This is a genomic window from Pseudomonas sp. PLMAX, from assembly GCF_046042685.1.
GTDB classification, from domain to species: Bacteria; Pseudomonadota; Gammaproteobacteria; order Pseudomonadales; family Pseudomonadaceae; genus Aquipseudomonas; species Aquipseudomonas putida_AE.
Window position 1 is genome coordinate 3804854 of the sequence record NZ_CP064949.1, and the last position, 922746, is coordinate 4727599.

At 60.0% G+C, this 922746-nt stretch carries 761 protein-coding genes, 5 tRNA genes, 25 pseudogenes and 2 riboswitches (2 of these 793 only partly in view); of the genes and pseudogenes, 376 read left to right on the forward strand and 415 right to left on the reverse strand.

Features of this window, described 5'->3' with window-relative positions:
* The 3 genes in view from DKB71_RS17465 to DKB71_RS17475 are tightly spaced (at most 3 nt apart) and all read left to right on the forward strand, a layout consistent with a single transcriptional unit that may run on beyond the window.
* Window positions 1-245, forward strand: the 3' end of a protein-coding gene (locus tag DKB71_RS17465) for an iron ABC transporter substrate-binding protein (RefSeq protein ID WP_408596180.1). The gene continues 769 nt to the left of window position 1, outside the view; the window shows 245 of its 1014 coding nt (coding positions 770-1014); its start codon lies beyond the left edge, outside the window; the stop codon is at window positions 243-245.
* Between the two features lie 3 nt (window positions 246-248).
* Entirely contained in the window at window positions 249-1847 is a 1599-nt protein-coding gene (locus DKB71_RS17470; RefSeq protein WP_408596182.1) for an ABC transporter permease, read from the forward strand.
* Window positions 1844-2914: an ABC transporter ATP-binding protein gene (locus DKB71_RS17475; protein WP_408596184.1), complete on the forward strand. Its 1071-nt coding sequence runs from the start codon at window positions 1844-1846 to the stop codon at window positions 2912-2914. The genes DKB71_RS17470 and DKB71_RS17475 overlap by 4 nt, the downstream gene beginning before the upstream one ends.
* A gap of 24 nt (window positions 2915-2938) precedes the next feature.
* Here DKB71_RS17475 and xerC read toward each other — a convergent pair whose 3' ends face one another.
* Window positions 2939-3877 carry a tyrosine recombinase XerC gene (gene xerC, locus DKB71_RS17480; protein WP_408596186.1) on the reverse strand — a complete coding sequence of 313 codons (939 nt, stop codon included), beginning with the start codon at window positions 3875-3877 and terminating at the stop codon, window positions 2939-2941.
* Window positions 3878-4062: 185 nt separating this feature from the next.
* Between xerC and DKB71_RS17485 the strand changes: the two genes are divergently transcribed.
* From DKB71_RS17485 to DKB71_RS17505, 5 genes are all read left to right on the forward strand, one after another.
* Window positions 4063-5442, forward strand: a complete 1380-nt coding sequence (locus DKB71_RS17485; RefSeq protein ID WP_408596188.1) for a UDP-glucose dehydrogenase family protein — start codon at window positions 4063-4065, stop codon at window positions 5440-5442.
* A gap of 177 nt (window positions 5443-5619) precedes the next feature.
* Window positions 5620-6798: an MFS transporter gene (locus DKB71_RS17490; protein ID WP_408596190.1), complete on the forward strand. Its 1179-nt coding sequence runs from the start codon at window positions 5620-5622 to the stop codon at window positions 6796-6798.
* Window positions 6799-6956: 158 nt separating this feature from the next.
* Complete coding sequence (locus tag DKB71_RS17495; protein ID WP_323607320.1) at window positions 6957-7664, forward strand: HPP family protein; 708 nt, start codon at window positions 6957-6959, stop codon at window positions 7662-7664.
* A 241-nt stretch (window positions 7665-7905) separates the two neighbouring features.
* A complete protein-coding gene (locus tag DKB71_RS17500; protein ID WP_274075772.1) occupies window positions 7906-9012 on the forward strand; it encodes an enoyl-CoA hydratase/isomerase family protein in 1107 nt (368 codons plus the stop codon).
* Window positions 9013-9015: 3 nt separating this feature from the next.
* Entirely contained in the window at window positions 9016-10167 is a 1152-nt protein-coding gene (locus DKB71_RS17505) for an acyl-CoA dehydrogenase family protein (protein WP_408596193.1), read from the forward strand.
* Between the two features lie 123 nt (window positions 10168-10290).
* Here DKB71_RS17505 and DKB71_RS17510 read toward each other — a convergent pair whose 3' ends face one another.
* From DKB71_RS17510 to DKB71_RS17535, 6 genes are all read right to left on the reverse strand, one after another.
* The gene (locus DKB71_RS17510; RefSeq protein ID WP_408596195.1) at window positions 10291-11064 is read right to left on the reverse strand and encodes an enoyl-CoA hydratase; all 774 of its coding nucleotides are present in this window, start codon (window positions 11062-11064) and stop codon (window positions 10291-10293) included.
* A gap of 120 nt (window positions 11065-11184) precedes the next feature.
* The gene (locus tag DKB71_RS17515) at window positions 11185-12312 is read right to left on the reverse strand and encodes an acyl-CoA dehydrogenase (RefSeq protein WP_323626880.1); all 1128 of its coding nucleotides are present in this window, start codon (window positions 12310-12312) and stop codon (window positions 11185-11187) included.
* Window positions 12313-12467: 155 nt separating this feature from the next.
* Entirely contained in the window at window positions 12468-13661 is a 1194-nt protein-coding gene (locus DKB71_RS17520; RefSeq protein ID WP_408596197.1) for an acetyl-CoA C-acyltransferase, read from the reverse strand.
* 12 nt (window positions 13662-13673) lie between these two features.
* Entirely contained in the window at window positions 13674-14435 is a 762-nt protein-coding gene (locus DKB71_RS17525) for an SDR family NAD(P)-dependent oxidoreductase (RefSeq protein WP_274075777.1), read from the reverse strand.
* A 16-nt stretch (window positions 14436-14451) separates the two neighbouring features.
* Window positions 14452-16116 (reverse strand): AMP-binding protein, encoded by a 1665-nt coding sequence (locus DKB71_RS17530; protein ID WP_408596199.1) that lies wholly within the window; start codon window positions 16114-16116, stop codon window positions 14452-14454.
* A gap of 190 nt (window positions 16117-16306) precedes the next feature.
* Window positions 16307-17323, reverse strand: a complete 1017-nt coding sequence (locus tag DKB71_RS17535) for an AraC family transcriptional regulator (RefSeq protein ID WP_408601119.1) — start codon at window positions 17321-17323, stop codon at window positions 16307-16309.
* Between the two features lie 256 nt (window positions 17324-17579).
* Between DKB71_RS17535 and DKB71_RS17540 the strand changes: the two genes are divergently transcribed.
* From DKB71_RS17540 to DKB71_RS17555, 4 genes are all read left to right on the forward strand, one after another.
* Entirely contained in the window at window positions 17580-18437 is an 858-nt protein-coding gene (locus DKB71_RS17540) for an SDR family oxidoreductase (RefSeq protein WP_408596201.1), read from the forward strand.
* A gap of 97 nt (window positions 18438-18534) precedes the next feature.
* Window positions 18535-19149, forward strand: a complete 615-nt coding sequence (locus DKB71_RS17545; RefSeq protein WP_323607330.1) for a Yip1 family protein — start codon at window positions 18535-18537, stop codon at window positions 19147-19149.
* A gap of 10 nt (window positions 19150-19159) precedes the next feature.
* Window positions 19160-20509 (forward strand): cation:proton antiporter, encoded by a 1350-nt coding sequence (locus DKB71_RS17550; protein WP_408596204.1) that lies wholly within the window; start codon window positions 19160-19162, stop codon window positions 20507-20509.
* Between the two features lie 205 nt (window positions 20510-20714).
* A complete protein-coding gene (locus DKB71_RS17555; RefSeq protein ID WP_274075783.1) occupies window positions 20715-21191 on the forward strand; it encodes a hemerythrin domain-containing protein in 477 nt (158 codons plus the stop codon).
* Window positions 21192-21305: 114 nt separating this feature from the next.
* Here DKB71_RS17555 and DKB71_RS17560 read toward each other — a convergent pair whose 3' ends face one another.
* From DKB71_RS17560 to DKB71_RS17570, 3 genes are read right to left on the reverse strand one after another with little or no spacing between them, the layout of a single operon-like run.
* On the reverse strand, window positions 21306-23225 hold the full coding sequence (locus DKB71_RS17560) for a PAS domain S-box protein (protein ID WP_408596206.1): 1920 nt from the start codon (window positions 23223-23225) through the stop codon (window positions 21306-21308).
* Between the two features lie 7 nt (window positions 23226-23232).
* Window positions 23233-25545, reverse strand: coding sequence for an ATP-dependent DNA helicase (locus DKB71_RS17565; protein WP_408596208.1), 2313 nt, complete (start codon window positions 25543-25545; stop codon window positions 23233-23235).
* Window positions 25542-27209, reverse strand: a complete 1668-nt coding sequence (locus DKB71_RS17570; RefSeq protein WP_408601120.1) for a VRR-NUC domain-containing protein — start codon at window positions 27207-27209, stop codon at window positions 25542-25544. Before DKB71_RS17570 ends, DKB71_RS17565 begins: the two co-directional genes overlap by 4 nt.
* A gap of 195 nt (window positions 27210-27404) precedes the next feature.
* On the opposite strand from DKB71_RS17570, the gene DKB71_RS17575 reads away from it, so the two are divergent.
* Both DKB71_RS17575 and DKB71_RS17580 read left to right on the forward strand, forming a co-directional pair.
* A complete protein-coding gene (locus tag DKB71_RS17575) occupies window positions 27405-27629 on the forward strand; it encodes a YgdI/YgdR family lipoprotein (RefSeq protein WP_323626890.1) in 225 nt (74 codons plus the stop codon).
* 98 nt (window positions 27630-27727) lie between these two features.
* Window positions 27728-28384: an MliC family protein gene (locus DKB71_RS17580; RefSeq protein WP_408596211.1), complete on the forward strand. Its 657-nt coding sequence runs from the start codon at window positions 27728-27730 to the stop codon at window positions 28382-28384.
* A gap of 63 nt (window positions 28385-28447) precedes the next feature.
* Here DKB71_RS17580 and DKB71_RS17585 read toward each other — a convergent pair whose 3' ends face one another.
* The 4 genes from DKB71_RS17585 to DKB71_RS17600 form a co-directional block, all read right to left on the reverse strand.
* Entirely contained in the window at window positions 28448-29533 is a 1086-nt protein-coding gene (locus DKB71_RS17585; RefSeq protein WP_408596213.1) for a polyamine ABC transporter substrate-binding protein, read from the reverse strand.
* Window positions 29534-29596: 63 nt separating this feature from the next.
* Window positions 29597-29938, reverse strand: coding sequence for a cupin domain-containing protein (locus tag DKB71_RS17590; RefSeq protein WP_323607337.1), 342 nt, complete (start codon window positions 29936-29938; stop codon window positions 29597-29599).
* Between the two features lie 30 nt (window positions 29939-29968).
* Window positions 29969-31375, reverse strand: coding sequence for an NAD(P)/FAD-dependent oxidoreductase (locus DKB71_RS17595; protein WP_408596215.1), 1407 nt, complete (start codon window positions 31373-31375; stop codon window positions 29969-29971).
* Window positions 31376-31425: 50 nt separating this feature from the next.
* Window positions 31426-32241, reverse strand: a complete 816-nt coding sequence (locus DKB71_RS17600; protein WP_323607339.1) for a helix-turn-helix domain-containing protein — start codon at window positions 32239-32241, stop codon at window positions 31426-31428.
* Between the two features lie 260 nt (window positions 32242-32501).
* On the opposite strand from DKB71_RS17600, the gene DKB71_RS17605 reads away from it, so the two are divergent.
* Window positions 32502-32774, forward strand: a complete 273-nt coding sequence (locus DKB71_RS17605; RefSeq protein WP_274075793.1) for a DUF1652 domain-containing protein — start codon at window positions 32502-32504, stop codon at window positions 32772-32774.
* Window positions 32775-33881: 1107 nt separating this feature from the next.
* On the opposite strand, the gene DKB71_RS17610 is transcribed toward DKB71_RS17605, so the two are convergent.
* Window positions 33882-36356 carry a UvrD-helicase domain-containing protein gene (locus DKB71_RS17610; RefSeq protein ID WP_408596218.1) on the reverse strand — a complete coding sequence of 825 codons (2475 nt, stop codon included), beginning with the start codon at window positions 36354-36356 and terminating at the stop codon, window positions 33882-33884.
* A gap of 278 nt (window positions 36357-36634) precedes the next feature.
* Here DKB71_RS17610 and DKB71_RS17615 point away from each other — a divergent pair, with 278 nt between their 5' ends.
* Window positions 36635-37330, forward strand: coding sequence for a pirin family protein (locus DKB71_RS17615; RefSeq protein ID WP_274075795.1), 696 nt, complete (start codon window positions 36635-36637; stop codon window positions 37328-37330).
* 115 nt (window positions 37331-37445) lie between these two features.
* Here DKB71_RS17615 and pgm read toward each other — a convergent pair whose 3' ends face one another.
* The 4 genes from pgm to DKB71_RS17635 all read right to left on the reverse strand — a co-directional run bounded on the left by pgm (window position 37446) and on the right by DKB71_RS17635 (window position 43732).
* Window positions 37446-39092 carry a phosphoglucomutase (alpha-D-glucose-1,6-bisphosphate-dependent) gene (gene pgm / locus DKB71_RS17620; protein WP_408596220.1) on the reverse strand — a complete coding sequence of 549 codons (1647 nt, stop codon included), beginning with the start codon at window positions 39090-39092 and terminating at the stop codon, window positions 37446-37448.
* Between the two features lie 100 nt (window positions 39093-39192).
* Complete coding sequence (locus DKB71_RS17625; RefSeq protein WP_408596222.1) at window positions 39193-40593, reverse strand: PLP-dependent aminotransferase family protein; 1401 nt, start codon at window positions 40591-40593, stop codon at window positions 39193-39195.
* 67 nt (window positions 40594-40660) lie between these two features.
* Window positions 40661-42139 (reverse strand): hypothetical protein, encoded by a 1479-nt coding sequence (locus tag DKB71_RS17630; RefSeq protein WP_408596224.1) that lies wholly within the window; start codon window positions 42137-42139, stop codon window positions 40661-40663.
* A gap of 570 nt (window positions 42140-42709) precedes the next feature.
* Window positions 42710-43732, reverse strand: coding sequence for a zinc-dependent alcohol dehydrogenase family protein (locus tag DKB71_RS17635; RefSeq protein ID WP_274075799.1), 1023 nt, complete (start codon window positions 43730-43732; stop codon window positions 42710-42712).
* Between the two features lie 269 nt (window positions 43733-44001).
* Here DKB71_RS17635 and DKB71_RS17640 point away from each other — a divergent pair, with 269 nt between their 5' ends.
* Complete coding sequence (locus DKB71_RS17640; protein WP_408596226.1) at window positions 44002-44916, forward strand: LysR family transcriptional regulator; 915 nt, start codon at window positions 44002-44004, stop codon at window positions 44914-44916.
* Between the two features lie 375 nt (window positions 44917-45291).
* Here the strand turns inward: DKB71_RS17640 and DKB71_RS17645 are convergent, their stop codons facing one another.
* The 5 genes and pseudogenes from DKB71_RS17645 to DKB71_RS17665 form a co-directional block, all read right to left on the reverse strand.
* A complete protein-coding gene (locus DKB71_RS17645) occupies window positions 45292-45969 on the reverse strand; it encodes a hypothetical protein (RefSeq protein WP_408596228.1) in 678 nt (225 codons plus the stop codon).
* Complete coding sequence (locus tag DKB71_RS17650; protein ID WP_408596230.1) at window positions 45966-47258, reverse strand: AAA family ATPase; 1293 nt, start codon at window positions 47256-47258, stop codon at window positions 45966-45968. The genes DKB71_RS17645 and DKB71_RS17650 overlap by 4 nt, the downstream gene beginning before the upstream one ends.
* 783 nt (window positions 47259-48041) lie before the next feature.
* Window positions 48042-52325 (reverse strand): DUF3883 domain-containing protein, encoded by a 4284-nt coding sequence (locus DKB71_RS17655; RefSeq protein WP_408596232.1) that lies wholly within the window; start codon window positions 52323-52325, stop codon window positions 48042-48044.
* A gap of 566 nt (window positions 52326-52891) precedes the next feature.
* Window positions 52892-53381 (reverse strand): annotated as a pseudogene (locus DKB71_RS17660) (transposase); the annotation flags it as partial.
* A gap of 125 nt (window positions 53382-53506) precedes the next feature.
* Window positions 53507-56395: an AAA family ATPase gene (locus DKB71_RS17665; protein ID WP_408596234.1), complete on the reverse strand. Its 2889-nt coding sequence runs from the start codon at window positions 56393-56395 to the stop codon at window positions 53507-53509.
* A gap of 331 nt (window positions 56396-56726) precedes the next feature.
* On the opposite strand from DKB71_RS17665, the gene DKB71_RS17670 reads away from it, so the two are divergent.
* Window positions 56727-56861, forward strand: a complete 135-nt coding sequence (locus DKB71_RS17670; protein WP_408601121.1) for a JAB domain-containing protein — start codon at window positions 56727-56729, stop codon at window positions 56859-56861.
* 93 nt (window positions 56862-56954) lie between these two features.
* Here DKB71_RS17670 and DKB71_RS17675 read toward each other — a convergent pair whose 3' ends face one another.
* Window positions 56955-58115 carry a hypothetical protein gene (locus DKB71_RS17675; protein ID WP_408596236.1) on the reverse strand — a complete coding sequence of 387 codons (1161 nt, stop codon included), beginning with the start codon at window positions 58113-58115 and terminating at the stop codon, window positions 56955-56957.
* A gap of 439 nt (window positions 58116-58554) precedes the next feature.
* A protein-coding gene (locus DKB71_RS17680) for an IS3 family transposase (protein ID WP_408596099.1) occupies window positions 58555-59774 on the reverse strand; the annotation gives its coding sequence in 2 pieces (ribosomal slippage) (window positions 58555-59429 and window positions 59429-59774; 1221 coding nt in all).
* Window positions 59775-59816: 42 nt separating this feature from the next.
* Between DKB71_RS17680 and DKB71_RS17685 the strand changes: the two genes are divergently transcribed.
* Window positions 59817-60632, forward strand: coding sequence for a hypothetical protein (locus DKB71_RS17685; RefSeq protein WP_408596238.1), 816 nt, complete (start codon window positions 59817-59819; stop codon window positions 60630-60632).
* Here DKB71_RS17685 and DKB71_RS17690 read toward each other — a convergent pair.
* The gene (locus DKB71_RS17690; RefSeq protein ID WP_408596240.1) at window positions 60623-60859 is read right to left on the reverse strand and encodes an abortive infection family protein; all 237 of its coding nucleotides are present in this window, start codon (window positions 60857-60859) and stop codon (window positions 60623-60625) included. The genes DKB71_RS17685 and DKB71_RS17690 overlap by 10 nt on opposite strands.
* A 268-nt stretch (window positions 60860-61127) precedes the next feature.
* On the opposite strand from DKB71_RS17690, the gene DKB71_RS17695 reads away from it, so the two are divergent.
* From DKB71_RS17695 to DKB71_RS17710, 4 genes are read left to right on the forward strand one after another with little or no spacing between them, the layout of a single operon-like run.
* Complete coding sequence (locus DKB71_RS17695) at window positions 61128-61409, forward strand: hypothetical protein (RefSeq protein WP_408596242.1); 282 nt, start codon at window positions 61128-61130, stop codon at window positions 61407-61409.
* 54 nt (window positions 61410-61463) lie between these two features.
* Window positions 61464-62534, forward strand: coding sequence for an ABC-three component system protein (locus DKB71_RS17700; protein ID WP_408596244.1), 1071 nt, complete (start codon window positions 61464-61466; stop codon window positions 62532-62534).
* 3 nt (window positions 62535-62537) lie between these two features.
* Window positions 62538-62969 carry an ABC-three component system middle component 2 gene (locus DKB71_RS17705; protein WP_408596246.1) on the forward strand — a complete coding sequence of 144 codons (432 nt, stop codon included), beginning with the start codon at window positions 62538-62540 and terminating at the stop codon, window positions 62967-62969.
* Window positions 62969-64786, forward strand: coding sequence for a hypothetical protein (locus DKB71_RS17710; RefSeq protein ID WP_408596248.1), 1818 nt, complete (start codon window positions 62969-62971; stop codon window positions 64784-64786). Before DKB71_RS17705 ends, DKB71_RS17710 begins: the two co-directional genes overlap by 1 nt.
* 690 nt (window positions 64787-65476) lie before the next feature.
* Here DKB71_RS17710 and DKB71_RS17715 read toward each other — a convergent pair.
* The 4 genes from DKB71_RS17715 to DKB71_RS17730 form a co-directional block, all read right to left on the reverse strand.
* Complete coding sequence (locus tag DKB71_RS17715) at window positions 65477-66460, reverse strand: Wadjet anti-phage system protein JetD domain-containing protein (RefSeq protein ID WP_408596249.1); 984 nt, start codon at window positions 66458-66460, stop codon at window positions 65477-65479.
* Window positions 66461-66462: 2 nt separating this feature from the next.
* Window positions 66463-70725, reverse strand: a complete 4263-nt coding sequence (locus tag DKB71_RS17720; protein ID WP_408596251.1) for a hypothetical protein — start codon at window positions 70723-70725, stop codon at window positions 66463-66465.
* 63 nt (window positions 70726-70788) lie between these two features.
* Entirely contained in the window at window positions 70789-71514 is a 726-nt protein-coding gene (locus DKB71_RS17725; protein ID WP_150652724.1) for a hypothetical protein, read from the reverse strand.
* A complete protein-coding gene (locus DKB71_RS17730) occupies window positions 71501-72979 on the reverse strand; it encodes a hypothetical protein (protein ID WP_150652725.1) in 1479 nt (492 codons plus the stop codon). The genes DKB71_RS17725 and DKB71_RS17730 overlap by 14 nt, the downstream gene beginning before the upstream one ends.
* 130 nt (window positions 72980-73109) lie before the next feature.
* Here DKB71_RS17730 and DKB71_RS17735 point away from each other — a divergent pair, with 130 nt between their 5' ends.
* Window positions 73110-74000 (forward strand): helix-turn-helix transcriptional regulator, encoded by an 891-nt coding sequence (locus tag DKB71_RS17735; protein WP_408596254.1) that lies wholly within the window; start codon window positions 73110-73112, stop codon window positions 73998-74000.
* 248 nt (window positions 74001-74248) lie between these two features.
* On the opposite strand, the gene DKB71_RS17740 is transcribed toward DKB71_RS17735, so the two are convergent.
* The 6 genes and pseudogenes from DKB71_RS17740 to DKB71_RS17765 form a co-directional block, all read right to left on the reverse strand.
* Entirely contained in the window at window positions 74249-75106 is an 858-nt protein-coding gene (locus DKB71_RS17740) for an HNH endonuclease (RefSeq protein ID WP_408596256.1), read from the reverse strand.
* Window positions 75103-76662, reverse strand: coding sequence for an AAA family ATPase (locus tag DKB71_RS17745; protein WP_408596258.1), 1560 nt, complete (start codon window positions 76660-76662; stop codon window positions 75103-75105). The genes DKB71_RS17740 and DKB71_RS17745 overlap by 4 nt, the downstream gene beginning before the upstream one ends.
* Before the next feature lie 167 nt (window positions 76663-76829).
* Window positions 76830-76997, reverse strand: coding sequence for a hypothetical protein (locus DKB71_RS17750; protein WP_191630971.1), 168 nt, complete (start codon window positions 76995-76997; stop codon window positions 76830-76832).
* A gap of 428 nt (window positions 76998-77425) precedes the next feature.
* Window positions 77426-81430, reverse strand: a pseudogene (locus DKB71_RS17755) (hypothetical protein); the annotation flags it as partial.
* 38 nt (window positions 81431-81468) lie between these two features.
* Window positions 81469-82979 (reverse strand): IS3 family transposase gene (locus DKB71_RS17760; RefSeq protein ID WP_408601123.1). Its coding sequence is split into 2 segments (ribosomal slippage): window positions 81469-82559 and window positions 82559-82979, totalling 1512 coding nucleotides; the frame shifts between segments, so codons are not numbered across the junction.
* Window positions 82980-83094: 115 nt separating this feature from the next.
* Window positions 83095-83451, reverse strand: a pseudogene (locus tag DKB71_RS17765) (hypothetical protein); the annotation flags it as partial.
* A gap of 720 nt (window positions 83452-84171) precedes the next feature.
* Between DKB71_RS17765 and DKB71_RS17770 the strand changes: the two are divergent.
* The 6 genes from DKB71_RS17770 (at window position 84172) to DKB71_RS17795 (ending at window position 93568) form a co-directional block, all read left to right on the forward strand.
* Window positions 84172-85422: an SIR2 family protein gene (locus DKB71_RS17770; protein WP_408596260.1), complete on the forward strand. Its 1251-nt coding sequence runs from the start codon at window positions 84172-84174 to the stop codon at window positions 85420-85422.
* Between the two features lie 283 nt (window positions 85423-85705).
* Window positions 85706-86512: a restriction endonuclease gene (locus DKB71_RS17775; protein WP_248800156.1), complete on the forward strand. Its 807-nt coding sequence runs from the start codon at window positions 85706-85708 to the stop codon at window positions 86510-86512.
* 14 nt (window positions 86513-86526) lie between these two features.
* A complete protein-coding gene (locus tag DKB71_RS17780) occupies window positions 86527-87303 on the forward strand; it encodes a Hachiman antiphage defense system protein HamA (protein ID WP_248800155.1) in 777 nt (258 codons plus the stop codon).
* 145 nt (window positions 87304-87448) lie between these two features.
* Entirely contained in the window at window positions 87449-90799 is a 3351-nt protein-coding gene (locus tag DKB71_RS17785) for a DEAD/DEAH box helicase (protein ID WP_248800154.1), read from the forward strand.
* 214 nt (window positions 90800-91013) lie between these two features.
* Window positions 91014-91253, forward strand: coding sequence for a hypothetical protein (locus DKB71_RS17790; RefSeq protein ID WP_408596263.1), 240 nt, complete (start codon window positions 91014-91016; stop codon window positions 91251-91253).
* A complete protein-coding gene (locus DKB71_RS17795) occupies window positions 91250-93568 on the forward strand; it encodes a CHAT domain-containing protein (RefSeq protein ID WP_408596265.1) in 2319 nt (772 codons plus the stop codon). Before DKB71_RS17790 ends, DKB71_RS17795 begins: the two co-directional genes overlap by 4 nt.
* A 31-nt stretch (window positions 93569-93599) precedes the next feature.
* On the opposite strand, the pseudogene DKB71_RS17800 reads toward DKB71_RS17795, so the two are convergent.
* From DKB71_RS17800 to DKB71_RS17820, 5 genes and pseudogenes are all read right to left on the reverse strand, one after another.
* Window positions 93600-93803 (reverse strand): annotated as a pseudogene (locus tag DKB71_RS17800) (IS630 family transposase); the annotation flags it as partial.
* Between the two features lie 400 nt (window positions 93804-94203).
* Window positions 94204-95463 (reverse strand): type II toxin-antitoxin system HipA family toxin, encoded by a 1260-nt coding sequence (locus tag DKB71_RS17805; RefSeq protein WP_408596267.1) that lies wholly within the window; start codon window positions 95461-95463, stop codon window positions 94204-94206.
* On the reverse strand, window positions 95456-95773 hold the full coding sequence (locus DKB71_RS17810; protein WP_274075802.1) for a helix-turn-helix domain-containing protein: 318 nt from the start codon (window positions 95771-95773) through the stop codon (window positions 95456-95458). The genes DKB71_RS17805 and DKB71_RS17810 overlap by 8 nt, the downstream gene beginning before the upstream one ends.
* Window positions 95774-95941: 168 nt before the next feature.
* A complete protein-coding gene (locus DKB71_RS17815) occupies window positions 95942-97843 on the reverse strand; it encodes an acyl-CoA synthetase (RefSeq protein WP_408596269.1) in 1902 nt (633 codons plus the stop codon).
* A 49-nt stretch (window positions 97844-97892) separates the two neighbouring features.
* Window positions 97893-98048 (reverse strand): annotated as a pseudogene (locus tag DKB71_RS17820) (amidase); the annotation flags it as partial.
* A 6-nt stretch (window positions 98049-98054) separates the two neighbouring features.
* On the opposite strand from DKB71_RS17820, the pseudogene DKB71_RS17825 reads away from it, so the two are divergent.
* The 4 genes and pseudogenes from DKB71_RS17825 to DKB71_RS17840 all read left to right on the forward strand — a co-directional run.
* Window positions 98055-98171 (forward strand): annotated as a pseudogene (locus DKB71_RS17825) (outer membrane lipoprotein carrier protein LolA); the annotation flags it as partial.
* Window positions 98172-98431: 260 nt separating this feature from the next.
* Window positions 98432-99685 carry a multidrug efflux RND transporter periplasmic adaptor subunit MexE gene (gene mexE, locus DKB71_RS17830; RefSeq protein WP_274075804.1) on the forward strand — a complete coding sequence of 418 codons (1254 nt, stop codon included), beginning with the start codon at window positions 98432-98434 and terminating at the stop codon, window positions 99683-99685.
* A gap of 15 nt (window positions 99686-99700) precedes the next feature.
* The gene (locus tag DKB71_RS17835) at window positions 99701-102880 is read left to right on the forward strand and encodes an efflux RND transporter permease subunit (RefSeq protein WP_323607903.1); all 3180 of its coding nucleotides are present in this window, start codon (window positions 99701-99703) and stop codon (window positions 102878-102880) included.
* On the forward strand, window positions 102880-104301 hold the full coding sequence (locus DKB71_RS17840; RefSeq protein WP_323607902.1) for a TolC family protein: 1422 nt from the start codon (window positions 102880-102882) through the stop codon (window positions 104299-104301). Before DKB71_RS17835 ends, DKB71_RS17840 begins: the two co-directional genes overlap by 1 nt.
* A gap of 241 nt (window positions 104302-104542) precedes the next feature.
* On the opposite strand, the gene DKB71_RS17845 is transcribed toward DKB71_RS17840, so the two are convergent.
* From DKB71_RS17845 to DKB71_RS17855, 3 genes are read right to left on the reverse strand one after another with little or no spacing between them, the layout of a single operon-like run.
* A complete protein-coding gene (locus DKB71_RS17845; protein WP_408596272.1) occupies window positions 104543-105490 on the reverse strand; it encodes an efflux RND transporter periplasmic adaptor subunit in 948 nt (315 codons plus the stop codon).
* Window positions 105491-105494: 4 nt separating this feature from the next.
* Window positions 105495-105695 carry a DUF1656 domain-containing protein gene (locus DKB71_RS17850; protein WP_274075808.1) on the reverse strand — a complete coding sequence of 67 codons (201 nt, stop codon included), beginning with the start codon at window positions 105693-105695 and terminating at the stop codon, window positions 105495-105497.
* The gene (locus tag DKB71_RS17855; protein ID WP_408596274.1) at window positions 105685-107820 is read right to left on the reverse strand and encodes an FUSC family protein; all 2136 of its coding nucleotides are present in this window, start codon (window positions 107818-107820) and stop codon (window positions 105685-105687) included. Before DKB71_RS17855 ends, DKB71_RS17850 begins: the two co-directional genes overlap by 11 nt.
* A 147-nt stretch (window positions 107821-107967) precedes the next feature.
* Here DKB71_RS17855 and DKB71_RS17860 point away from each other — a divergent pair, with 147 nt between their 5' ends.
* The 3 genes from DKB71_RS17860 to DKB71_RS17870 all read left to right on the forward strand — a co-directional run bounded on the left by DKB71_RS17860 (window position 107968) and on the right by DKB71_RS17870 (window position 112432).
* Entirely contained in the window at window positions 107968-109023 is a 1056-nt protein-coding gene (locus tag DKB71_RS17860; RefSeq protein WP_408596276.1) for a tetratricopeptide repeat protein, read from the forward strand.
* A gap of 239 nt (window positions 109024-109262) precedes the next feature.
* Window positions 109263-110765 (forward strand): ATPase domain-containing protein, encoded by a 1503-nt coding sequence (locus tag DKB71_RS17865; protein ID WP_323628378.1) that lies wholly within the window; start codon window positions 109263-109265, stop codon window positions 110763-110765.
* The gene (locus tag DKB71_RS17870) at window positions 110762-112432 is read left to right on the forward strand and encodes an ATP-binding protein (protein ID WP_408596279.1); all 1671 of its coding nucleotides are present in this window, start codon (window positions 110762-110764) and stop codon (window positions 112430-112432) included. Before DKB71_RS17865 ends, DKB71_RS17870 begins: the two co-directional genes overlap by 4 nt.
* A 108-nt stretch (window positions 112433-112540) precedes the next feature.
* Here the strand turns inward: DKB71_RS17870 and DKB71_RS17875 are convergent, their stop codons facing one another.
* The 5 genes from DKB71_RS17875 to DKB71_RS17895 form a co-directional block, all read right to left on the reverse strand.
* The gene (locus DKB71_RS17875; RefSeq protein ID WP_274075813.1) at window positions 112541-112918 is read right to left on the reverse strand and encodes a response regulator; all 378 of its coding nucleotides are present in this window, start codon (window positions 112916-112918) and stop codon (window positions 112541-112543) included.
* 77 nt (window positions 112919-112995) lie between these two features.
* Window positions 112996-114177, reverse strand: a complete 1182-nt coding sequence (locus tag DKB71_RS17880; RefSeq protein ID WP_408596281.1) for an ATP-binding protein — start codon at window positions 114175-114177, stop codon at window positions 112996-112998.
* Window positions 114171-114764: a chemotaxis protein CheB gene (locus DKB71_RS17885; protein ID WP_274075815.1), complete on the reverse strand. Its 594-nt coding sequence runs from the start codon at window positions 114762-114764 to the stop codon at window positions 114171-114173. The genes DKB71_RS17880 and DKB71_RS17885 overlap by 7 nt, the downstream gene beginning before the upstream one ends.
* A complete protein-coding gene (locus DKB71_RS17890) occupies window positions 114761-115594 on the reverse strand; it encodes a protein-glutamate O-methyltransferase CheR (protein ID WP_274075816.1) in 834 nt (277 codons plus the stop codon). The genes DKB71_RS17885 and DKB71_RS17890 overlap by 4 nt, the downstream gene beginning before the upstream one ends.
* Entirely contained in the window at window positions 115594-119082 is a 3489-nt protein-coding gene (locus tag DKB71_RS17895; RefSeq protein ID WP_408596284.1) for a response regulator, read from the reverse strand. The genes DKB71_RS17890 and DKB71_RS17895 overlap by 1 nt, the downstream gene beginning before the upstream one ends.
* 261 nt (window positions 119083-119343) lie before the next feature.
* Between DKB71_RS17895 and DKB71_RS17900 the strand changes: the two genes are divergently transcribed.
* The 13 genes from DKB71_RS17900 to DKB71_RS17960 all read left to right on the forward strand — a co-directional run bounded on the left by DKB71_RS17900 (window position 119344) and on the right by DKB71_RS17960 (window position 136607).
* On the forward strand, window positions 119344-119727 hold the full coding sequence (locus DKB71_RS17900; protein ID WP_408596286.1) for a response regulator: 384 nt from the start codon (window positions 119344-119346) through the stop codon (window positions 119725-119727).
* A 223-nt stretch (window positions 119728-119950) separates the two neighbouring features.
* Window positions 119951-121273, forward strand: coding sequence for a hypothetical protein (locus tag DKB71_RS17905; RefSeq protein WP_408596288.1), 1323 nt, complete (start codon window positions 119951-119953; stop codon window positions 121271-121273).
* A gap of 115 nt (window positions 121274-121388) precedes the next feature.
* Entirely contained in the window at window positions 121389-124346 is a 2958-nt protein-coding gene (locus tag DKB71_RS17910; protein ID WP_408596290.1) for a hypothetical protein, read from the forward strand.
* A gap of 145 nt (window positions 124347-124491) precedes the next feature.
* Window positions 124492-125793 (forward strand): glycosyltransferase, encoded by a 1302-nt coding sequence (locus tag DKB71_RS17915; protein ID WP_408596292.1) that lies wholly within the window; start codon window positions 124492-124494, stop codon window positions 125791-125793.
* A gap of 122 nt (window positions 125794-125915) precedes the next feature.
* The gene (locus DKB71_RS17920; RefSeq protein ID WP_408596294.1) at window positions 125916-126806 is read left to right on the forward strand and encodes a phospholipase; all 891 of its coding nucleotides are present in this window, start codon (window positions 125916-125918) and stop codon (window positions 126804-126806) included.
* A gap of 66 nt (window positions 126807-126872) precedes the next feature.
* Entirely contained in the window at window positions 126873-127778 is a 906-nt protein-coding gene (locus DKB71_RS17925) for an AraC family transcriptional regulator (protein ID WP_408596296.1), read from the forward strand.
* A 245-nt stretch (window positions 127779-128023) separates the two neighbouring features.
* The gene (locus DKB71_RS17930; RefSeq protein ID WP_408596298.1) at window positions 128024-129334 is read left to right on the forward strand and encodes an ABC transporter substrate-binding protein; all 1311 of its coding nucleotides are present in this window, start codon (window positions 128024-128026) and stop codon (window positions 129332-129334) included.
* A 172-nt stretch (window positions 129335-129506) separates the two neighbouring features.
* Window positions 129507-130406, forward strand: coding sequence for a carbohydrate ABC transporter permease (locus DKB71_RS17935; protein WP_408601124.1), 900 nt, complete (start codon window positions 129507-129509; stop codon window positions 130404-130406).
* A 10-nt stretch (window positions 130407-130416) separates the two neighbouring features.
* On the forward strand, window positions 130417-131247 hold the full coding sequence (locus tag DKB71_RS17940; protein ID WP_274075825.1) for a carbohydrate ABC transporter permease: 831 nt from the start codon (window positions 130417-130419) through the stop codon (window positions 131245-131247).
* A gap of 175 nt (window positions 131248-131422) precedes the next feature.
* Window positions 131423-132526, forward strand: a complete 1104-nt coding sequence (locus tag DKB71_RS17945; protein ID WP_408596300.1) for an ABC transporter ATP-binding protein — start codon at window positions 131423-131425, stop codon at window positions 132524-132526.
* A gap of 15 nt (window positions 132527-132541) precedes the next feature.
* Complete coding sequence (locus DKB71_RS17950; RefSeq protein ID WP_408596302.1) at window positions 132542-134014, forward strand: mannitol dehydrogenase family protein; 1473 nt, start codon at window positions 132542-132544, stop codon at window positions 134012-134014.
* A 138-nt stretch (window positions 134015-134152) separates the two neighbouring features.
* Window positions 134153-135649, forward strand: coding sequence for a xylulokinase (xylB, locus tag DKB71_RS17955; RefSeq protein WP_408596304.1), 1497 nt, complete (start codon window positions 134153-134155; stop codon window positions 135647-135649).
* A gap of 13 nt (window positions 135650-135662) precedes the next feature.
* Window positions 135663-136607, forward strand: a complete 945-nt coding sequence (locus DKB71_RS17960; RefSeq protein ID WP_408596306.1) for a carbohydrate kinase family protein — start codon at window positions 135663-135665, stop codon at window positions 136605-136607.
* 136 nt (window positions 136608-136743) lie between these two features.
* Here the strand turns inward: DKB71_RS17960 and DKB71_RS17965 are convergent, their stop codons facing one another.
* A complete protein-coding gene (locus tag DKB71_RS17965; RefSeq protein ID WP_408596308.1) occupies window positions 136744-138045 on the reverse strand; it encodes an OprD family porin in 1302 nt (433 codons plus the stop codon).
* Between the two features lie 344 nt (window positions 138046-138389).
* Here DKB71_RS17965 and DKB71_RS17970 point away from each other — a divergent pair, with 344 nt between their 5' ends.
* Together DKB71_RS17970 and DKB71_RS17975 are read left to right on the forward strand one after the other, a co-directional pair.
* A complete protein-coding gene (locus DKB71_RS17970) occupies window positions 138390-138659 on the forward strand; it encodes a DUF2790 domain-containing protein (protein ID WP_408596310.1) in 270 nt (89 codons plus the stop codon).
* Window positions 138660-138748: 89 nt separating this feature from the next.
* Window positions 138749-139144, forward strand: a complete 396-nt coding sequence (locus DKB71_RS17975; RefSeq protein ID WP_408596312.1) for a hypothetical protein — start codon at window positions 138749-138751, stop codon at window positions 139142-139144.
* On the opposite strand, the gene DKB71_RS17980 is transcribed toward DKB71_RS17975, so the two are convergent.
* The gene (locus DKB71_RS17980; RefSeq protein WP_046819995.1) at window positions 139141-139413 is read right to left on the reverse strand and encodes a DUF1652 domain-containing protein; all 273 of its coding nucleotides are present in this window, start codon (window positions 139411-139413) and stop codon (window positions 139141-139143) included. The genes DKB71_RS17975 and DKB71_RS17980 overlap by 4 nt on opposite strands.
* 302 nt (window positions 139414-139715) lie before the next feature.
* Here DKB71_RS17980 and eco point away from each other — a divergent pair, with 302 nt between their 5' ends.
* Window positions 139716-140198: a serine protease inhibitor ecotin gene (eco, locus tag DKB71_RS17985; RefSeq protein WP_323607887.1), complete on the forward strand. Its 483-nt coding sequence runs from the start codon at window positions 139716-139718 to the stop codon at window positions 140196-140198.
* A gap of 12 nt (window positions 140199-140210) precedes the next feature.
* On the opposite strand, the gene ilvA is transcribed toward eco, so the two are convergent.
* The 3 genes from ilvA to DKB71_RS18000 form a co-directional block, all read right to left on the reverse strand.
* Window positions 140211-141224, reverse strand: a complete 1014-nt coding sequence (gene ilvA, locus DKB71_RS17990) for a threonine ammonia-lyase, biosynthetic (protein WP_408596315.1) — start codon at window positions 141222-141224, stop codon at window positions 140211-140213.
* A 261-nt stretch (window positions 141225-141485) separates the two neighbouring features.
* Complete coding sequence (locus DKB71_RS17995; protein ID WP_408596317.1) at window positions 141486-142637, reverse strand: PQQ-dependent sugar dehydrogenase; 1152 nt, start codon at window positions 142635-142637, stop codon at window positions 141486-141488.
* A 43-nt stretch (window positions 142638-142680) separates the two neighbouring features.
* Window positions 142681-143022, reverse strand: coding sequence for a hypothetical protein (locus DKB71_RS18000; protein WP_408596319.1), 342 nt, complete (start codon window positions 143020-143022; stop codon window positions 142681-142683).
* A gap of 192 nt (window positions 143023-143214) precedes the next feature.
* Here DKB71_RS18000 and DKB71_RS18005 point away from each other — a divergent pair, with 192 nt between their 5' ends.
* Window positions 143215-144075 (forward strand): Ku protein, encoded by an 861-nt coding sequence (locus DKB71_RS18005; RefSeq protein ID WP_274075838.1) that lies wholly within the window; start codon window positions 143215-143217, stop codon window positions 144073-144075.
* Window positions 144076-144175: 100 nt separating this feature from the next.
* Here the strand turns inward: DKB71_RS18005 and lpxO are convergent, their stop codons facing one another.
* A complete protein-coding gene (gene lpxO / locus DKB71_RS18010) occupies window positions 144176-145075 on the reverse strand; it encodes a lipid A hydroxylase LpxO (RefSeq protein WP_408596322.1) in 900 nt (299 codons plus the stop codon).
* A gap of 494 nt (window positions 145076-145569) precedes the next feature.
* Here lpxO and DKB71_RS18015 point away from each other — a divergent pair, with 494 nt between their 5' ends.
* Window positions 145570-147156 carry an ABC-F family ATPase gene (locus DKB71_RS18015; protein ID WP_274075840.1) on the forward strand — a complete coding sequence of 529 codons (1587 nt, stop codon included), beginning with the start codon at window positions 145570-145572 and terminating at the stop codon, window positions 147154-147156.
* Between the two features lie 254 nt (window positions 147157-147410).
* Window positions 147411-148598, forward strand: coding sequence for an MFS transporter (locus tag DKB71_RS18020; RefSeq protein WP_274075841.1), 1188 nt, complete (start codon window positions 147411-147413; stop codon window positions 148596-148598).
* Here the strand turns inward: DKB71_RS18020 and DKB71_RS18025 are convergent, their stop codons facing one another.
* Both DKB71_RS18025 and DKB71_RS18030 read right to left on the reverse strand, forming a co-directional pair.
* Complete coding sequence (locus DKB71_RS18025; protein WP_408596325.1) at window positions 148599-149636, reverse strand: alpha/beta hydrolase family protein; 1038 nt, start codon at window positions 149634-149636, stop codon at window positions 148599-148601. It abuts the gene before it with no gap.
* A gap of 169 nt (window positions 149637-149805) precedes the next feature.
* The gene (locus DKB71_RS18030) at window positions 149806-150417 is read right to left on the reverse strand and encodes an FMN-dependent NADH-azoreductase (RefSeq protein ID WP_274075843.1); all 612 of its coding nucleotides are present in this window, start codon (window positions 150415-150417) and stop codon (window positions 149806-149808) included.
* Window positions 150418-150547: 130 nt separating this feature from the next.
* Between DKB71_RS18030 and DKB71_RS18035 the strand changes: the two genes are divergently transcribed.
* Both DKB71_RS18035 and DKB71_RS18040 read left to right on the forward strand, forming a co-directional pair.
* Window positions 150548-151456, forward strand: a complete 909-nt coding sequence (locus DKB71_RS18035) for a LysR substrate-binding domain-containing protein (RefSeq protein ID WP_408596327.1) — start codon at window positions 150548-150550, stop codon at window positions 151454-151456.
* A complete protein-coding gene (locus DKB71_RS18040) occupies window positions 151453-151812 on the forward strand; it encodes an MmcQ/YjbR family DNA-binding protein (protein ID WP_274075845.1) in 360 nt (119 codons plus the stop codon). The genes DKB71_RS18035 and DKB71_RS18040 overlap by 4 nt, the downstream gene beginning before the upstream one ends.
* Here the strand turns inward: DKB71_RS18040 and DKB71_RS18045 are convergent, their stop codons facing one another.
* Window positions 151813-152241, reverse strand: a complete 429-nt coding sequence (locus DKB71_RS18045; RefSeq protein WP_408596329.1) for a DUF1294 domain-containing protein — start codon at window positions 152239-152241, stop codon at window positions 151813-151815.
* Window positions 152238-153068 carry an undecaprenyl-diphosphate phosphatase gene (locus tag DKB71_RS18050; RefSeq protein WP_274075847.1) on the reverse strand — a complete coding sequence of 277 codons (831 nt, stop codon included), beginning with the start codon at window positions 153066-153068 and terminating at the stop codon, window positions 152238-152240. The genes DKB71_RS18045 and DKB71_RS18050 overlap by 4 nt, the downstream gene beginning before the upstream one ends.
* A gap of 287 nt (window positions 153069-153355) precedes the next feature.
* Between DKB71_RS18050 and pnuC the strand changes: the two genes are divergently transcribed.
* The 8 genes from pnuC (at window position 153356) to DKB71_RS18090 (ending at window position 160253) form a co-directional block, all read left to right on the forward strand.
* Window positions 153356-153919, forward strand: a complete 564-nt coding sequence (gene pnuC / locus DKB71_RS18055; protein WP_408596331.1) for a nicotinamide riboside transporter PnuC — start codon at window positions 153356-153358, stop codon at window positions 153917-153919.
* Window positions 153916-154440: an AAA family ATPase gene (locus DKB71_RS18060; protein ID WP_323628346.1), complete on the forward strand. Its 525-nt coding sequence runs from the start codon at window positions 153916-153918 to the stop codon at window positions 154438-154440. The genes pnuC and DKB71_RS18060 overlap by 4 nt, the downstream gene beginning before the upstream one ends.
* Before the next feature lie 332 nt (window positions 154441-154772).
* On the forward strand, window positions 154773-155210 hold the full coding sequence (locus DKB71_RS18065; protein WP_323628379.1) for a hypothetical protein: 438 nt from the start codon (window positions 154773-154775) through the stop codon (window positions 155208-155210).
* Window position 155211: 1 nt separating this feature from the next.
* Window positions 155212-155784, forward strand: coding sequence for an adhesin (locus DKB71_RS18070; protein WP_408596334.1), 573 nt, complete (start codon window positions 155212-155214; stop codon window positions 155782-155784).
* Between the two features lie 51 nt (window positions 155785-155835).
* Entirely contained in the window at window positions 155836-157404 is a 1569-nt protein-coding gene (locus DKB71_RS18075; RefSeq protein ID WP_408596336.1) for a heme utilization protein, read from the forward strand.
* Window positions 157405-157465: 61 nt separating this feature from the next.
* Window positions 157466-158146, forward strand: a complete 681-nt coding sequence (locus tag DKB71_RS18080) for a C39 family peptidase (protein ID WP_408596338.1) — start codon at window positions 157466-157468, stop codon at window positions 158144-158146.
* Between the two features lie 33 nt (window positions 158147-158179).
* Complete coding sequence (locus tag DKB71_RS18085) at window positions 158180-158926, forward strand: hypothetical protein (protein ID WP_274075853.1); 747 nt, start codon at window positions 158180-158182, stop codon at window positions 158924-158926.
* 46 nt (window positions 158927-158972) lie between these two features.
* Complete coding sequence (locus tag DKB71_RS18090; RefSeq protein WP_408596340.1) at window positions 158973-160253, forward strand: hypothetical protein; 1281 nt, start codon at window positions 158973-158975, stop codon at window positions 160251-160253.
* A gap of 127 nt (window positions 160254-160380) precedes the next feature.
* Here the strand turns inward: DKB71_RS18090 and DKB71_RS18095 are convergent, their stop codons facing one another.
* Window positions 160381-161706 carry a sigma-54 dependent transcriptional regulator gene (locus DKB71_RS18095; protein ID WP_274075855.1) on the reverse strand — a complete coding sequence of 442 codons (1326 nt, stop codon included), beginning with the start codon at window positions 161704-161706 and terminating at the stop codon, window positions 160381-160383.
* A gap of 345 nt (window positions 161707-162051) precedes the next feature.
* On the opposite strand from DKB71_RS18095, the gene DKB71_RS18100 reads away from it, so the two are divergent.
* The 3 genes from DKB71_RS18100 to nhaB all read left to right on the forward strand — a co-directional run bounded on the left by DKB71_RS18100 (window position 162052) and on the right by nhaB (window position 165473).
* The gene (locus tag DKB71_RS18100) at window positions 162052-162318 is read left to right on the forward strand and encodes a hypothetical protein (RefSeq protein WP_274075856.1); all 267 of its coding nucleotides are present in this window, start codon (window positions 162052-162054) and stop codon (window positions 162316-162318) included.
* Window positions 162319-162602: 284 nt separating this feature from the next.
* A complete protein-coding gene (locus tag DKB71_RS18105; RefSeq protein WP_408596343.1) occupies window positions 162603-163892 on the forward strand; it encodes a hypothetical protein in 1290 nt (429 codons plus the stop codon).
* Between the two features lie 78 nt (window positions 163893-163970).
* Window positions 163971-165473 (forward strand): sodium/proton antiporter NhaB, encoded by a 1503-nt coding sequence (nhaB, locus tag DKB71_RS18110; protein WP_408596344.1) that lies wholly within the window; start codon window positions 163971-163973, stop codon window positions 165471-165473.
* A gap of 100 nt (window positions 165474-165573) precedes the next feature.
* Here nhaB and zwf read toward each other — a convergent pair whose 3' ends face one another.
* Together zwf and gnd are read right to left on the reverse strand one after the other, a co-directional pair.
* A complete protein-coding gene (zwf, locus tag DKB71_RS18115) occupies window positions 165574-167097 on the reverse strand; it encodes a glucose-6-phosphate dehydrogenase (RefSeq protein ID WP_408596346.1) in 1524 nt (507 codons plus the stop codon).
* On the reverse strand, window positions 167094-168074 hold the full coding sequence (gnd, locus tag DKB71_RS18120) for a phosphogluconate dehydrogenase (NAD(+)-dependent, decarboxylating) (RefSeq protein ID WP_323607871.1): 981 nt from the start codon (window positions 168072-168074) through the stop codon (window positions 167094-167096). The genes zwf and gnd overlap by 4 nt, the downstream gene beginning before the upstream one ends.
* A gap of 272 nt (window positions 168075-168346) precedes the next feature.
* Here gnd and DKB71_RS18125 point away from each other — a divergent pair, with 272 nt between their 5' ends.
* From DKB71_RS18125 to DKB71_RS18140, 4 genes are all read left to right on the forward strand, one after another.
* Entirely contained in the window at window positions 168347-168523 is a 177-nt protein-coding gene (locus DKB71_RS18125) for a DUF6026 family protein (RefSeq protein ID WP_274075861.1), read from the forward strand.
* Between the two features lie 198 nt (window positions 168524-168721).
* Window positions 168722-170455, forward strand: coding sequence for a phosphoethanolamine transferase CptA (locus DKB71_RS18130; protein ID WP_408596349.1), 1734 nt, complete (start codon window positions 168722-168724; stop codon window positions 170453-170455).
* Window positions 170456-170688: 233 nt separating this feature from the next.
* On the forward strand, window positions 170689-172929 hold the full coding sequence (locus DKB71_RS18135; RefSeq protein WP_408596351.1) for a TonB-dependent siderophore receptor: 2241 nt from the start codon (window positions 170689-170691) through the stop codon (window positions 172927-172929).
* Between the two features lie 106 nt (window positions 172930-173035).
* Window positions 173036-173254: a hypothetical protein gene (locus DKB71_RS18140; protein WP_408596352.1), complete on the forward strand. Its 219-nt coding sequence runs from the start codon at window positions 173036-173038 to the stop codon at window positions 173252-173254.
* 144 nt (window positions 173255-173398) lie between these two features.
* Here the strand turns inward: DKB71_RS18140 and DKB71_RS18145 are convergent, their stop codons facing one another.
* The 3 genes from DKB71_RS18145 to zapE all read right to left on the reverse strand — a co-directional run bounded on the left by DKB71_RS18145 (window position 173399) and on the right by zapE (window position 175754).
* Entirely contained in the window at window positions 173399-173890 is a 492-nt protein-coding gene (locus DKB71_RS18145) for a GNAT family N-acetyltransferase (protein WP_274075865.1), read from the reverse strand.
* 145 nt (window positions 173891-174035) lie between these two features.
* A complete protein-coding gene (locus DKB71_RS18150) occupies window positions 174036-174617 on the reverse strand; it encodes a DinB family protein (protein WP_408596355.1) in 582 nt (193 codons plus the stop codon).
* Between the two features lie 18 nt (window positions 174618-174635).
* A complete protein-coding gene (gene zapE / locus DKB71_RS18155) occupies window positions 174636-175754 on the reverse strand; it encodes a cell division protein ZapE (RefSeq protein ID WP_408596357.1) in 1119 nt (372 codons plus the stop codon).
* 167 nt (window positions 175755-175921) lie between these two features.
* Here zapE and DKB71_RS18160 point away from each other — a divergent pair, with 167 nt between their 5' ends.
* Window positions 175922-176974 carry an aldo/keto reductase gene (locus tag DKB71_RS18160; RefSeq protein WP_323628674.1) on the forward strand — a complete coding sequence of 351 codons (1053 nt, stop codon included), beginning with the start codon at window positions 175922-175924 and terminating at the stop codon, window positions 176972-176974.
* A 110-nt stretch (window positions 176975-177084) separates the two neighbouring features.
* On the opposite strand, the gene speB is transcribed toward DKB71_RS18160, so the two are convergent.
* A complete protein-coding gene (gene speB, locus DKB71_RS18165; RefSeq protein WP_408596359.1) occupies window positions 177085-178044 on the reverse strand; it encodes an agmatinase in 960 nt (319 codons plus the stop codon).
* Between the two features lie 13 nt (window positions 178045-178057).
* Entirely contained in the window at window positions 178058-179149 is a 1092-nt protein-coding gene (locus DKB71_RS18170) for an extracellular solute-binding protein (protein ID WP_408596361.1), read from the reverse strand.
* A 101-nt stretch (window positions 179150-179250) separates the two neighbouring features.
* Here DKB71_RS18170 and DKB71_RS18175 point away from each other — a divergent pair, with 101 nt between their 5' ends.
* Both DKB71_RS18175 and DKB71_RS18180 read left to right on the forward strand, forming a co-directional pair.
* Window positions 179251-180144 carry a LysR family transcriptional regulator gene (locus tag DKB71_RS18175; RefSeq protein ID WP_408596363.1) on the forward strand — a complete coding sequence of 298 codons (894 nt, stop codon included), beginning with the start codon at window positions 179251-179253 and terminating at the stop codon, window positions 180142-180144.
* A 206-nt stretch (window positions 180145-180350) separates the two neighbouring features.
* Window positions 180351-181808 (forward strand): nucleobase:cation symporter-2 family protein, encoded by a 1458-nt coding sequence (locus DKB71_RS18180; RefSeq protein ID WP_408596365.1) that lies wholly within the window; start codon window positions 180351-180353, stop codon window positions 181806-181808.
* Window positions 181809-181917: 109 nt separating this feature from the next.
* Here the strand turns inward: DKB71_RS18180 and DKB71_RS18185 are convergent, their stop codons facing one another.
* Window positions 181918-182841: a carbon-nitrogen hydrolase family protein gene (locus DKB71_RS18185; RefSeq protein WP_408601125.1), complete on the reverse strand. Its 924-nt coding sequence runs from the start codon at window positions 182839-182841 to the stop codon at window positions 181918-181920.
* Between the two features lie 85 nt (window positions 182842-182926).
* Here DKB71_RS18185 and DKB71_RS18190 point away from each other — a divergent pair, with 85 nt between their 5' ends.
* On the forward strand, window positions 182927-183835 hold the full coding sequence (locus tag DKB71_RS18190; RefSeq protein WP_408596367.1) for a LysR family transcriptional regulator: 909 nt from the start codon (window positions 182927-182929) through the stop codon (window positions 183833-183835).
* A gap of 103 nt (window positions 183836-183938) precedes the next feature.
* On the opposite strand, the gene DKB71_RS18195 is transcribed toward DKB71_RS18190, so the two are convergent.
* Entirely contained in the window at window positions 183939-184190 is a 252-nt protein-coding gene (locus DKB71_RS18195; protein ID WP_008061409.1) for a hypothetical protein, read from the reverse strand.
* Between the two features lie 163 nt (window positions 184191-184353).
* Here DKB71_RS18195 and DKB71_RS18200 point away from each other — a divergent pair, with 163 nt between their 5' ends.
* Window positions 184354-184671, forward strand: coding sequence for a DUF883 family protein (locus DKB71_RS18200; protein WP_323628668.1), 318 nt, complete (start codon window positions 184354-184356; stop codon window positions 184669-184671).
* Between the two features lie 116 nt (window positions 184672-184787).
* Here DKB71_RS18200 and DKB71_RS18205 read toward each other — a convergent pair whose 3' ends face one another.
* On the reverse strand, window positions 184788-185828 hold the full coding sequence (locus tag DKB71_RS18205) for an Ldh family oxidoreductase (RefSeq protein ID WP_408596370.1): 1041 nt from the start codon (window positions 185826-185828) through the stop codon (window positions 184788-184790).
* A gap of 223 nt (window positions 185829-186051) precedes the next feature.
* Between DKB71_RS18205 and DKB71_RS18210 the strand changes: the two genes are divergently transcribed.
* Window positions 186052-190863, forward strand: coding sequence for a dermonecrotic toxin domain-containing protein (locus DKB71_RS18210; RefSeq protein ID WP_408596372.1), 4812 nt, complete (start codon window positions 186052-186054; stop codon window positions 190861-190863).
* Window positions 190864-191014: 151 nt separating this feature from the next.
* A complete protein-coding gene (locus DKB71_RS18215) occupies window positions 191015-192016 on the forward strand; it encodes a FecR family protein (RefSeq protein WP_406591550.1) in 1002 nt (333 codons plus the stop codon).
* A 56-nt stretch (window positions 192017-192072) separates the two neighbouring features.
* On the opposite strand, the gene DKB71_RS18220 is transcribed toward DKB71_RS18215, so the two are convergent.
* Window positions 192073-194418 carry an acylase gene (locus DKB71_RS18220; RefSeq protein ID WP_408596374.1) on the reverse strand — a complete coding sequence of 782 codons (2346 nt, stop codon included), beginning with the start codon at window positions 194416-194418 and terminating at the stop codon, window positions 192073-192075.
* A gap of 262 nt (window positions 194419-194680) precedes the next feature.
* Between DKB71_RS18220 and DKB71_RS18225 the strand changes: the two genes are divergently transcribed.
* Window positions 194681-195043 (forward strand): fe2+ zn2+ uptake regulation protein, encoded by a 363-nt coding sequence (locus DKB71_RS18225; RefSeq protein ID WP_274078067.1) that lies wholly within the window; start codon window positions 194681-194683, stop codon window positions 195041-195043.
* A 24-nt stretch (window positions 195044-195067) separates the two neighbouring features.
* On the opposite strand, the gene DKB71_RS18230 is transcribed toward DKB71_RS18225, so the two are convergent.
* Both DKB71_RS18230 and DKB71_RS18235 read right to left on the reverse strand, forming a co-directional pair.
* Window positions 195068-195256 (reverse strand): hypothetical protein, encoded by a 189-nt coding sequence (locus DKB71_RS18230; RefSeq protein ID WP_008061425.1) that lies wholly within the window; start codon window positions 195254-195256, stop codon window positions 195068-195070.
* Window positions 195257-196236: 980 nt separating this feature from the next.
* Complete coding sequence (locus DKB71_RS18235) at window positions 196237-197295, reverse strand: IS110 family transposase (RefSeq protein WP_274078160.1); 1059 nt, start codon at window positions 197293-197295, stop codon at window positions 196237-196239.
* A 363-nt stretch (window positions 197296-197658) separates the two neighbouring features.
* Here DKB71_RS18235 and DKB71_RS18240 point away from each other — a divergent pair, with 363 nt between their 5' ends.
* The 7 genes from DKB71_RS18240 (at window position 197659) to DKB71_RS18270 (ending at window position 202604) form a co-directional block, all read left to right on the forward strand.
* Window positions 197659-198105 carry a DUF411 domain-containing protein gene (locus DKB71_RS18240; RefSeq protein ID WP_408596377.1) on the forward strand — a complete coding sequence of 149 codons (447 nt, stop codon included), beginning with the start codon at window positions 197659-197661 and terminating at the stop codon, window positions 198103-198105.
* On the forward strand, window positions 198105-198539 hold the full coding sequence (locus tag DKB71_RS18245; RefSeq protein WP_323629067.1) for a YqaA family protein: 435 nt from the start codon (window positions 198105-198107) through the stop codon (window positions 198537-198539). The genes DKB71_RS18240 and DKB71_RS18245 overlap by 1 nt, the downstream gene beginning before the upstream one ends.
* A gap of 83 nt (window positions 198540-198622) precedes the next feature.
* Window positions 198623-199645, forward strand: coding sequence for an alpha/beta fold hydrolase (locus tag DKB71_RS18250; RefSeq protein WP_406592157.1), 1023 nt, complete (start codon window positions 198623-198625; stop codon window positions 199643-199645).
* 13 nt (window positions 199646-199658) lie between these two features.
* Window positions 199659-200612: a D-2-hydroxyacid dehydrogenase family protein gene (locus DKB71_RS18255; protein WP_408596379.1), complete on the forward strand. Its 954-nt coding sequence runs from the start codon at window positions 199659-199661 to the stop codon at window positions 200610-200612.
* Window positions 200613-200761: 149 nt separating this feature from the next.
* Window positions 200762-201295 carry a tetratricopeptide repeat protein gene (locus DKB71_RS18260; RefSeq protein ID WP_408596381.1) on the forward strand — a complete coding sequence of 178 codons (534 nt, stop codon included), beginning with the start codon at window positions 200762-200764 and terminating at the stop codon, window positions 201293-201295.
* A gap of 65 nt (window positions 201296-201360) precedes the next feature.
* A complete protein-coding gene (locus DKB71_RS18265) occupies window positions 201361-201846 on the forward strand; it encodes an RNA polymerase sigma factor (protein WP_408601126.1) in 486 nt (161 codons plus the stop codon).
* Window positions 201843-202604 (forward strand): anti-sigma factor family protein, encoded by a 762-nt coding sequence (locus DKB71_RS18270; protein ID WP_408596383.1) that lies wholly within the window; start codon window positions 201843-201845, stop codon window positions 202602-202604. Before DKB71_RS18265 ends, DKB71_RS18270 begins: the two co-directional genes overlap by 4 nt.
* 80 nt (window positions 202605-202684) lie before the next feature.
* On the opposite strand, the gene DKB71_RS18275 is transcribed toward DKB71_RS18270, so the two are convergent.
* Window positions 202685-202963, reverse strand: coding sequence for a hypothetical protein (locus DKB71_RS18275; protein WP_408596385.1), 279 nt, complete (start codon window positions 202961-202963; stop codon window positions 202685-202687).
* Between the two features lie 216 nt (window positions 202964-203179).
* On the opposite strand from DKB71_RS18275, the gene DKB71_RS18280 reads away from it, so the two are divergent.
* Window positions 203180-204232, forward strand: a complete 1053-nt coding sequence (locus DKB71_RS18280) for an RHS repeat-associated core domain-containing protein (RefSeq protein ID WP_408596387.1) — start codon at window positions 203180-203182, stop codon at window positions 204230-204232.
* On the opposite strand, the gene DKB71_RS18285 is transcribed toward DKB71_RS18280, so the two are convergent.
* Together DKB71_RS18285 and DKB71_RS18290 are read right to left on the reverse strand one after the other, a co-directional pair.
* Entirely contained in the window at window positions 204229-205539 is a 1311-nt protein-coding gene (locus tag DKB71_RS18285) for an ATP-binding protein (RefSeq protein ID WP_323629055.1), read from the reverse strand. The genes DKB71_RS18280 and DKB71_RS18285 overlap by 4 nt on opposite strands.
* A 5-nt stretch (window positions 205540-205544) precedes the next feature.
* A complete protein-coding gene (locus DKB71_RS18290) occupies window positions 205545-206246 on the reverse strand; it encodes a response regulator transcription factor (RefSeq protein WP_274077108.1) in 702 nt (233 codons plus the stop codon).
* A 269-nt stretch (window positions 206247-206515) separates the two neighbouring features.
* Here DKB71_RS18290 and DKB71_RS18295 point away from each other — a divergent pair, with 269 nt between their 5' ends.
* The 3 genes from DKB71_RS18295 to DKB71_RS18305 all read left to right on the forward strand — a co-directional run bounded on the left by DKB71_RS18295 (window position 206516) and on the right by DKB71_RS18305 (window position 211570).
* Complete coding sequence (locus DKB71_RS18295; protein WP_408596390.1) at window positions 206516-207673, forward strand: efflux RND transporter periplasmic adaptor subunit; 1158 nt, start codon at window positions 206516-206518, stop codon at window positions 207671-207673.
* Between the two features lie 15 nt (window positions 207674-207688).
* Window positions 207689-210778, forward strand: a complete 3090-nt coding sequence (locus tag DKB71_RS18300) for a multidrug efflux RND transporter permease subunit (protein ID WP_408596392.1) — start codon at window positions 207689-207691, stop codon at window positions 210776-210778.
* A gap of 150 nt (window positions 210779-210928) precedes the next feature.
* The gene (locus tag DKB71_RS18305; RefSeq protein WP_408596394.1) at window positions 210929-211570 is read left to right on the forward strand and encodes a DUF1345 domain-containing protein; all 642 of its coding nucleotides are present in this window, start codon (window positions 210929-210931) and stop codon (window positions 211568-211570) included.
* 7 nt (window positions 211571-211577) lie between these two features.
* On the opposite strand, the gene DKB71_RS18310 is transcribed toward DKB71_RS18305, so the two are convergent.
* Window positions 211578-212012, reverse strand: coding sequence for a hypothetical protein (locus tag DKB71_RS18310; RefSeq protein WP_408596396.1), 435 nt, complete (start codon window positions 212010-212012; stop codon window positions 211578-211580).
* Between the two features lie 51 nt (window positions 212013-212063).
* Complete coding sequence (locus tag DKB71_RS18315; RefSeq protein ID WP_408596398.1) at window positions 212064-213461, reverse strand: fibronectin type III domain-containing protein; 1398 nt, start codon at window positions 213459-213461, stop codon at window positions 212064-212066.
* A 200-nt stretch (window positions 213462-213661) separates the two neighbouring features.
* Here DKB71_RS18315 and DKB71_RS18320 point away from each other — a divergent pair, with 200 nt between their 5' ends.
* The 7 genes from DKB71_RS18320 to DKB71_RS18350 all read left to right on the forward strand — a co-directional run bounded on the left by DKB71_RS18320 (window position 213662) and on the right by DKB71_RS18350 (window position 220565).
* Entirely contained in the window at window positions 213662-214501 is an 840-nt protein-coding gene (locus DKB71_RS18320) for an AraC family transcriptional regulator (protein ID WP_408596400.1), read from the forward strand.
* A gap of 52 nt (window positions 214502-214553) precedes the next feature.
* Window positions 214554-215162 (forward strand): LysE family translocator, encoded by a 609-nt coding sequence (locus DKB71_RS18325; protein WP_408596402.1) that lies wholly within the window; start codon window positions 214554-214556, stop codon window positions 215160-215162.
* A 132-nt stretch (window positions 215163-215294) separates the two neighbouring features.
* The gene (locus DKB71_RS18330; RefSeq protein WP_408596404.1) at window positions 215295-216320 is read left to right on the forward strand and encodes a LacI family DNA-binding transcriptional regulator; all 1026 of its coding nucleotides are present in this window, start codon (window positions 215295-215297) and stop codon (window positions 216318-216320) included.
* A 120-nt stretch (window positions 216321-216440) separates the two neighbouring features.
* Window positions 216441-217223: a sugar phosphate isomerase/epimerase family protein gene (locus DKB71_RS18335; protein WP_408596406.1), complete on the forward strand. Its 783-nt coding sequence runs from the start codon at window positions 216441-216443 to the stop codon at window positions 217221-217223.
* Window positions 217216-218238, forward strand: coding sequence for a sugar kinase (locus DKB71_RS18340; protein WP_408596408.1), 1023 nt, complete (start codon window positions 217216-217218; stop codon window positions 218236-218238). Before DKB71_RS18335 ends, DKB71_RS18340 begins: the two co-directional genes overlap by 8 nt.
* Window positions 218239-218278: 40 nt before the next feature.
* On the forward strand, window positions 218279-219574 hold the full coding sequence (locus DKB71_RS18345; RefSeq protein ID WP_274077118.1) for an MFS transporter: 1296 nt from the start codon (window positions 218279-218281) through the stop codon (window positions 219572-219574).
* A gap of 13 nt (window positions 219575-219587) precedes the next feature.
* Entirely contained in the window at window positions 219588-220565 is a 978-nt protein-coding gene (locus DKB71_RS18350; RefSeq protein WP_408596411.1) for a 2-hydroxyacid dehydrogenase, read from the forward strand.
* A 127-nt stretch (window positions 220566-220692) separates the two neighbouring features.
* On the opposite strand, the gene DKB71_RS18355 is transcribed toward DKB71_RS18350, so the two are convergent.
* Window positions 220693-221880, reverse strand: a complete 1188-nt coding sequence (locus tag DKB71_RS18355) for a pyridoxal phosphate-dependent aminotransferase (RefSeq protein ID WP_274077120.1) — start codon at window positions 221878-221880, stop codon at window positions 220693-220695.
* Between the two features lie 363 nt (window positions 221881-222243).
* On the opposite strand from DKB71_RS18355, the gene DKB71_RS18360 reads away from it, so the two are divergent.
* Both DKB71_RS18360 and DKB71_RS18365 read left to right on the forward strand, forming a co-directional pair.
* Window positions 222244-222528 (forward strand): LuxR family transcriptional regulator, encoded by a 285-nt coding sequence (locus tag DKB71_RS18360; protein ID WP_274077121.1) that lies wholly within the window; start codon window positions 222244-222246, stop codon window positions 222526-222528.
* A gap of 70 nt (window positions 222529-222598) precedes the next feature.
* Entirely contained in the window at window positions 222599-223246 is a 648-nt protein-coding gene (locus DKB71_RS18365) for a response regulator transcription factor (protein WP_274077122.1), read from the forward strand.
* Between the two features lie 108 nt (window positions 223247-223354).
* Here the strand turns inward: DKB71_RS18365 and DKB71_RS18370 are convergent, their stop codons facing one another.
* Window positions 223355-227488, reverse strand: coding sequence for an RHS repeat-associated core domain-containing protein (locus DKB71_RS18370; RefSeq protein ID WP_408596414.1), 4134 nt, complete (start codon window positions 227486-227488; stop codon window positions 223355-223357).
* Here DKB71_RS18370 and DKB71_RS18375 point away from each other — a divergent pair.
* Window positions 227453-227923 (forward strand): hypothetical protein, encoded by a 471-nt coding sequence (locus tag DKB71_RS18375; protein ID WP_408596416.1) that lies wholly within the window; start codon window positions 227453-227455, stop codon window positions 227921-227923. The genes DKB71_RS18370 and DKB71_RS18375 overlap by 36 nt on opposite strands.
* 172 nt (window positions 227924-228095) lie before the next feature.
* On the opposite strand, the gene DKB71_RS18380 is transcribed toward DKB71_RS18375, so the two are convergent.
* The 3 genes from DKB71_RS18380 to DKB71_RS18390 form a co-directional block, all read right to left on the reverse strand.
* A complete protein-coding gene (locus DKB71_RS18380) occupies window positions 228096-231506 on the reverse strand; it encodes a hypothetical protein (protein ID WP_408596418.1) in 3411 nt (1136 codons plus the stop codon).
* Window positions 231507-231577: 71 nt separating this feature from the next.
* Window positions 231578-233956, reverse strand: a complete 2379-nt coding sequence (locus DKB71_RS18385) for a hypothetical protein (protein ID WP_408596420.1) — start codon at window positions 233954-233956, stop codon at window positions 231578-231580.
* A gap of 43 nt (window positions 233957-233999) precedes the next feature.
* Window positions 234000-235781: a hypothetical protein gene (locus DKB71_RS18390; protein WP_408596422.1), complete on the reverse strand. Its 1782-nt coding sequence runs from the start codon at window positions 235779-235781 to the stop codon at window positions 234000-234002.
* A gap of 195 nt (window positions 235782-235976) precedes the next feature.
* Between DKB71_RS18390 and DKB71_RS18395 the strand changes: the two genes are divergently transcribed.
* From DKB71_RS18395 to DKB71_RS18420, 6 genes are all read left to right on the forward strand, one after another.
* Window positions 235977-236534: a hypothetical protein gene (locus tag DKB71_RS18395; protein WP_408596424.1), complete on the forward strand. Its 558-nt coding sequence runs from the start codon at window positions 235977-235979 to the stop codon at window positions 236532-236534.
* A 67-nt stretch (window positions 236535-236601) separates the two neighbouring features.
* Window positions 236602-241599, forward strand: coding sequence for an RHS repeat-associated core domain-containing protein (locus DKB71_RS18400; protein WP_408596426.1), 4998 nt, complete (start codon window positions 236602-236604; stop codon window positions 241597-241599).
* Between the two features lie 229 nt (window positions 241600-241828).
* Window positions 241829-242380, forward strand: coding sequence for a fimbrial protein (locus tag DKB71_RS18405; RefSeq protein ID WP_408596428.1), 552 nt, complete (start codon window positions 241829-241831; stop codon window positions 242378-242380).
* Between the two features lie 79 nt (window positions 242381-242459).
* Window positions 242460-243215 (forward strand): molecular chaperone, encoded by a 756-nt coding sequence (locus DKB71_RS18410; RefSeq protein ID WP_408596430.1) that lies wholly within the window; start codon window positions 242460-242462, stop codon window positions 243213-243215.
* Window positions 243216-243234: 19 nt separating this feature from the next.
* Complete coding sequence (locus tag DKB71_RS18415; protein WP_408596432.1) at window positions 243235-245748, forward strand: fimbria/pilus outer membrane usher protein; 2514 nt, start codon at window positions 243235-243237, stop codon at window positions 245746-245748.
* Window positions 245749-245822: 74 nt separating this feature from the next.
* Window positions 245823-246920 carry a fimbrial protein gene (locus DKB71_RS18420; RefSeq protein WP_408596434.1) on the forward strand — a complete coding sequence of 366 codons (1098 nt, stop codon included), beginning with the start codon at window positions 245823-245825 and terminating at the stop codon, window positions 246918-246920.
* A gap of 51 nt (window positions 246921-246971) precedes the next feature.
* Here DKB71_RS18420 and DKB71_RS18425 read toward each other — a convergent pair whose 3' ends face one another.
* From DKB71_RS18425 to DKB71_RS18445, 5 genes are all read right to left on the reverse strand, one after another.
* Window positions 246972-248462, reverse strand: coding sequence for a hypothetical protein (locus DKB71_RS18425; RefSeq protein ID WP_408596436.1), 1491 nt, complete (start codon window positions 248460-248462; stop codon window positions 246972-246974).
* A 173-nt stretch (window positions 248463-248635) separates the two neighbouring features.
* Window positions 248636-250783 (reverse strand): autotransporter outer membrane beta-barrel domain-containing protein, encoded by a 2148-nt coding sequence (locus DKB71_RS18430; protein WP_408596438.1) that lies wholly within the window; start codon window positions 250781-250783, stop codon window positions 248636-248638.
* A 233-nt stretch (window positions 250784-251016) separates the two neighbouring features.
* Window positions 251017-253020, reverse strand: a complete 2004-nt coding sequence (locus DKB71_RS18435) for a hypothetical protein (RefSeq protein WP_408596440.1) — start codon at window positions 253018-253020, stop codon at window positions 251017-251019.
* Between the two features lie 263 nt (window positions 253021-253283).
* Window positions 253284-254426, reverse strand: coding sequence for a glycerate kinase (locus DKB71_RS18440; protein ID WP_408596442.1), 1143 nt, complete (start codon window positions 254424-254426; stop codon window positions 253284-253286).
* A gap of 231 nt (window positions 254427-254657) precedes the next feature.
* A complete protein-coding gene (locus DKB71_RS18445; RefSeq protein ID WP_408596444.1) occupies window positions 254658-255779 on the reverse strand; it encodes a sugar diacid recognition domain-containing protein in 1122 nt (373 codons plus the stop codon).
* Window positions 255780-255925: 146 nt separating this feature from the next.
* On the opposite strand from DKB71_RS18445, the gene DKB71_RS18450 reads away from it, so the two are divergent.
* Together DKB71_RS18450 and rarD are read left to right on the forward strand one after the other, a co-directional pair.
* Complete coding sequence (locus tag DKB71_RS18450) at window positions 255926-256936, forward strand: aldo/keto reductase (protein ID WP_408596446.1); 1011 nt, start codon at window positions 255926-255928, stop codon at window positions 256934-256936.
* Window positions 256937-257137: 201 nt separating this feature from the next.
* Window positions 257138-258019 (forward strand): EamA family transporter RarD, encoded by an 882-nt coding sequence (rarD, locus tag DKB71_RS18455; protein ID WP_408596448.1) that lies wholly within the window; start codon window positions 257138-257140, stop codon window positions 258017-258019.
* Window positions 258020-258132: 113 nt separating this feature from the next.
* On the opposite strand, the gene hppD is transcribed toward rarD, so the two are convergent.
* Window positions 258133-259209 (reverse strand): 4-hydroxyphenylpyruvate dioxygenase, encoded by a 1077-nt coding sequence (gene hppD / locus DKB71_RS18460; RefSeq protein ID WP_274077140.1) that lies wholly within the window; start codon window positions 259207-259209, stop codon window positions 258133-258135.
* Between the two features lie 444 nt (window positions 259210-259653).
* Here hppD and DKB71_RS18465 point away from each other — a divergent pair, with 444 nt between their 5' ends.
* Complete coding sequence (locus DKB71_RS18465) at window positions 259654-261186, forward strand: EAL domain-containing protein (RefSeq protein ID WP_408596451.1); 1533 nt, start codon at window positions 259654-259656, stop codon at window positions 261184-261186.
* Between the two features lie 227 nt (window positions 261187-261413).
* The gene (locus DKB71_RS18470; RefSeq protein WP_008065377.1) at window positions 261414-261776 is read left to right on the forward strand and encodes a histone-like nucleoid-structuring protein, MvaT/MvaU family; all 363 of its coding nucleotides are present in this window, start codon (window positions 261414-261416) and stop codon (window positions 261774-261776) included.
* 178 nt (window positions 261777-261954) lie between these two features.
* Here the strand turns inward: DKB71_RS18470 and DKB71_RS18475 are convergent, their stop codons facing one another.
* Window positions 261955-262479 carry a DUF4946 domain-containing protein gene (locus tag DKB71_RS18475; protein ID WP_408596453.1) on the reverse strand — a complete coding sequence of 175 codons (525 nt, stop codon included), beginning with the start codon at window positions 262477-262479 and terminating at the stop codon, window positions 261955-261957.
* Between the two features lie 145 nt (window positions 262480-262624).
* Here DKB71_RS18475 and gloA point away from each other — a divergent pair, with 145 nt between their 5' ends.
* Window positions 262625-263146, forward strand: coding sequence for a lactoylglutathione lyase (gloA, locus tag DKB71_RS18480; protein WP_274077143.1), 522 nt, complete (start codon window positions 262625-262627; stop codon window positions 263144-263146).
* 177 nt (window positions 263147-263323) lie between these two features.
* On the opposite strand, the gene ahpF is transcribed toward gloA, so the two are convergent.
* The 3 genes from ahpF to DKB71_RS18495 form a co-directional block, all read right to left on the reverse strand.
* Window positions 263324-264886, reverse strand: a complete 1563-nt coding sequence (gene ahpF, locus DKB71_RS18485) for an alkyl hydroperoxide reductase subunit F (RefSeq protein ID WP_323629071.1) — start codon at window positions 264884-264886, stop codon at window positions 263324-263326.
* A 127-nt stretch (window positions 264887-265013) separates the two neighbouring features.
* On the reverse strand, window positions 265014-265577 hold the full coding sequence (gene ahpC / locus DKB71_RS18490) for an alkyl hydroperoxide reductase subunit C (RefSeq protein WP_007975937.1): 564 nt from the start codon (window positions 265575-265577) through the stop codon (window positions 265014-265016).
* Window positions 265578-265714: 137 nt separating this feature from the next.
* Window positions 265715-266653, reverse strand: a complete 939-nt coding sequence (locus DKB71_RS18495; RefSeq protein WP_408596456.1) for a site-specific integrase — start codon at window positions 266651-266653, stop codon at window positions 265715-265717.
* Between the two features lie 254 nt (window positions 266654-266907).
* On the opposite strand from DKB71_RS18495, the gene DKB71_RS18500 reads away from it, so the two are divergent.
* Window positions 266908-267921, forward strand: a complete 1014-nt coding sequence (locus DKB71_RS18500; protein WP_408596458.1) for a DNA-binding protein — start codon at window positions 266908-266910, stop codon at window positions 267919-267921.
* On the opposite strand, the gene gorA is transcribed toward DKB71_RS18500, so the two are convergent.
* The 3 genes from gorA to galU form a co-directional block, all read right to left on the reverse strand.
* On the reverse strand, window positions 267918-269276 hold the full coding sequence (gene gorA, locus DKB71_RS18505; protein ID WP_408596460.1) for a glutathione-disulfide reductase: 1359 nt from the start codon (window positions 269274-269276) through the stop codon (window positions 267918-267920). The two genes, DKB71_RS18500 and gorA, sit on opposite strands and share 4 nt — an antisense overlap.
* Window positions 269277-269367: 91 nt before the next feature.
* Window positions 269368-270891 (reverse strand): MFS transporter, encoded by a 1524-nt coding sequence (locus DKB71_RS18510; protein ID WP_408596462.1) that lies wholly within the window; start codon window positions 270889-270891, stop codon window positions 269368-269370.
* Window positions 270892-271706: 815 nt separating this feature from the next.
* Window positions 271707-272546: a UTP--glucose-1-phosphate uridylyltransferase GalU gene (gene galU / locus DKB71_RS18515; RefSeq protein ID WP_274077150.1), complete on the reverse strand. Its 840-nt coding sequence runs from the start codon at window positions 272544-272546 to the stop codon at window positions 271707-271709.
* A 292-nt stretch (window positions 272547-272838) separates the two neighbouring features.
* Here galU and DKB71_RS18520 point away from each other — a divergent pair, with 292 nt between their 5' ends.
* Together DKB71_RS18520 and DKB71_RS18525 are read left to right on the forward strand one after the other, a co-directional pair.
* On the forward strand, window positions 272839-273027 hold the full coding sequence (locus DKB71_RS18520; protein ID WP_110747774.1) for a hypothetical protein: 189 nt from the start codon (window positions 272839-272841) through the stop codon (window positions 273025-273027).
* Window positions 273028-273157: 130 nt separating this feature from the next.
* Window positions 273158-273439 (forward strand): hypothetical protein, encoded by a 282-nt coding sequence (locus DKB71_RS18525; RefSeq protein WP_408596465.1) that lies wholly within the window; start codon window positions 273158-273160, stop codon window positions 273437-273439.
* Between the two features lie 11 nt (window positions 273440-273450).
* Here DKB71_RS18525 and DKB71_RS18530 read toward each other — a convergent pair whose 3' ends face one another.
* Both DKB71_RS18530 and DKB71_RS18535 read right to left on the reverse strand, forming a co-directional pair.
* Entirely contained in the window at window positions 273451-273681 is a 231-nt protein-coding gene (locus DKB71_RS18530; protein ID WP_408596467.1) for a hypothetical protein, read from the reverse strand.
* Between the two features lie 73 nt (window positions 273682-273754).
* On the reverse strand, window positions 273755-274108 hold the full coding sequence (locus DKB71_RS18535) for a hypothetical protein (protein ID WP_274077153.1): 354 nt from the start codon (window positions 274106-274108) through the stop codon (window positions 273755-273757).
* Window positions 274109-274319: 211 nt separating this feature from the next.
* Between DKB71_RS18535 and DKB71_RS18540 the strand changes: the two genes are divergently transcribed.
* The 5 genes and pseudogenes from DKB71_RS18540 (at window position 274320) to ada (ending at window position 277471) form a co-directional block, all read left to right on the forward strand.
* The gene (locus DKB71_RS18540) at window positions 274320-274622 is read left to right on the forward strand and encodes a DUF1883 domain-containing protein (protein ID WP_008065357.1); all 303 of its coding nucleotides are present in this window, start codon (window positions 274320-274322) and stop codon (window positions 274620-274622) included.
* Between the two features lie 35 nt (window positions 274623-274657).
* Entirely contained in the window at window positions 274658-274825 is a 168-nt protein-coding gene (locus DKB71_RS18545; protein WP_408601183.1) for a hypothetical protein, read from the forward strand.
* A gap of 119 nt (window positions 274826-274944) precedes the next feature.
* The gene (locus DKB71_RS18550) at window positions 274945-275649 is read left to right on the forward strand and encodes a 2OG-Fe(II) oxygenase (RefSeq protein ID WP_323629078.1); all 705 of its coding nucleotides are present in this window, start codon (window positions 274945-274947) and stop codon (window positions 275647-275649) included.
* A 5-nt stretch (window positions 275650-275654) separates the two neighbouring features.
* Entirely contained in the window at window positions 275655-276320 is a 666-nt protein-coding gene (alkB, locus tag DKB71_RS18555) for a DNA oxidative demethylase AlkB (RefSeq protein WP_408601128.1), read from the forward strand.
* Window positions 276321-276407: 87 nt separating this feature from the next.
* A pseudogene (ada, locus tag DKB71_RS18560) lies at window positions 276408-277471 on the forward strand (bifunctional DNA-binding transcriptional regulator/O6-methylguanine-DNA methyltransferase Ada).
* Window positions 277472-277609: 138 nt separating this feature from the next.
* Here ada and DKB71_RS18565 read toward each other — a convergent pair.
* Complete coding sequence (locus DKB71_RS18565) at window positions 277610-278593, reverse strand: MDR family oxidoreductase (protein ID WP_408596470.1); 984 nt, start codon at window positions 278591-278593, stop codon at window positions 277610-277612.
* Window positions 278594-278713: 120 nt separating this feature from the next.
* Between DKB71_RS18565 and DKB71_RS18570 the strand changes: the two genes are divergently transcribed.
* The 9 genes from DKB71_RS18570 (at window position 278714) to DKB71_RS18610 (ending at window position 285239) form a co-directional block, all read left to right on the forward strand.
* Entirely contained in the window at window positions 278714-279778 is a 1065-nt protein-coding gene (locus DKB71_RS18570; RefSeq protein WP_406591666.1) for an NAD(P)H-dependent flavin oxidoreductase, read from the forward strand.
* A gap of 132 nt (window positions 279779-279910) precedes the next feature.
* Window positions 279911-280678 (forward strand): molybdate ABC transporter substrate-binding protein, encoded by a 768-nt coding sequence (gene modA / locus DKB71_RS18575; RefSeq protein WP_408596472.1) that lies wholly within the window; start codon window positions 279911-279913, stop codon window positions 280676-280678.
* Window positions 280679-281359 (forward strand): molybdate ABC transporter permease subunit, encoded by a 681-nt coding sequence (modB, locus tag DKB71_RS18580; protein ID WP_408596474.1) that lies wholly within the window; start codon window positions 280679-280681, stop codon window positions 281357-281359.
* Window positions 281360-281362: 3 nt separating this feature from the next.
* Window positions 281363-282442 carry a molybdenum ABC transporter ATP-binding protein gene (modC, locus tag DKB71_RS18585; RefSeq protein WP_408596476.1) on the forward strand — a complete coding sequence of 360 codons (1080 nt, stop codon included), beginning with the start codon at window positions 281363-281365 and terminating at the stop codon, window positions 282440-282442.
* A gap of 77 nt (window positions 282443-282519) precedes the next feature.
* The gene (locus DKB71_RS18590; protein ID WP_408596478.1) at window positions 282520-283539 is read left to right on the forward strand and encodes a DNA topoisomerase IB; all 1020 of its coding nucleotides are present in this window, start codon (window positions 282520-282522) and stop codon (window positions 283537-283539) included.
* A gap of 72 nt (window positions 283540-283611) precedes the next feature.
* Window positions 283612-283833, forward strand: coding sequence for a hypothetical protein (locus tag DKB71_RS18595; RefSeq protein WP_274075993.1), 222 nt, complete (start codon window positions 283612-283614; stop codon window positions 283831-283833).
* A gap of 130 nt (window positions 283834-283963) precedes the next feature.
* Entirely contained in the window at window positions 283964-284194 is a 231-nt protein-coding gene (locus tag DKB71_RS18600; RefSeq protein WP_274075992.1) for a hypothetical protein, read from the forward strand.
* Between the two features lie 199 nt (window positions 284195-284393).
* Window positions 284394-284678 carry a hypothetical protein gene (locus DKB71_RS18605; protein WP_274075991.1) on the forward strand — a complete coding sequence of 95 codons (285 nt, stop codon included), beginning with the start codon at window positions 284394-284396 and terminating at the stop codon, window positions 284676-284678.
* A 351-nt stretch (window positions 284679-285029) separates the two neighbouring features.
* Window positions 285030-285239, forward strand: coding sequence for a hypothetical protein (locus DKB71_RS18610; RefSeq protein ID WP_323629378.1), 210 nt, complete (start codon window positions 285030-285032; stop codon window positions 285237-285239).
* Between the two features lie 85 nt (window positions 285240-285324).
* Here DKB71_RS18610 and DKB71_RS18615 read toward each other — a convergent pair whose 3' ends face one another.
* On the reverse strand, window positions 285325-286098 hold the full coding sequence (locus DKB71_RS18615) for a ParA family protein (protein WP_323606175.1): 774 nt from the start codon (window positions 286096-286098) through the stop codon (window positions 285325-285327).
* 436 nt (window positions 286099-286534) lie between these two features.
* On the opposite strand from DKB71_RS18615, the gene DKB71_RS18620 reads away from it, so the two are divergent.
* The 4 genes from DKB71_RS18620 to DKB71_RS18635 all read left to right on the forward strand — a co-directional run bounded on the left by DKB71_RS18620 (window position 286535) and on the right by DKB71_RS18635 (window position 288344).
* Complete coding sequence (locus DKB71_RS18620) at window positions 286535-286849, forward strand: DUF3630 family protein (RefSeq protein WP_408596482.1); 315 nt, start codon at window positions 286535-286537, stop codon at window positions 286847-286849.
* A gap of 155 nt (window positions 286850-287004) precedes the next feature.
* Window positions 287005-287199 carry a hypothetical protein gene (locus tag DKB71_RS18625; protein WP_323626041.1) on the forward strand — a complete coding sequence of 65 codons (195 nt, stop codon included), beginning with the start codon at window positions 287005-287007 and terminating at the stop codon, window positions 287197-287199.
* Between the two features lie 438 nt (window positions 287200-287637).
* Complete coding sequence (locus DKB71_RS18630; protein WP_408601184.1) at window positions 287638-287814, forward strand: hypothetical protein; 177 nt, start codon at window positions 287638-287640, stop codon at window positions 287812-287814.
* Between the two features lie 170 nt (window positions 287815-287984).
* Window positions 287985-288344: a hypothetical protein gene (locus DKB71_RS18635; protein WP_408596485.1), complete on the forward strand. Its 360-nt coding sequence runs from the start codon at window positions 287985-287987 to the stop codon at window positions 288342-288344.
* An 80-nt stretch (window positions 288345-288424) separates the two neighbouring features.
* Here DKB71_RS18635 and DKB71_RS18640 read toward each other — a convergent pair.
* The 9 genes from DKB71_RS18640 to DKB71_RS18680 form a co-directional block, all read right to left on the reverse strand.
* Window positions 288425-288511: transfer RNA gene (locus DKB71_RS18640), tRNA-Leu, on the reverse strand.
* A gap of 339 nt (window positions 288512-288850) precedes the next feature.
* Window positions 288851-289834, reverse strand: coding sequence for a DUF4113 domain-containing protein (locus DKB71_RS18645; protein ID WP_408596487.1), 984 nt, complete (start codon window positions 289832-289834; stop codon window positions 288851-288853).
* A gap of 528 nt (window positions 289835-290362) precedes the next feature.
* A complete protein-coding gene (locus DKB71_RS18650; protein ID WP_408596489.1) occupies window positions 290363-291679 on the reverse strand; it encodes a DUF1254 domain-containing protein in 1317 nt (438 codons plus the stop codon).
* A gap of 275 nt (window positions 291680-291954) precedes the next feature.
* Window positions 291955-293502, reverse strand: coding sequence for an arylsulfatase (locus DKB71_RS18655; protein WP_408601129.1), 1548 nt, complete (start codon window positions 293500-293502; stop codon window positions 291955-291957).
* A gap of 44 nt (window positions 293503-293546) precedes the next feature.
* A complete protein-coding gene (locus tag DKB71_RS18660) occupies window positions 293547-295001 on the reverse strand; it encodes a DUF1254 domain-containing protein (protein WP_408596491.1) in 1455 nt (484 codons plus the stop codon).
* 138 nt (window positions 295002-295139) lie between these two features.
* Window positions 295140-297530, reverse strand: a complete 2391-nt coding sequence (locus DKB71_RS18665; RefSeq protein WP_408596493.1) for an efflux RND transporter permease subunit — start codon at window positions 297528-297530, stop codon at window positions 295140-295142.
* 3 nt (window positions 297531-297533) lie between these two features.
* Entirely contained in the window at window positions 297534-298490 is a 957-nt protein-coding gene (locus DKB71_RS18670) for a YCF48-related protein (RefSeq protein WP_408596495.1), read from the reverse strand.
* A gap of 69 nt (window positions 298491-298559) precedes the next feature.
* Complete coding sequence (locus DKB71_RS18675) at window positions 298560-299915, reverse strand: DUF1329 domain-containing protein (protein ID WP_408596497.1); 1356 nt, start codon at window positions 299913-299915, stop codon at window positions 298560-298562.
* A 23-nt stretch (window positions 299916-299938) separates the two neighbouring features.
* Entirely contained in the window at window positions 299939-301813 is a 1875-nt protein-coding gene (locus tag DKB71_RS18680) for a DUF1302 domain-containing protein (RefSeq protein WP_408596499.1), read from the reverse strand.
* A 263-nt stretch (window positions 301814-302076) separates the two neighbouring features.
* On the opposite strand from DKB71_RS18680, the gene DKB71_RS18685 reads away from it, so the two are divergent.
* On the forward strand, window positions 302077-303129 hold the full coding sequence (locus DKB71_RS18685) for an AraC family transcriptional regulator (RefSeq protein ID WP_408596501.1): 1053 nt from the start codon (window positions 302077-302079) through the stop codon (window positions 303127-303129).
* Here DKB71_RS18685 and DKB71_RS18690 read toward each other — a convergent pair.
* The 6 genes and pseudogenes from DKB71_RS18690 to DKB71_RS18715 form a co-directional block, all read right to left on the reverse strand.
* On the reverse strand, window positions 303120-304199 hold the full coding sequence (locus DKB71_RS18690; protein ID WP_408596503.1) for a zinc-binding dehydrogenase: 1080 nt from the start codon (window positions 304197-304199) through the stop codon (window positions 303120-303122). The genes DKB71_RS18685 and DKB71_RS18690 overlap by 10 nt on opposite strands.
* Window positions 304200-304248: 49 nt before the next feature.
* Entirely contained in the window at window positions 304249-305271 is a 1023-nt protein-coding gene (locus DKB71_RS18695; protein ID WP_408596505.1) for an NAD-dependent epimerase/dehydratase family protein, read from the reverse strand.
* Window positions 305272-305329: 58 nt separating this feature from the next.
* Window positions 305330-305848 (reverse strand): 2,4'-dihydroxyacetophenone dioxygenase family protein, encoded by a 519-nt coding sequence (locus DKB71_RS18700; protein WP_408596507.1) that lies wholly within the window; start codon window positions 305846-305848, stop codon window positions 305330-305332.
* Window positions 305849-305973: 125 nt separating this feature from the next.
* Entirely contained in the window at window positions 305974-306378 is a 405-nt protein-coding gene (locus DKB71_RS18705; protein WP_408596509.1) for a DUF1214 domain-containing protein, read from the reverse strand.
* A 78-nt stretch (window positions 306379-306456) separates the two neighbouring features.
* The gene (locus DKB71_RS18710; RefSeq protein WP_408596511.1) at window positions 306457-306597 is read right to left on the reverse strand and encodes a hypothetical protein; all 141 of its coding nucleotides are present in this window, start codon (window positions 306595-306597) and stop codon (window positions 306457-306459) included.
* Window positions 306598-306685: 88 nt separating this feature from the next.
* Window positions 306686-307441 (reverse strand): annotated as a pseudogene (locus DKB71_RS18715) (transporter).
* A gap of 292 nt (window positions 307442-307733) precedes the next feature.
* On the opposite strand from DKB71_RS18715, the gene DKB71_RS18720 reads away from it, so the two are divergent.
* From DKB71_RS18720 to DKB71_RS18755, 8 genes are all read left to right on the forward strand, one after another.
* Window positions 307734-309764 carry an alkyl/aryl-sulfatase gene (locus DKB71_RS18720; protein ID WP_408596513.1) on the forward strand — a complete coding sequence of 677 codons (2031 nt, stop codon included), beginning with the start codon at window positions 307734-307736 and terminating at the stop codon, window positions 309762-309764.
* Window positions 309765-309894: 130 nt separating this feature from the next.
* Entirely contained in the window at window positions 309895-310560 is a 666-nt protein-coding gene (locus DKB71_RS18725; protein ID WP_408596515.1) for a DUF3313 family protein, read from the forward strand.
* Between the two features lie 157 nt (window positions 310561-310717).
* Window positions 310718-312013 carry an OmpP1/FadL family transporter gene (locus tag DKB71_RS18730; protein ID WP_408596517.1) on the forward strand — a complete coding sequence of 432 codons (1296 nt, stop codon included), beginning with the start codon at window positions 310718-310720 and terminating at the stop codon, window positions 312011-312013.
* 157 nt (window positions 312014-312170) lie between these two features.
* Window positions 312171-323501 (forward strand): VCBS domain-containing protein, encoded by an 11331-nt coding sequence (locus DKB71_RS18735; protein WP_408596519.1) that lies wholly within the window; start codon window positions 312171-312173, stop codon window positions 323499-323501.
* Between the two features lie 43 nt (window positions 323502-323544).
* Window positions 323545-325080, forward strand: a complete 1536-nt coding sequence (locus DKB71_RS18740) for a TolC family protein (protein ID WP_408596521.1) — start codon at window positions 323545-323547, stop codon at window positions 325078-325080.
* Window positions 325061-325864 (forward strand): efflux RND transporter periplasmic adaptor subunit, encoded by an 804-nt coding sequence (locus tag DKB71_RS18745; RefSeq protein ID WP_408596523.1) that lies wholly within the window; start codon window positions 325061-325063, stop codon window positions 325862-325864. The genes DKB71_RS18740 and DKB71_RS18745 overlap by 20 nt, the downstream gene beginning before the upstream one ends.
* Window positions 325861-327207 (forward strand): efflux RND transporter periplasmic adaptor subunit, encoded by a 1347-nt coding sequence (locus DKB71_RS18750; RefSeq protein ID WP_408596525.1) that lies wholly within the window; start codon window positions 325861-325863, stop codon window positions 327205-327207. The genes DKB71_RS18745 and DKB71_RS18750 overlap by 4 nt, the downstream gene beginning before the upstream one ends.
* The gene (locus tag DKB71_RS18755) at window positions 327207-329303 is read left to right on the forward strand and encodes an HlyD family efflux transporter periplasmic adaptor subunit (protein WP_408596527.1); all 2097 of its coding nucleotides are present in this window, start codon (window positions 327207-327209) and stop codon (window positions 329301-329303) included. The genes DKB71_RS18750 and DKB71_RS18755 overlap by 1 nt, the downstream gene beginning before the upstream one ends.
* Before the next feature lie 9 nt (window positions 329304-329312).
* On the opposite strand, the gene aspT is transcribed toward DKB71_RS18755, so the two are convergent.
* On the reverse strand, window positions 329313-331004 hold the full coding sequence (gene aspT / locus DKB71_RS18760) for an aspartate-alanine antiporter (protein ID WP_408596529.1): 1692 nt from the start codon (window positions 331002-331004) through the stop codon (window positions 329313-329315).
* Between the two features lie 14 nt (window positions 331005-331018).
* Entirely contained in the window at window positions 331019-332641 is a 1623-nt protein-coding gene (locus tag DKB71_RS18765; RefSeq protein WP_408596531.1) for a mechanosensitive ion channel family protein, read from the reverse strand.
* Between the two features lie 519 nt (window positions 332642-333160).
* Between DKB71_RS18765 and DKB71_RS18770 the strand changes: the two genes are divergently transcribed.
* Together DKB71_RS18770 and DKB71_RS18775 are read left to right on the forward strand one after the other, a co-directional pair.
* Entirely contained in the window at window positions 333161-333607 is a 447-nt protein-coding gene (locus DKB71_RS18770) for a GNAT family N-acetyltransferase (RefSeq protein WP_408596533.1), read from the forward strand.
* Between the two features lie 213 nt (window positions 333608-333820).
* Window positions 333821-334966 (forward strand): hypothetical protein, encoded by a 1146-nt coding sequence (locus DKB71_RS18775; RefSeq protein ID WP_408596535.1) that lies wholly within the window; start codon window positions 333821-333823, stop codon window positions 334964-334966.
* Between the two features lie 384 nt (window positions 334967-335350).
* Here the strand turns inward: DKB71_RS18775 and DKB71_RS18780 are convergent.
* The 3 genes and pseudogenes from DKB71_RS18780 to DKB71_RS18790 form a co-directional block, all read right to left on the reverse strand.
* Window positions 335351-335764, reverse strand: a pseudogene (locus tag DKB71_RS18780) (diguanylate cyclase); the annotation flags it as partial.
* Window positions 335765-336076: 312 nt separating this feature from the next.
* Window positions 336077-337357 (reverse strand): Y-family DNA polymerase, encoded by a 1281-nt coding sequence (locus DKB71_RS18785; RefSeq protein WP_408596537.1) that lies wholly within the window; start codon window positions 337355-337357, stop codon window positions 336077-336079.
* Entirely contained in the window at window positions 337350-337775 is a 426-nt protein-coding gene (locus tag DKB71_RS18790; protein ID WP_408596539.1) for a LexA family protein, read from the reverse strand. The genes DKB71_RS18785 and DKB71_RS18790 overlap by 8 nt, the downstream gene beginning before the upstream one ends.
* Before the next feature lie 458 nt (window positions 337776-338233).
* Here DKB71_RS18790 and DKB71_RS18795 point away from each other — a divergent pair, with 458 nt between their 5' ends.
* From DKB71_RS18795 to DKB71_RS18815, 5 genes are all read left to right on the forward strand, one after another.
* The gene (locus tag DKB71_RS18795; RefSeq protein WP_408596541.1) at window positions 338234-338443 is read left to right on the forward strand and encodes a hypothetical protein; all 210 of its coding nucleotides are present in this window, start codon (window positions 338234-338236) and stop codon (window positions 338441-338443) included.
* Window positions 338444-338976: 533 nt separating this feature from the next.
* Window positions 338977-339609, forward strand: coding sequence for a hypothetical protein (locus DKB71_RS18800; protein WP_408596543.1), 633 nt, complete (start codon window positions 338977-338979; stop codon window positions 339607-339609).
* A 151-nt stretch (window positions 339610-339760) separates the two neighbouring features.
* Window positions 339761-339961, forward strand: a complete 201-nt coding sequence (locus DKB71_RS18805) for a hypothetical protein (protein ID WP_408596545.1) — start codon at window positions 339761-339763, stop codon at window positions 339959-339961.
* Between the two features lie 163 nt (window positions 339962-340124).
* Window positions 340125-340388, forward strand: a complete 264-nt coding sequence (locus tag DKB71_RS18810; protein WP_408596547.1) for a hypothetical protein — start codon at window positions 340125-340127, stop codon at window positions 340386-340388.
* An 89-nt stretch (window positions 340389-340477) separates the two neighbouring features.
* Window positions 340478-340837, forward strand: coding sequence for a hypothetical protein (locus DKB71_RS18815; protein ID WP_408596549.1), 360 nt, complete (start codon window positions 340478-340480; stop codon window positions 340835-340837).
* 33 nt (window positions 340838-340870) lie between these two features.
* On the opposite strand, the gene DKB71_RS18820 is transcribed toward DKB71_RS18815, so the two are convergent.
* From DKB71_RS18820 to DKB71_RS19000, 37 genes are all read right to left on the reverse strand, one after another.
* Window positions 340871-341380, reverse strand: a complete 510-nt coding sequence (locus DKB71_RS18820; protein WP_408596551.1) for a lysis protein — start codon at window positions 341378-341380, stop codon at window positions 340871-340873.
* Window positions 341377-341928 (reverse strand): glycoside hydrolase family 19 protein, encoded by a 552-nt coding sequence (locus tag DKB71_RS18825; RefSeq protein WP_408596553.1) that lies wholly within the window; start codon window positions 341926-341928, stop codon window positions 341377-341379. Before DKB71_RS18825 ends, DKB71_RS18820 begins: the two co-directional genes overlap by 4 nt.
* Before the next feature lie 15 nt (window positions 341929-341943).
* Window positions 341944-342645, reverse strand: a complete 702-nt coding sequence (locus DKB71_RS18830; RefSeq protein ID WP_408596555.1) for a GDSL-type esterase/lipase family protein — start codon at window positions 342643-342645, stop codon at window positions 341944-341946.
* A gap of 33 nt (window positions 342646-342678) precedes the next feature.
* The gene (locus DKB71_RS18835) at window positions 342679-343611 is read right to left on the reverse strand and encodes a hypothetical protein (protein WP_408596557.1); all 933 of its coding nucleotides are present in this window, start codon (window positions 343609-343611) and stop codon (window positions 342679-342681) included.
* Window positions 343612-343614: 3 nt separating this feature from the next.
* Window positions 343615-344205: a YmfQ family protein gene (locus tag DKB71_RS18840; RefSeq protein WP_408596559.1), complete on the reverse strand. Its 591-nt coding sequence runs from the start codon at window positions 344203-344205 to the stop codon at window positions 343615-343617.
* Window positions 344206-344213: 8 nt separating this feature from the next.
* On the reverse strand, window positions 344214-345278 hold the full coding sequence (locus DKB71_RS18845) for a baseplate J/gp47 family protein (RefSeq protein ID WP_408596561.1): 1065 nt from the start codon (window positions 345276-345278) through the stop codon (window positions 344214-344216).
* On the reverse strand, window positions 345278-345745 hold the full coding sequence (locus tag DKB71_RS18850; protein ID WP_408596563.1) for a phage GP46 family protein: 468 nt from the start codon (window positions 345743-345745) through the stop codon (window positions 345278-345280). Before DKB71_RS18850 ends, DKB71_RS18845 begins: the two co-directional genes overlap by 1 nt.
* Complete coding sequence (locus DKB71_RS18855) at window positions 345745-346260, reverse strand: phage baseplate assembly protein V (protein WP_408596565.1); 516 nt, start codon at window positions 346258-346260, stop codon at window positions 345745-345747. The genes DKB71_RS18850 and DKB71_RS18855 overlap by 1 nt, the downstream gene beginning before the upstream one ends.
* On the reverse strand, window positions 346257-347381 hold the full coding sequence (locus DKB71_RS18860) for a phage baseplate assembly protein (RefSeq protein ID WP_408596567.1): 1125 nt from the start codon (window positions 347379-347381) through the stop codon (window positions 346257-346259). Before DKB71_RS18860 ends, DKB71_RS18855 begins: the two co-directional genes overlap by 4 nt.
* A complete protein-coding gene (locus DKB71_RS18865) occupies window positions 347374-348690 on the reverse strand; it encodes a DNA circularization protein (protein WP_408596569.1) in 1317 nt (438 codons plus the stop codon). Before DKB71_RS18865 ends, DKB71_RS18860 begins: the two co-directional genes overlap by 8 nt.
* A gap of 12 nt (window positions 348691-348702) precedes the next feature.
* Window positions 348703-350487 (reverse strand): phage tail tape measure protein, encoded by a 1785-nt coding sequence (locus DKB71_RS18870; protein ID WP_408596571.1) that lies wholly within the window; start codon window positions 350485-350487, stop codon window positions 348703-348705.
* A 163-nt stretch (window positions 350488-350650) separates the two neighbouring features.
* The gene (locus DKB71_RS18875) at window positions 350651-350953 is read right to left on the reverse strand and encodes a phage tail assembly protein (RefSeq protein ID WP_408596573.1); all 303 of its coding nucleotides are present in this window, start codon (window positions 350951-350953) and stop codon (window positions 350651-350653) included.
* Window positions 350953-351321, reverse strand: coding sequence for a phage tail tube protein (locus tag DKB71_RS18880; protein ID WP_408596575.1), 369 nt, complete (start codon window positions 351319-351321; stop codon window positions 350953-350955). Before DKB71_RS18880 ends, DKB71_RS18875 begins: the two co-directional genes overlap by 1 nt.
* A gap of 25 nt (window positions 351322-351346) precedes the next feature.
* Window positions 351347-352819, reverse strand: a complete 1473-nt coding sequence (locus tag DKB71_RS18885; RefSeq protein ID WP_408596577.1) for a phage tail sheath subtilisin-like domain-containing protein — start codon at window positions 352817-352819, stop codon at window positions 351347-351349.
* The gene (locus DKB71_RS18890; protein ID WP_408596579.1) at window positions 352816-353007 is read right to left on the reverse strand and encodes a DUF2635 domain-containing protein; all 192 of its coding nucleotides are present in this window, start codon (window positions 353005-353007) and stop codon (window positions 352816-352818) included. Before DKB71_RS18890 ends, DKB71_RS18885 begins: the two co-directional genes overlap by 4 nt.
* A complete protein-coding gene (locus DKB71_RS18895) occupies window positions 353004-353558 on the reverse strand; it encodes a hypothetical protein (RefSeq protein WP_408596581.1) in 555 nt (184 codons plus the stop codon). Before DKB71_RS18895 ends, DKB71_RS18890 begins: the two co-directional genes overlap by 4 nt.
* Before the next feature lie 2 nt (window positions 353559-353560).
* A complete protein-coding gene (locus tag DKB71_RS18900; RefSeq protein ID WP_408596583.1) occupies window positions 353561-353908 on the reverse strand; it encodes a hypothetical protein in 348 nt (115 codons plus the stop codon).
* Window positions 353909-354259 (reverse strand): DUF2190 family protein, encoded by a 351-nt coding sequence (locus DKB71_RS18905; protein ID WP_408596585.1) that lies wholly within the window; start codon window positions 354257-354259, stop codon window positions 353909-353911. It lies immediately after the preceding gene.
* Between the two features lie 83 nt (window positions 354260-354342).
* Complete coding sequence (locus DKB71_RS18910) at window positions 354343-356325, reverse strand: prohead protease/major capsid protein fusion protein (protein ID WP_408596587.1); 1983 nt, start codon at window positions 356323-356325, stop codon at window positions 354343-354345.
* Window positions 356326-356332: 7 nt separating this feature from the next.
* On the reverse strand, window positions 356333-357853 hold the full coding sequence (locus DKB71_RS18915) for a phage portal protein (RefSeq protein WP_408596589.1): 1521 nt from the start codon (window positions 357851-357853) through the stop codon (window positions 356333-356335).
* Between the two features lies 1 nt (window position 357854).
* A complete protein-coding gene (locus DKB71_RS18920; protein ID WP_408596590.1) occupies window positions 357855-358058 on the reverse strand; it encodes a phage head-tail joining protein in 204 nt (67 codons plus the stop codon).
* Window positions 358058-360004 carry a phage terminase large subunit family protein gene (locus DKB71_RS18925; RefSeq protein ID WP_408596592.1) on the reverse strand — a complete coding sequence of 649 codons (1947 nt, stop codon included), beginning with the start codon at window positions 360002-360004 and terminating at the stop codon, window positions 358058-358060. The genes DKB71_RS18920 and DKB71_RS18925 overlap by 1 nt, the downstream gene beginning before the upstream one ends.
* A complete protein-coding gene (locus DKB71_RS18930) occupies window positions 359976-360521 on the reverse strand; it encodes a terminase small subunit (RefSeq protein ID WP_408596594.1) in 546 nt (181 codons plus the stop codon). The genes DKB71_RS18925 and DKB71_RS18930 overlap by 29 nt, the downstream gene beginning before the upstream one ends.
* A 121-nt stretch (window positions 360522-360642) precedes the next feature.
* Window positions 360643-361386 carry a hypothetical protein gene (locus tag DKB71_RS18935; protein WP_408596596.1) on the reverse strand — a complete coding sequence of 248 codons (744 nt, stop codon included), beginning with the start codon at window positions 361384-361386 and terminating at the stop codon, window positions 360643-360645.
* A 25-nt stretch (window positions 361387-361411) separates the two neighbouring features.
* On the reverse strand, window positions 361412-361735 hold the full coding sequence (locus DKB71_RS18940) for a phage holin, lambda family (protein ID WP_408596598.1): 324 nt from the start codon (window positions 361733-361735) through the stop codon (window positions 361412-361414).
* 208 nt (window positions 361736-361943) lie between these two features.
* Window positions 361944-362537: a hypothetical protein gene (locus DKB71_RS18945; protein WP_408596600.1), complete on the reverse strand. Its 594-nt coding sequence runs from the start codon at window positions 362535-362537 to the stop codon at window positions 361944-361946.
* A 281-nt stretch (window positions 362538-362818) separates the two neighbouring features.
* The gene (locus tag DKB71_RS18950; protein ID WP_408596602.1) at window positions 362819-363208 is read right to left on the reverse strand and encodes an antiterminator Q family protein; all 390 of its coding nucleotides are present in this window, start codon (window positions 363206-363208) and stop codon (window positions 362819-362821) included.
* Between the two features lie 4 nt (window positions 363209-363212).
* A complete protein-coding gene (locus DKB71_RS18955; protein WP_408596604.1) occupies window positions 363213-363527 on the reverse strand; it encodes a hypothetical protein in 315 nt (104 codons plus the stop codon).
* 13 nt (window positions 363528-363540) lie between these two features.
* Complete coding sequence (locus DKB71_RS18960; protein WP_408596606.1) at window positions 363541-364824, reverse strand: tyrosine-type recombinase/integrase; 1284 nt, start codon at window positions 364822-364824, stop codon at window positions 363541-363543.
* Window positions 364821-365252 carry a VRR-NUC domain-containing protein gene (locus DKB71_RS18965; protein WP_408596608.1) on the reverse strand — a complete coding sequence of 144 codons (432 nt, stop codon included), beginning with the start codon at window positions 365250-365252 and terminating at the stop codon, window positions 364821-364823. Before DKB71_RS18965 ends, DKB71_RS18960 begins: the two co-directional genes overlap by 4 nt.
* Window positions 365253-365364: 112 nt before the next feature.
* Complete coding sequence (locus tag DKB71_RS18970; RefSeq protein WP_408596610.1) at window positions 365365-365667, reverse strand: nuclease domain-containing protein; 303 nt, start codon at window positions 365665-365667, stop codon at window positions 365365-365367.
* Window positions 365658-365867 (reverse strand): hypothetical protein, encoded by a 210-nt coding sequence (locus DKB71_RS18975; RefSeq protein ID WP_408596612.1) that lies wholly within the window; start codon window positions 365865-365867, stop codon window positions 365658-365660. Before DKB71_RS18975 ends, DKB71_RS18970 begins: the two co-directional genes overlap by 10 nt.
* Window positions 365860-366558: a replication protein P gene (locus DKB71_RS18980; RefSeq protein ID WP_408596614.1), complete on the reverse strand. Its 699-nt coding sequence runs from the start codon at window positions 366556-366558 to the stop codon at window positions 365860-365862. The genes DKB71_RS18975 and DKB71_RS18980 overlap by 8 nt, the downstream gene beginning before the upstream one ends.
* On the reverse strand, window positions 366555-367340 hold the full coding sequence (locus DKB71_RS18985; RefSeq protein ID WP_408601130.1) for a helix-turn-helix domain-containing protein: 786 nt from the start codon (window positions 367338-367340) through the stop codon (window positions 366555-366557). Before DKB71_RS18985 ends, DKB71_RS18980 begins: the two co-directional genes overlap by 4 nt.
* Window positions 367341-367351: 11 nt before the next feature.
* Window positions 367352-368014, reverse strand: coding sequence for a Rha family transcriptional regulator (locus DKB71_RS18990; protein ID WP_408601131.1), 663 nt, complete (start codon window positions 368012-368014; stop codon window positions 367352-367354).
* Window positions 368015-368339: 325 nt separating this feature from the next.
* On the reverse strand, window positions 368340-368735 hold the full coding sequence (locus DKB71_RS18995) for a hypothetical protein (protein ID WP_408596616.1): 396 nt from the start codon (window positions 368733-368735) through the stop codon (window positions 368340-368342).
* Window positions 368736-368823: 88 nt separating this feature from the next.
* A complete protein-coding gene (locus DKB71_RS19000; RefSeq protein ID WP_408596618.1) occupies window positions 368824-369063 on the reverse strand; it encodes a transcriptional regulator in 240 nt (79 codons plus the stop codon).
* A 100-nt stretch (window positions 369064-369163) separates the two neighbouring features.
* Between DKB71_RS19000 and DKB71_RS19005 the strand changes: the two genes are divergently transcribed.
* The 10 genes from DKB71_RS19005 (at window position 369164) to DKB71_RS19050 (ending at window position 374843) form a co-directional block, all read left to right on the forward strand.
* Window positions 369164-369724, forward strand: coding sequence for a multiprotein-bridging factor 1 family protein (locus DKB71_RS19005; RefSeq protein WP_408596620.1), 561 nt, complete (start codon window positions 369164-369166; stop codon window positions 369722-369724).
* Window positions 369693-370487, forward strand: a complete 795-nt coding sequence (locus DKB71_RS19010) for a HipA family kinase (protein WP_408596622.1) — start codon at window positions 369693-369695, stop codon at window positions 370485-370487. Before DKB71_RS19005 ends, DKB71_RS19010 begins: the two co-directional genes overlap by 32 nt.
* Window positions 370484-371365 (forward strand): hypothetical protein, encoded by an 882-nt coding sequence (locus DKB71_RS19015; RefSeq protein WP_408596624.1) that lies wholly within the window; start codon window positions 370484-370486, stop codon window positions 371363-371365. The genes DKB71_RS19010 and DKB71_RS19015 overlap by 4 nt, the downstream gene beginning before the upstream one ends.
* A 411-nt stretch (window positions 371366-371776) precedes the next feature.
* On the forward strand, window positions 371777-372169 hold the full coding sequence (locus DKB71_RS19020; protein WP_408596626.1) for a response regulator transcription factor: 393 nt from the start codon (window positions 371777-371779) through the stop codon (window positions 372167-372169).
* Window positions 372170-372189: 20 nt separating this feature from the next.
* Entirely contained in the window at window positions 372190-372441 is a 252-nt protein-coding gene (locus tag DKB71_RS19025) for a hypothetical protein (protein WP_408596628.1), read from the forward strand.
* 83 nt (window positions 372442-372524) lie between these two features.
* Window positions 372525-373190 (forward strand): hypothetical protein, encoded by a 666-nt coding sequence (locus DKB71_RS19030; protein ID WP_408596630.1) that lies wholly within the window; start codon window positions 372525-372527, stop codon window positions 373188-373190.
* Between the two features lie 239 nt (window positions 373191-373429).
* On the forward strand, window positions 373430-373702 hold the full coding sequence (locus tag DKB71_RS19035; RefSeq protein WP_408596632.1) for a hypothetical protein: 273 nt from the start codon (window positions 373430-373432) through the stop codon (window positions 373700-373702).
* Window positions 373703-373734: 32 nt separating this feature from the next.
* Window positions 373735-373932, forward strand: a complete 198-nt coding sequence (locus tag DKB71_RS19040) for a hypothetical protein (protein WP_408596634.1) — start codon at window positions 373735-373737, stop codon at window positions 373930-373932.
* Window positions 373929-374390, forward strand: coding sequence for a hypothetical protein (locus DKB71_RS19045; protein WP_408596636.1), 462 nt, complete (start codon window positions 373929-373931; stop codon window positions 374388-374390). Before DKB71_RS19040 ends, DKB71_RS19045 begins: the two co-directional genes overlap by 4 nt.
* A gap of 81 nt (window positions 374391-374471) precedes the next feature.
* Window positions 374472-374843 (forward strand): hypothetical protein, encoded by a 372-nt coding sequence (locus DKB71_RS19050; RefSeq protein ID WP_408596637.1) that lies wholly within the window; start codon window positions 374472-374474, stop codon window positions 374841-374843.
* Here the strand turns inward: DKB71_RS19050 and DKB71_RS19055 are convergent.
* The 3 genes from DKB71_RS19055 to DKB71_RS19065 all read right to left on the reverse strand — a co-directional run bounded on the left by DKB71_RS19055 (window position 374821) and on the right by DKB71_RS19065 (window position 376624).
* Window positions 374821-375120 (reverse strand): hypothetical protein, encoded by a 300-nt coding sequence (locus DKB71_RS19055; RefSeq protein ID WP_408596639.1) that lies wholly within the window; start codon window positions 375118-375120, stop codon window positions 374821-374823. The genes DKB71_RS19050 and DKB71_RS19055 overlap by 23 nt on opposite strands.
* A gap of 60 nt (window positions 375121-375180) precedes the next feature.
* A complete protein-coding gene (locus tag DKB71_RS19060; RefSeq protein ID WP_408596641.1) occupies window positions 375181-375753 on the reverse strand; it encodes a hypothetical protein in 573 nt (190 codons plus the stop codon).
* A 145-nt stretch (window positions 375754-375898) separates the two neighbouring features.
* A complete protein-coding gene (locus DKB71_RS19065; RefSeq protein ID WP_408596643.1) occupies window positions 375899-376624 on the reverse strand; it encodes an HNH endonuclease in 726 nt (241 codons plus the stop codon).
* A 175-nt stretch (window positions 376625-376799) separates the two neighbouring features.
* Between DKB71_RS19065 and DKB71_RS19070 the strand changes: the two genes are divergently transcribed.
* The 5 genes from DKB71_RS19070 to DKB71_RS19090 all read left to right on the forward strand — a co-directional run bounded on the left by DKB71_RS19070 (window position 376800) and on the right by DKB71_RS19090 (window position 380615).
* Window positions 376800-377192 carry a hypothetical protein gene (locus DKB71_RS19070; RefSeq protein ID WP_408596645.1) on the forward strand — a complete coding sequence of 131 codons (393 nt, stop codon included), beginning with the start codon at window positions 376800-376802 and terminating at the stop codon, window positions 377190-377192.
* Window positions 377193-377606: 414 nt separating this feature from the next.
* Window positions 377607-378212 (forward strand): hypothetical protein, encoded by a 606-nt coding sequence (locus DKB71_RS19075; protein ID WP_408596647.1) that lies wholly within the window; start codon window positions 377607-377609, stop codon window positions 378210-378212.
* Window positions 378213-378778: 566 nt separating this feature from the next.
* Window positions 378779-379093: a hypothetical protein gene (locus tag DKB71_RS19080; protein WP_408596649.1), complete on the forward strand. Its 315-nt coding sequence runs from the start codon at window positions 378779-378781 to the stop codon at window positions 379091-379093.
* A gap of 228 nt (window positions 379094-379321) precedes the next feature.
* Window positions 379322-379564 (forward strand): DUF4224 domain-containing protein, encoded by a 243-nt coding sequence (locus DKB71_RS19085; protein ID WP_408596651.1) that lies wholly within the window; start codon window positions 379322-379324, stop codon window positions 379562-379564.
* 1 nt (window position 379565) lies between these two features.
* Window positions 379566-380615, forward strand: a complete 1050-nt coding sequence (locus DKB71_RS19090; RefSeq protein ID WP_408596653.1) for a tyrosine-type recombinase/integrase — start codon at window positions 379566-379568, stop codon at window positions 380613-380615.
* A 100-nt stretch (window positions 380616-380715) separates the two neighbouring features.
* On the opposite strand, the gene DKB71_RS19095 is transcribed toward DKB71_RS19090, so the two are convergent.
* The 6 genes from DKB71_RS19095 to DKB71_RS19120 form a co-directional block, all read right to left on the reverse strand.
* Window positions 380716-380789, reverse strand: a tRNA-Cys gene (locus DKB71_RS19095).
* Window positions 380790-380834: 45 nt separating this feature from the next.
* Window positions 380835-380910: transfer RNA gene (locus DKB71_RS19100), tRNA-Gly, on the reverse strand.
* Window positions 380911-380970: 60 nt separating this feature from the next.
* Window positions 380971-381531 carry a CDP-diacylglycerol--glycerol-3-phosphate 3-phosphatidyltransferase gene (gene pgsA, locus DKB71_RS19105; RefSeq protein WP_274075970.1) on the reverse strand — a complete coding sequence of 187 codons (561 nt, stop codon included), beginning with the start codon at window positions 381529-381531 and terminating at the stop codon, window positions 380971-380973.
* 32 nt (window positions 381532-381563) lie between these two features.
* A complete protein-coding gene (gene uvrC, locus DKB71_RS19110; protein WP_274075969.1) occupies window positions 381564-383387 on the reverse strand; it encodes an excinuclease ABC subunit UvrC in 1824 nt (607 codons plus the stop codon).
* 2 nt (window positions 383388-383389) lie between these two features.
* Window positions 383390-384031 (reverse strand): UvrY/SirA/GacA family response regulator transcription factor, encoded by a 642-nt coding sequence (gene uvrY / locus DKB71_RS19115; RefSeq protein ID WP_008015884.1) that lies wholly within the window; start codon window positions 384029-384031, stop codon window positions 383390-383392.
* A gap of 127 nt (window positions 384032-384158) precedes the next feature.
* Window positions 384159-384614 (reverse strand): GNAT family N-acetyltransferase, encoded by a 456-nt coding sequence (locus DKB71_RS19120; RefSeq protein ID WP_408596656.1) that lies wholly within the window; start codon window positions 384612-384614, stop codon window positions 384159-384161.
* Between the two features lie 616 nt (window positions 384615-385230).
* On the opposite strand from DKB71_RS19120, the gene DKB71_RS19125 reads away from it, so the two are divergent.
* The 13 genes from DKB71_RS19125 (at window position 385231) to DKB71_RS19185 (ending at window position 402573) form a co-directional block, all read left to right on the forward strand.
* The gene (locus DKB71_RS19125; protein WP_408596658.1) at window positions 385231-386307 is read left to right on the forward strand and encodes a 3-deoxy-7-phosphoheptulonate synthase; all 1077 of its coding nucleotides are present in this window, start codon (window positions 385231-385233) and stop codon (window positions 386305-386307) included.
* 184 nt (window positions 386308-386491) lie between these two features.
* Window positions 386492-387373, forward strand: coding sequence for an esterase/lipase family protein (locus DKB71_RS19130; RefSeq protein WP_408596660.1), 882 nt, complete (start codon window positions 386492-386494; stop codon window positions 387371-387373).
* A gap of 106 nt (window positions 387374-387479) precedes the next feature.
* Complete coding sequence (locus DKB71_RS19135) at window positions 387480-387761, forward strand: peptidylprolyl isomerase (RefSeq protein ID WP_059405911.1); 282 nt, start codon at window positions 387480-387482, stop codon at window positions 387759-387761.
* Window positions 387762-387896: 135 nt separating this feature from the next.
* Complete coding sequence (locus tag DKB71_RS19140; protein WP_408596662.1) at window positions 387897-389765, forward strand: extracellular solute-binding protein; 1869 nt, start codon at window positions 387897-387899, stop codon at window positions 389763-389765.
* Window positions 389765-390823, forward strand: coding sequence for a microcin C ABC transporter permease YejB (locus DKB71_RS19145; RefSeq protein ID WP_408596664.1), 1059 nt, complete (start codon window positions 389765-389767; stop codon window positions 390821-390823). The genes DKB71_RS19140 and DKB71_RS19145 overlap by 1 nt, the downstream gene beginning before the upstream one ends.
* Window positions 390823-391845, forward strand: coding sequence for an ABC transporter permease (locus DKB71_RS19150; RefSeq protein WP_274075964.1), 1023 nt, complete (start codon window positions 390823-390825; stop codon window positions 391843-391845). Before DKB71_RS19145 ends, DKB71_RS19150 begins: the two co-directional genes overlap by 1 nt.
* A 14-nt stretch (window positions 391846-391859) precedes the next feature.
* Window positions 391860-393437, forward strand: a complete 1578-nt coding sequence (locus tag DKB71_RS19155) for an ABC transporter ATP-binding protein (RefSeq protein ID WP_323606344.1) — start codon at window positions 391860-391862, stop codon at window positions 393435-393437.
* A gap of 136 nt (window positions 393438-393573) precedes the next feature.
* Window positions 393574-394989: a sigma-54 interaction domain-containing protein gene (locus DKB71_RS19160; RefSeq protein ID WP_408596667.1), complete on the forward strand. Its 1416-nt coding sequence runs from the start codon at window positions 393574-393576 to the stop codon at window positions 394987-394989.
* A gap of 287 nt (window positions 394990-395276) precedes the next feature.
* Window positions 395277-396668 carry a GntP family permease gene (locus DKB71_RS19165; RefSeq protein WP_274075961.1) on the forward strand — a complete coding sequence of 464 codons (1392 nt, stop codon included), beginning with the start codon at window positions 395277-395279 and terminating at the stop codon, window positions 396666-396668.
* A gap of 7 nt (window positions 396669-396675) precedes the next feature.
* Window positions 396676-397449, forward strand: a complete 774-nt coding sequence (locus DKB71_RS19170) for a 3-hydroxybutyrate dehydrogenase (RefSeq protein ID WP_323606347.1) — start codon at window positions 396676-396678, stop codon at window positions 397447-397449.
* Between the two features lie 152 nt (window positions 397450-397601).
* A complete protein-coding gene (locus tag DKB71_RS19175) occupies window positions 397602-399557 on the forward strand; it encodes an acetoacetate--CoA ligase (RefSeq protein WP_408596669.1) in 1956 nt (651 codons plus the stop codon).
* Between the two features lie 148 nt (window positions 399558-399705).
* Window positions 399706-402243: a PAS domain-containing protein gene (locus DKB71_RS19180; RefSeq protein ID WP_408596671.1), complete on the forward strand. Its 2538-nt coding sequence runs from the start codon at window positions 399706-399708 to the stop codon at window positions 402241-402243.
* A 54-nt stretch (window positions 402244-402297) separates the two neighbouring features.
* Window positions 402298-402573: a peptidylprolyl isomerase gene (locus DKB71_RS19185; RefSeq protein WP_007933743.1), complete on the forward strand. Its 276-nt coding sequence runs from the start codon at window positions 402298-402300 to the stop codon at window positions 402571-402573.
* Between the two features lie 141 nt (window positions 402574-402714).
* Here the strand turns inward: DKB71_RS19185 and DKB71_RS19190 are convergent, their stop codons facing one another.
* The 12 genes and pseudogenes from DKB71_RS19190 to DKB71_RS19245 all read right to left on the reverse strand — a co-directional run bounded on the left by DKB71_RS19190 (window position 402715) and on the right by DKB71_RS19245 (window position 412803).
* Window positions 402715-403632, reverse strand: a complete 918-nt coding sequence (locus tag DKB71_RS19190; RefSeq protein ID WP_408596673.1) for a sugar kinase — start codon at window positions 403630-403632, stop codon at window positions 402715-402717.
* A gap of 131 nt (window positions 403633-403763) precedes the next feature.
* A complete protein-coding gene (locus DKB71_RS19195; protein ID WP_408596675.1) occupies window positions 403764-404981 on the reverse strand; it encodes an amino acid deaminase in 1218 nt (405 codons plus the stop codon).
* A 39-nt stretch (window positions 404982-405020) separates the two neighbouring features.
* Complete coding sequence (locus tag DKB71_RS19200) at window positions 405021-405785, reverse strand: IclR family transcriptional regulator (RefSeq protein ID WP_406591709.1); 765 nt, start codon at window positions 405783-405785, stop codon at window positions 405021-405023.
* Window positions 405786-405931: 146 nt separating this feature from the next.
* Complete coding sequence (locus DKB71_RS19205; protein WP_408596677.1) at window positions 405932-406321, reverse strand: RidA family protein; 390 nt, start codon at window positions 406319-406321, stop codon at window positions 405932-405934.
* 30 nt (window positions 406322-406351) lie between these two features.
* Window positions 406352-407146, reverse strand: coding sequence for an amino acid ABC transporter ATP-binding protein (locus DKB71_RS19210; protein WP_408596679.1), 795 nt, complete (start codon window positions 407144-407146; stop codon window positions 406352-406354).
* A complete protein-coding gene (locus DKB71_RS19215; protein ID WP_274075952.1) occupies window positions 407143-407805 on the reverse strand; it encodes an amino acid ABC transporter permease in 663 nt (220 codons plus the stop codon). Before DKB71_RS19215 ends, DKB71_RS19210 begins: the two co-directional genes overlap by 4 nt.
* An 8-nt stretch (window positions 407806-407813) precedes the next feature.
* Window positions 407814-408476, reverse strand: coding sequence for an amino acid ABC transporter permease (locus DKB71_RS19220; protein ID WP_323626082.1), 663 nt, complete (start codon window positions 408474-408476; stop codon window positions 407814-407816).
* A gap of 47 nt (window positions 408477-408523) precedes the next feature.
* Complete coding sequence (locus DKB71_RS19225; RefSeq protein ID WP_408596682.1) at window positions 408524-409372, reverse strand: transporter substrate-binding domain-containing protein; 849 nt, start codon at window positions 409370-409372, stop codon at window positions 408524-408526.
* Between the two features lie 238 nt (window positions 409373-409610).
* A pseudogene (locus DKB71_RS19230) lies at window positions 409611-409793 on the reverse strand (type II toxin-antitoxin system RelE family toxin); the annotation flags it as partial.
* A complete protein-coding gene (locus DKB71_RS19235; protein ID WP_274075948.1) occupies window positions 409783-410031 on the reverse strand; it encodes a type II toxin-antitoxin system Phd/YefM family antitoxin in 249 nt (82 codons plus the stop codon). The pseudogene DKB71_RS19230 and the gene DKB71_RS19235, both read right to left, overlap by 11 nt.
* Window positions 410032-410071: 40 nt before the next feature.
* Window positions 410072-411631 carry a TerC family protein gene (locus DKB71_RS19240; RefSeq protein ID WP_274075947.1) on the reverse strand — a complete coding sequence of 520 codons (1560 nt, stop codon included), beginning with the start codon at window positions 411629-411631 and terminating at the stop codon, window positions 410072-410074.
* Between the two features lie 305 nt (window positions 411632-411936).
* Window positions 411937-412803 carry a LysR family transcriptional regulator gene (locus tag DKB71_RS19245; protein ID WP_274075946.1) on the reverse strand — a complete coding sequence of 289 codons (867 nt, stop codon included), beginning with the start codon at window positions 412801-412803 and terminating at the stop codon, window positions 411937-411939.
* 103 nt (window positions 412804-412906) lie between these two features.
* Between DKB71_RS19245 and DKB71_RS19250 the strand changes: the two genes are divergently transcribed.
* On the forward strand, window positions 412907-414451 hold the full coding sequence (locus DKB71_RS19250) for an MFS transporter (RefSeq protein WP_408596685.1): 1545 nt from the start codon (window positions 412907-412909) through the stop codon (window positions 414449-414451).
* 155 nt (window positions 414452-414606) lie between these two features.
* On the opposite strand, the gene DKB71_RS19255 is transcribed toward DKB71_RS19250, so the two are convergent.
* The 4 genes and pseudogenes from DKB71_RS19255 to cobW all read right to left on the reverse strand — a co-directional run bounded on the left by DKB71_RS19255 (window position 414607) and on the right by cobW (window position 421202).
* Window positions 414607-415152: a vWA domain-containing protein gene (locus DKB71_RS19255; RefSeq protein WP_408601132.1), complete on the reverse strand. Its 546-nt coding sequence runs from the start codon at window positions 415150-415152 to the stop codon at window positions 414607-414609.
* A gap of 119 nt (window positions 415153-415271) precedes the next feature.
* A complete protein-coding gene (locus DKB71_RS19260) occupies window positions 415272-416270 on the reverse strand; it encodes an ATP-binding protein (RefSeq protein WP_408596687.1) in 999 nt (332 codons plus the stop codon).
* Window positions 416271-416302: 32 nt separating this feature from the next.
* A pseudogene (gene cobN / locus DKB71_RS19265) lies at window positions 416303-420131 on the reverse strand (cobaltochelatase subunit CobN).
* A gap of 3 nt (window positions 420132-420134) precedes the next feature.
* Window positions 420135-421202, reverse strand: a complete 1068-nt coding sequence (gene cobW / locus DKB71_RS19270) for a cobalamin biosynthesis protein CobW (protein ID WP_323626088.1) — start codon at window positions 421200-421202, stop codon at window positions 420135-420137.
* 98 nt (window positions 421203-421300) lie between these two features.
* Window positions 421301-421513: riboswitch (cobalamin riboswitch) on the reverse strand.
* A 177-nt stretch (window positions 421514-421690) separates the two neighbouring features.
* A riboswitch (cobalamin riboswitch) is annotated at window positions 421691-421916 on the forward strand.
* Between the two features lie 120 nt (window positions 421917-422036).
* Between cobW and DKB71_RS19275 the strand changes: the two genes are divergently transcribed.
* The 4 genes from DKB71_RS19275 (at window position 422037) to cobM (ending at window position 424187) form a co-directional block, all read left to right on the forward strand.
* Window positions 422037-422231 (forward strand): CbtB-domain containing protein, encoded by a 195-nt coding sequence (locus tag DKB71_RS19275; RefSeq protein ID WP_408596690.1) that lies wholly within the window; start codon window positions 422037-422039, stop codon window positions 422229-422231.
* An 11-nt stretch (window positions 422232-422242) separates the two neighbouring features.
* Window positions 422243-422947 carry a CbtA family protein gene (locus tag DKB71_RS19280; protein ID WP_408596692.1) on the forward strand — a complete coding sequence of 235 codons (705 nt, stop codon included), beginning with the start codon at window positions 422243-422245 and terminating at the stop codon, window positions 422945-422947.
* Window positions 422944-423357 (forward strand): cobalamin biosynthesis protein, encoded by a 414-nt coding sequence (locus DKB71_RS19285; protein WP_323606367.1) that lies wholly within the window; start codon window positions 422944-422946, stop codon window positions 423355-423357. The genes DKB71_RS19280 and DKB71_RS19285 overlap by 4 nt, the downstream gene beginning before the upstream one ends.
* Before the next feature lie 83 nt (window positions 423358-423440).
* Window positions 423441-424187 (forward strand): precorrin-4 C(11)-methyltransferase, encoded by a 747-nt coding sequence (cobM, locus tag DKB71_RS19290; RefSeq protein WP_408596694.1) that lies wholly within the window; start codon window positions 423441-423443, stop codon window positions 424185-424187.
* A 122-nt stretch (window positions 424188-424309) separates the two neighbouring features.
* On the opposite strand, the gene nfuA is transcribed toward cobM, so the two are convergent.
* Together nfuA and DKB71_RS19300 are read right to left on the reverse strand one after the other, a co-directional pair.
* Window positions 424310-424894, reverse strand: a complete 585-nt coding sequence (gene nfuA, locus DKB71_RS19295; RefSeq protein ID WP_007912592.1) for a Fe-S biogenesis protein NfuA — start codon at window positions 424892-424894, stop codon at window positions 424310-424312.
* Window positions 424895-425093: 199 nt separating this feature from the next.
* Entirely contained in the window at window positions 425094-427391 is a 2298-nt protein-coding gene (locus DKB71_RS19300) for a fatty acid cis/trans isomerase (RefSeq protein WP_408596697.1), read from the reverse strand.
* Between the two features lie 156 nt (window positions 427392-427547).
* Here DKB71_RS19300 and metH point away from each other — a divergent pair, with 156 nt between their 5' ends.
* Entirely contained in the window at window positions 427548-431258 is a 3711-nt protein-coding gene (gene metH / locus DKB71_RS19305; RefSeq protein WP_323626094.1) for a methionine synthase, read from the forward strand.
* 65 nt (window positions 431259-431323) lie between these two features.
* Here the strand turns inward: metH and DKB71_RS19310 are convergent, their stop codons facing one another.
* Window positions 431324-437920: an NEL-type E3 ubiquitin ligase domain-containing protein gene (locus DKB71_RS19310; RefSeq protein WP_408596699.1), complete on the reverse strand. Its 6597-nt coding sequence runs from the start codon at window positions 437918-437920 to the stop codon at window positions 431324-431326.
* Window positions 437921-438042: 122 nt separating this feature from the next.
* Between DKB71_RS19310 and DKB71_RS19315 the strand changes: the two genes are divergently transcribed.
* Window positions 438043-438261 (forward strand): DUF2970 domain-containing protein, encoded by a 219-nt coding sequence (locus tag DKB71_RS19315; RefSeq protein WP_274075934.1) that lies wholly within the window; start codon window positions 438043-438045, stop codon window positions 438259-438261.
* Here the strand turns inward: DKB71_RS19315 and DKB71_RS19320 are convergent.
* The gene (locus DKB71_RS19320; protein ID WP_408596702.1) at window positions 438258-439331 is read right to left on the reverse strand and encodes an ABC transporter substrate-binding protein; all 1074 of its coding nucleotides are present in this window, start codon (window positions 439329-439331) and stop codon (window positions 438258-438260) included. The two genes, DKB71_RS19315 and DKB71_RS19320, sit on opposite strands and share 4 nt — an antisense overlap.
* Window positions 439332-439853: 522 nt before the next feature.
* On the opposite strand from DKB71_RS19320, the gene DKB71_RS19325 reads away from it, so the two are divergent.
* On the forward strand, window positions 439854-441512 hold the full coding sequence (locus tag DKB71_RS19325) for a nitrite/sulfite reductase (protein ID WP_274075932.1): 1659 nt from the start codon (window positions 439854-439856) through the stop codon (window positions 441510-441512).
* Window positions 441496-441990 (forward strand): DUF934 domain-containing protein, encoded by a 495-nt coding sequence (locus DKB71_RS19330; RefSeq protein ID WP_274075931.1) that lies wholly within the window; start codon window positions 441496-441498, stop codon window positions 441988-441990. Before DKB71_RS19325 ends, DKB71_RS19330 begins: the two co-directional genes overlap by 17 nt.
* 68 nt (window positions 441991-442058) lie before the next feature.
* On the opposite strand, the gene DKB71_RS19335 is transcribed toward DKB71_RS19330, so the two are convergent.
* Window positions 442059-445886, reverse strand: coding sequence for a dermonecrotic toxin domain-containing protein (locus DKB71_RS19335; RefSeq protein WP_408596705.1), 3828 nt, complete (start codon window positions 445884-445886; stop codon window positions 442059-442061).
* Window positions 445887-446063: 177 nt separating this feature from the next.
* On the reverse strand, window positions 446064-447086 hold the full coding sequence (sohB, locus tag DKB71_RS19340; RefSeq protein WP_274075929.1) for a protease SohB: 1023 nt from the start codon (window positions 447084-447086) through the stop codon (window positions 446064-446066).
* A 201-nt stretch (window positions 447087-447287) separates the two neighbouring features.
* Here sohB and DKB71_RS19345 point away from each other — a divergent pair, with 201 nt between their 5' ends.
* From DKB71_RS19345 to DKB71_RS19370, 6 genes are all read left to right on the forward strand, one after another.
* Entirely contained in the window at window positions 447288-447998 is a 711-nt protein-coding gene (locus DKB71_RS19345; protein ID WP_323606382.1) for a histidine phosphatase family protein, read from the forward strand.
* 78 nt (window positions 447999-448076) lie between these two features.
* The gene (locus tag DKB71_RS19350; protein WP_008059234.1) at window positions 448077-448391 is read left to right on the forward strand and encodes an SCP2 sterol-binding domain-containing protein; all 315 of its coding nucleotides are present in this window, start codon (window positions 448077-448079) and stop codon (window positions 448389-448391) included.
* A gap of 294 nt (window positions 448392-448685) precedes the next feature.
* The gene (locus DKB71_RS19355) at window positions 448686-450533 is read left to right on the forward strand and encodes an amidohydrolase (RefSeq protein ID WP_408601133.1); all 1848 of its coding nucleotides are present in this window, start codon (window positions 448686-448688) and stop codon (window positions 450531-450533) included.
* Window positions 450534-450751: 218 nt separating this feature from the next.
* A complete protein-coding gene (locus tag DKB71_RS19360) occupies window positions 450752-451615 on the forward strand; it encodes a LysR family transcriptional regulator (protein ID WP_408596708.1) in 864 nt (287 codons plus the stop codon).
* Between the two features lie 178 nt (window positions 451616-451793).
* A complete protein-coding gene (locus DKB71_RS19365) occupies window positions 451794-452945 on the forward strand; it encodes a sterol desaturase/SRPBCC family protein (protein WP_408596710.1) in 1152 nt (383 codons plus the stop codon).
* A complete protein-coding gene (locus tag DKB71_RS19370; RefSeq protein ID WP_408596712.1) occupies window positions 452942-454033 on the forward strand; it encodes an SMP-30/gluconolactonase/LRE family protein in 1092 nt (363 codons plus the stop codon). Before DKB71_RS19365 ends, DKB71_RS19370 begins: the two co-directional genes overlap by 4 nt.
* A 123-nt stretch (window positions 454034-454156) precedes the next feature.
* On the opposite strand, the gene DKB71_RS19375 is transcribed toward DKB71_RS19370, so the two are convergent.
* Window positions 454157-454399: a hypothetical protein gene (locus tag DKB71_RS19375; RefSeq protein ID WP_323606387.1), complete on the reverse strand. Its 243-nt coding sequence runs from the start codon at window positions 454397-454399 to the stop codon at window positions 454157-454159.
* Between the two features lie 97 nt (window positions 454400-454496).
* Entirely contained in the window at window positions 454497-454727 is a 231-nt protein-coding gene (locus DKB71_RS19380) for a DUF465 domain-containing protein (protein WP_408596714.1), read from the reverse strand.
* A 218-nt stretch (window positions 454728-454945) separates the two neighbouring features.
* Between DKB71_RS19380 and DKB71_RS19385 the strand changes: the two genes are divergently transcribed.
* Entirely contained in the window at window positions 454946-455467 is a 522-nt protein-coding gene (locus DKB71_RS19385; RefSeq protein ID WP_274075922.1) for a DUF4142 domain-containing protein, read from the forward strand.
* Window positions 455468-455527: 60 nt separating this feature from the next.
* On the opposite strand, the gene DKB71_RS19390 is transcribed toward DKB71_RS19385, so the two are convergent.
* Window positions 455528-455782: a hypothetical protein gene (locus tag DKB71_RS19390; RefSeq protein WP_408596717.1), complete on the reverse strand. Its 255-nt coding sequence runs from the start codon at window positions 455780-455782 to the stop codon at window positions 455528-455530.
* Between the two features lie 147 nt (window positions 455783-455929).
* Here DKB71_RS19390 and DKB71_RS19395 point away from each other — a divergent pair, with 147 nt between their 5' ends.
* The 6 genes from DKB71_RS19395 to DKB71_RS19420 are packed head-to-tail and all read left to right on the forward strand — an operon-like array spanning window position 455930 to window position 461354.
* Entirely contained in the window at window positions 455930-456781 is an 852-nt protein-coding gene (locus DKB71_RS19395) for an STAS domain-containing protein (RefSeq protein ID WP_323606388.1), read from the forward strand.
* A 1-nt stretch (window position 456782) separates the two neighbouring features.
* Window positions 456783-457145 carry an STAS domain-containing protein gene (locus DKB71_RS19400; RefSeq protein WP_274075919.1) on the forward strand — a complete coding sequence of 121 codons (363 nt, stop codon included), beginning with the start codon at window positions 456783-456785 and terminating at the stop codon, window positions 457143-457145.
* Complete coding sequence (locus DKB71_RS19405; RefSeq protein WP_274075918.1) at window positions 457142-457546, forward strand: anti-sigma regulatory factor; 405 nt, start codon at window positions 457142-457144, stop codon at window positions 457544-457546. Before DKB71_RS19400 ends, DKB71_RS19405 begins: the two co-directional genes overlap by 4 nt.
* Window positions 457543-458553 (forward strand): ATP-binding protein, encoded by a 1011-nt coding sequence (locus DKB71_RS19410; RefSeq protein WP_408601134.1) that lies wholly within the window; start codon window positions 457543-457545, stop codon window positions 458551-458553. Before DKB71_RS19405 ends, DKB71_RS19410 begins: the two co-directional genes overlap by 4 nt.
* Window positions 458546-459421 carry a sensor histidine kinase KdpD gene (locus tag DKB71_RS19415; RefSeq protein ID WP_274075917.1) on the forward strand — a complete coding sequence of 292 codons (876 nt, stop codon included), beginning with the start codon at window positions 458546-458548 and terminating at the stop codon, window positions 459419-459421. Before DKB71_RS19410 ends, DKB71_RS19415 begins: the two co-directional genes overlap by 8 nt.
* Window positions 459411-461354, forward strand: coding sequence for a response regulator (locus DKB71_RS19420; protein ID WP_408596720.1), 1944 nt, complete (start codon window positions 459411-459413; stop codon window positions 461352-461354). Before DKB71_RS19415 ends, DKB71_RS19420 begins: the two co-directional genes overlap by 11 nt.
* A gap of 81 nt (window positions 461355-461435) precedes the next feature.
* Here the strand turns inward: DKB71_RS19420 and DKB71_RS19425 are convergent.
* The 3 genes and pseudogenes from DKB71_RS19425 to DKB71_RS19435 all read right to left on the reverse strand — a co-directional run bounded on the left by DKB71_RS19425 (window position 461436) and on the right by DKB71_RS19435 (window position 467233).
* Window positions 461436-464068: pseudogene (locus DKB71_RS19425) on the reverse strand (excinuclease ABC subunit A).
* Window positions 464069-464208: 140 nt separating this feature from the next.
* Complete coding sequence (locus tag DKB71_RS19430; protein ID WP_408596722.1) at window positions 464209-466320, reverse strand: ATP-binding protein; 2112 nt, start codon at window positions 466318-466320, stop codon at window positions 464209-464211.
* Window positions 466321-466543: 223 nt separating this feature from the next.
* On the reverse strand, window positions 466544-467233 hold the full coding sequence (locus tag DKB71_RS19435; RefSeq protein WP_046820177.1) for a GntR family transcriptional regulator: 690 nt from the start codon (window positions 467231-467233) through the stop codon (window positions 466544-466546).
* A gap of 140 nt (window positions 467234-467373) precedes the next feature.
* Here DKB71_RS19435 and DKB71_RS19440 point away from each other — a divergent pair, with 140 nt between their 5' ends.
* From DKB71_RS19440 to DKB71_RS19470, 7 genes are all read left to right on the forward strand, one after another.
* A complete protein-coding gene (locus tag DKB71_RS19440) occupies window positions 467374-468459 on the forward strand; it encodes an ABC transporter ATP-binding protein (RefSeq protein WP_274075913.1) in 1086 nt (361 codons plus the stop codon).
* A gap of 1 nt (window position 468460) precedes the next feature.
* Window positions 468461-469378, forward strand: coding sequence for an ABC transporter permease (locus tag DKB71_RS19445; protein ID WP_408596725.1), 918 nt, complete (start codon window positions 468461-468463; stop codon window positions 469376-469378).
* On the forward strand, window positions 469375-470163 hold the full coding sequence (locus DKB71_RS19450) for an ABC transporter permease (protein ID WP_274075911.1): 789 nt from the start codon (window positions 469375-469377) through the stop codon (window positions 470161-470163). Before DKB71_RS19445 ends, DKB71_RS19450 begins: the two co-directional genes overlap by 4 nt.
* An 18-nt stretch (window positions 470164-470181) precedes the next feature.
* Complete coding sequence (locus DKB71_RS19455) at window positions 470182-471234, forward strand: extracellular solute-binding protein (protein WP_323606393.1); 1053 nt, start codon at window positions 470182-470184, stop codon at window positions 471232-471234.
* Between the two features lie 131 nt (window positions 471235-471365).
* Window positions 471366-472562: an amidohydrolase family protein gene (locus DKB71_RS19460; RefSeq protein WP_408596728.1), complete on the forward strand. Its 1197-nt coding sequence runs from the start codon at window positions 471366-471368 to the stop codon at window positions 472560-472562.
* Complete coding sequence (locus tag DKB71_RS19465; protein WP_408596730.1) at window positions 472559-474046, forward strand: amidohydrolase family protein; 1488 nt, start codon at window positions 472559-472561, stop codon at window positions 474044-474046. Before DKB71_RS19460 ends, DKB71_RS19465 begins: the two co-directional genes overlap by 4 nt.
* Window positions 474047-474058: 12 nt before the next feature.
* Entirely contained in the window at window positions 474059-474721 is a 663-nt protein-coding gene (locus DKB71_RS19470; protein ID WP_408596732.1) for a flavin reductase family protein, read from the forward strand.
* Window positions 474722-474854: 133 nt separating this feature from the next.
* Here DKB71_RS19470 and DKB71_RS19475 read toward each other — a convergent pair whose 3' ends face one another.
* From DKB71_RS19475 to DKB71_RS19495, 5 genes are all read right to left on the reverse strand, one after another.
* The gene (locus DKB71_RS19475; protein WP_408596734.1) at window positions 474855-477953 is read right to left on the reverse strand and encodes an error-prone DNA polymerase; all 3099 of its coding nucleotides are present in this window, start codon (window positions 477951-477953) and stop codon (window positions 474855-474857) included.
* Window positions 477929-479344, reverse strand: coding sequence for a Y-family DNA polymerase (locus tag DKB71_RS19480; protein WP_408596736.1), 1416 nt, complete (start codon window positions 479342-479344; stop codon window positions 477929-477931). Before DKB71_RS19480 ends, DKB71_RS19475 begins: the two co-directional genes overlap by 25 nt.
* A gap of 7 nt (window positions 479345-479351) precedes the next feature.
* The gene (imuA, locus tag DKB71_RS19485) at window positions 479352-479969 is read right to left on the reverse strand and encodes a translesion DNA synthesis-associated protein ImuA (RefSeq protein WP_323606398.1); all 618 of its coding nucleotides are present in this window, start codon (window positions 479967-479969) and stop codon (window positions 479352-479354) included.
* Entirely contained in the window at window positions 479969-480586 is a 618-nt protein-coding gene (gene lexA, locus DKB71_RS19490) for a transcriptional repressor LexA (protein WP_274075902.1), read from the reverse strand. Before lexA ends, imuA begins: the two co-directional genes overlap by 1 nt.
* A gap of 118 nt (window positions 480587-480704) precedes the next feature.
* Window positions 480705-481655 carry a LysR family transcriptional regulator gene (locus tag DKB71_RS19495; protein ID WP_408596739.1) on the reverse strand — a complete coding sequence of 317 codons (951 nt, stop codon included), beginning with the start codon at window positions 481653-481655 and terminating at the stop codon, window positions 480705-480707.
* A 103-nt stretch (window positions 481656-481758) separates the two neighbouring features.
* Here DKB71_RS19495 and DKB71_RS19500 point away from each other — a divergent pair, with 103 nt between their 5' ends.
* Together DKB71_RS19500 and DKB71_RS19505 are read left to right on the forward strand one after the other, a co-directional pair.
* Window positions 481759-483501: an amidohydrolase gene (locus DKB71_RS19500; protein ID WP_274075900.1), complete on the forward strand. Its 1743-nt coding sequence runs from the start codon at window positions 481759-481761 to the stop codon at window positions 483499-483501.
* A gap of 126 nt (window positions 483502-483627) precedes the next feature.
* Entirely contained in the window at window positions 483628-484365 is a 738-nt protein-coding gene (locus tag DKB71_RS19505; RefSeq protein WP_408596741.1) for a TorF family putative porin, read from the forward strand.
* A gap of 154 nt (window positions 484366-484519) precedes the next feature.
* Here DKB71_RS19505 and DKB71_RS19510 read toward each other — a convergent pair whose 3' ends face one another.
* The 9 genes from DKB71_RS19510 to DKB71_RS19550 form a co-directional block, all read right to left on the reverse strand.
* A complete protein-coding gene (locus tag DKB71_RS19510) occupies window positions 484520-484798 on the reverse strand; it encodes a DUF971 domain-containing protein (protein ID WP_408596743.1) in 279 nt (92 codons plus the stop codon).
* The gene (locus DKB71_RS19515; RefSeq protein WP_408596745.1) at window positions 484795-485757 is read right to left on the reverse strand and encodes a HEAT repeat domain-containing protein; all 963 of its coding nucleotides are present in this window, start codon (window positions 485755-485757) and stop codon (window positions 484795-484797) included. Before DKB71_RS19515 ends, DKB71_RS19510 begins: the two co-directional genes overlap by 4 nt.
* Complete coding sequence (locus tag DKB71_RS19520; protein WP_408596747.1) at window positions 485754-486602, reverse strand: ABC transporter ATP-binding protein; 849 nt, start codon at window positions 486600-486602, stop codon at window positions 485754-485756. The genes DKB71_RS19515 and DKB71_RS19520 overlap by 4 nt, the downstream gene beginning before the upstream one ends.
* Window positions 486602-487384: an ABC transporter permease gene (locus DKB71_RS19525; protein ID WP_408596749.1), complete on the reverse strand. Its 783-nt coding sequence runs from the start codon at window positions 487382-487384 to the stop codon at window positions 486602-486604. Before DKB71_RS19525 ends, DKB71_RS19520 begins: the two co-directional genes overlap by 1 nt.
* Window positions 487385-487519: 135 nt before the next feature.
* Window positions 487520-488926 carry an ABC transporter substrate-binding protein gene (locus tag DKB71_RS19530; RefSeq protein WP_408596751.1) on the reverse strand — a complete coding sequence of 469 codons (1407 nt, stop codon included), beginning with the start codon at window positions 488924-488926 and terminating at the stop codon, window positions 487520-487522.
* A 236-nt stretch (window positions 488927-489162) separates the two neighbouring features.
* Entirely contained in the window at window positions 489163-489408 is a 246-nt protein-coding gene (locus DKB71_RS19535) for a ferredoxin family protein (protein ID WP_008060065.1), read from the reverse strand.
* A 26-nt stretch (window positions 489409-489434) separates the two neighbouring features.
* Window positions 489435-491165 carry a fumarate reductase/succinate dehydrogenase flavoprotein subunit gene (locus DKB71_RS19540; protein WP_408596754.1) on the reverse strand — a complete coding sequence of 577 codons (1731 nt, stop codon included), beginning with the start codon at window positions 491163-491165 and terminating at the stop codon, window positions 489435-489437.
* The gene (locus DKB71_RS19545; protein ID WP_408596756.1) at window positions 491162-491929 is read right to left on the reverse strand and encodes a GntR family transcriptional regulator; all 768 of its coding nucleotides are present in this window, start codon (window positions 491927-491929) and stop codon (window positions 491162-491164) included. Before DKB71_RS19545 ends, DKB71_RS19540 begins: the two co-directional genes overlap by 4 nt.
* A gap of 179 nt (window positions 491930-492108) precedes the next feature.
* On the reverse strand, window positions 492109-492996 hold the full coding sequence (locus tag DKB71_RS19550; protein ID WP_408596758.1) for a Dyp-type peroxidase: 888 nt from the start codon (window positions 492994-492996) through the stop codon (window positions 492109-492111).
* Between the two features lie 260 nt (window positions 492997-493256).
* Here DKB71_RS19550 and DKB71_RS19555 point away from each other — a divergent pair, with 260 nt between their 5' ends.
* The gene (locus DKB71_RS19555; RefSeq protein ID WP_408596760.1) at window positions 493257-494882 is read left to right on the forward strand and encodes an NADP-dependent glyceraldehyde-3-phosphate dehydrogenase; all 1626 of its coding nucleotides are present in this window, start codon (window positions 493257-493259) and stop codon (window positions 494880-494882) included.
* Window positions 494883-494929: 47 nt separating this feature from the next.
* A pseudogene (locus DKB71_RS19560) lies at window positions 494930-495211 on the forward strand (FUSC family protein); the annotation flags it as partial.
* Window positions 495212-495368: 157 nt separating this feature from the next.
* Here the strand turns inward: DKB71_RS19560 and DKB71_RS19565 are convergent.
* Window positions 495369-496796 (reverse strand): IS1182 family transposase, encoded by a 1428-nt coding sequence (locus DKB71_RS19565; RefSeq protein WP_408596762.1) that lies wholly within the window; start codon window positions 496794-496796, stop codon window positions 495369-495371.
* 66 nt (window positions 496797-496862) lie between these two features.
* On the opposite strand from DKB71_RS19565, the pseudogene DKB71_RS19570 reads away from it, so the two are divergent.
* Window positions 496863-497606, forward strand: a pseudogene (locus DKB71_RS19570) (FUSC family protein); the annotation flags it as partial.
* Window positions 497607-497611: 5 nt separating this feature from the next.
* Here DKB71_RS19570 and DKB71_RS19575 read toward each other — a convergent pair.
* Complete coding sequence (locus DKB71_RS19575; protein ID WP_323606410.1) at window positions 497612-498505, reverse strand: DMT family transporter; 894 nt, start codon at window positions 498503-498505, stop codon at window positions 497612-497614.
* Window positions 498506-498641: 136 nt separating this feature from the next.
* Here DKB71_RS19575 and DKB71_RS19580 point away from each other — a divergent pair, with 136 nt between their 5' ends.
* Complete coding sequence (locus DKB71_RS19580; protein WP_007987480.1) at window positions 498642-499079, forward strand: Lrp/AsnC family transcriptional regulator; 438 nt, start codon at window positions 498642-498644, stop codon at window positions 499077-499079.
* Between the two features lie 66 nt (window positions 499080-499145).
* Here DKB71_RS19580 and DKB71_RS19585 read toward each other — a convergent pair whose 3' ends face one another.
* Complete coding sequence (locus DKB71_RS19585) at window positions 499146-499817, reverse strand: Bax inhibitor-1/YccA family protein (protein WP_034147218.1); 672 nt, start codon at window positions 499815-499817, stop codon at window positions 499146-499148.
* 123 nt (window positions 499818-499940) lie between these two features.
* Between DKB71_RS19585 and DKB71_RS19590 the strand changes: the two genes are divergently transcribed.
* Window positions 499941-500028 (forward strand) — tRNA-Ser (locus tag DKB71_RS19590).
* A gap of 471 nt (window positions 500029-500499) precedes the next feature.
* On the opposite strand, the gene DKB71_RS19595 is transcribed toward DKB71_RS19590, so the two are convergent.
* The 6 genes from DKB71_RS19595 to DKB71_RS19620 all read right to left on the reverse strand — a co-directional run bounded on the left by DKB71_RS19595 (window position 500500) and on the right by DKB71_RS19620 (window position 506053).
* Window positions 500500-501357, reverse strand: coding sequence for a hypothetical protein (locus tag DKB71_RS19595; protein WP_408596765.1), 858 nt, complete (start codon window positions 501355-501357; stop codon window positions 500500-500502).
* Window positions 501358-501546: 189 nt separating this feature from the next.
* The gene (locus DKB71_RS19600) at window positions 501547-501930 is read right to left on the reverse strand and encodes a nuclear transport factor 2 family protein (RefSeq protein WP_408596767.1); all 384 of its coding nucleotides are present in this window, start codon (window positions 501928-501930) and stop codon (window positions 501547-501549) included.
* A gap of 72 nt (window positions 501931-502002) precedes the next feature.
* Window positions 502003-503238, reverse strand: coding sequence for an MFS transporter (locus tag DKB71_RS19605; RefSeq protein ID WP_408596769.1), 1236 nt, complete (start codon window positions 503236-503238; stop codon window positions 502003-502005).
* Between the two features lie 115 nt (window positions 503239-503353).
* Window positions 503354-503977: a malonic semialdehyde reductase gene (locus tag DKB71_RS19610; RefSeq protein ID WP_408596771.1), complete on the reverse strand. Its 624-nt coding sequence runs from the start codon at window positions 503975-503977 to the stop codon at window positions 503354-503356.
* 23 nt (window positions 503978-504000) lie between these two features.
* Window positions 504001-504996, reverse strand: coding sequence for a 2,4,5-trihydroxytoluene oxygenase (locus tag DKB71_RS19615; protein WP_077182778.1), 996 nt, complete (start codon window positions 504994-504996; stop codon window positions 504001-504003).
* A 190-nt stretch (window positions 504997-505186) separates the two neighbouring features.
* Complete coding sequence (locus DKB71_RS19620; RefSeq protein ID WP_408596773.1) at window positions 505187-506053, reverse strand: fumarylacetoacetate hydrolase family protein; 867 nt, start codon at window positions 506051-506053, stop codon at window positions 505187-505189.
* 234 nt (window positions 506054-506287) lie between these two features.
* Here DKB71_RS19620 and DKB71_RS19625 point away from each other — a divergent pair, with 234 nt between their 5' ends.
* The gene (locus tag DKB71_RS19625; protein WP_408596775.1) at window positions 506288-506908 is read left to right on the forward strand and encodes a TetR/AcrR family transcriptional regulator; all 621 of its coding nucleotides are present in this window, start codon (window positions 506288-506290) and stop codon (window positions 506906-506908) included.
* On the opposite strand, the gene DKB71_RS19630 is transcribed toward DKB71_RS19625, so the two are convergent.
* Window positions 506905-507645, reverse strand: a complete 741-nt coding sequence (locus DKB71_RS19630) for a GntR family transcriptional regulator (protein ID WP_408596777.1) — start codon at window positions 507643-507645, stop codon at window positions 506905-506907. The genes DKB71_RS19625 and DKB71_RS19630 overlap by 4 nt on opposite strands.
* A 172-nt stretch (window positions 507646-507817) precedes the next feature.
* Between DKB71_RS19630 and DKB71_RS19635 the strand changes: the two genes are divergently transcribed.
* The 5 genes from DKB71_RS19635 to DKB71_RS19655 all read left to right on the forward strand — a co-directional run bounded on the left by DKB71_RS19635 (window position 507818) and on the right by DKB71_RS19655 (window position 514289).
* A complete protein-coding gene (locus DKB71_RS19635; protein ID WP_408596779.1) occupies window positions 507818-508651 on the forward strand; it encodes a fumarylacetoacetate hydrolase family protein in 834 nt (277 codons plus the stop codon).
* A gap of 85 nt (window positions 508652-508736) precedes the next feature.
* Window positions 508737-509675 (forward strand): VOC family protein, encoded by a 939-nt coding sequence (locus DKB71_RS19640; RefSeq protein WP_408596781.1) that lies wholly within the window; start codon window positions 508737-508739, stop codon window positions 509673-509675.
* A gap of 40 nt (window positions 509676-509715) precedes the next feature.
* Complete coding sequence (locus DKB71_RS19645) at window positions 509716-511482, forward strand: FAD-dependent monooxygenase (protein ID WP_408596783.1); 1767 nt, start codon at window positions 509716-509718, stop codon at window positions 511480-511482.
* 135 nt (window positions 511483-511617) lie between these two features.
* On the forward strand, window positions 511618-512976 hold the full coding sequence (locus DKB71_RS19650) for an outer membrane beta-barrel protein (RefSeq protein ID WP_408596785.1): 1359 nt from the start codon (window positions 511618-511620) through the stop codon (window positions 512974-512976).
* Window positions 512977-513044: 68 nt separating this feature from the next.
* The gene (locus DKB71_RS19655) at window positions 513045-514289 is read left to right on the forward strand and encodes an MFS transporter (protein ID WP_408596787.1); all 1245 of its coding nucleotides are present in this window, start codon (window positions 513045-513047) and stop codon (window positions 514287-514289) included.
* Window positions 514290-514422: 133 nt separating this feature from the next.
* Here DKB71_RS19655 and DKB71_RS19660 read toward each other — a convergent pair whose 3' ends face one another.
* From DKB71_RS19660 to DKB71_RS19685, 6 genes are all read right to left on the reverse strand, one after another.
* On the reverse strand, window positions 514423-515349 hold the full coding sequence (locus DKB71_RS19660) for a transporter (protein WP_408596789.1): 927 nt from the start codon (window positions 515347-515349) through the stop codon (window positions 514423-514425).
* Window positions 515350-515372: 23 nt separating this feature from the next.
* Complete coding sequence (locus DKB71_RS19665; RefSeq protein ID WP_408596791.1) at window positions 515373-516797, reverse strand: OprD family outer membrane porin; 1425 nt, start codon at window positions 516795-516797, stop codon at window positions 515373-515375.
* A 61-nt stretch (window positions 516798-516858) separates the two neighbouring features.
* Window positions 516859-517797 (reverse strand): pirin family protein, encoded by a 939-nt coding sequence (locus tag DKB71_RS19670; protein ID WP_408596793.1) that lies wholly within the window; start codon window positions 517795-517797, stop codon window positions 516859-516861.
* A gap of 151 nt (window positions 517798-517948) precedes the next feature.
* A complete protein-coding gene (ycaC, locus tag DKB71_RS19675) occupies window positions 517949-518575 on the reverse strand; it encodes an isochorismate family cysteine hydrolase YcaC (protein WP_408596795.1) in 627 nt (208 codons plus the stop codon).
* A gap of 76 nt (window positions 518576-518651) precedes the next feature.
* On the reverse strand, window positions 518652-519332 hold the full coding sequence (locus DKB71_RS19680; protein WP_408596797.1) for a hydrolase: 681 nt from the start codon (window positions 519330-519332) through the stop codon (window positions 518652-518654).
* 76 nt (window positions 519333-519408) lie between these two features.
* Entirely contained in the window at window positions 519409-520275 is an 867-nt protein-coding gene (locus tag DKB71_RS19685) for a pirin family protein (protein ID WP_408596799.1), read from the reverse strand.
* A 111-nt stretch (window positions 520276-520386) separates the two neighbouring features.
* On the opposite strand from DKB71_RS19685, the gene DKB71_RS19690 reads away from it, so the two are divergent.
* On the forward strand, window positions 520387-521289 hold the full coding sequence (locus tag DKB71_RS19690; RefSeq protein WP_408596801.1) for a LysR substrate-binding domain-containing protein: 903 nt from the start codon (window positions 520387-520389) through the stop codon (window positions 521287-521289).
* A gap of 267 nt (window positions 521290-521556) precedes the next feature.
* Here DKB71_RS19690 and DKB71_RS19695 read toward each other — a convergent pair whose 3' ends face one another.
* A complete protein-coding gene (locus tag DKB71_RS19695) occupies window positions 521557-521787 on the reverse strand; it encodes a hypothetical protein (RefSeq protein WP_274075888.1) in 231 nt (76 codons plus the stop codon).
* A 553-nt stretch (window positions 521788-522340) separates the two neighbouring features.
* Window positions 522341-523165, reverse strand: coding sequence for a MinD/ParA family protein (locus tag DKB71_RS19700; protein ID WP_408596803.1), 825 nt, complete (start codon window positions 523163-523165; stop codon window positions 522341-522343).
* Window positions 523166-523342: 177 nt separating this feature from the next.
* On the opposite strand from DKB71_RS19700, the gene DKB71_RS19705 reads away from it, so the two are divergent.
* Both DKB71_RS19705 and DKB71_RS19710 read left to right on the forward strand, forming a co-directional pair.
* Window positions 523343-525202, forward strand: coding sequence for an ABC transporter ATP-binding protein (locus DKB71_RS19705; RefSeq protein WP_408596805.1), 1860 nt, complete (start codon window positions 523343-523345; stop codon window positions 525200-525202).
* A 254-nt stretch (window positions 525203-525456) separates the two neighbouring features.
* On the forward strand, window positions 525457-526914 hold the full coding sequence (locus DKB71_RS19710; protein WP_408596808.1) for a sensor histidine kinase: 1458 nt from the start codon (window positions 525457-525459) through the stop codon (window positions 526912-526914).
* Window positions 526915-526934: 20 nt separating this feature from the next.
* On the opposite strand, the gene DKB71_RS19715 is transcribed toward DKB71_RS19710, so the two are convergent.
* The 11 genes from DKB71_RS19715 to DKB71_RS19765 all read right to left on the reverse strand — a co-directional run bounded on the left by DKB71_RS19715 (window position 526935) and on the right by DKB71_RS19765 (window position 543415).
* Window positions 526935-528611 carry a hypothetical protein gene (locus DKB71_RS19715; RefSeq protein ID WP_408596810.1) on the reverse strand — a complete coding sequence of 559 codons (1677 nt, stop codon included), beginning with the start codon at window positions 528609-528611 and terminating at the stop codon, window positions 526935-526937.
* 33 nt (window positions 528612-528644) lie between these two features.
* On the reverse strand, window positions 528645-529136 hold the full coding sequence (locus tag DKB71_RS19720) for a hypothetical protein (protein WP_274075882.1): 492 nt from the start codon (window positions 529134-529136) through the stop codon (window positions 528645-528647).
* Window positions 529137-529146: 10 nt separating this feature from the next.
* The gene (locus tag DKB71_RS19725) at window positions 529147-529869 is read right to left on the reverse strand and encodes a hypothetical protein (RefSeq protein ID WP_408596812.1); all 723 of its coding nucleotides are present in this window, start codon (window positions 529867-529869) and stop codon (window positions 529147-529149) included.
* Window positions 529866-531356: a formylglycine-generating enzyme family protein gene (locus DKB71_RS19730; protein ID WP_408601135.1), complete on the reverse strand. Its 1491-nt coding sequence runs from the start codon at window positions 531354-531356 to the stop codon at window positions 529866-529868. Before DKB71_RS19730 ends, DKB71_RS19725 begins: the two co-directional genes overlap by 4 nt.
* Before the next feature lie 88 nt (window positions 531357-531444).
* Window positions 531445-532674, reverse strand: a complete 1230-nt coding sequence (locus tag DKB71_RS19735) for an ABC transporter permease (RefSeq protein ID WP_274075880.1) — start codon at window positions 532672-532674, stop codon at window positions 531445-531447.
* Entirely contained in the window at window positions 532661-533374 is a 714-nt protein-coding gene (locus DKB71_RS19740) for an ATP-binding cassette domain-containing protein (protein ID WP_323626135.1), read from the reverse strand. Before DKB71_RS19740 ends, DKB71_RS19735 begins: the two co-directional genes overlap by 14 nt.
* A gap of 13 nt (window positions 533375-533387) precedes the next feature.
* Entirely contained in the window at window positions 533388-535337 is a 1950-nt protein-coding gene (locus DKB71_RS19745; protein ID WP_408601136.1) for a vWA domain-containing protein, read from the reverse strand.
* Between the two features lie 59 nt (window positions 535338-535396).
* Window positions 535397-536335 carry a hypothetical protein gene (locus DKB71_RS19750; RefSeq protein ID WP_408596815.1) on the reverse strand — a complete coding sequence of 313 codons (939 nt, stop codon included), beginning with the start codon at window positions 536333-536335 and terminating at the stop codon, window positions 535397-535399.
* A gap of 2 nt (window positions 536336-536337) precedes the next feature.
* Entirely contained in the window at window positions 536338-539037 is a 2700-nt protein-coding gene (locus tag DKB71_RS19755) for a putative virulence factor (protein ID WP_408596817.1), read from the reverse strand.
* Window positions 539034-542012 (reverse strand): virulence factor SrfB, encoded by a 2979-nt coding sequence (locus DKB71_RS19760; protein WP_408596819.1) that lies wholly within the window; start codon window positions 542010-542012, stop codon window positions 539034-539036. Before DKB71_RS19760 ends, DKB71_RS19755 begins: the two co-directional genes overlap by 4 nt.
* A gap of 17 nt (window positions 542013-542029) precedes the next feature.
* On the reverse strand, window positions 542030-543415 hold the full coding sequence (locus tag DKB71_RS19765; protein WP_408596821.1) for an SrfA family protein: 1386 nt from the start codon (window positions 543413-543415) through the stop codon (window positions 542030-542032).
* 420 nt (window positions 543416-543835) lie between these two features.
* Between DKB71_RS19765 and DKB71_RS19770 the strand changes: the two genes are divergently transcribed.
* Window positions 543836-544396 (forward strand): hypothetical protein, encoded by a 561-nt coding sequence (locus tag DKB71_RS19770; RefSeq protein WP_406592691.1) that lies wholly within the window; start codon window positions 543836-543838, stop codon window positions 544394-544396.
* A 296-nt stretch (window positions 544397-544692) separates the two neighbouring features.
* On the opposite strand, the gene DKB71_RS19775 is transcribed toward DKB71_RS19770, so the two are convergent.
* The 14 genes from DKB71_RS19775 to ptrR form a co-directional block, all read right to left on the reverse strand.
* Window positions 544693-546096, reverse strand: a complete 1404-nt coding sequence (locus DKB71_RS19775) for a DHA2 family efflux MFS transporter permease subunit (protein WP_408596823.1) — start codon at window positions 546094-546096, stop codon at window positions 544693-544695.
* 87 nt (window positions 546097-546183) lie between these two features.
* A complete protein-coding gene (locus DKB71_RS19780; protein WP_274078027.1) occupies window positions 546184-547092 on the reverse strand; it encodes a LysR family transcriptional regulator in 909 nt (302 codons plus the stop codon).
* An 88-nt stretch (window positions 547093-547180) separates the two neighbouring features.
* The gene (locus DKB71_RS19785) at window positions 547181-547717 is read right to left on the reverse strand and encodes a 2,4'-dihydroxyacetophenone dioxygenase family protein (RefSeq protein ID WP_323609165.1); all 537 of its coding nucleotides are present in this window, start codon (window positions 547715-547717) and stop codon (window positions 547181-547183) included.
* A 211-nt stretch (window positions 547718-547928) separates the two neighbouring features.
* The gene (locus DKB71_RS19790; RefSeq protein ID WP_408596826.1) at window positions 547929-549044 is read right to left on the reverse strand and encodes a glycerol dehydrogenase; all 1116 of its coding nucleotides are present in this window, start codon (window positions 549042-549044) and stop codon (window positions 547929-547931) included.
* 74 nt (window positions 549045-549118) lie between these two features.
* Window positions 549119-549889 carry an SDR family oxidoreductase gene (locus DKB71_RS19795; protein WP_408596828.1) on the reverse strand — a complete coding sequence of 257 codons (771 nt, stop codon included), beginning with the start codon at window positions 549887-549889 and terminating at the stop codon, window positions 549119-549121.
* A gap of 58 nt (window positions 549890-549947) precedes the next feature.
* Window positions 549948-550652, reverse strand: coding sequence for an ABC transporter ATP-binding protein (locus DKB71_RS19800; protein WP_408596830.1), 705 nt, complete (start codon window positions 550650-550652; stop codon window positions 549948-549950).
* Window positions 550645-552426, reverse strand: a complete 1782-nt coding sequence (locus tag DKB71_RS19805; protein ID WP_408596832.1) for an ABC transporter permease subunit — start codon at window positions 552424-552426, stop codon at window positions 550645-550647. The genes DKB71_RS19800 and DKB71_RS19805 overlap by 8 nt, the downstream gene beginning before the upstream one ends.
* A gap of 11 nt (window positions 552427-552437) precedes the next feature.
* Window positions 552438-553313, reverse strand: coding sequence for a branched-chain amino acid ABC transporter permease (locus tag DKB71_RS19810; RefSeq protein WP_274078033.1), 876 nt, complete (start codon window positions 553311-553313; stop codon window positions 552438-552440).
* 70 nt (window positions 553314-553383) lie between these two features.
* On the reverse strand, window positions 553384-554595 hold the full coding sequence (locus DKB71_RS19815) for an ABC transporter substrate-binding protein (RefSeq protein ID WP_408596835.1): 1212 nt from the start codon (window positions 554593-554595) through the stop codon (window positions 553384-553386).
* 345 nt (window positions 554596-554940) lie between these two features.
* Window positions 554941-556281 (reverse strand): MFS transporter, encoded by a 1341-nt coding sequence (locus DKB71_RS19820; protein ID WP_408596837.1) that lies wholly within the window; start codon window positions 556279-556281, stop codon window positions 554941-554943.
* A gap of 36 nt (window positions 556282-556317) precedes the next feature.
* Complete coding sequence (locus DKB71_RS19825; protein ID WP_408596839.1) at window positions 556318-557250, reverse strand: 3-keto-5-aminohexanoate cleavage protein; 933 nt, start codon at window positions 557248-557250, stop codon at window positions 556318-556320.
* Window positions 557251-557346: 96 nt separating this feature from the next.
* A complete protein-coding gene (locus tag DKB71_RS19830) occupies window positions 557347-558135 on the reverse strand; it encodes an SDR family oxidoreductase (protein WP_408596841.1) in 789 nt (262 codons plus the stop codon).
* Window positions 558132-558854, reverse strand: coding sequence for a GntR family transcriptional regulator (locus DKB71_RS19835; protein ID WP_408596843.1), 723 nt, complete (start codon window positions 558852-558854; stop codon window positions 558132-558134). Before DKB71_RS19835 ends, DKB71_RS19830 begins: the two co-directional genes overlap by 4 nt.
* A gap of 84 nt (window positions 558855-558938) precedes the next feature.
* The gene (ptrR, locus tag DKB71_RS19840; protein WP_408596845.1) at window positions 558939-559811 is read right to left on the reverse strand and encodes a putrescine utilization regulator PtrR; all 873 of its coding nucleotides are present in this window, start codon (window positions 559809-559811) and stop codon (window positions 558939-558941) included.
* Window positions 559812-559911: 100 nt separating this feature from the next.
* Here ptrR and DKB71_RS19845 point away from each other — a divergent pair, with 100 nt between their 5' ends.
* Complete coding sequence (locus DKB71_RS19845; protein WP_408596847.1) at window positions 559912-561303, forward strand: aldehyde dehydrogenase family protein; 1392 nt, start codon at window positions 559912-559914, stop codon at window positions 561301-561303.
* 149 nt (window positions 561304-561452) lie between these two features.
* Here DKB71_RS19845 and DKB71_RS19850 read toward each other — a convergent pair whose 3' ends face one another.
* Complete coding sequence (locus DKB71_RS19850) at window positions 561453-562697, reverse strand: saccharopine dehydrogenase family protein (protein ID WP_274078040.1); 1245 nt, start codon at window positions 562695-562697, stop codon at window positions 561453-561455.
* Between the two features lie 27 nt (window positions 562698-562724).
* On the reverse strand, window positions 562725-563822 hold the full coding sequence (locus DKB71_RS19855) for a carboxynorspermidine decarboxylase (RefSeq protein WP_408596849.1): 1098 nt from the start codon (window positions 563820-563822) through the stop codon (window positions 562725-562727).
* A gap of 270 nt (window positions 563823-564092) precedes the next feature.
* Here DKB71_RS19855 and DKB71_RS19860 point away from each other — a divergent pair, with 270 nt between their 5' ends.
* Both DKB71_RS19860 and DKB71_RS19865 read left to right on the forward strand, forming a co-directional pair.
* Window positions 564093-564839, forward strand: coding sequence for a hypothetical protein (locus DKB71_RS19860; RefSeq protein WP_408596851.1), 747 nt, complete (start codon window positions 564093-564095; stop codon window positions 564837-564839).
* A 189-nt stretch (window positions 564840-565028) separates the two neighbouring features.
* Window positions 565029-565235: a hypothetical protein gene (locus DKB71_RS19865; protein ID WP_323629150.1), complete on the forward strand. Its 207-nt coding sequence runs from the start codon at window positions 565029-565031 to the stop codon at window positions 565233-565235.
* A 104-nt stretch (window positions 565236-565339) separates the two neighbouring features.
* Here the strand turns inward: DKB71_RS19865 and DKB71_RS19870 are convergent, their stop codons facing one another.
* The 4 genes from DKB71_RS19870 to DKB71_RS19885 form a co-directional block, all read right to left on the reverse strand.
* Window positions 565340-565894, reverse strand: a complete 555-nt coding sequence (locus DKB71_RS19870) for a nucleotidyltransferase family protein (RefSeq protein WP_408596853.1) — start codon at window positions 565892-565894, stop codon at window positions 565340-565342.
* Between the two features lie 35 nt (window positions 565895-565929).
* Window positions 565930-567000 (reverse strand): nitronate monooxygenase, encoded by a 1071-nt coding sequence (locus DKB71_RS19875; RefSeq protein WP_323629152.1) that lies wholly within the window; start codon window positions 566998-567000, stop codon window positions 565930-565932.
* Between the two features lie 91 nt (window positions 567001-567091).
* A complete protein-coding gene (locus DKB71_RS19880; protein ID WP_408596855.1) occupies window positions 567092-568609 on the reverse strand; it encodes a CoA-acylating methylmalonate-semialdehyde dehydrogenase in 1518 nt (505 codons plus the stop codon).
* Between the two features lie 132 nt (window positions 568610-568741).
* The gene (locus DKB71_RS19885) at window positions 568742-569407 is read right to left on the reverse strand and encodes an MOSC domain-containing protein (RefSeq protein ID WP_408596857.1); all 666 of its coding nucleotides are present in this window, start codon (window positions 569405-569407) and stop codon (window positions 568742-568744) included.
* 114 nt (window positions 569408-569521) lie between these two features.
* Here DKB71_RS19885 and DKB71_RS19890 point away from each other — a divergent pair, with 114 nt between their 5' ends.
* Window positions 569522-570427, forward strand: coding sequence for a LysR substrate-binding domain-containing protein (locus DKB71_RS19890; protein ID WP_408596859.1), 906 nt, complete (start codon window positions 569522-569524; stop codon window positions 570425-570427).
* Window positions 570428-570501: 74 nt separating this feature from the next.
* On the opposite strand, the gene DKB71_RS19895 is transcribed toward DKB71_RS19890, so the two are convergent.
* From DKB71_RS19895 to DKB71_RS19910, 4 genes are read right to left on the reverse strand one after another with little or no spacing between them, the layout of a single operon-like run.
* Complete coding sequence (locus tag DKB71_RS19895) at window positions 570502-571482, reverse strand: NAD(P)H-dependent flavin oxidoreductase (RefSeq protein ID WP_408596861.1); 981 nt, start codon at window positions 571480-571482, stop codon at window positions 570502-570504.
* Between the two features lie 3 nt (window positions 571483-571485).
* A complete protein-coding gene (locus DKB71_RS19900) occupies window positions 571486-572040 on the reverse strand; it encodes a cytochrome b (RefSeq protein WP_408596863.1) in 555 nt (184 codons plus the stop codon).
* 44 nt (window positions 572041-572084) lie between these two features.
* Complete coding sequence (locus DKB71_RS19905) at window positions 572085-573752, reverse strand: cation acetate symporter (protein WP_408596865.1); 1668 nt, start codon at window positions 573750-573752, stop codon at window positions 572085-572087.
* On the reverse strand, window positions 573749-574063 hold the full coding sequence (locus DKB71_RS19910; protein ID WP_408596867.1) for a DUF485 domain-containing protein: 315 nt from the start codon (window positions 574061-574063) through the stop codon (window positions 573749-573751). The genes DKB71_RS19905 and DKB71_RS19910 overlap by 4 nt, the downstream gene beginning before the upstream one ends.
* Before the next feature lie 249 nt (window positions 574064-574312).
* Here DKB71_RS19910 and DKB71_RS19915 point away from each other — a divergent pair, with 249 nt between their 5' ends.
* Window positions 574313-575230: a LysR substrate-binding domain-containing protein gene (locus DKB71_RS19915; RefSeq protein WP_408596869.1), complete on the forward strand. Its 918-nt coding sequence runs from the start codon at window positions 574313-574315 to the stop codon at window positions 575228-575230.
* Here DKB71_RS19915 and DKB71_RS19920 read toward each other — a convergent pair.
* Window positions 575184-576419, reverse strand: a complete 1236-nt coding sequence (locus tag DKB71_RS19920; RefSeq protein ID WP_408596871.1) for an MFS transporter — start codon at window positions 576417-576419, stop codon at window positions 575184-575186. The genes DKB71_RS19915 and DKB71_RS19920 overlap by 47 nt on opposite strands.
* Window positions 576416-577633 carry a YbfB/YjiJ family MFS transporter gene (locus tag DKB71_RS19925; RefSeq protein ID WP_408596873.1) on the reverse strand — a complete coding sequence of 406 codons (1218 nt, stop codon included), beginning with the start codon at window positions 577631-577633 and terminating at the stop codon, window positions 576416-576418. The genes DKB71_RS19920 and DKB71_RS19925 overlap by 4 nt, the downstream gene beginning before the upstream one ends.
* Window positions 577634-577858: 225 nt before the next feature.
* On the opposite strand from DKB71_RS19925, the gene DKB71_RS19930 reads away from it, so the two are divergent.
* Window positions 577859-578887 carry a D-cysteine desulfhydrase family protein gene (locus DKB71_RS19930; protein WP_408596875.1) on the forward strand — a complete coding sequence of 343 codons (1029 nt, stop codon included), beginning with the start codon at window positions 577859-577861 and terminating at the stop codon, window positions 578885-578887.
* A 263-nt stretch (window positions 578888-579150) separates the two neighbouring features.
* On the opposite strand, the gene DKB71_RS19935 is transcribed toward DKB71_RS19930, so the two are convergent.
* The gene (locus DKB71_RS19935) at window positions 579151-579612 is read right to left on the reverse strand and encodes a hypothetical protein (RefSeq protein WP_408596877.1); all 462 of its coding nucleotides are present in this window, start codon (window positions 579610-579612) and stop codon (window positions 579151-579153) included.
* A gap of 370 nt (window positions 579613-579982) precedes the next feature.
* Here DKB71_RS19935 and DKB71_RS19940 point away from each other — a divergent pair, with 370 nt between their 5' ends.
* Window positions 579983-580519, forward strand: a complete 537-nt coding sequence (locus DKB71_RS19940) for a glyoxalase superfamily protein (protein WP_408596879.1) — start codon at window positions 579983-579985, stop codon at window positions 580517-580519.
* Window positions 580520-580585: 66 nt separating this feature from the next.
* Here the strand turns inward: DKB71_RS19940 and DKB71_RS19945 are convergent, their stop codons facing one another.
* The 10 genes from DKB71_RS19945 to DKB71_RS19990 form a co-directional block, all read right to left on the reverse strand.
* Entirely contained in the window at window positions 580586-583108 is a 2523-nt protein-coding gene (locus DKB71_RS19945) for an efflux RND transporter permease subunit (RefSeq protein ID WP_408596881.1), read from the reverse strand.
* 15 nt (window positions 583109-583123) lie between these two features.
* Window positions 583124-584212 carry a WD40/YVTN/BNR-like repeat-containing protein gene (locus DKB71_RS19950; protein WP_408596883.1) on the reverse strand — a complete coding sequence of 363 codons (1089 nt, stop codon included), beginning with the start codon at window positions 584210-584212 and terminating at the stop codon, window positions 583124-583126.
* A gap of 69 nt (window positions 584213-584281) precedes the next feature.
* Window positions 584282-585640 (reverse strand): DUF1329 domain-containing protein, encoded by a 1359-nt coding sequence (locus tag DKB71_RS19955; protein WP_274077632.1) that lies wholly within the window; start codon window positions 585638-585640, stop codon window positions 584282-584284.
* A 37-nt stretch (window positions 585641-585677) separates the two neighbouring features.
* Window positions 585678-587504, reverse strand: coding sequence for a DUF1302 domain-containing protein (locus tag DKB71_RS19960; protein ID WP_408601137.1), 1827 nt, complete (start codon window positions 587502-587504; stop codon window positions 585678-585680).
* A 185-nt stretch (window positions 587505-587689) separates the two neighbouring features.
* Window positions 587690-588691: a YeiH family protein gene (locus DKB71_RS19965; protein ID WP_274077631.1), complete on the reverse strand. Its 1002-nt coding sequence runs from the start codon at window positions 588689-588691 to the stop codon at window positions 587690-587692.
* A 3-nt stretch (window positions 588692-588694) separates the two neighbouring features.
* A complete protein-coding gene (locus DKB71_RS19970; RefSeq protein WP_408596886.1) occupies window positions 588695-589969 on the reverse strand; it encodes a spinster family MFS transporter in 1275 nt (424 codons plus the stop codon).
* A gap of 62 nt (window positions 589970-590031) precedes the next feature.
* Entirely contained in the window at window positions 590032-591612 is a 1581-nt protein-coding gene (locus DKB71_RS19975; protein WP_408596888.1) for an acyl-CoA carboxylase subunit beta, read from the reverse strand.
* Window positions 591609-593168, reverse strand: coding sequence for a class I adenylate-forming enzyme family protein (locus DKB71_RS19980; RefSeq protein WP_408596890.1), 1560 nt, complete (start codon window positions 593166-593168; stop codon window positions 591609-591611). The genes DKB71_RS19975 and DKB71_RS19980 overlap by 4 nt, the downstream gene beginning before the upstream one ends.
* A gap of 63 nt (window positions 593169-593231) precedes the next feature.
* A complete protein-coding gene (locus tag DKB71_RS19985; protein WP_274077627.1) occupies window positions 593232-593942 on the reverse strand; it encodes a GntR family transcriptional regulator in 711 nt (236 codons plus the stop codon).
* 5 nt (window positions 593943-593947) lie between these two features.
* The gene (locus DKB71_RS19990; protein WP_274077626.1) at window positions 593948-594172 is read right to left on the reverse strand and encodes an acetyl-CoA carboxylase biotin carboxyl carrier protein subunit; all 225 of its coding nucleotides are present in this window, start codon (window positions 594170-594172) and stop codon (window positions 593948-593950) included.
* A gap of 197 nt (window positions 594173-594369) precedes the next feature.
* Here DKB71_RS19990 and DKB71_RS19995 point away from each other — a divergent pair, with 197 nt between their 5' ends.
* The 9 genes from DKB71_RS19995 (at window position 594370) to DKB71_RS20035 (ending at window position 604636) form a co-directional block, all read left to right on the forward strand.
* Window positions 594370-594834 carry an acetyl-CoA carboxylase biotin carboxyl carrier protein gene (locus tag DKB71_RS19995; RefSeq protein ID WP_408596893.1) on the forward strand — a complete coding sequence of 155 codons (465 nt, stop codon included), beginning with the start codon at window positions 594370-594372 and terminating at the stop codon, window positions 594832-594834.
* Complete coding sequence (gene accC / locus DKB71_RS20000) at window positions 594834-596243, forward strand: acetyl-CoA carboxylase biotin carboxylase subunit (RefSeq protein ID WP_408596895.1); 1410 nt, start codon at window positions 594834-594836, stop codon at window positions 596241-596243. The genes DKB71_RS19995 and accC overlap by 1 nt, the downstream gene beginning before the upstream one ends.
* Window positions 596240-597637, forward strand: a complete 1398-nt coding sequence (locus DKB71_RS20005) for a hypothetical protein (RefSeq protein WP_408596897.1) — start codon at window positions 596240-596242, stop codon at window positions 597635-597637. Before accC ends, DKB71_RS20005 begins: the two co-directional genes overlap by 4 nt.
* Before the next feature lie 3 nt (window positions 597638-597640).
* The gene (locus tag DKB71_RS20010) at window positions 597641-599140 is read left to right on the forward strand and encodes a hypothetical protein (protein WP_323628599.1); all 1500 of its coding nucleotides are present in this window, start codon (window positions 597641-597643) and stop codon (window positions 599138-599140) included.
* A 7-nt stretch (window positions 599141-599147) separates the two neighbouring features.
* Window positions 599148-599564: a Zn-ribbon domain-containing OB-fold protein gene (locus tag DKB71_RS20015; RefSeq protein ID WP_323609025.1), complete on the forward strand. Its 417-nt coding sequence runs from the start codon at window positions 599148-599150 to the stop codon at window positions 599562-599564.
* Window positions 599565-599572: 8 nt separating this feature from the next.
* On the forward strand, window positions 599573-601102 hold the full coding sequence (locus DKB71_RS20020) for an AMP-binding protein (protein WP_408596899.1): 1530 nt from the start codon (window positions 599573-599575) through the stop codon (window positions 601100-601102).
* Window positions 601099-602283 carry a thiolase C-terminal domain-containing protein gene (locus DKB71_RS20025; RefSeq protein ID WP_408596901.1) on the forward strand — a complete coding sequence of 395 codons (1185 nt, stop codon included), beginning with the start codon at window positions 601099-601101 and terminating at the stop codon, window positions 602281-602283. The genes DKB71_RS20020 and DKB71_RS20025 overlap by 4 nt, the downstream gene beginning before the upstream one ends.
* Before the next feature lie 69 nt (window positions 602284-602352).
* Window positions 602353-603894 carry an acyl-CoA carboxylase subunit beta gene (locus DKB71_RS20030; protein ID WP_408596903.1) on the forward strand — a complete coding sequence of 514 codons (1542 nt, stop codon included), beginning with the start codon at window positions 602353-602355 and terminating at the stop codon, window positions 603892-603894.
* Window positions 603895-603916: 22 nt separating this feature from the next.
* On the forward strand, window positions 603917-604636 hold the full coding sequence (locus tag DKB71_RS20035) for an NAD(P)H-dependent oxidoreductase (RefSeq protein WP_408596905.1): 720 nt from the start codon (window positions 603917-603919) through the stop codon (window positions 604634-604636).
* A 12-nt stretch (window positions 604637-604648) separates the two neighbouring features.
* On the opposite strand, the gene DKB71_RS20040 is transcribed toward DKB71_RS20035, so the two are convergent.
* The 5 genes from DKB71_RS20040 to mexE (DKB71_RS20060) form a co-directional block, all read right to left on the reverse strand.
* Complete coding sequence (locus tag DKB71_RS20040) at window positions 604649-605044, reverse strand: hypothetical protein (RefSeq protein ID WP_408596907.1); 396 nt, start codon at window positions 605042-605044, stop codon at window positions 604649-604651.
* Window positions 605045-605066: 22 nt separating this feature from the next.
* On the reverse strand, window positions 605067-605465 hold the full coding sequence (locus tag DKB71_RS20045; protein ID WP_408596909.1) for a hypothetical protein: 399 nt from the start codon (window positions 605463-605465) through the stop codon (window positions 605067-605069).
* Window positions 605466-605557: 92 nt separating this feature from the next.
* On the reverse strand, window positions 605558-606976 hold the full coding sequence (locus tag DKB71_RS20050) for an efflux transporter outer membrane subunit (protein WP_408596911.1): 1419 nt from the start codon (window positions 606974-606976) through the stop codon (window positions 605558-605560).
* Window positions 606973-610152: an efflux RND transporter permease subunit gene (locus DKB71_RS20055; RefSeq protein ID WP_408596913.1), complete on the reverse strand. Its 3180-nt coding sequence runs from the start codon at window positions 610150-610152 to the stop codon at window positions 606973-606975. Before DKB71_RS20055 ends, DKB71_RS20050 begins: the two co-directional genes overlap by 4 nt.
* 12 nt (window positions 610153-610164) lie before the next feature.
* Window positions 610165-611424: a multidrug efflux RND transporter periplasmic adaptor subunit MexE gene (gene mexE / locus DKB71_RS20060; RefSeq protein WP_408596915.1), complete on the reverse strand. Its 1260-nt coding sequence runs from the start codon at window positions 611422-611424 to the stop codon at window positions 610165-610167.
* A gap of 170 nt (window positions 611425-611594) precedes the next feature.
* Between mexE (DKB71_RS20060) and DKB71_RS20065 the strand changes: the two genes are divergently transcribed.
* The gene (locus DKB71_RS20065; RefSeq protein WP_408596917.1) at window positions 611595-612152 is read left to right on the forward strand and encodes a TetR/AcrR family transcriptional regulator; all 558 of its coding nucleotides are present in this window, start codon (window positions 611595-611597) and stop codon (window positions 612150-612152) included.
* A gap of 110 nt (window positions 612153-612262) precedes the next feature.
* Here DKB71_RS20065 and DKB71_RS20070 read toward each other — a convergent pair whose 3' ends face one another.
* The 3 genes from DKB71_RS20070 to DKB71_RS20080 are packed head-to-tail and all read right to left on the reverse strand — an operon-like array spanning window position 612263 to window position 615797.
* Window positions 612263-613495, reverse strand: a complete 1233-nt coding sequence (locus DKB71_RS20070; RefSeq protein WP_408596919.1) for a nucleoside permease — start codon at window positions 613493-613495, stop codon at window positions 612263-612265.
* A gap of 44 nt (window positions 613496-613539) precedes the next feature.
* Window positions 613540-614592, reverse strand: coding sequence for a sugar phosphate isomerase/epimerase family protein (locus DKB71_RS20075; RefSeq protein ID WP_408601138.1), 1053 nt, complete (start codon window positions 614590-614592; stop codon window positions 613540-613542).
* A gap of 38 nt (window positions 614593-614630) precedes the next feature.
* Complete coding sequence (locus tag DKB71_RS20080) at window positions 614631-615797, reverse strand: Gfo/Idh/MocA family protein (RefSeq protein WP_408596921.1); 1167 nt, start codon at window positions 615795-615797, stop codon at window positions 614631-614633.
* Window positions 615798-615986: 189 nt separating this feature from the next.
* Between DKB71_RS20080 and DKB71_RS20085 the strand changes: the two genes are divergently transcribed.
* Window positions 615987-616994, forward strand: a complete 1008-nt coding sequence (locus DKB71_RS20085; RefSeq protein WP_408596923.1) for a LacI family DNA-binding transcriptional regulator — start codon at window positions 615987-615989, stop codon at window positions 616992-616994.
* Between the two features lie 215 nt (window positions 616995-617209).
* Here DKB71_RS20085 and DKB71_RS20090 read toward each other — a convergent pair whose 3' ends face one another.
* Both DKB71_RS20090 and DKB71_RS20095 read right to left on the reverse strand, forming a co-directional pair.
* Window positions 617210-617548, reverse strand: coding sequence for a hypothetical protein (locus tag DKB71_RS20090; RefSeq protein ID WP_046820258.1), 339 nt, complete (start codon window positions 617546-617548; stop codon window positions 617210-617212).
* 110 nt (window positions 617549-617658) lie between these two features.
* Complete coding sequence (locus tag DKB71_RS20095; RefSeq protein WP_408596925.1) at window positions 617659-618177, reverse strand: winged helix-turn-helix transcriptional regulator; 519 nt, start codon at window positions 618175-618177, stop codon at window positions 617659-617661.
* A 98-nt stretch (window positions 618178-618275) separates the two neighbouring features.
* On the opposite strand from DKB71_RS20095, the gene DKB71_RS20100 reads away from it, so the two are divergent.
* Together DKB71_RS20100 and DKB71_RS20105 are read left to right on the forward strand one after the other, a co-directional pair.
* Complete coding sequence (locus tag DKB71_RS20100; protein ID WP_408596927.1) at window positions 618276-618899, forward strand: isochorismatase family cysteine hydrolase; 624 nt, start codon at window positions 618276-618278, stop codon at window positions 618897-618899.
* 7 nt (window positions 618900-618906) lie between these two features.
* Window positions 618907-620472: an aldehyde dehydrogenase (NADP(+)) gene (locus DKB71_RS20105; RefSeq protein WP_408596929.1), complete on the forward strand. Its 1566-nt coding sequence runs from the start codon at window positions 618907-618909 to the stop codon at window positions 620470-620472.
* A 165-nt stretch (window positions 620473-620637) separates the two neighbouring features.
* On the opposite strand, the gene DKB71_RS20110 is transcribed toward DKB71_RS20105, so the two are convergent.
* From DKB71_RS20110 to DKB71_RS20130, 5 genes and pseudogenes are all read right to left on the reverse strand, one after another.
* The gene (locus tag DKB71_RS20110) at window positions 620638-621141 is read right to left on the reverse strand and encodes a hypothetical protein (RefSeq protein ID WP_408596931.1); all 504 of its coding nucleotides are present in this window, start codon (window positions 621139-621141) and stop codon (window positions 620638-620640) included.
* A 246-nt stretch (window positions 621142-621387) separates the two neighbouring features.
* Window positions 621388-622458 carry a GGDEF domain-containing protein gene (locus tag DKB71_RS20115; RefSeq protein WP_408596933.1) on the reverse strand — a complete coding sequence of 357 codons (1071 nt, stop codon included), beginning with the start codon at window positions 622456-622458 and terminating at the stop codon, window positions 621388-621390.
* A gap of 1906 nt (window positions 622459-624364) precedes the next feature.
* Window positions 624365-625414, reverse strand: a pseudogene (locus DKB71_RS20120) (IS110 family transposase).
* 256 nt (window positions 625415-625670) lie between these two features.
* Window positions 625671-625868, reverse strand: coding sequence for a YbdD/YjiX family protein (locus DKB71_RS20125; RefSeq protein WP_034150399.1), 198 nt, complete (start codon window positions 625866-625868; stop codon window positions 625671-625673).
* A 2-nt stretch (window positions 625869-625870) separates the two neighbouring features.
* Window positions 625871-627928, reverse strand: a complete 2058-nt coding sequence (locus tag DKB71_RS20130; RefSeq protein ID WP_408596935.1) for a carbon starvation CstA family protein — start codon at window positions 627926-627928, stop codon at window positions 625871-625873.
* Window positions 627929-628282: 354 nt separating this feature from the next.
* Between DKB71_RS20130 and DKB71_RS20135 the strand changes: the two genes are divergently transcribed.
* The 3 genes from DKB71_RS20135 (at window position 628283) to DKB71_RS20145 (ending at window position 630871) form a co-directional block, all read left to right on the forward strand.
* Window positions 628283-629653 carry a cache domain-containing protein gene (locus DKB71_RS20135; RefSeq protein WP_408596937.1) on the forward strand — a complete coding sequence of 457 codons (1371 nt, stop codon included), beginning with the start codon at window positions 628283-628285 and terminating at the stop codon, window positions 629651-629653.
* A 7-nt stretch (window positions 629654-629660) separates the two neighbouring features.
* The gene (locus tag DKB71_RS20140; RefSeq protein ID WP_077183156.1) at window positions 629661-630293 is read left to right on the forward strand and encodes a response regulator transcription factor; all 633 of its coding nucleotides are present in this window, start codon (window positions 629661-629663) and stop codon (window positions 630291-630293) included.
* A 215-nt stretch (window positions 630294-630508) separates the two neighbouring features.
* Window positions 630509-630871: a hypothetical protein gene (locus DKB71_RS20145; RefSeq protein WP_151141247.1), complete on the forward strand. Its 363-nt coding sequence runs from the start codon at window positions 630509-630511 to the stop codon at window positions 630869-630871.
* A 95-nt stretch (window positions 630872-630966) separates the two neighbouring features.
* On the opposite strand, the gene DKB71_RS20150 is transcribed toward DKB71_RS20145, so the two are convergent.
* The 11 genes and pseudogenes from DKB71_RS20150 to tssI form a co-directional block, all read right to left on the reverse strand.
* Window positions 630967-631182: a molybdopterin-binding protein gene (locus tag DKB71_RS20150; RefSeq protein ID WP_274078135.1), complete on the reverse strand. Its 216-nt coding sequence runs from the start codon at window positions 631180-631182 to the stop codon at window positions 630967-630969.
* Window positions 631183-631309: 127 nt separating this feature from the next.
* A complete protein-coding gene (locus DKB71_RS20155) occupies window positions 631310-632197 on the reverse strand; it encodes a hypothetical protein (protein ID WP_408596940.1) in 888 nt (295 codons plus the stop codon).
* A 148-nt stretch (window positions 632198-632345) separates the two neighbouring features.
* Window positions 632346-632837 carry an SMI1/KNR4 family protein gene (locus DKB71_RS20160; protein WP_408596942.1) on the reverse strand — a complete coding sequence of 164 codons (492 nt, stop codon included), beginning with the start codon at window positions 632835-632837 and terminating at the stop codon, window positions 632346-632348.
* A gap of 86 nt (window positions 632838-632923) precedes the next feature.
* Window positions 632924-633034, reverse strand: coding sequence for an HNH endonuclease (locus tag DKB71_RS20165; protein WP_408596944.1), 111 nt, complete (start codon window positions 633032-633034; stop codon window positions 632924-632926).
* 14 nt (window positions 633035-633048) lie between these two features.
* Window positions 633049-634732 (reverse strand): annotated as a pseudogene (locus tag DKB71_RS20170) (type IV secretion protein Rhs); the annotation flags it as partial.
* 190 nt (window positions 634733-634922) lie between these two features.
* Window positions 634923-635546 (reverse strand): Imm43 family immunity protein, encoded by a 624-nt coding sequence (locus DKB71_RS20175; RefSeq protein WP_408596946.1) that lies wholly within the window; start codon window positions 635544-635546, stop codon window positions 634923-634925.
* Window positions 635547-635864: 318 nt separating this feature from the next.
* Window positions 635865-636404, reverse strand: a complete 540-nt coding sequence (locus DKB71_RS20180; protein WP_408596948.1) for an imm11 family protein — start codon at window positions 636402-636404, stop codon at window positions 635865-635867.
* Window positions 636405-636407: 3 nt separating this feature from the next.
* On the reverse strand, window positions 636408-640607 hold the full coding sequence (locus DKB71_RS20185) for an RHS repeat-associated core domain-containing protein (protein ID WP_408596950.1): 4200 nt from the start codon (window positions 640605-640607) through the stop codon (window positions 636408-636410).
* A 5-nt stretch (window positions 640608-640612) separates the two neighbouring features.
* Entirely contained in the window at window positions 640613-641080 is a 468-nt protein-coding gene (locus DKB71_RS20190) for a DUF1795 domain-containing protein (RefSeq protein ID WP_323608982.1), read from the reverse strand.
* A gap of 36 nt (window positions 641081-641116) precedes the next feature.
* Window positions 641117-641704: a hypothetical protein gene (locus DKB71_RS20195; RefSeq protein ID WP_323628516.1), complete on the reverse strand. Its 588-nt coding sequence runs from the start codon at window positions 641702-641704 to the stop codon at window positions 641117-641119.
* 12 nt (window positions 641705-641716) lie between these two features.
* Entirely contained in the window at window positions 641717-643570 is a 1854-nt protein-coding gene (gene tssI / locus DKB71_RS20200; RefSeq protein ID WP_408596953.1) for a type VI secretion system tip protein TssI/VgrG, read from the reverse strand.
* Between the two features lie 632 nt (window positions 643571-644202).
* Between tssI and DKB71_RS20205 the strand changes: the two genes are divergently transcribed.
* The 7 genes from DKB71_RS20205 (at window position 644203) to DKB71_RS20235 (ending at window position 649637) form a co-directional block, all read left to right on the forward strand.
* Window positions 644203-645534, forward strand: a complete 1332-nt coding sequence (locus DKB71_RS20205) for an HNH/ENDO VII family nuclease (protein WP_408596955.1) — start codon at window positions 644203-644205, stop codon at window positions 645532-645534.
* Window positions 645535-645539: 5 nt separating this feature from the next.
* The gene (locus DKB71_RS20210) at window positions 645540-645995 is read left to right on the forward strand and encodes an SMI1/KNR4 family protein (protein WP_408596957.1); all 456 of its coding nucleotides are present in this window, start codon (window positions 645540-645542) and stop codon (window positions 645993-645995) included.
* A 531-nt stretch (window positions 645996-646526) separates the two neighbouring features.
* Window positions 646527-647654: an ADP-ribosylarginine hydrolase Tri1 gene (gene tri1, locus DKB71_RS20215; protein WP_406592237.1), complete on the forward strand. Its 1128-nt coding sequence runs from the start codon at window positions 646527-646529 to the stop codon at window positions 647652-647654.
* 42 nt (window positions 647655-647696) lie between these two features.
* Window positions 647697-647960: a hypothetical protein gene (locus DKB71_RS20220; protein ID WP_274077521.1), complete on the forward strand. Its 264-nt coding sequence runs from the start codon at window positions 647697-647699 to the stop codon at window positions 647958-647960.
* 68 nt (window positions 647961-648028) lie between these two features.
* The gene (locus tag DKB71_RS20225; RefSeq protein ID WP_408596960.1) at window positions 648029-648937 is read left to right on the forward strand and encodes an immunity protein Tsi6 family protein; all 909 of its coding nucleotides are present in this window, start codon (window positions 648029-648031) and stop codon (window positions 648935-648937) included.
* Window positions 648938-648976: 39 nt separating this feature from the next.
* Window positions 648977-649324, forward strand: coding sequence for a hypothetical protein (locus DKB71_RS20230; RefSeq protein ID WP_274077522.1), 348 nt, complete (start codon window positions 648977-648979; stop codon window positions 649322-649324).
* A 34-nt stretch (window positions 649325-649358) separates the two neighbouring features.
* Window positions 649359-649637: a DUF6966 domain-containing protein gene (locus DKB71_RS20235; protein ID WP_323608976.1), complete on the forward strand. Its 279-nt coding sequence runs from the start codon at window positions 649359-649361 to the stop codon at window positions 649635-649637.
* Between the two features lie 35 nt (window positions 649638-649672).
* Here the strand turns inward: DKB71_RS20235 and DKB71_RS20240 are convergent, their stop codons facing one another.
* A complete protein-coding gene (locus DKB71_RS20240; RefSeq protein WP_408596963.1) occupies window positions 649673-651838 on the reverse strand; it encodes a M48 family metallopeptidase in 2166 nt (721 codons plus the stop codon).
* A 695-nt stretch (window positions 651839-652533) separates the two neighbouring features.
* Here DKB71_RS20240 and DKB71_RS20245 point away from each other — a divergent pair.
* The 15 genes from DKB71_RS20245 (at window position 652534) to tssA (ending at window position 673367) form a co-directional block, all read left to right on the forward strand.
* Window positions 652534-653286 carry a hypothetical protein gene (locus DKB71_RS20245; RefSeq protein WP_323608974.1) on the forward strand — a complete coding sequence of 251 codons (753 nt, stop codon included), beginning with the start codon at window positions 652534-652536 and terminating at the stop codon, window positions 653284-653286.
* A gap of 68 nt (window positions 653287-653354) precedes the next feature.
* Window positions 653355-653888, forward strand: a complete 534-nt coding sequence (gene tssB / locus DKB71_RS20250) for a type VI secretion system contractile sheath small subunit (protein ID WP_046820303.1) — start codon at window positions 653355-653357, stop codon at window positions 653886-653888.
* A gap of 10 nt (window positions 653889-653898) precedes the next feature.
* Entirely contained in the window at window positions 653899-655401 is a 1503-nt protein-coding gene (tssC, locus tag DKB71_RS20255; protein WP_408596966.1) for a type VI secretion system contractile sheath large subunit, read from the forward strand.
* A 25-nt stretch (window positions 655402-655426) separates the two neighbouring features.
* The gene (tssE, locus tag DKB71_RS20260; RefSeq protein ID WP_408596968.1) at window positions 655427-655909 is read left to right on the forward strand and encodes a type VI secretion system baseplate subunit TssE; all 483 of its coding nucleotides are present in this window, start codon (window positions 655427-655429) and stop codon (window positions 655907-655909) included.
* On the forward strand, window positions 655909-657741 hold the full coding sequence (gene tssF / locus DKB71_RS20265) for a type VI secretion system baseplate subunit TssF (protein WP_408596970.1): 1833 nt from the start codon (window positions 655909-655911) through the stop codon (window positions 657739-657741). The genes tssE and tssF overlap by 1 nt, the downstream gene beginning before the upstream one ends.
* Complete coding sequence (tssG, locus tag DKB71_RS20270) at window positions 657705-658766, forward strand: type VI secretion system baseplate subunit TssG (RefSeq protein WP_408596972.1); 1062 nt, start codon at window positions 657705-657707, stop codon at window positions 658764-658766. Before tssF ends, tssG begins: the two co-directional genes overlap by 37 nt.
* Window positions 658763-661354: a type VI secretion system ATPase TssH gene (tssH, locus tag DKB71_RS20275; protein ID WP_408596974.1), complete on the forward strand. Its 2592-nt coding sequence runs from the start codon at window positions 658763-658765 to the stop codon at window positions 661352-661354. Before tssG ends, tssH begins: the two co-directional genes overlap by 4 nt.
* Before the next feature lie 23 nt (window positions 661355-661377).
* Window positions 661378-662133 carry a type VI secretion system lipoprotein TssJ gene (tssJ, locus tag DKB71_RS20280; protein WP_274077530.1) on the forward strand — a complete coding sequence of 252 codons (756 nt, stop codon included), beginning with the start codon at window positions 661378-661380 and terminating at the stop codon, window positions 662131-662133.
* Window positions 662130-663473, forward strand: coding sequence for a type VI secretion system baseplate subunit TssK (tssK, locus tag DKB71_RS20285; RefSeq protein ID WP_166620566.1), 1344 nt, complete (start codon window positions 662130-662132; stop codon window positions 663471-663473). Before tssJ ends, tssK begins: the two co-directional genes overlap by 4 nt.
* Window positions 663470-664183 carry a type IVB secretion system protein IcmH/DotU gene (gene icmH / locus DKB71_RS20290; RefSeq protein WP_406592244.1) on the forward strand — a complete coding sequence of 238 codons (714 nt, stop codon included), beginning with the start codon at window positions 663470-663472 and terminating at the stop codon, window positions 664181-664183. The genes tssK and icmH overlap by 4 nt, the downstream gene beginning before the upstream one ends.
* 30 nt (window positions 664184-664213) lie before the next feature.
* Window positions 664214-668083 carry a type VI secretion protein IcmF/TssM N-terminal domain-containing protein gene (locus tag DKB71_RS20295; protein ID WP_408596977.1) on the forward strand — a complete coding sequence of 1290 codons (3870 nt, stop codon included), beginning with the start codon at window positions 664214-664216 and terminating at the stop codon, window positions 668081-668083.
* A gap of 31 nt (window positions 668084-668114) precedes the next feature.
* Entirely contained in the window at window positions 668115-669041 is a 927-nt protein-coding gene (tagF, locus tag DKB71_RS20300) for a type VI secretion system-associated protein TagF (protein ID WP_274077534.1), read from the forward strand.
* Window positions 669038-671512, forward strand: a complete 2475-nt coding sequence (gene tssM, locus DKB71_RS20305; RefSeq protein ID WP_408596979.1) for a type VI secretion system membrane subunit TssM — start codon at window positions 669038-669040, stop codon at window positions 671510-671512. The genes tagF and tssM overlap by 4 nt, the downstream gene beginning before the upstream one ends.
* A gap of 152 nt (window positions 671513-671664) precedes the next feature.
* Window positions 671665-672183, forward strand: a complete 519-nt coding sequence (locus DKB71_RS20310) for a type VI secretion system tube protein Hcp (RefSeq protein WP_007978712.1) — start codon at window positions 671665-671667, stop codon at window positions 672181-672183.
* Window positions 672184-672278: 95 nt separating this feature from the next.
* Window positions 672279-673367: a type VI secretion system protein TssA gene (gene tssA / locus DKB71_RS20315; protein WP_408596982.1), complete on the forward strand. Its 1089-nt coding sequence runs from the start codon at window positions 672279-672281 to the stop codon at window positions 673365-673367.
* A 214-nt stretch (window positions 673368-673581) separates the two neighbouring features.
* Here the strand turns inward: tssA and DKB71_RS20320 are convergent, their stop codons facing one another.
* Genes DKB71_RS20320 through DKB71_RS20330 form a run of 3 tightly spaced genes read right to left on the reverse strand, consistent with a single transcriptional unit; the run spans window position 673582 to window position 676822 of the window.
* Window positions 673582-674928 carry a glutamine synthetase family protein gene (locus DKB71_RS20320; RefSeq protein WP_323608965.1) on the reverse strand — a complete coding sequence of 449 codons (1347 nt, stop codon included), beginning with the start codon at window positions 674926-674928 and terminating at the stop codon, window positions 673582-673584.
* Window positions 674929-674952: 24 nt separating this feature from the next.
* Window positions 674953-675507, reverse strand: coding sequence for a helix-turn-helix domain-containing protein (locus DKB71_RS20325; RefSeq protein ID WP_166620560.1), 555 nt, complete (start codon window positions 675505-675507; stop codon window positions 674953-674955).
* A gap of 25 nt (window positions 675508-675532) precedes the next feature.
* Window positions 675533-676822: an NAD(P)/FAD-dependent oxidoreductase gene (locus DKB71_RS20330; RefSeq protein WP_408596985.1), complete on the reverse strand. Its 1290-nt coding sequence runs from the start codon at window positions 676820-676822 to the stop codon at window positions 675533-675535.
* 647 nt (window positions 676823-677469) lie between these two features.
* On the opposite strand from DKB71_RS20330, the gene purU reads away from it, so the two are divergent.
* Genes purU through DKB71_RS20360 form a run of 6 tightly spaced genes read left to right on the forward strand, consistent with a single transcriptional unit; the run spans window position 677470 to window position 684241 of the window.
* Entirely contained in the window at window positions 677470-678336 is an 867-nt protein-coding gene (purU, locus tag DKB71_RS20335) for a formyltetrahydrofolate deformylase (RefSeq protein WP_274077539.1), read from the forward strand.
* Window positions 678333-679229 carry a bifunctional methylenetetrahydrofolate dehydrogenase/methenyltetrahydrofolate cyclohydrolase FolD gene (gene folD, locus DKB71_RS20340; protein WP_406592250.1) on the forward strand — a complete coding sequence of 299 codons (897 nt, stop codon included), beginning with the start codon at window positions 678333-678335 and terminating at the stop codon, window positions 679227-679229. The genes purU and folD overlap by 4 nt, the downstream gene beginning before the upstream one ends.
* A complete protein-coding gene (locus DKB71_RS20345) occupies window positions 679211-680452 on the forward strand; it encodes an FAD-dependent oxidoreductase (RefSeq protein WP_166620558.1) in 1242 nt (413 codons plus the stop codon). Before folD ends, DKB71_RS20345 begins: the two co-directional genes overlap by 19 nt.
* Before the next feature lie 13 nt (window positions 680453-680465).
* Window positions 680466-680765, forward strand: a complete 300-nt coding sequence (locus DKB71_RS20350; RefSeq protein WP_408596988.1) for a sarcosine oxidase subunit delta — start codon at window positions 680466-680468, stop codon at window positions 680763-680765.
* Window positions 680762-683659: a 2Fe-2S iron-sulfur cluster-binding protein gene (locus tag DKB71_RS20355; RefSeq protein ID WP_408596990.1), complete on the forward strand. Its 2898-nt coding sequence runs from the start codon at window positions 680762-680764 to the stop codon at window positions 683657-683659. Before DKB71_RS20350 ends, DKB71_RS20355 begins: the two co-directional genes overlap by 4 nt.
* A gap of 3 nt (window positions 683660-683662) precedes the next feature.
* On the forward strand, window positions 683663-684241 hold the full coding sequence (locus DKB71_RS20360; RefSeq protein ID WP_408596992.1) for a sarcosine oxidase: 579 nt from the start codon (window positions 683663-683665) through the stop codon (window positions 684239-684241).
* 440 nt (window positions 684242-684681) lie between these two features.
* On the opposite strand, the gene DKB71_RS20365 is transcribed toward DKB71_RS20360, so the two are convergent.
* Complete coding sequence (locus tag DKB71_RS20365; protein WP_323609448.1) at window positions 684682-685503, reverse strand: helix-turn-helix transcriptional regulator; 822 nt, start codon at window positions 685501-685503, stop codon at window positions 684682-684684.
* Between the two features lie 87 nt (window positions 685504-685590).
* On the opposite strand from DKB71_RS20365, the gene DKB71_RS20370 reads away from it, so the two are divergent.
* Window positions 685591-686820 carry an MFS transporter gene (locus DKB71_RS20370; RefSeq protein ID WP_408596995.1) on the forward strand — a complete coding sequence of 410 codons (1230 nt, stop codon included), beginning with the start codon at window positions 685591-685593 and terminating at the stop codon, window positions 686818-686820.
* On the opposite strand, the gene DKB71_RS20375 is transcribed toward DKB71_RS20370, so the two are convergent.
* Window positions 686804-687550 (reverse strand): DUF72 domain-containing protein, encoded by a 747-nt coding sequence (locus DKB71_RS20375; protein ID WP_408596997.1) that lies wholly within the window; start codon window positions 687548-687550, stop codon window positions 686804-686806. The genes DKB71_RS20370 and DKB71_RS20375 overlap by 17 nt on opposite strands.
* Before the next feature lie 177 nt (window positions 687551-687727).
* On the opposite strand from DKB71_RS20375, the gene DKB71_RS20380 reads away from it, so the two are divergent.
* Window positions 687728-688378, forward strand: a complete 651-nt coding sequence (locus DKB71_RS20380; RefSeq protein ID WP_323609451.1) for a glycosyltransferase — start codon at window positions 687728-687730, stop codon at window positions 688376-688378.
* Here DKB71_RS20380 and DKB71_RS20385 read toward each other — a convergent pair whose 3' ends face one another.
* The 3 genes from DKB71_RS20385 to DKB71_RS20395 are packed head-to-tail and all read right to left on the reverse strand — an operon-like array spanning window position 688379 to window position 690761.
* Window positions 688379-688978, reverse strand: coding sequence for a class I SAM-dependent methyltransferase (locus tag DKB71_RS20385; protein ID WP_166621361.1), 600 nt, complete (start codon window positions 688976-688978; stop codon window positions 688379-688381).
* Window positions 688975-689736, reverse strand: a complete 762-nt coding sequence (locus DKB71_RS20390) for a PIG-L deacetylase family protein (protein ID WP_408597000.1) — start codon at window positions 689734-689736, stop codon at window positions 688975-688977. Before DKB71_RS20390 ends, DKB71_RS20385 begins: the two co-directional genes overlap by 4 nt.
* A complete protein-coding gene (locus tag DKB71_RS20395) occupies window positions 689733-690761 on the reverse strand; it encodes an acyl-CoA dehydrogenase (RefSeq protein ID WP_408597002.1) in 1029 nt (342 codons plus the stop codon). The genes DKB71_RS20390 and DKB71_RS20395 overlap by 4 nt, the downstream gene beginning before the upstream one ends.
* Before the next feature lie 174 nt (window positions 690762-690935).
* Here DKB71_RS20395 and DKB71_RS20400 point away from each other — a divergent pair, with 174 nt between their 5' ends.
* Both DKB71_RS20400 and DKB71_RS20405 read left to right on the forward strand, forming a co-directional pair.
* Window positions 690936-691475: a cupin gene (locus DKB71_RS20400; protein ID WP_408597004.1), complete on the forward strand. Its 540-nt coding sequence runs from the start codon at window positions 690936-690938 to the stop codon at window positions 691473-691475.
* Window positions 691476-691526: 51 nt separating this feature from the next.
* Window positions 691527-691679 carry a hypothetical protein gene (locus tag DKB71_RS20405; protein ID WP_408597006.1) on the forward strand — a complete coding sequence of 51 codons (153 nt, stop codon included), beginning with the start codon at window positions 691527-691529 and terminating at the stop codon, window positions 691677-691679.
* 12 nt (window positions 691680-691691) lie between these two features.
* On the opposite strand, the gene DKB71_RS20410 is transcribed toward DKB71_RS20405, so the two are convergent.
* The 4 genes from DKB71_RS20410 to DKB71_RS20425 form a co-directional block, all read right to left on the reverse strand.
* A complete protein-coding gene (locus DKB71_RS20410; protein WP_408597008.1) occupies window positions 691692-692636 on the reverse strand; it encodes a methyltransferase in 945 nt (314 codons plus the stop codon).
* 17 nt (window positions 692637-692653) lie between these two features.
* Window positions 692654-694036, reverse strand: a complete 1383-nt coding sequence (locus DKB71_RS20415; RefSeq protein WP_408597010.1) for an iron-containing redox enzyme family protein — start codon at window positions 694034-694036, stop codon at window positions 692654-692656.
* A gap of 47 nt (window positions 694037-694083) precedes the next feature.
* The gene (locus DKB71_RS20420; RefSeq protein ID WP_166621358.1) at window positions 694084-694281 is read right to left on the reverse strand and encodes a hypothetical protein; all 198 of its coding nucleotides are present in this window, start codon (window positions 694279-694281) and stop codon (window positions 694084-694086) included.
* 406 nt (window positions 694282-694687) lie between these two features.
* A complete protein-coding gene (locus DKB71_RS20425; RefSeq protein ID WP_408601139.1) occupies window positions 694688-694978 on the reverse strand; it encodes a DUF6124 family protein in 291 nt (96 codons plus the stop codon).
* A 669-nt stretch (window positions 694979-695647) separates the two neighbouring features.
* Between DKB71_RS20425 and DKB71_RS20430 the strand changes: the two genes are divergently transcribed.
* Together DKB71_RS20430 and DKB71_RS20435 are read left to right on the forward strand one after the other, a co-directional pair.
* Window positions 695648-697945, forward strand: a complete 2298-nt coding sequence (locus tag DKB71_RS20430; RefSeq protein WP_408597012.1) for a hypothetical protein — start codon at window positions 695648-695650, stop codon at window positions 697943-697945.
* Window positions 697946-697959: 14 nt separating this feature from the next.
* The gene (locus DKB71_RS20435) at window positions 697960-698982 is read left to right on the forward strand and encodes a formylglycine-generating enzyme family protein (protein ID WP_408597014.1); all 1023 of its coding nucleotides are present in this window, start codon (window positions 697960-697962) and stop codon (window positions 698980-698982) included.
* A gap of 157 nt (window positions 698983-699139) precedes the next feature.
* On the opposite strand, the gene DKB71_RS20440 is transcribed toward DKB71_RS20435, so the two are convergent.
* The 4 genes from DKB71_RS20440 to DKB71_RS20455 all read right to left on the reverse strand — a co-directional run bounded on the left by DKB71_RS20440 (window position 699140) and on the right by DKB71_RS20455 (window position 702994).
* The gene (locus DKB71_RS20440; RefSeq protein ID WP_323609136.1) at window positions 699140-700816 is read right to left on the reverse strand and encodes an MFS transporter; all 1677 of its coding nucleotides are present in this window, start codon (window positions 700814-700816) and stop codon (window positions 699140-699142) included.
* A gap of 320 nt (window positions 700817-701136) precedes the next feature.
* A tRNA-Gln gene (locus DKB71_RS20445) sits at window positions 701137-701211 on the reverse strand.
* 121 nt (window positions 701212-701332) lie between these two features.
* Window positions 701333-702331: a bile acid:sodium symporter family protein gene (locus DKB71_RS20450; RefSeq protein ID WP_274076242.1), complete on the reverse strand. Its 999-nt coding sequence runs from the start codon at window positions 702329-702331 to the stop codon at window positions 701333-701335.
* A 276-nt stretch (window positions 702332-702607) separates the two neighbouring features.
* Entirely contained in the window at window positions 702608-702994 is a 387-nt protein-coding gene (locus DKB71_RS20455; RefSeq protein ID WP_408597017.1) for a GFA family protein, read from the reverse strand.
* 216 nt (window positions 702995-703210) lie between these two features.
* Here DKB71_RS20455 and DKB71_RS20460 point away from each other — a divergent pair, with 216 nt between their 5' ends.
* The 6 genes from DKB71_RS20460 to DKB71_RS20485 all read left to right on the forward strand — a co-directional run bounded on the left by DKB71_RS20460 (window position 703211) and on the right by DKB71_RS20485 (window position 712683).
* Entirely contained in the window at window positions 703211-704584 is a 1374-nt protein-coding gene (locus tag DKB71_RS20460; RefSeq protein ID WP_408597019.1) for a glutamine synthetase family protein, read from the forward strand.
* Between the two features lie 7 nt (window positions 704585-704591).
* A complete protein-coding gene (locus DKB71_RS20465; protein WP_408597021.1) occupies window positions 704592-705983 on the forward strand; it encodes an aldehyde dehydrogenase family protein in 1392 nt (463 codons plus the stop codon).
* Between the two features lie 3 nt (window positions 705984-705986).
* Entirely contained in the window at window positions 705987-707147 is a 1161-nt protein-coding gene (locus DKB71_RS20470) for an iron-containing alcohol dehydrogenase (protein ID WP_323628895.1), read from the forward strand.
* A gap of 134 nt (window positions 707148-707281) precedes the next feature.
* Window positions 707282-708844: an amino acid permease gene (locus DKB71_RS20475; protein ID WP_323609141.1), complete on the forward strand. Its 1563-nt coding sequence runs from the start codon at window positions 707282-707284 to the stop codon at window positions 708842-708844.
* A gap of 252 nt (window positions 708845-709096) precedes the next feature.
* Entirely contained in the window at window positions 709097-711223 is a 2127-nt protein-coding gene (locus tag DKB71_RS20480) for a TonB-dependent receptor family protein (RefSeq protein ID WP_408597023.1), read from the forward strand.
* A 401-nt stretch (window positions 711224-711624) separates the two neighbouring features.
* Window positions 711625-712683 (forward strand): IS110 family transposase, encoded by a 1059-nt coding sequence (locus DKB71_RS20485; protein WP_274078160.1) that lies wholly within the window; start codon window positions 711625-711627, stop codon window positions 712681-712683.
* Between the two features lie 606 nt (window positions 712684-713289).
* On the opposite strand, the gene DKB71_RS20490 is transcribed toward DKB71_RS20485, so the two are convergent.
* Window positions 713290-714075 carry a FadR/GntR family transcriptional regulator gene (locus DKB71_RS20490; protein WP_274076235.1) on the reverse strand — a complete coding sequence of 262 codons (786 nt, stop codon included), beginning with the start codon at window positions 714073-714075 and terminating at the stop codon, window positions 713290-713292.
* 161 nt (window positions 714076-714236) lie between these two features.
* Between DKB71_RS20490 and DKB71_RS20495 the strand changes: the two genes are divergently transcribed.
* From DKB71_RS20495 to DKB71_RS20525, 7 genes are all read left to right on the forward strand, one after another.
* Window positions 714237-715547 carry an MFS transporter gene (locus DKB71_RS20495; protein ID WP_274076234.1) on the forward strand — a complete coding sequence of 437 codons (1311 nt, stop codon included), beginning with the start codon at window positions 714237-714239 and terminating at the stop codon, window positions 715545-715547.
* Window positions 715548-715562: 15 nt separating this feature from the next.
* Window positions 715563-716537: a D-erythronate dehydrogenase gene (gene denD, locus DKB71_RS20500; RefSeq protein ID WP_408597026.1), complete on the forward strand. Its 975-nt coding sequence runs from the start codon at window positions 715563-715565 to the stop codon at window positions 716535-716537.
* A 19-nt stretch (window positions 716538-716556) separates the two neighbouring features.
* A complete protein-coding gene (otnK, locus tag DKB71_RS20505; protein WP_408597028.1) occupies window positions 716557-717849 on the forward strand; it encodes a 3-oxo-tetronate kinase in 1293 nt (430 codons plus the stop codon).
* On the forward strand, window positions 717846-718484 hold the full coding sequence (locus DKB71_RS20510; protein ID WP_274076231.1) for an aldolase: 639 nt from the start codon (window positions 717846-717848) through the stop codon (window positions 718482-718484). The genes otnK and DKB71_RS20510 overlap by 4 nt, the downstream gene beginning before the upstream one ends.
* 162 nt (window positions 718485-718646) lie before the next feature.
* Window positions 718647-719432 (forward strand): 2-oxo-tetronate isomerase, encoded by a 786-nt coding sequence (otnI, locus tag DKB71_RS20515; RefSeq protein ID WP_408597030.1) that lies wholly within the window; start codon window positions 718647-718649, stop codon window positions 719430-719432.
* An 89-nt stretch (window positions 719433-719521) separates the two neighbouring features.
* The gene (locus DKB71_RS20520; RefSeq protein WP_408597032.1) at window positions 719522-720679 is read left to right on the forward strand and encodes a GGDEF domain-containing protein; all 1158 of its coding nucleotides are present in this window, start codon (window positions 719522-719524) and stop codon (window positions 720677-720679) included.
* A 147-nt stretch (window positions 720680-720826) separates the two neighbouring features.
* The gene (locus tag DKB71_RS20525) at window positions 720827-721816 is read left to right on the forward strand and encodes an MBL fold metallo-hydrolase (protein WP_408597034.1); all 990 of its coding nucleotides are present in this window, start codon (window positions 720827-720829) and stop codon (window positions 721814-721816) included.
* Window positions 721817-722019: 203 nt separating this feature from the next.
* On the opposite strand, the gene DKB71_RS20530 is transcribed toward DKB71_RS20525, so the two are convergent.
* Window positions 722020-723210: an epoxide hydrolase family protein gene (locus DKB71_RS20530; RefSeq protein WP_408597036.1), complete on the reverse strand. Its 1191-nt coding sequence runs from the start codon at window positions 723208-723210 to the stop codon at window positions 722020-722022.
* Window positions 723211-723627: 417 nt separating this feature from the next.
* Here DKB71_RS20530 and DKB71_RS20535 point away from each other — a divergent pair, with 417 nt between their 5' ends.
* The 5 genes from DKB71_RS20535 (at window position 723628) to DKB71_RS20555 (ending at window position 728308) form a co-directional block, all read left to right on the forward strand.
* Window positions 723628-724545 carry a LysR substrate-binding domain-containing protein gene (locus tag DKB71_RS20535; RefSeq protein ID WP_408597038.1) on the forward strand — a complete coding sequence of 306 codons (918 nt, stop codon included), beginning with the start codon at window positions 723628-723630 and terminating at the stop codon, window positions 724543-724545.
* A 108-nt stretch (window positions 724546-724653) separates the two neighbouring features.
* The gene (locus tag DKB71_RS20540; RefSeq protein WP_408597040.1) at window positions 724654-724890 is read left to right on the forward strand and encodes a hypothetical protein; all 237 of its coding nucleotides are present in this window, start codon (window positions 724654-724656) and stop codon (window positions 724888-724890) included.
* Between the two features lie 178 nt (window positions 724891-725068).
* Window positions 725069-726601 carry a multicopper oxidase family protein gene (locus tag DKB71_RS20545; RefSeq protein WP_408597042.1) on the forward strand — a complete coding sequence of 511 codons (1533 nt, stop codon included), beginning with the start codon at window positions 725069-725071 and terminating at the stop codon, window positions 726599-726601.
* Between the two features lie 12 nt (window positions 726602-726613).
* Window positions 726614-727750, forward strand: coding sequence for a hypothetical protein (locus DKB71_RS20550; protein ID WP_408597044.1), 1137 nt, complete (start codon window positions 726614-726616; stop codon window positions 727748-727750).
* 3 nt (window positions 727751-727753) lie between these two features.
* Entirely contained in the window at window positions 727754-728308 is a 555-nt protein-coding gene (locus tag DKB71_RS20555; RefSeq protein WP_408597046.1) for an SCO family protein, read from the forward strand.
* Here the strand turns inward: DKB71_RS20555 and DKB71_RS20560 are convergent.
* Together DKB71_RS20560 and DKB71_RS20565 are read right to left on the reverse strand one after the other, a co-directional pair.
* A complete protein-coding gene (locus tag DKB71_RS20560; protein WP_408597048.1) occupies window positions 728286-728816 on the reverse strand; it encodes a GNAT family N-acetyltransferase in 531 nt (176 codons plus the stop codon). The genes DKB71_RS20555 and DKB71_RS20560 overlap by 23 nt on opposite strands.
* The gene (locus DKB71_RS20565; protein WP_408597050.1) at window positions 728813-729244 is read right to left on the reverse strand and encodes an NUDIX hydrolase; all 432 of its coding nucleotides are present in this window, start codon (window positions 729242-729244) and stop codon (window positions 728813-728815) included. The genes DKB71_RS20560 and DKB71_RS20565 overlap by 4 nt, the downstream gene beginning before the upstream one ends.
* Before the next feature lie 3100 nt (window positions 729245-732344).
* On the opposite strand from DKB71_RS20565, the gene DKB71_RS20570 reads away from it, so the two are divergent.
* A complete protein-coding gene (locus DKB71_RS20570; RefSeq protein WP_274076225.1) occupies window positions 732345-732557 on the forward strand; it encodes a DUF4287 domain-containing protein in 213 nt (70 codons plus the stop codon).
* A gap of 10 nt (window positions 732558-732567) precedes the next feature.
* Here DKB71_RS20570 and DKB71_RS20575 read toward each other — a convergent pair whose 3' ends face one another.
* Complete coding sequence (locus tag DKB71_RS20575) at window positions 732568-732783, reverse strand: hypothetical protein (RefSeq protein WP_046816415.1); 216 nt, start codon at window positions 732781-732783, stop codon at window positions 732568-732570.
* Between the two features lie 172 nt (window positions 732784-732955).
* On the opposite strand from DKB71_RS20575, the gene lldD reads away from it, so the two are divergent.
* The 6 genes from lldD (at window position 732956) to katG (ending at window position 745789) form a co-directional block, all read left to right on the forward strand.
* Window positions 732956-734101 carry an FMN-dependent L-lactate dehydrogenase LldD gene (gene lldD, locus DKB71_RS20580; RefSeq protein WP_274076224.1) on the forward strand — a complete coding sequence of 382 codons (1146 nt, stop codon included), beginning with the start codon at window positions 732956-732958 and terminating at the stop codon, window positions 734099-734101.
* A 28-nt stretch (window positions 734102-734129) separates the two neighbouring features.
* Window positions 734130-734897 (forward strand): metallophosphoesterase, encoded by a 768-nt coding sequence (locus DKB71_RS20585; protein WP_408597053.1) that lies wholly within the window; start codon window positions 734130-734132, stop codon window positions 734895-734897.
* Between the two features lie 194 nt (window positions 734898-735091).
* The gene (locus DKB71_RS20590) at window positions 735092-735610 is read left to right on the forward strand and encodes an HIT family protein (RefSeq protein ID WP_274076222.1); all 519 of its coding nucleotides are present in this window, start codon (window positions 735092-735094) and stop codon (window positions 735608-735610) included.
* Window positions 735611-735694: 84 nt separating this feature from the next.
* On the forward strand, window positions 735695-737401 hold the full coding sequence (locus DKB71_RS20595; RefSeq protein ID WP_408597056.1) for an amidase: 1707 nt from the start codon (window positions 735695-735697) through the stop codon (window positions 737399-737401).
* Between the two features lie 343 nt (window positions 737402-737744).
* Window positions 737745-741839 carry a molybdopterin-dependent oxidoreductase gene (locus tag DKB71_RS20600; protein ID WP_408597058.1) on the forward strand — a complete coding sequence of 1365 codons (4095 nt, stop codon included), beginning with the start codon at window positions 737745-737747 and terminating at the stop codon, window positions 741837-741839.
* Between the two features lie 1697 nt (window positions 741840-743536).
* Complete coding sequence (katG, locus tag DKB71_RS20605; RefSeq protein ID WP_408597060.1) at window positions 743537-745789, forward strand: catalase/peroxidase HPI; 2253 nt, start codon at window positions 743537-743539, stop codon at window positions 745787-745789.
* 61 nt (window positions 745790-745850) lie between these two features.
* Here katG and DKB71_RS20610 read toward each other — a convergent pair whose 3' ends face one another.
* From DKB71_RS20610 to DKB71_RS20625, 4 genes and pseudogenes are all read right to left on the reverse strand, one after another.
* Entirely contained in the window at window positions 745851-747848 is a 1998-nt protein-coding gene (locus DKB71_RS20610) for a peptidase U32 family protein (protein WP_408597062.1), read from the reverse strand.
* Window positions 747849-748097: 249 nt separating this feature from the next.
* Entirely contained in the window at window positions 748098-748478 is a 381-nt protein-coding gene (locus DKB71_RS20615; protein WP_408597064.1) for a RidA family protein, read from the reverse strand.
* Window positions 748479-748575: 97 nt separating this feature from the next.
* Window positions 748576-751386: an amino acid adenylation domain-containing protein gene (locus DKB71_RS20620; RefSeq protein WP_408597066.1), complete on the reverse strand. Its 2811-nt coding sequence runs from the start codon at window positions 751384-751386 to the stop codon at window positions 748576-748578.
* Window positions 751387-751518: 132 nt separating this feature from the next.
* A pseudogene (locus DKB71_RS20625) lies at window positions 751519-751822 on the reverse strand (AraC family transcriptional regulator); the annotation flags it as partial.
* A gap of 645 nt (window positions 751823-752467) precedes the next feature.
* Here DKB71_RS20625 and DKB71_RS20630 point away from each other — a divergent pair.
* The gene (locus DKB71_RS20630) at window positions 752468-753526 is read left to right on the forward strand and encodes an IS110 family transposase (protein ID WP_274078160.1); all 1059 of its coding nucleotides are present in this window, start codon (window positions 752468-752470) and stop codon (window positions 753524-753526) included.
* Window positions 753527-754157: 631 nt separating this feature from the next.
* Window positions 754158-755216, forward strand: coding sequence for an IS110 family transposase (locus DKB71_RS20635; protein ID WP_274078160.1), 1059 nt, complete (start codon window positions 754158-754160; stop codon window positions 755214-755216).
* A 420-nt stretch (window positions 755217-755636) separates the two neighbouring features.
* On the opposite strand, the gene DKB71_RS20640 is transcribed toward DKB71_RS20635, so the two are convergent.
* Window positions 755637-756725, reverse strand: a complete 1089-nt coding sequence (locus tag DKB71_RS20640; protein ID WP_408597068.1) for a polyamine ABC transporter substrate-binding protein — start codon at window positions 756723-756725, stop codon at window positions 755637-755639.
* Between the two features lie 52 nt (window positions 756726-756777).
* The gene (locus DKB71_RS20645; protein WP_408597070.1) at window positions 756778-758079 is read right to left on the reverse strand and encodes an NAD(P)/FAD-dependent oxidoreductase; all 1302 of its coding nucleotides are present in this window, start codon (window positions 758077-758079) and stop codon (window positions 756778-756780) included.
* Window positions 758080-758235: 156 nt separating this feature from the next.
* Here DKB71_RS20645 and DKB71_RS20650 point away from each other — a divergent pair, with 156 nt between their 5' ends.
* A complete protein-coding gene (locus tag DKB71_RS20650; protein WP_408597072.1) occupies window positions 758236-759120 on the forward strand; it encodes a LysR substrate-binding domain-containing protein in 885 nt (294 codons plus the stop codon).
* A gap of 626 nt (window positions 759121-759746) precedes the next feature.
* On the opposite strand, the gene DKB71_RS20655 is transcribed toward DKB71_RS20650, so the two are convergent.
* The 3 genes from DKB71_RS20655 to DKB71_RS20665 are packed head-to-tail and all read right to left on the reverse strand — an operon-like array spanning window position 759747 to window position 762726.
* Entirely contained in the window at window positions 759747-761255 is a 1509-nt protein-coding gene (locus tag DKB71_RS20655) for a tripartite tricarboxylate transporter permease (protein ID WP_274076212.1), read from the reverse strand.
* An 18-nt stretch (window positions 761256-761273) separates the two neighbouring features.
* Window positions 761274-761759, reverse strand: coding sequence for a tripartite tricarboxylate transporter TctB family protein (locus DKB71_RS20660; protein WP_408597075.1), 486 nt, complete (start codon window positions 761757-761759; stop codon window positions 761274-761276).
* A gap of 1 nt (window position 761760) precedes the next feature.
* Window positions 761761-762726 carry a Bug family tripartite tricarboxylate transporter substrate binding protein gene (locus DKB71_RS20665; RefSeq protein WP_408597077.1) on the reverse strand — a complete coding sequence of 322 codons (966 nt, stop codon included), beginning with the start codon at window positions 762724-762726 and terminating at the stop codon, window positions 761761-761763.
* A 202-nt stretch (window positions 762727-762928) separates the two neighbouring features.
* Here DKB71_RS20665 and DKB71_RS20670 point away from each other — a divergent pair, with 202 nt between their 5' ends.
* The 7 genes from DKB71_RS20670 (at window position 762929) to DKB71_RS20700 (ending at window position 769786) form a co-directional block, all read left to right on the forward strand.
* Window positions 762929-763279, forward strand: coding sequence for a DUF6152 family protein (locus DKB71_RS20670; RefSeq protein ID WP_408597079.1), 351 nt, complete (start codon window positions 762929-762931; stop codon window positions 763277-763279).
* Window positions 763279-763767, forward strand: a complete 489-nt coding sequence (locus DKB71_RS20675; RefSeq protein WP_408597081.1) for a DUF6644 family protein — start codon at window positions 763279-763281, stop codon at window positions 763765-763767. The genes DKB71_RS20670 and DKB71_RS20675 overlap by 1 nt, the downstream gene beginning before the upstream one ends.
* A gap of 130 nt (window positions 763768-763897) precedes the next feature.
* Window positions 763898-764671 (forward strand): alpha/beta hydrolase, encoded by a 774-nt coding sequence (locus DKB71_RS20680; RefSeq protein WP_408597083.1) that lies wholly within the window; start codon window positions 763898-763900, stop codon window positions 764669-764671.
* Window positions 764672-764798: 127 nt separating this feature from the next.
* Entirely contained in the window at window positions 764799-765056 is a 258-nt protein-coding gene (locus DKB71_RS20685) for a DUF2790 domain-containing protein (protein WP_408597085.1), read from the forward strand.
* A gap of 113 nt (window positions 765057-765169) precedes the next feature.
* Window positions 765170-765841, forward strand: a complete 672-nt coding sequence (locus tag DKB71_RS20690; protein WP_008060619.1) for a heavy metal response regulator transcription factor — start codon at window positions 765170-765172, stop codon at window positions 765839-765841.
* A complete protein-coding gene (locus DKB71_RS20695) occupies window positions 765838-767250 on the forward strand; it encodes a heavy metal sensor histidine kinase (protein ID WP_408597087.1) in 1413 nt (470 codons plus the stop codon). The genes DKB71_RS20690 and DKB71_RS20695 overlap by 4 nt, the downstream gene beginning before the upstream one ends.
* Window positions 767251-767404: 154 nt before the next feature.
* The gene (locus DKB71_RS20700) at window positions 767405-769786 is read left to right on the forward strand and encodes a DUF3772 domain-containing protein (protein WP_408597089.1); all 2382 of its coding nucleotides are present in this window, start codon (window positions 767405-767407) and stop codon (window positions 769784-769786) included.
* 114 nt (window positions 769787-769900) lie between these two features.
* On the opposite strand, the gene DKB71_RS20705 is transcribed toward DKB71_RS20700, so the two are convergent.
* Both DKB71_RS20705 and DKB71_RS20710 read right to left on the reverse strand, forming a co-directional pair.
* Window positions 769901-771391, reverse strand: a complete 1491-nt coding sequence (locus DKB71_RS20705) for an aldehyde dehydrogenase family protein (protein WP_408597091.1) — start codon at window positions 771389-771391, stop codon at window positions 769901-769903.
* A 9-nt stretch (window positions 771392-771400) separates the two neighbouring features.
* On the reverse strand, window positions 771401-771793 hold the full coding sequence (locus tag DKB71_RS20710) for a cytochrome c family protein (protein WP_274076201.1): 393 nt from the start codon (window positions 771791-771793) through the stop codon (window positions 771401-771403).
* Window positions 771794-772050: 257 nt separating this feature from the next.
* Between DKB71_RS20710 and DKB71_RS20715 the strand changes: the two genes are divergently transcribed.
* The 4 genes and pseudogenes from DKB71_RS20715 to DKB71_RS20730 form a co-directional block, all read left to right on the forward strand.
* Entirely contained in the window at window positions 772051-772767 is a 717-nt protein-coding gene (locus DKB71_RS20715) for a glycosyltransferase family 25 protein (RefSeq protein WP_274076200.1), read from the forward strand.
* A gap of 175 nt (window positions 772768-772942) precedes the next feature.
* Window positions 772943-774265 carry a hypothetical protein gene (locus DKB71_RS20720; RefSeq protein WP_406592639.1) on the forward strand — a complete coding sequence of 441 codons (1323 nt, stop codon included), beginning with the start codon at window positions 772943-772945 and terminating at the stop codon, window positions 774263-774265.
* 348 nt (window positions 774266-774613) lie between these two features.
* Window positions 774614-775666: pseudogene (locus DKB71_RS20725) on the forward strand (HAMP domain-containing protein); the annotation flags it as partial.
* Window positions 775667-775924: 258 nt separating this feature from the next.
* Window positions 775925-776521 (forward strand): annotated as a pseudogene (locus DKB71_RS20730) (methyl-accepting chemotaxis protein); the annotation flags it as partial.
* A gap of 236 nt (window positions 776522-776757) precedes the next feature.
* On the opposite strand, the gene DKB71_RS20735 reads toward DKB71_RS20730, so the two are convergent.
* The 5 genes from DKB71_RS20735 to DKB71_RS20755 are packed head-to-tail and all read right to left on the reverse strand — an operon-like array spanning window position 776758 to window position 781124.
* Window positions 776758-777480, reverse strand: coding sequence for an ATP-binding cassette domain-containing protein (locus tag DKB71_RS20735; RefSeq protein ID WP_274076197.1), 723 nt, complete (start codon window positions 777478-777480; stop codon window positions 776758-776760).
* Window positions 777480-778223, reverse strand: a complete 744-nt coding sequence (locus DKB71_RS20740; protein WP_274076196.1) for an ABC transporter permease — start codon at window positions 778221-778223, stop codon at window positions 777480-777482. Before DKB71_RS20740 ends, DKB71_RS20735 begins: the two co-directional genes overlap by 1 nt.
* 12 nt (window positions 778224-778235) lie before the next feature.
* A complete protein-coding gene (locus tag DKB71_RS20745) occupies window positions 778236-779435 on the reverse strand; it encodes a YcaO-like family protein (protein ID WP_408597095.1) in 1200 nt (399 codons plus the stop codon).
* Window positions 779422-780225 carry a SagB/ThcOx family dehydrogenase gene (locus DKB71_RS20750; protein ID WP_408597097.1) on the reverse strand — a complete coding sequence of 268 codons (804 nt, stop codon included), beginning with the start codon at window positions 780223-780225 and terminating at the stop codon, window positions 779422-779424. Before DKB71_RS20750 ends, DKB71_RS20745 begins: the two co-directional genes overlap by 14 nt.
* A complete protein-coding gene (locus DKB71_RS20755) occupies window positions 780222-781124 on the reverse strand; it encodes an McbB family protein (RefSeq protein WP_408597099.1) in 903 nt (300 codons plus the stop codon). Before DKB71_RS20755 ends, DKB71_RS20750 begins: the two co-directional genes overlap by 4 nt.
* An 869-nt stretch (window positions 781125-781993) precedes the next feature.
* Between DKB71_RS20755 and DKB71_RS20760 the strand changes: the two genes are divergently transcribed.
* The 3 genes from DKB71_RS20760 to DKB71_RS20770 are packed head-to-tail and all read left to right on the forward strand — an operon-like array spanning window position 781994 to window position 785604.
* Window positions 781994-783307: an amino acid permease gene (locus DKB71_RS20760; protein WP_408597101.1), complete on the forward strand. Its 1314-nt coding sequence runs from the start codon at window positions 781994-781996 to the stop codon at window positions 783305-783307.
* Window positions 783300-784580 carry an aspartate aminotransferase family protein gene (locus DKB71_RS20765; protein ID WP_408597103.1) on the forward strand — a complete coding sequence of 427 codons (1281 nt, stop codon included), beginning with the start codon at window positions 783300-783302 and terminating at the stop codon, window positions 784578-784580. Before DKB71_RS20760 ends, DKB71_RS20765 begins: the two co-directional genes overlap by 8 nt.
* A gap of 10 nt (window positions 784581-784590) precedes the next feature.
* Complete coding sequence (locus DKB71_RS20770) at window positions 784591-785604, forward strand: phosphotransferase enzyme family protein (RefSeq protein ID WP_408597105.1); 1014 nt, start codon at window positions 784591-784593, stop codon at window positions 785602-785604.
* A 122-nt stretch (window positions 785605-785726) separates the two neighbouring features.
* On the opposite strand, the gene hpaC is transcribed toward DKB71_RS20770, so the two are convergent.
* Complete coding sequence (gene hpaC / locus DKB71_RS20775; RefSeq protein WP_323629087.1) at window positions 785727-786236, reverse strand: 4-hydroxyphenylacetate 3-monooxygenase, reductase component; 510 nt, start codon at window positions 786234-786236, stop codon at window positions 785727-785729.
* Window positions 786237-786493: 257 nt separating this feature from the next.
* Here hpaC and DKB71_RS20780 point away from each other — a divergent pair, with 257 nt between their 5' ends.
* Window positions 786494-787123, forward strand: a complete 630-nt coding sequence (locus tag DKB71_RS20780) for a response regulator transcription factor (RefSeq protein WP_274076163.1) — start codon at window positions 786494-786496, stop codon at window positions 787121-787123.
* A 151-nt stretch (window positions 787124-787274) separates the two neighbouring features.
* Here DKB71_RS20780 and feaR read toward each other — a convergent pair whose 3' ends face one another.
* From feaR to DKB71_RS20825, 9 genes are all read right to left on the reverse strand, one after another.
* The gene (gene feaR, locus DKB71_RS20785; RefSeq protein WP_408597108.1) at window positions 787275-788195 is read right to left on the reverse strand and encodes a transcriptional regulator FeaR; all 921 of its coding nucleotides are present in this window, start codon (window positions 788193-788195) and stop codon (window positions 787275-787277) included.
* A gap of 151 nt (window positions 788196-788346) precedes the next feature.
* The gene (locus tag DKB71_RS20790; RefSeq protein WP_408597110.1) at window positions 788347-789297 is read right to left on the reverse strand and encodes a PDR/VanB family oxidoreductase; all 951 of its coding nucleotides are present in this window, start codon (window positions 789295-789297) and stop codon (window positions 788347-788349) included.
* A 149-nt stretch (window positions 789298-789446) separates the two neighbouring features.
* A complete protein-coding gene (locus tag DKB71_RS20795; RefSeq protein WP_408597112.1) occupies window positions 789447-790187 on the reverse strand; it encodes an SDR family NAD(P)-dependent oxidoreductase in 741 nt (246 codons plus the stop codon).
* A gap of 10 nt (window positions 790188-790197) precedes the next feature.
* Window positions 790198-790698, reverse strand: coding sequence for an aromatic-ring-hydroxylating dioxygenase subunit beta (locus DKB71_RS20800; RefSeq protein ID WP_408597114.1), 501 nt, complete (start codon window positions 790696-790698; stop codon window positions 790198-790200).
* Entirely contained in the window at window positions 790695-791978 is a 1284-nt protein-coding gene (locus DKB71_RS20805) for an aromatic ring-hydroxylating dioxygenase subunit alpha (protein WP_274076158.1), read from the reverse strand. Before DKB71_RS20805 ends, DKB71_RS20800 begins: the two co-directional genes overlap by 4 nt.
* Before the next feature lie 23 nt (window positions 791979-792001).
* On the reverse strand, window positions 792002-793126 hold the full coding sequence (locus DKB71_RS20810) for an amidase (protein WP_408597116.1): 1125 nt from the start codon (window positions 793124-793126) through the stop codon (window positions 792002-792004).
* Window positions 793123-793593 carry a nuclear transport factor 2 family protein gene (locus DKB71_RS20815; RefSeq protein WP_408597118.1) on the reverse strand — a complete coding sequence of 157 codons (471 nt, stop codon included), beginning with the start codon at window positions 793591-793593 and terminating at the stop codon, window positions 793123-793125. The genes DKB71_RS20810 and DKB71_RS20815 overlap by 4 nt, the downstream gene beginning before the upstream one ends.
* A gap of 3 nt (window positions 793594-793596) precedes the next feature.
* Window positions 793597-793968 (reverse strand): hypothetical protein, encoded by a 372-nt coding sequence (locus DKB71_RS20820; protein WP_046816379.1) that lies wholly within the window; start codon window positions 793966-793968, stop codon window positions 793597-793599.
* Between the two features lie 28 nt (window positions 793969-793996).
* Window positions 793997-795160 carry an acyl-CoA dehydrogenase family protein gene (locus DKB71_RS20825; RefSeq protein ID WP_408597120.1) on the reverse strand — a complete coding sequence of 388 codons (1164 nt, stop codon included), beginning with the start codon at window positions 795158-795160 and terminating at the stop codon, window positions 793997-793999.
* 314 nt (window positions 795161-795474) lie between these two features.
* Between DKB71_RS20825 and DKB71_RS20830 the strand changes: the two genes are divergently transcribed.
* From DKB71_RS20830 to DKB71_RS20860, 7 genes are all read left to right on the forward strand, one after another.
* A complete protein-coding gene (locus tag DKB71_RS20830) occupies window positions 795475-796962 on the forward strand; it encodes a sensor histidine kinase (RefSeq protein WP_408597122.1) in 1488 nt (495 codons plus the stop codon).
* A gap of 233 nt (window positions 796963-797195) precedes the next feature.
* A complete protein-coding gene (locus DKB71_RS20835) occupies window positions 797196-798347 on the forward strand; it encodes an amine dehydrogenase large subunit (RefSeq protein ID WP_408597124.1) in 1152 nt (383 codons plus the stop codon).
* Between the two features lie 14 nt (window positions 798348-798361).
* On the forward strand, window positions 798362-798901 hold the full coding sequence (locus tag DKB71_RS20840) for a MauE/DoxX family redox-associated membrane protein (RefSeq protein ID WP_408597126.1): 540 nt from the start codon (window positions 798362-798364) through the stop codon (window positions 798899-798901).
* 5 nt (window positions 798902-798906) lie between these two features.
* Window positions 798907-799527 carry a methylamine dehydrogenase accessory protein MauD gene (mauD, locus tag DKB71_RS20845; RefSeq protein WP_075949195.1) on the forward strand — a complete coding sequence of 207 codons (621 nt, stop codon included), beginning with the start codon at window positions 798907-798909 and terminating at the stop codon, window positions 799525-799527.
* Between the two features lie 18 nt (window positions 799528-799545).
* Window positions 799546-800067, forward strand: a complete 522-nt coding sequence (locus DKB71_RS20850) for a methylamine dehydrogenase light chain (RefSeq protein WP_027620621.1) — start codon at window positions 799546-799548, stop codon at window positions 800065-800067.
* A 116-nt stretch (window positions 800068-800183) separates the two neighbouring features.
* Entirely contained in the window at window positions 800184-800705 is a 522-nt protein-coding gene (locus DKB71_RS20855; protein ID WP_274076151.1) for a cytochrome C, read from the forward strand.
* Window positions 800706-801045: 340 nt separating this feature from the next.
* Window positions 801046-802470, forward strand: coding sequence for an undecaprenyl-phosphate glucose phosphotransferase (locus DKB71_RS20860; RefSeq protein ID WP_323628959.1), 1425 nt, complete (start codon window positions 801046-801048; stop codon window positions 802468-802470).
* A gap of 71 nt (window positions 802471-802541) precedes the next feature.
* Here DKB71_RS20860 and DKB71_RS20865 read toward each other — a convergent pair whose 3' ends face one another.
* The 12 genes from DKB71_RS20865 to DKB71_RS20920 form a co-directional block, all read right to left on the reverse strand.
* Window positions 802542-803654, reverse strand: coding sequence for a glycosyltransferase 61 family protein (locus DKB71_RS20865; protein ID WP_408597130.1), 1113 nt, complete (start codon window positions 803652-803654; stop codon window positions 802542-802544).
* Between the two features lie 66 nt (window positions 803655-803720).
* Entirely contained in the window at window positions 803721-804866 is a 1146-nt protein-coding gene (locus DKB71_RS20870; RefSeq protein WP_408597132.1) for a hypothetical protein, read from the reverse strand.
* Window positions 804867-805107: 241 nt separating this feature from the next.
* On the reverse strand, window positions 805108-805851 hold the full coding sequence (locus tag DKB71_RS20875) for a WecB/TagA/CpsF family glycosyltransferase (RefSeq protein WP_408597134.1): 744 nt from the start codon (window positions 805849-805851) through the stop codon (window positions 805108-805110).
* The gene (locus DKB71_RS20880; protein WP_408597136.1) at window positions 805851-807038 is read right to left on the reverse strand and encodes a glycosyltransferase family 2 protein; all 1188 of its coding nucleotides are present in this window, start codon (window positions 807036-807038) and stop codon (window positions 805851-805853) included. Before DKB71_RS20880 ends, DKB71_RS20875 begins: the two co-directional genes overlap by 1 nt.
* The gene (locus tag DKB71_RS20885; protein ID WP_274076145.1) at window positions 807035-808237 is read right to left on the reverse strand and encodes a glycosyltransferase family 4 protein; all 1203 of its coding nucleotides are present in this window, start codon (window positions 808235-808237) and stop codon (window positions 807035-807037) included. The genes DKB71_RS20880 and DKB71_RS20885 overlap by 4 nt, the downstream gene beginning before the upstream one ends.
* 69 nt (window positions 808238-808306) lie before the next feature.
* Window positions 808307-809230 carry a DUF535 family protein gene (locus tag DKB71_RS20890; protein ID WP_408597138.1) on the reverse strand — a complete coding sequence of 308 codons (924 nt, stop codon included), beginning with the start codon at window positions 809228-809230 and terminating at the stop codon, window positions 808307-808309.
* Between the two features lie 7 nt (window positions 809231-809237).
* On the reverse strand, window positions 809238-810221 hold the full coding sequence (locus DKB71_RS20895; protein ID WP_274076143.1) for a glycosyltransferase family 2 protein: 984 nt from the start codon (window positions 810219-810221) through the stop codon (window positions 809238-809240).
* A complete protein-coding gene (locus DKB71_RS20900) occupies window positions 810218-810742 on the reverse strand; it encodes a serine O-acetyltransferase (RefSeq protein ID WP_274076142.1) in 525 nt (174 codons plus the stop codon). The genes DKB71_RS20895 and DKB71_RS20900 overlap by 4 nt, the downstream gene beginning before the upstream one ends.
* A gap of 8 nt (window positions 810743-810750) precedes the next feature.
* Window positions 810751-811707, reverse strand: a complete 957-nt coding sequence (locus tag DKB71_RS20905) for a glycosyltransferase family 2 protein (protein ID WP_408597141.1) — start codon at window positions 811705-811707, stop codon at window positions 810751-810753.
* The gene (locus tag DKB71_RS20910; RefSeq protein ID WP_274076140.1) at window positions 811700-812317 is read right to left on the reverse strand and encodes an acyltransferase; all 618 of its coding nucleotides are present in this window, start codon (window positions 812315-812317) and stop codon (window positions 811700-811702) included. Before DKB71_RS20910 ends, DKB71_RS20905 begins: the two co-directional genes overlap by 8 nt.
* Before the next feature lie 96 nt (window positions 812318-812413).
* Complete coding sequence (locus DKB71_RS20915) at window positions 812414-813895, reverse strand: FAD-dependent oxidoreductase (protein WP_408597143.1); 1482 nt, start codon at window positions 813893-813895, stop codon at window positions 812414-812416.
* Window positions 813896-814158: 263 nt separating this feature from the next.
* Window positions 814159-815541, reverse strand: a complete 1383-nt coding sequence (locus DKB71_RS20920) for an oligosaccharide flippase family protein (protein WP_274076138.1) — start codon at window positions 815539-815541, stop codon at window positions 814159-814161.
* Window positions 815542-815645: 104 nt separating this feature from the next.
* On the opposite strand from DKB71_RS20920, the gene DKB71_RS20925 reads away from it, so the two are divergent.
* The 4 genes from DKB71_RS20925 (at window position 815646) to DKB71_RS20940 (ending at window position 823228) form a co-directional block, all read left to right on the forward strand.
* A complete protein-coding gene (locus DKB71_RS20925) occupies window positions 815646-817172 on the forward strand; it encodes an O-antigen ligase (protein WP_274076137.1) in 1527 nt (508 codons plus the stop codon).
* Window positions 817173-817177: 5 nt separating this feature from the next.
* Window positions 817178-819808, forward strand: a complete 2631-nt coding sequence (locus DKB71_RS20930; protein ID WP_408597146.1) for a glycosyl hydrolase family 5 — start codon at window positions 817178-817180, stop codon at window positions 819806-819808.
* 83 nt (window positions 819809-819891) lie between these two features.
* Window positions 819892-820869, forward strand: coding sequence for a UDP-glucose 4-epimerase GalE (galE, locus tag DKB71_RS20935; RefSeq protein WP_408597148.1), 978 nt, complete (start codon window positions 819892-819894; stop codon window positions 820867-820869).
* 806 nt (window positions 820870-821675) lie between these two features.
* Window positions 821676-823228 (forward strand): IS3 family transposase gene (locus tag DKB71_RS20940; RefSeq protein WP_408597150.1). Its coding sequence is split into 2 segments (ribosomal slippage): window positions 821676-822138 and window positions 822138-823228, totalling 1554 coding nucleotides; the frame shifts between segments, so codons are not numbered across the junction.
* Between the two features lie 759 nt (window positions 823229-823987).
* Here DKB71_RS20940 and DKB71_RS20945 read toward each other — a convergent pair.
* From DKB71_RS20945 to DKB71_RS20975, 7 genes are all read right to left on the reverse strand, one after another.
* Window positions 823988-824776, reverse strand: coding sequence for a CpsD/CapB family tyrosine-protein kinase (locus tag DKB71_RS20945; protein WP_274076944.1), 789 nt, complete (start codon window positions 824774-824776; stop codon window positions 823988-823990).
* 11 nt (window positions 824777-824787) lie between these two features.
* Window positions 824788-826350 (reverse strand): GumC family protein, encoded by a 1563-nt coding sequence (locus tag DKB71_RS20950; protein WP_408597153.1) that lies wholly within the window; start codon window positions 826348-826350, stop codon window positions 824788-824790.
* Window positions 826351-826370: 20 nt separating this feature from the next.
* On the reverse strand, window positions 826371-827459 hold the full coding sequence (locus DKB71_RS20955; RefSeq protein WP_274076942.1) for a hypothetical protein: 1089 nt from the start codon (window positions 827457-827459) through the stop codon (window positions 826371-826373).
* A gap of 56 nt (window positions 827460-827515) precedes the next feature.
* Complete coding sequence (locus tag DKB71_RS20960) at window positions 827516-828073, reverse strand: polysaccharide biosynthesis/export family protein (RefSeq protein ID WP_323607915.1); 558 nt, start codon at window positions 828071-828073, stop codon at window positions 827516-827518.
* 107 nt (window positions 828074-828180) lie between these two features.
* Window positions 828181-828660 carry a hypothetical protein gene (locus DKB71_RS20965; RefSeq protein ID WP_408597155.1) on the reverse strand — a complete coding sequence of 160 codons (480 nt, stop codon included), beginning with the start codon at window positions 828658-828660 and terminating at the stop codon, window positions 828181-828183.
* 320 nt (window positions 828661-828980) lie between these two features.
* Window positions 828981-829499: a G/U mismatch-specific DNA glycosylase gene (gene mug / locus DKB71_RS20970; protein WP_408597157.1), complete on the reverse strand. Its 519-nt coding sequence runs from the start codon at window positions 829497-829499 to the stop codon at window positions 828981-828983.
* Window positions 829492-830118, reverse strand: a complete 627-nt coding sequence (locus DKB71_RS20975; protein WP_408597159.1) for a TetR/AcrR family transcriptional regulator — start codon at window positions 830116-830118, stop codon at window positions 829492-829494. The genes mug and DKB71_RS20975 overlap by 8 nt, the downstream gene beginning before the upstream one ends.
* 100 nt (window positions 830119-830218) lie before the next feature.
* On the opposite strand from DKB71_RS20975, the pseudogene DKB71_RS20980 reads away from it, so the two are divergent.
* Window positions 830219-830423, forward strand: a pseudogene (locus DKB71_RS20980) (HlyD family secretion protein); the annotation flags it as partial.
* Window positions 830424-830451: 28 nt separating this feature from the next.
* A pseudogene (locus DKB71_RS20985) lies at window positions 830452-830652 on the forward strand (LysR family transcriptional regulator); the annotation flags it as partial.
* Between the two features lie 135 nt (window positions 830653-830787).
* On the opposite strand, the gene DKB71_RS20990 reads toward DKB71_RS20985, so the two are convergent.
* The 11 genes and pseudogenes from DKB71_RS20990 to DKB71_RS21040 all read right to left on the reverse strand — a co-directional run bounded on the left by DKB71_RS20990 (window position 830788) and on the right by DKB71_RS21040 (window position 842010).
* On the reverse strand, window positions 830788-832464 hold the full coding sequence (locus DKB71_RS20990) for a BCCT family transporter (protein ID WP_408597161.1): 1677 nt from the start codon (window positions 832462-832464) through the stop codon (window positions 830788-830790).
* A 228-nt stretch (window positions 832465-832692) separates the two neighbouring features.
* Window positions 832693-833940, reverse strand: a complete 1248-nt coding sequence (locus DKB71_RS20995) for an MFS transporter (protein WP_323629133.1) — start codon at window positions 833938-833940, stop codon at window positions 832693-832695.
* 24 nt (window positions 833941-833964) lie between these two features.
* Window positions 833965-834336: an ethanolamine utilization protein EutQ gene (locus tag DKB71_RS21000; protein ID WP_408597163.1), complete on the reverse strand. Its 372-nt coding sequence runs from the start codon at window positions 834334-834336 to the stop codon at window positions 833965-833967.
* The gene (locus DKB71_RS21005) at window positions 834333-835661 is read right to left on the reverse strand and encodes an NAD(P)/FAD-dependent oxidoreductase (RefSeq protein WP_408597165.1); all 1329 of its coding nucleotides are present in this window, start codon (window positions 835659-835661) and stop codon (window positions 834333-834335) included. The genes DKB71_RS21000 and DKB71_RS21005 overlap by 4 nt, the downstream gene beginning before the upstream one ends.
* Window positions 835662-835671: 10 nt before the next feature.
* Window positions 835672-836916: an FAD-dependent oxidoreductase gene (locus DKB71_RS21010; protein WP_408601140.1), complete on the reverse strand. Its 1245-nt coding sequence runs from the start codon at window positions 836914-836916 to the stop codon at window positions 835672-835674.
* A pseudogene (locus tag DKB71_RS21015) lies at window positions 836905-837069 on the reverse strand (rubredoxin); the annotation flags it as partial. The pseudogene DKB71_RS21015 and the gene DKB71_RS21010, both read right to left, overlap by 12 nt.
* A gap of 5 nt (window positions 837070-837074) precedes the next feature.
* Window positions 837075-838520, reverse strand: a complete 1446-nt coding sequence (locus DKB71_RS21020; protein WP_408597167.1) for an aldehyde dehydrogenase family protein — start codon at window positions 838518-838520, stop codon at window positions 837075-837077.
* Between the two features lie 9 nt (window positions 838521-838529).
* Window positions 838530-839717, reverse strand: a complete 1188-nt coding sequence (locus tag DKB71_RS21025; protein WP_408597169.1) for an aromatic ring-hydroxylating oxygenase subunit alpha — start codon at window positions 839715-839717, stop codon at window positions 838530-838532.
* Between the two features lie 242 nt (window positions 839718-839959).
* On the reverse strand, window positions 839960-840877 hold the full coding sequence (gcvA, locus tag DKB71_RS21030) for a transcriptional regulator GcvA (protein WP_323629129.1): 918 nt from the start codon (window positions 840875-840877) through the stop codon (window positions 839960-839962).
* Between the two features lie 184 nt (window positions 840878-841061).
* Window positions 841062-841478 carry an organic hydroperoxide resistance protein gene (locus tag DKB71_RS21035; RefSeq protein ID WP_408597172.1) on the reverse strand — a complete coding sequence of 139 codons (417 nt, stop codon included), beginning with the start codon at window positions 841476-841478 and terminating at the stop codon, window positions 841062-841064.
* A gap of 202 nt (window positions 841479-841680) precedes the next feature.
* The gene (locus DKB71_RS21040) at window positions 841681-842010 is read right to left on the reverse strand and encodes a hypothetical protein (RefSeq protein ID WP_274076927.1); all 330 of its coding nucleotides are present in this window, start codon (window positions 842008-842010) and stop codon (window positions 841681-841683) included.
* Between the two features lie 182 nt (window positions 842011-842192).
* Between DKB71_RS21040 and potE the strand changes: the two genes are divergently transcribed.
* The 6 genes from potE to DKB71_RS21070 all read left to right on the forward strand — a co-directional run bounded on the left by potE (window position 842193) and on the right by DKB71_RS21070 (window position 851590).
* The gene (gene potE / locus DKB71_RS21045; RefSeq protein ID WP_274076926.1) at window positions 842193-843602 is read left to right on the forward strand and encodes a putrescine-ornithine antiporter; all 1410 of its coding nucleotides are present in this window, start codon (window positions 842193-842195) and stop codon (window positions 843600-843602) included.
* The gene (locus tag DKB71_RS21050) at window positions 843599-845884 is read left to right on the forward strand and encodes an Orn/Lys/Arg decarboxylase N-terminal domain-containing protein (protein WP_408597174.1); all 2286 of its coding nucleotides are present in this window, start codon (window positions 843599-843601) and stop codon (window positions 845882-845884) included. The genes potE and DKB71_RS21050 overlap by 4 nt, the downstream gene beginning before the upstream one ends.
* Window positions 845885-848543: 2659 nt before the next feature.
* Window positions 848544-848945, forward strand: a complete 402-nt coding sequence (locus tag DKB71_RS21055) for a hypothetical protein (RefSeq protein ID WP_274076924.1) — start codon at window positions 848544-848546, stop codon at window positions 848943-848945.
* Window positions 848946-849122: 177 nt separating this feature from the next.
* A complete protein-coding gene (locus DKB71_RS21060; protein ID WP_274076923.1) occupies window positions 849123-849401 on the forward strand; it encodes a DUF3303 domain-containing protein in 279 nt (92 codons plus the stop codon).
* Window positions 849402-849599: 198 nt separating this feature from the next.
* Complete coding sequence (locus tag DKB71_RS21065; RefSeq protein ID WP_274076922.1) at window positions 849600-850868, forward strand: OmpP1/FadL family transporter; 1269 nt, start codon at window positions 849600-849602, stop codon at window positions 850866-850868.
* Between the two features lie 44 nt (window positions 850869-850912).
* Window positions 850913-851590 carry a DUF3313 domain-containing protein gene (locus DKB71_RS21070; RefSeq protein ID WP_274076921.1) on the forward strand — a complete coding sequence of 226 codons (678 nt, stop codon included), beginning with the start codon at window positions 850913-850915 and terminating at the stop codon, window positions 851588-851590.
* Between the two features lie 117 nt (window positions 851591-851707).
* Here the strand turns inward: DKB71_RS21070 and ligD are convergent, their stop codons facing one another.
* A complete protein-coding gene (gene ligD, locus DKB71_RS21075; RefSeq protein WP_408597177.1) occupies window positions 851708-854323 on the reverse strand; it encodes a DNA ligase D in 2616 nt (871 codons plus the stop codon).
* 99 nt (window positions 854324-854422) lie between these two features.
* Here ligD and DKB71_RS21080 point away from each other — a divergent pair, with 99 nt between their 5' ends.
* A complete protein-coding gene (locus tag DKB71_RS21080) occupies window positions 854423-854848 on the forward strand; it encodes a potassium channel family protein (RefSeq protein ID WP_274076918.1) in 426 nt (141 codons plus the stop codon).
* A gap of 42 nt (window positions 854849-854890) precedes the next feature.
* On the forward strand, window positions 854891-855334 hold the full coding sequence (locus DKB71_RS21085) for a cupin domain-containing protein (protein WP_323628072.1): 444 nt from the start codon (window positions 854891-854893) through the stop codon (window positions 855332-855334).
* A 98-nt stretch (window positions 855335-855432) separates the two neighbouring features.
* Here the strand turns inward: DKB71_RS21085 and DKB71_RS21090 are convergent, their stop codons facing one another.
* Complete coding sequence (locus DKB71_RS21090) at window positions 855433-856176, reverse strand: tellurite resistance TerB family protein (RefSeq protein WP_408597180.1); 744 nt, start codon at window positions 856174-856176, stop codon at window positions 855433-855435.
* 248 nt (window positions 856177-856424) lie between these two features.
* On the opposite strand from DKB71_RS21090, the gene pcsA reads away from it, so the two are divergent.
* Window positions 856425-857147, forward strand: coding sequence for a phosphatidylcholine synthase (gene pcsA, locus DKB71_RS21095; RefSeq protein ID WP_274076913.1), 723 nt, complete (start codon window positions 856425-856427; stop codon window positions 857145-857147).
* Window positions 857148-857473: 326 nt separating this feature from the next.
* Here the strand turns inward: pcsA and DKB71_RS21100 are convergent, their stop codons facing one another.
* Complete coding sequence (locus DKB71_RS21100) at window positions 857474-858286, reverse strand: class I SAM-dependent methyltransferase (RefSeq protein ID WP_274076912.1); 813 nt, start codon at window positions 858284-858286, stop codon at window positions 857474-857476.
* Window positions 858287-858325: 39 nt separating this feature from the next.
* The gene (locus tag DKB71_RS21105; protein WP_008063076.1) at window positions 858326-858595 is read right to left on the reverse strand and encodes a DUF4242 domain-containing protein; all 270 of its coding nucleotides are present in this window, start codon (window positions 858593-858595) and stop codon (window positions 858326-858328) included.
* A 178-nt stretch (window positions 858596-858773) separates the two neighbouring features.
* On the opposite strand from DKB71_RS21105, the gene DKB71_RS21110 reads away from it, so the two are divergent.
* Window positions 858774-859760, forward strand: a complete 987-nt coding sequence (locus DKB71_RS21110; protein ID WP_274076911.1) for an AraC family transcriptional regulator — start codon at window positions 858774-858776, stop codon at window positions 859758-859760.
* A gap of 15 nt (window positions 859761-859775) precedes the next feature.
* Here the strand turns inward: DKB71_RS21110 and DKB71_RS21115 are convergent, their stop codons facing one another.
* From DKB71_RS21115 to DKB71_RS21125, 3 genes are all read right to left on the reverse strand, one after another.
* A complete protein-coding gene (locus DKB71_RS21115; RefSeq protein WP_408597184.1) occupies window positions 859776-860990 on the reverse strand; it encodes a cytochrome c biogenesis protein DipZ in 1215 nt (404 codons plus the stop codon).
* Between the two features lie 156 nt (window positions 860991-861146).
* A complete protein-coding gene (locus DKB71_RS21120; RefSeq protein ID WP_323607974.1) occupies window positions 861147-861359 on the reverse strand; it encodes a hypothetical protein in 213 nt (70 codons plus the stop codon).
* Window positions 861360-861407: 48 nt separating this feature from the next.
* Window positions 861408-861671 carry a DUF2790 domain-containing protein gene (locus DKB71_RS21125; protein WP_408597186.1) on the reverse strand — a complete coding sequence of 88 codons (264 nt, stop codon included), beginning with the start codon at window positions 861669-861671 and terminating at the stop codon, window positions 861408-861410.
* A 302-nt stretch (window positions 861672-861973) separates the two neighbouring features.
* Between DKB71_RS21125 and DKB71_RS21130 the strand changes: the two genes are divergently transcribed.
* Window positions 861974-862714 (forward strand): response regulator, encoded by a 741-nt coding sequence (locus DKB71_RS21130; RefSeq protein WP_046816306.1) that lies wholly within the window; start codon window positions 861974-861976, stop codon window positions 862712-862714.
* A complete protein-coding gene (locus DKB71_RS21135) occupies window positions 862711-864021 on the forward strand; it encodes an ATP-binding protein (protein ID WP_408597189.1) in 1311 nt (436 codons plus the stop codon). The genes DKB71_RS21130 and DKB71_RS21135 overlap by 4 nt, the downstream gene beginning before the upstream one ends.
* Window positions 864022-864065: 44 nt before the next feature.
* On the opposite strand, the gene DKB71_RS21140 is transcribed toward DKB71_RS21135, so the two are convergent.
* The 3 genes from DKB71_RS21140 to DKB71_RS21150 form a co-directional block, all read right to left on the reverse strand.
* The gene (locus DKB71_RS21140; protein WP_408597191.1) at window positions 864066-864815 is read right to left on the reverse strand and encodes a DUF2063 domain-containing protein; all 750 of its coding nucleotides are present in this window, start codon (window positions 864813-864815) and stop codon (window positions 864066-864068) included.
* The gene (locus tag DKB71_RS21145; RefSeq protein ID WP_408597193.1) at window positions 864808-865647 is read right to left on the reverse strand and encodes a DUF692 domain-containing protein; all 840 of its coding nucleotides are present in this window, start codon (window positions 865645-865647) and stop codon (window positions 864808-864810) included. Before DKB71_RS21145 ends, DKB71_RS21140 begins: the two co-directional genes overlap by 8 nt.
* A 143-nt stretch (window positions 865648-865790) precedes the next feature.
* Window positions 865791-867125 (reverse strand): acetamidase/formamidase family protein, encoded by a 1335-nt coding sequence (locus tag DKB71_RS21150; RefSeq protein WP_323607978.1) that lies wholly within the window; start codon window positions 867123-867125, stop codon window positions 865791-865793.
* A 416-nt stretch (window positions 867126-867541) separates the two neighbouring features.
* Here DKB71_RS21150 and DKB71_RS21155 point away from each other — a divergent pair, with 416 nt between their 5' ends.
* Both DKB71_RS21155 and DKB71_RS21160 read left to right on the forward strand, forming a co-directional pair.
* Window positions 867542-868588 (forward strand): class I SAM-dependent methyltransferase, encoded by a 1047-nt coding sequence (locus tag DKB71_RS21155; protein ID WP_408597195.1) that lies wholly within the window; start codon window positions 867542-867544, stop codon window positions 868586-868588.
* Between the two features lie 129 nt (window positions 868589-868717).
* Complete coding sequence (locus DKB71_RS21160; protein WP_408601141.1) at window positions 868718-869560, forward strand: NAD-dependent protein deacetylase; 843 nt, start codon at window positions 868718-868720, stop codon at window positions 869558-869560.
* Between the two features lie 120 nt (window positions 869561-869680).
* On the opposite strand, the gene DKB71_RS21165 is transcribed toward DKB71_RS21160, so the two are convergent.
* A complete protein-coding gene (locus tag DKB71_RS21165) occupies window positions 869681-870583 on the reverse strand; it encodes a LysR family transcriptional regulator (protein ID WP_274076902.1) in 903 nt (300 codons plus the stop codon).
* A 175-nt stretch (window positions 870584-870758) separates the two neighbouring features.
* On the opposite strand from DKB71_RS21165, the gene DKB71_RS21170 reads away from it, so the two are divergent.
* From DKB71_RS21170 to DKB71_RS21200, 7 genes are all read left to right on the forward strand, one after another.
* Window positions 870759-871457 (forward strand): CoA transferase subunit A, encoded by a 699-nt coding sequence (locus DKB71_RS21170; RefSeq protein ID WP_274076901.1) that lies wholly within the window; start codon window positions 870759-870761, stop codon window positions 871455-871457.
* 36 nt (window positions 871458-871493) lie between these two features.
* Window positions 871494-872159: a CoA transferase subunit B gene (locus tag DKB71_RS21175; protein WP_027925229.1), complete on the forward strand. Its 666-nt coding sequence runs from the start codon at window positions 871494-871496 to the stop codon at window positions 872157-872159.
* Between the two features lie 11 nt (window positions 872160-872170).
* Window positions 872171-873352: an acetyl-CoA C-acetyltransferase gene (locus DKB71_RS21180; protein ID WP_274076900.1), complete on the forward strand. Its 1182-nt coding sequence runs from the start codon at window positions 872171-872173 to the stop codon at window positions 873350-873352.
* Between the two features lie 335 nt (window positions 873353-873687).
* Window positions 873688-874476, forward strand: coding sequence for a hypothetical protein (locus DKB71_RS21185; RefSeq protein ID WP_408597199.1), 789 nt, complete (start codon window positions 873688-873690; stop codon window positions 874474-874476).
* 179 nt (window positions 874477-874655) lie between these two features.
* A complete protein-coding gene (locus DKB71_RS21190) occupies window positions 874656-874847 on the forward strand; it encodes an antitoxin (protein ID WP_408597201.1) in 192 nt (63 codons plus the stop codon).
* Window positions 874837-875106, forward strand: coding sequence for a type II toxin-antitoxin system RelE/ParE family toxin (locus DKB71_RS21195; protein ID WP_408597203.1), 270 nt, complete (start codon window positions 874837-874839; stop codon window positions 875104-875106). The genes DKB71_RS21190 and DKB71_RS21195 overlap by 11 nt, the downstream gene beginning before the upstream one ends.
* A gap of 100 nt (window positions 875107-875206) precedes the next feature.
* Complete coding sequence (locus tag DKB71_RS21200; protein ID WP_408597205.1) at window positions 875207-875779, forward strand: hypothetical protein; 573 nt, start codon at window positions 875207-875209, stop codon at window positions 875777-875779.
* A gap of 3 nt (window positions 875780-875782) precedes the next feature.
* Here DKB71_RS21200 and DKB71_RS21205 read toward each other — a convergent pair whose 3' ends face one another.
* Window positions 875783-876499, reverse strand: a complete 717-nt coding sequence (locus DKB71_RS21205; protein ID WP_408597207.1) for an alpha/beta hydrolase — start codon at window positions 876497-876499, stop codon at window positions 875783-875785.
* 292 nt (window positions 876500-876791) lie between these two features.
* On the opposite strand from DKB71_RS21205, the pseudogene DKB71_RS21210 reads away from it, so the two are divergent.
* Together DKB71_RS21210 and DKB71_RS21215 are read left to right on the forward strand one after the other, a co-directional pair.
* Window positions 876792-877199 (forward strand): annotated as a pseudogene (locus DKB71_RS21210) (DUF2515 family protein); the annotation flags it as partial.
* Complete coding sequence (locus tag DKB71_RS21215) at window positions 877196-877813, forward strand: hypothetical protein (protein WP_408597209.1); 618 nt, start codon at window positions 877196-877198, stop codon at window positions 877811-877813. The pseudogene DKB71_RS21210 and the gene DKB71_RS21215, both read left to right, overlap by 4 nt.
* Window positions 877814-877825: 12 nt before the next feature.
* Here DKB71_RS21215 and DKB71_RS21220 read toward each other — a convergent pair whose 3' ends face one another.
* The 3 genes from DKB71_RS21220 to DKB71_RS21230 form a co-directional block, all read right to left on the reverse strand.
* The gene (locus DKB71_RS21220; protein ID WP_408597211.1) at window positions 877826-878938 is read right to left on the reverse strand and encodes a M14 family metallopeptidase; all 1113 of its coding nucleotides are present in this window, start codon (window positions 878936-878938) and stop codon (window positions 877826-877828) included.
* A gap of 188 nt (window positions 878939-879126) precedes the next feature.
* Complete coding sequence (locus DKB71_RS21225; protein ID WP_408597213.1) at window positions 879127-879906, reverse strand: ABC transporter substrate-binding protein; 780 nt, start codon at window positions 879904-879906, stop codon at window positions 879127-879129.
* 359 nt (window positions 879907-880265) lie between these two features.
* Window positions 880266-880685: a rhodanese-like domain-containing protein gene (locus tag DKB71_RS21230; RefSeq protein WP_274076892.1), complete on the reverse strand. Its 420-nt coding sequence runs from the start codon at window positions 880683-880685 to the stop codon at window positions 880266-880268.
* A 101-nt stretch (window positions 880686-880786) separates the two neighbouring features.
* Between DKB71_RS21230 and ftrA the strand changes: the two are divergent.
* Window positions 880787-881766 (forward strand): annotated as a pseudogene (gene ftrA, locus DKB71_RS21235) (transcriptional regulator FtrA).
* Here ftrA and cobF read toward each other — a convergent pair.
* Window positions 881749-882504 carry a precorrin-6A synthase (deacetylating) gene (gene cobF, locus DKB71_RS21240; RefSeq protein WP_408597215.1) on the reverse strand — a complete coding sequence of 252 codons (756 nt, stop codon included), beginning with the start codon at window positions 882502-882504 and terminating at the stop codon, window positions 881749-881751. The pseudogene ftrA and the gene cobF sit on opposite strands and share 18 nt — an antisense overlap.
* A complete protein-coding gene (locus DKB71_RS21245) occupies window positions 882504-883076 on the reverse strand; it encodes a histidine phosphatase family protein (protein WP_408601142.1) in 573 nt (190 codons plus the stop codon). The genes cobF and DKB71_RS21245 overlap by 1 nt, the downstream gene beginning before the upstream one ends.
* Window positions 883077-883421: 345 nt before the next feature.
* Here DKB71_RS21245 and DKB71_RS21250 point away from each other — a divergent pair, with 345 nt between their 5' ends.
* The 3 genes from DKB71_RS21250 (at window position 883422) to DKB71_RS21260 (ending at window position 886550) form a co-directional block, all read left to right on the forward strand.
* Window positions 883422-884438 (forward strand): arginine N-succinyltransferase, encoded by a 1017-nt coding sequence (locus DKB71_RS21250; RefSeq protein WP_408597217.1) that lies wholly within the window; start codon window positions 883422-883424, stop codon window positions 884436-884438.
* A 61-nt stretch (window positions 884439-884499) separates the two neighbouring features.
* Complete coding sequence (gene astA / locus DKB71_RS21255) at window positions 884500-885531, forward strand: arginine N-succinyltransferase (protein ID WP_408597219.1); 1032 nt, start codon at window positions 884500-884502, stop codon at window positions 885529-885531.
* A gap of 149 nt (window positions 885532-885680) precedes the next feature.
* Entirely contained in the window at window positions 885681-886550 is an 870-nt protein-coding gene (locus tag DKB71_RS21260; protein WP_274076886.1) for an oxaloacetate decarboxylase, read from the forward strand.
* Between the two features lie 1836 nt (window positions 886551-888386).
* On the opposite strand, the gene DKB71_RS21265 is transcribed toward DKB71_RS21260, so the two are convergent.
* Both DKB71_RS21265 and DKB71_RS21270 read right to left on the reverse strand, forming a co-directional pair.
* The gene (locus tag DKB71_RS21265) at window positions 888387-889622 is read right to left on the reverse strand and encodes a M20/M25/M40 family metallo-hydrolase (protein ID WP_408597222.1); all 1236 of its coding nucleotides are present in this window, start codon (window positions 889620-889622) and stop codon (window positions 888387-888389) included.
* Window positions 889623-889775: 153 nt separating this feature from the next.
* The gene (locus tag DKB71_RS21270) at window positions 889776-890849 is read right to left on the reverse strand and encodes a diguanylate cyclase (protein WP_408597224.1); all 1074 of its coding nucleotides are present in this window, start codon (window positions 890847-890849) and stop codon (window positions 889776-889778) included.
* A 192-nt stretch (window positions 890850-891041) separates the two neighbouring features.
* Between DKB71_RS21270 and DKB71_RS21275 the strand changes: the two genes are divergently transcribed.
* The 3 genes from DKB71_RS21275 to DKB71_RS21285 all read left to right on the forward strand — a co-directional run bounded on the left by DKB71_RS21275 (window position 891042) and on the right by DKB71_RS21285 (window position 894963).
* Complete coding sequence (locus DKB71_RS21275; RefSeq protein ID WP_408597226.1) at window positions 891042-892493, forward strand: flavin-containing monooxygenase; 1452 nt, start codon at window positions 891042-891044, stop codon at window positions 892491-892493.
* 22 nt (window positions 892494-892515) lie between these two features.
* Entirely contained in the window at window positions 892516-893472 is a 957-nt protein-coding gene (locus DKB71_RS21280) for an alpha/beta fold hydrolase (RefSeq protein WP_408597228.1), read from the forward strand.
* A 111-nt stretch (window positions 893473-893583) separates the two neighbouring features.
* A complete protein-coding gene (locus DKB71_RS21285) occupies window positions 893584-894963 on the forward strand; it encodes a VOC family protein (protein ID WP_408597230.1) in 1380 nt (459 codons plus the stop codon).
* A 100-nt stretch (window positions 894964-895063) separates the two neighbouring features.
* On the opposite strand, the gene DKB71_RS21290 is transcribed toward DKB71_RS21285, so the two are convergent.
* The 7 genes from DKB71_RS21290 to DKB71_RS21320 all read right to left on the reverse strand — a co-directional run bounded on the left by DKB71_RS21290 (window position 895064) and on the right by DKB71_RS21320 (window position 901538).
* Complete coding sequence (locus tag DKB71_RS21290; RefSeq protein WP_408597232.1) at window positions 895064-895741, reverse strand: type 1 glutamine amidotransferase domain-containing protein; 678 nt, start codon at window positions 895739-895741, stop codon at window positions 895064-895066.
* A gap of 388 nt (window positions 895742-896129) precedes the next feature.
* Window positions 896130-896711: a hypothetical protein gene (locus tag DKB71_RS21295; protein WP_408597234.1), complete on the reverse strand. Its 582-nt coding sequence runs from the start codon at window positions 896709-896711 to the stop codon at window positions 896130-896132.
* Between the two features lie 86 nt (window positions 896712-896797).
* Window positions 896798-896965 carry a hypothetical protein gene (locus DKB71_RS21300; protein WP_274076876.1) on the reverse strand — a complete coding sequence of 56 codons (168 nt, stop codon included), beginning with the start codon at window positions 896963-896965 and terminating at the stop codon, window positions 896798-896800.
* Between the two features lie 10 nt (window positions 896966-896975).
* Window positions 896976-897218 carry a hypothetical protein gene (locus tag DKB71_RS21305; protein ID WP_274076875.1) on the reverse strand — a complete coding sequence of 81 codons (243 nt, stop codon included), beginning with the start codon at window positions 897216-897218 and terminating at the stop codon, window positions 896976-896978.
* 115 nt (window positions 897219-897333) lie between these two features.
* Window positions 897334-898407: a lipocalin-like domain-containing protein gene (locus DKB71_RS21310; RefSeq protein ID WP_408597237.1), complete on the reverse strand. Its 1074-nt coding sequence runs from the start codon at window positions 898405-898407 to the stop codon at window positions 897334-897336.
* Window positions 898397-900868 (reverse strand): ABC transporter permease, encoded by a 2472-nt coding sequence (locus tag DKB71_RS21315; RefSeq protein WP_408597239.1) that lies wholly within the window; start codon window positions 900866-900868, stop codon window positions 898397-898399. The genes DKB71_RS21310 and DKB71_RS21315 overlap by 11 nt, the downstream gene beginning before the upstream one ends.
* A 1-nt stretch (window position 900869) precedes the next feature.
* On the reverse strand, window positions 900870-901538 hold the full coding sequence (locus DKB71_RS21320) for an ABC transporter ATP-binding protein (protein ID WP_408597241.1): 669 nt from the start codon (window positions 901536-901538) through the stop codon (window positions 900870-900872).
* A gap of 207 nt (window positions 901539-901745) precedes the next feature.
* Here DKB71_RS21320 and DKB71_RS21325 point away from each other — a divergent pair, with 207 nt between their 5' ends.
* Both DKB71_RS21325 and DKB71_RS21330 read left to right on the forward strand, forming a co-directional pair.
* Window positions 901746-901796, forward strand: coding sequence for a hypothetical protein (locus tag DKB71_RS21325; protein WP_408601143.1), 51 nt, complete (start codon window positions 901746-901748; stop codon window positions 901794-901796).
* A gap of 230 nt (window positions 901797-902026) precedes the next feature.
* Window positions 902027-902989 carry an IS110 family transposase gene (locus DKB71_RS21330; RefSeq protein ID WP_408597243.1) on the forward strand — a complete coding sequence of 321 codons (963 nt, stop codon included), beginning with the start codon at window positions 902027-902029 and terminating at the stop codon, window positions 902987-902989.
* Between the two features lie 77 nt (window positions 902990-903066).
* Here the strand turns inward: DKB71_RS21330 and DKB71_RS21335 are convergent, their stop codons facing one another.
* The 5 genes from DKB71_RS21335 to DKB71_RS21355 form a co-directional block, all read right to left on the reverse strand.
* Window positions 903067-904452, reverse strand: coding sequence for a DUF1254 domain-containing protein (locus tag DKB71_RS21335; protein ID WP_408597245.1), 1386 nt, complete (start codon window positions 904450-904452; stop codon window positions 903067-903069).
* A complete protein-coding gene (locus DKB71_RS21340; RefSeq protein WP_408597247.1) occupies window positions 904449-905798 on the reverse strand; it encodes a DUF1254 domain-containing protein in 1350 nt (449 codons plus the stop codon). The genes DKB71_RS21335 and DKB71_RS21340 overlap by 4 nt, the downstream gene beginning before the upstream one ends.
* Window positions 905799-905953: 155 nt before the next feature.
* Window positions 905954-907291, reverse strand: a complete 1338-nt coding sequence (locus tag DKB71_RS21345) for a DUF1329 domain-containing protein (protein ID WP_408597249.1) — start codon at window positions 907289-907291, stop codon at window positions 905954-905956.
* Window positions 907292-907302: 11 nt separating this feature from the next.
* A complete protein-coding gene (locus tag DKB71_RS21350) occupies window positions 907303-909129 on the reverse strand; it encodes a DUF1302 domain-containing protein (RefSeq protein ID WP_408597251.1) in 1827 nt (608 codons plus the stop codon).
* 253 nt (window positions 909130-909382) lie between these two features.
* A complete protein-coding gene (locus DKB71_RS21355) occupies window positions 909383-910222 on the reverse strand; it encodes a helix-turn-helix domain-containing protein (protein WP_408597253.1) in 840 nt (279 codons plus the stop codon).
* Window positions 910223-910316: 94 nt separating this feature from the next.
* On the opposite strand from DKB71_RS21355, the gene DKB71_RS21360 reads away from it, so the two are divergent.
* Window positions 910317-911243, forward strand: a complete 927-nt coding sequence (locus DKB71_RS21360) for a LysR family transcriptional regulator (protein WP_408597255.1) — start codon at window positions 910317-910319, stop codon at window positions 911241-911243.
* Between the two features lie 6 nt (window positions 911244-911249).
* Here the strand turns inward: DKB71_RS21360 and DKB71_RS21365 are convergent, their stop codons facing one another.
* Window positions 911250-912173: a LysR family transcriptional regulator gene (locus tag DKB71_RS21365; protein WP_323628042.1), complete on the reverse strand. Its 924-nt coding sequence runs from the start codon at window positions 912171-912173 to the stop codon at window positions 911250-911252.
* 71 nt (window positions 912174-912244) lie between these two features.
* Between DKB71_RS21365 and DKB71_RS21370 the strand changes: the two genes are divergently transcribed.
* The 4 genes and pseudogenes from DKB71_RS21370 (at window position 912245) to DKB71_RS21385 (ending at window position 915090) form a co-directional block, all read left to right on the forward strand.
* A complete protein-coding gene (locus DKB71_RS21370) occupies window positions 912245-913312 on the forward strand; it encodes an AraC family transcriptional regulator ligand-binding domain-containing protein (RefSeq protein ID WP_408597258.1) in 1068 nt (355 codons plus the stop codon).
* 83 nt (window positions 913313-913395) lie between these two features.
* The gene (locus DKB71_RS21375; RefSeq protein WP_274076860.1) at window positions 913396-913800 is read left to right on the forward strand and encodes a hypothetical protein; all 405 of its coding nucleotides are present in this window, start codon (window positions 913396-913398) and stop codon (window positions 913798-913800) included.
* 114 nt (window positions 913801-913914) lie between these two features.
* Window positions 913915-914493: pseudogene (locus tag DKB71_RS21380) on the forward strand (hypothetical protein); the annotation flags it as partial.
* Window positions 914494-914709: 216 nt separating this feature from the next.
* The gene (locus DKB71_RS21385) at window positions 914710-915090 is read left to right on the forward strand and encodes a hypothetical protein (protein WP_323628039.1); all 381 of its coding nucleotides are present in this window, start codon (window positions 914710-914712) and stop codon (window positions 915088-915090) included.
* Window positions 915091-915129: 39 nt separating this feature from the next.
* Here DKB71_RS21385 and DKB71_RS21390 read toward each other — a convergent pair whose 3' ends face one another.
* From DKB71_RS21390 to DKB71_RS21405, 4 genes are all read right to left on the reverse strand, one after another.
* Window positions 915130-916560 (reverse strand): sigma-54 dependent transcriptional regulator, encoded by a 1431-nt coding sequence (locus DKB71_RS21390; protein ID WP_274076857.1) that lies wholly within the window; start codon window positions 916558-916560, stop codon window positions 915130-915132.
* The gene (locus DKB71_RS21395) at window positions 916529-918010 is read right to left on the reverse strand and encodes a sensor histidine kinase (protein WP_408597261.1); all 1482 of its coding nucleotides are present in this window, start codon (window positions 918008-918010) and stop codon (window positions 916529-916531) included. Before DKB71_RS21395 ends, DKB71_RS21390 begins: the two co-directional genes overlap by 32 nt.
* Before the next feature lie 100 nt (window positions 918011-918110).
* Entirely contained in the window at window positions 918111-919187 is a 1077-nt protein-coding gene (locus tag DKB71_RS21400) for an SCO family protein (RefSeq protein WP_408597263.1), read from the reverse strand.
* A 185-nt stretch (window positions 919188-919372) separates the two neighbouring features.
* The gene (locus DKB71_RS21405; RefSeq protein ID WP_408597265.1) at window positions 919373-920821 is read right to left on the reverse strand and encodes a sensor histidine kinase; all 1449 of its coding nucleotides are present in this window, start codon (window positions 920819-920821) and stop codon (window positions 919373-919375) included.
* 287 nt (window positions 920822-921108) lie between these two features.
* Between DKB71_RS21405 and DKB71_RS21410 the strand changes: the two genes are divergently transcribed.
* The gene (locus tag DKB71_RS21410; RefSeq protein WP_408597267.1) at window positions 921109-922455 is read left to right on the forward strand and encodes a hypothetical protein; all 1347 of its coding nucleotides are present in this window, start codon (window positions 921109-921111) and stop codon (window positions 922453-922455) included.
* 35 nt (window positions 922456-922490) lie between these two features.
* Window positions 922491-922746: the beginning of an Ig-like domain-containing protein gene (locus DKB71_RS21415; RefSeq protein ID WP_408597269.1), read on the forward strand. 1994 nt of this gene lie beyond the right edge of the window; 256 of the gene's 2250 nt are visible here — the first part of the coding sequence; it begins with the start codon at window positions 922491-922493; its stop codon lies off the right edge, out of view.

Below are 922746 nucleotides of genomic sequence, written 5' to 3' on the forward strand. Positions count from 1 at the left end.
GAGGCGGCGTACTGGCCTCCAGCAAGCACAAGGAACAAGCCCAGGCGTTCCTCAAGTGGATCACCGGCAAGGACGGCCAGGCCATCCTCAAGGATGGCAAATCGTTTGAATACGCCGTGGGCAAGAACGCCGAATCCAACCCTGAACTGGTGCCTTTGCAGCAGCTCGACGCCCCATCCGTCGACGCCTCGAAACTCGACAGTAAAAAAGCCGTGGAGCTGATGACTCAGGCAGGACTGCTTTAATTGATGCCTGAAATCCTGCCCGCGGGTACCGCCCAAGCGCTACCCGCCAATTTGCGTAGACGATCGCGCGGCGTGTTCGCGAGCCGCGGTGGCGCGTGGGTGGTCGGTTTGTCGGTGCTGGTTTCGTTGCTGGCGCTGCTGCCGATTGCCTACGTCATCGGCGTGTCCCTGCAGACCGGCTGGTCCACGGTGGTGACCCTGGTGTTCCGGCCACGGGTGGGCGAGTTGTTGATCAACACCGTGTTGCTGGTGGTGCTGACGATTCCCCTCTGTATCGCGCTGGGAGTGACACTGGCCTGGCTGACCGAGCGCACGGATCTGCCGGGGCGTCGCTGGTGGTCGTTGCTGGCCACGGCGCCCCTGGCGGTGCCGGCCTTCGTCCACAGCTATGCCTGGGTCAGCCTGGTGCCGCCGATTCACGGCTTGTTCGCCGGGGTGCTGGTGTCGGTGATTGCCTACTTCCCGTTTCTGTACCTGCCGATTGCCGCGACCTTGCGGCGCCTCGACCCGGCCATCGAAGATGTCGCCGAATCGCTGGGGCTCAAGCCGTGGGCGGTGTTTTTTCGCGTGGTGCTGCCGCAGTTGCGCCTGGCCATTTGCGGTGGCGCGTTGCTGGTCGGCCTGCACCTGCTGGCCGAATATGGCCTGTACGCGATGATCCGCTTCGACACCTTCACCACCGCGATCTTCGATCAGTTCAAATCCACCTTCAACGGGCCTGCCGCCCACATGCTGGCCAGCGTGCTCGCCCTGTGCTGCCTGGTGATGCTGACCGTGGAATCCGCCGCACGGGGCCATGCACGCTACGCCCGCGTGGGCTCCGGGAGTGCCCGTGAGCAACGGATCGTGGGCCTGAAAACCCCGGCCAGGGTGCTCGCACTGGCGTTGCAGAGCACCACCTGCGCCCTGGCGCTGGGTGTGCCCTTGATCACCCTGGGCGGCTGGCTGATCGCCGGCGGCGTGCAGGCCTGGAACCTGGGCGAGCTGCTGCCGGCGCTGCAACAGACCCTGATGCTGGGCGTGGGGGGTGCTGCCCTGACCACCTGCGCCGCCATTCCGATTGCCTGGCTGTCGATCCGCCATCCCGGACGCCTGCAGCGGCTGCTGGAAAGCTGCAACTACATCACCAGTTCATTGCCGGGCATCGTCGTTGCGCTGGCGCTGGTGACCGTCACCATTCATTTTGCCCGGCCGATCTACCAGACCACCGTCACCGTGCTGCTGGCGTACCTGCTGATGTTCCTGCCCCGGGCCCTGGTGAGCCTGCGCGCCGGCATCGCTCAGGCACCGGTGGAGCTGGAAAACATGGCCCGCAGCCTGGGCCGCTCCCCTGCCCGCGCGTTATGGCTGATCACCCTGCGCCTGGCCGCTCCGGGTGCGGCTGCCGGTGCGGCGCTGGTGTTCCTGGCGATCACCAATGAACTGACCGCCACCCTGTTGCTCGCGCCCAATGGCACACGGACCCTGGCGACCGGGTTCTGGGCCATGACCAGCGAAATCGACTATGTCGCGGCGGCGCCCTATGCCCTGCTGATGATCCTGTTGTCGCTGCCGTTGACCGGGCTCCTGTATCACCAATCGAAAAAAACGGCTGGCCGATGAACACTCTTGAACTGCATTCACTGAACAAAGCCTACGGTTCCCAGCGAGCCCTGGATAACGTCAGCCTGTCGGTGCCCAGCGGCAGCCGTACGGTCATTGTCGGCCCCTCGGGCTCAGGCAAGACCACCTTGCTGCGGATGATTGCCGGCTTCGAGTTTCCTGACTCCGGCCGCCTGTCACTCAATGGCCAGACCCTGGTCGACAGCACCCATGAAGTGCCGGCGCACCAACGTTTGATTGGCTACGTCCCGCAGGACGGCGCCTTGTTCCCGCACATGACGGTGGCCGACAACATCGGCTTCGGCCTGTCGATCAAGGGCCGCGAAAAGCGCGAGCGTGTCGCGCAATTGATGGACAGCGTGGCACTGGATGCGAACATGGCCATGCGCTGGCCCCATGAATTATCCGGCGGCCAGCAGCAGCGTGTGGCGCTGGCACGGGCGCTGGCGCAGCAGCCGCGGCTGATGTTGCTGGACGAGCCGTTTTCGGCACTCGATACCGGCTTGCGCGCGGTCATGCGCAAGATGGTCGCCCGCCTGCTGGCCGACGCGGGGGTCACCACCATCCTGGTCACCCATGACCAGAGCGAAGCCTTGTCCTTCGCCGATCAACTGGCGGTGATGCGCCACGGCCGGCTGGTGCAGTCAGGCCATCCGCTGGACCTCTATCGCTACCCCGACGACGAACAGACCGCGCTGTTTCTCGGCGACGCCGTGGTCATGCCAGCGCGGATCGAGGCTGGCTGGGCCCATTGCGACCTGGGCCGGATACCGGTCAACAATCACCGCAACAACCACTCGGCGCAGATCATGCTACGGCCCGAACAGTTGCAACTGACCAGCGTGCTGCCCGACGCCACGGGTGTCACGGGCTGCCGTGCCAAGGTGGTCGACCGGGATTTCAGCGGCAACACCTGCACCTTGACCGTGGAGTTGCATTCGCGCACCGCCGATCAGCCCATCGGCCGATCATTGCTGGTACGCAGCTCCGGCCTGTATGCACCGCCTGCCGGCAGCGCCGTGCAGGTCTCGACCATTGGCCACGCGCATGTGCTGAGCGAGCCCTGATCCCTCGAACCTGGAGCATGGCCGTCAAAGATCGAAGCGATCCACCGCACGACGGCGCTCGTTGTCGTCGCGCACATCGTAGTTGGCGGTGGTCTGGATGTTGCTGTGATGGGCCAGTTTTTGCGCGATGGACAGGTCGTGTTCTTCGATCACCCGTGTGATGAACGAGCGGCGAAAATCATGCGGCATGATTTTCACCCCCACCTGCGCGCCCCGCTGCCGGGCGATGTAATAGATCGCGTGCTTGGTGATGCGCTCGCGGGTGATGTGACTGCCACGGCGGATGCGATTGAACAGGAACGGGTCGTCCTCTTCGCCTTCCTTGAGCATCGAGCGGCGCAGTTCCAGCCAGGCATCGAGCTTGGCGAACGCCCAGGCCGGGGCGTACTTGATCAACTGCTTGTTGCCCTTGGCGGTGACGCGCAGGCTGCGCTCATTGAAGTCGAGCTGATTGAGGTCGAGATTCACCGACTCCGATTTACGCATGCCCGAACCGTACAGGATCGCGATAACGGCGGCGTCCCGCTTGCCCTGTGGCCGAGGATCAGCGGCGCAAACCTCCATCAGTTCCTGGATCAATGAGCGCCGCAGGTTGCGCCCCTGGGACAGGCGCGTACCGGCGATGCCCTTGACCGAGCGCATTTTCAACAAGTGCTCCTGGCTGATCAGGCTCATGCGCCACGCTTCATTCATTACCCCGCGCACCGCATTGACGTACAACGACGACGTGTTGGGCGCATAACCGTCGGTGCGCAAGGCGGCGACCAGGGCGATGACATCTTCGGGTTGCAGGTTGTGCCAGGCGATTTCCTCGACATTCATTTCTTCGAAGCCCAGGCGATCGGCGGCGTCCTGCAGGACATAACGCATGGTCAGTTGGCTGGAGGGCGCCAGTCGTGCGAGATACAGGGTTAGCGGATTGGGTCTGAGGGCACTTGGATCAGTAGCGGGTAAGTCAGTCAAACGAAACGGCCTTGGATAAAGAGGAAACAGAAAACGCCATGGCGACAGGAATGGCCGCTACGCTGCCGGTCGTGGCCGGGAAAGTCAAATGCCCTGCCGACCAACGGCCGGTGTGACGCCGATAGCCGAATTGAAACATGGCATTGCTAAACCTTGACCGGACTCGATCGGGGCAGGAGCAAACCATGAGAATCAGTGTGTTCGGTAGCGGTTATGTAGGCCTGGTGCAAGCGGCGGTGTTGGCAGAAGTCGGCCACGACGTGGTCTGCATGGACGTCGACGAGAAAAAGGTCGAATGCCTGCAACAGGGCCACGTGAGCATTTTCGAACCGGGGCTGGCCAGCCTGGTACGCGAAGGCCTGGATGCCCGACGGTTACAGTTCACCAGCGATGAGAAACTCGCGGTGCAACATGGCCAGGTGTTGTTCATCGCGGTCGGCACACCGTCCCGGGACGATGGCTCGGCTGACCTGAGCCAGGTGATGGCGGTGGGCGAAGCGGTGGCACGGCACCGTGAACAACCGCTGATCCTGGTGGAGAAGTCCACGGTGCCGGTGGGCACCGGCGATGCCCTGCGCGCGCATATCGACAAATGCCTGATCAAGGTCGGACGCCTGTTGCAGTTCGATATCGTCTCCAATCCCGAGTTTCTCAAGGAAGGCTCGGCCGTGGCCGATTGCCGGCGCCCGGACCGTATCGTCGTGGGCTGTGAACGCGAAGAAGTGCGTGAGGTGATGCGTGACCTGTACGCGCCGTTCAACCGCAACCATGAACGCATCATGTTCATGGATTTGCGCAGTGCCGAGCTGACCAAATACGCCGCCAACTGCATGCTGGCGACCAAGATCAGCTTCATCAACCAGATCGCCGAGCTGGCCGAACACCTGGGTGCCGACATCGAATCGGTGCGCCTGGGCATCGGCGCCGACTCGCGCATCGGCTACCACTTCATCTACCCCGGCTGCGGTTATGGCGGCTCCTGCTTCCCCAAGGACATGCGCGCCCTGATTCACAGCGCCGAACAGGCCCATTGTTCCAGCGACCTGCTGCAAGCGGTGGAAGCCATCAACCAACGGCAGAAACACAAGCTGTTCGAGCGCCTCAAGGCCTTCTACAAAGGCGAGCTGCGGGGCAAGACCTTCGCCGTCTGGGGCCTGGCCTTCAAGCCCAACACCGACGACATGCGCAATGCACCGAGCCGCCTGTTGCTCGAGTCGTTATGGGCCGCCGGTGCCAATGTTCGCGCATTCGACCCCGAGGCCATGCAGCAAACCCAGCAGCTGTACCCCGATGAAACCCGGTTGATGCTCATGGGCACGCCGGAATCGGTGCTCAACGGTGCGGACGCGCTGATCATCTGCACCGAGTGGCAACAATTCAAGGCGCCGGATTTCGATCTGATCCGCCAGCGCCTCAATGCGCCGGTGATCTTCGATGGCCGCAACCTGTACGATGCCGAGCGCCTGGCGCGCAATGGTTTCATGTACTTCCCGATGGGCCGCGGCGAGTCACGTAAGTTGCCGATTCCGTATCAGCAATGGCCTGCGGCGCTGGTGGTCGCCTAATCCCCCTGTAGGAGCTGCCGCAGGCTGCGATCTCTTGATCTTGCTTTCAAAATCAAAGGATCGCAGCCTGCGGCAGCTCCAACAGGGATAGTGTGAATTCGCCTTGAAGTGAGCCCGCATCTGCCTGAGGATGGCAAGCATGGAAGCTGCCATCTGAATAAGGACATTTACCCCACCGTGGCCACCTACTCGCTCGTTGTTCGCCGGCTGATGATCGTTTCGCTGACCATCGTTGTCAGCCGCGCCATCATCAGTCCGCTGCTCACCCTGTTTCTAAGCGACAAACTGGGCCTCAACCAACAGGACGTCGGCCTGCTGCTGGGCATCGCGGTGTTCATCGCCACCCTGCTCGCCCTGTACGGCGGCTACGTCATCGACCGCCTGGAAAAACGCCGGCTGCTGATCCTCACGATGCTCTCCAGCGCCATCGGCTTCGTGTTGCTGGCCTTTGCCGAAAACCTTTACCTGGCCACCCTGACGCTGGTCATTTCCGAAACAGCCTCGGCGTTGTTCCTCATCGGCTCCAAGGCGATCCTCAGCGAAAACCTGCCCGTGGGCCAGCGCGCCAAGGCGTTTTCGCTGCGTTATACCCTGACCAACATCGGCTACGCCACCGGCCCAATGTTCGGCGTGGTGATGGCCGGGGTCTATCCGATCGCACCCTTCCTGATCGCAGGCGGTATCGCCTTCGCCAGCATCTTCCTGATGCTGGGCATCCCCAGGGATTCGGCGCAGGCACCGACCATCGGCCAACCGCAGAGCTTCCTCAAGACCCTGGTCACCCTGAAGAACGACCGCACCCTGATCATGTTCACCTGCGGCTGCCTGCTCAGCACCGTGGTGCACGGGCGTTTCACCCTGTACCTGTCGCAATACCTGCTGGTGACCCAGGATTCCAGGCGCACTTTGGAGATCATGGCGGCACTGCTGGCCTGCAACGCCATCAGCGTGATCCTGTTGCAGTACCAGATCGGTCGGTTGCTCAACCGTGAAAAACTGCGCTTCTGGATTGCCGGCGGCACCGGTCTGTTCATCCTCGGATTGATCGGCTTCAGCGTGGCCGACAGCATGGTCAGTTGGTGCGTGGCGATGTTCATCTTCACCCTCGGCGAAATGATCATCTACCCGGCCGAATTCCTCTTCGTCGACACCCTGGCCCCGGAAGAACTGCGCGGCAGCTACTACGGCGCGCAGAACCTGGCCGCCCTCGGTGGCGCGCTGAGCCCGGTGATCTGCGGTTTCCTGTTGATGCACACCCCGGCCCCGACCATGTTCTATGCCTTGAGCGCGCTGACGGCCCTGGGTGGGTTCCTGTGTTTCATGAGTGGACGGCGTGTGGCGATACATCAGAAATAATGAACTGAAGCTTCATTAATATGAATTTGTCATCATCGGCAATGATCGGCACACTGTCGTCGTTCCTCCCCCAATAGTTGGAACGACTTCAAGGGCTTTCTGGATTTCCCAGGCAAGCCTTTTTTTTTCCTCAGGTTTTCAAAGGAACGCTGTTCATCATGCTTGCTCGCTGGTTGCCCGCCGCCGTCAACACCCGCCCTTCAGAATGGAGTCGTGCTGCCATCGGCATGGCGCTAGGGACGATGTTCAGCGTCTGGCTGTGCGCCCAGGTATTCGGCATGCCAGTGGCGCAGCACCTGGTCGGGCCACTGGGTGCCTCGGCGGTGTTGCTGTTTGCGGTATCTTCCGGCGCGCTCGCGCAACCCTGGTCGATACTCGGCGGTTACTTGAGCGCCGCAGTGGTCGCGCTGCTGGTGGCCCACGTGCTCGGACGGACCCTGGGCAGCGCCTGCCTGGCGGCGGGCATGGCGCTGATCCTGATGTGCTGGCTGCGCTGCCTGCATCCACCGGCCGGGGCGCTGGCGTTGCTAATGGTCCTGGCGGACCCGGCGACCATTGCCATGGACTGGAAAGCCCTGGGTCCGGTGATGCTGGCCGCATCGACCATGCTGCTCAGCGCCCTGGCCTATAACAACCTGACGCGCATTCGATATCCCAAGCGTGCCAGCGAGCCGGTCGCCGTGGTCCCGGCTGACCACCCTCCAATCGACAGCCAGGCAATCACCGCCCAGGATCTGAAATTGGCCCTGGCGCAGATGGAAGCCTTCATCGACGTCACCCCCGAAGATCTTGAACAGCTGATCCATGCCACTGAGTTGCAGGCCAGGCGTCGCAGTATTGGCGAGGTGTTGAGCCGTAGCGCCTGAATCACCTTACTTGTAGGAGCGAGCTTGCTCGCGAAAAACATCAAGGCACCGCTGCACCAATGGTTTACGCGTTATCGTTCACGACCATCGCGAGCAAGCTCGCTCCTACAAAAGCCGCTGCAAAAATGCAGACAGCACCTGCACATATCCCGGTTGTACAAGGCAAATTTGCACTGGTACGATCCAGCATCGCTCGCGCGCGAGCTTCTTAATAAAGAACAATAAAAGCAGGGAGTTAGTGATGACTGCTCAGGTTTCTTCTCCAGCGACTTCGTCAATGGATGCCACGCAAAACGAAGTGCTGGCCGAGGTTCGCAACCACATCGGTCACCTGACCCTCAACCGCCCCGCCGGCCTTAACGCCATCACCCTCGAGATGGTGCGCAACCTGCAGCGTCAGCTGGACGCCTGGGCACAGGATGAACAGGTGCATGCGGTGGTGCTGCGCGGTGCCGGCGAAAAAGCCTTTTGTGCCGGTGGCGACATTCGCTCGCTGTACGACAGCTTCAAGGGCGGCGATACGCTGCACGAAGATTTCTTCGTCGAGGAATACGCCCTCGACCTCGCGATTCATCATTACCGCAAACCGGTGCTGGCCTTGATGGACGGTTTTGTCCTGGGTGGCGGCATGGGCCTGGTGCAAGGCGCCGACCTGCGGGTGGTCACCGAGAAAAGTCGCCTGGCGATGCCTGAAGTCGGCATCGGTTATTTCCCGGATGTGGGCGGCAGCTACTTCCTGCCGCGCATCCCCGGTGAACTGGGGATCTACCTGGGCGTCAGCGGCGTGCAGATCCGCGCGGCCGATGCGCTGTACTGCGGGTTGGCCGACTGGTACCTGGACAGCGGCAAACTCGCCACGCTTGATGAAAAACTCGATCAACTGCAATGGCGTGACACACCCCTGAAGGATCTTCAGGGCCTGCTGGCGAAACTCGCCGTGCAACAGTTGCCCGATGCACCGCTGGCCGCCTTGCGCCCGGCTATCGACCACTTCTTCGCCTTGCCCGATGTGCCGAGTATTGTGGAGCAACTGCGCGAGGTCACGGTCGCCGACAGCCATGAGTGGGCGTTGAGCACCGCCGACCTGCTGCAGACCCGCTCGCCCCTGGCCATGGGCGTAACCCTGGAAATGCTCCGGCGCGGTCGGCACCTGAGCCTTGAACAATGTTTTGCCCTTGAGCTGCACCTGGACCGCCAGTGGTTCGAGCGCGGCGACCTGATCGAAGGCGTGCGCGCCTTGCTGATCGACAAAGACAAGAACCCGCGCTGGAACCCGCCTACCCTGCAGGCGCTGGACGCCGAACACGTGGCGAGCTTCTTCAACGGTTTCGATGAGAGCGGGAGCTGAACCATGCACGATCTCGAATTGACCGAAGAACAGGTCATGATCCGCGACATGGCCCGGGACTTTGCCCGTGGCGAAATCGCGCCCCACGCCCAGGCTTGGGAAAAGGCCGGCTGGATCGACGACGCCCTGGTGGCGAAGATGGGTGAGTTGGGCCTGCTGGGCATGGTGGTGCCCGAGGAATGGGGCGGCACTTATGTCGACTACGTCGCTTATGCCCTGGCGGTAGAAGAGATCTCGGCCGGCGACGGCGCCACCGGCGCGTTCATGAGCATCCACAACTCGGTCGGCTGCGGGCCGGTGCTCAACTACGGCAGCGAAGAACAGAAAAAGACCTGGCTGGCGGACCTCGCCAGCGGCCAGGTCATCGGTTGCTTCTGCCTGACCGAACCCCAAGCCGGCTCCGAAGCGCACAACTTGCGCACCCGCGCCGAATTGCGCGACGGCCAGTGGGTGATCAATGGCGCCAAGCAGTTCGTCAGCAATGGCAAGCGGGCCAAGCTGGCGATCGTGTTTGCGGTGACCGACCCGGACCTGGGCAAGCGCGGAATCTCGGCGTTCCTGGTGCCAACCGACACCCCTGGCTTCATCGTCGACCGCACCGAACACAAGATGGGCATCCGCGCCTCCGATACCTGTGCGGTCACCCTGAACAATTGCACCATCCCTGAGGCCAATCTGCTCGGCGAGCGCGGCAAGGGCCTGGCCATTGCCTTGTCCAACCTCGAAGGCGGCCGCATCGGCATCGCCGCCCAGGCCCTGGGCATTGCTCGCGCGGCGTTTGAAGCGGCGCTGGCCTACTCCCGCGATCGTGTGCAGTTTGGCAAAACCATCAATGAACACCAGAGCATCGCCAACCTGCTGGCCGACATGCACATGCAGTTGAACGCCGCGCGGTTGATGATCCTTCACGCCGCTCGCCTGCGCACGGCGGGCAAGCCGTGTCTGTCGGAGGCCTCGCAAGCCAAGCTGTTTGCTTCGGAAATGGCCGAGAAAGTCTGCTCCTCAGCGATTCAGATTCATGGCGGGTATGGGTATCTGGAAGATTACCCGGTCGAGAAGTATTACCGGGATGCGCGGATCACGCAGATCTATGAAGGGTCGAGCGAGATTCAGCGGATGGTGATTGCCCGTGAACTGAAGAACTATCTGGTCTGAAGCCTTAAAAGCTTCGCTGGCAAGCCAGCTCCTACAGGGTTCTCGGTCGGTCACACATATTGTGTACACACCGAAACCTGTAGGAGCTGGCTTGCCAGCGAAGAGGCACGCAATAACGCTACATCACTTGCCCTGGAACTGGGCTTCACGCTTGGCAATAAACGCCGCCATCCCTTCCTTCTGATCCTGCGTCGCGAACGCCGCATGGAACACCCGACGTTCAAAGCGCACGCCTTCCGACAGGCTCACTTCAAAAGCCCGGTTGACGCTTTCCTTGACCATCATCGCGATCGGCAGGGACTTTTTAGCGATCAGCGCCGCGACTTTCAGCGCTTCATCCAACAGCTCATCGCTCGGCACGATGCGCGCCACGATGCCGCAACGTTCCGCTTCCACGGCATCGATCAAGCGCCCGCTCAGGCACATTTCCATGGCCTTGGCCTTGCCCACGGCACGGGTCAGGCGCTGGGTGCCGCCCATGCCCGGCAACACGCCGAGGTTGATTTCCGGTTGGCCGAACCTGGCGTTGTCGCCAGCCAGGATGAAATCGCACATCAGCGCCAGTTCACAGCCGCCGCCCAGGGCGAAACCGTTGACGGCGGCGATGATCGGCTTGCGGCGGTTGGCCACGCGGTCGCTGTCGCTGAACAGGTCGTCGATATAGATCTGCGGATAGGTCAGCTCGGCCATTTCCTTGATGTCGGCACCGGCGGCAAAGGCCTTTTTCGAACCGGTCAGGACGATACAGCCGATGTTCGAGTCCGCCTCGAAGCCGTCGAGGGCCTGGTTCAGTTCGCTGACGATCTGCGCGTTCAACGCGTTCAGCGCCTGTGGGCGGTTCAAAGTAATCAGACCCACACGGCCGTGGGTTTCCAGCAAAATCGTTTCATAACTCATGTAAATGACTCCTGCTAAGCACTCGATCCCTGTAGGAGCTGCCGCAGGCTGCGATCTTTTGATTTTAACGATCAAGATCAAAAGATCGCAGCCTGCGGCAGCTCCTACAGGGGTTCCATTTTAGAGGTTGCGTGAAATGACCATGCGTTGAATATCGCTGGTGCCTTCGTAGATCTGGCAGACCCGCACGTCGCGGTAGATCCGCTCCAGCGGGAAGTCGTTCAGGTAACCGTAACCGCCAAGGGTTTGCAGCGCCGAGGAGCATACCTTCTCGGCCATTTCCGAGGCGAACAGCTTGGCCATCGAGGCTTCCACCAACGCCGGCTTGCCGCTGTCTCTCAAGGCCGCCGCGTAATGCACCATCTGCCGCGCCACGGCGATCTGGGTCGCCATGTCCGCCAGGCGGAACGCCACGGCCTGGTGCTCGATGATCGGCTTGCCGAAGCTCTCGCGCTCGCGGGCGTAGTCGCGGGCCGCTTCGAATGCGGCGCGGGCCATGCCCACTGATTGCGAGGCAATGCCGACGCGCCCGCCTTCGAGGTTGGCCAAGGCGATCTTGTAGCCTTCACCCTCTTCGCCCAAACGGTTGGCCACCGGCACTTTCACGTCTTCGAAGAGAATCTGGCAGGTGTCCGAGGCGTGCTGGCCAAGCTTGTCCTCGACCCGGGCAACTTTGTAGCCCGGCGAATCGGTGGGCACGATGAATGCGGTGATGCCGCGTTTGCCGGCAGTCGGGTCGGTCACGGCGAACACGATCACGATCCCGGCGTTCTGCCCCGAGGTGATGAATTGTTTGCAGCCGTTGAGTACGTAGTGATCGCCGTCCAAACGGGCACGGGTTTTCAAGCCGCTGGCATCGGAACCGGCCTGGGGTTCGGTCAGCGCGAAAGCACCGAGCATGGCGCCACTGGCCAGGGGCTTGAGGAAGCGCTCTTTCTGGTCGGCATTGCCGTAATTGAGGATAGGCACGCAACCGACCGAGTTGTGCACGCTCATGATGGTCGAGCAGGCACCGTCGCCCGCGGCGATTTCTTCCAGGGCCATGGCATAGGCCAGGTAACCGGTCTCGCAACCGCCCCACTGCTCCGGCACCAGCATGCCGAAGAAGCCCAGCTCGCCCATTTCGGCGATGGCTTCCTTGGGGAAGCGGTGTTCACGGTCCCATTCGGCGGCGAAGGGTTTCAGGCGTTCCTGGGCAAAGTCCCGGGCCGCGTCGCGTATCTGCTGTTGTTCGTCATTGGGGATCATGGTGAATCCTTAAAAATAAGCCTTCATACAAAATGCCTGGTTTTAACACTGAACCTGTGGGAGCGGGCTTGCTCGCGAAGAGGCCGTGCCAGTCGACATCAATGTTGAATGACACACCGCCTTCGCGAGCAAGCCCGCTCCCACAATGGATTGCATTAATACAGGCATTCCACGGCCATGGCCGTGGCTTCGCCGCCACCGATGCAGATCGCTGCAACGCCACGCTTCAAGCCTTTCTGGCGCAGGGCCGAGAGCAGGGTCACGAGGATCCGCGCGCCGGACGCCCCGATCGGGTGGCCGAGGGCGCACGCGCCGCCGTGCACGTTGAGTTTTTCGTGGGGGATTTCCAGCTTGGTCATGGTCACCAGGCTGACCACGGCGAAGGCTTCGTTGACTTCCACCAGATCGACTTCATTCAGCGACCAGCCGGTTTTCTTCATCAGTTTTTCGATCGCGCCAACCGGTGCCACCGGGAACAGGCTCGGGGTATCGGCGAAGGCCGCGTGACCATGGATCACCGCCAGCGGCTTGAGACCACGCTTGTCGGCCTCGGAACGGCGCATCAGCACCAGTGCCGCCGCACCGTCGGAGATCGAACTGGAGTTGGCCGCCGTCACGGTACCGCCATCACGGAACGCCGGTTTCAGCGAAGCGATCTTGTCCAATCGGGCTTTTGGCGGCTGCTCGTCATGGCTGATCGTCACCTGCTCTTTGCCGACGGTGACGGTCAAGGGCACGATCTCGTCCTTGAAACTGCCGTCCTTGATCGCCTGCTGGGCGCGGGTGGTCGAAGCCACCGCGAACGCATCCTGGGCCTCACGACTGAAGCCGTTGGTTTCGGCGCAGTCTTCGGCGAAGGTGCCCATCAGGCGCCCCTTGTCGTAGGCGTCTTCCAGGCCATCGAGGAACATCGAATCCAGTACCCGGCCGTGCCCCATGCGGTAGCCGCTGCGGGCGCGGTCCAGCAGATACGGCGCGTTGGACATGCTTTCCATGCCACCGGCGACCACCACCTCGGCGCTGCCAGCCACCAGCATGTCGTGGGCCAGGATGGCCGCTTCCATGCCCGAACCGCACATCTTGTTGAGGGTGGTGCAACGGGTCGATTTATCCAGCCCGGCGCCGAGCGCCGCCTGACGCGCAGGGGCCTGGCCCTGGCCGGCCGGCAGTACGCAGCCAAACAACACTTCGTCGACGCCATTGCTGGCTACACCGGCTCGTTCCACCGCGGCCTTGATCGCAGCGGCACCGAGTTGCGGTGCGGTGAGGCTTTTCAGTTCGCCCTGGAAACCACCCATCGGGGTGCGCACGGCGCTGACGATAACAATCGGATCGTTGGAAAGGGTCATGACAAATCCTCCTTACTTGGCGGCCATGCGCAAGGCACCGTCGAGACGGATCACCTCGCCATTGAGCATGCTGTTTTCAATGATATGCCTTACCAGCCGGGCATACTCGGCAGGTTTGCCCAGGCGCGGTGGAAACGGCACGCCGGCGGCCAGGGAGTCGCGCACTTCCTGGGTCATGCCGGCCATCATCGGCGTTTCGAAAATGCCCGGGGCGATGGTCATCACGCGGATGCCGAAGCGCGCCAGTTCACGGGCGGCCGGCAAGGTCAGGCTGACGATGGCGCCTTTCGACGCGGCGTATGCCGCCTGGCCGATCTGGCCGTCATAGGCCGCCGCCGAGGCAGTGTTGATGATCACGCCGCGCTCGCCATCGGCGTCCGCTTCGGTTTCGGCAATCGCCGCCGACGCCAGGCGCAGCATGTTGAAGCTGCCGATGAGGTTGACGTTGATCACCTGGCTGAAGCTTGCCAGCGCGTGCGGACCGTTCTTGCCGAGGATCTTCTCGCCACGCACGATGCCGGCACAGTTGACCAGCCCGTTGAGGCCACCGAATGCCTTGACCGTTGCCTGCACCGCCGCTTCTGCCGCCGCTTCGTTGCTGATATCGGCGACCACGCTTTGCGCGCCCAGGCGCTGGGCCTGGGCCGCGACGGCTTCGGCGTTCATGTCCACCAGCATGACTTTGGCGCCGGCTGCGACCAGCATTTCAGCGGTGGCCGCACCGAGGCCGGAAGCACCGCCGGTGACGAGAAAAACCTTGTTTTCGATCTGCATCATTGTGTCCTTCGATTCAAGCTGAAACGTTCTTCGCGGCGGCCTCTTGAGCCTTGGCGATTTCCTGGTTGCGCAAGATAAAGCGCTGCAATTTGCCGCTTGGGGTTTTCGGCAACTCGCTGACAAATTCTATTTCCCGGGGATAGGAGTGAGCCGCCAGGCGCTTGCGCACGTGTTGGCGCAGCTCTTCGGCCAACTCTGGCGCGGCACGGTATTGCGCGCTGAGCACGACGAAGGCCTTGACCAGTTCGGTTCGCTCCGGATCGGGTTTGCCGATCACCGCGGCTTCGACCACCGCCGGGTGCTCGATCAGTGCGCTTTCCACATCGAACGGGCCGACGCGGTAGCCGGAGGTGGTGATCACATCGTCACTGCGGCCAACGAAGCTGATGCTGCCGTCCGGGTTCCACTCCACCGTGTCGCCGCTCAAATAGTAATTGCCGACAAAGGCCTTGGTCGGTGCGCCTTCGTAGCCGGCGAACCAGCACATCGGCGACTGGGTGCGGTCGATGGCCAGGATGCCCGGTTGGCCAACGCCCAGTTCCTGGTGATCGTCGTCCAGCACCACGATGCGATGGCCCGGCGAAGCAAAACCGGCGGCGCCCATGTGGATCGGGTGCTCCAGGCCATGGTGATTGCACAGCACCATGCCCAGCTCGGTCTGGCCGTAGTGGTCATGGATGACCACGTCCAGATTATCGGCGAACCAGCGGATCACTTCCGGGTTCAACGGCTCGCCGGCGCTGCTGACGATACGGAGCTTGCCCTTGATCGACCGGGCGAATTCATCGCCACCGGCGATCAGCAGGCGATACGCCGTCGGTGAGCCGGTGAGGTTGGTGATCCCGTATTTGTTGATCACCCGGCAGGTGCTTTCCAGGGTAAACGGGCCATCGTAGAAGGTGATCGGGTGGCCCATGGACAGGGGGCCGGTGACGCCGAAATAGATGCCGTAGGCCCAGCCCGGGTCGGCCAAGTTCCAGAAGGCGTCCTCAGGGCGCAGGTCCACCGCGTCACGGGTGTAGCTCTGGAAGGCGACGATGGCCTTGAGCGGCACCGACAGGGCTTTCGAAGGGCCGGTGGTACCCGAGGTGAACATCAGCAGGAACGGGTCTTCGCCGGTCAACAGCACCGGTTCGCAGACATTGGAGTGGTTGGCCAGTTCGGCCCAGAAGCTGTAGTCCCCACGAACTATGCCCTGCCCTTTGGGACCGGCGACTGTGACGATGGTCGGGCAGTCGGCGACTTCCGCCAGTTTCGAGCGATTGACCGCGTCGGTGACCACCACTTTCGCCCCGGAACTGCCCAGGCGATGTTCGATGGCCTTGGGACCGAAGGCGGTGAACAAGGGTTGATAGACCGCGCCGATGCGCCAGGTGGCGAACACGGTGATCAGCAATTCGATGTTGCGTGGCAGGAGACCGGCGACCTTGTCGCCTTTCTTCACGCCCTGGGCCAGCAGGAAGTTGGCAAAACGCGCGGCCTTGTCCTGCAGCTCGTTGAAGGTGTAGGTCGCGCCGGTGCCGTCACGGCCTTCCCAGAACAGCGCGATACGCCCCGGCAGCGCATGCCGGTCGCAACATTCGATGCAGGCGTTGATGGCAGTCAGGTTGCCGGCGAGTGCGGCATCGACGGTGTGCTGATAATTGAACTGTGAAACGGCAGACAAGTAATCGCGCATTGCCAGAATCCCTCTGTATTTTTTGTTAGGTGGGGGGAACCGTAACCAACAGGGAAATACTCGCTCTGCGCGGGGTGTCGGGCAATGGTCAAAGTTATCAAGTTGTCTGACTGGTTTGGCCAAGGCTGCAGGAGCGAGCTTGCTCGCTGGTACAGGCGAAGAGGCCCGCCCATACGACCAGAAATCCAGATCAACTGGCTTCGTTGAGAATCAAACTGCGGTAATGCCCGGGATTGGACCCCGACCATTTGCGAAACGCCTTGTAGAACGAGCTTGCATCGGCAAACCCCAGGCGGGTGGCGATTTCGGCGAAGCTGATGGCCGGTTCGGCCAGCCAGGCGATGGCCAGCTCCTTGCGCACGCTGTCCTTTAGCCCCTGGTACGTCTGCCCCTCCTCGGCCAGGCGCCGGCGCAGGGTCGAGGCCGACATGCACAGGCGTTGCGCCAGGGTGTCGGTCTCCGGCCAGTGCTCCGCGGGCAGTTGCCGCAAGTCCTGCTTGATCCGGCTGGCCAGGCTTTGCGGATCGCGGTACTTGACCAGGATGTTGGCCGGCGCATGGGCCAGGAAGCGCCGCAGCTCTTCGACGCTGCGCTTGATCGGCAAACCCAGGCAGTCCGCGGAAAAGATCATCCGCGTGCGCGGTCGGTCGAAGCGCAGGTTCTCGGAGAACATCACCTGATAATCATCGCAGAAATCCGGCTGGGCACAGCGCAGCTCGATCGCCAGGATCGGAATTCGCCGTCCGGCCAGCCAACAGGCCACGCCGTGCACGATCATCCAATAGGTGAAGTACGTGAAGGCCCGGCGCGGCTCATGGTCGTCTTCGAGCAACACGATTTCCGCCAGGCTTTGCTGATGCACAAGCTCAGCGGGCATGCGTTCGAGCATCAACGACAGGAAACCCAGGCCGCTGCTGAGCCCGGCCGCCAGGCTCGGCTGGACCATGGCACAGCGACAGAGGAACTCCAGGCTGCCGGACTTGAGCTTGCGCGGGTCCATGCCAAAGAACTCGTCATCCCCCCGCCGGGCCAGCAAGCGCCACAGGCGCGCATAAGCGCTGGCGGGAACCCGCGCGTCACTACTGCCGAGCAACGCCGGATCGATGCCGACCTTGCCCAACACCTCATCGGTGGCCGCGCCCGGGGCGCAACTTTGCAGCAGCGCTTCACGCACCAGCTGAATGGAAATGGTGTCTTTTTCCGACATTGCGCGAGGCGAGCCTTGTTCTTGTTGAGTGGTGGGCATATTAGCGCAGCCGCCCGGTCGGCGCAGATACCTGTAGGAGCCCGGCTTGCCGGCGAAGGCGTCCTTGAACATTGCGTTGGTCTTTTCGGGCGCCTTCGCTGGCAAGCCAGCTCCTACAAGGTTTTCATCCGCCAGCAGGACATTATCCAACCGAACTCCGCACAAAAGGCCAGGGTCAACCCTATGACTCCCCCATCCTTGAACCCGGAGATCGATGATGAACGACTACCCAAAACCACCCTTCCCCAAACAACAGCAACCCGTCCCGGGCTCCCAACGCAAAATGGATCCCTATCCGGACTGCGGTGAGCAGAGCTACAAGGGTTCCGGTCGCTTGACCGGCAAGATTGCCCTGATCACCGGGGGCGATAGCGGCATCGGCCGCGCGGTGGCCATTGCCTTCGCCCGTGAAGGTGCCGACGTGGCCGTGGCCTATCTCGATGAGCAGGAAGATGCAGAGGAAACCGCACGCTGGGTTGAGCAGGCCGGCCGGCAATGCCTGCTGCTGCCGGGTGACCTGGCGCACAAGGTACATTGCCAGGCACTGGTGGAGAAAACGGTCGAGCGATTCGGCCGCATCGACATCCTGGTCAACAACGCGGCGTTCCAGATGACCCACGAGAACCTCGAGGACATCTCCGACGAAGAATGGGTGATGACCTTCGACGTCAACATCACCGCCATTTTCCGGATCTGCCAGGCGGCGCTCAAGCACATGCAGCCCGGCAGCTCGATCATCAACACCAGTTCGGTCAACTCCGACATGCCCAACCCCACCCTGCTGGCCTATGCCACGACCAAGGGCGCGATCGCCAACTTCACCGCTGGCCTGGCGCAGATGCTCGGGCCGAAGGGTATCCGGGTCAACAGCGTGGCGCCGGGACCGATCTGGACGCCGCTGATCGTCTCGACCATGCCCGAGGATACGGTACAGAATTTCGGCGCCAATACCCCGCTCGGCCGTCCGGGCCAGCCGGTGGAAGTGGCGCCGATCTACGTGCTGCTGGCCTCGGACGAAGGCAGCTACATCACCGGCCAGCGATTCGGGGTAACCGGGGGCAAACCGATCCTGTGATGCACAGCGCACCTTAAAAATGGAACCTGGCGAGGCCTCCAGCGCTCCACTCTTCATGGGCCCTCCCCGGCGGGCCTTTCGATACCTGGAGGTCGTCATGTCCGCACCTATCGTCAAACTGTTCACTCAGCCGAACTTCGCGTGGACGGATATTCGCAAGGAAGAAGAAGCGCATCCTCGCCACTACCTCGCCCATTTGATCCTGCTGGCCTTGATCCCCGCCGTCTGCCTGTTCATTGGCACCACCTACGTCGGCTGGAGCCTGGCGGAAAACGAAACAGTCCGCCTCAGCCACCGTAGCGCGCTGCACCTGTGCGCCTTGCTGTATCTGTGCACGCTCGCTGGAGTCGCCGTCATGGGGGTGTTCATCCGCTGGATGTCGCGCACCTTCGACGCACGCCCGACGCTCAACCAGTGCATCGGTTTTGCCGCCTACACGGTCACGCCGTTTTTCCTGGCGGGCATTGCCGGCCTGTACCCGAGTCGCTGGCTGGCGATCCTGGTGCTGGCGGCGGCTTCGGCTTACTCGACATTCCTGCTGTTTGTCGGATTGCCGACCTTCATGCACGAGCGCAAGGAGCAAGGCGTGCTCAATGCCGTTTGCGTCTGGGGCGTCGGCTTGCTGGTCCTGGTCACCATTCTGGTGAGCATGATCCTGCTGTGGTTCAACGTACTGACGCCGGAGTACTTGCGCGCTACCGTCACTCAATGACCCCCGGGCCATGAGCTTCATTGTCTGGGTCGCGGTGCTGGGCGCCGTGCTGCTGACGCTGGCACTGACCTCGTCATTCCTGCGCTGGATGCCGGTGACCACCTCGGCCGTGTGCCTGGCACTCGGGGTGGCCATCGGGCCGGCGGGTCTGGGCTGGCTGAGGCTGGACATCAAGGATGCCGCCTATTGGATGGAGCACCTGACGGAAGTCGCGGTGCTCTTTTCGTTGTTCGTCTGTGGACTCAAGCTGCGCCTGCCCCTCAGGGACCGCAAATGGCGCGTGGCATTCGGGCTCGCGGGACCGGTGATGGTCCTGAGCATCATTGGTGTCTGCCTGTTGCTGCATTACGCCTTCGACCTGCCGTGGGGGCCGTCCCTGCTGATCGGCGCGATTCTGGCCCCTACCGACCCGGTACTGGCCTCGCTGGTGCAGGTCAACGATGCCAAGGACGACGACGCCGTGCGCTTCGGTCTGTCCGGGGAGGCCGGGCTCAACGATGGCATAGCGTTTCCCTTCGTGATCCTGGGGTTGCTGTTTATCCAGCAAGGCGGCGGTGATTCGACCGCCTGGCTCGATGACTGGGCGCTCAAGCGGCTGCTGTGGGCGGTGCCCGCCGGCTTGCTGGTCGGCTACATCATGGGCCGTGTCATTGGGCGCCTGACGTTGTCCATGCGCATCAGGAATGCCGACAGCACCCTGTCGCCCAACGACTACCTGACCTTTGCCCTGATCGCCCTGGCCTATGTCGCCGCCGAGGCGGTGCACGGCTACGGATTCCTGTCGGTGTTCGCGGCGGCCCTGGGCTTGCGTCGGGCCGAGGTCAAGTCGATGGGGCATTCACAGGTGCCGGCCGAACACCTGGTGCAGCCGGTGGTCGGTCATCAGAACGTCGAGCCCGATGCCGCCGTGCATGGCGATGTGACGAATCTGGAGGACGCGCAGGTGGCGGCCGGGATCATGATGGGCGACATGTTGTCATTTGGCAGCCTGGTCGAGCGGGCCATGGAGGTGTTTCTGGTGACGCTGCTCGGGGTGGTGCTGGTGGGTCATTGGGACTGGCGCGCGCTGGCGATTGCGCTGGCGCTGTTCTGCGTGATCCGGCCGCTGATTGTAGGGTTGGCGCCCTGGGGCAATCTGCTGGACGGCAAGCAACGGCTGTTGATCGGCTGGTTCGGCATTCGCGGCATCGGCAGCTTCTATTACCTGTTCTACGCCTTGAACCACGACCTTGCGCCGTCGATGGCGACCCTGTGCACCGACCTCACGCTCTCGGTGGTGGCGCTGAGCATCCTGATTCACGGGATCAGTACTCAACCGATCCTAGCTCACTATGAACGGCACAAGCCGCCACCGGCCTGACGGATCCTTTTGCCGTGGCGAAGTGCATGAGTCAAAGCCCGGCCTCATGCAGCCTGCATGGCCCCAATTGGCCATTAGCGCGAATAACCAATTGATTTCAAAACACTTTGTTGAGGCAGCTAAAGCGGCACGACAAATGCTCTACAACGATGAGTGACCTGCGGTACAAACCGTTCGCGCTGCCCTCAACTTGAGAGACCTGACCATGAACGCCATAGACCTGTTGAAAGCCGACCATGAACGCGTAAAAGGCATCCTCAGCCAACTGAGCGAGTCCACCGAGCGCGGCCTGAAAAAGCGCACCGATCTCCTTCAAAAGCTTGAAATGGAAATCTCCATCCATACCCGCCTGGAAGAAGACATCCTGTACCCGGCCTACAAGGAAGCCGGCGGCAAGGAGCAGGACATCATGTATTACGAAGCCAAGGAAGAACACCGCACCGTGGATTCCCTGGTACTGCCGGACCTGAAAGTCACCGACCCGTCTACACCTGAGTTCGCCGGTCGCGTCAAAGTGGTCAAGGAATTGCTCGAACACCACATTGAAGAGGAAGAGACCGAGATGTTTCCCCAGGCTAAAAAATTGCTGGGGAAAGCGACTCTGGATGAGCTTGGGGAAAAAATGGAGGCTTTGAAGGCCCGCCTGAAAAAGGAAATGGCGGCTTCGCATATGGCTGCTTGATGATGGTGTGTTGTAACGGCGGCAGCCCATACCTGTAGGAGCCCGGCTTGCCGGCGAAGGCGTTCCTAAGGCCAACGCCATGTTCAGCGACGCCTTCGCCGGCAAGCCGGACTCCTACAGGGCCGACGCGATGATCTCCACCAGGTTCAGCTGGGTAAATGGCTTGGATAATCGCGGCAGCCCCGACGCAAAGCCTTCGAGGCGATCGGCATAACCGGTGGCCAGGATAATCGGCATACCGGGTTTGATCGTGCGGATCGCATCCGCCAGCTGCGCGCCGCTCATGTGCGGCATGGCCATGTCGGTGATGACAAGATCGATGGCCGGATTCTTCTCGAATTGCTCCAGGCCCTGTACACCGGACGTCGCGGTGATCACGCGGTGGCCGAGGTCTTCAAGCAACAGGCAGGTGCTGGTCAGCACCAGGCTGTCGTCATCCACCACCAGTATGCACAACCGAGGAACTTCCGGCTCTGCCGGCTCTTCGATAACGGGTGCCATCACGGCGTTTGCCGAGGCCACTGGCAACCACAACTCCGCGGTAGTGCCCTGTTCTTTCTGGCTCTTCAAAATGAATCGCCCACCCAATTGCTCGATGAAGCCATGGACCATCGACAAGCCCAGTCCTGTGCCCTTGCCAAGCCCTTTGGTGGTGAAAAACGGATCCATCGCCGAGGCCAGTGTCGCTTCATCCATCCCCTCGCCGGTGTCAGTGACACTCAGGCACACATAACGTCCCGCCTTCGGGAAAGACCTATTTTGAACAGGGATGGTTTCGACCCGGGCACTGATGACGATTCTGCCGCCATTGGGCATGGCATCGCGGGCGTTGGTGGCCAGGTTCAGCACCGCCAGTTCGAGCTGATTGACGTCGGCCATGACCGGCTCGAGCTGCGCTGGAAAACGGGTTTCCAATGCCACCGAAGGCCCGAGAGAGCTGCGAAGCAGGCCCGAAATACCTTGCACCAGATCGGCGAGATCCACAGGCTCGGACTTGAGCTCCTGTTTCCTGGCAAAGGCCAGCATGCGCTGGGTCAGGGATACGCCGCGCAACGCACCCTGGGTGGCATTGTCGAGTAACCGAACTATTTTCGGGTCGTCGGCCAGGCGTTTACGCACAATTTCCAGATTGCCGAGAATGACGGTCAGCAGATTATTGAAGTCGTGGGCAATCCCGCCGCTGAGCTGGCCGATGGCTTGCATCTTCTGCGCCTGGAACAGCGCTTCGCGGGTTTGCTCGAGCGCCTGCTGCGCCTCGGTCGCTTCGGTGATGTCGCGGGTGATCTTGGCAAACCCGAGCAAGGTACCGGTGTCTCCCCGGATCGGGTCGACCACGACATGGGCCAGGAACCTCGTGCCATCCTTGCGTACCCGCCAACCCTTGTTCTCGAAGCGTCCCTCGCGCGTCGCAATCTCCAGTGCCCAAGCTGGCAAGCCGGCAGCCTGATCTTCGGGGGTGTAGAACATGGAAAAATGCTGGCCGATGACTTCTTCGGGCAAATAACCCTTGATGCGCTGGGCCCCCAGGTTCCAGTTGGTCACACGGCCATCCGGGGCAAGCATGTAGATGGCATAGTCGGTGACGCTCTGCACCAGCAACCGAAACTGTTGCTCGCTCTGCTTGAGGGTCTCTTCGGCCATCTTGCGGTCAGTCAGGTCACGGGTGATCTTGGCAAACCCCAGGAGCGTGCCCGTCGGGTCGTAGATCGGATCGATCACCACGTGGGACCAGAAATGCGTGCCGTCCTTGCGCACGCGCCAGCCTTCGCCTTCGAAACGCCCCTCGCGGATGGCCGTGTCCAGCGCCCGCTGGGGTAAGCCGGCACGACGATCTTCATCGGTGTAGAAGCGCGAGAAATGCTGGCCGAGAATTTCCACTTCCTCATAACCCTTGAAACGCCGGGCCCCTGCGTTCCAGCTGGTAATGATGCCATCGAGATCAATCATGTAGATCGCATAGTCCACCACTGCATCGATCAGCAGGCGCAGGCGCCTGTCTTCGTTGATCTCGGCCTGGGTTCGAACTTCGCTCATTGATCCCTCACATCCACTGCTGTTTTTCTGAAGTATGCGATAAACCGTCCATTTGAACAGTCGCCGGTGCAATTGACCACCAGCGCGGCAACAAGTGCTTGACCTTGCTCTCGCCAAACCGGTCATCGATCAACATCACCACGCCCTGGTCCTGCTGGGTACGAATCACCCTGCCGGCGGCTTGCACCACTTTTTGCACGCCGGGGTACAGGTAGGTGTAGTCGTAGCCTGCGCCGAACAGGGCTGCCATGCGTCGCTTGAATTGCTCGTTGACCGGGTTGAGCTGCGCCAGCCCCAGGGTGGCGATGAACGCGCCGATCAAGCGTGCGCCTGGCAAATCGATGCCTTCGCCAAACGCCCCGCCCAGCACCGCGAAGCCCACACCCTGGCTTTCGGCGGTGAAGCGGTCGAGGAATTCCTGGCGCTGCGCCTCCGCCATGCCCCGGGACTGTGACCACAGGTTGATTGCGGGATAGCGCTCGGCCAGCAACTGCGCCACTTGCTGCAGGTAATCGAAGCTGCTGAAGAACGCCAGGTAGTTGCCGGGGCGCTGCCGGAACTGCTGGGCGATCAACTCGACGATCGGCCCCAGGGAGGCCTGGCGATGAACAAAGCGCGTGGAGATCTGGTTGACGATCTGCACGTGCAACTGATCGGCATGAAAGGGTGACTCGACGTCGATGCACACGGTATTCGCCGGGGTACCCAGCAAATCGGCGTAATAGTGGCGGGGGCTGAGGGTCGCCGAGAACAGCACGGTGCTGCGAGCAGCGCTCAGGCGCGGCCCGATGAAGCCGGCGGGCACCACATTGCGCAGGCACAGTTGTGAAAGGTTGCGCTTGCGTTCGAGGTCGCGCTTGCTGATGTCGAACAGGTACTGCTGGTCGAACAGCTCGCCCACCCGACAGAACTGCAGCACCTCGAAGTAGAAGCTCTGTAATGCACTGTCCAGCCCCTGGGGATGATCGTTCAGGTAATCACCGATGCTGGCGCTGCACGACGACAAGGCCTGGAGCAGTTTTTCCGGCGGCTTGTCGTAGGCCTGATAGGCACCGAGTTGCTGGTCATGCAGGGCATTCCATTCGCGGTTGACCCGCTGCAGCGGCTTTTTCAAAGCCTCGGGGGCGGTTTTTCGTACGCTATCGAGGGTCGATTGATCGAGGCTGGCGCTGTACATCTGCCGACCGCGCTCCACCAGGTTGTGAGCTTCGTCGACCAGCACCGCGACTTTCCAGGTATTGGCCTGGGCCAGGCCAAACAACAGCGCACTGAAATCGAAGTAATAGTTGTAATCGGCTACCACCACGTCGGCCCAGCGGGCCATCTCCTGGCTCAGGTAATACGGGCAGACCTCATGCTCAAGGGCGACCTGGCGCAATGCGCTCTGGTCCAGCAGGCTCAGCTCGCTGGCGGCCTGGCGCGCCGCCGGCAAGCGATCATAGAAGCCCTGGGCCAACGGGCAGGATTCACCGTGGCAGGCCTTGTCCGGGTGTTCACAGGCCTTGTCCCGGGCGATCATCTCCAGCACCCGCAGGGGCGGCGCATCGGCGCGCGCCAGGATCACCTGCGCGGCGTCCAGGGCCAGCTTGCGTCCAGGGGTTTTCGCCGTGAGAAAGAACACCTTGTCCAGTTGCTGCGGCGCCAGGGCCTTGAGCAGCGGAAACAGGGTGCCGATGGTCTTGCCAATCCCCGTGGGGGCCTGGGCCATCAGGCAGCGGCCGGTGCTGACGGCCTTGAACACCGATTCGGCGAGGTGGCGCTGCCCCGGGCGAAAGTCGGCATGGGGAAACGCCAGCTGTTGTGCCGCCTGGTTACGCCCCTGGCGATGGACCGTTTCCTGTTCGGCCCAGTGCAGGAACAGGCCACAATGGTGTTCGAAGAACTGCCCGAGTTCGGCGGCGTCGAAGGCCTCGACCAGACAGGTTTCCTTTTCGCTGACGATATCGAAATACACCAGCGCCAGGTTGATCTGCGCCAGGTCGAGTTTGCGGCACATCAGCCAGCCATAGATTTTAGCCTGTGCCCAGTGCAGTTGACGGTGGTTGGCCGGTTGCTTGCTCAAGTCGCCGCGGTAGGTCTTGACCTCTTCCAGGCAGTTTTGCCCGGGGTCGTAGCCATCCGCCCTGCCCCTGACCGTCAGGCCCTGAAACGAACCTTCGAGAGCGACTTCACTCTGGTAGCCATCACTGCGCCGTGACGCCACCGTGCGGTGCCCGACGATACCTTCAAGCGCGGTCGGCGACGGGGTGAAACGCAAGTCGAGGTCTCCGACCTTGGCGGTGAACTCACACAACGCCCGTACCGCGATGCTGTAGCTCAAGCGCCCTGCTCCGCCCATTGCACATAACACACGGCAATCGGCATCCGGTGCTCATGACAGAACGCCAGCCAGCGCAGCTGGTTATCCTGCAGGCGATCCCCCGGCCCCTTGACTTCGATCATGCGGTAGGTTTTTTCCTGCGGCCAGAACTGGATCAGGTCCGGCATGCCCGCGCGATTGGCCTTGATGTCGAGCAACAAGCGGTTGAACCAGTGCTTGAGGTGCTCGGCCGGCAAACAGTCCAACGCCTGCTCCAGCAACGCCTCATTGAGTGCGCCCCAGAACACGAAGGGCGACTGTACCCCCCATTTTTCGGCATAACGCGCGCGAATGGTTGCACGATAGCGCCCGTCGTCGAGTTCGCCGAGGCAGGCCTGGAACAACTCGGCCCGACGGTCATGGAAGTCTTCGCTCAACAGGTCCACCGGACCGCGCTGGAACGGATGGAAAAACGCCCCCGGCAGCGGGGCAAAAATCGCCGGCCAGCACAGCAGGCCGAACAGCGAGTTGATCAGGCTGTTTTCGACGTAATGAACCGGTGCCGACTCTTCGCCCAGGTGCGCCTGTACATGGTCCTCGACCGACAACAAAGGGTCGATCCTGCTCAGTTGCAGGTCCAGGCGCAACATCTCCCGTGGAGCCACACGCTTGACCGCCGGCCCGCCCAGCTTGCGCCGCAGCCTGGGCAGGACACGCAACAGGTGCTGCTGCTCCGCGGCGTTTTGCGGTGACTGTTCGGCCATACAAGCCAGGTCCAGGGCCAGCTGGTACTCGCCGCAACGCTCCAGCACCCGGATCATGCGCACCCGCGCGCCGGGATACGCGCAGTCACGGTACAGGCTCAACGCGGCAGAGAAATCACCGACGCGCTCGCACTCCTGGCCCATCTGGAACAACTGCTTGTCGCGGCGCCTCTGCAGCCAGGGATTGCTCAGCGCCAGGCCTTTGATCTGCAGGGCGATGTCGGCCACCGCCTCACCAGCCTCGAACAGCTGCTGGCACTGGTAGAGGAACAGGCAGGCATCGACGTCCTCACGACTGCGCAAGCCCCGGGAATCGTCGCTAAACTGCACTTTTTCATAGGTAAAGATACCCAGGTCCGCGAGGACGAATTCGGACCAGTCCTGGTAGACATTGCCGAAAAACATCAAGCGCAGGCGATCGCACAGGCTCATGATGGTCAGGCTGAACAAGCGGTCGTTCAGCGCCGGACACCAGTCGTCGAAGGGCTGCGCTTGAGGAAACTGCGCGCACAAATCCGGCAGCCAGTCGGTCTTTTTACCCTTGGGTTTAACAATCGCGTTCCCCAGGCATTGCAGTATTTCCGCCTTGAGCAACACTTCAAACAACGCCTCTACCGGTAACGGCTGGCGGTCGTCGAGCCAACCCAGCGCCAGCAATGGCTGGGCGGCGCTGGGGATGTCACCGATCTCGGCGTAATACAGCTTGCTGGCCCTGAAATGAACGCCCTTGCGCATGACCATCCTGACCAGCAGCGCACGTGACTCGCGGGGCAAGCCATTGAAGTCGCGAATGAAGCGATGCTCTTCGTCGCTCAACACGTCGGCATAGCGATGCTCAAGCCAATCAAGCACTTGCATGAAGTTGTTGAGGTAGTAGAACGGATCGTCGAGCGGATTTGCAGTCACGGGAAAAAGGGCCATGTAGAGCGAGCACTGGTTATGCATACAGATACCAGTAACGCCCTGCCCCATGCAAATGGAAAAGGATAAGCGGCGGCGCTGTAAGGGTTTTTTATCCCAGGCAGCGAACTTTCCGCCGTTCCATCGCACCAATCGCCATGGAGCTGCACTCGCTTGCGGCAGCCGTCCGGTTTTAATGAACAATGAGAGGTGACTATGAACATCAAGACTCTGGGTTTTCCCCTGGCGGTAGCAGCCTTTTTTGCCTTGGCTGGCTGCTCGACACCCACGGTGGTTACCCTGCAGAACGGCACCCAGTACCTGACCAAGGACATGCCGAAAACCAAGAGCAAGGACGGCTTCTACGAGTTCGAGGATATTTCCGGGGCGACGGTGAAGGTCAGGGCTGATGAAGTGGCCACGGTTCGAGAGGAAGACTGAGTCCGCGAATCATTTTTGCTCTGCTCTGCTGGTGTGGCAGGTTTCGAGCACTGCCTTACACTGCGATAGACCCAGTGCGACCGGATGATGGTGTCGAAATGAAAATGGTCACGCCACTTTTGACTTCCCTCCTCGCGGTCGGCGCCTGGGCTTCCATGAGTCTTTGTGCAAATGCCGCGACGCCCGCGCGAACCTTCAACACCAGCTTCGATTGCGCCTCGGCCAGGGAGCCCATTGAAAAGCTGATTTGTCGCGATAGCCAACTGGCGCAAATGGATAGGGAGCTGCAACGCCTTTATCTGCTGGCGCTCACGGATGCACATTCGGTACCGCCCCCGGACAAAGTCGAGCTTGATCAGCAGTTCTGGGTCCACGCCCGCAATCAGTGTGCCGGGGCACAAGCCAAGGCGTGCGTGGTCCGCAGCTATGCCGAGCGCGCGCACCAACTGCGTCAAGGCTCGGCGATTGCGCGGACCAAGGATCCCAGCAGACTCACTGAAGGCCCGGTCGCCTATCGCTGCACCGGATTCAACGGGGTGCTCACCGCGACCTTCTTCAATGCAGGGCCGGGCGTCGTCTACCTGAAATGGGCGAACGCCTCAGTCATCCTTGACCAGGTGTCGAACTATTCCGGTACCCAATACAGGGGCAAGGACTTCCGCGGCGACTACAGCTTCTGGCAAAACGGCAGTGAGACCCTTTTACAAATGCCGGGCGCTGGAGCAATGACTTGTACGGTCGATCCGGCAGCTTGATCTGCGTCGCGCTGGCAATAAAAGGCAACCGGGACGTCCCGTCCCGATGGCCAGGGTCAGTTTTCAGCTGCCAGTGCGGATCTTGTTCCAGACCCGCGTGCGAATGCGGTCGATGTTCAACGGCATCGCCTCAAGCGCAAACAGTTTCCCCATCATGTCCGGGCTCGGATAAACCTTGGTGTCATTCTTGATGGCCGGGTCGATCAGGCTGTCGGCCTGTTCGTTGCCGTTGGCGTAGTGCACATGGTTACTGATGCTGGCCATGACGTCTGGCCGCAGCAGGTAGTTCATGAAGGCGTAACCGGCCTTTTCATCCGGGGCGTCCACGGGCATGGCAACCATATCGAACCAGATGGCGGCGCCTTCCCTGGGAATCGCGTAGCCGATCTCTATGCCGTTGTTGGCTTCCCTGGCGCGGTTTTCCGCTTGCAGGATGTCGCCGGAGAAACCGACCGCCACGCAGACATCACCGTTGGCAAGGTCACTGGTGTACTTGGACGAGTGGAAATAGCTGACATAAGGCCGCACTTTGAGCAGCAGCGCTTCGGCTTTCTTGTAGTCTTCCGGGTTTTTGCTGTGGTGTGGCAGACCCAGGTAGTTAAGTGCCGCAGGGAGTAGTTCCGGGCCATTGTCGAGGATCGCCACGCCGCACTTCTGCAGCTTCTGCATGTTCTCGGGTTTGAAGATCAGGTCCCAGGAATCCACTGGCGCGTTTTCGCCAAGGACCGCCTTGACCTTGGCTATGTTGTAGCCAATGCCGGTACTGCCCCACAGGTAAGGGAAACCGTGTTCGTTCCCCGGATCGTTGCCCTGCAACGCCTTGAGTAACACCGGGTTGAGGTTGTTCCAGTTGGGCAACTGCGCCTTGTCGAGCTTTTTCAGGGCGCCGCCTTCAATTTGCCGCGCCATGAAGTGGTTGGACGGGAACACCACGTCGTACCCGGACCTTCCGGTCATCAACTTGCCATCGAGGGTTTCATTGCTGTCGTAGACGTCGTAGGTGAAGGCAACGCCGGTCTCTTTCTGGAAGTTCTTCGTGGTGTCCGGCGCGATGTAGTCCGACCAGTTGTAGATCTTGACGGTCTCGGCCGCCTGGCTGATGGCAGCGCACAGCATCAGCGGCGCCAGGACTAGTGACTTTGGGGACATGGGTCGATTCCTGTGGGGCTGTTTTTGTTGTTGGAGTTCGGCAGGCAATCAAGGGACCTGCGCTCAGAAAATCAGGACGTAGGTCTTGCGCACGGTTTCCTCGATATCCCAGACGCCGAGGCTGTTGGCCGGCAACATCAGGGCGTCGCCCGCTTCGATGTGCAGGGTTTCACCTTCGTCCGGGGTGAAGGTGCAACGCCCCTGGATGAAGTGACAGAATTCCTGGGCGACGATCTGCCGCCGCCAGCGTCCCGGGGTGCATTCCCAGACGCCGGTCTCGACGCCGTCGTCGCGTTCGACGCTGGTGGTCGAAGCCACCGCCACCGGCGTGCCCAAAGGCACGGCGACCGGGTTCGACTCTTGCAGTTGCAGGGTGGCGGTGTTCTTGAATTGGGTGATGCGCATGGGAGTACCTGTCAGTGAAGAAAACGCTGTTTAGTGCATGAAACCTTCCATGAACCCTGCAACCCCGCTGGCGAGCTTTCGCCGCCAGGGCGCGCTGGTTGGGTTGGCCAGGGTCTGGTCTTCATGGACGAAGCTGCGGATGATCGCGTTGTAGCCGAGCCAGCGGCAGGGTTCGGGCTCCCAGGCCTTGAGTGCGTTCAGTCCACCCCGGGTTAACACCCAAGGCTGGCGGACCCGCTCGGTGTCGCGCTGCAGGATCAGGTCGGCCAGGGTCCTGCCGCCCAGGTTGCTGGCGCCGACGCCCTCCCCGCCATAACCGCCGGACACGGCGATGCCGCTGGCCTGGTCGCACAGCATGTGTGGCTTGAAATGCCGCGACATGCCCAGGTTGCCGCCCCAGCCATGGGTGATCTGCACATTGCGCAGCTGTGGGAAGAGTTCGCCGAACAGATACCGGCGCAATTCGATTTCGCAGTGCGTCAGGTCGAAGTCATGGCGCAGCCTGCCGGCAAACTGGTAGCCGCCACGGGCGCCGAAGATCAACCGGTTGTCTGCCGTGCGTTGGCCGTAGGTGACCTGGCGACTGCTTTCGCTGAAAGCCTGGCCACGACTCAGGCCGATTTCGTCCCAGGTGGCGGCCGACAATGGCTCGGTGGCCACGATCAGGCTTTGCACCGGTAACTGATAACGCCCCAACGGCGGCAAGGTCACCGAATAGCCTTCGACCGCCGGCACCACCCAGCGGCTGCTCACCGAGGCCCGGGGCGTACGCAGGCTGCCGGACTGCCAATGATTCACCGGGCTGTTCTCGTAGATCCTGACGCCCAGGCGCTCGACCGCTCGCGCCAGCCCGCGGACCAGTTTCGCCGGGTGCAAGGTCGCGACGTGTGGCGCGTAGATACCACCGTAAGGTTTGGCCACGCGGATCTGTTGCGCCAACTGTTCCGGGCTCAACCAGCGGTAATCGTTCTCGTTGAGCCCCTGGCTGTACAGCTTGTCCAGGTACTGGCGCAGGCTGGCCTCCTGCTCCGGATAGCGAGCTGCACAATAAAGCGCGCCACCTTTGCGATAATCGCAGTCGATGCCTTCACGATCGATGACATTTTTCACTTCATCGGGAATGCCATGAAGCAAATCGTAAGAGGCGCGACGTTGCTCGGGTGACGAGGCGGCAAGCAGCCGGTCTTCGCCCAGCAGATTGCCCATCAACCACCCGCCATTGCGCCCCGAGGCGCCAAAACCGGCGGTTTGCGCCTCGATGATGACGATGTTCAGGTCGGGCGCCTGGCGCTTGAGGTAGTACGCGGTCCAGAGCCCGGTATACCCCGCGCCGATAATGGCGACGTCGACGTCCAGATCCTGTTCCAGCGCCGCACGCGCCACCAGGGGCTCGTCGAGCTGGTCCATCCACAAACTGATAGTGCGCCACGCCGACATGCAAGACTCCGCCACTCAGACTTCGATGGCGTTGATCCTAATGCGCGGGCTCAGGCACTGTCTTGCGCGCGTGCACGCAAGGAAATCTGTTTGACGTAGGCCTTGGGCGACAGGCCTGTGTGCTGGCGGAAACAGCTGTAGAACGCCGACAGGGAATTGAAACCGGCGGCAAACGCCAGCTCGTCGATACGCACCGGTGGCGTGGCGCTGTCCAGGGCGCTGAGCAGGTGCTGCAGGCGTGCCTGGTTGACGTAGCGATAGAAGCTTTGCCCCAGCACCTGGTTGAGCAGATAGGAAATCTGGTTGCGACTGTACCCGCACTCCTGCGCCACCCGTTGCAGGTCGAGCTCAGGGTCGAGATAAGGCTGCTGGCGTTGGAAGTACTGTTGCAGGTCGTCGGCCATGAAGCTCAACTGCCGCGGCGACAGGCCCAGCCGACTCACCGCCGGGCGCTGGCTGGCGGTGTTTTTGCCGGTTGGCTGTTCGTGAACCAGCGACGCGTATTCGTTGACCCGCCAGATCAGCCCGTCCTTCACGGTAATCGCTTCACTGGCGCGAAACGACACCAGCCCCTCACCGCCGCGCAGGGTGATGCGGTACTGGATGAACGCAGTGTTGCCGTCCAGGCGGATGCGGTCCGTGTGTTCCAGGGCTTCGTCCGGGTCACGGGGCATGCTGCTGTGCACATAGTCCCGCAACTCAGCCAGCCCCATCACCCGGTTCTGGAAAAAATCGCTGTACTGGACTTCGGGGTGATACAGCGCCATGACCCCGTCCAGATCGCGGTGTTTCCAGCGCAAGTGATAACGCATGACCGTCTCGCCCGTGGCCTGGGTTTGCAGCGGGCCATCATCCTCGGCATGCATGGTAAGTCTCGTTAAAAAGTGCCGAGCTTGCCCAAGTTTGCTCGCGCCTTCAATGGCTAACGGTGGCTGGTCGTTGCGCAAACGTTGGCGCACGTGACCTGCATCAAAAGAATCGCAGCAATTGCCAAACGGCCTGAAAAAAACACATTTTTTTCACATCCAGCTGCTACTTTTAAAGACTGTCACTGGTTGAGCCAATGAAGGTTCTTCCCACCTAACGTGAGCTAACGGAAGCGCTCGATAAAGAAGGCGGGCAACACATGAATAGAGGGTTCAGCAAGGTCACTTTTCCAAATGCCTGCCAGCTGATGCGCTGGCATTTCCATCCCATGGGTTTCGAGGCAAGCATGGACGCCCCGGGCAGCATGATTGCCCGTTTGTTTGATCGGGCCAGTGGCGAGACCATGATCGCCATCGCCGGTATTCCCTGTTCGACGGTCATGAATGCCGCCGACGTCGAGCGAATAATCGAAGCCGTGGAGGATGAGCTTGAAGCGTTCATTCCTCCGGTGGCCCTCAGGAGTTATGCCTGAAGGCAGGCTTTCCCCCATCCAAAAGCCCACGATATGGTGTAATGCTGTTCACTTTAGGTTGGAGGGCTTCAGGTGGATATTTGGATTAGGTGTATATCCATTCCTGCGGTAACGGCCACCTATGGTTTCGCTCTTACAGCGAGTCACTTGGAAAAGCCCCAAGTAACCAAGGGCTCTTGCCCCTGACGTTCGGTGCCTCGCTAGGGCTCGGCATGCCCTCGCTCCGGTCCTGCTCCGTGGGCCCGCCGCGATGGGCCATCCTTGGCCCAGCGCGGCTAACCCGGCATCCATGCCGGGTTGCCCCTGCGCAGAACCTCCACTCGGCCTCTCGATGGGGCAAGAAAATCAAAAGCCAAAGCAAAAGCGAGGCGGCCTGACAGCCGACCTGATTAAGGGACCTGTCTACGATCCAATTGTGGGGAGCGAGCCGGCTCCGGGCGGCGCTCCTACAGGGGAACGTGCTCATTTAAAATCAGGTCGGCTGTCAGGCCGCCTCGCTTTGCTTTTGATCGTGGCGCCCCGTTAAACCACGATGGCCGAACGCAGGCATTGCGTAGTGGGTAAACCGGCAGGACGCCGGTTTAGCCGCGCTGGGCCAGGGACGGCCCATCGCGGCGACCCACGGAGCAATGCCGGAGAGAGGGCATGCCGAGCCACAGCGAGGCACCGAGTGGTGGGGCAAGAGCCTTTTGGTTACTTTTGGGCTCTTCCAAAAGTGACTCGCTGTAAGAGCGAAACCATAAGTGGCCGTTACCGCAGCAATGGATATCCCCCAATCCAGTTCTTAACAACACCATGCTTAAGTGAACAGCATTACACGATATGGTGGGCTTTTTTGTTTTTTACAGGATTATGGATCGGGGTGCAGACCGTCTCCCGAGGATCAACTGTAGGAGCTGGCTTGCCAGCGAAGGCGGCCTCACAGCCGAACCATCACTCGCGGATGTACCCGATCAACTGTGGGAGCGGGCTTGCTCGCGAAAATCATCTGTACAACGCATTCATTCAGACGGCACGCGTCATCGTTGTCGACCATCGCTGCGATGCGGCGACCCGACAAGCCAGCTCCTACAGGAGATCGGGTACGGCCGCGGGAGATTGAATGGATTACGCCGGGGTCTTGGCCTTTCGATGATCGGCAAAGAACGCCTTGCCCTGGCTGATCCGATCCGACGCCTTGGGCATGTTCACCGCCTGGGTGTCCTGCGCGTCTACATACCAATAACAATGGCTCACGGCCCGGGTAATGCCCACGTAGGCCAGGCGCAGGATCTCGTCTTTCTGCGCATTGTCGTAAGGCTCGCTATCGCCAGCCTTGCCCAGGCCCGCCATGCGGTATACCTGGTTCTTGTACGGTGAACGGGTCAAGTGCTGGCAATCGCCAAGCAGGAACACCGCGTCCGCCTGAAGCCCCTTGGCGCTGTGATAGGTCAGTTGCTTAAGGCGCCGGGCTTCATACGGCAAGCTAGAATCCACATTAACTATGGATTGAATATGCTGCTCAATCAATGACTTATCACTGCTTTTTCGATAAAGCATCAAGATTGAATCACCCTTGCGGTAGTGCTCCATCAGGCGCTGGGCCATGCCCTGGTCATCCCGGTCCAGCACATTGACCGGCAACAACGCCTTCGGCTCGCCGCTGGCCTTGGCCTTCTTGCCGGCAATCGCCGGCGCGGCCCGCACGATGTGTTCGGCGGCGTCGATGATGTGCTGGTGGCTGCGATAGTTGTCGCTGAGCATGACCTTGGTGGTGCTGGGCGACGAGAACGTCTTGTTGAATTCCATGAAATAGGTGGGCGAACTGCCGCGCCAACCGTAGATCGACTGCCAGTCATCCCCCACGCACAGCAATGACGAGTGCTGGGCGCCGCGTCCTGTGTGCAGGGCCGGGCCGCGGCTGCGGATCTCGACCAGGCTGGCCCGGATCCACGAGACGATTTGCGGCGAGACATCCTGAAACTCGTCGATCATCAAGTGCGACAGCGGCCGCAACAGCTCGTCGCTGAGCAGTTTGAGGTTCTCCGGGGAATGCTCGCTGAACAACGCGAACATGCGGTTGTAGGTCATGACCGGCGGTTTCTGGTCGAGCAAGTGATCTTCCAGGGCTCGCCAGTACAGGCTCAGGGCCTCGAAGAAAAACCGGTCCGGGTCATCCTTGGCAAAGCTCATCTGGCCCACCGCCGTCGGCACATCCAGGCCGAGGTTTTCGATGAACCCGGCGGCGGCGACAAAACAGTCCAGCAACGGCGCAGACGCAAGCTCTCCCTTGACCTTGTAATCGAAGCCAGGCCCGGCGCTGGCGTCGCCGCCAAGGGAGGCGAGGACACGCCTCGACGATTCATAACTATCCAGCCATATCAATGGCTTACGACAGAAAGCTTGAAACAGGGTACGCTTCACCGCCGATTCCGCACGCAGTGTGAGCTTGGCGTTGGGCCGGGTCAGTTGTGGATTTTCCCCAGGGTCGAAACCCAGCACCACCCAAGCATCAAGCGACGGAATGTAACCGTGGCAATGAAAGGCGCTGCCATTGATATCAAAAGCCTGGCGGTTGGGTTCGATACCCTTGATCGGCCAGGCGCCGGCGCGGAACCACAGGTCTTCCACCAGGTCGCAGAGTTCTTCATCGCGTTTGGCCGCCAACTCGGTGACGGCCACGCGTTTCTGCACATCGGGGTGGTCGCGCTCCAGCTCCTTGAGTTGCAAGGCGTGGCGCGACAACGGCTGGATCAGCTCGCGAAAACGCTGATCGCGGCTGTGCAAGGCGTGATAACAGGCGTTGAGTTGCTGCCGCTGGGCGTCATTGATGCGCAGGTCGAACGGATTGCTGTCCACTTCGTCATCCGCGCCTTGGGTGCGGTGACTGAGGTTTTCGAAGGCTTGCAGCCGTTCGAAGCCCGGCAGGCTGCGAACCATCGGCAGGATCCGCGAGTGGAAGGTGCGCACCAGGTCACGCGCGTCCCTGAAGCTGATTGCCCGCCCCCAGAGCGCGAACAGTTCGATCAGCTTATTGATGAAATCCTTGCGCGACTCGCGGGTAAAGGTCACCACGGTCATCGAGCCCAGCTCGAACCCCAGGTAGTGGTGGAGCAGCAAAATGCGCAGGACCAACGTCGTCGACTTGCCCGCGCCCGCTCCGGCAATCACCGAGGTCGAAGGCGTGTCACTGAAGATCATCTTCCACTGCGCGGCGCTGGGCTGGGCATATGCCGGCAGCAGCCGGGCGACGTCGGCCTTCACGCGCTTCTTCAATTCGGCGCTCAATGGCAGGCGCCAATCGTCGAACAGATGCTCATCGATGTTCGGTGGCCGGTGCTCGGTGCTGCGCGAGTCGCGAATCAGCAGGACCTGCCGGCCCTCTTCGAGTCCTTCGAGCTTGCCTTCCTTATATCCGTAATCCACCCCGGCGCTATGCCCACTGCGAAAACCGTCTGCCTGGCCATGCAACCAGGACGCGCGGTGCTGCGCGCGCAGGCGTGTCAGGCCATGGCCAAAAAAGCGCGCGGCCAGGCGTTTGAGCAGTGGCATTTCGGCCAGGGGGCGAAGTTCAGGCGGAAGATCGGGGGTGTGTTGCGGCACGCGGACGGACTCCAGGGTGTGAGGCTGTTGAGGGCTATGGTGTCTTTATTTGCCGCTCAGTTCTAGTGAAATGCTTAGGACTCATCGGCTTATGCGCGATATTGAAGGTTGTATAAGATCCATTCGAGGTAGCTTCCTATCAAACCATTCGATGATTATGAGGCACTTTTTACGCTTTTTATCGATTGTTGCCTGATGGATGATGCCCGTCATCAACCACCGGTCTCGATTCGTGGCCAGGCCCTTGCGCCCCATGACGAACCTTTCAGGAGACGATCATGCTTGAACTCAGACCTTTCAACTCGCTCGGCGGCGCTCACCATGGCTGGTTGGATGCCCATCACCACTTTTCGTTCGCCGAATACCATGACCCCAAGCGCATGAACTGGGGCAACCTGCGGGTATGGAACGATGACGTGATCGCCCCGGGCACCGGTTTCCCGCAGCACCCGCACCGGGACATGGAAATCATCACCTATGTCCGTGAAGGGGCGATTACCCACCAGGACAACCTGGGCAACAAGGGTCGCACTGAAGCCGGTGACGTTCAGGTCATGAGTGCTGGCACCGGGATCGCCCATAGCGAATACAACCTGGAAGCGACACCGACGCGAATTTTCCAGATCTGGATCATCCCGAACGAATCCGGCCTGGCACCCTCCTGGGGCGCCAAGCCGTTTCCGAAGGGCCAGCGCGAAGGGTTTGTGACCTTGGCCAGCGGAAAGGCCGGGGACGATCAAAGCCTGCGAATCCGCGCCAATGCGCGGTTGGTGGCGGCGAACCTGAAGGCGGGTGAAACGGCGGAATATCACTTGGACAACGGCCGTCGCGCTTACCTTGTTCCGGCCACGGGGGTCATTGAAGTCAATGGCTTGCGAGCACAAGCTCGAGACGGTGTTGCGATTGCTCAAGAGCAGCTGTTGCGGGTGACGGCGATTGAGGACAGTGAGATTGTGTTGGTGGATCTGGCTTGATTCGGTAAATCCTAAGCACCGTTGGTGCCTGGACTACCGTCTTCGCTGGCAAGCCAGCTCCTACAAGGTTGCATCAATCCTGTAGGAGCTGGCTTGCCAGCGAAGGGGCCATCATTTATTTCGAAGAAATAGCACCATCCACCAGGGTCTGGGCCTCAGCCACCAACTGCTTGAGGTGGTCGTCGCTCACGAAGCTTTCCGCATAGATCTTGTAGATGTCTTCGGTGCCCGACGGACGCGCCGCGAACCAGCCGTTTTCGGTCATGACCTTCAGGCCGCCAATGGCCTGGTCGTTACCCGGTGCTTTGCTGAGGATGCTCTGGATCTTTTCCCCCGCCAGCTCGGTCGAGGTGACCTGATCCGGCGACAGCTTGCTCAGCAGTGCCTTTTGTTCCGGGTTGGCCTTGGCGTCTACCCGCACCGAGAACGGCTCGCCCAGTTCATCGGTCAGGGCACGATAAGCCTGGCTTGGGTCGCGACCGGTACGGGCGGTCATTTCAGCCGCCAGCAAGGCCGGGATCAGCCCGTCCTTGTCGGTGCACCAGACGCTACCGTCCTTGCGCAGGAACGAAGCCCCCGCGCTTTCTTCGCCACCAAAGCCCAGGGAGCCGTCGAACAGGCCATCGGCAAACCACTTGAAGCCCACCGGCACTTCGTACAGGCGGCGTCCCAGGCGCTTGGCCACGCGGTCGATCAAGCCGCTGCTGACCACGGTCTTGCCCACTGCGGCATCTGCTCGCCAGTGCGGGCGGTTCTGGAACAGGTAATCGATAGACACGGCCAGGTAGTTGTTCGGCGCCAGCAGACCGCCAGAGGGGGTCACGATGCCATGACGGTCGTGATCCGGGTCACAGGCGAAGGCCACGTCGAAGCGTTCCTTGAGGCCGATCAGCCCCTGCATCGCGTGGCTGGACGATGGGTCCATACGGATCTGGCCATCCCAGTCGACAGTCATGAAGCGGAAGGTAGGGTCGACCTGCTTGTTCACCACGTCCAGGTCCAGACGGTAGTGCTCGGCGATCGCCGACCAGTAGCGCACGCCTGCGCCTCCCAGCGGATCGACGCCCAGGCGCAGCTTGGCATCACGGATGGCGTCGAAATCGATCACATTGATCAGGTCGGCGACATAGGTGTTGAGGTAGTCGTGACGATGGGTGGTACTGGCCTTCAGCGCCTGCTCGTAGCTGATGCGCTTGACCCCGGCGAGTTTGTTCGCCAACAGCTCATTGGCCTTGGCTTCGATCCACTTGGTGATGTGGGTATCGGCAGGGCCGCCATTGGTCGGGTTGTATTTGTAGCCCCCGCTTTGCGGCGGGTTGTGGGACGGGGTGATGACGATGCCATCCGCCAGGCCCGAGGTACGCCCGCGGTTGTAGCACAGGATCGCATGGGAAACGGCTGGGGTCGGCGTGTATTCGTCACCTTCGGCGATCATCACCGTCACGCCATTGGCAGCCAGTACTTCCAGGGCGCTGGCGCCGGCCGGCGTGGACAAGGCGTGGGTGTCGATGCCGACGAACAAGGGGCCATCGATGCCCTGGGCCTCGCGATACAGGCAGATGGCCTGGCTGATCGCCAGGACGTGCCATTCGTTGAAACTCAAATCGAACGAGCTGCCCCGGTGCCCGGAGGTGCCGAAGGCCACTCGCTGGGTCGAGATGGCGGCATCGGGCTGGCCGGTGTAATAGGCCGTGACCAGTCGCGGGATGTCTACCAACAATTCTGCCGGTGCCGGCTTGCCCGCAAAAGGACTGAGTGTCATGCGCAACCTCTGAGATAGAGTTCAGGAATTGGAACGGAGTTTACTGGCAGTTTGACCTTAGCGCGATGGAATCGATCCATCGGCATGATTTTACCTGGGCTCAATCAATGGCTTCCAGGCGCAAGGCGTCCCCCAGCAAGCCCAGCGCGGTGGCCAGGTCCTGATCGCTGCCAACGCCATGGCTCAAACGCAAGTGTTGCCCATGCAAGCCTTGCAGACTGAACAGCTCGCCGGGCGCAACCACCACCTGTTGCCTGAGCAAACGCTGGAACACCCGGCTCATATCGACCCGGCGCAGCGAACGCAACCAGATCGTCGCGCCGCCCTGGGGCTCGACGTACTGCAAGGCGTCGCCCAGTCGTTCCTGGAGCAGCCGGGTCATCTGGTCCTTGCCGTCCTTGAGGCGCCGACGCAATACCTGCAGGTGTTGATCGATGCGCCCGTTGCTGTACAGGCGAGCGATGGCTTTCTGGCGAATCGGCGACAGGCGAAAGGCTCGTAATAGAAATTGCCGCTGCAGCTCGCCGCCCATATGGCGAGACAGCAGATAACCGTAAGGCGCTTCCGGGCCGATGATCTTTTCGAATGCGGAGAACACCATCAGGCGCTCCGGGGCCAACAGTTCGCGAAATCGCAGTAGATCGGGCTCAAACCCGAGTTCGCCATAACTATCGTTTTCCAGCACCCAAGTGTCATGTCGTCCCAGCAATTGCGCGATCGCTTGCCGGTTATCATCGGGTGCCTTGCTGCCCCGGGGCATGTTCAGCCCGGACGACACCATCACCAATCGCACCGGCTGCTCTTCCAGCAAGTCCCTGAGGCGCTTGCAGTCCAGGCCACCGTCGCCCAGCAGCGGCCATTCGATCACCTTCACGCCGGCTGCCTGGAACAGGCGCAGGATCGCCCAGTCACACGGCGACTCGACCACCACCGTGGCGTCCTTGAGAGCCAATACGACGATCAGTATTTCCAGCACACCGCGTAGATCGGCGCCGATGTAGACATCATCGGCATGCCAGCAGCGCACCGGCGAGGTGGTATAGCGCGCCGCCAACGCGGTACGCAGCTCCAGTTCGCCGCAGGGCTGCGCAGACGGCTGCGGCTGGCGCGGGTATTGGCGCAGCAGCTCCCTTTCCAGCAGCAACAGCGGGCTGTCGAGCGGTTGCAGCAAGGCCGGTTCATCCGCGCTGAGGACCAGCATGGCGGGAAGACGGGCGTTGACATAGACGCTCTCGAGCAAGTCACTGCCATCGTACAGCGTGCTGCTGGGCGCGACCGGTAGCGCGTAATAACCGGACTTGGCCACCGAATAGACCCGCCCCTCCTTTTCCAGAAGCGAATAAGCGTACTGGATGGTCGAGATCGACACGCCCAGGCGCTCGGACAGCTCACGCAAGGATGGCAGGCGTACGCGACTGTCGCTCACGGGTTCGCTGATCAGGCAGGTCAGGTAACGGTAGACCGCCTGGTAGGCGAAATCGGTTTCACGCTGTCCTTTCATGACAGGGGGCCCCATCCGTGGCGGTGGTCGCCACGCACATTCGAAAGGGCCGTCAACATGCGCATGATCAACGTCCTGCCGACCATTGAGCGGTCATCGACGCCTCGTCGCTTGCCTGCACTGGCACCGAGGCCTCGCTCGCGGGTGGGTTCATCGACTTGCCCTGCTCTGCCACCGGCCCCATGCGATACAACCTGCCGATCAGGCTCACAGGCAAGCCGCTGACATCGACCATCCACTGCAGGATCTGCTCCGCGACTGGATGCCCCTGCATGGCCCGGTGCAACTCGGGCAAGGCCACGAGCATGCCCGGGTGACATAGACGCAGGAAGCGCTCGAGGGCCGCGCCCTGCTCGACAAAAGGGGCAAACAGCAGGCACACCCATTGCGCCTCGTTCAGGCCAAAGTTCTGCTGCGCCTCCTCGGCGATGCGTGCGCGCTGGCCGGCCAGGATCGCCGGGTTGCCGTACGCCTCCTCTGCCCGTTCGTACAAGTATTCCTCCAGTTGGTTACGACGCATCATCACCAGGGCGCGCTGCAGGTAGTGGGCAACACCTGCCTCATAGGTGCCGCCCTGGACGAAGCCGGCTTGCAATCCGCGCAGGTGCGCCGAGACAGCCACGCTGACGAACTGGTTTTCGCCAAGATGAACCGCCAGTTCATCGGCCTGGAAGCCGAGAAACTCGGTCAGCAACGGCCAACGATCTTCAAGATGGCTGACCAGTACGTCGTGAATATCGATGTAGGTAGTACGACGACAGGCTTCAAACTGTTCAGCCGGACGCCAGGTCTCCTGGCCGTAGTCGGCATAAAACGCCTGGTAACAGTCACTGCCCAATTCATCGAGCAGCATGAACAACCCGCCGTAATCCGCCTCGTGACGGTTCGACGTCTCGAGACCTGCCTTGGCGGCCGCGCGCTTGAGCCCTTCGATAAAGCGCTTCTGCTGGCGCGGCGAGTCGCCACTGACCAAGGCATCGACGCCATGGTTCCAGCGGGCGATCTGTCCATGGAACTCGCCCGTGGCCAGATACCCGTCGTCCAACAGGTCAAGAGGTCCGTCCACGGCACGACGATGGCCGATCATCAGCAGGTTCGTCCGGTTGGCTTCACGCCCGGCGCTGGACACCGGTGCCTGGTGATCGAACGGCAGCACCTCACGGTTATCCACCATCAGCACTTCGACTCGGGGATCGTCGTAGAGGAACAAAGCGCTGTAGCTGCGATGGATGTTATCCAGCGCCAATTGGCTCATGCCATTGAGCCGCAGGGTCGCGACCCGCAACTGGAATGTCGCGGGCGCCCGACTGGCGATCGTCAGCTGCGCGGCACGCAGCAGTGCCAAGGTGTAGCAACTGTCACGCGAGCCACACTGGATGGCCAATACCTTGAAGCCACCGATCCGATCCATTCCTCCGGCGGCGACAGCCAGGCGCTGTATCAATAACTGCAATGCCGTGCGCTCGGCACGGGAAAAAAAACTCAGCAGTCGTTGCAGCACTTGTTGATAGACATAGTTCATCGCCTGATCATGGATATGGGTCATTTTCTATTTACCTGATATTCGTAAGTTCGACACAGCGCAAACAACTGCACGCACAGCGCAAAGGGATGCCTGAATGGGGATTAATTACTGGACTTTATTACCAAATGCTAACGCTAAAGTTTTTGGTCAACATTTGAAATAATTGATCGCCAGAAGCGAGACAGCCACGCAAGGGCTTGCGCGCAGGCTCTTGGCCGCAGCTTGTGACGATTGCCTTCGGCATCCTAGGAAATGTCTGACAGCGTCCCACAGACATTTAATACAAATAATGAGGAAAGAAGCTTCTCGAAATAATGTGGCGACCGCACAACGAATCACTAGTTGTCGAACATGGGTCAACGACGCGCATTGAAAAGTTTCGGCTAGATACCTGGCCATGACTCATTCCTTGAGATGAAAGTAATCATGCAATTATCAGTACTTGGATGTTGATTAGAAGCTACAGATCGAGAGCAAAAACCGGTTCAGTTGCTGAACCGACCCACCTTCAGGCTGGTGGGACGTCTCATGTCGGGGGGAAAGGCGCTCAAACGCAAGAGTCCGTGCAGGCACGGACTCTTTGAGGGGGGATCAGGCAGGTTCGACTTGCAGGGCAACCCTTTCCCGGCATGGGCATTCGTCCATATAGCGGTGCGCCTCGACAAACTCGGCAAACGGGAAGACCCGGGTCTTGAGCGGCAGCAATACGCGATCGGCAGTCATCTGGTTGATGTCGCGCAAGGCACGTTGCAGTGCGACCTGGTCCTGGATGATGCCCAATTCCGGCTTGCCGGTGAAGTTACCGATGCAGTGCACGAAGAACTGAATGTTCTTCTGGAACGCCGCACACGCCGGGAATGGCGTCTGGTTGCCGCCTTGCAGGCCGTACAGCACCAGGCTGCCGCGAGGCGCCAGTACGTCGCCGAGCAGGGACATCTGAGGGCCACCCAAACCATCGAACACCACGTCCACGCCGCGGTTGTCGGTGATCTTGTTGATCCGCATCAGCAGGTCTTCTTCCTCGGTGACGATGACTTTCTCGGCACCCAGCGACAGCAGGTATTCACGCTCGTCCGCGGTCTTGGTCGCGGCGATCACTCGAACACCCAGGGCCTTGCCCAATTGTACGAACGAAGGGCCGGCGCAGTGACTGGCGTCGGTGACCAGGGCAAATTGCCCGGGTTTGACCCGCGCAAGATCAACGTAGCCAAAATAGGCAATCAACAGCGGCGTGTAATGCACGCTGGCTTCGATCGGGCTGAGCACGTCAGGGTAACGCGACAGCGACGAGCGCGGCAGCACGATCAGCTCGCCGTAGACCGGATAATCGTTCGGGCTCTGGGCCGGGAAACTGGCGACCTTGTCACCGACCGCAAGGTCATCGACACCCTCACCGACAGCGGTGACGATACCGGCCATTTCCTGGCCAATACCGGCTGGCAAGCGAGCGTGTGACGACGCCAGGTTCTGCCGCCAGAGCGTGTCGTACCAGCTGATGCCAATGGCTTCGACGCGCACCTGCACTTCGCCCGGTGCAGGCAGGGCCGCCGCATGCTCTTCGCATTTGAGCACCTCGGCTGAACCAAACTTGTGAAAACGGATCGTGCGGGACATCGCAAACCTCGCCAATTGAACCTCTAATGCCTTGAACTCTAGCTGGGCTTTCAACCCAACACTATCAGTGGCTATTAATAGTCGACATGCCTGTCATTGATTCCGCAGCTGCGGCAACATCGTCAAATGTCGCAAGAAACCGAAGCAGCCTTTTTGGGAAAACTGAATTACCCGGTGCAGAGTACCAGCCTTTGCCCGTAATATTCCTGCTGGTCATTGTTCCCATATGGCCGCTCACGTCAAGTTTGCTGACTCTGCCAGGACTCAAGATGAATCGTAATGACCTGCGTCGTGTCGACCTGAACCTGTTGATCGTATTCGAAACCCTGATGCACGAACGCAGCGTGACCCGCGCCGCGGAGAAGCTGTTCCTCGGCCAGCCGGCCATCAGTGCGGCGCTCTCGCGCCTGCGCGGGCTGTTCGACGACCCGTTGTTCGTGCGCACCGGTCGCAGCATGGAACCGTCCGCGCGGGCGGTCGAGATCTTCGCCCTGCTCTCTCCGGCGCTGGATTCGATTTCCACCGCCGTCAGCCGTGCCGCCGAGTTCGACCCGGCCACCAGCACCGCGGTGTTTCGCATCGGCCTGTCGGACGACGTCGAATTCGCCTTGCTGCCCATGCTGCTCAAGCGCCTGCGCGCCGAATCGCCGGGCATCGTGCTGGTGGTGCGACGGGTCAACTACATCCTGATGCCCGGCTTGCTGGCCTCCGGCGAAATTTCCATCGGCGTCAGCTACACCACCGACCTGCCCGCCAATGCCAAGCGCAAGGTATTGCGCCGCAGCATGCCAAAACTGTTGCGCGCCGACACCGTGCCTGGCCCATTGAGCCTGGATGACTTCTGCGCGCGCCCCCATGCGCTGGTGTCGTTCGCCGGTGACCTCAGTGGCTTTATTGACGAAGAGCTGGAAAAGCTCGGGCGCAAACGCCACGTGGTGCTGGCGGTGCCGCAGTTCAACGGCTTGAGTACCCTGTTGAGTGGTACCGATATCGTCGCCACCGTGCCGGACTATACGGCCGATGCGCTGACGGCGGCTGGCGGGGTGCGGGCGGAAGATCCACCGTTGCCGGTACGCAGCTTTGAATTGCACATGGCGTGGCGTGGGTCCCAGGATAATGATCCGGGGGAGCGTTGGTTGCGGTCGCGGATTCAGATGTTTTTTGGCGACCCTGAGAGTCTGTAAGGGTCGTTGGGCATAATGCGCACATCACTTTTTTCTGCTTTCCATAGGCCATGGTATTCCGTCCATTTCCAGTGGATTGCCACGCTCTGGGGCGTAACTGAGGGCATGCTTTGGCTAGTTTGAAAAGGATGCCCCCAGTCTAAGGCCACAACAAGACCTACCCCTCGACGTAGTTAAGCGCCGCCAGAATCCGCACTTCAGCGTACCCGGAAAGCAGTCAACGCTCTGGTCGCTTTGGCGCAGCAACACCAATCGCGCGAAGGCATTCTGGGGCAGCTAACCGGTAATTTGCCTGTCGACCTCAAGCCCCCCTAGAAAGCAGCATGTCTGAACTGCCAAAGGGAATAAGGATGCAAGAAGCGTCAGTCGACGTGGTTAAGCCCCCAACTCCTCGTGTCTCTCCATGGGGTCAACCGCACCCTGCCCTTCAATTTCCCTTGCCAAAAACGGCGCGCGCCGCCGCAAATAGTCCAATTTGATGTCGCCATCGAAAAATGCTGTTGCGTACTCTTCACGGACCTTCAGGCAATCATGGTCGTTCAGGTTCAGGCGTGTGATGGTAGCGAGCACCCGCGCCTCAATCGCGGGATCAAGACCCTCGCCGGGAATAACCTGGTAGCTGACCAGTTCGAGACGAAACCACCCATCCTCGACCTCGAAAGGGTCTAGGACATCCTGGTAGTTGTTCTTGCGGGCATTCATTAGCGTGCAGGCCAAGCGATAGTTCTGCCATTCGTATACGTCCTGCCACGCATGAGACTTAGCTAGCATATGGTCCACTGAACCACCGCCCGTGACTCGCTCGATATAGATACAGATATAGGCGCAGAGACGGCCGTACGCCTCCATCAAGTCCGGTAGAGCATGGGTCCACACAGGTGGAAACTTGTCAGCCGGAATATCTTCGCGTGTTTGCGCCACTACCTTCCTGGGCCGCCCTCTACGCGCGGGCAAGCCCTCCTCACCTACCAGTTCGGCAATGGCTCGATGACCAGGCTTTCTGACTATTTCATCAAAGCTCTCAGGCTCATTCGCCGGCTCGACTCGAATCATGCGTTGCCCAACCTCTGCTCGCGGAAGTTGCTCCAGCGAACCCAGAAAGAATCGACATCACTCAAGCTACCCCGAAGTGCCGAGTCAATATCGCTAAGTGTGCTCTTCTGCTCAGCTGTCAAAGGCGCCTTCTGCAGGCTGACTTGCCGCAAGAATGCTCGGGCACGGCCCAGCGCTTCTTCGGCAACCACGGAGCTGGGCTCCTTCAGATTGAAAACCTCAGAAGAGAGCCAAGCGTTCACATCCCCTTTACGCGAATAGGGATAGAGCGATGCCTGTACTTCGGCACCGACCAAGTCGAAATCCCAGATGCAGTCACGCGCACTATCAAAATCAGGCTCGACCGAAGCCAGCACCAACGGTGAATGAGTCGCTGCCAATAGCTGCACAGGCACCTCACGACTACCAGTGAGTGCATTCATGACGTTGAGCAACGCTGGGACGATACGGCGCTGCCATTGCGGATGCAGGTGGCACTCGATTTCATCAATTAGAAAGATAATCTCTCTTGCCGGTTGGACCCGGTAACGCTCATAAGCTAACTGATGCTCTCGCCAAGTCCATACCAGCAGGTAGGCCAATGCTGCAATACGACGCATCCCTGCCGAAGCCTGGGTCAACGGCACATCCTGTCCGTAAGGCATGCGTAGCGAGGGAATGTATCGGACACTATCGCCCACTCGCATCGGCTCCCCTGGCTTCATTTTTTCTACACCAGAAGGTGACAGAGCATCCAGCACTTTGACCAGATCATCGAAAGCAGGCTTGCTACCTTCTTGCCACAGAACCCAATCACTGATCAGCCCGTTGCACAGTTGGGTTTTGCCGTCGCTGGAAAGCAAACCATTCCAGACCGCATCAGGTGAAAAGTCAAAGCTACGTGGACGGTTCGGTGCTGCGGTCTCTCCCCTGTCCCCCTTCCAGTAGTTACGGGCCGGGTCCCAGACAGAAAAGCTGCCGTCGACTCCTGCATAGATCACTACTCCTGGAATTGCCGGACGGCTCTGCTTAACCGACCATTGCTGAGACTCATGGTCGAAATTACTTTTGTAGACAAATTCGCCGGTGCTACCTTCGTAGCAGTAAGCAATACTCGACTGACTGGCGTCCTTACGCGGAGTGGCTATGCCGTCTCTGGGCCAAGTGCGCGTTAGTGACCACCAGGCGATGTCTAAAACAAAGCTTTTACCCAAGCCATTGTCGCCGGTCAGGAAATTCAGACGCGGTTTGAAGTCGATGGCGAGCCTCTCTGCAGGACCAACACCTTCGAACGTCAGGTTTTTAAGCATGGGCGGTGTCTCCAATCATTCAGGCATTAAGGCGCCGACTCATAGGCGCAATGTGATGCTCCCAAAACCGTGGGCGCTGTCCGCCAACAAGGCACTTGTACCTATTATCAAGCAATCATTTTGAGGAAACGTAGGCGTGTCTCCAATGCGTTGACCGCCCAAGCTGGGCATGTCCTTGCGCTGGTTTTGTTTGAGTCCGCCAGCCACGCTCGCACACTACGTACACTACACGGACGCTTAGTTTCTTGGGCAATGAGCTCAGCCGCTTGGGCTTGAGTAACGCCCGATTGTTCAATAAGCCACAGGAGCTTGTCTTTAGAGTACATGGAAAGCCTCGTAGGCACATGTGCCTATTGTAATGCATCGAGGCAAACTCGTCGAAAGCACCCAAGCTCACACCCGGAAGAGCATGCAACAGCATGTGAGCTGCCTACGCAACAGTGAATGGGGGAAGTCCTAACTTCCGTTACGTCTGCGATAGGTATCTAGCCAAGAAGCCGGAGGCAATGTGGTGCCCACCTTTCTGTTATGCACTGGTTACGACCCGGCGACCCTGAGAGTCTCTAGGCGTCGTCGGGCAGGCTGTTCATCTGATCATTTCTGCCTTTTCGTAGACCATGGAGATCCATTCAATTCCAGAGGATTGCCACACTCGGGGGCATATCTGAGGGCATGCTTTGGATGGTTTGAGAAGGATGCCCCCAGCCTAACGCTCAACAATCCCCTTCTTGAAAAATCACTCGCTGCTCGCCGTCGAACGCTTTGCAATTGACCTAGAGAGATTCAATCCAACTTTTCGATATTGGCGCGCAACATGCCGAGCTCAAGCGTGATCTGTCGCGCCCCAAGCATGCGCGATGGGTTGGTGAAGCACTTTGCCACGGGTTCCTTATCGGCGACGCGATAAACGCGCCACAACTCGTAGCGGTCCCGTTCACGTAATGCCTTTTCAAACTCTCTGCGGGGCCATTCAAACCTGCCATCCACACCTGTAGTTGACTTCACTTCAATCCATCGCAGCTGCCCGTTGATGTCAATGGAGCGGATGTCATGGTCGGCGCCCGGCTCGTTTTGCGATGTCCATACGACGTACAGCTCAGGATTCGCGTAGCCCATATCTCGCACTTTCTGAAGCTCCATGCGATAGACCAGTTCCTCGCCACGTTGCCCCACGCGACTAGCGCGCTCGTTCTCCGCAGCCGTGGGTGGTAGCCAGACATTCGTGGTTCCACCGCCACCGCCGCCCCCTCCTACGCGTGGTTCTATTTCTACTCCTCGGGTCGGCGCAACCGTTAGTAAGACATCTTCGAGATTTGGTAAAGCGAAAGTAGGTGCCGCAGGTGGAAGCGTTGACGGCTCGTTAATAATGCGCGGCGTAACTGTATGAACGGGCTGGACCGCGTCGCTGCTAGTGGAGCCAGAGGTGTTGAGATTGTCGAAGACCTGACGCAATGCAAGCTCCTCAAAATCCTCATCACTTTCGTCATCGTCTTCGAGCTCGTTGGCCTCCTCATCATCCGCGATCGATCGGAAGCTATTGGAAAGCCCCATCTGCTCTAGATATTCTCTTAACTCCTCAAGCGTTCCACAAAGAAGAAGCGGAAGAAATGCGTTGGCGATGCTGCGCATCGTTGCCACGCTGGTAGCGCCAGCGACTTCTGCAAGCGCTTCAGCAAGCAATAGTTGAAATCTGCTTTTGGTCTTCGGTGGAATGACACAGACCTGTCCAGCACTGACCGCCACCTGAGCAGGAACGACAACGCTCGTCCCAGCCACGCTGTAGCGACGTTCCATACTCGAAAAAAAAGCAATGTCACGAATACTGAGGAGGTCCCTTTTGATCATGGAAAGTGACGCTGGTTGGAAACCTGAATGACCATGCCGATTTCGATAGGCAACTTCAAACAGTGCGCGCGCAAAAAGCGGTCTATGCAGAATGGCGATGACGCGCTCGGCCTGTTTAGGCTTGAACCAAAGTGGTGGTCGACACGAAGAACCGAGTACCGCCTCACTTGTACCAGCGATTGCTGACAGTGGACGAATGCCGAGAACTGCAAAAAATGAACGAGCGTGTTCGGTTCTGTCAACGACTCCGGTGGCACTGTCGGCATTTCGAAGTGCTTGTTCGAGTGCTGGAAAATCTGGTTCGAGGAGTTTTCCAGAACGCAACTCACTAAGAGTGAAGAGTCGCGCTCGATCGTCGATCAAGCAGCGAACATCCTCAAGCCCCGAGGGTAAGCCAAAGCTCCTACGCAGGCGGTAGGCATCTAGTAGGATGGCCCGTCTATCCGATGTTAAGGGTGTGTCAGTTGCCCATGCGGCTCCCACATTTCGGAAGAAGCGCGACCAGTGCGTATCATTAGGTTGACCTGCAGCGCCAAGCGCAAGATATGCATCTCCGACTGCGTCGGAATATTTGTAGAGAGGGTACACCTCGCCTAGCGGGGTTGCTGTCCTGGAACCAACTAGGATTTCGGAGGGCGGGTAGAAGCCGTCGTGAACCCAACAAATCCGCATACTAAGAAATTCGGCTCTGTTGCGCCGCTCGCGCTTAATGGCCTCCACAAGTGCCGGATATATCAAATCAGGCCGATTAGGAGCGCGTCCCTCTTGCATACGGCGATTGAGAATATCGACCAAAATCTCCGAACCAGGTGCGACTGAGAGTTTCAGCTTACGATACAGCAGATCATGACTCCCTCCGACAATTCGGTGGTCGTCATCGATGCATAACCGATTGGCCCTCGTGTCGAGGTGAAGCATGCAAGGAGCCATAGGCTGCCCTGATCGCGACATCAGACAGGGAATCACCTGCAGTTCATCTACGACCGCAGGAACGAGCAATTTGAAATTTTCGGTAAGCAGCTTTTCAAATCGTTCTGCTATCTCAGGACGCTCGGCAACCAATCGAGCGTAACGGACGAGATCCGAGCCATTTAGCGAATTACGGATCCGCAAGCGCGCGATCAATCCTGACGCCTTTAGCATCTCCTTCGACGGGGCATCTATCGCCGCATTGAGCTGCGTTGCCAGAGGCTTTTTGAGGTGCGCCATGGTAGACGGCGCTACCCACTGGCCACGCTGATTCTTGACAACAGGATTGTTGCGTAATGCTGATAGAGCGAGACGGCTGATCGGTTTCTCGCTGGTGAGTAACTTCCGGTAGAGCGTTTCTCGCTCCCGGTCATCGCCCACTGCGGAGGCGGCGCGGCCAGCGGCATCAATCAGCCATTGCTCTTCGTCGAATGTACGGCAGTGAGTTGAAATTGATTTGTATTGAATGAGTTCTGGATGGAGCCGGTTGGCTTCAGGTTCCGGGCAATCAATCCAAAGATCTGGGCTTACGATCATCAGTCGAACAGCGGGTAAGAGCTCACCAACAGCACTCAAAGTCGAAGCGGTATTACCCAAGTCGGCTTTATTGAGCTTACTCAATCGTCGCGGGTATGCCGACAACGCCAAAGCTTGGCGTTTCTGCATGTCTATGGCGGTCATGGCACCAAGGTAATTCGCGAAGGGGTAATTCGCGTCGTTGCCAATTTTGGTCTCAAGTCCCTTTAAATCATCACCTGCACATCGCAGCCTTACTAACGAAGAAATTGTGAATCGCTTGGCACCGCATTCTACCGCTAAACTGGACAACGCCTCGTCGCCCGAAAGCTTAGGGACCAGATAGCGATTAGCACTGAGAAAACCGTGCAGCTCGGGATCCGTAGGAAGCACGATCTCTGCTGCACGGGCGAAGTGAGGATTGGATGCATCCCCTGTAGGCCAGCAAGCGTCCGTTGCAAGCCGCTGAGCTATTTCATTAGAAAAGCGCGTCGAGCTGGGGTTGCCGTTGCTAACGAGTGCCTTGAATGCGTCCGCACCATATCTGTCGAACCAATCAGTTTTGAGAAGATCAATCGTCAGCTCGACGGCTTGATCGATAAGCCAGTCATTCCAGACGTGGTCGTTTATCCCGCTTCGATCCGTGTTGAGTTCGAATGGAGCACTAATGCTGACGGCACAGCCAGTGACGGACGAGGGTGCTTTCAATGGATAATAGAAGTGACCGAACTGCCGGAGATCGATTCGCCGGCGAATGATCGGGACCGACACCGCGATACACAACTTTCCGCCAGGCTGTCTGTAATATGCCGGAAAAGGTCGTCCTGAAAACCTTTCAGGAATTTCGACCGTCCGCAAAAACTCCTCCTCCTGGATCTGTATTCGCTTGCCATCCTGATCGACGAGCGCTCCTGTCCTCTTCGTCATAGTGACGCGCGCAGCAGAGGAGCGCTCGCGTTTGGCGTCCTGTTTCCAATAAAGCACACGACCTGTGCGGACCGATCGAATAATGACCTCACGCAGTCCGCTTTTTTTTCCAGTAAGTGCTAGTTTGACTAGCGTGTCCGGCATGCCTGCAGCCATCATATCGAGGGCATGTGCCTCTCTTTCGACGCTAAACGCCTCAAGCAGCTCTGTCGACTTAAGCCTATAAGGCACGTGAACGCGAACACCCTTCTGCCAGGACGACGCCGGGTCTCGTTCGCGACCTGTTTCCTGTGTTTGAAGATCAAGCAATGCGACCTGCCCGCCTGATCGTACGTGTATTTGATCGCCAAAACGAAACAACGAGCGTAATCCGAAATTCTTGGAACCTATACCATTTGCTTTCGGCGCCACGACCTCTTCTTGCCCGCTGCCCAGCACATTGCCCGTACCGACAATCACAGAGAGCCGCTCCCACCCATTGCGCTCTATATTTCGTCCGGTACCGACTACCTCAAGCGAATGGCCTCCGAAGTTGAGCGTCAGTGAAGCTCCGCCGCCGTCATATTCGTTTTGGACAAGCTCGCGCAGTACGTCACTTGCATCATGTCCTGCAACAAACTGCTCAATGAAACTTGAGCCAATCCTGGTTCGCCGGCTCCCGCTGAAGTCAGGTGGTACGTATTCGGCTTCTTCTGCTGAGGGTTGAAGGATGCGTGCCTTTCCTTGGTTACGTGCAGGTCGGTTAGACGTCTTGGTATCAGTCGTGATTTCCGACGCATCTGACTCATCGACTGCCAATAAATCCTTCAAACGTAGCACCTCGCGTTAGGTTGATCGCAGTATTGGAGTTCACAACTCTTCGCTGGCGTGTATTGGTTTATCGAACCTACAGTTAGGTTGCCCTACATTATTGGCACGAGTATTTCAGAGGGTGGTGCTTAAGCGTTAGCTCATAAAGCCGAACGGGGACATGTACACGCAAGCTGCCCTCTATGGCGCACGCGTATTGGCTATGGATCGTCAATCGTCGTACCTGACTATGCTCGAATAGAACAATGACACTTTGCCACCATGGTAGCGCCGGCTTGCCTTCTTTACAGCCCTAGACGAATCTTTTTTATGGGTGAGGTAAAATTCATAGGCCCCCCTGAGCAAGCTCGACTCGTTCCAGACTCACAGACTTTGCTTTATGGTATCGACTCACCGCCCATATCCTCTTCCGAACGACCACCGATTTGCCAGATAAAGGTTGTCATCCAGTATACGAAGGCTCACTGAATACCAGCCACTGCCATAGTAGAGTCCGTCAGGAGTCGTCGTTCGCGATCGCTCGTGCCCCCCGTGTCACTGGGGGCAGAACTGTATGCGTCCGGGCATCACGCCTTGCGTGATTGAACCGGTTGCCACTTATGCGACAGCAACTGATCGATCTCACTCGCCCGCTGTGTCGGCAGAGCCGTGAGCACGTCCTTCAAATAAGCATACGGATCATGCCCATTCAGTCGCGCAGACTGGATCACTCATGATCGCTGCCGCCCGTTTTCCGTTGCGTAGTGATCCGGCGAAGAGCCAGCTCTTACGCCCAAGAGCCCACGGGCGGATCTGGTTCTCGGCCCAATTATTATCAATGGGTACGGCCCCGTTATCGAGGTAGCGCGACAGCGCTGCCCAGCGTTTCAGGCTGTAATACAACGCTCTGCTGATGGCCGAAACTTCGGCTACGAGATCGCGCCGGGCGATCCTCCAGGTATGCAGCCTATCTATCACCGGGACGGCTTTTTCCTGCCGCATTTTGCGTCGCAAGTCCGGCTCCAGGTCGCGGGCTTCGCGTTCGATTTCGTACAGCAACTGGACATAACGCAGCGCCTAGGCGGCATGCCGTTACTTTGGCCGCCACCGATTTTTTCGGTGGCGAGCCGCCGCCCTGTTTCAGCCCTGGTACCGGCATCATTTGCTCAGGGCCAACATAAACCCTGAACAGCTGCATTGGGCTATTGCTCCTCAAGGAAAGGATTTTCAGTCTGCAGCTGCTGGTCTTCTGGGACTTGATTCCGTTGAGTCACGCTTGCAAGGCAACGGTCGATAAATTCAAGCTCTTGAACAAGGTCGGCTGCACGCTTTTCGAGCGCGCTCAATCTCGTCTGTTGCTCCTGCTGGACAGGATCCGGCGCCCGAGCAAGCGACGCCATTTTTCTCTTGCCCCACTCGATTTTTCCATTGATATCCGCAAGGAGTTTTTCCCCGGAATCTTTTTTCCTCGCGGTAAACAACTGACACTCTAGCAAGCGGATTGCATCATAAATCCTGACGACCTCCTTGCTGGTTTTGGAGTGCACGAAATTTAGACTTCCTTCATCGAAAGCATGATGCTCCTGGTTCTGCCCACCCCAGTTCACGAGATCATTCTTGATAACGTTAAAATGCGTAAGATCGTAATCAATATAGGGTTCAACGAGTGAAAACGTCGTTTCAAGACTGACCTGAAGATACATACTCTTTTTAAGCTGAGACTTATTAAAGTGAGCAGTGACACTTACGCCCTTTTCAATGCAGTACTCCAGCACCATTGATTCAAACCAGATGCGACAATATATCAAGGCCTGTCTGATGTCGTAGACAGCTAACGCACGGTATACCTTCTCTTGAAAGCCTCCTGCGTGATCAATAACTACGATGCCCTTATTCGTATAGCTCAGCACGTTGCTGGTATGTTGATCGCATTGGGTATGACGCTCCGCAATGATGCAAAACCTTTCCCAGAAAAGTCGATCGTGGGTGGTAACCACCATTTGAATCCGACGGAGATAGGGGTCAGAGAAAAACAGATCGATGATATTCGAGCGGTGATCGCTATCGATGGCGTTGACCACGTCGTCGAAGACTATCAAGGGAAACTTATTCTTTTGAGCCATCGCGAGCAATAACGACAACCCGAGTGCTCTTAGATGCCCTTCGCTCAATATTGAGAACGCATCTAACGAGGATCCGTCTGCATTTGATATCTTAATCCTGTAGCTGTCAGCTACCTTGTCAAAACTCAACGAATCAATTTGCTCATGTTCGTCGTCGTGATTATTGATGGCTCGATAGTACTCTGCCGCTTTAGCTTCGATCCCGGAGATACGGGACTTTTCCAATGCCAACTTGAAAGTCAGCAAATCGCGATAAAGGTTGCCGTACTCAATCTCAAGATTTTTTAGCAGCAGGTTAAAGTGACGGTTGTCAGTTGCATCATTCATCAGCTCAGCTTTTTGCGCTGAGAGATCGGCCATCTTATTGCTAACGATCTTAAATTCGCTTTCGGCGGTTCTCTTCTCGTCGAATAGCCGCCGTAGCAACTCACCAAGCTGACTCAGTTCCTTAGCCTGACGTTCGAGACCTGCTGCCTGAGCCTCAGCCTGAGCCACTTCATTGCGCTTGCGTTGGCAGGCTTGGAGATACGCCTCAAGCTCGCTGGTGTGTTCAGAGCGGAGCTTCAGGAACAGGCGGAGAACGCTCGACGCTACCTCAGCACGATCCGTCGCTGCATAGAAGTCAGAAAGTGCCGCTTGAAGATCATCTGTAGGCAAAACGCATGGAACGCCAGCTTGTTCATTGGCTCTCACGATGGTCAACCCTGTGGCAACCCTAGACGCCAAGAGCGCGATTCGCTCGTTATTCCGTCGTTTCGAATGCTTTAATTGCTCTAAAGCACTTAACGCCTGAAGCTCATGCCGTGCCCGCTCGAAAGGGTTCACAGAAACTCTATCCAACGGGGTCAAACAAGCCGGGCAAGTGTCGCCTGTTTCCGAGTTTTCGATTGCTTCAAGGGCTTGGTAAATCGCCCGATAGTTTACGTCCGAGGCTCGTCGAAGAAACTCTGCTTCGATTGTTGCCTTGCGCCTAAACAGACGATTGGCGAGGGCGCAGGCACGACTCACTTGCTTCGGGGGAATGACGCTCGGGCCTTGCGCTACTCGTAGGCGCTCGGCTTTACGAATCCTCAGCTCGATTAATTTAGGAAGCCTCTGACATCTGAGACGCACTGCGTAATCTTGGTCGGCTCGCAGCCCCAGAAGCTCACAAACTTTTGAGGTTGAGGCTCCCACCGCAGCAGCATGAATTCGTCGGGTCTTCCCAAGAGCAACCCGATCACGCTCCACGGCCGCCAGCGCATCAGCTTGGTCAGGGCGCATGAAGGGCTTGAGGACGAAACTCTCAGGCCTGACAAATCGGGAAATGACTTCCTGGAACTCTTCCAGCCCAAACAAGGTAGCCAAGACATCGCCCTCGGCGCTTCCCGTATCCTTCGAGCCCAGCAGCGAAAACTCTTGAAGACGGTTGCGGTCGATAAAGCAACTCGACCAACTGAGGCTCTGCGTCACCGGCGCCTTGTTTGTGTCGATCAGGCTTAGCTGAGGTCTGGCTGCTCCACGCGCAACGTATTGTTTGACCTTGGTCTTGCGGCGGCCGGCCTCCTTGATGCTCCCGGTAGTGCCGATTTCCAATGCCTCACACAGTGATGATTTACCGCCCCCATTAGGGGCGTAGAAGATGTTCTTGAGAGGGCTAAAGTGAAGGAGAGTGCCTTTATCATCGGAGCCGAACTCTCCGAACCCTCGAAAATTCTTTACTCGCAGATGAGCCAGCGGATTCAGACCTGATGGTGCCACCCAATCCAATTCAGGTCTGTTGTCGAGAACTCTTTTGAAGCGTGCAGCAGCCAGTTGGTAGTTACGGCCCAGCAGCTCATCAGCCATCGTGGTGATGTGCGACTTGATGTGGTCGGAGTAGCGCCCTTTACTCTGATTGGCCTTGTACATACACCAGAGGAGTATGAGGTAAGCATCAGACCTTCCTTCAAGGTTCTGCCTTGCGAAACTCAAAAGGTACTGGCTCATTACACTTCCTTATTAGTGTGGTACGGATACCTTAGTCGAGGTGCAGATCTAGCGTTAGCACTCTACCGCCTAACTCCCGGTATCAATTCGGTTCATAGCTCGACCGGGTTGATAGCAGAGCTCAAACAGCTAACATCACATGATCGTGCCATTCCTATGGATCGAGTGGCGCGAGCATGTTCAGATACTACAAAACACGAAAGGTCGCTTTAGGAGTTAAAGACCTGCAGCGCATCTGCATCCGGGACTACCTAACCCCACAGCGCGCCCAACCGCGTGAGACCCGACAACATCCAACTGTCGATTGCCAACCCGTCGCTTCTGTTCGGTTGTGGTCTTGGTGCACAACCATCCTTCTGGTAATACCGAGCCCAGCGTGGACGAGAGGTACCTGGCTGATTCTTACAATTCTCTTGGTTCAGGTGGGAGCTCGAGCACTGGACCACATAATTGTGGGCAGTGGTGAAGCGTGTTCGTTTGCTGAACGAGGCCCAATCTACCCCCCCGCGAACAGTGACTGCCCCAGCAGCACTGGTCTGGCATCAAACAAGAAGCTGAGCTAAACCTGCTCATAGGATGCTTCAAACCGGGCCTTATCAATTCTACTAACTATTTCACTAACCAGCGTATCAACGCGCTGGGGATCGACGTAGTAAGGGTTATTCCAGTCTGTATGAGAAAAATTAAACAAAAGTGTAGTATCCCCTTCGACTTCTCGTTCCTCACCATCCACGTTGACGGTTATCCATTCCCAATCGCGACTTTCTTCATCCTGAAACATTTTCAGCAGCTCGTCACTGGCTCGACAGATCTCACGCAAATAAAGCAATACAGACATCCTTGGCAGATACCTGGCCAAGTCATTCATCAGAGCACAACCTTGCTCCATGATAATAGGGTCTCGACTATTAACTTCTATAACCGCGGTCGAATAAGTTTTTACGACATTCCGTACCTGACGCCACTCGTCAATAAGTTGCCCGAGGTTATCGAAAACCTCTCGATGCACCTTTTCATCCACAACGATGTTAGCAAGCGCATCTAGGTCGACGTTACGAAGCATGCCTACAACGGCATCCTTAGATTCACGCCGATCTAAAGCATTAATTGATCTGCTCTTTATCGCTTCAATGGTTTCTACAAGAAATCTAACATCGAGCGCAGGCAAGTAGGGGTATTGATGAATAACTGGGTGAGCCAGACCCCACTTCCACATCAAAAAGTTACTCTCAAGCAGATACCCCTTTAGCTCTCCCCAGCCTACTATATGGAATTTTGGAAGACGTTGTGCTGGCCGATAGGGAGTCAGGGGCACTCCATCAGCGCCAGCTTGATTTTTTCTATTGGTATTTTTCACCCAATCCTGAAGAGATTTCCGTACTCGCTCATGGCTGATCAGGAAAAAATAGTGAGAAACACCATCATCATATAAAATCAGCTTCTCAACTTCAGACTGCAGATTGCTCGGGGATATAACTTTTTGATTTTTACACTGAGCGACCGCTAAGGTCGCGGGATCCAGAATATCAATTCCAGCTTGAGCATCACCACTCACGCCCCGAGCGTCAATATGGGAAAAGCCTTCCCCAACAAGAGGAATACCTCGTTTCTTCAAAACATACTCAAAAACATCAAGACACAAGTCTTCAAACCCATCCCCACTCTTGGGTGGAATGAAATGCTCTAGTGCGCTAGACATGGTCCTAAATAGGGGGCTCATGCATCCTTCCTTACCATCCGAATGTCCACGCCATGCTTCCGGCTGCAAACGGTACTTAAAATCACGGTCACGCTCAATCTGAACGCCTCACAAATGCCGAAAATAAACTCTCAGGCGCCTGTAGGGCCCCGTTTAAGGACAAACTCGGAATCGGTTTCCCCGGAATGTTTGAGGTCCGACGCTGTCTGCGTGATCGCATCGCGAGCATCCACGCTTGCAGGATTCAGCCATAATCAACCTCCATCTGCCTTGCCCACGTGATCGCTAAGATGGCCCATGAAGCCGTGTGCTGGTCGTTTTCCAGCGCGCCCAAGAGCGGCTCAAAGAAATGCTGAAAATGCGGAATCAAGACGCGAATCGCATCATTCGCTCTCTCGAGGAAAATGGCTGGTAGGTATCTGGTGGACTTGCCCCTACAAAACCGGACACCAACTCCCCGTTAAATTGATGCAGCTGCCAAGCGCCTGAACTCCCTCGGTGAGCGATAGTTCAAAGCGCTGTGCGGATGCTGCTCGTTGTAATGCTCAAAGGCAATTGCCAGGTTACGTAGCGCCGTTTCTCGATCTGGCTTGGGCATGTGCGCCACATAATCCCGCTTGATCGTCTTCACGAAGCTCTCGGCCATGCCGTTGCTCTGCGGGCTGCGCACCGGTGTGGTCAATGGCTGCAAGCCGATCTGTCGAGCAAACAGGCGTGTCTGTTCAGCGGTGTACGCCGAGCCGTTGTCGCTTAGCCATTGAACTGGCGTGGCGGGCAGTCGATCACCAAAACGCTTCTCCACGCTTTCCAACATCAGGTCGCGAATATCATCGCCGCTGTACCCGGTCGGGCTCGCAACCCAGCCGATGGCTTCGCGATCACAGCAATCGAGGGCGAAGGTCACGCTCAGTTTGGCGCCGTCCTCACAACGGAACTCAAAGCCGTCCGAGCACCAACGCGTATCGCTGGTTTCCACCGCAATACGGCCTTCGTGCCGACGCGGCACGCCGGGCTGTTTGATCCGGCGTTCAAGCAGCAGATTGTGATCACGCATGACCCGGTAAACCCGTTTCACGTTGATCGCGGGCAGCGACCGCTTTTCACGTGCGCGACGCAGCAGTCCCCAGACGCGACGGTATCCATAGCTGGGCAGTTCGCTGACCTCTTGCTGGATTTCAGCGACCAGCTCTACATCGTTCACAGGCCTGCTTCGCCGTGTCTTGGGCGATACCGATTGCTTGATTCGAACCGTTAATTGCGAGCGCGCCACACCGAGACATTCGCTGACCAGCTTCACTGGTCGTCCCCCGGCAACAAGGGTGAGTGCGCAATCCATTTTCGCGACCGGGCGATCTCCACGGCCTCTTTGAGGATTTCTGCTTCCATCGTCTTCTTGCCCAGCATCCGTTGCAGTTCACGGATCTGCTTGAGTGCATCGCTCAGCTCAGAGGCCGGCACCACGGCTTCACCAGCACTGACCGCCGACAGGCTGCCGTCCTGATAGAGCTTGCGCCACAGGAACAACTGGTTGGCATTGATGCCGTTGCGCCGAGCGACGACCGACACACTTTGTCCTGGCTCAAGGCTCTCGCGAACCATCGCCAGCTTCTGCTCCGGGCTCCAGCGGCGCCGCCGCTCCTGGCCCAAAAGCTCCCCACTCTTATCGTTGCTGTTAGTCATAAACATAACCGTTTGCCTATCCCTTATCGTAAGGGGGAAACGGTGTCCTGTCTTTCATGGGGCTCGTTCAAAACATCAGTGACCCTCAAGGCTGAAAAAGAAATCACAGTGCAGGAACGCCTAGCTGATGAAGAACTTCTGATGCTCACTGAGGCATTGCGCAGGCATGCTTCCACTCCACGCCCTGCGGCGCAAGATCTCATTCTTCCCCCTGAACTCCAGGGGCTGCGCGCCGATCTGTTCCGTCAACTCGAGGAAGCCCCCTACCTGCAGATCATCAACTTCCCGCGTTACCGAGTCGCCTTAGCTCGGACGAAGGAATTCGACTGGACGAATCGCTTAAGCCCATCCAAAAAATGTGCGGTGTACTGCGCTCGCGAAAAAATAGCTAGGGGGTTTGGTTTCTCAGGTACTGACCATTGGGGGAAGACCAAAGCCGCGATCCGCGCCTTGCTGCTACCTCGGGCCAACCAGCTGCTACAACATGCAAGCATCCAGAAGATTCTGCTTGATGCCAAAGCCCGCGGTCAGCGTGTGGTGGTCATGAGTGGCTTCGTTTTTTGGTACGAGGAAAATGGTAAACCAGGCTGGGTAGTCAAAACCATCGGCGGCGACTCAGCGAGCGGCAGCGGCCAAACTATTTGGCACGAGGGCACGATCATCTCGAAGAACCATGGCCGTATCGTCGTGCTCCCCTACATCAAGGAAAATGGTGAAAAGGTGCAGGGTCATACGAAGAACTCAAGCCATGACGGTAAAGCCATTCCTCGGCATCCGGACGAGTATATCGAGCTGCCATTTGAAATCCTCAGTGGGGATCTGATGATAGGGCTTCTTGGTGAGCTGCCTTACGAATGAGGTCGCCGGGCCAACTGCGCTCGTAGATCGCCCACAGTCGCACTACAGGCCTTTTTTAAGTGCGCTTTTCTCGTCCCAAGTTCGATAACGAATGCACTGATGGTATGCGCTGCATGGATAGCAAGCCGTGCATGGTGGGGCTTAAGCTTGTAAGGCCGCTTTCCTGCGCGGTGGGCAGACCGCTTACAGCATAGCGGCGCACGATGCCAGAATGCAGTGGCTAGCATCCGACGTCACCAGCGCCTGACGTGTGCCAGGTATCACAGTTCTGCGTAAAGAGATATTATCGTGCCATCATTCAAGGACGCTCGGGTGCCCAGTTAACCTTCCCGTGAGGAAGAAGGGCCCCCAACTGGAGATCAGCATGGATCAGCTGCACCAACACGCAATTGATAATACAAACTTCGAATGTATCCCGACGATTTCCAATCGGGCGTCTTTGTCGTGCCTGAAAATTGATGAATAACATTCAAATAGCATCTAGGGGACATATAGATGAATGAACCTGACCAAGGCTATATATTCAATCCTGCAGATCTCGTCGAATATGCGATGGATAAGCCGATTGGCGCCGCACGGGCAGCATTGACGGTGGCCTTGGAAAAGGCTGACGTTTATATTGATATTGTTACTGACGAGCTTTCAGAAAACATGGAGTTGAATCAAGAATTTCTGAAAGTGCTTTCTGGCGCCTTGCGGAAAAATTCTAGCAAGGTACTCGGCGACATGCCAAACCGCATCAAGGGTTGCCAGTTTGAGCGCGATCTCGGATTATGATTAATCTTGATCTGTTTCTGACGCATAAGGCATTTACGTGGAACAGGGTGGCCAATGTCTATCGGTGAGAATTCCATAAAAACTCCCCCGGCCCCAGAGCTTATGCTCACGGCGCTCGATGTGCAAAAAGGAGAGCCGGTTCATCCCTTGGATCGCCTGATGATAATGTCGGCTGATGAGTGGGAGATATTTACCCTAGAGCTAGTTTTTTACTTTGATAAGGAATACGAGAAGGTCACTCGTTGCGCGGGTGCCGGAGACAAAGGGCGAGACGTTATCGCTCGGTTCTCATCGGGATGGGACAATTACCAGTGTAAGCACTATGGTAGAAAATTAAGCGTTGCAGATGTTGTGGCTGAACTCGGCAAACTGGTTTTCTACACATGGAGAGGGGACTATACCCTTCCGCGGGATTATCGCTTCGTCACGCCTAAAGGTTGTAGCTCTGATTGCATTGATATGCTGGTCAACAAGTCTCGTATCAAGACGGAGATCATACAGCGGTGGGATGTCGAGTGCCGTGACAAAATCACGAAGACAGAGTCGATCCTGCTTGAGGGTGCTTTACTGGATTATCTGAATGCTATTGATTTCTCTTTTATTGACGAAATGTCTGCCCAAGAACTAGTCGACAAGCATCAGAAGACCCCGTACCACTCATCACGTTTCGGTAGTTACCATCTAAAACGTCCGCAGTTGAAAAAAGGTGTCCCTGAGTCAGTCGGGGATAATGAGAAAATTTATATCGAAGCTCTTTTGCATGCTTTTTCTGATGTTGATGGAAAAGAGTATTCACATGCAGACGCTTTGAGCAGTGACTATGCAGAGGATCTTGAGCGGGCCAGGATCAACTTCTTCAGTGCCGAATCTTTAGAGGTGTTTTCGCGGGACGCATTTCCCGAAGGTTGTTATCGAGAGCTAAAAGATGATTGCTATGAAGGTTTGCACAGTGTAGTGCGTCAGGATCACAAAAATGGATATGAGCGATTTCTTCAAGTAAGCACCCAGGCGGTTAATGTTCCCTATGACTCCCATCCGCTTGTTCACTACATCCGGCCCTCCGATCGAAAAGGGCTGTGTCATCAACTGGTGAATGATAAAAAAATTAAGTGGGTCAGGAGATAGGTCATGAGTTCCAGGGATGTGTTTAATAGCTCTGTAGAAGTCGGAGCGAGAATCGTTCTGTTGCTTGCTGGGCTTGGTCGGAAACTTGATGTGGATGACCTTGTATTTTTTGACTATGCGTCGATTTATAGTGGTGACTTTCAGGGTGAGCCAAGCCTGCATCCAGTATTGCTGAATCGTCTAGCTGAACTTGTTCGAAGGCGTGAAATTTTCCCGGCCGCCATAAAGCTCTTCACTTCGAAAGGGCTCGTTAGCTCCCAAGTGGATGAACTTGGTGTTCGATATTATACAACCAAGGAAGGCAGTGATTTTGCCGGCAAGCTCTCTTCTGATTATCACACCGATTTTCGGCGTCGGGTTTCGTGGATTGAGGCGAATTTTGACCACCTCACGGCTCAGCGCAGCACTATTTATAAAATTGACAGGGTGGTCTGATGTTTATTGAAAGTGTTGTTGTTAGTGGCCCTGAACTCCCCGATGCTTCTGTTTATTTCACGAAAGGTGCCAATGTCGTTCAAGGTGGATCCGACACGGGCAAGTCTTATATTGTTCAATGCATCAAGTTTGCTTTGGGTGCGACCGAACCGCCAAAGCCAATTGCTCTTTCGAGGGGCTATACCTCCGTTAGACTCAAGTTTGAAAACGATGATGGAAGCCTCTTTACCCTAGAGCGACCGTTAGTAACGAACGCGAAAGCCACTCTCGTAGATGAAAATGGAATAGTTTCGGTTCTAGGCGCAAAGCACAGTGCAAAAAGAACAGATACCATATCCAGCCATTTTTTGCACAAGATGGGACTCGATGGGAAGTTGTTGCTTTCAGGTGCCGAATCACTGAATAGCAGCTCTTTTTCATTTCGTGATTTTGAAAAGACTCTTCTGATTGATGAGTCAAGGATCGTTGCTGAATATTCACCATTGGGTACCGGCCAGAATTCGGAAAAAACCAAAGAGAAGTCAATATTGAAATTGCTGCTCACAGGGCAGGACGATTCTGCGGTGAAGAGTGCAAAGAGGGATTTGGCTTCAAAAGCATTGTTAAAGCACAAGGTAGATGCCGTTGAAGAGATTGTAAGGAAATTCTATCCGGATGATGACGGCGCTCAACTTCAAGAGCTTCAAAAGCTGAACTCCTTCAAAAGCCAAGTGACTGTTCGATTGGGCTTGGCTGAGGCCGAATTGAAAAGTGCTTTCGAGTCAAGTGGTGGTCTTTTTGAACAGAAAGCACGGCGCATCTCCGAACTAGAGGTGGCCGAAGTCAAAGTATCTGAGGATAAGGCGCTCCTAAGCCGATTCAGCATGCTTGGCCAAAAGTATGAATCAGACCGGCAACGACTTGTTGGAATTGAACAAGCGGCAACCCTGCTTGATGCTTCCGATACGGTGCTCTGTCCCACCTGCGGTAACAAATTCGACTCTGACACGTGTACATCTGATGTAGATGACATCCGGAAGGGTGTTTCCTTCGAGCTCGATCGTATTTCGAAGAATATTCATGAGCTTTCGGAGGCTCAGGGCTCCCTGTCTGCGGCAATTGAACGAAACACCTCCAGCGCGCAGTCCTCGAAAGCCGCTATTGCTACATTGGAGAAGCAGATAGCCTCAGAGCTCCAGGATTCAGTACAGGCCGTCAGTGACCTCAAGGAGCTTTCCTCGTGCATCAAGCATGATTTGACTGCTCTGGATGAGCGAGTAGCCGCTAAGGCCAAACTAACCGAAGAGTTGAAACGGCTGGGCCTTCTTCTGCTGGAGGAACAAGATGGGTACACCGCTGATAGCTTTGAAGACGCCGTGAAGCCACTGGTTTCGGAGATTCAGTCAATCCTTGGCCGCTGGGGATTCCCAAATTACCTTCCAGTGGACTTCGATTTCAAAACGAGGGACATCACTATCGGTGGCAGCGCGAGAGGTCATTTTGGTAAGGGGTATCGGGCTGTTGCGTTCTCTGCCTTTGTTCTGGGGTTAATGAATCTGTTGAAGCTCTCTGGTCGGCATCCTGGCTTCGTGGTGCTCGACTCGCCACTGACTACTTACAAAGAGGGAGACGAACTACCGGAGGACGAGCGCGACGAAGTCTCTGGTGACCTCATCTACGCTTTCTATCGCGATATTGCGGACAGCTTCAAAGACTCTCAAATCATAATTTTTGAGAACCAAGAGCCTAATATGTCCGTAATCCCGGCGCTAAATTATCAACACTTCACTAAAAATCGGGGCCACGGCCGATATGGTTTCTTCCCATTGAGAGACTAGCTCACATACATCCAGTCCGATTAGAACTATAGGTCAAGCGGCGTCGGATGCTGAGCGCGCAGTTCTGCTGGCGGATACGTGCGCCACCACGTATCCGCTCGCCATGTACTAGCGGGATAACAGCTGATTCTGAAACGGCGCTTTGCTCAGTTCTGCTCGTTTTGATGAATGGCCGTAAACGAACATGGGGCATACAATCATGAGAGAGCGGTGGCTAGCTAAAAATGCCCGAGTCCCCATTTACGCCCCCCATCCAGTCACTCAAAATAGGGGCAAATCTGGGGGCATTTCTCCAACAAAACCAGCCTGAAAGGCCGCCCCATGGCCGTGTTCAAATGTTTTTTGGCGACCCTGAGAGTCTTTAGACGTCGTCTGGCAGGCTGTTCGGTTGATCATTTCTGCCTTTCCACAAACCATGGAGCTCCATTCACTTCCGGTAGATTGCTACATTGGGGGCACATCTGAGGGCATGCTTTGGATGGTTTGAAAAGGATGCCCTCAGCCTAAGGTCCAACAGTCTCCTTCATCGAAAACTCACCCGTTGTCAATGAGATCAGCAATGTTCACAGCGAGGTTCCCTATCATTTGCGATCTGGAGGATAGCGAAACAATGGCTGAGGTCGAGTCTCGGATTCCCCGTCCTAGAACCTTCATTACGTTATTTCCAGCGTTACGCGTTGGCGTTGAGTATCAGCTTTCCATCAGTTGTTCCAGCCCTACACCTTCTTGAGGTAACCAGTACCCCTCCTCCCAGAGCTCAGTGATCTGCCCAGAGAAATCCGGCAACCAAGATTTCACTAAATGTCGGTGTTCAGCGTTCAGTGACACAGAATCCCGGCGCCGCCCCACTTCTAGCAATAGGCGGTAAAAGCCAATGCTCGGCGTCAACTGAAGTCGATGCAAATGATTGAATTTCAAGGGAATATTCAGACCTTCAGGATCGATGTCACCGAAGTATTCTGCACTTTGGGCATCTCGCTCTCTCATGACCTCCAGCAAAGCCAGACCGGACGCGCAAATCGTATTTCCACCACCATAGACGATGGCGCTGTAGCGCTTGGCCTGCTCGTTCCACTCTCCCAGGCTCCAGAACGTGTGGTGGTTTTCGACCACGAGCACAGGTGCTCCAACGGCGTCTGAAGGTCGGTAAGCAAGCGGGTGCTCAACCCGCATCGCTCCGATGACACTTAAGGGCATGCGACCACCAAAGAGCGCTCCATTGCGCACCCGGGCGTCGAGAAATTTCTCATCCCCGAAAATTTCCAGCGACCGCTCACGCAACGGCACCTGCAGGAATCGACCGCGGCGCTTGATCAGCCACTCGTTGACCATAAAAGCTGTTGCTTGCTCGCTCAATGACAGGCTAGGCCAGAACCCAATCTCCGGCAGCCATGAAACGCTGTTGTAGTCGAATGTCGACTTCTGCTTTTCTTCTCGCAACAAGGTAATGGCCTTGGGCATTGGAGGGTGGCCAAGCTTTTCGAAGCCCCCCGCGCCGGGTAATTTCAGCAAACCCTCAGACTCTCCTAGCCGCAACGCTTCGAGCAACTGAGCATCCCGGTTCGGCGTCTCGACCTGCTCCGGATAAGCTGCAAGCCAGAGGGTTCTGAGCGTCGGTAGCGTCACGCGCTTCCCTGCTTCCAGCCCAAGCGTTTTCAAAAATGCAGCGCTCATGGTTATACCGCCGCCTCAGCAAAGGTCGCCCTGGCCATCTCGATATGCGTGCGTTTTGTCTTGCTATTAACGCCGGCCTTACGAAGCCGGATGATCCGCCTGAACCCTTCGAGGATGTTGGCATCCGCATTGGCGGTAAAGCAGATCAGCTGGATACCGAGGCTGGTTGCCAGCTTTCTCTGCGCATCGATGAGGGCTCTGGTCTGGACGTTTGCGAAGGGGTTGTCCAGAAGCAAGGGCCCGCCACCGCCGCGTTTTGCTTGTGTCTGTGTGCTCACACGCATATGACTGACCAGCATGTAGAGGAACGTCGCGATGACAGTCCCTTGGCCACCTGACTTCTTCATGGCATTCACAGGCTGATACTGAAAATCGATGTTCTGCTCCATTTTCAGCATGTGCAGCCCAAACGACTTCTCGTTCGTAAAGCGCAACAGGCACTGCGTGATGATGTCCGCCCCACTGCTTGGGACGACGCCATCCTCGATCTGACTGTTCAGATAGTGGCGGATTTCGAGCTTGCGCTGCTCCGAGCTCTTCGCAGAAAGGTTGGCCGACATCTTCAGGATTTCTTTGCCACCCACATAAGGCGTTCCGGCGGGCATGGTGATTCCTGAGGCATATTTGACCAAAGAGCTCGCCGACGTCGCCTGGTTGTAGACCTCATTCACGCAGCTCTCGAAGTCAGGAATCATTTCGTTCAGCTGATCCATGACCGAAGCAATCCGGTCATGGATCATTTCAGCCAAGCGATCATGGTCGGTACATGCTTTGTCAAAATCGTCCTGACTGATGTGCATCGAGACCTCAGGCTCTACGGCAATGAAATCGCTGTGCGTGGCGACCCTGACCAAGTCTCGATGCGCCCTGCTTGTCTCGATACTGCAGTTTTTCACTGCTGCATCTCGCGCGGTTCGCATTTCTACCAAAGCGGTTACGCGCCGTTGGATATCTCCGTCCAGCGGGATCAGTTTGGGTTCGGCATTGGTAGCAGGGAATGCCGACGCTACAAAATTGACCTGGACGACCAGGGCATCCTTGCGCTTCTCATCGGCGGCGCTGTCGATACGTTGTTGAGTGATTTGCCGGCGAAGAGTTTCGGCCTCAGCGCCTCGCGCCACCGCAGCAGCCAACTCACGCTCCAAGGCATTGGAGACTTCCTCATCACTGAGTCTGCGCATGTCTTCTGAAGGCTCTTCAGGGGCGTGCTCGCGGATGAAACTGTTCAACACTGAGCCCGTTACAGCTGCGTCATGAACCGCTCTCTCCTTCTCGCCATCAAGCCGTGTGTTCAGCTTTTTCTGCGAGTCGATTTCTGCTCCGATGTCGATCTCACTCAGGGCGAGCTCCGTGATGAACGCGTCGTCAAGACGGCCATACTCCTTGAGGAATAGCGCTGCCAATTGAGTAGATCGGTCGCGCTGGTCTCTCAGTTGGTAACTGACGACGCCGAGCTTATGGTTTTCCTCCGCGGTCAGCATCCTCATGGCGTTTGAATACAGCGTCCGAATGACGCTGAGGTCATATCCCGTTTCTTGTAGACAGCCCTCGGCGTCGAAATCGGCGTCATACCGCGTAACTTGCCCAAACTCACGCTGTAGCTCGGAGACAGTAGCGGCAACGTCAACCAGATCCAGGCGAACCTCTTCCAATCTCAGTGAGTGAACGCCTTCATCCTCCCGAAGCTCATCCAGCAACGCGGTGATTTGATTCATCTCTCGGTTGATTTCTAGCAGTTCTCGACGCCCCGCTTCAACCTGGGGTTCCCAGCTGGCCGCGTAATCAGACAGACGCTTGAGGCCGTTCTCGTGGGCCTGAATCTGAGCCGGGAGCGCTTCGATACGCGCACTCAGCGCTTCAAGCTCATGAGTCAAGCGGTCAGTGAGCTCAATCAGCGCAGTCCGCTTCGCCGTCGCAGACTCGATTTCTTCTTGGCGTTGCTCAACTTCCAATTCGATCTGTTGAATAGCCTCGCGCGTGTAATCGCGCTGAAAGCGTTGAAGGGAGGCAAGCGCCGACTGAGCTTGCCTCTCCCGGGCAGAGAAAGCGTCATGCTCGACGTGAGTCTGCTCGATCAGGGCCTGGCAATCTACCAACAACTGGGCGGCAGCGGCCTTATTGAAAAGCGAGTCCTTTTCTGGCCCGAAGACGTAACGATCTTCAGAAGCAGGTTCGGCATCCAGGCTCGCCACTGCCAGCGTCACAGGCAGGGAGAGGGGCAGCTGCAGGGACTGTCCGACTTGAATCGCTTTGTTCCACTCTTCCTTCGCGACATTGACACCGAGAAACCGCGCCGGATCTGACAAGACGAGCGCCCTCGCCTCCTCAGCGTCGGTTCGCAGATCAGCGACATAGGTGTTGGTTGCCCTGGCAGAGCGTATGCCAGCCGAGTTGAGCGCACGCACTACCCTATCAACGTCATCACTGCGCCCGGCCAAGCCGGTCTGTTCGATCGACTCCTGCTGTTCGTGCAGCTGTTTGAGGCGGATGGCGCAGTTAGAGAGTTCGCTTCGGGTCGACTCGATAAACTGCTGAACATGAGTGACCAGTGCGGACGAGTGAGGATCACATTGACCGTCGACCAACAAGGTCAAAACAGGGTCATTGTGCAAGTTCTCAACGTTACGATCATATTCGTTCAGGCGCTGCTTCAACGTAGTCAATGCATGTTGCGCATGAGTGATGTCTTGCTGGGCCGAAGAGGTTTGCGCTTGCGCATCATCTAAACATGCTTTTTTCACCAGCCGCTGCTCACGCAACTCATCGAGCGTGGATTCAAGCTCGGTGATGACTGTCCTCAGACGCGTAATCGCTGAGCTCACGTCGATATCGGTTGGCAGCAGCCAGCCATTTTCGATCAACCCGTCCAGTATCTGGTTCGCTGCCCGAATACGCTCTTCAATCTTCCCCTTCGTGCCACTGAGCTCAGCCACCCTGCTGCTGCACTGGTTTCGCTGTTGAGCGATGCGCAAGAGGCCCGCTTTCAGTTCTGTCTCCTGCGCAAGCATTGAAGAGCGTGTTTGCTGGTACCTGTCAGTGTGCTGTTGAATCAGGAAACGAAGCATGGCGCCGTTCTGAGAGGCCTCGTTCTCAAAAGGCCTCAGTTCTTCCTTGAGCGCAGCTGTTTGACTTTCCAGCTCGGCAATCACCTTCTCCACGTTGAAGATGTCTCGCTTGACCAGCGCACCGTTGAGGCAGTCAAGCCGCACCAATCCAGCTTTGAATGTCTGCTGCAATTCATCGGTACGCTGCTTGGCGGCCTGATCTTCACGAGACAGCTTGAGCCTCTGCAGCGAGAAGTGATTACGCTTGGCAAAAGCCGCCTCGTCATCTGCTTTGCTTGCGAGTTGCTCAAGCTGGTCGACTGCATTGTTCGCCTTCGTCAACCGCACATCCAGGGCACTTATCTGATCACGCATCGTGAATACGATGTCAGCCGCATCCTGCTCCACGGCCAACAGAGCGGCCTTGGCTCCAAGGAAGGCAGCTGCGCTTTCTCCGAAGGGTGTCATGGCCTGCTGAAGGCGCTGCAGTTCGTACAAGCGGGCTTCATACTTTGGCTTTGACTTAAGCCTATCCATCGTCTGGACGACCATGTCTCTGAGCGCGCTGGTGTGCTCTTGATTCATCGACAAATTCAACAGTTTCGTAACGAGGTCGCTTTCGGAGCTGAAAGACAGAAAACCCTCTTCGCTTCCGCCTTCACGGCTGTTAAAGGACAGCTGCATGCTCAGCAGTTCAACGTCGATCAGTCGGCGCTGCTCCAGGTGCGAAACCCACTCTCCCTGGTTGTGGCTGAGGTAGAAGTCGCCCTGGCTCTCCAGCCGAGCGTTTTGATGTGCCCAATTCAAGAAGGCCTGCATCGACTGAACCGGCGCGAGGGAAAGGCCCGGAACCGGCAAGTCTTCCCATGCCAGGCCAGAGCTGGCTTCAAAAGCAAAAAAACGGCGATCAACCTCTGACGCCCGGTCTGCGGCCTCCTTCACTTGAACTGCCTGACCGATGACCACTCGGTAAGACTGCCCGTTAGCGCTACGTGGAGGCATCACCCATTCAATGGCGATGAAGGATGGCCTGACATCGCGGGAGAAGTAATCCCTGAAACTGTGGGATTTGGACTGCAGATGCTGCAACCAGCGCTCCTGCTTGGGCTCAAAGCAGCTGAAAATGTAAGAGAGCAGTGAGGTTTTGCCCCCAGCATTCTCAAGGTTCATGCAACTGTCGATCGGCTCGCCTGTTGCAGGGTCACACAGGTCGAACGTCATCTCCTCATACCAGCTGGTGGGGGATCCGAACCGGTCTACGTAGATCCTTGAAATGCGCATAGGTCATCCTTGATTGGAGGGAGCGGCAGCTGCGGCGACAGCTTTAAAGAGGTTCGGTAGGGTCAATTCGCGCAACTGCACGCGTAGCTGGTGTGTGGGCGTAAAAATGGTCTTGTCGCGCATTTCCTCATTGCCCTCCTTTCTGACCAACCCATAGTCATGCAGCCGAAGCAGGCAAACCCTCACGATCCCATCCACAGACTTCATTGACGCCCGCTCAGCACCAGGTATGAACACTGGAAGATCCAGAAGGAAGCTCCAGCCCGGGCGAAGCTGTTCCGCGGCGTAACTATCGCCTTCAGCGGATGAACGCAGGGAATTCGCGATGGCAAGAACCTTGTCTCTTATCTCGGCCAAGGTGCTCGGAAATGGGGCTCGCCCCTCGTCTTCTATGTGGTCTGTAGTGGGATAGAACACTGCAGCAATCGCGAGATGGATCAGTACCATGGCTACCTTGTCCTGCTCTGACATGGATCGCCGCAAGTCAGACGGGCGCAGTGAAAAGCGGCTGTTTCTGCCCGTAGGAGCAATCACCAACCCTCGCTCACTCACGTCGAGAATGACCAACTCCATGCCGGCAGCGACTCCGTTGACCACCTCCGCGAACAGGCGTTCACCGCGAAACCTTGCCACCAAATGCCGGTAGTCTGCGTCGTTTGCAGGATTGGCCGCGACCGCCATTGCCTTGTAGAGCAGCGTGGCTGCATCCTGGCTATCACTGCTGCTCATTACTGCTCTCCTGCTTGATGACATATTTCAGGTCGTCGCCTGATACCACGGAAGTTTCGAACTCACCGCTCACGTGGGCATGAAGATGGGGGTAGCGTGACTCGCTGTCGGCGTAGGCTCGATAGAGCTCGTAGGCAACAGCTTTACGCTCCACGAACGACAGGCCTTCACGCTCAGCGAGTTCGATCAGTTGCCCAAGGTGCCAGGTCTGCCCGGAATGCATCTTCACGTCGAGCCATGCGAGGGCCGTTGCAATAACCTCAGTCGAGAAGGGATTGGGGATCTGCACAAACTCTGCAATTTCCCCATCGACTTCCTCTTCGTCGCCCTCGTACACGTAAGCGTCCCGTCGCTCCAAAAGCGCATCCAATAAGGTCGACAAATCAAAAATCTTGGGGGGGACTGCAGGGTAGAAGCTGAGTAAAAGGTCTTCTGTGACGCTGGAGATTGCACTCAGAGGCTTTTCCATGAGCGCTGGCAGCAGCTGAAGGTCTATGTCGGGCAAGCCAGAGCGGCGCCGAGCCCGAAAGCCCAACGCCTGCCCCTGAAGAAAACGATCACCCGCCCCTCCAATGTCATTCAGCAGGTTCAAACGCTGCAGGTTGGCGCGTTGCAGTTGAAGGTTGAGCTTGGCCAGTGGGGCGATGGCGTTCGGGTTGTCCATGCCGCGAATTTTGGTGGCAAGCGACTCCATCATGTGATGATCGACCGATTGGCGCTCTGAGACGTGATGGCGTGCTTCACTCAACCGCGGGCTGATGTCTTTGCGCCAATTTACAGTGCCCGGTGAACGATTGGCCTGGCGAATCATCTCTCGGATCATTTGTCGGTGCTCAATTGACAGCAAACGTGCGCGATTCGCGAGCTCCAGTGCTTGCTCAAAACGTCCGTTTTCGATGAGGTGAACCAGCATCTTTTCGATGAGAACCTGATAATCCTCAATTTCAAGATCTAGCATCCCCATGAGCACTACATAGCCCTGCTCGGTCGGGGTGAAGCGCACGGTACCTTCATGATCCTGCTCCAAGCGAACCAGCTTGAAGGTGAACTCTTTGGTCTCACCGGAGGGCGCGTGAAAATACGATTCACGGTGTGCTGCGTATTTATTGGTGGCGTTACTCAACGTATCCAGCACGACTTCCGCCACACGCAATCTGGCGGGCTCGCTGAGCTCGGCGCGCATACTGCCGGCGGTGACCATCAAGTGATCACGTACCTCGGTGAGGGTGTACCCCTGATTAATTGCAGCACCTTCCATCATGTAGAAAAGCGAGGCAAGGCAGAGGTAATTGGTATCCAGCCCCTCCAACACCTTGGAATCATCGTCACCGCGGTGCATCGACTTATTGATGTCAAGGCGCAAAATCGGGCGCAAGAGCAGCAAGTTGCGTTGGTGGGCTGTCAGATCGACCAGGTCACCATTCCTCGTGTTAGGAGGCTCTGCCATGTTAGAAAGGTCGTTCATATTCAGCCCACGAATTCCTTGTCGAGCCGTTGGCACCGGCCAAGCCAGAACCGAATCATTATGAGGTGGTGTGACGGATACTAGCTTTATGCCTCTAAGCATCGCAACCAGAAAATAGAACGTAGACGATTTGATGACCAAAGACATTGCAGATCACTCGCAGGCGCAGCAGGAGCGCCTTGCCTACATCGAGCTGAACCTGTGGTTTCTAGGGGAAGTGCGACGGCAGATGCTGGTGAGGCGTTTCCAGATAAAGGCTGCGTCAGCGACCCGGGATCTGGCCCTGTATACCAGCTTGAATCCAGGCAACTTGAGCTACGACGTCAGAGCCAAGACCTTTTTCATAACCCCGAGCTTCAAGCCCATGTACAGCTTCAGCTCGCAACGGGTAATGACTTGGCTGTCTCAGGGGTTTGCGGACGGTTTTCCTGGTGTGTGGGCCGCAGGGGTGCCTGCTCTGCAGCCCGCACGCCTGGGTAATCCAAGCCTTGAAACGCTGGGCGTAGTGACGCGGGCCATCTTTCAACGGCAGCCCCTACTCATCCGCTACGAGTCTTTAAGCGGTGCAAGCGAGCGCGTAATTGTGCCGCATGTGCTGGTAGACAACGGGCTGCGATGGCATGTACGTGGCTTTGATCGAAAAACGCAAGAGTTCCGAGACTTTGTTGTCACCCGGATCATCGAGCCGCGGACTCTCGATAACGACGTGCCACTGGACTATGAAACGCGGGAATCCGATAACCAATGGAACCATCAGGTGACGCTGGAAATGGTGCATCATCCTGACCAACCTCGGCCTGAAGTAACTCACTTGGACTACGAGATGCAGGAGGGCGTGCTGAGGATGACTGTTCAAGCGCTGACTGCCGGCTACACCCTGCGCCAGTGGAGTGTTGACTGCTCACCTGATCACAGCCTCAGAGGCCCAGAGTACCGACTGTGGCTCAGGAATCATGAGGTGCTTGTAGGCGTGGATAACGCACTGCTTGCCCCTGGATTTTCAGAGTCAACTGCGGTCTAGTATCGCCCGCAGGTTGACATGCAGACCTGCTCTGAAAAGACGGTGGATGCTCCGTCGTCCTTCGACTCATGTGCGTCGGTCATGAGTTGCGGCGCGGTACCAAGTGGTAGGCGCCTCAACTCAAACTGGACAAAAGCATCGGGCGCTGGCTTGGCGCCCTGCCACTCATTCACTTGTTCACGACCACCTTGGTGGTCAAAGCTTACGCTCCCGGGCCATCAGTCCTGCTGCGATAACTACGGCTCGATTCATAACTCAGCACTGCAGAACCATTCATCATCCACCAAAGCCCTATACATGACCTTTCTCCAATGATTAGCGGGCAGGCTTTGGCTTTGCGCAACGGAACGCAGTTGCTCACGGAACACCTCAGGCGCCAGGTTTTTCATATGGCCTCTTCGCTGATCAACCAGGGTTCCCAAGTCTTCGGCAGCGCGCACTCGATAACGCCGTGCGATGTTGAAAAAATCGAAGTGATTCGAAGCTCGCTTTTTATTCACCTCCAGCCACTCATCAGGCGGGCACACTTTATACTGAATAGCGCAGGGCGTTTCGTGAGTGACCTCGGCTTTGATCCATGTGTCCTCGTGGAAGCACGCCTGATCGTAATAAGGGTGGATATGCTGTTGCGCAGGATTGGTGATGATCGGATTGCCCTTATCAGTATTGCAGTCCCTACAGGCAGGCACGAGATTGTAAGGCAGCACGGAAAGCTGCGGGTAGTTTGCCTTTGGCAGATAATGATCGAGTGTCTTAACATCCGTAGCCAGCCCACAAAGAGGGCAAACATCATGAGCAGATACTAGAATGGCGTTATAAAGGGAGCGTCCAGGCTCTCGTTTCACCATGTAGTATTCATACAGTTTGACAAGCTCGGACTTTTTTATGTCAGCGACGACAATTGGATCCTCCCCTCTCGCTGTTCGTAAAGGAGGAATCGTACAGGCTGAGCCTGCTTTTGCATGCTCAAGGTAAGCCAGCGCCGCGGTCTTGAAAAATTCTATTTCGCTCAGCATCCGATCTCTGTCAGATACTTCGTTAATTGCCGATACACATTGGCGGAAGGAGAAGTCAGGCTCGTAGTCCTGAATATTCATTCTCTTCATGGGGTCGCCTTCGAATGACTGTCGTTCGCCTTCGAGTCACGGTCTGCAATAAGCGCTCGCAGGATAGCTTGGGCCTCGAAGCCTAATCTCCCATCAAATTTCCGAAGAATTTTGTCAAACGTTTCGCCTTCGTCTACCGCAGCCTGAAGAATGGTGTGAAAACCGGACAGCTGAACTTCCAAGCCGAAGACTTCGCGCGTCAGTACGCCAACATTTTCTCCAAATGTCTCAATTTGCGGGCGTTTGGCGGCGGCAGAGAGCCCCTTTCGATTGACTTTCCAGGCACAGGAGGACGGAATCTCCTGAAGCACGACGGGCGAATGTGTGGCAATGATTGCCACGCCATTGCGATCGAGCATCAAATCGTTCAGGGCCCTGATGAAAGCGGACAGCAAAGGCGGATGAAGGTGGCTTTCGGGCTCGTCCAGCAGAACCAGTGTTTTCTCCTCTACCCGCTCAACCAACTTGGCAATGGTCAGGAGGACGATGGCATGCCCCGAGCTGAGCGTGGAAAAAAGCAATTCGGCTGCATCAATGTACTTGGCACTCGACAGCTCCACCTGGGTCAGCATTTCCATCTGGGCAAAATTGTCATCCGACTGCAGGCTCTTTACGGCTTTTTCCCACATGCGCCTTTTATAATCATCTCTGAAGCACGCTTGCAGTGCCTTTACATATTCGCTTTTAAGCTCCGAAGATCCCTTCAGTTCGTAACCATGCTCAGTGGGGCGTTTCAAGCCCACGTAATAAAAGCATGTGCCCTTTGATGGGTCAGGTTGATCTGGCGGCGGACTGAATGGGTCAAAGGCACTAAAGGACACAGAGACCACGCTGCTGAAATATTCACGCGTGATGGGAATACGCTCCATATGCCACTGCCCAGTATGGTACAGCCTATCTTGAGTATTCCCCTGGCCGAGAGCGGCCTTTACGATCCCGTTGAGAATCGTTGTTTTACCAATGCCATTTCGCCCAATGAGTGCATGGACATTGCTGGAAGGTGCCGATTCGGCTTCCACACTGAATTTCAGCTCAATGCCTGCCGTATCCTCCCCTCCTGATTTCTCATAAATGAAGTCATAGTTCGTACGTACCGCACCACCGCTCAAGACGCGCACGAACTGCTGCTTGATGCTCGGCAGACTCACGTCTCGTAGCAGTGATATAGAAAGAACTTCCTCATCGATCACGCTTTCAAGCAATTCAGGGTTTGCCGCGAGATCTCTCATGCCCGCTACGTACTCTTTTGCGAGCGGCTTAGGTACGCTGTTGGCAAGCTTGTTGTAGTACTCAACGTTATTGCCAAGAGAAAAGAACTCATCCGACAGTTCAGGAAAGTGAAGCTGCAGCTTCGACATGGTACTGGTGTCTTTGGTCTGCCCGCGAAAACCTATCTTCACATTCCCTAAGTCATGCTCGACGCCGCTTTGGTCGTAGATGATGACGTAAAACATCGTCACGAAATCATAGTCGTTCCATCGGTCATATTTTAAATATGCGCAGTTTCTGGCGGTCGGGGGAAATCGATCATCTCGACCAACAACGTAAAAGTCCATTTAAGTCCTTATAAACATCAACATGAATTCGAATACAGGGTGCGTGGTCGCAGGCGCCATCAAGCGCGTCTGGAGATTGGACTGATTAACCAGCCCAGATCGATAGAGGCATAATGCCATGCCATGCCATGCCATGCCATGCCTTGCAGTGCCGTGTAGATGGCTTTTTATAGCTGTGACTGACCCATTGCCATTTCCAAAGCGTCGGCCAGCTGGTCGAGAGCCTCTGTGAGACGCTGCTTCTCTCGCGCATCATCCATTTCGGGGTGAAATCCTCGCGCTTGCCTGAGCAGGGTTTCGAGGTCATTTGTATTCAGGTCAAGCTTCACCAACATGCCGTCCACTCCTGGTTACTGGGCAGCGCCAATGATCACTGTCTGTCGGCGCTGATGGGATTGTGAACCAGGCTACCGGAATTCATTGGCCCACCCTAGCATTCAAAAAATGATGACCTTACGGGTGATTTCGGAGGCAACATGTGGGTCATTCAAAATCAGCCAGTAGCCTGTCCCGTTGCTCCCGATATCTCAATCACGACTGAATGAACGTGTGGGAACGAGTTATCGGAAGGCACCGTAACGCGGGATGGCCGGACGGTTACCCTGAAACAAGGTGGGCTCAAAAAGGGTTGCGCCCGAGCGATCTCATCATGCTCAGTGAGCTGGTGACGATTGGAGTCTTGCCATCGTCACTCAATCAGACCTATAAAACATTGCGTCTTGGTCGTGGCACTTATTTCTCAGTGACCAGAGCCCCGCTTAACTCAAGGCTTCATCCCACTGCCCCCTCGGGTCGCCTCCACTTGAGCTCGGTTGGCCTCTATGGCTTTCAACGCTGCCCGCCCCCCTCGCTTAGTAAGATCAATTCCGATGACCTGGATGTCCTCAACGCTGGGAAACCTCCAGGCAATGGTCAGCCAGTGCTCCTGCAGTGCCGTGACGAGGCCTTCAAACCTTACCGGCCCCTCGTTCGGGGTCTCCCAGGTAGCCTGGCCGCCATGATCGACAATCAAAAAGATGCCGCAGCTTGAGCTGACATCGCGCAGATAGTCTCTGCAGAGCTGATTCTCGAGCCGTTCGAAGTGTGCAGGCCCACTCCAGTTTTGCGACAGCTTCAGCTCCACGGGTACTGGCGCGTACACCTGGCTGTTCTCGAATCGGTAATCAGGGCGCTTGTCGTCAGCCAGCTGCTCTTCCTGCGGAATGACGTACCGCCCGGCCGCGCGATCTCTCAACCAGTTACCAATGAACTTCCGGACGGAGGTTTCCTGATTGGTCAGTAACAAAAGCTCCGCGTAGCTCGAGTCGCCATCTTCGAGATCATGCTTCAAATCCAGCAGCCGATCGATGGCCAAGTTCCAGAGTTCTCGATGGGTGGACGGCGTGCTTTCCAATGAGTTATGGAATTCGATGACCTTTGCGGGTTCCCAGGGTGGTGTCTGCGAATCAGCCGTAGCTTTCTGCTGCGCGTAATAAGCGCTCCATGGCCGCAGCCGTTCCGCGGGATGTGCGTGGGCGATTTCCTCCAAGGCAAGAAATGCTTCTTTCCCCGGCGTCTCGCGAATGAATGCCAGAAGTCCATCACGAGCGTCTTGGGCGTCGTCTCTCAGGCCTGGTGAGTAGACACCTCCCCCCGTCCGGTCAATGTCATCCTCGATCCGTACATGAGTATGGGTCAGCAGGTACAGAGTCTTGGCATGCTCTACCGTTTTGTAGTTCTGGCGGCAGCGGCTGTTAGTGTAGCTCCCCACGATGGCCGTCAAGCAAAGCATCGCGAACTTCGCCTTTTCTGCGTCTGATGGCAGCGAGTCGATTCGGGCAGCCAGCGCTAGGATAGCAATCCCAGGATTCGTGCCGATCCACACGGCGTACCAGCTCGGCGCCATTTCCAGGTCGACTTCTTCCACTGCTCGCTTGGAAGCAAGATCCGCCAAGGTTTCATCATCAACTGACGAGTTCTGTACGATGCCCAACACTCGCTGCAGCGCCTCGAGGGTTTTGATGGGGTGTCCTAGCCGGGCTAGGAGTGGGACAGCTAAGACCTCCCACATCCAGTCACCAGATGAGCGCACTTTGCGAATCGCCTCGTTGTTGTAAGAGTCCGAATACTCTGCGTCTAACTCATATTCGATCTCGCGCAACACAATTTCTTGGATCTGCAGTGGGTGAATCCTAGCCAGCTCCCCAAGCCAATCTGGAAAGCCATTCAGCTCGCGCAGGGCGTAACGGATAGCGAGTTTTGCGTCCTCAGTGGACATCTGTGAGAACGTAGATAGCTGTTCTTCAGCCTCGATAGCCAGACCAATCAGTCCAAATATCACCTGATATGGCGTTGAATTCGGCGCAGCCCCTTCGGAGGGCAACTTCGGACGATATTCCCGCCAAAATCTGACGGCACCGTCTCGGAATGCCTGTGCCACCGACGTGCCGAATTCCGCGATGAGTGATTGCCAATGCCCGGTACTTCGAGTGTTCAATGACGAGGAGTCTTCACGCATCCGTTCCATCAGATACGCCTGATTACGGTTCATGACGCCTGGATTAGAGCTGTTAATCAACCCCACATTGGCCGCGAGCCCTTCTCTCCACGCCTGTCGATTTCCCTCTTCTTCAGCTTTGCGTTTGGCCGCTTCTTGCTTCCACCGAGCCTGTTGGGTTTCCCACTCCTTCACGGGCCGTTCAGGTGGATGCAGCAGCAGCTCAAGCTTCTCGCGGAGGTCGACGTGGTTCTCGGTCACCTGTTGGAGCTTGACCTTCCACGAGGGTGGGGTTCCATGTTGCGAGTAGATATTGAATGCCATGCTGAGCGCCATCAGGCGGTCGTCATTTTCAGTCAGGCTAACGATCTGATCACAGGCGACGTCGAAGTTTTCCCTATTCAGCGACCAAAATGGCTGGAAACCGAGTAATTGCCAAACATTAACTACAGGCTCGCGATGTACTTGTCCTTTCCGAGCCAAGGCAACGTCGTACCAGAAAAGGTGGTAGTCGAGTTGAGGCCACGTAGTCACGATTTCCCTGAGTGCTTCGCCAAGCTCACGAGCGGCCCGCTCTTCGTGGCTATGCATCTGGGCAAGGATACTCAGGATCGCGAGAACTGACTCGTCGAGCGCTGACGGATCGCGTGCCTGGAGCAAACGAAGCACGCCTACGCCGGCAATCTCGACAAGCCAGCTGTATCGCTGAGAAATAGTGCTGAAACCCTGGGTCTCAGTGGGTGGTTTGTTCAGCAGCGCACTGATTCCGCGAATGAAGTTGGGAAGACTTTCCAGCGGCGATTCTGCTGCCAATGATGAAAGCTTGGTCGCCAAGTCGTCCCTACCGCTAAAACGTTCCTTGTCCGCGGATCGCTCTAGCGCCTCCACCAGCCAGGGAAGCCACTGGTTGTCGAGCGGCAGTCCATCCACAAGCTCAGCTAACCAGTCCCGGTTCACCTTCGAGTCACCCGTCAACAGGCCTATGCGGATGTCTGCGAGATCTTGCGGCGTCCCAAGATCGATCACTGCTCGGATTGCAGCTATGCGGGTGTGTTTGTGCGGGGAATTGAGGGCAAATCGCTTCGTCTCTTCGAGCGCGCCAATCACCTCGCCCTGCCAGACCATTCTTAGAAGGAACCAGGCGATGTCATCGTAGGTACCGTATTGCGCCAGAAGTTCTTTGATGTCTTCAGTGAGATCGTGGTGCGCGAATCGCTGTACGGCCGAATAGTCAGTCATCGTCCAGCTGTGAGCCGGCTGCGCCAAGTGCTCGCACGCTTTGCGCAGCACTCTACGACGAGTGCTCAGAGGGAGTTGTCCTGGATCGCCTCCCTCAAAAAACACCTCTGGAGCAACTTCCTCTAGCCGAGCACATATGCGCTCATCTAAGAGCGCCAACCACGGCAGCACTGGGCGCATGGATGGATTGATCACCTCCAGCCCGTATTGCGTCCGGAAGAATAGGTTCTCGATCTTAACTCGTGACGCCGCACCAAGAATGAGCGTGTGGAGCCATTCGGCTGTTAGATATTCGCGGACAGTTCGATGGTGAAAACGCACTGTCCCGTAGATACCAGGCTCAAAAATTGGCCGGCTCAGCAATGCTGCTGATTCTGTGTCGTTCCAATCCTTAAGGACGTCGCGAATCGGAATTCCAGATTTATTGGCGTCTCCATCCGGGACGCGAATTGCAGAAGTTTGCCCCAGTGTGGTGGCCGCTGCGATCAGGCGAACACCCTCCCTGAGTCTATCCGGGGCGATGGGCTTTTGTTCCGCCCTATCTTGGTCTCGTTCTTCGAAGCGGCGGTTAATGCTGCTCTGCATCAGTTCCAAGCGGGAGCCTATTCGGTTGTGCTCAAGCCAGAAGTCGACGAGTTCCAGGAAGTCCAGAGGGCGTGTGGTGAGCGACCATGCTTCTTTGCGATCCACTGCTGCACGAAATGCTTTGATGTCTTGAACGCCAGTGGCCGTTAGGAAGCGATCAACCTGCTCACCATGGATGTCATCCAACGTCACCAGGAGGAACGCCGTATCCGGTTGTGATTGGCTTGGTACCGTCTGAACAACATTTCCAGAGCCGTCATCCGTTGTGACAAATGTTTGCCGAGCTGCAGGTTCAAATGCAAAGGCCGTCTCGCAAAGCGCAAGATCTGTCCTTGCGCGCCATGCTGTACTTCGTCCGGTGATGAGTACGTGCATATGGGATGCAATGTTGCGGGTCAGGCGGGCAAGCTTTTTAACTGCCCGTTCAAAATCTTTTGGATCATTCAGCCGAGCCTCGTCGACAGAATCCGGCGTTTTTCAAGGTAGTTGTCGCATCAACCGTCTAACTATGCCGCTTTTTTCTCGAGTTGCTGCTCTCGATCCGGGTTCAACAGCACGGTGCCGATCGGCTCCCAGTTTCGTGTTCGACCCGACCACCGTTCCGGCTTTTGCTCCTTGGCTTGTTCGTACAGCTCATGTCGCCGAGCCAGGACCTGATGGTCAAGTCCTCGATGCCGCTCAGCCGGTGTGACGAAGCGGATACGGCTATGCCGGTGTTCATTGTTGTACCAACGCATGAAATCCCTCACCCACGCTCGTGCGGCGTCCAGACTGCCAAAACCATCCTGCGGCCATTGCGGGCAGTATTTTAGCGTTCTAAACAACGACTCCGAGTAGGGATTATCGTTGCTCACCCGCGGTCGTCCCCGTGAGGGCGTGATGCCCAGTTCGTACATCTTGCTCAACAGCGTCACCGATTTCATCGGCGCGCCGTTGTCCGAGTGCAGCACCAGCGGTTCGTGTAAACACTGTTCGCCGATCACGCTGCGTTGCAGCAGCGCGGCAGCTTTCTCGCCGCTTTCCGCGTCATAGACCTCCCAGCCCACAGCCTTGCGGCTGTAAATATCCTCGATCAAATAGAGGTAGTAATACTTGCCACGTACCGGCGACGGCAGGTACGTGATGTCCCATGACCACACCTGATTGGGCCCTATGGCCGCATGCGTCGTTGGTGCGGCGTGCCGCCTGGGGCGTTGGCTACGGCCTCGGTGTTGCTGTTGACCCGCCGCTCGCAAGACGCGATAAAACGTCGCCTCCGATGCCAGATAGCGGCCTTGGTCAGCCAGGCGCGGCACGATCTGGCTCGGCGGCAGATGAGCGTAATCAGAGCTGTTGCACAGCGTCACAATCGTCTGTCGCTCGAGCTCGCTTAGTGCATTTCGCGGCGTTGGCCGTGTGACAGTCGTTCGGGCATCGGCCTGGATAACGTCTGTTTCATTCCACCGCTGCAAGGTCCGCAGCGATAGACCGACCTCCCGGCAGGCCCTGATTTTTCTGGCTCCCGCCGCGACCGCTTGGCTCAGCCAGTCAACCAGTAACTGCCGTTCTGGCAAAGGCGTCAGTTGTCCTCGTTGTCGGTCCCCCAGTAGTCGTTGAGCTTTTTTCGCAGCACCAACAACGCCGCTGTTTCAGCGAGCGCCTTGTCTTTGCGGCGCAGTTCGCGCTCAAGTTGCTGGATGCGTTTCTTGTCTTTGCGCGACTGCTCCCGGTCTTCTTTTAGCTGGGCCTTTTCCGACTTCTGGCCGGCGATGAAAGCTTGTCGCCAGGCCGTGATTTGCTCGGGGTAAAGGCCTTTGCGGCGACAGTACTCACCCAGGTCGATCTCGGACAAACTGGCGGCTTCAAGCACGACAGCAAACTTGGTTTCGGCTGACCAGTTCTCGGTCAATGGCTTGTTTTCGGACACTGCACTTCCTTCAGAACTGAGCTGCTTGCGCCAGTTGGACAAAGACATTTCGCTGACCCCTTCGCGCCGGGATACCTCGGCCATCGACAGGTTCAGTGGGGGAAGCAGCATCTTGAGTAATGCGGCTCTGCGTTCAGGTGAATAATACGGCACGACCAGTCTCTTTCCGCCCCTGATATGCTTTTTTAGGAAAAACCGGAGAGGCGACAACTAACCTGACACCGGGGGAATCCATGAGCAGCCAGCCCTCAGAGCCTGAATCGATCCAGGCCTCGAACTCTTCATGCGTGCCCACCTCAAAGGCGTCTTCAACGTCCGCGGTTACGTTCTCGATGCGAAGAAAGAATGCGGATTTGCCCTGGCTGCGAAGCTCTAAAGCGACATTACGGATTTCAGCAGTTTTTCCTGAACCCGCCTCGGACAACAGAACCACTCGATTGTGACCCAGGAGGTCAAGCCAGGAGAGTTCCCCTTGCCCACCATGGAGGCCGCCTAGGTCGGTGTCATCGGTAGCATCAGAAGCGAGCAGGATTTTGGAGAATGTACGATCGAGCTGAATGAAGGCGTCCGAATGCCTACTCATATGTAAGTCCTAAACAGTTCATGGGCAGGCCCGGCCGGGCCCGCAGAGGCTTCCACCATGCTACCTGAAATAGCGAGCCCTTCTAAGATGTCGCCCAGGTTGCGGATCATGGCGGGACGTGAATTGTTCGGATATTTGATCACTATCCTCCCAATAAACGCGTAAATCGACTCTGCAATCCTGGTGGTCTGGTCACACGAACCGATGATCCAGTGAGCTAAAAGTCCCTGCTTCAGGAATGCATCATGAACCGCAGAACCGCACCCTAGCTACCGATCTGGGCATCAACAAGAGCTACCTACAAGAGACATCTACACCAGGAACCTACCGGCGGCGATTGGGGGCAACACTGGGGGCAAGACCAAATATTTTTAGCCTGAAACCATCATGCTAGAGCCAAGTCAAAATGTTTTTTGGCTTGCCTGAGAGTCTTTAGGCATAGTTTGGCAGGCTGTTGATCTGGTCATTTTTGCCTTTATGAGCGAGCAAGCGGAGCTCCGTACCGAGCGCCGCATCGAACCGCCCCCCCCACCAAACATTCCTTTCACGCCAAGCACGCGGTATCTCTTGGCAGCAGCACTGGTCTTCATCTTTTTTGGTATGCCGCTGCTCTGTGGGATAGAGTTGCAGACTCTTGCCCGAGGAGTGCCTTAGCATGCAGGGCGGCTCGCGGCGACCGAGGACAATGTCGCCCCCCCTATGTAGTAGGAAGAATTGGGAATGTCAGGGAAAGCGAAGAAGCGCGCCGTGGTCATCATGGGAGCAGGAGCATCCGTTGAGCTTGGCATTCCGACTACAGTGGGGTTTGGAAAAGTCATCGACGCGGATGTTGCCGGCGACGAGTGGTGCCAGCGTACCGGCGGCTCTCAAGCCTATGAGGACGTTAAGAAGGCGCTGATTGAGTACTATCACGGTGATGCCGCTGAGGCCCACTTCGAGCGGGTCTACCATGTCCTGCACGAGCTCGATGCCTTCCACCGTACGCCTGGAGCTGTACCCAAATTCAGCCCTGTCATGTTGCCGTTCCTGACACCTGTCATGAAACAATCTCAGAATGCGCTTCGTGCCGCCAGCCGATGCATGCTCGAGTCCATCTACCGGGAAACTTCGAAGTTCTGCGACGCACCGAAGAAGCCACTGGACTCTATGAAGAACTTCTTCCATCAATTAGAAGATCGTTTCGTTCCTCGGATCTACACGACCAACTACGACGACTTCGTGCAGCAGGCAACCGGCGATAGCTACTTCAACGGTTTTACTGACGACCGTGGCAGCTTCCTGCGCTTCAGTGCGCCTGACTACTGGGCCAACTGGGATGTTCCAGGCATTTTTCACCTGCATGGATCGATCCATATGGCCGAATGCTTGGACTTCCCATCTGGCCCAATTGGGGACATCGTCTGGTATCCCGAGCGGAGTGAAGCCATGAAGTGCATTAGTGCTTCAAACTCCGGCGTCAGCCGAATGGATGGCACAACATTCCAACGCGGAGCAATTCTGACCGGCCTGGATAAACTTAGCCGTCTGCAACAGTTGCCATTTGCCTTCTACTACGCGGGCCTGAGCCGCGAGGTTGTGGAGGCGGACTTGATCATAGTGATCGGCAGTGGATTGGCGGACGGCCACCTGAACACCTGGATCAACGCCGCACGCTCACAGCGCCCGGAGCTGCCATTGCTCTACATCGGATATTGGCATCGCCAAATGGCTACCCCAGGCGAAAATGCAGACGAAATGCCTGACGACTTCGTTGGCGCGATCAAGGGCTTTGATCTCGAGGATCGCGACATTGAACTTTTCCATCAACTTCATGTGGACCTGACTCAGGTTCGAGAGCAAGACGTCAGAGCGAAGGACGGTTGGACGATGGATCCACGCGGGAAGAGTGCCGTATGGTCCGACGGCCTCCAGTCATGCCTGGCCAAGTCTGACGCGCTTTGGTCCATCGTCGAAGCAACCGGAGCAACTTAACGAGAGGCCCCCTATGACGCGAGTTCGCGCCTCTAGAAAGCCAGTGAATTCCTTTGAGGATGGGAAGATCAACATCATTTACGGATTGAGCGGCACCGGCAAATCGTCAACATAGCTGAGCAAGAGCTTAGGCGCCCCCAGTTGCATTGTTCTGGAATGTTAGGAGAAGATCAGTTGACAGCTGAATGCGATCCATCGGAAGGAACCTATCATTAGCTCAATACGCCCCATCGACTTACGCCTTATAGATGACCTCGTCGACTTCGTCCGCGGTCCAGGCTACGTGCTGGATTTCTCCGATTCCAGCTTCTCGAGCTTTTTCGCCGTTGAATTGGAGATCGACATCGACGATCCCAAATTCACGGTGAATGGCAGATCGAAGGGAAAGCGCCTGCGTTACTTCTTGCAAATGTGCAATGACGTCACCGCGGTTCGCGCCCTTACAGCACTTTGGGAATACCGTGCTGAGTACCTAGCTCGTACTGGCGATCAAGACCCTGTCATCAATTCAGAGTCCCGCTATCAAGCGCTCATCCTTCGGCTTTCGAGCTTTTCCCCTCCACCGCCGACAGCGGAAAACTCAAATGCCAGCGTGGTTAATAGGCTAACGTTCGCAAAGATCAAGGCAGAGCTCCTGCAAGTCACATCGCTCAGTGCACAGGCGCGCGGTTATGCTTTCGAGGCCTTTCTCAAGAAATTATTCGACGCGTTCGGCCTTGCCGCCCACGAACCTTTTCGGCTACGAGGCGAGCAGATCGATGGTAGCTTCCAACTTGAAAGTGACATCTACTTGCTCGAAGCCAAATGGCACGGCCAGCCCATCGGGGTCGCGGAGCTACATACTTTCCATGGCAAGATCGAGCAAAAAGCAGCGTGGACACGTGGTCTTTTCGTCAGCAATAGCGGTTTTACAGAGGACGGTCTTACCGCCTTCGGACGGGGGAAGCGGGTGATCTGCATGGACGGCCTAGATCTTTACGATATGTTGGATCGTGAGATCTCACTTACTCAGATCCTCGCGCGCAAGGTTCGCCGTGCTGCGGAGTCCGGCTCACCATTCGTTCGCGTCCGCGATCTATTTCCACGCTAACAGGGAGGAAGAACGTGGCGCAATTCAACGATTGGTGCCAGTCGGTTGATGAGCATGTGGGTGATCACTTCCGTAGTGTATTAACTGCATTTCCGGCCAACCTTCCGGTAGGAATCAATGCGACGACGGCCATCGTGCCCGAGCACTATGCATCAGAAGAACATGTGGCACGTGCACTCGCCCGTCTCGGCAAGCCTGCTGCTGCAGCGTTGATACAAGGAAAGCTCCCAACGACTAAATCGATCCGATCCGGTGACCTAGGCGAGATCTATGCAACAGAGTGGATCGCTGAGTTCAGCGTATATCGCGCTCCCATCAAACGTCTCCGCTGGAAAGACCATCGCAATATGGCAATGCGTGGCGATGACGTTATCGGTATCTTTCTAAACCCCCAAACCCAGCAGTTATGTTTCTTAAAAGTCGAAGCAAAGAGCCGCGCAACTCTCACCGCTAGAACCCTCACAGAAGCCAGAGCCGGGTTAGATAAGGATGGCGGGAAGCCGTCTCCCCATGCGCTGTCCTTTATCTCGGAACGTCTCTTTGAGCTGAACGACTTACCTCTCGCCGACGCAATCGATGAAGCACTGCTCAAGCATGGCATACCGATACAGAACGTCCGGCATCTGCTTTTTACGTTCTCTGGTAATGCGCCAGGCAATATGCTTGTTGCCGCTCTCCACGGGTATCCAGGGCCGATCAATCAGTGGGGGGTTGGGTTGCACGTAGAAGGTCATGCTGCCTTCATCGGTGCGGTTTACGACGGAGTGATCGCTAATGCCAACAACGCCTGAGGCAATTGCAGCCGATATCGCGGAAGCAGCGACCGCCGGCTTCCGGGGACGTCTTATCGCACGAGGCCAAGCGCGCGCAGTCATATGGCGGGATGGCATACTCCCGCCGGACGCTCCGGCCTTCGCATCGCAACTTAGCTATGACTTGAACTCCTACGGTTATACGCTTCTCGGGCTTGGCCTTCGTCTGCGCGAGCTTGGCGGCGAACCTGCCCAGGCGCGTGTTGCCTTTGAGCAGGCTGCCACCGCTCTTGAAGCTGTTATTGCCAAGGGAAGCCAGCAAGAGGTTGACCGCGATTTCCACTTCATCATGGCAGCTGCGAGCTATCATCTGGCGCATCTTTCAGCACGCGCTTATTCACTTCTCGCAATCGTCCAAGCCGACCACAATTTCGCGCCCACAGAACGGATGCTCGCCCTGTTGATGCGGCGAGACCTCGATACCCTTAGCTCTAGCGTGCTCGGTTATCGAGCATCTGGACAAGGCAGTGATGCCAATATCACTGCTCAGATTCAGGCTGACTTGAATCAAGCAGAGGTTGCAGAAGCCTTTGTAGAGGATGGTCACGACTTCCTGCTCGACGGGCTCGACACAGCGCTGACCGATTCATTCATGGCAGCCATGTCCTTATTTCTCCTCGCCTCAGAGCGCGGCGAGCGAGCGTTGCTCGACCAAGCACTAGAACGACTTCGTATTAACCTAGGCATTTGTAGCGAATTCAACCTACTGCCTCAGTGGTGGGTCCACCGTGTAACAATCCACCTCTTGAACGACCTCTGGTCGAGTACCTTCCACGAGAGGGTACCCCTTCTTTCCGCTGGTGGTGAAGCGGCAGAATGGCCACGGCTTCGAGAGTTGTTTATCGCGCTCTTACATCAGCGTCCGAAGGCAGAAATCGATTTGTGGCCATCTCAAATCGAGGCCGCTGCTCGTGCGGCAGACCAAACTGATGACCTTGTCGTATCACTTCCCACCAGCGCCGGTAAGACTCGTATCGCCGAACTGTGCATTTTGCGCTGCCTGGCCAGCGGCAAGCGCGTGGCTTTCATTACGCCACTGCGCGCGCTATCAGCCCAGACAGAAGCGACTCTGCAGAAGACGTTTGTTCCGCTCGGTATGACAATTTCTGCGCTATACGGCAGCATCGGGGTCAGTGGGTTTGATGAGGATGCGATTCGAGAGCGTGACATTGTCGTTGCGACCCCCGAGAAACTCGATTTCGCACTTCGCAACGATCCGTCACTTCTCGATAATGTAGGCCTGATCGTTTTTGATGAAGGCCATATGATTGGCCTCAACGAGCGTGAAGTCCGTTATGAGGTACAGATCCAGCGGTTGCTTCGTCGCCCGGATGCGCACCAGCGGCGAATTGTTTGCTTATCTGCAATTCTGCCAGATGGCGAGCAATTAGATGATTTCGCCGGATGGCTACGACGAGACCAGCCGGGCGGCCTCGTTAGGCACGACTGGCGCCCGACAAGACTGCGGTTCGGCGAGGTAGTATGGTCATCACCTACCGCGCGCCTAAATTTACGAGTCGGCGATGAACGCCCCTGGATACAGAGGTTCCTGACGGGAGCAGCACCACCAAATTGGGCGCCACCCAAGCGTAGACGTACCAAGTTGTTTCCTTGCGATCAGCGAGAGCTTTGTATCGCCACAGCTTGGCGGTTGGTCGACGATGGACAGACTGTTCTTATCTTTTGCCCTGAGCGTCGCAGCGTTGAGCCTTACGCAGATGCCATCGTCGATCTCCATGAACGTGGGGCGATCCGAACATTGCTTGAGGCTGACCCCTTAGTCCTCAGCACCGCTATCGCACTAGGGGAGGAATGGCTTGGACCGAACAGTCCTATCCTCGCATGCCTTCGTCTCGGCGTTGCTTTGCACCATGGCGCCTTGCCGACCCCTTATCGCAAAGAGGTAGAACGGCTACTACGCGACAACGTAGTGAAAGTAACGATTTCGTCGCCAACATTAGCCCAAGGACTCAACCTGTCAGCTACAGCCGTCATCATGAATTCTCTCCATCGCGCCGGTGAAAGGATCGAGATTTCAGAGTTCAAGAATGTAATTGGACGAGCGGGTCGAGCGTATGTCGACATCGAAGGCATAGTGCTCTTCCCTATGTTCGAAGACGTCATGAAAAAGCGGCGTAATTGGGAGGCTCTAATCAACGATCTTGGAGCGCGTAATATGGAGAGCGGCCTAGTGCGGCTCGTCGTCACGCTGCTTAGCCGTATGCATGCCCGCATCGGAGGGGACCTTAATCAACTTACCGAATATGTCGTTAACAACGCTGCAGCTTGGTCCTTCCCCGAAGTCGCGAATGAGAAGCTGGAGGATCGCGAGCGTGCCATAGCCGACTGGGAACGTCACGTCGCAACACTCGACACTGCTATCCTCAGTTTGATTGGCGAGAATGACATCCCAGACGCAAATATTGAAACTGCACTGGATTCCATTCTTCAGTCCTCTCTCTGGCAACGTCGCCTGCTGCGGCAACACGAAAATGCACAGCAGGCACTCAAGGCCGGCCTCGTTTCACGTACCCGGCTCATTTGGAACCAGTCGACGGCGGAGCAACGTCGAGGCTATTTCCTGGCGGGAGTGGGATTGCAAACCGGACATTCACTTGATGCCATCGCCATGGACGTCAACCCGCTTCTTATACAAGCGAACGGAGGCATCCTTACAACTAACGCAGAAGTTGCGATTGCAGCAATAACCGGCATTGCCGAGCGCGCTTTCACGTTCTACCCATTTACACCCGACCCCATACCACTCAATTGGCGAGATATTTTACGCGCATGGCTGTTGGGACAGCCTATTGCCCCAATTGCCGTAGGGCAGGAATCGGAGACACTGCAGTTCCTTGAGAGCGGGCTCGTCTTTCGCCTTCCTTGGGCAATGGAGGCCATTCGTGTCCGTGCGGCGGCGAATGGCGACACCGTCGACGGGTTATTACTCGATGAGTATGAGCTCGGATTGGCCGCAGCCGCGGTTGAAACCGGGACGCTGAACCGTTCGGTTTCAATTCTCATCCAGGCGGGCTTCAATTCGCGACTAGCAGCTATCAAAGTAGTCAACGATACGGGCGCAACGTTCCAGACTGGCCTGGCACTTCGGCAATGGCTCAACTCAGAAGCTATCGCCATCTGGAGCGCCTCACCCGATTGGCCCACTGCAGAGACAAAATCAATGTGGGCAGAGTTTTTGAAATGCTTCTCTCCCCGAGATCAACAAACTTGGGCTAACCGACAATATCAGGCACCTGTTGAATGGCTCGGCGCGCCCCCGCCTCCAGAAACTCCTGTTCAGATTTACGAGTGGGCCGGCCAACCACGCGTTCTTGCAGCAGATGGCGCACCGCTTGGTACGGTTCAGGCTGCGTTAAATCCCGCACGAGCCGGACTGGTGCGTGCGAAGATGGCACGAAACGGCAACATGGTCGACATAGTCTATTTGGGGCCAGATGACATACAAAATATGTGATTCAGACCACTGCATAACTCAAAAAGGTTGGGGTGAACGGTGGGGCGGCGATCGTAAAAATTTTATGTCCTGCCGAGCGTTGGAAAAATGTGGACTGCGTAGACTAGCGCTGCCCTATGTGGAATATGCGTGCTCTAACCCCTCGTAATATTGCCCTGCAAGCCGGAGTAACCTCCACGCCCGCTCAGCTTCAGCTCCTGGAGAGACTAGCGACATGGACCTGAGTCAACTCTTCTCACTACCACCAACGGAGTTCGCGAGGCTTGTAGATGAGGATTACTTCGATTGCAATGGCATCTACATCATCGAGGTTTACAACGCCCTCATGCGCAGCTGCGTTGACTATCCGTCAGAGGTAGTGTCCCTAGCGAAGGCTGCTATAGATGTCTACCTCGCACAGGAGAGGCCGATGAAGCCATCCTTTATATGGAGCTTTACGCTCGAACAGAGTTGATTCGTAAAGATGTTGGTACGGCCCTTACTGTCCTTGAGTCGATCGCGCAAATGGATCATGAGCGTAGCGAAGACACCATCCTAGAACTGGCAGACGATATCTTGGGGGACATTGATACCTTCGGCGTCAGCATCGACCAGCGTCCCCGGATAATGAGCTCTGTAGCGGCGTTTTTCAGCCGGTACGAGCAATCAGAGCGTATTGTCGATCTGTATCTCCAAGCGGCTAATCTGTATTCCAGGCACGGAGCTCCGCAGGCAGCTACTAGGTGTGTAACCAGTGCAAAATCCATTTCAGAGCAGATGCAATGCAGTAGTTTGGTTGCCAAATGTCATCTCACCATGCTGGCTGTTCACTGCGAGGCCGAGGAATATCAGCAAGGGGTCGATGCTGCCAACCTAGCTATCGACATCCTGACCCAATCCAGGGAGCCAGTTCCAGCCGTGGTCATGGCGAACCTTGGAGTGGCTTACATGAACTTGAATGATCCCGAAAACGCCATCAGATGTTACGAGCTAGCGTTGGGCGATTCGAGCTTGCCGACAGATGTTCTTCCCCAGGTACGCACCAATTACGCAATTTGTCTACGTCGCTGCGGCCTCATTGCTCAAGCAGCGTCAATGATGGAGATTGCTATCGAGCATGCAAACCAGGATTTTAAGGATCCTGAAGGCCTGCTTGAAATGGCGCTGAGCGATGCAAAGATTGTCCAACTCCTCGGTGATACACCTCTGTTAATTAGCCGACTCAAAGAAGTTGTGACGTGCCTCGACAGTGTCCTCAAGGATGTTCTCCGCCTTCACCACCGCCGGGGCCTGAGAGCCCGATATTTCTGGCGAATTGAAGAGTTGCTCGCCTCCCTGCCCGCGTCAGGCTTTACCCATGACGTTTTAGCCCCGTTGATTTCGCTCAAAGGAAACGCCATGGGTGATTGGCTTACGATCCTCATGTGGGCTGATCGCACACGTGCCGACGCCTCAGTCGATCCTGCTGTACTCAAAAAGATCGACGACACCCTCATGCGTATCCGGGAAATTGGAGCGCCTCACCTTTTCGGAGGGCATGAGCAGAAAGACGACGCCTGGAATGAGGAGAATGCTGCGCAAGCCTGGGATGAACTATCGAATGTAGCCGCACTTATCTATGCCAAAGGCAAGCGACCGCTCGACCTGGCCACCTCCGAGCACCAGGTTGTTCATTGCCTTCAGCGCCTTCAGGAACACCATTGTGTGATGCTGATGACTTCCTCCAAGGAAGAAGTCCTCCTATGGTACTTCCTTGAGGGGCAATACCGGCGGGTTCAAATTCCTCTGGACGTGGTGACCAATTGGAGCAAGGCGCAAGTGGATCACGCCCAGCAATTCCTTGACCGCGCGGGCTTCCAACGCTCGCTCCTGGAGGCCATCAACTGCTTGGCTCCTTTGCTTGATCCGGTGTTCCAGCAAGTCAGCGCAAGTGGGTGCAAAACAGTGCGATTCCTGGAGGATCGACACTGCGAACTGCCTCTGATGGCGTTAGTGCTACGTAATGCCGAACTAGCGACCAAGATGGAAAAGGGGACGTTTGAATTTCGTATGGTGCCGACACCGGTTCTACAAGGCGCCGGCCCCGTCGAGCCAGTTGTGGCTCCGGTAGCGATCATCGACCCTGAAGGCGACTTGCACCTCGCACCTTATGAAGCAGCTGCCTTCTCCAGGGCCGCGGGCTTGCGATCCCCCGCCACTCTACACACCAACGGAGAAGGGAGTCTGCTGGATGTCTTGCGACCATACGACGCTTTGGTTGTGTCGACCCATGGGCATTCATTGAAATTTTTTCAGGACGCCTACTTCGCGCACCTTGGAAACCCTGGCGAGCCACACCTCATCAAGGTGTCCTCTATGCAGGCAGCTGCACCCGATCTTCGCTTGAAAATCGCGCTCCTCAATACCTGCTACTCAGGCTCGCGATCCACGAAAAATGGAATAGGGGAAATTGTCACAAACGATTCAGTTGCTATCCCAAACCTGTTCCTGCTCAACGGACATGCAGTTGCGCTAGCAGGTTCCTGGAAGGTCTTTGACATCGTAAGCTTCGCCCTCTCGATTTCGGTGGGTGAAGCGCTGCACTCCGGCCTGGCCCCATCATCTGCACTAGCCAGTGCTATCGCACGATTACATCGTATGCGTAAAAGCGACTTGGAATCCTTGCTGGAAAAGCATCTGCCAACCGACATGCTCACAAAAATACTGCAGCCGATGCAAAACCAACCTGATAAAGGCATTTTTGCTCATCCCTACCATACCTCAGGCATGGCGATACACGGGCTCCTCTGAACCGAATATGCCCGTAAATCGCTCTTGAGGTGCATAGCACCAGAACCTTCTCAGGCGGGTTGAGATAGAGCCCGACGATATCCTGAACCTTGTCGACGAATGCTGGATCGGTCGAAAGCTTGAAGGTGTTTTCAAGGTGAGCCTTGAGTTCGAAAGCATGCCATATGCGCATTACATTGACAGGAGAAATACCGGTCGCCTGACTGATGGTGCGAATGCTCCAATGGCTGGTGTCAGTTAACCTCGCTTATGTGGTTATGCGTACGTTAGCCCTACTCTGACTCACCGCGCCGCAGTAAATGAGCTCTATTGAGGGCGCAGGTTTCGTGCTTATCTCCGATTAGGGAAGTCGATTCATATCAGCATCAAACCACTGGTTGGCAGAGACATCATGCCCGCCTCTTAAGCGATATGTTCCGGTTACGCACCCAGAGCCATACTGGATTTCGTCAGGAGTCGCCATTCGTGATCGCTCGTGTACGGCATAGGATTGGGGGCAAAATTGGGGGCATATCAAGATTTTTTCAAACTGAAACTACCGTCCTAGAGCCAAGTCAAAATGTTTTTTGGGGATCCGGATAGCTTGGCGTAGGCGCCTGAGCGTCACCCATGACGCTGGCCGAATTAAAACGGCGTTAGCTCAGCAACTCGACGTTCTCATCGATTCGGCCTTGAATGGTATCAAGGGTGTCCTGGGTAATATCGCGCGGGTACATGTCCTGCGCGATGGCAACGAACTGGCTCGCGACGCGGCAAATGCTGTCAATGATGCCGCCAGCAATCTCCACTGAGACCTCTGCCTCATCTGCTAGCCTGAGCATCGCGCCTCGATCAATCTCCAGGGCCTCGCCCATCACGTCCATCTGGTGATAACCGCCCGGTCCCTCGCAGAACGTCACGTCGTAGGCTGGCGCCAGCTGCCAAGCACCGGACCGCGACATGACATAGGCAAAATTTTTGGGGTGGTCGTCCCGGTTGTTGAACGCGACATTGAAGATGGCACGCTCGAAGGCGATAGCTTTCTCTCGTACGTCGTTGGTGCACATCTGTGTCGCCCGCAAGAAGTTGACATAGTCCAGGGCTCCCGGCGACCTGTAGTCAGCCCCGGTAAAGGCTGCAAGGCTTTGCATGGGCACGCGCTGGCCGTCCAGGCGATCAAAGCGTTTACTCGCGAAGGCTGCCAGCCCATTGGGCAGATTGAAGTGCTGCGTGTCCGGGGTCTGGATGCCGCACCTGCGCAAGCACTCGGCATAGACCATTTCGATAGCACAGACTTCAGGATGCTCTTCCTTTGCCGGGAACTTGATCAGCCAGGCTTCGAGGTCCGGCTTGGCGGCGGTGGTAAACGCTCCCGTTTGAGGATTGCGATAGACCAACGCCTTTGGCCTTGCGCCTTGTGGCGAGCCCCCCACCAGAAGCAATGTCTGCAGGAATTCCCCGCCTTCACCCTTGAGAACTTCCTGAACTTCAGCCGCCAGCAACTCAAGGGGGATATGCGCTTGCGGCTGCTGCCCCTCGGGCGCTACGGGCTCGAACGACATTGCCCCCATGGCGTTGTTGCCAATAAAAGCCAACCGCTCCAGAGGTCCTATGCGTGCCGTATTGAGGCCGCGGCGCCGGATCAACCGGTCCATCAGCAACATGCCCCAGCCGTCAGGCAGTGAGTCATAAACTGGCCCTGGCAGTGCCAGCTGGTGGGACGCAAAGCCTCGACGCAACTGGGGTCCCGCCAATGGAAGCGTGTAGGACGAAAGCTCCAGGCCTCTAGTCTTCGCTTCATTGCTGTACTCAAACACAATCTGCGGGCGACCGGTGATGGCAGTCGTAGACACGAGCGTGCCCCACAACCAACGCTCACCCCAACCATCGTAGTAGACGTCAACCTGCTCAAGCATGGTCGGTCTTCCTTTTGATCCGATGACGATTGACGGTGTTCTCGTAGCGGCGAATGTCTTCAATGCTGTCCAGCTTTGGCAAGAACAGTGCTTCGAGCTCCTTGGTTCGTCCAAGGACCATGGCCACACGGATCACGTTCTCCAACCCGACATTGCGACCGGCTTCGAGGTTCGACACGGTATTGGTGCCGATACCGGCGCGACCGGCCACATCGGCTTGTGTCATCTGCTGAGCCAGCCGCTCCGTGCGCAGGCGCTCGCAGAGCCGCTTGACGATCTCATTCGGCTTACTGAAGCTTAAATCCAACATAACGGGTCTTCCGTCGATTTACGGCACTTAATACCCAAAATTATAGAATTATCCTCCATCGAACTCAAGAAACATAATTCCCTTTAACTGTGGCTTATCTTCTGAAGAACCGGATAAACCACAGAATTCAGGAATTAATATTACTTTGGGTTCACCCTGCCGAATGGCTCACGCCGAATGCAGCACATAGTGCAAGGAGTAGCCTCCAAGCCGTTGCTCCAGCTGTTCGCGCTGCCCAGCATCCAGACCAGCCACTCGAATATCCACCCGCTGCCCATGACGATCGTCACTGAGCACTTCCACCTGGCCATCGGCTGCCACCTGCCAGACCTCCTCCTCGAACACCCGGCGGATCGCATCCAGGCGCAAGGCGGGCTTGAAGGTCTTGCCCACGGCCGTCAACGGGATCCGGTCGATCAGCCAGATATTCTTGGGGAGCGCGGCACGCTCGTGAATGTGTTGTATGGCGTGCTCCATCAACTCGGCTTCGCCCACCTGCTCATCGGCCTTGAGCTGGACGTAGACCACCGGCAGTTCGCCGGCCTTGATGTCAGGCTTGCCCACCGCAGCGGCCAGCGCGACCGAGGGGTGGTGATGCAGGGCTTCCTCGATCACCTGCGGGTCGATGTTGTGGCCGCCGCGGATGATCAAGTCCTTGCTGCGACCGGTCAACCAGATGTAGCCATCGCGGTCGATGCGCCCCAGGTCGCCCGTGTTGAACCAGTCGCCGTCGAGCCACAGACCCTGGTTCATGTCCGCTTGCAGGTAGCCCTTGAATACCGTGGGGCCGCGCAGGCACAAGGTGCCGGCCTCATCCGTCGCGGCGTCACGCAGGTAATGGCCGTCACCATCGAGCACGACGATCTTGACCTGGCAATACGGCAGGCGCAGGCCAATGGAGCCGGGCCGGCGCTCTCCGTCGCTGGGGTTGCACGCTGTGGCGCAGGTGCCTTCGGTCAAGCCGTAGCCTTCGATGATTTTCAGTCCCGTGCGGGATTCGAACTGACGGATCAGTTCCACGGGCATGGGGGCCGCCCCGCACAGGGCAAAGCGCAAGCTCGAGACATCGATGCCGTCGTTGGGGATCTGGGCCAGTGCCGCATAGATGGTAGGGACGCCGCTGAAACTGCTGACCCGGTATCGCTCCACCAGCTTCCAGAAATCCTTGATGAGGGTCGGATTGCGATAGCCCTGCGGACCGGCTAGCAAGACTTGGGCGCCATAGGCAAAGACGGCGAGCCCGGAGACCATCACCCCGTTGACATGAAACAACGGCAGCCCGCATAGCAGCACGTCATCGGGCACATAGCGACCGTGCAGGCCAATGATCTCGGCCATCGCCACCTCGTTTGCATGGCTGTGGGGTGCCAGCTTTGGCGTGCCCGTGGTGCCGCCCGTGTGGAAGTAGGAGGCGATGTCGTCCGGGCGGATCACCCGTGCGCTTTCCAGATGGTCATCGGGACAGGCAGCCAGCAGATCGTCGAAGTCCAGCACACCTTCCGGCATGGCCGGGCGCTGGGCCTTCACGGCACTGCGTTGCGGCTCTGGCAGCAGGTTCGCCAGATCGACGGTCACGATAGTCGCCAGCTCTGGCAGGCTCTCGCGCAACGTGGCGACCTTCTGCCACAGGTCAGCACCGGGGAACGGCGCCAGGGTGACCAGCACCGTGGTATTGGAAGCGCGGATCAGTTCGGCGATGTGTTGCGGCTCCAGCAGCGGATTGATGGCATTGACGATCCCGGCCGCTTCGCCACCCCAGATGACAAAGTGGGTGTGTGGCAGGTTGGGTAGCAGGAAGGACACCGCCTTGCCTGGACGCACACCCAGGCGATGCAGGGCATTGGCGGTTTGCGTGACCTTGGCGAACAGCTCGGCGTAACTGATAGTCCAGGGCTGGTCCTCGATACTGCCGGTCGGCAGGAAGCTCAGGGCGGGCAGCTCGGCGTAGCGGCGTGCCGAACGTTGCAACAGTTCATAGGTGCTGGAAGGCAGGTCGCGCTGTGCCAGTGGCTGTTGTTGTTCCAGGGCTTCGATATCAATCAGCCGGGCGAGAGATACAGGTGCAGTCATGGTCTTGTCGTTCCGTCAAAGAAGGTCCGCAGGTGTCAGCCAGCTTAGGTCAGTTCCTGATTATTGGCGCCGGCGGATGCGTGGTTGGAAACGCCTGTTCAAAGGCCCGGCATACCCGCAGCACCTGATCATCGTTAAACCGCGCGCCAACCACCTGTAACCCGATGGGCAAACCTTCGCTGGAAAACCCACAGGGCACTGAAGACTCCCGATGCGTCGGGCCCTTGTAGGAGCAAGCTTGCTCGCGATGGAGGTCAACGATGACGCGGGGATCCTGACACCACGCGGTGCTCTCAGGTTCTTCGCGAGCATGCTCGCTCCTACAGTTACTCGGGTACAGCCGCAGGAGATTGGTCGACCTTGAGGCCGCCATCGCCGGCAAGCCAGCCCACAGGGACCATTGCGAATCCGGAAACACACAATTTCCATCAACCGGGTTGATTGCCTCCTGACGCAAGGTGCAGGCTAGAGAGCTGCCCAGGCCTCTCCTATCATTCCGAATGATAGTTACCTTCGCCCCATTCGATTCGTGCGATACCACCCTGCCGAGCATCATTCGCCAATCTTAATACATTGGCGGATGCATCCATGGAACAGTCATTCAAACATTTGCGCTTGCCGTTGGCCCTGTTGGCCGTCGTGGTGATGAGCGCCTGCGGCAAGGCGCCAGAGACTGCCGCCAGCCTGCCCGCAGCCAAGGTCAGCGTGGCCAAGGTGCTGGAGCAACCGGTCAACGAGTGGGACGAATTCACCGGACGCCTCGAAGCGCCGGAAACCGTCGAGATTCGTCCACGGGTCTCGGGCCAGATCGATGAAGTGGCCTTCACTGAAGGCGCCCTGGTCAAGAAAGGCGACCTGCTGTTCCAGATCGACCCGCGCCCGTTCCAGGCTGAGGTTCGTCGCCTCGAAGCCCTGGTCGCCCAGTCCCGCGCCAACGCCACCCGCAGCGAAAACGAAGCCCAGCGCGGCGAACGCCTGCGCACCAGCAATGCGATCTCCGCCGAATTGGCCGACTCGCGGACCAGCGCTGCCCAGGAAGCCCGCGCCGCCGTTGGTGCCCTGCAAGCACAGCTCGACCTGGCCAAACTGAACCTGAGCTTCACCCGTGTCACCGCGCCCATCAGCGGTCGCGTCAGCCGTGCGGAAATCACCGCCGGCAACCTGGTGACTGCCGATACCACCCCGCTGACCAGTGTGGTCTCCACCGACAAGGTCTACGCCTACTTCGATGCCGACGAGCGTGTGTTCCTCAAGTACACCCAGCTCGCCCGCCAGGGCAAACGCGGCGCCACCACCCCGGTGTACATGGGTCTGTCCAACGAAGACGGCAACCCGCACCAGGGTGTGATGAACTTCGTCGACAACCAGGTCAACCCGAAGACCGGCACCATCCGCGGTCGCGCCGTGTTCGACAACAGCGACGGTAGCTACACCCCTGGCCTTTACGCGCGCCTGAAACTGGTGGGCAGCGGCACCTACAACGCCATGTTGATCAACGATGAGGCGGTGGGTACGGACCTGGGCAAGAAATTCGTGCTGGTGATGGATGCTGACAACAAAACGGCGTATCGCGCCGTGGAGCTGGGTCCGAAAATCGAAGGCCTGCGCATCGTGCGCAACGGCCTGAACAAGGACGACACCATCATCGTCAAGGGTCTGCAGCGGGTACGCCCGGGCTCGCCAGTCACCCCTGAAGTGATCCCGATGGCCACCGAGCAAACCCTCGCGGCCCTGGCCCAACAACGACAAGCGCTGGAAGCCAGCAACCTGCCCCAAGTCGCGCCTGCCAAGGTCGCGCCGGGTACGGTTGTGAAAGTGGCTGCCGCGACTCCACGCGGTTAAGGGATAACGACTCCGATGAATTTTTCCCAATTCTTCATTTCACGGCCGATCTTCGCAGCGGTGCTGTCGCTGCTGATCCTGATCGCCGGTGCGATCTCGCTGTTCCAATTGCCGATCAGCGAATACCCGGAAGTGGTACCGCCGACCGTTGTCGTGCGCGCCAACTTCCCGGGTGCCAACCCGAAAGTCATCGGTGAAACCGTAGCCGCTCCCCTGGAGCAGGCGATCACCGGCGTCGAGAACATGCTGTACATGTCCTCGCAGTCGACCGCCGACGGCAAGATCACCCTGACCATCACCTTCGCGTTGGGCACGGACCTGGACAACGCTCAGGTACAGGTGCAGAACCGCGTGACCCGCACCGAGCCGAAACTTCCCGAGGAAGTGACGCGCATCGGTATCACCGTGGACAAGGCGTCGCCCGACCTGACGATGGTGGTGCACTTGACCTCGCCAGACAAACGCTACGACATGCTGTACCTGTCCAACTATGCGATCCTCAACATCAAGGATGAGTTGGCGCGCCTGGGCGGTGTCGGTGATGTGCAGCTGTTCGGCATGGGCGACTATTCGCTGCGTGTCTGGCTCGATCCGAACAAGACCGCTTCGCGTAACCTGACTGCAACTGATGTTGTAACCGCCATTCGTGAGCAGAACCGTCAAGTGGCTGCGGGTGCACTGGGCGCTCCCCCTGCCCCGAATGCGCAAAGCTTCCAGTTGTCGGTCAACACCCAGGGCCGTCTGGTCAGTGAAGAAGAGTTCGAGAACATCATCATTCGCTCTGGCGAAAACGGTGAAATCACTCGCCTCAAGGACATCGCCCGCGTCGAGCTGGGTTCCAGCCAATACGCCCTGCGTTCCCTGCTGAACAACCAGCCGGCGGTGGCGATCCCGATCTTCCAGCGCCCTGGCTCCAACGCCATCGAGATCTCCAATGAAGTCCGGGCGAAAATGGCCGAACTGAAGAAGGGCTTCCCCGAAGGCATGGACTTCAGCATCGTCTACGACCCGACCATCTTCGTGCGCGGCTCCATCGAGGCGGTGGTTCATACCCTGTTCGAGGCGCTGATCCTGGTGGTCCTGGTAGTGATCCTGTTCCTGCAGACCTGGCGCGCCTCGATCATTCCGTTGGTGGCGGTGCCCGTCTCGCTGATCGGTACCTTTGCCGTGATGCATCTGTTCGGCTTCTCGTTGAACGCCCTGTCGCTGTTCGGCCTGGTACTGGCGATCGGTATCGTGGTGGACGATGCGATCGTGGTGGTGGAGAACGTCGAGCGCAACATCGAACTTGGACTCACGCCGGTGGAAGCCACCAAGCGCGCCATGCGTGAGGTGACCGGCCCGATCATTGCCACGGCGCTGGTGCTCTGTGCGGTATTTGTACCGGCCGCGTTCATCTCCGGCCTCACCGGGCAGTTCTACAAGCAGTTCGCCCTGACCATTGCCATTTCGACGGTGATCTCGGCCTTCAACTCCCTGACCCTGTCACCGGCCCTGGCTGCCGTGTTGCTCAAAGGCCATGACGCACCGAAAGACCGTTTCTCCAAGGTCCTGGACAAGCTGTTTGGCGGCTGGTTGTTCCGTCCGTTCAACCGCTTCTTTGAAAAGGCCAGCCATGGTTATGTCGGCACCGTTGCCCGGGTTATCCGCTCGAGCGGCATCGCCCTGCTGCTGTACGCCGGCCTGATGGTGCTGACCTTCTTCGGTTTCTCCAGCACCCCGACCGGTTTCGTACCCGGCCAGGACAAGCAATACCTGGTGGCCTTCGCGCAACTGCCGGATGCCTCGAGCCTGGACCGCACCGAAGACGTGATCAAGCGCATGTCCGACCTGGCCCTGAAACAGCCAGGCGTGGAAAGCGCAGTGGCCTTCCCTGGCCTGTCGATCAACGGTTTCACCAATAGCCCGAACGCCGGCATCGTGTTCGTGACCTTGAAACCGTTCGATGAGCGTAAAGACCCGAGCATGTCCGCCGGTGCGATTGCCGGTGCCTTGAACGGCCAGTACGCGGACATCCAGGAAGCCTACATGGCGATCTTCCCGCCGCCGCCGGTACAAGGCCTGGGCACCATCGGTGGTTTCCGCCTGCAGATCGAAGACCGGGGCAACCTGGGCTACGAAGAACTGTACAAGGAAACCATGAACATCATCGCCAAGAGCCACAGTGTTCCGGAACTGGCGGGCCTGTTCACCAGCTACACGGTGAACGTGCCGCAGGTCGATGCCGCCATCGACCGGGAAAAAGCCAAGACCCACGGCGTGGCCGTCAGCGACATCTTCGACACCCTGCAGATCTACCTGGGTTCGCTGTATGCCAACGACTTCAACCGCTTCGGCCGCACCTATCAGGTCAACGTCCAGGCTGAGCAGCAGTTCCGTCTCGAGTCCGACCAGATCGGCCAGTTGAAAGTGCGCAACAACAAGGGCGAGATGATCCCGCTGGCGACCTTCATCAAGGTCAGCGACACCTCGGGCCCGGATCGCGTCTCCCATTACAACGGTTTCGTCACCGCGGAAATCAACGGTGCCGCAGCCCCCGGCTACAGCTCCGGCCAGGCGGAAAAAGCCATCGAGAAACTGCTCAAGGAAGAACTGCCTAACGGCATGACCTACGAGTGGACCGACCTGACCTACCAGCAGATCCTGTCCGGCAACACCGCGCTGTTCGTGTTCCCGCTCTGCGTACTGTTGGCGTTCCTGGTGCTCGCGGCGCAGTACGAAAGCTGGAGCCTGCCACTGGCGGTGATCCTGATCGTGCCGATGACCCTGCTGTCGGCCATTACCGGGGTGATTGCTTCGGGCGGCGACAACAACATCTTCACCCAGATCGGCTTGATCGTACTGGTGGGGCTTGCCTGTAAGAACGCGATCCTGATCGTCGAGTTCGCCAAGGACAAACAGCTCGAAGGCATGAACCCGCTGGCCGCGGTCCTGGAAGCCTGCCGCCTGCGTCTGCGGCCGATCCTGATGACCTCGTTCGCCTTCATCATGGGTGTGGTGCCCCTGGTGTTCTCCAGCGGTGCCGGTGCCGAGATGCGTCACGCCATGGGTGTAGCGGTGTTCTCCGGGATGCTCGGGGTGACCTTCTTCGGTCTGTTGCTGACGCCGGTGTTCTACGTACTGATTCGCAACTTTGTCGAACGCGGCCAAGCGCGCAAAGCAGCCAAGGCCAACTTGAAGCTGGAGTCGCACTGATGAGTTTGAAAGCTTTCCTGCCGAGCCTGCTGGCATTGGCGCTGAGCGCCTGTGCCGTGGGCCCGGACTACCAGACCCCAGCCACTGAACCGGCCCACATCACCACGGCCACCGACGGCGCTGCCGGCCAGAAGAACTTCGACCGCTCGCGATTCGAAGGCATCTGGTGGCAGCAGTTCGAAGACCCGACGCTCAACCAGTTGGTGACTGAATCCCTGAAAGGCAACCGCGACTTGCGCGTCGCGTTTGCCCGCTGGAAAGCGGCCCGGGCGATTCGTGATGACGTCAGCAATGACGCCATGCCGACCATCACCAGCCGCGTCAGCAGTGACATTGGCAAAGGGCAGATTCCGGGCGAGACCACCGACCGGGTCAATCAGGAGCGCTACGACCTGGGCCTGGACATGGCCTGGGAGATCGACCTGTTCGGCCGCATCCAGCGCAACCTGGAATCGGCCAACGCCGAGCAACAGGCGTTCGAAGCCGACCTGTACCAACTGCAAGTGACCATGATTGCCGAACTGGTCGACGCCTATGGCCAACTGCGAGGTGCGCAGCTGCGTGAGAAAATCGCCCTGGCCAACCTGCAGAACCAGCAGGAGTCGCGCAAGATCACCATCAGCCTGCGCGATGCCGGCGTCGGCGATCAGCTCGACGTGGAACGCGCCGACGCGCGCCTGGCCTCGGTCGAAGCCAGCGTGCCGCAATTGCAGGCCGAGCAGGTGCGGCAGAAAAACCGCATCGCGACCCTGCTGGGTGAGCGTCCGGACAAGCTCACGGTCGACTTGCGTCCGAAGGACTTGCCGGCCATTGCCAAGGCCCTGCCGATCGGAGATCCGGGCGAGCTGCTGCAACGCCGTCCGGACATTCGCAGTGCCGAACGCCAACTCGCATCGGCCACGGCACGGATCGGTGTGGCCAAGGCGGATCTGTTCCCGCGCGTCAGCCTCAGTGGCTTCCTTGGTTTTACCGCCGGGCGTGGCTCGCAGATCGGTTCCTCGGCGGCCAATGCCTGGGCACTGGGCCCGAGCATCACCTGGGCGGCCTTTGACCTGGGCAGCGTGCGCGCCCGTTTGCGCGGCGCCGATGCCGATGCCGAAGGCGCCCTGGCGACTTACGAGCAGCAAGTGTTGCTGGCCCTGGAAGAATCGGAGAACGCCTTCAGCGATTACGGCAAACGCCAGCAGCGGCTGATTTCGCTGATCCGCCAGAGCGAATCGAGCCGCTCGGCTGCCGACCTCGCCGAGATCCGCTACCGCGAAGGCACCGCCGACTTCCTCGTGCTGCTCGATGCCCAGCGTGAGCGCCTGGCCGCGGAAGACACCCAGGCCCAGGCCGAAGTCGACCTGTACCGCGGCATTGTCGCGATCTACAAGGCCCTTGGCGGTGGCTGGCAGCCGGAGACGGTCGCCAGCAAGTAACACGATTTTCTACAGAGCTCCTTTGGTTGGCCGCAACCAACCAATTTTTTGGCCCCGCGTCTCATTCGGTCGCGGGGCTTTTTTTGCGTGCGCGGTGTTGAATCCACAACACCCCCTGTAGGAGCTGGCTTGCCAGCGAAGACGGAGGCACATTCACCATTGAGGTGACTGAACCACCGCATTCGCTGGCAAGCCAGCTCCTACAGGGTTAGCATTCGCTGGCAAGCCAGCTCCTACAGGGTTAGTGGTGTTCCTGGACGGTGACGGTCGCTGTTGTTCCCGCCCGTAATTTCGCTTTACCGGCATAGTCATCGTCGATCCTGATCCTTACCGGCACCCGTTGCGCCAGCTTGACCCAGGTGTAGCTGGGGTTGATGTTCGCCAGCAAGCGTCCACCCGGCAGGTTTTCCCGGTCGGCGATGGCGAAGGCGATGCTTTGCACGGTGCCACCGAAACGTTCGCCACTCATCAACTCGATGTCGACCCGATCACCCTCCTCGATGCGCGGCAGTTTGGTTTCCTCGAAGTAGCCGCTGACATAAAACGAATCGCTGTCCACCAATGCCACCAAGGGACCGCCTGCGGTGGCGTAGTCGCCCTGGCGGGTCAGCAGGTTGGTGACGTAGCCGCTGATGGGCGATTCGACCCGGGTGCGTTCCAGGTCGTGTTCGGCTTCGGCCAATGCGGCGCTCGCCAGTTGCACATTGGCCTGGGCAAACCCCAGGTTGGCCTGGTTGCGCAGCAGATCAGCCTCGGCCACCGCCACATCGGTACTGGCTTTTTCCCACTCTTCGCCGGAGATCGCCGAACGCTCCTTGAGCGTCCGCCGGCGACGCTCCTCGCTTTGCCGCTGCCTGAGCAACGCCTGGCTGGCGACAATGGTCGCCTGCGACTGCCCCAATGAGGCCTTCGACACTTCCACCGCGCGCTTGCCGTGTTCCACCGCCAGGGCATAACGCGAGGGATCGATTTCCAGCAGCAACTGGCCCTTCTCTACATGCTGGTTATCGTGCACGGCAAGGTTGACGATGCGTCCGGCGACATCGGCGGACAGGGTCACCACATCAGCCCGCACCCGTGCGTCGCGGGTCCAGGGGGCGCGGGTGTAATGCTCCCAGGCAAACCAGCCGAGCACGAAGGCCAGCAGTACCACCGCCAGCGTGGTGAGATGGGCAAGGATCTTCTTCACGGCATCAGGCTCCCATCACCAGGATCAGCGTCGCGCACACGCAGGCGTACAACGCGCCTTCGAACAAGGCTTCATGCCAGACGAACTGCAACACACCGAGGCGCCGCAGCAGCCAGTCCAGCACCAGGAAAATCGGCAGCCCCAGCAATAGCGCCTGGGCGATCGGCGGCAGGTAGACGCCGCCTATTTCCACATCAATGGGCAAGTTCAGGTACTCCTGGCGAGGGTTCGGGCTCAAAGTGAGCACGGTGGCGTTCCAGGAACGACACCACGATCAACAGCGCCACGCGCATGCGAAACACTGACCACAGCTGTTCATGGACACTGCAGTGCAGCGCGTCCAGTTCATCGCCCAGGCCGTGCAGGCTGTCGAGCACGCGATCGACTTCGATGCCGGGCCGCCCGGCGACCAGCCGACCGGTTTCGCGCACGGTGGCGGACAGTCGACCCTGCGTCTCGGGACTCAGCAGCGCGTTGCCCTGCCCCTGCTGCCGAAGCTGGTTCAAGGCGATGCCCAAGGCCATGCAACCGAGACTGACTTCGAACAGGTCCTTTGTTGGCTTGTCCTGGATGGCCGGCAGCAGGCCGAGCATCGCGGTCAGGCGGTCGACGATGCGGCTTTCGAAGGCGAACTGGTTTTTATCGGTGGGCGGGGATTTCAACAACGCGTAGACCTGCTCGCAATTCTCGTGATGCAACCGGCGCAGGCGCAGGACCGGCCGGAACGGAAAGATCAAGGCATACACACTCAATGCCAGCGCGGCGGCGCAGGTGTAGGCACCGGCAAACTCGAACCACTGGATCGCGGTGTTTTGCCCCAGACCGGTGTTTGTCGGGCCCAGCAACAGGAAAGTCGTCAACCCCAGGCCAATTCCCGTGCCCGTGGTCGGCGGGCTGGACAACCCCACCGCGACGGCATAGAGCAACGGCACCAGCAGCAGGGCCAGCAGTTCGAAACTGCTGATCATCGGCACCAGCGCGAACTGCAGCACCGACGACACCACCAGCGCCAGGCCCAGCCCCCGGGCATAGCTCTGCACAGCCAGTAACGGCCGGGGAAACGTCGCCATCAGCGAGCACAGGATCCCCGTCACCACCATCCCGCCCCGCGCCCCGTCCCAACCGGTTTCGATCCAGATCAGGCCGGCGACCATCAGGGCGCACCAGGCGCGGATGGCGTTCATCGTCGCCAGGGTGAAATCCAGGTGCAGCGGATTGGCCTGGCCGCGAAACACGCTGCTGGCCTTGCGTCCGCTCTGGATCACATCGCTCAGTTCCAGAATCGTTTCAAGCTGCTCGAGCATTCGCGCCTGTTCCCAACGCAATGACCAGGACAGTGAGCGCAAGGTCGCCTTCAAAGGCTCGGTCAGTTGCTCGGAGCGGTAGGCCAGTGCATCGAAACGCTGCTGCAACGCTGCAAACTGGCGCCGCTGCTCAGCCGGCAGCGCACGTCCTTGGCGGGCCAGTTCATCGAGGAACACCAGTTCTTCGCCGAGCAAATGCTGTATTTCGCTCGGGATCTCGCCTTCCCAGCGCTCCAGCAGCAACTCGCGCTGGTGGCGCAAGGCGGTGAGTCGGGCGGTCAGCAGCAACAGTTGGTTGCCGAGCAATTGCACCAGGTCGTCGGCGCTGCGCAGTCGCGGCGCGTCGTAATACAGATGCCGGCGTACCCCCTCCAGCGCACTGATCTGCCCCAGCAGCTGCATTTGCCGACGGTGAAAGTCTGCCTCGCTTTCCTCGGTGCGGATGACGGCACTGGCATGGGTTGCCAGCAGCTTGATGACCTGATCGATCCTGTCGAAATACTCCTTGGCCACCGCCTCCGGGCGCGCGGTCAGCAGGCTGACGACGCAGACGCACGCCACCGCCAGCAGCGTCTCGGTCACGCGGGTAACGGCGAGCATGAAGGTGCCATCCTGATCAGGCACCGCCAGCAGCGCCACGACCACCGCCGTGTAGCCGCTCAGGACAAAGGCCTGGGAACTGGTATAGCGCAACAAGGTGCCACCGGCGGTGCACAGCGCCAGCCACAGGGACAAGGTGATGAGGAAAGGCAGCGGCGCCTGGGGGAAGATCGCCATGATCACCACGGCCACCGCCGCCCCCAGGGTGGTGCCGATGACCTGGCCGAAACTGCGCGCCAGCACCATGCCGGCCAAGGGTTGGCTGATGATGACCACGGCCATGATCGACCACTTGGGCTGCTCGAGATCGAATACGAACGCCAGGTACAGGGTCAACAGGCCGGCCGCGATGGTGCGCAGGGCGAACAGCAGCACGCCGCGCCCGGGGTTGAGCATTGCCTTGAAGTATAACAACAGCGCTTGCATGGGCACGCCTGTCCAGTCCAATCCAGCAAGCGTAGTCACTGCGGCGCAGTCTCGACAGGTTTGAGTATCGCAGTCAGGGTTTGACTCCAGGCCGTGCCTGACCGAAGCTGACAGCTTTGCCCAAGCCTGCCAGCTTCCGGATTCTGCATGCCCCAGTCCCGCCGCTATCTGCTCATCAGCCTCTGTGTCCTGTTTGCCGTCGGCCTTGCCTGGATGTTCCTGCGCAGCAGCGCCCCGGTGGTGCCCGAAGCGATCAAGCGCGGCTACAGCGAAGCGCTGACGGCGGCCCGCAATGGCCAACCGGGGGCCGCGCGGGTGCTCTACCAACAATTGGCCCGCCCGGACATTTCGCCCAAGCGGCGCGTCTGGCTGCATGCCGAACTGCCCAACTACCCCAGTTCCGTGGCGCTGAAACTGGCGGATGCAGACTTGCAGAATGAGGCGCCGCAGGTCCGTGTCGCGGCGATCAGGAGCATCAGCGGGCTGGTGCCCAGTGGTCAACGCAGCCTGTTGCTGGGGCCGTTGCTCGATGACAGCGAGCAGCGCGTGCGCTTCGCCGCCGTCAATGCGCTGCTGGGCTTGTCGCCCGATGATCTTGGCCTGTATTTCGGCCCGCTGGAGCAGGCCATCGATGCCTGGCAACAGGTACTGAAAAGCGCCCCGGAAAGCGCCGACAACCAATATCAGCTGGCCCGGTTGTACCTGCACAATGCCGAATTCAAGGAGGCCCAGCAGGCCCTTGAACACACCTTGCGCCTTGCGCCAGACAACCTGCCGGCACTGGTGATGCAGATCGAGGTCCTGGACAAACTGGGCCAGGCCGACGCCGCCCGCCAACTGTTGGCCAAACAACTCAAGGCCCAACCCGATTCGGCCTATCTGCAACATGCGCTGGGGATGTGGTTGCTGCATCACGGCCAAAACGAGTTCGCCCTGCTGGGTTTGTCCAAGGCGGTGGAGCTGGAGCCGAACAACAGGGATTACCGCTACGACCTGGCCACGATGCTGCATGACGAACAGGAACTGGAAGCGGCGCAGAAACAGCTGCAGGAAATCGTTCAGCGGCATCCGAACGATCGTCGGGCACGGGTGCTGCTGATCAATTACTGGAAGGAAAGCGGGCAGTTGCAGAACGTGCAGATATTGTTGGCGCAGCTGGAACAGATGAATCCGGATGATCCGGCGTTGCAGCAAGGGCTCTAGGAGATCCGTTACACAACACCATGCCATGTTTCTGCGCGCTTCTGTAGGAGCCCGGCTTGCCGGCGAAGGCGTCCTTGAGATCGCCTTCGCCGGCAAGCCGGCTCCTACAATGGTTGCGAACACCCAACGCCATCTCCTTACAAAAGTTGAACGCTCATTGCCGCCAAAGGTCAAGTGAACAGGTAGCCGGCTATGCTTTACCTGCTGCCTCGCTTCCCCTAGTCATGAGAGGGCATTTTTTGTCTACATCCAACGAGTTGATCAGCGTAAAAGCCGCCACAGGGATTGATGGTCTCGATGACATCCTCAATGGCGGACTGTCCCGCGGCCACGTGTTTTTGCTTGAGGGAGAACCCGGTACCGGCAAGACCACGGTCGCCCTGCACTTTTTGTTGGCCGGCGCCAAAGCCGGCGAACGCTCGTTGTACATCACCCTGTCGGAAACCGAACGCGAATTGCGCCAGGGTGCGCGCTCCCATGGCTGGGAGCTGGACGACAATGTCCATATCTTCGAACTGACGCCCCCCGAAAGCCTGCTGACGGCCGAGCACCAGCAATCGCTGCTGTATTCCTCGGACCTGGAACTGGGCGAGGCCACCAAACAGATTTTTGAAGTGGTCGAACGCGTCAGGCCAACCCGCGTGGTGCTCGACAGCCTCTCCGAGATTCGCCTGCTGGCGCAAAGCTCGCTGCGTTACCGCCGGCAGATCCTCGCCATCAAGCACTACTTCGTGCGCTACGAGGCCACGGTGCTGCTGCTCGACGACCTGACCACCGAATCCCTGGACAAGACCGTGCACAGCGTCGCCCACGGGGTGGTTCGCCTGGAGGAGCTGACGCCCAACTATGGCGCCGAGCGCCGCCGGGTTCGCGTGGTGAAGTACCGTGGCCAGAAATACCGCGGCGGTTTTCATGACTTCACCATCATGGGCGACGGCGTCCACGTGTTCCCCCGCCTGGTGGCCGCCGAGCACCGGGGCGATTACCTGCGCCAACAATTGACCAGCGGCATCCGCGAAATGGATGCGCTGCTCGGCGGCGGCATCGAGACCGGCTCAAGCACGCTGATCCTCGGCCCGGCCGGCACTGGCAAGTCGTTGATCTCGATGATTTTTGCCGCCGCTGCCGTCTCCCGAGGCGAGAAAGCGGCCCTGTTCATCTTCGATGAAGAACTGGGCCTGCTGTTCGCACGCATGAAGAACATCGGCATCGACTTGAAAGTCTTGCAAGACACCGGCAATTTGCTGATCGAGCAAGTGGATGCTGCCGAACTCTCTCCTGGCGAGTTTTCCCACCGGGTGCGGCGCTGCGTCGACGAGGGCGACATCAAGACCGTGGTGATCGACAGCATCAACGGCTATCAAGCGGCGATGCCCGAAGAAAACGCCCTGGTGCTGCACATGCACGAGCTGCTGCTGTACCTCAATCGCAAAGGCGCGGCGACTTTCATGACGGTCGCCCAGCATGGCCTGGTCGGTGACATGCAAGCCCCGGTGGACATCACTTACCTCGCCGACACGGTCATCCTGTTGCGCTATTTCGAAGCCCTGGGCAAGGTACGGCGAGCCATTTCGATCATCAAGAAACGCACCGGCAGCCATGAATCGACCATCCGCGAATACAAGATCAATGGCAACGGCATGACCATCGGCGAGCCGCTGGAAACCTTCCAGGGCGTGTTGCGCGGTGTGCCAACCTACCTGGGCGCGAGCAATCCCCTGCTCGGGGATGAAAGCCCGTGACCGTCCATGAAGCGACGTCCGAGCGAGCGATCATTCTTGCACCGCTCGGGCGCGACAGTCAGATCGCCATGATGCTGCTCAACGAGGCAGGCTTCGCCGGAGTCGTCAGCAACGACCTGCCGGGGCTTTGCCAGGAACTGGAGCAAGGCGCCGGCTTGTTGCTCATGTCCAGCGAAGCCTTGCTGCACAGCGACCTTGAGCCGCTGCTCGGGCTGATCGAGCAACAACCGGCCTGGTCCGATTTGCCGATCGTGCTGCTGACCCACCACGGTGGCCCGGAACAAAATCCGGCGTCACGCTTTGGCCCCCTCCTGGGCAATGTCACGTACCTGGAACGGCCCTTCCACCCGGAAACCTTGATCAGCATGGTCGCCGCCGCCCTGCGCGGACGCCGACGACAATATGAAGCCAGGGATCGGCTGGTGGACCTGAGCCAAAGCGAGCTGCGCCTGCAAAATACCCTCGAGACCCTGGAGCAGCAGGTCGAAGAGCGCACCGCACAACTGCGCCACAACGAGGAAGTGTTGCGTCAGTCGCAAAAAATGGAAGCGGTCGGCCAACTCACCGGTGGCATCGCCCATGACTTCAACAACATGCTGACCGGCATCATCGGCAGCCTGGAACTGTTGCGCCGACGCCTGGCCCGGGGGCGCACCGAGGATCTCGACAGCCTGATCGACCTCGGCGTGACTTCGGCCAACCGCGCCGCGAGCCTGACCCACCGGCTGCTGGCGTTTTCCCGGCGCCAGTCGCTCGATTCCAAGCCCGTGCAGATGAACACCCTGGTGGTGTCCATGGGCGAACTGTTGCAGCGCAGCATCAACGAAAGCATTCACCTGGACATGCAGTTGGACGAGCAGCTGTGGGTCGCCGAAGCCGACCCCAATCAACTGGAAAGCGCCCTGCTCAACCTGGTCATCAATGCCCGCGACGCCATGCCCAATGGCGGAAAACTGCTGGTGCAGACCTCCAACCGCCACCTGGACGCCGAATTCACCCAGCCCCACGGCAACCTCAAGCCCGGCGACTACGTGGTACTGAGCGTCACCGACAATGGCTGCGGCATGCCGCAAAGTACGATCAATCGAGCCTTCGACCCGTTCTTTACCACCAAGCCCATTGGCCAGGGCACCGGCCTCGGGTTGTCGATGATCTATGGCTTCAGCAAACAATCGGGCGGGCATGTCGCCATTTATAGCGAAGTCGGCACAGGCACCACGGTTAACCTGTATCTGCCGCGTTTTGGCGGAGACCTGCCCGAGGACCAGCCGATCGACACGGAACATCCTCCCTACGCGCAAAACGGCGAGACCGTGCTGATCGTCGAGGACGATCCGGCGGTGCGGCAATTGGTCAGCAACGTGCTGGGCGACTTGGGCTATGCCTTCGTCGAGGCGTGCGATGCCGACACGGCAATGCCGATCCTCGACTCGACCCAGCGCATCGACCTGTTGATCAGCGACGTCGGCCTGCCCGGCATAAACGGCCGGCAACTGGCGGAAATCGGCCGGCAGCTGCGGCCGGACCTGAGGGTCCTGTTCATCACCGGGTATGCCGAGCACGCGGCGGTGCGCGGCGGGTTCCTCGATCCGGGCATGCAGATGATCACCAAGCCATTCACCTTCGACCTGTTGACGGCCAAGGTGCAGGAGATGATTCGCGCCTGATCCCGTTCAGAACACACCACTCCCTGTGTAGGAGCTGCCGCAGGCTGCGATCTTTTGATCTTGATCTATAAAAAAGCAAGGTCAAAAGATCGCAGCCTTCGGCAGCTCCTACGACAGCATTTCCTGCATCATTTCCTGCAAACGGTCGAGATCGAAGGGCTTCTCCAGAATCGGTGCCTTGCGCGTGATCGGGCTGTCCGTCTCGCGGATTTCCTGGGCGTAGCCGCTGATGAAAATCACCTTGAGCTCGGGTCGCAGCTTCACCGCGGGCTCGGCGATCTGCACGCCGGAGATCCCGCCCGGCAGGCGGAAGTCGGTGATCATCATGTCCAGGTGCGGCTTGCTGGCGAGGATCTCAAAGGCCTGCTCGCCGTTTTCGGCCTGCAGGACCCGGTAGCCCTCCCCCGACAGGTAGGCCGAGAGCACCATCAGGATAGAGGGATCGTCCTCGACGACGAGGACTACATCTTGTGCATCTTCACTCATGGGAAGCCTTTGTTCGGTCAATAGCTGCTGATACGACCGTGGGGTCGATCAGAGGTTGCGTTTATCTGGCTGTTTTCCTACAGCGGCAGACAAACGCGAAACAGGGCGCCTTCGCCAATCCGGCTTTCGACGGTAATGGTGCCGCCATGGGCGGCAACTATCTGTTCGGAAATAAACAACCCCAGGCCCAGCCCGGCGGCAACATGGTTGGCCGAGACGCGCTCGAATTGCTGGAAAATTCGCTGTTGGTTCTCTTCACTGATGCCGATTCCGCTATCACGGACTTCGACCCGTGCCTCACCGTTCTCACTGTACACCTTAAGGCTGATCGGGCTCTTGGCGCCATAACGCAAGGCGTTGGTCAGCAGGTTGGAAATCACCTGTTCAATGCGAAATTCATCCCAATCGCCCATCACCGGTCGCTCGGCGTCAAGACTGACCGACGCCTCGGCGGCCTCGATCTGCGGGGCGAAATTCTGTACCAAACCCCGAGCCAGCGCCGCCAGGTCGAAGTGTGTGGGGCGGATCGACAACTTGCCGGTGCGGATGCGTGACACATCCAGCATGTCTTCGATCAGGCGGATCAGGCTTTTGATCTGCCGTTCGTCGCGATCGACCATGGCGTGCATCTTGTCGAGGGTAAACGCCGCGGCGTTGTCCCGGGCCAGGTGCATCTTGCGCAACTGGGTTTCGAGAATCAGGCCATTGAGCGGCGTGCGCACCTCATGGGCAACGATGGACATGAAATCATCGCGCATGCGCACCGCCTGCTCCAGCTCCAGCTGGGTACTCTGCAACTGCTGGAGCAGCGCTTCCTGCTCGCGGCGGCTGCGCTCCAGCGCTTCGACCTGTTGTTTCATGGCCTTGCTCTGGCGGTAAAGGTCGACGAAGACGTTGACCTTGCTCTTGACCGCCTGGATATCCAGGGGTTTGTGCAGGAAGTCGACGGCGCCGCTTTCGTAGCCCTTGAACGCGTAGTTCAATTCGCGACCGGCGGCGCTGACGAACACGATCGGGATGTTCCGGGTCTTTTCCGTACCGCGCATCAACTCGGCCAGCTCGAAGCCATTCATGCCGGGCATCTGCACGTCGAGGATGGCCATCGCGAATTCGTGTTGCAACAGCAGCGACAAGGCCTCATCGGCAGACAGCGCCTTGTAGACCAGACGGTCTTCACGGGCGATCAGCGCTTCGAGCGCCAGCAGATTTTCCGGCAGATCGTCGACGATCAGCAGTTTGGCCTGAATATTACTTAGCATGCGATTCTTTCCAGCTCGACAAGCAAACGGCCGATGCCGCGTAGGGTGAGTATGTGGTCGGGTTGCAGGATATCCAGCGCCGCCTGGGGCATGGTCGCGACCTGGGCGTCCTCCGGGTCCTGGACGATGGTCAGCCCGCCACGCTGCTTGACCTGGGACAAGCCTCGCGCGCCATCCTGGTTGGCGCCGGTCAGCAACACCGCGGCCAGGGTCGGACCGTAGGCATCGGCGGACGATTCGAACAGATAATCGATGGCTGGCCGCGAATAATGCACTCGGTCCTCCAGGCTCAAGGAAAAACTGCGGTCCCGTTCAACCGACAAGTGATACCCGGGCGTGGCGAAATACAGGGTCCCGGCTTCGACCGGGGTCTTGTCCCGGGCTTCCAGGACCGGCAGCGACACACGCCGGGCGAAAACTTCCGCCAAATGGCTGCGGCGCTCGTCCGGCAGGTGCAGGACCACGATGATCGGCAATGCGAACCCCTCACGCAGGGGTCCGAGGATGTTCAGCAGCGCCTCTACCCCGCCGGCCGACGCACCGATCACAATCGCTTCAATGGAAGGTAAGCCCGTTGCACTGTTCATGTTTTGCGATAGATCCGTTCTTGTTTGACCAACGGCTCGAACTGGTTGCCGAAGGCCGAAAAATCCGGGGTTTCCTTGCTGCCCAGCACCAGGAAACCACGGTGGCAAAGCGACTCATGAAACAACCCGAAGGCGCGATCCTGTAGTTTTTTATTGAAGTAAATCAATACATTGCGACATGAAATTAATTGAGTTTCTGAAAACACACTGTCCGTTGCCAGGCTGTGATCTGCGAAGGTGACGTTTTCGCACAACGACTTGTCGAAAATCGCGTACCCATAGGCCGCCGTGTAGTAGTCGGCGAAGGAGCACTGGCCCCCGGCCTGCTGGTAGTTGGAAGTGTAGGCGCGGACATTCTCCATGGAGAAAATCCCCTGCTTGGCTTTTTCCAGCGAGCGCGGATTGATGTCGGTGGCGTAGATGATGGTGCGCTCGAGCAGGCCTTCTTCGCGCAGCAGGATGGCCATCGAATAGACTTCCTCACCGGTGCTGCACCCGGCGATCCAGATCTTGATCGACGGGTAAGTCTTGAGCAACGGCACCACCTCGCGGCGGATCGCCAGGAAGTGCGACGGGTCGCGAAACATTTCACTGACCGGGATCGTCAGCAGTTGCAGCAGCTGCATGAACGCCGTCGGATCGTGCAGGACCTTTTCCTGCAACGCCGAGATGGTGTTGCATTCGAACTGGCTCAACGCGTGCGCCACCCGACGCTTGATCGATGCGCCGGAGTAATCGCGAAAATCGTAGCTGTACTTGAGGTAGATCGCCTCGATCAACAAGCGCAGTTCGATTTCGCTGCTGCGCTCCCCTGAATAATCACGCTCCACTAAATGCGTTCCATCTTCGGTAACCACACACGAATCAGCGAAAACAGGCGATCGAGGTCGATGGGCTTGGCCAGGTAATCGTTGGCGCCGGCCTGCAGGCAGCGCTCCTGATCGTCCTTCATGGCCTTGGCCGTCACCGCGATGATCGGCAGCTTGCGCCAGCGCGGCTCTTTGCGGATCAAGGTGGTGGCTTCGAAACCATCCATTTCCGGCATCATCACGTCCATCAACACCAGATCGATGTCTTCGAATTCATTCAATCGCTCGATCGCTTCACGACCGTTTCGGCCGATGACCACGACGGCGCCCTTTTGCTCCAGCGCACTGGTGAGGGCAAAGATGTTGCGAACATCGTCGTCCACCAGCAGCACCTTGCGCCCCTCGAACACCTTGTCGCGGCTGCGGGCGGTCTTGAGCATCTTCTGCCGGTCATGGGACAACCGTGATTCGACTTTGTGCAGAAAAAGTGTCACTTCGTCCAGCAGGCGCTCGGGGGAACGCGCGCCCTTGATGATGATCGAGCGCGAATACTTGCGCAGTTCGGCCTCTTCGTCCCGGGTCAGGTTGCGCCCGGTATAGACAATCACCGGCGGGAACGAGCAGATGTCCTCAGTGGACATGCGCTTGAGCAGATCGTTGCCGAGCATGTCCGGCAGCTTGAGGTCGATGATCATGCAATCGAACACGGTGGTGCGCAGCAGTGCCAGGGCATCCTGCGCCAGACCGACGGCGGTGATCTCTATGTCTTCATCGCCGATCAGCCGGGAGATGCTGTCGCGTTGCAGATCGTCGTCCTCGACCAGCAACACGCGCTTGACCTTCTGGGTCAGCTTGGCTTCCAGGCGCCCAAACACCTCCTTGAGTTCTTCGCGGGTGGTCGGCTTGACCGCATAACCGATGGCGCCCATGTGCATCGCCGCTTCGACCCGGTCTTCGACGGAAATCACATGCACCGGAATATGCCGGGTCTCGGCGTGCTCCTTGAGGCGTTGCAACACGGTGAGCCCGGAATGGTCCGGCAGGCGCATGTCCAGCAGAATGGCATCCGGAACGAATTGCCGGGCCAGGTCGTAGCCTTCGTCGGCGCCGTGGGCCACAAGGCACTGGTAACCCAGTTCATGGGCAAGGTCATAGAGGATGTGGGCAAAATTCGGCTCGTCCTCCACCACCAGGATACAGCGCACGTCGAAAGGTGCCTTGAGACGGTCATCGTCGAAACGCGCGATCTCCTGGACCGGTGCCTGCGCTATCGCGACGGGCGCAACCCGGGTGCTCGTGTGGGTGGGCGAGGCACGCATCGGCTCGACGGGCTCCTCGCCCGGTTCGACATATTGCAGCGGCAGGATCAGGCTGAACGCGCTGCCCTGCCCCGGCGTGCTGGTGACGTTGATCGAGCCGCCGAGCAGCGCGGCCAGGTCGCGGGAAATCGACAGGCCCAGGCCTGTCCCGCCATAACGACGATTGGTGGTGCCGTCGGCCTGGCGAAAGGCTTCGAAAATGATTTCCTGTTGATCGTCGGCAATGCCGATCCCCGAATCGCTGACAATAAAGGCTATGCCGTTGTTCGGCGCCGCGCTCACGGTCAGGCTGACACGGCCTCGCTCGGTGAACTTCACGGCGTTTGAGAGCAGATTCTTGATCACCTGCTCCACGCGCTGGCGGTCGGTATACATCATCAATGGCGCGCCGTCCTGCAACTCGACCGCAAACTCCAGTTGCTTGTCCGCCGCCAGGGGCTGGAACATTCCGCGCAAGCCGTCTACCAGGCGCGCAACGCTGGTGTTTTCCGGGCGTATCTCCAGTTTGCCGGCTTCGACCTTGGAAATATCGAGAATGTCGTTGATCAGGTTAAGCAAGTCGTTGCCGGCCGAGTAGATCGACTCGGCGAACTTGACCTGTTCGGCACTGAGGTTTTCCTGCGGGTTTTCCGCCAGCAACTTGGCCAGGATCAGCGAGCTGTTCAACGGCGTGCGCAGCTCGTGGGACATGTTGGCAAGGAATTCGGACTTGTACTTGCTCGAACGCTGCAATTCTTCGGCACGCTCTTCGAGCTGGGTCTGGGCCTGATTGAGCTCGGTATTCTTCAGGTCCATGGCGTCGCGTTGGTCGGCCAGTACCTGCGCCTGTTCGGCGAGCTGTTCGTTGGTCTGTTCCAGCTCGACCTGCTGGGTTTCCAGATGGGCCTGGGATTCCTTGAGAATCCTTGACTGCTCTTCAAGCTCTTCGTTGGCGGTCTTGAGTTCTTCCTGCTGCACCTGCAGTTCTTCGTTGAGCTGCTGGGTTTCGGCCAACACCTCCTGCAAGCGCTGGCGATAACGCGCGGCCTCGATTGAGGTGCCGATATTGCCGGCGATGAGCTCCAGCAGATCGATGTCCCGCTCGGTCAGCGGGCGCAGGAAGCCCAATTCGATCACGCCGTTGATCCTGTCGTCGTCGCTGGTCGGCACCACCAGCACGCTGCGCGGCAAGCCTTCGCCAAGACCGGAACTGACCTTGAAATAGTCGCTGGGCACATCGTCCAGGCGAATCAGGCGGCCCTGTTGCGCCACCTGGCCGACAATGCCTTCGTCGCTGTAGATCTGCTGCTCACGCTCCTGCTGCTCACGGGAAAACCCATAGGACGCCACGCGGCGCAGACCGCCGTGTTCTTCGCGTACATAAATGGCCGCCACGGCAGTGCCCAGGTACTGCGCGCAGAACTGCAGGATGTTGCGCCCGAGCAGGTTCAGCGACAGTTGCCCCAGCACTTGTTCGGCCAGTTGGGTCTGGCCGTTGCGCAGCCAGGCCTGTTGCTCCAGCCGGTGGGCACTGGCCTGTTGCGCCGCCAGGGTCGCCGCGTAGCTTTGCGACAGATTGACCAGATCGCGACGACCGATGTACGCCAGCAATGCGCTGATAGCGGCAATGAACAACAGATAAAGGGTGATGCTCCAGATTGTGGTACGACGCACTTCCTCGTTGCGCGTGGCGCGCAACTGCTGCTCCATGTCGATCACGTCTTCGTACTGCTTGCGGATCTCATCGGTCAGGCGCTTGCCTTTCCCGGCCCTGACCGCCCCGCGGTAGTCACCGTTGGCGCGCTGCAGTTCGATCATCGATTGCGCGTAACCGGCCCACTCCTGCTGCAAGGACTCCAGCCTGTGCAAGCGGTCAGTCTGGACCGGGTTGTCGGCGGTCAGCTCGAGCAGGGTCTTGAGCACGACATCGATGCGCGGCTTGGCCGTTTCATAGGGTTCAAGGAACTTGTCATCGCTGGTGAGCAGGAAACCGCGCATGCCGGTTTCCAGGTCGACTGTGAGCTTGACCGCCTCATTGGCGTTATTGATCACCCGGTCCGTGTGTTCGACCCACTGGATGGTCGACAGCAGATAGGTGATCAGCGACACGAAGAAAACCGCACTGATGGCGCCGACGCCCAGCGGCAGGCTGATGTTGCGACTCAGGAGCTTACGGAATCGCTGCTCATCAACCGAAGACTCAGAGGTCATAGTTAAACCTTGTTGAACCGATGAAAACCAAAGAGTTTGCCCCAAAACTGACGTAATGATCGAATTTTCTCACAGCGCTGGGCGCAAAATCGCACATTCCACTGCTGCCGCGCCTGCACAGGGGTTATCCTTTGCCCAGGCGTATGCCGCCATTCTTTTTATAGCGCATGGGGAACTTGTCGGGATCCGTCACTTACTCATGCAAGAGAGCCGGCGATTTTGATCGGCCGAAAACCTACCCACCCTTTCGAGAGCGCCATCATGATCACCAACGCCCCCACCATCCTGGTCGTCGAAGACGATGCCATCGTGCGCATGTTGATTGTCGACGTGCTGGAGGAGCTGGAGTTCAAGGTGCTTGAAGCAGATGGCAGCGAACAGGCGCTGGAGCTGATCAAGGACATGGGCCAGCACATTGACCTGATGATGACCGATGTCGGTCTTCCGGGCATGGACGGCCGCGAGCTGGCCGTTGAAACGCGTACCCTGCGCCCCGCCCTGCCCATCCTGTTCGCCAGTGGTTACGCAGAAAATATCGATGTTCCGGATGGCATGCACCTGATTGGCAAACCCTTTTCCATCGATCAGTTGCGCGACAAGGTTAAAGGTATACTGGCTGAGCCGTTTACAACCCTGCCCAAATGAATACCCCATTTATTTATAAGCATTGCCATAGCCGGCCAGAAACCTGGCCGACTTGAAAACCAAATCCCCGCAAGAAACAAAAAGCACAACATACCCTCTGGCAAATTCAATATCGCCGGCCCTACTCTGCAACTGAACAATCACAAACACCCTGCAAACCGTCCTACCCGGTTATCTACAGACTCGCGCTCGCCTGCGAGATCATCAACAAAAGGATTTATTGATGAATACTCTTAAATATGATTTTCGCAAGACATCGACTATTGAAAATTTAAAATTCGACATCGATACCTTGCTGGAGGCAAACAGGTTAGAAAAAAACCTCATCATTGAGTCGCTGGAGGGATATGTCAATGACCTCCCTGATGCAAACGTCGAATTCAAACTAAGCAACCTGCTTATTTCTACCACCCCTGGAAGCGCTCTGGAGTTAGCCCAACGTGCGGGCCAAGCCAAACTGAACGACCTGTTGGAAAGCAACGAGTTCATGAGCCTGGAGGAGTTATCCATCCTTCCCGAATCCGCCAGCTACGTGTGCAATTCGAACAAAGAGCTTCATGTCGTGATTGACGACACGCCCATGCAAATCGATGACCTTCTCAAGGAGAATGAAACTTTCAACCGACACCTGGAGGAACTCAGTGAATACGCGAACAACGCGGGTGGCTCCATTCACAGCGCTGACAAGATCAACGTAGAGCAGTGGATCAGATTTTATGGGTATCCTCTGCCCTCCACGGCCCAGCAACTCGCCCACCTCATGGTTGTTTTCCAGAAAGGACGCCCTGCATTATCTGGAACGGGAAAATATTACGAGATACTCAAGGACCCGCAAATCTCCCCGACTGCATTGTCTCTCGTTCAGCGCGAAACAATCAGGAACATAACGACAGCGTTTGGGCTGGGTGGCACAGGCCAGCTCTTGAATAGCCTTTTCGTACATTACCAGAACACGCTGGTCAACGAGAAACTGGACTTGGCTGAATGTATTGACGCGTTCATGAAAGGCATGATCGGTATGAATGTCGCGCAGGACTGCATTGAAGCGTTAGGCTGGTACGGCAGCGACGTGGATGAGCCACCCTGCAAAGAGGATCTGCAACAACTCCTCATGGCAGCGATCGTTTTGAACATTGATCCGAACATGGGTGAGGTGCAAAGCAAAGGTCGCGTGCAGGGTTATGAAATTTACCAACCCAAAAATGCGGACCTGCACCCCACTCAAATCTTGCTGAACCTGGAAGAGCATCTTGTCGCCAATAATCTTATTCTCGTTAAAGCAGCGCCCCTTGCCGCTTATATTCTAATGGCTGACGAGGCACCTGAATTCCTTGTGAAAAACATTCCGGGCAGTATGACCATCAGCTCGCCTGGATGGGTCGCGCATAGTATTACTGTCGCAAAAATCGAAATCATTTCCCCGGGATCATCGCGGGACATGACCTATGACCAAGTACAGTCTTATGCCGACCTGATGCCCATCGACCAGTTGCTCGACAAGGTCAAAGGCGTACTTGCTGATCGACTTAAAGCCCCTCGCAGATGAATATCCAGCTGACCCTTTGAGCATCGAAACCCCAAAAACCTCCTGCAATACAACTACCCAGTTATCTTCACGGACTCGCACCCGGTTTTGAGATCATCAAAAAAAGGATTTATTGATGAACACCCTTGAATACGACTTCCGCAAAACATCGACTATTGACAATTTAAAATCCGATATCGATGCCTTAATGACGGTAAACAAACTGGAAAAAAATTTCATCACTGAGTCGCTGGAGGGTTATGTGAATGACCTTCCCGATGTAAACGCCGAATTCAAACTCTGTAACTTGCTTATCCCTGCCACCCCTGGAAGCTCTTTAGAGATAGCTCAACGTGCGGGGCAAGCGAAACTGAACGACTTATTGAACAGCGACGAATTCAATCGCCTGAATGAATTATCCAGCCTGCCCGAATCCGCCATCTACGTGTGCAACTCGAACAAAGAGCTACACGTCATGATTGACGACACCCCCATGCAGATCGATGACCTTCTCAAGGAGAATGAAATTCTCAATCGACACCTGGAGGAGCTCAGTGAATACGCGAAAAACGCGGGCGGCTTCATTTACAGTTCCGACGAAATCAACGTAGAGCAGTGGATCAGATTTTATGGGCATCCTCTGCCGTCCACGGCGCAGCAACTTGCAAACCTCACGGACTTTTTCAAGAAAGAACGCCCTGCATTATCAGGCACAGGAAACTATTATGAGATTCTAAAAGACCCGGAAATCTCCGCAACTGCATTATCGCTTGTCCAGCGCGAAAAAATCATAAACACAACGGCAACGTATGAACTAAGTGAAACAGGCCAATTACTTAATAGCCTGGTCGAGCAAAACAAAAATTCACAAGTCGATTTGAAAGTCGACCCGGATCGATACATCAACGAGTTCATGGAAGGCATGATCGGCATGAACCTCGCGCAGGACTGCCTTGAAGCGTTAGATTGGTACGGCACTGACTCGGATGAACCCTCCAGTCATGAGGATCTCCGACAACTCCTCATCGCAGCTATCATACTGAACATCGATCCGAATATAGGTGAAATTGAAAGCAAAGGTCGTGTGCAGGGCTACGAGCTTTACCAACCGGCCAATGCGGATCTACACCCCACTCAAATCTTGCTGAACCTGGAAGAGCATCTTGTTGCCAATAATATTGTTCTTGCTGAAGCATCGCCCCTCGCCGCGTATATTCTAGTGGCTGACGAGGCACCTGAATTCCTTGTAAACGAAATTCCGGACAGCATGACAATCAGCTCACCGGCGTGGGTCATGCATACCTTTGCTGTCGCAAAAGTTGAAATCATTGCCCCAGGTTCATCGCGGGGCATGACCTATGACCAAATACAGTCTTACGCCGACCTGGGGCCCTTCGATCAGCAACTCGAGCAACTGTTCGGGCTCGGCGTGATAACACACATGCTTAATTGGGGCGCAGTGAACGGCCTTTTTCCCTACAGTCCTGACGGTGAATACACCGTTGAAAACTTCTGCACCGCCGAGACTCATTACAACCAATACACCGAGGCCTTGGAGCAATGCAGCAATGCCATAAATACCCCCCTTCCTACGCGCGAAGAAGTCGCCTTGGCCGAACTTAAAAGAGCCTTGCCGGATGGTGAATACCTGACCGACAAACGTTACGGTCACAAGGACCTTCCAAGGAGCAAGGCAATATCGATTCATGAGTTGTTTATGTCGGGAGACTTGATGCATAAGGGCTGGACTGGAACCCATATGTCCGCAGACATCTTTACTCTTGACTACCATGACGGACTGAAATTAGCCCAACCTTATTTTTACATGCTTCAAAACATCCAGACTCTATACGCCAGGACATTCGACGACTACTTCAAAAAAATACAACAAGGAACATCTACAGCATTAAAGCTCGCCTTATCAAAAATTCCCGTGGCAGATCGAATTCGCCTGGAATATGGTGCCCTGACCTTTTATACAGTCCGCGAAAAATTCTCCGATCACGCAACACACGAGACACAACGATTGAGAGACAAATACAGAGGGCGCTATGGCGTCATCATCTGCGCTGAACACGACTTTCGAAAATATTATTATGAACTATTTACCCTGCGAGCCGAATGCTACAGTCGACAGGATCTTGGCGATATTTTCCTGACTACTTCCATTGAATATTTCGAGCCTAGCATCAATACTGATAAAGACCGGTTGCAATGGCAGACGCAAGCCCTTGATTGGCCTTTGGATATAAACGCCTATATCAAGGGCACGGCACCCGTTAAAAACACCACCGGTAAATTGGTGGTCGAAAAATTATGGGAATCCAACGAAACCCCACAACACGCCCCGCACACCAGGAGCCAACTTGAAACTTTCTTTTCGCAAAGAACAAGCAGCACTGTAGCGCGAATACTTTCACACTTCCCACCGGCCACATACAATGAACTTTTCGATGCCGGTTATGGCATAGCTCCCCTTGAAGCTGCGCGAAAGAATGCAAAAGACAATATAGACCTGGTTCTCAATTTGATTATTCCGTTCAAGGGCTGTATCGAAGATCTGACTTCGGCTGACCCTGACCGTGAAGCATCCGGAATTTTTGGATGCGCACTGGACGCGCTGGCGGTTGTTGGCTCTGTAGCAGGCGTCGCCTCTAAATTTGCCAGCGTCGCTTTGAAGTCGGGTAGCCTTCTTTCAAAATCGGTAAAACTGGTCAGGCTCAGTGGCAATTTTGCGTTGAGTCTGATTAACCCACTGGATGGCATCCCGAGCCTCTTGAAAAAGGGCGGGAAGATTACCAAAAATGGCGTGTTGCTCATCACGGGTCAAGGCATCAAGACCTCCGGCAAAGCCACCCGACAAATTCGATCCGTAAGCGGAACGCTCGATGCATTTAGCGCGGCAAAGTCCTTGAATATTGCGGATGTGAAAGTTGCCCGCCTGGGGGATATTGGCGAGCTTTCTCAGGCAACGGATGTACTGATCTGCAACACAGCGAACGACTGGTACCAACTCTCACTTAATTCCAATCGAGCCAGAGGCGGGAAGATCACCAATTTCCGGGAGATAAGCGGAGTGAGTCAATACGTGTGACTTGACCCAACAGCGACGTCGACGGGCGGTGCACATCAAGGGCGCTGCCCTTCGTCAGCTCAGCTATCCGTCTCCTGTTCGCCGGCTGTGGTTTAATGCGCGCGTTTTTCCCCCCGCCCCTGGCCGCATCAAGGAATTCGCAATCATGAATCAGCCCCGCGCAACCAAAATCCTGGTCATTGGTTACGTCTGGCCCGAGCCTCGCTCTTCTGCGGCCGGTGGGTATGTGATGCAACTGCTCGAGGCTTTCTTGCAACAGGGCTGGGACGTCACCTTCAGCAGCCCCGCCGGGGCTGGCGAGCATCAGGAAGACCTGACGGAGCTGGGCATTCGCGAAGTACCGATCGAGCTGAACGACAGCAGTTTCGACCGATTCATCAGCGAACTGGCCCCGGATATCGTGCTGTTCGAACAATTCATGATGGAAGAACAATTCGGCTGGCGGGTCGAAACGCACTGCCCGAATGCCTTGCGCGTGCTGGGGACCCAGGATTTGCAAAGCCTGCGCCATGCCCGTCATCAACGGCTCAAGGATCGGTTGAAGGGCAGCGACGATGACAATGACTTCAACGATCTGTTCGCGCCGGCGCTGCGCCAGGAGTTCGAATTCATGGCCGTGACCGACGTGGCCAAGCGGGAAATCGCCGCGATCTATCGTTGCGACTTGAACCTGATGATCTCCGAAGTGGAGATCGAGTTGCTGGTCGAGCACTTCAAGCTGCCGCGCAGCTTGCTGCATTGGTGCCCGCTGATGGTGGACCTGCCCACCCATGCGCCTGCGCCGTTCGAAGACCGGGCGCACTTTATTCACATCGGCAATTTTCGCCATGCCCCCAATTGGGATGCGGTGCTCTGGTTGAAAACCACCATTTGGCCAATGATTCGCCAGCAATTACCCGCTGCACAGCTGCACATCTACGGCGCCTACACACCGCCCAAGGCCACCGCGCTGCATAACGCGGCACAGGGGTTTCATGTGATGAACTGGGCTGAAGACGCCTTGCAAGTGATGTCGGCGGCGCGGGTGTGCATGGCGCCGTTGCGTTTTGGCGCGGGCATCAAAGGCAAGATTGTCGATGCAATGCTCTGTGGCACGCCAAATGTCACCACGCCCGTCGGCGCCGAAGCCATGCACTCAGGCGAACCCTGGCCGGGGGCGATCACCCGCACTGCCCGGTCCTTTGCCGACAGTGCCGTTGAGCTTTACCAGGACAAGGCGCAGTGGCTCAGCGCCCAGGCCCTGGGCCTGGACTTGCTGGCGAGTCGTTATCAGCCACGTATTCATGGCCCGGCACTGATCGCACGGCTCGAGGATTGCCGCCGACACCTGACGGCCATCAGAAGAGACAACTTTACCGGCAGTATGCTGCGTCATCATCAGCACAAGAGTACCCAATACATGGCGCAATGGATTGAAGCCAAGAATCGCCACAAGGCAGATGGCTGACAGCAAAAGACATTTCTTGCATCAAGCCTTGGTTGGTTGCAGCCGTTGAACATGGTTATAAATGGCTGCCATTATTATTCTCCACCCCAAGGCAGGGGTGGAATAAACCACAAGGAATGACAATGACACAATCTGAAAGAGGGGCTCTGGACACCAACAGATGGATGAGTAACTGCCTCGAAATCGAACGCCTGAAACTGACTGACATTGTCTGGCCAGGCGCCCATAACGCCGGCATGGACAAACAAGCCCCCAACTACGAAGTCGTCGTCGGCAACTGGACCACTTGCCAAAACGATTCGTTTGCCTGGCAATTGTCAAAAGGCGCGCGGGTGTTTGATATTCGACTTGGCTATACCGAAGGTCTCGACCAACCAGTCTTCTACTTCCATCACAATGGTCACCAGTCCCATCGCACCCTCGATGAATTGATCGACGCAACAACAGCTTTCCTTGATCAGAATCCTGACGAGTTCATCGTGTTCGACTTTCATCAGTTGGGCGACGGCCAGAAGTATTTTGCCCATAAAAAGCTGAGTGACCTGCTGATAAGCCGTCTCGGACAACGCATCATCCCCCCTGGCGACGCCACTAAAACGGTGGCCGAGCTCATGCGCACCAGCACTCGACGCAGGGTGATATTGGCAGCACCTGTCGTCCGCGAACTGGACGATGATTATTTCTGGCCTTCCATCACCCACAAGTGGAGCGGAATGTCCTTTGCCGATACCCGGGACCTGAAGCGCCACATCTCCAGCACGCTGGCATCCGTACCTTTCACATCCTTCCTCTGGTCGTTGTCAGCCACCAGCTATGGCTTTTTGGGCGGGCCGCAGAAGATCAAGGACGAGATCAACGACTGGTTCAATCCAACACGCGACTGGGTCACACGCTGCAGCATCATCAACCTCGACTTCTTCGAAGAGTCCAACATCGTGCGTTATTGCTGGAGTGCCACGAGCATGAAGGCCGTTTATGGCAGCGCCCTGTTGTCGCGACCTCTATCCACATAACGCCCTGGCCTATTCGCCCCTGAAAGAGGCATGATCGAGGTGCGATAACAATAAAAGCGTCCCGACATGAGCCGAGCCACCCGCGTTACCGACCCTTCCTATGAACTGATGGACGACCATAACGGGTTGTCCATCATCTATCGCCAGCACGGATTCCCGTGTCCCCTGGTGCGCTGGCATTTTCACAAGGAGTACGAGCTGCACCTGATCGTCGCCAGTTCAGGCAAGGTGTTCATCGGCGACTACATCGGTAACTTCCACCCGCAAACCCTGTTCCTCACCGGCCCCAACCTGCCCCATAACTGGATCAGCCAGGTGGCCGAAGATGAAGTGGTGCCCAAGCGCGACATGCTGGTCAACTTCACCGACGAGTTGTTCGACAGTGGCTATCAGGTATTTGCCGAGCTCAAGACCCTGGCGCCCCTGCTGGAGCGCGCACAGTACGGCATCGAGTTTCGCTGCAAGCACACGATCGGCAAGGCGATGGAGCTGATGCAGCGCATCGCCGATACCCAGGGCGTGACCCGCCTCGGGCACTTTTTCATTCTGCTGGAACTGCTGGCCGCTTCTGACGATTACCAGTTGCTGTCCGGCGCTACGACGCCGCAGCTGGCCGACGAGCACAGCATCGACCGCACCAACCGTGCGGTGGATTACATCTTCGCCCACTACGCCCGCGAGTTGCCGCTGGAGGAAGTTGCCGGGCATCTTGGCATGAAGCCGACCTACTTCAGTCGAGTGTTCAAGCAGGCCACCGGGCGCTGCTTCATCGAGTTCGTCAATCGGCTGCGCATCAGCAAGTCCTGTGAGCTGCTGGCCGATGGCGACAAACCCGTGACCGATGTCTGCTTCGAATCGGGCTTCAACAATATTTCCAACTTCAACCGGCGTTTTCAGCAGCTAAAGGGCATGACCCCTTCGCATTATCGGCGGTTGGTGGTGCAGCGGTTGACTGAGCAGAATCACGGATAGCGCAAAGATCAAAAGATCGCAGCCTTCGGCAGCTCCTACATTGGAATGCATTCCCCTGTAGGAGCTGCCGCAGGCTGCGATCTTTGCTTTTGCAGGTGCAAAATAGTACCAATCCAAGTGCGATGGATGATTTGTCTCGCCCGCCATTCAAGGCTGTAATCGCTGCACATTCTTCCAACCTTCGGAAGACACAAAAACAATAACTGTCCTTCTGTGGCCCTCCGGGTGCAGAAAAGGAGTGCACGATGCAACCTTCTGTAAAAGCCCTGCTCGCCCTCACCTGCATGACCCTCAGCAGCGTCAGCCTTGGCGCCCAGACCCTGACCATCGCCACCGTCAACAACAGCGACATGATTCGCATGCAAAAGCTGTCGAAAACTTTCGAGGCCGAGCATCCGGACATCAAGCTCAACTGGGTGGTGCTCGAGGAAAACGTCCTGCGTCAGCGCCTGACCACCGACATCGCGACCGAGGGTGGGCAGTTCGACGTGCTGACCATCGGCATGTACGAAGCGGCGCTGTGGGGCGCCAAGGGCTGGCTGGAACCCATGAAGGACTTGCCCGCCACTTACGATCTGGAGGATGTGTTTCCATCCGTGCGCGAAGGATTGTCGGTGAAAGGTTCGCTGTATGCCTTGCCGTTCTACGCTGAAAGCTCGATCACCTATTACCGCACCGACCTGTTCAAGGACGCCGGCCTGACCATGCCCGAGCGCCCGACCTGGACTCAGATAGCCGAGTTCGCCGCCAAACTCACCCACAAGGACAAAGAACAGTACGGCATCTGCCTGCGCGGCAAGGCCGGCTGGGGCGAGAACATGGCCCTGATCACCACCGTGGCGAATGCCTATGGTGCGCGCTGGTTCGACGAGCAGTGGAAGCCGGAATTCAGCGGCCCTGAATGGAAAAATGCGCTGAACTTCTACGTCGACACCATGCAGAAATCCGGCCCGCCGGGTGCGTCGAGCAACGGTTTCAACGAAAACCTGGCGCTGTTCAACAGCGGCAAGTGCGCGATCTGGGTCGATGCCAGCGTCGCCGGCTCGTTCGTCACCGACAAGACCCAGAGCAAGGTCAGCGACCACGTCGGTTTCACCTACGCGCCCCATGAGGTCACCGACAAAGGCTCGGCCTGGCTGTATTCCTGGGCACTGGCGATCCCCACCAGTTCCAAGGCCAAGGAGGCGGCAAAGACCTTCAGTGCGTGGGCCACTTCGAAGGAATACGGGGCACTGGTCGCGGAAAAAGACGGCATCGCCAACGTGCCGCCAGGCACTCGTGCGTCTACTTACAGCGAGGCCTACCTGAGCGCCGCGCCCTTTGCCAAGGTCACGCTGGAATCGCTCAAGGCGGCGGACCCGGGCAAGCCGACCCTGAAACCGGTGCCCTACATCGGCATTCAGTTGGTGACCATCCCGGAGTTCCAGGGCATCGGCACCCAGGTGGGCAAAGCGTTCTCGGCGGCGCTGATCGGCCAGACCACCGTTGACCAGGCGCTGGCCGCGGCCCAGCAAACCACTGAACGCGAGATGAAGCGCGCCGGTTATCCTAAATAACCCCGTATTCAATGTGGGAGCGGGCTTGCTCGCGAAGAGGCCGTTACATCCGATGCATCTTCAGCGTCTGGAATGTTGCTTTCGCGAGCAAGCCCGCTCCCACAGTTGATCTTCATATGCCTGCCATAAATCGGTTGTGATCACCATGAATACGTCTACTGCCAAAGCTCACATGGAAATACCTCAGCCACTGCGCAAAAGCCGGCTGGCAAACCCCGGCTGGTTCCTGGTCAGCCCTTCGGTAGCGTTGCTGCTGTTGTGGATGATCGTGCCGCTGGGCATGACCCTGTACTTTTCGCTGATTCGCTACAACCTGCTCAATCCAGGTGAAAACGAGTTCGTCGGGCTGGAAAACTTCAGCTACTTCCTGACCGACTCGGGCTTCATGCCCGGGGCTACCAATACCTTGCTGCTAGTGGGCAGCGTGCTGCTGATCAGTGTGGTGCTCGGCGTGTTGATCAGTGCCCTGCTGGAGTCCAGTGAGTTTCTCGGTCGCGGCATCGTGCGGGTCATGCTGATCTCGCCGTTTTTCATCATGCCCACGGTCGGCGCGCTGATCTGGAAGAACCTGATCTTCCATCCGGTGTCGGGAATTCTCGCCTACGTCTGGAAGCTGTTTGGCGCGCAACCGGTGGACTGGCTGGCGCACTACCCACTGCTGTCGATCATCATCATTGTCGCGTGGCAATGGCTGCCCTTCGCGATCCTGATCCTGATGACGGCAATGCAGTCCCTCGACCAGGAACAAAAGGAAGCCGCGCGCCTCGATGGCGCCGGGCCGATCGCGATCTTCTGGCACCTGACCCTGCCGCACCTGGCGCGACCGATCGCGGTGGTGGTGATGATCGAAACCATCTTCCTGCTCTCGGTGTTCGCCGAAATCTTCACCACCACCAACGGCGGCCCCGGCTACGCCTCGACCAACCTCGCCTACCTGATCTACAACCAGGCGCTGGTGCAGTTCGACGTCGGCATGGCGTCCGCAGGCGGTTTGATCGCCGTGGTGATCGCCAACATCGCGGCCATCGTCCTGATCCGGATGATCGGCAAAAACCTGACTGACAAAGCCTGAGGCCCGCGCCATGACCCTTCAACAATCCCGTCGCCTGCAAAGCCTGCTGCTGGGCACCCTGGCCTGGGCCATCGCGATCCTGGTCTTCTTCCCGATCTTCTGGATGGTGCTGACCAGTTTCAAGACTGAAATCGATGCCTTTGCCACGCCGCCGCAGTTCATCTTCACCCCGACCCTGGAGAACTACCTGCACATCAACGAGCGCAGCGACTACTTCAGTTTCGCCTGGAACTCGGTGGTGATTTCCTTCAGCGCCACGGCCCTGTGCCTCTTGATCGCGGTGCCGGCGGCGTACTCCATGGCGTTCTACGAAACCCAGCGCACCAAGGGCACGCTGCTGTGGATGCTCTCCACCAAGATGCTGCCACCGGTGGGCGTGCTGATGCCGATCTACCTGCTGGCCAAGAGTTTCGGCCTGCTCGATACGCGCATCGCGCTGATCGTGATCTACACCCTGATCAACCTGCCGATCGTGGTCTGGATGGTTTACACCTACTTCAAGGACATCCCCAGGGACATCCTCGAAGCCGCTCGACTGGATGGCGCAACGCTGGCGCAGGAAATGCTCCGGGTCCTGCTGCCGATCGCCAAGGGTGGCCTGGCCTCGACCGTGCTGCTGTCGCTGATCCTGTGCTGGAACGAGGCCTTCTGGTCGCTGAACCTGACCTCCTCGAAAGCCGCGCCCCTGACCGCGTTGATCGCCTCGTACTCAAGTCCCGAAGGCTTGTTCTGGGCCAAGTTGTCGGCGGTGTCGACCCTGGCCTGTGCACCGATCCTGATCTTCGGCTGGATCAGCCAGAAACAATTGGTCCGCGGGCTGTCGTTTGGCGCCGTGAAATAACGCGATTTGCCGGCCCCACGCGATCCCCTGTAGGAGCGAGCTTGCTCGCGATGGGCGTGAACGATGACGCGCGCTGCCTGAAAGAACTCATTGTCTGGATGTTTTTCGCGAGCAAGCTCGCTCCTACAGAAAACCGTCCGGTGTAACGAATAACAACAATCGGAGGCCCATGATCATGGCCAACCTGAAAATCAAGAATCTGCAAAAAGGTTTCGAAGGCTTTTCCATCATCAAGGGCATCGACCTTGAAGTGAACGACAAGGAATTCGTGGTATTCGTCGGCCCGTCAGGTTGCGGCAAGTCCACCCTGCTGCGCCTGATCGCGGGGCTGGAGGAAGTCAGCGGCGGCACCATCGAACTCGACGGCCGCGACATCACTGAAGTCAGCCCGGCCAAACGCGACCTGGCGATGGTGTTCCAGACCTACGCCCTGTACCCGCACATGAGCGTGCGCAAGAACATGTCGTTTGCCCTCGACCTGGCCGGAGTGCCAAAAGCCGAGGTCGAGAAAAAAGTCGGTGAGGCGGCGCGCATCCTTGAACTCGGGCCGATGCTCGAACGCAAGCCCAAGCAACTGTCCGGCGGACAACGTCAGCGCGTGGCGATTGGCCGGGCGATCGTGCGTAACCCGAAGATTTTCCTGTTCGACGAGCCCCTGTCCAACCTCGACGCCGCACTGCGGGTGCAGATGCGCCTGGAACTGCTGCGCCTGCACAAGGACCTGCAAGCGACGATGATCTACGTGACCCACGACCAGGTCGAAGCGATGACCATGGCCGACAAAGTCGTGGTGCTCAACGGCGGCAAGATTGAACAGGTCGGCTCGCCACTGGACCTCTATCACCAGCCGGCCAACCTGTTTGTCGCAGGCTTTCTCGGCACACCGAAAATGGGCTTCCTCAAGGGCCAGGTCAGCCGGGTCGACGGCCAGGGCTGCGAAGTACAACTGGACGCCGGCACCCGCATCAGCCTGCCGCTCAGCGGCGCCAGCCTGACGGTCGGCGGCGCAGTCACCCTGGGCATTCGCCCGGAACATCTGCAACTGGCCACGCCCGGCGACTGCGCGCTGCAAGTCACCGCCGACGTCAGCGAACGCCTGGGCAGCGACACCTTCTGCCACGTGCGCACCGCGTCCGGCGAAGCGCTGACGATGCGCGTTCGCGGCGACCTGGCCAGCCGCTATGGCGAGACCCTGAGCCTGCACCTGGACGCCAGCCACTGCCATTTGTTCGATGCCGACGGCGTGGCGCTGACCCGCCCGTTGCGCATCGCCGCCTGACTCAGAGAGCCTGTGATGAAACTCGATAAAAACCACCTGCAGCGCCTCGCCCCCGAGGTGGTCCTGCCCGCCTACGCCCTGAGTGACACCCGCCAGGGCATTGCGCACATCGGCGTCGGCGGTTTCCACCGCGCCCACCAGGCGTATTACACCGATGCGTTGATGAACACCGGCATTGGCCTGGACTGGGCCATCTGCGGCATCGGCTTGCGCAGCGAAGATCGTCGCGCCCGGGATGACCTGCGGGAACAGGATTACCTGTTCACCCTGTTCGAACTCGGCGACAGCGACGACACCCAAGTGCGCGTCATCGGTGCGATCCGCGACATGCTGCTGGCCGAAGACGATGCCCAGGCGCTGATCGACAAACTCGCCAGCCCCGAGATCCGCATCGTTTCGCTGACCATCACTGAAGGCGGCTACTGTATCGATGACAGCAACGGCGAGTTCATGGCCCACCTGCCGCCGATCCAGCACGATCTGGCGCACCCGAATGCGCCGACAACCGTGTTCGGCTTCCTGTGCGCCGCGCTGGCCAAACGCCGCGCGGCAGGCACACCGGCCTTCACCTTGATGTCCTGCGATAACCTGCCGCACAACGGCGCGGTCACCCGCAAGGCCCTGCTGGCCTTCGCTGCCCTGCGCGATTGCGATCTGCGCGACTGGATCGAGGGCTACGTGAGCTTCCCCAACGCCATGGTCGATCGCATCACGCCGATGACCAGCACCCAACACCGCCTGCAACTGGCCGACCAACACGGAGTGGACGACGCCTGGCCGGTGGTCTGCGAACCGTTCGTGCAGTGGGTGCTGGAGGACAAGTTCGTCAACGGTCGCCCGGCCTGGGAAAAGGTCGGTGTGCAGTTCACCGACGACGTCACGCCCTATGAAGAGATGAAGATCAAGCTGCTCAACGGCAGTCACCTGGCCCTGACCTATCTGGGTTTTCTCAAGGGTTACCGCTTCGTCCACGAGACCATGAATGACCCGCTGTTCGTGCGCTACATGCGTGCCTACATGGACCTGGACGTCACACCGCAACTGTCGCCGGTGCCGGGCATCGACCTGACCGAGTACAAGAACACCCTGGTGGCGCGCTTCTCCAACCAGGCGATTGCCGATCAACTGGAGCGCGTGTGTTCGGACGGCTCGTCGAAGTTTGCCAAATTCACCGTGCCGACCATCAACCGCTTGCTGGCCGATGGCCGGGACACCCGGCGAGCGGCGCTGGTGGTGGCGGCGTGGGCCTTGTATCTGAAGGGGGTGGATGAGAATGGCGATACCTACGCCATTGCGGACCCGCGGGCGGCGTTCTGTCAGGCGCTGGTGGTGGATGATGTATTGATTACCCAACGATTGTTGGCGGTTGAGGAGATTTTTGGTAAGGCGATTCCGCGCTCGCCGGAGTTTGTGGCGGCGTTTGAGTGGTGTTGCAACAGTTTGCGCGAGGTTGGGGTGACGCGGACGTTGGAGCGGATTTTGGCGTGATGTCGGTGGTGTAGCCATTGCCGTCTTCGCGAGCAAGCCCGCTCCCACATTATTTGTGTCCGCTGAAGATCTCCTGTGGGAGCGGGCTTGCTCGCGAATGACTTCACCGAAATCGACCTGACACACCAAGGACCTGCCATGGCAAACCAACAATTATTCCTCGGCATCGACTGCGGCACCCAAGGCACCAAAGCCATCATCCTCGATGCGCTCAGCGGCCAGGTGCTGGGCCAGGGTGCCGCCGCGCATGAACTGATCAGCGGCGCCAACGGTCGTCGCGAACAGGACACGGCGCAGTGGCTGGACGCATTCACCCTCGCCACCCGTCGTGCGTTGCTGGCGGCGCAGGTCGACGGCCAGGACATCCTCGGCATCGGCGTTTCCGGCCAGCAACATGGCCTGGTACTGCTCGACGATCAAGGCCAGGCCCTGCGCCCGGCCAAGCTCTGGTGCGACACCGAAACCACAGCAGAGAACGATCGACTGCTCAAGCATCTGGGCGGCGAAAAAGGCTCGCTGGAACGCCTCGGCGTGGTCATTGCGCCGGGCTACACGGTGTCAAAATTGCTCTGGACCAAAGAGCAGCACCCCGAGGTATTTGCCCGAATCGCACACATTCTGCTGCCCCACGACTACCTGAATTTCTGGCTCACCGGTCGCCGTTGCAGCGAGTACGGCGATGCCTCGGGCACCGGCTATTTCAATGTGCGCACCCGCCAGTGGGATTTGCAGCTGCTGCGCGACATCGATCCCACCGGGCGTCTGCAAGCCGCGCTGCCGGAACTGATCGATGCCCACCACGCGGTGGGCACGGTGGTGCCGGGGATCGCCGAACACCTGGGCATCAACCCGCATGCGCTGGTATCCAGCGGCGGTGGCGACAACATGATGGGCGCCATCGGCACCGGCAACATCAAGCCTGGCGCCATCACCATGAGCCTCGGATCGTCCGGCACGGTGTATGCCTACGCCGAGCAACCGAAGATCAGCCCGGACACGACCGTCGCTACGTTCTGTTCCTCCAGCGGCGGTTGGTTGCCGTTGATCTGCACCATGAACCTGACAAACGCCACCACGGCTGTTCGCGAGCTGCTCGAACTGGATATCGAAACTTTCAACGCCCTCGTTGCCCAGGCCCCCATTGGCGCCGAAGGGGTCAGCATGCTGCCGTTCCTCAACGGCGAACGTGTCCCCGCGCTGCCCCACGCCACCGGTAGCGTGCTGGGCCTGACCATGGGCAACCTGACAAGGGCCAATCTGTGTCGCGCCGTGGTCGAGGGCACGACCTTCGGTTTGCGTCATGGGCTGGACCTGCTGCACCACAATGGCTTACAAAGCCTGCGCATCAGCCTGATCGGTGGCGGCTCGAAAAGCGCGGTGTGGCGGCAGATCGTCGCCGACACCCTGAACATGCCCGTCGTCTGCCCCGAGCAAAGCGAAGCCGCCGCCCTGGGCGCGGCGATCCAGGCGGCGTGGTGCACGTCCTCGGCAAACGGGCATGAGGACAGTCTGGCGGATCTGTGCGAACGCTGCGTGAGGCTCGATCCGGCCAGTGAAACCTGGCCCATTGCAGAAAACGTGGCCGCCTCCCAGTTGGCCTACGAACGCTATCAACGGCATGTCGCAACCCTTTAAAGAGCGAGCAACTATGTATCTGGTGTGTGGCGAAGCGCTGTTCGATTTCTTCAGTGAAAACGAGGTCAGCGGCCTGGCTTCAAAAGTGAATTTCAAGGCAATTGCCGGCGGCTCGCCGTTCAACGTTGCGGTGGGTTTGTGCCGCCTGGGCGTGGACGCTGCGCTGTTTGCCGGGTTGTCCACCGACTACCTCGGCCGGCGTTTGCTCCAGGTGCTGGAGGAGGAAGGCGTATGCACGGACTATCTGGTGGATTTCGCCGCACCGACCACCCTGGCGATGGTCGCCGTGGGGGCCAATGGCTCGCCGCACTACAGTTTCCGCGGCGAAGGCTGCGCCGATCGACAACTTCAGCCCGGGCACTTGCCGGCGTTGGGACCTGAAGTGCGGGGTTTGCACATCGGTTCGTTTTCCCTGATGGTGCAACCGATCGGCGACACGCTGCTGGAGCTGGTACGCCGGGAAAGCGGCAAGCGCCTGATCAGCCTTGATCCGAACGTGCGGCTCAACCCTGAGCCGAACATCGAGCTGTGGCGTTCGCGGGTGGCCACCCTGGTCGAACATGCCGACCTGATCAAGGTCAGTGATGAGGACCTGAGCCTGCTGTACCCCGAACAGGACCCGGCGCGGGTGATCGAGGGCTGGTTGCAACACCGCTGCCAACTGGTGTTCCTCACCCGCGGTGGCGAAGGTGCGACGGTGTTCAGTCGGGTCCATGGTTCGTGGTCGGTGCCGGCCTGTGCCGTGAAGATTGCCGACACCGTGGGTGCCGGCGATACCTTCCAGGCCGCGTTGATTGCCTGGTTGACCGAGCAGCGGCTGGACTCGGTCGAGGGGGTGCGGCAATTGAGTCGCCAGCAGATCGAGGCGATGCTGAGGTTTGCGGTGCAGGCGGCGGCATTGACATGCAGCAAGACAGGGCCGGATTTGCCATATCGGCATCAGCTGGATTTGCATTGAATGTGACGGCCCCTTCGCGAGCAAGCCCGCTCCCACAATGGATATCGGTGGACACGAATTTTGTGTTCAACACCGATCCAGTGTGGGAGCGGGCTTGCTCGCGAAAGCGGTATACCTCACACCGCCAAACTCAAGGTCACAACACCGAGAAGTTGTAGCTGACGATCAACCGCGTCTCGTCCACATCCCGGGCGTACTGCGCGTAATTGCTGCGATACGTCGCATTGCGCAACCGCAGGCTGACATCCTTGAACGTCCCGCCCTGCACCACATACTTGAGCTCGCTGTCGCGCTCCCACTCCTTGCCTTCCTGATCGCTACCCGGCACCTTGATGTGATCTCCGTTGACATAGCGGGTCAGGAACGTCAGGCCGTTGAGGCCGATTGCCTTGAAGTCATAGTCGTAGCGCAACTGCCATGAGCGTTCCTGCGCCGCGGCGAAGTCGTTGACCTGCACGTAGTTGACCAGGTACGGATTGCTGCCATCCAGGTACGGCATCGAGTTATCGCCGTTCATGCGCTGCCAGCCAGCGCTGAACGTATGGCCGCTGATGGCGTAGGCGAGCAAGGTGCTCAGGGCGCGGTTGTCGATGGAACCGGCGCGGGCCTCTCCGCTGTCGGCACTCTTGAGCAAACGCAGATCGGCCTTGAGCACGCCGCCACCCAGCGGCTGGTTGGCCAGCAAGCCGAGGAAGTGCTGTCGGTAGATGTCTTCCAGTTCGGCATAGTGGTACTGCCCCGTCAGCCGATCGTTGATCTTGTAGTCGAAGCCGTACATGTCGAAATGATCGGCGGTGATGTTGCAGGCATAACGCTTGTTCTTGCAGTGCACGCGAATGTCCTGGGAATCAGTGGAGTCCCGGGCGGTGTACTTGTCCAGGCGGGCGGCCATGACATTCAGGTCCTTCACTTCCCTGGACGTGAGCATCGCGCCATTGATCATCGTCGGCAGCAGGCGGCCATCGTTGTACTTGAGCAGCGGCACATCCGGCAGCAGCGCGCCGTACTTCAGTACGCTCTGCGACACGCGCACCTTGGCGGTCAGGCCGAGCTTGGTGTATTCGTCCGCCGAACCCCGCGGGTTACTGCCGCTGGACGGCAGCAGGCCGCTGTTACTGCTGTCGGGACTGGAGTCGAGCTTGAACCCCGCCATGCCCAATGCATCGACACCAAAACCCAGTGTGCCTTCGGTGAACCCCGATTGCAGATTGAGAATGAAACCCTGGGCCGACTCTTCGCGTTTGGACGCGCCCTGCTCGTTGGAGGTGTGGCCGTCACGGAAGTCGCGGTTGAAATACACCGTGCGTGATTCGATTTTCGCGCTGGTGTCGTCGATAAAGCCGCTCGCCTGGGCCGGCCCGGCAAAACCGGCGCACAGCACCAGGGCGCCGAAGCCGAATGACTGGCGCGCGAAGATGAACGTAAAGGGGGGACGCATTAAAAAGCTCCAACAATGCAGCGTTTGCGCCAGGGCGCAATCAGCCAGAAATAGCCTTCATCCGGTCAGGTAACAGACCGGATGAAGTGAAACGCGGGGTGAACGACAATGATGGCAGAACGCTTTTTCTTGCAGCAGACGACTTTAGTCTGAAAAGTGACCGTATTGTTTTTCGCCGAACGGTAGTGGTTTGACGACAGGCGGCATTCAACTGGCGTTAACCAATGCTTAATCGCGCAGTCCAACACTCTACTGGACCGCACGCCCTCAGAGTCCTCTGACGCCCAGTGCGGCAGGCTCGACGATACGTCGAGCTCACTTGCACCTGCACTGGAGATAACCCCATGAACTCGCGCGCCCTGCTCGTTTCAATCGCCCTTGTCTGTGCCTCATCGACCGGCATTGCCCAGGCCAATGACCCCGCCACACAAAACGTGCCCTCCTATCACTACGGCATGCCGTTGCACGTGGGCAAAGTGATTGCGCTGAGCGAACCCACGACCCTGGACTGCGAAGTGATTACGGCGACGATGAAGTACATCGACTCACAATCGGGCCAGCCTGCAGAAGTCGCCTACCGAAAACTGTCTGACGCTTGCAGTTATCAGAACTGAAGGAAAATTCTGATTTAACGCCTTGCGGTACTCGTGGGGAATTTCAGGCGCTATGCTCAGGCGCTTCCTCACTGCCGCAAGGATTCGCCATGCAGTTGTCGTTTCGTACGTTATCGACATCAACCGCCGCTTTGTGTTTGCTGCTGGCACTGGCCTGGGGCGTCATGCCCGACTGGCTGCTGGCCACCTGGGATATTGAATACTCGCCGACCGCAGGCCTCATTGCACGACGCATAGCGGTGCTGTTCGCAGCGTTAGGCGTGATGTTCTATCTGGTGCGCAACCAGGCGCCCTCCGCGGCTCGCCAGGCATTGGCCATTGGCTTTGTGGTGGGCTGCTGGGGGCTGGCGATACTGGGTTTCGGCGAATGGCTCAATGGCCATGCCGGTCCGGGTATCCTGCTGGCAGTCGGGGTTGAACTGGCGCTGGGCCTGGCGTTTTTCCAGACCCGGCGCGAATCGGCAGAATTTGAAACAACTGCTTAAAGTGCTTTACGCATGCCCTGGCTATGCCCGGGTTCCGTGTAGTGGTTTTGGAGATCGGAACGCAGAACGGCGATCAGTTCGTTGATTTCCCGACAGCCATTGAGTTGCTGGGCGTCGATACCGGTTTTCAAAAGATCGAGTTGATCGGTTTCACCATCGGCAAACACTTTTACAGTCATGGACAAGTCCGGCGACAGCGTGCATTGACAGCGTTTTGGTAGAAAACTGCTTTCAATGATATTGCGAAGTTCCAAGGCAGAAAGAAACATGGCGACCCTCTCCGTTGTGAGACTGCCAATTAACTATCGACACTGACTCATATGGAATCCCGGTCAGCTTGAGAACAGCTACAGCATAAAACATGCCCTGAATTTCGCTGTGCAGCTCATCGGTAAATCAAGGGCTTATTGTAAGGTCTCGTAAAAATGGTCGTGCAATCTGCAAAAACGGCTTGTGCCAGTCCTGCAATTTGCACGCTGGGCGAAGGATTTGCATTGACCGCCGGCGCCGTCGAGAATGGCCGCCAGCCGATCCAGTATCCGCTCACCCCACACATTCGCAAGGAGGCATCATGGGTTCATCGACCATCAGTACCACCGTCGGGCTGATTGCCGTCACGCTGTCCGGCATCGTCCATGGGGCAAAACTCGAAGACGTCGCACCCTTCCCGAAACCGGACAGCGGTTTCACCCGCCAGGTCATCCACCTCACGCCACAAACCCGTGAAGACGACTTCCAGGTCGAGATCCTTGCCGGCAAGACCCTGGCAGTCGACTGCAATCGCCAGCGCCTGGGCGGCATTCTCGAAGAGAAGAACCTCGAAGGCTGGGGCTATCCGTTCTATCGCCTGGACAAAGTCATCGGCCCGATGAGCACCCTGATGGCCTGCCCCGATGGCAAGAGCACGCAGGCGTTCGTGCCGGTGGTCGGCGACGGTTTCATGCTGCGCTATAACAGCAAGCTGCCGATCGTGCTCTACGTGCCCAAGGACATCGAGGTGCGCTACCGGGTCTGGTCAGCCTCCAGCAAGGTCGATAAAGCCGTCGCGGAGTAGGCCTTACATGCATCAAGCAAGCGTGTCGCACAACGCGGCACGCTCGGCGACATGGCGCAAACTGTCGAAATTGATATTGGCGCCCGACTCGATGGCGATAAACGTCTGGCCACGGGTCTTGCTTCTCGCCACGTACTTCTTGATGCCAGCCACCGCCAATGCACCGGAAGGTTCGGCGATCGAGCGGGTATCGTCATAGATATTCTTGATTGCAGCGCAGAGCTCATCGTTGCTGACCGTCAGCACCTCATCGACGCAAAACCGGCACACTTCGAAACCATGGGCACCGATCTGGGCGACCGCCACCCCATCGGCGAAGGTGCCGACGTGGGGCAGGACGACACGTTGATCGGCCTCCAGCGCCGCTTTCAAGCAAGCGGAATGCTCCGACTCGACGCCGATGATGCGCACTTCTGGCCGCAGGTATTTGATGTACGCCGCGATGCCGGCGATCAGACCGCCACCACCCACCGGTACAAAAATCGCATCCAGCGGGCCCTGGTGCTGGCGCAGGATCTCCATGGCCACGGTGCCCTGCCCCGCAATCACATCCGGGTCGTCGAAGGGCGAAACAAAGGTCTTCCCCATTTTATCGGCCAGATCCAGCGCATAGGCCAGGGCAAACGGAAAACTCTCGCCGTGCAACAACGCCTGTGCGCCACGACTGCTCACTCCGAGCACCTTCAGCTCAGGTGTGGTGGCGGGCATCACTATCGTCGCTTCGATCCCCAGCTCACGCGCCGCCAACGCCACACCCTGGGCGTGATTGCCTGCCGAAGCCGTCACCACGCCCAGCGCCTGTTGCTCAGCACTCAATTGTACGAGCTTGTTGTAGGCACCCCGGATCTTGAAGGAAAAGGTCGGTTGCAAATCTTCGCGTTTAAGCAGGATCTGATTGCCCAAGGCTGCGGACAGCGCCGGAGCTGGTTGCAAGGGAGTGCGCACCGCCAGTTCATAGACCGGCGCGGCAAGGATTTTCTTGACGTAATGCTCAAGCAGGGTTTGTTGGGCGGGCACACTGGTCATGATCGTCTCCTGACATTGATCAGAGCCCCGAGACAGAAAATGAAAACCCGCCTCAAGGGCGGGTTGGGTGCTGCAGTCGTGAGCTAGCCCGCCAAATGAGGAATGGCGGTAATAATGCTTGGCTGGCAGCGCAATACGGTGGAAGTCATGTCCGGAAAATATCCGGGCGTGGATGGCAAGTCAATGGTTCGATTTCAAGATAGCCATCGCGAGCAAGCTCGCTCCCACACTTGATCTCGGTCGAATGTGGGAGCCATGCCTTTACTTCAATCCGACCCTGTACAGCCCACCATCCTCTTCATCGGTCAGTACATACAAAAACCCATCCGGGCCCTGTCGCACATCGCGGATGCGCTTGTCGAATTCGCCCAGCAAGCGCTCTTCGTGAACCACCTTGTCGCCGTCGAACTGCAGGCGAATCAGCTCCCGGGTGACCAGCGCGCCAATGAACGCGTTGTGCTGCCAGGCCTTGAAGCGGTCGCCGTCGTAGAAAGCCAGGCCGCTCAGGCCAGGGGATTTTTCCCAGACATGGTGCGGCCCGACGGTGCCTTCGGCGATCTTGCCGTTGGCTTCCGGGATTGGCTGACCCGAGTAATTGATGCCGTGGGTGGCCAGCGGCCAGCCGTAGTTCTTGCCACGCTCGATGATGTTGACCTCATCTCCGCCCTGCGGACCGTGTTCGTTTTCCCAGAGCGTGCCGGTCCAGGGGTTGAGCGCCGCCCCTTGCGGGTTACGCACGCCGTAGGCCCATATTTCCGGGCGCACCCCGGCTTGTCCGACAAATGGGTTGTCCTCGGGCACCTTGCCGTCCGGATAGATCCTGACGACCTTGCCCTGCAACTTGTCGAGGTCCTGAGCGGTGGGCCGGTCGTTGTTTTCCCCCAGGGTAATGAACAGATAGCCATCCCGGTCGAACACCAGCCGCGAACCAAAATGGTTGCCGACCGAGAGCTTGGGCTCCTGGCGGAAGATCACCCGGAAATCCTTCAGCGTCGTCAGGTCTTCGGACAACCGTCCGCGACCGACCGCGGTACCGGCCTTGTCACCCTGACCGCCACCTTCGGCATAGGACAGGTAGATCATCCGGTCTTGCTTGAAGTCGGGTGACAGCGCCACATCCAGCAAGCCGCCCTGCCCCTTGGCCCAGACCTTGGGCACGCCATTGAGTGGCGCCGACAATTTGCCCTCGGCCGTTACCACGCGCAGGTTGCCCGGACGTTCGGTGACCAGCATTCCCTGGCGATCAGGCAGAAAGGCCAATGACCAGGGATGCTCAAGTCCGGTCGCGATCGGCGTGAGCTCAAGGGTGCCCTGCTCGCTTTGCATGTCCCGGTCAGTCGCTGCCAGAACAGGCAGGCTGACGGCGAACATGGTGCTGGCGCAGAAAGTGGCCAGGAGGGTTTTACGCAACATGCACGATTCCTTTTGTCATGGGATACAGGCAGCTGCCTCTCTTTCAAGGGCTGCGGGGAGGTGGATTGGGGATGAACTTCGGGGCACTGGTGGGGGCCGAGCCTTGGGGGTAGCGATTGCCGATGCCACCGTTGTCGAGGGTGGGCGGACGTGGCACCGGCACGGTATTCGGCCCACGGATGGCCGGGGCACTGGGTTGCGTGCCCTGCATGCTGTTTGGATTGGCCCGGCGGATCGGGCTGTTGTAGGGATTATTGTTGGTGCTGCCCGGAAGGTTTTGCGCCACCTGCAACGGAGCGCCGGGCGAAGCGACGTCGGCCTGTGCCGCATGACCGAGTACGCCGCTCAATGCCAGCACGATAAGGCCAGGTACGTATCGATTCATGGGATGCCTCTCGACCTGTGCGTGAATACAGTCTTCGATAGCACGCTACGCCTGGGGTTCGGATTTGTTAACACAAACCTTGCCGGCAAGATGTAACACGAAGTTGATGCGCGGCCAGGACCGGGCCGCAGGCCGCTGAAACTTTTGCGCAGAGCCCAAGGTCACCTGATCATCACTTTCGGGAAGACGACCATGGCACGGGCAATCTGGAAAGGCGCGATCAGTTTCGGGCTGGTGCATATTCCTGTGGCGCTGGTCTCGGCGACGTCCTCCCAAGGGGTGGATTTTGACTGGCTCGACAGCCGCAGCATGGACCCGGTGGGCTATAAGCGCGTCAACAAGGTCACCGGCAAGGAAGTCACCAAGGAGCACATCGTCAAAGGCGTGCAGTACGAAAAAGGCCGATACGTGGTGCTCAGCGAAGAAGAAATTCGCTCGGCGCATCCCCTGTCGACCCAGACCATCGATATCTTTGCCTTTGTCGACGCCGAGCAGATCCCGCTGCAGAACATCGACACGCCCTATTATCTGGCACCGGACAAACGCGGAGGCAAAGTCTACGCCCTGTTACGCGAAACCCTGACCAAGACCAACAAAGTCGCGCTCGCCCGCGTGGTGCTGCATACCCGCCAGTACCTGGCGGCCTTGATGCCGCTGGAAAAGGCCATGGTCCTGGTCAAACTGCGCTGGCCGGCGGAGGTTCGCAGCCTGGACGAACTGGCATTGGGCCCCGATGTGACAAAGGCCGAGCTGGCCAAGGGCGAACTGGACATGGCCAAGCGCCTGGTGCAGGACATGAGTGTCGAGTGGTCGCCGGAGGATTACCGGGACGAATTCGAAGACAAGATCATGGCCCTGGTGGACAAGAAAGCCCATGAAGGCAAGATCGAGGATGTTGAAACGGCCACGGGCGAAGAGGAGCGCAAGACGGCGGATGTGATTGATTTGACCGAGTTGCTCAAGCGCAGCCTGGGGGGCAAGGGGGCGGCCAAGGCGCCTGCCAAGCCCAAGTCGACGACCAAGCCGGCGGCGAGGAAGAAAGTCAGCAAGTGATGTGTTGGATGTTCCTGCCTCTTCGCGAGCAAGCCCGCTCCTACAGGTTTTGCGTGCACCGCCAATCTCTGTAGGAGCGGGCTTGTCAGCGAAGGCGTCCTCAGATCACAACAAAAATCGCCAGCAACCCACCAAAAAACGCCCACTTCTGCAGGTAATACAGCTTGCGATTGCGCTTCTTCAACGCCTTGCCATGCAGGCGAACCTTGTAGATCTTGCCAAACAGCCGGTTGATCCCACCCGTCTTGTCCCCCGCCTCGTTCGGCGCACCGGCAGCCGACATGACATTGCGGCTGAACCAGCCATTGAACGCCGCCGCCCAGCGGTATTTCATCGGGCGTTCGACGTCGCAGAACAGGATGATGCGGTTCTGCTGGGTAGTGTTTTGCGCGTAATGAATAAACGTTTCGTCGAACATCACCGCCTCACCATCGCGCCAGTGATAGTTCTCGCCATCGACATTGATGTAGCAACCGGCATCATTGGGCGTTTCCAGGCCCAGGTGGTAACGATAGGAACCGGCATACGGATCGCGATGGCGAACCAGTTTCGACCCCGGCGGCAACTCGGCGAACATCGCCGCCTTGATCGAGCCGATGCCCTGCACCAGTTCGGTGGTGCGCGGGCAGAGTTTCATCGCCGACGGGTGGCTGTCGCCGTACCACTTGAGGTAGAAGCGCTTCCACCCGGTCTTGAAGAAGGAGTTGAAACCAACGTCGTCGTAATCGTTGGAGCGCTTGATTTCCCCCGCCTTCAGCAAATTCTGGCCTTCGGCGCGAATTTCTTCCCAGTGGGTCTGCAGCGGCGTCAGGTCGGGAAAATCCGCCGGGTTGAGAAACGGCTTGTTGGGGATCTTCGAGAACAGATAAAGGAAGCAATTGATTGGCGCCAGGAACGACGAGTGGTCGCTCAGTTGGCGCCCCAGTTTGTGGCGCACGCGACCGCGCAGGTGGACATACGCGATGGATACAAGGTAGACAGCGGCAATGATGAGTTTCACGGAAATCGTCACACGTCAGAGGTGAACAAACTGCGCCCCTTGGCGGCCAATGGCCTGTGGGGCTTGTGCAGCGTCTGAAAACCAAACAGCGGGCCCGATGACCCGTCCTTGAGCCGATGCCGACGTTCGGCATCAAGTGAAAGATGGCATTTTAGCCATCGTCTGTAACCAATTGTTAGCTTTCAAATGTGAAAATCTGTCCGTTGATACCGGCAATGCGTCGGTGCGGCCTTATTGCCCTATCGTTTAAAGAGCCAGACCAGTACAATCGCCGCCAAACTTTACGCGCCCCCCTTGGTTGATGACGGGAACGATCCCGGCCTCAGCGCACTTCGACTCGGGCCAAGCGCTCCATATGCTGCTGTCCACTTATTGCCAGATGGATCTTCCGCTTCTGACCGGGATGCATTTCCCGTGATCCGAATGACGGAAACGGGTACTGATTCGGTACTGCCGCAACCCTAGCTACTCTGAATGCTTCGCAGGAAAAACCTTTGATTTCTACAGCTAACATCACGATGCAGTTCGGCGCCAAGCCGCTATTCGAAAACGTGTCGGTCAAATTCGGCGCGGGCAACCGCTACGGTCTGATCGGCGCCAACGGTTGCGGCAAGTCGACCTTCATGAAAATCCTCGGTAGCGATCTCGATCCCTCCGGCGGCCAGGTCATGCTGGAACCGAACGTGCGCCTGGGTAAGTTGCGCCAGGACCAGTTCGCCTACGAAGAATTCACCGTAATCGACACCGTGATCATGGGTCACGAAGAGCTGTGGAAGGTCAAGGCCGAGCGCGATCGCATCTACTCGCTGCCGGAAATGACCGAAGAAGACGGCATGGCCGTGGCCGAGCTGGAAACCGAATTCGCCGAAATGGACGGTTACACCGCGGAGTCCCGTGCTGGCGAACTGTTGCTGGGCCTGGGTATCGGCATCGAGCAGCATTTCGGCCCGATGAGTGAAGTTTCCCCGGGCTGGAAACTGCGCGTATTGCTGGCTCAGGCGCTGTTCTCCGATCCGGAAGTGCTGTTGCTCGACGAACCGACCAACCACCTGGATATCAACACCATCCGCTGGCTGGAAAACGTTCTGACCCAGCGTTCCAGCTTGATGATCATCATCTCTCACGACCGTCACTTCCTGAACAGCGTATGCACCCACATGGCTGACCTGGATTACGGCGAGCTGCGCCTGTTCCCGGGCAACTACGACGAGTACATGACCGTGGCGACCCAGTCTCGCGAGCAGCTGCTGTCGGACAATGCCAAGAAGAAAGCGCAGATTTCGGAACTGCAATCGTTCGTCAGCCGCTTCTCGGCCAACGCCTCGAAAGCCAAGCAAGCCACTTCCCGCGCCAAGGCGATCGACAAGATCCAACTGGCCGAGGTCAAGCCTTCGAGCCGCGTGAGCCCGTTCATCCGTTTCGAGCAAAACAAGAAGCTGCACCGTCAGGCGGTCATCGTCGAGCGCATGGCCAAAGGCTTCGACGGCAAGCCACTGTTCAAGGACTTCAGCTTCCAGGTTGAAGCCGGCGAACGCGTGGCGATCATCGGCCCGAACGGTATCGGCAAGACCACCCTGCTGCGCACCCTGGTCAACGAACTGACCCCGGATGCCGGTAGCGTCAAGTGGACCGACGCCGCTGAGCTGGGCTACTACGCTCAGGATCACGCGCACGACTTCGAAGACGACGTGACTCTGTTCGACTGGATGGGTCAGTGGACCCAGGGCGAGCAGATGATTCGCGGTACTTTGGGTCGCATGCTGTTCTCCAACGACGAGATCCTCAAGTCGGTCAAGGTCATCTCCGGTGGTGAGCAAGGTCGCATGCTGTTCGGCAAACTGATCCTGCAAAAGCCAAACGTGCTGATCATGGACGAACCGACCAACCACCTGGACATGGAATCCATCGAAGCGCTGAACCTGGCGCTGGAAAACTACCCGGGCACGCTGATCTTCGTCAGCCACGACCGTGAATTCGTGTCGTCCCTGGCCACCCGCATCATCGAGTTGAGCCCGAACGGCGTGACTGACTTCAGCGGTACCTATGACGATTACCTGCGTAGCCAGGGTGTGGTGTTCTAAAAACTGCTATTAGCTGCAAGTGAAAAGCCCTGTCCACGTGACGGGGCTTTTTGCATTCAGGGTCAGTATTTGTTCAGGTGCCGAGTCCTTCGCGAGCAAGCCCGCTCCCACAGGGGGAATGCATTCCAAATGTGGGAGCGGGCTTGCTCGCGAAGAGGCCTTCAAGAACAGCGATAATTAGTTAGCCTGCTTCCTTTTATCCCACAGCCGCGCCATCATGCAGTTCTCCCTCCGCCGCCCGCGAACGAGCCCTCATGTCTGCGCAAGAACAGCCACCACAAAGCTCCATGGCGATCACCCTGCAGATCGTTTCCATCGTTTTCTATACCTTCATCGCCTTCATCTGCATCGGCCTGCCGATTGCGGTGTTGCCGGGGTATGTCCATGAGCAGCTCGGGTTCAGTGCCGTTATCGCCGGGTTGACCATTGGCTCGCAATACCTGGCCACCCTGCTCAGCCGGCCCATGGCCGGGCGCATGTCCGACAGTGTCGGGACCAAGCGCGCCATCATCTACGGCCTGACGGGGATCGTCTTGAGTGGCGGGCTGACCTTGTTGTCGACCTTGCTGCAAAGCTTTCCATTGATCAGCCTGTTGATCCTGATCGCCGGACGTTTGTTGCTGGGCATCGCCCAAGGGCTGATCGGGGTTGGCACGATCAGTTGGTGCATGGGCCAGGTAGGCGCCGAACATACCGCGCGCTCGATCTCGTGGAACGGCATCGCCTCCTATGGTGCGATTGCCATCGGGGCGCCGCTGGGGGTGGTGATGGTCGGGCAGCTGGGGTTTGCCAGCCTGGGTATCACCCTGTCGGTGCTGGCCCTGTTGGCTTTGCTGCTGATTCGCAACAAACCGTCGGTGCCAGTGGTACGCGGTGAACGGCTGCCGTTCTGGGCGGTGTTCGGGCGGATTGCGCCATTCGGTGCAAGCCTGAGCCTGGCCTCGATTGGCTACGGCACCCTCACCACCTTCATCACCCTGTATTACGTTAACCGGGGCTGGAGCGGCGCGGCGTACTGCCTGACGGTGTTTGGGGTGTGCTTCATCCTGGCGCGGCTGTGTTTCATTTCCAGCATCAGCCGTTTTGGCGGTTTCACCTCGGCCGTTGCCTGCATGTCCATCGAGACCGTCGGCCTGGTGCTGTTGTGGCTGGCGCCTTCGACCGGCTATGCCTTGATCGGTGCCGGCCTGACCGGTTTCGGTTTGTCGCTGGTGTATCCGGCCCTGGGCGTCGAGGCGATCAAGCAGGTGCCCAACTCCAGCCGAGGCGCCGGCCTGAGCGCTTATGCGGTGTTTTTCGACCTGGCGCTGGCGATTGCCGGACCGTTGATGGGCGCGGTGGCGCTGAACCTGGGGTACGCGTGGATCTTCTTCAGTGCGGCGTTGTTGTCGGTGTGTGCGCTGGGCTTGACCCTTTTGCTCAAGCACCGTGCAACGACCTGATTACTGATCGGCGGTCTGCATCCCCGCCCGCGTCGGTTTGCCCAAGGTACGAGAGAAGAAGCGCCCGGCTTCGGAGATCAGGCTACGGTGAATGTCCGCACGATCGACGCCCTCTGCATCGGTACACAGGGCCGGCATGATGACGATTTGTTCGTCATTGCACGGCGCCATGAACACGAAATGCCCGGCCCCGGCGAGCAGCTTGAAGTCCGGGGCGACGGGCAGCTTGCGCGCCAATGCAGCGGCGTTCTTGTCGGGGGCCACCAGCTGGTCGCCATCGCCGCTGTAAAGCAGGACCGGTACATGCACATCGGCCAGGGTATGACGGCCGAACTTCAGGCTCAGCGGCGCCATCAGCAACAGTGCATGGACCCGTGGGTCGGCCACCGGCTGCAAATCGCCGCGGTCGACGATCAGTTCACCCTGGGTATTGCAGGCATCACGGTCGTCCGGGCGCTCCTGGCAGTAACGGCGCAGACGATCCAGGTCCGGGGTCGCGCCGGACAGTATCAACGCCGTTTCGCCGCCGGCCGAGTAACCGATGACCCCGACCTGCTCGGCATTGACGAAGGGTGCCAGCATGGGATCGCCCAGCGTTGCGGTAATGGCTTCGGAGATCTGGATCGGCCGTCCGTACAGGTTGCTCAAGGTGCCGAGGCGGCTGTGGTCTTTGGAGTTGTCGCCCGGATGAATCACCGCCACCACCACAAAACCCTTGCGGGCCAGGGATGTGGCCAGGTCGTGCAGGGCCAGGGGAGTGCCAGTGTTGCCATGGGACAGCAGCAGCATCGGAAACCGGCCGATAGCGACTTTGGTGTCTTCGCCGGCTTCGACGTTGTACCCCTCAAGCAGGCTGGAATGTTCCTTGGCGCTTGAAGGATAGAAGGCAATGGCACGCATCGGTTGCAGGTCGAGCGGGTCGAGAAAGCTCAGTTCGTGATAACCGACGCTCCAGTGCGGATGCGGCGCAGGCGCGGCGTGCACTGAATTCAGGCTGGCGAGCAGGCAGATCAGTAAAGCTGCACAAAGACGCACCATGGGATGCCCCACCTTGTTACCGGAACAGAGACGTTAAGCCTCGACAGCATAACTCGGGCCACAATTTGCAACAGCCAGAAACAAAAAACTCCGCATCTGCCACTTGCGTGATCAGAATACAGAGTTTTATGGGAATTGCCTGCAGCGGCAATGGGTCTTAACGCAAGCCTTACGCGGCGGCGAACAATTGCTCGCTGATTTGCGCCTGGGCGTCGTTCATGGCTTTGCCACGCACTTCGTCACCGTAAGCCAGGCCGTGGGCACGGACGAATTCGATGTCGGTAATGCCGATGAAACCGAACAGGACCTTCAGGTAGTCTTCGTGGGCAACACCGGTTGCCTGGCCGGCGTGCAGGCCACCGGAAGTCGAAACGATCACGACTTTCTTGCCACCGCACAAGCCTTCAGGGCCGGCTTCGGTGTAGCGGAATGTCTGGCCGGCGACGGCGATGCGGTCGATCCAGGCTTTCAATTGGGTCGGGATGGTGAAGTTGTACATCGGCGCGGCAATCACCACGGCATCGGCGGCGAGGAACTCGGCCAGGGTCGAGGCGCTCAGCTCGGCTTCGTGCTGTTGGGCGGCGTTGCGCAGTTCAGCGGCGGTACCTGCTGCAACCAGGGTGGCCCCGGAAAAGTGGCTGATGGCGTCGGCAGCCAGGTCGCGGTAGGTCACTACGGCGGACGGCTCGGCGGCTTGCCAGGCTTTGACGACTTCGCCGCTCAGCAGACGGGAAGCCGAGTTGTCACCAAGAATGCTCGAATCGATATGCAGCAGTTTCATGTGGGATCTCCAGGTGAGGATCGCCGCCAGGGCGATCTGATGGAAACAATCCTACAGACGAAACCAATAGCTGATTAGACTGCAACAATGCGATAGTTTGTCCCACTGATAGAACGATCGAGAAAGTGCCATGCAAGACCTGAACGACCTCTATTACTTCGCCAAAGTCGTGGAGGCCGGTGGCTTCGCGGCCGCCGGGCGATTGCTGGGGATTCCCAAGTCGCGACTGTCACGGCGCATTGCTGAACTTGAGGAGCGCCTGGGTGCGCGGCTACTGCAACGCACCACCCGCCAGCTGAAACTCACCGCCGTCGGCGAACGTTATCTGCGCCACTGCCAGGCAATGCTGCTGGAAGCGGAAATGGCTGACGAAGCCGTGGCCAGCATGTCCAGTGAACCGCGCGGACGCTTGCGGGTTTCTTCCCCGGTCGGCCTGGCCCATGAAATGCTCCCGGGGGTGATCAGCAACTTTTTGGAAAAGTATCCTCAAGTGCAGCTGGAGGTCATGCTGGTCAATCGCCGCGTCGACCTGGTGACCGAAGGGGTGGACGTCGCGTTGCGCGTACGCGAGCCGGGTGATGAAGATCCGCTGCTGGTCACCCGCCGCCTGCGTCAGGCGCAGATGCTGATGGTCGCCAGCCCCGCGTTTCTCCAGGGACTGGACATCAATCACCCCGATGACCTGAAGAACCTGCCGGTGCTCGGCGCCCTCGAGCCCGATCGCCTGGTGCACATTGGCCTGGTCGATCGCCAGGGCAAGAAACACGAGCTGGCCCTTGAAGCGCGATTGGGCATCGACGACTTCATCGTGCGCAAGACCTGCACCCTCGCCGGCCAGGGGTTCACCACGTTGCCGATGATGTATTGCGAGCAGGAACTGGCCAATGGCTCACTGGTACAGTTACTGCCCGAGTGGTCGTTGCCCGGGGGCTGGTTGCAGGCGGTCTACCCTCACCGACGCGGGGTGATGCCGGCCGTGCGTGCCTGGCTCGACCATCTGATCGAAACCTTCAATGCCTGTGGGGACCGTTTGATATGAAGGCAGGACGCATGAACGAGGCCGACGTGGCGGCTTTCTGCCTGGCATTGCCGGGTGCGCGGGAAGACTACAAATGGGGTGGCGTGCGGGTGTTTTCGATTGCCGGTACCAAGATGTTCGCCTTGCAGAACCTGCGCGGCGACTCCTTGGCGTTCAAGGTCGACAAGGACCTGTTTCTCGGTCATTGCGACCGCCCGGGCATTCACCCGGCGCCCTATCTGGCGCGGGCCCAATGGATCATCATGGCCACGCCCTACCCGCTCGGCGCCGAGGAACTGCAAGGCTTGCTACGGCGCTCCCATCAGCTTGTCGTCAGTAAGTTGCCCAAGCGCACCCAGGTCGGGCTGTTGCTCTGATCAGAACAGTGAGAACAGCTGCGCGCCGAGGAACAGCCGGTCGATCCAGAACACCTGGTGCAGCAGCACGATGATCCAGAACACCCCTTGAAAGGACAGCTTGCGCGTCTTGTGTCGAAACACTTGCTGCGCGAGCAAGGCGCCCGGCCAGCCGCCAGCGAACTCCAGCGCATGCAGGACGTTTTCCGGGATACGCCTTTGATCGGCGCGCGCCTTGCGCTTGTCGCTCCAGTACAGCAGGAACGCCAGCACGCTGACGATGCAGTAGGCCGCCATGGGAATCAGCGAAACCCCCTGCAGCCATAACGACATCGAACCGAACAGCGGCAGCGCGCACAACATCGCCAACACCAGCAGTTTCAGGCGCAGATGGCGGATGCCTGCCCCGGATTGGCGTCCGGCGTCGTTGCGCGCGCGGGTATCGTTCATGGCTTGGCGGCGGTCCAGTCGACCCAACCGAACTGCCAGGTCGCCAGGATCAGCAAGCCGAATGCAATGCGGTACCAGGCAAACGCCGCATAGCTGTGGCTGGCGATGAACTTGAGCAAGCCCCTGACCGCAATCATCGCGAAAATGAACGCAGTGACGAAGCCGACCGCAAACACCGGGAAGTCAGACGGTACGAACAGGTCGCGGTACTTGTAGCCCGAGTACACCGCCGCGCCGACCATGGTCGGCATGGCCAGGAAGAAGGAAAACTCGGTAGCGGTCTTGCGCGACAGGCCGAACAACAGGCCGCCGATGATCGTCGAGCCGGAGCGCGAGGTACCCGGAATCATCGCCAGGCACTGGGCCAGGCCGACTTTCAGGGCGTCTTTCCAGGTCATGTCATCGACGCTTTCGGCATGCACTTCGTGCTGACGCTTTTCGGCCCACAACATGATGACCCCGCCCACCACCAAGGCCGTGGCCACCGTGATCGGGTTGAACAGGTAGTGGTGAATCAGGTCGGCGAAAATGACCCCCAGTACCACCGCCGGCAGGAACGCAATCAGCAGGTTGGCGGTAAAGCGCCGGGCACTTGGCTGCGTCGGCAGGCCGACGACCACGTCGAAGATCTTGCGGCGAAACTCCCACACCACCGCCAGGATGGCGCCGAGCTGGATAATGATGTTGAAAGCCATGGCCCGCTCGCCACCGAAGTCGAGCAAGTCGGCGACAATAATCTGGTGCCCGGTACTGGAAATGGGCAAGAACTCCGTCAGCCCTTCTACAACGCCAAGAATCAAAGCCTGAAAGGCCGTCCAAAGATCCATCAATCCCCCAAAAGGCCATGCGTCGACGCATGCCCCGTTAATTTATTCAAAGCCGTTTACTGTCATCAGCGTCGTTGAGTCCGCGCGCACAAGCCTACGCAAAAAACGTCGCGAGTTTCGTGAAAAATCAGTTTGATTTCAGGTTTTTGCGTGCGGGACGAAATCCTAGCAGACAAGTGCGCTTTACGCTGCCGTGCAGTCGGCATCGAAGGCACCCGCTGCTACAAGCCTCTCGGCCATAATCCGGTTACAATCGCGCCCCTCTTCGATTTCTCCAAGGAACCTGCATGTCCGGGCTTGAACTGTTTGCCGCCACCCTCGGCGTCATTGCCGTCTGGTTGACGGTCAAACAGAATCCCTGGTGCTGGCCGATCGGCCTGGTCATGGTGCTGATCTACAGCTGGATCTTTTACGAGGTCAAGCTGTATTCCGACATGCTGCTGCAAGTGATCTATGCCGGGCTGCAAGTTTACGGTTGGTGGCAGTGGACCCGCGCGGGCCAGGCCCATCACGGGCGCGAAGTCAGCCGACTGGACGCATCAGCGGTGGCGTCGGGGCTGGCCCTGGGCGCGCTCGGCAGTCTGTTGCTGGGCGCCGCCATGGCGCACTGGACCGATGCCGCGCAACCCTGGCTCGATGCTGCCCTCACGGCCTTCAGCCTGGTGGCTCAATGGTGGATGGCGCAAAAACGCCTGCAGTGCTGGCCGCTGTGGATCCTCCTGGACTGTGTGTTCGTCGGCCTGTTCCTTTATAAGGGGATGTACCTGACGGCTGCCCTGTATGGCCTGTTCACCCTGCTGGCCATACAAGGCTGGCGCACATGGCGCAGCGATCCGGTGTTGTGCCCATGAAGGTGTTGGTTTTGGCAGGACCTGAATCGAGCGGCAAAAGTTGGCTATCAAACGAGATTCACGCCAATTTCGGCGGCATACTGGTCGGCGAGTACGTTCGGCATTTCATCGAAAAAGAAGCCCGGGTAACCTGCTACGAAGACATCACACCAATAGCACTTGGCCAGCTGTCTTGGGAAGATCAGGCACGGGCCCAACAGCCGTCCCTGTTGATTCTCGATACGCATCTGTTGAGCAACATCCTTTGGAGCCGCACCTTGTTTGGCGCTTGCCCGGTGTGGATTGAGCAGGCATTGCAGGTACGGCACTACGACCTGCATCTGCTGCTGAGCCCGGAAACCGTGGCCTGGCACGACGATGGGCAGCGTTGCCAACCGCAGCTGGCAGAACGCCAGGCGTTTTTCCAGGCCAGCCGCCAGTGGCTTGACCTGCATCGCCAGCCTTACCAGATAGTCCAAGGTGACTGGCAACAGCGCAAGGACGCGGCATTCGAGGCTGTAACGCGCTTGCTCAAGGCCTGACAAGACGGCCACGCCCTGCCGGAAATGTCCATTCCTGAAACACCCTCCCCAGCGAAAACCCGCGAGCTAGAGCGATTCGAGCATTTTCACCAGAAAATGTTAAGCCACTGATACAACCTGCCTTAAACGCCCTCAGCGAGCAATGCCGCCAGCAAGGACGGCACTTTTGCGTGCTTCTGTCTCAGGGGCGTTACAAAGTGTTTTTCACCACCTCAACAGTTAAAGCCAAGCCACTGTTTTCAATAGAAAAGCAAAAACCGGCACAGCTTCTGCTCTCTTCCTTCGCAACGCTGATAAGGGCCAGCGTTCCACTTACAGAAGGAATTGCCGCCGTGGGGAAATTTCATAACAACATCCATAGTCTCCTGCTGGTCGGATGCGCTCTGAGTTCAATGGCTTGCCTGCCTGTCCAGGCGGACAACGGCATCATCATCATCAAACGCGATGTCCAGGTACGCAACGCAACGATCCCGCCGCTCGTTCCCGATCCCAACCCCACGACTGTCAACGCCAACCCGTCCAAACAGGTCCTCGCCCAAACCAACGAGTTGAGCGACGGGGACTTTGCCGGCGTCGCCAGTGGTGCAGGCATCTCCCGCCTGGTCACGCAAAACACCAACAACCTGGGCGGCAACATCAGCACCCAGAACCAGCTTTCAAACCTTCCCGCCGGGCGGTCGGGCAACTCCGGCAGCGGCATTGCCAACATGGTCAACTCCAACGTCCAGCAGGGCCTGGGTGCCCTCAGAATCATAACGGGAGACCGTTAAGATGAATCGTTCGCTGCTGATGATCGCCATGTTTTGCAGTGCATCGACCTTCGCCCAATCCCCCGTCATTGATAACGCCACCATCGACAATTCGGGCGCGCAGTACCAGGGCAACGTCGGGGTCAACCAGGCAGCCGGCGACTTGCAGCAACAGGCGAACGCCAGGGCCTTCGCCATTGGCCGTGACGCCAGCGCGACCACGGATATTCGCCAACGGTTGCGCACCATTGTCGATCCCAGGATCGATGCCCACGCCAGTATTCAAGGCGACTCCTTCAGCCATGGCAATGGCGCATTGGGCGTCAACCAGAGCGCGGGCGCCAGCAACCAGCAAGCCAATGCGCTGCGCATAAGCACCAGTGAGCAGCCGCAAAGTATCGACGACAGCGTCCTCATGCAACAGAACGTGACGCTGCTCTACAACTCCGATCCGACTGACTCTGCACCCGGCTATCGCCAGGTCACTACCAGTGACCAGGCATTCACCGGTAGCCGTGGGGTGATTCAGTTGAATCAGAGCGCCGGGGTGGGAAACCGAATGGCCAACACCCTGAGCGTACGGGTCGTGGATTGACCCAAATAGGTAACAACAACACTTAACCTAAAATAAGTACGGAGAATCACCATGAAACCTTCGATGGCATTAAAGCCTCTGGTTTTCGCAATTGCTGCGGTCATGGCTGTTGCTGTACAAGCTGGGCAAAACGATAGGCGTGGCAACCACCATAACCATGGTGGCCAACAACAAACCCCTCCTGCAAGGATGGTCCCCATCAGCGCGACTGCCAATGCGACGGACAGACAGAGCAGCACCGGCAACCGCATCTGGAATGAAGGGGTAGAAAACTCGGCCGAGATGAGCAGTTCGGCCGCAGGCGCGAGCGGTAACGTCGGCGTCAACGTGGCGGCAGGTTCCGGCAACCAGCAAGACAACGCCGCCGCCATCGCCAACGCAGCCTCCGACAACGCCGCGATCGATAACAGCTTCGTGTTCGGCACGGCCACTGCCACCGCGAACGTCACGCAAATCAGCAACAATAACCGCGTCAGCAACTTTGGCGTGACCAACTCTGCCGTGATGAGTGGATCCGCCGACGGCAGCAGCGGTAACGTGGGTGTCAACATTGCCGGTGGCGATCTGAACCAACAGAAAAACACCATGGCAATTGCCAATACCAATGCTCCACTGGGTAGCGCAAGAGCCACCGCCTCCGCCAACCAAAGCGGTCCTGGCCTGACAGTGAACAACACTGCCGATCGGACCTACCGTGTTGATACGATCACCGTTACCAATACGCGGTCTGGTAGTGCCTCGTTTGACAAGTCGTTCGAAGCCAGCGGCAGTCAAAGCAGTTCTTCGAGCTGGGCCGCGGCCGGATCCAAAAGCTCTGATGCCAGCGGTTCGCTTAGCATTGATCTGAGCGGTTCTACCGCCAGCGCTGCGAGCGGTTCCAACAGCAGCGCTGCCAGCGGTTCCAACAGCAGCACTGCCAGCGGTTCCAACAGCAGCTCTGCCAGCGGTACCAACAGCAGCACTGCCAGCGGTTCCAACAGCAGCACTGCCAGCGGTTCTTCGAGCGCTTCTCTGACTGCTTCCCTGGGCGCTACGCTGGACGCTGAAGCTGCGTCTTCCAACTCCACTACCGTCAACTTCGGTTTTGGCGATCGCACCCGCAGCAGCAGTTCCGATGCATCGGTCAACGCTTCGCTTGATGCAACCCTTGACGTAGCGGTAGACAGATCGTACGACCGTTCGCGCGACTCCTCGTTCGACCGTTCACGCGATTCCTCGTTCGACCGTACCCGCGACTCCTCGTACGACCATTCGCGCGACTCCTCGTACGACCGTTCGGCCGAGTCTTCGTACGACAAGTCTCGCGAATCGTCGTTCGAGAAAGCGTTCGATGCTTCGTTCGAGAAATCGACCGCGTCCTCGTACGATAAATCGGGCAGCAAGTCGGCCGAATCTGCGTACGACAAAGCGAAAAGCTACAGTGAAAGCAGCTCTTATGATTTGAGCAACACCTACTCTTATCAAGTGCTGACTCCAACTGGCTGGGCCAACCCTGTGACCAACACTGCAACCCTGAGCGGTTCGGTGAACGGTGGCAGCGGCAACCTGGGTGTCAACGTGGCTGCTGGTGTGGGCAACCAACAAAGCAACTCGCTGGCCATCTCCAACCAATCGTTCTAATGCTGTCTTGGAGGCCCCCTTCCGGGGGCCTTTTTCAACCCAACCAGAAGGCGTCCCCACCATGCGTATTATCGCCTTGGCAATTTTGCTTTGCGTGGCCAGTGTGGTCGAGGCTGCACAACTGCCGCTGTCCGTACTACCGGGTGGCGGGTTGGTGTACAAACCGATCCAGAGCATACGCGAACGCAAATTTTCCGACCTGGTGCAACAGAAAACCGACTTCAGTTGCGGCGCCGCGGCGCTGGCGACCATCTTGCGCCAGGCCTATTGGCTTGACGTGGACGAAGAACAGATCATCGAAGGCATGCTGTCACACTCCGATCAGGACCTTGTCCGCGTCCAGGGCTTCTCCATGCTCGACATGAAGCGCTACGTGGAAAGTCTCGGCATGCGCGCCCGTGGCTATCGGGTAGCAACGGAAACCTTGAGCGAGATCAAGATTCCGGTGGTGGTACTGATGGATGTCCGTGGCTACAAACATTTTGTGGTCATGCAAAGAGTCCATAAAGGCTGGGTCTACATCGGCGATCCGGTACTCGGTCATAAACGCTACAAAGTCGACGAGTTCGCCAAAGGCTGGAACGGCATCATCTTTGCCGTCATCGGCCAGGGCTACGACAAAACCAATGCGTTGCTCGACCCGCCGCTGCCTCTGACCGCCAAGAACCGCGTCAACGCCTTCAGCCCGGTGCAGGACGCTGAGTTAATGGATTTCGGATTTATCCAAAGCGACTTCTTCTAATAACAATGGAGCACGATGCTCCGGGAGTATCCAATGAAGACTCCAATCTGGCTGGCCGTGGTTTGCCTGGCCGCCAGCCTGCCGACCCATGCGGAACTGTTGAAACCCATTGAACTGAATGACCAGGAACTGGCAAGCCTGCGCGGTCGTTATGTCATGCCGGGGCGGATCATCAGTTTCGGCATCGCCATGAGCAGCACCTGGCAAAATGCCAACGGTGAGGTGATCGGCGCGACGTCCTCGATGCAAATTCAGCAATCGACCATCAAGCCACAGTTCTACGTGACGATGATCGACGAAAAAGGCTATGGCTCGGCGCATACCCAAAGCGCCGGCACCGGCACCGTCACGGGCGGCGCCGGCCTCAACAGCACCGAGGGCGTCACCCAGGTCGTGCGGGCTGCCGGCGACAACAACAGCGCCTATAACAACGTTGATATCAACGTCTCCAAGGCCAACCAGGCGCCAGCCATGCAACCGCAAGGCCAGGCCCTGGCCGCGGGCTCGACGCTGGTAGGTTCCAATGGGGCGGGCTCGCTCAGCGTTTCCTCGAGCGGTACGGGTGTGCAAATGAACATCGTGGCCAACAACAACCAGGGCAGTACCGTACAACGCCTGGCCCAGGGTGGCTTGATGCAGAACACCACTTTGCTCGGCAGCAGCAACCAGGTGAGGAACCTCACGTCCCTCAATGTCGTGCTGCGTGACAACGTGGCAACAGCCGGCTCTCTGAACGGGAATCTCGACCAGCTTAAAGGTCTTCGCACTCAAGGATTCTGATCTACGCTCAGTCTCATCAAATGTAGTCAGAAGGGACGGCTAACCCATGCACCGAATGTTAACGTTCAGAGCTATTGTCTGTTTGAGTAGCCTGGCCCCGGCTTCATTGCTATACGCAGCACCGGATCCCCAGGTCGAAGCACTAAAACAAGAACTCATGGAGCTGAAACAGCGGTACGAAGCACAACAGAACGCGCTGATGGTCCTCGAGCAGCGCGTTCGCCAAGTCGAAGAAGCACCGGCCACACCTGCTCCCAAACGCCTGACCAAATCCCCCGCCGAAAAGCCCAACAGTGGCCAGACGGTGGCTGCCGGCGCGCCCGGAACAACCGGCAGTTCCTATGGGCAGTCGCTCAAGGATGACTCGGAACCGGCACAAAGCGTTTCCAACCTGTACGACGAGGCCAGCGGGTTCTTCGGCGGCGGCAAGTTCAGCGTGGAAACCGGCCTGACCTACACCCACTACGATACCCGGGCGCTGACGCTCAATGGCTTCCTGGCCCTGGACTCGATTTTCCTTGGCAACATCAACCTCGACCGTATCAAGTCGGATAACTGGACCCTGGACCTGACCGCCCGTTATAACGTGGCGCAACGCTGGCAGTTCGACATTAACGTCCCCGTGATCTACCGCGAATCCACGTATTCATCCGGTGGCGCCGGTGGCGCAGCCAACGGGGTTTCAGACGAAACCGTTACCCGCGACCCGAACATCGGCGATATCAACGTTGGCGTTGCCTACAAGTTCCTCGATGAGTCGGCCAACCTGCCCGACGCGGTGGTTACCCTGCGCGTCAAGGCGCCGACCGGGGATGACCCTTACGGCATCAAGCTGGTCGAGGTGCCTGGCAACGATAACCTCGCGGTCCCCGAGGACCTGCCGACCGGTAACGGTGTCTGGGCGATCACCCCGGGTATCTCGCTGGTCAAGACCTTCGACCCGGCCGTGCTGTTCGGCAGCCTGGCCTACACCTACAACATGGAGGACTCTTTCAGCGACATCAGCCCTACGGTCAACACCAAGGTGCCCGGGGACGTGAAACTGGGCGATTCCTGGCAAGTTGGCGCCGGTATTGCGTTTGCCCTGAACGAGAAGATGAGTATGTCGTTCTCCTTCACCGACCAGTTTGCCCGCAAGAGCAAGATCAAGCCGGACGGCGGCGACTGGCAATCGATCTCCAACAGCGACTACAACTCGGCCAACTTCAACATCGGCATGACCCTGGCAGCTTCCGACAACCTGACGATCGTGCCCAACCTGGCCATTGGCCTGACCGACGACTCGCCGGACTTCTCCTTCAGCCTGAAATTCCCGTACTACTTCTGAACCAAAACAGAGCCCCGTTGCGACTTCGATCGCAACGGGGCTTTGTTGTAGCAAAGCAAAGATCGCAGCGGAAGCTCCTACAAGGTGAACGTATTCCCATGTAGGAGCTGCCGCAGGCTGCGATCTTTTAACGTATTTGATGTTTATGCAGCAGGCGGTAAAAGGTCGGCCTGGAGATGCCCAGCACCTTGGCGGCAATACTCAGGTTATCGCTATGACGGTTGAGTACATCACACAGGGCCTGGCGCTCTGCCCGGTGCTTGTAGTCTTCCAGCGTGCCCATTGGCGCGGCAATGGCGTGGTGGCTGATCAGCCCGAGGTCTCGCGCTTCGATCTGCCTGCCTTCGGCCAGCACCAGGCCGCGACGTACCCGGTTGGCCAGCTCGCGAACATTGCCCGGCCAGTCGTGTTTGCCCATGGCAATCAAGGCGTCTTCACTGAAGCTGCGCGGGCGGCGGCCGGTTTCATGGCTGTAGAAATGGGAAAAGTGGTTGGCCAGCATCGACAGGTCGCCATTGCGCTCACGCAGGGGCGCAGTCACGACTTGCAAGACGTTCAGGCGGTAATACAGGTCTTCGCGAAAGCCTTTCTTCTCGATCGCCGCCTCCAGATCGACATGGGTTGCCGCCAACACCCGTACATCCACGGGGATCGGCTGGCTACCGCCAACCCGTTCGATGTGTTTTTCCTGGAGGAAGCGCAACAGGCTCGCCTGCAACTCAAGGGGCAGATCGCCGATCTCGTCGAGAAACAGCGTGCCGCCGTGAGCCGCTTCGATCCGCCCGACCTTGCGTTGATGGGCGCCGGTAAAGGCCCCCTTCTCATGGCCAAACAGTTCGGACTGGATCAGGTGCTCGGGAATCGCCCCGCAGTTGATCGCGACAAAGGGTTTGCTGTGGCGCAGGGATTGCCGATGCAGCGTACGGGCCACCAGCTCCTTGCCTGTGCCGCTTTCACCGCGAATCAACACCGGCGACTCGGTGGGCGCCAGCTTGCTCAACAGCTTGCGCAGTTCGCGGATGGGTTTGCTGTCCCCCAGCAGTTCGTGTTCGGGCTGATCGATGTGCACCGTGCCCTGCCCGCGCAGGCGCGCCATGCCAAAGGCCCGACCCAGCGTCACCTGGACCCTGGAGACATCGAACGGCAAGGTATGAAAATCGAAAAACCACTCGCAGACGAAGTCCCCGACATTCTGAAGTCGCAGAACGTCCTGGTTGAGCACGGCGATCCACTCGGTACCGCTGCGGCTGATCACCTCCTTGACCGTATCCGGGTGCTCGAGGTGAAAGGGCTGCAGTCGTAACAAGCCCACGTCACAGCTACGATCGGCGGCGTTGTCCAGCGAGCAGCTGTCAACATCCCAACCCACGGAGCGTAATCCAGGTAACAGGCGATGGCAGTCGTCGCAGGGATCTACCACTAATAGACGTCGTAACGCAGGCGCTTCGCTCATGTGATTTCCTTGACGCCAAATTTTAGGATTTTTTATTAAAAACAGTCATTTGGCGGACCTGGCTGTAACGTTAGCAAGAATTTGACGGGCGCTTGTACCGATTGACTATAGGCCTGCTGCGCAAAGCGTTATAAGAAACAGGGTTTTCCAGCGACCTGACGAATGTTTCCTTTCATCAAGCTTTCAACACGCGCCCGATTTACAGGGATATACAAGAAAGTTGAAATTTCTTCTGATTGTGTGTGACCTGGACCCGGGTTGCGCGCATCAGTACAAGTAACCAGCCGAACGGTATAAGCCCAACCGACGGCAATTGACTTGATTGGGCCTACAGAGAGACGACCTATGAACGCCCCGCTCCGTGTCAACGAAGCTCTGCTGATAGCCGATCGCGCATTTAAACCGTTCAAATGCGTGGCCTGGGCCCCACAGGACGGGAATGGCGAACTGACCCTGACCGTTATCGACCGCACCAGTAACAAAATAGGGCGCAAACAGATCCCGAGCAGCGCCTACAGCGATCCGGCGCAGCTTGAAAGCTTGCTGGAACAGGCCCGCGCCGAATTGAGCGAAGAAGGCTACACGCTGCAATCCTGGTCGATGCCACAATAATTGTATTGCGGATTACTCCGGGGTAATCCGCGCCCTCCCCCTGTTGTTAGTTAGCGGTCTTTTCATGCCAAGTGCACTCAAGACGCTTTCTTACTTGAACTTCGGCGTGCTCCGGACTCTTTGCTGGCTTGCCTTTGGTTCGAAAAGACAGTGTTGTGGCACACAACGACCCTCCGCCTGTTAGTTCTGACAGTTGTGCAATCAATCATTCAGGGATTGAATAATCTCTTAACAGTCGCCACCCCCAACTTCTGGATCTGGACGACTCGCAAGGAGATGCGTGCATGTCAATCCAGTCCGTTCTGGCTTTCCCCGCAACCGTCCAGCCTGCCGGAAAGCTCGACCCCACCTTCGCTGCCAAAGGCACCACCCAGGTGTATTTCTTCGGCAGTACTTCAAGCCTGGCCAATGACATCGCGATTGACTCACAGGGTCGTTTGCTGGTGGCGGCAAAGGTCACAATGCCTGGCGGCAGCCGCTTTGGCCTGGCGCGTTTGCTGAAGGACGGTTCGGCGGACCTGGCCTTTGGCAGACAAGGCAGTGTCATCGGCCAATTCGAACCGGGTTTCGAGGCCATGGCGGGCAAGGTGCAGGTGCTGCCCGATGGAAACATCCTGATCGCTGGCCTGCAATACGAAAGCGAGCACCGCACGCTTCCGGCACTGGCACTGTTCGACCCGCAGGGTCAACCGGTCCAACGGTTTGGCGACAATGGCCGCTGCGTGGTGCGCTTGCCAGGCCATTTGTCCCGGGGCATGCGCGATGTCTGGCTGCCTCCGGGCGTACCGGGCGCCGAGGCCTGCAGTGTCGACGTGCAGGAGGACGGTCGAATACTGCTGGTGGCCAATCATCACTTCGAACTGGCCGATCATGCTGCCATGCTGATACGGCTGGACGCCAATGGCTCGCTGGACAGCAGCTTCAATGGCCGTGGTTTTGTCATGGTCAGGCACCTGCTGATGAATACCTGGCTCAGCAACGTGACGGTGCAACGGGACGGTCGCATCCTGGTGGCTGGCTCGATCAATTTTCCGCAGGAAGGCCTGGTGGCCCGCTACAACCCCGATGGCAGCCTCGACAGCAGTTTCGCCCTGGACGGCTACATGAGCTTCACGGCGAACGGGCAAGGTGCCCAGGTCAGTCAAATCGTCCAGCAGGACAATGGCGACATCCAGTGTTTTGGCAGCAGCCGCGACCCCATGCGCTGCCTGGCCCTGAAACTGCACCTCAATGGTCGCCCGGATCATCACTGCAACGGCGGCCAGGCGCATTTGCTGGAGATCGGCCACAACGGCTGCCAGTGGACCGCCGCGCAAATGCAACCGGACGGCAGCGTAGTGACCGCCGGCGCCACCATTGGCGGCGTCGAGGCTGACTTCGTATTGGGGCGATACCTGCCAGGCGGGCAACTCGACAGCGATTTCGGCAACGGCAGTGGATGGCTGCGCACCCGCCTGGGCCGCAGTCTCGATACAGCCACTTCCGTCGCGGTACAGGACGACGGTAACGTCCTCGTCGGCGGCTATTCGCTGGACGGCAACTATCGGGCGATCGTCGCACGCTACCTGGTCTGATTCGATGGATTTTTCCTACGCTTGATCTTCTTTCCGGCTTACGGCAACTTGCGCGCTTCTTAATACAAGGAGTAGCCGATGTCCGGCTCGATGGTCCAGGCGTTCGCGCACAATTTTCTCGGCAACTCACCGCGCTGGTACAAGGCCTGCATTGTCGGTTTCCTGATTCTCAACGCCCTGGTGTTATGGACCGCAGGCCCGGTGGTCGCGGGCTGGATGCTGGTGCTGGAGTTCATTTTCACCCTGGCGATGGCCCTCAAGTGTTACCCGCTGATGCCCGGCGGCCTGCTGCTGGTCGAAGCGCTGCTGCTGAAGATGACCACGCCCCAGGCGCTCTATGACGAGTTGCTGCACAACTTTCCGGTGATCCTGCTGCTGATGTTCATGGTGGCGGGCATCTACTTCATGAAAGACCTGCTGCTGTTCCTGTTCTCGCGCCTGTTGCTGGGTGTGCGCAGCAAAGCCCTGCTGGCGCTGATGTTCTGCTTTTTGTCGGCGTTCCTGTCGGCGTTTCTCGATGCCCTGACGGTGACCGCGGTGATCATCAGTGCCGCCGTCGGGTTTTACTCGGTGTACCACCGCGTCGCCTCGGGTAGCGATCCGCGCCAGGACAGCGAATTTAGCGATGATCGGCACCTGCCCACCCTGCATCACGCCGACCTCGAGCAGTTCCGCGCATTTTTGCGCAGCCTGCTGATGCACGGTGCCGTGGGTACGGCGCTGGGTGGCGTGTGTACGCTGGTCGGCGAACCGCAGAACCTGCTGATCGGTCATGAGATGGGCTGGCACTTCGCCGAATTTTTCCTGAAGGTCGCCCCGGTTTCCCTGCCGGTGCTGGTCGCAGGCCTGGTCACCTGCGTCCTGCTGGAAAAACTGCGCTGGTTTGGTTACGGCACCTTGCTGCCGGACAACGTACGCACCGTGCTGGCCAGTTACGCCGCCCAGGACAATGCCGAGCGCTCCTCGCGCCAGCGTGCAGCGTTGATCGTGCAAGCCGTGGCCGCGCTGATCCTGATTGCCGGGTTGGCCTTGCACGTGGCGGAAGTGGGCCTGATCGGGCTGATGGTAATCGTGCTGATCACCGCGTTCACCGGCATCACCGATGAGCACCGCCTGGGCACCGCGTTCAAGGACGCCATGCCGTTCACCGCGTTGTTGGTGGTGTTTTTCGCCGTGGTGGCGGTCATCCATGATCAGCAGTTGTTCACGCCATTGATCCAGTGGGTCCTGGCCCTGCCCGCCGAGCAACAACCGGGCATGCTGTACATCGCCAACGGCCTGCTCTCGGCCATCAGCGACAACGTATTCGTGGCGACCATCTACATCACCGAAGTGAAACAGGCCTTCCTGTCCGGGCACATGAGCCGCGAGCATTTCGAGACCCTGGCGATCGCGATCAACACCGGCACCAACCTGCCCAGCGTGGCGACGCCCAATGGCCAGGCGGCGTTCCTGTTCCTGCTGACCTCGTCGATTGCGCCGCTGATTCGCCTGTCGTATGGGCGGATGGTGTGGATGGCGTTGCCGTATACGGTGGTGATGGGGATTCTGGGTTGGTACGCCGTGAGCTTCTGGCTGTAACACCACCCCCTGTAGGAGCTGCCGCAGGCTGCGATCTTTTGATCTTGTTTTTTAAAAGCAAAGTCAAAGATCGCAGCCTGCGGCAGCTCCTACAGGTCACTCAGCCAAGGCCGTGCCAGACGCGTCCGTCGCGGGTCAGCAGTTCTTCGGCGGCCTCGGGGCCGTTTTCACCCGCGGCATAGCCCTGCACGCTGGCATCCTGTTGCCAGGCATCGAGGAAAGGCTGTACGGCACGCCAGCCGTTCTCGATGTTGTCGGCGCGCTGGAACAGCGTCTGGTCGCCGGTCAGGCAGTCGTAGATCAGCGTTTCATAGCCGGTGGACGGCTGCATTTCGAAGAAGTCCTTGTAGGCAAACCCCAGTTCGATGTTGTCCATCTTCAGCGCCTGGCCAGGCCGCTTGGCCAGCAGGTCGAACCACATGCCTTCGTTGGGCTGGATCTGGATTCGCAGATAGGTCGGCGCCAGCTCATCGACTTCGGTATCACGGAACTGCGCATAAGGTGCCGGCTTGAAGCAGATGACGATCTCGGTGTCGCGCACGCTCATGCGCTTGCCGGTGCGCAGGTAGAACGGCACGCCGACCCAGCGCCAGTTGTCGATCATGACCTTGAGGGCGACATAGGTTTCGGTGTTGCTGTCGGGTGCCACCTTGTCTTCCTGGCGATAACCAGGCAGTGGTTTGCCATCGACTTCGCCAGCCGTGTATTGGCCGCGAACCGAATTGGCCCGGGCCTCTTCCACCGACCAGGGACGAATCGCGCCGACCACCTTGGCCTTCTCGCCGCGCACCGCATCGGCACCAAAGGCCGCCGGTGGCTCCATGGCCACCATTGCCAGCAACTGGAACAGGTGATTGGGCACCATGTCCCGCAGGGCGCCGGTGTGTTCGTAGAAACTGCCACGGGTTTCCACGCCGACGGTTTCGGCCGCGGTGATCTGTACGTGGTCGATGTAATGGTTGTTCCAGAACGCTTCGAACAGGCTGTTGGAGAACCGGCTGACCAGGATGTTCTGCACGGTCTCCTTGCCCAGATAGTGATCGATGCGATAGATCTGCTTTTCCGTCATGACCTTGAGCAGGCAGGCGTTCAAGGCCTCGGCGGTTTGCAGGTCGGAACCGAAGGGTTTTTCGATCACCACCCTGCGAAACGCCTCGGGGCTTTCTTCGAGCAAGCCGGACGCGCCGAGACGGCGCACCACTTCACTGAAAAAGCGTGGCGCGGTGGCCAGGTAGAACACCGCGTTGCCTGTGCCGCTGTCGGCGATTTTCGCCGCCAGCGCTTGATAAGTGCTGTCGTCCAGGAAGTCGCCCTGGACGTAGCTGATGCCTTTGGCGAGTTTGGCCCACACGAACGGGTCAAGGGACTGATCGCCCTTGCCGACTTTGGCGGCCACCTCGCTGCGGATGAAGTCTTCGAGTTTTTTTGCGAAGCCTTCATCGCTGATGGCGTTGTGGTCAACGCCGATGATCCGCAGGCCATCCCCGAGTAAACCGTCGCGCTTGAGGTTGTACAGCGCCGGCATCAGCAGGCGCTTGACCAGATCACCGTGGGCGCCGAACAGGAACAGCGTGGTGGGTGGCGCGGGTTCAGTCTTGGATTTCCTGCGGATCCCATGGGTCATTTTTTCGCAGTCTCCTTGTGGCCACCGAAGCCGAAGCGCTGGGCGGAAAGAATCTTGTCACCAAAGGTGCCCTGGCCGCGCGAGCGGTAGCGGGAGAACAGCGAGTTCGACAGCACGGGCACCGGTACCGCCTGTTCCATGGCGGCTTCGATGGTCCACTGACCTTCGCCGCTGTCCGCTACGGAACCGGAATAACCGTCGAGCTTCGAATCGCTGGCCAGGGCATCGGCGGTCAGGTCCAGCAGCCACGAGGACACCACGCTGCCACGACGCCAGACTTCGGCAATATCGGCAACGTTCAGGTCGAAACGCTGGTCTGGCGGCAGGATGTCGCTGGACTTGGTTTTCAGGATGTCGAAGCCTTCGGCAAAGGCCTGCATCATGCCGTACTCGATACCGTTGTGGATCATCTTGACGAAATGCCCGGCACCGGCGGGACCGGCGTGGATGTAGCCGTGCTCGGCACGATCGTCATCGGACTTGCGGTCCTTGGTGCGCGGAATGTCACCCATGCCCGGCGCCAGGGTCTTGAACAGCGGATCAAGACGCGTCACGGTCTCGGCATCGCCGCCGATCATCATGCAATAGCCGCGTTCCAGGCCCCAGACGCCGCCGGAGGTGCCGACGTCGATGTAGTGCAGGCCTTTTTCCGCGAGGGTTTTCGCCCGGCGGATGTCGTCCTTATAGAAGGTGTTGCCGCCGTCGATGATGGTATCGCCGGCTTCGAGCAAGGTGCTCAGGGTGTTGATGGTGTCTTCGGTCGGTGCGCCTGCCGGCAGCATGACCCACACCGCTCGTGGTTTGGCCAGGCCAGCGACCAGGGCCGGCAAATCGGCGACGCCGGTGGCGCCATCGCTGCTCAAATTATCGACGAAGGCGGTATTGCGGTCGTACACAACGGTGGTATGTCCGTTGAGCATCAGGCGCCGCGCAATATTGCCGCCCATGCGGCCCAGTCCAATAATCCCGAGTTGCATGTGCTGATGCTCCCTACTACAAATAAAAGTGTGTCAAAGGTTATAGCCCAACGCGACTCATGAGGTTAGTCCAGAGCGTTGGCATGAAGTTTCCGGGCATTGTGCCCGATCCTGATGGATAACGTCAGGAATCGTGCCGAAGACACAACGACCATGAAAAATAAAAAAGTTCCCTTCGTGGGCAAAAGAAATCAAAATTGGCGCCGATAGTAGATCAGCCACCGATTCTGGCGGCAGACCTACAGTTGAGATAGCCATTTGCGAGGTGAGCAATGGGCACAGTACACAACGCACTGCCAGCACAAACCCTTTACGTCACTATCCGTCGCGAGGAATTGCGTCAGTTGAAAGACGAGCGCGACCAGTTGAAACAGGAGCTGGCGCAATTGCGCTTGCTGGTCCAGGGCCAACAGCCCTTGCCCCTCCCCCAGCGGGCACCTCACGCCTGATCCCCCTGGCCTGATCCGGAAGCAGCATTGCACTGCTTCCGACACGCCATATCCCCCTTTACCTTCGGCAACTCACGAAATTTTCACATCCGCCTATTGATACTCCGGCGCAATGTGCGCCGCCTGGACTGTGCGCGGCCGCCCCTTTTCGGCGTCTGCGGGACTGGGTGGTGCTGTGATTACTGGCTGGAGCGTTGAATGACTTGGTTTAAACGCAGCGATTCGTCTGCGAAAGGTTTCGATTGGGCAGGACTTCTCTGGCTGTTCCTGTTCTTCTGGTATTTTTCCGGCATCACCCAACTGTTGATCCAGCTGACCGGCACCTCCGGTTTCACCGGCTTTCGCCAGGCGTTCGTGATGAGTGCCATCTGGCTGGCGCCGATGCTGTTGTTCCCCCGTCAGACACGAGTGATGGCCGCGGTCATCGGCGTGGTGCTGTGGGCGGGCTCGATGGCCAGCCTCGGTTACTTCTTCATCTATCAGCAGGAATTCTCGCAAAGCGTCATCTTCATCATGTTCGAATCGAACGTGTCTGAAGCGGGCGAATACATGACCCAGTATTTTGCCTGGTGGATGGTCCCGGCCTTCCTCGCGCACACCGCGGTCGGCTACTTCCTGTGGACACGCCTGCGCCCGGTGTACCTGCCCCGCACCAAGGCACTGGTGGCAGCAACCGCCATTCTGGTTGCCGTGGTCGGTTATCCCCTGGTCAAACAAACCCTGCGTACCGGCAGCTTCGCCGAGGGCTTCGAGAAATTCGAAACCCGCATCGAGCCGGCGGTGCCATGGCAAATGGCAGTGGCTTATCACCGCTACCTCGACACCCTGGCCAACATGCAGCAGATGCTTCATAGCGCGAGCAAGGTGGCGCCGCTGCACAACTTCAAGGATGCGACGGCCAACCAGCCCGCTACGCTGGTGCTGGTGATCGGCGAGTCGACCAACCGTCAGCGCATGAGCCTGTACGGCTACCCTCGGCAAACCACGCCGGAGCTGGACAAGCTCAAGGATCAACTGACGGTCTTCGATAACGTCATCACGCCGCGCCCGTACACCATCGAGGCGTTGCAACAGGTGCTGACCTTCGCGGACGAAGAAAACCCTGAGCTGTACCTGTCCACGCCGTCGTTGGTCGCCATGATGAAACAGGCCGGCTACAAGACGTTCTGGATCACCAACCAGCAGACCATGACCAAGCGCAACACCATGCTCACGACCTTCTCCGAGCAGGCCGACGAACAGGTGTACCTAAACAACAACCGCAACCAGAATGCCGCCCAGTACGACGGCGACGTGATCGAGCCGTTCAACAAGGCCCTGGCCGACGCGGCACCGCGCAAATTGATCGTGGTGCATCTGCTCGGCACGCACATGAGCTACCAGTACCGCTACCCTTCGACTTTCGACAAGTTCAAGGACCGCAATGGCGTTCCGGCCGGCGTGCGTGACGATCAACTGCCAACGTACAACAGCTATGACAACGCCGTGCTGTACAACGACTTCGTGGTCTCGAGCCTGATCAAGGACTACGCCAAGTCGGACCCGAACGGCTTCCTGTTCTACCTCTCCGACCACGGTGAAGACGTGTTCGACTCCCCCGGCCATGGCACCCTGGGACGCAACGAGAGCAAACCGACGGCGCCGATGTACACCATCCCGTTCATGGCGTGGGCCTCGCCAAAATGGCGCGAAAGCCACGACTGGAACTTCGCCGCTGACCTGGGGCGGCCGTACAGCAGTTCGCACCTGATCCATACCTGGGCAGACCTGGCAGGCCTGAGCTTCGATGAACTCGATCGCAGCAAGAGCGTGGTCAGCGACAGCTTCAAGCCACGGCCCTTGCTGATCGGCAACCCTTACGAGCGTCAGCAGCGGCCGTTGATTGACTTCAGCCTGATCAAGCCAAAAGCGCCTGAAGTCGTGCAAAACTAGCCCATTCAACGCCGTTCAAACCTGTGGGAGCGGGCTTGCTCGCGAAAGCGGAGTGTCAGTCGACATCAATGTTGAATGACACTCAGCTTTCGCGAGCAAGCCCGCTCCCACAGTTGTTTTTGTTGTAGGAAATATCTACTAATAATAATTATTCTCGTTTACCCCTAAATCCCTCCCTCCTCCTTCGTCCTTGAATCAACGGATTTTTCCCTCACGACAAGGAGTCGGCCGCGATGTTCGCGCCTATCACCCGTTCCATGACTTTTACCCTTGGCCTGTGCGGCGCCGCACTGAGCCCGGACCTGCTCGCTGAAACCGAGACCGAGAAAGCGCCTTCGGCGCCAACCCTCATGCTCGGTGCGACCAACGTCACCGCCCAGAGCCTGGGCAGCACCACCGAAAATACCGACTCGTACACCACAGGTTCCATGAGCACGGCCACCCGGCTACCCCTGTCGATCAAGGAAACACCGCAATCGGTTTCCGTGGTCACGCGCCAGCAAATGGATGATTTCAAACTCGGCAGCCTGTCCGAAGCCATGAGCCAGACCACCGGCATCGTGGTCCAGCACAACGACTCGGACCGGGTCAGCTATTCCTCGCGCGGCTACTCGATCAATAATTTCCAGGTCGATGGCATGTTGAATACCTTCAGCTACATGAAGTCCGATTCCGACACCATCATCTACGACCGCATCGAAGTGGTACGCGGTGCAACGGGCTTGACCACCGGCGCGGGCGATCCTTCGGCCACCATCAACATGGTGCGCAAGCGACCGACTGCACAATGGGAAGCCAAGAGCGGTGTCAGCGGCGGCAGCTATGACGACTACTACAGCTACCTGGACGTCGGCGGTCCGCTGGCCTTCGACGGACGACTGCGCGGTCGTGGGGTGGTGGCCTACCGCGACAGCGATTCCTACCGGGACAAATACCAGCAGCAACGGGAAGTCGGGTACGGGGTGCTTGAGGCCGACCTGACCGACGACACCCTGCTGGCAGTGGGTTACGACTATCAGAACAAGCACGTGCAAGGCACGTCCTGGGGCACGGTGCCGTACTGGAATGCCGACGGCAGCAAAGCCAATCTGGGACGCTCGACCAACATGGCGACGTCCTGGAGTTCCTGGCCGCTCAAGGACAAGACCGCGTTCGCCAACCTCGATCACCAGCTCGGTGGCGGATGGCAGTTCAAGGCCGCCTACACCCACCGCGAAAGTGACACCGACGGCAAGATCTACTATGCCGGCGGCGGCTTCCCCGAGGCGGACCGCAGCGGCATGATCGCCAACGTCAGTCACATGATCGGCACGCAAAAAATGAAGGCCTATGACTTCAACCTGTCCGGCCCCTACACGCTGTTGGGGCGCGATCACGAAATGATGGTGGGTTATGGCGAGGCCGAGCGCCGCGAGGATTCGCCTTACACGGTGGATGGCCCAAGAGCCGCCGATTATGAAAATGTCCCTGACTGGAAATACATGGGCAACATCGGCAAATTCCCCGACACCGTGACCAGCCTGACCGGCTCGAAAGACTATACCCGGCAGAAAGCCGGCTACCTGGCCACGCGCCTGAACCTCACCGATGAACTGCACGCCGTCCTCGGCAGCCGCTACGGCAGCTGGAAAACCTCGACCACCACCAACAGCTACGACGCCAACCTGCAACTGAGCGGCGTCGATCACAGCAGCCAGCAACAAAATGACATGTGGACGCCCTACGCCGGACTGCTGTACGACCTCACGCCGCAGTACACCGCCTATGTCAGCTACACCGACATTTTCAAACCGCAAACCAACCGCGACAGCAGTCGTAAATACCTCGAACCGGTGGTGGGCAGCAACTATGAACTGGGCCTCAAGGGCAGCCTGCTGGAAGAGCGCCTGAACCTGGCGACCGCGCTGTTCTGGAGCAAGCAGGACAACGTCGCGGAACTGGACGACTCGGTGCCACCGGATCCGGTGACCGGCGAGGAGTTCTACACATCCAGCGGCAAAGGCAACAAGGTGCAAGGCTTCGAAGCCGAGCTGTCAGGCGAAGTCATGGCGGGTTGGAACATGACCGCCGGGTACACCTACACCCATTCGGTCGACGGTGAAAAACAACGGATCAACACGGTTCAGCCGTTGAACATGCTGCGATTTTCCACGGCCTGGCACCTGCCCGGCGAGTGGCAGGCGCTGACAGTGGGGGCTGCGGTGAACTGGCAGAGCGACGTGTACCGCAGCGCCAGTCGCCCGGTCGGGCGCCGCGCCGATGGCAGCTTTATCACCGAGCGCACGGACATTCAGCAGGAGGCCTACACCGTGGTCAACCTGATGTCGCGCTACGAATTCGACCGGCACCTGTCCGCCTCGTTGAACGTCAACAATCTGTTCGACAAGAAGTACTACGACAACGTCGGCTTCTACAACGGTGTGTATTGGGGCGACCCGCGCACGGTGACCTTGAGCCTCGACTGGAAGCTCTAGAGGTATTAATTCCCATTTAACGGAATCGGCGGATAATGACCGTTCGACTTTGATTCATCGACTCATGGACGAACGGCATCCGACATCTGTAAGTGGGAGGCACACCATGAAAAGATCCAACTTGATCCTCGCGGTACTGATGACCTTGGGCTCCGCCAGCGCCTTTGCCGAAGGCGGGGCCGAACGCATGCGCTACTACTACGAAACCCTGCACTACAACCAGCAAGTGGCGCTAGGCAACATCACGCCAGACCAGGCGAAAGAGTTACGGGTACCGGACGATCAAACCGCGCAAATGACCGAGTCCTACCGGCCAAAAGATTAACCTCTGACTGCCGCATTTCTGTAGGAGCAAGCTTGCTCGCGATGGTCGTTAACGATAACGCGTGTTGACTGACTAAACGCGGAGCTCTCTAGCCCATCGCGAGCAAGCTCGCTCCTACAGTTACAGGTACAGGTACAGTCAGGATTACAGCGGCTTGATCCAGAACATCATGCGCCCATGCGCCGGATCGAACTCGCCCGGGGCAAAGCCGAACTTGCCGTAGGACGCCTGCGCCACCGCATTGCCTTCCAGCACCTCCAGGGTGATCTTGCAGCAGCCGCGCTGACGGGCAATGTCCTCGACTTTGTCAAGCATCCGCTGGCTCAGTCCCAGGCCGCGAAACTTGGGTACCACCGCCACGTCGTGCACGTTGACCAATGGCCGGCAGGCAAAGGTCGAAAACCCTTCGAAGCAATTGACCAGCCCGGCCGGCTCGCCGCCGACAAAGGCCAGCACGCTGAACGCATGGGGGCGCTTGGCCAACTCAGCCGGCAGATGCTCCAGCACAGTGGCCGGAAGGGAGTGACCACCGCCCATTGGATCTTCGGCGTAACTGTTCAACACCAGGCCAATCGCCTCGGCATGCACTGGGTTGGTGTAGCTGGCTTGAAGCACAAGAATTTCTGCGGAATCCATTTCCATCCTCGATGACTTGCCCCAGTACGTTGTTCGCGCTGGAAGGCCTGGGGAACATATCGCGAGCGGCGTTGTGGCTTCAAGACCTTAAGATCAAAAGATCGCCGCCTTTGTAGGAGCTGCCGAAGGCTGCGATCTTTTGATCTTAATGTCCCCAGATCAGTGCTTCAGTCCACCCCAGCTCGGCAAAATCCTCAGCCCTTAACGAAGACTCCCCGGCACAAAAAAACTCGTCCAGCTGCGGCGGCTTGACCGAAGTACCACTGAGCATCGCGTGAACCTGCCCGCGATGATGGAGCTGGTGCTCGAACAGATGCGACAGCAGGCGCAGGCGGCTGTCGTATTGCGGGGTGTCCCGGGCGATGGTCACGATCTTGCCCAGGTCCACATCGCGCATCTGCTCGCAGTAGGCGATCAAGCGTCGGTCGACCTGGGCCTGTTCGCGCTTGAGCTCGTGCGCTTGGGTAACCGGCTCGTCGTCCTTGAAGAACACATGACAATCAGGATGGGGATCATCACCGCGCAGCTCGCGCTCCAGGGCATCCACGTAGAACCAGTCGCAGGTCAGGATGTGGTTGAGGGTGGCGCGCAGACTGGGAAAGAAATTGACCCGCGGCGCCGCCAGCTCATCCTCGCTCAACTGGCACCAGGCCTTGGCCAGTCGGTGATTGGCCCAGGCATTCTGATAAGCCATGGTCAAAAAATGATGCGACAGAGGTTGATTCATCTTCACGCCTCCTGGATTTCACGCCTCGGCGAAACGTTGCAACTGCATCTCCTGCAAGCGACTGAGGGTGCGGCGGAACGGAAATTCCAGGTAGCCCTCGGTGTAGAGCGAGTCCATGGGCACCTGGGCTTCGAGGTACAGCGGCACCTTGCGGTCGTAGCACTCGTCCACCAGCGCGATGAAACGCCGCACACCGTCGTCGTGCACCGACAATTGCGGCAACTCACGATCCCCGGCCTCCACCCGCACGGCACCGTCTTCAGTTCCCCGGGCAATGCGCCCGGCACGTTTTTGCGCGCTGAGGTTGGGCACGTCGCTTAAAAGAATAGCGCTGAAGCGGTCGCACAGGGCCATGAAATCCATCGCGGCAAATGGCTGCTCACAGAGGTCAGCGTAGCGGCACCAGAGCACACCCTGGCTGGCCTGCACCACCGGCAGCGTACGATAACCGACCTTGATCGGCTCGTTGGAAACCCCTTGGCCAACCGTCAGCATCCGGAAAACCTCAGCCAGCGCGCTGGGCTGACCGGGCTCGGTGACCCAGTAACGTTGCAAGCCCTGCCCCGGGTGCAGGCGATGATCTTCGCCACCGTCCACCGCGATCACCTGCATGTGCCGTTTGATCGCGGCGATGGCCGGCATGAAGCGGTCGCGGTTGAAGCCGTCGGCGTACAACTGGTCCGGGGGCAGGTTGGAGGTGCAGACCACCACCACGCCCTGTTCGAACATCACCTGGAACAAGCGCCCGAGAATGATCGCGTCACCGATGTCATTGACGAACAACTCGTCAAAACACAGCACGCGCACCTCTTCGCTCAGCTCGCGAGCCAAGGCCTGCAACGGATCGGCGGTACCGGTCAGCTGAAATGAACGTTGGTGCACCCAACCCATGAAATGATGAAAGTGCTGCCGCCGGGCCGGCACCCGCAGGTGTTGGTAGAACTGGTCCATCAACCAGGTCTTGCCCCGCCCGACCGGGCCCCAGAGGTAGACGCCCATGATCGGCTTGCGGCCTTCATGCAGCGCTTCATGGCACTTTTGCAAGGCCCAGACGGCATGTTCCTGGGCCTCGTCCTGGACGAAACCCTTCTGTTCGATCGCGTGCTGCCAGGCACTGAGGGGAGAGTCGACATTCATGCGCGGCAGTATGCCATCCGTCGACGCTGGCTTCTGTGAAATATCGCGCCGGGCTTGCGCAATTGGACCCGGGAAAAAGTGTCTTGACGGATTATATGATTGGCATCATATTTAATAAATGACGTACAACATTTAACCAAACAGGCGTGTCCTCAGGAGTCCTCCCCATGCATTACAAAGTTTTCGGCCGTAAAACCGGCTTGCGGGTTTCCGAACTGGCCCTGGGTGCCGGCAACTTTGGCACCGGCTGGGGCCATGGTGCCGAGCGCGAAGAAGCCAAGGGCATTTTTGATGGCTACCTGGCGGCCGGCGGCAATTTCATCGACACCGCCAACGGCTACCAGGCTGGTCAGTCGGAAGCCATGCTCAGCGAATTCATCGCCGCGGAACGCGATCGCCTGGTCATCGCCACTAAATACACGCTGGGCACCACGCCGGACGCTGGCATTTCCCACACCGGCAACAACCGCAAGAACATGGTTCGCGCCGTGGAGGAGAGCCTGAAACGACTGAAGACCGATCACATCGATCTGTTCTGGGCGCACATGAGCGACGGCGTGACGCCGATGGAAGAGATCCTGCGTGGTTTCGACGACCTGGTCCGCGCTGGCAAGATCCATTACGCCGGGCTGTCGAACTTCCCGGCGTGGCGCATCGCCCGTGCCGACCTGCTGGCCGAGGTGCGCGGTTTCGCCCCGATTGCGGCGATCCAGGTCGAGTACAGCCTGGCCGAACGCACCGCCGAACGTGAACAACTGCCCATGGCCGAAGCCCTGGGTTTGGCCGCAACGCTATGGTCGCCATTGGGCGGCGGCTTCCTTACCGGCAAGTACCGCACTGGCGATGGCGATAACCGCGCGAGCAAACTGGGGATGCTGGTTCACGCCGAGAAAAGCGCCCGGGAAACCGCCCTGCTCGACACCCTGCTGGCCGTCGCGGAGGAACTGGGTGTGAGCCCGACCCACGTGGCCATCGCCTGGCTGCGCGAACAAGCCAGGCGCTCGACCACGACACTGATTCCGATCCTGGGCTCGCGTACCCGTGAACAGCTGGATGCGACACTGGGGGCCTTGAATGTGCAACTGGATGCCGAGCAGTTGTCGCGGCTCGATGGTGTCAGCGATGTGCCAAAAGGCGTGCCTCATGAATCCATTAGCGGGTCGTTTGCGCGGTTCACCGGGGGTGTGACCCTGGATCTGCCGAAAATCCCGGTCGCCTGACCCCGTTACCTGTAGGAGCTGGCTTGCCAGCGAAGAGGGCCTGTCTGACACCACGATGTTGACTGTGGCGCCGCCTTCGCTGGCAAGCCAGCTCCTACAAGGGGAGCGTGTTACCGGTCGACCTTATGTTTGGCCGCATACAGGCACAGCATCTCCATCGCCAGCGTCGCCGCCGCCAATGAAGTGATGTCGGCATTGTCATAGACCGGCGCTACTTCCACCACGTCCATGCCCACCAGGTTGATTCCGCGCAGACCGCCAAGGATTTCCAGCGCCTGCACCGTGCTCAACCCACCGCACACCGGTGTTCCAGTACCCGGCGCGAATGCCGGATCGAGGCAATCGATGTCGAACGTCAGGTACACCGGGTTGTCACCGACCCTTGTGCGAATCGCTTCGACGATCGCATCGACGCCACGCCGATGAACTTGCCGCGCGTCCAGCACCTGGAAGCCCTGATGATCGTCGTTGGTGGTGCGCAAGCCGATCTGCACCGAACGCGACGGATCGACCAGCCCTTCCTTGGCCGCATGCCAGAACATGGTGCCGTGGTCGATACGCTTGCCCTCCTCGTCCGGCCAGGTATCGCTGTGGGCGTCGAAGTGAATCAGCGACAGCGCACCGTGCTTGCGCGCATGGGCCTTGAGCAGCGGATAGGTGATGAAGTGATCGCCGCCGAAGGTCAGCATCGCACTGCCAGCATTGAGGATGTGCTCGCCGTGGGCTTCGATGCATTCGGGTGTCGACTGCGGCGACCCGTAATCGAAGTCGCAATCGCCGAAGTCGACCACCGCCAGATGATCGAAGGGGTCGAAGGTCCACGGCCAGTGGCGCTCCCAGGCAATCCCGGTGGAAGCGGCGCGGATCCCCCGTGGGCCGAAGCGGGCGCCGGGGCGGTTGCTGGTGGCGGTGTCGAACGGCACGCCGCTGACCGCTACGTCGACGCCGCGCAGGTCGCGGCTGTAGCGTCGACGCATGAAACTGGTGATGCCGGCGTAGGTACTTTCGGCGGCGGTGCCATAAAGGCTGTCACGGGTGATGGCCTGATCGTTGTGCACGGGGACGTCCATTGGAGGCTCCTTGTTATTGGCGGCTACGGAAAGTGGTCCACACGCGGGTCCGCTGGCGCATGTCCTTGAGGCTCATGCTGCGGTCGGCGTACAGGCGCCCGCGGATGTCGGCGGGTGGATAGATGTCCGGGTCGGTGCGCACCGCCTCGTCGACCATAGGCGTCGCGGCCTGGTTGGCGGTGGCGAAGAACAGGGTATTGGTCAGCGCGGCGACGGATTCGGGACGCAACATGAATTCGATGAACTGGCGTGCTGCCTCGGGGTGCGGCGCGTCCTTGGGGATCGCCAGGTTGTCCTGCCACACCAGGGTGCCCTCCTTGGGGATCCGATAGGCGATTTCATAGGGTTTGCCGGCCTTGCGCGCCTGATCGGCGGCCATGCTCGCGTCGCCGTTGTAGGCCAGGGCCAGGCACACGCTGCCATTGGCCAGGTCGTTGATCTGCCGGCCGCTGGCGACGTACAGCACCGAAGGCTGCAATTGCTGTAACAGCGCTTGCGCCGCGTCGAGGTCCTTCTTGTCTGTGCTGTAGGGATCCTTGCCCAGATAGTGCAAGGCCAGGCCGATCACCTCCTGCGGCGAATCGATGATCGCGATGCCGCAGTCCTTGAGCTTGCTCGCGTATTCGGGTTTGAACAGCAGGTCGAGGCTGTTGAGGGGCACGTTCGGCAGGCGTTGCCGCACCGCCTGGACATTCATCCCCAACCCCAAGGTGCCCCAGGTATAAGGCACGCCATATTGGTTGCCCGGATCAACCGCAGCGAGTTTTTCCAGCAGGTCCGGATCAAGGTTGGCGTAGCCCTTCAGGCCTTCGTGGGGAATGGCCTGCAACGCACCCGCCGCCAGGCCGCGGGCCAGGACACTGGACGACGGCACCACCACGTCATAGCCGCTGCCGCCGGTGAGCAGTCTGGTTTCCAGCACTTCCGGCGCATCGAAGGTGTCGTAGCGCACGTGAATACCGGTTTCCCGTTCAAAGCGCTGCAGGGTTTCGGGGGCCACGTAGTCGGCCCAACTGTAGAGGTTGACCACCTTGTCCTCCGCCTCGGCCGCGGCGGCCATGGCAAGGAACAGCGCGGGGATACACATCTTGAACACGGGAGCCATGACGATCACCTGACCGGGGGAAGTGGCTGCAGGATGCGTCCTCGGTTACATTGGTAAAATATAAAGATTATTACGCTGACATTATCCCGGAGTAATGTTTGATGCTCGGTCAATTGCATGATCTGGACCTGCAACTGCTGCGCCTGTTTGTCAGCGTCGTGGAATGCGGCGGCTTCAGCGCCGCCCAGGGTGAGCTGGGCTTGAGCCAGTCGAGCATCAGCCAGCAAATGGCCAAGCTGGAAACCCGCCTCGGCTATCGCTTGTGCAGCCGTGGCAAGGGCGGATTTCGCATCACGCCCAAGGGCGAACAACTGCTCATCGCGACGCGCGGCCTGTTCCAGTCCATCGAAGCGTTCCGTCATCAATCCAACGGTGTGGCCGGGCGCCTGATCGGCGAGGTGCGCCTGGGGGTGTCCGAAGCGCTGGATCAATCGGTGCTGCAGCGAGTGGCCGAGGCGATCCGGCGCTTTCGCGAGCGTGACGAATCGGTGCGCATCGAGTTGATGAGCGCCATGCCCGGCGACATGGAGCGATTGCTGCTGCAGCAGCGGCTGGACCTGGCCATCGGGTATTTCTCGCAGATCCAGGGCGCGTTTGACTACCACCAGCTGTTCAGCGAGACCCAGCACCTGTACTGCGCCCTGGGCCATCCGCTGTTCACCGATGAGGCGCCGGATGATGACGCACTGCAGGCCTGCGATCGGGTCGATCACCCCTACCGTTTCCTGCGCAGCGACGAACCCTTTCAAGGAAAGCTGTGTTCGGCGCGTGCGGAGCAGGTCGAAGGCACCCTCGCCTTTATTCTGTCCGGCAAGCACATCGGCTACCTGCCCAGTCACTTTGCCCGCAGCTGGGAAGACAAGGGTTTGCTGCGGCCGGTGCGTCGCGCTGGCTTGAGTTTCGAGGTGGCGTTTCATCTGGCTCGCCATCGAGCCCAGGTGCCGGGGGATGCGCAGAAAGCGTTCGAAGAGGATTTGCTCGCAGCGTTTTCGTAAATACCCACGTCCCTGTGGGAGCGGGCTTGCTCGCGAAGGCTGTGTGTCAGTCGATGTATATGTTTGATGACACGCCGCCTTCGCGAGCAAGCCCGCTCCCACAGGGATTGTGTTGGGTATGAGGCTCATCGCTCGCCACAAAATAGTCTTTCTGGCATCCTGCGCCTCCATTTTCTGACCCGGCCCCGCCTCCCGGCACGCAAACCATGACTTCCCCAGAAAAAACCCCGCGCCACAATGACCTGATCTACGGCCTCGACGACCGCCCGCACCTCACCGCCACGGTGTTCGCCGCCCTGCAACACGTGCTCGCCAGCTTCGTCGGCATCATCACCCCAACGCTGATCATGGGCAGTGCCCTGGGCTTGCAGAGTGAAATCCCCTACCTGATCAGCATGGCGCTGTTCGTCTCCGGCCTCGGCACTTTCGTCCAGGCGCGGCGTTTCGGCCCGGTCGGTTCGGGGCTGTTGTGCCTGCAAGGCACCAGTTTCTCGTTCATCAGCGTGATCCTCAGTGCCGGTTTCATGGTCAAGGCCCGGGGCGGCGGCACCGATGAAATCCTCTCGACGATCTTCGGCGTGTGCTTCTTTGCCGCCTTCATCGAAGTGGTCTTGAGCCAGTTCATCGGCAGGCTGCGGATGCTGATCACCCCGGTCGTGACGGGCACCATCATCACCCTGATGGGCCTGTCGTTGATCAAGGTCGCCATGACCGACATCGCCGGCGGCTTCGGCGCCCCCGACCTCGGCGCGGCCAGTCACCTGGGCCTGGCGGCACTGGTGCTGGGCACCATCGTGGTGTTGAACCGGGTGGACGTGCCGTTCCTGCGCCTGGGCGCGATCGTCATCGGCCTGACCCTCGGCTACGTCGTCGCCTGGCTGCTGGGCCACGTCGATTTCGCCAGCCTGCCCGCCGTGCCGCTGATGAGCGTGCCGGTACCGTTCAAGTATGGTTTTTCCTTCGACTGGGTGGCGTTCGTCCCGGTCGCGGTGATTTTCCTGGTGTCGCCGCTGGAAGCAGCCGGTGACCTGACCGCCAACTCGATGATTTCCCGGCAACCGGTCAAGGGCCCGGTGTACATTCGCAGGATCAAGTCCGGTCTGTTGGCCGACGGCCTCAACTCGGCCATGGCCGCAGTGTTCAACAGCATGCCAATGGTGACCTTCGCGCAGAACAACGGGGTGATCCAGTTGACTGGCGTGGCCAGTCGTTACGTGGCGTTTTTCATTGCCGGCCTGCTGGTCATACTGGGGCTGTTCCCGATGATCGGCGCGGTGCTGCAGCTGATGCCCAAGCCGGTGCTGGGCGGTGCCGAGCTCGTGATGTTCGGCACCGTCGCCGTGGCCGGGATCAAGATCCTCGCCGAAGCCGGACTGCATCGACGCAACATGCTGATCGTGGCGATTTCCATCGGCATGGGCCTGGGTGTGGCGGCGGTACCGGAGGTGTTGCGCGAGCTGCCCAAGGCGCTGCACAACATTTTCGAATCGCCGATCACTGTCGGTGCACTGTGCGCCATCGTGCTGAATATCTTCCTGCCTGAAGAATTCATCGAACTGGAAGAAGACGATTTCGATCCGGAAGCCTCGATTCTCCAGGTCATGGAGAACCCCGACGTGCCGACCAGGCTTGAACCCGCAGCAAAGGCAGCTGCCGCACAGTAGACCACCAAGGTTTCAGGGCTGGACCGCTGATGGCACAGCCCTTCTACAAACAGGAACGCCTCCATGCGCAGCGCGGATCCCCGTGGGAGAGAGCTCGCTCCCACAGTGGTCATGTGGTGAAACGAACACCGGGTTTGGCCCGCTCATCCACCGTCAATTCGAACACATCCGGACGCGCATAGTGACCGACTACGTCATAGTCGTATCGGGCGCGGATCAGGTCATCGGTGTCAATTTCAGCGCAAAGCAGACCAGGCCCATCCCGTAGCGGTCCGGCCAGGATATCCCCCATCGGCCCGATGATCACGCTGCCACCGGCAATCAACGGCCGGTCCGCCGGCCAGTTGGCGATCTCCAGCCCCAGGGCTTGCGGCGAATCCTGGACCTGGCATGCGCTGACCACGAAGCAGCACCCCTCGTGGGCAATATGGCGCATGCTCACCTGCCACATCTCCCGCTCATCCACGGTCGGCGCGCACCACACCTCCACGCCTTTGGCGTACATTGCGGTGCGCAGCAGCGGCATCATGTTTTCCCAACACACCAGCGCGCCGATCCGTCCGACCTGGCTGTCGAGCACCGGCAGGGTGGAACCGTCGCCCATGCCCCAGATCAGCCGTTCGGTGCCGGTCGGCATCAGCTTGCGGTGTTTGGCGAGCAATCCGGCCTGGGGGTCGAAATACAGCGCGGTGCAATACAAGGTACTGCCGGCGCGCTCGATCACGCCGATCACCAGGTTGGCCCCGGTGCGCGCCGACAGCCCCGCCAGTGCTTCGGTCTCGACGCCAGGCACATCGATGGCGTTGGCGAAATAGCGGGCAAAGGCCTCGCGTCCCTGGGGCAAGCGATAACCCAGTTGAGTGCCGAACCCCTCGCCCTTGGGATAACCGCCCAAGAGTGCTTCGGGCATGACCACCAGCGCGGCGCCGGCTTCGACGATCGCCCTTTCAAACGACAGGATCAGTTCCAGGGTGTCGGCCTTGCCACCGGGCAAGGCACCGATCTGCAGGGCGGCAACGATTGACTTGGGCATTTGCGGTGACTCCGTTGGCATCAGGTGTTGCTCATTCTCGGCCGACATCGGATCATCAATAAAGAGCAACTCACTGCTGAATGATATGAACCACATGAATATCGCCTCCCTCGATCTCAATCTGCTCAAAGTCTTCGAAGCCCTGCATGAAGAATCCAGTGCCAGCCGCGCGGCAGTGCGCCTGGGGGTGACGCAATCGGCTGTCAGCGCAGCTTTACGGCGTTTGCGTGAGGTGTATGGCGATCAGTTATTCGTGCGCACCGGTCGCGGCCTGGCACCCACGCTTAAGGCCAACCAGTTGAAGCCGGTGCTCAGTGAGGCCCTGAACAAATGCCGGCAGAGCCTGGCGATGGTCGATCCGATGGCCAACCATTTCGAAGGCCGCTCCGTGACCCTGGGGCTTTCGGATGATTTCGAGATCGCCTACGGCCGGCGCCTGATCGAGGAAATTGCCCGGTGCGCGCCCGGACTGAGGCTGATTTTTCGCCAGACCCACAGCCAGATCGTCGCCCAGGCCCTGATGGAACGCAGTATCGACCTGGCGATCACCGCCGGCGGCTTTGCCGAGCGTCTGCTCAGCCGACAGGTGTTGGGTGAGGGAGATTATTTGTGTCTGGTCGACCCGATCAGTCTGACCGAGGGACAACAGGCCATCAGCCTCGAGGAGTTCGTCGCCCGTGAGCACATTCTGGTGTCGTCGGGCGGCTTTATCGGGATCACCGATGAAGGGCTGGCGGCGCTGGGCCTGAGTCGACGGGTCTGCGCCTCCACCACCCACTTTGCGGCGTTGCCGCACCTGCTCAAGGGCAGCCAGGCGGTGGCGACCATCCCGGCGCACGCGGCCAGGAGCATCGCGGCACTCAGCGGCCTGGCACTGCTGCCCTGCCCCCTGGTGTTGCCGCGCTATCCGATCGAAATGGGCTGGCGGACTGGTGCCCAGCTGGATCCGGTGGTCATGAAAGTGCGCGAAGCGATTGTTGCCTGCTTCCTGTAGGAGCCGGCTTGCCGGCGAAGGCGGCTTTGAAAAGTGCATCGCACATTCGGGCCTCTTCGCTGGCAAGCCAGCTCCTACAGTGAATTGGGTACGGCCGTTGAGATTATTTGGCCGCCATCAGCCGATTGACTTCGCTGCGCACCATGTTCGAAAACTCCGGCGGCGACATGCCGTCCAGTTCGGCGCGGACCCACTCGGCCCACTTGCCCTTGCGCTTGGCGCGTTCGCCGAACAGGCGCGCGGCTTCGCCCTTGGCTTTGCCCAGATTGTTTTGCCAAAGCTCGAACAGACGGGATTTCTCGTCTTCCAGGGCGGCGCGCTCGGCGAGGGGTTTGTCGGCCAGATTGAAACTCATGGGATTTTTCCTGCTGCGTAAATAGGCGACATCTTACACTGTAGGAAGAATCGCCCTGCTCTGGTTTTTCTGGCGGATCTAGCGAACAGGCAAAATCCCTGCAACTTTTTCCAGTGCCAGACACTCCATTGTTCACTGTCCAATCACCGCAAGGAGTACTTCAATGGCCCGCAAAACCGCCCTGCAAGCCGCCGAAGATCAAATCAAGGATCAAGCCTTCAGCGAGCTGCAGTCGCTGATCGAAGAATCTGAAAAACTGCTCAAGAGCAGTGCCTCACTGGTCGGTGAGGAAGCCGAAACCCTGCGTGGGCAAATCGCCCAGAAACTGCAACAGGCCCGGGACTCGGTCACCAGCGTCCGGCAGCGGGCCATCCCGGCGGTCGATGCCACCGAAAGCTACATCGGTGGTCACCCGTGGCAAACCGTGGCGGTTTCCGCCGGTTTCGGGCTGGTGGTCGGCCTGCTACTGTCTCGCCGCTAATACGCTTTATGTAGGAGCTGCCGAAGGCTGCGATCTTTTGCTCTTGATTTTCGGCGCATCTGAAGCCGCCAAAAGATCGCAGCCTGCGGCAGCTCCTACAGTAACCGGGCCAAGCCTCAGTGACCGGCCAGCTCCCGCAGGTGCGCCAGCTCCGAGGCCTCCAGCGCAATGCCCTCGACCTGGGACCTGGCACGCTGAGTGTGGCGCCGATCCCCCGGCAAGCGCTTGAGCCCCACGCCATGCATCTGCCGCACCAGCTCCTGGCTGCGTTCGGCAAAGCCCTGCCCCGCCGCCTTGCTCGGATCGATCACGATCAGCAACTGGCCAGTCCACGGCGTCTTGGCACCGGGATGGCTTTTCCAGTCGAACTCGAAGGAAAAATTACCCCCGGTCAAGGCCGCCGCCAACAACTCCACCATCATCGACAGCGCTGAACCCTTGTGCCCGCCGAACGGCAGCAAGGCACCGCCTTCGAGAATCGCCTTGGGGTCCTGGGTCGGTTGACCGAGGCTGTCGACGCCCATGCCCGGCGGCAAACGTTCGCCCTTGCGCGCGGCAATCTGCACATCGCCATGGGCAATGGCGCTGGTGGCCAGGTCGAAGACGATCGGATCGCCGTCGGCTCGCGGGGCGGCGAAGGCAATCGGGTTGGTGCCGAACAGCGGCCGATCGGCGCCATCGGGCACCACGCACGTCATGCTGTTGACCACGCTGAGCGCGACCAAACCTTCATAGGCGAAGGGCTCGACGTCCGGCCACAAGGCCGCGAAGTGATGGGAGTTACGGATCGCCAGCACCGCGATGCCGGCGCTGCGAGCCTTCTCCACCAGCAGCGGGCGCGCGGCCGCCAGGGCCGGTTGGGCAAACCCGTTACCGGCGTCGACCCGGACAAACCCGCTCGCCACATCCTCGACCACCGGAACGGCCTGGCCATTGACCCAACCGCTTTGCAGGGTCGAGACATAACCGGGAATGCGGAACACGCCATGGCTGTGGGCACCATCGCGTTCGGCGCCGGCGCAGTTTTGCGCCAGCACCCGGGCGACGTCGCCAGAGGTGCCATGACGCAGGAAGATCTGCTCAAGCAATGCCGTCAGCTGGTCGAGGGACAGGTTTTGCGAGGCAACAGTAGATACAGGATCGTGTGGCGCGGACATCTGAAGCTCCAGACTAATTATTTTTTGGAGGGGGCAACAGCGTAGCTAGACCGCCGATTAACAACGCGCCACCAGTGACCTGTCAACCTTTCCATAGCAGGCATCTGCACGAATCCCCTGGCCCCGTGCGTTAACTATCTACCACCCGCGCCACAGCACCGACTTTTAGTCTCGACACTCAAACCCTATGCGCCCGCAGCCGCGCCCTATTTGAGATTCGACGATGCCTACACCTAGCGTCCCACTGCTTTTTCCCGAAGCCTTGAAGTCCCCCGGGTTCTGGGTCGACCTGGGCAAAACCCATGGACTTACGCAAAAGGATTTCGAATGGTTCAGTCACCTGGAACTGGCCACCCAGTCCTCGCGCAGTCAACAGCGCCCGCCGATGCTCGCCGAAAGTATCCTGCTGACTATCAAAGGTCATGCCCCGACACCCTTGGCCGGCAGTTTCGTGCTGAGCGACACCCCGGACGATAAAGGGCTGATTCTCTACACGCCCTATGGCGGCATCAGGAAGCTCGACAGTCGCGAAACCTTGATCGAGGAGCTCGAAAAACAACTGAACCCCGCGACCGAAGACGACGATCTGCTCGTGTTCATGTCGCTGGCCCGGCGCAAGACACTCGCAGCAACCAGGCACATTGAAGTGAGCTTCGAGACCATCGACGGCGACGTGTTTGAGCATCAGCGAAACGCCCTCACCGCAAACCAGGGGCTGAATGATCAAGCCTTGCTCGACGAATTAAGTGAACTGCCGACACTCGAATCGCTGCTCGACACCCTTCTCGATGAGCTGCTGGGTTCATCGTTTCCGGGGTTGGAGCAGAGTCAGACCCGGGTCAACTTTTACGCCACCTCTCCCACCGAGCAAGACAATCCACCTGTACGGCGCTGGCTCCAATCCATGTCTTTGAGTGCCGCAGTGCTGTCGTACTACCGCGACCAGCGGTGGCCTGCGGGGCAGGAGCCTGAATTTTTCCACCCCAAAAGAACGCCACAGGGTAACGACCAGCAACACTGGGAAACTGCCGTCAAAACCGCTTCCGGCAAACTCATCAGCCTGCTTTCGCGGCAGGTCGAGCGCTTTTGGAGTGGCGGCAGCGCCGACGGTGCGACGCGTCGCGAGTTTTTCGCCCGAGCCATTCGCGAACAGGCGCGTGCAGATATTGTGCTCAAGCGCGAAGCCGAAATCATCACTGCGCAACAAAGCACCGCCTTGCACACACTGATTCAACCGGCTGCCGGCACGGCCCGCAGCCCAACGCTGGAGACCGTGCGACTGTGGGAATACCAGGCCAATTACGTAGAACTGGCGGGGTCGCTGATGATCAGCCACGCCAACGCCTACCTCTACACCCCGACTCAAGGGCTGCAGGTGTTGGCAGATTACAAGGACTTGAAAGACACCTTGCTGAGTAAGTTCAAAGCCAGCGGTCACGAGGACGAAATCTACGGCCTCCTGAGCCTGGAGGAGCGTAACCGCTTTATCGGCTTCAATCAGCCGCAAGTCACCGGAGAAGTGGTGTCCGGGGCAATATTCACGACGCTGTTCGAAGCGATCATTCGTAAACAGCTGCAAAACCTGGAATACGTCCTGCAAGTGTTTCGTCACAGCGACGGCACCGTCGACATCCATGCCTTGTTCGACAAGGCGCTGGATATACGCGCCATGATCAGCGAGCGCTTACTCGCACTGGAGGCCAATGGGCGCTGGAGTACCCGGCCGGTGTTAACGGGCTCCCAGCAACCGTCCACGGTGTTGGCGGATAAAGCCGCTGCCTTCGAAAAAACCTTCAACGACGTTGAATCGGCGATCAAGACGGAGTTTGCGGCGCAACCGCTGACCTCGCAGGCGGTGCAGCAGACCTACCTTGCGAACATGAAACCCCGGTTGGCCCACGCTCTTTCTGTGGGTCTTCGCGGGGAAGCCAATCTGCGAGTGATCAATTCAACGCTCCGCAAAGCCGACCGGGCGATCGTCGATACGGTATTCAACCCTGATCAGCCTGAGCGGAAAAACCGCCGCGCGCTCAATGGATTCCGGCCCGATGCCTACAAACTGGTCCTGGAATGCTCCGGCGAAAAAAACGTCCTGCCGCTGGCCAATTGCGTCGTGCTGACCGAGCGTGGCGGACTCGACCCCCAGCATTCGGGGCGGGCCATTTTGTGGACACCGGCCGAGGGACTGGAAGTCTTCAACCATGTCAGCGACTTGAAACGGGTGCTGAACCAGCGCTTGCTCGACCCTCTGCAACGCTTGGCATTGCTGGAAAACCTCACGCCCACCCAACGTAAATTCCATCGACGTTACTCACTCGGGTCACTGCGGCTGATTGAAGGCAATGTCCTGCACGAGCTGGCGCAATCGTCCATTGAGCGTTTTTTGGCAGGCTGCGAATACGTTCGCTCGCAAACACTGACATCGGCGCAACAGGTCACCGCGCTCGAGCAGTTGGCACAAACGGTCAGCGATACCAATTTGCACAGGGCCGCAGCCATCGCCCGGGCCATCAACCACCAGCAATCCTTGCCGGCGTGGCTGGGCATGGCCGGCGTCGACGAACAGCAATTGCACATCGAACTGCTGGAGCAATACCGCCACAACGTCACCGACGACAAGGATTACCTGCACGGGCTGCCAACCCTGCGCACCTTTGTACATGGTCGATTGAAATCGTTGCTCGGTAGCCGATTCCCCACTGCAGTACTGGACCCCGACAACATCGCGATCACTCCCAACCTGGCCCTGGCTGGCCCCTCCCGAACCCTGACCGAGTTTGCCTTGAACCATGTCAGCGTTGCTCAAGGCACCGGGTTCACAATTACGTCAAGTGAACGGGAGCCGCTTCCTCAAGGCCTGGACCAAAGTGCCATCCGCCAACTTTTGTTGTCACTCGACGTCCAGACAGCCTTTGCCAAACAAGTGACAGGCAAGCTCCTGGAAGACAGCGACGAAGCCGCTACCCGCAAGCAACGTTTCATGCTTCAACTGCCCTGGCAATTGATGCAGCATGCCCATGCACTGCACCTTCAACAGCGGCTGTCTTCCACGGCGTTCGATTTGATCCGGCAAGTGCTGGATATGCCAGACAGCCTGGCCCGCGCATCGGTGCAAGGAGCTCACGCCCTCGTTCGGCCGCTGGAATTGATCAAGACCGCCGGTGGCAACGCCACTGCAACCCTGGGGCTGTACCTGATCGGCCCCGGCCCCGGGCAGGAAGGCCCGCAAGTGTTGTATACGCCTTACCATTCAGGCTCGGTGTTCACCGAGTTCGAGAATGAGGCGAGCCTGGTCTCGGCGTTCTGTAAAATCGGACCGCTACAGGACCTGCTGATTCGCCGCCTTCCGGAGGATCAGCGAACGCTGTTCAGCAACTTGCTCCAGGACACCGTCGGGCAACCCAGCGAGATCACCCTCGCGTCCTCCCCGCTCGAAGGCAACCTGCTGGCGCAGCTATTTACCGACAACGTCACGCTGCTATCGCACCTGCTTGGCAGTCAGTCCGAAATCACCGCTCAGGCGGAATGGGAGGCGGCGAAAAACCTGTTCAGCAAGGGCATCAAACTGGTCGCGGGCCTGTTACCCGGCAAACTCGCCTATGGGCCGTTCCTGTGGCATAGCTACAAGCACTTCAAGGATTCCGCCGAAGCCTTGCAGGAGCACCACTGGAAACAGGCGCTGCAGGAGTTCATTGCCGGCGCCGTGCAAATGGTCTCGCTGGGGCGCTTGTCGCTGCACGCCTCGACCGAGGCCGTGCCCGCCACGGTGGAAACAGAACCTGTGAAGACCGATCTGGCCTCTGCGCAGTGGTCACAATTAAAGCCGACCGCACCGGCACGCACCTTGCTGCAACCCTTCGAAGCCACGACCGTGGCATTGAAGGATCTGGTTAAAAACCAGGCGGATGGCACCTACGATGATTCCATCGGCAAACTTCGCTATGCGGCGATCGCCGGGAAGGTTTATCGCGTCGCCAAACCCGGCGCCGTCTGGCGCATCACCAAGACCCTGGTAGACGGCCCTGCGCTGCGCAGTACGCCGAGCGAGAAACTCGTCATCGATCCGGACCGGCATACCGTGCACTACGGCAAGGCCGTGTCGAAGATGATCAACGAATACACGTCAAGCCGTGAAGTCAGCCGAATCCTGAACATCGAAGCCGTCGGCATGGAGCAGATCCGGGCTCGTCACCCGGCAAAAGCCAGTCAAATCGTGAAGGCCATCGATTTGGCCCGTTATTACGCCTTCAACAGCTTGCACAATCTCGCGCAGGCCCGGCATCTTGTTAAGGGCACCCGGCTGGACGGTTTATTCAAAATCGTCTTTGATGTCAAAGACGTCGATACCGACCTGCTCGACAAGATAAAAAAGGCGATCACGCCGATCTGCACGGCACTTGTCGACCCGGATGATGACTTGATGAACACCGAACGCTTTGTCGTCGGCTCCACCAAAGACCCGCAGGACGTGTTGATCGCCTTCGTGATCGACGAGGATTCACGCAGACATGTGCATTTCACCCAGCGGTTTTTCGATCAACAACTCGGCCAATACAAGGCTTGCCTGACCGAACCCTTCGATGTCGACGGACATGCACAGGCCGCCACTCTGATTCATGAATTCTCGCACGCCATTACACAAAGCGCAGATATTGCCTATCTTGAAGCGAGGCGCCCCTTCAGCGACCTGATCAGCTCGATCACCAGCTTTGGCGCCTCTTTGAAAACCCGGCAGGAACGCTATCAACGAGAAGCGCTGTCCCTGGCGACCCCGAGGGAAGAACTCTTCGCCCGCTGGAGCAACGAGTTGCAGGAATGGATCAGCCTGGACTCGATTCCCGGCGCCGAAAACGCGGGCAAGGCCATCCTGAAGATTACTGGCTGCAAGAAAATGGCAGACGCTCGAAGCGCCTTCAGGAACCCGGTCAACGCGGATCTGCGCATCGACACCATTTTGCGCAACGCCGACTCGATTGCGTATCTGATCTGCCAAATGGGTCGACAACTCGATCCCGTGCCCGTATCCACCCCCTGAACGCCATAAAAATGCGCAGAACCTTAGTTTTGCGCATTGCGCTTGTCCGGGTCCGAATCGAAAATAATTACACTTTGATGGGTAATTGCCATGATCGATGTTTCTCGCAGACTTCCCTCAAGGTTAGAATGCGCGAAATCAGGATGAGTCAATGACCGACACCCCACTCTCGCCAGCCCAATATGACGCCATCACCGATGCCGCTGCGCATTGGTGCATGCGCCTGCATGCCCCTGACTGCACGGCGCAGGAGCGCCAGGCGTTCGAACAATGGCTAGACGTTCATCCACTGCATGCGTCCGAATACGAGGCCATGCTCGAGATCTGGGAAGTGGCTGGCGACCTGCCGCGTCCGGAAACGGTTGTGCCCCTGGTTCGCGCCAGGCCGCAGACGCCCTGGCGGGCCTTCGGCATGGCCGCCGCCGTGTGTGCGCTGGCCTTGCCGTTGGCGGCCTACAGCGGTTGGAACATGGGCTGGTTGCCTGACTCGTATGAGCATTTCGAGGCGACCGACAACGTTCGCCAAGTCACCCTCAAGGACGGCAGCAAGGTCGAACTGAACCTGGGCACCGAGCTGACGTACAGCAACTACAAGGATCAGCGTCGAGTCACCTTGAAAAAAGGCGAGGCCTTCTTCAGTGTCAGTCACGACGCCAGCCACCCTTTCGTGGTCAAGGCCGCCGAAGGCAAGGTCCGGGTCACCGGCACCCGCTTCAACGTCTGGATGTATGAAGACCAGGTGAAAGTGAACCTGGTCGAAGGCTCGGTACTGGTCAGCAGCAACGATGACCTGCCGGGTGATGGGCTACGGCTCGGCCCGGCCATGCAGGCCAGCTTTCGCCATGGCGACCTGATTCCGCGGATCAGCCAGACCTACGACGACGACAATTCCCTGGCCTGGCTCAACGGCAAGCTGGTCCTCGATGACCTGGCGCTGAGCGAAGCGCTGCCGCTGATCAATCGCTACCTGCAAACCCCGGTGCAGGTGGCCGATAATGCCACTGGCGCGATCCGCATCGGCGGCATCTACAACATCCGCGAGCTCAACACCCTGGTGGCGACCCTGCCCAAGGTGCTGCCGGTCTACCTGACCCGCAACAAGGACGGCAACCCGATCCTGAACGCCATCCCGCAGCAACCGCCGAAAAGCTGAAGGCCGCCACCCTGACGGGGTGCGGCCTTCATTGTTTGCCTCACATACCAGCGATTCTACTGCGCGGCCACCTTCCCGGCCTTGTCATCCTGCTCGTGGATCGTCTGCGCCTGATAGTGCGGATCGGAGGTGATCTGTTGCTCAGTGAACGGCAACACACTCAACTGCTTGTGCGAAAACGCCAGCGTCTGGTCCAGGGCGTACTTCGACGCCGGGTCGCTGGACAGCGAAAACGCCAACAGGCCTTTGGCCTGCGGGCCCTTTTCATCGAAGGTCACCACCTGCAGATAGCTGGTGCCGCTGACCACTTCGCGTTTGCCATCGGTGCGGGGCACGCTTTGAATGGCGTTGTATACCCCCAGCGTACCCGGCCCGCCATGGATCGGCGTCTGCTGGCCGCCGCTGCTGACCACCTGGATGTCACCCCAATGGCTGTTCTGGTTGAGCCCTGACGCCTTGACCTGCTCGATCGAGGCCAGCATGGCCTGGCGCAGCGCTTGCGCCACCTGCGCACGATCGACCGCCAGGCCGCGCGGGGTGTGTTGCGGGTCCAGTGGATCGAACGCCACACGCCAGACATCAGGCGCCTGCTCCAGAGCCTCCATGACATTCTGGAAGTGCACGAAGCCAAGGCCGCTGTCGAGATTGGCCTTGCGATCCCAAGCCTTGAGACTGGCACACAGCGGCGCCAGGGTTTTCCCATCGCTGCCCAGGTCCGCCGCGCAGAACTGCAGCAGGTCGGGCATCACTTGCGCTGCCTGATACACCTGGTCATCCAGCACCATGTGCTGCAAATCGGCTGCGGCGACCGGACCGGCCTTGGCCAGCGCTCCCAGGCGATCCAGGGCAAAACGCGAGCGCAGGCCCAGGGGCTGGCCGTCCTGGCTGATCAAGGGTGAAAAGCCGGTCAGCGGTTGCGCCGGATTGGCCATCCACGCCGAATCGTTGGAGTGCTGCACGAAGTCCTTGCGCAACAGTTGCGGCAACTGGTCCGCGGCAAAAATACCGGGTTGCGCGGCCCGGGGGTCGATGTCCCAGGCACAGGCGCTGTTGGAACCGTCGAGCACGATCATCTGCAGGCCGATCCGCGGATCGCTGCACTGGGCCAGCTTCGCCGCACTCACGTTCGGCACCACCGACAGGTTCATGTACAGCGTTTGCCCCTGATCGTCCGCTCCCAGCGTGTTGACCCACGGGATGCCCTGGATCTGGTGCACCGAGGCCTGGAACTCCTTGAGGCTGCCAGCACGATTCATCGCGTACCACTGTTGCAGCACCCGGTCATTGTCCAGGTTGGCGTCGCGCAGGCTGTAGGCAAACTGTCGATCCCAGTCGAGCTTGCCCGGCCACTGCACAATGGGGCCGAACTGCGAGCTGTAGACCACATGGGAAACGGCCTTGACCGAGCCATCCGCCTGCTTGACGTCGACCGACAGGGTCTGCTTGTCCATGGGCATGGATTTGCCGTCGAGCAGATAGCGGGTTGGATCCTTGGGGTCCAGTTGCAGGCGATACAAGGTGAAGTGCTTGGACGAGTCCACGGTGTGGGTCCAGGCCAGGTGCTGGTTGAAGCCTATGTTGATCAGCGGCAGGCCAGGCAACGCGGCGCCCATCACATCCAGTTTGCCGGGGATGGTCAGGTGCATTTGATAGAAGCGCATCCCGCCGACCCAGGGGAAATGCGGATTGGCCAGCAACATGCCGCGACCATTGAAGGACCGATCGCTGCCCACCGCCACCGCGTTGCTGCCGCGGTCCAGGGCAAAACGCTGCATACGCCCGTCGGCCAGTTGGAACGCTGTCTGTTTGCCGCCATTGCCAGCGACCGCGGCCGGCGGCGTGGCACCCGCCAGCGCTTCGGCAAACTGCCCGACGCCACCTTCCACCAACAGGCGGCGGGTCAGCTTGACCAGGTCCGTGGCAGAGATTTCCCGCACCCAGTCGCCCTGGCACTGCGCCGGCAGCCCCCGGGCCCGACGCTCGCTCAGGGCGCGGTTGTAGCCGGCCACATAACCTTCGACCAGCTCGCGTACTTCAGGGGTTTGCGCCTGCCAGAACCCGGCCACGGCCTGCGGGGTGTTCAACCAATTGAAAAAAAGATCGCTGACCTGGTTTTCGCGCTCCTCGACCGTCAGTTGGTCGGGACCAAAAAACCGCGAACGCTGACCGTTCACCGTAACGATCTCATTGGCCAGCAAACACAGGTTATCCTGAGCGTAGGCATAGCCGATGCCGTAACCGAGGCCCCGCTCGTCCGCGGCGCGGATATGGGGCACGCCAAAACTGGTCCGGCGGATATCGGCACTGGCCTGCTCCAGCTGACTGCGCGCATTCGCCGCAAGACTCAGCCCCAGAAACACACCCGCCAGGCTCAACCTGGTCAACTGGCTGGAAATAATCACATTCGCTCCTGATCGAAAAACGATGGTCACAGTTCTGCGTACAAACACGCACTGCGCATCCTGTTAGGGACGAAACAAACGAGAAAAATTTAGGAGACTGGATGGCGGGCCCGGACCGCGTGTCAAAGGTGCCTTACACAGCGATCACGCAATGATGACGAAATTTCTACATTTAAGTCTTCATGATTTGTGACGCTCATACGTCTTGTTTTGTAAGAGCGCCCAATTTTTCCCGATCAGGCTCTGAAAAGGAGTTTTTGCAATGTACAACTCGCAACTGCCAACGGACGGTAGCAACGCGCCAAAGGGCAGGGTCAGTGTTTTCGACCAACCTGCCGAGCGCAACGGCAACGAGCGGATCCGCGTCCTGCTCAAGAGCTTTGGCTTGCGGACCAGCCTGATTCGCCTCAAAGTCATCGACGCCCTGCTGTCCGCCGCCGAAAACGACCGCAGCCTGGGCGTGCGCGGCGTGCACACCCACTTGCTGGAGCTGGACATTCCCCTGTCGTTTCTGAGTGTGCGCGAAGTGTTGAAACGCCTGTGCAGCGAAGGCGTGATCGTCCTCAATGCGGATAAAAGCTACAGCCTCCACCCCCGGGCCGCCGCCCTGCTGCACAACGACTGATCAAGCCAGGGCCGGAGCCACCGCTCAGGGCTTGACCTTGCGGCGCATCACGCCGTTGATGACCACCACGACCACCGCCACGCCAATGGCGATGTACTGGAACAGTTTTTCGCTAATGACGCCGGTGTTCTGCAAATAAGAAAGGCCAAACATGGTCCCCAGTACCACGAGGGAGATCAGAATCGAGTATTTCAAACGTTGCGACTGAGTCATTGGCAATTCCTGAACCTGAAAAATGTATCTGCTGTGTACCCCTTCACATGCCTGGCCGGCTGCGAACGGGGGCTCATGTTACCGCCGATGAAGATTTTTAGCTTTATCACGGCGATGGCGTCCTCGAATATTGCATCGCGCTATCGGGCCTCTTCGCTGGCAAGCCAGCTCCTACAATGATTTGCGCTGGGCACCGCGGACCTGTAGGAGCCCGGCTTGCCGGCGAAGGCGGCCTCGAATATTGCATCGCGTTTTCGGGCTCTTCGCTAGCAAGCCAGCTCCTGCAATGGTTTGCGCTGGGCACCGCAGACCTGTAGGAGCCCGGCTTGCCCGCGAAGGCGGCCTCGAATATTGCATCGACCTTTCGGGCCTCTTCGCTGGCAAGCCAGCTCCTGCAATGATTTGCGCTGGTCGCCGCGGACCTGTAGGAGCCCGGCTTGCCGGCGAAGGCGGCCTCGAATATTGCATCGACCTTTCGGGCCTCTTCGCTGGCAAGCCAGCTCCTGCAATGATTTACGCTGGTCGCCGCGGACCTGTAGGAGCCCGGCTTGCCGGCGAAGGCGTCCTTGAATATTGCATCGCGCTATCGGGCCTCTTCGCCGGCAAGCCAGCTCCTGCAATGATTTGCGCTGGGCACCGCAGACCTGTAGGAGCCCGGCTTGCCGGCGAAGGCGGCCTCGAATATTGCATCGACCTTTCGGGCCTCTTCGCTGGCAAGCCAGCTCCTATGTATGGACTCGCCCCCACTGTCTACCCGCTTTTAAAAAACCGTCGCCCCGTTGCATCTATGTATAAGGCCTATTCGTGGAAGCCGTCTTCGGCTTCTGGCCAAAATTGGAAAAGCTCGTGGTATGCCGATTACATTCAGGCCTCGAAGGCCAGTAGGAGCTTAGGCATCAATCCACGCCGGTCTTACCTGGGGTCAATTTTTTTCAGCAAAGGGTCGGACAGTTGGTACCTCGGTGGCAGAACTCTGTCGCTCAGTGGCTCATCGTTGCCTGCTGGCCATCTCCGGCGTGGCGACGATAAGTCTGGTCATTCTGTAGAAGCACCCAGACGATTCGCAGGTTGCGGTTGGCTAGCCTGATCGCAGCTTCCTTACGACCCAACCGGCTCATCCAGTGCAACAAGCGGCGGTCATCGGGTTGCTGGGAATCAGGTCGTAGTTGTTGCAGCACCGCGTGGGCTCCTTGGATCATCAGGCTGCGTAAATAAGCATCACCTCGCTTGGTCATGTCCCCCAGCCGGATCTTTTCCCCGCTGCTGTGCTGGTCAGGCACCATGCCAAAGTACGCGGCAAACTTGCGGGCATTGGGAAATCGCTCAGGCTTGGTTTCCTTGGCCACCAGGGCCGTGGCGGTGACTGGTCCGATGCCGCGCACAGTCATCAGTCGCTTCGCCGTCATGTCGGCGTTGGCGGCCACTTCCAGGCGTCCCGTCAGTACGCTGATGCGCTCGCCCAAATGGCGCCACTCGGCCAGCAGTTCGTCGATCAGTTCACGCAGCAGGGCCGGCACCGGCTGGGTAGCATCTTCCAGCACCCGCGGAATTTTCTGGCTGATCGCAACATCGCCTTGCGCCAAGGCGACACCGTGCTCGAGCAGCAGGCCGCGCATCTGATTACTGACGGCCGTGCGCCGACGCACATAGCCCTGACGGGCGCGATGCAACGCCTGCATGGCCAGCGCCGCGACGCTTTTGACCGGTACTGCGCAGATTTTTTCATCGCGACCAGCCCGCAGAATCGCCAACGCATCGTTGCGATCATTTTTTGGCCCGCTGCGATGTTTGGCCACCAAACCGGCTGGAAGAATTCGCGCCGAATTACCTTGGTCTTGCAGTTGCCGGGCCCAGGCTTGAGCACCCGGACCGGTCTCCATCAAAACCACAACATGAGGCGGCAACTTTTGGAGAAACTCATAGAACGCCTCGCGCGACTTGATCCGTTGCTCGAAGCGCACCTGGCCGAGAACATCTTCACCGGCGACCTGAAAAACCTGCTTGGCCAGATCGACCGCCAAGGTTGTGCAGGCCGACAAATCGGTAGAAGACAGGGATTGATCAATCGAACTATGCTTTTTCATGGACTCGCCCTCGCTGTCGTTGGCTGTTTAGACTGCCACCGTGGCGCATTGACGCCTCGGCTGGGGCGAGTCCATCCAATTACAATGATTTGCGCTGGTCGCCGCGGACCTGTAGGAGCCCGGCTTGCCGGCGAAGGCGTCCTCGAATATTGCATCGACCTTTCGGGCCTCTTCGCTGGCAAGCCAGCTCCTACAGGGGAATGCGTACAGCTTATGAGGCCGTACAGCTCTGTAGCACTTCGAAACAAACCTTGAATATCCGCCGGCAAAAACCCGTCAGAATGTATTCCTTTGCCCGCAATCCGAGACCCTTCTGTCATGCGAACCCATTTCCGTCTGGCTGCCTTGGGCGCCCTGTTCATTTCCTCCCTGGCCCAGGCCGCCGACCTGATCCCGATCGAGGTCCACCGGGATGCCAATTGCGGTTGCTGCAAGAAATGGATCAGCCATCTAGAGGCCAATGGCTTCAAGGTCGAGGACCACGTCGAAAGCAACATGAGCGCGTTCAAGCAACAACACGGCGTGCCACCGCGCCTGGCGTCCTGCCATACCGGCTTGATCAACGGCAAATTCGTCGAAGGCCACGTGCCGGCCGATCAGGTGCTGGCCCTGAGCAAGCGCGATGACCTGCTGGGCGTTGCCGCCCCGGGTATGCCAATGGGGTCGCCGGGCATGGAAATGGACGGCATGAGCGATGCCTATCAAGTGATCGGCCTGAAAAAGGACGGTACCGATGTGGTGGTGGCGGACTACCCCGCCCATTGATTGTCGGCGTCTACTTCGGCTTGTTCCTGGCGGCGTTTGGAGCCGCGACCTTGCTGCCCCTGCAGTCCGAAGCCCTGCTGGTCGGGCTGATCCTCAGCGATCGCTACTGGCTGTGGTCGCTGCTGGCGGTCGCCACCCTGGGCAACGTCCTCGGTTCGCTGGTGAACTGGTGGCTGGGGCGCGCCATCGAGCGCTTCCAGGATCGGCGCTGGTTTCCGGTCAGCCCCAAACACCTGGAACACGCCCGCCGTCACTATCAACGTTACGGCCACTGGTCGCTGCTGCTCAGCTGGCTGCCGGTGATCGGTGATCCACTGACCCTGGTGGCCGGCGTCATGCGCGAACCCCTGGGGCGCTTCCTGCTGATCGTGACCCTGGCCAAGGGCGCCCGGTATGGCGTACTGGCGTTGGCCACCCTGGGGTGGATGGGTTGAACCAAGTGCCGCGACGGTTGCCTGTTTAATGTCGCCCTAATCGTGCCGGTCCAGCATCGGCGGATTTTCAACGGAGTTCATCCATGCCCCTAACCCGCTCAAGCTGGCTGTCCGCCCTGCTGCTGACCGCCGCCCTGCCCGCCATCGCAGCCGAAGGGCCGGCCTACGGCCCCGAACTGCAAGGCTTCGAATACCCCTACACGGTCAAGCATTTTGCCTTCGAGTCCCAGGGCAAATCTTTGCAAATGGGCTACATGGACGTCGCCGCCCATGGCAAGGCCAACGGCCGCAGCGTGGTGCTGATGCACGGCAAGAATTTCTGCGGCGCCACCTGGGAAACCTCGATCAAGGCCCTGAGCGATGCCGGCTACCGGGTCATTGCCCCGGACCAGATCGGTTTCTGTACGTCCAGCAAACCGGACCATTATCAATACACTTTTCAGCAACTGGCGAGTAACACCCAGCAACTGCTCAAGGCCCTCGGCATCCAGAAAGCCACTTTGCTCGGGCACTCCACCGGCGGCATGCTCGCCACCCGCTACGCGCTGCAGTATCCCGAACAGGTCGAACAGCTTGCGCTGGTCAACCCGATCGGCCTGGAAGACTGGAAAGCCCTCGGGGTCCCCTATCGCACGGTGGACCAATGGTACGAGCGCGAACTGAAACTCAGTGCCGAAGGTATCCGCAACTACGAGCGTGCCACCTACTACGGTGGCCGCTGGAAACCCGAGTTCGATCGCTGGGTGGACATGCTCGCCGGGCTGAACAAAGGCCCGGGACATACGCAGGTGGCATGGAACTCGGCGCTGATCTACGACATGATCTTCACCCAGCCGGTGTACTACGAATTCCCCAACCTGAAGATGCCAACCCTGCTGTTGATCGGCACGTCCGACACCACCGCCATCGGCAGCGATATTGCGTCGCCGGAGGTCAAGGCGAAAATCGGCCACTACAACGTACTTGGCAAGCAGGTGGCGAAACTCATACCCCAATCGACCCTGGTTGAATTCCCCGGCATGGGCCACGCGCCACAGATGGAAGAACCGGCGCAGTTTCACCAGGCCTTGCTGGGCTGGCTGGACAAACACAATCCCGTTCCTTGATGAGGTAAGGCTGATGGCGGTGCAGATTGCAGTGATTGACGATTGGCAGGATGTGGCCCGCGGTGTGGTGGACTGGTCGCCACTGGAGACCATCGGCCAGGTCGAGTTCATCCACGACTACCCTGCCGACAACGCCAGCCTGGCGGCGCGCCTGGGCGGGTTTGAAGTGATCTGTGTGATGCGCGAGCGCACCCGGTTCGACGAAGACCTGCTTCGCCGCCTGCCGAACCTCAAATTGCTGGTCACCGGCGGCATGCGCAACGCCGCCCTTGACCTCAAGGCCGCCGCCGCGCTGGGCTTCCAGGTCTGTGGCACCGACAGCTACAAGCATGCCGCGCCGGAACTGACCTGGGCGCTGATCATGGCCGCGACCCGCAACCTGGTGCTTGAAGCCAACGCCTTACGCGCCGGAAAATGGCAGCAAGGCCTGGGGGGCGACCTGCACGGCAAGACCCTGGCGATACTGGGGCTGGGCAGCATTGGTCAACGGGTTGCCCGGTTTGGCCAGGTATTCGGCATGCGGGTGATCGCCTGGAGCGAAAACCTGACCGCCGAACGCGCCGCCGAAGCCGGTGTGACCCTCGTCAGCAAACAGGCCCTGTTCGAACAGGCCGACGTGCTCTCGGTGCACCTGGTACTCAGTGAGCGCAGCCGGGGATTGGTCGATGCCCAGGCGCTGGCCTGGATGAAGCCCACCGCGTTGCTGGTCAATACCGCCCGCGGGCCGATTGTCGATGAGGCAGCACTGATCAAGGCCCTGCAGAAACAACGCCTGGGTGGCGCCGCTCTGGATGTGTTCGAGCAGGAGCCCTTGCCTGAATATCATCCGTTCAGAACCCTGGACAACGTGCTGGCAACGCCCCATGTCGGCTACGTCAGTCAGCAAAACTACCAGCTATTCTTTGCGCAAATGATCGAAGACATTCAAGCCTGGTCGGCGGGACAACCGATTCGGTTACTGAGCTGATAGCGCCCGGCGACTTGGACTTTTCTTGCAAGATTCGCCGGAAAAAAATGAATAAATGTCCACGCTGCGGTGTTTATGTTTCGCTTGTGGGGGATCCGCCCTTCGCAACGTTTTCGGTCCATTCGATGTCCCGCCCCGGAGCATTGCCCATGAATCGCCGCCTCTCGATCGTTACTGCCCCGCTGGTGCTTGCCGTCGCGCTGTCCGCTTCCCTGGCGTGGGCCAACGGCGAGGAAGATACCCCCGCCAAACCGCAGTGCCCTCGAGGGCAGGTGTTCGACAGCAAGGCGCAAAAGTGCGTCAAGCAAACCAGCATGCTCGTGCCGGACGCCGACCGTACCGATTACGCCTATCAACTGGCCAAGCACGGGCGCTACGAAGAAGCCCTGGCGCTGCTCGATTCGCTCAAGGAACCCAACACCGCCAAGGCCCTGAACTATCGCGGCTACGCTACGCGTAAACTGGGGCACACCGAGGAAGGCATCGGTTATTACCTGCAGTCGGTCAAGCTCGACCCGCAGTACGCCAAAGTCCGTGAATACCTGGGCGAAGCCTATGTGGTAAAAGGCCGGCTCGACCTCGCCCAGGAACAGCTGCAACAGATCCGGTCGATCTGCGGCAATACCAGCTGCGAGGAGTACCAGGACCTGGCCGAAGCCATCAACGACTCATCGAAAACCTGACAACCGGACGCACGGAGGTCTTTATCGCCAGCATTCAGGAAATAAGGGCAGAACTGGGCCAGCATCTGGCGCGGTTGTGGCGCTATGGCCTGCTGTTGTCGCGACAACGGCACGTCGCCGAAGACCTGGTGCAGGCGACGTGCGTGCGCGCGCTCGAACGCGCGGCGCAATTTACCCCGGGCACCCGAATGGACCGCTGGCTGATGAGCATTCTGCATTCGATCTGGCTGAACGAAATCCGCACCCGTCGCGTGCATCAGGGACAGGGGCAGGTCGAGCCCGATAGCGCCTTGTCGTTTGACGGTGAATACGCGGCGCAGACCCACGTACTGGCGGCGCAGGTCATCCGCCGCGTCGACGCGCTGCCCGAAGCCCAGCGCGAAACGGTATTTCTCACTTACGTCGAGGGCTTGTCCTATCGCGAAGTTGCCGAAGTCCTGCAAGTACCCATTGGCACCGTGATGAGCCGGCTGGCCACCGCGCGGGCGAAACTCGCCGAATATCCGCCACTGCACACGGTGCCCAACCCTTCCACCGGAGAACGTCGATGAACGCGATACCCTCGGATGAGCAATTGGTGGCCTACCTGGACAACCAGCTCGACGCCGACCAGCGCGCCCACATCGACGCGGCCATCGCCCAGGACCCGATGCTCGGCCTGCGCCTGCAATGGCTGGCCCGCAGCAGCCTGCCGTTCAAGGCCGCCTATGACGAGGTGGCTCGCCAGGCACCGGTGGACCGCCTGCAGGCCATGCTCGACACCTTGCCCGTGCCTGCCCGGCCAGCGCTCAGCCGTCGCTGGTTCCTGGCAGCGGCGGCCGGGCTGGTGGCGGGCGGCGTGGTCGCCGATCGCTTGTTCCTCGGCTGGCACAGCAGTCAGCAAACCCATAGCTGGCGCGGGCTGGTGGCGGATTACATGGTGCTATACGTGCCGGAAACCCTCGACCATCTGCCCAATGACGAAGCGACGCAACGGGCGCAGCTGCAGACGATCGATGCGCGCCTGGGCCTCAGCCTTGTACTGGCAAAACTGGCCTTGCCCCGAGCCGAATTCAAGCGCGCGCAAGTACTGGAATACGACGGCGTCGTCATCGCCCAGATTACCTACCTCGACCCGGTACACGGCCCCATGGCGCTGTGCGTCACCCATTCCAACAGCGGCAGCCGGCACTTCGCCCAGGAGCGCCGGCACGGGATGAACATTGTCTATTGGGCGGACATGCAACATGCCTGGATGCTGATCGGGCGTAACTCGATGGCAGACCTTGAGGCCATGGCCAAACAATTGCGCACCCGATTGAGCGCCTGACCTGTAGGAGCTGCCGCAGGTTGCGATCTTTTGATGTCGCGTGTAAATCAAGATCAAAAGATCGCAGCCTTCGGCAGCTCCTACACAGAGCGGGGCAGCGTTCGCAGTTTCACCAGGTCCTGTGCCTTGGGAAACGCTCCGCCCGGCCCCTTCAGCAAGGTGTACTTCACCTTGTCGCCCACCAGGAAATACTCCTCTCCATCTGCCGTGATATTGGGCCCAATACGGATCGCCAACCTGGAACCGAACCCGTCATCGGGAAGGACCAGGGCAAAAGTGGTCGATATCGTATCAACCCTGACATCCCTGATCGCGTTGATGGTGCCCTGCCCCATTGTTCTTGTGATTGGCTCGGCCATTGCTACCCTCCTGCCCTGCCGACAAATTCTGACTGCCAAGGAACAATGAAACGCCCAAACGGCCAGTGTGGCTACTGTCAGGTTTTACAGTTCTACCGATGTTAAATGCGAAAAGGGGACCTTTCGTTGCTTTCAAACACTAGCAGTTCTGCTAGTGGGCATTTCCTGTAAAAAGATTAATGCTTAGGGGACTCGACCTTTCATGGAGTACCACAGATGCCTGCCTCCCCTCAATCAACTGAACTGTGCCGCTACCGCTACGATCCTCTGGACCGTCGGGTTGCCTCCACGCTCCACCAGCAGACCGACCTCCAGCACTTTTACTGTAAAAGTCGCTTGGCCAGCGAAATACAAGGTGCACAGCACCGCAGCATCTTCCAGCATGACGACCAGTTATTGGCGCAACGGTCGAGCCAGAACGCCAAGGTCGATACCACCTTGCTGGCAACCGATCAGCAACGATCGGTGCTGAATACGCAGAGCGCCACGCAATCCCAAGCCTTCGCCTACACCCCTTATGGCGAACGGTCCCCTAAGAACGGCTTGCCCAGCCTGCTCGGATTCAAAGGCGAACGGCTCGACGCGCTGACCGGAAACTATGATTTAGGTAATGGCTATCGGCGGTATAACACCTGGTTGAAGCGGTTTGATAGCCCGGACAGTTTGAGTCCGTTTGGGGAAGGTGGGTTGAATACGTATGGGTTCGTCGCAGGGGATCCAGTTAACCGCAGTGATCCGACTGGGCATTTTCCTGTTAGCAAGCTGCTTATCGGCGCCTTTCCTGTAGGTGCTGTTTCAGCCGGGATTGCGACTTTATTAATTGATGATAAAGATTGGAAACCGGTTTTGTTGGGTATTACCATTGGTTTAACTGCTGCAACGCTAGCTTTACCGCTGATCTTGAGGGCTCGTCCCAAGCAACTCGGACTTAATCGGTCTAACACAACTGGAAATGTTTTGAGCCCGAACTCTTCCCCCGCTCCAATTAGGCCGGTGCAACGCCCCAATCCGCAATTAAACCAGATTATGGGCCGATCTGCTTCAGAGGACATTGCGTTTAGACGATTCGTACTTAGCTTACCTAAAGAAACGCAACCTCCAATCTGGCGTGATTATTACAGGGGGCTTATTCCGACAGACAGGCAAACTATTGGTTCAACCAGTTTACAATTTCACTTTCCTCAGCCACCGCGAAACTCACTAAGTAACGCAAGTACATCGTCGCAATCGATCAGTGAATCTGCTTCAAGTATTCGCAGCTTTTCCTAGCCCCCAATCAGACGGGGCGTCGGCAACCACAACCGAAACCGCGCCCCGCCCAACGGCGACGACTCCACCGTCAACGTGCCGCCCTGCGCCTCCAGCGCCCGGCGGCTGATCGCCAGCCCCAGGCCAAACCCACCAGTGGACCGGTCCCGGCTGCGATCGAGTCGATAGAACGGCTCGAAAATCCGCTCACGCTCGTCATCCGGAATGCCGATTCCGTCGTCGTCCACCCAGATTTCGCAGCCCCTGGGGCAAACCTGCACGCCAATCTGAATGCGCTTTTCGCAGTAGCGCATGGCGTTGCGCAGCAGGTTCTGCAGGGCGCGGGCGGTCAGGCGTGGGTCGAGGCTGAAGCGTTCGAGTTGGCCGTGGAGCAGCACGTCGATGACGATGTCCGGGGCTTGTTCGTCATCGACGCTGCCCAGGATGCTGTCGATGAATTCATCCAGCGACACCTCGACCTGTTCCGGCACCCGTGCCGGGTTTTGCAGGCGGCTGTAGGACAGCAGTTCCAGCACCAGTTCGTCGAGTTCACGAATGTGATCGACCAGCCCTTGCAAGCGCTCGCGGCTGGTCGCCGGCAAGTCGTCGGACAGCGCCAGGGCCAGGCCGAAATCCAGGCGCGTCAGGGGGGTGCGCAGTTCGTGGGACACCGCATTGAGCAGGTCCCGTTGCTGGTTCAGCAGGTTCTCGATGTCGCCCGCCATGGTGTCGAAGACGTTGGCCAGGCCGCCGATGTTGGAGCTGGGGGCGATCTGTGTGCGCTCGCTCAAATGGCCCTTGCCGAAGCGTTCCGCCGCGCTTTTCAGGCGCTCCAGGTCGCGCCAGTGCGGACGCAGCCACAACAGCAGGCAGGCGAGCATGGTCGCGCCGATCAGCACGTTGATGCTCCAGTACAACAGGCTGACGTCCATCGGGTCCGGCGGCACGACCATCTGCACCACGGTGTGCTCGTCCAGCGGCGTCACCGCCAGGGTGCGCCAGCCCCAGTCGCCAATGCGCACGACGTTTTCGCCGCGCTGCAAACGCTGCTGTTCCTCGAGGGTAAACCCGGCATCGTCGTTGCCGCTGAGCACGATGTGCAGCGGCTGGAACTCCTTGTCCATTTGCGCCGCCAGGGCCGGCCATTGTTCGGACGGGACGGCCTTGAACTGCTTGACCATGAGGGTTTGCAGGCCACGGGAATAGTCGAGATTGTAGGTGAGGAAGCGCTCGTGGAAGACCTTGATCACCAGGTCCGGTACCAGGTAGATCGCGGCGCTGAACGAAACGATGGTCACCAGGTACAGGCGAAAGAGGATTCTGAACATCGTCTTTAGCATTCCCACTCGGAACGGCTGAACAGGTAACCCTTGCCCCACACGGTCTTGATCTTGCGCGCTTCGCCAGCGTTGTCGTCGAACTTGCGCCGCAGCTTGGAGATCGCCACGTCCACCGAGCGGTCGGTGCCGTTGAATTCGATGCCGCGCAGACGTTGCAGGATCTGGTCGCGACTGAGCACTTCGCCGGCATGCCGGGCCAGCACCACCAGCAGGTTGTATTCGCCGCTGGACAACTCCACCGGTTGTGCGCGCCAGGTCACCGTGCGTTCGGACAGGTCGATGCACAGGTTGCCCATGAGGATGCGGTCGTTGGCCGCCGGTGGATCGCTGAGGCTGCTGCGCCGCAGCAAGGTGCGCACCCGGGCCAGCAGCACCCGGGGCTCGCAGGGTTTGGTGACGTAGTCGTCGGCGCCCATTTCCAGGCCCAGCACCTGGTCGTGGCTGTCGTCGCGGGCGGTGAGCATCAGGATCGGCAAGGTCGCCGAATCGGCACGCAGCAAGCGGCAGACCTGCAGGCCATCGAGACCGGGCAGCATCAGGTCGAGGATCACCAGGTCCGGCGGATCGAGCCGCGCACGCTCGCGCACCTGGTCGCCGCGGCCTATCACGCTGACGCAGTAGCCGTTGCGTTCCAGGTAGCTGGCAATCAGTTCGGCGAGTGCGGTGTCGTCTTCGACCAGGAGGATGTTGGGCATGGGGTGTTTTCCAGCAAAATGCGAGGGTGACTGTTCCGGCCTCTTCGCGAGCAAGCCCGCTCCCACGAAGATTTCGCGGACAACTGTAGGAGCGGGCTTGCCCGCGAAGAGGCCGGGACAGTCGCAATAAAATTCAAGTTGTTCAGGATATACGCCCTCACGCACACCCGAGTAAAACCCTTACACAATTTCACACAGCACCAACAAAGCTTCACCGCTACCCTCGCCGTCGCCCAGTAGGATGCTGGGGGTCACTATTGGGGTCATTCATGTCAAAAAATCTGCTTGCCAGGCTCAGCCTGATCGCACTGGCGTTGACGCTGAGCGCGTGCGACAGCGCCTCGAACGCCGAAGAACAGGCGCCGCCAGCCACCGTGCGCATCGAAACCATCGAAGCCCGCCCGCTGTCGATCAGCAGCGAATTGAGCGGGCGGATTGCCGCGCCGCGCATTGCCGAAGTCCGTGCCCGCGTGGCCGGCGTGGTGTTGCAGCGGGCCTTTCGCGAAGGCAGCGACGTGAAAAAGGGCGATGTACTGTTTCGCATCGACCCGGCGCCGTTCAAGGCCGACCTGGACAGCGCCGACGCCGCGCTGCGCAAGGCCGAGGCCAATGCGTTCCAGGCCAGGCTGCAGGAACAGCGCTACGCCCAGTTGATCGAAGGCAACGCCATCAGCGGCCAGGACTACGACAACGCCCGGGCCGCCACGCGGCAAACCGCTGCCGACGTCGCCGCCAGCAAAGCCGCCGTGGAGCGAGCGAAACTGAACCTGGGTTATGCCACGGTGACGGCGCCGATTTCCGGGCGCATCGGCCGCGCGTTGGTCACTGAAGGCGCGCTGGTGGGGCAGAACGAAACCACGCCACTGGCGCTGATCCAGCAGTTGAACCCGATCCACGCCGACCTCAGCCAGTCGACCCGTGAACTCAACGACCTGCGCCGCGCCTTCCGTTCCGGCCAGTTGCAGCAGGTCGGCCAGGACCAGGTCAAGGCCACGCTGATCCAGGACGACGGCAGCCTCTACACGCTGCCGGGCAAGCTGCTGTTCACCGACATCACGGTGGATCCGGGTACCGGCCAGGTCATCCTGCGCAGCGAATTCCCCAATCCCGATCTCGACCTGCTGCCCGGCAGCTTCGTGCGCGTACGCCTGGAGCAAGGGGTCAACCAGCAAGGTATCAGCGTGCCGCAACGGGCCATCCAGCGCGACAGCGCCGGCATCGCCCAAGTGTTGTTGCTAGACGCCGAGCAGCGCGTGGGCCTGCAGCCGGTGGAGCTGGGTGGCGTGCAGGACGACCGCTGGATCGTCACCGGCGGCCTCAAGCCCGGCGATCGCATCGTCATCGAAGGCCTGCAACACGCCCGCCCCGGCGAAACCGTGCAGATCGATGACACCCCTCTTCCACTTGCCCAGGTTTCTGGCCAGTAAGCAGGACGCTTGTTTATGCCGCAGTTCTTTATCGATCGCCCGGTGTTCGCCTGGGTGGTGGCCCTGTTCATCCTGCTGGCCGGTGCCCTGGCCATCCCGCAGTTACCGGTGGCGCAGTACCCCGATGTGGCGCCGCCACAAATCGAAATCTATGCCGTGTACCCGGGCGCTTCGGCACAGACGGTGGACGAAAGCGTGGTCAGCCTGATCGAGGAAGAACTCAATGGCGCGGATCACCTGCTGTATTTCGAGTCGCAAAGCAGCCTCGGCAGCGCCACCATCAAGGCGACTTTCCAGCCGGGCACCGACCCGGAAATGGCCCAGGTCGACGTGCAGAACCGCCTCAAGGTGGTCGAATCGCGCCTGCCGCAAGCGGTCAATCAACAGGGCTTGCAGGTGGAGAAAGTCTCCGCCGGTTTCCTCCTGCTGATCACCCTCACCTCCAGCGACGGCAAGCTCGACGCCGTGGCGCTCAGCGATTACCTGGCGCGCAACGTGATGAACGAGATCAAGCGCCTGGACGGCGTCGGCAAGGCGCAACTGTACGGCGCCGAACGGGCGATGCGGATCTGGATCGACCCGCAGAAACTGATCGGCTTCAACCTCACGCCTGCCGATGTCAACGCCGCCATCGTCGCGCAGAACGCCCAGATCTCGGCCGGCAGCATCGGCGACTTGCCGAGCCGCACCACCCAGGAAATCACCGCGACCATCCTGGTCAAGGGTCAACTGTCGACCCCTGAAGAATTCGCCGACATCGTGCTCAAGGCCAACCCCGACGGCTCCACGGTGCGCGTGGGCGATGTCGCGAGGGTCGAGATCGGCAGCCAGGAGTATCAGTTTTCCACACGCCTCAACGGTAAACCCTCGACTGCCGTCGGCGTGCAACTGTCGCCGGGGGCCAACGCCCTGAACACCGCGACGCTGGTGCGGGCGAAGATGGATGAACTGGCGCGTTACTTCCCCGCTGGCGTGGAATACAAGATCCCGTACGACACCTCACCGTTCGTCAAGGTCTCGATCACCAAGGTGGTCTACACCCTTGGCGAGGCGATGTTGCTGGTGTTCGCGGTGATGTTCCTGTTCCTGCAAAACGTGCGCTACACGCTGATCCCGACCCTGGTGGTGCCGGTGGCGCTGATGGGGACGTTTGCGACCATGCTGGCGCTGGGTTTCTCGATCAACGTGCTGACCATGTTCGGCATGGTGCTGGCCATCGGCATCCTGGTGGATGACGCGATCGTGGTGGTGGAAAACGTCGAGCGGATCATGGCCACCGAGGGTTTGTCGCCCAAGGAAGCGACACGCAAGGCGATGCAGCAGATCACCGGCGCCATCGTCGGCATTACCCTGGTGCTGGTGGCGGTGTTCATTCCCATGGCGTTCATGCAGGGTTCGGTCGGGGTGATCTACCAGCAGTTTTCGCTGTCGATGGCCACCTCGATCCTGTTCTCGGCATTCCTGGCCCTGACCTTGACCCCGGCGCTGTGCGCAACCTTGCTCAAGCCGATTGCCAAGGGCGAGCACCACGAAAAGAGCGGGTTCTTCGGCTGGTTCAACCGCCGTTTCGTGCAGCTCACCGAGCGCTATCAGGGTTGGGTCGCCTATGCGTTGAAACGCACCGGTCGTTACCTGCTGATCTACGGTGTGCTGCTGGTGGGGCTGGGTATTTGCTTCAGCCGCCTGCCCTCCTCGTTCCTGCCGGTGGAAGACCAGGGCTACACCATCACCGACATCCAGTTGCCGCCCGGCGCGAGCAAGAACCGCACGGTGCAGGTGGTCGAGCAGATCGAGGCGCATAACGCCACGGAGCCCGGCGTGGGCGACAGCACGGTGATCCTCGGTTTCAGCTTCTCCGGCAGCGGCCAGAATGCGGCGCTGGCCTTTACTACGCTCAAGGACTGGTCGGAGCGCGGCAGCGACGCCTCGGCCAGCTCCATTGCCGATCGCGCCAACATCGCCGTCAGCCAGATCAGGGATGCCGTGGCCTTCGCGGTACTGCCGCCGCCCGTGGACGGTCTCGGTACCTCCAGCGGTTTCGAGTTCCGTTTGCAGGATCGAGGCGGCCTCGGCCATGCCACGTTGATGCAGGCGCGCACTGAATTACTCGCCGCCGCCGAGAAAAGCCCGATCCTGATGAATGTGCGTGAAAGCGCCCTGGCCGAAGCGCCACAGGTCGAGCTGATCGTCGACCGCAAGCAGGCAAACGCCCTGGGGGTGTCCTTCGCCGACATCGGCAGCGTGTTGTCCACCGCCGTCGGCTCGAGCTACATCAACGACTTCCCCAACCAGGGGCGGATGCAGCGCGTTGTCGTGCAGGCCGAGGGTGATCAACGCAGTCAGGTGGCCGATCTGCTGAAAATCCATGTGCGCAACAGCGCCGGAAAAATGGTGCCGTTGTCGGCCTTCGTCCAGGCCAGATGGACCCAGGGCCCGGCGCAATTGACCCGTTACAACGGCTATCCGGCGGTCAGCATTTCCGGCGAACCGACGCCCGGCCACAGCACCGGCGAAGCCATGGCCGAGATCGAACGGCTGGTGGCGCAGGGTCCGGCCGGGTTGGGTCAGGAGTGGACCGGGCTGTCGTTGCAGGAACGCCTGTCCGGCAGCCAGGCGCCGATCCTGTTGGGCTTGTCGCTGTTGATCGTGTTCCTGTGCCTGGCGGCGTTGTACGAGAGCTGGTCGATTCCGACCTCGGTGTTGCTGGTGGTGCCATTGGGCGTGCTCGGTGCGGTACTGGCGGTAACGCTGCGCGGCATGCCCAACGATGTGTTCTTCAAGGTCGGGCTGATCACCATCATCGGTCTGTCGGCGAAGAACGCGATCCTGATCATCGAATTCGCCAAGAGCCTGTACGACGAAGGCCACGACCTGATCGACGCCACATTGCAGGCCGCACGCCTGCGCCTGCGGCCGATTGTCATGACCTCGCTGGCGTTCATCCTTGGCGTGGTGCCCTTGGCGATCGCCACCGGCGCCAGCTCGGCCAGCCAGCAAGCCATCGGCACCGGGGTGATTGGCGGGATGATCACTGCGACCCTGGCCGTGGTGTTTGTGCCGGTGTTCTTTGTGGTGGTGATGAAGCTGGTGCGCAGAAAGCCTTAACCCACACCACGATCACTGTAGGACTGCCGAAGGCTGCGATCTTTGATTTGATTTGTTTAAGATCAAGATCAAAGATCGCAGCCTCGGCAGCTCCTACAAAGAAGGTGGCCTGCGCTATGGTGCAACGAGGTTCCGTCAAAGTATGCCTTCATGCCCTACCTCACCCACACCCACCCTCGCCTGTCGGCCGCCACCACCTTCGGCATCGCGGTGGGCATTCTGGCGCCGGCCGATTCGATCATCAGCAAGGTACTCTTTGGCTGGAATGCCGGGGTCTGGACTTATCTGCTCCTGATGATCTGGCTCGCCGCGCGCAGTAAAGCGCAAGACGTGCGGCGCATTGCCGAGATCGAAGACGAAAACGCCAGGCTGGTGCTGCTGGTGGTCAGCATCGCCGCGATTGCGAGCCTTGCCACCATCGCCTTCGAACTGGCCGGCAGCAAAGACCTGGAAACCACGCGCAAGTTGCTGCACTACGGGTTTACCGCGTTGACCGTCACCGGTTCCTGGCTGCTGATCGGGGTGATCTTCAGCCTGCACTACGCCCGCCTGTTCTATACCTGGGAAGGCAAGGACCCGGCGCTGCGATTTGCCGAAGGCCTGACGACGCCCAACTACTGGGACTTCCTGTATTTCTCGTTCACCATCGGCGTGGCAGTGCAGACTGCGGATGTCGGTGTGGCGACTCGGGATATGCGCAAGATTGTACTGGCGCAGTCGTTGATCGGTTTTATATTCAATACAGCGATATTGGGCTTTTCGATCAATATCGCCGCGGGATTGTTTGGCTGATGTTGCCTCATTTAGTCGTCATCTCAGCGATTAACGGCAGCGATTCCCCAACAGCATTTCGCGCTGTAATCCGCACGTCATAGCGGGTTTTTGCAAGCAGGAGCGGCGTCAACATCGTGCCATCTGCGGTGTAATGAAGATCGCGTCCCTGTGGTCCGGTCAATATGATTCGATAATCGATTACATCCATCCCATCTATCGGAGCATCCCATCTCAGTATGGATAGCAACACCGATGTTGAATAACGGAAGTTTCGGGGAGCACCAGGCGCGACTTGTTTCCTGGTAGACACGTCAGCCGAAACAGACCAATTTCCAGCCGCGTCTCTGGCGCGCACTTCAAATCTTTCGACGGCACCCTCTATCAAACCAGTGACAGGATGGCTGGTTCCGCTCACAGCGACCCAAGCCCCGTCGTTGCGGCGAACTTGATAACCTGTCACGCCCACATTGTCTTCAGGGGCACTCCAGTTCAGTGTTGCGTTACCTGGTGTTTATGCAATGAGTTTCAATTCTCTCGGTTTGGTGGGGGGCACTCGGTCATGGGTCACTACCTGAATCGACACAGGCAACGCCGGAGCGGGACCTTCGATCCTGCGTGGCTGGAGCTTGAACGTATAGGCCTTTTCGGGGATCAAGTCCGTGAAGATGTGCTCCAGCGCAGTGGTTCGTACAGGTTCACGCCCTGGGCAGGTGATTTCGTAATCGATGAAATAGGAGAGATCTTCCGGTCTTTCCCACTTCAACCATGCCTCGGAAAATGTCCTGCCCGGATTGTGCAGGCCGCGCGGTTGCGTCTGGTCCGGCCCGATGGTGACTTCGGCACTGGAGGGCTCCGAAAAGCCACTGGCGTTAAAGCCTCGAACCTCGATGAAATATCGCGTACCAGGCGCCAGATACTTGAGGGTGTCAGTGAGATTCGCGGTTGTTTGCCTGCCAATCACCTCGGGGTATTTATCCACAAGGCCATACGCGACTTCATAATTCGGGGACTGGGGCGGGCCCCAAGTGACGCGAACCTGATCGAAGGTGACCAGCGTATGCAAAATCCCTGGCTTTGAAGGAATGGCAGGTCCATCCAGTGTTTTTTCGGTGATGCGCGCAGGCGAGGACTCGCCGTTGGCGTTGGCTGCACTGACCTCGACAAAGTACAGCGTATTTTTAGTCAGCCCGGTCAGCTCAAAGCTCGGTTGCACCGAACTTTTCGTCTGGGCAGGACCGTTTGGCTCGATTCCATAGCGGATGACATATTCAATAGCCCCCGCCGATGGCGACCACGCCAGGACCATCGACACAATGGCGGGCGTTGCACGCAAATTGGTCGGGGCTGCAGGCACCGCCAGCGTGGTTGCCGTTGTTCGTACCGACGGCGAATCACCCGCCGCGTTGAACGCCACCAGATCAAAATAATAGGCGGTCCCTGAGCGTAACCCGCTGACCGTGCAGGCCTCGACAGTGGCGGTGAATGTATTGATCACCGGACCATTGGGGAGCAAGCCGTAACTCACTCGATAACCTGAGGCAAGGGTGGACTTTTGCCAGGTCAATGCCACTGAGTCTTTCGTCGGCCTGGCACTGAGTCCGGTCGGGGCAACAGGCTTTGCGATGCCGGCCTTTGTGGTTGCGATACCTTCCGATTCTGGCGAGAGGCCGGTCCCATCTTCCGCGCGTACCTGGATGAAGTATTTGGTTTCCGGCTGCAACCCTGTAATGCGCAAGTTTCGAGTCGTCGTATAATTTTTATCGACAGGGTTCGGCCATTGATCATCACGCCCATAGGCAACTTCAAATCGGTTGAATGGCGTGGTGTAGGACCACGCGACATTCATCGAATCCGAGGTTATCGAAGAGAACTGGAGATTACCGGGTTTCTGCGGTAGCAAAAGATTCATGACCTGCCCTTCTGCTCAAATAGCTCCATGGCCTGAGACTAAAGCCCGACCTCTTTGAAAAACAGCTATCAGAACAGTTAGTGGCGTTGCAGCCTGTTTGTGCTATGGCCCAAGGGTGGAAATGTTTCTGCACAAACGTTCTAGCCATCACCCTCGACGCAGGCGTTAAATACGCTGGCAATCCGTCCCACAGGTGCAACATGACCGCCCACAACTGGATCGACCTGGCCCAGGATGCCGACACCGGCATCGAGACCCTGCGCGCGCATTTCCAGGGCCATGCCTACGATCCGCATTGGCATGACAGCTACCTGGTGGGCGTGACCGAGCAAGGGGTTCAGCAATTCAATTGCCGCCGCACGAAGCACCAGAGCACACCGGGCAAGGTGTTTTTGCTCGAGCCGGGCGACATTCATGACGGCGATGCGCCGACCGCCGACGGTTTCACCTATCGCATGTTGTACCTCGACCCGCACTGGTTGCGGCGCGAACTCGCGGCGGTGTTCGACAATGCCCCGCAAAACGCCGAGTTGAGCTTCGCCAATACCCTCGCAACCGATCCGCGCCTGGCCCATGCGACCAGCCTCGCGTTTGAAACCCTGCACCGCGGCGAATTGAAGATCGTTCGCCAGACCACCCTCGACGCCCTCCTCGAACACTTGACCAGCCATTTGCACTGGCGCACTCGCCATGGCGAAGACCCGCGCCTGCCCCAAGTGGCGCAGAAGGCTCGAGAATACCTGCACGCCAACGCGCAATATGACATCGGCCTCGACCAGTTGGCCGCCGCTACCGGGGTCGACCGCTTCCGCCTGACCCGCGCCTTCAAGGCGGCTTATGGCATCGCGCCCCATGCGTATCTGGTGCAATTACGTTTGGCCACGGCGCGGCGAATGCTGGCCCGTGGTGAGCAACCCGCGGTGGTGGCGATGACCTTGGGTTTTGCCGACCAGAGCCATCTGGGCCGCTGGTTCGTGCGTGCCTACGGCATTACACCAGCGCTATACCGCAAGCGTTGCTCAAATCTTCCAGACAGATAGATGCCGCTCTTGTGAAGATCGAATTCACTGATCTTCACCGAGTTTGCCTGCGATGCTGCCCTCTTTCCCGACGTTACTGCCCTTCCTGTTGTTTGCCTTTGTCGCCTCGATAACCCCGGGCCCCACCAACATCCTGGTGTTGAGCAACAGTGCCCGATACGGCTTGGCAGCCGCCGTGCCGATCATATTCGGCGCCTGCGCCGGGGCCGCGACCATGGTGCTGCTGGTGGGCACCAGTGCCGGTTCGTCGCTGGCCGCCTGGCCCGCCCTGCAAACGGTCATGCAGTGGGCCGGTGTGACGTGGCTGAGTTACCTGGCCTGGCAGATATTCCGAGCCCCGACCGTCGCCATCAGCGCGCAGAAAACCGAGCGCCGCCTGGGCATGTTCGGTGCCGCCAGCCTGCAATTGATCAATCCGAAAACCTGGATGATGGCGCTGGCGGTGGTCAGCGTGTTTGCCGGGGCCGGCGAACAGCGCCTGGTTCATGTGCTGTATCTGTCGCTGGTGTTCTTTCTGATTTCCCTGCCTTGCCTCGGCGTCTGGGCGCTGCTCGGCGCGGGCTCCACGCGATGGCTGCGCTCACCCCGGGCCATGCAGCGCTTCAACCGCTGCATGGCCCTGTTGCTGCTGGGCTCAACCTGGCTGAGCGTGTTGGCCTGACCTCCATTTGTCGATTTTTATCATTCCCCAACGCATCGAATACTTGACGACGCAGTGGTTTTTGGTGTCTTCTGAAACCGGTTTCAGCGCCAGACGCTTTACCATATAAATCCAATAAAAAGGTTGCAGACCGTGAACGATTTCTCCGCCGCCCAGCGCAGCCGCGTGACCATGCTCGACGTGGCCGAACACGCCAAGGTCTCCAAGGCCAGCGTTTCACGGTTCATCGGCGACGATCGCGCACTGCTCTCCGATGCCATCGCCCAGCGCATCGAACAGGCCATCGCCGAGCTGGGCTATCGCCCGAACCAGATGGCCCGCGGCTTGAAGCGCGGGCGTACCCGCCTGATCGGCATGCTGGTGGCCGATATCCGCAACCCCTATTCGATTGCCGTGATGCACGGCGTGGAAACCGCCTGCCGTCAGCACGGCTACAGCCTCGTGGTGTGCAACACCGACCGCGACGACGAGCAGGAACGCCAGCATCTGGCCCTGCTGCGCTCGTACAATATCGAAGGCCTGATCGTAAATACCCTCGGCCATCACCGCGACGCGTTGCACGAACTGCACCGGGAGATGCCCCTGGTGTTGGTGGACCGCAAGGTCGAGCACCTTGAGAGCGATAGGGTCGGGTTGGACAACCCGGCGGCCGTCGCGATGGCCCTCGCCCACCTTGAAGAACGCGGCTACCGTGACGTGCTGCTGGTGAGCGAGCCGTTTGACGGCACCAGTTCGCGAATCGAGCGGGTCGCCAGCTTCAAGGCGCAGATCGAGCAGCGGCCCGCGCTTCGCGGGACAAACATCGAAACCGGCAGCGAGCTGACGGCAAATCTGAAAACCTTCCTCGATACGCCCGGCCCTGGCCCGAAAGCGCTGTTTTGCGCGAACGGGATCGCCGCGCTGGCCAGTACCTATTCCTTGCGTGAACTCAATTGCAAGCTGTTTGAGGACGTGGGGCTGATCGCCCTCGATGACCTGGATTGGTATCCGTTGGTGGGCAGCGGCATCACCGCCCTCGCCCAGCCGACCAGCGAGATTGGCGCGAGTGCGTTTGAGTGTTTGCTCAAGCGGCTGCGTGGGGATGACGGGCCGCTGCGGACGCTGGATTTTTCGGCGCGGTTGATTGTCAGGGGGTCGACCCTTGGAGTTTTCCGGTGAGTGGACGGGCCTCTTCGCTGGCAAGCCAGCTCCTACAGAGAGCTGGCTTGCCACGAAGAGGCCCTAAAGATCGCCATTTTTTTGAACAAAAATGAAACCGGTTTCAGAGGCAAAAAAACAATGAACAAACCCGACGTTTCCATCAGCCTCTCCAGCTACGGCGCCGATCTTGTGCGCCAGCGCGGCCAAGGCAGTTTCATCCAGGTACTGGCCGCCGCCGGTGCCACTCGCATCGAATGGCGCGAAGAATTGTTGACCGTTGAAGATCCCACTCAACTGGCCGACGCCACCCAGGCCGAAGGGCTGGAAAGCGTGTACTCCTCACCCATGGAACTGTGGCTGGCCGGCCAGTCGAAACCCAATCCCGAGCTGGTCACCGTGCTGCAACGCGCCCAGGCATTCGGGGCCAAATGGCTGAAGGTGTCCCTGGGCTATTTCACCGACAACTGCGACCTTGCGGCCCTGAACCGCACACTCGCACAGAGCCCGGTGCATCTGCTGGTCGAGAACGACCAGACCCTGCAGGGCGGTCGCATCGAGCCGTTCCAGCGTTTTTTTGCTGAAGTCGAGCAACACAGCCTGCCCATCCAGATGACCTTCGACATCGGCAACTGGCACTGGCAGGACCAGTCGCCTGCCAGCGCCGCGCGCCTGCTCGGCCGCCACGTCGGATATGTGCACTGCAAGGCGGTGACCCGCCGCGCCGACGGCAAGCTGGTCGCCATCCCACCCGCCGCCAGCGACCTGCATCAGTGGGAACAGCTGCTGCGGCACATGGCCCAAGGGGTTATGCGAGCCGCGGAATATCCGCTGCAAGGTGACGACCTGGTGCAACTGACCACTGAACACGTCGCCGCCCTCGCCCACCTGGGTCACGCGCAGCTGGAGAACGCCCATGTCTGAGATCGATATCCTGTCGTTCGGCGAAACCATGGCGATGTTCGTCGCCGAGCAGGCAGGCGACCTGGCCAGCGTCGGCGCGTTTCACAAACGCATCGCCGGTGCCGACAGCAACGTCGCCATCGGCTTGTCGCGCCTGGGGTTCAAGGTGGCCTGGTTGAGCCGGGTGGGGGCCGACTCCTTGGGTCGCTTCGTGATCGACACGCTGGAACAGGAAGGCCTGGATTGCCGCCACGTCGACATCGACCCCGCGCACCCCACCGGTTTCCAGCTCAAGTCGCGCACCGACGATGGCAGCGATCCTGCGGTCGAATATTTCCGCCGTGGTTCGGCGGCCAGTCACCTGTCTTTGCACTCGATCGTGCCCGACCTGCTCAAAGCCCGGCACCTGCACGCCACCGGCATACCCCCGGCGCTCTCTGAAACCGCGCGGCAGATGTCCTTCGAACTGATGACCCGCATGCGCCAGGCCGGGCGCAGCGTGTCGTTCGACCCGAACCTGCGCCCAAGCCTGTGGGCCAGCGAGCAAAAGATGATCACTGAGATCAACCGCCTAGCCGCCCTCGCCCACTGGGTGCTGCCGGGGCTGAGCGAAGGTCGCTTGCTCACCGGTTTCGAAGACCCGGCCGACATTGCCGCGTTCTACTTAGGCCAGGGCGCCGAAGCCGTGGCGATCAAACTCGGCCCGCACGGCGCTTATTACCGCACCCACCTCGATCAGGGTTTTGTCGCCGGCGTGCCGGTGCAAACGGTGGTCGACACCGTCGGTGCCGGCGATGGTTTTGCCGTCGGCATGATCAGCGCCCTCCTGGAAAACCACAGCTTTGCCGACGCCGTGCAGCGCGCCAACTGGATTGGCAGCCGGGCGGTGCAGAGTCGGGGGGATATGGAGGGGTTGCCGACCCGAGCCGAGATGTCCGTTGAATTCGAGGCCGTCATCGCCAGCAGGCTGGCTCCCACAAAAACTGTGGGATCCAGCCTGCTGGCGATGAGGCCGGCACAGTCACTGAAGATTTAACACCTGCTGCGACAAAAACAACAAGCTCAGGAGCATCACCATGAAAACCGCAACCCTCGCCACCCGCCGCTGGTGGTACATCATGCCCATCGTGTTCATCACCTACAGCCTGGCGTACCTGGACCGCGCCAACTACGGCTTCGCCGCCGCGTCCGGCATGGCCGCCGATCTGATGATCACCCCGGGCCTGTCGTCGATGCTCGGCGCGCTGTTCTTCCTCGGTTACTTTTTCTTCCAGGTACCGGGAGCGATCTACGCGCAGAAACACAGCGTGAAGAAACTGATCTTCGTCAGCCTGATCCTCTGGGGCAGCCTCGCGACCCTGACCGGGATCGTCTCCAACGCCTATTGGCTGATCGTCATCCGCTTCATGCTCGGCGTGGTCGAAGCTGCCGTCATGCCGGCGATGCTGATCTACCTGTGCCACTGGTTCACCCGCGCCGAACGCTCGCGGGCCAACACCTTCCTGATCCTCGGCAACCCGGTGACCATGCTGTGGATGTCGGTGGTCTCGGGCTATCTGGTGCAGCATTACAGCTGGCGCTGGATGTTCATCGTCGAAGGCTTGCCGGCGGTGCTCTGGGCGTTTATCTGGTGGCGCCTGGCCGATGATCGTCCGGCCCAGGCCAAGTGGCTCAACGACCAGGAAAAACAGGACCTGGAAAGCGCCCTGGCCGCCGAACAGGTCGGCATCAAGGCGGTGAAGAACTACGCCGAAGCCTTCCGTTCGCCGAAAGTGATCATCCTCGCCCTGCAGTTCTTCTGCTGGAGCATCGGCGTCTATGGCTTCGTGCTGTGGCTGCCGTCGATCCTCAAGGCCGGCGCACAGATGGACATGGTCGAGGCCGGCTGGCTGTCGGCGCTGCCTTATCTGGCGGCGGTGATCGGCATGCTGCTGGTGTCCTGGGGCTCGGACAAACTGCAAAAACGCAAACGCTTCGTCTGGCCACCACTGTTGATCGCCTCGATCGCTTTCTATGCGTCCTACGCCCTGGGCGCCGAACATTTCTGGTGGTCCTACACCTTGCTGGTGATTGCCGGTGCCTGCATGTACGCCCCTTACGGGCCGTTCTTCGCGATCATTCCGGAGATCCTCCCGGCCAACGTGGCCGGCGGCGCGATGGCGTTGATCAACAGCATGGGCGCGCTCGGTTCGTTCGGCGGCTCCTACCTGGTCGGCTACCTGAACAGCTCCACTGGTTCGCCCGGCGCGTCCTACCTGTTGATGAGCGGCGCGCTGATGTTCTCGGTGGTGCTGACGATGTTCCTCAAACCCGGCGCCAGTGATCGGGAGCGTCCCCCGGTCGCTGTGACCCGTACCGCCGCCCATTCCTGACTGGATGACGACTATGAAAAAGCAGGTTGTTCTGTACAAGAAACTCTCGCCGCTGCTGATGGCCCGCTTGCACGAGCAGGCCGAGGTGACGCTGATCGAAAGCCTCGACGACGAAGGCCTGGCCCGTCTGCGCGAGGCCCTGCCCCACGCGCACGGCTTGCTGGGGGCCAGCCTGAAACTGGACGCCGGACTGCTGGACCTGGCGCCAAACCTGGAGGCCATCGCCAGCGTCTCGGTGGGGGTCGACAACTACAACATCGACTACCTGACCGACCGCCGGATCCTGCTCAGCAACACCCCCGACGTGCTCACCGAAACCACAGCCGACACCGGTTTCGCCCTGATCCTGGCCAGTGCCCGGCGCGTGGTGGAACTGGCAAACCTGGTGCGCGCCGGGCAATGGACCCGCAACATCGGCCCCGCGCATTTCGGCAGCGATGTGCATGGCAAGACCCTGGGCATCATCGGCATGGGGCGCATCGGTGAAGCGCTGGCCCAGCGAGGGCACTTCGGTTTCGGCATGCCGGTGATCTACCACAGCCACTCGCCGAAACCGGCGGTGGAGCAGCGTTTCAATGCGCAGTACCGCAGCCTGCCGGAGCTGTTGCAGCAGGCTGATTTTGTTTGTTTGACCCTGCCGCTGACCGCTGAAACCGAAGGCCTGATCGGCGCAGAGCAATTCGCCCTGATGCGTCCCGAAACCATCTTCATCAACATTTCCCGGGGCAAGGTGGTCGACGAAGCGGCACTGGTCGAGGCGTTGCGCACCGGACAGATTCGTGGGGCCGGGCTGGATGTGTTCGAGCGTGAACCGCTGAACCTTGATTCGCCGTTGTTGCAGATGAACAACGTGGTGGCGACGCCGCACATGGGTTCGGCGACCCATGAGACACGGGAGGCCATGGCTCGGTGTGCGGTGGATAATCTGCTGGCGGCGTTGGCGGGTGAACGGCCGAAGAACCTGGTGAATGGCGCGGCGTGGAGGGGCTGACATAAATGGCGCCTGTCAGGCAGCCTTCGCGAGCAAGCCCGCTCCCACAAAGGATTTGTGAACGCCACAGATCGAGTGTGGGAGCGGGCTTGCTCGCGAAGGGGCCGGCCCAACCACCACAAATTTCTCAGGCTCGCCGCGCTTCCAGAAGATCCATCGCACATAGCGCTATACGCCGACACGCATCCGCCAATTTGCGCTGATCCACCACCAGCCCAATGCGGATATGCCCCGCCGCACTCGGCCCAAAGGCCTCCCCCGCCAGCACCGACACCCCATACCCCTCCAGCAGCCGCTCGGCGAAATGCTGGGCGGTCAGCCCGGTCTGGCGCACGTCGACCATCACGAACATCCCGCCATCCGGCCGAATCGGACGGATACCCGGACAATGCCTGAGGCTCGCACACACCAGGTCGCGGCGCTGGCGATACTCTTCGCGCATCGACGCCACCTCCGGCAGGTCTTCATCCAGCGCCAGCTGCGCGGCCTTTTGCACGAACTCCGGAATGCCGAACAGCATGCACAACGACAGATGCTCCAGATGGTCATTCAAGGTTTTTGGCCCGATCACCCAGCCCACTCGCCAGCCAGTCATGGCATGGGATTTGGACAGGCTGTTGATGGTCGCCGTCCGCTCAGCCATGCCCGGCAGGCTGGCCGGGCTGATGTGTTCGCCCTCGTACAGCAGATCGCTGTAGACCTCGTCGCTGATCAGCCACAGGTCATGCCGAATACACAGCAACGCCAGTTCCTGCCAGATCATCAGCGACAGACTGGCGCCGGAAGGATTGTTCGGACTGTTGAGCAACAGCGCGCGGGTTTTGGGGGTAATCCGGGCCGCCACGTCCGCCGGATCGACCCGAAAACCGTTCTCCGGACGCACCGGCACCGGCACCACCTTCGCCCCACACGCACCGAACACCCCTTCATAGGTCACGTACATCGGCTCGGCGACTATCACTTCGTCGCCCGGATCGAGCACGCATTGCGCGACCGAATACACCGCGTTTTGCGCCCCGGGCATCACGATCACATGGTCAGCATCCACCACCTGCCCGCTTCGGCGCCGATGTCGCCGGGCAATGCTGTCGCGCAAGGCCCGACTGCCACGCGCTGACGAATAGTGGGTGTCGCCGGCCAGCAAACTGTCGATGGCCGCCTGCACGATGGGCTTGGGTGTATCGAAATCCGGGTCGCCGACCGACAGCAGCAATATGTCGACGCCCTGTGCGCGCATTTCCAGTGCGCGGTCATGAATCTGCCAGGCCGCGGCGCCTTCACCGGCGATGCGTTGGGTCAAGCCTGAATAGCGCATGTATTTCTCCAGTCGCGCGAGTTCCTGACACAACCCTATCTCAAATCGCGAAGCGCGCCACCCTGGCGTTCGAATCCCCTTCAATCGGGATTTTATTGTTCAAAAGGTTGCACCGGCGCATCGCGTAGAAAATACCTACACCAGACGGTGCGATAGCTGACAGCCATATCGGCATTTCGTCATTAAAGTCGCCTACCTGTAATTTCTGTCAGGTTCCAAAGTCGTCTGCTTTCGATATAACTGGACCATGCCGACAGCCCTGAATCAGGTGTCTGAAGGCAGGCCGCATGAACCATGCCTTTATGAAGTAGGAAGATTCTGCCGTGCCCACGCCATCATTGATGATAATTGGGAGAGTCCGTCATGTACCGTTCCAACCCAGCTCCAACACGGTCATCGTCAGCCCAGGTCAGTTTCCAGCCACCGGAACCCGCACAACCCAAGCCGATCACACTCACCAACAGGGAAAGAGAAGTCTTGCAGTGGAGCGCTGCCGGCAAATCCTCCTGGGAAATCGGCCAGATCGTCGAATGCACCGAAGCCGGGGTGAACTACCACTTCTGCAACATCCGCCGAAAATTCGGTGTGAGTTCGCGCTGGAGCGCTGTGGTCAAGGCGCTGGAGCAAGGCCTGATTCATCTGCCTTGACCCGCGGCCGGCCAATGCCTGCCGCGATGCACCTGCATCGCGCTGGTGTTGCCGACCGGGGCGCGGCTTCATGAGCCAGCGCATCATTCTTGCCGATGACCATCCGGTAGTGTTGATAGGTGCCAGGACGGCCTTGACCGCATCGCCCGGATCGCCGTTTTCCGTGGTCGCTGAAGCGCTCAACGCCGATGAGCTGATCTATCACCTGGACGTCACACCCTGCGACATCCTGATCAGCGATTATTCGATGCCCTACGGGCGCTTTCCCGATGGCCTGGCATTGATGGGTTACCTGAACCGTCACTTCGGCCACATACCGCTCATCGTGATGACCATGTTGCGCAACCCTTCCCTGCTGCAGGCCTTGCTCAATCACGGTGCGTGTGGCCTGTTCGACAAGCGCAGCCCGTTGAGCGAACTGAAACAGGCCGTAAACAGTGTGACCAAGGGGCGTCGCTATCTCAGCCCTTCTTTTGCCCGGATTCTCGAGGCCCGTTCCCTGCCCCACTGTCGTTCCGACGCGACGGCGAATCTTTCGGAACGAGAAATGGAGGTGGTGCGGTTGTTCGTCCAGGGGTTGTCCGGCCGGCAGATTGCCGCGCAGTTGAATCGCAGTGAAAAAACCATCAGCAGGCAAAAAAGAACCGCCATGGACAAGTTGGGACTTGGCCATGACGGTGGGTTGGTGGAGTTTGCGCGGGTGAGTGGGTTGGGATGAGACTTGATTCTCGCGAGCTGTAAATCCGCTAAGTGTACGTAGTGTGCGATAAAAAACTGAATGGTGCTTTGCACCCTGCGTCACCATCCAGTTCGTCTGGCACAGTATCTATCTCTGATTATCAATACCCAAGCGATTCCTCACACCTTTAGGTTTACCTATGTTCCTAGCCCTTTGCTGATTATCTTGATACATTTGATTTTGCTGCCAATTATCAAAGTTAGAGCTTCTTAAATTACTGTTCATTGCTGCAATTTTATCGTACTGCAATGCATCAGCTTTTAGCACGCTTTCAGCCTCTCGGGTTATACCAGGCATGCCAATATTATTATTCGCCCATTTCTGCACGTCTCGGGCTTTATTAACAGCTTCGCCTGCAGCGTTACGCCACGAAGTTACCTCCTTTACAAAACTCACCTTATGTTGTTTTTCATAAGACTTTACAAAGTCTGAATCCCGAGCCATTTTATCAGTTTCTGCCATTAATTCGTTATATTTCAATTTTCGTAATTTGGTGGCTTTATTCAACTGAATTACGTGTTTTGTCTGGATGGGCCGAACGGTTGCCGGGCGCGTCTTAGAGTTTATCAAAAGCGCCGCAGGCATATTTTCCGCGTCCACGGTCTTAGTAGTAGATCTGAACATACGCAGAATCCGTCCCACTATCGAATGCCCGTCACGGTCCGAATTAGATATCGGATCTCCCTCGCAATAAGTGTAAGAATTAATCCAACCCTCCCCAAACGGACTCCAACTATCCGGACTATGAAACCGCATCAACAGCCTATTGAACACGCGATACCCATTACCCAGCAAATACCAACCGGTTGACGTTTCCCGAAGCTCGCCGTTGTAACCCAACCGTGCGCTCACCGGCTGCTCTGAACTGCTGTGCCCATACGCGGAATAAGCAATGCCATTCGTCAAACCCCGCCCGACCTCACACAGCACACTGTTCTTGTCATCACTGGCCAGCAGTAGGGACTTTGGGCCAGCACCTGCCTGGTGCTCGGCGAGCACATTTCCTTCGGCCCGTACGAAAGTACTGCTGTTGGCACCCTCGATCTGGTTGGCCAGTTCACCGTTCTGGTAAAAACGCTGTTCGTGACTGCCGCCAACAATGCTGCCGCTCAGCGTGTCCAGCGAGTCATAGTGATAGTCACTTTCCGTTCCACCGGCCAAGGCGCTAACGCTGATCAGACGCCCCAGGCTGTCATAGGCCAAAATACGCCCGACTTCGTCCTGCAGCAGATTACCTTCGGCGTCATAATTGAAGTCGATTCTCGGCGGATAGAGCGGGTCGCCAGGCCTTGGAGGAGTCAATACATTGCTCAGCCCGGTCAGTTGACAAGGATCTTGCGGATTGCTGTATTCGAAATAGATCGCGTGGCGCCCACCCTCGAACGTGGTTTCCACGAAGTCGAGATTGTCCTGCGCATCGAAGCTGAATACTTGTCCCTTGATCACCTTGCCATAGGGGTCTTCAGGCCGCTGGCTGCCCGTGCAGCTGTAGTCGACCAGGCGTCCACGTGCGTCATACGCGTAGGTTTCGTCTCGCAGGGTCTGATTGCCTTGCATCAACGAGCGCATTGTCAGCCGATCGACTTCGTCGTACGCCTGGCTCAGGGTCTGAACGACCTGATTGCCCATGTCGAACGTGCGCAGCGTCTCACGGCCGAAATCATCGTACTCCAGGTCGATCTTCAGCCTTTGCGTACCATCGAGGGTGTCAATCGTCTTGAGTTGCCCCACAGTGTCGTAGGTGAAGGTCGAGCGGGTGCTGCCCAGCTCAGTGGCCACCAACCGGGCAAACCCGTCGTACTCGTAGGTCTGGATTTGCCCGAGCACATCGGTATAACTCATCAACCTGGCTTGCCGGCTGTATTCGTAGAACATGGTGTACGGCGATCCACCGGTCTGTTCACGTTTTTCCGATTTCACCTCACCGGTACTGAAATACTGGCGTTCAAGGCTATGTTTAATGCCCGCTGCGTCGACTTCTTCAGTGCTGCGCAGGCGCGCGTTTTCAGCGTCATAGGTATAGACGGCGGTACTTTCAACGGCGATCCGCTGCTCCGGGTCTTCACCGAGTTCCGGCCGGTAGACGTAACCGGTTTCCACACCGCTGGGCCGCAAGACGCTTTTCGGCTGGCTTTGCCCCGGATCAAAGTTATAGACACTTTTACGTCCGCCGGTAATCGACACGACCATCCGATCGAGCCCGTCAAAGCCCTGTTCACCCAGTACGCTGCCGTTGACGCTTATCTTCACCGGCAGGTCTTCACTGCTGTGCGCGGCGTACTGGCGCTCGACTTCGTTGCTGTCGGGCAAAACCGTCCTGGTCATCCGGTCGAAAGCGTCGTACTCATAGCGCGTCCAATTGCTGGCGGCATCATATTCCTCGGCGGTCCGCCCGATGCCATCGTAGTGGTAGAGATGCTCGCTGATCGTCTGACCGCCCAGGTCGATACGTTTAACACTGTCGGGTTTGTCGAACAGGTTGTTGACCGTCACGGTTTTGCCCATGCCGTCGAGCCATTGTGTGGTGGTGCGGCCAATCGGGTCTGTGACCTCGTGCTCCTCGACGCCATCGGGTCGAATCACACTGCGCTGCTCACCCCAATCGTCGTAGTTGAACAGGCTGGTCAAGGGCACGTCCGTGGCCCTTTCCCAGTCGATCACGGTCTCGCTGATCAACTGCTCCAGGTGGTTGTAGGCGGCTTTGTAGGTCTCGCGAAACGCTTGCGGATTGCCGCCCAGGGCATCGGCATCGCGGCGTGTTTCCTTGATGACCCGATTGTGCCCGTCCAGGTGAGTGATGGTTTCAACACCCTTGACGTCCCTGGCGGTTTGAGTCGCCTGCTGACCATTGGCGTTGACCAGCGAGTAGGTGTAGTTACGGCTGGCCTCATAAGGCGTGCCCGGCGCCACGGTTTCCTTGGTCACACGCCCTAACAGGTCATACTCGTAGGCGATTTCCACCTTGTTGTCGTCATGGTTGAGCAGTGGCTCGCCATTGAACAGGGAATGCTCCAGGTTGATGATTTTTTTCTGCCCGTCAAAACCAGTCAGGGTGTTGACCGTGTGCAGCACCGCCTCACCACTACGGGCATTTCGGGCCATGCTGTAGGTATAGGCGGTGGTGGTGGTCTTGCCGTTGAGCGTCACGGCGTCCTGCAACTTGCGCCCGTGCTCGAACGGGTTGTTTGGCGTGTTGATGTATTTGTAGGCAGTGACCTGCAGCGCCTGGCCCTGGCCATTGATGACCTGCCCCAGCGTCTCGTCCTTCATGGCCAGCCAGGGCCCGGAACCGGTCAGTCCCAGTTCCGCGGTGTAGGTGTAAAGGGTCTGCAGGGTCGGGGCCTTGCCATATTGGGAGGTAGCCGGCTTCACGGTCTTGCTTTTGATATTGCGCACAAACCCCTGCGGGTCGGGCGGGCAGCCCACCTCGCCTTGCGCCTGGTACCACTCGCTGGTTTCGGTTACGCCGTCGGCGTTGACCTGGGTCAGCAGGTTGCCGAAGTCGTCGTAGGTGGTGGTGACAGTCTGCACATGGCGGGGCAATGTGGCGCTGACGTGGCGCCAGGTCTGGGTCACGGTTTTCGGCAGCTGGCAATAGGGCTTCTGGTCCTTGAAGCCCAGGTTCGGATCGATGTAGTACTCGGTGTCGGTCCTCTGGTAGGTGTGGTCTTTCCCCGGATCAGTGGTGTATTGGGTGGTTTCTTCCAGGGTCAACAGATGAAAGCGGTTGAACACTCGCCGGGTTTCACGCACCTTTTTGTTGCTCGATGCGTCCCAGAGAATTTCGGTGGTTTCGTAGTCGTACGGGGAGCGCACTTTATAGAGGTTGTCCAGGCCATCATCGCTCCAGGACACACCGCTGCCAAAGCCGAGAAAGTTATGGTCCTTGGCGTCGTATGCATAGCGGGTTTCGACGGCGGGCTGGCCGAAACCGGGGTCGCGCACGTGCTTTTCCACCCGCGGCAGGGTACGCCCGGGCTGGCCAGGAAAATAGTGCGGGCGCCCCGAATAGGTGACGGTCTCATGGCCGCCGGTGGGGGTGTAGACGTGCTCAAGGCAGGTGAAGCCACCCTGGGTGACATACTCGAAGCGCCAGGAGGCTTTGTCGACGGTTGGCAGGATAAGGCTTTTGCTCAAGCCACCGACAATGTTCATCTGGAACTCGGCCTCGAAGGCACTGCCCGGATGCAGCGTGAGCTTGAGCAGGTTGGTGGTGCGCACCAGGCTGAGCAACTGCGTGCCATCGGCATTACGAATACTGCTCAACAGTGGCTCGGTGCCGAAGGCCACGTAGTCGAGCGTGACGCTCTGGCCTTGGGGCGAAAGCATTTCCACCGGCAGCGCGATATCACCCTGGCGCACCTGAAGAATCTCCACCAGCCCGGATTTATGTTCGACGCGATAGCGTTTGTTCCCCAGGTCATGGAAATGAAAGGAGTCGATTTTCTTTTCTGGAATTTCTACGCCATTGGCACCTGGGTCGACCCTGAAGGTTTCACCGGTGTAAGAGGAGAATATCCGTTTGTTGGGGTCGAACTGCGACAGTTGCAAGTTCCAGCCATTGCCGAAACCGCTGTCGGCGGTATTGAGCGGGTTGAAAGCCAGCTGCAGGGGAACTACCGGGCCACAGAGATTATTGGCCTTGAGTTCGGGTAATGAAATGGCGCAGGTGGCTTGCCCGGTGCGCGGGTCGACCTGGTTTTGAATGAAACTCATGAAGTTGAAGGCGTTGGAATGTATGGAAGTGGATGTCGACATGGCTCACGTCCTGAAATTGGTAGTAATAAAAGGGTGCAATCCGTGAAGACTGCACCCAGAACCGCTTGAGTTACGCGCCTATGATCTTGAGCTTATTTCGATCATTACCGTCGAAACCGATATACACTTCGTGCTTGTTGCCAAAAACATCATAAACAATCAAATTCAGCGCTGATTCGAAATCAGACTTCGCATACTTGTCATATTGCCAATATTGACGGCGGTGCAGGCTAAACAGTACCTGACCTTTGGGCAGCGGATTATTCGGATCGACAACGGGGCTTATAGGGGCTGGCAATCGACGCTGCAAAATCGGGTCAATATGCAATGTCCTGGCATTCGGGTCCCCCTTGTCATTCGGGTCGTCCGGATCAGCTTCATATCTGAATGCGTGCCCCGTAATACTGTGAACATCTTCAAGCTGGGTGTTGCTTTCCCACTTGACCATACTGTTATTGCCGACGAACTGAATTTTCTTTATATCAATGTCCTTGTTTTCAATCTGCAATTTCAAAAGGTAATAATCATCGCTAACAAGAACATCTTCATCTGCGCCACCGCCCTCCGGTTTTACACGAGTCGGCCCCGTGAGCACGAATAACGTATGCCCCCCCGTTCCTCCCGAGGGTGGTTTAACTGCAACAAGGTTGAGGGCCTTGCGATTATGTTCGCCGTCGTCCTTGCCAGGGTTTGAGTAGAAATGCTCGTAGTTATCGCTGCGAATTGTTGCTGCGACCAGCAGGTTCTCGACCTTATGGCACTGAACAAAAAATTCCTTGGTGTATAGTTTCGCCTCCCGGGGCTGCATGGGCGCTGTCAGTTGGCCGGCAGGTGCTTGTATCGGGTATTTGTCATAAGTTAAATTTTCTGTTTCAGTGAAATACCATTTGCCACCTTCAGGCACGCCATCCTTTCCGACCTCCGGCAACGGATTTTTTTCATCGGCCGAAACCAGGCGAACACTGGCGAGTTCAGCCTCTGATAGCTCCAATGGATCAGGTGCGCCTTCATAATTTGCGGGCTTGATCCGAACCGTTACCTTGGCCTGTTGCAGACCGTTGGCCCACACCCGGGTCGGCGAGGGTTCCACTGTGAAATCGAATGTATCCAGGACAAACCAGTTCGACTGCCTGGCATAGTCAGAGAGGTGAATGATGCTGTAGCCAAGCGTATCGAAGAAATCGCCCTCTAAACTCACCTTGACGACACTGTAGGGTACCGAGATCGTTGCAGGCGCAGTGAAGACCCCTGTTAGTGGATCAATGGTCCCTTGACCGGCAACCACTTCCCACTTCAGCTGCTCGGGTTTGAGATCGATAGCGGCTTTCAATAGTGCAGAGCCTTTCGCACGTAGCCCCGGATGGATCGCAGGCGTCATGTTCAATGCGAAGTTGCCTTGGCGCAACAGCACCGTGGCGACGGCTTTTTCGCCAGTGGTTGTGTTTTCGACATCGACCAGTACCGCTTGCAGGGTACCATCGGGCAGGTTCGTTTGTGGCGGGGTGTAGATGGCCTCATTACCATTGGGAACCAGGGTGCCAAGATTCCCCCTCGGCGTCCATTTCAAGACGCCAGCGCCCAGCGATGTGGCCTTGAGCGTCACGGCTTTACGATCGCTCATGTCGATCAGCGTCATCGACGGCGTCACTACCACACCGGCCAGCACTACGGTGGTCAGTGCAGAGGCGGTCACCTCATCGCCGGTGCCCTGGTCGATGTAGGTTGCAGTCACTACATTGCGCACCGCCGTGCCTTCAAGTAGTTGCACAGCCGGTGCCGTGTATACGCCTTTGTCGATGGTGCCCGAGGCACGGGTACCGTCGATGCTGCGCACGCTCCAGGTGACATTGTCCGCCTTGATACCCAATTGGCGGATAGTGAAGGTTTGTTGCTCCCCGGCCTTGATGACCGGCGTCAGCGGATCGAGGGTGAAGGTGGTTTCTTTCGGGTCGATCTTTCCGGACAAAAACAGGTCGCCCGGCAGTCGGGCCTCTATCAGTTGCAAGGCGTTGCGTTCGGGGAATAATAGGTTGCTGATCGCAAGGGCGTTGATTTCGGGGACATCTACCTTTTTGAACACCTCCAGTACTTTTAGAAATGAAGGAGTCAGCATGCAATCTAGTCTTTTTCTCAGAACCTCATCATAATATGATTCCACAGGATCTATACGGCCTTCCGGATCCCAATTACCGTCAAAATCAATAACAGGCTCCTCAATCCGCTCGAATGTCACCCGATTAAATCCCGTCGAAAGCACTGGCTTCAGAACTATTTTAACATCGGCCTTGGCTATCCCCCCCCAATAATGATTTACATCTGGCTTAAACAGATACCATTCATGAAGATGGAACGGCAGCAGTCTAGGACCGGTTAAGGATAATTCAAGACAAGACGCGTCATTTGGAATCACCCGCAATGATTTTTTAGGATCAGAGTCAAACAATTTGAATTGTAGCGGTCCGTCATTTCGCAAATGGTGGGAATGAACTGCATCAGTGTGCCAATTAAGTTCAAACCCAGGAAGATCAAAAGCACCTCCGACCGCAGAGAGTGTATAAGCCAAGTGATTGGATTCTGAACTTCCAAATCTCAGACCCCCTCCCACAGTCGTTTGAAAAGCCTCTCGGAAATACCAATCAAATACCACCCGACTGGCTAACACCAACGACCCGGAATAAATGGCTTTCCCCTGCGAGTCCCGATCATTGGGAATCAAGTAATCAAACGCCCCTTCCGCCGGGTCAGTCCCCTGTTTCGGATTTCCTTTAGTCTGGACACACAGCACCACCGCGCCTTCACCGTAATCGTCTGAGGCAAGATTCTTTCCTTCTTCGGTGGCCATGGTGCGAATGATGAATGAGCGCGGTGCCAACAAATCGACATCGCGCAAGTCCAGCTTGCCCAGGATATAAACGCGGTCTTCTGGCTTCTGTTCAAGGAACAGAGCCTTGAAGAAGTCCCCCAGCAATTCCTGGGATTTGTCTTCGCTTACCAGGTTGCAGCGGCAGTTATACGCGTCGCCGAAATCGAGAGTCACCTTGCCTTGTTCATTGACCGTGCCTTTACTGGCCGCCAGGTCAATGTCCATGGTGACGGTATACTTTTGATGAGCACTTACCACATAGCTGTATAAGATAGCTCCGGGGAGTTGATTGGTGCCCTTGCGCACATAAGACACCGTGCCCGACACGATATCCATGGTCGCCGTCACTCTAGAGTTACGCAACGAGGCTTTTTGGAAACCTATCCGCGGCGCGGTCAATATCAGCCCGCTCAAATCGAGGTATTCCTTACCGTCCGGCGTCATCAGGGGCTTGCCAAAGATACGTTTCAAAAAACTTGTTCTATTAAACCGGGTAATATACTGCTGCTCCAACAGGCTGTTGACCTTGGCGCGATTCATAAACACCAGGGCGTCCCAGCCAAGAGTAACCGATTTACCTTGCATCCTGTCAGTGAGTTCATCCAGGGAATAATTCATGAGCTGTCTCCCGTGCGTAAAATCAGAAAAAAGAGCCGACCATCCGTTGACATGGCTGGCGCTATATAAAATCAACCTTTGCTAAGTGTGAGGTTGACTGTCTCAATCAGATCGGCGTACTTACTCAGTGGCAGCGGAACCGCCGCGACCGCATGAATGTCACTAATTGGGCCTTCCAGCGTTGCCGACACAACAATAAAACTTCCCGGCGCCGGAGATTTTGGTTCGGTATATTCACCGGTTCTATCATTGAATGTGCCCTCTCCACTCAACAACTTCCAGATCAAAAGACCTGGATCTATCGGACCATTCTTGCCCCTCACTTCAAACTGAATGGCCCCTGTCGACGGGTCACTTTCCTCAGTCATCAGGAGTGGAGTGCCAATCGGCAGGTTATGAATCAAAACTTGGATAAAGGCAGAAGTGACGACACCGTTAACGGTCTTTTTAATCTCGATTTTGTCCACTGAGAACGGAACAGCGAGATCTTCACTACCACCCGCTTTATACGTACGCTTAGTTGGATCACCTTCCACCGGCGTCAGGGTTGACCCCCATTGCGGGGTTACGATGTTCCACTCCAACACTTCGTCTCCCATTGCCTCGGCAGACAACACTTTGGTATCACCTTGGTCGCAGCTGTCGTATATCGGATTCACCACGATGGCACTGTGGAGCACGGAGACCAACGCGGAGCTTTTCACTGGGGTACCATCCACAGTGCCCTGCGCGGTCACAATGACGGTGACAAAGCCATCAGGCAATTTATCCGCAGTTGGCGCCGTGTATTCGCCGGTTGGACTGATCACCCCCGGTTGGGCAAGATTGCCGTCGACATCCTTTACGCTCCACTGAACGTTATCCGGCTTGGGCATCAGGGTGAATTGCAGTTTACTGCCCGCCTCTATTGTCGAGTTCGACGGAGACAGCGCCGTGGTCGTGCGAAGCGGATCAATCTTGCCGCATGCCAGCAGATCCCCTGGGATTACGGCATCGCTAAGTTGCAAGGCGTTGTGTTCGGGGAAAAGTAAATTTCTCAGCAGGAATGTTTTAATCCCAGGAAATTGAATTCTGTTGAGTACGTCGCGAACGATGGAGTCGGCTTGAAATGCAATTGTTCCTCTGGTGACGCTTTCGCCGTTCTGGTTCCAAAGGTCCCCTGGATGCGCAAATTGACAATTTTTAGTATCCAGGACAGTCTTCTTGTTACCTAATTCGATCTCACCCTCGGAATCAATCAAAGCAGTATATTCCAGGCCAAGATCATAACGACATGAATAATCGTACTGGTAATCATCCCGAAAGCCTGGCGTAATATGCTTGCCACCGATCACACTGTTCCAAGTTACATTCAAAGCCCCCTTGACAGACCCCACTTTGAACACATTTCCCGCGCCCCCATCCACTTTAAATCGATAGGGGAACTCATCAATACGTGTATATGTCACGTGTGGAGTCCCAGTATTTCCCAGATATCCATAATCCGGCGTACGGAATTTTTTGTTACCCCCACCCGCCGTCGCCTCTAGCGACGCAGCAATATCATTGCCCGGCTGTACCAGTTTAAGACTCAACCCTTCCCCAACACTTTGCTCTACGGCAGACTTTATCAGTTTCTCAAACACAACCTTACTGGCAATCAAAACTGACCCTGTAAACTCGGTACCGTCACCATCTGCTGGAATTGGAAACGTCGAATTGGCATTAGGGAAAAAGGAGCTGTCCTCGCCATCTTTCAAGGTGATGAACAATGTCACCGCGCCGCGGCTGTAGCTTTCATCTCCAAGCACGGCGTTGGGGTCTGCTTTCATTGTCCTTATTTCGAAATTCTTGGGGGTTAGCACTCCATTCAAATCGCCGGCCAGCGACCCCAGCGGGAATATTTTCTTGTCAGCTGGTACTTCTTTCTCAAAGTACTCCTTGAAACGTTTTCCGACGTCTTCCTGGGCAAGGTCACCGAAGACAAAGTTTGCCCTGAACGTATCGGCATTCTTCAGGTCAATCTCCACTTTGCCTGGCCCCGTGACCACGCCCTTGGTCACTGGCTGATCCATCCATAACTGTGGCCCGCCAATTGGCAGGACTTTCATCATTTTCGACACAAAAGCAGCACCGCCGGAATACTTTTTAGTACTGACGATCATCCCACCGATCATGTCCATGGTCAGCCGCGCCCGGGCGGGAAGACTGGGGTCCGAACTTTCGAACGACAACCTTGGCGCAAGGAGTCTAAGATCATGTATATGCTCCTGATAGGAACCGTCTCCCCACGACGCAACCATTGATGCAGGTTCGATATTGCCATCCGCAGTATTGAATCGCTCGGTATACAACTCCATCAACAACTTGTTGGCTGCGCGCTGGTCGTACGATACGCAGGCATCCCAACCATAGGTGAGGGATTTACCTTGCATCTCGGCTGCCAATTGCTCAAATGTTAGTTGACTCATGATTCAGCAACTCCAAAGAATAGATAACACACTTCGCTCGCTATCAAGCCAGTAGTTTCAGCACCAGAGGTCTATTGAATGTAATGGTCGATTGCCCACCATCGAAACTCACGCTGACCCGCAAGGTGAATGTATTGTTGATTGCAATATCGGCCAGGTCAGACTTCCACAATAGGGCCTGGACCCCTGCGGTTACTTCTTCAGGCTTGACATCACGTACTGCAATAATGTCTCGGTCGTCCGTCATACCGCTGGCCGATAACCACAAGCGCACTTTCTGCTTCGTGGAAATGAACGACCAGAGGTCAACACTCAACAACGCGCCTTCTGGTGGAATATCCGAGAGTTTCAAAGTGGCCGGTGAACCGATCTGGGCTCTGTCGCAGACGATGCCGGGATGACTGGTGAGGTGACGGATAAACAGCTTTAAAGGTGCCTCGGCATCCTCGCCCCCGACGCTGTAAGTCACTTCAACCTGTTTACCGAAATTGGGCGGTAGTACCTCGGGCGGTACTCTGAACTTCATCGGTTTGGGCTGGCTTGGTTCCTGTGTTTCAAAGGAGCCGCTGTCCCCATCCCCCTTCCAGTAGACCGTGACCTTGTCCCCGTCATTAATTGTGGCGGCTTCAGGAATCGCGACGTAGGCACCGCTTATGGCCAGGATCGGATTCAACTCATTGCGCCCGCCCACCTCGACACTGCGATCCACGGTGGGGGTAGGCAGTACCAACGGTTCCCGTATCTTCAACTGCAACAGAGCGCTGGAACCGGAAGCATCGGCGCGCGCGTACTGGTAACGCAGGTTGACGTCAGCACCACGGTTATCCATCAGCCACTGCTTCGGGAGCGTTACTTCAATCCTGCCGCGCTCAATGTTGGAGATGTCGATCTTCAGGTGCTGGATGGTGTTTTTGTTCGGCCCACTGCCCGATCCGGTGCGCGTGCCGTATACCAGCACGTCGTCGCCCACTCGAATCCCCTCGTAGACCGGAACTACCGTAATAATACCGTCAGGGAACAGCCCGGGATTGATCTCGTCACCGACCAGGTCCTTGACACTCAGCTCGGGAAGCTCAGGAGCGGCAGGTGGCGTCACCAGGATCGTGCGCTCGGCCGAGACGGTGTCAGCCCGTGCGCCGGACGATGCATAGGTGATCTCGAACCGCAGGATGATCTTGCCCCCACGTACGCCCATGGCGGCCGTCCTCGCAACCAACCAGCTCAGCACCTGCCCTGGATTATTGGTCGGGTCGGTATCGCTATCGCTCAAGGTTTTGGGTGGTATGTTCACGGGAGGGCCGTCGCTGCCGTCAGCACGCACGCCCTTCCAGATCAACCTGACCACATCACCATTGGACGCCTCGGTAAAAGGCACCACCGCGATTGTCATGTTGCCGTCAATTGCGTCGGGGTCCAGTTGGAGGTCATGGGACTCTTTTATCTGGGGGCCGGATAACAGGCCAAATTTGCCGATACCAAAATGGATCCGCTTGGATTCTTCCCTGTCCTCTCCGGTGACACGGTCCAGAAAAAAAGAATAGAACACCTGCCCCTTGTTCAATCGCTGCACAAAGTGATTGGCGACCTGCATCTGGAATCCCAACGGCCCCTCATTTAACGGGTCGACAGGGATCGGAATGTCCTTGACGTCTACTGGTGTTCCGTCCTCTGCCAGCCCCAGCCAGCTCTGATAAAGAGTATCGCCAAGCAATGGGTTAGTGTATTTGGCATAGGTATCAAGTGGCCCTCCGCTCAGAGCATCCGGATCAATTGTATTATTGATCAACAGTGGAATGATCGGCGCCTTTAGATCGCCCGCTGGCATAGTGGTAGTCCTCACGCTAATGCAAGGTGGAGCTTGAATCCACCGGGAAATTCGAATCTTGCCCTGTGTTTTACGCCTGATTTACTACCGTGGGTACTAGCAGAACTGCTAGGTTGTCAAACACGCCATGAGTGCTAAAGTCGGGCAGGAGCAAATCACGATGTTGCCACCCGAATCTTTTTGAGGCGTTCGATAATGAAATATTCCAGAGCACTACTTGCGGCTACTGCTTGCGCATGCTTAACGTTTTTTGGGGCAAGCGCTGTTGCATCAACACCAACAGCTGCCAACAAACAAGCCGAACCAAAGGCCACCTATGGTCAGATTATTTTCTACAACGGCAAAGGCGAAAAGCATTGCATGTTGTCCGTGCCGGAAACCAAACAAACCTTTAACCTTGCTGATGGCTCCCAGAGTTGCACTGAAAACCACGCTGCCAGTTTCAGCCTGGAAAACATTCCCTCGGCTACGCTCATTCAGTTTTATGAAAATCAAAGTTGCTCAGATTCTAAAGTGAAAGGAAACTTCTTCGTAAAACTTAAAACAGTCAAACAACCCACAGACTGGAGTAGCCCCAGCCCCAACCCACCTGCAACAATGCATTTCAATGACTTTAGAAAACTGGATCCCGGCTATCTTGTTCCGAAAAAATTTATTCGCATTGAGGACCGCTGGCCGGTGCCGGATGTCAACGAGCCCTGGGATGAACTGATCAGCTGCGTTTATATCGAACGCTCTCAGCCGGTTTACTGATGATGCCCACGCATTTTTCCGCCAGCTTTATCTTTTCGTCTTCACGCCAAACTACGAGGCGCCGTCCATGAGCACGTCCACCTCCATACAGTCCAACGCCTTCAACTTCATGAGTTTCATCCAAAGCCAGGTCGACCCGCGCACCGGGCAAGCCACCTGCGCCATTTCATTACCCGAACTCAAGGCCAATAATCTCTGTGGCCCGGTAGTTCCCCTGCAGCTGACTTTCAACCCGCTCAATACCGCCGACAGCGGTTTCGGCAATGGCTGGAACTTGCAACTGTCGCAGTTCGACCCCAACAAACGGATATTCTCCTCGTACACCGGTGAAACCTTCAGGGTCGATCCAGGTGCCAATGGTGTAGAAATTCCAGAAAAGAAAATCGACTCCTTTCATTTCCATGATCTGGGGAACAAACGCTACCGCGTCGATCATAAATCCGGGCTGGTGGAGATTCTGCAGGTGCGCCAGGGTGATATCGCGCTGCCGGTGGAAATGCTTTCGCCCCAGGGCCACAGCGTCACGCTCGACTACGTGGCCTTCGGCACCGAGCCACTGTTGAGCAGTATCCGCAATGCCGATGGCACGCAGTTGCTCAGCCTGGTGCGCACCACCAACCTGCTCAAGCTCACGCTGCATCCGGGCAGTGCCTTCGAGGCCGAGTTCCAGGTGAACATTCTCGGTGGCTTGAGCAAAAGCTTTGTCCTGCCAACCCACGACAAAGCCTCCTGGCGCTTCGAGTATGTCACCCGGGACGGCTTCACCTGCCTTGAGCACGTCTACACCCCCACCGGTGGCCATGAGACCGTCACCTATTCGGGGCGCCCGCACTATTTTCCTGGCCAGCCCGGGCGTACCCTGCCGCGGGTGGAAAAGCACGTGCGCGACCCTGGTTTCGGCCAGCCCGCCGTCGAAACCCGCTATGCATACGACGCCAAGGACCACAACTTTCTCGGCTTTGGCAGCGGTCTGTCCTGGAGCGATGATGGCCTCGACAACCTCTATAAAGTGCGCTCCCCGTTCGACTACGAAACCACCGAAATTCTCTGGGACGCATCGGGCAACAGGAAGGCGCAGGAGACCCGGCGGGTATACAACCGCTTGCATCTGCTGACCCTGGAAGAAACCACCCAATACAGCACCGATCCGGGGAAAGACCACACCTACCAGAGGACCGACACCGAGTACTACTTCGACCCGAACCTGGACTTCAAGAATCAGAAGCCCTATTGCCAGCTGCCGAAAACCGTGACCCAGACCTGGCGCCACGTCAGCGCCACATTGCCCCGCCACGTGGAGACCGTGACCGCCACCTACGACGACTTCGGCAACCTGCTGACCCAGGTCACCGCCGACGGCGTAACCGAAACAAACGAGTGGTACAAGGCGGCAGGCGAGGTGGGCTGCCCGGCCGACCCACAGGGGTTTGTGCGCAACCTCAAAAGCAAGACCGTGACCCCGGCGGCCTCCCAATATGGCAAGGCCCCGACCCTGCAAACCCGCTATACCTACACCGAACAACTGGGCCTGGCCGGCAGTGGTCCCTGGTTGGCACTGCGCAATGAAACGCTGGTGCACATCGGCGGTGGCGGTGCAGCAACGGAGTTGCGACAACTGACTCATGACTACATCAACACCCCTGAAGAGAAGCTGACCCACGCGCGCATCCTCAGGTCGACTCAAACCTTGCACGGCCAAGCCCAGACACTGACCTCCACCCAGTTCCGCTACAGCTTCACGCGTAATGCCCGTGCCAACGCGATGGTCATGCGTACGGAAACTGAATTGATCGGGTTCGATGACACACCCGGCAAACCGGTCCGCAGGGTCCAAACCCAGGAACACTCATTGCTCAACGGCTACAAGCTGCTCAACCATGACGACAACGACGCCATGGTCGCCTACGTCAATGACCGGATAGGTCGCGTGATCGAGGAGATGGTGGCGCCCGACTCTAATGACTACAGAGCCAGCCGTACCTACACCTACACGTTGACCAACGGAGGGGGCGCTCAACAGGCCAGGCAAACCGCCAAGGACGTCAAGGGCGTCGAAACCGTCACCTGGCTCGATGGGCACAATCGGGTCGTCAGGGTAGAGCGTCGGGACGCCGATGCCCTGGGAGGTGATCCGCTGGCGTTTCGCGACACCTATAAAGCGACTTACAACAATCGCGGCCAATTGATCAGCGATACTGTCATCGACTGGGAAGGCGCGGCCGACAAGCCCTTGACCCGCCAGTACGAATACGACGCCTGGGGGCAGCAATTCAAAGTTGTCGGGGCCGATGGCGTGGCACAGATCACCGAAGTCGATCCACGCACACAAACCTTGCGCAGCTGGACTGAAAGCACCGTCACGCCCCTCAACATCAGTGGCAAAAGCCGCACGACACTCAACATGTTCGGCAAAGAAGACAAGATTGAAGCACTGGACGCACAGGATAAAGTCGTCAGCACCAGGGAGTATTTGTATGACGGCCTGGGCAACTGCGTTGAGCAAATCAACGAGATGGGCGAGTCCACGCGTTTTGAGTTCGATTTGTTTGCCCGGATACAGGCCACAACCCTGCCCGACTACACTGAAATTCACCGCACTTACGCGGCCCACAGTGGCGGTGAATTGCCGATTGACATGCAGGTTGTCTCCAATGGGGTGACTGTCAGTGTCGGCAACCAGACGTACGATGGCCTGGAACGCCGCAAGACCTTGAAAGTCGGCCCGCGCCTGCAGACGTTTGAGTATCAGGGTGGCCAGTCCAAGGTAAGCAAGGCAATCACCGCCAGCAAAAAGGAAATCACCTACGAGTACAAGCCAGGCCTTGTGGGGTCGCCGGTGGGCAGCATCGCCCCGGACGAGCAGTCGAGCTTCAACTATGACAACCAGAGTGCGCAACTGACCCTGTCGCAAAACAGCCAGGGCGAGAATGGCTTCGCCTTCAGCTCCAACGGGCAATTGCTCAAGGAGACATGGAAGGACAAGCACTCCGGCAAACAATGGGAAACCACCTACACCCAGACCTTGAACGGACTTCCCCTCACCCGTGTAGATGCCAATGGCTTGGCCTGCACCTACACCTATGACGATAAGGCGCGACTCAAGACCATCACTCAGGGCCAACTCCTTGCCAGCTTCGAGTACGACAACCTGGGAAAAGTGAGCACAATTACCACCCGCAACCAACATACCGCGCAGACACTGCGAACTACCCTGACGTTCGACGATCAAGGCCGGGAAATCATGCGGCTTATGGAGCTTGAAGGTCACCCCAGGCAAACCATCAGCCAAACCTACCGCGACGACAGCAAGCTGCACACGCGTCACTTGCAGGTGGGCAACCAGACTGAACTGCTGGAAACCTTCAATTATGACCAGCGCGGACGCATGGTCGAGTACACCTGCGACGGCCCTGCCCTGCCCCAGGACAGCTATAAAAATGGCATCAAGGAACAGCTGTTCGAGTTCGATGCATTGGACAACGTGACCGCGGTCTACTCACTGTTTGCCGACGGAACGCGTGACGATGCCTTCAGTTATTTCTCACCGAGCGATCCGTGTCAATTGGTGAAAGTCACCCACAGCCACCCCGACTATGACGCCAGCTGCACGCTGGACTACGACGACGACGGCAATCTGTTGCACGACGAAAACGGCCAGGCCCTGCACTATGACACCCAGGGCCGGTTGCTGAGTGTCACCGATACCGGCGGCAACACCGTCAGCCGGTACCGCTACGACGCTCATAACCATCTGCTGGGCGTCACTCGCGGCACGCAGATCGAAACCTTGCGTTTTTATCAGGACGATCAGCTGAGCCACACCGAACAGGGCAACAGGAAGATTCATTACCTGTTCCTCGGCGAACAGCCGCTGGGCCAGCAAGAGCAGGATGACCCGGAACAAACGTTACTGCTGTTGACGGATGGTAAAAACAGTGTGCTGGCCGAAAGTGGTAAGAATGAACTGCGCAAAGCGGTCTATGGCGCCTATGGTGAACGCAATCCGGACGCCAAATTGGAATGTCTGCTCGGGTTCAACGGTGAAGTGCGGGACGAACACAGTGGCTGGTACCTGCTTGGCCGGGGCTATCGGGCCTATAACACGACGCTGAGGCGCTTCCATAGCCCGGACTCGCTCAGCCCGTTCGGTGCTGGCGGGGTCAATCCTTACGTGTACCCGGGAGATCCGATCAACTATACCGATCCGACCGGGCATGCCAAACGGGGGCCTAACTGGGAGGGGATAGGGGGTGCGATACTGGCGGGTGCTGGTATTGTGATTTCCGGTGTGACGATATTTGTAGCCCCACCTGTGGGCGTGGCAGCTGTGATTAAAACCGTCCTTTCTACAACAGTAGGTGTTGGCTTCGGCGCCTACGCAATGTATGAAGGCGTCATGGCCAATACCGCAGTTAAATTGGTAGACCGGGAGAAACACGGGAGAAGTTCCTTGATTTCTGGTGGCATAGACGCTGGTTTGTCTGCGTTGTTCCTTGGGTTGGCTGTAAAAGCCAAAACCAAAGCCGTAGCCAAAGCCGCAGCCAAAAAAGCGGCTCGAGAGAGTTTTCGTTCACAACTCCAGAACAGCTTAACCAACATAAATGAGATGATGGGTGCAACGGCGGGTATCCCAAGCGGGACACGTAACAGGAGTTTGTTACTTCAAGCGTCTGTAGAGGGTCCGCCTTCTCGAGGTCCTCGAGGTCCTCAAGGTCCTCGAGGTCCTCAAGGTCCTCGAGGTCCTGACGGAGCTCAGGGGCCTGCAGGACCTCAAGGGCCAGCGGGACCTCGGGGGGCAACAGGACCTCAGGGGGCACCGGGACTGAACGGCAGTATTCCCTCAACTGGCGTATCTCCACCTGCACGGCCAACTGCGGCGTCAACGGCACCGTCCGAGCCAGTTGCAGGCCCTTCCAGAGACCCGTTCAATTTTGACGACCTTAACGAAGTCCTGAAGAACAAAACAGCACCGAACTCATATTTAGAAGATGAACCTATTAAATCAACCGAAACACTAGATAATTTAGACGAAATAATGGGCCGGGTAAGAAACCCCAACAACTAAGATTAAGGGCTCCACTTCTAACCAGTGGAGCCTTTTTCGCAAATACAGATAAAACATTCGCAAACATAACCCCCAACACTGAGAGTTCTCTCATATCCCCCTCCCCCTACCCTCTAAACTCCCGCCTCCGAGACAACCCAACTACCTCCCCCACTCGCATCGATCGTGAGTATCCCGGCACCGTCTCGTTAAATAAACGCCGGATTAAATCAATTAAAGGATTTGTTACATGAAGACATCTCTATTCGCACTTCCGTTAGGCCTGGCACTGGGCCTGGCGGCCACTTCAGCCTTCGCGGCCGATGGCCGGATCAACTTCACCGGCAAGATCAGCAGCGCTACCTGCCCCGTTGAAATCGTCAACCCGGAAAACGGTGCCGTGGGCAACCTGGTTTCCCTGGGCTGGGTCGATTCCAGCGCCTTCCCGAACGTCGGCGCCGTTGCCGGCGAACGGGCCTTTCAGATGCGCATTACACCGGGCACCGCTTGCGTCCTGGACCCTACCAAACTTAACGCCACCGTGACATTCAACTCGGTGTACGGCGGTGGTGGTGATCATTACGGCCTGAAGCCGACCGGTAACCCCGCGAGGGGCATTGCCGTGGCGATCAAGGACGTTACCGGTGGTTTCATCAAGAATGGCGAGACCTCCGCCGTCTACAAACTGGACGAAACCAAACCGACCCTCATGGACTTCACCGCCATGTATATCGCTACTGCGGCGACGGTAACCCCGGGCCCCGCCGATTCCGATGTCGAGTTCACCCTCAGCATCAACTGATCACGCTCCTGCGTTTTAAAACAGCAGGTTCACCGCCTGCTGTTTTAGAACGATTCCTCGACACAGGGATTTTTTTACTATGTTTGGCTTGATTAAACGTCCTGCCCAAGTCAGGAGCGGCGCACTGTCTTGCGTGTTGTTTGGCGCCCTTATTACATGGTTGCCAACTAGTTACGGGGCGTTAACCATCAGCAGCACGCGAGTCGTGTTCGACAGCGACAAGCGCAATGTTTCGTTGACTGTTTCCAATCCCAGCAACAAACCCTTCGCCGTGCAGACCTGGGTGAATACCGCAGCCGACGACCAGACCACTGCCGTGCCTTTTATCGCGTCACCGCCGCTGTTTCGCTTAAACGCCGGTAAAGAACAGCAGGTGCAGATCAACGGCTTGCCCAACAAGTTGCCCAAAGACCGCGAATCGCTGTTTTATTTCAACGTTCAGGAAATACCGCAACTGGAAGCCAATGAAGTCAACCAGTTGAATATCGCATTGCGCACGCGCATCAAATTGTTCTACCGACCTGTGGAACTCAAGACCAATGCGCTGGACAGCCTGAAAGAGTTGAACTGGTCAATAAAAAAAATAGACGGCAAAAGCCGTCTGGTGGTGACCAATCCCACGCCCTTTCACGTGTCTTTCGTGCGCATTGAACTCCTTGCAAGCGGGCAGAAAGTCAGCCTCAAAGACACTCCGATGGCACTTCCCCTGGACTCCAGCACCTATGAGCTGGACGGCTTGAAGCCTGTGCCGGGAATGCAGGTCAGCTTTTCCGCGATCACCGACTACGGCGGCTTTACGACCCCCATGACCGTGCCCGTCGGCCTTGATCTTTAACATTGCGCGGACTATCACCATGCCTTTCTTCCCGCACCAGAGTTCGACTTGCGCGCAGCGTCTGTTTCACCTTCTGGTATTCACCGGCGGCGGCATTGTATTGCTGCAAACCAAGCCGGCGCAGGCCGCTGACCCGGTGGAGTTTCAGTCAACCTTCATGCGCCAACTGCAAAACCATGCGAGCGATGCCGGTGCGCTGGCCTTGAAAACACTGTCCAGTGGCCAGGATCTGGCGCCCGGACGTTACCTGGTGAGTATCGAGGTCAATCGCAGCTTCTTTGACCGCCGGGAAATCGAGTTCAGCCCCCATGCCCAAGGCGATGGACTCTCCCCCTGCCTGTCGCTGCAATTGATCGAGGAGATCGGCGTAAAACTCGACAGCCTGGAGGAGACTGAGGCCTCACTGAACAGTTGCATCGATCTGCAGCAGCTGATTCCCGGTGCGCAAATCGAGTTCAATGCCGGTCAGCTGACGCTGGCGCTCTCCATCCCGCAGATTGCCATGCGTCGCGATGTTGCCGGTTATGTCGATCCGCAATTATGGGACTATGGCATCAATTCGGCCTTTGTGAACTATCAGGTATCGGCGCAACAGGGTCGAAATTCGTCAGGCCACAGCAGCAGCCAGGACCTGTACTTGAACAGCGGCCTGAATCTGGGCGCCTGGCGCTTGCGCAGCAACAATGCCTTTCGTAGCGACTCACAGGGCGAACGCACATGGACGCGCGCCTATACCTATGTCCAGCGCGATCTTCCCGGTACACACTCGCAGTTGACACTGGGCGAGACCTACACCCCTGGCGATGTATTCAGGAGCATTCCCATCAAGGGCGTGCAAATTGCTTCCGACATGAGCATGTTGCCCGACTCGCTGCAACAGTATGCGCCGATCGTTCGAGGCGTTGCGCAGACCCGGGCCAGGCTCGAGATTCGCCAGAACGGTTACCCCATTTATTCCACCTATGTCAGTGCCGGTCCCTATGAGATCAACGACCTGACGACCGCCGGTGGCAGCGGTGAACTGGAAATCATCCTGACCGAAGCCGATGGCCAGGTGCGACGTTTCACCCAACCCTATTCAACCCTCAGCAACCTGCTGCGCGAAGGCGTCTGGCGCTACAGCACCAGCCTGGGGCGTTATAACTCCCCGTCGTTTGCCAGCGATGACTCCTCTTTATGGCAAGGCACTCTCGCCACCGGCGTGGGGTGGAACTCAACCCTGTACGGCGGGTTGATGGCCAATGACTTCTATCAGGCCGGCACCTTCGGTATCGGCAAGAATCTCGGCGCGATCGGCGCACTCTCGTTCGACGTCACGCGCTCCGCAGCCGATATCGATCCCCATGACAGCAGCCGCAGCGTCCAGGGCATGAGCTACGCGGCGAAATACGGCAAGTCATTCGAAACCCGGACCAACTTGCGCTTTGCCGGTTATCGCTACTCCACCGAGGGTTATCGCGATTTCAGCGAAGCGGTGCGCGAGCGCAGCGCCGACCAGCGTTATCGCGGAAGTCGACGCAGCCTGCTGGAGGCCTCGGTGTTCCAGAACATCGGGACCCATAGCTCGCTGAACCTGACACTGTCCCAGGAAGACTACTGGCGCACCGATTATCAGCAGCGCCAATTCCAGTTCAATCTCAGCACCCGCCACAACACCGTCAGCTACAACCTGTACGCATCACAATCACTTAACGAAAAACAATCCAACGACCGCCAGCTCGGCCTGAGTATCTCGGTGCCGCTGGACTTCGGCCGTTCGACCACCGCCACCTTCGACCTGAGGCAAAACCATGGCCAGCTCGATCAACGCGCGTCTTTGTCTGGCCGGGGCGAGGGAGATCGACTCAACTATCGAGCGTCCCTGTCCAACAATGAAAGCCAGCAGAAATCCGCTGAACTGGCGCTGGCCTACCAGCCACCTGTTGCCAGCCTGGGCGCGGGTATCGCTCAAGGCAGCAACTACAACAATGTTTCGCTCAACGCCAGTGGTGCGCTGCTGCTCCACGGCGACGGCCTTGAGTTCGGCCCCTATATGGGTGAAACCAGTGGCCTGGCCCATGTGCCGGACATCGCCGGCGTTGGGGTGATCAACGCCTCGAGCGCCAGGACCAATGACCGTGGTTATGCGCTGATCCCCTACCTGCAACCCTATCGGGTCAACCGGGTAGTCCTCGATACCGACCAGCTCGATCCGAACATAGAGATCGATAACGGCGTGACCCAGGTGGTTCCGCGTCGCGGTGCAGTCGTCAAGGCCACATTCCCCGCACGCAAGGTACAAAGGCTGGTGCTGACCACCCGTGACAGCCAGGGCGCACCTTTGCCCTTTGGGGCCCAGGTCAGCAACAACGATGAGGAAGTACTCGGGATAGTCGGCCAGGCCGGGCAGGTACTGCTGGGGACTGTCGATGCCCGGCAAGTCCTGAATGTGCGCTGGGGCAACGCCTCCACCGAGCAGTGCCAGTTGCAGCTCGATGTCCCGAGCATGCCGCTGGAGCAAGGTTATCGGGTCCAGGACCTGACTTGCCGCTGACCCAACGCTTCGTTCACTCATGCTCGATGCACCCTGCGGTGCGTCGAGCTGTTTTTGCCAGGATAGAACACAGCATGTCGATCAGATTATTTCCGGGCGTTCTGTTCACGCTCGCCGCCAGCGCACTGACGCCGTTCGGTGCCGCGTATGCCGCCTCCAATACCTGTTACTGGGGGGGCGCTTCGGGGCCTATTCGGTATGTGGCCGATGTGGGTGCACTGTACATTCCCAGAGATGCCAAGGTCGGTGATCCGATAGGCCCGATTGAGAGATCATTCAGGCAAGGTGGCTCAGGGTTAACGATCCACTGCGAAAACACAGACGGGCGACTGACGTTCAAGGCTTCGGCCAATGCCGCGCCAGTATCCGGGCCAATCCCCAGATTGAATGGCATGGACATGCGAGGCACCTTGCTGCAGACCAACATTCCCGGGGTCGGCGCCCAGATCACGTTCGGCTCTCCCTACGATGGCCGCACCAACGGATTCTGGAAACTGAGCGGCCCCGACAGTACAGTCCCCTTCGATGGCTACATCGATTTCAGCACCCCCTTTGTCCTGCAGCACTCTGTGTTGCAAGGCACTGTCACTTTGGTCAAGACCGCGACGATCGGCAGAGGTACGCACACGCTGGAGTCAGGAAACGAACTGGTCAAGGCCTCGTTCACCGGTGTTCCCAATGCCTTCGGCCTTGCGCTGAGCGGCTCCGTCACCCAGGCGGAGTGCAGCCTGTCGGCCCTTCCGGTGAGCGCCGACCCCGTCAAGCTGGGAGACTGGCCAACCTCACGGTTCAAGGGCGAAGGCGAAACCACCGATCCGGTGCCGTTCAGCATCAATTTGAACTCGTGCATATCCGACCCGCTGCCGGGCGGCACAGTGACGACCGCGCACATTCGCCTGGAGCCCACCGCGGGCTCGACGACAGTTGACACTAGAAGGGGTTTGTTCAGCCTGGGCGGCAGTTCCACCGCAAAAGGTATTGGCATTCAGATACTCAAAGATGATGCCCAAACCCCTGTCGAATTGGAGGCCGATGTCGCCCAAGGCGTCATTCCGGTCACCGGCGGCATGCAGTTGAAGTTCAACGCTCGCTACTATCAGACCGCGCCCACGAAGGATGTCGTGGCCGGCTCTGCGGATGGGTCGCTGGCGTTTACCATTACCTATAAATAGATCTGTTCGCCCGGCAGGGGGGCCTGCCGGGAAGCCAGTGGAGAGGGTCGACTAGGTGAACAGCTTGATCGACATCGATTTGAAGGCACGATAACTCTGCCCCTGATCAAAGCTGACACTGGCGTGCAGGGTAAACGTGCTGTTAAGGGGCAGTGCCGCTACATAGTCCTTGGGCAATGGCGTGGTGAACTTTCGGTTGGCATTGAGAGGTGTGGGTGCACCCTCGAGGAAATCTGTTCGAACGCTGGACGCCAGTGCCCACACGTTTATGAGTTGGGTGTCCTCATGGTATGCCCATTTCTCCATCTCTATGGTTGCACCGGACTGTTCAACCTTGTTCCGGGAGAGGGTCGCCGGTGAACCGATCTGCGCCTCGGGGCAGCCCACCGAACCAAACGTCTGTCCGCCGAGCTCGGTGATGGCCAGCGTATATTTCGCTGAGGGCTGGATGTCGCGTCCGGCGCGGTAGCGCACCTCTGACGTGCGTCCATCTCCCCCCACGGGAATGTTGGCCGCGACGACCGACGCCGCAATGGCGAACTCCAGGCCGCCCGGGGTGGTCGGCTTCACCCCCGTTGCAGAACCTATACCCCCCTCTCCGCCCAGGCCGATAAAGTCCACCGTCACCTCTTCACCCGGATCGATTTCCGAGCCAGCCACCACCACAGTCACACCTGATATACCCAGGAAAGGATTCAACACGCCCGTGCCGTTTTGCGAATTGGTCGCCTGCTTGATGGTGGGGAACTTGCGCGGGGTGGGTGGGCGGATATTGACGCTCAGTTTCTCGTCAACGGAAAGGGTCGTCTCGTTGCCGGCCCTGTCGCGCACCCGATAGGTCGCGTAGTAATCCTCATTGTTGATGCTTTTGCGCAACAGGTCGCCCTTGAGGAAGGCTTGCACCGGCTTGTTTATGTCACCCGGTTCGAGGGTCCTGGTATCGGCTATCTCCCGGCCACCCGGGGAGCGCTCAAAGTACGTGGTGATGACATCCCCGACTTTTTTGGGGGTGTAATCGGGGAGTGTTGCCACTACCTGGTCCTGGTGAGCCGGGTCGGCAAGATAGGCAGCGGTGATCTGGTTGGGGGGGAGAACTTCGGGAGGAAAGATCAATCGACTGGCCGTTGCGAGTATCGGGGCGGTTTTATCGATGGTGACGTTTACCCGTATTGAAGTGTGTGGCGTAGAACCATTCCAGGGCAAAAGCCGGTAAGACAACGTGTGGACACCTTCATCCAGTCGAGACGCTGGCACTTCCAGCCAAAGATCGGGGGGGGGATTGGGATAGTTACTGTTGTCATAGCTTTTTTTATCGACGGGATTGTCCAGATCGTCATCCCAGATCAGAAGCACATCATCGTAGTATCCTGGCACTGGCACCGGATCTTGCCACCATTTGAATTCGACCCGTAACGGACGAAGCCACGCATCTTTGGGCAACAGATTTTCTTCGCCACCTGGAATCCCGGGGAGAACCCCGATGACATCGGGAGCAGGAAGGCTTGTTTCAAGCTGGCTGGAAGGCGCGGAATGCCTTGGCATAATGATTTCCTCATTCAGTTACGCGCCGAAACGGTTACCTTGAAAGGTGTTTTCGGCAGGTTTCCAGAGCTGCAGCGTTATGTCTTTACCTGATTCGCACGCCCCGAAAACACGGGCGTTAAAGTCAAAAAAACCGGGGAAGAACACTCCCCCGGTGTCATCCTTCGGTGTGTTCACCAGCTATAGCGAGCACCGAAGTTGAAACCCCATGGCTGTTCGATCTTGTCACCATTGCTGTAATCAACGTCCGCGTGCAACGAAACCTTGTCGGTCAAGGTCATCGCGATCCCGGCACCCAACTCGCCACGAGACCCGGACAAATCGTTGTTGAACACATTGTTATTAACTTCGACTTCGTTGTTCTTGGCGAACTCATGCACATAAGCGGCGCGAACATACGGCTGTACGACCTTGCCCTCGCCAAGATTGAAGTTGCGCCCGGCCGTGGTCCCGAGTTTGCCCAACAATGAGCGAGTACGATCACCGTCCGCTGCCAACCCATTGTCCAGGTCATAACGCTGACCCTGGATCACCACACCCGATAATTGAGTGTATGGCTCGATGAAATAGTCATCGGCCAGCTTGATATGCCGCCCGAATTCCAGAGACGCGCCGACACCGTTGTTGTGGTAGTTGCCTTTGGTTTTGCTGCCGTCGCTGAGCTGAACATCGGCCTCATTCTCGAAGCGGTTGAGTTTCAACACACCGTCAAAGTAAAAGCCGCTCGGTTCATCCAGCCAGGTGGTGTAGGCACCGACGTAGTAGCTGTCGACCGTTCCACTGGTGCCGCCGCTCAGGTTGAGATCGGACTTGCTGTAACCCCCCAGCAAACCTGCCAACCACTGTCCGTCACCGACCGGCAATGGCGCATCGGCACCAAATGACAGGCCTTGCTGGGTTTGCTGGTAATCCACGCCGGAGCCGCTGCTGACATCAAACTTGTTACCGTAGGCTCGAATCCAGCCACCGGCCTTGCCATCATCCATGCGCAACTCACCCATGCGACTGCGCAAGGTGGTGAGTTCGCCGTACCAGACTGTGGGCGCGGTGTTGAACAACGCCAGCACCGACTGGGTGCCGGGGCTGATCACCCGTGATGCGGTGTTCAAAAACCAATCGTTATTGCCTTGCTGGACCAGGTCATAGGAGAACGCGCCCAGGTCCACCGGACCGCCGAGCAATGAGAACTTCGCGTCGCCGTCAGCGATATGGATGACGGGCAGTGACGCTGCAGCCACCGGTTCGAAACCACTGGCATCGATTCTCACATTGTGAGTGCCTGTGGCCGAACCGGTCACGGTCAGGGTATCGACCTGGCCGAAGTTGGTGTGCATGAAGAACGTACCACCCTCACCCGACAGATTACCCACCGTCAACTTGAAGAACTCGCCGGGATTGCCGAACTGCACGCCCCCTCCATTGAGTGAAAGGTTGGCAACGTCACCATCACCGACCATCACCCAGCGGGCGTCGCTGTTGACGGTCAGCTGGCTGACGTTCTCAAGTCGGCCGGTCAGGGTCGATTGATTCTGCAAGATGATGTTGGCCGTGGCACCGGAGCCCGCGACGACATCCCCCACCAGGTGGCTGTTATTGACCGTCATGTTGGCGGTCGACGTGCCATCGACTTGCAGAATGCGCCCGTTGCCCCCCACCAGGGTGGAGCCGTTGTTCACTTCGATGGAAGCCAGAATGGGCGACAGGCCAAAGTCGTTGACGACTATCGCCGAGCCGGTCTGCCCCTGCACCAGGGTACTGTCCAGTACCAGGCGGTTGGTCGATCCGGCCGTGCCTCCGGGTATGAATCGGATCCCCTGGGCGCCTCCGCGGATCGTGCTGGCCGTCGCAGAGACAGTGCCACCGGCAATCTGAACGCCCGTTCCGACGGCACTACTGCCCGTGACCACGGCGCGTGTCAGGGTCAGATCGCCCTGACTTCCGACCTCGATACCGGTCGTACCTCCTGTGATGACACTGTCCGTCACCGTAGCCTTGGAACCAGCAGGCGCACTGGAGAGAGAGCCCAGTGACAAGCCAGCCCGCCTTCCAGTGACCGTGCTGCCGTTGATCGTTGCGCTGCTGTTGACCAAGTCGAGACCGATGGTGCTGACAGCCGAAGTCACTGTCGAACCGTTCAGGGTCAAGGAGGAATTTGATTCAGCCCGGATATCGTGGGTGGTCGCACCGTTGGCCGTCAGGCTCGCCTGATTTCGCAGCAGGTATTGATCGGCGGCAACGCTGCCGTCAATCGCCAGCGTCTCCCCGTCAACAATTTTTGCCCATGAGTGCGTGCCAGTCAGCAGCAAGGGCAGAAGCGTCATCCACTTCAAAGTGGCCGAAATGGGATGTAAGGCAAAGACTCGTTTATCGTTCATCTAGCACCGCAAGAAGTCGTTGAACTGCAGTTCGTCAGAGCGGATGTTTTGCCCGACGTACCGGGGGCCGCAAAGATATTCAGATCACTTGGGTGTGTCTGTAGGACTTATCCTGCGTATCAACACTTTCAAACAACAGGCAGCTGCAAAGCGCCCTGGCTGCCTGTTGCTTGATGATTTCAAGGTCTGGGAATAACGCAGTGGTCGTTACCCGGGCCGCCGTCGGATTCAAATACGGCGACGAGAACGCTGCCTGGCCTTGATTTCACGGGAGTGCCACGAACGTTGATGGTGTACGTCGCGATGCCCCTGCCACCACTTATGCCGGGGGGCCTATAGGTAGGTTTTAAACATTTGTCATAGGGAACGAACCAGTCGATACCGTTCTTTTCCTGGTCTGCAGAAACAGTCACAGTCTCCGGGTAATCAGTATCGGATATTTCCGTGGTGCCATCGTATTCGTAGGTTTGCCATTCCAGCTTGACATCTACGCCTTCTTTCAGGTGACTGGATGTAGGGACATGCAAGAAGATTCCCCATTTCGTACCTCCCACACCCCCCTGCTTCAGACTTGTGCAACTGGCAATCCCGCCAGGGAAGTCTTTTGTGGGAAATTCCGGTGGAGATAGATCAACGATTTCTACCAGAACATCAATAGTGGTTCGATTGGATTCCTGCGGGTTGGCGTAATCCTTGTGCGTCAGAGTGTAATACATCGGCAATTTTTCCATGACCGGCGTGCGTTCGATGTCGGTCCACGGTATTACGATGTCGATAACCTGGTTGGGCGACTCAGTTCCATCTACCTCGTACGGATTATTCGGCGCGTCGACGACAACGCCATCGTAATAAAGCGTCAGGGTATGCTCGACTTCCGGGTCATCAAACAGTTTGATAGACGCGGTCGCATCTTTGCCGATATCGGCCAGCGTCAATTCGGTGCTGCTGCCACTGAAGCTATCAAAGACAACTGGATTGAGGTTCGGATTGATTGGCTCAGGGTCCGGGTTGACCGGCCCGGGTATTGCGAAGTTGGTATTGACCACGATGCCGCTTGGCGGAACGTAGGGGTAATCGCCCCTGTGTATTTCGTAGTTCACATCAACAGTTTGCACATGGGTGGCCGAGTTGAAATCGTACTCTTGAGCCATATGGAGCCATGGGATCGTGATGTCCAGAGGAAACGGCAGATGACTGCCGACAGAGGTCCGAGCGAGCGTTTTATCTCCCCACTTCACGACAACGCCATCGTTGTTGTCGTACCCCGTGAATTGCTCGATATGTACCTTGGTTGGAAACGCCGCGTCGGCCCGATCCACCACGCCATCGGCGGCCAAAGGCACAGTGCATGGCGTCAAGCCACTGGGCAGCGTACCCAATGCAACCTGCACCGTCGCCGGAAGCGACATCTCCCCGCGATTGCCCGCCTTGTCCACCAGGATGGCCACCGCGTATTGAGTTTTCGAGCCGTAGCGAGTGACCGCAGAGTCAGGTACCAGCACTCTACGGTCGGCAGGAAGCAACCGCGAAAGCACGATAAATTGGGTAATGTCCTCCCCTGGCGACGGCACCCTATCGAGCCAGGCGACGTGAACTGTTACATCGTCTCGTTTAGCCTCAATAAAGTCCGGGATCACGCAAAACACCCCTTTATCCCGGGCTAAAACAGCATCGGTGATCACGGGTTTTTCAACGATGTCGATCATCGCGCGCTCTGCATCCACCCAAATCGGTCCGGTTCTGTCGACGGTCACCGGGGTCGGTGGAGACTCTCTTTCAGACTGACCATTCCAATTCTTGACACGGTAACGAAATAGAAACTTGCCCTCATAGTCTCGGAAAGTTTCGAGCGGTATTTCCTTTGACAGAGGAAAGGCGGTATCAGGTAGATCGTCAGGCCCGGGAATATCTTCTGGAGCGCCGATACGCACCCACTCCGGCGAACTTGAAAGCAGGCATTCCAACGTCAACACGTTAAACAACGCTGACGCGGGAGGCCGCTCATCCCACAATGGAATGTCAACTTTCAACGGTGCGCCAAGCTTGTCTTTGTGAATCAGACCGTCGGGATCACCGGCCATGGCGTCCACGACTCTAGGAATCAGCAAATCGGCGACGAGGGACTGCTGACGGTAATTGGCCCGCACCTGCTCAGCCGTCAGCTTGTTGTATGAACTTGCCATGCTTCTCTCTCCAAAACCGTTTTAGGTTAGCCATGAACAGGTTCATGACCGTCAAAACTTTTTTGGCAGCCCAACGCACGGCTCAACAACTTCAAAGCACCCTGTCGTTCTGCCAGGTCGCAAGACCCTGGCAAATTAAGCGCCGGTTTTTCAGAACGCGATACTGTCAAAGTTGACAGGTACGCCCTGTTTTTTTGGCGGTTGGACAGTCCTGACGCAGCGTACGACGACCTTAATTCCGAGCTGTTTGACCAAAGGGTGAGTCAGGGCTCGCGCGAGGCCATCCGCCACACCCGGGCAACATCGCTCGCCCTTTCTCGCAGCAAGCGCGGCGCGTCGGCGCAGGCCTGCTGCAGTGTCATCGGCCCGCTCGCCAAAGCAAACGCGGCATCGATGCCGTGGGCATACAACTGTTGGTAGCCGTCACCCAAGGTGCCGGCAATGACAATCACCGGCACACCCTGCTGCCTGGCAATCCTTGCGACACCAAACGGGGTTTTGCCACGCAAGGTTTGCGCATCGAAACGGCCTTCTCCGGTGATCACCAGATTGGCATTTTTTACCGCACCGGCCAGCCCTACCAGCTCCGCCACCACGTCCACCCCGGCCTTGAACCGCGCCCCGAGAAACGCCTTGGCAGCAAACCCCAAACCACCTGCCGCACCGCTGCCCGGTTCGTCGCGGACATCTTTGCCCAAGGCTGTTGCGCAGTGCTCGGCAAAGCTGCCGAGGGCGCGATCCAGTTGTTCGACCTGTGCAGGCGTTGCGCCTTTTTGCGGGCCAAAAATCGCCGAGGCACCGTGGGGGCCGCACAATGGATTGTCGACGTCCGCAGCAATGTCAAAGCGCACTGCAGACAGACGCGGATCGATGCCATCCAGATCAATGCCAGCCAGTTGTGCCAGCGACAGGCCACCAGGTGCGAGCTCTTCGCCTTGGGCATCGAGCAGCTTCACGCCCAAGGCTTGCATGGCGCCTGCGCCGGCGTCGTTGGTGGCGCTGCCGCCGATGGCCAGGATCACCCGCTGCGCACCCGCATCCAGTGCCGCACGAATCAATTCGCCGGTGCCGAAGGTGCTGCTGATGCAGGCATCGCGGCGGTCGAGGGGCACCAGCTGCAAACCACTGGCCTCGGCCATTTCGATGATTGCGGTGTGGTTATGGGGCAACCACCCCCAGGCGGCATTGACCGTTTCACCCAGTGGCCCGCGAACGTCGGTTCGGCGCAGCTCGCCATCGCATGCCGCGAGCACTGACTCGACCGTCCCTTCCCCGCCGTCGGCCATTGGGCATTTGACCAGTTGCGCATCGGGCCAGACTTCGGCCAAACCCAGGGCAATGGCATCGGCTACGCCTTGTGCGCTGAGACTGTCTTTGAACGAATCGGGGGCGATGACGATTTTCATGGGCGTTCTCCAGTTCCAATGCGCTCATCCTGCCAGCCGGCCGGAACAATAACGCCGGGCTGCTGCACAAGCGGCACTGAGGATTATTGTTCATTCACACAAACCCGCTGCCTACTGTAGGAGCGAGCTTGCTCGCGAAGGATTCAAGGGCGTCGCGTTTATCCAGGTATTACGCGTTATCGTTAACGTCCATCGCGAGCAAGCTCGCTCCTACGGGGGCTGGTCGTTTCTTTACGGGAGGGCTACGGTCTGGGGGAGCAGTTGCACGCCGAGGTAGAGCGCCAGCATGCCATCGAGCTTCAGTGGATCTACGCCACTGAGTTCGGCAATGCGCTCCATCCGATAGCGCAGGCTGTTGCGGTGAATGCCCAAGGCGTCGGCACAGGCCTGGCTTTGCCCATCGTGTTCACACCAGCTGCGCAGGGTCGCCAGCAGTTGGCCGTTATTGTCCCTGGCGACGACCTGGCGCAACGGGTTGAGCAGTTCGTCCAGCGCATCGTCGTTGCGATGACGCCAGAGCATCACCGGCAATCGGTAGCGATCAAGGGTCAACAAGCGCGACTGCGGCAACACCTCGCGCCCGTAGGCCAGCAAGTCGCCGACCCGACGATAGCAGCGGCGCAACCCCAGCAAGCCATCGGCCTGCCCGCCCACGGCGATGCGCAGAATGTTCCAGCCCAGGCCATCGAGTTTCTCCAGCAGCCGATCATTTTCGACGCTCTGGCTGGCAGGCCTGCACCACAGCAACGACGAGTTGGCCGGAGTCACGCACCAGCTATCCGGATAGCGCGACGCCAGCCAGGCACTGAGCGCCTCGACGGTGTGCCCAGGACCGTGCTCAGTGCCCAGTTCGAACAGGTACGGCACCCGCGTCATTTGCGGCTTGAGCCCCAGCTGTTGCGCCTCGTCGATCAGCCGTGGCGAACTGCCGGCCTCGCTGAGCAACAGCGCCAGCAAGTCATCGCAACGCTGGCGCCGCCATTGCTGCTCGGCCTGCTGGTTGCGCTGGCCCACCAGCATCTCGGCGGTCATGCGCACCAGTTCGGCGTAGGTGCGCAATTGCTCGGGTTCGCCGGTGATGCCCAGCACGCCGATCAAGCGCTGGTCGAGCATCAGCGGCAGGTTGATACCCGGCTGCACGCCCTTGAGGTGGATCGCGGTCTGCGCATCGATCTCGACCACGCGACTGTTGGCCAGCACCAGTTGCGCGCCTTCATGCCGGGTGTTGACCCGCCCCGGTTCACCGCTGCCGAGGATCAGGCCCTGGCTGTCCATGACGTTGACGTTGTACGGCAGGATGGCCATCGCCCGGTCGACGATGTCCTGGGCCAGGTCGTGATCGAGTTCGAACATAGCGGTAATCCTGAAAAGCGTGATGGGACAGGTAGTTCCAGAGAATCTCCCACATTTTTGCTGCACCGTGTTCGATAAATCAGTTTGATCCACAGGCGGGTTCTGGTATTTGTTTGAGCCCTTCCCTGCGGCAAAAGGATTTCCTCATGAGCTACCGCACACTGGGTCAGTCGGGTTTGCAGGTGTCCACCCTGACCCTGGGCACCATGATGTTCGGCGAACAGACCAGCACCGAGGATTCCCTGCGGATCATCGACAAGGCCTGGGACCAGGGCATCAACTTCATCGACACCGCCGACGTCTACACGGGCGGGCGCTCGGAAGAAATCGTCGGCGAAGCAATCGCGGGCAACCGCCACGAATGGGTGCTGGCGACCAAGGTCGGTTTCGGCCCGGCGGACGGTGCGCCGAACCGCAGCGGTTTGAGCCGCAAGCATGTGTTCAATGGCATCGACGCCAGCCTGACGCGGTTGGGCACTGACTATCTCGACATCTATTACCTGCACCGCGAGGACCACAACACGCCGCTGGAGGTTACGGTCTCAGCGATTGGCGATCTGATCCGCCAGGGCAAGATTCGCTATTGGGGGCTGTCGAACTATCGTGGCTGGCGCATCGCCGAAGTGATTCGCGTGGCCGACAAGCTCGGTGTCGACCGGCCGGTGATCAGTCAGCCGCTGTACAACATCGTCAACCGCCAGGCCGAAGCCGAGCAGATCACTGCCGCGCATAATTACGGCCTCGGGGTGGTGCCCTACAGCCCGCTGGCCCGCGGTGTGCTCAGCGGCAAATATGCGCCGGACGTAAAACCGGACGCCAACAGCCGCGCGGGTCGTGCGGACAAACGCATCCTGGAAACCGAATGGCGCATGGAGTCCTTGCGCATCGCCCAGCAGATCCAGCAATACACCCAGGAACGCGGCGTGGGCATCGTCGAGTTTGCGATTGCCTGGGTGCTGAACAACAGCGCCGTGACCTCGGCCATCGTCGGGCCGCGCACCGAAGCACAATGGGATGCCTACACCAAGGCGCAGGCGGTGAAGATTACGGCTGAGGATGAGGCGTTCATCGATTCGCTGGTGACGCCGGGGCATGCGTCGACGCCGGGGTTCAATGATGTGAGCCATTTCGTGTCCGGCCGTAAACCCAATAATTAAACACCCCTGTAGGAGCGAGCTTGCTCGCGATGGTGGTCAACGATAACGCGGGGAGACTGGATGCCCGCGGTGACCATTCGCTCATCGCGAGCAAGCTCGCTCCTACAGGGTCGTTGTAGATATTGATCATCCGGCCAATATTCAGCACAAAAACCACGTATCCTCCGCACCCCGTTTTACGTTCAACCTCGCGAGGACAGCTTGTCTAAAGGTATCGCTTTATCGGTGTCAGCCTCGGTGCTGTTTGCCGTCATGTATTACTACACTTCGTTGCTCAAGCCCTTGAGCGGCGTGGAGATTTTCGGCTGGCGCATGCTGTTGACGGTGCCGTGCATGACGGTGTTCATGCTCGTATCCGGGGAATGGCGGCGGGTGATCGACCTGCTGCGCAGGATTGGCGCGCCCCCGAAGCTGATCGGCGGCCTGATACTGTCAGCTGCGCTGCTGGGTGTTCAACTCTGGCTGTTCATGTGGGCCCCGCTCAATGGCTACAGCCTCGATGTATCCCTGGGCTACTTCCTGTTGCCGCTGGCCATGGTCCTGACCGGGCGTATCGCCTACGGTGAACGGCTGTCCTACCTGCAAAAAGTCGCGGTGTTCTTCGCCAGCCTCGGCGTGGTCAACGAGCTGTATCAGGTCGGCGGATTCTCCTGGGCGACACTGGTGGTGGTCATCGGCTATCCCCTGTACTTCGTGCTGCGCAAATGGCTGAAGGCCGACAACCTCGGCGGGCTCTGGGTGGACATGACCCTGATGCTGCCGATCGCCTACTGGTTCGTGCACGGTGGCGAGCAAGGTTTCGGTGTCTTCGATCAGCATCCGGCGCTGGCGTGGCTGATTCCATTGCTTGGTCTGATCAGTGCGTCGGCGCTGGTGGTCTACATCATCGCCAGTCGCTTGCTGCCGTTCAGCCTGTTCGGGCTGTTGAGCTACGTCGAACCGGTGCTGTTGCTGGGGGTGGCGTTGTTGCTGGGGGAAAGTATCAAGCCTGGTGAATGGCTGACCTATATTCCGATCTGGATGGCGGTAGTGGTGTTGGTGTTTGAAGGGTTCAAGCATCTCGTTCGGCATCGCCGACCTTAAACCCAACACAAAACAAATGTGGGAAAAGCGCGGTGTATCAGTCAACGTTACTTGTGACTGACACACCGCTTTCGCGAGCAAGCCCGCTCCCACAGTTTTACAGCGCTAACCCATTAATCAGTGGACAACACACCACGACGAACCTGATCCCGCTCAATCGACTCGAACAACGCCTTGAAGTTGCCTTCACCGAAACCGTCATCCCCTTTACGCTGGATGAATTCGAAGAACACCGGCCCCATCAGGGTTTCCGAGAAGATCTGCAGCAGCAGGCGCTTGTCGCCCGACTCGGACGAACCGTCCAGCAGAATGCCACGCGCCTGCAACTCGCCCACTGGCTCACCGTGGTTGGGCAAACGGCCTTCGAGCATTTCGTAGTAAGTGTCCGGCGGCGCGGTCATGAAGCGCATGCCGATGCTTTTCAGGTGATCCCAGGTCTTGAGCAGATCATCGGACAGGAAGGCCACGTGCTGGATGCCCTCGCCGTTGAACTGCATCAGGAACTCTTCGATCTGCCCGGCGCCCTTGGACGACTCTTCGTTCAACGGGATGCGGATCATGCCGTCCGGCGCGGTCATGGCCTTGGAGGTCAGGCCGGTGTACTCACCCTTGATGTCGAAGTAGCGGATTTCACGGAAGTTGAACAGCTTCTCGTAGAAGTTCGCCCAGTAAGCCATGCGACCGCGATACACGTTGTGGGTCAGGTGGTCGATGATCTTAAGGCCGGCACCGACCGGGTGACGGTCAACGCCTTCCAGGAACACGAAGTCGATGTCATAGATCGAGCTGCCTTCACCGAAACGGTCGATCAGGTACAGCGGCGCGCCGCCGATGCCCTTGATCGCCGGCAGGTTCAGCTCCATCGGGCCGGTCTCGATGTGGATCGGCTGGGCACCGAGTTCCAGGGCGCGGTTGTAGGCCTTTTGCGAATCCTTGACGCGGAACGCCATGCCGCACACCGACGGGCCGTGCTCGGCGGCGAAGTACGAGGCGACGCTGTTGGGTTCGTTGTTGAGGATCAGGTTGATCGCGCCCTGGCGATACAGGTGCACGTCCTTGGAGCGATGGGTCGCGACCTTGGTGAAGCCCATGATCTCGAAGATCGGCTCCAGGGTATTGGGGGTTGGCGATGCGAGCTCAATGAACTCGAAGCCCATCAGGCCCATTGGGTTTTCGTATAAATCTGCCATGGTTGGCGCCTCATCATGCTTTTGGAATTAACAAAGGTTAGTTGCCAGCAATGCTGAGACCGGTGGGTGGCGCGCAGGAGATGCCCCGCACGCTGCGGGCGAGGAAGTCACCGTAGATCAATTGAAACCCGAATATCTTCATTGTCGACCCGAGGCTCTGAGGGCGAGGCTTCTGCTGCCAGAAGACGATTATTATTGTATGCGTAACCTGATTCTACACAGCGTAAATCAATTTGTCCGCCTCCTGTATCAAATCCCCTTTTTCCCTCACCGTGCAAGGGGTTTGTTGCACAGGTAAATCCCCGCCCGGATCACCCTGTTCACGCGTAGACATCGTTTTTTCCTGAAGGGCCATCTATCCTGCCCCGTACCTGAACTCTTCATGGGAGGCCTCACGCACCGCCAGCCTTTGAGAGCCCGACTTCATAGATACAGGTTTCGCGAATGCCACTGAAAACCAAAGCCCGACAACGCCGCATGAGGGTCGCCGTGACCCTGTTGAGTGGACTGCTCCCGATCCTGCTGGGTTTTGCCATTCTGCATATGCAGGCCGAACGCGTGCTCGGGCACAGTACCGAGCACACCGCCGAAGAAGCGCTTCGCCAGTTCGAACTGATGCTCGACAACACCGCCCAGGCAGCGCGCGAATTATTGCCGTTGGCCGGCCAGAGTTGCATTGACGTCAATCTGGCATTGCGCGAGCAGGTAACAAAGCGTCCATTCGTGCGCTCAACCAACCTGCTGTGGGACGACACTATCTATTGCAGTTCCCTGTTCGGCGATTATCACGAAAAAATCGCTTCGGGAGACTTTGCCGACGGCCAGCTGTTGCTGATGAAGGGCAACCCGGTAACGCCCGACACCGCCTTACTGGTCTATAGAATCAGCGACGGCAAACGGGGCGCCCTGAGCACGCTGGACGGATACCACCTGAGCAATCTCTTGCGCCTGATCGGGCGACAGAAACTGCTGTTGTTGCAAGTGGGACCTAACTGGTTGTCCGCCGACGGTAGTTTTCACGTTGGCGCCCCCCCCGAGTTCCCCGTCGCAGAAAACAGTCTGACCTCTTCGCGTTATCCCTTCAGTGTGAAGGCCGGTTTCCCCGCAGGCGAAGTGTGGCGGTACATGAGCAGTGAATATCCGCCACTGTTCAGCTTGTTGCTGTTTTTCGGTGTGATCTCCGGTTTTATCGGGCATGTCATCCAGAAACGTTCGTCGTCCCCGACCCTTGAGATGCAACGCGCACTGGACGCGGGAGAGTTCGTGCCGTATTTCCAGCCGGTGGTGCAGGCGCACAGTAAAAAGTGCAGGGGGGTCGAGGTGCTGATGCGCTGGGACCATCCCAAGGAAGGCCTGGTGCGCGCCGATCTGTTCATTCCGTTTGCCGAACACTGCGGACTGATCGTGCCCATGACCCGCTCGATCATGGAACAGACCGCCCTGCTGCTGGCACCGCGGTCGGCGTCCTTTACCGAGCCGTTTCACATCGGCATCAATATCACCGCCGATCATTGCCGTGATCTTGCATTGGTCGAGGATTGCCGCCAGTTCCTCGACGCGTTTGCCCCCGGCTCCATCCACCTGGTCCTGGAGTTGACCGAGCGCAAGCTGATCGAGCCCACGGCCATTACCCATCAACTGTTCGAGCAGTTGCATGACCTTGGCGTGATGATCGCCATCGACGACTTCGGTACAGGCCACTCTAGCCTGGGATACCTGCGCCAGTTCAACGTGGACTTCCTGAAGATCGACCAGAGCTTTGTCGCCATGATCGGCGTCGACACCCTCTCCAGTCACATCCTGGACAGCATCATCGAGCTGGCGGCCAAGCTCAATCTGGCCATGGTTGCCGAAGGGGTGGAAACCCCGGAACAAAGTGACTACCTGACCGCCCACCATGTGAACTACCTGCAAGGTTATCTATTTGGCCGACCGATGCCTGCGGCAGACTTCATTAACGCATTAAGTGATCATTAACTAGTGGCCTTTAGCAGCCAACCACTCTCTCCAAAATGATTCAAGGCACAACTCTTGTTACATGAAGAAAAAGACATGATTTACTCTTGATCAATTAACTACTACAATTTTTCATGCCTGCGCTAGATTGGCAGGTGAGCCATTTATCACCGAGTCGCTTCAAGGCTCTTGGCTTATAGCTTTGTTTGCGGTTGGTATCAGCCAAACACACTATTGGAGTAAAGATATTGTCCAGACTCGCTGAATTTCGTGCAGCTGAAAAGGCCCTTCAAGAGCAGCTCAAGCAGCTTGAATCCCTGAAGAACGATGCCGGGCTCAAGAAAGAAATCGAATTCGAAGAAAAGCTCCAGGGGCTGATGAAAACCTACGGCAAGAGCCTGCGCGACATCATCGCCATCCTCGACCCGAACCCGGCAAAATCCGGTCTGCAACAGGCCGCGCCGAAAACCCGCCGCGCTCGCGTGGTCAAGGTTTATCAGAACCCGCATACCGGCGAGCTGATTGAAACCAAGGGTGGCAACCATCGCGGGCTGAAGGCCTGGAAGGAACAATACGGTGCCGCCACCGTCGATTCCTGGCTGCGTGGCTAAACCTTCGTACTGAAAAAAAACAAAGCCCTGCACATGCAGGGCTTTTTTCATTGACAGCATCTAAATGCAAGCATCTCGGCCGATCAACCGGTACTTTCCGGGCAACTTTCTGCTTAATCCTTTTGGCTATCCAGCACTCTCGGCACTGCATGAAAACGGCGTTCATTGAAGCCTTCAACTAAAGTTGCAAGCCGTTACGAGCCGCCTCTATTTCATTCTGGCTGGCCTTATAAGCCTCAGCCTGCCCGGCGTAGGAAAGAACGTACGCCTTATCGGCATCCACCGCGGCGACCAATGTTTGAGACAGCACATGCCGGCCGTTCTGGGTGATGGTGCAGGTGGTTTCCAGGGCCGCCAGGCGACTCAAGGTGGTCGAGTGAATCCGGTTGCAAACGCTTTGATAACCACCCTGGAAGAAGTCTTTCTGCACCGATTTGCGCATTTCCAGCAACACCGCTTCCAGGTTCACCTGATGACCGCTTTGCACCCGGGTCATGGTCAGTTCCATCACCATCACCGGCGTGCCTTGCGCATCATTCTTGACCGCACGCTGGCGACTGACACTGGCGCCAGCATCGCCCTGGGCAACCTCTTCGACCTGCCAGCCTGGCGGCCAGGTCACCACCGGCTCATCGGTATCAGCCTGGGCCACAACCGCAAGCACACCACTCAAGAGAATCAACGCCCTGCACAAACGAATCATTGCAATCAACACCCGGCCAGTTAGCCCTGAAGTCTGATCCTCGACCGGCGGTCAGGCAATAGCAGGTGCTTCGAGTTTGGTGATGTCGCCGTCCATGCGTATCATTGTCGTCATTCGTCAGCCCCAATTATTTTCCGGAGGGCCCATGAGCCTGCACGAACTGAACACCTTCCCCGGCGTGACCGCACAGCCTGACACCGCCACCCGGCAATTCGTCTTCAACCACACTATGTTGCGGGTCAAGGACATCACCAAGTCCCTGGACTTCTACACGCGCATCCTCGGTTTCTCGCTGGTGGAGAAACGCGATTTTCCGGAAGCGGAATTCAGCCTCTACTTCCTCGCCCTGGTCGACAAGAGCCAGATTCCGGCCGATGCCGCCGCGCGTACGCAGTGGATGAAATCGATCCCCGGCATTCTCGAACTGACCCATAACCACGGCACCGAAAACGATCCGGACTTTGCCTATCACAATGGCAATACCGACCCGCGCGGGTTCGGCCACATCTGCATCTCCGTGCCGGACATCGTCGCCGCGTGCGAGCGCTTCGAAGCGCTGGGCTGCGACTTCCAGAAGCGCCTGAACGACGGCCGCATGAAGAGCCTGGCGTTCATCAAGGACCCGGATGCCTATTGGGTTGAAATCATCCAGCCAGCCCCACTCTAACGCACACCGCCTATCCCCTGTGGGAGCAGGGCTTGCTCGCGAAAGCGGTGTGTCATTCAGCAGTGATGGTGGCTGACACACCGCTTTCGCGAGCAAGCCCGCTCCCACATTTGGAAATGTGTCGGACACAAAAAACCCCATGATCATTCATGGGGTTTTGTGTTTTCAGCGTCCGGTTTATGCCGGGGCCGAGGTGCGGATCAAGTGGTCGAATGCGCTCAGGGAAGCCTTGGCGCCCTCGCCCACTGCGATCACGATCTGCTTGTACGGCACGGTGGTCACGTCGCCAGCGGCGAAGATGCCCGGCACCGAGGTTTCACCGCGCGCATCGACGATGATCTCGCCACGGGGTGACAGCTCGATGGTGCCCTTGAGCCAATCGGTGTTGGGCAACAGACCGATCTGCACGAAGATCCCTTCCAGTTCCACGCTGCGCAATTCGTCAGTCTGACGATCCTTGTAGCGCAGGCCGTTGACCTTTTGCCCGTCGCCCGTCACTTCAGTGGTTTGGGCACTGGTGATCACGGTCACGTTCGGCAGGCTGTGCAACTTGCGTTGCAACACCGCATCGGCACGCAGTTGTACATCGAACTCGAGCAGCGTGACGTGGGACACGATACCGGCCAGGTCGATGGCCGCTTCCACGCCGGAGTTGCCGCCACCAATCACCGCCACGCGCTTGCCTTTGAACAACGGGCCGTCGCAGTGCGGGCAGTACGCCACGCCCTTGTTGCGGTATTCCTGCTCGCCGGGCACGTTCATTTCACGCCAGCGCGCACCCGTGGCCAGGATCACGGTCTTGGCTTTCAGCTTCGCGCCGCTGGCGAACTGAACTTCATGCAGCTCGCCGTCTTTTCCCGGCAGCAGCTTGTCGGCGCGTTGCAGGTTCATGATGTCTACGTCGTACTGCTTGACGTGCTCTTCCAGGGCGACAGCCAGTTTCGGCCCTTCGGTTTCCTGCACGGAGATGAAGTTTTCGATGGCCATGGTGTCCAGCACCTGCCCACCAAAACGCTCGGCCGCGACACCGGTGCGAATGCCTTTGCGCGCAGCATAGATCGCCGCCGCAGCACCGGCCGGGCCACCGCCGACCACCAATACGTCAAAGGCTTGCTTGGCGCTGATCTTCTCGGCCTGGCGCTCGATGCCGCTGGTATCGATCCTGGCGAGGATCTCTTCCAGGCCCATGCGGCCCTGGCCGAAGTTCACGCCGTTGAGGTAGATGCTCGGTACCGCCATGATCTGGCGCTCATCGACTTCTGCCTGGAACAGCGCGCCGTCGATGGCGACGTGGCGGATGTTGGGGTTGAGTACCGCCATCAGGTTCAACGCCTGGACCACGTCCGGGCAGTTCTGGCAGGACAGCGAGAAATAAGTCTCGAAGTTGAACTCACCCTTGAGCGAGCGGATCTGTTCGATCACTTCGACACTGGCCTTGGAGGGGTGACCGCCGACTTGCAGCAAGGCCAGCACCAGGGATGTGAATTCGTGGCCCATCGGGATGCCGGCGAAACGCAGGCTGATATCCGCGCCCGGGCGGTTGATCGAGAACGATGGCTTGCGTGCGTCATCACCGTTGTCGAGCAAGGTAATCTGGGTGGAAAGACTGCTGACGTCTTTCAGCAGTGCGAGCATTTCCTGGGATTTCGCACCGTCGTCGAGTGAGGCAACGATCTCGATCGGCTGGGTGACCCGTTCCAGGTACGATTTCAACTGGGCTTTAAGATTGGTGTCCAACATACGGGCGATTTCCTTGAATGTGTGGCATAAAAAAACGCCCGAGTGAATCTCGCCCGGGCGTTTTTATTGGGCGGTGCAGCTTGCTTAGAAGGTGCGGAAGTCCGCCCTGATGAAGCGCGTCACAGACTTAGATCTTGCCGACCAGGTCCAGGGACGGTGCCAGCGTGGCCTCGCCTTCTTTCCACTTGGCTGGGCAAACCTGGCCCGGGTGAGCAGCGACGTACTGGGCAGCCTTGATCTTGCGCAGCAGCTCGGAAGCATCACGACCTACTCCGCCGTCGTTCAGCTCGACGATCTTGATCTGGCCTTCAGGGTTGATCACGAAGGTGCCACGGTCAGCCAGGCCAGCTTCTTCGATCAGCACGTCGAAGTTGCGGGAGATGGCGTGGGTTGGGTCGCCGATCATGGTGTACTGGATCTTGCCGATGGCTGGCGAAGTGTTGTGCCAGGCAGCGTGGGCGAAGTGGGTGTCGGTGGAAACGCTGTAGATCTCGACGCCCAGTTTCTGGAAAGCGTCGTAGTTGTCAGCCAGGTCTTCCAGCTCGGTCGGGCAAACGAAGGTGAAGTCGGCCGGGTAGAAGAACACCACGGACCACTTGCCTTTCAGATCGGCGTCGGAAACTTTTACGAAGTCGCCGTTTTTGAATGCGTCAGCTTTGAATGGTTTAACTTGGCTGTTGATGATAGGCATCGTTGACTCTCCGTCAGGGGTTAAGAAGTTGATGGAGAGACTTTACCCACTCGACGGACGGTTGGCTCATTGGCAAACCTCATGCCGCTGATTGGCTTTCGCTATTAGCCAACAGTATTAATAGAAGAAAAGCGAATTTACGACTCGAGTGGCTTTTCCGCGAGACGGGCCATGCCGGGAAAGGGACTGGCTTCGATGTAGCGCATGGCGGATTTGATGTCCTTCCAGCCGACGTAGCTCATCAATGACTTCAAGTCCCATCCGCTCTGGTGTGCCCACGAGGCAAACCCACGGCGCAGGGAGTGGCTGGTGTAGTGCTCGGCGGGTATGCCGGCGCGCTCCAGCGCCTGGCGCAACAGCGGGATCACGCTGTTGGCGTGCAGGCCCTCCTCGCTCAAATGCCCCCAACGGTCGATGCCACGGAACACCGGCCCGCGAACCAGCGCGGCCTCGGTGATCCAGTCGATGTAGGCCTGCACCGGGCATAACCGCTGCAGCGCGGGGGTCTGGTAGGTCTTGCCGAGGTTTTCCCGGTCGCTCTTGCTGCGTGGCAAGTACAGGGTGATGCCGGAACCTGCGCTGGCCTGCACATGCTCGATCTGCACACGGCATAACTCATCGCTGCGAAAGCCTCGCCAGAAGCCCAGCAGGATTAACGCCATGTCGCGCCGAGCCCGCAGCAGCCCCGGTCGATCGCCTTGTTGCCGGGCGGTTAACGCCTCCAGTTCAAGCCAGGCCACAACCTGTTCCAGATGCTGAAGCTGCAGCGGCTCGGCCTGTTTTTCCTGGGCCGGATGCAGCGCCCGAATACCCTTGAACACCTTGCGCACCACCGGCGCCTTGGTGGGGTCGGCAAACCCCTGGCTGTTATGCCACTGCGCCAGCGCGGACAAGCGCAGCTTCAAGGTGTTAATCGACAGCACACCCGCGTGGGCCGCCAGATAGCGCGCCACGCTGTCGCCGGTTGCCGGCAGGAACCCTCCCCAACTCACCTCGAAATGCTCGATGGCCGCCCGATAGCTGCGACGGGTGTTGTCGCGCGTGGCGGCTTGCAGGTAACGATCCAGCTCGCTCATGTAAATAACCTTGCTTCAACTGTAGGAGCGAGCTCGCTCGCGATGGACGTTAACGATGACGCTGGCCAGGTGGATGTACGCGGTGCCGGTGTTTGTGTACGGATCTGGAGGCGCGAACGCCTCAAAATCGATATGACACGGGGTAATACCAGTATATCCCGTATCAGGATAATCAGATATCAAGCTTCATCAGCTGAATGGTACAATGTGTATATACGTGGTACGTACCACACAGTAAAAATGAAGGAGTTCTCATGGCCCGTGTCGGCGTGAATAAACAAGTGGTGCAAGCGGCGCGGTTGGCGATCATTGCCCGTGGCGAAAACCCCAGCATCGATGCCGTGCGCATCGAAATGGGCAATACCGGTTCGAAAACCACGATCCATCGCTATATGAAAGAGCTCGACGACAGCACCCCGGACGCTGACGAGACGCCGTCCGAGCCGATCGACGACGAGTTGCTGGCCCTGGTGACGCGCCTGGCGCAGCGGCTCAAGGAGCAGGCCCAGGAACCGATCGACCAGGCGCGCGAGCAGTACGAGCAACAACGCAAGGCGCTGGAACTGCAGCTGCAACAGGCCGAGCAAGCCAATACGCAATTGCAGCAACACTACGAACTGCAAAGCCTGGCCCTGACCCAGGAATCCGAGGCACTGCAAACCACCCGCGATCAACTTCAGGGCGAACAGACCCGCAATGCCGGACAGAGCCAGGCATTGGCTGATTTCGAATTGCGTTTGCGAGACAAGGACGAGCAGATTCGCTCGCTCGAAGAGAAACACCTGCACAGCCGTGACGCCCTGGAGCACTACCGCAACGCGGTCAAGGAGCAGCGCGAGCAGGAGCAAAGCCGCCACGAAGGTCAGGTACAGCAACTGCAGATGGAATTGCGCCAGGCTCAGCAAAGCGCCCTGGTGCGCCAGGACGAAATCACCCAGCTGCACCGCGACAACGAACGCCTGCTGACGGAGAACCGCGGCACCTTGCGCGAGCTGAGCCTATTGCAAGAGCAGCTCAAGCAAAGCAATACCCGCCAGGATCAACTGCTCGACCAGGCCAACCGGGTCGACAGCGAACGCACCCTCCTCCAGGAACGCCTGCGTGTCGCCATGCTGGAAAGCCAGGCGCTCAAACAGAGCGTCGAGGAGCAAACGCAGGCGAACAAGTCACTGGAAATCGAACTGCTGAAAACCCAGGCAGAGCTGGAAGAAAGCGTACGCCTGGCCGCTGCCGTTGCAGTAGCGCCAGGCGTCGCCAAGGGCGATTAAGCGCCGACCGGTGTCCGCAGGGTGACGAACTCTTCGGCGGCCGTCGGGTGCACACCGATGGTTTCGTCGAAGTGGCGCTTGGTGGCGCCGGCCTTCAAGGCAATGGCCAGGCCCTGGACGATTTCGCCCGCCTCGGGACCGACCATGTGGCAACCCAGCACCTTGTCGGTCTGGGCGTCCACCACCAGCTTCATCAGCGTGCGCTCCTGGCATTCGGTCAGGGTCAGCTTCATTGGCCGGAAACGGCTTTCGAAGATCTGCACTTCGTGGCCAGCTTCCCGCGCCTCTTCCTCGGTCAGACCCACCGTGCCGATGTTTGGCAGACTGAACACCGCCGTCGGGATCATCTTGTAGTCCACCGGGCGATACTGCTCAGGCTTGAACAGGCGTCGCGCTACCGCCATGCCTTCGGCCAGCGCCACGGGCGTCAGCTGCACCCGGCCGATCACATCGCCCAGGGCCAGGATCGAAGGCTCGGCCGTCTGGTACAGGTCATCCACCTCGACGAAGCCTTTCTTGTCGAGCTTCACCCCGGTATTTTCCAACCCGAGATTGTCCAGCATCGGCCGCCGACCGGTGGCGTAGAACACGCAATCGGCCTCCAGCTGCCGGCCATCCTTGAGCGTCACTTTCAGGCTGCCATCGGCTTGCTTGTCGATACGTTCGATGTCGGCATTGAATTGCAAATCCATGCCGCGCTTGGTCAGCTCTTCCTGCAAATGCTTGCGCACGGAACCGTCGAAGCCACGCAGGAACAACTCACCGCGATACAGCAGCGTGGTCTGGGCACCCAGGCCGTGGAAGATCCCGGCGAACTCGACGGCGATGTAACCACCACCCACCACCAGCACGCGCTTAGGCAGCTCTTTCAGAAAAAACGCCTGGTTGGAACTGATCGCATGCTCGTGCCCGGGAATCTCCGGAATCTGCGGCCAGCCACCGGTGGCGATCAGAATGTTTTCAGCCGTGTGGCGCTCGCCATTGATCTCGACGGTATGCGGGTCGACGATCTTGGCGTGACCTTCGTGCAACGTTACGCCACTGTTGACCAGCAGGTTGCGGTAGATGCCGTTGAGGCGATTGATCTCGCGGTCCTTGTTGGCGATCAGCGTCGCCCAGTCGAACCGCGCCTCATCCAGGCTCCAGCCAAACCCCGAAGCCTGCTCGAAGTCCTCGGCAAAGTGCGCGCCATAAACCAGCAGTTTCTTCGGCACGCAGCCGACGTTCACACAAGTGCCGCCCAGATAGCGACTCTCGGCCACGGCCACTTTCGCCCCGAACCCGGCAGCAAACCGAGCCGCCCGCACACCGCCAGAACCGGCGCCAATCACATAAAGGTCAAAATCGTAGGCCATTTTCAATCTCCTCGGCAGGCCAATAGCATACCTGCGGACGGCTGCTGAGCAAGCGCTGTGCTGAAATGCACAGCCCAATCTCCGTTTTCGGTCAATGCTTCTCTACAGATTGCGTTTTCGGAATCCGCAGAGTGCGCCACGCAATCAAAATTGCCATGAGTGCCAAGCCGGACGTCACCCACGAAACCAAACCGATTCCACCTTCGAATGCCCTTCCCGCCTGCGCCATCAATTCCCCTGCTTGATCACCCGACAAGTCTGCAGCCACATGATAGGCGCCGGACAGCGTCTCTCTCGCCAGCATCATCTGCACTTCAGTCAGGAAATCCGGAAGCTGCAATGCACCGCGATAGTAGGCGGTGACGACACCGCCGAGCACGGTCGTCCCCAAAACCACGCCCACTTCATAGGCCGTTTCGCTAATGGCAGACGCGGCGCCCGCCTTTGCCGGTGGCGCAGCTGACAAAATCACATCGTTAGACACCGTTGCGATCGCGCCCACGCCAATGTTCAGCAAGGCGAAAGCCACCACCAGAACGGTCAGGCTACTGCCCATGCTGGCGACCAGCAAAAACGCCGCACCAGCAAACGCCATCAAGATGGGTATCAGCACATGTACCTGTAATCGCTGTGCGACAGGCACGATCGCCACCCCCACGACAATCGCCATGACCTGACCAGGAACCAACGCGAGGCTGGCACTCAAGGGCGACATCTGAAGAACGATCTGCAGGAACTGAGTGGCAAAGAATACGAAGCCGACGAGAAACGCGAGGCTCATCAAATTGATCGCGACAGAGCCGCTAAAGGTACCACTGCGCAACAGACTCAGATCCATCAACGGCACTGGCAGACGCAACTGTCGACGTACAAACATCCCGCCCGCAATCAGGCCTGTTGCAAATGTTGTCAGCGCCATCCAGTCGATACCATGACTGGCGCTGTGTTTAATGCCATAAACAATGGCACCTAGGGCAACCATCGATTGCAGGATGCTTACCGGATCCAGCGGACCCGAAACATCTCGCTCGGATTCGGGCAACAACAGTGGCCCCAATACCAGCAGTGGCACCAACACGGGCACCGCCAGCAGGAAAATCGACCCCCAACTGAAGAACTCCAGTAACACGCCACCCACCAATGGACCGAGTGCCGAACCGACCGTCAAAGTCGTTGCCCAGATCGCGACCGCCAGTCTGCGTTCTTCCCGGTCCTCGAACAGCGAACGTATCAACGCCAACGTGGAGGGCATCAGCATTGCACCGAAAACACCCATGCAAGCTCGCCCGACAATCAATTGCGTGGCGGTATCGGAATACGCGGTCAGCACCGACACAATGGCAAACCCCAAGGACCCAGTCAGCAACAACTTACGATGACCGACCCGATCTCCCAGACTACCCATCGACACCAGCAACCCCGCTAATACCAGCGAGTAAGCATCGATCATCCACAACTGCTGGCTGGCACTCGGACGCAGGGCCTCGGCAATCTTTGGCAATGCAAATCCAAGCACTGTGTTGTCAACGGTTACCAGTAATACCGGCAGCATCAGTACGCATAGGCCTGGCCATCGCGCTGTTTGGCGTTGTGCCGCGCCGTTTGTTGAAGCCATTCACGAACCTCCTTGTAATCATAAAAACCAGGGATGTTTTCAGCCCCACGAGTCGCTCCCTACGTGCCGTCGCGGTAAAACATCTATCGTTTAAACACTTGCGTCCATAATCCCAGTTAAAACGTACGTTAGTAAAAAGCAGCAAACATCATTTACCTGCCTCTTTCTGCAAATCAGAATTTTCTCTCGAAAAACCGGGTAAGGGATGTAAGCCAGTTCCTACTTTTTCGTGCGCTGCAGGAGCGAGCGGGCGGCGATCCGAATTGCTGGCGAAGGTCGTCTTTGAACATTGTGCTGGTCTTGCGGGCGCCATCGCTGCGATGCGGCGACCCCTGTAGGAGCGAGCTTGCTCGCGATGGAGGTCAACGATGACGCGGGGATCCTGACACCACGCGGTGCTCTCATGTTCTTCGCGAGCAATCGAGCGTCGACCGGCTGCTCCTTCAGGCTTTTCCAAGTGACTCGCTGTAGGAGCGAAACCATAAGTGGCCGTTACCGCAGGAATGGATATGTACTCGGTCAACAAAATCCAGGTCGACTTTCAGGCCGCCATCGCCAGCAGGCTGGCTCCCACAGTAGATCGAGTACGGCTGCGAGAGATACTTCGGCGGTCACTCCGCTATCGCTGGCAAGCCAGCTCCTACAGGGGATCGGGTGCAGCAACGAAAGGTTGGTGGGTTGTCAGGACGCCATCGCCGGCAGGCCAGCTCCCACAAAAACAAACGCCCCGATCAAGTCGGGGCGTTTGTTGGGTCTACAGCAGCTTGATTAAAGCCTGCGAAGATCGCTTTTCAATACAAGCGGCCGGGGCGCTATCAGTAAGCCTTGCCCGTCTTGTAGAAGTTCTCGAAGCAGAAGTTGGTCGCGTCGATGTAACCTTCGGCGCCGCCGCAGTCGAAACGCTTGCCCTTGAACTTGTAGGCCATCACGCAGCCGTTCTGGGCCTGTTTCATCAGGGCGTCGGTGATCTGGATTTCACCGCCCTTGCCTGGCTCGGTCTGTTCGATCAGGTCGAAGATGTCCGGGGTCAGGATGTAGCGACCGATGATGGCCAGGTTCGATGGCGCATCTTCCGGTTTTGGTTTTTCCACCATGCTGTGTACGCGGTAGATGTCGTCGCGGATCATCTCGCCGGCGATCACGCCGTACTTGTTGGTCTCTTGCGGGTCGACTTCCTGGATGGCCACGATCGAGCAGCGGAACTGCTTGTACAGCTTGACCATCTGGGTCAATACGCCGTCGCCATCGAGGTTGACACACAGGTCGTCCGCCAGTACCACGGCGAAGGGTTCGTCGCCGATCAGCGGACGGCCGGTCAGGATCGCGTGGCCCAGGCCTTTCATTTCGGTCTGGCGGGTGTAGGAGAACGAGCAGTTATCGAGCAGCTTGCGGATGCCGACCAGGTACTTTTCCTTGTCGGTGCCCTTGATCTGGTTTTCCAGCTCGTAGCTGATGTCGAAATGGTCTTCCAAGGCGCGCTTGCCGCGACCGGTGACGATGGAAATCTCCGTCAGGCCAGCGTCCAGTGCTTCTTCGACGCCGTACTGGATCAGTGGCTTGTTTACCACCGGCAGCATTTCCTTGGGCATGGCTTTGGTCGCTGGCAGGAAGCGAGTGCCGTAACCGGCTGCTGGAAACAAGCATTTCTTGATCATATAAGTCCTTGAAAGGGCTGTGTGTACGAGTTTCGGCGCAGTCTAATCAGGCGGCGTACACCTTACAATGCCCCGCACTGGCTAACCGATGCCATCATAGAGAAATATTCTCGCTGTTAGTTCCGCAGCGAGCACCGCGAATGGATCAGCAGCCTGTTATTGATAGCAGAGTCCACCAGACTTGCACGACAAGTCAACCAACGGGCAAGCGCACCACCGTGCGCCCATCGGCACCCGAACGGTGCATTTGGCGGTATCATGGCGCCATTGAACCAGCCAGCGAGGCAAATAGATGTCAGAAGCAAAAAGCGTCAACGGGTACTTGATCAATAAGGCCAAAGACGGCCAGTGGTGGGTAGCCGGCGTTGGCGGCGAGAACATTGCCGGACCTTTCCCATCCGAAGCCATGGCGATCGAAGTGGCATCGGTGTTGCAACTGGAACACCCGGCACCGAAACGACGGGGCAAGGACAAGAACTGATCCGGCCCGACGCCCTGCCCTTGTGCAGGGCTTTTTTTGCGAATGCCGGGAAGAAGTGGCCTTTCGCTATAACCTTTTGCCGCCCACGCTGTCACAGGCTTTGCCCTCTCTTCCTGACGACGACAACGACATGACCAAATTTTTGCCGCTGATTGCGGTGCTGGCCCTCAGTGGCTGCGCAACCTCCGAAACCACTTACCTGAACAATGGCGAACAAGGCCTGGCGATCGACTGCTCCGGCGAGGCCAATTCCTGGGCGACCTGTTACGAAAAGGCCGATGCCTCCTGCGCCGGTACCGGCTACCGGATCGTCGGCACTGACGGCACACCTTCCCCTGGGGAAAGCGACAAGACCCTGGGCGTCGACGTTGGCAACTTCAAGAACCGCAGCGTGGTGGTGGTCTGCAAATAGGGCCGCGTGCCCTACATGTGGATTTCCGCGAACTTGATCCCCAGGCCGCGTACGGTCTCGACCAACTCGTCGAGACTGCCGAAGGATTCGACTTCGTCGCTATCGTCCACCAGGAAAAAACTGCGCCCGGCGCTTTTCTTGAAAGACACGATCCATTCACCCGGATTCGCCGGGTTCTGAATCACATGGGTGGCGCAGATGTGGCCCTCTGCGTGCCGCTCCCGTACCTTCTCTCGCTTCATGCTCGACTCCAGAAATGACAATGCCGCCAAAAGCCTTGCTTTGGCGGCATCGGTGCTGACGGTCGACAGTCTATCAGCCGGAAATGCACGCCGTGGCGGCATCGCGAACATCGAAGGGGCGAATTGGCACGTTGGAGATGCGCTCATGCAGCTTGATGCTGCTGCCACCGGAGCGATCCTCGATATCAAACACCGCCGCCGGGCCGGATGACAGCTTCTGCGGCACGATCACTCGCACCCCGTCTTTCTGCTCCTCGATTTGCAAGGCACCACGGCTCTCGGCGAGTTTTTCGCTCAGGCACTGCGCGTACTCATGGGGCTTCTTGCCTGAAATCACACTCATGGTCGGCAACGTCTGGTTGATCTCCGAGACACTTGCACAACCACTGATTGCCAAGACCGACAAGCCAAACATGCCCCACTTCATATGAAACCTCCGTTAAAGACCCTCCGACAGCTCAAACACGGGTTTTCTCCGAGGCGCAGTGCTTTTTTCTTCCCGGGTGTGGGCAATCTGCGTTTTTATTGCTCCACCGGGCCCGCACAGCCGGATAATAACGCCTCAGGGCTGATAAACTGCGCCAATCGACCATGCTATCGTTTTGATTTTGTAGAAAAAGCCCTTCTGGAGGCGCCTCATGAAATTTATCCACCAGCGCGAGCACCTCAACGAAGACGACATCGTCGTCATTCAATGCTCGCAAACGTGCAACATACGCTTGATGAACGACGCCAACTTCCGCAGCTTCAAGAATGGCGGCCGTCACACCTATCACGGCGGCGCGTTCGACACCTTCCCGGCCCGCATCACCGCGCCGAGCACCGGGTTCTGGAACATCACCATCGACACGGTCAACCGCCGGCCAATCAGTGTGACGCGCAAGCCGACCCTGACGCACTCCATCAAGATCATCCGCCGCTCCAGCTCGAAACTGAGCTGAGCAGCGCCTCTCTACGCACACAGGCAGGTATGACCGTGGCCCAGACGACCAAATACGTCATCAAGTACAAACTCAATGGCGAACGCCGCTTCGAATTCGCCCAGCTGGAAAACGGCACGGCAGAAGAAGCCAAAGCCGCGCTGGACGCCCTGCATGGCCAGGAAGACGACATCAGCGACATCAGCGTCAGCAAAGCGCTGTAACATTGCCCCCAGCGAACATGGACGTCTGCTCCCCGCCAACATTTGACCGCAAGTGTCGGAGTGTTCAAATCGGCAATGCCGCTTAGTCTCGCCACCTCAATGACCTGAGGGCCTCGGCAATGAGCGAGCAATATCTGGACAGGCTGGACTGGCCCCTGCTGGAACAGCAACTCGATCAGGATGGCTGCGCGGTCATCGCGTCGCTGTTGAGCCACAAGGCCTGTGACCGGATCAGCGCCTTGTACGGCCAAACCGAACCCTTTCGCTCGCAGGTGATCATGGCCCGCCACGGTTTTGGCCGTGGCGAGTACAAGTATTTCGACTACCCCTTGCCGCCGCTGGTGGCCCGCCTGCGCAGTGCGCTGTACCCGCGACTGGTGCCGATCGCCAATCGCTGGCATGAGCAGATGGACCTGCCGAGCCGCTTTCCCGACAGCCACCCGGCCTTCCTCGAGCGTTGTCATGCCGCCGGCCAGCAGCGTCCTACACCGCTGTTGCTGCAATACGGCCCCCAGGACTACAACTGCCTGCACCAGGATCTGTATGGCGAGCATGTCTTCCCACTGCAGGTGGCGATTCTTCTGTCAGAACCAGGGGAAGACTTCACCGGCGGTGAGTTCGTGCTCACCGAGCAGCGTCCGCGCATGCAGTCGCGCCCGCAGGTCATCGGTCTGAAAAAAGGCGACGGCCTGATCTTTGCGGTCAACCAGCGCCCGGTCAAAGGCGTGCGCGGTTACTATCGGGTGACCCTGCGCCACGGCGTCAGTCGCCTGCACAGCGGACAACGGCATACCCTTGGGATCATCTTTCACGACGCATCATGAGCACCATGCACCCGACCACCCTAGACCTGTTTGCCGACTTCGAGCCCGAACAGCAGCGCCGGCGCGAGCAGATCGGCGAACAATCCTACGTCCTCAGGGGCTTTGCCCTGCCCTGGCTGGAGCGATTGCTGCCGGCACTGGAAGCCGTGCTCGCGGCCGCACCGTTCCGGCAAATGGTCACCCCTGGCGGCTTCACCATGTCGGTCGCCCTGAGCAGTTGCGGAACCTGGGGCTGGACCACCGACCGCAGCGGTTATCGCTACAGCCGCGACGACCCGCAGACCGGCCTGCCCTGGCCTCCCATGCCCGAGGTTTTTTTCCAGCTGGCGCAAGCGGCGGCCCGGGAGGCAGGATTTGAAGATTTCGTGCCGGACTCCTGCCTGATCAATCGTTATGTGCCTGGGGCGAAAATGTCCCTGCATCAGGACAAGGATGAAAAATCCTACGCTGCACCTATCGTTTCGGTATCGCTGGGGTTGCCGGCGATGTTCCTGTTCGGCGGCTTCTCGCGCAGCGACAAGAGCCAACGGCTGCCGCTGCTGCATGGCGACATCGTGGTCTGGGGCGGCGTCGATCGCTTGCGTTATCACGGCGTCCTGCCGATCAAGGATGGCCAGCACCCGCGCCTGGGCGAACACCGGATCAACTTCACCTTTCGGACCGCGCGCTGACGCCGTGGAGTTTGACCGCAAGCGCCGGAGTGTGGACACAGGGGCCGGTGATTAACCTGCGGCAAACGGGTCAAAGGATGTAATGCCATGACAAGCCAATCGACAAGCATCAGCACCGAAAACGATCCACGCTGGGCCGCGGTGGTCGCCCGCGATCCACACGCGGACGGGCAATTTGTCTATGCGGTGAAAACCACCGGGATCTACTGCAACCCCAGCAGCCTCTCACGCTTGCCGAAACCACAGAATGTCGAATTCTTCGACAGCGCCGAACTGGCCCAGGCCGCGGGCTATCGTCCCAGCAAGCGCGCGGCGAAAGATCAAAGCGCTGTCGCCGCGCAACATGCAGCCACCGTCGCTGCCGCGTGTCGCCAGATCGAAACCGCCGAGGCGCTGCCCGCGCTCAATGAGCTTGCTGAAGCAGCAGGTTTGAGCAGCTTTCATTTCCATCGGGTATTCAAGTCCGTGACCGGCCTGACGCCCAAGGGTTATGCCGCGGCCCATCGTTCCCGCCGGGTGCGCGAGCGGTTGGTAGATGGCCGCTCGGTCACCGATGCGCTGTACGCTGCCGGCTTCAACTCCAACAGCCGATTCTACGAGGCGGCGGATCAGGTGCTGGGCATGAAACCCACGGATTACCGTGGTGCAGGGCAAAACAATGACATTCGTTTTGCGGTTGGCCAGTGTTCCCTCGGCGCGATTCTGGTGGCGCAAAGCGAGCGTGGCGTCTGCGCGATTCTGCTGGGCGATGATCCGCAGCAATTGGTGTGCGACCTGCAGGACAAGTTTCGCCGCGCCAACCTGATAGGTGCCGATCACGCGTTCGAACAGTTGATCGCCAGGGTCGTGGGTTTCATCGAGGCCCCGGCGCTGGGCCTGGACTTGCCGCTGGATGTGCGCGGCACGGCGTTTCAAGAGCGAGTCTGGCAAGCGCTGCGGGAAATCCCCGCCGGCAGCACCGCCAGCTACGCCGATATCGCCCAGCGCATCGGCGCTCCCAAAGCTGTTCGCGCCGTGGCACAAGCCTGTGGCGCGAACAGCCTGGCGGTGGCGATTCCTTGTCACCGGGTGGTGCGCAGCGATGGCAATTTGTCGGGGTATCGTTGGGGGTGGAGCGCAAGCGGCAATTGTTGGAACGGGAAAAACCGTGAATGGAGGTTGATGTGGTATGGCCGCCCGCAGACCTGTAGGAGCCCGGCTTGCCGGCGAAGGCGATTTGACGGACGCCTTCGCTGGCAAGCCGGGCTCCTACAATGTTTTGTGTTGGCCGCTAGCCGGCGATTTTCCAATCAGCGATTCACATCCACCACCACCCGCCCACGCAATTGCCCCGCCAGCAGGCGCGGTGCAGCCTCGATCGCTTCGCTCAAACCGATTTCATGGCTGATCAATGGCAACAAGTCGAAGTCCAGATCCCTGGCCAAACGCCCCCACGCCTCTACCCGCCGCGCTTTCGGCTGAGTCACGCTGTTGATCCCGGCCAGGGTCACGCCACGCAGGATAAAGGGCGCGACGGAGGCCGGAAAATCCATGCCCTGGGCCAGACCGCAGGCAGCGACGGTGCCTTCGGCCTTGGTACTGGCACAGGCATTGGCCAGGGTATGGCTGCCCACCGAATCGATGACCGCTGCCCAACGCTCCTTGGCCAAGGGCTTGCCCGGCTCGGACAAGGTGGCGCGGTCGATGATTTCACTGGCGCCCAGCTGCTTGAGGTATTCGTGCTCCGACAGGCGACCGGTGGAAGCGACCACCCGATAGCCCAGCTTGCTCAGCAAGGCGATGGCAAAACTGCCGACACCGCCGTTGGCCCCGGTGACCAGGACTTCACCTTGATCGGGCGTCACACCGTTGCGCTCCAGCGCCATGATGCACAGCATCGCCGTGTAGCCCGCCGTGCCGATGGCCATTGCCTGTGCTTCAGTGAAGGCCTCGGGTAGCGCAATCAGCCACTCGCCCTTGAGCCGGGCCTTTTGCGCCAGACCGCCCCAGTGCCCTTCGCCCACACCCCAGCCATTGAGCAGGACTTTGTCACCGACCTTGTAGTCCGGATTCCCGCTGGCTTCGACGGTTCCTGCCAGATCGATCCCCGGCACCATCGGGAATTTTCGCACCACCGGGCTGCTGCCGGTGATCGCCAGGCCATCCTTGAAGTTCAGCGTGCTGTACGCCACACGCACCGTCACATCGCCCTCGGGCAGCTGGTCTTCATTGATCTGTTGCAGTGTGGCCCGGTAACCGCTGTCGTCTTTGTCGATCAAAATACCTTGGAACATTGCTGCCTCCTAGTGAGATCACCCGTTGTGGTGGGATTTAAATACCATATCGCAAAAAAATACCGTACTCGACTTTAAGCCAATATGATGGACCGCTATCAACGACGGAGGACTGCTGAAATGAGCCAATGGCCAGATACTCGTCTGCTTGATCTGCTTGGGATCGATCTGCCAATCATCCAGGCCCCCATGGCTGGTGCCACCACTGCGGACATGGTCATTGCGGCGAGCAACGCCGGCGGCCTCGGCTCGATGCCTGCCGCCATGCTGAGCGTCGAGCAATTGCGCGAAGAGCTCAAGCGCATCCGTCAAGAATGCCAGCGCCCGATCAACGTCAACTACTTCTGCCATCAACCACCGGCGGTGGACGAGCAACGCGCCCGGGACTGGAAGAACCTGCTGCAACCTTATTATCGCGAACTGGGTGTCGACTTCGATGCGCCGACGCCGGTGTCCAATCGCGCGCCATTCGATGAGGCAGCCTGCGCAGTGGTCGAAGAGCTGCGGCCCGAAGTCGTGAGTTTCCACTTTGGCCTGCCGGAAAAATCCCTGCTTGATCGGGTGAAAGCCACCGGGGCAAAGGTGCTGTCCTCGGCCACCACGGTCGAAGAAGCCATCTGGCTCGAGCAGCATGGCTGCGACGCAATCATCGCCATGGGTTACGAAGCGGGCGGACACCGGGGCATGTTTCTCAGTGATGACCTGAGCAGCCAGGTCGGCACCTTCGCCCTGGTACCGCAGATCGTCGATGCCGTTAAAGTACCGGTGATTGCCGCTGGCGGCATAACCGATGCGCGGGGTGTGGCGGCGGCATTCATGTTGGGGGCATCGGCGGTGCAAGTGGGCACGGCCTATCTGTTCACGCCTGAGGCGAAGGTCAGCGCCTCGCACCACAAGGCATTGCGCACCGCCAGGGAAAGCGAGACGGCGCTCACCAATATTTTCACCGGGCGTCCGGCGCGAGGGATTATCAATAGGGTGATGCGCGAACTCGGACCGATGAGTGCCCAGGCTCCGCGCTTCCCCCTCGCGGGCGGTGCGTTGATGCCGTTGCGCGCCAAAGGCGAGGCAGACTTCAGTAACCTCTGGGCGGGGCAGGCGTTTACCCTGGGCGTCGAGTTGAGCAGCGCTGAACTGACCCGGCGCCTGGCCGAAGAAGGCTTGGCGAAATTGCTACATCGCTGAGGGTTTTGGCGAGTGACAACCTCACTCGCCATAACCGCGCTGCAACGCATTCCGTTTACAGGCATTTCGCTATATATTCATCTATATAACGAATCACCCCCTCGCAACACCTGCCCATGACGGAGCCGTTTCATGACCCTTCGCGCCTCACGTTTTGCCCCCACCTGCCTGGCGAGCCTGCTTGCCGTGTTTGCCTTCGGCTCTGCCCAGGCGGACGAGGTGCAGGTCGCTGTCGCTGCCAACTTCACCGCGCCGATCCAGGCCATCGCCGCCGATTTCGCGAAGGACACCGGGCACAAGCTGGTGACTGCGTTCGGTGCCACCGGCCAGTTCTACACCCAGATCAAGAATGGCGCGCCGTTCGAAGTGTTCCTCTCGGCAGACGACACCACCGCGCAAAAACTTGAAGCCGAAGGCAACACCGTCAAGGGCTCGCGCTTCACCTACGCCGTCGGCACCCTGGCGCTGTGGTCGGCCAAGGAAGGTTACGTCGATGACAAGGGCAAAGTGCTGGCCGATAACAAGTTCCAGCATCTGTCAATCGCCAACCCGAAAGCCGCTCCTTACGGCCTGGCAGCGACCCAGGTATTGGCCAGGCAGGGCCTGACCGACAAGGTCAAGGACAAGATCGTCGAAGGCCAGAACATCACCCAGGCCTACCAGTTCGTGTCCACTGGCAACGCCGAACTGGGGTTTGTCGCCCTGTCGCAAATCTACAAGGACGGCAAGATCACCAGCGGTTCGGCGTGGATCGTTCCGGCCAACCTGCACGACCCGATCAAACAGGACGCGGTCATCCTCAACAAAGGCAAGGACAATCCGGCCGCCAAGGCACTGGTTGACTACCTGAAGGGGCCAAAAGCCGCTGCCATCATCAAATCCTACGGTTACCAAATCTAAATGTCGCTGACGAGTGCCGACTTTTCCGCCATCTGGCTGACCCTGAAACTGGCGTCCCTGACGACCGTTATCCTGTTGCTGGTTGGCACTCCGCTGGCGTTATGGCTCTCGCGCACCCAATCCTGGTTGCGCGGCCCGGTCGGGGCGATCGTCGCCCTGCCCCTGGTGCTGCCGCCCACGGTGATCGGTTTTTATCTGTTGCTGGCGCTCGGCCCCCACGGGTTCGTCGGCCAGTTCACCCAATCCCTGGGCCTGGGCACCCTCACGTTCAGTTTTGCAGGCCTGGTGATCGGCTCGGTGCTGTACTCGATGCCGTTCGTGGTCCAGCCGCTGCAGAACGCTTTTTCCGCCATTGGCACCCGTCCACTGGAAGTGGCCGCAACCCTGCGAGCCGGTCCCTGGGACAGTTTTTTCAGCATCACCCTGCCCCTGGCCCGCCCCGGTTTCATCACCGCGGCCATCCTCGGGTTTGCCCACACCGTCGGCGAGTTCGGCGTGGTGCTGATGATCGGCGGCAACATCCCCGACAAGACCCGGGTGGTCTCGGTGCAGATCTACGATCACGTCGAAGCCATGGAATATGCCCAGGCCCATTGGCTGGCCGGGGTCATGCTGGTGTTCTCTTTTGCGGTGTTGCTGGTGCTGTACTCCAGCCGTAAAACCAAAGCAGGCTGGAGCTGATCGATGATTCACACGCGTCTGAAGTTGAGCTATTCGGGATTCGCCCTCGATGTCGACCTGCAGTTGCCCGGCCGAGGGGTCACGGCGCTGTTCGGTCACTCCGGGTCTGGCAAGACCACCTGCCTGCGCTGCATCGCCGGGCTGGAACGGGCCGACCAGGGGTTTGTCCAGGTCAACGATGAAGTGTGGCAAGACAGCGACAAGGGAATTTTCGTCCCGCCGCACAAGCGTGCACTGGGTTACGTCTTTCAGGAAGCCAGTCTGTTTCCTCACCTGTCGGTGCTGGCCAACCTGCAGTTCGGCCTCAAGCGCATCCCCCGGCAACAGCGCCGGGTCGACATGGCCCATGCGACCGAGCTGCTGGGCATCAGCCACTTGCTCGATCGGCATCCACAGCACCTGTCCGGCGGCGAACGCCAGCGCGTGGGCATGGCACGCGCGCTGCTCACCAGCCCGACGCTGTTGTTGATGGACGAACCCTTGGCCGCGCTGGACGCTCAACGCAAAAGCGAGATCCTGCCCTACCTGCAACGGCTGCACGATGAGCTGGACATCCCGGTGCTGTATGTCAGTCACTCCCAGGATGAAGTCGCGCAACTGGCCGACCACATCGTCTTGCTCAGCGACGGCAAGGCACTGGCCAGCGGCCCCATCGGCCAGACCCTGGCCCGCCTCGACTTGCCGCTGGCGCTGGGGGACGACGCCGGCGTGGTGATCCAGGGGCATGTCGCGGCCTATGACGCCCACTACCAGTTGTTGACCTTGCAACTGCCCGACACCGACCTGAACATCCGCGTGGCCCACACGCCGATGGCACCGGGCCAGGCGTTACGCTGCAAGGTCCAGGCGCGGGACGTCAGCCTGAGCCTGCACGGCGACGAACAAAGCAGCATCCTCAATCGCCTGCCGGTCACGGTGGTCAGTGAAATGGCCGCCGACAACAGCGCCCATGTGCTGGTGCGCCTGGATGCCGCGGGCAGCCCGTTGCTGGCGCGTATCACCCGCTATTCCCGGGATCACTTGAACCTGCACCCGGGCCAACGACTCTGGGCGCAGATCAAGGCCGTGGCGGTGCTGGCGTAAAGCCGGGGGCACGACTGTCGCGGCGCGGGGTCAATGGCTGTAACGGCCCCCTCGATCCCTCGCCCAGGACAACCGCCATGCCCGATGCACTGCCCCGTGACCTGCATTACGTCGATGACACCCAGCCGGGCATTACCCGCCGGAAACTACGCGGCAAATTCTGCTATTTCGAGCCCTCGGGCCAGCGCATCGTCGACCCGGAGGAGATCCAGCGCATCAATGCCCTGGCGGTCCCACCGGCCTACACCGACGTGTGGATCTGCACCGACCCACGCGGCCACCTGCAAGCCACCGGCCGCGACGCCCGCGGGCGCAAGCAGTACCGCTATCACCCGCGCTGGCGAGAAGTGCGCGACAGCGACAAATACTCACGCCTGCGGGATTTCGGCCTGGCCCTGCCGAAGTTGCGCAAACAACTGGAAGCCCTGCTGGCGGCGCCGGGTTTCAGTCGCGACAAGGTCATGGCCACGGTCATCACCCTGCTCGACGCGACGCTGATCCGTGTCGGCAATGCCCAGTATGCCCGGGACAACCGCTCCTATGGCCTGACCACCCTGCGCGACCGGCATGTGGAGGTCAACGGCAGTGCGATCCAGTTCCAGTTTCGCGGCAAGAGTGGCATCGAGCATCAAATTACCGTGAAGGACCGGCGACTGGCGCGGATCGTCAAGCGCTGCCAGGAGATTCCCGGGCAAAACCTTTTCCAGTACCTCGATGAAAACGGCGAGCGACACACGATCACTTCCGCCGACGTCAACGCCTACCTGCAAGACCTGACCGGCGCCGACTTCACCGCCAAGGATTACCGTACCTGGGCCGGCAGCGCCCTGGCTCTGTCGGTGTTGCGCGAGCTTGAGTGGCAACCCGAATCACAGGCCAAGCAGCATGTGGTGGCGATGGTCAAGGACGTCGCCCGGCAGTTGGGCAACACCCCGGCAGTCTGCCGCAAGTGCTACATCCACCCGGCGGTGCTCGAGGGTTTTCCCCTCGGCGCCCTGGCGCAATTGCCAAGGCCCAGGGTGCGCAAAGGCCTGCGGGCCGAGGAAGTCGCGCTGGCGATGTTGCTTGAGAAAATGGCGTCTGAACCGACGAACTGACCTGCCTATTTTTTGCACGATTGCAAATGGCTTCTATAGTTGATCTGTACACGAATCAGCTGCGGTGAAGCCATGGAAGACATTTTTGTCGTCAAGCGCTGCAACAAGATCATCATCCATGGACGCCGGGCTGGAGAAACCGTGCATCAACCCGCTGACGCCGCCGTCTGGTACCGCATCGCCGATACTCGCACCAATGGCTTCATCGGCGACGGCTACGATCTTGAACGCGATGCCCAATACGTATGTCGAGAGCTCAACGCCCGATCGCAAATGACGGTCCGACAAGGCTGACGAGCATTCGCCAAGCGGTTACGGGTCTATACTGAGACAGTGCTGAAGGATCAGCGCCTCATCGGTGGAAGCTCGCTGGCGGCGGGCTTTTTACTGCCAATCTTCAGGTTTCTTAACGGAGGTGTTCCCCATGTCCGAAAAAGAGTCCATCACCACCCTGCTCACCCTGCTCGACTCCCGTCAGGTTCGCCTGGCTGCCGCGTGCAAGGAAATCGCCGACTGGGTCGATCATCAAGGCGGACACCCGACTGCGCTCAGGATCCGCGACCGCCTGAACGACATCGAAAAGGATACGCCGCTGATCCGCAACACCCTGTCGGCGCTGCGGCCAGTCGATCCGCCGCTGCCACGGTTCAGATGATTGCGATTCGGATACCGCTGCACAGACACGACCTGACGCGGGACACATGACCGGCGACACTATCGTCACCGCGTGTGTGTGTCTCTGCGATTCTGGCCCCCAACCCAGCCCGGCGCTGGGATTTTTTACGCCCTCAAGCGGCGAACGTCAGCAAGCCTGGGTTGTCCAATGATCACCTCGCCACGAAGGAGGCGTTCAGATGGTTACCCACTTCAAAGTCAGCGGGCACCTCGCCTGCGGACACACAGGCAACAACCTCACCTCAACCCGGGAACTGAATCGGGTCAAATGCAGAAGCTGTCGCAACACCGACGCTTACAAAGAGGCGCGCAAGAGCGAGCGCAACGCCGCCCGCCGCGCCGCACGCAAGGCAAGAACCCCTCATGTGCTCATAGACTGGCGCCAGGACTGGATCGAGCGCCTGTCCGCCATGGCAGGCCTGCAACGGCTGCCGCGGGGTTTTCATGGGCAGGGATTTGTCTAGAGACAACAGGATTGGGGTCGATCCTGTCGACTCCGATCCTTGGTGGTCAATGGCGCACCAGCCCGAGGACCTTTGCCCGTCGGCCCGACCCCGAAGCCTTTTTTGTCGACGTAGAAGACATTGCCCCCGTCGCGGCGCTTACCCGGCCCGGACGCTACCTCAGCTCTTTCAATAGACCGGACCCTGTGTCCGGCGCGTGACTTTCGCGACTACGTCCAACGCACCGCGGCGACGGGTGCCTGGTACCGTCCGATGTGAGGCATTGGCAACAATGGCCTTCCTCGGCTAGGGTCACTTTGCGTATCGAACCAAGGCGTCTTGATTGGCAGAAGTCAGCCCATGGAGGAAGCGATGTCATCCACTCGTAATGCCGAACAAACCTATCGCCAGTGGTCCAGCCCGATCCTGCTTGAACTCAAGGAGCGAGAACATCAAATGACCCCGTCGGACCGCGAGGCCCTGCAAGCCATTCTGCTGGAAAGAAGACTGATCGATGTCGGCAATCCCAACGGCAGCGATCGACGCAAGGCAGACTTGAACGCTGATCACAAACAGGAGTAACGACGCAAAGGAGAGCAATAGACGAAGCCGAAACACACAAGGGTTTGCATTAGCTTCAGTCCGCAAACCCTTGATCTCAGAGCCCCTAAGCAGCTCGTTCCAGGGCATCCAGCAAGTTGGCAAACTCCAGCGACAGCTTATGCCGAGGGGCGAAATGCACGAGGGGCACCGACACCTCGTGAGACTCGCGCATCTTCACCGAGCTGCTCAGGTAAACCGGCAGCACCGGCAAACCTTCGGCCATCAGCTCATCCACCAGCATCTGGTGCAAGCCGGTGTGACCGGTGAACTGGTTGACCACCACCCCTTCCACTGTCAGTGATTCATTGTGGTCAAGACGCAACTCTTCCACCTGGGCGATGACACGATACAACGCCTGGCGAGAAAACCTGTCGCAATCGAACGGAATCAGCAACCGGTCCGCCGCCACCAGCGCACTGAAAGTGTAGAAATTCAGTGACGGCGGTGTGTCGATGTAGATGCGCTCGTAGTCCTCGGACAGTGCGACCAGCAACTTGCGCAGCTTGTTGATCTTGAACTTGCTCTCCAGTTTTGACTGCAGCTCGGACAGCTCGGCACTGGCCGTCACCAGGTCGAGATTGGCGTAAGGCGTGCGGGTGATGTTCACGCGATTCTTCCTGCCCTCGAACCCGCTGGACAAGGTCTGCTTGAAAAAATCGGCGATCCCCGCAGGAATGTTCTCGTTCATCAGCCCGGTGAGATAGTGGGTCGAATTAGCCTGGGGATCGAGATCAACCAGCAGCGTCCGGTAACCTTCGGCAGCACTGACGGCGGCGAGGTTGCAGGCAATGCTGGATTTTCCGACACCGCCTTTCTGATTGAATACGACACGACGCATGGGACTTGCTCATCCATGAAAAGGCCAGAGGCCGACTGAGGGAAACTGTAAGAAGTCGTGTCAATTCTATGACTGAATTATTACAGTATTGCGACAGTGGTTGGCGCAAGCCGCGAGTTAGAGCGCTGGGCTCCTAAAAGAGCTCTTCAAGGCCTGTATCTCACATCAACGTTCGCCGAAGCGCTAGTGAAGTACTCGAACAAAACTCAGCCATGCCGGGCCTCCTGCTCGCGCATCCCTTGGATGATCGTCGACGCAGACAAAACAAGGCGAAGTGGGTTGTCCTTGGAGGGCATGAACTGCAGGCTCTGGTAGTAAGCTGCAGCAGCCTCGTCTATAAAATTGGCCCAACATTTGAAACACTGATTAGCAAAGGAAAATCTTTCGAACAAATCATCGAAAGCGCAACCAGAGCTGGTGGTGGAGATATATTCTGATGAAAAACAAAATAATGCCAAGTGAGCTGACTATTGAAAAAATGCACTCCGGCCGATCGTGTCTGAACCTGACATCGAGTGTCGATTGGGTATGTTTTCCTGATTATGCAGAGTTTATTCTTGGACTACTTGGGGGGGCGATCATCAGCAAGTCTGACGGAGCTGATGTGCGTATTTGGGAGGTGCTAATAGACAACGAGTACTTCTTCCTCGCATTTGACGATTTCCCAGTAATGATTACGCTAGAATCGAAGAGTCTGCAGGGAGACGATCATATACCAGCCTTCAAGGCCTTACTCGTTGAGAAGTCCTAACCTTGAAACCAATCGGGTGAACCGATCCACCCTGGCTATCTCAGACCTGAGCGTTTCAACGACAGCAACATTGGGGCTACGATGAGGTCGGCATGAAGGTTGCGTGAGCAGGCTGGTGCCCTTCCCGTCTTCCGTCAGCCCGCCGCGGACGCAGCATGAAGCGTTTCATCCGCCGCAAACTCGAAGCCTGGCTGATCCTGCTGGCAGCGAAGATCCTGATCGACCGCAACGTGCAACGCGCAGCTGTCATATCGCGCCGCGACAACATCGACATGTGGCGCATGGCCGAGCAGCTCGAAGCCATCGCCAAGCGCATCGGCAAAAGGTACCAGGGTTCTCACATTTACTAAGTAGGCGCCCCGTCAACAGGTCGACCATCAAGAACCGGCATTGGGTCTATTTGGACGCCTGTCGCGACACTCACCCACGCCGAATAGGCCGCGCTTTGTTGTGCGAAGGCTTCATCCCAACGACTTCCAGAGAGCTCGCCAGCGACTACCAGCATCATCAACTTGGTTGTTGCAGCGTCGAGCTCTACAAGAAGAACGTGTGATTGGAATCTAAAGTCGTCTTTGGGGATCATGGTAACGCTCGACTTGCTATAGCAATCATACGGGTCGATTTTGCAGACTTGATTCTCCTCCGTTGGAGTGTCGCACAAAAACCTATACAAACAATCAAAATCTGTACAGGTTCTGTGGCAAATTTCATGGAGCACATGTGTGCTCCACCCGCGAAATCAGTCCCTCGCGCTTCAAAGTCAGCCGCTATAGCGGCAAGGAATCCGTATGTCTGAGATAAAGGAACGGCCGATCTTGTTCTCGGCCCCGATGGTGCGCGCCATCATGGAAGGCAGCAGGACGGTCACGCGGCGATCACTCAACGAGCGAGTGCTGAAGAACATTGGTGACGGTGTTCAGCTTGGGGACGACGACCAAGCAAACCCGGATCTATCGCCTGGCTGAGAGAACGCAAGAAAACCAGCGGCCGGGTTTTCTACTACTACGACACAGTCGGTAAGAACCGCAAAGAAATTCCGTTGGGAAGCGATTGAGTACGCGAAGCTGGAACGGGATCGCACAGCTTCCGATCTGGTCGCGAAGGCGATCACCTTCCGCTATGTCGCCGAAAAGACATGGTCGACATCGTTCCAACGAAGAAGCCAGCCACACAGAAAGACAACGTCAGGGAACTGAAAAACCTGATGTCATTTTTTTTGACGATCATCCAGCGCCCCTGGAGACAATCCAGCCGCTTCACGTCCGTCAGTACCTCACCTGGCGTAGGGCTGCGCCAGTTCGAGCGAACCGAGAGAAGGCCCTGCTCAGGTATCAAAGTCAACAAGGAGACATTTACATCGAGGATGCCTTATTCAAGGCCGAATCGAGCGGTGACATTCTGCAGGGCCAGGGATCAGCTTGGGCATACGACCGTGGTGATGACCGAGCAGTACATCCGCAACAGAAAGGGAAAGAAAGTCTCACCAACCAAATGAATTGCGGACCAATCCGATAATTGCGGACCAGAAACGAACAAGGGCTTGCCAAGCTTTCACTCGCAAACCCTTGATTTATATGGTGCCCGAAGCCGGAATCGAACCGGCACGCCCTTACGAGCGGGGGATTTTAAGTCCCATGCGTCTACCAGTTTCGCCATTCGGGCGGTAGCGCGGTGAAGCAGAGGGGGGAATATATACATCCCGTCCGGGTGAAGCAAGTTTGCGACGGTGTTTTTTGGCGATTGGATCGAGCCGATTGGGTAAAAAAAAGCTTCTTAAATCATGGGTCTACGGAGCTTTTTTACAGTGCTGGGCAAGATCGATGGTGACCCCGCGCCCAGCACATCGCAAAAACCGGAATATCACTTTATATTTCAACAGCTTATCATCATAACCCAGGCACATCCAGCCGCCGCGCCAGCCAATGCCTGACACCGGGGAAGTCTCCGATTTCTACCCTCACAAGGACCGCGCCCATGGGGTGGTCTTGCTGCAGCGCGAAATCAAACACATGACACCCTCCATAGCTGATCCAGCCTCGTGGTGTAGCTCTGGCTCATCATTTCCCGGCGCATGCCCCAGTCGGGATTGGTCGGCACACTGGCCGCGCGAAGCGTCCCCCTTCCCCACCTGCCATTGATCTGATCCAGCACCGCCATGACCCGGCTTGCCCCGGCCGGTTGCGAGGTGGCAAACAAATCATCGGTGTACTCGCCTGGCTGGCACAGGTTCAGCAGCATGACCTCCGCTTTGCTGTAGGCGAAGCCGGGGCGGAATACTCGATCAAGCGCGTCGACCGCCGTCCTGGTCAGCAGACGCACGTCATCCGTTGGATACGGTAGCTCCACCACCACACCGTTGGCGTATTTGGCTTCCTCGGGGTTGAACATGCCGGTCCGGATGCTGACCCGGATCTTCTTGCACAGGGAATGCTGCGCCCTGAGCTTTTCCGAGGCGCGCATCATGTAGGTGGCGACGGCCTCCTTGATCGGTGCAAGCTCCTTGAGCCGCATGCCGAACATTCGGCTGCAGCAGATCTCCTGCTTCGGCGGATCTGGTTCATCCAGTTCCAGACACGGGGTGCCGGCCAGTTCCCGGGCGGTCTTCTCGATCACCACGCTGAAGTGCTTGCGCAGCGACCAGGCGTCCGCCTTGGCCAGGTCCATGGCCGACTTGATGCCCAGTGTGTTCAAGTGCACTTTCATGCGCCGGCCCACACCCCATACCTCACCCACGTCGGTGTTGCGCAGTACCCAGTCACGTTTTACCGGATCGCAGATGTTCACTACGCCGCCAGTCTGCGCCTGCAAGCGTTTCGCCGTGTGATTGGCCAGCTTGGCCAGGGTCTTGGTGGGTGCGATGCCAACGCCGACCGGGATACCGGTGCAGCGCAAAACCTGGCTGCGAATCCGTCGACCCAGTACGTCCAGGCCTTCGATACCGGTCAGGTCGGCAAACGCCTCATCGACGTAAAGGAAAGATATCAACCCATGGACATCTATGCATGCCAATGCAGCTGTCGATATACATGGAATGCCCGATGTCCATAGCAACAAGCTTTTTTCGCTATTGCGGGTCAATCTGTCCACACTCAAAGTCATGGCAAAATGTGCAAGGCACCTCAGATGCTAGTCACAGATGATCTGCTTCCGCTCCGATATCTTCGCGTCTCTTTTTGTTACTCACGCATTCATTATTGCGATCCAGCGGCGCGTCATACGAAAGGCAGCTTCTGGGCATTTTCAGTCGGTCGCGACAGGCAGAAAACGGCCGATTCTGTTGAAAAAAGTCGGCAGTGGTTTTCAAGGCTGAAATCTACGTGCTTGAGATTGAAATCTTGACTTTTAGCATAGGGTTCGGGGCTTAGATTTCGCGTAGCTACGCGCAAAAAAGGCATTTTCAGCAGTCAGAATAGGGGACTGCCTGGAAGGACCGACTTTTCAACGAAATCGGCCAATAGCGGACGGTCAAATTCAGACTATTGGCCGATGATCAGGACAGGACGTCCCAGGTACTCAATTGACCTTGTTCAGCTGTGGTAGCTGCCACTTGCCCGAGAGAGCATCATCAGAAGGTTGATACAGGCGCAACATCACATAAAAACCGCCTTCGGGTGCCGGTAGCCAGTTGGCGGCATTCTCTCCCTGGGGCTTTTTGTGGGAAATGGGAATGGTGATCGAACCGTCCTCCGCGACTTTCAACCCCTGCGTATCGGAGCCGACCTTGTAGCGACTGATCTCGTTATCGACCAGCATTTTGTCGCTGGCGTCATACATGGTAAGCGACCAAAAGGCATTCACAGGGGGGGCCGAAGCCAGTTTGATTTCGTATTGATTGGCTCCAGTGAGCGGTTGATTTTTGCTGTCGGTGAAGCGCAGTGGATACATCGCTTCATGCTCACCCTGGCCGCCGAGATAGGGCCCGGCCACCATGGCGCGCAGCGGGTAGTTGTAGCCAAAACTGTCAAGACCGGTCACCCAGTTCCAGCCATTGCGCACTTCCGACGTGCTGGCCAACGATGCAATCGCAACGTAGGGGGCAACTTTCAAACCTTCCTCAAGGCCTTTACGAGTGGCCGGATTGAGTTTATCGGGTGAAAAGCCCTTTTCTGTCAGGCCGATGCGGGCGAACTGGGCAAACAAGGCAGCGTCGGCAGGCTTGACCGGATTGTCCTTGAGTGCCGAAGCCAGTTCGGTGAAGAACCCCAGCGGGTCGTCGCCGGTCTGAGGCAACGTAGGCAAGGTTTCATCCTTATGGGTTTTGCCGCTCAACGGCACGACACTGAACTGTTTCTGCAAGGCGAGGATCGGTGCTACATCTTCACCCTGCTTGACGTGAATGCGCCCCCACAACCAGATTTTTTTGGTCGAGACGTCCAGGCGCTTCGCGTCCTTTGGCAGTTCGCCCTTCCAGCCTGGCGGCACCAATGCATATTTTCCGGCCTTGGTGCCGGTTGTGCGCCGTCCGACATAGTGTTCAAGTTCCTGCCACATGTTGAACACATCGACCACGTAATAACGGTCATGGGTGTCGGGCACGGTTAACACGTAGGGCTCGGTCAGATCCAGCACCGCGCTCATGTAGTAGGTGTCATTGTTGGCAGTGGGCATGTCCTTGGCGGACGGTGACGCCAGCGAAGTGGCCCAGCCGATCTGGTTCAGACCTGCACGATAGCTGGTGTCGGGCTTGGGTGAGGGAACGTTGATGTATTCACGTGCCACTCTTTCCATGCGAACCAGCGGATAACCCCAGTTGTAAGCCGAGATCGCCAGGCTGTAGCCATCAGCCTGCATCCCTTTTTCTACTGCATCGGGTGTGGCAGGTGTGGTCAACAGTAAATCCGGTGTGCTGGCTTGCGCGTGCATCGCGCTACCGAGCGCAACACATAGGGGCAGAACACAAAACAGAAAACTACGTGGTGAAGCCATAACGAGCGTCCTTTCATTAGGTATTTCGACAGGTGCGAGCGGTCTGGCGCGCCAGTTTGACGACTAAAGGTCTGCAAGAACCCTAGTCACAGGGTTCTGGCTCGTCAAACGAACGTGGGTAGATGTGCAGCGTTGCAATAAGTGCTGGCCGGCTATCAGAGCCTCCGACCACCGACCATTTACTGAGTTTGGTAATGCATGAATTTCTCGACCATCTGATCGGCGGTGAAAGTGGCTGGGCGCTGGCGGGGTGGGAATTGCTGGAAGGTGCCCAAAAATTGCTGAACCCGCACCAAAGCCGGCATCGCGACGATGCCGACTTTCTTGTCCCACCACTGGTTGTAGTTGTTGGAGTCAGTGTCCGCTCGCTCGAACGGATCGCGTCGCAAGTTGAAAACCTTTGGGATGCGCAGTTCGACAAAAGGATCTCGCCACACATCGAATTGGTGCGCCCGCTGCTCGGCGAACACCAGTTTCCAGTCGCCGTCGCGCACACCGAGCAGTTTGCCGTCGTCGCTGAAGTAGTAGAAATCGGTGCGCGGCCCCTTGTCTTCCTTTCCTTCCAGATACGGCAGGAAGTTGTAGCCGTCCAGATGCACCTTGAAGTTTTTCACACCGGCATTGTAGCCCTTGAGCAACTGTTCTTTCACGTCGGTGACCCCGGCGGCGGCGAGCAAGGTCGGCATCCAGTCCTGGTGCGACATGACCTGGTTGGAGATGGTGTCGGGCTTGATGTGGTTCGGCCAGCGAACGATGGCGGGCACACGAAAGCCCCCTTCCCAGTTGGTGTTCTTCTCGCCGCGGAACGGGGTGATGCCGGCGTCCGGCCACTGGTTGAAGTGCACACCGTTGTCGGTGGAGTAAATGACGATGGTGTTGTCGGCAACACCCAACTCATCAATTTTTTTCAGCAGTTGGCCAACCTGGCCATCGTGTTCGAGCATGCCGTCGTTGTACTCGCCCTGTCCCGACTTGCCGGCGACCTTGTCGCTGACGTGGGTGTAGTAATGCATGCGCGTTGAGTTGAACCAGACAAAGAACGGTTTGTCGGCCTTGACCGCTTTGTCCATGAACTTGGTCGACGCGGCCAGAAATTCTTCGTCTATGGTTTCCATGCGTTTTTTGGTCAAGGCGCCCAGGTCTTCGATCTTGCCGTCGACACTGCTGCGAATCACGCCACGAGGACGGAACATCTTGTCCATCGCAGGGTTCTTGGTCCAGTCCGGGTCTTCGGGACCTTCTTCAGCATTGAGGTGATAGAGATTGCCGAAGAACTCGTCAAAACCGTGGTTGGTCGGCAGATATTCGTCGCGGTCGCCCAAATGATTCTTGCCGAATTGACCGGTGGTGTAACCGAGCGGTTTGAGCAACCCGGCGATCGTCGGGTCTTCAGGCTTCAGGCCCACTGTCGCACCCGGGATGCCGACCTTGGTCAAGCCCGTGCGCACGGGGTGCTGGCCGGTAATGAACGCAGCCCGTCCCGCCGTGCAGCTCTGCTCGCCGTAGTAGTCGGTGAACATCACACCTTCATTGGCGAGACGGTCGATGTTGGGCGTTTGATAGCCCATGATGCCATTGCTGTACCGACTGATGTTGGTGATGCCGATGTCATCACCGAAAATCACCAGAATGTTCGGCTTGTCTGCGGCCATGGCCTGTGACGACACGCCTGCCGCCAGCAAGGCGACCGCGCTGCACCAGCGCTTGAGCCTGGAGCTCACATACATCATGCCTTTCTCCTGATTCTTATTGGTTGTAATGGGGGTAACTGTCAGTCCAGACGCACAGTGCCCGGGGGCGTCCATGCGCCGCTGAGTACCTCGGCCTTTGGCCAATAGGTGCGAATGGTCAGCTCAAATTCGCTTTTGGGTGCCGGGAGCCAATTGGCTTCCTTATCCCTGCCTGGGGAGCCGTGCTGCACATACAGGGTCAGTGAGCCGTCGGCGTTGTACTTCATGCTTTTGCTGTTCTTCGTGCCGAGGGAATAGCGGTCGAGCGTATTGGGGGCGAAGAAGTGTTGAGGGTCGTACATCGTCAGCGACCAGAAGCCCTCGGCCGGCGGTGTCTGGCCTTTGGCAAAGGTCAGGGTGTAACAATGATCGCCATGCAGACGCAGGCCCTTCTGGTCCACCTCAAGGAAGAAGTAACGGGTTTCCTCGGGCTGGTTGGTGTACATGTTCGACTTGGCGGTGGCCGTGCGCGTCAGGTAGTCATGGCCCCAGCGCGCCACGTTGGTCGGCGAGTTCCAGCCATTGGGCAGACGCGAGCCATTGGTCTGGAACGAGAACAGCGGCGACACCACCTGTTCTTCAGTTTCGATGGCGGCCTTGACGATGGCGGCCTTGACCGCCGGGTCCTTCGCGGCGGCGTCGAGCAACGCCTTTATCATCGCGTAGCGGCTTTCTTCGCCAGGCAGCGGTGGCACCTTGGCGAGTACCTCAGGTAGCTGGTCGAAAAACGTCTGCGGGTTCACTTCCGCAGAAGTTTTTTGCGCCGCCGGGAAGTGCGGCGTGGCTTTCCAGTCTTTGTTGATGGTCTTGCCGGTGTACTGGCTCAGCGGGTAGACCACCACCTGGTTGAGGACGGCCTGGATGGCCTGGCGATCTTCGGCGCTGTCGTCCAGAAATGCACGGGGGCCGACAGCCACCAGTTCAGTGGGTGCCCGAATGACCTGGGTGATGCCCTCAGGCACGGCGCCCTTCCAGTTCGGCCCTGCCACCAGATAGTTGCCGGGTCGGGTGCCGTACTGTTTGCCCAATCTGGAGAATTCTTCGCTGCGCGCGTCATACAGCGCATTCACCCAGAAGCGGTCGCCAAACTCCGGTACCTGCAACACCATCGGATCGTCGTCGGTGGCACCATAGCCAAAGCCATACACCACGTCCTGGTTAGGGTGTGCGATCCAGTGCTGGTCCGGTGAAATGTAGTCAGTGAGCATGCTGATGTAACCGGTCGGCGCTGCGGGTAGAATGCCGCCCATCAACCCGGGTTCAGGAGCTCTGGAAAACGACGCGCGACGATTGAAGGCATTCACGATCGGCCAGCCCCACAGGTAGGCATCCTGGGCAATGACCGTGGCGCTGGACGCTGTGATGACGGTGCCGACCGGGATACCCGGGACCTCGTTGGCCGGTTTGTCAGTGGCGTTCTCGCAAGCCAGGGCGCCGCCCGTCAGGACCACGGCCATGGCAAGGGTCAACAAGGAGTGCCTGAAGGTGTTCTTCATCGGGTTCAAGTTCTGTATGGATAAAAAGACCCGGCTCAACAATAAGCCGGGTATCTCGGCAATAACTCCGACAAGCGTCGATAGCTTCCGTGTAGCCCGACCCGCCAGCGCGCGGCAGCTCGGTTCTTCGTTTTTTTTTCAGCGGTTGCGGGCCTTCCCTTTCGGCAGTAGCCAGGCGGCCAGTGCCGGCAACAACAGGATGGCGCCGAGCATGTTGACCAGGAACATGAAGGCCAGGAGGATGCCCATGTCGGCCTGGAACTTGAGGTTTGAAAAGGCCCAGGTGGCGATCGACAACGTCATGGTCACGGCGGTGAACACCGACGCCGTACCGCGTTGCTTTAGCGCTTCAACGAAGGCTTCGCGCAGCGTAATACCGCCGTCATCCATCTCATGCTTGATCCGCTCGAACAGGTAGATGCCGTAGTCCACGCCGACGCCCACGCCCAATGCCACCACCGGCAAGGTGTTGACCTTGACGCCGATGCCCAGCAACGCCATCAGCGCGTTACACAGCACCGTGACCAGCGCCAGCGGAATGATCACGCAGAGGGTGATGCGCAGGGAACGGAACATCCACAGGCACAGCAGCGTCACCGACGCGAACAGCGCAACGTTGACCAGCCTGTCGCCGGCATGCACCACCTCGTTGGTCGCCGCCATGACCCCGACGTTGCCCGAGGCCAGTTCAAACGTGACCTGATCGTTGTCATAGGCCGCCTTGAACGCCTTGATCCTGTTCATCAGGTTGCTGATGGTGTCGGCCTGGTGATCCTTGGTGTAGATCGACACCGGGATCGCATTGCAGGCACTGTTCATGTACTCGGTGCCGACCCGTGTGGCGAAACCCACACCCTGGGCGATTTGCGCGGTCGGCTCGGGCAGTACTCGCCATTTCAGGTCGGTTTCCGCATAGGCCTGGGTGATGTTGCCGACAAAACCGGCGAGGCTGCGCACCGAAGACACGCCGTCATCCTGACGCAGGTACAGCTCCAGTTCGTTGATCGGATCCAGCACCTCGCGTTTGACGCAGGGCGTCTCGTCGCCCTGAGCCTTAACGATCACCTGCAACAGGTCGACGCCGATGGCGAAGTCACGGGTGATGGTTGCCACGTCCTGGTTGTAGCGCGAATCCGGGCGCAGTTCCGGCACGCCGGCGCCAATGTCGCCGACATGCAGGTGCCGGGCTTCGATCAACCCCCACCCCAGCAACACCGCCGCACACAGCAAGGCCCACGCAGCACCGCGACGGGTGGCCAGCACACCGAGGCGCTCCCACAAGCCGGCACCCAGGGTTTCCTTGCCACGCAGCTTCTGCGCGTCGGCCGCGGACAGACGCATGAACGACAACAGGATCGGCAGCAGCATCTTGTTGGTGACGATCATCACCGACACACCGAGGGTCGCGGTGATCGCCAGTTCTCGGACCATCTCGATGTCCACCAACGCAATCACCATGAAGCCCAAGGCATTGGCCAACAACGCAACGGCACCGGGAACGAAGAGTTTCTGGAAACAATTGCGCGAGGCCGTGACGCCGTCAGCGCCATTGAGGGTTTCCAGTTTCCAGGCGTTGGTCATCTGCACGGCATGGGACACACCGATGGAGAAGATCAGGAACGGCACCAGGATCGACATCGGGTCCAGGGTCAGTTTCAGCAGCGGCAACAACCCCAGCAACCAGACCACCGGGACCATCGCGCAGATCAGCGCCCAGCCCGTCAACATCAGCGAACCGCAATACCAGTACAACAGTAGTGCACTGATCACGAAGGCGATGATGAAAAACACCAGTACGTCGGAGGCCCCTTCGGCGATGTCGCCAATGGATTTGGCGAAACCGATGATGTGAATGCTGATGCCGGCGCCCTGATTGTCCTGGCGAATTTTTTCCAGTTTGTTCGCCACGTCCTGCAGGTCCAGGCGCTTGCCGGTGATCGGGTCGGTCTCCTGCAGGTTCGCCACCACCATGGCCGACGACAGGTCATTGGAGACGATGCGCCCGACCCAGTCGGACTTCAGCGTGCGTTCGCGCACCTGGGCAATCTGCTGCGGCGTGCCGCCGTAGCTGGAGTCCACCAGGTTGCCGCCGGTAAAACCGTCTTCGACCACTTCGGTGTAACGCACATTGGAGGTGAACAGCGAGGTCACCGAACTGCGCTCCACGCCGTTGATGAAGAAGACTTCGTCCGACACCTTTCGCAGCACCGCCATGGCTTCGGGGGTGAAGATTTCTCCCTTGTCGGTTTTCACCGACACCAGCACCTTGTTGGCACCGCCGAAATCCTTCTGGTATTCGAGAAAGGTTTTCATGTACTCGTGGTGCAGCGGAATCATCTTGAAAAAGCCCGCTTCGACCTTGAGATTCGTCGCGCTGTAGCCCAGCGCCACCGTAATCAGAATGAACAGCGCCAACAAGGCTTTGCGCTGATGGAAAATCCAGTAGGACACTTTACCGACCAGGCCCCGGGCAAAGTCCTTGTGCGCCAGCTCATCGGCATTCGCCACGTATTTTTCCTGAATGCTCATGGGTTACTCCTGACGCTCGGTCGCGTTCACCGCGAGCGGCGTGACACCCCGGTCACCGACCGCGAGCAATTGTCCGTCGCCCAGCTGTATCGCCTTTGCCAGGCTGACATGGGTGGAGGGCAGCGGCTTGAAGCTGTGTCCCTGATCATCACTGGCCAGCAGCAAGCCGCTGTTGCCGAACACCAGAACGCGTCCGGACTTCAACTCGACGGCGCCATTGAAGGCGAAGGTGGTTGCCGTGTCGCGCCGGGTCCAGGTCTGGCCGCCATCGCTGGAAAGCCAAAGGTTTCCGCGCATGCCGTAGATCAGAAGATCGCCGTTGTGCAGTTGCAGGGCGCCGAACAGGCTGCCGGCATAAGGGCTCTGCATGGCCTGCCAGGTTTCGCCGCGGTCTGCAGATTTCGCCAGGGTGCCGCTCTCGCCCACCAACAGGTATTCGCCGTTGGCCAGCGGGAGGATCCGCGAGATGTGCCGGTCAAAATCGCCGTCCAGGATGGGCATACGCTCCCACGTCGCACCATTGTCCCTGGACAGCAGGTACAGACCGAACGCGCCCCAGGCGGCCATGTGCCCTTCACCCAGCACCACAACGCCCAACAGCGCGTCTCCATTGGTGTCGGCTTCGACCGTCGTCCAATGCCGGCCACCATCTTCGGTACGCAACAGCGCGCCGCCATGACCCACGACGACGCCGACCTGTGCATTGGCGAAAGCGACGCCGGAGAGCGTGCGGGTGGTTGCCGTGCGCACAGTGCTCCAGGCTTGCGCGTGCTCATCGGCGATCAAAACGACACCGCGCTCGCCAACGGCAACAAGGTGCTGGCCGTTGTCGGCGATGTTTAGCAGCAGGACATGGTTCGGGCTGATCTGGTAATCGAGTTTGGGCGGTTCGGCGCACACTGCGGTGGCCAACAGACACACGCCAACACCCGCCAACCAATCCAGGTGGCGTAAGGACATGAGAAAAATCCAGTGAGCAGGCGAGCGACCGTTGGCCGCTCGCAGCAGGTTGACGAAGGCAGATCTCGATCATTTGCCCATGCGGCGCAGCGCGTCAGGCTGGAAGTCGACGAATCGACCCTTGATCCCGAATTTCCACGGGTTCGTCTCTTCGTTGGCCAGGCCGGCGAGGTAGTAGCCGCCATTGCTCAGGTCGTGCCAGATGTTGGCGCGGTACCACGGCACTTGGGCATCATAGAACTGGATCAGCGGATGCACGCCGATGCGCCACAAGGTGCCACGGGTGTCGTAGGCGTCGCTGGCCAGTACGGTCCAGGAGTCTTCGTCCAGATACATCACACGCTTGCCATAGACGTGCTTGGCGTCAGGGCGCAGGGTGCCTTCCACGACCCACACGCGATGCAATTCATAGCGCATGAAGTCCGGGTTGGGGGTGTTGGCGGTGAGGATGTCCTTGTATTTGGCCTGCTTCGAACCGAGCTTGTAGTCGTTGTACGGCACGTACATTTCGCGCTTGCCCACAAGCTTCCACTCGAAACGATCGGGCGCACCGTTGTAGCCATCGAAGTCGTCGGTTACGCGCAGGCCTTCGGTACCGTCGTTGACGTTATCGTAGGCCAGGTCCGGCGCACGGCGCACTCGGCGTTGGCCGACGTTGTAGATCCACGCCGAACGCACTTCCTTGACCTGGTCGATCGGTTCCTGCACCAGTTGCACGGTGCCGGCCAGGGTAGCCGGGGATATGAAGCGCGCCGAGTAGTTGAGCAGGCAGTTGTCCGATGGCTTGTCCATGTTGCTATCGAATACGCGGTTTTCTTCTATGCGCAAGGCGTAGTAGTCGCCCCCGCCCCGCACCGGAAAGGAGGCGTAGGTGCGCTGCAGGCCACCGCCGAGGTAGCGCACGTTATGGTTCCAGATGGCTTCCAGGCCATTTTTCGGGATCGGGAACGGCGTGGTGGAACCATTCAGGTTATTCACGCCAAAACCGTTGAGCTCGACGTGCACCGCTTCCTGCTTGACCTTGTTGGCGACCGCCGCCGGCACCATGGCGGTCCGATGGGTCGGATAGACCGGCATCGAATAGTTCGGGTACTTGGCCAGCAACGCCTGCATGCCCGGCGTGATCTTGTCCTTGTACTGCGCCATGTTCGCGGCCGTGATGGTGAACAGGGGTTTCTCGCTGGCGAACGGGTCCACGTAGCCCTGTTCCGGGCTCCAGCCGGCCGGTGGTTGCGCCAGCCCGCCGGTGTAAGCGGGAATGGAACCGTCGGCATTACCGGCCATCTCACCACCCAGCGGCGTCAGGTCTTTGCCCAGGCGAGCGGCTTGGTCGGCAGTGATCTGGGCATGCGCCGTGCTGCTCAGGGCGAGCAGCAAGGCAGATGCCATGCCGCCCAGACGCGCGGCATGAAGAATCGTGTTCATCGGACTTACCTCTTATTGTTCTGTCAGAAGCTGTAGCTGTAATTGGCGGAGTAGAAATCGCGGTCGTGCAGCGGGTCGTATTCGGCGCTGTTGTCGAAACTCACGTAGCTGAAGTCGAGCTTGTGCTGCTTGTTGTAATCGAAGGTGATGCCCAGGGCGCTGGTGATGCGACCTTCATTGAACTGGCCATCCATCGAGACCCCGTCGACGTCCTGGCCGACGAAGGCATAAGGCGAAGCGGTGACGCTGGTGCCGAGGAAATTGTTGTAGTCCAACTGGCCGCGCAGGCGATAACCCCACGCGAAGTCGGTGACGTAACCATCGTTCTTGCAGCCGGCAGCGCTGGAATTGACCAGGCTTGGCACCGGGCTGGTACAGGTGTTGCCACCGGCGGGAATGGTCGGTGAGGAACCCATCCCATAGATGAAGCCACGACCGTAACGGCGGTCAGTGTCATCCTGGGGAATGTTGTTCCACTGGAAGCCGACTTCGGCGACCACCGTCAGGTTTTCGGCCTTGAGCACGTTGGGGAACACGTTCACGCCATTGACCTGAAACTGGGTTTTCTCATAGCGATCCCAGCCTGCGGTAAACGACTGGCTTTGCACTTTCACCAACTGCAGGAGGTCGGCCGCCGGGCCGACACCGGCCAGGGCGCCGTTGAGCAAATCCCCGCCATTGATCTGCGCAGGCTGGTTAGGCGAGTAGCTCAGTTCCGAGCCGATCGACCATCCTCCCAGGGTGGTGGTAAAGCTCAGGCCGTACAGGCGAATGTCTTCCGGGTATTCCCAGCTGGGCCCGACGAACTGGCCTTGAGCATTCTGTGCCACCGCTCCCGGTGTCCCGGCGTTGGGAAATTCCGACTGGGCTGCGCTACCGGTGCTGCGCAGGCCCAGGTACGGTGTACGTGAGTGATAGTTGAGGTAGTACAGACCCATCTCACCATCGAGAGCATCCAGCGGGAAACGAAACGCCACGCCCCACTGGCCGCTGTCGTGGGGCTCCTTGCCCTTGATCTCCGGCAAATAGGCGCCGGCGGCAATCTTCGTCGGTGACGACGGATTGGTGCCACCGAGGAAGGTGCCCAGCTGGCAATCGCCAAAGTCCTGGCCGACCGCGCTCTCGGTGACCGACCAGTAATGCCCGCAACCTTCGATGGCGGTTGCTTCGTACTTGAGCTGGTAGAACGCCTCCATGGAAATCCCGGCCGGCAGGCCGATGTTCATGTAGCCCATCCAGACGGGGATCAGGGCTTCCTTGAGTTCCGTGCCTGGCCGGCGCAACGCCGGCACGTCCAAGGGGTTTATCTGGTTAATGCCCTGGATGTAAGCGCTCTCACCCCAGTTCACCACCTGGCGACCGAGGCGCACCTGCACCGGTGTCTCATCGAAGTAGTAAGTGTTGTAGGCGTAGGCATCGAGCAGGTAGACCCCGCTGAATTTCTGCAGGTCGGCATAGCCATCGTCGTTTAGCGGCTTCTTGCGGTAGCCATTGGAGGCGCTACCGAAGTTGACGTCTTCGTCCTTGAGCGCCTCGTCATACCAACCCTTGACGCGTACCAGGCCGCCCATGTCGCCATTGCGCAGGGACAGGTCCGTGACGAACTTGGCGATGGTCGAAACGCGGTCGCCTTTGTCGTAGTTGAGGTTGCCGGCGTCGACCGAGCCTGCCGTACCACCGGACTTGCCCACCAGCGCGCCGTTGGCAGCGCTGTAGAGTGCGCTGTCCTGATTCTCCGCACGCCATTGCGAGCCCACCGACAGCGTGGTGTTCCACTCCCCCTCCCAGCCGTTCTCCAGCTGGAACGGCATGGCTTGCACGGCCCCGGCCGACGCGCAGGAAACCGCCAGCGCCAAGGGTTTTACCCATGTCCCAACCTTGCAGTTTTTATTGTGCATGCAGATCTCCGCCATCGCCCTTACCGTGCGGGGCCGGACTTGCCCCCTTGGCTGAGCGTTCTTGTTTGTTTGCGCAAGCATGCAGAGAGAGGCAGAAAAATCATTTGTCCGTTCACGTCAGAAGTTTGTCATTAGGCGTCAGCGGTCGAATTAAACTGTTCGTCCATGGAAAATGCATAGAGGATGGCAGTGCCCAATTGAAGGGATCGAACACGACCTGGCAAAGCGCCCGTTTCACAGAACAAGAGCCCAAAAAACCGAACATGACTGCGTTGATCAAAACTACCTCGCTGACCGGGTTCCCCGAGCTTGTACGAGACCTGGGCGGCAACCCCGAGAACCTGCTGCGGCAGATGCAGATCGACCCCAGGCTGCTGGACAACGGTTCGGCAGTGATTCCGTACCGGGCGATGATCAACCTGCTTGAATTAAGCGCGGAACAGCTTCAATGCATAGACTTCGGCCTGCGCCTGGCCGAGCGACAAAGCATCCAGATCCTCGGTCCGTTGGCGGTGATCGCACAAAATGCGCGCAACGTCGGCGAAGCATTGTCGGAGGTCACCCGTTTCCTGCACACCTATAGCCCTGGCGTGCAGGTGAGCCTGGACACCGAAATCGACGCCGTCCATCCGTATCTGATTTATGAGTTGCGCCTGCGTCCTGCGCCTCGCCAACGCCAGATCATCGAGCTGACGCTTGGGGTCATGTTCAAGACCTTGTTAATGCTCTACGGGCCGGGATTCCGCCCGCATTCCGTGCTATCGCGCACCGAAGCACGACTGCCGCAGAGTCGTTACCAGCGCTTCTTCGGTGCCCGCACCTATTTCGGCCAGGCGCACAATGCCCTGGTGCTGATGCCGGATTGCTTGAGCAAGCCAATCGACCAGCACAATATCCAGCTGCACGACACGATGATGGATTACGTCATCAGCATGGGCGTGGCCAATCCACTGGACATTGGCAGCCAGGTCGAAGCCTCGATCCGCCGTTTGTTGCCCACCCACCGCTGCGCCCTGCCGCTGATTGCCGAACAATTTGGCCTGCGCGAACGTTCGCTGCAACGGCGCCTGGCGGAAAGCGACCTGGTCTTTGAAGAGATGGTCGAACAGGCACGCCAGGAACTGGCAGAGCTGTACCTGGCGGAAGCGAACATGCCCATGGCACAGATTGCCGGGCTGCTGGGCTATGCCGAACAGAGTTCGTTCAACCGTGCCTGCAAGCGCTGGTACGGTGTGCCGCCGCGGGTACGCCGTACGCAACTGCGCGCCGAGTCTCAGGCCGGCGCGCACCTCAGGGCGATGACGCCTCAGTCGTAGGTGATGATTATTTTCGCGTGCTCATCGGGCTGGGCCAAGTCAGTGAAAGCACCGGTTACCTGGTTCAGCGACACGCGTCCGGTGATCATCGGCGCGCCATCGAGCGTGCCGTCAGCCAGGCCATGCAAGGTATGGGCGAACTCTTCCCCGGTGTAGCCGAAGGAAAAATGCACATTCATTTCCTTGCTGATGCCTATCAGGGGCTCGATCCGGTCGCTTTCCATGCACACTCCGACCACGATCAGGCGTGAGCGCGGCGGCGCACTCTGCAGCACCTGCTGGATCAATCCCGGAATGCCCACGCACTCGAACACTACACAAGGCTTTGGCTGCGGCCCCAGCCCCAGAAGCGCCATCGGGCCGTTGATATCGTAACCCTGGGGTGCTGCCACTTGCAGCCACGATTGATACGGCGACTGCTCGGCCGGGTTGACCACGACGTCGGCGCCCATTTTCTCTGCCAGGTCACGGCGCCCTGCGGAGAAGTCCGACGCCACGATCGGGCCGATGCCACGGGACTTCAACACTGCGATCAACGCCAGGCCGATGGGGCCGCAACCAATCACCACCGGCACTTCGCTGCCATCCAGGCGCGCACGATTCACGGCATGTGCGGCCACGGTCAACGGCTCGGTCAGCGCCGCGATGTCCGGCGGCAAATCCCCCGGTACCGGCATCAACATCTGTTCGGCCAGCACCATCTGCTCGCCATAACCACCCGGATATCGATTGGAGAAACCGATGTGGTGAAAATGCTGCGCGGTGATCACGAACGGCAATGAACACACCCGCGTCCCCACCTTCAACGTCTTGTCGCTGCCCGGCCCGTGGTCGAGGATCTCGGCACAGTATTCGTGACCGAACACCACGTCCTGTAGGGCATCGAAGTCAATCGGAATGTGTCCGCGCTTGAAGTTCGCCAGCACATGCTCGCAATGATGGAACATGTGCAAGTCCGAACCGCAGATACCGCAGGCCAGTGTCCTGACCAGCACCTCGCCCTGCCCCGGCGTGGGCGCAGCGATAGAATCCACCAGCAGTTGCTTGTCACGCATGACAACGGCTTTCATGAAAAATCCCCTATCAGATCAGGCCGCCGCAACCGGCGGCCTGCAGGTATCAGCTCAATTGCCCGACTTCACGAAGCCAGGCTTCGGAGCGACGCAATCCCTCATCAAGACTCACCTTCGGCGCGTAACCGAGCATCCGCCGAGCCTTGTCGATGGAAATACCTCCGGTGCGCGAGAACATGAACATGGTGTCGGGCGTCACTTCATCATGGCGGCGCAACAGTCGATTAACGTTCCAGATCAGCCAGGTCAGCGTCACCGCCAGCCCCAACGGCAGGCTGCGCGGTAAACCGCTGCGCCCCGCCCAATGCCAGTGATGACTGAAGAACTCGCGGCAACTGACCGACTCGCTCGAACTGACGTGGAAGATCTGTCCGACGGCCTGTGGCAATCCGGCGGCCAGCATCACGCCATCGAGCAGGTCATCGATGTACACCGGTGTCCAACGACCTTTGCCGCCATTGGGCAAGATCAGCGCGCCGGCCCTGGCCATCTTCAACGGCTCGCTGAGCCATGCCCGCGAGCCCGGGCCGTAGACGTCACCCGGCCGCACCACGGTGCAGTCGATCTCCCCCGCCGCGTGCGCCGCCAGCACCACGTGCTCGCTCGCACCTTTGGCCACGCCGTAGCGATAGTGCTCACCGATGACGACATCGCAGCGTTCGTCCGCCTGTTCGGGGTATTCCCAACCAAGGGCCGCGATAGAAGAAAACTGCACGAAGCGTCGGGCACCGCTTTCGATCGCGACGTCCAGGCAATTGCGCACACCGCGAACCGACACCTCGCGGTACTGCTTCCACGGTGCGGCCAGGGACACCACCGCAGCAGTATTGATGAACAACTCGCAACCGTGGGCATGTTCGGCCCATTGCTGCGGGCGGGTCAGGTCGCCGGCGACTACACCATTTGCCGCGTCGGCGCGCAGGTCCATACCTCGAACCTCGACCCCCAGTGCCCTATAACGACGGGCAAGGGCCTGACCGATAAAACCGCTGGCACCTGTAATGAACACCGAACGCGGCACGTCAGGCGTCTGGCCTTCGACGCCGGTTGGCATGGCAGCATGGCTCATTGAGCACTCCCCATAAATTGACCGGATTGACGCACGCCGATGCGTGCGTCGTGAGTGCTCAACCGACGGTGTAACCGGCGTTGCCGGGGCGAATGTAACGGGCCGGCTCCAGGCCACGCTCCTTCACCAGGCGATCGATGATTTGCATGATATCGGTGGCGTCCATGACGTTCACGAAGTTGCCGTCTTGGTCGAAATTGATGTTGGCGCCATAGACCACCATGAAGGTGTCAGTGGGATCAGTGTTATCAGCTGGGACCATGAAGGTATGGATCGAGCCGCCCGGTTCGTAGAGGTAGCAACCAGCCGTCTGGGGCTGATCCGGGTACTCGACGTAGTGCCACTTGCCCGACATCGTGAACAGATGAACCGGGCCCGTGTGGTAATGGCAGGGCAGGCGCACGCCAGGCTGGAAAATCACGCGCAGTGTCCAGACCCCCAGATTCGGGTCGAGATACAGCGGCTGCACATCGACGCCCGGGAAATAAGGTGCCATGGCATCTTTGTATATCGGCAGTTCGTTGGTATTGAGGCTCAGCAGTTCCTTGTGATCGAAGGACGGCACAGGCATTGGCATTATTGTTTTCCTCATGCAGGCGACAGCGGGTATGGGTTATTGCGTCCTCCCATACTGCGGCTGTTACCTGCTGAAGAATTGTCATTTCCCGTCAGGTGTTTAGCATTTGCCGCCAGGCCAACGGCTCACTCAACCCGTTCGAAATCCGGCAGCTTGAAGCTCTTGTCGTTGAGTGCCTCAGAGCCGCCATAAAAGCGCATGGCTGGTAGCGGCCGCTTCCCGGCGGTGGGAATCCAGTTGCTGTCCAGTCCGGCAGGCGCTTTGGGGCCGATGTAGATCGTGACGCTGCCGTCGGCATTTTTCTTCATGGCATCCAGATCGTACGAGGACAACGTCGTGCGATTGGTAGCGCTGTAGATGAAGGACATGGTGTCACGGTTATAAACGGTCAATGCCCAGAACTGCTTGACCGGCATCTTGGCGGGTACATCGATCTTGTAGGTCTGCCCGGCTTCGAGGGGTTTACCGTTTTTATCCGCCATGGCCATCAGGTATTGGGTGGCCGGTGAGTCGCTCAACTCTTTCGGCATATAGGTACACCAGAAGTACTCCGCCGCGCGCCCGATCAGGTCAATGCTGTCAAGGTATTCAAAAGAGAAACGCTTGTTTTAATCCTGGATGGAACTGCGCGAGCCAGGAGTTGGTTGCCCGCCCTGGGTTTCCATTCCCTCCTGGGCAAGACCGACCTCGGAGCTAGCCAACACCGCAATAGCAAGCAGGTTGATGGTGAAATTTCTGATCCTGTGCATCGTTCATACTCCCGCAATTATCCCTGATTGGCAGGTAAGCGATCACCGTCCGCTTTGGGAACATCCAACCTCTGAAGTCGCATCGTTCTCAACGTGGAAACAAAAAAGTAACGGCTGCACGGAATCCCCAGCCTTGAGGACCGTCATCCGGACTATCGAGCCAGTAACGTGGCCCGGCTTGCACCGTCAATGGATGTCCACCGATTTTCAACAGTTGGGTGACCGTCAGGTTGACCGGCACCGCCTATTCGCGTGATTGCCAGTTGTAGGTGGACTCGGTGTTCACCCCGTATGTGGTGAGGGTGCTGCTGGTGTAGGAAAGAAAGGGTTGCAGGAAAGTCTGGTTGACCTTGTCCTTGTCGTCCGGCGGACTGCCGTCCAGCCCCCAGATATGGTTGGCGAGTATCCCGTGAGTCCAGCCATTGGCTTGTTGCAGCGCAACGGCGGTCGGACCGATCCCCCACTGCTCGCTGCCGAGCAATTCATCACTGCCGGTGGGAATCAGGATTGCCGGACCAACGCCGAGTATCCAGCCACTGTCTGTGGGCTTTTTCGGCGAAAAGAAAAAGCTCTGGGTGATATCGCCGACCCCGGACTTGTCCGCTGCGCCATCGGGTGCCAGGCCGTGTTGATCGATGACGGGCAGGATGGTCCGCGAAATCAGGTTCCAGTCATCGTTGAGCGTAAATGGCAGCACCGGCTGGATGTTGGTCAGGCTACGCATGCCTTCACCGGTCGGCCCCATTTTCTGGTCCCAGTTATACTGTACCGGCAGGCTGTACATCGCCGCCACCGGGTTGAGGGCTTGTTTGGCCAGTTCTGCCGAATCCTCCGCCTGGGCCATGGGCACGACGCACAACCAAGCAGCAAATGCCGAAAAGGTGTAACTCCATTGCTCTTTTAATTCCATTGCTCATCACCTGTAGTCGACAAAATCGCAGCAAGGAATAAGCGTAGGCAACAGTGATCAATATGCAATTTTTCTTAAAGCGAGGAGCATATGCGAAACATTTTTTACGCGGCAGTTATCTGATCGAAACCGTATTACTCGAAATTTTCTCAGTTCCTACTAGTTTTAGTTGAGCTCGCTATTACCGCTTTTGGTATAGCTTTTTGCCACTAGAGGGAACTGGAAGATGACGTACGAGATACAGTCGAAGCAACTCGCCCGCACTATGGATCATTGGCGACCCTTCAAAGTAGCCGGAACCCTTTGCTCACTCTTTGCAGCCATTGCACTGGCCACCCAAGCGATTGCAGCCGATGCAGAGAAACCAAAACCCGCCTCCGAAGCCACCAAAACCGCTAATAGTGCGCTGCTCAAGGAACTGCCATTCAACGACAAGACGTCCTTCGAGCTGGCGCACAAAGGCTTCATTGCGCCTCTGCCGTCGACGGTCATCAAGGGCGCGTCGGGCAATGTGATCTGGGACCCGGCGAAATACTCCTTTATCAAGGAAGGCGCAGAAGCTCCAGACACCACCAACCCCAGCCTCTGGCGCCAGTCCCAGCTGATCAACATTTCCGGCTTGTTTGAAGTGACAGACGGCATCTACCAGGTCCGCAACTACGACCTGTCGAACATGACCATCGTCGAGGGTAAGGAGGGAATCACCATCTTCGACCCGCTGATTTCCGCCGAAACCGCCAAGGCGGCACTCAATCTCTACTATCAGCATCGCCCGAAAAAGCCCGTCGTGGCGGTGATCTACACCCACAGCCACGTTGACCACTACGGTGGTGTGCGAGGCGTAATCAATGAAGAAGATGTGAAAGCCGGCAAGGTGAAGGTTTATGCCCCCCTTGGATTCATTGAGCATGCGGTAGCCGAAAACGTCATGGCCGGTACGGCCATGAGTCGTCGTGCCAGCTACATGTACGGAAACCTGCTGCCGCCCACCCCGACCGGTCAGTTGGGCGCAGGCCTGGGCACCACGACTTCGGCGGGTTCGGTGACGCTGATTCCGCCTACGGACATCATCAAGGAGACCGGCGAAACCCGTGTCATTGACGGCCTGACCTACCAGTTCCTGTATGCGCCTGGTAGTGAAGCGCCTGCCGAGATGCTCTATTACATCAAGGAAAAGAAAGCGCTCAACACCGCCGAAGATTCCACCCACACCCTACACAACACCTACTCGCTGCGCGGCGCGAAGATTCGCGAACCGCTGCCATGGTCGAAGTATCTCAATGAGGCGCTCAAACTGTGGGGCGATGATGTCCAGGTTATGTATGCCATGCACCACTGGCCGGTCTGGGGCAACAAGGAAGTGCGCGAGCAACTGTCTTCCCAGCGCGACATGTACCGCTACATCAACGACGAAACCCTGCGGATGATCAACAAGGGTTACACCATGGTCGAGATCGCCGAGCAGTTCAAACTGCCCAAGGAGATCGCCAACAAATTCTCCAACCGTGGCTACTACGGTTCGGTAAACCACAACGTCAAAGCTACCTACGTATTGTACATGGGCTGGTTTACCGGTAATCCGGCCACCTTGAACGAACTGCCACCGGAGGAAGGCGGCAAGCATTACGTCGATATGATGGGCGGCGAAGAAGCGGTGCTCAAGAAAGCCAAGGAGTATTTCGACAAGGGTGAGTTCCGCTGGGTCGCCGAAGTCGTCAACCACGTGGTCTTCGCCAACCCGAGCAACCAGGCGGCGAAGAATCTGCAAGCGGATGCCCTGGAGCAAATGGGTTACCAGGCCGAAAGCGGGCCATGGCGCAACTTCTATCTCACCGGCGCCAAGGAACTGCGCGAAGGCGTGATGAAGCTGCCGACACCCGACACTGCCAGCCCGGATACGGTTCGGGCCATGGATCTGGACTTGTTCTTTGACTTCCTGGCCATGCGCTTGAACGGACCAAAAGCCGAAGGCAAGCGTCTATCGCTCAACTTCGATTTCACCGACCTCAAACAGAAATACTCGGTGGAGATGGAGAATGGCGTGCTCAACCACACCGAAGGTGTTGAAGCAAAAGATGCCGATGCGAAGGTGACCCTGACCCGCGACACGCTGAACAAGATCGTGCTGAAAGAGACGTCATTGAAAGATGCGCTGGCCTCGGGGGATATCAAGATAGACGGGGCGCAAGGCAAGCTGGAAGAGCTGGTGTCCTATATGGATAACTTCGATTTCTGGTTCAACATCGTGACGCCATAACGGATCAATTTAAGGGGTTGTACCGCCCATAGAACACGTTCTCAGAAAACGGCAGCGCTTGAAAAGCTGCCGTCATTCTGACTTGCCGACGACGCTTCTTTTGGCCTTCACAGATCCCTCTGGAGCTTTTATGCAGATGAAATCGTTCGCAGCATGTGTATTGACCCTGGCGCTAGCGGGTTGTGCCAGTCCCTACGTCGATCCTGAGCAGTACTCAGGCTTTTTGAAGGACTACAGCGTTCTGAAAGAGGAGAAATCACCATCCGGTGCGGATGTCATGCGCTGGATTGACCCGAAGGTGGACGTGAGTCGGTTTACCAGCGTTTACGTCGAACGTAGCCAGTTGTACCCCCAACCACAAGCGACCGAGAAAATCCCGCAGAGCAGCCTTAATGGCATTACGCAGTATTACGATCAGGCCTTGAAAAATGCGTTTGCCAGGGAGCTTCCGCTGGCTACCGGCCCGGGGCCGGGAGTATTGGTTGTGCGTCCGGCCATTACGGCCGTCAGTGCCAAAACCAAGGGGCTGCGTCCCTACGAAATTATCCCGATCGCTTTGGTCGCTGCCGGCGTCAGTGCGGCGACCGGCATCCGCGACCAGGACACAAGCCTGGCCACTGAAGCCGCGTTTCTCGATGGTGGCGACAACAAGGTAGTTGCCAAAATGGTTCGCAAAGGCGCCGGTACTGATCTGGAAAACTCTTCAGAAGTCGTGCAAGCCAAAGATTTCAAGGCGGTGCTCGATATCTGGGCGCAAGACATCGTCAATTCATACAAGCAACTCAAAACGAAGTAGTGCCTGTTCGACCAACAGGTTTGTCTTGTGCAACTGCCCGCTACCTGTGAGGCGGTCAGAACAAGCAAGTGCAGCACTGTTGGTCGTTTCCCGCCAGGAGCTTTACGAGTTCGGGGATCTCCCCCTTATTGCCTGACGGTTTCGCAGAGGACGCGTAATGTATCGAAACAACCAGACACGCCGGTTTCACTTATCTGCCTTGGCTCTCGGTTTGAGTCTGTTCACTGGTAATGCCTGTGCCGGTGGAATCCTGATCTACGAAGCGGGACAGGAAGGTAACGGCCTGGCCAACGCGGGAGCCGCTGCGCTGGCGACAGACCCCAGCGTACTGATGAGCAACCCGGCAGGTCTCACGGAATTGTCGGGCACCCAGATCAGCGCCAATGCGCAGGTCATTCTTGGCGATCTCAGCTTCTCTCGCGACAGCCACAACCAGTTTGACGGCAATGAAGGCGGGAACGCACTGCAATACTTGCCTGGGGCCAGTTTTTTTATCAGCCACCAGATTGATGAACGCTCGGCCATCGGCTTCGGCATGTACGGCAACTTCGGCCTGGCGCTGGATTACGACGATGACTGGGCTGGCCGCTATTTCAACCAGGAGGCGGCAATCATCGGGGTATCCTTCCAGCCGACGCTGGCGCACAAGTTCACCGACGACCTGTCCATCGGCATTGGCCCACGCATCATGTACGCCTATTACCGCAACGAAACAGCGATCAACAACAACCTGTTGGGGTTGCGAGACAGTCCCGATGGCCAGCTTGAATACAAGGACACCGATGTCGGTGCAGGGATTAACTTCGGGTTGCTCTATCGACTGAGCGAACGCACACAGATTGGTCTTGCTTATACCAGCAAGATCGACCTGGAGTTCAAAGACAGCCCCAGCGTGCGCAAGGTCGACAACCCGATCATCAACGCCGCATTGCGTCGTCTGGATGTCGACTCTCTGGAGCTGGACATGTCGGTGCCACAGACTGTGCTGCTGAGCATCGCGCACGATCTCGACCCGCAATGGAAGTTGCTGGGCAGCCTCGGCTGGCAGGACTGGAGCGAGTTTGGCGACATTGGTGTAGAGGTCGACGCCAATGCCGCCGACGTCAACCGTACCGCCGATCGCCAATACAAAGACACCTGGCATGCCTCCCTCGGGGCGCAATACCAAGCGAGCTCAAAGCTGCGCTGGAGCATGGGCCTTGGCTACGACAGTTCAGCGGTGGACGACAAGGATCGCACCGTCGACAACCCCATGGGGGACGCCTGGCGCCTGGCCACCGGGATCAACTACAAGGTCGATGAGGGACTGGACCTGCATGCGGCCTACACCCTGGTCTGGATGGGTGACATGGACGTCGAACAAACCAAATCACGCTCGGGAGACACACTGTCAGGCACCTATCGCAATTCGGCCCTGCACATCATTGGCGGTGGAGCCACCTGGCGCTTCTGACATCCCGGACGCTCTAACCCGGGGCTAGAGCGTGGGCACATCGTCCGATCATCGCTGAAAAATCTGGAAATACCGAGGAAAAGTCCTACGCTGAACCTGTCCCCAATAGTGGGGAGGGTGTCAATGGATGAGTTCACCCTGTCTTGAGGGATTTAGTATGCAAGAGTCGCGGCGTGGTTTTTCCAGCTCTCATTTGCGTCCGCAAAGTCAGGCGCTCGCACTGGAGCCCCGAATTCTGTTCGACGGCGCAGCGGCTTCTGCTGCCGTGGATCAGCATCAGAATGATCCGGCCGGTACCCCGCCTGCCCCGGCCGCAGTCGATGTTCCCCATGCCACGCCAAACGAGGGCCATCCGGCCACTGAACCGGCGCCGTCAGCTGCTCGAACGCTACTGGTGCTCGACAGCCGCATCGAAAACCGAGAGCAGTTGGTCGCCCAGTTGCCTGGTAACGTCACCGCCATCGTGGTCAATCCGGGCGAAGACGGCCTGGCAGCGATCTCCGCGGCGCTGGCGCAACTGGGCAAGGTCGATTCGATCCAGGTCATGTCCCATGGTGCCGCAGGGCAATTCACCCTTGGCAACCGCACCGTCACCGCCGATAACGTCGCCCAGCTCGGGCAGACCCTCGAACAATGGCGCAACAACCTGACCCAGGGCGCGGATATCCAGCTCTATGGCTGCGACGTCGGCGCCGGGGCGGCCGGTAAAACCCTGGTCGCCGAACTGGCGCGCTGGACCGGCGCCGACGTGGCCGCTTCCAGCAATGACACCGGCAACACCCGCGCCGGTGGCGACTGGACCCTGGAAACCCGGGTCGGCGACATCGACAAGAGCACCGCCATCAGCAGCTTCGCCATGGCCGGCTTCGACGGCCTGCTCGCCGACGCCGCACCAACCACCACCTTGCCCACCGCTGGCAGCGACGTACTGCTGGGCGATAACTTCAGCTTCACCGTGGATTTCAGCAACACCTCCACCCAGACCGGTTTCGCGCCCTTCATCAACCTTGCGATCCCGACCACCGGCAAGGACGGCGACGACGGAGTGAACTTCATCTCCGCCACTTACCTGGGACAGAACCTGATCTCCCACCTGGTGACCTTCGATGCGTCCGGCAACGCCACCCATCCTTTGGCAAAGGACGCCAACGGCAACTTCCTGATCATCAACGCATCGACCTACGGCATGCGCCCTGGCGATCAACTGGTGGTCATTGAACTGCCGTTTGCCAGCGTCACCAACCAGCAACCGGTGATTTCGGTGCAGATCAACGCCAGCCTGAGCAACCTGGCCGACACCAGTTTCTCCGACGGCAGCCCCGACCTGAGCCTGCGCGCCAGCGGCGGCTTCCAGTTCGGCAACGATGCCCTGGATAACCCGCTCAACGATCCGAGCCTGATCCAGGCCGGTACCGCTGCGTTCGTGGTGCATCCGACCATCATTACCTTCAATGAAACCCTCAACACTCCCGAGGGCGAAACCGCAACCGGCCCCAACTTTGGCCGCACCCTGACGCTGACCGCGACGCCGGCCCCGGGCCAAACTCTGTCGAACGTGGTGATTACCCAGCCGCTGCCGGACAACGTGCAAGTCACCGCGATTACCCCCGCCGCCGGCGGACGCTTGACCTCGATCACTCTGCACGACGGCAGGGTAGTGACCAACTCGACGGAAATCGCCGCGCTGATTGCCGCCGACAATGTCTACATCAACTCCTTCACCGTGGAATACGCCAGCCTCACGGGCAAGACCGATACCTTGGTGGCGTTTTATGTGCCGGAAGTCGATGCCAATGGTGCACCGGTCATCAACCCGGTCACCGGCGATGCGGTCACCATCACCCTCGGCGCCCCGACCGGCAGCGGTCAATGGGTGCCGCTGGACTCCCGGGACGTCACGGCACCAAACACCACCATCGACTTCAGCGGCACTGGGCGCCCCACCGAGTTCATCGCCAAATCCATCACCCTGCTCAAGACCGCGACGCTGCAGACCGACATCGGCCACAGCGGCATCACACCCGGCGATACGTTGCAGTACAACCTCGACCTGGCGATTTCCGACTACTTCGCCTTCGGCAAGGACTTCTTCAACGAAGGCCAACTGATCGTGCGCGACCAGCTCAGCGACGGCCAGGCCCTGAGCGGCACGCCGACCATGACCGTCACCATCAACGGCGTCGCGCAGACCATCACGCTCGTCACTACGGTGGTCAATAATGCCGACGGCAGCACCTCAATGGCCTTCGATATCGGCCAGTCCCTGCGCAATGCCTTTTTCAATGTGCGCGGCTGGCTCAACGGCGACCTGGCCTTCGATGACCGCATCGAAGGCGCGGTGTTGGCGGTGCTCAGTTATTCGGCCATCGTCGGCCAGACCTACAAGCCGCCCTCGGGCAACCCGCAGCCGGACATCAACGAAGGCGACGAACTGGGTAACTCGGCGGTGGTCGACGGCACCCTGCTGCAAGACCCGTTCAACCTCACCGGCCAGAGCGAAACCGACACCTCCGCCACCACCAGCGTGATCCCCACCAGCACCGTGGACATCAACCTGGTCGAAGTGAACAACGGCACGCCGCCGGCCACCGGGGAATTGCGCCCCGGCGATGAAGTGACCTTCGAGCTCAGCTACGACCTGGTCACCGGGGACTATGAACAGTTCAAGCTCACCGCTTACCTGCCGCTGCCGCTGTTCGACGTCACTGGCATCGCCTGGACCGTGGGCAGTGATGTCGGCCAGTGGCAAATCGGCCCCGGCAATACCAATGCCGGCGGCGTGGTCAGTGTGACCAGCGGCGTCGGCAACTCGCTGGTGTTCGATTTCGGCAGCTTTGCCACCCAGGACACCGCGGGCAGCCGCATCGTCATCCGTTTCAGCGTGCGAGTGGGCGATCAGCCGTTCGCCGACCAGCGCTCCCTCGACGTGCTCGCGCAATCGACCCAGCAAACCACCCTCACCGACCGCACGCTAATTTCCTCGGATGTGGTGGCCATTGTGTCGGTGGCCGAGCCTGTGCTGAACATCAAGCACGGCGTGGTCTCCGGTACCAATGGCAGCGTCAGCAACACCACCGGCAGCTGGAACCCACCGGGCAGCACCGGAGTGCCCTTCAATGGCAGCGTCACTGATCTGGCGGCCGTAGACGGCAATATCGTCAACATCGACGGTGGCGACAGCCTGCGCTTGGTCACGGCGCTGGAAAACACCGGCGGCGGCGGCGCGTACGACGTCACCACCAGCATCACCCTGCCCACCGGCCTGAGCTTTGTCGGCGGCAGCCTGGCGGCGGCCAACCTGCAGATTTACCGGGGCGACGGCACGTTACTGGTGCTGGGCACCGATTACAGCGTGACCGGCAACCAAATCACCTTCCTCGACGCCGGCGGCCAGGCCACTCTCCTCGCTGGGCGCAACGGCACCGCAGCCGATACCAGCGGCACCAATCTGGTCGTGATCAGCTATGACGTGCTGGTCAGCAGCACCATTGAAGCCAGCCGTACCCTGCAATCGAATGCGACCCTGAGCAATTACGCCAGCGTCAACGGCGGCAGCGACTTCACCCCGACCGACCTTAGCGACCTGGCCAACCAGCAGGTCGCGGCGCCGGTCATCAGCAAGGTCTTCGCCGACGGCAGCCTCGACAACGGCGATTCCAGTGCCAGCCACACCACCGGCAGCGACCTGGTGATCGGCGAAAGCATGCGCTACGACATCGTCGTGACACTGCCCGAAGGCAGCACGCAGAACCTGCGCATTGATGACCTGATTCCACCGGGCATGCGCCTGGACACCAGCTTCAACGGCGGCCTGGGTTACCAGATCATCACCACCCGCGCCGGCAGTGGCGCCCTGGGTGCCGACTTTGCCGGCAGCGTGGTGATCGGTGCGTTCAACGGCACCGCAGTCGATGGCGCCGATGCGCGCTGGACCTTCAGTGTTTCCAGTGTGTCGGCGGACAACCAGACCGGTAACAACACCTTCGTGATCCGCCTGCAGCTGGTAGCCAACAACGTCATCGGCAACCAGGCCAACCTGTCCCTGCAAAACAGCGCGCAGTTGGTCTTCTCCGACCCGGACAGCGACACGCCCAATGGCGCCGTTGCCGTGGACCGCACCGTCGCACTTAGCGGCGGCCAGCCCACCGTGATCATCCGTGAGCCGACGCTGCAGGTCTCCCAGATATTGACGTCCACTGCCGGCGTCGGCGGCTACGACCAGGGTGACACGGTCAGTTTTACCATCACCATCAGCAACGGTGCCGGTGGCAGCGACTTCAACGCCTTCGACATCAGTTTCCTCGACAATCTGCCGACCCAGCTCGACAACGTGACCCTGGTCGGCGTGTTCTATCAGAACGGTGCAACCAATAACGGTGGCGTCGACTTCGAACTGGTCGGTGGCCAGTTGCGCACCGTCAACGGTGCCAACATCGACATCGCCAAGGGTGGCAGCATCGTGCTGAGCCTGACCGGGGTGGTGAATGCCTCGGCGGCCGCGCAGTCGAATTTCGCCAACGTCGCCACCGTGCAATGGACCAGCCTCGACGGCCCGCAGGCCGGCGAGCGTACCGGGGTCGATGGCCCGCTCAACGGCGGCACGCTCAATGACTATCGCAACATATCCACGCTGATCGTCCCGGTGGCCCAGGCCATTGAGATCTCGCGGGTCGGTGGCCTGCCCGACACCGCCGCACCGGCGCCGACCACCGCCCCTACCGAGCAGGTGACCATCGGCGAAGTGATCCGCTACCGCGTGGTGGTGCTGGTGCCTGAGGGCAACAACCCCAACTATCAGATCCAGATCACCCTGGCCAACGGCCTGGAGTTCATCTCCCCCGATGCGCTGGTCAACGCCTTACGCATCGCCTTCATTTCCAACGGCGGCCTGGTCAGCGATGCCAACCTGATCGTAGGTGGTACCCTCGACATCAATGGCAACGAGAACAGCCCGGAAGCGCTGCCGATTACCCCCGACCTCTCGGGCCTGGCGCCCCAGGGTGTGTTCGACCCCAGCCGGGTCACGGTCGTCACCAATGCCGACGGCAGCCAGATGGTGACGTTCAACCTCGGCAACGTGGTCAATGGCAACGGCAACGATGACGACCTGGAAGGCATCTCCCTGGAGTTCAACGTACGGGTCACCAACACCGCCAGCAACATCGCCGGTGCGCAATTGGCCGTCTCCGCCCACGAGATCGTCGACGGCGCGGGCCGCGCCAACAGCGACACGGTGCTGGAGCGTATCGTCGAGCCGAGTTTCAGCGGCCTGGACAAACAGATCGTCGCCTTCGACCCGAACCCCAGTGGCACCAGCGGCAGTGCCACGGTGCAACTGAGTTTCACCCAGAACGGCGGCCTGCCAGCCTTCGACGCGCAAGTCAGCGACAGCTTCGCCGGCGGCACCAACTACAGCCTGGTCAGCGTCACCATCAACGGCACCACCTATGGCCCGGGCAACCTGCCCGCTGGCGTGACGTTCAGCACCACGGGCGGTGTGAGCGTGAATTTCGATCAACTGGACGTTGGCGCACAGATTCAGGTGCGCTACCAGGTCACCCTGCCCAACGCGGCCATCGTCGCCAGCAGCAATGCGACCCTGACCTGGAGCAGCCTGCCTGAAGACTTCACCAGCTGGGGCGGCAACTTTGTCGGCGTCGACGGTACCGTCAATGGCGAGCGCACCGGCAGCACCGTCGGGCCGAACCAGTACATCCTGCGCGACAACGCCGGGCTCGGCGTCATCACCGGGACCCTGTGGAACGACACCGCCTCACCCACCGCTAGCACCATCCCCGACGGCGCCGGCCTGGCCGGCCAGACCGTGACCCTGACTTGGGCCGGGCTCGACGGCAACCTGGCCACCACCGCCGACAACCTGCAGTTCACCACCGTCACCGACGCCAACGGCCAATACCACTTTGGCGTGCTGCCCCTGGGCGTGTTCCGCATCGACGTGCCGCCCGGCCTGGTCAGCTACCCGCAGCCACTGGGGGATTTGCGTGTACGGGTCGACACCGATGCCGGGACCCTCGGCCAGATCACCATCAGCCTGGGCGATGCCGCCACGCAAAGTGCCGATGCCGGTTACGTCGAACAGAACGACGCCCCGGTCAATACCCTGCCCGGCCCCCAGCGCGGCCAGGAAGATGTGGCGTTGGGCATCGCTGGCATCAGCGTGGCGGACATCGATGTCGACCGCGACCCGAACGTCAACGACCGCAATGTCACGGTGACCTTGCAGGTGCTCCATGGCACGTTGTTCCTCGGCGCCACGGTGCCCGGCGTCACCGTCGGCGGCGCCAATACCGCGACCCTGACCCTCAGTGGCACCCTGGCCAACGTCAATACCGCGCTGGCCGGTCTGTTCTACCTGGGCAACGCGAACTTCAACGGCACCGATACCCTGACGGTCACCAGCAACGACCAGGGCAACTATGGCGATGCCGATGGCGACGGCTCTCCGGGCGGCGCAGGCGATGCCCTGAGCGATACCGACGCCCTGCAGATCATCCTCGACCCGGTCAATGACGCACCCGTGGCGGTCAACGACGTCGCCACCGCCCTCGAAGCCGGCGGCACCAACAACAACGTGATCGGTATCGACCCGCGGGGCAACCTGCTGGCCAACGACACCGACGTCGATATCACCACCAACGCCGACCAGTTGCGTGTGGTCTCGGTAGGTCCCGGTGCCGGCATCCAGACGCCCGTCACCGGCGTGGTGGTGATCAACGGCCTGTATGGGCAACTGCTGGTGGGCAGCAACGGCTCCTATGAATACGTGGTCGATAACAACAATGCCACGGTGCAGGCCCTGCGCCTGACCGGGCAGACCCTGCAGGACAGTTTCAACTACGTCCTCGGCGACCTCGCTGGCGACACTTCGACGGCCACCCTGACCGTGACCATCCAGGGCGCCAACGACACCCCGGTCGGCGTGGATGAAGATGGCGTCGCGGTCGAAGCCGGTGGCGTTGCCAATGGCACTCCGGGCCAGAATGCCATCGGTAACGTATTGACCAACGACACCGACGTCGACAGCGTTGCCAACGGCGAAACCCGCACGGTGACGGGCATCCGGCCCGTCGCCGAGGCCGCATCGGGTGCATTTCTGCCAGTGACCGCGGGCACCCCGAGTATCGGCCTGTATGGAACCCTGACCATCAATCCCGACGGCACCTACAGCTACGCAGTCGATAACAACAACTTGACGGTGCAGCGCCTGAGTCCGGGCCAGCAGTTGGTCGAGTTTTTCAGCTACAGGGTCACCGATGCCGGCGGCCTCGACGACGTGGCGCAGTTGCGCATCGTCATCCAGGGCGCCAACGACAACCCGGTGGCCAGTGACGACGCCGCCGAAGCTCAAGCAGCCCCAACCAACGGCACAACGCCGGAAAGCAACCCGACCGGCAACGTCATCCTGTTCCCTAGCCGGCCCGGCACCATCGACCAGGCCGGTGGCAACGGCATCGACCAGGACATCGACTCGGCGGACCGCCCCAATACCCAGCTGCGGGTGGATGGCGTCATCAACAAGAGCGAAGCCACCTACAACCCGGCCATCGATGTATTGAGCGGCGTCACTGCAGGCACCACCGAGGCCAACGGCACTGTGGTGACCGGCCTCTACGGCACCTTGCGCATCGGCGCCGACGGTTCGTATTTCTACGATGTCGACAGCACCAACACCCTTGTCCAGGGACTGCAGGCGGGACAAACCCTCAACGAAGTCTTCACCTACCGCATCACCGACACCAACGGCCTGACCGACACCGCGCAGCTGGTCATCACCGTGCACGGGGTCAACGATCCACCCGTTGCGCAACGGGTGGTGGGCCTGGCGACGGAAGCCGGCGGCATCGATAACGGCACGCCGGGAGTCGACCCTTCCGGCGATGTCCTGGTCAATGCCACCGACCCGGATGGCGATCCGTTGACAGTCACCCTGATCCAGCCCGGCGGCACCGGTGACGGCGGCACGCCGATCGCGGTCGACATCGGTGGCACGGTGCTCGCAGGCCTGTACGGGACGCTGACGATTTTCCCGGACGGCAGCTACAGCTACGCACTCGACAACCTCAATGCGGACGTGCAGGCACTGCGCACCGGCAGCGATCTGCTGCTGGAGCGCTTCACCTTCACCATCAGCGACAGCGTCGGGCCGGTGCCGGAAACCGACTCGGCGGAAATCATCGTCCTGATCCGTGGCCGCAATGACACCCCGGTCGCCGGCGATGACGCCTCCGTCGCCATCGAGGCCGGCGGCCTGAACAACAACCGCCCGGGCCAGGACCCGATCGGCAATGTGTTGACCAACGATACCGACGTCGACGGTGGCGAAGTACCCGCCGACCTGCCGAACCATGACTATGGCGAGACCCAGGCCGTTTCCAGCATACGCACCGGCGGCGAATTCGCCACCGGCACGGCGGGCACCCTGGGCAGCGAATTGCGCGGTACTTATGGCTGGCTGACGATCAACGCCGACGGCAGCTATAACTACCGGCTCGACAACAACATGGCCGAGGTCCAGGCCCTGCGCTTCGGCGAGACCCTGGCCGACCTGTTCAGCTACACGGTGATCGATGCCAGTGGCGCCGAGGACCGTGCGAGCCTGAGCATCACCATCGTCGGGCGCGACGACACGCCCGTGGCCCGCCCCGACATCAACCTGGCCACCGAGGCCGGCGGCCTGAACAACGACCGGCCAGGGCTCAACCCAAGCGGCAACGTGCTCAACAATGACACCGACGTCGATGGCAACGGCGAGACCCTGAGCGTCATCGAGTTCAACCAGGGCACCACGTTCGGCACCTTCGGCGGCGGCCTCAGGGGGCAGTTCGGCACCCTGCTGCTCAATCCCGATGGCAGCTACACCTACGTGGTCGACAACGACAACCTGCGCGTGCAGGCCTTGCGCACACCGCTCAATACCCTGACGGAGACCTTCACCTACCGCATCCGCGACCTGTTCGGCGCCACCAACAACGCCACCCTGACCATCGTCATAGTCGGTGCCAACGACAACCCCCTGGCCCAGGACGACAGCACCTTGGCCGTGGAGGCTGGCGGCACCTTCAATGGCACGCCAGGCGTCAATCCTGGCGGCAACGTACTGAGCAACGACCGTGACATCGACAGCGGCGACACCAAGACTGTCACCGACATCCGCACGGGCAGCGAAGCCGCCGGCGGCACCTTCACCACCCTGGGCGCCACCCAGAGTCTCAGTGGCCTGTACGGCACCCTGACGATCAATGCCGACGGCACCTACAGTTATGCGGTCGATAACAACCTGGCGGCGGTACAGGCACTCAAGGTCGGTGATTCCCTGGTGGAAACCTTCACCTACCGGATGCGCGACACCGCAGGCGCCACGGACATCGCCCAACTGAGCATCCGCATCGACGGTGCCTGGGATGCTCCGGTAGCGAATGACGATGTGGCCCTCGCAGTGGCCGACAACGGTAAGGGCAACGCCATCAACCCAACCCGCAACGTGTTGCCCAACGATACCGACGTCGACCAGGGCGACAGTCTTGTCGTCACCGGAATCCGCTTCGGTACCGAAGCGGCGGGCGGCAGCCTGACGCTGGTCAACGCCGGTACCGACAACACCAACGGCACCCTGGTCAACGGGCTGTTCGGCCAGTTGATCATCGGCGCCGACGGCAACTACACCTACATCGTCGACTCCAACAACCCCACTGTACTGGCGCTTGGGCCGCTGCAGTTCCTCAACGAACGCTTCACCTACCAGGTCACCGACCGTGGCGGGCAAACCGACCTGGCGGAAATCCATATCATCATCCGTGGGCGCAACTCGGCACCGGTGGCCAATGGCGATGCGGGCACGGCGGTCGAAGCCGGTGGCCTCAACAACAGCCAGCCGGGCATCGACCCGAGCGGCAATGTGATCAGCAATGACACCGATGTCGAAGACGATGCCCTCAGCGTGAGCGAGATTCGCACCGGCGGCATCACCGGGACCGGCACCAGCGGCGCCCTCGGCAGCACACTGCGCGGGCTTTACGGCGATCTGGTGCTCAATGCCGACGGCAGCTGGCATTACACGGTCGACAACAACCTGGCGGTGGTCCAGGCGCTGCGCCAGAGCGGCCAGACCCTGACCGATGTGTTCAGCTACACCCTGTCCGACTTCTTCGGCGCCACCAGCGTCGCCGAGCTGCGCATCACCGTCGACGGCAGCAATGACACGCCCATCGCCCAGGACGACCAATCCACCGCCATCGAGGCCGGCGGCGTAGCCAACGGCACGCCGGGCAGCAACGCCACGGGCAATGTGCTGGGTAACGACAGCGATGTCGACAGCGTGGCCAATGGCGAAAGCAAACAGGTGCAGTCCGTCACCGGCGAGAACGGCCAGACCGCCAGCGCAGGGCAAGTGTTGACCGGTCGCTTCGGGCAACTGATCCTCAATTCCGACGGCAGCTACACCTACCTGATCGACAACAGCAATCCTATTGTCCAGGCTTTGCGCACAGCAGGCGAAACCCTCAGCGAAACCTTCACCTACTGCGTGCGCGACACCGCCGGCGCCACCTCGGATGCGCGCCTGACCGTGGTCATCCAGGGCGCCAACGACAACCCGGTGGCGCAAAACGACAGCGCCACCGCCAGTGACCAGGTCCCTGCACCGCAAACCAGCGGCAATGTCCTGCCCAATGACAGCGACGTGGATGGCAACGATCACCTGCAAGTGGTTGGCATCCGCACCGGCGCCGAGGACGGCAGCGGTACGGCGGGCGTGATCGGCCAGCCGATCCGTGGCCTCTACGGGACCCTGGTGCTCAATGCCGATGGCAGCTACACCTACACCATCGACCAGAGCAACCCGCAGGTGCTCGCCGCCGCCGGCCTGGGCCAGGTGCTGCGGGATGTGTTCACCTACACCATCAGTGACATCAACGGCGCCACCGACCAGGCCGAACTGGTGATCCTTCTGGACGTCGCCACGCCGTTCATTCCGGCACCCCAGGGTAATTTCTTCGACCGTGATACGGGCAACCGCAACGGCAGCCTGCTGCTGCCGGATCCGGTGCCGGCGATTTTCGTCACCCCGGTGGTCGAACGCGCCGCCCTGGCCCTGGAACTGTCGACCTGGAACGCCGATGGCAGCAATTTGCGCCTGGCCTCCAACGGCGAATTCCTCAGCGAATCCCTCGGCAATGGCCTGGGTCTGGTGCCGGGCCAATACGTTGCGGATGCGGTGCGCCAGAGCAGGCTCGATGCCGAAATGGAAATGACCTGGATACTCGGCCGCCACGGCCGCATCGGCCTAAGTGCCGACGGCCTGCTCAGCGATCCGTCGCTGTTCGCCATTGATCCAGCGGAACTGACCCGTGGCCCGGCGCAGACGGAGCAGCATCAGGAGCCGCGTCAGGAGCAACGCCCGGCCCGAGGATTCAGTGCACAGCTGCGCAACGCCGCCCAACGCCTGCGTCCCGACAGCCGGGGTAATTGAAGTGTTCGAACAGAATCGATACGAAGAGCATAAAGGATTGAACATGCCAAAAAACTCGAACCGGTTTATCAGCACTGCCATCGCCTCTGCCATGCTGCTCAGTGCCTGTTCGTCGCTGGAGCCCAAGCCCGCCACTGACGAAGAGAACCGCCAGCGGATGATCGCCGACCAGACGCGCATGTATTCCGGCCAGGAACCGGTGACCGCGCCGATCACCTTTTACGATGCGGCAGCCCGGGCGTTGAAATACAACCTCGACTACCGCCTCAAGCTGATGGAAAGCGCCCTCGCGTCGGACCTGCGCGACGTCTCCAGCCATGAAATGCTGCCTCGCCTGGTGGCCTCGGCCGGTTATGCCGGACGCAACAATGACTCCGGCGGTACCTCGATCGGCATCGAAGACCGTCAGGTCAGCTTGCGTGCATCCACCTCCGAAGAGCGCTATCGCGAGTTGTATGGCCTTGGCATGAGCTGGAGCCTGCTGGACTTCGGCGTGGCCTACTACCGCACCCAGCAGAAGTCCGACCAGATCCTCATGGCCGAGGAACGCCGGCGCAAAGTCGCGCAGAACGTCCTGCAGGATGTGCGCAACGCCTACTGGCGCGCCTTGGGCGCCCAGCGCCTGCTACCGGAAGTGGACAAGCTGCTGATGCGCACCCACACCGCCCTGACTTCGGCCCGGGAAGCCGAGACCCGTGGCCTGTTGCCGCGCCAGGAAATCCTCGCCTACCAGCGCGCCCTGCTGGACTCGATCTACCTGTTGACCGTGCGCCGCCAGGACCTGGAGTTCGCCCAGGCCGAGCTGTCCGCGCTGATGTCGCTGCCACCAGGGGCGAAAATGGTCCTCGCCGACATGCCGGACCCGCCATTGCCGGAGGTGCGCCAGAGCATGGCGCAGCTGGAGCAGCTGTCGCTCGAACATCGCCCGGAAATCATGGAAGAGTGGTACCGCAAGCGGGTCAACCAGAAAGACCTGGACATCGCCAAGGCGCAGCTGTGGCCCAACGTCAGCGTCGATTTCGGCTACCGCTACGACTCCAACAAATACCTGTACAACAACGACTGGAACGCCACCGGCCTGCAAGTCTCGATGAACCTGCTGCGCCTGTTGCAACTGCCGTCGCTCAATGCCGCCCAGAAGTCCCAGAGCGAAACCGACGATACCCGCCGCGTGGCGCTATCCATGGCGATCCTCACCCAGGTGCGGGTCGGCACCCTGCGTTATCAACTGGCGCGCCAGGAAGTCGAGTTCACCGAAGACAGCCTGCGGGTCGATCGCAGCCTGCTCGACTATGCCACTGCGGCCAAGACCGGCGCGCTGGGTTCCGAGCTTGAAGTGATTCGCTCCGAAGGTCGTTACCTGCTCTCGCGTTATCAGCGCGAAGCGGCGTTCTCCAGTGCCCAGGCGGCATGGGGTCGCTTGTACAACTCGGTCGGCCTGGACGTGCTGCCCACTGAAATCGAAAAACACGACGTCAAGACCCTGGCCCGGGAAATCCAGCGCACCTTGAACGAACAAGAACAGCAACGCCTGCTCATCTCTCAGCAAGGAACGCCGAATGCGCAAAACCGCCCTTGAGTCCCGTTGCGGGGCCCTGTTGTTGGCCTGCCTGATCCTGCCCGTCAACGCCGACGACACACCGTCGGCCCCTTCAATGGCCCCCTCAATGGAAGGTGCCAGTGCCATTCGCGTGCTGCTGGCCGCGGAACTGGAAACCACCCTGTCGAGCCAGATGGCCGGCACCCTCGGCGAGCTGAAGACCGGCTTCGCCGAGCATGTCGGCAAAAACGCGGTGCTGGCGCGCTTCAACTGCAACGAGGCCGAAGCCCGCAGCAAGGTCGCCGTGGCCGAACTGGCCATGGCCAAACAGAACCTCGAAGCGAAGAAGCAACTGCGCCAGCTCAATGCCGTGGGCGACATCGAAGTGTCCACGGCCAATACCGAAGTGCAGAAGGCCGAGGGTGCCCGGGCCATGGGCGTGGCACAGAGCGGTTACTGCCACGTGCTCGCGCCGTTCTCCGGGCGCATCGCCAAGGTCTACGTCAAGCCGTACCAGACCGTCACCGCCGGCACGCCCTTGTTCGACCTGGTCAGCGACGGCGCCCTGAAAGTGCGACTGAACGTACCGTCCAACCTGCTCAAATCCCTCAAGCCCGGCCTGCCGTTGCAAGTCAGCATCCATGAAACCGGGAAAACCTACCCGGCCCATGTCAGCGCCATCAACTCACGGGTCGATGCCGTGGCCCAGACCGTCGAGCTCGAAGCACGCCTCGACGAAAAATACCCCGACCTGATGGCCGGCATGAGCGGCACCGCACGGTTCAACGAGGAAACGGCGCAGCAGAAAAGTGCTCAGCCATGACCATGAACGAGCCACTGCCGCACCCTAATCTGCTGCTGCAACTCGATGCCCTGCGTGACAAGGCCATGGCGGCCGAAACCCTGCCCGCCCTGGCCTTCAGCATGGCCAACGACCTGTACCCGCTGCTGCCGTTTCATCAAGCACTGGTGTTTGCCCAACGCGATTCGTCACTGGAGCTGTTGAATGTTTCCGGTCTGGCGCGGCCCAGCGAGGATTCGCCTTACCTGGTCTGGTTGCGGCGCGCCAGTCGCTGGCTGGCGGCTCAGGTGCCCGCGGGCGAGCCGGTGTGGCTGAGCCAGGACAAGGTCAGCGCACCCGAGGAAATAGCCGAAGGCTGGAACGAGTGGTGGCCGGCGGGCTTGTGGTGCGTGCCGGTCGAGGACCGTGGCGGGCAACGTCTCGGCCTGTTGATCCTGCTGCTGGAACAGGAGCCGCCAGCGATGTTCTGGCCGCACCTCAAGGGCCTGGTCAACACCTGGGGCTACTGCTGGGCGGCGCTGAGCCGGCGCCGGCGCCTGGGTCGTTGGTGGCCCAATCGCAAGCAACTGCTGTTGGGCCTGATCGTGCTGGGCGCCCTGCTCTTGCTGCCCGTGCGGCAAACTGCCCTGGCGCCGACAGAGATCGTCTCGCGCCAGGCACAGATCATCAGCTCGCCCATCGACGGGGTGATCGAACAGATCCAGGTTCGCCCCAACCAGCCGGTGGACTCCGGCACGCCGCTGTTCGTCCTCGACGAAACAACGCTGCGCAGTCGTGCCGAGGTCCTGGGCAAGGAAGTCATGGTGGCTGACGCCGAGCTGCTCGCCGCCAGCCAGCGGGCCTTCGACAACCCCCAGAGCAAGAACGAACTGACCCTGCTCGAAGGCCGCGCACAACAACGCCGGGCGGAACTGGCGGCGGTACAGGCACAGCTCAAGCGTACCCAGGTGCTGTCACCGCGGGCCGGCGTGGCGGTGTTCAGTGATCCCAACGACTGGCTGGGAAAGCCGGTAGTGACTGGCGAGCGCATCATGCAGGTGGCCGATCCGAGCCAGCCGGCCATGTTGATCCAGCTGGCGGTGGCGGACGCCATTGCCCTGGAACCAGGGGCCGAAGTCACCCTGTTTCTCACCGCCTACCCGCTGACACCGCTCAAGGGCAAGATCCTCGAAACCAGCTATCAGGCCCGCCCCAGCGATGAAGGTGTGGTCGCCTACCGCCTGCTGGCCAGTATTGAAGGTGAGCCTGCACATGCGCGCCTCGGCCTGCACGGCACCGCCAAGCTCTATGGCGGGCGGGTGATGCTCGGTTATTACTTGCTACGCCGACCGCTGGCGACGCTGCGGGCGTGGAGTGGCTGGTGATGAACGACCCCGCAGACCTGCCCCTGCCGCCCCTGCGAGAAGACCTGCGCCTTAGCGAAGCGGCCGATGGCAGCGACGGCGAACCGGCCTGGGTCATCCAGGACACAGTGATCAACCGCTTCTACCGCATTGGCTGGCTGGAATTCGAGTGCCTGCTGCGCTGGGGCCAGTCACCACGGCAGATCAGCGAACAAATTGCCGAAGTCACAGCGCTCAAGCCTGCGGTCGAACAGGTCCTCGACTTCCGTCAATTCCTTGAACAGCACCAGTTGCTGCGCTCCGGTCCCGAAGCCCTGGAACGCTTGAAAGCCAAGGGCGAACAAGGCAGCTGGCTGAGCTGGCGCTGGTGGTTGCATCACTACCTGTTTTTCCGCATTCCACTGCTGCACCCGCAACAACCGCTGCAACGCCTGGCCGGGATGCTCGGCTGGCTGTTCCATCCGCTCACCGGTCTGCTGGTGTTGAGCCTGAGCCTGCTCGGGGTGATTCTGGTCCTGCAGCAGTGGGACGTGTTTACCCATGCGGTGGTCGAGTCGTTTTCCACCGAGGGCCTGTTCAGTTTTGCCCTGGCGCTGATCGTCGCCAAGACTCTGCATGAACTGGGGCACGCCCTGGTGGCGACGCGGCTGGGGTTGCGCGTTGGGCACATGGGCATCGCCTTCGTAGTGCTGTGGCCGATGCTCTACACCGACACCGGCGAGAGCTGGAAGCTCAGCCGTTCGCGACAACGCCTGGCCATCGCCTCGGCCGGTATCGTCACCGAACTGTCTCTGGCCGGGCTCTCGACCCTGGGCTGGGCCATCTGCGATCCGGGCGCCCTGCGCAACGCCCTGCTCTACTTGGCAACCACCAGCTGGCTGCTGTCGCTGGCCCTTAACGCCAGTCCGTTCATGCGGTTCGATGGTTATTTCATCCTCTCCGACCTGCTCGACTTCCCCAACCTGCACGAGCGCTCCTCGGCGCTGGCGCGCGTCACCTTGCGGCGCAACCTGCTGGGGTTGCAGGAGCCATGGCCGGAAACCTTTCCCACCGGGCAACGGCGGCTGCTGGTGACCTTTGCCATCGTGACCTGGCTGTATCGCCTGGTGCTGTTCCTGGGGATTGCCCTGGCGGTCTACCTGTTCTTCTTCAAACTGTTAGGGATCATTTTGTTCATGGTCGAACTGTCCTGGTTTATCGCCCTGCCGGTGGTGCGCGAACTCAGCCACTGGTGGCAACATCGCGCGAGCGTCCCGCCCCGGCGCAAAGTACTGTTTTATGCGGCACTGGCACTGTTGCTGATCAGCCTGGCAATGCCCTGGCGCAGCCAGATCGACGCCGTGGGCGTGGCCCGCGCCGAGCAACAGTTGCGGGTCTATGCGCCCTACCCGGCGCGCCTGCAATCAATCCATTCCGAAGGTTTGGTCAAGGCCGGGGAAACCCTGATGGTGCTCGATGAGCCGGACATCGCCTCACGCCTGCGCAGCAGTGAAGCCAACGCGCGCAGCTACGAAGCCCGATTGTCCGGGCTGCTGGCCGATCCCGGCGGCCTCGCTGAAGATGCGGTGACCCGCCAGCGCCTCAACGTACAATTCGAAGAAGCCCGGGCCGCCCGTTCGGAAATCGCCCGGCTCAATCTGCAAACGCCCTTCGCCGGGGTCTGGCTGGACGTCAATCCCGACTGGAAAGCCGGCCAGTGGATCGGTCGTCAGGAGCCTATGGGCATCCTGATCGATCCGCGTAGCTGGCAGGTGGATGCCTATGTCGCCCAGGATCAGGTACACCGCCTGGCTGCTGGCGATCGCGTGCGTTTCTACCCGGACGGCCAGACTACGCCGCTTGGCGGGCATGTGCTGCAGATCGGCAGCACCCGGGCCAGCCAGCTGTCTCACCGCATGCTGTCTTCGCGCTATGGCGGGCCGGTGCCGACCACGAACGCAGAACACTCGCTGATTCCCAGTGCGGCGCTGTTCCAGGTCTTGATCCAGCTCGACGAACCCTTGCCGGCCCTGCGCGAAACCCGTGGTCACCTGAAAATCGAAGGCGAGCGCCGCAGCCTGCTGGCCGACGGCGCCACCCATGTGATGGCGGTGTTCATGCGCGAAAGTGGCTTCTAGGCCAGCCCCTCAGCCGGCCACCACAAACACGATGATCGGCCCGCACACCGCCAGCAGCACGTTGGAAATCGCGTAGCAGACGGTAAAGCCGATCACCGGGGTGTTGCTGCCGGACTGTTCGATGATCTTGTTCATCGACGCCGCCTCGGTCTGCGCCCCGGCCAGGGCACCGAACAGGATCATTGGGTGCAGGCGCAGGATGTAACGACCGAAGTACAGTGCCACCAGCGGCGGCACAATTGTCACCACAGCGCCAGACAACAGCAGTGCCAGGCCCTGCTCGCGCATGGCGGCGAACGCCGCCGGGCCCGCAAGCAAACCGACGACCGCACCGAAGGCGGTCAAGCCGAACTCGGAGAACGCCCATTGCGCGGCCGGCGGCAATGCGCCGACTTCCGGGTGGCGCGAGTTATACCAGCCAATAAACAGCGCGGCGACCAACACGCCACCGCCGATGCCGAGTTCCACCGGGATCATCCCTACATGCGTGGACAACAACCCCAGCAATGAACCCAAGACCATCCCGAGCGTATGCACGGCAATATCGCTTTTGTAGTTGCTCTCACGAATCCGCCCCAAGCGCTTGGCCAGTGCCTCGACGCTGGCGGTGCGGCCAGTCAGCTTAAGCACGTCGCCCCGACGCAACACGGTATTGGGCAGCAACGGCAATTCGTAGCCCTGGCGGGTAATGGAGATGATAAAGCAGCCCAGGCGCCGCGTATTTTCCAACCGGGATTTGGCCTGGTGAATGGTCTTGCCGGCAAACTCCGGTGAAGTCAGGACAATATCGACCTCGCGGGTCGGAAACGAAAGGGATTCGGCATGGTCGATCTCCGGCCCCACCCACTGCGACAGCGGGCCAACGACTTCACGCAAGGCGTAGACTCCGACGATGTCGCCGACCTTGAGGGTCAAACCTTCATCACGCTCGATAATCAGACCATCGCGCACTACCCGTTCGATGGTCAGAGACTCGTGCATTTTTTCAAAGTCGGCAATGCTCAGTCCATTCGCGGCACTGTTGCCCGCCACCTGATGCGCGCGCACCACCATGCGCGTGTAGGGCACGGTAATGGTGTCCTCGTCCTTGGCGATGCCCAGTTCCAGCTCCAGTTCCCGCGCCGAAGCACGCAGATCCACGCCGAGCAGCTTCGGCGCAATGCTGCCGACAAACACGATCAGGCCGATGGTGCCGAACAGGTAGGTGATGGCATAGGCAATCGCCATATGGCTGTTGAGCTGCGCCTTGGCCGCGGCATCGATCGCCAGCTGATTGATCGAACTGGTGGCGGTGCCCATGATCGCCGTGTCGGTGAGCGCACCGGCACCGAGCCCGGCGGTGAAACCGGCATCGAAGTCGAATATCGCGTTCATCAACAAAATCGAGCCGAGAGCGGTTGCGCACAGCACTACGCTCAGCACCACCAGCTTCAACGTACCGCGGTTGAGACTGCCGAAGAACTCTGGCCCACTCTTGAAGCCGACGGCGTAGATGAACATCACAAAAAATACTGACTTCAAACCAGTCGGTACTTCCAGGCCGATCTGGCCGATCAACAGTCCCATCAAGAGAGCGCCCGCCACCGACCCCAGGTGAAAACTGCCGATACGAATGCGACCGATGAATACGCCCAGTGCGATGGCCAGGAACACCGCAATTTCCGGATCGGTACGCAACGCATGAAGCAGAAACTCAAGCATTGTGTGAACTCCCTTCAATGGCCGTCAAATTCCTTCGATTCTTGCGCGGGTGCGGTAAACCACTTGTCCCTCGGTACCTTTTTCTCTTCGCTGGGATCGCCCAGATAGTGCGGGGACATGATCTGCACGCTGTACTCGTTAAATACATCCTGAATATTGGCGTGCAACATGCTGAGCAACACTGCGCGCGGCCGGGGTTGACTTGGAATGGCCTGGGCCACCAGTCGATATTCGGGATAGAAGTCGGACAAAGCGGTCTGGAACACCTGGGCGGGCGGTTCTTCGAGAACACCCGGCGTGCGCCTGGCGGCTTCCAGCAGCATCGCCTCCACCTGGCGCCACGGCGTGTCATAGCCAATGGTTACCACCGTATCGACCACATAACCGGGGCCTTGCACAGCACGCGAATAGTTCTTGGTGACGGTTGCGGTAATCATCGAATTGGGCAGCGTCAACACTTCCCCCAGCCCTGTTCGGATGCGTGTTGTAAACATCCCCAATTCAGTCACCGTGCCTTCGTATTCCCCAATACGCACGAACTCCCCCGGCCGCAAGGTGCGGGTGTACGTAAGGATCAAGCCGGCTGCCGCTTGCCCGACCACACTGGAGGCACCGAGAGAAATCATCAAACCGATCAGTACCGACAAGCCTTTGAAGGCATCTGTACCGGCGCCGGGCAAATAGGGATAGGCCATGGCCAATGCGAACAGCCAGATCGCCAGCGAAGTCAGGCGCTGGGTGGGTTGCAGAGTTTCATGATTCAGCCAACTGAAAGTACCGGGCGTCGCCATGCGCCGCAAAATCCGCCGAGCAAAAGCCGTTATACCCCGGGCAATGAAGAAAATGGCCACCGCCACGCCCAGGCCTGGGATGGCCCCGACTACGCCTTGCAGCAAATAGTCGACGAGTTCCAATAAGTAGTTATTGAGGCTTTCACCCCAGGGTCGGGTATAGGGAAAGCGCGACAGGACAAACCCTAACCATTCATAGGTGAGCAGCAAAACGACGAGCCAGCGCAGCACCCCGAGCAAACGACTAACCAGCGGATAGAGGTAATTGGCATCGATCAACTGCACACGCCCGACTTTCAACGCTTGAGTGTGCCGATGCATCAAGTCAGGCAGTTTCCTCAGCAATCTACGGCGCAGATACGCCATGCCCCAGAGCAAAGCGATAAAAATACCGGTGGCAAGCGCTGTCGCCACCAAGGACCGCAGAATCAGGCGCAAGCTGCGCGCTTCGTGGGTTTCGGTTACAACCTGACGGAGTTTTTCAGCTGCCGCTTCAGCGGCCTGCTGCACCGATTCATATTCAGTTGCATCGACATCCTGGGGCGAAACGATAAAGGCACGCTTGGCGCCCAGCAGCACCAGATAACTATTCTGAATCGAATCGAGAGTAACACGCAGATCGTCAGCATCATCCAGGGCTTCATTGATTGCGGTTTTCGCCCTCTTGACCCGGGTTTCGGGGGCTTCGCCCAGCAACGTAGCGCGGAACACCATGATGCTGCGATTGGCGATTTTCAGTTCGACGGCTGGAGCATCAACCGGTTTCGGAGTGTCTTCGGCCCATAGGAGCACAGACCAGAACACTCCCAAAACAACCAACAATGTTGCGAGCAACCTGCTGCGCATGCGCCAGTTCCTTACTTCACAAAATTCAGGTCAGGGGTACGTATCGCAGCGTAGTTCAGCGTTAAATAGTTGTCAGATTTGTGCGGATGGAACGGCTCTTAATTGCTCACAGCAGCACCTTCATTTTCTCTTCAATTTTTGCATCTACTAAATTTGCACTCAATCAAAGGCCCCGTCCGCCCGTAAGTGTCCGTTTCTGGCCGTAACCGCGGTCGGTTGCAGCCCTTCGCGACAGGCAGCATTCGACCGATTCTGTTGAAAAAATCGGTCTGCCCAAACTGCCTGCTCATTGGCTGGTGAAAACGTCTTTTTTGCACGCTGCTACGTTAAATCCGAGTCCGGAAGCCTCTGCCAAAAGTAAAGATTTCAATCTCGGACGCGTGTTTTGCTGTTACGCCAGGAAACGGCGGTGCCCATCGCTGAAAAACTGCATGAGTGGATGCCCGCTTGATCTGTGTGAGACATGCTCCAAGTACGATTACCAATAAGTCTCCCCCCCAAATAAAACAAGGACGATGAATGAAACAATTCGAGATCCATCAGATCACGCACTTGCCACCGAAGATTCTGGCATTGGAAAAAGAGGCGGTTGAGGAAGGTTTCAGGTTTATCACCCGGTTGATTGACGAGTGGCACTCGGGGACGAACCGTTTCGATGCTCCCGGCGAGTGCCTTATGGTGGCGTGCTTGAACCAGCAACTGATAGGCGTCGGGGGCTTGTCCAATGATCCATATGCGGAGACCAATACGGCAAGGCTACGCAGGGTATATGTCGCAGCTGCGTCAAGAGGGCATCATGTTGGTCAAGCTTTAGTAAAAGCGCTGCTGACACATGCGGCTCTTCGCTTTCGGAGCGTGCACCTTTCTACTGATACTCCCGAGGGCGATGCGTTTTATCTGCACTGTGGTTTCATACGAACAGATATTCCTCATACTACCCATGCCATGCAGCTAGGCAACAGCTGATGTAGGCAGCCATCATATTGCTGACAACGTGTATCTGCCAGACGCTTACGATGCAGTCGACTGACTGAACCACACACCGTCAGTCATGTGAAGGTGTGTTGGCTATACACTTACATTCTGCGGGTGAACGGCATATGTCCGCTGAAATGGTCCGATCATCAACTCACCGCTACGTTGCACCTGCAAGCGCCACAGCGCGCGATTCTGGACAGGTTGAACGAGAGTGAAACAGTCGAGGTTGAGGTGCGCCAAAATGGACGGCTGATTACGCTCGGCGCCGTCGCAGAGCAGCGCGTTGACATCGCCATCAGTCCCCCTCGTGGGTCGCAGCATTGTCTCGCCAAAGATGAGGAAGATCTGCTCGCTGTATTCAACCTGCACTGTCTGCCTGAGCATTTCGCACTGCTCGACTCGGGCTACAAAACTTGGAGCGACCAGTCGACGGTCAAGCCTCCCGCGGTGATCCAGGCGTCCAGTTTCATCAAGGAGCTTGAGCGCAATGCTATATTAGAAGTGACAGGCAGTCGCTTCACACTGATGACTTACGACCAGAAGATCTATCTGACCTACGGTGTCAGCGCACCGACCGTGCGGCGTGCCGCCGGCATCGTCGCCAATGGCCTTAAAAAGCTGGAGGACTTGCTGTCTGATACGTTGCATGGCACCGAAAAGAAACGGCTCATACGTAACGCGCTGATCACCAGCTTGAAGTCCTGCGAAGAATCCAACCGGTTGGCGCACCTATTGAGTCACTGCGACGAAATACTTGAAAATGCGCAAAACAACTATGAGCTGTTCATTTCCAATTTTTCTTTCAACAACGACCTCGACAAGCTCAACGAGCAGAAACGAGAGTTCAGCGTCAAACTCAACGGACTGCTTATAGGTATCCAGGGAAAGCTGTTGGCGATACCGGTGTCTACGATCCTAGCTACGACGCAGCTAAAGGACGCGGCAGACGACAGCCATCTCATCATCAACTGCACGGTCATGGTGTCGTCACTGTTTTTCCTGACGATCATCGTGTGGCTCATCAAAAGCCAGATGATCGCTATTAAGGCGATCAGGTATGAAATCGTGCAGAAGGAAAAGCGCTTCCGTCAGGAGTTGCCAAAGCTATTCGCTGAAGTGACCACGATCTTCGACAGCTTGAAAGCCGATTGCAATCTGAACCTGAAAATGGCGTGGTCGCTCACCGTACTCTCCTTTGTTCTGACGGCTATCACGGGCTACGTTTTTGTGGTCAAGACGCCGGAAGTTATGCTGTTGCTGACGCCGCTTCTCGAACGGGCATCAGGGTTATTGACAAGTCTTGTAACAGGAACCGCCAAGTTGCTGGGCGGTTTTTTGCCGCGGTAGAAGCCTGCGAGCTTGCACGGTATCGTCGCTAGGCCCACGCGAGACGGCCGCCGGGCCCGGCGCCGTCATCGACCAAAATCCTTATGCTTTTGACAGTCGCCGAACGGTGTAGGGGTGTCGACTTAGCGCCACGCGGTCTTCATATCACGGCAGCCCAAGGAATTCATAACGGACTTCCTGTCCCATTCTCGTAATTGCTCTCACTCGTTTGCACTCAACCCGACCAGTGAGTGGCATGGGATTCGACCAAAGGGGCCGATCAAGTCGTCTACGAAACTAGGGGCGATTCACTCTGAATACACGGGTAGGTCACTGGGCTGGTCGCGTGCCACGCTTGTGGCAAGCCCGGCCTATTTGGATCGTGTCGGCCGGCCTTCAAGTCAACAGCCTGACGGAACTATCAGCTCCCAACTCCTCAGTGAGTTTCACTTTCTGATTGTCGAGCAAGACAATTCGAGGGGAGCGGCAAACTCCGTCGTCAACGGCTTCTTTTAAGCCATAGCGGTAGTCGCAGATCAAATGCCCTTCGGGTGTGGAATATCTTGCCAGGGCAATGGCTCGATCATCAGAACGCCACGGGGTACCGGAGAGTGCCAGAGTGAAGGCTGCGCGATTTTGTATTCGTTGCAGTATTTGCTGCCCCCAAGCGTTGCTGAGCAGCGAATCATGGCCGGCACAATGGTGGATTTCATCGAAGACAACGAGCACCCGGTAGTCATCAAGGAGCTGCCAGAATGCTTCATCTCGATATTCCATGGCTTGGTAGGTGAACGCTGCACCCACGGCACCTACGCGACCTCGAGCGTTGGACTTAGTCCACTGCTGCCCATTCACCGATGCTTCAATCAAGCTCGCTCGCCTTGATGGTCCTTGATTCAGTAAATAAACGACACTAACCATCTAGTCGAAGTCTTGACGGAGAATAGCCATCATCTGACTCGAAATTTTTGCTGTGGCCAGAAGCAGAATGCCTCGTTGGGGGTCACTCGAACGACTGAGTATTTGCTTGGTAAAAATGGCTAAAGCTACCATCTGAAAATCCCAGTGTCAGAATTGGTTCAGGGCACTGTGGATTTTACGGCAATGAGAATCCCTCGACCGCTGACACCTCTAATCGCAGCGCACCATCCAAAGTTCGTCCAGCTTGGTCGTATAAGATCGGCTCATCATCTCACGGCGCATCCCCCAGTCAGGTGATGCTGGAACACTGGCAGCCCGCAGTGTGCCCCGGCCCCACCTTCCGTTGATATTGTCCATAACCTGCATCAGCCGAACGCATTCTGCAGATTGCTTGGGGGCAAACAGATCTTCGGTAAACTCACCTGGCTGCCTCAGATCCATCAAAAGCACCTCAGCTTTGCTGTAACGGAAGCCCGGACGAAAGATTTTAGCCACTGCGTCGGTAGCCATTCGCGTCATGAGCAGAGTGTCACATGTCGGGTAAGGCAGTTCTACCATCACTCCCTGGGCGTAATGGGCCTCGCCAGGATTGAACATACCAGTGCGGATGCTCACTCGCATGCGCTTGCACATCGAACCTTGAGCTCGGAGTTTTTCCGCTGCGCGTCCAACGTAAGTGGCCACTGCCTGCTTGATCGGCTCAATCTCTACGAGGCGTTTGCCGAATGCCCGACTGCAGCAGATCTCTTGCTTTGGCTGCTCGACCTCTTCAACGTCCAAGCATGATATTCCCGCCAGTTCACGAGCGGTCTTCTCCACCACCACGCTGAATTTTTGCCGCAGCATCTTGGGATCAGCCATTGCCAAGTCCATAGCCCTCAGGATGCCCATGGATTCCAGGTGCGCTGTCATTCGCCTACCAATTCCCCAGACTTCCCTTACCGCGGTGTTACGCAAAACCCAGTCTCGCTTGAAAGAATCACGGATATCTACAACGCCTCCAGTTTGAGCCTGCAAGCGCTTAGCGGTGTGGTTGGCCAACTTGGCAAGGGTTTTAGTAAATGCTATTCCAACACCGACCGGGATGCTCGTGCACCGTAATACGCGGGACCGAAGATCACGGCCGAATGCCTCAAGGTTACCGGGCATACCACCCATGCTTAGCCAGATTTCATCGATCGAGTACCGCTCCCAGGAGTCGACTGTAGATTCCAAAATGGTCATGACGCGTTCAGACATGTCGCCATACAGGGCATAATTGCTGGAAAACGGCACGATTCCGTGCTGCCTCAGTTTGTCTCGAATCTGGAAATATGGTTCGCCCATTTTTACGAACGGTTTCGCATCGTAGGATCGAGCTATCACACACCCGTCGTTGTTCGACAGGACGACGATCGGAACCTTGGCCAGGTCCGGGCGAAACACCCGCTCGCAGCTGGCATAGAAGCTGTTGCAGTCGATAAGACCGAAGACCGGCGCTGGCTTAGACATGGCTGCGCACACTGCCGGTGATCACACCCCAGATCGACAGCTCGTCACTTTCCAGCACATAACGCGGCGGGTATTTGGGGTTCTCCGACAGCAGGATCACGTCCTTGCCGCGAATGCACAGGCGCTTGCACACCGGATCGTTGTTCAGCAAGGCAACGACGATATGGCCATGGGCCGGTTCAAGCGAGCGATCCACTACCGCCAGGTCCCCCTCGAAAATCCCGGCGCCCTGCATGCTCTCCCCGGTGATCGATACCAGGTAGACGTGCGGTGCACGGATGTTCAGCACCTCATCCAGGGAGATGTGCGCCTCGATGTGGTCCGCTGCCGGCGATGGAAAACCTGCCGGCACCTGGAACAGGCAGAGCGGCAGTTTCCGACCGCCCTGGCCGATAGGTCCTAAAATTGCAAAGCTCATGACGCACGACTTCCAATACTGTACGAATATACAGTTAACGTCCAGAAGGCCTTGCGGTCAATTTTTTTGTAGGAAAAATCTGATGGGTGGGTGAGTCAATGAGCAATCGGTGTGGTGGTTGCGGAAAGCCTTGCAAAAGTTGCGGAACACAGCACTTTCCTGCGCCCAATAAAAAACCCCGCAGACGTTAATCTGCGGGGTTTTCAATAGTGGAGGCCGAGGTCGGAATCGAACCGGCGTAGGCGGATTTGCAATCCGCTAGTGAAACGCATACCGGCTGCAGCCTGTAGCCTTTTTTAGTTCCGAAACAAAGGCAAAGCAGATGCTCTACAGACCGCGTAGAATGCGGGCTCGCCCTTGAGTTTAGGAACTGATTTTACCCCCCACCCCCGGTGTTCTGCCGACCTTCGCCCCCCACAGTTCCCCTTGCTACGCTGAAGACTCAAGGAGGATTCACGATGCCAAATGCAGACCTGCTCCCTTCCCTACTTTCAAAACTCAACGAAAACCAGCTCGCCCTCGAGGCTGCCATCATGGAGCTCACGCTTTGGATTGAGCAGCGCGGCGCTGCGGATGTCGCCGACAATGTGCGCGGCGCCCTGGTCGCAATCGATCGCAATGAAGAATTCATCAAGATGACGCTTGCGGTAATGATGACCCCCGAGTGACGGCAATCAATCGCCATGCTAGGCCCCTAGCACCCCATGCTGGGGACTGTAGCGACCCAAGCACCTGTTTTATAAGGATAATCGTCGATTCCGATGGTGGCAAAACATCCGTTCTTTTGTGCTTTTGCAAACGGAAACACGCGGCCTCCAGAGGAGGTTTTGCGCAATTGCAACGGTTCTACCGAGCGAGACATCAACGGTTCGCTCGCTTTCATCGTTTATTCTAGGGTCAGATTGTTCTCGACGTCGTTCTAGGCGATCGAAGTTCCGTCATCGAACATTTCTGAGTAGTGATGGTGTGGTGCATTTGACCCGTATTTGTAGAATCCCTCGCTATGTGAGCGCTAGCACTGGATTGCTTTTACGAAGTTCCCGCCGCTGGTCGGAATCCCAATCCATATTGGTCTCCATAACACTCAAACGCAAAAAAAACCAAAAAGTACTCTACACTAAGTAAGCATACATTTCGCTTGGAGTAGTTTTATTTATATGCCGTGGTTTTCATTATGGGCTTTTTTTCAAGAGAAGAATCCATGTGCGACGAAACAGAACCAAAAAGAGACCCTGACGCGGAAGCGATCTATTTAATCTATCGAAATTATGTAGAGCACGAAGATGAGCTGATACACCAGAGAACAACCACGCTTATTACAATCCAGTCTTTCACACTCGCAACTCTTGGAATTTGTTACCAGAAAAGATTCGAAGTGGCCGCTAACTGCTCGCAAATAAAAAATCTTTCCGACATTGGAATCGTCAATGTCGAATTCAGTGGACTCATGGTTGCACTTGCCCTCATTGGAATTATGACGAGCATCATAGCTATAGCCTCCATAAGCGCAGCAAAAGTAGCCCTCAAACAGTTGGAGGACAGCTGGGACGACATTATAAAAAACAAAAAAATTACTTATCTGCCAAAATTAACAGGTGGTGGCAACCCCAATGCAACAAAAAAAGGAATATATCTTTCACTTTACACTCCATACTTTTGCCTCACCTTCTGGTCTGCAACACTTATGACACTTTTATATTTCTTTTCTCCTCACGTTCAGTCTTGGATCGACCCTTATCTCCCCAAACTACTACTGGACATATTAGATGTTCAAAAAACATGCATACCTAAAGCCCTTTCATCTGAGACCCTACTACTGTCACTGAGCAGCTAACTTATGAGTTCCTCCCAGCCACGACGAATTGCCATCAACCTTCAAATAGGTAAGTCAAATTTTTCTTGGGCTTTAAAAGCATGAACTTTGCTGCAGCTACTATCTTCTGCCACGAGCCATTAACCTCGAAAATAGAGATGAACTCATACCGTTGAATCTCAAGGCCAGCGAGCCATTTCCCGAACTACTGCTGCATTATCGGGGCGTGGTCAGCAGGGTGAAACTGGAGTACAGCGCCTCGGTCCGATCTGCGTATCTTCAACGCGACAACGTTCGCGGCGCCCTGGACACCATCGACAAGAATGAGGAGTTCATCAAAATGACGCTCGCGGTGATGATGATCCCGGTGTGATGTGCTTGGCATTCCGTTGCCAGCATTCGCCATAAGGCCGCAACTCAATTACTGTATATACAAACAGTGCAAGGCGCGACCGTGGACCCTCTACGAAATAGAAGACACCAGCGATTGGCTCGGCAGCCCCGCTGAGCTCGAAATGTGCACCCACTATTTGTGCATGCTGGAAAACGAGGTCCAAGAACTAAACCTGCACCTTCGGAAGGCGCGAGAGGATATCTTCGGCCTGGTGCAGATGTATGACCAAGCGATCACGCAGCGCGACGACGCAATGAGTAACCTACGAGAGAGGTCAGCTCAACTGGCAAGCGCTCGAAAGGAACTGTACGACCTCGAAATCTCGGCCAGAGGTCACAAGCGCGAAGCTGATCGGCTCAAGGGAATACTGGAGGGCCTGACGCCCCGGACCAAAACGATCATTTAAGCTCGAAATGCAGTTGCAATAATTACTATGTAATGTCCAAGAAATGGCTATTATCATCCACTCGGTCATGTTCCCACGGAAGGTTTCTCATGAGTCGCTTTCTTATTGCCTGCGTCATATTTTCCTGCTCTGCTGCTCATGGCGCTGAATTAGCGACCATGACTTCTCAGTCACTCAGCCAGGATTCGACCGTTTCGATCAGCAAAACCGACCACACCCGAATCGTCGTCACGAAAAGAGATTTCGGCGCTTACATGACTTACGTGAAACGCGAATTCAACTGCACTGATTCGACGGTTCGTTACCTTGGGTCGAGCGCCACTCCCACCGGCTTCAAGGCTGAGCAGCAGGATAAATACTTTTCGAGAGTGGGTGACGCTTTTGTGCCTTCTACACTGTTGTCCGAGGTATGCAAGGATGCACCTCGGTCGCTTACCGCCTCACAGTAAACAGAAGCAGATTCAATCTCAGCCCCAGGTCTGTCAGCGCGAAATTTCCCGGACGTAGGTTTGGCACGCACGCAACGCGATCAATCCTTGGTCTCCGTCGTCAGTGATGGCGACAATTCGTTGAGCATGCGCTGGGTCAAGTTGGGCGCGTGCTCCTCCATGAACCACGCAGACGGCTTCGGTACCGGCTGGCATTGCACAACCGCCGGCTGGTTCCGTTGAGTCGAGTAGGACTGACAGCCGCAGATCAGAAGTGGCAAGGTGATCACGAAGGCGTTTCTGGTTGATTTGAGCATCGCTCAGTTCCTTGTAATGGGTTCGTTCGCTGGCCGACAGTCTCTGCTCAAGTGCGTGGCGCTTATCCTGATCGGTACGCAATTTGGCTGCGGCGGCGTTGCTAATGGTGTCTAGGTCGGACTGATGCAGTAACGCCTGTTCCGCAAGTTGCTTGCCATAGCTGTTGGCCTGCCACATCCAGGCACCACCAGCACCGATCAGCAGCGCAGCTATATAAGGAAGACGCCGGAGAAGGATGGCGTTCATTCCATCACCTTCAGCGCGGTCGAGTAGAAGGCCTGGCGCTCGGCAAGGCCATTGATTCCGCCATTGATGCGCCGGGTGATCCCTACGAAATCGCCGGCATCCGCCAGGGCATTCAGGTTCCGCGAATTCCAGAACCACGCCGCCGACTTCGCCGCCCACTCGGCTTGCTCGAGCAGTTCTGGCGTACGCAGCAGCCGGTCATCACCGAACAGCGACTTGCTGCACGCGAGATAGTTGTCGTGACCCGTAATCTGGATCAAGCCCCTGCCGCGGTACTTCTGCCCGTCACCGTCCGCCTCTGGCGTATTGCCCAGGCGCTTGGCCAGCGGGCCTGTGTCGTATTTGCTCAGGTACAGGTCGCCGCCGAACTCCTTCACGTAGCGGAACTGTCCTGACTCATGCCCGACCTGAGCAATGAACGCAGCCATGCGCAGTCGAGTGTTAATCTGGTGCCGGTCCATGGCCAGGTTCAGCGCAGACGCAAAAACGCCGGCTTGTTTACCGGCGCTCGGAAGGATCTGCAGGAGCTGTTGCGCGGTGATTGACATATCAAACTCCAATTATTAAAACTTGGCTCTCTCATTGGCGACATTGCTTAATAGCGATGATGTCCGACAGCTCAGCAAATAATCTGATATTGAAAGCACTAATGACTTGAGATCTTGTGAGACTGGAGTAATACCTGGGGGACAAAATGCTCTGATGCGTGTGCCACGCGTCAGAATCGAAACAAGCTTGTCATGACCAATTTTTGTCTGATGGATATTATCTACGTAGCAGGCATAAAAATCCCCAACACCATACAAATACATGAATGCATATTCACGATAGCAATCAATGAATGGTGCGGAAAACTCAATGCTTACTGCTTCCAATGCTTCAAGATATGATCGGCATTTTTCTTGTAACGCTTGACTTCCGCGATCGAGCGGCGGCGACACGAAAACAACTTTTATACCAGCCACTATCATGCGACTTGCTATTGCCCTAAGGTTTTCTTTGTAAGCTGAAATCGGTACATCCTGAACCACATCATTTACGAGGGCCATGACGACGCAAACAGCTGGTGCCTTATCAATGACGTCGGTTGTGATCCTTGCCAGCATCCCGCCGGAGGTGTCAGATGACACGCCTGCGTTGAAAATCTCACTTGGGGCATACCCTGCAAGGGCTCCGACCTTGAAGGCGAAACAGTCAGTTAACGTAACGCTGCCATAGTCAGTCGCTTTCGTAATGCTGTCTCCAAGAAACACTATTTTTGCCATTGAATATCACCAATATTTAGTGGAGGTGGATTTCTATATCTCGTAACCAATCGCACCAGCCGTAAATGATGGTGTACCTAAACTGCTTGTACCGGCCCACCAAACAGTCTGTGGAGTCGCGATGTCTACCTCTGCATAAATACTCCATCCATTTGAAGCAACGTTTGGCGAACCTGTGAAGTTAGCTTGACCCACACTAGAATTTTGCGGGCCGATAACGAAAGTCATAATCGAATTTGCTGTACTAGACAACATCGACATCATAAGTTTGACTTTTTTAGCGTTTGCAGGAATGGCCGCAGAAACGTTTGCCGATGATAGCGGTGCAGCAATATTGTTGATCATCGGCCGGTATGCAACAGCGACTTTTTTACCAGACACCGTACACGGAATCATTTGACTGCTAGCGTTCGTGGGAACCACTGTCAGAAGGGCGGAGGCGATATAGCCAGAAGGCATGTTCGCCCCGCCATAGACTTCCGGAACTGCCGCAGTGGCGTTTGTAGCCAATAGTGCTGATACACCTGTCGCTGGGTTGTAGATGGCATAAATGGCCACATACCCGCTAACCGGCGCAGTACCGGTGTCCATACCGCCGGCGCCGATGGTTGCCAGGTTGATGACTTTTGAGGGTCCCGACAGCAGCCAGGCAAGACCGCCGAGCGCCGACTTCACGACCACTTCATCAGCGGTGAAAGTGGCACTGGCATTTGCGGCCGTGATCGACATACGCGCATTTACGCTTGCGCCAACTGCGCCGGTGGTAATAGTACGTATGGCTTTCAGGATTTGGTCCTGCGTGCCTTTCACCGGGGTAATGCCGGCAGCAGCCAAAATGCTCACCAGCTCTTCCTGCACATCGTTCATCCAGGCTGCGGTGACAACCGTTGCGGGCACACCTCCAACCGGATCGCCTTCAGTGAATTTTTTATCAACTGTTGCGCCAGGCCCGTCTATTCTGTGCATGCTTCAATCTCCGTAAGCGAAGAGCGCAATCGTGTGCGCGGGCTTCAATTGATTTATTTTGCATTCGAGGGCGTCGTTACCCCAGGTGCGCAGCCTTTCCCCGGCAGCAGAAAGACCGGAACGAAACTCGGTGATGCTCACCTCTGGCGCCCGAATCAACCAGGTGTGGACCCAAGGGCCATTTGTTAGGAGATCACCTGCTACCGATACGCCGGCACGAAACGGTCTGAACTCCTCGATCGTCACCGTGTAGCCAAGCGATGCGGCCAGCTCAATGAAGTAGGCTGGCGACTGGCCGCCTGTACTGGTGAGCTTTGTGAGCAACCCATTGCGGCGCCCTTGCAGAGTTTCCTCGAGGACGCCCGAACATTTGTCAGGCAAGCCAGCTACGCGCTCCCAGTCAGTAAGCATTTCGGCGGACGTAGCAGGGTTCGCCTCTTGGGGCAGTACGCCAGCCCGAGCATCGACGCGTGCTAACTCTATCGACATGCCCTCAAGAAGGTCGTGTAGCGTGGTGCCCGGGTCTCGTGGGAACGCCTGACCTGGTGGTAGCAGCGCTTTCAGATGCTCCCTGTATTCAGCAGCTGTTGGCATTGCGCCTCCTACAGACTGGAAAAGGTGAGTGTCCCGAGGGTTGCCATGTGGCCTGTAGCGTGCGCAACGTCTGCTGTCGGCGTAACGATCTGGTTGTTGTCCTCTCCTGCAGCCAAGGACACAGCTTCGCGTAGACGACTGATCAGAATCGTTCCGCCTGGAGCAGAGTCGCGATCGACCAAGTCAGCCAACTCCGCTCGCACGGCGTTCTGAACAGCAGCGGTGTTCGGCGAAAGATTGATGCTCATGTTCAGTGGATCGGCAATTGGTGCCGCGACGAATACTTCAGCAGTCACCGGCCGACGCGTGGGAGCATCGATGTAGGCTTGAACCTCGGCAACCTTGGAGGGCGAAGGAATGATGGGCACGTCCTCATCGCACACGAACAACACCGTCACCGTTCCGGCGCCCATCTGAAGTGGGTACACCCAAACCCTGGTCACACCTGCCACTTCCAAGGCCCACAACTCGTAATCAGATTTGGCCCCGCCGTGCGGTGGTTGTTGAATTCGTGCGAGCAGACGGGCCAGTAGTCTTTCGTCAGACTCAACGTCGATGCCACCCACAAGCGCGCTGGATGTTGTGCCCGTGGATTGGACACCTGCGATCGGCGAAAGCAAGAAGATAGGCAAGCCTGTTCCGAAGTTGCCGAGTTCACCCGCCTCAATAGCCAAGACCGGCACAATCAGCGGACCACCACCAAACACAGCATCACCGAGCACCTTGTATTGAACGCCGTCCTGTCGCTGCACAATTGTGCCGTCAAGAATCGAAGCGCCCGCGGTTCCGGAAAGTGCGATCTGCCCGGAAGCAAAACCCGCTGTTTTGCGAATCACCTTCCAGATCGCCGCCCAGCGCTCCAGGTATTCCTTTTCGGCGGTGTCGATAATCGACTGCTTGGCGATCCAATCGAGGTAGCCATACAGCATGTGCACTGCACCGGCTTCCGACTGACCGACGATGCCGAGCAACGAGCGGCGAACCACGGCACTGTCGACGCCAGTTACTCGGCTGCTGATGTCGGTGATCACGCGGTCGATCAGCTCAGTCAGTGTTGGTCGAGCAAATGGCATCAGGCAGACCTCTTCGCGGCTTGAGCCGCCCATTCGTAATTAAATCGATAGCGAACCGGAGATCCGGTTGGCCGGAATATATCGACGAGGATCAGCATCCAGCCCTGAGCCACAAACTCGGCGGTGACCTCGACGCGCGTGGCGACCAGGTCCTCTACCATCCAGGCCAATGCCTCGCGGCAATACTGCTGGGCGCGGCCAAGGATCTGCGGCAACTGCTTTTCGCGAGCCAGCAGCCACAGCAGTGAACCGGTTTGGTCAGAAGGTGTATCGTTGGCGACATCACCCCAGTAGCCGCGCAGATCATCCTGTGGGAGCTCGACGGGGATCTGCTCGGGGCTGGCCCGGCGATCAGTGAAGAGGCTGATAATCACGGCAGTCTGCAGGCCGTCGTCGCGCGCCAGGTCGAAGCCCGACAGGAGCAATTCCCCACCGCTTTCGGTCATTACCATTGCGGCATCGGCCATCAGATAGGCACTCCTGAGTTTCCACTGCCGGCGGTAACGCCGCTGTGCTGGTGAGTGCTGCCGATGTTCTTGCCGTTGTTCGTGATGGTGCCAGTGGTTTTGACGTTGCCAATCACCTCAAGGTCGCCGTTGAGTTTGATCGTAGGGGCCTGGGCTTCGAGATGCTGAACGGCAGTGACCTTCACCATCTCACGCAGCAGCTCGATCTTGTTGCCAAGGTCGTCATAGATGGCGACCTCACCAGCCAGCAGGGGGATTCTGTACCGACGGTCATCGACCACCAGAACAATCCCTTGCTCGCGGTTGCCACCGAGGAAAGCCACGGCTACATCACCACCCAGCGGGTGACTGGTGAAGCCATAGTTCTGCATGTGCTCAAGGCCATCGCGAAGCTCGTCCTTAAGCAATTCAACCTGTACCTGCTGCCTGGGGCCTGAATCATTGACGTCCCGCAGCACGCCACGGGAGAACATCATCATTACGCGGCTGCCAATCTCGCGGAGCGCTTCCTTCATTTCGGTGGATCCTCTTCGCCAATAGCCTCGGCCCAGATATTCCGCTGGCCCTTTTTACCGGTCTTGGTTTTTTTCGATTTCTTCCCGTCTGGCGGCTCAGGGTCGAAGGCTTGCGGGCTGACGATCTCGAGCTTGGCCGTAGTTCCGCCTTCGCCTCGCTCGTAGGTAACTTGGCGAATCAGCATCCACCCATCCATGCGAAGCCAGGATGAGCGGACGTATACCAGCAAACCAGGCTCCCACAGCGCACCGCCCGGGCTTTGGCGCCAGCCATAAACCGAAACGCTGGCAGCCGCAGACTTGCCGATGCGGCTATTGGCCTCCCACGTAGCGCGATCGAGCAGGCTCGCGGATGTGCCACCGATCTCGGCGACCTGCAGCATCGGTCTATAGCGCTTGATTCCGCTGTCGGTAACGCTGCCTTGTATGTGTGCCTCAGTTTCTCCGGTGCTATCTGGGCTGTAACTCGCCTGACCTTTCACCTGGTAGCTGCTGAATCGCTGGCTATGATCGATCGTGCCGCTGGCATTGAGGATGTTTTCACCCTGCACCAGCGCAGTTGTGGCGCGCCGAACGCCAGCACGGGTAATCAACAACCCGCCAGCGCCGTCGGGCATTAACAGTGCCTTGCGCTGCCGGGCGTAGCGCTCGATCGCTTTAAAGGCTGTTTCGCCCTGTTGAAGCTTGAAGATCTGGAATGGCTCACCAACGGCTATATCCGCCTTTACCGTCACGCCGAATGGAGCCGCGAGGATCTGCGCAAACTTGAGCAGGTCGATGTTTTTCCATTCGTCCGGCGCGTGCACTGCACTGCAATCCACTAGGTCGGCAACCTTATCCCGGCCCTGCACGTTGATCGTGTGGTCGTTCGCGCTGTAGGACGGTTTGAAAATATCAACGTAGCCGATCACCATCGGAAAGCCGGCTAGCCTTACCTCGCACGCATCACCCGGGAGAATCGGCCAGGGTTCTACTTGTGCCAACGATCGGTTTCCCGCCTCCCATTTTTCGGTGAGCGTTGCCGTGAAGGCCGTGGTCGCCGCATCGATCGCACGGGTGACGCCAAGAGAAGTCCAGCCGGCATATTTCATACCGTTGACCAGCAGCTCCAAGTCATCCATCTGCGAGTACCTCGAGCTGTTGTCCGCCCATTAAAAACCCCGGATGTCGCGCTGAATTGCGCGTAGCGATGTCATCGGCGCGTCCGGCGTCGCCGTAGATCTGATAAGCCACCAGCAGGGAAGGCAGCGTTTCTCGCGGTACGTATTGAACAATCCGGGCAAGGTTTTGCTCAGGATTTGGCACAGCCTGAACCACGCTGGTACGCAAATCAGACAGTGCGACGTACACCTCATCGTTCGGAGTGACTTCGCTTTCGGCGTCTATACGGTCGACCAGATCCTCGCGGACCTTGATTGCTGCCTGGTAGCTTTCGTAAACGGTTGGAACAGGGAGTGTTTGGGTAACACCAGGCGCTGTTTGAGTTGCTCCTGTCGTTGCCGGCGCCGCCCCGATCGCCCCCGTCGCCGCCTGAGTGGAGTTCGCCGTCGTAACCACCGGGGTTTGCGTGACGACCGCCGCCTTGGCGGCCTCGGCTACAGCCACCTGGCGCACCAGTGCATTCATCGCAATTGCATTGGTGGCCTGCTGCTGGCGACTTGGCGTTGCGGTACTGCCGGTATAGGTCGTCGGCGAACGGTCAAACAAACTGGTCAGCATGCTGAAAGCGTTTATACCAAAAGCTGAACGGACCGAACCGATCAAACCTGTAATACGGCTGACCATATTCAATGGCTTCTGGACCAGACTTGAAGCGTCGGATGCTAGCCCACGCGCTTGCAGGTAAAAGTCAGACGCTGCCTTCAAGTCACCGGAGAAGCTCAAGCCAGGCGCCGCCATGTAATCACCCAGGGCTGCCAGCCCGGACGCAGCAGATTCCGCCACGTAGGAGGGAAATCCTGTGGTCAGGAAGTCAGACACAAAGCTTTTTTCCGCCGCAGCGGTGACGGTGTTGCCCTTGGCGCTGATCGCATTGACGCTATCAACGTTCGCCGACGGGTAGGCCGCCTCCCCTGCCTCCAAGAAAGTGAGAGCGATAGTGCACTTCCCACCTTCTGCCGCGGTCTCGCTGACGTTCAGGCCGCGACAAACAACATTCATTTCCCCGCGATACGGGTGAACCAATGCACCTGGTCCCGCAACTTCGCAGGCCTTGATCAGTTCGTCCCGGTTTAGGTGGTAGTCCTTGCCGAGCAGATAGCCGATGACCGAAAACTCGCGGGACTTTCGACCCAGATCTTCGGTGTACGGAGTGTCGCGCTGTGCAGTTTCGTGCACGGCTTGACGCCGACCGTGGCTGCTGTCCGCACTTTCCACAAAAAAGGCCACGCCGCGAAAAGTCGCGGCGCGGTAGGTGTCTCGCCAAGTCATGGAAAACTCCGGTTAGGGGGCCATCATTGAGTAACCGAGGTCGGTATCGAACGTCGCGCCCTGGCTGCCCTCGGTTTTAACCTTGGTGCCTGGCGGCAGGTTGTTCATGTCGACTTGTACCAGCACTTTCTGCGTTGGCTGTTCGACTGCCTGCGCCGCGGTTTGACCAACCTGAGCTGCGCGCTGGCCCAACTCATTGACTGAACGGCGAGGCCCAAGCGCTGCGTTTGGATCGGCGGCCAAGGCTGCTGCGACGTTGGTGGTTCCGGGTTCATCACCCGTCGCGTCACCCATCGAGGTGCCGTCGATACCCAGCAGCTTTTTCGCCCAGTCGGGCAGACCATTTTTTATCGCCGCAACGGCATCCGATATTTTCGAACCGAGGATTGCTCCCAGGTCCCACCCGGTCAGATATTTGATCAGCCCCCCGAAGGACTCCTGCATCAAAGTTACCGGGTTGTTCTCGTTCCAAACCTTAACAATGGCGCTGAACTTGGCCCCAATGATTGCGCCGAGGTCCCATCCCGTTAGGTATTGGACCAGCCCGTTGAAAGCCTCCATCATCAAGGTGACCGGGTTGTACTCAAGCCAGAGCTTCACAATGCCGTTGATGATGCCGTCGCTGAACGCCGCTTTCACGCCTGCCCACTTCTCGGTGAAGAACGAGACGATACCATCCCAATTTCCGTAGATGACAAACGCCGCTGCACCGATCGCGACAACCGCGCCCAGGAACCAGCCGACCGGGGTGAGCGCAATTGCTACGCCCAGGCCCTTCAAGGCGAGCGCCAGATTCAGAACACTCATCACCAGCCCGCCGCCGATGTACAAACCGAGCGTCGCGAAGATCAGATTCGCACCACCGAACACGTCACTCAGATCGCCGACAAGATCGATCAGTGGCTTGACTCCACCGTACAGATCACCGATGAAACCCGTGACCTTTTCAATGTTGCCGGGCAAATTTTTAGCAAAGCTGGTCGCGAACGCCTCGATCTGCGGTCGGTACTTGACGATGCTGTCGATCAACTTCGAACCGAGAATGTTCAGTTGCGGCACCAGCGAACTGCCTATTGAGTTGCCAACACCGCTCAGAGCGGTATGGAGCGTGTCCAGCGTGTCACCGAAGGTCTCGCCCTCGCGCACGGCGCTATCGGAGATGACGATACCCAAGCGACGAGCTTCGTCCGCCATGTCCTTGATACCCGCGCCACCGCCACGAATCAGTGGCAGCAGTTCAGTAGCACTCTTGCCGAAGATTTTCACCGCTGCTTCCGCCTGCAACGACGGGTCTTTGATCTTGGAGATTCGGTCAACGAACGTGTCGAACAAAGCATCGGTACTTTTCAGCTTGCCTGAAGAGTCTTTGATATTGATGCCCAGTCCCTTGAACATCTCCTTCAAGTCTTTCGAGCCTGCTGTCGCCTTACCGACGTTGATCTGCATTTTTTGCAGCGCACCGCCCAAGGTCTCGGCTGACGACCCCGTCAGCTTCGCCGCAAAACTCAGCTCCTGGAACCGCTCGCGGCTGATGCCCGTGCGCTCGGCGGTGTCGCCGATCGCGCCAGTGGCATCAGCGAAACCCTGGAAGAACAGATTCAAGGCAGCACCGGTGATGCCCAGTGTCGCCCCCAATCCCAGGATTTTCTTTGCACTCGAACTGACAGCCGTACCTATTTCACCAATAGCGCCACCAACACCCTTGAGGCTGTTCGCGAACACGGGCAGGCCGGTACGATCAAGTGCGCCGGACACACCGGCACTGGCCTGCCTAACCTTGGAGAAAATGCCGCGCAATGGAGCGGTGAGCTTGTCGACGGCCTTGATGACGACGTCTAGGGAGTATCCTTTGTTTGCCATCCGACCCATTCCTCAGTGCGTTCAAGCCACCAGTCCAGCTGTTCGAAATCCATTTCCATGACTTCCGTGGGCTGAACGCCCATCACCTTGACGACGACAGTCACTCCTGACTCCCACCCCCGAGGTGCTTCAGTAAAAAATCTCGGGCTTCCTGTATCAGTACCGCCTGATCATCCTCGCTGAGCTCTTCGATCATGGCAGGCGGCTGGCCAACCATCTTGGCCGCCAGGTCAATCAGGGTGGCGAAGTCCATGTCGACGCCACCGCTGCCCTTCCCGTCTGAGGTAATGCGTAGCGCGTGTCCACGCAGGTACTTCAACTTTCGGGTGACGGTGACCTCGGTGAACGTTTGCTTGCCGAACTCAGCTGGTTCGATCAACGTGATAACCTTTTCCTTTGCCATCAGCGAACTTCCTCAGCCGAAATGCCTTCGATGCGAAGAGCTATGTTGCCCTCTTCGGTGTTGCCGGTCCCTTCACCGGCGTACCAGCCTTCACGCAGCATGATGACCTTGCCGTTCGCCAGCTCCAGCGTGACGGTGGCGTCATCGAGAGTGATCAGGTCCTCGAGATTCAACTCATTACGGTCGGTGATCTCGCCTTCGATGAAAGGCACCTGCGGCACTTCCTTGTAGCCGTGAACGCGATCACTACCGATCACGGCCTCTTTCTTCGGCTTCCCGAGGTTGTAGGTGAAGTTGCCCTTGGCGAAATACATATCGCCGTTGATCTTCAAGGCGATGAGCCCACCGACGCGGTTTTTGCCTGCCATGTCTTGTCTCTCCTAGCCGCCGCCGTTAAAGGCGGAACTGAATTTTGTTGGCGACGATCCGCAGTTGATTGACCAGATCTGGAGGCAAGAGCACATCCATCCGGTTCGGGTCACTGGCATTGCGCTCGGCAATGAGGTTGGCCTTGAAGTCGTCGATGTTCTCGACCAGGCCCAAATCCTCCCACTCGCGGAACTTGGCGATGGCTTCCGCCTTCATTACGACCGGGGTGACTACAGCCTGACCAATGCCGTAACGGGTGCCGTCGTCGGCGAGTTTGTGGCGCGGGTACTTGCGCAGGACGTAGTCGCGCCAGTCGTGGCGGATGTACATCAGGGTGAACAGCGTTTCGCTGTCCAGGTAACTGATATCCGACGCGCCAGCTGCATTGGTTTTGTAGGTGGTGATCAAGCGCTCGATGAGCATCACGCCATCGGTGCTCACCTTCGTGGTCGCGATACCGTCGAACAACAGCAGGTTGCGTTCCTGGTTGGTCAGCCGATTGGCGGCTGCCGGTGGCAGGCACCACACGTAGGGGAGGTTCTGAATCGGACGAGCTGGATCAATCGCCGCGTAATAAGCAGCGATCGCCATCGTTTCAGCGGCCTTTTCGTAAGCCGGCATTGGCTCGTCGTTGGCCATCGCGATCACTAGGTGCTCGTTGTTGTGGGTTCGCCCCAAAGCACTGAGCGTACCCTGCGTACCGCGTGCGGCCGTGAAGGCATGCGCCTCAATTTCACGGCCCCAGGCAAAGCGACTATCCAGCTCTACTTTGAGCTCGGCCAACGTTGCGGCATCGGAATACGCGACGCCCCAGGCGTGGAACCACTCATCACCGATAGCAGCCAGTGCCGTGGCCAGCGAAGGGTTGCTGGTGCCACCGGCAAGCCCAGTAATGACCAGCGTCACCCCCGCAGGGAGCGCCTGGCCAGCGTAGTAATTCACGCGTGCGTTGATGCTGTTGCCAGCTTCACCTTTATGACGACTGGTGAGCGTGACCGTGCCGGTAGCGGCCGCAGCGGTAACCGGCATATCGGTGGCAGCCGTGATTGCCGCAGCGACAGCAGTGGCAATGATCGCAGCAGTATTGCCGCTGATCACGCCAACGGATACACGCCGGCCAGCGATCATCAGTTCGATAGTGCCAGAGGCTGTGGCGGTACCGGTGAATACCAGGGTACCGGTCGCTGCAACGCCGGCGGCATTATCGGCCAACGGCATGACCTGCAGCTCGGTGTAGCTATCCACAGCCAAAGCCGCACGGACCATACCGGCCAGCATCGAACCAGCACCGAACTGGGTGTCGGCTTGTGCAGCGCTGGTGATACGGATCAACGCGCCCGCAGGCGCAAGGCCGGCGACAAGTTTTTGCCCGATCAGCAGCCGGCGATAAGTCACGGCCTGGGGGCCGCTCACTGCCTGGCTGTTATCAATCTCGCTGTACACGCCTGGCTTGCGCAGGGCGCCGGGGCCCGGGATTGTGTTAAATCCGATGCTCATTGTTTGTCACCCTTGAGTTTCAGGTCCTGCACGGCAGGCTCGACGATTTCAATGTCACCGGCCGCTTCTTTGCGGACCCAGTAACTGTTCATTTCAACCAGCTTGCCTTCCACCGGCAGGGCCTCATAAGTCACCGGCTCGCGCACCAGGCAGCCGACGGCGGGTTTAACGTGCTGTTGCGTTGTCATGGGTTCAGGTCCTCGATGATCGTTTTGGCACGATCCGCAGGATTGGGTTGCGCGTTACTCAGGCTGTACTCGGTCGTGACCGTCTTCAGGTCCGGCAAGCTCTGGTTGAACAGGTCGTCAGGGTGACGATCGAAGTACTCGGCCTCGAAGATCAGGCGGCAGGCACCGGTGAGTTGCTCCGACTGATCGAGCAGCACCATGCGCGAGCGCACGTATTGCAGATCATTTGCCGTGCCGCCGAGGGTGTCGTCCATGAGCAGTAGACGTTCGACCTGCCGAGCCAGCGTATCCAGGGTGTCGTCCAGCGCTGCATTGCCTTCAGCGTGGATTTCCACCACCAGCTCGACCTTGCGCAGGTACTCGCGCGGAGCCTGGTTAAAGATCTCGCCCGCCTCATCCATCGTGTAAACGATGATTGCAGGGAGCTCGCTCTGCCATTCATTGGAAATCAACGGCGCCACGCGGCTGGCATAAACGCTAGCCCCGGCATTGGTGGCGCCCAGCAAGACCGCAACGGCCTGCTTGCGGATCAGTTCTCGTGGGTGGGCCATGTTTAAGCCTTACGGAGAAAGAGCGTCACGCCTGCAACACCATCGGCTTGCACGTCGTTGATGGTGTACAGAACGCCCCGAGCCTGGACGCGGTCCCGACTCGTTGGTTTGTTGGGCAAGTCGATCAGTCGAACGCCGAGGATCGGGTTGTTGCTCGATACCGGCGCACCTGTTTCCGGGTCAACGGAGACATGAGCGGTATCAAACACGGCTTGGGCCAGAGGCACACCGGGCGCGGCTCCATCGGTCAACCAGTACACAGCGCCCTCAGGATCGAGGGTCGCTGACGGCTCGCTGAAGGTGCGGATCGAAACGCCGAGCATGCGCTGGGCCATTGAGGCCCAGCCCATTTACACAGGCGCCGGGGCAGATACGCCGTTGAGTCGGCAGGCACCGGTCGCGCTCGGGTTGGCCGCAATCTCGGTGGCCATGCCGACCAGCACCAGGCCGGTGGCGGACACGTTGGTCAGCGCTCGGCTGGTGGTGTTCATGAACAGCAGGTCGCCCACTGCCCAGGCTTGGGCACTGGTCTTGTTCAGGCCAAACACGCCGTCAAGCTTAAGCACCACAGGCGCGCCGGCAACTTCGGTCGTGGCAGCCACACCGATAATGGCGCCGACTTTGTAGATCTCGCCCGAGGTGGTGCCTCCGGCCGGTGCAGGAACGGTGATGCAGTCACCGTGCTGGATGAAAGTCTTCATGCAAGGTCCCCTTCAGAGACAGAAACTGGATAACAAAAAGGGCGCCAAGCGGCGCCCTTTGGGGTTCAGGTCGAACTGGACTGTTATGCGCCTGGGTTCTTGTACGCGCCGCGGTAATCGATCCAGCCGGCGCCGAACACCAGACGGGCCTTGATTTCCATGCCGTCTACTTCGAAGCCTTCGCGGGTTTCGGTGAACACGCCCTGCTCGCCTTCCAGGTAGGCATATTCAAAGGTGTCGACGGCTCCCGGTGCGGCATACAGGTACCACTGGTTACCGGTGATGCGAGCATCCACAATCACGGTGAGCGAGGCGTTGCGGACATCGTTGATGTCTGCGTTCTTCGCTGGCACGTAGTTGGAGCTGGTGAACTGGTATGCCTCCAACTCTTTATCAGGACCGACAACCAGATACTCAGGCGCCAGGTTGAGGAACTCGCCCGCCTTGCTCTTCTGCTTGCGCATCGCAGCGCGAGCCGCAGCCAGGGTGGTGGTATTGATGGCGCCGCCGCTCCCTGCAACGTTGCCATGGGCCGAGTCGAAGAACGGGGTACCGTCAGTGAAGTTGGGGTTACCGAGCAGAAGTGCCCAGACCACGTTGGACTCAGTCGCAGCAGCCGCATTGCCCAATGCAGCCGGGATGCGAGTGAGCGCTCCGAGGTCATCGTTCACAATGGTTTCCCAGGTGATGGCGATGATCTTACCGAACTTGGCAACCTTGATCGGAGCCCCGTCTTCCGACAGCGTGCCGTACTTGTACTCGCCGTGTTCCTTGACCTGCTCCAGCGCAGCGATGTCGCCCAGCGCGGCGCGAGTCACGGCACGGAAGTCCGGCACAGTGGTCTGGCGGCCCAGCGGACGCCAGGTCTGTGGCGCGTTGGTGTAGGCATCACGCAGGGTGCGATTGACGGTGCTGCCCAGCAGCAGCGGAAAATCGCTGGTGGAGTGCATGCCGGCAGCGCGAACAGCCTGACGGTCGCAGCCCAATGCTGCCCTGGCCAGTTCCTGCGGGGTCATGCCGCGCGCATTACCACCGGCCATCTCGACGAACTCGCGGGCCATATCCACCAGGCGCATGCCGCGGAACTCGCGGCCGGCGTCTTCCAACTTGACGCTGACGTCGCAGCGGTGCAGCAAGGCGTTCTGCATGGCAGCGCGTTTCGCGTTCAGGACGGTTACGTCCAGGGCGCCGGTCACAACAGTCGGTTGGCTGCTGCGGGTGTTCGGCTGATCCTTGGCCTGTTTCTCGGCAACCTTGTCGATCAGCGCGATGCTGGCATCGGCAACGGAAACGCCACGTTCAACCAGATCATCGATGAAGGCTTCGTCATCCAGCTGCACCTTGCGAGCCATGGTGCGGATGTTCAGGCTGCGCTTACGCTCCGCTTCGGCAGATTCGCGGCGCAAGGTTTCGTCGGCCGCGCGTTTTGCTTCTTCCGCCGCGCGCTTCTCTTCTTCGGTCATTGCATCTTCCTCTTGGGTCGTAGGCACGGCGGCCGTTGTTCCGGTTGGCTGGTTTGCCTCCCGAACTTCAAAAATGGTGTTGAAACGCTGCCCTTTGTATTCGTCGGCAGTCTTGGCACTGCGGAACTTGCCGCCGTCATCAAAGCCGATCGGAACCAGTGAAAGCTCCATGGGCTCCCAATCGACAGCGCGATAGGTCGGCAGCTTGTCGTCGGCGCTTTCAGTCACCTCGTATCGGTGCACCGCATAGCCGACGCTGATGTTGCGAAGGATCCCGTCTTGGACGTCGCTGAAGATTTTCTCCACGTCGTCGCGCTTACTGAATCGGACCAGAGCACGACCCTCTGCCCCATCGATCCAGGCCTTCTCCACAACGCCAATCACGTCGTCGAGTTCGTAGGAGTTATGAGCGTTCAGGAATGGGGCGCCGTTGTTGAGGCGATCCAACCGGACCGCGTCCTCGCTGACCTCCAGTTCTTCCATATAACTGCCGACATCCCAGGACCAACGGCGCCCCTTTGCGCCAGTGGTCCAGGTCAGCTCGACAGTCCGCGCGTCAACGTCTACCGATCCCGCACGCACGGCGGCGCGCAGGCTGAGCATTGGTGTTTCATGCGTCTTGTTCGTCGTCGCCTGATTCGGAGTTGGCATCTTCTGGTTTCTCTTGTGTGGCTGGTGGCTGGCTCGGAGAACCGGCGGCCGCAACTCGGCGCGGGTCGCAATCCAGCACCAACCCGTACTCGTCGATCATTTCGTTTGCTTTCTGGATTTGCTCGGCGTGACGTTTTGGGTCCGTGATGCCGAGCTCTCGCAAAGCGTCGGGCCAGGTGGTCAAACCATTGCGCACGCGCGTGATGACGTTTTCCGTTTCTGCTTTTGGGTCGACCATGTCGCGGCGCGGCGGTACCCAATAGGCCTTGACGTCGTCAGTCACACCGCCAGGCAGGAGTACTTGAGCTTCCATGAACCAGCGCCAGACCTGATTGCACAGTTGTGGAATCAACATCCGCCATTGCCATACATCCACCCGCCGAGCGAAGTTCAGCCACCCCATGCGCCCGCTCGAAAAGTTGACACCCTTGAGGTCGCCCGTGAGCAATTCATATGGAACGCCCAGGCCGACAGCCATGGCGTGCAGTTGCTGCCAGGAGTACGCCGTGTAACCGTTGAATGTCGGAGGCGTGCCAAACGTTACGCTTTCTCCGAAGCCAAGTTCCTGCACCATTGCGGGCTCGACTCGATCGATCAGCGGCGGCTTTTTGCCGCCAGGCGTACCGCTGTTTTCGTCCTTGGTGACAAATGCCGCGAAGCAAGAGGCGATCTTCGCCTGCTCCATCACCGCGTCTTCCATCTCATCGAAGTTGCGCATGCGCTGGATGACCGGTGCCAGCCAGCTGTAACCGCGGGCCTGTCCTGGACGTTTGCGCAGGAAGACGTGAATCACATCTTCGGCCGGAACCCTACGCGATTGCAGAGAACCCCAGACGGCGTTCGCGCCCGGGTGCTCATCGAACAACCAATACGCGACCCGACGGCCAAGAGCGTCGAACTCAACGCCCTGAATGATTCGGTTGAGCCCGACGATGTCCGCCTTCGACTCGTCGAGGAAGTCGGCCTCCAGCACCTGAAGCTGTACTGGGACGGGAAGACCGTCGGAGCTGAAGCGACGACGCCGGCGAACCAGGCACTCACCGCTCTCGGCGACTGCCTCCATGATCATGTGCTGCAGGCCGTAGAAATTATCCAGGCCGTCGGCATCACAATCAGTTGTCTCTGCCCAGGCCTTCCACAGATCCATCAGCCGCAGTCCATCACGATCGCGTTTCGCCAACGGGAGTGGAACGATGCCGGCACCAACAGCGTTGTCGGCAATCCCCGTGATACCGCGCTCACCGAACGGATTGTTGCGGCGCTGATCGCGGGCCCGGTTGCGAAGCTTGGCCAGGGCCGGAGCGTTCTCAACGTTGGCGTCAGCACCAGTCGCACGCCAACCATCATTACGGCGACCCCCAGCGGCGCCTTCAAAACGGCGCTCGATCATCTTGAGCGCCATATCCGTTCGCGCTTTCTTCAACCGCATTTCCGAACGTTTGGCCGCGAACCCGGGGAACAGATCGTCAATCATCCCCATGTCAGTACCCCTTCGAGAATGAGGCGTAACGGCGGCCCCCGTCGTTGCGGGCGTTCAGCCCAAGCTCGGTAGCCATCAGCTTCAGGATCCGCATCATCTCGTCGAGTGAACGGTAGGTGACGCTCTTGTCGGCATAGCGGACCGACAACGCCCCTTCAGCGATGGCCGCCTGCAGGGCGTTGTATTGCTCGATCGTGTAGGCCATCAGTTTTTATTCCAGTGAGAGGATTTCTTCCGCGGCCGTTCTTCAGCGTCCGGCTCATTGCCGCCAGTGACAGCAGCAACCAGCAGATCGAGATCAAGACCGAACCGCTGCTGGCAGATGCGCAGCGCGGCGAGCGCGTACACGAAGCAGTCGAGCGCCTCGTTTCGGCGGCCGCCGCTGTCCCAGCGCATCACACGCTTACCTTTGGAGATGGCTGCCTTCTTCTTTTCGGAGGTGAGTTGCTTCACTTCCGATTCGTCGCAGATCGCGTCGTTGGCCGGAAGGTGAACCACCCCCGGCTGAGACACACCCGCTTGGGACGCAGCCGTATCGACGGGGAGCCCCATCCGGCTGTAGAGCAGCTCTTTGGCGTTGTCGGTACCGACCTCGGTGAGGAAGACCTTGTGCAACTTGTTCTTTGTGCGCGGGAAGTTCGCGATCGGCTTGCCGTAGACAGTCGCGCCACGGATTGGAACAACCCAGTGCACGCCGTGCTTGCGGCTCTCTGCATAGACCTCGTCGGCATAGTGGCCGCCGGCGTCCCAGGTCCAGCGCTCCACCTTCATGATGGTGCCGTCAGCGCGGGTGAACTGTCGGTGGAGTTCGAGCCCCACCTTGCGGCGTAGTTCTTCGCTGGCTGGGTCGCCCATCAAGATGAAGCGATGGACCAACCAGGCTTCCTCGCCGGGACCGAACGCCCATACGCGACCCTCGAAACGGTCGTCCTGCGTATCGATACCACCGACCAGGACCAGACCGAGGGCCGGTACCTGTGGGAAAACTTCGCGGCGGCCGTACAGAACTTCCGAGTCGAGCTTCTCGCCCTGGTCGTCGTCCCACGTTTCGCCGCGGGTCGTGTTGATGAAGGTGATGAGCTTGGACACATCGCCTTTGATCTTCAGCCATTCCTCGGCCAGGCTGAGCCAGGTACTCCAGGTGCTGTAGATCGCCCAGATACTGAAGCTGACCGAGCGTGGCGTGCGGATGATTTCGTTATCCGCGCCAAACCAGTCCATGCCGTCGCGGGTCCAGATACCGGTGTGCTCGCAGATCCACCGGCCAGTCTTGGACGCCTCGACCATCTCGTTGTGCCAGATGATGCAGGCAGCGTGCTCACACACGTACCAGGCTTTCTCGGCCTCACCGAGTGCGTTCTTTTCCCACTTCAGGCCGAACTCGCAATCCTTGCCGCCCCATTTGAGAGTCTGCTCCTGCCGGCAATGCGGGCAGTCAATATGGAACTTGAGCAGGTAGGGTGACTCTTCAACGGCCTTGGTGATCTGGCAGGAGCCCACTCGCTTTGGAGTGGAGCCGCGAATCGACTTCGGGTAGATCGCACCATTCAATCGCTTGTCGCCCAGGGTGATTGGCGCGCCCTCGCCTTCGACGCTTTCGTCAAAGTTCGACAGCTCGTCGTAGATCACCTCGTCGGCAGACTTTTCTCGATAGTTGCGCGAGGCCTTACCACCCCTGATCCATAGGGTTCGGCGGTTCGCGAATATCTTTTGATCGAGGGTGTTGTCGCTGTGCTTGCGGCCAAACCACGGGGCCAGGTCGCCGAGGACAGGAACGTCGCGGATCATGCCGTTGACGTGGCTTTTACTGATGTCCTCGGCGTCCGGGTCGGTCGGACTCCACATCATCACGTTGCGGCGTTTGTGCTGGATCTTGTAACCGATGTTCGCCATCAACAGCTTGGTGTAACCGATTCGCGCCGACTTGATGAAGTTGACGACGTTGATCAAGTCGTTGCCCATGCTGTTCAGGATCGCGACCTGGAACGGCTCGGTCGTCCACTTGCCCTCGTTGTAGGAGGACTCGGCAGACATATAGAAATTTGCGTCCGCCCATTCGACGGCGGTTTGCGGCGGTTCTTTGTAGAGCGCCTGGAGTCCTAGCTTGATCGACTTGCGCAGATCATTCAGCCATGGACTCAACGTACTCATCTAATAATTCCGGAAGTTGCTCGCCAAAGCTGGCCGCAATGTTTCGAGCAAGCGCGATCTCCCGCTCCACCGACTCGATGATTCGAGGGTCAACCTCTGGGTGACGTCGAGTGACGGTCTTGCCGACGGTGTCCAGTTTCGAGCCGATCTGGGCGGCGATTTTGGCAAGAGCAAATGTGGCGAATGGGACGGGGACCAGCTGCTTGTCCAGCACCAGGTTCTTCTTCTCCTGGGCTATTCGCTGTGCGGCGGTCAGACCGCGACGCTCCTCGAGCAGCTTGTACTCGATCATCGGGTCGACGCCTTCGGTTCCCTCACCTGCAGGTTGTTGTTTCCGTTGCGAATGCTCGACGCGGTTTTCGACCACGTTCTGCACGGTGTAGAACGCCTCTCGACCGCTGCGTGCGACAGGCGTAACTCCCCATTTGTCAAAGGCTTGCGGGGAAATCCCCAGGCTCGAAGCCATCTCGGATTTGTTCAACCACCCGCGCTGTTTGGTTGTTTCGTTTTTGGCCATGATTAAACAACAACCAACCGTGGGAAAAAGGTCATACATATTTGGCGCGCGGGGCCCGAATTACCCGCAAGAGGCTGGGGGCCTGGGAAGGACCCAAAGGGGGGCCCCCCTGCCCTGACCGTCAGCCCCGGGCTGTCGACAGCGACTGATCCATCGCGCTGGCGAATTCCTTCGCTCGGTTCGCCTTCACGATGTTCTCTGCAATCTTGTAGAAAGGGATGATCACCCGGTACCCAGGCTCACCATCACTGAAGATGAAGACAGGTCGAACGGCATCACCGAACGCGGACTTCTTCCTTTCCCAGATGCCCTGTGTACCATCGACATCACCAGCGAAATACCTGTCTGCGTTACCTTTGCGCTTACTGCGCTTGCTGCCTGTAGCGTTGGCCTGCACACCACTGACAGTCTCGGCCGCACCGAGCCCCGACAGAATCTTCATGATCGTGCCGCGCGGTACGTTACCGAACTGATTGAGTGCAGATTCCGCCGGGATCGCGTACTGCCCCGGTTGCATGATGCCGCGAGCGATCAGTGCCTTTTCGAAACGCTTGTGAGGCCGCCGTCCACCTTTCACGGGCTGTTGCAGGTAAGTGTCGGCAGGAACGCCAGATGTCCAGGCATCCTTGAAGAAGGTGCGCGCCTCAGGGTTGCTCTTATTGGCGACCTTTACATAAAGGCTATTCATGGTGGTCGCGGTCGGTCTATCCAATCGCTCCCGCATCACCGCAAGCTCGCCTTGCTTCACCAGCATGGCCAATCGTGTTGCCGTGAGCGCTAATGCGAAAGGAAGTTGTTTGCTAACCAAGGTACGCAAGGCCTTCGAAAGCTCTTCCACATTGGTACTGGCGTCGATCCTGACCACGTTCTTCACCTCATCAGTTACCCGATCAGCCCTCTACTTTTCGAGCGGCTGCCCGCTCGTAGTACCCGCGAACCTTCTCTACGCCAAGGAACCCAACCGCTCCGCCGACAAAGGTTGCCATGCTTTGCGGCAGCCCCATCCATTCAAGTAATGGCACCAGCGAGAGCGTGACCAGGCCACACAGTGCGCCCTCGAGATACATCTGGCGACGCGTCCCGCCGCCATACATCACCCGCAGAACAGCGATGCCAACTGACAAGCCGGCAGCGAAGAGTTGTGGCTGGTGCATCACCAACCAGGCAAGCACAGCGGCCCACAGGCCAGGATCCTTCTCGGGCATGTTCGGCATCTCGATTCCTCCCTTGCGGGGAGTGCATTAGATCCGGCCCCAGCAGCACTCCCAGCTCGGAGCAATGGGTGTGGAGGAGCCGAAAACGAAAAAGCCCCGGCAAATGCCGAGGCTCGAAAACTGCGTCACGCTGCGTTCACAGCAATACACGCTGCTATAAAAACAGACACATTCCGCGCGGAAAAGCTCTTTTTTTGCAGGCTACAATCTATTCATGCCCCCCCGTTCGATTACTAATCGTTTTCGACACAAACCAAGTATCTCCTTCATCCGCTTTTACTGAGGCAGTGTAGGTAACAGCCCAAGCCTCCTTAGAAATACTCTTAAGTGCAAAGAAGGTTGTCGCCTCCCCGGATTCAATAACAGATAGGGTACTTGTCTGCCCATCCACTGATTGCCATTCGTTAATATTCCAAACGGCTTCCGACGGGCCGTGAATTCGAATTTGTAACGCAGGATGTGGGTTCCAAACAGTCGACGTACCAACGTTCTTGGCCGTAACAGTAATTGCATGGAGTCGTTTATCGAGAGGTGTCTCATGGACCGAGACATCAATCGAGAGCTCTAACCTCAAAGAGAGAGTACGTCCCCTAAAAAAACGATAATAAGAAAACATTGCACCGGCTATCAACAGCGCAATCGTCACCGCACTATTCAGCGCTGCGAGGGTATCTTTCTGCTCACGGAGCCACTGAACTGAGACCAAATCATGCTTCCAAGCATTTGCCAACCCTAAAAGTACCATTAACAGCGTGAGCGCAAATACGAAAGCACCACGATTGCGACCTAACCAATTGCTCATTTTGCTGAACATTAGAGCAATAACAGATAAAAAAGGAACCCAACTATTACCAAAAGTCCGATTACGAGCCCAGGACCAATTGGTGGTTTTCGATGATGTAGTATCACAATAAGCACTCCAGCTAGCTTATGAGGACTATCGAGTTTCAATGCTAGTTCAATGGCAGTAACCCAGCCAGAACTAGCGGTAGACCGTTCCGAGCAAAATTCGACGTAGAGGGCTGATCCGATGCTTCCCTGCGGTATCAAATGAAATGCAACTCTATGATTTAGCACATTAAACTACGCTGCATCTCTTTTCTCTTCGATCGCGCAATCAATCCAGGCAGCTCCAGCGCGAGCGAGCTCGCGAGCCTTCCCCTCGCTTATCCCATAGTGTTTACCGACCCGAGCCATGGGCCATTTGGCTCCGAAATAGAGCCAAATGATGTCGCCCATCTGCTGGTCACGGCGCGAAAGTCTCGCCACCGCGCCATCGATGACTTCGGCCCACTCGTCTGTGATGCAATAGTTTTTTATTGCACAAGGCTGCGTTACCGCCTGCCGCATCAAAGCCAACGATGGAGATGTATACCCTCGCACACCCATACCATCCATTCGCCACCAACCCCATTGCTCCAAAAGGTACTCGGTATCTCCTAACGCTCGTGTAGCCGGCTTACGAATCATCATTCTCTCAATCCCCTTTAAAATTCGAAGCGCCCGGACCGCGGCGGTTGCTCTGCTGGTATTGCTCAACAATTCCGTTCGCCGCCGGCGCCACCTTTCCGATGTGGCGCTCCCGGCGCAACTGCATGCCCAACTGGACTACCAACTCTTCCACCAGCAGCGGCTCCAGCGTCACCGCATGCACCTGGCCAGAGGCATGGCAACCGATACAATCGAGCTGATGGAAAACACCTTTGATGACCCCCTTCCCGGCGCACGACGGGCAGTCGGTGAGCGGGATCAGGCATCGCACAAAGTCGGGGCCATGACTCTTTCTCATCATTTTTAAACCTCGCCTATGGTTTGTCGTTGATTTGGCTGGAGGCTGCGCAATCCGTGGCCTCTGCTGGATTTCGTGAAACTTCGCGTAATGGCTCGGCAATGGTGTGGATGGCACTGAACCCGCGCCCGTCTAACCACTCGTGCCACTTCTCCAGCGCCTCTCGCTTGCCCGCCTCTACCCAGGTGTGGATGTAGGCCTGCACGTTGTGACCCATCGCGTGGTTCAGCAGCAGTTCACCAATGAGGAAGTCCACGCCCAAATCGACCCAACCGGTGCGGGCCACCTTGCGAAGGTCGTGGCTGGTCCACTCGCCCTGTGCCAACCGCGTGAAGACGGCACATGCCTGGCTGTCGGTTAGTGGCTTGCCGCCACGAGACGGGAACAGATATTTGCCTTGATAACCTGTGGCCGCCTGGGCAGCGTGATAGCGCTTCAGCAAGGCGCAGACCTGATCGGTAAGTGGCAGGGTCAATTGGCAGCGGGTCTTAGTGTGCTCGGCCGGGATGTGCCATTGACGCTCCTCGAAACTAAAGTCCGACCACTCAGCCATCCGCGTCTCGCCGGCACGGGAGCCATGGCACAGCATCATCAACGCCAACATTGCATCAGCCGGCGCCGAGCTGAACTTGGTCGCCAGACCGGTCAGCACCTCCTCCACCTGGACGTCACGCAGGCGAGCGGCCTTGGGCTTGATCTTCGTTTTGGAGAAATCGCTGAACCGAATCGCGTTCATGGGGTTCGTTTCGATCAGGCCAAGCCGCGCTGCCTGGCGGAACGCCAACACCAATAGACGGAAGATCAGGCGCAGGTACTCGAGCGACAGTTCGGCCTGCAATGGCCACATCAGTCGCTGATCGATCTCTGATTTGTTCACGCTGGACAACAGGAGGTCGCCGAGGCGCGGGCGAAGATGCTTGCTCATCACCGACCGGGCGGTGGTCTTGCGCTTGGCAGACAAATTGCGGTCGCTCCCCATTCTGTCGTCGAACCACGCAAGCAATTCGCCGACAGTCACCCATGTGCCTATCGCCGTGCCTGCCTCGGGCTCAGTTACCAGGCGCGCACGTACCGCCGGCAGGGCCGCGAGCATATGCTTGGTGTTCAGGTCGGGGTAATTTGCGATCTTGTTCCACGCACTACCCACGACCAAGTACCAAGAGCCTTTAGTGCGATCCTGCTTATACCGGAACCGGAAGGCAGGCTGACGGGCGTCTCGAAGGTCGCGTACCTCACTGGCGGCATGCCGGCGAATCTCGGCATCGGAGAGAGTGACGGTCAGCGTCTTGGGTTGATTCATGCGGCCACCACTGTAGGAGCGAGCCGCAGGTAGGCGCGGATCTGCTCCATCGTGTCGAAGTGGCCACGGCACACGACCGCCAGATAGCCCTGGGCATTGAGCTTGCGAATGCGCTCGTGCTGACTGTCGGAGATCGCGGCGTCGTTCGGCGGCGTGGCCTTGAATTCGATGTACAGGCCGAAGAACCCGCCTCGCGCCATCGGCAGGACCAGGTCAGGGATGCCGGCCTTCACGCCCTGGGCCTTCAACTTCGCAGCAACAGCCTTCACCCGATGCCCGCCGTTCGGTACGTGAAAGATCAGGTCAGCGACTTCAGGCAGGCGAATGCGCAGCTCGGTCAGCAGTGCGGCCTGCTCCTGGCCTTCGCGGTCGATGATCTGCTTGCGCACCGGCTTCAGAGCAAATGGTTTGATAGTCAGGGCCTTCAATTGCGCTCACCTCGCGCAATCCGTTCACGCCGACTTAATCGGCGAATACCCTCGACACAGCCACCGAAGGTGATCAGCAGGAAGGCAAACCACAGGTGGATCAGAATGTCGTTCATGCAGCCCCCTTTACGGTCAGAATTCCGGCCCCGATCAGGGCCTCATGTGTTTCAGCTATAGCCCGGGGCATGTCCGACCAATCCACGTCGCCGGCGGCGCGGCCGTCGATGACGTCATGGCAGGCGCTGCAGGCGTAAACCGCCACAGTGTCGAAGCCCTTCATGCCCATGCCTTTCTGCCCGCAAGGCAAGTGCACAAGCACGGTGGTGGTTGGGTTGAAATTGCAGATGCTCGGCAGGCGGACGGTGCATTCCTGGCCATTGGCCGAGGCGCGGAGTTTCTTCGAGGTCACGCGCATACCCGCTCCCCCGTGGTGCGATCGATTACTTCGTAGGTGGACGGCCACATCACCTGGCCGAACTTCAAGGCCGCCGATGAGTGCTCGAACAACGCCACGGCACGGTCTGGCTTGTCGGTGAGCTCCCACTTGTAGCTGCAGCAGTGCACGGCGAAACGGTAATCAGCCGGATCCGTGGTCACGAGATGAGGATTAGGCACGGGTGCCACCTCGCGAACGCATGGCCCGCAACTCGGCCAGCGCCTGATTGCCAACTTCTGGCGTGCGCGTCGATGGCGCGGCGAGCTCGCCAACGGGTACCGGGCCCAACTTCTCACCCATCCAGACTTTGCGGACCTGTTCCAGGTATCGCTTCTCGAAGCTGATCAGACCCAGCTCACGGCTGAGCAGTGGCAAGCTGTTAAATCCAGCAGCCGCCGTAGCGTGGTAGACGGCAGGGTGATACCACTTCGCAACATCACGCATGGCTGGATAGCAGTTGCGCAGAGCTTGTTTGTAGGCCGACTCCACGCTCGGAAGCGGTGGATTTAGCATTTCCGGCGAAGGCACGCAGCCCTGGATGAACTTGCCCACACTCGGGATGAAGTCGGAAGGCTCGGCACGGCACCGGATCAGGCCAATATCGATCTGCTCCTGGGTGCAGATCCCGTTTTCGATGAACGCTTTCAACCACGTGGCTTTCGACTCCATGTAGGACTTCTTGTCCGGCCAAGCCTGGCGCCATGCAGTCCGGATCGATCGCAATTGGCGGAACAACTGATTGATCACCTTGCCCGTTTCTCGGGCCTGATCTTGCTGAGCCTGCACCGTCACTTCGGTGTTCGCTTCGACGAATTCGCCGTGGTGCACCTGCGCCATGGCTCGGGCGGCAACGCTGGAGACTGATCTCATTTCGAAGCTCCTTTCATCCACTGGGTGTCGTCATCATCGAACTCGTCCGAATCGGCAGTTGATGCAGCCCCGGCCGCCCTCACCTGTTCGCGCTTGACCCACTTAACCAATCGAAAGCACCAGCCGGACTGGCTGTCGACGGTCGCAGGCTTGGCAACGAAGAAGCCCTTGAAGTCAGAGAACAATTCATCGGTAACCGATTCAGCGGGCAACCGGGCGATCATGAGTTGATCGGCCAGTGCCTTCTCGCTCGGTTCCCAAGTGGCAAACATGGCAAAGCGTTGACGTTCATCCAGCGACTCGATGGCGGCCTGTTCCTGCTGAGAAATTTCATCATCCAACTCGCGCTGCTGCTGCTCTTCGGTTACCTGATGGTTAAGTGATGGATTGGGTGCAGCCGCTGCACCCCGTTCTGTCTCAGGCTGCACCCCGTTCTGTTGTGAGTTGCACCCCGTTGCGTCATCTGCACCCCGTTTTGTACGGGGTGCAGGATTTGCACCCCGCGATAGTTGAAGGTCGTAAACAACTGGGCGGCGGTCATGACGATCGATGTGCACGGCGGCGATGGCTTGATTGCCCTTTTGGATCAGCCCGACCTTCTCCAGATCGTCCAGCTTGTAACGCACGGTGCGCTCGGAAAGCCCGGTGTCCTGAGCCAAGGTTGAAGCAGAGGGAAAGGCCCCTGCTCCGTTCGACCCGGCGTAGTTCGCCAGGCACAGCAGCACATGACGCGCGCTTGAGTCTTTCAGGGATTCGCTGGGCAGAGAGAGCGCCCAGGACATTGCTTGGACACTCACAGCGAGGCTCCGATATTGATTTCAGCCAAACGGGCAAGACCTTTCGGCGTGACCAATGGATCGAAGGCTGCGCGCTCGGCGCCGGTTTCAGGATCAGCCTTCAGGGAAATGACTTTGTGGATCATGTAGCCGGCGGTGATGCGCGGCTGGTATGCGGTCCAACGGCCAGAGCCTTGGCGCCGGAAAATCCAGCGATGCTGCTCCATCCATGCGAAGAGTTTCGAAGGCTGGACCTGCAGATGCTTGGCCGCGTCGGTGATACAGATCGCGCCACCAGCCGCGGCTAGGCGCTTGATGGCAGCAACTTTCGGCGCCTGGTCGAGGATGACCAGACGTAGCGATTGATTGTCCTTGGCTTGATCGGCGGCGGCCTGCAATGCCTCGGCGTAAGTTGCCGGGATTTGGAACTGGCCGACCTGCGCTTCCAGCTCCTGCCAGCGATCAATTATCCGTGCACGCAACTCGACGCTGTACCCAGAGACGACCACCAGAGTGTCACGCTGAGACAGCAGGAATTCCCGATAGACCTGGCCGTTCTGCGGATGCACATAGGGGGTGTCGTTTGAGGAAACGACACCCCTCGCAACGTAGGCGCGGATTGTTTTCAGAACGTTGTCATGCGTACTGCCGGTGAGTTCGGCGATTTCGCGCGACGACATGGTGTGACACGACACGTTTTGCGAACTACCCAAAAGTGTCGCGACATGGTGGGTATTGCCGGGGGTGATCTGGTTATGCATAATCATCTCCACAAAGTTTTGCCGCTGTTGAAAAAGCCGACCTCGTACGTCGGTTTTTTTGTGCCTGCAATTCAGGCGGTGTAGGTGTCCGGCGCATCCGTGGTAGCTTTTTGCTTCCCAACGAAAAGGCCTAGGAGGCCGGACATGACAAACGAAAGAATTCCAACCATCACCCGCGAGTTTCTGTTGCAAAAACTGCAAGAACTCCCAATCGGAACTGAAATCAGCTTCTCAGGACTTGAATTCATTGATTTCGAGTACACATGTCGGTCGCCCAATCGAGTACAGGCAGTGTTTGATCCACGGGTGTACCGAACGGCGGAAGGTAAAGTGGTGCTCGAAAACCCTGAATGATGTGAAACGCGATCTGGCAAGCCTCTTCGGCCGATCTCGCCAAGCGTCCTGAGAAATACTCCCCACCAAGTCGAGTGGTAACGCTGTGCTGTCCTGGCATTCCAATCGCGGGAGTTATCAGGACGCTGACTTCTGCTTTGGCCCGCAATGCGCGCGCCTCGTCGTAAAGCGCATGAGCCTGCTTTTCGAGAACTTCAGCTCGATCGAACGCCAGCGCAAATTCGTAACCGTTCGCTTGAACGTCGATCCCGCCGACCACTACCTTCCTTTCGCTTTGCTGGTCCATCGTTCACCTATGAAATACTGGTTAAATTCACAGCTAATCCGGTGTTCTGCCCCAGTCGCCACTTCCCGCCGATACTTGTCTCAATGGGTTAAGCAGCGGATTTGGCGGGCTCGGTGCTGCGCAGATACGCCCAGTCGATGTCTGGGCGCATGTTTTCGCAGGTGACTGCACGCGCAGATTCGCGCTCAATGCTGATAGCAAGAGCTGCGCCTGGGCGCCGATAGCCATATGCGACCTGCTTTAACTGGCCGGCAGTAGTGCCGCAACTGGCTGCGAATCTGTCCAGCATGTGTTTGTCGAATGGCTTGATGTAGTCGTGCAGATTCATACGCACCTCCTAGAGCTGAACGCAGATTAGCGTTTGCTAATGTGGTGCGCAATAGCAATCGGTAATTTACTGTTTGCTAACAGGAGGCGATTATTTGCCAATGGATATTTACGAACTCAGAATCCGCGCCCTACGCCAAGCTATGGGTGGCATTAGTCAGAAGGACTTTGCGAACCAGCACAGTCTGGATGCGTCCTATCTTTCGCAGCTGCTGAATGGACATCGAAAGCTTGGGGAGAAAGCGGCCAGAACCCTTGAATCTAAAGCTGGCCTGCCGCCAGGTTCATTAGTCGCTCCCGATGGAGTATCTGCGGTTCAATCTTCCGCTGCGGCCATTGCAGTCCGTGGCACCTCCTACGCGACTCCTGTTGCGGTAGCGATCATTGCCAAGGCCATCCACGAAGGGAAACTGAACGCGAGCGACGTCGAAGAACTCCGTCGTTTGGCCATCCACCTGATAAAAAAGAACGAAGCCTCTGCTGGATCGGCAACAGCCGTACCTGCGCAACTTGATGGCTTGGTGGATGCAGTATTGGAAGGTGCCGAGTCGGGAGAGAACGTTGACGATATGCTCAAAATGGTTGCGCACGGCATGAAGAAGTCACAGCCTAAGGAAGGCTCAAAACCAAATGAAGTCAGCAAAAAGAAGCGTTCTAACTGAGCCATCTCTTGGCGTATATGTGAATGGCGACGCCATCGAAGATAAAGAGCTACGCGGGCAACACCCGCTTTTTTACGGGCTTGTACGATTTCCTGGCGGTCATCAGTACCACGCCTACGTAAAGCTTCTACCTCCAAAGCAGATGTATTCCGAGGTGCTGAGCGCGCTACTTGGGCAATACCTAGGCCTCCCTGTTCCATACACTTCTGTGGTGGTCGCTCGCGGCTCACAGGTCGGGGTAACTACGCCAAGAGTCATATGCCTCGCCAGCGTCGACACGGGCGCGAAACCGATTGCGAGAATCGTCAGGCCGGACGAAGTCAGTCACGTATTGAATACCTGGTCCAGCAAACGAGTTTCCGTTGTCTTTGACGAGCTGATAGCAAATGCTGATCGAAACCTCAGAAATGTCCTGCTTGGCGCCGACGGAAAACTTTGGCTTATTGATCATGAGGAGGCATTAGGGGATTCCCTAACAGCACCTCATCGGGTTATTTGCAACCACTTGCTAAATAGACTAATCCAAGATGTCAGCGAATTCGAAAAACGCCGAAGCGCACAGATGATCAATGATGAAGCGCTAGCCCTGAATGACTGTGACTTTGAAGCTCATGCAGAGATTGCGCTGCCTGGACCTTGCCAAGTTTCTGTCGAGCACGTCCGGGAGGTGGTGGCGTTTTTGCAAGCCCGAGTCCATCATATTCCCAACCTGATTGGTGGAGGAATGCACCTAAGGCAAGGCACACTTGGACTAGCCCAATGATCGAGCAAGAGACAGATTTCACCGGATTTCCTGACCTTCCCTCTTATCACGCTGATTGGGCGGCTGTGTATATGGAGCCCATTGTCCAGTCAGGGGAGAGGCTCACCATCGGAGTGGTTGCCACTGACGGCAACGAGTTGGCCGGTCAATTGGCGATTTCCGAAAAAGCCATGGAGTGCCTCTACGGCGAAGCCGCTCCAGGCATGAGGGCAATGATGGAGCTCGCACTCCAGCGAGCTCTTGAGTTCGCCGGATCCGGATTCAACGGAGTTTTCTCAAGTGGTATCCACGGCGTATCGATCAGCAAGCGCCGGGAGGGGATCGGAGAAGATCTGGACGACATCATTCTCCAGGGGGTTAGCCTTACATCGAGTTTGTGCGACCTCCATGCTGATGGTGTAGCTGTGAATGGCTATGATCGGACTAGCTACTGGCAGCGCATGAGAGTCGCGATGGCCCGGGTCAATCCAGGCTTGGCGAGAAATTTTGGACAGCATGTTCCAGTCATAATCAAAGGGGCTGAGATTTCTCTGCCTTGTGATTATTTTTCTTCGGCGCTGGCGGTTAACATATGCGGAATGCTCCCAGGTGCCAGGCAAAGTAATTTGTTTGACATAGCTAGTTCTCGCATTACCCGTCTCGAGCAGCTGAAGAGGCACGACTCTCTGATCGGCCACGATCAAAAAGCCTCCCTTCTCCTTGTGACGCCATCGGAACTACAGATCGCTAGCCTGAAAGCCTCCAGTCGCAAATCGTTCAACGAAAAAATTCTTCTACTCCAAGATATGGTTGAAGATCTCCACTTCAACTTAATCCAGGTTAGCAGCCCTACAGAGGGCGCAAAGTCTCTAGATAATCTAGAAAAATCAGCAGCATAGGTTAAAAAATACAGAAATCAGCCCGCCATAAAGCGGGCTTTTTTTGTGTTTTCGAAAAATTATTTAGCATTTGCTATTGCGGTTATAATTAGCGATTGCTAATTTATATCTATCGCAGCTACAAACCGCAGCGAAGGGCCTCAAGAGACCCGCCGCTCTTTAACAATCAGCGCAACAAACAACAGACCGCAATGCCTCTACCGGCGACCGGCGAGCAGACAGGCCCGAAAGCCTGCCAACGACAGGAACACCCTGGACGGCTGCTCGAGGTGAAACGCCCTTACAAACCCTGACCGAGTGAATGACCCGGCAAGCAATGCGCCCCGCCCCTCCGGCGGCAATAGGACGGAAAGTTTCACTGATGCACCTGGTTGGCCGGGTGCATTGGGAAAACAACCGGGAGTCACGACGATGGAATCAGAAATCGTAAATGGCGCATGGAAGGGTCACCTGGGTCGTGGCCTGGCACCTCGAGAACTTCAGTTCCTGCTGTGGGTTGCCCTTGGGCTGACCGCAAAGGAAATCGCCCGGGAGGCCGGCATCTCGCCGGCCACTGTGGCGAAACGCCTTACCAACGCCATGTTCAAGCTCGGCGTCACCCGCCGTGCAGCCCTGGTCGCCGAAGCGATGCGCCGCCAGATCATCTCCCCGATGTGCTTTGTCTTGGCCACGCTGATGACCATGAACGCCGTGACCAACGTCCAGTCAGTCGAACCCGCCCGCCGCGACCGCCGGCCGCCCTCGGTTCGGATTGCTCAGATACGCATCACCCGCCGCGCCGAAACGCTGGAGCGCGCGGCGTAACTCACCTCAAAGGAAAAATCATGATCGAGCTCGGACAGAAAGCAGAAGACAAGATCACCGGTTTCTACGGAACGATCACAGGCCGCGCACAGTACCTCACTGGCTGCGATCAGTACTGCCTGGCGCCGCCCATTCGCCAAGGCATCAATGAGGTGCAGAAGTCGGAATGGTTCGACGAGGGCCGCATCAAGATCCTCGGCCCGGGTGTAACTGCGGCAGATGTCGCCGGCCCTGCACCTGTTGGACCGCAGCGAGACGCGCCACGCTGCTGATGGAAAACCGCTTCCGTTATGCACAAACTTCGCCTCTATCTACAATTGTCTGAAGCCAATGGCCATTACTCAGGAGCGTCGCCGTGCGAACACCACTTCTCATACTTCTGCTCGCGTCCTCCGCAGCACTCGCCGAGCAATGTGATTGCCAGAAAATCGTTGGCCAATGTAGCGGGGCAATAGACTTCATCAAGAGCTATGGCTCAAAGCCAAGTTTCGGTGCGGAGATCGTCGTACATAGCTCTGAAAAAGTCTGCTCGAAAGTGGAGTATTACGTTGACGGCACACCTCACCAGACGCTGTTGGTAAATCGGAGCCAGGAGCCCGAGAGCCTCTTCGGAACCAGACCCATAACGCAGAAATCCGTTACGTATCGCTCTTGCCAGATCTGTGCGAACGTCGATCCGAATAAAGGGGCAGCAAAAAATGGAGACGCAAAACAGCCTCCTGCAAACGATTTCGCAGGAACATGGACAGGCTCTGGTAGAAATAGCTTTGGATTTTCGCAAGATATGACTGTAACGGTGACTCCGACCGGCAACAATCAGTATCAAATTTCACAGGTTCATATTGCGGGGGGCACAGCCACCCACGGCAATGGTAGTGGAGCAGCGAATGGCAAAGTACTTTCCTACCCAGTAGATGGTGGCACCATAAACTGCTCGCTAACGCTAATCAGCGCTACATCCCTCGTTAAAAAATGCAGCGGCTGGCTCACAACGAACGAGGCAACACTTACCAAGCAGTAACGCATACCAGCCACATCATGACGAACGCGTGCCGCATCCACCAAACGGCAATCAAAGCCCTTCCATAGAAGGCTCCTTCCTCACGTAGGGAGATCTTCATGACGCAGTCAAAAGCCCGATTCCGATCGGGCTTTTTTACGCCTGCCTTTATCCGTCAGCACTCTCCCCTGCGCCAAATGGCGACCATTGGGAGGTCCGAGTGCTGACGAATACACGCAACCCACCCCGAGGGATCAGCCATGCAATCACTCATGCAGCAGCGCATCGACGGGCTTCAGGCCTTGCGTCTTCGCGCAGTTATCGCCACCTCCGAGTTCTACTCCATGATCGGCAAGGATGCGCCCGTACAGAAGGTGCGCTTCCAGGTGAAGACGGTCGGGCCGAAGGCGTACCACATCGTCGACCTGGTCACTGGCAAAACCCGGGGCTTTCGCTTCGAGCACGCCGCCGCCGTCGACTACGCCATCCAGCTCGAGGAAAAGGCCAATCGCCTTCCCGGGGGTGCGCAGTGATCGGCGCCCCAATGCCCAACCCCCGCGACTCGATGATCGAAGATCTGAACCGAAAGCTGGATCAGTTCTTCAGTACCGGCGGCAAAGCTGAACCGGCGGCCGCCTTCAAGCCTGAACCCCGGCCATCCCGTTCGGACAAGATCGACCCCGATACCGTCCTGAAGCGCCGGCGCCCTTCCCCATCTCATGCAGAACGGATCGCGCTGAGGCGTATCACGGAGGCGCTATGAGCAAGCGCAAAGCGAACAACGGCTTCACCCGGGCCGAACGAAGCTGCCGGGCGCTGCTCAGGATCAACCACGTCGCCGTAGTGAACATCGACCCCAGCGGTACGCAGATCTTGGCGAACTGGAAGAACTGCAGGCAGATCCGGAGCCTGGCCATTGCCAACGCCCTGTTCGACTTCTCCTACCGCTGGACCATCTACATCAGCGCCATGTGCCGAGACGAGCGCGGCGTCGAGTACGTCAAGTCGGTCGAGATATCGCCCGAGGGCATCTACAAGGTCGAACGCCTGACCGATGCCATCGAGCATTACTACCTGGAGCTGCGAAACAGCTGCAACCCAAACCACCTAATGGCGTCAGGCTGGATCGCCGTTCCCGCGGAGGTATCGCTCGAAGAGGCCCAGGCCGCGAAGTTGTTCTACGCCACCGGGGCCTGGCACCAAGTGAAGGTCGCCGCATGAGGCGCATCAGCAACCAGGTGCGCCAGCGCCGACGACAGACATGGCTGGATCTACCAGCCCACGGAATTGAAGAGGCGGGCCATGGCCGAGGAACAGCAGGAGCCGACGGCGGAAGCCATCAAGCAGCGCAAGAAGCGCGAGAAGAAGAATGCCGACAATGCAGCCAAGGGTGTGGGGGTTTTCAAGGTTGAGGTGGCCGGTGTTTTCATGCCGGACCTCAAGCGCCTGATGAAGGAGCACGGCTTCAACAATCAGCAGGAGGTGTATCAGAACCTCCTGCAGAATGTAATCGCCGCCGACTTCGACACTGCCGCCCGGATGCTTCGCTGTGTCACGACACCTTACGAACCAAGCGAAAAGGTGTCGAGAGCATTTTACGAAAAGAGCATGGCCGAATTGGCTCGCGATCCTGGTGATGAAGCTTTGCCGCCTACCGCTCAACCTTCAGTGTAAGGGTAATCGATTCAGGCTCACTTTCTGGAGTCATGTCGGGCATTTGGGTAATTACATAACCCTGCCAGCTGCTACCGACCGATAGGGCTACCTCAAAATGGCCTTCTTTGAACTCCTGATCGATATGGCTATAGGTTCCATCTCGAAGAGTGACCTTGTACACATCAAGCTCAGCCGTATCTTCGAGGAATAGCTCCTCTGGACTTTGCTTTCGATCGTAGATCGCCAGCCTAGACCCGGTCCCTATCGTCAGATGTTCGACCTTCAATTTTCCCACAACCTCTCTCCTTGATCCGGCCCCATGCCGGGCCGAACACAAATACCCCACTTCAACGAATCATGCCAGCCTGCGCGGAACGAAGAGCTGCGCTGGTGGAAGGTCGCAATACGGGGTTGAGCAGAATTTCTCCTGCTCAGTGCGCTTTGCAGAGAAAATTTGCGCAACGTCACTTACGTTTTGCAGTAAGTACAAGGTAATTCGATGCCCCTTGGTAACGGCGTCCGACATGCGCAAATGAACTGCTCGAAAAGCGTCGGGCTTGCCCTTTCGGTAAGGCCTCTCGGCCAAATGATTTACGACATTCCGCCGGTATTGAGTTAGTGGTCGACTCGCACCGCGCTCACTTTTGCCGACGTACCTATAAAGCACCTGGCCGTTTTCATCTTCAATCTGCCACAAGTAGAGCAGCGGCTTGGTTTCATCGACGCCGCAGGTGAATACTTCGAAGTCCATTGCCATTACAGATTGTTCAGATCTCCCGTAGGCGAGATCACGCCACCGCGCGAGGTCAGCAATAAGGCGAAGTCCTTCCCTAACCTCGGGCTCAAGCTTTTCCTCTGGAAGGCTGAGCAGCCGCACTACCTCTTCACCAATAAGCCGAATCGCTTCCACATCGGTTTTCGCACTCATCGCAGCCACCGTCAGGTTTGCGCCAGGTGCAAATCATCTTCCCAATTTACGAATCACGCCAGCCGGGGAGGATCCCGCATGGCAAATACCTATGATTCAATCCGATCAGGCACAGGGGCTGCGACCATGGCTTGGAATTAACCGACTAGCCTTTGAAAACGTGTGTTCTGTGGTAACGAAGAAAGACCTGCTGGTCTTTGGTGAATTTCCCAGCGTTGTTGATACCGCTCAGCCCCCAAACAGAGATGACAGCCTTGGCGCTGTCTGTAACTAAAATATCCCCATTATCCTCGAAGGAGATCCAACCACGATCGAACAGCCTATCGACGTGCGGCGCCAACATAAGGCCGTTGTCACCATCCAGACGCTCTCTGTTATCGCAGTCCTTCCAGGGCTTTATGTGACTAGCGATCAAGAATTCCAGATCGGAAACACCCGTTAGCCTGCAGCGTTGTTCACTCCGGCTCACAGACTGTCGAAACTGTCCCTGACCGATCCGCGCATTGATCAAGGTTTTCTTTTCGGTCGATGATAGACCGGCATCCTGCTCGATCTTTAGCTGCTGCTCATCAGCCTGCTCCAGCTCATCGAGCTCGGTCTGCGCTAAGGAAATTTTGGGGGCCTGAGTCTTGACGCGAAAAAACGAAACCTCTTTCCGCTCGAGATCTAATTTTCCACGCTCCCACCCAGCACGAATCCACTGTTGAGCTTGAGGCCGCTTCCTTATGTCTGCATTCAGCCAAGCGCTAGCGGTATGGGCGTAAGGCGGTAGTTCGAAACCAAGGATGTCCTCCATTTGCTGGAACGTAAGCGTGACAACATCATCTGCTAGGCCCTCAAAATAAATGCCTAATGGCCGGTACTTACTCAAGCTAGTGCCTCCCTACTTCCGTACGAAAGGGGCAAAGCATACGTCAAGTGTTCTAGCAGCCAAAGTTTCAGCAGCTGACGTCACCCCTCTGGCTCCATGCTGGGCCAAACACAAATACCCCCACTTCAACGAATTACGCCAGCCGGCGAGGCAGGCGTCTGCCTGGAGATAACCGATGAGCACATTTGCAGTGTTTGGTATGACCCGCGATGTCGCCATGGCCGAGGCCAAGAAGACAGTCAAAACAACCCGGCCTGATCCGAAGAGAAACGGCCAAACAATCGAGCTGACTGTCGATGAATGGCTGCACAAGGTTGGTGTTCGCGCCGATCAGATCATGGCCGGCACAAAGGTGAAGCAGCTCAGCCCCCTATTCGACGCCCCCCAGTATGCCGAGCAGTTCATTGACTTGGCTCGCAAGTCGGGAAAATGTCGAGACATGAGGATAAGAACGAAAGCTGTTCTGGTTGACGCCAAAGGCAAGCCAATCATTAACCCGAAGACCAAGGCGCCAAAGGTCGGATTCGCAGAGTGGCCGCAAAAACAAGAAGTTCAAGACGCCGCATAACCAACTCTCCACCGCCCGGGCATGACCCGGCATAGGACGCCCCATGCCCACAGAAAACAAACTCACCCGGGAGCAGTATATTGAGCAGGTCACTTCAAAGTTTATTTGCAATAGAGTGCTGTTGGTTGCGGGTTATTACCTGAGTTATTTGCTGCCATTACGGTTACGCACTGCAACGCTCCGCAGCTGCAATTCGCAATCATTGACGACTGCTGTGAAATGGTTGACGTCTTACAAATGCAAGCTTCGGGAGCTGCAAGCTGCATTTTAGTATCACATCCGGAAAGCCAAATAGTGCAAAAAATGACGCTCAAGCGCAGCAGTATGTTCATTACAGCACCTTAACTTCCGTTGATTTGATTCCAGAAAAGATTAGCAGCCACTTCAGTTTATGCAGAAGGAGAGGTATCCCCCATGCCCACAGAAAACAAAATCGCTGAGCCGTCACCAAGCCTGGCAACCGGCCACGACCTAAACGAATCAACCTGGGCCGACTTCGTTCAGCGCCTTCGCTATGACTGCAATGGGGCTGGCGTCAAACGGCACCACACTGCCGCCGCGCTGTTCACCGTCCAGACCAAGCGCATCGAATACGGCTTTGAGCCGGACTATGCGGAAGGCTTGGCGGTCTGCCTCGAAGACCAAACGTGGTTCAGTCCTAAGGAATACTGGGACGACCTAGATGATGACGAGCGCGGTGAAATGGATGACCAGGTCATGGCAGACCGGGAATGCGGCTTCCTCGATCTCGACGAAGATGACCAATGGGACATCCTTCGCGAACTCGACGACCACACCGTCACCGGCTGGAACCATCGCTGGGAGATCGTGAACAGCCACTTCACCAAGGACGCCGCCGAAGCGTTCATACGACGGAAAAAGCACGACTACGGCGAGATGCGCGTCTACGTCGAATCGCAGTATTACGCCTGGGAGTTTGAAGCCATCAAGGCGGCGATCCTCGACGGCACGCTGACCTACTCATCGAAGCCGGTTGCGAATGCCCATGATCAGGAATAGATGGAGATTGCAGGATGAGCGAGAAGCGTGTGCAAGACGAGCGTGACGCCTTGCAGCTGCGCCTGAACGCCGCGGATCAACGAATTGATACCTATGCCAACCCAAAGAGGTTGAGCGCCAGAGCGTGATCGCATACGGCCGAGGTTTTGGGCTCGTGCTGGATGAGGGATGGCATTTTCGAGCGATTCGAGAGCGTACCACCCGGGTCAGTCCGGGAGTTGAGGCGCGCCGAAAACGTTACTTCTCACTCCCCGCCAGAATGCGAGCCGTTTTCGTTTCTTTTGTCTGCTTTTCCAAACCGTAGTTGACGAGATTCTTCCCTAGTGACACGTGGCCAATCTTCGCCGATAAAAATTGAAAAGAGTTCACTATTTTTAAGTCGGTAAATGAATCTACGCATCCTGTTTATCATTATTCTAAAGCTCAATTAGCAGTAACATTGAAGTGCCATCATTCTAGGTATCGGCAAGATCCATGTCACGCTGAAAACGCGCTGAAACCTTAAAGATATTCGCTCGACTCCCTCCCCCTTCAAAGTCAGCCGCTATAGCGGCAAAGGAACAGTCATGCCTGAAGAAAAGTTGATTGGCCCCGCAGAAGTTGTGCGTGACCAGGACGGATACTGGTATCACCCGGGCATCCGAGAATTCGACGAAGATCACGAAGCCTACGAAGCGTGGCTCGATCGCCACGGTCTTGAAGTGATCGGCTGGCACATGGATTCGGACTTGGAAGCTCATCCCTATTGGGATGATGAAGCCTGCCACTGCTTCGGATGGGAGCCCGAAACACCACCGGAGCAAGACTGGTTCCTGCTCGGTATTTTCGACACTAAAGACGGTCCGTATGTGCAGTGGGCACGCCGCGGGGTGATCCCATGATCGCCCTCGCCTGGTTCGCCTACGTGTACTACTACAAGCAGCCTCGACCCTAAGGGTTCGCCCCACCAGTCACTTCAGGAAGGGGAGCTGCGAGTTACGCAACTGGCGAGACGAACGAATAGACCATAGTTCAACCACTCAACGAGCCTCCCACCCCTCATCTGATTTCCACAATCCACCCACCCCACCAACCACCTTCTGCCGCCACGCGCGACATGGAGCATCGCCATGGAAACTGAAATTCTCTCCGACGAGGAACTGGCCGAACTCACCGGCTACAAGGCCAGGGCCTACCAACGTCGCTGGCTGATTGATCGTCAGTGGGTGTTCGTCGAAAGCCGCGGCAAGCGCCCTTTGGTTGGCCGGATGTACGCTCGCATGAAATTGGGCATGCACTCCACGTCTATCGCTGACCCAAACCCGCCCCCGACGCGTCCGGCCTGGACGCCAGACTTCTCCAGAGTGAACTGATATGCGCCCCCGCAAGACAGAAAATAGGGATTTGCCGCCAGGGATGGTGCGGCGTAAACGCCCCCGCAAGAACGGTACTGTTTGGGTTGGGTACTACTACCGGGATGCGAACGGCAAGGAGCTGTCGCTTGGCGGGGACTTCGACAAGGCAAGGCTGAAATGGGCTGAACTGGAAGCCAAGGCAAAACCGGCTGACCTAAAGGTCATGAAGGGGATTTTTGACAGATACGAGCGGGACATTGTCCCGAAGAAGGCGCCGCGCACGCAAAAGGACAACAGGGCTGAGCTCAAGCATCTGCGCAAAGGGTTTGAAGACGCGCCAATCGACGCAATTACCCCATCCATGGTTGCGCAGTACCGGGATGCAAGGACGGCCAAGACCAGGGCGAACAGGGAAATTGCCCTCCTGTCCCATGTATTCAACATTGCGCGGGAATGGGGTTTCACTGACCGGGAGAACCCGTGCGCAGGAGTTCGGAAAAACAAGGAAAAGGTCCGGGACTACTACGCCAACGATATGGTCTGGTCGGCAGTGTATGGACAAGCTCCGCAGGAGCTGAGGGATGCAATGGACTTGGCCTATTTGACGGGACAGCGCCCAGCTGACGTTATCGCAATGACACGTGGAGACATTGAGGGGGATTACTTGACTGTGCAACAAGGAAAAACGAGTAAACGCCTTCGAATCCAGATGCAGGCCGATGGCGTGAAGAATAGCCTTGGCCTACTCATAGAGGAAATCATTGAGAGAAACAAACAGCACAGCGTGTCGCACTTCATCCTCAGCAAGTCAGGGATGCGCGTTTCTCAGCAGATGCTGCGTAATAGATGGGATGACGCTCGGGAATCAGCACGATCGCTGGCAGTCAGAGAGGGCCGGAGTGATGACGCAGAAAAGATTCGCCAATTCCAGTTCAAGGATATTCGACCAAAAGCAGCTTCCGAAATAACCGACATCGCGGATGCGAGCCTCCTGCTGGGCCACTCTGAGCAGGAAATCACCAAACGTGTATATCGTCGTATCGGGGCGATCGCTCAACCGTCAAAATGAAATAGTTTCGGAACTCCACCCCCTAAAGTTTCGGAACTCCTTCACTTTCCTGCGCCCAATAAAAAACCCCGCAGACGTTAATCTGCGGGGCTTTCAATAGTGGAGGCCGAGGTCGGAATCGAACCGGCGTAGGCGGATTTGCAATCCGCTGCATAACCATTTTGCTACTCGGCCTCAAAACATCTGTTGTCAGTAGCGCGACATCAAATGCGTAAAACTTGGAGCGGGAAACGAGACTCGAACTCGCGACCCCGACCTTGGCAAGGTCGTGCTCTACCAACTGAGCTATTCCCGCTTGGTGTGGCGCATTCTATAGAAATCAGAAGCGCCGTCAACCCCTTGATTCAAAAAAGTTTTATTTCTTTTGCACGTCGGTACGCAGATGCGGCCAGGCCGCCCGCAAGTACTGGACCATGGACCACAATGTCAGGCCCGCGGACACCATCAGCAGGGTGTAGCCCAGCAGGACCCAGAAGCTGAAGTCCGATGGATTGGCCAGCAGGATCACCAGCGCCAGCATTTGCGCGGCGGTTTTCCATTTGCCCAGGTTCGACACGGCCACGTGCGCACGGGCGCCGAGTTCGGCCATCCATTCGCGCAGCGCCGAGACCACGATCTCGCGACCGATGATCACCGCAGCCGGCAGCGTGAGCCACAGGTTGCCGTGTTCCTGTACCAGCAACACCAGGGCCACGGCGACCATCAGCTTGTCGGCCACGGGGTCGAGGAAAGCCCCGAACGGCGTGCTTTGTTCCAGGCGTCGGGCCAGGTACCCGTCCAGCCAGTCGGTGGCGGCGGCAAAGGCGAAGACCGAGGCTGACGCCAGGTAACTCCAGTGGTACGGCAGGTAGAACAGCAAAATGAAGATCGGTATGAGCAGGACGCGTAGAACGGTAATCAGATTAGGGATATTCATCGGCACAACTGGCTACGAGGTGAGGGGGCATTCTACTCGCTGTGCAGATTTGCATAAATCAACTCTGCGAGCTTTTTACTGATCCCGGGGGCTTTGGCGATTTCGTCGATGCTGGCACGAGACAGCTCCTGCAATCCACCAAAATGTTTGAGCAAATCGCGCCGGCGTGTCGGCCCGACCCCGGCAACGCCTTCCAGCGTCGAGGTGCGACGGGTCTTGCCGCGGCGCGCGCGGTGCCCGGTAATCGCAAAACGGTGGGCTTCGTCGCGAATCTGCTGGATAAGGTGCAGCGCGGGGGAATCACCGCGCAAGGTGAATTCGTGGGCGGCGTCGTTGAGGTACAGGGTTTCAAAACCGGCCTTGCGCGTCGCGCCCTTGGCCACGCCGAGCAGGATCAGGTCGGGCACCGCCAGCTCGTTGAGCACGTCGCGGGCCATCGACAGCTGGCCCTTGCCGCCATCGACCAGGAGGATGTCGGGCAGCTTGCCCTCCCCGTCCTTGAGCTTGCTGAAGCGTCGGGTCAGGGCCTGGTGCATGGCCGCGTAGTCATCGCCCGCGGTAACGCCTTCGATGTTGTAGCGCCGGTAATCGGACTTGATCGGGCCTTCGGGGCCAAACACCACGCAGGAGGCCACGGTCGCCTCCCCGCTGGAGTGGCTGATGTCATAGCACTCGAGGCGCTGGGGTGGTTCGTCCAGCTTGAGCACTTCTGCCAAGGCATCGAAACGCGCGGCAACGTGTTGCCGGTTGGCCAGGCGCGCACCCAGGGCCTGCTCGGCATTGGTTACCGCCAGTTGCTGCCAGCGCGCACGGGTACCGCGCACTCTGTGGCTGATGGTCAGTTCGCGACCGCGCAGCTCGTGAATGGCCGCGATCAGTGTCGGGAAATCTTCGTGGACCACATTGACGATCAGTTCGCTCGGCAGGTCGCGTTCGGGGCTGCTGACATAGTACTGACCGAGAAACGCCGCCATGACCTCGGAAACGTCCTCCTCGATACCCACCTGCGGGAAGAAGTTCTTGCTGCCCAGCACTCGCCCGCCGCGCACGCTGATCAGGTGAACGCAGGCACCGCCCGGGTTGACGAACGCGGCAATCACGTCGACGTCACCCGTGCCGCCTTCCATGCTCTGTTGATCCTGGACCCGGCGCAGCAGTGAAATCTGATCGCGAAGTTCGGCAGCACGCTCGAACTCGAGGTTGATCGCCGCCTCTTCCATGGCCGCGGACAACTCGTCGGTCAGTGCATTGCTGCGCCCTTCGAGGAACATCACCGAGTGCCGCACGTCTTCGGCATACACCTGCGGGTCCACCAGGCCGACACAAGGCGCCTTGCAGCGCTTGATCTGGTATTGCAGGCAAGGCCGCGTGCGGTTCTTGTAGTAGCTGTCTTCGCACTGACGGACGAAAAAGGTCTTCTGCAACAGGCTCAGGCTTTCGCGGATCGCGCCGGCACTCGGATAGGGGCCGAAGTATTTGCCCTTGGCCTTCTTCGCCCCGCGGTGGATGCTCAAGCGCGGAAACTGGCCGTCAGAGAGAAACACGTAAGGATAGGATTTGTCGTCGCGCAGCAGGATGTTGTACGGCGGCCGCCATTCCTTGATCAGCGTCTGCTCAAGCAGCAACGCCTCGGTTTCATTGGCCGTGATGGTCGTTTCGACCTGGGCGATGCGGGCCACCAGCGCCGCGGTCTTGGGCGCCAGGCCGGTTTTGCGGAAGTAGCTCGACAGGCGATTCTTGAGGTTCTTGGCCTTGCCGACGTAGAGCAGGCGTGCGTCGCTGTCGAACATGCGATACACACCGGGTCGCCCGCTGACCGTCGACAGGAAGGCGCTTGGATCGAAGATTTCAGTCATTTTCAGAGGCTGGCATCAACCATGCCGTGACGAACCGCCAACAGCGTCAACTCGACATCGCTGCTGATCGAAAGCTTTTCGAAAATGCGATAACGGTAGGTGTTCACGGTTTTTGGCGACAGGCACAACTTGTCGGAGATGATCTGGACTTTCTGGCAGCCGACGATCATCAACGCGATCTGGATTTCCCGTTCCGAGAGGGCGTCAAAGGGCGAATCGTTGGTTGGCTGGAAAGACTTGATCGCCAGTTGCTGGGCAATTTGCGGGCTGATGTAGCGCTGACCGGCAAACACCAGGCGGATGGCCTGGACCATTTCCGGCAATCCGGCGCCCTTGGTCAGGTAGCCTGCCGCACCGGCTTGCAACAGTCGCGTGGGAAACGGATCTTCCTCGCACACGGTCACCGCGACGACCTTGATGTCGGGATGGCTGCGCAATAATTTGCGGGTGGCTTCAAGACCGCCGATCCCGGGCATCTTGACGTCCATCAGGACCACATCGGGTTTCAACTCGCGCGCCTTCAGCAGGGACTCTTCCCCGGACTCTGCCTGGCCGACTACTTGCAGGCCATCGATGTCAGCCAGCATTCGTGTAATGCCTGTACGAACGAGATCATGGTCATCGACTACTAGCACCCTAATCAAGCAGACACCCCGCGATATGATCTTGTTGGATTGCCCGCCACCTTAGCAAAAAGCAACTGGCAGACCTAGCGGCAAGCGTTATATAAAAAGTTTCCACTCGTCTTGCAGGGCTTGTCGCCAGCGTGTTTCAGCGCATTGCCGCGGAGGCTTCACGCTCCATGCGCAGGAAACACTCGTCCCTGCCCACCACTTTCAAGCCCTTGCGTTCGTACAGGGCTCGCGCCGGATTATTTTCAAACACCGTCAAGCGCAGGGCCCCGCGCCCTTCCCTGCACGCCAGCGCCAATACCTGATCGATCGCCCAGGAACCAGCCCCCTGCCCTCGATACGCCTGGCCCACCTGAAGTTCGCGGATGTACAGCGCCCGGGCATCGCGGCTCAGGCTGACGAACCCCAGCCGACGATCAAAGTGCACGATCACCCGGTTGTCACGCCCCGCCCAGGCGACATCGAACGCTTCGTCCAGCCACAACAGATCGTGCTGGATGTAATAGCGCAGCATATTGATGCGTGTCAGGTCCCGGGCGAAATCGAGGTCGTGATCGGTCGCCGGGCGCCAGTCAACTTCGATCAATGGCGTCATGCTGATCCCGTGGCAAAAAACCAGAAGTGTGCCACATCTTCATCGGCGCTCAAGCGATAGAAAACGCCGGCGCCGAGCGATAGCATTTTCTGATTGAAACCTCGTACCAGCCTCTAGTAAGCTCGGTGCATTCATCGGAGACAGACCATGTTCAACGCCCGCCCATCGCTTCATACCGCCAGCGCCCCGCGCTCGGTTGCGGCTGCCCGGGTGAATGACGTGTGCACTCCGGCAAACTTTTATTTTGGGTATTGGTTTAGCCACTGGCGCGCCTGATACCCACACGGCGCCCACTTCAAACGGGTCGCCACCAGAGAATTCTCAACCCCCGGTCGGCCTCCCGACCGGGGGTTTTGTTTTTTGGGCCCGCCACCACACAGCTTTAGCGACACACCGCCATCAAGAGGATTTTACAAATGAACTACGCCACTTATTACCGTCACGACAGTTTTACCGCCTGGCGATTTACCACCCTCCGCTCGGGACAGCCTGCCGCCTCCGATCGGTCACCCACAGGTGGCAAGCACACACACGCAGCCAATCCGGCCAATTGTCGAACACCCCAGTAGGGCCGAGCGCGCGGGAGTGAACCCGCCGCCGCCCAGGAAGCCTGAACATGAATTCGTCCGTCTCTGCTCTGCCACTGTCGACCCTTACCTCTGCCAACGAAGCGCTGACCCTGCGCCTGCCCACTTCGTTGCAACTCAAGCAGCAATTGCCACTGACCAACGCCCTGGCCCGGCAAGTCGCGACTCACCGCCAGGCGGTTCGCGCAATCCTCGACGGTGAAGACTCCCGTCTGCTGGTCATCGTCGGCCCCTGCTCGATCCACGACCCGCAATCCGCACTTGAATACGCCGACAACCTGGCCCGCCTGAGCGCCGACGTCAGCGACCAGATGCTCCTGGTGATGCGCGCCTACGTCGAAAAACCTCGCACCACGGTGGGCTGGAAAGGCCTGGCGTACGACCCGCACCTCGATGGCAGCGATGACATGGCCGGCGGCCTGACCCTGTCCCGCGAGCTGATGCGGGAAATGCTCATGCTCGGCCTGCCGGTGGCGACTGAACTGCTGCAACCCATGGCCGCCGGGTACTTCGACGACCTGCTGAGCTGGGTGGCCATCGGCGCCCGCACCACCGAGTCGCAGATCCATCGCGAGATGGCCAGCGGCCTGGGCATGCCGGTAGGCTTCAAGAACGGCACCGATGGCGGTGTCGGCGTCGCCTGTGACGCCATGCGCTCGGCCGCCCATCCACATCGCCACTTCGGCGTCGACAGCCAGGGTCACCCCGCGATCATCCAGACCCCGGGCAATGCCGACACCCACCTGGTGCTGCGCGGCGGTCATCACGGACCGAACTACGACCGCGCCAGCGTCGCCCGCGTCCACGGCGACTTGACCCGACTGAAGATCCCGGCCCGGATCATGGTCGACTGCAGCCACGCCAACAGCAGCAAAGATCCACTGCGCCAACCCGCCGTGTTCAACGACGTGCTGGAACAACGCCTGCAGGGCGATCGCTCGCTGATCGGCATGATGATCGAAAGTCATTTGTTCGAAGGCTGCCAACCGCTGAGCCCGTCGCTGAAGTACGGCGTTTCGGTCACCGACGGCTGCCTGGGCTGGAGCGCGACAGAGCAACTGTTGCGCCAGGCGGCGGATCGGCTGCGGGCACAGCAAACCCGCTGACCACCGCATTTTCGGGCTGCACCAACCCGTCTTCATCCGCAGACGGGTCGGCAGCCATCAGGATTCGTACCCTGCCTATGCCTTTTTCCCCAGGCCACAGCGGCCATTTCATGCATCGCTGCGGCGCTGGAGTCTTTAGAGTGACGTCGAAGTCACTTTCTTGAACCCTGGAAAAGGAATGAACATGCAACGGAATGCAAAGACTCATTATCCCATCCTGCTGGTGCACGGGCTGTTCGGCTTCGAGCGGATCGCCAGCGTGCACCTCTTCCACGACGTCAGGCAGGCCCTGCGCAACGCTGGCACGAGGGTGTTCGTCCCGCATCTGTCCGCCACCCACAGCAACGAAGTACGCGGCGAACAGCTGCTGGCGCAGATCCAGCGGGTACTGGAGGGCACCGGGGCCGACAAGGTCAATCTGATCGGCCACAGCCAAGGGGCGTTGGCCGCACGCTATGCCGCCGCGACAGCGCCCGGCAAGGTGGCCTCGGTGACGTCCGTCAGCGGCCCCAACCACGGCTCGGAACTGGCGGACCTGCTGCGCAAGGCACTGACACCGGGCCACCTGCCGGATATCGTGGCCGAGACCATTGCCACCTTGTTCGCCGACTTTCTTTCGTTACTCAGTGGCAAAGGCCGGATGCCGCAAAATGCCGTCGCCGCGTTGAACGCCCTGACCACGCAAGGCGTGAACGCCTTCAACCAGAAGTACCCCCAGGGGTTGCCGCAGACCTGGGGTGGCAAGGGCCGCGAGCAGGTCAACGGCGTGCGCTACTATTCCTGGAGTGGCATCCTGCAGGGCAAGCGGCGGGCTGAAGGACTTGAGGTAGCTGATCCATCCCATGGACTGATGCGCGCGCTCTCACGTTATTTCTCCCTCGAGCCCTTGCAGAACGATGGCCTGGTCGGCCGCTACAGCTCCCACCTGGGCACCGTCATCCGCTCGGACTATCCGCTGGACCATCTGGGCACCCTTCGCCAGTCAGGCGGTCAAAGTGTAAGGCGCGTCGACCCGATCGATCTGTATGTGCAGCACGCCGAGCGCCTGAAAAAAGCCGGGCTTTGACCCAGGCCCGCCGTCCAGAGCGCTGGCAACGGAACTTTGGGGAGAAATAGCCCACTGAATCCGGTAGGCTCAGCACTTTACCGTACATTGAATGGAGAGTTTCCCCATGGCCAAAGCCACTGCCCGTCACATCCTTGTTGCCAGCGAAGCCAAGTGCAACGAACTGAAAGCCCAAATCGAGGGTGGCGCAGACTTCGCCGAAGTCGCCAAAGCCAACTCCACCTGCCCTTCCAGCCGCCAGGGCGGTGACCTGGGCTCGTTCGGTCCAGGCCAGATGGTCAAGGAGTTCGACACCGTGGTCTTCAGCGCACCGCTCAACGTAGTGCAAGGTCCGGTCAAGACCCAGTTCGGCTACCACCTGCTGGAAGTGACCAGCCGCCAGGACTGATAGACGCCTGGATTTACTGTGCAGCGGCCCGCCTTCTGGTGGGCCGTCGTGTTTCAGATACGTAATACGGCTGGCGAGGGACGCGCCGCTAGCGTACAAATCGTGGTTGACGACCACCCGGCTCTAAGGCTGAAAATGCGACTGGCTTTCCCGACTTCATTGTTCACTGCCGTGGCCCTGCTCCTGGGCGCCGCCGGTGTGAATGCCGCACCGCAACATGCGTTGACCGTCTACGGCGAGCCCGCCAAGTACCCTGCCGGCTTCAGTCATTTTGCCTACACCAATCCGCAGGCGCCCAAGGGCGGGACGATGCGCCGTTCGGCGATCGAGATCGGGCATTTCGATCACGTCCTGCCTTACATAGACAAGGGCATCGGCGTGAGCCAGATCGATGGCCTGCTCTACTCGCCCCTGGCGCAGCGCTCGCTGGACGAGCCTTACACGGTGTACGGCCTGGTGGCGCAGCAGATGGAGCGCTCCGACGATGGCCTGTCCCTGCGTTTCTTCCTTAACCCCAAGGCGCGGTTTGCCGATGGCAAGCCGATCACCGCCGAGGACGTGCGCTACACCTTCGACCTGTTGATGACCCAGGGCAGCCTGCGATATCGCACGCAGTTCGCCGACGTAAAAGGCGTGGTAGTCGAATCGCCATTGACCGTGCGCTTCGACTTCAAGAACAACGAAAACCGCACCCTGCCGCTGGACATCGCGACCTTGCCGGTGTTTCCCGAACACTGGTGGAAGAGCCGTGACTTTGCCGATGGCGGCGGTTACGAGCCGCCCCTGGGCAGCGGGCCCTACAAGGTCGGCAAGATCGATTCGGGGCGCAGCATCACCTTCGAGCGCAATCCCGACTGGTGGGGCAAGGACCTGCCGGTCAGCCGTGGCCTGTACAACTTCGACCATTTCAGCATCGAGTACTTCGGCGACACAGATGTCGCGCGCCAGGTTTTGCGCGGCGGCGCCTATGACTACAACCGCGAGTTCTCCGCCACCGGCTACTCCATTGGCTACGACAGCCCCGCACTGAGCGACGGTCGCCTGCAAAAGGCCCACCTGGCCACCGAAGCGCCGCAATCGGCCCAGGGCTTCGTGTTCAACCTGCAAAAACCGATGTTCCAGGACCGCCGGGTGCGCCAGGCCCTGGCGATGCTCTGGGACTTCGAATGGAGCAACCGGCAGATGATGCGCAACCTGTACATCCGCCAGCAGAGCTACTTTTCCAATACCGAGCTGGCGGCCCGGCGCTTGCCTGATGCCGGTGAGCTGGCGATCCTGGAACCCTTGCGCGGACAGATCCCCGATGAAGTCTTCAGCCAAGTGTTCGAGCCGCCGAAAACCGATGGCAGCGGCTTGATTCGTGACAAGCAGCTGCAAGCCCTGGAGCTGCTGGAACAAGCCGGGTGGAAACCCCGGGGCGATCAATTGGTGAACGCCGAGGGCGAGCCGCTGAGCTTCACCTTCCTGGTCAGCCAGAACGGCATGGATCGCTTGCTCCTGCCCTACAAGCGCACCCTGAAACAGATCGGCATCGACCTGAACATCCGCCGCATCGACTCGTCGCAGTACGTCAATCGCCTGATGAGCCGCGACTACGACATGATCGTCACCGGCTATCCGGTCACCACCTCCCCCGGTGGCGAACTGATCAACTACTTCGCCTCGGTCTCGGCGACCGACCCCGGTGCCAACAACTACATGGTGTTGAAGAACCCGGCGGTGGACACCTTGATCAATGGCCTGATCCGCGCCAACACCCAGGCCGACATGCTGCACTATGCCCACGCGCTCGACCGGGTGCTGCAATGGAACTATTACTGGATTCCCAACTATTACCCGCCGGGCAGCTCCACCGTGTGGTGGAATCGCTTCGGCATACCGAACGTGCAGGCGAGCAATGACGAAGCCATCGAGAGCTGGTGGGAAATGAGCACCACGCCACTGACCAACCAGCAGATGACCGCTGAGCGAATCCGTCGCGGCAGCCCCGGAGGACCGCACTGATGTGGGCTTATATCGTACGGCGCCTGCTGCTGATCATCCCGACCCTGGTGATCATCCTCCTGGTCAACTTCGTCATCGTCCAGGCCGCCCCGGGTGGTCCGGTGGAACAGGCCATCGCGCACCTTCAGGGCATCGGCGGCGCCAATGTCGGTGGCGGTTCCAGCGAGACCATGGGCCATTCCCGGGCCAGCCGCGGCCTCGATCCGCAATTGATCAAGGACATCGAAAAGCAATACGGCTTCGACAAGCCGGCACCGGAACGCCTGTGGCTGATGCTCACCAGTTACGCGCGCCTGGACTTCGGCAAGAGCTTCTTTCGCGGGGCCACCGTCACCGACCTGATCCTGGAGAAGATGCCGGTCACCATCTCCCTCGGGCTCTGGGCGACGCTGATCACCTACCTGGTGTCGATTCCCCTGGGGATCCGCAAGGCCGTGCACCACGGTAGCCACTTCGATGTCTGGAGCAGCACCGCAATCATCATCGGCTATGCCATGCCGGCCTTCCTGTTCGCCATGTTCCTGATCGTGGTGTTCGCCGGCGGCACCTCGCTGAACTGGTTCCCGGTGCGCGGGCTGGTCTCGGACAATTTCGAGTCGCTGTCGACCCTGGGCAAGGTCGCCGATTACTTCTGGCACCTGGTACTGCCGGTGACCGCCCTGGTGATTGGCGGTTTCGCGACCCTGACCATCCTGACCAAGAATTCGTTTCTCAACGAAATCACTCGCCAGTACGTAGTCACCGCCCGCGCCAAGGGCCTGAGCGAGCGCCGGGTGCTGTACGGCCACGTGTTTCGCAACGCCATGTTGCTGGTAGTGTCGGGGATTCCCCAGGCCTTCATCAGCGTGTTTTTTGCCGGCTCCCTCCTGATCGAAGTGATCTTCTCCCTCGATGGCCTGGGCCGCATGAGCTACGAGGCGGCCGTGTCCCGGGACTACCCGGTGGTGTTCGGTTCGCTGTTCATCTTCACCCTGTTCGGCCTGCTGATAAAACTGGTCGGCGACCTGTGCTACACCCTGGTCGATCCGCGCATCGACTTCGCCGCGAGGAACGCCTGATGCTCAAGCTTTCACCGCTGGGCCGACGCCGCTTCGAGCGTTTCAAGAAAAACCGCCGCGGCTGGTGGTCGCTATGGCTGTTTGTCGGGCTGTTCCTGCTGACCCTGGGCGGCGAGCTGATCGCCAACGACAAACCGCTGGTGGTCAGCTATCAGGGATCGTTGTACTTCCCTGCCCTCAAGCGCTACACCGAGCAGGAATTTGGCGGACAACTGCCCTTCCAGGCCGATTACCGCAGCGATTATGTGCAGAACCTGATCAAGAAGGACGGTGGCTGGCTGCTGTTCCCGCCGATCCCCTTCAGCGACGACACACCGAACTACGACCTGAACAAACCGGCCCCGAGCCCGCCATCGAACGTGAATTGGCTGGGCACTGACGATCAGGCGCGGGACGTGTTGGCGCGGGTGATCTTCGGCGCGCGGGTGTCGATCCTGTTTGCCTTGATGCTGACGTTCGTCAGCGCGCTGATCGGCATCGCCGCCGGCGCGTTGCAAGGCTATTACGGTGGCTGGGTCGACTTGCTCGGCCAGCGGCTGCTGGAGGTCTGGTCCGGGCTGCCGGTGCTGTACCTGCTGATCATCCTCTCGGGATTCGTCGAGCCGAATTTCTGGTGGTTGCTGGGGATCATGGCGCTGTTTTCCTGGCTGGCGCTGGTGGACGTGGTGCGCGCCGAATTCCTGCGCGGGCGCAACCTGGAATACGTCAAGGCGGCCCGTGCGCTGGGCCTGAGCGATCGCAAAGTGATCGTGCGGCACATCCTGCCCAACGCCATGAACGCGACCCTGAGTTACCTGCCGTTCATTCTGACCGGGGCCATCTCGACCCTCACCGCCCTGGACTTCCTCGGCTTCGGCATGCCGGCCGGCAGTGCGTCCCTGGGCGAACTGATCGGCCAGGGCAAGCAGAACCTGCAGGCGCCCTGGCTGGGGCTGACGGCGTTTTTCACCCTGGCGTTGATTCTTTCTCTATTGGTGTTCATCGGCGAAGCCTTGCGCGACGCCTTTGACCCTCGTGCGTGAAGCGGACCGTTGATATGAGCAACCTGATCGAAATCCGTGACCTCAGCGTGGCCTTCAGTGGCCAGACCGTGGTGCGCAACCTGTGCCTGGACATCCGCCCCGGCGAATGCCTGGCGCTGGTCGGCGAGTCGGGTTCGGGCAAGTCGGTGACCGCCCACTCGATCCTGCAGCTGCTGCCCGAATGCGGCACCGAGACCACCGGCAGCATCCGTTATCGCGGCCAGGAACTGGTGGGCGCCGATGCGAGCAAATTGCGCAAACTGCGGGGTAATCGCATCGCGATGATCTTCCAGGAGCCGATGACCTCCCTGAACCCGCTGCACAGTATCGAGAAGCAGATCGGCGAAACCCTGCTGGTGCACAAAGGCCTGGCCGGCAAGGCGGCACAGGCGCGGATTCTCGAATTGCTGCACCTGGTGGGTATCCAGAAGCCCAAGGAGCGGCTCAAGGCCTATCCCCACCAGTTATCGGGTGGCCAGCGCCAGCGGGTGATGATCGCCATGGCCCTGGCCTGCGAGCCGGAACTGTTGATCGCCGATGAACCGACCACAGCGCTGGACGTGACGGTGCAGCGCAAGATCCTGCTGCTACTCAAGTCGCTGCAACAGCGACTGGGCATGTCGCTGCTGCTGATCAGCCACGACCTCAATCTGGTGCGCAGCATTGCCCAGCGTGTCTGCGTGATGAAGGCCGGCGAAATTGTCGAGCAGGCCACCTGCGAGACGATGTTCACCGCACCGAAACACCCTTACAGCTGCGTGCTGCTCAATGCCGAGCCGGAAGGCGTAGCGCTGCCCCGGGACGAACGCGAGAAAGTCCTGGAGGTGCACGACCTGCGGGTGCAGTTTCCGGTCAGTGGCGGACTGTTCCGACGCAAGACCTACCTCAAGGCCGTGGACGGCATCAGCCTGAATATCCAACGGGGCAAGACCCTGGGCATCGTCGGCGAATCGGGTTCCGGCAAGTCCACGCTCGGCCAGGCGATCCTGCGCCTGCTGGACTCCGAAGGCAGCATCCGCTTCCAGGGCCAGGCACTCGATGGCCTGACGCAGAAACAGTTGCGGCCGTGGCGCAAGAAAATGCAGGTGGTGTTCCAGGACCCGTTTGGCAGCCTCAGCCCGCGCATGTCCGTGGCGCAGATCATCAGCGAAGGCCTGGAAGTGCATAGCCAGTTGACCACTGAGCAATGCAACGCCGAGGTGATCCGGGCGCTGCAGGAAGTCGGGCTCGACCCGCAAAGCCGTCATCGCTACCCCCACGAGTTCTCCGGTGGCCAGCGCCAGCGCATCGCCATCGCCCGGGCGCTGGTGTTGAAGCCGGCGCTGATCCTGCTGGACGAGCCGACCTCGGCGCTGGACCGTACCGTGCAAAAGCAGGTGGTCGCCCTGCTGCGCCAGCTTCAGGAAAAACACGGGCTGACCTACCTGTTCATCAGCCATGACCTGGCGGTGGTGCGCGCCCTGGCCCACGACATGATCGTGATCAAGGACGGCAAGGTGGTCGAAAGCGGTGCCAGCCACGACGTGTTCGATTCGCCGCAGCATCCGTACACCAAGGAGCTGTTGGCGGCGGCACATGTGGGGCAGGCATAATCCAGTCAGACCGCGTCGCGGCCTTCGCGAGCAAGCCCGCTCCCACAGGGGATTTGTGACCGACACAGATCACCTGTGGGAGCGGGCTTGCTCGCGAAGACGGCCTTATCGGCAATACACATCCAGGACCTTGCGCATGAACACCACCGAAAGCCTCAAGGACTACCAGCGCGTACGCCTGCTGGCGATCCGCTCGCTGTTCGAGATCATCGAGCAGTCCAGTGAAGGCACGGTGATCGTCGACCGCGACGCCAACATCGTCTGGATGAACGAACGTTATGCCAAGCGTTTCGGCCTGCAATCGGCCGAAAGCGCGATTGGCAAGGCCTGCGAAAGCGTGATCCCCGGCAGCCTGTTGCGCGAAGTGGTGCGTACCGGCCGACCGATCCTGCTCGACATGCAGGACACCCCCAAGGAACCGCTGGTGGTGATGCGCCTGCCGATTCACGACGATGCCGGCGAGGTGATCGGCGCCATCGGTTTTGCCTTGTTCGACGAGTTGCGCAGCCTGTCGCCGATGCTCAAGCGCTACATGAGCATGCAGCAAGAGCTGGCTTCCACGCGCTCGCTGCTGCGTGCGCGCCAGACCCGCTACAACTTCGCGCACTTCATCGGCACCAGCGCCGCCAGCCTGGAAGTCAAGCGCCGCGCGCGGCGCAGCGCCAGCACCGACTCGCCGGTGTTGCTGCTCGGTGAAACCGGCACCGGCAAGGAACTGCTGGCACAGGCGATCCACAATGCCTCGCCGCGCGCGCACAAGGCGTTTGTCAGCATCAACAGTGCCGCGATCCCCGAATCACTGCTGGAAGCCGAATTCTTCGGCACCGCCCCTGGCGCCTTTACCGGCGCCGACCGCAAAGGCCGCGCCGGCAAGTTGCAGATCGCCCAGGACGGCACGCTGTTTCTCGACGAGATAGGCGACATGCCGTTGCCGCTGCAAAGCAAATTGCTGCGGGTGCTGCAGGAGAAAGAATTCGAGCCAGTCGGCTCCAACGAGGTGATCCAGAGCGATGTGCGGGTCATCGCCGCGACCTCGACCGACCTGGAAGCGGCGATCAAACGCGGCGAGTTTCGCGCCGACCTGTACTACCGCCTCAACGTCCTGCCGATCCAGGTGCCACCCCTGCGTGACCGTCTGGACGACCTGCCCGCCCTCAGTGAAGCGATCCTTGAAGAGCTGCGCAGCCAGCACGAACTGAACGGCGAAGCGCTGGCGCTGCTGGGTCAACACGCCTGGCCGGGGAACATTCGCGAGCTGCGTAACGTGCTGGAGCGGGCGGCGTTGCTTAGTGATGATTTGCGGCTGACGGAAACTGATATCCGCGCTGCAATAGGCACGTTCATGCCGGTTGCGCGCGTGGCGCCGTTGAGTATCGAGCCGGTGGCGCATGAGACGTTCAGTGCGGCGCGGGAACGGTTTGATCGGCAATTGATTGAAAACGCCTTGGCGCAATGCGGGGGCAAGGTGGTTGAAGCGGCGGCACGATTGGGGTTGGGGCGGTCGACGTTGTACAAGAAGATGGTGGCGTTGGGGATTGCCGAGTCTCTATAAAGAGACATAAATCTCCATTGGTAGATATGCCCTCTTCGCGAGCAAGCCCGCTCCCACAGGGATCGTATTCTTCCTGCCATACGGTATCCCTGTGGGAGCGGGCTTGCTCGCGAAGAGGCCGGAAAGACCACCGAAAATCTCAAAACCGAGACAACTCAAACCATCGCAACCTGGCCTTCTTTACTATTTCTTTATATTTCAACAACTTAACCACTTGGCACAAATCTCGCTATAGCCCCTCCCCACAACGTACTACCTTAAAAAAATAACAATCCAGGAGACACACCATGAGTGTGATCATTGCCTTGGCAGCCCTCACGCTGCTGATGCTGGCTGCCTACCGTGGCTACAGCGTTATCCTTTTTGCCCCGATTGCCGCCCTCGGCGCCGTCCTGCTCACCGACCCTTCTGCCGTCGCCCCTGCCTTCACCGGGGTGTTCATGGAAAAAATGGTCGGCTTCATCAAGCTGTATTTCCCGGTGTTCCTGCTCGGCGCAGTGTTCGGCAAGCTCATCGAGCTGTCGGGTTTTTCGCGCTCGATCGTCGCGGCGGCCATTCGCCTGCTTGGCACCCGCCAGGCGATGCTGGTGATCGTGCTGGTCTGCGCCCTGCTGACCTACGGAGGCGTCTCGCTGTTCGTCGTGGTGTTCGCGGTCTATCCGTTCGCCGCAGAAATGTTCCGCCAGAGCAACATCCCCAAGCGCCTGATCCCGGCGACCATCGCCCTCGGCGCCTTTTCGTTCACCATGGACGCCCTGCCCGGCACCCCGCAGATCCAGAACATCATCCCCAGTACCTTCTTCAACACCACCGCCTGGGCTGCGCCATGGCTGGGCTTGATCGGCGCGATCTTCGTGGTCTGCGCCGGCATGCTGTTTCTGCAGCGCCAACGCAAAAAGGCTCAGCTGGCCGGTGAGGGTTATGGCACCGAACTGCGCAACGAGCCGGAAACCGCTGCCGACATCAAGCTGCCCAACCCCTGGATCGCCCTGTCGCCGCTGTTGGCCGTGGGCATCATGAACCTGCTGTTTACCCAATGGATCCCACAGTGGTACGGCAAGACCCACAGCCTCGCACTGCCAGGCATGGCCGCGCCGGTGACCACTGAAATCGCCAAGCTGACGGCAATCTGGGCCGTTCAAGCCGCGCTGCTGGTCGGCATCCTCATGGTGTTGGTGTTCGGCTTCCAGGCGATTCGCGGCAAACTCGCCGAGGGCAGTAGAAGTGCGGTCGGCGGTTCGTTGCTGGCGGCGATGAACACCGCGTCGGAGTATGGATTTGGCGCAGTGATCGCCTCCTTGCCGGGCTTCCTGGTCTTGGCCGACTGGCTCAAGAGCATTCCCAATCCGCTGGTCAATGAAGCGATTACCGTGACCCTGCTGGCCGGCATCACCGGTTCTGCGTCGGGCGGGATGAGCATTGCGCTGGCGGCCATGGCCAATGACTTCATCGCAGCCGCCCACGCCGCCAACATCCCGCTGGAAGTCCTGCACCGGGTGGCCGCCATGGCCAGTGGCGGCATGGACACCCTGCCGCACAACGGCGCGGTGATTACTCTGCTGGCGGTGACCGGCCTGACCCACCGCGAGGCCTACAAAGACATTTTCTGTATTACGCTGATCAAGACCCTCGCGGTTTTCGTAGTGATCGGCACTTTCTACGCCACTGGCATTGTGTGAGGTATTGATGACGACTCTTTCGGGCAAGACCGCACTGGTTACCGGTTCCACCAGCGGCATCGGCCTGGGCATTGCCCTGAGCCTGGCCAAGGCGGGCGCCAACCTGATTCTCAACGGATTTGGCGATGCATCCAAAGTGATCGCCGAGGTAGAGCAGTTCGGCGGCAAGGTTGGCCATCATCCTGCCGATGTCAGCGACGCGGCGCAGATCGCCGACATGATCGCCTACGCCGAGCGTGAATTCGGCGGCGTCGACATTCTGGTCAACAACGCCGGCATCCAGTATGTAGCGCCGGTGGACGAGTTCCCGGTGGAGCGCTGGGACTCGATCATTGCCATCAACCTGTCGTCGGTGTTCCATAGCACCCGCCTGAGCCTGCCGGGCATGCGCGCCAAGGGCTGGGGCCGGGTGATCAACATTGCCTCGGTGCATGGCCTGGTGGGTTCGACCGGCAAAGCCGCCTATGTCGCCGCCAAACACGGGGTGATCGGGCTGACCAAGGTGGTCGCCCTGGAAACCGCCACCAGCAACATCACCTGCAACGCGATTTGCCCGGGCTGGGTGCTGACGCCGCTGGTGCAGAAGCAGATCGACGACCGCGCCGCCACCGGCATCGACCCGCAGCAGGCGCAGCATGATTTGCTGGCCGAGAAACAGCCGTCGCTGGAATTCGTGACGCCACCGCAATTGGGCGAACTGGTGCTGTTCCTGTGCAGCGAAGCCGGCACCCAGGTGCGCGGCGCGGCATGGAATGTCGATGGGGGGTGGTTGGCGCAGTAACCATCCACCCTGTGGGAGCGGGCTTGCTCGCGAATGTGGTCTATCAGCGACATTTATGGTGTCTGACTCACCGCGTTCGCGAGCAAGCCCGCTCCCACAGGTGAAATGTGTCTACCTCGGCTTGTGCGTGAATAATAAAGAAGAGGCAACTCATGTCCGACATCCTCTGGCAACCCAGCGCCGAACGCATCGGCAAGACCCGCATGGAGGCCTTTCGGCGCTTCATCAATCAACGCCACCACCTGCACATCGACGACTACCCCGCCCTGCACCAATGGTCGATCGATCAGCGCCCGGACTTCTGGCAGGCCATCGTCGACTTCTTCGACATCCGCTTCCATGAGCAACCCGACGCGGTGCTGCTCGAAGGCGCGCAGATGCCCAGCGCCCAGTGGTTTCCCGGCGCGACCCTGAATTTCGCCGAACACCTGCTGAGCCGTCGCGACGATGCCGTGGCCGTGGTGGCCGTGGCGGAAAACGGTCAGCGTGAACACCTGACCTGGGCTGAACTGGCCGAGCATGTCGCCGGCTTTCAGAACGGCTTGATCGCGGCCGGTGTCGGCCTCGGCGACCGGGTGGCGGCGTGCATGCCCAACACCTGGCAAACCCTGGTGGCCATGCTTGCCACCACCAGCCTCGGGGCCATCTGGTCCTGCTCGTCGCCAGACTTCGGCACCCAGGGGGTGATCGACCGCTTCGGCCAGATCGAACCGAAAGTGCTGGTGACCTGCGCCGGTTATCGCTACGCCGGCAAGGAGATCGACCAGACCGCCAAGGTCAACGAAATCCTCGAGCGCCTGCCGACCTTGCAGCAGTTGGTCATCGTGCCATACGCACAGCCCGGAACTCACATCGAAGACTTCCGTACCCCGGCGAACGTCACGCTCTGGAACGACTTCTATGAGCCTGGCGGCGAACCGGATTTCGTCCCGGTGCCCTTCGCCCATCCGCTGTACATCCTCTACTCCAGTGGCACCACTGGCGTGCCCAAATGCATCATCCACAGCACCGGCGGCGTGCTGCTGCAACACGTCAAGGAACACGGCCTGCATTGCGATCTCGGCCCCGGTGACCGCTTGTTCTACTACACCACCTGCGGCTGGATGATGTGGAACTGGCTGGTCTCGGCCCTGGCGGTGGGCAGCGCCGTGGTGCTGTACGACGGCTCGCCGTTCCAGCCGGATGCCGATCGCTTGGTCGATCTGATCGACGACGAGGGCATCACGGTATTCGGCACCAGCCCCAAGTACCTCGCCACTCTGCAAAGCAGCGGCGTGAAGCCTGCGCAAAGCCATGACCTGGGCAACCTCAAGACCCTGCTCTGCACAGGTTCGGCGCTGTCGCCGCAGAGCTACGACTACGTCTATCGCGATTTCAAGGCCGACCTGTGCCTGGCGTCGATGTCAGGCGGCACCGACATCGTCTCCTGTTTCGTCAACGGCAACCCCTGGCAGCCGGTGCGCCGTGGCGAGATCCAGGGCAAGAGCCTGGGCATGGCCGTGGAGGTATGGAACGACCAGGGTCAACCGGTGATTGGTGAAAAAGGCGAGCTGGTGTGTACCCGGCACTTTCCGGCGATGCCCATCGGCCTGTGGCACGACCCCGACGGCGAAAAGCTCGAGGCTTCCTACTTCAGCCAGTTTCCCGGGGTCTGGGCCCAGGGCGACTACGCCGAACAGCTGCCTCATGGCGCGATGATGATCCACGGCCGTTCGGACGCGGTGCTCAACCCCGGCGGCGTGCGCATCGGTACCGCGGAAATCTATCGCCAGGTGGAAAAGGTCCCGCAGGTGCTCGACAGCGTGGCCATCGGTCAGCAATGGCAGGATGATGTACGGGTGGTGCTGTTCGTGCGCCTGCGCGATGGCGTGGAACTCGATGTGGCGTTGCAGCAGCAGATTCGCCAGGTCATTCGCGCCAACACCACACCCCGGCATGTGCCGGCGAAGATTGTCGCGGTCACCGACATTCCCCGGACCATCAGCGGCAAAGTCGTCGAGTTGGCGGTGCGCAATGTGGTGCACGGGCAAAAGGTGAAAAACACCGATGCGCTGGCCAATCCCCAAGCGCTCGAGCAATTCCGCAACCGCCCTGAACTCCAGGACTGAAACACCTGCAGGGGTTCGATTTCCATGGCAAAAAATATCTGTGGAGCATTCAATGATAAAAAGAATGACCTGAAGCAGGCCATCCAGCGTCTACTGCCCTGCAGGAATAGTAGAGGCCGCCACACCGAATCATGTTCAGGACAACCAGATGAACGCATCACCCACCGGCAGCGATGCCCAGGCCCTGATTGCCAGACTCGACTGGGCGAGCAGCCCACTAGGCGCCGCCGGCACCTGGCCGCAGAGCCTGCGTACCGCCGTGGACATCGTGATTCACTCGCCGATGCCGATGCTGCTGCTCTGGGGGCCGCAACTGACGCAGATCTACAACGATGGCTTCGCGCTGCTGGCCGGCAGCAAGCATCCGCACGCTTTCGGACAGCCAACCCACCTGATCTGGCCCGAATTGAAGGACTTTACCGACCCGATCTACAGCGCGGTCCTGCAAGGCCAGGTGCGAACCTACAGCGAACAGCGCTTCACCCTTCAGCGCGACGGCATCGATTCCGACTTCTGGCTGGACCTGACCTACAGCCCCATCCGCGACGAAAACGCCCAGGTCGCCGGCATCCTGGTCACTGCCATCGAAACCAACGAACGCCGGCGCATCGCCCTCGAACTGGAACAGCGCTCCGCCGCGAGCCTCAAGGCCCAGCAAGACACCGAAGAACGCCTGCAACTGGCCCTCGCCGCCACCGACGCGGTCGGCACCTGGGACTGGGACATCAGCGAGGACCGCTTCATCGCCGACGCCCATTTTGCCCAGTTGCACGGCGTCGAACCGGCCCTGTCCGGCCAGTTGCCGATCAGCGAATACCTGCACGGCGTCCACCCCGAAGACCGCACCCTGATTGCCCGCAGCATCAAGCACTGCATTACCCACGGCACCGAATACGCCGAGGAATACCGTCTGCTGCTAGCCGATGGCCAGTTGCGCTGGGTGTTCGCCCGCGGCCGTTGCTACAAGGATCACCATGGCCGGCCGATCCGCTTCCTCGGCGCCGCCCTCGACCTGACCGATCGCAAGAACACCGAGCAGGCCTTGCGCCAGAGCCAGACCGAGCTGCAGTTGATCATCAACGCCATGCCGATCCTGATCAGCTACGTCGACCGCGAGGAACGCTTTCGCCTGAACAACGCCGCCTACCTCGACTGGTATGGCCTCACGCCCCAGGAACTCTTCGGCCGCACCGTCCGCGAAGTGCTGGGCGACGAGGCCTATGCCCTGCGCGCCGGGTACATCGCCCAGGCCCTGGCCGGCAAGGCCTGCAGCTTCAGCATCAGCACCCCGCACCGCGATGGCAGCATCCGCCAGGCGCTGATGAATTACCTGCCACGTCACGGTGCGGATGGCGCGGTAAATGGTTTCTACATCTTCGTCATCGACGAAACCGAGCGCAAACAGACCGAAGAAGCCCTGCGCAACCTCAACGAAACCCTCGAAGAACGGGTCAGTGCCCGCACCCGCCAACTGGCCGAGGCCAACGAAAAACTGCTCAGCGAGATGTTCGAACGCGAGCGCGCCGAAGAAGCCCTGCGCCATGCGCAGAAGATGGAAGCGGTGGGCCAGCTCACCGGGGGCATTGCCCATGACTTCAACAACATGCTCACCGGCATCATCGGCAGCCTGGACCTGATGCAACGCTACATCGCCGACGGCCGCGCCGCCGAAATCGCCCGTTTCACCGAAGCCGCGGTGTCCTCGGCCAACCGCGCCGCTGCCCTCACCCATCGGCTGCTGGCGTTCTCCAGGCGCCAGTCGCTGGATCGCAAGACGCTGAACGCCAATGACCTGATCCACTCCCTGGAAGACCTGCTCAGCCGAACCAAGGGCGACCATATCGAACTCAAGCTGCAGCTGACCGAAGACGTGTGGCCGGTCAGTACCGATGTCAGTCAACTGGAAAACGCCCTGCTCAACCTGGTGATCAACGCCCGGGACGCCATGCCCGATGGTGGCCGGTTGTGCATCGAAACTGCCAATGTCTATCTCGACGGCAGTGACATCACCACCCTGGAACCGGTCAAGGCCGGGGATTACCTGATGATCGCGGTCAGCGACAACGGCACCGGCATGACCCCCAAGGTATTGGCCAAGGCGTTCGACCCGTTCTTCACCACCAAACCCATCGGCCAGGGCACCGGATTGGGCTTGTCGATGATCTACGGTTTTGCCCAGCAGTCCGGTGGCCACGTGACCCTGTTCAGCATGCCCGGCCAGGGCACCAGCGTGCGCCTGTACTTGCCGCGACTGCTCGACGTTGAGCCGCAGGACGTGCTGTCGCCGGTGATCAGCGAAGCACCGTCGGCGATTGCCGGCGAAACGGTGGTGTTGGTGGAGGACGACCCGGCGGTGCGAATGCTGGTGTTCGATCTGCTCAAGGAGTTGGGTTATCACGCCTATGAAGCCGAAAATGCGAAGACGGCCCTGCCCTTGCTCGAATCCGACTTGCGAGTCGATCTGTTGGTCACCGATGTCGGGCTGCCCGGGATGAATGGCCGGCAACTGGCGGAGATTGCCCGTCAGCATCGCCCGGAACTGAAAGTGCTGTTCATGACCGGTTACGCGCAAATGGCCGCCGAACGCCAGGGCTTTCTCGAAGAAGGCATGGACATGGTGGCCAAACCGTTTTCCATCGATCTGCTGGCCAACAAGATTCGCACGATGATCGGTCAAGCGCAGTGAGTTAGGGCATAATCGCCCGCCCCGCTGTCACGACCGTTGCAAGGTACCTGCCCCATGAAAGCTCAAGCCCGCCATATCCTGGTGAAAACTTCGGAAGAAGCCGAACAACTCAAGCAACGCATCGCCAAGGGTGAAGCCTTCGATGTGCTGGCCAAGAAGTACTCCACCTGCCCGTCCGGCAAACGCGGCGGCGACCTGGGGGAAGTACGGCCGGGGCAGATGGTCGGTGCGATCGATGCGGTGATCTTCAAAAAACCGCTGCGGGTGGTGCATGGGCCGATCAAAAGCAAGTTTGGGTATCACCTGGTACAGGTGTTTTACCGGGATTGACTCGTTGGCTTTTGGGCCTCTTCGCGAGCAAGCCCGCTCCCACAGGTTTTCGGGTGTGGCTAAAATCTGTGGCAGCTCACAAATCCCTGTGGGAGCGGGCTTGCTCGCGAACCGATGGCGCAGCCAGCGGCCATCCAGCACTCACTTGGGGATGAGTGCTCCGGGCACCTGAATCACCCGACTCGCCAACCGATGTCCCGCCTCCGCCGCTTCAACCGGGCTCCCCCCCTTGAGCCGCGAAGCCAGGTACGCCGCACTGAACGAATCCCCCGCCGCCGTGGTGTCCACCACCCGCTCGACCTTCTGCGCCGGCACTTCGAACGACTCGCCGTCACACCGAATCAAACACGCCTCGGCACCCCGCTTGAGCACTACCTCGGGCGTGCCGATCTGCTCGTACGCGGCAAACACCGCCGCACAATCAGAGAAATGAAACAGCGCCTGCTCGTCATCGACAGTCAGCAGCGCCATGTCGACATAGGGCAGGACCTTGCGATAAGCCGCCCGCGCCTCCTCCACCGAGGCCCACAAACGCGGGCGGTAGTTGTTGTCGAAGACGATTCGGGCATCGCGCTGGCGGGCCTCGATCAGGGTTTCCAGCAATTTTTCCCGACCTTGCACGCCCAGCACCGCAAGGGTGATGCCGCTGAAATACAACACGTCGTAATCCGGCAGCGCCGCCAGGATCGGCACGGCGGCCGGGGTGGTGAAGCAATCGCGCACCGCCGCTTCATTGCGCCAGTAGAGAAAACGCCGCTCGCCGGCGGCGTCGGTCTGGATGCAATACAGCCCGGGCAAGCGGCCAGGCAAGCGCTGGACCATGCCCAGGCCAATGTTTTCGGCGGCCCAACTCTGGCACATGGCATCGCTGAAACTGTCATCGCCCAGGGCGGTGACGTAATCCACCGTGCCAGCGGCGCCCAGTTCCCGGGACAGGTAGACCGCGGTGTTCAGGGTATCGCCGCCGAAACTCTGTTGCAGGGTGCCGTCGGCGCGGTGCTGCAACTCGATCATGCATTCGCCGATCAGGGCGATGCGTGGGGTGTTGATGGTGTTCATTATTGTGGGGTCTCTGGTATTGCCGTGGTGTCTGACGGGGCCCCTTCGCGAGCAAGCCCGCTCCCACATTGGAATGCATTCCCCCTGTGGGAGCGGGCTTGCTCGCGAAGGCCGCACCTCGGTCTCAAGCCTTAGAAACAGGTTTCCATGTTCTCGATGACGTTCAACTGCTCATCCACCAGGCACCCCGTGCGCCACTTGTCGAACGTCAGGCAGGGGTGCGAAGTGCCGAACGAAATAATGTCGCCCACCCGCAGATCAACCCCCGGCGCCACGGTCATGAAGGCATGCTGGTCCATCACGGCGGTGACCTTGCAGGCACTCACGTCATCGCCCTTGGCCGGTACCACACCGGGCTGGTAACGCAGCAACGGCACCGGCAATCCGGCGTCATAGGCCACGTCGCGCTTGCCCAGGGCAATCACCGCGAAGCCAGGTTCGGGCAACGACTGCACGTGCGCCCAGACTTCCAGCGCCGGGCGCAGGCCTTCCTGCAGATCGCTGCGACGGTCGAGCACGCAGCATTGCGCTTCCTTGTAGATGCCATGGTCGTGCGCCACGTAGCTGCCGGGACGCAAGACGCTGAGGAAGCGCCCGGCAGCATTTTGCGCTTCGAACTCTTCGGCAATCAGGTCATACCAGGCCGAACCCGAAGCGGTGATGATCGGTTTACTGATCGCGAAGGCACCGCTGTCCTGCAACTGCACCGCCAGACGCACCAACGAGCCTGCGAACGCGCGGATGCCGCTCACCGCGTGGTCGCCGTGGATCACGCCTTCATACCCTTCGATCCCGGTCAGCGCCAAGGCCGGTTGCGCGGCGATCGCCTTGGCCAGGTCCAGGACTTCCTGTTCGCTGCGGCAACCGCAACGACCGCCAACCACGCCGTATTCGATCATCACGTTCAGGCGCACGCCGCGGGAAGCGAAATAGGCGCCGAGATCGGCGACGTTGTCCGGGTGATCGACCATGCAATAGAAGTCGAACGCCGGGTCCGCCAGAAGATCGGCAATCAACGCCATGTTTGGTGTGCCGACCAGCTGGTTGGCCATCAGCACCCGGTGCACGCCGTGGGCGTAGGCCGCACGGGTTTGCGTGGCGCTGGCCAGGGTGATGCCCCAGGCGCCGGCGTCCAGTTGCCGGCGAAACAGCGCCGGGGTCATGCTGGTCTTGCCGTGGGGCGCCAGTTCAGCGCCGCTGTTGCTGACAAAGTCCTGCATCCAGCGGATGTTGTGTTCCAGCGCTTCGCGATGCAGCACCAGCGCCGGCAGGCTGACGTCGCGCACCAGGTTGGCGCCGGTGTGGGCAAAGCCCTTTTCCACGGCGGCAGTATTTTTCGCAGAAGACATGGTCGAACTCCTCACATTCGCGGCCGCGGGCAGCCGCTGTTATTCGTTGATGCGACGGGCCAGGCTGTTGGCGCTGTCGATCAGCACCCGGCGGTAGTCGTTGTAATTGTTCCTGGCATCGGCCCGGGGGGCGACGATGCACAGGGTTGCGATGGCCACGCCATTCGGGTCTTTGACCGGGGCGGCGAAACAATGGGTAAAGGTGTCGGCCACGCTATCGAAGGAGAAAAAACCGTCGATACCGGCCTGGCGGATTTCCTTGAGAAACTGCTCCAGCGGCAAGCGTTCACCGTTGGGCAGGATGAAGTCGTCGTGGTCGATCAGGTCGACGATTTCCTGGTCACTCAAATGCGCCAGCAACAGGCGCCCGGACGCGGTCCAGGGGATGGGCGCGTTCTCGCCGATGTCCGAGGAAATGCGGAAATGCCGCTCGCCCTCCTTCATCAGCGCCACGGTGTATTTGCGCCCGTTGAGCAGGCACATCTGCGCGGTTTCATGGGTCTGGCTGACGATGTCCTGCAGGGCGTGATCGGCCTCGCGGCTCAGGTCGAAATGGCGCAGGTGCGCCTGCCCGAGGAAGTACAGCTGGCGACCGAGGTAGACGTGACCGTCCTTGCCCACCGGCTCGAGGATCCGCCGTTCGAGCAACGAGGCCACCAGCTCGTAGACCGTGGATTTGGGGCTGCCGATGCCGCTGGCAATGTCGTTCGGGCGCAGGGGCTGGCCGATCTCCTTGAGGAAATCGAGGATATCGAACGCCCGGTCCAGACCGCGTGCCCGGCGCTTGATGGTGTCTTCAGTCATGTCAGTGGTTCCCCTTCAAATTCGCCGGGATTTTAACGGACTGCGGTGGCGACAGTCAGGCCGCCTTCGCGAGCAAGCCCGCTCCCACATTTGGAACGCGATCCCCTGTGGGAGCGGGCTTGCTCGCGAAGAGATCACCACAAAAATCAGGCCTTTTTCTTGTACGCGATGCAGTCGATCTCGACCTTGCAGTCAACCATCATGTTCGCCTGCACACAGGCCCGCGCCGGGGCGTGTTCGGGCTTGAAGTACTCGGAAAAGACCTTGTTGAAACTGGTGAAATCCCGCGGATCCTCCAGCCACACGCCAACACGCACCACATCTTCCAGGCCGTAACCGGCCTCCTGGAGAATCGCGACCAGGTTCTTCATGGTCTGGTGGGTCTGCTCGACAATGCCGCCAGTAATGATCTCGCCGTCCACCGCCGGCACCTGCCCGGAAACGTGCAGCCAGCCATCGGCTTCAACGGCGCGGGCGAAAGGGCGAGGCTGGCCGCCCGCGGCGGTGCTGCCGGTGCCGTAACGAGTAATGCTCATGGGTGTTTCTCCTGATTGAAAATCGAGTGTTTAAAACCGCGTACTTTTAAGAAATTCAGCCAGACGCGGTGACTGCGGGCGTTCGAACAGATCCTTGGGTGGCCCCTGCTCCTCGATACGCCCCTGGTTCATGAAGACGATCTTGTCCGAGACCTCGAAGGCGAAACGCATTTCGTGAGTCACCAGCAGCATGGTCATGCCGTCTTCGGCCAGGCCCTTGATCACGCTGAGCACTTCGCCCACCAGTTCCGGGTCCAGCGCCGAGGTTACTTCGTCGAACAGCATCAGGCTCGGGTTCATCGCAATCGCCCGGGCAATCGCCACGCGCTGCTGCTGACCGCCGGACAACTGCCCGGGAAAATGATCGCGGCGCTCCAGCAGGCCGACCCGCTCCAGCCATTTTTCCGCCAGGGCAACCGCCTCATCCTTGTGCAACTTCTTGACCTTGAGCAAACCGAGGGTGACGTTTTGCAGCGCGGTCAGGTGCGGGAACAGGTTGAATTGCTGGAACGCCATGCCGGTCATGGCACGGTGGCGGGCGATGACCTTCTCCGGGTGGCGGATGCGCTTGCCATTGACTTCGTCATAGCCGATGGATTCGCCGTCGAGCAGGATCTGCCCGCCCTGGAATTCTTCGAGCATGTTCACGCAGCGCAACAGCGTGGTCTTGCCCGAACCGCTGGAACCGATCAGCGTCACCACGTTGCCGCGCTGCATGCTCAGGTCGACGCCCTTGAGCACTTCGAGCTGGTCGTAACGCTTGTGCAGGCCGCGGATGTCCAGCAGCGGCTGGCCGTGTTGTGCGTGGGTTTGAGTCTGAGTCATGGCAAGGCCACCCGCTTTTCAATGTGCCGGCCGAGTAACTCGATGCCGTAGTTGATGACGAAGAACAAGAATCCGGCGAACAGGTAGAACTCCAGGGTCATGAAATTCCGGGCGATGATCTGCTGGGTGCTGAGCAGCAGCTCGGCCACGCCGATCACCGACAACAACGTCGACGCCTTGACGATCTCGGTGGACGAGTTGACCCAGGTCGGCAGGATCTGCCGCATCGCCTGGGGCAACAGCACGTAGCCGAGGGCCTGGTAAAACGTCAGGCCGATGGCCTGGCTCGCCTCCATCTGCCCGCGCGGCAATGCCTGCAACGCACCGCGCACGATTTCGGCGACGTGTGAGCCGCAAAACAGCGTCAGCCCCAACGCTCCGGCCTGGAACGCGCTGATCTGCCAGCCCAGTGCCGGCGCCATGTAGAAACAGGCCAGCACCAGCACGAACACCGGCGTACCGCGAATCACATCAACGTAAAAACGAAACGGTGCGCGCATCCAGAACTTGCCGTAGGTCAGCACCAGGCCAGCGAACACGCCGAGCAGCGTGCCCAGCAAAATTGCCAGCGCAGACACCTGCACGCTGGTCAGGAAGCCTTGCCAGAGCGGCTCGCGCGCGACCCATAACTCATGCAGCCAACTGGGGGATTCGTACATGGGGCCTCCTATCGGCGGATCGCCAGGCGCTGCTCGAGGTAACGCAGCATCATGGCAATGAGGTAGCAGGCCGCCACATAAAGCGCCGTGGTCACCAGCCAGGTTTCAATCACCCGGTAGCTCTCGACATTGATCTTGCGCGCGTAATAAGTCAGCTCCGGCACGGCGATCGCGGCCGCCAGCGAGGTGTCCTTGAACAGGGAAATGAAGTTGTTCGACAGCGCCGGCAGCACATTGCGCAGCATCACTGGCACGGTGACGTAGGCCTTGACCTGCCATTCGCCCAGGCCGATAGCCAGGCCGGCTTCGCGCTGGCCCTTCGGAATGCTCAGCAGACCGCCGCGGAACACTTCGGTCAGGTAGGCCCCGGCATACAGCGACAGGGTGATGATGAACGACGGAATCTTGTCCAGGCGAATCCCCAGGCTCGGCAAGGCGAAGTAGATCAACAGGATCAACACCAGGATCGGCGTGTTACGGATCACCGTGACATACACCGAAGCCAGCACCCGCAACGCGCGATGCCTGGACAACAAGGCAAACGCCATCAGCAGGCCGATCACGCAGCCAATGGCGATCGACACCAGCGCCAGTTCAAGACCCAGGCCGAGCCCCGCCAGCAAGCTGTCGAAATCGCGCCACACGGCGGCAAAGTTCAACTGATAGTTCATGGTCGGCAGTACCTTGAGCGGGGCGCGAACGCCCCGCCCTCACGGGATCATTTGAATTCGGCGGGGAAACCGATGGCAGGCGTCGGCAGGTCGACACCGAACCACTGCTTGAACGACGCCGCGTAGGTCGGGAACTCAACGCCTGTCATGGCTTCATGCAGGGTGGTATTGACGAAGTTCAGCCAGTCCTGATCGCCGCGCTTGACCGCGCAGGCATAGGTTTGCGGGCTCCAGGCATAAGCCGGGCTGCGATAGCGGCCAGCGTTCTGCACCATCAGGTACTTCACCGAAGACTGGTCGGTGGCCGCCGCATCGGCACGGCCGGAGTTCACCGCCTGGTACATCAGGTCGACGCTGTCGTACTGATCGACCTTGGCCTTGGGCAGTGCCTGGTGCACCAGCTCTTCGGCGTAGACGTTTTGCAGCACCGCCACGGTAACGCTGTCACCCGCGGCTTGCATGTCGTCGATTTCCTTGTACTTGCTGTTGGCCGGCAACAGCAGGCCGACGCCTTCGCGGTAGTACGGCAGGGTAAAGGCCACCTGTTGGGCACGGCTGGCGGTGACGGTGATGAACTGGCAGCTCATGTCGACCTTGTCGGTCAGCAGGTTGGGGATCCGCGCATCGGACGACTGCACCACGAACTCGACCTTGCTTGGGTCGTTGAACAGGCCTTTGGCGACCATGCGCGCAATATCGATATCAAAGCCCTGCAACTTGCCATCCGCCCCCTGGAAATGCCAAGGCGCGTTGGTACTGCCGGTGCCCACGATCAGCTTGCCGCGGGCAAGAACACTGTCGAGCTTGCCGTCCGCCGCCTGGGCCACGCCCACGGCAGCGGCAGACGCTGCAAAAAGAAGAACACACGCTTTGAACAAAGAAGGTCGGCGATGCATGGCAAGCACTCCAGGGTGATGTTTATTCCGCTATACCGGAATACGGTATGTAACAACGGAATAGACAGCAGAAAGTGTGCCACAGGTTGTGGACGAGATGTAGGGGGAATGAAAAGTGTTTTGAATCAGGTGGATGCGTGAAAACCGGGAAACAACTCAGCGAAAGGGACGATTTTAGAAGCGCTACCGTTGGCTACGGGGGGCGGGTAGCAGGTTCACAACTAGTGCGCCCTTGCTTGTGAAACGAGCAGTCACGCAGCTTGATCTTGTACGCGTTTCCTAGACCGCTCAGACGGTCCGCCGGTACGTGTGGATTGACCAGTCGCTCTTGAAGCTTCTTTTTGAACTGCTCTCGAAGATTTACCCCCAGCTTCCTCCACTCCTTCCAGGCCTTTTCGGAAAATTCCAACTCATAGGTCATCAATCGAAACCTTTATCGTCGGATCGTTTTCTCGCTCTCTACAAAGGGCAACCAACTCCAGATCTTCTAACCGGTTCATCATCGCCTCGTATTCTTTGGCCGGGACGCAATAGAACGCGGGCTCGTTGCGGTTGAGGATCGCGACGGACGACCCTCCACCGGCTGCGACTGTACCCATCGGGTTTTTCTTGAGCTCCGAGATACTCGCTACTACATGCGAAAGCACGATATGCGGCATGAAAGTGTTCCTTAGAGTGCTATTAGAAGTAGGCAATGAATCAACCGCCCAAACGCACCAGAGATACCCGCGTCACCCGCCGCTCTTCAACCGACATGACGGTCAACCGCCAGCCTTCCCACTCGTGGCTGTCACCGATCATCGGCAGCCGATCCAGCAGGCTCACCACCAAACCGGCCAGGGTTTGATAGTCGTCGGTCGGTTGTGCCGCAAACCCGGTCCGCTGATGCACCCGCGCCAGGTTCAATGCGCCGCTGACCACGAAACCGCCCTTCTCCTCGACCACGTCCGGGCCTTCGATTTCGCTGGCGTCGGGCAGCTCACCGGCTATCGATTCAAGAATGTCGGTCATGGTCAGCACGCCGACGAAGTCACCGAACTCATTGACCACGAACGCGATGTGGGTCGAGGCCTTGCGCATCTGTTCCAGGGCATTGAGGATCGAATAGCTGTCCAGCAGGTTGATGGTCTGGCGCGCCAGGTGTGCAAGATCGGGCTGGTTGCCGCCCAGGTATTCCTTCAGCAGCTCCTTCTTGTGTACGAAGCCCAGCGGCTCATCCACCGCGCCGTCGCGAATCAGCGGCAGCCGCGAGTAGGACGAATGCATCAGCCTTGTACGAATCGCCTCGGCGTCTTCAGCCAGGTCGATGTGATCGACGTCGGCGCGTACGGTCATCAAGCTGCGGATCGGCCGCTCGGCCAGTTGCAGGACACCACTGATCATCACCCGCTCACGACGATCGAACAGCTGTTCGCCCGGTGCCTCACCGTTATCCAGCATGTCGGCAATGTCTTCACCGACCTCCTCCACCGCCAACTTGCGCCCGCCGAGCAAGCGCATCACCGCATGGGCGGTACGCTCACGCATCGGTCGCAAGCCCTGCATCGAGCGCTTGCGGCGTGCCCGGGCGATCTGGTTGAACACTTCGATCAGGATCGAGAAACCGATGGCCGCGTACAGATAACCCTTTGGAATGTGAAAGCCCAGGCCTTCGGCGGTCAGCGCAAAGCCGATCATCATCAGGAAGCCCAGGCACAGCATGATCACTGTGGGATGCGCGTTGACGAAGCGGGTCAACGGCTTGCTGGCGACGATCATCAGGCCAATGGAAATGATCACCGCGATCATCATCACAGCGAGCTCGTCGACCATGCCCACGGCGGTAATCACCGCATCGAGGGAGAACACCGCATCGAGCACCACGATTTGCGCCACGATGGGCCAGAACAGCGCGTAAGTCGTATTGGACGTGCGCTCGCCGACATGGCCTTCGAGCCGTTCATGCAGCTCCATGGTCGCCTTGAACAACAGGAACACACCGCCGAACAGCATGATCAGGTCACGCCCCGAGAAGCTCTTGTCGAACACTTCGAACAGCGGCTGGGTCAGGGTCACCAGCCAGGAAATACTCGCCAGCAGGCCCAGGCGCATCAACAAGGCCAGGGACAGCCCGATGATTCGCGCGCGGTCGCGCTGTTCGGGTGGCAATTTATCCGCCAGGATCGCGATGAACACCAGGTTGTCGATGCCCAGCACCAGCTCCAGCACAATCAACGTCAACAAGCCCAGCCACGCGGTGGGGTCAGCTAACCATTCCATTTAAACGTCTCGATCTCTTCAGTGAATTCAGAATGCCGGGCACGGCAAGGCACGGCGCAGAGGCCGGGGAAGTGCAATGACAGGGAGATCGGGACGCCAGAAGACCGGATGTTTCGCGTACATCAAGACCGCGCGTTCGCGCGAGGGGAAAGGATAACTGGGGGGCTCCGTAGAGGTGTTCATGCAAGTCCTGAAAAGGAAAAAGGACTTGAATCGTACAGGTGATACCGAGAACTCCTACAGCTTGAAATTATTTCAAGATCTGTAGCAACCCTGGAGCTGTGTTGTTCTGGAGGCGATGCTTTTCAACCATTCTTCACTCGCTCGATGTACCGTACCACCGCCGGAGACTTTTCGAACCGCCGATGAATCAACGCCAGCCATGACGATGCCTTGCAGTCGTTGATCTGGCGATAAACCACATTCGGCAAACTGACGTGGCCGACCACCGACTCCGGCACCACCGCCACGCCCTGCTCCAGGGAAACCAAGGCAATCACCGCCACCAGCCCACCAGGCTGCGCACCGAGTTTCGGGACGAAATGACCTTGGGAAGCGACTTGCAAGGTACCCACGACCTGTTCCGGGAGAATGAAGTTTTCATTCTGTAAATGCGCCGAATTGATCACCGGCAAACGGTTCAGCCACGAGTCGACCGGCAACGCCAACACAAAGCCTTCGTCGCTCAACTGCACAGCCTCGATGCCCTCGGGCAGGGCCAGCGGGCAACGGATATAGCCCAGGTCGAAGCGCCCTTCAAGGATCATGTTCGCCAGGCTGGCCATGGGGCTTTCCCGCACATTGAGGCTGACATCCGGGTACTCGGCGGCAAATCCCTGCACCTGTTTTTGCAGCAGCCCCGAATACACCGCCGACGCAACATAACCCAGTTCGATGTGGCCGATATCGCCACGCCCGGCACGCTGGGCGTTTTGCTGGGCGTATTCGAATTGCCGCACCGTCGCCTCGGCTTCGATCAACAGTGCAGCGCCGGCTTCGGTCAGGCTGACTTCACGGGTCTGGCGCACGAACAGGCGCGTGCCCAGTTCGTTTTCCATGTCCTGGATCTGCCGAGTCAAGGTCGGCGGTGCGATGCCGAGTTGTTCGGCGGCGCGAGTGAAGTTGCCTTGCCGGGCAACAGCGAGGAAATAGCGGAAATGACGGATGTCCATCGGTGCATTAGCTCAAAGGTAATGAAGTGACGGTGCGCGCCTAACAAAGGCCGCGTCAGCCAGCGATAAGCTGCACCCAACCTCACAGTAGAGAACCCTGGCCATGTCCGTCAAACCCAAGGTGAGCCCGCGCCTGACCTTGCTCACTGCCTCTGCGGTGTGCTCGCTGATCGTGCTCGACACCAACATCGTCGCCGTTACCTTGCCCAGCATCGCCCGGGACCTGGGAGCAAATTTCGCCGACATCGAATGGGTGGTCAGCGCCTACATGCTGGCCTTCGCCGCGCTGTTGCTGCCCGCTGGCAGCCTGGCCGATCGCTTTGGCCGGCAGAAAATGCTGATGTGGGGGCTGGGCATCTTCATCCTTGCGTCGATTGGCTGTGGGGCGGCGCCGAATGCACTGTTTCTCGACATTGCCCGCGCCATCAAGGGCGTCGGTGCGGCGCTGCTGTTGACCTCAGCGCTCGCCTCCATCGGCCACACCTTCCACGATGAAGTCGAACGGGCCAAGGCCTGGGCGTTCTGGGGCGGTTGCATGGGCGTGGCGATGACGGCGGCGCCGACCCTGGGCGGCTTGATCACCGAATACATTGGTTGGCGCTGGATCTTCTATCTCAACCTGCCTGTGGGGCTGTTGCTGATGGTTATGGTCTGGCGCGCGGTGCCGGAATCCCGCGATGCCCAGGCTGCGCGCCTCGATCCGTGGGGCAGCCTGGCCTTCAGCGCCAGCCTGTTGTGCCTGATCTGGGGCTTGATCGAAGCCAACCGGATCGGCTGGGACAACCCCGTCACCTACACCCGCCTCGTGGGCGGCGCCCTGTTGCTGGGGTTGTTCGTGGTGATCGAGCGCCTGCAACAGCGGCCGATGATCGATCTGCAACTGTTCAGGCATCCGCGCTTCATTGGCGCGCTGCTCGGCATGTTTTCCTACGCCGCGTGCGCCCAGGTGATGATGACCATGTTGCCGTTCTACCTGCAGAACGGGCTGGGTTTTACCGCCATTTCCGCCGGGCTGGGCATGCTGCCGTTTGCCGTGACCATGCTGATCTTTCCGCGCATTGGTGCACGCCTGGCGGGACGTGTGACGCCGGCAAACATGATGGCCATCGGACTCACCCTGGTGGGCAGCGGTAATTTGCTCAGCGCCTGGGCGGTCAATAGCGGCGGTTACCTGCCCTTCGCCCTGGCGATTGCCGTGACGGGTGCCGGCGCGGGACTGCTCAATGGCGATACGCAGAAAAACATCATGGCCTGCGTGCCTAGGGAACGCACCGGCATGGCCTCGGGCATGAGTACGACGATGCGCTTCAGCGCGGTGATGCTGGCCATCGGCGTGTATGGCGCGTTGCTTTCGGGGCATAGCGAACGGTTGCTGCACGACGGCCTGGCGGCACAGGGTGGGCAATGGCTTGAACAGACCCAAGGGGTTGCCTCGCGGGTGGTGGCCGGTGACATGGCGGCGGCGTTGAGTCTGGTGCCGGAGGCTGCGCGGTCGGTGGTCGAGCCGCTGGCGAGAGAAGCGTTTGTGGGTGGTTTCAGTCTCTTGCTTTGGGTCGCGGGGTTGGCGGGATTGTTTGGTGCGTTGGTGGTGGGCTTGCTGATGCGCAACCCGATTCCAGTGCCCCGGACTGCACTGGTGCTTGAGTGACGCGTACCTGGCAATTTCAGCTTTGAACCTGAGGCCCTCATCGCCAGCACGCTGGCTCCCACAGGGGAATCCGGCGTTTATGATTTCTGTGTCTCACCCGGATCACTGTGGGAGCCAGCCTGCTGGCGATTGGGCCAGCACAGACAACGCAGAACTCAGCCCGGAAGTAGTTCGTCGATATGCCGATATTCGGATTGCAATTGCGCCGCCAATACCTTGCTGCGTTCGAGACGAATCGGCCCGCGCTCGATGTCGATCACCAATGCAGGACAATCGAGCGTGGGCAACGACGGCCATTCTTTCAGACGGCCATCGGTCACCAGCAACAAGCGCTGCTGCTCCGCCGGAAAACGCTTTTGCCGCGCGGCCAGCCAGCGCCCCGCTTCACCCAGCGCCGCCAGCAACGGCGTACCGCCACCGGCGCCCAGGCCATCGAGCCATGGGCGCAACCCCGTCGACGCTTTCAGCCCCTGCACCTGCCACTTCGGCAGCGCACCGCTGGCCGTCAGCAAGGCCAGGCGCGCGCGCTGGCGGTAGGCGTCGTCGAACAATTGCGCCAGCAAACCCTTGGCATCGCTCAAGGCTTGATGACGCCGGGTGGACGCCGAGGCATCGACGATCACCAGCCACAGTTCATGAGCTGAACGCGTGCGTTGCTGGAACAACACGTCCTGGCGCTGCCGCGGCCGACCGTTGAGCAGCGTGCCTGGCCAATTGATCGAGCCACCATCGGCCGCGTGACGTTTACCCTGTTTGCCGGAATCGAGCCGTCCGGCACGGGGTCTGGCATTCGCCCCCGCGTCAGATCGAGGGCGAATGCCTAGGGCTTTTTTGGCCAGCTCGGCACTTCACGCCGCGCGCCGACCGGCAGCGCTTGAGCGGGCATTACGCCCCACTGGCCCTGGCCTTCGCTGGGGTTGGAATTCTGCCCGGACTGGGCCTGGTTCTGTTGTGGTGCAGGTGGCGTATGCTCTCGACGACGATGGCGCAGGGCAAACTCGGCGACCGCGTCGATATCCTCTACATCAATCGATGCAGCCCCGCGCCACGCCGCATGCGCACGCGCCGCGCGCAACCAGACCAGATCGGCACGCAAGCCATCGACACCGGCGGCAAAGCAGCGCTCGGTAATCTGCGCCAGCGCTTCGTCGTCGAGGGGAATGCCCGCCAATGTGCTGCGGGCTTTTTCGCAGCGCTCACGCAACGACTGCTGCTGGCTCTCCCATTCGGCGCAGAATCGTTGCGGATCACTGTCGAAATCCAGGCGTCGACGGATGATCTGCCCGCGCTCGGTCGGGGCGGTGTGACCACCGAGGACGACGTTCAAGCCAAAGCGATCGAGCAATTGCGGGCGCAACTCGCCCTCTTCCGGGTTCATGGTGCCGATCAGCACGAACTTCGCCGAATGCCGATGGGAAATACCGTCGCGCTCAACCAGATTGGTGCCGCTGGCGGCCACGTCGAGCAGCAGGTCAACCAGGTGATCGGGCAGCAGATTGACCTCGTCGACATACAACACGCCGCCGTCAGCCTTGGCCAGCACACCCGGGGAAAATTGTGCGCGACCCTCACTCAGGGCCGCGTCGAGGTCGAGGGTGCCAACCAGGCGTTCTTCGGTGGCCCCCAGGGGCAAGGTGACGAACTGGCCGCTGGCCAACAGGTCCGCCAGGCCGCGGGCCAGGGTCGACTTGGCCATGCCGCGCGGGCCTTCGATCAATACGCCGCCGATCTTCGGGTCGATGGCGGTCAGGTACAGCGCGAGCTTCAGATCGTCGGCGCCGACCACGGCGGAGAGGGGGAAATGGGGGGTGTCGGTCATTGTTCAATCTCGGTCATGGTCGGTGGTGTTTATCAGCTGTCTTCTTCTATATCCAGCAACAGGTTCTCCAGGGCCTCGCGGTAATCCCCCGGCTCTTTCCACATCCCCCGCTGCTGCGCTTCGAGCATGCGCTCGGTCATGTCGCGCAGGGCATGAGGGTTATGCTCACGCACGAAATCCCGCGTACCCGGATCGAGCAAATAGGCATCCGCCAGCAGCGCGTACTGGTGATCGTCGATCAACTGCGTGGTGGCGTCGAAGGCGAACAGGTTGTCCACCGTCGCCGCCATTTCGAAGGCGCCTTTGTAGCCATGGCGCTTGACCCCGTCGATCCACTTCGGATTGGCCGCCCGGGAGCGGATGACCCGGTTCAGCTCTTCCTTCAGTGTGCGGATCTTCGGCAAGTCCGGCTGGCTGTGATCGCCGTGATAACTGGCCGCTGCCTCGCCACGCAGGCTTTCCACGGCGGCCAGCATGCCGCCCTGGAACTGGTAGTAGTCATTGGAATCGAGCAGGTCGTGCTCGCGGTTGTCCTGGTTTTGCAGCACGGCTTGCATCTGGCCCAGGCGCTGGGAGAACTGCTCACGGGCTGCGGTGCCTTCGTCGGAACCGCCGTAGGCGTAGCCGCCCCAGTTCAGGTAGACCTCGGCCAGGTCCTCGCGGCTTTGCCACAGTCGACCGTCGATCGTACCCTGCACGCCCGCGCCATAGGCGCCGGGTTTGGCGCCGAAAATGCGCCATCCGGCCTGTCGCCGGGCAGCGTCTTCATCCATCCCCGATTGCAGCAGCGCCTGACGTTCGGCGCTCACCTTGGCGGCCAGGGGATTGAGGTCGTCTGGCTCGTCCAGCTCGGCCACCGCTTGCACGGCGGCATCGAACAGCCGGATCAAGTTGGCAAAGGCATCGCGGAAGAAACCCGATACACGCAGGGTAACGTCCACCCGCGGTCGATCAAGCAAGCTCAACGGCAGGATTTCAAAGTCGTCTACCCGCTGACTGCCGGTGGCCCAGACCGGGCGCACGCCCATCAACGCCATGGCCTGGGCGATGTCGTCGCCGCCGGTGCGCATGGTCGCGGTGCCCCAGACCGACAGGCCGAGTTGACGCAAATGATCGCCATGGTCTTGCAGATGGCGTTCAAGAATCAGGTTGGCCGACTGGAAACCGATGCGCCACGCGGTAGTGGTTGGCAGGTTGCGCACGTCCACCGAATAGAAGTTGCGCCCGGTCGGCAGCACGTCGAGGCGACCGCGACTGGGTGCGCCGCTTGGGCCGGCGGGGACGAAACGGCCACTGAGGGCGTCGAGCAGGCCGCGCATCTCTGCGGGACCACAGGCGCGTCCGGTCTGGGGGCGACCACTTCGCGTAGGTGGTCGAGGATGGCGTTCACGTCAGACCAACTCGCGCTCTGTGGGGAGCGGGCTTGCTCGCAACGGTGTCAGAATGAAAGGTGATGTGGCTGACACGCGCTTCGCGCAACAGCCCGCTCCCACAGGAGATCAGCTGTGTGGCGAAAAGTTCGAGACGTTCGCGGGTGTCGCCGGTGGTGCGCCAGGGTTCCTCGCTTAGCGATAATAATGCGTTCGGGCGCGGTCCGCTCCATGGGTCGGCCAGCGCACAATCCAGCGGATCGAAGCCCAATTCGAACGCCTTGGCCAACGCCCGCAGCAGACTCGACTGCGCACCACGACCATCGCCCCGTGGAATGCGCAGCAGCGCGAGCAAGGTATCGATGCGCAGCCGTCCCACCGGGGATTCGCCAAACACGTGCAAACCATCGCGGATCTGCGACTCTTTCAAGTCACACAAGTAGGTGTCCAGGCGCGGCAACCAGATCGCCGCATCGGCATCGCTGTTCAGTTGGTCGTCCAGCTGCAATTCGCGATCGATGTGCGTGTCGCGCACCAGTTGCAGGATATCGCGCTGCAATTCCCGGGCACGGCGCGGGTCGAGCAATTGCGCCTCGTAATACTCGTCGGCCAGCAGTTCGAGGTTGCGTAGCGGCCCGTAGGTTTCGGCGCGGGTCAGCGGTGGCATCAAGTGATCGATGATCACCGCTTGCGTGCGGCGCTTGGCCTGGGCGCCCTCGCCCGGATCGTTGACGATGAACGGATAGATGTTCGGCAGCGGCCCGAGCAGTGCATCCGGCCAGCAGTGCTCCGACAGCCCGACGCCCTTGCCCGGCAACCATTCCAGGTTGCCGTGCTTGCCGACGTGGATCACGCCATGGGCACCGTAGGTGTTGCGCAACCAGAAATAGAACGCCAGGTAGCCGTGGGGCGGCACCAGGTCCGGGTCGTGGTAAACCGCACTCGGGTCCACCTGATAACCCCGCGCGGGCTGGATGCCGACGAAGGTCAGGCCAAAACGCAACCCGGCGATCATCATTCGCCCGCCACGGCACATCGGATCGCTGTCCGGCGCACCCCAGCGGTCCAGCACGGCCTGGCGGTTGGCTTCGGGCAACTGGTTGAACATGAGCCAATAGTCGTCCATCGCCAGGCTTTGCTGGCACGGACGCTGGTCGAGGGTATCGAGGTCGTTGCTGACACCGCCGAGCAATTGCTGGATCAACGCGGTGCCGCTGCCTGGCAACTGCGCCGGTAGCGGATACCCTTCCCTGTGAAGCGCACGCAAGATGTTCAGCGCTGCGGCCGGGGTATCGAGGCCAACGCCATTGCCGATACGACCATCGCGGGTCGGGTAATTGGCCAGGATCAGCGCAATGCGTTTTTGCCCGTTGGGTACCCGCGCCAGCTCGATCCAGCGCCGCGCCAGTTGCGCGACAAAGTCCATGCGTTCCGGCTGCGCGCGGTAGCAGACCACGTCGGACTGACTGCGCTCGCTGCGCCAGGCCAGGTCCTTGAAGCTGATCGGCCGGCTGATGATGCGCCCGTCCAGTTCGGGCAACGCAATGTGCATCGCCAGGTCTCGCGGGCCGAGGCCCTGTTCGCTGGCGCGCCAGCCCGGCTCGTTGTCCTGGGCACAAATGGCCTGGATCACCGGAATATTGCGGCGAAACGGTCGCAAGTGCGGTGCTTCAGGGCTCGATTGGGCGAAACCGGTAGTGTTCAAGATCACTGAGGCTGAAGTTTCATCCAGCCAGTCCTCGACCACCGAAAGGCAGCCAGGCTCTTTCAAACTGGCCAGCGCAACCGGCAACGGGTTCAACCCCGCCGCCTGCAGGCGCTGGCAGAAAACATCGATGAACGCGGTGTTCGCCGCCTGCAAATGCGAGCGGTAGAACAGTACCGCGGCCACCGGTTGACCGGCCTGCCAGTCGGCTTGCCAGTCAGTCAGTTGCGCGGGGCTTTTTCGCGGGTGGTAAATCGCCGTTCGCGGCAGGGTTTGCGGTTCGGCCCAGGCGTAGTCGCGATCCAGCCAGCGATTGGCCAGGCAGCGGAAAAAGTCGAGGGCATTGCCCATGCCGCCCTGGCGCAGAAACTGCCAAAGACGGTCACGTTCCTCGGGGCCCACGGTGCTGAGATCGCTGAGCTCCGGGTCCGGGCGATCGTCGCCCGGTACCAGTATCAGCTGCACGCCGCGCTGCGACAGCTCCACCAGCCGCTCGACGCCATAACGCCAATAGGCAATGCCGCCGTGCAGCGAAATCAGAATGACTTTGGCGTGGCGCAACACTTGGTCGACATACAGGTCGACCGACGCATGATTCTGCACCTGCATCGGATTGGCCAGGCGCACGCTCGGGTAGTCGTCGGGCAACTGCTGAGCCGCTTCGGCGAGCAGCGCCAGGCTGGAGTCGCCGCTGCACAGGATCACCAGCTCGGCGGGGGTTTGTCCAAGGTCGGCAATGTTGTCATCCGACACGAATCCGCCGGGCTGGGTCCTGAGCAGGTGCATGGGTTACACGCTGAGCGCGGCGCGCAATTGCGCTTCGAGCAAGGTGGCGTCCAGTGCCTGGCCGATCAATACCAGGCGCGTGGTACGTGCCTCTACAGCGCCCCACTGGCGGTCGAAATGCTTGTCGAACCGGGTGCCCACGCCCTGGATCAGCAGGCGCATAGGCTTGTTCGGGATCGCCGCGAAACCCTTGACGCGCAGGATGCTGTGCTCGACCACCAGTTGGGTCAACGCATCCATCAGCAGGCTTTCGTCGGCTTGCGGCAGTTCGATGGAGATGGAATCGAAGGCGTCGTGATCGTGGTCGTCATGATCATCGCCATCGTGGTGATGATCATGGTGGCTGTGACGGCTGTCGATGTGCTCTTCGGAACCGGCGCCAAGGCCGATCAGCACGTCCAGCGGCAAGCGACCGCTGCTGGCTTCGATAACTTTCACCGCCGGCGGCAATTCCTCGGCGACTTCCAGGCGCACGCGAGCCAGGTCTTCCGGGCTGATCAGGTCGGCCTTGTTGAGGATCACCAGGTCAGCGCTGGACAGTTGGTCGGCGAACAGTTCGTGCAGCGGCGATTCGTGGTCCAGGTTCGGGTCGAGTTTGCGCTGGGCGTCGACCTGGTCCGGGAAGGCGGCGAAGGTGCCCGCCGCCACGGCCGGGCTGTCGACCACGGTGATCACCGCATCGACGGTGCAGGCACTGCGAATTTCCGGCCACTGGAAGGCTTGCACCAGCGGTTTTGGCAGGGCCAGGCCCGAGGTTTCGATCAGGATGTGGTCGAGATCGCCGCGACGGGCCACCAGTTCGCGCATTACCGGGAAGAACTCTTCCTGCACGGTGCAGCACAGGCAGCCGTTGGCCAGCTCATAGACACGGCCGTTGGCTTCTTCTTCAGTGCAACCGATGGAGCACTGCTTGAGGATTTCGCCGTCGATGCCCAGTTCGCCGAACTCGTTGACGATCACCGCGATGCGGCGGCCCTGGGCGTTGTCGAGCATGTGCCGCAGCAAGGTGGTCTTGCCCGAGCCGAGGAAACCGGTGACGATGGTGACGGGGAGTTTGGCCAGTGTTTTCATCGGATGCCCTTTGGCAAGGTGGCGGGCATACGGGACGAGGACCGGCCACGCACAAGCGCGCCAGAAGCGTTCGCCACCGGATCACCCCGCCCGGTTGTAGTGAGAATCTGTATCGAGGCAGGTCTCCTGGCTGACGGTGTGCTGGCCTTCAAGCCTGGCATTCGCTGCGCCTTCCCGCGGGCTCGGACTTGAGCGTGCAGTGGCGTGGCAGCGAACATCACCGTTCACAGTTGCGGGGGCAGCCGCGGCATTGACCGCGTTCCCTTCTTAGCTTCGACAAATGCCGAAGAACCTCGAATGCGCAAGGCTACGCATGGTATTGGGGCGGGTCAATGTTCACATGAGATTGGCGGCGCCCCCTTCGCGAGCAAGCCCGCTCCCACATGGGAATGCGATCACCTGTGGGAGAGAGCTTGCTCGCGATGGGGTCGACTCGGTCCCGAGTTGAGAACCCTTGCCAATTGACGCCCGCCCCTCGCCCATGCTCTCCTACGCACCTTGTTACGGGTGCCCTTCACAGGGTGAAACGGGAAACCGGTGAATCATGTGCTTTACTCAAGCCCATGTCAGTCCGGTGCTGCCCCCGCAACGGTAAGCGAGCGAAGCGTCAGATCCACTGTGCCAACGTGGCATGGGAAGGTGACGCTTGCAGGTCAAGGCTAACGCCTGCGCCCCTCGTGAGCCCGGAGACCGGCCCGCAACACAAAGTGACCAACACGATCACTGACTCAACAAACCCGCGGTGGGCGGGCGCTGTTCGGACTTCTGCGCGCTCGGTCGTGCGAGGGCCTGCCTGCGCTCTTATTCCCCGCTGACAGAACAGAGGGAAGCGCCATGTCGATCATCAGCAGCACCGGCCACAGCACCACCGCCAGCAGCACCACTACCCTGTCCCAACGCCTTACCGCCGCCGCTTGCGCGTCGATCCTTGGCGCGTGCCTGGTGTATTTCGCCGGTTTCTCGCACATCGAAGCGGTGCACAACGCCGCTCACGATACCCGCCACAGCTCAGCGTTCCCGTGCCATTGAGACCTGCCGACATGATCAAGCGTATTGCGCAAACCGCAGGTTTCAGCGGGCTGCTGGCTGCCCTGCTGCTGACCCTGCTGCAGAGTTTCTGGGTTTCTCCGCTGATCTTGCAGGCCGAAACCTACGAGAAATCGGAACCTGCCGCCGTTGAAGTCCACGAACACGCCGCGGGCGTCGCTGCCCACAGCCACGACGCCGAAGCCTGGGAGCCGGAAGACGGCTGGCAGCGCGTGCTGTCGACCACCGGCGGTAACCTGGTGGTGGCAGTCGGCTTCGCCTTGATGCTCGCCGGCCTCTATACCCTGCGCGCGCCGACCAAGACCTCCCAGGGCCTGCTCTGGGGCCTGGCCGGTTACGTTACCTTCGTGTTGGCGCCGACGCTCGGCCTGCCGCCCGAGTTGCCGGGCACCGCGGCGGCGGATCTGGCGCAACGGCAGATCTGGTGGATCGGTACTGCAGCTTCCACCGCAGTCGGCATCGCCCTGATCGTATTCAGCCGAAACTGGCTGATGAAGATTCTCGGCGTAGCCATCCTCGCCGTTCCGCACGTGATTGGCGCACCGCAACCTGAGGTGCATTCGATGCTCGCTCCAGAAGCTCTGGAAGCTCAGTTCAAGATCGCTTCGCAGCTGACCAACGTGGCGTTCTGGCTGGCCCTGGGCCTGATCAGTGCGTGGTTGTTCCGCCGCAAAAGCGACGGTCAATACCAAGCATGACTGAACTTGGCACAGCGCCGACCCTGGTGGTCGGCCTGGGCTGCCAGCGTGGCTGCCCCGTCAGCACGCTGCGGGCATTGCTCGACCAGGCATTGCAGGCGCACCAGATCGAACTGCATCAGATCAAGGCCCTGGCCAGCATCGACCAGAAGCGCGGCGAACCGGCCCTGAGCGAACTGGCCGAGCAGCTTGGGCTGCAGATGATGTATTTCAGCAGTGAACAACTGGCGGGCTATCAACCCCGACTCAGTCACCATTCGGATATCGCCTTTGAACGGACCGGGTGCTATGGCGTGGCAGAAAGCGCCGCCCTGGCGCTGGCCGAACAACTGGCCAACGCCCCGGCCAAATTGCTGATCCCGCGACAAAAATATGCCCAGGCCACCCTGGCATTGGCCGGCGCCGCGTAAAATCCCCGATAATCCACACGTTCGATCATGAGCAATCTTCATCTGAAGCCTGCCCATCCCCCTATTTCCAACAGGAACTGACGATGACCGTCTACTTCATTGGCGCAGGTCCCGGCGACCCCGAACTGATCACCGTCAAGGGCCAGCGGCTGATTCGCAGCTGCCCGGTGATCATCTATGCCGGCTCGCTGGTGCCCGCCGCGGTACTGGAAGGACACCGCGCCGAACGGGTGGTCAACAGCGCCGAATTGCACCTGGAACAGATCATCGAACTGATCAGCGCGGCCCATGCCAAGGGTCAGGACGTGGCTCGCGTGCATTCCGGTGATCCGAGCCTGTATGGCGCCATCGGTGAGCAGATTCGCCATTTGCGTGAACGGGATATTCCTTTCGAAATCATTCCCGGTGTCACCGCAACGGCAGCCTGCGCGGCGCTTCTGGGCACAGAACTGACCTTGCCGGACGTGTCACAGAGCGTGATCCTGACGCGCTATGCCGACAAGACCGTGATGCCCGCCGGAGAAGAACTGGCCAGCTTGGCGCAGCACGGGGCGACCATGGCGATTCATCTGGGGGTCAATCACCTGGCAAAAATCGTCGAGGAGCTGCTGCCGTTTTACGGCGCCGACTGCCCGATTGCGGTGATTCACCGGGCGACCTGGCCGGATCAGGATTGGGTGGTGGGGACGCTTGAGGACATTGCCGGGAAGGTTGAAGCCAAGGGGTTTCGGCGTACGGCGTTGATTCTCGTGGGTCGGGTGTTGGGCAGTGAGCATTTCAGTGAGTCGTCGCTGTATCGTGCTGGACATGCGCATTTGTATCGGCCATAGGGCCTCTTCGCTGGCAAGCCAGCTCCTACAGATTTTGTGTTGACCGCGATAGGGCCAGTGGATTTCACCCATAAAAAAACGGCGCTCACGGGGCGCCGTTTTTTTATGCCGCAGCGAACACCTTAGTAGTAGGCGTTTTCTTTCTGCGTGTGGTCAGTCACGTCACGCACACCCTTGAGCTCGGGAATACGCTCGAGCAAGGTGCGCTCGATGCCTTCCTTCAAGGTCACGTCGGCCTGGCCGCAGCCTTGGCAACCGCCACCGAATTGCAGGACGGCAATGCCGTCTTCGACCACGTCGATCAGGCTGACCTGGCCGCCGTGGCTGGCCAGCCCCGGGTTGATCTCGGTTTGCAGGTAGTAGTTGATGCGCTCGTTGACCGGGCTGTCGGCGTTGACCATCGGCACTTTGGCGTTTGGCGCCTTGATGGTCAGCTGGCCGCCCATGCGGTCGGTGGCGTAGTCGACCACGGCATCGTCCAGGAACGCTTCGCTGAAATGGTCGATGTAGGCGGTGAAGCTTTTCAGCCCCAGCGCGGTGTCTTCGGGTTTTTCTTCGCCCGGCTTGCAGTAGGCAATGCAGGTTTCGGCGTACTGGGTGCCAGGCTGGGTGATGAAGACGCGAATGCCAATGCCCGGGGTGTTCTGCTTGGAGAGCAGATCAGCCAGGTAATCGTGGGCGGCGTCGGTGATGGTAATAGCGGTCATGGAAACTCCTCGCAGGCTTGGACGCAGTTTACGCCAATCATCGCCGCGGACAAAGTCCTAGTATTTTTGTCGGGAAAAGATGCGGAGCTTACCCCTGTGGGAGCGGGCTTGCTCGCGAAGGCGGTGGAGCGGTCACCATTGATGTTGTCTGACATGACGCCTTCGCGAGCAAGCCCGCTCCCACAGGGGGTTCGGGGTTTTAGAGGTTCTCGTAGCGATTCATGTCCAGCACGCCCTCTTCCACCGGTTCGGTTTCGTGGATATAGCGACTCAAATCATGGAAATACTGCCAGAACTGCGGGTGGCTGCGACGGATCCCCCAGCGCTCGACGATTTTCTCCAAACGATTGGCATCCTTGGCATTCTCCATCTCATCGACAAATTGTGGCACTTGATCGGCGGGGATATTGAACATGAAGTTCGGGTAACTGCTCAGAACCCCGGGGAAAATGGTCAGCGTGTCGAGCCCCGGCTGGTACCGTAGCGACTCACCGATCAGGAACGCCACATTACTGTGCGCGCGGTTGCGCAGCAGGCTGTAGACCACACGCTGACCGCTCGCGGTTTCGACCCGCAGCATGGTCGCTTCCGGCAGTAGATCGATGACCCTGAGCCCGGCTGCCGGCCGTGAGGCCAGGCGACTCAACGACTGCTCGGCGGCCTGCAGCGCTGGATCGATGTTCGGCCGCGAGCAATAGGCGCCGTCGCAGCGGTTGATCGGATCAGGCCTGGCATCCAGCTCGCCGTAGCGTGCCAGCAACTGCATCGCAAAGTCGCGCTTGGGGTCCTGTTCGTTGAGTTTCAGCGCGGTCGGCGTGTCGTCGTCGATGGATTCATAGTCCAGCCACATCTTGAATCTCCCGCTGTTCTGGTACCAGTCGTCGAGGTACCCCTCCCGCGAGTCAGCCGGCATCAGGCGCAGGAAATTCTGCTCGGCGCCATTGCGGATCAGGTCGAAATACAGGCGCGTCTGGGCCTGGTGGGACACATTGCCAAACACGTCGAAATTCACCGCCAACTGATAATAGGTGCGCTCCAGCAGCGGGAAATCGAACAGCCACATCGTCTGTGGCACGTCGCCGATCAGGCCCTTGGTCACCGCGGCGCTGTCGAAGTGGCGGAAAATGCTCAGCAGCGCGTTTTCGTTGCCGGCCCACAGGCTCGACCAGCTTGGCGCCGGTAGATCGGCGTAGCTGTCCCGACGCAGCGCCTCGTATTCGTTGCGTTTGTCGCGGTAGTCGTGCCACAGGGTGAGGACGCTGCCAACGTCGTCGTTTTGCCCAGGCATCGCCAGCAACGGCGTGGCCTGGCCGCGATAGTTCGGGTCGGTGATGTAGAGGTCGTGTTCCGGCGCCTGGAACAGCGCCCAGAAGTTGTCGCGGATCACATCCGTGGCGATCTGCCCCCGGCAGACCGGGCCACGAATGAAGGTGCGCACGAAATACTCGGCGTTATCGAGCATGAACTGATAACGCGCCTGGGCCGGGATCGCTTCGAAGGTGGAAAAGGGGTTGGCCCGGCGTTCCGGGCCGTAACCCGGCAAGGCATTGACCTGCCAGTCGCCGTTATAAAAGAGGCTTTTGACCCGCGCCAGCTTCGCCGCGCTCAGCGGATAGGTGATGTGCGTCTTGTGCACGATCACGCCCTGCACCGGCCACAGGCGGTAATACACCTGGGTGCCGGGGTCGTCGTTCGGCCGACGGGTATTGATCAGGTCGATGGGTTGGCCGGTGGGCGTGCGCGAACGCACCCACTGGAAGAAATGCCCCGGCTCGCCATCCTTGAAATAAATGTGCGCGAGAAACCAGTGCTCGAACAACCAACGCCCTACCAGGCTCTGCCGTGCGCCCGGCGCATTGAGCAGGTTTTCCCACTGCACCACCTGCAACGCTTCTTTGGCGCTGGGCACCAGGGCCTGTTCATCGATCGGCGCACCGGAAGCCAGCCAGCGTTGCAGCGTCTGGTATTGCTGATCGGTCAGGCCGGTGACCGCCAGGGGCATGCCTTCCTTGGGGTGAGCGCTGGCATATCCGTCGAACTCGCCCGGCAAGGCGCACATGTTCTCGCGATTGAGACCCAGGACGATGTCCGCAGGCAATTTGGCATTGGGTTGCAACGCATTGCTGTGCCCCAGTTCCAGCATGCGCGCCATCAATGCGGCCTGGCTGCCCTGGGCGTCGAGCACCGAATAGAAGCCTTTCTGTTGCCAGGCGCGCTTGCCGAATGCGTCAAAGAACAGCCGGCTCGGCGCGACCGCCTGGCTGCGATCGCCGTCATACACCGGGACTTTCGTCGCGCCACGGGCCGCGCCCTCCCCGCTGCCCAGGTTGAGCTGACAGGCGGCGTCGTTACAGGCGTGGCAGGCCACGCACTTTTCAGTGAAGATCGGCTGGATGTCGCGACTGTAGGAAATGCCGGCGGATAGCGCCGGGTCTTGCGCAACCGCGCCCCAGCTTAATAGCAGCAATACACTGCTGATGACGACGTGATACGACATGTCCCTGGTCCCGATCCTTTAGAAAACGCCGCGATTCTACCGGGCTGGCCGCCACACCAACATGAGCGATATTCATGGAAAACCCGGACATGCTCTAAAAGCGCACAGGTTTGCTATCATCCCGGCCCTTCGTCATGGTCTTTCCGAGTAGTCCCAATGTCCGATCGCAGCGTTCGCCTCCAAGCCCTCAAGCACGCCCTCAAAGAGCGCATCCTGATTCTCGATGGCGGCATGGGCACGATGATCCAGAGCTACAAGCTCGAAGAGCAGGATTATCGTGGCAAACGCTTCGCCGACTGGCCGAGCGATGTCAAAGGCAACAACGACCTGTTGGTGCTCACCCGCCCGGACGTGATTGGTGGCATCGAGAAAGCCTACCTGGATGCCGGTGCCGACATTCTGGAAACCAACACCTTCAACGCCACCCGGATTTCCATGGCCGATTACGGCATGGAAGAACTGGCCTACGAATTGAACGTAGAAGGCGCTCGCCTGGCGCGCAAGATCGCCGATGCGAAAACCCTAGAGAACCCGGACAAGCCGCGTTTCGTCGCCGGCGTGCTCGGTCCTACCAGCCGCACCTGCTCGCTGTCGCCGGACGTGAACAACCCCGGCTATCGCAACGTGACCTTCGATGAACTGGTGGAAAACTACACCGAAGCCACCAAGGGCCTGATCGAAGGCGGCGCCGACCTGATCCTGATCGAAACCATCTTCGACACCCTCAACGCCAAGGCCGCGATCTTCGCCGTACAGGGCGTGTTCGAAGAGCTGGGCATCGAGCTGCCGATCATGATTTCCGGCACCATCACCGATGCCTCCGGCCGTACCCTGTCCGGCCAGACCACCGAAGCCTTCTGGAACTCCGTGGCCCACGCCAAGCCGATTTCGGTAGGCCTGAACTGCGCACTGGGTGCCAGCGAGTTGCGCCCGTACCTGGAAGAGCTGTCGAACAAGGCCAACACCCACGTTTCCGCGCACCCGAACGCCGGCCTGCCCAACGAGTTCGGCGAGTACGACGAACTGCCGGCGCAAACCGCCAAGGTCATCGAAGAGTTCGCCCAAAGTGGCTTCCTCAACATCGTCGGCGGCTGCTGCGGCACCACGCCGGGTCACATCGAAGCCATCGCCAAGGCCGTGGCCGGTTATGCGCCGCGGCAGATTCCGGAAATCCCCAAGGCTTGCCGCCTGTCCGGCCTGGAGCCGTTCACCATCGATCGCAACTCGCTGTTCGTCAACGTCGGCGAGCGCACCAACATCACCGGCTCCGCCAAGTTCGCCCGGCTGATCCGTGAAGACAACTACACCGAAGCCCTGGAAGTCGCCCTGCAGCAGGTCGAGGCCGGCGCCCAGATCATCGACATCAACATGGACGAGGGGATGCTCGATTCGAAGAAGGCCATGGTGACCTTCCTCAATCTGATTGCCGGTGAACCGGACATCTCCCGCGTACCGATCATGATCGACTCTTCGAAGTGGGAAGTGATCGAAGCCGGCCTCAAGTGCATCCAGGGCAAGGGCATCGTCAACTCGATCAGCATGAAGGAAGGCGTCGAGCAGTTCATCCATCACGCCAAGCTGTGCAAGCGTTACGGCGCCGCCGTGGTGGTGATGGCTTTCGACGAAGCCGGCCAGGCCGACACCGAAGCACGCAAGAAAGAGATCTGCAAACGCTCCTACGACATTCTGGTCAACGATGTCGGCTTCCCACCGGAAGACATCATCTTCGACCCGAACATCTTTGCCGTGGCCACCGGCATCGAAGAACACAACAACTACGCCGTGGACTTCATCAACGCCTGTGCCTACATCCGCGACGAGCTGCCCTATGCCCTGACGTCGGGCGGCGTGTCCAACGTGTCGTTCTCGTTCCGCGGCAACAACCCGGTGCGCGAGGCGATCCACTCGGTGTTCCTGCTGTACGCGATCCGCGCCGGCCTGACCATGGGTATCGTCAACGCCGGGCAACTGGAGATCTACGACCAGATCCCGGTGGAACTGCGCGACGCCGTCGAAGACGTGATCCTCAACCGCACCCCGGAAGGCACCGATGCCCTCCTCGCCATCGCCGACAAGTACAAGGGCGACGGCAGCGTCAAGGAAGCCGAGACCGAAGAGTGGCGCAACTGGGACGTCAACAAGCGCCTGGAGCATGCCTTGGTCAAAGGCATTACCACGCACATCGTCGAAGACACCGAAGAGTCGCGCCAGTCGTTCGCCCGCCCGATCGAAGTGATCGAAGGCCCGCTGATGTCCGGCATGAACATCGTTGGCGACCTGTTCGGCGCCGGCAAGATGTTCCTGCCGCAAGTGGTGAAGTCCGCCCGGGTGATGAAGCAGGCCGTGGCCCACCTGATCCCGTTCATCGAGGCGGAAAAAGGCGACAAGCCGGAAGCCAAGGGCAAGATCCTCATGGCGACCGTAAAAGGCGATGTGCATGACATCGGCAAGAACATCGTCGGTGTAGTGCTCGGTTGCAACGGCTACGATATCGTCGACCTCGGCGTGATGGTGCCGGCGGAGAAGATCCTGCAGGTGGCCAAGGAACAGAAGTGCGACATCATCGGCCTGTCCGGCCTGATCACCCCTTCACTGGACGAGATGGTCCACGTGGCTCGCGAGATGCAGCGCCAGGACTTCCACCTGCCGTTGATGATCGGTGGCGCCACGACTTCCAAGGCGCACACCGCGGTGAAGATCGAGCCCAAGTACAGCAACGACGCGGTGGTGTATGTCACTGACGCCTCCCGTGCTGTCGGCGTGGCGACCCAGTTGCTATCCAAGGAACTGAAGGCCGGTTTCGTCGAGAAAACCCGCGAGGAATACATCGAAGTCCGCGAGCGCACCGCCAACCGCAGCGCCCGCACCGAACGCCTGAGCTACGCCGCCGCCATTGCGAAAAAACCGCAGTTCGACTGGAGCACCTACGAGCCTGTCAAGCCGACGTTCACCGGCGCCAAAGTGCTCGATAATATCGACCTGAAAGTGCTCGCCGAATACATCGACTGGACGCCGTTTTTCATCTCCTGGGACCTGGCCGGGAAATTCCCGCGCATCCTCGAAGACGAAGTAGTCGGTGAAGCCGCCACCGCGCTGTATGCCGACGCCCAGGAAATGCTCGCCAAGTTGATCGACGAAAAACTCATCAGCGCCCGCGCGGTGTTCGGCTTCTGGCCGGCCAACCAGGTGCGCGACGATGACATCGAAGTCTACGGCGATGACGGCAAGCCATTGGCCAAGCTGCATCACCTGCGCCAGCAGATCATCAAGACCGACGGCAAGCCGAACTTCTCCCTCGCCGACTTCGTCGCGCCCAAGGACAGCGAAGTCACCGACTACGTGGGTGGCTTCATCACCACCGCCGGGATCGGCGCTGAAGAAGTGGCCAAGGCATACCAGGACGCTGGCGACGACTACAACTCGATCATGGTCAAGGCCCTGGCCGACCGCCTCGCCGAGGCCTGCGCCGAGTGGCTGCACCAGCAGGTGCGTAAGGAACACTGGGGCTACGCCAAGGACGAGACGCTCGACAACGAGGCGTTGATCAAGGAGCAATACAGCGGCATCCGCCCTGCTCCGGGCTATCCGGCCTGCCCGGATCACACCGAGAAAAGCACGCTGTTCGCGTTGCTCGACCCAGAGGCGAGCGAAATGAAAGCCGGCCGCAGCGGCGTGTTCCTCACCGAGCACTACGCGATGTTCCCCGCGGCTGCCGTCAGTGGCTGGTACTTCGCTCACCCACAGGCGCAGTATTTCGCCGTGGGCAAGATCGACAAGGATCAGGTGCAGAGCTACACCTCGCGCAAAGGCCAGGAGTTGAGCGTGACCGAGCGCTGGCTGGCGCCGAACCTTGGTTATGACAACTGATTGATTTGCAGCCTTGGGCTCTGGAGGCGGACCTGCGCCGACTCCAGAGTTTTTTGCGCTGACGATCAGGCCTGAGCGCCCAACTCGGCTACCTCACGTTCGCTGAGTGTGGTCAGCAGTTGCAGGCGCTCGGCTTTATTGGCCGTATCCAGCGCCTCCATCTCCTGCAGGTAGGCCGAATTGAGCTGCGGGTATTTATCCTCCAGCTCACTGGCCTTGGCCTGGAAGCCCTGCTGCACCCGGGTAAATTCCCCCGGGTATTTCTCCTCCAGGTAATCGCGCCAGTATTTGCGCGCCGTCAGTTGCTCGATGAACACCGGGGTCCGTTCCCTGACAAGGATCGATACGTACGCCTGGTCCAGATCACCTGTCGTCACCTGCGCCAGGTTCTCATACAACATGCCTTTGGGCTGGTTGGGCAATCCAAGACGCCGGGCCAGGCCGACTCGATAGGCCAGGCGAATCTCGGCAGGATCGATATTCGGTCTGAGCTGGATACGCGTACTGGCGATCTCTTCGACCTGCGCCAGGCGGAACAGCTCCCTGGACAGTTTCAGCAGCTCGCGGCCCTTGTGCTCCGGGGCAATGGACTTCAAGGCATTGAACTCATGGACCTCGACTTCCAGCTCGTTGAACAACAGGATCCGACCATCGCCACAGGTCACGCGATTCCTCAATGCCCTCGACAGGTCCAGCAAGCGCCTGCCCAGCGCTTCATCGCCATGGGCGGCTTCCAGGACACGCCACACGCGCTGCGTGAGGTCCAGGCGATCGGCGGCGAAGTCCTGGGTGTGCTGAAGTTGCGAGAGGATGTAAGAAAAGTCGTGGGTAGTGTCCTGCTCCATCAAGTCGCTCCACACCTGGTGTTTTTCCGAGTCGCCCGCCACGCCGGAAAACCATCGGGCTTTCTGTGCCTGCGGCGATTCATGGTCGGGATGATCCTCCTCGTCGGAGGCCTCGGAACCCTCGGAAGATTCAGGCCCGAAGCCCTCCAGATGGCGTTCAATCTGTTGCGAGGTAAAGCCCAGGCCTCGGCCAGTTTCCTGCAGGTACTCCTGCAATCGTATGAGTTCCACCTGTTCCAGGTAAATGTTATCGGACAAGTTGGTGCCAGCCATCAAGGCTGCGTGCCCTGGCAGAAACGCATCGGGAGGAATGATCTGTATTCGGTTGCCACTCAGGTCGAGGGTTGCCAGCGCTGGCGCTTGCAGCACACCTTGCGGCCAATCCCAAAGATGGTTACCGCTCACATCCAGCGCTTGCAGCTGCTCAAGACCGGTGACATCGAGACTGACCAGCCTGTTCACGCTCAAGTCCAGCGATTGCAAATGCCTCAGGGAACGCACTTGGCGCCGCCACTCATCACTGGCGCCAAGATCGTTATAGCTGGCGCTCAAGCGGATGAGGTGTTCACATTGCCCCACTGCGTCGGGCAACGCGCCCAGGCGGTTGTGATTGAGCGTCAGGCTGCGCAACTTGGGAAATGCACGCAGGAACCCATCCGAGTTTTCCGTGAGCCCGACACCGCTCAGGTCCAATGCACCGACATGCTCGAACGAAACCGGCAAGGCCGGCAAATCACCGATGACCAGGCCGGCAAAGTCCAGCACGGCATCAGTCGCTGCGCCCTCGGCCGCAGGCGCCTCGCGCAAGGTCGCCCGCCAGCACTCCAGGAGCTGGTTAGCCGCCCGGCGGCGGTCCAACGCACCTACCCAGCCCTGATGGCTGCGAAAGGCCGGGACATCGATCCAGTCATTCAACTGCTTGATCAATTGCGTCCGCTGTTGCTGCCACTGGACCAGCCGGGCTTCAATTTCCAGAGCGCTCATGCCCCGGGTGAGCCAGGCATCAATCCGTTCAACGGCTTGAGCGGCGCCGAGTTGAGGATCAAGACGTTGCAGCCTGGCGGCCGCTGTCCGGGGCACGTCACCTTCGCCCGGTTCCAGGTGCAACGGCAGTATCAGGTCCGGGCGCTCCGATACTTCAACCGGATAGAACTCCGGATCGCCTCCGGTTCGTCCGGCAGACAGGTGCAATCGTTCGATACCCAGCGGGTTGCGCGACGCCGTGCGGTCAGCGTATGTCCGTACCGACGTCAACGCTTGCGGGCTCAGCCGGCAACCTTGCAGCGAAGTCGCCGCCAACAGCTGGTCATGCCCGGCCAGGGCCGCCGCGGGGATGTCCGTGATGCCGCTGTGATTCAGGGCCAGACGGCGCAGGTTGGGCAACGCCAGCACACCCTCGGGCCAGTTGCGGATATTGCTATGGCTCAGGTCCAGGCTTTGCAGGCCCGTCATCGAACCGACCTGCAAGGTGCCGACCCGGTTGTAGGCCAGGTTCAGGGTTTCCAAGGCGGTCATACGGTTCAACCGCGCTTGCGCCGACGCCGTGATCGTCAGCTGATTATATGAGAGGTTCAACTCGCGCAGTTGCCCGAGCCTGTCAAGTGCCTGGGGCAGCCCGGTCAGCCGGTTGGCGCTGAGGTCGAGTGCGCGCAGCTGGGGAAATCCACTCAGAAAATCGTTGACGTGCTCGGTCGATAGCGCGCTGTTACTGAGCTTCAGGCTGCGCACATGAGCAAAGACCGTATCGCCAAGCTCGGGTAAATCGCCCAACGGTCCAAATCCCGTCAGGTCCAACACTTCAAACAGCGCGTCACCTTGCCCCCACGACGGACCCGCCACAGGCTGGGCGGGTGCATACCGGGCACGCAGCCCCTTGAGAAAGCATTCGCGGATCTTTTCAGCGATCAGCGCGCGGTGGTGCAACTCCATCTGCCTGCCGTCAACCCGAACAACCCTGTCCTTCCAGGCGTCCAACGACTGACTCAATGCCAGCTGCTGCTGATGCAGTGCCTCGACCTGATCCAGTAATGCCCGTCCGGACAGCCCGTCTTTACTGAATTGCGCCATTGCGTCCGATGCAAAGGTGTCATCATTGGGTGCCAGTTCTGACAATCGCCCCCTGCAGTACCTGGCAACCATTTGCGGCTCGTTGAGTAAATGGGCCGGGTTGTCGTGCACATAACCATAGGCTTTCTTGAAGGCCTGCGGTTCCAGCGCAGCCCAATTGAGCTGCATGCGTCGCCATAGCGATTCATTGCCACTGAACAGCTCGTCAGGCAGCGACCTGATCGGCATCCGTCGTAAATCGAGGGTTTCCAGCCTGTTCAAGCCGAACACCCCGTTCGGCCATTCGGTCAGATCCCCCGCCAACCTCAAGGACCGCAGATTGGTCAGCGTGCTGAAGTCCATGGCGCCCATATTGCCCGTGAGCGACAACTGCTCAAGCTGAGTCATCCCTTCGAGCGCCTGCACCAAGGGCGGCGCAAAGGTCGGCAATGGGCTTTCAAGCGCCAGCTCGGTAATCGCGGTCAATCCCGGCAATTTCTCGGCCAAGGCAGCCATATCCTGCCCTCGCACGGAAATCTCCAGTTTTTTGAGCTTCGCAAACCGCCGCAGCAGCGCAACGCCCGAATCACCGATGAGCTGATCACTGGTCAGTCGTACACTGCGCACATGAGTGAAGTCGGCATCCCACTCGGGCAACGCGTCAGCCCCGCTTAAATTCAGCTCAAAAGCGGGCTCCAATCCTCGGTAAAGACCGTTGCGCCAGCACTGGATCAACCGATCGGCGATGACCCGGCGCGACGGCCCACCCGCAGGGGCCTGCTCGCCAGCGTAGACCCAGTTGTTCAACGCGCGGTCCAAAGCCTCGAATTCCCGTTGACGGTTGTTCAACAGATTGAACACTTGCTGATCGGTGTCTCCCGCGCTCAGGCGGCCTCTGACGAACTGACTGGCTTGCGCATCGGAAAGGTTCGGGTAGAGGTCTCGCACCCGGGAGACCAATGCGCCGTCCGGGAAGCCGACCCCACGACCGCTGGCCAGGTAACCGAGGCGGCCATCGGGCAGACGCAGCGACGGCCCGGGACCATTCAACGGGCGCTGCTTGAGGATCAGCGACATCTCGTGGCGATGAGCACCGGCATAATTCGCCAGTTTGTTTTGCAAAGCCTGGACTTGATTGCCATCCAGTTTCGCCCGTGCCGCTTCGGGCAAGTACTCCAGTAGCGATTCGAAGAGATTGCGGCCATGGACGGGCAAATTGTTGAGAGCCCTGCCCTGCGCGTCATAGGCGCGAAAGTAACCGTCGCCCTTGACCAGGTAATAGCGAATCGTCGCACTGTCGCTGCCGACGCTGTCCAGCAATGGGCCCTTGATCGAACCGGTACGCATTTCCACGCGTATATCAGCCGACCAGCCGGGCAACTGCTCCAGACAGTGCAGCGCCAGACGGTCGCTGGCCAATGACGCCATGTCTTGCAGATGCAAACCGCAGAGCGCCCGATTCAGGCCGGCTTGCTGTAGATGGGCGCAAATCTCGCTGGCCTGGCGCAAGGGTATTTTCGCGGTGTCGCGCAATTGGGCCAGCTCGGCAGCACTGGCATTGTCCAGCACCTGTCGCGCGCCCTCCGGCGACAGCGTCGGGAAACTGCGTTGCAGTCGCTCGATAACAGCCTCGTGAGCACTCCCCTGTCGATCGCCTCTGAACCACCTGATGGTCTCGGCCAACAGCGGCGGCGGTGGCTGGTGGTCGATGTGCATCTGGCGCAACGCGTCATCACTGACGCCGCTGACCTCGGCAATCTGCTGCAACTGCGCATCGGAAAAACCGTCCATCTGCGGCCCCATCCGCCGCAACAGTGTCGAGCGATCCCACTCCAGTGGCCGTTCCAGCGTGTGGCGCCAGGCGCCGTGCTGGTTGTGCCGCAAGACAGGTTGATAGGCCCGGGGGTCGCTGGGGTGTTTGATCCGCCATTGTTGCAGCGCCGGGTCGAAGGTCTTTTCGTAGACATTGCCCTCTTGTCGAATGTAGGTCCTGCCCCCGATCTTGTACTGCCCCAAAGCGTTCGGCTCGATTCCATCCAGGGAAACACTGCTCTTGTAGGGGGCCAGATCCGGACTCCACAAACGCGGCTCGCCAAAAGGCGTGGCGATCCGGGTCATGCCATTGACAAACCGTGAGGTCGTGATCGGCGGTGCCTTGTGTGCCACCGCACCCAACACGGCCATGAACGCCACGTTCTGCAAGACCGAACTGAGGTGGCCCCAGGCCTCCTCGGCGTCTGCCTCTTTCCACGCTTGCATCCCCTGGTAAACCTCGTAGGTCAATTGCACGGCGGTGACGGCCAGCATGACCTCGCCCAACCCTGGCACGAAAAAGGCTGCCACGTTCAAGACGCTCAGCCCACATTCGGCATAGTGTTCGAGCCGGGCAATCCAGGCCTCGTGGTCAACCTCGGCGGTGGGTATTGCCAGCAACCTGGCGTTGGACTTCACCCGGGCCAGATGAAACTCATAACAGGCGCCAAACACCTCGCCATCAATGAAGGTTTCATCCATGCCCAGGTCGACCTCCTCGTTCCACACTTCTACATACATGCCCTCGCGGAACGCGTCCCGGTTATAGGGCGGGCCCGGATAAACCGGGGCCGGGTCCCACTTCTGGACCTTGAGCTGGGCCTTGAGCCGGCGAAAGAAACGGCTCGATTCATCCTGTGCGACAAAGCTGGTGAAGAACCGCTGGTAACTGTACGTACGCAGCTTGATCGCAAGGTCCCGGGCAAACTCGCGGCCCGAGCCATACGCCTTGAGGGGACTGACGGGATCGCCCGGGATGTAGACGATGATCCGGGTATCCTCAATCAGAGTGGGTAGCAAGGATGAAAACGGCAGAAGACCGAGCCAGGGATTCTGCAGGGCCGCCCTGGCTCGGCGCGACGCAGCGCCAATGATCAGTACGTCGTTCAGTTCCGAGCCAAAAACGTGCAGCCGACTGTAGGCGACCAAGGCCCCATCGAGCCGCACGGGCGAGGCTCCGTCGAGTAGCGCCAACACCGTGGCATGGTCCGCAGGGTCAATATTCGACTGTATCAACGCGATGTGCGCCTGCACGCGCATCCTGTCCTTGTTCGCCGCAATCGTCTGCTGGCGGACAGTCGCCGCCTTGTCGGGCGCATCGAACACGGCACTCAGGTGGTCCTGATACTGCTTGCCCACGTCCAGCTCCCGGCACAGGCTGGCGAACGCCGCGGGCTCGATCGACAACTTGTCACGGATGCTGTAGCGCACCTTCGCAAACGGGTAATGCTCGCTTTGATCGTAGCGGTGACTTTCCAGTGCCCCTGCAGGCGCCAGCGCGCTGGTCTCCTGCAAGGCCACTTCGTCAAAGGGCTCCTCCTCTTCGAAGTTGCGCAGCGCCGCCTGCAACAATGACTGCTCTTCGGCCCGATTGGGCGAGCGCAGATGAAACAGCGCCGTGTCGGTCACATCCGGCGCCTGGCCGAATGTTTTCTGTAGCGCATCGGTCAGCAATGGCTTGGCAAATTCGGTAATGCCCTGCAAATCCTTCAGCGTCGTGGCCAGCACCTGGGTGGAAACATTGCTCCGTGCCTGGCTGTCGAGCAAAGCCTGGCGCAACGCCGGTGACGCCTTGGCATACAGTTCAGGGTAAGCCTCGATGAAACGCTGGGCAGGATTGCGCGCCAGTGTCATGGCCTGCAGATGGGGGGTGGCCAGGTGACGCGTCCAGTCGGGAACACGGCTCTTGATAAACGGGACATGAAACCCGGATTCAGCGGGTGTGGAAAGGTCCGGCATGATGTGATTCCTGTTGCTCGATTGAGAGCGGGTCAGGACATCACGGCCATCCGCCGGCGTGGCGGTACATAGTTATGGGGTTTGGCTATGCTTAGCTCTCACACCTTGGTGAAGAGGGGTTTATGGACGATCCAGCCGACAACAAGCCGCCGACCTTCTGGCAGATGCTGCACAGCGTCATGGCGGCGGCGTTCGGGGTGCAGAGCGGGAAGAACCGGGCGCGGGACTTTACCCACGGCAAGCCCAGCCATTTCGTGGTCCTGGGGATTGTGTTCACGGCGGTGTTCGCCTTGACGCTGTATGGCATCGTGCAACTGGTGCTGCATCTGGCCGGCATTTAACGCATCAGGGTTTGCAGGCTGAACGGATAGCGATACGACGTCGGCCGGCCTTTGGCTGACAGTCGACGGAAGTTCACACCGTAGGCCGGTGATTCGCCCATGGCCAGCAATCGCCGGGCCTGTGCCTTGTCGATCAGTTGCAGCAACGGGATCCGCCGGTCCCGGCCGCCGTAATGGTCGAGATCCACACCCTGATCCAGGTCATGCAACTCCACCAACGCCCAGCCACCCAGGGTGAAGTGCCCGCCCACCAGCACGCTGAGGCGTCCGTCGAGCAACGCCTGTAACGCCGTCGGCGAGCTGTTGACCGCACTGAACAAGGCATCCTTGCCCGCAACCCCGCCCGTCTCCGAATACGCCTGCATGGCGCCAAACGCCATTTCGTCATTGGCTGACCACACCAGCGAGACCTTCGGGTAACGCCGGAACAGCAGCCCGGCCTGTTCATACGCCCGCTCCCGGGTCCAGCCGCTGTAAACCAGCTGGCGCAAGCGCACGTGCGGGTGCTCGGCCAGGGCCCGCAGCATGCCCTGTTCGCGCAGCTGCGCCGAAGGGGTGATTTTCAGGCCGGAAAACGCCAGCAGCTCGATCACCTCCCCGGGCGCCACGGGGGGATGCTGGCGAATCAGTTCCTTGAGCATCAGGTAGCCGCCCTCCTCGTCATTGGGCACCAGGCTGCCCAGGCGCTCAGGGCGCTCGCCCAGCAGGCTCATCTGGTTGGCCGTCAAGGACGCGTTGACCATGAACAGCTTCACCCCGCTGCCCTCGGCCAGGCGAATGATCTGCGGGGCGACGTATTGTTCGTTGACGAACACCAGGTAGTCCGGACGCCCGGGGCCTTGCAGCGCCACACGCGCTTGCGCCAGGGTAAGTTCCGGCATGCGTTGGGAGTAGAGAATCCGCAGGTCGATGCCCAGGTCCGTGGCTGCCGCCTGCATGAACTGCGAATAGCTGACCCAGAAGGCTTCTTCGGTCGTTCCGGGGTTCAGGAACAACACCGATTCCGCTCGGGCAGCAGTGCCGTGAACCGCGCCGAACAGCAGCAGGAAGGAGTAGAAGAAATTCAGCATTGATCGTCCGAGCCCCCGGAAATTCGCCGCGCATTATAGCCAGCGAAGCCCCGGAAAACGGCGTTTATTCGGGTTTTTGTCCGACAATCGTCGGAATGGGACCCGGACGGGTTGGTTTATTGGTGACTGACCCAGAATACCGCAGTGCCAACGACCAGGATGATCAGGAACAGGATCGCCCAAGCATCGACCGAACTATCACTTTTCGTTGCTTTTGTTGGGTTGCTCATTGCATCGCCTCTTGTCGGTTTTATCGGTGATTGCATAAAGACTCGATCACATTAAAGACGACGATTGCCCGCACCACAAACAGGGTCTTTGCAACAACGATTCTCATTAGTTCTTTTGGTTCTTTACATATACTCAAACATCACTTTTGCGCATAACCGCAAACTGGTATCTTGCCCCGGCTCCGTAGGGAGTGCGCGGCCGTGCGCGCAGAATTGCAGAGGTTTATCGGACTCCGGCAAGCACAAAAACGCAGCGGTATCCGAGCGACCCAAGCCTGAGAACAGGACTTATATGTACGTATACGACGAATACGATCAGCGGATCATCGAGGACCGCGTCAAGCAGTTCCGTGATCAGACCCGACGCTATCTGGCAGGCGAGCTGAGCGAAGAAGAATTCCGCCCCCTGCGCCTGCAAAATGGCCTTTATATCCAGCGTTTCGCGCCGATGTTGCGAGTCGCCGTGCCTTACGGCCAGCTGACTTCGCGGCAAATGCGAATGATGGCCAGGATTGCCCGCGACTACGACAAGGGCTACGCGCACATCAGCACCCGGCAGAACGTGCAGTTCAACTGGCCGGCCGTGGAAGACATCCCGGACATCCTGGCTGAACTGGCGACTGTGCAGATGCACGCGATCCAGACCAGCGGCAACTGCCTGCGCAACGTCACCACCGACCAGTTCGCCGGTGTCGCTGCCGACGAATTGATCGATCCGCGCCCATGGTGCGAGATCGTCCGCCAGTGGACCACTTTCCACCCGGAATTCGCCTACCTGCCGCGCAAGTTCAAGATCGCCGTCAACGGTTCGACCTCCGACCGTGCCGCCATCGAAGTCCATGACATCGGCCTTGAGCCGGTGCACAACGCCGCTGGCGAACTGGGTTTCCGCGTGCTGGTCGGCGGTGGCTTGGGCCGTACGCCGGTCGTCGGTGCGTTCATCAACGAATTCCTGCCGTGGCAGGACCTGTTGAGCTACCTCGACGCCATCCTGCGGGTCTACAACCGCTATGGTCGTCGCGACAACAAGTACAAGGCGCGGATCAAGATCCTCGTCAAGGCGCTGACCCCTGAAGTCTTCGCCCAGAAAGTCGATGCGGAAATGGAGCACCTGCGCGGTGGCCAGACCACGCTGACCGAAGCCGAAGTCCATCGCGTCGCCAAACACTTCGTCGACCCGGACTACAAGGCGCTGGACGACCAGGCCGCCGCCCTGGCCGAACTCGACCAACAGCACCCGGGCTTTGCCCGCTGGCGCGCACGCAATACCCTGGCCCACAAGAAGCCCGGTTATGTCGCCGTGACCCTGTCCCTGAAGCCGACCGGCGTTGCCCCGGGCGACATCACCGACAAGCAGCTCGACGCCGTGGCAGACCTGGCCGAGCGCTACAGCTACGGTCAACTGCGCACTTCCCACGAGCAGAACATCATCCTGGCCGACGTCGAGCAGGAAAAGCTGTTCACCCTGTGGGGCGAGTTGCGCGAGCAAGGTTTCGCCACGCCGAACATCGGCCTGCTGACCGACATCATCTGCTGCCCGGGTGGCGATTTCTGCTCCCTGGCCAACGCCAAGTCGATCCCGATCGCCGAATCGATCCAGCGCCGTTTCGACGACCTGGACTACCTGTTCGACATCGGTGAACTGGACCTGAACATCTCCGGTTGCATGAACGCCTGTGGTCACCACCACGTCGGCCACATCGGCATCCTCGGGGTGGACAAGAAAGGCGAAGAGTTCTACCAGGTGTCCCTCGGCGGCAGCGCCAGCCGTGACGCCAGCCTGGGCAAGATCCTCGGCCCGTCCTTCGCCCAGGAAGCCATGCCTGACGTGATCGAGAAGCTGATCGACGTGTACATCGAACAACGTACCGAAGACGAGCGTTTCATCGACACCTACCAGCGTATTGGCATCGACCTCTTCAAGGAACGCGTCTATGCAGCGAATCATTAAGAACAACGAAGTCGTCGACGAAACCTGGCACCTGCTGCCCAAGGATTTCAGCATCGACGAAATCACCAACTGCGACGACTACATCGTCCCGCTGCAGCTGTGGCGTGAACACAGCCGCATGCTCCTGGCCCGCGACGGCGGCCTGGGCATCTGGCTGGACGCCGATGAAGAAGCGGAAGAAATCGGTGAAGACGTGGCGAGTTTCCAGGTCATCGCCCTGAACTTCCCGGCCTTCACCGATGGCCGCAACTACTCCAACGCCCGGCTGCTGCGTGACCGTTACGGTTTCAAAGGCGAGCTGCGGGCGATTGGCGACGTGCTGCGCGACCAGTTGTTCTACCTGCACCGCTGCGGTTTCGATGCGTTCGCGATTCGCCCCGATAAAGACCCGTACGAAGCCCTGGAAGGTCTCAAGGACTTCTCGGTGACCTATCAGGCCGCCACCGACGAACCGCTGCCGCTGTTCCGTCGCCGCTGATTGTCCAGCCTTGAACCCCGTTCGGGGTTCAAGGCTCCCTCCTTGCAGGCACCACGGATAAAATCCGTTCAAAGGCCTGCGATTTGTTCCAGCATCCTGAAAGCCACCCATGGGTTTTCCAGCCGCCCACGCACCGCGATCAATCGACTCCATACGGCGTCTGAAGCATCGGCCTCCTCCAGAAGTCGCCAGACCCGTGCCTGAAGCATCGGATAAGCGACCCGGAAGTCGGGTGTCAGGCTTAGCCTGTCTATTGCGCTCAAGAACCGCGTACCTGAGGGTTTGCCTGCCAACCGCTGCCAAAGTGCTTGTCGGAACTGTTGCAACGTGGCGTCGCAGTCTCGTAGCCATGCCATCGGTTGTCCGTAGTCAGCGCCTGGCACGCCCAGCCATAAATTGATCCCGGTTTGCTCACGATGAGTAATCAGTCGGCGCAGCGTGTCCTCGTCCGTCAACGGATTGCCCCACAGCAGCACACGATCCACCGACACAGCCTGATTCATCACCGCGGGCGGAATCCGCGCAATCTGGTTGTCACGCAAATCCAGTGAGATCATGTACGGCTCATCCCTGATGCCGTAAGGGCACCGGGTAATTTGGGTGTTGTTCAAGTTCAGCCGCCGCAAGTCATTCATCCGCAGCAGCACAGGGGGTACTTCCAATGGATTGTCACTCAGGTCCAGGGTGTGAAGCCTGACCAGCCCGCTCAACTGCCCTGATGTCTCTACGGTGAACTTCAGGCCGGTGGACTTGAGACTCAGCGACTTGAGACGCGTCAGGCTCAAGATGGCTGTCGGCAGTACAGTCTGCCCATTGCCCTGGGCGTCGAATTCAATCAGTTCGGCACTTTCGAGATCCAAGGTCTGCAGATTCGGAAAACACTCAAGGAACCCGTTCAAGGTTCCACGTTCGGCCACATGGAAGCGTGGCATCGATAACTCGACGACATGGTTGAACCGGATGTTCAGGACCGGCAATCGGTGATAGTTCTCGAAGCCCATGTGCAGCCTGAATCCAACAAGTTCTGCGCCTTCATAGACGCGCAGGTCATCTTTCGCACGCCTTTGCCAGATGTCTTTAAGCTCGTCAGCCAGCTCGATCCTGGTTTCCCGTTCGTAGTTGATCGCGTTCTGGACCAGCTCTTCGTTATGCTCTTCGATCTCCTCATCCGCCAGTCCCTCTGCCCCGTCATCGTCTGCGTCGAGGAAGTCAATGTCCATGTCCTCGATGTCGTCCATCACCTGATCGATCCAGGCATTCAAGTCCGTGTTGAGCTGCTGGAACTGTTGTTTCAGCCAATCAATGTGTGCCTGCGCACCGCCACCGGTACGCTGTAGCAATTCGTCGGCTTCAGTATCGGTGAAATCCGGGTAGATCTCCTTGAGTTGCAGCCTCATCATTTCGTGGGTCAGCGCTGCGCCCTGCGGCGTACCGGGGAAACCGCCGCCACGCAGCCCTTGCGTCTCGAAGGGCAGGCCACTGTCCATCCTGTGCAGTCCGAGCACCAGCTCAGGGCGTGGCAGAACCCGCTCACTGACTTGCAGCCGCAACGCCAATGCCGGGTCACCCGCAGACAGTTGCAATGCCGAACGCTCGTCCTCGGACAAGACTTCGACAAGCGCTGCATAAAAGTCCATCTGCCCGGCTCGCCCCTGGTAATGGCCATCCACCTTGATCAGTCGACGGACGCTCGAGGCGTCAAGCGCGCCGCTACGATCCAGCATTGGGCCGATGACGGAGTGCTCGCGCACTTCAATTCGCAGGCTCCTTGGCCATCCGGGCAGGTTTTTCAGCGAATGCAGGGCCAGGGTGTCCGATTCCGCAGTGACCTGCGAGCGAATGTACAAGCCTTCATAGGCACGATTGAGCCGCACATGCTCCTGATATTGCAGGGCCTTTTGGTTCAGCTGCTTGAATGCTTGCCGCACGCGTGCAGCGTCCACCCGGCTCTGGAGGTCCACGCCATAGCGCTCGAGCATTTGTTCGATGGCGCTCCTGGGCAGGCCAGGGTATTGCCGCTGGAACAACCGCACCCACTGATGTTCCGAGTGCTGAAGCGCCTGGTACCGGGTGGAAAACAGCTCGGCGCGCGCGCGTTGAGACATTGCCGCCTGCCCGAGTTCCTGATCGATCCTGAATCGGCTGATGGTATCGGCCAGCAAGGGCGTCGGCGAGCGCCCACTGTTCATCAGGCGCAGCATGTCATCATCGATTTCGCTGACCTTGCCGATCTGCGCCAGCACTTCATCGCTCAAGGATGCCACTGAGGGGCCGATTCCGCGCAGAAGCTGCACACGGTTCAGCGCTGCGGGATCCGCCGGCGCTGAAGGCTCCGCGGCCTGATCCGGCAATGGCCTGGCATCGCCCGCATTCTGGCCCGGTTCGCGGGAACGCTCGGCAATGGCGCCTGCCTCAGCATCGCCCTTCAGCACCGCGCCTACGCCCGCCAGCGGCAGCGCGTTGAGCAAGCCAAACACTGTTCGGGTGACGCCCGCCCCTCGATCATCCGCGGTTTCACCGTTGACCGCCTGATCAAGACCATAACCGGCGTCGATGATGCCGGCCAGCGCCAGCAATCCTTCGCCACCGGGGACGAACAGCGCCAGGGGGGCAAAACGGTTGATCCACTGCACCACAGGTTCGACGACGGCACTCAGGTTATCCCGATTGACCTGGGCATCGTCACGAATGGTTTTGACACTGGCCAGGGAGGCCTCCTTCATGGCCAGCACCAGTTGGGCAAACGGGTCGGCGCCTGCTGGCGAGTCATCGAAACCGATGTAGCGGGCGGGTTCCCAGAAACCGTCGTCGTTGAAGAAACCCGCTTCTTTGGTCAACCGGTGTTGCCGCGGATAGACCGCCATGCCGTCCAACGCCGTCACCACACCCGCGTGGAACGTACCGTCCTTGCGGTCCTCCTCGGCAAAGTGCGCAGCCAGGGCCAGTTTCGTCGCGTCACTTGTGCCCTGCTCCACCACCCATTGATGCAGTTGCCCGGCATCGCCGAAGATGTGCAGCGGAGAAGAGTTACCGGGGATGTACAAAACAATCCGGCCATTCGGATCACGCCAGCCCCAGATATCCTTCGAGCTGTAACGATAGAGCTTCAGGCGACCCGACTTCAGCTGCGCCAGCCTGCGACCCGGTGCCTGCAGTTGTTCGAGTTTCAGGGTTGCCCATGCCTGGTCAGGCGGCAGTCCCGCGGCCTGCAGGGCCAGTTCCAGACCTTTCTGGCTCAGGCTTTTCTCACGAAACTGCAGAAAAGCAGCCATGACGAGGGCGGCTTTGGCCGAGGTTTTCAGGCCGTGCGGATGGGCTGCGACAATCTCGGCGTCCGCTGGCCATGCGTGCCCGAGATAGGCCTGGTACAGGCCCTGGAGATTCAGTTGCCAGACCCACTGCTTGAAATCGGCGGGCCTAACGGCGATCTGAGTGGCGGGGCCGTAGCCTTGCGGCACAGTCTGGCGGTAGATGCCTTCGTAGCTGTCGTGGTTGCCGCTGCCAATATCGGCAAACTCGTCAACGTGGGCCACGATCCTTATCGACGGCCCGACATCCGGTGGCGTGTACAACCCAAACGCGGATTCACCGAAGCGCCCGTCGCCCACGGTCTGGTAGTTGGACAGCAACGCCTGCACCAGGGACATGGAACTTGCCACCCGTCCCTGGTGGATGCCGTTCTGCGCAGGATGCCCCTTGTAATCGTAATCCAGGGTCACCAGCTGGGCTGTCGCCGGATCGATGTACTGGCCCCACTGTTTTTTGATCAACTGCTCGCCAAACTGACCGGGGGTTTGCGGCAGGGAGATGGCCAAAGCGGTTTTCAGTTCATCGCGCATTCGCAGAGGCGGCGAGGGATCAGGGCTTGCAGCATTGGCGGGAGGTATTTCATTCATGGTGCATTCCTTTGCGCTCATTTCAGGAACACCACCATACCCGGCCCCGATCCCCCTAAAAGCGGGAGCAATCGTCAGGGGGCTTAGGAAACTTCCCTTCTTCGCAAGGAATTTGGATCGCCCTGAAAGAAAAAAACCGTGGAATCACCCACGGTTTTTTTTCAACGACCCAGGAAATTACCAGAAGCGTTGCTGGGTCAAGCGACTCCACCAGCTCAGCAACACACGATCAACCGAACCGCTGGCCGCCATGCCGATACGCTCCTGCAGGCTTTTGCGTTCGGCGTAATGCAGGTGATAAAGCTCGGATTGCTTGGCGCGCTCGGCCAGGTACTCGTCACTGGTCTTCAGTTCGTCCACCAGTTGCTTGTCCAGCGCCGCAATGCCCAGCCAGATTTCACCGGTGGCCACATCGTCGATGGCCAGTTGCGGGCGATAGCGGGCAACGAAGTTCTTGAACAACTGATGGGTAATGTCCAGGTCTTCCTGGAATTTCTCCCGGCCCTTCTCGGTGTTTTCGCCAAATACCGTCAGGGTGCGTTTGTATTCGCCGGCGGTCAGCACCTCGAAGTCGATGTCGTGCTTTTTCAACAGGCGATTGACGTTGGGCAACTGCGCGACCACACCGATCGAGCCGAGGATTGCGAACGGCGCGCTGATGATCTTCTCGCCAATGCACGCCATCATGTAGCCGCCGCTGGCCGCGACCTTGTCGATGCACACGGTCAGCGGTACGCCGGCCTCACGGATACGGGCCAACTGCGAGGACGCCAGGCCGTAGCTGTGGACCATGCCGCCACCGCTTTCCAGGCGCAGTACCACTTCGTCCTTGGGCGTGGCGAGGGTCAGCAGCGCGGTGATTTCGTGGCGCAGGCTTTCAGTGGCCGAGGCCTTGATGTCGCCGTCGAAGTCCAGCACGAACACCCGCGGTTTGGCCTCGGGCTGCTTCTTCTGTTTTTTCTCGCTCTTGACCTGGGACTTGCGCAAGGCCTTGAGCTGGTCCTTGTCGAGCAAGGTTTGCTCCAGGCGTTCGCGCAGCCCCTTGTAGAAATCATTCAGTTTGCTGACCTGCAACTGGCCGGCGGATTTGCGTCGACCTTTGCTGCGCAAGGCCGCAAAGCTGGCCAGCACCACCAGGATGGCGATCACCAGGGTCACGGTCTTGGCCAGGAAAACGGCGTACTCGGACAAAAACTCCACAGGGACTCCTTAAACGTTGCGCGGCATGCAAGTGCGCGGGATACCACCAGCATACCCATGCGCCGCCCCTGCGACCAGTCGTGAAACCTCTGGCAACAGGGCTGTAACGGGCATTTCAAACAAGCGTATGTTTTTTCATTGACAGCTCAGCGCCATCCTCATAACCTCGCCAAACCTTCAACGTACCGGGACGACGCGGACGTGGGCAGCATCTATTTGATTCGACATGGCCAGGCCTCCTTTGGTGCAGACGATTATGACGTCCTGTCGCCCACCGGTATTCGCCAGGCGGAAATTCTCGGCCAGCACCTCGCCGAACTCGGTATCAGCTTCGATCGGTGCCTGTCGGGCGACTTGCGTCGCCAGCAACATACGGCCAACAGCGCACTGGAACAATACGCCGCCGTGGGCCTGCCGGTGCCGATCCTGGAGACCGATTCGGCGTTCAATGAATTCGATGCTGACGCGGTGATCCGCGCGCTGTTGCCGGCCATGCTGCCGGACGAGCCCGACGCGCTGAACATCCTGCGCAACGCCGCACAGAACCGAGGCGAGTTCCAACGCATCTTCGCCCTGATCATCGAACGCTGGCTCGCCGGCACCTATGACACGCCGGGCCTGGAAAGCTGGCTGGGTTTTGTCGAGCGGGTACAAGCCGGCTTGCAGCGCATCCTCGAACAAGCCGACAACACCCAGAAAATCGCCGTGTTCACCTCCGGCGGCACCATTACCGCCCTGCTCCACCTCATTACCCAAATGCCTGCCAAACAGGCGTTTGAACTGAACTGGCAAATCGTCAATACCTCGCTCAACCACCTGAAGTTTCGTGGTCGCGAGGTGGCCCTGGCTTCCTTCAACAGTCATGCGCACCTGCAACTGTTGAAGACCCCCGAACTCATCACGTTTCGCTGAGTCCGGACTATTGTGACCCTGGCTGTAATCACCCAGCTCTAATTACCCTGCTCTAATTACCACAAAAAGGATCAAACCATGACCTCCGTAGCAGATGCCGTACAAGCAATGAAAGCCAAGTTCAACCCAGCCGCTGCTGCCGGTCTGGACCTGGTCTTCGGTTTCCGCATCGACGACACCAAGAACTTCTCGCTGGTCGTCAAGGACAGCACCTGCGAGCTGCTGGAAGGCGAAAACCCGGACGCCCAGGTGACCCTGGTGATGGACGGCGAAACCCTGCAAGGCATCGTCAGCGGCGAAACCGACGGCATGCAAGCGTTCATGGGCGGCAAACTGCGCGCTGAAGGCGACATGATGCTGGCGATGAAACTGTCCGAGCTGTTCCCGGCCTAAACGCACCGCTTGCGGCTTTCGCAAGCGCGCCTGGCTGCAAACGAATCCCGCCCCTTGTGGCGGGATTCGTCGTTTTCGGCGTTTGAAAACCACTCACTGCGAATTTGCCGACTATATTCCTTCTGGCCGCATGCGGCTGGCTTCAGCTGTTTGCCCTCAACTCACGTTGCGCAGAGCACTGATATGAGCCCACCCGAGGAACACAACGGCGTCAACCGCCGTCACGTACTGCAAGGTCTTGGCGCAGGCGCCGTCGGTGCCTGGATCAGCCCGCTGTTCGCAGGGAGTAAAACCATGCCAGACACCCCCGCCGACCTCATTCTCTACAACGGACGCCTGCACACCGTAGATCGCAAGAAACCCCAGGCCAGTGCCGTCGCCATCAAGGACGGGCGCTTCGTGGTGGTCGGCAGCGACGCCCAGGCCATGGCGTTGCAAGGCCCCGGCACGCAAGTCATCGACCTGCACGGGCGCACGGTGATCCCCGGCCTCAATGACTCACACTTGCACCTGATCCGTGGCGGCCTCAACTACAACCTCGAACTGCGCTGGGAAGGCGTACCCTCGCTGGTCGATGCCTTGCGCCTGCTCAAGGACCAGGCCGACCGCACGCCAACGCCGCAGTGGGTACGGGTGGTCGGTGGCTGGAACGAGTTCCAGTTCGCCGAAAAACGCCTGCCCACCCTCGACGAACTCAACAAGGCCGCCCCCGACACGCCGGTGTTCGTCCTGCACCTGTACGATCGTGCTTTACTCAATCGCGCCGCGCTGAAAGTGGTGGGATATACCCGCGATACGCCGAACCCGCCAGGCGGCGAAATCCAGCGCGATGGCAATGGCGATCCCACTGGCATGTTGATCGCCCGGCCCAATGCAATGATTCTCTATTCGACGCTGGCCAAAGGACCGAAACTGCCGCTGGAGTACCAGGTCAACTCGACCCGGCAATTCATGCGCGAACTCAATCGCCTGGGGGTCACCAGCGCGATCGACGCCGGCGGTGGTTATCAGAATTACCCGGACGACTACCAGGTCATCCAGCAGTTGGCCAAGGACCAGCAACTGACCGTGCGCATCGCCTACAACCTGTTTACCCAGAAGCCCAAGGAAGAACTGACCGACTTCAAGAACTGGACCAGTACCTCGCGCTACGGCCAGGGCGACGATTTCCTGCGGCACAACGGTGCCGGGGAAATGCTGGTGTTCTCGGCGGCGGATTTCGAAGACTTCCTTGAACCGCGCCCGGACCTGCCGGCTTCCATGGAACAGGACCTGGAACCGGTGGTACGGCACCTGGTGGAGCAACGCTGGCCGTTTCGCCTGCATGCCACCTACAACGAATCCATCAGCCGCATGCTCGACGTGTTCGAAAAGGTCAACCGCGACATTCCGTTCGACGGCTTGCCGTGGTTTTTCGACCACGCCGAAACCATCACCGCGCAGAACATCGAGCGGGTCAAGGCGCTGGGCGGCGGCATCGCCATCCAGGATCGCATGGCGTTCCAGGGCGAGTACTTCGTCGACCGCTATGGCGCCAAGGCGGCCGAACACACGCCGCCGATTGCCCGCATGCTGGCCGAAGGCGTACCGGTGGGTGCCGGCACCGATGCGACGCGGGTCTCGAGCTACAACCCCTGGACGTCTTTGTACTGGCTGGTCAGCGGCCGCACGGTCGGCGGCCTGGCGTTGTACCCGCAGGGCTTGAGCCGTGACACCGCGCTGGAGCTGTTCACCCATGGCAGCGCCTGGTTCTCGTCCGAGCAAGGCAAGAAGGGTCAGATCAAGGTCGGGCAACTGGCGGACCTGATTGCCCTGTCAGGGGACTATTTCCATATGGAGGCCGAAGGCATCAAGGGGATCGAATCGGTGCTGACCCTGGTCGATGGAAAGATTGTCTACGCCAGCGTCGAGTTCGAAAAACTCGGGCCGCCGCCCATCCCCGTGGTACCGGAGTGGTCGCCAGTGACCAAGGTGCCTGGGCACTGGAAAGCATCGGTGCCGCTGACGGCCCAGGTTCATCAATGCGTCGGGGCGTGTGCGGTGCATGCGCACAGTCATGAGCGGGCGCGCTTGTCGAATGCGCCGGTCAGTGACTTCCGTGGGTTCTGGGGGGCGTTTGGCTGTTCGTGTTTCGCGTTCTAGACGACAATCTCGCTAGCATCGCAACCCAATGTGGGAGCGGGCTTGCTCGCGAAGGCGGTAGTTCAGTCAACATTTCCGTTGATTGACGCGGCCCTTCGCGAGCAAGCCCGTCCACATTGAATCTGCGGGGAAGGTGCATTCTTCATCGCTGAACACCACCTGTGACAGCTGGCGAAGCCTGCTCTTACAATGCGAGCATTTCCTGCACCGGCCACCCCATGGACATCGACCTCGCCCGCACCTTCCTGGAAATCGTCCGCCACGGCAGCCTTGCCGCGGCCGCCGAGAAACTCCACGTCACCCAGACCGCGATCACCGCGCGGGTACAGAAGCTCGAAAGCCACCTGGGCAGCACGCTGTTCGTGCGCAACCGCGCCGGGGCCCGCCTGACGGCCAATGGCGAGGCCTTCGTGATCTATGCCAATCAACTGGTGGAAACCTGGGAGGCCGCGCGCCGGGACTTGCCCTTGCCCGAGGGGTTCCACGACGTCCTGCACATCGGTGGCGAGGTCAGCCTGTGCAATCCGTTGATGCTCCGTTGGGCCGGCGTGCTGCGCGACAGGATTCCCGGCCATGCGCTGCGCATGGAAATCCGCGACGGCGAAAACCTGCTGCGCCAACTGGAGCTGGGCGTGCTCGATGCGGCGCTGGTCTATCAACCCGAATACTGGCCGCGCCTGCAGGTCGAGCAGATCCTCGAGGAAAAACTCATCCTCGTACGTCACCCCGAGCGCCCCGAACCCTATGTGTACATCGACTGGGGCCAGCACTTTCGCCGCCAGCACGACGCCGCCCTGCCGGAAAAAGCCAAGGCGGCGCTCAGTTTCAACCTTGGCCCCCTGGGGTTGCAGTACATCCTCGAACACGGTGGCAGCGGCTACTTCCGCACCCGGGTGGTCCAGAGCTACCTGGAAAGCGGCATGCTTGAGCTCGTGCCCAAGGCCCCGGAATTCAGTTACCCGACCTACCTGGTCTACTCCCGCGACCGCGACTCGCCGGCGCTGCAACGGGCCTTCGACCTGCTGCGCGAGGTGATCAGGAGCGATGATGATTGGTCGCAGCGGTGGAATCCGCTGACGTGAGTACGGGCGCGAGGGATGGGGTGGTTGTGAGGCCGTCATCGCTGGCAAGCCAGCTCCTACAGTATGTGGATCGGGTACAGCCCCTAGAGATGGGGCGGCAATAAAATCCAGCAGCTGCCAGCCAAAACCGCGGGATCGGCTAATCTGCTGGAGATAACAAAAAAGACAGGTGATTGCAGTGAGGCAGACCACCGAAGCATTCCGCGCTCGTTACCGTTGCGACATTCATCCCCGTTATAACCCCTGGCTGCATGGCACCTTCGTACTGGTGTTCGGCCTGGTGGCGATCGGCGTTTTCTGGAGCACCGTGCACCAGGTAACGCTCCTCGAATGGCTGTCGGTACCGGTGGCCTTGCTGTTCTTCAATCTCGTCGTGTACCTGGTGCATCGGCACCTGGGTCATCACAAAAAAAGCTTCGCGCGGATGTTCTATGCCCGCCACGCCGGCGACCACCACAGCTTTTTCGCCCCCGGCCACATGACCTACGAGAGTGCTCGCGACTGGCGGGTGATCCTGTTCCCGGCCTGGCTGATCGTGCTGCACACGCTGCTGGTCACCCTGCCCCTGTGGTGGCTGCTCAAGCCCCTGGATGCGAACGTTGCCGGACTGGTTGGCGGCTGCCTGGTCCTGGGGTACCTGACCTATGAAGTGTTCCATGCCTGTGAGCATTTGCCGCCGCACAACCGGATCACGCGCCTGCCCTGGATCCGCCAGATGCGGCGCCTGCATGAACTGCATCACCGCCGCGAAATGATGCAGCAGCGCAATTTCAACATCGTTTTTCCGTTGATGGATTACCTGTTCGGCACCCTCTATTGGGAGCCGGAACCGGAACCGGACTTCCAGCACCTGAAGAGAACGCCCATGACCCGCATGCAACATAAAGTCGATATCGCCGGTGATCCCATTACCGTGCTGGCCTATGCCAGCACCGTGACCCGATGGCCGGAGTGGCATCCCTCTTCCCTCAGGATCGATGGCCAGAACGGGCCCTTGCATGCCGGCGCGCGGTTCGAGGAGGACATCCGCGCCGGTGGGCGTGACGGACACTTGAGCTGGGTGGTCGATGAGTATCTGCCTGGACGCCGCTGGATTGCCCGGGCCCATGGCGATAATGGTCTGTCATTGTTGCTGACCTACGAATGCGCGGCCGAGGGCGATGGCACGCGCTTTGTTCGCACGCTGGAATACCGGTTCAGTGGATTGGCGATGCGCATGGCCAACCAGTTGCTGCTCAAGCGACGGATCGAACGGGAATCGGCGGCGTCGATGCTGGCACTTCGCGAAACCGCAGAAAGATACCTGGCGTCGACAGGAGTGCGTGCGTGAGCCGAACGATCAGGTTTCATCATTGGCTGTTGCTGCTGATCGTTGTCCTCGTCGCCTTCCTGCTGTTGATGCCGACCAAGGTCAAGCCCGTCGCCTGGACCCCGCAACCGGCGCCGTCCCTCAGCAGCGGCCCGTACGCGGACAACCAGCGCCTCAAGGGCGTGGAGCGCGTCGGCGCCGCAGACATCGACGGCCCCGAAGCGCTGCTCATGGAAAACAACGCGCTGATCACCGGCTTGCATGATGGCAGGGTCATTCGCACCAGCCTGGACGGCCAGGACACCAAGGTGCTGGCCGATACCGGCGGCCGCCCCCTGGGTTTGGCCCGCCACCCCAATGGCTTGCTGGTGATCGCCGATGCGGTCAAGGGCTTGTTGTCGCTGGACGCCCAGGGGCGCCTGGTGGCACTGACCACCAGTGCCAACGGTGTGCCTTTTGGTTTCACCGACGATGTGGCCATCGACAAGCCCGGGCACTACGCCTACTTCAGCGACGCCTCCAGCCGGTTCGGCTACGGCAAGGACGGCCAGGCCATCATCGAACATGGCGGCGACGGGCGCTTGCTGCGCTATGACTTCCAGACCGGCAAGACCTCGGTGCTGCTGGACAAGCTGGAGTTTGCCAATGGCGTCACCCTGGGGCCGGACGATGCCTATGTGCTGGTCAACGAAACTGGTGCCTATCGCATCACTCGCTACTGGCTGAGCGGGCCGAACGCCGGCAATCATGACCTGTTCATCGACAACCTGCCGGGGTTTCCCGACAACCTGGCCTTCAATGGTCGCGATCGCTTCTGGGTGGCGCTGTATGCGCCGCGCAATGCCCTGCTCGACAAAACGGCGGCGCACCCTTTCGTGCGCAAGATGATCGCCCGAGCGATGACAGTCCTTCCCAGGCCGGTGGAAAAACGCGCCTTTGTGCTGGGGCTGGACCTTGAGGGCAAGGTGATCGCCAACCTGCAGGACGGCAGCAGCGACAGCTACTCGCCGATCACCACCGTGCGCGAATATGGGGAGTGGTTGTATCTGGGCTCGTTGAAAGCGAAAAACATGGCGCGATTGCCACTGAGCACGGCGTTGCAGAATTAACGCAGATCCAAATGTGGGAGCGGGCTTGCTCGCGAAGAGGCCATTACATTCAACTTCTATGCTGAATGGGACACCGCTTTCGCGAGCAAGCCCGCTCCCACAAGGGGATCTGTGGTTTCTGGGTTATCGCGGATCGGCCTCGTCATCGCGCACCGCATTATCGGTTTCTTCCCGCACCCGCTCCCGATCGATGTCAGTGCCGTCGTCCTGATCCATGGGAATGGCACCTTCATTGTTCGGCAGTTCATCAATGCCCGGCTCGTCCTCCGGATTGACCGCAGTACGGCCGGGACTCAAGGGTTCGGGATGGGTCGGAATGGGGTCGTAGCCCCCTTGTTCTTCGCTGGGAAATTTTGGGTCGGACATGAGGCACCTCGCATGAAGCCGCGTCATCGGGCTCTAGACATTCGAGGTGCCGGTCAATATCGCCGTTCCAATTATTCAGCCACCGATTGTCGGTGGCTCACCGCAACTGGAGTTGCTTGACGATCTTGTCCTTGACCTCCAGGCGCTTCGCCTTGAGCTTTGTCACCGTGTCATCACTGGATTTGGCTTGCTCTGCCTTCACCACTTCGGCGTCCGCCTGGGAGTATTTGTTGATCAGTGAATCCAGTAACGGATCCTTGGTGCGTTTCTGCTGGATATCTTCCTTTGTGCAACTCAAATCCTGATAAAGGTCATGGGGCACCGGCATGGAACACCTCCGTTTGTTAATCGGTAGCAAACGCGATTGATTGCGTTCGCCAACTATCAGAATGGCCTTGGTTGGCCCGTTCTGTCGACCACCTGTCAGACCAGCGGTGTCCGTTCGTCGTCCTGTCGCAAATGCGATAAAACCTTTGCCCCACCCGCGACCTCCACAGCATAACGATCAACTCGATCGCCCATGAACTACCGTGTGGAGAAGAACCAATGGACGGATTTAACCTGCGCCACCTCACTCTGGCCATCGCCCTGAGCACCACCATGGGCGCGGCATTCGCGGCAACCGATAACGATTTTGTCGACAAGGCAGCCGAAGGCGGCATCGCCGAGATCGAGACCAGCCGCCTGGCCCTGGAAAAAAGCCAGTCAGCCGATATCAAGGCGTTCGCCAACATGATGATCACCGATCATTCCAAGGCCAACGATGAACTGGCGACCATCGCGAAAAAGAATGACATTGAAGTGCCGGACACCACGACACTGGTGAAACAGGCCAAGGAAAAGCTCCTCGACATGCGTGACGAATCCTTCGATTCGGCCTACGCCAACAACCAGGTCAAGGCACACGAAAACACCATCGAACTGTTCAAGAAACAAGCCAATACCGTGACCGACGACAAGACCAAAGGCGCCACGGAGCTCAAGGGCTTTGCGCAAAAAATGTTGCCGGGGCTGGAAAAACATCTGGAAATGGCGAAGAAGCTTCAAGCCGCGCATCCGGACAAGTAATCCGCTCATCAAACAAAAAGACCGCATGAATCCATGCGGTCTTTTTGTTTGGGGCCGAGCCTAACCGCCGTCGGTATCGATATCGGCATCCGTGTCATCGCCAGGCTTGGGGCGATCAGGATCAGGTTTGAAGCCCGGGCTGAACTCGTTGTCGTTATCGCTGTGCACATTTTTCTGATCGACCGCTTTGTCGGCACTTTCCGGCTCGGGGGTCTTGGCGTTTTCGCCTGGTTCATTTTCATCTTTCATAAGTACCTCGTGCGTCGCGTTCGAAACCGTCGGGTCATAACCGTTCGAACTCCACCACGCGACCAACGTTCCCTTCGTCTTTGTCCTACAGTCCTTGTGTATCGGATGAAAATACCTGTCGAACGCAACAACTATTTCATCCGCCAAATGTCATTGCATTGCGCCGGTCATTTTTTGGGGAATCGGCCGCACACATTCAAGGAGACAAGTCCCATGGCGGCACTGCAAACCAGCACGCTCGATGCGATGAAGAACAACCAGGCACAACTGCTGACCGAATGGAAAAACGGCCTGGAGTCCAGCGGCGCCACGCGCAATCTCAAAGAGCAGGACCTGCAACAGCAGGCCTCGGAATTCCTGCAGTTGGTCATCTCGGGCCTGCAAAATGGCAACGGCCAGAACATTGCCACGTCCGGCTGGGATGAGATTCGCCAGTTCCTCGACAAGCTCTCCCAGAGCCGTGCCCAACTCGGCCAGGATTCTCACCAGACCGCCAGCTTCATCTTCTCACTCAAGGGTCCACTGTTTGCCCTGTTGCAGAACCATTACCAGGACAGCCCGGCGCTGTTGGCCGAGCAACTCTGGGAAATCTCCGAATTGCTCGACGCCCTGGGCATGCACACCATCCGCACCTTTCAGAAATCCCGCGAGGCGGTGATCAAGCGCCAGCAGGAAGAACTGCTGGAGCTGTCGACCCCGGTGGTCAAGCTGTGGGACGGCGTCCTCGCCCTGCCGATGATCGGCACGCTGGACTCGCAACGCACCCAGGTGGTGATGGAATCGCTGCTGCAGCGGATCGTCGACACCGGCTCGGAGATCGCCATCATCGACATCACCGGTGTACCGACCGTCGATACCCTGGTGGCCCAGCACCTGCTCAAGACCGTCACCGCCATCCGCCTGATGGGGGCCGACTGCATCATCAGCGGCGTTCGCCCGCAGATCGCCCAGACCATCGTGCACCTGGGCCTGGACCTGCAAGGCGTGGTGACCAAGGCCAACCTGGCCGATGCCCTGAAACTGGCCCTGACCCGGCTGGGACTGACCGTCAGCAAGGCGCATTGAGATGGAGCGCATTCCGATTCTGCAAATGGGCGACTTCCTGCTGGTGACCATCCAGGTGGACATGCATGACCAGTTGGCCCTGACCCTGCAAGACGACCTGTCCGAGCGCATCAGCCGGACCTCCGCCCGCGGCGTGCTGATCGATATCTCCGCCCTGGACATGGTGGATTCGTTCATCGGCCGGATGATCGGGACCATTTCCGGGCTGTCGAGCATCATGGACGCCCAGACCGTGCTGGTCGGCATGCAGCCCGCGGTGGCCATCACCCTGGTGGAGCTGGGCCTGACCCTGCCCGGCGTGAGTACCGCGCTGAACGTCGAGCGCGGGATGAAACTGCTTCAGGCACGAGTACGCGAACAATGACTGTGCGCAGCAGCGGCACTCATCCGATTCACATCGAGCAGGACGTGGTCCTGGCCCGACAACTGGCGCGCAAACTCGCCCAGGAATGCGGCATGCGCCTGATCGACCTGACCAAAATGGTCACCGCGGTCAGCGAGTTGGCGCGCAATACCATGGTGTACGGCGGTGGCGGCGACATGGACTGGCAAATTCTCGATGAAGACCCGCGCATTGGCCTGCGCCTGGTCTTCCGTGACGAAGGCCCGGGCATCCCCGACATCAAGCTGGCCATGACCGATGGCTGGACCTCCGGTTCCGGGCTGGGCCTGGGCCTGACCGGCGCCAAGCGCCTGGTCAATGAATTCGAACTCGACACTGCGCCAGGAAAGGGTACTCGCGTGACGATTACCCGATGGACATGAACTTCGGTGGAACGATGACCCAAGTGCTGGTCATCGAGGACAACAGCCAGGTCGGACATGCACGGCGCACCGTGCAAAAACTCGCAGAGCTTCATGGCTTCGACACCACGGACGCGGGACGGGTAGCGCTGGTCGCCACCGAACTTGCCAGCAATATTCTCAAGCACGCCACCCGGGGCGAATTGCACCTGAGGGTCTTGCCCCGGGTTAGCGGTACCGGCATCGAGATGCTCGCCATCGACCGCGCCCAGGGCTTTGACCTGCAGGCCTGCCTGGCCGACGGATTTTCCACCGGCGGCACCCAGGGCATCGGCCTGGGCGCCGTGTCGCGCCAGACCGAGGTGTTCGATGTGTATGCCGATTCACGGGGTGCCGTGCTGCTCACGCGCTTGTACCCACGCACGGACAAGGCCCGGGACCTGCGCATCGGTGTCAGCCAGCATTCGTTGCGCGACGATCCCGCCTGCGGCGATACCTGGCACCTGGCGTTCGACGGACCACGCATCAGCGCCCTGGTGATCGATGGCCTGGGCCATGGCGAAGAAGCCGAACTCGCCGCTCGCGCTGGCGAAAAAGCCTACGCGCTGCAGCCCTTCGCCTCACCGTTGCTGGCGCTGGAAGACATTCATCAGGCCATGATTGGCACCCGTGGCGGTGCGCTGGCGATTGCCCAGTTCGACGCTGGCCGCGATGCGTTGCAGTTCGTCGGCATCGGCAACATCGGCGCCTGCCTGGTCGCACCGGACAAGTCCCGCGGCCTGGCCTCTCACCCCGGCATCGTCGGCGGGCAATATCGAAAGGCGCAACCCTTTGACTATGCTCAAGTGAGCGGACAATTGCTGATCATGTACAGCGACGGCCTGCAGTCGCGCTGGAACCTGGCGGACTACCCTGGCCTGGTGCACCGCCATCCGGCCGTGATTGCCGCCATCCTTCACCGCGATTTCTGCCGTGGACGAGACGATGTCACTGTACTGGTCATTGCCCTGGAGGCAGCCCATGGCTGAAATGCCCATGAGTCAAATCGACGAACAAGCCGCCATGATCGCGCGCTTGCAGGGTGAAGCCAACGCCCTGCGCGCCGAGCTGGATGAAACCAACCAGGGCGTACTGGCGCTGTATGCCGAACTCGACAACCAGGCCGAACAGCTGCGCCAGGCTTCGGACCTGAAAAGCCGCTTCCTGTCCTACATGAGCCATGAGTTTCGCACGCCCCTGGGTTCGATCCTGAGCATCGCCAGCCTGCTGAGCGATGAACTCGACGGCCCCCTCAGTGACGAGCAGCACAAGCAGGTGGCCTTCGTCAGCAATGCCGCGCGGGAGCTGAGCGACATGGTCGACGACCTGCTGGACCTGGCGAAGATCGAAGCCGGGCGCATCACCATTTCCCCGGCCTGGTTCGACATGTTCGACCTGTTCGCCGCCCTGCGCGGCATGTTCAGGCCAATTGTCGATACCAGCGCCGTGGACCTGATCTTCGAGGAACCGGTGGGCCTGCCCCGGCTGTACACCGACGACAAGAAGCTCGCGCAGATCCTGCGCAACTTCATTGCCAACTCGTTGAAGTTCACCACCCGCGGCGAAGTGCGGGTCTCGGCGCGCCTGGAAAACGATGACTACGTACGTTTCGCCGTCAGCGACAGCGGAATTGGTATCGCTCCAGAGCTACATGGCGCATTGTTTGAAGACTTCTCCCAGGTCGACTCTCCGCTGCAAAAACGCCTGCGTGGAACCGGGCTCGGGCTGTCGCTGTGCAAACGCTTCGCGCTGCTGCTGGGGGGCGAAGTCGGGGTCCAGAGCACACCGGGCGTGGGCTCGACCTTTTTCGTGATCATCCCGCTGGCCATCGCCATGGAGCCTGCCGATGAAACGTGACCTGCGCTTGCTGATCGTCGACGACAACGTCGCCACGCGCTACGCCTTGCGCCGGCGCCTGGAACGCCACGGCTATGAGGTGCTGGAGTCCGGCACGGGCAGCGAAGGCCTGGAGTTGATCGCCAGCGTGGCGATCGACGCCTTGATCCTCGACGTCAACCTGCCGGACATGAGTGGCTTCGACATCGTTCGTAAACTGCGCTCGGAGCCTGTTACCGCCCTGCTCCCGGTGATTCATGTGTCCGCAGCGTCGATCCAGACCGGCGACATCATCACTGGCCTCGACGCCGGCGCCGACGCCTACCTGATCCACCCGGTGGACCCGGATGTGCTGCTGGCGACCCTGCGCACCTTGCTGCGGGTGCGCGAAACCGAGAATGCCCTGCGGGAAAGCGAGGCGCGCTTTCGCGAGATTTTCGTCAATGTTTCGGCCCCCATCGCCGTGCTGGATGCCCAACTCAAGGTCCACGAGTGCAACCATGCGTTCGCCCAACTGATCCAGGACAACCTCGACCCCGAAACCCTGCGCCAGTGTTTCGCCGACGACCAGTGCGCGGTCATCGAGGAACTGCGCCTGCGCCTGGCCTATGGCGAACGCTGGAAAGGCACCTTGAGCATGAGCGTGCAGGGGGAGATTCGCGAAACCGAGTGGCAGATTTCACCCTACCGCACGCCAGAATTGAGCCTGGTGTTCGTCGAAGATGTCACCGAACACCGGCACCGCGAACGCTCGCACCTGGCGCGACTGGACGACGCCACGACCCAACTGGCCAACGAAGTCGCCGAACGCGCGCGCACCGAAGCCCAGCTGTTGCAAGTGCAGAAAATGGACGCCCTGGGCAAGCTGACCGGCGGCATTGCCCACGACTTCAACAACCTGCTCACCGGCATCATCACCAGCCTGGAACTGATCCAGAAGCGCGTTGCCGAGTCACGCACCGACAAGGTCGCGTTCTATGCCGAAGCGGCGCTGAACTCGGCCATGAGTGCAGCCTCCCTGACCCATCGCCTGCTCGCGTTCGCCCGTCAGCAACCCCTCGATACCCGGCCCGTGGACATCAACGAGCACATCCGCTCCCTCGAGGAACTGCTGGTGCGCACCATCGGCGAACGCATTGCCCTCAAGCTTGAACTGACCAGCAAACCCGCCATCGCCCTGGTCGATCCGATTCAACTGGAAAGCGCTGTGCTCAACCTGGTGATCAACGCCCGGGATGCCCTGCCCCAGGGCGGCAATATCTGGGTCAACACCTATGCCGCCTATTCCCACGGCGACCCCAACCTGGCCGATGGTGCCTATGTCGCCCTGTCGGTGCGCGACGATGGCACCGGTATCGAACACCATGTGATCGACAAGGTGTTCGACCCGTTTTTCACCACCAAGCCCCTGGGCCAGGGCACCGGGCTCGGCTTGTCGACGATCTACGGTTTCGCTCGCCAGTCAGGTGGCGATGCGCACATCCGCAGCGTGGCGCGACGCGGCACCGAAGTCACCATCATGTTGCCGGCGAGCGCCGACCCTACCGCCGCCGCCGTCGAATCGACGACGATGCCCGCCGAGGGCGGCGGTGAACATGTGCTGATCGTCGAGGACACGCCGTCGGTGCGCATGTTCGTCGCCGAAGTGCTGGTGGATGCCGGCTATCGTTGCACCCAGGCGGCCGACATCGAGGGCGCCCTCGAACGCCTGCAGAACGACGAATCCATCGACCTGTTGCTGACCGATGTCGGCCTGCCGCGCATGAGCGGCCGGGAATTGGCCGACATCGCTCGGGGCTGGCGCGAGCACCTGCCGATCCTGTTCATGACCGGCTATGCCGAAACCGCGATCAACCGCCAGGTGTTTCTCGGCGACGGCATGGAGATACTGATCAAGCCGTTCCAGATCAATGAGCTGTTGGACAAGGTACGGCGCACGATCAACGGTGCCTGATTAAAAGATCGCAGCCTGCGGCAGCTCCTACAGGGTACGCGTTTCCCTGTAGGAGCTGCCGCAGGTTGCGATCTTTGATCTTCAATGCCCAAGAACCCTGGCGAGAAATGGCGCTGTTCGGCTCTTTTTGCTGCTCGCGACTTTCCGCGGCTCCCCCGCCACCACAACCTTGCCCCCTGATCCCCCGCCCCCGGGCCGATATCGATCACCCAGTCACTCTGCGCCACCACGCGCATTTCATGTTCGACGACGATCACCGTGTGCCCAGCCGTCACCAGGTTGTTCAACTGCTCGAGCAGACGATCGACGTCGCGCGGGTGCAGGCCCGTTGTCGGTTCATCGAGCACGTAGAGCGTCGCCCCGCGCTGGTTGCGTTGCAGCTCGGTGGCCAGCTTGATGCGCTGGGCTTCGCCGCCGGACAGCTCGGTCGCCGGTTGGCCGAGGCGCAGGTAGCCCAGGCCGATATCGCGCAGCACCTCCAGGGACCGGCGCACCGCCGCTTGTTCGGCGAACACGTCCACGGCCTGGTCCACGGTCAGTTGCAGCACCTGGGCAATGGTCAGGTCCTGCCAGGTGATCGCCAGCGTCTCGGGGTTGTAGCGCGCGCCGTGGCAGGTCGGGCATGGCGCGTAGACGCTGGGCATGAACAGCAATTCGACGCTGACAAAACCTTCGCCTTCACAGGTCGGGCAGCGGCCCTTGGCGACATTGAAGGAAAACTGCCCGGCGTCGTAACCCGCCGCCTGCGCCTCGGGCGTGGCGGCGTAGAGCTTGCGCACATTGTCGAACAGCCCGGTGTAGGTCGCGAGGTTGGAGCGCGGCGTACGACCAATGGGCTTCTGATCGACCTGCACCAAACGCTTGATCGACGCCAGCCCCGCCGCGACCTGCCCGCCACTGACGGTCGGCGCTTCATCTTCAAGGCTCAGTTCCTGCGGCTCGCTCTCAGTGCCCGGACGCCCCAGATGCGCACCGACCAGCTCCAGCAACGCCTGGCTGACCAGGCTGGATTTCCCCGAGCCCGACACCCCGGTCACCGCCGTGAAACAGCCCAACGGAAACTCGACGCTGAGGTTGTCCAGATTGTTGCGCGTGACGCCTTCAAGACGCAGCCAGTCGCTGGCCTTACGCGGACGACGGGATTGGTTGGCGTGTTCGGCGAACAGGTAGGCGCGGGTCTGCGAATCCTTCACTGCTGCCAGCCCCGCCGGCGCACCGCTGTACAGCACCCGGCCGCCATGCTCGCCCGCCGCCGGGCCGACATCGATCAACCAGTCGGCGCGACGCATGGTTTCCAGGTCGTGCTCGACCACGAACAGGGTATTGCCCGCCGCTTTCAAGCGTTGCAGGGCTTCGAACAGCGCTTCACCGTCGGCCGGGTGCAAACCGGCCGAGGGTTCGTCCAGCACGTAGATCACGCCGAACAACTGCGAGCCCAGCTGGGTCGCCAGGCGCAGGCGTTGCAACTCGCCGGACGACAGCGTCGGTGTGCTGCGGTCCAGGGCCAGGTAACCCAGGCCCAGGTCGGTCAGGGTGCTGACCCGCTCCAGCAAATCCTGGGCAATGCGTTGCGCGGCGAGGCGTTTTTCCACCGAGAGATTCGGCGTGTGGCGTACATCCGGGGCGTTGGCATGGCCACTGGCACCGTGGGTCACGCGCTGTTCACGGGCCTCGCGGGTTTGCTGGTGAGTTAATACCTCACCCGCCTCGTCGCCCTCTTCGAGGTAATGCCGGGCCGCCACTGGTTTGAGTACTTCTGCCACTTGCAGCAAGGGCATTTGGGACAGTTCGCCGATGTCGTAGCCGGCGAAAGTCACCGACAGGGCTTCGTGCTTGAGGCGCTTGCCGTCGCACAATGGGCAAGGGCTGCCGAGCATGAAGCGCGAGACGCGCTTCTTCATCAACGCACTTTGCGAATGGGTGAAGGTGTGCAGGATGTAGCGCCTGGCGCCGGTGAAGGTGCCCTGGTAACTCGGTTCCATCTTGCGCTTGAGGGCGACCCGGGTTTCCTTCGGGGTGAGCCCGGCGTACACCGGCACCGTCGGGGTTTCTTCGGTGAAGAGAATCCAGTCACGCTGCTTCTTCGGCAGGTCGCGCCAGGGCACATCGACGTCATAGCCCAGGGTCACCAGGATGTCCCGCAGGTTCTGGCCCTGCCAGGCCATGGGCCAGGAGGCCACGGCCCGCTGGCGGATGGTCAGGCTCGGGTCCGGCACCATCAGTGCTTCGGTGACCTCATACACCCTGCCCAGGCCGTGGCATTGCGGGCACGCGCCCTGGGGCGTGTTCGGAGAAAAGTCTTCGGCGTAGAGCATCGGCTGCCCCGGCGGGTAACTGCCGGCACGGGAATACAGCATGCGGATCAGGCTCGACAGGGTCGTGACGCTGCCCACCGAAGACCGCGTGCTCGGCGTGCCCCGTTGCTGCTGCAAGGCCACCGCGGGCGGCAAGCCCTCGATGGAATCGACATCCGGTACGCCCACCTGATCGATCAGGCGACGCGCATAAGGCGCCACGGATTCGAAATAGCGGCGCTGGGCTTCGGCGTACAGGGTCGAAAACGCCAGGGACGACTTGCCCGAGCCGGACACCCCGGTGAACACCACCAGGGCATCGCGGGGAATGTCGACATCGACGTTCTTGAGGTTGTGCTCCCGGGCGCCACGCACCCTGACCATGCCGGAGGGAGGGTTGGAGGTGCGAGTGGAGGTCATGGGGCCAGCCTCGATCAAGGATTTGAAAAATATGATGACTGTGGGAGCGGGCTTGCTCGCGAATGCGGTGTGTCATTCAACATTGATGTGCCTGACATATCGCATTCGCGAGCAAGCCTGCTCCCACATGTGTACTGTGCTCAGCCGTTGAGAACAGTACGAATCATCTGCGTCAACGCTTGCGGCCCATAGGGCTTGCTCAGTAAATGGGTATCCGGGCTGAGCTGGTGGTTGCGCGAGATGATGTCACGGGTGTGGCCGGAGGTGAACAACACCGCCACCGGGGGTTCCTGTACCTTGGCCCATGCCGCCAGGTCCGAGCTTTTTATCAGGCCGGGCATGACCACGTCGGTGAAGATCAGGTCCACCGCCGCGCCCTCCAGCAACATCTGCATGGCAACGTCGGCATTGGCGGCGGTGAGCACCTGATAGCCTTCTTCGCGCAACAACTCCACGGTGGAAACGCGCACCGCCTCATTGTCCTCGACCACCAGGATCCGCTCGTTGGCGCCCTGTTGCGGCACTTCGGCACGGGGCGTTTCACTGTCCATCGAACGCAGGCTGCGCGGGAAATACATCTGCACCCGGGTGCCCTGCCCCTCAACGCTGGACATCTCGATGTGCCCGCCACTCTGCTTGACGAAACCGAACACCATGCTCAACCCAAGCCCCGTGCCCTGGCCGTCGGGCTTGGTGGTAAAAAACGGTTCGAACGCCTGGGCCAGCACCTGCGGCGGCATACCCGCACCACTGTCAGCCACGGACACCCGCACATAGTCGCCGGCGGCAATGCCCTTGCCGGCGCAAAATCCCTGGTCAAGGCCGATGTTGTCGGCGCTGAGGTCGATGGTCCCCTCACCCTTCATGGCGTCACGGGCATTGATCGCCAGGTTGAGGATGGCGTTTTCCAGTTGATTGCGATCGACGAAGACCTGCCAGGAATCCGGTGGCGCGCTCATATGGACGTGGATGGTTTCCCCCAGCGCACGCTGCAACAGTTCGCCCAGTTCGTCGAAGATCTGCTGCGGCGTACAAATGGCCGGGGACAGCGGCTGGCGACGGGCAAACGCGAGCAATTGCGCAGACAATTTTGCCCCACGCTCGACGGCGGCAATCGACGCCGCCACCCGACGCTGGACATTGGCGTTCTGCGGCTCATGCCGGGCCAGCAGGTGCAGGTTGCCGGCGATCACTTGCAGCAGATTATTGAAGTCATGGGCCACGCCCCCCGTCAGGCCGCCAATGGCCTCGAGTTTCTGTGACTGGCGCAATTGCTCTTCCGCCGCGAGACGTGCCTCGACTTCGTCGGCGACCCGCTGCTCCAGATTGCGGGTGAACCTGAGCAAGGATTCTTCGGCGCTCTTGCGTTCATGGATGTCGATCAGCACCCCGGGGAAACGAAACGGTTCGCCCTCTGCATTGAACTCGCAGCAGCCACTGGCGAGTACCCAACAGTAGCTGCCATCGGTGCGCAGCACCCGGTATTCGGCATTAAAGGGCTCGCCGGTTTCCACTGATTGCTGGACCTGTTCCTGCATCCAGCTCAGGTCGTCGGGATGAATCCGTGCTTCGGCAATGTCCGATGGCAAGTCGGCCAGGTCTTGCTCGGCCGGGTAGGAAAAAGTCCGGGCGAAACGCTCGTCACCGCTCAGCACATTGGCCTTGACGTCCCAGACGAACGAACCGAGCAAGGCGCCCGCATTCAATGCCAGGCGTACCCGCTCGTTATCGGCGCGATAAGCATCTTCGGCCACCTGCCGAAGGCGTTCGGAAATCACATGCTCCGTGGTCTCGACGACCATCGCCATGACCCCGGCCGGCTTGCCGTCATCGTCCGCCACCGGGCTGTAATAGAGGTCCATCCAGACGTCTTCGGGCACGCCGTCGCGCAGCAGCACCAGCTCTTTGCCACGGTAGGACAAGGTGCCGCCGGCCAGGCAGGTATCGACCACATGCCGATTGAATTCGGCCACTTCCGGCCAGCCCAGTTCCACCGGCGCCCCCAACAGATAGGGATGGCGCCCGCCGGCAAATTTCGAATAGGCGTCGTTGTAGATCATGTAGCCGGGCCGCCCCCACAACATCACCATCGGCAACGGCGAGGCGAGCATCAACTGCACCGAACTGCCCAGGCTTCTCGGCCAGGCATCGAGGCTGCCCAGCTCGGTTCGGCTCCAGTCGAACGCACGAATACGCTCGGCCATTTCGCCGTCCCAGCCGGCACACCCGTGGCTATCTTCTAGAAACTGCATCGACTGGCTCTGCGTCCCGGTTATTGCACCGCTTTGATTCGAGCATCGCGGATGGCAATGGTTTCATAGAGGTATAGTTGAGCCCGATAAATTGACGCAGCCCCCTGTAGGAGCTGCCGACAAGCTTGGGAGCGCCGAAGGCTGCGATCTTTGACTTGATTTTCTCAAAGCAAGATCAAAAAGATCGCAGCTTCTCGGCAGCTCCTAAGGCGTGCGGGGAGCATTACACCTCAATCAGATGCTTTAGCGGGTGATACCCCGTTTTCAACGTGGCCGCCACATCCAGAATCGCCTTCTCGATCCCGTTCAAATGGATGCAGGTCAGCTCGATCGCCGCGCTCTGGTTGCCCGCCTCGATGTACTCGATCAACCGCAGGTGTTCGTCGTCGCGGCAGGCTTCGTGGCTGTCGTCGTCCAGCGCGGCGGCGTACAGCGAGGCTCGGGAGATCAGCTTCTGGAACCAGTCGAGCAGCACCGGGTTGTTCAGGCTGCGGGCCAGCTTGATGTGGAACTCGCCAAGCAGGTGGATCAAGCGTTCGTGGTCACCGTTGCGATGCGCCTCGTCCTCCAGCAGCAGGTGATCGCGCAGATCCCGGGTCACCGCCGTATCGCGTCGGCGACACAGTTCGCTGACGATGCCGATCTCGACCAGGCGCCGGGTTTCGAACAACGAACGGATCTCTTCGTCGCTCGGCAGCGACACCGACGCACCTTTATTGGGCTCGGTGGTGACCAGTCCATCGGCTTCCAATTGCTTGAGCGCGGCACGCACCGACGTGCGGCTGACATTGAAAAGTTCGGCCAACGAAGCCTCGCCCAGCTTCATGCCGGGACGCAGTGAGCGTTTGCTGATCGCCTCGTAAACCCCTTGGTAGACGCGGTCGACCGTGGTTTCCAGTTTCTTTTCCGCCATTCGATGACTCCTTGATCGCTACGCAACCCACTCCAGGCGAATCCACAGCCTTGCAAAAGGGGGTTGCACAAGCAGGTTAATCCGGGTATTTCTAAATTGCATCCAGATTTTGCATACAATAATTAGAGGAATGCACCATTATGGGTCATCCAGTTGCAATTGAAGTGCGAAACGTCTCAAAACGTTATTCCGACGATCCCGGACTGGCGCCAGCCTTGGACAATGTCTCGGTCGACATCGCCGACAACGAATTCTTCACCCTGCTCGGCCCCTCCGGCTGCGGCAAGACCACCCTGCTGCGCACCATCGCCGGTTTCGAGCACGTCAGCGAAGGCGAGATTCGCCTGGCGGGCGAACCGGTCAACGATCTGCCGCCGTTCAAGCGTCGGGTCAACACGGTGTTCCAGAGCTACGCGCTGTTTCCGCACATGAGTGTCGCGCAGAATATCGCCTTCGGCCTCGAGATGCAGGGTCTTGATCGCAAGCTGATCCCGCAACGGGTCGATGAGATGCTGGCGCTGGTGCAAATGCAACACCTGGCCCAGCGCAAACCGGCGGAATTATCCGGTGGCCAGCAGCAGCGCGTGGCGCTGGCCCGGGCCCTGGCGCCGAAGCCCAAGGTGCTGTTGCTCGACGAGCCGTTGTCGGCTCTGGACCTCAAGCTGCGCAAGGAAATGCAGGTCGAACTCAAGCGCGTGCAGAAGGAAGCCGGGATTACCTTCATCTTCGTCACCCACGACCAGGAAGAAGCCCTGACCCTGTCCGATCGCATCGCCGTGATGTCCGCCGGCAAGATCCTGCAGATCGGCACACCCAACGACATCTACGAAAACCCCCAGCATCGGTTCGTCGCCCAGTTCATCGGCGACATCAACTTCCTTCCCGGCCATATCAAACGTGGCCAGCAGAACGAAAAGCTCTTCGTGCCCAACGGCATGCCGGTGGAAATCCCCTGCCCGGCCCAGGGCTTCGACGGCTCCAGCGTACAACTGGCGTTCCGCCCGGAGCGTTCGCAACTGGTCGACCCGACGCAACCGCACCACCTGCGCGGGGTGATCGAGGCGGTGTTGTATGTCGGCACCGCGACCCTCTACCAGTGCCGCCTGAACAACGACATCAAGGTCATGCTGCGCGAGAACAACGAAGGCCTGAACCGCAATCGCGGGGTCGGCGACCGTGTCGCGGTCAACCTGCCGCCCCACGCCTGCCTGTTGATGGAGGCCTGAGATGAGCGTCAGCAGCACTTCCCCAGCCCTCAACCGCGCGCTGTTGCTCAGCCCGGTGGTCCTGACCCTGCTGTCTCTGATCGCCATTCCGCTGGGCATCATGGGCTACATCAGCCTGTTGCCGCGCAACGTCTATGGCGGCGTCGACTGGCAGGCCGATTGGCAATTGCAAAGCTACGTGCAGCTGTTTTTCCAGGAAGGTTTCGACGGCGAACTGGAGCTGAACTGGGTCTACGCCCAGGCGCTGATCCGCTCGGTGTTCCAAGCCGGCGGCACCACGGTGCTGTGTTTCCTGTTCGGCTTTCCGGTGGCGCTGTGGATGTCGAGCCTGACTCCGCGGCGGCGCAACCTGATGGTGTTGCTGATCACCATCCCGTTCTGGACCAACCTGCTGATCCGCAACTACGCCTGGCTGATCATCCTGCGTGAACAGGGCTGGGTCGCCCAGAGCCTCAACGCGCTGTTGCCCCAGGCCGGTGGCATCACCCTGCTCTACAACGACTTCGCGGTCAGCGTCGGGCTGGTCTACAGCTTCCTGCCGTTCATGATTTTGCCGATCTACTCGACCCTGGAAAAACTCGACTGGCGCCTGGTGGAAGCTGCCTATGACCTGGGTGCCAATCGCTGGAATGCGCTGCGGCGGATCATTTTGCCGCTGTCGATGCCGGGGGTGATTGCCGGCTCATTGCTGGTGTTCGTACCGAGCCTCGGTGCCTTCATCACCCCGGCGATTCTCGGCGGCGGCAAGACGCTGATGATCGGCAACCTGATCCAGCAACAGTTCGGCACCGCGCGTAACTGGCCCCTGGGCAGTTCGCTGTCGTTCCTGCTGCTGGGGATTCTGCTGCTGTCTCTGGTGCTGTACGCCCTCTATAGCCGCAGCGCCGCCAAAACGCTTCGCCGAGGAGCCACCGCATGATCGCCCTGCACTTGAAAAAACTGCCGATGACCCGGGAAGTCAGCCTGCTGATCCTGGCCTATCTGTACCTGCCGATCTTCGTGCTGATCGCCTACAGCTTCAACGCCAACCGCTCGGCGACGGTGTGGACCGAGTTCTCGTTCGCCTGGTACGGACGGATCCTGGCCAATCCGTCGATCCAGACCGCGGCGCTGAACTCGATCATCGTCGCCAGCATCGCCACGGTATGTGCCACGGCAATTGCGCTGCTTGCGGCACTGGCGACCTACCGGCCGTTCTATGGGCAGAAAATGGTCGAAGGCGGGATTAACCTGCCGCTGATCCTGCCGGAGATCGTCACCGCCGTCGCCACCCTGCTGCTGTTCATGGCGCTGGGAATCAAGCTCGGTTTGCTGACGGTGATCGTCGCGCACGTCGGCTTCTGCATTCCCTTCGCCTACCTGCCGATCCGCGCGCGGCTCAATGACCTGGACAAGAGCCTGCTGGAAGCGGCGAACGACCTGTACGCCAATCCGTGGCAGGTGTTTCGCCGGGTGACGCTGCCGCTGTTGTGGCCGGCGGTGCTGTCCGGGTCGGTGCTGGCGTTCGTGGTCAGCCTCGACGATTTCATCATGACTTTCTTCGTCGCCGGTCCCGGTTCGACCACGTTGCCGGTGTACATCTTCTCCGCGATCAAGGCCGGCGTGACGCCGGAGATCAACGCGATCTCGACCCTGATGCTGGTGATTTCCATCGTGCTGGTGGTGCTGGCCTTCTGGCTGGGACAGCGCGGCAAAAACCAATAATCCTGGAGCGCTTCAACCATGAAAACAAAAAGCATGTGCTTCGCTGTTGCCGGTCTGGCCCTGAGTTGCTTCACCGCGTTGAGTACACAGGCCGCCGAGCCCAAGGAACTGTTCTTCTACAACTGGACCGACTATTACCCGGTCGACCTGCTGGCCAAGTTCGAAAAGGAGACCGGGATCAAGGTCACCATGGACGGCTACGACAGCAACGAAACCCTGCTGGCCAAATTGCAGGCAGGCGGCGCGGCGTACGACGTGATCGTGCCGTCGCAATCGATCATGCGCACCCTGATCAACCAGGACCTGCTACTGGAAATCGACGCCTCGGCCCTGCCCAACTTCCAGCACGTCAAGCCGGCGTTCCGCGACCCGAGCTTCGACCCCGGCCGCAAGTTCTCGGCACCCTACCTGTGGGGCACCACCGGGTTCTCCTATGACAGCGCGCGGGTGCCGGGCGGCAAACTGGACGATTCGTGGAAAGAGTTCTTCGAGCCGCGCAAGGAACTGCAAGGCCAACTCGCCGCCCTCGACACCTCCAGCAGCGTGATCAACGCCGCCAGCCACTATCTGAATGTCGACGAATGCAGCGAAAACCCCCAGGACGCCAAGCGCATCCTGGAGCTGCTGCAAAAGCAGAAGCCCTTCCTGAAGATGTACAGCTCGGACAACACCGTCGATCGCATGGCCTCCGGTGAAGTGATCATGATGCAGAACTGGAACGGCTCCACGGCCCGGGCCACCTTGCAGAAGAGCACCATCAAGTACGTGTACCCGAAGGAAGGCCTGGCGATGTTCCAGGACAACTTCGCCGTACCGAAAAGCGCGCCGCATCCCGGCAACGCGAAGATTTTCATCGACTGGATGATGAAACCGGAAAACGCCGCGGCCGTGTCCAACGCCATCGCCTATGACAACGGCATCCAGAGCGACAAGCTGATCGACGCCAAGTGGCGAGTGATGGACGCCATCAACATGCCCGACGAATTCGCCTCGCGCCTGCGCCCGGAGAAGGAATGCAGCAACAAGGCGCGGGAGCTGCAGGACCGCATTTGGGCGAAGCTCAAGGGCTGATCCAGGACCGAGTCGCGGCCTTCGCGAGCAAGCCCGCTCCCACAAGGGATCTCCAGTGTTCACACGGACAATGTGGGAGCGGGCTTGCTCGCGAAGAGGCCCTCCTTAACAACACAGAATTCGAGGTTTAAATGACCCAACCCCGCTGGCTACGCAACGTACGCCCCTACGGCTCAACCGCCGAAGACCTGCTGATCGAAAACGGCCACTTCACCCAACGTCGCCCGGCCTCGAACACCGAGCTGCTGGCCACCGACATCGACGGCCAGAACCAGCTGCTCACCCCCGCCCTGGTGGAAAGCCACGTACACCTGGACAAGACCCTCTGGGGCCAACCCTGGCGCCCGAACAGCGCAGGTCCCACCCTCAAGGACTACATCGCCAACGAACGCCGAATCCTGCGGGAAGTCACCGCCCCCATCGCACATCGGGCCGGCGCCCTGCTGGAAAACTGCATCGCCCGTGGCTCGCTGACCATGCGCTGCCACGTCGACATCGACCCCGAATTCGGCCTGCGCCATGTCGAAGCCATGCAGCAACTGCGGGAAAAATACCGCGACCTGATCGACCTGCAACTGGTGGTGTTCCCGCAAACCGGCCTCATCAGCCGCCCCGGTACCGCCGAGCTGATGCGCGAAGCCATGGCCCTGGGCGTGGAGAACGTCGGGGGTCTTGATCCCTGCGGCATCGACAACGACCCCGTGGCGCAGCTCGACTTCGTGTTCAACCTGGCCAGCGAGTTCGAGCGTGGTGTCGATATCCACCTGCACGACAAGGGCGAGCTGGGCCTGTGGCAGATCGCGCTGATCGCCGACTACACCGAGCGCTTCGGGCTGCACGGCCGGGTGATGATCAGCCATGCCTATTGCCTGGGCATGTTGCCCTGGAGCCAGGTCAAGCCTGTGGCCGAACGCCTGGCGGCGCTGGGTATTTCGCTGATGAGTTCGGCGCCGGCCGACTGCGCAGTGCCGCCGTTCCTGGCGTTGCGCGAGGCCGGTGTCAACGTCTGCCTGGGTTCCGACGGGATTCGCGACGCCTGGTCGCCCATGGGCAACGGCGACATGCTGGAGCGGGCGATGCTGCTGGCGTTTCGTTTCGACTTGAACAAGGACGAAGAACTGGCGGCGGCGTTTGCGGCGGCGACGGACTATGGCGCTCGGGCGCTAGGCTGTGAAAACTATGGCCTGGAAATTGGTCGGCCAGCGGATTTCCTGTTGATGCCGGTTCAGACCCTGGGCGAAGCCGTGGTTTCGCGGCCGGTTCGCCAGGTGTATCGCGGAGGTCAACTGATCGCGTCTGGCGGTCGTCTGCTGGAAAGCCGCCTGTGAAACGCATCGGCTTGCGGGCCAGCTGCGTAGTCGGCTTCGACGGCGCGCAACATGTGCTGTGGCGAGACGGCGAAGTGGTGTTCGAAGGCGCGCGCATCCTGTTTGTCGGGCGAGATTACGCCGGGCCGGTGGATCAGTGGATCGACCATGGCAACGCGCTGATCGGCCCGGGTTTCATCGATCTGGATGCGCTGGGCGATCTCGATTCCACGGTGCTGACCCTGGACAACGGCGACGAGCGCGCCATGGGCCGGATGTGGTCGGCGCAGTATCTGGCGCGCGGTCCACGGGAAAGCTACAGCGCCGAAGAAGAAGTCTTCAAATACCGCTACGCCTTCACCCAATTGATCCGCAACGGCATCACCACGGCCATGCCGATCACCTCGATGTACTACCGCGAGTGGGCCGAAACCTACGACGAGTTTGCCGCGGTGGCCGGGGTGGCGGCCGAGTTGGGGCTGCGCACTTACCTTGGCCCCTGCTACATGAGCGGCATGAGCTACTGGCAGGCAGACGGCACGCTGGCCCATCACTGGGACGAAGCCCGGGGCATGGCAGGGCTCGAGGCGGCCGAGCGGTTTTTCCGGAATTTCGACGGCGCTCATGGCGGCCTGATTCGCGGCGCGCTGCTGCCGGATCGCATCCAGACCTGCACGCCGGCGCTGTTGCAACGCACCGCGGCACTAAGCCGCGAACTCAACGCGCCGATGCGTTTGCACTGCTGCCAGGGGCTCGGCGAGGTGGCGATGGTTGAACAACTGCGCGGTTTTTCGCCGCTGGCTTGGCTGGAGGATCTGCACCTCCTGACCCCGCGCAGCCTGTTGCCCCATGGCATCTACACCCGAGGCGATGATGATCTGCAACGGCTGGTCGATGGTGGCGCCAGCCTGGTGCATTGCCCGGTGGTGTTCGCCCGGGATGGCGAGGCGCTGAATTCCTTTGGTCGCTATCGCGCCAAGGGCATCAACTTCGCCCTGGGTACCGACACCTGGCCGGCGGACCTGCTCGACAACATGCGCCAGGGCTTGAACATCGCGCGTTTGATGGAGGGCGGCAACTCCCTGACCAGCACCCAGGACCTGTACAACGCCGCCACACTCGGCGGCGCCAAGGCCCTGGGACGCGACGATCTCGGGCGCCTGGCACCGGGGGCCAAGGCCGACATCACCGTGTTCAACCTGCGTGGCCTGCACCTGGGGCCACTGTTCGACCCACTGAAAAACCTGGTTTTGGCCGGGCGCGGTGACGATTGCATCGCCAGCTACATCGACGGTCGCTGCGTGATGCAGGACCGTCAGGTGCAGGGCGTCGACTACCCCGCCCTGCAGCGCCAGGCCCAACGGCAATTCGAAAAACTGATGCGCAGCCACAGCGACCGGGCCTTCGGCCAACCGGACTGGAAGACCCTGTTCCAGCCGGCTATCCCGTTCGCCGACGACTACAGCGCACAGGCGCCGCTCAGCGCCATCGATCCACTCCTTTAGAGAATCCTGCCTATGCAAAGCTTCGATTTCAGCACGCTGAGTGCGCGAGACAAATACAAGATCCTGATCGGCAGCGTGGTGCCACGGCCGATTGCCCTGGTCACCACCGTCGACGCTGAAGGCCGCGTCAATGCCGCGCCATTCAGCTTCTTCAACGCGCTGTCTGCCGATCCGCCGATCCTGGCGCTGGGCGTGGAAAACTACGGCGACCAGAGCCCCAAGGACACCACGCGCAACATCCAGCTCAACCAGGAATTCACCGTGAACATCGTCAGCGATGCCCTGGTGGAAGCCATGAACGTCTGCGCCGTGCCCTTCGCCCCGGGTTTCGACGAACTGACCGCCGCCGGCCTCACCGCCATCCCCGGCACCACGGTCAAATGCCCACGCATCGGCGAGGCGCCGGTGGCCCTGGAATGCCGACGGATGATGGCGCTGTCCATCGGCCAGTCGCGGGAGATCATCCTTGGTGAAGTGTTGATGGCCCATGTGCGCGATGAGCTGATCGACCCGAAAACGCTGTACATCGATCAACTGGGGCTTGACGCGATCGGGCGGATGGGTGGGCATGGGTATGCGCGCACGCGGGATTACTTTGACCTGCCAACCCGTTCGTTGCAGGCGTGGACGGATGCACCCGGCGGTGGCGAACGCTTCTGGCCTGCCACCAAATAACCAGACACACCCCAAAACCTGTAGGAGCGAGCTTGCTCGCGATGGTCGTCAACGATAACGCTGATAACCTGACAGCCCGCGGCGCTCTCAGGTCCATCGCGAGCAAGCTCGCTCCTACAGGGGGTTGCGTGTGTCAGTGGAAATCGCGGCTGCGCACGGTGATGCCGTCGAGCAGTGGGCTCAGGTCGCTCAAGCGTCCGGCTATCAAATGCCGCACCTCCCCCTCCTTCTCCCAACGCCCATCGACCTTGAGCAGCTGCGACCCCACCAACACCTGGCGCTGGCGCTCGGCCAGGTCGCGCCAGACCACCACGTTGACGTTGCCGAACTCGTCTTCCAGGGTGACGAAGGTCACGCCGCTGGCGGTGCTCGGCCGTTGGCGACCGGTCACCAGCCCGGCGACGCTGACCGGTCGCCCGTGCTCAACCTCCAGCAACTCCCTGGAACTGCGGCAGCGCCGGGCTTTCAATTCGCCGCGCAACAAGGCCAACGGATGCGGCCCGAGGGTGGTGCCCAGGCTGTTGTAATCGGCCAGCAGGTCCTCACCCACCGTGGGTCTGGGCAACGCCACCGCGTCCTCCTCCTGACGGGGCAGGCCGGCAAACAGACCGAGCTGTTTTTCCACCCCCGCCACTTCCCAGCGCGCCCGATGCCGGTCGCCGGCCAGCCCGCGCAATGCACCGGCATCGGCCAGTTGTTCCTGGGCGCGGGCATCCAGGCGTGCCCGTTCGGCCAGGTCGGCGATGTCGGCAAACGCACCGTGGGACCGCGCCGCCTCGATGCGCCGGGCATCGTCCTCGCGAAAGCCCTTGATCATGCGCAAGCCCATGCGAATCGCCGGCTGCGCGCCGGCAATCGGCTCCAGGCTGCAATCCCAGTCGCTGGCCCGCACGTCCACCGGGCGGATCTGCAAATGGTGGCGACGCGCGTCCTGCAGAATCTGGTCAGGGCTGTAGAAGCCCATGGGCCAACTGTTGATCAGGGCACAGGCGAAGGCCGCCGGTTCGTGGCATTTCAACCAGCAACTGGCGTAGGTCAGCAAGGCAAAACTGGCGGCGTGGGATTCGGGAAAACCGTAGCTGCCAAAGCCCTTGATCTGCTCGAAGATCTGCGCAGCGAAATCCGCGCTGTAGCCTTTTTTCTTCATCCCGGCGGCCAGGCGTTCCTTGTGTGGCTCCAGTCCGCCATGGCGTTTCCAGGCGGCCATGGAGCGGCGCAACTGATCGGCTTCGCCGGGGCTGTAGTCGGCGGCGACGATGGCGATCTGCATCACCTGCTCCTGGAACAGCGGCACGCCCAAGGTGCGTTTCAACACCTCGCGCAATTCTTCGGAGGGATAGCTTTCCAGCTCTTCCTTGTTTCGTCGGCGCAGGTACGGGTGCACCATGCCGCCCTGGATCGGCCCGGGCCGCACGATGGCCACCTCGATCACCAGGTCATAGAACTCGCGCGGCTTGAGCCGGGGCAGCATCGACATCTGCGCCCGGGACTCGATCTGGAACACGCCGATGGTGTCGGCGCGGCCAATCATGTCGTAGGTCAGCGAGTCCTCGGAGGGGATGGTCGCCAGGCTCAAGTCGAGGTTGCGATGACGCCGCAGCAGATCAAGGCAACGGCGAATCGCGCTGAGCATGCCCAGCGCGAGGATATCCACCTTGAGCAGGCCGACCGCGTCCAGATCGTCCTTGTCCCACTGGATGATGGTGCGCTCGGCCATGGCGGCGTTTTCCACCGGCACCAGGTGGTCCAGCGGCTGCTCGGAAATCACGAAGCCGCCAGGGTGCTGGGACAGGTGCCGGGGGAAACCGATCAACTGTTGGGTCAAACTCAACACCCGGCGCAGCACCGGGCTCTCGGGATCGAAACCGCCTTCACGCAGGCGCTCCACGGGCGGTGTTTCATCACTCCAGTGTCCACAGCAATCGGCCAGGGCATTGATCTGGTCCGGCGGCAGCCCCAAGGCCTTGGCCACATCGCGCACGGCGCCGGCCGCGTGGTAAGTGCTGACCACGGCGGTCAAGGCCGCGCGGGTGCGGCCATAACGCTGGAATACGTACTGCAGGACTTCTTCGCGGCGTTCGTGCTCGAAGTCCACATCGATATCCGGGGGCTCGTCGCGTTCCTTGGAAAGAAAGCGTTCAAACAGCATGTTCATCCGGTCGGGGTCGATCTCGGTGATGCCCAAGGCGAAACACACCGCCGAGTTGGCCGCCGAGCCCCGGCCCTGACAGAGGATTTTTTCGCGCCGGGCGAAGGCGACGATGTCCTGGACGGTGAGGAAATAACTCTCGTAACCGAGCTCGGCGATCAGCCCCAGTTCCTTGTCGATCAGCCCGCGCACCTTATCGCTCGCTCCCTGGGGCCAGCGCTCGCGAATGCCGCGCTCGGTCAATTCCCTCAGCCAGGACGCGGCGTTGTGACCATCGGGCACCAGCTCCCGCGGATACTGATAACGCAGCTGGCCAAGATCAAAGGTACAGCGCCGGGCAATGTTCAGGGTTTCGTCGAGCAAGGCAGGCGGATAGAGCTCGCGCAGCACATCGAGGCCGCGCAGGTGCCGCTCGCCGTTGGGGTGCAGGCGCAGCCCGGCATTGGCCACCGGCAGGTGATGACGGATCGCGGTCATGGTGTCCTGCAGGGCCCGGCGTCCGCGCGCGTGCATGTGCACATCGCCGCTGGCCACCGCAGGCACCCGCAATTCCCTGGCCAACGCCAGCAGATCCTGCAGGCGCCGGCTATCGTCCTGACCGCGATGCAACTGGACCGCCAGCCACAGGCGCTCGGCGAAGACCTGCTGCAACCACTGGCCTTGTTCAACGTCATCGACCGCGTCCGGCACCCACAGCGCCAACAGCCCTGGCAAGGGTTCGTCGAAGTCTTCGCGCAGCACTTGATACTGGCCTTTCTGTGTACGGCGTCGGGCGCGGGTGATCAGTCGGCACAGGGTCTGGTAACCCTCGAGATTCTCCACCAGCAACACCAGTTTCGGGCCATTTTCGATGCGCACTTCACTGCCGATGATCAGTGGCAACTCCACCGACTTCGCCGCCTGCCACGCACGGACGATACCGGCCAGGGTACATTCGTCGGTGATCGCCAGGGCCTGGTAGCCCTGTTTTTTCGCCCGCTGGAACAGCTCGAGGGCACTGGAAGCACCGCGCTGGAAACTGAAGTTCGACAGGCAGTGCAGCTCGGCATATCCGGCGTTCATGCGAACCAGCCCTGCAGCCACAACGGGCCACCCTCGCCCACCGCGCGATAAGCCCAACCCTGCTGGCCGGCGCGGGTTTCGATCAGGTAGTAATCGCGGCGCACGTCATCGCCGTCCCACCAACCGGACTCGATGCGCTCCGGCCCCATGAGGATGCGCGCCGAGCCTTCGTGCACCGCCAGCGGCTCGGTCAGCAGCCAGCCCGGCCGCTGCACGGTCGGCAAGCCCGTACAGGGCTGGTTGTCTGCACTGGCCTGCCACGCGCACTCGGGGCGGTGATCGGCCTGAAAGCCCAGGCCATGCACCGCGTCATCCCCCAGCCGCGCGCGCAGGCGCTCGCGCAGTTGCGCCCAGGGCAAGGTCTGCTGCGGGCGATCGTCGAACAGCTCCTGAAACTGCGGAACGAAGCTCGGCAAGTCTTCGGCGCGCAGACGAAAACCACGTACCGGGGCCTCGACCTGGACTTGCTCCAGTCGCCCCCGGGCCAGTTCGAACAGCATGGCCGGATCGCGCTCGGCGCTGAGCAGGCCGACCTTGATCAGCGTGTCGGGCAGCCCGGCGTGTTCCAGGTGCAGGTCGAAACGCTGCACGCCGCTGTCCCGACCGCAGAGGAACGCCGACAGGTCACCGGTCAATCGGCGCAATGGAAACAGCAAGGCCTGATGGGACTGCACATCGAAATTGAGCTCGATGCGCACATCAAAACGGTCCGGCGGCAGGTAGAACGTCAGCGCCAACCGCCGCGTGCCCAGCAAGGCATCCAGGTGCTTGAGCACCTCGGCCTCGAAACGCCGGGCCAGGCTATGCCGGGGCAACGCCTGCACCTGGTTCAAGGTGCGCAGGCCCATGCGCGACAACGCCGTGGCCACGCTGGCTTGCAACCCGATACGGTCGACGGGCAATTGCCCGAGGTGATGCTGCAAGGCTTGCTCGTCGGGCACCACCAGGCCGTCATGGGCGTTGGCCAGCATCCGCGCCGCCACCGGGTTGGGCGCAGCGACGATGCGGTGACGAAACCCCAGCTCGCCGAGTTCTGCCCGCAAACGCGCCTCGAATGGCGCCCAGCCGCCAAACAGGCCCAGGCTGGACTCGATTTCGAACACCAGCGCCCGCGGGTAATGCACGCTGACCTGGGAGCTGAACCGATAAGCCCAGGCGGCGAGGAATTGCTGCCAGTGTTCGATGGCGGCGACGTCGTACTCGGCGGTGGCAAAACCCTTGCTCAAGGCCTGGGCGGCGCTCATGGACTGGCCGGGACGCAAGCCCAGGGCCCGTGCCGGACCATTGACCGCCTGCAACACCCGACGCTGGGCCGGGCCGGTCAACAGCGCCAGCGGTTCGTCGGGGTCGGCGCGCTGACGCAGTACCGCGTCCAGCGCCAATTGCGGGAACAGAATACACACCCAGCGCATGGCAACCTCAATGCCCCACGGCGAAGGCAATCGGCGCCGAACGGGCCAAGCCGCCCCGGCACTTGAGCACCCGCAACTGTGCCGGCCTGGCATCGATGGCGATGCGCAGGGCCGCTGGCGACGGGTTGATCGCTTCACTGAGCGAGCGATAGGCGAACGCCAGGGTCGAGCCGGTTTCCGCGGCCACCTGCAAGCGGCGCAAGGCGCGGTCATCGGCCTTGTGCGGCCAGCACAGCACCGCGCCGCAACTGCCCGAACGCAGGCACTGTTCCGCCGCCCACAACGCATCGCGCTCGCTGGCCTGGATGATCGACAATTGGCGCAGATCGACCCCGGCGCTCTGCCAGGCCTGGGGATACGGCACATACGGCGGCGCCACCAGGACGATGCGTTCGCCCGCCGCCGACAGCCGCGCCAGCGCCGGCCACACCAGTTGCAATTCGCCCACACCCTGCCCGGCCAGGAGGATTTCCGTCAGGGCCGCCTCCGGCCAGCCGCCCGTGGGCAACGCCGCATCCAGCGCGGCATGCCCGGTGGGTTGCGGGCTGACGGCCGGCGGCGCAGGTCGGCCTCGCCAGACCTGGCCGCCATTGAACAGCGTATCCAGCGCAACGACGGCACCCATCAGCCTTGCCTCACCAGGCCGCAGAACACCCCTTCGATGGCCAGGTCTCGATCACTTTCGACGATGATCGGCTGATAGGCCGGGTTGCGCGGCAACAGGCGAACCCGATCGCCGACCCGTTCGAAGCGCTTGATGGTGACTTCGCCGTCGAGGCGCGCCACGACGATCTGGCCGTTCAGCGCCTCGGGGCTGCGGTGCACGCCCACCAGGTCGCCGTCGAGAATGCCATCCTCGATCATCGAGTCGCCGCGCACCCGCAGCAGGTAGTCCGGCACCCGGGAGAACATCGACGGATCGAACAGCAAACGGCTGTGGACCTCGGCATCGGCACCGATCGGCGCACCGGCCGCCACCCGGCCGAGTACCGGGATGTCCAGCAGCTCAGGGCGCGGCGGCTGCCCGAGCAGGCGAATGCCCCGGGCCTGATGCGGGTTGACCTCGATAAACCCGGCTTCGGTCAGCGCCAGCACATGCTTGCGCGCCACGCTGCGGGAGGCGAAACCGAACGCCTCGCTGATTTCAGCGAGGCTCGGGGACTGACCGTGCTCGGCGATACGTTCGCGGATGAAGGTCAGGATGGCGGTACGGCGGGGAGTCAGGGTCGTCATGGAGTACATTTGTACTCCTGTGTGAATTATCTGACAAGCACCTGTGTGTAGGAGCTGACGAGTGAAACGAGGCTGCGATCTTTTGATCTTGCTCTCTAAAACAAAATCAAAAGATCGCAGCCTCGTTTCACGAGACAGCTCCTACAGGGGGAATCACGGGTACGCCCAAACCACGGGACGCCAGGAAACCTGCGATGTAATCGATGAACGCCAGCACCTTGGCCGTGGCCCGTCGATGGCTGGGGTACACCGCCAGGATGTGCGGGCCGAAGCTGTCCGGGTCTATGTCGTAGTCGGCCATCAACCGCACCAGCTGGCCATCGGCGATGTACGGCGCCGCGCTCCACAAGGGCGTATGCAGCAGGCCGCGTCCGGCCAGGGCATTGGCTAGCAGCAGGTCGTAGTTGTCGCTGCGCAGGCGTGGTGCCTGAGGCTGCGGCAGGCTCAGGCGCTGGCCGTCGCGCTCGACCCACCAGAATTCGCGACTGAGCAACGGATGCCAATACAGCAACCAGTCATGCTCGTCGAGGGTTTGCGGGGTGACCGCCTGCCCCTTGCGTTCGAGGTATTGCGGGCTCGCGCACAGCGCCAGGCAATTGCTGCCGACCACGCGCGCGATCAACCCCGGCAAGTCGTCGTGCCCTTCGCGCAAGGCCAGGTCATGGCCGCTCTCCAGCAGATTGACGAAGTCGTCGCACAGGTCCACCTGCAGGTTGATCTGCGGGTACTGGTCAAGAAAACCGCCACATACCTGATCGAGGAAGGCCTGCCCATAGGCCAGCGGCGCGGTGATTTTCAGGCTGCCGCGCAAACCATGCTGCAATTGCTCGATCTCCTCGCCGGCCTCGTCCAGTCGCTGCAACACCTGGCGCGCAGTTTCAAGGTACAGCCGCCCGGATTCCGTGAGCAGGATCCGCCGGGTGCTGCGCTCGAACAAACGCGCGCCGAGTTCCGCCTCCAGGTGGTTGACCGCTTTGGTCAGCGCCGACGGGGTTTTGCCCAATTGCTCGGCGGCGCGGCTGAAGCTGCCCAGTTGCGCCGTGACCACGAACATTTTCAGTGCACCCAGCTTGTCCATACTTTTTCCATTCAGGCAAAAACGTTTTTCGTGAGTGAGGCGTTCTACCGAGCGCGGCAAGCCACTAATCTGGCCATCAGACGCAATAACAAGGAAACATTCAATGAAAAGATTCATCCCGAATCTGTTGATGGTGGCAGTCAGTTTTGCCTCGTTGGAAGCCATGGCAGCGACCGACCTGGTGCTGTTCAACGGCAAGATCTTCACCGCCGACCGCAACCAGCCCAAGGTTCAGGCACTGGCGGTACAGGATGGCAAGGTGTTGCAAGTGGGCAGCGATGCCCAGATCAAGGCCCTGATCGAGTCGGGCACCCAAGTCATCGACCTGGGCGGCAAGACCCTGATGCCCGGCCTGATCGACAGCCACTCCCACGCGATTTTCGGGGGCCTGGAAATGGTCTCGGCCAACATGGCAGACGAGGTGGTCGAACTCGACGAACTGGAAAAACGCCTGCGCGCCTGGCGTGACGACGGCAAGGCCAAGCATGGCGATGTCCTCAGCGTGGCCGGCATGAGTTCGGCTTACTGGGCCCAGGCCGAAGCGCTGGGCAAAAAATTCAACAGCGGCGAATGGGCCGACGTCGGCGTGGTATTCACCGGCAGCGACCACCACACGGCCTGGGCCAACAACGTGATGCTCAAGCGGGGCGGCATCGATGCCGCGCTGCTCAAAACCCTGCCAGACGCCGAGAAAGACACCATCGGCAAACTCGCCGACGGCAGCCCCAACGGCTTCCTGGTGGACGCCGGGTGGGACCGGGTGGCCTCGAAAATGCCATCGCCGAGTGCCGCCGACATGTTGAAAGCGGCGCAAACCGCCGTGAGTTACAACAACAGCCTCGGCATCACCGCCTGGATGGACCCCGCCGCCAACGCTGCGCCCGGCGAGCCGGTTTTCGCCCTCAAACCCACGGAGAAAACCGTCGGCGTGCTGCCGGTGTACAAGGCCCTGTCAGAAAGTGGCGGCATGACCGCCCACGTCGCCGCGCTGCTGGTGGCCAACGGCAAGAGCGTTCCGGCCGATCTCGACACCCTCGACAAGGTCCGTCAGCAATTCCAGGGCATTCCCAACCTTACGCTGCCCGGCATCAAGATCTTCGCCGATGGCGTGATCGAGTACCCGGCACAAAGCGCAGCGATGATCGACCCCTATACCAACTCGCACAAACCGGGCGAACTGCTGATCGATCCGAAGCACTTCGGTGAGCTGGTCAGCGCCATCGATCAGCGCGGCTGGCTGGTGCACATCCACGCCATCGGCGACCGTGCGGTGCGCGAATCGCTGAACGGCATTGCCCAGGCGCGCAAGGACCGGCAGAGCGGCGTTCCCCACTCCATCACCCACTTGCAGATCGTCAACCCGAAAGAGTTCGCCCGCTTCAAACCCCTCGACGTCATCGCCTCGATGCAACTGCTCTGGGCCAGCGCCGACGACTACACCACGGACATGATCAAGCCGTACGTCAGTGCCCAGGCGTTCCGTTACCAGTACCCGGCGCACTCGCTGCTCACACAGGGCGCGACCCTTTCCGGGGCCAGCGACTGGCCGGTGTCCACGCCGAACCCGTTCAACGCCATGGCCCAGGCCATGACCCGGGTCGGTCCATTGGGCGTGCTCAACGCCGAGGAGCGCATCGACCGCGAAACCATGCTCTATGCCTACACCCTCAACGCCGCCCGCACCATTGGCCTGGACAAACAGATCGGCTCGCTGAGCGCCGGTAAACAGGCCGACTTCATCGTGGTCGACCGCGATGTATTCAGCGTCGACGAAAAAGCCCTGCACGACACCCAGGTGCTGCAGACCTGGTTCGCCGGTCGGCAGGTCTACGCAGCAACCCTCTAACAAAATCCTGCAACACCCCTTCTGCCCGACCTCGTGTTTTACGACACGAGGCCCGGCGCAGCCTTGCTTGAAATCTGCCCATAACAATCCTGCCCTTAACAATAAAAAGCAACGGGACGTACCCCCATGAAAGCTTTCACCCTGTTCGCCCTCGGTTCCTTGAGTTTGCTGCCCTTGTGCAGCCAGGCCGTGCCCTTGAACGATGATTTCTCCTTGCTGCTGGACGTGACCCTGGCCAGCGACTACCGCACCCGCGGCATCTCGCAAACCCAGAATGACCCCGCCTTGCAAGCCGGTGCCACCCTGGCGCACAGCAGCGGCCTGTACCTGGGCGCGTGGACGTCCAACGTCGATTTTGGCTACGGCCTGAAGACCCGGCAGGAAGTCGATTACTACGCCGGTTGGTTCTGGGAGGCCACAGACGCCATCAACCTCGACCTGGGTTATCTCAAGTATTCGTATCCGAAAGAGAGCCAGTTCAATCAGAGCGAGGTCTACGGGATTCTCAGCGTCTATGGGGTGAAACTCGGCGCCTATTATTCCGACGATGCACCGGGCATCGACAGCGAGCAGAACTCGCTCTACAGCTATGTCGGCTACGAGACCGAATTGCCCTACGACACCGGCCTGAAACTGCGCTACGGCTTGATGGACTTCAAAGACCCGCACCTGTATTCGAGCTCGGGTGAAGCCGAGGATTCGTACCGGGAGTGGGAGGTCAAGCTGACCCACGAACTGGCGGGTGTGATACTGGGCCTGAGCTATATCGACACCGATTTGTCCAAGAGCCAATGCACCAGCAACTGGGGCTTCGACGACGTGTGCAGCGCGACGGTGGTGGCAAGCATCAGCAAATCCTTCTGAATGCCCACTCTGTAGTTGGCCTTTGAATCTTGTGCTGAATTTGAGATTGCCTTCGCTGGCAAGCCAGCTCCTACAGGGACCCAGGTGACCACATTATTGGTGGCAACACCGATAAATTGTAGGAGCTGGCTTGCCAGCGAAAGCGGCATTCCATTCACCGACCAAGCCCGGCGAGGTAAGCCCACGGGTAGATCCCGCGTTCGTGGCCGTCACTGAATACCAACTGCAACCCATACCCCTGGGCATTCACCTCGACCAGCCGAACACGGTCGTCCACCAACGGCGTCATCCCCCGCAATCGAAACGCCCGGCACTGCGAACACGGGCACTGCCGGCGCAACTCTGCGTGATTGAGCAACTGCTCGCGGCCATCCGGCCAGTTCAAGCGCAGTTGTTGTTTGCTTTGGGAATTGCCCACCGCCACCGGGTTCATTGCAGCTGACTCAGGGCAATGCGCACCGCCTTGCGCACTTCCGGATCGCCATCGTCCTGCGCCGCCTGCAACGGCGCGATGGCGCCTTTATCGTTCAACTCGCCGAGGGCCAGGGCGGCTTCCTTGCGCAGGTTGCTGATGCGGTGGCCAAGGGTGTCGATCAGCGCGTCTAAAGCCTGGGCGTAACGCAAACGACCCAGGCTGCGGGTCGCGCGCAGGCGCACTTGCCAGTAATCGTCGCTCAAGGCTTGGACCAATGCCGGGCCGGCGTCAGCGTGCCCAACCTTGCCCAGGGTGGTGGCGGCTTCCTCGCGCACTTGCCAGGCCTGGTCCTGCAAGGCCTGGCGCAGGGCCGGCAGCACCTGCGCGTCGGACGCCAGGCCGAGGGCGCCGGTGGCGGCGCGGCGCACTTCGGTGTCCGGGTCGGCGCTGGCCAGGCGCGCCAGGGCCGGCAAGGCGTCGAGCTGTTTGAGCCAGCCCAGCACACCCACCGCTTCACGGCGGACATTGGCGTCCTGATCGCCCAACGCCAACAGCGCCGCCGTAGCCGCCTGTGGATAGCGCAATTCGCGCAAGGCCCTGAACGCAGCGATGCGCACGCCGATGTCGGCATGCCCGGTCCACGGCAGGATCACCCGGCCCGCCGCTTCGCTCTTGAGCAGGCTGAGGCTTTGCGCGGCAGCAGTTTGCACCGTGGCGGATGGATCGGTCAGCGCCTGGCACAGCGCCTCGACCACGGGTTCATCTTCCCAGGCCTCCAGCAAGCGTGCGGCTTCGGCACGGACCTCTTCGGCCGGGTCCTCAGCCAGTCGATTGACCAGCCACAGCAGGCCATCCGGCTCTTCCAGGTCGGCCAGTTCGATCAATGCAATGCGGCGCACGCCGGCATCGTCATCGGTCAGTCGCGGTTGCAGGGCGAGAATGTCGTCGTTGTCGGTTACATCGAATAGTGAGGTCATAGGGCAAATCGCGGCAGTTTGTTTTCAGGGGGCAGTCCGAGAGGGTTCAGGCGCGGTAATTGCCGACCGTCTTCGTGACGCAATAATTCGAGGCAGTGTCGCTTCAAGCGGGAAAACTCATGGCTGGTCACCAGTTCGCTCGTGCGTGGCCGGGGGAATTCCAGGCGCAAGTCTTCGATGATCCGCCCGGGACGCGAACTCATGACGAGCAGGCGGTCAGCGAGGAACAGCGCTTCGTCGATGTCATGGGTGACAAAGACCACGGTGGTGCGGATGCGCGTCCAGATGTCCAGCAACAGCTCCTGCATGTTCAGGCGGGTCAGGGCATCGAGGGCGCCAAAGGGCTCGTCCATGAGCAACAGCCGTGGCCGATTGACCAGCACCCGGGCGATTTCCACCCGCTGCTGCATGCCACCGGAGAGCTGATCCGGCCAGCGCTCGGCGAAGTCTTGCAGGCCCACCAGGGCGAGGATTTCGTCGGCGGCCCGGTGCCGTTCTGATTTGCCGACACCGCGCATTTTCAGGCCGAAAGCCACGTTGTCGCGCACGGTTCGCCAGGGGAACAGCGTGTGATGCTGGAACACCATGCCGCGTTGCGGCGACGGTCCCGAGACTTTTGCACCGTCGACATTCAGGGTCCCGGTGTACGTTGTCAGATGCCCGGCCAGTGCGCCGAGCAAGGTGGACTTGCCGCAACCGGACGGCCCGAGGATGCACACGAACTGCCCCGGTTCGATCAGACAGTCCAGGCCCTGCACGGCTTCGAATGCTGCACTGCCCTCGCCCAGGCTGATCGACAAAGCGCGGATATCGATACGCCCTTCAGGCTGTTGAAAAACGCTCATCAGGCTTTTCCTCGTGGTCGGTGCCAGGGCGTGAACACGCCGCCCAGGCGTTTGATCAGCAGGCTGCTGCCCATCCCGAGTACGCCGATCAGCAGCATGCCGACCACGATGTCGGGGTAGTTCTGGATGGTGTAGGACTCCCAGGTGTAATAACCGATGCCGTATTGGCCGGAGATCATCTCGGCCGTCACCAGGCAGAACCACGAGGTGCCCATGCCAATGGCCAGGCCGGTGATGATGCTCGGCGCGGCGCCCGGCAGGATCACTTCGAGCAACATCGCCCGACGCCCTGCCCCGAGGCTTTTCGCCGAGGCGATCAACCGTGGGTCGACGCCTTCGACGCCGTGCACGGTATTGAGCAGGATCGGGAACAAGGCGCCGGTAAAGGTGATGAAGACCATCGACAGCTCGGACGAGGGAAACATCAGGATCGCCAGGGGAATCCAGGCCACGGCGGGGATTGGGCGCAGTACTTCCAGGGGTGGCAGCAACAAATCTTCGGCCCACTTCGAGCGGCCGATGGCCAGGCCCAGGGCAACGCCGATGACCAGGGCAGCGAAGTAACCGGCAAATACCCGGCTGAGGCTGCTGCCCAGGTGCCGGGCGAGCTTGCCGGAGTCGCCGAGGCCCAGCGCCGCTTCAATGACGGCCACGGGGGTGGGGACGTTGGCGAAGGTCACCAGGCCAAGGTTCCAGTGTTGGCTGGCGGCGACGTGCCAGAACAGCAGGCAGAGCAGCAGTGAGGCGGCTCGGGGGATCCAACGTGCATATGATCGGTACACAATTCTTCCTCTCAACCCTGAACCCTGTGGGAGCGGGCTTGCTCGCGAATACGGTCTGACTTTCAACACTGATGTCGACTGACCCACCGCTTTCGCGAGCAAGCCCGCCCCCACATTGATTGAGGTGTTCTGCAGTTAGCGGGCGGCCACGGCCTGGGTAGTGGCGTCGGTGAAATCGAACACCTTGCCGCCCTGTGCCGTGGCGAATTGTTGGGCCTGGCCTTTGAGCAGGAGTGCACTCAGACGCCCCTTGGCATCACTGGCAAACCACGCCTGGTCCGCCAGCAACTTGATCCCGCTGTCAGCGGCCTGGGCATACACCGCGCGGATGTTCTTGCCTTCCTGCTTCAGCGCGGCCAGCGCGGTGAATGCCGCTTGCGCCGAAGCGTACTGACGGACTTTCGGCTCGCCGCGCACCCAGATCTCGGCCACATGGCTGAAGTCGGTGATGGCTTCGCCGCTGGAGGCATCGACGGTTTTAAGCGGCGTCTGCTGGTAGTTCGCAAGCTGCGCGTTGTAGTCCAGGTTCGAGGCCTTGAACGCGGCGCGGATGTACTGGTCGTCGATGAAGGTATTCAGGTCGAGCCCGCGATCGGCTTTCTTCAACAACTTAAGGGTGTCGATAGCGGTGCCGACGGCCTGGCGGTATTCAGGTTTCCAGGTAAGGTCGCGAGTCTGTACGCCGAGGGGGCCGTGGAACAGGTAGTTGACCTCGGCGTCGACCCCGGTGACCTTGGCGATCAGTTCGCTGTACTTCTCAGGCTCAGCGGCGAGTAGCTGATTGGCTTCGAGGCTGGCGCGCAGGTAGGCGACGACGACTTCCGGGTATTTCTTCGCATAGGCCTGGTCGACCAGCGCCCCGTGGAAGGTCGGCGCGCCGGCTTGGGAACCGTCGTAGATCTTGCGGGCAAAACCTCGGCTCGGGAACAGTTCGGCGAACGGCACGAAGTCGGCATGGGCCTCGATCTTGCCGGCCTGCAACGCGGAACCGGCGACTTCCGGCGGCTGGGCAATGATGTTCACGTCCTTGAGCGGGTCCCAGCCCTGGGCCGCCACCGCGCGCAGCAACATGCCATGGGCGGTGGACGCAAACGGCACGGAGATGGTCTTGCCCTTGAGCTCGGCCAGCGATTGCACACCCGAGGCGCTCGGCACCACGATGCCGTTGCCACTGCCCTGGGTGCTGCCCGACAGCACGCTGATGAACAGGCTGTGCTTGCCGGCGGTTTCAAACGCCACGCCGTTGAATGAACCAGGGAAGTCGGCCATGGCGCCAAAGTCGAGCTTGCCGGCGACCATCTCGTTGGTCAGCGGCGCGCCACTGGTGAAGTTCTTCCACTCGATGTCGTACTGGGCGTCTTTGTACTGGCCGTCGTGGGGCAGGTATTTGTCCAGCAGGCCCAGCTCGCGAATCAACAGGCCGCCGGCGGCGCAGTTGATGGTGGTGTCCTGGGTGCCGATGGCAATGCGGATGGTTTCGGCCTGGGCCGACAAGGTGAATGAAGCCAGTACCAGACCGGCAATCGCTGCACGTAAGAGCATGAGTGTTTCCCCTCGAATCATTTATAGGATGTTCGTCTCCGCCACGATCAGGGCGTGGTGGGAAACGAGGGGTGTCTTGAAGCAAGCGTCCGGGGGTGGCCGGATGGCGTTTTGATTTGTCTGTACGCGATCCCCTGTGGGAGCGGGCTTGCTCGCGAAAGCGTCCTTTCAGTCAATGGAGATGCCAGCCATGCCGGCGTCTTCGCGAGCAAGCCCGCTCCCACATTGATTGTGTTTCAACGCAGCAAATAAGGGATGTCCACTTTCACCGCCCCCGTCGGGCAGTCCTTTTCACAGGGCATGCAGTACCAGCATTCATCAAAGGCCATGTAGGCCTTTTGCGTGGCCGGGTTGATCGCCAGCAGGTCCATAGGGCAGACGTCGACGCACACGGTGCAGCCTTTGTGGGCGATGCACAGGTCCTCATCGACGGTGACCGGTGCATTGGAGCGAAAGAATATTTCCTGGGGTTGGTAGGCCATTTCACGGTCTCTCTCTAGTGTCATGCTCAAGCCGCATCGGCACCGACCCGCAACCGGTCGTAGGCCTGCATTTCATCGGCGTCCAGCGGGATGATGTAAGGCTCGACGGCTTTCTTGAAACTGGTCATCAGGCCGTTTTCACCCTTCTTCAGGTGGCAGTGGCAGAACCATTCGCTGTCGTTGCGCTGCGGATGATCGACCCGGTAGTGGTAAAGCCCCCAGCGACTTTCGGCGCGGAACAGCGAAGCGCGGGCGGCCATTTCGGCGCAGTCGCGGATCATGCTGACTTCCATGGCACGCATCAGCTCATGGGCGTTATGGGCCTTGATCTGATCGAGGTCGCGCTGGATGTCGCTGAAGCGTTGCAGGCCGATCTGCATCTTCCTGGTCACTTTCGGCGGCTGCAGGTAATCGTTGACGAAGCGGCGCAGCTTGTACTCGACCTGGGCGGGTGGCAGACCGTGTTCGCGATCAAGGGGCGCATAGACCCGCTGTTTCTCGATTTCGATCTGCTCGGCATCCAGCGCTGAAAACTCGCGGCCGGCGACGAAGTCCGCCGCATTGTTGCCGGCAAACCAGCCATAGGTGAACGCACCGAGCATGTAGTTGTGCGGCACCGCGGCCATGTCACCCGCCGAATACAGGCCCTTGACCGACGTCTCGGCCTTCTCGTTGACCCACACCCCCGACGCCGAATGCCCGCTGCAAAAGCCGATTTCGGAGATGTGCATCTCGACCATCTGCGTGCGGTAATCGGTGCCGCGATTGGCGTGGAACTGACCGCGGCTCGGCCGCTCGTTGCTGTGCAGGATCTCTTCGATGTTCTGGATGGTTTCCTCGGCCAGGTGATCGAGCTTGAGGAACACCGGGCCGTTGCCGCTTTCCAGTTCCTGGTGGAACTCCCACATCATCTGCCCGCTCCAGTAGTCGCACTCGATGAAGCGCTCGCCCTTGTTGTTGGCGGTGTAGCCGCCCAAGGGGCCGGTGACGTAGGCGCAGGCCGGGCCGTTGTAGTCCTTGATCAGCGGGTTGACCTGGTAGCATTCCAGGTTCGCCAGTTCCGCCCCGGCGTGGTACGCCATGGCGTAACCGTCGCCGGCATTGGTCGGGTTTTCGTAGGTGCCCATCAGGTACCCCGAGGACGGCAGACCCAGGCGCCCGGCGGCGCCGCAGGCGAGGATCACCGCCTTGGCCTTGATCACATGGAAGTCGGCTGTTCGGCAATCGAACCCCATCACGCCGTTGACCGCCCCCTCGCTGTCAGTCAGCAAGCGGGTGCAGACCAGGCGGTTGGTGATGCTCACCCGGGCCCGTTTCAACTGCCGGTAGAGCACTTTCTTGATGTCATGCCCTTCCGGCATCGGCAGCACATAGGCGCCCATGTGGTGGACCTTTTTCACCGCATAATCACCGGTTTCGTCCTTCTCGAACTTCACGCCCCAGCGGTCCAGTTGCTCGATGGTCTCGAAACTGTGGGTGGCGTAGGCATACACCGCGGCCTGATTGACGATGCCGTCGTTGGCGATGGTGATTTCCTTGGTGTACTGCTCCGGTGTCGAGTGGCCGGGAATGATCGCGTTGTTCAGGCCGTCCATGCCCATGCTGATCGCGCCGCTGCGCTTGACGTTGGCCTTGTCGATCAACAACACGCGCAGATCGCGGTTGCGCTCCTTGGCCTTGATCGCCGCCATGGGCCCCGCGGTGCCGCCGCCGATCACGACGATGTCGTATTCCTGTTCCAGTGTCGTTCGGGTCATGCCTGATCCCCTTTTTGCCGGTCGATCCGCAGGCGGTACTGGAAGGCATCGCCACGGTAGTAAAGGTGTTCGAAGTCCACTGGGTGACCTTCGGCGTCGTGGGTCAGGCGCTCGATGCGCATGATCGGCGAGCCGGCCTCGACGTTCAGCGCCTGGGTCAGGTCGCTGTCGGCCAGCACCGCGTCGATGGCGAGGTCGGCGTGACCCAGGGCCAGGCCGCAGTCGTTTTCCAGGATCAGGAAGATGTCGCGGGTGACCAGGTCAGCCTTCTCCAGGCGTTCGCCAAGGGCTTTGGGCAGGTAGGTGATTTCCAGCGAAATCGGCTCGCGGTTGATCAGCCGTACCCGCTTGATCTGCGCCACGGTCTCGCCTTCGGCAACCTGCAAGCGTTCGGCGACCAGCTTGTCGGCGGCGATGAATTTGAAGCTGCGCAGGCGGTTGATCACCTCATAACCGCGACCGGTCATGGACTCGGCCAGGCCTTGCAAGGTGCTGACGTTCTGGAAGGTTTTCGGCTTGGCGACGAAGGTGCCCTTGCCATGGATCTTGAAGATCAGCCCTTCCTTCTGCAGATCGCCGAGGGCCTGGCGCACCGTGATGCGGCTGACCTTGAACAGCGTGCCGAGCTCGCTTTCGGAAGGCATCTGGCTGTCCTGCGGGTATTCACCGTCGAGGATGCGCGCACGGAGGATGTCGCGCAGCTGGGTGTGCAGCGGGACACTGCTGTGTGAAAGAGGGCTGAGGGATAGAACGTTATCGGTCATGATGATCACTTGTCATAACGAGTTATGACGTGATCTTATGGTTCTAAGTACGGGGATGAGAAATACCGTTTGAGCATAAGGTTAGATTCACTGTAGGAGCTGGCTTGCCAGCGAAGGCGGTATGCCTGACTCACCGCCTCGCCCTATTCGCCGGCAAGCCGGCTCCTACAGATAATGTCTCAGCCGATGCGCAGCGCGCGCATGTCGAGATGACCATCCTTCAACGGCGGGCACCAATAATAGCCGCCAGTGATCGGCCGGCTGATGCGATACAAACCATCGGTAATCCCGTCCTCCAGCCCACTCATACGCCGCAGCTGAACCTCGAAGGCATCAAGGGAAAAACCGAAGGCCAGGAACATCAGCCCGGCGCGGTCGCCTTCGATCCACGGCATCGAGCGGCGGACCACGAACGCCTCAGGGGCAAAGCTCTCCTGGGCGGTGCGTTTGACGTGGGCAGAGATCGGTGCGTCGTCGAGTTCTTCGTTATCGCTCAGACGACGGCCCATGATGTCATCCGTCTCATGGGACGGCATCGCGCGAAAGCCCTTGAGGTCATGCTGCCACTGCTGCAGCGCGGCAAAACTGCCACCCACCGTGCCCTCGACGCCCGCCCCCACCAGCGCGGCGGCCGCGGCGGCTTCGTCACGGGGGTTTTCGGTGCCGTCTTCGTAGCCGGTCAGGTCATGGCCGTCACGGTGACGGAAACCCTCGGTGAATTGCACCAGGCGCAGGGCGGGCGCCAAGGCCGCCTCGAAGGCGTGGCTGCGGTTGAGCAGTTCGCCACGGTCGGTACCGTGCAACCAGCACCACAGCGCCTGTTGCGTCGACGGGTTATCGACACCGACACCGGCCAGCGCCGGAAACGGCCGCAAGCCTTCGATATGCCCGTCGAGGGCCTTGACCAGGGACTCACCGAAACCGACCACCGCCGATTTGCCGTCCACCAGTTGCATCAGCTTGTCCAGCGCAGCCGGCAGTGCAGCCACCGATTCCAGGGCGAAAAACATATGACGAGCGAGAGGCGGAACAGGGGTGGCGAGGATGCCCGGCTGGTAGTGACTCATGTGAACTCCTTATGAAAGAGCGCGAAGTTTAACCTCGACACCCGCCATTGTGTGCTCCCAGGTCAAAAGATCGCGTTTCACCCAACGCCGTTTGCGGTCTACGCTTGAAGCACAACAACCACAGCTTCACCCCCTCTATTCTGCCCATCAGCGCTCGATTGCAGCTAAAACACCGCATCAACAAGGCGTATAACCCTTGAACCGGATTCTTCAACGGCTAGCCATAAGCGCACGGCTGACACTACACACGGGGTAGCGACATGACCACAGCACAGATCCTTGGCAACCTGTTTCCCGATGCCGCCAGCATCCCGGAAAAATACCGTCTCGACGGCCCGACCGAACAACGTGAGTACCTGGTCGACGGCGTCCTCAAGACCTGGCCAGGTCCCCTCGCCCAGGTCCGCAGCCCGGTGTACCTCGCCGGACCCGGCGGCGATGAACAAGTCATCCTCGGCAGCACGCCGCTGCTGGATGCCGCCACCGCCCTGACCGCCCTCGATGCCGCGGTGCGCGCCTATGATCGCGGCCAGGGTTTGTGGCCGACCATGCGCGTGGCCGAGCGCATCCAGCACGTCGAAACCTTCCTCGGCCACATGCGCGAACAGCGCGACGCGGTGGTCAAGTTGCTGATGTGGGAAATCGGCAAGAACCTCAAGGACTCGGAGAAGGAATTCGACCGCACCTGCGACTACATCGTCGACACCATCAACGCCCTCAAGGAACTCGACCGTCGCTCCAGCCGCTTCGAGCTGGAACAGGACACCCTCGGCCAGATCCGCCGCGTACCGCTGGGCGTGGCGCTGTGCATGGGGCCCTACAACTATCCGCTGAACGAAACCTTCACCACGCTGATCCCGGCGCTGATCATGGGCAACACCGTGGTGTTCAAGCCGGCCAAGCTTGGCGTTCTGCTGATTCGCCCATTGCTCGAGGCCTTCCGCGACAGCTTCCCGGCCGGGGTGATCAACGTGATCTACGGCAGCGGGCGCGAGACGGTCAGTGCGCTGATGGCCAGCGGCAACATCGACATCTTTGCCTTCATCGGCACCAACAAGGCCGCCAGCGACCTGAAGAAACTGCATCCAAGGCCCCATCGCCTGCGTGCGGCGCTGGGACTCGATGCGAAGAACCCCGGTATCGTCCTGCCGGAGGTAGACCTGGACAACGCGGTCAACGAAGCCGTCACCGGCGCCCTGTCCTTCAACGGCCAGCGTTGCACCGCGTTGAAGATTCTGTTTGTCCATGAAGACGTAGTCGATGCCTTCATCGAGAAATTCAACGCCAAGCTCGCCACGCTCAAGCCCGGCATGCCCTGGGACAGCGGCGTGGCCCTGACGCCGCTGCCGGAGTCATCCAAGGTCGATTACCTGCATTCACTGGTGGCCGACGCCGAAAGCAAGGGCGCCAAAGTGGTGAACCCCCATGGCGGCGAGGCCCGCGCGTCGTTCTTCTACCCTGCCGTGCTGTACCCGGTGACGCCGCAGATGCGGGTCTACCAGGAAGAGCAATTCGGCCCGGTGGTGCCGATCGTGCCCTATCGCCATCTGGACACGGTGATCGATTACGTCCTCGAATCGGACTTCGGCCAGCAACTGAGCATCTTCGGCACCAACCCGGTGGCGGTCGGCCGACTGGTCGATACCTTCGCCAACCAGGTCGGGCGCATCAACCTCAACGCCCAATGTCAGCGCGGCCCGGACACCTACCCGTTCAACGGCCGGAAAAATTCCGCCGAGGGCACCTTGTCGGTCCATGACGCCCTAAGGGTGTTTTCGATCCGCACGCTGGTGGCGACCAAGTTCCAGGAGACCAACAAGGATCTCATCAGCGAGATCATCAGCGGCCGCAGTTCCAGCTTCCTGACCACTGATTACATCTTCTGAGGAGAGCGAACCTGAGCGCATCCACGGCCCTTCGCCTGCCACCGCTGCTGCGTCGGTTACTGCGTCCGTTGCTGGACCCGTACCGGCGCTATCGCCATGCGCGGATGATCCATGCGGTACGCGTGTCGCTCGGGTTACTGGCGTCGATCCTGCTGACCACCGGCATCCACCTGCCCCACGGCGAGTGGGCCTCGGTGACGATGCTGGTGGTGATCGGCGGCTTGCAGCACCATGGCAACATCGGTAAAAAAGCCGCCGAGCGCGCCATCGGCACCCTGGTCGGGGCTGCTGTCGGCCTGGTGCTGGTCGTGCAACAGGCCTGGCTCGGCCCAGAGTGTGTAAAAACTGATTCAAGCATGGTCGGCGCGTAGCGCCGACGGTGGTTGGCTGGCTAATTACACCTAAAGTGCTCTCCGTAGCTCCATTACGCTTCAATGCCACTCGTAGGGCTTCTCTGCTCGTCCATCGAGCAAAACAGGAGCCCTTTCAGGCCGTCAACGCTTTCATCAGGTTCTGCGCACCGAGGATTTTCATCACTCGCTTCAAGTTGTAAGCGAGCACATTCAAACTCATTTCGGTGCTCACTCCGGCAAGCCGTCGGGTCAAAAAGTGTGTCGCACCCATCCATTGTTTGAGCGTCCCGAAGGGATGCTCGACGGTCTGCTTGCGGATGCTCATCATCTGCGGCGTATTGGCCAGGCGAACCTGCATTTCCTCCAGCACAGTTTCATGTTCCCAGCGACGTATCTTTCGCTCTCTGGCCGGAGTGCATTGCGCCTTGATCGAACAGGACCGGCAGTTAGAGCTCCAGTAACTGTTCAACGTCCTGCCATTATCGACGTAAGAGTTGCGCCAGATCAGCGCTTCATGGGCTGGGCAGACGTACACATCGTTATCCGCGTCGTAAACAAATTCATTATTGCCGAAGCGACCTTCGTATTTGGCGCGCGAGCTCAGCGTCTTCGGTACATAAGCACTAATCCCTGCCTCGTGGCAGGCAAGGATCTCCCCGCTTTTGTAATACCCTCGGTCAGCCACCACCGACAACGATTGGAGTTTCATCGCCTCACGGGCCTGCAGCGCCATTGAACTGAGCTGATCACGGTCGTGACCCTCATTGGTCACCTCGTGCGCGACGATCAGATGGTGCTTGGTATCGACCGCCGCTTGGACGTTGTAACCCACGATGCCTTTGCCGCTCGTCATCATGGAGCGCGCGTCCGGGTCGGTCAGTGAGACCTGTTTGTCCGGCGACGCCTCAAGCTGTATTTCAATCGCTTGAAGCGCCTTCATCTGCTCCTTCAGTTTGGCGATTTTCTCCTCCAGCCCCCCTTTGGGCCCTGAAGGCTTGGTCTCTTCTCGATCAGCCGCATCCAGCGCCTTCAGATAATGGGCAATGCTCGATTCGATTTCTTCCATCCGACGCTTCAGCTTGGCGCTGGTGAAATTGCGGTCGCGGTGGTTCACCGCCTTGAATTTACTGCCGTCGATCGCAACGAGGTTTTCCGAGAAAAGCCCCAGTTGCTGACACAGCACGACAAACTGCCGACAGACGCCTCGAATGGCCTTGCCGTTGTCTTTGCGAAAGTTGGCGATGGTCTTGAAGTCCGGCATCAGCCGACCGGTAAGCCACATCAGTTCGACGTTGCGCTGCGCCTCGCGCTCAAGGCGCCGGCTCGACTGGATGCGATTGAGATAGCCGTAGATGTAGATCTTCAGCATGACTGCGGGGTGGTAAGCCGGTCGGCCCGTTTCAGCAGGGACGGCGCTTTGAAAACCCAAGGCGATCAGGTCGAGTTCATCCACGAAGACATCGACAACACGCACAGGATTGGTGTCGCTGACGTAATCGTCCAGGCTCTCGGGGAGCAAGGTACTTTGACCTCGGTGTTCACCTTGAATAAAGCGTTTCATGGGCAACCCTTGCGATGAAATCCTGGGGAATCATAGCAAGGGTTGGCTTGGATGTTTTGACACACTCTGGGCCTGCCGTGGCTGACCTATTTCGCCATGGCGGTGGTGTGCGGATTTTTCTCGTACCACGCCATCGGCAAAGGCGGCTACACCGCGCTGCTGGCCGGCATTACCGTCTTCATCGTCGCCGGCCATGGCGACAATCCAGTCTCCGACGGGCTGTGGCGCGGGGTCGACATCCTGATCGGCATTGCCTTGGCCCTGGCGTTTTCCTTCGCCCTGCCGCTCTATGCGGTCTATTCCTGGCGCTACAACCTGGCGGACGCCCTGCGAGATTGCGCGACGCTCTACGGGCGCATCATCAGCGGCCAATCGGTGACGGCCGACGAACACCTCAAGCTGATGGGCCGCCTCAACACCGTGATGGTGCAGCTGCGCTCACTGATGCCATCGGTGTCCAAGGAAGTGAAGATTTCCATGACCGAACTCGATGCCATCCAGCGCCAACTGCGTCTGTGTGTCAGCACCCTGGAGATACTGGGCAACACCCGGCCGGACGCCAGTGACCTGCAAACGGTATTGAAAGCGGAGCATCGGCTGATTCGCGTGCAATTGATCGGCATGGCTCGGGCGCTGAAGTCCGGCGTCACCGAGCGGCTGAACCGCCCCATGGCGTTACCGGTCGTCAGTCTCGAAGCACCGGTGTACAACGCCCTGGACGGTTACCGTTTATTGACTGAGCAACTGGCCGCCATCATCGGCGATATGCGCCAGCGCCTGGCCAGGACCGCGCCGAACTGGAACATCTGACGGCTTCATGGGGTCACTGTGCGCCGGAATTTCAAACTCCAGCCCTGCTGCATGCCGGCAGCGGCCAGCAGAATCGCGGCAACCCCAATCCATTGCAGCGGTTCCAGGCGATGGCCGAAGGCAAACCAGTCGACGAAGATCGCCGCAATCGGGTAGATGAACGACAGCGCGCCGGTCAGCGCCGTCGGCAGTTTCTGGATCGCGCCATACAACAACACATACATCACGCCGGTGTGCACGATGCCCAGCGTCACCAGGCTGCCCCACTCGCCCGGTGCTTGCGGCAACGCGGAGAAATGCGCGAATGGCGCGAGCAGCAGCACGCCGGTGCTGACCTGGATCAGCGCAATCAGATGCGGTGGCGTCCCGGTCAGGCGCTTGATGATCAACGCCGCGATCGCGTAAAGGAACGCTGCCCCCAGCGCCAGGACAATGCCGATCAGGTACTGGCTGCCGCTTTCGCCCTGCCCGCCATGGGCACTGACGATCGCCAGCATCCCGAGAAAGGAAACCGCCAGCCAAGCCAGTTTCTGCAGGGTGATTTTTTCGTTGAGAAACAGCGCCGCCAGCCCCACCAGCATGAACGGCTGGACGTTGTAGACCGCCGTCCCGATGGCAATCGAGGCCCGGGAATAGGAGGCGAACAACAGCACCCAGTTGCCGACAATCGCCACACCGCTGAGCACCGCCAGCAGGAAGGTGGTGCGGGTCAGGATGTCTGCCCGCAAAAAACCGAAGGCCGCGCAAATCAACAGCAAGGTGCCGGCGCCGAACAGGCAGCGCCAGAACACCACATCCAGCACCGGTTGCCCGGACACCAGCACGAACCAGCCGATGGTTCCGGAGATCAGCATGGCGGCGGTCATTTCGAACGAGCCGCGACGTATCGAGTTGTCCATCATCAGACTCCTGTGATTGATGGGCAAAGTATGCCAATCGACCGGGGCGCTGCTCCAGTGCAAAAAGCAGGCTAAACTTCGAATCTGCCTTTTATGCGAAGGCGATTTTACAAAACTGCCTAATTGAGGTTTCGCCATGACCGATGACATCGACCAGGTGCTGATCACCGCCTTGATGGAAGACTCGCGACGTTCGCTCAAGGCCCTGGCGCAGATCAGCGGCCTGTCCTCGCCCAGCGTCGCCGAGCGCCTGCGCCGTCTCGAGGAACGCGGTGTGCTTAAGGGCTACACCGTGGAAATCGACCCGAAGTGTTTCGGTTATCAGCTGCAGGCCATCGTGCGCATCCGCCCGCTGCCCGGCCAGTTGCAGGAAGTGGAACGGCAGATCATGGCCATCCCCGAGTTCACCGAGTGCGACAAGGTCACCGGCGACGACTGCTTCATCGCCCGTCTGCATGTGCGCTCGATGGAACAACTGGACACCCTGCTCGACCGCCTCAACACCCACGCCGAAACCAACACCGCCATCGTCAAGAAAACCCCGGTCAAGCGCCGCCTGCCGCCAATGGCATAGCCGCCGGTACAGAAGCCGAACGTAAAAAAACCCGCCGAAGCGGGTTTTTTCAATCATGGCTGGCGATCAATCATCGCGGCTCATGATGCCAAACAGCTGCAACAAGCTGATGAACAGGTTGTAGATCGATACATACAGGCTGATGGTAGCCATGATGTAGTTACGCTCGCCGCCGTGGATGATGGCGCTGGTCTGGAACAGGATGCACACCGAGGAGAACAGCACGAAGCCCGCGCTGATCGCCAGTTGCAGGCCGCTGATCTGGAAGAAGAAGCTCGCCAGCGTCGCACCCAGCAGCACAAAGAAGCCCGCCGTGATGAAACCGCCGAGGAAGCTCATGTCCTTGCGGGTGATCAGCACATAGGCCGACAGACCGCCGAACACCAGGGCCGTCATCGCAAACGCCGAACTCACGACCTCTGCACCGCCCTGCATGCCCAGGTAACGGTTGAGGATCGGGCCGAGCAGGAAGCCCATGAAACCGGTCAGGGCAAAGGCGGACACCAGGCCCCAGGCGGAATCACGAAGCTTGTTGGTGAGGAAGAAAAGGCCGTAGAAACCGATCAGCACCACGAAGATGTTCGGGTAGCCGACACGCATCTGCTGGGCGACAAACGCCATCACGCCGCTGAATGCGAGGGTGAGAGCGAGCAAGCCGTATGTGTTGCGCAGGACGCGGCTAACCTCTAGCTGCTCAGCCTGCACGCTGTTATTAACTGCGTAATCCTGTTCGCGCATGGCGACACTCCTGTTGGTTTGAAACGTTCAGTCGCAAAGATCATAACAGACGCCCTGTAACAAGCTATGCAGAGAGTTTGACAGTGTGTTTCATTCAGGTATTATGGCGCCCGCAACACAAACGGAGGTGTGGCCGAGTGGTTTAAGGCAACGGTCTTGAAAACCGTCGACTGTAACAGGTCCATGAGTTCGAATCCCATCGCCTCCGCCATATTTGATACGACAAAGCCCTGATTATTCAGGGCTTTGTCGTTTCTGGCTTTTTTTAAAAAACCTACCAGCCCATACCTCTTGGCATACCAAGGATCGGAGGAGCATTCCTCTTTTTAAGCGTAGAGACCTAGGGCTCGCCTTTCTGCTTCAGACAAGCTGATAACTCCGGCCTCAAAAAACTGGTTTTTAAAACGTGCAAAAAAGCATGCCCCCGCATCTTCCAAGGGGTTTCGCAAAGACAGGGGAGCATCTGCTCCGACCTATGTGTGTATCTGGACCTGCGCCGCTTGCCCGAGCCGAACGCAGACTCGCGAGCTCGGCAGCTGCTACAAGGGATATTTTCGAACTTGAAAAAAAGGCGCCACCAGGACGCCTGAAACCGCTTCCCAACCATGGGAGCAAAAAGGAAGCGGTACTGCCTGGTTACCGAACGCGCTGAACAGGATTCGCCCGCACTATGCAAGTCGGCTCAGAAGTGCCACTCCAGATGCACGGTCGGTGCATAGGTGTCGGTTCCCGGTTTGTGGATCGCTCCATATTTGTGTTTCCAATACTCGTAGCCCGGTCCGATCAGCAGTTTGTTCTTGCTGCCAAAAGTCATTTGCCCCACATCGACCATCAACGAAGCCCGAACCAGGCTTTCCTCGGCGGTGTCCTGTTTAAAGTAATCCTTACCCTTCTGCGTCTTGTAGCTGGCGAAGCCCTGAAACTTGAGCGGCACGCTGCCCATCTGAAATGGGAAACCCCACACCATGTGCAGCACGTAGTAAGGATCAAACTGAATGTTCTCGGTCAGGCAAGCGTTCAACCCGCAATGGTTCCACTCCATGGCGTAAAGCAGGCTGATGTCCAGGTAGCCGGGTACGTCGAACTTGAGTGTCGGGCCCACCACCAGCATGCGCTTACGGGTGGCGAACTCAGTATTCTTGTAGTTGAGTTCGACCCCACTGCTCAGCGCCACTTCCTTGACCGGACCGAACGTCATTGAACGGTCAAAGACCTTGCTCAGAAAGAGTTGATGGCGATAGACCAGGTAGCCTTCTGTCGCGCCGGAGTCACTGTCCTTTTTCGGGTCATTACTGTCGGACTTCAGAACGTCCAAATTGAAGAAGTTGGCCCCCGTGTCATTGCCGCTGACATGGCCCAGTTGATAGATTTCCTTCTGGACCTTGCCCCGCACGCTGGGTTCGGTGAAGTCGGTACCATAGCGAAACCCGACAAAGGTATCGCTCCAGTCCTTGGCGCTTGCGCTGGTCGTGGCCAGGCTCATTGCGCCAGCAGCCAGTAGTGCCTTGAAATACGTTTTTTGTAGTTGTTGTACGTACATGGTCAAGATTCCAATGAGTTCAGCCGTGTGTCGGCAGCATCAACAGTGCTTCCAGGGCCATGGATTTCAGGCACGAGCGTGCCGTGCCCGCTTAGCCATAACGACCGGGATCAAACGATCAAATGCACTGTCAGTGACTGAAAAACTGTGGGGCGCAGGCCATGAAACAGCTGCGCGTTCAAACCAACTTCAAGCTTTGGAGTATCGAGTGGACTGCCAGGCCATCATTTGCCAGCCCGCGTCCCCTTCTCTCCAGACGCTCATATAGCGCGAGTTCAATAGCGTGGGCTCACCCCGAATAATCACATCCATATCGATCAGCCCGGTGATCACGGCGCAGGCCCCCACCCTGCGAATGTGCTCTTGCCTGCTTTCGAAACTTCGATAAATCCAGATCCCTGCGCGCATCCCCTGGAGATACCCTTTCTTGCTATCGCTCTTGCCATCGGAGTGGCTATAGGTGAGATCGTCGGTATAGATGCCTTCCAGAAAGTCCATGTCCAGGTCGATCATTGCCTGACGACGGCGCGCTTCAAGTGCTTCGATGTGTTGCTTTACCTGTGGCTCTAACATGCATAAAACTCCGTGCTTGGCAGTTGATCGCGCGTACGCACAAAAGCGGAACAACCGGATGAGGAAGCTCGACTACGAATGACTGGTTTCCAGTGGCGCACCCTGTGCTGGATTTGCCTGGGGGATTTGCGCATGGGGCATGAAGAACATGGTGATCGTGCCAAGGGCAAAGAAGCCTGCGCAGACCAGCAGCCCCAATGCCAGGCTGTAACTGGTGGCAATGCCACTCAGCAGTAAGGGCGCAAATGCCGCCAGGCCGCGGCCGAAGTTGAAGCAGAAGCCGGCACCAATCGTGCGTACCCGGGTGGGGTAAAGGGCGCTGAAGTAGGACGCGAACAGGCTGGCAAAGGCATAGAAGAAGGCATAGACCGGCCCCAGCCAGAACAGGATGGCGTTCTGTGTGGTCAGCGCATAAATCGACAGCATGACGGCACTGCCCAGCAGCGAAAGCAACGTAGCGTTTCTTTTGCCGATGTGGTCGGCAATGAAGCCGAACGCATTGATCCCGATGAAAGCACCGATGTTCATGATCGCCATGAAGGTGGCCATCATGCCGATGTTCAGGCCCCGCTCCTGCACCAGGTAAGTCGGCAACCAGGTGCTCGCGCCCCAGAAGCCGATGACTGCGCAACTGGCTGCCAGGGTACCCAACAGGGTAAGCCGCAGCAGTTCAGGGGAAAAGATTTCGCTGACCGAAACGCGCCTATGCAGTTTGGGGTTGGCAAGGTTCCTGGCTTGCTGCTCTTGCCATTCCCGGGATTCAGGCACAAAGAAAAAGAGGTACGCCACAGGGATCAGCGTCGAGATACCCGCCACCATGAACAGCGTCTTCCAGTCCGGCAGGTAGCTTGCCGCAACCATTGCCGCGATGGCGGCACCGACCGGGAAGGAACTCAGCACAAAACCGGTCGCTCTTGCACGCTGGTGCGCAGGCCAGGTCTCCGTCACATAGGCCGAGACAATTCCCCAGACACCCCCCAGCCCTAATCCGGAAAGGAAGCGAAGCAGCAGGAGCAATGCCCAGCTGTGAGTCATTGCAACCAGAGTGGTCAGTACACCAAACACAATCAGCGACAGGAGCAGTGCCTTGCGTCGACCAAAGTTATCCGAGTACCAGCCGGTGGTGATGCTGCTGAAACCAATACCCAGCAGTGTCGCTGAAGCGAGCATACCGGCCTCGTTGAAGCTCAGGCCAAGATCCTGACGGATCACCGGCAGCGCGATGGTCAGCAGGATGATTTCCATGGCGTCGAACAGATACGCCAGGAAACCACCGACAAGCACATGCCATTTCGAAATGGATTTCATCGTGGTTTTCCTTGTTTTTGTTGTTGTTTTGCCAGTCCGATTGATCGGGCGCGATGAGCCGCAGCGCGAATCAATCAGGCTGGAGGATTTGCTTGTTTACAGGGTGGGTGGAGAGTTACAGCAGCGTGCAGGCCTCCTCGAAACCGAGGCGAGGACTTCGCGAAAACAGCTTGGCGGGATCGCCATAACCGAGGTTGCAGAGGAAGTTCGACTTGACCTGCATGCCCGGGAAGCTGGCTGCCTGGCCGTTATCGGCGGCGAAGAATGCCCTGTCGACCTGTTCATGGTCGAAGCCGGACATCGGCCCGCAGTCCAGCCCCAGAGCGCGCGCAGCGAGGATGAAGTAGCCGCCTTGCATCGAACTGTTGCGTAGCGCTGTGGACTCGATCAATTCCGGCTGCCCGGCGAACCAGTCGCGCACGCCGGGGTTGTGTGGAAACAGCTTGGGCAATTGCTCGTGGAAGCGTGTGTCATAACCGATGATGGCGGTCACCGGCGCACTCAACGTCTTTTCAACATTGCCGGCGCTCAATGCCGGCAGCAAGCGTTGCCGGGACTCGGCGCTGCGCAAAAATACGATACGTGCAGGGCAACCGTTGGCGCTGGTCGGCCCCCAGCGCACCAAGTCGTAGAGTGCTTTGAGCGTGTCATCGCTCACGGGCTGATCGAGCCAGCCGTTCTGGCTTCGGGCCTGCCGAAACAGCAGGTCAAGTCCCTGTTCTGTCATTGCTTTGCTCATGGCATCTGTCCTGTCGGTATTGATCAACTGCGCCGCTGGCGGGATGCCGCAGTACGGGGAGCTGTGTCCTGCGTTTGGCATTTACCGCCCAGGAAATACTCCACCGACATGGGCGGCCCCCACTGATAGAGACTGTCGTCGCAGGCTTGGGTGAAGCCCGAAGGTGAGTCCTGATTGAACAAGTCGCCGTCGGTGAAATGCTCGATGAGGTTGCCGGACGGGTCACTCCAGTAATCGAAGATCTGGCTGCCTAACACATGCCGGCCAACCCCCCAAAACGGCGACCAGCCTTGCTGGGTCATCCAGGCATGTCCCAGGCATTGCGCGTCGAAGTCTTGAACCTCGTAGGACACGTGATGGACAAAGTCCTTTTCCGCCTGGAACAGTGCAATGGTGTGATGGTCGGTCCATGCACTCCCACGATTCAATCGCAGGAAGGCCGCTGCCGGGCAGTCTCGATTGGGTTCTTCAACCACCAGATCGGAGGGCAGCATGCCAAGCACCTGCTTGTACCAGTCCAGGTGCGCGACCATGTCCTGCACGCCGATTGCCGCATGGCCGAGACGCAACACTTGCGCGGCGCCTTTATTGGGCCGTTGCACATCACCGAAGCGCTGTTTCTCTTGCGCCGAATTGAGGGTCAACGCCGCGCGCAGGGTTAACGAACCCACCGGTTCAATGCCGTGGACCAACTCGATACGGCGGCCGGACGGGTCGTGCAGCACGACGCATTGCCCACCTCCGGGACCATCCAGTGCGTGGATGGCGGATGCACCAGGCAGCTGTGTTGCCTGATGCAGGTCGTCGAGACGCTCGACGGCGAACGCAATGGCGCCAAAGCTGCTGTGTTCGGATTTCTCGGCGATATACACATAGGGCAGCGAACAAGCGCCACGCAGGTAAAGCCGTCGTTCGGTTCGGTGCATGACGACCAGACCGAAATCAGTCAGGAAGCGTTCGATCACCGCGAGATCGGGATGACGGTAGACGACGTGGTTGATGTCTTTTATCTGCAACACGATAGTTCCTCCACGGCCGCTTCCAGAGTGCTGTCTCTAAAAACGGGCCGTCAGCAAAAATCAAGGCGGCCGGGTCCGTGAACTGCAAAGCAATTCGCAAGAAAGGTGGCCACCATGAATCGGAGAATCAGCGGTCGACCCAGTCGGGGCGGTTACTCCGCTATCTCGAAAGTAAGGCTGACGCCTGGCTTCAGGCCGGTGATTGTTCGTCGGCGATCAGATTGCTCAGCGTGCCGAGCCCTTCGATCTCTACGGTGCACAGATCGCCAGGTTTCATGAACAGTGGCGGACGACGCGCCCAGCCGATCCCCGCCGGCGTACCGGTGACAATGACGTCACCGGGCTCCAGGGTGACCGCTTCACTGAGGATGGAAATCAGGTCGACGACGCTGAAGACCATGTCGGCGGTGTTGCCCTGCTGCACGATTGCCCCATTGAGGCGCGTCACCAGATTCAGGCCGCTTGCCCCTGGTGGTAGTTCGTCGGCACTGACGAAGGTCGGGCCAAACGCGCCGGTGGCATCAAAGTTCTTGCCAATCGTCCATTGCGGCGATTTGAACTGGTAATCACGGATCGAGGCTTCGTTGAAGATCGCATAACCCGCAACATGTTCCAGAGCACGATCCTTGGTGATGTGTCGGCCACCGGTACCGATGACGACCGCCAGTTCACCCTCGAAATCCAGTTGCTCGGAGATACGGGGACGAATGATGGGTTCGCCATGGCCAACCAGGCTCGAGGCGAAGCGAGGAAAAAACGTTGGGTAGGAAGGCTGCTCGTACGGGCTTTCCCTGGTGTGATCGGCATAATTCAGGCCGACACAGACAATCTTGCCCGGACGTTCGAGAGGTGGCAGGTAACGTATGTTCGACGGATCAAGCAAACGCGCATCGCTCAAGCGCTCATGGGCGGCTTTCAATGCGCCCTCGCCTGCCGCGAGCAGGTCATGGAGCGAGCCCGGGTAGCCGGCTTGGTTTTCGTTCAAGCCGCGCAGAATGCCCGCTTGCTCAATACCCAGGCCTTTGGAAGTGCCCTCTACGAATTGTACAAAACGCATGATCTGTACCTCTATTGTTCTTATGTTTTTCGTAATGGTACGGTACGTTACCGTACCCTTGTGACGAAAGGTGCACCCAAAAGAAAAACTGGTCAAGAGTGCTGAACCCCTTTTTTATAAATTTTTTGCCTGATTGATGCGCACGATGGATGTCTGCGCGGCTGGAAGGCATACCTGGAGCGGCGTAGGCTATGGCGAACTTCGCAACGTACTTTTCAGGAATACCCGAACCACATGGAATCCCCTACCCCCAAACAGGCAGCAAAGCGTCAAGGCATTCTCAAAATAGCGACCGACATGTTCCTCACGGATGGGTACTCAGGGGTCAGTGTCGACGGACTTATTGCGAAAACCGGCGGATCAAAGCGCACGATCTATAGCTACTTTGGCGGCAAGGAGGGCTTGTTTTCGGCGATTATCGAGCAGCTCTGTGCGGAGAACGTCAGCCCCCTCACCCACATGGATCTCAAGCAAAAGCCCTTGGAGGAAGCCCTGTCGAGCATTGCGAAGATCTTTCTGGATGTTGTGCTATCGCCTCGCACCATCGCCCTGCACCGCCTGATTGTTGCCGAAGCGCTACGTGCTCCGGAGGCGGCGCAGTCGTTCTTTGACGCAGCACCGGCGACGGCTTATAACTGCCTGGCCGAGTACTTCAAATGGGCTGAAGAAGCCGGGCTGATCACGCCAGGCAACGCCCATACCCGCGCGAAGATTTTCCTCGATGCGCTGACAGGCGACCTGCAATTGCGTTGTTTGCTCGGGCTTGGCAAGTGCCCTTCGAAATCGGAAAGGGAGCACCTGATCACAGAGACCATCTCCATTTTCATCAAAGGGTTGTTGCCGATAGAGCGCTAGGAGATCTTCCGGTTTTTCAATGCCGAACCCGCGCTGCCCTGAAGCAACTCATGGCTCAGGACCCGCTGAGTGGTTTCTTCATAGTGTGCAGAAAGAATCTCACAGGCCGCCTTGATGTCCTTGCTCAAAGCCGCGTCAAGCAGGCTCTTGTGCTCTCCCCTTACGTCGCGTGACTCACTGTCGGCGTAATGCATGGAGAGCAGGCGATAACGCGCCGTCTGGTCGCGCAGCGTTGCGGCAAACCGCAACAGCCAGGATGAACCGCAGCTGGACAACAGCGCTTTGTGAAAGGCGTCGTGGGCGAGTTCCCACTCAGGTTTAAGCAGACGCTCCGCCCCCTCGATGACAGGCAAACGATCCAGGCGATGATGCGCGGCGATCACCCTGCTCTCCCACTCCACATCGCCCTGACTGATCGACAAGGCCAGCGCCCTGCACTCGATGTGCAGTCGTGTGTCCGTGATGTCACGGATCTCCTGAGCGGAGATGCGGCCAACACTGAAGCCTTTCTGGTCCTCGGCATCGACGAATCCCGTCGCCGCCAACCGCGATAGCGCCTCGCGCAAGGGAATCACCCCTGCGTCATAGAAGTCCGCCAGCTCCTTGAGCCGCAATCGGCTACCGGGCATCAGCCGCCCGTTGATGATGTCCTGACGAACGCGCACTTCCAGCTGCGACGCCATGGTGCGCTTCTCGGGAGCCTCGCTTCCATCAGGCCATTGTTCGGGTTGATTCATGGAAAAACATCATCCTGCGACGGTCGTGACCAAATCATACACAGGGCTACGATTAATAGAAAATAACCAGAAAATATATTTTATTGTTGACGGTATATTTTTATGGCGTTAGCTTTTTATCCAACAAGCCAACGCCTTCTGGCGGCTCTAACCACAACAAGAGGTTCCCCGCATGCGATACGTATTTTTCAATCATCAAGGCCGCGCCGTGCTTGGCGTTCGCACTGCCGATGGCGTCAAAGTGCTGGGTGAGGAGACGCTGGAATCACTGCTCGAACGTGGTGTGGATCTGGGCACCTATGGTGCAAACGCCCAAGGCCCGAGTGTCGAAATCGGTGAGCAGGACTACCTGCCGTTGATGCGCAAACCGGGAAAAATCATCTGTGTCGGCTTGAATTACGCCGATCACACCAAGGAGTCGCCCTACGCTCAGCCGGACTACCCGACACTTTTCCCACGCTTCAACAGCAGCCTGACGGCCCACAACAAACCGCTGATCCGTCCAAAAATATCCGACACCCTGGACTACGAAGGCGAAATGGCCGTGATCCTGAAAAGCGGTGGTCGCCATATTCCAAAAGACCAGGCGCTTGAGCACGTCGCTGGCTATGCCCTGTTCAATGAAGGTTCGGTACGCGACTACCAGTTCAAGTCGCCGCAATGGACCGTGGGCAAAAACTTCGACGACACCGGTGCATTCGGGCCGGACCTGGTCACAGCCGACGAACTGCCTGCCGGCGGTAAGGGCCTGCTGCTGGAGACTCGGGTAAACGGTAAGGTCGTCCAGTCAGCTAACACCGAAGACATGCTCTTCGATGTGGCGACTGTCATTTCAACGCTCAGCGAAGCTGTGACGCTGCAAGCCGGCGATGTGATTGTCAGTGGCACTCCGGCCGGCGTGGGTTTTGGCATGAATCCCAAGGTTTACCTCAAACCCGGTGATGTGGTCGAGGTGTCGATCGAAGGCATTGGCAAGCTGGTCAATCCCGTGATCGACGAAGCGTAGTGGTAAAAACAGGCCATGCCGACCCGCATGGCTCGACAACAAGAAAGCGGCCCGATGCAGGCCGCGACAGTTGGAGGAATACGTAATGACCTTGTTAGACAAGGCATTGGACGGTTCGCCCCGCCCGTTGGGGGTCCACTCTCTGGACCATTACGCCCTGGATGTGCCCTGCCTGGCAACCGCCCGGGACTTCTACACCTGCTTTGGCCTGGATGTCCGCGAGGAAGCCGGTACGCTGGTGCTGCGCACCTTCGGTGATCCGCACCCCTGGGCTTACCTTTACAAAGGCCCTGGAAAAAAGCTGCGGCACATCGCCTTCGGAGCCTATGCAGCCGATCTGAGGGCTTTGCAGGAACAAGTAACGTCAGAGGGCTGCGAAGTATCGCCGCTCGCCGACGAAGGATTCCGGTTTGTCGCCCCGGATGGCACGCAGGTCCTGGTGCGGCTTGCTGCCAAGGTCACGCCCGATAGCAAACCCGCCGTCAGTTTTGAAAGCTGCGCCGGTGGCGAGCGCGGTTCACCCTATCGCCGTCATGCGCCGCAAGTCCGGCCACGACGTTTGTCACACATCATGCTGTTCACCCCGGACGTGGCGCGGACCATCGAGTTCTACGAACGGGCACTGGGTCTTCGCCTGTCGGACCGCTCGGAACACATCGTCGCCTTTATGCATACGGTTCACGGCGCCGACCATCACACCGTTGCCTTTGTGCAATCAGAAGCCATCGGCTTCCACCACTGCAGCTGGGACGTCGCGTCCGTCAACGAGGTGGGCCTGGGCGCCATGCGCATGGCCGATCAGGGCTGGAAGCAAGGATGGGGCTTCGGCAGACATGTGCTGGGGTCCAACTATTTCTACTACGTCCGTGACCCATGGGGCAGCTATAGCGAGTACTCCTGCGACATCGACTTCGTCCCGGCGGGTATCGACTGGCAAGCCGGAAACCATCCACCCGAGGATTCTCTGTACCTCTGGGGGCCGGATGTGCCCGACGAGTTCGTCGTCAACTACGAAGTTCAGTGAACCGGTCCGTTACACAAGAAGAAGATTGCGGAGCAACGATATGAACCAGCAAAACTCTACCGAAATCCTTGAAGTACCCGTATTGATCGTGGGCGGAGGGCCTGCCGGTCTCGCCGCCTCGCTGCTGCTATCGCGCTATGGCATCAAAAGCCTGCTGATCAACAAATATCGCTGGACCGCCAACAGCCCACGGGCGCACATCACCAACCAGCGCACCGTCGAGGTATACCGCGATGCCGGTGTTGAAGCCTCGGTCGTCGCCGCCGCCACGCCGCATGAGTTGATGGCCAACAATGTCTGGGCCACCAGTTTTGCGGGCCAGGAACTGGGTCGCCTGTTGACCTGGGGCAACGCCATCGAGCGCAAGTCCGACTATGAGACGTCCAGCCCCTCGGCGATGTGCAACATTCCCCAGCACGTGCTTGAGCCGATCATTGCCAATGAAGCGTTGCGAGCGGGTAGCGAGATGCGCTTCAACAGCGAACTGCTCGACTTTACCCAGGATGCAGACGGCGTCACCGCGCGCGTCCTCGATCGCACCGTGGGCCACGAGTATCAGGTTCGCACCCAGTACATGATCGGCGCTGACGGGGCGCGCAGTCGTGTGATGGAACTGCTCGGAATACCCCTGGAAGGTGAAATGGGCCTGGGTTGCGCGGTCAATGTCTGGCTGCGCGCCGACCTGCGCCGTTACTGCGAGACGCGTCCCGGCGTGCTGTACTGGATGGTCCAGCCGGGCAACGACTACTGGGTGGGCAGCGGCACCTTCATCTGCGTAAAACCATGGACCGAATGGGTGATGCTCTATATGTACGATCCCGCCCAGGGCGAGCCGGACCTGAGCGAAGAGGCCATCATCGAGCGCGCTCGACGGGTGATTGGCGACGCTGAAATCCCTGTCGAAATCCTCTCCACCAGCAAGTGGCAGATCAACCATGTTGTCGCCAACCGGTATTCCCAGGGGCGGGTGTTCTGTGCGGGCGATGCCGTGCACCGCCATCCACCGGCCAATGGGCTGGGCACAAACACCTCGGTGCAGGACGTGTACAACCTGGCCTGGAAGCTCGCCATGGTGCTCAATGGCGCGGCCGGTCCCGGCTTGTTGGACAGCTACAACACTGAGCGCCAGCCAGTCGGCCGGCAGGTCGTTGACCGAGCGATGGGCAGCGTGCGCAACATGCTGCCGATTGCCAATGCCCTCGGCTTCAAGCCAGGCCAGAGCGAAGAAGAAGGCTGGGCCAGCCTGGGTGAGCTGTATGCCGAAAGCGAAGTCGGTCGCGAGCGCCGCGCCGAGCTGAACCAGGCTATCGCCCTGCAGAACTATCAGTTCAATTGCCATGGCGTGGAACTGGGCCAGCGCTATCGCAGCTCGGCGGTCATCGATGATGGCAGCGAACAACCGGCCTATACACGAGACCGCGAATTGTATTACCACGCCACCATCTGGCCCGGCGCGCGCTTGCCCCATGCCTGGCTGCATGATGCGCAGGGTCGGCGGATGTCGACGCTGGATATTTGCGGCAAGGGCCGTCTGACCCTACTCACCGGTCACGGCGGTGGGGTCTGGAGCCAGGCCGCCGAGGCTGCAGCTCGTGAGCTGGGCATCGAGTTGCAAGTAAGGCGTATCGGTATCGGCCTGGACTACGCCGACAGCTATGGCGACTGGGCTCGCTTACGCGAAATTGAAGAGGACGGCTGCCTGTTGGTGCGTCCCGACAATCACATCGGCTGGCGTGCACAGAGCGCCAGGCATGCCAATGGGACGGTCCTGCTCGACGTGCTCAAGAGCCTGCTCGACCGCCGTTAGTCCTTTACATCCTCTGAACGCATGAACGTTCGCGCGGGCCGGAAACGGCCCGCCACGGGCCTCGTCTGCCCGTAAAACAAGCATGCGCAACGGCTTTCGCGTCCCCCGCAATAACAACAATAAAAGAGGCTGGTCATGTTGAACATCGGCAAAAAAATGCTCGGTGCGGGTTTGCTCGCCCTCGCATCACTGCATGTGCAGGCGCAAGAACAGGAAAAGGGTGAAGGCTCGCTGGTACGCAGCCTTTTCGGTCCAAGCCTGGAGCAGGATTATGGAATCAAGGTCTCAGGGCTGATCGACATCGGTTACGTGCGCAACAATCGTTCGACCAGCGATGAGCGCGACGATGGCCTGAGCAACCTGCCGCTGACCGGGTACTCGGACGAGGGCCTGGAACTGGCCTCGGTGCATCTGTTCATCGATAAGCCGCTGGTTGCCAACGTTATCCCCCGCGTCACCCCTCTGCCGGGGCCAAGCCCTCAGGAGTTCTCCTTTGGTTTCAGCATGGAAAGCCTCTACGGGCGCAACGGGCAATTCGCCCGCACGTTCGGCTGGGATATGCACTGGGATGCCAATTCGCCCGGCGACGACAACCCCGACTCGGCCAAGCGCCACAAACAGAAGTTCGTCGCCACCCCCAACCTGTTTGCATTGATGTACATGCCCTACGGTCCCGGCGTGAGTCTGATCGCCGGCATTTTCGGCCCAGCCATCGGCTACGAGATTCCCCCGAACATTCGTGAGGCACGCAACCCGTTCGCCAGCAAGACCTACGCCTTCGTCACCGAGCCCAGTACCGTGTCCGGCGTCCTCGCCAGTACCCGTCTTTTCAGTGGCGACAGCGGACTGCTGGGTGCCGAGCTGGGAGTGGTGCAAGGCTGGAACAACCTGCGCGACAACAACCATGGCAAGTCGCTGATGGGCGCCCTGCGTTGGCGTACCGCCGATATGAGCACTTGGGTCGACTACGAGTTCATGGTTGGCGACGAAGAGAACCACAACGTCGATGACGTACAGGCGCCCACCGCACGACTGATCTCACCCCACGGTCAGCTTCGCCAACAGCACTCGCTCAATGGTTGGCATGCTTTCGATAAGCAATGGTCGATGGGCGCCGAGCTGGTCTACGGCCGACAGTCCGGCGACGGCAAAACCGATACCGTGGACATCGTCACCGGACCGGGCTTCGACGGTGCTTCCTGGTGGGGCGTCAACAGCGTGCTGACCTACCAATCACGCCCTGACTTGGCATTCTCGCTGCGCGGTGAACACTTTCGCGACCATGACGGTTTTGTGCTGTTCCCCACCAGCACAGCGCGAGGCGATTTCAATGCCTTGACCGTCGGCCTGCGCTGGGACGTCAGCAAAAACCTCAGCCTGCGCCCCGAGTTGCGATACGACTGGTTCGAGCCGCTTGATCACGATCGCATATACGGCAACGGCCGCGACCGTACGCAAATGACCGGGCTGGTCGAGGCACTGGTCTATTTCTAACCCTTCCATTGGGCGCCGGCGGCTGTCGGCGTCATGTCCACCCATGCCCGCAAGGGCGGAGAACTGCCATGAATAACAAGAAATGGGACTCAGCTTACGAATGGAAGGCCGTCGCGCTGCTCGCGCTGGGTTTCGGTCTGGTCGGCCTGGATCGCTTCATCATTCTGCCGCTGTTCCCAGTGATGATGCGTGATCTCAATCTCAATTATCAGGACCTCGGCAACATCTCTGCGGTGCTGGCGCTCGCCTGGGGGATTTCCTCGATGTTCATGGGGCGACTCTCCGACCGGATCGGTCGGCGCAAGGTGATCATCCCCTCGGTGATCATGTTCTCGTTGCTGGCCGGTTTGTCCGGGCTGGCCACCGGTGTCGGTGCACTGCTGCTGATCCGCGCAGTCATGGGCGTGGCCGAGGGTGCCTTCACGCCGACCTCTATCGCCGCTACTGCCGAGGCGTCGCATCCTCGTCGGCTCGGCATGAACATCGGCATCCAGCAGGCCTTTTTCCCCCTGTTGGGTCTCGGCCTGGCACCGATCGTAGCCACTCAACTGTTGCTGATCGTGCCGTCCTGGCGCTGGGTATTCGTGCTGGTGTCGGTGCCCGGATTTCTGATCGCCTGGTTGCTTTACCGTGTACTGCGCGAACCTCGCGAGACTGCGGCGACGGTGCAACAGCTAGCGGTTCCCGGGACTCGTTGGACGACGGTGCTGCGCCAACGCAATGTACTCCTCAACATCGCCTGCATGTTCTGCATGCTGACCTGCCTGTTCGTCAGCTCGGTCATGCTGCCCAACTATCTGACGGATTACCTGCATATGGGCATGCAGCAGATGGGGTTCGTCATGTCGGCCATCGGTTTCGGTGGTTTCTTCGGCATGGTGGTGATGCCTGCCCTCTCCGACCGTCTGGGGCGAAAACCTGTTGCGCTGCTTTCTTGCCTTGCCACGGGTTTGGCACTTTGGCTGATGATTCAAACGGGGGCTGAGCCAGTAAAGCTATTCCTGCTTTTGTTCGCGACCACCTTCTTTAATTTCAGCATGATCTGCATGACTGTGGGCCCGCTCACCAGCGAGTCGGTGCCTCCGGCGCTGGTCTCTACGGCTACGGGTCTGGTCGTCGGAATCGGGGAGGTATTCGGGGGCGGTGTTGCGCCGGCGTTAGCGGGTTACATTGCCCAGCACCACGGTATTGAAAATACGCTCTATCTGGCCCTGAGTGGTGCGGTGCTGGGCCTGGTCGTTGCATTGTTCCTGCGTGAAACGGCACCTCATCGCGTCATGTCGAAAACCAAAGCCAACGCGCAAGCGGCATAACCAGATCAGGTCCTTTCGCGAGCCATGCACAGCAAATGCATGCCATCGCCCGGAGCCACGAACGCCGGGCGATGTTTTTTATCTCAAACCCTCATGGCAACAACGGCAGTGGCCACAAGCCGCTGTCTCCTCGTTAAAAGGTATTGAGATACCTGAGCGTTAACTGAGTCCCTTCAGAGCGATTTTCAGCACCGCTTTCAAAATACAGGTTGGCAAACAGGGTCTGCTTGCCTTGCCTATACATCACACCCGGCCCTATGCCCACGACTTGTTCCCGAGAGTCTTTCTGCCGATGTCCGTCGATCCGGTCATCGCTGATCTGCTTGAGTTGGTAGCCGGCCACCCCTACCCGCCAGGTATCGGATACGGCATAGGAAACCGCCAGATTGCTGTGGATCGCCTCGCCCGGCTGGATGCTGCCTGCCTCTGATGCGGACACCGGATCGTTGTTGCGACTTGACCATGCATAGTGGAAACGACCACTCACTTCCAGGCGGTCAGTCAGCTCCCAGGTGAACACGTAGTGGGGGTTGAAGACCCAGACATTGCTGCCGGTGTTAATGTCCGAATTGGCACTATAGGAACCCGTCGGCAACGAAAAAACAAAATTCAGCCGCTGCCAGTAAGGCCTGCCGAGTACCGAACGCGGAGCCCACTGTAACAGCAGCGGGCTGATAACCATATCGCCTTGCCTGGTACGACTGCCGTCAGGCCCGTGGTCGATATCCAGGTCCAGATGCACGAGTGGCAATAGCACTTCCGCACCATAGTTTGCCCCCAGAACAGTGTTGGAACTGATGTAGGCAAAATGCGGAAGCACGGTCGTGCTGCGGACTTTTTGCGATCCCGGTATGGAGTGGCCTTGAGCATCGTTCGCCGAGTTGCTGCGATAGATCTGCGTGGGCAATTCGAAGAGCATCCCCGGGCCGGACACACCGTCCATGAAGCTCGCATTGCCTAATGCCAAAGGCGGTAGACTGACGCTATCGGCCTCGCTCGGTGAACAAACAAAAAACGAGCTGATACCGAGTGCCTTGATTAACCCTGCCTGCTGTCGCATTTCCTGCCTTCTTACGCTACTTGCTAAAAAATACTGAACGGATAGTCCACAATCACGCGGTACTCATCGGCGTTCGAATTGCCCCGGGTGTTACCCGGAGCCGTGTAGCCGTCACCCGTGCGGTGCGCGGCCCAACGCAGGGTCAGGTTCAACCCCTTGGCCTTGCCGTCGGGCACTGCATAACGCAGCGCGACGTCGCGCTCCCAATGGCGAGCATCCTTTCCGGAAGCGTTGTAGATGTAGCCATACCCTGTACTCGCCGGATCCACACGGGTCAGGTCGGCTTCGCCTCGGGTATAGGAAGTGCTGAACTGGACATTCGGTGCATCCAGAAACTTCAGGCTGGTCTGGTATTGAAGCTTCCAGGACTTCTCCCCCGGCGCGTTGAAGTCGGCGTACTGCTGAGAATTGCTCAAGTAGAGAAACGACCGATCATCCTGTGCGACGTAATCGAAGGGCGTGTTGCTATCGACTTTTTGCAGGCCCAGGGTCAGGCTTTGGCCAGCGCCCGACAGCGTAAGGCCGCTGCTGTAGGTGTCATTGTCGATACTACCGAGCTGACTACGGCCCTGATCGCGGGTTTTGAAATAGTGCAGATAGGGCGTCACCGTCAGCACCCGGGTTAGCTTCAGTGGCCAGCTCACTCCCGCGTAGTACTGATTCCAGATATCGCTCAACTGCCCGCCATAGAGCGTCACCGTTATGGCGCCCGGCACACTGTAAACACCCCCGAGCCAACCCATGTGCGGGCTTTCACGGTCGGCAGGCACCCCCGCCTTGTCGCTCGCGCCATAGCTGGTGACCAGATGGCTTTGACCACTCTGATTACGCAAGCGAGTGGAATCGATCCAGCCGGCATCAAGGGTCAGGTCCGGCACGCTGTAGTTTTTTAACGCTACGCCACGGAAGGTCTGAGGAAACACCCGGCTGACTCCACCGGCAATCACCGGGTTCTCAAGGTATTGATCGCCCGCCTGGAGCAGACTGTCAAAGCCCCTGAACTTCAACGCTGCGCCGGCCGCGGAAAAATCCGATTCCGGCTCTCTTTTGGTATTCACCGGAAGCAGTCCGGCACCTCCGCTGCCCCCTCCGCCATCCAGTTTGAGCCCATAAAACCCATGAACATCAACACCGACGCCGATGGGCGTATCGGTATAACCGGAGCGAAAGGACAGGTACGCACCTTGTACCCACTCACGCTGGTCAAGCCTGGCGGGCGTGTCGTGGTTATCGCGACTGAAGTAGTAGTTTCGCAACAGTCCATTGAGCGAAGATCCACTGACAAAGCCGGCCGGCACCGCCATTTCTGCCTTTTGTCGATCATTGATTCCGCTACTGAGGTTATCCCGTTGACCCAGCGAGTTATCCGCGCAGGTGTTCCCCGTGGCCAGCAACAGCCCAAGCGAAATCGGGACTCCCAGCAGTCGTTTCAACGAATCGGCCATCATCTCTGCTCTTGCTTGTTGTCGATGTTTTCGAGCAAATCTCTGGCCCGGAACATCACACGCATTACCATGGCAACCGCGGCGCGATTAGACGCTCTCCGTCAAAACCCTCTACCTCACCAAAGCGCTCCAGGTCCCAACTGTTCCACGCCTCAAGGGCCTGGCCGATTTCCTGTTTGCTGTGGGCGACGAAATTCCACCACAGCTGTATTTCTTCGGCAAAAGGTTCGCCACCCAGCAGCAAGGCACGCGCCCCCTGTGTGGATGACAACTCAATCTGATTGAGGCCGCGTCCCAGGTAGGCCAGCTCATTGCTGTCAAACGTCTGGCCGTTGATGGTGAACGTGCCCTCCAGCGGCAGGATGCCGTATTCGAACCGCGGTTCCACGGCCAGTCGAATCGAAGCGGCGCCCCGACTCGACAGATCCAGCCCCACAAGCGGCGAATAGATCCGGCTCGGGGCGGTGCGACTGGCGAAGTTCCCCGCCAGCAGAGTGATCTTCACACCGCCCTCATCCCAGGCAGGCAAGTCCGGATAGTGCTCGAACGCCGGAGCACAGTTCGCATCGCCTTCCGGTAAGGCAATCCACAACTGTGCAGCGTGAAGATGGTGCTCGTCAGGCAGCGACTCTTCGGTGTGGGTGATACCTCGCCCGGCGGTCATCAGGTTGATCTGGCCTGGGCGGATGATCTGGACGTTGCCCAGGCTATCGCGGTGCAGCACCTCACCCTTGATCATCCAGGTGAAGGTCTGCAAACCGATATGCGGATGGGGGCCGACGCGCAGGCCGGCTTTTTTTTCAAACACCGCAGGGCCGGCATGATCGAGAAAACACCAGGCGCCAATCATCCGTCGTTGCCGCGAGGGCATCAATCGGTTGACGGTGATCCCGCCACCGACTTCGGCGGAGCGCGCAGTGATTCGCTGAATCGCTTTAATGCCCTCTTCCGGCGGGCAATCCGACGACGAGGACAACTGACATTGGGACTCTTGATTGCTCATTGTTATCTCTCCTGCGGTCAAGCGGAGTCCTTGAGGATCCAGACATAAAAAGCCTCAAGCAAACGCCATCGACTGAAACAGGCCCCGACGGATCAGGGCCTGTTCAACACTTGAAAAGGCCACTGATGCTGACATGGCCTCTGGCTCGGACTTATTTGTCGGAAGTCAGTTGGGTGTAGCTGGTGATCAGGTTGCGATAGTCCGGGATGTGGTTGGAGAACAGCGTCCCCAGCCCTTCGATGTCGTTGCGCCAGTCACGGTGCAGCTCGCAGGCCAGACCGAACCAGGTCATCAATTGTGCGCCGGCAGACGACATACGGTTCCATGCGGAATCCCGGGTCAAGGCGTTGAACGTGCCGGATGCGTCGGTCACCACAAACACCTCAAAACCGGCCTCAATCGCCGACAGCGCCGGAAACGCCACGCAGACCTCGGTCACCACACCGGCGATGATCAGTTGCTTTTTGCCCGTGGCCTGGATGGCCTTGACGAAATCCTCATTGTCCCAGGCGTTGATTTGCCCTGGGCGCGCAATATAAGGCGCGTCCGGGAACAAGGCTTTCAACTCCGGCACCAGCGGACCGTTCGGGCCGGTTTCAAAGCTGGTCGTGAGAATGGTCGGCAGTTTGAAATACTTGGCCAGATCGGCCAGCGCCAACACGTTGTTCTTGAACTTGTCCGGATCAATGTCGCGTACCAACGACAGCAAACCGGTCTGATGGTCGACCAGCAACACAGCCGCTTGATCTTTATCGAGACGCTTGTAGGCAGTGGACATTTTCATTCTCCAGGTGACAACGGAAGCCCCGATGGCCTCCACTGATGAGGGTGAACTCCCCTCATGTTGGATTCAGTTACTTGCGCTGGGAGTCCAATACTTCTTGGTTGCTCACCACCGCTTGAGCCTTCATGTAGCTTTCGATCAGCAACTGATAGGCCGGGAAAATTTTGGTGTAAACCTCAGCCCACTGCTGTGCGTCGTCGCGGTTCCAGCTTTTTTGCAGCTCAGACGCGACAGCGCCGGTATCCATCGGGACCACACCTGCCTGCACCACTCGCGCGAGCGTAATTTCCTGGGCCATTTTGGTGTAGGTACCGGAAGCATCCACCACAGCGAAGACCTGATATCCGTCATATACGGCACTGATGGAAGGGAAGGCCATGCAGACGCTGGTGATGGTGCCGGCAATGATGAGTTGCTTCTTGCCCGTGGCTTTGACGGCGCCGACGAAATCCGGGTTGTCCCAGGCATTGATTTCGCCCTTGCGCGCTACGTACTGGGCGTGTGGAGCATTTTCATGAATTTCGGGGATCAGCGGGCCGTTTGGGCCTTGTGGCACGGAGGCGGTGGTGATGACCGGAATCTTGGCCAACGTCGCCATCTTGGCCAACGCTGCTGCACGCAAACGAAGTTCTGGCATCGGCATATCGCCAACTGTCTGGAACAGACCACTTTGGTGGTCGATCAGCAGCATGGCGACATTGGATGGGTCAATGACGGGTCTCTGGTTGTTGAAATTAGCCGGGGTACTCATGGGGTTCTCCTTTGAGAAAAGACGGCTTGGCCGCCGATAGACCTTCGCACTGTCAACCAATGACACTCCGAAACAATCACGGAGGAATCTGTCCAAACTGGCCGCTGTCGAAGTCAGTGATGGCCTGTTCAATTTCCGCTTTGCTATTCATGACAAACGGACCTTGACCAACGATGGGCTCATCGATGGGCTCTCCACAGAGCAGGATCAGTTTCGAGTCACTACTGGCCTCCAACACTAGCTTGACGCCAGCAGGATCAAGCAGCGCCACCTGTGCGCACCGCAAAACTGTGCTGCCATTCAGACCAACGGCCCCGGTGAGCAGGACGACTGCACAGGTAAAGCCAGCCCTTGATTGCAGGGAAACACTCTTGCCTGCGTTCAGACGTATGTCCCATACATCCATGGGTGTGAACGTCTGAGCGGGGCCTTTGCGCCCGGCGAACTCACCGGCTACCACGCGTACTTGACCTGCACCGTCAGGCAGGCTGACCTGCACGATGTCGCGATTCGAAATCGTCTGATTTCGAGGCCCGGACATCTTGTATTTCGCGGGTATATTCACCCCCAGTTGAACCAACTCCAGTGTTCCACCGGTGCTACTGAAATCCGCTGAGTGATACTTCTCATGAAGTGCCCCGCCCGCCGCTGTCATCCACTGGACATCTCCGGGGCCGATCTTGCCGCCCGCACCCGTGGAGTCCTGATGCTCCAGCTCACCCTGATAAACCATTGTCACCGTTTCGAACCCGCGCTGCGGATGCTGGCCAGTCCCTCGCCTGTGTCGCGAGGCCGGGAAATCCGTGGGCTCTGCATAATCGAGCATTAAAAACGGGCTGATATGGCGCCCCAATATGCTGTACGTGAACAATGACCGCACAGCAAAGCCATCGCCCATCCAGTGCCGCTTGGGACCGCCGTAGATACCCAGAATCTTCTTCATGGAATCATCGCCTGTGATGAAGCCAAGCACATACCTTAGTTGCCGAACTTGGATATCGGTAGTCAGCGGATTAGACTTCACAGTCTCAAAAATGGAACAGTGAAACCAACCGTGATTGATCTCAACGAACTCTTTATCTACGCCAAAGTGGTTGAGCACGGTGGTTTCGCCCCTGCTGGCCGCGCATTGGACATACCCAAGTCAACGTTGAGTCGCCGGGTCAATCAGCTGGAGAGTCGGTTGGGGGTGCGGTTGATCCAGCGCTCGACACGGCAGTTTCAGGTCACAGACATTGGCCAGGCTTACTACCGGCATTGCGTGGCGATGATGGCCGAGGCGGAATCGGCAGAGGATGTGATTGAGCAGAATCGCTCGGAACCGCGAGGTGTGATCCGCTTGAGTTGCACTACGCCATTGCTGAACTTCTGGCTCGCCCCGGTACTGGGTCGGTTCATGGCGCAGTGCCCGTCGGTCGAGCTGTACGTGAAAAGTTATAACCGTCGAGTCGACGTCATCAGCGAAGGCTACGATCTGGCCCTGAGTCTGTGTTTTCCGCCGTTGGAGGACAGCGAACTCGTAATGAAAGTGCTGGCGAAAAGTCCGCAGGTACTGGTTGCAAGTCCGGCCCTTGTTCAACTTTTTCCTGATCTCGCGTTGCCGGCGGACCTCAGCGAACTACCCAGCGTGGCCTGGGGCACGGTTCAGTCGCATTACCACTGGCAACTAAACGGACCAACGGGTGAAACGGCTCAGGTCAGTCATTTTCCGCGCCTGGTAAGCGACGATATCGCCGTGCTCAAAAGTGCGGTACTCGAAGGCGTTGGCATGGCGGTGTTGCCGCTGACAACGATCAGTCAGGAGCTGGTTGATGGCCGTCTAATTCGATTGATTGAACGGTGGCAACCCGTTGAGGGCGTCATTACGGCAGTATTCCCGTCACGCCGAGGACTACTGCCCTCAGTGCGGGCATTGATTGATTTCCTTGCGAAATCGTTCGAGGGTCATCCTGCTTGATATGTAGTGGCAGCCCGATCGCTCTCTCGCTACTTCAAAGATTATCACTCTCGCGGATCCGGGTGGGCTGCGCGGGGACGCTGGTACGCTCACCACAGGTACCGGCTTCGCTTTGAGTGGTTTTGTGCAGTCTGGCGTCGCGCTGCAGAAGTTGAAAAGGTCGTCGATCTCGAGCAGATCCTACTGAACAAACATAAAAAATCCGATGCCAGAGATCCGGTATCGGATTTTCGGGGAAACCTGCTGCGATTCGAACGCATAAGAGCATTACGACACTTTGCTGAGCTGAGCTTTTTCGTCAGTCTCACGATCCGAGTAAGCTGAAGTCTTCTCAGTTTTGTGTGCGTTCTTGATGGCCTCTGCTTTCTCGACAACATCGCGTTGAGAAGCAATGGCCTTGCTGATCACATTTTTGAACACGCCCCGTTTCGTCTCTGGGGACGCATTGCAGAAAAATTCAGCCATAGGACTGGTTTTTCCGGTCTTAGCTGCAGTCATTTCTGTCGACCTCGGTTAGGAGCTTGATGAGCTCAACCTGATCATAGGTTTCAGGAAGCATAGCGTCAATCTGCTGCACATTCGACCCCTGCTGCCTCTACAGCGCCCCCGTGCTCTACGAAAAATCCTTGAAGAAAAGGTACTGGCCGTTTAATGGCCACCCCCACCGCAACCCCCTAGCCCCTTCTAAGGAAAACAAGCCGCCATATAGGGCATTGCCCTACAGACAGCAGTTTACCCACGTGGCTTAAATTCGCTCCCCAGCAAGGACGCATCCCAACCATACACTCGCACCAAAAAGGCAGCCGAGTACGATGCGTTATCTGATCTTCATCCTGATAGCTATGATCGTTGTCATCGTTGTTGCTTCGCTGTATGGGTGGTACTGCCACCTGCGAGATGACGAAGACGACTTACATTACTAGCCTGAAAATCCCGACAAGGCTGCGACAGCGCGAAAACGCAGCGCAAAAACGGGACGGATTATTTCCAGAAAAAATAAATCCAGAAAAATACATCTATCCCTTTTCTCTACTCCATCTCTTGCGGCTCTTTACGGCTTTCTCGAATGTTCGACAAGTCGCTCGACGAAGAACTCCATATGCCCTCCAGGGGAATCCGGTAAAGGCCAAGCGTCAACCTTCAAAGCGATTTCCTGAAATGCCTGGGCGCACTTCGAGTGCGGAAATTGTTCGTAGACCGCTCGCTGCTTGCGCACCGCCCTACGCGCATATTCATCGTATGGCACCATTCCCACATACCGCAGGGAAACGTCGAGGAAGTGATCGGTGACCTTGGCCAGTTTGGCGAACAGGGCGCGACCCTCCTGAGGGCTACGCGCCATATTGACCAGCACCCGGAAGCGGACTAAGCCGTAATCACGATTGAGCAGTTTGATCAGTGCGTAGGCATCGGTGATCGAAGCCGGTTCGTCGCAGACCACCAACAGGACTTCGTGGGCCGCCCGGACGAGACTGATCACCGACGCGCCGATGCCTGCAGCCGTGTCAATGACCAGCACATCGAGACTGTCCCCGATTTCACTGAAGGCCTGGATCAGGCCTGCGTGCTGGGCCGCAGACAAATGAGCCATGCTCTGGATGCCTGAAGCCGCGGGGGCGATTCGTACCCCGCCCGGACCCTGCACAAGCACATCGGACAGCTCACAGCGACCTTCGATCAAATCGGCAAGCGTGTACTGACGGGAAAGCCCCAACAGCGTATCGATATTGGCCAAGCCAAGATCGCCATCAAGCAATACCACTCGCCTTCCAAGTTTCGCCAGCGCCAACGAAAGATTCACCGCCACAGTCGTCTTGCCGACGCCGCCCTTTGCGCCGGTCACGGCAATAACCTGCACAGAATGCACACCATCCATGTTTATTGATTCCCTTCCATGTGGAACGCTTGCGAGTAGTCGCTAACTATTACCTTATACCAATGGTAACTGATTAGTGCAGAGGCATAGCCCCTAGCCATATTACTCAACCTGCAAACCCGCAAAGCAACCATTAAATGGCAGAATCCCCTCACGCTGACCAATTCGGAGACCACAATGCTTCGCGTGTTTGAACAAAGGCTCGACCCATTTCCCCCCGACGAAGCTCCACCACCGCCTGTCGGCCTGATGCGGTTCCTGTGGGCCTGCATGCGAGGCGCCCGCGGTTATGTCCTTTTGCTTGCGCTGCTCAGTGCCAGTGTGTCGATCTACGAAGCCTGGCTGTTTTCCTTTCTTGGGCAGGTCGTGGACCTGCTCTCGACATGGCAGGCCGGTGGCGATGCGAACGGGCAGGAAAGTCGAGTGCTGTGGGGGATCGCGATTGTATTGCTCACCAGCATCGGGCTGGTGGCGCTGCGCACCATGGTGCAGCACCAGATATTGGCGATCAATCTGCCGCTACGCCTGCGCTGGGACTTCCATCGGCTGATGCTGCGTCAAAGCCTCTCATTCTTTTCCGATGAATTCTCAGGCCGGGTCACGACCAAGGTGATGCAGACGGCATTGGCCGTGCGCGAAGTCCTGTTCACCCTCATCGAAATCGCCCCCGGCATCGGCGTTTACTTCATTGCGATCATCGCACTGGCCGGCGGCTTCGCCCTGAAACTCATGCTGCCTTTTATTGCCTGGGTCGCGTTGTTCGGGCTGGCCATGCTGTACTTCGTGCCTCGCCTGGGGCAAGTCGGGCAGGAACAGGCCCATGCGCGATCGTCAATGACGGGGCGTATTTCCGACGCCTACACCAATATCACCACAGTGAAACTGTTCTCCCACTCCAATCGTGAAGCGCATTTTGCGCGCGCGGCGATGGAGGATTTCAAGCAAACCGGCTTTCGCCAGATGCGCCTGGTCAGCCAGTTCGAGATCGTCAACCAGGCGTTGGTGGTGGCGTTGATCATGGCAGCAGGCGGCTATGCCCTGTGGCTATGGCACCAGGGTGAGGTCGGTGCAGGTGCCGTGGCGGCAATCACGGCCATGGCGTTGCGTATCAATGGCATGTCGCACTGGATCATGTGGCAAATGACTTCGCTGTTCGAAAACATCGGCACCGTGCAGGATGGCATGGCCACCCTGACCCGGGGCCCCAAGGTGCAGGACGCGCCGAACGCCAGCGTGCTGGTGCCCTCTGGCGGCGCGGTAACCTTTGACAAGGTGAGCTTCAACTACAACGGTGAACGCCAGGTGCTCGACGGCTTGAGCCTGAACATCCGCCCAGGCGAAAAGATCGGCCTGGTGGGTCGTTCTGGTGCGGGCAAATCGACGCTGATCAACCTGCTGCTGCGTTTCTATGACGTAGACAGCGGCGAGATTCGCATCGACGGGCAAAACATCGCCCAGGTGACCCAGGACAGTCTGCGCAGCGCCATCGGCATGGTCACTCAGGACACATCCCTGTTGCACCGCTCCATTCGCGACAACATCGCCTACGGTCGACCGGACGCCACCGACGCGCAGGTCCGCAGCGCCGCGGCCAATGCCCAGGCCGACGGTTTCATCAGCCAACTGAGCGATCGGCAAGGCCATAGCGGCTATGACACCCTGGTGGGCGAGCGCGGCATCAAGCTCTCGGGCGGCCAGCGCCAACGCATCGCCATCGCCCGGGTGATGCTCAAGAACGCTCCGATCCTGTTACTCGACGAGGCCACCAGCGCCCTGGACTCCGAAGTCGAAGTCGCCATCCAGGAAAGCCTCGATGAAATGATGCAGGGCAAGACCGTCATCGCCATCGCCCATCGGCTGTCGACGATTGCAGCCATGGATCGGCTGATTGTCATGGATGAGGGACGCATCATCGAACAAGGCACCCACGCTCAACTGCTGGAAAGAAACGGCACCTACGCGCGGCTCTGGCAGCATCAGAGTGGTGGTTTTCTGGGTGAGGACCAGGGGATGGCCGAGGCGATGGATCAGGCGTGAGCGTGAACGCCTCCTGAGCAATCGCTATCCCAAACGCAGGGGAAATCCCCCCGAACATGGGTTGTGAAACCCGCTTGGTGCCTGGCGTTTTTCCTGGCGAAATGATTGCAAGGCGCACCACCAAGCGCGGCGTTGCACAGGTGTTGGGCATGTCATCCGGACAAATCATTGGCATGGATAGTGCTGCTCCTGCAGGGCTTGGTTGAGTGGTTGAAGTTGCTGGAACTTCCACAGCATACCCAGGAGTACGCCCTATGCCGGCAATCGACGTATTGCATAAACGCTTTCACCGTAGAACGGCTGACGCGATTGCACCCACTCGACAATTCAATCTCCTGCGCTGGTTTTCGATCGCCAGTTTCCTGCTCATCAGCGTCATAGCGTTTGGGTTGGGTTCTTTTTCGACAAACTTCCTGGTCGCGGAAAGTCTTGAACGCGATGCCCTGATGTCGGCGCAGTTCATCCAGACCATTGCAAAAGGCGAGATACGTCATCGCGGGCTGGCGGCCATGCAGATCGAGGAAGGCCGGCCATTCGTTCAACATGAGAGGACGTCACAAGAAACCAGGCAGAGCAGCCAGGCTGTCAGCTCCGAGCTCGTGGATTATCTATCGCGTCTGCCAAACTCGCTCCTGATCTCCATTTACTCTCCCCTTGGAACCGTCATCTGGTCCACCAACCCGAAGTTGGTTGGGCAAGTATTCTTGAATGACGAGCTGGAAGAGGCATTCAACTCTAAAGAACGTATATCCACTCGATACAGTAAGGTTGATGCAGGCCGCAGCGAGCAGAAATTCCTGCACCCGCCGAAAAAGTTCTTCATCGAGAGTTACATCCCTCTCGCCGATGGCCAGGGCAACATTCTGGCGGTGGTTGAAATTTACCGGGAGCCCTTCGACCTGATTGAACGCCTCAATCGCGGGCACTGGATAATCTGGCTGACCACGATGGGCGGCCTGCTGCTTTATTTCGCGATTTACCGGATTGCTCGACGAACCTCGGTTCAATTGGCCTCGCAAGAGGAACAAGTCGTTGCCAACAAGACCTACGTTGGCTTGGGTGAAATGTCCACCGCCGTCGCCCACAGCCTTCGTAATCCACTGGCCTGCATCCGTTCCAGCGCAGAGTTGGCGAAAGACATGGAAGGCCAGCCTGCAAAGAAGCAGATCGAAGACATTGTCGGCCAGGTGGATCGGATGTCGCGCTGGGTGCAGGAATTACTGCTGTGCCTGGGCCCGATCCGCGGCGAGGCAGAACGGGTGGATCCGATGCCGATGCTACAGGCCACACTCGACAGTTTCAGCGCACAACTGCGTCATGCAAAAATCCAGGTCGAGTTCAAGAATGAGCCCTCGCCCTGGATAATCAGTCATCCGCTTTTGCTTTCGCAGATTTTCAATAGCGTCATTGCCAATGCCATAGAAGCGATGCCGACAGCAGGAAAACTGACCATCCAGACGAGCGTGGATGAAGCCCGACAGTGGCTGAACCTCACCATTGGCGACACCGGGGGTGGCTCTGCACGACAACAGCAAATGATGGCCTACAAGTCTTTCTACACCACCCGACACGGCAGGCTGGGTATAGGGTTCATCATGGTCAAGCAGATCATGGAAAGCTTCGGCGGCGAAGCGAGTCTGACCATCCAGGAAAAACAGGGCACATCCGTGCACTTGAGGTTCAGGGTTCTGGACAGGAGAACGCTCTGCTGAAGCGTTGTCCCTAGCTCCCGTCAACGCTTGCAATGCTCGGGGACCATGACGTCTTGAGCTGCGCGCGTGGTCATCGAGGACAACTCGTTGACGTTATTGGCCGTGAAGACCTTGCCGCCAGTCAGCTGCGCCAGGCAGTTACCCGCGCCGGTGCCGAGAATGTCGATCACATTGATCTTCAAGTGGGGTTTGCTGCGGGCCAGGGCGCGTGCCACGGTACAAGGGTCGCGGCCGCAGCTTTCGACGCCATCGGAGACGACCAGCATCACCGACTCACGATTGACGCCATCGAGCATCTGCCCGGCCTTGGCGATGCCATCCGCCAGAGGCGTGCTCTTGACGGGTTGAATGGCCGCAATGCGCGACAGCAAATTGCCGCGCTGCCCCGGGGAGAAGTAACCCACGCTCGTGGCCTGTGGGCAGTCCTCGACCAGCACCAGGCCGACATTGATGTCACTGGACAGTTGCCGCACGACGGCGCTGGTGGCCTGCTTGGCTGCCGTGATGCGCTTGGGCTCACGCACCACATACTCCCGGGCCCTGGTGTCTGACGTCCCGGTCATCATCCGGGCGAACCTGTCCATCTTCTCCTCCATACCGGCTCTTTCGAGATCTTCATCGGTGGCCAGCAGGCTGATGTCCATCGACCCGGATGCATCGAAGACAATCAACAATTCCGGGGCCAGTTCCTTGGGGCGTTGATCCGGACAGAGATTCTTGGCATTGGTGATCATCTGCTCTTTGCAGTGACGCTGGAGCTGCTCGGTAACCCGGGTCTTCAGGGCCGGGTTGCTCTTGAGCAGCGGCTCCTGGGTCAACATGCCCTGCAAGGTGGTGCAGTTGCTGCCGGCCGCATCAACACGCTTGGCCAGTGCCTCGACTGGATCAGGTTTAGGCGGTGGTACTGGCTTGGGTGGCGGTGGCGGCGGTGCTGGCGGCGGCGCAGGCTTGGGCTCCGGTTGAGGCTCAGGCACCGGTTGAGGCGCAGGCGCAGGCTCAGGCTCAGGCTCAGGTTCAGGTTTAGCCACTGGTTCAGGTTCTGGTTCAGGCGCCGGTGGCACTTGCCTGGGCTCCTCGACTTGAGGAGGCACCACGGGCGGCGGCACTTCCACCGGCTTCTCGCGGCAGAACAGCCACCACCAGAGCGCTGCCAGGAGCGCGAGCAAAAGCAGCAGCAATAATGCCCAGAGCCACCAACGACGGGGCGGCCGCCCCTCAACCGCGGCGCTCTCCTGCGCGCCCGCACCCTCTACAGCCGCGACGGACCGCCCTGGGATGATCGCTGGCGGTGGCTGTCCACCGCCCCAGAAGGTCAGCACCGGTTGCCCGTTCAGGCTGAAGAGGTTGCTGTCGGCCGGGTAGCGAGCGGCCTGGCGCAACAGGCTTGCCTGCCGCTGGCCATCTGCGCCCTGCCCTTCGAGCTGCGTTGCCAGACGCTCCACCGCTGCAAGACGTTCACCGAGCAGATGGCGAACCTCGGCCGCCTCCCTGGCCGGCAACTGGGTGAAAGGCAAAGGCTGCCCACCCAGGTCGCTGTACCACTCGATGACGTCCCCTTCAACCGCTTTGGGTTTGGCAAACAGGGTCGCCGTGCTCGGCGGCAAGTGGCGTTTCAGAATGCCGATCAGTTCCTCGTGGCCGGCCAGTACATCGGCGGCACTCTGGTTTTGTGTGGACTGACGAGCGATTCGTTTCATGTTCGAGTGATTCCTGCCTTGGCTTCAGGGTACTCAACGCAATCCCAGGCCGCTTTCCAGATCGGCCACGTTGTCGCGCAAACGCTGCAACTCATACTGCTTCTGCATCACGGCTTTTTCGTCAGAGTCGTTGACCTTGGCCATGTCCTTTTCCAGTTGGCTGATCTGCGCCTGGACGCGCTGGTTGCCCTTGGACTTCTCGTTGAGCCTGGCGAGCAAGGCTTTCAGCGAGCGGTTCAGCTCGTCGTTGGCCCGTTGCTGCTGGCCAAGCTCGCTGCTGACGCTGGCGCGCTCTTTTTCGATGGCCGCGTAAACGTTGCGGAACAACCGATTGGCCTCCTGTTCATCGAGCAGAACCTTCTCTTTCTCGGTGACTCGCTGTGCATAGACGCCTTGCACGTTGCAACCGAACTTGGTGTTGAAGCTGGCGTCTGCATTGTTCGGGTCACAATCGGCAGCAGTGACCGCGCACCCACCCAGGCCGATCAGGCCGGAAGCCAGCGTGCAACGAATGAGTGCGTGCATGGCTCGATCCTCAGCCCAATCGAATGGAGGAACGCTGCCGGGACAGCTGGTCGATTTCGTTCTGCAAGGCAGTAATCTGCTGCTGCATGTTGTTGATTTCCGCGTTCAGGGCATCCATTCGTGCACCCGAGCCATGCTGGGAAACCGCCACCTTCTGCCACTCCTGGTGCTTGGCCTGGGCATTGGCCAGTTTGTCCTTGAGGAAGGCGGTGTTGGAATCGATTTCGGCCAGCTGTTGCTGGGCTCTGCTGCGCTGCTGCTGATTGGCTGTGTTGGCCTTTTTTATCTGGGCAATCTTTTGCTTGTCGTCGTTGATCACGCTGCGGGCAGATTGCGTGAGGGCGCGCAACTCCTGGTTGTCCTTGCGTACGTCGGCGGTCATGGCATCCAGACGCTGTTCGTCATTGGCGTATCGGGTGCGAAGGTAATCCAGATAGTAATTGGCGCCCATGCCGACGCCGCACATGACAGCGGCCGAGATCAGCATGCATTGGGTCTGGTTGCTCGGGTTGCCCAACATGCAACCGAGGATTCCGACCCCTGCCCCCCCCGCGCAAGCCTGCCACCCCGAGGTGCTGAAGAATTCCGCTGAGCGGCTGTTGGCTATGCGCGGATCCACCGGTGCCTGGCTATCGGAATACATCGACCCCGAACCCTGGCAGCCCGCCAGGTTCAGGAAGCAAACCAGCAGGAGGCCTGTCAGAACGCGTTGACGAGTGGGTGCCGGGTTCATGTTTTTGCTCCTTCGGTCGGGATGGATTTGCACTTCTCGAGCCAGAGACTGCGGGCGACCTTGCCACTCTGCATGTAGCCTTGCAGGTGGTTCCAGTAGGTGTCGAGGTAAGTGCGCAGGTTGTTCTTGCCGCGCGCGGCCATTTGCTGGGCCACCACACCCACCTGCGGCTCTACCGTCGCCTGACTGTAGTTGAGGGCACCGTTGACGACCGTATCGGCGTAGTAGTTTTGCAGGAAGTCGAGCACTTTACCCTGCTCATCAAGCCGCTTGCGACGGGTAGGACAGGTCGACTTGTCCAGGGTGCTCTGCGCTGCGCAAGTCATCTTGAAGAGCTTCTCGTTCAAGTCGAGAAGCTCTGCATCATCCTTCATCTTGGTGCAAAGAAATGTCCCCAGTTGCAGCTCCGAACGGATCGCGTGGTCGCGCTGCTCGTCACGTGCCAGGGTGTTGGCGCGCAGATCACTGCGCAGCTGTTCCAGCTGCAACTTGAGCGCATTGTCTTCGACGCCGGCGGCGATGCTGGTGATCTCCTTGACCGGATCCTTGCTGGCCGACTGCTGCCCCTCGGAACTGGCGGTTTCAGGCCGGACACCCAGGGTTTTCCAATCGCTTTCTATCTGTTTGACCCGTTCGAGTGAAGTCAGCGTGGGGGCCACCAGGGCGAGGCGAAAACCACTGGTCTTGAAGCGACTCTGCTCACTGCCAGTATTGCTGTAATACGGCTGCTCATGGCGCATCGACGTGCGCAGATCCGCCTGGGGCGTCAGGTAGCTGCCGCCGCGCAGAATGAAGCCGCCGGCCTGGCCGTGCTGGCGGTTCAGCTTGTTCAGGTGAAAAGGTTCGAAGGTCATTTCCTCGACGTTGCCGAGCATGTCGTGCAACCCGACCGGGTTGGGCTTGAGCAGGCCACCGAGCTGGAGCTTGCCATTGGCCGATTGTGATCCGGCGAACCAGGCATAAGCGTTCAACCCCTCTGGCGTGGGAAAGCGCATGTCACGGAACTCGGCCGCCGACACGGCAATGCCGCCGCGCGCGGCAAACTCCCATTCGACTTCCGTTGGCAGACGCAGGAAGCCGGCGACGTCATCTTCCTTGGGCAAGGCCTTCGCAGCGTTCTTGCGTAACCACAGCGTGTACTTGTCGGCGAAATGGGTGGCATCGAACCAGCTCACCCCCGTCTGCGGCAGGCGCAACATGAGCGCAGGTACCGGGCAATTATCGCCCATCACGGCCTGGTACTGCAGTTGGCTCAGCTCATACTTGGCCAGCAGGTAATAACGGGTCGACTTCGCGGTATTGTCGGTGAAACTGCCGGCAATCTGGGTGGGTCGGGCCTGCTCCAGGTAGCCCCACTCGTCACTGTCCTGCCCCAGCGTGATGGAGTAGTCGTCCAGCGGCCCTTTTGCCGCCGGCACGTTGATTTTGCGAAAGACCATGGACCCGTCGCACGGCATGGGCAGGACCACGTCCTGTTCCTGCGGCATGGGGTTGAAGTACTCGGCCTCCCAGGCCGCCTGCGCGTCCAGGCTGCCCAAGGCCAGCAGGCAACCCAGCGCAGCGAGCCAATAACGCTCAAATGTCGCGCAGACTTTCGGACGGTTGGATCTGTATCGCACGAAGCACTCCTATGCCCGCGACAAGCACCGCGAGCAGCAAGGCACTGACAAAAGCCAGCAGCACATGAATATTTTCCAATCGGCAGGCGAACTCATCCTTTGCCATATCGACTCCCAGCGCGTGGTTGAATACCGCGCTTCCCGCCAGGTAGGCGCCATAGCCCAAAATGAAGGCCAGGCATGTCAGCAGCGCAGCCTGGATCATCACAAAAGCGCCCACCCCTGCCCGGCGAAAGCCCAGCAGTCGCAACAACGCCAGGCCCTTGCGCTTGCGGTCGATGTTGGCCAGGAAGGCGCCGGCCAGCGACGCCGTGCACCCCATGACCGCTGTCCATGCGATGACGGAGAAGATCAGGCCCAGCACCCGGGTAATGGCCTTGACCGATTCGATTTCATGAACGCTGTTTTTGCTCTCGATATTGCGCTGCTGCAACCATTGGGCGATACCGGCGACCTCGTCCAGCCCCTTGGCATAGATCCGTGCACTGGAGTAGAACTCACGGGGCAACGCCGGCCCGTTGCCCGTCTCCAGGCCAAACAACGGCGACAGGTCGCCATCACGAAGGCTCTCGATAGCTTCGAGCAGTTCCAGGGTGACCAGTACCCCAGGCCGCGGGAAAGCCCCTTCGGCGAGGATGCCGCTGACGTTCACTTCCAGTTGCCCGGTTTCCTCTTGGTCATGGAGCTTTCGCTGCACGAGCAGGTGAATGCGCTCGCCGGTGCCGACCCCGAGTTTGCGCGCCGCGCTGGCACTCAGCACGACCTGGTCGAAGGCCTGGGGCGCTGCCAGTTCGCCCAACAGGGGATCGCCGTTGGCGCTGGGAATCACCTCTGCGCCCGAAACGAAATGCACAGGGTCAAGGAAAAGGTCGGCCACGGTATTCAGCGAGCGGGTCAGCGGCAGGTTGAAGCCGACCCCCGGTAGCCCATTCAGTTGTTGGAACCACTGCCGATCAAGCTTGTAGTTGCCGAGCACTTGAACTTGCAGGTTGCTCGGGTCGCGGAGCAACTTGTCACGCAGTTGCGTCACTACCCCGTATTTGAGCCCGAACAGCAGCAGCAACGGCGCGATCACGGCCACGAGGGAGGCGACGATGCACAGGGAAACATTGCGGTCGTGCCAAAGATCACGCGCCGCCAGCTCCAGCAGCAGCCGCCGTCGGCCGCGTGTTTCAGGCGCTCTCATGGAACACCGTGCCAGCACAGTCGGCGTCGGTAGTCGGACGGCCGACGATATTTCGTACGCCACAGTCGCGCACCAGGTCCCAATCGTGGGTCACCAATAACGCGGCTATCTGGAAGCGCTGGACAAGCTCGAGAATCAACTCGAACAGCTTGCGCGCCTGGATCGGGTCGAGTGCTGCCGTGGGCTCATCGGCCAGCAGCAACGCCGGTTGGTGGGCGATGGCGCGCACGAACGACACGCGCTGCCGCTCGCCTATGGACAGCTGGGCCGGCCACTTTCGCAACAAATGGCTCAATCCAAGGCGTTCAATGGCGGTCTCGACCAATTCGCTTTCGCGCGGCAGCCCAAGCATGCGCCGCGGCAGGTCGATGTTCTGCCGCACACGCAGAAACGGTAACAGCCCTCCGGTCTGGAGCACAAAGCCCAGGCGTTGGGCGCGAATGTCGGCCAGGAGACCATGGCGATCCTCGCGCAACAACCGGGCGATATCCAGTGGCTGTTCGGTGGCCAGACGATAGGTGCCGAGCCGCTCAGGGCGCAGGACCAGGCCAATCATCTCCAGCAAGGTGCTCTTGCCACTGCCGCTGGCACCCGTGATCGCTGCGATCTCGCCCCTGTGCAAGGCCAGCCGCGGCAAGCTGATCATCAGGCTGTCGGCGCCCACGCCACGCTTGATACCCAGGTCCTCGATCAGCAGCATGGTCTCGCTCCATTCAGGGCAGCGCGTCCAGCGGCACCGGGTAGACGTGCTCGCTGGGGTCGCTGCCTTCTGCCAGTGACACCCAGCGATCAACATCCGCGTTATAGCGCTGGTAGAGCTTGAGTTTGGTGTTCAGGCGCCGGATGAGTTCCTGTTGCTGCGTACCGGTCATGCGCTTCCACTCATCTTCATCCAGGCTCAGCACCTCGCTCGGATAGGGCACCCCGTCCAGGTATTCCCCCATCAGGCCCAACTGGCCGAGCGTTGGCGAATCGCCCTTGGCCAATTGGTTGGGGTCACGCCCCATGGTCGCGGCCACTGAACGCAAGCGGTCGAACATATCGGCCGGCGAGATCAGCCCCTCGTTGGCCGCATCGGCAATACGGCGGACCACGTCACTCAAATCGCTGAGCTGGGCCTTGGTCAGCAGGACGCGAACCTCCGTGGTCGGCACCTGCTGCTCAAGGAGATCGCGATCACTGATCCAGGCCTGGAATACCGGAGGCACGCTTGCCCCCGTTTTCTCGCCCAGGTAGGCCAGGCGCATGGCATGTCCCAGCAATGCGGCGTCGGCCAGCATGCTGTCATCGGCTGGCTGGCCCGCGACCGCTTTGGTGGGCACCGGCGTTGCCTTGCCGTAATCGGCATCCGCGCCCAGGGCACTGCCGGCGGCCATGTCGCCACGGTAGGCGGCCTTGACCTGATCGGTGATAGCACTCGCCAGGTCGTCGATCCTGGCACCGAAATGGCTGACATCGCCGGCGTCGACGGGGTAGTAGAGGGGTTTATTGAGGTAGGGGTTGAGTGCCAGATCAGTGTATTGGGCCTGGGCGGAGTCGTGATTCTTGACCCCACTCGGGGTTTTCAGGTGCAGCGTGTAAATGGCCACCCCTCTATGTTTGGCTTCCAGGCGCACCTGGTCGGCGTCGAGCCCGGTGCCCGATAACTCGTCGCCCCCGGAAAGCGCCCCCGCGTCGCTGATAAGGACGATATAGCGGGCGCCGAACTCGTTCCAGGCGACCTGGTCCAGGGCCTGCATCACACCTGCATAGGCATCTTCGTCGAACCGGCTGCTGGAAACCCTGGCCGGTTTCAACGCCGCGACCCTGCCGAGAAAATCGCTGCCGCCCTTCACGGTTGAAGGGTCGACATACATTTTGCTGACATACTCAAGGCCCGGCACCGCCTTGATACTGGAGCGGTAGGCAACCAGGCCGAACTTGACTCGATCGAGCAGTTGCTCCTGTTCAACGCGTTGGTAGATCTTCGTCACCGCTTCCCGGGTGCGATCGATGTAAGGGCCCATCGATTTGGTCGAGTCGATGACAAAGACCACTGCGGCAGAAAAGCCTTTGAGCATATTGGCTTCGTTCTTCGCGTCGGGCTTCTCGGCATCTTGTGCTTTTGCCGGAGCACTGACCGAGGCGATGTTCAGCACCCGTAGCCTGTAGCCCTTCTTCGTCATGACTTCCTGCGCCTCGATCACCGGCAACAGATAGAAGTTTTTCGCCGGATCGACGTAGTAGTCAGGCTCGCGGGCGATCACCTTGGGATCGCGTCCCGAGCTTTTCATGTTGGCGCGAATGGGCTTGAGCAATGCGCTCGCGTCCGCCGCGGTAACCATCTGATCGAGGGTTTTGCGCTCGCGAAAAAACAGCAGGGGTTCTCGATCGGCCGGGTTGGTCAGGACCAGGGTCATCTGCATCTTCCATTCGACCGAACAGGCCTTGTCGATCCAGCCGATACTCTTGCCGAGGCTGTCGGGGCCGACCCGCAGCCATTGCTTGTCACGCTGATAAACGTAGAACCGGGTAAAGGTGGGGACAGCCTTCCCCGTGCTCGCGCCGGTGCTCTCGCGCAGCTGGCAACCGGGCGTGGTCAGCACGCGCTGGTAGAGCGTTTTCTTGCCTTCCTGCAGCAGGGGTTTTTCCTCGGCGGCCAACGGGGTGGCGAAAGCGCCCATCAGCAGCAACCCAAGCCAGGCCAACCCATGCAGGCACGTACTCGTTCTGGTGTGTTCCATCATTTTTTTCGCAACTCTTCCAGACGCTGTTTGACTTCGAGGTTCTTACCATCCCTGGACTCCACGATCTCGTACCAGTAGGCCGCGGTTTCCGCATCGGCTTCCTTGATGCAACCGCCGGGGGTGAATGTTTTCGGATCGAGCTCGCGCGCATAAGCCAACGCGACGTCGGCATCGCCGGCCTGGCCCTGATAGGCATACAACCGCGTGGCCAATTCACAGCGGCCGGCTTCTTTGGCGCGGGCAATGACCTCCAGCACTTGTTCACTGCTCGGTTTGGTTTTCAGGCAGGCCTGGATGAACGCCATGTCATCGCTGCTTTGCTTGAGGACCTCGCTACTGCACTGGGCCAGATGTTCTGGAGCCTGCGTCGCAGTGAAAGGCCAATAGAAGTACCCGACCAATACGGCCGCAAACACTCCGCAAGCAGCAAGCACTGCCCATGGCCACCAAGGCCTGGGTGGCTTGGGCTCTTCGCGCGGTTCGTCCCGTAGCGCAATAATCTCTTCCGGCTCCTGATCGTCCTTGAGCGGAACCTTCTCGGGCAGGTGAATGACAGGCTTGTCCCGACTCTCCCCACCTTGAGGGTTTCCAGCGGCGAGCGAAGAAAGGATGGTTCCGGAGATACGCAGTACGCCCTTGTCGCTGACGACACCATCGCGCAACTGCACCTCGTAGGTCATCCGGTGATCAAGCAACAAGGGATCGACCAGCCAGGGCCCTACTTCACCGGTCAGCGTATCCTTGGCAAACGCCAGCCCCTGGAGGGCATGCCAGACAGGGGTACTGCTCCACGTCCCATCGGAGTCAAGGTAACGACCATCCTGGCTGCGCCGGACAGTGACCTCCAAAGCGGTCTCGCCGCCCTTCCAGCCAGGCACGCTCAACTCGCCCCGGCCGGGTTGTCCGCTGGCTGCGGCCTTGAGCGTGATGATCATGGCTAGACCGCCCTGGCCGCTGCGAAGGTCGCGATGATCCGCCCCAGTGACTCGTTCTGCTGCGGCGTGATCTCCCTCCCTGCGCTATGACCGGCGTTGTCCGTAGCGATGGTGGCCAGTGCCACCAGCCAATCACCCACATAGCCGCGGGTATGCTCCAACGGTTGGGGCAGCAACTTCGGCAACTGGCCCGCAGCGATTCTCTCGGGCGGCTGGAACAGTTTTGCCCCCGGGTTCGCGCGGCTCTGCGGTCGTTGTTCCAGTTCCATATCGATAAAGCCCAGCCAACCGATGAAGTCCGCCAGGATCATTTTTGCCGTCAGCACCTGACGACTGACCAGCTGTTCGCGCTTGCTGCCCACCTGTTCGGTGCGCACGATGGCTTGCAGCAGACGCTGCTGCAGGTTGAGGCGAGTCGCACCCGTGATGATTTCATCCACCAGGGCTTCGATCGCAGGCTTGGCCAATCCCAGGTAGGTCATCAGGCGCACGTCCTCGGGAATGTGGCGCAGATGACCGATCCACTCACGCAAGACCGCCTGGGCGAAACGCGAGTCGCTGCCACTGGAGCGCACAACCGTGTCAGCCGGTGCCGCCGGCACTTGCGGTTCATCGAAGAGGTCGAAGCCATCGTCGCCGCCCAGGTCGGCGCCCAGTTTTACCGCGCTGCCAACACCCTCGGCGGCGGGTACGCCGGGATCCTCCTCACCCGCCCGCAGGTACAGGCCACGCAGTTTGTCATCCGCCAGTTGCATGCGCTGGAGCAGCTCGCCCAGAAGTGCCCGACGCGGCCATATAGCCTCGGAAATCTGTTTGGCGATGCCACGTTTTTTCTCCAGCTCACCCGCGCCTTCAGCCTGGTACCAGCGCCCCAGGCGCGTCTCCAGCTGGTGCAGTACGTCGTCCATTTGCTCGCGGATGCGCACCAGCTTCGTTTCGCGCAGCGCTACCAGTCGCAGGTAGGCGCTGATGCGCCCAATGCCTCCATCGTTCAAGGCCAGCATGGCATCCCAGGCGACGCCGGCATCACGCACATGCTGACGCACCGTCTGGTCTTCACTGAAGGTTTGCCGCATCAATTTCAAGTGATCATCCAACGCACCGTTGATGCCGACTTCCTGCCCGTCCTTCAGGTCAAGAAAGGCCACTTTCATCCGCGGCTTGCGCACCAGAAAGGTATTGTCGAACGCATTCCCGGCCGCCCACTCCTGAAGCCAGGCGTACTGGCCAAAGCGCTCCAGCATGGTCATTTTCATCATGCCGCCACTGCCCCAGCCAATGCGCAGCAGATCCTCGCCTGTGTCCAGGTCATTGGCGATGCGTATGTCGAACATGGTGATGGCCCAGAGCAGACCGTTCTTGCGCCGGGCACGCTCTTGCGGTGTTGCACCCTGGGTCTTGTCGATCCATCTGCTGAGCACCGGACCGACGCTGGTGACATCCGACTGTTTGTTTGAGGGCGTGCATACGACCAGCACGTTCATTTCCTGGCTGTCCGTATAACGCTCGAACAGATAGGCCACCTTGCCACGCAAAATCAATTGGGCTACCGGGCTGGCTTTATCACGGCCCAATGCGCGTCGCACATCGTCGAGGGATTCAATGTTGAGGCGACCGCGATAGCCGGGGAAATCGAGCAGGTCGACCTCCTCGAACAACGGCTCGCTGGTGGGCTCGGCCAGCGGGAAAACCATCTCTGCGGTCAGTGTCGCCAGTTGCGCCAATGACAGTTCGACTTCTGCGTGCAACACGCCATCGCGCCATGGGCGGACTTTGATTCGCAAGTCGGTGGGTGTACCGAGGCGCTCCAGCATGTCCACGTTCATGATGCTGTCGGCCTGGGACAACCCGCCCTGCGCTGTAGGGCGCACCAAGGCTTCAGCGGGCGCATAGACCCGATCCGGGTTGCCCAGACTGGCTAACGCCCGGGCGAATTCCAGGTAAGCCGCACTCAACTCGGCCAGCTCACCCCAGAAAATCGCGAACAACCTGACGCGATCCTCGACTCGCAGATAGGGTGCAAGCTCCACCGCCACGGGCCAGTAGTAGCCATTGAGTACGGCGAGGGAGCCAGGAAAACTGCTATGCAGATAGTCCCACAACGAGACGACGTCGTCCTCGCTCATACCAGGCACCACCCGCTCCTGGCGTCGCTTGCCCAACTCCTTGAGCAACTGCAATACGGCCGTTTCGTTGATGCGGTACTGCACCTTTTCCGTGTCGAAATCATTGAAGTAAGCGTTGGCCAGGACCTTGGCCAGCTCGACCTCGGCGAACAGCTTGAGCTCCAGCGGGAAGTCGTCCGGGCCCGGTTTGGCCGTGCGACTGAAGCGGGTCACCAGCCCCGTCGCTTCCTTGCCGGAGCCGGGTGGGTTGACATGTGTGAGGAAGTCCAGCCGTTGGCCGCCCAGGTCGGTCTCCAGCATGCCATTGGTACCCGCAGCCAGGGTCGAGATCAGGTAGGACTTGCCCGCTTGCGACAGGCCAAAAAAACCCACCGTCATGGGGCGCTCAGAGGCCGCGCCCAGGCTCGTTGCGCTGTTGCGTATCCGGCGCAGGCTCAGGATCAGATCGTCGGCCTCGTTGTCCAGCCTCGGGGCACTACGGCGTACTTCGCTGATCCAGTTGATCGCGTCACCGGCGCCGGCGTGGATTGCAGCCCAATCCCGGGCCAGGTGTTGGGGTGAGATACGAGTGGTCATTTGCGGTACACACTCCCACTGTCGAGCCAATATTGGGATTCGCCCAACCCCGCATCAGACAGGGTATTGAGCTTCAGGCGCAGGTGACTGCGACTGATCGCGCCCTGGGTCGACTCGGCGCCGACGAACTCGAAACTCTCGCTGCCTTCGGCCGGGTTACGTGACCGGGTGATGCCCAGGCGCACTTTGAGCACCAGCCCCTTGGCAGCCACGTCCTCGCGCAAACGTGGGTTATCGATGCTGAGTATGTACAGCGGCGCAGCCGACCAGCGTTCACTGTCGAGCTGGCGAAAGCCCAGGCGCATGGTGCCGCGCATGTCAAAGGCGGTATCGGGGAGACTGTAGTCCGGATCGTCCAGGTTGATCCCGGACAAATAGATGTTGCTGTCCTTGATGACGTTGTTGTTGTCGATCAACCCCAGGTACTTGAGCGTCGAGTACGGTTTGAAGGCCGCCGCCCGGAAAAAGAAATTAGGCAGCCGCATGCCGCGACTCAACAGGCAGAGCATGGCGCCCACCGCCGCGGTGGTCTTGGGATCGTCGATACAGTCCTGTTTGTTGAACGGATACCAGCCACCGGTTCGGTACTGGTTCAATGGCAGGATGCGGCCCGGCGGCAGCGGCAGCAGCTTGCGAAACAGCGCCTGGATGCCTGGCAATCGCGACGGACGTCCCGTCAGCAGGAGAACATCGCAAGGGTAGCTATAGACGATTTCGCAGAGTGCCTGGATGCTCTTGCCGATGTTCATCCGGTCGCCGATGAAAGCTTCATGGATACGCCTCAAGCTGACATTGAGCGGGATTTGCAGCAGGTCGAAGCCCCCCGCCCCGTTACCCAGCTGCCGGCGCACCGCCGCACTGAAATAATCCAGCACATCCGCGGTGGGTTGCTCGTTGCCAAGCAGCTCGCCGAACGTAGCGCTGACCAGACTGCTCGGCTCCAGCGGGTCATAGTGTTCATAGGCCTTGAGCAGACACAAGCCGATGGGGCTGAACACTTGCAGGGTCAACTGCTGGCGCAAGACGGCTTCCTGTACGGTCAGCGGTTCACTGCCGATCAGCTTGGAAAGGAGCGGTTCGGGCTTCTCGACCCCGGCCTTGAGCAAGGCGTCGTTCACCGCAGGCAGCACGAACAGGCGGATCACGTCCAGCAGGATGTCGTCGCCCGCGATCTTGAAGCCATCGCGAAAACACTGTTCGGGCTTGATGTAGACGTTGTCGCCTTTACCGTCGTCGAGGCTGTAGTCGGTGATCACCAGGTCCGTGGTACCACCGCCAATGTCGATCGAGGCGATGGTCAAACGGCTCTTGTCGGCCTTGTCGGGCCGCGACATCGTGGCGAAGAACTCCTCGGGGCGACCGGCGAAATTGTTTTGCGTCTCATTGAACAGGTAGACCACCTGGCCGCAAGTGGCCTCATCCCACTGGACGTGCACCTCGGGCAGCCAGGGCCATGCCGTTTCACGGCTCTTCGGGTCCTTGATGTTGATCGACTCGTCCTCGGGATGCCAGCCGAGGCTTTTCCAGACCAGGCCGATGGCCTGCTCCATGCATTTCGAGAATATCTCCCGCTCGGGCTTGGGCATCGACGGCGGGATGGTGAGGATGATCGAGCGCAGGTGTCGTGGCACCCTGGAGTGGCTCATGCGCGAACGCTGCGAAGGGCTGTTGATCTGCATCAGCGCCTGCCCCAGCACCTCCGACAGCATGAAGGTCATCAACGAGCTGCGTGAGTAGTGTGGATGGAAGACCGGCATGCGATCTTCGACGGGCAGGTTATAGAGCGCCTGGCCGATCTCGTTGATGAGCCCGGCCACGGGCGCGGCAGTCGCATGGGGCTCGGTCTCAGTCTTCACAAAGGCGCAATTGAAGCGCCAGCCCGGCTCGTAGAGGTCTTGATCCCACAGGTAACGCTTGGGACTGGACAAGCCTGTCGAACCCTCGGTGCCCCGTCGACGGCTGGCCAAACGACCCGCCTCGCGGCCGACACGCACAATGGAGGGCCAGCGAAAGGCTTCGCTGCGACCGCTCTGGACCGAGAAATGATCCTTGCCGAAAACCGCTTGAGAGAACTCAACGCGGCTCTCGAACGGCTCTGGATAGACCTGTTCCGGCTGGGTCAGGTCGCGCAATTCAAGCTCGTAGCGTTTGCTCAGGCCGTCGCTCTCCTGGGGGTGATCCTCGATCAGGATGCCGCATGTCCGTGAATTGCCCACGTCCAGCACCATGTCCACGGGAATGGCCTTTTGCATGTCGCTGTCACGGTTGGACACCACCTTGATCTCGGGTACTCGCAGCAGGGTCCCCAGCAGATGCAGGAGGTTGAGGTAGTGCGCCTGGTGGTAGAACTCGCGGCACTGCTCTTCGATGTCATCCAGTTGCATGCGAATCGGCGGGTTCTGCGCCTGTTCGGTAAACACCTCGCGCAACCAGCCGTCGACCCAGCGAAGGTCGAGGAACCATCCCATCTCGTCAGCCCGATGGGCCAAGGCGAACGTGGCCCCCACCTTGACGTCACTCTGAGTCGGCGCCAGGTAGGTGGTATCGCTGCGACTGACCAGGACGCTGGTATCGAAAGCAAAGCAGATACGGTGGGTGTTGCCGTCCTGATCAGGGTCCTTGAGTTCGACGATACGCACCCGTGCCCAGTTCGAAGGGCCGTCGTCAAACCGCCGCGGTGGACTGAAGCGCAAGAACGGCAGCGGCAGCCAGTTGCCCTTGAGCAATCGCAACGATTGATCGATGGCGACACTGTAATCAGGACTGACCGCACGCCCGGGAAGCGCCGGGTGAAAGTAGCTGTCGCTGCGCTCGTCCAGCAGCAGGCGAGCCATCGGGCCATTCTCGCTCTGACGGGCGAACTCGCCAGGCATTTCATGACGCAGGTCGAGCTTGAGCGCGAAATCCAGGAACTGGATGCCGCTTCCCATGATCAGGGTGATTCTTTCTTCATAATCGGTCGTGTCTGGAAACATAGTGCTGTTCTTCCGCGCTATTGGCTGCCCTGTTTCATCGACATCGGGAACTGCTGGCTCCCGTAGTTACCTGTGCATTGCGCCACCGTTTTCGCCCCCGGCGCACACTTGACGTCGGGCATCGTGTAACTGCTGCCATCCTTGCAAGTGGCCACGCCCTGGTTATTGATCGCCAGGTTGCCACCCTTCATCGAGGCCTGGGCCTTGCCAACGCATTCGACGCCATTACTGGTGCGCACCCGTACTTCGCCGGCGCCATTCTTGAAGTCGTACTCCAACTGTAGCGGGCGCCCGGTACTGGCATCCTGGATACCGGCACCGGCCTTCCAGGTGCCATTGAGAAAATCGGTCGAACCGTTGGCTTGTGCCCCGGCAGGGATGGCCAAGGGTGCGGCATCGGCCCCGCTCTTCTGGCCCGCTTGCTGCGGTGCCGACGGTACGGATTCTGGCTGGGCCGGAGTTGGGGTTTGCTCGGGTGGCGAGGCAGTCGAATCGGCAGGGAGTACCGGTGAACCGGGAACCTGCGGCGCCAACGGATCACTCGCCGGTAACCCGGCATCGGCAGGAAGCGTTTTTTCGACCTCGGCGGCGGTGTTTTCCGCCGCACTCCCCGCTCCTCCTTGCACGCCATTGACGCCGACGGTACCCACAGTCCCGGTCGCCGCGCCCTGCACGACATGAGTTTCAATCGGCACGGGTTGAACCTGTGGCGGCGGCAATCCAGGCAAGTCGACTTGAGAAAGGTTCAAGGGCAACTGTACTGACGGAAAACAGGAGCGCATCAGGAACAGCAGTGCCAACAGCAGAAGCACAGGCAGCAACAGCCAGAGCCAGCGCCACCAAGGTTTTGTTACACCCTTGCTGTCGATCGGCACTTCATGCTTGGGCGTTTCCATACCAGGATCGCGAACCAAGTTCGGAGCGGGCCGCAAGCCGGACAAAGGATCCCGCTCACGGTTGCCCTCTGGATCAGTGAAGCCCCAGAACGTCACCACGGGCCGGCCATCGACCAGGTAGACATGATCGTTGGCGGGGAAATGCACGGTTTTTTCCAACAACCGTCCAAAGACCTGATTCTCCCGGCTCTGCGACGCTGCACGCATCAACTCGCTGGCTGAACGCAGTTGAGCGTGCAAACGCTCCAAACGGGAATAGGCCGAGTCCCGCTCTTCACTGACCGCAGCAGACCAAGGCACCACATCACCCTCGAAAGGCGCATACCAGTCGATGCGATCGCCGCTTTCATTTTTCTGCGGAATGGCCAGGCAGTCGGCGGCCTCACGCCCGATTTTCAACCGGATGGCTTCACGCAACTGCAAGGCAGCGCTATGCACCGGCTGACCTTCGACCCCCAACACGTTGAATTCTTGCAGACTACCGGAACGAAGCAGTGCGCCGTGCATGTGCGGTATACCTTTTCAAGCGGGCTGTAAAATCGCCGACACTCTCAGGCGTTGTATACGTATACAGGTCTGCGCAAAATCGAGGCTGATCGACGTGCAAAGCCAACATGACAGGACAGAGAATCAATCCAGCCTTGTGTGACTCAAACCCCCAGGAAATCATTTCGCGCTGGTTGATAGCATTCGTCCGCCCCTGAAAAATAACCCCGCTCTCAGACTGGCGCCGACATCCACGTTCACTATCAGACATGAGCGTAGACCAAAGTGCTCGCCCTTGCGCATGTCCCTGTCAGGACCCCAAGCGGCTGTTTCCGACCACCATCCCACCTGAAAGCCCCCGTCTTGCGGCGCCTCCCGCCGGTATGGCCACCCCGCAGCCATCGTCTACGCTTGCCAGATCATGGGTGTTCAGGAGCGATCATGAGCAACTTCCCTATCGTTGCCACGGTACTCTCGATGATATTGGGGCTGTCCGTGACGCGCCTGCTTCTGGGGGCGTTGACGGTGTTCCGCATCCGTCGTGTGGCCAAGCCTGATTGGGTTGCGCTGGTCTGGGCGGCAATGCTTTTCGCCACACAGCTGGATTTCTGGTGGGCCGTCAACGCGCTGCCCGAGATAAAAGGGACATTCTCGTTTCTTGAGTTTCTATTGCTCGTTTTGTTGGCGTTATCGCTTTTTGTATCTGCCGCATTATTGCTGCCAAGCCGAAGCGAGGACGAGCAACAGGGTCTTCGTGTCTACTTTGAACAGGATGGCCGCTACGCCCTCCTGTCACTGTCGACTTATCTTTTCCTCGGGCTCGTCGTGAACGTCGTTTTATTCCGGGCATCGCCGATAGCGCTTTGGGGCGCCCTGGATGTCATCATGATCGTGCTTCCTGTCTGCGCGTTTTATGCAAAATCGCGCAAAGCGTATTCGATAATCACCCTGATTTATGTGCCCATTACCGCGGTTGATTTTGCGATATCGCTTTCAGCCTGAACTGTGCGAGCCTGCTGGCGATGACGGTGTGTCAGGCGAGGGAGATGCTGGCTGTGCCGGCCTCATCGCTGGCAAGCCAGCTCCACAGGTTTATTGGGTGTTGCCGGGATTTGTGTCTGGCGGTGATCCCCTTGTAGGAGCTGGCTTGCCAGCGAAGGCGGTTTTTCAGGCGAGGAAGATGTTGGATGTGCCGGCGTCATCGCTGGCAAGCCAGCTCCTACAGGTTTATTGGGTGTTGCCGGGATTTGTGTCTGGGGGGTGATCCCCTGCTCGCTCCCGCACAAATCCGCCATTGACTAATCCTTGGCCCGAGCACGCTGCAACACCGACTCGCCCGCCTGTGGCGGCAGTCGCAGATTGTCCAGCAAGGCGATGGCCGCAATCACCGCCACACACAGGAACGCCAACTGAAAGTCGCCCGTCTCGGCGTGCCCTGGCGTGCCATGGATGTTCATCGCCAGGCGTAGCAGCAGCGCGCCGATGGCCACGCCCATCGCCATGCTCAACTGGAAGAACATGCTGAACAAGGTCGAAGCGTCGCTCATCTGTTCCTTCGGGATTTCGGCAAAGGCCAGTGTGTTGAACACGGTGAACTGCATGGAGCGTGACAGGCCGCCGACGAACAGGATGAACAGGATCAGCGCCGGGCTCATGCGCTCATCCAGCAAGGCACAGGCCGCTATCGCCAGGACGCCCAGGATGCCGTTGACCATCAGCACCGGACGAAATCCCCAACGCTGCATCACCCAGGTGGTGAAGGGTTTCATCGCCAGGTTGCCGGCAAATACCGCCAATACCAGCAGCCCCGCATCGAACGCGGAAAGACCGAACGCCAGTTGAAACATCAGCGGCAGGAGAAACGGCAAGGTGCTGATGGCGATCCGGAAAATCGAGCCGCCGCACAGGCAGACGTTGAAGGTACGAATACCGGTTACCCCCAGCGCCAAAAGTGGGTGCGCATGCCGACGCATATGTCGCCAGGCAACAACACCGAGCACCGCACCGGCACCACTCAGCGCCAGCCCTTGCAACAGATCGTCCTGGCTTTGCCCGAGCATCTCAACGCCATACAACAAGGCAGCACTGGCGATGCCCACCAGCAGGAATCCACTGAAATCGAACGCCCTGGCACTGGCGTCGTCCCGTTTGGGCAGCAGGACCAGCGCGACAATCAGGGCCAGCACACCCAAGGGTAGATTGAGGTAAAAAATCCACGGCCAGGAAGCATGTGTGACGATGAAGCCGCCCACCGGAGGACCGAGTACCGGAGCCACCAGGCCGGGCCAGGTAATGAACGAGATCGCACGCACCAGGTCTTTTTTCTCGGTGGTACGCAGCACCGCCAGACGCCCCACCGGTACCATCATCGCGCCGCTCATACCCTGCAGTACACGCGCGGCGACAAAGGTTTCCAGGCTATTGCTCAACCCGCACATCAACGAGGACAGGGTGAACAACACGATCGCCGAACAGAATACCCAGCGCGTACCAAAGCGATCGGCCAACCAGCCGCTGATGGGAATAAACACCGCCACCGCGAGCATGTAGGCGCTCATGCCAATGTTAAGGTCCACCGGCGCGACGCCAAAGGTCCTGGCCATGTCGGGCAACGCCGTAGCGATCACCGTGGCGTCGAGGTTCTCCATGAAGAACGTGACGGCTACCAGCAGAGCAATCCATGTTGAGCGGCGTTGAGACATTGGTCATTCCAGTTCGGCCAGGTCATTGCTCGACACTGTACAACAGACAGGGCGCTGAACCTCCTGCTACAGCACCCGAGGCTGGGCTCACATACCTACTTTCCAGGGATGCTGGCGCCACTTGTCCTGGAAGAACTCGATGAACACCCGGATGCGTGGGCTGAGGTGTTTTCTGTCTGAATACAGCAGATAAATCGGTTCAATGATGCCCGACTTGAATTCCTCCAGCAGTGGCACCAGTGTGCCGGCCTTGACGTCGAGCCCAACGTGGTAATCGGCAAGCTTGACCACACCGGCCCCCGACAGGGCCATGTCCCGTAGAAGATCACCTTGGGTGAAAGACGCGCTCGGCGTCACGGGCACCGAAACCCCCTCTCCATCCTGAACAAACGACCACTTGTTCCACGGGCTGACAAAGCTGAAGTTAAAGCATCTGTGGTTCAAAAGATCCGCTGGAACAGCGGGTACACCCTTCTCGGCCAAATAGTCGGGCGAGGCGCAAATCAGCCATTCACACTCCCCGATCCGCTTGGCAACACGTGAAGAACTGGGCAGCACTCCGCTGTGGATAGCGATATCGAGCCCTTGTTCAAAATGGTCGACAAACTGCGCGCCCAACTGAATTTCAACATCGAGCGATGGATACAGATCCAGGAACTCGGGAAGCCAGGGCACTATCTGATGCTTGGCAAAAGAGGTCATGGTATGGATTCGCAGCGTCCCACTCACCCTTGAGGGTAAACCTTCAGCCAGGGAGTCCGCCTCGTTCATGGCTTCGACGACCGCCTTGGCACTGCGCAGGTAAGCAGCCCCCTCCTCCGTCAACGTCAGAACGCGTGAGCCTCTCTGGAAAAGCCGGACCTGCAACCGGTCTTCCAGCCGGGAGATCAACTTGCTCACTGCTGACGGGGTAATTTTGTGAACCCGGGCAGCCGCCGAGAAGCTGCCACATTCGGTAGACCAGATAAACGCGAGTAGCTGAGAGTAATTGTCCATCCCTTATCCTAACGTAAATCAAGCCGATTCATGCGCCTTGGACGGCCAAGAAAAAACGCGCCGAAGCGCGCTTTTAATGCCATCCGGATTAGCGGATGAACTGCTCGATATAGTCGTCCGGCAAACCCAGGGACTTGTAATGATCGCGCGCCGCTTCAAGCTTGGTGAAAACGTCCTCGTAGCCTACCGCGACACCCTGAGGATCAACGTAGGTATAACCGCCCTGGACGTGGAACCAAGTGATCATTTCTTCAACATCCTCGGGCACGAAAAGCGTGTGGGTTTCACCCGGCGGCTCGTAGGCAAAGGAACCTTCTTCCGCCACCCAGTCATGCTCCAGATAGTACCAGCGGCCCTTGAGCACGATTGCATGCACGCCGCCGCTATGGCGGTGACGAGACAGCACGCCGGCCTGCCGCACCCGCAGAAGGTTGATGTAGTAGCCACCGCTGGTATTGAGTAGCAGAGGCTTGAACGAAACGGTCTTGGTGACCGGCACCCACAGCTCGTCATCTTCCAGCCATTGGGTCATGACGCCCGGGTGAACCATATCTGGCGTCATGAACGGAACCTGGGGCAACTGGTACGGAATCGCTAGCTCATCGGGCTTGGCGGGAGTATTCATTTTTTTGGGGCCTCACAGTTTTGGTGTCACGAATTTCAGTGCGGTGATTGCGCCCTGATTTCGGCTGTTCAAAGGTTATGGCAGTGGTCCCACAGTGAAAATAGCTACATTTTCAAACCAGCTGTGACGCACGGTCATAGGGATTTGCAGGGGGCACGCTCGTAAAAAAGGGGATCCGAAGATCCCCTGAAGATTGCGATTACTTGATAACTCACAGGGCGCAGGACGTTGCGTTGGTCAAGCGTGAGCCGATGTTGTCAGCCTTCGCCAAACCACCTACGAGGCGCTCGTGGTCCAAGGGTGGGTGCATGTTTTTCGCGTAGGCAGCCGACAAGGTGGCTTCACCGATGGTGTTGATCTGCATCGTAGTCAGCGGCACGTCCTGACCCAATTGCGCGAACGTGACGGGCAGATTCACGGCATGCAGCAGTCGGGCGACCTTGTCGATCTCGTCGACAGGACGCCCCTCCACGGCCATCTGCACCAACGTGCCGAAGGCAACCAGTTCTCCGTGAAGCATCGAGGCCATGGTCGGGATGGCGGTCAGGCCGCGAACCAGCGCATGGGACAACGACAACCCGCCGCTTTCAAAACCCACGCCACTGAGTAACACGGTGCCCTCGACGACCCGCTCAACATCGTCATTGACCTCGTTACGGCACACTGCCTGGTAAGCCGATACGCCGTATTGCATGAGCGTGTCGAACACCAGGTTTGTCAGCATCAACGCGGTATGCAGCGCAGGTGTTCCGAAAGAGTTGTTGCCCCCCGCGAAATGGCATTGGTGGGCTTCGAATTTCTTGCTGATGGCGTCACCAATACCGGCGGCAAAAAAACGCGCCGGCGCCTGGGCGATGACATGGGTATCGACGATGACCGCCGAGGGGTTCATCTTCAGGTACTCCACCCCCACCACCTTGTGATCTTCATCGTAGAGCACGATCAGCCGACTGGTGGGCGCGTCACTCGATGCAATGGTTGGGCAGACAATGATCGGGACGTCGAGATTGACAGCCAGTCCCTTGACCGTATCAATCGTCTTCCCCCCACCCAGCGCAATGATGGTGTCAGGCGAATGGATCGAGGCTTGCCCGGACAGCTGGGCAATGGCTGCGTGTGTACATTCGCCCGGAAACTCGATGTGCAACGGTTTGAAGCCATGCCTGTGCAAGGCATCGCTCACCTGCGGCCATAAATGCCTGGCGACAAAGTCATCGCACACCACCAGAGGACGAGTGCGCCCCATGTCGGTCAGTATTCTGCCCAACTGTTTCAACGCCCCCGGGCCTTGCTCGTAGCGCCCTGGGAACCCCATTGTCTTGACCATGATCGACGTTCTCTAAACCAGTGATTACCGCTTGAAACCGAGTGATCAAACCCGTTGTTCTTGACCTTGCACGGTCAGCGCATCAGCCATCCACCCGCCACATCGACGACTTGCCCCGTTATAAAATCGCTTTCATTCGAGGTGAGGAAACACGCCGCCCTGGCGACCTCAAGCGGTGTTCCCAGACGACGCAACGGCGTCTCGTCGACAACCGCCTGGTTGGCCTGCGCCGAAACGGTTTTCAGCAACGGGGTTTCGATCCGCCCGGGCGCCAACGCATTCGCGGTGATGCCGTACGGGCCCAGTTCACCAGCCAGATGACGGGTAAAACCGATGATGGCCGCCTTGGTAGCGCTGTAGTGAGCCGCCACAATCGGCAAGAATGCGCTGCCCGCCACTGAAGACATGTTGACGATGCGACCGAAGCGTCGCTCCACCATGCCAGGCGTTAAAATCCGGACCAGGTTGAAGGAGCCATTGAGGTTGATATTGACCACCCGCTGCCATTCCTCGGGAGCCATTGTCCAGATCGGCGTGGGAGCGCCATCGTGCTTGGGCGAGATACCGGCGTTATTGATCAAGGTATCGATGGCGCCCAGCTCACTGCTCAAACGGGCACAGGCATCAGCGCACGCTTGATAATCCGCCACATCGGCTGTTGCCCAAGCGACCGTATAACCCGCTTCTCGCAGCAGGCCGGCCTGCTGCTCGACCTTCGCTGCATCGGCATCGACCAGGGCGACCGCTGCGCCTTCCTGGCAATACAACTCGGCGATGGCAGCGCCAATGCCGCCGCCTGCCCCGCTGACTAAAACGACGCGCCCGAAGTGTCTGGAATTTGTCATAGCCTGTTCTCGTCTTTTGTTGTGGGTTTAACAAGTGTCCCGATGCGGGTCCACCTCATCAGAGGCCCAGGTAGGCGCGCTTGACGTGGGGGTTATCGAGAAGCTCCTGCCCGGTGCCGCTGAGCACCACTTCGCCGTTTTCCAGCACATATCCGCGATGGGCGATACGCAGGGTATGGACGATGTTCTGCTCGACGATCAGCACAGTCGTGCCCAGTTCCAGGATCTTGTTGATGATCTCGAAAACCTGTGAGACCAGCAGGGGTGACAAGCCCAGGGAGGGTTCGTCGAACATCAACAGCTTGGGCTCGGCCATCAGGCCCCGGGCAATGGCGACCATTTGCTGCTCGCCTCCCGAGAGTGTCCCGGCGTTCTGATCCAAACGCTCGCGAACCCTGGGGAAGAGATCCAGGACATCGTCGAGACGTTTTTTGTAGCCCGCACGGGCACTGCGCTTGTAGGCGCCCATCAACAGGTTGTCGCGCACGCTGATGAACGGAAACAACTGGCGCCCTTCCGGTATCAGCGTGAGGCCGGCATCGACAATCTGATCCGGTCGATTGCCGTCTATGCGTTGCCCTTCGAATTCGATCATGCCCCTGGTGGGAGTGACGATGCCGCACAGGCTGCGCAAGGTCGTGGTTTTACCCGCGCCATTCGCACCGACGATGGTGACCACCTCACCGGCGTTAACCTCGAAAGAAACGCCACGGAGAATTTCAGTACCGCCGTATCCGCAATGGATATTGTCGAGTTTAAGCATGGCTGTACTCCTTGCCGAGATAGGCTTCGATCACCTGCGGATCGCTGATGACATCCTTCGGTGCACCCTCCATGAGCAGAGTCCCGGAGCTGATGACGATGATGCGGTCCGACAGGCTCATGGTCGCCTGCATCAGGTGTTCGATCATCAAGACGCTGACACCGGAATCGCGGACCCGGCGAATAACGGCGATCGCCCTGGCCACATCCGTTGGGTTGAGCCCGGCCATCACTTCGTCCAGCAACAGGATCCGCGGACGGGTTGCCAGGGCGCGTGCCATTTCAAGTCGCTTCATCCCGCCGACGGTCAGGTTGCGCGCCCGGGTGTCCAGCAGACCGGTGAGTTCGGTCAATTCAGCGACTTGCTCTGCGATCGCCCTCGCCTCCCTGGCATCCGCCGTGTGCATGAAAGCACCGAGCATGATGTTTTCGCAGACACTCAGATCAGCGAAGGGCTGGACAATCTGAAAGGTGCGCCCGATGCCGGCCTTGGCAAACTCAGCAGGGCTACCCGGGGTAATCCATTGCCCATTGCGCAGGCGAACCTTGACCTGCCCTTTGGAGGGCAGCAGGAAACCCGAGAGCTGATTGAACACCGTGGTCTTGCCCGCGCCGTTGGGCCCGATCACCCCGACAATTTCGCCTTCGGCCAGGCTCAGCGACACATCGTTGGTCGCGTGCAGCCCACCAAAGAACTTGTGCAGGTTTTCCGCCACCAGAATCGGCTCGCCGCGCTTTACCGTTTGCGGTTCTGGCACCTGGGATTCAACGACTCTGGTAGCCGGTACAACGGGCCGACGTCCACCGGGCAAGGCGTCGATCCAGGCGAACACACGCGCCCCGAATCGCCCCACCAGACCCTGGGGAATCGTCAGCACCACAACGACCAGCACAATCCCGTAGACCAGGCCGTGAACACCACTGCCCATATCGCCAAGCCAGCCGCGCGCGAGTTCTGCCAATGGCAATACCAGCAAGGTACCGATCAACGGACCCGAGACAGTGCCCAGGCCGCCGATCAGCGCAAACATGGCGATCTGAATCGACATGTCCAGCGAGAACATTGAGCCGGGCTCGATAAAGGTCAGGTACATCGCATGGAAACTGCCCACCAGGCTGGTGAGGAATGCCGACAGGACGACCGCTATCAGCTTGACCTTGACCGAGTTCACGCCGACCGCATGCGCGGCGTCTTCACGCTCGCGAACCGCAATCAGGTAATAACCCAATCGCGAGTTCTTGATCTTCCAGGACACCGCCAGGGTGATGAGCAGGAAGCCAAAGGCGATCAGCAAATAGGGCCAGCGCGGCCGGAACAACATCCACTCGACACCCAACTTGAGCGGTACGCCCAAGCCTGCGGCGCCACCCGTCACGTCATGTTGATTGATGGCCATCAACCGCACAACTTCCAGTACCGCAATCGTCGCCAGGGCAAAAAACGGCCCGCGCAACCTGAAGCAAGGCCAGCTGATCAACACGGCCACGATTGACGACAGGCACGCCCCCACCAGCATCCCGATCCAGGGACTCACGCCCAACTTGATCATCAGCAGCGTGCTGGTGTAAGCCCCGACTCCGTAAAACACCGCATGCCCCAGCGAGAGTTGACCGGCAAAACCTCCGACAATGTTCCAGGCACTCGCGAGCGCCGCATAACTGCAAATCAGGATGAACAAGTGATAAACGAAGGGGGAGCCAACCGTGAGTGGAATGACCAATAACAAGGCCAGGACCAATACGCTGACATAGACCCGCGGATGCAGAATATTCATGAACATTTTCCTTATTCAGACCCGCGACCGGCGCCGAAAAGACCCGTCGGACGGAACACCAGGATGCCGAGGAAGATCGAGAAATAGACGACTTCCTTGAGGTCCGGCGCAATGTAGTAACCCGCCAGGCTGTCGACGATTCCGATCAACATCGAACCCACCAACGCTCCGGACAGACTGCCGAGGCCACCGAGTACAACGATCACGAATGCGGTCAAAACGAAGAAGGTCCCTACCGTAGGGAAAACCGGGTACTGAGGCGCGATAAGACCCGATGCGACACCCAGGCAGGCACAGCCCAGACCGAATGCGAAGATGTAGATCTTCTTCACATTGACGCCCATCAACTGCGCCGCATTACGATGTTGCGCGGTGGCCCGGACAGCTCGGCCCAGGAAGGTGTTTTGCAGGAACCAGTGCAACCCGGCGACCAGGACCAGGGACATCGCGAAGGTGATCAACTGACCGCTGCTTGCGCGAAAGGCGCCCAGGCTGACAGTGCCGGTGCCGAAGCTGACGTTCTGCACCGTCATGACGTCCGCGCCGAAGACCAACAGCGCGCCATTCATCAAGGCGATCGAGACACCCACTGTCGCGAATATCTGGATATGCCCTTCGGCGCTGAGCAAAGGCTGAATGATGAACCGCTGCATCGCGGCGCCAGCGGCAAACAAAAGGATCGTTGTGGGAATGATCGCCACATAGGGGTGAATCCCGAAGTGAGCGTTCAGCAGATACACCGCATACAGGCCTATCATCAAGAACTCGCCATGGGCGAAATTGACCACCCTGACAATTCCGAAAATAAGCGTCAGGCCTATGCTGATGATGGCCAGCGTGCCACCGAGCAACAGGCCGTTCAAAAGAAGCTGGATGAAAATTTCCACGGTTTGCGCCCTCCCGCGAGCGAACGAATCCGTGAAGCTCAACTAACGAGCTTCAACTGGATTACAGGCTTCAGGGTTGATCGGAAAAACGGGCTTTGGCCACGGCCGCAGCTTCAGGGTAAACGGTTTTCAGCACCCCGCCCTGCCACTGCATGATCGCCGTATCGGCTCGCAGGTTTTGCCCGTTATCACCGAATTTGGCGCCGATGCCTGCGGCTGTTCCACCGACGGGAATGTCCACACTCGCAACAGAGGCACGGATCGCATCGGCGTCCAGCGACTGGCTTTGTTCCATGGCGTCGAGGAAAACTTTCGCACCGACATAGTTGATCAGACTGTGGCCTGAACGTGGCTCGCTGCCAAAACGTTCCTTGTAGGCCTTGGCGAACGCGCCGATACCGGGAGCGCCCTTTTCATTGGTTTGAAACTGAGGAAAGTCCACGTCCAGGATGCCTTCCATATTTTCGGCACCCACTACCGCAACGGTGTCCTGCATGGAATACCCACCGCCCGCACCAACCACTGCCTTGGGCTTGAAACCGGCCTCACGGATCTGGCGGAAAAACAGGGTCGTGTCGTTCTGGTAGCTGGTCTGCAATACCACGTCCGCCTGCGCACCTTTCAGGCGAAGAATGAGCGACGAGAGGTCCACGGCCTTGGCCGAATACGGAAGCACCTCGACCACGTTCAGCCCTTGCTCTTGTGCGAGTTTTTTCTGGAACCCGGCGATGGTCGTGCCATACAGCGCGTCCTCATGGATGATGGCAATCTTGAGTTGCTTGGGGTCGATCTTGAGGGACGGCGCTACGATTTGAGTAACCGCGGTGATGGTCCCTTCAGCGAAATTCCTCGCGGTTGGATTGCTGCGCATTACGTATTTGAGGTCACGCTCGGTGATGGTGTCGGAGACCGCACCGAGCTCGAAAAACGGCACGCCGGCGATTTCGGTGACCTGCGTAGCGGCGAACGATAACGCCGAGGAATAACTGCCGAACACCGCGGTGACATTTTCAACAGAAGTCAGCTTTCGGGCGGCACCCACAGCTTGCCCTGCGTCAACCGCATCGGCCTTGAGCAATTTGATCTGCTCGCCTTTCAAGCCTCCCGCCGCGTTACGTTCTGCAACCGCTATTTCCAGGCCGCGGTAGCTTTCATCGCCGAGCAGAGCCAGGGAACCACTGAGGGGATAGAGCGCACCGATCTTGATGTCCGCATGAGCGGCGATTGAAGTACTCAGGGAAAGCACGACACAGGCGGTTTTAACCCAGTTTTTTGTACTCATTGTTATCTCCTGGTTTGGCGTCAGCGCACTGGGCCACCCATAGCTGGATTATCTTTTTATTGTCCCGACGGGTGATCAGTGCCAAGCACTGACCACCTCAGGTTTACCGGCGGCTCCAGAACGCTCGGAGCGTTCGAAACCACCGTTGTGAAGATTAAGGCTCGGCGAGATTTGATGGATATAGCTAGAAAATCACACCAGCTTTGAATTTTTGGCACAGGTCGATGGGGGAACCTACAACCAGGAACGACGCTCCCGTCCATAAATACAAAACGCCCGATTCGGAGAATCGGGCGTTAGGGTGAAACAGGTGTAAACCTATTCGGGACTAGGCACAGATGGCACTCATACCGGCTGGCGCCGACCGTGCAGCCGCTGTTTATCCACCTTCTGCTCATGGCCCTGGCGCAGTCGCAGCGCTGCAATCGCCGCAAGCACCAGGATGATCGCCACGACCTTCATGCCGTTCATGGCATTGCCGGTGCTTTGCTCGATCAAGCCCATCACCGAGGGGCCGACGAAACCGCCCAGCAGGCCGCACGAGTTGACGAACCCCAGGCCTCCCGCGAGCGCGGCGCCCTTGAGTCGCGAAGCCGGGTAGAGAAAGATGATCGACTGCACGACGAAGAACATCACCGCCGAGATGCAGAAGCCCAGCAGGCTGATCACCGGTCCCGCCAGCGAGGCGATTCCCAGTCCCGCGGCCATGGTCAGCAAACCGGCTACCAGTATCTGCCGGGACCGCGCCGGCGTGGTGGCGAATCGCGGCAGTGCGATAGCCCCCGCCGCTGCCGCCAGCCAAGGCAGGGAGGTCAGCAAGCCGATCTGCAAAGTGCTCAGGTCGCCGTATTTGCCGATGATGCCGGGCAGGAAAAAGATCACCGTGTAGATGGTGATCTGGTGACAGAAGTAGACCAGGATCGCCAACAGGATCTGCGGGGTCAGGCATTGCTTGAGCGAGTGACCACCGGCACCGGCGCCCTCCTCCTCTTCCGCGGCCAATTGCTGCTCGATCTGCCGGGCTTCGGTGGCGCTCAGCCACGGCGCCTTGCTGGGACGGTCCGGCAGTTTTTTCCACACCACCATGGCGAAGAACACCGCCGGCAAACCCTCGAGCATGAACATCCACTGCCAGCCACGCCAGCCCCAGTCACCGTCCAGCTGCATGAGCACGGCGCCCAGTGGCCCGCCAATGATGTTGGCGAAACACACGCCCAGCAGAAAGTAGCCGGTCGCCCGGGCCCGTTGTTCCCGGCCGAACCAGTACGTCAGGTACAGCATGACGCCAGGGAACAGGCCCGCTTCGGCGATGCCCAGCAGCAAGCGCAACACGTAGAACGAGGTTTCGCCCTGGACAAACGCCATCGCCGCGGATATCAGGCCCCAGGTGACCATGATTCTCGCAATCCAGAACCGCGCGCCGACCTTGTGCATGATCAGGTTGCTGGGCACTTCCGACAGTGCGTAGGTGAGGAAGAACAACCCGGCACCCAGCCCGTAGGCGGCGGCTGAAATGCCCAGGTCGACATCCAGGTGATGCTTGGCCAACGCGATGTTGGTGCGGTCGAGAAAGCTCAGCACGTAGGCCGCAATCAGCAAGGGCATGAGTTTTACAAACATCAGCTTGTTCAACGTCGCCGAATCGCGGGGTTCGGAAAGCGCGTCAGTTCTATTTATTATTGTCATCGGACTAACCTTTTCGAGTGTTCGAGAAGTGCGAAGTTAGAAATCGACCTGGTCCTTGCCCTTGAGGTCGAGCATTTCCCGCGCTTCATCCGGGGTCGCCACGCGCCCGCCCAGGGCTTCGATCACCGTGCGGATGCGCTTGACCTGATCGGCGTTGGACGCCGCCAGTTTGCCCGGGCCGTCCCACAGCGAATCCTCGAGGCCGACGCGCACATGGCTGCCCATCGACAGGCCCATGGTGCCCAGCGGAATCTGATTGCGCCCGGCGCCGAGAATCGACCATTGGTACGCGTCGCCGAACAGGCGGTCGGCGGTACGGCGCATGTGCGCCAGGTCTTCTGGATGGCCACCGATGCCGCCGCGCAGGCCGAACACCGACTGGATGAAAATCGGCGCCTTGAGCAACCCGCGCTGCAGGAAGTGCGCGGCGGTGTAGAGGTGGCCGATGTCGTAGCACTCGATTTCAAACCGGGTGCGGTTCTCGGCGCAGGCATTGAGAATATGGGCGATGTCGCGGAAGGTATTGCGGAAGATCCGGTCGTCACTCTCGGCCAGGTATGGGCGCTCCCAGTCGTGCTTGAACTCGGTGAAGCGATCGAGCATTTCGTACAGCCCGAAGTTCATCGAGCCCATGTTCAACGAAGCCAGTTCCGGCTTGAGTTGCGCCACGGGCTGCAGGCGTTCTTCCACGCCCATGGTCGGCGCGCCGCCGGTGGTGATGTTGATCACCACGTCACTCTTGACCTTGATCTGCGGCAGGAACTGACGGAACAGGTCGACATCCTGGCTCGGCCGGCCATCAATGGGATCACGCGCATGCAGGTGGACAATCGACGCGCCGGCCTCGGCGGCACCGATGGCGGCATCGGCGATTTCCTGCGGCGTGATCGGCAGGTGCGGCGACATCGATGGCGTGTGGATGGCGCCCGTGACGGCACAGGTGATGATGATCGGGCGTTTTTTGGACATGAGTGTTCTCCGTTCTTGTTCTTGACGAGAAAGTTCTTGGGGGGTCACTCGACGCGGAATGTGTCCGGTCGTTGTTGCGATCAGGGGTCGAGGGGCCTACAGGTACTCGACGTTGCCATCCACACTGATGGCCTGGCCGGTCACGTTGCGTGCGGCGGGTGAACAGAGGAACAGCGCCATGGCGGCAACGTCCTCGGCGGTGACCATGCGTTTGAGCGAGATCTTCTTCAGGTACTCCTCGCGCATCTCGGCTTCAGGCACGTTCATCTGCTCGGCGCGGGCGCGGATCACACCGTCCATGCGCGGGCCTTCGACGATGCCGGGCAGCAAGGCGTTGACGCGGATGTCGCTTTCGCCAAGCTCCGACGCCAGGGATTTCATCAGGCCAATGATGGCCCACTTGGTCGCGGCGTACGGGGTGCGCCAGGCGTAACCCAAACGGCCGGCAACTGACGCGATGTGGATCAGGTGCGCGTTGGGTGATTCTTTAAGCATTGGCACCGCGTGATGCGCAAATCGGTATTGCCCAGTGAGGTTGATGTCGACGGTGCGCTGCCATTCCTCGTCGGTGATCGCGTCGATCCCGGCGGTGGGCCCGGCGATGCCGGCGTTGTTGACCAGCACATCGAGACCGCCGAACTGTTCGCGCTGCACCTTGAACACCGCTTCGATCTGCGCCGGGTCACCCACATCTGCGCGGGTCGCCACACTGTCCGGGTACCGATCGCGGAACGCCGCCAGGGCCGCTTCGCTGACATCGCACACATGCACCTTGGCACCGGCTTCCATGTAGGCCGCCGCCAGCACTTCGCCGATCCCGGCGGCACCGCCGGAGATCAGGACGCGCAGGCCGGTGTAAGGAACCAGTCGGTTGAGAACGCTCATGCTTTTTTTACTCCAGAGACAGACGACCGTGAACGGTCGCTCTTGACGATCAGGCGCGCCAGGGAATCGGCGGCCTGCATGATGTCGTCGGTGACTGCCGCCCGGGCCGCTGCGCCGTCACGCGCGGCCAGGGCCTCGACGATGCGGTGGTGCGCTTCCATCGAGCGCTGCAGGTGCGCCTTGTCGGGGGCGACCAGCGCAAAGCAAGGGCCCATGTGCAGCCAGAAATTCTCCACGGCAGCGACGGTCAGCTCGGCCTTGGCCACCGCATAGATGCGCCGGTGGAAAGCGAAGTTGGTCCACAGGTAACGGGCCACGTCGACGCTGTCGGCGGCCTGTTGCATCTGGTCGCACAGGTGGCTGATGTCCTTGAGGTCGGTGTCGTCGAGCAGGATGACCGCTTTTTCGGCCAGCAGCCCTTCAAGCGCTACCCGCGCGTCGCGGATCTCGCGCAGGCGTTCGGGAGTCATCATGCGCACACGCAGGCGGGAGGTTTCGGTGACTTCGAAGGCGTTCTCGGCACTCAGGCGGTTGAGCGCTTCGCGCACCGGCATCGGGCTGGAGCCGAGGGCCTCGGCCAGACCGCGGATGGTCAGCTTCTGGCCCGGCTGGAAGCGGCCGCTCATCAGCGCTTCGCGGATCTGCCGGTAGACCTGGTCCTGCAGGGTATCGCGGGAAACCTGGCGCATGGTGGGCAGGAGGATCGGTTGATCTGTCATGAGTGAGCTCACATTGGACGTTCTTATGGGTCCAATATGTGATCACAAATAACATATGTCAAATTTTTTCTGGCGTGCGCCCGACTAATCCGTCACTTCACAGCGCTCCTTGAGCAACCGCACGAACATGGTCAGGCTCTGGGACACCGTGCCCCGGCGCCACACCAGCCAGGTGCGCAAATAGCGGAAGGACTCCGACAGCGGCCAGACGCTGACCGTGCTGCACCCGGGCATGCTTTGCAGCATGCTGCGCGGCATCAGGGCCAGGCCGGCGCCGGCGCTGACGCAGGCGAGCATGCCGTGATAGGACTCCATTTCGAAGATCTTGCCCGGCACTGCCGCGTCCTTGGCGAACCAGCTTTCGAAGTGGTGGCGGTAGGAGCAGTTGGAGCGGAAGGCGTAGATGTTTTCGCCGTTGACGTCCTGCGCGCGAAGGATCGGGCTGTGGTTGAGTGGTGCAATCAACACCATTTCTTCCTCGAATGCCGGTACGCCCTCCAGCGCCGGGTGCAGCACCGGGCCATCGACAAAAGCGGCGGTCAGGCGGCCCGCCAGCACCCCGTCGATCATGGTCCCGGAAGGTCCGGTGGAGAGGTCCAACTCGACCTTGGCGTACTGCTGGTTGTAGGCCGCCAGCAGCGCGGGAATCCGCACCGCCGCGGTGCTCTCCAGCGAGCCCAGGGGAAAGGTGCCCTGGGGTTCTTCGCCCGCCACCGTGGCGCGGGCTTCCTGGACCAGGTCGAGAATCCGCCGCGCGTAATCGAGGAAACTCCATCCGGCCGGCGACAGGCGCAGGCGGCTTTTTTCACGGATGAACAAGTCCACGCCCAGGTCCTGCTCCAGTTGCTTGATCCGCGTGGTCAGGTTCGAAGGCACCCGATGGATGTGCTGCGCGGCCACGCTGATGCTGCCGTGCTCGGCGACAGCCTTGAAAATCTCGAGCTGAACCAGGTCCAATGCATTCTCCAAACGTGAACATATCGCTCATTATTATTCAGTTTCAAGAAAACTTACAGCACCGTAACCTGAGCGCATTCCCACCCCGCAGGACGGTGCCATGACCCACGTATCCAGCCTTACCCACGCCATTTCGATCAACCCGACTACCGGTGAACAGATCGGCCACTACCCTTTCGAATCCGCCGAGGCATTGCAGGCCGCCCTGGCGCGCACTGCAGCCGGGTTCCGTGTCTGGAGCCGCCAACCGGTGGCACAACGCGTGCAGCGCCTGCTTGCCCTGGGCCAGGCATTGCGCGACAACGCCGAGGCCATGGCCCGCATGATTACCCTGGAAATGGGCAAGCCAATCGCCCAGGCCCGCGGTGAAATCGAAAAATGTGCGCAGCTCTGCGCATGGTATGCCGAACACGGCCCGGCCATGCTCAGCGCCGAACCGACCCTGGTCGAAGGCGGCAAGGCACGTATCGAATATCGCCCACTGGGGCCTATTCTCGCGGTCATGCCGTGGAACTTCCCGATCTGGCAAGTGCTGCGCGGTGCCGTTCCAACCCTGCTGGCCGGCAACACCTACGTGCTCAAGCACGCGCCGAATGTGATGGGCAGCGCCTACCTGCTGCTTGATGCGTTCAAGCAGGCAGGCTTCGCCGAAGGTGTTTTCGAGGTGATCAACGTTACGCCGGACGGTGTTTCCACAGCGATAACCGACCCACGCATCGCCGCCGTCACCCTGACCGGCAGCGTGCGCGCCGGTATGGCCATCGGCGCCCAGGCCGGTGCAGTGCTGAAGAAGTCCGTCCTGGAACTGGGCGGCTCCGATCCGTTCATCGTGCTCAACGATGCCAACCTCGACGACGCCGTCAAGGCGGCCGTGATCGGGCGTTACCAGAACACCGGGCAAGTCTGTGCGGCGGCCAAGCGCCTGATTGTCGAGCAAGGCATTGTCGAGGAGTTCACCCGCCGCTTTGTCGAAGCCACACGCCAATTGGCCATCGGCGATCCGCTGTCCGCCGAAACCTATATCGGCCCGATGGCCCGCTTCGATCTGCGTGACGAACTGGATCAACAGGTGCGCGACACCCTCGAGGAAGGCGCGACCTTGTTGCTGGGTGGCCAGAAAGCCGAGGGCCCGGGTAACTTCTATGAGCCCACGGTTCTGGCTGGCGTGACTGACCAGATGACCTCGTTCAAGCAGGAGCTGTTTGGTCCGGTGGCCTCGATCATCACCGCCCGCGACGCAGCGCATGCGCTGGAGCTGGCGAACGACAGTGAATTTGGTCTGGCTGCCACCATCTACAGCGGCAATGTCGCGCAGGCCGAGCAGATGGCCAGCGAGCTGGAAACCGGCGGGGTGTTCATCAATGGCTACTGCGCCAGCGACCCGCGGGTGACGTTCGGTGGGGTGAAGAAAAGCGGGTTCGGTCGCGAGCTATCGCACTTCGGCGTGCGCGAATTCTGCAATGCGCAGACGGTGTGGCTGGATCGCCACTGATCCGCCAAAGATCGCAGCCTGCGGCAGCTCCTACATTGACTCGGTATCGGCAAAATCCCTGTAGGAGCTGCCGCAGGCCGCGATCTTTGATCTTGTCTTTGATACAAAAACGCCGCTCAATGAGCGGCGTTTTTTTCGTTTGAAATGCCTCAGGCGTTGCAGTCCCACGCACGGTCGCCGTGCTCGTCCTTGATGCGGGTCGGCAGGCCCATCACGTCCAGCGCCTTGAGGAACGCCTCGGCTGGCAGCTCCTCGACGTTGACCATGCGCTGCACGTCCCACTCGCCGCGAGCTACCAGTAGCGCTGCAGCCACCGGTGGTACGCCGGCGGTGTAGGAAATGCCCTGGCTGTCGGTTTCGGCAAAGGCTTCCTCGTGATCCGCGACGTTGTAGATGAACACTTCGCGTGGCTTGCCATCCTTGGTGCCCTTGACCAGGTCACCGATGCAGGTCTTGCCGGTGTAGCCAGGGGCCAGCGAGCTCGGATCAGGCAGTACGGCCTTGACCACTTTGAGCGGCACGACTTCCAGGCCTTCGGCGGTCTTGACCGGTTGCTCGGAGAGCAGGCCAAGATTCCTGAGCACGGTGAACACATTGATGTAGTGCTCGCCGAAGCTCATCCAGAAGCGCACGTTGGGCACGCCGAGGTTCTTCGACAGCGAGTGCACTTCGTCGTGACCGGTCAGGTACAGGTTCTGCGAACCTACTACCGGCAGGTCGTCGGTGCGCTTGACTTCGAACATGGTGTTGCTGGTCCACTGGCTGTCCTGCCAGCTCCACACCTGCCCGGTGAACTCGCGGAAATTGATTTCCGGATCGAAGTTAGTGGCAAAGTACTTGCCATGGGATCCAGCATTGACGTCGAGGATGTCGATCGAATCAATGCTGTCGAAATACTGTTGCTTGGCCAGGGCCGCATAGGCGTTGACCACGCCCGGATCGAAGCCCACGCCAAGAATGGCGGTAACGTTCTTTTGTTGGCATTCCTCGAGGTGTTTCCACTCGTAGTTGCCATACCAGGGCGGCGTCTCACAAATCTTGCCCGGTTCTTCGTGAATGGCGGTGTCCAGGTAGGCCACGCCGGTATCGATGCAGGCGCGCAGCACCGACATGTTGAGGAAAGCGGAACCGACGTTGATGACGATCTGCGATTCGGTTTCGCGAATCAGCTTCTTGGTCGCCTCGACGTCCAGGGCATTGAGGGTGAATGCCTTGATTTCAGCGGGCTGTTTGAGGCTGCCCTTGGCCTTGACGCTGTCGATGATGGCCTGGCATTTGGAGATGTTGCGCGACGCGATAGCAATACGACCGAGTTCGTCGTTGTGCTGCGCGCACTTGTGGGCCACCACCTTGGCGACACCTCCTGCACCAATGATAAGTACGTTCTTCTTCAATTTTTCTCTCTCTCCTTCTCAGCCAGCTTACGAGAGGCTGGACATATAGTCGTTGTAACCGAACTCACGAACCACCTCGACAGTACCGTCGAGTTGTTTCACTACGATGGACGGCATTTTCAGGCCGTTGAACCAGTTCTTCTTGACCATGGTGTAGCCCGCGGCGTCAACGAACGACAGGCGGTCGCCAATGGCCAGCGGACGATCGAACTGGTACTCACCGAAAATATCCCCGGCCAGGCAGGATTTGCCGCACACCATGTAGGTGTGCTCACCCGCGCTCGGGGCCAGCTTGGCGTTCAGGCGGTAGATCAGCAGGTCGAGCATGTGCGCTTCGATGGAGCTGTCCACGACCGCCAGGTGCTTGCCGTTGTAGAGGGTGTCGAGCACGGTGACTTCCAGCGACGCACTCTGGGTAATGGCCGCTTCGCCCGGTTCCAGGTACACCTGCACGCCGTACTTCTGCGAGAACGCCTTCAGGCGCGCGCAGAACTCATCCAGTGCATAGCCTTCACCGGTGAAGTGAATACCGCCACCGAGGCTGACCCATTCGACCTTGTGCAGCAGATGGCCGAAACGCTCTTCGATGGTGCACAGCATCTGGTCGAACAGGCCGAAGTCGCCGTTCTCGCAGTTGTTGTGGAACATGAAGCCGGAGATCTGATCGATGACCTGCTCGATCTTCACCGGGTCCCACTCGCCCAGGCGGCTGAACGGGCGTGCCGGGTCGGCCAGCAGGTAATCGGAGCTGCTCACCTGGGGGTTGACCCGCAGACCACGGACCTTGCCTGCAGATGCTTCAGTGTAGCGCTGCAATTGGCCGATGGAGTTGAAGATGATCTTGTCGCAGTTGTCGAGCATCTCCTCGATTTCGTCATCGGCCCAGGCGACGCTGTAGGCGTGGGTCTCGCCGGCGAACTTCTGGCGGCCGAGCTTGAGCTCGTAGAGCGACGACGAGGTGGTGCCATCCATGTACTGCTGCATCAGGTCGAACACCGACCAGGTGGCAAAGCACTTGAGCGCCAGCAGGGCCTTGGCCCCGGACTGCTCACGCACGTAGGCAATCTTTTCCATGTTGCCCAGCAGCTTTTGCTTGTCGATGAGGTAGTACGGCGTTTTGATCATTTCGAGGCCTCCGGCAAGGCCAGCCAAAAAAAGGATGCGCATTGTGCCCGCACTGGGCACAGATCGAAAGAGCAGAAGCGCAGTTCGTCGGACAGGATTCCCCTGACGACCCTGCACCATGGCACCTGCACGCGACAAAAAGATGACGTCAAGGCGAAATGCCATCTTTTTTTCGTTCGCGCCGACGACCGGTCTAACGCCGCACCAAAACCGACTATTGTTGTTAGTGACAGGTCCACCACGGACCGGTACTGCGCTGATGGAGTTCTCATGAATAGAACCAGTCTTGCTGCTGTTGTCACTTCCCTGCTTGCGGGTCTCGCCCCGCCATTCACTAGCGCAACACCTTCCCAAGCGCCTGTTTTTGCCGTCGGGCTGCTGGGAAGTTATAGCGAACTGGAGTTCACCGGCCGTGGAACCACCAGTACAGAGCATATCCCCGAGGCGGGCCTGTTCCTCAACTTCGGCAACAAGATGACCGGCGGGCCCGGCCTTGTGTATCAGGCGGAAATCACCGGTCAGTACTCTGAAGAAAAGCATCAGCGCGTCAGCGATGGCCAGGCCGACCTGGACCTTGGCTGGAGGCTGGCTTTGGATACCGAGAATTTTTTAGACGTTTTGATCGGAGCGGGCTATAAGTGGAACCGTTATGACCCGGACTTCAACAGGTACGACATCAACCTCACCAATCGCACCCCCTTCGCTAAATTGGCGCTGGGCTACAACCACGCCTTCAGCAATTCGACTTTGCGCCTGGAAGCAGGGGTTCGGCAGGTTATTGACGGCGACTCGCGGTTGGAAATCAATGATGTGGGCAACCAGGAACTGGACCTTGAAGACACCACCAATCCTTTTGTAGAGCTGAGTTGGCTGTTCAACCAGCAAGGGTCGGTTCCCGTGATTGCAAGCCTTTACTTCAACCGGTACGAATATGAAACGGACGGTCAGTTTCAGTTCACAGACTTCGATAAACAGACCCGAGACGAGTATGGCGCGAAGATAGGCATCGTGTTTTGACCCGATGCCAACCGTGCCCATAACCTTTCGTCGCAAATGAAATCGCCCAGGTGAAACCCGGCCTTCTCTGGCGTGGGGATTGCACCGGCCCGCGTTAGCCGCGCGAACGACATAAAACTGACGCGAAGGCCATCCAATCAACGCTAAAGGACTCCAGCAATACGCTTGGTCAGTCACCGGAGATGTAACGTGTCAACTCTCAACGAAATCGCAGCGAACCACGCGAGAATGGCTAAGGCAAAGGAACAAGAGTCGACCGGACTGAGCGAGCGACAGCTGCATATTGTAGGAAGCTTTGAAATTGTCACCCCGATCGAGCAACCGCATGTGCCTCTGCACCTGGTCGCTGCGGCCCAGGACAGCAACCTTGCCCTGGCATCGGCGTTCGTGGCCTGATCTCAAGCGAACACGTTCCCCTGTAGGAGCTGCCGCAGGCTGCGATCTTTTGATCTTGAAAAATCAACGTCAAAAGATCGCAGCCTGCGGCAGCTCCTACAGGGTTACACAATCTTCAACCACGGCCAGCGATCCTGATAACTTTTCGCCTTCTGTTCAAACAGCTCAGGCCTGGGGTTTGCCGGGTTGATGCGCAGCACGCCCTCGTCGACATCCGCGAGGCCATAGGGGGCATAAACCTCCCCGGTGGAGACATCCAGGCCGATACAGGTACCCGCCACCAGGTAGCGATCAACCCCGTCCCTGGCCGATTCAAGTCTCGGATAAGTCCCGCCAAAGCGCTGCTCGTACCAAAGGTGCACGCGCGCCTGATTCTTGAATTCAACATTGACCCCAAGGTCCTCGAACAGCGCTCGAGCCCGCTGGATCACCTCGTCCTCAGCCTCCCAGGACAGGTCTGTATCAAAGTAAAAAACGTCGTAATCCTTCACGCCCCAGCCAGGATCCCGTTGCGCCTTTGCATTCCATACCGCCTGGAACAGGCAGCCCGCCGTGAGCAGGCATTGATCCAGGCCAAGCCCAGGCAAGCGTGAAATCAATTGCGCGTTGATCGGGTTGGTCATTGCGATGCCGACCAACCTTTCGGCCGTCAATGTCATGGTTCATCCCTTGGAAACCGATTCAGTCCTGTCGCCTAAGTTACAACAAAACCATGACCGGATTGCATCTCGGCCACCAGCAACTCCACCAACGCCGCAGCCGGCAGTTCCCGCGCCAGCGGCGCGCCCTGCCCGGCCCATTGCACGGCAAAATCGCTATTGCCCCGGGTCGCTGCTGCGACATTGAGCGCCTTGTTGGCGTCATAGGTGAGCGGGTAGTCCGGCAAGACGATGCCTGGCACCTCGAGGCTGGTGAAGTTGCGATTGACCATGCCCCGGGCCGGGCGGCCGGAGATGACGCTGGTGACGCGCGTCTGCTGCGCCCGCGGCCCTTTGAGCGCTTCACGGTAGGCGCCGTTCGCGGACGACTCCGGGCAGAGAATGAACGCCGTGCCCAGTTGCGCGGCACTGGCACCCAACTGCATGACGGCGTTGATGCCGGCACCGTCCATGATGCCGCCCGCTGCGATCACTGGCAGCCGGCAGGCATCGACCAGGACCCGTACCAGGGCCAAGGTGCCCATCTGCACATCCTGCTGCGGATCGAACACCCCACGATGCCCGCCGGCCTCGTACCCCTGAGCCACCAGTGCATGCACACCCGCGTCCTGCGCCGCCTGCGCTTCGGCCAGGCTGGTCACGGAACACAGCAGCAGGATGCCGGCGGCCTTGAGTGCATCGATGGCCGCTTGCCCGGGCAGGCCAAAATGGAAGCTGACCACCGCCGGCTTTTCTTCCAGCAGCATCTGCAGCATCCCGGCATCTTCGACGAACGAGGTGTAGATTTCCCGCAGCGACCCGGGTGCCGTGGCGCCAAACTCGGCGAAAAACCCTGCCAGAAACTGCAGCCACTGCGCTTCCCGCACGGCGTCCCGGACTGCGGGCTGGTGGCAGAAAACATTCACGTTGAAGGGCTTGCCGGTCTGTGCCGCCGTCTCGCGCAGCATGACCCGCGCCTGCTCGACAGTGCTCGCGCCAATGCCGATGGAACCCAACCCGCCCGCATTGGACACCGCCGCCGCGAGCCCGGGGGTGGAGACGCCCACCATCGGCGCTTGAATGATCGGCAGTTCGATCTGCAAAAGGGACAACAGAGGATTGGACATGGCAGCACCTGAACCTGATAAATGAAAGTGGACGCTGGAGCCAGGGGCAGCGTGCAAGCCTCGCCTGCACGCCTTCCAACTCGAATAATGCCTACTTTGAAGTCGGCATGGCGAACTCGGCGCCCTTGGCAATGCTGTTCGGCCAGCGCTGCATGACCGACTTTTGCTTGGTGTAGAACCGCACACCCTCTTCGCCATAGGCGTGCACATCACCGAACAGCGAGCGCTTCCAGCCACCGAATCCGTGCCACGCCATCGGCACCGGAATCGGCACGTTGATGCCAACCATGCCCACCTGGATACGGGTCGCAAATTCACGGGCGATGTGACCGTCGCGGGTGTAGCACGCGGTGCCGTTGCCGAACTCATGGGCATTGACCAGATCGACCGCCTCGGCAAAATCCTGGACCCGCATGCAGGCCAGCACCGGACCGAAGATTTCCTCCTTGTAGATCTTCATCTCGGGGGTGACATGGTCGAACACCGTGCCACCCAGCCAGAAGCCCCCGGCGCAATCGGCACCGGCCTGCGAGCCATCAAAGCCGCGGCCGTCGACCAGCAGCTCGGCACCTTCAGCGATGCCTTGCTCGATGTAGCCGGTGATGCGCTCGTGCGCCGCTTGCGAGACGATCGGGCCCATTTCGGCGGCCAGGTTCATGCCCTCGAGGATCTTCAGCGTGCGCGTGCGCTCCAGCAGTTTCGGCATGACCTTGTCGGCCACGTCGCCGACAAACACCGCCACCGAGATCGCCATGCAGCGCTCCCCGGCAGAACCGAAGGCCGCGCCGATCAGCGCGTCGACCACTTGGTCGACGTCGGCATCGGGCATCACCACCATGTGGTTCTTCGCCCCGCCCAACGCCTGGACGCGCTTGCCGTGGCGAGCCCCGGTCTCGTAGATGTAGTTGGCGATCGGCGTCGAGCCGACGAAGCTCACGGCCTTGACTTCAGGGTGGTCGAGCAGCGCATCCACGGCTTCCTTGTCGCCCTGCACCACATTGAACACGCCGTCCGGCAGCCCGGCTTCCTTGAACAGCTCGGCGATCAGCAACGCCGGTGATGGATCGATCGGGCTCGGCTTGAGCACGAAGGTGTTCCCGCAGGCGATGGCCACCGGGAACATCCACATCGGCACCATCACCGGGAAGTTGAACGGCGTGATGCCGGCCACCACGCCCAGGGACTGGCGCAGGGTCCAGTTGTCGATGTTGGTCGAGACCTGCTCGGTGTAGTCGCCCTTGAGCAGTTGCGGGATGCCGCAGGCGAACTCGACGACCTCGATGCCGCGCGTCACTTCGCCCTGGGCATCGGTGAAGACCTTGCCATGTTCGGTGGTGATCATCCGCGCCAGGGTGTCGCGGTGCTCGTTCAGCAGCGCGAGGAACTTGAACAGGATACGCGCGCGGCGCAGCGGCGGCGTCGCCGACCAGGCCGGGAATGCGCGGGCGGCGGACTGCACCGCGGCGTCGACGTCAGCAGCGCTGGCCAGGGCCACCTTGCCGATCACCGAACCGGTGGCAGGGTTGGTGACGGACTGCGAGCGACTGGAAGTGCCGGGCGTCAGGCGACCGTGAATGTAGTGTGCGATGTCTGCAGGCTGGGTGCTCATGGCGGGTGTCCCCTGGTGGTGGATAAGAGCCATCTCTTGTTGTTGTCAGGCCGGGGCTGTTGAGTGCTCCCGACATGGCCAAGGTAGGCCCGCCGATAAATCATGTAAAATGATGATTAATGATCTTATGGATCATATTTTATGAAGCAGCCACTTTGCCCGTTCACCCAGGCGGCGCTTCCAGTCCGCGGACAGGCCAGGGCTCGCCGCCAGCGCCAGCAGATCGTCGATCACCGGCCGGTGCGACAGTTGCACCTGCCAGAACTGGTCGATGGAAAAGCGTTCGTCATGCCGCTCCAGCAATTCGATGGGGTCCCCCGCTTCCAGGAATCCCGGCTCGAGCACCCGGTAATACCACCCCGTGATCCGCTCCCGGGCGACGAACATGGACATGTGCTCGGCGTCAAAGCGATGGTTGATTTTCCAGCACGGGCTGCGTGGCTGGGACACCTGCAACACGCTGCTGCCGACGCGAAACACGTCGCCGATGTGCACGTTGAGTTCAGAGAGCCCGAACGCGGAAATGTTCTCCCCCAGGCTCCCCGCCACCAGTTGCCCGGCACTGGGCACAAAGGCCTGCGCCAGACGCGAGTAGTTTTGCGCCGCATACTGATGCACCGCCTTCTCCGGGCCACCGTGCACCCGGGTGTCGCCGTGCTGGTCGCCGACGATCCCGTGCAACTCCACGCGTACGGGGCCAGCGCGGCGTTGCTTGAAGATGCCGGTACGCTGCCCTTCGGGTTCCAACACCCCCAGGCCGCCGGCGAAGACATGGTCAATTTTCGAAGTCAGTGTCATGGGTCGACCTGCAATAAATACCGGGTTTCGGCCACTTTACTAATCAGCGGAAAAGCCCGTAAAGTGATCAATAAGTATGTCAACAATCACTTTTAAAGATGGGTGGTGACAACCATGGAAATGCGCCAACTGAAGATATTCTGCGCCGTGGCCGAGCTGGGCAGCTTCACCGCCGCCGCGTTGCAGGTGAATACGGTGCAGTCCAACGTCACCATGCGCGTCAAGGAACTGGAAGCCGAACTCAATCGCGAGCTGTTCATCCGCAAGAAGTCCGGGGTGGTGCTCACGTCGGCGGGCGAGACGTTCCTCGGCTATGCGCGGCGCATCCTGCAACTGACCGACGAGAGCCGCAGCGCCCTGATGGACACCGGCAGCCCGACCGGCCTGCTGAGGCTGGGTTCGATGGAAACCACCGCGGCCATTCGCTTGCCGCAAGTGCTGACCAAATACCGCGAGCAGTTTCCCCAAGTGCAGTTGTCGTTGCTGACCGGCACCACGGTCGAGCTGATCAAGGCGATCGAAGCCCATCGCCTCGACGGTGCCTTTGTCGGTGGCTTCCACCAAAACTCGGCGCTGGCCCAGGAGGAAGTGTTTTGCGAAGAGTTGGTGCTGGTCAGCAGCAACCAGTTCGAAACGCTGCCGGCGCTGATCGAGAAAATGCCCCAGCAGACCGTGCTGGTGTTCCGCACCGGCTGCTTCTATCGCTCGACCCTGGAAAACTGGTTCTACCAGGTGGGCCTGGTGCCGAACCAGATCATGGAACTGGGCACCCTCGATGGCATCCTCTCGTGCGTGGCCGCGGGCATGGGTGTGACCCTGCTGCCCAAGGCCATCGCGGAAAATTGCAGCGTGCGCCATGCCATCCGCTGCCACACCCTGCCGCCGGAGTTCGCCAATGTCTCCACGGTGTTCATCCGCCGCAACGACACGATGATCACCTCGGCCATGAGCGCCTTCATCGGCCTGGCGCAACAGCACATCGCGCGATCACAAAGCAACGCCTTGCGCAAACCCGTGTAGGAGCTGGCTTGCCAGCGAAGAGGCCCGCAAACTCGATGCAATATTCAAGGACGCCTTCGCCGGCAAGCCGGCTCCTACACGCCTAGCGCCCTTCTCTGCTTATTCGGCAGCTGATCCGGCGCAGTCACCAGTCCGCGGGCAAGCTCCGCCACCCGCTCGGCCGCCGGCACGACACTGTGAATCTTGCCCACCCCCTGCCCCGCATACAGCGACAGTTTCTGCGCCATTCGCGGCTTGTCGATCGCCCGGGCGCCGCCACCGATCAGGCGCAGCAGGTTCCACTTGTCCCGATTGGGAATCACCCGGTGCGGCGTGCCGTAGGTCCAGCCGAACGAATAACCGGTGCGGTACTCGGTGTCATCGGTGGTTGCCTCGACAATCTTCTGCTTGTACAGCGGATGGGCATTCGACTCATCAGTGGCAATGAACGCCGTACCCACCACCACCCCCGATGCACCAAGCGACATCAATGCGCGCACATCGTCGCCCTGGGCGATACCGCCCGCCGCCAGCACTGGCCGCCCCTCGGCGACCGCCAGGATCGAGGTCAACAACGGCATGATGCCGATCGTGCCGCGATTGAGGTGCCCGCCACTTTCACTGCCCTGGGCAATGATGATGTCCGCACCCTGGGCGATGGCGTTGCGAGCCAGCTCCACCGAGCCCGCCTGCACCATGACCAGCAGCCCGGCATCTTTCGCCCGGGCAATGATGTCGGCGGCGTACTTCTCGGCATAAAACAGCGACAGCAGTTTGGGCTTTTCCTTGAGGATCACCTGGAACTGAGCTTCAAAGACCTCAGGGCCGCCAAACTGCGGCACCAGGTTCACGCCGAAGGGCCGGTCCGTCAGTGCCCGTGTTTCCTCGATCCAGCGGCGCAGGGCCAGGGGTGGCAGGCGCAAGCCGCCGATAACGCCCATGCCCCCGGCATTGGCCACTGCCGCGACCAGTTGCGGGCCGGAAATGGCGGCCATGCCGCCGAGGAAAATCGGGTATTTCACGCCGCAGAGCCGGGTGATGAGGTTACCCGCGAAATCGATTCTGTCCTGGTTCATGGCTCACAGCTCCACATGTTTTCCAAGCATCCGCTTGAGCGTGTTGTTCTTCAGGAGAAAGTGATTCTTCAGCGCGCCGAAGACATGCAGCGCTAGACCGGCGAGGAACGTCGAGGCGCCGATGTCGAACAGCACATCGACGACATGCTTCAAGGTCGGGTTGGCCGGCAGCAGCGCCGGAATCCACAATCCGCCAGGCAGTTGCAGCACCTCGCCGGCGGCGGCGCGGGAAGCCCAGACCGCAATCGGCAGCAGCACCATCGCCAGGGCCAGCGCGACCGCCACCGAGCGGCTGACGATCACTTCGATGGGGTTCGGCGTGCCCACCGGCAGCGGATGGTAGGACGTGATCCGTGCCCAGAATCGATAGATCGAGACGAGGAACAGGATCAGCCCCAGCAGGTTTTGCACCCGGCCGAGTGGCTGTTGCAGTGCCGCGCTCGAGGCGTGATCGATCAGCAGTTGCAGCGCGAAAATCGCCAGCAGTGAACACGCCACGATCCAGTGCGTTACGACGGTGACAGGTGAAAATCTCAGGCCATTGTCTTTAAGTTGCATGACAGGCTCCTCTTGCAAAAGACGCACATCAAAAAGGTGGAGGATCAGTGACTGACCGCCTGCGCGGCCCCGAGCCCGGTCTGGGCGCGGATCAATTGATCGTCGAAACGCTCGCGCTCGAGCACCGCGCCCCGGCTGCGATCCGTCACCGAGCCCAGCCAGGTAAAGAGGAACGCCACGTTCATCGAGATGATCGCCGGGTAGTCATAGGGGAAGATCGCCTCGGCATTGCCCAGCACCTTGACCCACACTGCCGGCGAGAGCACCACCAGGCCGACGGCACTCACCAGCCCGGCAATGCCGCCGATCAATGCGCCCCGGGTAGTCAGCCCTTTCCAGTACATCGAAAGCACCAGGATCGGAAAGTTGACCGAAGCCGCCACGCCGAAGGTCAGCGCCACCAGGAAGGCGATGTTCTGGTCCTTGAACAGGATGCCCAGCACCACGGCGACGATGCCGATGCCGACCGAGGCGATCCGCGATACGCGGCGCTCGTCCCGGGCCTCAGCCTTACCCTTTTTCACCACCATCACATAGAGGTCATGGGAGATCGCCGAGGTGCCGGCCATGGTCAGGCCGGACACCACCGCCAGGATCGTCGCAAACGCCACCGCCGAGATGAAGCCGAGCAGCAGGTCGCCACCCACGGCCTTGGCCAGGTGCATCACCGGCATGTTGCCGCCACCGATGAGCTTGCCGCCGACGATGCCGGACTCGTAGAAGGCCGGGTCCTGGCCGACGATCACGATGGCGGCCAGGCCCAGCACCGCCACGATCAGGTAGAAAAAACCGATGAAGCCCGTGGCGACGAACACCGATTTACGCGCTTGCCTGGCGTCCGGCACGGTAAAGAAGCGCATGAGGATGTGCGGCAATCCTGCCGTGCCGAACACCAGCCCCAGCGACAGCGAGATCAGCGACAGCGGGTCGGCCACCAGTTTGCTCGGCAGCAGGATCCGCTCGCCATCGTGGTGCGCGGCCACGGCTTGCTCGAACAACAGGTCGAAGGAAAAACCGAACTTGCTCAGCGCCAGGATCGCGAGCAAGGTTCCGCCCACCAGTAGCAACCCGGCCTTGATGATCTGCACCCAAGTGGTGGCGACCATGCCGCCGAAGGTGACGTAGACCGCCATCAACAGGCCCACGGCAATCACCGCGTAATTGTAGGGCAAGCCGAACAACAGCTGGATCAACTGCCCCGCCCCCACCATCTGCACCACCAGGTAAAAGCACACCACCGTCAGCGAACCGAAGGCCGTCAGGGTGCGGATGCGATTCTGATCGAGGCGGTAGGAAGCGATGTCGGAGATGGTGATGCGCCCCAGGTTGCGGATGCGCTCGGCAAACAGGAACAGCAACAGCGGCCAGGCGACAAAGAAGCTGATGGAGTACAGCACACCATCGAAGCCGTTGAAGAAGATCATGCTGGTGACCCCCAGCAACGCCGCCGCCGACATGTAGTCCCCGGCCAGTGCCAGGCCGTTCTGGAAACCGCTGATGCCGCCACCGGCCGTGTAGAAATCATCCATCGACCGGGTCTTGTTGGCGGCCCAGTACGTGATGCCCAGGGTCGTGACGACGAAGACCAGGAACATGCCGATCGCGGTGATGTTGATCGGTTGTTTCTCGACGTTCTGCAAAACATCCCCGGCCAAAACGCTGGTGGCGACTGCACCGAGCAGCGTGCCGAGGATCAAGTGGATGCGTTTCATACGATGGCCCCCGCGCGAATCTGCGCGGTCAGTTCATCGAACTCACCGTTGGCACGCAGGATGTAGAGACCGGTGAACAGCCAGGCGCCGAGGATGAACACCACACCCAGCGGCCAACCGATATTGATGATGCTGGTCGCCGACAGCTTCGTTGCCAGCAGCTGGGGCGCGAAGGCGGCGACGAGGATGAACGTGAAGTAAGGGACAAGGGTTGCAGCGGTAAGACTCGCGACGAACGTACGCTGGCGCGAGACCAGATCCTTGTACCGGGGATGGTTGCGGATCCTGGCTGATTCGGTTGCATGGTTCACGTTGACTCCGTGTAGCAGTGGTAGCGTTATTGTTGTTCCACAGCCTCAGATTCAGACTCGATCCGCCACTGGCTGCGGTATCTGTGCCCTTTCAACCTATGCCCGGTACAGGATCATGTAAAATGATCATTAATGATCCAGTTGATCGTTTTTGGTGAATCAACTCCCCGTGGATTTCCGCTTGCGTGTTAATCTCTAATGAGCCTTGAATTGCGTATTGGTTAATGTTTTTTCAGATAGGTGAGTTCGATGGATGTCACGGATCTCAAGGTAGTGGCCGCGGTAGCCCGCCACGGCAGCATGAACAAGGCCGCCAGCGAACTGAACACCGTGCAGTCGAACGTGTCGGCGCGGATTCGCTCGCTGGAGGACGAGCTCGGCGTGGCCCTGTTCCAGCGCAGCGCCAAGGGTGTACAGGTGACGCCCGCGGGACGGCGCATCCTGCCCTTTGCCGACCGCCTGGCGAAATTGCTCCTCGATGCCACAAGCGCCGCCCGCGATGACGGCCAGCCCAGGGGCGAGCTCGAGATCGGCACGCTGGAGACCACCCTCGCCCTGCGCCTGCCACACCTGATCGCCCGGTTCGCCAGGGATTACCCCGAGGTTCGCCCGGTGGTGCGCACCGGCACCACCTGCAGCCTGATCCAGGACGTCGTCGACTGTAAGCTGGAGGGCGCGTTCGTGGTCGGGCCGGTCAATCACCCGCAGCTGCACAGCGAAGTGGTCTTTCGCGAAGAACTGGTGCTGGTCACCTCACCGGCCCTGCACCGCCTGGCGGATGTCGCCGCGGCCTTGAATCTCAAGACCGTGGTTTTCCGTCTTGGCTGCTCCTATCGCCAACGCCTGGACACACTGCTGACCAGCCTTGGCGCCCCCACCCCCGAGCCGCTGGAGTTCGGTTCAATCGAAGCGATCATTGCCTGCGTGTCGGCCGGGGTCGGGGTCACGCTGTTGCCCAGGGGCGTTGTTGCCAACGCGGCGCGCGAGGGCTTGGTGGCAGTGCACGAACTGTCCCCGCAGCTGGCTGAAGTGGAAACGGTGTTCGTGCGGCGCCTCGACGGCTATTTCTCCAGTGCGCTTTCCACCTTTCTGCACCGCGTGCATATGGATGGCGTACCCGTTACCTTGGCGTTGCAGCGCTCTGCAGCGTACCAACCCGTGACCTGATCCAACCGTTGACCCCGGCACACGACACCAGCAGCGCGCCCGTGACGAGGAACACCTGGTGCAGGCCGAAATGCGCACCGATCTGGCCACCGATCAAGGGCCCGATCACCTGCCCGGAAAACTGCGCCGATTGCAGGTAGCCGAGGATTTTTCCGCTGTTATGCTCCGCCACCGACTGCCGGATCAGCTTGGCGATCGCCGGCAGCAGCCCGGCCAGGGTCATGCCCATCAGGCCGCGCAACACTGCCAGCTGCCACCACTGCGTGACGAATGCCTGGGGCACCATGACGATGCCGGTCAGCACCAGGCAACCGATGATCACCTTCCAGCTGCCGACCCGATCGGCCAACGCCCCCAGCCGGGCGGCGGTGAGAATGCTGCCCAGCGCCGAACAGGCCATCACAATCCCGGCAATCCGCGCCTGATCATCAAGCGCCACGCCCAGGTCACCGATGTAGACGGTGATGATCGGCTCGATCGACATGTTGGCGAGCAAAACCATCATCGCCGTCATCAACAACGCGGCGATGATTGGCCAGTGCGCACTGTCAGCCTCGTGCCTGGATGTAGCGACCCGCCGTGCCCCGTCCAACTGCCGGCTGAAATCCTCGCGAACCAGCACCAGAGTGGCGATCGCGGCCACTGCGATCATGGCGCCACCGACGAAAAAAGTGCCGCGGATGCCGACCCACTGCGGCAGGAAACCGCCCACCAGCGGCCCGATCAAGTTGCCGGACAACGCCCCCGTCGACAGCACGCCCAGTGCCCACCCGGCCTTTTCCCGTGGCACCTGGGATCCGATCATCACAATCGACGCCGAGGCATAACCACCGATGAGCCCGGCGACCAGGCGCAGCACCACAAGATCAGTCACATCCCGCGCCAGCCCGATCAGCGACATCACCACCGCCATGCCGATGGCCGCGCGCACCAGCATCGGTTTGCGCCCATAACGATCGGCCAGCCGCCCCCACAGCGGCGCGGTAATCGCCGTACCAAAAAACGTCGCACCGAAGGCCACGGCGGACCACTGCACCACGTCGGCCTGGGCCGTGACGCCCAGTTGCTGCACATACAGCGGCAGGAACGGCAACAGCATGCTCAGGCTCACCAGGGTGGTGAACGAACCGAACACACAGACAGCCAGGTTGCGCCGCCAATAGGCCAGATTGCGCTCGGCGTAATTCATGGGGTCACCGAGGTAGGCGAGCTTCGCAGCGCCGCCAGCAGGTCAATCACAAAGGCCAGCAACATGGCCGCCGTGCCGATCAGGAACAGCAGGCTGTAGTTGCCACCGCTGTAGGAAAACAGGAACGACAGCCCATAAGCGGCGACCGCCTGGAACAGGGCGAAACCCACCGTGGCGGTCTGCCAGGCCGCACTTTGCCGCGCAGGATGGCGGACAAGAATTTCCTGGACCCGTCCCAACACCAGCGGCACGGTCCCGGTGACAAAGGCGCCGACCGTCACGCTGGACACCATCAGCCAGAGGCTGCCCGGTGCGAAGGCCGGTACCGCGACGGCGATGGCCTCGATGAGGAACGACACCCGCAACGCGCGAGCGAAGCCGACCCGGTCCGCCAGCCCCCCTGCCAGCAGCGGGCCGACCGTGGCGCCAATGCCAAACAACACCCAGTACTGCGCGCCCGTCTGCAGGCCCTGGCCCAGGCCCCGGGCGACGAAATCCACCAGGAAAATCATGTGCGGCACCCACCCGGCGGCGTTCAGCGCGTACTCCACATACAGCGCCTTGAGGGTGCCGTTGGGCGCCGGGCGATGGTGCTGGACCGTGCTGACCACCGGTGCGTTTTCCGTCGGCCAGCCGCGCCAGGCAATGGCGGTGAGCAACAGCGCGATCACGCCCAGACCCAGCCAGGTTTGCCCAAGGCCCTGTTGCAGCAGCAGCGGTACCAAGGTCCCGGACGCCGCGATCCCGACGCCCACGCCCATGAAGATCACCCCGCCCGCCAGGCCCCGGCGCGAGGGCGGCACGTGCGCCAGCACAGTCGGCGCGGCGAGCACCATCAGCGCCCCGCCGGCGACACCGGAGAGGAATCGCCAGGCGAAGAACCAGGCAAAGGACAGGGGCCAGGCGCAAGCGAAAAAGGCGATGCTGGCCAGCAGCATCATGGCCCTGAGGGTCGCTCGGGTAGAAGTTCTGGCCGCCAGTGTGCGGCCGAAGATCGCTCCGGCCAGATACCCCGCCAGGTTTGCCGCGCCAAGGTAGGCCGCCCTGGAGGCGTCAAACCAGTGGGCGCCGACAATCGCCGGCAATAGCGGCGTATAGGCAAATCGCGCCAGGCCAATCCCGACCAGACTCGCCGAAAAACCGGCAAGAGTGCCGCGCCATGGGCTGGCGGGATGTGGCGCACTGGCGGTAGTCGCGGGTTTTACATTGTTCATCGTCTGCCCTTCCCTTCTTCAGTCGGGCAGACCTTATCTCGCGCGATGATATCTCAATAAACGAATAATCAAGATCACAGTTATCTGCATCAGAGATACCACCGTCCATTACACGGTGTATCAACTGTAATTCCTTGCCAGCGGTATATCTTCAATCCACGGCTTTCTAGAGTGGCAGATGGCGTTCAGCCCACCGAGCTTCCTTTACTCCATGAGCGATCCTTCATGCCCCACGACTTGAATCTTCTTGATACCGCGCTGGCCGCCTACCCACGGGTGGCCCTGCTTGAAGGCCCGACCCCGATCCAGAAACTGTCCCGATTGAGCGGCTTGCCCGATCTCAATGGCTGCAATCTCTACGTCAAGCGCGATGACCTGACCGGTCTCGGCGGCGGCGGCAACAAGCTGCGCAAACTGGAATTCCTGCTCGGCGAAGCCTTGGCCGAAGGCGCCGACACGCTGGTAACCTGGGGCGGTTTTCAATCCAATCATGCGCGCCTGACCGCAGCCGCGGCGGCCCGTCACGGCCTCGCCTGCGAGCTGATCCTGACCCCCTCGGCCGTGCGCAGCGACGATGACTTCTGCCACAACGGCAATGTGCTGCTGGACGCACTGTTTGGCGCGAAGATTCATCGGCTGGCGCGGGGAGTCGTGCCTGATACCTATGCGGCCGAGTTGGTCGACACGCTCAAGGGGCAAGGTAAAAAGCCCTTCGTGATGCCCCTAGGCGGGTCCAGCCCCCGGGGCAGCCTGGGGTATGCCGCCTGCGCTTCGGAAATCCTGCGCCAGGCGGATGCGCTGGGTGTGCATTTCGAGCAGATCATCGTGCCCAATGGCAGTGCTGGCACCCACTCAGGGCTGCTGGCCGGTGTCACCCTGGCGGGCGCTTCGTCGCACATCCTCGGCTACTCGGTCCTGGCGACCGAGGAACAGGCCACGACCACGACCCTGGAAAAAACCCGTCAGGTTCTACAGCTGCTTGCCCCGTCCTCAACACTGGCCGACACCTCGATTCGTGTGGATGGCAGCCAACGCGGCGACGCCTACGGCGCGCCGACCGAAGCGATGCTCGAAGCGCTGCGCCTGCTCGCATCCCAGGAAGGCTTGCTCACCGACCCCGTCTACGGCGGCAAGGCCTTCGCCGGCCTGCTCGCCGCCGTACGCCGGGGCGATTACCCGGCGGGCAGCAATCTGCTGTTTGTGATGACCGGCGGGATGCCTGGGCTGTTTGCCTATCGGAGCGCCTTTGACTGAGAGCCGTACGCATGATCCCAAGCGAACGCGTCTCCCCTGCAGGAGCTGGCTTGCCAGCGATGGACGTCAACGATGACGCGCGCTGTCTGGGTGATTGCGTTGACCGGACGTTTTTCGCGAGCAAGCTCGCTCCTACAGTTTGATCGGGTACAACCGCAAGAGATGGGTCGGCTGCCTGGACGCGTTGGGCCTGGTAATCGAAAAAAAATACCTCCCCAGGGAAAAACCCAAGGGAGGTGATTTTTTACCGCCGAATCGCGTTATCAGCTCTTCGCCTTGCCCATCTGGGTGAACAGCTCGGTAGGCACTTTCTTGCCATTGGAGGTGAACTGGTTGGTGCGGAATTTGTAGACCTCGCCTTCGGAGAGGAAACCGTCGTTGTTGGTGTCCATGGCCTTGAACTCTTCGCCGCCCTGCGGGGCTACGGTCAGCAGTTCCTTGAGCGAAACGCGGCCGTCGTGGTCGGTGTCGGTACGGGCGAACGAAGCATCGCCGCATTTGCCTTCACCGCACTTGCCTTCGCCGGCCTTGGTCACTTTGGCGCCGGCTTCATCTGCGCCACACTTGCCTTCGCCACACTTTCCTTCACTGGTCTTTTCCGCCGCGGCCAGTTGGTAGCCTTGGGGCAACGCGTCTGCGGCAAAGGCGGTGGATGCGAGGTTGAGGCTGCCGGCCAGTGCAACAGCGATCAGGCCAATACGAGATTTGTTCGACATACGGGACATGGTGATTCTCCGGATACTGTGTGCGGCCAAGCCGCTAAGGTCGTGCGATAAGCCGTGGTGCGAGGCGCGTTTGCTTTCTCGCTGAGGCAGGGCCATTTGACGGTAACCGTGTATCCCGGATGTATCCGGTTGCAGGGGCATTTGTAAGCCAACCTGCGTACGACGGGCCTGGATACACAGCGATACACAGGCGCAGGTCTTCCCGTCACGGGAGCGGCTATGTACTATCGCCACCGGGCCGATGCTGCCCGCCGCTCGCTCCCGATGGGAAAGGTGAAAGCATCGCTTCCTCATACGAACCCTGTCGTATCTCTTGACGGTCGAGGTTTGGCAACGCGGGCACCCAAGGATCTCGGCTAAAGGAGCAACGATGTTTTCAATCGAGCAAGCCAAGCAAATGGCCAAACAGTTGCGCGCCTCGCTGGAGGAGCGCAACCAGAGCCTGTCTCACTCCACCGCGCTGGAACTGGTCGCGCAACAACTGGGCTACAAGGACTGGAACACCGCATCCGCGATGCTTTCCCCGGCCGACACCCCGCCCGCTTCCACCGTGACCTTCGACAAGCCCATTCCCATATTGCGCATGTTCGACGAAGCCAAGGCCCGTGAGTTCTATCTCGATTTCCTCGGTTTCAGCGTCGAATTCGAACACCGCTTCGAAGCCGACCTGCCGCTGTACCTGGGCATCAGCCGCAACGGTCTGCAACTGCACCTGTCCGAACATCATGGCGACGCCAGCCCGGGTTCGACAGTGTTTGTGCCAATGAACAATATCGAACAGCTGCGCGACGAGTTGCTCGCCAAGCGCTACGGCTACGGGCGTCCGGAGATTGTCCAGCAGGGTTGGGGGCAAGTGCTTGAAGTCTACGATCCTTTCGGCAACCGGATCCGCTTCTGCCAGGGCTGATCGGGTAGATCCCTGTTCGCATCCAGACGGCGCATTGCTGCCCGCCTGGATGCGATGGTCCAGCGCCTATCGACGCAGGGAACTGGCGGCGAGTTCCACACGCTTGCCCGGGGCAACGACCGCCTCGCGATCAGCGACTTCAAGCGCTCCTCCACTCCGTTGTTTGCGCAGCAGGAAGTACGACAGCGCCGGAATCAGGATCAGCGCGCCGAGCATGTTCCACAGGAACATGAAGGTCAGCAGGATGCCCATGTCGGCCTGGAACTTGATAGGCGACCAGACCCAGCACACCACGCCGGCCGCCAGGGTGATACCGACCAGCCCGACCACCCGCCCAGTGAAGGCCACGGCCTGGCGATAGGCCTGGGACAGCGACAGGCCCTGGCGTTGATACTGCAGCTGAACGCTGAGCAGGTACAAGGCGTAGTCCACACCGATCCCCACGCCCAGGGCGATCACCGGCAAGGTCGCGACCTTCACGCCGATGCCCATGACCACCATCAGCGCTTCGCAGAGGATCGACGTCAGCACCAGCGGCAACAGCGCCACCAGCGTGGCGCGCCAACTGCGGAAGGTGATCAGGCAGAACAGCGTCACCGCCAGATAAACATAGAGCAGCATGGTGCGATTGGCCTCGCGCACCACGATGTTGGTGGCGGCTTCGATCCCGGCGTTGCCGGCGGCCAACAGGAACTGGCGATCGTCGCTGCTGTTTTCCCTGGCGAACTTGTCGGCAATCGCCACCACGGCGTCCAGGGTCTCGGCCTTGTGGTCCTTGAGAAAAGCGATCACCGGCATCAGCGAGCAGTCGGTGTTGAACAGCTCCGGGGCATTGACCGAGGCCTGTTGCGCAGCATAGTTCAGCACGTTCTGGTTGCGCTGGATGCTGTTGAGCTTGGGGTTGCCCTCAAAGGTACCGGCGGTGATCTGCCGTACCGCGTTGACCAGCGAAGCGGTCGCCTGCACGCCCGGAGACTGTTGCAGCTCCCAGGCCAGGCGGTCGGCGAGGATCAGGGTCTGGTAGTTCAGGCAGCCTTCCGCCGGAGTCTTGATCATCACCGCGAACAGGTCGCTCGACAGCGCGTAATGCTGGGTGATGTAGGCGTTGTCGCGGTTGTAGCGCGAGTCGGCCCGCAGTTCCGGTGCCCCGCTGTCGAGGTCGCCGATTTTCAGTTGCAGGCTGACCACGAAACCGCCGATGCCCAGCAACACGGCGACCAGCACCGTGCCGGTGGCCCACTTGCGCGTGGTGAAACGGTCGAGCAGGTCCCACAACTTGCCGAAGCCACGATGTTCGGCGGCACGGGTGTCGATTTTCAGCGCGCGCTCCGCGGCCTTGCGCCCGACGCCGATATAGGACAGCGCCACCGGCATCAGCAGCAAGGAAGTAAAAATCAGCACCGCCACACCGATGCTGGCAGTGATCGCCAAGTCCTGGATCACCGGAATGTCGATCAGCATCAGCACGGCGAAGCCCACCGCATCGGCCAGCAACGCGGTGACCCCGGCAATAAACAGACGGCGAAACGTATAGCGCGCGGCGATCAGCTTATGCGTGCCACGGGCAATGTCCTGCATGATGCCGTTCATTTTCTGCGCCGCGTGGGACACGCCGATGGCGAAGATCAGGAATGGCACCAGCACCGAATACGGGTCGATGGCATAACCCAGCCAGGCGACGATGCCCAGTTGCCAGACCACCGCGATCAGCGAGCAGCCGACCACCAGCAAGGTACTGCGCACGCAACGGGTATAGGCGTAGATAATGATCAACGAAGTGAACACGGCCAGGCCGAAGAACATCATCACCTGGATCAGGCCATCGATCAGGTCGCCCATCAACTTGGCGAAACCGATCACCCGGACCTTGTACGGGCCCTTGCCCTCAGCACCGGCCTTACGCGCCGCGCTGTCCCCGGCGAACTCGATCTTGTCGCGCAGCCGCTCTTCGAGCATCTGCGAAAACGCGTGGTAGTTGATGCCCTGGCCGGTGGCCGAGGCCTTGTCCAGCAGCGGCACGACCAACATGCTCGACTTGTAGTCGCTGGCCACCAGACTGCCGACGATGCCGGCACGCCCGATGTTCTGGCGCAGCTGTTCGATCTGCTCGGGTTTGCCCTCATAGGTATCGGGCATCACCGGGCCACCCTGGAAGCCTTCCTCGGTGACTTCGGTCCAGCGCACCGCAGGCGTCCACAGCGATTTCATCCAGGCGCGATCAACGCCTTCGGTGAGAAACAGCTCGTCGTTGACCTGCTTGAGGACCGTCAGGTAGTTCGGGTCGAAGATATCGCCCTGGGTGTTTTCCACCACCACCCGCACCGAGTTGCCCAGGCCGCGCAGCGAAGCGCGGTTCTCGAGGAAATTCTGGATGTACGGCTGGCTCTGCGGGATCATTTTTTCGAAGCTGGGGCGCAGTTCCAGGCGGGTCGCGGCCATGTAGCCCAGGACCACGGTGGCCAGCGCCATCAGCAGCATGAACAGCGGGCGATGGTTGAACACCAGCCGTTCGAGCAGATTGCCGGAGCGTCGATCGAAGTCGCGCAGATCGCGGATCACCGGCATGTTGTCTTGCTTGGTAGGGGCCATGTGTGAGTACTCGCTCTATTGTTCTGGCTCTTGTTCTTCGAGAAGCGTGCGGGCACCACGGCTGCCGACCACGACCAGCGCACCCTCGCCAACCGCTGTCGCGCCAGCCACCGGGGACGGGGATTGCTGCGCCACCCACTGCAAGCGGACGCTGTCGTCCTTGGCCAGCAACATGTGACCGGCCTGGGTGAAAAACCGGTAGTGACCTTGAGCATCGACGGCGGCGGCGGTGATGCTCACTTGCAATCCGCTTTCCAACGGGGTCCAGCTCAACCCGCCGTCGGTGCTGCGCAATACGTTGCCGCGCAGGCCGTAGACCACCACTTCGCCAGGCTTGCCGACCACGCCGAAAAAGCTGCCTTGATACGGCGTTTGCAACGCAGCGAAACGCTGCTGCGAGCTATCCCACTTGAGCAGCAACCCCTGCTCTCCCGCGATGTACAAGGCATCGCCGGTCGAGTTGATCGCGTTCAAATGGAAGTTCTGCGGGTTGTCGGTGCGATCCTGAAAAGGCGTCCAGCTTTGGCCGCCATCCTCGGTACGCAGGATCAGGTTGAACACGCCGACCGCGTAACCGAGCTTGTCGTCGGCGAACCAGACGTCGAGCAAGGGTTTGTCGGCGCCCTCTTCCTCCAGCCGCTGACCTTCAGCGACCAGCAGCGGCCACTGTTCGTTGGCCGGCTCGGCACCGGCCAGCTTCGAGTAATGCTTGACCAGCAATGCGCCGATCTCACGACCGTCCAGTTGCTTTTTCCAGGTCACGCCAGCGTCACTGCTGTGCAGGATGACGCCATCGTTGCCCACGGCCCAGCCTTGTTCCCGGGAAGAAAAGTAAACGGCATTCAGGTCGCTGCTGACCGGAACGCTGGCCTGCGACCATTGCTTGCCGGCGTCGTCGGAATAAAGAATATGGCCGCGCTGGCCAACGGCGACCAGGCGCGGCCCCGCATTCGCAACGTCGAGCATGGGACTGCGGACCGCCAAGGCACTGAGCCTGGCGGGCAGGTCCAGCACATCGACGTAGGCACTCGCCTGGGCACCCGTCTGCCACAGCGCCAACAGCATCACCAGCGCCTGCAACCTGCGCTTGTTCAATGAACCCATAGTGCGTCCTCCTGGCAAAACCGGGCCGTGCTGCACACGGGGTGCAGTCGGCCTGCTGGTGTAACGCGCTTAGCGAATACCGTTACCGGCCAGTGCGTCCGGTGACCACTGCGCCTTGGTGAGGGGTGCGATGTACTTGATGCCGCCGTAGGCGCCCGACAAACCGTTGATGTTGTAGGTCCCGCCCACCAGGTCATAGATCACGTGTGGCGTAGTGTTGGGGGTGGTCACGTCGTAGCTTTGCGAGAGGAAGCTGAAAGAGCCACGGTACAGTTGGCCGCGCGCATCGTATTGATCGGAGGCCAGAGCCACCCAGCTGTCCTCGTCCAGATAGAAGCGACGCTTGGCATAGACGTGACGGGCACCGGCCTTGAGCGTGCCTTCCACCACCCACACACGATGCTTCTCCCAACGCACGAATTGCGGCGCCAGGTGGTTGGGTGTGGTCAAGGCTTTCGGGTCCTTGATGTAGCTCAGCGCGTAGGTGTTGTACGGCACGATCATTTCCTGCTTGCCCACCAGTTTCCAGTCATAGCGATCCAGCGCACCGTTGAAGACATACACGTCGTCATAGGTGCCCGAGCCTGCCGTGCCCGGGTTCGGTGTGTCATAGGCCAGGGTCGGCGCCAGCTTCACCCGGCGTTGCCCCGGCAGGTACTGCCAGGCACGACGTGCCTGGGCGAGCGGGTTGGCGGCGTCCTTGAGCATGATCGCCTCCCCCGCCCGGCGCGCGGGACCTGTGTAGAACAGACGGGTCTGGAAGTAGGTGTCCTTGCCATCGATGACCTTGCCCGGGTCTTCGAAGATCGGAAACGAGTTGACGATCTCGCCGCTGGTGGCAAGGATTTGCGCGCCTGAGGCATCGACGTTCCAGGAATCATACTTGGTCGAATACGCCACCCCCTGATAGCGCAGCAGGTGGTTCCACATGGCTTCGGCACCTGACTGCGGAATCGGGAAAGGCACACCCGGCAGGACGTTCTCGATGGCGTTGCCACCCTCCAGGGACTTGGCGCCGGTGGCGTTCTTCAAGGTGTTGTCCAGTACGCTCTTAGGCAGGGCCACGCTGCGATGAGTCGGATAGACCTCGACGCGGAAGCTCGGAAAACGCGTGGCCAGTTCGACCGTGACGGCCGTCAGCTGGTTTTTGTACTGCGCGACATTCTTGCCATCGATCACCAGCAGCGGCTTCTCGCTGGCGTAAGGGTCGGGACGCAGGGTATCGCCCGATTTGAAACCTGCTGGCGCGGTCGTCAGGCCGCCGGTATAGGCCGGAATGGAGCCGTCGGCGTTGCCGGCTTTTTCGGCGCCCACGGCGGTGAGGTTGCTGCCCAGCTTGCTCGCGTCGGCGGCGGGCACGGCGGCCTGGACCAGGCCGGCGAAGGCCAGCGCGACGGAGGCGGTTAACAGATTGTGCATGCATTTCATGGTGTCGTTCTCCTGATTGCTTTTAAGCAATCGCGAATCAGAAAGTTGTCTTGAAGGTGGCCGTTACCATGCCGCGATCCTTGAGCTGAGCCGGTGTACCGCCAAAGGCGGTGGTTTGCCCGGGCGTGCAGTTGTACTGCCCGTTGGCACCCGGCGCAGCGCCGTCTCCCTGGCTGCCAGCGCTGCCTGGCGAACTGCAAGTGTCGAATGGACCGAAGTTGTCCACGTATTTCAGGTCGAAGCGATATTGGTTGTGCACGTCGAAGCCGACGCCGACCGAGTAGCTGCCGGAATCTTCGTTGCCCCCCAACTGGACGGCGGAATTGCCGTTGAGGCCGACGTTGTAGGTCATCGGCAGGTACATATCGATGCCCGGGAAGACCTGGTACCAGGTCGGGTTGAAGTTGACCCCAATGATGTAGTTGTCCTTGGTCACCTTGTCGGTGCCGCGGTACCAGTCCTCGCCCTTGAACAGCTGCTTGTTGTCGGTCACCTTCAGCCAGCGGCTGTAGCCGAGCTCGACCAGCAATGAAGAACTGTCCCACAGCGGTGTGTCGCCAAATGTGGTCAGGCCGTTGAGCACCGCATGCACGGTGTTGCCGCGGGCCACGCCGTCTTCGCCATCGAAGCCGCCAATGAAGCCTGGCCGGCCGGCAGCTGCCGCGGCCGGGCTGACGGTACCGGCGACGCTGGCCAGGGGCATGTTTTCCCGGTAGTTGAGGTCGAAGCCGACGCTGACGTCGCCGACGCTTTTCGACAGGCTGATGCCATAGATATCGATGTCGTCGACGTAGAACTGGTTGTAGCTGCCGATGTTGCCGGAGATCAGTTGGGCCGGGCCGACAGCGGTCGGCTGCAGCACCAGGTTGGGCAGGATGTCGGACGTGTTGCGGTAGTAGATGCCGAGCGTGCCGTCGAGCCATTCCGGGCTCCACTTGGCCATCAGGCCGAAGTCGCCGCGCTTGTCCGGTTCGAAGGTATGGCCATTGCTCAGGCGCAGGAACTGGTTGGCACCGATCGCGCCTGGGGCTCCAAAGAACGGATTCTGCCCACCGATCAGCGACAGGTTGTGCCCGCCGTTCTGGATGCCGTCGTTGAAGCCCAGGTAGGTACCGGACTCCGGCAGGCGCGAAGCGTCCCAATCGAGGAAGTACTGCGCGCCGAGGGTCAGTTCCGGGTTGACCGTGAAGCTGACTGACAACTGATTGCGCGGGATGAACAGTTCCTTGGCTTCGGTGCCGGGCACCGCCAGCGCCTTGGTAATGTCCAGGCCAGACTGGCCGTAGCTGTTGCCATGGGCAAAGGCCAGGACGCTTTCGCCCCAGTACTGGGTGTGCTTGCCGAGCTTGGCGCTGAGGATCGAGTCTTCGCCGATTTCTGTGCTGCCGAAGACGAAGGCATCGAGGATCTCGGCCGATGGACCGTTGTAGTAACGATCGACATAACCGCTGACGTGTCGCGAATCCGGCCGGCCATCGTTGAGCTGGTTGGTCGCCGCGTTGTCACTGCCGACATTGTCGTAGGCATGGTCGTACCAGCTGTTGGCGCTGACGCGAAAACCGGCTTTCTTCTGGTACGTCACGTCCAGTTCGGACAGCACGTCCAGGCGCTGGGACACCGCACTGCCCGAGGAGAAGTTGCGGTTGCCGTCGTTGTTGTTCCATGAATTGGCCAACTTGCTGTTAGCACTTTCGACCCGCTGGGCGTAGTTGAACTTCAAGGTGTTATCGAAGCGCACGGTCCAGTCTTCGCTGCCGGTGTTCAATTCAAAAGCCTGTGCCGCCGGCAACATGGCGATGAACAGCGCCGAGGCCAGCAGCGTTGGCTCGAACACGCCAGCACCATGAGTCTTGATTACCCGCATCGGTTGTCTCTGTGGTTTTTGTTGTTGTTTTGCGTTCATGGAAATACACCTGGCTATTCAAAATTCGGGCGTGACAGTGCCCACCACTCATAACCCCGTCAGGGGAGCGTTCAATTCATTCAACGAGATCCAGTCAATAGCGCCGGTGTCAGTACATCCGCGTTATTGAACGACCAGACTCAACTTCAGAGTCGTATCATCATCAACACCAACCCCAGCAAGAACACCGTTTCACCGACCATCAACAGGATGGGTTTGAACCCCACCGTGGCCAGTTCCTTCAACTGGATTTTCATCCCCAGCGCACTGATGGCCACGACCAGGCACCAGCTGGACAATTGATTGCCCAGGCCCTGCACCACCGGTGGCAACCAACCCAGGCTGGTCACCGTCGCCAGCACCACGAATGCCACGGCGAACCAGGGCAACAACGGTGGCCGCTCACCCGTGCCCTGCCCGCCCTGGACGCGGGTGATCAACACCGCGCAGACAATCACCGGCAGCAGCATGGCGATACGCATCAACTTGACCACCGTGGCGGTATCGCCGATGTCATGGGACATGCTGTACCCGGCACCGACCACCTGGGCGACGTCATGGATGGTGGCGCCGAGAAACACCCCGGCTTGCAGCGGGTCCAGGTCCAGTGCCCGGGCAATCAGCGGATAGACGATCATCGCCAGGGTCGACAGGCTGGACACGCCAATGACCGTGAACAGTGTCGCCCGTTCCTTGGCCTGGTGGCCCGGCAACGCCGCCGCCAGGGCCAGTGCCGCCGACGCGCCGCAGATCGCGGTGGCGCCGCCGGACAACAGGCCGAACAGTGCATTGAAGCCCAGGGCACGCGCCGCCAGCATCGACACCACGATGGTGACCACCACCGACACGACCACGATCAGCACCGGATGCCAGCCCAGCGCCACGATCTGCTCCAGCGAGATACGCAAGCCCAGCAAGGCCACGCCCACGCGCAGGATTTCCCGGGCGCTGAAGTCGATACCGGCTCTGCTCGGCCCCGCCGCCAGAAAGTTCATGGCCATGCCGAGCAAGAGTGCCAACAGCATCACCGGCGCGTGATACTGGTCAGCCAGGAAGCGCGCGGCAATGGCGACCACGATGCTCGCCAGCACACCCGGCAGATACAGGCTGGTGACCGACTGCAATTGAAGGACCGCGGACCTGGCCATAAGCTAAACCTTGATACCCATTGTCGGCATCGCACACGCGCTTCCACGCTTGATACGCGCCGCCACATAAAAGAAAACCCCACCCAGTACCAGGGCGAGAATGTCGCTGACCAACAACACATGGGTCAGCGGCGAGTCCGCTCCGGCAGCCGTCAAGGCGTCGCTGATCCAGCCGACAACGAAGGTGCCCAGTGCTACCGAAAACAGGTTCAGCAGCAGCATCGAAAAACCCATGACCGTCGAACGCATGCGCACCGGGACCGCGCCCTGAATGGCAGTGGTCGCAGAACCGTAGAGCGACATCAGCATGAAGATGCCGACCGCCATTCCCACGTAGAACAGCGGTGAATCCACCGGTACCAGGCGATAAGCGATCATGAACGGCGCGCACACCAACATCAGCAACGCCAGCACACTGCCGTGGCCGCCCTTGAAACGAGGGGCCAGGCGGTCGCTCAGAATGCCGCCGGCCAAGGCGCCCAACGAGCCGAATACGATTTGCATCGCGCCCAGGGTCATGGCAATCGAGGCCGGGTCCAGTCCCCTCTCCCGGGTCATCCACAGTTGCGCGAATGAAATGCCCGGATAGGCCAGGTGGGCCAGCACGAACCCGGTCACGGTGTAGCGCACGACGCGGTTGCTGCGCAGTTCACTGAACACGGCGGCCATCTGTGCGGCGAGGGGTTCGCCCCGCTCCTGCACCGTGCAATGGCTGCGTTTGTCGCTCATCAGCATCAACGGCAAGCCAATGATCACCCCGGCGATGCCGAGGAAATGGAACGTGGTGCGCCAACCGTGGGCAGCGCCGAGCGTGCCCGCCAGCAGAAAGCTGCAGCCAATGCCCAACGGAATGCCGAGGTAAAACAGTCCCACCGCGGTGCCCCGGCGCTTTTCCGAGAACAGCTCCATCAACAGGGCCGTGGCGGCGGGCACCAGCGCAGCCTCTCCGGTGGCCACCAGAAAACGTGCCGCGACCATTTGTTCGAAGTTCTGGACGTAACCGGAGGCCACCGTACAGACGCTCCAGACGAGCATGCCCGCGCCGATCACCCGTGGCCGACTGTGACGATCGGCCAGGGCGCCGAGAAACACCGCCATCACGCCATAACTCAGCACCCACACCGCGCCGACCAGAAAACCGTACTGCGCATTGTTGATCGCCAGCTCACCGGTGATCTGCGGAGCAAAACCCAGCAGGATATTGCGGTCCACCTGGGCCAACAGGTGGATCACCATCAGCGTCGCAAGGACGGCACAGGGACTCTTTTTCCAGAACATTCGTCAGTACCTTTGAGTTGTTTTTATGAAGGTAAGGCGCGATGCCACCCGTCCCAGGGGGACTAGCGCATGGTCCGCCGCTTCGGCCCAAGGGAAAGCGCGGTGATGCGATACGCGTCACCCACCCAGTTGCACAGCAGCGGACGGGTACTGTCCGGCTCGATGATGTCGATCACGCCAAAGCGCTCGGCCGTGCGCAGCGGTGACGCCAGGGCCTGGTAATGGGCCTCCAGTTCCTTGCGCCGCACCAGCGGATCATCCGCTGCAGCGATTTCCTGCTTGTAGGCAGCGGCGACACCACCCTCGATCGGAATCGAACCCCACTGCGCCGAAGGCCAGGCAAACCGGTGCGGCAACGCGGTGCCCGTCGGGCCATGCCAGGGACTGACCATGGCACCGGCGAGCCCGACGCAGCGGCGCAGGACAATGGTGATCACCGGCACGCTCGCCTGTTCGATCGCATGCACGGCCTGCATGGCCGCAATCAGCGTGCCCTGCATTTCCGCCTCCTGACCGGTCATGACGCCCGGCTGGTCCACCAGGTAGATCAGCGGCAGGTGAAAGGTGTCGCACAGATCGATGAAGCGGGTCTGCTTGAGCGCCGCCGCCCGGGTCAGCGCACCGCCGCCGACGCGCGGGTTGTTGCAGATGATCCCCACCGAATAGCCGTTGAGGCGGGCGAACGCGGTGATGGTCGACGCACCGAAATCCGGCGACATCTCGAACAGACTGTCCTTGTCGACCAGCGACTTGAGGATCTTGTGCGGGTTGAAGATCTTGCGCCGGTCATGGGGAATGGCGTCGTTGAGCCAGGCGTCACGGCGACCGGGCGCGTCGGCCGAGGCCACACGCGGCGGTTGCTCCCAGACATTGCCCGGCAGGTAGGACAGGAAACGCTTGGCCAGGTCCAGCGCCTCGGCATCGCTGTTGGCGGCCAGGTTGATCATGCCGCTGTGACGATGCACCTGGTCGTAACCGCCCAGGTCATTCTTGTCGATATCGATGCCGAACGCCTGCTTCACCACCGGCGGGCCGGCCGCGAATACCTGGCTCTGGCCACGCACCATGATCGACAAGTGCGAGGCGGCAACCCGCAGCGCACCCAGGCCGGCACAGGCGCCGTGGGCAATGCCAACCACCGGCACCGCGCCCAGCAGGTTGGTGATCGGCAACAGGGCATAGCCCGGGATCTTGGTGTGACCGAGCTTGTCGAGCAGCTTCACACTGCCGCCGGCGCTGTCGATCATGCGGATGATCGGCAACTTGTATTCCCAGGCGTAGCGATCGGCATAGATCCACTTTTCAGCGACCGCCGCCTCCGACGAACCGCCACGAATGGTGAAATCATCGGCCGCTACCACGGTGCGCCGCCGATCGATCTGACCCACACCCACCACTGCCGTGCTCGGCGTGGCCGAGGCCATCTTGCCTTCCGGGGTGTACTTCACGGCACCTGCAAGAATGCCGAACTCCTCGAAGCTTTCGCCATCGAGCAGATGCCCGATGCGCTCACGGGCCGTGAGTTTGCCTTGGGCGTGGTGTTTCTCCACCGCTTCGGGGCCACCCAATGCGTAGGCGATTTCACGGCGAGCGCGGATGTCCGCAAGTTCCAGCGACCATTCAGGGGCAACAGGCGTGCTCATGATGATGTCCTCTGCATGCGCGCGAGATAGTCATCGCGCAGAATGTTCTTCACCACCTTGCCGGCGTTGTTGCGCGGCAGGGCCTCGACGAATTCGATCAGGCGCGGCTTCTTGTAGCCGGCGATCAGGGCCGCGCAATGGCTGCCCAGGGTCTCGCTGTCGAGCGTGGCGCCTTCGCGCCGCACCACAAAGGCGGCGATACGCTCGCCCCACTCCGGGTCGGGCAGGCCCAGGACCGCCACCTCGAGTACATGCGGATGGCTTTCCAGGGCATCCTCGACTTCCCGCGCATACACGTTGAAGCCACCGGAAATGATCATGTCCTTGTTACGCCCGACGATATAAAGAAAGCCCTGGGCATCGAGGTAACCGAGATCACCGGAGTAGTACCAGCCATCTCGAATGGCTTCGGCTTCAAGATCCGGCCTGCGCCAGAAAGCCACTTCGCCGATGCCGTCGGTAGCGATGGCGATCTCGCCAATCTCGCCCACCGCCAGTTCTGCGCCGTGAATATCGCGCACGCTGATCTGCACATTGGCCGTCGGTTTGCCGCAGGAGCGCAGCACGCCGTCTTCGGCGTGTTCGTGCGGATACAGCACCGCCAGCGGCTGGACCGCCTCGGTCATTCCATACTGCTGGCGCATCACCGGGCCGAAGCGTGCGATGGCGCGATGGATCAGGTCGACCGAGGTCGGTGCCGTCCCGTAATGGATGCACTTGAGCGACGAGTGATCCGCTTCGGCGCCGCTGTCGAGGGCGTCGAGCAACCGGGTGAGCATGGTCGGCACGCACATCATCTGCGTGATCCGGTGCCGCTGGATCTGTTGCAGCGTGTCCAGTGGCTCGAACTTCTCGAGAATCACATTGCGCGCCCCGCGCAAGTAGCAGGGCAACAGATGCACGCCGGCGGCATGGGTCAAGGGACCGACATGCAACATCGCATCCTCCACGCCCAGGCTGTATTCCATGGCGTAGAAATGGTTGGTCAGGCGTTCATACCAGCGCTTGACCGTGTAGGTGACGCCCTTGGGCTTGCCGGTGGTGCCCGAGGTATAGGCAATGCGCAGCAAGGCATCGGGAGACACCTGGACATTCGGCGCCTGCGCTGGCATCGAGGCGAGCAACTGGCGGTAATCCAGTACCTGCGGTGCCTGCCAATCGAGCGCTATCACCTGGCGCAAACCGGCGACGCGATCACGCACGCCTTCGCCGATCTCGCGAAATTCAGGCCCCACCACCAGCAGGCTGGCGCCGGCGTCGTCGAGGATCGCGATCTGCTCGGCCAGGGTGTGCCGGGCATTGAGCGCCACGTAAACCAGGCCGGCCTTCTCGACCGCGAAAACGCTCTCGATCGCCTCGGGCGAGTTGTTGAGCAGCACGGCGACGCGCTCCCCAACCTGCAGCCCAAGGGCAATCAAGGCATGGGCAAGACGGTTGCTGCCCGTCTCGACCTGGTCATAGGTCAGGCCGTTCTCGCCGAAGATCAGGGCGGTGCGGCCCCGGTGTTGCTTGGCTGCCCAACTGAGCATGAGTCCTGCGGTGCGTTTTTTTGTCATGATTTTTTGTCTTATTGTCGACAACCTGACACAGCACTCGGGAGTGTTGTGCCCCCGTGTGGATTATTCCAGGTGATTCAATGCGGCTTGATGGGAAGCGTTGATCAGCTCGACCATCATGTTCGCGGCAACCGAACTGCTGTTTTGCTTGAGCGCTTCGACCAGTTGGCGCCAATGGTTGGCGGAAGCCTGGCGACGCTCCGCTGAACGCAAGCCCAACCGCGTGTAGCGTGCGGTCTGGATACCTAGCGCCCCCATCAGTTCTGCCAGCTGCTTGTTGCCGCAGGACTGGAACAGCAGGGTGCTCAGGCGATAACTGCCTTGGGCATACTCGTCCAGGGCATCCGCTTGCGAGGCAATCAGTTCGAGCCGGGTAACGATGGCGTCCATTTGATTGACGATCGACCCATCCAGATCGACCAGGTATTTGGCCAGCAAACCGGCCAGAACCGCGCGGATCTCGAACAGATTGTCGATCTCTTGCCTGCTCAATGAGGTCACATGCGCGCCGCGCTGCGGCACGATGGTCACCACGCCGACCTTCTCGAGAATGCGCAGGGCCTCGCGAATCGGACCGCGGCTGACCTGGAAGTGGTCGGCCAGTTCCTGTTCACGCACCGAATCGCCCGGCCCGTATTCACCTCGCAGAATCGCAAGCGTAATGCTTTCGGCAATCTGCTCCGGCATCGTCAGGACGCGCTGGCGACCCGCACGCATGATACCTATTGCACTACCGCCCTTGGCGGCCGACGCCGAACCTGCATTCATTGACATAGACTTCAATCGCACTCCATAAGCAAGACATCCTGGCCGTCTTTCACCACGTCGCCCTCGGCAACTAGAACGCTGACAACGCGCCCCGGCTCGACCGCCATCAATGGAATTTCCATTTTCATGGATTCCATGACGATGAGTATCTGATCTTCTTCAACGACATCGCCCACGCCGACATGGATCTGCCAGACCGTTCCGGCGACATCTGATTTAACCGCGATTGTACTCATTCTCGCCCCCTCCAAAACACTACTGATTTCTTTAATGACCGAGCCCTTGGCCGCCGCGCGCTACGCTTTTTGATGAAGGCCTGCGCAAACGCCCTGGATCACGATCAGCAAATTACATGATTGTCTGATTGTTGACAATCCTACGTATCGATGTTCATATCCGTCAAGGCAATTCGAACAACAAGAGGCCAGAAGGCATGTCGCTCACTCATAAAGAAGCACGAAGAATCCTGGAAATACTGGATCACACGAGGCATCTGGACTTTCTGGAAGTCCGCGTCGGTGACACCACCCTGACTGCCAGAAAGTCGGGAACGATCGAGCGGTCCCAGGCGCCTGCGCAAGGTGTAAAACCCGCAAAACCAGCGCAGCCGGCCACTGTGGCGGCCACCCGCGAACCCGAAATCGCCGCCGGTCAGATCGCCGTACGCGCCACCATGATGGGCACCTTCTATCGCAAACCCAGCCCTGACCAACCGTCCTTCGTCGAAGAGAACACGCTGGTGGAGGCAGGCACGCCGCTGTGCCTGGTCGAAGCCATGAAACTCTTCAACACCCTCGCGTCGCCGCTGAAAGGCCGCGTCGTGCGCATCGTCGCCCAAGACCTGCAGATGGTGCAGCGCGACCAGATTTTGATGATTCTTGAACCGGAGGCACGTTGATGAGCAGCATTCCCGTGGCAACCCGCGACATTCGCCGGGTCTTGATCGCCAACCGTGGCGAAATCGCGGTGCGCATCGTGCGCGCCTGCAAAACCCTGGGCATCGAATCGGTTGCCGCCGTCTCCGAAGCGGACCAGGACAGCCTGGCCGCGCGCCTGGCCGATGAGTACGTGGTCATCGGCCCCGCGCCGGCCGCGCAAAGCTACCTGTGCGCCGACCTGCTGGTGCGCACGGCACTGGAACAGCGCTGCGACGCCATCCACCCGGGTTACGGCTTCCTTTCCGAGCGCTCGCACTTCGCCCAGGCTTGCGAAGATGCCGGCATTGCGTTCATTGGTCCATCGGCCGAAATCATTGATTCGATGGGCGACAAGATCACCGCCGTCGGTCTGGCGGAAAAAGCCGAAGTACCGCGGGTGCCGGGCTCTGATGCCGTGGCCGATGCAGAAACTGCCCGCGCCATCGCCAGCGACATCGGCTACCCGGTGCTGTTCAAGGCCACCGCCGGGGGCGGCGGGCGCGGCATGCGCATCGTGCGCAGCGACGATGAGGCCGAAGCCGCCTTCCGTTCCGCTTCCTCGGAAGCACAAGCGGCCTTTGGCGATCCGACCTTGTATGTCGAGAAGTTCATCGAACTGGCGCGTCACATCGAAATCCAGATCATGGGCGACCGCCATGGCAATGTTGTGCACCTGGGCGAGCGCGAATGCTCGACCCAACGCCGGCACCAGAAACTGATCGAGGAAGCACCCTCCCCCAGCCTCGCGCCGCACACCCGCGAACAAATGGGCGAGTGCGCCGTACGCCTGGCGCGCAATGTCGGTTATTTCGGTGCGGGCACCATCGAGTTCGTGGTCGATGACCGCGATGGCAAATTCTATTTCCTGGAAATGAACACCCGCATCCAGGTCGAGCACCCGGTGACGGAGATGATCACCGGCCTGGACCTGGTGGCCGAGCAGATTCGCATCGCCGCCGGCCTGCCACTGTCGTTCAGCCAGGCCGACGTCAAGCTGGTCGGCCATGCCATCGAGTGCCGGATCAACGCCGAAGACCCGGACCGCCATTTCCTCCCAAGCCCGGGCCTGGTGAGCGAATGGCTGCCACCCAAGGGCCCGGGCGTACGGGTCGATACCCACTGCTACAGCGGCGCCACCGTGCCACCGTTCTATGACTCCCTGCTGGCCAAGCTGATCGTGCATGCACCGACCCGCAACGAGGCCATCGTGCTGATGCGCAAGGCGCTGGAGGACATGAAAGTCGTAGGCCTGTCGACCACCGCCCGCTTCCACCATGCCGTGCTCGATCACCCCGACTTCGTCGCGGGCCTGGTCACCACCCGCTGGGTCGAAGACGTCTTCGTACCTGCCCGCAAACAGGCTTTGAAACAAGCCAAGGAGCGCGCATGAGCATGACAACATTGGTCGATGTCAGCCTGAGCGACGGCCAGACCGCCGCCTGGGTCGGCGCCCCCGGCACGGCGATGCTGCTCGGCACCATGAGTTCACTGGGGCACGCCCGGCTGGCGGCGATCGAGGTATTGAGTCCCGCCGTGATCGCGCAATGTCTGGGCCGCGGTGAAAATCCGCTGCAACGCCTCACGGCACTGCGCGAACGCGCCAATGGCACGCCCCTGCGCGCCACGGTGAACCTGCTGCCCGCCCATGGCCGTATTGATGTGCTCGCTGGCGAAACGCTGGACGGCTGGCTGCGGGTGCTCGCCCGGTCCGGCATCAGCGAGGTGGTGTTGATCGATCCGCAGCTGGATTTCGAGCGCCTGGGCAACGCGGTGCAGTTGGCACTGGCGAACGGCCTGAGCGCCATCGCCGCCCTGCCCTATGTCGACGATCATCAACATGGCAACGCCCACTATTCGGCCTGCGCGGCGCGGCTGGCCCAGGCCGGTGCGCAGCGCATCATGCTGCGCGACGAAGCCGGCCTGCTGCATGTCGATCGCCTGCCCGGCTTGCTCGCGGCGCTGCGTAGCGGCGCTGATGGAACCCCTCTGGACCTGCACACCCGCTGCCACACCGGTCTCGGCCCGCAGGTGGCGCTGGAGGCGATTCGCCTCGGCATCGACCGCCTCGATGCGGCGCTGCCCTGTGTCGCCAATGGTGCCTCGGTACCGTCACTGGCACGGTTGATCAGTTCGGCGGCGCTGCTGCAATTGCCGCTGCAAACCCCGGATCAGGATCGTCTGAAAGAAGCCCAGGCTCAGTTCGCTGCAGTGGCGGATCAGGAAGGCTTTGCCGAAAGTGTGCCCTGGGCCTTCGACCTGGCTCCATACGAGCACCAGTTGCCGGGCGAAATCGCCACTGAGGCCATGCAAGCGTTGCGTGAGCGCGGACGCCTGGCCGATCTGTTCGAGTTTGCCCGCGAGTGCACGCGCATTCGCCAGGAGCTGGGCCAGCCGCCGATGTTGCAACCTTTCGCCCGGGCCATTGCGCGACAGGCGCTCGAGCATCTGGACGGCGGCCCACGCTACGCCACGTTGCAGCCAACCTTGCGTCGCTGGCTGCAAGGCTGCTACGGCCCGATCGACACGTCGCTGAACAGCCTGCAACAACGCATCGGCGCGGTTGCGCAGCCGTGCCGTGCGATTGAAGTGCCCGCCTCTGATGAGGCGCTGGCAGCACTGGTCTGCGGCTGCCCCGCGCTGCCGCCGGCGCACCGGCTTCACTACGAAGTGCGCACACCCGAACAAGCCCTGACGCAGGGGCTGCTGCAACGCTGGCCCGACTACACCGTATTGAGTGTCACAGGCCCCGGCCTGTCCATCCATCTCGAACACAGCAAGGGGTGACATGTGCTGAACCAACTACGCGAAAAAGTGCACGCGGAATTTGTCCGCACCGGCAAACGGCGGCGCATCCAGCTGGTCGATGCCACCCTGCGTGATGCGCACCAGTGCCTGTGGGCCACGCGCATGCGCACCGAGCACATGCTGCCGATGGCCGAGCGCCTGGATGCCCTGGGTTTCGATGCGATAGAAGGCGTTGCCCTGGTGCAGTTCGACGCCAGCGTGCTGTTCCTCAACCAGAACCCGCTGGAGCGCCTGCGCCTGTTGTCCGAGCGCATCCGCCGTACGCCGTTGCGCGGCATCGTGCGCAGCAACATGCTGCGCAGCTTCTACCCGGAGCCGGACGACCTCAGCGAGCTGTACGTCGAGCGCCTGGTCGCCAACGGTGCCCGCGACATCGGTTTCCTCGACTCACTGCATTGCTGGGATAACCTGGTGCCGGCGATAGCCACCGCCAAGCGCCTCGGCGCCACCACCAACCTCGCCATGATCTACAACCTGGCCCCTGGCTACGACGCGCCGTTCTACGCCGCCAAGGCGCGCGAAGCCATCGAGCGCTTCGACATCGACGCCTTTACCTTCGGCGATGCCGGCGGCAGCATGACCGTGGAACAGGTGCGCAGCATCGTGCCGGCGATCAAGGCAGTGATCGGCGATCGACCGCTCGAAGTGCTCACCCACTGCCTGAACGCGACCGGTTCGCTGGTGGCCATCGAAGCCGCGGTGCACGGCGCCGACCGTCTGCTGTGTTCGATCGATCCGCTGGCCCACGGCAATGCCGGGCCCTCGGCCCAGATGCTCGCTCGCAACCTGCGCGAGATCGGTTTCGAGGTCGACTTCGATGACCGCGCCGCTGACGAGATCGGCGAGTACCTCGCCGGTGTGGCCGAAGAGAACGGTTTTCCCCTGGGTATCCCGGCGGAATACGACCCGGCGCACTTCGTCACCCAATATGCCGGTGGCGCCATGTCGAACCTACAGTCGCAACTGCAGCTGGCGGGGATCGCCGACAAGCTGCCGGTGGTCCTCGAAGAGATCGCGCGCGTGCGCGTGGAACTGGGCTCGCCCGTGATGGCCACGCCCTTCCCCGCCATGATTGCCGCGCAAGCGGTGATGAACGTACTGAGCGGCGAGCGCTACAAGGTGGTACCCGACGAAGTGAAGAAGTACGTGTGCGGCTACTTCGGCGCACTGCCGTTGCCGGTCGATCACGACGTCAAGGCTCTTGTGCTCGCCAACGGCTCCCGCGAGGTGGCGACCACACCGCCGGTGCTGTTGCCAAGGGTTCCCGAACTGCGTAGCCGCTACCCCGGCCTGTCGGACGATGAACTGCTGCTGCGTGCCATGTACGGCGACGAAAAAATCACCGGGCTGGTCCCTGTTCTGGTCGACGATACCTTCAGCGTGCGTCGTCCGCTGCATGAGCTGATCGCCGGGCTGGCCAAGCTCCCGGAGCAACGCCATGTGCATATCGCCATGGCCGGTTTCGAACTGCGTACTCACTGAGGCTGCCATGTCGACTCCCCTCTCTGCTCGGCCCCTGCCGCAACCCACCGCCGAAACGGCCGCCTATTGGGCGGCCGCCCGGGAACAGCGACTGGTGATCCAGCGCTGCGCTGGCTGCGGGACCTGCCAGTTTTACCCTCGGGCCTTCTGCATCAGCTGCCTGTGCGAGCGCCTCGACTGGATCAACGCCAGCGGCCATGGGCGCATCTACACCTGGACGGTCTGCCGGATCGCGCCCTCGCCGGCCTTCGAATCCCGGCTGCCCTATGTGGTTGCGCTGATCGACCTCGATGAAGGTGTGCGCGTGGTCGCCAACATCCTCGATGCCGACCTGACCCGCGTCGCCATCGGCGCCCGCGTCAGCGTCTGCTTCGAGCCCGTCAGCGAAACCTGCACGCTGCCCCAGTTCACTCTTTTGGATTAGCCGTCACCATGCAAATGATCACCGACCACTTCGACGCGGGCGCCAATCGCCACCCGGACAATGTCTGCCTGCAAGGCCCCGGCTTGAGCCTCACCTACGCCGAGGTCCAGGCCGATTCCCATGCCATCGGCCATGCCTTGACGCTGCTGGGCCTGAGCTGCGCGCATGTCGGCGTGCTGGCGCCCAATCACCCGCTGAGCTTTGTCGCCATGCTGGGCGCCTTGCGCGCCGGGAGCACCTTCATTCCCTTGAATGCCAGGGACTCGATCGACAGCCTGATCTGGTTCATGAGTTTCACCAAGCTCTCGGTACTGGTGCTGCACTCCCAGTACGCCGAGCATGCCGAGCGCATTCGCGCCGGCGTGCCCAGCCTGAAAACCCTGATCGGACTGGACCAGCCGATCGACGGGCTGAGCATCGCCTCCTGGTGCCGCGATCATGCCGGCCAAGAGTGCACAGTGCGCCAGGGGCTCGACGACATTGCCCTGATCAAGTCCTCGGGCGGCACCACGGGGCGGCCGAAGGCGATCATGCAAAGCCATCGCGCGTTGCTCGCCTGCTACCGCATCGGCAACCAGTTCATGCCACCGGCAAAAAGCCCCGCGCACCTGGTCGTGGCCCCGCTGACCCATGCGGCAGGCGCGACGGCCGTGGCCCTGTCGAGTTTCGGCACGCGCAATGTGATTGCAGCGTCCGCCGACCCCGGCGTGGTACTGGAAACCATTGAACGGGAGCGCATCACCCACCTGTTCCTGCCGCCAACCCTGATTTACCGACTGCTCTCGCACCCGGACGCCAGGACCCGCGACTGCTCCTCGCTCGAATACGTGATCTACGGCGCCGCGCCCATGTCCGTGGACAAGCTGCGCGAGGGTATCGCCCTGTGGGGGCCGGTGTTCGTACAGTTTTACGGTCAATCCGAAGTGCCCGGGGTGATCACCGTACTGACCCGTGAAGACCACCTGCGTGACGGCAAGCACCTGGGTTCGGCCGGCCGTCCCACCGGCGCCTGCGAAGTGGCCCTGATGGATGATGACGGGCGGATCGTCGAGACCGGCGAACGCGGCGAGATCGTCGCCCGTGGCGAACTGGTCGCCCCCGGCTACTACGACAACCCGCAAGCCAACGAAGAGGCACGCCGGTTCGGCTGGCACCACACCGGTGACATCGGCGTGTTCGACGAAGGCGGTTACCTGTACATCGTCGACCGCACCAAGGACATGATCATCTCCGGCGGGTTCAACCTCTACCCGAGCGAGATCGAGCAAGTGATCTGGGCGCACCCGGCGGTGATGGACTGCGCGGTGGTCGGCATTCCCGATGCCGACTGGGGCGAGAAAGTCATCGCGGTCATCGAACTCAAGGCGGGTGCCTGTGCAACCGCGCAGGAATTCATCGCCACCTGCCGGGAAAAACTCGGCAGCCTGAAGACCCCCAAGCACGTGCTGTTCTGGGACAGCCTGCCGCGCAGCCCGGTTGGCAAGGTGTTGAAGAAAGACGTGCGTGCACAGCTCATCGCGCAGGAGCCTCGACCATGACGCTCGACGCATCCCGCCTGGCCGGCCGCTATGCCATCGTCGGTGTCGGCGAAGCCGGCCTCGGCAAGGCGCAGCCAGGCGACACCGCGCTGTCGCTGCAATGCCGCTCGGCCCGCGCGGCCCTGCTGGAGGCCGGGCTTACCCTGGCCGATGTCGATGGAGTATTCGCCCACTGGGACGACCGCGCCAATGCGCTGCTGGTGAGCGAATACCTGGGCATCACCCCGCGCTATGTCGACAGCACGGTGGTGGGCGGCGGCTCGCCGCTCACCCACTTGATCCACGCCATGGCCGCCATCGACGCCGGCCTGTGCTCGGTGGCACTGGTCACCTACGGCAGCACCCAGCGCCTGGATCACAGTCGTCAGCGTGGCGGCGTGGTCACCGACCCGCGCTCCCCGTCCGGCCAGTTCGTGGCGCCCTACGGCGTGCTCAGCCCGATCAGTTGGTACGCGATGCTCGCCCAGCAGTATCTGCATCGCTATCAGGCGAGCCCGGAGGACCTGGGAGAAGTGGCGATCAACGCGCGGCGCTGGGCGCACCTCAATCCCCAGGCCACGCTGCGCCAACCACTGACGATGGAGGAGTACCTGGCTTCGCCGCTGATCTCGGACCCGCTACGCAAGGCCGATATCTGCCTGGTCAACGACGGCGCCGGTGCGTTGATCCTGACCAAGGCCGAATACGCCCGCACCCTGGCCAGGCCGCCGGTGTTCATCCGCGGATTTGCCGATACCTATCGGGGCCACGTCACGCCGATCAATACGAACGACTGGCTCGACGATGGCGTTACCAGCGCCTGCGTCGAGCGTGCGCTGTGCATGTCCGGCATCCCGCGCAGCGAATTGAGCATGGTGCAGATCTATGACGCCTTCACCATCAATGTGCTGGTCGGGCTCGAGTCCATGGGTGTGTGCGAACCTGGCCAGGCTGGCGCGTTCCTGCGCAGCGGCATTGCCGCGCCCGGCGGTGCATTGCCGGTGAATACCTCGGGCGGTGGCCTGGCCTTCAACCACTCCGGTCAGTTCGGCATGCAACTGATGATCGAGTCGGTTCGCCAGCTGCGCGGCGAATGCGGCGCACGCCAGGTCGCCAATGCCAGCAGCTGCCTGGTCCAGACCGGCGGGCTCGTCATGTCGGCATTCATGTACATGGTGCTGGCGAACGAACCCGGTGATTGAGGTCCTGCTGCCAATGCGTCGCGGCGAAATCGTCGGACGTGCCGTCATGGTTCCCAAAGAGACTTCACGATGACCCGCGAACACACTTCACCCGAACAAGAGCTGCACTCCCGTCGCGCCACCGCCTTGAACATGGGCGGCGAAGCCAGGCTCCAGGCGCGCCGCGATGCCGGCGTGCTCAACGCCCGTGAGCGGCTGGAGGGTCTGCTCGACCCGCAGTCGTTCAGCGAGATCGGCATGCTGGCCCACTCCGCCCGCCCCGAGGATCGCGACAGCACCCCCGCCGACGGCAAGATCACCGGCTTTGGCCGCATCGACTCGCGCCGTGTCGCCGTGGTGTCCAACGACATGACGGTCAAAGGCGCGTCGTCCTCGTGGATCAATGCGCGCAAGATCGCCTACATGAAGGAATGCGCCACCCGCAACGGCATGCCGCTGATTTTCCTCGGCGAATCGTCGGGCCAGCGCATGCAGGATGCGATGGGTGCGGGCAGCATGGCCGGTGGCGGCCAGGATGCCCAGCAATACTGCCGGCGGCGCGAGACGCCGTGGGTCAGCGCAGTGCTCGGGCCTTGCTTCGGTTCGGCGAGCTGGTATTCGTGCCTGGCGGATTTCACCGTGATGCGCAAAGGCGCAATGCTCGCTGTTTCCAGTCCCAAAGTCACCTCGGTGGCCATCGGCGAGAGTTCGGATACCGAAGAACTCGGTGGCTGGCGCATGCATGCTGAAATCACCGGGCTGGCCGACATGGTTGTGAACAATGACCAGGAAGCGCTGAGCGCCATCCGGCGTTTTCTCGGCTACTTGCCCTCTCATTCGAATGAGCTGCCGTCCGAGCTGCCCTGCACGCCCGAGGACCGCCCGGACTCGTCGGGGCCTGAACGCATCGTCCCGGCAGAACGCAGCAAGACCTACGACATGCGCAAGCTGCTCGCCACCCTGGTCGATCGCGCCAGCCTGTTTCCACTCAAGGATCGTTTCGGTCGCTCGGTCGTCACCGCCCTGGCTCGGCTCGAAGGTGCCAGCATCGGCATTGTCGCTTCCAACCCGTTATTCAAAGGCGGGGCTCTGGACGCCGATGCCTGCCGCAAGGCCACCGGCTTCATCGCCCTGTGCGACTCGTTCAATATCCCGCTGGTATTTCTGGTCGACACCCCCGGTTTCCTGGTGGGTATCGAAGGCGAGAAACGCAGCGCACCGGCGCACATCATGAACATGATTCACGCGGTGCAACTCTGTTCGGTGCCCAAGCTTTCGGTGATCGTGCGCAAGAGTTTCGGTCAGGCGTACCTGAATTTCGGCGGTGGCCGCAACAGCGACCAGTCGGCCGCCTGGTGCATGGCCGACGTCAGCTTCGTCGACCCCGGCGTTGCGGTCAGCGTCGTGCATGGCGTGACACGCGAGAGCGACCCGGAACGCTACGAGCGCCTGCATGCCGAGTTCGCAAAAGACACCTCGGCCTTTGCCCTGGCCGGCGCCATGGGCACCCACGAGGTGATTGCTCCGGGAGAAACCCGGCGTTTTCTGGTCGAGGCACTGGCGGCGCAACGACGCGGTTTCAACAACGGTATAGGACGCCACGAAATGCGTACCTGGCCGACCTACTTTTGATCTCTCCTTCCAAGGATTCGCCATGAATGTTTTGATCGTGCATGCCCACCCCGAGCCAAAATCCTTTACCGCTGCGCTGCGCGACCAGGCGGTCGAGACCCTGCAAGCCCAAGGGCATGAGGTGCGAGTATCGGACCTGTACGCGATGAACTGGAACCCGGTGGCCAGTGCCGAGGACTTCTGCATCAGGGAAAATCCCGAATACCTGGTCTACGCCCTCGAACAACGACGCAACAGCAAGGAGCAGACCCTCGCCGCCGATATCCGGCAGGAGCTGGACAAGCTGTTGTGGGCGGACCTGCTGATCCTCAACTTCCCGATCTACTGGTTCTCGACACCGGCCATTCTCAAGGGCTGGATTGACCGGGTACTGGTGTCCGGCATCTGCTACGGCGGCAAGCGCTTCTATGATCAAGGCGGCCTGAGCGGCAAGAAAGCCCTGGTGACCGTGACCCTGGGCGGGCGTGAGCACATGTTCGGCGACAACGCGATCCATGGCCCCCTGGAAGACATGTTGCGTCCGCTGTTGCGTGGGACCTTGGCCTATGTCGGGCTGGAGGTGCTACCACCTTTTGTCGGTTGGCATGTGCCGTACATCAGCGCTGAGGACCGACAGGCGTTTTTGCTCAGCTATCGCCAGCGCCTGGAAAACATCGATGCGGATGAGGCCATCGAGTACCCGCGCCTGAGTCAGTTCGACGATCGGCTTTTTCCCCTGGGTCTGGGTGACACCCCGCTGTAGGAGCCAGCGAGTTCATTGCGCAGTCAGGGTGTAGTGGTAGTGCACTGCGCCCGTCTGTGGATCTACCAGCCAGTAGTCGTCCTTGTCCTTTTTCAGCCGATAGCATTCCTTGGGGATCTTGGGCGAGGTGAAACAGATCACGCCATCCTTGACGGTCCAATGTTCGGTTTCGGGTGGGTTACCGGACATTTTGAATATCTCGGTGCCGTCGGCATTAAAGCTCAATGAATATGGCAAGCCCGTAGGCCCGACATTATGCAACTTGTTGCCAATCAGTGTGCTGCGAACCTGATCGTCATCCAGCGCAACCGCCGAAGGCGAAACCGGCTTTATCGTATGTCCACCAGATGAAGCGCAACCGGACAAGACAAGGGCCAGGAATACACAGCTCCAATATTCTTTGTTCATGCTGCACCTCGCGCATCAACTCTTATTGAACTGTAAACTTGTTGTTGGTTTTGTTTTTTACACTATCGACAAACCAGATCGTGACGCCGTCACTGAGAACCTTATTGCATTCCTTGCCGTATTTTTGATAACTCACGCAAATGACGTCCTCAGTAATCACCCAGGTACCGGTTTGCATGGGCTCGCTGGAAATCTTGATGGTTGCGGTGCCGTCAGGATTCAATGTTTCAGAGAAAGGATATCCGGTGGACGTTACGCTGGAGTGCTTGCGACCTATTACCGTCGAATTTATCTCGCTTGCGTTTAACTGTTTCGCAGTCGGTGGGGCATCAGCATGCGCATCCATGGCAGCTTGATGACCAGAGGATGAGCAACCCGCCAGCAACAGTACAACTATTGAGCAGGCCATTATCTTATTCATCTCTTTCACCTCTGTAATAACGCAGCGGATCCAATCTATAAATAGTAGTCACGCAATACTCCGTGAATATAATCATTCACGATAAACTGGCATCAGTTCATCGCGGCCAGCTTGTTGCCGCCACTGTCCCACCCTCCCCCCAGCGCCTTGTAGATCGCCACGATCCCCCGGTACTGATCGACTTCACCCTGGGCCTGGGCATCCTGCGCATTCAAGCGCTCGCGCTCGGCATCGAGCAGCACCAGGTAATCCACCGACCCTTCCTTGTACTGGATCGCCGCCAGACTGGCCGCCGCGCGGCTCGACTCGCTCTGCTTGATCAACGACAACAACCGCTGCTGGCGTTTGCCATAGTCGCTGAAGGCATTCTCCGACTCTTCCAGCGCCAGCAGCACCTGCTGTTCATACGTGGCCAGGGCGCCTTCGGCGTCGGCGTTGGCGCCGCGAATGCGGGCGCGCACGCTGCCCAGGTCAAAGGCGGCCCAGGTAATGCTCGGGCCCAGGCTCCAGGCGCGGGCGGCGCTGGAGCCGATCTGCGAACCGCGCCCGGCGGTGAAGCCAAGGAAGCCGCTGAGGCTGACACGGGGAAACAGGTCGGCAGTGGCCACGCCGACATCCGCCGTCGCCGACGCCAGCCTGCGTTCAGCCGCCAGCACATCGGGACGCCGCTGCAACAACTCGCCGGGATCACCGATCGGCAGCGCCTTGGCGATGGCCGGCAGGTCCGCCGGGCTCAAGGACACGCTCAGTTGCTCCGGGCGTTCACCGAGCAAGGTGGCGATGCGGTTTTTCTCCCGGACCTGCTCCGCTTGCAGCTGCGGTACGCTCGCCTCCACCGCGGCCAGGCGCGCGTCGGCGCGCACCACATCGAGTTCGTTGCCGACCCCGGCATCGCGCAGGCTCACGGTGACGCTGCGCGAATCGCTCTGGTTCTTCAAGTTGGCCAGGGCGATTTTCTCTCGCAATTGCGCGCCGCGCAGTTGCCCGTAGGCATCCACCAGCTCGGCGATCATCGACACCCGCAGCTGGTAGAGATCCGCCGCCGCGGCGTCTTCCCGCGCATCGCTCGATTCGAGCTGACGCTGGATGCGCCCGAACAGATCAATCTCCCAGGCCATGTCCAGCCCCAGGTCGTAGCGCTCCAGGTTGACCCGGTGCTCGGTCTGCCCTGGCACCTGCGCACGCCCTTGCTCACTGCTGACGCGGCTGGTGACCACGGGCAGATTGTCGTTGCTGACATCGTCACGAATAGCCCGGGCGGCTTTCCAGCGGGCAAACGCCACCCGCAGGTCGCGGTTGCCTTCCAGGGACTTGCTCACCAACTGGTTCAGCGTGGGGTCGTCGAACTGCTGCCACCACAGGCGCTCGAAACGCGCCTGATCGTAGTTGGCCGCCTTGGCATAAACGCTGACCGCTCGCGGGGTGTCGGGGGTCTTGTAGTCTGGCCCGACCGTGCACGCCGCCAGTGCCGTCACCAGGAGACTCGGCAAAAACAACTTCAGGGCTTTCATGGTTGCACCTCCAGGTTCAGTGCATTGGCGCGTTTGCGCGCTTGCTTGCGTTCTATGTAGCGGCGAATCAGGACAAAGAACACCGGCGTCAGCAGCAGGCCGAAGAAGGTCACCCCGAGCATTCCGGAGAACACCGCTACCCCCATGGCCCGGCGCATTTCCGAGCCGGCGCCGGTGGACGTCACCAGCGGCACCACGCCCATGATGAAGGCGAACGAGGTCATCAGGATCGGCCGCAGCCGCATGCGGCAGGCGTCGAGCACGGCGTCCAGCGGCGACAGGCCCTGGGCCTGTCGGTCCTTGGCGAACTCGACGATCAGGATCGCGTTCTTGCACGCCAGGCCCACCAGGACGATCAGGCCGATCTGGGTGAAGATGTTGTTGTCGCCCTTGGAAATGATCACCCCGGCAATCGCCGACAGCAGGGTCATCGGCACGATCAGGATCACCGCCAGCGGCAGGCTCCAGCTTTCATACAGCGCGGCCAGCACCAGGAACGCCAGCAGCACGCAGAGCGGGAACACCAGCAGCGCCGTGTTGCCGGACAGGATCTGTTGGTAGGTCAGGTCGGTCCACTCGTAGGTCATGCCGTTGGGCAGTTCTTCCTTGAGCAGTTTCTCGATGGCTTTCTGGGCCTGGCCGGAGCTGTAGCCGGGGGCTGCACTGCCGTTGATCTCCGCAGTGACGAAACCGTTGTAGTGCGAGACCCGGTCCGGCCCCGACGTCGGGCTGACCTTGACGAAGGTCGCCAGCGGAACCATCTCGCCGCGATCGTTGCGCACCTTCAACTGGCCGATCTGCTCCGGCTCCTGGCGGAACTGTTGCTCGGCCTGCACATTGACCTGGTAGGTGCGGCCAAAACGGTTGAAGTCGTTGGCGTACAGCGAGCCCAGGTACACCTGCAAGGTGTCGAAGATGTCGTTGATCTTCACGCCGTGGGTCTTGGCCTTTTCCCGGTCGATGGCCGCTTCCACTTGCGGCACGTTGACCGTGTAGCTGGTGAACAGGTTGGCCAGTTCCGGAACCCTGCGGCTCTTGGCGATGATGTTCATGGTTTCTTTGTACAGCTCTTCGTAGCCGAGGTTGCCGCGGTCCTCGATCTGCAGGCGGAAACCACCGATGGTGCCCAGGCCTTGGACGGGTGGTGGCGGGAACACGGCGATATAGGCGTCCTGGATGTCGCCGAACTTGGCGTTGAGCGACGCGGAAATCGCCCCGGCGGACAAGCTCGGGTCTTTGCGCTCATCGAACGGGCGCAAGCCGATGAAGGCGATGCCGGCGTTCGGGCTGTTGGTGAAACCGTTGATCGACAGCCCGGGAAATGCCACGGCACTGTCGAACCCCGGCTCGTTCATCGCGATGGTGCTCATGCGGCGGATCACCGATTCGGTGCGATCCAGGCTCGCCGCATCCGGCAGCTGGGCGAACGTCACCAGGTACTTCTTGTCCTGGGTCGGCACGAAGCCAGTCGGCGTGGTGCTGAAGCCCATATAAGTCATGCCGATCAGGCCGGCGTACACCAGCAAGGCGACGCTGCTGCCACGAATGATCTTGCCCACGGCAACCACGTAGCCATGGCTGGCCTTGTCGAAAAAGCGGTTGAAGGGTTTGAACAGCCAACCGCCGAGCAAGCGATCCAGCACTTTCGAGAAGCGGTCTTTCGGCGCGCCGTGGGCCTTGAGCAGCACCGCTGCCAGCGCTGGCGACAAGGTCAGGGAGTTGAAGGCCGAGATCACCGTGGAGATGGCGATAGTCAGGGCGAACTGTTTATAGAACTGCCCGGTGAGCCCGGATATGAACGCCGCCGGCACAAACACCGCGCACAACACCAGTGCTGTGGCGATGATCGGGCCGGTCACCTCGCCCATGGCTTTCTTGGTGGCCTCGACCGGCTCCAGGCCCGATTCGATATTGCGCTCGACGTTCTCCACCACCACGATCGCATCATCCACCACGATGCCGATGGCCAGCACCAGGCCGAACAGCGACAGTGCATTGAGGGAGAAACCGAGCAGGTGCATCACGGCAAAGGTGCCGATCAGCGACACCGGCACCGCCACCAGCGGAATGATCGAGGCGCGCCAGGTCTGCAGGAACAGGATGACCACAAGCACCACCAGGATCAGGGCTTCGAACAGGGTGTGCACCACCGCCTCGATCGAGCTGCGCACGAAGATGGTCGGGTCGTAGACGATCTCGTAGTCCATGCCTTGGGGGAAGTTTTTCTTCAGCTCGGCCATCTTCGCCCGCACCTGGTCGGAGATGTCGATGGCGTTGGACCCCGGGCGCTGGAAGATCGGCATGGCCACCGCTTCCTGGTTGTTGAGCAAGGCGCGCAAGGCGTACTGGTTGGATCCCAGCTCGACCCGGGCAATATCCTTGAGGCGGGTGATCTCGCCGTTCGGGCCACTGCGGATGATCACGTTCTCGAACTCTTGCTCGGTGACCAGCCGGCCTTGGGAATTGATCGACATCTGGAAGTGGGTGGCATTCGGCGCCGGTGGCGAACCCAGTGCCCCGGCCGCGACCTGGCGGTTCTGCTCGCGCACCGCGTTGACCACGTCGGTGGCGGTCAGGTTGCGCGAGGCGGTCTTGTCCGGATCGAGCCAGATACGCAGGGAGTAGTCACCGATACCGAACATCTTCACATCGCCGATGCCGTCCAGGCGCGACAGCTCATCCTTGACGTTGAGGATCGCGTAGTTGGACAGGTACAGCATGTCGTAGCGCTTGTCCGGCGACACCAGGTGCACCAGCAGGGTCAATTCCGGTGAGGCCTTGTCCACGGTGATGCCGATGCGCGTCACTTCTTCCGGCAATTTCGGCTCGGTGCGGGTCACGCGGTTCTGCACCTGGACCTGGGCGTTATCCAGGTCGGTGCCCAGGGCGAAGGTCACGGTCAGCGTCAAGCGCCCGTCCGCCGTGGACTGCGAGGACATGTACAGCATGTTCTCGACGCCGGTGATGGCTTGCTCCAACGGCGCCGCCACGGTTTCGCCGATGACCTTGGGGTTGGCCCCGGGGTAGTTGGCGTGAACCACCACGGTCGGCGGCACCACTTCGGGGTATTCGCTGATCGGCAACTGGAACAGCGAGATGGCGCCCGCGATCAGGATCAGCAGCGACAGCACCGCGGCGAAGATCGGCCGCGTGATGAAGAACTGTGAGAATTTCATGTCGGTGCTCCCTTATCCGCGAGGGCTGGCAGGCGCATCCGTTTTCACCAGGGCTGGTGATTTGACGGAGGCGGAGGATGGGCTTGCGGGTTGATTGTCTGCCTCAACGGCCTGGCGTTGGCGGGCCAGTGTCGCCACCGTTTCCGGGTCGGCCATGGGCGCGTCCTGCGGGGCGACCACGGCACCGGGACGGACCCGCTGCAGGCCGTTGATGACAATGCGGTCGTCCTTCTGCAATCCGCTGCGCACGATGCGCAGGCCTTCAAGCTTGGGGCCCAGGTCGACGCTGCGGTACACCGCCTTGTTGTCCTGATCGATGACCAGCACGAACCTCTTGCCAAGGTCAGTGCCCACCGCCTCGTCCTTGATCAGCAGGCCGGCATAGGCGGCGCTGCCCACCAGTTTCAGCCGGGCGTACAACCCGGGGGTGTATTGGCCGTCGGCGTTGTCGAACACTGCACGACCCCGGATGGTGCCGGTCTTGGGATTGACCTGGTTGTCGACGAAATTCATCTGCCCCAGGTGACTGTTGCCCTCTTCGTTCGACAGGCCCATGTACACCGGCGTGCTCTGGCCGCGCTGGCCCTGGCGGGAGAGCTGGCCGTACTTGAGGAACAGGCGTTCGTCGGCGTCGAAATAGGCGTACACCTTGTCGGTGGAGACCACGCTGGTGAGCGGCGTGGTATCGGCAGTGACGATGTTGCCGGCGGTGATTTCCGCGCGGCTGACACGGCCGCTGATCGGCGCGGTGACGCGGGTGAAGCTCAGGTTCAGCCGGGCAAGGTCGAGCTGCGCCTGGATCGCATCGACACCGGCCTTGGCCTCTTGTGCGGTGGTGGTGCGGCTGTCGGCCAGTTCCGCGGAAATCGCATTGCTGCCGAGCAAGCGCTGCCCGCGCTGCGCTTCATTGGCGGTGCGCAGCAGCGTCGCCCGGGCTTGTTGCAACTGGGCCTGGAAACGCTCGACCTCGTGCTCGAAGGGCCGCGGATCGATCTGGAACAACAGGTCCCCCTTCTTCACCAACGCACCGTCGGTAAAGGCGACCCGTTCAATCTGCCCTGATACCCGTGGACGCACCTCGACGGTTTCCGGGGCTTCCAGTCGTGCGGTCACCTCGTCCCATTCGGTAATAGGCTGCTCGATCACCTTGGCCACAGTCACGTGCGGCGCCCCCGGTGCATTGGCGGCGACAGGCGCACGATCGCAAGCGGCAAGCATCGTGAGTGCCAATGCGGCAAGTGGATAACGCAGAGGTTTGAGGGACTGTTCCATGGAGTATCCGCCTTGAGCATTGTTTTTGATGATAGCCATCATGTATAAGGGCAAAAAAAGAGATTTGGCCGTCACACATTTGCGCCAACAATATATGACGACTATCATAATTACTAGCCTCTCAGCGACGACTTGCCAAGGGCCATGCCCACCGGCCACAGGAGCACCCCATGAAAGTGACGAAAGACAAGGCTGCGGCCAACAAGGAAGCGATCCTCACGGCCGCCTCCCGGCTGTACCGCGAGAAAGGCATCGACGGGATCGGCATCGGCGAACTGTCCCGTTCGGTCGGGCTGACCCACGGCGGGTTCTACGGGCAGTTTCCAAGCGGCAAGGAGCAGCTGGCTTGCGAGGCCGTCAGCAGGACGTTCGAGACCAACATTCAACAATGGCAGGACGCCAAATCGATTCCGGAGCTGGTCAAGGGTTACCTGACCCAGAAGCATCTGGACAACTGGACCGAGGGCTGCCCGATTCCCGCCCTGGCGACCGATGTCGCGCGTACCGGCGGCGCGGTCAGCCAGTCCTTCACCAAGGGCATCGAGCGCTTGATCGAGATACTGATGCCATTGGTGGAGGGCGAAAACCCGGAGGAAAAACGCCAGGAAGCGTTGCGGGTCATTGCCTCGATTGCCGGTGCCATGCTCGTTGCCAGGGCCTTGGATAAGCCGGAGCTGTCCCAGCAATTCCTGACCTCGGTGATCAATGCATGGCCGGGCTCTCTGTAGGAGCGAGCTTGCTCCGGGCGGCGTTCCGACGAAGGTCGTCAACGATAACGCGTGCTGCCTGAAAGGACGCGTTATCGTTGGCGACCATCGCGAGCAAGCTCCTACAGGGGTCAGACCGTGGGTTGCACCGCCACCTTCTCTCGTCCCTTGAACGCCAGGGAAAAACAGAAAAAGATCGCCAGGGCAAACCCGGCCGGGAACAGCCAGATGCTTTTCCAGTCATGGCTACCCGCCGTCGCGGCGTAGTGGTCGGTCACCTGCCCCGCCACCCAGAAACCGATCAGCATGCCCAGGCCGTAGGTCGCCAGGGTGATCAAGCCCTGGGCGGAACTCCTGAAGCGTTCCGAAGCCTTGGCGTCGGTGTAGATCTGTCCGGAAACGAAGAAGAAGTCATAGCAGATGCCGTGCAAGGCGATGCCGGTGAACAGCATGAAAGCCAGGTCGCCGTTGTTGCCATAGGCGAACAACAGGTAGCGCAAGGCCCAGGCCAGCATCCCCACCAGCAGCGCAAGCTTGATCCCGAAGCGATGAATGAACAGTGGCAGAAGCAGCATGAACAGTACTTCGGAGACTTGCCCGATGGCCATTTTTGCCGTGGGGTTGGTCACGCCGATTTCCGCCAGGAACGGGTTGGCGTTCTGGTAGTAGAACGCCAGCGGAATGCAGATCAGGATGGACGCGATGAAGAACACCAGATAACTGCGATCCTTGAGCAAACCCAGGGCATCCAGCCCGAGCATCTGCTTGAGGCCGCCGTTCGCTTCGCCTTTGAGCGGTGCGGTGCGCGGCAAGGTGAAGCTGTAGAGGCCCAGCAGCAGTGAGGCAATCGCCGACATCAGGAAGGTGTTGCGCAACCCGCCTGACGAAATCGCCGCCTGTGAGTCCCAGGCAAACACGAAGCTGATCACCACGCCGGCGATGATCCAGCCGATGGTGCCCCACACGCGGATGCGCGAGAACTCCAGCGCCGGGTCGCTCATCTGGCGGAACGCGACGGAATTGACCAGGGCCAGGGTCGGCATGTAGATCATCATGTAGGCCAGCACGAACGGATAGAAGGTGCTGAAGTCCGGTGCGCGATACAGCTGATACAGCAACACCGCGCCCACCAGGTGCAACACGGCGAGAATGCGCTCGGCATTGAAGAAGCGATCGGCAATCAGACCTATCACGAACGGCGCGATGATCGCCCCCCATGACTGGGTCGAGAACGCCATGCCGATCTGCCCGCCAGTGGCGCCCAGATTGCTGGCGAGAAAAGTACCGAGGGTGACGAACCAGCCACCCCAGATAAAGAACTGCAGGAACATCATTGCGCTTAATCGCGCGGTCATCGTGGTCATGACAGTCACCGTCTTATTGTTGTTTTTGTGCGAGAGAAATGTGTTCAGGCGTCAGTTAGCCCCAACAATCGTCGATTGAAAGCGGCGTCTGACGACACACTGGCGAAATCGTCGAAAGCCTTTCGGGTCTTGCTGATCATGTGTCGCTCGATGAACGCCGCCCCTTCTGCGGCGCCCTGCGCAGAGTCCTTCAGGCAGCATTCCCACTCCAGCACGGCCCACCCGGCGAAGTCGTATTGGGTCAGTTTGCTGAAGATCGATTTGAAATCGATCTGGCCATCGCCCAGGGAACGGAATCGCCCCGGCCGCTCGACCCAGCCCTGATAACCGCCGTAGACCCCGGAACGGGCATCGGGCCGGAACTCGGCGTCCTTGACGTGGAACATGCGGATGCGTTCGTGGTAACGATCGATGAAGCCCAGGTAGTCCATTTGCTGCAGCAGCAGGTGGCTGGGGTCATACAGGATCGCCGCGCGGGGATGGTGATCGACCGCCTCCAGGAAGCGCTCGAAGGAAGCGCCGTCGTGCAGGTCTTCGCCGGGGTGAATCTCGTAGCACAGGTCGACGCCGGCCTCTTCGAAACAATCAAGGATCGGCAACCAGCGCTTGGCCAGTTCGGCGAAACCCTGCTCGACCAGGCCACTCGGGCGCTGCGGCCATGGGTAGATGTAGGGCCAGAGCAGCGCGCCGGAAAAGGTCGCGTGGGCTTTAAGGCCCAAGCGCTGACTGGCGCGAGCCGCCAGCTTCAATTGGTCGATGGCCCAGTCGGTGCGTGCCTGGGGTTGACCGCGCAAATGTGCCGGTGCGAAGTCATCGAACAGCGTGTCGAACGCCGGATGTACCGCCACCAATTGGCCTTGCAGATGGGTCGAGAGTTCACTGATTTCGACGCCAGCCTGGGCGCAGACGGCTTTCAGTTCATCGCAGTAATCCTGGTCTTCGGCGGCGCGCGCAAGGTCGATGAACTGCGTGCCCAGGGTCGGCAATTGAATGGCCTTGTAACCCTGGGAGGCCGCCCAGTGGGCGATGTTGGCCAGGGTATCGAAAGGTGCTTCGGCGGACATGAACTGCGCGAGGAAAATCCCCGGGCCACGCATGCCGGTTTGAGTAAGGTCGGTCATGGGAGTCTCCAGAGTCATGGGGTGCAGACCAGTTCGGTCCACTTGGCGTCGCCACGATGGTTGGCGATCACGGTCTCGATGAACGCCATGCCGCGCAGGCCGACGTCGATCCCGGGCACCCCGGGAGCATCGTGCCCCGCGACATTGCCACGGATGGCGCGGGCAAATTCGCCGTAGAGATTGGCCATGGCTTCGAGATAGCCTTCGGGATGCCCGGCCGGCAAACGCATGCGCTGACTGGCGGCTGCGCACAGCCACGGCTGGCCGACGCCGGAGCGCAGGATGCGCATGGGTTGATCGGGGGCACGGTGGATCAGGCTGGCGGGTTCTTCCTGCCGCCATTCCAGCCCGCCCTTGTCGCCATAGACGCGGATTTTCAGCGGGTTTTCTTCGCCGGCGCAGACCTGGCTGGCGATCAACACGCCGCTGGCGCCGCCGGCCATCTTGAACAGCATCGAGGCGTCATCGTCCAGCTGACGGCCGGCGATGTGAACGCCCAACATTGCGCACAGGTGCTGGATCGGTTGATCCGCGACGAACTCGGCCAAAGAGAAGGCATGGGTGCCGATGTCACCAATGCAGCCGCCCAAACCGGACTGTTCAGGGCTGTCACGCCATTGCGCCTGCTTGTTGCCTTGCCCGGCCACATCCTGGCTGAGCCAGCCCTGGGGGTACTCGACAATGACCTTGCGCACCGCACCGATTACGCCGCTGCGCACCATTTCGCGTGCCTGCCAGACCATGGGGTAACCCAGGTACGTATGGGCCAGGCCGTAGAGGCGGCCGCTGCGTTCGACCACGTCCTTGAGTGCGAGCAATTCGGCCAGGTTCAGCGCCGCGGGCTTTTCACTGAACACATGAAAACCCGCGCTCAGCGCCTGGCTGGCGATCGGCGCGTGCAAGTGGTTGGGCGTGACGATCACCAGCAGCTCCATGCGCTGCTCGGCGGGCAATACACGCTCGGCCTCGAGCATCTGCTGCCAGTCGCTGTAGCAGCGCGAGGCCGGCAAGCCCAATGCTGCGCCAGTGTTCCGGTTGTTCTGTGCATCGCGACTGAACGCGCCGCACACCAGTTCAAAACGGCCATCGAGGCCGGCGGCCTGGCGGTGGGCTTGAGCAATGAATGCGCCCTCGCCGCCCCCGACAAAGCCCAATCTTATTTTTGGTATTGCAGCGTTCATCGCAATGTTCTCTGTTGGAAGCGGCTTTTCAAACTTGAATCCCGGCTATGATGTAACCGGTTACATCGTGGCGGAAATTTAGGCTCAGTTTCGTTGCCTGTCAAACCCCGGATTAGGTTCCATTAACATTTCAGCCCAAGGCTAACTGCGTTAAGCTCGCCGCCCGCGCGGTTCGATAACGAGGTGATTTTGTCCAATATCCGTGAAGTAGCCCGGCTGGCCGGCGTCTCGGTGGCCACGGTGTCCAGAACCCTGAAATCGCCTGAGCGTGTGCTTCCCGAGACACGGGACAAGGTCAACGCGGCCGTGGAACAGGCCGGCTACAGGCCGAACCTGATGGCAGTGCAGTTTCGCTCGCGCCGCACCGGCAACCTGGTGATCCTGGTGCCCGCCATCGCCAACACTTTTTTTGCCCGGGTCATCAGCGGCGCGCAACAGGCGGCGCAGGCGGCCAACTATCGGCTGCTGCTGTGCGACACCCAGGGCCGCGAAGAGATCGAACGGGAATTCGCCGAGCTGGTGTACAACCATCAGGCTGACGGCGTGATCCAGTTGCGTGCCTTCGACCCGTTCGAGGCGCCCTTCCCCAACGTCGAGTTGCCGCCCATCGTCAACGCCTGCGAGGTGATTCAAGGCGGCCGTCATCCGACCATCAGCCTGGACAATCGCGCGGCCGCCAAGGCCATGACCGAACACCTGATCGAACTGGGCCACCGCCGGATCGGCCTGATCAAGGGCCCGAAAAGCAGCCCGCTGACCCGCGATCGCGTGGCTGGTTATCAGGATGCCTTGCGTCAGGCCGGCATCGATTGCGACCCGGCGCTGATCTGCCATGGAGATTTCAGCCTGAAGGCCGGTGATGACGGCGCAGCCGCCATGCTGGACCTGCCCGAGCGTCCCACTGCACTGTTCTGCGAAAACGATGAAATGGCCATCGGCGCGTTGAAACGCATCAAGCAACAGGGTTTACGGGTACCCGAGGACATTTCGCTGGTCGGCTTTGACGACATTCCCTTTGCACAGTACTGCGACCCACCGCTGACGACCATCGCACAACCCGCCGAAGTCTTCGGCCAGAAAGCCGTCGAAATGTTGATTGCGCTGATCGAAAAGAAACCGCTGGTACAGCGGCATGTGGTGTTGCCGTTCGAGCTGACGTTGCGCGGCAGCACGGCGGCGGTGCAACAGACAACTTAGAAGACCACTGGCACCGCTTTCGCCAGCAGGCCGCTCCCACAATGGATCTGTATCGTGCCTGTTTTTTGAATTCACTGAAGATCAAATGTGGGACCGAGCTTGCTCGCGATGGCGGTGGGTCAGTCGACATCCATGCTCAATGTGCCGGCCTCTTCGCGAGCAGGCTCGCATACAGTGGATTTGCTTGCACCGATGGGAGGGGTTGCGGGGCTTGGTTAAAGGCACTCCTGAGCAGCACGTTCAAGCCGCGATGGCCCGAACGTCGAAGCCAGCAACGTGCGTTCGTACAGGAACACCTTGCCGCCATTCGAGGCCTTGTAGGCTTCGAGCACATCGTCGGCGGCGACCTTGCTCGAAACGACGATTCGATAGCTGCGCTGGGTCTGCGAAATCGTTGCGCTCAGCGCGTCTTCCTGCAATTTCGGCAAGACACACTGGGCGTAGTCCGCCGGTGCCTTTTTCGTCTGCAGGGTCAGTGTCGGGTCATTGGGTGCAGAAGCACACCCGGACAGCAGCAAGGGGGCGATCAGCGCCAGTCGAGTCAGCATCTTCATCACAGGATTCCGCAAAGCGTTTTCAATGCACGGCATGTTCCCTGTTTGCCGGCAGCAACAGAACTTGTGATGGATGATTGTGACTATCAGTGCAACGAATAGTCGCCGGTTCACTCAGCGGATTTGACCACCGGCCCGCGCTTGACCGCATCGCGCCGCTCCTGGCGCTCCAGGGCATAGGCTGCACTGGGCTCGCTGCTCAGCTCGTCACGGCGCAACAACTCGCCGCAATGCTCACACAACGGCCCGAGCCCCGCGGGCTGCCCGCAGCGCTGGTGGGTGTAGCGCACGGCCAAACCCTCTTGCGGCGACTTGCACCAGGTTTCGCCCCAGGCCCGCAACGCCAGCACCACAGAATAAAACGCCTGCCCCTTGGCCGTGAGGTGGTACTCGTAGCGCGGCGGCCGCTCGTTGTAGGCGCGGCGCTCGACCATGCCGTCCGCCTCCAGGCTTTTCAGGCGGGTCGCGACCATCTGCGGGGTGCCGCCGGTCTGCGCCTGGATCTCATCGTAGCGGTGATTGCGCATGAACAACTCGCGCAACACCAGCACGGTCCAGCGATCACCAACCACGTCTTCGGCCCGGGCAATCGGACACAGGGTTTCAGGACTAGTCTTTTTTAACGCCATACGGGCTTGCCTCTTTCCAATTAACTATGATTATCATATCTACACGATGCCACGGCAAGCCCATGGCAGCGATCCGTCCATTTCCTGGAGCATTGGTCATGTCCAACACCCCCTACCCGCTGGATCGAACCGTCTACCTGCTGGTCGATCCCTACAACGACTTCCTGTCCGAAGGCGGCAAGATCTTCCCGCTGCTCGAACCGATCGCCCGGCAAGTCGGCCTGCTGGACAACCTGCGCACCCTCGACCGTACCGTCCGCGCCCTGGACATACCGGTATTCATCGTACCGCACCGGCGCTGGGAACAAGGCGACTACGAGAATTGGGATCACCCAAGCCCTACTCAATGCAAGATCCAGCACATGCACCACTTCGCCCGCGGCGAATGGGGCGGCGAATGGCATCCCGATTTCGCGCCCCAGCCTGGCGACGTCGTCATCCAGGAGCATTGGGGTTCGAGCGGCTTTGCCAACACCGACCTGGATTTTCGCCTCAAGCAGAAAGGCATCACCCACGTGATCATCGTCGGCCTGCTGGCCAACACCTGCATCGAGGCCACCGCCCGCTACGCCCAGGAACTGGGCTACCACGTCACCCTGGTGCGCGACGCCACCGCCGCTTTCAAGCCGGAAATGATGCACGCCGCCCATGAACTGAACGGCCCGACCTTCGCCCATTCGATTGTCACCACCGAGCAACTGATCGCCACCCTCAAGCCGTGAGCACACCATGAAACTGACTGGAAACCTGTTGATCGGCGCCAACGAAGTCGCCGCCAGCGCAGGGACGATGAAGGCGCTGAACCCCGCCACCCATCAGCTGATCGAGCCGGAATTCGCCTTCGGTGGCGCCGCCGAAGTGGACCTGGCGGCGAACCTCGCCGACACCGCGTTCGACCACTACAGCCACACCTCGCTCGCCGAGCGATCGGCCTTGCTCGAACGCATCGCCGACAATCTGGACGCCGTCGCCCAGCCGCTGGCCGCAAGGGCCGCCCTGGAAACCGGCCTGCCCGAAGCCCAACTGCTGGGCGAAGTGGCCAAGGCCGCGACGCAGTTTCGGCAATTCGCCGAGGTGGTGCGCCGGGGACGCTTCCTCCAGGTGGCCATCGATCCGGCCCAGCCCGAGCGCCAGCCACGCCCGCGCATGGATCATCGCCTGCAGAAAATCGCCCTCGGCCCGGTGGCGGTGTTTGGCGCCAGCAACTTCCCCATCAGCTACTCGGTGGCCGGCGGCGACACCGCCGCGGCGCTGGCGGCGGGCGCGACGGTAGTCGTCAAATCCCACAACGCTCACCCGGGAGCCTCGGAAATCCAGGGCCGGGCCATCCGCAAGGCCGTGCAGGACAGCGGCTTGCCTGAAGGCGTGTTCTCGATGGTGCGCGGCGCCGGCAACGCGATCGGCGAAGCCCTGGTTGACCATCCGTTGATCAAGGCGGTGACCTTCACCGGTTCCGAACAGGGCGGCATGGCCCTGTATCGCCGGGCACAGCTACGCCCTGAGCCGATCCCGGTCTTCACCGAGATGGCCAGCGTCAACCCCACGTTCATCCTGCCCCAGGCACTGGCAGAGCGTGGCGCGCAGATCGGCGATGGTTTCATCGAGCGCATGCTGGTCAATGTCGGGCAGGCCTGTCTCAAGCCGGCGATCCTGATCGCCATCGCCGGGGCCGGTTACGAGTCCCTGCGCGCGGCCATGATCAGTCGCGTGACGACGGCACCGGCGCGGCCAATGCTGACGCCGGGCATCCATGGGGCTTACTTGAGCGGTCTCGACAGGTTGCACGGCGCCGGCGCCACGCCAGTTGCCGATGGCCCGGCCGCCACTGCGACGCTGGACGGCCAGTCCGCCTTGCTTGAGGTCGACGGTCAGCGCTTTCTCAGCGAAGCAAGTCTTGCCGAGGAAGTGTTCGGACCGGCAGCATTGTTGGTGAAGGTCGAGGATGAGGCGCAAATGCTCGCGGTCGCCCGGGCTCTGCGCGGACAGCTCAGTGCTGCCATGCACATGGAAGCCGAGGACTTGGCGCTGGCCCGTCGTTTGCTGCCGATCCTGGAGCGGCGCACCGGGCGGATCGTCGTCAACGCCTTTGCCCATCCGCAAGAGGTGTCTTTCGCCAGTGTGCACGGCGGGCCGTTTCCAGCGTCGTCGGATAGCCGTTTCACGTCGGTGGGCATGAGTTCCATCGAGCGTTTTCTGCGGCCGGTGTGCTACCAGGGTTTTCCCGATGCGTTGCTGCCCGAGGCACTGCGTGAGGGCAATCCGCTCGGTGTGCCGCGCAGCGTCGACGGTCAATAAGCAGTTTTCGCGCCAGGCAAATTCTAAATGTGGGAGCGGGCTTGCTCCGGGCGGCGTTCCGAGGGAGTGTCAGTCGACATCAATTAACCTGACACGCCCTCTTAGCCATCAAGCCCGCTCCACGAGGTTCGATGGTGGATATAAGATCTGTGTCGACGCAAGCCATCATTTAGAAGACACCGCTGGCACATTATCGGACTTGAAAAAACGCAATAACCTGAAACTCCGTCCAACGATCAAACCATTGATGAGCCCAGACCCCAATGACGACCAGGCCACTAACGAAACTTCATTGGCCAGTTCCGGATGCACAGCCTCCTGGTAACCGCTGTAGTAACGCCAGGCGAAGAAGCACCAATACACAATCAGCACTCTGATCGTGCCATCCAGCACCAGCCCCCCACCCTCATGTTTCACGTTGTGGTACGAGTAAAAGCGTAAGGCCAGCAACCACCCAACCAGCAACCCCAGCGCATAAACCGAAAGCGGAACCACAAATCCTTGGGAGATTTTCAGCGAGGGCACGGAAATAGCGACGAATATCGCCGGTGTCAGTAGTAACGATTTTTTCGTTTCATAACTCTTGAAGCAGGCAATGACGCCGTAATACGTCACGATAAAAAAAACTGCGTAAACCCATAGTGGTGTGCCACGCAAAATGTCGAGCATAAAAACCCTTTGGCACTGCCTGTGCCCCCCATTCAATGAGTTATCAAATTATCCACGCTAGGCAACTATCGCAAGTCGGGGAGATCCCACAAAATTGTAGGTAATGGACTAGGACACAGTAATATTGGTCTGAGGACAGGCAACTAATCGGAACGCATCCGCAGGCGCCGATGGTAGAGAAGCATGTCCCTGGTTTTTACCCGAGCAAGCCCGCTCCCACAGGTATCAGGGTCAGGTCAGGTCAGGTCAGGAAAAGGTCGTCGCCGCCCCTTCCTGCAAGGCAAACACCTGATTCCGCCCATTGCGCTTGGCCTGGTACAACCCGTCATCGGCGCGGGTCAGCAGACTTTCCTGGTTGTCGCCGGGCTGTGCGAGGGCGACGCCGAACGACGCGGTCACGGTGTCCAGCACGGTGTCGGTGCCGCGCGCCTTGATCCGCAACGACTGGACCTTCAGGCGCAGGTGCTCGGCGAAGGCACAGGCACTGCCCAGGTCGGCGCAATCGGGCAGGACCACACAGAACTCTTCACCGCCGTAACGCGCCGCGAACGCATTGGCTGGCAATGCCCCGCGCAGCACCTGGGCGACATGCTGCAGGACCCGGTCGCCCAGCGGGTGACCGTACTGATCATTGAATTGCTTGAAGTGGTCGATATCCAGCATCAACAGGGCCACCCCACGGGAAGCCTTGCCCAGCGCCTGTTCCAGCAGGCGGGTGAACGCGGTGCGGTTGAACAGTTCGGTCAGGCCGTCGAGGGTCGCGGCCAGTTGCGCGCGCTGCAGTTTGTCGCGCAGGGTCTTGATTTCGTCCTGTGCCGAGTGCAACTGGGTGAGGAAGTGTTCCTGTTGGCTCTGCATCAGCCGAGTGCTCTGCTGCAGCTCGCTCAAGATGCCCGGCAGGCGGTCATTGGCCGGTTCGTCGAGCATTTCCAGGCACTGCCCCAGGCGGTTCTGGAAGTTGAGGCTGCCTTCCACGCTTTGCGAGACGTCGCGCTCCATGCCATCGACCAGGCTGATGACCTGATGCTGTTCGGCGCGGGCATCTTCCAGCTCGTCACGGATGATGTACTGGCGAAACAGGAGAGTCGCCGACTCTGGCGGGCAACCGTCGAAGTCCCGGACCACGCGGTCCAGGTGACGATTGAGCTCCGGGTCCTGGCCCTGGCTGTAGGTGTACCAGAGGGCGTAGTGCACGGGATTGGGCGGGATGTTATGGCGAACCATCAGCGGCACGGCCTGCTTGAGCAGGGCCGCCGCTTCGCGGGAGTCTTCCGGATACAGCGCTAGGACATTCGCACGCGTTTCTGATGAGCTCATAACGTCACTGTGGTTGTTTATCATGGGCATTTCGGCTGTGCGCTGAGCATACCGATACGCCTGATAAACGGCTATCCCTGCAATGACCCTTGAAACTGCAGGAGCCCGGCTTGCCGGCGAAGGCGTCTTCGAATATTGCGTCGAGTTTGCGGGCCTCTTCGCTGGCAAGCCAGCTCCTACAAAGGTTTGCGCGGGGCGTTGCGTTGTGGTCGACGCGGACCTGTAGGAGCCCGGCTTGCCGGCGAAGGCGTCCTCGAATATTGCAGCGAGCTTTGGGGCCTCTTCGCTGGCAAGCCAGCTCCTACAAAGGTTTGCGCGGGGCGTTGCGTTGTGGTCGACGCGGACTTGTAGGAGCCCGGCTTGCCGGCGATGGCGTCCTCGAATATTGCAGCGGGCTTTCGGGCCTCTTCGCTGGCAAGCCAGCTCCTACAAAGGTGCGCGGGGCGTTGCGTTGTGGTCGACGCGGACTTGTAGGAGCCCGGCTTGCCGGCGAAGGCGTCCTCGAATATTGCGTCGAGTTTGCGGGCCTCTTCGCTGGCAAGCCAGCTCCTACAAAGGTTTGCGCGGGGCGTGGCGTTGTGGTCGACGCGGACTTGTAGGAGCCCGGCTTGCCGGCGAAGGCGTCCTCGAATATTGCAGCGAGCTTTGGCGCTCTTCGCTGGGCCAGCCTTAACAGGTTTGCGGGGCGTGGCGTTGTGGTCGACGGGACTTGGTAGGGCCCGGCTTGCGGCGAAGGCGTCCTCGAATATTGCAGCGAGCTTTGGGCCTCTTCGCTGGCAAGCCAGCTCCTACAAGGTCGCCGGGGCGTTGCGTTGTGGTCGACGGGATTGGGAGCCGGCGCCGGCGAAGGCGTCCTCGAATATTGCGTCGAGTTTGCGGGCTCTTCGCTGGCAAGCCAGTCTTACAAAGGTGCGGGGCGTTGCGTTGTGGTCGACGCGGATTTGAGCCGGCTTGCCGGCGATGGCGTCCTCGAATATTGCAACAGGCTTTCGCCTCTTCGCTGGCAAGCCAGTCCTTACAAGGTGCGCGGGGCGTTGCGTTAGGTCGACGCGGACTTGTGAGCCCGGCTTGCCGGCGATGGCGTCCTGGTCTTCTGCCGGCAAGCCAGCTCTACAAAGGTGCGCGGCGTGGCGTTGTGGTCGACGCGGACTTGTAGGAGCCCGGCTTGCCGGCAGGCGTTCGAATATTGCGTGGTTTGCGGGTCTTCGCTGGCAAGCTCCTAAGGTGCGCGGGGCGTTGCGTGGTCGACGCGGACTTGTAGGAGCCCGGCTTGCCGGCGAAGGCGTCCTCGAATATTGCAGCGAGCTTTACGCCTCTTCGCTGGCAAGCCAGCTCCTAAGGTTCGCGGGCGTGGCGTTGTGGTCGCGGACTTGTGGAGCCCGGCTTTCGGCGATGGCGTCGAATATTGCAGCGGGCTTTCAGGCCCTTCGCTGCAAGCCAGCTCTACAAAGGTGCGCCGGGCGTGGCGTTGTGGTCGACGCGGACTTGTAGGAGCCCGGCCGGCAAGCGCTTCGAATATTGCGTCAGTTTGCGGCCTCTTCGCTGGCAAGCCAGCTCCAAAGGTTTGCGCGGGGCTGTTGTGGTCGACGCGGACTTCAGGGCCCGGCGCCGGCAACGTCCTCGGCAGCGAGCTTTGGGGCCCTCGCTGGCAAGCCAGCTCCTATGTATGGACTCGCCCCACTGTCTACCCGCTTTTAAAAACCGTCGCCCCGTTGCATCTATGTATAAGGCCTATTCGTGGAGCCGTCTTCGGCTTGGCCAAAGTGGAAAAGCTCGTGGTATGCCGATTACATTCAGGCCTCGAAGGCCAGTAGGAGCTTAGCATCAATCCACGCCGGTCTTACCTGGGGTCAATTTTTCAGCAAAGGGTTGGACAGTTGGTACCTCGGTGGCAGAACTCTGTCGCTCAGTGGCTCATCGTTGCCTGCTGGCCATCTCCGGCGTGGCGACGATAAGTCTGGTCATTCTGTAGAAGCACCCAGACGATTCGCAGGTTGCGGTTGGCTAGCCTGATCGCAGCTTCTCTTACGACCCAAACCGGCTCATCAGTGCAACAAGCGGCGGTCATCGGGTTGCTGGAATCAGGTCGTAGTTGTTGCAGCACCGCGTGGGCTCCTTGGATCATCAGGCTGCGTAAATAAGCATCACCTCGCTTGGTCATGTCCCCAGCCGGATCTTTTCCCCGCTGCTGTGCTGGTCAGGCACCATGCCAAAGTACGCGGCAAACTTGCGGGCATTGGGAAATCGCTCAGGCTTGGTTTCCTTGGCCACCAGGGCCGTGGCAGTGACTGGGCCGATGCCGCGCACAGTCATCAGTCGCTTCGCCGTCATGTCGGCGTTGGCGGCCACTTCCAGGCGTCCCGTCAGTACGCTGATGCGCTCGCCCAAATGGCGCCACTCGGCCAGCAGTTCGTCGATCCAGTTCACGCAGCAGGGCCGGCACCGGCTGGGTAGCATCTTCCAGCACCCGCGGAATTTTCTGGCTGATCGCAACATCGCCTTGCGCCAAAGGCGACACCGTGCTCGAGCAGCAGGCCGCACATCTGATTACTGACGGCCGTGCCGACGCACATACCCTGACGGGCGCGATGCAACGCCTGCATGGCCAGCGCCGCGGCCTTTGACCGGTACTGCGCAGATTTTTTCATCGCGACCAGCCGCAGAATCGCCAACGCATCGTTGCGATCATTTTTGGCCCGCTGCGATGTTTGGCCACCAAACCGGCTGGAAGAATTCGCGCCGAATTTCTTGGTCTTGCAGTTGCCGGGCCGGGCTTGAGCACCGGACCGGTCTCCATCAAAACCACAACATGAGGCGGCAACTTTTGGAGAAACTCATAGAACGCCTCGCGCGACTTGATCCGTTGCTCGAAGCGCACCTGGCCGAGAACATCTTCACCGGCGACCTGAAAAACCTGCTTGGCCAGATCGACCGCCAAGGTTGTGCAGGCCGACAAATCGGTAGAAGACAGGGATTGATCAATCGAACTATGCTTTTTCATGGACTCGCCCTCGCTGTCGTTGGCTGTTTAGACTGCCACCGTGGCGCATTGACGCCTCGGCTGGGGCGAGTCCATCCAATACAGAGTTTGCGGGGGCGTTGTGGTCGACGCGGACTTGTAGGAGCCGGCTTGCCGGCTGATGGCGTCCTGAAGATCGCCTTCGCCGGCAAGCCGGGCTCCTACAGGAACGGTGCGTCAACCAGACCTCAGCTCAACAACACTTCGGCCCAGCCTTGCTACCGTACCGAGCCTCCTGGCGCTCCCGAAAGAACGCCTCGTAGTCCATCAGCGGTTTATCCGGGTGCTTGGTCTGCATGTGCTCGACGTAGTTGTCGTAGTCCGGCATCCCCACCATCAGGCGCGCGGCCTGACCGAGGTATTTACCGAGGCGACTCAAGTCATTGAACATGCTCAGGCCTTCGGCAGCGCATGGAACGGCGCTTCCTTGTCCGTGCGTTCCTTGGTACCCCAGGCGGCGATGCCGACCTTGAGTGCAAAGAACAGGATGCTGAACACCACGAACAGGAACAGCGCGGTCAACGTCGCATTGGTGTAAGCGTTGAAAACCACGTGCTGCATCTGGTCAATGCTCTTGGCCGGGGCCAGTACCTGACCATTGGCCAGCGCATCGCTATACTTCTTCGCCAGGGCCAGGAAGCCGATCGCCGGGTTGGCGTCGAACAGCTTGATGAAGCCGGCAGTGGTGGTGCAGATCAGCAGCCACACGGCAGGCAACAAGGTGACCCACACGTAACGCTGGCGTTTCATCTTGATCAGCACCACGGTGCCGAGCATCAGCGCGATACCCGCCAGCATCTGGTTGGAGATGCCGAACAGTGGCCACAGGGTATTGATGCCACCCAACGGATCAATCACGCCCTGGTACAGCAGGTAACCCCACATCGCCACACAGCCGGCGGTGGCGATCAGGTTAGCGGTCCAGGATTCGGTGCGCTTGAGCGATGGGACGAAAGAGCCGAGCAGGTCCTGCAGCATGAAACGGCCGGCACGGGTACCGGCGTCCACCGCGGTCAGGATGAACAGCGCTTCGAACAGGATCGCGAAGTGGTACCAGAACGCCATGGTGTTTTCACCTGGCAGTAGCTGGTGCAGGATCTGTGCGATACCGACCGCCAGGGTCGGCGCACCACCGGCACGGGCCAGGATGGTGGTTTCGCCGATGTCGTGGGCCACCGCTTGCAACGCTTCCGGGGTGATTGCAAAACCCCAGCTGCTGACGGTTTGCGCCACGGCAACCGCGTCGGCACCGACCACGGCGGCCGGGCTGTTCATGGCGAAGTACACACCCGGATCGATCACCGAGGCAGCGACCATGGCCATGATCGCCACGAAGGACTCCATCAACATGCCGCCGTAGCCGATGTAACGGGCGTGACCTTCACTGGCGAGCAGCTTCGGCGTGGTGCCGGAAGCGATCAGCGCGTGGAAACCCGACACCGCGCCACAGGCGATGGTGATGAACAGGAACGGGAACAGACCGCCCTTCCATACCGGGCCAGTGCCATCGATGAACTGGGTCAGCGCCGGCATTTTCAGCTCGGGCATGGTCACCAGGATGCCGATAGCCAGGGCGACAATGGTACCGATTTTCAGGAAAGTAGAGAGGTAGTCACGGGGTGCCAGGATCAGCCACACCGGCAACACTGCGGCGACAAAACCATAACCGATCAGCATCCAGGTGATCTGGATACCGGTAAAGGTAAAGGCCTTGGCCCACACCGGATCAGCAGCGATCTGCCCGCCGAGCCAGATCGACCCCAGCAGCAAGAGCACGCCGATCACCGAGATCTCACCGATGCGGCCCGGGCGGATGTAGCGCATGTAGATGCCCATGAACATCGCGATCGGGATGGTCGCCATCACCGTGAAAATGCCCCACGGGCTCTCGGCCAGGGCCTTGACCACGATCAGCGCCAGCACCGCGAGGATGATGATCATGATCAGGAAGCAGCCGAACAGCGCGATGGTGCCGGGGATGCGGCCCATTTCTTCGCGGACCATGTCGCCCAGCGAACGGCCGTTGCGGCGGGTGGACATGAACAGGACCATGAAGTCCTGCACGGCACCGGCCAGCACCACGCCGGCAATCAGCCACAGCGTGCCGGGCAGATAGCCCATCTGCGCCGCCAGGACCGGACCGACCAGCGGCCCCGCGCCGGCGATGGCCGCGAAGTGGTGACCGAAGAGTACGTGTTTGTTGGTCGGCACGTAGTCCAGACCGTCATTGTTGAGTACAGCGGGAGTGGCACGATTGGGGTCCAGCTGCATCACTTTGTTGGCGATGAACAGGCTGTAGTAGCGGTAGGCAACGAGGTAGATGGCGACGGCTGCGACGACGATCCACAGGGCGTTGATCGCTTCGCCGCGGCGCAGGGCCACGACACTCAGCGCAATCGCTCCCAGGACAGCCACGGCAAACCAGGCGAGGTGTTTAGCCAGACGGGGCATAGGGGGTCTCCTGCCGACAGCTCGTGACTGCGGCGGTAATTTTTATAATTGTGTCCGCTGAGCGGAGCTGGCCCAATATCCGCGCATGGCGTCCACAAATAAATCCGCGTTACTACGTACACACCACCTACGTAGTTCTACGTAGATGCCCCCGATCAAATGTGGGAGAGGCTTGCTGCGAAGGCGGTGTGTCAGGCAGCAGAAATGTTGACTGATCCACCGCCTTCGCGAGCAAGCCCGCTCCCACATTGGTTTGCGTTTCATCCCAGCCTTGAGTCATTCCGTCTCGTCGCGCTACAGGCCGGGCCTCTCTTTGGCATATGATCCCCACCCCTCGCGCGGGCAGGAGTGAACATGCAGCTCAAACACAAGATCGTCGCCCTCGGCATTCTGCCGCTGGTGCTGGCCATTGCCGTCATCTGCGCCCTGGTGATTTCGCTCAACCGCCAACTGGGCGATCAACAGGCGCAGCTGATCGAAGACAGCATCCTGATGAGCAAGCGCGCGGAACTGAAAAACTACGTCGAAATGGCGAAAAGCCTGATCGAGCCGCTGTACGACAACGGCCAGGGCGATCAGCGCGCCCAGCAACAGGTGCTCGAAGAACTGCGCAAGCTCAGCTTCGGCATCAACGGCTATTTCTTCGTCTACGACCATGAAGGCCGCAGCCTGATGCACGCGCGCCAGTCGGAACTGGTGGGCCAATACCTGTGGGACATGAAGGACCCCCACGGCCTGCCGGTGATCCAGGCGCTGCTCAAGAGTGCGCAATCGGGCGAAGGCTTCCAGCGCTACGCCTGGAACAAGCCCTCCTCCGGCCAGGTCACCGACAAGCTCGCCTACGTAGTGATGCTCGATCGCTGGGGTTGGATGCTCGGCACCGGCATCTACCTCGAAGACGTCGAGCGCGCCACCCAGCAGGCCCGTGCCGAAGTGGCCCAGGGCATCCGCAAGACCATGATGGCGATTGCCGTGGTGGCGCTGGTGGCGGTGCTGTTTGTCTTCGCCACCGGCATGACCCTCAACGTCAGCGAGCATCGCCTGGCCGACAAGAAACTGCAGCGCCTGACCCAGCGCATCGTCAGCCTGCAGGAGGAAGAGCGCTCGCGGGTTTCCCGTGAACTGCACGACGGCATCAGCCAGGTGCTGGTCTCGATCAAGTTCCAGTTCGAACTGGCCAGCCACTTGCTGGAAAGCGGACAAAACCACGACAAAGGCTTGAACACGTTGAAAGACGCCACCGAGCGCCTGGGCGAAGCCATCGGCGAAGTGCGCAGTCTCTCCCATGATCTGCGCTCATCCTTGCTCGATACCCTTGGCCTGCCAGCCGCCATCGGCCAACTGGCTGCGGAATTCCAGCAGCGCAGCGGCTTGACCGTGACCTACGACGAAAATGAATTCGACTGCCAACTGGTCGACGGCGCCGCTGTTGCGCTGTTCCGCATCGTCCAGGAAGGCCTGACCAACATCGAACGTCACGCCCAGGCGAAAAACGTGTCCATCAGCCTGCGCGGTTGTGAACAGTCCGTGCGGCTGACGCTGGTCGATGACGGAATGGGGTTCAATGTTGCCCAGGTCGAACGTCGCCAGGCCGGCATTGGCTTGCGTAACATCCGCGAACGCGTCGAACATTTTGGCGGGCGTTTCGATCTGATCTCGATGCCAGGCAGAAGCGAGCTGGACGTACGGCTGCCGATGAAACCTGGCGCAAAACTACAAGAGTGAACCTTGCATGAACCTGCCCTCCCCGATCCGCGTCGCCCTGGTCGACGATCACTCCCTGGTCCGCGACGGCATCAAGGCGCTACTGGCCGTGATGTCGCCCCTGGAAATGGTCGGCGAAGCGGAAAACGGCGCCGAGGCCATCGAGATGGTCGGGCGCTGCCAGCCCGACCTGCTGCTGGTCGACATCAGCCTGCCGGACATGAACGGCCTGGAACTGACCCGCGTGCTGCGCACCCAGTACCCGTCGCTCAAGGTGCTGGTGCTGAGCATGTACGACAATTACGAATACGTCAGTGAATCGGTGCGCTCCGGCGCCAGCGGCTACGTGCTGAAGAATGCCCCGTCCCGGGAAATCATCGCCGCCATCGAAGCCATCTCCAGCGGCGGCACCTTCTACAGCGCCGACATCGCCCAGCGGCTGATTGCCGACAGGAACACCGACAACGAACTCACACCGCGGGAAAGCCAGGTGCTGGCGAAAATGGCCCAGGGTCTGAACAACAAGGAAATGGCCCGGGAACTGGACATCAGCGTGCGCACCGTGGAAACCCATCGCCTGAGCATCCGGCGCAAGCTAAACATCGACAAACCGGCGGCACTGGTCAAGTACGCCCTCGATCACGGACTGATTTCCCGCTAACGCCACGAATCCTGTGGGAGCGGGCTTGCTCGCGAATGCGGTGTGTCAATCAACGATGATGGTGACTGGCACACCGCTTTCGCGCTCCCACCAGGATCACCGAATCCTCCATTGACTACGTCAATAGTCACCATTAACTCAATGAAGTTCTCTTAAAAACTGTGCGGCGTAACATCAGCTCCATACCAACCAACAACACCCCGGAGCACACGATCATGAAACGCCAAACCCTCCTCAGCATCGCTTTCTCGGTTTTTGCAGTTAACGCTTTTGCCGCTACCTCTGTTCAACCTGTTGTGGCTGAAGGTGGCTCGGATCGTCTGATTGAAAGCCGAGTGGCTGAGGGTGGTTCTGACCGCCTGATCGAAAATCGTGTGGCTGCCGATGGTTCGGACCGTCTGCAAGGCAACACCGTTGCCGCCGATGGTTCCGATCGCCTGCAGGGCAACACCGTCGCTGCCGATGGCTCCGACCGCCTGCAAGGCAACACCGTCGCCGCCGACGGCTCTGATCGCCTGCAGGGCAACACCGTCGCCGCCGATGGCTCCGATCGCCTGCAAGGCAATACCGTCGCCTGACCCCATCGCTGCACCGCAGTACCCAACAAAAAGCCCGGCCTGATCAGCCGGGCTTTTTGTACCTGTGATAATTAGTCAGGCGTTGAACCTCGGATTCAGAGTTTGGCAATCGAGACTTCAGTGGATTTCACGAAGGCAATCACTTCGCTCCCAACCTTCAGTTCAAGGTCGCGCACCGAGCGGGTGGTAATCACCGAGGTGACAATGCCGGATGCCGTTTGCACGTCGATTTCGGACACCACTTCGCCTTCCAGAATTTCCTTGATGATGCCCTTGAACTGGTTGCGGACGTTGATCGCTTTGATGGTCATGTTGAGGCTTCCTGTCTGACGTCGACCCTTGCACATGAAGGGGCAGGCCTCCAAGGTGCACTGCCTGCCACAACAACAAAAGGAATAAATAATTATCTATTTATACCATTAAAGAATATATACATCCTCAGGCCAGGCTTGGCGCCGCCTCATCGTTGCTGGCGCGCTCAGCATCCAGCAATACATCCAGAGTGGAGAGAAACAGGTCATGGCTCATGATGCCGGTGCACACCGTTGATAGCATCGGATTCCCGGTCTCGTCCTTGATGGTGACTTTCTCACTCCAGGCATTCAAATCGACGGAAGTAAGAGTCGACACCGGAGCTTTACGCCCGTCAACCTGCAGAAACTCGCGTGTCACACTAATTGCTTGAGTGACGACATTCAGGAAGTCCCCCGCGATCCGTTTGCGCCATACCTGGCCGGTAGGTACATATTTAAAAGTGACTGCTGCGCCAGACTCAAGCTTGTTCATCACAACCGGCAGACGCTCGCGCACGTGCAAATCACGCACCAATTGCTGAAAATCCTGAAAGCCTTTCAGCGACTCGATCACGCGATGAAATGGCTCACTTTCATTACGCCGGTACGCCAGGTTGGTGATCAGGCCGGTGAATCCCGCTTGCCCCGAGCCAAACAGATACAGGTCTTCTATCTCAGCAAAAGCCATAAATTGCTGCTGCTTTCCACTGACAGCAACAATGCCGCGCTCGTAAACCTCGTAATGGGTTCCGCGTAACTTCTTCTGCCACGTATAAAGTCCGAACAGGACCGCCGAAATGACGACTAGCAAGCCACTGACGGAATAGATCAGCAACTGCGGGCTGGAACCACTACTGGAGTTCGCCCCGGAACTGCCCGTCGGCAGTAGGGTCCCCAGGTACAACACAAATCCTGCCAGACCCAGCAAGACGATTGCGAACAACAGAATGAAGACCAGAAACCCTTTGCCGTGGCGGAAGGTAGAGATCAGTTGACCCGTCAATGTTGGAGCGGGTGTGGTCGATTGCTGCATGAGATGGTTACTTCCCTAGTAGTTGATTTAAAAACACCGAAGCCAGACGGGTGTTAGTTAAAAAGCAAAAAAACGACAATCAGTGTCCACCTCGCTGTGCGGACCATCGCAATTTCTGTCACAGCTCATCGCACCTGCAAAATTCGAATTACAGGTCAATCTCTGACTCGTCCTTTAAACCCTTGATAAAACCGTCAAACGAACTTGCAAGCCATCGATAGGCCTTTGCATGACTGGCGGCATAACTGCTATCCGAATCAAAGGAATCATTTGCATAAAAACATATGTTGCCATCGGTCAAATCCAGACAGAAAAAGTTACCACCGTCATCAATTGCGAACGGCAGCAAGGTGTTAGGTATCACCTTCTTGGAAACCATCACTGCAAAACAGCCGTTTAAATACCTGGTCTCCGCTGCATCCAATACACCACTCGCCGCAACTGCTTTAAATTTTTTTACTCGGACAGGCTCATATTCATCACCACTATCCCACCAATCTCTATCTGGAACTCCGCCGTTATGACTCAAATAAAAATCTTTAAAATTTTCAGGTAACGCGTGCCCGATTTCGTTTTCCAGCAACTCTAAATCAGAATTAGCCACTTTCGGATCGGACTTTGACATTTGTAGTACACCCATCTTTATCTCCTTACTAACAACTTGTAGATGCAGCCTTTGGAGCACGCCCTTTCAACCAGCCCTTAGTATGCGATATGCCCACTGCATCAGCATTGCCATATGACCCTGAAGGTAGACCGAAATGTTTTTTCAAACTGAGCAACAGAGCCGCCATGTGGAAATGTCGCTTCATGTGCTGCGGTTTTTACTAACTGCATAGTGGTCTTACCGGTTTGCCAACTCGCCGCCCCAAGCTGTCATACCGATAAGATCCGGTACTCTCCAACCTGCCATGAACAAACGTCTCAGCCCGCACCAAGCGATTTTCACAGTCATACACAAACGTCTGCAGCTTGCCCATCCCACTGCGTTTCTCAATCAGGTTGCCCCACGCATCGTAGGCATACTCCTGGTCCCGCCAGCGTTTCAGGCGGTTGTCCTTGACGTGGTCAAACTGGCTGGTGTTGAAGTTCAACCGGTTCGCCGCAGCGTCGTAGCGGAATTCTTCGCTGTCGATCAACTGGCCGGTGTCGCGGCTGTGCAACTGGCCGTTGGCTTCGTACTCGTACTTGATCTCGCCGCGCAGTTTGTCGAGGGTGCGGGTCAGTTCGCCAGCCGGGTCGTATTGGTGACGGCGGTGAATCGGGTTGTAGGCGTGCTCGACCAGCAGGTCGGGCTGGATGCCGGGGTTGTGCAGGCGCGAGAGTTTTTTCCGCCGGCAGGCGCGAGGCGAACTGCCAGCTCTTGCGGCCCATGGCGTCGTAGCCGAAGCAGCTGGTGAGCGTGCCCTGGGTGCGCAGGACTTCGCGGTGCAGGTCGTCGCGCTCGATGTCGCTGATGAGCTGGCCGTCGAGGTTGAGTTGGTGCAGGTGGCCGCTGCCGTAATACAGGTGATTGAGGTGTTGGCCGGTGGGCAGCGTCAACGTGGTGAGGTTGCTCAGTGGATCGTATTCGTAGGACAAGGCGCCTTGCGCTGTCTTCTCCTGGATCAGCCTGCCGAGCAGGTCGTAGGCGAATTCGAGCGTTTCTTCGCTGACACCCAGTTGCTTACCCTGCGCGGTCGGCAGGCGCTGGATCGACAGCAGGCGATCAGCGTCGTCATACACATAATCCTGACGGGCATCGGCATTGAGTCTGGCCAGCAACCGGCCAATGCTATCGCGCTCGAATTCGGTACGACGTTGTGGCCGTTCACCGCGTTCGCCGTAGCCGGTTTCATCGACCTGGGTCAGATGCCCGCCCAGGTTGTAGCTGAAACGCCGGGTCAGGTTGTCGATGCGTTTTTCTTCGATCAACCGGTCGCACGCATCGTAGGCGAACTGGTACGCCGCGTTGTTTTCGTTGATCAGCGCCGTCAGGCGAATCGCCGGGTCGTATTCGTAGCGGATGCGCTGGCCTTTGGCGTCCTGGCGGCTGCTCGGCAATCCTCGGGCGGTGCGTAGCAGGCGCGTGGTCTGGCCTTTGCCGTCGGTATGGCTGAGCACCTGGCCGAGGGCGTTGTAGGTGAAGGACTCGGCGCTGCCGTCCGGATGATTGATGCGCAGCACTTCGCCGTCGGGTTTGCGCTCCAGCGTGGTGGTCTGGCCCAGCGCGTCGGTGACGGCGACCAGATGCTGGCGCTCGTCGAAGCGGTAGGTGGTGTTTTTACCCGAGCAATCCTGAAAGCGTTCGACCTGGGCCAGGGTGTTTTACCACAGGTATTTGGACTTGTGGGTCGCGTCGATGATGGTGTGCGGCAGGCCGTCGTCGCCGTTGAGATATTCGGTGACATGACCGAGGGCGTCTACTTCGGCGATGAGGTTGCCCATGTCGTCGTAGCGGGCTTGCCAGGTGCTGCCGTCCGGGTAGTCCACCTGTGTTATCAGCGGGGTCAGGTGGTGATAGCGGTATTTGATCGTGCGCCCGAGCGGGTCGGCGATCCGTGTGCTGCGTGCTTTATTGTTCGCAATAACAGCGTAAACATTAGAGGCCGAGTTATTATCTCACCCCTTCCGAAAACCAACTTATTAAAGAACACCGCAACTAATTAAGAACCAACCACCTTCACAAACAGCCTTCAGAGGCACGCTCTCAAAATTTAATCACCACCATAAAAACCGCCCAACACTAAAAATCTAATTTCGCATCGTACACTAACTCAGACGATGGTATTAGCATCACACCTTTCATTTCAAGCCTAATAATTCTCTCTCCAAGTTCGACTGAAAAAACATATTCTTCTCTCAGCATCTCAGAAGAAATAAAAAAATCCAAATCACAAATGTCTTTTTTTATACTAAAATCGGATATAGTGTCAAAAATCACTCTACCTGGATGAAACACATCCTCTTCTGGATCTTTAGTAACCGGATCAAGCCGTAACTCGTATTTAGATTTTTCCATATCCAAAATCTTATGAATTTCTCTACTACGCACCAAAAAGTATTTTTTTGGTGAAATCGGGGAGACTTTACTCTCCTGATGGAGTCGAATCTCCCTGACATCCACAACACCACAATTAGATGATTTAATCAATGCAAGAAAATCACCGGAACAAATAAACTCACTACCAAAATAAAAGAAGTCCGTCACTACAGTTTTATGTTGTGCGTAAAAATCTAGAATCGCGCCTTCAGGTGGAAATTTATCATCCTCAAAATTATTTGAGTTCCAATTATACCCAACCAATTCTCCGTAAACCCCTCCTTCCGGACAACCGCTTTCACCACCTTTATAGGCAATCGTAAACATGATTTTCTCCATAGCACTTAGCATAGTCGCCCCTTCGCATTAATAGGGACATTTTTTGCTAGAATATTAGTACGCCATTTATTCTGGATAGATTTCAACCCCAACGCCAGGTCCATATCCGACAATCGGCCAGCTCTAAATGCAGTATTGAGCTTACTCACATCGCTTTCGGCGAAAAAGGGGACCGAAAAAGGGGACAGATTTATTTAGGGAAAAACGAAAAACGGTCCAAAATAAATCTGTCCCCTTTTCCGCTTAAAATAAATCTGTCCCCTTTTCCGCTTCTTTTCCGCTTGTCCCCTTTTTCCGCTTATTCACTCAACAACCCTGTGCAACCTCCTTAAAAGCGACCCCTCTCAGGCCCTGCGACTCTACAGCATCTTTGAACACTTGACTGACATATAGAACTTGCGGATTTTCAGGAATGCGAAAAATCTCACTCTTGTAATTCTCGGGAATATTTAACACCGCTTTGTAAACTACATACCCACCCTCCCCCTTATGATAATCGGATTGATCAACATCAAATGCATCTGATAGAACCTCGGCAACAAATACTGCGACATCCCCCGCACGCGGCCCGAGCAACTTAACCGTAGGAAAAACCTGCAAAAAACCAAGCGCCTCATATGCTTTTTCAGAGACAACCAAGATAGGCCTGAAAAATGTAAAAAAATCAGAAAGTGCCGGTTTGTTTTTATCATCACTATTATATACAACGCGATAACACTGGTTTTCAGACTCCAAAATTGCGTCACCATATGCAAGCTTTGTAGCGAACTCCTGCAGACTTTCCACTTGATCCGCATCGACCAATGTTTTATATTTGTCATTTTGCGTTATTGAATAAATTTTCATAAATCACCCAAATAATCCGGACCACTGAGCGTCCCGTGGACTCGTTAGTAATGTATTTCGGATTCTATCGATTGTCTTCAAAACCATCGGCTTGCCACCAGCCTTATCTGCACTAATTATAAGCTGGTTAACATTCTCAAAATAAGAATTTGGATGCTTACCATTATGCAGGATCCCTGGCACGCTCGAGTCAACGTTATTACGATTAGGCAAAAACACTCCGTTGATTGCATCATCCACATGAATATCATGCTTTGCCAGGACCGCTCTCGCAGGAGCTGCAAGCTTGGCAGTATCACCAACGATGTGATGAGCAGCGGAGTTTGCGGGGCGGGGAGTTCCACTTTTTGTCATATTGTTGCTTAGCGCTTTGGAGCAAAGCCCCAATGGATCGATCCAACCAATAGCGCTATTAGCATATTGATACAGATTGACTCCGCCAGCTAAACCAATCGGATCCTGCGCCACAAACCGCCCCACCTCCGGATCGTAATACCGAAACGTGTTGTAGTGCAGCCCCGTCTCGTCATCGAAATACTGCCCCTGAAACCGCAAATTCTGCTCGATGTCATTGACCGCCAGCCTTTCAACCGAACCCCACGCCTTGTACGTCGCCTGCCAGACAATGCTCCCGTGCGCGTCAGTCATCTCCAACGGCGTACCAATCTGGTCGGTATGGAAGTAGTAAAGCTCCTGCTCCCCACCCTCTTCCTGATCCACCCGAGCCAGCGGCGCATAACTCCCCGGCTCATAGAGATACAGACTGCTCTGCCCCGGTCGCTCTTCACGCAACATCCGCAGGCCTTGCCACAAAAAGTGCTTCTGCTCGGTCTTGCCGTTGACCTCTGAAACCTTGCCAACCCGTCGCCCCAGGCTGTCATACCGATACGCACCGGTACTCTCCAGCCTGCCATTCACCAACTTCTCAGCCCGCACCAACCGATTTTCACAGTCATAAACAAACGTCTGCAGCGTGCCCATCCCACTGCGTTTCTCAATCAGGTTGCCCCACGCATCGTAAGCATATTCCTGATCCCGCCAGCGCTTCAGGCGGTTGTCTTTGACGTGGTCAAACTGGCTGGTGTTGAAGTTCAACCGGTTCGCCGCAGCGTCGTAGCGGAATTCTTCGCTGTCGATCAACTGGCCGGTGTCGCGGCTGTGCAACTGGCCGTTGGCTTCGTACTCGTACTTGATCTCGCCGCGCAGTTTGTCGAGGGTGCGGGTCAGTTCGCCAGCCGGGTCGTATTGGTGACGGCGGTGAATCGGGTTGTAGGCGTGCTCGACCAGCAGGTCGGGCTGGATGCCGGGGTTGTGCAGGCGCGAGAGTTTTTCCGCCGGCAGGCGCGAGGCGAACTGCCAGCTCTTGCGGCCCATGGCGTCGTAGCCGAAGCAGCTGGTGAGCGTGCCCTGGGTGCGCAGGACTTCGCGGTGCAGGTCGTCGCGCTCGATGTCGCTGATCAGTTGGCCGTCGAGGTTGAGTTGGTGCAGGTGACCGCTGCCGTAGTACAGGTGATTGAGGTGTTGGCCGGTGGGCAACGTCAAGGTGGTGAGGTTGCTCAGTGGATCGTATTCGTAGGACAAGGCGCCCTGAGCCGTCGTCTCCTGGACCAACCTGCCGAGCAGGTCGTAGGAAAATTCGAGCGTTTCTTCGCTGACGCCAATTTGCTTGCCCTGCGCGGTCGGCAGGCGCTGGATCGACAGCAGACGATCGCCGTCGTCGTACACATAATCCTGACGGGCATCGGCATTGAGTTTGGCCATTAGCCGACCAATGCTGTCGCGTTCGAATTCGGTGCGACGTTGTGGTCGCTCGCCGCGTTCACCGTAGCCGGTTTCGTCGACCTGGGTCAGATGCCCGCCCAGGTTGTAACTGAAACGCCGGGTCAGGTTGTCGATGCGCTTTTCTTCGATCATACGGTCGGATGCATCGTAGGCGAACTGGTACGCCGCGTTGTTTTCGTTGATCAGCGCGGTCAGGCGAATCGCCGGGTCGTATTCGTAGCGGATGCGCTGGCCCTTGGCGTCCTGGCGACTGCTCGGCAGGCCCCGGGCGGTGCGCAGCAGTCGGGTGGTCTGGCCCTTGCCGTCGGTGTGCGTCAGCACCTGGCCGAGAGCGTTGTAGGTGAACGACTCGGCGCTGCCATCCGGGTGATGGATGCGCAGCACTTCGCCGTCCGGCTTGCGCTCCAGCGTGGTGGTCTGGCCCAGCGCGTCGGTGACGGCGACCAGATGGTGGCGCTCGTCGAAGCGGTAGGTGGTGTTTTTATCGGAGCAATCCTGGAAGCGTTCGACCTGGGCCAGGGAGTTCCACCACAGGTATTTGGACTTGCCGGTTGCATCGATGATGGTGTGTGGCAGGCCGTCGTCGCCATTGAGGTATTCGGTGACATGCCCGAGGGCGTCTACTTCGGCGATGAGGTTGCCCATGTCGTCGTAGCGGGCTTGCCAGGTGCTGCCGTCGGGGTAGTCCACCTGCGTGACCAGCGGGGTCAGGTGGTGATAGCGGTATTTGATCGAGCGCCCGAGCGGGTCGGTCTCTTCGAGCAGGCGCGAGTATTCGTCGTACTTGAGGGTGATCCTGTTGCCGTCAGGTAACGTCAGGCCGGTCATGTTGCCCTTGTCATCGATGTCGATGACGTAGTGCTCGCCACCGAAGTCGCGACTGGCGATCACGCGGTGATCGGTGTTGTAGTGAATCTCGGCTTCGCGCCCGAGCACGTCGGTGACTCGTGTGGTGCGCGCCTTGATGTCGTAGCGGAAGTGGAAACGTTCGCCATCGCTGGTCCAGTGCTCCACTACCCGGTGCTGGCCGTCGATGGATTCCCAGCGGTAGTTGCAGGTCAGGCCCAGGGCGTTGCTGTGGCTGGCCATTACCCCGTCGATGTAGCTGAAGCGGCGCACGGAATCGCCGTTGCGGTTGATCACCTCGGCGAGTTGGCCATTGTCGTCATAGCGATACTGCACCAGGGTTTCAACGGCTTCGTTGTCGACCACGCGCCTGACGTCGGTCAGGCGGCCCAGCGGGTTGTCGTAATGCAGGTGCACGCGCACGCCACCGGTGGCGCTGATGTCGGTGAGCGAACCTTGGGCGGTGCGGGTGAAATGCAGGAAGTGGCCCAGGGCGTTTTCGATGCGTTGCAGCGGCACCGGGTTGTTGTCGTCCGCGACTTCGCCGAAGTAGAAAAAGGTGTTGTCGAGGGTTTGCAGCAGGTAGTGGCCGCCTTCGGTGCAGACCAGATAGACCTGTTCATGGGGGTTGTAGATGCGCTCCCCCGGTTGCACGTCCACGAATGGAACGCTGCGCCCCTGATTGTCGGTGAGATAAACGAAGGCGCCACTGCGACGCAGGCTTTGCTCCCAGGGCAGGACCCAGCCCTTGCCGAGCACGCTGTCGACGCTCAGGTCGCTGGCATAAAACCGCGACCATTGGATCGGCATCAGGCCCGGCAAACTGAAGTCGGTTTCGTCGGTTATGACCTTGCGGCCGGTGGTGGCGTCGACGGGGTTGCCGATCAGGCCACCCACCGCTCGCTCGATGGCCGGCCCCACGACATAACGTGAGGCCACCTCACCGGCGACAAACCCGGCGGTGAATTTCAGTGCGCAAGGCATGATGGCTTTCATGCCGGCCTGGGTCCCGGCCTTGATCAATTGGGCGATACCACCCGCTGCGCCGGCGACCGCCATGAGGATGTCGACCGTGGTCCGCAACCAACCCGGGATCTCGTCGTCCACCGGCAGGTAGCGATGGGTACCGCCACCGATGAAGACATTGTCCGAGCCGCTGGAGAGTGTCGCGCCGCAAGTCATCTTGTCGCCCTTGCGGGCGGCCGCCGTGCCGTTGATGAAGACGTTGGTCGAGCCTTCGGCGACCTTCACCGGGCCGGGATGCTTGTCGCAGGCTCCCGTGCTTTTTTCGACATGGGCGGCCTTGCGGCTATTGATGAACACGTTGGGCGACGCGGTGACGATGGTCCCCGCGGGTGAAGAAAACATACTGCCGATTTTCTCCCCGGCCGCGGTGAGCAGGCTACCTCCGACGCCTGCGACCAAACCCGCCAACAAAGCCACGCCAAACCCACAGGTGAACGTCGCGATCGCCACCGTGGCGACCAGCGCAATGCCGAGCGCTGCGCCGATGAGAAACCCACCCAGGGCGCTGGTGTGCGACAGTTCATCGCCAAACCTTGCGGCTTCAAACATGACCGTTACTCCTGTGTGCTGGAGTCGGTCTTGGTGCCGCCGGGCTGGCGAGGCTGAAAGCTGGCCAGCAGGTCATTCCAGTTCTGATTCTGCTCGCTGCTGAAATCAGCCTGGGCTGTGGTGGAAAAAATCAGCGCGCGTCCAGGCTCGATCAGGAACGCCGCCTGGCGCTGATAGAAAGGTCGGCCATCGGTCATGTAATACGCATCGATCTGCACGCCGTCGATCGGTGCCGAGGTCGACAGCGCAACGGCCTTCTTGCCCAACAGCGTATAGCCGCGCAGCTTGGACGCGAGCATCTTGACCTGACGCTCGACGTAGGCCTTGAGCGCCTCACCGGGCAGCAATGTGTCTCGGGAAACGGTGATGCTCAACGGTGCCGGAATGCTTGCCCCCAGCACGAACATGTTCACCGTGCGGTCCTGGAACCCTTGCGGCAGCGCGATGCTGCCTTCCTGCAACTCATAATCCATTCTGGGTAACTTCCTTGAATCAAAAAAATGTGGCGTTCAGCGCACGGCAAGGCCGTCGAGCATGCCGTCAAAATCAACCAGCCAGAGACTGAGCGCGGGCCGGGCCGGATCGATCTCGCAAGCGATACTCAGCCACTGCCCATCGTCACGCCCGGCGACGGGCACCAGCGCACCCACCAGGCGCGCATGTCGATCGGCATGACCGCACTTGAAATGCAGATCCACCGATTTCGCTGCATTGCCGGCCACGCTGACATCGCGCTGACGGATGATGCGCACGTCCGGATGCTCCCGGCGAAACGCCTGCACCGAGGCCTCGAAAAGCTGCTCCAGCGTCTGTCCCTGCTGCACATCACGACGCTTGATCGTCAGGCTGATCGGCTCACCCTGGTGCTCGAGGGTGGTCTGGACCTCACGGAAATCGAAGCCCGCCGGAAAAGCCAGGTTGAAACCCCCGAAGGAGAAACTGCTGGGCGTGTCTTGCAGCGCCAACACAGGCTCGGGCTCGAGTTCCGGCTCGGGCTCAGGCTGCACGAGGAGCGCGTTCTGTTGAGCCAGGCGTTCGGCTTCCTCCCGCGCAATACGCTTTTCGGAAATGCGATCGTAGAGACTGACCCTGGTCATGACACCGTTACCTCAGTCATTGACCCTGACCTCGGAACCGGTGATCTGGGTCGTGCCGGTGCTGGTGGTGGTGATCGCCTTGCCTTTGATCTCGATGCCGTCCGGCGTGAGGGTGATGCTGCTGTCCCCCACCTGGAGAATGATGTGCTGGTTGGCGCTGACCTGAATGAACTGGTTGTCGACCTGAATCGTCAGCGAGCCTTCCTGGATATTCATCACCGTGTCTTTCTTGATGGTTTCGGTGTGCGTGCCACCGACCGTGATCGTGCGGTTGCTGCCGACACTGTGGGTCTCGTCGACCTCGATCTCGGTGTCCATGTTGCGCTCGGCATGCATGATGATCTGCTCGGCGCCGGACTTGTCTTCGAAGCGGAAGAAGTTCGCCGTACCGCCGTCGCCCTTCATCGACCGCGTCAGGAACCCGCTCTGGGTCTTGTTTGCCGGCAACGACCACGGCGGGGTGTTCTGGCTGTTGTAGAGGCTGCCCATGACCAATGGGCGGTCGGGGTTGCCATCGAGGAACACCACCACGACTTCATCGCCCACACGGGGAATCTGGATGCTGCCGAAACCGCCGCTGGCGCCGGCCTGGGCAACGCGGACCCAGCAGGAGCTCTTGTCGTTGTGCTCGCCCTTGCGGTCCCAGTGGAACTGCACCTTCACGCGGCCGAGTTCGTCGGTGAATATTTCCTCCCCCGGCGGGCCGACGATGATCGCGGTTTGCGGGCCGGAGATGGTCGGTCGCGGGGTGGTGAGTTGAGGGCGGAAGACGATCTTTTTGCGCACGCAGGAGAAGGTGTTGTAGTAGCTCGCCTGCTGCCCGCTGAGGTAGTTGTTGTGGCCTTCGCTCTCGACGCTCATCAGCAGGAACTGACGATCATCGGCGGGGCCTTGATCGTGATCGTAATGCTGCAGCAGTTCGAAGGTGTAGCCGGGTTTCATCGCCCGGCAGTTGCTGGCGCCATGAAAACTCTTGCCCTTGAGTTCAAGCGCTTCGACCCGCAACCGCAGCAGCGCTTCACCTTCGTCGTAGGTGCCGTGGGTGTATTGGCCAGGGAAATCATAGATTTCGAAGTCGTCGACGTCGCCTTGCTTGTTCAGGCTCTTCATGGCGACCGGCAAGCGATTGGACGGCTGTCGATAATCGAAGGTCTGGACCGCGATTTTCCCCGATTGCAACTGGCGGTTGCCGCTCCATTGGGTAATGGAGTCGGCGGTCTCGGTGACCGATGCCGTGTGGAAGCGGATCTGCGGTTGTTCAGGCAACGGCACCAGCGTGCTGGAGTCGTCGCAGATGATCATGGTGTGGCCTTCGGCGGTGTGCTCGAAGTAGTAGAACATCCCCTCTTCTTCCAGCAGGCGCTGGACAAAATTGAAGTCCGATTCACGGTACTGGGTGATGTAGGTGTAATGCTTGAGCGGCTTGCTCAGACGGAATTCGTGCCGGGAAAACGCGGTGCACAGGGCAAACACCTGGGTGACGACATCCTCGACTGTGCAACCCTGGAAAATGCGCGTGTCGAAGCGGTTCTTCAGCATGGAGAACCAGGGGTTCAGCGTCGCCGTATAACGCGCCATGCCGCCGTCACTGCCGATGCTGGCAAACCGCGTCAGGTAGCCTGCCAGGTAGCGAGGCGTGGCGTCTGCCAGTTCGATTTCCAGGACCACGTGCTGGCCCATCATCGACTTCAACTCGACGCCGGAGTCCTGGCACACCAGCAGCAATTCAAAGTTGTACGCGCGGGACAGACCTTCGGTCCCCTTGAAGGACTCAAGCAACAATTGCTGTTCGGGGTTGGCGAAGTTCTTGAACTTGAACAGGCGCCGATTCTGCGGGGAAAGCATTGCGGCAAGGTCCATCAACATGTGTATCTCCTTGAAAACAGTGGAAAGCTACCGCCCTCTCTCAACCACTGCGCACGAATCAGATAAAAGGCTCAAAACCCTGTTTACCGCAACTATGAATTCTTGATTTTCATCGATTTTTTTAACACCGAATGAAATCCATTACACACCATTGTGCGTCAGGAACTGCGACCGCAAGGCAGTATGAAAGTGCCATTACCCGGCTAAATAATTGAGAAATTTGTCACACTTTTACGAATATCACAGGTACTCGAACGCGGGAAGGAGACACGCATGTCATGCGCCCTGTCAAGTCGCAGGCAGTGCATGCGGGCGCTTCCACGCGCTTCGAACTCAGCTCCGGATAATCCTGAAAAATAATTATCGCCACGCTGGCCAACCAGAAACGCCGATATATCAAGGACAAACGGGAAGTTAAGCGCTGTCAATTAGCGGCTAATGCCTTATTGCCATCATTGCCGAATGTAACGCGAATAACAAAAAATGGGATCCATGTTGAAACTTTCAACTCGCCCCGCAGTCGGAAGTGCGGCCCATTGCCATCACTCAGGCAATGCTGTGAAGTCGGATAATCGACAGTTTCACTGCAGCAACAAGGAAGCGCCTTTCCCCCCAAGGACAGTGACGAGTAAATGGATCTTTTAGCCAACGTGCCCAGCTGGGCCGATGTCGAACGCAACCTCGACCAGAAATTCAACGAGCTGAACCAGGGCGTCAACGACGGCCTGCAGAGCGTTCACGACAACTGGAACGGCTTCACCCGGCGTGTCAGCAATGGCGCGAGCCAGGCCTATGGCTACATGGGCGGTCATCGCATCGATGCGGTGCATCAGGCGATGACCCTCTCCTACCCGATCATCCAGATGGACCTCAAGCGCAAGTGGGCCTCGATTGAAATCGAGCAGATCCTGCCGGTGCTGCTGCAACTGGTCAAAGAAGTCTCAATGATTCTCGGCGGCAGCGTGGCGATCGGCACCGTGGCCGGCGGCGCAGCGGGGGCCTTCGCATTTGGCGTCGGCGCTGGCCCTGGAGCAATGGTGGGTGGCGGAATCGGGTTACAAGTCGGCAACCTGATTCTCATGGCCCTGGGCCTGTCCGCCATCGCCGAATATTTTTACCAGGGCCTGCCCGCCTGCCTCTCGACCTTGCAGGAAGGCATCGCCACGGCCTGGCACGCCGAAGAAGGCCTCAAGCCGTCCGGCCTCGACCCCAGCGGCGGCTCCGCTGCACTGGTACAGGAGCGCGTCGAACGCGCGGCACGACAACTGGCTCGCGGGCAGGAGCAGCTTGTACTCCTGCTGCTCACCGCCATCGTCACCTACCTGACCCGGGGCCAGATGAAAGCCGGTGTGATGAACAGCATGGAAAGCATCGCGACCCGCAGTGCGAAGCTTCAGGCGGAGATATCGAACAAGCAGTTGGCGGGCTGGTTGGCAAGGAATGAGCAGAAGTTGCTGGCTCGGGATGAGTTGCGGGTGAGGGAGCCGGCGCCTTTGGTCAAGGCTGAGCCAATAATGGATACTCCTTTTACCACTGCTCCAAAAACCAGCCAGATCCCTGAAAAAAAAGTCGATACATACCTCGGACAACTACGAAAATACTGGTCCAAGCCTCCCGTTGACTTTGAAGGCAACAAAGTGTTTCAGAGAGATGATCTGTTTGACCCAGATTTGATGACCACCTGGAGAGAGCGCGGAAAACTTGTGTCCGGTACCAATCTTGAGCGCATGGCAAGCGGACGAGCACCTATAGGCATCGATGGGAAATCAATCAACCTTCATCACATGATACAGACTCAAAACGGGGCAATAGCTGAGCTCACTCAAACATTCCATCAAAAATTTAGTTCTGTTATACATATAAACCCGAATACAATACCCTCTGGGATCGACAGATCTCTGTTTGATCGATGGAAAAGCGACTACTGGAACAATCGAGCACTAACCTACGCGAAAGGCAATTGAAAAACATGACACTCTCTCAGCTGGAAGACCTGATTAAAAAACATCCGGATATTGCTGCATTTGGATCCCCCGCTGACGCAGTGACTGATGATTGGTTAGTAAAGGCCGAGCAAAGAATCTGCCATAAACTACCTACGTCCTACAAATGGTTCCTTCAGAACTATGCAGGGGGAGAAGTCGGATCGGAGGAAATATATAGCATCTATGGAATGGACTTCGACGACATCAATGGTGGCGATATAGTTTTTCAGCACATTAATGGCCTCAAACATAAATCAACAACCGCAAAAAAAGTAGTTATCAGCGAAACCGACTTTGGCGAGGTTTTTTTCTTCGATTACGACACATATAACGGCGAGGAATGTCAGATCTTCGTTAGAATCCCTTCAGGGGAAAATTTATTGTACGCGAACAATTTTTACGAGTATCTCGCCAAGAGAATTAAAGCGCACTTGCCATAAGAGCACCTTTCTTCGGAGCGCTCCGCCAGGTGAAAAATTATCGAACTCAGTCAACACAAGCACAGCATGGAGCTAACAACGCCACTTGAGCATGTCGAAAAAACGATCATGCTCACAACTGATAGGCGTTAGATGCCCACAGCTCTCGGTCTATACAACATTACTCACCTGAGTGAGTTGAGTGTACAAAAGCGCATGACAAACTCAAACCTGACAGAACTGCTGATTACGTTCAAAGAAATCTTTCACAGTGAGAGCTGCTAGAACTTTGATTCAGGAATAAACACGATAATCCGCCTACTGTCCGTTGACCCTTTACCGGACAGTAATGAATGGGCACAAGCGACTTCAATGTATAGAACAATGGCAGGCAGTAAATCAGGTTTCTCCGACGTCTACATTGATCGAGGTACCGCGGAGCAGCGAATCGCAGCTAACGCAAGACTAGATACAATTCGACAGATGTTGTGGGACGCATTTGAACGAGTCTGAACTCAGATACATCGTGACAGATCATTGCCTGGTGCCAAGATGTTAAAAAACCTTATTGATCTCAGAAGCTCAAACGAAGCGCTCACCCAATACACCGAGCGTTACGACCACCTGCTCCCGCCGCCCTCTCCTCAACTACGTCAGCGCATGGATCCTATATTGCAGCCGGACGCACCCAGATTTCCGGTCAGGAAGCCAGAGTGGCTGACCTCAAGGCCTTGCACCGTCACTCAGGAGCAGGCGCTGGACCGCGCAAAGGGCTGCCTGCTGGGGCTCGCGATTGGCGACGCCGTGGGTACAACGCTCGAGTTTCTGCCCCGTGATCGTGAACATGTCAGTGACATGGTTGGCGGTGGCCCTTTCAAGCTGAAACCGGGAGAGTGGACTGACGATACGAGCATGGCACTGGCTCTCGCAGACACCTACGTGGCAAACAAGGAATTCGATTTCCGCGACTACACGCAGAGGCTTTGTCGCTGGTATAAAAATGGCGAAAACAGCCATAACGGAAAGTGCTTTGACATTGGCAACGCCACTCGTACCGCGCTTGAAGGTCGATTGGCGCAGGGCGTCGACTGGTACGGCAACGATCATCCATCCACAGCCGGCAACGGGTCGATCATCAGGCTGGCACCGACCGCCATTTACCGTCGCCACTCCTTGTCCGGTACCTGGCGGGAAAGCGCGGCACAAAGTCGTTGCACTCACAGGGCAGCAGAAGCCGTAAATTGCTGCGAACTGCTCGGCGCTCAACTGCACCTGGCCCTCAATGGCGCGGACAAGGAGGAAGCCTTGTCGTCAATGGTTCGCGCGTTATATCCCCGCCCCTTGATCATCAACGCTGGCGAATACAAACAAAAAACCCGCGATCAGATCCGCTCCTCCGGCTATGTTATCGATACGCTGGAAGCCGCTCTGTGGGCGGTCTGGAACACCGACAACTTCAAGGATGCAATCCTGTTGGCGGCCAATCTGGCGGACGACGCCGACAGCGTGGCAGCTACCGCCGGCCAGATAGCCGGGGCACTGTACGGGGTGACGGGCATGCCTGAAGAATGGGTCAAAACGGTCGCCTGGTCAGAACACATTCAAGACCTGGCGCAAAAGCTATTCGAAAGCGCCCCACTCCATGACGAGATGGACGTAGTGATTTATGGGAATCGTTGAAACGACACGGATAAATACCCCAGCCACCAGATCAAGGACACGATGAAATTCAGTGACGTATTCACGTGCCGTGAACACATGTTTGCCTTAGGCGTCGAGGAGACTACAGGTCGCCTTTACCTGTCGATTCCGGTCAGCAACGGCATGGTCGACTACGAGGAGTATTACCAAATTGACCGGGCACGCTTCGATCTTTTCCAAACGGATCTTGATACAGCCCTGGCGTTTGCCATGAGATGTCGCCGCAGAGAGCTGGATGATCTGCTGATTGTGCAACCGGGGGCCAATAGAGGAACGGCTATCTAAGGCAAGCTCGTCACTTCGTCCCCGTGGACCGCTGCCCTCAAAATCAAAACCCTTGAACGGCTACCCCCATGTCAAAACTACTGCATCGTTTGAAAACCCTTTTCGGACAAAAGACCGCTCCTCCACCCGCCTCCACCGAGCAGGTTGTCGATGCAGCCCCCCAGACCGAAGTGGACAAGCCACTTTCCCGAGTGGAAAGGAACCTGTCCTGGCTACCGATCAATCGTGAGCCAGAAGTGTTTGTCCCGCAGATGCCCCCGGCCTGCCCGGACCTGACGCTTGTGGATGCCCTCCTGTTGCAGCGTTATCGGGTTTTCGTCATAGCGAATGACCCGGCCGACCGGACATCAGAGACTACGATAAACCGCGATTACGCCAGCCAACTGGCGAGTGACTTGTACGGCAAAGCGACAGATCTTGGTTATTGTCGAGGCACTGAGTCCTCGTTCGAGATCTATTGGCTCACGCAATGTGCGGCGATTGTTTCGCTGCTGTCCCATGGACCAGAATCAGAACAATTCCTGACCTATAGAAAACGCGTTGGTTATGATCGAGACTCTGCCCAGACCGGTGAGCAGGTTCGAATGTTTGATGAGTACGTAGCGTCGCGCAGCTATCAAACCGCTGGAGCCGGGAAGGACCGTCTTCTGAAAACGCCGACAACTGCCCTCGACTACATTGACAATGCGATAACCATCACCGCCCTGAGGTACAACGGCTGTCCAGAGTTCCAGATTTACTCAAGCTCGCTGATCCAATTGCAATTCATCAAAAACGTGTTGCTGGGCGTTGAAAAAGATAAAGCCCGGTTGCACCAATTGACCATCGGCGTTTGGGCCAGCAAAGAGTTTGAAGCCGACGATCCTGAACTTGCTGGCGTACTGGGGGATGCCTTCTACATAGGCATTCAGATCGCACGCGGCCTGAAGATTCAGCTGCCTAACGGGTTGCCACCGGAAAGTCTTCCTCGCACATGAAATTGCTGCGACTTCAGGGATAACGCTAGAGATAACGTCATGACCGAAACCTGGTACCACGTTGACAACGGCACCCTTTGGATAGCAGATCAATCCATTCACCTGCCTCACCCGGTCAAAGTCGCCTTGCAGCATGACGACAGGCTCGCGGTCCTGATCGAGTCCCCTTCAAATGTCATTTTCAACAAAAACATCCTTGCACTATCGAGGCATGGAAAGGTGGTTTGGTTCATCCAGGAAAGTCCCCACGGCACGCAAGCAGACAAGCCCTACATGAGTCTTCAGTGCGACAAAAACGGGGCGTTGATCGTTGGTAACTGGAATGGCCTCAGTTACTCGGTCGATTGGCACAATGGTTCCGTCAGCGTTGTGAACTTTGAGAAGTGATAAACCGAAAGCACGAAGGCTCAGGACTGTAGCCATGAAAGACCTCCACAATATCTCCTCGAACATCGCCCGAACGGCAGAACTGCTGAGGACATTCGGCCACCCGCAATGGGCGGACAGACTCGAGGAGTGCAGCCTTGCGCTGCCCCGGGATACGACGTACGCATTGTCTCGATTGATGTCGCTGTACGGCGGCATGGGCTCGATCAACGACGTTGTTCTGTATGAGAACGCAAAGCCCTTGCTGGACGAAAACAACGAACTGCAAGGGCTGCTATCAGATCTTCATCGGCTTTGCGCAGGGCGCCATTGAATCCGGCGCCCCACGCTTGCCAATGCTGAAAGCCTTCAGGCCTGCTCGAATCGCTGCTGCAGCAAGTGCCGCGCAGTGCCTGCATTCAGGTAGGTGCCAATCAGGTCCGCCAACTCCTGGTCCTTGAGTTTTTTGTCGTCGCGGCAGATTTGCAGCAAGTGCAGCTGGACCCAGCGCTTTTTCCTGTTGAGTTTCGCATCCGGCGAAAAGAACGAGCGCGAGGCCAACTCAGGCATCGGGGCGTCGTCTTCCAGCAACAGATTCAAGTGCACCCCCTGCCCCACTTGCAGACCAAAATCGGCGACGTGCCGGATCGGCAATGGCGCCTTGAAGTTGGCGAATACGAAGTGCTCGGGCGTCAGCAACAACGCGGTCTTGTTCGCCCGCGTGAGCATGCGCAAGGAGAGCGGCAGCAGGAACGCCATGCAGATCAAGAGCAGAATGCCAACCAACTTCATTGTGGAATTCGCGTCCACGAAAACCTGCGGCAGCAGGTACGGCAAGACCAGCAGGCCCAGACCCAACAGCATGAAGAACGAGAAGCAACCCAAGGTAATCCACCCGCGCAATCGTGCGCCTTCATGCAGTCGGACTTCCTCCGTGGCATTGCCGGCATGGCTACGCAACTCCTGCACAATCGCCGCATCCTGCTCCACGTAATGGCCGAGAAAGTCCTCGGTAATGCGCGCACGCAATGCCTGGGGATCGGCGAAGTAGTTATCCATCGCGGCGCAGGCTTGTGCCGCGTTGATCGGACGGGTGCCGCGGCTGACGGCCTCTTCGACCGTGACTTGCAGGGACGCCAGCCGCTCGCGATTGGAGGGGTGAGTGTCCGACGGATGAGGCAGGCTGGTTGCCATTTCCTCCTCGGGCAGGGTCAGCGGCTGCACGGCCAGCTCCTGCACCAGGCTGCCAGGCAAATCGCCGGTACGCACGTGTTCGGCGCTGGGGTTGGTCGCGCGGGCTACATGGGTCGATACACCCTGCTGCAACAAGGGGTCGATGGCAGCGATGCGCACCAACGCCGACGCGATGGCGATATTCCCCGTCAACTTCGCGCCCGCCGCGTCCGCCGCCAGCTCCCGCACGCGACTCCAATGGTTCACCGCGTGATCGAAACGCTCAATGAAATACTCACCGAGCATGAACGCCGGCCACAGCGTCGTGCGTTGCAGCACATCGCTTTGCAGCATGGTTTCGGCAATCACGCCGAGACTGCGGCCGATACCCTCGTAGATCGGTACGAAACGCAGGCTGTACTCGGTATCGGCACCGGCGAAGTGGGCCAGTTCGTGACCGATGACCGCGCCGGTTTCCGCCGAATCGAGCAGGCCCAGGTACAGCATCGGCACGTGCAGGGTGCGGCCCTTGAGCGCGGTGCCTGACGGCAGCAGGTTGACGTCGCTGGAGGTGACGTAAAAGCCTTCGGTCATGCCCAACACGATGTGCTCGGGTGCCAGCGCACCGAGTTGATCCGCCAGCTCGCGAACACGGGCCCACAGCGCAGGCGCCTGCTCCGGTGTGACAACTTGGCCGAGAACGCTCATCGGCGTGGACTGGAACATGTGCAGCATGACCGGCAGCTGTTTGCCCATCTGCCAGATCGAATACAGGAAACCGAGCATCAGCATCAGCACGACGAGCATCAGCTTGAATTCACCGGTGCTCATGTTCCCCATGTGCCACAGCCCCAGGCCTTCGAAACCGAGGATGGCCGCCACCGCTGCGCCCATGGCGACGATGTGCCCCACCAGCAGGTACGGCAACAGACGGCTCACCCGGCTGAAGGTGTGCAGCAATCGTTCACGGGAATGACTCGCGCGGGCGCCGGCCCAACGCAAACCCAGCAGCCCCAGCACGCCGACCAGCGAGGCCAGCAGGCTGAGGGCGATGGCGCCCTTGGCCAGGTTGTTCATCACGCCAGCCACCGGTTGCACGATGGTCAGTTCGTGTTCGGCCTGGGTAACCCGCGATAACGCCTCGTGGACACCCATGCGTTCGCCGTTGATATCGACCTTGGCCGAGCGTGAGAACGGCTTGGCAACCATCGCTTCGATTTCGACATGCATCTCGCTCAGTTCGGCCTTGATATCAGCGAACTCCTTGATGCTCTCGGTGCTGCGCTGTAACTCCCAGACACCAAACAAGCCAAGGAAAAGCGGCAGGAGAATCAGCACGGCAATGAGTTTCAACGTTCTCATGAGACAGGGCCTCAATAGTCGCGTCGCCTTGTATCCGTGGCGAGCATAAATTCCATTTAACGAAGGCCCGAAAGCCCTCACGCTAATGCACGGCCGACACATGAAAGTTGTGAGACGCAGTCGTACCTGGCGCGTTATACAGAAATAACGGCGATATGTAACTCCGTATTGCCCGAACACTCGTTCAACAGCGCAAGGTTGCCTTGTATATCCACGGATATCTCGGGATGCCATCACTTCGTGCCAGTAATATGACACTTATCCTTCAATTTTTTCCTTACCGGATAATCAAGCGGGCATTAGGTGAACCGGTTCACCTTTTTTCAATTTTTTTTAGTTAAAAATTGGATCCATTTTCTTCCGGAAACCATTGAATCCATTGGGTTTCAGGCACTTGAGCCATGGACATCCGGCAAATAGTGGCAAGCAGACATCATTGCGGCAGGTCACAAAAAAAAGAAAAAATCCGCGCCTCGTAGGAACTTTCCTACACATCCCGTTGCCATACACGACGTTACTGGCAACTCGATATCCATATGCCAGCATCGCACTCCCAATGATTCCTGGCAGTGTGATTTCTTGATGTCAAACATCAGCGATCACAACTGTGAACTGGTCGAGAAATTAGTCACTGCGCCCGTACTCCCCTGTATATCCGGGTAGTCGTCGCGAAGTGTTCAAGGACGAAGTTACCGATGACTCAGACGTTTTTTGATGTTGAAGCATTGATCAAGCTGCGAAGCCAGACCCGGGCCATTTCTGACGCGCTCAAGGCGCAGGCTTCGGACTACCTGGCGACCCTGGCTTTGCTGATCCGTCCGCAGACGTTTTTCGGTGAATACCTGCAAGGTGCGCAGCGCAGCAGCGGCCGTGAGACCCAGCACCATTTCAAGGAACTCAAGGCGCTCTACGACCGCATCGGCTCGGCCGCTCCGTTCCAACTGGTCAACGAACTCGAAGTGCCCCTCAACCTGCTCAGTACCACCCCGCAACTGTTTGCGCTGGAGTACGACAAGGTGCTGTCCCAAAGCGGCCAATCCATTCGCATCACCAGCCCTGTGCGCTGGGTGGTCGGGTTCAGTTCGTTCGACCTGGCCCGTTTTCGCACCGTCATCAACGACCCCAATCGCAGCAGCGCCGAGCTGTACCGCTTCGTGGTGCATTACCTGGTGCTGTTCTACTGCCTGAGCAAGTCCCCCGGCATCAGCCGCTTGCTTGAAGGCCTGCGTTTTCCCGTCACCTTCGAACGCTTGAAAGACTTCGGCGACCTGCCCTTCTGCGTCATCAGCTCGCCGGTGCGCTCGCAGTTGCCCGACGAGGCGGTGATCCGCAGCAGCACCCAGATCGCCGGCAACACCAGCTTCGAAGAATTGGTGGGACACGAAAACATCATGGAAATGAACGATGAAATTCGTCAGCGCCTGCTGCTGACGATCGAAGGAATGTAACGCGCTCGGCCACCCATTGAACCGACACGCAAACGACTTGCAGCGAATTGTTCGCACAGGAGATCACGATGGCGAAGAAGGAAAGTACCCAGCATAAACTCGACCGCGTTCGCGCGCCTCGGGTCCATATCACCTACGACGTGGATATCGGTGACGCTCAGGAAAAGAAAGAGCTGCCCTTTGTCGTCGGTGTGCTGGGCGATTTCTCCGGTAACCCGCTGGAGCCGCTGCCGAAGCTCAAGGACCGCAAGTTCATTTTCATCGATCGCGACAACTTCAACGGCGTGCTCAAGGGCATCAAGCCGCGCCTGACCTACCGCGTCGACAACACCCTGGCCAAGAACGGCACGCAGTTGGGTGTGGAGCTCAACTTCAACGCCCTCGAAGACTTCGAACCGCAGAACGTGGTCAAGCAGGTCGAGCCGCTGCGCAAGCTGCTGGAAGTGCGCAACAAGCTGGCGGACCTGCGCAACAAGATGGGCGGCAACGACAAGCTCGAAGAACTGCTGATGGACGTGCTGCAGAACACCGAGAAGTTGAAAACCCTGGGCAAGGAATTCGGTCGCGAAGCCGCCGTTCCAGCCACCGACGACAAAGCGTAGGAGCCTGACGATGAACGACAAGCAAACCGTGACTCAACAGGACAGCACGCTGGTTGAAGTGGACAGCTTCACCGCGCAATCCTCGTTGCTCGACAGCATCATTTCGCAAAGCCGCGTGGCCCGTTCCGAGACCGAACGGACCCGCACCCGCGACCTGATCGGTGAATTGGTCAACCAGATCCTGGAAGGCGAAATGACGCCGAGCAAGGACCTGATCGCCGTGCTCGATGCGCGCATTGCCGAGATCGACGCGATGCTCTCCGAGCAGATGAACGAGATCATGCACGCCAGTGAATTCCAGCAGCTGGAAGCATCCTGGCGCGGCCTGAAGTATCAGGTCGACCAGACCGAGACCAGCACCACGCTGAAGATCCACCTGCTCAATGCGTCGAAGAAAGACCTGGTGCGCGACCTCAAGGCCGCATCCGAATTCGACCAGAGCGCGCTGTTCAAGAAGATCTACGAAGAAGAGTACGGCACCTTCGGTGGTGCACCGTTCGGCATGCTGCTGGGTGACTACGAGTTCAACCGCAGCCCGGAAGACATGTACCTGCTCGAAGAGATTTCCCACGTTGCTGCGGCTGCCCATGCGCCGTTCATTTCGGCGGCCTCGCCTGAGCTGTTCGGCTGGGATTCGTTTACCGACATGTCCGGCCCACGGGACCTGGCGAAGATTTTCGACACCGTCGAATACGCCAAGTGGAAGTCGTTCCGCGCCAGCGAAGACTCGCGTTACGTCGGCCTGACCCTGCCCCACGTGCTCGGTCGCCTGCCTTACGGCCCGGATACCACGCCGGTCGAGGAATTCAACTTCGTCGAAAGCGTCGATGGCCGCGACCACAACAAGTACCTGTGGATGAACGCCGCCTACGCGCTGGGCACCCGGGTCACCGATGCGTTTTCCCGCTACGGCTGGTGCGTGGCGATCCGTGGTGTCGAGGGTGGCGGTCTGGTCGAAGGCCTGCCAACGCATACGTTCAAGACCGATGACGGTGAAATCGCCCTCAAGTGCCCGACCGAAATCGCCATCACCGATCGCCGCGAGAAGGAGCTGTCGGACCTGGGCTTCATTCCGCTGGTGCACTGCAAAGGCACCGACTACGCGGCGTTCTTCGGCACCCAGTCGACGCAGAAGCAGAAGCAGTACAACACCGACATTGCCAACGCCAACGCCCGGCTTTCCGCGCAGTTGCAGTACATCTTCGCCACCTCGCGCATCGCCCACTACATGAAGGCGATCATGCGCGACAAGATCGGCAGCTTCGCTTCGCGCAAGGACGTCGAGCTGTTCCTCAACAAGTGGCTGTCGAGCTACGTGTTGCTGGACGACACCGCCAGCCAGGAAGCCAAGGCCAAGTTCCCGTTGCGCGAAGCCCGCGCCGAGGTGTTCGAGGTGCCGGGCAAGCCGGGGGTGTACAAGGCCGTGACCTACCTGCGCCCGCACTACCAACTGGACGAACTGACCGCTTCGTTGCGCCTGGTCGCCGAACTGCCGCAATCGACTCGCGCCTGATCGCCAACTTTGCCAGGGAGGCAACATGACCAGTCAACACAAGCTGTTGCCATCGCTGCTGGACCGATTGCTGGACGATCGTCCGCATCAGTCCATCGAAGCGTCATCGCAGCGCTTGTGTTCGCTGGCCGATTACAAGGCCAGCATCGTTCGCGACCTGGAAGTCCTGGTCAACACCCGCCAGTCCCTGATCGCCAACGAGCTGGACGGTTTCGCCAACCTGAGCGGCAGCATCCTCGACTATGGCATGCCGGACTTCACCAGTCGCAGCGTGCTTGACCCCAAGGATCGCCTGCTGATCCAGCGGCAACTGGAGAAGGCCATCACGGTCGGCGACCGGCGCTTTCGCAGCGTCAAGGTGCAACTGCTCGCCCAACAGACCGGCCAACGCATGCTGACCTTTCGCGTGGACGCGGTCCTGCGCCTGCAAGACGTCACCCGTCAGGTGTCCTTCGACGCGGTGCTGCAGGTCAATACCCAGGAATACAAAGTGCAGAACCTCAACTGATGCTCGACGATCTGCTGCCCTATTACGAAAAGGAACTGTCGCACCTGCGCTTTTTGGGCCAGGAGTTCGCCAGCCAGTATCCGAAAATCGCGTCGCGGTTGCTCATCGAGGGCGATAACTGCGAAGACCCGCACACCGAGCGCCTGATCGAAGCGTTCTCGTTCCTGTCGGCGCGGGTGCATAAAAAACTCGACGACGAGCTGCCGGAAATCGTCGAGTCGTTTCTCGAGGTGCTGTACCCGCATTACCTGCGCCCTACCCCGTCGATGTCGATCGTCGAGTTCAACCTGGGCAAGCAGGAAAAAGTCACCGAAGCGTTCCGTGTGCCCCGGCATACCGAACTCAGTGCCAACCCGATCGATGGCGTGGTGTGTAAATTCCGCACCTGCTACCCGGTCGAGCTGTGGCCGGTGGCGGTGCAACAGGCCTCGTTCATCGAGATGGAACGCTCGGCATTCAACGGCCACAGCGCTGACCTGGTCGCACGCTTGCGCATCGGCCTGGTGGCCACTTCCGATGTGAAGTTCGGCAAGCTGGAACTGGACAGCCTGCGGTTCTTCCTCGACGGCGAAAGCACGTTGATGCTGCAACTGTACGAGCTGCTGTTCAACAACCTGGCCAAGGCCACGCTGACCTTCGAAGATGAAGGGCGCAGCCGTGAGGTCGTGTTGCCGGCCAACGCGTTGAAAGCCGTCGGCTACAGCCTGGATGAAGGCCTGGTGGACTACTCCGAGCGCTCGTTCCTCGGCTATCGCCTGCTGCACGAATACTTCACCTTCCCCGACAAGTTCATGTTCTTCGACCTGTCGGGCTTTACACGGATTCTGGCGGGCAAGGAGATCGAGAAAGTCGAGGTCAACTTCTACTTTTCCGACTACGACCTGAGCGACCGCCTCGCGCGCCTGACGCAGAACATCGGGCGCAATAACTTCAAGCTCAACTGCACGCCGATCATCAACCTGTTCCGCCAGCAGGCGGAGCCGATCAAGTTGACCCACGCCCAGCACGAGTACGCGGTGACGCCGGATGTGCGCCTGCAAGGCTCGGCCGAGGTGGTGTCCATCGACCGCGTACGACGGGTTCGCAAGGTCGGCGGTATCGATCAGGTCGGCACCTGTCATCCGTTTTTCGAACCCCGTGGCGATCAGGGCCCGGGGCAAAGTTTCTGGATGGCCCGGCGCCGTGCGGTACAGGGCGGCCAGCGCGATGGCTCGAACGTGTTTATCCGAATCGTGGATCGCGAGCTGGGCCTGATGGAGGCCAACAACGACGCGTTGAGCATCCGCCTGACCTGTAGCAACCGTGACCTGCCCCTGCTGTTGCCGTTCGGGGGTGAGCGCGGCGATTTCAATATCCCGGGCAACTCGGTGATCAAGGACATCCGCTGCCTGCGCAAGCCCACTGCCACCGCGCGCGTGCCCTTGGGCAACGGCGTGATCTGGCGGCTGATTTCGCATCTGTCGCTCAACCACATGTCGCTGGTGTCCCGTGGCCGCGAAGTGCTGCTGGAGCTGTTGTCGCTCTACAACTACCGCAATGTGTCGGCGATCCGCAAACAGATCAACGGCATCGTCTCGGTGAGCAGCGAGCCTGTGGTCGCGCGCATCGGCCACCCGCGCCCGAACTTCGTCCGTGGTGTTGGCATCACCCTCAACTTCGATGAAAGCCAATACACCGGCAGCGGTGTGTTTCTGTTCGGCATGGTGCTCGATCACTTCTTTGGTCAGTACTGCTCCATGAACAGCTTTACCCAATTAACCCTTCGCACCTTGCAGCGCGAAAAGAGAGTCGTCCAATGGCCACCGCGAACCGGCGATCAACCCCTGGTCTGATCGACCAGGCACGGGCTGAGCCGCACCGATTCGAGTTTTTCCAGTTGGTGCGCTTGCTTCGCCTGCATTACAGCAGGACCGGGCGCATGGACCTGCAGACCCGACCGCACGAAGACCCTTTGCGTTTTCGCTCGCAGCTGTCGCTCAACTTCCCGGCCAGTGAAGTCAGCGATCTGCAGTTCGAGCGTGAAGGCAAGGTGTCCGTGGCCGGCCTGCCGCTGTCCGAGATGCAAGTGACCTTCATGGGGCTGGTCGGGCCGTCGGGCGTATTGCCGCGCCCGTACACCGAGCTGTTGATCGAGCGGCACATCCAGTACCGGGATGACGCGGCCCACGCGTTCCTCGACATCTTTTCGCACCGCATGACCACGCTGTTCTACGAGGCCTGGCAAAAGTACAAGTTCTACATCGAGTACGAACGCAACGGCACCTCGGATTTCGATCGCTACCTGCTCAACCTGGTGGGTTTCGGCCCCGAGGCGCAGAAGCAGAAATTCGACAGACAAGGCTCGCCCCTGCGCCGGGAATTGTTCAGCTATTTCTCCGGACTGTTCGCGCAGAAACCGCGCAACGCGCTGAACCTGGAAGCGATGCTGTCTTTCTATTTTTCGCTGCCGTTCAAGGTCAAGCCGTTTGCCGGTCGCTGGCTGAAACTCGACGCCAGCCAGTGCACGCAGCTGGGGCGCAAGAACGCCGTGCTCGGGCAAAGCGCCGTCGCCGGTAACCGGGTCTGGGACTACCAGTCGTGCGTGCGCATCGAGTTGGGTCCACTGGAGCTGGCCGACTATCAACGCTTCCAGCCAGGCACCGAGGACTACCAAAAACTGGTGGAACTGGTGCGTTTCTATGTCGGTGCGGAACTCGACTTCCAGTTGGCACCCAAGCTCAAACCCAAGGCCGTACCGCCCGCCCGCCTGGGCACCGTTTCCCTGGGCCGGCTCGGCTGGCTCAAGCGACCGGGCGTCGATGTTGAACCTTCCCGCTGCGCCCTCTTCCACATTCCTTTTGATGGGGTCTCCCTGTGAACCTGAAGTCCCTGTTTGCCAAGCTCAACGACACCAGCCGTGCCGCCACCGAAAGCGCTGCGGCCCTGTGCCTGTCGGAACACCACTACGATGTCGAGATCGAGCACCTGTTGTTGCAGTTGCTCGACAGCCACGACAACGACCTGCCGGCCATCCTGCGTCATTACGACGTGGTGCCTGAGCGCTTGCAGGCGCAGCTGGTCACGGCACTGGGGACGTTCAAGAAAGGCAATACGCGCACCCCGGCGCTGTCGCCGCACCTGACCCGCCTGATCGAACAGGCGTGGGTCCTGGCCTCCATCGAGTTCGGCCAGGCGCAGATCCGCACCGGCCATCTGTTGCAGGCCTTGCTCGACGACGATGAACTGCGCCGGGTGGTGATCGCGGGTGCGGCTGAGCTTGAGAAAATCAACGCCGACGATCTGCGCGTGAACCTCAACGCGTTGGTGGAAGGCAGCGCCGAATCGGCCCTGGCCAAACCGCCGAGTGATGTCGCCAGCACGGTCAAGGGCAATGGCAAGACCCCGGCCCTGGATCAATACACCATCAACCTCACGCAAAGCGCTCGCGAAGGCCGGATCGACCCGGTGCTCGGTCGCGAGTTCGAGGTGCGGCAGATGGTCGACATCCTCACCCGCCGCCGCCAGAACAACCCGATCCTCACCGGTGAAGCCGGCGTCGGCAAGACCGCCGTGGTCGAAGGCCTGGCCCTGCGCATCATCCAGGGTGACGTGCCGTCGGTGCTCAAGGGCGTCGCCATCCACACCCTCGACCTGGGCTTGTTGCAGGCCGGTGCCGGGGTGAAGGGCGAGTTCGAAAACCGCCTCAAGTCGGTGATCGAAGAAACCAAACGCAGCCTGCACCCGATCATCCTGTTCATCGACGAAGCGCACACCCTGATCGGTTCGGGCGGCCAGGCCGGGCAGAACGATGCCGCCAACCTGCTCAAGCCAGCCCTGGCTCGCGGCGAATTGCGCACCATCGCGGCGACCACCTGGGCCGAGTACAAGAAGTACTTCGAGAAGGATGCCGCCCTGGCCCGCCGCTTCCAGGTGGTGAAGGTCGAAGAGCCGCACGAAGACAAGGCGATCCACATGCTGCGCGGCTTGCTGGCCAAGATGCAGGAGCACCACAAGGTCACGGTGATGGACGAAGCGCTGGTGCAGGCCGTGCGCCTGTCCAATCGTTACATCACCGGGCGCCAACTGCCGGACAAGGCCGTCAGCGTACTGGACACCGCCTGCGCCCGGGTCGCCCTGGGGCAATCGGCGCAGCCGGGGCCGCTGGAAGACTGCAAGCGCCAGATCGACAACCTGCAGGCGGAAATCTCGGTACTGCAGCAGGAAGCCGCCAAAGGCAGCGACCATGCCCGTCGCCTGGCCACCCTGAACGCCGAGTTGCTGACCGAACAGCAGACCCGCGATGCCCTCGAGCAACAGTGGCAACGCGAGCTGCAACTGGTGGAACAGCTCGGCGCTCTCAGCTACCCGGACAATCAGGCACCGGATGCACAAGAAATTGCCGCGGTGCGCGCCGAACTGGCCAGCGTCCAGGGTGAGCAACCCCTGGTGCATGCCCTGGTGGATGGCGGCACCATCGGCGAAGTGATTTCCGGCTGGACCGGCATCCCGCTGGGCAAGATGCTGCGCGACGAAATCGACACCGTGCAGCGCCTGCCTGCGCTGCTGGGCGAGCGGGTGCTCGGCCAGGACCACGCGCTGCAGGAAATCGGCAAGCGCATCAAGATTTCCCGCGCCCGCATGGAAGACCCGAACAAGCCCATCGGCGTGTTCCTGTTGCTCGGCCCGAGCGGCGTCGGCAAGACCGAAACCGCACTGGCCCTGGCCGACACCCTGTATGGCGGCGAGCGAAACCTGATCACCATCAACATGTCCGAGTACCAGGAAGCCCATACCGTCTCCAGCCTCAAGGGTTCGCCACCGGGTTACGTCGGTTATGGCGAGGGCGGCGTGCTGACCGAAGCCGTGCGACGCAAGCCGTACAGCGTGGTGCTGCTCGATGAAGTGGAAAAGGCCCACCCGGACGTGCTTGAACTGTTTTTCCAGGTATTCGACAAAGGCGTGCTGGACGACGGTGAAGGTCGCGAGATCAACTTCCGCAACACCGTGATCATCCTCACGTCCAACACCGGGACCGAGCGCATCATGCAGTGGTGCCTGAACGCCCAGCCGCAACCGCAGCCCGAAGAAATCGTCGAAGGGCTGCGTGACGAGCTGAACCAGGTGTTCAAGCCAGCCTTCCTCGGCCGCCTGACCATCGTCCCCTACTACCCGGTCCAGGACGCGATCCTGGAGCGCATCGTTTCGCTCAAGCTTGCGCGCATTCGCCAGCGTTTCGAGCGCAATCATCAGGCCGTCCTCGGTTATGACGAGGCGCTGGTAAAAGCCATTGCCTCGCGCTGCACCGAGGTCGACAGCGGCGCTCGCAACATCGACAACATTTTGTCCAAGACCCTGATGCCGGAGCTGGCGCAGCGGGTCCTTGAGCGCATGGCGCAGGACAAACCGATCCAGAGTCTGAACATCGAGTTGGGCAGCGACGGCGATTTCGCCTATCGCCTGTGCTGACCGGGCATCTACAGGTAGTGGTCATGGACAAGAAAAATTCAGGGAAGCGTCTCGAAAAGACGGCGTTGGCCAAATGCCTGACGGCGGTGGCGATGATGGCGGTACTGAGCGCCTGCGGCGTCACCGACCGGGTCGGCAAGCGGGTCGACGACACCTGGGCGGGCGACATGCTGTTCGACGACCAGGAGAAGGTCATCCTCACCTCCGACGGCGGCAACCAGCTCAATCCCGACGCGTCCGGCCAACCGCTTTCGGTGGTGCTGCGCGTGTACCAGCTGACCTCACTGGAGCGCTTTGCGTCGGTCGACGCCGACACACTGTGGGACGACCCGCAAAAAGCCCTCGGCAATACCCTGATCGAGAACCGCGAAATCACCCTGCTGCCGGGCATGGGCCAGGTCGACAAGTGGCCGCTGAACAAGGCCACCGGCTATGTCGGCGTCGCCGCGTTTTTCCGCACCGACGAGAACAGCCGCTGGAAGGTCGCGTTTGACGCCAACTCCCTGCGCAAGGACGGCATCTGGTTCTCCTCCGACGGCCTGCGGGTGCTGGTGGACAACAACAAGGTATCCGCCGTCAGTGGTGTCGACGTCCTGGACAAACCCAAGACCCAGGAGCAACTGGCCAAAGCCGCCGCCCTGCCCGACCAGCCGGCCGAGCCGACGCTGACCGAGCGCGTGCAGGACGTCGTGGTGCAGAAGGCCCAGGACCAGGCAAGTGCCTCCGCGCAAAAAGCCGTGGACTCGAAATTGAATTCATTTTTGGAAGGCGCTCAATGAGTAAGCAAAGCCGGGTGATGTGGTCCGAAGGCATGTTCCTTTTGCCCCAGCATTTCCAGTATCAGGATGAGTTCCACCAGCATCAGCTGGCGCAGGCGACCCTGCGCAACACTCCCTTTCACTGGGGCGTGCAGTTGCTGGAAGTGGACGAGGAAGCCCTCGCCACCGGCTCCCTGCAGCTCAAGCGGCTGAAACTGGTGTTCCCCGACGGCAGCCTGTTCGACGCGCCGCAGCACGATCCGCTGCCGGCCGCCCGCGACTTGAAGGACCTGCTCAAGGGCAACGACCTGAAGGTCTACGCCGCGCTGAAACTGCCGGAGCCCTTCGGCCTGAACTACGTCGAAGACGGCCAGGAACAGAAGACCGGGCGGCGCTACCGCAAGCAGTTCGACACCTTGCCGGACCTCAACGAAGGCGACCTGGAAAACGAAATCACCAGCCTGCGCCTGAACGTGGTGATGCTGATCGACGGCGACAACCTCGATGGCTACACCTGGTGCCCGATCGCCCGGTTGTCACGCAACAACATCGGCGGCTTCAACCTCGACGGGCATTTCGTGCACCCGACGCTGCACCTGGGCACCCATGACACCCTGATCGGCCTGGGCAAGCGTTTGCTCGGTGCCCTGCAATCCAAGAGCAAGGCGCTGTCGGGCCGGCGTCGCGAGCGCGCCGACCAGATTGCCGAGTTCGGCTCGAGCGACGTCACCCTGTTCTGGCTGTTGAACACGGTGAACCGTGCCCACCCGGCCCTGGCGCACCTGCTCGCGCACCCGCGCCTGCACCCCGAGCGCCTGTATCTGTTTTTGGCTGAACTCGCCGGCGGCTTGCTGACGTTCTCGCTGGACACCCAGCTCAACGACATTCCCGAGTACGACCACCACGACCCGGCGGCCTCGCTGGTCAGGCTCGACGAGATGATTCGCGTGCTGCTCGACAACGTGGTGCCGAACCAGTGTGTGGTGATCAACCTGACCCAGACCAAACCCTCCTACTGGCAAGGGCAGCTGCACGATCCACGGCTGGCGGAGGCGGATTTCTACATTTCCGTGCACGCCGACATGCCGGGCGCGAGCCTGCTGGAACTGGTACCAAGGGCGTTCAAGGTCGGCTCGCCGGAAGACATCGAAGTGGTGGTCAACAGCGCCATGCCGGGCGTCACCCTCAACCATTCGACCCGCCTGCCCAATGCGATTCCGGTGCGCCTGGACAATCACTACTTCTCCATCGAGCCCCACGGCCGGGTGTACGAACGAATGATGAGTGCCCAGGCCATCTCTTTCTATGCGCCCAGCGCGTTCACCAACCTCAAGCTTGAACTGATGGCGGTACTCAAATGACCGAAGCCGTACTGCAAGGCGCCGTTGCGGCCGCCCGTGAAAAACCGACGCTCAAGGACCTGGTGCAGGACTTCATCAGCATGGCGCTGATCGTGCGCAAGGGTCGCCAGGTGACGTCGGTCAGCGCCTTCGAGGCGAGCGTCGACAGCTTCTTCAAGGCGCTGGAGCTCGATGCCCGTGGCGCCAACTACAGCGTGGAACAGGTCAAGGACACCCAGTACGCCCTGTGTGCGTTCCTCGATGAAAGCGTGTTGCGCTCCGGGGACAACGAACTGCGGCGGCACTTTGAACTGCAACCCTTGCAGTTCCGCTATTTCGGCGTGCACCTGGCCGGTGAAGGCTTCTTCGAAAAGATCGATGCGCTGCGTGGTGACGTGAAACAGAACCTCGATGTGCTTGAGGTCTACCACCTGTGCCTGGCCCTGGGTTTCGAAGGCAAGTTCAGCCTCGGGCAAAAGGACCAGCTGCGCTACCTGGCCAACACCCTCGGCCAGGACATCGCCCGCTTTCGCAAGACCCCCAAGGCCCTCTCGCCTGACTGGGCGTTGCCCGACCAGGTTTCGCAGATGCTGCGCCATGAAGTTCCCCTGTGGCTCTACCTGGCGCTGATTGCGCTGGTCTGCGCGGGTGTCTACCTGACGCTGGACTGGCTGCTGGGCAAAGACGTAGCCGCGTTGTCCGAACAAATCAGCCAGCTGTTCAGTGCCTGAGCACAGGTCAGGTAACCGAGTCAGGAAGACATGAAGACATTATTGCGTTCGTTGAAAAGTTTTTGGTTCCTCGTCCCCGTCCTGTGGCTGGCGAGCCTGGCGGTTTGCTGGTTCGTGGCCCCGCACGTGAGTTGGCTGCGCGGTTATGCGCTGGAGGCGATGGCACTGATCAGCGCCTTCTACCTGCTGATCATTGTGCTGCGTCAGTACAAGCGCATCCGCGCCGAGCACAACCTTGAGAACCTGGTGCAGATCGAAGTCGATCGTTCGCTCAAATCCTCGGGTGAGTTCCGCGACCAGCACGTGCTGCGCGAACGCCTCAAGCACGCCATCGCGATGTTGCGCACCGACCGCTCGGCCGGTGGCGGCGGCTCGTCGGCGCTTTACGATCTGCCGTGGTACCTGGTCATCGGCATGTCCGCGGCGGGCAAGACTTCGTTGCTGACCCGCTCGGGCCTGTCCGCCAGCATTGCCAGCAGCGCCAACGACACCGAAAGCGGTACCCAGCATTGCGATTGGTATTTCAGCCCCGAGGCCGTGATGATCGATACGGCCGGCCGTTACCTGCGCGACGACCCGTCGGCCAGTGAGTTCGCCGCCTTCCTGCGGCTGCTGAAAAAGCAGCGCAGCAAGGCCGCGGTCAACGGCCTGGTGCTGGTGGTGAGCCTGCCTGAACTGCTGGCGTGCACCACGGCCGAGCGCAACGAACTCGCCGCACAACTGGTGTCGCGCATCGAGGAATACAACGATTGCCTGGACGCCAATCCACCGATCTACCTGATGCTGAGCAAGACCGATCAACTGCCCGGCTTCAGCCAGGCCTTTGAAGGCCTGGATTTGAACGAACGGCAGCAACCGCTGGGCATGACCTTCGGTTTGTCCGAGATCCGCAACCAGGGCCTGCGCCCGGTGCTGGATGCGAAGCTGGCCAACCTCCACGGTCATATACGTCGCCACGTCGACGCCCAGATGATTGCCCTGGGTGCCGATGCCGACAGTGCGCTGCTGAACTTTCCGAACTATTTCGCCGAGCTGTCGGGGGTGCTGGAGCAGTTCCTCCAGCACTTCGCCGAAACCCGTCGCGGCGGTGCGCCACTGTTGCTGCGCGGGCTGTATTTCACCAGCGCCCTGCAGACCGACCAGCAACTGAGCCAGGTGTATGAAGACGACCTGGCCGAGTCGTTCGCCCTGCAAGCGGAGCATGAGCAACCGCAGCAAAGCAGCGGCAGGAAAATCAGCGACCGCAGCTACTTCATCACTGACACGTTCCGTCGGGTGATCTTCCCCGATCGCGACCTGACCCTCTATCAGTCGCGCCTGGGCAAGAACAACTCCGCCAGCCCTGCCCTGCTGGGCCTGGCGGTATTGGCCGGGGTTGCGTTCATTGGCTGGCAAGCCCTGTCGTTCCAGAACAACCGTCAGTGGCTGGCTGCATTGCGCGAGCAACTGACCGAACTGCAACAGTCCCCGGACCGCGCCGGGTTGCTCGCCTCGGGCCAGGGCCTGGAGCTGCTGCGCGAGCAACTCACAGCCATCGAAAAGCACCGTGCCAACGGCGTGCCGCTGCAGTTGAGCGCCGGTCTCTATCGTGGTGACGACATCTACCTCGTTGCGCAGACCGCTTACTTGCAGCAACTGCGCACCCAGGCGCTGGAACCCGTCACCTTGCAACTGCAATTGCAGATGCGTGCCTTCAATGAGTTCGCCCGGACCATGGATGCGCAAAACAGCTTTGCGCCCGCGCCAAACAAGGCCGACTCAACCAAAGCCCGCGCGGGCCAGAAACTGCCGACCCGCTTGAACAACCTGCCGCGCAGTAGCGCTGATGTCGCCAGTCGCCTGACCGGTGCCGCCAAAGGTGCCGCCAACAAGGCACGGGGCGAAGCGCTGACGGCACTGCGCAACCCTGCCACCGCGAGCGATGCCGCGGATCTGTCGGCTACCACCGGCGGGCTGTCGTTGTCCGAAGAAATGCTCGGCCGTCTGGATGAGCGCCAAGTCGCCTCCATCATCGAGTCCTATAACGCGCTGAAGCTCTACCTGATGCTCACGCAACCGGGCACCCACCCGGACCCGGAATTCGTCGGCGCTGCATTGCCGGTGGCCTGGGCCAATACCGCCAGTGCCGACCATCCTGTCAGCATTGAGGTGATTGAGGACAACTCGCCGGTCTACGTGCAGCTGCTCAAGAATGGCCAGGCACCCGCCTTGTCGCGTAACGAGCAGCTCATCAGCGAAACCCGCAACAGCCTGAAGTCCTTCATGATTTCCAGCTCGCTGGTGGACCGCGAATACCTGCGCCTGCAACTGGAATCCAGCCGTCAGTTCCCGGCCATCGGCCTGAGCGACCTGGTGCCACTGCCCGGCCGTCAGCTGCTGTATGGCAGCGAAGCGGTCCCGGCGATTTTCACCCGCCAGGGCTGGGAGCAGTTCGTCAAGCCAGAGCTGATCAAGCTGGTGTCGGGCAACCTGCAAAACGAAACGGACTGGGTGCTCGATGGCGAAGGCGGCGACAGCATCGTGCAGAAAGCCAACTTCATCCGCGAGTTCATGACGCGCTACAAGCGCGACTACACCCAGGCCTGGTACGGCTTTGTCGACAGCGTTGGCGTGCGTCACTTCACCGACATGGCCAATGCTACCCAGCAACTGTCGCTGCTCAGCGACGTGCAGAACTCGCCGGTGAAAACCCTCCTGGTGGCGGTCAACGACAACACCCAATGGGACGTCCCTGCCCCCCGCGAAACCCTGCCAGCAGGCAGCAAGCCCGATGACGGGTTCTGGAGCAGCGTCAGCGGGATCTTCGATGGCAAGAACACGGCACCAGGTGCGCTGGTATCGCCTCTGCCGGCGGTCGACGACGGCAGCCTGGCAAAGCGCTTCGAACCGGTATCGCGGGTGTTCGCCGTGCAAAACGCCGAGGGCGCCGACAGCACGATCATGGACCGCTACCTCGCGGCCCTGCGCAAACTCAAGGTGCGGATGAACAACATCCAGCGCTCCCAGGACGTTGGCAAGAGCAGCAAGCAGCTGATCAGTGAAACCCTCGAAGGCCAGCCGAGCGAAGTGACCAGCGTGCGCAACTACGTCGAGACCACCGTCGACACCAGCCAGGGCAGCCTGTCCGATTCGCTGCAGGGCCTGTTCAGCCTGCCGATCCAGTTTGCCTGGGAAACCCTGCGCGACCCGGCCGGCCAACAGATTGCCAAAGCCTGGGCGCAGCAGATCGCCAAGCCCTGGGAGCAGGTCATGGCGCACCGTTATCCGATCGCGCCAGGTAGCCGCAATGAAGCCTCGGTCAAGGATCTGCAGCGTTTCGTCGACCCGGAATCCGGGCTGCTGCCGAACTTCAAGCGCAACGAGATCGGCAATCTGTCCGGTGGCGAAGGCCTGGGGATGAGCAGCAACAGCAAGGCAGCGCCGCTGGTCAACCCGAACATGGTCAACAGCATCGACAAGGCCAGTTCGTTGGGCCAGGTGATCGCCAGCCTGTCGGACCGCGAGAACGGCTTCGAGATCATGCTCGAACCTTCCGCCAACCTGACCGACATCATCTTCACCCTCGACGGCCAGGAGCAGCACTACCGAAACGGCAGGACCAGTTGGAGCCGTTTCTCGTGGCCGGGCACCACTAACACGCCGGGCGCACGCCTGGATGTGGTGACCCTGAGCGGCGAGCGCATCACGGTGTTCGACTACCCGGGCCGTTGGGGCCTGCTGCGCATGAACGACAGCGCCCGGGTCAGCGACCTGGACGGTATCCAGCAACGCTTCAGCTGGAACACCGGCAGTGGCCCGGTCAGCCTCGCCGTGCGCAACTACGGCGGCGTCAAGCTGACCGACCTGGCCAACGTCAAGGCGCTGAGCGCGCTCAATGGCGCAGAGGCTCGCCCGCTGTGAGCCGCCAGAACCTGAACCCGGGAAGCGGCCAATGATCGGCTGCTTCGGCAAGGTCCCCGCGAGCCCGGACTTCGTCAGCCTGCAAGGTGCGGGCGACGACGTCTGCGAGTTCGACGGCTGGCTGCAAGGCGCACTGGCCGCCCTGCAGCATCGCGAAGACTGGCGCGAGCTGTTCGACGCCTTGCCGCTGTGCTTTTTCAGCTACCGCGCACGCAGCGGCAACTGGTTGCTGGGCGGGCTGATCAGCTCCCGGGATTCGAGTGGGCGACGCTATCCGTTTTTCATTTTCCAGACCCTCAAGGCCAGCGAAGCCGAGCCGCTGGTCAATCCGTTCACCCTGGGCGAATTGTTCTGCGGGCAGATCAGGCCGCTGCTGCACATGGCCGTCCAGGGCGAAAGCACTTCGGCGCTGTTCGAGCGCATCAAGGCCCTGCGCCCGCTGCAAGGCCAGGACTTCGAATTGTTCCGACGCGTGCATGACAAATTCCTGGTGAATTTCAACCTGCGCGATATCAGTACCGCGCTCGAAGGCGCCTACCCGGAGTTCGTCACCAACGCCGTGCTGACCCGGCTGCTGGCCCTGAAAAAGCACCTCGACCAGGCAACGCCGATCGGCATCGCGCTGCCCTTGCCGGCGGAAAGGGGCTTGAAAAACCCCACCGCCGATCTGTGGGTCACCTGGCTGACGCACATGACCCCGGAGCGCGCCGTGCCGCAAATCAGCCTGTTGGCGGACGATTTCATGCGCCCCCGGCTGATCTGTTTTGCCTCACGCAGTACCTGCGATGCCTATCGCCTGCTGACCGGTATCGGTGAGCGCTCGCAGAGCTATGACGTGCTGGCGTCTTTCGATGCCTTTGACGAGCACCACCGCCAACACACCTTTGCCGAAATCGACCGCCCGTTGGGTGACGTTATCGACCGTTTTGTCGATGCCCTGGATTCGAAGCCCGTATGAACAAGATCAAGTATTACTTCTTGCGCTATCAACCCTACATCCTGGGGGTGTGCTTTTTCCTCACGATCTTCGTGGTGTGGGGCATCGGGCGTGCGTTCGACTTCAGTTCACTCAACAGCCTGCTGACCGGCATCGGCGTGTTCCTGCTGCTGTCCGCCGGTTATGTGCTGCTTCTCTATCGGGGCGTGTCCCGGCATCACAACCTCGAAGGGCTGCTGCGCGAGGATGCCGACCAGGCCGTGTTGAACGCGAGCCCGGCGGATCGCGAGGAAGTCAGCCTGTTGCGCGAGCGGTTGTTGCAGAGCATCGAGCGCTTGCACAGCAACAAGCCAAGGGGCAGCAATCCAAAGGATGCGCTGTATGCCCTGCCCTGGTACCTGGTGGTCGGCCAGCCGGCGGCAGGCAAGAGCACCATGCTCTACCAGTCGGGCCTCAATTTCCCTTACGCCGAGCGTGAAGGTGTGCGAGTCGCAGGCCTGGGTGGCACGCGCAATTGCGACTGGTTCTTCAGCTCCGAGGCCGTCCTGCTGGACACCGCCGGGCGCTACATGAACAACCAGGAAGAGGCCGGCAAATGGCGCGCGTTCCTGCAGCTGCTGCGCCAGCACCGTCAGCGCCGGCCACTCAACGGCCTGATCGTCACCGTCAGCATCCACGACATCCTGCAGACCTCGCTGGAAGATCAGGAGCGCATCGCCAAGCGCCTGCGCGAACGCATCCAGGAAACCCATGCCCTGCTGGAAGTGCGCCTGCCGGTCTACCTGGTGTTCACCAAGTGCGACCTGGTGCCGGGTTTCACCCCCTTCTATCGCCAACTGGACGAGACCGCCCGCGGCGAAGTGATGGGCAAGACCTTCTCCCACAAAGGTTACGAGCAGGCCGACTGGGGGCAGCGCTTCGGCGCGGCGATGGACGAACTGGTCAGCTATTGGCAACAGGTGGCGAGCCAGCAGCTGGTCACGCAGGATATCCAGATCACCCGGCAGGATTCGGCGGTGTATCGCTTCCCGCTGGAACTGGCGGCCCTCAAACCACGGCTGCAATTGTTCGTCGACGCCCTGTTGCGCGCCAACCCTTATCAGAATGCGGAACTGCTGCGCGGTTTCTATTTCACCAGTGCCCTCGATGCCGACCAGCCGGAATCGGGCGGGCACGCGCGGCAGGTGACCGAACGTTTCTCGCTGGAAGGTGAGCGGGAGTTCGCCAACGGCAACGCGCAACCGCGCCCGCTGTTCATCAACAGCCTGTTCCGCAAAGTCATCATTCCCGACCAGCACCTGGTGGCGCTGTACACCACCAACCACCGCGAACGTCGGCGCAAAGCGACCTGGATCGGCGCTGCCGCAATGGTCGCGGTGCTGCTGTGCAGCCTGTTGGGCTGGTCGTATGTGAACAACCGGAACACCTTGCACAGCCTCTCGGCAGAACTGACCCGGGCGGCCGCCGATGACCGCTCCGCCACCGGGCAATACACCGCCTGGCAAACCCTCGATCGCCTGCGTTTCTGGACCGCGCATTACTACGCCCAGCACCACGACGAAGGTGTGCCACTGCGTATGCGCCTGGGGCTTTATCAAGGCCACAAGGTAGAACCACTGGTGCGCAGCCGCTACTTCGACCGGCTGGAAAGCGTGATGCTCAAGCCCACGGCCGACAACCTGACCCGCTCGTTGTACTTGCTGACCACCCTCAAGGTCTATCAGCGCAATGCCAAGGAGTTGCTGCCGGTGACCGGCGTGGACAGCGTCGAACCCAAGGCGCTGCCCAATGACAACCGGGCGCAGTCCATTGCGCAGTTCGGCAAGGCGACACTTGACACCTACGTGATGCTCTCGCGTGCCCAGCGTGAAAAGGCCGACCCGGCATTCCTGAAAGCGAAGATCCCGGACTACTGGTACCCGGCGATTGCCCGCCAGGTCGGCAACGCCGGTGTCGCCGCCGCGGACTATGAGTTCGCCAGCCGCCAGATCAACTTCTACAGCGACCAGATTCACGAGCCCGACGTGCCGCGAATCCTCGACAACGCGTTCCTGGTCTCCAGCTCGCGCAACTACATCAACAGCCTGCTGACCCAGTCGTTGCGCTCGATCGAAACCATCACGCTGGAGTCGGACACCTTGTTCGCCTTTGGCCGAGCCGACTTCCAGAGCCTGAAGAATGAAGGTCAAGGCCAGCTCAGTGCGATCGCCGGCAAGCTTCTGAGCACCCCCAACGTCGGGAAAATCATCATCGCCGGGCACGCCGATCAACTCGGCGATCCCCAGGGCAACCTGCAGGTTTCCCGGCAGCGGGCACAAACCATCAAGACCTATCTGGTGGGCAAAGGCGTACCGGGCGAACTGGTCGAGGCCGTCGGCGAAGGCAGCACCCGGCCCCTGGTCAAGTGCGACATGCAACAGCCAAGGGCCCAGCTGATCCGCTGCCTGGAGCCTAACCGACGGGTAGAAATCGAGGTGCGGGCGCTCAACTGAAGCGCCGCACTCAATGAAGAAATACCGCTGCCCGGGTCGAAACCGGGTTGGCGCAACAAGCCTCTGTTGATCGATTCAAAGAGGTTAAAGCGAAGGGCTGTGATCTGTTTGCAGGTGACATCCTTTTTAATGAAGGTAAGGAGAAAGTAAAAATGGCATTTGACGCATACATCCAGATCGACGGCATTCCAGGCGAAGTACTGGACGACAAGCACAAGGATTGGATCGAGGTGCTGGGCTACGAGTACGGCGCCACCCAGGCGACCTCCGCGACTGCCAGCTCTTCGGGCGGTGCTTCGTCGGAGCGTGTGGCATTGAGCGACTTCAGCATCCGCAAAGCCGTGGACAAGGCTTCCGCCAAGCTGTTCGAAGCCTGCTGCAAAGGCACGCACATCGCCAAGATCCAGTTGAACGTCAACCGCGCCGGTGGCGACAAGGTGACCTACCTGACCATCAACCTGGAAGAAGTCGTGGTGTCGTCCGTGAAAGCGGTCGCTGGCGGCAGCCAGAACGGCGAAGACAAAGCGGTGGGCGACCTGCCGATCGAAGAAATCAGCTTCAACTTCGCTCGCATCAAGACCACCTACACCCAGCAGAGCCGTGCCGACGGCCAGGGCGGCGGTAACGTCACCGGTGGTTGGGATCGCACTGCCAACAAGGTTTTCGCGTAAACCCTGGGCAATAACGGACCGCGAGAGCGGTCCGGTTTCAGCACTGCGCCCGCGAAAGCGGGCACGGTGTTCTTTCATTCCGATCCGAGTTGCCTATGTCTGAATTTCTCAACGACCTTTCGCTGGCCGAACTGACAGCGCCCATCAACGGCGGGAGCGGCGAAGACCTGAGCTTTTCCACCCTGTTCGATCAGGTGAAAGAAGCGCGGCGAGCAGACCCCGATTATCTGACCCAGGGTGATTGGCAAACGGACCTGAAGTCTTCGGACTGGGACCTGACCCTCACCCTGGCTGCCCAGGGCCTGGCTCGACAGAGCAAGGACCTGATGCTCGTCGCCTGGCTCAGCGAAGCCCTGGCGCACAAGCACCATTTCACCGGCATCACCTTTGGCCTGACCCTGGCCGAACGCCTGCTGGACAATTTCTGGACCGGCCTCTTCCCTTCCCTCGAGGATGGGGTCGATGAACGCGCGGCCCGCCTGGCGTGGATGAAAACCACCCTGGCGGATGTGGTGGGTGGGCTGCCCATCACCCAGGGCCAAGCGTACGGCCTGCTGCGCTATGACGAATCCCGGCACGTCGAAAACCTCGCGTTGCAGAACCCCCAGGCCATGCGTGCGGCCCTCGACGAAGGCAAGATCAACGCCGAGGTGTTCCAGCGTTCGGTGGTGCTGACCGACTCCGATCACCTGCGCCACAAAGCCGCTGAAATCGCCGCCAGCCTCAATGCCTGCGAGCAACTGCAGAGCACCGCCGACAGGCTGTTCGGCCAGGATGCGCCGAGTTTTGCCGGGCTCCATGACGTGTTGTCCCGCGCCGGCCAACTGGCCGAGAAACTGCTCAAAGATCGCGGTATCGATCTACACCCGGCCCCTGTCGCGCCCACCGCGGTCGTCGGCGAAAGCGCTGGCGCACAACCTGAAGGTGCAGCAATGACCCAGCCCCAGCAAGACATTCCCGTCACGCCGCTGCGCACCACACCGCAAACCCGCGACGAGGCATTCACCCTGCTGGCGGGTATCGCGCAGTACTTCAAGCAGACCGAGCCCCAGAGCCCTGTCCCCTACCTGATCGAACGCGCGATCAAATGGGGCAACATGCCGCTGGAGGGCTGGCTGAGCGATGTGATCAAGGACAGCAATGTGGTGGACAACATCCGCGATGTGCTGGGGACGAAGTCTTGATGACAGGCCGGAAAACTGCAGGCAAAAAAAATCCCGGGCAGCTGATGGACGCCCGGGACTTAAAAATGCATAAACCGTGGTGGTGAACGCGGGGCGCATATTACGCAATGTTTCGCCCTGTAACAAGATATTTTCGTTAACCGGTCAGTTACTAAACTCTCTAAGCCGTTATATATCCTGATATTTTTTACGGTTAACCTCGAAACAACCTTAACTACAGGAACCAGCGGTACTCGCGGGCACTGATGTCATTCAGGAATGCCAGGTGGTCCTGGCGCTTGTTCTCGCAATACACATGGACGAATTCCGCGCCCAAACCTTCACGCAATTTTTGATGGCTTTGCATGGACTGCACCGCTTCGAGCATTTCCAGCGGGAAGTCGATCCCACTGTTGCGATCTTCGTTGAGCGGGGCGATCGGTTCGCGAGCTTGTTCGAGGCCTTGTTCCATTCCCACCAGGATCGCGGCGAGCACCAGGTACGGGTTGGCGTCGGCGCCGGCGAGGCGATGTTCGACCCGCAGGTTTCTCGCGTCCGACTCCGGCACCCGCAGGCACGCGTCCCGATCCTCGAAACCCCAACTGGCGCGCGAAGCGACGTTCACCGTGGCGCTCAAGCGTCGCATTGCGTTGTGGTTCGGCGCGAAGATCGGCATGCAGTGCGGCAACACATCCAGGCAACCGGCTACCGCATGGCGCAACGCTTGTTGCCCGTTCGCCGCCAGCAGGTTGGTGCCCGCCTCGTCGTACAGGCTCACGTGCACATGCATGCCGCTGCCGGGGTGCTGCAGGTAAGGTTTGGCCATGAAACTGGCGCGGTAGTCGTGCTTGAGGGCCACGCCGCGCGTGCTGCGGCAGAACAAGGCGGCCCAGTCGGCGGCGCGCAGGCCATCGTCGAGATGACCGAAATTGATTTCGAACTGACCGGGGCCCAATTCGGCGGTGATCACCGTGGCATCAATGCCTTGGGCGCGCGCGGTCTCGACCATTTCATCGAGCACCGGGGCAAAGCGCGATAGGCGTTCGATGTGCATGTTCGGCTGGTCATCGGCATCGCCGGTCAGCGGGTCGCGGGCAAACTGCGGCAAGCCATCGCGCAACTGGCTGTCGAACAGATAGAACTCCAGCTCGAACGCCACCACCGGAAAAATGCCTTTGCGAGCGAGTCGCTGAAGTACCTGCGCCAACACTTCGCGCGGCTCGAAGACGATCGGTTTTTCCGTGCCGTCGGAGGTGATCAACATTTGCCCCAAGGGTTGCTTCTCCCAGCTCACCAACTTGAGCGTGCCCGGCACCAGGCGCCGCAGCGCATCCGGATCGCCGTCGTTGAAGCAGTAGTCGCCGATCTTGAACAGCCCGCCCTGGGTGCCGAGCAGCACGCAGTTCTGCGGCAACTTGAGGGCACTGCCGGCGGCGACTTTTTCGAGCATTTCGATCGGGTAGCGCTTGCCGTAGAAATGCCCGGGAATGTCCAGGGAAATCAGGTCGACGTAGCGCACCTCGGGGTAGCGCTGACGAAACCCACGCACTTCGGCCAGCAGATCAGAGCACACAGCATCCATCGTTTTGTTCCTTGATTGTTTTTATCAGGTGTAGACCCAGAGCACGCGGGTCAATTGGGCCGAGAGGTTGCCGTAGCGGCAGTGGGCATGGCTGGCCAGTTGAAAGCTGTCGCCGGTGCGTAGGGTCACCGGGTCGTTGTCATCCAGCCACAGCGTCAGCTCCCCTTCGAGGACATAGCCGCCCTGCTCCGAGCTGTCCTTCATGTGCCGATCGCCGCTGCTGGCACCGGGTTCCAGCTGGCTTTCGAGCATGGAAAAGGACGCGCGCATTTTTGGCGAGACCAGGATGTCGGTGATGCCGTCGGCGTAGTACAGGGTGCGGCGCTCATCCGGCCGGGTCACCCAGGGCAGCGCCATGGGTTTGGGCAGGCTGTAGAAATAGGTGGTCGGCACGCCGAGCGTCTCGCTGATGGCGGTCAAGTCCGCCACCGTCGGGCGGGACAAGCCGCGCTCGACCTGGGAGAGAAACCCCACGGAGCGGCCGATCTTGTCGGCCAGGTCCTTCAAGGTGTACTTCTTGTGCTTGCGCAGGTCCTGGATCAGGATCGCCAGCGCCGAAATCTCTTCTTGCATGTCCATCTAAAGGCTTCCAGAAGTGGCCGATTCAAATGCTGTCGCGCAGCCGGTACCAGGCTTTGCCGATGGCTTCCAAGGGTGCTGCCATGTATTTTCCGCCGGGAAAGCTGCCATTGGTCAAACCCTGGTACAACGCCAACTCATCCGGCTGGCCGAGAATGGCGTCGGAAACCGCCCGGGCTCCGGCAAGGGTCGGCAGCACGCCGTGCCCGGAGTAGCCCTGCAACCAGTAGAGGTCGCCGCGTCGACCGATGTCGGGCGTGCGCTTGAGCGTCAGGTCAATGTGCCCGCCCCAGGCGAACTCCAGTTCAATGCCCTTCAATTGTGGAAACACCCTTTCCAGGCACGGCCGGGTGGCACGGGCAATGTCCTTGGGCATGCCCCCCAGATAGGTGCAGCCGCCGCCGAACAGCAGCCGGTTGTCCGGCGTGCGGCGGAAATAATCGAGCACGAACTGGTTGTCGGTGACGCAGACATTGCCCGGTAGCAGCGCGGTGGCCTGGGCCTCGGACATCGGCGCCGTGGCCACTTGATAGGTGCCCACCGGCAATACGCAACTCGCCAGCTGCGGGTCGAGTCGGTCCAGGTAGGCATTGCAGGCCAATACCAGGACATCGGCGCGGATGCGACCGCGGTCGGTGGTGACCACGTAGCCGTTTTCGTCCTCGCGATAATTCAACGCCTTGCTTTGTTCATGAATCACGCCGCCGGCCTTCTCGATCGCGGCGGCCAGCCCCAGCGCCAGCTTCAAGGGGTTGAGGTGCCCGCCTTCGGGGTCGTACAAGCCGGCCTGATAGCGCTCGCTGGCCACCCACTCGGGCAACTGGGCGCGCTCGATGAAGCGCAAACCGTCATGTCCCCATTTATGGCTGGCTTCGTGTTGCCATTCGGTCAGCAGGCTGACCCGGCGTGGCATCACGGAAGTCCATAGGTGGCCGGGGCGGTAGTCGCAATCGAAGCCATGGCGTACGGGTAATTGGCGCAACTCTTTTGCTGCCCAGCGCATGCCGTCCCACAGCCGCCGTGCGCGTTCGTGACCCAACGCGGCTTCCAGCGGTGGCATGTCACAGGACCAACCGAGAATGGCCTGGCCGCCGTTACGTCCCGATGCTGCCCAGGCGACGCGGCTGGCTTCCAGCAAGGTCACGCGTTTGCCGGCCTGGGCCAGACGAAGTGCCGTGTGCAAGCCGCTGAAGCCGGCGCCGATGATCAGCACATCGGTGTTTTGCTCGCCTTCCAATGCCGTTCGATTGACCAGGCGATCAGCGCAGGAGTGGGCGTAGTAGCTGGCGACATGCTGGGTGGATTGCTGAAACATTACCGGCTCCATGAAATTTTATAGTTCTAATTTCATGAAAAAATACAGGTTTAATTTCATGCGTGCAAGGTTGGTATCCTTAGGGGCTGACTTGGCGGCCTGACAGATGCCCCCTCTCCCACGGCCGCCCCCGATCCACTGTAGGAGCTGGCTTGCCAGCGATGGTCGTCAACGATGACGCGGGGAGCCTGATACCCCGCGTCATCGTTGACCTCCATCGCGAGCAAGCTTGCTCCTACAGGTAAGGGTGAAACCATAGTTGGCCGTTACCGCAGGAATGGATCTGTGAACAGTCAATAAAATCCAGATGGGCTGTCAGGCCGCCATCGCCGGCAGGCCAGCTCCCACAGTTTGATTAGAGTACATCTGCATGAGATCAGTCGGCTGGTCGCCATCGCCAGCAAGCCGGCTCCTGCAAACTAGCACCTACAGGCATTTCAACAACACCTTGCCCAGCCAATAAATTTCCCACCAGTTAAAAAACTTTCACAAAAACCTCTGGACGCACCCCCGCCCTTTCCCCTATAAAGCCACCAACAGGAATATTTTATTCCCACCAAGAAAATGCGCTCAAGGAATGAGCCTCGCTGTCCTCTGACATTTTTTCGCTATGCGATGAGCTGCCGCCATCATCCCGAGGACGTGTCATGCAACACGAGAAAAACCATTTCATCATCAAGATCACCTGTCCCGCGGTGTCCGGCATTGTCGCGGCCGTCACCACTTACCTCGCGGACAACGGTTGCTACATCGGGGAGATGGCGCAATTCGACGACGATTTCAGTGGCCGCTTTTTCATGCGCGCGGTGTTCCGTTTCAACGATGGCCACGCCGGGGATATCCAGCAGATAAAGGACGGTTTCAGCGACGTCGCCCAGGCCTTCGACATGGACTGGGAACTGCACGACACCCGCGAGCCCATGCGCGTGCTGCTGATGGTGAGCAAGTTCGACCATTGCCTGACCGACCTGCTCTACCGTTACCACAAGGGCGAGATGGACATGACCATCACCGCCATCGTCTCCAACCACCTCGACCTGCGGCCCATGGCTGAGCGCGAGGGCATTCGGTTCATCTACCTGCCGGTCACCAAGGACACCAAGGCCCGCCAGGAAGCCGAGCTGATGAAGGTGGTCGACGACACCGGCACCGAACTGGTGGTGCTGGCGCGCTACATGCAAATTCTCTCCGACGACCTGTGCAAGCAACTCTCCGGTCGGGCGATCAACATTCACCATTCGTTCCTGCCCGGCTTCAAGGGTGCCAAGCCGTATCACCAGGCGTACCAGCGCGGCGTGAAGTTGATCGGCGCCACCGCCCACTACGTCACCAGCGATCTCGATGAGGGGCCGATCATCGAGCAGGAGGTGCAGCGGGTAGATCACGTCTATTTGCCGGACGACCTGGTGGCCACCGGCCGTGACACCGAGACCGTGGCCCTGTCCAAGGCGGTCAAGTACCACCTGGAACACCGGGTTTTCCTCAACCAGGACCGAACGGTGATCTTCCGGTGAACAGCCCTCGACTGATTGACGGCAAAGCCGCCGCCGCCCGGGTGTTGATCGAGGTCCGCAAGGACGTCGACGGTCTGCGCGCGAGAGACATCCAGCCAGCCCTGGCGGTAATCCTGGTCGGTAGCGACCCGGCCAGCCAGGTCTATGTGCGCAATAAGATCCTGCGCGCCGAAGAGGTCGGCATTCGCTCCCTGGAACATCGCCTGCCCGCCGACACCAGTACCGAACAACTGCTCGACCTGATCGCCCGCCTGAATGCGGATCACGGGATCCACGGCATTCTCCTGCAACTGCCTTTGCCTGCCCATGTCGATGAACTGCGGGCACTGCAAGCCATCGATCCAGGCAAGGACGTCGACGGTTTCCACAGCGAAAACGTCGGTGGCCTCAGCCAGGGCCGTCCGGTGCTTGCGCCCTGCACGCCCAGCGGCTGCCTGTACCTGCTGGAACAGACCTGCGGCGATCTGCGCGGCAAGCACGCGGTGGTAATCGGCCGTTCGAACATCGTCGGCAAGCCCATGGTCGCGCTGTTGCTCAAGGCCGACTGCTCGGTGACCGTGCTCCACTCGCGCAGCCCGGACCCGCAAGCCCTGTGCCGCCAGGCTGACATCGTCATCGCCGCGGTGGGGCGCCCGCGCCTGATCGACGCCAGTTGGCTCAAGCCTGGCGCGGTGGTGATCGACGTCGGCATCAATCGCATCGACGACGCCGGTCGCAGCCGCCTGGTCGGCGATGTCGACTTCGACAGTGCCCTGCTCCAGGTCGCGGCCATCACCCCGGTACCCGGGGGTGTCGGGCCGATGACCATTGCCTTCCTGATGAAAAACACCGTGACCGCGGCCCTTATGCAACACCACAGCCAATCGGAGGCCGTATGCCCTTCAATCTCTTGAAGTACGGGTTGAGTTCGGAATACCCGGTGGACGTGGATTTGCCGCCACCAAAGGAACTGAAATCAAGCTATGACGTGGTGATCATCGGCGCCGGCGGCCATGGCCTGGCCACCGCTTATTACCTGTCCAGGTACCACGGCATCAACAACATCGCAGTGCTGGAAAAGTCCTATCTGGGCGGTGGCAATACCGCGCGGAACACGGCGGTGATCCGCTCCAACTACCTCACCAGCGAAGGCGTGCGTTTCTATGCCGAGTCGGTGCGGATGTTCCAGGGCCTTTCCAACGAATTCGATTTCAACATCATGTACTCCGAGCGCGGCCAGTTGACCCTGGCCCACACCGATGCCACCGTGCGTTCGTTCCGCCAACGCGCCGAGGTCAACAAGCACTTCGGCGGGCGCACTGAAATGATCGACCGCCAGCAGATCCGCGAACTGGTGCCCAGCCTCAACCTCGACCCCGGCCACCTTCCGGTGATCGCCGGCCTCTGGCACATCGACGGCGCCACCGCGCGCCACGACGCCGTGGCCTGGGGCTACGCCAAGCAGGCAGCCAAGCGTGGTGTGGAAATCCACCAGCTCACCGAAGTGCAGGACCTGATCATCGAGAACGGTGCGATCACCGCCGTGAAGACCAACCGCGGCACCATCAAGTGCGGCTGCGCGGTGCAGGCGATTGCCGGGCACAGCTCCTTGCTGATGGCCAAGGCCGGGATTCGTTCGCCGATCCAGACCTTTCCGCTGCAAGCCATGGTCACCCAGCCGTTCAAGCCCTTCCTCGATCCGCTGGTGAGCTCCTCGGCCCTGCATTGCTACGTGCAACAGACCAGCCGCGGCGAAGTGGTGTTCGGCGGTGGCTCCGATCCCTACCCGCTGTTCAATACCCGTTCGACGCTGGACCTCAAGGAAAGCCTGCTGGCCCACGCCATCGAGATGTTCCCGTTCCTGGCCAACGCCAAGCTGATGCGCCAGTGGGCCGGGATCACCGACATGACCCCGGACTACAGCCCGATCATGGGCCTGTCGCCGGTGAAAAATTACTACCTGGACGCCGGTTGGGGCACGTGGGGTTTCAAGGCCACGCCCATCTGCGGCAAGACCATGGCCGAACTGGTGGCCAGCGGCGGCAAGGTCCCGGAGCTGATCAAGCCCTTCGGCCTGGAGCGCTTCTCGACCTTCCGGCAAGTCAACGAAATGGGCGCCACGGCGGCCAGTCACTGAGGGAGAGCGGACCATGAAAATCATCAATTGCCCGCTCAACGGGCCACGCAATATCAGCGAGTTCACCTATGGCGGTGAATTCAAACCCATGCCGGATCCAGTGACCTGCAGCGATGCCGAGTGGGCCGACTACGTGTTCAACACCGACAACCTCGCCGGTGTGGTGCGCGAATGGTGGATGCACACGCCATCGAGCTACTGGTTTCTCGCGGAACGTCACACCGTGACCGACGAAATCCTGCGCACTTTCGACCCCAAGGAACTTTTCACCACCCGCGTCGACTTCAACGCCGCCCAGGAGATCGCCGGATGAACCGCCTACCCGCCCCGATGGGCCTGCTGATCGACCGTGACCAGCCGCTCGATTTCAGCTTCGATGGCCAACCCTACCAAGGCCTGCAAGGCGACAGCATCGCCAGCGCCCTGCTCGCCAACGGCCGCTTCCTGATTTCCCGTTCGTTCAAATACCATCGCCCGCGTGGCCCGCTGACCATGGCCGGGCAGGACGCCAACAGCCTGGTGCAACTGCCCCAGGAACCCAACGTCCTGGCCGATGCACACGCGCTGGAGGCCGGTTTGCAGGTGACGGCGCAGAACGTCAACGGCTCGCTGGACAACGACCGCGATGCGTACCTGGGCAAGTTCTCGAAATTCATGCCGGTGGGCTTCTACTATCGCTCGTTCTACAAGCCCAAGGGCATGTGGAAAGTCTGGGAGCCGATCATTCGCAAGAAGGCCGGCCTGGGCGTACTGGACCTGAAGTTCCAGCCCGAATACTACGACAAGGCCTATCTGTTCACGGACGTTGCGGTGATCGGCGCCGGTCCCGCCGGGCTGCACGCCGCACTGACCGCGGCCAATGCCGGGGCCAAGGTGCTGCTCATCGAGCAACAGCCGGTCCTCGGTGGGTCGCTGACCTATGCGCGCTTCGACATCGCGGGTACACGCGCCGACGCCTTGCGCCGCGAACTGCTGACGGCGGTGCAGCAGCATGCGAATATCCGCATCCTCACCGAGGCGACCTGCAACGCCTGGTTCACCGACAACTATCTGCCGGTGATCCAGGGTAAACGGATGTACAAGGTGCGCGCCCGCCAGTGCCTGGTGTGCAGCGGTGCGTTCGACCAGCCGGTGGTGTTTCGCAACAACGACTTGCCCGGGGTGATGCTGACCAGCGCCGCACAGCGCCTGATGAAGCTCTACGCGGTCAAGCCGGGCAAGCGCGCCGTGGTGCTGACGGGCAACGATGACGGTTACCTCGCCGCCCTGGATTTGTTCGATCAGGGCGTGGAAGTCGCCGCAGTGGTCGACCTGCGCCATGGCCCGAGCGATGAAGCCCTACTTGGCGCGCTGGCGCAACGCAAGATCCCCTGCCTGCGCAACAGCACCGTGTATGAAGCCCTGCACGAAAAAGGCCTGCGCCATGTCAACGGCGTCGACGTGCGCCAGATCACCGCCCAGGGCCAGGTCGCCGAGAGCGGGCAACGCCTGGCCTGCGACTTGCTGTGCATGTCCGCCGGCTACATGCCGGTTTATCAACTGCTGTGCCAGGCCGATGGCAAGCTGGCCTACGACGATCAGCGCGCCGAATTCACCCTCAGCGGGCTACCGCAAAACCTCGCGGTCGCAGGCTCGGTCAATGGCCGTCACCGCCTCGACAACGTGATCGCCGACGGCGTCAATGCCGGTGCCGACGCCGTCGCTGCGCTGGGCATTGCGGTCGGTGTGCATCGGACGCTCTTGAGCAGCGAGGTGCGGGTCAACTTCAACTGGCCGATCTTCCCGCACCCCAAGGGCAAGGACTTCGTCGATTTTGACGAGGACCTGCAAGTGGCGGACATCGTCAATGCCACGCGCATCGGCTATCGCGACGTGCAACTGGTCAAGCGTTATTCCACCGTGGGCATGGGCCCCTCGCAAGGCCGTCACTCGGCGCTGCCGACCGCGCGCCTGGTCGCCTGGGCGACCCAGCGCAACATCAGCGAAACCGGGGTGACTACCGCGCGCCCACCCTTTGTCGCGGAAAAACTGGCCCACGTCGCCGGTCGCGCCTTCGATCCGTATCGGCAAACTCCGATGCATGCCCGGCACCTGCAAGCCGGGGCGAAGATGATGCCGGCAGGCATCTGGCAGCGCCCGGCCTACTACGGCCATGCCAAGGACCGCGAGGCCTGCATGCAGGCCGAAGCCCTGCATGTGCGCAACAAGGTCGGCATCATCGACGTCTCGACCCTGGGCGGCCTGGATGTGCGCGGCCCGGACGCCGCCGAGCTGCTCAACCGCATGTACACCTTTGCCTTCCTCAAGCAGCCGATCGGTCGATCCCGTTACGCGCTGATGACCAATGAACACGGGGTGGTGATCGACGACGGCGTCTGCGCGCGGTTCGCCGAAAACCACTTCTACGTCACCGCCACCACCAGCGGTGTGGATCGCATCTACCAGCAGATGCTCAAGTGGAACGCGCAATGGCGCCTGGACGTGGATGTCGCCAACGTCACGGCTGCGATCTGCGCGGTCAATGTCGCCGGCCCCGACTCGCGCAAAGTGCTGGAAAAAGTTTGCACAGACCTCAACCTGAGCGCTGCGGCGTTCCCCTACCTCGGCGTGCGCCAGGGCACCGTGGCCGGCATCAAGGCCCGGTTGTTGCGCGTCGGTTTTGTCGGCGAACTGGGTTATGAAATTCACGTACCGGCGCGCCATGGGCTCAAGCTGTGGGACGCACTGATGGAGGCCGGCAAGGCCCATGACATCCGCCCTTTCGGCGTGGAGACCCAGCGTTTGCTGCGCCTGGAAAAAGGCCACGTGATCATCAGCCAGGACACCGATGGCATGACTCATCCGGGGGAAATCGACATGGGCTGGGCCGTCAGTCGCAACAAGCCGTTCTTCGTCGGACGGCGCTCGGTGGACATCCTTGAAGCCCAGCCGCAAACCCGCAAACTGGTGGGTTTCACCTTGCCCAGGGACAGCGCGCAACCAATGGAAGGTCACCTGGTGCTCAACGGCCCGGACATCAGCGGCAACGTCACGTCCTGCGAGTACTCGGCGAGCCTGGGCAAGATCATCGGCCTGGCCTACGCCGGCATCGACCAGAGCACACCCGGGCAACGCATCCCGATCCGCGTCGAAGGTGGCCGCGTGGTGCAGGCCGAAGTCGTGTCGCTACCCTTTTTCGATCCCGCCAACCTGCGCCAGGAGCTTTGAGCCATGACCAGCCTGACACAACAACACAGCGCCGGTCAGCCGGCCCTCGCCCTCCTGTCCAGCTGTGCGCTGACCGACTTTACCGACCTGCCCCGGGTCGGCTTTCGCGGCGCCGGCAGCGCGCACTATTTGCAGAGTCGGGACTTCGTGCTGCCGGAAGCGCCCAACCGTGCTGTCAACCAGGTTGATGGCAGCTGGGTGGTGCGTCTGTCCCAGACCGAATACCTGCTGCTGGGCAGCGCCCAGGACCTGGGTGAACGCATTGCCGACGAAGAAGCCAGGTGGGAGTTGGACCATCAAGCCAACTACCTGCTGCCGCGCCAGGACAGCCATGCATGGTTCCAGCTCAGTGGCGAGTATTTGTCCGAGGTCATGGCCAAACTTTGCGGCGTGGATCTGAGCGCGCAGGTGTTCGGGCCCGGTGCCGTGGCGCAGACATCGGCTGCGCGCATTAACGTGATTGTGATCAACGCCACGGCTGCGCAACAGCCGAGGTTATATATCCTCTGTGACCGGGCATCGAAGGCTTACTTTCAGGAGGCATTGCTGGATGCGATGCAGGAGTTTTCGGGCATGGCATAAAAGATTAATACATACGCTCACGATCAGGCCGGCTGGGCGGCGGGCCCCTGTGGAAGCGAGCCTGCTCGCGAAAAACCTGAGAGCACCGCGGGGTGTCAGGCTTCACGCGTCAGCGTTGACCTCCATCGCTGGCAAGCCAGCTCCTACAGTGTGATTGGGGCCATACGCAGCTTTCGTGTGCGCTGTGGAACCTGTAGGAGCTGGCTTGCCAGCGAAGAGGCCGGCACATCCAGCATCACGGGTGACTGACACACCGCTACAAGAGATTTGTGGCCATACACAGCTTTCGTGTGCGATGCGGACACCTGTAGGAGCTGGCATGCCAGCGAAGAGGCCGGCACATCCAACAGCTCTGGTGACTGACACACCGCCTTCGCTGCGATGCGGCGATCCGACATGCCAGCTCCTACAGTGGATCGGGTGTTGCTGCGGGAGCGCGGCTACCGGAAGAAATGACTCGGGGTCTTGCCGAACTGTTTCTTGAACATGCTGGTGAACGCACTGGGGCTGTCGTAGCCCAGCTCCCCGGCAATGTCGATGATCTTCTCGCCGACAGCAATGCGCTCCAAGGCCAGGAGCAGGCGCGCCTGCTGACGCCATTGGCCGAAGGTCATCCCGGTTTCCTTGCGGAACAGGCGCTGGATGGTTTTCTCATCGAGGTCCAGGTGTGCGCTCCAGTGCGCCAGGGTCGAGCCATCGCCGGGATCGCGCTGCAACGCCGAGCACACCACCTTGAGCCGTGGGTCCGTGGGCTGAGGCAGGTGCAGAGGCAAGGTCGGCAGGATCCGCAGTTCATCGAGGATCAGGCGCATGACCCGGCCCTCGCGCGAGTCCGCCTCGTAGGGTCCGCTGATCTCCACCGAGACCTTGATCAACTCACTGAGCAACGCCGAAATACTCACCGCTCGGGGTTCCGCTGGCATATCCGCAGCCGCCTCGGGACGCACGAACAGGCTGCGCATTTTCAACGGGCCGACGCAGCGAATCGAATGAATATGCCGGCTCGGCATCCAGATCCCGCGGCTGGGCGGCACCGTCCACTGGCTCAATCCCGAGTGCACCACCATCACGCCTTCGATGGCGTAGATCAGTTGGTGGGCCTGATGGGAGTGCGCTTCGATCACCCAGTTCTCCGGGTAGTCGGTGGCGCTGCTGCTCACGGCGCAGGCGCGGCCGTCGATCTCCCTGAGGAATTCATCCAGCGACTTAATCATGATGCCCTTTTTGCGATAGTCGATTCCCGAATTGCGCGAGACAGGCAATCGGACGCCCCCTAGGATAGCGCTGAACCCTGAAATGGCCAGCGCTTTTACCCCGCGCCGGCCGCGCTTTTACTCTGGAAGGATCCCATGTCCATCAGTACAACCGCCTCCGCCACTACCTCCAAGAAGGCCACCGCCTCGGTGGCCAGCCAGGCCAGCCCGCTGGTGATGCGCGTCATCGGCGCCTGTGCCCTGGCGCACCTGATCAACGACCTGATCCAGGCCGTGCTGCCGTCGATCTACCCGATGCTCAAGGCCACCTATGGCCTGACTTTCACCCAGGTCGGCCTGATCACCCTGACTTTTCAACTGACCGCTTCGCTGCTGCAACCCTGGGTCGGCTACTACACCGACCGCCACCCCAAGCCGTGGCTGTTGCCGGCCGGCATGGTCTGCACCCTGATCGGCATCCTGATGCTGTCGATGGTCGGCAGCTTCGGGGCGATCCTGGTGGCTTCGGCACTGGTGGGCATTGGCTCTTCGACCTTCCACCCGGAGACTTCCCGCGTCGCGCGCCTGGCCTCGGGCGGACGCTACGGCCTGGCCCAGTCGACCTTCCAGGTCGGCGGCAACGCCGGCAGCGCCTTCGGTCCGCTGCTGGCGGCGGCCATCGTCATCCCCTACGGCCAGGGTAACGTCGCCTGGTTCGGCCTGTTCGCGGTCTTCGCCATTCTCGTGCAATACGGCCTGAGCCGCTGGTACCGCAATCACCTGAACCTGTTCAAGCTCAAGCAAGGCACCAAAGCCACCCATGGCCTGTCCAGGCAACGGGTGACTTTCGCCCTGGTGGTCCTGGCCTTGCTGGTGTTCTCCAAGTATTTCTACATGGCCAGCTTCACCAGCTACTTCACTTTCTACCTGATCGAGAAGTTCGACCTGTCGGTGGCCAGCTCGCAGCTGTACCTGTTCCTGTTCCTCGGCGCCGTGGCAGCCGGCACTTTCTTCGGCGGGCCGATCGGTGACCGGATCGGGCGCAAGCAGGTGATCTGGTTCTCGATCCTCGGCGCCGCACCCTTCACCCTCGCCCTGCCCTATGTCGACCTGTTCTGGACGGGCGTGCTGAGCATGATCATCGGCTTCATCCTCGCCTCGGCCTTCTCGGCCATCGTGGTCTTCGCCCAGGAATTGGTGCCCGGCAACGTCGGCATGATCGCCGGGGTGTTCTTCGGCCTGATGTTCGGTTTTGGCGGCATCGGCGCCGCGCTGCTCGGGCACCTGGCGGATATCCACGGCATCAAGTACGTGTATACGCTGTGCTCGTTCCTGCCGCTGCTGGGCATCCTGACGATCCTGTTGCCGACTACCAAAGGCGTTTAGCGGCCAGGTTTTGCGCCAGCGTCAAGGCATTGCCCAGTGCCGCGCCGCTGGCGGTGTTGTCGAAGATGCACCAGGTGGACGCCCCGTCGGCCGTAGCTGCGTGCATCTCGCCCGCCAGGCGTTCCAGCCGCTGTTCGTCATAGGGGCTGTAATAGATGCGTGGCGAGCCATGCAGCCGCCAGTATTTGAGCCCCGGCCATCCCCGTGGAGTCGAGTCGGTGCTGATGCGCGAAGGATCCACCGCAGCCTGCGCAATGCGATAGTGCACCAACAAGGCCTCAGCCTCCGTCCAGGATTCGTGTCGGGGTTCAAGCACCACATCCCCTGCAAAACACCGCCTGAGACTGATGAAAAACGCTTCGGCCACCGCCGGGGCAAACTCCAGGGACGGCGGCAATTGCACCAGCAGGCAGCCCAGGCGATCGCCCAACCCGGAACACTGCAGCACAAATTCCTCGAGCGCCTGGTCACAGTCCTGCAGACGCTGCACGTGTGTGATCTGCTTGGGCACCTTGACGCTGAAGCGAAAGCCGGCCGGCACGCAGGCGCCCCAGCGCTGGTAAGTTTGGACGCGATGCGGGCGATAAAACGAGCTGTTGATCTCAACGCAGTTCAGTCGCGCCGCATAACGCTGCAAGTGGGTGCCCTCTGCCGTGAAGGCGGCCGAATATTCCCGGCCCAGGCTCCATCCGGCGCACCCTGTGAAAATTGACTGAACATTCACATCCATCTACCTCCCCCCTGCTTATGTCTAAGGGCACAAAGCGGCTGCGGCGGTTCCTTTTTTCGTTCACGACGGTGGATCAATGGTCGAGCGCCATAAGTGATCGCCTTCGCGTGAAAACAGTTGCAACCAATGGTCATCAACCCCGGTCGACATCGAAAAGCCAGCCATGGGGATTTGCAGATGATAGGAGTGATTGTGCCGGTGCATAACGAGGAGCAGCGCCTTGAAGAATGCATCGAGTCGCTGCTGGCGGCGTCTTTCCACCGAGATCTGGACGATGAGGAAGTGAGGATCCTGATCGTCCTGGACGACTGCACGGACGCTTCACTCGACATCGCCCAGGCCTATGACGTGTGGACGCTGAGCTGCAACCACCGCAACGTTGGCAAGACCCGGGCCCAAGGTGCCGAACACCTGCTGGCGAAGGATGCACGCTGGCTGGCCTTCACCGACGCCGACAGCGTCGTTCCCGATACCTGGCTGGCAGAGCAGATCAGCTTCAACGCGGATGCGGTTTGCGGCCTGGTGGAAGTCGCCGACTGGTCCGAACATCCGGAGCGGGTGCGCGAGCGCTATCACGCCAGTTACCACACCGTTGACGGTCACCGGCATATCCATGGCGCCAACCTCGGCGTCTCTTCGGCGGCTTACCGCAAGGCGGGCGGATTCCAGGCCCTGCCCGCTCATGAGGATGTGCAGCTGGTGGCCGATCTGGAGCGCAGCGGCGCGCGCATCATGTGGACGGCGAGGAACCGGGTCACCACCAGCGCCCGCCAGCACTGCCGGTGCCGGGAAGGTTTTGGCGACTACCTGAAGTCGTTGGCCTTTTGACTATTGGCAGGTCTCGGCAAGGTCGATCGAGGTCGCGTCACGGCTCCAGTATTCAAGGAGGAAATCCGCTTCTTCATGACGCATCAGACGATGCAGATTCAGACGCTCGGCAAGCGCTGCGTGAACGTCGCGGCCGTCCTGGGAACAGCCTTCGATCGGATGCAACCAGTGACAGGCCAGCACGCTGCCCGCCGGGCCCAGGCTGCGCAAGGTCTGCTCGATGACCTGATGCCATTCGCCTGCATCGAGGAAGTAGCCCACTTCGCTCAGCACGATGAGGTCAAACTCGCCGTCCGGCCAATCCCGGGGAATACGGGCCTGCTCGACGCGGACATGTTGCAGGCCACTCAAGCGCTGGCGCGCCAGTGCCACCGCCTTCGCGTTGATGTCCTGGCACAGCAACGCGTCGCTGCGCTCGGCCAGCTGCGCACTGAGTTCACCGTTGGCGCAGGCCGGCTCGAAAACCCGTTGATAACGTTGGCGCGGCAAGCTGGCCAACGTCAGCTCGCGCTTGCGCTTTTCATACCAGCGGGTACGAAAGGACCAGGGGTCATCGCTGGCCCTGAACATTTGTTCGAAGTAGTCGGGCGGCAGGCTCATAGAAACACCAGTTCAAAAGGTTGCATCAGGCGTTCGAGGGTTTCTCGACTCAACACCGCCGGTGGGCTGACCTGCGAGACATGGGCGGCAATGGCCTGGCGCTTTTGCGCCAACACCTGGGGATCCAGCAGGTATTTGTGCGCCCGTGCCCAAGGGATCCGGGCATCGTCCGGCCGCGCCCAATGCCACGCCCAGACCGGCGCTTCGATCAGACAGGCCCTTTGCCGGGCGACCGCGCTGGCGGTCGCCCGGCCAGTCGCCTCGTGATCGCAGTGGCCGTCCAGGCGCCAGGTGGTGATCACCCGATCCTGCGGGCGAATCAAGGCCGCCAGCCGCTCGATCAATAACCCCTCCTGGCCCGCTACGCCGCTGTCGGGCAGACCCAGGCGTTGCCAATCCAGGGCAGTGACATCGAGCCCCATGCGGGCGAGCGCGCGTGTGCTTTCCAGCGGGCGCTCGCGGCGCAGACGCGTCGGGGTCCAGTGGTGCGACTGCGGATGGCTGCCTTCGCCATCGGTGACCGCGATCATCAGGACGTCGGCCTCCCTGCCCTTCATCCCGGCCAGGATGCCAGCACATCCGAGCACTTCATCGTCAGGATGCGGGGCGACCACCACCAGGCGCTGGCCCGCAGGCACCAGCTGGTGGTGGGTGATGGTGGGCACCCGCGCCAGCCAGTCACTGGCCTGCCATTGGGCCAGCGATGTGCCGGGACCCTGGATGAGATTCTCCGCTTGAGATACCGACTCGGCGCTCACAGCTCCCAGCCCTCAAGCGGTTGCGCGGCGACCTGCTGTCCAAGCTGCGCCAGGTCCTTTTCGGCATGGCTCTGGCGCACCAATACAGGCAGGTCGGCGGCGAGCCTGGCGAAGTGACTGTCACGACAGAACGGCGTGGCCCCCAACCCGCGCCCGACATGGGCCAGCACGCTGTCGACCGCAACTTCGACCTGGGCGCGCAGGCGCCGGACCGGAAGTTGCGGTGAGCTTTGGGGGTTGTCATCGATCCAGCGAGCCGTTTCCCGCAGCGCCGCCCTGGCCATGCACAACGCCGCATCGACAGCCCCCAGATGCGCCTCGGCATGGGCGTCGTGATACGGCTGCGTGCAGTGCTGGCGAAGGTAACCGGCGAGCGCACAGGCGGCGCCGTACCAGCACGCGGCTATTCCACCCCCGCCCTGCCAGAAGCCGGGTCGGTCGACATACTGTCCGGGCAACCCGACACAACGGCCAAGGGCACCTTCGAACAGCAGGTCGATGCTGGCCGTACTGCCCATGCCGACCGCCTGCCAGCCATCCTCGAGTAGCCTGATCGTGGGCTGGCGCAACGTGACCGCTACCAACTGCGGCCGCTGCTGTTCATCCCACGCCGTCACGAGCGCCTGATCGAGCATGGCGGCGCCGGAACACCAGGCCTTGCGACCCTGCAGGTAAACATTGCCTGCACGGCGATCGACAATCTCGAGCCGGGCAAAGGGAGGCTCGGCCGCCCAGGTTCCCCAACTGCCCGCGGCCGCAGGCGAATCGGGCTCGAGCTCGGCCATGATTGCCAGCGCGTCGGTATGGCCTTCGAACAACTTGGCCAGCCGCAGGTCGCTGGCGGAGACGGTGGCCAGGGTGCGCCAGCGTTCCAGCGTACGGCCCTGCCCGGGCAATGGCAGATCAGCAAATCCAGCCCTGATCAGTTGCTGCATCAGCGGTTGCAGCGCAGCGTCCGCGGTGCTTATCGCCGGTCGGCAGGCAAACGGCTGCAGCAGGCTTTCGAGGGTTGCCGCATTGCTCATGGCCCATTCTCCCTTCTGAGTGCTCTTGAAACTCATGACTTGAAGTTGAGAGGCAGGCAGCCTGCAGGAGTTCATTGCATCTGTACGTGTATCGCTGAGCCCGTTTTTAGAACCACCCGGGCCAAGGCAATGTCTCTGCTCTATAGACACCCTTCACAATGGAGGAGAGCTCGAATGAGCAACTCACAAGCGCATGCTCCAGCGCAAAAACTGATGTTCGAACGCAATGGCTGGGTGCCGAACAACCCGCGTCTGCCGGTGCTGATCTATCCCAAGGCCATCGCTGTCCAAGGCAACGATCCAGCGGCGCTGTTCGAGCAGACCTTCAGTGCCAACGGCTGGCCGCCGCAATGGCGCTATGGGGTATATGACTATCACCACTACCACACCGAAGGCCATGAAGTGCTTGGGGTGGCCAGCGGGCATGCACGCCTGATGCTGGGCGGGCCCGATGGCCTGGTGCTGGAAGTCGGTGCCGGGGATGTGCTGCTGTTGCCGGCCGGCACCGGTCACTGCAACCTGGATTCGAGCGACGACTTCCTGGTTGTCGGTGCTTACCCGCCGGGCCAGCACGCCGACATTTGCCGTGAAGCGCCGAGCGCCGTGCAACAGCAGAGCATTGACACGCTGCCGTTCCCCGAGCAGGACCCGGTACAAGGTTCCCACGGCGCGGTGAGCGAGTATTGGTCTAAAGGCCAGCCGAGAAAAATCTAGAACTCGTAGCCCGGGCTTCGATCCAATGTATACCCACTGGAGGCCAGCGCCATGAACAACGATGACCGCATTACCCCTGCTGCCACACCGACCGAGGAGGATGAAAGCCTCGAACCTTCGCCCCCCGAAACCACCGAGGAGCAAGCCGAAGACCTGCGGCGCAAAGTTGACGAGATACAACGCAAGGTGGCGGACGGCAACTGATCCGGCACTGCATCAATGCCGCCGGGTCACGATCAACGCCACCACGGCGATGCGCTCCACCCGTTCATAACCGGGTTTGAGCAGTTCCTCGCCGAACACGTCGGGGTCCAGCTCTCGATAGGTCCAGTCGTACCTGTCGTCACTCAGCAGCGGCTGTACGGACTCCAGGAAGGGGTCCGTCCCGGCGACCATCGCCACCCCGGTGTACAACACCAGGCTGCCGGCCTTTTCCAGGCGCGGCAGCGATTCGCGGACGATGCGCACAGACAAGGCTTCGCCCAGCGCACCACCGCCATGGCGATAGGCGCGTTGCTGGCTGTCGTTCATGTAGGGCGGGTTGGCGATGATCAGGTCGAACTGCCCTTCGACACTGCCCAGCACATCGCTGTGGTAGGCGCTGACATTACTGGCCTGGGCCAGCTCGGCATTCACCGCCGACAGGCGCAGCGCCCGTGGATTGATATCCACCGCCAGCACTTCGGCCTCCGGCCGGGCAAGGGCGATAACCAGCGCGCCAATGCCGGACCCGCAGCCTATGTCCACCGCTCGCCGCACGGGTTCCGCGCGCTGCTGCAGATGGGCTTCGATCAATTGCGCAAAACGATAGCTGTCGGGTCCGAAGAACACCGAGTCGCTCTGCGTGGTCGGATACGCCGAATGGGCAATCAGCAAGCGCCCAAGGCTTGACCAGCGCACCGTGCTGCGCCAAAGCGATCCCTCCTTTTCGACGATGCCCGCCTGTTCCAATTCAGCCAGTTGCTGCGGTGAAAACAGCCCGTGCTCGAAAGGCATCGACCAGCCGAACACATCACGCAGGTCCTTGGCCAAGAGCGGCACAAAGCGCTGGCACACCCGTTCGTGGGTCAAGGGCGTCGGGGTGATGAAACGGTAGTCCTCGGCAGCGAGAAGCCTGCCCAGCTCCAGCAATGTGCGATCGGCTATCTGTTGTCCTGACATGCATGACTCTCCTGAAATCAGCGCAAACGGGCCACGCATTCAATGAAACGTCGGGTGGCGTAAAGTCCGGCGGGTCGACAATGGCGCTGTGCCGAAAGCCACGGGATCAGCAATTGCAGTTGTTGCCGCGGTGACTGGTCGCGCAGGGAATCCTGCAACGCCTTGAGCTCAGGGTCGTTCGCAAAGGCTTCATCGGCGAAGGCATCGTCGGATGGCGCCCGGCGTGGCACAGGCTGGCGCTGCGGGTCTTGCCAGTCACCGGCGATCCAGTCGTGCAGCAGTTGTTTTTCATAGCCACTGAACACGCCGAACATGGCCGCCGTATCGCCCTCGATCAATTGCCAGAATCGGCTCTCCTTGGGCGGGCCATGGCGTTTGATCCAGCCCTTGCGTTGCAGCGCGCCGAGAAACTCTTCGATCTGGCCCGGAGTCGCCAGCCACTGATTGACGGTCTGGCCTTCGACCTTGCAGTAATCGGAATGCATGTGCTGGCCGAAGCTGCGTTTGCGCTCGAGCATGGCGATCACTTCCTGCTGCAGGTCGAAGCCTGCAATCACCGCCGTCGAGCCCGGCCCCAGGTCATTGAGTCGATAGCCGATGGCGACACGCCGATAGAACTCCTCCCGTCCCTGCTCCACGGGCATCAGATCGAGCAGCGCTTCAATCGCCTTGCGTCCGTGCCCGCTGCTGACGTTGTCGATGGTCACGTGCAGGGTGAAATAGTACGGGTCGATCCCCAGTTCACGCAGTTCATAGGCGCTGATCAGCAGGTGCAGCGGCAATTGCTCGTAGCCGAGGTTGTAGCCGATCACCTCGGGCATGAACCTCTCGCTGCACTGCCCCAATGCGAGTTGAATCGCACCTTGGCGAAAGTGTTCGTCGAGCAGTCCCTGTCGGTCGCCACAGTCGTGCGCAGCCAGCAGCTTGCGGTAGATCACCACGTGATTCTGCCGTGGATCGCCGTTGCCCAGCTCTTCCAGATAAGTGCTCAGAAGCCCGTCATAACGCAGGTCCTGCCAGTGCTCGAGCACACCGGCCAGCCAGGCGCCGTCGACCTCCTTGGTCGGCGCTACCCGTTGCAGGAAAAACAGGGCATGGGCCTTGTTCGAGAAATACCGACGTGGCCCGCCCTGCTTGCGTTCCTCGAGGTAGAGGGCATAGTCGCGCGCGACGTCGGCACAATGTTGTTCTGACCATGCCGCCAGCTGTGCTGGCGCTTCGGGCAGATCACAGGGCAGTTCAGCGACCTCGGCCAGTTGCTCGCGCAGGAACTGCTCGCCCAGCGCTGCTGCTTGTGGGTCGTTGCTGTACAGCAGATCGTAGAGTTCGCGGTACTGGCCGCCGGCGTCGGCATCCGCAAGCGTCGAAGGCGAACCTGTCAAGGGCGTGAATAGGGTCATTGGCTGTTCTCCTGGGCAGTACTTCGATCTATCACCGGGCGCTTTTCCTAGCGCCTGTCGTCGGACAAAGGTGTTTGCTCATCTGCCTCAGGCAGCTTCCTGTCGCGCTCGTTCCATTCCTGCTCGCCCTCTTCATCGTCGAGGTCGGCCTGTTTCAGGGGATCGTATTTGCCCGGATCGTCCGACGTGGGTAGCGTCTTGTCCGGGTCTTGTTTGTTGTCCTGGAAAGTCGACTCGCTGGACATGTCTCACCTCACAAACTGTGCCCGGGTTTTCCGGGTCGTACAGCTTTGAAGGCGTCCAGGGGATTGCGTGCATTCGAGTAGACGAGCGGCATACACCCTTGCAGGAGATCGACATGCCAGCGAAGGCGCCCCTGGCCGACCAGTCTCTCGTAGCTACACCCGATCTACTGTAGGAGCCGGCTTGCCGGCGAAGGCGCCCTCCCAATCAACCAATCTCTCGCGACTGTACCCGACCTACTGTAGGAGCCGGCTTGCCGGCGAAGGCGCCCTCCCAATCAACCACTCTCTCGCGGCTGTACCCGACCTATTGTGGGGCCTGCCGACGATGGCGGCCTGACAGCCGACCTGTTCCCAAGTGAACGCATCCCCCTGTAGGAGCTGCCGAAGGCTGCGATCTTTTGATCTTCTATTCAGCCCGATCAATCCGATCCAGCGCCCGACTCACCGCCAGCTCGCCGAGCATGATGACCTGGGCAATCCCCAACAGGGTATTGCGACTCGTCCCTTCCATATGATCCGCCAGATCCAGCGTCATCACATTGGCCGAAGCCAGCGACTCACAGGCATGGGCCAGCAGGGTTTCGGTATCGAGTTCCGGGTTGACGATGAACATGGTGCAAAGCTTGCGCGGCGTGGCCTGGATGTCGGCGGCAGAGGGAATGCGTTCGGAGGGTGGGTGGGAGTTGTTTGAATCGATGGTTTATGAGGGCGCTGCCGAATCAGTGTCCGGCGGGTTTGGTGTCGGCTGGATCATAGTTGCTTCTCTCATAGTTGAGCGGCAACCATCTCGCTACTAAACGATAGGGTGGCGGCTGTGCGCAAGTTAGTAGACCGGGAAAGCAACAAACCGGCGCATCCGAAGACGCCAAGCGCACAGCCACCATCAAGTACAGGTGTGAACACCTGACAAATGACGCTTGTGCAACCGATATTACTTTCCGGGCTACTAAACCCGATCACTGACCCTCAGTGACGCGAACCAAGTTACCGAGCGGCCTCAGGGCGCACAAGCCGGCGGATTCTGGAGTAACTGTAGGCAACGGCGCAAGGCGCTGTGGCTTTCGGGAAGTAACCTGGCTGGCGTTTAAACACGCTGCAAATTGCTCGAAAAAGCACTGCCAACAGAGCTGGAACAACCCTTGCTCCAAACGCTTGCATGCCGTGGGATACCGCCGCGTATCCTCCTTTTGTCAAACCCACAAACTTCCTACAGATCTGACGCGCCGCCATCTCGGACGCATCCTACGCGCAACTCGGAAGTGTCCTATTTCGACCTCTGGCCGCTTCTTGAAAGCTGTCGTGTACTTGAACTAGGGTGGAAATGAAGCCTCCCCCGTATGCCTATCCATACCAAGGAGGACTTAACGTGAACGACCTGACCGAAGCCAATGCCCCTGTCGCTGAAAACCGGACCAGCAAGCAACACCCCATTGTGGTTGCGTATCACCAGTCAACCCAGTGCTACTTTCGCCCCGAGACCGAAGAGCTGGTCTTTATTGCGGACGCCGAGGCGGGCGAGTTCGAAAACCACTGGCAAGATATGGCCCACCGGGTGAATGAGTTCCACCTGGCCAAGGAACGCTACACCAGAGTGCTTGAAAAGTATGTCGAGGCGGTTTCAACCACCACGCTGTCTCCCTTGGAAGCTGAAGCGCATGCCAAGGAAGTGACGGCGGCGGAAAGCCGGCTCGAGGCAGAACAAGAGGCGCTCCGCAAAAAGCTCGGCAGTTTTTCCCAGGAAAAAATGAGCTATGACGATGTCGTCGAATTGCTTCCAGTAGCCGGTACGGGGAAGAAACACAAAAACGGGACCAAGGCCAACCGCTATGCCTATGTCAAAAAAGGCTACTTCAGCAAAGGCCAGGATGGCCGCACGCTGCACACGGTGTCCTTGAAAGGCAACAAAAAGAAAGGCGCCGAGAACAGCATCTACGGTAAGGACAAGCATGGTAACCGACGCATCGATACGCTGAAGCTCAAGGAGCAACTGACCACCCTGGAGTGGCCAAAACTTAAGCTGGAGTTGAGCGACGTCATCAAGTGGACCGGCCTGGATTTCGATCCTGAAGCCTTTAATCAGGACGTTACCTTGTTCGACTGGGCTGAAAGCTGGAACGAAAGCCTAGTGGGCAAGACCGAGTTGGGCAAGAACGTCGACGTTTCCGGTGCCGCGCAGTTCATGCGCTTGGTGTCCAACGTCGGGGCCAGCACCGAATTCGCCCCAAACAAAGGCAATGTCGCGATCAAGGGCGAAGCGAAGGCCGTCATGACCGTCGCTTCCGGCATGGTTAACCTCCCTATCTATGTGCCGGACCGCATGGGTTGGTCATTGTCCTATACCAATGCTAAAGGCAATGACTTCGACATGGGAATGTTGCGCTTGTATCTGACACCTGAGTTGGCTGGTTTCGTCGGTGCCTCGGTGCAACTCGAAGGGCAATTGCAGGTGGTGACCAAAGGTGATCAGCAATTTCTCGCTGGTCAGCCCAATGGCCGATTACCCCGTTTCAAGGAAAGAAGAACCAGGGGGGCGGCGTTCCATCAGCAAATGGCCGCCGAAGATGAAGGCCTGCAAATCACCGGCGAAGCCTTTGCCGGCGCCCGGGTCGAGGGCAGTCTCAAAGGCGGACTGCAATGGCTTAAACCCACACCGCCAGCGGACATCAATCCCGGTCTCGCCGGACTATTGAAGTCCAGCGGCGAATTCAAAGAGTTCTGCAGTATTGGTGGCAGCATTGCCGGTTTGGCCGGGGCAGGGGCCGGTGGCAAGTTCTATTGCACTTTTATAAACGGGAAATTTTGTTTTCATGTGGCGGCCAGTTTGTGTTGGGGAATAGGGGCCAAGGGCGGGCTTATTGGCGAAGTGGGTGTCAATACGATTACGGAGTTTGGGGCTTGGTTGGTTTATCAGCTGTATCGACTGAATTATAGTTTTTTTGACTTGGTGAAAAAAGATGCCTTCAATGCATATAGTCAGTATTGTGTAATGCAAATGGATGATATGCAGAGCAACTTATATAAAAAATTCATGACGTTAGGGGGGAGCGTTGACTCTGTTGAATATTATTTTAAAGAGATCGTAAAGTCCATTATAGATGAAAGTAAAACGAATCTGGATGCCTCGAAGCGACGTAATCAGCTGGCGACCAGTGTTAATGCCAACGCAGAAAAGCTCTTGAGCTTCACCCCAGAGGCAAAAGGGATTTTACTTTACCTTCTCACCCGCCATGGCGTTTGGGATCATCTCGATCCACACAACTACGGGAAGGCACTGGCACCCGATATCTACAAAGATCGTAAAGAAGCGGTGATCTGGATACTCAAAAGTATCCAGACCCGTATCGAGTGGCGAAAGGTGTTTTGCCGAATGACGCCTGATGGCTCAAGTTTGACTACAGCCGAAAATGAATTCCTGATAATCGAGCAGCAGGAACAGAAATTAGTGGATTTTCTGCGAGAGGGGTTTAATCGTGATCAGGATTTGCTTAGGGCGAAACGTGAGCTATCAATTATTTATGATCGGATAAGATCTGGTGTTGCTTGGGGGTATGCGCTGGCCATGAATGATTCACCCTACTATCAAATCAATTCCGATGACAACTTTCATTACCCCAGCCGCTGTTCTTTTGGTTCGCGTGAAACAGAAACGGATCGTTGGGTTTGATACAAGGTTTTTTTATGAAAATGTTTAAGCTTGCATTTATGCTTCCTGCTGTATTAGTGGCGGGCTGCGAACAGAGCACCATGCCCGTGGGCACAGCTGAAGTTAATAGATCATCGCAAGAGTTGCAGGGTTTTATCCAAAGGGTAAAAGGCGACCTCGTCTTCGTCGAAGGTGGAGAATTCCTGATGGGGGACTATGGTGTGCAATACGGACCTGAAAAACTTCCCTACGATGCTGATAAGGATAGTAAGCCGCTGCATAAGATTGAGTTAAGTAGTTACTCTATCACCAAATACAAAATTACAAATCGGGAATATCAGTTCTACCTGAACTCCAATGATCTGCAACTTCGCCGGGACTCCAGTGACAAGTTTGCCGTCATCAGTGGACCTCCAAACACGCCCGCACACCTGGATTGGTTCGAGGCGGAAAAATATTGCAATTGGCTGACAAAGGTCAGCGAGTTACCGTTCGGTTTACCGACCGAAGCCCAGTGGGAATATGCAGCGCGCAGCCGTGGGCAATTTTTAATGGTGGCAACCAATGATGGTACTTATAAGGCGACTGATGACCCTGTAACCGAAGATTGGGAAGATGGTCCCAAGGGCATCAACATTTCCAGTTCTTGGGATCGCAAAACATTTGCTAAAGAGATGGGGTGGAAGACTGATACTCTCACCCCGTTGCCTGTGGATAGATTTCCACCTAACCCACTCGGTCTATATTCGATGTCCGATAATGGGTTTGAATGGGTCAAGGACTGGTATGATCCAACATATTACGAGAGCTCCCCATTGAAAGATCCGCAAGGTCCGGGCGCCCCTGCATATAAAGATCCTCCTTCGAATTACAAGTATGCAAAGGTACTTCGCGGCAAGGATTATGCAGATCCGCAGTGGGGAGGAGGCGTAAACGTACACAGAAGTTATAGAAGTCCAGATGGAAGTATGGCCAGCCTGTCTGGTACGGGTGATTTGTTGGTACTCACTGATAAAACAGCTCGCTGCGTAGTTAATCATCCGCGCCCTATTGAATAATGGTTTGGAAGAGATTTTTTCGCAGGAGTAATAGGATTTAATCAACGGAATAATAAAGAAACTCCGACGATCCGACTTTGCCGGCGAAGGCGATTACGCGCTGCGGCAGATACACCGCAACGCCTGGTTCGCCGGCAAGCCGATCTCCTACAGAATTTCAGGTGTGATGAATCTCCCGATCCTTCGTTTCCGGCATGAAGAAGATACCCAGGATTGCCGTCATCACCGCGATGACGATCGGATACCACAGCCCATAGTAGATATCGCCCGTGGCCGCGACCATGGCGAAGGCCACTGTCGGCAGGAAGCCGCCGAACCAGCCGTTGCCGATGTGGTATGGCAGTGACATCGAGGTATAGCGGATGCGTGCCGGGAAGAGTTCCACCAGCCAGGCGGCGATCGGGCCGTAGACCATGGTCACGTAGATCACCAGGATGGTCAGGAGCAGCAGCACCATCGGGTAGTTGGTCTTGGCCGGGTCGGCCTTCTCGGGGTAGCCGGCTTCCTTGAGGGAGGTGCCCAGGGCCGCGACGAAGGCGTCGTTGCGGGTCTTGAAGTCGGCGGCTGGCATGCCGGTGCCTTCGAAGCTGGGGATCACTTTGTCGCCGATGCGCACCTGCGCGACAGTGCCCGGGGCGGCCTTCTCGTTCTTGTAGGGTATGGCCCGCTTGGCCAACACGGTCTTGGCCAGGTCGCAGGAGCTGGTGAATTTGGCCTTGCCCACCGGGTCGAACTGGAACGAGCACTGGTCTGGATCGGCGATCACCGTGACCGGGTTCTTCTCCTGTGCGATGAACACGTCGGGGTTACCGTACTGCGTCAACGCATGGAAGATCGGGAAGTAGGTCAGCGCCGCGAGGATGCAGCCGGCCATGATGATGCCCTTGCGCCCGATGCGGTCGGACAGGCTCCCGAAGATGACGAAGAACGGCGTGCCGATCAGCAGCGAACCGGCGATCAGCAGGTTGGCCGTCTGCGCGTCGATCTTGAGCGTCTGCAGCAGGAAGAACAACGCGTAGAACTGCCCGGTGTACCAGACGACGGCCTGGCCGGCGGTACCGCCGAGCAGCGCCATGATCACGATCTTGAGGTTGTCCCAGCGGGCGAAGGATTCGGTCAGCGGCGCCTTGGAGGACTTGCCCTCGGCCTTCATTTTCAGGAACACCGGCGACTCGCTGAGCTGCAGGCGAATGTAGACCGAGACGATCAGCAGCAGGATCGACAACAGGAAGGGAATCCGCCAGCCCCAGGCTTCGAACGCTTCGGTGCCAAGCACGGTGCGACAGGCGAGGATCACCAGCAGCGAAAGGAACAGGCCGAGGGTCGCGGTGGTCTGGATCCACGAGGTGAAATAGCCGCGCTTGCCTTTGGGTGCATGTTCGGCCACGTAGGTCGCCGCCCCGCCGTACTCGCCACCCAGGGCCAGGCCTTGCAACAGGCGCAGGGTGATCAGGATGATCGGCGCGGCCACTCCGATGGTCGCGTAGCCGGGCAGGAAGCCGACGATCGCCGTGGAGACACCCATGATCACGATGGTGATCAGGAAGGTGTGCTTGCGCCCGATCATGTCACCCAGTCGACCGAACACGATGGCACCGAAGGGGCGTACGGCGAAGCCGGCGGCGAACGCGAGCAAGGCAAAGATGAAGGACGTGGTCTCGTTGACGCCGGCGAAAAAGTGCTTGGCAATGATCGCGGCGAGGGAGCCATAAAGGTAGAAGTCGTACCATTCGAACACGGTGCCCAGGGACGAGGCAAAAATAACCTTGCGCTCCTCCTTGGTGATGCCGTGGTGAGGCGTGTTGCCCGCGGTGGTGTTGTCGATTGCGGCCATGAGTCTTCTCCGTCTTTCTCTTGTTATAGGCCGGAGTACCCCACTACCTTCTTGTTGCCGCACCCTGGCCCTGGGGCTGATGTCATTGGATTACGGATTGCGCAAAGCATGCACACAGGCTGACGGCCTCGCATCGCTGCAAGGTTTCATTGAGCATAATCGGCTTCTTGCAGATATCCACTCGCCATCACCCGCAGACGGATCGAGGAACGAACCTGCAAAGGAGGTTGTGCGGCGGGAAGGTGTTTTGTTACGGAGGGGATGAACAGAATGCAATAAGCAGCACCCGCGAAGTGCGCGAGTGCTGCTTATCAGAAATATGGCAGGGGCGGCTGGATTCGAACCAACGCATGGCAGGATCAAAACCTGCTGCCTTACCGCTTGGCGACGCCCCTGTAGCTGCTGCCTGGAGAGCCGGGGAAGGCCCTCAGCAGGAATGGGCGGCAATTTACCAACATTCTTGCCGCCTGGGAACCCCCTCGCCAAATTATTTTATTTTAAAACAGCGACTTACCATCAAGGATCGACCTGCCCCATCAGTTCGGGCACCGATTCCGGGCGATTGGCGAAGCGCTGGGCAAGCACCGCGCAGACCATCAGCTGGATCTGGTGGAACAGCATCAGCGGCAGGATCAACACGCCGATGGTGCTGCCGGCGAACAGCACCTGGGCCATCGGCACGCCCGTGGCCAGGCTTTTCTTCGAGCCACAGAAGAGGATGGTGATGCGGTCTTGCTGGTTGAAACCCAAGGCCTTGCCCAGCACGGTGGACGCCACCAGCACCAGCCCCAGCACCACGCAGCAGGCGACTACCAGCCCGGCCAGGTCGCGCAACGGGATCTGGTGCCAGATGCCTTCGATCACCGCTTCGCTGAAAGCACCGTACACCACCAGCAGGATCGAACCCTGATCGACAAATTTCAGCCAGCTCTTGTTGCGCGCCACCCAGGCGCCGATCCAGCGCCGCGCGATCTGGCCGGCAATGAAGGGCAGCAACAACTGCACGCTGATCTTCACGATCGCATCGAGGGTCGAGCCCCCATCGCCGTGCACGTCCAGCAGCAAGGTCACCAGCAAAGGCGTGAGGAAGATCCCGAACAGACTGGACGCCGCCGCGCTGCAAATCGCCGCCGGGATGTTGCCTCGCGCCAGGGAGGTAAAGGCAATCGCCGACTGCACTGTGGCCGGCAGTGCGCAGAGGTAGAGCATGCCCATGTAAAGGTCGGCGCCGATCATCGGTGACAGCAAGGGCTTGAGCGCCAGGCCGAGCAGCGGGAACAGGACGAAGGTCAGGCCGAACACCAGCAGGTGCAGGCGCCAGTGGCCGGCACCGGCAATGATCGATTCGCGGGACAGTTTAGCGCCGTGGAGGAAAAACAGCAGGGCGATGGCGCTGTTGGTCAACCAGCCAAAGCCTACGGCCACCTGGCCACTGGCGGGCAGCAGGCTGGCGAGCAGGACCACGCCGACCAGGGTCAGGGTGAAGTTGTCGGGCAAGAAACGGGGGCGGGTCATGAGGGTTATCCAGGCGGCCGGGAGCGTTGTGACCACTCTAGCGCGCGCCCAGATTGCCGGCTAACGCTAATAAGCCAGGAGATAGCGCCTAACGGACACCTCCCAACATCACGGGTGACTGATACGCCGCCTTCGCTGGCAAGCCAGCTCCTACAGGGAATTTGTGCCATACACAGCTTTTGTGTGCGCTGCGGGCAACTGTAGGAGCTGGCTTGCCAGCGATGAGGCCGGCACATCCAACATCACGGGTGACCGCCTTCGCTGGCAAGCCAGCTCCTACAGACGACCGCTGCCCTCTCGATCCCCCTTATAGTGCCGAGCAAGCGGGAACGCCGGCAACCAGGCCTCGCGACGCACCGTCCAGCTTTCGTAGGTGGGCATGAACTGGTCAGGCGCATCGAATGAACCCAGGTTCACTTCAATTTCGTCATCGCTACGGGCAAACACCGACGAGCCACAGCGAGGGCAGAAATGCCGCCCGGCATAGTCCCGGGTTTCGCCCTCGATCGTCACCGCGTCCTCGGGGAATATCGCCGAGGCGTAAAAGAGCGCGCCGTGATGCTTGCGACAGTCCAGGCAGTGGCAAAGGCCTACCCGATAAGGTTGCCCCGACGCCACAAGCCGGACATCGCCACACAGACAACCACCCGTAAATTGCTGCATGCCGCCCCTCCTCTTCCTGGATTCGAAAGTAGCCATTCAACGACTGTAAGAGGCTAACAAAGCCTTCACAGCAAAAACTTGCGAAAAGCGACAGTAGGCTAAGCTTACGTCAGCTTATTGCCCTTGATGCTCGCGGCGGCAGTTGTTGGTTTTTCTGGAGAGCGTCTGCAACAGCTATCTCAGACTGGCCCAGACAATTTGCGCAGGATTGCCGTGATGACCGAGCCGTTACTCAGTTTTGACCAACTCAAGCGTGCTGCCGCCTCTGGCGAAATCGATACTGTCCTGGTGTGCATGGTCGACATGCAGGGCCGCCTGGTGGGCAAGCGTTTCCAGGTCGAGTTTTTCATCGACAGCGGCCATGAAGAAACCCACTGCTGCAATTACCTGCTGGCTGACGACATCGACATGGAGCCGGTGCCGGGCTATGCCGCCGCCAGCTGGAGCAAGGGCTACGGCGACTTCGTGCTCAAGCCCGACATGCGCACCTTGCGCAAGGTGCCGTGGCTCGAGTGCACGGCGCTGGTGCTGTGCGATGTGCTCGACCATCACCATCGCCAGGACCTGCCCCACAGCCCGCGGGCGATCCTGAAAAAACAGGTCGAGCGCCTGCGTGAACGCGGCTACACCGGCATGTTCGCCTCGGAACTGGAGTTCTACCTGTTCGACGAGAGCTACGAGGCCATCCACCAGCGCAACTACCACAAGCCGAAGACCGCCGGGCACTACATCGAGGATTACAACATCCTGCAGACCACCCGCGAAGAGCCGGTGCTGCGGGCGATTCGCAAGCACTTGCAGGCCAGCGGCATTCCCGTGGAAAACTCCAAGGGTGAATGGGGCCCCGGCCAGGAAGAAATCAACATCCGCTACGCCGACGCCATGACCATGGCCGACCATCACGTCATCATCAAGCACGCTTGCAAGGAGATCGCCCAACTCCAGGGCAAGGCGATCACCTTCATGGCCAAGTGGCGTTATGACGCCGCCGGTTCCAGCAGCCACATCCACAATTCGCTGTGGGACAAGAACGCCAAAAAGCCGTTGTTCTTCGACGCCAAGGCCGAGTTCGGCATGTCGAAACTGATGCGATCGTGGGTGGCCGGACAGCTCAAGTACGCCAACGACATCACCTGTTTCCTCGCGCCCTACATCAACTCCTACAAGCGCTTCCAGGCCGGCACCTTCGCCCCTACCCGGGCGGTCTGGAGCCGGGACAATCGCACCGCCGGCTTTCGCCTGTGCGCCGAGGCCAGCAAGTCGATCCGCATCGAATGCCGCATCGGCGGCGCCGACCTCAACCCTTACCTGGCCTTCGCCGCGTTGATCGCCGCCGGGTTGGCGGGCATCGATGAAAAACTCGAACTCGCCGCGCCTTTCGAGGGCGATGCCTACGTTGACGAGCATCTGCCAGAAGTCTCCAAGACCCTGCGCGAGGCCAGTGCCGCACTGCAGAAGTCGAGCATGTTGCGCGAGGTCTTCGGCGACGAGGTGGTCGACCACTACGTGCACACCGCCGAATGGGAACAGAAAGAATACGACCGGCGCATCACCGACTGGGAACTGCAGCGCGGCTTCGAGCGCTACTGAGAGCACCATGACCAACACTGTTCAAATCATCTCGCCGGTCGATGGCCGGGTCTTCGCCGAGCGCCAGTACGCCGACATCGTGCAAATCGAGCAGGCACTGGCGGCGGCCACAGCCGCCCAGGCGCAATGGAAGCGCCGGCCAGTGAGCGAACGCGCGGCTTTTTGCAGCGCCGCGGTGGACGCGATGCTGGCCATGAAGGATGAAATCGTCCCGGAACTGGCCTGGCAAATGGGTCGACCGGTGCGTTATGGCGCCGGCGAGCTGCGCGGCTTCGAAGAGCGTGCCCGGCACATGATTGCCATTGCGCCGCAGGCCCTGGCGGCGCTCGAAGCCGATCCGCTCACGGGTTTTCGCCGCTATATCAAACGCGAGCCAATGGGTACCGTGCTGGTGGTCGCACCGTGGAATTACCCCTACCTCACCGCAGTGAATACGATCATTCCGGCACTGATGGCCGGCAACAGCGTGATCCTCAAGCACGCTTCGCAAACCCTGCTGGTGGGCGAGCGTTTTGCCGAGGCCATGCGCCGCGCCAACCTGCCTGAAGGGCTGTTCCAGAACCTGCTGCTCAGTCACATCCATACCGGGGTGGTCATCGGCTCCGGACAGGTGCAGCAGGTGAACTTCACCGGCTCAGTGGCGGCCGGCCTGGAAATGCAACGCTCTGCGGTCGAGGATTTCCTGCGCGTGGGCCTTGAGCTCGGCGGCAAGGACCCGGCCTACGTGCGGGCCGATGCCAACCTCGAGCATGCGGTGGAGAACCTGGTGGACGGCAGTTTCTTCAATTCCGGGCAGAGCTGCTGCGCCGTGGAGCGTATCTACGTCGACCGGAAAATCTACCCGGCCTTTGTCGATCGCTTCGCCGAATTGACCCGTCAGTACGTGCTGGGCAACCCGCTGGACGAAACCACCACCCTCGGCCCGCTGGTGAGTCCGGGCGCGGCGGATTTCGTCCGCGGGCAGATTGCCGATGCGCAGGCCCTGGGCGCGAAGGCACTGATCGATCCGCATGCATTTGCCGCCGACTTGCCGGGCAGCGCCTACCTCGCCCCGCAAGTGTTGGTCGAGGTCAATCATCAGATGTCGGTGATGCGTGATGAAAGCTTCGGTCCGGTGGTCGGCATCATGCCGGTGGACAGCGACGAAGAAGCCATCGCCCTGATGAACGACAGCGAGTTCGGCCTCAGCGCGTCGATCTGGACCCGGGACCTGGTCGCCGCCGAACGCCTGGGCGACGAGATCGACACCGGCACCCTGTTCATGAATCGCTGCGATTACCTGGACCCGGCCCTGGCCTGGACCGGGGTGAAGAACAGTGGGCGCGGCGTCACCCTGTCGCCCATGGGCTATGACCACCTGACCCGCGCCAAATCCTTCCATCTGCGCCACGAGACCTGAGCCATGAGCCTGACTGGAAACTGGAACTACCCCACGAGCATCCGCTTCGGTGTCGGCCGCATCGCGGAACTGGCCGATACCTGTCGCAGCCAGGGTATCCAGCGCCCGCTGCTGGTCACCGACAGTGGCCTGGGGCGTGCGTCGATCACCACGGCTGCTCTGGACGCTTTACGTAACGCGGGGCTGGGTGCTGCGTTGTTCTGCGACCTCAAGCCCAATCCGGTCGAAGCCAACCTGGCGGGCGGGCTCGAGGCCTGGCGTGCGGGCAACCACGATGGCGTGGTGGCCTTTGGCGGTGGCAGCGGCCTGGACATGGGCAAGCTCATCGCCTTCATGAGTGGCCAGACCCGTCCGGTCTGGGATTTCGAAGACATCGGCGACTACTGGACCCGCGCCGATGAAAGCCGCATCGCCCCGATCATCGCGGTGCCGACCACCGCGGGTACGGGCTCCGAAGTGGGTCGTGCGGCGGTGATCATCGACGATCGCACCCACACCAAACGCATCATCTTCCACCCGAAAATGATGCCGCGAGTGGTCATCAGCGACCCGGCCCTGACCGTCGGCATGCCGGCCAAAGTCACCGCCGGCACGGGCATGGACGCGTTGGCGCACTGCCTGGAGTCGTACTGTGCCCCGGGATTTCACCCCATGGCCGATGGCATCGCCGTCGAGGGCATGCGCCTGGTGAGCAATGCCCTGGTGCGCGCCGTCCACACCCCGTCGGACCTCGATGCACGCGGGCAAATGCTGGCGGCGGCGGCGATGGGCGCCACTGCTTTCCAGAAAGGCCTGGGCGGGATGCACGCCCTCGCGCATCCGATCGGCGCCCTCTACGACACCCACCACGGCATGACCAACGCCACCCTGATGCCCTACGTGCTGAAGTTCAATCGTCCGGCCATCGAGGAACGCATCACGCGGCTGGCCGCGTATCTGCACCTGCCCTCCCCGGGCTTCGACAGTTTCCTGGCCTTCGTCCTCAAATTGCGCAAGGACATTGCTGTGCCGCATACGCTGTTCGAGTTGGGAGTGGATGACCAGCAGGCTGACCTGATCGCGGACATGGCGATAGTCGACCCCAGTGCCGGCGGCAACCCGCTGCCGTTGACAAAGGCCGGCGTGACGGAAATTTTCCAGGCGGCTTTCCACGGCCGACTCTGACTCGATCGAGGGTCCATGATCGAAACAGCAACAGGTTAGCGGTTGTAAACAGGAGCAGTACGACAAGGGGTTGAAAGCCAACCCATCCGGAGACCCGGATGGCTGCGTATCAAAACCTGAAGGGGCACACCAGCATGAACCCAGCAAGCCAGCCCGGCACCGACGCGCCGCACGACGATGACGTCAAGGTGCTGCACAGCATGGGCTATGCCCAGCAGTTGTCGCGACGAATGGGGGTTTTCTCCAACTTCGCGATTTCCTTTTCGATCATCTGCATCCTCTCCGGCGGCATCAACTCACTGGCCCAGGGCACCTCGGGCGCCGGCGGTGCCGCGATCGGCATCGGCTGGCCGATCGGTTGCCTGATTTCCGGGGTGTTCGCCCTGGCCATGGCGCAGATTTCCTCGGCCTACCCCACCGCTGGCGGCCTGTATCACTGGGGTTCGATCCTCGGCAACCGTTTCACCGGCTGGCTCACAGCCTGGTTCAACCTGCTGGGGCTGGTCACGGTGCTCGGTGCGATCAACGTCGGCACCTACTACTTTTTCTTCGGCGCCTTCGGCCCGACACTGGGCATGGAGGACACCACCACCACCCGGGTGATCTTCCTCGCCATCCTCACCGGGCTCCAGGCCCTGTGCAATCACCTGGGCATCGGCCTGACCGCCAGGCTCACGGATTTTTCCGGCTACCTGATTTTCGCCACCGCACTGGCGCTGACCATCGTCTGCCTGATCTCGGCCCCCAGTTTCGAGTTCTCCCGGCTGGTGACCTTCGGCAACTATTCCGGCGAGGCCGGCGGCAGCGTCTGGCCACAGGTGTCCAACGGCTGGATCTTCATGCTCGGCCTGCTGCTGCCGATCTACACCATCACCGGCTATGACGCTTCCGCGCACACCTCCGAGGAAACCCGCAATGCCGCCATGTCGGTGCCTCGGGGCATGGTCATGTCGGTGGTCTGGTCGCTGCTGTTCGGCTGGGTGATGCTCAGCGCCTTCGTGCTGATGCTGCCGAGCATGGACGAGGCGGCCAAGCAAGGCTGGAACGTGTTCTTCTGGGCGATGAACACCCAGGTCAATCCGCTGCTCAAGGACGCGCTGTACGTGGCGATTTTCATCTCCCAGGTGCTCTGCGGGTTGGCCACTGTCACCTCGGTTTCGCGCATGATCTTCGCGTTTTCCCGTGACGGCGGCCTGCCCTTCTCGAAAGCCCTGTCCTCGGTCTCGCCGACCTTTCGCAGCCCGGTGGCGGCGATCTGGACCGGCGCTACCCTCGCGGTCCTGTTCGACTGGGGCTCATCGGTGATCTCGGTCGGCGAGACTCCGGTCTACACCATCGTGGTGTCCTGCACGGTGATCTTCCTGTTCTTCTCCTTCATCATTCCCATCGTGCTGGGCCTGTTTGCCTACGGGACCTCGAAGTGGCCAACCATGGGACCGTGGAACATCGGGCGCTTCTGGTACACGGTGTTTGCCCTGCTCTCGGTGCTGTCGATGGTGATCATCTTCGTCATCGGCATCCAGCCACCGAACGACTGGGCGTTGTACATCACCATCGGCTTCCTGGTGCTGACGGCCATCGTCTGGTTCGGCTTTGAAGCACGCCGCTTCCAGGGCCCGCCGGTGGGCGACGTGATCGTCAAGCGCCAGGCTGAAATCGCCGCGGCTGAAGCGGCGTTGAACCGCAAAACACTGTAGGAGCAGCCGCGAGAGATGGAGCGGCTGTCAGGCAGCCATCGCTGGCCAGTTCCTACAGGATTTGTGGGGCCATGTTGAATGCATGGCAATATGCACATCTGTAGGAACCGGCTTGCTGGCGGTCGCAATTTCACGGCAAGCTCGCCCCTGCCGATCCCCCCCGACAAAATAACAAAATCCCCATGTGCTCCCTTCGTCCTTTCATACGTCGCAGACTTCACTGCCCGTTTCCCCCTGTCCGGAGTTTTCCCAATGCCCTCGCCCCATTCCCTGTCCGCCGCGTTGCTCGGCCTGGCCCTCGTCTGTCCGGCGATGGCCGAGGCAAAGGGCCTGGAGTTGGGGCAAGTGCTGATCGGGGCCGAGGACCAGAGTGACGAAGAGCAGGGGATCGAAGACGCCAGGGCCCGACTCGAACAGGTGCCCGGCGGCACCAACGTGGTCGACATGCGCCGCCCATTGCAGGGCCGGGTGGCGAGCAATCAGGATGTGCTGGCCTATCAGCCAGGTGTCTATGCCCAGTCGGCGGGCAACGAAGGGGTGAAGATCTCGATCCGCGGATCGGGGATCAACCGTGCGCCGGGCGCCCATGCCTCGGGCCTGTACGCCATGCTTGACGGTCTGCCGCTGACCGGCCCTGGCGGCACGCCCTATGAACTGCTGGAGCCGCTGTGGCTTGACCATGTCGAGGTGCTGCGCGGCGCCAACGGATTCGACCGCGGCGCCCTGGCCCTGGGCGGGGCCATCGATTACGTCAGCCACACCGGCTACAACGCACCCAAGCTCCAGGTGCGCTACGCGACGGGCAGCCACGGCTATCAGCAGCGCCAGGTCAGTTCCGGGCAGGTGCTGGGCGACTTCGACTACTACATGGCCCTGACCGATGCACGCGCGGACGGCTATCAGGATCACACCGCCAGTGACAGCCAGGGCGTCATCGCCAACTTCGGCTATCGCTTCAACCCGAACCTGGAAACGCGCTTCTACCTGCGCTATCGCCAGACCGACAACGACCTCGCCGGCCGGGTCACCAAGCACTCCATCGAGCACGACCCGCGGGCGGCCAACCCCGCCTACGTGGCGCGCGACGATCGCCGCGAACAGCCGGGCAGCACCTTTATCGGCAACAAGACCACCTACTACATCGACGACGATTCGAGCATCCAGGCCGGCCTTGCCTACCATGACTACCCCATGGACCTGCGCGAGGGTCCCAACCGCCTGAAAGTGGCGTACACCGATGTCAGCGGCACCTTCGACTACAAGCGTCGCGACACCCTCTGGGGCCTGCAGAGCCAAAGCACCCTGGGCCTGCGCGTGACCAAGCACCTGCCCAACGCCGGTGCCAGTGAGGAAGTACGCATCCCCAGCGGCAACACTGCCGGTTATGCGCCGGGCACGGCCATGCGCAACTTCACCTACCAGGGTTCGGACAGCGTCCTGCACGTGGGCAATGACCTGGAAATCGCCGACGACCTGTGGCTGACCACTGGCCTGGCGGCCATCTACACCCGCCGGGAAAGCGCGGTGACTTACCCGCAAGGCGGTGGCAAGACCAGTATGGGCGACTGGGACTACGCCCCGCGCCTGGGCCTGCGCTACCAACTGACACCCGACCTGCAACTGTTCGGCAACCTCAGCCGCTCGGTCGAGGCGCCGCACCCCTGGTCGCTGATCTACAGCTCCAACGTTCGCTTCCCGGCCGGCAGCGGCCCCGCCACCGGCACCCAGCGCGATCCGATCGAACTGCAGAACCAGACCGCGACCACCCTGGAGCTCGGCGGTCGCGGCGACAGCGCGATGGGCCAATGGAGCCTGGCCTGGTACTACGCCCAGGTGCGCCACGAGTTGCTCTCGGTGTTGCCGGACGCCAACGCCAGCACGCCCTACGAGCTCAACGCCAGCCCGACCGTGCACCAGGGCGTGGAAGCCAGCCTGCTGAGCAACCTGTGGTCGGGCGGGGACGGCGGTGCACTGAGCCTGCGCCAGAGCTATACCTTCAGCGACTTCCACTACCGCGACGACGAACGCTTCGGCGACAACCGCCTGCCGGGACTGCCGATGCACTACTACCAGGGCGAACTGCGCTACGACTGGCCCCAGGGCTTCTTCGCCGCGCTCAACACACAATGGGTGTCCAAGGTGGCGGTCGATTACGCCAACAGCTACTACGCCGATCCCTACGCGCTGTTTGGCGCGACCCTGGGCTACAACGCGCCCAAGGGTGACTGGCAGACGTGGGTGGACATGCGCAACCTCACCGACAAGCACTACGCCGCCACCGTCACGCCGGGCTACGACGACAAGGGGCTGGATGCGGCGCGGTCGACTCCCGGTGAGGGCATGGCGGTGTATGTCGGGGTGTCGTGGAGCCTGCTGTGAGGCCGATGTTCAACACAAATCACTGTAGGAGCTGGCTTGCCAGCGAAGAGGCCCGAAAGGCCAACGCAATATTCGAGGCCGCCTTCGCCGGCAAGCCGGGCTCCTACAGGTCCGCGGTGCCCACGCCTCCACGCCCAACACAAACCATTGTAGGAGCTGGCTTGCCAGCGAAGAGGCCCAAAAGATCACCGCAACATTCAAGGCCGCCATCGCCGGCAAGCCGGCTCCTACAGGTCCGCGGCGAACACGCCTCCACGCCCAACACAAAACATTGTAATTGGATGGACTCGCCCCAGCCGAGGCGTCAATGCGCCACGGTGGCAGTCTAAACAGCCAACGACAGCGAGGGCGAGTCCATGAAAAAGCATAGTTCGATTGATCAATCCCTGTCTTCTACCGATTTGTCGGCCTGCACAACCTTGGCGGTCGATCTGGCCAAGCAGGTTTTTCAGGTCGCCGGTGAAGATGTTCTCGGCCAGGTGCGCTTCGAGCAACGGATCAAGTCGCGCGAGGCGTTCTATGAGTTTCTCCAAAAGTTGCCGCCTCATGTTGTGGTTTTGATGGAGACCGGTCCGGGTGCTCAAGCCTGGGCCCGGCAACTGCAAGACCAAGGTAATTCGGCGCGAATTCTTCCAGCCGGTTTGGTGGCCAAACATCGCAGCGGGCCAAAAAATGATCGCAACGATGCGTTGGCGATTCTGCGGGCTGGTCGCGATGAAAAAATCTGCGCAGTACCGGTCAAAAGCGTCGCGGCGCTGGCCATGCAGGCGTTGCATCGCGCCCGTCAGGGCTATGTGCGTCGGCGCACGGCCGTCAGTAATCAGATGCGCGGCCTGCTGCTCGAGCACGGTGTCGCCTTGGCGCAAGGCGATGTTGCGATCAGCCAGAAAATTCCGCGGGTGCTGGAAGATGCTACCCAGCCGGTGCCGGCCCTGCTGCGTGAACTGATCGACGAACTGCTGGCCGAGTGGCGCCATTTGGGCGAGCGCATCAGCGTACTGACGGGACGCCTGGAAGTGGCCGCCAACGCCGACATGACGGCGAAGCGACTGATGACTGTGCGCGGCATCGGCCCAGTCACAGCCACGGCCCTGGTGGCCAAGGAAACCAAGCCTGAGCGATTTCCCAATGCCCGCAAGTTTGCCGCGTACTTTGGCATGGTGCCTGACCAGCACAGCAGCGGGGAAAAGATCCGGCTGGGGGACATGACCAAGCGAGGTGATGCTTATTTACGCAGCCTGATGATCCAAGGAGCCCACGCGGTGCTGCAACAACTACGACCTGATTCCCAGCAACCCGATGACCGCCGCTTGTTGCACTGGATGAGCCGGTTGGGTCGTAAGGAAGCTGCGATCAGGCTAGCCAACCGCAACCTGCGAATCGTCTGGGTGCTTCTACAGAATGACCAGACTTATCGTCGCCACGCCGGAGATGGCCAGCAGGCAACGATGAGCCACTGAGCGACAGAGTTCTGCCACCGAGGTACCAACTGTCCGACCCTTTGCTGAAAAAAATTGACCCCAGGTAAGACCGGCGTGGATTGATGCCTAAGCTCCTACTGGCCTTCGAGGCCTGAATGTAATCGGCATACCACGAGCTTTTCCAATTTTGGCCAGAAGCCGAAGACGGCTTCCACGAATAGGCCTTATACATAGATGCAACGGGGCGACGGTTTTTTAAAAGCGGGTAGACAGTGGGGGCGAGTCCATACATAGGAGCTGGCTTGCCAGCGAAGAGGCCCAAAAGATCACCGCACTATTCAAGGCCGCCATCGCCGGCAAGCCGGCTCCTACAGGTCCGCGGCGAACACGCCTCCACGCCCAACACAAACCATTGTAGGAGCTGGCTTGCCAGCGATGAGGCCCGAAAGGTCAACGCAATGTTCGAAGACGCCTTCGCCGGCAAGCCGGCTCCTACAGGTCCGCGGCGAACACGCCTCCACGCCCAACACAAAACATTGTAGGAGCTGGCTTGCCAGCGATGAGGCCCGAAAGGTCAACGCAATGTTCGAAGACGCCTTCGCCGGCAAGCCGGCTCCTACAGGTTCGCGGTGAACGCGCGCGGAGTTACGAGGTTCTCGCCCCCGGGTTCTGCCAGAACGCGGGATCGGCGCTCTTGAGTCGCTCTACCGCATTATTGATGTGGTTGAGCGCAGCATGGCGTGCGCCTTCGGGGTCGCGGGCGGCGATGGCTGCGTAGACGGCAAAGTGTTCGACCCGCACCGTCTTGGCGAGGTCGCGGCGGCGTTCCTCGTTGGAACGGGTGATGCGAATCGCCTCCTTGATGTACTGCGCGATGAATTCGTGCAGTGACGGGTACAGAGGATTGCCCGTTGCCCTGGAAATGGAGTGATGGAAGCCCAGGTCTTCCTCGACGCCATCGCGCCCCGCCTGCTCGGCGGCATCGATGGCCTTCAGCGCCTGGTGGATGGCCTCCAGCTGCGCCGGCGAATGCCGCTGTGCCGCCAGGGCCGCCGCCTCCCCTTCGATACCGCGGCGCAGCTCGGTGACCCGCAATACCGCCTCGATCGACCCGCTGACATCCAGGTCGATGGTAAACGCCTTGATGTGCGCGCCTTCGCTGACGACAGTGCCGCTGCCCTGGCGGACCTCGACCAGACCGGCAGACTTGAGGCGCGAGATCGCCTCGCGGATGACCGTCCTGCTGACCCCGAAACGCTCCGACAGCACGGGTTCCGTGGGCAGGCGAGCGCCCGGCAGCACTTCGCCGTTGGCGATATAGGCCTTCAGGGCCGCCGTCACCTGATCGGACAGCGTGCCCTTGGCGGAGTCCTTCAGAACGGCCAGCGCCTCGGCGGAACAGGGGGATTTATCAGGAGTGGGCATGGGCATCTCTGGGCTCAAATCGGTGAACGGTACTGCATTTTAGACCCGTCGTCCTCCCTGACTTATGCGCCTTGAATTCGTATGACGTATTATGATAAAAAACCGACCTTCATGTTACTCCGATAAAAAAACGTCACCCACTACAAAAATAAGGATGGGGGAAACACATGACTGAATCAGTGATTCAAACCGGTGCCATCGCGCCCGCCGATCGCTTCGAGGACCTGGCGTATCGCAAGGTCGCGTGGCGAATCCTGCCGTTGTTGTTGCTGTGCTACCTCGTCGCCTATCTGGACCGGGTGAACGTGGGTTTCGCCAAATTGCAGATGTCCGACGATCTGCAATTTTCCGAGGCCGTCTATGGCCTGGGCGCAGGGATCTTCTTCATTGCCTACTTCCTCGTGGAAATTCCCAGCAACCTGATCCTGCATCGGGTCGGCGCGCGGTTGTGGATCGCGCGCATCATGATCACCTGGGGCATCATCTCCTCGGCCATGGCCCTGGTCAGCACGCCGATGTCCTTCTACATCATGCGCTTCCTGCTGGGCATCGCCGAGGCCGGGTTCTACCCGGGTGTCATCCTCTATCTGTCCTACTGGTTCCCGACCCATCGCCGCGGCAAGATGTATGCCCTGTTCGCCACGGCAGTGCCGCTGTCCGGGCTGATTGGTGCGCCCCTGTCCGGCTGGATCATGAGCGCCTTCAACGGTGACCATGGGTTTGCCGGCTGGCAATGGCTGTTCTTCCTCGAAGGGCTGCCTTCGATCGCCGTCGGCATCCTGGTGATCTTCTGCCTCAGCGACCGGATCTCCAAAGCGAGCTGGCTGACCAGCGAAGAGAAACACCTGCTGCAGACCCGCATCGACGCAGAAACCGCAGGCCATCAAACCCACAGCCTGAAAGAGGTGTTCCTGCAGCCGCGCATCTGGCTGCTGACGGCCATCTATTTCTGCATGATCGCCGGCTTCTACACCGTCGGTTTCTGGCTGCCGACGCTGATCCGCCAGGCCGGTGTCAGCGATGTATTGCAGGTCGGCATGCTCACCGCCATCCCTTATGCCGCCGCGGCCATGACCATGATCCTGGTGTCGCGCAGCGCCGACCGGTTGCGCGAGCGTCGCTGGCACCTGGCGCTGACCGCGGTGCTGGGCGGCATCGGCCTGTTCATCTCCGCCACCTGGAGCGACAACTTCACGATTTCCATGATCGGCCTGACCCTCGGTTCCATGGGGGCGATGAGCACCCTGCCGCTGTTCTGGAGCCTGCCGACTGCCTTCCTCGGCGGCACCGCTGCGGCCGCCGGCATTGCCCTGATCAACTCCTGGGGCAACCTGGCGGGCTTCGTCTCGCCGTACCTGATGGGTTTCCTCAAGGACACCACCCACAGCACCACGATCGGCATGTATGTGATGGCAAGCGCGCTGTTCCTCGGTGCCCTGCTGGTCTTCAGAATTCCCGGAAAGCTCGTCAACCGTTGACGTATGGAGTAACTCATGAAAATTCTCGTGACCGGTGCAGCCGGCTTCCTTGGCCGCCGTCTGATCCAGGCCCTGCTGTCCCGTGGCTCGCTCACCGACCGCGCAGGCCAGTCTCAACCGATCAGGCAAATCGTCGCCTTCGACATGGTCGCGCTCGAAGGCATCGATGATCCGCGGGTAAAGGTGGTGTGTGGCGATATCGCCGACCCTGAAGTGCTGGACAGCCTGATCGATGCCGGCACCGACAGCATCTTCCATCTGGCTGCGGTGGTTTCCAGCCAGGCGGAGGCCGATTTCGAACTGGGCATGCGCATCAATTTCACCGCGACCCAGAGCATGCTCGAACGCATTCGCCTGCTCGGCACCTGCCCGAAATGGGTGATGACCAGCTCCGTCGCGGTGTTCGGCGGGCAATTGCCGGAACAGGTGCGTGACGATCAGGTCTGGGCTCCGCAGAGTTCCTATGGCACGCAAAAAGCCATGAACGACCTGCTGCTCGCTGACTACAGCCGCCGCGGTTTCGTCGACGGCCGCAGCCTGCGCATGCCGACCATCGTGGTGCGCCCGGGCAAACCCAACCTGGCCGCTTCGAGCTTCGCCAGCGGGATCATCCGCGAACCGCTCAACGGCCAGCCCAGCGTGTGTCCGGTAGCCCTCGATACGCGGCTCTGGCTGATGTCGCCAAGGCTGGCGATTGAAAACCTGATCCATGGTCATGAGCTATCCGGCGCGCAATTGACCGAGGGCCGGGTGATCAACATGCCGGGCCTGTCGATTACCGTCGAACGGATGATCGATGCCCTGCGCCAGATCGCGGGTGCGCAAGTGGCCGCGCGGATTCGCCTGGAGCGCAATCCGGCGATCGAGCGCATCGTCGGTTCATGGCCAGGGTCGTTCTGCGCCACCTACTCCCGGGACCTGGGGTTCAAGGCGGATGAGGCGTTCAGCGCCATGATCCAGCAGTTCATCACTGAATATCTGCCCGGCTAAACCGATGGAGGAGCCCGACATGTTGAATGCCCCTGCCCGCCCCCTGCTGGGCTGCATCGCGGACGATTTCACCGGTGCTACGGACCTTGCCAACATGCTGGTGCGCGGCGGCATGCGCACCGTGCAAAGCATCGGCATCCCCACTGCCGAGGTCGCCGGCCAACTCGATGCCGACGCGATCGTCATCGCCCTGAAGTCCCGGACCGTGCCGGCCGCCGATGCCGTAAAGGAGTCGCTCGAAGCACTGCGCTGGTTGCGTGAGCGTGGCTGCGAACAGATTTTCTTCAAGTACTGCTCGACCTTCGACTCGACCGCCGCCGGCAACATCGGCCCGGTCAGCGAAGCCCTGCTGGAGGCACTGGACAGCGATTTCACCCTCGCCTGCCCGGCCTTCCCGGAAAACGGCCGCACGGTGTTTCGCGGGCATTTGTTCGTCCAGGACCAGTTGCTCAGCGAGTCGGGCATGCAGCATCACCCGCTGACCCCGATGACTGACGCGAACCTGGTTCGGGTCCTGCAATCGCAGAGCCAAGGCAAGGTCGGCCTGCTGCGTTATGACAGCGTGACCCAGGGCGTCGAGCGCATTCGCGCCCGCATGACGCAGCTGCGCGCCGAGGGTGTGCGCCTGGCGGTTGCCGATGCCGTGTCCGATGCTGACCTGCATCGGCTGGGCGAAGCCTGCGCCGGTCTGGCGCTGCTGACGGGAGGCTCAGGCCTGGCACTGGGCTTGCCGGATAATTTCCGCCGTGCCGGTAAACTGCGCGACCTGGATGCCGCCCGGGTACCTGCGGTCGAAGGCGGCGAAGTGGTGCTCGCGGGCAGCGCTTCGCAAGCCACCAATGGGCAAGTGGCGACCTGGCTGCAGGCAGGTCGCCCGGCCTTTCGTATCGATCCGCTGGCGTTGGCGGCGGGACAGCCAGTCATCGAGCAGGCAATAGCCTTCGCTGCTGATCATGCCGAACCGGTGTTGATCTACGCCACCAGTTCCCCGGATGAGGTCAAGGCCGTACAACGTGAGCTGGGTACCGAGCGCGCGGGAAACATGGTCGAGCAGGCCATGGGCCGAATCGCCAGCGGGCTGCACCAGGCCGGGGTCCGGCGCTTTGTGGTCGCCGGCGGAGAAACGTCCGGGGCGGTGGTGCAAGCCCTGGATATCCAGCTATTGCAGATCGGTGCGCAAATTGACCCGGGCGTGCCCGCCTGTGTCAGCACGCCTGGGGAACCCATGGCCCTGGCGCTCAAGTCCGGCAACTTCGGTGGCCCGGACTTCTTCGCCAAGGCGCTCAAGCACCTGGCGGGAGTTCCAGCATGAACAATGAAAACGCCCTGCGCGAAGAAATCTGTGACGTCGGCGGCCTGCTATACAGCCGCGGCTACACGGTCGGCAGTGCCGGCAACATCAGCGCCCGCCTCGACGATGGCTGGCTGATCACGCCCACGGACGCTTGCCTCGGCCGTCTGGACCCGGCGGCGATATCCAAGGTCAACCTGGCGGGGGAATGGGTCAGCGGCGACAAACCGTCAAAGACCCTGGCCTTGCACCGTGAGGTCTATGATCGCAACCCGGGGGTCGGCGGCGTGGTCCACACCCACTCGACGCACCTGGTGGCGTTGACGCTGGCCGGGGTCTGGCAGCAGGATGACATCCTGCCGCCGCTGACCCCCTACCAGGTGATGAAGGTCGGGCACATCCCGTTGATAGCCTATGAGCGCCCCGGCTCGCCGAAGGTGGCCGAGCGTGTCGCACAATTGGCCAACAGCGTGCGCGGGGTCATGCTCGAGCGGCTGGGTCCGGTGGTGTGGGAAAGCTCGGTGTCGAGGGCGAGCTACGCCCTGGAAGAGCTGGAAGAAACCGCGCGCCTGTGGCTGATGAGCAACCCCAAACCGGCTCCGCTCGACCAGGCGGCACTGGACGAGTTGCGCGAAGTTTTTGGCGTGCAGTGGTAACACCTTGGCCTTAGGCTGTTCAATTGTAGGAGCGAGCTTGCTCGCGAAAAACCTGAGAGCCCTGCGGCGTGTCAGGTTTTTCGCGTTATCGTTGGCCTCCATCGCGCGCAAGCTTGCTCCTACAAAAGCCTTACGCTTTTATTTTTGATTTCAGGAGTACCCATGCCTCGTTTCGCTGCCAACCTCAGCATGCTCTACCCGGAACACGATTTCCTCGACCGCTTCGCCGCGGCCGCCGCCGACGGTTTCCAGGCGGTGGAATACATGTTCCCCTACGACTACAGCGCGCAACAATTGAAACAGCGGCTCGATGACAACGGCCTGGTCCAGGCCCTGTTCAACGCGCCGCCGGGCAATATGGCGGCGGGCGAAAAAGGCACCGTGTCCTTGTCTGGCCGTGAAGCGGAGTTTCGCGCCGGTTTCGACCAGGCCCTGGAGTATGCCGCGATCCTCGGCAATGACCGCATCCACGTCATGGCCGGCCTGCTGACGAGCGAAGCCGACCGTGCCCGACACCAGGAGACCTACCTGGAAAACCTCAGCCACGCCGCAACAGAAGCCGCCAAAGTCGGCGTCACGGTATTGCTCGAGCCGATAAACACCCGCGACATTCCGGGCTTCTTCCTCAACCACCAGCATCAGGCACAGGCGATCTGCAAAGCGGTCGGCAAGGCCAATCTCAAGGTCCAGTTCGACATCTACCATTGTCAGATCGTCGAGGGTGACGTGGCGACGAAGCTGCGTCGGGATTTCGCCGGCATCGGTCATATCCAGATCGCGGGCGTGCCGGATCGCCACGAGCCGGACCTGCACAACGAGTTGAACTATCCCTACCTGTTCAATCTGATTGATGAACTGGGCTACAGCGGATGGGTGGGTTGCGAGTACCGGCCACGCGGCAACACCAGCGAAGGTCTGCAATGGCTGCGTGATTGGCAGGCCCGCTGAGTCATTGATGGGCAGCAGGATCTGCGAAAAACCGGCCCGAGCATTTACAATCACGCCTTTCACCGCAGATCAGAAAGGTTCTCCAGGTTATGGCGCTCGACCCTCCCACGATGTTGACTCTCTCGATCGCCCTCGCAGCGGCTGCCGCGCTGTACCTGGCAATCGAATGGCGCAGCATTCGCGAGCCCTCGCTGCTGTTCTGGAGCGCGGGTTTCGCCACGATCACCCTGGGCTCGACGCTCGCCTTGCTGCGCAGCTCCGGGCTGTTGCTGGTCGGCATCTGGTTCGCCAACGGCCTGCTGGTGGTGGCCCACTGGTGTTTCCTGCTGGGTGTCGCACGCTTCACGCAGACGCGCCTGTCCCGTGCCTGGTACCTGATCTTCGTTGCCTGGATGGCCTTGCTGTTGTTACCGGACGAGCCGTCGTGGTCCAAGGTCATGCTGCTGGCCAATTCGCTGCTGGTGGCGGTGACGACACTCAGGGCCAGTTTCCTCCTGCGTCCCCATGGCAAGTCGTTGAGCGTGGGCGCGGTGCAACTGCGCTATGTGCTGCTGGTGCATGGGCTGTTCTATCTGGCCAAGTCGATCACCGCCATCGTTCCCGGGACGCTGATCGATCTTGCCGCCTTTCGTGGCGAGATCATTCAGATATCCCTGGTCGAGGGCGCGATGGCGATCATGCTGATCGCCTTGTCCATGACCGGCACCGAACGCTACCGGCGCGAGAAACACATCGCCCGGCTGGCCGCCCGTGATCCGTTGACCGCCCTGTACAACCGCCGCGCCCTCGAAGTGCGGGCAACGCGTCTGCTCGATGACGTCTCGCCAGCGCGCCCCGGTGCCTTGTTGCTGATCGACATCGACAACTTCAAACAGGTCAACGATCTCTACGGCCATACCGCTGGCGACCGCCTGCTGGTCACGCTGAGCGAGATGATCCGCTCAATCCTGCCCGAAGGCGCACTGGCGGCGCGACTCGGTGGTGACGAGTTCGTGATCCTGCTGCGCAACGCCTCGAATGAGCAAATCGTCGGGCTGGGCAGCGCGCTGCGTGAGCAATTTCACCACGCTGCCGCCCAGTCATTCGCCACCCCGGAAGCGGTGACCCTGAGCATCGGCGCCAACCTGTTCGACCATCCGCCCGCCAGTCTGGCGGCATTGATCGAGCAAAGCGATGCGGCGCTCTATCAATCCAAGCGTGGCGGACGCGACAGCATGCGCCTGGTCGATCAGACCGCTTCTGGTTGAGGCCTGCACGAAAGGCCCCCGCAGTATCTTTTGGTGGGAAACGCTCACGCTAAAGTGCAAGCCCGCTATACGCCCGTATGGTATCGAGGGCGGTGTGTGGCGTTGCACACTGATTGCCCGATTGATCCTGGCAATAGGTGAACGACCATGACAACGCATCTGGACTACCCCACCCCAACGGCTGGTACACAGCAGAAAAGCAGCGGCCAGCCGGCGTCAGAATCGAGCTTGCCCGGCACCCCGTACTCCGGTGGATCGGGGTCGCAGGAACTGGTGCCTTCGCGCTATGCGCTGCGGGTCGGCGAGATCGACGTGCTGGTGATCAGCGATGGGGTGCTGCCGCTGCCGACCGCGACGATGTCCACCAATGCCGACCCGGCCGCCCGCGCGGCCTGGTTCAAGGAGATGTTCCTGGGGCCGGACGCGTTCGATTGGGCGTTGAACGTACTGGTGGTGCGCAGTGGCGAGCAGACCATTCTCGTCGACGCAGGACTGGGTGGACAGTTCCCGGGCTTTCCACGGGCCGGGCAGTTCCCCAAGCGACTGGAGGCCGCGGGTATCGAGCTTTCGGCGGTAACCGACGTGGTGATTACCCACATGCACATGGACCATATCGGCGGGTTGCTGGTCGATGAGGTGAAGAACAAGTTGCGGCCAGACGTGCGCATCCACGTTGCGGCTATCGAGGTTGCGTTCTGGGAGTCGCCGGATTTCACCCACACCGACATGCCTTCACCGGTACCGGACGTCCTGCGGGCAACCGCCAATCAGTTCATAAACGCTTACCGCAGCAATGTGCGGACATTCGAAGACGAGTACGAGGTGGCACCGGGCGTGGTGGTCAAGCTCACCGGCGGCCACACCCCGGGTCACAGCGTGGTCTACGTGACGTCCGGCGGCGAGCGGTTAACGTTCGCCGGCGACGCCCTGTTCCCGGTCGCCTTCGAGCATCCCGACTGGCACAACGGTTTTGAACACGACCCTGAGGAGTCGGTTCGCGTTCGGGTGCGACTCATGCGAGAGGCGGCGGCGAGCGGTGAGCTTTTTGTCGCCACGCACCTGCCGTTCCCCTCCGTTGGCCGGGTGGCCGTCAATGGGGACGCCTTTCGCTGGGTCGCGGCTTTCTGGGACTACTGACATACCCGCTGGCGCGGGTTGTCGTGGACCCCTGTAGGAGCAGCCGGTCGACGCTCGATTGCTCGCGAAAAACCCGAGAGCACCGCGGAGCGTCAGGTTTTCCGCGTCATCGTTAACGACCATCGCGAGCAATCGAGCGTCGACCGGCTGCTCCTACAGGGATCGCGGTCAATTGCGGTTCAATCGTACGCAGGGGTCGTCGCTTACCTCATCGACTTGAATCCGGCCCGCACTTCGCCTGAGAAAACCTCCGGCTGTTCCCACGCAGCGAAGTGCCCGCCTTTTGGCACTTCGTTGTAGTGCACGAGCTTGGGATAGGCCTGCTGCGACCAGCTCTTCGGCGCCGCATACAGTTCATCGGGAAACACGCTGACCGCCACCGGGATGTTGACGCCCTTGACCGCGAAGAAGGTCGACCGGTTTTCCCAGTACAACCGGGCGGAGGAAATGGCTGTGTTGGTCAGCCAGAACAGCGTGATGTTGTCGAGGACGTCATCGAGGGTCAGCCCCTCCGCTTGCCCGTCAATGGAGCGGGCGATCATCGCTTGGCTTTTAGGATCGTGATCGAGCATGAAGGCCGCCAGGCCGACGGGTGAATCCGAGAGACCTGTCAGCGACTGCGGCCTGTCGCCCATCATGATCGCGTAGCCGATGTGCTTATAGGTGAAGGCGAGTTGATCCGCCGCGCGCTTCTCCTCCACGGAAAGACCAGCCGGCACCGGTTCGCCGCGAAACAGCGCCGCATCGAGTTCAGGCGGGATAACCCCGGGCATGTTCGAGTGAATGCCGATCAAGCCGGCGGGCGCCTTGACCGCCATCAGGTCAACGACGATCGAACCCCAGTCACCGCCTTGTGCCCCGTAGCGGGTGTAGCCTAGACGCTGCATCAGCTCGATGTAGGCATCGGCAATACGCTCGGGATTCCAGCCGGCCTCGGTCGGTTTCTGCGAGAAACCGTAACCAGGCATCGATGGAATCACCAGGCTGAACGCATCGTCGGCACTGCCACCGTGCGCCGTCGGATCGGTGAGTGGCCCGATGACTTTCATCAACTCGATCACCGAGCCGGGCCAGCCGTGCGCCATCAGCAGTGGCAAGGCGTTCTCGTGTTTCGAGCGGACATGGATGAAATGGATATCCAGGCCATCGATATGGGTGATGAAGTTTGGTACCGCGTTTATTTTCGATTCGATGACGCGCCAGTCATACCGGGTTGCCCAGTGGCTGGCCAGTTTCTGGATCGTCGCCAGTTGAACGCCTTGGGAGGCGTCATCGACTGTTTCCTTGTCCGGCCAGCGGGTGGCTGTAATGCGTCTGCGCAACTCCGCAAGATCGGCTTCCTCGGCGTAAAAATGAAACGGACGGATTTCTGTTTTTATTGAAGTGTTGCTCATAGCGTCAAGATTCCTGGGCGCGAAGTGATTCGCAGAGCCAACTTTTGATTGGCTGCAGTTATTGGATTTATTGAGATTAAGGTTTAATAAAGTCAGCTATCTAACTGACAGAGTTGATTTTATAGGCACGCCAAAGGTGCGAATAGAACGGAAAAAACGATCTCCTTCGCCTTTTCCGCCCACCGCCGCCTGTCGCCAGGGCACCGCATTGGCTTTGACTTCATCCAGTGTTTAGTCGAATATTAATCGCATGCGATTAAATCGATAGCGACAGCTAACCCTTGGAGATTTGGCCATGAATTCCAGCCACAAAATGTTTAGCCCTACCGCTCACGCTTGCCATGGCCACAACGGTAACAACTGGATCACTGCACCTGGCGGTGAGCGTATCCACCTCCGTCCCGGCGGCTGTGCTGCATGAAGCTGGTCCAGCTTCGAGCCTTTTGCTCAGTGGTCGACATGGGCAGCTTGCGTTCGGCGGCACGAGAACTGGATATAGCCCAGAGCACGCTGACAGAGTCGATTCAAAGCCTGGAAAGAGAACTGGGGGCCACCTTGTTGGTACGCTCCAATCAAGGCATCAGCCTGACCCCGGCCGGCAAGGTGCTCCTGACCCGGGCGCGCTCGATCGTCCTCGATTGCGATCGCGCGGTGCAAGATGTGCGACAGTGCAATGGCCTGCACGAAGGCCAGATCGCATTGGGTGTCTCCGCAGAACCCCTGACGGGGTGCCTGATGCCTGTCTTCAGCAGTTTTACCCGCCGCTTTCCCCAGGTGCACCTGCACGTCGCCAGTGGCGCGAGCAGGATGCTGATCGAGATGATTCGCGCTGGCCGACTCGACTTCGTGATGTGCCCTCTTACGCCCAACGTCTGCGACATCGACCTGCACATAGAGCGCCTCTACCACTCCAAAGCCAGCGTCATTGCGCGCAAGGGGCATCCCCTGGCGAATGCGCGCTCGGTGCACGACCTGGTCGATTGCCAATGGGTCAGCGTGCGCCCGGCCGGGGTTGCAGGCAGCGCGGAGAAGCATCTGCTCGAGTTGTTCCGCACCCAGGGCCTGCCACCGCCAAAGATCGCGATCACCACCGAATCGCTCCTGGAAATCCTGCAGATCATCTGCGAGACGGATTACCTGACCATCGAACCCGCCATGCTCGCCGAGATGAAGCTGTTTTCCTCCTCGCTGGTCAGCATCGATATTCGCGAGCCTCTGGAATCCCGTGAGGTGTGCCTGATCAGCCGTCGAGTGTCGCCCTTCACCCAAGTGACCCAGGAACTGACCAGCATGCTGATTTCCTACTCGCGCCTGCGGCACCGGGCCAGAGGTTGAAGCCTGCTTCGGCGCAGAAAGACCAACGGATTGGAAATAACAAGCGTTTGCACCTATTTTTTCAGTTCCTGAGCAAACGATGGCGTTGACGAACCAGGAGCGACCCCCATGCGAATCCTCAAGGCAACTCTCGTGATTCTAATGCTGGGCGCGGGGCTGTTTTCTTATATGGGCACCGCGCAGGCTGAAGGTGATATTGCCAAGGACGTCAGGGATGACGTTCGTGACGTGGACAAGGATGTCGACCGCGACGGCAAGGATATTGATAAGGAAGCCAAGGAGCTGGATAAGGAACGTCACAAGGAAGATCGTCATCTGGACAAAGAAGAGAAAAAGCATCTCTGACGGTCGAACATCGCCGAATGAGGGCATTTCCCGGCTAAAAAAGCTCACTTCATCGCTTTGGCGTAACGCTGGGTCCAAAAAACTTGCGAGTCATCCGCCCTGTTCTACACTGCGAAAGATTCGCAAATACTACTGAGCGCCACAGCGGACGTGGCCTTGCGCACCGAAGGTCGCGATCATGCCCAGAGCTTTCAGCGTCCGTTCCCTTGCACTCTGCGCGAGCGCAGTTTCCCTGGCATTGAGCGGTTGTGCGACCCACCCTTCCGCTGAACCTGCATCCCCTCCTCTGCGGCAGAATCCCGAATTCACCTACGATGCCAGCGGCGTGACCCACGCCACGCTGACCGCGGCCGAGCAGCAGGTCAATGTGGGTAATGAGCGCTACGTCTCCCTGGTGTTCAATGGCGATTACAATTCGCCGCTGATTCGAACGCGCCCCGGCGGCACCATGGCGATCCGCCTGGATAACCGCATGGACGAGATCACCAACCTGCATTTCCACGGCATGCAGGTGTCGCCCCTGGATCTGGGGGACAACATTTTTCGCGTGACCCCGCCTCATCAGGTCGGTGAGTACAACGTCAAGCTGCCGCTCGCACACAGCCCTGGCGCCTATTGGTATCACAGTCATTTTCACGGCGGCTCGCAGCGCCAGGTGTCGGCCGGGATCGCCGGGCCGATCCTGGTCGATGGCATGCTCGATCCGTTTCCCGAGCTCAAGGGCATCAAGGAGCAAGTGCTGGTCCTGCGCAATTTCCAGAAGACCCTGACCGGCAAAGTGGCCAGCGAAATCATCACCAGCGCCCCGTCGATTCGCACCATCAATGGCCAGGAAGTGCCGATCATCGACATCAAGCCGGGGGAAACGCAGCTCTGGCATTTCATCAACATTGCCGCCAACCAGTACTTCCGCATTCGCATCAACGGTCAGTCGATGCAGGTGCTGTCGCGCGACGGCAATACCGTTACGCGCCGGGTCGACACCGACCAGGTGCTGATCGGGCCGTCGGCGCGTTTCAGTGTGCTGGTGGTCGGGCCACCGGCCGGTTCCTACGAAGTCGAAACGGGTTCCGGCAACACCGGCCCGGCAGGTGACGATTACCCGGCGGCCAGACTCGCCGTGCTGCGTTCCAGCGGCGAGCGGGTCGCGACCCGACAGATCACCAGCGCCTATCCAACCGCCGAAGACTTCAGCAAGATCGCGGTGAACAAGACTCGTCAGTTCGCCTTCCAGGACTCGGACACCGACCCCAACGCATTCCTGATCAATGGCACGCGCTTCGAGCTGGACCGGGTCAACACCACGGTCAAGCTCGGTGATGTCGAAGAATGGCGGCTGTTCAATCCGTCCCAGGAACTGCACCAGTTTCATATCCACCAGGTGGACTTCCAGGTCACCGAGATCAATGGCAAACCGGTGCAATTCAGCGGCTATCGGGACAACGTGTTCATCCCCGCCACCGGTTCGATCACCGTACGAATCCCTTTTCGCGATCCGGTGATCCTCGGCAAGTTCGTCTACCACTGCCACATCCTCGAACACGAGGACGGCGGCATGATGCAGGCGATCCAGGTGGTCAAGCCCGAGGATTACGAGCAGGCGGTCAAGCTCGAACCCCTGGGCGGCCTGTACGGTGAAAACAACCAGTTGTGCTCCTACCTGCGCAACACCGGACAGGACCCGAAAGCGTCCAGCCCGCTCATCAAGTAAAGGGGGGGCGCCATGAGCAACTATCGCTTGGCTGTGTTGTTGCTGGGATCGGTGTGCGGTGTCGAGACGACGCTGGCCGATGACGGGCAGTACCCCAATGTCGGCATGGATTACGATGCGACCTTTCAGTATGACCACGTGCATGCCGACGTGCCCCAGGGTGGCAATCGCAACAGCACGGACGCCTACCCGGACATCAACAGCACCTTCTACTTCCGCTTCACCCATGATCAGCAGATCCAGCTGTCCACCGAGATCAATCCCGTCGACGGGCCGGAACCGGGGCAAAAGCGTTTTTTCGAAGGCGTGGGCCTGGTGATCAACGACCTCAATTATTACCAGAACAACGCCAACTCGGCTTTTTCGGTCGGCAAATACCACGTGCCGTTCGGGCGCGCGCAGGACCAGGCGCCCGGCCTCTATACCGAGGATTTCGTCAGTACCTATGATCTGGACGGCATGCTCGGCGGCACTGTGGCGTATCGGTTTTTCGATCAGCAACTGGGCATGATCGAGCCGAACCTGAGTCTCTATACCGCGGATAATTCATTCCTCGGCCGGCCGTATCTGCGCCATGGCGAGAAGCTGCAGCGCAGCGACGGCGGCCCGTCGAATACCGGCAAACTCGATTCCTACGCCGTGACGGTGAACTGGATAGCGATTCCGGCGGTGCCTTATCTGGAAATGCAGGCGGGCTACATGTTCAACAAACAGGCCGAGGATCAGACGCAGCCAGATCCACCTGGCGAAGACGATGAGACCATCAAGATCGCCTCTGCCCGCTACATCTGGGCCTATGAACCGAGTACTGATCTGGAGCCGACGCTGGCCGGACGTTACTTCGATATCGTGCCCTTCATCGAGTTTGCCGATGTCGACAACGAAGACGGCATTCAAGGCAACGATACCCGCTACCTGACCACCTCGCTGACTTTCGATTTCGGCGACTGGGCCCTGGGCGCGACCCGCACCGACAAGCATCGCGAATCGACAGGAGGCGCGGATCGCCAGGATTACCTCAACGAGCTGAGCCTGACCTACAACATCACCGGGCAGATCAAGCTCGGCCTCTCGGCTGGCACCCAGAAAGAAGACGGTCAGATGTCGGAACTCGTCGGGCTGGCGCTGACCTATTCCGGAGGATATTGATCGATGAAGTGGCTAGCGACACTGCTATTGATGGGGTTGGCAGCCATTACGACCGCAGCGACGCGTACCGATATCGGCGGGCCGTTCCAGCTGACCAATCAGAATGGCCAGCGGGTCAACGAGCGCAGTTTCGGCGAGCCGGTGTTGCTCTACTTCGGCTTCATGACCTGCCCGGCCATCTGCCCCACTGACCTGGCGAAAATGGCCCGCATCAGCCGCCAACTGCAACAACAGCAAGGCATCAGGGTGCGGCCAGTCTTCGTCACCATCGACCCGGAGCGCGACACCCCCGGTAAACTCAAGGCCTACGTGAAATACTTCGCCAGTGATTTCGTCGGCTTGACCGGCTCGGTGCAAGAGATCGCCCACATCACCGATGTCTACCACGTGTACTACAAGAAAGTGCCGACCGGCGATAAACCGGACCAGTACATGATGGACCACTCGACCCTCCTGTTCTTACTCGACAGCCAGGGCCGCTACCTCAAGCACTTCGGGCGAGGGCTGGACGAGCAGGAAATAGAGAAACAGGTGGTCACTGCGCTGGCTGAGCATTAGTGCCGGGAAAAACCGAAAGGACAAATCGGCATTCGGCTCCCGGTTCTTCGTTGCCGTAAGGTTGTTCAGGCACGAATCCGCAGCGTTCCAGCACTTTTCTCGAGCCCACATTTTCCTTGAACACATAAGCTATCAGTTGCATCAGTTGCCAACGGCGCTGTGCCTGCTCGATCAGATGTCGGACCGCCTGTGTCGCCAGGCCCTGGCCGCAAGCGTCGCGATCGATTCGATAGCCCACCTCCGCAGACCCCGTCGCTGGGTCGATGCTTTTCAGGTTGGCTCGACCCACTATTTTTTCATTGCAGTCTTCGATGACAAACGGATGCCAGGCGCCGATGGCGAAACCGGATAAGTAGCCTTGAATATGCTCGGCGACGCCCTGCAATGAGTAAAAAGAAGGGTCGCGGGCATCGATATGGGATTCGAACCACTCACGGTTGCGGACTTCGAATGCGAGCAACGCTTCGGTGTCGGTGCTTTTCAGCTCGCGAATCTTGAATGTCTTCATTCATCAACTCTCCTGTGTTCAGGCCGAAGCGTGGCCGTCAGGTGCCGTAATGCCCGACGGAAGAGCGGATGACAATCGGCAATCGGCAACTCATCAAGCGGGGCCCAGAAAAAGCTGAAGGCGTGGCCATGGTCATCGCGCGTTTGATGGGTCCATTGTTCGGGCAGCGGCGCCTGTGCGTGGCACAGATGAAACGACCATACCTGCTCGAGATGCTCGGCGTTCCAGCAACCCAGGTCACGGACAACCGAGGCGTCGTCTATTCCAGACTCCTCGCTCAACTCACGAAGAGCGGCCTCGGCGGGTGTTTCTCCTGGCTCGATTGTGCCCTTGACCAATTGCACGCCTGCCAGGGGATGGCGGAACAGAAGGATGCGGGGGCCAGCATTGCTGGAGAGAATGACGGGGCAAGCCTTGTTTGGCGACATGGCGATCTCCTTATCGACGATGAAGCCAACATCATACGGTCAGTTCACCTTGCGATGCGATGGTGGCCGTTACACCGCTATCGCCGGCAAGCCAGCTCCTACAGGATTTGTGGGGCCATGATGAATGTGTGGCATTGCGCGCATCTGTAGGAGCCGGCTTGCTGGCGATGCGATGGTGGCCGTTACACCGCTATCGCCGGCAAGCCAGCTCCTACAGGATTTGTGGGACCACGATGAATGTGTGGCATTGCGCGCATCTGTAGGAGCCGGCTTGCTGGCGATGCGATGGTGGCCGTTACACCGCTATCGCCGGCAAGCCAGCTCCTACAGGATTTGTGGGGCCATGATGAATGTGTGGCATTGCGCGCATCTGTAGGAGCCGGCTTGCTGGCGATGCGATGGTGGCCGTTACACCGCCATCGCCGGCAAGCCAGCTCCTACAGGATTTGTGGGGCCATGATGAATGTGTGGCATTGCGCGCATCTGTAGGAGCCGGCTTGCTGGCGATGCGATGGTGGCCGTTACACCGCTATCGCCGGCAAGCCAGCTCCTACAGGATTTGTGGGGCCATGATGAATGTGTGGCATTGCGCGCATCTGTAGGAGCCGGCTTGCTGGCGATGCGATGGTGGCCGTTACACCGCCATCGCCGGCAAGCCAGCTCCTACAGGATTTGTGGGGCCATGATGAATGTGTGGCATTGCGCGCATCTGTAGGAGCCGGCTTGCTGGCGATGCGATGGTGGCCGTTACACCGCTATCGCCGGCAAGCCAGCTCCTACAGGATTTGTGGGGCCATGATGAATGTGTGGCATTGCGCGCATCTGTAGGAGCCGGCTTGCTGGCGATGCGATGGTGGCCGTTACACCGCCATCGCCGGCAAGCCAGCTCCTACAGGATTTGTGGGGCCATGATGAATGTGTGGCATTGCGCGCATCTGTAGGAGCCGGCTTGCTGGCGATGCGATGGTGGCCGTTACACCGCTATCGCCGGCAAGCCAGCTCCTACAGGATTTGTGGGGCCATGATGAATGTGTAGCGTTACGCGCATCTGTAGGAGCCGGCTTGCTGGCGATGCGATGGTGGCCGTTACACCGCCATCGCCGGCAAGCCAGCTCCTACAGGATTTGTGGGGCCATGATGAATGTGTGGCATTGCGCGCATCTGTAGGAGCCGGCTTGCTGGCGATGCGATGGTGGCCGTTACACCGCCATCGCCGGCAAGCCAGCTCCTACAGGATTTGTGGGGCCATGATGAATGTGTGGCATTGCGCGCATCTGTAGGAGCCGGCTTGCTGGCGATGCGATGGTGGCCGTTACACCGCCATCGCCGGCAAGCCAGCTCCTACAGGATTTGTGGGGCCATGATGAATGTGTGGCATTGCGCGCATCTGTAGGAGCCGGCTTGCTGGCGATGCGATGGTGGCCGTTACACCGCTATCGCCGGCAAGCCAGCTCCTACAGGATTTGTGGGGCCATGATGAATGTGTGGCATTGCGCGCATCTGTAGGAGCCGGCTTGCTGGCGATGCGATGGTGGCCGTTACACCGCCATCGCCGGCAAGCCAGCTCCTACAGGATTTGTGGGGCCATGATGAATGTGTGGCATTGCGCGCATCTGTAGGAGCCGGCTTGCTGGCGATGCGATGGTGGCCGTTACACCGCTATCGCCGGCAAGCCAGCTCCTACAGGATTTGTGGGGCCATGATGAATGTGTGGCATTGCGCGCATCTGTAGGAGCCGGCTTGCTGGCGATGCGATGGTGGCCGTTACACCGCCATCGCCGGCAAGCCAGCTCCTACAGGATTTGTGGGGCCATGATGAATGTGTGGCATTGCGCGCATCTGTAGGAGCCGGCTTGCTGGCGATGCGATGGTGGCCGTTACACCGCTATCGCCGGCAAGCCAGCTCCTACAGGATTTGTGGGGCCATGATGAATGTGTGGCATTGCGCGCATCTGTAGGAGCCGGCTTGCTGGCGATGCGATGGTGGCCGTTACACCGCCATCGCCGGCAAGCCAGCTCCTACAGGATTTGTGGGGCCATGATGAATGTGTGGCATTGCGCGCATCTGTAGGAGCCGGCTTGCTGGCGATGCGATGGTGGCCGTTACACCGCTATCGCCGGCAAGCCAGCTCCTACAGGATTTGTGGGGCCATGATGAATGTGTGGCATTGCGCGCATCTGTAGGAGCCGGCTTGCTGGCGATGCGATGGTGGCCGTTACACCGCCATCGCCGGCAAGCCAGCTCCTACAGGATTTGTGGGGCCATGATGAATGTGTGGCATTGCGCGCATCTGTAGGAGCCGGCTTGCTGGCGATGCGATGGTGGCCGTTACACCGCTATCGCCGGCAAGCCAGCTCCTACAGGATTTGTGGGGCCATGATGAATGTGTGGCATTGCGCGCATCTGTAGGAGCCGGCTTGCTGGCGATGCGATGGTGGCCGTTACACCGCCATCGCCGGCAAGCCAGCTCCTACAGGATTTGTGGGGCCATGATGAATGTGTGGCATTGCGCGCATCTGTAGGAGCCGGCTTGCTGGCGATGCGATGGTGGCCGTTACACCGCTATCGCCGGCAAGCCAGCTCCTACAGGATTTGTGGGGCCATGATGAATGTGTGGCATTGCGCGCATCTGTAGGAGCCGGCTTGCTGGCGATGCGATGGTGGCCGTTACACCGCCATCGCCGGCAAGCCAGCTCCTACAGGATTTGTGGGGCCATGATGAATGTGTGGCATTGCGCGCATCTGTAGGAGCCGGCTTGCTGGCGATGCGATGGTGGCCGTTACACCGCTATCGCCGGCAAGCCAGCTCCTACAGGATTTGTGGGGCCATGATGAATGTGTGGCATTGCGCGCATCTGTAGGAGCCGGCTTGCTGGCGATGCGATGGTGGCCTTGGTGCCGCCATCGCTGGCAAGCCAGCTCCTACAGTAGATCCGATTCGGCCGTGAGAGATGGATCGGCTGTCAGGCCGCGATTGCTGTGATGCGATACCAGGAGTGGACGGCGGATTCAGCACAGGCTAAAAAGTACCGTTACCGATGCTGCGTCGGGAGCATTTCCCGGCTCTCCTGATCACCCAGCAAAAATGGAGTTTGCAACGTGACTGAAGATACAAAAACCAAAGGACCCGCCTCGTACTTCCCTTCCATCGAAAAAAAGTACGGGCACCCGGTCAGCCACTGGCTGGACTTGCTCAAGACCGTCAGCAACAAGAAGCACATGGAAATGGTCGCCTGGCTCAAGACCGAGCATGGCCTGGGTCATGGCCACGCCAATGCTCTGGTTGCCTATTACCTGGCTCACGCAGGTTGAAGCAAGCCCGTCACGCAAGCTTGATAGCGCCACCCTGGATCTCGTCACGGGCAATGCGCAAGTCGATGGCGTCCTGGTTGAGCCGATGAATCAGGTTGAGCAAGCGTTGGCGCAGTACCTCGTCCTTGAGCTGTTCAGCGGCGCGCATCACATCCAGCGCCGCGCCCTCGTTGTTGGAGGCCACGGAGTCGAGCAGTTTGCGGATGCTTCTTGATGGCCTGTTCATGGGTCGCTCCCTCGGTTTTGGTTGAGGCGGATCATAGGCGCGTTATGTTTCGTCCATGTTGCAGCCACCAAAGGTTTGCACGGCTTTTCAACAGAGTTGCAATTGCATGGGCTAATCTGCCCTCAAGCTCGACAGGCGTCACCGTCCCCCATCAGCTCAAGGCATCGGCAATATGATCATTTCGTCCGCATCCGACTATCGCGAGGCAGCCCGTCGCAAGCTCCCGCGTTTCCTGTTCGACTACATCGATGGCGGAGCCTATGCCGAGCACACGCTGAGGGCCAACAGCGCCGATCTGGCAGACGTCAGCCTGCGCCAACGCATCCTCAAGAACGTCGAAGCATTGAGCCTGGAAACCACCCTGTTCGATCAACGCCTGTCGATGCCCATCGTATTGGCGCCGGTAGGGCTGACGGGCATGTTCGCCCGCCGTGGCGAAGTGCAGGCGGTCAAGGCCGCCGAAAACAAAGGCATCCCGCTGTGCCTGTCCACCGTGTCGGTGTGCTCGATCGAAGAGGTCCGCGCGAACACTCAACAGCCCATCTGGTTTCAACTGTATGTGCTCAAGGACCGCGGGTTCATGAGAAACGCGCTGGAACGCGCCAAGGCCGCCGGCGTGCAGAACCTGGTGTTCACGGTCGACATGCCGACGCCCGGCGCCCGCTATCGCGACGCCCATTCGGGCATGTCCGGTCCCTATGCATCGTCGCGGCGAATGTTGCAGGCCATCACCCGGCCCGACTGGGCCTTCAACGTCGGCCTCATGGGGCGGCCCCATGACCTGGGCAATGTCTCGAAGTATCTGGGCAAGGCCGTTACGCTCGAAGATTACATCGGCTGGCTGGCCAACAACTTCGACCCGTCGATCAGCTGGAGCGACCTGGAGTGGATTCGTGATTTCTGGAAGGGCCCGATGATCATCAAGGGCATTCTCGATCCCGAGGACGCCAGGGATGCGGTCAGTTTTGGCGCCGACGGTATCATCGTTTCCAACCACGGCGGCCGGCAGCTGGATGGCGTGCTCTCCACGGCCCAAGCCCTGCCGCCAATCATGCAAGCGGTGGGCAATGACCTCAAGGTGCTGGTCGACTCGGGGATCCGCTCGGGGCTGGATGTGGTGCGCATGTTGGCACTGGGAGCCAAAGGGGTACTGCTTGGACGCTCCATGGCCTATGCCCTGGCGGCCGACGGTCAACGCGGGGTGGAAAACATGCTGGATATCTTCGCCAAGGAAATGCGCGTGGCCATGACCTTGACGGGGGTCACCTCCATCGACCAGATCGACGAATCGATCCTGGTGCGTCATCCCCTCAAGTAAATAGCACCCCACTGCCAGGAACCGTTCCATGCGCATCGCCCTGCTTTCCGATATCCATTTGTCCGTCGATGCCCTGCCGTTCCCGGCGGTGGAGGCAGATATCGTGGTCCTGGCCGGCGACATCTCCCGGCCGGCCGCCGCCATCGAGTGGGCCAGGGCATGCCCGACACCGGTGCTGTACGTGGCGGGCAATCACGAATTCTACGGCAGCGACCTGATCTCGACCTACGAGCAACTGCACCGCTTGTCCCAAGGCACATCGATCCACGTGCTGGAACGTACGGCGCACGTCCACAACGGCGTACGGTTCCTCGGTTGTACCCTGTGGTCCGACTACCGTCTTTTTGATCAAGCCGAAGATCGGGCCCAGGGAATCGACATGGCCACGAGTCTGATCCGCGACTTCAGCCGCATCAGGGTTGCGCCTGATTTTCCAGATCTGTTCACCCCGGCGATTTCCCAACTGATTTTCCTGCAGACGGTCGCCTGGCTGGAAGACTGTTTTGCCGCCGACCGGAATATCCCGACGGTGGTGATATCGCATTTCGCACCGACCCGCTCGAGCATCAGCCCGGCTTTCACCGACTCGCCGATCAACGCAAGTTTCGTTTCAGACCTCGAAGAGCAGATCAAGGCGTGGCAGCCGGCACTCTGGTTGCATGGCCATACCCATGGCAGCTTCGATTACCGTATCGGCAACACCCGGGTCGTGTGCAACGCCCGGGGCTATGCCAGGAACGGCATCAATGAAAACGCTCAGTTCGAGGCCGCCCATGTGATTGACCTGGACCTGTGAACCCCCCGGCTTCATACCAAAGCGTTAACCTGCTACACCCAGGTCTGGTGGTCGGCGGCAGGATTTGCCCCTACATTGCCCGCGCTCATGGCACCAGCGCAAAAAGCGTATCCCACGGAGCTTTGCTGGATTTAGAATCAGTCGAGGCCAACCCACCCGCCCCTTTTGGCAGCGTCGCCAACGGACATTGACCCATGGACATAGCACCCCGTTTCATCATCCATGAAACCGCCCACTGGATCCTCAACCACCACATGTCTTCGGCGCTCCCCGGCTATCTGGTCCTGGGCACCCGGCACAACGCCAATTCATTGTCCGACCTTCCCGAGCAGGCCCTGGCCGAGATGGGCGGGCTGCTCGCCAGGGTGCAGAAAACCCTGCAAGCGGAGTTGCAGCCCAAGTGGCTCTACATCAGCCGATTCGGCCACGATCCGCGCTTCCCCATCCATTTCCATTACATCCCGGTGTACCCGTGGGTCGAGGACCTGTTCTGGCAGGATGAGCGCTATCGGCTGCTGGAAAACTTCGGCGACAGCGCCAGCGCACACACGCTGACCGATGGCGCGGAGATGACCCTGTTCATCTGGCGTGAGTTCGGCGAGAGCCCGCAACCACCGGCCATTGAAGGCCCTTCGATCGACCGGGTCATCGAGCGCTTGCGCACCGCCTTCAGTCCGGCGAGCCAGCGCCTGCTTGTTCAAGCCGGCAGCTGACATCGGCGATCGCGGTGCTAACATGACGGGCGTACCCGGATGCCTCAACCCGCGCATCCCCCATCAACAGCCGGCAGTCACCGCATGATCGAAGTCACCGAAGTTTCCATAGCCCAACTGCGCGCTGCGCTCGAATCCGGCCAGACCACCGCCGTTGAACTGGTCCAGGCCTATCTCGCGCGGATCGATGCCTACGACACGCCCCAGACGCCCACCGCGCTCAATGCGGTCGTGGTGCGCAACCCCGAAGCGTTGCAAGAGGCCCAGGCCAGCGATGCCCGGCGCGCCAAGGGCCAGGCCCTGGGCCCGCTCGATGGCATTCCCTACACGGCCAAGGACAGTTATCTGGTCAAGGGGCTGACAGCAGCCTCCGGCAGCCCGGCCTTCAAGGACCTGGTCGCCTGTCGCGATGCCTTCACTATCGAACGGCTGCGCGCCGCCGGCGCCATCTGCCTGGGCAAGACCAATATGCCGCCGATGGCCAACGGCGGCATGCAGCGCGGCGTCTACGGCCGCGCAGAAAGCCCGTACAACGCCGACTACCTCACCGCCCCCTTCGCCTCCGGCTCGTCGAACGGTGCCGGAACCGCCACCGCCGCCAGCTTTGCCGCCTTCGGCCTGGCTGAAGAAACCTGGTCGAGCGGTCGTGGCCCGGCCTCCAACAATGGCTTGTGCGCCTACACGCCTTCACGCGGGGTGATCTCGGTGCGCGGCAACTGGCCGTTGACGCCGACCATGGACGTCGTCGTGCCGTTCGCCCGGACCATGGCGGACCTGCTCGAGGTGCTCGACGTGGTGGTGGCCGAAGACCCCGACACCCGCGGCGACCTGTGGCGCCTGCAACCCTGGGTGCCGATTCCATCTGTCGCCTCGGTGCGCCCCGCTTCCTACCAGGACCTGGCCGCCAACGCCGCGGCCCTGGCTGGCAAGCGCCTGGGCGTTCCGCGCATGTACATCAACGCCGATCCGGAAGCCGGCACCAGCGAGGCCCCGGGCATCGGCGGCCCGACCGGGCAGCGCATCCACACCCGGCCTTCGGTGATCGGGTTGTGGGAGCAGGCCCGCCAGGCCTTGCAAGCCGCCGGCGCCGAAGTCATCGAGGTGGATTTCCCGCTGGTCTCCAACTGCGAGGGCGATCGTCCCGGTGCGCCGACCGTGTTCAATCGCGGAATCGTGTCCAAGGAGTTCCTGCATCACGAGTTGTGGGGCCTGACGGCATGGGCCTTCGATGATTTCCTGCAGGCCAACGGCGATCCACAGTTGAACCGCCTGGTGGATGTCGACGGACCGCTGATTTTCCCCCATGACCCGGGCACCCTGCCCAACCGCGAGGGCGACCTTGCCGCCGGCATGGACGAGTACGTGCGCATGGCTGAGCGCGGCATCACCCCGTGGGACCAGATCCCGACGGTGCCGGACGGCCTGCGCGGCCTTGAACAGACGCGCCAGATCGATCTCGAGCAGTGGATGGATCGGCTGGGGCTCGATGCGGTGATTTTCCCGACCGTCGCCGACGTCGGCCCGGCCAATGCCGATGTCGACCCGGCAGCGGCAGATATCGCCTGGAGCAACGGCGTCTGGGTGGCCAACGGCAACCTCGCGATACGCCATCTGGGGGTGCCGACGGTCACCGTGCCGATGGGGGTCATGCCGGACATCGGCATGCCCGTGGGGCTGACCTTTGCCGGTCGCGCCTATGACGACTCGACCCTGCTGCGCCTGGCCTCGGCGTTCGAGGCCACCGGTTCCAAGCGCTTGATCCCGCCGCGCACCCCAGCGCTGGGCAAGTGACAGCGCGGGCGGGATTGGCGCGCTGCAGGTGCCAGTCCCGCCACCGCCACCGTCTGGTGCAACCGGGTGCAGGTGGCGCTTTATAAAAGTGCAGGGTGCAGCGTTCATTTGCACCGACGCTCGACGATCTCCCCTTGCCCGCCCACGTATCGACAACGATCACGGCCTGAAAGGCATTTCTGGCGCGTGACTTGCTAGGTACATCTCAACCCTGCAGTCAACGCTGATTGCATGCATACGACAAAGGCGCCGTGTGTCCCCCGTTTTTTATGACGGTGGGCCGCATGGCGCCTTTTTTGTTTCCGGCATCGGTAACGGCCGGCAAGAGATTCGAGGGGCGAGGATGGCAAGTAAAACCGTACGCAGTGTGTGTCCCTATTGTGGTGTGGGCTGCGGCATCGTCATGCAGGTGGAAAACAACCGGGTCGTCAAGGTCAGCGGCGACAAGGCCCACCCGACCAACGCCGGCCGGCTCTGCACCAAAGGCACCACCTGCGGCCAGGCCATCGCCGAGTCGGGGCGGATGGAGCATGCCTACCTGCGCCAGGAACGCCAGCGCGACCCGGTGCGCATCGCCATGGACAAGGCCATCAGCGAGACGGCCAGCCGGTTGCGCGACACCCTCGACCGCCATGGTCCCGATGCATTGTCGTTCTACGTGTCCGGGCAAATGTCCCTGGAAGCCCAATACCTGATCAACAAGCTGGCCAAGGGTTTTGTTCGCACCAACAACATCGAGTCCAATTCCCGCCTGTGCATGGCCAGCGCCGGCAGCGGCTACAAGCTGTCCCTCGGTTCTGACGGCCCTCCGGGTTCGTACCAGGACTTCGATCATGCTGATTTGTTTTTCGTCATCGGCGCCAACATGGCCGACTGTCACCCGATCCTGTTCCTGCGCATGCTGGACCGGGTCAAGGCCGGGGCGAAGCTGATCGTGGTCGATCCACGGCGCAGCGCCACCGCGGACAAAGCCGACCTGTTCCTGCCGATCAAGCCAGGGACCGACCTGGCCTTGCTCAATGGCTTGCTGCACCTGCTGGTGAAAAACGGCCATACCGACCCGACCTTCATCGCCGCGTTCACCGAAGGCTGGGAAGCCATGCCCGAATTCCTCGAGGACTATCCTCCCGCCACGGTCGCGCAAATCACCGGCCTGCCCGAGGCGGATATTCGAAAGGCTGCGTCATGGATCGGCGAAGCCGCCGAATGGATGAGCTGCTGGACCATGGGCCTGAACCAAAGTACCCACGGCACTTGGAACACCAACGCCCTGTGTAACCTGCACCTGGCCACCGGGGCGATCTGCCGGCCGGGCAGCGGGCCGTTTTCCCTGACCGGGCAACCCAATGCCATGGGCGGCCGCGAGATGGGCTACATGGGGCCAGGCCTGCCCGGCCAGCGTTCGGCGCTGGTGGAGGCGGACCGGACATTCATCGAGGACCTGTGGCGCATCCCGCGCGACAGCCTGCCGCGCAACGTTGGCGGCGGCACCGTGGGCCTGTTCGAAGACATGAGCGCAGGCAAGATCAAGGCCTGCTGGATCATCTGCACCAACCCGGTCGCGTCGGGCCCCAACCGCCAGAAAGTCATCGACGGCCTGCAAGCGGCCGAACTGGTGATCACCCAGGACGCCTACCTCGACACCGAGACCAACCGTTACGCCGACATCCTCCTGCCCGGCGCGCTCTGGGCCGAGGCAGAGGGCGTGATGATCAACTCCGAGCGCAACCTGACGCTGATGCAAAAAGCCGTGGAGGCCCCGGGCGAGACGCTGCCCGACTGGCAGATCATCGCCCGGGTGGCCTGCGCGATGGGCTTCGCCGACGGGTTCACCTACAGCGCTGCCGAGGAAGTGTTCGAAGAGATCAAGCGTGCCTGGAATCCCAGGACCGGCTACGACATTCGCGGCGCCAGCTACCCGCGCCTGCGCGACCAACCGCTGCAATGGCCCTGCGCGTCCGAGGCTGCCCCGCAGCGCAATCCGATTCGCTACCTCAACAACGGCGTGAGCCAGACGCTCAAGGTCGAAGCCGATGGCCACCAGCCGGCGATCGTGTTTGCCACCGAGCGCGGCAAAGGCATCTTCCTCGCCCGGCCGCACATGGCGCCGGTAGAAATGCCCGATGAAGCCTTTCCCTTCGTGCTCAACACCGGGCGCTTGCAGCACCAGTGGCACACCCTGACCAAGACCGGCAAGGTGGCGACCCTGAACAAGCTCAACCCGGGCCCCTTCGTCGAAATCCATCCCGAGGATGCCAGTGCGTTGGGCATCAAGGACAAGGACCCGGTCGAAGTACGTTCCGTGCGCGGTCGCGCGGTGTTGCCGGCGGTGCTGACCGACCGCGTGCGCCAGGGCAATTGTTTTGCGCCTTTTCACTGGAACGATGTGTTTGGCGAAAACCTGGCGATCAATGCCGTGACCAACGATGCCGTCGACCCGATATCGCAGCAGCCGGAATTCAAATTCTGTGCGGTCGCCCTGCAACGGGTCGAACTGATCGACCATCAGTTCCTGCAAACTCCAGCGCCTGCCGCCGTCGCCCCCTCCCCCTTGCCAGAGGAACTCGCCATGTCGAGCATCGAGACCTTCGCTGATCTGGCGGGCATCCGTCGCCTGCCCTCCCCGACATTGAACGACAGCGAACGCACTTACCTGGCCGGTTTTCTCAGTGGCCTGCAATCCCCCGCCGGTCGCCAGGCGCCTGGTGTGCCGGTGCTGCCGCCCGGCGCGCCGCTGGCCACCGAGACGCGGCTGTGGCTGGACGGGCTTCTGGGTGGGTTGTTCAGCCGGGTCGATGCGGGCGTTGCGCTGGGCAACCAGGTTGAAACCCCAGCCGCCGCCAACGCACCCGCCGTGACATTGCTCTGGGCCTCGCAAACCGGCAATGCCGAAACCCTGGCCGAACGTTTGGCCGCGCGCCTGCGCGACGGCGGCTTCGCCGTGGAGCTGAGCGCGATGGCCGATTTTCCGGCCAGCAAGTTGACCAGCACGCAGAACCTGGCCCTGATCAGCAGCACATTCGGCGATGGTGACCCGCCGGACAACGGCGAAGGTTTTTGGCACACCCTCAGCACCACCCAGACACGTCTGGAATCGCTGCGCTTTGCCGTACTGGCCCTGGGCGATCCGGCCTACGACCAGTTCTGCCGGCACGGCAGGCAACTTGACCAGCGCCTGCAGGAACTGGGCGCAACCCGCCTGCTGGAACGGGTCGACTGCGACACCGAATTCGAAGAGCGCGCCGATACCTGGCTGGCGCAATTGCAGAAGACCCTCAGGCCCGAGCCTGCGGACACTGTCGAGACGCACGGTGCCGCCAGCCCCGCCGAAACACCCGCCAAGGCCAAGCCCCATGCCTCGCGGCTGCTGGTCAATCTTCACCTCAACAACCAGAGCCCGCACAAGGAAACACGGATGTTTTCCCTGGACCTGGCGGATTCGGGACTGGGCTATGAGGCGGGCGATGCGCTGGGCGTCCATCCGCGCAACTGTCCTGAACTGGTCGACGAGTTGCTCGACCTGACCCGGTTGAAGGCCGAGGCGCCGGTGAGTATCGATAAATTCGGCGAGGTGTCGTTGCGTCAGGCCCTGACCGAACACTTTGAAATCGCCCGGCCCAACAGCGACACCCTGGCCTTCATCGCCGAGCGCAGCGCCAACCCAGGCTTGAAACAGCTGCTGGGCAGTGACCGCAAGGCTGAGCTGAAAGAATGGTTGTGGGGACGGCAACTGGCGGACGTGCTGCAGGAGTATCCGCTCGACTGCTCGGCGAACGAGCTGCTGGGCACCTTCAAACGCCTGCAACCGCGCCTGTATTCCATTGCGTCGAGCGCCAAGGCGCATCCCCGGGAAGTCCATCTCACCGTGGCCGCGGTGCGCTACGGCAAACGCAAGGGCGTGTCCTCGACCTTTCTCGCCGACCGCGCGCAGGACGCCGAGGTACCGGTTTTCGTCCAGCCGTCGAAACATTTTCGCGTGCCCAGCGACGGTGATGTACCGATGATCATGATCGGCCCCGGGACCGGCGTCGCACCCTTTCGCGCCTTCCTGCAAGAGCGCCGCGCGCGGGGCGACCAGGGCAAAAACTGGCTGTTCTTCGGCGAACAGCACGCCGCCAGCGATTTCTATTACCGCGATGAACTGCAAGGCATGCAGCACGATGGCCTGCTGACGCACCTGAGCCTGGCGTTTTCCCGTGACCAGGCGGAGAAGATCTACGTACAGGACCGCATCCGCGAACAAGGCGTCGAACTCTGGCGCTGGCTGCAGGACGGCGCCCGGTTGTACATCTGCGGCGATGCCAGCTGCATGGCCAGGGACGTCGATCAGGCCTTGCGCCAGGTCGCGCAACGACATGGTGGACTGGATCCGCAAGACGCCGCTGATTATTGGCGCCAGATGAGTGAGCAGAAGCGTTATTTGCGGGATGTCTATTGAGTGGTTGGAACATTGTAGGAGCCCGTCTTGCCGGCGAAGGCGGCCTTGAGTATTGCGCTGTTTTTTCGGGCCTCTTCGCAGGCAAGCCAGCTCCTACAGGTCCGTGGAAAACCACGGATTCATGCCCAACACAAAACATTGTAGGAGCCCGGCTTGCCGGCGAAGGCGGTCTTGAATATTGCGCTGGTCTTTCGGGCCTCTTCGCTGGCAAGCCAGCTCCTACAGGTCCGTGGAAAACCACGGATTCATGTCCAACACACAACATTGTAGGAGCCCGGCTTGCCGGCGAAGGCGGCCTTGAGTATTGCGCTGGTCTTTCGGGCCTCTTCGCTGGCAAGCCAGCTCCTACAGGTCGGTGGAAAACCACGGATTCATGCCCAACACAAAACATTGTAGGAGCCCGGCTTGCCGGCGAAGGCGGTCTTGAGTATTGCGCTGTTTTTTCGGGCCTCTTCGCTGGCAAGCCAGCTCCTACAGGTCCGCGGAAAACCACGGATTCATGCCCAACACACAACATTGTAGGAGCCCGGCTTGCCGGCGAAGGCGGTCTTGGGTATTGCACTGCTCTTTCGGGCCTATTCGCTGGCAAGCCAGCTCCTACAGGTCCGTGGAAAACCACGGATTCATGCCCAACACAAAACATTGTAGGAGCCCGGCTTGCCGGCGAAGGCGGCCTTGAGTATTGCGCTGTTTTTTCGGGCCTCTTCGCTGGCAAGCCAGCGCCTACAGGTCTGTGGAAAACCACGGATTCATGCCCAACACACAACATTGTAGGAGCCCGGCTTGCCGGCGAAGGCGGTCTTGAATATTGCGCTGGTCTCTTGGGCCTCTTCGCTGGCAAGCCAGCTCCTACAGGTCCGAGGACGACCACGGTTCCATGCCCAACACAAAACATTGTAGGAGCCCGGCTTGCCGGCGAAGGCTGCCTTGAGTATTGCGCTGTTTTTTCGGGCCTCTTCGCTGGCAAGCCAGCTCCTACAGGTCCGTGGAAAACCACGGATTCGTGCCCAACACACAACATTGTAGGAGCCCGGCTTGCCGGCGAAGGCGCCCGTCAGATCGCCATCGCTGGCAAGCCAGCTCCTACAGGTCCGCGGAAAACCACGGATTCATGCCCAACACAAAACAGTGTAGGAGCCCGGCTTGCCGGCGAAGGCAGTCTTGAATATTGCGCTGGTCTTTCGGGCCTCTTCGCTGGCAAGCCAGCGCCTACAGGTCCGAGGACGACCACGGATTCATGCCCAACACACAACATTGTAGGAGCCCGGCTTGCCGGCGAAGGCGGTCTTGGGTATTGCGCTGGTATCTTGGGCCTCTTCGCTGGCGATACGCCACTGACGCCTTCATAGGAAACATTTCGAGGCGTAATTTTCAGGCGCCTTGAAAGATTCCACCTATCGACTACAAATACTCCAGCTATTAGCCGTCTGCCCAAGGGCGGTCTAGCCTTAACTAGCGCCGGTGCGGTCTGGCCGGCCCAGACCTGATAAGAAGATAAAGCAGGAGTCAGAAACCGACTAGGCATACCTGGGTCATCGCGTTGGTTACTCGCTTGCCAGTGCCGCGATGCCCGTTTGGCCACGATGATCAGTTGATCGACTTGCTGGGCCAACAGCCTGAGTCATTGATTTCACTCACCGCTATCGGACCTCAACCGGGACGATGGCTGAATGAACACGACCAAAGGTAGCTCACAGATGGGAACTGAAACGAAATGCCCGTTCAATCACGCCGCTGGTGGTGGCACGACGAACCGCGATTGGTGGCCGAACCAGCTTAATCTGAAGATCCTGCACCAGCACTCGTCCCTATCCACCCCCACGGACGAGGGCTTCAAGTATGCCGAGGCATTCAAGTCCCTGGATTTTGCCGCGCTCAAGCGTGACCTCACTGCCCTGATGACCGACTCGCAAGACTGGTGGCCGGCGGATTTCGGTCACTACGGCCCGCTGTTCGTGCGCATGGCCTGGCACTCCGCCGGCACCTACCGTACCGGCGATGGCCGTGGCGGCGCCGGCTCTGGCCAGCAGCGTTTTGCACCGCTCAACAGTTGGCCGGACAACGTCAGCCTGGACAAGGCCCGCCGCCTGCTGTGGCCGATCAAGCAAAAGTATGGCGACAAGATTTCCTGGGCCGACCTGATCGTCCTGACCGGTAACGTCGCGCTGGAATCCATGGGCTTCAAGACCTTCGGCTTTTCCGGCGGCCGGCCTGACGTCTGGGAACCGGACGAGGATGTCTACTGGGGCTCGGAAAACAAATGGCTGGGCGGTGACGTGCGCTACGACAAGGCGCAAAAACCCGTGCAGGAACCCGGCGAAGGCCCGCTCGTTGCGGAACCTGGGAAAAACGAGGAGAGCCGTACCGATCAGGGCCGCAACCTGGAAAACCCTCTGGCGGCCGTGCAAATGGGCCTGATCTATGTGAACCCGGAAGGCCCGGAAGGCAACCCGGACCCGGTGGCCGCCGGCAAGGACATCCGTGAAACCTTCGGCCGCATGGCCATGAACGATGAGGAAACCGTGGCGCTGATCGCCGGCGGTCACGCGTTCGGCAAGACCCATGGCGCCGGCCCCGCCGACAACGTGGGTCCCGAGCCCGAAGCGGCTGGCCTGGAAGAACAGGGTCTGGGCTGGAGGAACAAATTCGGCAGCGGCAAAGGCCCGGACACCATAACCAGCGGCCTGGAAGTGACCTGGACCACCACGCCGACCCAGTGGAGCAACAACTTTCTCGAAAACGTGTTCGGCTTCGAATGGGAACTGACCAAGAGCCCCGCGGGCGCCCACCAATGGACGCCGAAAAACGGTGCCGGTGCCGGGATCATCCCCGACGCGCACGACCCGTCAAAACGCCGTAATCCAACCATGCTGACCACCGACCTGGCGCTGCGCTTCGACCCGATCTACGAGCCAATTTCCCGGCGTTTCCTGGAGAACCCCGATCAACTGGCCGACGCCTTCGCCCGTGCCTGGTACAAGCTGATCCACCGCGACATGGGCCCGCTCTCACGCTACCTCGGCCCGGAAATGCCTAATGAAGAACTGCTGTGGCAAGACCCGATTCCTGCCGTCGATCATCCACTGGTCGACGACAGTGACGTCGCGGCCCTGAAAAGCAAGCTGCTGGCCTCGGGCCTCTCGGTCTCGCAACTGGTCTCGACGGCGTGGGCGGCGGCTTCCACCTTCCGCGGTTCGGACAAACGCGGCGGTGCCAACGGCGGACGTTTGCGCCTGGCCCCACAGAAGTTCTGGCAGGCCAACCAGCCCGACCAACTGGGGAACGTGCTGGCGAAACTCGAGGGTATCCAGCAGGAGTTCAACGCCGGTGGCAAGAAAATCTCCCTCGCCGACCTGATCGTCCTCGCCGGCTGTGCAGGTGTTGAACAAGCCGCGAAAAATGCCGGGCACACGATCACGGTGCCGTTCACGCCCGGGCGCATGGACGCTTCCCAGGAACAGACCGATGTCGAGTCGTTCGGTTTTCTCGAACCGATCGCCGATGGCTTCCGCAATTACCTCAAGGGCAGGTACAGCGTATCGGCTGAGTCGCTGTTGATCGACAAGGCGCAGTTGCTGACCCTGACCGCGCCGGAAATGACCGTGCTGATCGGCGGTCTGCGCGTGCTCAAGACCAACGCCGGAAACACCTCCCACGGCGTCTTCACCACGCGGCCCGAGGCACTGACCACCGACTTCTTCACCAACCTGCTGGACATGGGCGTGGAGTGGAAACCGGTGTCGGACGCCCAGGAAGAGTTTGAAGCGAGCGATCGCAAGACCGGCCAGAAAAAGTGGACGGGCACCCGAGTCGACCTGGTCTTCGGCTCCAACTCGCAATTGCGCGCGCTGTCGGAGTTCTATGCCAGTAATGGCGAGGAGAAGTTCATCAAGGACTTCGTGGCGGCCTGGACCAAGGTGATGAACCTTGACCGCTTCGACCTGAAGTGAGCTGAACTGCGAGGGGTGAGTTGGCGAGCGCGCAGCCTTTGACTGCGCGCTCGCCGATCACTCAGTGGGGCGCGCGGTGGATGGTCTTGAGCAGGTCTTCGGGGCTGATGTGCCCGACGACCTGTTGCACGCTGCCCGGTTGCGGCAGATCGAGGATGTGCCCCTTCATCTTGCCGATCACGTGCATTTCGCAAGGCTTGCAGTCGAATTTCAACGTGAGCACTTCGTCGCCGTGGATCAACTGCATCGGCGCGACCTTGGTGCGCACGCCCGTCACGCCCTTTGCCTGCTTGGGGCACAGGTTGAAGGAGAACCGCAGGCAGTGCTTGGTGATCATCACCGGTACTTCGCCCGTCTCTTCATGGGCCTCGTAGGCCGCATCGATCAGCTTGACCCCGTGACGGTGATAGAAGTCGCGGGCCTTCTGGTTGTAGACGTTGGCCAGGAACGACAGGTGCGATTCCGGGTACACCGGTGGCGGTGTGGTCTCGGCTTTACGGCCACCCCGTGGATGGGCCGCGATGCGCGCCACGGTGAGTGCTTCGATCACTTCGCGGCGCAAGGCCTTGAGCTGCGAGTTGGGAATGAAGAACGCCTGCGGCGCGTCCAGCTTGATGTTGGTGGCGTGGTACTCGGTGGTGCCCAGTTGGCCGAGCAGATCGTGCAGCTGCTCCAGGGCCTGCTCCGGCTTGTTGGCCACGCCGAACGGACCGTCCAGGGCCACACTGGCGCTGATGCCCTCTTCGCTGGTGGCAATCAGTTCCAGGCGCTCTTCACGCAGGTGTGCCACCCAGGAAAGACCGATCCGGCGCTCGGCGGAGGTCTTTTGCAGCGCCTGGGCCCAGTTGTGATCCAGGTTGCGGCTCAACGGGTGATTCGGGCGCAACTGGTGCAAGCCCTTGGGCATCTCGTTCGGCTCGACGCGGTAGCGATAGCGTTTCTCGCCGTCTTCTTCGAATTCACCTTTTGGCTCGGCGATGTTGGTCCGCCAGCCCACCACTTCACGCTTGACCAGGACGTTGAGGCCGTCACCGTTGGACAGCGGCTCGTGGGTGACCACCAGCAGATCGCGCTTGCCGACTTTTTCCACCACGCCCACCGGCAGGCCGGTGAAGGTCGGCGAGTCGAAGGCGCCGATGTCGATCTTGCGCTCGCTGACGAAGTAGTCGGTGCTGCCACGGTGGAAGGTCTTGTCCGGATCGGGCAGGAAGAAATGCGCGGTGCGGCCGCTGGACGCGCGGGCCAGGTCCGGGCGGTCTTCGAGCACGGCGTCCAGGCGCTGGCGGTAATAGGCGGTGATGTTCTTCACGTAGCCCATGTCCTTGTAGCGCCCTTCGATCTTGAACGAGCGCACGCCAGCTTCCACCAGGGCGCGGATGTTGGCGCTCTGGTTGTTGTCCTTCATCGACAGCAGGTGCTTCTCGTAGGCGATCACCCCGCCCTTCTCGTCCTTGAGGGTATACGGCAGGCGGCAGGCCTGGGAGCAGTCGCCGCGGTTGGCGCTGCGGCCGGTGTGGGCGTGGGAAATGTTGCACTGGCCGGAGAACGCCACGCACAGCGCACCGTGGATGAAGAACTCGATCGCCGCGTCGGTTTCGTCGGCGATGGCGCTAATTTCCTGCAGGTTCAGCTCGCGGGCCAGTACCAGTTGCGAGAAACCGGCCTGGTCGAGGAACTTCGCCCGCTCCAGGGTGCGGATGTCGGTCTGGGTGCTGGCATGCAGCTCGATCGGCGGGATGTCCAGTTCCATCACGCCCAGGTCCTGGACGATCAGCGCATCGACACCGGCATCGTACAGTTCGTGGATCAGCTTGCGGGCCGGCTCCAGTTCGTTGTCGTGCAGGATGGTGTTGATGGTGGTGAATACCCGGGCGTGGTAGCGATGGGCGAACTCCACCAGGGCGGCGATATCGCTCACCTCGTTGCAGGCGTTATGCCGGGCGCCGAAGCTCGGGCCGCCGAGGTATACGGCATCGGCGCCATGCAGGATGGCCTCGCGGGCGATCGCCACGTCACGGGCGGGGCTGAGCAATTCCAGGTGATGTTTGGGCAGGGACATAATATTTTTTAGTCAGGCTGTCACGGTCGAGGCGCGCATTGTAGCGATGAAATGCCTGAGGGGCACCCGTGTACTGCCAGGTGGCGGCTTCCGGGTGCGAAGATGCAGCTGCGCGTACCAAAAACCCCTTGTAGGAGCTGGCTTGCCAGCGAAGGCGGCCTTGAGTATTGCGTTGCTCTTTCGGGCCTCTTCGCTGCGATGCGGCGACCCGACAAGCCAGCTCCTACAGGGGAATGCGTCCACTTGAGATCAGGCTTTGGCGGCCATTGCGGTGACTTCCACGCGCATCCCTTCAACCGCCAACGACGCCACGCCCACCGCAGCGCGCACCGGCCACGGTTTGGCGAAGAAGCGCTTGTAGACCTCGTTGAACGCGGCGCGGTCGGCCATGTCGGTGAGGTAGATGGTCAGGTGCAGCACCCGGCCCATGGAGCTGCCGGCGCGCTCCAGCGCCACTTTCAGCGCTTGCAGGGTGCACTCGCTTTGCAGGGTGATATCGCCCAGTTCAAGGCTGCCATCGGCACGGGTCGGAATCTGGGTGGAGACCAGCATGCCGGCGAAACCGGCGACGTCTGAGGAAATGGAGTCCGCATCGGGATCGGGAACGAAGGTCAGGTCTTGGTTTGCCATGGGGGTCTCTTGCTTGAGGTGGTAAGTCGGCGGCGCGCGCATGTCAGCAGCGGCATGCACGGCGCAACGCCTGTTGCGCCGCCAGTTTACGGAACCGTCACGCCACCCGCTCGATTTTATCCGCACCACGCTTCTTGCCGTCGCCATTGCCGCGCATCATCACCCAGCGCACCACCTTGTTCCAGACATACGCCACCGCCACGCCACCGACGACAGCGAGCACTACCGCGAGCAGCGGATAATCGCCGAGGCGCCGGGCCACCGACAGGAACTGGAAGTGCGTCAAGTAGATATACAGGGTCGAGGAGGCAATCAACGCCATGCCCCGCGCCATCAGACCGGGTACGGGAATGGACCGGACCCAGATCACCAGGAGCGCGGCAGGCAGGGCGATATCGAAATGGCTCCAGATCTCGCCGGCGAACGGTCCATACCCCAACATGGCCACTATGTCCTGCCAACCCACCACCAGGACGGCAACGGCACTGACGATCCACTTCTGGGTGGTCGTACTGGCACTGTGAATGGCCATGCCGAGCACCATGATCGCCAGGTAATGCTGTGGCACCCGATTGAACAGCGCGCTCGCATCGAACACATAGAGACTGATCAGCACGTCAGCCACCGCCAACACGCATGACGCGATGACAAAACAACGAAACGGGTCTGCACTGATGATGTTTCTCACGCGCTCGAACGACAGCGCGAACCCGATGATCACCAGCATCTGCACCAGCAGTTCTATGTACCAATAGGTGAAGACACCGACGCTATCCGCTGTAAACCAATTGGAAATCAGCAACAGTGATTGCCAATGCACTTTGTCGAACAGCAGTTGCACCAACACCGTGTACAGGATCGTTGGCACCGCGATACTGGCAACGGACTTCACCAGCGTGCGCACGCTCCCGTACTCATTGATGGCCTTGAACTGAAACCTGGCCAGGCTGACCCCGGAAATCAGGAACAGGGCCATGGTTTCGCCGAACACCGGCCACGGTGAATACACATTGAAATGCCCCATCACAATCAACACGATGGACACCACGCGTAAAAACACCGGCACTTCCATGGCCCGGATCGAAAACCGCGAGGTCTTGGTGTCGCTGGCCAGTTCACACAATTCAACGACCGGGATCATTTCCCATTGATCGGGCAGATGGCCGATCAGCTCTTCCAGCACCATGGAAGCCTGCACGAACGAGAGTGAATCCCCGCCCAGTTCAACGAACGTCAACTGCGGATCGATGCGCGGCACTTCAAGAATTTCCGCCCATGCCTGGGACAACTTGAGCGCCAGCGGCGACAGGTCCTGGCTGGCATTGACGGGGGCCGCCTGGCTATCGACCAGCGCCTGCAATGCCAGCTTGTCAATCTTGCCGTTGGGCGTCAGTGGAATGGACTCCACGAACACGAACAACGCCGGCACCATGTAGTCGGGCAGCGCCTGCCCCACCTGCTCACGCAGTTCAACCGCTGCAACCGGCTTGGCTGCAACGCAGCAGGCCACCAGCTTCACGTTCGAACGGTCGTTGTCGGCCAGCACCACGCACTGTTTGATCCGCGGATGCCTGGAGATCGCACCTTCGATTTCAGCGAGCTCGATGCGATGACCGCGAATCTTCACCTGGCTGTCGCCGCGCCCCCGGAACATGACACTGCCATCGGCCAGATAAGTGCCCAGGTCGCCGGTTCGATAGCAGATGTCACCCTCGGCCCGGGTAAAGGGGTTGACCACGAACTTTTCCTTGGTCAGCGCTGCATCACCGTAGTAACCCAGGGACAGATACGGGCTGCGTATCAGGATCTCCCCGACTTCGCCTTCGCCGACCAGCCGATCGGCCTCATTGACCAGCAACAGTTGCGCGCCTTCGATACCTTTGCCCAGCGGGATCCTTGAATTGTCGAGCGCAGGATCGATCTGATGGTAAGCCATCGCCTGGGGCGTTTCGGTCGTGCCGTAGAAGTTGACGCTGATGGCGTTGGGGGCGATGGCGCAGATTTGCTGGTACAGGGTGTTGCTCAAGGCATCCCCGCCCCAGAACAGGTAGCGCAGGTCATCGAACTGCAAGCCACTGATCTTCGCCCCGGTTTCAATGAGTTTGCCCAAGGGCGGCGTGAGGTGAATGACGGAGATCCCGTGCTGGTGTATCCATTTGGCCAATGCGGCTGGATCGATAACGGTCGACTGGGCCGGGATCACGACCTTTGCGCCAATGGACAGCGGCGTGAACACGTCCCTGTAGACCGGATCGTGACCCAGCCCTGACAGCAGGGAAAAGCAACTGTCCCTGGTCAACGAATGTCGCTGGCTATGCCATTCGATGAAATGCACCAGGGGCGAGTGATGGGTGACAATCCCCTTCGGCTCGCCGGTACTGCCCGAGGTGAAGGTGATATAGGCCGGGTCTCCAGGATTGACCTCTGGCAAGCCCCTTGGCTCGACGGCGAAGGCCTTCAGCACGTCGCCGGGCATTTCAGGGATATTGACCAAGCGTATCGCGGATGATCGCCGGGGATCGAGCTCGAACGCGGCCTCGCCGCAAACGAGTACAAAACTCGGCTCGAGCACATGGATGATCTGCTCGATGCGCGCACGGGGATAGGCCATGTCGGCAACGGTGAAGGTCAAGCCGGCGCGCGAGGCACCGAGCATGGCGTAGACCAGCCCCGCACAGCGCCCGGAGACGATCACCACCCGGTCGGATGGCCTCGCGCCCTGTTCAAGCAGAAAGCCCGCCAGGCGCTGGCTGATCGCTTCCAGTTCGCCGTAGCTGCACGTGGCGTGTTGGGAAACCACCGCCACGGCATCGGGCGTGCGTCCGGCGTGCTGCAGGAAGTCCATGAAAATCGGACGTTCGACACAATACTCCAGGTCCAGCGTCGGGTTTGGGCGCGCATCCTGCATATTATTGATCGACTCCCCAGGGCCTGTACGAGGTAGACACGACGGGACGCTGGCAAACCAGAGATTCCCCCCCAAGAAGCTAGCACAGCTGCCGTGGCCCGCCAGTGCGCCGGCCAACATACGCCGGCCGCGTTATCCTCTCCACTGCCGGGGACTGACCCCGGTCTTGCGGCGAAACGCCCGGGCCAGTGCCGAAGGGCTTTCATAACCGACCTCTTCGGCGATCCATCGGGGCTTGCCCGACCACCCGTTTGAAGTGTTCGGCGAAACTGGCCCTGGACATGTTGGCCGCCACCGCCAGTTCGGCCACGCTCCAGGCCTTGCCGGGCGCTTCGTGCATTTGGTTCAAAGGGCGCGCCAGGCGTGGATCGGCCAGGCCGGCCATCATGCCCGGCTGCTGATCGCGACTGCTCAGGATGTGGCGCAACAACAGGATCGCTGACCAACTACCTGAACAACGTCGCCCTGACCGATATCGATTTTCCGGCTATCGACGGTTGAACCACCTTGTTGCTGGCGGCTAGCGATGGCGGCGTAACGGCCACCATCGCATCGCCAGCAAGCCGGCTCCTACAGATGTGTGTCATGCCACAAATCCAACAGCATTCACAAATCCTGTAGGAGCTGGCTTGCCAGCGATGGCGGCGTCACGGCCACCATCGCATCGCCAGCAAGCCGGCTCCTACAGACGTGTGTCATGCCACAAATCCAACAGCATTCACAAATCCTGTAGGAGCTGGCTTGCCAGCGATGGCGGCGTCACGGCCACCATCGCATCGCCAGCAAGCCGGCTCCTACAGATGCGCGTAATGCCCCATTCAACATGCTCCCCGCAAATCCTGTAGGAGCTGGCTTGCCAGCTATGACGGCGTCACGGCCACCATCGCATCGCCAGCAAGCCGGCTCCTACAGATGTGTGTCATGCCACAAATCCAACAGCATTCACAAATCCTGTAATTGGATGGACTCGCCCCAGCCGAGGCGTCAATGCGCCACGGTGGCAGTCTAAACAGCCAACGACAGCGAGGGCGAGTCCATGAAAAAGCATAGTTCGATTGATCAATCCCTGTCTTCTACCGATTTGTCGGCCTGCACAACCTTGGCGGTCGATCTGGCCAAGCAGGTTTTTCAGGTCGCCGGTGAAGATGTTCTCGGCCAGGTGCGCTTCGAGCAACGGATCAAGTCGCGCGAGGCGTTCTATGAGTTTCTCCAAAAGTTGCCGCCTCATGTTGTGGTTTTGATGGAGACCGGTCCGGGTGCTCAAGCCTGGGCCCGGCAACTGCAAGACCAAGGTAATTCGGCGCGAATTCTTCCAGCCGGTTTGGTGGCCAAACATCGCAGCGGGCCAAAAAATGATCGCAACGATGCGTTGGCGATTCTGCGGGCTGGTCGCGATGAAAAAATCTGCGCAGTACCGGTCAAAAGCGTCGCGGCGCTGGCCATGCAGGCGTTGCATCGCGCCCGTCAGGGCTATGTGCGTCGGCGCACGGCCGTCAGTAATCAGATGCGCGGCCTGCTGCTCGAGCACGGTGTCGCCTTGGCGCAAGGCGATGTTGCGATCAGCCAGAAAATTCCGCGGGTGCTGGAAGATGCTACCCAGCCGGTGCCGGCCCTGCTGCGTGAACTGATCGACGAACTGCTGGCCGAGTGGCGCCATTTGGGCGAGCGCATCAGCGTACTGACGGGACGCCTGGAAGTGGCCGCCAACGCCGACATGACGGCGAAGCGACTGATGACTGTGCGCGGCATCGGACCAGTCACCGCCACGGCCCTGGTGGCCAAGGAAACCAAGCCTGAGCGATTTCCCAATGCCCGCAAGTTTGCCGCGTACTTTGGCATGGTGCCTGACCAGCACAGCAGCGGGGAAAAGATCCGGCTGGGGGACATGACCAAGCGAGGTGATGCTTATTTACGCAGCCTGATGATCCAAGGAGCCCACGCGGTGCTGCAACAACTACGACCTGATTCCCAGCAACCCGATGACCGCCGCTTGTTGCACTGGATGAGCCGGTTGGGTCGTAAGGAAGCTGCGATCAGGCTAGCCAACCGCAACCTGCGAATCGTCTGGGTGCTTCTACAGAATGACCAGACTTATCGTCGCCACGCCGGAGATGGCCAGCAGGCAACGATGAGCCACTGAGCGACAGAGTTCTGCCACCGAGGTACCAACTGTCCGACCCTTTGCTGAAAAAAATTGACCCCAGGTAAGACCGGCGTGGATTGATGCCTAAGCTCCTACTGGCCTTCGAGGCCTGAATGTAATCGGCATACCACGAGCTTTTCCAATTTTGGCCAGAAGCCGAAGACGGCTTCCACGAATAGGCCTTATACATAGATGCAACGGGGCGACGGTTTTTTAAAAGCGGGTAGACAGTGGGGGCGAGTCCATACATAGGAGCTGGCTTGCCAGCGAAGGCATCCTTCCCGTCAAAAACGATGCTGCCTGATCCACCGCTTTCGCTGGCAAGCCAGCTCCTACAGGGTTGCATGGCGGTTTAGAAATCGCGTTTGTAGAAGATGTCCAGCGAACTGGCCACGCCACCGGCGGCTTCCAGGTAAACATGCGATGGTCAGCCCGGTGGATACGCCGGCGGCGCAGATGCTCAGGCAGACGGTACAATTCTGACCACACCACAAATCCCTGTAATTGGATGGACTCGCCCCAGCCGAGGCGTCAATGCGCCACGGTGGCAGTCTAAACAGCCAACGGCAGCGAGGGCGAGTCCATGAAAAAGCATAGTTCGATTGATCAATCCCTGTCTTCTACCGATTTGTCGGCCTGCACAACCTTGGCGGTCGATCTGGCCAAGCAGGTTTTTCAGGTCGCCGGTGAAGATGTTCTCGGCCAGGTGCGCTTCGAGCAACGGATCAAGTCGCGCGAGGCGTTCTATGAGTTTCTCCAAAAGTTGCCGCCTCATGTTGTGGTTTTGATGGAGACCGGTCCGGGTGCTCAAGCCTGGGCCCGGCAACTGCAAGACCAAGGTAATTCGGCGCGAATTCTTCCAGCCGGTTTGGTGGCCAAACATCGCAGCGGGCCAAAAAATGATCGCAACGATGCGTTGGCGATTCTGCGGGCTGGTCGCGATGAAAAAATCTGCGCAGTACCGGTCAAAAGCGTCGCGGCGCTGGCCATGCAGGCGTTGCATCGCGCCCGTCAGGGCTATGTGCGTCGGCGCACGGCCGTCAGTAATCAGATGCGCGGCCTGCTGCTCGAGCACGGTGTCGCCTTGGCGCAAGGCGATGTTGCGATCAGCCAGAAAATTCCGCGGGTGCTGGAAGATGCTACCCAGCCGGTGCCGGCCCTGCTGCGTGAACTGATCGACGAACTGCTGGCCGAGTGGCGCCATTTGGGCGAGCGCATCAGCGTACTGACGGGACGCCTGGAAGTGGCCGCCAACGCCGACATGACGGCGAAGCGACTGATGACTGTGCGCGGCATCGGACCAGTCACCGCCACGGCCCTGGTGGCCAAGGAAACCAAGCCTGAGCGATTTCCCAATGCCCGCAAGTTTGCCGCGTACTTTGGCATGGTGCCTGACCAGCACAGCAGCGGGGAAAAGATCCGGCTGGGGGACATGACCAAGCGAGGTGATGCTTATTTACGCAGCCTGATGATCCAAGGAGCCCACGCGGTGCTGCAACAACTACGACCTGATTCCCAGCAACCCGATGACCGCCGCTTGTTGCACTGGATGAGCCGGTTGGGTCGTAAGGAAGCTGCGATCAGGCTAGCCAACCGCAACCTGCGAATCGTCTGGGTGCTTCTACAGAATGACCAGACTTATCGTCGCCACGCCGGAGATGGCCAGCAGGCAACGATGAGCCACTGAGCGACAGAGTTCTGCCACCGAGGTACCAACTGTCCGACCCTTTGCTGAAAAAAATTGACCCCAGGTAAGACCGGCGTGGATTGATGCCTAAGCTCCTACTGGCCTTCGAGGCCTGAATGTAATCGGCATACCACGAGCTTTTCCAATTTTGGCCAGAAGCCGAAGACGGCTTCCACGAATAGGCCTTATACATAGATGCAACGGGGCGACGGTTTTTTAAAAGCGGGTAGACAGTGGGGGCGAGTCCATACATAGGAGCTGGCTTGCCAGCGATGACGGCGTAACGGCCACCATCGCATCGCCATCAAGCCGGCTCCTACAGATGCGCGTAATGCCTCCATTCAACATGCCCCCGCAAATCCTGTAGGAGCTGGCTTGCCAGCGATGGCGGCCTAACGGCCACCATCGCATCACCAGCAATCAGGTATTGGTCTTCAACTTGGTCCACAGCCGCGTGGTCAAGCGGGCGATGGAGGCTGGCAGGTCTTCTACCGTGAACAGCTTGTCCATCACTGCCTTGGGCGGGTAGATCGCCAGGTCCTGCTTCACCGCCGGCACCACATCAACGTCCGCTGCGCTGTTGGGGTTGGCGTAATGGATGCTGTTGCTGATGTTGGCGATGACCTGCGGTTGCAGCAGGTAGTTCATGTAGGAGTAGCCGTTCTTCTGGTGCGGCGCGTTCTTGGGCATGACCACCATGTCGAACCATAACGTCGAGCCCTCATCCGGGATCGAATAGGCAATGTCGATGCCGTTTTTCGCCTCCTGGGCGCTGGCGGCTGCCTGCACGATGTCGCCGTTGAAGCCGATCACCGCGCAGACGTTGCCGTTGGCCAGGTCGCTGATGTATTTGGAGGCGTGGAAATACTGGACGTAAGGCCGGATCTTCAGCAGCGCCTGTTCGGCTTTCTTGTAGTCGGCAGGCGTGTGGCTGTGGGGCGGCAACCCCAGGTAGTTGAGGGTGATCGGCAGCACTTGCGTCGGGTTGTCGATGATCGCCACGCCACATTCGCTGAGCTTCCTGATGTTGGCCTCATCGAAAAACAGGCTCCAGGAGCGGGTGACGTCGGTATTGCCGAAGATCGCCTTGATCTTCTCGACGTTATAACCAATGCCCGCGGTGCCCCACATGTAGGGATAACCGTACTGGTTGCCGGGGTCGTTGACCTCGAGCTTTTTCATCAGCACCGGGTCGAGGTTGCTCCAGCCCGGCAACTGGCTCCTGTCGAGCTTCTGGATGGCACCGGCCTTGATCAGGCGCGAGAGGAAATGGTTCGACGGGCTGACCACGTCATACCCGGTATTGCCGGTCATCAGCTTCGATTCCAGCACTTCGTTGCTGTCATGGATGTCGTAAGTGGCCTTGATCCCGGTTTCTTTGGTGAACGTGGCCAGGGTGTCGTCGGCGATGTAGCCGTTCCAGTTGGAAATGTTCACGGTTTCATCGGCGTAGGCGGTGGCGCTCAACGTTGAGAGCAGTGCCACCAGGGAAACAGTATTGACGCGCATGTTCGATCACCTTCGTGTTGAAGTGCTTTTGTTGTATGTGAAAGGCGGTGTTCTAGATTTCGCTTCTGGCCCGGGCCGTCTCTACGCGCATGCGCAGCATGGCACCGATATCGAGCAAGGGTTTGGGCGGCAGCCAGCCGGGCTGGGCGCGGCCTTTGACCGATTGCAGGAGCGGCGAGTCGATGCCCGACGCCAGCTCCGCCAGCAGCCGTCCCCACAACGTGCCGCGCGCCACGCCGGAGCCGTTGCACCCGGCCACGGCGAACACGCCCTCCTCGACCTTGGCGAAATACGGCTGCCCGGAGCGCGAAGCACTGAGGTGGCCGGTCCAGGTGTATTGGATGTCCTGCGCGCCCAACATCGGGAAACGACGCTGCAAACCCAGGACATGGTGCTGGCGCCGGGTCGCCAGTTCGCCGGGTGACAAGTCCTGGGCGCGGTATTCGGCGGTGTTGCGGATCATCACCCGGCGATCCGGGGTGAGGCGCACCGTGGCCCCCAGGGGGCGGGTCGACAGCACGCCCCAGGGCTCGACGGCGCCAAGGGCCTGAAATTCTTCGTCGCTCAGGGGCCGGGTGAGGCTGGCGCTGAGTTCCATCGCAAAGGTGCCGCTGTCACTGATGCCGGAACGGGGAATGAAGGCATTGAGGCAAACCAGCACTTGCCTGGCCTCGATGCAGCCATGGACGCCGCTGGCGCGGATGCGGCCATTGCCCAGGCGCTGCAGGCCGCTGATCTCAGTGTTTTCAAACAGGGTCACCTGTGGCGGCAATGCATCGAGCAGCCCTTTGACGTATTTCGCCGGTTGCAGCAGCGCATTGCCATTGCCGCACCAGATCGCCGCCTGGTAGTGCCGGGTTCCCAACTTCTGGCGCAACCGGTCTCCTTGCAGAAACTCTGCTGAGGCGCCCACGGCGCGCAAGGTCTGCAGCTTGGACTCGACCTGGGTCAACTTGCGCGGATCGCTCACCGCAAAGAAATAGCCCGATTCGCGAAAATCGCATTCGATGCCGTGCCGGGCAATGCGCTTGCGCACCTCGCCGCTGGCGGTACGGCCAATTGCGGTATCGGCCTGGTAGCCAGCGAATCCCGGGGTGCCTTGCAACTCGGCATGGCCGGGATGTTCGTGGGCGACCACGAACCCAGAGTTGCGCGCCGATGCACCTTGCGCCGCGCGCTGGCGGTCGACCAGCACAATGCGAGCCTGGGGATGCAGTTCAGCCAGTGAATGAGCGGCACTCAGCCCGGTGATGCCGGCGCCGATCACCAGCCAATCGGCCTGCTGCGTGCCCTTGAGCGGATCGCGCAACGGGCTGTCCCCGGCTTGCGCAATCCAGCCACATACGTTTTCCATGCTTCACCTCGTAGCCTGTCGTTGTGCCGGCCTCTCGCAATACCGCATGCGGTATTTGCATGGGTGGTTTCAGATGACGGCCGCTATGACTAGAATCTAAAGGGACATTGCATCGGCAACCAACGTTATTAAATCATCCAGGTATTCTGAAAACGCATGGATAACATTCGCCACGTTCCCTCGCTACAGGGCCTGCAGGCCTTGGTCGAGGTCGCGGATTCGGGCAGCTTCACCCAGGCCGCCCAAACGCTGTGCCTGACCCAAAGCGCCGTGAGCCGCAAAATCCAGCAATTGGAGAGTCACTTCGGCACCTCGATGTTCCTCAGGACCAGCCGCAGCCTGCAGCTCACAGCCGAAGGCGAACAGGTGCTCGCCAGTGCGCGGCACATCCTTGAACACCTCAAGGCCCTCGAAGACCGGATCGCCCCGCAAAAGCGCCCGTTCCGCATCCGTATGCACGTGTCCCTGGCAGTGCGCTGGCTGTTGCCCCGGCTGAATGATTTCTACCGCCATCATCCGCAGGTATCGCTGGCGATCGAGACCGTCGCCACCGAGGTGGTGGAACCGGCCAGCGACAGCGACGCCTACATCCTCTACCTGCCCGAACCGTCCGGGGGCACGGATTGCCTGACCCTGTTCGAGGAAACGCTGGTGCCGGTGTGTGCGCCCGGACTGGCGCTGGCATCACAGGAGGATCTCGCCGGCTTTGCGCTGCTGCACCGTTCGAGCGACAGGAACGACTGGCGGTATTGGCTGGCCGCCAATGGCGGCAACTCACTGGACGAGTTTCGCCACCTTCCCTTCAACCTCGACGAACTGGCACTGGATGCCGCCGCCCGCGGGCTGGGTGTGGCCATGACCGACATGACCCTGGCGGGCGAGTCGATCGAACGCGGCGCGCTGGTCATCCCGTTCGGCGAGCCGTTGAAGACCCGGGGGATTTACGCCCTGTGCCTGCAGCCGTCAGCGGCCGCGCATCCGGCGTGCGGGGCGATCTTGCAGTGGTTTGCCGAGCAGGCAGGAACACCCTCCAACCTGTAGAAACTCTGTTGCCAGTCAAGCTTTCAGCAGCTGCTCTTCGCTTAAAACGCTGTGGGAGATTCTATGGTTGGGGAACCCTGCAACCTTAAAATCGGCTGGTTTTCGCTTTGCCTTTGCCTTTGGCTTTTGATCTTGATCTTGATCTTGATTTTCTTGCCCCATCGAGAGGCCGAGTGGAGGTTCTGCGCAGTGGGTAAACCGGCATGGATGCCGGTTTAGCCGCGCTGGGCCATGGATGGCCCATCGCGGCGGGCCCACGGAGCAGGACCGGAGCGAGGGTATGCCGAGCCACAGCGAGGCACCGAACGCCAGGGGCAAGAGCCCTTGGTTACTTGGGGCCGGGCGGCGTTCCGTTTTTCCAAGTAACTCGCTGTAAGAGCGAAACCATAAGTGGCCGTTACCGCAGGAATGGATATGTACGCGGTCAACAAACAATAGGTCGGCTGTAAGGCCGCCATCGCCAGCAGGCTGGCTCCCACAGTAGTGGGGACAGCCGCGAGTGATTGGTCGGCTGTAAGGCCGCCATCGCCAGCAGGCTGGCTCCCACGGTAGTGGGGACAGCCGCGAGTGATTGGTCGGCTATGAGGCCGCCATCGCAAACCAGCGCCTACAGGGGGACCGACGCATTAGTCATCTTCATGCAACTTGATCCCACGCGCATGCAACAGCGGTGGCACCACCAGCACCAACAGCGTCAGCGCCATGAACGCCGCCGAAATCGGCTGGGTCAGGAATATCGTCCAATCCCCCTCACTGATCGACAGGGCATTGCGCAGCTGTTTCTCGGCCATCGGCCCCAGCAGCATGCCGACGATCACCGGCGCCACCGGGAAATCGAAACGGCGCATCAACACCCCGGCCCAGCCGATCCCCAGCATCAGCAGCAGGTCGAAGGAAGAGTGGCGCATGCCGTAGACGCCGATGGTGGCGAACACCAGGATCCCGGCGTTCAGATAAGGCCGGGGGATCTGCAGCAGCTTGACCCACAGGCCCACCAGCGGCAGGTTCAGCACCAGCAGGATGACGTTACCGATGTACAGCGAAGCCACCAGGGTCCACACCAAATCAGCGGAGGTCTCGAAGAGCATCGGCCCCGGTTGCAGGTTGTAGTTCTGGAAGGCCGCCAACAGGATCGCCGCCGTGGCGGAGGTCGGGATGCCCAGGGTCAGCAACGGCACCAATGAACCAGTGGCACTGGCGTTGTTGGCCGCTTCCGGGCCGGCCACCCCTTCGATGGCGCCCTCGCCCTTGTTAGCGGAAAACTCCTTGGGGTATTTGCTCAGTTTGCGTTCGGTGGAATAGGACAGAAAGGTCGGGATCTCCGCGCCACCCGCCGGAATCGAGCCAAACGGGAAGCCAATAAAGGTGCCCCGCAACCAGGCAGGCACCGAGCGTTTCCAGTCGGCGCGGGTCATCCACAATGACGTCAGGCGATGCCGGCCCTCGGCTTGCTCGGTTTGATAAAGCAGGCTGTACAGGGCTTCGCCGACCGCGAACAGACCGACTGCCACCAGCACCACCTCGATGCCATCCACCAGTTCGGGCACGCCCAGGGTGTAGCGGGCAATGCCCGACGTCGAGTCGAGGCCGATCATGCCGATGGTCAAGCCGATCCCCAGTGAAGCAAAACCACGCAGCATCGAGGCGCCAAGTACCGCCGAGACCGTGGTGAAGGACAGCACCAGGATCGCGAAATACTCCGCCGGGCCGAAATTCAGCGCCAGCCTGGCCACGACCGGGGCGAACAGGGTCAGCAGCACCGTCGCAATGGTGCCGGCGACGAAGGAGCCGATCGCCGCCGTGGCCAGCGCTGGCCCGGCCCGACCATTACGCGCCATCAGGTTGCCTTCCAGGGCCGTGACCATGGACGACGACTCTCCGGGCGTATTGAGCAGGATCGAAGTGGTTGAACCGCCGAACTGCGCGCCGTAATAGATCCCGGCGAACATGATCAGCGCACCGGTGGGATCGACCTTGGCAGTGATCGGCAGCAGCAAGGCCACCGTCAGCGCCGGCCCGATGCCCGGCAACACGCCAATGGCGGTGCCCAGCAGGCAACCGATGAAGCCCCACAGCAGATTGATCGGCGTCAGCGCTGCGGAAAAACCCATCGCCAGGCTGGCGAGAATGTCCATGCTGTCGATCTCCTTGGATCAGATCCAGGCGTTGACCAGCGGCGGCAGGGAAACCCCCAGCCCGGCGTTGAACAACCAGTAGATCGGCAGGGTCAGGGCCATGCCGATCGCCAAGTCGCGCAGTGGATGACGACTGCCAAAACCGCGGGCCGAACAGGCGAACAGCAGCCCGGCGGCCAGCACGAAACCGATGACGTTGATGAGCACGGCCACACCGATCAACCCTGCGGTGACCCAGGCTGCGCCGGCCTTGCCGCCCGCCACTGTGTGCGTCTGTTGGTTATCCAGCTCGCGAAAACCGCCGCTGACCGCCTGATAACTCAACAACACGCCCACTGCCCCGAGAAACCCCGCGACCACCCAGGGGTAGACATAGGCCGGCAGAATCACGAAGCCCATCTCCGGCGGAAAGCGCCAGGCGCCCACCGCCAGCACCACGCTGAGGGTAATCAGGCCGATGCCGATGGCCAACTGGGTCGGCACGACTGCGCGGGATCCGGCCATTTCAAAGCAACCCGACCTTGACCAGCATCGCGCGCAACCGCACGTGTTCTTCGTCGACGAATTTGCCGAAATCGTCACCGGTCAGCACGCTCTCCGTCCAGGCGTTGGTCTTGATGTTGTCCTGCCAGACTTTGCTTTTGCTGGCGGCCACCACCGCGTCGGTCACTTCCTTGCGCTGCTCGGGCGTGAGGCCGGCGGCACCATAGACACCGCGCCAGTTGCCGATGACCACGTCATAGCCGCTTTCCTTGAGGGTCGGCGCGTCGATCCCGGGCACGCGCTCGGGCGCTCCGATGGCGAGCACGCGGAACTGGCCGTTCTTGATGTATTGACCCAGCTCGGCGTAACCACCGGTGATCACCTTGATCTGGCCGCCCAGGGCCTGGGCGACGATTTCACCGCCACCGCCGGTGGCGATGTAATTCACCTTGTTGACCGGCACATCCAGCTTGCCGGCCAGTTCGGCGATGCCGATGTGGTCGATCGAGCCTTTGGAACCACCGCCAAAGGTCACGCTGGTGGGCTTGGCCTTGAAATCCTTGATCAGGTCATCGAGGGTCTTGTACGGCGAATCCTTGCGCACCGCGAGCACGTTGTACTCGGTAAACAACCGGGCGATCGGCGTCACGTCCTTCAGGCTGATCTGCGGTTTGTTCTGCTCGATGCCCGCCACCATGATCGCACCGACCACCAGCAGCGCATTAGGGTCGCCCTTGGTGCTGTTGGCAAACTGCGCCAGCCCTAGCGTACCGCCTGCGCCGCCCTTGTTCTCAAAGGTCGCGGATTTGGCAGCGTTGGCCTGGATCAGGGCTTTGCCCAGCACCCGGGCCGTCTGGTCATAACCGCCGCCCACGGAACCGGGGGCCATGAACTTGACGGTGTCCAGCGCCAGCACGGGGGTGCTGATTGCGGCAGCAACAAGGCCTGCAGCCAGGCAATGGCCGACGCGACGAAACAAAGCGGACATGGTGTCTCTCCCTCTAGCATTGTTTTTATGGGTGCCATCTGCGGGTAAGCGTAGAACATGGTTCCGTCTAAGGCCTGCCGAGCCCTGCGAGTCCTGCGTCACAGACTGAAACATTCTTTTGGTCGGGGTGTTCCAGCCCGCGAAATGCGCCAACTATCCTGAAAAACGTCGACCCAACCCTCTGCAACAGGAGAACCCTGTCATGACCATCATGCTCAAGGGCTTTGGCGTGTCATTGCTGTTGGTGGCCACTGCGGCATTCGCCCATCACGGCTGGAGCGAGTACGACTCCAGCAAACCCTTGCAACTGAGCGGCACCATCGAAGCGTCCGGTTACTCCCATCCCCATGGCTTCGTCAACCTCAAGACGGCGGACAAGACCTGGAACGTGGTGCTCGCACCGCCCTCGCGCATGGAAAACCGTGGGCTGGCGAAGGACATGCTGGCGGTCGGCACCCAAGCCAGCGTGGTCGGTTATCAGAACCGCAACAAACCCGATGAGTTGCGTGCAGAAAGCATCACGATCGGCGACAAAACCATAGAGTTGCGCTGATGCAAACCAACCAGGGCTGGATGGACTGGCTCAATGATTCGTCGCTTGGCTCAGCCATGCGCGGTGATTTATGGCTGTATCCGTTGGTGGAGGTGGTGCACATCCTCGGCTTCACGATACTGGTCGGTTCGGTGCTGATGTTCGACCTGCGGGTACTCGGCGTATCACGCAATATCCAGGTGACGGCCCTCGCCCGCCATTTCCTGCCATGGTCCGTTGCGGCTTTGCTGTTGATCGTTCCGGCCGGGCTGATGATGTTTTCCGCCCACCCTCACGACTTCGCCTCCAATGACATTTTCATCCTCAAGCTCTGCCTGATCGCCGCGGCGGGCTTCAACGCCGTGCTGTTCCATGTCGGCGTGTACCGTTCCGTCACGGCGTGGAATACCGCCAACCCGGCACCGGGCGTGGCCAAGGTGCAGGCCCTGTTTTCCATCGCGCTCTGGGTCAGCGTGATCCTCTGCGGCCGATTGCTGGCCTACACCTGAAGGACTTGTTGCATTACAGACTTGTCATCGAGTTGTCAGCGTAGCCAGCACCCTCGCTTCATACAGTGAAGTCGTCAGTCACCCGCACCGGGTGACACGCCTCCCACTGATGATGACAAGGGTCGATACCATGAATCCATTGAGCAAACTCTGCCTGATCGCCGCCAGCCTCTTCGTACTGGGCAGCGGGTCCGCCATGGCTGCAACCACGACCGCACCGGTCAAGGCCAACAACGTCGTGCTGGTGCACGGTTCCTGGGCCGATGGCTCCAGTTGGGCGGATGTGATCAGCCGCTTGCAGGCGGCCGGCCTGCACGTTACGGCGGTGCAAAACCCGCTGACGTCGGTGGCCGATGATGTGGCCGCGACCCAGCGCGTGCTCGATCAGCAAGACGGCCCGACCGTGCTGGTCGGCCATTCCTACGCCGGCACGGTGGTCAGCGAGGCCGGGATCAATCCGAAAGTGAGTTCGCTGGTGTACGTCGCCGCGCGTGCGCCGGATGCCGGGGAAGATTTCGTCGCACTGTCGGCCAAATACCCGACCATGCCGGTACGCGCCGGTACCGAAGAACACGACGGTTTCGTCAGCCTCAAGCAAGACGCCTTCCTCAAGTACTTCGCCGGCGACGTCCCTCACGATAAAGCCATGCAGCTGTTCGCCGTGCAACAACCGATCGCCAAGACCCTGTTCACCGACCGCACCACCGCCGCGGCCTGGCACACCAAACCGTCGTGGTACGCCGTCTCCAGCCAGGACCAGACGATCAACCCGGACCTTGAGCGCTTCCTGGCCAAGCGCATGGGCGCCACCACCATCGAATTGCCGTCGAGCCACTTGTCGCTGGTGTCCCACTCGAAGGAAATCGCCGACCTGATCCTTGCGGCCACCGGTCGCCAGCCTTAACCGGCGGCTATTTATTACAACTTTGTCATCGAGCTGTTGGTGGGCTGTTCGGATCGCCTGGTTAACCTGAACTCACTGCCAGGCAACCTGCCGACAGCCCACTCAAACCTGAATAGAGATCACCGTCATGAAAATGTACATCCTCGGTTTCGCCGCCCTCCTCGCAACCGGCTCTGCATTTGCCGATACCCAAAGCTCCGCCCCAGTGATCCACGACAAGGACGCAGCCTTCGTCCACCTCGACGTCGCCAAAGTGCTGGGTGAAACGGACATTTCACAACAATGCGGCATCATCCCGGCCCAACTGAACTACCTCGACCATCAGGGTCGCCAGCATGAGCTCGATTACCTGGTCCAGGGCAGCGGGTGCATCAATGATCACTGATCGTCATCCCTGCATACCGGCGGATGACCGGGCTACACTGGCGGCAGCGGCATGCCGCAGTAGCCCGCCTGCGCGGCGCGCAATCCTGCTGACCCCGAACCAGGCAGAAGCCCATGAACATTCTCGTCGTCGAAGATGAACCCAAGGCCGGCAATTACCTGCTCAACGGCTTGCAGGAACTCGGTTACACGGTGAGCCTGGCCCGCGACGGCGTCGATGGCTTGCACCTGGCCCTGGAACATGATTTCGATGTGATCGTGCTGGACGTGATGATGCCGAAAATGGACGGCTGGGAAGTCCTGCGGCGCCTGCGCAAGGAAGCCGATACCCCGGTGCTGTTCCTCACCGCCCGCGATGACATCGCCGATCGCATCAAGGGCCTGGAACTGGGCGCCGACGATTACCTGATCAAGCCGTTTTCCTTCGCCGAGCTGGTGGCCCGCCTGCGTACCCTGACCCGTCGCGGCCCCACCCGCGAAGAAGAACAGTTGCACATCGAGGACCTGGCGATCGACGTGCTCAAGCGCCGCGTTACCCGCGCCGGCACGCGCATTACGCTGACCAACAAGGAATTCGCCCTGCTGCACCTGTTCGCCACGCACCAGGGTGAAGTGCTGTCGCGCTCGATGATCGCCTCACGGGTCTGGGACATGAATTTCGACAGCGACACCAACGTGGTGGACGTCGCCGTGCGGCGCTTGCGGCTGAAGATCGACGATCCCTTCCAGCTGAAGTTGATCCACAGTGTGCGCGGTATCGGCTATCGCTTCGATACGCAGCCATGAACAGCCTGTCGCATCTGCGCCACTCCCTGACGCTGCGCCTGGCGCTGGTGTTCGCGTTCCTGGCGTTTGTCTCGCTGACGTCCCTGGGCGTGGCGTTGTACCGTGACCTGGAGCGCGAATTGGTCCGCCGTGATGACGCGGCGCTGATCACCCGCATCGATCAACTGCGCACGTTCCTCAACGACAGCAACACCCTGGAGCTGATCCGCAGCAAACCCGCGCTGTTCCAGAACATGCTCGGCAACCGCGAAGCCCTGTTGAGTATCGGCGCGCCCGGGCAACCGCCGTTGCTGCAGGTGAATCCGGGCAATCTGGACATGCCCGTATTGACCCCCATGGCCATGGACCACCCACTGGGCCTCGGCGACGTGCAACACTTGCCCAACGTTAATGGCGTACCTTTTTCCGCACTGGCGGCGACCATCGCCTCCGGTGACCAGGGCACGCTGCAAGTGGTGACTGGGCGCCTGATGACTGAACGCACGGCGGTGCTCGCCAGTTACCGGCTCAACGTCTACCTGTTCGCCAGCGTGGCGGCGATTCTGCTGGCACTTTCCGGCTACGTGCTGGTGCAGCGCGGCCTGTTGCCGGTGCGGCGCGTGGCCCGGCATGCCCAGGGCATCGGCGTCGGTAATCTCGGCGAACGCCTGGACAGCCAGGGCGCGCCGCTGGAGTTGCTACCGATGATCGAGGCCTTCAATGCCATGCTCGACCGCCTCGGCAGAGGTTTCGTGCAACTGGGCCAGGTGTCCACCGACATGGCCCATGAGCTGCGCACACCGATCAATAACCTGCTCGGTGAAACCCAGGTCGCCCTGCAGCAAGACCGCAGCATCGAGCACTATCAACAGTTGCTCGCCTCTAATGTCGAGGAACTTGAGCGCCTGGCACGCATGCTCGACAACATGCTGTTCCTGGCCCGCACCGACCCGGCCAGTGCCCTGCGCCAACGCCAGGAACTGGGCGCCCTGGATGAAATGGAACGCATGGCCGACTATTTCGAAGGGCTCGCGGGGGATGTCGGAATCGCCATCAACGCCCAAGGCAGCGGTGTGATCTGGGCCGAGCCGATGCTGTTGCGCCGCGCCCTGGCCAACCTGTGCGCCAACGCCATCAAGTACGGCGCGCCGAACTCCGAGCTATTCATCTGCGCCACGCCCACTGCCGATGGCATCCGCCTGCAGGTGCGCAACCAGGGCCAGACGATCCCCGCCGAACACCTGCCCCGGCTGTTCGAACGCTTTTACCGCGTCGACGAATCCCGCGAGCGCTCGGCGCAATCCAACGGCCTGGGGTTGTCGATCGTGGCGACGATCATGCAGTTGCACAATGGCCAGTGCAGCGTCACGAGTGCTGATGGTGTGACGTGTTTCGAGTTGTTCTTTCCGGCCCGGCGAGCGGGCGAATAACGCCAGCAAATCGAATGCGATCCCCTGTAGGAGCTGCCGCAGGCTGCGATCTTTTGATCTTGCCGTTGCACTTGCGACCAAAAAAGCCTCGATAACGTTGAGTCATGACCTAACCTCATAGGTTGGAGTGACACATAACCAGTCGAGCACGCCGATGCGCAATGCCTTGAGCTTCGTGATTCTCATCGCTTTACTGTTCGGGCCGAGCGCCGGATGGCTATCGGCGGCGCCCATGCCCGATATCCCCACAAACGCCCAGGCACCCGCTTCCGCCAGCGTTTCCGACAGCGATCTGGAGGCGCTGCAGGGCCAACTCGGCAGCTACAAGCAGCAAGTGTCACAGGCCATCAACTACAGCCAGCTGGAAAGCCCGCAGGATCTGGTGCAGGCGCTCGTCAAGGAGGTCGATCGCCTCTCGGCACTGCTGTTGCCCGAGCAGGACCAGTTGCAGGCGCAATTGGGCGTGCTGGGCCCGCCGCCAGTGGCGGATGCCGCGCCCGAGAAGTCCGATATCGCCCTCCAGAGAATCACCCTGACCGAACAGAAATCCCGGGTCGACGCCAAACTGAAAACCCTGGTAGCGCTCAAGGCCAGCGCCGCCGAACTGCTGACCCAGATTGCCGCCATCCGCCGCAGCCTGCTGGAAACCGAAATGACCCAGCGGACCAGGAGCGTACTCAACCCCTGGTTCTGGGCCCCCCTGCTCAATCCGCCAGAGCATGACCGGGAAAAATTCAGCGCCTTCCTGCACCAGATCAAGGACACCCTGGACGCCACCTGGCAACCGGGCGCGCGCCTGCTGACCAGCCTGTTGATCGCGATGGCCGTGCTGCTTTGGGTCGTGGGACGGCGGCTGGCCGAACGCGGGCTGACCTGGTTGTGCATCCATCGCATGCCGGAAGGTCGCCTGCGGCGTAGCGCCCTGGCCCTGGCCTCGGTCATCGCCACGGTGCTGACGGCCTGGATAGCCTTGCGCCTGCTGTTTTTTGCCTTCACCCGCGAACTGCCGCTGACGCCACAGCTGACGGGGTTTTCCCAGGACTTCGAAAAGATCGTCTATACCTGCGTGCTGATCCTCGGCCTGAGTCGCGCACTGCTGTCCACGCAGCACCCCTCATGGCGCCTGCCAAACTTTGCCGATCCGCTCGCCCTGGCGATGGAGCCCTACCCGGCACGGCTGGCCTGGACACTGCTGTTGCTGGTATCGCTGGCGCAGATGACCAACGCCACCAGCATGAGCGCGGAGCTGGTGATCTCGGTCCGGGGCGCGGTCGCCCTGATCGTCTCGGTCATGATCGCGATGCTGCTGTTTCGCGTCAGCAAAACCCGCCGGGACATGGTCATGGCGGGGGTCGCCCCCGAGGCTGGCCGGACCTTCGCCGGGCTGATCTATTCGTTCGCCAGCATTGCGATCGTGATTTCACTCCTGGCCTTGCTCGCCGGCTACGTATCGCTGTCGCGCTTCATCACTTACGAACTGGTGTGGTTCTACATCATCTTCGCCGGCTTTTATTTGCTGACCCAGCTGGTCAAAGACGGCTGCGAACACCTGTTTTCCCCCCGCACCTCCACCGGCAAGTCCCTGAAACAGCTATTGGGCATTGGCGATACGCGGCTGGAACAGATTTCGATCATCCTCTCCGGTGCCGGCCGCGCCTCGTTGTTGCTGATCGCGCTGATCACCCTGGTGGTGGGTGGTATCGGGTCGACCCTCGAACAACTGGCCACCAACATCCTCGCCATCCTCGGTGGCGACGGCCTGCGCAGACTGAACATCGTCCCGGCCAACCTGTTGCATGCCTTGCTCGCCGTGATCATCGGCGTCTATCTGATTCGTTCGCTGCGGCGCTGGCTGGACAACGAATTCCTGCCGAAAACCGAAATGGACCCGGGCATGTGTGCCTCGCTCAGCACGCTATTTTCCAACATCGGCTATGCCCTGGTGCTGCTGCTGATGCTGTCGTCGCTGGGGGTCAAGTGGACCAACCTGGCCTGGATCGTCAGCGCCCTCTCGGTGGGCATCGGCTTCGGCTTGCAGGAGATCGTCAAGAACTTCGTTTCCGGCATCATCCTGTTGACCGAGCGCCCGGTGAAGGTCGGCGACCTGATCAGCATCAGCGGGGTCGAAGGCGACATCCGCCGGATCAACGTGCGGGCCACCGAAATACAGCTGGCCGACCGCTCGATCGTGATCGTGCCGAACTCGCAATTGATCTCGCAGAACCTGCGCAACGTCACCCTCGGCGGCAGCGCCCAGGGGGTGGCGTCACTCGAGCTGATGTTCCCGCTGGACATCGACCCCGAGCAGGTGCGCAACCTGCTGTTGGACAGCTTCCGCGAGCACGAGACCATCCTGGAGAAGCCGGCACCGGTGGTGCGCTTCAGCCAGCTCAAGCCTGAAGGCATTACCCTGACCGTCACCGGTTATGTCAGCAGCCCACGCATGGTGGTTTCGATCAAGAGCGAGCTGCTGTTCGAGATTCTCAAGCGGCTGGGCGCCGCCGGGATTGAACTGGCGAAACCGCCAACGGCGTAACGCGGCTTATGTAGGAGCTGCCGCAGGCTGCGATCTTTTGATCTTGCTTTTTTACAATCAAAAGATCGCAGCCTCGTTTCACTCGTCAGCGCCTACACAGCTCCTACAGGTTCATCAGTGGGCGATACACACCGATTTAAGCTCGGTGTAGGCCTCGATCACCGCACGACCGAACTCGCGCCCCATGCCCGATTGCTTGACGCCACCGAACGGCATCGCCGGGTCGAGCAGCACGTGGGCGTTGACCCACACCGTACCGGCTTCGATGCGCGGCACCAGGTTCATGGCCTTGCCCAGGTCGTTGGTCCACAGGCTGGCGGCCAGCCCGTAACGGTTGTCGTTGGCCAGCGCGATGACCGCGTCTTCATCGTCGAACGGCATCACCCCCAGCACCGGACCGAATACCTCTTCGCGCGCCACGGCCATGCTGTGGTCGATGTCGGCGAGAATGGTCGGCTGGACGAAGAAGCCCTCGCCTTCCAGCAACTCGCCGCCCGCCACCACCCGCGCACCTTCCTGGCGGGCCAGCTCGATGTGCTTGAGCACGCTTTGCTGCTGCTTGCGCGACACCAACGGGTTGATCGCCGCTTCGCCGTTCATGCCTGCGCCGATCGGCATCGCCGAGACCGCCGCCGCCAGGGCTTCGACAAACTGGTCGTGGATCGAACGATGCACGTAGAAGCGCGAGGCCGCCGCGCACACCTGGCCATTGTTCAGCAGGCCGCCGAGGATCGCGCCCTGCACGGCTTTTTCGATGTCGGCATCGGCGAGCACGATCATCGGGTTCTTGCCGCCCAGCTCCAGGGAGAAGCGCGTCATGTTTTCCATGCACGCCACACCGACGCTCTTGCCCACGGCGGTCGAGCCGGTGAACGACACCTTGCTCACCAGCGGGTGCGCGGTCAGTACGCCGCCGACCGAGGCCCCGCCGCCGGTCACCACGTTGAACACGCCCGCCGGAATGCCCGCTTCGAGGGCCAGTTCGGCCAGGCGCATGGCGGTCAACGGGGTTTCCATCGCCGGCTTGATGATCACCGTGCAACCGGTGGCCAGCGCCGGCATCAGTTTCCAGGCGGCGATCAGCAGCGGGAAGTTCCACGGCACGATGCCGACCACGACGCCCACCGGCTCACGCTTGGTGAACGCGGTGAATTTGGTGCCCGGCGGCAGCGGGATCGACACATCGAAGGTCTGCCCTTCGATCTTCGTCGCCCAGCCGGACATGTAGCGCATGAACTCCACCGTGGCGTTCAGGTCCAGCGCGCGGGCCATGTTGATCGACTTGCCCTGGCTCAGGGTTTCCAGCTGGGCCAGCTCTTCAGCATGCTCCTCCACCAGGCGGGTGAAGTTCAGCAGGATGCGTTCACGGTCCGCCGGACGCAGGCCCGACCACACGCCGGACTTGAAGGCCTGGTGCGACGACTGCACGGCGCGCTCGACGATTTCCAGGGGCGCGTCGAGGGTTTCGCACAGGGTTTGCCCGGTGGCCGGGTTGACCACGGCAATGCTCGGGCCTTCGGCAAACACCCACTGGCCATCGATGAAGCAGCCGTGCTGGCGATCGAGGAATGCAGCAACCTGCGGCAGGATTTCAACGTTGCTCATGAATCACCTTCAGTTCTGTTGTTCTTTGAGGAAGCACACGACCGCCTGGCGATCATCTGCCGAAGCCATGCCCATGTAAGGCATGTAGGTGCCAGGCACATAGGCCTGGGGTTGGGTGATGAGTTGCGCGATGTTCTCGGCTTGCCAGTCGATGTTCTTGTTGCGCATGGCCTGCGAGTAGTTGAAGCCTTCCACCGAGCCGGACTTGCGCCCGATCACACCCGCCAGGTTCGGCCCCATCATGCCGGTCGTGCCTTTGCTCACCGCATGGCAGACCCCGCATTCATTGGCGAACAATTCGGCGCCACGACTCTTCACCGGTGCGCAATCGGCCGCCAGGGCGGCCTGGGCCAGGGTGAAGGTCAACAAACCAACGAGGGGCAAACGCAGGGTGGCGAACATGGGAAACGACCTTGAAAATCCACGCGTTCGCCAGCCGGCGAACGTCAACACAGAAAGCGCCGAGGCGACGGGGCTTCGGCAGGTTGAGAGGGATTGTCGGTGCTGCGCGATTCGCAGGTTTTGCCCTGCGTGCCAGTTGTGTTGGCGGTTCTGCCAAACTGCTGCATGGGCATGACGGGTGATGGCAAAGCGACATTCAAAGTTCTGCCTATACTGCAACCCAGCCGCCCTGATCACCTGCGCTGAGGAATTGCTGGATGAATGTGACCGACTATTTTGATCGAGCCAGAATCATCAATATTTCGTCGAGAAAGGATCGTCGTGTAGAAACGGTGGAAGAATTCGCGCGCAACGGTTTTCCCTTCGATCATGAAAAAGTCAGCTTTTTCCAGGCGGTGACGCCCAGTGAGGACGATGGCTTCCCGAGCATCGGCGCCCGGGGCTGCTTCATGAGTCACTTGGGCATTCTGGAAGAGGCGATCCGCCTGAACGTAAGCAACATCCTGATCCTGGAGGATGACATTCAGTTTTCCAGGCGCATTGGCGAGTATGGCAAACAGGCCATCGAGTCCCTGCAAGGCATGGAGTGGGACATCGCCTACTTCGGCCATCCGTTTGAAGGCGACTCCAGCTCGCCCTCCTGGAAAGCGGTCGACCAACCCATACACCTGTCGCATTTCTATGCGGTAAACGGCAAATGCATTGTCAGGCTGAGGGACTTTCTGCTGCAGATCCTCGAGCGCCCGCCGGGGCATCCGGACGGCGGTCCGATGCACTATGACGCGGCCCTCAATACGCTCATTCATTCGAACAAAGACGTGCAGGCCTACTACTTCACCTGGAATCTTGGCTATCAAAGACCCTCACGCACCGACCTGCATGCACTGTCCCTCTTCGACAGGACTCCTGTGCTGCGGGATGTCATGGGCATGCTCCGCAAGTTGAAGGCCAGGAACCTGAGACGAATTCGCTAAATCGAAAAAAGCCCCTTCCCGATCAGTGCACGGACCTGTGCACTGTCACCCCGCCCTGCAATCTGGCAAGCACAACCAACTCTTTGGCACCGTGGCAACAAGGCGCAAAAAATCCCGGCATTAGTATCTGGCGGGACGCAAACCTGCGCTCAAGAACAAGAACGGATGCCACACCATGCTCAAGTCCCCCTTGCTTCGCCTCTCGACCCTGGCGCTGATGATCAGTGCTGGCCAAGCGAGCGCCTACGAACTCTACGCCACTGACGACAGTCACCTGAACGCCACCCTGGAAGCGGTTTTCGGCGTTTTCCACAGCCAGGAAAACTACGCCCTGTCGGGTCGACTCGACGAAGGTTCGTCGTCGTGGCGCGAGGGCTACATCAAGTACGGCCTGAGCTTCGACCAGGGCCTGGCGGGGGTCGGCACGGCTTACGGCGCGGCGAACATGCTCAGCTCCGGCACCTGGGGCGACGGTGATGCCGCCGGTTTCACCGACGGCTCGGAACGCACCAGCAAGTTCGAAGACGCCTACCTTGGCTGGCGCTCGAGCGACCTGTTCCCTGTACTGGGCGCTGACGGCATCGACCTGTCGTTCGGCCGCCAGAACATCATGGTCGGCGACGGTTTCCTGATCAACGGCGATGCGCTGAACCTGGGCAAAGGCCTGGCCGACGGCGAGTTCAATCGCGGTGGCGCCTACTGGCTGGCCGCGCGCAAGGCCTTCGACGAAACCGCGGTGCTGCGCATCGGCGGCAAGGAAGGCTGGCGCAGCGACCTGATGTGGCTCAAATCCAACAACCGCGCCCAAGCCATGACCGAAATGTACGTCGGCACCCTGGAACACGTGTCCGAGGCCGGCACTGTCGGCCTGACCTACATCGACACCACGGACGTCGACGAGCAATACGCCTCCCCCGCGCAACTCGAGCGCGACGGCATGAAGACCTACAGCCTGCGCGCAACCGGTAACGCCGGGGTCAAGGACTTGTTCCTCTCCGGCGAATACGCCAAGCAGGACAAACCGCACACGGCCACCGAGGATGCCTGGTACCTGGAAGCCGGCTGGACCTTTTCCGAAGCACCCTGGACGCCCTATGCCGGCTACCGCTACAGCCGTTTCTCGGAAGGCTACGACACACTGTTCTACGGCTTCAGCCGCGGCTTCGGCACCTGGTTCCAGGGCGAAGTGGCGGGCAACTACGCTGGCCCGTTCAACAGCAACTCGCGCATCCAGCAACTCAAGTTCACCGTCTCGCCGCTGGAGAACCTGACCGTCGGTGCGATGTACTTCAACTTCGACACCATCGACCGCGACCTGGGCAACACCGATGGCCACGAAGTCGACCTGTACGCCGAATGGCACCTCAACGACCACCTCACGGTGATGCCACTGGTGGGCCTGTTCCAGCCGGACAAGAGCGCCGACCAGGGCGGCACGCAGTTGGGCAACAACGACAAGAACCTCTACAGCCAGCTGATATTCGCCACTACTTTCTAATCTCGAGGCCCTGAGCTGCAGGCAGGCTGCGATCTTTGATCTTGAAAGTCAAAAGATCGCAGCCTGCGGCACCTCCCTACAGGTTCGTGATGGCAGCGCCAATGCATTGCAGGGAAAAAGGTATTTCCAATGCACAAAAGATTTCTCACGATACAGAGCAAGATCACCCTGCTCGCCGGCCTCTGCCTGGTGTTGGTGGTGGGCTTGTTGATGGGCCTGTCGCTCTACCAGACGCACCAAAGCAGCCAGCAAGTGGCCCGGGCCAGCAGCGACATGCTCGCCGACGCGGCCAAGGAACACATGCAGGCCCTGGGCAAAGTGCAGGCCATGCAAGTGCAACGCACCTTCATGCAGACCCACGAATACGGCCAGGGATTGTCGCGGTACCTGTTGTATCTGAGGCAACTCCAGCAACAGGGCAACCTGACCCGCCAACAACTGCGCCAGGCGCTGAGTACCCAGCTTCATCAAGCCCTGATCGACAAGCCCGACCTGCTCGGGCTTTACGTCATTTTCGAACCCGACGCGCTGGACGGCGCCGATGCCGGTTTCGCCGACAAGCCGGACCAGGGCAGCAACGAAACCGGACGCTTCTCCCAGTACTGGGTGCAGGGCAACCCCGGCGAACTGCAAGCGGTGATCGGCGATGAAGGCCTGCTGGCCAACACCGAGCCGGGCCCCAGCGGCGCACCCTACAACGCCTTCTACACCTGCGCCCGCGACACCCGCCAGGCCTGCGTGCTGGAGCCCTACTTCGACGAGGCATCGGGCAGTCGCAAGCTGGTGACCAGCGTCGCCTTCCCGCTGCTGGAGAACGGCAAAGTCATCGCCGTGGTCGGCCTCGACATCAACCTCGCCGCGTTGCAAAAGAACAGCGAAGCCAGCGCGCTGCAGCTGTTCGACGGCCATGGCCAGATCAGTATCGTCAGTCCCCGTGGCGTGATCTCCGCCAACAGCCAGGACATCAGTCGCCTCGGCCAACCGATGGACAACGCCCAGGTGATGGACGCCTTGCGCCAGGGTCGGCCGAAGGTGTTTGTCGACCCGCAGCAGATCAAGGTCCTCGAACCGCTGCCGCCGATTGCCGGTGCCGCGCCCTGGGGTGTGCTGGTGGGTGTACCACAAGACGTATTGCTGGCACCGGTCACCACCCTGCAAAAACAACTCGATGCCAAAAGCATGCAAAGCACTGCGCTGGAACTGCTGCTCGGTGGCGGCTCGGCCCTGCTCGGCCTGCTGCTGATGGGCTACACGGCACAGCGCATCACCCGGCCGCTAAAAGTGCTGACCCGGGTCATGGAAGATATCTCCCTCGGCGAAGGCGACCTGACCCGGCGCCTGCAAGTGCAATCGCGGGATGAAATCGGCCAGTTGGCCACGGCGTTCAACCGTTTTGTCGAGCGCATTCACCAGTCGATCCGCGAAGTGTCGTCGGCGGCCCATGGCGTCAACGAAGGTGCCCGCCGCGTGCTGGACGCCTCCAATTCGTCCCTGAGCAATTTCGACGATCAATCGAGCCGCACCAACAGCGTCGCCGCCGCCATCAACCAGTTGGGCGCCGCTGCCCAGGAGATCGCGCATAACGCCTCCGATGCCTCACAGCAGGCTTCTTCCGCCCGACAACAAGCCGAAGACGGTCGCCAGGTGGTGCAGCGCACGATAGACGTGATGAACGAACTGTCCGGCAAGATCAGCGCGTCGTGCAGCAACATCGAAGTGCTCAACGACAAGACCGTGAACATCGGGCAGATCCTCGAAGTGATCAAGGGCATCTCCCAGCAGACCAACCTGCTGGCACTCAACGCCGCCATCGAAGCGGCACGTGCCGGTGAAGCCGGCCGCGGCTTTGCCGTGGTCGCCGACGAAGTACGCAGCCTCGCTGGCCGCACCCAAACCTCGGCACTGGAGATCCAGCAAATGATCGAGGAGCTGCAAGTGGGCGCCCGCGACTCGGTCACCACCATGACCGAAAGCCAGCAGCACAGCGAAGAAAGCGTCACCATCGCCAACCTCGCCGGCACCCGCTTGAGCAGCGTGACCCAACGCATCGGCGAGATCGACAACGTCAACCAATCCGTCGCCGCCGCCACCGAAGAACAGACCGCCGTGGTCGAGGCCTTGAACGTCGACATCACCCGGATCAACACGCTGAACCAGCAAGGGGTGGAGAACCTGCAGGCGACGTTGCGGGCTTGTACGGAGCTGGAGCAGCAGGCGGGAAGGTTGAATCAGTTGGTGGGGAGTTTTCGGATTTAACAACGGAGTTGTCTGAAAAATCGACTTCGCTGGCGAGCTACCTATATCTGATCAGCGTCGAACGATTTACCGGTGTTCGTCGAAGATTCCTGTAGAAGCGAGCCAGTGAAGGCGCCCTTATGGCCGGTATATGACTTAGGCTTTCTTTGCTGAAAGCTGAACTGCCGAATGATTTTGAAAACTTCAATTCGTTCAGTTCATCGGGCACGAAATGACTGACACTTATGCCTAAACACCTATCGTGCTATGCGCACAGGCTCCGCGGCCGCACGGATAAAAGCTTCATCCAAACTGCTTGCATCGTAACGTCTCACGAACTCACCACCTGAGCTAAACGGTTTGAACTGTTGCTGGCTAATCATGTAGAAGATGTCACAGTTACCCACAACCTCTTCGACATTGTGGGACGACACTAGAATTGCCGCTCCCTCATTAGCCGCACCACGTAGACACTTCCAAATATAATGCCTGAATTCAGGATCAACGCCAGCGGTTGGCTCATCCAGTATCACTAGATCCGCTTCTATGGCCAGCAAAGAAAGAGTAAAAAACCAACGCTTCTCACCATAACTGCAAACAGAAGATTTTTTTGACCAGATCTCTTTATATCGCTGAACTATCTCTGGACTCCAGGCAGTGAGTTTCTTCAACGCTTGCTCTTGCGAGGTACGGGTCGAAGAACAAAGCAACGTCGTCATTCTAAATATATCGGACATACGCAGCACTGGCGGCGTCATGATCGTTTGCGATAAATAGACCTGGGAGGCAAATCTATTGAAAACCTGCCCTTCCTTTACTTTTTTTAGCCCGCAGACAATATCGAAAAAAGTAGTTTTCCCAGAACCGTTTGGCCCCAGCAATCCGGTAATGCTCCCCGGAACTACTTGGATAGACGCATCATTGAATAGCACTTTATCGGAATACCCGAAACACAGGGACTTGGTTTCTAGAATACTCATCAATACCGACTCCATACGGGATTTATGCGCAAAAATCGCAGTGACAACAAAAAAATCGCTGCAAACGAGCCAATAATCCAAAAAATTAAAATATAGTACTTTTCATAGCCTCCTACCATAAGCTTATTCGCAACAAATAGAGGATTAACTTTATTGACAGCCTCAACTACAGGGTGCAACCCACCAGCACTTAGAATACCAAAAACCAGCATTAAAAATGACACGATTGAAAAAATTGTATTAGCATTTTGAAAACTTAATGGCAGAAACCCCAACAAAATCCCTGGCACGACAAACAGGATATAACAAATATAGAAACGAGAAATAACTTGCAAGAGATCGGACAGATTGAAAGATCCGAATGAAAAATAGGTTAGCGCATAGAAAGTGGCACAGTAAATCAAGGCAATTAGTGAGTACGCTAAAAACTGCGCCACCATAAATATCAGCTTTGCGTCTGACGTATAAACGAATGACCGTATATAACCACTTTCCCGCCTGCCTACGATATAAAAGGAAAACCCAAAGAATGCGACGCTTGAAGAAATATAAGCATAGAACCAGGATGTACTTTCGATGTAGCTCACCCCCGAAGGAGAAAGCCCTCCTCTAGAATAAGTAAGCAAGTAGTAAGTCGTTACAGGGGAAATAATCATCCAAAATAACGCGACAGGCTCCTTTAATTGCTCCTTTATAAAAAGCAACGCAAGCGCAAGGGACCTTGAGATAGTGCAAACTGGCATAAACACCCCCTTTCATGGAAATGGAACCATAATATTTTTTCTCTCTACAACCATCTGATCGACAAAACCTTGAGAGTACTTATTATGAGTATTTATCCCCTTGGAATTATTCATATGCAGAAAAAAATCCGGAGAAACAAACTTGCAGAAGAAGAATATATTATCATTCAAAATGAGTGAATGAACATATAAATAGCCATCAATTCGCCGAACCTTGAGTGCAGCTAAAAGACCTGAGAGGCTAAAGTCAAAACGAGATTCGGTGATAGCCATACCGCGAAGCTTTATACGAGTTATCTCCTCGTACGTATCATAAGTATTACAGTTCAGAAAATGTTTCAAGTATGGATCTTTTACTTCGCCAATATCACGCTCAGTCGCCCGAAACAAATCAATAAACCTGTAAGTTTGCCAAAGCTCATATATTGATTTTTCAAGTGCACCAGCAAGCGTTTTTGCATACGACATCCCTGCGCAATACTGGACATGTCGCTGTTTATTATTTTGACCGTAAACGGTCAATATGCAGAAACCAGGATAGTCAGGATCGGATATATCCATGACCGAAAGCTCACCTGATTTATTAAGTGCCTCGTACAGAGATTTAGCACCACTCCCAAATAACGCCTCTTTGACATTTTGATCGGAAATCAAGCTTAGGCATTCTCTTGTGAGCCAAAATCTAGACAAAAACTGCCTTTCCAAAGATTCTTTGATTGCTCCAAAACTCGCACTTTCAAAACACCAGTGAAAGCTACAACCACAAGTATCTCGAAGCGGGTATATTGGATTTTCGCTTTCGATCTTATGATAATTTAGAGAAATACACGCAGTGGGTATGTGGCAAATGGAAAAGTCCGACGTACGAGAAACCTTGGTTAAATTATATGAATGGCTGAAGAGCTGTGCGGAGGTCAAGTCATTATCATTCGTTTGAGAGAACGCAAAGACAAATTTTTCAGCTTCCACGCTCGTCAGCGAATGTTTGATATTTCCAACAACATTCGGCATCACCTCCATGTAGAAGTGACGTCTTTCAAAATATTCCCCTATCGCCGCTTTTATAGATGAGGAACCATCTCCTACACCAGACCCTCCATTTAACCAAGAATCCTCCACTTCGACCGATGACGGGAAAGACAATACACACGATGGTTGACAAATAAGCGTACCAGGTAATATTGAATAGTGACTGGAATTATTCAGGATCATGCTGCTCACCAATAAAGTGGACGCACATCGGGAAGAAAATTGTTGGGTTAAGACCAATTGCTTTACACACCATCGTATCGGTATATGCTGACCATAACCTGCACCGCAAGCCTAGGTTTTTTGCTTGCAATTCGATCAACATATAAATTGAGCCGACCTCCATTAATGCAAGTCGATATCCTCTACACCTATACTTGAATAAAGTTTTAGGGATATATACAGCATAAATTATTGCGACACTAGGTGTACCAATGCTGCCTGGAGCAGACAAGATTGCTTTTTTCAGGTCTTCGACATCATGTGTGCCCTGAACTACTTCAAACTCTTTTGACTGAGGTAGGAGGTGTAAAACTTTCTCAGGGCACGGCCAACTTTCGCTGTCATTCATAAGCGAACAGATAAATATTTCAGCGGGGTATAGCGCACCGCCACTTGGGTACCCCCTCTTATAGCTATCTTTTTTTGGGCACAGAAGCGGGGACACCAACTTTTCGATTCTAGAGAAATCTATAGATTTGTCCGAGAAGATTTCACACGACTCATTACGACAAATAGCCGGAATAGTTTTATCCTTAATGTTTATAGGTAAGGTTAAATCCATATCTGGATAAAGTCGCAACTCGTTCCCAGTCAACTGAGAAAGATCTTTATCACTGATATTGTGCAGACGAGTAGCGTGCCTGAAGGCATCATGAATTGTATAGTTCCCCCTTGCATGAAAAGCTAAAGTCTCTGCATGAACATTCGAATCCATGAATCTAAGATAGTAATCATGAGGAATGTACTTCATTTTTGCATCCTCAAGCAGTCGCACATATTCCAATGGGCAGCCGAAGCTTCTCTCACCAAATTACTAGCAAAGTCAATATGCGTCTCTTGCAGAATGTTGTCCTGATAGCGAAAGTCGCTGTCGGAACTCGTCAGCAGTTTTATCTTCCTAATCAACGCTCCGACCAATAGTGAGCGCTGAAGAACATTCAACGGACTTGAAGGTACTGCAACGTGTTTATTTCTGCAAAATTGAACGAGCTTTGACCAGGCGTTCCTGCTACTTTGATAATCCTCGTAGTTCATAAGCCTATCCACACTGCAAAAATGACACGGATTTCCGACCTTCGGCAAATATGGCTGACTAATGCAATAAGAACTACCCACACAATAGCAGACGCTAATCGCACTTTCAGGCGCCGCAACTACTAGATCAAAGTATAGTTTTTTCAGAAGATCATAATCATAGTTAACACACATGATAACAATGTAGTATTTTTTATTTGAAACGACATCTGTGAGCGAACTTGAGATTTCGCTTATTTCCAACGGCGTATTTATTTCACTTTTTAGTAGTTTTTCCAGGTCGTTGTCCTTACCCCAATCATGAGCCACGATCGTTTTTTCGAAGTACAAGTTGGTGCAATCCTTAATGGAAAGTGCTTTTTCTAAAAACTCATAAGCGCACTCCGGATTCAAGCCGTGATCCATCAGTATTTGGTCGAATTCGACCTTTGAAATGTTTGTGTATTTTTTCAGTTTCGTTAACGCTGCCAACAAATCGGGCGAGCTTATCTTTGACACGCCCCGTCTTGAAACAATCAAACTATCAGTAGGAAAATTTAGTATGTCGTAGCTTTGTATAGTCAACATCATAAAATCCCTCAAAATGGCTTTTCTGGTAAATACCAGAAAAGCCATAGCTTTTTGGTTTTTTAATCGTTATCGGATGATATTGGTGTGGTTATATTATTCCCTCCACACCCGCCGCTACCCCCGCTCCCGCCACTACAACCGCCGCCACCTCCGCATCCTCCGCTTCCCCCACATCCGCCTTGACCACCTGAGCCTCCAGCCATGTGTGGGCATAAGCCATAGTCAAACTCATCTCCAAAGTAAAGAATCTCACCAAGATTTTCAGTGTTCATAATTAATTACTCGCTGTTAGAGAAAGTGCCACCGGTATTTGGTGACGCCTTTATTTCTAATAGCTTCGAGAACTGAACGCAAGAGACTGAGTTTTCTGCATGCAGGAAAATTCATTCAATCTCTCAGGAAATTTCGTACAGAGGCAGAAAGGGTTATTTCTGTTGGTTTTAAGTTTAAAAAACCACGTCTAATTAATATCTTTATTTAACTTCTTAAAAATTCGCCACATTGCTTTCGCAAAACTGAAACAAGGCGAATAGCGGCGAGGTATAGCCATCTGTAGGACGGAGTAAGAAGTTTCTTGCTTTCCCCATGAAATCCTTTTTGAACTTGCCTTTTCCACTCGTAAAAATACGACAGACGGTAGCCTTGATGGTCGATTGGCAGGGACACTCAGCCGATGACGACCGTACCGGAACGCAAATCTGGAGGCATATTTCCATACCGGGCAGGCTTGCTCATGGCACTCCTGTGGCCACACGGAGCCAGGTGAAATCTGGCACCCACAACCAACCACCTGGCATGCGCACAAACATGCCGCGTCGCACCCCACGCGTAGTATCGAAGCGCGTAAAGCAACGCTGAACCCCTCCATTCCTCACTAAAACAATAAATCGGCCCTCGGGTCGCGGGAGACTTCTGTGCTCAAGAAAAGTGCGTTGGGCTGGCCAAAGATCGCCGGCCTTGGAATTGCGTTGGTGGTGGCCGGGCAGTTTTCCGGCTGGAACTTTGGCCTGGCAGCCGGTGGTTGGTTGAACATGCTGGTCGCCACTTTGTTGATGGCGCTGTTGTGCGGTGGGCTGGCGTTGTGTGTGGCGGAACTGTCCACCGCGTTGCCCAGCGCCGGCGGTGTGTTCGTGTATGCGCAAAGTGCCTTCGGGCCGTTCGTGGGTTACCTGGTCGGGGTGGCCTGTGCGTTGGCCTTGACCATCGGCACCGGCGCGGCGGCGACCTTCATTTGTGCCTATACCGAGTCGATTTTCGGGCTTGGTGGCTGGCCGGTGAAGATCGTCCTGTTCGCGGTAATCATTGGCATCCACCTGCGCGGCGTGGGTGAGGCCATGGGCCTGACGTTCATTGCCGGTGTGATCGCCGTCGTCGCCCTGCTGACCTTCGGCGTGGCCATGGCGCCGCATGTCGAACTGGCCAACCTGCTGGCGTTGCCCGCCAATGTCGCCACCCCGGTCAGCCTCGGCGGCGTCTTCGCCTGCGTGCCTTTCGCGATCTGGCTGTTCATCACCGTCGAGCAGACCGGTTCGGCGGCGGAAGAAGCTGAAAACCCCGGCCGTACGATGCCACGCGGCATTCTTGCCGCCATCGCCACCCTGTTGGTCACCGCGTTGGTGGTGCTGGTGTGCGCACCGGGCGCTGGCGGTGTCGAGTTGGTGGGCTCGGCGGGCGATCCGCTGTACGCGGCGATGTCCAGCAACAGCGCGTTCGGTGCGGACTCGTGGCTGGCCAAGGTGATTGGCTGCGGCGGCGTGTTCGGTTTGATCGCGACCTTCTTCTCCCTGGTTTACGCGGCCTCCCGGCAGCTGTTCGCGATGGCACGCGACGGCCTGTTCCCGCAGTGGCTGGGCAAGACCGGCAAGCGCGGCACGCCCTGGCCGGCGCTGTTGCTGATCGGCGCCATCGGCCTCCCGCTCTCGGAAGTCGATCCGGCCACCGTGATGCTCGCCGTGGTCCTGCTGCTCAACGTCTGCTACCTGTTCATTTTCGGCGCCTACCTGCGCATCAAGCGCAACCAGCCGGACCTGCCACGCCCGTTCACCCTGGCCGGCGGCACAGTCGTCGCCTGGCTGGGCCTGGCGCTGACGCTGGTGGTGATCGCCGCCTGCTTCCAGCTCGACCTGCTGATGCTGATCGCCCTCGGGGTGACCTTCGTCCTGTGCATTTTCAACTTCCTGCTGCGCGCCCGTCGCAGCCCTGTCATCGAGGTTCCAGACCATGCCTGAAGCGACCCTGTTGCAACGCCGTCACCGCGTGCTCGGCAGCGCCTCGCCACTGTTCTACGACAAGCCCCTGCACCTGGTGCGCGGTGAAGGCGTGTGGCTGTTCGACGTCGAGGGGCGCCGCTACCTCGACGTCTACAACAACGTGCCCTGCGTCGGCCACTGCAACCCCCACGTGACCGACGCCATGCACCGCCAGGCCACCACGCTGAACATCCACACCCGCTACCTCGATGAGCAGGTGGTGCGTTATGCCGAGCGCTTGACCGCGACCTTCGGCCAACCGCTGGACACCGCGATGTTCACCTGCACCGGCACCGAGGCCAACGAACTGGCGCTGCGCCTGGCGCGCTATGCCAGCGGCGGCACCGGCATCATCGTCAGTGACTACAACTACCACGGCAACTCGGCGTCGCTGGCCGAAGTCACCACCGCCCTGCCCTCACCGGAACCCTTCGCCGCCCATGCCCGCGCCGTGCCGATCCCCTGCCTGTACCACGCGCCGGCCGGCACCGCCGAAACGCAGCTGGCCGAGCAATACGCGGCCAACATCGCGGCCGCCATCGCCTCGCTGCAGGCCCAGGGCATTCGCCCGGCCGCGTTGCTGATCGATACCCTGTTCGCCAACGAAGGCTTGCCCCGGGTGCCGGCGAGTTTCGTCGCCAAGGCCGCCGAGTTGATCCGCGCCGCCGGTGGCCTGTTCATCGCCGATGAAGTGCAATCGGGGTTCGGCCGCACCGGCGATCATCTCTGGGGCCATCAGGCCCACGGCGTCGTGCCGGACATCGTCACCCTGGGCAAACCCATGGGCAACGGCTACCCGCTGGCGGGGCTGATCACGCACAAAGCGCTGGTCGAGTCCTTCGGCCGCAACGCCATGTACTTCAACACCTTTGGCGGCTCACCCGTCGCGGCGGCAGTCGGCATGGCGGTGCTGGACGTGATCGAGGACCAGCAACTGCTGCGCAACGCGCAAAACGTCGGCGCCTACGTCCAGCAACGCCTGCAAGGGCTGGCAGGCAAGCACTCGATCATCGGCGACGTGCGTGGCAAGGGCCTGTTCTTCGCCATGGAGCTGGTGCGCGACCACGCCAGCAAGGAACCCGCCGGGCTGGAAGCGCGCAAGGTCGTCAATGACATGCGCGAGAACGGCGTGCTGATCAGCAAGATCGGCGCCGGCGACAACATTCTCAAGCTGCGCCCGCCGCTGGTGTTCAGCCGCGAACACGCGGACCTGTTCGTCGACACCCTGGACCACGCCCTGAGCGCAATTTGAGGCCTCTGCCATGACTGAATTCCATACCCTGAACCATGATCAGCAAGTCGCCCGGTTGCACGATCTGGCGCGCCACGCCCTGCAACACTGGGAGGGTGAGTTCGGCGACATTGAACTGGTGAAATACCGCGAGAACGCGGTGTTCTCTGCCCGCCGCCACGACGGCCAACGGGTGGCCCTGCGTATCCATCGCAACGGCTATCACTGCGAAGCGGCGCTGCGCTCCGAGCTGCAATGGATGGAAGCGCTGGAAAGCGCGGGGATTACCGTGCCGCAGATCATTCGCGCCCAGGACCAGCGCCACCTGATCGAAGTGAGCCATGTCGAGATCGGCCAACGCCATGTCGACATGCTCGCCTGGTTGCCGGGCGCTACTGCCGGCACCTCGGAGGCTGGGGTGCAGGCCGACACCGAGATCGACTTTCTGTTTGCCGAGGCCGGCAAGATGGCGGCGCGCATTCATCTGCATTCGGCTGATTGGCAGCAGCCGGACGAGTTTGTCCGGCATGCCTGGGACGAGGAAGGCCTGATCGGGGCGAATCCGTTCTGGGGGCGATTCTGGGAGCTGGAGCATCTGGGCGATGAGCAACGAGACCTGCTGCAACAGGCCCGGCGCACGGCCCGGCGTGACTTGCGGCAATACGGCCGGCACCTGGGCAACTTCGGCATGATCCACGCCGACCTGGTCCCGGAAAACCTGCTGATCGAAGGCCCGCAGTTGCGCCTGATCGACTTCGACGACGCCGGGTTCGGCTGGCACATGTTTGAGCTGGCCACCGCCCTGTACTTCTGTCTCGATGACCCGCGTTATGAACAGATCAAGGCGGCGCTGCTGGAGGGTTACCACGTGCTCAAGCCGCTGACCGAGGCGGATCGACAGACGCTGGCGCTGTTCCTGATGCTGCGCGGCACCACGTACCTGGGCTGGATTCATACCCGCCAAGGGACGCCGACGGCGATTGAAATGGCGCCGATGTTGATTGAGCGGGCGTGCAGGTTGGCTCGGGAGTATCTGCAGGCCTGATCCACCGCTTTCGCGAGCAAGCCCGCTCCCACATTTGGTCCTCGTCGAACACAGACTTTGTGTTCACTGGAGATCGAGTGTGGGAGCGGGCTTGCTCGCGAAGAACGATGACGTGGTCTCAATCAAGCCGCGCTGGCATGCTCAAGGCGATGGAACAAGCGGTTGAAATACACCAGGCTATCGCGCGGCTCCCGCACGCCGACATTATCCAGCTCCACGAACATCACCGAGTGCGAACCCACTTCCTTGCACTCGCTGATCCGCCCCTGCAGTTGCACCAGGGCATCGCGCAGCACCGGCACTTCGGCGGCGCCGTCGTCCCACAGGTCCCAGGCAAAACGTTCAGCCATGGGCACCTGGGTCATGCCGGCGAAGTGCCGGGCCAGCTCTTCCTGCTCGCCACACAGCACGTTGACGCACAGGCGACCGTTGGTGCGGAACACGTCGTGGGTCGCGCTGTTGCGGTTGACGCACACCAGCACCGTGGGCGGCGAGTCGGTGACCGAGCACACGGCGCTGGCGGTTATGCCGCAGCGGCCGCCCGGGCCATTGGTGGTGATGATGTTCACCGCAGCAGGCAGCTGCGCCATGGCGTTGCGAAAGTCGATTTGCTGCTGGCTCAGGTCGGCCATGTCGATGCCCCTTCCTTCAGGAGGACCGCTTTGAAGCGGCCCGTAGGTGATGGAACAAGACTAAGGCTGCGCGCGCGCTGCAACCATTCTGACGATCCCCATGGCGAGGTTGGGTTTCCGCTAGTCGACTAGGTGGTTTCTTTATCGCAAGGGCCGCCGACAGTGGGTATTCTGCTTACAGGCTGGAAAACACACAGCCGATGCGTGCCGCGCGTTCGCGTGCGAAAACAATAATTAGAATTTTCGTGGCAGCCCTGATGCAAACCCGCAAACCGATTGTTTACATCGTTGACGATGACAAGGACCTGCGCACCTCTCTGGCCTGGCTGCTGGAGTCGGTCAGCGTGCAGGCGCAGTGCTTCGCCGGCGCCGATGAGTTCCTCAGCCAGTACGACCCCCAGCAGCCCGCTTGCCTGGTGCTGGATGTGCGCATGCCGGAAACCAGCGGTTTCCAGTTGCAGGAGATCCTCAACCAGCGCGGCAGCACCTTGCCGACCATTTTCGTCTCGGCCCATGGCGACATTCCGATGTCGGTCACGGCGATGAAGAACGGCGCCCTGGACTTCGTCGAGAAGCCCTACAACCCGCAGCAGATGATCGACCGCATCCAGGCGGCGCTCAAGACCGCCGTGCACGCCCAGGCCGACCAGCAACAGCGGCAGAACCTGCAGGGCAAGCTGGCGCTGCTGACCAGCCGCGAGCGTGAAGTGTTGATGCTGGTGATCGATGGCAAGGCCAGCAAGGTGATCGCCCGGGAGCTGAACATCAGCGTGAAGACCGTTGACGTGCACCGGACCAAGATCAAGGAAAAGATGGGCGTGAGCAGCATTGCCATGCTGGTGCGCGAAGTGCTGCATTTGCCGGTGGATGAGCCGGCGCGGCATTGACTATCGAGTACAGTCTCAAAAATCAGGTTGACTGTCCCGCCGCCTTCGCGAGCAAGCCCGCTCCCACATTGGATCTATGTACGACGCGGATCAAATGTGGGAGCGGGCTTGCTCGCGAAGGGGCCAGTAGTCTCAGCATCAATGGCGGGTGTCAGTGCTGGCTGTAGCGCTTGCGATAGGCACCCGGGGACACGCCAAAGCGCGATTTGAAGGCCGACGAGAAGTAGCTTGAATCCGAGAACCCCCAGGCATAACACAGCGCCGAAAGCTTCTGCTCGACATCGCTGCGGCGCAGGTTTTCCGCGCAGAAGTCCAGGCGTCGGTGCTTGATGTATTGCGCCACCACCAGGCCGCGCTTGGAGAACATCCGGTACAGGCCGCGCACGGAAATACCCACTTCACGGGCGATCAGTTCCGGGCACAGTTCTTCGTCGCTCAGGTGCGCGTCGATGAAGGCGATGATCTTGCGGAACTGCCGCTCATGGGAATCGGCAGCGCTTTCACGGGCGCTGATCCCCGGCAGCAACAGGCTGGCCAGGGCGTCGAGCACCGCTTCGCTTTCCTGCATGTCCAGGCCTTCCTGCTGGCGAGTCTCCAGCACCAGCCTGTTGGCCATCGCCGCCAGGGGGCTGTTGGCGCCGATGCGCGTGGCGCAGTTGACCGCGTTGAAGTGCGAACCACGCTCCACCACCTGGCGCGGCAGAATCAGCGACAGCTGTCGGCAATCGTCGTTGTAGATCATGTCGCTCGGGCGGCTGGCGTCGATCAGGGCGATGTCGCCACAGCCCAGTTGCGCGCGGTTGTCGCCCTGCTCCAGGTGCGAGCTGCCGCGCAGCTGGAACACCGCGTAGTAGTGGCCGTCGCTGCTGGTGCTGACGTCCTTGCTGGTGCGATACAGATGCACGTGCGCCATGTCGACCACACTGAGGCTGATCGCGCCGCTGCGAAATTCCGTCAATTGGCCATAGAAGTCGGTGTCCAGCGCCCGGGCGTCGAAACGCCCGCAGGCCTGGTTCACCTGGCTCAACCAACTTTCGAACGCCTCATTGCGCACCGTCGATGCTGTAGTCATGTCCGCAAAGCCTCAGGTTTTTTGTTGTTATTTCTCGACCGCTTCGTCGAGCGGTTCGCTAACACGGTTTTTCTGTAGCCATCACCTCCCTCGATGGCCGCCGGGCGCCATTCAACAGGCTCCGACGTCAGCTTTCCAGTGAAGAAAGCGCTTAGATGTCCAATACCAGACGAGCGGAAAGTGCCCGGGAAACGCAGGCGCAGATCTGCTTGTTGGAGGCTTTTTCCTTGTTCGAAAGGCAGTTGTCGCGGTGCTCCGGCACGCCGTCCAGCACCTCGACGATGCAGGTGCCGCAGATGCCTTCGCGGCATTCGGTGTCGATGTCGCAACCGTGAGCCTGCAGCACGTCGACCAGGCTGCTGTCGGCCGGCACGTGCAGCACCACGCCGGAACTGGCCAGCTCCACTTCAAAACCGCCGGCCGGGGCGCTGTTGGCGGCAGGGTCGGCGGCGAAGTGTTCCAGGTGAATGGCGTCGTCGGAACGGGTGCGCGCGGCCACTTCCACCACTTTGTTCATGAACGGTGCCGGGCCGCAGGTGTAGATGTGCGCCGCAGGATTGGCGTGTTCCAGGCAGGCGCTCAATGCGCCGTCCAGGTCCGCCGGTTCCACGCCGTAGTGGAATTGCACATTGTCGGCGAACTTCGTCGCCAACAGCTCTGTAAACGCCGCGTATTGCGCCGAACGGGCGAAGTAATGCAGGCGGTACGGCTGGCCGCTCTGCGCCAGTCGATAAGCCATGCTCAGCAGTGGCGTCACGCCGATACCGGCGGCGAACAACAGGTGTTCGCGGGCACTTTCATCGAGACGGAACAGGTTGCGTGGCGCCCCCATTTCCAGCTCCATGCCCTCTTCCACCTGCTCGTGCAGCGCGAGGGAGCCACCGCGCGACTGCGCTTCTTTTTTTACCGCCACCAGGTAAGCGCGGCGATCCTCTGGCGGGCTGCACAGCGAGTACTGGCGGGTCACGCCGGTCGGCCCGGTGAGGTCGACGTGGGCACCCGGTTCATAGGTGTCGAGCGGCTGGCCGTCACTGCGCACGAGGCGAAAGGAACGGATATCCAGCGCTTCGTCGACGATCCTTTCGATCTTCACCTTCATCATTGCATCACCTGACTATTTATTTTCTTGTTAAACACAGCCCCCTGTAGGAGCTGGCTTGCCAGCGATGGCGGCCTTCAGTCTTGCATCGCCTATGTTGACGCCTTCGCCGGCAAGCCGGCTCCTACAAGGGTTATTTTCCGGGTTGGACATCAGCGCATGAACAGGCCGCCGTTGACGTCCAGGCACGCGCCGGTTACGGACGTTGCGTTGTCGGCGATCAGCAACAGCACGCTGTCGGCGATGAACGCCGGGTCGCCGAGGGTGCCGGCCGGGATCATTTTCAGGATCTGTTCCAGACGCTCCGGGGCCACGCTTTCACGCACCACCGGCAAGTCCAGGGGACCTGGCGAGATGCTGTTGACAGTCACCCCTTGCGACGCCAGTTCACGGGCGAAGACTTTGGTCAGCGTCGCCACGCCGCCCTTGGCCGCCGCGTAATGGGCGCCGGTGGCGGTGCCGCCGTTCTGCCCGGCCAGGGAGGCGATGTTGACGATGCGGCCAAAGCCACGTTCGGCGAAATGCGCGCCGAACACCTGGCAGGCGACGAAGGTGCCGCGCAGGTTGATCGCCATCGACTCGTCGAACTCTTCGGGCGTGATGTCCATCAGCGCCGCGACTTTCGACACGCCGGCGTTGTTCACCAGAATGTCAGTGCCGCCCCAGTGCGCAGCGAGCAGGTCGCGGGCGCGCTGGAAGTCGGCCTTGCTGCGTACATCCAGCTCGATGGCGACGGCCGTGGCGCCGCTGCCGTCCAGCTCGGCGACCAACGCCTGCACGCCATCGAGGCGCACATCCGCCAGGCCAACGTGATAACCGACGGCGTGCAGACGGCGGGCGATGCACTCGCCCAGTCCGCGGGAGGCACCCGTCACGAGGGCTACTCGACTCATGATGTTGCCCTCACAGAAGGAAGCCGAGCGCGCTCAGGCTGTCAGTAGAGTTGATCAGCCGAACCACTTTTCGCTCCAGGGTCGGCACGCCATCGGTGAAGCGGATGCGGTGGTTCAGGTCGGCCACGAACGGCGTGTGCACCCCGCGCTTGTAGGCGTACAGCAACTGCGCCGAGTTGACTTCGACGATGTCGCCAGCCGCTTCCACCAGGCGGAAACGCGAGACGGTGCGGATGGTTTTCGCCGCGTCCACCGCCGACGGCGAGTAGCCGGCGGTCAGGCGTTCGATGCGCAGGTCACGCATGCGTGCGTCGTCGTAGGCGTAGTTTAGCGTCGCTTCGAAATCCTCGGTGTCCGGATCGATCGGCACGATGTACTTGCCGCTCTCGCTCCACAGGGTCGCCCACTCGGCGTAACTCTTGTGGTCGAGCAGTTCGGCTTCGCGCCAGATGAATTCGATGGCCTGGGCCAGCGGGCCGGAAAAGCCGTTCAGGGTGTCGTGATTGCTCATTGGCTCATCATCCTTTTCCACATGTCGTAGGCACCGCGCATGCCGCCCTCGTCGGTGGCGTGGCTGACCTTGTCGCCGTTTTCAGCGGTGATTTCGCGGTTCAGGCCGCGGTTGACCAGGATTGGCGCGTCGACGCCGGCGTACGAGCCGCGCTGTACGCGGTCCCAGGCTTCAGCATCGTCGGGGCTGCCGAAACCGAACGGGCCCTGGAAGTGTTCGTGAATGCGCATGCGTTCGCGGTTGGCGATTTCCGGGCCGCCGTCCATACCGAGGGCGACGTGACGGATCTCGGTTTCGGTGACCGACACCGGACGCAGCACACGGAAGAACGACATCGACATGGCGATGTTGGGGAACAGGTTCAGGTTGAACCCGGCGCCGTGCAGCGAACGTACAATGCGGCGCACTTGATCCGCCGGCATGGTTTTGGACAGTTCTTCAGTGACGTGGGCGAAGCGTTCCTGCAACTGCTCGGTGCCGTCATCGTGATCCAGATCGACGTGCTCCGGCACCATCACCATCACGCTGTGGCCGTTGCCCAGGGAGTGGGTCACGGCTTGCTCGTCGGTCATGAACGAGAGCATTTCCGAGGTTTCTTCATCCACCGACGACATGAACGACTTGTGCACGATCGGGAAGTGGTAACCGTCGGTGGTGTTTTCCAGCTGGATCTTCCAGTTGCCCTTGAAGCTGAACTTGTGTTCGCCCTGGGTCTTGATCGGGTAACCGGCGCCCTGCTTCATGAACAGGTCCATCCAGTGTCTGGCGCCGCCGAGGAAGTCTTCCAGCGGTTCGATCTCGTCGTTGTAGCTGGCGAAGACCATGCCGGCGTAGCTTTCCACGCGCAGGCTGGTCAGCGGCAGTTCGGATTTCTCCAGGATGCCTTCGTAGCCATCCGGATACGGCAACGCGCGCAGCTTGCCGTCCAGGCCATAGGACCAGCTGTGGTACGGGCAGGTGAAACCGGTGGCGTTGCCCTTGTGCTTCTCGCACACGGTGGCGCCACGGTGGCGGCAACGGTTTTCCAGCACGTTGATGTTGTTCTTCTTGTCGCGCACGACGATCACCGGGCGACGGCCGATGGTGGCGGTCTTGAAGTCGCCGCTGTTGCGCACTTCGCTTTCGTGGGCAACCCACACCCAGGTGCGGTAGAAAATCTTCTCGAGCTCGGCTTCGAACAGCGCCGGGTCGTTGTACAGCGAGACGTCGACGCGGTCATGCTGGACCAGGTCTTCGGGGCTTTTCGACGTTGCGATCAGCCGGTATTCATGAGTGCTCATGCGGTTCTCCTCATGGCTTCTTTTTATGATTGATTAGTTGAGGCTTGCAGCTGCGCACCGAAGGCGCAGACCAGTTCGTCCTGACCTTTGCGACCGACGATCTGCAGGCCGACTTTGAGCCCGCCGCAATCGAGTTCCACCGGCACGCTCAGCGCTGGGTGGCCGCTGAGGTTGAAGGGGCGCACCAGCGGAGTCATACCGGCGACGGCCTTGCTGCCGCTACGCGCTTCACTCAGCGTGGGTGGCAGGCTTGGCATCGTCGGCAGCAGCAATACGGCAAAGTCTTCCAGCGCCGCGTCCACTTGTTGGGTGAACGCTGTGCGCACGGCTTCGGCCTGGGCCAGCTCGTCACGCGTAGTGCGGCTGGCCACCAGCAAGCGTGTTTCTACATCGGAGCCAATCAGGCCCTTGCCGGTCAGGTGGCCGAACGCTGCCCAGTTTTCGAAATTGATCACGGTCAGGCCGGCGGCGAATGCAGCTTCGAATTCGCTCAATTGCAGGTGGCTGCGGCGCCAGCCCGCGCGGTCGGCGGCAGCACCGAGGCTGGCTTGCAGATGCGCGTCGCAGGCCACGTCGAGGAAGCCGACCCTGGCACCGTCACCGGGCAAACCTTGCACGGCGAAACCCGGACAAATCACCTGCATGGCGGCGATCAGGTCGTCCATGGTCCTGGCGAACGGCCCGACGCAATCGAGGCTGGATTCCAGCGGATGTGCGCCAACACGACTGACCCGACCGTAAGTCGGCTTGAGCCCGGCGATGCCGCAGCAGGCCGCCGGCACCCGCACCGAACCACCGGTGTCGGTGCCGATGGCGATATCCGCCAACCCGGCCGCGACCGCCGAAGCGGAACCGCTGGACGAGCCGCCAGGAACACGATCCGGCGCTTGCGGATTGATCGGTGTGCCGGTCCAGTCGTTGATGCCGGTGACGCCAAAGGCCAGTTCGTGCAGGTTGGTCTTGCCGACGATCTGCCAGCCGGCGTTGAGAATCGCATCCACCACTTCGGCGTTTTTTGTCGCCGCCGGTGCATCGGCAAAGGCACGGCTGCCCGAGCGGGTCGGATGGCCGGCGATGTCGATGGAGTCCTTGATGGCGACGCGCTTGCCGTTGCCCCCGAGGAGGAATTCGCTGATGAAAGTATTCATGCATTCAGCTCCGTGTTGAACAGCCGTTGCGTACGGAAATGCGCGATCAGCCAGGTACCGTCGACACAGCGGAAATCGATGTTCAGGCGGGTGCCGAACAGCTCGTTGCGGCCATCGGCGTAGGTGGAGATCTGCTGCATGATCCACTGCCCTTGCGCCGTGCTGCCGTCGACCACGATCGATTCGCTGGTGAGGTAATGCAGGTTCAACCGGAAGTGGTCCGATGGCGGCAGGTAACCACCGACAAAGGCGGCCACTGCTTCACGTCCGCGATGTTGGCCAAACGTCTGCGCAGTGGAACTGCCTACGCCTTCCCAGATCGCATCGACGGTGAACAACCGGGCCAACTCACTGACTTCAACCACCGCCCTCGGCACATCGCACAGGTCCATGTAGCGCGCCATCAAGCGGCGCACTACGCTTTCCCCTTCGAGTGTCTGAAGACGCTGCAGCAAGGCCTCGTTCATGGCTTACACCCTGGCCGCATCAGGGATGGTCAGCGGACGACCGATGCGCGCTTCGATCTTCGCGTAGCGCCACAGGCTGTACTGGCCGACCGGCGTGGTGCGGAACAGGTTGCAGGCGTCGATCACCGACTGGTGGCAGTCGACGTCGGCCATGATGTACACGGTCCAGGGCGAGGTGGTCGACGGGCCGACCATCAGGCGGTCGTCATCCATGGCGCCGAGCACGGTGATGCCGGGCATGGCACCGAGGTCACCCATCATCTGGCTGAAGCCTTTCCACACGCTCAGGCCTTCGCCGGTGGGCAGGTCGAAAAAGTTCTGGGTGATGCCGATGCAGAAGACGACGCGCAAGGGTTCTTGAGTGGTCTGGGTCATGAGTGTCGATCCTTTTGAAATAGAGAATTCAGATGTAGCCCGGGAACGGCGGTACGCCGAGGAACACCGAGCCGGCGCCGTCGTACAGCCCTTCGCTGAGGAAGGCGTGCTGGGTCACCACCATCGAGTCGCGCAGGTAACGCTGCAGCGGATGGCGCAGGTAAATGGCAGTGGTACCGGCCAGGCTGTAGGCGCTCTGCACCACGGCGGCACCGGCCTGGGACACGTGGATGGCGGACAGGCGCAGCAGGCTGGTCTGCTCCGGCGTGACCGGGTTGCCCGCGAGGATCGAGTTCCATACCTGTTCGGTGGCGTTGTAGAAGAAACCGCGCGCAGCACTGAGCTTGGCTTCAGCCTTGGCGATTTCGATACGCACGTAGGCGCGGTCGGATAATTTCGGCGCGCCGGTGATACCCGAACCGCCAGCCATGCGGCTGATTTCATCCAGTGCAGCACGGGCCAGGCCCAGGTTGACCACCGCCAGCACTTGCGCGGCGTAGGCAATCGACGGGTAGCGGAACAGCGGCTCATCAATGGTTGCAGCCCCACCCCGGATAAAGGTCCAGCGCTCGTCGACGCGCTTGTCGGTGACGCGCAAGTCGTGGCTGCCTGTGCCCTTGAGGCCAACCACGTCCCAGTTCTCGACGATCTCTACCTGGTCCGGACGCAATACCGCTGTGCGCGGCTTGCCGCCTGCGGCACCGATGCCCACACCCAGCAGGTCGGCGCCTTTGCAGCCGCTGGCGAATTTCCAGGTGCCGTTGACCTGATAGCCACCCTCTACCACCTCGGCCGGTTGCAGCGGAAACAGGCCGCCGGCAAAGACCAGGTCAGGGCTTTGCGAATAGAGTTCGGCCAGGGTTTCTGCTGGCAAAGCGGCAAGATAGACGCCGGCGCTGCCGAAGCTCGCGACCCAGCCAGCGGAGCCGTCGGCTTCGGAGATGCGCTCGATCATTTGCAGAAACTTTGCCGGGGCCAGGGCGTCGCCGCCGTAGCATTTCGGCGTGGCGGCGCGGTAGATGCCCACCTGCTTGAAGCGCTCGATCATGTCCCGTGGCACGTGGGAGCCGGCGTCGAAATCGTCGCGGCGTTGGCGTACTTCTTCCAGTACCTGCGCAAAGGCCGGGCTGTCGACGACATTCTCGTCAACGCCGATCGTTGCGTCTTGTTGCACGACCGCTGAACGCAGCATGGGCTTTCTCCGTTTTTCTTATTGTGTAGGAGCGAGCTTGCTCGCGATGGCCGACCAGACACCGCGAGCAATCAGGCGGCCCGCGTCATCGTTGACGCTTTTCGCGAGCAAGCTCGCTCCTACAGGTAATGGGTGGTGGTCACCCTTGCATTGCGGTCCAGTGTAAAAACCGCATGCCGGCGCAACTATTGGTGCGTGCAGCTCCCCGAATAAAGAAAACCCCTAGATGCCCACCGGTTACCTCTGAGCGCATCGCGCTGTGCGAGCAGGTATAAAACGCCATACTGCAAATCTCTGCCGCCAAGGGCCGTGCGATGTACTTGCCAAAACCAAACGATTTTTATGCGCTGATCGAAGCCATGCCGCTGTGCATCATTCTTCACGATGCGCAGACCAAGGAAATTCTCTGGGCCAACGCTGCCGCCCTGGCGGCGCTGGGTTTTACCCTGGAGGAACTGACGCCGCTCAAGGCCCCGGACATGACCCGCGACGCACCGAAGTATCGGCGCTCGGTGGGGCTGCGCTGGCTGGAAGGCGCCGCGCGCACCGGCCAGCGCGCCATCGAGTGGTGCTATCGCTCCAAGCAAGGCGTCGAGATTCTTTCCGAGGCGGTGGCGACCCTGGTGCACCTGGACGGTCGCGATGTGCTGATGGTGCAGTTTCGCGACATCTCCAAGGAGGACAGGGTCAAGCGTGACCTCAAGCGTTTCGAAAGTCGGCTCAAGGCTTTCATGCAGGACTTGGCCGAAGGCGTGGCGGTGCTGGGCCCCGAGGGTGATATCCGCTTCATCAGCGATTCCGGCGCGCATTTGCTCGCTAGCGAAGTGCACCAGCTGATGGGCAAGAATTTTCTCGGCTGGTGCGACGACGCTTCACGCCAGCGCCTGTTGCAACAGCTCGCCAACGAAACACCGGAGCACGCGCCGTTCAGCGTTCACTACAAAGTGCAGCGGCGCGACGGCGAGTGGCGCTGGCATGACGCAACCTGCCGCTACATCGAGATTGAGGACGATCTGGTCGGGCACCTGCTGTTGTTCCGCGACGTCACCGAACAGGTGCAGGCCGAAGAAGCGCGGCGGGTCAGCGAGCAGAAACTCGAATACCTGGCGCGCTACAACGCCATGGGCGAAATGGCCGTGGCCATCGCCCATGAACTGAGCCAACCGCTGGCCGCCACGCGCAATTTCATCGAGGGCGCGGTGATTCGCCTGGGCAACGCCGCCGATGCAGATCAGGGCGTCGCCTGGGGTCTGCAGAATGCCGTGCGGCAGATCGAGCACGCCTCGGTGATCATCAAGAGCGTGCGCGATTACGTAGTGAAACTGGAGCAGAGCGAAGAGCTGATCGACCTCAACGAGTTGCTGCGCGAAACCCGCTACTTCATCAGCCTGCGGGCCGACCCGAGCCTGGTGCGCGTGGACGTCATCACCTCTCCCGAGCCGCTGCGGGTGAGCTGCGAGAAGGTGTTGATTGGCCAGGTGATCCTCAACCTGGCGTTCAATGCGATCGAAGAAATGGCCGACCTCCCCGTCGAACGCCGTTTGCTGCGCATCCATGCCCGCGCCGACAACGGCATGGCGCTGGTGAGCATCGAGGACAGCGGCCGCGGCATCCAGGCCCAGGCGCAGGAGAAGCTGTTCGACGGTTTCTTCTCGTCCAAGGTCAGCGGCAACGGCATCGGCCTGGCGCTGTGCAAGAACATCATCGGCCGTCACCGGGGCGATATCTGGGCGCAAAACCTCAAGCCTTGCGGTGCCGTATTCAGCTTTTCCCTTCCCCTGGCCACCCCCGGCCCCCTGTAGGAGCGAGCTTGCTCGCGAAAAACGTCAGGACGATCCGGTCATTCAGGCAGCGCGCGTTATCGTTGACGTCCATCGCGAGCAAGCTCGCTCCTGCAACATGACACTGGCACAGATACACAAACACTTGGCAGGCAGGGCAATTCCTGGGATTGCCGGGCGAGGCACTATTCGATGGTCAGAATCTGCCCACTCACCCGCGATCCGCGTTACCAACAATTCAGGAAGTTCCCCTTATGCGAACAAACAGGATCTCCGTACAGTCAGCGCTAGGCCTGAGCCTGCTTGTACTCGGTTTGAACAGTGCCCGCGCGGACTTGCCGGCCGACACCGGCATCGGCCAGACCACCCTGGCCTTCCCCGCTGAACCGCACCGCGCGTTTGTCGTCGATGTCGAGTTCGAAAGTTTCGTCGCCGGCCGTGTCACCGTGGTCGACCCGGATCAGAAACGCGTGCTGGGCATGGTGCCGACCGGTTTCGCCGCGCCTTCGGCCCTGAGCCACGACGGCAAGCTGCTCTACAGCGCCGACATCTGGTATTCGCGCGGCACCCGCGGCACCCGCACCGACGTCCTGACCGCGTGGGACAGCTCGACCCTGTCGCCGGCCTGGGAAGTGCTGATCCCGAACAAGCGCGCCGAGTCGCTGACCCAGCGCTACGCCCTGAAGACCAGCGGCGATGACCGTTTCGTCTACGTCTACAACTTCACCCCCTCGACCTCGGTGACCGTGGTCGACACCCAGAGCAAGGCCGTCGCCAGCGAAGTCTCGATCCCCGGTTGCGTGCTCAACTACCCGGTCGGCAAACGCCGTTTCGCCTCGCTGTGCGGCGACGGCAGCCTGCAGGTGGTGACCCTCAACGACCAGGGCCAGGAAACCGCGCGCAACCGCACGCCGTTCTTCGACCCGAACGCGGAAAAACTGGTAGAGCGCGCGGTCAACGTCGGCGACACCTACTACTTCACCACCACCACCGGCACCGTGCGCGCCGTGGATTTCTCCGGCGACACGCCGAAAATCCTGCCGAGCTGGTCGCTGACCACCGACGAAGAAAAGAAAGCCGGCTGGGCGCCGGGCGGCTGGCAGCTGATGGCCGTCGCGCCGAAGCTCAACCGCCTGTACGTGCTGATGCATGACGCCCATGAACCGATGAAGTGGGAAGACCCGAGCACCTTCATCTGGGCCTTCGATCTCAAGACCATGAAGAAAGTCGCCACCCTGGAAGCCCCGGCACCGGTGTGGAGCATGCAGGCAACCGGCGACGACAAGCCGCTGTTGCTGGGCACCGACGTTGAAGGTGGCTTGCAGATCTTCGACCTCAAGACCAACCAGCACACCGGCAGCATGGCCAAGGTCGCCAAAACCGCGACCCAGGTCATGAGCTACTAAACGAGATTCGGCCCATGCAATCAGATCCGATCTTCATTAATGCCTGCGCCCTCGCCATTTCGGCGCTGCTGGCCAGTGCCGCGACTCACAAGGTGCGCGCCCCGGGGCGCTTCGCCAAACAGCTGGCGGATTATCAACTGCTGCCTGCCGCACTGATTCGCCCGAGCGCCAGGCTTATCCCGCTGCTGGAACTGGCCATCGCTTTCGCGCTACTGGTCCCGGTCAGCCGGGGCTGGGCGGCGTTGAGTGCGGCCAGCCTGCTGGCGCTGTACGCCGCCGCCATCGGCATCAACCTGTGGCGCGGTCGTCGCGACATCGACTGCGGCTGTGCAGGTCCAGACCAGGCACAACCGCTGCGCCCGGTGCTGCTGCTGCGCAACAGCGTGCTGGTGGCGCTGGCGCTGCTGGCCAGCGTGGCGCCGGTGGTGCGTGACATGACTGTGTTCGATGGCTTCGTCACCGTGGCCGCCGCCGCTGTCGCGCTGCTCATTTACGCCGCGGCCGATGGCCTGCTGGCGAACTCCCCTCTTCTGCTCAAATTGATTGGTAGGTAATCGAAATGGAAGGCTTGATAGTTTCCAATGTTCTGCTCTGGGTGCTGCTGGTGGCCGTGGCGTTTGTCGTCATGGGCCTGGTCCGTCAGATTGGCGTGCTGCACGGTCGCCTGGCGCCGGCCGGCGCGCTGATGGTCGACAAAGGCGTGGCCGTCAACGAAGCCGCACCGCAAATCACCGCCGCCGACCGCAAGGGCCGCCCGGTGAACTTTGGTTATGCCGGCGAAAAATCGCAACTGCTGTTTTTCCTCTCGCCGACCTGCCCGATCTGCAAGTCCTTGCTGCCGGCGATCAAGTCCATCGCCAAAGAACAGGCCGGTACGCTCGACGTGGTGTTCGTCAGCGATGGAGACATGGATGCCCAGCAAGCGCTGATTCGCGAACACAAGCTCGAAGACGCCACCTACGTGGTCGGCCCGGAAGTGGGCATGACCTACCAGATCGGCAAGCTGCCGTACGCCGCCCTGATCGACAAGTCCGGCACCCTGCGCGCCAAAGGCCTGGTCAACTCCCGCGAACACCTCGACAGCCTGTTCGAAGTTGAGCACTTGAAGCACGCCACGCTGCAGCAATACCTCAACGCGCAGCCCCACGACCATGACCACAGCCACGGCCATAGCCACTGATAAGGCAGGGAGACCTTCATGAAACTGCTGGATCTGTTGTTCGAGCGCTCGACGCGCCGTGTTGCCGACACTACTTCGCGCCGCAAACTGCTGTCGCGCATGGGCTCGCTGATGGTGGCCGGTGCCGCCCTGCCGCTGCTGCTGCCCCTGGATCGCACCAGCAAGGCGCTGGCTGCCACTGACCCGAAGGCCGGTGACCCGGGTGATCCGAACAGTTGCGACTACTGGCGCTACTGTTCCATCGACGGTTTTCTGTGCAGCTGCTGCGGCGGATCGGTGACGTCCTGCCCACCGGGCACCGAAGCCTCGCAAGTGACCTGGATCGGCACCTGCCGAAACCCGGCCGACGGCAAGGACTACATCATTTCGTACAACGACTGCTGCGGTAAGCAAAGCTGCGCCCAGTGCGCCTGCACCCGCAACGACAGTGAAGAGCCGGCCTACCGCCCGTTCAACAACAACGATGTGAACTGGTGCCTGGCGGCCAAATCGCACATCTATCACTGCACCGTTTCAATCATCCGTGGCGTGGCGGTCTGACACCCACCGCCGGTTGCCCTGGCAACCGGCATTTGATTTAGGGCCCGGCTTGCCGGCGAAGGCGTTTATAAGGACGCCTTCGCCGGCAAGCCGGGCTCCTACAAAAGGAGACATCTATGCGCAAGTTGCTGGTCCTCGGTCTCGTCTGCGCCCTGAGCGCCCCGCTCGTCCATGCCCGGGCCATCCCGGACCCGACGCAGCGTCACGCCCCCGGCAACGAAGAACTGCAAAAGCCCATCGCCGAAGCCGGCTACAGCGTGGGCGTGAACTACCAGCTGCAATGCGCCGGCTGCCACCTGGGCAACGGCATGGGCTCGGCGGCCAATGACACGCCGAGAATGACCGGGTTTGTCGGCAACTTCCTGAAAGTGCCGGGCGGCCGTGAATTCCTGGTGCGCGTGCCAGGCATGTCGCAATCGGCGTTGAACAACGCGCAACTGGCTGACCTGCTCAACTGGCTGATGCGCGAGGATGGCATGGCCGGCAAAAGCAGACCCGCCGACTACCAGCCCTACAGTGCCGACGAAGTGGCGGCGCTGCGGGCCAAGACCATGCTCAATCTGCCGGGCACCCGCGCCGAACTGATCGACAGGATGCGCGCCCAAGGCATCGCCATCGAAGACGGGATGAACAACTGACAGCAGCGAACGCATTGACACAACCGGGGCCCAGGCCTTCGCGCCTGCCCGAATAATCCCCTTGCGACCGATGGTCGTCCAGATACCCGAAAAGCAGGCCAGCCGGCGCCTGCATCACTGCTCCCGACTAAACTTCGTCCATAACGTGAATGAATCCACAGTGCTGCTAAAGTGATAGCACGGGACCCGCATTCTCCCCTGCCTCGGGATTTTCGGTGGAGGGTGGATTTCTCGACTATAAGTAGCTTGCCGCTGAGGCTAAAGCTCTGAAACGAGGGTAGTTTTGACCTGGATCGCGTTCCTGTTGGGCGCGAGGGGGTAGCAAAAATGGGATCTGATCATGATTTTTGAGCCGAGCAGTAGCCGTTCCGTACTCCAGCGAAGAAGCAGCACCAGTATCTTTATCCAGGCCGGCCTCGATAGCCTGGCTGTCACCGGTGTCGCGTGGTACCTGATTGATTATCACATCGGCTACATCACCCAGGCCTATGTGATCATGGTCCTGCTGTTGCTGGGGGCGTTGGCCGTCGTGTACGACCACTACGCCATCTATCGAAGCAACGTCGGGTTCGCCGTCAAGGCCTTCAAACTGTTCAAGGCATGGACCGCCGCCTTTTGTTTTCTCGTCGCCATGGCCTTTCTTACGAAACAAAGCGAAACCTACTCACGACTATTGGTCGGTGAGTTGTTCGTCATCGGTTATTTTGCCCAGCTGCTGTTGCACCTCGGGACGCGTGAACTGCAAAAGAAGTTCCTGGCGCATCCCACCCAACGGGACAACGCGCTGATCATTGGCTCGGGAGAACTGGCCGACTTCCTCCACCAGAAAATCAGTAACAATCCCTGGCTGGGTGAACGGGTCGTCGGCTCCGTACTGATCGGAGCGGCCGATGACCATGGCAAGGATGGCTCGGAGAACCCCAACCGCCTGGCGATACTGGGCAATTTGTCCGACCTTGATGACCTGGTCGCGCAACATTCCATTCGCACCGTCTACTTCGTCACGCCACTGGACGGTTCGCAGGTGATCAAGGATGTGTATCTGAAGTTGTTCGACAAGCACATCTCGGTCAACTGGGTGCCGGACATCTTTTCCCTGCGCCTGATCAATCACAGCGTTCGCGAAATTGCCGGCATTCCCGTGCTGACCTTGTCCGAAACGCCACTGATGGGCATGCGCCTGCTGCTCAAGAACCTGGAAGACCGCGTGCTGGCCTTTCTCATCCTGCTGTTTGCCGCACCGGTGCTGGCCATCGTCGCCATTGCGATCAAGCTCGACAGCCCGGGGCCGGTGTTCTTCCGCCAGCAACGGATGGGCTGGAGTGGCGGGCCCTTTCGCATCTGGAAGTTTCGCAGCATGAAGGTCCACCAGCCTGAAGACGGCGTGGTCAAGCAAGCGCAAAAGAACGATCCGCGCATGACCCGGGTCGGCGCCTTCATTCGCAAGACCAGCCTGGACGAACTGCCGCAGCTGTTCAATGTGCTGATGGGCGAAATGTCCCTGGTCGGGCCTCGTCCCCATGCCATCCAGCACGATGCGCAATATTCACCCGACATCGCCGACTACTTTGCGCGCCACAACATCAAGCCCGGCATCACGGGCCTGGCCCAGGTGCGCGGCTACCGGGGTGAAACCAAGGATATCGAACAGATGATCCGTCGGGTCGATTCGGACATCGAATACATCAACAACTGGTCGCTGTGGCTCGACTTCGTCATTCTTGCCCGCACGGTGACCGCCTTCTCGGGCAAGCATGCCTACTAGTTGCGTCATGGATGCATAACCTCGAGTAGCGCTGGTTATCAGCGCTACCGGGTTACAAACGAGACAGGGGTTCAGGCCGGGAACAGATCGAGCGTGCGCTCAACCTCGTCGGGGTCGATGCGGAAACCTTCGCCGTCCGGGGTACCCACCACAAAACCGAAGTTCTGCTGATCGCGATCCGTCAGGTACTTGAAGAAGCAGACGAAACGATCAGGCGGTTGCAGGATCAGCAGCGAACCGCCGGGCTGCAGTAGATTGACGCCATGTATGAGCTGACTGCCTTCGATGCCGATCACTGTCCTGGCCCCGGCACAGGCCGCGACGATGGTCGGTACATCGCACTTGGACGGGTCAATGATGCGAAACCCCCGGCGCTCACGCAGACGTTCGGCCAGCTCCAGTTCATTGCGCAACAAACGCAACTCGCCCTTGTTGCCCCGCAGGACGAATACGCCTGGGTGAGAACTGGCATCGACATGGGACAACAACTTTTCAGACATTCCGCGAAATCGCAGGTGCTTATGACGGTTGTGACTGATGTCGTCAAAGATCACCAGCTCGCGAAAAAACGCATTGCGCACACGAACCGGATTCATCCCCAGCCAGTCTTCATAACCCGGCGCGTGAAGTATCCCGTGCCTGGCGGCGGAAATGGAGGTTTCAGCGAGCGACGTGGTGACCGGGATGCCCTCCTGGGCGGCCATTGGATAGGTGATGCAGTCATCCACCATCCACGAGCCAAACCACTTGTTCCCACCCACGGTGCAATACATCGCCCCGCGATCGATTTCGTTTTCTATGCGAACCTTCGGCAACCACCCGGACCTGGGCGATAACCAGGTTTTGGCATCACCTTTGTACAGCGCGCCGTCGATCAACCAGGCGTCCTTGAGCAGAAACGCGCGTGTCGGGCCGTGCTGGACAAGACCGTTACCCTCCATGGTGCGACGGGGATGCTCGAAGGGATAAAACTGCCATCCTGTCACCCGCTCAAGCTGGTTGGGCAGGTAAAACGCAGGCGGCGCGACCGATGCATCCGCTGGGGCCATTTCCCAGTTTTTCACCGCGACACTTTGCAGATCCAGCGGCGGTTTCCTGGCAAGTTTCTCTTTAAATATGTGTTTGTACGCAGCAAAACTCCATTTCGCCCCAGCGCCGCTCACCAACAGGTTCGATTGCGACATAAGGATTACCACTCTGAATACGTTTAACTACCAATAACGCTTGTCATCGCTTGCTCGACATCAGGTTCAGTTGCACATCAGGCTTTCCATGGCAGGGGGCGTTTTCAGATGACTGTAGCGACCGCGTAGGGTCTCGAGCAGTTTTTCCGGTGGCGCCTTGGCGCAATGCAGATAGACCCTGGAGAGCCCACCAAAACCCATTTCACGATAACGCTCGGCGATTTCCTCATCGCTCGGCCCGTCCGGCAAACCCAGATGCAAGGTCAGTTTTTTACCCTCTACGGCAAACAGAGGGGTTTCCCAGAGAAATTGCGCAACGCCTACCTTGGGCAATCGGACAAATAGATAACCGTGGTTGTTCAGCGTATCGACATCGCCGCCGCGCCTTCTTTTCCACTCCAGCAAGCCATCGTCCGGACGCGCCAGGCAGGTGCCGATATCGTAATAATCAAAACCGTTTTCCAAGGCCCATTCCAACGCCATGAAGGTGGTGATGGAGTTGATCTCGCGCAGCTTCTTCGCATCCGAGTAGACCGTTTCCGGGTAGCCGAAACGGATCGTGCTCCAGTAGCGCTTGCCCGCGCGGGTGATCACGCAGCCAAGGTGGCAGGCGACAACCTCGTCTTCGAGCAGCACCAGATCCAGGCGCCCGGCGGCGGTTTTCGCCACCCGACGCACTTCCTGCTGCTCGATTTGCGAAGCGGACGTGCCATGCCTGGCGCTGGCGTAGGGTTGCAGCATGCCCTGGTCGGCGCTTTCGATTTCGTCATCGTTCAACGCCTGTTTCAGGCGATATCGCAGGCGGTTCTTGCGAAGATTGCGGCGCAATTCGGAGTTGTATCTGGCGGTTATATCCTCGATCGATCTGCCCAGGGGTACAACAGCGCTAAGATACTGCGGTACACAGAGTGCGCCCGGCGTCGGTATTTCACTGACAAATACCGTTCGACCCGATTTATCCGGTTCAACTTGCTGATTGGCGACCTGAGGTTCAGCGCCCATTAGAACTTTCACAAAGTCGCGCTGGGCTTTGCGACCCACATAGAGAATGTCGTAAGCGCTCTCTTCGCGCAGCTTGAACCTGACAAATTCCCAGCGCCAGAAACAGGCTCGACCGGCAATATCGCGCAGCCAGGCGTGGGCTTTCCTCAGTTCAAAGCGTACCGACGGCGTAATCAACTGACGCAACAGTGCCTTCACATATTCTTTCATTTGGTATTAACACTAATTAATTAAGGAAAGATTATTCGAAAGTTCGAATCAAGGAATAAGACACTGCAACCCAGGCTTCGATACGGTGGCGGTTGACGTCAAACTTTCGTCGTTTTTTTCACTAATTACGACACAAGTACCGACCGCGCCAGCAAGTCGTCGCGTATATGAGCAGTAAAGATGCTGCGCCAGAGTTTTGCAAGATATTACAGCGCCGACCCTGTATATATTGGCCCCCGACTCACCCGCCAGTCGGTGCCGTGCAGGCAAGCGTCCTCAGGATGAACATTGGGTTACCGACTACGTATCGACTGAACAGGCGCCTGGGCTCACTGGCCAGCCTGAACACCCATTCGCAACCCAGGCCACGCATCCATTGCGGAGCGCGACTCACCTTGCCGCCGAGAAAGTCCAGGATCGCCCCGCCACACACGATCAGGCACGGCACGCCGCTGGCCGCCAGCCTGGCCGCAACGACTTCCTGCTTGGGCATGCCCATGCCCAGTACCACCAGTTCCGGCTGATGTTGCCGGGCCAGGTCGAGGTAGGTCTGCACCTCGGCGAAACCATGGTGGGCAGACACCACATTGACCGCCCACGCCGCCTCGCAATGCCTGGCCGCATTGGCCAGGAAAGGTTCCTGCGTGCCCCACAAGGCCACGCGCCGTCCCTTGTACGCCGCCAGCAACTTGGGGATCAAGTCCGTGCCGTTCATGTTCAGCCCCGGCTCCCGGCCCATTCGGCGAAACAGGATGGACATGCCGGAGCCATCGCGCAGCAACACGTCGGCGGCCGACAGTGCCTGGTAGTAGTCGTTGTCCCTGGCGATCAGGTTCATCGCATGGGCATTGACGAACCCCAGCACCGTCGCTGCTTGCGGCTTGGACAAGGTCTCGATCAAGCGCTGTTCTTCATTGGCGTCGCTGATGACCCTGAGTGACTGGATGATCGTTTGCCAGTTGTGCTGCCAGGTCAAAGCGCGCATCAGGAGTCGTCTCGCTTGGACCGCACCCATTCAACCTGGCGTTTAACCAGGAAGCCCAGGTACAGGGGAATTTTCTTCAGCGCGTAGAACGGCGCATAGAGCAACGCGGAAAAGGCGATGATGTCGCGACCGAACCGGCTCCACGCCAGCAGGATGGTCACCATCAACAGGGTCACCCCGAGCGAAGCGATCAAGGCCGGCAGCCAGGCGCCGAACAGGAAGAACACCAGCCAGGACAAGGTAAACGCCGCGCCCAGCAACAATGTGAGCAAGGCCAGCGGCGGCACCAGCAGGTCCAGGGTCATGGCCAGCAGGTTGAAGTTGCCGCGGGCAATCGACTCGCCGAGCAATTTTGGCGCGTCTCCCAGGATCACCCCCAGGTGCCCATGCTCCCAGCGCGTGCGCTGGGTCGTGAGGCCTTCGTCACTGCGCGGGAAATAGCTGGTCACCAGGGCGTCGGGGCAAAACAACGGCGGCTTGCCGCCACGACAGAAATCCAGGCCCATTTTCAGGTCTTCGACGATGTGACCACTGGCCAGCGTGATCAAGGGCAGGTCGCGCCAGACGAACGCCATGCCGGTGCCCATCAGTTGGCAGGGCAATCCCAACCGGGCCCAGCCCAGCGGGCGTGCCTTGTTTTTCACGCACCAGGCAAACTCGGCGATCTGCACCTTCAACCCGGAACCCGGCGGCGCACGCATCAGATCAAGGGCCTGGGTCGGCCGCCCGGAGTCGATGCAGCGGATGGCCAGCCGCTCGATGAAGCCCTCGCTGACCTGGCAATCGGCATCGACAATGATCAAGACGTCCGGCGCATCGCTGGCCAGATGACGCGCGCCAAAATCCAGCGCATAGCCCTTGCCACGCTGTTGATCGTTGCTGCGTTCCACCACCTCGGCGCCCGCCGCGCGAGCCGTCGCCGCGGTGTCGTCGGAACAGTTGTCCGCCACCACCAGCAGGCGGTCGCCCTCCAGCAGTTGCGGGCGCAGGGAATCCAGGGTGGCCGTGATGATCGAGGACTCATTGTGCGCCGGCACCAGCACCGCCACCCGCGGTCGCGGGCGTCGCGCCGGTGCCGACGCTCGCACCGGCAAGCCCGCCAGCAGCACCTGCACGAACAGCACCAGCACCGGCAGGAGGAGGATTGCCAGCGGTACGCCCAGTAGCCAATTGAGGAATGTGATCATGCTTGCGCCTTGAACAGATGAGCCAACTTGGTCGCTTCGGTATCGATATCGTGGCGCTCGAGCACGCGCTGGTAAGCCGCCTCGCCCATGCGCTGCAACACTTCGACTGGTTGCGCGAGGCAGTCCGCCAGTGCCGCCGTCAACTCGTCCACCGCGCCTGCGGGAAACAGCCAGCCGTTCTCGCCCTGGCGTACCAGTTCCGGAATGCCCGCGACATAGGTGGTCAGCACCGGGCGGCGCAACGCCATGGCTTCCATGATGACCACCGGCAAGCCTTCGGCGAAGCTCGGCAGCACCAGGGCCCGCGCGGCGAGAATTTCCGTGCGCACCTGCTCGCTGCTGATCCAGCCGGTGATTCGCACATGGGATTGCAAGCCATGCCGGGTGATCAGTTCTTCGATCTGCGGGCGCATTTCGCCGTCGCCGGCCAGGACCAGCTCGAACGCCACGCCTTGCTCAGCCAAGCGGCGCGCGGCCTCCAGCAACAACAACTGGCCCTTCTGTTCACACAGGCGCCCCACGCAGACCAACCGCGGCGCGGACGGCACCGCCACCGCCGGCACGTCGTGAAAGGCCCGCTCCAGGCCACAATGCACGACCTTGACCCGAGCCCAGTGCGCGTGGTCGACCCAACGATACAGCTGGCTACGCCCATAGGCGCTGATGGCCGCGACAAACGCCGAGCGCCGGACTTTCTCGCCCAGATGAATGAACTGCGGCTTGTCGAACTCTTCCGGGCCATGCACGGTAAAACTGTACGCCGGCCCGCCAAGGGCGTTGGCCAGCATCACCACTTCGGTCGAGTTGGTGCCGAAATGGGCGTGCACATGCCGGGCGCCGAATGCCTGCATCCACGCCAGGACGCGGCACGCTTCGAGCAAATAGACCAGATGGTACGGCCAGGATCGATCGGCGCGCTGGCCCATGCGCAACGCCAGCCACAACGTCGAAAAAAACCGTTTCGGCTGGGCGCGCAACACCTCGAGCGCAGGCTTCAACAGTGCCTTGACGCCGCCCTCCAGCACATACTGGGTCTTGCTGCGCTCGGACTCGTCCTCGGCGTCCACCAACTCGGCATCCCAGCCTCGCAGCGCGATGCGTTGTACCTCAAAGCCCTGGCGTTCCAGCGCCAGGATCTCGCGACGAATGAAGCTATGGCTGACCTTCGGGTATTGATTGATGAAGTAAGCGATACGCATGGGCACCCGGCTTTTGTCGTCGAATTTGTTACTGCAGGTCCCCCCACAGTAGTCCAGTAACCGGTGACGTCAATGCACTGCGTAGCTGCCTGCCAGCACCTTGTCGACCTGGGCAAAGGCATCGTCCAGCAGCTCATAGCGCCGGCGATACATGGCGCGTTTTTTTGAAGCGATGGTTTCAAGGGGCTTTTTGGACGAGGCCATGGGAATTTCGAAGAAGTCTTCGCGCTCCGAGGGGGTCGCCCCGTGTTCGAGCCAGATCGAATCATAATTGGCGGCCAGCTCCTGGGCTTTGTGCGCACCAAAATAAGGGTGGCGATGGTGACGATAGACGTCCCCCACCGCGTAGATCTTGCCGACACCGATATTGCCGGCAATGTACTTGGTCACTTCAATCAGGAAGCTCCGGGGGCGCAAGCCTTCGAAGTCCTTGGTGACATCCCGGTAGATGGCCAGCGACCTGTCGCTCTCGATGCCTTTATGGATGCCCTGGACGGCGCCGATAAAGATGCACAGCTCATCGTCCGTTAAGCACAGGGTGAAGGCGATCGAGGCGATGCGCAGATCGCCCTGGAACAGGTTCAGCACCAGCTCGCCCTCACGCATGAACCAGAACGGGCGGTCCAGCACCAGGGTGCAACCTGGCGACCAGGCCGTCAGATCGCTCAGGACCAGGCTGTCGTCGCGACCGAAAAGCAGCAATTGCGGGCAGCTCTTGCTGACCACCTCGTAGTGCGAGGCCATGACCCCCAGTTTGTCCTGGGCGCCCCAGCTTTTGCTGATGTAGGGCCAGTGCACGACGCCCAGGGCATCGCCGCCGAGTTTCTCGATACCGGTACTGCCCAGCGCGTTGGACATGCGCCCGAAAAACAGGTCCAGCTCGGTCCGGTTCCTGGCCACCAACAGCAGGAACTTGAGTTTGTTCTTCAATGCCCTCAGGGAATAGCCGGCGTGCACGGAGAAGACGCTTTTGACGATCAACCAATAGTCCATCGAAGTCTCACTTGTATTCGATCAGTGCGGATTTGCCGGCACCGAACCTGTTCAAAAGAAACTTGACCTGCCCGACCATCTCGGGAAATTTGCCCAGCACCAGGAAGAACGCCAGCAACCAGTTTTGCCGCGCCGGGCCAGCGCCGCGCCGGGCCAGGCGCGCGACCTGCAGGGGATAGACCAGCAGCACCAGCAGCCCCGGCCAACCGAGTATCAGCGTGGCAATCAGCGTAACCAGCGGCACGCCCAGGCCCCAGAACCAGGCACGGCGCGACTCGCGGCGCCAATGGCGCTCAGGCGCGCCGCCATGTAGAAACGCGCCCTCGGCAAAGGCATAACCGCCGCGCAGGGTACGCCGCCACCACTGGCCGAAACGGGTCATGCTCGCATCGTGCAAGGTCATTTCCGCAGGCAAGCGCCAGACCTTCCAGCCCTTGGCTCGCAGGCGCACACAGAGCTCCGGCTCTTCGCCGGCAATCAGGTCCGGCCGGTACCCGCCCGCGGTGGCGAAGGCGTCCGCGCGCATCAGGGCATCGCCACCACAGGCGCTGGTCGCACCGGTTGGCGTATCCCATTCGAGATCGCACATCAGGTTATAAATGGAACGCTGGGGAAACCGTTCGCGGCGCCGCCCGCACACCACCGCCACCTCGGGCTGCGCATCCAGAAAGGCCTGGGCATGGGGCAACCAACTGGCGACCACTTCACAATCGCCATCGACGAACTGCACATGACGCATCGACGGCAACAAGCGTTGCAAGCGGGCAAACCCTTCATTGCGCGCCCGGGCCGCGGTGAAGGCAATGTTCATGTCCAGCTCGACCACCTCGACGCCCAGCCTCTGCGCCATCTGCACCGAGCCGTCGGTCGACCCGGAGTCGACATAGACGATCTGCTGCGCCGCGCCGACCAGCGACGCCAGGCAACGCTCAAGGCGCTGGCCTTCATTGCGACCGATGACAACGACGCCCACCCCCGTCGTCGTGGTCATGAGTATTCCCCGGCATCGACGAGCTTGCGCTGCTTGATCGTCGCCGGCACACCGACGGCCACCGAGTTGTCCGGTACGTCGGTCAACACCACGGCATTGGCACCGATCACCACATTGTTGCCAATGCGGATGTTGCCCAGCACCTTGGCGCCGGTGCCGATATCGACGTTGTTGCCCATCACCGGAGCAATCGGCTCGTTCACGTTCTTCAGTCCCACGACCACGCCATTGCGGATCCGGCAGTCATCGCCAAACTGCGCGTAACCACTGATCACGATGCCGCCGAAATGATCGATGACGAAGTTGCGCCCGACCACCACTTCACACGGCAGCTCGATACCCGTCACGATCTGCACCAGCTTGAAGAGCACTTTGTAGATGAACGACAGCAATTTGCGCAACGGCGCCGGGCGCACGCCATAGCGCCAGCGCCCGAAGCGATACACCAGCATCACCCAGAAACCCTGGGCGCCCCAGTCACCCTCGTATGCTCGCAAGTCCGCACGTATGTTATCGAACATGGACTGTCCTACCGTGTGGGTTGGCTACCGAGTCTGGTTTTGCGCAGCAGCGCCCAGGTCACCCGTGTATGTTGCCAACAGGCCTTGATGGCGGCCCGGCCGCGACCTTTCAACAAGGCCTTGAGCCCCAGGATCAGGTCACACAGGCACACCAGTAGCATGTGAAACGCCAGCCCCGACACACCGTGATGCTTGCGGAAGTACAACAGCTCGCTTTCGATTTGCAGCGTCTGCAGCTGGCGACCGTCCATGTTCAGCTTGTCGACCGACTTGGCACTCTCGCCACCAATATGTACCACCGTCGTGTGGGGGTAGTAGACCACCTTCCACCCCGCCTGCTTGACGCGCCGGCAGTGATCGACTTCCTCGTAGTAGAGGAAATAGCGCGGGTCGAACAAGCCGACCTTGTCGATCACTTCACGGCGGATCAGGTAATAGCAGCCTGGCACCCAGTCACACTCACGCACCGAGGCATGATCCCACTCCAGGTCGTCGACCAGTTTCACCCACGGGAAAAACCGTTCGAGCCCGGCCGTCACGAGGAACACATTCAGCGGCGTCGGAAAATAGCGGCAGGATGGCTGCATTTCTCCATCCCGACCGACCAGGCGTACACCGAGGATTCCGCAATCGGGATGGGCCTCCATGTACTCCAGGGTCTTGGCCAAGGTGTCGTCGGAGACGAATGCGTCGGTGTTGAGCAGCAACGCGTACTTGCCCTGCAGGTGTTCGACCAATTGATTATTGGCCCGGCCAAAACCGACATTGTCTTTATTGGCCAGCAGCACGGCCTCTGGGCAAATATCGCCCAGGCAATCCAGCGAATTGTCCGCCGAGGCGTTGTCCACCACCAGGTAGCGCGCCGGATCGGCACGCTTGGACTGGCGCAGTGCATTGAACATCGGCTGCAACAGGCCCGCCGTGTTGTAGTTGACCACGAGCACATCCAGGGGCGCGCTACTCATTGGCTTTCTCGCCGAAGAAGTACTGCGCTCTCATGGCCTTGAGCTTGGGCTCGTAATCCGGGTCGAAGTGAGTGCCGCGCTGGCGGATGAGTTCCATCCACGGATAGTCTTCGCAACGCTCTTCGATTTTCTTGATCAGGTCCTCAACGGTGCAGAGCACCTTCGCCGGGTTCCCCCCCACCACGACACCGGGCGGAACATCCCGGGTGACGACGGCACCGGCGGCGACGATTGAATTCGGACCGATTTTGCGACCCGGCATGATGATGGACTGATAACCGATAAAGCAGTTGTCGAATATATCGACCGCACCGACGGAGTCGAGCTGTTTACCCGCGCTGATCTCGAATACGCCAATGAGTCCGTCGTGCCCGAATATCGTGCAATCGGACAAGCCGACGTTGTTGCCAATGCGCAACAGCGAAGGGTCGGGGATGTTGCAGCCGGGATTGATCCACACGCCCTTGCCGACCGAATATATGCCTCCCCAGCGCGCCAGGTAATCTGCCCATTCATAGCCGGTGGGGTGGCAAAACTTCTTGAATAGCCCCTTGCCCCGACCCGTTTTGTTTACGTAGTAACGTATTGCACGCTTTGCTAGCCCAATCATCCTGTCAGCCTCACAAATTTCAGCGTTTCACATCGGTACCAAGACCAGATGCACCATGGTTGTTGTTGTAGTGGCACCCTGCTTTGGTTGCTCTCCCTAAGACTGTTCCACTGAAGAATATCTGCCCTGCGCAGGACCCATTTGATGGTTGAGGTAGTCCGCCAGCCGCAGCGTCAGCTGCAACAGCGGCATGGTTGGATTGCTCGCGCCGGCCGTGGCAAAAACACTGCTGCCGGTGACGTACAGATTGTTGGTGCCGAACACTTTGCAGTTCTGATCAACCACTCCGAATTCCGGGGAAGTCGCCATCCGGGTCGTGCCCATGTGATGGGCATGCGGCCCGACTCTCAGCGGCAAGGAAACGTCATAGACCGCTTCGTCCAGCTTGACATAGCCAAGCCCCTCTTCGGCAAAACACTTGGCCACCTCCAGGCCGATGCTTTTAATGGTCTCGCGGTCTTCGGGGGCGAGCTCCCAGTTGAGGTTGACCTTTCTCATCCCCAGTTCATCGCGCTCTTCAGTCAATGAGAGGCGACTCTTGCGGTTGGGAAACTGCTCGATCATCGTCGCGAGTTCCCCGTCACCGGGACAGTTGAACTTGGCAATGAACTCGATCTTGTGCGCCACGCCAGCCTTGCAGGCCAGATTCTCGAAAAAGCCCTTGATGGCCGCCATGCGCCCATAGGTTTCCACGTGCGACACCAGGGAAGCGGTGACATTGCCTTTGCCGGAATGATGCTCGATCACAAAGGCATCCTTGGTAAAGAACTGCCTGGATTCCCTGCTTTCGCCGTCGTTGAGGATGAAGTTACCCAGTGCAATGTTCAGGTGTTCCATGAAGCATCGACCGACCATGCCATCCTCGGTGACCACGCCGGCGGCGGCCAATGACTGGCTGTTGAGCAGCTGCCTGGCATTCTCGATCGCGCCGGTGGCCAGGATGAATTGCTTGGCCGAGATGCGCTCCTGGTTGCGTTCGTAATCGGACACGACAACGGCGACGATACGGCCAGTGTCCTTGTCGAAATCCAGGTCGACACAATTGCAGTTGATGAAGACGTCCAGGCCCTCGGTCTCGTCAAGTTCCTTGGCATATTTCTGGGCAAACCGCGTCGGCGGACTGAGCAGGAAACGGTCGGCTTCGAATTCGTCGCTGTTGAAGGCCGCGTTGACGGTCTTGAACCCCGAGTCCAGTGGCAGGTCCAGAATGGCCATGGCCGCTGGCAGATTGCGCTCCATCTCGGAAAACGCGATGGGCCAGCCGGGCAGATTCCCCTGCGGGGCGAGGGTAAAGTCCGAAGGCACCAAGGGTCGGCAACGCCCGGCCCAATGGTTGGAGGTGCCGCCCAGGTAGCGCAGGCGGGTTTCTTCCGTGTAGGCCTCAAGCCCCGTGGACGACGTCTTGTAGAGGCTTTGTGAATACGGGGCATATTCGCGCCCCCCGCCCTCCAGAAGCACGACGCGCCAGCCATTGCCAGCCAAACGCAAGGCCAGCGTGATGCCAGCCGGGCCTGCGCCAACGATGCAGAAATCATAGTGATCGCGCAGGTCTTTCTGCGTTTGGTAGTCTTTGATCATAGGTGCAGTTACCGGAAATGCGCGGCAGGTAACACCCACCCGTTGATCACGACAAACTCCGATTTTCCTGCAGGAGACCGGGCCCCAAACCCGGAAAATTTCACTACCAGCCCCCCCAGGCTTAACAGGGCAAATGCCCGAATGAGTCCTCTGCGACTGATGGCAGAGTTATTCAACACGCGTTCACTCATCACTCACGGCTCCATGGGATCGAGATTGCATCGCAGATTTCAAGGGTGCTTCAACGTTCCCGGCCAACCGGTTCAACCGAACAGCCAGCGGAAAACGACCAGCACCAGCTCGCCACACAAGGCGCCTACCACCAGCATAGGCAACACCATCAGCTCGCGCTTGATATCGAGGATACCCACGCGACGATTGACATACACAACCAGCACCAGGGTCGGCAATGTATGCAGCGCGACCCCCCAGATCGCGTATTCGACCCCACCGATAGCCAGCAATACCGGCACCACCACCCATAACGAAACGACACGAATGATGTTGTCGATGGCCTGGTATTTGGTGAGCCCCAGGGCGATCCAGATCTGGTTGGCCACGATGTAGCGCATCATGAAAAACGACGTCGACAGAATGGCCATCATCTTGCCGGCATCGTGGTAACGCTCATCGTACAAAATGCTGATGATCAATGGACTGGTGACCCAGAACAGCCCGCACAGAAACAGCAGCGCAACGTCGACCAGCATCTTGAATTTGAAATACAACCGGCGCAGACGATCGAAGTCATTGGTTCTCGCGGCCTCACCGAAGGCCGGCAGGGCCACGGCCCCGACCACTTTCAGTACACCGGTCTGGACCGCGCCGAGGATCAGCACGGCAATGGAATACACGCCCATTTCGGTGACTGTCATGCTGCCGCCGAAAATGATCCGGTCGCCCTGCATGGACAGTACGCCCACGGCCGAAGACAACAGGATCCAGCGACCGAAGACCACCAGTTCGTCGAGCGCTGCGCGTTCCCAGCGCAGGCTGTTGGACGGCCCCTCGAACCAGTAGTGCCCAAGCAGCGTGCTGACCAGCGCCGTGATCAGCCCGGCAGCCACCAGCGACCAGATGGAATGGGTGAAATAACCGATGACCAGCATCGCCAGCAAGCCGACGACCTGGGAAGCGAACTCGGCGATCACCACTTTCTTTTGCTGGAAAGCGCGAACGGCCAGGTCGACTTTTGTCGACTGGAACCCGTAGATGATCGCGGTAACGCCGGTCCAGGCCAGCACCGCCGGCAATTGCGGTGAGGCATAGGTGGAGTTGTGCGACCAGAAATCGATGGCTTGCGAATACCAGGCCGCGGCGGCGAGAAGCAGCGTCAAGGCGAACAGCACAAAGCCGCGCACGATCTGCACGGTCCAGAGGGTATTGAGAAACTCCGGGTCGTCGCCCCGCGTGCTCTGCAGGATGTTCTGGCGCAACCCCACGTCGGACAGCAGGTGCAGGACGAACAAGACGGTGGTGGCAATGGCGATGATGCCGAACATTTCCGGCATCAGCAGACGGGTCATCACCAGGTTGCCACCCAGGCGAATCGCTTGCGAGGTGACCAGCGCCCCGAGGTTCCATGCCCCAGCAGATATCGCTTTACGACGAAGGCCAAACGATGGCGATATGTGAACTGAAGGCATAACATCAATCCCCGGTATTGGATGACTCGAAAGGTACTATAGTCGCTATTAGGCAAAGCACTAGCCATTAGCCATCGCTCTCTCATCAAATAAATCGGTAGCCCATGCCTGAGCACTTTCGCGCGTTAGTCGTCATCCTGGTCCTTGCCGGTATCGTCTTCGCTTTTGCACGGCGACCGGCGGCAGACCTGATCCCTCACAGTGATTTCACGCGGCGGCGCAACCTCTGGTTTGCCTTGACGTTGGTGGCCTTTTTTTCCCACAGTTTCTGGGTGTATGCGGGCGTTACCGCCATCATCCTGACGGTGTCGCGGCAGCGCGAACGCAACCCCATGGCGTTATTTTTCCTGCTGTTGTTTCTCATTCCACCCGCCTCGGCGCAGGTCCCCGGCTTCGGCCTGATCAACTATCTGTTTGACCTGAACCATGTACGGCTACTGTCACTGTGCATACTGCTCCCGGCTTTCCTGGCGTTGCGCAGGCGACCAGACACCCTGCCCTTCGGGCGCACCTGGCCGGACAAACTCCTGTTGGCCTATCTGCTCCTGACGTCCGCTCTTTTCCTGCGCCAGACCACGCCCACAGACACCCTGCGCCAATCGCTCTATCTGTTCCTCGACGTTTTCCTGCCTTACTACGTGGCCAGTCGAGCCGTGAAGAATGTCAGCGACTTCAAGGATGTAATGCTGGGCTTTTTACTCGCCGCCATGGTGCTGTCGCTGATCGGTCTGTTCGAATTTTCCCGCCGCTGGCTGCTTTACAACGCGCTGACCTACGCCATGGGCGTGCAATGGGAAATCTCCACCTATCTCAGCCGTGGCGGCTCGCTGCGCGCCAGCGTCACCACGGGCCAGGCCATTGCGCTGGGCTATGTGATTGCCGTGGCCATCGGCTTTTACCTGTTCCTGCAGGAGGGCGTGCGCAGCAAACTGCAACGACGGCTCGGCGCCCTCCTGCTCGCCGGGGGCTTGTTCGCGCCCCTGTCGCGCGGCCCGTGGATCGGTGCCGCGGTCATGATCATCATGTTCATCGGCACCGGCCGTTATGCGGTCAGGCGCCTGATGCTGCTCGGAGTCGCCGCCGTACTCGCCCTGCCGCTGCTGGCCATTGTGCCTGGCGGACAAAAAATCATTGATCTGCTGCCCTTCATCGGCTCGGTAGAAGCCGAGAACATCACTTACCGTCAGCGGCTGATCGATAACTCGGTGATCGTCATCCAGCGTAATCCATGGCTGGGATCCTTCGATTACCGCAGCACTCCGGAAATGCAGTCACTGATCCAGGGCCAGGGCATCATCGACATCGTCAACACCTATATCGGCATCGCCCTGCAAATGGGCTTGATCGGGCTCACGCTGTTCGTGGCGTTTTTCGCCACCATTGTGCTCGGCATCCGCAAGGCGATGCGTTCGTACCCCAACAAGGATGATGAGTCGCGACGACTGGGACGGGCGCTGCTGGCGACCCTGGCCGGAATTCTGATAACCATCATCACCGTCAGTAGCATCACGGTCATCCCCGTGGTGTATTGGTCGGTGGCCGGGCTGGGCGTGTCCTATGCTCAGATGGCGCGCAGGCTCAAGCGCGCGGAGACTGCAAGCAGCAAGAGTGCCCTTCAACAGACCTGGTAACGCTCATGACGTGTTTTGTTCACCGCATGCCTCTGCTATCAGTCTTTCTCCTGTTTCTTGTCATCTGGCCGTCCGGCACCCGGGCGGCGGAGTGGGTCGTCAGCGTCGATGAACGCAGTGGCCTGCCCCAGGTCACGCGCGGCGGCAGCCCTGCCATGGCCTCTCAATTCGTGTTTTGGGGAAGCAACTGGGACTGGGCGGACTTTACCCCCTCGCTCAAGGTGATCTCGCCCTATGTCTACGCCATGGAAGGCAAGAGCCAAAGGCTGGATTTCGACGCGACCGGGCAGATTCGCAAGGAAGACCAGCAGACGTTGAGCATGGACCTTGTCCTCAATGCCCGCAGCATGAAGTCGAACGTGATGGGCGGCGGCATCGTCTTCAATTTCGACCCGGCCCTGGCCGAAGAAATGGGCGTGCCGGTGTTGCTGCCCGGCAACCGTGGCTGGTCCTGGGGCAATGCCCAGGGGCGGCGCATGGAGATGCTTTTTGAGCCCGCGCTGGAAAGTGTGTATTTCGAACCGGGTGATAAGTCCCAGGTGCGGGCGTTCTTCTACAAGGACCGGATCAAGCCCGGTCGAAAAACCGTCAAGGCCACCTTTAGCGTGTCCGGCGATGTGGCGCTGGGGCCAACCGCCGCCGAGCGCTTCGGCGTCGCGGACCCGAAGAGCTGGCCGAGCGACCGGCTGGACTGGAAGACCGCGCCGGTCGACCTGTCCTTTCTCAATGCCCAGGAAAAGCCTGCGGGCAAGCGTGGCTTCGTCAAGGCGGTCGGCGAGCAACTGCTGTTTGCCGACAACACCCCGGCGCGCTTCTGGGGCACCAACCTCTCGGCCTATACGCTGTTTCGCACACCGGACGATGCGATCAAGCTGCAGGCCAAGCGCCTCTCGGCCCTGGGGTTCAACCTGGTGCGACTGCACCACCATGACTCGCCGTGGGTCTTGCCCAACATCTTCGGTGACGGCAGGGTCGTGCACGATACCCAGCACCTGAACGAAGAATCGCTGAAGAAGCTCGATCTGTGGATCAAGAGCCTGAAGGACGAGGGCATCTATGTCTGGCTCGACATGCACGTTGAACGAGCCCTCTGGGCGAACGACAACATCTTTGGCTTCGATGAATTGCCGAAGAGCCAGTATGGCATCGCCGACCTCAAGGGCTACGCCTACGTAAACGTCACAATCCAGCAGGCCATGAAACGCTTTGCCAGGGATTACCTGAGCCACGTCAACAGCTATACCGGCCTTGCCTACAAGGACGATCCGGCGATTGCCGCGGTGCTGATCACCAACGAAAACGACATCACCCAACACTATGGCAACGCCCTGTTGCCCGACAAATCAGTACCCCGGCACACCGAGCTGTACATGAACGCGGCCAAGGCCTTTGCCAAACAGCACGACCTGTCGCAAGACCAGACCTGGCGATCCTGGGAGCCTGGCCCCGCCAAGCTGTTTCTCAATGACCTGGAACGGCGCTTCAACGTCGACATGATCGCTTCCCTGCGCGAGACCGGCGTGAAAGTGCCGATTGCCACCACCAGCAGCTGGGGCGGCAACGGCCTCAGCGCCCTGCCGGCCCTGACCGCCGGAGACGTGGTCGACGTGCATATCTACGGTGGCCCGGGGTCGCTGGAGAAAAACCCGCTGACCAGCGCCAGCCTGGTGGACTGGATTGGCGCCGGCCAGGTCGTCGGCAAACCCCTGACCGTCACGGAATGGAACAACGAGCCCTTCCCGATCGCCGACCGCCACTCGCTGCCACTCTATGTGGCCGGCACGGCCAGCCATCAGGGCTGGGACGCGCTGATGCAATATGCCTATAGCCAGGAAGGGCTCTCCGAGCAAGGGATGTCGGCGGGCAACTGGCACGCCTATAACGACCCGGCCATGCTGGCCACCCTGCCCGCCGCCGCCTTGCTTTATCGTCGCGCCGACGTTCACGAAGCCAGGACCACCTATGTCTTCGCGCCGACGCCAGAGACCCTGTTCAACCAGAGCATTACACCGGCCAACTCGGCCCTGCTGCGCACCGCCATGGAGAAAGGCAAACTGCAGATCGCCATGCCCCGGACGCCGCAACTGCCCTGGTTGCAACCGGGCGTCATCGCCAGTAACGCCCAGGTGTTTCATGACCCGGCAAAGTCGCTACTGGACGCCTCGGCCACCGAGTCCACCACGGACACAGGTGAGCTCAAGCGCAACTGGAAACAAGGCATCTACACCATCGATACGCCCCGCACCCAGGCAGCCACCGGCTGGATCGGCGGCGAGTCGATCAAGCTGGGCAATATCCAGGTACAGATCAAGACCGCCTACGCCAGCGTTGTCGTGCAAAGCCTGGACGGCGCGCCCGTCGGCAAGTCCGCTGACCTGCTGATTTCCCTGGGCAGCCGGGCCATCCCCAAGGACGGCGACAAGACGCCATTTTACGTGGAGCCTCTGGAGGGCACCCTGACCCTCCAGGCCCCTGCGGGATTGACCCTGTACACCCAGGGCGGCCCCGGAGGACGACCTGGGAAACTGCCGGCTACTTACCTGGATGGGCGCTACACGATCAAGTTCGACGGCCTGCAGGCGTCCAATTGGTTGTTCCTGAAAAAAGCATCGCAAGCGAGCATCGCAAGCGAGTGACAGTCTCAAGTGACAGCAAAGATCTTTTAAAGGACGGGTCGGCCGCCTCGCGCTGACACCGCATCGATATCAAGGAGAGCGGCATGAAATTCCTGGTGATAGGCGGCGCAGGCTACATCGGTTCGCACATGGTCAAGCAGCTCCTTGGCGCGGGGCACGAACTGGTGGTGGCGGACAACTTTTCCACCGGCTATCGCAGCGCGGTGCTGGGCGGCACACTGGTCGAACTCGACATCGCCGACGCCCAGGCCCTGGACACGCTGTTCGGCACCCACCGCTTCGATGCGGTGTTCCACTTCGCCTCCTTCATCCAGGTGGGTGAGTCCGTCACTGAACCGGCCAAGTATTACCAGAACAACCTGGCGGCGACCCTGACGCTGCTCAAGGCGATGGTTCGCGCCGAGGTGAAGCACTTCATCTTCTCCTCCACCGCCGCCGTCTATGGCGACCCGGCGTATGTGCCAATTGATGAAGCGCACCCCAAGGCCGCGATCAACCCCTACGGTCGCAGCAAGTGGATGGTGGAGCAGGTGCTGGAAGATTTCGACCGCGCCTACGGGCTCAGGTCGGTTTGCCTGCGCTACTTCAACGCTGCCGGCGCAGACCCTGAGGGGCAGTTGGGCGAACGCCACGAACCTGAGACCCACCTGCTGCCGCTGGTCCTGCAGGCAGCCTCCGGGCGGCGCAAGACCATTACTGTCTTTGGCTTTGACTACGACACGCCGGACGGCACCTGTATCCGCGACTACGTCCACGTTGTCGACCTGGTGGCCGCTCACGCGCAGGCGGTGGACTATTTGTTGGCGGGGGGGGCCAGCACGGCTTTCAACCTTGGCAATGGCCAGGGTTTCTCCGTGCAGCAAGTGATCGACACGGCACGCCGCGTGACTGGCCGGGACATCTACATCAGTGAAGCGCCCCGCCGCGCTGGCGACCCGCCACGGCTGGTGGCGGATGCTCGACGGGCCAAGAGCTTGCTGGGCTGGCAACCGCAATACGCCACACTGGAGCAGATCGTGGCGCATGCGTGGGAGTGGGAGAAGAAGTATCCGTGGCATTGAATGTACTGCTGGGGTTGCTGCGGTGGGACAGTAGGTCCGGGTACACCCGTGAGGGATTAGTCGGCTTCAAGGACGCCTTCGCTGCGATGCGGCGACCCGACAAGCCAGCTCCTACAGGATTTGTTGGGTACGTTGGGTTTGTGGCGTGACACACATCTGTAGGAGCCGGCTTGCTGGCGATGCGGTGGTGGCCGTTATGCCGTCTTCGCTGCGATGCGGCGACCCGACAAGTCGCTCCTACAGGGGATCGAATACAGCCGTGAGAGATTGGTCGACCTTGAGGCCGCCTTCGCTGGCAAGCCAGCTCCTACAGATTTGTGGGGTATGTTGGGTTTGTGGCGTGACACAGATCTGTAGGAGCCGGCTTGCTGGCGATGCGGTGGTGGCCGTTATGCCGTCTTCGCTGCGATGCGGCGACCCGACAAGTCGCTCCTACAGGGGATCGAATACAGCCGTGAGAGATTGGTCGACCTTGAGGCCGCCTTCGCTGGCAAGCCAGCTCCTACAGATTTGTGGGTATGTTGGGTTTGTGGCGTGACACAGATCTGTAGGAGCCGGCTTGCTGGCGATGCGGTGGTGGCCGTTATGCCGCCATCGCTGCGATGCGGCGACCCGACAAGCCGCTCCTACAGGGGATCGAATACAGCCGTGAGAGATTGGTCGACCTTGAGGCCGCCTTCGCTGGCAAGCCAGCTCCTACAGATTTGTGGGTATGTTGGGTTTGTGGCGTGCCCCCGGTGTCAGGTTAGTTGTCGCCTCTCCGGTTTTTCCTAAAAAAGCATATCGGGGGCGGAAAGAGACTGGTCGTGCCGTATTATTCACCTGAACGCAGAGCCGCATTACTCAAGATGCTGCTTCCCCCACTGAACCTGTCGATGGCCGAGGTATCCCGGCGCGAAGGGGTCAGCGAAATGTCTTTGTCCAACTGGCGCAAGCAGCTCAGTTCTGAAGGAAGTGCAGTGTCCGAAAACAAGCCATTGACCGAGAACTGGTCAGCCGAAACCAAGTTTGCTGTCGTGCTTGAAGCCGCCAGTTTGTCCGAGATCGACCTGGGTGAGTACTGTCGCCGCAAAGGCCTTTACCCCGAGCAAATCACGGCCTGGCGACAAGCTTTCATCGCCGGCCAGAAGTCGGAAAAGGCCCAGCTAAAAGAAGACCGGGAGCAGTCGCGCAAAGACAAGAAACGCATCCAGCAACTTGAGCGCGAACTGCGCCGCAAAGACAAGGCGCTCGCTGAAACAGCGGCGTTGTTGGTGCTGCGAAAAAAGCTCAACGACTACTGGGGGACCGACAACGAGGACAACTGACGCCTTTGCCAGAACGGCAGTTACTGGTTGACTGGCTGAGCCAAGCGGTCGCGGCGGGAGCCAGAAAAATCAGGGCCTGCCGGGAGGTCGGTCTATCGCTGCGGACCTTGCAGCGGTGGAATGAAACAGACGTTATCCAGGCCGATGCCCGAACGACTGTCACACGGCCAACGCCGCGAAATGCACTAAGCGAGCTCGAGCGACAGACGATTGTGACGCTGTGCAACAGCTCTGATTACGCTCATCTGCCGCCGAGCCAGATCGTGCCGCGCCTGGCTGACCAAGGCCGCTATCTGGCATCGGAGGCGACGTTTTATCGCGTCTTGCGAGCGGCGGGTCAACAGCAACACCGAGGCCGTAGCCAACGCCCCAGGCGGCACGCCGCACCAACGACGCATGCGGCCATAGGGCCCAATCAGGTGTGGTCATGGGACATCACGTACCTGCCGTCGCCGGTACGTGGCAAGTATTACTACCTCTATTTGATCGAGGATATTTACAGCCGCAAGGCTGTGGGCTGGGAGGTCTATGACGCGGAAAGCGGCGAGAAAGCTGCCGCGCTGCTGCAACGCAGCGTGATCGGCGAACAGTGTTTACACGAACCGCTGGTGCTGCACTCGGACAACGGCGCGCCGATGAAATCGGTGACGCTGTTGAGCAAGATGTACGAACTGGGCATCACGCCCTCACGGGGACGACCGCGGGTGAGCAACGATAATCCCTACTCGGAGTCGTTGTTTAGAACGCTAAAATACTGCCCGCAATGGCCGCAGGATGGTTTTGGCAGTCTGGACGCCGCACGAGCGTGGGTGAGGGATTTCATGCGTTGGTACAACAATGAACACCGGCATAGCCGTATCCGCTTCGTCACACCGGCTGAGCGGCATCGAGGACTTGACCATCAGGTCCTGGCTCGGCGACATGAGCTGTACGAACAAGCCAAGGAGCAAAAGCCGGAACGGTGGTCGGGTCGAACACGAAACTGGGAGCCGATCGGCACCGTGCTGTTGAACCCGGATCGAGAGCAGCAACTCGAGAAAAAAGCGGCATAGTTAGACGGTTGATGCGACAACTACCTTGAAAAACGCCGCGTGACACAGATCTGTAGGAGCCGGCTTGCTGGCGATGCGGTGGTGGCCGTTATGCCGCCATCGCTGCGATGCGGCGACCCGACAAGCCGCTCCTACAGGGGATCGAATACAGCCGTGAGAGATTGGTCGACCTTGAGGCCGTCTTCGCTGGCAAGCCAGCTCCTACAGATTTGTGGGTATGTTGGGTTTGTGGCGTGACACAGATCTGTAGGAGCCGGCTTGCTGGCGATGCAGTGGTGGCCGTTATGCCGCCATCGCTGCGATGCGGCGACCCGACAAGCCGCTCCTACAGGGATCGAATACAGCCGTGAGAGATTGGTCGACCTTGAGGCCGCCTTCGCTGGCAAGCCAGCTCCTACAGATTTGTGGGTATGTTGGGTTTGTGGCGTGACACAGATCTGTAGGAGCCGGCTTGCTGGCGATGCGGCGACCCGACAAGCCGCTCCTACAGGGGATCGAATACAGCCGTGAGAGATTGGTCGACCTTGAGGCCGCCTTCGCTGGCAAGCCAGCTCCTACAGATTTGTGGGGTATGTTGGGTTTGTGGCGTGACACAGATCTGTAGGAGCCGGCTTGCTGGCGATGCGGTGGTGGCCGTTATGCCTTCTTCGCTGCGATGCGGCGAACCGACAAGCCAGCTCCTACAGTGGATCGGGTACGGCCGTGGAAGATGGGTCGGCTGTCAGGCCGCCTTCTGCGGCGACCCGAGAAGCCAGAGCATTAGTAAGGACGTTTCGCCGGCCCGGACTTGTTCAACACCGTGCCGATCAAATTGGCCCTGCCCAGGTGATGCAGGCTTTCCTCGATCTCTTTCTTGGTGTTCATGCCATTGGCGACCACCAGCAGCACGCAGTCGAACTTGGGCAGGATGGTAATCACATCGTCCGAACTGAGCACCGGCGGCAAGTCGAAGATCACGACGCGAGAGCTGTAGCGATCGCGCAAATCCATGATCAATTCCCCCACCGCCGGCGACGACAGCACCTCGGTGGACAGCGGGACCGGTTCGCGTGTTGGCAGGACCACAAAACGCGGCAAGGTCGGATTGACCAGGACCTCCTGCAGTTCCGCTTCGTTGGTCAGCAACTCATTGAGCGATTTTTCCATCGGCAGCCCCAGGTAGTTACCCACCTTGGGACAACGCAAATCGAAATCCACCAGCAGCGCTGTCTTGGTCGTGTGGTGCGCGATACTCATGGCCAGGTTGATCGCCAACACCGACTTGCCCGCCTCCGGCGTCGGCGAGGTGATGGCGAGCGTGCGCCAGCCATTTTCCTCCATGGCCTTGAGGACCTGGGTACGCAGCAGGTCGAACGCCCAGCCCATGTTCGAATTCTTGTTGTAGGCGACAATGCGATGGCGCTCCAGGTGCTCTGCCCGCAGCGGTACAACCCTGGTTTGCACGTAACTGAGCGCATTGACCGGTGCAGGTTGTCCGGATGAAGAGATCACCAGGCCTGACGAAGGCGATTGTTCGCCCTTACCCAGAGGTGGCTTAATAATTTCCATCGCAATATTCCTTATTCAAACCGCGCCAGAGCTTTGAACATCAGCAGATCCAGTGGCATGTAGAGGACGTGCAGGAGCACCAGGGAGACCACGATCATCACGATGCCACAGAGCACCAGTATCGTTCGCCACTGCTTGCGACGATCCAGTTCCGCCTGGGTATGAATGTAGGGAATGGCAACCAGTACGCGCCTGCCCAGTACACTGGTCAGCGCGTCGACACCACGTACCCGCTGGCTCAGCATCTCGAGCAGCATGACCAGTGCACCCGCCCCTACCGGCGCGAGCACAAAGCCCAGGGCCACGACTTTCTTGCGGTTCGGCCGCACTGGTTTTTCCGGCATCAGCGGCGCCTCGAGCAGCACAAAACGTTCAGCTTTGTTTTCCTGCTCGAGGCTTTCGGTAATCTTCGCACTCATCTCCTTGGTGCGAATTTCCTCGTATTTCTTGCGGGCGTTTTCATGGTCGCGCATCAGCGTGACCAGGCCGCGCTCCACTTGCGGCGCCTCGAGAATCTGGCTCTCCAGGGTCGCGATCTTGTTGAGCAGTTCCTGCTTCTGCGAAGCCAGCGAGCGCATGCGCTGTTCCGAGCCGGCGATGCGCGCCTGCACCCTGGCCACGTCCAGGCTGACCGGGGTGACGGAACTGCCGCGGCCCTGGGTTGCCTGCATGGCGGCAATCTTGCGTTTGACCGCCCGTACATCCGGGTGGGCATCCGTATACATCGTCTGCAACCGGGCGTACTCGGCCTTGAGGCTGGCCAGGTCCTGCACGGGTTCAGCCACCGCACCCGCCGTAGCTGCCCTGGTCGCCAGACCGGCATGGGCCGCCGACAGTTCCAGGTCCTGGAAGCGCAACTCTTCGTTGGCCGCCTTGTAGTCGCGGTCGATATCCTTGAGTTCGAGTTCGGAGCGCGACAACATGTTCATGCGCAGTTCCTGATGCTCGGGCAGCGCGTTGCCGTGGGCCTGCTTGAAGTCCGCCAGCTTGTTCTCCAGCACTTCCAGCTCGGTGCGCAGCTTGTTCGCTTCCTGGGTCAGGAACTCGGTGGTTTCACTGGCGCGCTCGGTGCGCTGCTTGATGTTCTCGTTGAGGAACAGCGTCACCAGTTCCTTGGCCACTTCGTTGGCCACTTCCGGCTCCCGGTGCTCGAAGGCCAGGCGAAAGGCAATCGTCACTTCGCCTCGCCCCTTGACCGCCGCACTGACCAGGGCGACGGAAATCGCATTGCGCATCTCTTCGATCTTTTCGGTCAGGGTCAGTCGCCGGCTGCCCGTTTCGAAAAGATTGTACTTGTTGATGATCGCCTCCAGATGCTCGCGGGTCATCACGCGCTGGCGGATGACCTCGATGCGCTCGTCAGCAAAGGTATTGTTGTTCCCCGCCACCAGGTCCGGTGATATCTGCTGCGACTCGACCAGGATAGTCCCGGACGACTGATAGATCGGTGGCATGGACGTCGCCACCAATACACTCGCCCCGATTATCACGGCCACAGTCACAATCAACAGCACGGCCCGGTGTTTGATTACTGCAATGTAGTCGTTGACCGACATTTCGTATTCAGAGGACATAAATACCACGCTGCTGAAGGTCAGAAGTCGGGGTGACTATAGATCAAGGTCATCCCTATGATGTTGGCATCGGCGTTTGGCAAGCCGTCTCGCTCGCGCTCTTTGTAGGTGAAGGATAGGCGTGCAAGCCAAAAAGGCGAGAGTTCGCGACTCACATAAGCGCCGTATGTGCGAAAGGTACTGGGCGCATCCCCTTTGGTTTCCTGCCAGGAGCCATCGACACCGACACGACTGGTCTCGTCGAGCAGATAACTCACATTACCCCGTAGCTCATCGGATTCGACCAAGCCGTCCTCGCCGTTGGCGATCGTGCTACGACTGGCTTCGACGAAGGACTCGAAACGCTCACCGGTGTAACGCAGGTTCACGCCACCCTGGCCCGTGGGGCCACTGTCGCTGTCGGAAACCTTGTTGACGCCGCCGTACACCGATCCCGTGAACCGCTCCGAGATCTGGTAGTTCACGCCGACCACCGGGGTGTAGCTGTTCGAAGAGCCAAGGGTGGTCTCGTCCTTGGGCTCATAGCGCGTCGCTTCGAAACGGGTGAACAGTTCGGTCCGCTCATTCCATTGATAAAGCCAGCTGAAACGGTTGGTCAGCTCATCGTAGTTGGTCAGCGAATCGGTGTCGTATTCGACATGGGTGAGGTCGATTTCGTTGACCAGGGTGCTGCGCTCGGTCACCGCACTTCGCCAGTTACCGCCGATGTTCGAGAGCTTCTGCGTGCCGTCGGTCGAGTCTGTTACACCGGTCTGCTGGACTTCCGTGGAAAGCGTCGAACTCTCGATGTATCTCGCCGTGAGTCCATAGCTACCCTTTTCGGTCTCACGCTGCCAGCCAAACGACAGCCTCGGATCTTCTCGATTGGACACGACGTCGGTGTCGGACGAGCGCTCGACATTGACACCGAGGCCAAACTTCCACTGATCCCGATCAAAATTACCCACCAGCGTGTAATCGGGGGCAATGATCGTTCGAGTCACCGCTTTCTCGTCACTCGTCAACAGCAATGGATTGCTGTCGTGCTCGACTGTCATGGGCAGCGCAACTTCCGACTGCCAGGTGCCGGCGTAGGTCATGCCGGAACATGGCAAAGTCAATATTGCCATCACCACTCCGGTTGTTTGCAATGAACGCAAGTTAATCCTTAATGCATCGCGCAATGTCAGGGAACGACCAGCGTATCGCCGGCCTTAAGTTCGTAGTTAGTGGACATGTCACTCCCGGAAATGAGAGCGCTGTAATCAACGGGCATTACTTTCTGGGTTTTCCCTTCGCGCCGCAAGAGCTTGATTTCGTCCTTGTCCGCAAACTTGTCGAGGGGCCCGGTTTCGCCCAATAGTTGCAGGACATCGGTATCACCGGCCAACTGCACCTTGCCAGGCTTGAGTACTTTGCCCTGGACATAGACGACATTGCCCTTGGCCTCGGTGACAACAACGCTGACCACCGGATCGGGATAATATTTGGTGAGTTTTTCAGTGATTATCTTTTCAGCTTGAGACGTATCAAGCCCTTTGACCTTGACCGGCCCTGCCAGCTTCAAAGTGATGTAGCCATTGGGCAGCACATCGACGCGCTCTAATTTCTCCACTGGCTCGCCCCAGATGGACACTTCAACCTTATCTCCAGAATTCAGGAGATAGGGGCTGTCTTCGGCGGCACGGGCCACGCTGGGCACAATAGCCAGCGCACACAGTGCAGGTAACAGTAAACGCAGCATCTGAATTCCTCCGCCTGGTTAGCACATCTAATGAGGATCAACCGTAACAATCAGCGTCCTCTTTAAAGCTGTAACACCTGGAAAAACCTGTCTCGTAAAACTGGCACCTAGATCTTGCGCCGGTTGGCAACAACGATGAATCCCAATAGTGCGGAAGAGAATAACCATACAACCGCAGAGACCGGCAGTGCATTGGGTTGAGTGTCGTGGAACGCCGTTTCTCCAGTCAGTCCCTTGTCCTGGACTGGATCGATCGCGAATGCCTGCGTGGCAACTTTCGCCATTAAACCGTCGCACGCTGAAGTATTGACGGAAGCATTTGCTCCCGACTTGGATCCAGTATCAGCGCTCGCAAGTTGAGCACTTTGGGTATCTGGCGAAGAGCCACCAAGGTCTGTGCCAAGGCTGGCAGTGGCAGCAGTGGCAGCCCCTGTCGAAGCCACGGCGGCTTGAGCCCGTGCCCCTTCGCAAGCACTGCTTATGCGACTAATTTCATTGGGCAAATTGGCCGCGTGGGCAATGGAAGCGGCTACTCCATTCAGAGTCGCAAATAACACCATCAACTTAATGAAAACTGTCGTCCGCATATAACCGCCTCCCTGCGCTGAGGGTTTGCAATTGGTCGGTTGAAGAAATCTGAATCAGGCTAAATGGAGCCTATAAGCAGATAGCCAGTACGTCAATAGCACGTCACAATAATAAATAGAAATATAAAACCCGGCCGGATAACGTCAAAAAAACGCCGCAATGGATCCAAGCAATGTGCCAGAGACAGCAAGTGATTCTGTGTGCAGCAGCCTCGCAAAAAAACGCTGTCAAACGCACGACGTTCACTTAAAAGAATGCAATGAAGATGCCGTCGAGTGATACGTTGATCGCTTCGTATGGGACAAGCGACGCCCTCGCGCTAAAACAGGCGCGCGCCTGCAGCCACGTACAGTTGGCGGTAGGAATCCACCAGTTGCTCAAGGGTAAAGGCGCGATTTCGCCCACTGGGATTGGGCAGGACCCAGACCGCGGCATTGCCAAAGGTTTTCGGCTGCGGCCCCCAGGCAACGTCGCGCTGGGCGGACAAGGCGCAGTACGCCGCCTTGCCGAGAAATGCCACGAAACGTGGCGCAAACCTGCTTATCTTTTGTTCGAAGGCCGCCGCGGCCGCGACAAATTCATCGGTCGACAGCTGATCCGCCCGCACCGTCGGTCGCTCGACCACCGCGGTCAAACCACAGCGATATTCGAGGATGGACCTGTCTCGTTCCGGTAACAGTTGCTGTGACGTAAAACCGGCGAGGTAAAGGGTGCGCCAGAAGCGATTGCCGCGCCCGGCAAAATGGTGCCCCTGGGCCGCGGCCGTCACGCCGGGGTTGATGCCACAAAAAACCACGTCCAGTTGCTGCGCCAATATATCGTCGAGCTCCTCACCCACCGCAGATCACATCGACCGCATTAGATGCGAGCGCCGTCAGTTCTGCCCGGGACTTGCCCGCCCGCGCACGGATCGAAATGCTGTGCAGCAGCGATGAAGCCAGTACGGCCAGCGCCCCTGCATCGACATCGCTGTTCAATTCGCCGGCTTCAATGGCGGTGCGCAGGCGCGCCTCCAGGTCCGCATCCAGCCTGCCCAGGCGATCGCCCAGCACCTCACGGATCTGCGAATCCTCGACCGCCTCGGTCGTTGCCGTGCCAATCGCGAAACAGCCGCGTGCCTGGCCCTCGCCCGAGAAGTAGATCGACAGCTGCCCCTCATAGAAACGCATCAGTGCCTGGCGCAAGGTCAGTGTGCTGTCACTCAGCGCGGCCTGCATGTCGGCGGCGGCAAACTCCCAGTACTGCTCGAGCGCCTTGATGTAAAGAGCATGTTTGTCACCGAAGGCCGCATAGAGGCTCGGGCGATTCATTCCGGCCGCCGTGGCGATGCTGTCCAGGGAGGCGCCGGAATAGCCAGTGCTCCAAAACACACCGAGGGCTTGTTGCAGCGCTGTCTGCGGGTCATACGCGCGGGGCCGGCCACGGCGTTTGCCCTCTGTCACTTTATTTTGTGCCATGTCGTACAACATCCTTGCAGGAAGGTGGATGCAGGGATATTTTTACACCATCGCACAAAAATAAGGAACCACGAATTCCATGATTCATGTTTGTTCAAGCGAAGTGCTGTTTCGCCTCGACCCCACGCCTCTGCAGATCACGATCGAGCGTGCCCAGGCGCAATTGAGTGTGGCGCGGCGGCGCATCGATGGGCTCAAGGCCAGCTGCCGTCAACAGCAGGTTGAACGGCAATCGGCCAAGGAGTCGGCGGACTTCGACCAGAAGGGATTTTGCCCGCAAGAAAACCTTGGTCGCCACCGAGTTCGGTCCCGGGCCATTCATGAGCGCGGGCCGGCCTCAAGGCAGGCACCCTGGTACGGGTATTGCCGCAATTTCATTTTGAAGAGTTGAATCTGGTTGCGATCTACCCTTCACGAAAATTCGTCGATGCAAAAATAAAAACCTGGGTGGAGTTTCTCAAGGACTGCCTGCCCGGGTTGTTGGCTGCCGATGACAAAATTGCTCGCTCTTCAAAAAAAACTAAAAACCTCTGAGGATGGAGTGTCGACCCAACCGGGTTGGTTCATTCGGTAGAGACGATGCTAGGGATTTAGCCCGGCGCCAAACAGCGCAGCGCCGGACCAACACTGTTAACAACATGGGGGGGAATACCCCAACGATGGCGCGCCTTAAGCCTGTGCAGACGCCAACGAAGCCACAAGCACCCCACTCGATTCCGATTCACGGCGCTCAATTCCCGGCAAAACCTCTGCCGCAGGCGTCCACGCCGGCACACTCGGCATCTCCTTGCGCAAGCTGTGAATCAGGGTGTACGACATCACCAGCAGCAACATGGCGATCGGCAATCCGGCGGCGATACTCGCCATCTGAATGGCCTTGAGTCCCCCGGCGAGCAGCAGGCCCGCCGCAATCGCCCCTTCCAGAATGCACCACAGCAACCGGATCCAGTTGGGCGGATTGGTGCTGCCCAGGGCACACAAGGTGCACAACACCTGGGTTCCGGCATCTGCCGTGGTGACAAAGTGCACACCGAGCAACACGCACACCAGTATCGAGAGAACGGCGCCAACAGTAGGGCCATCCAGTGACTGGACCAGCGTGAACATCGCCGCCGTGGTTTCTTTCTTGGTGGCAAGCAGCACCGTGCCGCCTTCGAACTTCGGTTGCTCCTGACCCACAACCTGGCTGGCAACGGATGCCTGATAAGCCTGGCGATCCTGCTGTTCGTTTTTCAGCGCAGCACCACCGAACACCGACATCCACAAAATGGTCACCATGGTCGGTACCACCAGCGCCCCGATCACCAGTTCCCGGATGGTCCGGCCTTTGGAAATCCGCGCAATGAACAGGCCGACAAAAGGACCCCAGGTCATCCACCACGGCCAGTAGAACGCCGTCCACCAGTTTTGCCATTCGCTGTCTTTCTGCGTGTCCATCCAGAAGCTGAGGCCGACGATGTTTTGTACATAGTCGCCGGTGGATTCGAACATCAAGTTGAGGATGTAACGAGTTGGACCGATAGCCAGTACCGCCAACATCAAAATAAATGACAGGTACATATTAAGCGTGGAAATACGCTTCATACCCTTTGACAGCCCGGCAAGTAGCGAAATGCAGGCAATAATACTCACAACCAGAATGATCGATAACTGCAATCCGATACTGACCGGAATACCGAATACCTGATGCAGCCCGGTATTGATCTGCGCAACGCCCAGACCGAGGGACTGCGAAACACCAAAGGCCGTAATGACGACACCCATGATATCGACAACATGGCCGATCCAGCCGTAGATGCGGTCGCCAATCAGCGGGTAAAGCAGCGAACGCAGGGCCAGCGGCAAGCCTTTGCGGTAGGCAAAGTAGGCCAGGCTCAGGCCGATCATGGAGAAGATCGCCCATGGGTGCAGGCCCCAGTGGAACAGGGTGATGCGCATCGCCAGGGTAGCCGACTCGTCCGTCAGCCCCTTGGAAAACGGGTTGTCGGCATAGTGCAGCATGGGTTCGGCCACGGACCAGAAAATCAGCCCGATGCCCATGCCCGCACTGAACAGCATGGCAATCCATGAAGCGAAACTGAACTCGGGCCGATCGTGCTCGGTGCCCAGTTTGAGATTGCCGAAACGGCTGACGGAGATATACAGCAGCAAACCGAGTACGCCACTGATCAGGGCGATGTAATACCACTTAAAGTTATGCAGGATAAACACCGAAGCCATTTCAAAGGCCTTGGCTGCCTGCTCGTCTTTAAATGCACAAAACAGAACAAATGAGATCACCGCCAATATCGAAGCGACTGTTACATTCGGGTTCAAGCCTTTTAACACGCCTGATTGCGCACGCATTGTTTTCCCCTTTTGTTTTTGTTTAAGGGTTTTAGAGAGTATTCCGCAAGATACTGACCCCTTGATATCGAATGACATCAGGGCGCTGTATATCTTCAGATTAATTCCGGTCTAACTCGGTTTTGGCAGCATCGCCAAGATGATTGAAACCTGACCATCGTTCAAACCATTTTTAATCACCGACTCATGAGAAAAACGCATCAATAAATCCGGCTCGCCCTCCTCCACTTAACGCCCGTCGACGCACTCACCCAGGGGGTCAGCCACCGAAACCAGGTTAGAGCTGGCAATCCCGTTTGGCGTCACCGGATGATGCAGCGGCGCATCCTTTTGCAGGTGCTTGCCCGTGACTTTCGCCTGGCCTACGCACAGTGCGAGCAACGCGGCGCTGCCGGCATAGAAAAAGTAGAAGCTTGAGGTGCCGAAGAACTCCATCAGCACACCCGCAATCAGCGGACCGATGCAGGCGCCGACACCAAAGGTGATCAACAACATGCCCGACAGCGAAACGCGCAGTTGCGGCTCCATGTTGTCGTTGGCCAACGCCACGCCCAACGGGTAGAGGCAGAACTGCAGAAAGCCGATCGCCGAGCCGAACCACAGCAGAGTCACGAATGCAGGCGCTTGATTGAAGCCCAGCGGCAGGCTGATGAGCACCAGCAAGACCGCCACCGCGCGGATCAGACTTGGCCGAGGCAGACGATCCGAGAGCCAGCCCAACGGCAACTGCGCCAACAGCCCGGCACCGATGGTCAACGCCATGAGCTGGCCGACCTGTGCTGTTTCCAGTCCCTGTTTGCTGGCATAGATCGCCGCCAGCCCGTAGAAGCTTCCATTGATCATGCCGGACACCAGAATCGTCACCAGGGATTGCGGAATGCGCCGCACAAACAATCGCAGGTCGATCGAAGCCGCGGGCACCGCCGTCGGATGGGCGCTGCGAGTGAGTGCCACCGGCACCGAGCACAGCGCAAACACCATCGCCACACCCAACAGCGCACGGATTCCCAACCCCTCGTCGAGACTCAAGGCCAACTGACCAAGCATCATGCCGACGTAGCTGGCGACCATGTACAGCGCCAGCACGCTGCCGCGCTGCTCGGTCCGGGCCTGGTCGTTGAGCCAGCTTTCCAGCACCATCAGCTGGCACATCATGGCCAGCCCGACCAGCCCCCGCAGCACCAGCCAGAAAGGCAGGGACGTACTGAACTCATGCGCCAGAACCGCTGCCGCAATCAGTCCGGCACAGGCCGCATAGGTTCGAATATGCCCGACCTGTGCGATCAGGCTGCGCCCGACCCAGCCACCCAGCACCATCCCCAGGGCATTGGCGGCCATCAACGCACCACCAGCCGTTTCACTCGCCCCCATCGCATTGAGGCGCAGTGCCAGATAGGTCATCAGCAAAGTCGATCCCAGCTGCATCAACAGGCTGGCCAGATAAAGAGCACCGAAGGTTTTTGTCAGTCTTATCACCGTGCGATCCCCGAGAATTGCGCTTCAAGCCAAGCCGTGAATTTGCTTCCAGTTGCCGGGGTGAACCACATACCCGAACAACGCATGCCCGCCATAAACCAGTTCGGTGCCTTCGGGAATCCACAGCAACTGCCCGGGCGTGACCTCAAAAAGCTCGTCACCAACGCGCAATTCGAAGCAACCCTCGATCACGAAAATCACCTCGTCGTACAGCACCGTCCAGGCCACTTGCGCATCTTCCCAGCGGGCAAAACCCACGCCGATGTTCGGCGAGACTTCGTTGCTGAGGGCTCGCGCCACGTACGCGGCGCCTGGCGGGCCGCCGCGAAAGGTGAAGTCCAGGTCCTGATGGTCGATGCGCAGCACCCGGCGGTTGCCGTTATCCGCCTGGCTCATAGCTCACTCCGGCTGTTCCAGGCCGCCAGGCGAATGCGCGAGCGAACGCCCAGGCCGAGAAAAGGCTCCGGCGGGTTGAGCGACGGCATGCCGGTCACCGCGCGGATATCGTTGAGCTGTACCGAATCGGCACCCACCGCCAGATCGGCCAGCATCGTCCCGGAGATGGTGCCCCAGGCCGCGCCGACGCCGTTGTCGCACGCCGATGCGTAGACACCGTTTTCCAGTTCGCCAAAAAAGTTGGTGAAGTTGCGCGAGATGGCGTAGACGCCGCCCCAGGTATGGCTGAAAGGCACCCCGGCCAGCTGCGGGAAACGCGCCAGGAAAGCCTTGCGGTGCGAGTCCTGTATTTTCGAACGCATGGCATCGCTGGTGCTGCGGCCGTATTTGGGCACGTGCTTGTAGGTGTTGCGGATGATCAGGCGGCGGTCCTGGGTCATGCGCACCGTCGTGCCGGCGTGATCCGCCGGGGTCAGTCCCCAGTCCAGTTGGCCGCCATAGGTGGCCAGTTCCGCATCGGTCAACGGGCGGGTCCAGCTGGCAAAGGTCATGACCGGCAACAGGCGATTGCGCAGATAGCCGAACTCCTGGGTGAAGATACTCGTGCCCAGGAGCAGCTGTGGGGTACGGATCTGCCCTGCCGTGCCGTGCAGGATCCAGCCGCCACGGCCGTCGCGCTCCAGGCGCTGGATCGGTGATTCTTCCAGCAACTCGACATTGGCCGGCAAGGTCCGGGCCAGCCCCGTGACCAGCGCCGCCGGTTGCATCAGGTAGCAACCGGGGGTGTAGATCGCGCCACTGTAATGACCGGTGCCCAGCACCTTGGCCAGCTCGGCGCTATCGGCCCGGCGGAACGGTTCGCCAAGGTCGCTGATCAGCCGTTCGAAATGCTCCAGGTAGGCCAGGCCACGTTCGCCGACGGCGCCCTGGTACTTGCCGGCATGGGACCATTGGCATTCGATCCCACGGGATTGCACCAGGCCTTGCAGCTGGGCAATCGCGGAGCGGTTGAGCGACAGCAACCGCTGTTTGTGCGCGGGGTCCGGATGCTCCAGCGCGAACTTGTGCGGCAGGTCGATCACAAAGCCCGAGTTGCGCCCGGAAGCCCCATGGGCGACCCGTTGCGCATCCACCAACAGGATACGGGCTTGCGGATGATGTTCGGCCAGGCGACGGGCCGCGGCCAGGCCGGCAAAGCCTGCGCCGATCACGGCGTAGTCGGCACGCTGTTCGCCGGACAGGCGCTTGCAGGCCGGTTGTTCGGGCAGCGCTGCATACCAGCCGCAACTCGCATCGTCATAAGGCAGGTTGATCGTGTTTTTCATGGGTCTGGCCTCAGGCGACAGCCTGCTGGGTGTGCTGACAGGATTGCAGCAATGCGCTGCGTTGCGTTTGCGCTTGGCGACCGAGCAGGACAAAGCCGTTGAGCTGGTCCTGGGCGTCATAAAAACCGGCGCACAAGCCATCCTCGGTCGGCGTGCAGCGCCATTCGCCTTCGCAAGCGATGGCAGGCGCCAACAGACACAGCGGCGCGGCCGGGGTCTTGACCGTGACGGGCATCAAGGGGTAGTCGACGGCGGTCGGTTGGCCGAGCAGGGTTTTGCTCAGCGCCTGGATGCCCTGGTTGATCGGCGCCAGGTAAGGCAGCAGCTGTCCGCCAATCTCGATGCAGTCACCCAGGGCGTAGATGCCCGGCACAGAGGTTTGCAGCTGCGCATTCACTTGAATGCCTCGTCCAACCGCCACGCCGGCACTTTCGGCCAGGCTCAGGTCGGGGCGCAGACCGACGGCGGACAACACCAGGTCGGCCTCCAGGGTGCGACCATCGGCGAGTGTCAGGCGATAGCCCTGCTCGCTGGCGTCGATGGCGTGCAGCGTGTTCTGCAGATGCCAGGTCACGCCCAGTTCACCCAGCGCGTGCTGCAGCATCTGCCCGGCGTCGACGGGCAACAGGCGCTCCATCGGCCAGCGGCCCAGACCGATGACATCGACGTCAAAACCGTTGTGGGCCAGGTCGTTGGCAAACTCGCAGCCGATCAGGCCGTCCCCGAGGATCGCAACACGTCGCACGCCGCCCAGGCGCTCACGGAAGCCGTGATAGTCCTGCAGATTATTGACGCTGATCAGCGCTGACGTATCGCCCTGGATCGGCAAGCGGATCGGTTGCGCACCGCTGGCGAGGACCAGCTGGCCGTACTCCATGTCACCGAAGCTGGTGCGCAGGCGCCGCGCCGAACTGTCGATGCCCAGTACCTTGCAGTGTGGATAGACACGCAGGTTCAGACGCTGCTCGATGGCCAGCGGCGATTCGCCGGACAAAGCCTCGGCGCTTTTGCCCTGGGACAGCCCGATCGAGAGCGCGGGTTTGGAGTACAGGTGACCGGACTCCTGGGTCAGCACGCGGATCTCCACCTTGGGGTCAACCTTGCGCAACGCCTGGGCCAGGCCGTAACCGGCATAACCGCTGCCGATGATGACGATCGGCTGACGCGGCGACGGTGCGGCGACAGGCAGCGGCGGCGCGCTGAGCGGCACGCTGGCGACAGCGGCCGCCTGGGTGTACTCACTGATATCGAGCATCTCGAAATCGGCCTTGCCCACGTGGCATTCGGGGCACATCCAGTCTTCGGGGACATCTTCCCAACGGGTGCCGGCGGCGATGCCGTCCTGCGGCCAGCCCAGGGCCTCGTCGTAGATCAGGCCACACACGATGCAAAGCCAGGTCTTGAACATACTATTCACTCCCCCGCCACCCGGATGGCTACGTTCTTGGTGCGCACGTAGCTGTACAAGGCTTCCTGGCCCTTTTCCCGACCAAAGCCCGACAGACCGACGCCGCCAAACGGTGTTTCAATGCCGCCGGCATACCATTCGTTGACGAACACCTGGCCGGATTTCAAGCGGCGGGTGCAGCGCATCGCGCGGCTGATGTCCTGGGTGAACACCCCGGCCACCAGGCCGAATTCAGTGCCGTTGGCGATGGCAATCGCCTCGTCTTCGGTGTCGAACGGCATGATGGCCAATACCGGCCCGAACACCTCTTCCTGGGCAATGCACATCTGCGGGGTCACGTCGCGGAACACGGTCGGGCGCATGAAATGCCCGGCCCGATCAGCGAAGGCTTCACCACCGGTGACCGCTATCGCGCCGTCTTCCACTGCGCGACGGCACAAGTCTTCGATGCCCGCCAGTTGCCCGGCGCTGACCACGGGAGTGAGGTCGGCGTCGTCCTGACCCAGGCCGACGCTGAGCCCCTGGGCCATGGCGACGACGGCCTCGACCACCTCCTCATAAATCTCGCGCTGCACCAGCAGCCGCGACATCGCCGAACAGACCTGGCCGGCATTAAAGAAGATGCCCGACTGGACGCTGGCCAGCAGCTGCTCGCGGTCCGCATCGGCGAAGGCGATCGCCGCGGACTTGCCGCCCAGTTCCATCACGCTGGGAATCGCATGCTGGGCGGCATCGCGCAGGATCGACTGGCCGGTCGGTACGGAACCGGTGAACACGATCTGATCGACAGCGCGATGGCTGACCAGATACGCACCGACTTCGCGACCGCGGCCGCAAATCAGGTTGACCGCGCCGTCCGGCAAGCCGGCCTTGGCAATGGCGCGGATCAGCACGCACACGCCCAGCGGTGAAAGCTCGGGGGACTTGATGACCACCGCATTGCCCGCCGCCAGGGCCGGGGCCAGCGAACGGGCGCAGATCGACACCGGGAAATTCCACGGCACGATCTGGGCCGAAACGCCCATCGGGTCGTACAGGGTAAAGTCCATGTAGCCATTGCCCAGCGGGATCGACGTGCCCTCGATCTTGTCGGCCATGCCGGCGTAATACTCGAAGTAGCGCGCCGCCTCGATGAACTCGTCCCGGGCATCGCAAAGACGCTTGCCGTTTTCCTGGCACAGCACCCAGGCGCCCTCATCGGCCACAGCGCGAATTTCCTCGGCAATGCGCAGCAGCCAGGTGACCCGCTGCGCAGGACGCGCACGGGTCAGCTCAGCACTGTCGGCACAGCGACGGGCAGCCAGCAACGCCTGCTCGGCATCGGCAACACTGGCCTGGGCAATGGTCGCGACCGGCTCGGCCGTTCCCGGGTTGTGCACCGCCAGGTGCTGGTCGCTGTCGCACCATTGACCGTCGATGTAATTGAGCCAGTGGGAGGCTATCGGATACATGGGACCTCCTCAGGCAGACGGTGTGGTGGCGAGCAGCTGACGCGCGGCCCACTGGTGGAAGAAGTGCGTCGGGATGTCCATTTCCGGAGAGAACGCCCCGCCCTTGTAGCCTGGGGAATGACGGCCTTTCTGCATGCCTTCGACCGAGCTGATGTCCTCGGCGAACACCACTTTCCAGGACTCAAGGATCGCCTCGCGGCAAGCGCGGAACTCATCGCTGCCGGCCGCGTCGTCGCCCACATAGAACAGGCGCAGGTGTTCGATGGTGCGTCCCGGCGAGACCGGCTCCAGCTGCATGGCGAAGGCATGGTCGGCCTGGATGCCGAGCAGCACGTTGGGGAAGAATGCGACATATTCGGCGTTGCGCAGGCGATCCAGCGGCCAGGCCGGGAATTTCGGCAGATGCGTGCCGGCAACGTCCGACAGGTTGTAGGCGTAGCTGCCCTGGCCGGCGAAATGCTGGTCAAAAATGATGTTGTAGTGGTCTTCCAGGCGCGAGTACGAGTTCAGGCTCGGGTGCACCCACGGCAGGTGGTAGGCTTCGCAGTAGTTTTCCACCGCCAGCTTCCAGTTGCAGTTGATGTCCAGCGTGGTGGCGTCATGTCCCGGACGACGGCGCAGCAGGCTCATGCCGTCCTCACCGAGAAACTGCGTCCAGCGCGTGGTCAAGGGCGCCAGCATGTCTTCGAGCGGTTGTGCGTCGCCGGACAGGTTGATGAACACCATGTCCATCCAGATCGCGCTGCGGATCGCTTTCAAGCCGTGTTTTTCACAGGCGAAGCGATCGTCCTTGTGCTGGTCGATGCCGCCGACATGGGGAGTGCCGCGCAGCCCGCCATTGAGGTCGTAGGTCCAGGAATGGTAAGGGCAACGAATGACGCCCTGCACCTCACCGGCCTCTTCCACCAGCTTCATGCCGCGGTGGCTGCAAACGTTATGGAACACCTGCACCAGGCCTTCGCGGTTGCGCATCAGCAGCAAAGGCAAGCCCATGAAATCGACAGGTTTGACCGAACCGGCCTTGCCCAGATCACTCGCGAAACCGACACAGGCCCAGGTTTTACCCATGACCTGATCGCGCTCAAGCTCGAAGTAGCGTTGCTCGGTATAGAACTCGTTGCCGAGGCCGGTCGCTTCGTGGATCGGATTGAGGACGGTTTCAAGCTGATGCACAGGAATTTGCTGGATGCTGCTCATTATTGTTCTCCCCTGCTGGGCACGGTATTGGAAGGTCGGCAGGCGCATTGGCCAAGGTCCGCTGGCAGCCAGTTTGGGAAAACAGGGGGTGTCACGACAAACGATATTTGCGGCGCGACTCATGACTTTTTGTCATAAATATACGCATGCGAAGTGGCCGCTCGGCATTAAAAATACCGAGGGTTCGAGATATGAGACTTAGAGTGATTCAGTGGGTCTGAATGACAGCCATGGCGACTTCGTTACTCGTCGTCCTGCGGCGCTGGAAGTTGATTCATCAGCCAAGTGCGAAAGCGTTTTACACTTTGCCGCATGCCGCCACGCGACAAGGGTTCCAGCAAACAGAACTGGGCGTCTGTGCGTAACACGGTGTCGAGCGGTCGTACCAGGGCACCCTTGTGCAGGTGATCATCGACCAGATTCGACCAGGCCAGCGCAATACCCTGTCCGCCGATAGCCGACTGGATCAGCATCGAGTAGCTATTGATATTGATCCGGCGCTTGGGCTCGACGTTTTTCAGACCCAGGCTGCGGAACCATTCGGGCCAGCCGATCCAGTCCCGCTGCGGGTCGTCGAGGAACAGCCAGGTGCAGGCTGCCAGGTCCTCAGGCTTGCTCAAGTCTGGATGCTTGGCCAGGTAAGCGGGGCTGCACACCGGGAAGACCTCTTCGGAAAACAACGGCGTGACCTGCATGTCCCTGGGCGGCGTCCGGCAGTAATACAGGGCCAGGTCACAATCCAGGCGAGAGAAATCCTTGACCTGGTCATGTGCGATGATCCGCAGGTCGATCTCTTCGTTTTCCCGTTGGAATTCACTCACTTTAGGCAACAGCCAAAGTGAAGCCATCGCGGTACTGGTGGCGACCGTCACTTGCCCGGCGCCCTGCCAATGGCGAATTTCACCCGTGGCCTGGGCCACCTGCAGCAATGACGCACGGACCGTTTCATAATATTGGCTGGCTGCCGGTGTCAGGTGAATCGTGCGGGTGGTGCGTTCGAACAGAACCTTGCCCAAATAGTCTTCAAGCAGTCGAACCTGTCGACTGATTGCCCCTTGGGTGACGTTCAATTCCTGCGCAGCCAGGGTAAAACTCAAATGCCGCGCTGCCGCTTCAAACGCGACCAGGCTGTTGAGTGGCGGTAAAGGGTGGATTTTCATACAAGGCAGGTCACGTCGTTATTATGTTTTATCGCGGCAGTCTAGCCCCTGCCGTAGCGGGTGGACAGCGGCATCGATAGCTCGCTGCCGGATGCTTCAGACGCAGACCTGGATTGGGTAAATAGCCATTATTGCAGGCGCTGGCGATGCTCTTCCCTGAACTGTCGCCAGGACCTTTTTCAAATCAAACGAGATTGACCGTGACGTTGATGTTGTTGCGGGTGGCTTTGGAGTACGGGCAGTACTTGTGGCCGGTATCCACGAGTTTTTGCGCGGTTTCGCGATCCAGGCCCGGCAGGCTCACATTCAGCCGTGCCTGCAGCAGGTAGCCGCCTTCATTGGTGCCCAGGTCGACTTCGGTGTCGACGGCAACGTCCTTGGGCAGTGCAACTTTCAGTTCCTTGGCGGCGACACCCATCGCGCCAATGAAACAGGCTGACCAACCGGCGGCGAACAGTTGCTCCGGGTTGGTGCCGCCGCCACCGGCGCCAGGCGACGATAGCCTGATATCGAGAATGCCGTCGGAACTGCGCGATGCGCCATCCCGGCCGCCGGTGGTGTGGGTTTTTGCGGTGTACAGGACTTTGTCGAGCTGGGTCATGATGATCTCCTGATTGAATTGAGGTTCATGCAATGTCAGGTGAATCGGCCTTCCGGCTGGGTGCCAGGCATTCAATATAGACGGCGTTGCCCGACCTGGCGCCCGATCCGACAAAGGCCATAAAATCAAAAGATCGCAGCCTGCGGCAGCTCCTACAGGCCACGGTATTGTAGGAGCTGCCGCAGGCTGCGATCTCTTGATCTTACTTACGCGCCAACTTGTACTTCAAACAATCATCATAAAAACTCTGCCGAACCGCCGCCGGTTTGATCCGCGTCGGGCTGTCGTAAGTTTGTTCGGTAATGCCCATTGCCATCATCCGCATCCACGACTTGGCGAACTTGTACGACTGGATTTTTTGCCGCGCCGCATACAGCGAAACCCCGGACAACTTGAGTTCCTGGGCTCTTGCCGCGGTGCCCGCGCCCCAACTGCACATATAAGTATCACCGGGCTTCAGTTCCTTGGCCTGGGCAGAAACCGTAAGACCCGCGACGCCGAAAGAGATCAGCACGACCCAGACATTGCGCATTTGCATTCCACCTAACCGCCTGAAAATGAAGCGATTCTGGCGACAAGCGAAGAACATGGGGGCCAGCATAATGCCTTCTGTGCAATTCCTTGACCTGCATCAGTAAACGAAAGTCATTTTCTTGCGACATTTCAAAACTTTGCTATAGCTAAGCTCTCTCCGCCAACTAAAGAGGCAACGGAATGTCAGTCGCAAAGAAAATGAGTGTGGGGCAACTGACGATGTTGACCGCAGTCAACATGTTGGGCTCAGGGATCATTCTACTTCCCTCTAAACTCGCGGAAGTCGGGGGAATTTCGATACTTTCCTGGCTGATCACTGCCACCGGTTCACTGGCATTGGCCTATGCCTTTGCACGATGCGGGATGCTCAGCCGAAAAACGGGGGGCATGGGCGGATACGCCGAGTACACCTTCGGCAAGGCCGGTAACTACATCACCAACTACACCTATGGCCTCTCGCTGTTGATTGCCAACGTGGCGATCAGCATTACCGCGGTCGGCTATATCCAGGAGCTGTTCCACATTCAACTGGATTCGCTGCAAGTGGGCCTGGCGACCATTGCGCTGTTGTGGATCACCACGTTCGCCAACTTTGGCGGTGCGCGGATTACCGGCCGGATTGGGGCAGTCACCGTCTGGGGCGTGATTGCGCCGGTGGTGCTGGTGTCCACCGTGGGCTGGTTCTGGTTCGACAGCAGCGTGTACGCCGCTGGCTGGAACCCGCACAACATGGGCTGGCTCGACGCCGCGGGGGCCTCGGTAGCGATCACCTTGTGGGCCTTCCTCGGCCTGGAATCGGCGTGCGCCAACACCGATGCGGTGGAGAACCCCGAAAAGAACGTACCGATCGCGGTTCTCGGCGGCACCCTCGGCGCGGCGGTGATCTACATCGTGTCCACCAACGTCATCGCCGGCATCGTCGACAACCCGGAACTGGCCGCCTCTACCGCTCCGTTCGGCCTGGTCTTCGCCAAGATGTTCACCCCCCTGGTGGGCGACATCGTAATGGCCGCGATGGTGCTGGCCTGCATCGGCTCGCTGCTGGGCTGGCAGTTCACCATTGCCCAGGTCTACAAAAGCTCGGCGGACACCGGTTACTTCCTGTCGATCTTCGCCAAGTCCAACAAGGCCGGAACCCCGATCGTCGGCATGCTGGTGCTGCTGGCCGCGCAAACGGCGCTGGGTTTCCTCACCATCAGCCCGGACCTCAGTAAACAGTTCGACACCCTGGTCAACCTCGCGGTGGTCACCAACCTGGTGCCCTACATCCTCTCCATGGCCGCGCTGATGACCATGCAGAAGGTGTCCAACGTACCGGCCGGCAAGGCGCTGGCCACCAACATCATTGCCTGGGTGGCCGCGGCCTACAGCTACCTGGCGCTCTACAGCTCGGGCGAGCAGGCGCTGATGCTCGGCGGCGTGGCGACCATCTTCGGCTACACGCTTTTCGGCTTCGTCAACAACCGCCTGATTCGCCTCGAAGCGCTCAACAACAGCGTGCCGACGCAAACTGTCAGCGCGCAGCACCTCACTGGCAAACCGGTGCCGGTGAACAGCCTGAATAAAGCCACTCTGGAGGTTAACGCATGACGGACTATAAACATTCACTCGGGATGCTCGCGCTATTGGTCAGCGACCCGGCGGACAAGCGCACGGTGTTTGGCCGCGCCCTGGATCAGTTGGTCAGCGACGTAGAGGGTCGTGGCGTCAGCGTACTGGCCTCGGAAAGCCTCAGCGATGCGGCGTCGATCCTGCGTTCGGACCCGGCCGTGCAATGCGTGCTGATCAGCTGGGAAATGGACACCAGCAAAGATCACGAAGACTGCATCAAATTGCTGGTCAAACTGCGCGAACGCAACACCCGCGTGCCGGTGTTCCTGATCAGCGACCGGACCACCGCGTCGAGCATTCCTTTATTGGTCATGCAACACGCCGACGACTTCATCTGGCTGCCCGAAGACACCAGCCGCTTCCTCAGCGGACGTATCATGGCGGCCATCGAGCGCTATCGCCAGGCCGCCCTGCCGCCGATGTTCGGAGCGCTGGTGAAGTTTGCCAGGTCCTACGAATATTCCTGGCACACCCCCGGTCACGCCGGTGGCACGGCGTTTCTCAAAAGCACCGCGGGCCGGGCGTTCTACGAGTTCTTCGGGGAAAACCTGCTGCGTTCCGACCTGTCGATCTCGGTCGGTGAGCTGGGTTCGCTGCTCGATCACAGTGGCCCCATTGGCCAGGGCGAGCGCTACGCGGCCAAGGTGTTCGGTGCCCATCGCACCTACTACGTCACCAACGGCTCGTCGATGTCCAACCGCGTGATCCTCATGGCCAGCGTCACGCGCAACCAGATCGCCCTGTGCGACCGCAATTGCCACAAGTCCGCCGAGCACGCGATGACCCTGTCGGGGGCGCTGCCGACCTACCTGGTGCCGACGCGCAACCGCTACGGCATCATCGGCCCGATCCTCCCGCAAACCCTGAGCGCCGAAGGCGTGAAAGCGGCCATTGCCAACAACCCGATGGTCAAGGACGGCATCGACCCGACGCCGGTCCACGCGATCATCACCAACTCCACCTACGACGGCCTGACCTACAACGTCACCCGCGTCGAAGAGCTGCTGGGCCAGAGCGTCGACCGCCTGCATTTCGACGAAGCCTGGTACGGCTACGCGCGTTTCAACCCGCTGTACCGCGACCGCCACGCCATGCACGGCAGCCCGGACGATCACGATGCGTCGAAGCCGACCGTGTTCGCCACCCAGTCGACCCACAAGTTGCTGGCGGCCCTGTCCCAGGCCTCGATGATTCACGTGCGAAACGGCCGTAATCCGATCGAACACGGGCGTTTCAACGAGTCGTACATGATGCACGCCTCGACTTCGCCGAACTACGCGATCATGGCCTCCTGCGACGTCAGCTCGGCGATGATGGAAGCGCCCAGCGGGCAGATCCTCACCAGCGAATCCATCGAGGAAGCCGTGTCTTTCCGCCAGGTCATCTCGCGCATGCACCACGAGATGCTGAGCAAAGACGACTGGTTCTTCACCTGCTGGCAGCCGCCGACCGTGCAGGTGGGCAATGCCACGGTGCCGTTCCACGAAGTCGATCCGCAGCTGCTGAAAACCGAGCCGAACTGCTGGGTCCTGCACCCGAACGAGGTGTGGCACGGTTTCGGTGACATCGAGGAAGGCTACTGCATGCTGGACCCGATCAAGGTTTCGGTGCTCAGCCCCGGCATGGGTGATGACGGCAATCTACTCCCGACCGGCATCCCGGCGTGCGTGCTGACCGCGTACTTGGGGCGCCAGGGCATCGTCGTCGAGAAAACCACCGACTTCACCATCCTGTTCCTGTTCTCCATCGGCATCACCAAGGGCAAGTGGGGCACCCTGGTCAACGCGCTGCTGGACTTCAAGCGCGACTATGACGACAACGTCGAACTGGAGCTGTGCCTGCCGGATCTGCTGGCCGGTAACCAGACCCGCTACGCCGGCATGGGCCTCAAGGACCTGGCTGACGAAATCTTTGCCGCCATGAAGCAACACAAGACCACCTCGGCCATGTCCCAGGCATTCGGCACGTTGCCGCAAGCGGTGTTCAGCCCGGTGGAGGCCTACGAGAAACTGGTGCGCAACGAGATCGAACTGGTCACCCTGGAACTGGCCGCCGGGCGCATCGCCGCCACCGGTATCGTGCCGTATCCGCCGGGCATTCCCTTGCTGATGCCGGGTGAGAACGCCGGGGCTGCCGACGGTCCGTTGCTGGCCTATCTCAAGGCGCTGGAAGCCTTCGACAAATCCTTCCCGGGGTTCACCCATGACACCCACGGGATCGAAGCCGAGGCCGGGGTTTATCGGATGCTGGTACTGAAATAACAGGGCTGCACAAAACCAATGTGGGAGCGGGCTTGCTCGCGAAGGCGTCCTGTCAGTCACTATTTCAATTGACTGACACACCGCCTTCGCGACACAGGGATCTCATTCCACATCTGGATCTACGTCGGTCCAAATGCCTATGGGCAGGAGGCTTTCGACAGGTCCTTCCCGGGTTCACCCATGACACCCACGGGATCGAAGCCGAGGCCGGGGTTTATCGGATGCTGGTACTGAAATAACAGGGCTGCACAAAACCAATGTGGGAGCGGGCTTGCTCGCGAAGGCGTCCTGTCAGTCACTATTTCAATTGACTGACACACCGCCTCGCGAGCAAGCCCGCTCCCCCACAGAATCTCATTCCACATCTGGATCTACGTCGGTCCAAATGCCTATGGGCAGGAGGCTTTCGACAGGTCCTTCCCGGGGTTCACCCATGACGCCCACGGGATCGAAGCCGAGGCCGGGGTTTATCGGATGCTGGTACTGAAATAACAGGGCTGCACAAAACCAATGTGGGAGCGGGCTTGCTCGCGAAGGCGTCCAGTCAGTCACTATTTCAATTGACTGACACCGCCCGAGCAAGCCGCTCCCCAGGGATCTCATTCCACATCTGGATCTACGTCGGTCCAAATGCCTATGGGCAGGAGGCTTTCGACAGGTCCTTCCCAGGGTTCACCCATGACACCCACGGGATCGAAGCCGAGGCCGGGGTTTATCGGATGCTGGTACTGAAATAACAGGGCTGCACAAAACCAATGTGGGAGCGGGCTTGCTCGCGAAGGCGTCCTGTCAGTCACTATTTCAATTGACTGACACACCGCCTTCGCGACAAGCCCGCTCCCACAAGGGTCTCATTCCACATCTGGATCTACTCGGTCCAAATGCCTATGGGCAGGAGGCTTTCGACAGGTCCTTCCCAGGGTTCACCCATGACACCCACGGGATCGAAGCCGAGGCCGGGGTTTATCGGATGCTGGTACTACAGGGCTGCACAAAACCAATGTGGGAGGAGGCTTGCTCGCGAGAAGCGTCCTTCAGTCACTATTTCAATTGACTCACCGCCTTGAGCAAGCCCACACAGGATCTCATTCCACATCTGGATCTACGTCGGTCCAAATGCCCAGGAGGCTTTCGACAGGGTCCCGGGGTTCACCCATGACACCCATGGGATTGAAGCCGAGGCCGGGGTTTATCGGATGCTGGTACTGAAATAACAGGGCTGCACAAAACCAAAGTGGGAGCGGGCTTGCTCGCGAAGGCGTGTGTCAGTCACTATTTCAATTGACTGACACACCGCCTTCGCGAGCAAGCCCGCTCCCACAGGGATCTCATTCCACATCTGGATCTACGTCGGTCCAAATGCCTATGGGCAGGAGGCCTTCGACAGGTCCTTCCCGGGGTTCACCCATGACACCCACGGGATTGAAGCCGAGGCCGGGGTTTATCGGATGCTGGTACTGAAATAACAGGGCTGCACAAAACCAATGTGGGAGCGGGCTTGCTCGCGAAGGCGTCCTGTCAGTCACTATTTCAATTGACTGACACACCGCCTTCGCGAGCAAGCCCGCTCCAAGGGATCTCATTCCACATCTGGATCTACGTCGGTCCAAATGCCTATGGGCAGGAGGCCTTCGACAAATCCTTCCCTGGATTCACCCATGACACCCACGGGATTGAAGCCGAGGCCAGGGTTTATCGGATGCTGGTACTGAAATAACAGGGCTGCACAAAACCAATGTGGGAGCGGGCTTGCTCGCGAAGGCGTCCTGTCAGTCACTATTTCAGTTGACTGACACATCGCCTTCGCGAGCAAGCCCGCTCCCCACAGGGATCTCACCACATCTGGATCTACGTCGGTCCAAATGCCTATGGGCAGGAGGCCTTCGAAGGTCCTTCCCGGGGTTCACCCATGACACCCACGGGATTGAAGCCGAGGCCGGGGTTTATCGGATGCTGGTACTGAAATAACAGGGCTGCACAAAACCAATGTGGGGCGGGCTTGCTCGCGAAGGCGGTGTGTCAGTCACTATTTCAGTTGACTGACACACCGCCTTCGCGAGCAAGCCCGCTCCCACAAGGGTCTCATTCCACATCTGGATCTACGTCGGTCCAAATGCCTATGGGCAGGAGGCTTTCGACAGGTCCTTCCCAGGGTTCACCCATGACACCCACGGGATTGAAGCCGAGGCCGGGGTTTATCGGATGCTGGTACTGAAATAACAGGGCTGCACAAAACCAAAGTGGGAGCGGGCTTGCTCGCGAAGGCGTCCTGTCAGTCACTATTTCAGTTGACTGACACACCGCCTTCGCGAGCAAGCCCGCTCCCACAGGGATCTCATTCCACATCTGGATCTACGTCGGTCCAAATGCCTATGGGCAGGAGGCCTTCGACAGGTCCTTCCCAGGGTTCACCCATGACACCCACGGGATTGAAGCCGAGGCCGGGGTTTATCGGATGCTGGTACTGAAATAACAGGGCTGCACAAAACCAAAGTGGGAGCAGGCTTGCTCGCGAAGTGTGTCAGTCACTATTTCAGTTGACTGACACACCGCCTTCGCGAGCAAGCCCGCTCCACAGGGATCTCATTCCACATCTGGATTAACGTCGGTCCAAATGCCTATGGGCAAATTCAATCACAGCGCTCTATGATTGAACCCCATGACCACCTCCGCTCCGATCCGCCAACCCTGCCCGCCCGGCGCCTGCGACTGCGGGCGTGACCCGCTGCTGGAAACACCCGGCGCGGACCTGCGCATCCTGTTTTTGACCCGCACCGAAGAAAAACGCCTGGTCGACCGCCTGGAAAACCTGCAAAGCCTCCAGGACCTCGAGCACCTGCAACGGCGGATGTTCGAGCAGTTGGGCATCCGCGTGGACATCGTGCCCAGCTTCAACGAAGTGCGGACCATGCGCGGCATCGGCATCCAGGTCGGCGAACTGCCGGGGCTGTGCCGCAAGACCCGCGCCTCGATCCCGGCCGCGATTCGTCGCGCCATGGAAAAACGCCCGGAAATCGCCTACGACCTGCTCAACGCCAACGACCTGTTGCGCGATACCTGACACCCCGAACAAGATCGACGGTCGTACGTGAAGTGCGCGGCGCTGCTATGCCTTCTCAAGGGAGCAAGCGTTTCAGGCCAGGCAGGATGACCCTGGCAAGGCAAACGTGACCGTGGTCCCGGCGCCAACCCGGTGCGCGCAGACACACAGGTGCCAATCCCTGGAAGGAGGTGGCAGATGTTATTCATCGTCAGCTGGAAAATCAGTACGGCCAATCGCAACAGTACGATCGAACGCTTTCTCAAGACCGGCGGCGCGCCACCGGACGGCGTCAAGATGCTCGGGCGCTGGCACGCCGTCGGCGGCGCGGCCGGTTTTGGCATTGCAGAGGCCAACGACGCGGTACCGATCCAGCAGTGGGTACTGCAATGGAGCGACCTGATGACCATGAAGGTCCAGGCGGCACTGACCGACGAACAGGTAGCGCCTCTACTGGCAGCCACTGCCGGCAGGTAATGGCATCGAGGCGGCGAGGCAATCTCGCCGCCTTGACTCGGGGAGGCTGGAGCTGGCGGTTTAACTTACCCAATGACTGGATTTTTCAGCATAAATACCTACGCTCTTTCGCGAGTGATCCAAAATCCTGGGGCCGTCACGGGACTTCTTCCAGGGGATTAACGCCAGTACATCATGGTCATTTGCGCAGGTGATCCCATGCAGGTAAAAACATCCGCCCTGCCCGCCGTCACCCTGTTAGCACTGTGCTGCCAGCAGGCCCACGCCGGCGGCATCATGCTTTACGAAATCGGCACCGATAACGCAGGCCTCGCCAACGCCGGTGCCGCTGCCCGAGCCCAGGGTCCCTCGACGATCGCCAGCAATCCGGCGGGCATGAGCTATCTTCCGGGCACGCAAATCACCGGTGGCTTGCAGGTGCTCTACGGTAACCTGGAGTTCAATCGCGACGGCGACACCAATGTCCCGGGCAGTGGCAGTGGTAACGCCCTCGATCCGATTCCCGGCGGCAGCTTCTTCATCACCCATGAACTGGACGACCACTGGAGCATCGGCTTTGGCCAGTACGCCGACTTTGGCCTGGCGGTCAATTACGACAACGACTGGTCCGGACGCTACTTCTCGCAAAACGCCAGCCTCGGTGGTCTGTCTCTGGTGCCAAGCGTGGCTTACCGCTTCAACGAGCAATGGTCGGTAGGCGTCGGCGTCAAGGCCATGTACGGCATGCTGCAGGCCCAGACTGCCATCGACCGCTCGCCATTCGGCTTCACCGATCGCGGCGACGGCCAGTTCAAGTACAAGGACGAGGATTGGGGTTTTGGCGCGAACGTGGGGGTGATCTACGCCCCGCAAACCGGCACGCGAATTGGCCTGACCTACACCAGCAAGGTCGATCTGGACTTCGAAGACGGGCTGGACATCAAAGGCAATGGCCCGGCATTGGACAGGCTCAATGGCCTGAACACCCAGCTCGATCTGACGGTGCCACAAACCGTGACCCTGAGCCTTTTCCAGCAACTGGATCGGCAGTGGGCCCTGCTCGCCTCGGTCAACTGGCAGGACTGGTCGGAGTTCGGCGAGGTCGGCGTGCAGGTCGACACCACATCCATCGATGCGCGCTCGACTACAATCGATGCCAACTACAAGGACACCTGGCAACTGGCGCTCGGCGCGCAGTACCAGGCCACGCCGCAACTGCTGTGGAACGTCGGCGTGGCATACGACAGCAGTCCCGTTTCGGACAGCGACCGCACGTTGACCGTGCCAATGGCCGAATCCTGGCGCATTGCCACAGGAGCCACCTATGCTGTGAACAAGGACACCGACGTCAACGTCAGTTGGGCCATGGTCTATCTTGGGGATATGCCGGTAGACCAGACCAAATCCACGTCGGGCAATCGAGTTTCCGGTCAGTTCGACACTGCCTGGATTTCGGCCCTGACCGGCAACATGACCTGGCGTTTCTGATAGTTAAAAAAAAGAACGATTTTAACCAAGGAGTAAACAGCACTATGAACCTGACCCGCAAATTGCTTGTCGGCACTGCCCTGGCCGGGCTCATGCTCGGCGGTTGTACGTCGAAAGTCACCGAGAAGGAGCAGTACTCCGGCTACCTGTCCACCTACAACAACCTGCAGGAAGTCGAGACGCCCAGCGGCGGTACAGCAATGCGCTGGGTAAGCCCGTCATTCAACCCGAATGCCTATGACACCGTGGCCTTCACCCGTCTGGAAATGTACCCGGCGCCCAAGCCCAATGAGCGGGTCAACCAGCAGACGCTGAGCGAAATCCAGAACTACATGACCAACAAGGCCAAGACCACGCTGGGGCAGAAGTACCGGGTCGTTTCCAGCCCGGCCGCCGCGCCGGCCGGTTCGAAGACCCTGGTCATGCGTGCAGCGATCACCGGGGTCAGTGCCTCTCCCGAAGGCATGCACTGGTATGAAGTGGTGCCTATCGCAGCGGTCGTGGGCGGTGTGTCCGCAGCGACCGGTATCCGCGATGAAAACACTGAATTGTATATCGAGGCCGAGTTCATCGACGCCAAGAACAATCAGTCCGTAGGCCGGGTCGTGCGCAAGGTCTTTGGCACCACGCTGGAAAATGACAAACAGAAAATCACCGCCCAGGATTTCAAGACGGCGATCGACAAGTTGGGTAGCGACTTCCAGGCGTTCATCAATAAATAACCCGCGGCCTTTGTAGGAGCTGCCGCAGGCTGCGATCTTTTGATTTTGATTTTGATTTTTAAGATCAAGATCAAAGATCGCAGCCTGCGGCAGCTCCTACAGGGGTGTACAGGGGTATCAGTTTTTTTTCATCCCCACCCGCCGGCGCATCTCCGCAGTAATCGTCTGCCGGGTTTTCTTCAGGTCCGCCCAAGGCTCATCGCCCACTTCGGCCAGGCGTTCATGCGCGTTGTGAATGTTCCACTGGTTGCCGCCCTTGAGCTCTTCCACCTCTTCACGAAAGATCGGCATCGACACCGGCAACCCTTCGCGGGTACGCACGGCGTAGGCGCAGATGGTGGTCGCGCCCAATCCGTTGCGCAGGTAATCGATGAAGATCCGCCCCACCCGGTTCTTCGGCCCCGACACCGCGGAAAAACGCTCCGGCAGCATTTTGGCCATGTGGCTGACAATCGCATGGCTGAAGTCCTTGACCTCATCCCAGCCGAGCTTGCGAGTCAGCGGCACCACCAGGTGAATGCCCTTGCCGCCGCTGGTCTTGAGGAACGCCTTGAGCCCCAGTTCATCGAGCACCGTCAGGGTCAACTGGGTGGCCTCGACCATGCGTTTCCACGGCAGCGCCGGGTCCGGGTCGAGGTCGAGGACGAACCGATCGGGTTTGTCGAGGTGGTCCGAGGTGGCGTTCCAGGTATGGAGCTCGACGGTGCTCATCTGCACCGCGCCGATCAAGGCTTCGGCGTTGTTGATGACCATCATCGGCTGGCCTGTGAGTTTCTGGTCGAGGGTGGTGATGCCGGGGATGGCCAGGCGCTCGGCGTTTTTCTGGAAAAACAGTTCGCCGCCGATGCCATCCGGCGCACGCACCAACGCCACGGGGCGATCCTTGAGCTGCGGCAGAATCCACTCGGCGACGCTGGCGTAATACTCCGCCAGTTGCACTTTGGTCGCGCCACTACTGGCGTCGATGACCCGGTCCGGGTGGGTGATACGCACCTTGCCCTGGTCAAGGCCGATCTGCGAAGGCGCGGGTTCGGCTTTCTTCTTCGCGGCGGATGCCTTGTCGGGGGAAGGCTTGGCGGCGGCGGTTTTTTTTCCAGGGGCAGTTTTCACGGCAGTCGGACGCTCCTCGGTGATGTCTTTGGCAGGTTTGTCGTTACGCAGGCCATGGAACACCGCATGGCGCACCGAACCGTCCTTGGTCATTTCGGCAAAGGCCACTTCCGCCAGCAGGCTGGGTTTGAGCCAGTGCACGGCCTTGAACTCGGCACCGCTGGGCGGGTTGACCACTGCGGGCTTCTTCGTCTGCAAGGGTTTGAGTTGTTCATGGATGCTGTTGAGGGTCGCCTCGGTAAACCCGGTGCCGACCTTGCCGGCGTAGCGCAACTCACCGCTGTCCTTGTCATGCAACCCCAGGAGCAGCGCACCGAAGGCATTGCGTGAACCTTTGGGGTCGGTGAAGCCGACGATGACGAATTCCTGCCGATGCTTGCACTTGAGCTTGACCCAGTCACTGCTGCGCCTTGAGACATAGGGTGAACCCAGGCGTTTGCCGATCAGGCCTTCCATTTGCATCTGGCAGGCGCTGTTGAGCAAGGCCTCCGGGTCTTCACCGAAGGACTCGGAGAAGCGCAGCAACGGGTCCTTGCTGGTCTTGAGCACCGTCGAAAGCGCAGCCCGGCGTTCCTCGACAGGCACCTCGCGCAGGTCCACGCCATTGAGATAGGGCATATCGAACAGGTAGTAGAGAATGTTGCCACTGCGCCCGGCCTCAAAGGCGTTTTGCAAGGCCTGGAAGTCCGGCACGCCCTGCTCGTCGGCCACCACCATTTCGCCGTCGAGCCAGGCCGATTCCAGGCCCAGGCCGGCCAGCGCCTTGGCCTGGCCGGGCAGCTTGTGGGTCCAGTCGTGGCCGTTGCGGGTGAAGAGCTTGACCTCGTCGTGGTCGATGCGCGCCATGATCCGGTAGCCGTCGAACTTGACCTCATAACTCCACTGGCCACCCGGGGCCTTTTCCACCAGCGTCGCCAGTTCCGGTTTGATCTGGTCCGGCAGCTTGGCCTTGTGTGCGCCGGTCAGGGGTGCGGATTTTTCCTTGCGCGGCTCTTTATGCTTTGGCGCAGCGGGCTGCTTGACGGCCTTGGGTTTGGCCGCCTTGGGTGTTTTGGCAATGAGGGTCCGTTCGCTGAGCACGCTGTCGGGCTCGGCGGCCACCACGTCGTAATCACTTTCCGGCCGGGCGGCACCGTCCTGATGCTTGATCAGGAACCACTGCTCCTGCTTGCCCGGCATGTGCGTGCGCACCAGGTTCCACAATCCGGCGAGCTTCTCGCCTTGCAGTTCGAACTTGAGCCGACCCTTGGCGTAGGCCTTGGCCGGATCCTCCTGGGGAATCCACACGCCGCGGTCCCAGACGATGACATCACCGGCACCGTAGTGGCCTTCGGGGATGCTACCTTCAAAGGTAGCGTAATCCAGCGGATGGTCTTCGACATGCACCGCCAGGCGCTTGACCTTGGGGTCCAGCGACGGTCCCTTGGGCACCGCCCAGCTTTTGAGCGTACCGTCGAGCTCCAGCCTGAAGTCGTAATGCAGCCGGGTTGCATCGTGCTTCTGGATGCAGAAAAGCAGCGCATGGGCCTTGCCCTTTCGACCGCGAGACCTGGAAACACCGGAAGGCTCGGGGCTTTTGTCGAAGTCCCGCATGTCGTTGTATTTTTCGAGCGGCTTGTCCATGGCGCCTCCGCCGGGTTCATGACTTGAGTCAAACCGTTATTGTCATGAGACCCCGGATGAGTGCGCGAAGGTTCAGTCCTTTTTCGCTGGAGATTTGCCATGTTGGCAGTCACGCTGATCAATACGCTGGTGGTCATCATCACCGTGGTGATCCATTACGAATGTTTGCTGCGCATGAATGACTGGCTGCCACGGCTCAAGTTGTGGAGCCGCTTCAGAATTGTCGTCGGGGTATTCGGCGCCCTCCTGGCCCACGCGATAGAGGTCTGGTGCTTTGCCCTGGTCTATTACCTGATGGTGCATTCCGGCAAATGGGGCAGCCTGACAGGCAACTTCGACGGCTCGCTGATGGACTGCGTCTACTTCTCCTTCACCACGTACACGACGATCGGCTTCGGCGATATTTCGCCTGTCGGCGACCTCAAGTACTTGACCGGTCTGCAAGCCCTTACCGGGCTGGTGCTCATCTCATGGACCGCGTCCTTTCTGTTCCTGGAAATGCAGAAGTACTGGAAGGGCAAATAAGCCTACAATCGGCAGGTGCCGTCTCATCTGCGGAGAGTAATCATGCGCACGGTCCATGTCCTCCAGGCCCCACCGGCATCGGTCAATGTCGTGGGCGAAACGATCACTGTCCTGGCCGGCGGCGATCTGAGCAAACCCTTTGAAATGCATATCCAGGAAGGCGTGCAAGGTGGCGGCCCGCCCCCGCACTTTCACCCGTGGGACGAGGCGTTCTATGTGGTGGAGGGGCAGGTCGAAGTGACCGTCGAAGGCACATCCAGCATCGTCTCGGCCGGGGGCTATGTGCACATTCCTGCCGGGGCGATCCATGCCTACAAGAACGTCAGCCCCACCGCGAAGATGATCGGCGTGGTATCCGATCCCCGGGGCGGGCAGTTTTTCACGGCGATGGATCAGTTCAAGGTCCCCGGGGACCTGCCGCGGATATTCGAGGTGGCCGAGCGTTTTGGCGTGACGTTCCTGGTGCCAACCCCCCCGAATTCGTGATCGTCGCCCCTGTAGGAGCTGCCGAAGGCTGCGATCTTTGATTTTAAAGAATCAAGATCAAAAGATCGCAGCCTTCGGCAGCTCCTACAGGGTTCTCGTCAGGCGGTGCCGTGGGCCTGCTGTTCCAGATGCACTTGCAGATCCGGCTCGATGCCCAGCGCCGCTGCCAGTTCAACCAGGTAACTACGTTCGGCATCCTGCTGATCATCCACCAGCATCACGCTGGCCAGGTACATCTCCGCAGCCATGCCGGAATCCGTTGCCGACTGTGCCACTTCGCAAGGGTCAAGCGGTTTGGCGACTTCGTCATCCAGCCATTGCTGAAGCTCTGGGTCGTCGGTGTGACGGCCGATTTCCTTGCTGATCATCAGCGTTTCGGCCTCGTCGATCCGGCCATCGGCCTTGGCCGCCGCTATCAATGCACGCAGGATCGCATGGCTGTGTTCCTCGACTTCCGGCCCCGCCAGCATGTCCACCGTGCGCATCGCCTGTTGCGGCGCCTGCTGTTGCTGCGTGGCCTGGCTGCGTTGCCAGGCCTGGTAAGCCTGGAAGGCCATCATCCCCAGCGAGGCCAGCGCTGCATAATTGGCACCACCCCCGGAGCGCGATTGCGGCGCACCGCCCATTCGCGAGCCTCCACCCAGCAAACCGCCGAGCAACCCGCCCAGGCCGCCCATGCCGCCTGCCCCGGCGCTGCTGGCGCCACCACCGCCCAACAGGCCGCCGAGCAGTCCGCCCAGGTCACCCAGGCCACCTTGAGCCGACGCCCCACCGCCGCCCTGTTGCGCCCTCGAGCCCTGGCCGGCCCGCAGTAATTGTTCGAGCAGATCGCTGGTGTTCATGACGACGTCCTCATCGAAGGGAGTGATCCAGTCAGACAACGATAGCCTTCGCGGGTAAATGTGCTACCACCGTCTGGCTGACACAGCGCCGTTATATCCGCAGTGTTTTCTTGTGGCGCAGCTAAGATTCATAGGGGGTGAACCTTATTCCCGGATACCCGGTCGATACCTGCAACCCCACCCGGTTTGCCGCCGCCCGCCAGAAGAGGGCGATGACTGGCTTGCTGCACTTTCTGGAGAGCGCCCCCGTGATATCAACCCTACACATCGCCAGGCTCAAAGCCTGGGGTGCCCATGGTTTTACCGCTACTGGCGTGGTCACCGCCTTCCTCGCCACCCTCGCCCTGCTCGAAAACCAGCCGACCCGTTGCCTGCTGTGGCTGGGCGTGGCCCTGATCGTCGATGGCCTGGACGGCGCACTGGCGCGCAAGGTCAATGTGCAGACGGTACTGCCGAGTTTCGACGGCTCGATTCTCGACCTGGTGATCGATTACCTGACCTATGTGTTCATCCCGGCACTGTTCATCTATCGCTATATCCCGCTGCCGGACTACACGCTGCTGCTGACCGTGTCGCTGATCCTGGTGTCGTCGCTGTTCTGCTTCTGCAACGTCAACATGAAGAGCAAGGATAACTACTTCCAGGGCTTCCCCGCGGCGTGGAACGTGGTTGCCCTGTGCCTGTACATCATTGCGCCGTCGCCCTGGATCACCTTCCTCACCGTGATCGGCCTGGCGCTGTTGACGCTGACCCGGATGAAATTCCTGCATCCGTTCCGGGTGCGCCGCTTCATGCCGATCAACATTGCCGTGACCGCGATCTGGCTGCTATGCAGCCTGTCCCTGGTGATCAACCACCCGGTGATCAATCCCCTGGTCATGGGGCTTTGGCTGCTGATGTCGGCGTATTTTCTGGGGATCTGCTTCTGGCGCACGGCGCTTGAGTGGTTCGGCGAATCGCGGCTCAAATAACGCCATGCCTATCCATATCGTACGACTCGGCTCCCCGCGCAAACCGGGGCGGAGGTTGTCCACGTAGCTCACGGCCGTACCCGATTTACTGTAGGAGCTGGCTTGTCGGGTCGCCGCATCGCAGCGAAGGCGTCCTGCCAGACGCCCCATCTACCGCGGCCGTACCCGATCTACTGTGGGAGCGAGCCTGCTCGCGATGGAGATCAACGATGACGCGGGCCCCCTGATACACCGCGGTGCTCTCAGGTTTTTCGCGAGCAATCGAGCGTCGACCGGCTGCTCATACAGGGGCCCCGCCGCCATCGGCCATCCGTGGCCGAGAGGGCTCAACGCCTCGTAATCACCACCTCAAGGTATTCACTGGGCACCACCATCGACTTGTCCCCCGCCCGGTTCAGGCGGTTGAGCAGTTCGGTCAGGTCGTCTTCCAGGGCCTTGGCGCCATCGGGGGGCAGTGCCGCGAAGGCCTTGTGGATCGGACCGTACCAGCTGCGGAAGGTGTCGATGAAATGCTCGGCCGAGCGATAGCGGAAGTTGAAGGTCCGGCGAGTGACCTGCAGCAGGAAGTCGTGCTCGTCGAAGTGCTTGCGCAGCCAGGCTTCGGTACCCCACAGCGACGGCGGTTGCGCGCCGGGTGGTGGCGGCATGTGCTGCCCCAGGGTCTTGAAAATCTGGCCGACGAAACCTTCCGGCGTCCAGTTGGCCAGGCCGATCCGCCCTCCCGGGCGACACACCCGCGCCAGCTCCGCGGCGGCCTTGGCCTGGTCGGGGGCAAACATTACGCCGAAGGTTGAAAGCACGGCGTCGAAACTGCCATCGGCGAAAGGCAGCGCCTCGGCGTCAGCCACCTGGAAGGTCACGTTCAGGCGTTCCGCACGGGCGCGGTCTTCGCCGCGTTCGAGCAGTGCGGCGACATAGTCGGTGGACGTAACCCGGCAACCGCGACGCGCGGCGGCCAGGGTCGCATTGCCGTTGCCGGCGGCGACGTCCAGCACCTGCTCATCGCACAGCAGGTCGCAGGCCTCGGCCAGTTGCTCGCCGACGATCTGCAGGGTGGTGCCGATCACGGCGTAGTCGCCACTGGCCCACGCGGCCATTTGACGGGTTTTCAAGGCAGCAAGATCAATAGGTGTACTCATGGAGACAATCTCTGGTTTGGAACAGGATCGGGCGCACGCTCACTCAGCCGTGGTCGGATCGATGATGTTCATGACCTGGGAAATGCGATTGGCCGGGAAGCCGCCCTGCCTGGCGTGCTCCCTGATGAGCTCTTCGTTAGGCGCGATGTACACGCAATAGAGCTTGTCGCCCGTGACATAACTCTGCAGCCATTGCACCTCTGGCAACTCGCGCAACACCCTGCAGGATTTTTGCGAGACGGCTTTCAAATCCCTTTCTGACAGTGCTCCGGCGCCTGGAATCTCGCGTTCAATGACGAACTTGGGCATGGCAACCTCACTTTATTGTTATTGATGACAGGACCCGGTGGCCCTGTGTGCGAACTATCTCTCTGCCGCTGACTGGCGTCCTGTCCGATCGTCGGCCAACACTGCCCGATCGTCCGGAGAATTCACGTTAAGCCGTGACGCGTTCACAATCGGAAACCCCCACACGGGAAAAACGTCCATGGACGCCCTGTCACAGACCCTGCGTGTCGTCCGCCTGGTCGGCGCGATCTTCATCAACGCCAGGTTCACCGCACCCTGGTGCTATCAGTCGCCCAGCGCAGACACGGCGGCGCCGTTCCTGGAGCCTGGCGCCGAACGGGTGGTGATCTTTCACCTGATCACCGAAGGCGAGTGCTACGTCGAACTGGGGGATGATCCGCCGCTGCTGCTCAACCCCGGCGACGTGGTGATATTCCCCCAGGGGCACGCCCATCGCATGAGTTCGCGCCCCGGGTTGACGCCCGCCAGCGGTGCGCGGCTCGACGAGGTACTGGCGCGGCGCCCGCGGCAGTTGAGTTATGGCGGTGGCGGCGCGGTGACGCGCCTGGTGTGCGGCTACCTGGCCTGCGACACGCGTCTGGCCGGCATGTTGCTGGCAGGGCTGCCGCCCGTGGTCAGGGTCAATGTGCGTGGCTCGAACGCCGGCATCTGGCTGGAATCTTCGGTGCGTTATGCCTTGGCCGAAGCGCGCTCGCCAAGGCCTGGCGGCGAAGGCGTGCTGGCGAAACTGGCCGAGGTGCTGTTCATCGAAGTGCTGCGCCTGTACATGCACGAACACGGCGAGGGTCGTACCGGTTGGCTGGCCGGCGTGAGCGACCGGATCGTCGGTGCGGCCCTCAACGCCCTGCACAAGAAACCCTGCCACGCCTGGACCCTGGATGAACTGGCGCGCACGGCCGGCACCTCGAGATCGGTCCTGGCAGAACGCTTTGCGCAACTGGTGGGGGTTTCGCCGATGCAGTACCTGACGCAATGGCGCATGCTGCTGGCGGCCAATCTGTTACGCAGCAGTAACAGTTCGTTGATACGCATCGCCGAAGAGGTGGGTTACCAGACTGACACGGCGTTCAGTCGAGCGTTTCGCCGAGAGTATGGAGCGCCGCCAGCTGCTTGGCGGCGCAGTCAGGAGAAACGCACAATGGCCCACGGTGAGGTGAGCCATTGATGCGGTCCTTTGATCTCAAGCCGCTGGAGCAGCGGCCTTCGCCTCTTCCAGCAACTGCTGGATCACCTTCTCCTGAGTCTCATAGCTGCCCTCGCCAAAGTGGGTATAACGCACCTGCCCCTTGGCATCGATCAGGTAGTGAGCCGGCCAGTACTGGTTGTCGAAGTTGCGCCAGATCGCATAATTGTTGTCGATCGCGACCGGGTAGGTGATGCCGTATTCCTTCACCTTGTCCTTGACGTTGTCGATGATGCGCTCGAACCCGTACTCGGGGGTGTGTACGCCGATCACCACCAGGCCGTCCTTCTCGTACTTCTTCGCCCAGTCCTTGACGTACGGCAGGGTGTGCTTGCAGTTGATGCAGTCGAAGGTCCAGAAGTCCACCAGCACCACTTTGCCCTTGAGCGATTCGTTGGTCAGCGCTGGCGAGTTGATCCACTCCACCGCACCGGTCAGGGACGGCATGGCGCCCTGGGCGTTGTCCATGGACTCGGCCTTGACCTTGCTGACGAAGTAATCGACGACCTTCGGCACGTTTTCCAGCAAGCCTTTCTCGACACTGCCGACCCCTTGCGACGAGGTATTGGCCAGCAGTACATCGTTGGTGCCGGTGGCAATCACCGCCGCCCCGGCCAACACCGCCACACCGGCACCCCGACGCAACCAGCCAGTGACCGGGATCGACGGCTTCAGGCGATTGACCAGGCCACGACCGGCGAAGATCAAGGTGCCCAGGGACAATGCGCTACCCAGGCCGTAGGCCACCAGCAACAGACTGGTCCCGGCGTTGGCGCCTTGCAGCATGGCGCTGGTCAGAATCACCCCGAGGATCGGCCCGGCGCACGGCGCCCAGAGCAGCCCGGTCGCCACGCCGATCATCACCGAACTCAGCGGGCCGGACATCTTGCGGCTGTTGGGGTCGATGCGATTACCCAGGGCAACGAACGGACGCGCCAACCAGTCGCCGACCCGTGCGGAAATCAGCGACAGGGCGAACAGCACCATCACGATCAGGGCCACATGGCGCCCGGTGTTGCTGGCTTCGATCACCCATTCACTGCTGACCACGGCCAGGCTGGAGATCAGGGCAAATGTCACGGCCATGCCGCCGAGGGTCAGCATGATCGACGAGCGCGTACGGTCGGCACCGGCGAACAGGAAGGGTACGACCGGGAGGATACAGGGGCTGAGGACGGTCAATATGCCGCCCAGGAAAGCGATGAGTAACATGGGGGTCACCATTGAAAATTTTGGGTGGCATGGACCGCCCCCTGTAGGAGCTGGCTTGCCAGCGAAAGCGGTCTAACGGCCACAACCCGGGTTGTATGGGCTGCCGCCTTCGCTGGCAAGCCAGCTCCTACAGGGGATCGGCGGTGTATTCGGGGTTCAGGCCGTCTGGCCATCCAGCAACTTGCCTTGCGGTGTACGGCTGGAACCGTTCTCGGCGAGGAAGGCATCACCGCCCTTCTCGGCCACCGGCGTCAGCTGAAAGCAGGTGCTGCTGCCACAAGCGTTCTGTTCTACAGCGGCGTTGGCATGGGCCGCGGCGCCGGCAACGGAGAAAGCAAAAGCGGTCAAAAAGCGGGTAACGTTATTCATGATGTTCTTCCTGGCGTGAGTGGAATGCGCTAAGCGTGATCGCTGGACTCAGTTGTCCGAGCTGCAGTTGTCAGCCAATTTGCGGTAGTCCAGGACCTGGGTCTTGCTCTGGGAATCCAGGTAGGTCAGCTGTGCATTCACCACACCGCAGGAAGGCGAGGCATCCTGTTTCAACGACACCACTTTCTTGATGTCCAGGTGCGTGCCGTAGCTGTAGCTCATCGGGGTCACATCCGCTTCGGCGCGGGCCGACAAGGTGCAGATGTTCAGGGCGGCAAACAGGCAAGCGGCGTAGATGGCTTTGATGTTCATGGTGGTTTCCTCAAGGTTCGACAGGTAGATCGTTGGTTGGGTAGAGGCGCTGTGGTCTGCCTCGATGGAACCTATTAGAAGCCCGCGAGGTATCCCGCATGTGTCGGGAACCGGCGCGGGTAAATCGGAAAGTATCTGGACCGGGCCGGGATACAGAGGGATACAAAACCCCGGGAAATGCCTGTTTTTGCGTCGGTGTGTATCCGCCCACAGGCCAGATACACTGCAATACAAAGGGCGACGGGCGAGCGGGCCAAGGCTCGATAGACTGTGCGACATCCCCCACTGACAGAGGCAAATCCATGGAGCACGTCGATCACATTCTCATCGTTGACGATGACCGCGAGATACGAGAGTTGGTGGGCAACTACCTGAAGAAAAACGGCCTGCGCACCACAGTCGTGGCCGATGGCCGGCAGATGCGCAGCTTCCTCGAATCCACGCCGGTGGACCTGATCGTGCTGGACATCATGATGCCCGGCGACGATGGCCTGATGCTCTGCCGCGAGCTGCGCACGGGCAAACACAAGGCCACCCCGGTATTGATGCTCACCGCGCGCAACGATGAAACCGACCGCATCATCGGCCTGGAAATGGGTGCCGACGACTACCTGGTCAAGCCCTTCGCCGCCCGCGAACTGTTGGCCCGGATCAACGCCGTGCTGCGCCGCACACGCATGCTGCCACCGAACCTGGTGGTGACCGAATCCAGCCGCCTGCTGGCCTTCGGTCGTTGGCGCCTGGACACGTCCGCCCGACACCTGCTCGATGGCGACGGCACCATGGTCGCCCTCAGCGGCGCCGAGTACCGGTTGCTACGGGTGTTCCTCGATCACCCGCAGCGGGTGCTCAATCGCGACCAGTTGCTCAACCTGACCCAGGGCCGCGACGCCGACCTGTTCGATCGCTCCATCGACCTGCTGGTCAGTCGCCTGCGCCAGCGCCTGCTGGACGATGCCCGCGAACCGGCCTACATCAAGACCGTGCGCAGCGAGGGCTATGTGTTTTCCCTGCCGGTGGAAATCGTCGGTGCGCCAGCATGAACCGCACGCTTCGCTGGCCCCGCACCCTGGCGTCAAGGCTGTCGCTGATCTTCCTGGTCGGCCTGATCCTCGCCCAGGCGCTGTCCTTCGGTGCGCAGTACTACGAGCGCTATGAAATCTCGAAAAACACCATGCTCGGCAACCTGGAAACCGACGTCTCGACCTCCATCGCCATCCTCGATCGCCTGCCGGCCGAAGAACGCGCCAGTTGGCTGCAACAACTGGACCGGCGCAATTATCGCTATCTGTTGAGTGAAGGCTCGCCCGGTACCTCCATGGACACGGACATGCCCGAAGCACCGATTGCCATGACCTCGATCAAGAATTCCATCGGCAAGGACTACCCGATGACCTTCACCGACATTCCAGGGCCGGTGAAACACTTCCAGGTGCACATGAAACTGGCGGACGGTAGCCCGCTGACCATCGACGTGCGGCCTTCGATGGTGCCGCTGTCGCCCTGGCTGCCCTTCATGCTGCTCGGGCAACTGGCGCTGATGATTGCCTGTACCTGGCTGGCCGTGCGAATCGCCATCCGCCCCCTGACCCGCCTCGCCGAAGCCGTGGACAGCCTCGACCCCAACACCCACCCGGTGCTGCTGGACGAAAAAGGCCCGACCGAAGTGGCCCACGCCGCCAAGGCCTTCAACGCCATGCAGGCGCGCATCGCCGCCTACCTGAAGGAACGCATGCAACTACTGGCGGCGATCTCCCATGACCTGCAAACGCCGATCACGCGGATGAAACTGCGCGCCGAATTCATGGACGACTCGGTGGAGAAAGACAAGCTGTGGAACGACCTCGGCGAGATGGAACACCTGGTGCGCGAAGGCGTGGCGTATGCCCGCAGCGTCCATGGCGCCACTGAAGAAAGCCGGCGCACCGACCTGGACTCGTTCCTCGACAGCCTGGTGTTCGATTATCAGGACATGGGCAAGCAAGTGCAGCTGAGCGGCAAAAGCACCGCCGTCATCGACACCCGCCCCCACGCCTTGCGGCGAGTGCTGGTGAACCTGACGGACAACGCCCTCAAGTTCGCCGGAGCAGCGGAACTGCTGGTGGAAAAGCAAACCGATGGCAGCGTGTCGGTGAAGGTCATGGACCGCGGCCCGGGGATTGCCGAAGCGGAACTGAGCCAGGTCATGCAACCGTTCTACCGCGTGGAAAATTCACGTAACCGCAGCACGGGTGGCACCGGGTTGGGACTGGCGATTGCGCAGCAGCTGGCGTTGGCGATCGGGGGATCGTTGACATTGAGCAATCGTGAGGGTGGTGGGTTGTGTGCGGAGCTGAAATTGCGCGGGTGATACTGTTGATCGTTCCCACGCGTGTGGGAACGATCCATGTTCGTTCAAGCAATGACGCCCTCCCCCTGCATCTGCCGCAACAACCCCAGACCGCTTTCAATAAACTCCACAGACTCCGTCATCCCCGCCTCCGCCGCCAACCCCTGCAGATGTGCACGTCCGGTCTGCCCGGGAAATTCCTCGATGCGCTGCAACAACCGAAACGCCAACGGGCTCAACTCGGAAAACTTCACGCTGAAATCCAGGTCCCGGCGCATCAGCAACAGCGTCGGCTGATCCGGCGGTGTATCAGGCTGATAATCCGGCCCGACCAGTTGCACTGGCCAGGCATACGCCAAGGGCCAGGCCAATGGCGAAACCTGTAAAGGTCGATCCAGCAAGCCATCGGCATCGCCGCCGGACAAAGGCTCGGCCTCGGATTGTTGCAGGGCCATTTCCACCCATTCGTAATGCGCCAGCTCGACCATGAACGGCGGCCAGGGTCCATCGATCAACGCCTCAGGCCCGGAAGCCAGAAACTCGACAAATTCCTCGGCGATTTCACCGAATTTCGGCGTATGGGCGCGGTAGTCGCGCAGGAAGATTCGCACCAATGTCCGCCAGTGCTCATCACCGAGGATCTTCACCAGTACCGGAAAGGTGCCGCTGATCAACGACGACAGGTTGGCGAACACCAGGTCGCGATACACCTCGGCCCGCGCCGGGTCCATTTCCGCAGGTGGCGCGTAGCGCTCGGGATCGCGCAAGTACAGGCCCATGCTGTTTTGCTGGTCGTGCAGCGTGCGCTTAGCCACGGTTCACCTCCTCGGTCTGCAAGCGGCGAATGGTCTGCAACTCGACAACCAGCTCGGAAAACGCCGGAAAGTTGAAATCCCTTTCCAGCAAGGTCGGTTGCGCGCCGAATCGGCCGTAGGCGTCGGCCAGCAGCGACCAAACCGCGGGTTTGACCGAGGTGCCATGGGTGTCGATTTTCAGGGTATCGGACTCATCGAAGTGCCCGGCGATGTGCATGGCCACCACCCGGTTCGCGTCGATCCCGGCCAGGAAGGTACGCGGATCGAACCCGTGGTTGATCGAGTTGACGTACACGTTGTTGACGTCCAGCAACAGGTCGCAATCGGCTTCGCGCAGCACGGCGTTGGTGAACGTCACCTCGTCCATGTCCTGCTGCGGGGCGGCGTAGTAAGAGACGTTTTCCACCGCCAGGCGACGGCCGAGAATGTCCTGGGCCTGGCGGATGCGCGCGGCGACGTGATGCACCGCTTCTTCGGTGAAGGGCAAGGGCAACAGGTCATACAGGTGGCCGTCATCGCTGCAGTAACTGAGGTGCTCGCTGTACAGGGGCACCTGGTGGTGATCGAGGAAGACCCGCACCTCCCGCAGGAATTCGACGTCCAGTGGCGAGGGGCCGCCCAGGGACAGGGACAAGCCATGACAGGACAACGGATAGCGCTCGGCCAGGGTCCGCAGCGCCGCGCCGTGGGCGCCGCCGATGCCGATCCAGTTCTCCGGTGCGACTTCGAGAAAGTCGAAATGGCCGGCCGGGGCGGCCAGCAGGTCCTTGATCAAGCCGCGACGCAGGCCGAGCCCGGCGCTGGCCCTGGTTGATGTGATGGAGGTATGCATGATGTCGATTCCAAGGTTGTCAGAACGTCATCACAGTTAATCGAAGGGATGTATCGGGTCTGTGTGGCGTGCTGACAGAAAACCGCAAAGCGTGTATCGGCAGCGGGTCTGTATACACTCTGGTACAGACCCGCTGCCCGGCTTTACGCCAGGTCGTATTTCTCGCGCACCAGATCACCGATGCCCATGGAGTCGAGCACGTCCATCGGGCACAGGAAGGTCACGCGCACGGTGCCGGGCAGGCGACTGATGTCGATGGAGCCGGTGATGGTGGCGCGATTGAGCACTTCGTCATAGGGCAGGCCGGTGACCGCGGCGGCGCGGGTCAAGCCGTTCTCCACCGCCAGGTTGAGGTTCTCGCCGCTGCCGATGAAGGTGATCGGGCCGCTCTGTTCGATCTCGTGTTGCCCCCAACGCTCGCCCAGCTCACGGACTTTCGCGCGCTGCCCGGCATTCATCGGCCGCGCCATCGGCGGCAGGTCATCGAGGTTTTGCAGGAGGATCGGCCCTTCCAGCGTCAGGTTTTTCACCACTTGCACCACCACCTCGGTTTCCCCGGAGCAATCGGTGGCGTGGCCGGCGATCTCGCCGTTGCCTTGCTGCGCATGCATGTCACCCATGTACACCCCGGCCCCCGGCACTTTCACCGGGCAGATCAGCACACAGCCTTCGCGGATCGAATTGGTGTCCATGTGGCCGTCGGTCTTGGCCGCGTGCAACTCCTCGCGGCTCATGCCGAAACGGTGCGGGGCGTTGATCAGGTACTGGCCGAAGTCGGCGCAGTTGTGCGAGTCGGGAATATCCCGGGACGGCAGGGTGCCGATGTTGCCGAGGAACGGGCGCATGTGCGCGGCGACGCCGGGGATGTCGGCGCGGGCCAGGGACAGGATCGAATGCTGCGCGGCGAACTCCGGCAGCGCCGACATCTCGGAGGCCTTGCCAGCCAGTTGATTGGCGATGTCCTGGTTGACCGTCAGGCTGACCTGATTCTGCGCGTCGAACACAATCACATAGCCGTGGCTGAAGCGAAAGGCGCTGACCTCGGCGCCGCAGTGGTTACAGCGGATCGCGTCCTCGCCAATGCCTTCGACATGGCTGGCCGGATGCTCGGTGCCGCACTTGGAGCAGAATTTGGCGACGAACGGATCGCCGTTGTAGCGCCCCTCGACGAAGCTCATGACCCCGGACGAAGTGGCCAGCGACGTGACGCGCATGCTTTTGATGGTGATCGCCACGGCATCGCCGATCTGCGCCCCGGCGATGGCCACCGGCTGCGTCACTTCATGGCCGCCCTCGAAAGCTGGCGTGATCATCGGCCCCCAGCAACCTGGGGGCGTCCCGGTGATCAGCGTGCCGCCGTCGGCCAGCGGGCCGAGCATCGGCTGGCTCGGGCCGATGATACCGTTGGTGTAGCGATCGACCCGCAGGCGATTGACCGGCGTGGCGTTGAGAGTGGGTTGCGGCACAAGCGTTGTCATGGTGATCCTCTACGGTGTCAGGCGCGAACGGTCCTCACAGTTCAGCGCAGGTTTGTATCTGGTCTGTGTTCGGCAATAAGCAGCAATAGAGCGGGACTGTATCGAGGGGCCAGTTAGATACAGTGGGATACACACACAGGCACTGCTGACCAATACCCCTGTAGGAGCTGGCTTGCCAGCGAAGAGGCCGGCAGATCCAGCCTATTTGTAGACTGACACACCGCTATCGCGAGCAAGCCCGCTCCCACAGGGGGTCGGTATCGGTCAGGGGACTTTCGTCGCTCCAGGCCACTGTGCACGGTATGCAAACTAAACTTAATGCACACAGGAGCTGCTCAGCGTCCTGTTCATTCCCACGACCACCGCCCGGACAGACAAAGCCTCCGGACCGTGATCCTTGCAAAGGAGCACACGTGATGGACGAGGCCAGACTCAACGATTTCATGGGCAAACTGGTGGGCGACATGGGCGGCGCGGCGATGCTGGCCAACGTCATCCTCGGCGAAGAACTCGGCCTGTACCGGGCCATGGCCGACAGCCAGCCGATCAGCCCCCAAGCGCTCGCCGACAAGACCGGCTGCAACCCCCGCCTGGTGCGCGAATGGCTGAGCGCCCACGCCGCCTCCGGCTACATGGAACACCGCGACGGCCAGTTCCGCCTGCCCGAAGAGCAAGCCCTGGCGCTGGCCATCGAAGACTCTCCGGTCTACATCGCCGGTGGCATCGGTGTGGTCGCATCGTTTTTCCATGACAAGGACAAACTGGTCAAGGCCATGCGCGGCGACGGCGCCCTGGCGTGGGGCGATCACCATCCGTGCATGTTCAGCGGCACCGAACGCTTCTTCCGGCCCGGCTACAAGGCGCACCTGATCGCCGAATGGTTGCCGGCCCTGGACGGCGTGGTGGCCAAGCTGGAGGATGGCGCCAAGGTCGCCGACATCGGCTGCGGCCATGGCGCGTCGACGGTGATCATGGCCCAGGCGTACCCGAACTCGCGGTTCGTCGGCTTCGACTACCACGCGCCGTCCGTCACGGTCGCCACCCAGCGCGCCGAAGAAGGTGGCGTGTCCAGCCGCGCGCAGTTCTTCCAGGGCACGGCCAAGAACTACCCCGGCGACGACTATGACCTGGTCTGCTACTTCGACTGCCTGCACGACATGGGCGACCCGGTGGGCGCGGCCAAACACGCCTACGAGTCGTTGAAGCCGGACGGCACGGTGTTGCTGGTGGAACCTTTCGCCAACGACTCGCTGGACGACAACATCACCCCGGTCGGCCGGCTGTTCTACGCCGCCTCGACCTTCATCTGCACGCCCAACTCGCTGTCCCAGGAAGTCGGCCTCGGCCTCGGCGCCCAGGCAGGCGAGGCGCGGTTGCGCAAGGTGTTCAGCGAGGCCGGGTTCTCGAGTTTCCGCCGGGCCACGGAAACGCCGTTCAACCTGATCCTGGAAGCACGCAAGTAACCCGCCCGCACCCTGTAGGAGCTGCCGCAGGCTGCGATCTTTTGATTTTGATGTTAAAAAGCAAGATCAAAGATCGCAGCCTGCGGCAGCTCCTACATGCGTTCGTCCGTGGCCCCCGGAGTGTTGAAGATGCTCGACCACCAGATCCACGAACAACTCGATCGCCTCCAGCACCTGATGGCCGACGAGCCGTTCGCGGTCCTGACCGGCGCCGGCATCAGCACGCCGTCGGGCATTCCCGACTATCGCGACAACCAGGGCGTGCGGCGCGGCCGCCAGCCGATGATGTACCAGGAATTTCTCTCGGCGCCCGAATCCCGGCGGCGTTACTGGGCGCGAGCGATGCTGGGCTGGCCGCGGGTGCGTCAGGCACAACCGAACGTGGCCCACGACACCCTCGCCCGCTTGCAGAGCACCCGGTGGATCAGCGGCTTGATCACCCAGAACGTCGATACCCTGCACGACCAGGCCGGCAGTCATGACGTGATCGAACTGCATGGCAGCCTGCACCGGGTGCTGTGCCTGGACTGCGGAAAACGCAGTGAGCGCGATTCGATCCAGCACCTGATGGAAACCCGCAATCCCTACCTCGCGGGCGTGGACGCGGTGCAGGCACCGGACGGCGACACCTTGCTCGACCCGGCCTTCGAGGCCCGCTTTCAGGTACCGCTCTGCCCGTATTGCAGCGGCGAACGGATGAAACCGGACGTGGTGTTCTTTGGTGAGAACGTCGCACAGGCCACCGCGGCGAAAGCGATGGCCACGGTGGAAAAGGCGGCCGGGTTGCTGGTGGTCGGCTCGTCGTTGATGGCGTACTCGGCGTTTCGCCTGTGCCGGGCGGTGGTGGATCAGGGCAAGCCGCTGCTGGCGATCAACCTGGGCAAGACCCGGGCGGACGGGATTCTGGATATGAAAATAGAAATGTCCTGCGAACAGCTTTTACCGTTACTGGCACAACGCCTGAACACCTGACACAACCCAATCCCTCTGTGGGAGCCAGCCTGCTGGCGATGAGGCCGACACATTCAACATCTCCCGCGCCTGATACACCGCCATCGCCAGCAGGCTGGCTCCCACAGGGGGGACTTGTGATCAGCTCATGAAAACTCGCTCGCCGAGGTTTTCTTCTTTGAGCACATCAAACAACGCCTGCGCCGCCGCCGACAACTCCCCGCCCGGCAACGTCAGTACCCCAAGCGCCCGTTCCACCACCGGATCACGCAAGGTGATGCAGCGCGCCCCCAGTTCACGCATCTGCCCGGCGCACAGTGCCGGAACGGCGCTCACGCCCAGCCCGCTGGCAACCATCCGCCCCACCGTCGCCAGTTGATGGCTTTCGAACTCCACCGGCAACTTCATGCCACGGGCCTGCAGGTGTTCCTCCAGCATCACTCGCACCGTCGACGGTCGCTGCAAGGTGATGAACGGTTCCTTGAGCAAGGTCGGCCAGTCGACTACCTCCAGTTCGACCAACGGCGAATCAGCAGGCACCACCGCCACGAAGCGATCGATGTACAACGGCGTGAATTGCAGCGACGAGCTCTGGGTCGGCTCGAACGCCACGCCCAGTTCCACCTGGCGGTCACGGACCATTTCCAGCACCTGCTCGTTGATCACGTCGTTGACCGTGACGTTGACTTTTGGATACCGCGCGCGGAAGGTCTTGAGGATCGGCGGCAGCAGGTTGCCGGCGAACGATGGCATGGCCGCCAGGGTCACGCGCCCGCGCTGCAGGGTGAAACGCTGGCGCAGATCATCCTCGGCATTGTCCCAATCGGCGATCAGGCGGCGCGCCAGCGGCACCAGGGCTTCGCCTTCGGCAGTCAACGCCACATTACGTGTGTTGCGAGTGAACAGGCGCCCGCCCAGGCTTTCTTCCAGGGCCTTGATGGTCAGGCTCAGGGCCGATTGCGACAGGTGCAGGCGCTCGCAGGCCACCGCGAAACTCAGGCTCTGGGCCACGGCCAGGAAGGCGCGGATCTGCTTGATGGTCATGGTCGCTTTGCTCCAGTTGTAAGCTGCAAGCTTCAAGCGGCAAGATTGAAGCAGCGGTTTAATGAGCTTTATCAATCAATCAAGCCAAAAAAACAACTTAACAAATGAATCTCGTGGCGCGACACTCAATCCCATTCGGCTAGCCAGCCGCCCACAAAGAATAAAAGAGGTGCATATGGCAGGTTTCGACAAGCGCGTGAGTTCCTACGAGGAAGCCCTGGCCGGTCTTGAAGACGGCATGACCGTGATCGCTGGCGGCTTCGGCCTGTGCGGTATCCCGGAAAACCTGATCAACGAGATCAAGCGCAAGGGCACCCGCGACCTCACCGTGGTTTCCAACAACTGTGGCGTCGACGGTTTCGGCCTCGGCGTTCTGCTGACCGACCGCCAGATCAGCAAAGTGGTGGCCTCCTACGTCGGCGAAAACAAGCTGTTCGAAGAGCAACTGCTCAAGGGCGAAATCGAAGTCGTGCTGACTCCGCAAGGCACCCTCGCCGAAAAAATGCGCGCAGGCGGCGCCGGCATCCCGGCCTTCTTCACCGCCACCGGCGTTGGCACCCCGGTTGCCGATGGCAAGGAAGTGCGCGAATTCCATGGCCGCAAGTACCTGATGGAAGAATCCATCACCGGCGACTTCGCCATCGTCAAAGGCTGGAAAGCCGACCATTTCGGTAACGTGATCTATCGCCACACCGCCCAGAACTTCAACCCGCTGGCCGCCACCGCCGGCAAGATCACCGTGGTCGAAGTCGAAGAAATCGTCGAACCCGGCGAGCTGGACCCGGCGCAGATCCACACCCCTGGCATCTACGTCGACCGGATCATCTGCGGCACGTTCGAGAAGCGCATCGAACAGCGCACCGTACGCAAGTGATCCCCTGCCCCCGGACCGAATGAAGGAATAACAACAATGGCACTTTCCCGCGAACAAATGGCTCAACGCGTCGCCCGCGAAATGCAGGACGGCTTCTACGTGAACCTGGGCATCGGCATTCCGACCCTGGTCGCCAACTACATCCCCGAAGGCATGGAAGTCATGCTGCAGTCGGAAAACGGCCTGCTCGGCATGGGTCCGTTCCCGACCGAAGAAACCATCGATGCCGACATGATCAACGCCGGCAAACAGACCGTGACCGCCCGTACCGGCGCGTCGATCTTTTCCTCGGCCGAGTCCTTCGCGATGATCCGCGGTGGCCATGTCGACCTCACCGTGCTGGGCGCCTTTGAAGTCGACGTGCAAGGCAACATCGCCTCGTGGATGATCCCCGGCAAACTGGTCAAGGGCATGGGCGGCGCCATGGACCTGGTGGCCGGTGCAGACAACATCATCGTCATCATGACCCACGCCTCCAAGGACGGTGAGTCCAAGCTGCTGGATCACTGCAGCCTGCCGCTGACCGGTGCCGGTTGCATCAAGCGCGTACTGACCGACCTGGCTTATCTGGAAATCGAAAACGGTGCGTTCATTTTGAAAGAGCGTGCACCGGGTGTCAGCGTCGAGGAAATCGTCGCCAAAACCGCTGGTAAACTGATCGTGCCGGACCACGTTCCAGAAATGCAGTTCGCCGACCAGTGAGGAATCATTCCATGCAAGAAGTCGTCATTGTTGCCGCCACGCGCACCGCGATCGGCAGTTTCCAGGGTTCCCTGGCAAACGTCTCCGCCGTTGACCTGGGCGCGGCGGTGATCCGTCAGTTGCTGGCGCAAACCGGCCTGGACCCGGCCGAAGTCGATGAAGTGATCATGGGCCAGGTGCTGACCGCCGGCGCCGGGCAAAACCCTGCGCGCCAGGCGTCGATCAAGGCCGGCCTGCCGTTCGCCGTGCCGGCCATGACCCTGAACAAGGTCTGCGGTTCGGGCCTCAAGGCCCTGCACCTGGGCGCCCAGGCGATCCGTTGCGGCGACGCCGAAGTGATCATCGCTGGCGGCCAGGAAAACATGAGCCTGGCCAACTATGTCTTGCCGGGTGCCCGCACCGGCCTGCGCATGGGTAATGCGCAAATCGTCGACACTATGATCAGCGACGGCCTGTGGGACGCGTTCAACGATTACCACATGGGCATCACCGCCGAGAACCTGGTCGAGAAGTACAACCTGACCCGTGAGCAACAGGACGCTTTCGCCGCCGCCTCGCAGCAGAAAGCCGTGGCGGCCATCGAAGGTGGACGCTTTGTTGATGAAATCACGCCGATCCTGATCCCCCAGCGCAAGGGCGATCCGCTGTCCTTCGCCACCGATGAGCAGCCACGGGCCGGCACCACCGCCGAATCCCTGGGCAAGCTCAAGCCGGCCTTCAAGAAGGACGGTTCGGTGACCGCCGGTAACGCTTCGTCGCTGAACGATGGCGCCGCCGCCGTGATCCTGATGAGCGCCGAAAAAGCCAAGGCCCTGGGCCTGCCGGTACTGGCAAAAATCGCTGCCTACGCCAACGCCGGTGTCGACCCGGCGATCATGGGCATCGGCCCGGTGTCGGCTACTCGCCGCTGCCTGGACAAGGCCGGCTGGTCCATCGACCAGCTTGACCTGATCGAAGCCAACGAAGCTTTCGCCGCACAATCGCTGGCCGTGGCCAAGGACCTGGAATGGGACCTGGACAAGGTCAACGTCAACGGCGGCGCCATCGCCCTCGGCCACCCGATCGGTGCCTCGGGCTGCCGCGTGCTGGTGACCCTGCTGCATGAAATGATCAAGCGCGACGCCAAAAAAGGCCTCGCCACCCTGTGCATCGGTGGTGGTCAGGGCGTGGCATTGGCGCTCGAACGCGCTTAAGCCAACAGCGTTTAACAGACGGCGCGGGGACCCACGAAGATCCGCGCCCGCCTGGCAAAACACCCGGTACGACTCACGTCGTACCGGGTTCTTTTTTTTGGTCCCTGTAGGAGCGAGCTTGCTCGCGAAAAATCTGGAAACGCTGCGGGGTGTCAGAACTTCCACGTAATCGTTGACGACCTTCGCGAGCAAGCTCGCTCCTACAAGGTATATGTCGCCCTCATTGGCGCCTCGAATCGAATGCCGGGTTTTGTATACAAAACCAGCCCACCTATAGAGCAAATCACCCTGCAAAATGCTACCGTTGCTGCCACTCACAGGACGGAGAAGTGCGCGTGTTGATGCTCAAACTGCTGGTGATTCCAGGCTTTCTGCTGCTGATTTCCCTGGCCGGCAAACGCTGGGGGCCAAGCGTGGCGGGTTGGTTGTCGGGGTTGCCGGTGGTGGTCGGGCCGATTCTGTTTTTCCTCGCCATCGAACAGGGCCAGGCATTCGCCGCTCAATCGGCCATGGCCGCGCTGTCGGCGATGTTCGCCATGATTGCCTTCTGCGTGACCTATGCCCAGGTCGCGCAACGAGCAAAATGGCCACTGGCACTGACGATCTCGTTGCTGGTCTGGGCCCTGATCGCCGTGGTCCTATCGTTGCTGCCGCCGTCGCTGCCGCTCTCGATGATTGCCGCCGCCACCGCACTGCTCGCCGCGCCGTACCTGTTCCCGGCGGTGCAGCCGATCGTTTCCGGACCGGCACCGAAGTCCGACAAACTGCTGCTGCGTATGGTCGCCGGTGCCTTGCTGACCTTGGCCGTCACCTGGCTTGCCAGCACCGTCGGCGATCGCTGGAGCGGCCTGCTCGCCGTGTTCCCGGTGCTTGGTAGCGTGATGGCGGTGTTCTCCCAGCAAACCCGGGGCCCGGCGTTTACCGCCGCGTTGCTGCGGGCGACGGCCACCGGGATGTATTCATTTTCGGCCTTTTGCCTGGTCGTGACCCTGACCGTGCCCAGCCTGGGCCTGATGGGCTTCGGCGTTGGCGTCGCCGTCTCGGTGGCCATGCTCGGCGTCACCCGGCGGTTGCTGGCAAAACCCGCGCCCCAGGCAACACGTTCAACTATTTCGAACGAGTAGCGCAAGAAATCGAGCCTATTTCCTACATGTTTTTCCGGTTGGCCGTCAGACGTCAAGTGGTTACGATTTATCGATGAAGTCAACACCCGGCGCCATTGGAAGGGATGTACTTCATCCAGACAACAACGACAACGAGCTACATACCCATTAGACTGCAGTCATTGATCACGGAGATCACCATGAACGTTAAACCTTCCTCCACCGTTTCAGAGTTTGAAACCGAAGAGCAGGCTTACCGCTACAACCGCTGGTTCCGAGCCAAGGTACAGGCAGCCCTGGATGATCCGCGCCCAAACATCCCGCATGATCAAGTGATGGCCGAAATGCGCGCCCTCCTGCAGTCAAAGCGCAACCAGCGCGATGCGGGTTGAGTGGCATCCGGAGGCACAGTCCGATCTATCGAAAATCCTGAATTATCTTGGCGACCATAACCTCGTAGCGGCTCTGGAGCTCCATCAGGCTATAGAAACGGTTACATCAGCCCTCCCCGAATATCCCTACCTCTATCGATGTGGCCGACTTCCCGGTACACGAGAAATTGTTGTGCATCCCAATTACCTGGTGGTCTATCGAGTGACGGATCAAATCCAGATCCTGAGTGTGTTACATGCCCGGCAGGAATACCCCTGATTCCGAAGCATCAACGACCGTCCGTTAGCCCATGCTGGAACATCTCGCAGCCCCCATGGGATGATCACGCCCCACCGCGCGACCATCCCTGGAGATTTTGATGTCACTGTTGAGTAAAAAAGCCGTTGTCCTGTTGCTGGCGGCGGCTGCCAGCCTGGGGGCTTTGAATGTGCAGGCGGCCAAGGCCCCTGCAAAGGAGACGGTGCAGGGTCAGAAAGTCTCGATGCTCGACGGCAAGTTCACCTTCACCCTGCCCAAGGGTTTCGTGGACAACCCGTTGCCAGCCAGCCCCACCGGTGCGAGCGGCACCATGTATTCCAACGAAACCACCAAGACTGTGGTGATCGCCGCGCAGAACAACCTGCCCGAAGGGGTCAAGGTCAAGGACAACGACGGCGAGTTCCTCGACGGCACGGCGGCCGACTTCGACGCGGCGCAACACAAGGCCCTGGCGGACTACAACAAGCTCAGCGAAAAAAGCCTGACCCTGAAGAAAACAGGCCTGGGCGTGCGCCAGGTCGACAGCACCGCCACCCAGGGCGGTGGCATGACCCTCAACACCACGTTGATGGCGGCTTCGGGCAACCACATGACGGTGATTCAGGTCATTTCCCGCCCCGGCGACATGGCTGCCCACGAAACCCTGATCAAGCAGATCGTCAGCGGCAAATGAGCCTCAGGGGTTACGACGCTGCAACCAGGCGCTCAAATCCTGCAATTCTTCGGCACTGATGCTGTGGCCGACACCCCGGTAAGCGTGGAACTCGGGTTCCAGTGACACGCTCTGCAACAGGCTGTTGGCCTCGGTGCCATCGCTGAAGGGAAGACGCTGGTCCGCCGTGCCATGGCCGATGAAAATCGCCAGCGACTGGCGTTTTTCATCCGGTTTCAACTCAGACTTGAGCACCGGCAGAATCCGCCCGCTCAACGCGGCTATCCCGCCCACCGCCTCGGGATGGCGCAGGGCGACTTCGTAGGACATGATCGCCCCCTGGCTGAAACCCACCAGGAACACCTTCTCCGGTTGTGTGTGATATTTCTTCGTCGCCTGTACGACGAAATCCAGCAGCAACTGGCCGCTGGACTTCAGGTCATCGGTTTCGCCGTTGTAGGCACCCTCGCCTTTTTTGCGAAACCACTGGTAACTCCCCTCCTGCATCACCATCGGCGCCCGCACAGACAGGTAGTTGTACGCGCTGGGTAACTCATCCTTGATGCCGAACAGATCCTGCTCGTTACTGCCGTAGCCGTGGAGAAAAATCACCAGCGGCTGCTCGCGGGAATCGGCGTTGGCCTGCTCCAGGTACTTGAGCGGCAGATCGGTTTGCAGGGGGGATTGAGCGTGGACAGTGGCGGATGCCAGCAACGTGAACAGAGCGAGAAACTTCAGCATAAACCTTCCTTCACCGTGCGCAGGATTCGGATAGAGCCTAACACCTTCGTCCCAGCGACTCCCACCACCGGCCCGATTACGGAATCAGCCTACAGCAGACAAGGAAAGGTCTTATTTACGCCTGACAACCTCGCGTAGAACCCTGTGCGCGGCATTTTGCCATGCCTCGATCCCCCTGGAACGCGGGCAATTTGATCGTCATCAGACAAGGAGTTGGAGTAATGGCCAAGGGATATTTCATTCGCAAGGGCGACAAGACCAGTTGCGGTGGCGAGGTGCTGGAGACCGATACCTGCATCATGATGTTTGGCTTCGCCTGGCCATGGGCAATACCACGCTGTTCCTGGATGTGTATCCGCTGCATGTGTTCTACAGGGAACGGGGGTTGGAGGCGCTGAAGGATTGCCTGGCTTCAAGAAAGAATATTTATGGGAGTGGTCAGCATCCGGTGCTGTGGCCGATCGGAGAGGAAACACTAAAATTCGGAATTGACCATGATGGTCAGTTCGATGGCTCCGTCGATGACGGACGCACTATTGGTTTTGGCAACAACCCCGTTGCCAACCTGGCCGATATCAACCAACGCATGCCCTTCGTGCTCAGGGCGGCGCAGCAGTTTGATGATCTGCTGCACGGCGACCAGCGCGAGCAGATTGAGCGATCCATTCGGGATATCGCCTGGGGTGGAGGCGTCCGATGAGGCTGATGCATCGCATCGGGCGGCGACGCGGCGTGTTGGCACTGGCGGTCGCTGCCTTCCTTACGTGGACAGCGATTGAGGCGCTATCGGATGAACCGGAAATTTCGCTGGTAATTGGCGAGCCGTACGAAGCCATGCGCCAGCGCTCCAGCGCAAGAATCGATCCCGTGATACCAGGGCACTCCTGGTTCAATGTTCCCAAGTCTGATGCCCGACTGCGTTTTGCAGATCCTGAGTATGGTTTTGTGACTCCACTGGCCCGCTTCTTCACAGTGGGTTTTGGACGTAATGAACGGATCGACGGTGTCCGCATGTCCCCACAAGTCGAGCCACTATTGCTCGACGACACCCTCAAGGTCGTACTCGATCTGCAGGAGCAATGGCGCAACGCTGGCTGGGTACCCATCCGGGTCCAAGACTTCCCATCGTTCGCCGACACCCCGCAATGGCGTCCCCAATTGCGAGATGTAAACAACGTTGGAAAAGCTTACTGGCGTGCAGGTGACAAGTACCAACTGATGCTGGTAGTTAGCCGTTTCAAGGATGTAAAACGCCCCACGGAAGAGCGCTACCTCATCACATTAGGCATCCACCGATCACGCGGGGTGCAATGACCCTCCCCCTCCTCAATCGTTAATCAACTTCCCAACCCGAATCGGCTCGCGCCCGGCCACTTTCGCCTGCCAGGTGCCCGGTTGCGTGTAGCGCCCGCGATCAAGCGCGAACAGCACGCCACTGGTGCCCGCGCGCACGGTGGTGAGCTTGTCGTTCAACGGGTCGACCACTTCGAACAGCGCATCGCCCTGCTCCACCCATTCACCGGCATCGCGAAGGAAGCTGATAACGCCGTGATGCGGTGCGAACAGGTATTGGGTGCCTTCGAACGGCATGCCTTCGCAGCACTCGTCCGGAGCCGCCGGCCAGGTGCCCTTGATGAAACCCTGTTCGGCGAGAAAGCCCAGGATCGCCTCGCAATTGGCCCGGGCCTGATCGACCCGGGTGTCGCCCATGCTGCCAAGCTCAAGTGTGGTCGCCAGGTTGGCCGGTGGAATGGCGGCTTCGGGGAAAGCCCGGGCCAGGCGCAACCAGAGCGAGGAGCAGGATTCGTCGAAGGAACTGCCACCGGAATCCTCGCACAGCAACGCCACCCCGGCTTTCAAGCGCGCCGCCAGCGATTGCCACTGCGGCCAGTGCTGCGGCAAGGCGTAGAGGTGAATCGCCGCGTCGAAGTCGCAATGCAGGTCGAGGGTGATGTCGGCGTCGCAGGCATGACGCAGCAACAGGCGATGCATCGCTTCCAACTGAGACGCCGGGGCCGGCAGGTCGTCGAGCACCTGGCCCATGGCCTGGCGAATCAGGGCGATGTTGGCCTCGGCATCGCTGCCCAGACGATCACCCACCCGCTGCGCGACCGGAGCGCTCAGCTCGACGAACGCGCGGTTGAAGTTCTTGCCGCTGCCCAGTTCGAAGCGGCCCATGTGGCTGCCCTGCAGGTGCTGGTCGAGACCGATGGGGTTGGCCACTGGCACCAGTTCGATCACGCCTTGCAATTGGCCCTGGCTTTCGAGTTCAGCCAGGCGCTGCTTGAGCTCCCAGGCGGTGCGCATGCCCGGCAGCTCGTCGGCGTGCAGGCTGGCCTGGATGTAGACCTTGCGAGTGCCCGCGCCATAACGGAATACGCTGAGGGTGCGCTCGGTTCCCAGGTGGCTCCAGGGCAGCAAATGGTCGATGCGTTGCATGGCAGAACTCCGATTTCTCTGTAGGAGCTGCCGCAGGCTGCGATCTTTTGATTTTGATTATTTAAAAGAAAGATCAAAAGATCGCAGCCTGCGGCAGCTCCTACAGGGGGAAATGTGATTGCAGGATAAATCATGAGCGAAAAAAAATGGCCACCGCGTCAACGGGGCCACTTTTTTGAACGGCTCGATTACTCGCCGTAGACGTCAAACTTGAAGTACTTGTCCTGCACCTGCTTGTACTTGCCGTTGGCGCGGATTTCGGTAATGGCTTTGTTGAACTGCTCGGCCAAGGCGGTATCGCCCTTGCGCACGGCAATCCCGGCACCACCGCCGAAGTATTTCGGATCGTTGTATTCAGGCCCCACGAACGCGAAACCCTTACCGGCGTCGGTCTTCAGGAAACCATCGTCCAGGTTGACCGAGTCGGCCAGCAGCGCGTCAACGCGACCGGACACCATGTCCAGGTTGGCTTCCTGCTGGGAGCCGTAGCGCACCAGGACAATTCCCGCCGGTTGCAGCACTTCGGTGGCAAAACGGTCATGGGTGCTGGCGCGCAGTACACCGACTTTCTTACCCTTGAGCTCGGTCAGCGGGTCCTTGACGTCGGAACCTTCCTTCATCACGAAACGTGCCGGGGTGTGGTAGTACTTGATGGTGAAGTCGACGTTTTTCTTGCGATCGTCGGTGATGGTCATGGACGACAGGATGGCGTCGATCTTCTTGACCTTCAGTGCCGGAATCAGGCCGTCGAACTCTTGCTCGACCCAGGTGCACTTGACCTGCATCTGCTCGCACAGGGCGTCGCCGATGTCCACGTCGAAGCCGGTGAGCTTGCCGTCAGGGGTTTTCATCGAGAATGGCGGGTAACCGGCTTCGATACCGATGCGGATCGGCTTGGCATCCGCGGCCACGGCGGTCAGGGACAACATCGACAGTGCCAGGGCACCGAACATCATTAGCTTCTTCATTTATAACTCCTGTGTGCGGAGACTTTTATTGGCAGCTTTCGGTCGTTGGCTTGTGGCCGGGGGACCGAAGAGGCCGGCAGTCTAGAGCGGCTATCACAGGGTAAATTATTTCGAGGCGACAAATAGTTATAGAAAGTGGCCGGCATGCGGCAGACATGCCGGCGAAGGCGGACTTGAACATTGCGTTGGTCTTTCGGGTCTCATCGCCAGCAAGCCGGCTCCTACAGGATTGTGGGCTTATGTTGAATCTGTGGCGTTACGCGAATCTGTAGGAGCCGGCTTGCTGGCGATGCGATGGTGACCGTTTCGCCGCCAACGCTACGATGCGCCAACCCGACAGGCCAGCGTCTACAGGGGGGTCAGCAGGCGCAGCCAATAGCGGCATTCGCCGCACTCAACTCGAACCCTTCATCCAGCCACCCGGTCACGCCGCCAATCATCTCCTTCACCGGGTAACCCAGCGCCGCCAGTTTTACCGCCGCCTTGTTCGCGCCATTACAGTGGGGACCTGCGCAATAGACCACAAACAGACTGGTTTTCGGATAGCCGCGCAAGCCTTCGGCAGTCAGCAGTCGCCCCGGAATGTTGATCGCACCCGGCACATGCCCCCGATCAAAGGCCAACGGCCCCCGCACATCCACCAGAATGAAATCGACTTCCCCAGCCTGTTGGCTGGCGTAAACATCGGAACAATCGGTTTCGAATGTCAGGCGGTTGCTGAAATGCATCAAGGCAATGGCCGAAGGGGCGGCGGGAATTTCGCGAACGAGGCTGGTCATGGGCAAGGCTCCGGGATGTCGGTGGGTGTGAACAGACTTTATCTGCCCACCATCAACGGCTAAAGTGGCGCACAAGACACTCACCGGGAACTTTCCGCCAAATGCATTTTTCTCCAGGACTGGTCGCGATCCTCGCCTACGATGGCCTGTGTACCTTCGAATTCGGCATCGCCGTGGAGATCTTTGGCCTGGCCCGGCCGGAGTTCGACTTCCCTTGGTACAGCCATCAGATCGCGGCCGTCGATCAAGGCCCGATGCGCGCCATGGGTGGCATCCAGGTACTGGCCGATGGCGGCCTGGAACTGCTGCAAGAGGCGCGGACCATCATCATTCCCGGCTGGCGCGATCGCCAGGCTACAGTACCCGAGGAGCTGCTGACCGCCCTGCGCCAGGCCCATGCCCGGGGCGCGCGGTTGCTGTCGATCTGCTCGGGGGTGTTCGTGCTGGCCGCCACCGGTTTGCTCGACGGTCGCGGCGCCACCACGCACTGGCGCTACACAACGGAACTGGCCGAACGCTTCCCGAACATCCTGGTGGACCCGAACGTGCTCTATGTCGATTCGGGCCAATTGATCACCTCGGCCGGCAGCGCAGCCGGCATCGACGCCTGCCTGCATCTGGTGGCGCGGGACTTCGGCACCCAGGTCGCCAACTCGGTAGCGCGGCGCCTGGTGATGTCACCGCAACGTACCGGGGGCCAGGCGCAGTTTATCCCGACGCCGGTCAGCCCGACGCCACGCAGTGATCTTTCGCGTGTCATGCAGTGGGCACGGGCGCGATTGCACGAACCGCTGGAGGTTCGCGACCTGGCCAGCGAAGCCGCCATGAGCGAGCGCACATTCCTGCGCCGTTTCACCGAAGCCAGCGGGCTGTCGCCCAAGACCTGGCTGCAACATGAACGCCTGGGCCGCGCCCGGAATTGCTGGAAAGCACCGACCAGCACACCGAGCAGATCGCCCGGCACTGCGGTTATCGTTCGGTGGAAAGTTTCCGCGTGGCCTTTCGCAATGTGGTCGGCGTGCCGCCGTCGGTGTACCGGGAACGGTTTGGGCGCACCCGTGCTTCAGGGCTTGCGCAATAGATAAGTGTCCATGATCCAGCCGTTGGCCTGCCGGGCCGCCTTGCGTACCCGCTCGATCTGCTGCGCCACGTCCCCGAGCTTGCCGCTGATGAGGATTTCATCCGGCGTGCCCAGATAGGCCCCCCAGTAAATCTGCGTCTGCTGGTCCGCCACATGCTGGTAGGCATCCTGGGCATCGAGCATCACCACCAGGCTGTCGGCATCGCTCACCTGCCCCGCTGCCAAGCGCCGGCCGGTGGTGATCTCGACCGAACGGCCGATCTGATTGAGGGGCACCTTGTGCTGCGCGGCCAGGGCCTGGACGCTGGTGATGCCGGGGATCACCTCGAACTCGAAAGTACAGGTGCCTGAAGCCAGGATCGCCTGCAGGATACGAATGGTGCTGTCGTACAGCGCCGGGTCGCCCCACACCAGGAAACCGCCGCACTGGTCATCCGCCAGCTCCTCATTGATCAGGCGCTCGAAGGTCCGCTGCTTGGCCAGGTTCAACTCATCGACGCTGGTCTTGTAGTCCACCTCGCCACGCTCGCGCTCCGGGCTCCGTGCCTCGACAAAGCGGTAGTGCGGATCGCTGATATGGCGCTCGCATAGCTCGCGGCGCAGGTCGATCAACTTGTCCTTGTCCTGGCCCTTGTCCATGATGAAAAACACATCGACCCGATTCAGCGCCTTCACGGCCTGCAGGGTGATGTAGTCGGGGTTGCCGGCACCGATGCCGATGACCAATAGTGTTTTCATCAGGACATGCCCTCGTTATCGCTGCACGGCAGTCGCAGCCGCCAGCAACCATGAAACTGCAGATCTATCGTCGACAGCGGCTCGACATCGATCAGGTTGAAGGCCGCCCCCTGCAGCACATGCATCAACGCGGCACGCAGGATGAATGGATGGGTCACGGCAAGCACATGGCCGGGCAACGCTTCCAGGGTTTTCAACCAGGCGGCGACGCGCTCGCCGACTTGCACCACCGACTCGCCGCCGTGGGGCGCTGAGCGCGGGTCGGCGAGCCAGTCCTTTAGTGATTCGGCCTGGTTTTTTTGCAGGTCGTTGATGCGTTTACCGCGCCAATCGCCGAAGTCACAATCGCGCAGGTCTGCGACGACTTCCACTGGTTTGCCGAACAGCTCGGCAGTCTGTCGGGTGCGCAACTCCGGCCCGCACAACAAGCGCGAGGCCTCCTTGAAGCTTGCCCCTCGGGAACCCCGCGCCGCTTGCCAATCCATCTCCAGGGGTTCGTCCACGGGAAAGCGTGCCTGTTTCTGTGCAAGGGTTCGAGCGTGGCAGATCAGGGTCAATCGGGTCGCCTGCACGAAAAAAAAATCACTCTGTTGGATAGAAAGGAAAATCGGCACCTGGCCGTAAGTCATTGCCCAATTGTGCCGTAAGAAAGTTCGTCAGGGGTTGTCATTTCAACGATTCGAACACGCTTCAAGGGCGACGCCCTACACGATTCTTCAACATCCCCTTCATCCCCCGCTGACAGCTACTTCCCGCCTGTTCGACCTTGGAAAAGTCCCGTCAAAATTAACTAGACATGTAGTGCGCTCTATACAAATACTGTTTTCAACGGATTAACGAAACACCTCATCCAGCAGGAGCCGGGATGCCCTCATGCGAAGGCCGGTCGCCGAGCTCTTTGATACAGGAGTGCACCCATGCTGGTCTTGCGCACCGTGCAACCCACCGACCTGCCCCAATTGCAGCGCTTGGCCCGCGAAAGCCTGGTGGGCGTCACGTCCTTGCCCGATGACAGCGCCCGATTGCGTGACAGGATTGTCGACGCCTGCACATCGCTGGATCAAAACGCCGAGTGTCCCGGCCCGCAAAATTACTTTTTCGTCCTGGAAAACCAGGCGGACGGGCGCCTGGTGGGCTGCTCGGAAATCGTCGCCACGGCCGGTTTCAGCGAACCCTTCTACAGCCTGCGCAACCGCCCTTTCACCAGCGCCTCGCGCGAGCTGAACATCGAGCACGGCGTGCCTGCCCTGTCGCTGTGCCACGACCTCAACGGCCACACCTTGCTGCGCGGCTTCCATATCGATTCGGCACTGGTGCGCACGCCCCACTCCGAACTGTTGTCGCGGGCACGCCTGCTGTTCATTGCGGCCCATGCACAACGCTTTGCCGACGCGGTGATCAGCGAAATCGTCGGCTTCAGCAGCGATGACGGCCAGTCACCCTTCTGGGATGCCGTGGGCAAGCACTTCTTCGACCTGCCCTACGTCGAGGCCGAGCGGCTCTGCGGCCTGGAAAGCCGGTCGTTCCTCGCCCATCTGATGCCGCAATACCCGATCTACGTGCCGATGCTGCCCCAGGCCGCGCAAGACTGCATCGGGCGCATCCACCCCGATGGCCAGGAAGCCTTCGATATCCTTGAACGCGAAGGGTTCGAGACCACCAGCTACGTCGACCTGTTCGATGGCGGCCCGACCCTGCAGGCACGCACCGGCGACATTCGCTCGATTGCGCAGAGCCAGACCGCGCTGGTCTCGCCCGTTTCATCCATCGATGCCCGCGGCCGGTATCTGGTCAGCAACGATGCGCTTGGGCACTATCGCGCCATCGTCTCCGATCTCGACTACCGCGCCGGTCAACCCGTGGGGCTGGACTGCGAGATGTGCCAGGCGCTGCAGGTGACTGAAGGCAGCAACGTCCGGCTGATCGCGCTGTGAGTAGCAAACGCCAGGATCCCCGTCGACAACACCCGAACGGGCTTGCACAAGGCACGCCCGCATGATCCTGCGCCCGGTCCAGGTGACCGACCTGCCCGCCTTGCTGGCGCTGAGCCGCCTGGCCGGTCGCGACTTGACGCCCCTGGTCAATGAAGAGCGCCTGACCCACCGCTTGCGCTGGGTCCAAAGAACCTTCGCCGAGCAGGTCGAACGCGCCGACGCCGATTACCTGTTTGTTCTTGAAGACGACGACCAGCAGGTGCTCGGCGTCAGCGCCATGACCGGCGCGGTTGGCCTGCGCGAGCCTTGGTACAACTATCGGCTCGGGCTGACGGTCAGTTCTTCACCCGCGTTGGGTATTTCGCGGCAAATCCCGACCCTGTTCCTCAATAATGAAATGACCGGTCAATCGGTACTTTGCTCGCTGTTCCTGCGCCCCGACCAGCGCCGGGGCAGCAACGGCCGCCTACTCACGCTGGGACGCCTGTTGCTGGCGGCGGAGTTCCCACATCTGTTCGGCGAGAAAATGATCGCCGAGCTGCGCGGCAGTGCCGACGAAAAAGGTTGTTCACCGTTCTGGGACAGTGTGGGCCGGCACTTTTTCAAGATGGATTTCAGTCATGCCGAGCATTTGTCGGGGCTGGGCAACAAATCGTTCATCGCCGAGCTGATGCCACGGCTACCGCTCTACACCTGCCTGCTCACCGAACGGGCCCAAGCCGTGATCGGCAAGCCGCATCACGATGCCGAGCCGGCACTGAGAATCCTCACGGCCGAAGGATTCTCCCACCAGGGCTTCATCGACATCTTCGACGCGGGCCCGGTCATCGAAGCGCCGGTTTCGGCCATTCGCACCGTGCGCGACAGCCGACACCTGGCATTGGCGATCGGCACCCCGGACGACCAGGCACCGACCTGGCTGATCCACAATCGCCGCCTGGAAAACTGCCGCATCACCGCCGCCCCGGCGCAATTGAGGGGCGACAGCCTGCTGGTCGACCGCCTCACCGCCAAACGCCTGCAGCTGCAACCCGGCGACTCGGTGCGAGCAGTGGCGCTGCCCAACCGACAGCAGCAGGCCGTGGCGGCGTAAAGGCGCCCTGCCTCGCCACAAGATTGACGCCTGTGGCCGGAAAACCGCTAAATTCGTCATCATTCCTGACCTGCCCCCGTGATAGCCTTTCACATCTTCGGCGTTGACACTTTTGCTCAAGCCCTTCCATTTCCATTGGTGGAACTCATATGTCCAGGCTTTCTCATCAAGATTTGCGCCGCAATTTTCGTCAACTGTTCGCGTCCAACACCTGCTATCACACCGCATCGGTCTTCGACCCGATGTCGGCACGCATCGCCGCAGACCTCGGGTTCGAGGTGGGGATCCTCGGTGGCTCGGTCGCGTCATTGCAGGTACTGGGCGCCCCGGATTTTGCCTTGATCACCCTCAGCGAGTTCGCCGAACAGGCCACCCGTATCGGCCGCGTCGCCCAATTGCCGGTGATCGCCGACGCCGACCACGGCTACGGCAACGCACTCAACGTCATGCGCACCATCGTCGAACTGGAGCGGGCCGGCGTGGCCGCCCTGACCATCGAAGACACCCTGTTGCCAGCCCAATTTGGCCGCAAGTCCACGGACCTGATCACCGTCGCCGAAGGTGTCGGCAAGATTCGCGCGGCACTGGAAGCCCGGTGTGACCGGGAAATGGCCATCATCGCCCGCACCCACGCGGGCATTCTGCCGGTCCAGGAAATCATCAGCCGCACCAAGCAGTACCAGGCCGCCGGTGCGGATGGCATCTGCATGGTGGGGGTGAAGGATTTCGACCACCTGGAACAAATCGCCGAGCACCTGAGCGTGCCGCTGATGCTGGTGACCTACGGCAATCCATTGCTGCGTGACGACAAACGCCTGGCCGAACTGGGCGTGCGCGTCGTCATCGACGGCCACGGTGCCTACTTCGCCGCCATCAAGGCGACGTACGACAGCCTGCGCGAACAGCGTCAGATCTTTACCCAGGCATCGGACCTGAGCGCGACTGAACTGACGCATACCTACACCCAGCCGGAGGAATACATCCGTTGGGCGGAAGAGTTCATGCACGTCAAAGAGTAATCGCACCCAAAAAACCTGTAGGAGCTGGCTTGCCAGCGAGACACCAGCACAGCCAACACCTGCGTCGCCTGACTCACCGCCTTCGCTGGCAAGCCAGCTCCTACAAGGGATCACCGCCAGGCACAAATCCCGGCAGCACCCAAAAAACCTGTAGGAGCTGGCTTGCCAGCGATGACGCCAGCACAGCCAACACCTCCGTCGCCTGACACACCGCCTTCGCTGGCAAGCCAGCTCCTACAAGGGATCACCGCCAGGCACAAATCCCGGCAACATCCAAAAAACCTGTAGGAGCTGGCTTGCCAGCGATGACGCCAGCACAGCCAACACCTCCGTCGCCTGACTCACCGCCTTCGCTGGCAAGCCAGCTCCTACGAGGGATCACCGCCAGGCACAAATCCCGGCAGCACCCAAAAAACCTGTAGGAGCTGGCTTGCCAGCGATGACGCCAGCACAGCCAACACCTCCGTCGCCTGACTCACCGCCTTCGCTGGCAAGCCAGCTCCTACAAGGGATCACCGCCAGACACAAATCCCGGCAACATCCAAAAAACCTGTAGGAGCTGGCTTGCCAGCGATGACGCCAGCACAGCCAACACCTCCGTCGCCTGACTCACCGCCTTCGCTGGCAAGCCAGGCCAGGGATCACCGCCAGGCACAAAGCGCTGGGTTCCCGGCAACACCCGAAAAACCTGGTAGGAGCTGGCTTGCCAGCGATGACGCCAGCACAGCCAACACCTCCGTCGCCTGACTCACCGCCTTCGCTGGCAAGCCAGCTCCCAAGGGATCACCGCCAGACACAAATCCCGGCAACATCCAAAAAACCTGTAGGAGCTGGCTTGCCAGCGAGACGCCAGCACAGCCAACACCTCCGTCGCCTGACTCACCGCCTTCGCTGGCAAGCCAGCTCCTACAGGGGATCACCGCCAGACACAAATCCCGGCAACATCCAAAAACCTGTCAGGAGCTGGCTTGCCAGGGATGACGCCAGCACACACCTCCGTCGCCTGACTCACCGCCTTCGCTAGCGGGGATCACCGCCAGACACAAATCCCGGCAACATCCAAAACCTGTAGGAGCTGGCTTGCCAGCGATGACGCCAGCACAGCCAACACCTCCGTCGCCTGACTCACCGCCTTCGCTGGCAAGCCAGCTCCTACAGGGGATCACCGCCAGACACAAATCCCGGCAACATCAAAAAACCTGTAGGAGCTGGCTTGCCAGCGATGACGCCAGCACAGCCAACACCTCCGTCGCCTGACTCACCGCCTTCGCTGGCAAGCCAGGTCCTACAAGGGATCACCGCCAGACACAAATCCCGGCAACATCCAAAAACCTGTAGGAGCTGGCTTGCCAGCGATGACGCCAGCACAGCCAACACCTCCGTCGCCTGAACACCGCCTTCGCTGGCAAGCCAGCTCCTACAAGGGATCACCGCCAGGCACAAATCCCGGCAACATCCAAAAACCTGTAGGAGCTGGCTTGCCAGCTGACGCCAGGCACAAACAGCCAACACCTGCGTCGCCTGATCCGCCTTCGCTGGCAAGCCAGGTCCTACAAGGGATCACCGCCAGGCACAAATCCCGGCAACACCCGAAAAACCTGTAGGAGCTGGCTTGCCAGCGAGACGCCAGCACAGCCAACACCTCCGTCGCCTGACTCACCGCCTTCGCTGGCAAGCCAGGTCCTACAAGGGATCACCGCCAGGCACAAATCCCGGCAACATCCAAAAAACCTGTAGGAGCTGGCTTGCCAGCGAGACACCAGCACAGCCAACACCTGCGTCGCCTGACACACCGTCTTCGCTGGCAAGCCAGCACAACAACTGTCGCGAAGACGCCTATTTGCTGGCCAACTCCATAATCATCCGCGACAGCAAATAGATCCGTGGCGCGACGCTGTCGATTTCGGCGTATTCCTCTGACGTATGAATATTGCCGCCGACAATTCCGAAACCATCCAGCGTCGGCGTGCCGACGCTGGCCGAGAGACTGGCATCAGCCGCGCCTCCGCTGCCCTCCTCCGTCAACTTGCGGCCGATTTCACCGTAGATGCCTTGGGCCATGGCCATCAGTCGATCGGATTCGGCGGTTTGTGGCATCGGTGGCAATCCACGCTTTAGCGTCGTGGTGACCTCGGTATCGGCAATCAGCTTGTCCTGGGAAACCCGTGCCAGATCTTTCTCGATCCGGTCGAATTCCTCCGGCACTGCTGCGCGCACGTCCGCCGCGGCCGTTGCCTGATCAGGAATCACGTTCTTGCGGTCGCCGGCATTGAGCACGGTGAAGTTGATGGTGGTTTTCTTCGCTTCATCGCCCAGTTTGCCCAACTGCAGGATCTGGTGCGCCACTTCCATGGCCGCGTTGCGCCCCAGTTCCGGCGCAACACCGGCATGAGAGGCCTTGCCTTTGACTTCGACCAACGCCGTGGCACTGCCTTTGCGCCACACCACAAGACCGTCCGCCGGGCGACCGGGTTCGAGGTTGAGGGTTACGTCGTGGGCCTTGGCCGTTTTCTTGATCAGATCAGTGGCGATGTCCGAGCCGGTTTCTTCGCTGGCGTCGAGCAGGAATGTGATCTGCGCATAGTCCTTGAAATCGATATTTTTCAGCACTTTCAGGGCATAGATGCCGGCTACGATGCCGCCCTTGTCATCCATCACGCCCGGCCCGTAGGCGCGACCGTCCTTGATATGAAACGGACGTTCGGCAGCGGAGCCTTGCTTGAACACGGTGTCCATGTGCGCCATCAGCAGGATTTTCGCCTTGCCGGTACCTTTGAGGGTCGCGATGACATGGCTGCTTTTGTCCGGGGTATTGGGTACTCGCTCAATGGTCGCGCCGAGCTTTTTCAACTCTTCGATGGCGATGTCGCCGACCTGGGTCAAGCCGGGTTCGTAGCCGGAACCGGAGTCGATATTCACCAACCGTTCCAGCAGCTTCAAGGCTTCCCCCTTGTATTGCTCGGCGTGGGCAAGGACTTGTGCATGAGGCTCGGCGAATACGCCGGGGGCGAAGGTACCGAGGGCCAGGGTCAGGCTGGCGGCCAGCAGCGAACGAGACAGTTTGAGCGTCATGATCGGGTCCTTGATGCGTGTCGGGACAGGAACCCTACCTGACCAGGCGGCACAGCTCCATCCCGAAAGGAACACACATGTGCCTGGGTATTTATACTGAATGCTACGGCCCCTTCGCGAGCAGGCTCGCTCCCACAGGGATTGCGGTGAGGGTCAGACCGAGTCGAGCAATTCGTGCTGAGGCCGGTCATTGCTGCAGCAGATAACCCGATTTCGCCCCGTGGTCTTGGCCTCGTACAGCGCCTGGTCAGCGTCGTTGAGCCACAGGGTCGCGTCGCTATGGCGGGTGTTGAAGGCCGCCAGGCCGATGCTCAGGCTGACTTTCAGGGCCGGGTTCTGCTCGTAGCCCAGGGTTGCGAAGCGGTCACGCAGGGCGTCCATGGCCGCGGCAGCGCTGCCCAGGGGCAGGTCGGGAAGGATCACGCAGAACTCGTCGCCGCCATAACGCCCGGCCACATCGGTAGCCCGCAGGTTCTGCTTGAGCATCTTGCTCAGCTGGCGCAGCACGAGGTCACCGGCCACGTGGCCGTAGGTGTCATTGATGCTCTTGAAGTGGTCGATGTCGATCAGCGCGATAGCGCCGCCCTGATGCTGACGTTGGCAGCGCTGGAACTCGATTTCCAGCTGATCCTTCCAGGCGCCGTGATTGAGCAGGCCGGTCAGGCTGTCGGTGCGGCTCAGGGCCAGCAGTTCACGCTTTTGCTGGCCGAGGGTATGCGCCTGGCGAAAGCAGATCAGGCCCAGCGCCAGCGGGTAAAAACACATCAGGGGCAAGCAGGCGTAGAGCTGCAGCTGGGATGTTTCAGGGATGAACAGCGGCGTGAAGATCAACCAGCCGACACCAATCCCGAGCACCTGCGCGACCGTGCCCGCCAGCAGAAAACGCAGCCCGCCGATGGCCACGTTGTTCATCGCCATCATGGAAATGGTCGTTGCACTGGGCAGCGGATTGAACTGCATCGCGGCGACCCAGAAGCCGCCCATGAACGCGTCGACCAGCAGGTTGCGGTGTTCGGCGTGGTAGGGTCTCTCGCGCCGACGCGCCCATTGATAGGCCAAGTGCGGCCAGAGCAGGCCGTTGAACAACATGAGCCCCCATACCCAGGTTGCCGGGTTCAGCGGGTACATCGCCACAGCCACGCATATCAGCCCCAATACCAGGCCGAGGACGCGCGATGTGTAGAGCCTCCTGGCCAGTGAAAGTCCTTTTCCTCCCTTCTTTCCCATTGGGACCTCTGCACCACAGAACGAAACCTGTTCACACCGGGATAGCAGGTGTGCCCGAAGTCTAACAGGGCAACGTCAAATAGCCATCACCGGCTGGCGGGGCGAACTCCCCTCTCCTGCAAATTCGTTACGCCTGCAGAAACGGCTATACATGAAGATAAGGATTGATTCACGACGCTGAACAGGAGGCCCATGCAGACCTTTCAAGTACTGATCATCGGCAGCGGTTTTGGCGGCCAGTGCGCGGCGGTCAATTTGCTCAAGGCCGGCATCACCGACTTTCGCCTGCTGGAACGAAGGGATTTCTTCGGCGGCACCTGGTGCCAGAACACCTACCCGGGCGCCGCGGTCGACGTGCCCTCGCCACTCTATTCGCTGTCGTTCGCTCCTTACCGCTGGACGCAGATGTTCGCCGAACAGGCTGAACTGCACCGCTACACCCGCTACGTGATGGAGCACTTCGACCTGCGGGACCGGGTGGAACTGCAAGCCAATGTCGAGCGCGTCGAATGGGACGACGTGCAGAAACAATGGGCGGTTCACAGCGCCAAGGGCACCTTTCATGCGCAATTCCTGATCAATGCCACCGGGCCCCTGAGCCAACCGGTGGTCCCGCACTTCGAAGGCCAGGAACGCTTCCAGGGCAAGAGCTTTCACACCAACAATTGGGATCATTCCTACGATTACCGGCAAAAGCGCGTGGCCATCGTCGGCAGTGGCGCCAGTGCGGCCCAGGTGATACCGGCGATAGCCCCGCACGTCTCGCACCTGCATGTGTTCCAGCGCACGCCGCATTGGGTGCTGCCACGGGCCGACCGCACCTTCGGCCGCTTCCAGCGCTGGCTGCTCGGGCTCAAACCGGCCTACAAGCTGCTGCGCTGGCTGATCTACTGGCAATTTGAAACCCGGGTAATTGCCTTCAAATACTCGAAACCGGCCATCCGCGTGGTGCAACATCAGGCCCTGCGCTTCCTCAAGCGCCAGGTGCCGGATGCCGAACTGCGGCGAAAACTGACACCGGACTACACCATTGGCTGTAAGCGGGTGATTCTGTCGAGTACGCTTTATCCTGCGCTGGGCCGCCCTAACGTGACATTGCACAGCCGCGAACAGGGCATCAAAGCCATCGATGAAAGCGGCATCGTCATGCAGGACGGCCAGCACATCGACCTGGACCTGATCGTCTGGTCCACCGGTTACGATGCCACCGACGGGGTGATTTCCTACCCCGTCAGCGGAAAAAACGGCATCCGTCTCAGAGACGTCTGGGCGCAGTACCCCAGGGCCTACCTCGGCACCAGCCTGCCGGCCTTTCCCAACCTGTTTATCGTCACCGGCCCGAACACCGGTATCGGCCACACATCGGCGCTGTTCATCATCGAATCGCAGATGAATTACATCCTCGATTGCATTCGCACGTTAAAAGCACGCGGTTTGCGCAGCATAGAAGTACGCCCCGAGGCAGAACGTACCTACACTGAAATGATCCATAGAGAAATGCAGCGCACGGTGTGGAAGTCCGGAGGCTGCCACAGTTGGTATCAAAGCAAGAGCGGTCATGTGATTGCCATGTTTCCAGGGTTCAGTTTCAGCTTTCACCGTTTGACCCGAACCCTGAAACCGGCCGATCACATCGTGTCCTGATCAGATAGAAGGAAGGCGCCTGATGCTTTTACTGGTTGTCGCTATCGCGGTGTTCGCCGCCTGGAGCTGGCTGAGCTACCCGGCCATCGGGTACTGGCTGTATGACTTGAGCGTGGCCGTCGAGGCCAAGTTGTACAAACTGCACAAGATCGTCGTGCCCATCCCCGAGATGACTGTCTCGACCTGGCAAGGCGGGCCGTATGAGGCGTCCAGCAATGTGTTGATGCTGCACGGCTTCAGTGCCGACAAGAACCTGTGGCTGCGTTTTGCCCGGCACTTTGTCGGCAACTACCGGGTGATCATTCCCGACATCGCCGGGCATGGCGAAACCGGCTTCAAGGCCGGTGGCGGCTATGACATCCCGCTGCAGGCCAAGCGGATGATCCAGTTGCTAGATGTCTGCGGGGTGGACAAGGTCCATGTCATCGGCAACTCGATGGGCGGCTACATCGCCGCCTGGCTGGCGGCCAACTATCCGGAACGCATTGCCTCGCTCGCCCTGTTCGACCCTGCCGGGGTGACCTCGCCGGAACCCAGTGACCTGGAGCGGCATCTGGCCAAGGGCCACAACCCGTTCCTGATTCACTCGCGGGAAGAGTTCAAGTATTTCTATGGCATGACCATGGCCGAACCACCGTGGATGCCGGGCGTGGTACTCGACGCCATCGCCCATCGCTATCAACAGTCGCGCGACGAACTGGAAGAAATCTTTCGCGATTTTCGCGCCAGCCCGCCCATGGAACCGAAACTGCCGGCGATCAAGGCGCCAGCGCTGTTGCTGTGGGGGCGCAAGGATCGCTTGATCGATGTCAGCAGCGTGGCCATCTGGAGCAAAGGTCTGGCGGATCTGCGGGTGGAAATATGGGAAGGCATCGGGCACATGCCGATGGTCGAAGCGCCTGCCGGTTCGGCCCACCTGTATCGGGAGTTTTTGGCATCGCTGCGCTCGGAAAGCCCGCAGGATCAACGACTGCACTGACCTGGCAGTCCTTTGCAGAATGAAGTTCGTCAGAAACTTCGTTTGCCGGCGTCGCTGAAGGCTGCGATCTTTTCTCCCATCCTTCACGTCCACGCGCCAGGAATTGTATTCATGAGCCACCAAAGCTTCGTCAGCCCCAACCTGATCCGCCAACGCTTTTCCAAAGCGATGTCCGACATGTACCGTGAAGAAGTGCCGCTGTACGGCGCGCTGATGGAACTGGTGGAACAGACCAACCGCCACGTGCTGGACAACGACCCGCAAGTGGCCCGACAGCTGAACAGCACCGGGGAAATCGAGCGCCTCGACCTTGAGCGCCACGGGGCCATCCGGGTCGGCACCGCCGCTGAACTGGCCACCCTCGCTCGCCTGTTCGCGGTCATGGGCATGCAGCCGGTGGGTTATTACGACCTGACCCCGGCCGGGGTGCCGGTGCATTCCACCGCTTTCCGTGCGGTGCATGAGGCGGCGCTGCAGGTCAGCCCGTTCCGGGTGTTCACCTCGCTGTTGCGCCTGGAGCTGATCGAAGACCTCGAGCTGCGGGCCTTTGCCCAGTCGGTGCTGGACAAGCGTTCGATCTTCACCCCCACTGCCCTCGCCCTCATCGACCGCGCCGATACCCAGGGAGGCCTGACCGAAAAAGAGGCCGACGAGTTCGTCGAACAGGCCCTGGAAACCTTCCGCTGGCACCACAGCGCCACGGTCACCGCCGGGCAATACCAGCAACTCAGCGCCCAGCATCGGCTGATTGCCGATGTGGTGGCGTTCAAGGGACCGCACATCAATCACCTGACGCCGCGCACCCTGGACATCGACATCGTGCAGGCGCAAATGCCGGCGCACGGCATCACCCCCAAAGCGGTGATCGAAGGTCCGCCCCGCCGTCAGTGCCCTATCCTGCTGCGCCAGACCAGTTTCAAGGCACTGGACGAGCCAATCGCGTTCACCGATCAATCCGACACGCGCGGCAGCCACAGCGCCCGGTTCGGGGAAATCGAACAACGCGGCGCGGCCCTGACACCCAAGGGCCGGGCGCTGTACGACCGTCTGCTCAATGCCGCCCGGGACGAACTCAAGGACTTCCCCAACGAAGCCAACGCCGCCCGCTACAACGAATTGATGGCCCAGCACTTCAGCGAATTTCCTGACACCCATGAGGGCATGCGCCAACAGGAACTGGCGTTCTTTCGCTACTTTGTGACGGAAAAAGGGCTGGCTGCGGCTGACCTGAAAACCTTGAGCCTCGAAGATCTGGTCAGCGTTGGGTATCTGCGAGTTGAACCGCTGGTGTACGAGGATTTCCTGCCGGTCAGTGCGGCGGGGATTTTCCAGTCAAACCTGGGGGATGCCGCGCAAAGCCACTATGGCGAGCACTCCAACCAGCAGGCGTTCGAAAAAGCCCTGGGGCGTTCAACCATTGACGAACTGCAGTTGTACGCACAAACCCAACAGCGCTCGATCGAGCAGTGTCTTGCCACGTTGGTTAATTGACAACACCTCCTGTAGGAGCCGGCTTGCCGGCGAATGCGTCCGCAAGACTTACGCAATGTTCGAAGACGCCTTCGCCGGCAAGCCGGCTCCTACAAAGTGATCATTTCAATTTTGCCAACAGCGCTTCAGCCGTGGCCTGTGAAGACGCCGGGTTCTGCCCCGTCAGCAGCAGCCCATCGGTTCGCACGTAGCTCGCCCAATCAGGCCCCTTGGAAAAAATCCCGCCCTTGGCCTGGAGCTCGTCCTCCACCAGGAACGGCACGACCTTGGTCAGTTGCACCGCTTCTTCCTCGCTGTTGGTGAACCCCGTCACCTGCTTGCCCTTGACCAGGGGCTGGCCGTCGGCGCCTTTGGCATGACGCAATACACCCGGCGCATGGCAGACGGCGGCGACCGGTTTGCCGGCGTTGTAGAAGGCTTCGATAAGCGCAATCGAATGAGGGTCTTCAGCCAGGTCCCAGAGCGGTCCATGGCCACCTGGATAGAAGATCGCATCAAAGTCCCCGGCCTTCACCGTACCCAGCACGACGGTCGAAGCCAATGCGGATTGCGCCGCAGGGTCCTGGCGAAAGCGTTCGGTGGCCTCGGTTTGCGCGTCCGGCTCGTCGCTCTTGGGGTCAAGCGGTGGCTGGCCGCCCTTGGGCGAGGCCAGGGTCAGTTGTGCGCCGGCATCCTTGAAGGCGTAATAGGGTGCAGCGAATTCTTCCAGCCAGAAGCCGGTTTTCTTGCCGGTGTTACCCAATTGATCGTGGGACGTTAAAACCATCAGGATTTTCATGTCATCGTCACTCCATCTCGGGGCTGCAGGCAAACAGATAACTATCAGTTACAAGTTTAAACCCGGGGGGAATATTGCAGAGCACAACAACTGCGCCTTTCATTCGATTGAAAATGCAGTCGTCTGTCGAGAAAAGAGTTCGCCCAGTGCTATGGCCTCGGCAATCCATGCACTGGTAAAGAACCCTGACACTGGGCGAACGGGGTGTATTTTAATAGATGTTTATGGATATGTCCGTGCCTGAAACATGAAATTTAATGATACGAACTTTTATAATATTTCACCTGAAATACAATTCGGAACCAACAACTTAAACCCACCAGTTCGACCAAAGTAGTTGATTGTTCCTATACAAAAGTTGTACAGGAACAATCAATGGATAGAACACTCAACTTTTGGCTTTGGTGGTCACTTGCAGAATGTCGGTGTATGTCACGTAGACGCTTTGCCCCACTTTCAGGTCCTTGAGCTTGGCTTGAACTTTCGGATCTTCGACCGTGATGGTCTTGGTCTGCCCCTGCGGGTTTTTGAAGGACACCTGGTTTTTCTTCAGGTCGATGTCGGTGATTTGCAGCTGGACTTGTACCTGACGATAGGCTTCGCCGCCAGGGACGTTCCCGGGTGCGTTGCGGGCTTCACCGGCACGCTCCGAGCTACCCGGCAAACCCTTGTCGACGTCGGTATCGAGGTAGGCCGCGACGGAGCGGGTGACCTTGATGTCGACCTGGTCGCCGGCCTTGAGGTTGTCGAGGTTTTTCGCCTTGTCGGTCAGTTGCACATGGACCTGACGACCTTCCGGCCCTTCAAGCACCACTTGATGTTTGGCGGCATCGACCGAAACGACTTTGGTGCTGATCTGATCAGCTTCCACAACGGCGGACAACGGAATGTCTTCTGCAACAGCGCTAAAGCTGGCGGCAGACAGCAAGGTGGCGAGGGTGATGGCTTTGGTCAGTGCGTTGAGTTTCATAGGCAGAACATTCCCTGTGATGGAGGATGACAAACGGCGTTGAAGCGAAGGTTCAACGCCGTTTGAGGGATGAGCATAGACGCTGATCAGGGATTCTTCGCAGTTTCTTGCGCGGTGGATTCGCCGCTGGTCGTCCCTTTGCCGCTTTCCTTGCGCCGAGTCGGATCGGTGGGGCGCAGAGCGTCATTGTCGCGCTCGGTTTCTCCGGGTGGCCGTGGCTCGTCGGGGTTTTCGCTATCAGGGGTGGGTTTCATGGGGTGCTCCTCAGGCTTCGGGATCGTCGAGCTCCCGGGCAACGTTGATCGCCGGGGAGTCTTTGTGGGATTGCTCCGCCCGGGCTTTGAGCGCCTGCCATTGTTCGAGATCGATGGCGCCCTGCCCCAACAGATCGTCGGCCAGACGCTGCAAATCCATGTAATAGGAGTCGGGGGACTGCTGCCAGTACGCCTCGTCTTCGAACAGGCGCTGCCACGCGTCAAGGTCGGGCGGTGTGAGGTCTTCGCGCATGACGGGCTCCAGCAGAAGCATTCGTACGGTAGAGGGGTGGACGCCGCGTGGAGTTCCGGTGGATTGGGAGAAGACGAAAGATGTAGGAGCTGCCTCAGGCTGCGATCTTTTGATTCTAATAACCGGTCATTTCCAGATACCCCTGCCCGCCATGGCTGCCGCTCAAACGCACCGGCCCTTCCCAGTACGGAATGCGCAGATTCATCCAGGCATTGGGGTTGAGGGCGCTGATGACAATGTCGAGGTGTTTGCCGGGGATCTGGATCGACCAGCGCACGGGCATCGAACGCCCGGCCACCTGAGCGGTGTCCTGCGGAGTGAGGCGGATCTCGTCGGCATTGAGCTTTTGGGTCTGGCCCCGAGCGTCGATCCAGGTGCCGGTCAGGTACGGTTCGCCGTGCTTTTGCCGCATGCGATAGAGCATCACCTGCTCGCCGCTGTCCAGGTGCAGGGAAAACCAGTCCCAACCGCTCTGGTCGGCGGTCAGGGGCTGGCTGCTCCATTCCCGGTCGAGCCATGCGGGGCCGCTGACCTGAAAGCGCTGGCCGTCGATCTCGAGGGTGCCGCTGGCCTGGAAAAACGGCTGGCTGTAGTAATAGGACGCCTGGCCCTGTTCGGATTTCTGACTGAAACCCTTGTCGCCCTGGAGCACCAGCGGTCGGTTCGCGGTCAGCCGCAGTTGATAGCTGAATGCCTTGTCGCGGGCGCTGAGTTGCAGATCCGCCAGGGGATCGGCGCCCGTTGCCTGACTGCTGAAACGCCAGTCGTCGATCCACGCGTTGAACGGCGTCAGGCTCACCCCGGCCTGTCCCACGCCGCCACGGGCATAACGCTCGGCGGCGTGATGCACCGAGGCCGAGGTCACCGCCGCGTGGCCCAGCCATAACGTCTGGTTGCTCCAGCCGGACGCCTCGGGCGTGGCTTTCAAGGCACTGCGAAACAGCGTCCACTGCGCGCCGAATTCGCGGCCCTGCTCATCCTTGAGGTTGGCGGTGACGTACCACCATTCGATGCGAAAACCGTCGTGCGGGCCATGATCCGCCGGGAAGCTGAACACCCGACCGGGCATGACGGGCGTAAACGCGGCCGCTTGATTGCCGAGGCCGGCGAAGCCCTTTTCATCTGGCGCCGGCTGATCGCAACCGGCGAGCAGCGCTGCGGCCAGGCAGAGCCCGAGCTTAATCCTCATGGGCAAAGGTCCTCAGCAGGTCCGCCGGTTGCGTGCGATACAGCGAATACAGCGGCCACGCCGACGCCAGCAAGGTCGCCAGCAACGCCAGCGCCATCAACTGCAGCAATTGCAGGGGAAACACCTGCAGCGGCAGGCGCCAACCGAAGGCCTGGACGTTGATCACCGCGTCCAGGCACCAGGCCAGCGCGATGCCCAAGGGCAACGCCAGCACCAGGGTCAGCAGCGCCAGCAGCCAGGTTTGCCCGAGGTTGAGCAGCATCAGTTGCCGGCGCGTCACGCCCAGCGCCCACAGCGGCGCCAGTTGCCCGAGACGGCTCTGGCTTTGCGTCAGCAGGCTGATGAACAGCGCCACGCCGGCCACGCAAAGGGTCAGGCTATTGAGCGCGGCGGTGGCGGCGAAGGTGCGCTCGAACACTTGCGTCGACCAGCCCTTGAGTCGGGCCTGATCGACGATGCGGCTGTCTTCCAGGGCGAAGCGTGCCTGCAGCGCAGTCACGAACGGCGTTATCAATGCCGGCTCGATGCGCAGGTTGAAGCGGTTCGGCGTCAGTTGCGGCCAGCCGCGCAACAAGTGATCGACGTTGACCAGCAGGTGGCCCTTGGGATTGCCGTAGTCGGCGTAGACCCCGACGATGCGCGGCGACCAGGGACCGTTGGGCGTGGCGATCGTCAGGTGATCGCCGAGCTTGACCTTCAAGCGCCGCGCCAGTTGCTCGCTGAGCATCAGCGTATCGTCTGCTGCCAGGCGATCCCAGGGCTTGTCGTCCAGGGCTTCAAGCAACGGCCAGTGCTGGCGATAGGTCGGGTGATCGATCACGCCGAAGACATCCGCCGGCCAGCCTTGCAGTTGAATCGAGACCTGCCAGTTGGGCAACACCGCCGTCAGCTGCGGTTGTTGCTTGAGCCAGTCATACATCTCCCGAGCCTGGGCCGGGTTTTGGGGATTGAGGTAGAGCTCGGCGGTCAGCCGTTGTTCGAGCCAGTTGCTGAAGGTCTGGCGGAAACCGGCGGTCATGCTGCCGGCGCCGATGTTGGCCGCCAGGGCCAGTAATAGCGCCATCAGCGCCAGGCTCAAGGCCGGCAGTTGCTGCCGGCAATCGGCGACGAACCACTGGCCGAGCACCGAAGAACTGCGGTGGGTCAGCCCATTGAGCACGGCATTGAGGACCACCGGCAACGCCAGCGCGGCCCCCAGCAATAACGCGGCCATGAGCACAAAACCGCTGGCCAGGCTATCTCCGCGCAGCAAGGCCAGCAACGCAATGGCCAAGGCCAGCGCCGCCACCCAGCCCTGACGACGCAACCAGCGAGCATGGGCCTGATGCCAGGCCTGCGGATCGGCCAGGGCAAGCAACGGCAAGCGCGCTGCACGCCACAGACTGTTGGCACCGGCGAGTGCCGCGCCGAACAGGCTCAGGCCGACGCCGCTGAGCCACCACAACGGGCTCAGGCTCAACTGCCCCGCCACTTCGGCGCCGTACAAGCCGCGCAGGCTGGCGGCGACATCCGGCAGCAGCACGCTGGCCAGCAGATAACCGCTGACGACCCCGGCCACACCGCCGATCAGGGCCAGGCCGCCCAGTTCGACGGCGAGACAGGTTATCAGCATCCGCGCGCTGACCCCGCAGGCGCGCAGGGTCCGCAGCAAACCGCGACGCTGTTCCAGCGCCAGCCCTATCGCGGCATGCACGATAAACAGACCGACCACGAACGAGAGAAACCCCAAGGCGTCCAGGTTCAGGTGAAAGCTCTCGGTGAGGCGCGCCAGATTGTTTTCTTCGCCGCTGCTCTTGAGCTGAAGTTGCCCCTTGAACGGATCGGGCAGCGGCGCGCTGAAATCCCTGGGCAGTAGCAGACGTGACAACTGATCCGGCAAACCGAGAATCTGCTGGGCAAACCCGATGTCCACCAGCAACACCCCCGGCGCCATATCCGCTTGAGCGTGCAGCGGCGGCAGGGCCTGGCCGTTCAAGGCCAACGGCCGCTCCCCTTCCGTCAGCCCCAGACTCTGCAAGGTCTGCGGTGAAATCCAGGTGCTGCCCGGCGCCGTGAAAAACTCGACAACCTGCTCGATGGCCAATGCCCGCCCCGCCACCTCGGCCCCGGCCGGCAGCGAAACGGGCTCGATGCCCATCAGTTGCAGGCGCTGGTCCTCATGGCCCTTGAGCGTCAGCCGGCCCTGCAACACCGGCGACACCGGCCAACCGGCGCGGCGCAGGTCGACAAACCACTGCTGCGGGAAAGTCCCGCCAGCGGGCGCACTCAGGCTGGCCTGGGGTTCGCCGCCGATCAGCTGACTGGCCCGGGCATAGCTGTCCCGCGCCTGGCTGTTCAACGCTTGCACCCCGGTGAGCAGGCTGGTGGCCAGCCACAGCCCGGTCAGCACACTGAAAAACTGCACCGGGTGCTGTCGCCAATGACTGAGCAGCGCGCGCAGGGTTTCGCGAAAAATGCGCATCTCAGCGTTCGTCCACAGTCGCCAGCCGACCGCCGTGCAGCACCACCTTTTCGGCCATTCGCGCCGCCACGCTGGGGCTGTGAGTGACCATCAGCAGGGTCGTCGGACTGTCGTCGAGCAGCTCCAGCAGTAACTTCAGCACTTCGTCGCTGGTGCCTTCATCGAGGCTGCCGGTGGGCTCGTCGGCCAACAGCAACTTCGGTTGCGAGGCCAGGGCCCGGCCCAAGGCGACCCGTTGTTGCTGGCCGCCGGAGAGCTGTTCGGGATAGCGCCGCAGCAAATCGCCCAAGCCCAGGCGCTGCACCAGATGCGCCTGCCAGCGCGGATCATGGCGGCCGGCAAGGCGCGCCTGAAACGCCAGGTTGTCCTCCACCCGCAAGCTGCCGATCAGGTTGAACTGCTGGAACACCAGGCCGATTTCACTGCGTCGCCAGCTCGCCAATTGCCCTTCGTTCATCTGCTCCAGCCGGTGTTCACCGCTGCGGATGCTGCCGCGATCGACCTTGTCCAGCCCGGCGATCAGGTGCAGCAAGGTGCTCTTGCCACTGCCCGACTCGCCCATCAGCGCCAGGCTGCTGCCGGGTTTGAGGCTCAGGTCGACACCTTGCAACACCGGCAATGGCCCTTGCGGGGTGGCGTAGCTTTTGAAGACACCCTGGACTTCAAGCATGGGAGAACCCGTTCGATGAGCGTGGGCCAAGAATAGCGGCCCGGAATGGTTTTTGTCCGTCGCCGATTGCAGCCCTGCCCGGCCACCGCCATGCCGGCACCTCGGTGTCGGTGGACATGGTGCGGGGGATGAGCCCGGAGATGTGCTTCGATTTCCTGGCGATTCGCCGTCAAGCTGCAAGGGAACGGGAAGAAGCTTGGGGAGTTGATGGGCAGCCTCGACACCTTTGGGCCGCAGTTCAATATCGTTACGCCGTAAACCGCGTCGCGCCCTTCGCGAGCAAGCCCGCTTGTATGTTTAGACTTGTAGGGGTGGTGGGACTAAAAGCCAGCATCTGACTCTAGCCAGTACAGACCGTGGGAGACTTCGCCCCACCCCTTCACCAAAGCGCCGATAAGGAATGCATCGGCCATGACCGACGATAGAAGCAAGCCAGCGCAATGGTGAAGCCCCGACAAGCCTTTAAACCCTAACCCGGAGCTTTCTTTGTGGCAATGAGTGTCTCGCGTTCTGTAGTCGGAGTGGATGTCGCCAAGGCCGAAGTGGTGGTCTATCAGGCCGACACGGATCTGCTGTTGCCCGTGTCAAACGATAAACCGTCTCTTACAAAGTGGCTGAAAACGTTACCTGCAAACAGCGCCATCGCGATTGAAGCCACCAATATCTATCACCTGGATACGGTTGAGCTGGCTCATGCAATGGGACATGTCGTCTATGTCATCGACGGTTTCCGTTTGAGTAACTACCGCAAAGGAGTGGGTGGCCGCGCCAAAACAGATGCCAGCGACGCGCGTTTACTGGCGCGTTACTTGAAGAACGAAGAGGAAGAGCTACGTCCTTGGAGCCCGCCGCCGAAGGTCTATACCAAGCTTCAAAGCCTGCTTCGAAGACGAGCGACATTGGTCCAGGCGCGTGTCAGCCTGACTCAAAGCTGGAACGACGAGCCGCTGCTGAAAGCGGCATTCAAACAACAGATAGCTGCCATGGGTCGATTGGATTTACTCATCCAGAAGAAGCTGTTGGAAGTCGTCAAAGAGGCGGGTCTGTTGGATCAAGTCAAACGCTGCCAGGCCGTAGAGGGGGTCGGTTTTCTTACCGCCACCGCACTGACGATGGCATTTCAACGTGGCGACTTCGCCAGTGGTGACGCCTATATCGCGTTTCTTGGAATGGATTTGAGAGTCTCTGATTCGGGGCAGATGAACGGACGTCGAAAGCTGACCAAGAAAGGTGACTCAGAAATACGGCGTCTGCTGCATAACGCCGCGATGGCTGCCAGTCGCTCGAAGACCTGGAAGCCATTTTACGAACGCTATCTGGAGCGAGGATTAAAGACGACTCAAGTGCTGGTCATCCTGGCTCGAAAGCTGGCACGAGTGGCGTTCGCCCTGATGAAGAACCAGAGCGAGTATCAGCCAAATCCAGTCTTGGGGGCTTCCCCCCAAACATAGAATCTCCCACACTCGATCCGGTGTATGACACAGGTCCAATGTGGGAGCGGGCTTGCTCGCGAAAGCGGTCTATCGGATTACACAGAAACCGCTTCAACCACAGGCATCTGCCACTGCTGCTCGATCACCTGCCGCTCAGGCCCGTACAACCGCAGCACCAGGGTAAACGCCCCACTCGCCGGCGTCGGCAACCAGTTGCTCAGTTCCTGCGGGGCTGAGGTCTGCATCAACAACGTCAACCCACCATCGCCATCCACCTGCAAGCGATCCCGACTGCTCAAGCAATAACGATCGATCGGATTGGCCACCAACTGCCGGTCCGGCAAGTCGTACAATGTCAACGACCAGAACTCGCTGGCCGGTGGCAGTTGCCCCGGCGCGAAACGCAGTCGATAACGCCGCCCACCCTGCAATGGCTGCCCCTGACTGTCCTGGCGGGTGCCGGTGTAGAACGCCTCTTCGACACTGTTGCCGTAGATGCCGACATGGGCCGCGACGGCGCGGTTGAGGTAATTGCCCTGCATCGCCTCGCGGTTGCCAAACAGGCCGACAGTGCTACGCACCCGCGCCACTGCCGCTTGCAGTTGCGCCTGGGCATCCTGGATGCCGGCGATCAGTGCCTGACGCTCATCCGCGGCTAAGACCGAGAGATCAAAACCCTGGCCGGGCACGATGCCGATCCGCGCGAAACGTGCGCGCAAAGCCTGTTCGGACGGTTGCGTCGGGCACAGCGTAAGGAGGTGATTGAGCACCGCGATAAAGTCCGGTCCCAACCCGGTTTTACTGTCCCACTCCGGCCAGACAATCGCCGGCGCCACAGCGGGCGAGGGTCCGCCGGTGTATTCGTGCAAGGCGCGCAATCGATACTGCTGTTGCAACGCCCGCACCTCGGGCAAGTCGTCGGCGCTTCGCAGCCCGGTGCGCCCGAGCACCATGACGATCGCGGTTTCGCTGCGTAGCACCGCCTTGATCCCGGCCGGTGTCGGCCCCTGCCAATCCGGCCCGGCGATCAGGTAGTCCCCTGCCCCGCGACCGGTGCTGAGCACGCCGACATAGGCAAAATTGTGGGTGTACTGGTCGACCAACTGATGCACGTAGTAGCGGTCGTCGGCGACCGCCGGCACGCTCAACACCTGCGGTTCGCTACGCAGGTCGAGCCAGGCCCAGGAATAAGGCGTGTCGTTGTTCGGCGTGACGATTTCGCGGTTGTTCGGCGTGTACAACTCACTGTAGTGACGGAAGCGATTGAAGCCGCCGACGTACTCCGGTGCCGCGGGATCGAGCAGCTGTTTTTCCAGCGTCTGGTAGTGCATGAGCATCGGGTAGGCGTAGATCCACGCCTCCCGGGCAATGCCCCGCAGGTCTTCGGAATCGGCGGCGAGCAGTCCCCGTGGCAACATCAGGCTGCCGCCCAGTACGCCCATGCAGCCCAACAAACGGCGACGGGTGAAGATCCCGTTCATGGCTCGACCCTCACGATGGTGGGTAAGTGATAACTGCCATCGAGCGCTCCGGCCTTGGGCAGGTACAGGCGCAACAGTAAATTGAACGGACCTTCCGGCGTCGGCAGCCAGTTGCCCTGTTGCGCCGCCTCAGGTGCGTGGGTTTGCAGGAGCAGGGTCAATCCGCCATCGGCGTCATGGCGCAGGTCGGGGCTGCGATCGCCCAGGGCGTAACGCTGGATCGCATTGGCTGCGAGCAACTGGGTCTTGCCGTCATACAAGGTCAGCGACCAGAAGGCATTCACCGGCGGCAATTGCCCGGCCGGGAAATGCAGGCGATAGACATGGCGGCCGTCCAGTACCTGGCCTTGCACATCGTGCAGCGCCATCGGGTACACCGCTTCCACGGCATCGTTGGCGTAGATGTAGCGCCAGGCCACCGCCGCCCGGGTCAGGTCGTCGTCACCGAATTTGCCGACGTTGGTCGGTGAGCGAAACCAGCCTTGTTGCTCTACCGAGAGCTGGCTGGACGCGGCGCGCACCTGTTCGCGGCCGGCTTCGGCGCCTTGGGCGATCGCTGCGCCGAGTCCTGCCGGCGCCTCGAACGCCGCACCGGGCACGATGCCGATGGCGGCAAAGCGAGCGAGTTTTTCCTGTTCGCGGGCGGTCCATCGGTGCAATGGCGCCAGGGCGTTGAAGGTGTTGAACAGTGCCTCGGCCGCACCCTGTTTACTGTCCTGATAAGCCGGCAGTTGCAGTGAGGGCAGCACCTCGGGAGAGGTCCCGCCCAGCACCTTGGACAGTGGCTGCAAGGTATAACCGGTCAGTGCTCTTGCCGCCTCTTGCTGGTCGGCCTCGCCCTTGACTTCGGTGCGCCCGAGCAAAAACACCAGTCGACTCGGCGAGCGAATCACGCCGCTGAAACCGGCGGGCACATCGCCCTGCCAGTCCGGCCCCGCGATCAGGTAGCGCCCGGCCTGGTTGCCGGTGGCGCGGGTGCCGATGTAGTCGAGGTTGTCGGTGCGCATGTCGATCAACTGAAAACTGTAGTAGCGCCCCTGCACCGCCGGCACTTGCAGCACCTGGGGTTCGCCGCGCAGGTCGAGCAAGGCGCGGGAATAGAAGGTGTCGTTGTTGGGCGACACCACTTTGTTGTCCTGCGGGCCGAGCAGGCGCGGCTCGCTGTAGAGTCGGTTGAACGGCAGTTTGGCAGCGATGGCGCTGAGCACCTTGTCGTGCTCGACGGTGGCGAAGGCAAACACATAAGCCTCCTGCGCCAGCGCCTTGGCCTGCGGTTGATCGAGGGTCGCAGCGTGAACGGTGCCCAGGCTTGCGCCCAGGGCGAGTGCGGATATCCAGTGGCGCACGGTAGGTCTCCTTGCAGATAAACGACAGCAAACACCATTCCCTTGTGGGAGCGGGCTTGCTCGCGAAAGCGGTGTGTCAGACAACATCGCAGTCGACTGACACTCCCTCTTCGCGAGCAAGCCCGCTCCCACATTGGGTTTGCGGTGACTTCGGGTTATTTGGCCCAGCGGCGCAGATCCGACGGGGTGTAGTCGTCGGTCTTGGCGGCGAAGCCGACGCGCATCGGTTCGGTCTCTTCGTTGGCCAGGCCACCGGCGTAATAGCGTCCGGAGATCAGGTCATAGGAAGTTTCCAGCACGTTGTAGGTGAAGCCGTGGTCGTACTGCTGGATCGCATGCAGCTCACCGCTGCGCCACAGTTCACCGCGACTGTCGTACTGGTCCGACTGGGCGATCTGCCAACTGTCCTCGTCCACGTAGAACCGGCGCTTGGCGTAGATGTGCCGGGCGCCCGGCTTGAGCGTGGCCTCCACCACCCACACCCGATGCTTCTCGTAGCGGGCCAGGTCCTGGTTGACGTGGTTGGGCTTGATCACGTCGTCGTACTTGAGGTCACGGCTGCCGATCTTGTAGCTGTTGTAAGGGATAAACAGCTCCTGCTTGCCCACCAGCTTCCAGTCGAAACGATCCGGCGCGCCGTTGTAGCCGTCGATGTTGTCGGCGGTGATCAGGCCGTTGCTGTAGCGGGCGCTGTTGTCGTAGGCGATCATCGGCGCGCGACGCACACGGCGCTGGCCCGGCAGGTACTGCCAGGCCGAACGCGGCTCGGCGACCTGGTCGATCGGTTCATGCACCAGCACCGCTTCACCGGACAGGCGCGCCGGTTCCAGCACCCGGCTCTTGAACATGAACAGAATGTTCGAGCCCGATTCCAGCCCCCCCACGGTGTCGGCGAAGTTGATCAGCGACTGGTTGCGCACGTAGCTGGTGGCGCCGTTTTCACGCACCAGTGCGGCGCTGCTGATGCGCTCATAGCTGCCGCCGCGATAACGGGTCATGTGGTTCCACATCACCTCCAGGCCTTCGGTGGGCAGCGGAAACGGAATGCCCCGCGCATAGTCGTGCAAGCCATTGCCGCCGTCGGCCATGCTGGTCCTGGCGACGTTGTCGCGGCTGGCCGCCAGCACTTCCTTGGGCAGGTTGGCGCTGCGATGGCTGGGGTAGATGTTCATCTTGTAGCTGTCGGGAAAGCGCTTGAACAAAGCGATTTGCCCGGGGCTGAGAAACTTCTGGTACTGCGCCAGGTTCTGCGCGGTGATGGTGAACAACGGTTTTTCGGCAGCATAGGGATCGCTGTAGCCGCCCTTGCTGTCGACCGTCCCGGCGTTGCTCGCCAGGCCACCGCTCCAGGCCGGAATACTGCCGTCGGCATTGGCCGCCATTTCCGAGCCCATGGGCGTCAGGTTTTTGCCCAGGGCAGCCGAATCGGTGCCTTTGGCCTGGGCCAGGCCGACGCTGCAGGCCAGGGCCAGCACGCACAATTGCATACGCATAACGGTTCTCCTTAGAAGTCTGCCTTGAAGCTGACGGATGCGAAGTCGCGGTCGTCGAGGGTGCTGTAGTCGTTGGAACCGAAGAAGGCGTTGTAGGCCAGTTCCACGCTGTAATCGTTCATGTAGACGCCGGTCAGGCTCACGCCCAGGGCTTGCTGGCCTTCCTGGAACGGCCCTTGGGGATCGTAGGAATACCCCTCGACGTCATGTCGCCAGTTGAGTGCCGGGATCAGGTTGATGCCGGGCAGCACGTCGCTGTATTCCAGGCTCGCGCGCAGGCGATAGCCCCACGACCAGTCGGTGGAAAAGCCCTTGTCGGTGCAGTACTGGTTGGTCACGCCCGAGGCCACGGTGTTGCACGGTGTGCCGTTGCGCGTCGAGCTGCGACCGAACGCGGCGCTGCGACCCAGGCGCTCATCACCGAGGTCGTCGATGTGCACCACGCCGGCCTCGCCGAACAGGTTCAGGCGCGTGGCACCCAGCACGTTATCGATGGCCTGGGTCGCCGAAGCGGTCATCTGCCACACGCCTTTGCGCTCCCACGCGTCAAAACGGTCGCCTCGGTTGACGTTGAACCCGGCTGGCAACTCCACCCAGGAACTGCCTGCCGCACCGGAAATCACCGCGACATTGACGTCCGGCGCGTTGATCGACAGCGGCATGTTCGGCCGATAGCTCACCTCGCCGGCCAGGGAAATCCCGCTGATCGGTTCGACGCCGTTGAGGCTGATGCCGTACAGGCGAATGTCCTCCGGAAACGCCGCCGCATAACTCGGCGCCTGGATGCCGCCGGGGAATGTCCCCCGCGCTCCGATGTTCTTCGCATCGAGGGTGAAGTACGGCAGCCGCGAGTGGTAATTGATGAAGTAGATCGCCGCTTCGGCATCGTTCAGCGCCGGGATCATCTGGCGCAGGGCGAAACCGAACTGGCCGTTGTCCGACGGTGATTCATTGCCCCGGGAGGTGGCGTACAAACCGGCGGCCTGCATCTGCTGGTCGGTCAGGGTCTGGCTCAGGTACAACGGCCCGCAGCCCTTCTGGATCACGTCGCTGGCAGCGAAAAACGTGCCGCAACCATCGAGCACGCTGGGCCTCCAGTTGTACTGGTAGAAGCCTTCGAGGTTGGTGGTATCGGTCAGGCCGAAACTGAAGGAGACCATTTCCACCGGCAACTGGCCTTCCTTGATTTCCACGCCGGGGCGGTTGAAGGCCGAGATGTCCAGCGGGTTGATCACATTGATGCCGTTCTGGATCAGCAGCGACTCGCCCCAGGACAACACCTGGTTGCCGACCTTCACGCTCAGGGGGTGTTCGGCCACCTGGAAGTCCTTCCAGACATAGGCGTCGAGCATCTCGAAGCCCTTGAACTTCGACAGGTCGTCCCAACCTGAATCGTCAAAATCCTTGAACCGCGCCTGGCGGGTTTCGTAGGCGTGGTCGTACCAGTATTTGAAGCGCAGGAAGGCGCCCTGGCCCTGACCATCGAGACTGAAATCGGTCAGGCCCTTGAAGACCTGCGAGATGGGGTCGCCCTTCTCGAAGTTCAGCCGGTTATCGTCGGCGCTGACGCTGGTGCCGTTGGCCTGCACCCCCTGGGCCTGCAAGGCGTTGGCGCGGGTCATGAGGCTCTTGTCGGGGTTTTGCGTCGACCAGCTGCTGCCCAGGCTCAGGGCAGTCTTGGTCGACAGGCTCCAGTCTTCGTTGATCTCGAAGGTGGTCGCGGATGCAGGCCCCGCCAGTACGGCAAGGATAGCCAGCGCAAGGGGTTGCGGGCGGGGGTGGCCAGGCCGGTTCAGTCGTTGGCGGACTGTGGCTGTGGCCGAGCGTTTTCTTATCATTATTAGGCTCCGGTCAGGATTACTCAGCCTGGTCACGGTGCCTGAGCCTTATCGTCCACACGCAAGCGATGACTGACAAAAAGCAATCATCGGCTGTATCCGATCTACTGTGGGAGCCGGCCTGCCGGCGATGACGGCCTCACAACCGCCGCATGCCCCAAGGCCGCACCCGATCCACTGTAGGAGCTGGCTTGCCAGCGAAGGCGGCCGAAAGTAGAGCCATCGCCAGGTCGGATCGCCTCACCGCGAGCTCCTACAACCCCAACCGAAACTGCTTCGGCGTAATCCCGAACTGCTTGCGAAATGCCCTTATGAAATTACTTGGCTGCCGATAGCCAAGGCGTTCGGCAATCCGCTCTATGGGCTGATCCCCCGCTGTCAGCCAATGCCGCGCCAGCTCCAGACTGTCGCTGCGGACATGTTGCGCGGCTTCAGTCTGCCAGTGTCGCAACATGCTCTGGTGCAGGAACGGATTGGCGCCCAGCAGGGGTTCGTCGAGAATGGCCAGCGGAACATCAAGGCGCGGATGCGATCCCTGTGAGACTTCGATGCCGACACTGCGCAACCACTCACCGGCCGCCTGCTGCGGGGTCAAGGTCACACCCAGGAACACCTCGCCCGGTGCCCGCCCGAGTCGGCGGGCGATGTTGCGCACGAGGGTCAAGGTGGCCGCATCCAGTCCGAAAAAATGCGGCAATTGCTGAGCAGCGCGCAGGTGCAAGCGAGCCTGTCCTTCAACCTCCTCCAGTTGCGCCTGCACGTAGTTGGTCACACGGGGCAGGAACTCGGTGAAGCAGGCGAGGCTGGCGCGCAGGGTCGTGGCGGAATCGAGCAGTATGTTCAAGCCTTGCAGGCTGGTGGTGGCCATGCCGTTGACCAGTTCACAGCCAAAAGTGGCCCCGGCGCCCTGGCGCTCGCATTCGTGCCACAGCTGTTCAACCAGGTGCGCGGGAACGCGCAAGCCTTGCCCCTCCAGCAGCGACAGACAGATCCCGGCCCGTTGCAGCAGCTGTTCCTGGCACAGGCCGGAACGCTGGGCATGGCTGAGAATGGTGCGGGTGAATGCACTGGAGGCGAAGGTTTCAGTGGTCATGGCGCACGGCGTCTGGAAGGCAGGCGTGTACTTATGCCAGTCTCTGTGATATCGATCCAATGCATTAAAAGTATCCGCTGAATGCAGGAGACGCATGATGGACCTTCGACAACTTCGCCACCTCGTCGCACTGGCCGACTACCGCAGTTTTGGTCGCGCCGCCGAAGCGATCAACCTCAGCCAGCCGGCCTTCAGCCGCAGCATCCAGACCCTGGAACGGGACCTCGATTGCGCACTGGTGGAGCGCAGCAGTCGCGAATTTCGCCTGACCGGCCAGGGCCAACTGGTGCTGCAGCACGCACGGCGTCTGCTTGCCGGTAGCCAGGCGTTGCACAACGAACTGACCCAATACAACGGTCTGACCGGCGGCGAACTGCACTTCGGCAGCGGCCCTTACCCGGCGCAACTGCTGGTGCCCGAAGCCCTGGCTCAATTCATCCAGGCGCACCCGGCGATCCGCACCCGTTTTCATCTCGGCGACTGGGAGCAATTGGCGCTGTGGTTGCGCGAGCAGCAGATCGAGTTCCTGGTCGCCGATTCGCGCTACTTCACCGGTGACCCGCAATACCAGGTCCAGCTGCTGCGGCCACGGCGCGGACGCTTTTTTTGTCGCATCGATCACCCTCTGGCCAACCGCCAGAACCTGTCGCTGCGTGCCCTGCTCGACTATGCCGTGGTCGGTACGCGCATCCCGCCGATGATCCGCAAGATCCTCGCCGACGTGCAGGGCGAACCCGATTTCAACCCCAGCGTCGAATGCGCGCAATTCGACGCCATCTGCCGCGTGGTCAGGCGCTCCGACGCGGTGGGCATCGCCACCATGGAAGCCCTCGCCGAACAGGTCGACCAGGGGCTGATTCGGCTGCTGGACTTTGTCGACGTGCCCAGCGACGACCCCGGGTTGCTCCTGCATTACGGCATCGTCAGTCGCGTCGGCTATTCCCTGACGCCGGCGGCGCGGGCGATGGTCGAGGCGATCATGCAGGTCGACGAGCATTTGCTGGTGGCGGTTTCGGGGTAAATCGCATCAGGCACGGCGCGACAACGCCGGCTGCGCCTGCAACGCCCGCGGCTCACCCAAGGCCCGCAGCAGGCAATGCACCGCCTCCTCGCGACTGCGTTCGAAGCGATAGCGCGATTCGATGTACAACGCCAGTTTCAGCTCCACCGGTTCCTCCAGCGGCAACGGCACTTGCTGCAAGCCCAGTGCACTGGCAACCCGGCTCGGCAGACTCATGCCGAACGGCTGGCGATCGGTTATCAGGCGCGCGGCCAGGGTACTTTGCGTACTCATCGCCAGGGTCCGGCGCATACCTTTCAAGCCCAGCCGCAGGTCCACCGGGCTGAGGCCGTCGCGGCGGCTGGACACCTGGATCTGCGGTTGTTGGAGATAGGCCTCGAGGGTGCGCGGCGGATCCTTGAGGGCGGCGCCAAAGGCGAACACATAATGATCGGCGGGCAGCACTTGCTTGTACAGGCCGGCCAGCCCGGCCAGCGGTTGGTCGAGGTCGATCAGGATGTCGAGCTTGCCGCTCGCCAGCTCCTGCAAGGCATCGCGCCGCCGCGGCTGGAAGTACCGCACTTGCCAATCGGCATGGGGCGACTCGAGCAGTGCATCGAGCAGCACCGGTTGCAGGCAATCGAGGCAGCTGATGCGCAGCAGCGGATTGTTTTGCCGCGCCGCGGGGATCATGCGCAAGCCCTCGCGCAAGGACTCCAGGGCGGCGCGCACGAAGTCGGCCAGGCGGTGCGCGACCAGCGTCGGGGTCACGCCCAGGCGGCTCTTGATGAACAGCGGATCGCCACACAACTCACGCAGGCGGCGCAGTGCGTTGCTCATGGCCGGTTGCGACAGGCACATCACCTCGGCGGCACGGGTGACACTGCGCTGCTGATAGATCGCATCGAAGGCGAGCAGCAGGTTCAGGTCGAGCTGGCGTAAATCAAGCATGGTCTTGCTCCGGCAAATCGCTTAACGTCAGGCAGCCTAACCAGTGACTTGATTCAAGCTGTGAGCCCTACATGACAAAAAGCGATCAGCCAATGCAGCCTCAGGCACCGCACCCTCAGGCATTGCCCAATGCCTTCTACGCCCCGACCCTGCTGCCAGCCATCGAAGAACTGCTGGCACGCGGCGTTGCCCGGGAGGCTATCGAAGGCCTGTTCCGGCGCAGCCTGTTCGAGTTGCGCACGCCGTTCATGCGAGTGCCGCTGTTCCTGTCGCGGCGCTTCTGGGCGTTTGCGCTGGAGCAGACCGGCGACCCGCTGATCGGCCTGGCGGCGGGTCGACGCTTCGTGTCCACCGCCACCAACGGCCTGACTTACCTGTTCGACGTCGCGGCGTCCCTGGACAGCGCCTGCCAATATTTCGTGCGGTTCTTTCCGTTTTTCAACGGGCATTTCCAGGCACAGGTGGTACGCGACAAGGACGGCGTCGAGCTGCGCCTGCTCGATGCCGGCAGCGTCAAGGCCAGTGCGGCGACCGCAGACTACATCCTCATCAGCTTGTGCAGCATGCTGCGTCGAAAATTCCTCGCCAGCGGCCTGGCGCGTGACCCGATCCTCGCGGTCAGCCTGGTCGGCGCCTGTCCGGCCAACGCCCAGGACCACGAGCAAGCGTTCCGGGTAGCGGTACGCTGGGGGATGGCACAGTATGCGATTCACCTCGATCCACAGCTGTTCGTCACCGCGCTCACCCCCGGTAACCATGAGCTGGAACAGACCCTCGTGGAATTGCTGGAGCAAACCCGGCGCAACAGTGAGCCGACCCTGCTCGAGCAGGTCAGCGACTACGTGATCGCTGAACTCGCCGTCGCCCACTGGCAGCAGTTCTGCACCCGCCAGCACATGCTCGAACGCACCGCGGCCCGGCGCTTGAAGTCCCTGGGCTGGAGTTTTTCCGAGTTGCTGGACGAGTACCGCCGCTGCCGCGCCGAAGATTTCTTGCAGGAGGCGGACCTGGAACTGGTCGAGATTTCCGACCGGTTGGGCTACAGCGACGTGCAGAGCTTCAACCGGGCGTGCTTGCGGTGGCTGGGGTGTGCGCCTGGGGTCTATCGCGGGCGGCTGGGGTTGTGTCGCAATGACTGAGCGTAACTAGCAAAAGATCAGAAACCCGCTATTACGTTAGTAGCCACTTCATTCATTGCAGATCGTCACAGGTGCGCCCCACGATGCGAAATCCACTGCAGCATTCGAGCGTTCGTTATGGCTTTTTACTGTGCGTTATCACAATGGGGCTGACCGCTTGTACCAGCGACGAGAAGTACAATGCACCTAAAGAAATTACTCGCCCCCCTATCGATGACAGCGAGACTTCGTCTGTGCGAGTCACGACCAGCTGGCTACAACATTCACTGACTCAAGCTGGCTGTCTGCAGCACGCCAGGGCGGCGCTTGCAAAAGCGAGATATTTTGTTGAAGCAGGAGAAAGATCAGTCTACGGGTTGCGTGAAGGCATGACTTTTTCGATTCGCTGCGACTACGAAGGCGTTGCTTTTTTTGCAGTGGCTTACCGCCAAAGGCCAAGTACTCAAACCCAGGATCGGATCTTGAATGAGATCACCCGGCTATTTTAAGGACTGCAAACACACCAGACGACATTTCTCCTGTTTCTCCCTTGCGGGCCCCTGAGAGGGCCACTTTCCGCTGCTATGCTGATAGCACCTGTTTCTGCACTTGAGACGAGCAGCATGGCAGCACAAGGGAAGCCTTCCCCGTTCACGTTCAAGGTCATGGCCGGCTCGGCCGGAGTTTTCCTTGTCGCCTGGGCCGCCATGAAGCTGCTCGACACTCACTTCGACCTGACGTTGCTGGCCGATACCACGGGCTGGCTGCCAGTTTTTTGGGAATGGCTATGGCTGGAAACGCCAATACCGAACTGGTCGCTGCTGATGATTATCGCGATTTTGATCAGCACTCTGTCTGTTGCGATTTACTACGCCCGCATCACTGATGGAGCTTACGGTGAGTTACACGAGTTAGAGCGAAGAATTTACAAAAAGAACAACCCTCAGTTCCCCCAGTTGACAGATGACCAAACGATTCTGATGGAAGCTTTGGCCTATCACGCGAGCTTCAGAAAAATTGCGAACCTGAGCTCGGTTTGCAAACTTGTCTCACTCAGTACGTCGGAAGTTGAAACCGGTCTAAAGCAACTCCAGGTCAAAGGTCTTGTGAGGCAAAAAGTGACACGGGGTACGTTCGGCACCACCACTTTTGAACTGACCCTGGCCGGGAAGGATTACGCGTTGGACCGGCTGGAGCTGACGTGGGAGCGCAGGCTGCGATCTTTTGACTTGCTTTTTAACAGCAAGATCAAAGATCGCAGCCTGCGGCAGCTCCTACAGGGGATGGGGTGGCTGTCAGGCCCCCACCGCCGCCGTGTTGCGTTTTTGTAAAGCGCGCACCACCGACGTTCGCCCACGGGAACGCTATAGTTAATGACCTTGGGGAAACGCGCGAAAACCGATGCCGCAGGTGCTGCCATGAACACAACCGTACCCACGCTGTTACTTGCCCTGTGCCTGGCTGCCAGCAGCGCCCAGGCGGATGACAGTGCGATGCAAACCGAAGAATCCAGCAGTGAATTCAACTACTACGGCGCCGACCAGCCCTTTGCCCATCCGGCGCCTCCAACCCTGAGCACGGTGCCGCCGGGATCGTACATCCCGACATCGCCCCAGACCTTCACCCCGGTGTCGAGCGAGCACGTATTCTCCGATTCCCGATTGCCAACGGTCGCCGATACCACCGTGCGCGTGTTCATTCGCACCTACGACGCCGTACACGGCGTCTACGTGAACCAGGAGGTCCTCGACCCGACCTGCATGCTCGCCTGCCTCAGCAACCCGAGCCCGGCCTTGTAACAACTTGCAGCTTGAGGCTGCAAACTGACAGCTGCTCCTCTACCACTGACGCTTGTCCGGCCGCGCCAGGCCAAGCTTCTCGATCCGGTAGCGCAGCATGTCGCGGCTCAGGCCCAAAAGCCGCGCGGACTTGGTGACGTTCCAGTCGGTCTTGTCGAGCATCTTGCGCACCATGTCGCGCTCCACTTCCGGCAGGTTCATCGATTCGTTGCCGTTATAGGCCGCGCGCGGTTCGCTCGGTGGCAGCTCATGGGTAAACATCGCCGGCTCGTCCACCAGGCTCAGGCAGACGTTCAACTGGTGGGCGGCAATGGTGTCGTGTTGCGCCAGCAAGACGGTCTGCTCGAGCATGTTGCGCAGTTCGCGCACGTTGCCCGGCCAGGTGTAGTTGAGCAGCAGTTCCTCGGCCTGCTCGCTGAACCGCAGGTGCGGCTTGCCGTAGCGTTTGCCATGGGTCGCCAGGAAGTGCCGGGCCAGCAGCAGGATATCTTCGCCACGGGCATACAGGCGCGGCACCTTGATCGAAATGATGCGCAGGCGGAAGAACAGGTCGCGGCGGAACTTGCCCTGCTGGACCATTTGCTCGAGGTTGCAGTTGGTGGCGCTGATCACCCGCAGGTCGACCTTGCGCTCTTTCACCGAACCGACCCGGCGGATGGTCCGGTCTTCCAGCAGCTTCAGCAGCTTGGCTTGGAGAATCAGGTCCATTTCGCCGATTTCATCGAGAAACAGGGTGCCGCCGTCGGCCGCTTCCACCAGCCCCAGGCGACGGTCCTTGGCATCGGTGAAGGCGCCCTTCTCGTGGCCGAACAGCTCCGACTCCACCAGGTTGGAAGGAATCGAGGCGCAGTTGAACTCGATGAACGGGCCTTTGCTGCGCGGACCGTCGAAATGCAGCGCCCGCGCCACCAGTTCCTTGCCGGTACCGGTCTCGCCTTCCACCAGCACCGGCGGCAAATCGGTGTTGGCCATGCGTCGCTCAGCGTCGAGCAACTGGGCGATGGTGCCCTTGAGGTAGACCATCGGTGCCGATTCGCCGATCAATGCCTGCACCCCTGATTTCTGCGCCTCGCGCTCCTGGTAGAACGACAGTGTGCGCTCCATCCGGTCGGTGGCCAGGGCCTTGTCCAGCAGCAGCTTGAGCTCCGGCAGCGCCACCGGTTTGGTCACGTAGTGAAACGCGCCCTCTTTCATCGCCACCACGGCGTCTTCGACGTTGCCGTAGCCGGTCATCATGATCACTTTCAGATCCGGCGCGCTGATGCGCAGCTTCTGGATCAGGTCGTGACCACTCATGCCCGGCAACGAGTTGTCGGTCAGCACCACATCCGGAAGAAAGGTGCTCAACTGCGACAGCGCGTCTTCGGCCGAGTGGCAGACGGTCACTTCGAAGTCCTTGCGCTCCAGGTAAGTCTGGATATTCTCCGCGAGCAGCTCATCATCCTCGACCAGCAGTATGCTGTGCTCCATATTCCCCTCCCGTTGCCACTTTGAAATTGAGACAGACGCGGGTTCCTTCCTGCTCTTGGCTGGTCAGTTCGACCGAGCCTTCGAAGCGCTCCATTATTCTTTTGACCAGGGCCAGGCCCACGCCCAACCCTCCCTGTTTGGTGGTGAAGAACGGCTTGAAGACCATTTGCTGTTGCTGCTTGGTCATGCCCTTGCCGGTGTCGTTGAGGACCATGCACACCTGATCGGGGGCCGGTGTTTCAATGTCGATACTCAGTACGCCGCCCTTGGGCATGGCTTCCAGCGCGTTGGCGAACAGACTATTGAGAATCTGTGTGAGCAACACCTGTTGGCTGACGACCGGTGGCACCGTCCTCGGCGTGAAGCGCACCTCGACGTTCGAGCGCTGGATCTGTGGGGCGAAGGCGCTCAAGGTGTCGTCGATGGCCAGCACCAGGTCGACGCTTTCCTGATCGTCGTTGACCGGGCGCAAGGACACCAGCAACTCACGGACCCAGCGCGACATGCGATCGACCTGGCCGATGATGTCGCCGATGTTCTTCTGCGCGGGCTGGCTGGCGATTTCCTGGGCCATTTCGGCGCTGGAACGAATATTGGCCAGCGGATTGCGCAGGCTGTGGGCGACCGCCGAGGACATTTCCCCCAGGGCGACGAAGGTTTCGTTGGCGACCAGCTGTTTCTGCTGGCTATGCAACAGCAGGGCCGCACGGCGCACGATCCAGAACAACCCCAGGTAGATCACCGCGCCGCCGAGCAATGTGGTCAGCCAGATCGCCTTGAACCCGCGCTGGATGCGCGCTATCAGGTCCGCCGGTTCCTTGTAGATCTCGACCATGGCGACCACTTTGCTTTTGTCGGCGTTGAACATTGGAATGTAGTTCTCGACGAACAGGTACTGGGGGTCATGCAGCAAGCGTTGCTCAGGACGCTCCTCGTCGATCTCGTGGTAGCTGGTGGACACCGCTTCCTTCATTTCGAAGGACTCGTCCAGTTCCTCGTCATTGTCGATGCGCACACCGACCAGCTCGGGGTTGGTCGACCAGACCACGGTACGATCCATGGCGTACACCGTGGCCAGCAGAAGGTCTGGCAGGTGTTCGACATGATCAAGAAACTCGATGCGCGAAGCGGTACGGGCGCCCGAGTCGACGTCCGGATAGGCGGCGTCAGCGCGCGGGTCGAGCATTTCGCCCATGGTGCGGTTCGGCGAAATCGCGGCATGGCGAATTTCGGCGGCGCCCATGGCTTGCACGAATTGCGCGGTCAGCATGGAGTCGCGCTCGATACTCTCCTCGACCACGAAACGCGTGGAAATGTAGCCCAGGCCCAATGCCACGCCGGCAATGATGAAAAAACTCGCCACGGAAAACCAGCGCACCAGATTGAACGGCGGCCGCCAATCCTTGGCCTCTGCTGCCGGCGTATCCGGCGTTGATTGCAGTATCTGCATGGGATGTCCTGGTAGCTTGAGACAAGCGTTTTCAGCCGCATTCCCGATCAGTGTAGGTGGCATTGACCGTCACAGACTGCCCGATAAAGCTATTTCGCCACTATTGCACCCGCGCCATGTCGGGCGCGGCGACGGCGTGCTGGTGCTGCGGTTCCTCGGCGTCGATGACCAGAGGTGTGAGCAACGGCTGCTGGCGCTCGGTTTCTTCCTGCAGGAACTCGATGATCGACTGCGCCGAGTGCTCATCCATGCGCAGGTTGGGCATCGGGATCTTGTCGAAGCGCTCGAACAGCTCCATGGCAATCGGGTCTTTTTCGGCCAGCATGCGGTCGGGCTCGCGGATCCAGCGGCTCAGCCAGGCCGGATCGCGCTGGCGGGTCACGCCGACCAAGTCCGGGCCGATGCTGCGCATGCCGATGCCCTGCCCGTCCAACGGGCCGAGGCTGTGGCACGACGCGCAACGGGTGCGGAACAATTCTTCGCCGTTGCTCGGCGGACGAATCTCGGGCGCATTGGCGTAGCTTTCGCCCATGCTCGGTTGTTTCCAGTTATGCAAGGTATTGGCCAATTGGTCGGCCAGGATCCACGGGTTCTCGAAGGGCGAGGCTTTCATCCACCTACCGGTTTGCTGGTTGCCGACGATCAGGCTCAGGTTGTGGTCCTTGCTGCGGCCGTTGTCGACGCCTTCGATGAACAGCCCGAGTTTTTGCCGCAACTCGGTGACGTCGCCGAACTCGCCGGTGAGGAACTGCCAGCCCGGCCCGATCTGGAAGCGTTGCGCATAGGCCTTGAGTACCTCGGGGGTGTCGCTCAAGGGATCGATGCTGATGGAGTAGAAGAAGATGTCCTTGCCGACCCGGTCACCGAGCAGTTTCTGCACCTGGCGCAGCCGCGCGGTTTCCAGCGGACAGGAGTCGCTGCACGAGGTGAAGATGAAATTGATCACCACCACCTTGCCCTTGATCAGGTCATCGAAAAAATGCACCTGCCGACCGTCCTGGTCGGTCAGCAGGGTGTTGGGGAAATAGTCGCTACCCCACGGCGTGGTGGATTCGCCGGCTACCGGAACGGGTGTCGACGGTGTCTGGCTGGCGACCAGCAGCTGGCTGGCCAGCAGGCCCGTCACCAATATCAGCACCAGGTGCATGCCCAGGGCTTGCGTACGTGCGGTATCCATCACCAGCCGCCTCTAACGTATGAAGGGGGTGATGGGGCTAGTGCAAAGAGCTGGCCAAAGTTGTAACTGCTTTATACAAAGTCATTAATATTCTATAAAACAATGGCTTATCGACATCATTTTGCCACGATGGGAATAGCGATTGGGGAATGGCACCCGCTAGCGGGGAAAGTTCACACCCATTTTCAGGGGACGCGTTTGAACGTCAGGCTGACGCGGGTGCCCTCGCCCTCGCGGCTGTCCAGGGCCACCGTCCCGCCAAATCGTTCCATGATGCGCTTGACCAGCACCAGCCCGACACCGAGCCCGCCCTGCTTGGTAGTGAAAAACGGGCGGAACGCCATGCGCCGCTGCTCCTCGGTCATGCCTTTGCCGGTATCGCTCACCACCACGCGAACATTCTGGGCATCGATGGGCGCCATGGCGATGGTCAGGGTTCCGCCTTCGTCCATGGCCTCCAGGGCATTGGCCAGCAAACTGTTGAGGATCTGCGTCAGCTGCACCTGCTGGCTCAGCACCATCGGCGTGCCTATGGGTTCGAACAGCACATTGACCCGGGCCTTGACGATCTGTTGCTCGAACGCAGCGAGGCTGTCGTACAGCGCCGCCACCAGATTGACCGGCTCGACGTCGTCATTGAGTGGCCGCAGGGACTGCAGCAACTCCCGCACCCACTTCGACATGCGATCGACCTGGCCGATGATGTCGTTGATGTTCTTGTGCGCCGGGCCACTCTCGAACTCCAGTGCCAGCTCGGCGCTCGAGCGAATGGTCGCCAGGGGATTGCGCAGGCTGTGGGCAACGGCCGACGACATCTCGCCCAGGGCGACGAAGGTTTCGTTGGTGATCAGCTGCTTCTGTTGCGTCGCCAGCAGGTTCGCCGCCCGCCGCACGATCCAGTACAGCCCCAGGTAGATCAGGCCGCCGCCCAGGGCCGTGGCCAGCCATATCAGCACCAGGCCGCGCTCCATGCGGTTGATCAGGTCCTTGGGTTCCTTGTAGATCTCGACCATCGCCGTGACGTTCTTGCCTTCGGCATCGAACAGCGGAATGTAGTTTTCGATGAAGATGTATTCCGGCGGCGTGATGAACTTCTGTTCCATGCGAGCCTGGTCGACATCGTGATAACTGGTCGACACGGGGGTCTTCGAGGCGAAGGCCTGGTCGAGGTCTTCGTCGGCGTGAATCGTGGTGCCCATCAGGGCCGGATTGGTCGACCAGATGATCATGCGGTCGGGGGCATAGATGTTGGCCAGGATCACATCCGGCAAATGTTCGATGTGGTCGAGGAATTCGCCCCGGGCGTTGGCCCGGGCCAGCGGGTCGACGTCGGAAAAGTCCCGGTCCTTGCGCGGGTCGAGCAGCTCGCCCATGGTCCGCACATTGGGAATCGACACATGGCGCACCTCGGCCGAGGCAATCGCCTGGATGAATTGCGAAGTCAGCAGGGCATCGCGCTGCACGCTTTCGGTAATCACGAATTTGGTCGACACCGAGCCCAGCGCCACCGCCACCGTGCCGATCACCGCCATGCTGATGAGCGAAAACCAGCGCAGCAGATTGAACGGCTGTTTGCGTGAGCTCAAGCGAATCTCGCCCTGGTCGGACGCCAGTGTCTTTGCAAGCATGGTCATGGACAGTGTTCCCGCAAAACCCCTATAGGTTTATAGCGCACTACTCGCCGTTTGCCCGTTCCCGGGTCCTGCCCTCCCCTATTCCCCACTACCCCGCTGCCCCGATCTACCCCCAATGCTGGGGAAAGAGGCCCGCCCGGGCATTTGCCGTTCCATCCGCGAGCGCGTCGCAAACGCCTGTGTACCGGGCCTCGCACCGACATTTTCGACGGTTGGCATGGGAGTTGCCGAAGACCTCCCAACTGACCCATATCCAAGGGGCAGGTACTCTGATAGAGGGAATACTCATGCACCCTTTACTGTCCAAAAGCGCGATCGCCCTGATCGTGAGTGCGCTGGCCCAAGGTTCTGCCCAGGCCGCGTTGTTTGCTGTAGATCCTGGCCCTTACCTGCCAGCCACCGGTGGCTTCGCGTCCTGGTATCAGGACACGCATGGCCGAACCCTCGACTTATGCCTGTCCAAGGCTGTCAGTTCCAGGGTTCCCAGCGCGCCCGGCGCGCCCTCCTACATGTGCGTTTTGAATCCGGCTCCCGGGGTGTTCGATGACACGCAACCGATCGTTTTTCCGGGCAACTTTCCCGATGAAACGTTCTGGTTCACGGGCGACGGCGCAATCGTCGACGCAGCCAGGGGCATCGACCTGACCTATGTCAGTGCCGTGGAAGCCGCCTTCGCCGCTGAAGATCCGGTAGAGGGCGACCAAGTCAGTTTTGGCCGTATCCGCATCCGGGTCGACGTGCCAACCGCCGGCGTCTACACCATCACCCACCCCTACGGCGTCGACATATTTGACGTGCCCGCAGGTGGTGGCCGCGCGATCAACATGACCCGGGACATCGGCATCGGTTCGCCGAAAACCTACGACGGCGCGCTCAGAAGCGACATCGGTCCCTTCCTGCGCAGCGTCAACGGCCCCTACACCGAGACCAACCCGGTCACTGGCCAAGCCGAGCAATTCGTGGGTGATCCGAACCTGTCGGAAGCCTTCACCGGCAGCCCGTTCAACACCAATTACATCCGCATCGAAGGACCTAACGGACTGGACTTGCGCACCACGGTGATGGCCATCTCCGGCAAGTTATCGACGGTGGTGCGGCCGACCCCGATGATCACCGAGCGCAGCACCTACTCGCGCAAGGCCGGGGAAAGCGCACCGGTGGCCCAGCAGGACGTATTCGTCATGGCCCCGCCACCGCCGGCCACCGTGACCTTGGACAGCAACAGCCCGGTGCTGAACATGACCGAGGCCGACACCACCGGCCACTGGTACGCGCAATCCTCCACCAATCCGTCATTGCCAAGCACCTTGCAGGTGACCGCCGACAACCACCTGGCCATCCCCAGCAGCACGCCGACCACCTTGTCCATGCCCTTGACCGACCTGGTGGTGATCTCCCGTGCCGAGTACAGCCTGGGCTCCGGGCAAATCACGGTGGTGGCCTCCACCAGCGATGAAACATCGCCACCGGTCCTCACCGTCACCTCCGGCACCGGGGCCGCCATCGGCGCGCTCAGTGGCGACGGCGCGGTGAAATCCCTGTCGACCGGCATCTCGCCGATTCCGCCGGCCAAGGTTCGGGTGACGTCGTCCAATGGTGGCAGCGACACCGAAGAAGTGGTCATCGTGCAATGAACGCTCTCATGCCCAGATCCGCATCAGGAGGCATCATGAACAAGTGGCCACGCTTCGCGCTCAACGCGCTCGGGCTGACTCTCTCTCTGTCCGGCAGTGCATTCGCGCAACTCGCTGCCGTCGACCCCGGCCCCTACACCTTTGCCACGGGGAAATTCCCCATGTGGTATCAGGACAACGATTCGCTGTCGCTGGAACTGTGCCAGTCGCGGGCGACGAGTTCGCGATCACCTGGCGCTCCCGGCGCGCCTGCCTACATGTGCATCCTGAATCCGGAACCCGGAGTTTATG

What these genes read in the sequence shown, in the direction of transcription:
- DKB71_RS17470 (WP_408596182.1), top strand. Translation starts at nt 249, where the DNA reads ATGCCTGAAATCCTGCCCGCGGGTACCGCCCAAGCGCTACCCGCCAAT.
- DKB71_RS17475 (WP_408596184.1), top strand. Translation starts at nt 1,844, where the DNA reads ATGAACACTCTTGAACTGCATTCACTGAACAAAGCCTACGGTTCCCAG.
- DKB71_RS17485 (WP_408596188.1), top strand. Translation starts at nt 4,063, where the DNA reads ATGAGAATCAGTGTGTTCGGTAGCGGTTATGTAGGCCTGGTGCAAGCG.
- DKB71_RS17495 (WP_323607320.1), top strand. Translation starts at nt 6,957, where the DNA reads ATGCTTGCTCGCTGGTTGCCCGCCGCCGTCAACACCCGCCCTTCAGAA.
- DKB71_RS17500 (WP_274075772.1), top strand. Translation starts at nt 7,906, where the DNA reads ATGACTGCTCAGGTTTCTTCTCCAGCGACTTCGTCAATGGATGCCACG.
- DKB71_RS17505 (WP_408596193.1), top strand. Translation starts at nt 9,016, where the DNA reads ATGCACGATCTCGAATTGACCGAAGAACAGGTCATGATCCGCGACATG.
- DKB71_RS17510 (WP_408596195.1), bottom strand. Translation starts at nt 11,064, where the DNA reads ATGAGTTATGAAACGATTTTGCTGGAAACCCACGGCCGTGTGGGTCTG.
- DKB71_RS17515 (WP_323626880.1), bottom strand. Translation starts at nt 12,312, where the DNA reads ATGATCCCCAATGACGAACAACAGCAGATACGCGACGCGGCCCGGGAC.
- DKB71_RS17520 (WP_408596197.1), bottom strand. Translation starts at nt 13,661, where the DNA reads ATGACCCTTTCCAACGATCCGATTGTTATCGTCAGCGCCGTGCGCACC.
- DKB71_RS17525 (WP_274075777.1), bottom strand. Translation starts at nt 14,435, where the DNA reads ATGCAGATCGAAAACAAGGTTTTTCTCGTCACCGGCGGTGCTTCCGGC.
- DKB71_RS17530 (WP_408596199.1), bottom strand. Translation starts at nt 16,116, where the DNA reads ATGCGCGATTACTTGTCTGCCGTTTCACAGTTCAATTATCAGCACACC.
- DKB71_RS17535 (WP_408601119.1), bottom strand. Translation starts at nt 17,323, where the DNA reads ATGTCGGAAAAAGACACCATTTCCATTCAGCTGGTGCGTGAAGCGCTG.
- DKB71_RS17540 (WP_408596201.1), top strand. Translation starts at nt 17,580, where the DNA reads ATGAACGACTACCCAAAACCACCCTTCCCCAAACAACAGCAACCCGTC.
- DKB71_RS17545 (WP_323607330.1), top strand. Translation starts at nt 18,535, where the DNA reads ATGTCCGCACCTATCGTCAAACTGTTCACTCAGCCGAACTTCGCGTGG.
- DKB71_RS17550 (WP_408596204.1), top strand. Translation starts at nt 19,160, where the DNA reads ATGAGCTTCATTGTCTGGGTCGCGGTGCTGGGCGCCGTGCTGCTGACG.
- DKB71_RS17555 (WP_274075783.1), top strand. Translation starts at nt 20,715, where the DNA reads ATGAACGCCATAGACCTGTTGAAAGCCGACCATGAACGCGTAAAAGGC.
- DKB71_RS17560 (WP_408596206.1), bottom strand. Translation starts at nt 23,225, where the DNA reads ATGAGCGAAGTTCGAACCCAGGCCGAGATCAACGAAGACAGGCGCCTG.
- DKB71_RS17570 (WP_408601120.1), bottom strand. Translation starts at nt 27,209, where the DNA reads ATGGCCCTTTTTCCCGTGACTGCAAATCCGCTCGACGATCCGTTCTAC.
- DKB71_RS17575 (WP_323626890.1), top strand. Translation starts at nt 27,405, where the DNA reads ATGAACATCAAGACTCTGGGTTTTCCCCTGGCGGTAGCAGCCTTTTTT.
- DKB71_RS17580 (WP_408596211.1), top strand. Translation starts at nt 27,728, where the DNA reads ATGAAAATGGTCACGCCACTTTTGACTTCCCTCCTCGCGGTCGGCGCC.
- DKB71_RS17585 (WP_408596213.1), bottom strand. Translation starts at nt 29,533, where the DNA reads ATGTCCCCAAAGTCACTAGTCCTGGCGCCGCTGATGCTGTGCGCTGCC.
- DKB71_RS17590 (WP_323607337.1), bottom strand. Translation starts at nt 29,938, where the DNA reads ATGCGCATCACCCAATTCAAGAACACCGCCACCCTGCAACTGCAAGAG.
- DKB71_RS17595 (WP_408596215.1), bottom strand. Translation starts at nt 31,375, where the DNA reads ATGTCGGCGTGGCGCACTATCAGTTTGTGGATGGACCAGCTCGACGAG.
- DKB71_RS17600 (WP_323607339.1), bottom strand. Translation starts at nt 32,241, where the DNA reads ATGCATGCCGAGGATGATGGCCCGCTGCAAACCCAGGCCACGGGCGAG.
- DKB71_RS17605 (WP_274075793.1), top strand. Translation starts at nt 32,502, where the DNA reads ATGAATAGAGGGTTCAGCAAGGTCACTTTTCCAAATGCCTGCCAGCTG.
- DKB71_RS17615 (WP_274075795.1), top strand. Translation starts at nt 36,635, where the DNA reads ATGCTTGAACTCAGACCTTTCAACTCGCTCGGCGGCGCTCACCATGGC.
- pgm (WP_408596220.1), bottom strand. Translation starts at nt 39,092, where the DNA reads ATGACACTCAGTCCTTTTGCGGGCAAGCCGGCACCGGCAGAATTGTTG.
- DKB71_RS17625 (WP_408596222.1), bottom strand. Translation starts at nt 40,593, where the DNA reads ATGAAAGGACAGCGTGAAACCGATTTCGCCTACCAGGCGGTCTACCGT.
- DKB71_RS17630 (WP_408596224.1), bottom strand. Translation starts at nt 42,139, where the DNA reads ATGACCCATATCCATGATCAGGCGATGAACTATGTCTATCAACAAGTG.
- DKB71_RS17635 (WP_274075799.1), bottom strand. Translation starts at nt 43,732, where the DNA reads ATGTCCCGCACGATCCGTTTTCACAAGTTTGGTTCAGCCGAGGTGCTC.
- DKB71_RS17640 (WP_408596226.1), top strand. Translation starts at nt 44,002, where the DNA reads ATGAATCGTAATGACCTGCGTCGTGTCGACCTGAACCTGTTGATCGTA.
- DKB71_RS17645 (WP_408596228.1), bottom strand. Translation starts at nt 45,969, where the DNA reads ATGATTCGAGTCGAGCCGGCGAATGAGCCTGAGAGCTTTGATGAAATA.
- DKB71_RS17650 (WP_408596230.1), bottom strand. Translation starts at nt 47,258, where the DNA reads ATGCTTAAAAACCTGACGTTCGAAGGTGTTGGTCCTGCAGAGAGGCTC.
- DKB71_RS17665 (WP_408596234.1), bottom strand. Translation starts at nt 56,395, where the DNA reads ATGAGCCAGTACCTTTTGAGTTTCGCAAGGCAGAACCTTGAAGGAAGG.
- DKB71_RS17675 (WP_408596236.1), bottom strand. Translation starts at nt 58,115, where the DNA reads ATGAGCCCCCTATTTAGGACCATGTCTAGCGCACTAGAGCATTTCATT.
- DKB71_RS17690 (WP_408596240.1), bottom strand. Translation starts at nt 60,859, where the DNA reads ATGCTAGCCACTGCATTCTGGCATCGTGCGCCGCTATGCTGTAAGCGG.
- DKB71_RS17695 (WP_408596242.1), top strand. Translation starts at nt 61,128, where the DNA reads ATGAATGAACCTGACCAAGGCTATATATTCAATCCTGCAGATCTCGTC.
- DKB71_RS17700 (WP_408596244.1), top strand. Translation starts at nt 61,464, where the DNA reads ATGTCTATCGGTGAGAATTCCATAAAAACTCCCCCGGCCCCAGAGCTT.
- DKB71_RS17705 (WP_408596246.1), top strand. Translation starts at nt 62,538, where the DNA reads ATGAGTTCCAGGGATGTGTTTAATAGCTCTGTAGAAGTCGGAGCGAGA.
- DKB71_RS17710 (WP_408596248.1), top strand. Translation starts at nt 62,969, where the DNA reads ATGTTTATTGAAAGTGTTGTTGTTAGTGGCCCTGAACTCCCCGATGCT.
- DKB71_RS17715 (WP_408596249.1), bottom strand. Translation starts at nt 66,460, where the DNA reads ATGAGCGCTGCATTTTTGAAAACGCTTGGGCTGGAAGCAGGGAAGCGC.
- DKB71_RS17720 (WP_408596251.1), bottom strand. Translation starts at nt 70,725, where the DNA reads ATGACGTTCGACCTGTGTGACCCTGCAACAGGCGAGCCGATCGACAGT.
- DKB71_RS17725 (WP_150652724.1), bottom strand. Translation starts at nt 71,514, where the DNA reads ATGAGCAGCAGTGATAGCCAGGATGCAGCCACGCTGCTCTACAAGGCA.
- DKB71_RS17730 (WP_150652725.1), bottom strand. Translation starts at nt 72,979, where the DNA reads ATGAACGACCTTTCTAACATGGCAGAGCCTCCTAACACGAGGAATGGT.
- DKB71_RS17740 (WP_408596256.1), bottom strand. Translation starts at nt 75,106, where the DNA reads ATGAAGAGAATGAATATTCAGGACTACGAGCCTGACTTCTCCTTCCGC.
- DKB71_RS17745 (WP_408596258.1), bottom strand. Translation starts at nt 76,662, where the DNA reads ATGGACTTTTACGTTGTTGGTCGAGATGATCGATTTCCCCCGACCGCC.
- DKB71_RS17750 (WP_191630971.1), bottom strand. Translation starts at nt 76,997, where the DNA reads ATGTTGGTGAAGCTTGACCTGAATACAAATGACCTCGAAACCCTGCTC.
- DKB71_RS17770 (WP_408596260.1), top strand. Translation starts at nt 84,172, where the DNA reads ATGTCAGGGAAAGCGAAGAAGCGCGCCGTGGTCATCATGGGAGCAGGA.
- DKB71_RS17790 (WP_408596263.1), top strand. Translation starts at nt 91,014, where the DNA reads ATGGACCTGAGTCAACTCTTCTCACTACCACCAACGGAGTTCGCGAGG.
- DKB71_RS17805 (WP_408596267.1), bottom strand. Translation starts at nt 95,463, where the DNA reads ATGCTTGAGCAGGTTGACGTCTACTACGATGGTTGGGGTGAGCGTTGG.
- DKB71_RS17810 (WP_274075802.1), bottom strand. Translation starts at nt 95,773, where the DNA reads ATGTTGGATTTAAGCTTCAGTAAGCCGAATGAGATCGTCAAGCGGCTC.
- DKB71_RS17815 (WP_408596269.1), bottom strand. Translation starts at nt 97,843, where the DNA reads ATGACTGCACCTGTATCTCTCGCCCGGCTGATTGATATCGAAGCCCTG.
- mexE (WP_274075804.1), top strand. Translation starts at nt 98,432, where the DNA reads ATGGAACAGTCATTCAAACATTTGCGCTTGCCGTTGGCCCTGTTGGCC.
- DKB71_RS17835 (WP_323607903.1), top strand. Translation starts at nt 99,701, where the DNA reads ATGAATTTTTCCCAATTCTTCATTTCACGGCCGATCTTCGCAGCGGTG.
- DKB71_RS17840 (WP_323607902.1), top strand. Translation starts at nt 102,880, where the DNA reads ATGAGTTTGAAAGCTTTCCTGCCGAGCCTGCTGGCATTGGCGCTGAGC.
- DKB71_RS17855 (WP_408596274.1), bottom strand. Translation starts at nt 107,820, where the DNA reads ATGCAAGCGCTGTTGTTATACTTCAAGGCAATGCTCAACCCCGGGCGC.
- DKB71_RS17860 (WP_408596276.1), top strand. Translation starts at nt 107,968, where the DNA reads ATGCCCCAGTCCCGCCGCTATCTGCTCATCAGCCTCTGTGTCCTGTTT.
- DKB71_RS17875 (WP_274075813.1), bottom strand. Translation starts at nt 112,918, where the DNA reads ATGAGTGAAGATGCACAAGATGTAGTCCTCGTCGTCGAGGACGATCCC.
- DKB71_RS17880 (WP_408596281.1), bottom strand. Translation starts at nt 114,177, where the DNA reads ATGCTAAGTAATATTCAGGCCAAACTGCTGATCGTCGACGATCTGCCG.
- DKB71_RS17885 (WP_274075815.1), bottom strand. Translation starts at nt 114,764, where the DNA reads ATGAACAGTGCAACGGGCTTACCTTCCATTGAAGCGATTGTGATCGGT.
- DKB71_RS17895 (WP_408596284.1), bottom strand. Translation starts at nt 119,082, where the DNA reads ATGACCTCTGAGTCTTCGGTTGATGAGCAGCGATTCCGTAAGCTCCTG.
- DKB71_RS17900 (WP_408596286.1), top strand. Translation starts at nt 119,344, where the DNA reads ATGATCACCAACGCCCCCACCATCCTGGTCGTCGAAGACGATGCCATC.
- DKB71_RS17905 (WP_408596288.1), top strand. Translation starts at nt 119,951, where the DNA reads ATGAATACTCTTAAATATGATTTTCGCAAGACATCGACTATTGAAAAT.
- DKB71_RS17910 (WP_408596290.1), top strand. Translation starts at nt 121,389, where the DNA reads ATGAACACCCTTGAATACGACTTCCGCAAAACATCGACTATTGACAAT.
- DKB71_RS17915 (WP_408596292.1), top strand. Translation starts at nt 124,492, where the DNA reads ATGAATCAGCCCCGCGCAACCAAAATCCTGGTCATTGGTTACGTCTGG.
- DKB71_RS17920 (WP_408596294.1), top strand. Translation starts at nt 125,916, where the DNA reads ATGACACAATCTGAAAGAGGGGCTCTGGACACCAACAGATGGATGAGT.
- DKB71_RS17925 (WP_408596296.1), top strand. Translation starts at nt 126,873, where the DNA reads ATGAGCCGAGCCACCCGCGTTACCGACCCTTCCTATGAACTGATGGAC.
- DKB71_RS17930 (WP_408596298.1), top strand. Translation starts at nt 128,024, where the DNA reads ATGCAACCTTCTGTAAAAGCCCTGCTCGCCCTCACCTGCATGACCCTC.
- DKB71_RS17935 (WP_408601124.1), top strand. Translation starts at nt 129,507, where the DNA reads ATGGAAATACCTCAGCCACTGCGCAAAAGCCGGCTGGCAAACCCCGGC.
- DKB71_RS17940 (WP_274075825.1), top strand. Translation starts at nt 130,417, where the DNA reads ATGACCCTTCAACAATCCCGTCGCCTGCAAAGCCTGCTGCTGGGCACC.
- DKB71_RS17945 (WP_408596300.1), top strand. Translation starts at nt 131,423, where the DNA reads ATGGCCAACCTGAAAATCAAGAATCTGCAAAAAGGTTTCGAAGGCTTT.
- DKB71_RS17950 (WP_408596302.1), top strand. Translation starts at nt 132,542, where the DNA reads ATGAAACTCGATAAAAACCACCTGCAGCGCCTCGCCCCCGAGGTGGTC.
- xylB (WP_408596304.1), top strand. Translation starts at nt 134,153, where the DNA reads ATGGCAAACCAACAATTATTCCTCGGCATCGACTGCGGCACCCAAGGC.
- DKB71_RS17960 (WP_408596306.1), top strand. Translation starts at nt 135,663, where the DNA reads ATGTATCTGGTGTGTGGCGAAGCGCTGTTCGATTTCTTCAGTGAAAAC.
- DKB71_RS17965 (WP_408596308.1), bottom strand. Translation starts at nt 138,045, where the DNA reads ATGCGTCCCCCCTTTACGTTCATCTTCGCGCGCCAGTCATTCGGCTTC.
- DKB71_RS17970 (WP_408596310.1), top strand. Translation starts at nt 138,390, where the DNA reads ATGAACTCGCGCGCCCTGCTCGTTTCAATCGCCCTTGTCTGTGCCTCA.
- DKB71_RS17975 (WP_408596312.1), top strand. Translation starts at nt 138,749, where the DNA reads ATGCAGTTGTCGTTTCGTACGTTATCGACATCAACCGCCGCTTTGTGT.
- DKB71_RS17980 (WP_046819995.1), bottom strand. Translation starts at nt 139,413, where the DNA reads ATGTTTCTTTCTGCCTTGGAACTTCGCAATATCATTGAAAGCAGTTTT.
- eco (WP_323607887.1), top strand. Translation starts at nt 139,716, where the DNA reads ATGGGTTCATCGACCATCAGTACCACCGTCGGGCTGATTGCCGTCACG.
- ilvA (WP_408596315.1), bottom strand. Translation starts at nt 141,224, where the DNA reads ATGACCAGTGTGCCCGCCCAACAAACCCTGCTTGAGCATTACGTCAAG.
- DKB71_RS17995 (WP_408596317.1), bottom strand. Translation starts at nt 142,637, where the DNA reads ATGTTGCGTAAAACCCTCCTGGCCACTTTCTGCGCCAGCACCATGTTC.
- DKB71_RS18000 (WP_408596319.1), bottom strand. Translation starts at nt 143,022, where the DNA reads ATGAATCGATACGTACCTGGCCTTATCGTGCTGGCATTGAGCGGCGTA.
- DKB71_RS18005 (WP_274075838.1), top strand. Translation starts at nt 143,215, where the DNA reads ATGGCACGGGCAATCTGGAAAGGCGCGATCAGTTTCGGGCTGGTGCAT.
- DKB71_RS18020 (WP_274075841.1), top strand. Translation starts at nt 147,411, where the DNA reads ATGTCTGCGCAAGAACAGCCACCACAAAGCTCCATGGCGATCACCCTG.
- DKB71_RS18025 (WP_408596325.1), bottom strand. Translation starts at nt 149,636, where the DNA reads ATGGTGCGTCTTTGTGCAGCTTTACTGATCTGCCTGCTCGCCAGCCTG.
- DKB71_RS18030 (WP_274075843.1), bottom strand. Translation starts at nt 150,417, where the DNA reads ATGAAACTGCTGCATATCGATTCGAGCATTCTTGGTGACAACTCGGCT.
- DKB71_RS18035 (WP_408596327.1), top strand. Translation starts at nt 150,548, where the DNA reads ATGCAAGACCTGAACGACCTCTATTACTTCGCCAAAGTCGTGGAGGCC.
- DKB71_RS18040 (WP_274075845.1), top strand. Translation starts at nt 151,453, where the DNA reads ATGAAGGCAGGACGCATGAACGAGGCCGACGTGGCGGCTTTCTGCCTG.
- DKB71_RS18045 (WP_408596329.1), bottom strand. Translation starts at nt 152,241, where the DNA reads ATGAACGATACCCGCGCGCGCAACGACGCCGGACGCCAATCCGGGGCA.
- DKB71_RS18050 (WP_274075847.1), bottom strand. Translation starts at nt 153,068, where the DNA reads ATGGATCTTTGGACGGCCTTTCAGGCTTTGATTCTTGGCGTTGTAGAA.
- pnuC (WP_408596331.1), top strand. Translation starts at nt 153,356, where the DNA reads ATGTCCGGGCTTGAACTGTTTGCCGCCACCCTCGGCGTCATTGCCGTC.
- DKB71_RS18060 (WP_323628346.1), top strand. Translation starts at nt 153,916, where the DNA reads ATGAAGGTGTTGGTTTTGGCAGGACCTGAATCGAGCGGCAAAAGTTGG.
- DKB71_RS18070 (WP_408596334.1), top strand. Translation starts at nt 155,212, where the DNA reads ATGAATCGTTCGCTGCTGATGATCGCCATGTTTTGCAGTGCATCGACC.
- DKB71_RS18075 (WP_408596336.1), top strand. Translation starts at nt 155,836, where the DNA reads ATGAAACCTTCGATGGCATTAAAGCCTCTGGTTTTCGCAATTGCTGCG.
- DKB71_RS18080 (WP_408596338.1), top strand. Translation starts at nt 157,466, where the DNA reads ATGCGTATTATCGCCTTGGCAATTTTGCTTTGCGTGGCCAGTGTGGTC.
- DKB71_RS18085 (WP_274075853.1), top strand. Translation starts at nt 158,180, where the DNA reads ATGAAGACTCCAATCTGGCTGGCCGTGGTTTGCCTGGCCGCCAGCCTG.
- DKB71_RS18090 (WP_408596340.1), top strand. Translation starts at nt 158,973, where the DNA reads ATGCACCGAATGTTAACGTTCAGAGCTATTGTCTGTTTGAGTAGCCTG.
- DKB71_RS18095 (WP_274075855.1), bottom strand. Translation starts at nt 161,706, where the DNA reads ATGAGCGAAGCGCCTGCGTTACGACGTCTATTAGTGGTAGATCCCTGC.
- DKB71_RS18100 (WP_274075856.1), top strand. Translation starts at nt 162,052, where the DNA reads ATGAACGCCCCGCTCCGTGTCAACGAAGCTCTGCTGATAGCCGATCGC.
- DKB71_RS18105 (WP_408596343.1), top strand. Translation starts at nt 162,603, where the DNA reads ATGTCAATCCAGTCCGTTCTGGCTTTCCCCGCAACCGTCCAGCCTGCC.
- nhaB (WP_408596344.1), top strand. Translation starts at nt 163,971, where the DNA reads ATGTCCGGCTCGATGGTCCAGGCGTTCGCGCACAATTTTCTCGGCAAC.
- zwf (WP_408596346.1), bottom strand. Translation starts at nt 167,097, where the DNA reads ATGACCCATGGGATCCGCAGGAAATCCAAGACTGAACCCGCGCCACCC.
- gnd (WP_323607871.1), bottom strand. Translation starts at nt 168,074, where the DNA reads ATGCAACTCGGGATTATTGGACTGGGCCGCATGGGCGGCAATATTGCG.
- DKB71_RS18125 (WP_274075861.1), top strand. Translation starts at nt 168,347, where the DNA reads ATGGGCACAGTACACAACGCACTGCCAGCACAAACCCTTTACGTCACT.
- DKB71_RS18130 (WP_408596349.1), top strand. Translation starts at nt 168,722, where the DNA reads ATGACTTGGTTTAAACGCAGCGATTCGTCTGCGAAAGGTTTCGATTGG.
- DKB71_RS18135 (WP_408596351.1), top strand. Translation starts at nt 170,689, where the DNA reads ATGTTCGCGCCTATCACCCGTTCCATGACTTTTACCCTTGGCCTGTGC.
- DKB71_RS18140 (WP_408596352.1), top strand. Translation starts at nt 173,036, where the DNA reads ATGAAAAGATCCAACTTGATCCTCGCGGTACTGATGACCTTGGGCTCC.
- DKB71_RS18145 (WP_274075865.1), bottom strand. Translation starts at nt 173,890, where the DNA reads ATGGATTCCGCAGAAATTCTTGTGCTTCAAGCCAGCTACACCAACCCA.
- DKB71_RS18150 (WP_408596355.1), bottom strand. Translation starts at nt 174,617, where the DNA reads ATGAATCAACCTCTGTCGCATCATTTTTTGACCATGGCTTATCAGAAT.
- zapE (WP_408596357.1), bottom strand. Translation starts at nt 175,754, where the DNA reads ATGAATGTCGACTCTCCCCTCAGTGCCTGGCAGCACGCGATCGAACAG.
- DKB71_RS18160 (WP_323628674.1), top strand. Translation starts at nt 175,922, where the DNA reads ATGCATTACAAAGTTTTCGGCCGTAAAACCGGCTTGCGGGTTTCCGAA.
- speB (WP_408596359.1), bottom strand. Translation starts at nt 178,044, where the DNA reads ATGGACGTCCCCGTGCACAACGATCAGGCCATCACCCGTGACAGCCTT.
- DKB71_RS18170 (WP_408596361.1), bottom strand. Translation starts at nt 179,149, where the DNA reads ATGGCTCCCGTGTTCAAGATGTGTATCCCCGCGCTGTTCCTTGCCATG.
- DKB71_RS18175 (WP_408596363.1), top strand. Translation starts at nt 179,251, where the DNA reads ATGCTCGGTCAATTGCATGATCTGGACCTGCAACTGCTGCGCCTGTTT.
- DKB71_RS18180 (WP_408596365.1), top strand. Translation starts at nt 180,351, where the DNA reads ATGACTTCCCCAGAAAAAACCCCGCGCCACAATGACCTGATCTACGGC.
- DKB71_RS18185 (WP_408601125.1), bottom strand. Translation starts at nt 182,841, where the DNA reads ATGCCCAAGTCAATCGTTGCCGCCCTGCAGATCGGTGCCTTGCCCGGT.
- DKB71_RS18190 (WP_408596367.1), top strand. Translation starts at nt 182,927, where the DNA reads ATGAACCACATGAATATCGCCTCCCTCGATCTCAATCTGCTCAAAGTC.
- DKB71_RS18195 (WP_008061409.1), bottom strand. Translation starts at nt 184,190, where the DNA reads ATGAGTTTCAATCTGGCCGACAAACCCCTCGCCGAGCGCGCCGCCCTG.
- DKB71_RS18200 (WP_323628668.1), top strand. Translation starts at nt 184,354, where the DNA reads ATGGCCCGCAAAACCGCCCTGCAAGCCGCCGAAGATCAAATCAAGGAT.
- DKB71_RS18205 (WP_408596370.1), bottom strand. Translation starts at nt 185,828, where the DNA reads ATGTCCGCGCCACACGATCCTGTATCTACTGTTGCCTCGCAAAACCTG.
- DKB71_RS18210 (WP_408596372.1), top strand. Translation starts at nt 186,052, where the DNA reads ATGCCTACACCTAGCGTCCCACTGCTTTTTCCCGAAGCCTTGAAGTCC.
- DKB71_RS18215 (WP_406591550.1), top strand. Translation starts at nt 191,015, where the DNA reads ATGACCGACACCCCACTCTCGCCAGCCCAATATGACGCCATCACCGAT.
- DKB71_RS18225 (WP_274078067.1), top strand. Translation starts at nt 194,681, where the DNA reads ATGTACAACTCGCAACTGCCAACGGACGGTAGCAACGCGCCAAAGGGC.
- DKB71_RS18230 (WP_008061425.1), bottom strand. Translation starts at nt 195,256, where the DNA reads ATGACTCAGTCGCAACGTTTGAAATACTCGATTCTGATCTCCCTCGTG.
- DKB71_RS18240 (WP_408596377.1), top strand. Translation starts at nt 197,659, where the DNA reads ATGCGAACCCATTTCCGTCTGGCTGCCTTGGGCGCCCTGTTCATTTCC.
- DKB71_RS18250 (WP_406592157.1), top strand. Translation starts at nt 198,623, where the DNA reads ATGCCCCTAACCCGCTCAAGCTGGCTGTCCGCCCTGCTGCTGACCGCC.
- DKB71_RS18255 (WP_408596379.1), top strand. Translation starts at nt 199,659, where the DNA reads ATGGCGGTGCAGATTGCAGTGATTGACGATTGGCAGGATGTGGCCCGC.
- DKB71_RS18260 (WP_408596381.1), top strand. Translation starts at nt 200,762, where the DNA reads ATGAATCGCCGCCTCTCGATCGTTACTGCCCCGCTGGTGCTTGCCGTC.
- DKB71_RS18270 (WP_408596383.1), top strand. Translation starts at nt 201,843, where the DNA reads ATGAACGCGATACCCTCGGATGAGCAATTGGTGGCCTACCTGGACAAC.
- DKB71_RS18275 (WP_408596385.1), bottom strand. Translation starts at nt 202,963, where the DNA reads ATGGCCGAGCCAATCACAAGAACAATGGGGCAGGGCACCATCAACGCG.
- DKB71_RS18280 (WP_408596387.1), top strand. Translation starts at nt 203,180, where the DNA reads ATGCCTGCCTCCCCTCAATCAACTGAACTGTGCCGCTACCGCTACGAT.
- DKB71_RS18285 (WP_323629055.1), bottom strand. Translation starts at nt 205,539, where the DNA reads ATGTTCAGAATCCTCTTTCGCCTGTACCTGGTGACCATCGTTTCGTTC.
- DKB71_RS18290 (WP_274077108.1), bottom strand. Translation starts at nt 206,246, where the DNA reads ATGCCCAACATCCTCCTGGTCGAAGACGACACCGCACTCGCCGAACTG.
- DKB71_RS18295 (WP_408596390.1), top strand. Translation starts at nt 206,516, where the DNA reads ATGTCAAAAAATCTGCTTGCCAGGCTCAGCCTGATCGCACTGGCGTTG.
- DKB71_RS18300 (WP_408596392.1), top strand. Translation starts at nt 207,689, where the DNA reads ATGCCGCAGTTCTTTATCGATCGCCCGGTGTTCGCCTGGGTGGTGGCC.
- DKB71_RS18305 (WP_408596394.1), top strand. Translation starts at nt 210,929, where the DNA reads ATGCCCTACCTCACCCACACCCACCCTCGCCTGTCGGCCGCCACCACC.
- DKB71_RS18315 (WP_408596398.1), bottom strand. Translation starts at nt 213,461, where the DNA reads ATGAATCTTTTGCTACCGCAGAAACCCGGTAATCTCCAGTTCTCTTCG.
- DKB71_RS18320 (WP_408596400.1), top strand. Translation starts at nt 213,662, where the DNA reads ATGACCGCCCACAACTGGATCGACCTGGCCCAGGATGCCGACACCGGC.
- DKB71_RS18325 (WP_408596402.1), top strand. Translation starts at nt 214,554, where the DNA reads ATGCTGCCCTCTTTCCCGACGTTACTGCCCTTCCTGTTGTTTGCCTTT.
- DKB71_RS18335 (WP_408596406.1), top strand. Translation starts at nt 216,441, where the DNA reads ATGAACAAACCCGACGTTTCCATCAGCCTCTCCAGCTACGGCGCCGAT.
- DKB71_RS18340 (WP_408596408.1), top strand. Translation starts at nt 217,216, where the DNA reads ATGTCTGAGATCGATATCCTGTCGTTCGGCGAAACCATGGCGATGTTC.
- DKB71_RS18345 (WP_274077118.1), top strand. Translation starts at nt 218,279, where the DNA reads ATGAAAACCGCAACCCTCGCCACCCGCCGCTGGTGGTACATCATGCCC.
- DKB71_RS18350 (WP_408596411.1), top strand. Translation starts at nt 219,588, where the DNA reads ATGAAAAAGCAGGTTGTTCTGTACAAGAAACTCTCGCCGCTGCTGATG.
- DKB71_RS18355 (WP_274077120.1), bottom strand. Translation starts at nt 221,880, where the DNA reads ATGCGCTATTCAGGCTTGACCCAACGCATCGCCGGTGAAGGCGCCGCG.
- DKB71_RS18360 (WP_274077121.1), top strand. Translation starts at nt 222,244, where the DNA reads ATGTACCGTTCCAACCCAGCTCCAACACGGTCATCGTCAGCCCAGGTC.
- DKB71_RS18365 (WP_274077122.1), top strand. Translation starts at nt 222,599, where the DNA reads ATGAGCCAGCGCATCATTCTTGCCGATGACCATCCGGTAGTGTTGATA.
- DKB71_RS18375 (WP_408596416.1), top strand. Translation starts at nt 227,453, where the DNA reads ATGCAGCGTGAGCTTGAGCAGGTTGGTGGTGCGCACCAGGCTGAGCAA.
- DKB71_RS18380 (WP_408596418.1), bottom strand. Translation starts at nt 231,506, where the DNA reads ATGAATTATTCCCTGGATGAACTCACTGACAGGATGCAAGGTAAATCG.
- DKB71_RS18385 (WP_408596420.1), bottom strand. Translation starts at nt 233,956, where the DNA reads ATGAGTCAACTAACATTTGAGCAATTGGCAGCCGAGATGCAAGGTAAA.
- DKB71_RS18390 (WP_408596422.1), bottom strand. Translation starts at nt 235,781, where the DNA reads ATGCCAGCGGGCGATCTAAAGGCGCCGATCATTCCACTGTTGATCAAT.
- DKB71_RS18395 (WP_408596424.1), top strand. Translation starts at nt 235,977, where the DNA reads ATGAAATATTCCAGAGCACTACTTGCGGCTACTGCTTGCGCATGCTTA.
- DKB71_RS18400 (WP_408596426.1), top strand. Translation starts at nt 236,602, where the DNA reads ATGAGCACGTCCACCTCCATACAGTCCAACGCCTTCAACTTCATGAGT.
- DKB71_RS18405 (WP_408596428.1), top strand. Translation starts at nt 241,829, where the DNA reads ATGAAGACATCTCTATTCGCACTTCCGTTAGGCCTGGCACTGGGCCTG.
- DKB71_RS18410 (WP_408596430.1), top strand. Translation starts at nt 242,460, where the DNA reads ATGTTTGGCTTGATTAAACGTCCTGCCCAAGTCAGGAGCGGCGCACTG.
- DKB71_RS18415 (WP_408596432.1), top strand. Translation starts at nt 243,235, where the DNA reads ATGCCTTTCTTCCCGCACCAGAGTTCGACTTGCGCGCAGCGTCTGTTT.
- DKB71_RS18420 (WP_408596434.1), top strand. Translation starts at nt 245,823, where the DNA reads ATGTCGATCAGATTATTTCCGGGCGTTCTGTTCACGCTCGCCGCCAGC.
- DKB71_RS18425 (WP_408596436.1), bottom strand. Translation starts at nt 248,462, where the DNA reads ATGCCAAGGCATTCCGCGCCTTCCAGCCAGCTTGAAACAAGCCTTCCT.
- DKB71_RS18430 (WP_408596438.1), bottom strand. Translation starts at nt 250,783, where the DNA reads ATGACGCTTCTGCCCTTGCTGCTGACTGGCACGCACTCATGGGCAAAA.
- DKB71_RS18435 (WP_408596440.1), bottom strand. Translation starts at nt 253,020, where the DNA reads ATGGCAAGTTCATACAACAAGCTGACGGCTGAGCAGGTGCGGGCCAAT.
- DKB71_RS18440 (WP_408596442.1), bottom strand. Translation starts at nt 254,426, where the DNA reads ATGAAAATCGTCATCGCCCCCGATTCGTTCAAAGACAGTCTCAGCGCA.
- DKB71_RS18445 (WP_408596444.1), bottom strand. Translation starts at nt 255,779, where the DNA reads ATGTTCGAACTCGATCACGACCTGGCCCAGGACATCGTCGACCGGGCG.
- DKB71_RS18450 (WP_408596446.1), top strand. Translation starts at nt 255,926, where the DNA reads ATGAGCTACCGCACACTGGGTCAGTCGGGTTTGCAGGTGTCCACCCTG.
- hppD (WP_274077140.1), bottom strand. Translation starts at nt 259,209, where the DNA reads ATGGCAGATTTATACGAAAACCCAATGGGCCTGATGGGCTTCGAGTTC.
- DKB71_RS18465 (WP_408596451.1), top strand. Translation starts at nt 259,654, where the DNA reads ATGCCACTGAAAACCAAAGCCCGACAACGCCGCATGAGGGTCGCCGTG.
- DKB71_RS18475 (WP_408596453.1), bottom strand. Translation starts at nt 262,479, where the DNA reads ATGATTCGTTTGTGCAGGGCGTTGATTCTCTTGAGTGGTGTGCTTGCG.
- gloA (WP_274077143.1), top strand. Translation starts at nt 262,625, where the DNA reads ATGAGCCTGCACGAACTGAACACCTTCCCCGGCGTGACCGCACAGCCT.
- ahpF (WP_323629071.1), bottom strand. Translation starts at nt 264,886, where the DNA reads ATGTTGGACACCAATCTTAAAGCCCAGTTGAAATCGTACCTGGAACGG.
- ahpC (WP_007975937.1), bottom strand. Translation starts at nt 265,577, where the DNA reads ATGCCTATCATCAACAGCCAAGTTAAACCATTCAAAGCTGACGCATTC.
- DKB71_RS18495 (WP_408596456.1), bottom strand. Translation starts at nt 266,653, where the DNA reads ATGAGCGAGCTGGATCGTTACCTGCAAGCCGCCACGCGCGACAACACC.
- DKB71_RS18500 (WP_408596458.1), top strand. Translation starts at nt 266,908, where the DNA reads ATGGCCCGTGTCGGCGTGAATAAACAAGTGGTGCAAGCGGCGCGGTTG.
- gorA (WP_408596460.1), bottom strand. Translation starts at nt 269,276, where the DNA reads ATGGCCTACGATTTTGACCTTTATGTGATTGGCGCCGGTTCTGGCGGT.
- DKB71_RS18510 (WP_408596462.1), bottom strand. Translation starts at nt 270,891, where the DNA reads ATGGCTTCAACAAACGGCGCGGCACAACGCCAAACAGCGCGATGGCCA.
- galU (WP_274077150.1), bottom strand. Translation starts at nt 272,546, where the DNA reads ATGATCAAGAAATGCTTGTTTCCAGCAGCCGGTTACGGCACTCGCTTC.
- DKB71_RS18520 (WP_110747774.1), top strand. Translation starts at nt 272,839, where the DNA reads ATGTCAGAAGCAAAAAGCGTCAACGGGTACTTGATCAATAAGGCCAAA.
- DKB71_RS18525 (WP_408596465.1), top strand. Translation starts at nt 273,158, where the DNA reads ATGACCAAATTTTTGCCGCTGATTGCGGTGCTGGCCCTCAGTGGCTGC.
- DKB71_RS18530 (WP_408596467.1), bottom strand. Translation starts at nt 273,681, where the DNA reads ATGAAGCGAGAGAAGGTACGGGAGCGGCACGCAGAGGGCCACATCTGC.
- DKB71_RS18535 (WP_274077153.1), bottom strand. Translation starts at nt 274,108, where the DNA reads ATGAAGTGGGGCATGTTTGGCTTGTCGGTCTTGGCAATCAGTGGTTGT.
- DKB71_RS18540 (WP_008065357.1), top strand. Translation starts at nt 274,320, where the DNA reads ATGAAATTTATCCACCAGCGCGAGCACCTCAACGAAGACGACATCGTC.
- DKB71_RS18550 (WP_323629078.1), top strand. Translation starts at nt 274,945, where the DNA reads ATGAGCGAGCAATATCTGGACAGGCTGGACTGGCCCCTGCTGGAACAG.
- alkB (WP_408601128.1), top strand. Translation starts at nt 275,655, where the DNA reads ATGCACCCGACCACCCTAGACCTGTTTGCCGACTTCGAGCCCGAACAG.
- DKB71_RS18565 (WP_408596470.1), bottom strand. Translation starts at nt 278,593, where the DNA reads ATGTTCCAAGGTATTTTGATCGACAAAGACGACAGCGGTTACCGGGCC.
- DKB71_RS18570 (WP_406591666.1), top strand. Translation starts at nt 278,714, where the DNA reads ATGAGCCAATGGCCAGATACTCGTCTGCTTGATCTGCTTGGGATCGAT.
- modA (WP_408596472.1), top strand. Translation starts at nt 279,911, where the DNA reads ATGACCCTTCGCGCCTCACGTTTTGCCCCCACCTGCCTGGCGAGCCTG.
- modB (WP_408596474.1), top strand. Translation starts at nt 280,679, where the DNA reads ATGTCGCTGACGAGTGCCGACTTTTCCGCCATCTGGCTGACCCTGAAA.
- modC (WP_408596476.1), top strand. Translation starts at nt 281,363, where the DNA reads ATGATTCACACGCGTCTGAAGTTGAGCTATTCGGGATTCGCCCTCGAT.
- DKB71_RS18590 (WP_408596478.1), top strand. Translation starts at nt 282,520, where the DNA reads ATGCCCGATGCACTGCCCCGTGACCTGCATTACGTCGATGACACCCAG.
- DKB71_RS18595 (WP_274075993.1), top strand. Translation starts at nt 283,612, where the DNA reads ATGGAAGACATTTTTGTCGTCAAGCGCTGCAACAAGATCATCATCCAT.
- DKB71_RS18600 (WP_274075992.1), top strand. Translation starts at nt 283,964, where the DNA reads ATGTCCGAAAAAGAGTCCATCACCACCCTGCTCACCCTGCTCGACTCC.
- DKB71_RS18605 (WP_274075991.1), top strand. Translation starts at nt 284,394, where the DNA reads ATGGTTACCCACTTCAAAGTCAGCGGGCACCTCGCCTGCGGACACACA.
- DKB71_RS18610 (WP_323629378.1), top strand. Translation starts at nt 285,030, where the DNA reads ATGTCATCCACTCGTAATGCCGAACAAACCTATCGCCAGTGGTCCAGC.
- DKB71_RS18615 (WP_323606175.1), bottom strand. Translation starts at nt 286,098, where the DNA reads ATGCGTCGTGTCGTATTCAATCAGAAAGGCGGTGTCGGAAAATCCAGC.
- DKB71_RS18620 (WP_408596482.1), top strand. Translation starts at nt 286,535, where the DNA reads ATGAAAAACAAAATAATGCCAAGTGAGCTGACTATTGAAAAAATGCAC.
- DKB71_RS18625 (WP_323626041.1), top strand. Translation starts at nt 287,005, where the DNA reads ATGAAGCGTTTCATCCGCCGCAAACTCGAAGCCTGGCTGATCCTGCTG.
- DKB71_RS18630 (WP_408601184.1), top strand. Translation starts at nt 287,638, where the DNA reads ATGTCTGAGATAAAGGAACGGCCGATCTTGTTCTCGGCCCCGATGGTG.
- DKB71_RS18635 (WP_408596485.1), top strand. Translation starts at nt 287,985, where the DNA reads ATGGTCGACATCGTTCCAACGAAGAAGCCAGCCACACAGAAAGACAAC.
- DKB71_RS18655 (WP_408601129.1), bottom strand. Translation starts at nt 293,502, where the DNA reads ATGTATGTGAGCTCCAGGCTCAAGCGCTGGTGCAGCGCGGTCGCCTTG.
- DKB71_RS18660 (WP_408596491.1), bottom strand. Translation starts at nt 295,001, where the DNA reads ATGAAGAACACCTTCAGGCACTCCTTGTTGACCCTTGCCATGGCCGTG.
- DKB71_RS18665 (WP_408596493.1), bottom strand. Translation starts at nt 297,530, where the DNA reads ATGAGCATTCAGGAAAAATACGTGGCGAATGCCGATGAGCTGGCGCAC.
- DKB71_RS18670 (WP_408596495.1), bottom strand. Translation starts at nt 298,490, where the DNA reads ATGTCCTTACGCCACCTGGATTGGTTGGCGGGTGTTGGCGTGTGTCTG.
- DKB71_RS18675 (WP_408596497.1), bottom strand. Translation starts at nt 299,915, where the DNA reads ATGAACACGATTCTTCATGCCGCGCGTCTGGGCGGCATGGCATCTGCC.
- DKB71_RS18680 (WP_408596499.1), bottom strand. Translation starts at nt 301,813, where the DNA reads ATGCACAATAAAAACTGCAAGGTTGGGACATGGGTAAAACCCTTGGCG.
- DKB71_RS18685 (WP_408596501.1), top strand. Translation starts at nt 302,077, where the DNA reads ATGACTGCGTTGATCAAAACTACCTCGCTGACCGGGTTCCCCGAGCTT.
- DKB71_RS18690 (WP_408596503.1), bottom strand. Translation starts at nt 304,199, where the DNA reads ATGAAAGCCGTTGTCATGCGTGACAAGCAACTGCTGGTGGATTCTATC.
- DKB71_RS18695 (WP_408596505.1), bottom strand. Translation starts at nt 305,271, where the DNA reads ATGAGCCATGCTGCCATGCCAACCGGCGTCGAAGGCCAGACGCCTGAC.
- DKB71_RS18700 (WP_408596507.1), bottom strand. Translation starts at nt 305,848, where the DNA reads ATGCCAATGCCTGTGCCGTCCTTCGATCACAAGGAACTGCTGAGCCTC.
- DKB71_RS18705 (WP_408596509.1), bottom strand. Translation starts at nt 306,378, where the DNA reads ATGCCGAAAGAGTTGAGCGACTCACCGGCCACCCAATACCTGATGGCC.
- DKB71_RS18710 (WP_408596511.1), bottom strand. Translation starts at nt 306,597, where the DNA reads ATGCACAGGATCAGAAATTTCACCATCAACCTGCTTGCTATTGCGGTG.
- DKB71_RS18720 (WP_408596513.1), top strand. Translation starts at nt 307,734, where the DNA reads ATGACGTACGAGATACAGTCGAAGCAACTCGCCCGCACTATGGATCAT.
- DKB71_RS18725 (WP_408596515.1), top strand. Translation starts at nt 309,895, where the DNA reads ATGCAGATGAAATCGTTCGCAGCATGTGTATTGACCCTGGCGCTAGCG.
- DKB71_RS18730 (WP_408596517.1), top strand. Translation starts at nt 310,718, where the DNA reads ATGTATCGAAACAACCAGACACGCCGGTTTCACTTATCTGCCTTGGCT.
- DKB71_RS18735 (WP_408596519.1), top strand. Translation starts at nt 312,171, where the DNA reads ATGCAAGAGTCGCGGCGTGGTTTTTCCAGCTCTCATTTGCGTCCGCAA.
- DKB71_RS18740 (WP_408596521.1), top strand. Translation starts at nt 323,545, where the DNA reads ATGCCAAAAAACTCGAACCGGTTTATCAGCACTGCCATCGCCTCTGCC.
- DKB71_RS18745 (WP_408596523.1), top strand. Translation starts at nt 325,061, where the DNA reads ATGCGCAAAACCGCCCTTGAGTCCCGTTGCGGGGCCCTGTTGTTGGCC.
- DKB71_RS18750 (WP_408596525.1), top strand. Translation starts at nt 325,861, where the DNA reads ATGACCATGAACGAGCCACTGCCGCACCCTAATCTGCTGCTGCAACTC.
- DKB71_RS18755 (WP_408596527.1), top strand. Translation starts at nt 327,207, where the DNA reads ATGAACGACCCCGCAGACCTGCCCCTGCCGCCCCTGCGAGAAGACCTG.
- aspT (WP_408596529.1), bottom strand. Translation starts at nt 331,004, where the DNA reads ATGCTTGAGTTTCTGCTTCATGCGTTGCGTACCGATCCGGAAATTGCG.
- DKB71_RS18765 (WP_408596531.1), bottom strand. Translation starts at nt 332,641, where the DNA reads ATGCGCAGCAGGTTGCTCGCAACATTGTTGGTTGTTTTGGGAGTGTTC.
- DKB71_RS18770 (WP_408596533.1), top strand. Translation starts at nt 333,161, where the DNA reads ATGAAACAATTCGAGATCCATCAGATCACGCACTTGCCACCGAAGATT.
- DKB71_RS18785 (WP_408596537.1), bottom strand. Translation starts at nt 337,357, where the DNA reads ATGTCTAAGCCAGCGCCGGTCTTCGGTCTTATCGACTGCAACAGCTTC.
- DKB71_RS18790 (WP_408596539.1), bottom strand. Translation starts at nt 337,775, where the DNA reads ATGAGCTTTGCAATTTTAGGACCTATCGGCCAGGGCGGTCGGAAACTG.
- DKB71_RS18795 (WP_408596541.1), top strand. Translation starts at nt 338,234, where the DNA reads ATGCCAAATGCAGACCTGCTCCCTTCCCTACTTTCAAAACTCAACGAA.
- DKB71_RS18800 (WP_408596543.1), top strand. Translation starts at nt 338,977, where the DNA reads ATGTGCGACGAAACAGAACCAAAAAGAGACCCTGACGCGGAAGCGATC.
- DKB71_RS18810 (WP_408596547.1), top strand. Translation starts at nt 340,125, where the DNA reads ATGCTGGAAAACGAGGTCCAAGAACTAAACCTGCACCTTCGGAAGGCG.
- DKB71_RS18815 (WP_408596549.1), top strand. Translation starts at nt 340,478, where the DNA reads ATGAGTCGCTTTCTTATTGCCTGCGTCATATTTTCCTGCTCTGCTGCT.
- DKB71_RS18820 (WP_408596551.1), bottom strand. Translation starts at nt 341,380, where the DNA reads ATGAACGCCATCCTTCTCCGGCGTCTTCCTTATATAGCTGCGCTGCTG.
- DKB71_RS18825 (WP_408596553.1), bottom strand. Translation starts at nt 341,928, where the DNA reads ATGTCAATCACCGCGCAACAGCTCCTGCAGATCCTTCCGAGCGCCGGT.
- DKB71_RS18830 (WP_408596555.1), bottom strand. Translation starts at nt 342,645, where the DNA reads ATGGCAAAAATAGTGTTTCTTGGAGACAGCATTACGAAAGCGACTGAC.
- DKB71_RS18835 (WP_408596557.1), bottom strand. Translation starts at nt 343,611, where the DNA reads ATGCACAGAATAGACGGGCCTGGCGCAACAGTTGATAAAAAATTCACT.
- DKB71_RS18840 (WP_408596559.1), bottom strand. Translation starts at nt 344,205, where the DNA reads ATGCCAACAGCTGCTGAATACAGGGAGCATCTGAAAGCGCTGCTACCA.
- DKB71_RS18845 (WP_408596561.1), bottom strand. Translation starts at nt 345,278, where the DNA reads ATGCCATTTGCTCGACCAACACTGACTGAGCTGATCGACCGCGTGATC.
- DKB71_RS18850 (WP_408596563.1), bottom strand. Translation starts at nt 345,745, where the DNA reads ATGGCCGATGCCGCAATGGTAATGACCGAAAGCGGTGGGGAATTGCTC.
- DKB71_RS18855 (WP_408596565.1), bottom strand. Translation starts at nt 346,260, where the DNA reads ATGAAGGAAGCGCTCCGCGAGATTGGCAGCCGCGTAATGATGATGTTC.
- DKB71_RS18860 (WP_408596567.1), bottom strand. Translation starts at nt 347,381, where the DNA reads ATGGATGACTTGGAGCTGCTGGTCAACGGTATGAAATATGCCGGCTGG.
- DKB71_RS18865 (WP_408596569.1), bottom strand. Translation starts at nt 348,690, where the DNA reads ATGACTTGGCGAGACACCTACCGCGCCGCGACTTTTCGCGGCGTGGCC.
- DKB71_RS18875 (WP_408596573.1), bottom strand. Translation starts at nt 350,953, where the DNA reads ATGGCAAAGGAAAAGGTTATCACGTTGATCGAACCAGCTGAGTTCGGC.
- DKB71_RS18880 (WP_408596575.1), bottom strand. Translation starts at nt 351,321, where the DNA reads ATGGCAGGCAAAAACCGCGTCGGTGGGCTCATCGCCTTGAAGATCAAC.
- DKB71_RS18885 (WP_408596577.1), bottom strand. Translation starts at nt 352,819, where the DNA reads ATGAGCATCGGATTTAACACAATCCCGGGCCCCGGCGCCCTGCGCAAG.
- DKB71_RS18890 (WP_408596579.1), bottom strand. Translation starts at nt 353,007, where the DNA reads ATGACAACGCAACAGCACGTTAAACCCGCCGTCGGCTGCCTGGTGCGC.
- DKB71_RS18895 (WP_408596581.1), bottom strand. Translation starts at nt 353,558, where the DNA reads ATGGCCCACCCACGAGAACTGATCCGCAAGCAGGCCGTTGCGGTCTTG.
- DKB71_RS18900 (WP_408596583.1), bottom strand. Translation starts at nt 353,908, where the DNA reads ATGGGCTGGGCCTCAATGGCCCAGCGCATGCTCGGCGTTTCGATCCGC.
- DKB71_RS18905 (WP_408596585.1), bottom strand. Translation starts at nt 354,259, where the DNA reads ATGAAGACTTTCATCCAGCACGGTGACTGCATCACCGTTCCTGCACCG.
- DKB71_RS18910 (WP_408596587.1), bottom strand. Translation starts at nt 356,325, where the DNA reads ATGCTCAGCCTGCGCGCCGCCGTGCGTGCGGGATCGGTAGACGTTGAC.
- DKB71_RS18915 (WP_408596589.1), bottom strand. Translation starts at nt 357,853, where the DNA reads ATGGGGATGATTGACGATCTGTTCCCCGGGTTCGCGGCCAAACGTTCG.
- DKB71_RS18920 (WP_408596590.1), bottom strand. Translation starts at nt 358,058, where the DNA reads ATGGCCTACACGATCGAGCAATACAACGCCCTGCAGGCGGCCATCGCT.
- DKB71_RS18925 (WP_408596592.1), bottom strand. Translation starts at nt 360,004, where the DNA reads ATGAGTACGTTGAGTCCATGGCTGAATGATCTGCGCAAGTCGATCAAG.
- DKB71_RS18930 (WP_408596594.1), bottom strand. Translation starts at nt 360,521, where the DNA reads ATGGCCAAAAACGAAACAACCAAACAGCGCGGGTGGTTGAACAAATCC.
- DKB71_RS18940 (WP_408596598.1), bottom strand. Translation starts at nt 361,735, where the DNA reads ATGCCGAACATGCCCGAGAAGGATCCTGGCCTGTGGGCCGCTGTGCTT.
- DKB71_RS18945 (WP_408596600.1), bottom strand. Translation starts at nt 362,537, where the DNA reads ATGAGCAATTGGTTAGGTCGCAATCGTGGTGCTTTCGTATTTGCGCTC.
- DKB71_RS18950 (WP_408596602.1), bottom strand. Translation starts at nt 363,208, where the DNA reads ATGATGATTCGTAAGCCGGCTACACGAGCGTTAGGAGATACCGAGTAC.
- DKB71_RS18955 (WP_408596604.1), bottom strand. Translation starts at nt 363,527, where the DNA reads ATGATGAGAAAGAGTCATGGCCCCGACTTTGTGCGATGCCTGATCCCG.
- DKB71_RS18960 (WP_408596606.1), bottom strand. Translation starts at nt 364,824, where the DNA reads ATGAATCAACCCAAGACGCTGACCGTCACTCTCTCCGATGCCGAGATT.
- DKB71_RS18970 (WP_408596610.1), bottom strand. Translation starts at nt 365,667, where the DNA reads ATGCGCGTGACCTCGAAGAAACTCCGCGCCTCGGCCAATGGCCAGGAA.
- DKB71_RS18980 (WP_408596614.1), bottom strand. Translation starts at nt 366,558, where the DNA reads ATGAGATCAGTCTCCAGCGTTGCCGCCCGAGCCATGGCGCAGGTGCAC.
- DKB71_RS18985 (WP_408601130.1), bottom strand. Translation starts at nt 367,340, where the DNA reads ATGTCCTGGGCGCTCTCTCTGCCCAGCGAATCCCTGAAAGACTCAAGC.
- DKB71_RS18990 (WP_408601131.1), bottom strand. Translation starts at nt 368,014, where the DNA reads ATGTCGTCGCGCGAAATCGCCGAACTCACCGGCAGTACGCATGACAAC.
- DKB71_RS18995 (WP_408596616.1), bottom strand. Translation starts at nt 368,735, where the DNA reads ATGGACCAGCAAAGCGAAAGGAAGGTAGTGGTCGGCGGGATCGACGTT.
- DKB71_RS19000 (WP_408596618.1), bottom strand. Translation starts at nt 369,063, where the DNA reads ATGAATCTGCACGACTACATCAAGCCATTCGACAAACACATGCTGGAC.
- DKB71_RS19005 (WP_408596620.1), top strand. Translation starts at nt 369,164, where the DNA reads ATGGATATTTACGAACTCAGAATCCGCGCCCTACGCCAAGCTATGGGT.
- DKB71_RS19010 (WP_408596622.1), top strand. Translation starts at nt 369,693, where the DNA reads ATGAAGTCAGCAAAAAGAAGCGTTCTAACTGAGCCATCTCTTGGCGTA.
- DKB71_RS19015 (WP_408596624.1), top strand. Translation starts at nt 370,484, where the DNA reads ATGATCGAGCAAGAGACAGATTTCACCGGATTTCCTGACCTTCCCTCT.
- DKB71_RS19020 (WP_408596626.1), top strand. Translation starts at nt 371,777, where the DNA reads ATGGAATCAGAAATCGTAAATGGCGCATGGAAGGGTCACCTGGGTCGT.
- DKB71_RS19025 (WP_408596628.1), top strand. Translation starts at nt 372,190, where the DNA reads ATGATCGAGCTCGGACAGAAAGCAGAAGACAAGATCACCGGTTTCTAC.
- DKB71_RS19035 (WP_408596632.1), top strand. Translation starts at nt 373,430, where the DNA reads ATGCAATCACTCATGCAGCAGCGCATCGACGGGCTTCAGGCCTTGCGT.
- DKB71_RS19040 (WP_408596634.1), top strand. Translation starts at nt 373,735, where the DNA reads ATGATCGAAGATCTGAACCGAAAGCTGGATCAGTTCTTCAGTACCGGC.
- DKB71_RS19045 (WP_408596636.1), top strand. Translation starts at nt 373,929, where the DNA reads ATGAGCAAGCGCAAAGCGAACAACGGCTTCACCCGGGCCGAACGAAGC.
- DKB71_RS19050 (WP_408596637.1), top strand. Translation starts at nt 374,472, where the DNA reads ATGGCCGAGGAACAGCAGGAGCCGACGGCGGAAGCCATCAAGCAGCGC.
- DKB71_RS19060 (WP_408596641.1), bottom strand. Translation starts at nt 375,753, where the DNA reads ATGAGTGCGAAAACCGATGTGGAAGCGATTCGGCTTATTGGTGAAGAG.
- DKB71_RS19070 (WP_408596645.1), top strand. Translation starts at nt 376,800, where the DNA reads ATGAGCACATTTGCAGTGTTTGGTATGACCCGCGATGTCGCCATGGCC.
- DKB71_RS19075 (WP_408596647.1), top strand. Translation starts at nt 377,607, where the DNA reads ATGCCCACAGAAAACAAAATCGCTGAGCCGTCACCAAGCCTGGCAACC.
- DKB71_RS19080 (WP_408596649.1), top strand. Translation starts at nt 378,779, where the DNA reads ATGCCTGAAGAAAAGTTGATTGGCCCCGCAGAAGTTGTGCGTGACCAG.
- DKB71_RS19085 (WP_408596651.1), top strand. Translation starts at nt 379,322, where the DNA reads ATGGAAACTGAAATTCTCTCCGACGAGGAACTGGCCGAACTCACCGGC.
- DKB71_RS19090 (WP_408596653.1), top strand. Translation starts at nt 379,566, where the DNA reads ATGCGCCCCCGCAAGACAGAAAATAGGGATTTGCCGCCAGGGATGGTG.
- pgsA (WP_274075970.1), bottom strand. Translation starts at nt 381,531, where the DNA reads ATGAATATCCCTAATCTGATTACCGTTCTACGCGTCCTGCTCATACCG.
- uvrC (WP_274075969.1), bottom strand. Translation starts at nt 383,387, where the DNA reads ATGACTGAAATCTTCGATCCAAGCGCCTTCCTGTCGACGGTCAGCGGG.
- DKB71_RS19120 (WP_408596656.1), bottom strand. Translation starts at nt 384,614, where the DNA reads ATGACGCCATTGATCGAAGTTGACTGGCGCCCGGCGACCGATCACGAC.
- DKB71_RS19125 (WP_408596658.1), top strand. Translation starts at nt 385,231, where the DNA reads ATGAATTCGTCCGTCTCTGCTCTGCCACTGTCGACCCTTACCTCTGCC.
- DKB71_RS19130 (WP_408596660.1), top strand. Translation starts at nt 386,492, where the DNA reads ATGCAACGGAATGCAAAGACTCATTATCCCATCCTGCTGGTGCACGGG.
- DKB71_RS19135 (WP_059405911.1), top strand. Translation starts at nt 387,480, where the DNA reads ATGGCCAAAGCCACTGCCCGTCACATCCTTGTTGCCAGCGAAGCCAAG.
- DKB71_RS19140 (WP_408596662.1), top strand. Translation starts at nt 387,897, where the DNA reads ATGCGACTGGCTTTCCCGACTTCATTGTTCACTGCCGTGGCCCTGCTC.
- DKB71_RS19145 (WP_408596664.1), top strand. Translation starts at nt 389,765, where the DNA reads ATGTGGGCTTATATCGTACGGCGCCTGCTGCTGATCATCCCGACCCTG.
- DKB71_RS19150 (WP_274075964.1), top strand. Translation starts at nt 390,823, where the DNA reads ATGCTCAAGCTTTCACCGCTGGGCCGACGCCGCTTCGAGCGTTTCAAG.
- DKB71_RS19155 (WP_323606344.1), top strand. Translation starts at nt 391,860, where the DNA reads ATGAGCAACCTGATCGAAATCCGTGACCTCAGCGTGGCCTTCAGTGGC.
- DKB71_RS19160 (WP_408596667.1), top strand. Translation starts at nt 393,574, where the DNA reads ATGAACACCACCGAAAGCCTCAAGGACTACCAGCGCGTACGCCTGCTG.
- DKB71_RS19165 (WP_274075961.1), top strand. Translation starts at nt 395,277, where the DNA reads ATGAGTGTGATCATTGCCTTGGCAGCCCTCACGCTGCTGATGCTGGCT.
- DKB71_RS19170 (WP_323606347.1), top strand. Translation starts at nt 396,676, where the DNA reads ATGACGACTCTTTCGGGCAAGACCGCACTGGTTACCGGTTCCACCAGC.
- DKB71_RS19175 (WP_408596669.1), top strand. Translation starts at nt 397,602, where the DNA reads ATGTCCGACATCCTCTGGCAACCCAGCGCCGAACGCATCGGCAAGACC.
- DKB71_RS19180 (WP_408596671.1), top strand. Translation starts at nt 399,706, where the DNA reads ATGAACGCATCACCCACCGGCAGCGATGCCCAGGCCCTGATTGCCAGA.
- DKB71_RS19185 (WP_007933743.1), top strand. Translation starts at nt 402,298, where the DNA reads ATGAAAGCTCAAGCCCGCCATATCCTGGTGAAAACTTCGGAAGAAGCC.
- DKB71_RS19190 (WP_408596673.1), bottom strand. Translation starts at nt 403,632, where the DNA reads ATGAACACCATCAACACCCCACGCATCGCCCTGATCGGCGAATGCATG.
- DKB71_RS19195 (WP_408596675.1), bottom strand. Translation starts at nt 404,981, where the DNA reads ATGTCTTCTGCGAAAAATACTGCCGCCGTGGAAAAGGGCTTTGCCCAC.
- DKB71_RS19200 (WP_406591709.1), bottom strand. Translation starts at nt 405,785, where the DNA reads ATGACTGAAGACACCATCAAGCGCCGGGCACGCGGTCTGGACCGGGCG.
- DKB71_RS19205 (WP_408596677.1), bottom strand. Translation starts at nt 406,321, where the DNA reads ATGAGCATTACTCGTTACGGCACCGGCAGCACCGCCGCGGGCGGCCAG.
- DKB71_RS19210 (WP_408596679.1), bottom strand. Translation starts at nt 407,146, where the DNA reads ATGACTCAGACTCAAACCCACGCACAACACGGCCAGCCGCTGCTGGAC.
- DKB71_RS19215 (WP_274075952.1), bottom strand. Translation starts at nt 407,805, where the DNA reads ATGTACGAATCCCCCAGTTGGCTGCATGAGTTATGGGTCGCGCGCGAG.
- DKB71_RS19220 (WP_323626082.1), bottom strand. Translation starts at nt 408,476, where the DNA reads ATGAACTATCAGTTGAACTTTGCCGCCGTGTGGCGCGATTTCGACAGC.
- DKB71_RS19225 (WP_408596682.1), bottom strand. Translation starts at nt 409,372, where the DNA reads ATGCATCGCCGACCTTCTTTGTTCAAAGCGTGTGTTCTTCTTTTTGCA.
- DKB71_RS19235 (WP_274075948.1), bottom strand. Translation starts at nt 410,031, where the DNA reads ATGCCGCATATCGTGCTTTCGCATGTAGTAGCGAGTATCTCGGAGCTC.
- DKB71_RS19240 (WP_274075947.1), bottom strand. Translation starts at nt 411,631, where the DNA reads ATGGAATGGTTAGCTGACCCCACCGCGTGGCTGGGCTTGTTGACGTTG.
- DKB71_RS19245 (WP_274075946.1), bottom strand. Translation starts at nt 412,803, where the DNA reads ATGGACATCCGTCATTTCCGCTATTTCCTCGCTGTTGCCCGGCAAGGC.
- DKB71_RS19250 (WP_408596685.1), top strand. Translation starts at nt 412,907, where the DNA reads ATGTCCGTCAAACCCAAGGTGAGCCCGCGCCTGACCTTGCTCACTGCC.
- DKB71_RS19260 (WP_408596687.1), bottom strand. Translation starts at nt 416,270, where the DNA reads ATGACCGACACCCCCCATTTCCCCCTCTCCGCCGTGGTCGGCGCCGAC.
- cobW (WP_323626088.1), bottom strand. Translation starts at nt 421,202, where the DNA reads ATGAAAACACTGGCCAAACTCCCCGTCACCATCGTCACCGGTTTCCTC.
- DKB71_RS19275 (WP_408596690.1), top strand. Translation starts at nt 422,037, where the DNA reads ATGTCGATCATCAGCAGCACCGGCCACAGCACCACCGCCAGCAGCACC.
- DKB71_RS19280 (WP_408596692.1), top strand. Translation starts at nt 422,243, where the DNA reads ATGATCAAGCGTATTGCGCAAACCGCAGGTTTCAGCGGGCTGCTGGCT.
- DKB71_RS19285 (WP_323606367.1), top strand. Translation starts at nt 422,944, where the DNA reads ATGACTGAACTTGGCACAGCGCCGACCCTGGTGGTCGGCCTGGGCTGC.
- cobM (WP_408596694.1), top strand. Translation starts at nt 423,441, where the DNA reads ATGACCGTCTACTTCATTGGCGCAGGTCCCGGCGACCCCGAACTGATC.
- nfuA (WP_007912592.1), bottom strand. Translation starts at nt 424,894, where the DNA reads ATGACCGCTATTACCATCACCGACGCCGCCCACGATTACCTGGCTGAT.
- DKB71_RS19300 (WP_408596697.1), bottom strand. Translation starts at nt 427,391, where the DNA reads ATGTCGTATCACGTCGTCATCAGCAGTGTATTGCTGCTATTAAGCTGG.
- metH (WP_323626094.1), top strand. Translation starts at nt 427,548, where the DNA reads ATGTCCGATCGCAGCGTTCGCCTCCAAGCCCTCAAGCACGCCCTCAAA.
- DKB71_RS19310 (WP_408596699.1), bottom strand. Translation starts at nt 437,920, where the DNA reads ATGCCGGACCTTTCCACACCCGCTGAATCCGGGTTTCATGTCCCGTTT.
- DKB71_RS19315 (WP_274075934.1), top strand. Translation starts at nt 438,043, where the DNA reads ATGGACGATCCAGCCGACAACAAGCCGCCGACCTTCTGGCAGATGCTG.
- DKB71_RS19320 (WP_408596702.1), bottom strand. Translation starts at nt 439,331, where the DNA reads ATGCTGAATTTCTTCTACTCCTTCCTGCTGCTGTTCGGCGCGGTTCAC.
- DKB71_RS19325 (WP_274075932.1), top strand. Translation starts at nt 439,854, where the DNA reads ATGTACGTATACGACGAATACGATCAGCGGATCATCGAGGACCGCGTC.
- DKB71_RS19330 (WP_274075931.1), top strand. Translation starts at nt 441,496, where the DNA reads ATGCAGCGAATCATTAAGAACAACGAAGTCGTCGACGAAACCTGGCAC.
- DKB71_RS19335 (WP_408596705.1), bottom strand. Translation starts at nt 445,886, where the DNA reads ATGAATGAAATACCTCCCGCCAATGCTGCAAGCCCTGATCCCTCGCCG.
- DKB71_RS19350 (WP_008059234.1), top strand. Translation starts at nt 448,077, where the DNA reads ATGACCTCCGTAGCAGATGCCGTACAAGCAATGAAAGCCAAGTTCAAC.
- DKB71_RS19355 (WP_408601133.1), top strand. Translation starts at nt 448,686, where the DNA reads ATGCCAGACACCCCCGCCGACCTCATTCTCTACAACGGACGCCTGCAC.
- DKB71_RS19360 (WP_408596708.1), top strand. Translation starts at nt 450,752, where the DNA reads ATGGACATCGACCTCGCCCGCACCTTCCTGGAAATCGTCCGCCACGGC.
- DKB71_RS19375 (WP_323606387.1), bottom strand. Translation starts at nt 454,399, where the DNA reads ATGTCCGACCCAAAATTTCCCAGCGAAGAACAAGGGGGCTACGACCCC.
- DKB71_RS19380 (WP_408596714.1), bottom strand. Translation starts at nt 454,727, where the DNA reads ATGCCGGTGCCCCATGACCTTTATCAGGATTTGAGTTGCACAAAGGAA.
- DKB71_RS19385 (WP_274075922.1), top strand. Translation starts at nt 454,946, where the DNA reads ATGGACGGATTTAACCTGCGCCACCTCACTCTGGCCATCGCCCTGAGC.
- DKB71_RS19395 (WP_323606388.1), top strand. Translation starts at nt 455,930, where the DNA reads ATGGCGGCACTGCAAACCAGCACGCTCGATGCGATGAAGAACAACCAG.
- DKB71_RS19400 (WP_274075919.1), top strand. Translation starts at nt 456,783, where the DNA reads ATGGAGCGCATTCCGATTCTGCAAATGGGCGACTTCCTGCTGGTGACC.
- DKB71_RS19405 (WP_274075918.1), top strand. Translation starts at nt 457,142, where the DNA reads ATGACTGTGCGCAGCAGCGGCACTCATCCGATTCACATCGAGCAGGAC.
- DKB71_RS19410 (WP_408601134.1), top strand. Translation starts at nt 457,543, where the DNA reads ATGAACTTCGGTGGAACGATGACCCAAGTGCTGGTCATCGAGGACAAC.
- DKB71_RS19415 (WP_274075917.1), top strand. Translation starts at nt 458,546, where the DNA reads ATGGCTGAAATGCCCATGAGTCAAATCGACGAACAAGCCGCCATGATC.
- DKB71_RS19420 (WP_408596720.1), top strand. Translation starts at nt 459,411, where the DNA reads ATGAAACGTGACCTGCGCTTGCTGATCGTCGACGACAACGTCGCCACG.
- DKB71_RS19430 (WP_408596722.1), bottom strand. Translation starts at nt 466,320, where the DNA reads ATGCAGTTTCTAGAAGATAGCCACGGGTGTGCCGGCTGGGACGGCGAA.
- DKB71_RS19435 (WP_046820177.1), bottom strand. Translation starts at nt 467,233, where the DNA reads ATGGCGGAAAAGAAACTGGAAACCACGGTCGACCGCGTCTACCAAGGG.
- DKB71_RS19440 (WP_274075913.1), top strand. Translation starts at nt 467,374, where the DNA reads ATGGGTCATCCAGTTGCAATTGAAGTGCGAAACGTCTCAAAACGTTAT.
- DKB71_RS19445 (WP_408596725.1), top strand. Translation starts at nt 468,461, where the DNA reads ATGAGCGTCAGCAGCACTTCCCCAGCCCTCAACCGCGCGCTGTTGCTC.
- DKB71_RS19450 (WP_274075911.1), top strand. Translation starts at nt 469,375, where the DNA reads ATGATCGCCCTGCACTTGAAAAAACTGCCGATGACCCGGGAAGTCAGC.
- DKB71_RS19455 (WP_323606393.1), top strand. Translation starts at nt 470,182, where the DNA reads ATGAAAACAAAAAGCATGTGCTTCGCTGTTGCCGGTCTGGCCCTGAGT.
- DKB71_RS19460 (WP_408596728.1), top strand. Translation starts at nt 471,366, where the DNA reads ATGACCCAACCCCGCTGGCTACGCAACGTACGCCCCTACGGCTCAACC.
- DKB71_RS19470 (WP_408596732.1), top strand. Translation starts at nt 474,059, where the DNA reads ATGCAAAGCTTCGATTTCAGCACGCTGAGTGCGCGAGACAAATACAAG.
- DKB71_RS19480 (WP_408596736.1), bottom strand. Translation starts at nt 479,344, where the DNA reads ATGCGCTGGGTGTGTATTCTGTTCCCGCAATTGGCGCTGGACGCGGTA.
- imuA (WP_323606398.1), bottom strand. Translation starts at nt 479,969, where the DNA reads ATGGGTGCCGTCGTTGCGCTGGATACGCTGTTCAATGGCGGCCAGGTC.
- lexA (WP_274075902.1), bottom strand. Translation starts at nt 480,586, where the DNA reads ATGTACTCCATGACGACCCTGACTCCCCGCCGTACCGCCATCCTGACC.
- DKB71_RS19495 (WP_408596739.1), bottom strand. Translation starts at nt 481,655, where the DNA reads ATGGACAAGCTGGGTGCACTGAAAATGTTCGTGGTCACGGCGCAACTG.
- DKB71_RS19500 (WP_274075900.1), top strand. Translation starts at nt 481,759, where the DNA reads ATGAAAAGATTCATCCCGAATCTGTTGATGGTGGCAGTCAGTTTTGCC.
- DKB71_RS19505 (WP_408596741.1), top strand. Translation starts at nt 483,628, where the DNA reads ATGAAAGCTTTCACCCTGTTCGCCCTCGGTTCCTTGAGTTTGCTGCCC.
- DKB71_RS19510 (WP_408596743.1), bottom strand. Translation starts at nt 484,798, where the DNA reads ATGAACCCGGTGGCGGTGGGCAATTCCCAAAGCAAACAACAACTGCGC.
- DKB71_RS19515 (WP_408596745.1), bottom strand. Translation starts at nt 485,757, where the DNA reads ATGACCTCACTATTCGATGTAACCGACAACGACGACATTCTCGCCCTG.
- DKB71_RS19520 (WP_408596747.1), bottom strand. Translation starts at nt 486,602, where the DNA reads ATGAGCGTTTTTCAACAGCCTGAAGGGCGTATCGATATCCGCGCTTTG.
- DKB71_RS19530 (WP_408596751.1), bottom strand. Translation starts at nt 488,926, where the DNA reads ATGCTCTTACGTGCAGCGATTGCCGGTCTGGTACTGGCTTCATTCACC.
- DKB71_RS19535 (WP_008060065.1), bottom strand. Translation starts at nt 489,408, where the DNA reads ATGGCCTACCAACCCCAGGAAATATTCTTTCGCTCCAATGCACCGGTC.
- DKB71_RS19540 (WP_408596754.1), bottom strand. Translation starts at nt 491,165, where the DNA reads ATGACCCGAACGACACTGGAACAGGAATACGACATCGTCGTGATCGGC.
- DKB71_RS19545 (WP_408596756.1), bottom strand. Translation starts at nt 491,929, where the DNA reads ATGACCGATAACGTTCTATCCCTCAGCCCTCTTTCACACAGCAGTGTC.
- DKB71_RS19550 (WP_408596758.1), bottom strand. Translation starts at nt 492,996, where the DNA reads ATGAGTCACTACCAGCCGGGCATCCTCGCCACCCCTGTTCCGCCTCTC.
- DKB71_RS19555 (WP_408596760.1), top strand. Translation starts at nt 493,257, where the DNA reads ATGACCACAGCACAGATCCTTGGCAACCTGTTTCCCGATGCCGCCAGC.
- DKB71_RS19565 (WP_408596762.1), bottom strand. Translation starts at nt 496,796, where the DNA reads ATGAAACGCTTTATTCAAGGTGAACACCGAGGTCAAAGTACCTTGCTC.
- DKB71_RS19575 (WP_323606410.1), bottom strand. Translation starts at nt 498,505, where the DNA reads ATGGACAACTCGATACGTCGCGGCTCGTTCGAAATGACCGCCGCCATG.
- DKB71_RS19580 (WP_007987480.1), top strand. Translation starts at nt 498,642, where the DNA reads ATGACCGATGACATCGACCAGGTGCTGATCACCGCCTTGATGGAAGAC.
- DKB71_RS19585 (WP_034147218.1), bottom strand. Translation starts at nt 499,817, where the DNA reads ATGCGCGAACAGGATTACGCAGTTAATAACAGCGTGCAGGCTGAGCAG.
- DKB71_RS19595 (WP_408596765.1), bottom strand. Translation starts at nt 501,357, where the DNA reads ATGTACGTACAACAACTACAAAAAACGTATTTCAAGGCACTACTGGCT.
- DKB71_RS19600 (WP_408596767.1), bottom strand. Translation starts at nt 501,930, where the DNA reads ATGTTAGAGCCACAGGTAAAGCAACACATCGAAGCACTTGAAGCGCGC.
- DKB71_RS19605 (WP_408596769.1), bottom strand. Translation starts at nt 503,238, where the DNA reads ATGAAATCCATTTCGAAATGGCATGTGCTTGTCGGTGGTTTCCTGGCG.
- DKB71_RS19610 (WP_408596771.1), bottom strand. Translation starts at nt 503,977, where the DNA reads ATGAGCAAAGCAATGACAGAACAGGGACTTGACCTGCTGTTTCGGCAG.
- DKB71_RS19620 (WP_408596773.1), bottom strand. Translation starts at nt 506,053, where the DNA reads ATGCGTTTTGTACAATTCGTAGAGGGCACTTCCAAAGGCCTGGGTATT.
- DKB71_RS19625 (WP_408596775.1), top strand. Translation starts at nt 506,288, where the DNA reads ATGGAATCCCCTACCCCCAAACAGGCAGCAAAGCGTCAAGGCATTCTC.
- DKB71_RS19630 (WP_408596777.1), bottom strand. Translation starts at nt 507,645, where the DNA reads ATGAATCAACCCGAACAATGGCCTGATGGAAGCGAGGCTCCCGAGAAG.
- DKB71_RS19635 (WP_408596779.1), top strand. Translation starts at nt 507,818, where the DNA reads ATGCGATACGTATTTTTCAATCATCAAGGCCGCGCCGTGCTTGGCGTT.
- DKB71_RS19640 (WP_408596781.1), top strand. Translation starts at nt 508,737, where the DNA reads ATGACCTTGTTAGACAAGGCATTGGACGGTTCGCCCCGCCCGTTGGGG.
- DKB71_RS19645 (WP_408596783.1), top strand. Translation starts at nt 509,716, where the DNA reads ATGAACCAGCAAAACTCTACCGAAATCCTTGAAGTACCCGTATTGATC.
- DKB71_RS19650 (WP_408596785.1), top strand. Translation starts at nt 511,618, where the DNA reads ATGTTGAACATCGGCAAAAAAATGCTCGGTGCGGGTTTGCTCGCCCTC.
- DKB71_RS19655 (WP_408596787.1), top strand. Translation starts at nt 513,045, where the DNA reads ATGAATAACAAGAAATGGGACTCAGCTTACGAATGGAAGGCCGTCGCG.
- DKB71_RS19660 (WP_408596789.1), bottom strand. Translation starts at nt 515,349, where the DNA reads ATGCGACAGCAGGCAGGGTTAATCAAGGCACTCGGTATCAGCTCGTTT.
- DKB71_RS19665 (WP_408596791.1), bottom strand. Translation starts at nt 516,797, where the DNA reads ATGATGGCCGATTCGTTGAAACGACTGCTGGGAGTCCCGATTTCGCTT.
- DKB71_RS19670 (WP_408596793.1), bottom strand. Translation starts at nt 517,797, where the DNA reads ATGAGCAATCAAGAGTCCCAATGTCAGTTGTCCTCGTCGTCGGATTGC.
- ycaC (WP_408596795.1), bottom strand. Translation starts at nt 518,575, where the DNA reads ATGTCCACTGCCTACAAGCGTCTCGATAAAGATCAAGCGGCTGTGTTG.
- DKB71_RS19680 (WP_408596797.1), bottom strand. Translation starts at nt 519,332, where the DNA reads ATGAGTACCCCGGCTAATTTCAACAACCAGAGACCCGTCATTGACCCA.
- DKB71_RS19685 (WP_408596799.1), bottom strand. Translation starts at nt 520,275, where the DNA reads ATGAAGAAGATTCTGGGTATCTACGGCGGTCCCAAGCGGCACTGGATG.
- DKB71_RS19695 (WP_274075888.1), bottom strand. Translation starts at nt 521,787, where the DNA reads ATGACTGCAGCTAAGACCGGAAAAACCAGTCCTATGGCTGAATTTTTC.
- DKB71_RS19700 (WP_408596803.1), bottom strand. Translation starts at nt 523,165, where the DNA reads ATGGATGGTGTGCATTCTGTGCAGGTTATTGCCGTGACCGGCGCAAAG.
- DKB71_RS19705 (WP_408596805.1), top strand. Translation starts at nt 523,343, where the DNA reads ATGCTTCGCGTGTTTGAACAAAGGCTCGACCCATTTCCCCCCGACGAA.
- DKB71_RS19710 (WP_408596808.1), top strand. Translation starts at nt 525,457, where the DNA reads ATGCCGGCAATCGACGTATTGCATAAACGCTTTCACCGTAGAACGGCT.
- DKB71_RS19715 (WP_408596810.1), bottom strand. Translation starts at nt 528,611, where the DNA reads ATGAAACGAATCGCTCGTCAGTCCACACAAAACCAGAGTGCCGCCGAT.
- DKB71_RS19720 (WP_274075882.1), bottom strand. Translation starts at nt 529,136, where the DNA reads ATGCACGCACTCATTCGTTGCACGCTGGCTTCCGGCCTGATCGGCCTG.
- DKB71_RS19725 (WP_408596812.1), bottom strand. Translation starts at nt 529,869, where the DNA reads ATGAACCCGGCACCCACTCGTCAACGCGTTCTGACAGGCCTCCTGCTG.
- DKB71_RS19730 (WP_408601135.1), bottom strand. Translation starts at nt 531,356, where the DNA reads ATGCCGCAGGAACAGGACGTGGTCCTGCCCATGCCGTGCGACGGGTCC.
- DKB71_RS19735 (WP_274075880.1), bottom strand. Translation starts at nt 532,674, where the DNA reads ATGAGAGCGCCTGAAACACGCGGCCGACGGCGGCTGCTGCTGGAGCTG.
- DKB71_RS19740 (WP_323626135.1), bottom strand. Translation starts at nt 533,374, where the DNA reads ATGCTGCTGATCGAGGACCTGGGTATCAAGCGTGGCGTGGGCGCCGAC.
- DKB71_RS19745 (WP_408601136.1), bottom strand. Translation starts at nt 535,337, where the DNA reads ATGGGCGCTTTCGCCACCCCGTTGGCCGCCGAGGAAAAACCCCTGCTG.
- DKB71_RS19750 (WP_408596815.1), bottom strand. Translation starts at nt 536,335, where the DNA reads ATGATCATCACGCTCAAGGCCGCAGCCAGCGGACAACCCGGCCGGGGC.
- DKB71_RS19755 (WP_408596817.1), bottom strand. Translation starts at nt 539,037, where the DNA reads ATGACCACTCGTATCTCACCCCAACACCTGGCCCGGGATTGGGCTGCA.
- DKB71_RS19760 (WP_408596819.1), bottom strand. Translation starts at nt 542,012, where the DNA reads ATGTTTCCAGACACGACCGATTATGAAGAAAGAATCACCCTGATCATG.
- DKB71_RS19765 (WP_408596821.1), bottom strand. Translation starts at nt 543,415, where the DNA reads ATGCACGGCGCACTGCTTCGTTCCGGTAGTCTGCAAGAATTCAACGTG.
- DKB71_RS19770 (WP_406592691.1), top strand. Translation starts at nt 543,836, where the DNA reads ATGAGCAACTTCCCTATCGTTGCCACGGTACTCTCGATGATATTGGGG.
- DKB71_RS19775 (WP_408596823.1), bottom strand. Translation starts at nt 546,096, where the DNA reads ATGTCTCAACGCCGCTCAACATGGATTGCTCTGCTGGTAGCCGTCACG.
- DKB71_RS19780 (WP_274078027.1), bottom strand. Translation starts at nt 547,092, where the DNA reads ATGGACAATTACTCTCAGCTACTCGCGTTTATCTGGTCTACCGAATGT.
- DKB71_RS19785 (WP_323609165.1), bottom strand. Translation starts at nt 547,717, where the DNA reads ATGAATACTCCCGCCAAGCCCGATGAGCTAGCGATTCCGTACCAGTTG.
- DKB71_RS19790 (WP_408596826.1), bottom strand. Translation starts at nt 549,044, where the DNA reads ATGGTCAAGACAATGGGGTTCCCAGGGCGCTACGAGCAAGGCCCGGGG.
- DKB71_RS19795 (WP_408596828.1), bottom strand. Translation starts at nt 549,889, where the DNA reads ATGACAAATTCCAGACACTTCGGGCGCGTCGTTTTAGTCAGCGGGGCA.
- DKB71_RS19800 (WP_408596830.1), bottom strand. Translation starts at nt 550,652, where the DNA reads ATGCTTAAACTCGACAATATCCATTGCGGATACGGCGGTACTGAAATT.
- DKB71_RS19805 (WP_408596832.1), bottom strand. Translation starts at nt 552,426, where the DNA reads ATGAATATTCTGCATCCGCGGGTCTATGTCAGCGTATTGGTCCTGGCC.
- DKB71_RS19815 (WP_408596835.1), bottom strand. Translation starts at nt 554,595, where the DNA reads ATGAGTACAAAAAACTGGGTTAAAACCGCCTGTGTCGTGCTTTCCCTG.
- DKB71_RS19820 (WP_408596837.1), bottom strand. Translation starts at nt 556,281, where the DNA reads ATGACAATAATAAATAGAACTGACGCGCTTTCCGAACCCCGCGATTCG.
- DKB71_RS19825 (WP_408596839.1), bottom strand. Translation starts at nt 557,250, where the DNA reads ATGTCCAAAAAACGCCCGATCATCATCACCTGTGCCGTCACGGGCGCC.
- DKB71_RS19830 (WP_408596841.1), bottom strand. Translation starts at nt 558,135, where the DNA reads ATGAGCGTTCTCAACCGACTGGTTCCTTACACCGGCCTGCGCGTCCTG.
- DKB71_RS19835 (WP_408596843.1), bottom strand. Translation starts at nt 558,854, where the DNA reads ATGACAGATCAACCGATCCTCCTGCCCACCATGCGCCAGGTTTCCCGC.
- DKB71_RS19845 (WP_408596847.1), top strand. Translation starts at nt 559,912, where the DNA reads ATGACCCACGTATCCAGCCTTACCCACGCCATTTCGATCAACCCGACT.
- DKB71_RS19855 (WP_408596849.1), bottom strand. Translation starts at nt 563,822, where the DNA reads ATGATCAAAACGCCGTACTACCTCATCGACAAGCAAAAGCTGCTGGGC.
- DKB71_RS19860 (WP_408596851.1), top strand. Translation starts at nt 564,093, where the DNA reads ATGAATAGAACCAGTCTTGCTGCTGTTGTCACTTCCCTGCTTGCGGGT.
- DKB71_RS19870 (WP_408596853.1), bottom strand. Translation starts at nt 565,894, where the DNA reads ATGACATTGACGGCCGAAAGGTTGGTCGGCATCGCAATGACCAACCCG.
- DKB71_RS19875 (WP_323629152.1), bottom strand. Translation starts at nt 567,000, where the DNA reads ATGTCCAATCCTCTGTTGTCCCTTTTGCAGATCGAACTGCCGATCATT.
- DKB71_RS19880 (WP_408596855.1), bottom strand. Translation starts at nt 568,609, where the DNA reads ATGAGCACCCAGCCTGCAGACATCGCACACTACATTCACGGTCGCCTG.
- DKB71_RS19885 (WP_408596857.1), bottom strand. Translation starts at nt 569,407, where the DNA reads ATGACACTGACTTCGAAAATTGACCATGTCTTCGCCGGCGGCCTGGGG.
- DKB71_RS19890 (WP_408596859.1), top strand. Translation starts at nt 569,522, where the DNA reads ATGGAAATGCGCCAACTGAAGATATTCTGCGCCGTGGCCGAGCTGGGC.
- DKB71_RS19895 (WP_408596861.1), bottom strand. Translation starts at nt 571,482, where the DNA reads ATGAACCAGGACAGAATCGATTTCGCGGGTAACCTCATCACCCGGCTC.
- DKB71_RS19900 (WP_408596863.1), bottom strand. Translation starts at nt 572,040, where the DNA reads ATGCAACTTAAAGACAATGGCCTGAGATTTTCACCTGTCACCGTCGTA.
- DKB71_RS19905 (WP_408596865.1), bottom strand. Translation starts at nt 573,752, where the DNA reads ATGAAACGCATCCACTTGATCCTCGGCACGCTGCTCGGTGCAGTCGCC.
- DKB71_RS19915 (WP_408596869.1), top strand. Translation starts at nt 574,313, where the DNA reads ATGGATGTCACGGATCTCAAGGTAGTGGCCGCGGTAGCCCGCCACGGC.
- DKB71_RS19920 (WP_408596871.1), bottom strand. Translation starts at nt 576,419, where the DNA reads ATGAATTACGCCGAGCGCAATCTGGCCTATTGGCGGCGCAACCTGGCT.
- DKB71_RS19925 (WP_408596873.1), bottom strand. Translation starts at nt 577,633, where the DNA reads ATGAACAATGTAAAACCCGCGACTACCGCCAGTGCGCCACATCCCGCC.
- DKB71_RS19930 (WP_408596875.1), top strand. Translation starts at nt 577,859, where the DNA reads ATGCCCCACGACTTGAATCTTCTTGATACCGCGCTGGCCGCCTACCCA.
- DKB71_RS19935 (WP_408596877.1), bottom strand. Translation starts at nt 579,612, where the DNA reads ATGTCCCGTATGTCGAACAAATCTCGTATTGGCCTGATCGCTGTTGCA.
- DKB71_RS19940 (WP_408596879.1), top strand. Translation starts at nt 579,983, where the DNA reads ATGTTTTCAATCGAGCAAGCCAAGCAAATGGCCAAACAGTTGCGCGCC.
- DKB71_RS19945 (WP_408596881.1), bottom strand. Translation starts at nt 583,108, where the DNA reads ATGGCCCCTACCAAGCAAGACAACATGCCGGTGATCCGCGATCTGCGC.
- DKB71_RS19950 (WP_408596883.1), bottom strand. Translation starts at nt 584,212, where the DNA reads ATGGGTTCATTGAACAAGCGCAGGTTGCAGGCGCTGGTGATGCTGTTG.
- DKB71_RS19955 (WP_274077632.1), bottom strand. Translation starts at nt 585,640, where the DNA reads ATGAAATGCATGCACAATCTGTTAACCGCCTCCGTCGCGCTGGCCTTC.
- DKB71_RS19960 (WP_408601137.1), bottom strand. Translation starts at nt 587,504, where the DNA reads ATGCGGGTAATCAAGACTCATGGTGCTGGCGTGTTCGAGCCAACGCTG.
- DKB71_RS19965 (WP_274077631.1), bottom strand. Translation starts at nt 588,691, where the DNA reads ATGGCCAGGTCCGCGGTCCTTCAATTGCAGTCGGTCACCAGCCTGTAT.
- DKB71_RS19970 (WP_408596886.1), bottom strand. Translation starts at nt 589,969, where the DNA reads ATGTTCTGGAAAAAGAGTCCCTGTGCCGTCCTTGCGACGCTGATGGTG.
- DKB71_RS19975 (WP_408596888.1), bottom strand. Translation starts at nt 591,612, where the DNA reads ATGAGCACGCCTGTTGCCCCTGAATGGTCGCTGGAACTTGCGGACATC.
- DKB71_RS19980 (WP_408596890.1), bottom strand. Translation starts at nt 593,168, where the DNA reads ATGACAAAAAAACGCACCGCAGGACTCATGCTCAGTTGGGCAGCCAAG.
- DKB71_RS19985 (WP_274077627.1), bottom strand. Translation starts at nt 593,942, where the DNA reads ATGTCAATGAATGCAGGTTCGGCGTCGGCCGCCAAGGGCGGTAGTGCA.
- DKB71_RS19990 (WP_274077626.1), bottom strand. Translation starts at nt 594,172, where the DNA reads ATGAGTACAATCGCGGTTAAATCAGATGTCGCCGGAACGGTCTGGCAG.
- DKB71_RS19995 (WP_408596893.1), top strand. Translation starts at nt 594,370, where the DNA reads ATGTCGCTCACTCATAAAGAAGCACGAAGAATCCTGGAAATACTGGAT.
- accC (WP_408596895.1), top strand. Translation starts at nt 594,834, where the DNA reads ATGAGCAGCATTCCCGTGGCAACCCGCGACATTCGCCGGGTCTTGATC.
- DKB71_RS20005 (WP_408596897.1), top strand. Translation starts at nt 596,240, where the DNA reads ATGAGCATGACAACATTGGTCGATGTCAGCCTGAGCGACGGCCAGACC.
- DKB71_RS20015 (WP_323609025.1), top strand. Translation starts at nt 599,148, where the DNA reads ATGTCGACTCCCCTCTCTGCTCGGCCCCTGCCGCAACCCACCGCCGAA.
- DKB71_RS20020 (WP_408596899.1), top strand. Translation starts at nt 599,573, where the DNA reads ATGCAAATGATCACCGACCACTTCGACGCGGGCGCCAATCGCCACCCG.
- DKB71_RS20025 (WP_408596901.1), top strand. Translation starts at nt 601,099, where the DNA reads ATGACGCTCGACGCATCCCGCCTGGCCGGCCGCTATGCCATCGTCGGT.
- DKB71_RS20030 (WP_408596903.1), top strand. Translation starts at nt 602,353, where the DNA reads ATGACCCGCGAACACACTTCACCCGAACAAGAGCTGCACTCCCGTCGC.
- DKB71_RS20035 (WP_408596905.1), top strand. Translation starts at nt 603,917, where the DNA reads ATGAATGTTTTGATCGTGCATGCCCACCCCGAGCCAAAATCCTTTACC.
- DKB71_RS20040 (WP_408596907.1), bottom strand. Translation starts at nt 605,044, where the DNA reads ATGAACAAAGAATATTGGAGCTGTGTATTCCTGGCCCTTGTCTTGTCC.
- DKB71_RS20045 (WP_408596909.1), bottom strand. Translation starts at nt 605,465, where the DNA reads ATGAATAAGATAATGGCCTGCTCAATAGTTGTACTGTTGCTGGCGGGT.
- DKB71_RS20050 (WP_408596911.1), bottom strand. Translation starts at nt 606,976, where the DNA reads ATGAAAGCCCTGAAGTTGTTTTTGCCGAGTCTCCTGGTGACGGCACTG.
- DKB71_RS20055 (WP_408596913.1), bottom strand. Translation starts at nt 610,152, where the DNA reads ATGAAATTCTCACAGTTCTTCATCACGCGGCCGATCTTCGCCGCGGTG.
- mexE (WP_408596915.1), bottom strand. Translation starts at nt 611,424, where the DNA reads ATGGAACAGTCCCTCAAACCTCTGCGTTATCCACTTGCCGCATTGGCA.
- DKB71_RS20065 (WP_408596917.1), top strand. Translation starts at nt 611,595, where the DNA reads ATGAAAGTGACGAAAGACAAGGCTGCGGCCAACAAGGAAGCGATCCTC.
- DKB71_RS20070 (WP_408596919.1), bottom strand. Translation starts at nt 613,495, where the DNA reads ATGACCACGATGACCGCGCGATTAAGCGCAATGATGTTCCTGCAGTTC.
- DKB71_RS20075 (WP_408601138.1), bottom strand. Translation starts at nt 614,592, where the DNA reads ATGCGTGGCCCGGGGATTTTCCTCGCGCAGTTCATGTCCGCCGAAGCA.
- DKB71_RS20080 (WP_408596921.1), bottom strand. Translation starts at nt 615,797, where the DNA reads ATGAACGCTGCAATACCAAAAATAAGATTGGGCTTTGTCGGGGGCGGC.
- DKB71_RS20090 (WP_046820258.1), bottom strand. Translation starts at nt 617,548, where the DNA reads ATGAAGATGCTGACTCGACTGGCGCTGATCGCCCCCTTGCTGCTGTCC.
- DKB71_RS20095 (WP_408596925.1), bottom strand. Translation starts at nt 618,177, where the DNA reads ATGGCGTTAAAAAAGACTAGTCCTGAAACCCTGTGTCCGATTGCCCGG.
- DKB71_RS20100 (WP_408596927.1), top strand. Translation starts at nt 618,276, where the DNA reads ATGTCCAACACCCCCTACCCGCTGGATCGAACCGTCTACCTGCTGGTC.
- DKB71_RS20105 (WP_408596929.1), top strand. Translation starts at nt 618,907, where the DNA reads ATGAAACTGACTGGAAACCTGTTGATCGGCGCCAACGAAGTCGCCGCC.
- DKB71_RS20110 (WP_408596931.1), bottom strand. Translation starts at nt 621,141, where the DNA reads ATGCTCGACATTTTGCGTGGCACACCACTATGGGTTTACGCAGTTTTT.
- DKB71_RS20115 (WP_408596933.1), bottom strand. Translation starts at nt 622,458, where the DNA reads ATGAGCTCATCAGAAACGCGTGCGAATGTCCTAGCGCTGTATCCGGAA.
- DKB71_RS20125 (WP_034150399.1), bottom strand. Translation starts at nt 625,868, where the DNA reads ATGTTCAATGACTTGAGTCGCCTCGGTAAATACCTCGGTCAGGCCGCG.
- DKB71_RS20130 (WP_408596935.1), bottom strand. Translation starts at nt 627,928, where the DNA reads ATGCCCCGTCTGGCTAAACACCTCGCCTGGTTTGCCGTGGCTGTCCTG.
- DKB71_RS20135 (WP_408596937.1), top strand. Translation starts at nt 628,283, where the DNA reads ATGCAGCTCAAACACAAGATCGTCGCCCTCGGCATTCTGCCGCTGGTG.
- DKB71_RS20140 (WP_077183156.1), top strand. Translation starts at nt 629,661, where the DNA reads ATGAACCTGCCCTCCCCGATCCGCGTCGCCCTGGTCGACGATCACTCC.
- DKB71_RS20145 (WP_151141247.1), top strand. Translation starts at nt 630,509, where the DNA reads ATGAAACGCCAAACCCTCCTCAGCATCGCTTTCTCGGTTTTTGCAGTT.
- DKB71_RS20150 (WP_274078135.1), bottom strand. Translation starts at nt 631,182, where the DNA reads ATGACCATCAAAGCGATCAACGTCCGCAACCAGTTCAAGGGCATCATC.
- DKB71_RS20155 (WP_408596940.1), bottom strand. Translation starts at nt 632,197, where the DNA reads ATGCAGCAATCGACCACACCCGCTCCAACATTGACGGGTCAACTGATC.
- DKB71_RS20160 (WP_408596942.1), bottom strand. Translation starts at nt 632,837, where the DNA reads ATGGGTGTACTACAAATGTCAAAGTCCGATCCGAAAGTGGCTAATTCT.
- DKB71_RS20165 (WP_408596944.1), bottom strand. Translation starts at nt 633,034, where the DNA reads ATGCAGTTAGTAAAAACCGCAGCACATGAAGCGACATTTCCACATGGC.
- DKB71_RS20175 (WP_408596946.1), bottom strand. Translation starts at nt 635,546, where the DNA reads ATGTTTACGATTGCCTATAAAGGTGGTGAAAGCGGTTGTCCGGAAGGA.
- DKB71_RS20180 (WP_408596948.1), bottom strand. Translation starts at nt 636,404, where the DNA reads ATGAAAATTTATTCAATAACGCAAAATGACAAATATAAAACATTGGTC.
- DKB71_RS20185 (WP_408596950.1), bottom strand. Translation starts at nt 640,607, where the DNA reads ATGTTTGAAGCCGCAAGGTTTGGCGATGAACTGTCGCACACCAGCGCC.
- DKB71_RS20190 (WP_323608982.1), bottom strand. Translation starts at nt 641,080, where the DNA reads ATGGATTATGAGTTGCAGGAAGGCAGCATCGCGCTGCCGCAAGGGTTC.
- DKB71_RS20195 (WP_323628516.1), bottom strand. Translation starts at nt 641,704, where the DNA reads ATGACCAGGGTCAGTCTCTACGATCGCATTTCCGAAAAGCGTATTGCG.
- tssI (WP_408596953.1), bottom strand. Translation starts at nt 643,570, where the DNA reads ATGTTGATGGACCTTGCCGCAATGCTTTCCCCGCAGAATCGGCGCCTG.
- DKB71_RS20205 (WP_408596955.1), top strand. Translation starts at nt 644,203, where the DNA reads ATGGATCTTTTAGCCAACGTGCCCAGCTGGGCCGATGTCGAACGCAAC.
- DKB71_RS20210 (WP_408596957.1), top strand. Translation starts at nt 645,540, where the DNA reads ATGACACTCTCTCAGCTGGAAGACCTGATTAAAAAACATCCGGATATT.
- tri1 (WP_406592237.1), top strand. Translation starts at nt 646,527, where the DNA reads ATGTTAAAAAACCTTATTGATCTCAGAAGCTCAAACGAAGCGCTCACC.
- DKB71_RS20220 (WP_274077521.1), top strand. Translation starts at nt 647,697, where the DNA reads ATGAAATTCAGTGACGTATTCACGTGCCGTGAACACATGTTTGCCTTA.
- DKB71_RS20225 (WP_408596960.1), top strand. Translation starts at nt 648,029, where the DNA reads ATGTCAAAACTACTGCATCGTTTGAAAACCCTTTTCGGACAAAAGACC.
- DKB71_RS20230 (WP_274077522.1), top strand. Translation starts at nt 648,977, where the DNA reads ATGACCGAAACCTGGTACCACGTTGACAACGGCACCCTTTGGATAGCA.
- DKB71_RS20235 (WP_323608976.1), top strand. Translation starts at nt 649,359, where the DNA reads ATGAAAGACCTCCACAATATCTCCTCGAACATCGCCCGAACGGCAGAA.
- DKB71_RS20240 (WP_408596963.1), bottom strand. Translation starts at nt 651,838, where the DNA reads ATGAGAACGTTGAAACTCATTGCCGTGCTGATTCTCCTGCCGCTTTTC.
- DKB71_RS20245 (WP_323608974.1), top strand. Translation starts at nt 652,534, where the DNA reads ATGACTCAGACGTTTTTTGATGTTGAAGCATTGATCAAGCTGCGAAGC.
- tssB (WP_046820303.1), top strand. Translation starts at nt 653,355, where the DNA reads ATGGCGAAGAAGGAAAGTACCCAGCATAAACTCGACCGCGTTCGCGCG.
- tssC (WP_408596966.1), top strand. Translation starts at nt 653,899, where the DNA reads ATGAACGACAAGCAAACCGTGACTCAACAGGACAGCACGCTGGTTGAA.
- tssE (WP_408596968.1), top strand. Translation starts at nt 655,427, where the DNA reads ATGACCAGTCAACACAAGCTGTTGCCATCGCTGCTGGACCGATTGCTG.
- tssF (WP_408596970.1), top strand. Translation starts at nt 655,909, where the DNA reads ATGCTCGACGATCTGCTGCCCTATTACGAAAAGGAACTGTCGCACCTG.
- tssG (WP_408596972.1), top strand. Translation starts at nt 657,705, where the DNA reads ATGGCCACCGCGAACCGGCGATCAACCCCTGGTCTGATCGACCAGGCA.
- tssJ (WP_274077530.1), top strand. Translation starts at nt 661,378, where the DNA reads ATGGACAAGAAAAATTCAGGGAAGCGTCTCGAAAAGACGGCGTTGGCC.
- tssK (WP_166620566.1), top strand. Translation starts at nt 662,130, where the DNA reads ATGAGTAAGCAAAGCCGGGTGATGTGGTCCGAAGGCATGTTCCTTTTG.
- icmH (WP_406592244.1), top strand. Translation starts at nt 663,470, where the DNA reads ATGACCGAAGCCGTACTGCAAGGCGCCGTTGCGGCCGCCCGTGAAAAA.
- DKB71_RS20295 (WP_408596977.1), top strand. Translation starts at nt 664,214, where the DNA reads ATGAAGACATTATTGCGTTCGTTGAAAAGTTTTTGGTTCCTCGTCCCC.
- tagF (WP_274077534.1), top strand. Translation starts at nt 668,115, where the DNA reads ATGATCGGCTGCTTCGGCAAGGTCCCCGCGAGCCCGGACTTCGTCAGC.
- tssM (WP_408596979.1), top strand. Translation starts at nt 669,038, where the DNA reads ATGAACAAGATCAAGTATTACTTCTTGCGCTATCAACCCTACATCCTG.
- DKB71_RS20310 (WP_007978712.1), top strand. Translation starts at nt 671,665, where the DNA reads ATGGCATTTGACGCATACATCCAGATCGACGGCATTCCAGGCGAAGTA.
- tssA (WP_408596982.1), top strand. Translation starts at nt 672,279, where the DNA reads ATGTCTGAATTTCTCAACGACCTTTCGCTGGCCGAACTGACAGCGCCC.
- DKB71_RS20320 (WP_323608965.1), bottom strand. Translation starts at nt 674,928, where the DNA reads ATGGATGCTGTGTGCTCTGATCTGCTGGCCGAAGTGCGTGGGTTTCGT.
- DKB71_RS20325 (WP_166620560.1), bottom strand. Translation starts at nt 675,507, where the DNA reads ATGGACATGCAAGAAGAGATTTCGGCGCTGGCGATCCTGATCCAGGAC.
- DKB71_RS20330 (WP_408596985.1), bottom strand. Translation starts at nt 676,822, where the DNA reads ATGTTTCAGCAATCCACCCAGCATGTCGCCAGCTACTACGCCCACTCC.
- purU (WP_274077539.1), top strand. Translation starts at nt 677,470, where the DNA reads ATGCAACACGAGAAAAACCATTTCATCATCAAGATCACCTGTCCCGCG.
- DKB71_RS20345 (WP_166620558.1), top strand. Translation starts at nt 679,211, where the DNA reads ATGCCCTTCAATCTCTTGAAGTACGGGTTGAGTTCGGAATACCCGGTG.
- DKB71_RS20350 (WP_408596988.1), top strand. Translation starts at nt 680,466, where the DNA reads ATGAAAATCATCAATTGCCCGCTCAACGGGCCACGCAATATCAGCGAG.
- DKB71_RS20355 (WP_408596990.1), top strand. Translation starts at nt 680,762, where the DNA reads ATGAACCGCCTACCCGCCCCGATGGGCCTGCTGATCGACCGTGACCAG.
- DKB71_RS20360 (WP_408596992.1), top strand. Translation starts at nt 683,663, where the DNA reads ATGACCAGCCTGACACAACAACACAGCGCCGGTCAGCCGGCCCTCGCC.
- DKB71_RS20370 (WP_408596995.1), top strand. Translation starts at nt 685,591, where the DNA reads ATGTCCATCAGTACAACCGCCTCCGCCACTACCTCCAAGAAGGCCACC.
- DKB71_RS20375 (WP_408596997.1), bottom strand. Translation starts at nt 687,550, where the DNA reads ATGGATGTGAATGTTCAGTCAATTTTCACAGGGTGCGCCGGATGGAGC.
- DKB71_RS20380 (WP_323609451.1), top strand. Translation starts at nt 687,728, where the DNA reads ATGATAGGAGTGATTGTGCCGGTGCATAACGAGGAGCAGCGCCTTGAA.
- DKB71_RS20385 (WP_166621361.1), bottom strand. Translation starts at nt 688,978, where the DNA reads ATGAGCCTGCCGCCCGACTACTTCGAACAAATGTTCAGGGCCAGCGAT.
- DKB71_RS20395 (WP_408597002.1), bottom strand. Translation starts at nt 690,761, where the DNA reads ATGAGCAATGCGGCAACCCTCGAAAGCCTGCTGCAGCCGTTTGCCTGC.
- DKB71_RS20400 (WP_408597004.1), top strand. Translation starts at nt 690,936, where the DNA reads ATGAGCAACTCACAAGCGCATGCTCCAGCGCAAAAACTGATGTTCGAA.
- DKB71_RS20405 (WP_408597006.1), top strand. Translation starts at nt 691,527, where the DNA reads ATGAACAACGATGACCGCATTACCCCTGCTGCCACACCGACCGAGGAG.
- DKB71_RS20410 (WP_408597008.1), bottom strand. Translation starts at nt 692,636, where the DNA reads ATGTCAGGACAACAGATAGCCGATCGCACATTGCTGGAGCTGGGCAGG.
- DKB71_RS20415 (WP_408597010.1), bottom strand. Translation starts at nt 694,036, where the DNA reads ATGACCCTATTCACGCCCTTGACAGGTTCGCCTTCGACGCTTGCGGAT.
- DKB71_RS20420 (WP_166621358.1), bottom strand. Translation starts at nt 694,281, where the DNA reads ATGTCCAGCGAGTCGACTTTCCAGGACAACAAACAAGACCCGGACAAG.
- DKB71_RS20435 (WP_408597014.1), top strand. Translation starts at nt 697,960, where the DNA reads ATGAAAATGTTTAAGCTTGCATTTATGCTTCCTGCTGTATTAGTGGCG.
- DKB71_RS20440 (WP_323609136.1), bottom strand. Translation starts at nt 700,816, where the DNA reads ATGGCCGCAATCGACAACACCACCGCGGGCAACACGCCTCACCACGGC.
- DKB71_RS20450 (WP_274076242.1), bottom strand. Translation starts at nt 702,331, where the DNA reads ATGACCCGCCCCCGTTTCTTGCCCGACAACTTCACCCTGACCCTGGTC.
- DKB71_RS20455 (WP_408597017.1), bottom strand. Translation starts at nt 702,994, where the DNA reads ATGCAGCAATTTACGGGTGGTTGTCTGTGTGGCGATGTCCGGCTTGTG.
- DKB71_RS20460 (WP_408597019.1), top strand. Translation starts at nt 703,211, where the DNA reads ATGACCGAGCCGTTACTCAGTTTTGACCAACTCAAGCGTGCTGCCGCC.
- DKB71_RS20465 (WP_408597021.1), top strand. Translation starts at nt 704,592, where the DNA reads ATGACCAACACTGTTCAAATCATCTCGCCGGTCGATGGCCGGGTCTTC.
- DKB71_RS20470 (WP_323628895.1), top strand. Translation starts at nt 705,987, where the DNA reads ATGAGCCTGACTGGAAACTGGAACTACCCCACGAGCATCCGCTTCGGT.
- DKB71_RS20475 (WP_323609141.1), top strand. Translation starts at nt 707,282, where the DNA reads ATGAACCCAGCAAGCCAGCCCGGCACCGACGCGCCGCACGACGATGAC.
- DKB71_RS20480 (WP_408597023.1), top strand. Translation starts at nt 709,097, where the DNA reads ATGCCCTCGCCCCATTCCCTGTCCGCCGCGTTGCTCGGCCTGGCCCTC.
- DKB71_RS20490 (WP_274076235.1), bottom strand. Translation starts at nt 714,075, where the DNA reads ATGCCCATGCCCACTCCTGATAAATCCCCCTGTTCCGCCGAGGCGCTG.
- DKB71_RS20495 (WP_274076234.1), top strand. Translation starts at nt 714,237, where the DNA reads ATGACTGAATCAGTGATTCAAACCGGTGCCATCGCGCCCGCCGATCGC.
- denD (WP_408597026.1), top strand. Translation starts at nt 715,563, where the DNA reads ATGAAAATTCTCGTGACCGGTGCAGCCGGCTTCCTTGGCCGCCGTCTG.
- otnK (WP_408597028.1), top strand. Translation starts at nt 716,557, where the DNA reads ATGTTGAATGCCCCTGCCCGCCCCCTGCTGGGCTGCATCGCGGACGAT.
- DKB71_RS20510 (WP_274076231.1), top strand. Translation starts at nt 717,846, where the DNA reads ATGAACAATGAAAACGCCCTGCGCGAAGAAATCTGTGACGTCGGCGGC.
- otnI (WP_408597030.1), top strand. Translation starts at nt 718,647, where the DNA reads ATGCCTCGTTTCGCTGCCAACCTCAGCATGCTCTACCCGGAACACGAT.
- DKB71_RS20520 (WP_408597032.1), top strand. Translation starts at nt 719,522, where the DNA reads ATGGCGCTCGACCCTCCCACGATGTTGACTCTCTCGATCGCCCTCGCA.
- DKB71_RS20525 (WP_408597034.1), top strand. Translation starts at nt 720,827, where the DNA reads ATGACAACGCATCTGGACTACCCCACCCCAACGGCTGGTACACAGCAG.
- DKB71_RS20530 (WP_408597036.1), bottom strand. Translation starts at nt 723,210, where the DNA reads ATGAGCAACACTTCAATAAAAACAGAAATCCGTCCGTTTCATTTTTAC.
- DKB71_RS20535 (WP_408597038.1), top strand. Translation starts at nt 723,628, where the DNA reads ATGAAGCTGGTCCAGCTTCGAGCCTTTTGCTCAGTGGTCGACATGGGC.
- DKB71_RS20540 (WP_408597040.1), top strand. Translation starts at nt 724,654, where the DNA reads ATGCGAATCCTCAAGGCAACTCTCGTGATTCTAATGCTGGGCGCGGGG.
- DKB71_RS20545 (WP_408597042.1), top strand. Translation starts at nt 725,069, where the DNA reads ATGCCCAGAGCTTTCAGCGTCCGTTCCCTTGCACTCTGCGCGAGCGCA.
- DKB71_RS20550 (WP_408597044.1), top strand. Translation starts at nt 726,614, where the DNA reads ATGAGCAACTATCGCTTGGCTGTGTTGTTGCTGGGATCGGTGTGCGGT.
- DKB71_RS20555 (WP_408597046.1), top strand. Translation starts at nt 727,754, where the DNA reads ATGAAGTGGCTAGCGACACTGCTATTGATGGGGTTGGCAGCCATTACG.
- DKB71_RS20560 (WP_408597048.1), bottom strand. Translation starts at nt 728,816, where the DNA reads ATGAAGACATTCAAGATTCGCGAGCTGAAAAGCACCGACACCGAAGCG.
- DKB71_RS20565 (WP_408597050.1), bottom strand. Translation starts at nt 729,244, where the DNA reads ATGTCGCCAAACAAGGCTTGCCCCGTCATTCTCTCCAGCAATGCTGGC.
- DKB71_RS20575 (WP_046816415.1), bottom strand. Translation starts at nt 732,783, where the DNA reads ATGAACAGGCCATCAAGAAGCATCCGCAAACTGCTCGACTCCGTGGCC.
- lldD (WP_274076224.1), top strand. Translation starts at nt 732,956, where the DNA reads ATGATCATTTCGTCCGCATCCGACTATCGCGAGGCAGCCCGTCGCAAG.
- DKB71_RS20585 (WP_408597053.1), top strand. Translation starts at nt 734,130, where the DNA reads ATGCGCATCGCCCTGCTTTCCGATATCCATTTGTCCGTCGATGCCCTG.
- DKB71_RS20590 (WP_274076222.1), top strand. Translation starts at nt 735,092, where the DNA reads ATGGACATAGCACCCCGTTTCATCATCCATGAAACCGCCCACTGGATC.
- DKB71_RS20595 (WP_408597056.1), top strand. Translation starts at nt 735,695, where the DNA reads ATGATCGAAGTCACCGAAGTTTCCATAGCCCAACTGCGCGCTGCGCTC.
- DKB71_RS20600 (WP_408597058.1), top strand. Translation starts at nt 737,745, where the DNA reads ATGGCAAGTAAAACCGTACGCAGTGTGTGTCCCTATTGTGGTGTGGGC.
- katG (WP_408597060.1), top strand. Translation starts at nt 743,537, where the DNA reads ATGGGAACTGAAACGAAATGCCCGTTCAATCACGCCGCTGGTGGTGGC.
- DKB71_RS20610 (WP_408597062.1), bottom strand. Translation starts at nt 747,848, where the DNA reads ATGTCCCTGCCCAAACATCACCTGGAATTGCTCAGCCCCGCCCGTGAC.
- DKB71_RS20615 (WP_408597064.1), bottom strand. Translation starts at nt 748,478, where the DNA reads ATGGCAAACCAAGACCTGACCTTCGTTCCCGATCCCGATGCGGACTCC.
- DKB71_RS20620 (WP_408597066.1), bottom strand. Translation starts at nt 751,386, where the DNA reads ATGCAGGATGCGCGCCCAAACCCGACGCTGGACCTGGAGTATTGTGTC.
- DKB71_RS20640 (WP_408597068.1), bottom strand. Translation starts at nt 756,725, where the DNA reads ATGCGCGTCAATACTGTTTCCCTGGTGGCACTGCTCTCAACGTTGAGC.
- DKB71_RS20645 (WP_408597070.1), bottom strand. Translation starts at nt 758,079, where the DNA reads ATGGAAAACGTATGTGGCTGGATTGCGCAAGCCGGGGACAGCCCGTTG.
- DKB71_RS20650 (WP_408597072.1), top strand. Translation starts at nt 758,236, where the DNA reads ATGGATAACATTCGCCACGTTCCCTCGCTACAGGGCCTGCAGGCCTTG.
- DKB71_RS20655 (WP_274076212.1), bottom strand. Translation starts at nt 761,255, where the DNA reads ATGGACATTCTCGCCAGCCTGGCGATGGGTTTTTCCGCAGCGCTGACG.
- DKB71_RS20660 (WP_408597075.1), bottom strand. Translation starts at nt 761,759, where the DNA reads ATGGCCGGATCCCGCGCAGTCGTGCCGACCCAGTTGGCCATCGGCATC.
- DKB71_RS20665 (WP_408597077.1), bottom strand. Translation starts at nt 762,726, where the DNA reads ATGTCCGCTTTGTTTCGTCGCGTCGGCCATTGCCTGGCTGCAGGCCTT.
- DKB71_RS20670 (WP_408597079.1), top strand. Translation starts at nt 762,929, where the DNA reads ATGACCATCATGCTCAAGGGCTTTGGCGTGTCATTGCTGTTGGTGGCC.
- DKB71_RS20675 (WP_408597081.1), top strand. Translation starts at nt 763,279, where the DNA reads ATGCAAACCAACCAGGGCTGGATGGACTGGCTCAATGATTCGTCGCTT.
- DKB71_RS20680 (WP_408597083.1), top strand. Translation starts at nt 763,898, where the DNA reads ATGAATCCATTGAGCAAACTCTGCCTGATCGCCGCCAGCCTCTTCGTA.
- DKB71_RS20685 (WP_408597085.1), top strand. Translation starts at nt 764,799, where the DNA reads ATGAAAATGTACATCCTCGGTTTCGCCGCCCTCCTCGCAACCGGCTCT.
- DKB71_RS20690 (WP_008060619.1), top strand. Translation starts at nt 765,170, where the DNA reads ATGAACATTCTCGTCGTCGAAGATGAACCCAAGGCCGGCAATTACCTG.
- DKB71_RS20695 (WP_408597087.1), top strand. Translation starts at nt 765,838, where the DNA reads ATGAACAGCCTGTCGCATCTGCGCCACTCCCTGACGCTGCGCCTGGCG.
- DKB71_RS20700 (WP_408597089.1), top strand. Translation starts at nt 767,405, where the DNA reads ATGCGCAATGCCTTGAGCTTCGTGATTCTCATCGCTTTACTGTTCGGG.
- DKB71_RS20705 (WP_408597091.1), bottom strand. Translation starts at nt 771,391, where the DNA reads ATGAGCAACGTTGAAATCCTGCCGCAGGTTGCTGCATTCCTCGATCGC.
- DKB71_RS20710 (WP_274076201.1), bottom strand. Translation starts at nt 771,793, where the DNA reads ATGTTCGCCACCCTGCGTTTGCCCCTCGTTGGTTTGTTGACCTTCACC.
- DKB71_RS20715 (WP_274076200.1), top strand. Translation starts at nt 772,051, where the DNA reads ATGAATGTGACCGACTATTTTGATCGAGCCAGAATCATCAATATTTCG.
- DKB71_RS20720 (WP_406592639.1), top strand. Translation starts at nt 772,943, where the DNA reads ATGCTCAAGTCCCCCTTGCTTCGCCTCTCGACCCTGGCGCTGATGATC.
- DKB71_RS20735 (WP_274076197.1), bottom strand. Translation starts at nt 777,480, where the DNA reads ATGAGTATTCTAGAAACCAAGTCCCTGTGTTTCGGGTATTCCGATAAA.
- DKB71_RS20740 (WP_274076196.1), bottom strand. Translation starts at nt 778,223, where the DNA reads ATGCCAGTTTGCACTATCTCAAGGTCCCTTGCGCTTGCGTTGCTTTTT.
- DKB71_RS20745 (WP_408597095.1), bottom strand. Translation starts at nt 779,435, where the DNA reads ATGATCCTGAATAATTCCAGTCACTATTCAATATTACCTGGTACGCTT.
- DKB71_RS20750 (WP_408597097.1), bottom strand. Translation starts at nt 780,225, where the DNA reads ATGAAGTACATTCCTCATGATTACTATCTTAGATTCATGGATTCGAAT.
- DKB71_RS20755 (WP_408597099.1), bottom strand. Translation starts at nt 781,124, where the DNA reads ATGGCTTTTCTGGTATTTACCAGAAAAGCCATTTTGAGGGATTTTATG.
- DKB71_RS20765 (WP_408597103.1), top strand. Translation starts at nt 783,300, where the DNA reads ATGCCTGAAGCGACCCTGTTGCAACGCCGTCACCGCGTGCTCGGCAGC.
- DKB71_RS20770 (WP_408597105.1), top strand. Translation starts at nt 784,591, where the DNA reads ATGACTGAATTCCATACCCTGAACCATGATCAGCAAGTCGCCCGGTTG.
- hpaC (WP_323629087.1), bottom strand. Translation starts at nt 786,236, where the DNA reads ATGGCCGACCTGAGCCAGCAGCAAATCGACTTTCGCAACGCCATGGCG.
- DKB71_RS20780 (WP_274076163.1), top strand. Translation starts at nt 786,494, where the DNA reads ATGCAAACCCGCAAACCGATTGTTTACATCGTTGACGATGACAAGGAC.
- feaR (WP_408597108.1), bottom strand. Translation starts at nt 788,195, where the DNA reads ATGACTACAGCATCGACGGTGCGCAATGAGGCGTTCGAAAGTTGGTTG.
- DKB71_RS20790 (WP_408597110.1), bottom strand. Translation starts at nt 789,297, where the DNA reads ATGATGAAGGTGAAGATCGAAAGGATCGTCGACGAAGCGCTGGATATC.
- DKB71_RS20795 (WP_408597112.1), bottom strand. Translation starts at nt 790,187, where the DNA reads ATGAGTCGAGTAGCCCTCGTGACGGGTGCCTCCCGCGGACTGGGCGAG.
- DKB71_RS20800 (WP_408597114.1), bottom strand. Translation starts at nt 790,698, where the DNA reads ATGAGCAATCACGACACCCTGAACGGCTTTTCCGGCCCGCTGGCCCAG.
- DKB71_RS20805 (WP_274076158.1), bottom strand. Translation starts at nt 791,978, where the DNA reads ATGAGCACTCATGAATACCGGCTGATCGCAACGTCGAAAAGCCCCGAA.
- DKB71_RS20810 (WP_408597116.1), bottom strand. Translation starts at nt 793,126, where the DNA reads ATGAATACTTTCATCAGCGAATTCCTCCTCGGGGGCAACGGCAAGCGC.
- DKB71_RS20815 (WP_408597118.1), bottom strand. Translation starts at nt 793,593, where the DNA reads ATGAACGAGGCCTTGCTGCAGCGTCTTCAGACACTCGAAGGGGAAAGC.
- DKB71_RS20820 (WP_046816379.1), bottom strand. Translation starts at nt 793,968, where the DNA reads ATGACCCAGACCACTCAAGAACCCTTGCGCGTCGTCTTCTGCATCGGC.
- DKB71_RS20825 (WP_408597120.1), bottom strand. Translation starts at nt 795,160, where the DNA reads ATGCTGCGTTCAGCGGTCGTGCAACAAGACGCAACGATCGGCGTTGAC.
- DKB71_RS20830 (WP_408597122.1), top strand. Translation starts at nt 795,475, where the DNA reads ATGTACTTGCCAAAACCAAACGATTTTTATGCGCTGATCGAAGCCATG.
- DKB71_RS20835 (WP_408597124.1), top strand. Translation starts at nt 797,196, where the DNA reads ATGCGAACAAACAGGATCTCCGTACAGTCAGCGCTAGGCCTGAGCCTG.
- DKB71_RS20840 (WP_408597126.1), top strand. Translation starts at nt 798,362, where the DNA reads ATGCAATCAGATCCGATCTTCATTAATGCCTGCGCCCTCGCCATTTCG.
- mauD (WP_075949195.1), top strand. Translation starts at nt 798,907, where the DNA reads ATGGAAGGCTTGATAGTTTCCAATGTTCTGCTCTGGGTGCTGCTGGTG.
- DKB71_RS20850 (WP_027620621.1), top strand. Translation starts at nt 799,546, where the DNA reads ATGAAACTGCTGGATCTGTTGTTCGAGCGCTCGACGCGCCGTGTTGCC.
- DKB71_RS20855 (WP_274076151.1), top strand. Translation starts at nt 800,184, where the DNA reads ATGCGCAAGTTGCTGGTCCTCGGTCTCGTCTGCGCCCTGAGCGCCCCG.
- DKB71_RS20860 (WP_323628959.1), top strand. Translation starts at nt 801,046, where the DNA reads ATGATTTTTGAGCCGAGCAGTAGCCGTTCCGTACTCCAGCGAAGAAGC.
- DKB71_RS20865 (WP_408597130.1), bottom strand. Translation starts at nt 803,654, where the DNA reads ATGTCGCAATCGAACCTGTTGGTGAGCGGCGCTGGGGCGAAATGGAGT.
- DKB71_RS20870 (WP_408597132.1), bottom strand. Translation starts at nt 804,866, where the DNA reads ATGAAAGAATATGTGAAGGCACTGTTGCGTCAGTTGATTACGCCGTCG.
- DKB71_RS20875 (WP_408597134.1), bottom strand. Translation starts at nt 805,851, where the DNA reads ATGCGCGCTTTGACCTGGCAGCACAACTGGCAAACGATCATCCAGTCA.
- DKB71_RS20880 (WP_408597136.1), bottom strand. Translation starts at nt 807,038, where the DNA reads ATGATCACATTCCTCAATTGGCTACTGGGCGTACCGCTGGCAATCCTC.
- DKB71_RS20885 (WP_274076145.1), bottom strand. Translation starts at nt 808,237, where the DNA reads ATGCGTATCGCTTACTTCATCAATCAATACCCGAAGGTCAGCCATAGC.
- DKB71_RS20890 (WP_408597138.1), bottom strand. Translation starts at nt 809,230, where the DNA reads ATGGACTATTGGTTGATCGTCAAAAGCGTCTTCTCCGTGCACGCCGGC.
- DKB71_RS20895 (WP_274076143.1), bottom strand. Translation starts at nt 810,221, where the DNA reads ATGACCACGACGACGGGGGTGGGCGTCGTTGTCATCGGTCGCAATGAA.
- DKB71_RS20900 (WP_274076142.1), bottom strand. Translation starts at nt 810,742, where the DNA reads ATGTTCGATAACATACGTGCGGACTTGCGAGCATACGAGGGTGACTGG.
- DKB71_RS20905 (WP_408597141.1), bottom strand. Translation starts at nt 811,707, where the DNA reads ATGAGTAGCGCGCCCCTGGATGTGCTCGTGGTCAACTACAACACGGCG.
- DKB71_RS20910 (WP_274076140.1), bottom strand. Translation starts at nt 812,317, where the DNA reads ATGATTGGGCTAGCAAAGCGTGCAATACGTTACTACGTAAACAAAACG.
- DKB71_RS20915 (WP_408597143.1), bottom strand. Translation starts at nt 813,895, where the DNA reads ATGATCAAAGACTACCAAACGCAGAAAGACCTGCGCGATCACTATGAT.
- DKB71_RS20920 (WP_274076138.1), bottom strand. Translation starts at nt 815,541, where the DNA reads ATGCCTTCAGTTCACATATCGCCATCGTTTGGCCTTCGTCGTAAAGCG.
- DKB71_RS20925 (WP_274076137.1), top strand. Translation starts at nt 815,646, where the DNA reads ATGCCTGAGCACTTTCGCGCGTTAGTCGTCATCCTGGTCCTTGCCGGT.
- DKB71_RS20930 (WP_408597146.1), top strand. Translation starts at nt 817,178, where the DNA reads ATGACGTGTTTTGTTCACCGCATGCCTCTGCTATCAGTCTTTCTCCTG.
- galE (WP_408597148.1), top strand. Translation starts at nt 819,892, where the DNA reads ATGAAATTCCTGGTGATAGGCGGCGCAGGCTACATCGGTTCGCACATG.
- DKB71_RS20945 (WP_274076944.1), bottom strand. Translation starts at nt 824,776, where the DNA reads ATGGAAATTATTAAGCCACCTCTGGGTAAGGGCGAACAATCGCCTTCG.
- DKB71_RS20950 (WP_408597153.1), bottom strand. Translation starts at nt 826,350, where the DNA reads ATGTCCTCTGAATACGAAATGTCGGTCAACGACTACATTGCAGTAATC.
- DKB71_RS20955 (WP_274076942.1), bottom strand. Translation starts at nt 827,459, where the DNA reads ATGGCAATATTGACTTTGCCATGTTCCGGCATGACCTACGCCGGCACC.
- DKB71_RS20960 (WP_323607915.1), bottom strand. Translation starts at nt 828,073, where the DNA reads ATGCTGCGTTTACTGTTACCTGCACTGTGTGCGCTGGCTATTGTGCCC.
- DKB71_RS20965 (WP_408597155.1), bottom strand. Translation starts at nt 828,660, where the DNA reads ATGCGGACGACAGTTTTCATTAAGTTGATGGTGTTATTTGCGACTCTG.
- DKB71_RS20975 (WP_408597159.1), bottom strand. Translation starts at nt 830,118, where the DNA reads ATGGCACAAAATAAAGTGACAGAGGGCAAACGCCGTGGCCGGCCCCGC.
- DKB71_RS20990 (WP_408597161.1), bottom strand. Translation starts at nt 832,464, where the DNA reads ATGCGTGCGCAATCAGGCGTGTTAAAAGGCTTGAACCCGAATGTAACA.
- DKB71_RS21000 (WP_408597163.1), bottom strand. Translation starts at nt 834,336, where the DNA reads ATGAGCCAGGCGGATAACGGCAACCGCCGGGTGCTGCGCATCGACCAT.
- DKB71_RS21005 (WP_408597165.1), bottom strand. Translation starts at nt 835,661, where the DNA reads ATGAAAAACACGATCAACCTGCCTTATGACGATGCGAGTTGCGGCTGG.
- DKB71_RS21010 (WP_408601140.1), bottom strand. Translation starts at nt 836,916, where the DNA reads ATGCTCGATATCAGTGAGTACACCCAGGCGGCCGCTGTCGCCAGCGTG.
- DKB71_RS21020 (WP_408597167.1), bottom strand. Translation starts at nt 838,520, where the DNA reads ATGTATCCGATAGCCTCCCACTGGCTCAATTACATCGACGGTCAATGG.
- DKB71_RS21025 (WP_408597169.1), bottom strand. Translation starts at nt 839,717, where the DNA reads ATGAGCAGCATCCAGCAAATTCCTGTGCATCAGCTTGAAACCGTCCTC.
- gcvA (WP_323629129.1), bottom strand. Translation starts at nt 840,877, where the DNA reads ATGAAAATCCACCCTTTACCGCCACTCAACAGCCTGGTCGCGTTTGAA.
- DKB71_RS21035 (WP_408597172.1), bottom strand. Translation starts at nt 841,478, where the DNA reads ATGACCCAGCTCGACAAAGTCCTGTACACCGCAAAAACCCACACCACC.
- DKB71_RS21040 (WP_274076927.1), bottom strand. Translation starts at nt 842,010, where the DNA reads ATGCGCAATGTCTGGGTCGTGCTGATCTCTTTCGGCGTCGCGGGTCTT.
- potE (WP_274076926.1), top strand. Translation starts at nt 842,193, where the DNA reads ATGTCAGTCGCAAAGAAAATGAGTGTGGGGCAACTGACGATGTTGACC.
- DKB71_RS21050 (WP_408597174.1), top strand. Translation starts at nt 843,599, where the DNA reads ATGACGGACTATAAACATTCACTCGGGATGCTCGCGCTATTGGTCAGC.
- DKB71_RS21055 (WP_274076924.1), top strand. Translation starts at nt 848,544, where the DNA reads ATGACCACCTCCGCTCCGATCCGCCAACCCTGCCCGCCCGGCGCCTGC.
- DKB71_RS21060 (WP_274076923.1), top strand. Translation starts at nt 849,123, where the DNA reads ATGTTATTCATCGTCAGCTGGAAAATCAGTACGGCCAATCGCAACAGT.
- DKB71_RS21065 (WP_274076922.1), top strand. Translation starts at nt 849,600, where the DNA reads ATGCAGGTAAAAACATCCGCCCTGCCCGCCGTCACCCTGTTAGCACTG.
- DKB71_RS21070 (WP_274076921.1), top strand. Translation starts at nt 850,913, where the DNA reads ATGAACCTGACCCGCAAATTGCTTGTCGGCACTGCCCTGGCCGGGCTC.
- ligD (WP_408597177.1), bottom strand. Translation starts at nt 854,323, where the DNA reads ATGGACAAGCCGCTCGAAAAATACAACGACATGCGGGACTTCGACAAA.
- DKB71_RS21080 (WP_274076918.1), top strand. Translation starts at nt 854,423, where the DNA reads ATGTTGGCAGTCACGCTGATCAATACGCTGGTGGTCATCATCACCGTG.
- DKB71_RS21085 (WP_323628072.1), top strand. Translation starts at nt 854,891, where the DNA reads ATGCGCACGGTCCATGTCCTCCAGGCCCCACCGGCATCGGTCAATGTC.
- DKB71_RS21090 (WP_408597180.1), bottom strand. Translation starts at nt 856,176, where the DNA reads ATGAACACCAGCGATCTGCTCGAACAATTACTGCGGGCCGGCCAGGGC.
- DKB71_RS21100 (WP_274076912.1), bottom strand. Translation starts at nt 858,286, where the DNA reads ATGAGTACACCTATTGATCTTGCTGCCTTGAAAACCCGTCAAATGGCC.
- DKB71_RS21105 (WP_008063076.1), bottom strand. Translation starts at nt 858,595, where the DNA reads ATGCCCAAGTTCGTCATTGAACGCGAGATTCCAGGCGCCGGAGCACTG.
- DKB71_RS21110 (WP_274076911.1), top strand. Translation starts at nt 858,774, where the DNA reads ATGGACGCCCTGTCACAGACCCTGCGTGTCGTCCGCCTGGTCGGCGCG.
- DKB71_RS21115 (WP_408597184.1), bottom strand. Translation starts at nt 860,990, where the DNA reads ATGTTACTCATCGCTTTCCTGGGCGGCATATTGACCGTCCTCAGCCCC.
- DKB71_RS21120 (WP_323607974.1), bottom strand. Translation starts at nt 861,359, where the DNA reads ATGAATAACGTTACCCGCTTTTTGACCGCTTTTGCTTTCTCCGTTGCC.
- DKB71_RS21125 (WP_408597186.1), bottom strand. Translation starts at nt 861,671, where the DNA reads ATGAACATCAAAGCCATCTACGCCGCTTGCCTGTTTGCCGCCCTGAAC.
- DKB71_RS21130 (WP_046816306.1), top strand. Translation starts at nt 861,974, where the DNA reads ATGGAGCACGTCGATCACATTCTCATCGTTGACGATGACCGCGAGATA.
- DKB71_RS21135 (WP_408597189.1), top strand. Translation starts at nt 862,711, where the DNA reads ATGAACCGCACGCTTCGCTGGCCCCGCACCCTGGCGTCAAGGCTGTCG.
- DKB71_RS21145 (WP_408597193.1), bottom strand. Translation starts at nt 865,647, where the DNA reads ATGCATACCTCCATCACATCAACCAGGGCCAGCGCCGGGCTCGGCCTG.
- DKB71_RS21150 (WP_323607978.1), bottom strand. Translation starts at nt 867,125, where the DNA reads ATGACAACGCTTGTGCCGCAACCCACTCTCAACGCCACGCCGGTCAAT.
- DKB71_RS21155 (WP_408597195.1), top strand. Translation starts at nt 867,542, where the DNA reads ATGGACGAGGCCAGACTCAACGATTTCATGGGCAAACTGGTGGGCGAC.
- DKB71_RS21160 (WP_408601141.1), top strand. Translation starts at nt 868,718, where the DNA reads ATGCTCGACCACCAGATCCACGAACAACTCGATCGCCTCCAGCACCTG.
- DKB71_RS21165 (WP_274076902.1), bottom strand. Translation starts at nt 870,583, where the DNA reads ATGACCATCAAGCAGATCCGCGCCTTCCTGGCCGTGGCCCAGAGCCTG.
- DKB71_RS21170 (WP_274076901.1), top strand. Translation starts at nt 870,759, where the DNA reads ATGGCAGGTTTCGACAAGCGCGTGAGTTCCTACGAGGAAGCCCTGGCC.
- DKB71_RS21175 (WP_027925229.1), top strand. Translation starts at nt 871,494, where the DNA reads ATGGCACTTTCCCGCGAACAAATGGCTCAACGCGTCGCCCGCGAAATG.
- DKB71_RS21180 (WP_274076900.1), top strand. Translation starts at nt 872,171, where the DNA reads ATGCAAGAAGTCGTCATTGTTGCCGCCACGCGCACCGCGATCGGCAGT.
- DKB71_RS21190 (WP_408597201.1), top strand. Translation starts at nt 874,656, where the DNA reads ATGAACGTTAAACCTTCCTCCACCGTTTCAGAGTTTGAAACCGAAGAG.
- DKB71_RS21195 (WP_408597203.1), top strand. Translation starts at nt 874,837, where the DNA reads ATGCGGGTTGAGTGGCATCCGGAGGCACAGTCCGATCTATCGAAAATC.
- DKB71_RS21200 (WP_408597205.1), top strand. Translation starts at nt 875,207, where the DNA reads ATGTCACTGTTGAGTAAAAAAGCCGTTGTCCTGTTGCTGGCGGCGGCT.
- DKB71_RS21205 (WP_408597207.1), bottom strand. Translation starts at nt 876,499, where the DNA reads ATGCTGAAGTTTCTCGCTCTGTTCACGTTGCTGGCATCCGCCACTGTC.
- DKB71_RS21215 (WP_408597209.1), top strand. Translation starts at nt 877,196, where the DNA reads ATGAGGCTGATGCATCGCATCGGGCGGCGACGCGGCGTGTTGGCACTG.
- DKB71_RS21220 (WP_408597211.1), bottom strand. Translation starts at nt 878,938, where the DNA reads ATGCAACGCATCGACCATTTGCTGCCCTGGAGCCACCTGGGAACCGAG.
- DKB71_RS21225 (WP_408597213.1), bottom strand. Translation starts at nt 879,906, where the DNA reads ATGAAGAAGCTAATGATGTTCGGTGCCCTGGCACTGTCGATGTTGTCC.
- DKB71_RS21230 (WP_274076892.1), bottom strand. Translation starts at nt 880,685, where the DNA reads ATGACCAGCCTCGTTCGCGAAATTCCCGCCGCCCCTTCGGCCATTGCC.
- cobF (WP_408597215.1), bottom strand. Translation starts at nt 882,504, where the DNA reads ATGAAAACACTATTGGTCATCGGCATCGGTGCCGGCAACCCCGACTAC.
- DKB71_RS21250 (WP_408597217.1), top strand. Translation starts at nt 883,422, where the DNA reads ATGCTGGTCTTGCGCACCGTGCAACCCACCGACCTGCCCCAATTGCAG.
- astA (WP_408597219.1), top strand. Translation starts at nt 884,500, where the DNA reads ATGATCCTGCGCCCGGTCCAGGTGACCGACCTGCCCGCCTTGCTGGCG.
- DKB71_RS21260 (WP_274076886.1), top strand. Translation starts at nt 885,681, where the DNA reads ATGTCCAGGCTTTCTCATCAAGATTTGCGCCGCAATTTTCGTCAACTG.
- DKB71_RS21265 (WP_408597222.1), bottom strand. Translation starts at nt 889,622, where the DNA reads ATGACGCTCAAACTGTCTCGTTCGCTGCTGGCCGCCAGCCTGACCCTG.
- DKB71_RS21270 (WP_408597224.1), bottom strand. Translation starts at nt 890,849, where the DNA reads ATGGGAAAGAAGGGAGGAAAAGGACTTTCACTGGCCAGGAGGCTCTAC.
- DKB71_RS21275 (WP_408597226.1), top strand. Translation starts at nt 891,042, where the DNA reads ATGCAGACCTTTCAAGTACTGATCATCGGCAGCGGTTTTGGCGGCCAG.
- DKB71_RS21280 (WP_408597228.1), top strand. Translation starts at nt 892,516, where the DNA reads ATGCTTTTACTGGTTGTCGCTATCGCGGTGTTCGCCGCCTGGAGCTGG.
- DKB71_RS21285 (WP_408597230.1), top strand. Translation starts at nt 893,584, where the DNA reads ATGAGCCACCAAAGCTTCGTCAGCCCCAACCTGATCCGCCAACGCTTT.
- DKB71_RS21290 (WP_408597232.1), bottom strand. Translation starts at nt 895,741, where the DNA reads ATGAAAATCCTGATGGTTTTAACGTCCCACGATCAATTGGGTAACACC.
- DKB71_RS21295 (WP_408597234.1), bottom strand. Translation starts at nt 896,711, where the DNA reads ATGAAACTCAACGCACTGACCAAAGCCATCACCCTCGCCACCTTGCTG.
- DKB71_RS21300 (WP_274076876.1), bottom strand. Translation starts at nt 896,965, where the DNA reads ATGAAACCCACCCCTGATAGCGAAAACCCCGACGAGCCACGGCCACCC.
- DKB71_RS21305 (WP_274076875.1), bottom strand. Translation starts at nt 897,218, where the DNA reads ATGCGCGAAGACCTCACACCGCCCGACCTTGACGCGTGGCAGCGCCTG.
- DKB71_RS21310 (WP_408597237.1), bottom strand. Translation starts at nt 898,407, where the DNA reads ATGAGGATTAAGCTCGGGCTCTGCCTGGCCGCAGCGCTGCTCGCCGGT.
- DKB71_RS21315 (WP_408597239.1), bottom strand. Translation starts at nt 900,868, where the DNA reads ATGCGCATTTTTCGCGAAACCCTGCGCGCGCTGCTCAGTCATTGGCGA.
- DKB71_RS21320 (WP_408597241.1), bottom strand. Translation starts at nt 901,538, where the DNA reads ATGCTTGAAGTCCAGGGTGTCTTCAAAAGCTACGCCACCCCGCAAGGG.
- DKB71_RS21335 (WP_408597245.1), bottom strand. Translation starts at nt 904,452, where the DNA reads ATGAACGGGATCTTCACCCGTCGCCGTTTGTTGGGCTGCATGGGCGTA.
- DKB71_RS21345 (WP_408597249.1), bottom strand. Translation starts at nt 907,291, where the DNA reads ATGCGTATGCAATTGTGCGTGCTGGCCCTGGCCTGCAGCGTCGGCCTG.
- DKB71_RS21350 (WP_408597251.1), bottom strand. Translation starts at nt 909,129, where the DNA reads ATGATAAGAAAACGCTCGGCCACAGCCACAGTCCGCCAACGACTGAAC.
- DKB71_RS21355 (WP_408597253.1), bottom strand. Translation starts at nt 910,222, where the DNA reads ATGACCACTGAAACCTTCGCCTCCAGTGCATTCACCCGCACCATTCTC.
- DKB71_RS21360 (WP_408597255.1), top strand. Translation starts at nt 910,317, where the DNA reads ATGATGGACCTTCGACAACTTCGCCACCTCGTCGCACTGGCCGACTAC.
- DKB71_RS21365 (WP_323628042.1), bottom strand. Translation starts at nt 912,173, where the DNA reads ATGCTTGATTTACGCCAGCTCGACCTGAACCTGCTGCTCGCCTTCGAT.
- DKB71_RS21370 (WP_408597258.1), top strand. Translation starts at nt 912,245, where the DNA reads ATGACAAAAAGCGATCAGCCAATGCAGCCTCAGGCACCGCACCCTCAG.
- DKB71_RS21375 (WP_274076860.1), top strand. Translation starts at nt 913,396, where the DNA reads ATGCGAAATCCACTGCAGCATTCGAGCGTTCGTTATGGCTTTTTACTG.
- DKB71_RS21385 (WP_323628039.1), top strand. Translation starts at nt 914,710, where the DNA reads ATGAACACAACCGTACCCACGCTGTTACTTGCCCTGTGCCTGGCTGCC.
- DKB71_RS21390 (WP_274076857.1), bottom strand. Translation starts at nt 916,560, where the DNA reads ATGGAGCACAGCATACTGCTGGTCGAGGATGATGAGCTGCTCGCGGAG.
- DKB71_RS21395 (WP_408597261.1), bottom strand. Translation starts at nt 918,010, where the DNA reads ATGCAGATACTGCAATCAACGCCGGATACGCCGGCAGCAGAGGCCAAG.
- DKB71_RS21400 (WP_408597263.1), bottom strand. Translation starts at nt 919,187, where the DNA reads ATGGATACCGCACGTACGCAAGCCCTGGGCATGCACCTGGTGCTGATA.
- DKB71_RS21405 (WP_408597265.1), bottom strand. Translation starts at nt 920,821, where the DNA reads ATGACCATGCTTGCAAAGACACTGGCGTCCGACCAGGGCGAGATTCGC.
- DKB71_RS21410 (WP_408597267.1), top strand. Translation starts at nt 921,109, where the DNA reads ATGCACCCTTTACTGTCCAAAAGCGCGATCGCCCTGATCGTGAGTGCG.